Source organism: Leptospira johnsonii (assembly GCF_003112675.1).
Taxonomy (GTDB): domain Bacteria; phylum Spirochaetota; class Leptospiria; order Leptospirales; family Leptospiraceae; genus Leptospira_B; species Leptospira_B johnsonii.
The window spans coordinates 345,434-1,268,179 of sequence record NZ_BFAY01000011.1 but is presented as its reverse complement, the minus strand read 5'-3'; the positions used below and the strand labels follow the sequence as shown (position 1 = coordinate 1,268,179).

Annotated in this window: 867 protein-coding genes, 13 tRNA genes, 1 rRNA gene, 1 other RNA gene and 2 riboswitches (2 of these 884 only partly in view); of the genes, 463 read left to right on the top strand and 419 right to left on the bottom strand. The window is 40.9% G+C overall.

Annotation, left to right across the window (positions count from 1 at the left end; genetic code table 11):
• From LPTSP_RS14845 to LPTSP_RS14830, 4 genes are all read left to right on the top strand, one after another.
• Window positions 1–903: the 3' portion of a HAMP domain-containing sensor histidine kinase gene (locus tag LPTSP_RS14845; protein WP_108929459.1), read on the top strand. It extends 489 nt beyond the left edge of the window; 903 of the gene's 1,392 nt are visible here — the last part of the coding sequence; the start codon falls outside the window, past its left edge; its stop codon occupies window positions 901–903.
• A 127-nt stretch (window positions 904–1,030) separates the two neighbouring features.
• Window positions 1,031–2,182, top strand: a complete 1,152-nt coding sequence (gene argJ / locus LPTSP_RS14840; protein ID WP_108929458.1) for a bifunctional glutamate N-acetyltransferase/amino-acid acetyltransferase ArgJ — start codon at window positions 1,031–1,033, stop codon at window positions 2,180–2,182.
• 31 nt (window positions 2,183–2,213) lie between these two features.
• Window positions 2,214–3,464 carry a hypothetical protein gene (locus tag LPTSP_RS14835; protein WP_108929457.1) on the top strand — a complete coding sequence of 417 codons (1,251 nt, stop codon included), beginning with the start codon at window positions 2,214–2,216 and terminating at the stop codon, window positions 3,462–3,464.
• Window positions 3,461–5,821: a PP2C family protein-serine/threonine phosphatase gene (locus LPTSP_RS14830; protein WP_108929456.1), complete on the top strand. Its 2,361-nt coding sequence runs from the start codon at window positions 3,461–3,463 to the stop codon at window positions 5,819–5,821. Before LPTSP_RS14835 ends, LPTSP_RS14830 begins: the two co-directional genes overlap by 4 nt.
• 419 nt (window positions 5,822–6,240) lie before the next feature.
• On the opposite strand, the gene LPTSP_RS14825 is transcribed toward LPTSP_RS14830, so the two are convergent.
• The 16 genes from LPTSP_RS14825 to LPTSP_RS14750 all read right to left on the bottom strand — a co-directional run bounded on the left by LPTSP_RS14825 (window position 6,241) and on the right by LPTSP_RS14750 (window position 21,696).
• Window positions 6,241–6,891, bottom strand: coding sequence for a hypothetical protein (locus LPTSP_RS14825; protein ID WP_108929455.1), 651 nt, complete (start codon window positions 6,889–6,891; stop codon window positions 6,241–6,243).
• Window positions 6,892–6,906: 15 nt separating this feature from the next.
• Window positions 6,907–8,025 carry a suppressor of fused domain protein gene (locus LPTSP_RS14820; RefSeq protein ID WP_108929454.1) on the bottom strand — a complete coding sequence of 373 codons (1,119 nt, stop codon included), beginning with the start codon at window positions 8,023–8,025 and terminating at the stop codon, window positions 6,907–6,909.
• Window positions 8,022–8,276 (bottom strand): hypothetical protein, encoded by a 255-nt coding sequence (locus tag LPTSP_RS14815; RefSeq protein WP_108929453.1) that lies wholly within the window; start codon window positions 8,274–8,276, stop codon window positions 8,022–8,024. Before LPTSP_RS14815 ends, LPTSP_RS14820 begins: the two co-directional genes overlap by 4 nt.
• A gap of 351 nt (window positions 8,277–8,627) precedes the next feature.
• Window positions 8,628–8,759, bottom strand: coding sequence for a hypothetical protein (locus LPTSP_RS19340; RefSeq protein WP_282432939.1), 132 nt, complete (start codon window positions 8,757–8,759; stop codon window positions 8,628–8,630).
• Between the two features lie 174 nt (window positions 8,760–8,933).
• Entirely contained in the window at window positions 8,934–9,254 is a 321-nt protein-coding gene (locus LPTSP_RS14805) for a hypothetical protein (RefSeq protein WP_108929451.1), read from the bottom strand.
• A 333-nt stretch (window positions 9,255–9,587) separates the two neighbouring features.
• On the bottom strand, window positions 9,588–11,129 hold the full coding sequence (locus tag LPTSP_RS14800; protein WP_108929450.1) for a thiolase C-terminal domain-containing protein: 1,542 nt from the start codon (window positions 11,127–11,129) through the stop codon (window positions 9,588–9,590).
• 18 nt (window positions 11,130–11,147) lie between these two features.
• The gene (locus tag LPTSP_RS14795; RefSeq protein WP_108929449.1) at window positions 11,148–11,579 is read right to left on the bottom strand and encodes a MaoC family dehydratase; all 432 of its coding nucleotides are present in this window, start codon (window positions 11,577–11,579) and stop codon (window positions 11,148–11,150) included.
• A gap of 27 nt (window positions 11,580–11,606) precedes the next feature.
• The gene (locus tag LPTSP_RS14790) at window positions 11,607–13,223 is read right to left on the bottom strand and encodes an acyl-CoA dehydrogenase family protein (protein WP_108929448.1); all 1,617 of its coding nucleotides are present in this window, start codon (window positions 13,221–13,223) and stop codon (window positions 11,607–11,609) included.
• A gap of 21 nt (window positions 13,224–13,244) precedes the next feature.
• Window positions 13,245–15,137, bottom strand: coding sequence for an AMP-dependent synthetase/ligase (locus LPTSP_RS14785; protein ID WP_108929447.1), 1,893 nt, complete (start codon window positions 15,135–15,137; stop codon window positions 13,245–13,247).
• A 147-nt stretch (window positions 15,138–15,284) separates the two neighbouring features.
• The gene (locus LPTSP_RS19360) at window positions 15,285–15,473 is read right to left on the bottom strand and encodes a cysteine-rich CWC family protein (protein WP_108929446.1); all 189 of its coding nucleotides are present in this window, start codon (window positions 15,471–15,473) and stop codon (window positions 15,285–15,287) included.
• Window positions 15,474–15,581: 108 nt separating this feature from the next.
• The gene (ligA, locus tag LPTSP_RS14775; protein WP_282432938.1) at window positions 15,582–17,669 is read right to left on the bottom strand and encodes an NAD-dependent DNA ligase LigA; all 2,088 of its coding nucleotides are present in this window, start codon (window positions 17,667–17,669) and stop codon (window positions 15,582–15,584) included.
• A gap of 16 nt (window positions 17,670–17,685) precedes the next feature.
• On the bottom strand, window positions 17,686–18,663 hold the full coding sequence (locus tag LPTSP_RS14770) for a M23 family metallopeptidase (protein WP_108929445.1): 978 nt from the start codon (window positions 18,661–18,663) through the stop codon (window positions 17,686–17,688).
• Window positions 18,664–18,709: 46 nt separating this feature from the next.
• The gene (locus tag LPTSP_RS14765; RefSeq protein ID WP_108929444.1) at window positions 18,710–20,080 is read right to left on the bottom strand and encodes a cytochrome P450; all 1,371 of its coding nucleotides are present in this window, start codon (window positions 20,078–20,080) and stop codon (window positions 18,710–18,712) included.
• A 118-nt stretch (window positions 20,081–20,198) separates the two neighbouring features.
• The gene (locus tag LPTSP_RS14760) at window positions 20,199–20,582 is read right to left on the bottom strand and encodes a hypothetical protein (RefSeq protein WP_108929443.1); all 384 of its coding nucleotides are present in this window, start codon (window positions 20,580–20,582) and stop codon (window positions 20,199–20,201) included.
• A 12-nt stretch (window positions 20,583–20,594) separates the two neighbouring features.
• Window positions 20,595–21,107 (bottom strand): RNA polymerase sigma factor, encoded by a 513-nt coding sequence (locus tag LPTSP_RS14755; protein ID WP_108929442.1) that lies wholly within the window; start codon window positions 21,105–21,107, stop codon window positions 20,595–20,597.
• Window positions 21,108–21,117: 10 nt separating this feature from the next.
• A complete protein-coding gene (locus tag LPTSP_RS14750) occupies window positions 21,118–21,696 on the bottom strand; it encodes a Spy/CpxP family protein refolding chaperone (RefSeq protein ID WP_108929441.1) in 579 nt (192 codons plus the stop codon).
• A gap of 186 nt (window positions 21,697–21,882) precedes the next feature.
• On the opposite strand from LPTSP_RS14750, the gene LPTSP_RS14745 reads away from it, so the two are divergent.
• Window positions 21,883–22,608: a SanA/YdcF family protein gene (locus LPTSP_RS14745; RefSeq protein WP_108929440.1), complete on the top strand. Its 726-nt coding sequence runs from the start codon at window positions 21,883–21,885 to the stop codon at window positions 22,606–22,608.
• Here the strand turns inward: LPTSP_RS14745 and LPTSP_RS14740 are convergent.
• Entirely contained in the window at window positions 22,605–23,549 is a 945-nt protein-coding gene (locus tag LPTSP_RS14740) for a GDP-mannose 4,6-dehydratase (protein ID WP_108929439.1), read from the bottom strand. The genes LPTSP_RS14745 and LPTSP_RS14740 overlap by 4 nt on opposite strands.
• 81 nt (window positions 23,550–23,630) lie before the next feature.
• Here LPTSP_RS14740 and LPTSP_RS14735 point away from each other — a divergent pair, with 81 nt between their 5' ends.
• The 4 genes from LPTSP_RS14735 to LPTSP_RS14720 are packed head-to-tail and all read left to right on the top strand — an operon-like array spanning window position 23,631 to window position 28,081.
• On the top strand, window positions 23,631–24,635 hold the full coding sequence (locus LPTSP_RS14735) for an LIC_10202 family protein (protein ID WP_108929438.1): 1,005 nt from the start codon (window positions 23,631–23,633) through the stop codon (window positions 24,633–24,635).
• Window positions 24,632–25,732, top strand: a complete 1,101-nt coding sequence (locus LPTSP_RS14730; protein ID WP_108929437.1) for a glycosyltransferase — start codon at window positions 24,632–24,634, stop codon at window positions 25,730–25,732. The genes LPTSP_RS14735 and LPTSP_RS14730 overlap by 4 nt, the downstream gene beginning before the upstream one ends.
• The gene (locus tag LPTSP_RS14725) at window positions 25,729–26,802 is read left to right on the top strand and encodes a glycosyltransferase family 4 protein (protein ID WP_108929436.1); all 1,074 of its coding nucleotides are present in this window, start codon (window positions 25,729–25,731) and stop codon (window positions 26,800–26,802) included. Before LPTSP_RS14730 ends, LPTSP_RS14725 begins: the two co-directional genes overlap by 4 nt.
• Window positions 26,786–28,081, top strand: coding sequence for a glycosyltransferase family 4 protein (locus LPTSP_RS14720; RefSeq protein WP_108929435.1), 1,296 nt, complete (start codon window positions 26,786–26,788; stop codon window positions 28,079–28,081). The genes LPTSP_RS14725 and LPTSP_RS14720 overlap by 17 nt, the downstream gene beginning before the upstream one ends.
• 3 nt (window positions 28,082–28,084) lie before the next feature.
• Here the strand turns inward: LPTSP_RS14720 and LPTSP_RS14715 are convergent, their stop codons facing one another.
• Genes LPTSP_RS14715 through LPTSP_RS14705 form a run of 3 tightly spaced genes read right to left on the bottom strand, consistent with a single transcriptional unit; the run spans window position 28,085 to window position 29,571 of the window.
• Window positions 28,085–28,405, bottom strand: a complete 321-nt coding sequence (locus tag LPTSP_RS14715) for a DMT family transporter (RefSeq protein WP_108929434.1) — start codon at window positions 28,403–28,405, stop codon at window positions 28,085–28,087.
• A complete protein-coding gene (locus tag LPTSP_RS14710) occupies window positions 28,402–29,217 on the bottom strand; it encodes an inositol monophosphatase family protein (protein ID WP_108929433.1) in 816 nt (271 codons plus the stop codon). The genes LPTSP_RS14715 and LPTSP_RS14710 overlap by 4 nt, the downstream gene beginning before the upstream one ends.
• Window positions 29,218–29,229: 12 nt before the next feature.
• Window positions 29,230–29,571: a YkvA family protein gene (locus tag LPTSP_RS14705; protein ID WP_108929932.1), complete on the bottom strand. Its 342-nt coding sequence runs from the start codon at window positions 29,569–29,571 to the stop codon at window positions 29,230–29,232.
• Window positions 29,572–29,714: 143 nt separating this feature from the next.
• Here LPTSP_RS14705 and LPTSP_RS14700 point away from each other — a divergent pair, with 143 nt between their 5' ends.
• Complete coding sequence (locus tag LPTSP_RS14700; protein ID WP_108929432.1) at window positions 29,715–30,278, top strand: hypothetical protein; 564 nt, start codon at window positions 29,715–29,717, stop codon at window positions 30,276–30,278.
• 46 nt (window positions 30,279–30,324) lie between these two features.
• Here LPTSP_RS14700 and LPTSP_RS14695 read toward each other — a convergent pair whose 3' ends face one another.
• Window positions 30,325–31,263, bottom strand: coding sequence for an RluA family pseudouridine synthase (locus tag LPTSP_RS14695; protein WP_108929431.1), 939 nt, complete (start codon window positions 31,261–31,263; stop codon window positions 30,325–30,327).
• 148 nt (window positions 31,264–31,411) lie between these two features.
• On the opposite strand from LPTSP_RS14695, the gene loa22 reads away from it, so the two are divergent.
• Window positions 31,412–31,990, top strand: coding sequence for an OmpA family outer membrane lipoprotein Loa22 (loa22, locus tag LPTSP_RS14690; RefSeq protein ID WP_108929430.1), 579 nt, complete (start codon window positions 31,412–31,414; stop codon window positions 31,988–31,990).
• 90 nt (window positions 31,991–32,080) lie between these two features.
• Here loa22 and fumC read toward each other — a convergent pair whose 3' ends face one another.
• The 13 genes from fumC to LPTSP_RS14625 all read right to left on the bottom strand — a co-directional run bounded on the left by fumC (window position 32,081) and on the right by LPTSP_RS14625 (window position 46,712).
• The gene (gene fumC, locus LPTSP_RS14685; protein ID WP_108929931.1) at window positions 32,081–33,475 is read right to left on the bottom strand and encodes a class II fumarate hydratase; all 1,395 of its coding nucleotides are present in this window, start codon (window positions 33,473–33,475) and stop codon (window positions 32,081–32,083) included.
• 83 nt (window positions 33,476–33,558) lie between these two features.
• Window positions 33,559–35,667 (bottom strand): hypothetical protein, encoded by a 2,109-nt coding sequence (locus tag LPTSP_RS14680; protein ID WP_108929429.1) that lies wholly within the window; start codon window positions 35,665–35,667, stop codon window positions 33,559–33,561.
• Window positions 35,668–35,809: 142 nt separating this feature from the next.
• The gene (locus LPTSP_RS14675; RefSeq protein ID WP_108929428.1) at window positions 35,810–37,072 is read right to left on the bottom strand and encodes a malic enzyme-like NAD(P)-binding protein; all 1,263 of its coding nucleotides are present in this window, start codon (window positions 37,070–37,072) and stop codon (window positions 35,810–35,812) included.
• Window positions 37,073–37,131: 59 nt separating this feature from the next.
• On the bottom strand, window positions 37,132–38,508 hold the full coding sequence (mnmE, locus tag LPTSP_RS14670) for a tRNA uridine-5-carboxymethylaminomethyl(34) synthesis GTPase MnmE (RefSeq protein WP_108929427.1): 1,377 nt from the start codon (window positions 38,506–38,508) through the stop codon (window positions 37,132–37,134).
• Between the two features lie 6 nt (window positions 38,509–38,514).
• Window positions 38,515–39,225 (bottom strand): RNA-binding cell elongation regulator Jag/EloR, encoded by a 711-nt coding sequence (gene jag / locus LPTSP_RS14665; RefSeq protein WP_100704752.1) that lies wholly within the window; start codon window positions 39,223–39,225, stop codon window positions 38,515–38,517.
• Between the two features lie 22 nt (window positions 39,226–39,247).
• Window positions 39,248–41,107 carry a membrane protein insertase YidC gene (gene yidC / locus LPTSP_RS14660; RefSeq protein ID WP_108929426.1) on the bottom strand — a complete coding sequence of 620 codons (1,860 nt, stop codon included), beginning with the start codon at window positions 41,105–41,107 and terminating at the stop codon, window positions 39,248–39,250.
• Window positions 41,108–41,109: 2 nt separating this feature from the next.
• Window positions 41,110–41,337: a membrane protein insertion efficiency factor YidD gene (gene yidD / locus LPTSP_RS14655; protein ID WP_020769645.1), complete on the bottom strand. Its 228-nt coding sequence runs from the start codon at window positions 41,335–41,337 to the stop codon at window positions 41,110–41,112.
• Window positions 41,334–41,654: a ribonuclease P protein component gene (gene rnpA, locus LPTSP_RS14650; RefSeq protein WP_108929425.1), complete on the bottom strand. Its 321-nt coding sequence runs from the start codon at window positions 41,652–41,654 to the stop codon at window positions 41,334–41,336. The genes yidD and rnpA overlap by 4 nt, the downstream gene beginning before the upstream one ends.
• Before the next feature lie 9 nt (window positions 41,655–41,663).
• A complete protein-coding gene (gene rpmH, locus LPTSP_RS14645; protein WP_020769764.1) occupies window positions 41,664–41,825 on the bottom strand; it encodes a 50S ribosomal protein L34 in 162 nt (53 codons plus the stop codon).
• A 139-nt stretch (window positions 41,826–41,964) separates the two neighbouring features.
• Window positions 41,965–42,081 (bottom strand): 5S ribosomal RNA (rrf, locus tag LPTSP_RS14640).
• 57 nt (window positions 42,082–42,138) lie between these two features.
• On the bottom strand, window positions 42,139–42,972 hold the full coding sequence (locus LPTSP_RS14635; protein WP_108929424.1) for an Fpg/Nei family DNA glycosylase: 834 nt from the start codon (window positions 42,970–42,972) through the stop codon (window positions 42,139–42,141).
• A gap of 9 nt (window positions 42,973–42,981) precedes the next feature.
• On the bottom strand, window positions 42,982–45,324 hold the full coding sequence (locus LPTSP_RS14630; protein ID WP_108929423.1) for a hypothetical protein: 2,343 nt from the start codon (window positions 45,322–45,324) through the stop codon (window positions 42,982–42,984).
• A 131-nt stretch (window positions 45,325–45,455) separates the two neighbouring features.
• Entirely contained in the window at window positions 45,456–46,712 is a 1,257-nt protein-coding gene (locus LPTSP_RS14625; protein WP_108929422.1) for a pyridoxal phosphate-dependent aminotransferase, read from the bottom strand.
• A gap of 99 nt (window positions 46,713–46,811) precedes the next feature.
• Here LPTSP_RS14625 and LPTSP_RS14620 point away from each other — a divergent pair, with 99 nt between their 5' ends.
• The 4 genes from LPTSP_RS14620 to LPTSP_RS14605 all read left to right on the top strand — a co-directional run bounded on the left by LPTSP_RS14620 (window position 46,812) and on the right by LPTSP_RS14605 (window position 51,088).
• The gene (locus LPTSP_RS14620; protein ID WP_108929421.1) at window positions 46,812–48,755 is read left to right on the top strand and encodes an adenylate/guanylate cyclase domain-containing protein; all 1,944 of its coding nucleotides are present in this window, start codon (window positions 46,812–46,814) and stop codon (window positions 48,753–48,755) included.
• A 57-nt stretch (window positions 48,756–48,812) separates the two neighbouring features.
• Window positions 48,813–49,187 carry a transmembrane 220 family protein gene (locus LPTSP_RS14615; protein WP_108929420.1) on the top strand — a complete coding sequence of 125 codons (375 nt, stop codon included), beginning with the start codon at window positions 48,813–48,815 and terminating at the stop codon, window positions 49,185–49,187.
• 10 nt (window positions 49,188–49,197) lie between these two features.
• A complete protein-coding gene (locus LPTSP_RS14610) occupies window positions 49,198–50,082 on the top strand; it encodes a patatin-like phospholipase family protein (RefSeq protein WP_108929419.1) in 885 nt (294 codons plus the stop codon).
• A 64-nt stretch (window positions 50,083–50,146) separates the two neighbouring features.
• Window positions 50,147–51,088 (top strand): alpha/beta hydrolase, encoded by a 942-nt coding sequence (locus LPTSP_RS14605; protein WP_108929418.1) that lies wholly within the window; start codon window positions 50,147–50,149, stop codon window positions 51,086–51,088.
• 79 nt (window positions 51,089–51,167) lie between these two features.
• Here LPTSP_RS14605 and ssrA read toward each other — a convergent pair.
• Window positions 51,168–51,512, bottom strand: a transfer-messenger RNA (tmRNA) gene (ssrA, locus tag LPTSP_RS14600).
• Window positions 51,513–51,591: 79 nt separating this feature from the next.
• On the opposite strand from ssrA, the gene LPTSP_RS14595 reads away from it, so the two are divergent.
• A complete protein-coding gene (locus tag LPTSP_RS14595) occupies window positions 51,592–52,437 on the top strand; it encodes an MBL fold metallo-hydrolase (RefSeq protein WP_108929417.1) in 846 nt (281 codons plus the stop codon).
• A 62-nt stretch (window positions 52,438–52,499) separates the two neighbouring features.
• On the opposite strand, the gene LPTSP_RS14590 is transcribed toward LPTSP_RS14595, so the two are convergent.
• The 5 genes from LPTSP_RS14590 to pabB form a co-directional block, all read right to left on the bottom strand.
• Window positions 52,500–54,557 carry an AMP-dependent synthetase/ligase gene (locus LPTSP_RS14590; RefSeq protein ID WP_108929416.1) on the bottom strand — a complete coding sequence of 686 codons (2,058 nt, stop codon included), beginning with the start codon at window positions 54,555–54,557 and terminating at the stop codon, window positions 52,500–52,502.
• Window positions 54,558–54,755: 198 nt separating this feature from the next.
• Window positions 54,756–55,043, bottom strand: a complete 288-nt coding sequence (locus tag LPTSP_RS14585) for a hypothetical protein (RefSeq protein ID WP_108929415.1) — start codon at window positions 55,041–55,043, stop codon at window positions 54,756–54,758.
• Between the two features lie 82 nt (window positions 55,044–55,125).
• Complete coding sequence (gene aat / locus LPTSP_RS14580) at window positions 55,126–55,785, bottom strand: leucyl/phenylalanyl-tRNA--protein transferase (protein ID WP_167396464.1); 660 nt, start codon at window positions 55,783–55,785, stop codon at window positions 55,126–55,128.
• 33 nt (window positions 55,786–55,818) lie between these two features.
• Complete coding sequence (gene thpR / locus LPTSP_RS14575; protein WP_108929413.1) at window positions 55,819–56,355, bottom strand: RNA 2',3'-cyclic phosphodiesterase; 537 nt, start codon at window positions 56,353–56,355, stop codon at window positions 55,819–55,821.
• Entirely contained in the window at window positions 56,352–58,163 is a 1,812-nt protein-coding gene (gene pabB / locus LPTSP_RS14570; RefSeq protein ID WP_108929412.1) for an aminodeoxychorismate synthase component I, read from the bottom strand. The genes thpR and pabB overlap by 4 nt, the downstream gene beginning before the upstream one ends.
• 74 nt (window positions 58,164–58,237) lie before the next feature.
• On the opposite strand from pabB, the gene LPTSP_RS14565 reads away from it, so the two are divergent.
• The gene (locus LPTSP_RS14565; RefSeq protein ID WP_245915582.1) at window positions 58,238–60,364 is read left to right on the top strand and encodes a histidine kinase dimerization/phosphoacceptor domain -containing protein; all 2,127 of its coding nucleotides are present in this window, start codon (window positions 58,238–58,240) and stop codon (window positions 60,362–60,364) included.
• A gap of 46 nt (window positions 60,365–60,410) precedes the next feature.
• Window positions 60,411–61,037, top strand: coding sequence for a TetR/AcrR family transcriptional regulator (locus LPTSP_RS14560; protein WP_108929410.1), 627 nt, complete (start codon window positions 60,411–60,413; stop codon window positions 61,035–61,037).
• Window positions 61,038–61,045: 8 nt separating this feature from the next.
• On the opposite strand, the gene LPTSP_RS14555 is transcribed toward LPTSP_RS14560, so the two are convergent.
• The gene (locus LPTSP_RS14555; protein ID WP_245915581.1) at window positions 61,046–61,975 is read right to left on the bottom strand and encodes an alpha/beta fold hydrolase; all 930 of its coding nucleotides are present in this window, start codon (window positions 61,973–61,975) and stop codon (window positions 61,046–61,048) included.
• 167 nt (window positions 61,976–62,142) lie between these two features.
• Between LPTSP_RS14555 and LPTSP_RS14550 the strand changes: the two genes are divergently transcribed.
• On the top strand, window positions 62,143–63,039 hold the full coding sequence (locus tag LPTSP_RS14550; RefSeq protein WP_108929408.1) for a hypothetical protein: 897 nt from the start codon (window positions 62,143–62,145) through the stop codon (window positions 63,037–63,039).
• Window positions 63,040–63,093: 54 nt separating this feature from the next.
• Here LPTSP_RS14550 and LPTSP_RS14545 read toward each other — a convergent pair whose 3' ends face one another.
• On the bottom strand, window positions 63,094–64,596 hold the full coding sequence (locus tag LPTSP_RS14545; RefSeq protein ID WP_108929407.1) for an aminotransferase class I/II-fold pyridoxal phosphate-dependent enzyme: 1,503 nt from the start codon (window positions 64,594–64,596) through the stop codon (window positions 63,094–63,096).
• 77 nt (window positions 64,597–64,673) lie between these two features.
• Complete coding sequence (prfA, locus tag LPTSP_RS14540) at window positions 64,674–65,738, bottom strand: peptide chain release factor 1 (protein ID WP_100704773.1); 1,065 nt, start codon at window positions 65,736–65,738, stop codon at window positions 64,674–64,676.
• 40 nt (window positions 65,739–65,778) lie between these two features.
• Between prfA and LPTSP_RS14535 the strand changes: the two genes are divergently transcribed.
• Together LPTSP_RS14535 and LPTSP_RS14530 are read left to right on the top strand one after the other, a co-directional pair.
• On the top strand, window positions 65,779–66,402 hold the full coding sequence (locus tag LPTSP_RS14535) for a hypothetical protein (protein WP_108929406.1): 624 nt from the start codon (window positions 65,779–65,781) through the stop codon (window positions 66,400–66,402).
• A 23-nt stretch (window positions 66,403–66,425) separates the two neighbouring features.
• Complete coding sequence (locus LPTSP_RS14530; protein WP_108929405.1) at window positions 66,426–67,526, top strand: hypothetical protein; 1,101 nt, start codon at window positions 66,426–66,428, stop codon at window positions 67,524–67,526.
• A 2-nt stretch (window positions 67,527–67,528) separates the two neighbouring features.
• On the opposite strand, the gene LPTSP_RS14525 is transcribed toward LPTSP_RS14530, so the two are convergent.
• The 6 genes from LPTSP_RS14525 to LPTSP_RS14500 form a co-directional block, all read right to left on the bottom strand.
• Window positions 67,529–68,554: a carbon-nitrogen hydrolase family protein gene (locus tag LPTSP_RS14525; protein ID WP_108929404.1), complete on the bottom strand. Its 1,026-nt coding sequence runs from the start codon at window positions 68,552–68,554 to the stop codon at window positions 67,529–67,531.
• Window positions 68,551–69,018, bottom strand: a complete 468-nt coding sequence (locus tag LPTSP_RS14520) for an NUDIX hydrolase (RefSeq protein WP_108929930.1) — start codon at window positions 69,016–69,018, stop codon at window positions 68,551–68,553. Before LPTSP_RS14520 ends, LPTSP_RS14525 begins: the two co-directional genes overlap by 4 nt.
• A 30-nt stretch (window positions 69,019–69,048) precedes the next feature.
• Window positions 69,049–70,572, bottom strand: a complete 1,524-nt coding sequence (locus LPTSP_RS14515) for an alcohol dehydrogenase catalytic domain-containing protein (RefSeq protein WP_108929403.1) — start codon at window positions 70,570–70,572, stop codon at window positions 69,049–69,051.
• The gene (locus LPTSP_RS14510; RefSeq protein ID WP_108929402.1) at window positions 70,573–71,235 is read right to left on the bottom strand and encodes a rhomboid family intramembrane serine protease; all 663 of its coding nucleotides are present in this window, start codon (window positions 71,233–71,235) and stop codon (window positions 70,573–70,575) included.
• On the bottom strand, window positions 71,232–71,921 hold the full coding sequence (locus LPTSP_RS14505; RefSeq protein ID WP_108929401.1) for a TetR/AcrR family transcriptional regulator: 690 nt from the start codon (window positions 71,919–71,921) through the stop codon (window positions 71,232–71,234). Before LPTSP_RS14505 ends, LPTSP_RS14510 begins: the two co-directional genes overlap by 4 nt.
• 68 nt (window positions 71,922–71,989) lie before the next feature.
• A complete protein-coding gene (locus LPTSP_RS14500; protein WP_108929400.1) occupies window positions 71,990–72,886 on the bottom strand; it encodes a fructosamine kinase family protein in 897 nt (298 codons plus the stop codon).
• Between the two features lie 115 nt (window positions 72,887–73,001).
• On the opposite strand from LPTSP_RS14500, the gene LPTSP_RS14495 reads away from it, so the two are divergent.
• Window positions 73,002–73,934 (top strand): glycosyl hydrolase family 18 protein, encoded by a 933-nt coding sequence (locus LPTSP_RS14495; protein ID WP_108929399.1) that lies wholly within the window; start codon window positions 73,002–73,004, stop codon window positions 73,932–73,934.
• 4 nt (window positions 73,935–73,938) lie between these two features.
• Here the strand turns inward: LPTSP_RS14495 and LPTSP_RS14490 are convergent, their stop codons facing one another.
• Window positions 73,939–74,601 carry a hypothetical protein gene (locus LPTSP_RS14490; protein WP_245915580.1) on the bottom strand — a complete coding sequence of 221 codons (663 nt, stop codon included), beginning with the start codon at window positions 74,599–74,601 and terminating at the stop codon, window positions 73,939–73,941.
• 160 nt (window positions 74,602–74,761) lie between these two features.
• On the opposite strand from LPTSP_RS14490, the gene LPTSP_RS14485 reads away from it, so the two are divergent.
• Both LPTSP_RS14485 and purT read left to right on the top strand, forming a co-directional pair.
• Complete coding sequence (locus tag LPTSP_RS14485; protein ID WP_108929397.1) at window positions 74,762–75,871, top strand: FecR family protein; 1,110 nt, start codon at window positions 74,762–74,764, stop codon at window positions 75,869–75,871.
• A 108-nt stretch (window positions 75,872–75,979) separates the two neighbouring features.
• On the top strand, window positions 75,980–77,143 hold the full coding sequence (purT, locus tag LPTSP_RS14480) for a formate-dependent phosphoribosylglycinamide formyltransferase (RefSeq protein ID WP_108929929.1): 1,164 nt from the start codon (window positions 75,980–75,982) through the stop codon (window positions 77,141–77,143).
• Window positions 77,144–77,161: 18 nt separating this feature from the next.
• Here purT and LPTSP_RS14475 read toward each other — a convergent pair whose 3' ends face one another.
• Window positions 77,162–79,582, bottom strand: coding sequence for a 1-acyl-sn-glycerol-3-phosphate acyltransferase (locus tag LPTSP_RS14475; RefSeq protein ID WP_108929396.1), 2,421 nt, complete (start codon window positions 79,580–79,582; stop codon window positions 77,162–77,164).
• A gap of 162 nt (window positions 79,583–79,744) precedes the next feature.
• Between LPTSP_RS14475 and LPTSP_RS14470 the strand changes: the two genes are divergently transcribed.
• On the top strand, window positions 79,745–80,518 hold the full coding sequence (locus LPTSP_RS14470; RefSeq protein WP_439957024.1) for an LIC13411 family adhesin: 774 nt from the start codon (window positions 79,745–79,747) through the stop codon (window positions 80,516–80,518).
• A gap of 51 nt (window positions 80,519–80,569) precedes the next feature.
• Here LPTSP_RS14470 and LPTSP_RS14465 read toward each other — a convergent pair whose 3' ends face one another.
• From LPTSP_RS14465 to LPTSP_RS14450, 4 genes are all read right to left on the bottom strand, one after another.
• Window positions 80,570–80,932, bottom strand: coding sequence for an LIC13410 family lipoprotein (locus tag LPTSP_RS14465; RefSeq protein WP_108929394.1), 363 nt, complete (start codon window positions 80,930–80,932; stop codon window positions 80,570–80,572).
• Between the two features lie 68 nt (window positions 80,933–81,000).
• On the bottom strand, window positions 81,001–81,450 hold the full coding sequence (locus tag LPTSP_RS14460) for a MarR family winged helix-turn-helix transcriptional regulator (RefSeq protein ID WP_108929393.1): 450 nt from the start codon (window positions 81,448–81,450) through the stop codon (window positions 81,001–81,003).
• Complete coding sequence (locus LPTSP_RS14455; protein ID WP_108929392.1) at window positions 81,447–81,932, bottom strand: glutathione peroxidase; 486 nt, start codon at window positions 81,930–81,932, stop codon at window positions 81,447–81,449. Before LPTSP_RS14455 ends, LPTSP_RS14460 begins: the two co-directional genes overlap by 4 nt.
• Before the next feature lie 146 nt (window positions 81,933–82,078).
• Window positions 82,079–83,383 carry a porin gene (locus LPTSP_RS14450; RefSeq protein ID WP_108929391.1) on the bottom strand — a complete coding sequence of 435 codons (1,305 nt, stop codon included), beginning with the start codon at window positions 83,381–83,383 and terminating at the stop codon, window positions 82,079–82,081.
• A 224-nt stretch (window positions 83,384–83,607) separates the two neighbouring features.
• On the opposite strand from LPTSP_RS14450, the gene LPTSP_RS14445 reads away from it, so the two are divergent.
• Entirely contained in the window at window positions 83,608–85,401 is a 1,794-nt protein-coding gene (locus LPTSP_RS14445) for a monovalent cation:proton antiporter-2 (CPA2) family protein (RefSeq protein ID WP_108929390.1), read from the top strand.
• Here LPTSP_RS14445 and LPTSP_RS14440 read toward each other — a convergent pair.
• From LPTSP_RS14440 to LPTSP_RS14430, 3 genes are all read right to left on the bottom strand, one after another.
• Window positions 85,398–86,231 carry an endo alpha-1,4 polygalactosaminidase gene (locus tag LPTSP_RS14440; RefSeq protein ID WP_108929389.1) on the bottom strand — a complete coding sequence of 278 codons (834 nt, stop codon included), beginning with the start codon at window positions 86,229–86,231 and terminating at the stop codon, window positions 85,398–85,400. The genes LPTSP_RS14445 and LPTSP_RS14440 overlap by 4 nt on opposite strands.
• A 90-nt stretch (window positions 86,232–86,321) precedes the next feature.
• A complete protein-coding gene (locus LPTSP_RS14435) occupies window positions 86,322–86,942 on the bottom strand; it encodes a DUF6935 domain-containing protein (protein ID WP_108929388.1) in 621 nt (206 codons plus the stop codon).
• 101 nt (window positions 86,943–87,043) lie between these two features.
• Window positions 87,044–87,115: transfer RNA gene (locus LPTSP_RS14430), tRNA-Gly, on the bottom strand.
• 62 nt (window positions 87,116–87,177) lie between these two features.
• Between LPTSP_RS14430 and LPTSP_RS14425 the strand changes: the two genes are divergently transcribed.
• Window positions 87,178–88,710, top strand: a complete 1,533-nt coding sequence (locus LPTSP_RS14425; RefSeq protein WP_108929387.1) for a carboxypeptidase M32 — start codon at window positions 87,178–87,180, stop codon at window positions 88,708–88,710.
• The gene (locus LPTSP_RS14420; RefSeq protein WP_108929386.1) at window positions 88,707–89,045 is read left to right on the top strand and encodes a hypothetical protein; all 339 of its coding nucleotides are present in this window, start codon (window positions 88,707–88,709) and stop codon (window positions 89,043–89,045) included. The genes LPTSP_RS14425 and LPTSP_RS14420 overlap by 4 nt, the downstream gene beginning before the upstream one ends.
• Window positions 89,046–89,091: 46 nt before the next feature.
• Here LPTSP_RS14420 and LPTSP_RS14415 read toward each other — a convergent pair whose 3' ends face one another.
• The 3 genes from LPTSP_RS14415 to LPTSP_RS14405 are packed head-to-tail and all read right to left on the bottom strand — an operon-like array spanning window position 89,092 to window position 90,784.
• On the bottom strand, window positions 89,092–89,553 hold the full coding sequence (locus LPTSP_RS14415; protein WP_108929385.1) for a DUF1801 domain-containing protein: 462 nt from the start codon (window positions 89,551–89,553) through the stop codon (window positions 89,092–89,094).
• A gap of 9 nt (window positions 89,554–89,562) precedes the next feature.
• Entirely contained in the window at window positions 89,563–90,372 is an 810-nt protein-coding gene (locus LPTSP_RS14410) for a hypothetical protein (RefSeq protein WP_108929384.1), read from the bottom strand.
• Entirely contained in the window at window positions 90,359–90,784 is a 426-nt protein-coding gene (locus LPTSP_RS14405) for an ABA4-like family protein (protein WP_108929383.1), read from the bottom strand. The genes LPTSP_RS14410 and LPTSP_RS14405 overlap by 14 nt, the downstream gene beginning before the upstream one ends.
• A gap of 121 nt (window positions 90,785–90,905) precedes the next feature.
• Here LPTSP_RS14405 and LPTSP_RS14400 point away from each other — a divergent pair, with 121 nt between their 5' ends.
• Window positions 90,906–91,556: a TetR/AcrR family transcriptional regulator gene (locus LPTSP_RS14400; protein ID WP_108929382.1), complete on the top strand. Its 651-nt coding sequence runs from the start codon at window positions 90,906–90,908 to the stop codon at window positions 91,554–91,556.
• Between the two features lie 5 nt (window positions 91,557–91,561).
• Here the strand turns inward: LPTSP_RS14400 and LPTSP_RS14395 are convergent, their stop codons facing one another.
• The gene (locus tag LPTSP_RS14395; protein ID WP_108929381.1) at window positions 91,562–92,377 is read right to left on the bottom strand and encodes a PhzF family phenazine biosynthesis protein; all 816 of its coding nucleotides are present in this window, start codon (window positions 92,375–92,377) and stop codon (window positions 91,562–91,564) included.
• 163 nt (window positions 92,378–92,540) lie between these two features.
• Between LPTSP_RS14395 and LPTSP_RS14390 the strand changes: the two genes are divergently transcribed.
• Window positions 92,541–93,188, top strand: coding sequence for an NADPH-dependent F420 reductase (locus LPTSP_RS14390; RefSeq protein WP_108929380.1), 648 nt, complete (start codon window positions 92,541–92,543; stop codon window positions 93,186–93,188).
• A 5-nt stretch (window positions 93,189–93,193) separates the two neighbouring features.
• Here the strand turns inward: LPTSP_RS14390 and LPTSP_RS14385 are convergent, their stop codons facing one another.
• The 3 genes from LPTSP_RS14385 to LPTSP_RS14375 are packed head-to-tail and all read right to left on the bottom strand — an operon-like array spanning window position 93,194 to window position 94,477.
• Window positions 93,194–93,583 (bottom strand): DUF423 domain-containing protein, encoded by a 390-nt coding sequence (locus LPTSP_RS14385; RefSeq protein WP_108929379.1) that lies wholly within the window; start codon window positions 93,581–93,583, stop codon window positions 93,194–93,196.
• The gene (locus LPTSP_RS14380) at window positions 93,564–94,154 is read right to left on the bottom strand and encodes a hypothetical protein (RefSeq protein ID WP_108929378.1); all 591 of its coding nucleotides are present in this window, start codon (window positions 94,152–94,154) and stop codon (window positions 93,564–93,566) included. Before LPTSP_RS14380 ends, LPTSP_RS14385 begins: the two co-directional genes overlap by 20 nt.
• On the bottom strand, window positions 94,151–94,477 hold the full coding sequence (locus tag LPTSP_RS14375) for a TRL-like family protein (protein WP_175284896.1): 327 nt from the start codon (window positions 94,475–94,477) through the stop codon (window positions 94,151–94,153). Before LPTSP_RS14375 ends, LPTSP_RS14380 begins: the two co-directional genes overlap by 4 nt.
• 145 nt (window positions 94,478–94,622) lie before the next feature.
• Here LPTSP_RS14375 and rocD point away from each other — a divergent pair, with 145 nt between their 5' ends.
• The 4 genes from rocD to LPTSP_RS14355 all read left to right on the top strand — a co-directional run bounded on the left by rocD (window position 94,623) and on the right by LPTSP_RS14355 (window position 98,334).
• Window positions 94,623–95,858, top strand: a complete 1,236-nt coding sequence (gene rocD, locus LPTSP_RS14370) for an ornithine--oxo-acid transaminase (protein ID WP_108929377.1) — start codon at window positions 94,623–94,625, stop codon at window positions 95,856–95,858.
• A gap of 26 nt (window positions 95,859–95,884) precedes the next feature.
• A complete protein-coding gene (locus LPTSP_RS14365; RefSeq protein ID WP_008591045.1) occupies window positions 95,885–96,214 on the top strand; it encodes a hypothetical protein in 330 nt (109 codons plus the stop codon).
• Between the two features lie 141 nt (window positions 96,215–96,355).
• Window positions 96,356–98,134: a cation:proton antiporter gene (locus LPTSP_RS14360; protein ID WP_108929376.1), complete on the top strand. Its 1,779-nt coding sequence runs from the start codon at window positions 96,356–96,358 to the stop codon at window positions 98,132–98,134.
• Window positions 98,135–98,142: 8 nt separating this feature from the next.
• Window positions 98,143–98,334 (top strand): DUF1289 domain-containing protein, encoded by a 192-nt coding sequence (locus LPTSP_RS14355; RefSeq protein ID WP_108929375.1) that lies wholly within the window; start codon window positions 98,143–98,145, stop codon window positions 98,332–98,334.
• A gap of 1 nt (window position 98,335) precedes the next feature.
• Here LPTSP_RS14355 and LPTSP_RS14350 read toward each other — a convergent pair whose 3' ends face one another.
• Window positions 98,336–99,460 carry a glycosyltransferase family 4 protein gene (locus LPTSP_RS14350; protein ID WP_108929927.1) on the bottom strand — a complete coding sequence of 375 codons (1,125 nt, stop codon included), beginning with the start codon at window positions 99,458–99,460 and terminating at the stop codon, window positions 98,336–98,338.
• A gap of 142 nt (window positions 99,461–99,602) precedes the next feature.
• Here LPTSP_RS14350 and folE point away from each other — a divergent pair, with 142 nt between their 5' ends.
• Window positions 99,603–100,154 (top strand): GTP cyclohydrolase I FolE, encoded by a 552-nt coding sequence (gene folE / locus LPTSP_RS14345; RefSeq protein WP_207766621.1) that lies wholly within the window; start codon window positions 99,603–99,605, stop codon window positions 100,152–100,154.
• Here the strand turns inward: folE and LPTSP_RS14340 are convergent.
• Window positions 100,111–100,854, bottom strand: a complete 744-nt coding sequence (locus LPTSP_RS14340) for a lysophospholipid acyltransferase family protein (protein ID WP_108929373.1) — start codon at window positions 100,852–100,854, stop codon at window positions 100,111–100,113. The genes folE and LPTSP_RS14340 overlap by 44 nt on opposite strands.
• Window positions 100,855–101,102: 248 nt before the next feature.
• On the opposite strand from LPTSP_RS14340, the gene acs reads away from it, so the two are divergent.
• The 4 genes from acs (at window position 101,103) to mtnP (ending at window position 106,498) form a co-directional block, all read left to right on the top strand.
• Window positions 101,103–103,070 carry an acetate--CoA ligase gene (gene acs / locus LPTSP_RS14335; protein ID WP_108929372.1) on the top strand — a complete coding sequence of 656 codons (1,968 nt, stop codon included), beginning with the start codon at window positions 101,103–101,105 and terminating at the stop codon, window positions 103,068–103,070.
• The gene (locus LPTSP_RS14330) at window positions 103,067–103,864 is read left to right on the top strand and encodes a cobalamin-binding protein (RefSeq protein WP_108929371.1); all 798 of its coding nucleotides are present in this window, start codon (window positions 103,067–103,069) and stop codon (window positions 103,862–103,864) included. The genes acs and LPTSP_RS14330 overlap by 4 nt, the downstream gene beginning before the upstream one ends.
• A gap of 100 nt (window positions 103,865–103,964) precedes the next feature.
• On the top strand, window positions 103,965–105,554 hold the full coding sequence (locus LPTSP_RS14325) for a methyl-accepting chemotaxis protein (protein ID WP_108929370.1): 1,590 nt from the start codon (window positions 103,965–103,967) through the stop codon (window positions 105,552–105,554).
• An 80-nt stretch (window positions 105,555–105,634) separates the two neighbouring features.
• Window positions 105,635–106,498: an S-methyl-5'-thioadenosine phosphorylase gene (mtnP, locus tag LPTSP_RS14320; RefSeq protein ID WP_108929369.1), complete on the top strand. Its 864-nt coding sequence runs from the start codon at window positions 105,635–105,637 to the stop codon at window positions 106,496–106,498.
• On the opposite strand, the gene LPTSP_RS14315 is transcribed toward mtnP, so the two are convergent.
• Both LPTSP_RS14315 and LPTSP_RS14310 read right to left on the bottom strand, forming a co-directional pair.
• The gene (locus LPTSP_RS14315) at window positions 106,489–107,346 is read right to left on the bottom strand and encodes an alpha/beta hydrolase (protein WP_108929368.1); all 858 of its coding nucleotides are present in this window, start codon (window positions 107,344–107,346) and stop codon (window positions 106,489–106,491) included. The two genes, mtnP and LPTSP_RS14315, sit on opposite strands and share 10 nt — an antisense overlap.
• Window positions 107,343–108,710 carry an alkaline phosphatase D family protein gene (locus LPTSP_RS14310; protein ID WP_245915578.1) on the bottom strand — a complete coding sequence of 456 codons (1,368 nt, stop codon included), beginning with the start codon at window positions 108,708–108,710 and terminating at the stop codon, window positions 107,343–107,345. Before LPTSP_RS14310 ends, LPTSP_RS14315 begins: the two co-directional genes overlap by 4 nt.
• Window positions 108,711–108,765: 55 nt before the next feature.
• Here LPTSP_RS14310 and LPTSP_RS14305 point away from each other — a divergent pair, with 55 nt between their 5' ends.
• Complete coding sequence (locus tag LPTSP_RS14305; protein ID WP_167396442.1) at window positions 108,766–110,568, top strand: methyl-accepting chemotaxis protein; 1,803 nt, start codon at window positions 108,766–108,768, stop codon at window positions 110,566–110,568.
• Between the two features lies 1 nt (window position 110,569).
• Here the strand turns inward: LPTSP_RS14305 and LPTSP_RS14300 are convergent, their stop codons facing one another.
• Window positions 110,570–114,499 (bottom strand): PAS domain S-box protein, encoded by a 3,930-nt coding sequence (locus tag LPTSP_RS14300; protein ID WP_108929926.1) that lies wholly within the window; start codon window positions 114,497–114,499, stop codon window positions 110,570–110,572.
• 211 nt (window positions 114,500–114,710) lie between these two features.
• On the opposite strand from LPTSP_RS14300, the gene LPTSP_RS14295 reads away from it, so the two are divergent.
• The 4 genes from LPTSP_RS14295 to LPTSP_RS14280 all read left to right on the top strand — a co-directional run bounded on the left by LPTSP_RS14295 (window position 114,711) and on the right by LPTSP_RS14280 (window position 120,770).
• Window positions 114,711–117,704 carry a DUF2339 domain-containing protein gene (locus tag LPTSP_RS14295; RefSeq protein ID WP_108929365.1) on the top strand — a complete coding sequence of 998 codons (2,994 nt, stop codon included), beginning with the start codon at window positions 114,711–114,713 and terminating at the stop codon, window positions 117,702–117,704.
• Complete coding sequence (locus LPTSP_RS14290; protein WP_108929364.1) at window positions 117,694–118,578, top strand: M48 family metallopeptidase; 885 nt, start codon at window positions 117,694–117,696, stop codon at window positions 118,576–118,578. Before LPTSP_RS14295 ends, LPTSP_RS14290 begins: the two co-directional genes overlap by 11 nt.
• 109 nt (window positions 118,579–118,687) lie before the next feature.
• Window positions 118,688–119,371, top strand: coding sequence for an SIMPL domain-containing protein (locus tag LPTSP_RS14285; RefSeq protein ID WP_108929363.1), 684 nt, complete (start codon window positions 118,688–118,690; stop codon window positions 119,369–119,371).
• A gap of 238 nt (window positions 119,372–119,609) precedes the next feature.
• Complete coding sequence (locus LPTSP_RS14280) at window positions 119,610–120,770, top strand: hypothetical protein (protein WP_167396441.1); 1,161 nt, start codon at window positions 119,610–119,612, stop codon at window positions 120,768–120,770.
• A gap of 139 nt (window positions 120,771–120,909) precedes the next feature.
• On the opposite strand, the gene LPTSP_RS14275 is transcribed toward LPTSP_RS14280, so the two are convergent.
• The 6 genes from LPTSP_RS14275 to LPTSP_RS14250 form a co-directional block, all read right to left on the bottom strand.
• Window positions 120,910–121,827, bottom strand: a complete 918-nt coding sequence (locus LPTSP_RS14275) for an SHOCT domain-containing protein (RefSeq protein ID WP_439957015.1) — start codon at window positions 121,825–121,827, stop codon at window positions 120,910–120,912.
• Window positions 121,745–122,005: a carbon storage regulator CsrA gene (gene csrA / locus LPTSP_RS14270; RefSeq protein WP_020769544.1), complete on the bottom strand. Its 261-nt coding sequence runs from the start codon at window positions 122,003–122,005 to the stop codon at window positions 121,745–121,747. The genes LPTSP_RS14275 and csrA overlap by 83 nt, the downstream gene beginning before the upstream one ends.
• Window positions 122,006–122,455 (bottom strand): flagellar assembly protein FliW, encoded by a 450-nt coding sequence (fliW, locus tag LPTSP_RS14265; RefSeq protein WP_108929360.1) that lies wholly within the window; start codon window positions 122,453–122,455, stop codon window positions 122,006–122,008.
• 95 nt (window positions 122,456–122,550) lie between these two features.
• Entirely contained in the window at window positions 122,551–123,816 is a 1,266-nt protein-coding gene (locus tag LPTSP_RS14260; RefSeq protein WP_008591782.1) for a flagellar hook-associated protein 3, read from the bottom strand.
• Window positions 123,817–123,848: 32 nt separating this feature from the next.
• Window positions 123,849–125,759, bottom strand: a complete 1,911-nt coding sequence (flgK, locus tag LPTSP_RS14255) for a flagellar hook-associated protein FlgK (RefSeq protein ID WP_108929359.1) — start codon at window positions 125,757–125,759, stop codon at window positions 123,849–123,851.
• A 23-nt stretch (window positions 125,760–125,782) separates the two neighbouring features.
• A complete protein-coding gene (locus LPTSP_RS14250) occupies window positions 125,783–126,319 on the bottom strand; it encodes a flagellar protein FlgN (protein ID WP_167396440.1) in 537 nt (178 codons plus the stop codon).
• Window positions 126,320–126,573: 254 nt separating this feature from the next.
• On the opposite strand from LPTSP_RS14250, the gene LPTSP_RS14245 reads away from it, so the two are divergent.
• The 5 genes from LPTSP_RS14245 (at window position 126,574) to LPTSP_RS14225 (ending at window position 130,483) form a co-directional block, all read left to right on the top strand.
• Window positions 126,574–127,290: a glycoside hydrolase family 25 protein gene (locus LPTSP_RS14245; protein ID WP_108929358.1), complete on the top strand. Its 717-nt coding sequence runs from the start codon at window positions 126,574–126,576 to the stop codon at window positions 127,288–127,290.
• Between the two features lie 51 nt (window positions 127,291–127,341).
• Entirely contained in the window at window positions 127,342–127,797 is a 456-nt protein-coding gene (locus LPTSP_RS14240) for a hypothetical protein (RefSeq protein WP_108929357.1), read from the top strand.
• 10 nt (window positions 127,798–127,807) lie between these two features.
• Window positions 127,808–128,221 carry an acyl-CoA thioesterase gene (locus tag LPTSP_RS14235; protein WP_108929356.1) on the top strand — a complete coding sequence of 138 codons (414 nt, stop codon included), beginning with the start codon at window positions 127,808–127,810 and terminating at the stop codon, window positions 128,219–128,221.
• Between the two features lie 152 nt (window positions 128,222–128,373).
• A complete protein-coding gene (locus LPTSP_RS14230) occupies window positions 128,374–129,288 on the top strand; it encodes an alpha/beta fold hydrolase (RefSeq protein WP_108929355.1) in 915 nt (304 codons plus the stop codon).
• Window positions 129,289–129,376: 88 nt separating this feature from the next.
• Window positions 129,377–130,483 (top strand): M23 family metallopeptidase, encoded by a 1,107-nt coding sequence (locus LPTSP_RS14225; RefSeq protein ID WP_108929354.1) that lies wholly within the window; start codon window positions 129,377–129,379, stop codon window positions 130,481–130,483.
• A gap of 50 nt (window positions 130,484–130,533) precedes the next feature.
• Here the strand turns inward: LPTSP_RS14225 and LPTSP_RS14220 are convergent, their stop codons facing one another.
• On the bottom strand, window positions 130,534–131,667 hold the full coding sequence (locus LPTSP_RS14220) for a citrate synthase/methylcitrate synthase (protein WP_108929353.1): 1,134 nt from the start codon (window positions 131,665–131,667) through the stop codon (window positions 130,534–130,536).
• Between the two features lie 75 nt (window positions 131,668–131,742).
• On the opposite strand from LPTSP_RS14220, the gene LPTSP_RS14215 reads away from it, so the two are divergent.
• A complete protein-coding gene (locus tag LPTSP_RS14215) occupies window positions 131,743–132,990 on the top strand; it encodes a citrate synthase family protein (protein ID WP_108929352.1) in 1,248 nt (415 codons plus the stop codon).
• 73 nt (window positions 132,991–133,063) lie between these two features.
• Window positions 133,064–133,633, top strand: a complete 570-nt coding sequence (locus LPTSP_RS14210) for a DUF1569 domain-containing protein (protein WP_108929351.1) — start codon at window positions 133,064–133,066, stop codon at window positions 133,631–133,633.
• A 4-nt stretch (window positions 133,634–133,637) separates the two neighbouring features.
• Here the strand turns inward: LPTSP_RS14210 and LPTSP_RS14205 are convergent, their stop codons facing one another.
• Window positions 133,638–134,726 (bottom strand): hypothetical protein, encoded by a 1,089-nt coding sequence (locus LPTSP_RS14205; RefSeq protein ID WP_174704487.1) that lies wholly within the window; start codon window positions 134,724–134,726, stop codon window positions 133,638–133,640.
• Here LPTSP_RS14205 and LPTSP_RS14200 point away from each other — a divergent pair.
• Window positions 134,725–135,339, top strand: a complete 615-nt coding sequence (locus LPTSP_RS14200; protein WP_108929349.1) for a hypothetical protein — start codon at window positions 134,725–134,727, stop codon at window positions 135,337–135,339. The genes LPTSP_RS14205 and LPTSP_RS14200 overlap by 2 nt on opposite strands.
• Here the strand turns inward: LPTSP_RS14200 and hpt are convergent.
• The gene (hpt, locus tag LPTSP_RS14195; RefSeq protein WP_108929348.1) at window positions 135,324–135,869 is read right to left on the bottom strand and encodes a hypoxanthine phosphoribosyltransferase; all 546 of its coding nucleotides are present in this window, start codon (window positions 135,867–135,869) and stop codon (window positions 135,324–135,326) included. The two genes, LPTSP_RS14200 and hpt, sit on opposite strands and share 16 nt — an antisense overlap.
• A complete protein-coding gene (locus tag LPTSP_RS14190; protein ID WP_108929347.1) occupies window positions 135,866–136,360 on the bottom strand; it encodes a SixA phosphatase family protein in 495 nt (164 codons plus the stop codon). The genes hpt and LPTSP_RS14190 overlap by 4 nt, the downstream gene beginning before the upstream one ends.
• An 89-nt stretch (window positions 136,361–136,449) precedes the next feature.
• Here LPTSP_RS14190 and LPTSP_RS14185 point away from each other — a divergent pair, with 89 nt between their 5' ends.
• The gene (locus LPTSP_RS14185) at window positions 136,450–137,112 is read left to right on the top strand and encodes a hypothetical protein (protein ID WP_108929346.1); all 663 of its coding nucleotides are present in this window, start codon (window positions 136,450–136,452) and stop codon (window positions 137,110–137,112) included.
• Between the two features lie 3 nt (window positions 137,113–137,115).
• On the opposite strand, the gene LPTSP_RS14180 is transcribed toward LPTSP_RS14185, so the two are convergent.
• From LPTSP_RS14180 to LPTSP_RS14160, 5 genes are all read right to left on the bottom strand, one after another.
• Complete coding sequence (locus tag LPTSP_RS14180) at window positions 137,116–138,213, bottom strand: quinone-dependent dihydroorotate dehydrogenase (protein ID WP_108929345.1); 1,098 nt, start codon at window positions 138,211–138,213, stop codon at window positions 137,116–137,118.
• 24 nt (window positions 138,214–138,237) lie between these two features.
• Window positions 138,238–139,305 carry an ABC transporter permease gene (locus LPTSP_RS14175; protein ID WP_108929344.1) on the bottom strand — a complete coding sequence of 356 codons (1,068 nt, stop codon included), beginning with the start codon at window positions 139,303–139,305 and terminating at the stop codon, window positions 138,238–138,240.
• Entirely contained in the window at window positions 139,302–140,240 is a 939-nt protein-coding gene (locus LPTSP_RS14170) for an ABC transporter ATP-binding protein (protein WP_108929343.1), read from the bottom strand. Before LPTSP_RS14170 ends, LPTSP_RS14175 begins: the two co-directional genes overlap by 4 nt.
• 127 nt (window positions 140,241–140,367) lie before the next feature.
• Complete coding sequence (locus LPTSP_RS14165) at window positions 140,368–141,369, bottom strand: patatin-like phospholipase family protein (protein WP_108929342.1); 1,002 nt, start codon at window positions 141,367–141,369, stop codon at window positions 140,368–140,370.
• A 71-nt stretch (window positions 141,370–141,440) separates the two neighbouring features.
• Window positions 141,441–142,628 carry a class I SAM-dependent RNA methyltransferase gene (locus LPTSP_RS14160; RefSeq protein WP_108929341.1) on the bottom strand — a complete coding sequence of 396 codons (1,188 nt, stop codon included), beginning with the start codon at window positions 142,626–142,628 and terminating at the stop codon, window positions 141,441–141,443.
• A 54-nt stretch (window positions 142,629–142,682) separates the two neighbouring features.
• On the opposite strand from LPTSP_RS14160, the gene LPTSP_RS14155 reads away from it, so the two are divergent.
• The 6 genes from LPTSP_RS14155 to LPTSP_RS14125 all read left to right on the top strand — a co-directional run bounded on the left by LPTSP_RS14155 (window position 142,683) and on the right by LPTSP_RS14125 (window position 144,603).
• Window positions 142,683–142,768 (top strand) — tRNA-Ser (locus LPTSP_RS14155).
• A 15-nt stretch (window positions 142,769–142,783) separates the two neighbouring features.
• Window positions 142,784–142,872, top strand: a tRNA-Ser gene (locus tag LPTSP_RS14150).
• A 39-nt stretch (window positions 142,873–142,911) separates the two neighbouring features.
• Window positions 142,912–143,358: a hypothetical protein gene (locus tag LPTSP_RS14145; RefSeq protein ID WP_108929340.1), complete on the top strand. Its 447-nt coding sequence runs from the start codon at window positions 142,912–142,914 to the stop codon at window positions 143,356–143,358.
• Window positions 143,312–143,743, top strand: coding sequence for a hypothetical protein (locus tag LPTSP_RS14140; protein WP_108929339.1), 432 nt, complete (start codon window positions 143,312–143,314; stop codon window positions 143,741–143,743). The genes LPTSP_RS14145 and LPTSP_RS14140 overlap by 47 nt, the downstream gene beginning before the upstream one ends.
• A 6-nt stretch (window positions 143,744–143,749) precedes the next feature.
• Window positions 143,750–143,826: transfer RNA gene (locus LPTSP_RS14135), tRNA-Arg, on the top strand.
• A gap of 279 nt (window positions 143,827–144,105) precedes the next feature.
• Window positions 144,106–144,603 carry a WbuC family cupin fold metalloprotein gene (locus LPTSP_RS14125; RefSeq protein WP_305775301.1) on the top strand — a complete coding sequence of 166 codons (498 nt, stop codon included), beginning with the start codon at window positions 144,106–144,108 and terminating at the stop codon, window positions 144,601–144,603.
• Between the two features lie 14 nt (window positions 144,604–144,617).
• On the opposite strand, the gene LPTSP_RS19120 is transcribed toward LPTSP_RS14125, so the two are convergent.
• The gene (locus tag LPTSP_RS19120; RefSeq protein WP_008591083.1) at window positions 144,618–144,794 is read right to left on the bottom strand and encodes a hypothetical protein; all 177 of its coding nucleotides are present in this window, start codon (window positions 144,792–144,794) and stop codon (window positions 144,618–144,620) included.
• 209 nt (window positions 144,795–145,003) lie between these two features.
• Here LPTSP_RS19120 and LPTSP_RS14120 point away from each other — a divergent pair, with 209 nt between their 5' ends.
• Window positions 145,004–145,282, top strand: coding sequence for a hypothetical protein (locus LPTSP_RS14120; protein ID WP_108929337.1), 279 nt, complete (start codon window positions 145,004–145,006; stop codon window positions 145,280–145,282).
• A gap of 18 nt (window positions 145,283–145,300) precedes the next feature.
• Entirely contained in the window at window positions 145,301–146,011 is a 711-nt protein-coding gene (locus tag LPTSP_RS14115) for a lysophospholipid acyltransferase family protein (RefSeq protein WP_108929925.1), read from the top strand.
• On the opposite strand, the gene dapF is transcribed toward LPTSP_RS14115, so the two are convergent.
• Window positions 146,008–146,877 carry a diaminopimelate epimerase gene (dapF, locus tag LPTSP_RS14110; protein WP_108929336.1) on the bottom strand — a complete coding sequence of 290 codons (870 nt, stop codon included), beginning with the start codon at window positions 146,875–146,877 and terminating at the stop codon, window positions 146,008–146,010. The two genes, LPTSP_RS14115 and dapF, sit on opposite strands and share 4 nt — an antisense overlap.
• A gap of 153 nt (window positions 146,878–147,030) precedes the next feature.
• Between dapF and LPTSP_RS14105 the strand changes: the two genes are divergently transcribed.
• Window positions 147,031–147,891, top strand: coding sequence for a class I SAM-dependent methyltransferase (locus tag LPTSP_RS14105; RefSeq protein WP_108929335.1), 861 nt, complete (start codon window positions 147,031–147,033; stop codon window positions 147,889–147,891).
• A gap of 54 nt (window positions 147,892–147,945) precedes the next feature.
• Here LPTSP_RS14105 and LPTSP_RS14100 read toward each other — a convergent pair whose 3' ends face one another.
• Window positions 147,946–149,103, bottom strand: coding sequence for an FAD-dependent oxidoreductase (locus tag LPTSP_RS14100; RefSeq protein WP_108929334.1), 1,158 nt, complete (start codon window positions 149,101–149,103; stop codon window positions 147,946–147,948).
• Window positions 149,104–149,216: 113 nt separating this feature from the next.
• Here LPTSP_RS14100 and LPTSP_RS14095 point away from each other — a divergent pair, with 113 nt between their 5' ends.
• On the top strand, window positions 149,217–149,786 hold the full coding sequence (locus tag LPTSP_RS14095; protein ID WP_245915577.1) for a TetR/AcrR family transcriptional regulator: 570 nt from the start codon (window positions 149,217–149,219) through the stop codon (window positions 149,784–149,786).
• 10 nt (window positions 149,787–149,796) lie between these two features.
• On the opposite strand, the gene LPTSP_RS14090 is transcribed toward LPTSP_RS14095, so the two are convergent.
• Complete coding sequence (locus LPTSP_RS14090; RefSeq protein WP_108929333.1) at window positions 149,797–150,549, bottom strand: HAD family hydrolase; 753 nt, start codon at window positions 150,547–150,549, stop codon at window positions 149,797–149,799.
• 115 nt (window positions 150,550–150,664) lie between these two features.
• Here LPTSP_RS14090 and LPTSP_RS14085 point away from each other — a divergent pair, with 115 nt between their 5' ends.
• The 3 genes from LPTSP_RS14085 to LPTSP_RS14075 all read left to right on the top strand — a co-directional run bounded on the left by LPTSP_RS14085 (window position 150,665) and on the right by LPTSP_RS14075 (window position 153,884).
• Window positions 150,665–152,269: an NAD(P)-binding protein gene (locus LPTSP_RS14085; RefSeq protein ID WP_108929332.1), complete on the top strand. Its 1,605-nt coding sequence runs from the start codon at window positions 150,665–150,667 to the stop codon at window positions 152,267–152,269.
• A complete protein-coding gene (locus LPTSP_RS14080) occupies window positions 152,269–153,414 on the top strand; it encodes a hypothetical protein (protein ID WP_108929331.1) in 1,146 nt (381 codons plus the stop codon). The genes LPTSP_RS14085 and LPTSP_RS14080 overlap by 1 nt, the downstream gene beginning before the upstream one ends.
• Before the next feature lie 98 nt (window positions 153,415–153,512).
• A complete protein-coding gene (locus tag LPTSP_RS14075; protein ID WP_008589759.1) occupies window positions 153,513–153,884 on the top strand; it encodes a VOC family protein in 372 nt (123 codons plus the stop codon).
• 83 nt (window positions 153,885–153,967) lie between these two features.
• Here LPTSP_RS14075 and LPTSP_RS14070 read toward each other — a convergent pair whose 3' ends face one another.
• Together LPTSP_RS14070 and LPTSP_RS14065 are read right to left on the bottom strand one after the other, a co-directional pair.
• Entirely contained in the window at window positions 153,968–154,168 is a 201-nt protein-coding gene (locus tag LPTSP_RS14070; protein ID WP_108929330.1) for a hypothetical protein, read from the bottom strand.
• Between the two features lie 68 nt (window positions 154,169–154,236).
• On the bottom strand, window positions 154,237–154,965 hold the full coding sequence (locus LPTSP_RS14065; protein ID WP_108929329.1) for an LIC10067 family putative lipoprotein: 729 nt from the start codon (window positions 154,963–154,965) through the stop codon (window positions 154,237–154,239).
• A 124-nt stretch (window positions 154,966–155,089) separates the two neighbouring features.
• On the opposite strand from LPTSP_RS14065, the gene LPTSP_RS14060 reads away from it, so the two are divergent.
• Complete coding sequence (locus tag LPTSP_RS14060; protein WP_108929328.1) at window positions 155,090–155,863, top strand: enoyl-CoA hydratase/isomerase family protein; 774 nt, start codon at window positions 155,090–155,092, stop codon at window positions 155,861–155,863.
• 71 nt (window positions 155,864–155,934) lie between these two features.
• A complete protein-coding gene (dcd, locus tag LPTSP_RS14055; protein ID WP_108929327.1) occupies window positions 155,935–156,465 on the top strand; it encodes a dCTP deaminase in 531 nt (176 codons plus the stop codon).
• Between the two features lie 4 nt (window positions 156,466–156,469).
• On the opposite strand, the gene LPTSP_RS14050 is transcribed toward dcd, so the two are convergent.
• From LPTSP_RS14050 to LPTSP_RS14040, 3 genes are all read right to left on the bottom strand, one after another.
• Window positions 156,470–159,667, bottom strand: coding sequence for a SpoIIE family protein phosphatase (locus LPTSP_RS14050; protein ID WP_108929326.1), 3,198 nt, complete (start codon window positions 159,665–159,667; stop codon window positions 156,470–156,472).
• Between the two features lie 138 nt (window positions 159,668–159,805).
• The gene (locus LPTSP_RS14045; RefSeq protein WP_439957014.1) at window positions 159,806–160,684 is read right to left on the bottom strand and encodes a M1 aminopeptidase family protein; all 879 of its coding nucleotides are present in this window, start codon (window positions 160,682–160,684) and stop codon (window positions 159,806–159,808) included.
• A gap of 44 nt (window positions 160,685–160,728) precedes the next feature.
• Window positions 160,729–163,914 carry a SpoIIE family protein phosphatase gene (locus LPTSP_RS14040; protein WP_108929324.1) on the bottom strand — a complete coding sequence of 1,062 codons (3,186 nt, stop codon included), beginning with the start codon at window positions 163,912–163,914 and terminating at the stop codon, window positions 160,729–160,731.
• Window positions 163,915–164,100: 186 nt separating this feature from the next.
• On the opposite strand from LPTSP_RS14040, the gene LPTSP_RS14035 reads away from it, so the two are divergent.
• On the top strand, window positions 164,101–165,411 hold the full coding sequence (locus LPTSP_RS14035; RefSeq protein ID WP_108929323.1) for a dicarboxylate/amino acid:cation symporter: 1,311 nt from the start codon (window positions 164,101–164,103) through the stop codon (window positions 165,409–165,411).
• A complete protein-coding gene (locus tag LPTSP_RS14030) occupies window positions 165,408–166,733 on the top strand; it encodes an MATE family efflux transporter (RefSeq protein ID WP_108929322.1) in 1,326 nt (441 codons plus the stop codon). Before LPTSP_RS14035 ends, LPTSP_RS14030 begins: the two co-directional genes overlap by 4 nt.
• Here LPTSP_RS14030 and LPTSP_RS14025 read toward each other — a convergent pair.
• Together LPTSP_RS14025 and LPTSP_RS14020 are read right to left on the bottom strand one after the other, a co-directional pair.
• Window positions 166,726–168,171 (bottom strand): Vgb family protein, encoded by a 1,446-nt coding sequence (locus LPTSP_RS14025; RefSeq protein WP_108929321.1) that lies wholly within the window; start codon window positions 168,169–168,171, stop codon window positions 166,726–166,728. The genes LPTSP_RS14030 and LPTSP_RS14025 overlap by 8 nt on opposite strands.
• The gene (locus LPTSP_RS14020; protein WP_108929320.1) at window positions 168,168–169,112 is read right to left on the bottom strand and encodes a site-2 protease family protein; all 945 of its coding nucleotides are present in this window, start codon (window positions 169,110–169,112) and stop codon (window positions 168,168–168,170) included. The genes LPTSP_RS14025 and LPTSP_RS14020 overlap by 4 nt, the downstream gene beginning before the upstream one ends.
• Window positions 169,113–169,332: 220 nt before the next feature.
• On the opposite strand from LPTSP_RS14020, the gene cysE reads away from it, so the two are divergent.
• Both cysE and LPTSP_RS14010 read left to right on the top strand, forming a co-directional pair.
• A complete protein-coding gene (cysE, locus tag LPTSP_RS14015; RefSeq protein WP_108929319.1) occupies window positions 169,333–170,046 on the top strand; it encodes a serine O-acetyltransferase in 714 nt (237 codons plus the stop codon).
• 86 nt (window positions 170,047–170,132) lie between these two features.
• Window positions 170,133–170,399 carry a hypothetical protein gene (locus LPTSP_RS14010; protein ID WP_108929318.1) on the top strand — a complete coding sequence of 89 codons (267 nt, stop codon included), beginning with the start codon at window positions 170,133–170,135 and terminating at the stop codon, window positions 170,397–170,399.
• Between the two features lie 54 nt (window positions 170,400–170,453).
• On the opposite strand, the gene mpl36 is transcribed toward LPTSP_RS14010, so the two are convergent.
• On the bottom strand, window positions 170,454–171,356 hold the full coding sequence (gene mpl36, locus LPTSP_RS14005; RefSeq protein ID WP_108929317.1) for an RlpA family plasminogen-binding lipoprotein MPL36: 903 nt from the start codon (window positions 171,354–171,356) through the stop codon (window positions 170,454–170,456).
• Between the two features lie 103 nt (window positions 171,357–171,459).
• Between mpl36 and LPTSP_RS14000 the strand changes: the two genes are divergently transcribed.
• Window positions 171,460–172,368: a tetratricopeptide repeat protein gene (locus tag LPTSP_RS14000; protein ID WP_108929316.1), complete on the top strand. Its 909-nt coding sequence runs from the start codon at window positions 171,460–171,462 to the stop codon at window positions 172,366–172,368.
• 85 nt (window positions 172,369–172,453) lie between these two features.
• Complete coding sequence (locus tag LPTSP_RS13995; RefSeq protein WP_245915576.1) at window positions 172,454–173,344, top strand: tetratricopeptide repeat protein; 891 nt, start codon at window positions 172,454–172,456, stop codon at window positions 173,342–173,344.
• Here the strand turns inward: LPTSP_RS13995 and folP are convergent.
• Window positions 173,332–174,231: a dihydropteroate synthase gene (folP, locus tag LPTSP_RS13990; protein ID WP_439957013.1), complete on the bottom strand. Its 900-nt coding sequence runs from the start codon at window positions 174,229–174,231 to the stop codon at window positions 173,332–173,334. The two genes, LPTSP_RS13995 and folP, sit on opposite strands and share 13 nt — an antisense overlap.
• 51 nt (window positions 174,232–174,282) lie before the next feature.
• Between folP and LPTSP_RS13985 the strand changes: the two genes are divergently transcribed.
• The 4 genes from LPTSP_RS13985 to LPTSP_RS13970 are packed head-to-tail and all read left to right on the top strand — an operon-like array spanning window position 174,283 to window position 179,421.
• Window positions 174,283–176,361 carry an OmpA family protein gene (locus LPTSP_RS13985; protein WP_108929314.1) on the top strand — a complete coding sequence of 693 codons (2,079 nt, stop codon included), beginning with the start codon at window positions 174,283–174,285 and terminating at the stop codon, window positions 176,359–176,361.
• 12 nt (window positions 176,362–176,373) lie between these two features.
• Window positions 176,374–177,528, top strand: a complete 1,155-nt coding sequence (locus LPTSP_RS13980) for a DUF1577 domain-containing protein (protein ID WP_108929313.1) — start codon at window positions 176,374–176,376, stop codon at window positions 177,526–177,528.
• Window positions 177,529–177,533: 5 nt separating this feature from the next.
• Window positions 177,534–178,856, top strand: a complete 1,323-nt coding sequence (gene hisS, locus LPTSP_RS13975; RefSeq protein ID WP_108929312.1) for a histidine--tRNA ligase — start codon at window positions 177,534–177,536, stop codon at window positions 178,854–178,856.
• Complete coding sequence (locus tag LPTSP_RS13970) at window positions 178,849–179,421, top strand: phosphatase PAP2 family protein (RefSeq protein ID WP_108929311.1); 573 nt, start codon at window positions 178,849–178,851, stop codon at window positions 179,419–179,421. The genes hisS and LPTSP_RS13970 overlap by 8 nt, the downstream gene beginning before the upstream one ends.
• Here LPTSP_RS13970 and LPTSP_RS13965 read toward each other — a convergent pair.
• The 5 genes from LPTSP_RS13965 to LPTSP_RS13945 form a co-directional block, all read right to left on the bottom strand.
• Entirely contained in the window at window positions 179,368–180,537 is a 1,170-nt protein-coding gene (locus LPTSP_RS13965) for a Re/Si-specific NAD(P)(+) transhydrogenase subunit alpha (RefSeq protein WP_108929310.1), read from the bottom strand. The genes LPTSP_RS13970 and LPTSP_RS13965 overlap by 54 nt on opposite strands.
• Window positions 180,538–180,615: 78 nt before the next feature.
• Entirely contained in the window at window positions 180,616–181,551 is a 936-nt protein-coding gene (locus LPTSP_RS13960) for a UDP-glucuronic acid decarboxylase family protein (protein ID WP_439957012.1), read from the bottom strand.
• Entirely contained in the window at window positions 181,544–182,416 is an 873-nt protein-coding gene (locus tag LPTSP_RS13955) for a M50 family metallopeptidase (RefSeq protein WP_108929308.1), read from the bottom strand. The genes LPTSP_RS13960 and LPTSP_RS13955 overlap by 8 nt, the downstream gene beginning before the upstream one ends.
• An 84-nt stretch (window positions 182,417–182,500) precedes the next feature.
• Window positions 182,501–184,195 (bottom strand): methyl-accepting chemotaxis protein, encoded by a 1,695-nt coding sequence (locus LPTSP_RS13950; protein ID WP_108929307.1) that lies wholly within the window; start codon window positions 184,193–184,195, stop codon window positions 182,501–182,503.
• 170 nt (window positions 184,196–184,365) lie between these two features.
• A complete protein-coding gene (locus LPTSP_RS13945) occupies window positions 184,366–185,589 on the bottom strand; it encodes a DUF445 domain-containing protein (protein ID WP_108929306.1) in 1,224 nt (407 codons plus the stop codon).
• A 79-nt stretch (window positions 185,590–185,668) separates the two neighbouring features.
• Between LPTSP_RS13945 and LPTSP_RS13940 the strand changes: the two genes are divergently transcribed.
• Genes LPTSP_RS13940 through LPTSP_RS13925 form a run of 4 tightly spaced genes read left to right on the top strand, consistent with a single transcriptional unit; the run spans window position 185,669 to window position 188,359 of the window.
• Window positions 185,669–186,142, top strand: coding sequence for an LIC_10042 family TonB-like protein (locus tag LPTSP_RS13940; RefSeq protein WP_108929305.1), 474 nt, complete (start codon window positions 185,669–185,671; stop codon window positions 186,140–186,142).
• Window positions 186,135–186,656 carry a UpxY family transcription antiterminator gene (locus LPTSP_RS13935; protein ID WP_174704467.1) on the top strand — a complete coding sequence of 174 codons (522 nt, stop codon included), beginning with the start codon at window positions 186,135–186,137 and terminating at the stop codon, window positions 186,654–186,656. The genes LPTSP_RS13940 and LPTSP_RS13935 overlap by 8 nt, the downstream gene beginning before the upstream one ends.
• 2 nt (window positions 186,657–186,658) lie before the next feature.
• Window positions 186,659–187,627: a KpsF/GutQ family sugar-phosphate isomerase gene (locus LPTSP_RS13930; protein WP_108929303.1), complete on the top strand. Its 969-nt coding sequence runs from the start codon at window positions 186,659–186,661 to the stop codon at window positions 187,625–187,627.
• A 6-nt stretch (window positions 187,628–187,633) separates the two neighbouring features.
• Window positions 187,634–188,359: a type I 3-dehydroquinate dehydratase gene (locus tag LPTSP_RS13925; RefSeq protein WP_108929302.1), complete on the top strand. Its 726-nt coding sequence runs from the start codon at window positions 187,634–187,636 to the stop codon at window positions 188,357–188,359.
• A 4-nt stretch (window positions 188,360–188,363) separates the two neighbouring features.
• On the opposite strand, the gene LPTSP_RS13920 is transcribed toward LPTSP_RS13925, so the two are convergent.
• The 7 genes from LPTSP_RS13920 to LPTSP_RS13890 all read right to left on the bottom strand — a co-directional run bounded on the left by LPTSP_RS13920 (window position 188,364) and on the right by LPTSP_RS13890 (window position 196,916).
• The gene (locus LPTSP_RS13920) at window positions 188,364–189,878 is read right to left on the bottom strand and encodes a tetratricopeptide repeat protein (protein WP_108929301.1); all 1,515 of its coding nucleotides are present in this window, start codon (window positions 189,876–189,878) and stop codon (window positions 188,364–188,366) included.
• Between the two features lie 111 nt (window positions 189,879–189,989).
• Window positions 189,990–191,603 (bottom strand): GMC family oxidoreductase, encoded by a 1,614-nt coding sequence (locus LPTSP_RS13915; RefSeq protein ID WP_108929300.1) that lies wholly within the window; start codon window positions 191,601–191,603, stop codon window positions 189,990–189,992.
• A gap of 5 nt (window positions 191,604–191,608) precedes the next feature.
• A complete protein-coding gene (locus LPTSP_RS13910; protein ID WP_108929299.1) occupies window positions 191,609–192,112 on the bottom strand; it encodes a hypothetical protein in 504 nt (167 codons plus the stop codon).
• Between the two features lie 73 nt (window positions 192,113–192,185).
• On the bottom strand, window positions 192,186–194,807 hold the full coding sequence (locus LPTSP_RS13905; RefSeq protein WP_108929298.1) for a ribonuclease R family protein: 2,622 nt from the start codon (window positions 194,805–194,807) through the stop codon (window positions 192,186–192,188).
• On the bottom strand, window positions 194,804–195,493 hold the full coding sequence (gene tsaB / locus LPTSP_RS13900) for a tRNA (adenosine(37)-N6)-threonylcarbamoyltransferase complex dimerization subunit type 1 TsaB (RefSeq protein WP_108929297.1): 690 nt from the start codon (window positions 195,491–195,493) through the stop codon (window positions 194,804–194,806). Before tsaB ends, LPTSP_RS13905 begins: the two co-directional genes overlap by 4 nt.
• Window positions 195,494–195,501: 8 nt before the next feature.
• Window positions 195,502–196,050 carry a tRNA (adenosine(37)-N6)-threonylcarbamoyltransferase complex ATPase subunit type 1 TsaE gene (gene tsaE, locus LPTSP_RS13895; RefSeq protein WP_108929296.1) on the bottom strand — a complete coding sequence of 183 codons (549 nt, stop codon included), beginning with the start codon at window positions 196,048–196,050 and terminating at the stop codon, window positions 195,502–195,504.
• Between the two features lie 8 nt (window positions 196,051–196,058).
• Window positions 196,059–196,916 (bottom strand): Hsp33 family molecular chaperone HslO, encoded by an 858-nt coding sequence (locus LPTSP_RS13890; protein WP_108929295.1) that lies wholly within the window; start codon window positions 196,914–196,916, stop codon window positions 196,059–196,061.
• 172 nt (window positions 196,917–197,088) lie between these two features.
• Between LPTSP_RS13890 and LPTSP_RS13885 the strand changes: the two genes are divergently transcribed.
• Genes LPTSP_RS13885 through LPTSP_RS13875 form a run of 3 tightly spaced genes read left to right on the top strand, consistent with a single transcriptional unit; the run spans window position 197,089 to window position 200,870 of the window.
• Complete coding sequence (locus LPTSP_RS13885; protein WP_108929922.1) at window positions 197,089–199,068, top strand: beta-galactosidase; 1,980 nt, start codon at window positions 197,089–197,091, stop codon at window positions 199,066–199,068.
• Window positions 199,065–200,015 (top strand): LIC_10030 family protein, encoded by a 951-nt coding sequence (locus LPTSP_RS13880; protein ID WP_108929294.1) that lies wholly within the window; start codon window positions 199,065–199,067, stop codon window positions 200,013–200,015. Before LPTSP_RS13885 ends, LPTSP_RS13880 begins: the two co-directional genes overlap by 4 nt.
• Window positions 200,016–200,024: 9 nt before the next feature.
• Window positions 200,025–200,870 (top strand): inositol monophosphatase family protein, encoded by an 846-nt coding sequence (locus tag LPTSP_RS13875; RefSeq protein ID WP_020769772.1) that lies wholly within the window; start codon window positions 200,025–200,027, stop codon window positions 200,868–200,870.
• 43 nt (window positions 200,871–200,913) lie between these two features.
• Here the strand turns inward: LPTSP_RS13875 and LPTSP_RS13870 are convergent, their stop codons facing one another.
• The 6 genes from LPTSP_RS13870 to fliG form a co-directional block, all read right to left on the bottom strand.
• Window positions 200,914–201,288, bottom strand: a complete 375-nt coding sequence (locus tag LPTSP_RS13870; protein ID WP_108929293.1) for a c-type cytochrome — start codon at window positions 201,286–201,288, stop codon at window positions 200,914–200,916.
• A gap of 10 nt (window positions 201,289–201,298) precedes the next feature.
• Window positions 201,299–202,003, bottom strand: coding sequence for a urate hydroxylase PuuD (locus LPTSP_RS13865; protein WP_167396439.1), 705 nt, complete (start codon window positions 202,001–202,003; stop codon window positions 201,299–201,301).
• A gap of 146 nt (window positions 202,004–202,149) precedes the next feature.
• Window positions 202,150–203,355, bottom strand: a complete 1,206-nt coding sequence (locus tag LPTSP_RS13860) for an LIC10025 family lipoprotein (protein ID WP_108929291.1) — start codon at window positions 203,353–203,355, stop codon at window positions 202,150–202,152.
• A gap of 1 nt (window position 203,356) precedes the next feature.
• Window positions 203,357–203,860: a hypothetical protein gene (locus LPTSP_RS13855; RefSeq protein WP_108929290.1), complete on the bottom strand. Its 504-nt coding sequence runs from the start codon at window positions 203,858–203,860 to the stop codon at window positions 203,357–203,359.
• Between the two features lie 119 nt (window positions 203,861–203,979).
• On the bottom strand, window positions 203,980–205,914 hold the full coding sequence (locus tag LPTSP_RS13850; protein WP_108929289.1) for an adenylate/guanylate cyclase domain-containing protein: 1,935 nt from the start codon (window positions 205,912–205,914) through the stop codon (window positions 203,980–203,982).
• 267 nt (window positions 205,915–206,181) lie between these two features.
• Window positions 206,182–207,195, bottom strand: coding sequence for a flagellar motor switch protein FliG (fliG, locus tag LPTSP_RS13840; RefSeq protein ID WP_008589915.1), 1,014 nt, complete (start codon window positions 207,193–207,195; stop codon window positions 206,182–206,184).
• Between the two features lie 133 nt (window positions 207,196–207,328).
• On the opposite strand from fliG, the gene LPTSP_RS13835 reads away from it, so the two are divergent.
• Window positions 207,329–207,691 (top strand): arsenate reductase family protein, encoded by a 363-nt coding sequence (locus LPTSP_RS13835; protein WP_108929921.1) that lies wholly within the window; start codon window positions 207,329–207,331, stop codon window positions 207,689–207,691.
• Window positions 207,692–207,705: 14 nt separating this feature from the next.
• Here LPTSP_RS13835 and LPTSP_RS13830 read toward each other — a convergent pair whose 3' ends face one another.
• From LPTSP_RS13830 to LPTSP_RS13810, 5 genes are read right to left on the bottom strand one after another with little or no spacing between them, the layout of a single operon-like run.
• Window positions 207,706–208,695 carry an aldo/keto reductase gene (locus LPTSP_RS13830; RefSeq protein WP_108929287.1) on the bottom strand — a complete coding sequence of 330 codons (990 nt, stop codon included), beginning with the start codon at window positions 208,693–208,695 and terminating at the stop codon, window positions 207,706–207,708.
• A 19-nt stretch (window positions 208,696–208,714) separates the two neighbouring features.
• Complete coding sequence (locus LPTSP_RS13825; protein ID WP_108929286.1) at window positions 208,715–209,332, bottom strand: L-threonylcarbamoyladenylate synthase; 618 nt, start codon at window positions 209,330–209,332, stop codon at window positions 208,715–208,717.
• Complete coding sequence (locus tag LPTSP_RS13820) at window positions 209,329–210,072, bottom strand: SDR family NAD(P)-dependent oxidoreductase (RefSeq protein WP_108929285.1); 744 nt, start codon at window positions 210,070–210,072, stop codon at window positions 209,329–209,331. Before LPTSP_RS13820 ends, LPTSP_RS13825 begins: the two co-directional genes overlap by 4 nt.
• Window positions 210,069–210,572 carry a hypothetical protein gene (locus LPTSP_RS13815; protein ID WP_108929284.1) on the bottom strand — a complete coding sequence of 168 codons (504 nt, stop codon included), beginning with the start codon at window positions 210,570–210,572 and terminating at the stop codon, window positions 210,069–210,071. Before LPTSP_RS13815 ends, LPTSP_RS13820 begins: the two co-directional genes overlap by 4 nt.
• Window positions 210,573–210,611: 39 nt before the next feature.
• Window positions 210,612–211,490, bottom strand: a complete 879-nt coding sequence (locus LPTSP_RS13810) for a hypothetical protein (RefSeq protein WP_108929920.1) — start codon at window positions 211,488–211,490, stop codon at window positions 210,612–210,614.
• Window positions 211,491–211,562: 72 nt separating this feature from the next.
• Here LPTSP_RS13810 and LPTSP_RS13805 point away from each other — a divergent pair, with 72 nt between their 5' ends.
• Complete coding sequence (locus LPTSP_RS13805; RefSeq protein WP_108929283.1) at window positions 211,563–212,117, top strand: nucleoside triphosphate pyrophosphatase; 555 nt, start codon at window positions 211,563–211,565, stop codon at window positions 212,115–212,117.
• Window positions 212,118–212,140: 23 nt separating this feature from the next.
• Here the strand turns inward: LPTSP_RS13805 and LPTSP_RS13800 are convergent, their stop codons facing one another.
• A complete protein-coding gene (locus tag LPTSP_RS13800; protein ID WP_108929282.1) occupies window positions 212,141–212,362 on the bottom strand; it encodes a hypothetical protein in 222 nt (73 codons plus the stop codon).
• Between the two features lie 96 nt (window positions 212,363–212,458).
• Here LPTSP_RS13800 and LPTSP_RS13795 point away from each other — a divergent pair, with 96 nt between their 5' ends.
• Window positions 212,459–213,562 (top strand): DNA polymerase III subunit delta, encoded by a 1,104-nt coding sequence (locus LPTSP_RS13795; protein ID WP_108929281.1) that lies wholly within the window; start codon window positions 212,459–212,461, stop codon window positions 213,560–213,562.
• Here the strand turns inward: LPTSP_RS13795 and LPTSP_RS13790 are convergent.
• Both LPTSP_RS13790 and LPTSP_RS13785 read right to left on the bottom strand, forming a co-directional pair.
• Entirely contained in the window at window positions 213,507–214,403 is an 897-nt protein-coding gene (locus tag LPTSP_RS13790; RefSeq protein ID WP_108929280.1) for an AAA-type ATPase lid domain-containing protein, read from the bottom strand. The genes LPTSP_RS13795 and LPTSP_RS13790 overlap by 56 nt on opposite strands.
• Before the next feature lie 7 nt (window positions 214,404–214,410).
• The gene (locus LPTSP_RS13785) at window positions 214,411–215,985 is read right to left on the bottom strand and encodes an LIC10012 family protein (protein ID WP_108929919.1); all 1,575 of its coding nucleotides are present in this window, start codon (window positions 215,983–215,985) and stop codon (window positions 214,411–214,413) included.
• 134 nt (window positions 215,986–216,119) lie between these two features.
• Here LPTSP_RS13785 and LPTSP_RS13780 point away from each other — a divergent pair, with 134 nt between their 5' ends.
• Window positions 216,120–216,674, top strand: coding sequence for a lipoprotein LipL21 (locus LPTSP_RS13780; RefSeq protein ID WP_008589617.1), 555 nt, complete (start codon window positions 216,120–216,122; stop codon window positions 216,672–216,674).
• 80 nt (window positions 216,675–216,754) lie between these two features.
• Here LPTSP_RS13780 and lenA read toward each other — a convergent pair whose 3' ends face one another.
• The 10 genes from lenA to LPTSP_RS13730 form a co-directional block, all read right to left on the bottom strand.
• A complete protein-coding gene (gene lenA / locus LPTSP_RS13775) occupies window positions 216,755–217,513 on the bottom strand; it encodes a lipoprotein LenA (protein WP_108929279.1) in 759 nt (252 codons plus the stop codon).
• Window positions 217,514–217,581: 68 nt separating this feature from the next.
• Complete coding sequence (dusB, locus tag LPTSP_RS13770; RefSeq protein WP_108929278.1) at window positions 217,582–218,535, bottom strand: tRNA dihydrouridine synthase DusB; 954 nt, start codon at window positions 218,533–218,535, stop codon at window positions 217,582–217,584.
• Window positions 218,532–221,045, bottom strand: a complete 2,514-nt coding sequence (gene gyrA, locus LPTSP_RS13765) for a DNA gyrase subunit A (RefSeq protein WP_108929277.1) — start codon at window positions 221,043–221,045, stop codon at window positions 218,532–218,534. The genes dusB and gyrA overlap by 4 nt, the downstream gene beginning before the upstream one ends.
• Window positions 221,046–221,075: 30 nt before the next feature.
• Window positions 221,076–222,989, bottom strand: a complete 1,914-nt coding sequence (gene gyrB / locus LPTSP_RS13760; protein WP_108929276.1) for a DNA topoisomerase (ATP-hydrolyzing) subunit B — start codon at window positions 222,987–222,989, stop codon at window positions 221,076–221,078.
• 87 nt (window positions 222,990–223,076) lie between these two features.
• Window positions 223,077–223,538 carry a DciA family protein gene (locus LPTSP_RS13755; protein WP_108929275.1) on the bottom strand — a complete coding sequence of 154 codons (462 nt, stop codon included), beginning with the start codon at window positions 223,536–223,538 and terminating at the stop codon, window positions 223,077–223,079.
• A complete protein-coding gene (recF, locus tag LPTSP_RS13750; protein ID WP_108929274.1) occupies window positions 223,535–224,632 on the bottom strand; it encodes a DNA replication/repair protein RecF in 1,098 nt (365 codons plus the stop codon). The genes LPTSP_RS13755 and recF overlap by 4 nt, the downstream gene beginning before the upstream one ends.
• 11 nt (window positions 224,633–224,643) lie before the next feature.
• A complete protein-coding gene (dnaN, locus tag LPTSP_RS13745; RefSeq protein ID WP_108929273.1) occupies window positions 224,644–225,765 on the bottom strand; it encodes a DNA polymerase III subunit beta in 1,122 nt (373 codons plus the stop codon).
• Between the two features lie 324 nt (window positions 225,766–226,089).
• Window positions 226,090–227,397, bottom strand: coding sequence for a chromosomal replication initiator protein DnaA (gene dnaA / locus LPTSP_RS13740; RefSeq protein WP_108929272.1), 1,308 nt, complete (start codon window positions 227,395–227,397; stop codon window positions 226,090–226,092).
• 313 nt (window positions 227,398–227,710) lie between these two features.
• Window positions 227,711–228,658, bottom strand: coding sequence for a hypothetical protein (locus LPTSP_RS13735; RefSeq protein WP_108929271.1), 948 nt, complete (start codon window positions 228,656–228,658; stop codon window positions 227,711–227,713).
• A gap of 17 nt (window positions 228,659–228,675) precedes the next feature.
• Window positions 228,676–229,599 carry a branched-chain amino acid transaminase gene (locus tag LPTSP_RS13730; RefSeq protein WP_108929270.1) on the bottom strand — a complete coding sequence of 308 codons (924 nt, stop codon included), beginning with the start codon at window positions 229,597–229,599 and terminating at the stop codon, window positions 228,676–228,678.
• Window positions 229,600–229,709: 110 nt separating this feature from the next.
• Between LPTSP_RS13730 and mnmG the strand changes: the two genes are divergently transcribed.
• Window positions 229,710–231,596, top strand: coding sequence for a tRNA uridine-5-carboxymethylaminomethyl(34) synthesis enzyme MnmG (gene mnmG, locus LPTSP_RS13725; protein ID WP_108929269.1), 1,887 nt, complete (start codon window positions 229,710–229,712; stop codon window positions 231,594–231,596).
• A 421-nt stretch (window positions 231,597–232,017) separates the two neighbouring features.
• Here the strand turns inward: mnmG and LPTSP_RS13720 are convergent, their stop codons facing one another.
• Window positions 232,018–232,761 (bottom strand): hypothetical protein, encoded by a 744-nt coding sequence (locus tag LPTSP_RS13720; protein WP_108929268.1) that lies wholly within the window; start codon window positions 232,759–232,761, stop codon window positions 232,018–232,020.
• Window positions 232,762–233,071: 310 nt separating this feature from the next.
• On the opposite strand from LPTSP_RS13720, the gene LPTSP_RS13715 reads away from it, so the two are divergent.
• From LPTSP_RS13715 to LPTSP_RS13695, 5 genes are read left to right on the top strand one after another with little or no spacing between them, the layout of a single operon-like run.
• On the top strand, window positions 233,072–234,532 hold the full coding sequence (locus tag LPTSP_RS13715; protein ID WP_108929267.1) for a M20/M25/M40 family metallo-hydrolase: 1,461 nt from the start codon (window positions 233,072–233,074) through the stop codon (window positions 234,530–234,532).
• A gap of 1 nt (window position 234,533) precedes the next feature.
• Window positions 234,534–235,325, top strand: coding sequence for an RsmG family class I SAM-dependent methyltransferase (locus LPTSP_RS13710; RefSeq protein ID WP_108929266.1), 792 nt, complete (start codon window positions 234,534–234,536; stop codon window positions 235,323–235,325).
• Window positions 235,300–236,061 carry a ParA family protein gene (locus tag LPTSP_RS13705; protein WP_108929265.1) on the top strand — a complete coding sequence of 254 codons (762 nt, stop codon included), beginning with the start codon at window positions 235,300–235,302 and terminating at the stop codon, window positions 236,059–236,061. The genes LPTSP_RS13710 and LPTSP_RS13705 overlap by 26 nt, the downstream gene beginning before the upstream one ends.
• The gene (locus LPTSP_RS13700) at window positions 236,061–236,942 is read left to right on the top strand and encodes a ParB/RepB/Spo0J family partition protein (protein ID WP_108929264.1); all 882 of its coding nucleotides are present in this window, start codon (window positions 236,061–236,063) and stop codon (window positions 236,940–236,942) included. Before LPTSP_RS13705 ends, LPTSP_RS13700 begins: the two co-directional genes overlap by 1 nt.
• 35 nt (window positions 236,943–236,977) lie before the next feature.
• Window positions 236,978–237,397 carry an acyl-CoA thioesterase gene (locus LPTSP_RS13695; RefSeq protein WP_108929263.1) on the top strand — a complete coding sequence of 140 codons (420 nt, stop codon included), beginning with the start codon at window positions 236,978–236,980 and terminating at the stop codon, window positions 237,395–237,397.
• Between the two features lie 2 nt (window positions 237,398–237,399).
• Here LPTSP_RS13695 and LPTSP_RS13690 read toward each other — a convergent pair whose 3' ends face one another.
• The 3 genes from LPTSP_RS13690 to LPTSP_RS13680 are packed head-to-tail and all read right to left on the bottom strand — an operon-like array spanning window position 237,400 to window position 239,230.
• On the bottom strand, window positions 237,400–237,903 hold the full coding sequence (locus LPTSP_RS13690; RefSeq protein WP_108929262.1) for a YaaR family protein: 504 nt from the start codon (window positions 237,901–237,903) through the stop codon (window positions 237,400–237,402).
• On the bottom strand, window positions 237,900–238,247 hold the full coding sequence (locus LPTSP_RS13685; RefSeq protein ID WP_008589609.1) for a bactofilin family protein: 348 nt from the start codon (window positions 238,245–238,247) through the stop codon (window positions 237,900–237,902). Before LPTSP_RS13685 ends, LPTSP_RS13690 begins: the two co-directional genes overlap by 4 nt.
• Complete coding sequence (locus LPTSP_RS13680; protein ID WP_108929261.1) at window positions 238,247–239,230, bottom strand: M23 family metallopeptidase; 984 nt, start codon at window positions 239,228–239,230, stop codon at window positions 238,247–238,249. The genes LPTSP_RS13685 and LPTSP_RS13680 overlap by 1 nt, the downstream gene beginning before the upstream one ends.
• Window positions 239,231–239,349: 119 nt before the next feature.
• Here LPTSP_RS13680 and LPTSP_RS13675 point away from each other — a divergent pair, with 119 nt between their 5' ends.
• From LPTSP_RS13675 to LPTSP_RS13655, 5 genes are read left to right on the top strand one after another with little or no spacing between them, the layout of a single operon-like run.
• On the top strand, window positions 239,350–240,156 hold the full coding sequence (locus LPTSP_RS13675) for a TatD family hydrolase (RefSeq protein WP_108929260.1): 807 nt from the start codon (window positions 239,350–239,352) through the stop codon (window positions 240,154–240,156).
• A complete protein-coding gene (gene serS, locus LPTSP_RS13670) occupies window positions 240,149–241,402 on the top strand; it encodes a serine--tRNA ligase (RefSeq protein ID WP_108929259.1) in 1,254 nt (417 codons plus the stop codon). The genes LPTSP_RS13675 and serS overlap by 8 nt, the downstream gene beginning before the upstream one ends.
• 53 nt (window positions 241,403–241,455) lie before the next feature.
• Entirely contained in the window at window positions 241,456–242,736 is a 1,281-nt protein-coding gene (locus LPTSP_RS13665) for an OmpA family protein (protein ID WP_108929258.1), read from the top strand.
• 53 nt (window positions 242,737–242,789) lie between these two features.
• On the top strand, window positions 242,790–243,641 hold the full coding sequence (locus LPTSP_RS13660) for a substrate-binding periplasmic protein (RefSeq protein ID WP_174704466.1): 852 nt from the start codon (window positions 242,790–242,792) through the stop codon (window positions 243,639–243,641).
• A gap of 27 nt (window positions 243,642–243,668) precedes the next feature.
• Window positions 243,669–245,216, top strand: coding sequence for a hypothetical protein (locus LPTSP_RS13655; protein WP_439957023.1), 1,548 nt, complete (start codon window positions 243,669–243,671; stop codon window positions 245,214–245,216).
• Here LPTSP_RS13655 and recR read toward each other — a convergent pair.
• From recR to LPTSP_RS13635, 4 genes are read right to left on the bottom strand one after another with little or no spacing between them, the layout of a single operon-like run.
• Window positions 245,213–245,806, bottom strand: coding sequence for a recombination mediator RecR (gene recR, locus LPTSP_RS13650; RefSeq protein ID WP_108929256.1), 594 nt, complete (start codon window positions 245,804–245,806; stop codon window positions 245,213–245,215). The two genes, LPTSP_RS13655 and recR, sit on opposite strands and share 4 nt — an antisense overlap.
• A complete protein-coding gene (locus LPTSP_RS13645) occupies window positions 245,799–246,146 on the bottom strand; it encodes a YbaB/EbfC family nucleoid-associated protein (protein WP_108929255.1) in 348 nt (115 codons plus the stop codon). The genes recR and LPTSP_RS13645 overlap by 8 nt, the downstream gene beginning before the upstream one ends.
• Window positions 246,147–246,156: 10 nt before the next feature.
• The gene (dnaX, locus tag LPTSP_RS13640) at window positions 246,157–247,608 is read right to left on the bottom strand and encodes a DNA polymerase III subunit gamma/tau (RefSeq protein ID WP_108929254.1); all 1,452 of its coding nucleotides are present in this window, start codon (window positions 247,606–247,608) and stop codon (window positions 246,157–246,159) included.
• A 60-nt stretch (window positions 247,609–247,668) separates the two neighbouring features.
• Window positions 247,669–248,127, bottom strand: a complete 459-nt coding sequence (locus LPTSP_RS13635; RefSeq protein WP_108929253.1) for a nucleoside deaminase — start codon at window positions 248,125–248,127, stop codon at window positions 247,669–247,671.
• A gap of 73 nt (window positions 248,128–248,200) precedes the next feature.
• On the opposite strand from LPTSP_RS13635, the gene LPTSP_RS13630 reads away from it, so the two are divergent.
• On the top strand, window positions 248,201–249,805 hold the full coding sequence (locus tag LPTSP_RS13630; RefSeq protein ID WP_108929252.1) for an anti-sigma factor antagonist: 1,605 nt from the start codon (window positions 248,201–248,203) through the stop codon (window positions 249,803–249,805).
• On the opposite strand, the gene LPTSP_RS13625 is transcribed toward LPTSP_RS13630, so the two are convergent.
• Together LPTSP_RS13625 and LPTSP_RS13620 are read right to left on the bottom strand one after the other, a co-directional pair.
• On the bottom strand, window positions 249,802–250,014 hold the full coding sequence (locus LPTSP_RS13625; protein ID WP_135586465.1) for a transcriptional coactivator p15/PC4 family protein: 213 nt from the start codon (window positions 250,012–250,014) through the stop codon (window positions 249,802–249,804). The genes LPTSP_RS13630 and LPTSP_RS13625 overlap by 4 nt on opposite strands.
• 116 nt (window positions 250,015–250,130) lie before the next feature.
• Window positions 250,131–251,063, bottom strand: a complete 933-nt coding sequence (locus LPTSP_RS13620) for a ferredoxin reductase domain-containing protein (protein ID WP_108929250.1) — start codon at window positions 251,061–251,063, stop codon at window positions 250,131–250,133.
• Between the two features lie 257 nt (window positions 251,064–251,320).
• Between LPTSP_RS13620 and lpxD the strand changes: the two genes are divergently transcribed.
• On the top strand, window positions 251,321–252,373 hold the full coding sequence (gene lpxD, locus LPTSP_RS13615; protein WP_108929249.1) for a UDP-3-O-(3-hydroxymyristoyl)glucosamine N-acyltransferase: 1,053 nt from the start codon (window positions 251,321–251,323) through the stop codon (window positions 252,371–252,373).
• A 415-nt stretch (window positions 252,374–252,788) separates the two neighbouring features.
• Here lpxD and LPTSP_RS13610 read toward each other — a convergent pair whose 3' ends face one another.
• From LPTSP_RS13610 to LPTSP_RS13600, 3 genes are all read right to left on the bottom strand, one after another.
• Window positions 252,789–253,982 carry a multidrug effflux MFS transporter gene (locus tag LPTSP_RS13610; protein ID WP_282432937.1) on the bottom strand — a complete coding sequence of 398 codons (1,194 nt, stop codon included), beginning with the start codon at window positions 253,980–253,982 and terminating at the stop codon, window positions 252,789–252,791.
• A gap of 31 nt (window positions 253,983–254,013) precedes the next feature.
• Window positions 254,014–255,627, bottom strand: a complete 1,614-nt coding sequence (locus tag LPTSP_RS13605) for a long-chain fatty acid--CoA ligase (RefSeq protein WP_108929248.1) — start codon at window positions 255,625–255,627, stop codon at window positions 254,014–254,016.
• Between the two features lie 156 nt (window positions 255,628–255,783).
• Window positions 255,784–256,500 carry a hypothetical protein gene (locus tag LPTSP_RS13600; protein WP_245915574.1) on the bottom strand — a complete coding sequence of 239 codons (717 nt, stop codon included), beginning with the start codon at window positions 256,498–256,500 and terminating at the stop codon, window positions 255,784–255,786.
• A 123-nt stretch (window positions 256,501–256,623) separates the two neighbouring features.
• On the opposite strand from LPTSP_RS13600, the gene LPTSP_RS13595 reads away from it, so the two are divergent.
• The 4 genes from LPTSP_RS13595 to LPTSP_RS13580 all read left to right on the top strand — a co-directional run bounded on the left by LPTSP_RS13595 (window position 256,624) and on the right by LPTSP_RS13580 (window position 261,838).
• A complete protein-coding gene (locus LPTSP_RS13595) occupies window positions 256,624–256,890 on the top strand; it encodes a metal-sensitive transcriptional regulator (RefSeq protein WP_108929247.1) in 267 nt (88 codons plus the stop codon).
• 145 nt (window positions 256,891–257,035) lie between these two features.
• Window positions 257,036–257,266: a YgaP family membrane protein gene (locus LPTSP_RS13590; RefSeq protein ID WP_108929246.1), complete on the top strand. Its 231-nt coding sequence runs from the start codon at window positions 257,036–257,038 to the stop codon at window positions 257,264–257,266.
• Between the two features lie 5 nt (window positions 257,267–257,271).
• Window positions 257,272–258,699, top strand: a complete 1,428-nt coding sequence (locus tag LPTSP_RS13585) for a TolC family protein (RefSeq protein WP_108929245.1) — start codon at window positions 257,272–257,274, stop codon at window positions 258,697–258,699.
• Window positions 258,686–261,838: an efflux RND transporter permease subunit gene (locus LPTSP_RS13580; protein WP_108929244.1), complete on the top strand. Its 3,153-nt coding sequence runs from the start codon at window positions 258,686–258,688 to the stop codon at window positions 261,836–261,838. The genes LPTSP_RS13585 and LPTSP_RS13580 overlap by 14 nt, the downstream gene beginning before the upstream one ends.
• 186 nt (window positions 261,839–262,024) lie before the next feature.
• On the opposite strand, the gene LPTSP_RS13575 is transcribed toward LPTSP_RS13580, so the two are convergent.
• Window positions 262,025–262,106, bottom strand: a tRNA-Leu gene (locus LPTSP_RS13575).
• Window positions 262,107–262,222: 116 nt separating this feature from the next.
• Between LPTSP_RS13575 and hisB the strand changes: the two genes are divergently transcribed.
• From hisB to LPTSP_RS13545, 6 genes are all read left to right on the top strand, one after another.
• On the top strand, window positions 262,223–262,804 hold the full coding sequence (gene hisB, locus LPTSP_RS13570; protein ID WP_108929243.1) for an imidazoleglycerol-phosphate dehydratase HisB: 582 nt from the start codon (window positions 262,223–262,225) through the stop codon (window positions 262,802–262,804).
• Entirely contained in the window at window positions 262,801–263,433 is a 633-nt protein-coding gene (gene hisH, locus LPTSP_RS13565; protein WP_108929242.1) for an imidazole glycerol phosphate synthase subunit HisH, read from the top strand. Before hisB ends, hisH begins: the two co-directional genes overlap by 4 nt.
• The gene (gene hisA, locus LPTSP_RS13560) at window positions 263,430–264,164 is read left to right on the top strand and encodes a 1-(5-phosphoribosyl)-5-[(5-phosphoribosylamino)methylideneamino]imidazole-4-carboxamide isomerase (protein ID WP_108929241.1); all 735 of its coding nucleotides are present in this window, start codon (window positions 263,430–263,432) and stop codon (window positions 264,162–264,164) included. The genes hisH and hisA overlap by 4 nt, the downstream gene beginning before the upstream one ends.
• 95 nt (window positions 264,165–264,259) lie before the next feature.
• Window positions 264,260–265,477: a vitamin K epoxide reductase/DsbA family protein gene (locus LPTSP_RS13555; protein WP_108929240.1), complete on the top strand. Its 1,218-nt coding sequence runs from the start codon at window positions 264,260–264,262 to the stop codon at window positions 265,475–265,477.
• An 8-nt stretch (window positions 265,478–265,485) separates the two neighbouring features.
• Window positions 265,486–266,028 carry a hypothetical protein gene (locus tag LPTSP_RS13550; protein ID WP_108929239.1) on the top strand — a complete coding sequence of 181 codons (543 nt, stop codon included), beginning with the start codon at window positions 265,486–265,488 and terminating at the stop codon, window positions 266,026–266,028.
• A gap of 17 nt (window positions 266,029–266,045) precedes the next feature.
• Window positions 266,046–267,866, top strand: a complete 1,821-nt coding sequence (locus tag LPTSP_RS13545) for a DUF885 domain-containing protein (protein WP_108929238.1) — start codon at window positions 266,046–266,048, stop codon at window positions 267,864–267,866.
• Window position 267,867: 1 nt separating this feature from the next.
• Here the strand turns inward: LPTSP_RS13545 and thiD are convergent, their stop codons facing one another.
• Genes thiD through LPTSP_RS13530 form a run of 3 tightly spaced genes read right to left on the bottom strand, consistent with a single transcriptional unit; the run spans window position 267,868 to window position 270,852 of the window.
• Window positions 267,868–268,668, bottom strand: coding sequence for a bifunctional hydroxymethylpyrimidine kinase/phosphomethylpyrimidine kinase (gene thiD, locus LPTSP_RS13540; RefSeq protein WP_108929237.1), 801 nt, complete (start codon window positions 268,666–268,668; stop codon window positions 267,868–267,870).
• A 19-nt stretch (window positions 268,669–268,687) separates the two neighbouring features.
• On the bottom strand, window positions 268,688–269,041 hold the full coding sequence (locus LPTSP_RS13535; protein ID WP_108929236.1) for an MGMT family protein: 354 nt from the start codon (window positions 269,039–269,041) through the stop codon (window positions 268,688–268,690).
• The gene (locus LPTSP_RS13530) at window positions 269,038–270,852 is read right to left on the bottom strand and encodes a sensor histidine kinase (protein ID WP_108929235.1); all 1,815 of its coding nucleotides are present in this window, start codon (window positions 270,850–270,852) and stop codon (window positions 269,038–269,040) included. The genes LPTSP_RS13535 and LPTSP_RS13530 overlap by 4 nt, the downstream gene beginning before the upstream one ends.
• Window positions 270,853–270,879: 27 nt before the next feature.
• Here LPTSP_RS13530 and rsgA (LPTSP_RS13525) point away from each other — a divergent pair, with 27 nt between their 5' ends.
• The 5 genes from rsgA (LPTSP_RS13525) (at window position 270,880) to LPTSP_RS13505 (ending at window position 279,691) form a co-directional block, all read left to right on the top strand.
• On the top strand, window positions 270,880–271,848 hold the full coding sequence (rsgA, locus tag LPTSP_RS13525; RefSeq protein WP_108929915.1) for a ribosome small subunit-dependent GTPase A: 969 nt from the start codon (window positions 270,880–270,882) through the stop codon (window positions 271,846–271,848).
• Entirely contained in the window at window positions 271,832–273,145 is a 1,314-nt protein-coding gene (locus tag LPTSP_RS13520; protein WP_108929234.1) for a hypothetical protein, read from the top strand. The genes rsgA (LPTSP_RS13525) and LPTSP_RS13520 overlap by 17 nt, the downstream gene beginning before the upstream one ends.
• Window positions 273,146–273,349: 204 nt before the next feature.
• A complete protein-coding gene (locus tag LPTSP_RS13515; protein WP_108929233.1) occupies window positions 273,350–274,279 on the top strand; it encodes a FecR family protein in 930 nt (309 codons plus the stop codon).
• A 220-nt stretch (window positions 274,280–274,499) separates the two neighbouring features.
• Window positions 274,500–276,119: an LIC10124 family lipoprotein gene (locus tag LPTSP_RS13510; protein ID WP_245915573.1), complete on the top strand. Its 1,620-nt coding sequence runs from the start codon at window positions 274,500–274,502 to the stop codon at window positions 276,117–276,119.
• Window positions 276,119–279,691: a tetratricopeptide repeat protein gene (locus LPTSP_RS13505; protein WP_108929232.1), complete on the top strand. Its 3,573-nt coding sequence runs from the start codon at window positions 276,119–276,121 to the stop codon at window positions 279,689–279,691. Before LPTSP_RS13510 ends, LPTSP_RS13505 begins: the two co-directional genes overlap by 1 nt.
• Before the next feature lie 8 nt (window positions 279,692–279,699).
• On the opposite strand, the gene trmB is transcribed toward LPTSP_RS13505, so the two are convergent.
• Window positions 279,700–280,347: a tRNA (guanosine(46)-N7)-methyltransferase TrmB gene (gene trmB / locus LPTSP_RS13500; RefSeq protein WP_108929231.1), complete on the bottom strand. Its 648-nt coding sequence runs from the start codon at window positions 280,345–280,347 to the stop codon at window positions 279,700–279,702.
• A gap of 49 nt (window positions 280,348–280,396) precedes the next feature.
• Here trmB and LPTSP_RS13495 point away from each other — a divergent pair, with 49 nt between their 5' ends.
• The 3 genes from LPTSP_RS13495 to LPTSP_RS13485 all read left to right on the top strand — a co-directional run bounded on the left by LPTSP_RS13495 (window position 280,397) and on the right by LPTSP_RS13485 (window position 282,614).
• Window positions 280,397–281,335, top strand: a complete 939-nt coding sequence (locus LPTSP_RS13495; protein ID WP_108929230.1) for an MBL fold metallo-hydrolase — start codon at window positions 280,397–280,399, stop codon at window positions 281,333–281,335.
• A gap of 87 nt (window positions 281,336–281,422) precedes the next feature.
• On the top strand, window positions 281,423–281,836 hold the full coding sequence (locus tag LPTSP_RS13490; RefSeq protein ID WP_245915572.1) for a PilZ domain-containing protein: 414 nt from the start codon (window positions 281,423–281,425) through the stop codon (window positions 281,834–281,836).
• Window positions 281,837–281,912: 76 nt separating this feature from the next.
• Window positions 281,913–282,614 carry a hypothetical protein gene (locus tag LPTSP_RS13485; protein WP_108929229.1) on the top strand — a complete coding sequence of 234 codons (702 nt, stop codon included), beginning with the start codon at window positions 281,913–281,915 and terminating at the stop codon, window positions 282,612–282,614.
• A 2-nt stretch (window positions 282,615–282,616) separates the two neighbouring features.
• Here LPTSP_RS13485 and yihA read toward each other — a convergent pair whose 3' ends face one another.
• From yihA to LPTSP_RS13465, 4 genes are all read right to left on the bottom strand, one after another.
• Complete coding sequence (gene yihA / locus LPTSP_RS13480; RefSeq protein ID WP_008591632.1) at window positions 282,617–283,291, bottom strand: ribosome biogenesis GTP-binding protein YihA/YsxC; 675 nt, start codon at window positions 283,289–283,291, stop codon at window positions 282,617–282,619.
• 15 nt (window positions 283,292–283,306) lie between these two features.
• Window positions 283,307–284,278 (bottom strand): tRNA lysidine(34) synthetase TilS, encoded by a 972-nt coding sequence (tilS, locus tag LPTSP_RS19335; protein WP_108929228.1) that lies wholly within the window; start codon window positions 284,276–284,278, stop codon window positions 283,307–283,309.
• Window positions 284,248–284,493, bottom strand: a complete 246-nt coding sequence (locus LPTSP_RS19330; RefSeq protein WP_282432936.1) for a PP-loop family protein — start codon at window positions 284,491–284,493, stop codon at window positions 284,248–284,250. The genes tilS and LPTSP_RS19330 overlap by 31 nt, the downstream gene beginning before the upstream one ends.
• A 68-nt stretch (window positions 284,494–284,561) precedes the next feature.
• Window positions 284,562–286,490, bottom strand: coding sequence for a GAF domain-containing SpoIIE family protein phosphatase (locus tag LPTSP_RS13465; protein ID WP_108929226.1), 1,929 nt, complete (start codon window positions 286,488–286,490; stop codon window positions 284,562–284,564).
• 342 nt (window positions 286,491–286,832) lie between these two features.
• Here LPTSP_RS13465 and LPTSP_RS13460 point away from each other — a divergent pair, with 342 nt between their 5' ends.
• Complete coding sequence (locus LPTSP_RS13460; RefSeq protein ID WP_108929225.1) at window positions 286,833–288,878, top strand: sigma-54-dependent Fis family transcriptional regulator; 2,046 nt, start codon at window positions 286,833–286,835, stop codon at window positions 288,876–288,878.
• Here the strand turns inward: LPTSP_RS13460 and LPTSP_RS13455 are convergent.
• A complete protein-coding gene (locus LPTSP_RS13455; RefSeq protein ID WP_108929224.1) occupies window positions 288,875–289,273 on the bottom strand; it encodes an SET domain-containing protein in 399 nt (132 codons plus the stop codon). The genes LPTSP_RS13460 and LPTSP_RS13455 overlap by 4 nt on opposite strands.
• A gap of 4 nt (window positions 289,274–289,277) precedes the next feature.
• Entirely contained in the window at window positions 289,278–291,155 is a 1,878-nt protein-coding gene (locus LPTSP_RS13450) for an ABC transporter ATP-binding protein (protein WP_108929223.1), read from the bottom strand.
• Between the two features lie 279 nt (window positions 291,156–291,434).
• On the opposite strand from LPTSP_RS13450, the gene LPTSP_RS13445 reads away from it, so the two are divergent.
• The 6 genes from LPTSP_RS13445 to LPTSP_RS13420 all read left to right on the top strand — a co-directional run bounded on the left by LPTSP_RS13445 (window position 291,435) and on the right by LPTSP_RS13420 (window position 298,626).
• Window positions 291,435–292,046, top strand: coding sequence for an ACT domain-containing protein (locus LPTSP_RS13445; protein ID WP_108929222.1), 612 nt, complete (start codon window positions 291,435–291,437; stop codon window positions 292,044–292,046).
• A gap of 124 nt (window positions 292,047–292,170) precedes the next feature.
• Window positions 292,171–293,664, top strand: a complete 1,494-nt coding sequence (locus LPTSP_RS13440) for an HD-GYP domain-containing protein (protein WP_108929221.1) — start codon at window positions 292,171–292,173, stop codon at window positions 293,662–293,664.
• Between the two features lie 144 nt (window positions 293,665–293,808).
• Window positions 293,809–295,296 (top strand): HD-GYP domain-containing protein, encoded by a 1,488-nt coding sequence (locus tag LPTSP_RS13435; RefSeq protein ID WP_108929220.1) that lies wholly within the window; start codon window positions 293,809–293,811, stop codon window positions 295,294–295,296.
• Window positions 295,297–295,368: 72 nt separating this feature from the next.
• Window positions 295,369–296,514 (top strand): chorismate synthase, encoded by a 1,146-nt coding sequence (aroC, locus tag LPTSP_RS13430; RefSeq protein ID WP_108929219.1) that lies wholly within the window; start codon window positions 295,369–295,371, stop codon window positions 296,512–296,514.
• A gap of 143 nt (window positions 296,515–296,657) precedes the next feature.
• Window positions 296,658–298,112, top strand: coding sequence for an NADH-quinone oxidoreductase subunit G (locus LPTSP_RS13425; protein ID WP_108929218.1), 1,455 nt, complete (start codon window positions 296,658–296,660; stop codon window positions 298,110–298,112).
• Window positions 298,099–298,626 (top strand): NuoI/complex I 23 kDa subunit family protein, encoded by a 528-nt coding sequence (locus LPTSP_RS13420; RefSeq protein WP_108929217.1) that lies wholly within the window; start codon window positions 298,099–298,101, stop codon window positions 298,624–298,626. The genes LPTSP_RS13425 and LPTSP_RS13420 overlap by 14 nt, the downstream gene beginning before the upstream one ends.
• 17 nt (window positions 298,627–298,643) lie before the next feature.
• Here the strand turns inward: LPTSP_RS13420 and LPTSP_RS13415 are convergent, their stop codons facing one another.
• Complete coding sequence (locus LPTSP_RS13415) at window positions 298,644–298,943, bottom strand: DUF433 domain-containing protein (protein WP_108929216.1); 300 nt, start codon at window positions 298,941–298,943, stop codon at window positions 298,644–298,646.
• A 350-nt stretch (window positions 298,944–299,293) separates the two neighbouring features.
• Here LPTSP_RS13415 and LPTSP_RS13410 point away from each other — a divergent pair, with 350 nt between their 5' ends.
• From LPTSP_RS13410 to rsx, 4 genes are all read left to right on the top strand, one after another.
• The gene (locus LPTSP_RS13410) at window positions 299,294–299,695 is read left to right on the top strand and encodes a hypothetical protein (RefSeq protein WP_108929912.1); all 402 of its coding nucleotides are present in this window, start codon (window positions 299,294–299,296) and stop codon (window positions 299,693–299,695) included.
• A 318-nt stretch (window positions 299,696–300,013) separates the two neighbouring features.
• Window positions 300,014–301,705, top strand: coding sequence for an RICIN domain-containing protein (locus tag LPTSP_RS13405; protein WP_108929911.1), 1,692 nt, complete (start codon window positions 300,014–300,016; stop codon window positions 301,703–301,705).
• Window positions 301,706–301,847: 142 nt separating this feature from the next.
• Window positions 301,848–302,378: an RNA polymerase sigma factor gene (locus LPTSP_RS13400; RefSeq protein WP_008590710.1), complete on the top strand. Its 531-nt coding sequence runs from the start codon at window positions 301,848–301,850 to the stop codon at window positions 302,376–302,378.
• Window position 302,379: 1 nt separating this feature from the next.
• Window positions 302,380–303,738 (top strand): LIMLP_03685 family anti-sigma factor, encoded by a 1,359-nt coding sequence (gene rsx, locus LPTSP_RS13395; RefSeq protein WP_108929215.1) that lies wholly within the window; start codon window positions 302,380–302,382, stop codon window positions 303,736–303,738.
• 1 nt (window position 303,739) lies between these two features.
• Here rsx and LPTSP_RS13390 read toward each other — a convergent pair whose 3' ends face one another.
• Together LPTSP_RS13390 and LPTSP_RS13385 are read right to left on the bottom strand one after the other, a co-directional pair.
• Window positions 303,740–304,423 carry a YwaF family protein gene (locus LPTSP_RS13390; protein ID WP_108929214.1) on the bottom strand — a complete coding sequence of 228 codons (684 nt, stop codon included), beginning with the start codon at window positions 304,421–304,423 and terminating at the stop codon, window positions 303,740–303,742.
• A gap of 45 nt (window positions 304,424–304,468) precedes the next feature.
• Window positions 304,469–305,293, bottom strand: a complete 825-nt coding sequence (locus LPTSP_RS13385; protein WP_108929213.1) for an acyl-CoA thioesterase — start codon at window positions 305,291–305,293, stop codon at window positions 304,469–304,471.
• A gap of 100 nt (window positions 305,294–305,393) precedes the next feature.
• Here LPTSP_RS13385 and LPTSP_RS13380 point away from each other — a divergent pair, with 100 nt between their 5' ends.
• Window positions 305,394–305,990 (top strand): TetR/AcrR family transcriptional regulator, encoded by a 597-nt coding sequence (locus tag LPTSP_RS13380; RefSeq protein ID WP_108929212.1) that lies wholly within the window; start codon window positions 305,394–305,396, stop codon window positions 305,988–305,990.
• A 20-nt stretch (window positions 305,991–306,010) separates the two neighbouring features.
• On the opposite strand, the gene LPTSP_RS13375 is transcribed toward LPTSP_RS13380, so the two are convergent.
• From LPTSP_RS13375 to LPTSP_RS13355, 5 genes are all read right to left on the bottom strand, one after another.
• The gene (locus tag LPTSP_RS13375) at window positions 306,011–306,607 is read right to left on the bottom strand and encodes a hypothetical protein (protein ID WP_108929211.1); all 597 of its coding nucleotides are present in this window, start codon (window positions 306,605–306,607) and stop codon (window positions 306,011–306,013) included.
• Between the two features lie 76 nt (window positions 306,608–306,683).
• On the bottom strand, window positions 306,684–307,340 hold the full coding sequence (locus LPTSP_RS13370; RefSeq protein WP_108929210.1) for an SAP domain-containing protein: 657 nt from the start codon (window positions 307,338–307,340) through the stop codon (window positions 306,684–306,686).
• A gap of 15 nt (window positions 307,341–307,355) precedes the next feature.
• A complete protein-coding gene (locus LPTSP_RS13365; protein WP_108929209.1) occupies window positions 307,356–307,925 on the bottom strand; it encodes a DNA-3-methyladenine glycosylase I in 570 nt (189 codons plus the stop codon).
• 114 nt (window positions 307,926–308,039) lie between these two features.
• On the bottom strand, window positions 308,040–308,789 hold the full coding sequence (locus LPTSP_RS13360; RefSeq protein ID WP_108929208.1) for a glucose 1-dehydrogenase: 750 nt from the start codon (window positions 308,787–308,789) through the stop codon (window positions 308,040–308,042).
• A 53-nt stretch (window positions 308,790–308,842) separates the two neighbouring features.
• Window positions 308,843–309,271, bottom strand: coding sequence for a MarR family winged helix-turn-helix transcriptional regulator (locus tag LPTSP_RS13355; RefSeq protein ID WP_108929207.1), 429 nt, complete (start codon window positions 309,269–309,271; stop codon window positions 308,843–308,845).
• 204 nt (window positions 309,272–309,475) lie between these two features.
• Between LPTSP_RS13355 and LPTSP_RS13350 the strand changes: the two genes are divergently transcribed.
• Window positions 309,476–309,973 carry a hypothetical protein gene (locus LPTSP_RS13350; protein ID WP_108929206.1) on the top strand — a complete coding sequence of 166 codons (498 nt, stop codon included), beginning with the start codon at window positions 309,476–309,478 and terminating at the stop codon, window positions 309,971–309,973.
• Here the strand turns inward: LPTSP_RS13350 and lsa26 are convergent.
• On the bottom strand, window positions 309,963–310,754 hold the full coding sequence (gene lsa26 / locus LPTSP_RS13345; RefSeq protein WP_108929205.1) for a surface adhesion protein Lsa26: 792 nt from the start codon (window positions 310,752–310,754) through the stop codon (window positions 309,963–309,965). The two genes, LPTSP_RS13350 and lsa26, sit on opposite strands and share 11 nt — an antisense overlap.
• A 563-nt stretch (window positions 310,755–311,317) precedes the next feature.
• On the opposite strand from lsa26, the gene LPTSP_RS13340 reads away from it, so the two are divergent.
• The 5 genes from LPTSP_RS13340 (at window position 311,318) to LPTSP_RS13320 (ending at window position 318,746) form a co-directional block, all read left to right on the top strand.
• Window positions 311,318–314,104, top strand: coding sequence for a choice-of-anchor D domain-containing protein (locus LPTSP_RS13340; RefSeq protein ID WP_167396438.1), 2,787 nt, complete (start codon window positions 311,318–311,320; stop codon window positions 314,102–314,104).
• An 11-nt stretch (window positions 314,105–314,115) separates the two neighbouring features.
• Window positions 314,116–314,673, top strand: a complete 558-nt coding sequence (locus tag LPTSP_RS13335; RefSeq protein WP_135354757.1) for a hypothetical protein — start codon at window positions 314,116–314,118, stop codon at window positions 314,671–314,673.
• Between the two features lie 358 nt (window positions 314,674–315,031).
• Window positions 315,032–316,462 (top strand): choice-of-anchor D domain-containing protein, encoded by a 1,431-nt coding sequence (locus tag LPTSP_RS13330; RefSeq protein WP_245915570.1) that lies wholly within the window; start codon window positions 315,032–315,034, stop codon window positions 316,460–316,462.
• 9 nt (window positions 316,463–316,471) lie between these two features.
• Window positions 316,472–318,400 carry a S8 family serine peptidase gene (locus LPTSP_RS13325; protein ID WP_108929201.1) on the top strand — a complete coding sequence of 643 codons (1,929 nt, stop codon included), beginning with the start codon at window positions 316,472–316,474 and terminating at the stop codon, window positions 318,398–318,400.
• The gene (locus LPTSP_RS13320) at window positions 318,390–318,746 is read left to right on the top strand and encodes a hypothetical protein (RefSeq protein ID WP_108929200.1); all 357 of its coding nucleotides are present in this window, start codon (window positions 318,390–318,392) and stop codon (window positions 318,744–318,746) included. Before LPTSP_RS13325 ends, LPTSP_RS13320 begins: the two co-directional genes overlap by 11 nt.
• 37 nt (window positions 318,747–318,783) lie before the next feature.
• Here LPTSP_RS13320 and LPTSP_RS13315 read toward each other — a convergent pair whose 3' ends face one another.
• Both LPTSP_RS13315 and LPTSP_RS13310 read right to left on the bottom strand, forming a co-directional pair.
• Window positions 318,784–319,815, bottom strand: coding sequence for an alpha/beta hydrolase (locus LPTSP_RS13315; RefSeq protein ID WP_108929199.1), 1,032 nt, complete (start codon window positions 319,813–319,815; stop codon window positions 318,784–318,786).
• Complete coding sequence (locus LPTSP_RS13310) at window positions 319,796–321,232, bottom strand: flavin-containing monooxygenase (RefSeq protein WP_108929198.1); 1,437 nt, start codon at window positions 321,230–321,232, stop codon at window positions 319,796–319,798. The genes LPTSP_RS13315 and LPTSP_RS13310 overlap by 20 nt, the downstream gene beginning before the upstream one ends.
• 119 nt (window positions 321,233–321,351) lie before the next feature.
• On the opposite strand from LPTSP_RS13310, the gene LPTSP_RS13305 reads away from it, so the two are divergent.
• Together LPTSP_RS13305 and LPTSP_RS13300 are read left to right on the top strand one after the other, a co-directional pair.
• Window positions 321,352–323,055 carry a GMC family oxidoreductase gene (locus tag LPTSP_RS13305; protein WP_108929197.1) on the top strand — a complete coding sequence of 568 codons (1,704 nt, stop codon included), beginning with the start codon at window positions 321,352–321,354 and terminating at the stop codon, window positions 323,053–323,055.
• A gap of 75 nt (window positions 323,056–323,130) precedes the next feature.
• Complete coding sequence (locus tag LPTSP_RS13300) at window positions 323,131–324,069, top strand: CPBP family intramembrane glutamic endopeptidase (protein WP_108929196.1); 939 nt, start codon at window positions 323,131–323,133, stop codon at window positions 324,067–324,069.
• A gap of 38 nt (window positions 324,070–324,107) precedes the next feature.
• Here LPTSP_RS13300 and LPTSP_RS13295 read toward each other — a convergent pair whose 3' ends face one another.
• Window positions 324,108–325,412, bottom strand: a complete 1,305-nt coding sequence (locus LPTSP_RS13295; RefSeq protein ID WP_108929195.1) for a hypothetical protein — start codon at window positions 325,410–325,412, stop codon at window positions 324,108–324,110.
• A gap of 248 nt (window positions 325,413–325,660) precedes the next feature.
• Between LPTSP_RS13295 and LPTSP_RS13290 the strand changes: the two genes are divergently transcribed.
• The 6 genes from LPTSP_RS13290 to ilvC all read left to right on the top strand — a co-directional run bounded on the left by LPTSP_RS13290 (window position 325,661) and on the right by ilvC (window position 337,929).
• Window positions 325,661–327,112, top strand: coding sequence for an NAD-dependent succinate-semialdehyde dehydrogenase (locus LPTSP_RS13290; protein WP_174704465.1), 1,452 nt, complete (start codon window positions 325,661–325,663; stop codon window positions 327,110–327,112).
• A gap of 126 nt (window positions 327,113–327,238) precedes the next feature.
• Entirely contained in the window at window positions 327,239–330,394 is a 3,156-nt protein-coding gene (locus LPTSP_RS13285; RefSeq protein WP_108929193.1) for a SpoIIE family protein phosphatase, read from the top strand.
• Between the two features lie 174 nt (window positions 330,395–330,568).
• Window positions 330,569–332,137, top strand: coding sequence for a methyl-accepting chemotaxis protein (locus LPTSP_RS13280; protein ID WP_108929192.1), 1,569 nt, complete (start codon window positions 330,569–330,571; stop codon window positions 332,135–332,137).
• Window positions 332,138–332,309: 172 nt separating this feature from the next.
• A complete protein-coding gene (locus tag LPTSP_RS13275) occupies window positions 332,310–333,878 on the top strand; it encodes a methyl-accepting chemotaxis protein (RefSeq protein WP_108929191.1) in 1,569 nt (522 codons plus the stop codon).
• A gap of 82 nt (window positions 333,879–333,960) precedes the next feature.
• Window positions 333,961–336,732 (top strand): SpoIIE family protein phosphatase, encoded by a 2,772-nt coding sequence (locus LPTSP_RS13270; RefSeq protein ID WP_108929190.1) that lies wholly within the window; start codon window positions 333,961–333,963, stop codon window positions 336,730–336,732.
• Window positions 336,733–336,927: 195 nt separating this feature from the next.
• Window positions 336,928–337,929, top strand: a complete 1,002-nt coding sequence (gene ilvC, locus LPTSP_RS13265; protein ID WP_108929189.1) for a ketol-acid reductoisomerase — start codon at window positions 336,928–336,930, stop codon at window positions 337,927–337,929.
• A gap of 77 nt (window positions 337,930–338,006) precedes the next feature.
• Here ilvC and LPTSP_RS13260 read toward each other — a convergent pair whose 3' ends face one another.
• Complete coding sequence (locus LPTSP_RS13260; protein ID WP_245915569.1) at window positions 338,007–338,375, bottom strand: DoxX family protein; 369 nt, start codon at window positions 338,373–338,375, stop codon at window positions 338,007–338,009.
• Window positions 338,376–338,693: 318 nt separating this feature from the next.
• On the opposite strand from LPTSP_RS13260, the gene LPTSP_RS13255 reads away from it, so the two are divergent.
• The gene (locus LPTSP_RS13255) at window positions 338,694–340,316 is read left to right on the top strand and encodes a caspase family protein (protein WP_108929187.1); all 1,623 of its coding nucleotides are present in this window, start codon (window positions 338,694–338,696) and stop codon (window positions 340,314–340,316) included.
• A gap of 72 nt (window positions 340,317–340,388) precedes the next feature.
• Here LPTSP_RS13255 and LPTSP_RS13250 read toward each other — a convergent pair whose 3' ends face one another.
• Window positions 340,389–340,595 (bottom strand): hypothetical protein, encoded by a 207-nt coding sequence (locus LPTSP_RS13250; RefSeq protein ID WP_020769014.1) that lies wholly within the window; start codon window positions 340,593–340,595, stop codon window positions 340,389–340,391.
• Window positions 340,596–340,759: 164 nt separating this feature from the next.
• Here LPTSP_RS13250 and LPTSP_RS13245 point away from each other — a divergent pair, with 164 nt between their 5' ends.
• The 3 genes from LPTSP_RS13245 to LPTSP_RS13235 all read left to right on the top strand — a co-directional run bounded on the left by LPTSP_RS13245 (window position 340,760) and on the right by LPTSP_RS13235 (window position 344,953).
• Entirely contained in the window at window positions 340,760–340,993 is a 234-nt protein-coding gene (locus LPTSP_RS13245; RefSeq protein WP_020769226.1) for a hypothetical protein, read from the top strand.
• Window positions 340,990–342,900, top strand: a complete 1,911-nt coding sequence (locus LPTSP_RS13240) for a MutS family DNA mismatch repair protein (RefSeq protein WP_108929186.1) — start codon at window positions 340,990–340,992, stop codon at window positions 342,898–342,900. Before LPTSP_RS13245 ends, LPTSP_RS13240 begins: the two co-directional genes overlap by 4 nt.
• An 82-nt stretch (window positions 342,901–342,982) precedes the next feature.
• Entirely contained in the window at window positions 342,983–344,953 is a 1,971-nt protein-coding gene (locus tag LPTSP_RS13235; protein ID WP_108929185.1) for an LTA synthase family protein, read from the top strand.
• Here LPTSP_RS13235 and LPTSP_RS13230 read toward each other — a convergent pair whose 3' ends face one another.
• From LPTSP_RS13230 to LPTSP_RS13205, 6 genes are all read right to left on the bottom strand, one after another.
• Window positions 344,954–347,014: an AsmA family protein gene (locus LPTSP_RS13230; RefSeq protein ID WP_108929184.1), complete on the bottom strand. Its 2,061-nt coding sequence runs from the start codon at window positions 347,012–347,014 to the stop codon at window positions 344,954–344,956. It abuts the gene before it with no gap.
• Window position 347,015: 1 nt separating this feature from the next.
• Complete coding sequence (locus LPTSP_RS13225; protein ID WP_108929183.1) at window positions 347,016–347,978, bottom strand: ABC transporter ATP-binding protein; 963 nt, start codon at window positions 347,976–347,978, stop codon at window positions 347,016–347,018.
• On the bottom strand, window positions 347,975–348,967 hold the full coding sequence (locus tag LPTSP_RS13220) for an ABC transporter ATP-binding protein (protein ID WP_108929182.1): 993 nt from the start codon (window positions 348,965–348,967) through the stop codon (window positions 347,975–347,977). The genes LPTSP_RS13225 and LPTSP_RS13220 overlap by 4 nt, the downstream gene beginning before the upstream one ends.
• Window positions 348,964–350,004: an ABC transporter permease subunit gene (locus LPTSP_RS13215; RefSeq protein WP_108929181.1), complete on the bottom strand. Its 1,041-nt coding sequence runs from the start codon at window positions 350,002–350,004 to the stop codon at window positions 348,964–348,966. The genes LPTSP_RS13220 and LPTSP_RS13215 overlap by 4 nt, the downstream gene beginning before the upstream one ends.
• On the bottom strand, window positions 350,001–351,014 hold the full coding sequence (locus LPTSP_RS13210; protein WP_108929180.1) for an ABC transporter permease subunit: 1,014 nt from the start codon (window positions 351,012–351,014) through the stop codon (window positions 350,001–350,003). The genes LPTSP_RS13215 and LPTSP_RS13210 overlap by 4 nt, the downstream gene beginning before the upstream one ends.
• A 102-nt stretch (window positions 351,015–351,116) precedes the next feature.
• A complete protein-coding gene (locus LPTSP_RS13205; protein WP_108929179.1) occupies window positions 351,117–352,247 on the bottom strand; it encodes a lipocalin-like domain-containing protein in 1,131 nt (376 codons plus the stop codon).
• A 179-nt stretch (window positions 352,248–352,426) separates the two neighbouring features.
• Here LPTSP_RS13205 and LPTSP_RS13200 point away from each other — a divergent pair, with 179 nt between their 5' ends.
• Entirely contained in the window at window positions 352,427–353,410 is a 984-nt protein-coding gene (locus tag LPTSP_RS13200; RefSeq protein ID WP_108929178.1) for a lysophospholipid acyltransferase family protein, read from the top strand.
• Here the strand turns inward: LPTSP_RS13200 and LPTSP_RS13195 are convergent, their stop codons facing one another.
• A complete protein-coding gene (locus LPTSP_RS13195; protein ID WP_108929177.1) occupies window positions 353,411–355,378 on the bottom strand; it encodes a phosphoethanolamine transferase in 1,968 nt (655 codons plus the stop codon).
• A gap of 680 nt (window positions 355,379–356,058) precedes the next feature.
• On the opposite strand from LPTSP_RS13195, the gene LPTSP_RS13190 reads away from it, so the two are divergent.
• From LPTSP_RS13190 to LPTSP_RS13165, 6 genes are read left to right on the top strand one after another with little or no spacing between them, the layout of a single operon-like run.
• Window positions 356,059–356,790, top strand: coding sequence for a phosphoadenylyl-sulfate reductase (locus LPTSP_RS13190; protein ID WP_108929176.1), 732 nt, complete (start codon window positions 356,059–356,061; stop codon window positions 356,788–356,790).
• Window positions 356,787–357,695 (top strand): sulfate adenylyltransferase subunit CysD, encoded by a 909-nt coding sequence (gene cysD / locus LPTSP_RS13185; RefSeq protein WP_108929175.1) that lies wholly within the window; start codon window positions 356,787–356,789, stop codon window positions 357,693–357,695. The genes LPTSP_RS13190 and cysD overlap by 4 nt, the downstream gene beginning before the upstream one ends.
• Window positions 357,695–358,936 (top strand): sulfate adenylyltransferase subunit 1, encoded by a 1,242-nt coding sequence (locus LPTSP_RS13180; protein ID WP_108929174.1) that lies wholly within the window; start codon window positions 357,695–357,697, stop codon window positions 358,934–358,936. Before cysD ends, LPTSP_RS13180 begins: the two co-directional genes overlap by 1 nt.
• A gap of 9 nt (window positions 358,937–358,945) precedes the next feature.
• Complete coding sequence (gene cobA / locus LPTSP_RS13175; RefSeq protein WP_108929173.1) at window positions 358,946–359,722, top strand: uroporphyrinogen-III C-methyltransferase; 777 nt, start codon at window positions 358,946–358,948, stop codon at window positions 359,720–359,722.
• Entirely contained in the window at window positions 359,719–360,315 is a 597-nt protein-coding gene (locus LPTSP_RS13170; RefSeq protein WP_108929172.1) for a precorrin-2 dehydrogenase/sirohydrochlorin ferrochelatase family protein, read from the top strand. The genes cobA (LPTSP_RS13175) and LPTSP_RS13170 overlap by 4 nt, the downstream gene beginning before the upstream one ends.
• A gap of 33 nt (window positions 360,316–360,348) precedes the next feature.
• A complete protein-coding gene (locus tag LPTSP_RS13165; protein ID WP_108929171.1) occupies window positions 360,349–362,034 on the top strand; it encodes an NADPH-dependent assimilatory sulfite reductase hemoprotein subunit in 1,686 nt (561 codons plus the stop codon).
• A gap of 43 nt (window positions 362,035–362,077) precedes the next feature.
• Here LPTSP_RS13165 and LPTSP_RS13160 read toward each other — a convergent pair whose 3' ends face one another.
• Both LPTSP_RS13160 and LPTSP_RS13155 read right to left on the bottom strand, forming a co-directional pair.
• Window positions 362,078–363,178: an SMP-30/gluconolactonase/LRE family protein gene (locus tag LPTSP_RS13160; protein WP_108929170.1), complete on the bottom strand. Its 1,101-nt coding sequence runs from the start codon at window positions 363,176–363,178 to the stop codon at window positions 362,078–362,080.
• Window positions 363,178–364,089, bottom strand: coding sequence for a peptidoglycan DD-metalloendopeptidase family protein (locus tag LPTSP_RS13155; RefSeq protein ID WP_108929169.1), 912 nt, complete (start codon window positions 364,087–364,089; stop codon window positions 363,178–363,180). Before LPTSP_RS13155 ends, LPTSP_RS13160 begins: the two co-directional genes overlap by 1 nt.
• Before the next feature lie 79 nt (window positions 364,090–364,168).
• Here LPTSP_RS13155 and LPTSP_RS13150 point away from each other — a divergent pair, with 79 nt between their 5' ends.
• The 7 genes from LPTSP_RS13150 (at window position 364,169) to LPTSP_RS13120 (ending at window position 374,848) form a co-directional block, all read left to right on the top strand.
• Window positions 364,169–365,029 carry a CPBP family intramembrane glutamic endopeptidase gene (locus tag LPTSP_RS13150; protein ID WP_108929168.1) on the top strand — a complete coding sequence of 287 codons (861 nt, stop codon included), beginning with the start codon at window positions 364,169–364,171 and terminating at the stop codon, window positions 365,027–365,029.
• Entirely contained in the window at window positions 365,029–365,829 is an 801-nt protein-coding gene (locus tag LPTSP_RS13145) for a hypothetical protein (protein WP_108929167.1), read from the top strand. Before LPTSP_RS13150 ends, LPTSP_RS13145 begins: the two co-directional genes overlap by 1 nt.
• A gap of 9 nt (window positions 365,830–365,838) precedes the next feature.
• Window positions 365,839–367,689: a chloride channel protein gene (locus tag LPTSP_RS13140; protein WP_108929166.1), complete on the top strand. Its 1,851-nt coding sequence runs from the start codon at window positions 365,839–365,841 to the stop codon at window positions 367,687–367,689.
• A gap of 271 nt (window positions 367,690–367,960) precedes the next feature.
• Window positions 367,961–369,526: an OmpP1/FadL family transporter gene (locus tag LPTSP_RS13135; protein ID WP_108929165.1), complete on the top strand. Its 1,566-nt coding sequence runs from the start codon at window positions 367,961–367,963 to the stop codon at window positions 369,524–369,526.
• 138 nt (window positions 369,527–369,664) lie between these two features.
• Complete coding sequence (locus LPTSP_RS13130; RefSeq protein WP_108929164.1) at window positions 369,665–370,957, top strand: sterol desaturase family protein; 1,293 nt, start codon at window positions 369,665–369,667, stop codon at window positions 370,955–370,957.
• A 118-nt stretch (window positions 370,958–371,075) separates the two neighbouring features.
• Complete coding sequence (locus LPTSP_RS13125; protein WP_108929910.1) at window positions 371,076–373,181, top strand: mucoidy inhibitor MuiA family protein; 2,106 nt, start codon at window positions 371,076–371,078, stop codon at window positions 373,179–373,181.
• Window positions 373,182–373,240: 59 nt separating this feature from the next.
• Window positions 373,241–374,848, top strand: coding sequence for a mucoidy inhibitor MuiA family protein (locus tag LPTSP_RS13120; protein ID WP_245915568.1), 1,608 nt, complete (start codon window positions 373,241–373,243; stop codon window positions 374,846–374,848).
• Between the two features lie 4 nt (window positions 374,849–374,852).
• Here the strand turns inward: LPTSP_RS13120 and LPTSP_RS13115 are convergent, their stop codons facing one another.
• From LPTSP_RS13115 to LPTSP_RS13090, 6 genes are all read right to left on the bottom strand, one after another.
• Window positions 374,853–375,941, bottom strand: a complete 1,089-nt coding sequence (locus LPTSP_RS13115) for a vWA domain-containing protein (protein ID WP_108929162.1) — start codon at window positions 375,939–375,941, stop codon at window positions 374,853–374,855.
• A 95-nt stretch (window positions 375,942–376,036) separates the two neighbouring features.
• A complete protein-coding gene (locus tag LPTSP_RS13110) occupies window positions 376,037–376,678 on the bottom strand; it encodes a histidine phosphatase family protein (RefSeq protein ID WP_108929161.1) in 642 nt (213 codons plus the stop codon).
• Window positions 376,663–377,475 (bottom strand): adenosylcobinamide-GDP ribazoletransferase, encoded by an 813-nt coding sequence (locus tag LPTSP_RS13105; protein ID WP_108929160.1) that lies wholly within the window; start codon window positions 377,473–377,475, stop codon window positions 376,663–376,665. The genes LPTSP_RS13110 and LPTSP_RS13105 overlap by 16 nt, the downstream gene beginning before the upstream one ends.
• A 55-nt stretch (window positions 377,476–377,530) precedes the next feature.
• Window positions 377,531–378,574, bottom strand: coding sequence for a nicotinate-nucleotide--dimethylbenzimidazole phosphoribosyltransferase (cobT, locus tag LPTSP_RS13100; RefSeq protein WP_108929159.1), 1,044 nt, complete (start codon window positions 378,572–378,574; stop codon window positions 377,531–377,533).
• Window positions 378,575–378,646: 72 nt separating this feature from the next.
• Window positions 378,647–379,486, bottom strand: coding sequence for an LIC_13355 family lipoprotein (locus tag LPTSP_RS13095; protein ID WP_108929158.1), 840 nt, complete (start codon window positions 379,484–379,486; stop codon window positions 378,647–378,649).
• A gap of 34 nt (window positions 379,487–379,520) precedes the next feature.
• Window positions 379,521–380,042, bottom strand: coding sequence for a hypothetical protein (locus LPTSP_RS13090; protein ID WP_135354756.1), 522 nt, complete (start codon window positions 380,040–380,042; stop codon window positions 379,521–379,523).
• 191 nt (window positions 380,043–380,233) lie between these two features.
• A riboswitch (adenosylcobalamin (AdoCbl) riboswitch) is annotated at window positions 380,234–380,360 on the bottom strand.
• Between the two features lie 239 nt (window positions 380,361–380,599).
• Here LPTSP_RS13090 and LPTSP_RS13085 point away from each other — a divergent pair.
• Window positions 380,600–381,940 carry a flavin monoamine oxidase family protein gene (locus LPTSP_RS13085; protein WP_108929909.1) on the top strand — a complete coding sequence of 447 codons (1,341 nt, stop codon included), beginning with the start codon at window positions 380,600–380,602 and terminating at the stop codon, window positions 381,938–381,940.
• A 61-nt stretch (window positions 381,941–382,001) separates the two neighbouring features.
• Here LPTSP_RS13085 and LPTSP_RS13080 read toward each other — a convergent pair whose 3' ends face one another.
• Both LPTSP_RS13080 and LPTSP_RS13075 read right to left on the bottom strand, forming a co-directional pair.
• Window positions 382,002–384,146 carry a toprim domain-containing protein gene (locus LPTSP_RS13080; protein WP_108929908.1) on the bottom strand — a complete coding sequence of 715 codons (2,145 nt, stop codon included), beginning with the start codon at window positions 384,144–384,146 and terminating at the stop codon, window positions 382,002–382,004.
• Window positions 384,143–385,528: a DNA gyrase subunit A gene (locus LPTSP_RS13075; protein ID WP_108929156.1), complete on the bottom strand. Its 1,386-nt coding sequence runs from the start codon at window positions 385,526–385,528 to the stop codon at window positions 384,143–384,145. Before LPTSP_RS13075 ends, LPTSP_RS13080 begins: the two co-directional genes overlap by 4 nt.
• A gap of 227 nt (window positions 385,529–385,755) precedes the next feature.
• Here LPTSP_RS13075 and LPTSP_RS13070 point away from each other — a divergent pair, with 227 nt between their 5' ends.
• The 9 genes from LPTSP_RS13070 to LPTSP_RS13030 all read left to right on the top strand — a co-directional run bounded on the left by LPTSP_RS13070 (window position 385,756) and on the right by LPTSP_RS13030 (window position 393,901).
• Entirely contained in the window at window positions 385,756–386,706 is a 951-nt protein-coding gene (locus tag LPTSP_RS13070; protein ID WP_108929155.1) for an LIC_13346 family putative lipoprotein, read from the top strand.
• On the top strand, window positions 386,693–388,252 hold the full coding sequence (gltX, locus tag LPTSP_RS13065) for a glutamate--tRNA ligase (RefSeq protein WP_108929154.1): 1,560 nt from the start codon (window positions 386,693–386,695) through the stop codon (window positions 388,250–388,252). The genes LPTSP_RS13070 and gltX overlap by 14 nt, the downstream gene beginning before the upstream one ends.
• Before the next feature lie 78 nt (window positions 388,253–388,330).
• Window positions 388,331–388,912: an ATP-binding protein gene (locus tag LPTSP_RS13060; RefSeq protein WP_174704464.1), complete on the top strand. Its 582-nt coding sequence runs from the start codon at window positions 388,331–388,333 to the stop codon at window positions 388,910–388,912.
• Window positions 388,913–388,914: 2 nt separating this feature from the next.
• A complete protein-coding gene (locus LPTSP_RS13055; protein WP_108929152.1) occupies window positions 388,915–389,754 on the top strand; it encodes a DUF455 family protein in 840 nt (279 codons plus the stop codon).
• Between the two features lie 56 nt (window positions 389,755–389,810).
• Window positions 389,811–390,953, top strand: coding sequence for an LIC13341 family surface-exposed protein (locus LPTSP_RS13050; protein WP_108929151.1), 1,143 nt, complete (start codon window positions 389,811–389,813; stop codon window positions 390,951–390,953).
• A gap of 15 nt (window positions 390,954–390,968) precedes the next feature.
• Window positions 390,969–391,631, top strand: coding sequence for an FFLEELY motif protein (locus LPTSP_RS13045; RefSeq protein ID WP_108929150.1), 663 nt, complete (start codon window positions 390,969–390,971; stop codon window positions 391,629–391,631).
• Entirely contained in the window at window positions 391,628–392,356 is a 729-nt protein-coding gene (locus LPTSP_RS13040) for a flagellar motor protein MotB (RefSeq protein WP_108929149.1), read from the top strand. The genes LPTSP_RS13045 and LPTSP_RS13040 overlap by 4 nt, the downstream gene beginning before the upstream one ends.
• 3 nt (window positions 392,357–392,359) lie before the next feature.
• A complete protein-coding gene (locus LPTSP_RS13035) occupies window positions 392,360–392,821 on the top strand; it encodes an LA_2478/LA_2722/LA_4182 family protein (protein ID WP_108929148.1) in 462 nt (153 codons plus the stop codon).
• An 84-nt stretch (window positions 392,822–392,905) separates the two neighbouring features.
• Window positions 392,906–393,901, top strand: coding sequence for a M14 family zinc carboxypeptidase (locus tag LPTSP_RS13030; protein ID WP_108929147.1), 996 nt, complete (start codon window positions 392,906–392,908; stop codon window positions 393,899–393,901).
• A 21-nt stretch (window positions 393,902–393,922) separates the two neighbouring features.
• On the opposite strand, the gene LPTSP_RS13025 is transcribed toward LPTSP_RS13030, so the two are convergent.
• Entirely contained in the window at window positions 393,923–394,741 is an 819-nt protein-coding gene (locus LPTSP_RS13025) for an RNA polymerase sigma factor (protein ID WP_108929146.1), read from the bottom strand.
• Between the two features lies 1 nt (window position 394,742).
• Window positions 394,743–395,225, bottom strand: a complete 483-nt coding sequence (locus LPTSP_RS13020; RefSeq protein WP_108929145.1) for a nuclear transport factor 2 family protein — start codon at window positions 395,223–395,225, stop codon at window positions 394,743–394,745.
• A 360-nt stretch (window positions 395,226–395,585) separates the two neighbouring features.
• Here LPTSP_RS13020 and LPTSP_RS13015 point away from each other — a divergent pair, with 360 nt between their 5' ends.
• The gene (locus LPTSP_RS13015; protein ID WP_245915567.1) at window positions 395,586–397,166 is read left to right on the top strand and encodes a 7TM diverse intracellular signaling domain-containing protein; all 1,581 of its coding nucleotides are present in this window, start codon (window positions 395,586–395,588) and stop codon (window positions 397,164–397,166) included.
• On the opposite strand, the gene LPTSP_RS13010 is transcribed toward LPTSP_RS13015, so the two are convergent.
• The 5 genes from LPTSP_RS13010 to LPTSP_RS12990 form a co-directional block, all read right to left on the bottom strand.
• Complete coding sequence (locus LPTSP_RS13010; RefSeq protein ID WP_108929143.1) at window positions 397,161–398,342, bottom strand: pyridoxal phosphate-dependent aminotransferase; 1,182 nt, start codon at window positions 398,340–398,342, stop codon at window positions 397,161–397,163. The genes LPTSP_RS13015 and LPTSP_RS13010 overlap by 6 nt on opposite strands.
• Window positions 398,343–398,351: 9 nt before the next feature.
• Window positions 398,352–398,582, bottom strand: coding sequence for a DUF2905 domain-containing protein (locus LPTSP_RS13005; protein ID WP_108929142.1), 231 nt, complete (start codon window positions 398,580–398,582; stop codon window positions 398,352–398,354).
• 24 nt (window positions 398,583–398,606) lie between these two features.
• Window positions 398,607–398,696, bottom strand: a tRNA-Ser gene (locus LPTSP_RS13000).
• 80 nt (window positions 398,697–398,776) lie between these two features.
• Window positions 398,777–400,330 (bottom strand): FAD-dependent oxidoreductase, encoded by a 1,554-nt coding sequence (locus LPTSP_RS12995; RefSeq protein WP_108929141.1) that lies wholly within the window; start codon window positions 400,328–400,330, stop codon window positions 398,777–398,779.
• Complete coding sequence (locus LPTSP_RS12990) at window positions 400,320–400,901, bottom strand: twin-arginine translocation signal domain-containing protein (RefSeq protein WP_108929140.1); 582 nt, start codon at window positions 400,899–400,901, stop codon at window positions 400,320–400,322. The genes LPTSP_RS12995 and LPTSP_RS12990 overlap by 11 nt, the downstream gene beginning before the upstream one ends.
• Window positions 400,902–401,004: 103 nt before the next feature.
• On the opposite strand from LPTSP_RS12990, the gene LPTSP_RS12985 reads away from it, so the two are divergent.
• From LPTSP_RS12985 to LPTSP_RS12975, 3 genes are all read left to right on the top strand, one after another.
• Window positions 401,005–401,238, top strand: a complete 234-nt coding sequence (locus LPTSP_RS12985; RefSeq protein ID WP_108929139.1) for a ferredoxin — start codon at window positions 401,005–401,007, stop codon at window positions 401,236–401,238.
• Between the two features lie 335 nt (window positions 401,239–401,573).
• Window positions 401,574–403,487 carry a PAS domain S-box protein gene (locus LPTSP_RS12980; protein ID WP_108929138.1) on the top strand — a complete coding sequence of 638 codons (1,914 nt, stop codon included), beginning with the start codon at window positions 401,574–401,576 and terminating at the stop codon, window positions 403,485–403,487.
• Complete coding sequence (locus LPTSP_RS12975) at window positions 403,471–403,881, top strand: response regulator (RefSeq protein ID WP_108929137.1); 411 nt, start codon at window positions 403,471–403,473, stop codon at window positions 403,879–403,881. The genes LPTSP_RS12980 and LPTSP_RS12975 overlap by 17 nt, the downstream gene beginning before the upstream one ends.
• Here the strand turns inward: LPTSP_RS12975 and LPTSP_RS12970 are convergent, their stop codons facing one another.
• The 7 genes from LPTSP_RS12970 to LPTSP_RS12940 form a co-directional block, all read right to left on the bottom strand.
• On the bottom strand, window positions 403,882–405,348 hold the full coding sequence (locus LPTSP_RS12970; RefSeq protein ID WP_108929136.1) for an NADP-dependent isocitrate dehydrogenase: 1,467 nt from the start codon (window positions 405,346–405,348) through the stop codon (window positions 403,882–403,884). It lies immediately after the preceding gene.
• Between the two features lie 57 nt (window positions 405,349–405,405).
• Entirely contained in the window at window positions 405,406–406,602 is a 1,197-nt protein-coding gene (locus tag LPTSP_RS12965; protein ID WP_108929135.1) for a molybdopterin molybdotransferase MoeA, read from the bottom strand.
• Window positions 406,599–407,513, bottom strand: coding sequence for a bifunctional molybdenum cofactor biosynthesis protein MoaC/MoaB (gene moaCB / locus LPTSP_RS12960; RefSeq protein ID WP_108929134.1), 915 nt, complete (start codon window positions 407,511–407,513; stop codon window positions 406,599–406,601). Before moaCB ends, LPTSP_RS12965 begins: the two co-directional genes overlap by 4 nt.
• Window positions 407,514–407,576: 63 nt before the next feature.
• Window positions 407,577–408,368 carry a uroporphyrinogen-III C-methyltransferase gene (gene cobA / locus LPTSP_RS12955; protein ID WP_108929133.1) on the bottom strand — a complete coding sequence of 264 codons (792 nt, stop codon included), beginning with the start codon at window positions 408,366–408,368 and terminating at the stop codon, window positions 407,577–407,579.
• Between the two features lie 4 nt (window positions 408,369–408,372).
• A complete protein-coding gene (gene nirD, locus LPTSP_RS12950) occupies window positions 408,373–408,738 on the bottom strand; it encodes a nitrite reductase small subunit NirD (protein WP_108929132.1) in 366 nt (121 codons plus the stop codon).
• Window positions 408,739–408,747: 9 nt separating this feature from the next.
• The gene (gene nirB / locus LPTSP_RS12945) at window positions 408,748–411,261 is read right to left on the bottom strand and encodes a nitrite reductase large subunit NirB (RefSeq protein WP_108929131.1); all 2,514 of its coding nucleotides are present in this window, start codon (window positions 411,259–411,261) and stop codon (window positions 408,748–408,750) included.
• Window positions 411,262–411,294: 33 nt separating this feature from the next.
• Window positions 411,295–412,509: an MFS transporter gene (locus LPTSP_RS12940; RefSeq protein WP_108929130.1), complete on the bottom strand. Its 1,215-nt coding sequence runs from the start codon at window positions 412,507–412,509 to the stop codon at window positions 411,295–411,297.
• A 338-nt stretch (window positions 412,510–412,847) separates the two neighbouring features.
• Here LPTSP_RS12940 and LPTSP_RS12935 point away from each other — a divergent pair, with 338 nt between their 5' ends.
• Window positions 412,848–416,360 carry a nitrate reductase gene (locus LPTSP_RS12935; protein ID WP_108929129.1) on the top strand — a complete coding sequence of 1,171 codons (3,513 nt, stop codon included), beginning with the start codon at window positions 412,848–412,850 and terminating at the stop codon, window positions 416,358–416,360.
• 30 nt (window positions 416,361–416,390) lie between these two features.
• On the opposite strand, the gene LPTSP_RS19115 is transcribed toward LPTSP_RS12935, so the two are convergent.
• The 6 genes from LPTSP_RS19115 to LPTSP_RS12910 form a co-directional block, all read right to left on the bottom strand.
• On the bottom strand, window positions 416,391–416,567 hold the full coding sequence (locus tag LPTSP_RS19115; RefSeq protein WP_167396437.1) for a hypothetical protein: 177 nt from the start codon (window positions 416,565–416,567) through the stop codon (window positions 416,391–416,393).
• A gap of 244 nt (window positions 416,568–416,811) precedes the next feature.
• Window positions 416,812–417,225, bottom strand: a complete 414-nt coding sequence (locus LPTSP_RS12930; protein ID WP_108929128.1) for a nucleoside-diphosphate kinase — start codon at window positions 417,223–417,225, stop codon at window positions 416,812–416,814.
• 13 nt (window positions 417,226–417,238) lie between these two features.
• A complete protein-coding gene (gene coaD, locus LPTSP_RS12925) occupies window positions 417,239–417,724 on the bottom strand; it encodes a pantetheine-phosphate adenylyltransferase (RefSeq protein WP_008594744.1) in 486 nt (161 codons plus the stop codon).
• Window positions 417,721–418,932, bottom strand: a complete 1,212-nt coding sequence (locus tag LPTSP_RS12920; RefSeq protein WP_020769181.1) for an argininosuccinate synthase — start codon at window positions 418,930–418,932, stop codon at window positions 417,721–417,723. The genes coaD and LPTSP_RS12920 overlap by 4 nt, the downstream gene beginning before the upstream one ends.
• Before the next feature lie 87 nt (window positions 418,933–419,019).
• Complete coding sequence (locus LPTSP_RS12915) at window positions 419,020–420,600, bottom strand: DUF2779 domain-containing protein (RefSeq protein WP_108929127.1); 1,581 nt, start codon at window positions 420,598–420,600, stop codon at window positions 419,020–419,022.
• 48 nt (window positions 420,601–420,648) lie between these two features.
• Complete coding sequence (locus LPTSP_RS12910; protein ID WP_108929126.1) at window positions 420,649–421,806, bottom strand: ACP S-malonyltransferase; 1,158 nt, start codon at window positions 421,804–421,806, stop codon at window positions 420,649–420,651.
• A 277-nt stretch (window positions 421,807–422,083) separates the two neighbouring features.
• On the opposite strand from LPTSP_RS12910, the gene LPTSP_RS12905 reads away from it, so the two are divergent.
• Genes LPTSP_RS12905 through LPTSP_RS12870 form a run of 8 tightly spaced genes read left to right on the top strand, consistent with a single transcriptional unit; the run spans window position 422,084 to window position 430,259 of the window.
• A complete protein-coding gene (locus LPTSP_RS12905; RefSeq protein ID WP_108929125.1) occupies window positions 422,084–423,016 on the top strand; it encodes an ABC transporter ATP-binding protein in 933 nt (310 codons plus the stop codon).
• Window positions 423,017–423,019: 3 nt separating this feature from the next.
• Window positions 423,020–423,748 carry an ABC transporter permease gene (locus LPTSP_RS12900; RefSeq protein ID WP_020769135.1) on the top strand — a complete coding sequence of 243 codons (729 nt, stop codon included), beginning with the start codon at window positions 423,020–423,022 and terminating at the stop codon, window positions 423,746–423,748.
• Window positions 423,745–425,682, top strand: coding sequence for a motility-associated ABC transporter substrate-binding family protein (locus tag LPTSP_RS12895; protein ID WP_108929124.1), 1,938 nt, complete (start codon window positions 423,745–423,747; stop codon window positions 425,680–425,682). Before LPTSP_RS12900 ends, LPTSP_RS12895 begins: the two co-directional genes overlap by 4 nt.
• The gene (locus LPTSP_RS12890) at window positions 425,672–426,784 is read left to right on the top strand and encodes a DUF4340 domain-containing protein (RefSeq protein ID WP_108929123.1); all 1,113 of its coding nucleotides are present in this window, start codon (window positions 425,672–425,674) and stop codon (window positions 426,782–426,784) included. The genes LPTSP_RS12895 and LPTSP_RS12890 overlap by 11 nt, the downstream gene beginning before the upstream one ends.
• On the top strand, window positions 426,784–427,413 hold the full coding sequence (locus tag LPTSP_RS12885) for a hypothetical protein (protein WP_108929122.1): 630 nt from the start codon (window positions 426,784–426,786) through the stop codon (window positions 427,411–427,413). The genes LPTSP_RS12890 and LPTSP_RS12885 overlap by 1 nt, the downstream gene beginning before the upstream one ends.
• Complete coding sequence (locus tag LPTSP_RS12880) at window positions 427,410–428,810, top strand: UDP-N-acetylmuramate--L-alanine ligase (protein WP_108929121.1); 1,401 nt, start codon at window positions 427,410–427,412, stop codon at window positions 428,808–428,810. The genes LPTSP_RS12885 and LPTSP_RS12880 overlap by 4 nt, the downstream gene beginning before the upstream one ends.
• Window positions 428,807–429,832, top strand: coding sequence for a phenylalanine--tRNA ligase subunit alpha (pheS, locus tag LPTSP_RS12875; protein ID WP_108929120.1), 1,026 nt, complete (start codon window positions 428,807–428,809; stop codon window positions 429,830–429,832). Before LPTSP_RS12880 ends, pheS begins: the two co-directional genes overlap by 4 nt.
• A gap of 1 nt (window position 429,833) precedes the next feature.
• Window positions 429,834–430,259, top strand: coding sequence for an acyl-CoA thioesterase (locus LPTSP_RS12870; protein WP_108929119.1), 426 nt, complete (start codon window positions 429,834–429,836; stop codon window positions 430,257–430,259).
• 19 nt (window positions 430,260–430,278) lie between these two features.
• Here LPTSP_RS12870 and LPTSP_RS12865 read toward each other — a convergent pair whose 3' ends face one another.
• Complete coding sequence (locus tag LPTSP_RS12865) at window positions 430,279–430,740, bottom strand: SRPBCC domain-containing protein (protein WP_245915565.1); 462 nt, start codon at window positions 430,738–430,740, stop codon at window positions 430,279–430,281.
• Between the two features lie 136 nt (window positions 430,741–430,876).
• Here LPTSP_RS12865 and LPTSP_RS12860 point away from each other — a divergent pair, with 136 nt between their 5' ends.
• Window positions 430,877–431,674, top strand: coding sequence for a helix-turn-helix domain-containing protein (locus LPTSP_RS12860; protein ID WP_108929118.1), 798 nt, complete (start codon window positions 430,877–430,879; stop codon window positions 431,672–431,674).
• A 101-nt stretch (window positions 431,675–431,775) separates the two neighbouring features.
• Window positions 431,776–433,122, top strand: coding sequence for a hypothetical protein (locus LPTSP_RS12855; protein ID WP_108929117.1), 1,347 nt, complete (start codon window positions 431,776–431,778; stop codon window positions 433,120–433,122).
• Window positions 433,123–433,151: 29 nt separating this feature from the next.
• Here the strand turns inward: LPTSP_RS12855 and LPTSP_RS12850 are convergent, their stop codons facing one another.
• From LPTSP_RS12850 to LPTSP_RS12830, 5 genes are all read right to left on the bottom strand, one after another.
• On the bottom strand, window positions 433,152–435,488 hold the full coding sequence (locus tag LPTSP_RS12850) for an ankyrin repeat domain-containing protein (protein ID WP_245915564.1): 2,337 nt from the start codon (window positions 435,486–435,488) through the stop codon (window positions 433,152–433,154).
• Between the two features lie 4 nt (window positions 435,489–435,492).
• Window positions 435,493–436,005, bottom strand: coding sequence for a TlpA family protein disulfide reductase (locus tag LPTSP_RS12845; protein ID WP_108929116.1), 513 nt, complete (start codon window positions 436,003–436,005; stop codon window positions 435,493–435,495).
• A 118-nt stretch (window positions 436,006–436,123) separates the two neighbouring features.
• Window positions 436,124–436,558 (bottom strand): hypothetical protein, encoded by a 435-nt coding sequence (locus tag LPTSP_RS12840; protein WP_174704480.1) that lies wholly within the window; start codon window positions 436,556–436,558, stop codon window positions 436,124–436,126.
• 55 nt (window positions 436,559–436,613) lie between these two features.
• Window positions 436,614–437,879 carry an acetyl-CoA acetyltransferase gene (locus tag LPTSP_RS12835; RefSeq protein ID WP_100767130.1) on the bottom strand — a complete coding sequence of 422 codons (1,266 nt, stop codon included), beginning with the start codon at window positions 437,877–437,879 and terminating at the stop codon, window positions 436,614–436,616.
• A gap of 18 nt (window positions 437,880–437,897) precedes the next feature.
• Window positions 437,898–439,208: a 3-hydroxyacyl-CoA dehydrogenase family protein gene (locus tag LPTSP_RS12830; protein WP_108929114.1), complete on the bottom strand. Its 1,311-nt coding sequence runs from the start codon at window positions 439,206–439,208 to the stop codon at window positions 437,898–437,900.
• Between the two features lie 400 nt (window positions 439,209–439,608).
• Between LPTSP_RS12830 and amt the strand changes: the two genes are divergently transcribed.
• From amt to LPTSP_RS12810, 4 genes are all read left to right on the top strand, one after another.
• On the top strand, window positions 439,609–441,708 hold the full coding sequence (gene amt, locus LPTSP_RS12825) for an ammonium transporter (RefSeq protein ID WP_108929113.1): 2,100 nt from the start codon (window positions 439,609–439,611) through the stop codon (window positions 441,706–441,708).
• A gap of 148 nt (window positions 441,709–441,856) precedes the next feature.
• The gene (locus LPTSP_RS19210; RefSeq protein ID WP_174704463.1) at window positions 441,857–442,120 is read left to right on the top strand and encodes a hypothetical protein; all 264 of its coding nucleotides are present in this window, start codon (window positions 441,857–441,859) and stop codon (window positions 442,118–442,120) included.
• On the top strand, window positions 442,121–443,293 hold the full coding sequence (locus LPTSP_RS12815) for an RlpA-like double-psi beta-barrel domain-containing protein (protein ID WP_108929111.1): 1,173 nt from the start codon (window positions 442,121–442,123) through the stop codon (window positions 443,291–443,293).
• A gap of 13 nt (window positions 443,294–443,306) precedes the next feature.
• The gene (locus tag LPTSP_RS12810) at window positions 443,307–443,855 is read left to right on the top strand and encodes a metal-dependent hydrolase (RefSeq protein ID WP_108929110.1); all 549 of its coding nucleotides are present in this window, start codon (window positions 443,307–443,309) and stop codon (window positions 443,853–443,855) included.
• Here the strand turns inward: LPTSP_RS12810 and LPTSP_RS12805 are convergent.
• From LPTSP_RS12805 to LPTSP_RS12795, 3 genes are all read right to left on the bottom strand, one after another.
• On the bottom strand, window positions 443,841–445,847 hold the full coding sequence (locus LPTSP_RS12805) for a M48 family metallopeptidase (protein ID WP_108929109.1): 2,007 nt from the start codon (window positions 445,845–445,847) through the stop codon (window positions 443,841–443,843). The two genes, LPTSP_RS12810 and LPTSP_RS12805, sit on opposite strands and share 15 nt — an antisense overlap.
• A gap of 167 nt (window positions 445,848–446,014) precedes the next feature.
• The gene (gene cyoE / locus LPTSP_RS12800) at window positions 446,015–446,884 is read right to left on the bottom strand and encodes a heme o synthase (protein ID WP_108929108.1); all 870 of its coding nucleotides are present in this window, start codon (window positions 446,882–446,884) and stop codon (window positions 446,015–446,017) included.
• A 5-nt stretch (window positions 446,885–446,889) separates the two neighbouring features.
• Entirely contained in the window at window positions 446,890–447,828 is a 939-nt protein-coding gene (locus LPTSP_RS12795; RefSeq protein ID WP_108929107.1) for a COX15/CtaA family protein, read from the bottom strand.
• A gap of 322 nt (window positions 447,829–448,150) precedes the next feature.
• Here LPTSP_RS12795 and LPTSP_RS19110 point away from each other — a divergent pair, with 322 nt between their 5' ends.
• The 10 genes from LPTSP_RS19110 to LPTSP_RS12750 all read left to right on the top strand — a co-directional run bounded on the left by LPTSP_RS19110 (window position 448,151) and on the right by LPTSP_RS12750 (window position 457,522).
• A complete protein-coding gene (locus LPTSP_RS19110; RefSeq protein ID WP_167396436.1) occupies window positions 448,151–448,312 on the top strand; it encodes a hypothetical protein in 162 nt (53 codons plus the stop codon).
• A 24-nt stretch (window positions 448,313–448,336) separates the two neighbouring features.
• Complete coding sequence (locus tag LPTSP_RS12790) at window positions 448,337–449,182, top strand: SCO family protein (protein ID WP_108929106.1); 846 nt, start codon at window positions 448,337–448,339, stop codon at window positions 449,180–449,182.
• Window positions 449,183–449,208: 26 nt separating this feature from the next.
• Window positions 449,209–450,234, top strand: a complete 1,026-nt coding sequence (gene coxB / locus LPTSP_RS12785) for a cytochrome c oxidase subunit II (RefSeq protein WP_174704462.1) — start codon at window positions 449,209–449,211, stop codon at window positions 450,232–450,234.
• 11 nt (window positions 450,235–450,245) lie between these two features.
• Entirely contained in the window at window positions 450,246–451,829 is a 1,584-nt protein-coding gene (ctaD, locus tag LPTSP_RS12780) for a cytochrome c oxidase subunit I (RefSeq protein ID WP_108929105.1), read from the top strand.
• Window positions 451,816–452,595: a cytochrome c oxidase subunit 3 family protein gene (locus tag LPTSP_RS12775; RefSeq protein WP_108929104.1), complete on the top strand. Its 780-nt coding sequence runs from the start codon at window positions 451,816–451,818 to the stop codon at window positions 452,593–452,595. The genes ctaD and LPTSP_RS12775 overlap by 14 nt, the downstream gene beginning before the upstream one ends.
• A gap of 159 nt (window positions 452,596–452,754) precedes the next feature.
• Window positions 452,755–453,414 carry a hypothetical protein gene (locus tag LPTSP_RS12770; protein ID WP_108929103.1) on the top strand — a complete coding sequence of 220 codons (660 nt, stop codon included), beginning with the start codon at window positions 452,755–452,757 and terminating at the stop codon, window positions 453,412–453,414.
• 112 nt (window positions 453,415–453,526) lie between these two features.
• Window positions 453,527–454,090, top strand: a complete 564-nt coding sequence (locus LPTSP_RS12765) for a CarD family transcriptional regulator (protein ID WP_108929102.1) — start codon at window positions 453,527–453,529, stop codon at window positions 454,088–454,090.
• Between the two features lie 40 nt (window positions 454,091–454,130).
• Window positions 454,131–455,390, top strand: coding sequence for a PIN/TRAM domain-containing protein (locus tag LPTSP_RS12760; RefSeq protein WP_108929101.1), 1,260 nt, complete (start codon window positions 454,131–454,133; stop codon window positions 455,388–455,390).
• Window positions 455,391–455,515: 125 nt separating this feature from the next.
• Window positions 455,516–457,114, top strand: a complete 1,599-nt coding sequence (gene pckA, locus LPTSP_RS12755; RefSeq protein ID WP_108929905.1) for a phosphoenolpyruvate carboxykinase (ATP) — start codon at window positions 455,516–455,518, stop codon at window positions 457,112–457,114.
• Between the two features lie 141 nt (window positions 457,115–457,255).
• Complete coding sequence (locus LPTSP_RS12750) at window positions 457,256–457,522, top strand: phasin-related domain-containing protein (RefSeq protein ID WP_008595105.1); 267 nt, start codon at window positions 457,256–457,258, stop codon at window positions 457,520–457,522.
• Between the two features lie 52 nt (window positions 457,523–457,574).
• Here the strand turns inward: LPTSP_RS12750 and LPTSP_RS12745 are convergent, their stop codons facing one another.
• The 4 genes from LPTSP_RS12745 to LPTSP_RS12730 all read right to left on the bottom strand — a co-directional run bounded on the left by LPTSP_RS12745 (window position 457,575) and on the right by LPTSP_RS12730 (window position 461,897).
• Entirely contained in the window at window positions 457,575–458,297 is a 723-nt protein-coding gene (locus LPTSP_RS12745; protein WP_108929100.1) for a hypothetical protein, read from the bottom strand.
• Window positions 458,298–460,136: a CHAT domain-containing protein gene (locus LPTSP_RS12740; protein ID WP_108929099.1), complete on the bottom strand. Its 1,839-nt coding sequence runs from the start codon at window positions 460,134–460,136 to the stop codon at window positions 458,298–458,300.
• A gap of 75 nt (window positions 460,137–460,211) precedes the next feature.
• On the bottom strand, window positions 460,212–460,952 hold the full coding sequence (locus tag LPTSP_RS12735; protein WP_108929098.1) for a hypothetical protein: 741 nt from the start codon (window positions 460,950–460,952) through the stop codon (window positions 460,212–460,214).
• A gap of 39 nt (window positions 460,953–460,991) precedes the next feature.
• The gene (locus LPTSP_RS12730; protein WP_108929097.1) at window positions 460,992–461,897 is read right to left on the bottom strand and encodes an RNA polymerase sigma factor; all 906 of its coding nucleotides are present in this window, start codon (window positions 461,895–461,897) and stop codon (window positions 460,992–460,994) included.
• 34 nt (window positions 461,898–461,931) lie between these two features.
• Here LPTSP_RS12730 and LPTSP_RS12725 point away from each other — a divergent pair, with 34 nt between their 5' ends.
• Together LPTSP_RS12725 and LPTSP_RS12720 are read left to right on the top strand one after the other, a co-directional pair.
• A complete protein-coding gene (locus tag LPTSP_RS12725; RefSeq protein WP_167396435.1) occupies window positions 461,932–462,840 on the top strand; it encodes a M23 family metallopeptidase in 909 nt (302 codons plus the stop codon).
• A gap of 50 nt (window positions 462,841–462,890) precedes the next feature.
• Window positions 462,891–463,955: a histidine kinase dimerization/phosphoacceptor domain -containing protein gene (locus tag LPTSP_RS12720; protein WP_108929095.1), complete on the top strand. Its 1,065-nt coding sequence runs from the start codon at window positions 462,891–462,893 to the stop codon at window positions 463,953–463,955.
• 49 nt (window positions 463,956–464,004) lie between these two features.
• Here LPTSP_RS12720 and dnaE read toward each other — a convergent pair whose 3' ends face one another.
• Window positions 464,005–467,526, bottom strand: a complete 3,522-nt coding sequence (gene dnaE / locus LPTSP_RS12715) for a DNA polymerase III subunit alpha (protein WP_174704479.1) — start codon at window positions 467,524–467,526, stop codon at window positions 464,005–464,007.
• Window positions 467,527–467,899: 373 nt separating this feature from the next.
• Here dnaE and LPTSP_RS12710 point away from each other — a divergent pair, with 373 nt between their 5' ends.
• The 4 genes from LPTSP_RS12710 (at window position 467,900) to LPTSP_RS12695 (ending at window position 471,312) form a co-directional block, all read left to right on the top strand.
• Window positions 467,900–468,370 carry a GNAT family N-acetyltransferase gene (locus tag LPTSP_RS12710; RefSeq protein WP_108929093.1) on the top strand — a complete coding sequence of 157 codons (471 nt, stop codon included), beginning with the start codon at window positions 467,900–467,902 and terminating at the stop codon, window positions 468,368–468,370.
• 155 nt (window positions 468,371–468,525) lie between these two features.
• A complete protein-coding gene (locus LPTSP_RS12705; protein ID WP_108929092.1) occupies window positions 468,526–469,335 on the top strand; it encodes an efflux RND transporter periplasmic adaptor subunit in 810 nt (269 codons plus the stop codon).
• A 10-nt stretch (window positions 469,336–469,345) separates the two neighbouring features.
• Window positions 469,346–470,599, top strand: a complete 1,254-nt coding sequence (locus LPTSP_RS12700; protein ID WP_108929091.1) for an ABC transporter permease — start codon at window positions 469,346–469,348, stop codon at window positions 470,597–470,599.
• Window positions 470,596–471,312, top strand: coding sequence for an ABC transporter ATP-binding protein (locus tag LPTSP_RS12695; protein ID WP_108929090.1), 717 nt, complete (start codon window positions 470,596–470,598; stop codon window positions 471,310–471,312). Before LPTSP_RS12700 ends, LPTSP_RS12695 begins: the two co-directional genes overlap by 4 nt.
• A 39-nt stretch (window positions 471,313–471,351) precedes the next feature.
• Here the strand turns inward: LPTSP_RS12695 and gatB are convergent, their stop codons facing one another.
• A complete protein-coding gene (gatB, locus tag LPTSP_RS12690) occupies window positions 471,352–472,809 on the bottom strand; it encodes an Asp-tRNA(Asn)/Glu-tRNA(Gln) amidotransferase subunit GatB (protein WP_108929089.1) in 1,458 nt (485 codons plus the stop codon).
• 116 nt (window positions 472,810–472,925) lie between these two features.
• On the opposite strand from gatB, the gene LPTSP_RS12685 reads away from it, so the two are divergent.
• Genes LPTSP_RS12685 through LPTSP_RS12670 form a run of 4 tightly spaced genes read left to right on the top strand, consistent with a single transcriptional unit; the run spans window position 472,926 to window position 475,328 of the window.
• Window positions 472,926–473,684, top strand: a complete 759-nt coding sequence (locus tag LPTSP_RS12685; RefSeq protein WP_108929088.1) for a ParA family protein — start codon at window positions 472,926–472,928, stop codon at window positions 473,682–473,684.
• Window positions 473,674–474,354 carry a hypothetical protein gene (locus tag LPTSP_RS12680; RefSeq protein WP_108929087.1) on the top strand — a complete coding sequence of 227 codons (681 nt, stop codon included), beginning with the start codon at window positions 473,674–473,676 and terminating at the stop codon, window positions 474,352–474,354. The genes LPTSP_RS12685 and LPTSP_RS12680 overlap by 11 nt, the downstream gene beginning before the upstream one ends.
• Window positions 474,355–475,041, top strand: coding sequence for a toxin-antitoxin system YwqK family antitoxin (locus LPTSP_RS12675; protein ID WP_108929086.1), 687 nt, complete (start codon window positions 474,355–474,357; stop codon window positions 475,039–475,041).
• Between the two features lie 5 nt (window positions 475,042–475,046).
• Window positions 475,047–475,328 (top strand): hypothetical protein, encoded by a 282-nt coding sequence (locus LPTSP_RS12670; protein ID WP_108929085.1) that lies wholly within the window; start codon window positions 475,047–475,049, stop codon window positions 475,326–475,328.
• Here the strand turns inward: LPTSP_RS12670 and LPTSP_RS12665 are convergent.
• Window positions 475,284–476,330 carry an LIC_10230 family protein gene (locus LPTSP_RS12665; RefSeq protein ID WP_108929904.1) on the bottom strand — a complete coding sequence of 349 codons (1,047 nt, stop codon included), beginning with the start codon at window positions 476,328–476,330 and terminating at the stop codon, window positions 475,284–475,286. The genes LPTSP_RS12670 and LPTSP_RS12665 overlap by 45 nt on opposite strands.
• A gap of 79 nt (window positions 476,331–476,409) precedes the next feature.
• Window positions 476,410–477,420, bottom strand: coding sequence for a hypothetical protein (locus LPTSP_RS12660; protein ID WP_108929084.1), 1,011 nt, complete (start codon window positions 477,418–477,420; stop codon window positions 476,410–476,412).
• Window positions 477,421–477,555: 135 nt separating this feature from the next.
• Between LPTSP_RS12660 and LPTSP_RS12655 the strand changes: the two genes are divergently transcribed.
• From LPTSP_RS12655 to mtaB, 7 genes are all read left to right on the top strand, one after another.
• Window positions 477,556–478,929, top strand: coding sequence for an ABC transporter permease (locus LPTSP_RS12655; RefSeq protein WP_108929083.1), 1,374 nt, complete (start codon window positions 477,556–477,558; stop codon window positions 478,927–478,929).
• Between the two features lies 1 nt (window position 478,930).
• Window positions 478,931–479,623, top strand: a complete 693-nt coding sequence (locus tag LPTSP_RS12650) for an ABC transporter ATP-binding protein (RefSeq protein WP_108929082.1) — start codon at window positions 478,931–478,933, stop codon at window positions 479,621–479,623.
• Window positions 479,624–479,629: 6 nt separating this feature from the next.
• The gene (locus LPTSP_RS12645) at window positions 479,630–480,454 is read left to right on the top strand and encodes an ATP--guanido phosphotransferase (protein WP_174704461.1); all 825 of its coding nucleotides are present in this window, start codon (window positions 479,630–479,632) and stop codon (window positions 480,452–480,454) included.
• A gap of 114 nt (window positions 480,455–480,568) precedes the next feature.
• Window positions 480,569–483,109, top strand: coding sequence for an ATP-dependent Clp protease ATP-binding subunit (locus LPTSP_RS12640; RefSeq protein ID WP_108929081.1), 2,541 nt, complete (start codon window positions 480,569–480,571; stop codon window positions 483,107–483,109).
• A 74-nt stretch (window positions 483,110–483,183) separates the two neighbouring features.
• Window positions 483,184–483,609, top strand: coding sequence for a hypothetical protein (locus LPTSP_RS12635; protein ID WP_108929080.1), 426 nt, complete (start codon window positions 483,184–483,186; stop codon window positions 483,607–483,609).
• A 32-nt stretch (window positions 483,610–483,641) separates the two neighbouring features.
• Window positions 483,642–484,430, top strand: a complete 789-nt coding sequence (locus tag LPTSP_RS12630; RefSeq protein WP_108929079.1) for a tetratricopeptide repeat protein — start codon at window positions 483,642–483,644, stop codon at window positions 484,428–484,430.
• Window positions 484,411–485,730, top strand: a complete 1,320-nt coding sequence (gene mtaB, locus LPTSP_RS12625) for a tRNA (N(6)-L-threonylcarbamoyladenosine(37)-C(2))-methylthiotransferase MtaB (protein WP_108929078.1) — start codon at window positions 484,411–484,413, stop codon at window positions 485,728–485,730. Before LPTSP_RS12630 ends, mtaB begins: the two co-directional genes overlap by 20 nt.
• A gap of 50 nt (window positions 485,731–485,780) precedes the next feature.
• On the opposite strand, the gene LPTSP_RS12620 is transcribed toward mtaB, so the two are convergent.
• Window positions 485,781–486,443, bottom strand: a complete 663-nt coding sequence (locus LPTSP_RS12620; protein ID WP_108929077.1) for a class I SAM-dependent methyltransferase — start codon at window positions 486,441–486,443, stop codon at window positions 485,781–485,783.
• Between the two features lie 177 nt (window positions 486,444–486,620).
• On the opposite strand from LPTSP_RS12620, the gene LPTSP_RS12615 reads away from it, so the two are divergent.
• Together LPTSP_RS12615 and LPTSP_RS12610 are read left to right on the top strand one after the other, a co-directional pair.
• Window positions 486,621–488,267 carry a hypothetical protein gene (locus LPTSP_RS12615; RefSeq protein ID WP_108929076.1) on the top strand — a complete coding sequence of 549 codons (1,647 nt, stop codon included), beginning with the start codon at window positions 486,621–486,623 and terminating at the stop codon, window positions 488,265–488,267.
• Window positions 488,264–489,415 (top strand): tetratricopeptide repeat protein, encoded by a 1,152-nt coding sequence (locus tag LPTSP_RS12610; protein WP_108929075.1) that lies wholly within the window; start codon window positions 488,264–488,266, stop codon window positions 489,413–489,415. Before LPTSP_RS12615 ends, LPTSP_RS12610 begins: the two co-directional genes overlap by 4 nt.
• Before the next feature lie 6 nt (window positions 489,416–489,421).
• Here the strand turns inward: LPTSP_RS12610 and LPTSP_RS12605 are convergent, their stop codons facing one another.
• A complete protein-coding gene (locus LPTSP_RS12605; protein ID WP_108929074.1) occupies window positions 489,422–490,387 on the bottom strand; it encodes an alkaline phosphatase family protein in 966 nt (321 codons plus the stop codon).
• Window positions 490,388–490,464: 77 nt separating this feature from the next.
• Between LPTSP_RS12605 and LPTSP_RS12600 the strand changes: the two genes are divergently transcribed.
• The 5 genes from LPTSP_RS12600 to LPTSP_RS12580 are packed head-to-tail and all read left to right on the top strand — an operon-like array spanning window position 490,465 to window position 494,941.
• Complete coding sequence (locus LPTSP_RS12600) at window positions 490,465–491,466, top strand: hypothetical protein (RefSeq protein WP_245915563.1); 1,002 nt, start codon at window positions 490,465–490,467, stop codon at window positions 491,464–491,466.
• Window positions 491,463–493,700, top strand: coding sequence for a hypothetical protein (locus tag LPTSP_RS12595; protein WP_108929072.1), 2,238 nt, complete (start codon window positions 491,463–491,465; stop codon window positions 493,698–493,700). Before LPTSP_RS12600 ends, LPTSP_RS12595 begins: the two co-directional genes overlap by 4 nt.
• A gap of 31 nt (window positions 493,701–493,731) precedes the next feature.
• Window positions 493,732–494,325, top strand: coding sequence for a tetratricopeptide repeat protein (locus LPTSP_RS12590; RefSeq protein WP_108929071.1), 594 nt, complete (start codon window positions 493,732–493,734; stop codon window positions 494,323–494,325).
• On the top strand, window positions 494,325–494,528 hold the full coding sequence (locus LPTSP_RS12585) for a hypothetical protein (protein ID WP_036089237.1): 204 nt from the start codon (window positions 494,325–494,327) through the stop codon (window positions 494,526–494,528). Before LPTSP_RS12590 ends, LPTSP_RS12585 begins: the two co-directional genes overlap by 1 nt.
• The gene (locus tag LPTSP_RS12580; RefSeq protein ID WP_108929070.1) at window positions 494,525–494,941 is read left to right on the top strand and encodes a hypothetical protein; all 417 of its coding nucleotides are present in this window, start codon (window positions 494,525–494,527) and stop codon (window positions 494,939–494,941) included. Before LPTSP_RS12585 ends, LPTSP_RS12580 begins: the two co-directional genes overlap by 4 nt.
• On the opposite strand, the gene LPTSP_RS12575 is transcribed toward LPTSP_RS12580, so the two are convergent.
• The 4 genes from LPTSP_RS12575 to serC form a co-directional block, all read right to left on the bottom strand.
• Window positions 494,903–496,783: a hypothetical protein gene (locus tag LPTSP_RS12575; protein WP_108929069.1), complete on the bottom strand. Its 1,881-nt coding sequence runs from the start codon at window positions 496,781–496,783 to the stop codon at window positions 494,903–494,905. The two genes, LPTSP_RS12580 and LPTSP_RS12575, sit on opposite strands and share 39 nt — an antisense overlap.
• 24 nt (window positions 496,784–496,807) lie before the next feature.
• Window positions 496,808–497,242 carry a ribose 5-phosphate isomerase B gene (gene rpiB / locus LPTSP_RS12570; RefSeq protein ID WP_108929068.1) on the bottom strand — a complete coding sequence of 145 codons (435 nt, stop codon included), beginning with the start codon at window positions 497,240–497,242 and terminating at the stop codon, window positions 496,808–496,810.
• Between the two features lie 79 nt (window positions 497,243–497,321).
• A complete protein-coding gene (locus LPTSP_RS12565) occupies window positions 497,322–497,897 on the bottom strand; it encodes a hypothetical protein (protein ID WP_108929067.1) in 576 nt (191 codons plus the stop codon).
• Window positions 497,898–497,915: 18 nt separating this feature from the next.
• Complete coding sequence (gene serC, locus LPTSP_RS12560) at window positions 497,916–499,007, bottom strand: 3-phosphoserine/phosphohydroxythreonine transaminase (RefSeq protein WP_108929902.1); 1,092 nt, start codon at window positions 499,005–499,007, stop codon at window positions 497,916–497,918.
• Between the two features lie 157 nt (window positions 499,008–499,164).
• On the opposite strand from serC, the gene LPTSP_RS12555 reads away from it, so the two are divergent.
• Entirely contained in the window at window positions 499,165–500,838 is a 1,674-nt protein-coding gene (locus LPTSP_RS12555; protein ID WP_108929066.1) for a P83/100 family protein, read from the top strand.
• A gap of 73 nt (window positions 500,839–500,911) precedes the next feature.
• Here the strand turns inward: LPTSP_RS12555 and LPTSP_RS12550 are convergent, their stop codons facing one another.
• The 5 genes from LPTSP_RS12550 to flgB all read right to left on the bottom strand — a co-directional run bounded on the left by LPTSP_RS12550 (window position 500,912) and on the right by flgB (window position 503,843).
• Window positions 500,912–501,328, bottom strand: coding sequence for a DUF4345 family protein (locus LPTSP_RS12550; RefSeq protein ID WP_174704460.1), 417 nt, complete (start codon window positions 501,326–501,328; stop codon window positions 500,912–500,914).
• 62 nt (window positions 501,329–501,390) lie between these two features.
• Window positions 501,391–502,464 carry a helix-turn-helix domain-containing protein gene (locus tag LPTSP_RS12545; RefSeq protein ID WP_108929064.1) on the bottom strand — a complete coding sequence of 358 codons (1,074 nt, stop codon included), beginning with the start codon at window positions 502,462–502,464 and terminating at the stop codon, window positions 501,391–501,393.
• A 55-nt stretch (window positions 502,465–502,519) separates the two neighbouring features.
• Entirely contained in the window at window positions 502,520–502,900 is a 381-nt protein-coding gene (fliE, locus tag LPTSP_RS12540) for a flagellar hook-basal body complex protein FliE (protein ID WP_100767184.1), read from the bottom strand.
• A 12-nt stretch (window positions 502,901–502,912) separates the two neighbouring features.
• A complete protein-coding gene (flgC, locus tag LPTSP_RS12535) occupies window positions 502,913–503,374 on the bottom strand; it encodes a flagellar basal body rod protein FlgC (protein ID WP_020769017.1) in 462 nt (153 codons plus the stop codon).
• Between the two features lie 37 nt (window positions 503,375–503,411).
• Complete coding sequence (gene flgB, locus LPTSP_RS12530; RefSeq protein ID WP_100767186.1) at window positions 503,412–503,843, bottom strand: flagellar basal body rod protein FlgB; 432 nt, start codon at window positions 503,841–503,843, stop codon at window positions 503,412–503,414.
• A gap of 109 nt (window positions 503,844–503,952) precedes the next feature.
• On the opposite strand from flgB, the gene LPTSP_RS12525 reads away from it, so the two are divergent.
• From LPTSP_RS12525 to LPTSP_RS12515, 3 genes are all read left to right on the top strand, one after another.
• Complete coding sequence (locus LPTSP_RS12525; protein WP_167396434.1) at window positions 503,953–504,243, top strand: STAS domain-containing protein; 291 nt, start codon at window positions 503,953–503,955, stop codon at window positions 504,241–504,243.
• A gap of 99 nt (window positions 504,244–504,342) precedes the next feature.
• Window positions 504,343–504,747 carry an LIC10301 family lipoprotein gene (locus LPTSP_RS12520; RefSeq protein ID WP_245915562.1) on the top strand — a complete coding sequence of 135 codons (405 nt, stop codon included), beginning with the start codon at window positions 504,343–504,345 and terminating at the stop codon, window positions 504,745–504,747.
• A complete protein-coding gene (locus LPTSP_RS12515; RefSeq protein WP_108929061.1) occupies window positions 504,744–505,847 on the top strand; it encodes a tetratricopeptide repeat protein in 1,104 nt (367 codons plus the stop codon). The genes LPTSP_RS12520 and LPTSP_RS12515 overlap by 4 nt, the downstream gene beginning before the upstream one ends.
• Here LPTSP_RS12515 and LPTSP_RS12510 read toward each other — a convergent pair whose 3' ends face one another.
• The 6 genes from LPTSP_RS12510 to LPTSP_RS19105 all read right to left on the bottom strand — a co-directional run bounded on the left by LPTSP_RS12510 (window position 505,848) and on the right by LPTSP_RS19105 (window position 509,470).
• Window positions 505,848–506,273: a YbaN family protein gene (locus LPTSP_RS12510; RefSeq protein WP_108929901.1), complete on the bottom strand. Its 426-nt coding sequence runs from the start codon at window positions 506,271–506,273 to the stop codon at window positions 505,848–505,850.
• An 81-nt stretch (window positions 506,274–506,354) separates the two neighbouring features.
• On the bottom strand, window positions 506,355–507,764 hold the full coding sequence (locus LPTSP_RS12505) for an NAD(P)(+) transhydrogenase (Re/Si-specific) subunit beta (RefSeq protein WP_108929060.1): 1,410 nt from the start codon (window positions 507,762–507,764) through the stop codon (window positions 506,355–506,357).
• 7 nt (window positions 507,765–507,771) lie between these two features.
• Window positions 507,772–508,053 carry an NAD(P) transhydrogenase subunit alpha part 2 gene (locus tag LPTSP_RS12500; RefSeq protein ID WP_108929059.1) on the bottom strand — a complete coding sequence of 94 codons (282 nt, stop codon included), beginning with the start codon at window positions 508,051–508,053 and terminating at the stop codon, window positions 507,772–507,774.
• A 65-nt stretch (window positions 508,054–508,118) separates the two neighbouring features.
• Entirely contained in the window at window positions 508,119–508,826 is a 708-nt protein-coding gene (gene queC, locus LPTSP_RS12495; RefSeq protein WP_108929058.1) for a 7-cyano-7-deazaguanine synthase QueC, read from the bottom strand.
• A 3-nt stretch (window positions 508,827–508,829) separates the two neighbouring features.
• A complete protein-coding gene (gene queD / locus LPTSP_RS12490) occupies window positions 508,830–509,207 on the bottom strand; it encodes a 6-carboxytetrahydropterin synthase QueD (RefSeq protein WP_108929057.1) in 378 nt (125 codons plus the stop codon).
• Window positions 509,208–509,320: 113 nt separating this feature from the next.
• Complete coding sequence (locus tag LPTSP_RS19105) at window positions 509,321–509,470, bottom strand: hypothetical protein (protein ID WP_008594055.1); 150 nt, start codon at window positions 509,468–509,470, stop codon at window positions 509,321–509,323.
• A gap of 299 nt (window positions 509,471–509,769) precedes the next feature.
• Between LPTSP_RS19105 and LPTSP_RS12485 the strand changes: the two genes are divergently transcribed.
• Entirely contained in the window at window positions 509,770–511,731 is a 1,962-nt protein-coding gene (locus LPTSP_RS12485) for a methyl-accepting chemotaxis protein (RefSeq protein ID WP_108929056.1), read from the top strand.
• On the opposite strand, the gene LPTSP_RS12480 is transcribed toward LPTSP_RS12485, so the two are convergent.
• Complete coding sequence (locus LPTSP_RS12480; RefSeq protein WP_108929055.1) at window positions 511,732–512,667, bottom strand: cation diffusion facilitator family transporter; 936 nt, start codon at window positions 512,665–512,667, stop codon at window positions 511,732–511,734.
• 93 nt (window positions 512,668–512,760) lie between these two features.
• Between LPTSP_RS12480 and LPTSP_RS12475 the strand changes: the two genes are divergently transcribed.
• The 3 genes from LPTSP_RS12475 to LPTSP_RS12465 are packed head-to-tail and all read left to right on the top strand — an operon-like array spanning window position 512,761 to window position 515,545.
• Window positions 512,761–513,372, top strand: a complete 612-nt coding sequence (locus tag LPTSP_RS12475; RefSeq protein ID WP_108929900.1) for a uracil-DNA glycosylase — start codon at window positions 512,761–512,763, stop codon at window positions 513,370–513,372.
• A 31-nt stretch (window positions 513,373–513,403) separates the two neighbouring features.
• Complete coding sequence (locus tag LPTSP_RS12470) at window positions 513,404–514,360, top strand: YjgN family protein (protein WP_108929054.1); 957 nt, start codon at window positions 513,404–513,406, stop codon at window positions 514,358–514,360.
• A 21-nt stretch (window positions 514,361–514,381) separates the two neighbouring features.
• Window positions 514,382–515,545, top strand: a complete 1,164-nt coding sequence (locus tag LPTSP_RS12465; protein ID WP_108929053.1) for a M48 family metallopeptidase — start codon at window positions 514,382–514,384, stop codon at window positions 515,543–515,545.
• A 6-nt stretch (window positions 515,546–515,551) separates the two neighbouring features.
• Here LPTSP_RS12465 and LPTSP_RS12460 read toward each other — a convergent pair whose 3' ends face one another.
• From LPTSP_RS12460 to LPTSP_RS12450, 3 genes are all read right to left on the bottom strand, one after another.
• Window positions 515,552–516,478: an alpha/beta hydrolase gene (locus LPTSP_RS12460; RefSeq protein WP_108929899.1), complete on the bottom strand. Its 927-nt coding sequence runs from the start codon at window positions 516,476–516,478 to the stop codon at window positions 515,552–515,554.
• 14 nt (window positions 516,479–516,492) lie between these two features.
• The gene (locus LPTSP_RS12455; RefSeq protein ID WP_108929898.1) at window positions 516,493–517,557 is read right to left on the bottom strand and encodes an alpha/beta fold hydrolase; all 1,065 of its coding nucleotides are present in this window, start codon (window positions 517,555–517,557) and stop codon (window positions 516,493–516,495) included.
• 78 nt (window positions 517,558–517,635) lie between these two features.
• Window positions 517,636–518,340, bottom strand: coding sequence for a fatty acid desaturase CarF family protein (locus LPTSP_RS12450; RefSeq protein ID WP_108929052.1), 705 nt, complete (start codon window positions 518,338–518,340; stop codon window positions 517,636–517,638).
• A 232-nt stretch (window positions 518,341–518,572) separates the two neighbouring features.
• Here LPTSP_RS12450 and LPTSP_RS12445 point away from each other — a divergent pair, with 232 nt between their 5' ends.
• Window positions 518,573–520,954 (top strand): PAS domain-containing sensor histidine kinase, encoded by a 2,382-nt coding sequence (locus LPTSP_RS12445; RefSeq protein WP_108929051.1) that lies wholly within the window; start codon window positions 518,573–518,575, stop codon window positions 520,952–520,954.
• Here the strand turns inward: LPTSP_RS12445 and msrA (LPTSP_RS12440) are convergent.
• On the bottom strand, window positions 520,948–521,478 hold the full coding sequence (gene msrA, locus LPTSP_RS12440) for a peptide-methionine (S)-S-oxide reductase MsrA (protein WP_108929050.1): 531 nt from the start codon (window positions 521,476–521,478) through the stop codon (window positions 520,948–520,950). The two genes, LPTSP_RS12445 and msrA (LPTSP_RS12440), sit on opposite strands and share 7 nt — an antisense overlap.
• Before the next feature lie 118 nt (window positions 521,479–521,596).
• Between msrA (LPTSP_RS12440) and LPTSP_RS12435 the strand changes: the two genes are divergently transcribed.
• Window positions 521,597–522,034 (top strand): DUF1564 family protein, encoded by a 438-nt coding sequence (locus tag LPTSP_RS12435; protein WP_108929049.1) that lies wholly within the window; start codon window positions 521,597–521,599, stop codon window positions 522,032–522,034.
• 13 nt (window positions 522,035–522,047) lie between these two features.
• Here LPTSP_RS12435 and LPTSP_RS12430 read toward each other — a convergent pair whose 3' ends face one another.
• The 7 genes from LPTSP_RS12430 to LPTSP_RS12400 form a co-directional block, all read right to left on the bottom strand.
• Window positions 522,048–522,467, bottom strand: coding sequence for a cyclic nucleotide-binding domain-containing protein (locus LPTSP_RS12430; RefSeq protein WP_108929048.1), 420 nt, complete (start codon window positions 522,465–522,467; stop codon window positions 522,048–522,050).
• Between the two features lies 1 nt (window position 522,468).
• Complete coding sequence (locus LPTSP_RS12425; RefSeq protein ID WP_108929047.1) at window positions 522,469–523,008, bottom strand: Crp/Fnr family transcriptional regulator; 540 nt, start codon at window positions 523,006–523,008, stop codon at window positions 522,469–522,471.
• Window positions 523,009–523,108: 100 nt separating this feature from the next.
• The gene (locus tag LPTSP_RS12420; RefSeq protein ID WP_108929046.1) at window positions 523,109–523,633 is read right to left on the bottom strand and encodes a hypothetical protein; all 525 of its coding nucleotides are present in this window, start codon (window positions 523,631–523,633) and stop codon (window positions 523,109–523,111) included.
• A gap of 163 nt (window positions 523,634–523,796) precedes the next feature.
• Window positions 523,797–524,504: a universal stress protein gene (locus LPTSP_RS12415; protein WP_108929045.1), complete on the bottom strand. Its 708-nt coding sequence runs from the start codon at window positions 524,502–524,504 to the stop codon at window positions 523,797–523,799.
• Window positions 524,505–524,596: 92 nt separating this feature from the next.
• Window positions 524,597–524,724, bottom strand: a riboswitch (cyclic di-AMP (ydaO/yuaA leader).
• Between the two features lie 35 nt (window positions 524,725–524,759).
• Window positions 524,760–525,452 carry a TMEM175 family protein gene (locus LPTSP_RS12410; RefSeq protein WP_108929044.1) on the bottom strand — a complete coding sequence of 231 codons (693 nt, stop codon included), beginning with the start codon at window positions 525,450–525,452 and terminating at the stop codon, window positions 524,760–524,762.
• Window positions 525,453–525,490: 38 nt separating this feature from the next.
• Window positions 525,491–525,805, bottom strand: coding sequence for a pyrimidine/purine nucleoside phosphorylase (ppnP, locus tag LPTSP_RS12405; protein ID WP_108929043.1), 315 nt, complete (start codon window positions 525,803–525,805; stop codon window positions 525,491–525,493).
• A gap of 64 nt (window positions 525,806–525,869) precedes the next feature.
• Window positions 525,870–527,564 carry a methyl-accepting chemotaxis protein gene (locus LPTSP_RS12400; protein WP_108929042.1) on the bottom strand — a complete coding sequence of 565 codons (1,695 nt, stop codon included), beginning with the start codon at window positions 527,562–527,564 and terminating at the stop codon, window positions 525,870–525,872.
• 270 nt (window positions 527,565–527,834) lie between these two features.
• Here LPTSP_RS12400 and hrcA point away from each other — a divergent pair, with 270 nt between their 5' ends.
• The 8 genes from hrcA (at window position 527,835) to LPTSP_RS12355 (ending at window position 534,988) form a co-directional block, all read left to right on the top strand.
• A complete protein-coding gene (gene hrcA / locus LPTSP_RS12390) occupies window positions 527,835–528,863 on the top strand; it encodes a heat-inducible transcriptional repressor HrcA (RefSeq protein WP_108929040.1) in 1,029 nt (342 codons plus the stop codon).
• A gap of 30 nt (window positions 528,864–528,893) precedes the next feature.
• The gene (gene grpE, locus LPTSP_RS12385; protein WP_108929897.1) at window positions 528,894–529,448 is read left to right on the top strand and encodes a nucleotide exchange factor GrpE; all 555 of its coding nucleotides are present in this window, start codon (window positions 528,894–528,896) and stop codon (window positions 529,446–529,448) included.
• 99 nt (window positions 529,449–529,547) lie between these two features.
• Window positions 529,548–531,482 (top strand): molecular chaperone DnaK, encoded by a 1,935-nt coding sequence (gene dnaK / locus LPTSP_RS12380; protein ID WP_108929896.1) that lies wholly within the window; start codon window positions 529,548–529,550, stop codon window positions 531,480–531,482.
• Window positions 531,483–531,489: 7 nt separating this feature from the next.
• Complete coding sequence (dnaJ, locus tag LPTSP_RS12375; RefSeq protein ID WP_108929039.1) at window positions 531,490–532,617, top strand: molecular chaperone DnaJ; 1,128 nt, start codon at window positions 531,490–531,492, stop codon at window positions 532,615–532,617.
• Window positions 532,618–532,637: 20 nt separating this feature from the next.
• Entirely contained in the window at window positions 532,638–533,597 is a 960-nt protein-coding gene (locus LPTSP_RS12370) for a Gfo/Idh/MocA family protein (RefSeq protein ID WP_108929038.1), read from the top strand.
• Between the two features lie 9 nt (window positions 533,598–533,606).
• Entirely contained in the window at window positions 533,607–534,161 is a 555-nt protein-coding gene (locus tag LPTSP_RS12365) for a YqgE/AlgH family protein (protein WP_108929037.1), read from the top strand.
• Between the two features lie 5 nt (window positions 534,162–534,166).
• Complete coding sequence (locus LPTSP_RS12360) at window positions 534,167–534,682, top strand: DUF2721 domain-containing protein (protein WP_108929036.1); 516 nt, start codon at window positions 534,167–534,169, stop codon at window positions 534,680–534,682.
• 39 nt (window positions 534,683–534,721) lie between these two features.
• The gene (locus LPTSP_RS12355; protein WP_167396460.1) at window positions 534,722–534,988 is read left to right on the top strand and encodes a hypothetical protein; all 267 of its coding nucleotides are present in this window, start codon (window positions 534,722–534,724) and stop codon (window positions 534,986–534,988) included.
• A gap of 1 nt (window position 534,989) precedes the next feature.
• On the opposite strand, the gene LPTSP_RS12350 is transcribed toward LPTSP_RS12355, so the two are convergent.
• A complete protein-coding gene (locus LPTSP_RS12350) occupies window positions 534,990–537,530 on the bottom strand; it encodes an ABC transporter permease (protein ID WP_108929034.1) in 2,541 nt (846 codons plus the stop codon).
• Window positions 537,527–538,246 carry an ABC transporter ATP-binding protein gene (locus LPTSP_RS12345; protein ID WP_108929033.1) on the bottom strand — a complete coding sequence of 240 codons (720 nt, stop codon included), beginning with the start codon at window positions 538,244–538,246 and terminating at the stop codon, window positions 537,527–537,529. Before LPTSP_RS12345 ends, LPTSP_RS12350 begins: the two co-directional genes overlap by 4 nt.
• 302 nt (window positions 538,247–538,548) lie before the next feature.
• On the opposite strand from LPTSP_RS12345, the gene LPTSP_RS12340 reads away from it, so the two are divergent.
• The 5 genes from LPTSP_RS12340 to LPTSP_RS12320 all read left to right on the top strand — a co-directional run bounded on the left by LPTSP_RS12340 (window position 538,549) and on the right by LPTSP_RS12320 (window position 543,022).
• The gene (locus tag LPTSP_RS12340) at window positions 538,549–538,737 is read left to right on the top strand and encodes a PIN domain-containing protein (protein ID WP_033271995.1); all 189 of its coding nucleotides are present in this window, start codon (window positions 538,549–538,551) and stop codon (window positions 538,735–538,737) included.
• Between the two features lie 283 nt (window positions 538,738–539,020).
• The gene (leuS, locus tag LPTSP_RS12335; RefSeq protein WP_108929032.1) at window positions 539,021–541,609 is read left to right on the top strand and encodes a leucine--tRNA ligase; all 2,589 of its coding nucleotides are present in this window, start codon (window positions 539,021–539,023) and stop codon (window positions 541,607–541,609) included.
• Window positions 541,609–542,013 (top strand): helix-turn-helix domain-containing protein, encoded by a 405-nt coding sequence (locus tag LPTSP_RS12330; protein ID WP_108929031.1) that lies wholly within the window; start codon window positions 541,609–541,611, stop codon window positions 542,011–542,013. The genes leuS and LPTSP_RS12330 overlap by 1 nt, the downstream gene beginning before the upstream one ends.
• 53 nt (window positions 542,014–542,066) lie before the next feature.
• Window positions 542,067–542,600 (top strand): SRPBCC family protein, encoded by a 534-nt coding sequence (locus tag LPTSP_RS12325; RefSeq protein ID WP_108929030.1) that lies wholly within the window; start codon window positions 542,067–542,069, stop codon window positions 542,598–542,600.
• A gap of 35 nt (window positions 542,601–542,635) precedes the next feature.
• A complete protein-coding gene (locus LPTSP_RS12320) occupies window positions 542,636–543,022 on the top strand; it encodes a VOC family protein (protein ID WP_108929029.1) in 387 nt (128 codons plus the stop codon).
• On the opposite strand, the gene LPTSP_RS12315 is transcribed toward LPTSP_RS12320, so the two are convergent.
• The 5 genes from LPTSP_RS12315 to LPTSP_RS12295 form a co-directional block, all read right to left on the bottom strand.
• Complete coding sequence (locus LPTSP_RS12315; RefSeq protein ID WP_108929028.1) at window positions 543,015–544,100, bottom strand: LIC10486 family protein; 1,086 nt, start codon at window positions 544,098–544,100, stop codon at window positions 543,015–543,017. The two genes, LPTSP_RS12320 and LPTSP_RS12315, sit on opposite strands and share 8 nt — an antisense overlap.
• Window positions 544,101–544,138: 38 nt before the next feature.
• The gene (locus LPTSP_RS12310) at window positions 544,139–544,873 is read right to left on the bottom strand and encodes a hypothetical protein (protein WP_108929027.1); all 735 of its coding nucleotides are present in this window, start codon (window positions 544,871–544,873) and stop codon (window positions 544,139–544,141) included.
• A 99-nt stretch (window positions 544,874–544,972) separates the two neighbouring features.
• Window positions 544,973–546,325, bottom strand: a complete 1,353-nt coding sequence (thrC, locus tag LPTSP_RS12305; RefSeq protein WP_108929026.1) for a threonine synthase — start codon at window positions 546,323–546,325, stop codon at window positions 544,973–544,975.
• Window positions 546,326–546,328: 3 nt separating this feature from the next.
• Window positions 546,329–547,321, bottom strand: a complete 993-nt coding sequence (locus LPTSP_RS12300) for an SPFH domain-containing protein (protein ID WP_108929025.1) — start codon at window positions 547,319–547,321, stop codon at window positions 546,329–546,331.
• 57 nt (window positions 547,322–547,378) lie between these two features.
• The gene (locus LPTSP_RS12295; protein WP_108929024.1) at window positions 547,379–547,918 is read right to left on the bottom strand and encodes an LIMLP_15305 family protein; all 540 of its coding nucleotides are present in this window, start codon (window positions 547,916–547,918) and stop codon (window positions 547,379–547,381) included.
• A gap of 168 nt (window positions 547,919–548,086) precedes the next feature.
• On the opposite strand from LPTSP_RS12295, the gene LPTSP_RS12290 reads away from it, so the two are divergent.
• The 6 genes from LPTSP_RS12290 (at window position 548,087) to LPTSP_RS12265 (ending at window position 554,974) form a co-directional block, all read left to right on the top strand.
• Complete coding sequence (locus LPTSP_RS12290; protein WP_108929023.1) at window positions 548,087–549,277, top strand: acyltransferase family protein; 1,191 nt, start codon at window positions 548,087–548,089, stop codon at window positions 549,275–549,277.
• Between the two features lie 28 nt (window positions 549,278–549,305).
• Window positions 549,306–549,902 carry a signal peptidase I gene (lepB, locus tag LPTSP_RS12285; protein WP_108929022.1) on the top strand — a complete coding sequence of 199 codons (597 nt, stop codon included), beginning with the start codon at window positions 549,306–549,308 and terminating at the stop codon, window positions 549,900–549,902.
• A 92-nt stretch (window positions 549,903–549,994) separates the two neighbouring features.
• Window positions 549,995–551,809, top strand: coding sequence for a penicillin-binding protein (locus LPTSP_RS12280; RefSeq protein ID WP_108929021.1), 1,815 nt, complete (start codon window positions 549,995–549,997; stop codon window positions 551,807–551,809).
• Window positions 551,806–553,671, top strand: a complete 1,866-nt coding sequence (locus LPTSP_RS12275) for a motility associated factor glycosyltransferase family protein (RefSeq protein ID WP_108929020.1) — start codon at window positions 551,806–551,808, stop codon at window positions 553,669–553,671. The genes LPTSP_RS12280 and LPTSP_RS12275 overlap by 4 nt, the downstream gene beginning before the upstream one ends.
• Before the next feature lie 249 nt (window positions 553,672–553,920).
• Window positions 553,921–554,301, top strand: a complete 381-nt coding sequence (locus LPTSP_RS12270) for a phasin-related domain-containing protein (RefSeq protein ID WP_108929019.1) — start codon at window positions 553,921–553,923, stop codon at window positions 554,299–554,301.
• A 10-nt stretch (window positions 554,302–554,311) separates the two neighbouring features.
• On the top strand, window positions 554,312–554,974 hold the full coding sequence (locus LPTSP_RS12265) for a hypothetical protein (RefSeq protein ID WP_108929018.1): 663 nt from the start codon (window positions 554,312–554,314) through the stop codon (window positions 554,972–554,974).
• A gap of 1 nt (window position 554,975) precedes the next feature.
• Here the strand turns inward: LPTSP_RS12265 and LPTSP_RS12260 are convergent, their stop codons facing one another.
• Together LPTSP_RS12260 and LPTSP_RS12255 are read right to left on the bottom strand one after the other, a co-directional pair.
• A complete protein-coding gene (locus LPTSP_RS12260) occupies window positions 554,976–555,383 on the bottom strand; it encodes an MmcQ/YjbR family DNA-binding protein (protein ID WP_108929017.1) in 408 nt (135 codons plus the stop codon).
• Window positions 555,384–555,468: 85 nt separating this feature from the next.
• A complete protein-coding gene (locus LPTSP_RS12255; RefSeq protein ID WP_245915560.1) occupies window positions 555,469–556,677 on the bottom strand; it encodes an aminotransferase-like domain-containing protein in 1,209 nt (402 codons plus the stop codon).
• 59 nt (window positions 556,678–556,736) lie between these two features.
• On the opposite strand from LPTSP_RS12255, the gene LPTSP_RS12250 reads away from it, so the two are divergent.
• From LPTSP_RS12250 to LPTSP_RS12225, 6 genes are all read left to right on the top strand, one after another.
• On the top strand, window positions 556,737–558,161 hold the full coding sequence (locus tag LPTSP_RS12250; protein ID WP_108929015.1) for an aminotransferase-like domain-containing protein: 1,425 nt from the start codon (window positions 556,737–556,739) through the stop codon (window positions 558,159–558,161).
• Between the two features lie 42 nt (window positions 558,162–558,203).
• Entirely contained in the window at window positions 558,204–559,223 is a 1,020-nt protein-coding gene (locus LPTSP_RS12245; protein ID WP_108929014.1) for a DUF2804 domain-containing protein, read from the top strand.
• Between the two features lie 6 nt (window positions 559,224–559,229).
• Complete coding sequence (locus LPTSP_RS12240) at window positions 559,230–559,988, top strand: PPK2 family polyphosphate kinase (RefSeq protein ID WP_108929013.1); 759 nt, start codon at window positions 559,230–559,232, stop codon at window positions 559,986–559,988.
• 120 nt (window positions 559,989–560,108) lie between these two features.
• Window positions 560,109–560,480 (top strand): phasin-related domain-containing protein, encoded by a 372-nt coding sequence (locus tag LPTSP_RS12235; RefSeq protein ID WP_086447879.1) that lies wholly within the window; start codon window positions 560,109–560,111, stop codon window positions 560,478–560,480.
• A gap of 102 nt (window positions 560,481–560,582) precedes the next feature.
• A complete protein-coding gene (locus LPTSP_RS12230; RefSeq protein ID WP_108929012.1) occupies window positions 560,583–561,392 on the top strand; it encodes a hypothetical protein in 810 nt (269 codons plus the stop codon).
• Complete coding sequence (locus tag LPTSP_RS12225) at window positions 561,392–562,159, top strand: glycerophosphodiester phosphodiesterase (RefSeq protein ID WP_108929011.1); 768 nt, start codon at window positions 561,392–561,394, stop codon at window positions 562,157–562,159. Before LPTSP_RS12230 ends, LPTSP_RS12225 begins: the two co-directional genes overlap by 1 nt.
• Here LPTSP_RS12225 and LPTSP_RS12220 read toward each other — a convergent pair.
• On the bottom strand, window positions 562,152–562,751 hold the full coding sequence (locus LPTSP_RS12220; RefSeq protein WP_108929010.1) for a hypothetical protein: 600 nt from the start codon (window positions 562,749–562,751) through the stop codon (window positions 562,152–562,154). The genes LPTSP_RS12225 and LPTSP_RS12220 overlap by 8 nt on opposite strands.
• 477 nt (window positions 562,752–563,228) lie before the next feature.
• On the opposite strand from LPTSP_RS12220, the gene LPTSP_RS12215 reads away from it, so the two are divergent.
• The 4 genes from LPTSP_RS12215 to LPTSP_RS12200 all read left to right on the top strand — a co-directional run bounded on the left by LPTSP_RS12215 (window position 563,229) and on the right by LPTSP_RS12200 (window position 566,105).
• The gene (locus tag LPTSP_RS12215; protein ID WP_010513869.1) at window positions 563,229–563,513 is read left to right on the top strand and encodes an LIC10235 family protein; all 285 of its coding nucleotides are present in this window, start codon (window positions 563,229–563,231) and stop codon (window positions 563,511–563,513) included.
• A gap of 59 nt (window positions 563,514–563,572) precedes the next feature.
• Complete coding sequence (locus tag LPTSP_RS12210; protein ID WP_108929009.1) at window positions 563,573–564,163, top strand: tetratricopeptide repeat protein; 591 nt, start codon at window positions 563,573–563,575, stop codon at window positions 564,161–564,163.
• 96 nt (window positions 564,164–564,259) lie between these two features.
• A complete protein-coding gene (locus LPTSP_RS12205) occupies window positions 564,260–565,477 on the top strand; it encodes a Crp/Fnr family transcriptional regulator (protein ID WP_108929008.1) in 1,218 nt (405 codons plus the stop codon).
• A complete protein-coding gene (locus LPTSP_RS12200) occupies window positions 565,470–566,105 on the top strand; it encodes a DNA-3-methyladenine glycosylase family protein (RefSeq protein ID WP_108929007.1) in 636 nt (211 codons plus the stop codon). The genes LPTSP_RS12205 and LPTSP_RS12200 overlap by 8 nt, the downstream gene beginning before the upstream one ends.
• A 19-nt stretch (window positions 566,106–566,124) precedes the next feature.
• Here LPTSP_RS12200 and gmd read toward each other — a convergent pair whose 3' ends face one another.
• Window positions 566,125–567,147: a GDP-mannose 4,6-dehydratase gene (gene gmd / locus LPTSP_RS12195; protein WP_108929006.1), complete on the bottom strand. Its 1,023-nt coding sequence runs from the start codon at window positions 567,145–567,147 to the stop codon at window positions 566,125–566,127.
• A gap of 99 nt (window positions 567,148–567,246) precedes the next feature.
• Window positions 567,247–568,611, bottom strand: coding sequence for an MATE family efflux transporter (locus LPTSP_RS12190; protein WP_476737795.1), 1,365 nt, complete (start codon window positions 568,609–568,611; stop codon window positions 567,247–567,249).
• Window positions 568,612–568,719: 108 nt separating this feature from the next.
• Here LPTSP_RS12190 and LPTSP_RS12185 point away from each other — a divergent pair, with 108 nt between their 5' ends.
• From LPTSP_RS12185 to LPTSP_RS12165, 5 genes are all read left to right on the top strand, one after another.
• Window positions 568,720–570,045, top strand: a complete 1,326-nt coding sequence (locus tag LPTSP_RS12185) for an amidohydrolase family protein (RefSeq protein WP_108929004.1) — start codon at window positions 568,720–568,722, stop codon at window positions 570,043–570,045.
• A gap of 2 nt (window positions 570,046–570,047) precedes the next feature.
• Complete coding sequence (locus LPTSP_RS12180; RefSeq protein ID WP_108929003.1) at window positions 570,048–570,821, top strand: hypothetical protein; 774 nt, start codon at window positions 570,048–570,050, stop codon at window positions 570,819–570,821.
• A 6-nt stretch (window positions 570,822–570,827) separates the two neighbouring features.
• Window positions 570,828–572,630, top strand: coding sequence for a TrkH family potassium uptake protein (locus tag LPTSP_RS12175; protein ID WP_108929002.1), 1,803 nt, complete (start codon window positions 570,828–570,830; stop codon window positions 572,628–572,630).
• 12 nt (window positions 572,631–572,642) lie between these two features.
• Window positions 572,643–573,332 (top strand): potassium channel family protein, encoded by a 690-nt coding sequence (locus LPTSP_RS12170; protein WP_108929001.1) that lies wholly within the window; start codon window positions 572,643–572,645, stop codon window positions 573,330–573,332.
• Between the two features lie 101 nt (window positions 573,333–573,433).
• Complete coding sequence (locus tag LPTSP_RS12165; protein WP_108929000.1) at window positions 573,434–574,126, top strand: hypothetical protein; 693 nt, start codon at window positions 573,434–573,436, stop codon at window positions 574,124–574,126.
• Window positions 574,127–574,132: 6 nt separating this feature from the next.
• On the opposite strand, the gene LPTSP_RS12160 is transcribed toward LPTSP_RS12165, so the two are convergent.
• Complete coding sequence (locus LPTSP_RS12160) at window positions 574,133–575,152, bottom strand: aldo/keto reductase (protein WP_108928999.1); 1,020 nt, start codon at window positions 575,150–575,152, stop codon at window positions 574,133–574,135.
• Window positions 575,153–575,164: 12 nt separating this feature from the next.
• The gene (locus LPTSP_RS12155) at window positions 575,165–577,081 is read right to left on the bottom strand and encodes a gamma-glutamyltransferase family protein (protein WP_108928998.1); all 1,917 of its coding nucleotides are present in this window, start codon (window positions 577,079–577,081) and stop codon (window positions 575,165–575,167) included.
• Window positions 577,082–577,260: 179 nt separating this feature from the next.
• Here LPTSP_RS12155 and LPTSP_RS12150 point away from each other — a divergent pair, with 179 nt between their 5' ends.
• Complete coding sequence (locus tag LPTSP_RS12150) at window positions 577,261–578,541, top strand: MFS transporter (protein WP_108928997.1); 1,281 nt, start codon at window positions 577,261–577,263, stop codon at window positions 578,539–578,541.
• Window positions 578,542–578,579: 38 nt separating this feature from the next.
• On the opposite strand, the gene LPTSP_RS12145 is transcribed toward LPTSP_RS12150, so the two are convergent.
• From LPTSP_RS12145 to LPTSP_RS12130, 4 genes are all read right to left on the bottom strand, one after another.
• Window positions 578,580–579,704, bottom strand: coding sequence for a TolB-like translocation protein (locus LPTSP_RS12145; RefSeq protein WP_108928996.1), 1,125 nt, complete (start codon window positions 579,702–579,704; stop codon window positions 578,580–578,582).
• 82 nt (window positions 579,705–579,786) lie between these two features.
• Complete coding sequence (locus LPTSP_RS12140; RefSeq protein ID WP_108928995.1) at window positions 579,787–580,074, bottom strand: acylphosphatase; 288 nt, start codon at window positions 580,072–580,074, stop codon at window positions 579,787–579,789.
• Window positions 580,075–580,110: 36 nt separating this feature from the next.
• Window positions 580,111–580,539 carry a globin domain-containing protein gene (locus LPTSP_RS12135; protein WP_108928994.1) on the bottom strand — a complete coding sequence of 143 codons (429 nt, stop codon included), beginning with the start codon at window positions 580,537–580,539 and terminating at the stop codon, window positions 580,111–580,113.
• On the bottom strand, window positions 580,536–581,021 hold the full coding sequence (locus LPTSP_RS12130; RefSeq protein WP_108928993.1) for an RNA pyrophosphohydrolase: 486 nt from the start codon (window positions 581,019–581,021) through the stop codon (window positions 580,536–580,538). Before LPTSP_RS12130 ends, LPTSP_RS12135 begins: the two co-directional genes overlap by 4 nt.
• A 173-nt stretch (window positions 581,022–581,194) precedes the next feature.
• Here LPTSP_RS12130 and LPTSP_RS12125 point away from each other — a divergent pair, with 173 nt between their 5' ends.
• Complete coding sequence (locus tag LPTSP_RS12125; RefSeq protein WP_108928992.1) at window positions 581,195–581,626, top strand: SET domain-containing protein; 432 nt, start codon at window positions 581,195–581,197, stop codon at window positions 581,624–581,626.
• Between the two features lie 289 nt (window positions 581,627–581,915).
• A complete protein-coding gene (locus LPTSP_RS12120; RefSeq protein ID WP_245915559.1) occupies window positions 581,916–584,303 on the top strand; it encodes an ATP-binding protein in 2,388 nt (795 codons plus the stop codon).
• A 2-nt stretch (window positions 584,304–584,305) separates the two neighbouring features.
• On the opposite strand, the gene LPTSP_RS12115 is transcribed toward LPTSP_RS12120, so the two are convergent.
• Complete coding sequence (locus LPTSP_RS12115) at window positions 584,306–585,346, bottom strand: alpha/beta hydrolase (protein WP_108928991.1); 1,041 nt, start codon at window positions 585,344–585,346, stop codon at window positions 584,306–584,308.
• A gap of 314 nt (window positions 585,347–585,660) precedes the next feature.
• Here LPTSP_RS12115 and LPTSP_RS12110 point away from each other — a divergent pair, with 314 nt between their 5' ends.
• The 3 genes from LPTSP_RS12110 to LPTSP_RS12100 all read left to right on the top strand — a co-directional run bounded on the left by LPTSP_RS12110 (window position 585,661) and on the right by LPTSP_RS12100 (window position 588,281).
• On the top strand, window positions 585,661–586,245 hold the full coding sequence (locus LPTSP_RS12110; protein WP_108928990.1) for a tyrosine-type recombinase/integrase: 585 nt from the start codon (window positions 585,661–585,663) through the stop codon (window positions 586,243–586,245).
• Between the two features lie 181 nt (window positions 586,246–586,426).
• Window positions 586,427–586,762 (top strand): STAS domain-containing protein, encoded by a 336-nt coding sequence (locus LPTSP_RS12105; RefSeq protein ID WP_008596352.1) that lies wholly within the window; start codon window positions 586,427–586,429, stop codon window positions 586,760–586,762.
• A gap of 22 nt (window positions 586,763–586,784) precedes the next feature.
• Entirely contained in the window at window positions 586,785–588,281 is a 1,497-nt protein-coding gene (locus tag LPTSP_RS12100; protein WP_108928989.1) for an ArnT family glycosyltransferase, read from the top strand.
• Here the strand turns inward: LPTSP_RS12100 and LPTSP_RS12095 are convergent, their stop codons facing one another.
• Together LPTSP_RS12095 and LPTSP_RS12090 are read right to left on the bottom strand one after the other, a co-directional pair.
• Window positions 588,282–588,779: an acyl-CoA thioesterase gene (locus LPTSP_RS12095; RefSeq protein WP_108928988.1), complete on the bottom strand. Its 498-nt coding sequence runs from the start codon at window positions 588,777–588,779 to the stop codon at window positions 588,282–588,284.
• Window positions 588,780–588,814: 35 nt separating this feature from the next.
• Window positions 588,815–589,855, bottom strand: a complete 1,041-nt coding sequence (locus LPTSP_RS12090; protein WP_108928987.1) for an SMP-30/gluconolactonase/LRE family protein — start codon at window positions 589,853–589,855, stop codon at window positions 588,815–588,817.
• A gap of 121 nt (window positions 589,856–589,976) precedes the next feature.
• Between LPTSP_RS12090 and LPTSP_RS12085 the strand changes: the two genes are divergently transcribed.
• On the top strand, window positions 589,977–590,234 hold the full coding sequence (locus LPTSP_RS12085; protein ID WP_020769310.1) for an LIMLP_16025 family protein: 258 nt from the start codon (window positions 589,977–589,979) through the stop codon (window positions 590,232–590,234).
• A 34-nt stretch (window positions 590,235–590,268) separates the two neighbouring features.
• Window positions 590,269–591,099 (top strand): penicillin-binding transpeptidase domain-containing protein, encoded by an 831-nt coding sequence (locus LPTSP_RS12080; RefSeq protein ID WP_108928986.1) that lies wholly within the window; start codon window positions 590,269–590,271, stop codon window positions 591,097–591,099.
• Window positions 591,100–591,121: 22 nt separating this feature from the next.
• Here the strand turns inward: LPTSP_RS12080 and LPTSP_RS12075 are convergent.
• Both LPTSP_RS12075 and sixA read right to left on the bottom strand, forming a co-directional pair.
• Window positions 591,122–591,193: transfer RNA gene (locus tag LPTSP_RS12075), tRNA-Pro, on the bottom strand.
• 79 nt (window positions 591,194–591,272) lie between these two features.
• Window positions 591,273–591,755, bottom strand: coding sequence for a phosphohistidine phosphatase SixA (sixA, locus tag LPTSP_RS12070; protein WP_100767264.1), 483 nt, complete (start codon window positions 591,753–591,755; stop codon window positions 591,273–591,275).
• Between the two features lie 99 nt (window positions 591,756–591,854).
• Here sixA and LPTSP_RS12065 point away from each other — a divergent pair, with 99 nt between their 5' ends.
• The 4 genes from LPTSP_RS12065 to rsgA (LPTSP_RS12050) all read left to right on the top strand — a co-directional run bounded on the left by LPTSP_RS12065 (window position 591,855) and on the right by rsgA (LPTSP_RS12050) (window position 596,500).
• Entirely contained in the window at window positions 591,855–592,775 is a 921-nt protein-coding gene (locus LPTSP_RS12065) for an ABC transporter ATP-binding protein (protein WP_108928985.1), read from the top strand.
• The gene (locus LPTSP_RS12060) at window positions 592,772–593,587 is read left to right on the top strand and encodes an ABC transporter permease (RefSeq protein ID WP_108928984.1); all 816 of its coding nucleotides are present in this window, start codon (window positions 592,772–592,774) and stop codon (window positions 593,585–593,587) included. Before LPTSP_RS12065 ends, LPTSP_RS12060 begins: the two co-directional genes overlap by 4 nt.
• 85 nt (window positions 593,588–593,672) lie before the next feature.
• Window positions 593,673–595,196 (top strand): HDOD domain-containing protein, encoded by a 1,524-nt coding sequence (locus LPTSP_RS12055; RefSeq protein WP_108928983.1) that lies wholly within the window; start codon window positions 593,673–593,675, stop codon window positions 595,194–595,196.
• 176 nt (window positions 595,197–595,372) lie between these two features.
• Window positions 595,373–596,500: a ribosome small subunit-dependent GTPase A gene (gene rsgA / locus LPTSP_RS12050; RefSeq protein ID WP_108928982.1), complete on the top strand. Its 1,128-nt coding sequence runs from the start codon at window positions 595,373–595,375 to the stop codon at window positions 596,498–596,500.
• Between the two features lie 37 nt (window positions 596,501–596,537).
• On the opposite strand, the gene rsmA is transcribed toward rsgA (LPTSP_RS12050), so the two are convergent.
• From rsmA to LPTSP_RS12005, 9 genes are all read right to left on the bottom strand, one after another.
• On the bottom strand, window positions 596,538–597,416 hold the full coding sequence (gene rsmA / locus LPTSP_RS12045) for a 16S rRNA (adenine(1518)-N(6)/adenine(1519)-N(6))-dimethyltransferase RsmA (protein ID WP_167396433.1): 879 nt from the start codon (window positions 597,414–597,416) through the stop codon (window positions 596,538–596,540).
• The gene (locus LPTSP_RS12040; RefSeq protein ID WP_108928980.1) at window positions 597,388–599,280 is read right to left on the bottom strand and encodes a ComEC/Rec2 family competence protein; all 1,893 of its coding nucleotides are present in this window, start codon (window positions 599,278–599,280) and stop codon (window positions 597,388–597,390) included. Before LPTSP_RS12040 ends, rsmA begins: the two co-directional genes overlap by 29 nt.
• A gap of 65 nt (window positions 599,281–599,345) precedes the next feature.
• Window positions 599,346–600,326 (bottom strand): tryptophan--tRNA ligase, encoded by a 981-nt coding sequence (trpS, locus tag LPTSP_RS12035; protein WP_108928979.1) that lies wholly within the window; start codon window positions 600,324–600,326, stop codon window positions 599,346–599,348.
• Window positions 600,323–602,161, bottom strand: a complete 1,839-nt coding sequence (locus LPTSP_RS12030; RefSeq protein ID WP_439957022.1) for a hypothetical protein — start codon at window positions 602,159–602,161, stop codon at window positions 600,323–600,325. Before LPTSP_RS12030 ends, trpS begins: the two co-directional genes overlap by 4 nt.
• Window positions 602,158–602,748 carry a LolA family protein gene (locus LPTSP_RS12025; RefSeq protein ID WP_008594884.1) on the bottom strand — a complete coding sequence of 197 codons (591 nt, stop codon included), beginning with the start codon at window positions 602,746–602,748 and terminating at the stop codon, window positions 602,158–602,160. The genes LPTSP_RS12030 and LPTSP_RS12025 overlap by 4 nt, the downstream gene beginning before the upstream one ends.
• Before the next feature lie 32 nt (window positions 602,749–602,780).
• Window positions 602,781–603,740, bottom strand: coding sequence for an electron transfer flavoprotein subunit alpha/FixB family protein (locus LPTSP_RS12020; RefSeq protein ID WP_108928977.1), 960 nt, complete (start codon window positions 603,738–603,740; stop codon window positions 602,781–602,783).
• An 11-nt stretch (window positions 603,741–603,751) separates the two neighbouring features.
• Complete coding sequence (locus LPTSP_RS12015) at window positions 603,752–604,513, bottom strand: electron transfer flavoprotein subunit beta/FixA family protein (protein WP_100767277.1); 762 nt, start codon at window positions 604,511–604,513, stop codon at window positions 603,752–603,754.
• Window positions 604,514–604,611: 98 nt separating this feature from the next.
• The gene (locus tag LPTSP_RS12010) at window positions 604,612–604,908 is read right to left on the bottom strand and encodes an LIC10362 family protein (RefSeq protein WP_108928976.1); all 297 of its coding nucleotides are present in this window, start codon (window positions 604,906–604,908) and stop codon (window positions 604,612–604,614) included.
• A 13-nt stretch (window positions 604,909–604,921) separates the two neighbouring features.
• Window positions 604,922–607,363 carry a glycosyltransferase family 39 protein gene (locus tag LPTSP_RS12005; RefSeq protein ID WP_108928975.1) on the bottom strand — a complete coding sequence of 814 codons (2,442 nt, stop codon included), beginning with the start codon at window positions 607,361–607,363 and terminating at the stop codon, window positions 604,922–604,924.
• 238 nt (window positions 607,364–607,601) lie between these two features.
• Between LPTSP_RS12005 and LPTSP_RS12000 the strand changes: the two genes are divergently transcribed.
• The 5 genes from LPTSP_RS12000 (at window position 607,602) to LPTSP_RS11980 (ending at window position 613,204) form a co-directional block, all read left to right on the top strand.
• On the top strand, window positions 607,602–608,783 hold the full coding sequence (locus LPTSP_RS12000; RefSeq protein ID WP_108928974.1) for an acyl-CoA dehydrogenase family protein: 1,182 nt from the start codon (window positions 607,602–607,604) through the stop codon (window positions 608,781–608,783).
• Window positions 608,784–608,877: 94 nt separating this feature from the next.
• On the top strand, window positions 608,878–609,642 hold the full coding sequence (locus LPTSP_RS11995; protein ID WP_108928973.1) for a hypothetical protein: 765 nt from the start codon (window positions 608,878–608,880) through the stop codon (window positions 609,640–609,642).
• 135 nt (window positions 609,643–609,777) lie between these two features.
• Entirely contained in the window at window positions 609,778–610,863 is a 1,086-nt protein-coding gene (locus tag LPTSP_RS11990) for an LIC_10091 family lipoprotein (RefSeq protein WP_108928972.1), read from the top strand.
• Window positions 610,860–611,966: a CapA family protein gene (locus LPTSP_RS11985; protein ID WP_108928971.1), complete on the top strand. Its 1,107-nt coding sequence runs from the start codon at window positions 610,860–610,862 to the stop codon at window positions 611,964–611,966. The genes LPTSP_RS11990 and LPTSP_RS11985 overlap by 4 nt, the downstream gene beginning before the upstream one ends.
• Window positions 611,967–612,100: 134 nt before the next feature.
• Window positions 612,101–613,204, top strand: coding sequence for an alkene reductase (locus tag LPTSP_RS11980; RefSeq protein ID WP_108928970.1), 1,104 nt, complete (start codon window positions 612,101–612,103; stop codon window positions 613,202–613,204).
• A gap of 51 nt (window positions 613,205–613,255) precedes the next feature.
• Here LPTSP_RS11980 and LPTSP_RS11975 read toward each other — a convergent pair whose 3' ends face one another.
• The 5 genes from LPTSP_RS11975 to LPTSP_RS11955 form a co-directional block, all read right to left on the bottom strand.
• Window positions 613,256–614,341 carry an SH3 domain-containing protein gene (locus LPTSP_RS11975; protein WP_108928969.1) on the bottom strand — a complete coding sequence of 362 codons (1,086 nt, stop codon included), beginning with the start codon at window positions 614,339–614,341 and terminating at the stop codon, window positions 613,256–613,258.
• Between the two features lie 33 nt (window positions 614,342–614,374).
• Window positions 614,375–614,902, bottom strand: a complete 528-nt coding sequence (locus LPTSP_RS11970) for an LIC10415 family protein (RefSeq protein WP_108929894.1) — start codon at window positions 614,900–614,902, stop codon at window positions 614,375–614,377.
• 212 nt (window positions 614,903–615,114) lie between these two features.
• A complete protein-coding gene (locus LPTSP_RS11965) occupies window positions 615,115–615,987 on the bottom strand; it encodes an efflux RND transporter periplasmic adaptor subunit (protein WP_108928968.1) in 873 nt (290 codons plus the stop codon).
• A gap of 2 nt (window positions 615,988–615,989) precedes the next feature.
• Complete coding sequence (locus tag LPTSP_RS11960; protein WP_108928967.1) at window positions 615,990–618,332, bottom strand: ABC transporter permease; 2,343 nt, start codon at window positions 618,330–618,332, stop codon at window positions 615,990–615,992.
• Window positions 618,326–619,057 carry an ABC transporter ATP-binding protein gene (locus LPTSP_RS11955; RefSeq protein ID WP_108928966.1) on the bottom strand — a complete coding sequence of 244 codons (732 nt, stop codon included), beginning with the start codon at window positions 619,055–619,057 and terminating at the stop codon, window positions 618,326–618,328. The genes LPTSP_RS11960 and LPTSP_RS11955 overlap by 7 nt, the downstream gene beginning before the upstream one ends.
• Before the next feature lie 327 nt (window positions 619,058–619,384).
• Between LPTSP_RS11955 and LPTSP_RS11950 the strand changes: the two genes are divergently transcribed.
• Complete coding sequence (locus LPTSP_RS11950; protein ID WP_108928965.1) at window positions 619,385–619,906, top strand: hypothetical protein; 522 nt, start codon at window positions 619,385–619,387, stop codon at window positions 619,904–619,906.
• A 76-nt stretch (window positions 619,907–619,982) separates the two neighbouring features.
• On the opposite strand, the gene LPTSP_RS11945 is transcribed toward LPTSP_RS11950, so the two are convergent.
• The gene (locus tag LPTSP_RS11945; protein ID WP_108928964.1) at window positions 619,983–621,143 is read right to left on the bottom strand and encodes an LptF/LptG family permease; all 1,161 of its coding nucleotides are present in this window, start codon (window positions 621,141–621,143) and stop codon (window positions 619,983–619,985) included.
• Window positions 621,144–621,245: 102 nt separating this feature from the next.
• Here LPTSP_RS11945 and LPTSP_RS11940 point away from each other — a divergent pair, with 102 nt between their 5' ends.
• Both LPTSP_RS11940 and LPTSP_RS11935 read left to right on the top strand, forming a co-directional pair.
• Window positions 621,246–621,719: a HEAT repeat domain-containing protein gene (locus LPTSP_RS11940; protein ID WP_108929893.1), complete on the top strand. Its 474-nt coding sequence runs from the start codon at window positions 621,246–621,248 to the stop codon at window positions 621,717–621,719.
• Between the two features lie 12 nt (window positions 621,720–621,731).
• Window positions 621,732–622,493 carry a HesA/MoeB/ThiF family protein gene (locus tag LPTSP_RS11935; RefSeq protein ID WP_108928963.1) on the top strand — a complete coding sequence of 254 codons (762 nt, stop codon included), beginning with the start codon at window positions 621,732–621,734 and terminating at the stop codon, window positions 622,491–622,493.
• Here LPTSP_RS11935 and LPTSP_RS11930 read toward each other — a convergent pair.
• The 5 genes from LPTSP_RS11930 to LPTSP_RS11910 form a co-directional block, all read right to left on the bottom strand.
• Window positions 622,487–623,839: an LA_0442/LA_0875 N-terminal domain-containing protein gene (locus tag LPTSP_RS11930; RefSeq protein WP_439957011.1), complete on the bottom strand. Its 1,353-nt coding sequence runs from the start codon at window positions 623,837–623,839 to the stop codon at window positions 622,487–622,489. The two genes, LPTSP_RS11935 and LPTSP_RS11930, sit on opposite strands and share 7 nt — an antisense overlap.
• Window positions 623,840–623,860: 21 nt before the next feature.
• On the bottom strand, window positions 623,861–625,189 hold the full coding sequence (locus LPTSP_RS11925; protein ID WP_108929892.1) for an LA_0442/LA_0875 N-terminal domain-containing protein: 1,329 nt from the start codon (window positions 625,187–625,189) through the stop codon (window positions 623,861–623,863).
• Window positions 625,190–625,330: 141 nt separating this feature from the next.
• Entirely contained in the window at window positions 625,331–626,608 is a 1,278-nt protein-coding gene (locus tag LPTSP_RS11920) for an LA_0442/LA_0875 N-terminal domain-containing protein (RefSeq protein ID WP_108928961.1), read from the bottom strand.
• A 131-nt stretch (window positions 626,609–626,739) separates the two neighbouring features.
• A complete protein-coding gene (gene lpxK, locus LPTSP_RS11915; protein ID WP_108928960.1) occupies window positions 626,740–627,783 on the bottom strand; it encodes a tetraacyldisaccharide 4'-kinase in 1,044 nt (347 codons plus the stop codon).
• A gap of 11 nt (window positions 627,784–627,794) precedes the next feature.
• Window positions 627,795–629,678, bottom strand: coding sequence for an ABC transporter ATP-binding protein (locus LPTSP_RS11910; RefSeq protein WP_167396432.1), 1,884 nt, complete (start codon window positions 629,676–629,678; stop codon window positions 627,795–627,797).
• 9 nt (window positions 629,679–629,687) lie between these two features.
• On the opposite strand from LPTSP_RS11910, the gene LPTSP_RS11905 reads away from it, so the two are divergent.
• Window positions 629,688–631,184, top strand: a complete 1,497-nt coding sequence (locus LPTSP_RS11905; RefSeq protein WP_108928959.1) for an ABC transporter substrate-binding protein — start codon at window positions 629,688–629,690, stop codon at window positions 631,182–631,184.
• On the opposite strand, the gene LPTSP_RS11900 is transcribed toward LPTSP_RS11905, so the two are convergent.
• A complete protein-coding gene (locus LPTSP_RS11900) occupies window positions 631,159–633,552 on the bottom strand; it encodes a transglycosylase domain-containing protein (protein ID WP_108928958.1) in 2,394 nt (797 codons plus the stop codon). The genes LPTSP_RS11905 and LPTSP_RS11900 overlap by 26 nt on opposite strands.
• A 211-nt stretch (window positions 633,553–633,763) precedes the next feature.
• On the opposite strand from LPTSP_RS11900, the gene LPTSP_RS11895 reads away from it, so the two are divergent.
• The gene (locus LPTSP_RS11895) at window positions 633,764–634,666 is read left to right on the top strand and encodes a class I SAM-dependent methyltransferase (RefSeq protein ID WP_108928957.1); all 903 of its coding nucleotides are present in this window, start codon (window positions 633,764–633,766) and stop codon (window positions 634,664–634,666) included.
• Between the two features lie 3 nt (window positions 634,667–634,669).
• On the opposite strand, the gene LPTSP_RS11890 is transcribed toward LPTSP_RS11895, so the two are convergent.
• From LPTSP_RS11890 to LPTSP_RS11850, 8 genes are all read right to left on the bottom strand, one after another.
• Window positions 634,670–635,926 carry an FAD-dependent oxidoreductase gene (locus LPTSP_RS11890; protein WP_108928956.1) on the bottom strand — a complete coding sequence of 419 codons (1,257 nt, stop codon included), beginning with the start codon at window positions 635,924–635,926 and terminating at the stop codon, window positions 634,670–634,672.
• Window positions 635,927–636,014: 88 nt separating this feature from the next.
• Entirely contained in the window at window positions 636,015–637,856 is a 1,842-nt protein-coding gene (locus LPTSP_RS11885) for an OmpA family protein (RefSeq protein ID WP_439957021.1), read from the bottom strand.
• Between the two features lie 56 nt (window positions 637,857–637,912).
• The gene (locus tag LPTSP_RS11880) at window positions 637,913–638,614 is read right to left on the bottom strand and encodes a CPBP family intramembrane glutamic endopeptidase (RefSeq protein ID WP_108928954.1); all 702 of its coding nucleotides are present in this window, start codon (window positions 638,612–638,614) and stop codon (window positions 637,913–637,915) included.
• Between the two features lie 109 nt (window positions 638,615–638,723).
• The gene (locus LPTSP_RS11875) at window positions 638,724–638,984 is read right to left on the bottom strand and encodes a hypothetical protein (protein WP_108928953.1); all 261 of its coding nucleotides are present in this window, start codon (window positions 638,982–638,984) and stop codon (window positions 638,724–638,726) included.
• 151 nt (window positions 638,985–639,135) lie between these two features.
• Window positions 639,136–639,501 (bottom strand): DoxX family protein, encoded by a 366-nt coding sequence (locus LPTSP_RS11870; protein ID WP_108928952.1) that lies wholly within the window; start codon window positions 639,499–639,501, stop codon window positions 639,136–639,138.
• Window positions 639,502–639,919: 418 nt separating this feature from the next.
• Window positions 639,920–641,137, bottom strand: coding sequence for an adenylate/guanylate cyclase domain-containing protein (locus LPTSP_RS11860; protein ID WP_108928950.1), 1,218 nt, complete (start codon window positions 641,135–641,137; stop codon window positions 639,920–639,922).
• A gap of 75 nt (window positions 641,138–641,212) precedes the next feature.
• A complete protein-coding gene (locus tag LPTSP_RS11855) occupies window positions 641,213–642,214 on the bottom strand; it encodes an NADP-dependent oxidoreductase (RefSeq protein WP_108928949.1) in 1,002 nt (333 codons plus the stop codon).
• Window positions 642,215–642,241: 27 nt separating this feature from the next.
• Entirely contained in the window at window positions 642,242–643,039 is a 798-nt protein-coding gene (locus tag LPTSP_RS11850; protein WP_108928948.1) for an SDR family oxidoreductase, read from the bottom strand.
• A 112-nt stretch (window positions 643,040–643,151) separates the two neighbouring features.
• Between LPTSP_RS11850 and LPTSP_RS11845 the strand changes: the two genes are divergently transcribed.
• Window positions 643,152–643,559, top strand: coding sequence for a winged helix-turn-helix transcriptional regulator (locus LPTSP_RS11845; RefSeq protein ID WP_108929890.1), 408 nt, complete (start codon window positions 643,152–643,154; stop codon window positions 643,557–643,559).
• A gap of 60 nt (window positions 643,560–643,619) precedes the next feature.
• Here the strand turns inward: LPTSP_RS11845 and LPTSP_RS11840 are convergent, their stop codons facing one another.
• The 3 genes from LPTSP_RS11840 to LPTSP_RS11830 form a co-directional block, all read right to left on the bottom strand.
• The gene (locus tag LPTSP_RS11840; RefSeq protein WP_108928947.1) at window positions 643,620–644,855 is read right to left on the bottom strand and encodes a glycosyltransferase family 4 protein; all 1,236 of its coding nucleotides are present in this window, start codon (window positions 644,853–644,855) and stop codon (window positions 643,620–643,622) included.
• 86 nt (window positions 644,856–644,941) lie between these two features.
• Entirely contained in the window at window positions 644,942–646,003 is a 1,062-nt protein-coding gene (locus LPTSP_RS11835; RefSeq protein WP_108928946.1) for a hypothetical protein, read from the bottom strand.
• A gap of 75 nt (window positions 646,004–646,078) precedes the next feature.
• A complete protein-coding gene (locus LPTSP_RS11830) occupies window positions 646,079–646,465 on the bottom strand; it encodes a YfeK family protein (protein ID WP_108928945.1) in 387 nt (128 codons plus the stop codon).
• Window positions 646,466–646,602: 137 nt separating this feature from the next.
• On the opposite strand from LPTSP_RS11830, the gene LPTSP_RS11825 reads away from it, so the two are divergent.
• The gene (locus tag LPTSP_RS11825; protein WP_108928944.1) at window positions 646,603–647,181 is read left to right on the top strand and encodes a hypothetical protein; all 579 of its coding nucleotides are present in this window, start codon (window positions 646,603–646,605) and stop codon (window positions 647,179–647,181) included.
• Between the two features lie 14 nt (window positions 647,182–647,195).
• On the opposite strand, the gene LPTSP_RS11820 is transcribed toward LPTSP_RS11825, so the two are convergent.
• Window positions 647,196–647,984 carry a class II glutamine amidotransferase gene (locus LPTSP_RS11820; RefSeq protein ID WP_108928943.1) on the bottom strand — a complete coding sequence of 263 codons (789 nt, stop codon included), beginning with the start codon at window positions 647,982–647,984 and terminating at the stop codon, window positions 647,196–647,198.
• A 125-nt stretch (window positions 647,985–648,109) separates the two neighbouring features.
• Between LPTSP_RS11820 and LPTSP_RS11815 the strand changes: the two genes are divergently transcribed.
• From LPTSP_RS11815 to LPTSP_RS11780, 8 genes are all read left to right on the top strand, one after another.
• The gene (locus LPTSP_RS11815; protein ID WP_167396458.1) at window positions 648,110–649,237 is read left to right on the top strand and encodes a glycosyltransferase; all 1,128 of its coding nucleotides are present in this window, start codon (window positions 648,110–648,112) and stop codon (window positions 649,235–649,237) included.
• A complete protein-coding gene (polA, locus tag LPTSP_RS11810) occupies window positions 649,234–651,996 on the top strand; it encodes a DNA polymerase I (RefSeq protein WP_108928941.1) in 2,763 nt (920 codons plus the stop codon). Before LPTSP_RS11815 ends, polA begins: the two co-directional genes overlap by 4 nt.
• 60 nt (window positions 651,997–652,056) lie before the next feature.
• Window positions 652,057–653,013, top strand: a complete 957-nt coding sequence (locus LPTSP_RS11805; RefSeq protein WP_108928940.1) for an aldo/keto reductase — start codon at window positions 652,057–652,059, stop codon at window positions 653,011–653,013.
• 78 nt (window positions 653,014–653,091) lie between these two features.
• Entirely contained in the window at window positions 653,092–653,988 is an 897-nt protein-coding gene (locus LPTSP_RS11800; RefSeq protein ID WP_108928939.1) for an alpha/beta fold hydrolase, read from the top strand.
• A gap of 85 nt (window positions 653,989–654,073) precedes the next feature.
• Window positions 654,074–654,895 carry a histone deacetylase gene (locus tag LPTSP_RS11795; RefSeq protein ID WP_108928938.1) on the top strand — a complete coding sequence of 274 codons (822 nt, stop codon included), beginning with the start codon at window positions 654,074–654,076 and terminating at the stop codon, window positions 654,893–654,895.
• Window positions 654,896–655,013: 118 nt separating this feature from the next.
• The gene (locus LPTSP_RS11790; protein WP_108928937.1) at window positions 655,014–655,370 is read left to right on the top strand and encodes a PilZ domain-containing protein; all 357 of its coding nucleotides are present in this window, start codon (window positions 655,014–655,016) and stop codon (window positions 655,368–655,370) included.
• Between the two features lie 100 nt (window positions 655,371–655,470).
• Window positions 655,471–656,250: a GNAT family N-acetyltransferase gene (locus tag LPTSP_RS11785; RefSeq protein WP_108928936.1), complete on the top strand. Its 780-nt coding sequence runs from the start codon at window positions 655,471–655,473 to the stop codon at window positions 656,248–656,250.
• A 175-nt stretch (window positions 656,251–656,425) separates the two neighbouring features.
• Window positions 656,426–657,520: a hypothetical protein gene (locus LPTSP_RS11780; RefSeq protein ID WP_108928935.1), complete on the top strand. Its 1,095-nt coding sequence runs from the start codon at window positions 656,426–656,428 to the stop codon at window positions 657,518–657,520.
• A 67-nt stretch (window positions 657,521–657,587) separates the two neighbouring features.
• Here the strand turns inward: LPTSP_RS11780 and LPTSP_RS11775 are convergent, their stop codons facing one another.
• On the bottom strand, window positions 657,588–659,330 hold the full coding sequence (locus LPTSP_RS11775; protein ID WP_108928934.1) for an acyl-CoA dehydrogenase family protein: 1,743 nt from the start codon (window positions 659,328–659,330) through the stop codon (window positions 657,588–657,590).
• A 14-nt stretch (window positions 659,331–659,344) separates the two neighbouring features.
• Complete coding sequence (locus LPTSP_RS11770; RefSeq protein WP_108928933.1) at window positions 659,345–661,369, bottom strand: oxidoreductase; 2,025 nt, start codon at window positions 661,367–661,369, stop codon at window positions 659,345–659,347.
• Window positions 661,370–661,505: 136 nt separating this feature from the next.
• On the opposite strand from LPTSP_RS11770, the gene LPTSP_RS11765 reads away from it, so the two are divergent.
• Window positions 661,506–662,162 (top strand): TetR/AcrR family transcriptional regulator, encoded by a 657-nt coding sequence (locus LPTSP_RS11765; protein WP_108928932.1) that lies wholly within the window; start codon window positions 661,506–661,508, stop codon window positions 662,160–662,162.
• 38 nt (window positions 662,163–662,200) lie between these two features.
• Here LPTSP_RS11765 and LPTSP_RS11760 read toward each other — a convergent pair whose 3' ends face one another.
• The 3 genes from LPTSP_RS11760 to LPTSP_RS11750 form a co-directional block, all read right to left on the bottom strand.
• A complete protein-coding gene (locus LPTSP_RS11760; RefSeq protein ID WP_108928931.1) occupies window positions 662,201–663,676 on the bottom strand; it encodes a flavin-containing monooxygenase in 1,476 nt (491 codons plus the stop codon).
• Window positions 663,677–663,832: 156 nt separating this feature from the next.
• A complete protein-coding gene (locus LPTSP_RS11755; RefSeq protein ID WP_245915557.1) occupies window positions 663,833–665,749 on the bottom strand; it encodes a sensor histidine kinase in 1,917 nt (638 codons plus the stop codon).
• A 73-nt stretch (window positions 665,750–665,822) separates the two neighbouring features.
• Window positions 665,823–666,590: a response regulator transcription factor gene (locus tag LPTSP_RS11750; protein ID WP_108928929.1), complete on the bottom strand. Its 768-nt coding sequence runs from the start codon at window positions 666,588–666,590 to the stop codon at window positions 665,823–665,825.
• A gap of 111 nt (window positions 666,591–666,701) precedes the next feature.
• Here LPTSP_RS11750 and LPTSP_RS11745 point away from each other — a divergent pair, with 111 nt between their 5' ends.
• Complete coding sequence (locus LPTSP_RS11745) at window positions 666,702–667,967, top strand: sugar transferase (protein ID WP_108928928.1); 1,266 nt, start codon at window positions 666,702–666,704, stop codon at window positions 667,965–667,967.
• A gap of 543 nt (window positions 667,968–668,510) precedes the next feature.
• On the opposite strand, the gene LPTSP_RS11735 is transcribed toward LPTSP_RS11745, so the two are convergent.
• The 4 genes from LPTSP_RS11735 to LPTSP_RS11720 form a co-directional block, all read right to left on the bottom strand.
• The gene (locus LPTSP_RS11735; RefSeq protein ID WP_108928927.1) at window positions 668,511–669,536 is read right to left on the bottom strand and encodes an LEA type 2 family protein; all 1,026 of its coding nucleotides are present in this window, start codon (window positions 669,534–669,536) and stop codon (window positions 668,511–668,513) included.
• 166 nt (window positions 669,537–669,702) lie between these two features.
• Window positions 669,703–673,059, bottom strand: a complete 3,357-nt coding sequence (locus LPTSP_RS11730) for an efflux RND transporter permease subunit (RefSeq protein ID WP_108928926.1) — start codon at window positions 673,057–673,059, stop codon at window positions 669,703–669,705.
• Between the two features lie 291 nt (window positions 673,060–673,350).
• The gene (locus LPTSP_RS11725; RefSeq protein WP_108928925.1) at window positions 673,351–674,451 is read right to left on the bottom strand and encodes a DegT/DnrJ/EryC1/StrS family aminotransferase; all 1,101 of its coding nucleotides are present in this window, start codon (window positions 674,449–674,451) and stop codon (window positions 673,351–673,353) included.
• 175 nt (window positions 674,452–674,626) lie between these two features.
• On the bottom strand, window positions 674,627–674,842 hold the full coding sequence (locus tag LPTSP_RS11720) for a hypothetical protein (RefSeq protein WP_108928924.1): 216 nt from the start codon (window positions 674,840–674,842) through the stop codon (window positions 674,627–674,629).
• A gap of 157 nt (window positions 674,843–674,999) precedes the next feature.
• Between LPTSP_RS11720 and LPTSP_RS11715 the strand changes: the two genes are divergently transcribed.
• The gene (locus LPTSP_RS11715; protein ID WP_108928923.1) at window positions 675,000–676,019 is read left to right on the top strand and encodes a helix-turn-helix transcriptional regulator; all 1,020 of its coding nucleotides are present in this window, start codon (window positions 675,000–675,002) and stop codon (window positions 676,017–676,019) included.
• A gap of 11 nt (window positions 676,020–676,030) precedes the next feature.
• Complete coding sequence (locus LPTSP_RS11710; protein ID WP_108928922.1) at window positions 676,031–677,269, top strand: M48 family metallopeptidase; 1,239 nt, start codon at window positions 676,031–676,033, stop codon at window positions 677,267–677,269.
• A 15-nt stretch (window positions 677,270–677,284) separates the two neighbouring features.
• Here LPTSP_RS11710 and LPTSP_RS11705 read toward each other — a convergent pair whose 3' ends face one another.
• Window positions 677,285–678,427 carry a DJ-1/PfpI family protein gene (locus tag LPTSP_RS11705; protein ID WP_108928921.1) on the bottom strand — a complete coding sequence of 381 codons (1,143 nt, stop codon included), beginning with the start codon at window positions 678,425–678,427 and terminating at the stop codon, window positions 677,285–677,287.
• Between the two features lie 116 nt (window positions 678,428–678,543).
• On the opposite strand from LPTSP_RS11705, the gene LPTSP_RS11700 reads away from it, so the two are divergent.
• Complete coding sequence (locus tag LPTSP_RS11700) at window positions 678,544–679,656, top strand: helix-turn-helix domain-containing protein (RefSeq protein ID WP_174704459.1); 1,113 nt, start codon at window positions 678,544–678,546, stop codon at window positions 679,654–679,656.
• A 6-nt stretch (window positions 679,657–679,662) separates the two neighbouring features.
• Here LPTSP_RS11700 and LPTSP_RS11695 read toward each other — a convergent pair whose 3' ends face one another.
• Window positions 679,663–680,085: a VOC family protein gene (locus LPTSP_RS11695; RefSeq protein WP_108928919.1), complete on the bottom strand. Its 423-nt coding sequence runs from the start codon at window positions 680,083–680,085 to the stop codon at window positions 679,663–679,665.
• Between the two features lie 575 nt (window positions 680,086–680,660).
• On the opposite strand from LPTSP_RS11695, the gene LPTSP_RS11690 reads away from it, so the two are divergent.
• Window positions 680,661–680,996 (top strand): LIC10421/LIC12816 family protein, encoded by a 336-nt coding sequence (locus LPTSP_RS11690; RefSeq protein WP_008595389.1) that lies wholly within the window; start codon window positions 680,661–680,663, stop codon window positions 680,994–680,996.
• A 101-nt stretch (window positions 680,997–681,097) separates the two neighbouring features.
• Here LPTSP_RS11690 and LPTSP_RS11685 read toward each other — a convergent pair whose 3' ends face one another.
• On the bottom strand, window positions 681,098–681,334 hold the full coding sequence (locus tag LPTSP_RS11685; RefSeq protein ID WP_108928918.1) for a hypothetical protein: 237 nt from the start codon (window positions 681,332–681,334) through the stop codon (window positions 681,098–681,100).
• A 128-nt stretch (window positions 681,335–681,462) separates the two neighbouring features.
• On the opposite strand from LPTSP_RS11685, the gene LPTSP_RS11680 reads away from it, so the two are divergent.
• Window positions 681,463–683,028 (top strand): LA_3751/LA_3752 family putative glycosyltransferase, encoded by a 1,566-nt coding sequence (locus LPTSP_RS11680; protein ID WP_108928917.1) that lies wholly within the window; start codon window positions 681,463–681,465, stop codon window positions 683,026–683,028.
• 105 nt (window positions 683,029–683,133) lie between these two features.
• Here LPTSP_RS11680 and LPTSP_RS11675 read toward each other — a convergent pair whose 3' ends face one another.
• Entirely contained in the window at window positions 683,134–683,544 is a 411-nt protein-coding gene (locus tag LPTSP_RS11675) for a 5-fold beta-flower protein (protein ID WP_245915556.1), read from the bottom strand.
• 233 nt (window positions 683,545–683,777) lie between these two features.
• Entirely contained in the window at window positions 683,778–684,083 is a 306-nt protein-coding gene (locus LPTSP_RS11670) for a hypothetical protein (RefSeq protein ID WP_108929888.1), read from the bottom strand.
• A gap of 162 nt (window positions 684,084–684,245) precedes the next feature.
• Between LPTSP_RS11670 and LPTSP_RS11665 the strand changes: the two genes are divergently transcribed.
• The 10 genes from LPTSP_RS11665 (at window position 684,246) to LPTSP_RS11620 (ending at window position 693,942) form a co-directional block, all read left to right on the top strand.
• The gene (locus tag LPTSP_RS11665; protein WP_108928915.1) at window positions 684,246–685,199 is read left to right on the top strand and encodes a helix-turn-helix transcriptional regulator; all 954 of its coding nucleotides are present in this window, start codon (window positions 684,246–684,248) and stop codon (window positions 685,197–685,199) included.
• Window positions 685,200–685,244: 45 nt separating this feature from the next.
• Window positions 685,245–686,138 carry a 4-(cytidine 5'-diphospho)-2-C-methyl-D-erythritol kinase gene (locus LPTSP_RS11660; protein WP_108928914.1) on the top strand — a complete coding sequence of 298 codons (894 nt, stop codon included), beginning with the start codon at window positions 685,245–685,247 and terminating at the stop codon, window positions 686,136–686,138.
• A 10-nt stretch (window positions 686,139–686,148) separates the two neighbouring features.
• A tRNA-Gln gene (locus tag LPTSP_RS11655) sits at window positions 686,149–686,224 on the top strand.
• 25 nt (window positions 686,225–686,249) lie between these two features.
• Window positions 686,250–687,005: a sugar phosphate nucleotidyltransferase gene (locus LPTSP_RS11650; protein ID WP_108928913.1), complete on the top strand. Its 756-nt coding sequence runs from the start codon at window positions 686,250–686,252 to the stop codon at window positions 687,003–687,005.
• Window positions 687,002–687,943, top strand: coding sequence for a ribose-phosphate diphosphokinase (locus tag LPTSP_RS11645; RefSeq protein ID WP_108928912.1), 942 nt, complete (start codon window positions 687,002–687,004; stop codon window positions 687,941–687,943). Before LPTSP_RS11650 ends, LPTSP_RS11645 begins: the two co-directional genes overlap by 4 nt.
• A gap of 18 nt (window positions 687,944–687,961) precedes the next feature.
• Window positions 687,962–688,585 (top strand): 50S ribosomal protein L25/general stress protein Ctc, encoded by a 624-nt coding sequence (locus LPTSP_RS11640; protein ID WP_108928911.1) that lies wholly within the window; start codon window positions 687,962–687,964, stop codon window positions 688,583–688,585.
• Between the two features lie 42 nt (window positions 688,586–688,627).
• On the top strand, window positions 688,628–689,191 hold the full coding sequence (gene pth, locus LPTSP_RS11635; RefSeq protein ID WP_020769266.1) for an aminoacyl-tRNA hydrolase: 564 nt from the start codon (window positions 688,628–688,630) through the stop codon (window positions 689,189–689,191).
• Window positions 689,192–689,453: 262 nt separating this feature from the next.
• The gene (gene ftsH / locus LPTSP_RS11630; protein WP_108929887.1) at window positions 689,454–691,430 is read left to right on the top strand and encodes an ATP-dependent zinc metalloprotease FtsH; all 1,977 of its coding nucleotides are present in this window, start codon (window positions 689,454–689,456) and stop codon (window positions 691,428–691,430) included.
• Complete coding sequence (locus LPTSP_RS11625; protein ID WP_108928910.1) at window positions 691,427–691,906, top strand: EVE domain-containing protein; 480 nt, start codon at window positions 691,427–691,429, stop codon at window positions 691,904–691,906. Before ftsH ends, LPTSP_RS11625 begins: the two co-directional genes overlap by 4 nt.
• Before the next feature lie 11 nt (window positions 691,907–691,917).
• On the top strand, window positions 691,918–693,942 hold the full coding sequence (locus tag LPTSP_RS11620; RefSeq protein ID WP_108928909.1) for a PP2C family protein-serine/threonine phosphatase: 2,025 nt from the start codon (window positions 691,918–691,920) through the stop codon (window positions 693,940–693,942).
• Here the strand turns inward: LPTSP_RS11620 and LPTSP_RS11615 are convergent.
• The 7 genes from LPTSP_RS11615 to LPTSP_RS11585 form a co-directional block, all read right to left on the bottom strand.
• Window positions 693,917–694,294 carry a hypothetical protein gene (locus LPTSP_RS11615; protein ID WP_108928908.1) on the bottom strand — a complete coding sequence of 126 codons (378 nt, stop codon included), beginning with the start codon at window positions 694,292–694,294 and terminating at the stop codon, window positions 693,917–693,919. The genes LPTSP_RS11620 and LPTSP_RS11615 overlap by 26 nt on opposite strands.
• A 148-nt stretch (window positions 694,295–694,442) precedes the next feature.
• A complete protein-coding gene (locus tag LPTSP_RS11610; RefSeq protein WP_167396457.1) occupies window positions 694,443–695,942 on the bottom strand; it encodes a polyamine aminopropyltransferase in 1,500 nt (499 codons plus the stop codon).
• 1 nt (window position 695,943) lies between these two features.
• Window positions 695,944–696,144: a hypothetical protein gene (locus LPTSP_RS11605; protein WP_108928906.1), complete on the bottom strand. Its 201-nt coding sequence runs from the start codon at window positions 696,142–696,144 to the stop codon at window positions 695,944–695,946.
• Window positions 696,145–696,153: 9 nt separating this feature from the next.
• Window positions 696,154–698,115, bottom strand: coding sequence for a DUF4178 domain-containing protein (locus LPTSP_RS11600; protein WP_108928905.1), 1,962 nt, complete (start codon window positions 698,113–698,115; stop codon window positions 696,154–696,156).
• A 75-nt stretch (window positions 698,116–698,190) separates the two neighbouring features.
• Window positions 698,191–699,027, bottom strand: coding sequence for an adhesin OmpL37 family surface protein (locus LPTSP_RS11595; protein WP_108928904.1), 837 nt, complete (start codon window positions 699,025–699,027; stop codon window positions 698,191–698,193).
• A gap of 56 nt (window positions 699,028–699,083) precedes the next feature.
• Window positions 699,084–701,408, bottom strand: a complete 2,325-nt coding sequence (locus LPTSP_RS11590; protein WP_108928903.1) for a heavy metal translocating P-type ATPase — start codon at window positions 701,406–701,408, stop codon at window positions 699,084–699,086.
• Window positions 701,409–701,412: 4 nt separating this feature from the next.
• Window positions 701,413–701,619: a heavy-metal-associated domain-containing protein gene (locus LPTSP_RS11585; RefSeq protein WP_108928902.1), complete on the bottom strand. Its 207-nt coding sequence runs from the start codon at window positions 701,617–701,619 to the stop codon at window positions 701,413–701,415.
• 137 nt (window positions 701,620–701,756) lie between these two features.
• On the opposite strand from LPTSP_RS11585, the gene cueR reads away from it, so the two are divergent.
• Window positions 701,757–702,146, top strand: coding sequence for a Cu(I)-responsive transcriptional regulator (gene cueR / locus LPTSP_RS11580; RefSeq protein WP_108928901.1), 390 nt, complete (start codon window positions 701,757–701,759; stop codon window positions 702,144–702,146).
• On the opposite strand, the gene LPTSP_RS11575 is transcribed toward cueR, so the two are convergent.
• Window positions 702,132–703,319, bottom strand: a complete 1,188-nt coding sequence (locus tag LPTSP_RS11575; protein WP_108928900.1) for an MFS transporter — start codon at window positions 703,317–703,319, stop codon at window positions 702,132–702,134. The two genes, cueR and LPTSP_RS11575, sit on opposite strands and share 15 nt — an antisense overlap.
• Before the next feature lie 162 nt (window positions 703,320–703,481).
• Here LPTSP_RS11575 and LPTSP_RS11570 point away from each other — a divergent pair, with 162 nt between their 5' ends.
• The gene (locus LPTSP_RS11570) at window positions 703,482–705,656 is read left to right on the top strand and encodes a copper-transporting P-type ATPase (protein ID WP_108928899.1); all 2,175 of its coding nucleotides are present in this window, start codon (window positions 703,482–703,484) and stop codon (window positions 705,654–705,656) included.
• A 64-nt stretch (window positions 705,657–705,720) separates the two neighbouring features.
• Here LPTSP_RS11570 and LPTSP_RS11565 read toward each other — a convergent pair whose 3' ends face one another.
• The 5 genes from LPTSP_RS11565 to LPTSP_RS11545 are packed head-to-tail and all read right to left on the bottom strand — an operon-like array spanning window position 705,721 to window position 711,074.
• Window positions 705,721–706,104, bottom strand: a complete 384-nt coding sequence (locus LPTSP_RS11565; protein WP_108928898.1) for a PilZ domain-containing protein — start codon at window positions 706,102–706,104, stop codon at window positions 705,721–705,723.
• A 7-nt stretch (window positions 706,105–706,111) separates the two neighbouring features.
• On the bottom strand, window positions 706,112–706,858 hold the full coding sequence (locus tag LPTSP_RS11560; RefSeq protein WP_108928897.1) for an NRDE family protein: 747 nt from the start codon (window positions 706,856–706,858) through the stop codon (window positions 706,112–706,114).
• A gap of 1 nt (window position 706,859) precedes the next feature.
• Entirely contained in the window at window positions 706,860–708,632 is a 1,773-nt protein-coding gene (gene lsa66 / locus LPTSP_RS11555; RefSeq protein WP_108928896.1) for a fibronectin-binding adhesin Lsa66, read from the bottom strand.
• Between the two features lie 34 nt (window positions 708,633–708,666).
• Window positions 708,667–709,218, bottom strand: coding sequence for an NUDIX hydrolase (locus tag LPTSP_RS11550; RefSeq protein ID WP_108928895.1), 552 nt, complete (start codon window positions 709,216–709,218; stop codon window positions 708,667–708,669).
• The gene (locus LPTSP_RS11545) at window positions 709,215–711,074 is read right to left on the bottom strand and encodes a carbon starvation CstA family protein (protein ID WP_108928894.1); all 1,860 of its coding nucleotides are present in this window, start codon (window positions 711,072–711,074) and stop codon (window positions 709,215–709,217) included. The genes LPTSP_RS11550 and LPTSP_RS11545 overlap by 4 nt, the downstream gene beginning before the upstream one ends.
• Window positions 711,075–711,179: 105 nt before the next feature.
• On the opposite strand from LPTSP_RS11545, the gene LPTSP_RS11540 reads away from it, so the two are divergent.
• The gene (locus LPTSP_RS11540) at window positions 711,180–712,091 is read left to right on the top strand and encodes a DnaJ domain-containing protein (protein ID WP_108928893.1); all 912 of its coding nucleotides are present in this window, start codon (window positions 711,180–711,182) and stop codon (window positions 712,089–712,091) included.
• Here LPTSP_RS11540 and LPTSP_RS11535 read toward each other — a convergent pair whose 3' ends face one another.
• Window positions 712,092–712,550 (bottom strand): YHS domain-containing (seleno)protein, encoded by a 459-nt coding sequence (locus tag LPTSP_RS11535; protein ID WP_108928892.1) that lies wholly within the window; start codon window positions 712,548–712,550, stop codon window positions 712,092–712,094.
• A gap of 46 nt (window positions 712,551–712,596) precedes the next feature.
• Between LPTSP_RS11535 and bufB the strand changes: the two genes are divergently transcribed.
• Both bufB and LPTSP_RS11525 read left to right on the top strand, forming a co-directional pair.
• On the top strand, window positions 712,597–713,409 hold the full coding sequence (gene bufB / locus LPTSP_RS11530) for an MNIO family bufferin maturase (protein WP_108929886.1): 813 nt from the start codon (window positions 712,597–712,599) through the stop codon (window positions 713,407–713,409).
• Complete coding sequence (locus LPTSP_RS11525; protein ID WP_108928891.1) at window positions 713,406–714,161, top strand: HvfC/BufC N-terminal domain-containing protein; 756 nt, start codon at window positions 713,406–713,408, stop codon at window positions 714,159–714,161. The genes bufB and LPTSP_RS11525 overlap by 4 nt, the downstream gene beginning before the upstream one ends.
• On the opposite strand, the gene bufA2 is transcribed toward LPTSP_RS11525, so the two are convergent.
• Window positions 714,151–714,408, bottom strand: coding sequence for a BufA2 family periplasmic bufferin-type metallophore (bufA2, locus tag LPTSP_RS11520; protein ID WP_108928890.1), 258 nt, complete (start codon window positions 714,406–714,408; stop codon window positions 714,151–714,153). The two genes, LPTSP_RS11525 and bufA2, sit on opposite strands and share 11 nt — an antisense overlap.
• A gap of 166 nt (window positions 714,409–714,574) precedes the next feature.
• Window positions 714,575–715,162, bottom strand: coding sequence for a YceI family protein (locus tag LPTSP_RS11515; RefSeq protein WP_108928889.1), 588 nt, complete (start codon window positions 715,160–715,162; stop codon window positions 714,575–714,577).
• A 171-nt stretch (window positions 715,163–715,333) separates the two neighbouring features.
• Between LPTSP_RS11515 and LPTSP_RS11510 the strand changes: the two genes are divergently transcribed.
• Entirely contained in the window at window positions 715,334–716,902 is a 1,569-nt protein-coding gene (locus LPTSP_RS11510; RefSeq protein ID WP_108928888.1) for an LA_3751/LA_3752 family putative glycosyltransferase, read from the top strand.
• A 9-nt stretch (window positions 716,903–716,911) separates the two neighbouring features.
• On the opposite strand, the gene LPTSP_RS11505 is transcribed toward LPTSP_RS11510, so the two are convergent.
• The 3 genes from LPTSP_RS11505 to LPTSP_RS11495 are packed head-to-tail and all read right to left on the bottom strand — an operon-like array spanning window position 716,912 to window position 719,525.
• Window positions 716,912–717,607: a glycosyltransferase family 2 protein gene (locus LPTSP_RS11505; RefSeq protein WP_108928887.1), complete on the bottom strand. Its 696-nt coding sequence runs from the start codon at window positions 717,605–717,607 to the stop codon at window positions 716,912–716,914.
• Window positions 717,604–718,398, bottom strand: a complete 795-nt coding sequence (locus LPTSP_RS11500) for a hypothetical protein (RefSeq protein WP_108928886.1) — start codon at window positions 718,396–718,398, stop codon at window positions 717,604–717,606. Before LPTSP_RS11500 ends, LPTSP_RS11505 begins: the two co-directional genes overlap by 4 nt.
• Window positions 718,399–718,409: 11 nt before the next feature.
• A complete protein-coding gene (locus tag LPTSP_RS11495) occupies window positions 718,410–719,525 on the bottom strand; it encodes an LIC_10450 family protein (protein ID WP_108928885.1) in 1,116 nt (371 codons plus the stop codon).
• A gap of 382 nt (window positions 719,526–719,907) precedes the next feature.
• Here LPTSP_RS11495 and rpsT point away from each other — a divergent pair, with 382 nt between their 5' ends.
• From rpsT to LPTSP_RS11455, 9 genes are all read left to right on the top strand, one after another.
• Window positions 719,908–720,177 carry a 30S ribosomal protein S20 gene (gene rpsT / locus LPTSP_RS11490; protein ID WP_100767369.1) on the top strand — a complete coding sequence of 90 codons (270 nt, stop codon included), beginning with the start codon at window positions 719,908–719,910 and terminating at the stop codon, window positions 720,175–720,177.
• Between the two features lie 16 nt (window positions 720,178–720,193).
• A tRNA-Val gene (locus LPTSP_RS11485) sits at window positions 720,194–720,266 on the top strand.
• Window positions 720,267–720,303: 37 nt separating this feature from the next.
• The gene (gene glmM, locus LPTSP_RS11480) at window positions 720,304–721,695 is read left to right on the top strand and encodes a phosphoglucosamine mutase (RefSeq protein ID WP_108928884.1); all 1,392 of its coding nucleotides are present in this window, start codon (window positions 720,304–720,306) and stop codon (window positions 721,693–721,695) included.
• Between the two features lie 3 nt (window positions 721,696–721,698).
• Window positions 721,699–723,531 carry a glutamine--fructose-6-phosphate transaminase (isomerizing) gene (gene glmS / locus LPTSP_RS11475; RefSeq protein WP_108928883.1) on the top strand — a complete coding sequence of 611 codons (1,833 nt, stop codon included), beginning with the start codon at window positions 721,699–721,701 and terminating at the stop codon, window positions 723,529–723,531.
• 5 nt (window positions 723,532–723,536) lie between these two features.
• The gene (locus LPTSP_RS19270) at window positions 723,537–724,580 is read left to right on the top strand and encodes a GlmU family protein (protein ID WP_245915555.1); all 1,044 of its coding nucleotides are present in this window, start codon (window positions 723,537–723,539) and stop codon (window positions 724,578–724,580) included.
• An 18-nt stretch (window positions 724,581–724,598) separates the two neighbouring features.
• Window positions 724,599–726,206 carry a carboxyl transferase domain-containing protein gene (locus tag LPTSP_RS19265; RefSeq protein ID WP_245915554.1) on the top strand — a complete coding sequence of 536 codons (1,608 nt, stop codon included), beginning with the start codon at window positions 724,599–724,601 and terminating at the stop codon, window positions 726,204–726,206.
• A 307-nt stretch (window positions 726,207–726,513) separates the two neighbouring features.
• A complete protein-coding gene (locus tag LPTSP_RS11465) occupies window positions 726,514–727,815 on the top strand; it encodes an ammonium transporter (RefSeq protein ID WP_108928882.1) in 1,302 nt (433 codons plus the stop codon).
• 37 nt (window positions 727,816–727,852) lie between these two features.
• Complete coding sequence (locus tag LPTSP_RS11460) at window positions 727,853–728,197, top strand: P-II family nitrogen regulator (RefSeq protein WP_008595143.1); 345 nt, start codon at window positions 727,853–727,855, stop codon at window positions 728,195–728,197.
• A gap of 136 nt (window positions 728,198–728,333) precedes the next feature.
• Window positions 728,334–729,125 (top strand): SH3 domain-containing protein, encoded by a 792-nt coding sequence (locus LPTSP_RS11455; protein ID WP_108928881.1) that lies wholly within the window; start codon window positions 728,334–728,336, stop codon window positions 729,123–729,125.
• A 49-nt stretch (window positions 729,126–729,174) separates the two neighbouring features.
• Here the strand turns inward: LPTSP_RS11455 and prmC are convergent, their stop codons facing one another.
• From prmC to fusA, 7 genes are all read right to left on the bottom strand, one after another.
• The gene (prmC, locus tag LPTSP_RS11450; protein WP_108928880.1) at window positions 729,175–730,038 is read right to left on the bottom strand and encodes a peptide chain release factor N(5)-glutamine methyltransferase; all 864 of its coding nucleotides are present in this window, start codon (window positions 730,036–730,038) and stop codon (window positions 729,175–729,177) included.
• Between the two features lie 7 nt (window positions 730,039–730,045).
• Window positions 730,046–730,122: transfer RNA gene (locus LPTSP_RS11445), tRNA-Arg, on the bottom strand.
• 25 nt (window positions 730,123–730,147) lie between these two features.
• Entirely contained in the window at window positions 730,148–730,789 is a 642-nt protein-coding gene (locus LPTSP_RS11440) for a Crp/Fnr family transcriptional regulator (RefSeq protein WP_008594423.1), read from the bottom strand.
• On the bottom strand, window positions 730,790–731,851 hold the full coding sequence (locus LPTSP_RS11435) for a tetratricopeptide repeat protein (RefSeq protein WP_108928879.1): 1,062 nt from the start codon (window positions 731,849–731,851) through the stop codon (window positions 730,790–730,792).
• Window positions 731,852–731,875: 24 nt separating this feature from the next.
• The gene (locus tag LPTSP_RS11430) at window positions 731,876–733,105 is read right to left on the bottom strand and encodes an amidohydrolase family protein (protein ID WP_108928878.1); all 1,230 of its coding nucleotides are present in this window, start codon (window positions 733,103–733,105) and stop codon (window positions 731,876–731,878) included.
• Between the two features lie 35 nt (window positions 733,106–733,140).
• Window positions 733,141–733,794, bottom strand: a complete 654-nt coding sequence (locus tag LPTSP_RS11425; RefSeq protein WP_439957010.1) for an LIC_10271 family cell wall hydrolase — start codon at window positions 733,792–733,794, stop codon at window positions 733,141–733,143.
• A 93-nt stretch (window positions 733,795–733,887) separates the two neighbouring features.
• Window positions 733,888–736,008, bottom strand: coding sequence for an elongation factor G (fusA, locus tag LPTSP_RS11420; RefSeq protein WP_108928876.1), 2,121 nt, complete (start codon window positions 736,006–736,008; stop codon window positions 733,888–733,890).
• A gap of 332 nt (window positions 736,009–736,340) precedes the next feature.
• On the opposite strand from fusA, the gene LPTSP_RS11415 reads away from it, so the two are divergent.
• Window positions 736,341–737,909: a TrkH family potassium uptake protein gene (locus LPTSP_RS11415; RefSeq protein ID WP_108928875.1), complete on the top strand. Its 1,569-nt coding sequence runs from the start codon at window positions 736,341–736,343 to the stop codon at window positions 737,907–737,909.
• A 9-nt stretch (window positions 737,910–737,918) separates the two neighbouring features.
• Here the strand turns inward: LPTSP_RS11415 and LPTSP_RS19100 are convergent, their stop codons facing one another.
• Window positions 737,919–738,062 carry a hypothetical protein gene (locus tag LPTSP_RS19100; RefSeq protein WP_167396431.1) on the bottom strand — a complete coding sequence of 48 codons (144 nt, stop codon included), beginning with the start codon at window positions 738,060–738,062 and terminating at the stop codon, window positions 737,919–737,921.
• 386 nt (window positions 738,063–738,448) lie between these two features.
• On the opposite strand from LPTSP_RS19100, the gene LPTSP_RS11405 reads away from it, so the two are divergent.
• From LPTSP_RS11405 to LPTSP_RS11385, 5 genes are all read left to right on the top strand, one after another.
• Entirely contained in the window at window positions 738,449–739,291 is an 843-nt protein-coding gene (locus LPTSP_RS11405; protein ID WP_135354755.1) for a hypothetical protein, read from the top strand.
• A gap of 90 nt (window positions 739,292–739,381) precedes the next feature.
• Window positions 739,382–740,281, top strand: coding sequence for a decaprenyl-phosphate phosphoribosyltransferase (locus LPTSP_RS11400; protein ID WP_108928872.1), 900 nt, complete (start codon window positions 739,382–739,384; stop codon window positions 740,279–740,281).
• 18 nt (window positions 740,282–740,299) lie between these two features.
• Window positions 740,300–740,815 (top strand): TlpA family protein disulfide reductase, encoded by a 516-nt coding sequence (locus tag LPTSP_RS11395; protein WP_108928871.1) that lies wholly within the window; start codon window positions 740,300–740,302, stop codon window positions 740,813–740,815.
• A gap of 69 nt (window positions 740,816–740,884) precedes the next feature.
• On the top strand, window positions 740,885–741,655 hold the full coding sequence (locus tag LPTSP_RS11390; protein WP_108928870.1) for a hypothetical protein: 771 nt from the start codon (window positions 740,885–740,887) through the stop codon (window positions 741,653–741,655).
• Between the two features lie 75 nt (window positions 741,656–741,730).
• Entirely contained in the window at window positions 741,731–742,384 is a 654-nt protein-coding gene (locus LPTSP_RS11385; RefSeq protein WP_108928869.1) for a DsbA family oxidoreductase, read from the top strand.
• Here the strand turns inward: LPTSP_RS11385 and LPTSP_RS11380 are convergent.
• Complete coding sequence (locus LPTSP_RS11380; RefSeq protein ID WP_108928868.1) at window positions 742,381–743,268, bottom strand: hypothetical protein; 888 nt, start codon at window positions 743,266–743,268, stop codon at window positions 742,381–742,383. The genes LPTSP_RS11385 and LPTSP_RS11380 overlap by 4 nt on opposite strands.
• Window positions 743,269–743,448: 180 nt before the next feature.
• On the opposite strand from LPTSP_RS11380, the gene LPTSP_RS11370 reads away from it, so the two are divergent.
• Complete coding sequence (locus LPTSP_RS11370; RefSeq protein WP_020770450.1) at window positions 743,449–744,012, top strand: polyhydroxyalkanoate synthesis regulator DNA-binding domain-containing protein; 564 nt, start codon at window positions 743,449–743,451, stop codon at window positions 744,010–744,012.
• A gap of 67 nt (window positions 744,013–744,079) precedes the next feature.
• The gene (locus LPTSP_RS11365; protein ID WP_108928866.1) at window positions 744,080–744,955 is read left to right on the top strand and encodes a HEAT repeat domain-containing protein; all 876 of its coding nucleotides are present in this window, start codon (window positions 744,080–744,082) and stop codon (window positions 744,953–744,955) included.
• Between the two features lie 93 nt (window positions 744,956–745,048).
• On the opposite strand, the gene LPTSP_RS11360 is transcribed toward LPTSP_RS11365, so the two are convergent.
• Window positions 745,049–745,122: transfer RNA gene (locus tag LPTSP_RS11360), tRNA-Val, on the bottom strand.
• 326 nt (window positions 745,123–745,448) lie between these two features.
• On the opposite strand from LPTSP_RS11360, the gene LPTSP_RS11355 reads away from it, so the two are divergent.
• Together LPTSP_RS11355 and LPTSP_RS11350 are read left to right on the top strand one after the other, a co-directional pair.
• Window positions 745,449–746,300: a metal-dependent hydrolase gene (locus tag LPTSP_RS11355; protein WP_108928865.1), complete on the top strand. Its 852-nt coding sequence runs from the start codon at window positions 745,449–745,451 to the stop codon at window positions 746,298–746,300.
• Between the two features lie 12 nt (window positions 746,301–746,312).
• On the top strand, window positions 746,313–747,158 hold the full coding sequence (locus LPTSP_RS11350; protein ID WP_108928864.1) for a metal-dependent hydrolase: 846 nt from the start codon (window positions 746,313–746,315) through the stop codon (window positions 747,156–747,158).
• A 67-nt stretch (window positions 747,159–747,225) separates the two neighbouring features.
• Here LPTSP_RS11350 and LPTSP_RS11345 read toward each other — a convergent pair whose 3' ends face one another.
• The 4 genes from LPTSP_RS11345 to LPTSP_RS11330 all read right to left on the bottom strand — a co-directional run bounded on the left by LPTSP_RS11345 (window position 747,226) and on the right by LPTSP_RS11330 (window position 751,035).
• Window positions 747,226–747,522 carry a YciI family protein gene (locus tag LPTSP_RS11345; protein WP_108928863.1) on the bottom strand — a complete coding sequence of 99 codons (297 nt, stop codon included), beginning with the start codon at window positions 747,520–747,522 and terminating at the stop codon, window positions 747,226–747,228.
• A 64-nt stretch (window positions 747,523–747,586) separates the two neighbouring features.
• Window positions 747,587–748,672, bottom strand: a complete 1,086-nt coding sequence (locus LPTSP_RS11340; RefSeq protein WP_108928862.1) for a fatty acid desaturase — start codon at window positions 748,670–748,672, stop codon at window positions 747,587–747,589.
• A 113-nt stretch (window positions 748,673–748,785) separates the two neighbouring features.
• The gene (locus tag LPTSP_RS11335) at window positions 748,786–750,069 is read right to left on the bottom strand and encodes a UvrD-helicase domain-containing protein (RefSeq protein ID WP_108928861.1); all 1,284 of its coding nucleotides are present in this window, start codon (window positions 750,067–750,069) and stop codon (window positions 748,786–748,788) included.
• A 63-nt stretch (window positions 750,070–750,132) separates the two neighbouring features.
• Window positions 750,133–751,035: a prohibitin family protein gene (locus tag LPTSP_RS11330; RefSeq protein WP_108928860.1), complete on the bottom strand. Its 903-nt coding sequence runs from the start codon at window positions 751,033–751,035 to the stop codon at window positions 750,133–750,135.
• 136 nt (window positions 751,036–751,171) lie between these two features.
• Between LPTSP_RS11330 and LPTSP_RS11325 the strand changes: the two genes are divergently transcribed.
• Together LPTSP_RS11325 and LPTSP_RS11320 are read left to right on the top strand one after the other, a co-directional pair.
• Entirely contained in the window at window positions 751,172–751,525 is a 354-nt protein-coding gene (locus LPTSP_RS11325; RefSeq protein ID WP_174704458.1) for a hypothetical protein, read from the top strand.
• A gap of 41 nt (window positions 751,526–751,566) precedes the next feature.
• Window positions 751,567–752,220, top strand: coding sequence for a DedA family protein (locus tag LPTSP_RS11320; protein ID WP_108928859.1), 654 nt, complete (start codon window positions 751,567–751,569; stop codon window positions 752,218–752,220).
• 10 nt (window positions 752,221–752,230) lie between these two features.
• On the opposite strand, the gene LPTSP_RS11315 is transcribed toward LPTSP_RS11320, so the two are convergent.
• Window positions 752,231–753,124 carry a hypothetical protein gene (locus LPTSP_RS11315; protein WP_108928858.1) on the bottom strand — a complete coding sequence of 298 codons (894 nt, stop codon included), beginning with the start codon at window positions 753,122–753,124 and terminating at the stop codon, window positions 752,231–752,233.
• A 44-nt stretch (window positions 753,125–753,168) separates the two neighbouring features.
• Window positions 753,169–753,987: a hypothetical protein gene (locus LPTSP_RS11310; RefSeq protein ID WP_108928857.1), complete on the bottom strand. Its 819-nt coding sequence runs from the start codon at window positions 753,985–753,987 to the stop codon at window positions 753,169–753,171.
• Between the two features lie 420 nt (window positions 753,988–754,407).
• Here LPTSP_RS11310 and LPTSP_RS11305 point away from each other — a divergent pair, with 420 nt between their 5' ends.
• Window positions 754,408–755,613 (top strand): DUF4785 family immunoglobulin-like domain-containing protein, encoded by a 1,206-nt coding sequence (locus LPTSP_RS11305; RefSeq protein ID WP_108928856.1) that lies wholly within the window; start codon window positions 754,408–754,410, stop codon window positions 755,611–755,613.
• Window positions 755,614–755,638: 25 nt separating this feature from the next.
• Window positions 755,639–756,976: an adenylate/guanylate cyclase domain-containing protein gene (locus LPTSP_RS11300; protein ID WP_108928855.1), complete on the top strand. Its 1,338-nt coding sequence runs from the start codon at window positions 755,639–755,641 to the stop codon at window positions 756,974–756,976.
• 43 nt (window positions 756,977–757,019) lie between these two features.
• On the opposite strand, the gene LPTSP_RS11295 is transcribed toward LPTSP_RS11300, so the two are convergent.
• Both LPTSP_RS11295 and LPTSP_RS11290 read right to left on the bottom strand, forming a co-directional pair.
• A complete protein-coding gene (locus tag LPTSP_RS11295; RefSeq protein ID WP_108928854.1) occupies window positions 757,020–757,388 on the bottom strand; it encodes a DUF2200 domain-containing protein in 369 nt (122 codons plus the stop codon).
• The gene (locus LPTSP_RS11290; protein WP_108928853.1) at window positions 757,385–757,825 is read right to left on the bottom strand and encodes a VOC family protein; all 441 of its coding nucleotides are present in this window, start codon (window positions 757,823–757,825) and stop codon (window positions 757,385–757,387) included. Before LPTSP_RS11290 ends, LPTSP_RS11295 begins: the two co-directional genes overlap by 4 nt.
• 144 nt (window positions 757,826–757,969) lie before the next feature.
• Between LPTSP_RS11290 and LPTSP_RS11285 the strand changes: the two genes are divergently transcribed.
• From LPTSP_RS11285 to LPTSP_RS11275, 3 genes are read left to right on the top strand one after another with little or no spacing between them, the layout of a single operon-like run.
• Window positions 757,970–758,293: an ArsR/SmtB family transcription factor gene (locus LPTSP_RS11285; protein ID WP_108929884.1), complete on the top strand. Its 324-nt coding sequence runs from the start codon at window positions 757,970–757,972 to the stop codon at window positions 758,291–758,293.
• On the top strand, window positions 758,286–758,768 hold the full coding sequence (locus tag LPTSP_RS11280; protein ID WP_108928852.1) for an SRPBCC family protein: 483 nt from the start codon (window positions 758,286–758,288) through the stop codon (window positions 758,766–758,768). Before LPTSP_RS11285 ends, LPTSP_RS11280 begins: the two co-directional genes overlap by 8 nt.
• Window positions 758,765–759,181, top strand: a complete 417-nt coding sequence (locus LPTSP_RS11275; protein ID WP_108928851.1) for a GFA family protein — start codon at window positions 758,765–758,767, stop codon at window positions 759,179–759,181. Before LPTSP_RS11280 ends, LPTSP_RS11275 begins: the two co-directional genes overlap by 4 nt.
• A 22-nt stretch (window positions 759,182–759,203) precedes the next feature.
• On the opposite strand, the gene LPTSP_RS11270 is transcribed toward LPTSP_RS11275, so the two are convergent.
• From LPTSP_RS11270 to LPTSP_RS11260, 3 genes are all read right to left on the bottom strand, one after another.
• Entirely contained in the window at window positions 759,204–760,070 is an 867-nt protein-coding gene (locus LPTSP_RS11270) for an alpha/beta hydrolase (protein ID WP_108928850.1), read from the bottom strand.
• 110 nt (window positions 760,071–760,180) lie between these two features.
• On the bottom strand, window positions 760,181–761,263 hold the full coding sequence (locus tag LPTSP_RS11265; RefSeq protein WP_108928849.1) for a PA0069 family radical SAM protein: 1,083 nt from the start codon (window positions 761,261–761,263) through the stop codon (window positions 760,181–760,183).
• A gap of 79 nt (window positions 761,264–761,342) precedes the next feature.
• Window positions 761,343–761,972 carry a glutathione S-transferase family protein gene (locus LPTSP_RS11260; RefSeq protein ID WP_174704457.1) on the bottom strand — a complete coding sequence of 210 codons (630 nt, stop codon included), beginning with the start codon at window positions 761,970–761,972 and terminating at the stop codon, window positions 761,343–761,345.
• 365 nt (window positions 761,973–762,337) lie between these two features.
• On the opposite strand from LPTSP_RS11260, the gene LPTSP_RS11255 reads away from it, so the two are divergent.
• Window positions 762,338–763,339, top strand: a complete 1,002-nt coding sequence (locus LPTSP_RS11255) for a PAS domain-containing protein (RefSeq protein ID WP_245915553.1) — start codon at window positions 762,338–762,340, stop codon at window positions 763,337–763,339.
• A gap of 33 nt (window positions 763,340–763,372) precedes the next feature.
• Here the strand turns inward: LPTSP_RS11255 and msrA (LPTSP_RS11250) are convergent, their stop codons facing one another.
• Window positions 763,373–764,002: a peptide-methionine (S)-S-oxide reductase MsrA gene (msrA, locus tag LPTSP_RS11250; RefSeq protein WP_108929883.1), complete on the bottom strand. Its 630-nt coding sequence runs from the start codon at window positions 764,000–764,002 to the stop codon at window positions 763,373–763,375.
• Between the two features lie 230 nt (window positions 764,003–764,232).
• On the opposite strand from msrA (LPTSP_RS11250), the gene LPTSP_RS11245 reads away from it, so the two are divergent.
• Entirely contained in the window at window positions 764,233–766,464 is a 2,232-nt protein-coding gene (locus tag LPTSP_RS11245) for a SulP family inorganic anion transporter (RefSeq protein WP_108928846.1), read from the top strand.
• On the opposite strand, the gene LPTSP_RS11240 is transcribed toward LPTSP_RS11245, so the two are convergent.
• Entirely contained in the window at window positions 766,457–766,864 is a 408-nt protein-coding gene (locus LPTSP_RS11240; protein ID WP_108928845.1) for a GreA/GreB family elongation factor, read from the bottom strand. The two genes, LPTSP_RS11245 and LPTSP_RS11240, sit on opposite strands and share 8 nt — an antisense overlap.
• A gap of 181 nt (window positions 766,865–767,045) precedes the next feature.
• Here LPTSP_RS11240 and LPTSP_RS11235 point away from each other — a divergent pair, with 181 nt between their 5' ends.
• Window positions 767,046–767,627: a hypothetical protein gene (locus LPTSP_RS11235; protein WP_108928844.1), complete on the top strand. Its 582-nt coding sequence runs from the start codon at window positions 767,046–767,048 to the stop codon at window positions 767,625–767,627.
• Between the two features lie 159 nt (window positions 767,628–767,786).
• Window positions 767,787–768,317 carry an SET domain-containing protein gene (locus LPTSP_RS11230; RefSeq protein ID WP_108928843.1) on the top strand — a complete coding sequence of 177 codons (531 nt, stop codon included), beginning with the start codon at window positions 767,787–767,789 and terminating at the stop codon, window positions 768,315–768,317.
• A gap of 27 nt (window positions 768,318–768,344) precedes the next feature.
• On the opposite strand, the gene LPTSP_RS11225 is transcribed toward LPTSP_RS11230, so the two are convergent.
• The 9 genes from LPTSP_RS11225 to LPTSP_RS11185 all read right to left on the bottom strand — a co-directional run bounded on the left by LPTSP_RS11225 (window position 768,345) and on the right by LPTSP_RS11185 (window position 780,336).
• On the bottom strand, window positions 768,345–768,935 hold the full coding sequence (locus tag LPTSP_RS11225; RefSeq protein WP_108928842.1) for a DUF2179 domain-containing protein: 591 nt from the start codon (window positions 768,933–768,935) through the stop codon (window positions 768,345–768,347).
• A 39-nt stretch (window positions 768,936–768,974) separates the two neighbouring features.
• Window positions 768,975–769,289 carry an LIC_10461 domain-containing protein gene (locus LPTSP_RS11220; protein ID WP_108928841.1) on the bottom strand — a complete coding sequence of 105 codons (315 nt, stop codon included), beginning with the start codon at window positions 769,287–769,289 and terminating at the stop codon, window positions 768,975–768,977.
• Window positions 769,277–769,657, bottom strand: coding sequence for a Bor/Iss family lipoprotein (locus tag LPTSP_RS11215; protein WP_108928840.1), 381 nt, complete (start codon window positions 769,655–769,657; stop codon window positions 769,277–769,279). The genes LPTSP_RS11220 and LPTSP_RS11215 overlap by 13 nt, the downstream gene beginning before the upstream one ends.
• A complete protein-coding gene (locus LPTSP_RS11210; RefSeq protein ID WP_108928839.1) occupies window positions 769,644–770,129 on the bottom strand; it encodes an LIC_10463 family lipoprotein in 486 nt (161 codons plus the stop codon). Before LPTSP_RS11210 ends, LPTSP_RS11215 begins: the two co-directional genes overlap by 14 nt.
• On the bottom strand, window positions 770,126–775,915 hold the full coding sequence (locus LPTSP_RS11205; protein WP_108928838.1) for a beta strand repeat-containing protein: 5,790 nt from the start codon (window positions 775,913–775,915) through the stop codon (window positions 770,126–770,128). The genes LPTSP_RS11210 and LPTSP_RS11205 overlap by 4 nt, the downstream gene beginning before the upstream one ends.
• A gap of 575 nt (window positions 775,916–776,490) precedes the next feature.
• Window positions 776,491–777,981 carry an HTTM domain-containing protein gene (locus LPTSP_RS11200; protein ID WP_108928837.1) on the bottom strand — a complete coding sequence of 497 codons (1,491 nt, stop codon included), beginning with the start codon at window positions 777,979–777,981 and terminating at the stop codon, window positions 776,491–776,493.
• 17 nt (window positions 777,982–777,998) lie between these two features.
• A complete protein-coding gene (locus LPTSP_RS11195) occupies window positions 777,999–778,955 on the bottom strand; it encodes a DNA-processing protein DprA (protein WP_108929882.1) in 957 nt (318 codons plus the stop codon).
• A gap of 14 nt (window positions 778,956–778,969) precedes the next feature.
• On the bottom strand, window positions 778,970–779,830 hold the full coding sequence (locus LPTSP_RS11190) for a tetratricopeptide repeat protein (RefSeq protein WP_108928836.1): 861 nt from the start codon (window positions 779,828–779,830) through the stop codon (window positions 778,970–778,972).
• 158 nt (window positions 779,831–779,988) lie between these two features.
• Window positions 779,989–780,336 (bottom strand): DoxX family protein, encoded by a 348-nt coding sequence (locus LPTSP_RS11185; RefSeq protein WP_108928835.1) that lies wholly within the window; start codon window positions 780,334–780,336, stop codon window positions 779,989–779,991.
• Between the two features lie 94 nt (window positions 780,337–780,430).
• Here LPTSP_RS11185 and LPTSP_RS11180 point away from each other — a divergent pair, with 94 nt between their 5' ends.
• Window positions 780,431–780,862, top strand: a complete 432-nt coding sequence (locus LPTSP_RS11180; RefSeq protein WP_108928834.1) for a GNAT family N-acetyltransferase — start codon at window positions 780,431–780,433, stop codon at window positions 780,860–780,862.
• Here LPTSP_RS11180 and LPTSP_RS11175 read toward each other — a convergent pair.
• From LPTSP_RS11175 to nadA, 3 genes are read right to left on the bottom strand one after another with little or no spacing between them, the layout of a single operon-like run.
• Window positions 780,859–781,350: a hypothetical protein gene (locus LPTSP_RS11175; RefSeq protein ID WP_108928833.1), complete on the bottom strand. Its 492-nt coding sequence runs from the start codon at window positions 781,348–781,350 to the stop codon at window positions 780,859–780,861. The two genes, LPTSP_RS11180 and LPTSP_RS11175, sit on opposite strands and share 4 nt — an antisense overlap.
• The gene (gene ispF, locus LPTSP_RS11170; protein WP_108928832.1) at window positions 781,323–781,805 is read right to left on the bottom strand and encodes a 2-C-methyl-D-erythritol 2,4-cyclodiphosphate synthase; all 483 of its coding nucleotides are present in this window, start codon (window positions 781,803–781,805) and stop codon (window positions 781,323–781,325) included. Before ispF ends, LPTSP_RS11175 begins: the two co-directional genes overlap by 28 nt.
• A gap of 4 nt (window positions 781,806–781,809) precedes the next feature.
• Entirely contained in the window at window positions 781,810–782,781 is a 972-nt protein-coding gene (gene nadA, locus LPTSP_RS11165) for a quinolinate synthase NadA (protein WP_108928831.1), read from the bottom strand.
• 305 nt (window positions 782,782–783,086) lie between these two features.
• Here nadA and LPTSP_RS11160 point away from each other — a divergent pair, with 305 nt between their 5' ends.
• Together LPTSP_RS11160 and lep are read left to right on the top strand one after the other, a co-directional pair.
• Window positions 783,087–784,151 (top strand): lipoprotein LipL41, encoded by a 1,065-nt coding sequence (locus LPTSP_RS11160; protein WP_108928830.1) that lies wholly within the window; start codon window positions 783,087–783,089, stop codon window positions 784,149–784,151.
• The gene (gene lep / locus LPTSP_RS11155; RefSeq protein ID WP_108928829.1) at window positions 784,135–784,512 is read left to right on the top strand and encodes a LipL41-expression chaperone Lep; all 378 of its coding nucleotides are present in this window, start codon (window positions 784,135–784,137) and stop codon (window positions 784,510–784,512) included. Before LPTSP_RS11160 ends, lep begins: the two co-directional genes overlap by 17 nt.
• A gap of 72 nt (window positions 784,513–784,584) precedes the next feature.
• On the opposite strand, the gene LPTSP_RS19050 is transcribed toward lep, so the two are convergent.
• Complete coding sequence (locus LPTSP_RS19050) at window positions 784,585–786,204, bottom strand: hypothetical protein (RefSeq protein ID WP_135354754.1); 1,620 nt, start codon at window positions 786,202–786,204, stop codon at window positions 784,585–784,587.
• A gap of 196 nt (window positions 786,205–786,400) precedes the next feature.
• Here LPTSP_RS19050 and LPTSP_RS11145 point away from each other — a divergent pair, with 196 nt between their 5' ends.
• From LPTSP_RS11145 to LPTSP_RS11135, 3 genes are all read left to right on the top strand, one after another.
• Complete coding sequence (locus tag LPTSP_RS11145) at window positions 786,401–788,314, top strand: B12-binding domain-containing radical SAM protein (protein ID WP_108929881.1); 1,914 nt, start codon at window positions 786,401–786,403, stop codon at window positions 788,312–788,314.
• 4 nt (window positions 788,315–788,318) lie between these two features.
• Window positions 788,319–788,831 carry a methyltransferase family protein gene (locus LPTSP_RS11140; protein ID WP_108928827.1) on the top strand — a complete coding sequence of 171 codons (513 nt, stop codon included), beginning with the start codon at window positions 788,319–788,321 and terminating at the stop codon, window positions 788,829–788,831.
• 103 nt (window positions 788,832–788,934) lie between these two features.
• Window positions 788,935–789,216 carry a helix-hairpin-helix domain-containing protein gene (locus LPTSP_RS11135; protein WP_108929880.1) on the top strand — a complete coding sequence of 94 codons (282 nt, stop codon included), beginning with the start codon at window positions 788,935–788,937 and terminating at the stop codon, window positions 789,214–789,216.
• Window positions 789,217–789,223: 7 nt separating this feature from the next.
• On the opposite strand, the gene LPTSP_RS11130 is transcribed toward LPTSP_RS11135, so the two are convergent.
• From LPTSP_RS11130 to galK, 3 genes are all read right to left on the bottom strand, one after another.
• The gene (locus LPTSP_RS11130) at window positions 789,224–789,844 is read right to left on the bottom strand and encodes a uracil-DNA glycosylase family protein (protein WP_108928826.1); all 621 of its coding nucleotides are present in this window, start codon (window positions 789,842–789,844) and stop codon (window positions 789,224–789,226) included.
• 10 nt (window positions 789,845–789,854) lie between these two features.
• Complete coding sequence (locus LPTSP_RS11125) at window positions 789,855–790,274, bottom strand: STAS domain-containing protein (RefSeq protein ID WP_100767446.1); 420 nt, start codon at window positions 790,272–790,274, stop codon at window positions 789,855–789,857.
• 138 nt (window positions 790,275–790,412) lie between these two features.
• Window positions 790,413–791,576, bottom strand: coding sequence for a galactokinase (galK, locus tag LPTSP_RS11120; RefSeq protein ID WP_108928825.1), 1,164 nt, complete (start codon window positions 791,574–791,576; stop codon window positions 790,413–790,415).
• Between the two features lie 136 nt (window positions 791,577–791,712).
• Between galK and LPTSP_RS11115 the strand changes: the two genes are divergently transcribed.
• The 4 genes from LPTSP_RS11115 to LPTSP_RS11100 all read left to right on the top strand — a co-directional run bounded on the left by LPTSP_RS11115 (window position 791,713) and on the right by LPTSP_RS11100 (window position 795,262).
• The gene (locus tag LPTSP_RS11115) at window positions 791,713–793,053 is read left to right on the top strand and encodes a glucose-6-phosphate isomerase (RefSeq protein WP_108928824.1); all 1,341 of its coding nucleotides are present in this window, start codon (window positions 791,713–791,715) and stop codon (window positions 793,051–793,053) included.
• A 58-nt stretch (window positions 793,054–793,111) separates the two neighbouring features.
• On the top strand, window positions 793,112–793,453 hold the full coding sequence (locus LPTSP_RS11110; protein ID WP_108928823.1) for a hypothetical protein: 342 nt from the start codon (window positions 793,112–793,114) through the stop codon (window positions 793,451–793,453).
• A gap of 263 nt (window positions 793,454–793,716) precedes the next feature.
• The gene (locus LPTSP_RS11105) at window positions 793,717–794,616 is read left to right on the top strand and encodes a hypothetical protein (RefSeq protein ID WP_108928822.1); all 900 of its coding nucleotides are present in this window, start codon (window positions 793,717–793,719) and stop codon (window positions 794,614–794,616) included.
• A gap of 34 nt (window positions 794,617–794,650) precedes the next feature.
• Window positions 794,651–795,262, top strand: a complete 612-nt coding sequence (locus LPTSP_RS11100; RefSeq protein ID WP_108928821.1) for a GNAT family N-acetyltransferase — start codon at window positions 794,651–794,653, stop codon at window positions 795,260–795,262.
• Window positions 795,263–795,273: 11 nt separating this feature from the next.
• On the opposite strand, the gene LPTSP_RS11095 is transcribed toward LPTSP_RS11100, so the two are convergent.
• The 6 genes from LPTSP_RS11095 to LPTSP_RS11070 all read right to left on the bottom strand — a co-directional run bounded on the left by LPTSP_RS11095 (window position 795,274) and on the right by LPTSP_RS11070 (window position 802,171).
• Window positions 795,274–795,852: a ClpP family protease gene (locus LPTSP_RS11095; protein ID WP_108928820.1), complete on the bottom strand. Its 579-nt coding sequence runs from the start codon at window positions 795,850–795,852 to the stop codon at window positions 795,274–795,276.
• A 12-nt stretch (window positions 795,853–795,864) separates the two neighbouring features.
• Window positions 795,865–796,431: an RNA polymerase sigma factor gene (locus LPTSP_RS11090; RefSeq protein WP_108928819.1), complete on the bottom strand. Its 567-nt coding sequence runs from the start codon at window positions 796,429–796,431 to the stop codon at window positions 795,865–795,867.
• Window positions 796,432–796,544: 113 nt separating this feature from the next.
• The gene (locus tag LPTSP_RS11085) at window positions 796,545–797,285 is read right to left on the bottom strand and encodes an NTP transferase domain-containing protein (RefSeq protein WP_108928818.1); all 741 of its coding nucleotides are present in this window, start codon (window positions 797,283–797,285) and stop codon (window positions 796,545–796,547) included.
• 1 nt (window position 797,286) lies between these two features.
• Window positions 797,287–798,276: a phosphotransferase gene (locus LPTSP_RS11080; RefSeq protein ID WP_108928817.1), complete on the bottom strand. Its 990-nt coding sequence runs from the start codon at window positions 798,274–798,276 to the stop codon at window positions 797,287–797,289.
• A gap of 18 nt (window positions 798,277–798,294) precedes the next feature.
• On the bottom strand, window positions 798,295–799,806 hold the full coding sequence (locus LPTSP_RS11075) for a hybrid sensor histidine kinase/response regulator (RefSeq protein ID WP_108928816.1): 1,512 nt from the start codon (window positions 799,804–799,806) through the stop codon (window positions 798,295–798,297).
• A gap of 22 nt (window positions 799,807–799,828) precedes the next feature.
• On the bottom strand, window positions 799,829–802,171 hold the full coding sequence (locus LPTSP_RS11070) for an ATP-binding protein (protein WP_108928815.1): 2,343 nt from the start codon (window positions 802,169–802,171) through the stop codon (window positions 799,829–799,831).
• 90 nt (window positions 802,172–802,261) lie between these two features.
• Between LPTSP_RS11070 and LPTSP_RS11065 the strand changes: the two genes are divergently transcribed.
• The 3 genes from LPTSP_RS11065 (at window position 802,262) to LPTSP_RS11055 (ending at window position 804,891) form a co-directional block, all read left to right on the top strand.
• A complete protein-coding gene (locus tag LPTSP_RS11065; RefSeq protein ID WP_108928814.1) occupies window positions 802,262–803,134 on the top strand; it encodes an alpha/beta fold hydrolase in 873 nt (290 codons plus the stop codon).
• Between the two features lie 342 nt (window positions 803,135–803,476).
• The gene (locus LPTSP_RS11060) at window positions 803,477–804,094 is read left to right on the top strand and encodes a response regulator (protein WP_108928813.1); all 618 of its coding nucleotides are present in this window, start codon (window positions 803,477–803,479) and stop codon (window positions 804,092–804,094) included.
• A 164-nt stretch (window positions 804,095–804,258) separates the two neighbouring features.
• Window positions 804,259–804,891 carry a hypothetical protein gene (locus tag LPTSP_RS11055; protein ID WP_108929879.1) on the top strand — a complete coding sequence of 211 codons (633 nt, stop codon included), beginning with the start codon at window positions 804,259–804,261 and terminating at the stop codon, window positions 804,889–804,891.
• A 10-nt stretch (window positions 804,892–804,901) separates the two neighbouring features.
• Here LPTSP_RS11055 and LPTSP_RS11050 read toward each other — a convergent pair whose 3' ends face one another.
• From LPTSP_RS11050 to LPTSP_RS11025, 6 genes are all read right to left on the bottom strand, one after another.
• Window positions 804,902–805,618: a lysophospholipid acyltransferase family protein gene (locus LPTSP_RS11050; protein WP_108928812.1), complete on the bottom strand. Its 717-nt coding sequence runs from the start codon at window positions 805,616–805,618 to the stop codon at window positions 804,902–804,904.
• Complete coding sequence (locus tag LPTSP_RS11045) at window positions 805,615–805,971, bottom strand: hypothetical protein (protein WP_108928811.1); 357 nt, start codon at window positions 805,969–805,971, stop codon at window positions 805,615–805,617. Before LPTSP_RS11045 ends, LPTSP_RS11050 begins: the two co-directional genes overlap by 4 nt.
• 4 nt (window positions 805,972–805,975) lie before the next feature.
• The gene (locus LPTSP_RS11040) at window positions 805,976–807,394 is read right to left on the bottom strand and encodes an FAD-binding oxidoreductase (RefSeq protein WP_108928810.1); all 1,419 of its coding nucleotides are present in this window, start codon (window positions 807,392–807,394) and stop codon (window positions 805,976–805,978) included.
• Window positions 807,395–807,396: 2 nt separating this feature from the next.
• Entirely contained in the window at window positions 807,397–809,514 is a 2,118-nt protein-coding gene (ppk1, locus tag LPTSP_RS11035) for a polyphosphate kinase 1 (protein WP_245915614.1), read from the bottom strand.
• Window positions 809,515–809,706: 192 nt separating this feature from the next.
• A complete protein-coding gene (locus LPTSP_RS11030) occupies window positions 809,707–810,144 on the bottom strand; it encodes an LIC13259/LIC11441 family protein (protein WP_108928809.1) in 438 nt (145 codons plus the stop codon).
• Between the two features lie 45 nt (window positions 810,145–810,189).
• Window positions 810,190–810,510, bottom strand: coding sequence for a hypothetical protein (locus LPTSP_RS11025; RefSeq protein ID WP_108928808.1), 321 nt, complete (start codon window positions 810,508–810,510; stop codon window positions 810,190–810,192).
• Window positions 810,511–810,757: 247 nt separating this feature from the next.
• On the opposite strand from LPTSP_RS11025, the gene LPTSP_RS11020 reads away from it, so the two are divergent.
• From LPTSP_RS11020 to LPTSP_RS10990, 7 genes are all read left to right on the top strand, one after another.
• Window positions 810,758–811,078 carry an SH3 domain-containing protein gene (locus LPTSP_RS11020; protein WP_108928807.1) on the top strand — a complete coding sequence of 107 codons (321 nt, stop codon included), beginning with the start codon at window positions 810,758–810,760 and terminating at the stop codon, window positions 811,076–811,078.
• 39 nt (window positions 811,079–811,117) lie between these two features.
• Window positions 811,118–811,915 (top strand): hypothetical protein, encoded by a 798-nt coding sequence (locus LPTSP_RS11015; RefSeq protein WP_108928806.1) that lies wholly within the window; start codon window positions 811,118–811,120, stop codon window positions 811,913–811,915.
• A gap of 163 nt (window positions 811,916–812,078) precedes the next feature.
• Window positions 812,079–815,588, top strand: a complete 3,510-nt coding sequence (locus tag LPTSP_RS11010; RefSeq protein ID WP_108928805.1) for a PAS domain-containing protein — start codon at window positions 812,079–812,081, stop codon at window positions 815,586–815,588.
• Window positions 815,578–815,985: a response regulator gene (locus LPTSP_RS11005; RefSeq protein ID WP_108928804.1), complete on the top strand. Its 408-nt coding sequence runs from the start codon at window positions 815,578–815,580 to the stop codon at window positions 815,983–815,985. Before LPTSP_RS11010 ends, LPTSP_RS11005 begins: the two co-directional genes overlap by 11 nt.
• Before the next feature lie 160 nt (window positions 815,986–816,145).
• Window positions 816,146–817,906, top strand: a complete 1,761-nt coding sequence (locus LPTSP_RS11000; protein WP_108928803.1) for an acyl-CoA dehydrogenase family protein — start codon at window positions 816,146–816,148, stop codon at window positions 817,904–817,906.
• A 69-nt stretch (window positions 817,907–817,975) separates the two neighbouring features.
• Window positions 817,976–819,919: a flagellar filament capping protein FliD gene (fliD, locus tag LPTSP_RS10995; RefSeq protein ID WP_108928802.1), complete on the top strand. Its 1,944-nt coding sequence runs from the start codon at window positions 817,976–817,978 to the stop codon at window positions 819,917–819,919.
• A 30-nt stretch (window positions 819,920–819,949) separates the two neighbouring features.
• Complete coding sequence (locus tag LPTSP_RS10990) at window positions 819,950–820,918, top strand: hypothetical protein (RefSeq protein ID WP_108928801.1); 969 nt, start codon at window positions 819,950–819,952, stop codon at window positions 820,916–820,918.
• A gap of 1 nt (window position 820,919) precedes the next feature.
• Here the strand turns inward: LPTSP_RS10990 and LPTSP_RS10985 are convergent, their stop codons facing one another.
• Complete coding sequence (locus LPTSP_RS10985; RefSeq protein ID WP_108928800.1) at window positions 820,920–822,710, bottom strand: SpoIIE family protein phosphatase; 1,791 nt, start codon at window positions 822,708–822,710, stop codon at window positions 820,920–820,922.
• Window positions 822,707–824,452 carry a SpoIIE family protein phosphatase gene (locus tag LPTSP_RS10980; protein WP_108929877.1) on the bottom strand — a complete coding sequence of 582 codons (1,746 nt, stop codon included), beginning with the start codon at window positions 824,450–824,452 and terminating at the stop codon, window positions 822,707–822,709. The genes LPTSP_RS10985 and LPTSP_RS10980 overlap by 4 nt, the downstream gene beginning before the upstream one ends.
• 218 nt (window positions 824,453–824,670) lie before the next feature.
• Here LPTSP_RS10980 and LPTSP_RS10975 point away from each other — a divergent pair, with 218 nt between their 5' ends.
• Window positions 824,671–825,228: a hypothetical protein gene (locus LPTSP_RS10975; protein ID WP_108928799.1), complete on the top strand. Its 558-nt coding sequence runs from the start codon at window positions 824,671–824,673 to the stop codon at window positions 825,226–825,228.
• 94 nt (window positions 825,229–825,322) lie between these two features.
• Here the strand turns inward: LPTSP_RS10975 and LPTSP_RS10970 are convergent, their stop codons facing one another.
• Window positions 825,323–826,255, bottom strand: a complete 933-nt coding sequence (locus LPTSP_RS10970; protein WP_108928798.1) for a bifunctional riboflavin kinase/FAD synthetase — start codon at window positions 826,253–826,255, stop codon at window positions 825,323–825,325.
• A 35-nt stretch (window positions 826,256–826,290) separates the two neighbouring features.
• On the opposite strand from LPTSP_RS10970, the gene LPTSP_RS10965 reads away from it, so the two are divergent.
• Entirely contained in the window at window positions 826,291–826,914 is a 624-nt protein-coding gene (locus tag LPTSP_RS10965; protein ID WP_108928797.1) for an LIC10729 family protein, read from the top strand.
• A 4-nt stretch (window positions 826,915–826,918) separates the two neighbouring features.
• Here LPTSP_RS10965 and LPTSP_RS10960 read toward each other — a convergent pair whose 3' ends face one another.
• Window positions 826,919–827,251, bottom strand: coding sequence for an STAS domain-containing protein (locus tag LPTSP_RS10960; RefSeq protein ID WP_100769555.1), 333 nt, complete (start codon window positions 827,249–827,251; stop codon window positions 826,919–826,921).
• A 117-nt stretch (window positions 827,252–827,368) separates the two neighbouring features.
• Here LPTSP_RS10960 and LPTSP_RS10955 point away from each other — a divergent pair, with 117 nt between their 5' ends.
• The 4 genes from LPTSP_RS10955 to LPTSP_RS10940 are packed head-to-tail and all read left to right on the top strand — an operon-like array spanning window position 827,369 to window position 830,043.
• Window positions 827,369–828,061 carry an LIC_12936 family protein gene (locus LPTSP_RS10955; protein ID WP_108928796.1) on the top strand — a complete coding sequence of 231 codons (693 nt, stop codon included), beginning with the start codon at window positions 827,369–827,371 and terminating at the stop codon, window positions 828,059–828,061.
• Between the two features lie 27 nt (window positions 828,062–828,088).
• Entirely contained in the window at window positions 828,089–828,757 is a 669-nt protein-coding gene (locus LPTSP_RS10950; RefSeq protein ID WP_108928795.1) for a J domain-containing protein, read from the top strand.
• 6 nt (window positions 828,758–828,763) lie between these two features.
• On the top strand, window positions 828,764–829,750 hold the full coding sequence (locus LPTSP_RS10945) for a type I phosphomannose isomerase catalytic subunit (protein WP_108928794.1): 987 nt from the start codon (window positions 828,764–828,766) through the stop codon (window positions 829,748–829,750).
• Between the two features lie 2 nt (window positions 829,751–829,752).
• The gene (locus tag LPTSP_RS10940; RefSeq protein WP_100721849.1) at window positions 829,753–830,043 is read left to right on the top strand and encodes an HNH endonuclease; all 291 of its coding nucleotides are present in this window, start codon (window positions 829,753–829,755) and stop codon (window positions 830,041–830,043) included.
• A 229-nt stretch (window positions 830,044–830,272) separates the two neighbouring features.
• Here the strand turns inward: LPTSP_RS10940 and LPTSP_RS10935 are convergent, their stop codons facing one another.
• Window positions 830,273–832,759, bottom strand: coding sequence for an ATP-binding protein (locus LPTSP_RS10935; RefSeq protein ID WP_108928793.1), 2,487 nt, complete (start codon window positions 832,757–832,759; stop codon window positions 830,273–830,275).
• Window positions 832,760–832,945: 186 nt separating this feature from the next.
• On the opposite strand from LPTSP_RS10935, the gene LPTSP_RS10930 reads away from it, so the two are divergent.
• The 3 genes from LPTSP_RS10930 to LPTSP_RS10920 all read left to right on the top strand — a co-directional run bounded on the left by LPTSP_RS10930 (window position 832,946) and on the right by LPTSP_RS10920 (window position 836,503).
• Window positions 832,946–833,284, top strand: coding sequence for a DUF1292 domain-containing protein (locus LPTSP_RS10930; protein ID WP_108928792.1), 339 nt, complete (start codon window positions 832,946–832,948; stop codon window positions 833,282–833,284).
• Between the two features lie 99 nt (window positions 833,285–833,383).
• Complete coding sequence (locus LPTSP_RS10925; protein ID WP_439957020.1) at window positions 833,384–834,865, top strand: potassium/proton antiporter; 1,482 nt, start codon at window positions 833,384–833,386, stop codon at window positions 834,863–834,865.
• Window positions 834,866–834,877: 12 nt separating this feature from the next.
• On the top strand, window positions 834,878–836,503 hold the full coding sequence (locus LPTSP_RS10920) for a hypothetical protein (protein ID WP_245915551.1): 1,626 nt from the start codon (window positions 834,878–834,880) through the stop codon (window positions 836,501–836,503).
• Between the two features lie 177 nt (window positions 836,504–836,680).
• Here LPTSP_RS10920 and LPTSP_RS10915 read toward each other — a convergent pair whose 3' ends face one another.
• Complete coding sequence (locus LPTSP_RS10915; RefSeq protein ID WP_108928789.1) at window positions 836,681–837,412, bottom strand: motility protein A; 732 nt, start codon at window positions 837,410–837,412, stop codon at window positions 836,681–836,683.
• A gap of 291 nt (window positions 837,413–837,703) precedes the next feature.
• On the opposite strand from LPTSP_RS10915, the gene LPTSP_RS10910 reads away from it, so the two are divergent.
• From LPTSP_RS10910 to LPTSP_RS10875, 8 genes are all read left to right on the top strand, one after another.
• Window positions 837,704–839,248, top strand: coding sequence for a cellulose synthase family protein (locus tag LPTSP_RS10910; RefSeq protein ID WP_108929876.1), 1,545 nt, complete (start codon window positions 837,704–837,706; stop codon window positions 839,246–839,248).
• Between the two features lie 91 nt (window positions 839,249–839,339).
• Complete coding sequence (locus LPTSP_RS10905) at window positions 839,340–839,621, top strand: hypothetical protein (RefSeq protein ID WP_010414765.1); 282 nt, start codon at window positions 839,340–839,342, stop codon at window positions 839,619–839,621.
• Between the two features lie 7 nt (window positions 839,622–839,628).
• Window positions 839,629–840,780, top strand: coding sequence for a 4Fe-4S dicluster domain-containing protein (locus LPTSP_RS10900; RefSeq protein WP_108928788.1), 1,152 nt, complete (start codon window positions 839,629–839,631; stop codon window positions 840,778–840,780).
• Entirely contained in the window at window positions 840,770–841,678 is a 909-nt protein-coding gene (locus tag LPTSP_RS10895; RefSeq protein WP_108928787.1) for a hypothetical protein, read from the top strand. Before LPTSP_RS10900 ends, LPTSP_RS10895 begins: the two co-directional genes overlap by 11 nt.
• The gene (locus tag LPTSP_RS10890) at window positions 841,653–842,108 is read left to right on the top strand and encodes a PTS sugar transporter subunit IIA (RefSeq protein ID WP_100705620.1); all 456 of its coding nucleotides are present in this window, start codon (window positions 841,653–841,655) and stop codon (window positions 842,106–842,108) included. Before LPTSP_RS10895 ends, LPTSP_RS10890 begins: the two co-directional genes overlap by 26 nt.
• A 12-nt stretch (window positions 842,109–842,120) precedes the next feature.
• Window positions 842,121–843,023: an ABC transporter permease subunit gene (locus LPTSP_RS10885; RefSeq protein WP_108928786.1), complete on the top strand. Its 903-nt coding sequence runs from the start codon at window positions 842,121–842,123 to the stop codon at window positions 843,021–843,023.
• The gene (locus tag LPTSP_RS10880; RefSeq protein WP_108928785.1) at window positions 843,020–843,790 is read left to right on the top strand and encodes an ABC transporter permease; all 771 of its coding nucleotides are present in this window, start codon (window positions 843,020–843,022) and stop codon (window positions 843,788–843,790) included. The genes LPTSP_RS10885 and LPTSP_RS10880 overlap by 4 nt, the downstream gene beginning before the upstream one ends.
• The gene (locus LPTSP_RS10875) at window positions 843,787–845,415 is read left to right on the top strand and encodes a PEGA domain-containing protein (protein WP_108928784.1); all 1,629 of its coding nucleotides are present in this window, start codon (window positions 843,787–843,789) and stop codon (window positions 845,413–845,415) included. Before LPTSP_RS10880 ends, LPTSP_RS10875 begins: the two co-directional genes overlap by 4 nt.
• Window positions 845,416–845,434: 19 nt before the next feature.
• Here LPTSP_RS10875 and LPTSP_RS10870 read toward each other — a convergent pair whose 3' ends face one another.
• Complete coding sequence (locus LPTSP_RS10870; protein ID WP_108928783.1) at window positions 845,435–846,643, bottom strand: glutamate ligase domain-containing protein; 1,209 nt, start codon at window positions 846,641–846,643, stop codon at window positions 845,435–845,437.
• Window positions 846,644–846,663: 20 nt separating this feature from the next.
• The gene (gene aroE, locus LPTSP_RS10865) at window positions 846,664–847,569 is read right to left on the bottom strand and encodes a shikimate dehydrogenase (protein ID WP_439957019.1); all 906 of its coding nucleotides are present in this window, start codon (window positions 847,567–847,569) and stop codon (window positions 846,664–846,666) included.
• A gap of 28 nt (window positions 847,570–847,597) precedes the next feature.
• On the opposite strand from aroE, the gene LPTSP_RS10860 reads away from it, so the two are divergent.
• Entirely contained in the window at window positions 847,598–847,990 is a 393-nt protein-coding gene (locus tag LPTSP_RS10860) for a hypothetical protein (RefSeq protein WP_024863917.1), read from the top strand.
• 10 nt (window positions 847,991–848,000) lie between these two features.
• Here the strand turns inward: LPTSP_RS10860 and LPTSP_RS10855 are convergent, their stop codons facing one another.
• Both LPTSP_RS10855 and LPTSP_RS10850 read right to left on the bottom strand, forming a co-directional pair.
• Window positions 848,001–848,771, bottom strand: coding sequence for a glycosyltransferase family 2 protein (locus LPTSP_RS10855; RefSeq protein WP_108928781.1), 771 nt, complete (start codon window positions 848,769–848,771; stop codon window positions 848,001–848,003).
• Window positions 848,772–849,464, bottom strand: a complete 693-nt coding sequence (locus tag LPTSP_RS10850) for an ATP-binding protein (protein ID WP_108928780.1) — start codon at window positions 849,462–849,464, stop codon at window positions 848,772–848,774. It lies immediately after the preceding gene.
• A 26-nt stretch (window positions 849,465–849,490) separates the two neighbouring features.
• Here LPTSP_RS10850 and LPTSP_RS10845 point away from each other — a divergent pair, with 26 nt between their 5' ends.
• The 6 genes from LPTSP_RS10845 (at window position 849,491) to LPTSP_RS10820 (ending at window position 855,854) form a co-directional block, all read left to right on the top strand.
• Complete coding sequence (locus LPTSP_RS10845; protein WP_108928779.1) at window positions 849,491–850,846, top strand: amidohydrolase family protein; 1,356 nt, start codon at window positions 849,491–849,493, stop codon at window positions 850,844–850,846.
• A complete protein-coding gene (locus LPTSP_RS10840; protein WP_108928778.1) occupies window positions 850,843–851,991 on the top strand; it encodes a S1 RNA-binding domain-containing protein in 1,149 nt (382 codons plus the stop codon). The genes LPTSP_RS10845 and LPTSP_RS10840 overlap by 4 nt, the downstream gene beginning before the upstream one ends.
• Window positions 851,992–852,453 (top strand): tRNA (cytidine(34)-2'-O)-methyltransferase, encoded by a 462-nt coding sequence (locus LPTSP_RS10835; protein ID WP_108928777.1) that lies wholly within the window; start codon window positions 851,992–851,994, stop codon window positions 852,451–852,453. It abuts the gene before it with no gap.
• Between the two features lie 67 nt (window positions 852,454–852,520).
• Window positions 852,521–853,192 carry an ATP-binding protein gene (locus LPTSP_RS10830; RefSeq protein WP_439957009.1) on the top strand — a complete coding sequence of 224 codons (672 nt, stop codon included), beginning with the start codon at window positions 852,521–852,523 and terminating at the stop codon, window positions 853,190–853,192.
• A gap of 59 nt (window positions 853,193–853,251) precedes the next feature.
• Complete coding sequence (gene uvrB, locus LPTSP_RS10825; RefSeq protein ID WP_108928775.1) at window positions 853,252–855,249, top strand: excinuclease ABC subunit UvrB; 1,998 nt, start codon at window positions 853,252–853,254, stop codon at window positions 855,247–855,249.
• Window positions 855,246–855,854 carry a rhomboid family intramembrane serine protease gene (locus LPTSP_RS10820; protein WP_108928774.1) on the top strand — a complete coding sequence of 203 codons (609 nt, stop codon included), beginning with the start codon at window positions 855,246–855,248 and terminating at the stop codon, window positions 855,852–855,854. The genes uvrB and LPTSP_RS10820 overlap by 4 nt, the downstream gene beginning before the upstream one ends.
• A gap of 24 nt (window positions 855,855–855,878) precedes the next feature.
• Here the strand turns inward: LPTSP_RS10820 and cutA are convergent, their stop codons facing one another.
• Window positions 855,879–856,211 carry a divalent-cation tolerance protein CutA gene (cutA, locus tag LPTSP_RS10815; protein ID WP_108928773.1) on the bottom strand — a complete coding sequence of 111 codons (333 nt, stop codon included), beginning with the start codon at window positions 856,209–856,211 and terminating at the stop codon, window positions 855,879–855,881.
• Window positions 856,212–856,280: 69 nt separating this feature from the next.
• The gene (locus LPTSP_RS10810; RefSeq protein ID WP_108928772.1) at window positions 856,281–856,757 is read right to left on the bottom strand and encodes an LIC_10730 family protein; all 477 of its coding nucleotides are present in this window, start codon (window positions 856,755–856,757) and stop codon (window positions 856,281–856,283) included.
• 269 nt (window positions 856,758–857,026) lie between these two features.
• Here LPTSP_RS10810 and LPTSP_RS10805 point away from each other — a divergent pair, with 269 nt between their 5' ends.
• From LPTSP_RS10805 to LPTSP_RS10770, 8 genes are all read left to right on the top strand, one after another.
• Complete coding sequence (locus LPTSP_RS10805) at window positions 857,027–858,298, top strand: serine hydrolase domain-containing protein (protein WP_108928771.1); 1,272 nt, start codon at window positions 857,027–857,029, stop codon at window positions 858,296–858,298.
• The gene (locus tag LPTSP_RS10800) at window positions 858,299–859,048 is read left to right on the top strand and encodes a type 1 glutamine amidotransferase domain-containing protein (protein WP_108928770.1); all 750 of its coding nucleotides are present in this window, start codon (window positions 858,299–858,301) and stop codon (window positions 859,046–859,048) included. It abuts the gene before it with no gap.
• 85 nt (window positions 859,049–859,133) lie between these two features.
• Window positions 859,134–859,835 (top strand): HAD-IA family hydrolase, encoded by a 702-nt coding sequence (locus LPTSP_RS10795; RefSeq protein WP_108928769.1) that lies wholly within the window; start codon window positions 859,134–859,136, stop codon window positions 859,833–859,835.
• 75 nt (window positions 859,836–859,910) lie between these two features.
• Window positions 859,911–860,450: an NADPH-dependent FMN reductase gene (locus tag LPTSP_RS10790; protein WP_108928768.1), complete on the top strand. Its 540-nt coding sequence runs from the start codon at window positions 859,911–859,913 to the stop codon at window positions 860,448–860,450.
• Between the two features lie 63 nt (window positions 860,451–860,513).
• A complete protein-coding gene (locus tag LPTSP_RS10785) occupies window positions 860,514–861,917 on the top strand; it encodes a discoidin domain-containing protein (protein ID WP_108928767.1) in 1,404 nt (467 codons plus the stop codon).
• Window positions 861,918–862,746: 829 nt separating this feature from the next.
• Complete coding sequence (locus LPTSP_RS19045) at window positions 862,747–863,337, top strand: hypothetical protein (protein ID WP_135354753.1); 591 nt, start codon at window positions 862,747–862,749, stop codon at window positions 863,335–863,337.
• A complete protein-coding gene (locus LPTSP_RS10775) occupies window positions 863,334–864,152 on the top strand; it encodes a VanW family protein (RefSeq protein ID WP_108928765.1) in 819 nt (272 codons plus the stop codon). Before LPTSP_RS19045 ends, LPTSP_RS10775 begins: the two co-directional genes overlap by 4 nt.
• A 178-nt stretch (window positions 864,153–864,330) precedes the next feature.
• A complete protein-coding gene (locus tag LPTSP_RS10770; RefSeq protein ID WP_086448156.1) occupies window positions 864,331–864,966 on the top strand; it encodes a peroxiredoxin in 636 nt (211 codons plus the stop codon).
• A gap of 233 nt (window positions 864,967–865,199) precedes the next feature.
• Here the strand turns inward: LPTSP_RS10770 and LPTSP_RS10765 are convergent, their stop codons facing one another.
• On the bottom strand, window positions 865,200–865,889 hold the full coding sequence (locus LPTSP_RS10765) for a DJ-1/PfpI family protein (protein WP_108928764.1): 690 nt from the start codon (window positions 865,887–865,889) through the stop codon (window positions 865,200–865,202).
• Between the two features lie 202 nt (window positions 865,890–866,091).
• Between LPTSP_RS10765 and LPTSP_RS10760 the strand changes: the two genes are divergently transcribed.
• From LPTSP_RS10760 to LPTSP_RS19220, 4 genes are all read left to right on the top strand, one after another.
• Complete coding sequence (locus tag LPTSP_RS10760; protein WP_108928763.1) at window positions 866,092–866,388, top strand: helix-turn-helix domain-containing protein; 297 nt, start codon at window positions 866,092–866,094, stop codon at window positions 866,386–866,388.
• A 112-nt stretch (window positions 866,389–866,500) separates the two neighbouring features.
• Window positions 866,501–867,505 carry a hypothetical protein gene (locus LPTSP_RS10755; RefSeq protein ID WP_108928762.1) on the top strand — a complete coding sequence of 335 codons (1,005 nt, stop codon included), beginning with the start codon at window positions 866,501–866,503 and terminating at the stop codon, window positions 867,503–867,505.
• A 95-nt stretch (window positions 867,506–867,600) separates the two neighbouring features.
• On the top strand, window positions 867,601–868,107 hold the full coding sequence (locus LPTSP_RS10750) for an ankyrin repeat domain-containing protein (protein ID WP_108928761.1): 507 nt from the start codon (window positions 867,601–867,603) through the stop codon (window positions 868,105–868,107).
• A gap of 47 nt (window positions 868,108–868,154) precedes the next feature.
• Window positions 868,155–868,433: a hypothetical protein gene (locus LPTSP_RS19220; protein WP_245915550.1), complete on the top strand. Its 279-nt coding sequence runs from the start codon at window positions 868,155–868,157 to the stop codon at window positions 868,431–868,433.
• Window positions 868,434–868,505: 72 nt separating this feature from the next.
• Here LPTSP_RS19220 and LPTSP_RS10740 read toward each other — a convergent pair whose 3' ends face one another.
• The 3 genes from LPTSP_RS10740 to LPTSP_RS10730 all read right to left on the bottom strand — a co-directional run bounded on the left by LPTSP_RS10740 (window position 868,506) and on the right by LPTSP_RS10730 (window position 870,721).
• Window positions 868,506–869,345, bottom strand: coding sequence for a sterol desaturase family protein (locus LPTSP_RS10740; protein ID WP_108928760.1), 840 nt, complete (start codon window positions 869,343–869,345; stop codon window positions 868,506–868,508).
• A gap of 102 nt (window positions 869,346–869,447) precedes the next feature.
• Window positions 869,448–870,563 (bottom strand): helix-turn-helix domain-containing protein, encoded by a 1,116-nt coding sequence (locus LPTSP_RS10735; RefSeq protein ID WP_108928759.1) that lies wholly within the window; start codon window positions 870,561–870,563, stop codon window positions 869,448–869,450.
• Window positions 870,560–870,721, bottom strand: a complete 162-nt coding sequence (locus LPTSP_RS10730) for a hypothetical protein (RefSeq protein ID WP_245915549.1) — start codon at window positions 870,719–870,721, stop codon at window positions 870,560–870,562. The genes LPTSP_RS10735 and LPTSP_RS10730 overlap by 4 nt, the downstream gene beginning before the upstream one ends.
• Before the next feature lie 303 nt (window positions 870,722–871,024).
• Between LPTSP_RS10730 and LPTSP_RS10725 the strand changes: the two genes are divergently transcribed.
• The 14 genes from LPTSP_RS10725 (at window position 871,025) to LPTSP_RS10660 (ending at window position 885,244) form a co-directional block, all read left to right on the top strand.
• Window positions 871,025–871,096: transfer RNA gene (locus tag LPTSP_RS10725), tRNA-Thr, on the top strand.
• A gap of 11 nt (window positions 871,097–871,107) precedes the next feature.
• Window positions 871,108–871,178: transfer RNA gene (locus tag LPTSP_RS10720), tRNA-Trp, on the top strand.
• A 43-nt stretch (window positions 871,179–871,221) separates the two neighbouring features.
• Window positions 871,222–871,404, top strand: a complete 183-nt coding sequence (secE, locus tag LPTSP_RS10715) for a preprotein translocase subunit SecE (protein WP_108928758.1) — start codon at window positions 871,222–871,224, stop codon at window positions 871,402–871,404.
• A gap of 25 nt (window positions 871,405–871,429) precedes the next feature.
• Window positions 871,430–871,975 (top strand): transcription termination/antitermination protein NusG, encoded by a 546-nt coding sequence (gene nusG, locus LPTSP_RS10710; RefSeq protein WP_086448613.1) that lies wholly within the window; start codon window positions 871,430–871,432, stop codon window positions 871,973–871,975.
• Window positions 871,976–872,016: 41 nt separating this feature from the next.
• Complete coding sequence (gene rplK, locus LPTSP_RS10705) at window positions 872,017–872,445, top strand: 50S ribosomal protein L11 (RefSeq protein WP_108928757.1); 429 nt, start codon at window positions 872,017–872,019, stop codon at window positions 872,443–872,445.
• A gap of 3 nt (window positions 872,446–872,448) precedes the next feature.
• Window positions 872,449–873,141 carry a 50S ribosomal protein L1 gene (gene rplA, locus LPTSP_RS10700; RefSeq protein WP_100769603.1) on the top strand — a complete coding sequence of 231 codons (693 nt, stop codon included), beginning with the start codon at window positions 872,449–872,451 and terminating at the stop codon, window positions 873,139–873,141.
• Between the two features lie 25 nt (window positions 873,142–873,166).
• The gene (gene rplJ, locus LPTSP_RS10695; protein ID WP_020770520.1) at window positions 873,167–873,700 is read left to right on the top strand and encodes a 50S ribosomal protein L10; all 534 of its coding nucleotides are present in this window, start codon (window positions 873,167–873,169) and stop codon (window positions 873,698–873,700) included.
• 54 nt (window positions 873,701–873,754) lie between these two features.
• Window positions 873,755–874,138 carry a 50S ribosomal protein L7/L12 gene (rplL, locus tag LPTSP_RS10690; protein WP_108928756.1) on the top strand — a complete coding sequence of 128 codons (384 nt, stop codon included), beginning with the start codon at window positions 873,755–873,757 and terminating at the stop codon, window positions 874,136–874,138.
• A 135-nt stretch (window positions 874,139–874,273) separates the two neighbouring features.
• A complete protein-coding gene (rpoB, locus tag LPTSP_RS10685; protein ID WP_108928755.1) occupies window positions 874,274–877,954 on the top strand; it encodes a DNA-directed RNA polymerase subunit beta in 3,681 nt (1,226 codons plus the stop codon).
• A 15-nt stretch (window positions 877,955–877,969) separates the two neighbouring features.
• Window positions 877,970–882,175, top strand: coding sequence for a DNA-directed RNA polymerase subunit beta' (gene rpoC, locus LPTSP_RS10680; protein ID WP_108928754.1), 4,206 nt, complete (start codon window positions 877,970–877,972; stop codon window positions 882,173–882,175).
• Window positions 882,176–882,250: 75 nt separating this feature from the next.
• A complete protein-coding gene (gene rpsL, locus LPTSP_RS10675; protein ID WP_008596375.1) occupies window positions 882,251–882,625 on the top strand; it encodes a 30S ribosomal protein S12 in 375 nt (124 codons plus the stop codon).
• A gap of 14 nt (window positions 882,626–882,639) precedes the next feature.
• The gene (rpsG, locus tag LPTSP_RS10670) at window positions 882,640–883,113 is read left to right on the top strand and encodes a 30S ribosomal protein S7 (RefSeq protein WP_008594381.1); all 474 of its coding nucleotides are present in this window, start codon (window positions 882,640–882,642) and stop codon (window positions 883,111–883,113) included.
• A gap of 173 nt (window positions 883,114–883,286) precedes the next feature.
• Window positions 883,287–884,414, top strand: a complete 1,128-nt coding sequence (locus tag LPTSP_RS10665; RefSeq protein ID WP_108928753.1) for a catalase family protein — start codon at window positions 883,287–883,289, stop codon at window positions 884,412–884,414.
• 65 nt (window positions 884,415–884,479) lie between these two features.
• The gene (locus LPTSP_RS10660; protein WP_108928752.1) at window positions 884,480–885,244 is read left to right on the top strand and encodes a hypothetical protein; all 765 of its coding nucleotides are present in this window, start codon (window positions 884,480–884,482) and stop codon (window positions 885,242–885,244) included.
• A gap of 99 nt (window positions 885,245–885,343) precedes the next feature.
• Here the strand turns inward: LPTSP_RS10660 and LPTSP_RS10655 are convergent, their stop codons facing one another.
• The 3 genes from LPTSP_RS10655 to LPTSP_RS10645 all read right to left on the bottom strand — a co-directional run bounded on the left by LPTSP_RS10655 (window position 885,344) and on the right by LPTSP_RS10645 (window position 887,209).
• Window positions 885,344–885,967, bottom strand: a complete 624-nt coding sequence (locus LPTSP_RS10655) for a hypothetical protein (RefSeq protein WP_108928751.1) — start codon at window positions 885,965–885,967, stop codon at window positions 885,344–885,346.
• Window positions 885,968–886,008: 41 nt separating this feature from the next.
• Entirely contained in the window at window positions 886,009–886,482 is a 474-nt protein-coding gene (locus LPTSP_RS10650; RefSeq protein ID WP_108928750.1) for a hypothetical protein, read from the bottom strand.
• 106 nt (window positions 886,483–886,588) lie between these two features.
• Window positions 886,589–887,209 (bottom strand): adenylate/guanylate cyclase domain-containing protein, encoded by a 621-nt coding sequence (locus tag LPTSP_RS10645; RefSeq protein WP_108928749.1) that lies wholly within the window; start codon window positions 887,207–887,209, stop codon window positions 886,589–886,591.
• Window positions 887,210–887,308: 99 nt separating this feature from the next.
• Here LPTSP_RS10645 and LPTSP_RS10640 point away from each other — a divergent pair, with 99 nt between their 5' ends.
• Window positions 887,309–888,151 (top strand): sterol desaturase family protein, encoded by an 843-nt coding sequence (locus LPTSP_RS10640; RefSeq protein WP_108928748.1) that lies wholly within the window; start codon window positions 887,309–887,311, stop codon window positions 888,149–888,151.
• Between the two features lies 1 nt (window position 888,152).
• Here LPTSP_RS10640 and LPTSP_RS10635 read toward each other — a convergent pair whose 3' ends face one another.
• Entirely contained in the window at window positions 888,153–889,697 is a 1,545-nt protein-coding gene (locus LPTSP_RS10635; RefSeq protein WP_108928747.1) for a metallophosphoesterase, read from the bottom strand.
• 104 nt (window positions 889,698–889,801) lie between these two features.
• Between LPTSP_RS10635 and LPTSP_RS10630 the strand changes: the two genes are divergently transcribed.
• The 3 genes from LPTSP_RS10630 to LPTSP_RS10620 are packed head-to-tail and all read left to right on the top strand — an operon-like array spanning window position 889,802 to window position 894,198.
• Window positions 889,802–891,529: a GMC oxidoreductase gene (locus LPTSP_RS10630; protein WP_108928746.1), complete on the top strand. Its 1,728-nt coding sequence runs from the start codon at window positions 889,802–889,804 to the stop codon at window positions 891,527–891,529.
• 9 nt (window positions 891,530–891,538) lie between these two features.
• A complete protein-coding gene (locus tag LPTSP_RS10625) occupies window positions 891,539–893,371 on the top strand; it encodes an alpha/beta hydrolase (RefSeq protein ID WP_108928745.1) in 1,833 nt (610 codons plus the stop codon).
• A gap of 2 nt (window positions 893,372–893,373) precedes the next feature.
• On the top strand, window positions 893,374–894,198 hold the full coding sequence (locus LPTSP_RS10620; protein WP_108928744.1) for an SDR family NAD(P)-dependent oxidoreductase: 825 nt from the start codon (window positions 893,374–893,376) through the stop codon (window positions 894,196–894,198).
• A 7-nt stretch (window positions 894,199–894,205) separates the two neighbouring features.
• Here the strand turns inward: LPTSP_RS10620 and LPTSP_RS10615 are convergent, their stop codons facing one another.
• Entirely contained in the window at window positions 894,206–894,655 is a 450-nt protein-coding gene (locus LPTSP_RS10615; RefSeq protein WP_108928743.1) for an SRPBCC domain-containing protein, read from the bottom strand.
• A 66-nt stretch (window positions 894,656–894,721) separates the two neighbouring features.
• On the opposite strand from LPTSP_RS10615, the gene LPTSP_RS10610 reads away from it, so the two are divergent.
• From LPTSP_RS10610 to LPTSP_RS10590, 5 genes are all read left to right on the top strand, one after another.
• Window positions 894,722–896,806, top strand: a complete 2,085-nt coding sequence (locus LPTSP_RS10610; protein WP_108928742.1) for a 7TM diverse intracellular signaling domain-containing protein — start codon at window positions 894,722–894,724, stop codon at window positions 896,804–896,806.
• A gap of 52 nt (window positions 896,807–896,858) precedes the next feature.
• Window positions 896,859–898,997, top strand: a complete 2,139-nt coding sequence (locus tag LPTSP_RS10605; RefSeq protein ID WP_108928741.1) for a 7TM diverse intracellular signaling domain-containing protein — start codon at window positions 896,859–896,861, stop codon at window positions 898,995–898,997.
• A gap of 84 nt (window positions 898,998–899,081) precedes the next feature.
• Window positions 899,082–900,383, top strand: a complete 1,302-nt coding sequence (locus tag LPTSP_RS10600; RefSeq protein WP_108928740.1) for a cyclic nucleotide-gated ion channel — start codon at window positions 899,082–899,084, stop codon at window positions 900,381–900,383.
• A 91-nt stretch (window positions 900,384–900,474) separates the two neighbouring features.
• On the top strand, window positions 900,475–900,915 hold the full coding sequence (locus LPTSP_RS10595) for a DUF1761 domain-containing protein (RefSeq protein WP_108928739.1): 441 nt from the start codon (window positions 900,475–900,477) through the stop codon (window positions 900,913–900,915).
• Window positions 900,916–901,025: 110 nt separating this feature from the next.
• Window positions 901,026–903,080: a sensor histidine kinase gene (locus LPTSP_RS10590; protein ID WP_108928738.1), complete on the top strand. Its 2,055-nt coding sequence runs from the start codon at window positions 901,026–901,028 to the stop codon at window positions 903,078–903,080.
• Window positions 903,081–903,090: 10 nt separating this feature from the next.
• Here the strand turns inward: LPTSP_RS10590 and LPTSP_RS10585 are convergent, their stop codons facing one another.
• Window positions 903,091–903,675 carry a YdeI/OmpD-associated family protein gene (locus LPTSP_RS10585; RefSeq protein ID WP_108928737.1) on the bottom strand — a complete coding sequence of 195 codons (585 nt, stop codon included), beginning with the start codon at window positions 903,673–903,675 and terminating at the stop codon, window positions 903,091–903,093.
• A 68-nt stretch (window positions 903,676–903,743) separates the two neighbouring features.
• Between LPTSP_RS10585 and LPTSP_RS10580 the strand changes: the two genes are divergently transcribed.
• The gene (locus LPTSP_RS10580) at window positions 903,744–904,763 is read left to right on the top strand and encodes an MBL fold metallo-hydrolase (RefSeq protein WP_108928736.1); all 1,020 of its coding nucleotides are present in this window, start codon (window positions 903,744–903,746) and stop codon (window positions 904,761–904,763) included.
• Between the two features lie 36 nt (window positions 904,764–904,799).
• The gene (locus LPTSP_RS10575) at window positions 904,800–905,849 is read left to right on the top strand and encodes a questin oxidase family protein (RefSeq protein WP_108928735.1); all 1,050 of its coding nucleotides are present in this window, start codon (window positions 904,800–904,802) and stop codon (window positions 905,847–905,849) included.
• On the opposite strand, the gene LPTSP_RS10570 is transcribed toward LPTSP_RS10575, so the two are convergent.
• The gene (locus tag LPTSP_RS10570) at window positions 905,846–906,448 is read right to left on the bottom strand and encodes an alpha-ketoglutarate-dependent dioxygenase AlkB family protein (RefSeq protein ID WP_108928734.1); all 603 of its coding nucleotides are present in this window, start codon (window positions 906,446–906,448) and stop codon (window positions 905,846–905,848) included. The two genes, LPTSP_RS10575 and LPTSP_RS10570, sit on opposite strands and share 4 nt — an antisense overlap.
• The gene (locus LPTSP_RS10565) at window positions 906,445–907,305 is read right to left on the bottom strand and encodes a methylated-DNA--[protein]-cysteine S-methyltransferase (protein ID WP_108928733.1); all 861 of its coding nucleotides are present in this window, start codon (window positions 907,303–907,305) and stop codon (window positions 906,445–906,447) included. The genes LPTSP_RS10570 and LPTSP_RS10565 overlap by 4 nt, the downstream gene beginning before the upstream one ends.
• 154 nt (window positions 907,306–907,459) lie before the next feature.
• Here LPTSP_RS10565 and LPTSP_RS10560 point away from each other — a divergent pair, with 154 nt between their 5' ends.
• The 26 genes from LPTSP_RS10560 to secY all read left to right on the top strand — a co-directional run.
• Window positions 907,460–908,170: a TetR/AcrR family transcriptional regulator gene (locus LPTSP_RS10560; protein ID WP_245915548.1), complete on the top strand. Its 711-nt coding sequence runs from the start codon at window positions 907,460–907,462 to the stop codon at window positions 908,168–908,170.
• On the top strand, window positions 908,163–909,461 hold the full coding sequence (locus tag LPTSP_RS10555) for a glycoside hydrolase family 1 protein (protein ID WP_108928732.1): 1,299 nt from the start codon (window positions 908,163–908,165) through the stop codon (window positions 909,459–909,461). Before LPTSP_RS10560 ends, LPTSP_RS10555 begins: the two co-directional genes overlap by 8 nt.
• Window positions 909,462–909,518: 57 nt before the next feature.
• Entirely contained in the window at window positions 909,519–911,399 is a 1,881-nt protein-coding gene (locus tag LPTSP_RS10550) for an elongation factor G-like protein (protein WP_108928731.1), read from the top strand.
• Window positions 911,400–911,450: 51 nt separating this feature from the next.
• Window positions 911,451–912,656 carry an elongation factor Tu gene (gene tuf / locus LPTSP_RS10545; protein WP_108928730.1) on the top strand — a complete coding sequence of 402 codons (1,206 nt, stop codon included), beginning with the start codon at window positions 911,451–911,453 and terminating at the stop codon, window positions 912,654–912,656.
• Window positions 912,657–912,666: 10 nt separating this feature from the next.
• Entirely contained in the window at window positions 912,667–912,975 is a 309-nt protein-coding gene (gene rpsJ / locus LPTSP_RS10540) for a 30S ribosomal protein S10 (protein WP_008593919.1), read from the top strand.
• 11 nt (window positions 912,976–912,986) lie between these two features.
• A complete protein-coding gene (gene rplC, locus LPTSP_RS10535) occupies window positions 912,987–913,607 on the top strand; it encodes a 50S ribosomal protein L3 (protein WP_108928729.1) in 621 nt (206 codons plus the stop codon).
• Between the two features lie 15 nt (window positions 913,608–913,622).
• Entirely contained in the window at window positions 913,623–914,258 is a 636-nt protein-coding gene (gene rplD, locus LPTSP_RS10530) for a 50S ribosomal protein L4 (RefSeq protein ID WP_108928728.1), read from the top strand.
• Window positions 914,255–914,563 (top strand): 50S ribosomal protein L23, encoded by a 309-nt coding sequence (locus LPTSP_RS10525; RefSeq protein WP_020770424.1) that lies wholly within the window; start codon window positions 914,255–914,257, stop codon window positions 914,561–914,563. The genes rplD and LPTSP_RS10525 overlap by 4 nt, the downstream gene beginning before the upstream one ends.
• Window positions 914,564–914,566: 3 nt before the next feature.
• Window positions 914,567–915,406 carry a 50S ribosomal protein L2 gene (rplB, locus tag LPTSP_RS10520; protein ID WP_108928727.1) on the top strand — a complete coding sequence of 280 codons (840 nt, stop codon included), beginning with the start codon at window positions 914,567–914,569 and terminating at the stop codon, window positions 915,404–915,406.
• Window positions 915,407–915,408: 2 nt separating this feature from the next.
• Window positions 915,409–915,690 carry a 30S ribosomal protein S19 gene (rpsS, locus tag LPTSP_RS10515; RefSeq protein ID WP_024863921.1) on the top strand — a complete coding sequence of 94 codons (282 nt, stop codon included), beginning with the start codon at window positions 915,409–915,411 and terminating at the stop codon, window positions 915,688–915,690.
• Complete coding sequence (gene rplV / locus LPTSP_RS10510) at window positions 915,690–916,022, top strand: 50S ribosomal protein L22 (RefSeq protein WP_008593579.1); 333 nt, start codon at window positions 915,690–915,692, stop codon at window positions 916,020–916,022. The genes rpsS and rplV overlap by 1 nt, the downstream gene beginning before the upstream one ends.
• 11 nt (window positions 916,023–916,033) lie before the next feature.
• Window positions 916,034–916,711 (top strand): 30S ribosomal protein S3, encoded by a 678-nt coding sequence (gene rpsC, locus LPTSP_RS10505; protein WP_108928726.1) that lies wholly within the window; start codon window positions 916,034–916,036, stop codon window positions 916,709–916,711.
• Between the two features lie 30 nt (window positions 916,712–916,741).
• Window positions 916,742–917,155: a 50S ribosomal protein L16 gene (gene rplP / locus LPTSP_RS10500; protein ID WP_008593851.1), complete on the top strand. Its 414-nt coding sequence runs from the start codon at window positions 916,742–916,744 to the stop codon at window positions 917,153–917,155.
• Window positions 917,152–917,454, top strand: coding sequence for a 50S ribosomal protein L29 (gene rpmC, locus LPTSP_RS10495; RefSeq protein ID WP_108928725.1), 303 nt, complete (start codon window positions 917,152–917,154; stop codon window positions 917,452–917,454). The genes rplP and rpmC overlap by 4 nt, the downstream gene beginning before the upstream one ends.
• A 2-nt stretch (window positions 917,455–917,456) precedes the next feature.
• Window positions 917,457–917,726, top strand: a complete 270-nt coding sequence (gene rpsQ / locus LPTSP_RS10490; RefSeq protein WP_108928724.1) for a 30S ribosomal protein S17 — start codon at window positions 917,457–917,459, stop codon at window positions 917,724–917,726.
• Between the two features lies 1 nt (window position 917,727).
• Window positions 917,728–918,120 (top strand): 50S ribosomal protein L14, encoded by a 393-nt coding sequence (gene rplN, locus LPTSP_RS10485; protein WP_008596038.1) that lies wholly within the window; start codon window positions 917,728–917,730, stop codon window positions 918,118–918,120.
• On the top strand, window positions 918,120–918,473 hold the full coding sequence (rplX, locus tag LPTSP_RS10480; RefSeq protein ID WP_108928723.1) for a 50S ribosomal protein L24: 354 nt from the start codon (window positions 918,120–918,122) through the stop codon (window positions 918,471–918,473). Before rplN ends, rplX begins: the two co-directional genes overlap by 1 nt.
• A 3-nt stretch (window positions 918,474–918,476) precedes the next feature.
• Window positions 918,477–919,028 carry a 50S ribosomal protein L5 gene (rplE, locus tag LPTSP_RS10475; protein WP_008594895.1) on the top strand — a complete coding sequence of 184 codons (552 nt, stop codon included), beginning with the start codon at window positions 918,477–918,479 and terminating at the stop codon, window positions 919,026–919,028.
• Window positions 919,029–919,041: 13 nt separating this feature from the next.
• Window positions 919,042–919,227, top strand: coding sequence for a type Z 30S ribosomal protein S14 (locus LPTSP_RS10470; RefSeq protein WP_010513640.1), 186 nt, complete (start codon window positions 919,042–919,044; stop codon window positions 919,225–919,227).
• A gap of 19 nt (window positions 919,228–919,246) precedes the next feature.
• The gene (gene rpsH / locus LPTSP_RS10465) at window positions 919,247–919,645 is read left to right on the top strand and encodes a 30S ribosomal protein S8 (protein ID WP_100769638.1); all 399 of its coding nucleotides are present in this window, start codon (window positions 919,247–919,249) and stop codon (window positions 919,643–919,645) included.
• A gap of 30 nt (window positions 919,646–919,675) precedes the next feature.
• Window positions 919,676–920,215, top strand: a complete 540-nt coding sequence (gene rplF, locus LPTSP_RS10460) for a 50S ribosomal protein L6 (protein WP_108928722.1) — start codon at window positions 919,676–919,678, stop codon at window positions 920,213–920,215.
• Window positions 920,216–920,219: 4 nt separating this feature from the next.
• Entirely contained in the window at window positions 920,220–920,582 is a 363-nt protein-coding gene (gene rplR / locus LPTSP_RS10455; protein WP_100769640.1) for a 50S ribosomal protein L18, read from the top strand.
• A 2-nt stretch (window positions 920,583–920,584) separates the two neighbouring features.
• Entirely contained in the window at window positions 920,585–921,100 is a 516-nt protein-coding gene (rpsE, locus tag LPTSP_RS10450) for a 30S ribosomal protein S5 (protein ID WP_020770439.1), read from the top strand.
• Window positions 921,101–921,105: 5 nt separating this feature from the next.
• Window positions 921,106–921,285: a 50S ribosomal protein L30 gene (rpmD, locus tag LPTSP_RS10445; RefSeq protein ID WP_008594182.1), complete on the top strand. Its 180-nt coding sequence runs from the start codon at window positions 921,106–921,108 to the stop codon at window positions 921,283–921,285.
• A 13-nt stretch (window positions 921,286–921,298) separates the two neighbouring features.
• Window positions 921,299–921,823 carry a 50S ribosomal protein L15 gene (gene rplO / locus LPTSP_RS10440; protein WP_108928721.1) on the top strand — a complete coding sequence of 175 codons (525 nt, stop codon included), beginning with the start codon at window positions 921,299–921,301 and terminating at the stop codon, window positions 921,821–921,823.
• Between the two features lie 128 nt (window positions 921,824–921,951).
• Window positions 921,952–922,746 carry the 5' portion of a preprotein translocase subunit SecY gene (gene secY / locus LPTSP_RS10435; protein ID WP_108928720.1) on the top strand. 588 nt of this gene lie beyond the right edge of the window, so only the first 795 of its 1,383 coding nucleotides appear in the window; its start codon is at window positions 921,952–921,954; its stop codon lies off the right edge, out of view.

Genomic DNA, 922,746 nt, shown 5'->3' with positions numbered 1-922,746 from the left:
AAGGTAGAAGACGCAGTCAAAGATCCAAGATTATTAGACTTCATCAAAAAGAACCTTTCCGGAAAGGGAGAACCAAAAACCGAACTGGATCTAAGCCAAAATTTTTACGCCATCAAAATGTATCCTCTCAGAACTAACGGAAATCTCTTGATGTTCATAGGAGTGATCCGAAACATCACAGAGGAAAAACAATCTTATCTGATACGGGAACAATTCGTGCAGAACGCTTCTCATGAATTAAAAACGCCTATCACTTCTATCAAAGGTTATACTGAGACATTACTCGGCCGCTTGCAGCTTTTGGAAGAAAGTCACGAGAAAAGATTTTTGGACGCGATCTCTCGCAACACAGATAGAATGGTACGTATCGTAGAAGACATGCTTACGATCACCAGGATAGAAAATCAAAGTGCAATCGCGCAACCTGAGGAATTTACTTTAAAGTCCTTGGTAGAAAATCTTTCCTTCACTGTAGATGGTGTTATTTCTCCTAAGGGGCAAAAGCTTGTAGTAGATATGGCTGTCCCACTTACTATCTCTGCGGACTGGGTTCTACTGGAGCATATGCTCTTAAATTTGATCTCGAATGCTTCTTCTTATTCTCCGGACGATAAAACGATCACTTTGAAGATCGCAAAAGTGGAACCTGATTCGGTAAATTTTCAGGTTATAGACCAAGGGATCGGGATCAAGGATGAGGATAAGGAAAGGATTTTTGAAAGATTCTTTAGAGTAGATAAGAACAGATCTAGAAAAGAAGGCGGAACCGGCTTAGGACTTTCTATCGTGAAACATATTGTTAGATTACATCACGGTTCCGTCAAAGTTTTCGATAATCCGGAAGGAGGGACTATTTTCTCCGTAACCCTTCCATTAGTGTATTCTGAAATTTCAGAAGTTTGAAATCCGAGCATTTGCTCGTAATACGCTTTTCCTAAAACCACCCCATAGCGAATATAGAGATTCTATATAAAAATCGGTGATGTAATCGCGTTACCGAGATCCCGGACCTTCCGGTCGAGGTTAGAGCATGGATTATCCTAAGGGTTTTTTTTCATTCGGCACAAATATAGGTATTAAAGACAAAACCAAAGATTTCGGAGTGATCTACTCCGAAAAACCCTGTAAAGCAGCTGCGGTATTTACTAAAAATAATTTTCCGGGCGCTCCAGTTATCGTAGGCAAAGAACATATACGAGACGGAGTTTTGCAAGCTGTAGTCATCAATTCTAAAAACTCGAATGTTGCTACAGGAGAAAAAGGGATCTCAAACTCCAGACAGATCTGCTCCGAGATCGCAAAGTCTCTTGGCATTTTGGAAACTTCTGTTCTGCCTTCTTCTACTGGAGTGATCGGAGTTCCTCTTCCAATGCAGGTTATACTTCCCGCCTGTGCCCAAGCAAAATCAAATTTAAAACCGGGTAACTTGGAAGAAGTGGCAGAAGCGATCATGACCACAGATACTCGCAGAAAAATTTCCGTTAGAAAGATCAAATCTTCTAATGGAGAAGCGGTTATCTTCGGTATGGCAAAGGGTGCGGGGATGATAGAGCCGAATATGGCGACTATGCTTTCTTATATTCTCACAGACGCCCAGGTAGAAGGAGAAGTTTATCCAATCTTAAAAGATTGCGTGGACTTAAGTTTTAATTGTATCACAATCGATTCGGATACTTCTACCTCCGATACCGTTGCTTTACTTAGTAATGGTCTTGCTGGTTCCGTAGATGCAAACGAATTCAAATCGGCACTTTTAGAAATATGTACCGATCTTGCCAAAGAAGTGGCGAGAGATGGAGAAGGTGCAACCAAATTGATCGAAGTCCGGGTAAAAAAATCAAAAGATGAGTCCCAGGCCAGAAAGATCGGAAAATCCATTTTGAATTCTCCATTGATCAAAACCGCAATTTATGGAGGAGATCCGAATTGGGGAAGATTGGTAATGGCAGTCGGTAAAGTTTTCGATGAACCTATCCCTTTTGACTCTTTGGAAATTTATTTCGGAGGACTTCCGGTCAAAGGTGCAGACTCTGAAACACTCAAAAAATTATCGGAGTATCTAAAAAAGAATTCCGAGATCTTCGTCGATGTGGTATTGAATACGGGAAACAAAGAGATGGTGTTCTGGGGATGCGACCTGACCGAAGGTTACGTGAAGGAAAACGCATACTACACAACCTAAGTTTGCCGAGTCCGTATCGAATCCCTGAAACGTGAAAACCTATTTTTCTGATCTACGACTTATCTCCTCGGTTATTACTATAGCCGTACGATTACTTTCCGTATTCGTGATCCTAGGTTTATATGAACTCAGTATTTATCTTCTTCCTAAAGAAATAGAATTTGTAAGTGAGATTGCGGTCCTTACTTGTTTGGTCTTCGGGGTTTTCGGGATATTACCTATCCAGGAAAAAATTTCAGGCTTCTTAAAGTCTACATTCGTTTCAGAATACTTAAGCGATGACCCTGGTTCTTCTAGACTCGCTCACAGAAGATTCGATTCGGAAGGATTGATCAAGAACGTATTTCCCGAGTTGGTAAGATTGACCAATAGCAATTTCGGGAAATTGGCTATTTTAAAGAATGATCTGGTCCATTACGAATTATATACTTATGCTCACAAAAAACAAAGAAAGGTAAACACATTCGAAGGGATCAATCCTAGAGCGGCGCTTCTTACTTATATCTTGAATAAAAGATCCGGAGCAATGATCGGAGAACCGGACCAAAATAAAATTATCAACGAAGATTTCGTAAGTTTAAGAGCGAATTTCATTCTTCCTTTCGTGTTCCGAGAAAAACTTTTCGGCTTTTTAGCTGTTTCTAATATTCCAAAAGACAATGTAAGACATGAACTTGGCTTCTTGGCCGGAAAATGTGCGTTAGCAGTTCATAATCAGATTTTATCTTCTCAAATTGCAGAAAATAAAAAATACAGAAAAGAATTGGAGAACGCAGGCAAGATCCGTAAGTTTTTGGAATCTCCTGAGCCTCCTATGGTAGGAGATATCAAAATTGATCTGCTATCGAGGGAACCTGGTGAACTTCTGGAATTTTTCCAAAGTCCTTCCGGAGATTTCTATTTTGTATTCTTACGCTTGAGTGTAACCAACGCAGTTTCTGTTTTAGCACTTTGTTATATATTGGGGACCTTATATTCTTCCAGACTGAACGGAGAATTAAAGAACATTCTTCAGATCAAATCGTTGGTCGAAGACAACTTAAAAGAAATCTCATGGACAGAACGATATGACCTCGCCGTAGGAATGGTACAGAAAGAGACAGGTAAGATCTCTCTTAGATTCATAGGGAAAAAATTTAAATTATTCGATGCTTCCAAACCTGATCGAAATTTAGCATCTATCGGCTGGGAAAATATAGAAACTCCCGGAAAAGATGCACTCTTCTTAACTTGGAATGATCGTAATATCATTTCTTTCCAACACTTGGGGATACAGCCGTGAGAAATATACTCATCGTATTTCTTTCCGTAATCCTATTCAGTTTGATCCTCTTCTCGGGATTATTGAATTCTTATTCTAAAGAAGCAAGATTTCCTTTTTATTTTTATCCAAACGGAAAAGTCGCGGTTTCCAGCGGATCTCATACAGATCTAGTCGGAATGAGAATAGACCTTATCGAATATGAGATCGTTCGAAAGCTCGGAGCTGATTACGGATTATCAGGACACCAATTTCATTTTTTTGCAAAAGAAGGTAGCGTAGTCAAAAGTCTTTCCTTAGATATGAGATCTTCATTCGAAGTACTGAAAGACTTCTTACCGGATATATTTTTATCTTTATTATACTTTTTAGTGGCGATCTGGTTTTTCTTTTATACGAGAGACTTATACATTTTCTTATTATTCGGATCCTTATCTTCCTTATTCTTATTTAACTTCTTCTTATTAGCGTTCCACGATTTCCTTTTTCCTTTTTTCTTCTTCTTATACTTCACTGGATTTTTGGTCTTAGACGTTTCCTTCAGATTGAGAGGGAAAGAGATCCCATCTAGATGGTTTGCGCCCCAGGTAATTTTTTCCTTAGTCGCAGGATTTGTAGGGCTTTCCCAGAAAGGAAATCCGGATCTATTCCAGTTCCTATCCATCAATGGAATTTACTTCAACGTATTCTCTGCCGGAATTTGTATCTTGCAGTTGGTATCTCATACATTTAGGAACAAGGGGACTTTTCAGGAAGTTTCCAAGAAGCTTAGTATAGTTTTAGCCTTCTTCTTAATTACGATCGTTCCGTTCTTAATGGCGGAATTAGGAACGACTAAAAGTTTCTTCATGATCCGTCCTTATTTGATGACGGCCCTGATCTTATTTCCGGTCCTGATCATATTCGGGACTTATACTTATTCGTTGGTCCCAGTCCAGATCGCTTTCAGTTCTTCCTTAACTTCTATTTATTCTATCTTGATCTTAACATTCGGATATTTGTTCGGTCTGGAGTTTTTTGTAAGATGGAATCCAGGATTTTTAGGAAAACATCAGAGAGAGTGGAATTTATTCTATGTAGTAGTCGCAGCCTACTTTTTAGGTTCTCTGAACAATAAATTGTATAAGTGGATAGATTATTGGAGTTTTAGAAATAATCCCAAACTTCACACTGCATTAGAAGAATTATCCGTAATGATAGGAGCTCCAATCTCTATGAGGGCCACGATCAATAACTTGATTCGTCGACTTGTAGACGCCCTGGAGGTGAAAAAGCTCCAAATACTCATCCCAGCGGATAAATTCTCCGGAACGGACCTTAGGAATATAAACTTCATCCGAATCCCTTACGGATCCGAAATTTGGACTTATTTCGCAGATCATACAGAAGTAACCATTACTTCTCACCTTGCTTATGGATTAGGGATCAGAGAGTCAGTATTTAAATTTTTAAACCAGATGGAAGTCCAACTAGCATATCCTTTATTCAATTTTGAAAAAGGAAAAGAGGTTATCGCAGTATTTTTAGTCGGAGAGAAGATCAATCGTAAGAATTTTACTCTAGGTGAGCTTAGATTTTTAAAAGAATGTACTAGATTAGCTTCCTTACTCATCCGAAACTACTCCCTATTAGTAGATGAAGTGGAGAAGAAAAGGATCGTTCGCGATCTAAATATGGCTGCGGTCTTAGATAAAACTCTTCATTTACCTGAGTTAGAGACCATAAAATCAGTTCAATTAGGCTATTTTACACTTCCTGCTGTCGGAATCTCAGGAGATTATCTAGATATTCTAAAACTTTCTCCTAAAAGGCAGTTATTATTCTTAGGAGATGTTTCCGGGCATGGACTTGGGTCAGGTTATCTAGTTTCTGCAGTGAGAGGAATTATTCGCCGACAGTTGGGCAATTCTTCTTCTCTTCCTGATATTTTTAGAACGATTAACTTATTTTTGATCGAGAGATATAGAGGAAGCGAGTTCATGACTTCCATCGCAGGGATATATAACGCTAGCGATGGAGCGTTCTCATTCGTAAATGCAGGTCACACTCCACCGATTTGTATTCGAAAGAATGGAAAAATAGAACTCAGAAACGAAACTCAAAGAGTTTTAGGCGTTCTACCAACGGATTATAGAATCTTAACTATTCATTTGAATCCAGGAGATAAATTAGTTTTGTTCACCGACGGAGTGACTGAAACGTTCGATGATAACGAAGAAATCTTCGGAGAAGAGAATCTTTTAAGAATATTATCCTTAAATCACGATAAAGATGCCCAATCATTAGCTGATCTTATCAAAAAAACGCTAGAAGAGTTTAGAAATTACAAAGAACCTAGCGATGATATCTCTTTTGTTTGTCTAGAAGTCTCCGAGTAAGTATCACTTAGTGTTAAATCAACTTCTTTAAATTTTTTTCCTAAAATTAATTAAAATACTTTACAATGAAAAGTAAATTGCTTAATTATGTCACTATCCAAGAGCTTTACTGATCTATCATGTTATATGAAGAGCATTAAAGATCTAATACATGGAGGACGTCAATGGTTGCAAAAAAGAAAGCAGTCAAGAAAGCAGCTAAGAAAAAAGTAGCAAAGAAAAAAGCTGCTAAGAAGAAAGTTGCGAAAAAGAAATAAGTAACTTCAACAACATCTCTTCCGTATTTGTTTATGGAAGAAATGAAGCTTAAAACCCGCTTCTTAGAGGCGGGTTTTTTCTTTTATAGCCCTTCTTTATAAGTATTTTCCGATTTTTTAAGAGGTTATGTTGTAAAAATACAACACTTTAGCGTGATCAACTTAAAGATTTATGTATTTAAGCACGTCTTTCATCTCATCTCTGAAATCCGGCATTGCATTTCCGTAATTTTTAACTAGTTTAGCCTCTCCTTCTTCCGAAATTTCGAATAATCTATACTCTTTTTCGGTCTTAGGTGAGTTCTCTAGCTTAAAAAACTTAACTGCATGCTTGCTATAACGGTTATATGCAGTGAATTTATGATAATAGAAGCCTTCTTTCTTAGAATTTACCGGATAAGGAAGGTAATACTCTGCTCCTAAAACTAAAACATTCGGTGTTACCACTGCCATTCTAGTCCAAGTAGCAAGATTTAAGGGGTAATTCTCTTCTAGATAAGCCTTTTTATGGTTCTTTTCCCATACACTAAGGATCTTTTTGCGACTTTCATCCGCTTGTTTATATCTTTCCAAACCATTCAAACAGATTTCCATCAAGGAAAGAAGCTGCAACGACTCTGAATTGGATGATTGAAGTTCTTTTTGGACTAGTTTTTTAGCGGAGATGAAGTCCTGAGAGTAAATATTCTCCCAAATTTTTTCGATATTCGCCGCTGAACTCTTTTCCTGAGCCTTTAAGTTTAGATTTAAGAAACTAAACGTTAAGAATACAGTCAGAAGAATTAAATATCGCTTAGAGATAAAGGCCTTCATTCAAAAACGGTCCGATCAAATTGTAGATTGTCTTTCCGGATTATGGATCCACTTGGATTGAGTAGAATCCAATAAAGAAAAGAACTCTTCCGCTCCTCTTTCTTCGATAAAGACTCTTTCTTCTTCTGAAATCGGGATTAAGGCCAGAAATTTGATCGGATTTCCTCTTTCGGACTTTAGTTCAGTCAATTCAGGGAATCCTTCTTCTTTTCCTATCTCTCTGATTGCAAGAGAACTAAAACTTAAGTACAAAGCTTCCGGATCTCTTCTGTTCATCGCGATAGAATGCCCATGTCCAAACCATTTGCTCATGACCCAAGGATAACGAATGATCTCACCAATTTGATGAGGGACCCAACTTTCGGATCTATCTTCGTCTGAGACTTTTACCGCGCAGACTAACTCCACTCTAGCATAGTTTTCGTAATCTTTTCTGTACAACTCTACAGAAGGAAGGTTTTGTGCGCTCATTCCTACTGTAGAATATACATAAACACCCGGCATATTCTTAGGAGCGAATCTTACTATCCCTAGTTGAGGATATTTTCCACCGTCGGCAGACCAATACTTATCATGTTTGCCAAATACGTATTCTAGGTAAGCAAGTCTGGATTCTTGTATATTCTTCCAAATTCCTTTTGTAGATCTATATTCCCAAAAATTTCTGTCTTGGTTGATACGATCCGGGATCACTCCGTATTCTGTGTTTCCCAAAGGATAAGCGGTGATTGTGTCCGCTTTTGTAAATTTAGAATATCCATGAAATCCTTTGATTCCAGACCAAGGAGGAAGATATGCGATCAATTCTTCTTTATAAAATAAGGAGACTCCGTTTCCTTCTTCCGACCAAATAAAATGGATCTCTTTAGGATCGAATTCAGGTTGGCCTTTAGGATCGGTAACTTCTTCTTCCGTTAAGAATGGTGCAAGTCCTGACCTTAGATCTAGATCGGTTCTTGTTTTAGGTGCGTCTATACGATTGCATACCCATACGGATTTGATCGCAAAATCGGGGCTTTCTTCCGCTTGTAGATAGAGATAAACGGTTCTTCCGTCGTCTTCCAAATACGCGGTTAAGGATCCGTAAGGATTAGCTTCTTGGTATAAAATTTTAGGTTCAGCAGTTTGGTTCATTTAATCGGAATGTCCACGATCCTGGAATTGAATTCGTCCAGACGGTGCTGGATCTTCTTCTCCATATCCTTTTCGAAAAGAATATCAGGAAAATAGGCGCTGGCATTTAGAAGCCCTGTTAACTCCACCGTATTCCATTTTTGGTACGTTCTTAAGCTGTCCCAAACCAGAATGGGAATACGCTCCCCTTCTTTTTTACATTTTACGAAGGTATCTATCGCTTTGATAGGTGTGAGTAATTTGTTCTTCATAGAAGTTGAAATCCGCCCAAGGCCATTATCCCTGGTATCCAGAAGGATTCAAGTCGGTTCCAACATTAACGAGGTGAGAAAAACGAAGGCCAGGGCATCCTTTCGCCTGGCGCTTGACCGCAGGTTAACGGTGAAGGAAGTTACGTAAAGGTTCTACAAATACCTTTTCTCGGGTCTTTCTTTCCTTATATTGTTCGAAAAGAATCAAGAAAAGGGCCGTTGCTAAAAACATCGTTTCCATAGTTCATTTCGACGGAGATAAGCATAAATTCCTACTTCACCTAAGTCGGTTTTTTGGAAAAAAATTTCATTCCAAATCGAAAATTTATCCCTGGAAGGTAGGGGATACTTTCAGGATAAAGCTTGTTTTGCAGCGTCCTTAAGTTGTTTGATCAATCTGGATCTTAGCTTGTCCGGAATTTTAGTGGAGATCTCTAAGGTTTGAACGAATATCTCGGCGGCCAAATCTACCATTTCGCTCATTTTAACGTCGTTATCCCTAGGGATATGCACGTTTTTTGTCCTGGTTGAAGAGGACTTTGCCCGTTTAACTACCTTCTTTTTAGGGGAGGGTTTCTTTTTCTTTTTTTGGACCATTGTTAATGAGTGCTTCGGGTCCGTACCTTATCTTCTCCCGATTCGTATTCTACTCGGATTTTATTCCTTTTCTAAAAAAATTCCGAGTACCCTATAACTATCCACATGATCCATCGATAGGCTTTTACTTCCGGGTCTATCGGAAACGGGTCGTTCCGTGGAGATTAAAACTTCTTCTCCCCTTTGCCATTTACCTTCCGATTCGGAGACATAGAAAAATTTGGAATATTTTCGTAAGTCCAAACAATCTTCCACCGTTTCCCAATGCGCGCAAAGGGAACGGTTTTCCTCAGTATGTTTGGAATCAGGCACTAAGATCCTTTCTTGTCCAAGAAAGGTCCTAACTTCTCCAGTTCGAATGTTCTCCGCAGTGATAAACAAGAATATCGTCCCCTATAAAAAGATCAAATCACGGAAACGGTTCTCACATTTTCTTTTCAGATTCCCGTTTTTATCCGGGGCTAGACGACTTCAAGTATTAGACTGAAATTTTGACCGCCTTGTTTTAGGATCCATTTCAGACCTCGAAGTGTTTCCGCTTTCCGAGAAAAAATCTGACGGAATGGAATTTGAACGTACTTCAAGTTTGGAAATTTTTTTCCAAAAACAAAGTAAAAGTTTCTCTTCTTAAAACAATTCTAATCAATTTTTTTTCAGATTTCTGCGAAGAATATTAGAAAAAATCTATTTAGTTTTGCAAGACGAACGATCGATTTATAAAAGTATAGCCTTCCATCTTCGGCCTTCTTTTTCTATTTTCACCCTAGTTCTGTCGTATTGCAATTCGTCCCCGGACTTGCGAATGGTACCATCCTTCTCGTGGATGTTTGCAAGAACGAAACGATCTTCTCCTAACTTGATCAGAGCTAAAGAATAAGGAGGTTTCCAAGAGAAGCCTGGATTCATATTAACTGTTGTAGCAGACCAGACGACACCTTCTTCTCCAATATCCGCACCTGGTTTGTTCAAAGTAAGAGGAGAAAGTTCCGGAGCTTTGGATTTTCTATCGCTCGAAGGACGCTCCGAGGAGAATAACGCGATTGAATTGATACTATCTATTCCGCCATTCCCTCCCAAGAGTGATACATTCGGAGAATGCGCCGGAATTTTTCCCGAATCAGCAACCTGAGCATAAAGCCCGTATTGAACCGCGATATCCACAAGCCCCGTAGCAGCAGAGATGGACATAGCAGCCTGGTAGTTGAGAATGCCACCCATCTGGTTGATAGGGATCTGCTTTCCATTAGAAAGTTTTAATGAAGAAGTCTTGAGAGAATTAACCACGTCCTTTTTGCCCAATTTAAAATATTGAGCGGACTGTTGGATAACTTGTCCCGGGAAACAATCATAGATCCAAGCGTAATCCACTTCTTCTCTTTGGTAACCTGATTGAGCAAAAAGTTTTTCGGCGGAATTTCTAGAAGGAGAATCAAATCCACCTTTTAGAATGAAATATTCACTATGAGCGGTGTGAGAAGCTCCCACAAGATGCAAAGGTTTTAGATCTTTTCGAATCAAACCTTTTGATTTCCATTCTTCCGCTTTTTGTTCGGAAACTAAAATAGTAGCAAAGCCATGATCGGTTACAATAGCGATCATTGGAGTCGGATAAGGATCCGAAATAGGACGAGACATTTGTTTTTCAGTGATCTCTTGTCCATAATAGAATGCTCTTGGATTTCCGATCGCATTAGATCTGAATTTTTGAGTGATCTCTTTTAGATCGTCCAGACTGATCCCATCTTCAAACATCATCCTTTTCATCAGGAGTCCGTACATAGCAATTAGGGTGGCGCCAGTATCCAATTCGAATTCAGGATGACATACTGTTTCGTTTACCATCTTTAGATCGGAAACTTGACGAAATGCCGATTTAGGAATATCTGCAGCGGCTACGAGCACAACTGCATCAGGATTATCCACTAAGATGGTCCTTGCTTGTCCAATTGCTCCGGTAACACTCGCGCCTCCCAAATCGATCACATGGGCTTTCATTCCAGTGTATCCAAGCTCGTTCGCAATTCGTACTGTGTGTCCGTAACCTCCCTTTCCCAAAGAAGCTGCTTCTATACTTACAAAGTCAGTAATCTCAGAGGCCAATGTTTCATTTTTCATTCCTAAAAAATCCAAAAGTGTAGCTATGGATTTTTTATAATGTTGAAAAACTTTTTGAGACCCGCTCCACGATTTGTATTCTTCTTCCGAAAAATCTTTGATCGTGCTGTCAGCGACTCCTAATAGAACGGGGAAACTCATGTATAACTCCTGAAAATTCTAAGCTTGGGCAGAAGGAGGCAGAACTTTACATTCTCCCTTGCCGATTGTTTCTTTTTTTTGGTTGGTCCACTCTATGTTCATGGAGACTGCTTTTAGTCTTGGGATTTTTTCTTTCACGGTGACTGTGCAAGTAATCGTATCTCCAGGATACACAGGTTTGCGGAATTTGGTTAATGTTTCTAAAGCTACTGTTCCTAACCCGGGAAGTTTCATCCCGAGCACAGGAGCTAATAGAGAAGCGGCAAGTCCACCGTGAGCGATCCTAGTCCCGAACACTGTGGTCTTTGCATATTCTTCGTCCACATGTAGAGGATTAAAATCCCCGCTGATCCCTGCGAATATATAGATATCCGTTTCAGTAATCGTTTTTGTGAAACTCGCCTTATCCCCTATTTGTATTTCGTCGTAAGTCTTTCCTCTTTCGTACATTCCGATTTCCTTATTCTTTTTTGTGGATTAAGCGAGTTGTGCGCCTAAGACCCCGTTTTTCAGGAACTCCACACAATCAGCCACTTCTTTTTCCACGGAAGGAAGTTCAGAGAAAAGTCTCATCAGATTTTTGGTTTTTTCAGCATCTAGTTCTTTTAAGAAATGTACACTTTTGAAAAATCTGCATCCGGCATAGAAGGTAAGTATTTTTAGATCTCTAAGTCTATCTTCCGATTTGTACTCAGAAGTAGAATTTGCCGTGTCCCAGAATCCTAACTGAACTGTGGTGACGAATACTGCAAGATCCGCAAATCCGAATTCCAGAGCTTGTTTTTTCTTTCTGTCGGAATGTTCTCCGGCTGCTTTCAATAATTCTTTTGCAGCAGTGAGGACTCTCTCTTCGGGAGTGTTTGCTAGAATTTTTTCCGCCTTAGCTCTGATCTCTTCTGGTTGGGATTGTTGTAGGACGTCCATCAACTTCTCGAAACCTTTGTAAGTGGAAGATATAATACTTTTTTGGACTTCAGTAGTTCCTCCACCGATTGTGCCGAGTCTTACGTCTCTATATTGGCGGCTTACATGACATTCTCTCATATAACCCATTCCACCATGGATCTGAACAGCATCGCTTGCTAACTCTTCTGCAGTTTCCGTAACAAAAACTTTTAATGCAGAACTTTCGAACGGAAGGCTCGCAGTTGGATCTTGGTCCTTCTTATTCGCCACGAAATAGATCAATCTTCTGGAAGCACAAAGATACGCCCAATTACGTGCGATTTTTTCTTGTACTCCGAAGAAGGATAAGATCGGCTTTCCGAATTGGTGACGCTTCCAAGCGTAATCCAAACAAAGTTCCAATCCGAATTCCATTCCACCTGGAACTGCTGCGACTAGAACTGTTCTTTCCCATTCGAGTGTTCCTTTTCCGATACGAACGAAACCTGAGTTTAGAGGACCTAAAAGATTTTCGTCCGGTACGAACATATCTTGGAAAGAAAGTTCTGCAGTCATGGAAGTATTGTGCCCTAACTTCTTAAGGACTTTACTTACATGAAATCCTTTCATATTGGATTCTACTATGAATGCAGAAACTCCCATCGGCCCTCTGGACTTAGTAGTTCTCGCCATTACGATGAATACTTGTCCATTCGGTCCGTTGGTGATAAACAGTTTACTTCCGTTTAGAATAAAACCTCCATCCACTTTAGTCGCGAATGTATTCATTGCTGCCGCATCAGAACCGGAATCAGGCTCAGTCAACGCAAGACCGGCAATCCATTCTCCGGATGCAAGTTTAGGAAGGTATTTTTTCTTTTGAGCATCTGTTCCTTGAAAGAGAATCGGAAGAGTTCCGATAATCATATGGGCTCCCCAAGAAAGTCCGAATCCCCCGTCAAGGGAGCCAGCGTTAAACGCTTCTTGGGCAATACAACATTGTAGACAAGTGCCGCCTTGGCCTCCAAATTCTTCCGGAACAGGGATGCCTAAGAGACCCATATTCCCCATTTCCTTCCAGATATCGTCTCCCCAGACACCGTGTTCATCCCGATCTTCTACGGAAGGCAATACTCTTTCTTTTGCGAAGTCCTTTACGGTTTCGTAAAATTCCAGATCGGAGGACGTTAAGTACGGATTTAAAAACATAAATTTTCTCCCAATCCCGGTCTAATTTTTCGTTAGATCGGAAACTTCTTTTTTAAAACTTTCTAATATTTCGTTTCTTTTTATCTTTAAGGTCCTGGTCATTTCTTTGTCCGGATCGAAAGGTCTCGGAATGACATAGAACGCATTTTGAGGGATCAGCTCGAAAGATTTAAATCCTGTTTTACGAGATATTCTATCCGAAACTTCCTTCTTAAAGATCTCTCTGATCTTAGGATGAGAATTCCAAACATTCGCATCTTCCGGCAGATCAGGGAACTCGGCCTTCAATCTTTCGAAATCCGGAACGATCAGGACCACCAAATGTTTTGCCTCGTGACCTGTTACCATCACTTGGTTCACGTAAGGAGAGTTTAAAAGCTGGTCCTCAATCGGAACTGGCTCCACATTCTCTCCTCCAGCAAGCACTATAGTATCCTTTGCCCTTCCCGCAAACACCAATTCGTTTCTATAATTGAAACGCATGATGTCTCCCGTATCAAAGAATCCATTTTTATCAAAAACTACATCGTTCAACTCAGGACGTTTATAATATCCCATGAGAACCTGTTTGGATTTTACCCAAAGACTTCCTTTTCCACCCTGAGGGACTAGATTACCATGCTCGTCTTTCAGAATACATTCGTATCCTTGTATTGGAGTTCCTACAGTTCCAGGAGAAGGTTGTTTAGGCTTACGAATGGAAAGTACTGCAGAAGTTTCCGTCATTCCATAGCCTTCCAAAACGATTAACCCAATAGAGGATAAAAACTTATCCACTACCGAAGGAAGAGCGCTTCCAGCAGAAACGGATACTCTCAATCTTCCACCAAGAGCATTATGGATAGGCTTAAAGACCAAAAGAGCAAGTAACTTGAGAGGAGATAATAGGGTAAGAAGGACTAAAGCAGATAATTTGGAGAAGATCCAAACAATAAAATTAGGCTTCTCTATTCTGAAATCGTAACCGAATAGAACTCCCTTCTGGACAGCCCAAAGATTTCCGATCTTCAGGCAGAAATTAAATACTGCCCGTTTTAAGCCGGACTCCTTGGAGACCTTATTCATAATTCCATTATATAAAGATTCCCAGATCCTAGGAACGGAAGGGAATAATGTAGGTTGGAATTCCTTCAAATCCTCTTTCAAATTGCTGATATTGGAAACTAGAAAGCCTGCACCTAATTCTAAGATACAATACTCGATCGCTCTTTCGAAAGCATGCCAAGGAGGAAGAAGACTTACACCCGAATCTGCTGAAGTCAGTTGAACGAATCCAATCACTTTTTCCACAGCCGAAATCCAACCTGTTTGTGTAAGCATCACTCCTTTAGGAGCTCCGGTTGTTCCGGAAGTATAGATCAAAGTAGCGAGTTCGTTCGGAGATTTTTCTTGGAGTCTTTTGCGGATAAGTCCAGGATCTTTTGAAAGATTCGATTTTCCTTTTTCGATCAGACCTTGGATCGTATCGGCTCCAGATTTTAGATCCCCTATATCATCCTCGATCACAAAAACTTTCTTTAGACTAGGAAGTTTAGAACCTAGATTGACTAATCTTTGTTTGTCTTTTTCTTTCTGAACGATTGCGTATTTGCTTTCGGAATGATTAACAATATATAATATATCTTCGTCGACTACATCTGTTCCTCGCGGAACGGAAACTGCGCCTACAGAGACGATCGCAATATCTCCTATGATCCAGTTCTGGCTGGAATCACAAAGATACAAGATCTTATCGTCCTTTTGGACTCCTTCTTCGATCAGACCTGCAATTAAAGAATCCGTTAAGGACTTGATCTCGGAGAATGTCCTTCCTTTAATACCATCTTTCGTTCTACGGGAAAAACTTTCCTTATTCGGAAATTTAGATGCCGTCCTTTCCAGCATATCGTAAAAATACTTTTGATCAGTTTCCAAGAACTCCCCCTGAGAACACTATAAACTAGGATTTTTTCCTTACGGCGGAAACTCTACTTTGAAGGACCTATGCTTCAATCGATTTTTATTTAGATAAAAAAAACTGCATTAAGATGAACAAACGTTCACATATTATACGGCTGTTGTTCAATTATTTTGATTAACTACGTTCGTTTCAAAACGAGTTAAACAATCTTCGCATAAGCAGTCTTCGTACATTTCTCTTATATTCTTCAAAGCTTCCTGATCTAAACGAATATCGAAACACCAACAAGTTCCTTGGTCCACCCCACATTCTAAAATGCGAGAACACTGAGGGCATTTCTTTTGCGTCATAGTTCTATAGTAATGAAAGTGGAGAATTTTCAATCCTTTAGCGATATCGATATAAAAAGAGAGAAGGTAATAAAAACTATACGCGACGTATAATTTTATAAGAGACTTTTAGATCTGAATTCCGTTTTGATTTAGAATTTTTATAAACTCTTCTTCAGAAACCACTTGTACTCCTAATTCTTCTGCCTTGTCCAATTTGGAGCCGGCGCCAGGTCCTGCCAAAAGGTGAGTTGTTTTAGAAGAGATAGATCCTACTTTTTTTCCGCCGTAATAAACGACCAGATCCATTGCCTTATCTCTGGGTTGGAAATTTTCAAAAGAACCGGATACACACCAGGTCTGTCCTGCAAATGGTTGTTTGTCCGATTTTTCGATCGGATCAGCCTTCATTTTCAGTCCTGCTTTTTTCAAACGATCGATGAGAGAAAGGATCCTCTTATCGGTAAAACTCTCTTGGATAGCTTCTATCGTAGAAGGACCGATACCTGGAATTTCTAATACGCTTTCTAATTTCTTAGGACTTTTAGCAGCAGAGATAATGGAATCGATTGTATCATATCCATGTTCTGTTAGAAGTTCCGCAACTTTGGGACCTATCTCTCTCAAACCAAGAGAAGAAAGTACAAATCTAAAATCCTTCTTCTTGGATTCTTCTATCCCATTTAGAATGATGGATACGCTCTTCTCTCCATACCCTTCTTCTTCCATTAACTTTTCTTTATGAGATTTTAGAGAATAAAGATCTGCGATGTCTTTGATATACTTTTTATCATATAAAAATTCCACCTGCTTCTCTCCCAGTCCTTCTATATCCATTTGTTTACGAGAACAATAAAATATGATCCCGTTCTTTACTCGATCTGGACAGTCAGTATTCGGACAGAAATAATCCACAGAGTCTTGTTTCTTTTCGGTTTTAGTGCCGCAACAAGGACAACGAAGAGGGATCTTAAAAACTTCTTTTCCAGGAGTGACTACTTCTTCCACTGCAGGAATGATCTCACCCCGTTTGGAGATCCTTACTGTGGCTCCGATCCCTACTCCCAGTTCATCAATATAGTCTTGGTTGTGTAATGTTGCAAATGTGACCGTAGTGCCCGCTAAACTGATCGGTTCAATTTGGGCTCTTGGAGTTATCTTTCCCGTTCTTCCCACAGCATAATCGATTCCTACGATTTTACTTTCTTTCATCAAAGCATCGAACTTATAAGCACGAGCCCAACGAGGAGAATGAGAAGTATAACCCAAGGATTCTCTTTTAGAAAGATCATTTAGTTTGATCACTAATCCGTCTGTAGGAAATCCAACTTTTTCTTTTTTCTTCTTAAAGTCTTTGATCGCGGCCGGAATTTCAGATCCTTTCAGCAATTTAGTATCTGGTGGAAGAGGGAACTTTAGATCTTCTGCCTTCTTCATTACCTCTTGGTGGGTTTTGAATTTTGCCTTAGAACCTGGAAAAAAAGCATCGTAGGTAAATATTCTAAGAGGTCGCTTTGCTACATCTGAAGAATTTTTCTGTTTCAAAGAACCTGAGGATAAGTTTCGAGGATTTGCGTATCTTCCTTCAGAAGCTTCGTTAAATTCATCAAATTCGAGGAAAGTCATGTAAACTTCTCCTCTTAAGTAAATGGAAACAGTCTCTGATAATCTGAGAGGAATAGAGCGAATGGTTCTGATGTTTTCGGTAACGTCATCCCCAATCCCTCCTGTGCCTCGAGTTACCCCGTTAATTAGAATTCCATTTTCATAATATAACATAATAGAAGCACCGTCGATTTTCCATTCGACAGAATATAGCTCGTCCTGTCCCGTTTTCTGGACCCATTCCATAAGTTCTTCTTCGTTGTACGTATTTTCCAAAGAAAGAACAGGGAGTTTATGAGAAAATTTCTCGAAGTCTTTGTCCAGATCGGAGCCAACGCTTAAAGTCGGACTAGCTGGATCGGCCAATTTAGGGAATGCTTCTTCAAAAGCCTGGAGCCTCTTGAACATCTGATCGAAATCGTAATCGGATATCTCGGGAGAGTTCTTAACGTAATATAAATATTGATGATGGCGGACTTGCTCTTCTAAAGAGCGCATTTCCTTTTCCGCCTTCTTCGGATCCTTCGGAAGATCTACGGAAACTTTTTTAGACGTTTCGGTTGGCTCCTCTTTTTTAGAGGAGGTCTTTTTAGCCGGGACTTTTTTAGGCATAGTCGATTATATAAAATTAATATTGGCCGAAACCTACTTTCATATAATCCATAGGATCGGTGCGGTTCGACTCTCCAATCCATACTTCATAATGAAGGTGAGGACCGGTTACGTTCCCTGTTGCGCCCACAGTCGCGATCCTCTGTCCTTTATGGACATATTCACCTTCTCTTACTTTTAAAGAAGTGCAGTGACCGTACAAACTGTAATACCCGTTTGCATGAGCGATCACAATGTGATTTCCGTATCCTCTGTTGGAATAAATGGCTCGGTAAACTCTTCCGTCGCCGGTGGCTGCGATATCAGTACCAGGAACATTTGCTAAATCCACTCCGTCATGGAACTCCATGTATCCAAAAGTTGGAGACCTTCTCATTCCATAATAAGAAGTTAAATTATAAGATAATAATGGCTCTCCGAATGGGAGAGAATTCATGATTCCGTATCTGTTATCCAAAAAGTTAAATACGGAATCCACAAGGGCCTTGTTCTTTTCCATAGAAACTCTTACCGAGCGATATCCGTAAATTTCGGAAAGATAGGATCTTCCAAGCATTAGATCCTTATCCACCGCTTCTTCTAGCTTTAATTCGTTAGCAGCTAGGTCTTCCGAGTCTGACTCATCGGGAAGTTTAAGTAACTCGTCCGACTCACCATCGATCAAAGAATGAACTTCTTGTAAATTCTCGTTCAGACTTGCGAAATCGTCTCGGATATCTCCTAACTTTTCGCTGTATTCGATATATTCATCGAAATACTTTCCGTAAACGGAAGCAAGCGCGTTGATCTGTATCCTTGTATTATTATAACGAACAATTCCTAAAACTGCGATACCAACGATCGCGAATAATAATCCGACTAAAAAGAAGATAGTGAAGATTGAAATTTGGAAATGGAAGGACTTATCAAATCCATGGGGGATCAAAAGAACCGTCAGCCTTTGGTGACCTTTTTCTTTTACCTGGTCGATGCGTTTTTTTATCATCTTTTCCATGGTCGAAATCCCCCTGGTAGGAGGATTCCGGCCGGGAAAGATCGGGTCAAGTGGAAACTATGTTTAATAGAATTCCGTACTTCGGTCTTAATGTGACTAAAGGTTCCATAACCACAGGATGATTCGGTTCCGTTTGGAATTTATAGTTTTTGACCAACATCGATAGTATCAGGGTAGCTTCGGTTAGTGCAAAAATATTACCGATACAGATCCTTGGTCCGCCACCAAAAGGAAGATACGCGTATTTAGGTCTGTTTGCAGATCTTTCTTCGTCAAAACGATCCGGATCAAATTTGTCAGGATTTTCCCAAAAATCAGGATTTCGATGAATATTAAAAATACAGATGGAGATATTGGTCCCAGTCTCCACATCGTAACCGCCTATTTGGTCCGGACCCATCGCAGTCCTTTCGATCACCCAAGCAGGAGGATATAATCTCAAAACCTCATCCAATACTTTGCGAGTGTATGTCAATTTTTGAACATCTTCCAAACTAGGAGTCTTATCTCCTAAAACTGCATTGGCTTCTTCTCTTACTTTTTCGCAGATCTCAGGATGTTTGGATAAAAGATAAAATCCCCAAGACAATGCATTTGCAGTGGTTTCATGTCCGGCAAGAAGAAGTGTGATAGCCTCGTCTCGAACTTGGGCCTCACTCATAGTTTCTCCCGTTTCTTCGTCTTTGACTTCGAGAAGCATAGAGATCAAATCATTAGAAGGATTTTTTTTACGTTCCGCAATGAGTTCATCTACCACGGAATGCATATCTTTCAAAGCACGTTTGAGTTTTAAATTTTCAGGAGTAGGCCAGCTGAAAGGAAATGGAAAAATGCGAGTGATCCTTTTAGTCACCAATTCCAAAGCGATCTTTAAAGAATGTTCTATCCTTGTAGCATAACTTTCGACTTCCGTTCGGAACAAGGTTCTACCCACGATCGCAAACGTTAGTCGCATCATTTCCTTGGATATATCTAGGCTGGAAACTTTCTTCCAATTCTCGGAAGTCTTTTCGGTTTCCTGAGCCATGATCTCCACGAACTCGGAAATCCTTTGTTTATGGAAAGAAGGTTGAATCAGCTTTCTCTGCTTTTTCCAAAATTCTCCTTCGCTGTTTAACAACCCTTTGCCTAAAATTCTTCCGAGTTCCTTATAAAAAACTCCCTTATGATAGTTCTGGTTGTTTTCTTGAAGGACTCTTTTGATATCCTCTGGCTGAGTAATTAAATGAAAGGTAACCTGTCTCAAACCAAATCTGGCGGATTTTCCGAATTTGGACTGCATCAATTGGAAAAATCCTATTGGATCTTTTGCCAATTTAGAAACGTAAGGAAGGGCCCGGATGCCGAAAACTCCGGGAGGAAGATTCGGCTTATTCTTTTTGGTGCGACTCGAAGTCGGTTCATGCAAGGAAAACAAGAGTTTACTCCTAGTCCAAGAAGGACATTTGGATTAGTTTCACCCAACCAATCCTTGCCGCAATTCTATGTAACAACCGCTATATTAGCAAGCCGAGTTTCTATTTATTTTTGAAAACCTATCTACGCTCGAAAGAAGTTTCGATCAACGCGTCCATATCCATTAAGGAAGAAGAAGGTAAGGTAGAAGAGGAACTAGTATCCTCCTGATTGAAATCAGGGGTTTGCATACTAGTTTCGGCTTCCTCAAAGGTTCCTTCGATCTGTTCTTCTATTAAGACCTGCCAATCACCGGACTCGGATTCTCCTTCAGGCTGAAAATAAAAGGAGGATAAACCAAGACCTACGATGATAAGTCCGCTAAAGGAGAAGATGAAAAATCGCTTAAAGCTAGCGATCTTACGCCTTCTCATGATCTTTGCAGAAATATTATCGCTCCATTCGTAACTTTCTAAACGACGGAAAATTTCTTGGTCTAACTTTTCTCTGTTTCTATCTTCCATTGCAGATATTCTCTAGGTCTCTTGAAAAAAAAGTTTCTTTAGCATTTGTTTGCCTCGGAAGGATCGGGATTTCACAGTTCCTTCCGGAATTCCCAATTTCTCCGCAATCTGTTGCTCTTTGTATCCTTCGGAAACTAAAGCAAGCACAGACTTGTATTTCCAAGGAAGATTGGAAATCAGATCCTGTAACTCGATGTCCATTCCGGAATCCGAATATTCTTCCCTTGGATTTAAAATGGAATCTTGAGTAGCTTTTTCCTTCAACTTCATCGCCAGGTTTGCTTGGCGCATACGCTTCTGGTTCATTCTCAAGGATTCGTTTCTTGCGATGGTATACAACCAAGTGCTATGAGAAGATTCTCCCCTGAACTTATTGGCTGCTAAACTTTTATACGCACGGATATAAGTTTCTTGAACAACATCGTCGATGGTATCGTAAAACTCTTCGTATAAATTCTTTTTGATCGCGGAGAGTACGATATGTTTCGTACTGTCTATTAGTCCGGCAAATTCTTTTTGGTCCATTTTAGTTTCCTTATCTCAGGATGCCCGGCACAGGCAAAATTATTCTCTCGGGAACAAACAGATTCAGGGGGAACCCTGGAGCTTCCCTATGCTCCTCGGGTAGGGTAACGATTTCCTTTTCCTTCCCCCTCTTTTTTTGCTCAGAGGTTAAGACCCTTTCGATCGCGAGCCGATGCGCGATTTGGTTCATCCGGATTTCGGATGTATACCTTGCAATCGCGTTCACGAGAAGTCGAACTTTAACAAGGTCTGGATTTTCATCCATGAGCGTCAGTTCGAGTTCGACTTGTTTCGGAGAAAGTCTGCGAAGCCATCTTTCATGCTCGCTTTTATATCTCCGGTTCAGCTCAGCGATACGTTCTAGTTGGGTGTCTGTAAGAATATAACGATTTTTAAATGAATCAAGGTCACCGAATACTACTCCGGCCGCTCTTTCATTACGATAGAAGGAGACAGTGCGAATAGGTCTGGCAGTATGGAAACTAGTTTTGGTATCTTCTGAGAAAAGATACGCCGGCGTTAGGAAAACACCGGCCAGAGCAACTCTGACGAATGAATTCAGGAGATTCATGAGTCTTACTCGGTTCATAACCTAGTGTATCCTAAGACCCCAAGGTAACCGCCATGTTTCCAAATATCGATCGAAATTTTTGGTCCGAGAAAAAAAGAAAACCGGTCTCCTTTAAAGAGAACATAATTTGCGACAAAACCCGAATTTTGGGGAAAATTCCTTTTCCGAAAGCGGTTCCTTGGCGTATTCTCCCCTTAAAGTAATATGGACTTTGGACTAAAAAACCAGGAAATCCAGAAAACTCCCAGCGCCTTTTCTAAAGGAAGGCTGAGACTTGCACTTTTACTCGCCGCTGCAATTTGTATTGGGATCCCTGCTTCCATAGATCTTTCTATCGAATGGGATTACGAAAATAGAAGTACTCATGCTGGAAATTATCGTTCTCTCAAACCTGCAACTGTGGCTATCGTTCCGGGAGCTTCCGTTTACAAAGGAATTCCTTCTCCCGTTTTGCAAGACCGTCTTGATTGCGCGATAGAACTTTATAAACAAGGGAAGGTCAGGAAGATTCTTCTCTCAGGTGATAACGGAACCAGCTATTACAACGAAGTAAAGCCAATGCTCTTATATGTTTTAGAAAGAGGGATAAATGAGAAGGATGTATTTGTGGACCATGCCGGCTTTAGGACCTTGGACACATTAGTAAGAGCAAAGGAAATTTTCCAAGTCAAGGATGCGATCTTTGTCAGCCAAAGATTTCACCAGCCTAGAGCAGCATTCATTTCTAAAAAGATAGGATTGGACCTACAATCTTATGAATCCGATAGAAGGATCTATATCAGTGGACCTACGAGTAGGTTCAGGGAATTTTTCGCAAGAACCTTAGCTTGGATCGATATGAACCTGGCAAACACTGCACCCAAATACTTGGGTAAACCTTTCCCAATCGAAGGAAGCGGGGTCAAAACCTGGAAGGGTTCAGTAATCTAAGAAGAATATTCTGTTTTTCGAATATGTTCGAAAATTTCCCGGACAGCATCTTTTACTGAAATTCCGGGAGTCCATCCTAAAGATCGCAGTTTGGAATTATTTCCCAAGGATCTTTTCATTTCTGCAGGTCTCAATCTCGTCGGATCTTGTTTGGAAACTAAATTAGAATCTGCAAATTCTAAGATCCATTCCAAGACCTGAGAGATCGAAGTTTCAGTCCCGGAACATATATTATAAACTTCTCCGCTCAACCCTTTGTTTGCTAAAAGGATATAAGCTTTGACCACATCTCTTACATGTAAGAAGTCACGAGTAGGAGTTAGATCTCCGACTAAAATTTCGGAAGAAACGTTTTTGGAAATATTTTCCAATACTTGCTTGCAGAAATTTGGGACTACGAAGTTCGGATTTTGACCAATACCTATATGATTGAAAGGCCTTGCGATCACTGTTTCTATATTTTGATAAGAACGAGAATATTGAAGGCAATAAGTTTCCGCGGCAAGCTTAGAAGAAGCATAAGGATTCACAGGACTTGGAAGAAGGTTTTCTGAAACAGGAAGTTCTTCTTCCCTTAGATTTCCATACACTTCGGAAGAAGATACATATACCAGTTTTACTTTTTTACCGGAGCGTTTAAAACATTCTAAAATATTCAATGTGCCAGCCACATTGATAAGTAATGTTTCCTCAGGATTTTCGATGGATCTTGGAACGAATGTTTGTCCTGCTAAATGGAATAGTACATCCGGTGAATAGGACTCGAATACTTGTTGGAGTGATTGGATATCCCGGATATCGCAAACCTTATAGGGAAATGGAAACTCGGTATTTTTGGGATTCACGCCCAGGCCCAAAAGTTCGGACTCGGAACCTTGTGTAATTTCTCGGACCAGATAAGATCCTACAAAACCTTCCGCTCCTGTGACCAAGTATTTCATGTTTGTTATGATAAATAGAAGTAAAAATACGATTGTTTTGTCGAATAAGAAAAAAACAATCGAATAAAAGTCCGGGCTCCCATGGAAGAAAGATCTTCAGACATTATAGAAATCAAGGACAGCTCTGTCAATGTCCGCGAGCTCATGGAAGAAATAGAGTCCAGGCTTGCCAGAAGGCCAGTTTCCAAAGAAGAATTGGAAAGACTTTCTCGCTGGAAATTTTCTCCACAATCCCCTGAAGGATACAGGGAATTCGATGCTGCGGAAACGGCTCACTTATTCGAAAAAGGGATCTCCCCTCCTAAGTTCACAAATCCAAAGTTCAAGTACATCCGCGGCCCGATCCGTTGGCTGTTTATCAAACTGATCGAGCTATATGCTTTCTTAGATAAGAAACTTTCAGAGAACAGGACTCGCGCATTTTACAGCGTTTTGAATGAATTGATACTCTTGAGAGGAGATCATGAAAAACTAAAACGCAAATTCGAAAAGTTCTACAACGAGTTTGTAGAACTGAATTATAGTCTTAAAAAAGAGATCAGCCCTGAATTCGTATGGTCCAATGAATTTCTCTACGAGGAAGAAACCTTAGAAGAAAGTGAAACTCTTATTCTTTCCAGATTGAACCCTGGAGATTCAGTTCTTGCGATCAATCCTGAATGGGGAAAATTCCTAAAACAACTTTTAAAAGCGCAGATAGAATTCAAAGCAGTGACTTGGAATAAGTCACAATATTCTTATATAAAAGAACATATTACCAATTCAGTATCTCTTCTTTCTTTTGAGGAAGTTCTTCCTGAGTCTCCTCTTCCTTCTAAAATTATTTCCAACGCAAATCTATGCCTTTTGCCGAATTGGGTTTTGGAAAAACTTTTCAAAACCCTAGCTTCTAAAACTTCCAGCGGGACAGAGTTCATATTTAGATATTCCAATTATTCGAATAGAATGGTCTCTCCTTTTCAGCCGATCCTTCTGACTCAAATCAGCGAATCCGGATTCAGAGAGTTCTTACAAAAATTAGGTTTTAAGAATATAGTGGATACCAAGGCTGGAGACGGTTTCTCGGTATTTAGTTTTAGAAAATGAACGCTTATCTCCATATTTCCGAATTTAGAGATAAGGACGGGATCGGGAACGATATCAAAGGTTTAAGAGAAGTTTTAAATTCTTCCGGGATCAAAACCGAGATCGTATGCCAAACCGATCTAAGCGACGGCTCAATTAAAACCTTACAAACAGAAGAACTCCGTAACGAGAATGTTCTGTCATCCAATTCCATGCATATTTTGGAATACGGAGGTTCGGGCTATCCTATAGATTCTTTTCTTTCTTTTCCGGGCAGAAAATTCGTTCGTTATCAGAACATCACTCCTCCTAAGTTTTTTAAACCTTTCGTTTCTCAGGATATATTCAGAAGTTTCGAATTAGATTATAAGAAATCCATATTAGAATTACATAAACTTAAAAGATCAACGGAACGCTTTCTTCCCAGCTCCAAATATAGTGCCTCCAATTTGGAAGACCTGAATATAGTAAATTCCAGCGTTCTTCCAATTGTTAGAAAGTACGGATGGAAGGGAGAGAAACGAAACCGTAAGAACGGCTACACTCTTGGCTATGTGGGAAGATTGGTCCCGAGCAAAAAGATAGAAGATATTCTATTTCTTTCTTATTTTCTGAAAAGAATAGAACCTAAATATAGGATCTTACTGATCGGGAATGTTCCTAGTATTTTCGAAGATTACTTTACGAACTTAAAGCATATGGCCAGAGAACTTGGTATCGGAGGAAACATTCAATTCAGGATGGGGGTCCAAGACTCCGAGCTACCGAGATTTTGGGAGGAAATGGACGCCTATATCAGCATGAGTGAACACGAAGGTTTCGGGATCCCTCTTGTGGAAGCATTGAGTTATGATATTCCAGTTTTTGCATACGCTTGCACTGCCGTTCCGGAAACATTAAAAGATGCGGGATATCTTTTCCGAAAAAAGGATCTGAACAGTCTGGAAAAATTAGCAGAGTGGATCCATTTTATATTAGAATCCCAATCTTCCCCTCGTCCCGTAGATGGCCCACATGCTTCTTCTAAAAGGAGAGAAGTTTGTATGGATTACGATTCCATGCCTTACGGAAGAGTTTTAAAACAGATATTCACATTTAAAGAAGCGGCTACCTCATGATCTTCAGAAGAAGAGGAGTTCATCAATTCGCTGCCGGTTTTAATTTGGGGGATGCAATTTCAAACGAGATGAATTCCTTAAAGTCTGTTTTCAAAAAAATAGGATATTCTTCCGAAATTTATGCGGAGAATACCGGTCCCGGAACGGATACTTTGGTGAAAAAGTATAAGGCATATTCTTCTAACGGCAAAGATATACTGGTATATCATCATTCTATTCATTCGGATGTTTTAGAAACGGTATTAAAGCCCAAGAATTCTAAAATTCTAATATACCATAATGTAACACCTGGTCATTTTTTTGAAAAATACGATCTGAAACTTACTTACCTTCTCCGCAAAGGAAGAGAAGAATTAGAATCTTTAAGAAACAAATTCGATAAGGTATTTGCAGTTTCGGAATACAATAAATCAGAACTGTTAGGATTGGGTTTTGAAGATGTGGATGTTCTTCCGATCACCTACCAACTTCCTCAAGGTAGACAAACTCTTAAGGAAAATTTTCCAAAGAATAGACCCAATATTCCACGCTTCTTATTTGTAGGAAGAATTGCTCCCAACAAAAAACAGGATGATCTCATCAGATTCGCATTCCATTATCTAAAAGCTTATGGCCCCGAGTTCCAACTTTTTATGGTTGGATTCAGTTCGAAAGAGTTGTATCTATACAGGGAAGAATTGGAACGTATGCTCGATTTTTATAAGTTGAGAAAGAATGTGATCATCACCGATTTTTTATCCGACGAAGAATTAAAATCCATGTATCTAAACTGCGATCTTTTCCTATCTATGAGCGAACATGAAGGATTTTGTGTTCCGTTATTGGAAGCGATGGTGCATAATATCCCGATCCTTGCATTCGACGGCGGCGCGGTAGGAGAAACTCTTTCCGGTGCAGGGATCTTATTTAAAGAAAAGAGAATGGATGTGATCGTGGAGCTTGCTCATAAAATGGTGACGGATCGAAATTGGAAAGATCTGATCCTGGAAACCCAACAAAAACGACTTTCTTCCTTTTCCCAAATCAACGCAGAAACTGTATTGAGGCCTGTCCTTGCTAGACTCTCGTAGAAGATTAGCCGTTGTTACTCCTATTTTTTCGGATCATATTTCAGGTGGCTCCGAGAAACTCATCTATCAATATACTCTAATATTGTCCAAGTTTTACGAGGTAACAGTTCTTGCGAGCCGCTCGTTGGATTATATCACTTGGAAAAACCAGATCCCGATTAAAGACTTAGAGCCAGTACTTCTGGGAAAAGATCTGGAGAAGAAGGTAAGTAGAGAATGGATCGAACCAGAACCAGGGAATCGGATAAGAGTCCTCAGATTCTCCGTAGATAAAGAAAGGAATATCTCTAAGTTTAATAGATTTTCGGACAAACTGTTTCGAAATTCCGACTCGGGAAAAAGTGTCGGATCCCAAGAAGAAAAGGAAAGGATCTGGGTAGATATGCAAGGCCCTTATTGTCCTGATCTAATCCAATACATTGAGACCAACGAAAGAGATTACGACGTTTTCGTATTCGTTTCTTATCTGTATTATCCCATGGTTTACGGGCTTCCATTGGTAGCAAAAAAATCTGTTGTAATTCCAACATTACACGACGAACCGCCTGCAAAATTATCCGTATATTCTAAGCTTTTCAAAGACGACTCAGCTTATTGTTTTAATACCCTAGAGGAAAAAGCTCTTTTTCATAAATTGTACGGATACGAACCAAGTCTTGGAAATGTGATCGGAATGCATTTGGCAATTCCGGAAGAGACTGAGAAAAAAACTTCAGAGAGAAAAAATCCTCAGGACTCCTTTCAGTTCTTGTACGTAGGAAGGATAGACGAAGGAAAAGGAGTGCTGGAGATGGCACAATACTTTTCCGAATGGCAGAAAAGAAGCGGCAGAAACGACAAATTACTTTTGGCAGGAAGAGGAGATTCCAAACTTCTACAAAGAATATCAAAATTTCCTCATGTATCTCCCTTAGGTTTTGTAAGCGAAGAAGCTAAAGACGAGATCATCCGCTCTTCAGATATACTCATAAATCCTTCTCCTATGGAAAGTTTTTCCATAATTATCATGGAAGCTTGGATCCGTAAAAAAGCAGTTTTAGTCAACGGAAGATCGGACGTTCTAAGAGGACATTGTCTAAGAAGTAACGGTGGTTTATACTATTCCGACTTAGACAGCTTTTGCGCAGTCGCAGAATATTTAGTAAATCACGAAAGAGAAAGAGAAGAAATGGGGCTGAATGGTAAAAGATACGTTCAGGCAAACTTCAATCCTGATATAGTGGAAAAAAAGATCGCCCATATAGTAGAGAGATGTATCAGAAGAAGATACTCAGAATAAGCTTTAGTCTCCACCTAAAAATTTCAATCCGATCACGGACAATATCAAAGTAGAAAGAAAGAAGATCCTCCAAGCATTGATAGAATCTCCAAAGGAAAGAATTCCAATGATTGCAGTTCCTGCGGCTCCGATCCCAGTCCATACAGCATACGCAGTTCCTAGAGAAATATTCTGAGTGGCCTTGTTTAAAAAGTAAAAACTCATAACGGCAAACACGAAGAATCCGAGACCATATTTCCAATCCTTAAATCCGTCGGATAATTTCATACAAGTGGTGAAACCGACCTCGAATAACCCGGCCAACACCAATAAAACCCAACTCATATATCTAAAAACTCCTGTAAGATCTCTACCATTTTTTCATGTAATACTCCGTTAGACGCAATCAAGCTAGTCACATATGGATGGAATGTATTATTCGCATAAGTACTCAACTTACCGCCTGCTTCCTGAAGGATAGCGGCAGCTGCGGTCATGTCCCAAGGTTTTAGATCTTCTTCCCAGAATGCGTCGAACTTACCTTCGGCTACCCAACAGATATCTAAACCTGCAGATCCAGTTCTTCTCACACCTCTGGATCTTAAGATGAATTTTTTCAGATTGAAAATCAGTTGTTCTATCTTCTCTTCTCGATCGTAAGGAAAGCCTGTGCATAAGAGTGCTTTTTTGATCTCTTTGGTCTGAGTGACTTTGATAGGAGTTTTATCTTTGAATGCGCCTTCTCCTAACATAGCATGGTATACATGTCCGAGTGCTGGCATTGGAACGATCCCCATCACTGCCGATTTTTTCTCTAGATCTTCTAATCCTATACAACAGCAATAGAGAGGAATACGGTGAGAATAATTTACGGTTCCATCCAAAGGATCTATGATCCATTTGAATTGAGAATTACCTTCGTAGTTACTTCCTTCTTCTCCTAAGATATGATCGTTAGGAAATGCCTTTCTGATCTCTGAGACGATCAATTCTTCGGAACCTTTGTCTGCAATCGTGACTAGGTCCGATTCTATATTTCCCTTAAAGGAGATTTGCAGATCTTCCCTTTCGTGAGTTTTTTTCAGGAACTCCGAGATGGTTGGGACGAAGTTGAGGAAGTGCTGGTATCTGATCTTGATTTCGTTTTGGTAGCTCATTGGAGAAGTTTTTCAATTCTCCAGGGTACCCTCAGGATTGGAATCTAAAAAATCCGCGGCCTTCTTCTTATGTTCTTCTTTTACATACATGGACGCGGCTGCTAAAACGGCTGCAACCACTCCTGCATCGTCTATATAACCTGCGCCGAAAAGTATATCTGGCATCGCATCAAAAGGCGTGAGAAAATAAGCAAGTGCACCCGCAATCGTAAGTTTTGCTTTCAGGGGTGTAGAAGGATCCAACATCGCATAATACAAAGCAATTGCATCCGCAAGAAAAGGAACCTTTCCCGCGACCTTCTTCACCTTAGGCCAAAAACCTTGTTTGATCTTTTCAATTTTATCTTCTTCCATAAGCGTTACTATAGATAAGTATTTGATGTATAATTCAGGATCATCCAGCAAAAAATTTCCTTAATTTTATATTGAAAAAGAAAGCATTTAATCTAAAATTTCGTCCCACCGTTAGACTTAGTAAATTAAATCAGGAGCTTTGAATGAAACTCATTCGATTTGCGGCCGTTTTAGTGCTTCTATTTGCAGCATCTGGAACTTGGGCAAAGGATCTTTGTGAAGGAAAGAAAAAAGGTACCGTTTACTTTTTTGATAAGGAAATTTCAAGAGACTCCGCTCTCCCTGCAGAGGTTTCCAAATGGAATTTCTCTGGAGAAATGTGGGCACTACTCTGTTTGGCAGATCCGGTAGGTCCTCAAGAAGCGAACGGTAAAAAATTCAGAGTAGTTCTGTATGCGAAACAAATTTCAAATCCAGAAGGAAAGTATTCTTCCTGGTCTAACGCTAAACAAGCGGGAGTTTTTAGACCAGAGCTATCCGCAGCGCGTAAAGAGATCATCCTATACTTCAATGAGGATTTCGATTATAGTGGACTGAAAGCTAAACTAGATCCGGGAGAATACGAGTTTAGATTCCAAGCCGCTACTGAAAAAGGAACAGGAAAATTGGATATAACCATCGACCTGAAAAACGAAGTCGCATATCTGCAGGAACTGAGAAAGGCAGGTTATGTTGCCGACGGAAAAATTTCCGTTTCTTTCGAATAAACTATTTTATAGATCAGAAGACCTTTTATCAAAACAAGGTCTTCTGTTAAAAATTCTCCAAATTATTTTCGAAATTTTCGAATCTTTGAGGAGGATCCAGAACGATCTGCACTTCTTCGTCCGTAAAAGGGTCCTTGAATTCTAAACAATAAGAAAGAAGTAAGAGTCCGTAGTTCTCAAAGAGTGCGGCGTTTCTGGAGTAAAGAAGATCTCCAACCACGGGACATCTGAGACTCTGAAAATGGACCCTTATCTGGTGAGTCCTTCCTGTTTCCAAATCAGCTTCGATGAGGGAGAACTTTCTACCGTTCTTGGAAACCGCGGTCTTTAAGATCCTGTAATGAGTGACTGACGCTCTTCCTTTAGGAGTCACAGTCATCTTCAATCTTTCTATCGGATGTCTTCCTATCGGTCTGTCTATCGTGCCTTCTCCTTCCGGAAGTGTGCCCTGGACCCAAGCAAGATATTTCTTAGTAATGTTCCTTCTTCTAAACAGCTCGGAAAGTTTTGCATGTGCATGATCGTTCTTAGCTACGATCATGATCCCTTCCGTAGGTTTATCCAAACGATGCACGATACCCGGCCTAGATTCTCCTCCGACACTCGAAAGCTCTTTAAATTTGTAGAGTAATCCGTTAACCAAAGTAGCGGATCTATCCCCTGGCCCACTATGTGACGCAATGCCAGCCGGTTTGCGAATGATCAGATAATGAGGAGTTTCCTTTAAAACTTCTATTTCCATTTTTACTGGAGTTAAGTTCAACGGAGGTTTAGGAGGAACTGAGATATGAAAATTTTCTCCAGGACTTACCTTGTAAGAAGATTTTAAGAGTATTTTTCCGGTTCCATCTTTGACCCAACCAGAATCGATCCAATGTTGAATGGAAGCTCTGGAGATCTCGTCTCCCAGATAATCCTTTAAAAATCGATCAAGTCTGGATCCATCAGAGTCAGCGTTAACTTCGGCATGAAGTTCCAGATTCATAATAGTTCTCCTGAGAAATATATAAGCGGCGAAAACGTATCCCTTTCGCACAGAGGTCTAAAAAAGATTTCCCATTTTGCGAGAATAGGTATATTTTGGATAAATTCATCGAAATAAACCCCTACCCTAATTAAGGAAGGAATACAACATGGTAAAAAAAATTCTCAATATCCTGCTCATCGGTGCAACGGTTTTTTCTTTAGCTCTTTGCTCTTCCGCAGACAATAAAGAGCAATCCGCTCCTGAGCCTGGAGAACAAAATTCCGCGGCTTCTCGTAACGTCAACGTAGACTCTCCTGCAGACGCTTTCAATAATCAAATTAAAGACTTCCGCTATCCAGACGGGATCACTCGTCCAGGATTCAGCTACAAAAAAGCTGATGTTAGCGCGGGAGATTTCAGCGAGTGGGCAAAAGTTAATATTTCCGTTCTTAAAGATGGAATTTCTAAACTTCCTGATTCTTGGGCATTAGAGATTACTGGTCATACTGACCAAGTAGGACCTGAAGAAGCAGAAGGTGACAAAAAAGGAAACGTTTTCTACGGAGAAATTCGTGCAAAAGCGGTTAAACAATCCTTAGTTAAACAAGGAATTCCTGCAAATCGTATCGTTACTAAGAGTGCAGGTTCTTCTTCTCCAGTTTCCGGATTGGATGCAAAAGATCCTAAAAACCGTAGAGTGACCTTCAAATTTGTTGAAGTGCAAGCTCAAGCTCCACAACAATAATACCTAGGTATTCGATCCGAATTAAAAAGGCAGTGTGTAAACACTGCCTTTTTTATGCCCTCAGGGTTTTTGAAGTCTTTCGGATTTCTATCAATCAACGCTCGGAGAGATCATTTTTTCAGGAAGTACCCATTGGTCAAATTGCTCGGAAGTCAATAAGCCAAGTTCAATCCCCGATTCTTTCAAACTAGTTCCTTTTTTGTGTGCGTTCTTTGCAATCTTCGCCGCGTTATCATAACCGATATACGGATTCAATGCAGTCACAAGCATTAAACTATTCTTCAAATGTTCTTTGATATTTTCCTTATTTGGTTCTATCCCTCTCGCGCAATGTTCTTCGAAAGAAACCGCAGAATCAGCCAATAGACGGATAGAATTCAGAACGTTATGAATGATCAATGGTTTGAAAACGTTTAGTTCGAAGTTCCCGGAAGCCCCGCCGATATTCACAGCCACATCGTTTGCGATTACTTGAGAAGCTACCATGGTCATTTGTTCCGACTGAGTAGGGTTCACTTTTCCAGGCATGATAGAAGAACCTGGCTCATTCTCAGGGATAGATATCTCACCGATCCCACATCTAGGACCGGAAGACAACCATCTCACGTCGTTTGCGATCTTCATAAAAGAAGCTGCGATCGTTTTTAGAACTCCGTGAGTCTCTACCAAAGAATCGTGAGCAGCTAAAGCTTCGAATTTGTTCTCTGCAGAAGTAAATGGAAGTCCGGTTTCTTTAGCGATCTGAGCTGCAGCTTTTACCGCAAATTCAGGATGGGTGTTCAGTCCTGTTCCTACTGCTGTTCCACCTAAAGCCAATCTGTATACGGAAGGAAGAACAGACTTCACTCTTTCAATATTGTACTCTAACTGTTTAACATAACCTGAGAATTCCTGGCCCAGAGTCAAAGGAGTCGCATCCTGCAAGTGAGTTCTTCCGATCTTGATAATATCTTTGAACTCGTCCGACTTCTTCTTTAGTGTATTCTTCAATTGCTCTAACGCTGGCAGAAGTTTATTCACTAATTGTTCAGCAGCAGCGATATGCATTGCTGTCGGGAAAGTATCGTTAGAAGATTGGGCCTTATTCACATCGTCGTTAGGATGGATAGGCTTCTTAGAACCTTTTGTCCCGCCTGCAATCTCAATCGCACGATTAGAGATCACTTCGTTGGAGTTCATATTTGTTTGGGTTCCGGAACCTGTTTGCCAAACGCTTAGAGGAAAATGTTCGTCCAATTTTCCGGAGATCACTTCGTCAGCTGCCTGAACGATCAGATTTTTTTTATCATCGGTCAAAAGTCCGAGCTGTGCGTTTACGATTGCTGCTGATTTTTTAAGAACTCCAAGAGCTCGGATCATTTCCCTTGGGAAACGATCGTTCCCGATATGAAAGTGATGAAGAGACCTTTCGGTTTGAGCGCCCCAGTATTTGGAATCGTCTACCTGGATTTCTCCCATGGAGTCGGTTTCGATTCTAGTTTTCATGAATCCTCCGTTCAATAGTAATAAATTGCTCGGGTTGGATTTCCGGGATCGGAACGAATGTCCTAATCAGAACTCGGGGTAGATCACTCGTCTCGGAATTTGCGAAGAGTATCCGCTAGGGCTGCAAACTCCGGTTTTTTGGCGGTGACATTCTCCAAATATTCCAAGGTAGAATCCAACCAGGCGGAATCGGATTCCAACTCTTTCCGGATAAACACGTGCCGGATAGAATTCATGGAGCGAATCTCGATATATCTCCGCTTCTGGTCATAATACATAAGGTCGGCTACTTTGTCTTTTCCGAATTCCGGAGCAGAACTAGCATTCACCACTTCATCCAACCAGATAATTCCGTTATTTTTACGGTCCACGTAATCTATCGCTTTCTGTACCTTAGCTGGGATCAAAGTGGATTTTTCCTTAGGACCTAGGAGTACTCCCAAAGACTTTTTCTTTTTAGGAGCTTCCTTTTCGGGCTCCGCAAAATTACCTGCACTGCTGGAAGACTTCTTACTTTGTTTGGAAGATTGAAATTCGTCGGCAGGCTCGATGTCTTTTTTTGGGGATGGAGAAAAATTCACTCCGAACAGACCAAGTATCCATTCCAAAAGTTTGACCAAAATAGATTTGGAATCTTGGATCGCTTTTTGCCTTTGTTTTTCAGTTTCTTTTTCCCAATCTGCGATCGCCTTGGAAAGACGAATCTGCTCGTCTATCACGATCTCAGGATCCACACCTTCTACCACATCCTTTAGAAAAGCGTAAATTCCTTTAGGCTGTCCGTTCTTACGGATCAAAGTGTGAATAGAGGTCCTTCTTTCCTTATTATTCAAAAAAGAAGAAACCACATTTTCCAATGCGAGGGCCACGATCCCTGGACCAGCACCTGTGACTTTTTCTCTAGTAAGAATATCGTTCCTTGTTTTGAATCTTTCGAGCACCTGATCCAAAATTTCCGTTTTAGTAAGACCTGCTGCTTGAATAGACGAGTCCTTGATCTTCAAAGCACTCGAGTCCACAATAAGCGGCTCTTTGGATTCTCTTATACGGATAACTATTTCACTAAAAGCTACATTGATGAGGGACTCTTTTCTTAAACTGGCAAGAGAATCCATGGAACCCAATAACACTTCGAAGGCTTGTAAGAATATGTCGGAACCTTCCCAGGTTTTTCCTGAAGTGAACGCAGGGTGTTTGGATAATTCTCTCAGATAGTCCGGGCCCTGTTCTGTTCCGGAGGCCTTGATCCATCCTGCTTGTTCTCCGGGAAGAAGTGACATTAAGATCTTTCTAGATAAGCCTATAAATAATTCGAAAATGATCTCTAATTCAGTCTCTTCGTTTGCATTCGGTTTTTTACTATCTATGGAAATTTCACCCACAAGTTCTTCCAAAGAAGGTTGGATGACATGAAACTCCAAATGCAACCTTAACAAAGGAGGACGGCCTCCTCTTTTTTCTAATGCAAGTAATGCGTCAGGAATCGCTTTGATCTGAGATAAGAAAGCAACGATTTCGTTTGGTTTTTTGCTCAAAAGAGAAATTAAAGAAATCAGTATATCTTCTCTGATCTTAAAATTCCTTTGTAGAAAAGATTCCACAGAAAGAGTTTTAACATTCCTCATCGAGTAAGGAAGATTTCTCGAATCTTGAAAATCCAAAAGATTTCCCTTCTCATCGGTGTTCAGATACTGGCGTATGACCCAGTCCCTTAGTTCTCCGGCGGACCTTCTGTCCGCCAAATTGATATCTCTTCGGACAATAAATTGTAAAAACGCTGCGGCCGACTGAGCCAAACAAGCAGACTTGATCTTTTGGATCTGGTCCGCTCTTCTGGAAGCAGGACGGATAGCAACATTAGCTAATCCTAATTCCTTTGTTTCTTCCGAAACGAATAGATATTGGTAGAGAACGAATCCGTTCTTATCTTCAAAATATTTTAGATCGGCCGGTTTTAAGAATTGTAACTGTTCGAATTTTGCGAGAGCGAAAGGAGAATAATTAAATAAGAAGAAGTTCTCGACTCCTTTCTCGATCATATCCAAATCCCTCATCGCTTTGGGGGTTGTCTGGAGAAGAAGATTACGAAGTTCCTCTTCCGGGATCAGATCAACACGATCTACCGGAATGACGCCATCTTCCGAGAGCGGATTCGAAGCCGGGGGTGTGGAATTATTTTCCATTTCGGGCATTAATCTTCCCTTTTGCTCCGATCTTGATTTGGCTTTTTGTTCTAAGCCGAGCTAGTATAATATTTTCGGAAACAAATACATGCTTTCTTGAGCGAGTTCCAAGAGTATTAGACTAAATTCGGAACTTCTTTAGAAGTCCGTTTTAGGACCTCATCAAACCTTCTAAGAAAGAAATGTAATTTTCCCGTCCAGGATAAGGTCTTCTTGCAGTTCCGCTTTGGACGGCCGCTTCTGCAACTGCAGGAGCCACATGATATAATACCCTTTGATCGAAAGGTTTTGGGATCAGATAATCAGGACCGAATGTGAATTTTTCTCCACCGTAAGCAAGACTGACTGCGTCCGGAACATCCATCCTAGCGAGTTCCGCCAAGGAACGAGCTGCAGCTAATTTCATTTCTAAAGTGATATGTTTGGCTCTTACGTCCAAAGCACCTCTGAAAATGAATGGAAAACCTAATACGTTATTCACCTGGTTCGGCATATCGCTTCTTCCGGTTCCCATAATAATGTCAGGGCGGACCTTTTTAGCTACTGCGTAAGGGATCTCAGGATCAGGATTTGCCAATGCAAAGATAACAGGATTGGGAGCCATAGATTTTACCATGTCTTCGGTAACCATGTCCGCTACGGAAACTCCGACAAAAATATCCGCATCCTGCATAACGTCTGCAAGAGTACGAGCATTTGTCTTTTGAACGTATTTTTGTTTGGTAGAATTTAGATCGGTTCTTTCAGTGTGGATCACACCTTTTGTATCTACTAAGAAGATATGTTCTTTTCGGATGCCGATATGTTGTACTAATTCTGCGATCGCAATCCCTGCGGCTCCCGCCCCACAGACCACCATCTTCACATCACTAGGACGCTTTTTATTGATCTCGAATGCGTTCAACAATCCAGCAACTGTAATGATCGCTGTCCCGTGTTGGTCATCATGGAAGACCGGGATATTCATACTTTTGATGAGTTCTTCTTCTATATAAAAACTTTCAGGGGCTTTGATATCTTCTAGGTTGATCCCACCGAAAGTAGGCTCCAACATTTTCACCGCTTTTATGAAATCATCCGGATCTTTAGCGTCTACCTCGATATCAAAAACGTCTATCCCGGCAAATTTTTTGAAAAGTACCGCTTTACCTTCCATCACAGGTTTTCCTGCGGCAGGTCCGATATCTCCCAATCCTAGGATTGCGGTTCCATTAGTGATAATACCTACCAGATTCCCTTTATTGGTGTATTCATACACAAGGTCCGGATTCTCTTTAATTTCCAAACAAGGATAGGCAACTCCCGGAGAGTATGCTAAGGATAAGTCGAATGAATCTCTAGTCGGCTTTGTTGGAACAACTTGAATTTTACCCTTTGGATGAAGGGAATGATATTCGAGGGATTTTTCTCTCATAACGATAAAACCAATTTTTCGACGATCGGGCCTAGGTTCTATTCTATTTCTGAAAGAGCTTATTTCCCAACGCAGAATTTACTAAAAATTCTTCCTAAAATTTCTTCCGTGTCCACTCTTCCATTTACTTCCCCGATTTGTTCCAAAGCGAAATCAATTTCTTTGATGTAAATCTCGGCTGGAGCCCCTTCTTCCATTAAAGTCAGACAGTTTTCCAGGCTTCGAGTGATAGAAGAAAAATGAAATCTGTTCCTTTCTTCCAAAAGGACATAATCTTCCGAGCTTTCTATACCTTGTAGTTTGGTGGAAATTTCAGAGACTAAAGTATCCAGCCCTTGTCTAGACTTGCAGGAAACTTCGACCAAAATAGTTCCGGGATAATTTTTCTTCGTGATAATTTCAGGATCCCAGCTTGAGTCCCTTATATCCGATTTATTTGCTGCAACGATTGCGCCTTCCAGCTTGGATCTGTTCTCTTCTGCAAACTTGTTCCAGTCGTTCTTTTGAGAAACATCTATCACAAAAAGTCTTACATCCGCTTGGGAGAATTCTTTCTCACTTCTTTCAATCCCCATCTTTTCGATCTTATCGCCCGTCTCTCTAACACCTGCGGTATCGATAAGTCGGATAGGAACTCCCGAGAGCAATAAGTCCTCGCTGATATAATCTCGAGTTGTACCTGGAATTTCGGAGATAATAGAACGATCTCTTCCTAAGATCAGGTTCATCAAGCTGGACTTGCCAGTATTTGGTTCTCCGTACAAGACAACTCTGCTTCTTTCTAAAAGAGTTTCTGTCTCGCTGGATCTTTTCAGAAGGTTGGAACAAATATTCGAAATAGAACGAATTCTTTTTTTTCTTTCTTCGAAAGATTCGAAGGTAAGATCTTCTGTGGAAAAATCGATCTCAGCTTCGCATTCCGCTTTGAGTGATATCAACTGACTTCTTAGATTCGAGGCGAGTCTGGAAATTTCTCCGAATGCATTCTTTTGAGCCAGCTCCAATTCGAATCTGGAACGCGCGCCTATGATCCTTCCGATGGCTTCGGCTTCGTTCAGATCTATTTTACCGTTTAAGAAGGCTCTTTTAGTGAACTCACCTTGCTTCGCAGGTCTTGCTCCAGAACGAAACAAACATTCTAAAGCTTCTCTAAGAAGGATCGGATTCCCATGAGTATGTATCTCGCATAGATCTTCTCCCGTAAAAGAATTCGGCCCTGCGAAATAGATAAAAACTACCTGGTCTAATTTTTTCTCCCCATCTACAAATCGACAGGTATATGCGTTACGAGGTTTGATGGAAGAAAGAGGAAAGGCTCCCTCAAAAAAGGATAAATGCCTGTATGCAATAGGAAGTGCTTCCGGTCCGGATAACCGAAGGATGCCGATGGCACCGGCCCCGGAAGCTGTGGAGATAGCTGCTATCGTATCAGCCACGACTGATCAGTAGTCGTTTACTTCCTCGAGTAAGTCCCCGTTAGGGCTTTTTTCGACGACGTCTTTGTACTTGTGTTTGTCTTTCATCGGAATAATACGAACTTTTTTATAAGTCCCGTTTCCTTCCGATCTGGTGAAAACTTTTTCGTTCTCTTGCAGAGCCATATGAACGATCCTTCTCTCGAAAGGATTCATCGGCTCCAGTAATTTGGACTTACCGGATTTTGCGACAGAAGAAGCTACTGACTTGCTCAATCTGATCAAGGACAGTTCTCTTTTGTCTCTATAAGATTCGGTATCCAATACGATCTTACGACCGTGACGGATCTTAGAATCTACCATCAGGTTTACCAAAAATTGAAGAGCGTCCAAAGTAGCTCCTCTCTTTCCGATAATCAGTCCAGATTCGCGGCTGGTAAGTTCAATATAGATCTTTCCATCCACGTCTCCCATTCCGACTACTTCCGCTTCTACTCCCATCTTGCGGAGTAGTGTTAAAACCACTCCGTGGATGATCTTTTCAGCCGGAATATCGAAGTTCGAAACAAAGGCTCGAACAACCGCCGGTTTTTTTTGTGTTAAACCTAAAAATCCAGACTTACCGGATTCGACAGTTTCGAAACGAATGTCTCCGGGTTCTAGTCTTAAGGTTTCTAACGCGATCTCTTCAGCCTCGGCTTTTGTTTTTCCTTCGGCTTCGAAAATATAGTTTTCCATATCGTATCCTCGATATATGAATTCACACTTTTACAGGGGTTTCGTCTTTTTTACGAATATTGGTTACCCACTGTTGAGCAATGGAAAGGACGTTAGTCACTGTCCAATACAATGTCAGTCCGGACGGCATACTCCAGAGGAAGAACACCATCATAACAGGCATTAAATACATCATCATTTTTTGGTTCGGGTCAGTCTGCACTGAGGTCAGCTTCATAGAAAGGAACTGAGTTCCGACCATCAATAATACCAATAAGTTAATAGAAAGTCCGCCTGCTGCAAGATAAGGGATCGCAGGAGAAGTCCAGATAAAATCAGGCTCGCTCAAGTCCGAGATCCAAAGGAAAGGAGACTTCCAAAGATCGATCGTATCCGCAAATGCAACATACAATGCGAAGAAGATAGGAAGTTGGATCAGCATAGGAAGACATCCGCCCAACTGAGAGAGTGGATTCATATTATGCTTTTTGTATAATTCCAACATCTTCTCTTGTTTTTTTGCAGGATCGTTAGCATACTTCTCGTTTAACTTTTTAAGCTCAGGAGAAAGTGCGCTCATCTTCTTCATTGCCTCTGCCTGTTTTTGGTTAAGAGGATAGAAGACTAACTTGAATACCAATGCAAAGAGTAGAATACCGAAACCGTAACTTGGGATCGTATACTTATAAGATTGTTGTAAGAACCAAACGATACCGTTCCGGATCGGAGTGAAGATACCTTGGTTGAAAGATTTGTTCAGGTCAGCGCTTAAACCTGCAAAAGTGGACTTAGGATTTTTAAACGGATCCAGTTTAGGATCTCTGAATAACATCCCGTCCCATTCTCTAATCCCAACATAGTTTGCGAATTCTAGAGTTTCTTCTTTTCCGGGATCTATGATGATAGATGAATATGCTAAGATAGTTCCTGTTTCATTTTTCTTTCTGTTATCTAAAAGAATTCCTTCTGCAGGATGATTTAAAGTGTCTGCTGCTGCCAAGAAGTAACGGCTACCGGAACCGATATAATCCACACCTTCTCCGCTGCTCCAAACTTCCTTATAGAATTCGTTTCCATTCGGATGTCCTAAGAAGAAGTTACGGATCCCTTCCCAGAATCCCCAAGCGTCCCCGCCGTCAGCGAAGTCCTTCTCGCTTCCGTCCATTCTATACACACGGAAAAATTTGGATAATTCCTGAGTGTTCGCCTCTCTGTTTAAAGGAAGAGGCCCTAAACTTCCAAAAGTTCTTAAGTAAGCCGGCTTATCACGATCTCCGAAATAGAGTTTTTCTTTTCCGAGATTGGTGATCGAGATCTCTGTTTTAAAATAATTTTCGTGAGGGAAGAATCTAAAAACTTTTTTAAGAAGAACGCCTTTGTCGATAGCAGTGAAAGTAATGCTTTGATCTTCTTTATTTTCTTCCGCTTTAAAATTCAGATGGTTCCATTCTGAAGTGGCTACATCTTCTTTTCTATGAGAGAAGTTGAAGTCGAAACCTTTTCCTCTGGAAAGTTCGATCGCCTTGATCTTCTCACCTTCGACTTCAATCTCTTGGAAGTCCGCTCTGGTGATATTGATCTCGGTACCTTCTACATTCTTATAATTTCGGATATAGAATTTTTCGACCCTTCCCCCCAAGCTGGAAAGAACAACAATATGTGCTTCCGTTTTGAAGGTAAAAGTTTTTACATCTTTAGGACTCGTAGCCGTTACAGCAACAGGTTTAGGTTCGACCTTAGTTTCCTGTTTTACGTTTTCCTTATTTTCAGAAACAGGAGTTTGTTCAGTCTTCTGTTGCTGTTTCGGTTTTCCTGATTCTGGGTTGAAGTAATAGGTTACTAAGAACCATACTCCCATGGATAAAATTAACGCGAGAAAAAGTCTGTTTTGTCTATCTTCCATTCCTAATTCCTTCTAGGGTTGGGTGGTAAAGGGTCATCGCCTGCAGCGAATAGGGGATTACATTTTAAAATGCGTTTTGTACTTAGATAAGTCGCCGACAAGAAATCGTATTCTTGGAAGGCCTGCATTGCATACTCGGAACAGCTAGGGTGAAATCTGCAAGAAGGCGGAAGAATAGGTGAGATCCAACGTTTATAAAATCGGATCAGAAAGATGGCGAGTCGGTTCATTTTAATCTACGAGCGAGTAGACCCAAACAAGCCAGAAGTTCGGTATGATCTTTTTCGAATAGGCCCGGTTTCGCAAGTATCGCGATATCGAATCCCTTTGGAAAAAAGCCTGCCGTTTCGGCCACGGCGGCTCTTAATCTTCTCCGTATCCGGTTTCTGCGAACGGCCTTTCCGACCGAACGTTCAGGGCAGTATAAGTACCTGTTATTTTCCAGGCCGTTTCCCCGATAAATCACCGTGAGAGGAGGATTGGTTACCCGTTTTCCGGAAGCAAAAAGTTCCCGGATGTCCTTCTTGGATGTAAGTGTCTCTTCTATATGGGTTCGTTAGAATTTTTTACCAGTTCTTTCGTCAGAAACGGTCAACTTGTAACGGCCTTTAGCTCTTCTGCGGGAAAGTACTTTTCTTCCGCCGGCAGTCGCCATTCTGGCGCGGAATCCGTGGGTACGGGCACGTTTAATCCGGCTGGGTTGGTATGTTCTTCTCATATGGTTCCCTGTATCTCTAAGATTGCGTTTTAAGACCCTGGGTAAGTCTTACCGGTTTACATTTTTTCCGGAGAACCAAGGGTCAATCCGTTTCTTTGGCGGATTTTCACTATAAAATATAATGGAATAAATAATGGCAACCCGGCAACGTCCTACTCTCCCACACAGCGAACCATGCAGTACCATCAGCGATGAGAGGCTTAACTTCCGTGTTCGGGATGGGAACGGGTGTGACCCTCTCTCTATAATCACCGAGAATCTAAGGACAGTTTGAAAAATTTGCTTGTACTGTCAAGCGCGATTTATTTCAAGTTCAGAGGGTTTTATTCCAATCGATGAATTGTTCTCCAGGCACTCTCTGGCAATTGGGACAGAAGAAGGAATCGTGACCCAAAACGTTTGCCCTACGGATCGTGGTTCCGCAGCGGGGACAGGGTTCATTCTTTCGATTCCGGACCTTTACATGATCTCGGACCTTAAAATCCAAAGGCGCCTGTTTCTTACGGATATAATCTATAGAATCTTTTAAGACAGATTTGATACTCTGATATAGTTGGATCTTTTCTTCTTCCGAAAGTTTATTGCATGGAGTTTTAGGATGGATCTTAGAATCAAAAAGAATCTCGTCAGCATATGCATTTCCTAATGCGCTGAGTTTGGTCTGATCCATGAGAAAGACTCGGGTTTGCTGACGATTCTTCTCCATTCTTTTTAAAAATTCTTCCTGGGTAAAGTTTTCGGAAAGAAGGTCCACTCCTTGGTCGGTAAACTTTGGGATCTGGGAGAAGTATTCAGGCTCTGTAAAATATACCTTTCCCATATGCACATCGTCCGCATAATTCAGGATCTTATTTTGGAATTTGATCCGGACTGCTAGATCCTTCTTCTTATACTTTGGATCTAAAGAAAATTTCCCCGCGAGCATCGGATGGATAATGATGTTTCTTGGACCGAATTTAAAATTCAGAAACGGTCCGGTCCTCTCCAAACTTTCAAAGGTAGAACCTATAAACGAAGTTTCTGATTTTCCACCGCTAAGATTACGGACCACAAGAGGATCTAATATCTCTATCTCTTGGATTATCTCACCTGGAAGTTCTTTTAAAAGACGTTCTCGAATGACTACCAGATCCGGAAGTTCGGGCATGGTTATTCCCTATTTCTTTTTACGACTTGGAAGATATTTATAATATTCCACTTCTATCGTATTAATTAAGAAAGTATAATATTTCACGAGTTTTTTATCGTACTTTTTCTTTTGGGCTTCGTTCCTTAAGAATTCGGAGATTTGATCTCGGATCAAAGGAGCCTTTAAGTCTGAATGGCTTAGAATGATAGTGCTTGGCATTCCGACCGGAACGATCTCATCCGGTATCGCAATCGTAGCTGAATTTTGTAAAAGTGCATATTCGACAGTAGATGCTACTTTATCATCGTCTGATTCAGTCCTAAGATGAGCTACCGATTGGCGAATATTGTCTATATTATCCCAGATCTTTTTGCGAAGGGATTTAGAATCATGGATCTTATCCTGGATCTTAGTGAACCTATTCGGGAACACAAAACGTTCCGCACCTTTTGCGATCAGACTTACTTTCTTTTCTTTAGGGCTTTCCGCCTTTCCGAAATGTTCGTCTGCATCGTCGTCATCGGAGCTTGGATAATAATCGCTTACTGTAGAAATTCCGGAATAGCTCGCTGCAAATCCGCCTCCTCCTCCGGAAGATTTAGGAACTCCACCAGGACCAATATCTGATTTATCTTTATCTCTGAAGAATACTGCAAGTAGTCCGCCAATCACTAACGCAACAGGAAGTCCAACTAAGATCACACCCGCGGCATTAAAATGAACGCTCGCGATTAAGAAGAATAACATTGTTCCAACAAAACCCAGAAGTCCCATGGAAAGATTTACCTTCTTAGCAAGTGCTTCACTTTTCTGGCGATCCTCTACCTCTCTCTCCATGAGAGCTGCGTCTTGCTGTAGTTTTACTACGTAATCCGATTTGAGCATGGAATTTAAGGCAGGGTTCTTAGAACTGATCAAGGAGGCATTGATCTCTTTTGCTATATTAAGTTCTTTTTCTGCGACTGGACTTAGCTTGGCGTCAGCAGTTAACTTATGCAAAACTGCAGCCATATAACCAGGATCGACCACGTATACTTCAGTAGTTCCGTCTTCCCTCTTGACCTCTTTCAGGCCAAATTTGGTTTTTAGATCCGCAATGATCTCATTTGTATATTTGGAAACAAGTTCAGGATCACTTATACCTACAGCATCCAAACGTTTTTCAGGCACGAATCTATAAAGAGTCAGATTGTTTTGAGAATGTTCCTTGGCCTGGATATTCAGGCGGTTCTTCAAACTTTTGAAGGCACCTTCTATCTTTCTTTCACTCAATAGAGCTTTTTCTTGGATCAATTTTCGGATGACACGAATGGATTGTTGGCAGGTCTCCGCGACTTTTTTTCCAAGATCATCTTTCTCTTTATCGAAAGGAAAATCTTCTATAAGCTGAATAAGTGCTTCTACTTTTTCGCTATTTTGCTTTTTGCCAGGCTCTGCGTTTCCGTGCAGAGTTTCAAAATCTTGGATACGTGCTCGGAACAGATTGTAACCTGCTCTTTCTGCAAGTTGTTTTAGATAAGTAAGAGCAAAAACTTCTAAAGCATCACTTTGAGCTCTATAATGTGCGATTACTTCAGGTTGGTTTACATATGTTCCATCCGGATTGAGTTGTAAATCATCCAAGATCAAATGATAATCCGGAAGGATTTCGACTACTGCTCCCTTGTTCTTTGCGTAATTTGCAAAGTCCGCGAGGAAATCATTCATTGGAATATAGCTATAAGGTTGAAACCCTCTCCTAAGAAGACTTGCCATCTCTGATTGTATAGAAGCAAGTTTAGGATATAACCATATCTGTCCGCTCTTGTTTTTATGAAGAAGCATCGCACCTGGGCGATCTTCTTCCAAAGCTCTTGGCTTTTTTGCTCTATTGTTTAATATGAGATCGATTGTTTCTTCTGAAAAAGAAAAACATGCTTTTCTGAAAGGAGTGACATCAGTCTTAGCTTCTTTTTGAGGAGAAGCGATTGAGATCCTAGCCAAAACTTTGTTCCCATTTCGGACTAAGAATGGATAGATCAGAGCGGATTTGTTCCTTCCTCTTTTTTCAATATCCATCAATTGGCGAAGAGCCATATCTACAGAAGGAGGAGACTTTGCTTGTTCGCTTAAGTTCCTGTATTTGTTTAAAAGTTCCCCTAGTTTATCCAGGGTAAGAAGATAGGATGGATGAACACTTTTAGAGCCGTGTTTTTCTGTCTTCTTATGCCAATCCCTAAGTTCGTCTAGGATACAACGGGCGGTTGCAGAAAGCCCCACAGCTCCATCGTTTAAGAAGATATAATCCGGTGCCAGGGCCTCCAGATCGGGGGCCTTGTTTTGATTGGAAGCTAGCTCCTCGAAGGATATTTCCTGCTCCAACGTTTCCATGTTTTGCACCGTACCGGAACAACAATCCGAGTTAGGAAATTTTCTATCGTTTCCTTCAGACCAAGATCTCTAACAGAAAGAGAGAATGAAACAATTTTATTCCGCTCTGTATCAGCTGAAATTAGATCGGATCAATCCGTATATGTACTTAGAATTTCGCCTATTTTTCGTATTCCTTCTTGGATTTCCGAATCTTCTCTCGCAAAACTGATCCGAACAGAATCTTCACCGTAACTATCTACGCTTTGTGTAACCGGATAGAAATATTTCCCTGGTACGATAATGACCCCTTTTTCTTTCAATAGGGGATAAATTTCAGATATTTTTTTGCGAAGTCCGACAAATTGGACCCAAAGAAAAAAGGCTCCCTCACTTTCATGGATCTTATAATTCAATTTTCCTTTCCATTCTCTTCGGATAGAAGAAATAGCAAGGTCTCTTTTTTTGAGATAATAAGGTTTTACTATGTCTCGAGAAAGCTTAAGCCATTCTCCGGATCTTACAAATTCCAGAGCAATATATTGTCCCAGATTTCCTCCGGCCAAGTTCAGAACTGCATTCGCTTTATTTAATGCTTTTATAATTTCCGGATTTCCTAAAACAAAACCTGTCCTGACCCCAGGCAGGCCTATTTTAGAAAAACTGAAACTTTGGATCATTCCTTCCGAATGAAAAAGTTTCTCTTCCGAAAAAACGATCCCGGGAAAAGGAAATCCGTATGCGTTATCTAACAAGAAAGGGATCTTTCTGCCTCTTGCAAACTTAAGGACTTGTTCCAATTCTTCTTTTTTTGCAACTCTCCCGGTGGGATTTGTGGGACGGGACATGACCACACATCCAAGGTCTTCCTTTATACTATCAAAAGAAGAAGGGTCCAACTCGTAACGAAATCCATCCTCTCCGATAGGAATTTCTTTGCCTAAGGAATAAGAAAACGAATCAGGACCTATGGGTTGATCCAAGTATCCAATGTATTCAGGTAAAACAGGTAAGAATATTTTTTTGAAACTTCCGTCTTCGAATCTTCCCGAATAAAAATTTAGTAAAAGATAAAACGCATTTTGAGAACCGTTTGTGATCGCGATCTGATTTTTGGAAATTGAAGTTCCGGTTTCAGAGCTTAATAAGGAAGCAAGTATTTCTAATGTTTCTTCTTTGCCGGTTGGAGTTTCATACTTTCCCAGGATGGAGTCCCATGCACCTGACTCGGAGAATTGGCTTAGGATCTTTTTCCAAACTTCTTCCACCTCTGGGATTAAAGCCGGACTCCCCCCTCCCAACATAGAGACTCCGGGAGAAAGATTACCTAGGTCCTCCATCAATTGGCCAATCCCCGTCTGGTTACGGAATTTGGCACCAAATTCAGAAAAAATGAAATCTTGACCCATAAGGTTATTCCACTTTTCTTTTTGCAAAACTGCCGAAAAGATAATCTAAGAGAAGAAGGAATTTTTTTCTATTCCCTAGCAACCTCTCCGGAGAGACCAATGCAAACGATCGATTCCATCGATGATACCGATATGTTGGATCCGAATACCTTGGACCTTCAGACCTACTTGGAAAAATTTCCTTGGGAGGAAAAATGGACCTCTTTAGGAGAGCCCATTGAAAAGCTTTGGAAATTCGACTTGGATGTTTCTCCCCAAGAGATCTGGCCTTGGCTGATAGATACTTCTTCTTTTAATAAACGAATAGACATTCCTGAAATGAAATTTCAGGAGATTAACGGACGACTTTTCGGAAAGTCCAAAAACGCAGGCATCCCTTCGGAATGGGAAGAAGTTCCCTGGGAATGGGAATATTGCAAACAACTCAACAATGCACGGATCTATTCTAAAGGGTTCGCCCATTACGTAAGAGTTAGATACCTTGTTTATCCATTAGGGGAAAGTTCCACCAGACTATTCGTATACTTCGGATGGATCCCCAAAGGTTGGCTTGGAAAAACTCTTTTAAAGTTCGGAATGGTCCAACTCGAAAAATCCTACATAAAAGGATTAAAGGGTGTAGTAGAAGATGTAATCAAAACCAGAGCTTATAGCTGGTTAGGACCAAGCGCGTTAAGCATAATCAAAGAATCAAAATCGGAAAAGAATCCGGTTTTCCCTGCGAGGATGCAACAGATCCGAGTCGGATATATCAGAGAAGGACAATCCAGAGAACTAGTTGATAAAGTTTTAAATTATATCTTGGACGCGGACGAATCTGATCTGTACAGGATCAGAATAAAAGCATTATCCAAGGCTTGGAAAATCCCTGAAAAAGATTTGCTGCTCGTTTTTTTACACGGATGCAGACTAGGATTATTCACAATGAGTTGGGACGTAGTGTGCCCACATTGCAGAGGCGTCAGAACAGAAGCGCAACATTTAGGAGATCTTCCTACAAAAGATACCTGTGAAGTTTGCGAGATTCAATTCGAAGCAAATCAGTTGAATTCTATCGAGATCACATTCCATGTACATCCTTCTATCCGAGAAGTGCAAAAAAGAATGTTCTGTGCCGCGGAACCAGCCACCAAAAGCCATATCCGATTCCAAAAATACTTGGATTCGGGAGAAACATACAATTCCAAACTTCTACTTTCTCCCGGAGTTTATAGGCTCAGAGTAAACGGAGAAAAAAATTATTCTCTATTAGAGGTAAAAGAAGAAGTCCCAAATGAAACTCTAGTTTGGAAAACGGATGAGATCCCGGAACAGATAGAGATCGCAGATCATCCTAAGCTCGTTTTGGAAAACCTTTCTTCTTCCCGAAAAGGTTTTGTGATCGAAGAAAGAAAAGAAGACCAGGATTGTCTTAGACCTACAGACTTATTCAATTTCCAGGACTTTCGAGATCTATTCTCCCAAGAGGCGCTTTCCACTGACCTGCAATTAGATATCGGAATGCAGACAATCTTATTCACCGATATTGTAGGCTCTACAAAGTTCTATTATAATAAAGGAGACTCCGGTGCATTCTCCGAGGTTAGATACCATTTCGTAGAGGTTTATAAAGTAGTTAGAGAATTCCAAGGCGCGGTGGTCAAAACGATCGGAGACGCAGTCATGGCAGCCTTCCCTTCTCCTAGTGCAGCAGTGGAAGCTTCCGTGAGACTCCAAGAATTTTTCTCGGACGAAAATACTGAGACTCCTATTCGGATACGGATCAGTTTACACACAGGACCTTGTTTGGCAGTGAACCTGAACAGCAATATAGACTATTTCGGGAACACAGTGAACTTTGCAGCTAAGTTACAAGCAATCGCAGACGGAGGAGAAATTGTATTCTCTGAAACGGTATTCAGGGACAAACAAATCCGCCAGTTGATGACAGAAAAAGGCTGGAAAGTAAAAAGAGTGAAATTCCACCAGAGTTGGATCGATGAAGAAACTCTGGCTTATAAATTGGTATTTAACGGTTTACCTTCTGCAGAAGAAACCAAGTAAAAACCGATTTGCAAGAACGGGAAACAAACCGGATAATACCCGAATCATAGGGCAAACATGATCTTCAAAATAGTTTCTTTTCTTTTAGCTGCTTATTTCGTTTTTGCAGGTGTAGTTCAGTATAACGATCCTGATCCATTACATTGGATGCTATTGTATTTTACTTCTTCATTAGCATGCATACTTGCGGCCTTTGATAAGGACAAACTTCCTTTGCTTTATGTGGTTATCGGTATGGCTGCAATTGAGATCGCAGCTACGATTGATGGTTTTTTTGATTGGTTAAGAACGGGGAACGAAAATCTGATCACCGCAAAGATGACCGATGAAAAACCTTATATAGAACTCGGAAGAGAATTTTTAGGGGCATTTATCAGTCTTGTAGTCATCGTTTGGCTTTGGTATAGAAAGCGTCCTAATAATTCTAAATAGTTTACTACTCATGACATCCATTCCCAAATTTACTAAAAAGAAAAAAGGCAAGGCTCTGATCATAGAGGGCGGGGGAATGAGAGGTTCCTTTGCAGGTGGAGTACTTTCATCCATGGCTCCGAATTATCCTCCGAGTAAATTTGATCTAATCGTTGCAGTCTCTTCCGGTTCTTGTTCTTCCGCGTATTATGTTACTGAACCGAATCCTTCCTCGGAAGATATCGAAAGAGCTTTGGACATTTGGAGAAAGGAATTAACAGGAAATCATCTTATCTCTTTTTGGAATCTGTTTCGAGGCAAAAGAATATTAGATCAAGATTATCTAATAGATCATATTTTCCAGGAGAAGGTGCCGATCAAATCGGAAGTTCTGAAACAAAAAAAGACGGTGCCTTTTTATATCGTAGTCAGTAATTTTAGGACCTTAGAGCCCGAATATATAAGAGCGACTTCCCAAAATCTTTTTCCACTTTTAAGGGCTGCTACTTCTTTACCTATCGCAACCAAAGGATATGGCCTTTTGGAAAATTCAAAATATACAGACGGTGGAGTTTTAGATCCGATCCCAGTCGAGGCAGTGTTGTCCGCTGGTTATAAGGATATTACGGTCATTCTTACAAAACCTATGGATTTCAGATTAACTCCTACAAGTCCTTTGTTGGGAAGTCTGGCATTTCCTAAATTTCCGGATATGGGAAAGGCTTTTATAGAACAAAGATATCGTCGTTATAACCGAGCCATGGAAATCCTGAACGATCCGCCTAAAGGGATCCGTTTTGAAATTATAGCTCCGGAAAAAACCCTTCCTGCAGGAAGAATGACCACAAATGCAAACCTACTCAACGAAAACGTTCGGTTAGGTATAGAGATTGGAAAGAAGGTTTTTCCTAAGTAAAAATTCCTCCAAGCTGTCCAATTTCCAAGACCTCGTTTGATATAAAAATAGCAAAAGAGGTTTTATGAAACGTATCTTATTATGGTCCATCCCAGCCATTCTTCTATTGATCCCTATATTTATGAGCTTCGGGATTTGGTCCGCAAGCAATCAGTTATTATTTCCCGTCTGGAGAGATAACCAAAACTTCTCCGTATGCAACCCTGAAACCGAAAAACATTGGGGAAGATCCTGCGGAAATTTGAGAAAGTCCAATGAGTTCCAATTCGAAGAACTCAAGATACCTTCCGTTAATGGATTTGATCTTCCCACTTGGAAAATCGGGACTTTCGAAAATGGAAAAGGTAAATCGAGAGGCGCGGTCTTTTTAGTGCACGGAGGGGGAAGTGATAGAAGGGAGATGACAAAACATATTCACTTCTTCCTTAAAAGAGGATTGGATGTTTTCAGTTTTGATTTCGGTTGTCATGGAGAATCTGAATGTTTAATCCCGGGACTGAGTTACGGCTATAGAGAATCCAGGGATGTGGGATCTATGTATCATTATCTTTCAGAAAGATACGATACTATCTACGCGTTAGGAAGTTCCGTGGGTGCTTCTTCGATTCTGATATCTTTGCCGGAGATGCCTAAACTTTCCGCAGTGATTGCGGAAAATCCAATGTATAATTTTGAAAGATTGATCTTAGAATCTCCAGCTGCGCCAAAAGATATTCCGGCTTGGTTTTCTTATCTTTTGATCCGACTTACAGCGCTCAGAGGAAAATTTGAAACCACTCCGAGTCCTGCGAGTTCTTTAACAAATGCCAAGTCTGTACCTATCTTATTCATTCATAGTAAGGAAGATCAGGTAGTTCCTTTCCAACAAAGCCAAGACTTAGCGAATATTTACAAGGGTCCAAAAGAAGTTTGGCTTCTGGAAAAAGGAGAACATGGCTCTGCTCGAGATATAAATCCGAGCGAGTATGAAAGAAGGGTCGCTGGATTTTTGGATAGTTTGAAGTAATTTGAAAATTAAAGCAGAATGAAGGAAGGTTTGGCGCTAGAAAATCTCGCGCCATCTCAACCATTCTAAACATCGAACCTTGGAGACGCCGGGGTTCGAACCCGGGTCCTATTGTGCCTTGATGGGGCCTCTACATGTTTGTCTTATGTTTTAAATCTCGAAAGGCCTTAGCCCATAAGCAGGCGTGTCCTTTCTATCCGATCCAAATACTCTCTAAATCGTGAATCGAAAACCGATCTAAAAAGTCCCCCGTTTGAAACAGAAGAAAAGCCACCGGGAGAGTAAGCTATCCTTCCGAAGCAGAGATTAAGCTGCTAGTGCTAATTCGTTGTTAGCGTTTATTGTTTTGAAGGTTTTTAAGAGGTCCCTCACCCCTACATGCCACCACACCTTAACTACAACAGTCGAAACCTAATTCGTCCCCGTAGATTTAATGGTTAGACTAAAAATCCGTTGAGTTAGTTAGGAAATCAAGAAAAACTAGGTTCCTCGGTGCTCTTATTTTGAAAATTTTCGTTCTACTGGTCTCGGCTTTATTATTCTATTGCGGAACTTCTTCTTCTCCAAAAATCAAAAATCCAATTCCCGAAATTTCCGGTTCTGTGCCTCCTACTGAATTGCAGAACGGATTGTATGCGATCCTGCTTGGAAAATCATTCTACCCGAATCGACTCACAAATTCGGACAAACAAGAAGGCGAGTCTGAGATCGCATTCTTATTCTATCTAATAAAATCAGAAAAACGTTATATTTTGATCGATAGCGGAACTTCTTCCAGATCTATCCCGGAGATTACTGTCCATAATTGGATCTCTCCGGAAAAAATTTTAGGATCTGCAGGGATCAAACCTGGAATGATCGGAGAGATCATTCTTACACATTTTCATTCGGATCATTCAGGAGGGATGGGTCTTTTTCCAAATGCAAAAATTTATGTTACTCCAGAGGACTGGGATTCCCTTAAGAAAACGAATCGATCCGTAAACTCTAAACTTGTCGCCAAAGAGAGATCAGGAAAAATCCAATTTATAAATTCCAGTTTAGAAGTTTTTCAAAATTTCAGGATCTTATTAACAAGAGGACATACCCAAGGTTCAATTGCAGTGGAATGGCTGGTTTCTCCTGGAAAAAATTTCCTGATCACAGGAGACGAATGTTATTGGGTAGAATTTTGCAAGCAGGGTCAGGGACTTCCTTCGGAGGGGACCTTCTCCCTTTTCAATAATAAAGAATTTTTAGATTATGTGTCCGTTCTATCTTCGAGCGGGACAAAAATTTTGACCATGCATGACCCAGCCGTTCTATCTTTGGGAGAAGAAGTTTTTCCGAGGATCTATAAGTTATATTAAAAAAAATCCCCCGGAGTTGAACCCGAGGGATTTTTACACAGCACCAATTAGAATCTAAGTTCTTATTTATAAACTTTATCGATTCTCTTTTGGTATTTCTCAGTGATAACGTGTCTTTTCATTTTAAGTAGGTTAGTCAATTCGTCGCCTATCTCAAAAGGTTTTTGAGCGATCACTACGTGTTGGATCAATTCGAAAGATTTGAATCCATGCTTAGTGCTATTGTATTCTCTGATTTCTTTTTTGTAGAAATCGATAACCTTAGAATTGTCGATCAGATCCTTGATATCTTTAGCTTGGATACCGTTCTGAGCCAACCAAGGTTGTAGAACTTCTAGATCAGGAACGATAATCGCTCCCAGAACTTTTTGGTCCTGACCGAATACCATGGATTGTTTGATATAAGGAGATTCGTCCATACGGTTTTCTATCGGAACCGGCTCTACGTTTTCTCCACCTAACAATACAACGGTTTCTTTCGCTCTTCCTGTAAGGGTTAGAGTATGTTTGAAGTTGATGAACCCGATATCTCCGGTGTTCAACCACCCGTCCACAATGGTCTTCTTAGTGGTTTCAGGATTTTTGTAATATCCTTTCATCACTTGAGGCCCTTTGATATGAACGATACCTTTTACTCCCAACTTACCTGCAAGAATTTGTCTTTGGTCATTGATATGAGTTAGCACGTTTCCGTGATCGTCTCTCAATTGAAGTTCAGTTTTAGGAACGATATATCCTACGGAACCGATGATCGGATGATCATAGTGACGCACCGAGATCACAGGCGCACTTTCAGTCATTCCGTAACCTTCTAATACTAAAAGCCCGATATCGTTGAAGAAATTATCCACGTGACGTTGTAACGCGCCACCTCCGGATAAGGTTCCTCTCAGACGTCCACCTGTTGCTTGGCGGATCTTGGAAAGAACGATAGTATCCAAGGTCTTGAAGTTAAAGATAAGTCCCAAAATCGCGATAGTAAGTAGAACTGGCGCTAAAAATGCCAACTCAGGCTTGTACATCTTGATATAAGAATATCCCACTGCACTGATCAAAGAAACTGTGAATGGTCCAAACACGATCACCTGAGCAATCGCTTTGATCGCTAAAGCCAAAGATTTAAAGATATTACGGTTCTCGTAATCCACTTCTTTTCCAGTTAAGAAACGAACCCCTGCGTTAAAGTTCTTAGAGAACAGATACGCGGTGTTGAACAAAAACTTACGGACCGGAGGAGTCTGCTTAGGATCGTTGATCTTGTTGTAGATCCCTGTGTAGATACTTTCCCAAACCCTTGGAGCGGAAGCCATGAAAGAAGGTCTGGCTTTTGCCAGGTCGTTTCTTAGGTCTGCAACCTTAGTATAGAAAGTGGAAATTCCTAGAGAGATCGCTGAGTATTCTACCACTCGTTCGAAGATATGCCATACAGGTAGAATAGACAACATACTGTCGTCGTCTCGAAGCAGGGATTTTTTCAAGATCAAAGGAACAACATATTCCATCTGGTGAACCATGTTAGAATGCATGAGCATCACACCTTTTGGCATTCCTGTTGTTCCGGAAGTATAGATCAGAGTGAATAGATCATCTGGTTTAATACCTTCGATCCTTTTTTCGGTCTTGTGTCCGCCTTTCGCTCTTAGTTCTTTTCCAGTTTCAATCAGATCATAAAGATGCAAAACTCCCTTCGCTTTCGTTTTGCTATCCTTATCCATGATGATGACGGTTTCCACGCCTTTCAATTTGGATTTGTTCTTAACGAACTTCTCGTACATCTTATCATTCTCTAAGAATACTACGGAAGCTTCGGAGTGAGTTAAGATATATTCCATCTCGGAATCGGTTACATCAGTTCCTCTAGGAACGTTTGCACAACCGGAGAGTAGAACTCCCGCATCCACGATGATCCATTCCAAACGGTTATCCGCCAACACTCCGATATGCTCGCGGGCCTTCACACCTAGATCAATTAACGCTTCGGACAAAGAGAGACCAAGATCTACTAATTGTTTAAAGCTAGTCGATTGATATTCTTTATTTTCATCCTTCGACCAAAACGCCGGTCTGTCCCCAAAAGACTCGGAAGCCTTGAGGTACATGTCTGCTAAATTCTTGTACATTGGAGTTATTCCTTTTGAAGAAGGGATATATTACGCTTATGGCATAAAGCGCGTTTAGGTTAATGTAAGAAGACGACCCGTCAACTAAATTTTAGAATAACTCAAAGCGTAGGTGCAGTGCAAAATCGAAGAGGAGAAGAGTAAAAAGAGAAAACTCCGCTCGAGAGGACCTCGAACGGAGTGAGAAAGGAAAAAATATTACTGTTGCTCTTCGCCAGCGCCTTCTTCTGCAGGAGCAGGAGTAGAATCAGACTTAGTTCCTTCTTCTTTTCCTTTTTTGGAATCTTTCTTATGCTTCTTGTGGTGTTTTTTCTTACCTTTTTTCTTCTTAGCTTTCTTTTCTTTTTTCTCAGCTTTAGAAGCACCAGCGTCTTCAGTCTTTGCAGGAGCATCGCCAGTAGTCTCTTGTGCGCTCACTCCGGTGAAACCGAAAAGTGCGATTGCAGACACAAGAAGGGTAACAAGAATTTTTTTGGACAGGTTCATTATGGATCTTCCTATAGAAACTTTGGTTTGTGTCGTAATTTTATTATTCTGCGAGGCAAATCAAATCCATTTTACATAAAAATCAGATTTCATCCACAGGGGGGACCCATTTGTTCGGGATTGCTACAGCAAGTGACAAACGGTCCAAAAATTTATCTTTCGGGATCTCATATGCTCCCAGATTCAAAGTGACCGGGTTCATCTGCTGAGTATCGAATAATGTAAAGCCATCCTTCTTCAATGCTTCAAATAGAAAGTAGAGCCCGATCTTCCCAAAGTCAGGTAAAAAGGAGAACATGGACTCTCCGGCAAAAAATTTACCGATAGCCACACCGTATGCTCCCCCGCCTAACCGTCCGTTTTCGTCCCAAACCTCTACACTATGGGCATAACCTTCCTTATGAAAGTTGGTAAAACCTTGTAGAAAGTTCTCCGTTATCCATGTTTGCTCTTCCGTTCTAAATGCACAGCATCGCATAACTTGTTCGAATGCACGATTAAATGTTACAGTGAATTTTTTTTGACGGATCCTTCTGTGGACTCGGGAACTAATATGAAGAACGTTTAGGTCGAAGATTGCTCTCGGATCCAAAGAAAACCAAAGTAAAGGTTTATCCGCCCAAGGAAAGATCCCACGAGTATAAGCATACAAAAGGCGATCTGGTTTTAGATCTCCGCCGATTCCTACGACCTCTTCTACGGAATGTCTAGGGTCCGCAAAAAAATCGGAAAAATCCCGGATAGGAGAGTACTGATTTTGTCTGGGATTTTCCATTTATTCCAAGAGAAGAGGGTATGATTCTTCGACCGAGTATATCTGACCGTTCGCTCCGCTGCGACTATAAAATAGATGGAATTCCGACACAGGAACTATGTCGGTTTGGAATTGAGAGAACTCATTCAAATAAAGATCCAAACGTTTTTCAGGGGTCCTTTTGAATCTTCCTATCGTTATATGGGGCTTATAATCCCTTTTATCGATGGAAAAACCTTCCCTTCTGAGAGTGGACTCCAAAACTTTTTGTAACCTTTTCAATTCTTCCGAAAGTGTCACACCCACATATAGAATTTCCGGAAACTTATTCCCAAAAAAGCCGACACCCTTGATCTCCAAGGAAAAACTTTTTTCGGAAACTTGGCCGCAAATCTCCGAGACCTTCTCGATCTCTTCCTGATTTAGCTCACCTAAAAACACCAAGGTAGCATGAAAATTTTCCGCAGAAACCCAACGGATCTCTTCCAGTCCAAAGCAGATTTTTTCCAGATCCGATTTTATATGATCAGGAAGAGCCAGTCCTAAAAAACTTCTCATTCGAAATCCACCCCGGAAACTCTTCTAACTCCTCTGAGAGAATTTACCAAAACGATCTTGGATGCAAAACTCATGTCCTGTTTGGAAATCTTCTTTTCCTTCGCTTTCAATTTTTTGATCCATTGTTTTCTTGCGATTCCAGGAAGAATTCCTTCTTCCAAAGGAGGAGTGATCCATTCCCTATTTAGAAAAAGAAAGATAGAATGAATGGCTCCCTCTGTCAGATAACCTTCCGTGTTTGTATAGATCCTGTCCAGATAACCTTTGGAAACAGCAGTTTCATATCCTTCTGAAAAAATTTCTCTGATATTTGTTTTATGATAAAAGAACCGATTTTTTTTATTTGTAGAAGTTCCGCTGAAGAGAACCTTCCCCTCTTTGGGACCTGAATGAAATTCGGAAACTTCCGACTGAAATTCTCCGCCGGACAAAAGAATGATCTTCACTCTGTATTTTTTGTCGGAGGTAATATTATTTGTCACTTCTCGAACTACAGATTCCCAACCTTCTTCATTCCAAACGAATCCGAATTCGTTCGCGGATGTTTTCATTCTCTCTTTATGATCTTTCAAAAAATAGATCTTTTTTCTTTTGCAGACTGCAGTGGTGAACAGGTGAAAATTTTCTTTTGTGTCGTTCAAAAATTTTGCCTTGGACCAGCATTCTTCCCATTCTGAGGTCGGATCGGAACCAATGGTGATTCCGGAACCTACACCCATTCTTCCTTTTTTTTGGCCGGAAGGATCTTGTAAAAACTCAAGAGTGCGGATCGCGATGGAAGAAATTTCTTTTTGAGGAGACAGATAAAATATTCCCCCTGTATAAACTCCTCTCTTTTTTTCCAGGCTGCGGATGATCTCCGAAGATCTCTTTTTAGGAGCTCCAGTGATGGAACCTCCCGGAAACAATGCCTCCAAGATATCAGTCCATTTTATATCGAGGGAAAGTTCGGAACGTACCTCGCTGGTCATCTGGAAAACCGTCGGATATTCTTCGATAGAGAAAAGTTTAGAAACTCTTACTGAACCAGGCAGAGAAATCCTTCCTAAATCGTTGCGGAGAAGATCAGTGATCATCAAATTTTCCGCCCTGTCCTTTTCCGAATCGGAAAGTTCCAGCTTCAATTTTTGATCTTCCTCTGGATCGTTTCCTCTGGGTCTGGTTCCTTTCATTGGAACAGTTCTGATTTGATTGGACTTTCTTTCCCAAAATAGTTCAGGAGAAAAAGAAAGGATATCTCTTTGTGTAGGAATGGAATCTCCAGTATGGATCCAAGCTTCGTATGGAACAGGCTGCTTTTTTCTGAGTTCGAAAAACAATCTTCCGAGAGAACCTTCTAATTCTATTTCCAAAGGAAATGTAAAATTTACCTGATAAATATCACCTTCGTAGAGAAAGTTTCGGATCTTACTAAAGATCTCTTGGTATTCTTTAAGGTCCATTTCGGATCTGATTTCTGCAGAATAACCCTTGTGTATAAATATGGATTCCCATTCTGAAATTTCAGAAGGGCCCAAGGGTTTTGGTTTAGAAAAAATGGCGAACCAAAAAAGAGGATCTTCCGAAACTTCTTCCATATTGTCAGGATTTAAAAATAAGTCCCCGGCTTCGTAGGAAATCCAACCGGCCGCATGGAATCCTTGGGAGACCTTGTTTTGAATTTCTAGGAGGATTTTTTTTGCTTCACTTCGTCGATTAGTAGTAAGAATCTCATTCGGCTCTGTTAGAACTAGACGTCCCTCTGTAGAGAAACCTTCTCCTAAATAAATAAAGGGTTTCCTGGAGTTTTGAAATAGATCGGAAATCATCGGAAAAGGTCTTAAAACCTTATTCTCAGCTGCTTCCGAATCCTAAAAGCGAAATGAAGAAGATTCCAAGATTAATGTTATCTCGATCCTTAAAATTCATTCAAACTGCCGGCAAATTTTTTCTGGTTACATCCGTTTATTTTCTTTTGGGAAAATTTGGAGAATCCCTCGGGACTTTTTCGGATTACGCCTCCCCTATCTGGCCCGCATCCGGCTGGGGGCTGGTCACTCCTTTATTATTCGGAAGAATTTCCTATTTCGGAATCTTTGCAGGTTCCTTTTTATATAACTGCCAGATCCAACATGAGGATCTTCCAGGACAGGAGCTAAGCGTTTACTTTTTGGTGGCAGTGCTTATCGCAAGTGGAAGCACTCTGCAATCTTTCACTGGAGCTTATTTATATAAAAAATTTGTCCCTGGATTAGATCTTACCAAGAACACATCCTTCGTTCTTAGATTTCTTTGGATAGAAACATTAGTCTGCATTATCGCCGCAACAATCGCATGCTCCGGACTTTTAGTTTTAGGGATACTGGACTTAAACTCACTTTTTCCAACCTGGATCATTTGGTGGATGGGAGATTCTTTAGGGGTATTCGTATACTTTCCATTTTTCTTAAGTTGGCTAGGACCTGGAGTTGCAAGATTCCAAGTACATTCTTGGAAAGAAAGTGTAGGGTTAGTTTCCTTCTTAATTTTATTAGGGGCAGGTATTTTTTATTTCTTTAGTATCAACGAGATACCTGCTTACTTCCCTCTTTCTTATCTTCTGATAGCAGTCATTTCACTTGTTTCTCTCAGATTCGGAGGAAGAGAATCTTCTCTAGTGCTCATCATCGTTTCTATCGTAGCGATCTTAGGTACTGCGCAAGGACATGCATATAATTTCCCAGCTTCCAGGGAAGTTTCCCTTCTCCTTTTACAAAGTTTTCTGTCTGCAATCTCGATCGCTTCTCTTCTCGCTTTATCGGTAGTAAAAGAAAGAATAGATGCAGAAAATGAAATATCCCATTCTCACGCAAGATTGGAAAAGTTAATCGCAGAAAGGACCCAAGAGCTGGATCGTTCTTATCGTTTTTTAGGAGCAAGCGAAGCAATCTATAAAGGTTTATTCGAAAATGTTCCTATTGCGATCTTAGAATGCGATTATTCCGAAGTAAAAAAAATGTTGGGCGAATTGCCCAAGATGTCCAGAAAGGACTTCTCTAAATTCCTAAAAACAAATCCCGAATTCGTTTCAGAATGTTATGAAACTGTAAGGGTTGTGGACGCTAATAAAGAATCCGTTCGATTGTTCGAAGCAAGCTCAAAGGAAGAAGTTCTATTTCTTGCCAGAAACTTTTTCCGAAAAGGAAACGATTATTATTTCAAAAAACTTCTAACCCGAATTCATTTTGGAGCAAGAGTTCTTCATACTGAAGTCATATTATCCACCTGCAACGGAAAACAATTCGAAGCGTCCATTCGCTGGTCTTTGGCACCTGAATTCGAAGAAACATTTTCTTCTACCATAATCACAGTTGTAGAGATCACAGATAAAAAACAGGCAGAGAGACAGTTAAAATCTTCCTTAAAGGAAAAGGAAGTGATGCTGAAAGAGATCCATCACAGAGTAAAAAACAACCTGCAGGTGATTTCCAGTTTATTCAATCTTCAATCTGAATACGAAAACGATCCTAAGATCCACGAGGCATTTACGGAAAGCCAAAACAGGATCCAAACCATGGCATTGATCCATGATGAGTTGTATCAATCTAACGATCTAGGAAATGTAGAATTTTCAGGATACTCGAAAAGACTTGCTGAAAAGATCAGAACCGCCTATAAGATCGGAGCAGAAACGAGAGTGGATGTGATATCCAGTCCTATTCATTTGGAGATTAGCATCGCAATTCCTCTGGGACTAGCGCTCAATGAATTACTCACAAATTCCTTTAAATACGCATTCCCACATAATTATTCTCCTTCGGATGAAAGACCAAAGATCCAAGTCAAACTCCAAAAAAAAGAGAAGTTAGTAATTTTGGAAGTCTCTGACAACGGGGTCGGTTTACCAAACGAATTGAATCCAACTGTGACTCATTCTTTCGGATTAACCTTAGTACAGGTACTAACCAGACAATTGAAGGGAAAATTGGATTTTTCCAGCTCCAAAAATCAGGGAGCCAGTTTCCAAATCCGTTTTGAACTTCCGAATTAGGAAAATTCCTTGCGGACCAGTTCTCTAAATCGGAGTAAGGAAAACTATGAGAACAAAGCCTCCTAGTCCGATCGCCAACAGGGCAGAAGCAAGAAGAGAACAGATCCTGGAAGCTGCATTGGACGTATTCTCCGAAAAAGGATACCATGAGGCGGGAATCGCCGACATAGCCGGAAAATTAAATATAGGTCATGGGACCTGTTATCGTTATTTTAAGAATAAATTGGATATCCTACATGCGTTAGTGGACCGGATCCTTCTCGGATTATTAGAAGTGGTACGTAAAGAAAGTCCTGAAAAATCGAACTCGATCGAAGAATACAGAAACCAGATCAAAAACATCGGTTGGGAACTATTTCAACTTTTCAGCAAAGATCCAAGACAGGCAAAGATCGTATTTTTTGAAGCTATGGCCTTAGACGAAACAGTAAAAAGAAAAGTGCAGCTCGGGATAGATAAAAGCGCCAGGCTTACAGAACTGTATTTGAAGAATGGTGTGAAAAAAGGATTTTTAAGAAAAGAATTAGACACCCGTATCGCATCTCAGGCGGTAAATGCAATGATGTTCGAGGGAATAAGGATCAACTTATCTTTCAAAGTGGATTCCAAATTCGCGAAACGTTGGCTGGAAGAAATGCCCACCCTTATGTTAGAAGGAATGGGCAAACGTTAAATCCTTTTTTATAATGTAAGGAACTGCACCAGATCTTTTGCTGTTATATCCGGAATTTCTTCCATAGGAATATGACCGGCGCCTTCGTAAGTGATGAATTTAGAATTTGGAAGATCCTTAGTCCAATTCTGAGCGTATTCTAATTTCAACCAATGATCTTCTTTTCCCCACATAACTAGTGTGGGAGTTTTTACCGACTTTATCCCTTCGGAAATTTTAGGATCCGTAAACTTCTCCCTGGCAGTCCTGAAAAAATAATTATAAGCCTGTCGATTCCCTTCTCTTCTGGAAAGATCCACATATCTCGTTTTGATCTCGGGGGTGATCTTAGAAGGATCTCCGTAAACCTCATCCACACTTTTTTCCACCATAAAGCTTGGTAGCATATGGCGAGCAAATGGACTTACGATCGGGTTACTTCCCAATGCGATCATAGGGGGCATAGGTTGTGCATACCCGGCCGCATCGATCAAGACCAACTTTTGGACTTTATTAGGATATTTTAATGCGTAATTCCAGGAGATATAACCTCCCATAGAATTTCCCACAAGATAGAAGGAATCAATTTTTAAATATTCTAGGAAGTTGTTAAGGACTTCTACACCTTCTTCCAAATCCAACTTTTCTAAATCTTCCGGAGGACCGGTAAGTCCATGACCAGGAAGATCGATACGGATAACTCTATAACGAGATTTTAATAGTTCCGCCCATGCATCCCAGGTATGCAAAGAAGAGCACACCCCGTGCAATAGTATAATTACCGGACCCTGGCCCTCGTCCCTGTAATGGATGTTCAAATCCCCAATCGGAGCGAATTTGGACTCCGAGTTCGCATACTTCGTTTTCAAATCCTCTAAGGGCTCGGAACCGATCCCTAAAAATCTACAATCAAGTAGAAAGATGAGAAGTAACATTAAGCTTATTGTTGTTCTTTTCATAATTTCCCTGTTTAATGAAAATTCCCACCCAATCGAAATGACAGATCCGTCATTTCGACCCTAAAGTAAAACCCGTTTTTCTTTGAAATTTTTCGATTTCCCCTATTGACAAAAACTGAATGACATGTCATTCTTATGCTTAATTAAGGTGAGGAGATTTCAATCCAATGGTTCAAGTGGATGTTTTTTGGGCCTACGGCCTGGGAGCCGGTTACGCAATGGCCGCAGCTCGCCAAATTAAAAAATTGCAGGCAGGAGAAACCACACCCGGTTCTATTCCTTCCGTTACAAAAGAAGAGAAGAAGGTCCCATTTTGGAAAAATACCTACTTCATCTCTAATCTTCTTTATCTAGGTTTATTATTCGCCCCGTCCGGTTTGTATCTGGTCTGGCAGTTTACTAGCTGGGAGACAATGCATGCGGGAGATAAAACCATGCCGGGTTGGTTGGTAGCTTTATTCGGTTTAACGAATATTTCTCAAGGTATCTTAGGCTTCTGGGTGGTTTGGGAATTATTGAAGGCTGGAAAAAATTTCTTAGCTTATCTGCAAGTTCCTGTAGGGTATTTTGGGATGTTCTTCATCCTTGTGCATGGCTGGGACGGAACAGGATATAAAAGATTTTTTTCAGAGTCAGTAGAACAATTCCAAACGAATTGGACCTGGGGAACCGCAATCAACTGGCTTACCTCTGATGTTGCTATCACATTATATGCAATGGGTGTGATCTTAATTCCCGTTCTGATCGTTTCTCTTTTGAAGATCGAAAAAGAAGGTTGGGAATTAGGAGGCACAGGAGAATTTTCAGTCAGAAAATCTCCATCCGGTTTTGCTTCTACAATTGCGTTCTTAGCGACTGTATTTGTAGGTGCGTTGGGATTTGCGATCATTTCCAGTGTGATACTACACCAGCTGGGTTGGATCCTTGGGACAATCGTTTCCGTTTTAGTGATTTATACTTTAGGAATTTCTAAATTTGGATTATTCCCGGTCCTTTACAAAAACGTTTTGCAGTCCGAGTCTGAAACAAGCGGTAAGTTACAAGGCGTTCGTTCCGCGGCTTAAACTTTAAGTCTATTTGCCTTCTTTAGAACCGTTCAAATTTTTGGCTCTGGCTGGTTAATCCCCCAGAGCTTTTTTGTATTCTGCAATCAGAAGATCTGGATTTTCTCTTCCGATAGAAATTCTGATCAGACTAGGATCCAATCCTACTTCTCGTAAGAAACCTCTTCCTGCTTCTGTGGATACCAATTCATAATGAGCCAAATACATGTATAACATGTTCAGAGTAAATTCTGTTCCGAAACTTGGTCCCTTCAACAATCTTAAAGAATTGTAAAATGGTTCCAAAGGAACTCCGGGCTCGATCGTGATCACTCCACAATGTAGATCCTTATCTCTTGCAATTTTGGAAAAGTTTCCGTGATTTTCTTCAGAACCGCTCCAATGAACCGCTTTGATCTTCGGATGATTTGAGAAGAAGTTTGCAAGTATTGCAGCATTCTTTCCAATTTCTTTGACTCTTTCGATATAACCTTCTAACTCGAAGGACATACGTTCGCAATCTCGGATATAAGGAGTTTCTAAAAACTCAGGAGAACCTTTTTTCAACGTCTCAAAATATGGAGAAGAAGGATTTAAAAATAATGCACCCATCATAACATCCGCATGTCCGGATGCAAACTTAGTCAAACTCTCTACGATCACATCCGCATATGGGGAAAGATCCACGACTGCGGAACCTGCCACGGAAATATCCGCAACCAAAGGGATTCCGTATTTTTCCAAAAGTTTTTTGAGCTCAGGATAATCTGGAACTTGAATGAGTGGATTTGTAGGAGATTCGGTAAGAATTGCAGCTACTCTGTGACCTTCTTTAGAAAGGAATTCTTCCAGTTCTTTTAGATCGACCACGTCATGGAATATATGAGAACCTCTAGAATATTTTTCTAATATTCTAATATTATCTACGTATAGCCATCCGAGTCTAAGCCAGATATCTTTTCCTTCTTCTGCACGAACCTTGTCCAATGCTCTAAAAGCCGCATAGACTGCATTCATCCCGGAAGTGGCCAGATATACTTGCAAATCTTTTCCAGGATACAAAGCGGATAATGATCCTTCTACACTTTCGTAAGGTTTTTCTTTTCTGGATTCTTCTTTGTATACGGAATCTATGAGTCCCTTTTTGAATAAGTAATCCTCTGCCTTTCGAGAAGATAATAAACATCCAGTATGTTGGATGAAGGATAATATCTTGGATTCGTTTTCTTTATGAGAAGGAATGATTAATGTGATGATCCCTTCGTCCTCTAGGATCCTTGCTCCTTCTATCTGAAAAAAGGAAACGATATGGTCTGCGGCTTTGCGAGAGTTTACAATAAACTGAGGGCTGTCGACTCCCTTTGTCTCTCGGTTATAATCTAAAATTTTTTCTATATAAGCATGAGCTACAAATCGGGGATATCCCGCTTTTAATCTGGAAAGAGTTTCAGTTCTTTTCTCTTCATATCCGATCACATCAGCGACTTCCGGAAGGCTCATGGAAACCGCATGTATGTTTTCAAATGGTATTCTTTCCCCGCAAATCCTTCGATGCGGTTCTTGTATCGCTAGTATCATACTCTGATTACCATCGCAAAATTTTAGGCAGAAACATCAACTTTATTCGGTTGGACGAACAGAAGTCTAAACCGGTTCTAATTTGCCTGTGAATTTGCGAGGCGTTTGACTCTGTCTTCTTCCGTTAAGGCGTTGATCAAGTCGTCCAGATCACCTTCCATTATAGCAGAAAGATTATGACTAGTAAATCCAATCCTATGATCTGTGCATCTTCCTTGTGGAAAATTATAAGTTCGTATTCTTTCAGATCTATCTCCTGAACCCACCATCTGTTTTTTGAGAGCGTCAGCTGCGGCTTTCTTTTCTTCTGCCTGCTTTTCTAAGATCCTTGCGCTCAGGATCCTCATTGCTTTTGCTTTATTCTTGTGTTGTGATTTTTCGTCCTGGCAAGCAACTGCGATCCCGGTTGGAATATGAGTGATACGAACTGCGGAGTCGGTGGTGTTAACGTGCTGACCACCTGATCCGGAAGAACGATACACATCTACTCTCAGATCGTTTTCGTTGATATTGATCTCCGATTCTTCCGCTTCAGGTAATACCGCAACCGTGACTGCACTTGTATGGATCCTTCCACCCGACTCTGTCGCAGGAATTCTTTGCACTCTATGAGTTCCCGCTTCAAATTTAAAAAGATCGTAGGCTTTATCATTTTCCATCGCAAAGATGATCTCTTTCAATCCGCCTATTCCGGTAGGAGAAGAATCTATGATCTCATGACGGATGCCTTGCTTGTCGGCATACTTAGTGTACATTCTAAACAGGTCGGAGACGAATAGCCCTGCTTCTTCTCCGCCGGTCCCTGCTCTTATCTCGAGTAGTATATTTTTGCCGGAATTCGGATCGGGAGGAAGAAGTAGGATTTCCAACTCCTTCTCCAAACTTTCTATCCTTTCTTCAGCTTCTTTACGCTCCTCTTCGTACATGGAGCGCATATCCCCGTCTTTTTCCGTTTTTAAAAGTTCTTCGGCGTCTTTTTTGTTCTGAATTAATTTTTGGTATTCGGTAATTTTATCGAATAAGGGCGTGAGTCGGGACCGTTCCTTATAAAGTCGTTTCAAATCATCCGGATTGGACGCAGTTGTAAGTTCGTCCGATATTTTGAGGTATTTTTGTTGTATTTTTTCTAGTCTGTCTAACATAGAAACCGTATCCCATTGCCTTGGTACCTTACTCCTCTACATGGAAAACTACAATTCGATTCTCTCCGCAGTTTCCGATCAGATACTGAATCTTTTATCCGGTCTTCATTCCTATCGCAGTCCATATGCTAAAACCATAGGATCTCCAAACGAGCTCATCCAAGAGTTGACCCAAAAATCCTCTCTCCAAACCGGTGCGGCGAGTGCAGCTCTTGCCCTTCCTCAAGGACGTTTGGGACTTGTTACGCTGGCTCCCGAAATTATTTTAGTCTTAAGGCTCCAAGGTAAATTGGTAAAAGACATAGCCGCTTTATATGGAAAAGAGCATCAGGTGACTTCCGAACTTATGGCTTATTGTTTATTCAAGGACAAGACCTCATTTTTTAGGAATGTTCTCAAAGATGCTGGGGCAAGGGTTTTGATCCGGCCCATGGCTTGGAACCTTCTGCAAGAAGCTACCTATCAGATCGCAAAAGGTCTTATCAAAGGGAAGAAGTTCCCAAAACCTAAAAACGGATTCTGGCTTCCGATTTTCGGATCCTTACTTTCAGGAGGATATTCCTTTTTAGAAACTAGGAACGTAGCCTCCAGAGCCCAGAAATTATTTTCTAAAGATATTATTAGCGTCCAATCGGACGAGCCTTGGGCTGAGGAAACTGCCTGAACTCAAAATCTAAGTTCTATCGAATGATCAGAGCCTTATCTTTCTTATTACTAGTTTTTCTTTCCTGGAACTGTAAAAGTAAACAGGAAAGTTTAATAGAAGAGATCCAAGAGTTATTGGAAGAGCAGAGTTACGAAAAAGCTTCCGGTATGTTAAAGGATTATCTGGTAAAACCTAAATCCGACGACGAAGTTCTTTCTTCCGAAAAACCGGAAACCCCAAGAATAGTCGAACTCTCTTATGACAGAAAAAGATTAGTATATCTAGAAGACAGTAAACTAGTCTGGAGAGATACAAGTGATGGAACCAACGGTTCCAAAAGTTTAGACGAAGTTCCTGCTTCTCTTGCAGTTTCCTTAAACGCAAACTATGCTCTGGCAGAATATCCCATGACAACCGGTTGCCGCTTGTTTGCGATCTCATTAAAAAATAATGATCTTCTGTATGAGTCGGGCGCCCAGATCTCTTGTAGGAATAGAGGCGGGATCTCGGACGATGGATCTAAAATTTACTACTTCGTAGACAACCAACTGTATGAAGAAAAAACAGTAGAGCCCAGAACTCCTAAGTTGGTTGTTTCTAAAGAAAAGATCACCCCACCTTTTTCAGGACTCAAGGCTCGATTCTTTTTATATCCTATCGGAAAAGATTTCTTACTCTTTTCCGGAAACGCAGGCTCTTACTATCTATACTATTTCCAACCGGAAAAAAAATCTGTAGAGAAGATAGACCAGGAAGTCATCAGCCCATTGATCTATTACGGCACAGGAGACTCCGCATACTATTTGGGCGGCTCGATCGGTAGGCTCCATTTAAGAAGGTTACAATTCGGGAAAAGCAAACCTTCTAGTAGCAAACTATTTACGATCAGCAGGAAAGAGATCAATCCTTGGAAACTTCCTGGCAAAAACGAATTCGTTTCCAATTATTCAGGCAAGGTCCATCTTTGGGGACCTTCTCGCAAAAGCCAGGTATTACCTTTACTATGTGAAAGGATCTGGCTTGTGGATCAGAACAAGGTTCTTTGCGAAAACGAAAAAGGCGGATTGTATCTCACCAATTTGGATTTTCCGGAAGAAGATTGGAGAATTCTAAAATTGTACGAAGAAGCCAGAGACAAATAATATCAGAAAAAGATATTGATGATCAGGTTTCCCTTTTGGCCTTCGATTGGCTCAGGGGAACCATAACGTGTCTTTGCAAAACTTTTTGCAGGAAATTCCTGGTTCCAAACTTTACCGGAAAACTGTACCTGTCCGCCAGTTTCGAAAGAAGAATTTTTGATCCATTCTCTGAATTTGCCTTCGTCTTCTTGAGAGCCTAGTCCGACCAATTTACTTACATAAGTTTTCTTAACGATCTCTTCCATTTGAGGAGATTTTAGATCTTCCGTGAATAAGATCCCCAATCTACCGGAAGGCAAATTAGCCACCCATACTTCCGGCAATATTTCTTTTTCAGAACCTTCTGGTTTTTGGGTAGAAGTTCGGAGAAGAGATCCTTCTAAAAACTTTCCGGAAGGATCGAATATATAAGCTCTCTCTTGCCATTCGCCGGCTTTAATTGAAAGTTTTCCTTCCTTTATTTCAGGAGAAGGTAAACAAATGGATCCGGCCAAGATAGAAACTCCGTACATCCTTGCCAGGTCTCCGAAAATCCTTTCATATCTTTCTTTGGTATCTTGAGCAATCGTAAAAGATACTGCTTCTCCATCCAATACATGGGAGAAGTTTTTAAAGGAAATCCTCTGGAAGAATAGGGCCCAGTTCCATGCAGAGTCGATGTTTTCCGAATCCAAAAGTTCCTTTCTGGAATCCATTAGAAAAAAGTAATTCCCTATCTCCGGAGGAAAGGCAACGATCGTGGAATTTTGGAGCCAACCTTTTTCTTTTGCGGCTGCAAGAGGTTCTTCTAACCAGGCTCTGAATCTATCTTCTCTTGTAAAATATTCGGGTTTGAATTCCAACTGAACGATGAGTAGATTTCCGGACCTTCTGTCCCAACCTAATGAAACGGATTTGATCTCTTTCTTAGAGATCCTTTTTTGGAATTCTTCTTCGCTTAAGGAAACTCCTGATAGAAGCCATCCAAAAAATGCGAAGATCGGGACTAAAACCAAAGAAGCGAGTGCATTCCTAACGAACGGGCTCATGCCAACCAACCTTTAGGATCTAACTTGCCGTCAGGGATCAAAGGAACGTATTCTTTTTGGTACAAATGTAAAGCGTCTAACATATATTCGAAAAATAAAGGTTTAGGATCGTAAGTTGCCGCATCCACCCAGGCGATATAATCATGCTCGTCAGAGAGCGCGATCTCGCCGGATATAAATTCTCCATGATAAGCTACGATCACACATGGATGATTTCCATCGCTGACTCTATGTTTATGGATGAGGATGGGTCTAGGATGGATCTTGATCTCACAAGCTTCTCCCATTTCTTCCTTTAACTCTCTGGACAAACTTTCCAGCCAGTCTCCGTAGAATTCGTCCTCGTTCATCCTTCCACCGGGAAGGTCCCCAAATCCGGATTTGCGGTCCCTAAGAATGAGAAGTTCCTTTCCTTTTCTCAAAAAAACCTTTTGTGTGATTTGAAAAAAACCGTGTTTGCTCAAAGCCATCCTCGCGAGTCACTAAATACTCGCTCAGGAAGCTTTATGTCTGACAACCACTTTTATATTCTCCGGTTTTCTGGCGTCGGTATATGCTTCCGGTATGGATCTGGAATCGAATTCTTTACTGATCAAGTTTTCCGAAACAGATTTTAGAAATCCTGGTTCTGTTTCCAGAAGTTCCCTAGTCCGAACGAAGTCTCCGCATCTACTTGTGCTCAAAATTCCGCCACCTACAATCCAATCTAAAAACAAATTGGATCCGTGCTTTGCAGACTTAGGGATCAAAATAAAACCTCTCGGTCGAACCAAGGATTTTTCTTCCTTCTTATCCGGACGGATCACTGTGTCTAGTTCGGAAGAAGAATCTATAATTGCAAAATCGAATCGAGGCAGAGTGCCTGGGAATTCTTGTGACTCTAAAAACTCCGTTCCTTCTTTAATGGAACCGGTAAAGATCCGAATTCGATCTTTCTTCTCCAGATCCTCTAGTAGATCTTTTTCTTCTTTGTCCAAAGACGCAGAAGAAGAAACAAAAACCAAAGCAGGAGATGTAACTTCAATTCCCCAAACCAGATCTAAAAAATCAGATCTAAGATTCGTTACTGAAATCTCATCCACTACTAGTTCGGTGAGATGCTCAATTCCGAGAGAAGCCTGGCCATTTGTGGTCTTTCTATGAATTTCTTTTTGCGTAAGATAGGTGCTAGTTTCTAATCCGGAAACAGAACCAGTGGTATCAAATATCAGATCGAAAGCTTGTTTGTAATCGGACCAAGAGGCAGCTGTTGTAGTTCCTACGTTCTTCTCAAATAAAAGACCGTCTCTTACTTCCACCTCTCCTAGATCGGAAAAGTATAAGACCTGATCTGCGCCCATCCTCAGGGATAGATTCGCTAAGCTTTGGTGGCGGATGAGAGAAACAATCTCATAGTTCAAATTGCTTCTCTTCCTATACAAATCCAATGCTGCGATCACAAGAGAACCCAAACGTCTAGGACCTAAAACTGCAATTTTCCGGAGCTGAGTTCCGGCTCGATGAACGGAAACTTCTACACCATGCAAAGAAGCCGCAAATGGCTCTAATAGAACCGCTTCCATATCTTCTAATTGTTTGATCTCTACTAAATTTCCTTTAGGTGCCAGTATATAAGGCCCGAATCCTCCTGGAAGACGATCTATTCCCAATACCATTCTAGTCGGACTATGTGTTGGAATTCCAACCTTACAAAATGGATCCGGTTCTTCTCCTCTGGAGACTACTGTATCATTGATCTCTAATACATATTTTTCTCCAGTGAGATAATCGGATGCGACCACTTCGTGGCCTATGATCTGAGGAAGCGGAAAAGGCAAAAATCTGCGATCTAGGTCCGTGGAACAGATCCCACAAAGTTCCGTTTTGAGAAGTCTATACCCTTTACCTAGTTCTAAGTAAGGAGAAGAATTTCGTAATATATGCCAGCCAGATTCTTCCGAGCCTTTCATTTCATAGACTGAATCCGTAAAAGAATCATTGGAGTTGTATTCGAAAGCGGTGAAACGAACTTCGATCAATTATCTCGCTCCGACAAAAAATCCCAAGATCAAAAGTAAAACTACGAACACTAAGTTTAACGCAAATCCAGTATGCAATTCGCGTTTGATCTTATTATTTAAAAAATACGCGGTGAATACCACAGAAATAAATCCGCCTAAGTGTGCCCAATGAGCCACTTGGTCTTTGGAAAATAAATTGGTAATATCGGAATATACCATAAGCCAAGCCAAAGCGAAAACAGGAAAAGGGTAACTTCTCTTTCTAATGCGAATAGAAAAAGGAGAAAGTAAAGCGGCAACAGCGGATAAACCGGACACAGCGCCCGAAGCTCCGATGGCAGGTTGATTTTCTCCTAAGATCATTCCTCGAACAAGGGAATCCAAACCGCCTGAAACAAGTGCGCCCATAAAAAAGAAAAGTAGCCATTTTGCTTGGCCTACTTTATATTCTACGATCCTACCTAAGAAAAATAGAAAGATCATATTCCAAAACAAGTGAGTGAAGTCCGCATGCAAGAAGACCATTCCGACCCACTTCCAAGGATAGAACTCTCCAGGACGACTAATGAAGAATGCGTTTAGAATTTCTTCCGGAACGAATACGGTAAGAAAGATCTGAGAGATACTGATCAGTACTACAAAAAAAGCGGTCAAAGGGAATTCGAATAGAAAGGCTTTCATTTAGATCCTCTCTGGATATAATAATTCATATAAGCTTTAAGCATAGTTTTCAGTTCCTGTAAGATCCCATCCGCGAGTGCGTTATCTTGTCTTTCTCGAAGCCAACGGCTAAGAACGGAATCTGATACTTCTACCATGATCCTGGACATTACCATCATTTCCTCTTTTTTCTTCATCCAAGGAATGACACCGAAAAATAACTCCGCGATAAAATTGGCGATGGCCCTATTGTTCTCTCTATCGATACTCACAAGCTCAGGATCTAAATTTTTATTCGACCACATAGGAATAAACCCGGGTTCCGATTTATAAAGTTGAGCGAACGCATCTATGAGTTTATCCACCAGATTTTCCCAATCCGCTTTGCTTGGATGAGCTTCTAGGAAATTCAGGATCATAGAATTGACCCTTTCCAAATGCCTTTGCCCTACAGCTTTTAAGATAGCATGTTTGTTCGGAAAATATTGGTACAAGGACCCGATCGGTATTCCAGCTCTTTGAGCGATCAGATTTGTAGTAAGCCCTTCTGTTCCGACCTCATCCAAAAGATCCGCGACAATATCCAGGATATACTCTACCCTCTCTATCGCTCTTTTTTGAGAAGGTGATTTTCTCAGATTTAACTTAGAGTTTTTCTCTTTTTGTTTAGAGGAAGTTGGCGTTTTCTTTTTTGCAATTTTGGGCAAAGAATTATTCCCCGGTTCTAAGTCGGTTTCTTACTAAAGAACAGAAAACTTGGATTCTATCAAGAAAACTATTTCACGCCGTAATAGCGAAGTATATGTCGGAGACTCGTCAGGTAGGACGCTCCGAAAAGATTGATATGCACAAGCACCGGATATAGCTGCCAGAATTGGATCCTATCTTTCAAATTGCCTGGGTCATCCAGACCAGCAGTAGCCAGAATGTCCTGCATCTCTTCCAGATTTAAAGGACTTCCGAATAATTGCAACATTGCAAGGTCTTGTTCCGGATGAGAATAAGCCACGGACGGATCTATCAAATACGCAAAACCATTCTTACCTTGCAAAACGTTTCCGGACCAAAGATCTCCATGGATCAATCTTGGTTTTATATGATCCAATCCCCAATCTTCCGAAAACTTATCGAAGATACCTCGGATCGCTAAAGAGTCTTTTTCGGTCAGAAGTTTTCTAGTTTGTGCAAGTTCAATCTGAGGTTTTAATCTTCTTTCCCAATAGAATTCGCGGAAGGTCGAAAACCAACCATTGGCTTGGCTGAGAGAACCTATAAAATTATCTCTCTTCCAGCCCCAGGATCCGAATTCGTTTTTGTATAAATTTTTTAAACTGGCTATCAGATCTTCTCTGAATCCCGCAGAAGAGCCTGTTTGCACAAATTCCATAGCAAGAAGAGAAACTTTTCCTAGATGAACAGATCCCAGATATTCCGGAACTCTGACCCCAAGTTTGCAAAGTTGTTCCAGGCCTTCCGCTTCTGTTTCCGCCATTTCTTTTTTAGGGATGATCTTAATGGCGAGCTGAGAACCGTCGGGCAACCTTGCCTTATATAGCTCGAATAAGCTGGTAGAATGGTGGGTGATCTCCGCCCTTTTGGAGGAGGATAAAATACCAAGACGATCTAATCCGTCTCGGATCAATTCACCCATTCCTGTATTCGTGATTGCCATCATTCGCATCCTACCTAATTCTTCGACCCTGGCTGTGTATTTAAAATCGGAGATCAAACCTTCAGGATTGAAGAAAAATCAAGGATTGGTTTTTTTAATATTACAGGACGAATAAATGAAGATCTTTTCAAGGCTTAGATCCACTTTTACCTGCGTCATTTGTATTTCCCTATGTCCCTTATCCGCTCAGGAGAGTGTATGGGAGTATACTATAAGCCAGGATCTAAGCGCCAAACCCTTGGCTTATTGGAAGAAGATATCCAAGCCTGGGACCACCGTATGTTTTACCGGGACTTATATCGGAAGCAATGGAGAAGTTTCCGGGATTTCGGTACCTTCTACCCTCCAAACAATCGGAAAGAAGAACGGGACAAGATGGTTTCCGCTCATTACTTTTCGGTCAGAAGCTATAGGGAAGAAGTTACTCTCTTCTCCCCAACTTAGAAAGTCATTAGTCCGAAATTTAGAACTCTATTTGGAGGAGCATTCTTTCTATTCGGGGATCCATTTGGACTTTGAAGGATTAGGCCCGGAACATTCTACCCATTATAAGGAGCTGTTGTTGGAACTCCAACCAGCGCTAAAGAAAAAAGGAAAACTTCTTACATTAGCGGTCTTTCCATCTGAAGAAATCGATCCTAAACTTTCCGGTTTTCATTCCGCAATTTATAAAGAGAATCTCGCGGATGAGATCGTGCTTATGGCTTACGATCTGCATTCTCCCAAAACCTCTCCTGGGCCAGTGACCGAATTCGATTGGGCCAAACGAAATACGGAACTTCTACTCAAGACATATCAACCGGAACAGATCTGGTTAGGACTTCCCCTTTACGGTTATTATTGGAAGAAGGGCAATAAAAAACCGAAACTTCTCACAAGAATGATGGATAAAAAATTTGCCTTAGAATTCGGGAAGGAAGCAAAAGGCATCTATATAATAAAAACAGAAAACGGAGAAGGAAGCTTGATACTTGAATTCGATCATTGGATAAAATATGCGAATAGTTTAAAATTATCCGGCATAGCATTTTGGAGATTGGGCTTTTAAAATTTTATCTGAAACCGTAAACGATTTTCACCTTATAGCTTTTTCCATTTTCATCGTTGATATTACTTGTTCCTCTAAATTCCATAATCCTTTTGGACTCGATATCGTACACCAAATCGATCGGTTTTACGAATACTGAAAGAATGGCATTGGCTATTTTCAATCTTAGAAATAAAGCAGGCTTACCTTTGTATTCCCCTTCTTTGGTTTTTTCGGCGACGAACTCGAACTTATCTGTTTCTACCGGAACTAAAAAGTTGAATTTGATCTTTTTGCCGGCCCTAAGTTCGTCCCAATGATCTATCACGAAATAATCGAATCCTCCATCCATAGCGGATAGGTGGTTCCCACTATCGACACTTTTTTCTTGGATGGCATCTTCCAGTTTTCTGCGGAAGAATAATTTTACCAAGTTCCCCTTCTGTAATATTCCTCCTTCCAGATATCCGTCTCTATAATCCTCCAATTGGAATTCGGGAAGAGTTCTATTTTGTAAAAAACTGATCCTCTTCTTCGCGAACGTTTTACCGTTCGGGTCCTTGTATGTAATTATAGAACTAATATGCCTGCCAGACTCCCAAGTTTCCTCGTGAAAATCTCTATACAATAAATTGCCAGTCTCCAAATCGTAAGCTGTACCATTAAATCTAATCTTACCGGTCTCCACAGAATTAAGGGGGAACACCGGAAATAAAAAGAGAAAAACGAAATTGCGATATTTGTGAAAAAAACTGAGTTTCAACTTGTTATTAGGACTGGAAATATATTTCATACGTTCAAAAATTTATTCGAACTGTATATTTTTTATTTCCAGGCGGAATAAACAAATGAATCGAAAACTCTTCCTTTTGTTCCTAATTGTAACATTCATCGGATCCTCAAACTTTTGTTCTAAAGTTTCTAAATCCAAACCGGGTTTAGTAGTCATATTTCTGACCGGTAAAGTAGATGTGCAAAGAAACGGAAAGCTTATCCCTCTTTCTTTAGGAAGCGTCCTACAAAAGGATGATACCATTAAAACGAATAGCGGGACCTTGGATCTGCAAACTAGTCTTGGCCATGTGATACGTTTAAAATCTTATACAAATCTAAGTATTGATTCTCTTCACGGAGAAGGTTCGGAAGAAACTTCCCTTGCAGTTAAAACGGGACTTCTTCTTGTAAAAACAAACAAGTTAAGCCAAAAAGAGCAGTTCAAAATTTCCACACCTACTGCGATCGCAGGTGTTCGAGGAACTGCATTCTCTTTTGAAGTAGTACAAGGCACACTTCCTAAGATCAAAGTTTATGAGGGAATGGTTGCCATGACCTTAAAGGCTCCCGTAAGCCAAGAAATTCCCGCAGATAAAATAGCCGAAAATCCGAATTACCAAAAGTTCCAAAAACTATTGGAAGAAAACGAGATCGTGATCTCGGAAGAAGAAGAGGCAGAAGTCAAACCTGAATTCGACCAACTGGCCCAAACTATTTTGAATCGATTGGATGACGCATCCATCGCCCAAAGTATTGAAAAGTTTCGGAATGATCTAGTGCGAACTGTTCAAAAAGGAAAATTCGAAAGAGATCCTAGGGAAAGTGCGGACCTGGAAACCTTGGTAAAGGTAAACGAAGATCTGGTCTCCGGAAGCCTGGACAATAAATATCTAGCAAAAGAGATAGAGAAGGACCAATCCGAAAAACTAAATATCGCCTTTGATAAATTAGAATCCGAAGCAAGCGCGCAAAAACTAGCTTCCGAAGAAGAGATCCAAAAGTATTACAGTGTATTGGAATCCGTTCACAAGCTGGACAAGACAGTTTTACACGGAGCAGTGGTAGCTCAGGTCGGAAATACCATGTTGGTACATTCTACCAAAGGGATCTACCGTTTGGATGTTTCCGAAGTGGAGTATATTCAGTATAAAAACTTCGACGTGATTACCAAAAAGAAAAAGTAACTCAAAGTTAAGGTTCTATTGCCCGGTTTGTATCGAATGCAAATCGGGCTGACCTTCATTTTTTCCTTTCAATTCTTCTTCCTGTTCGGAAATTCTCTAAAAGAACCTATGAGAAAGAAAATACTTCTGCTCGGCTCAGGCGAGCTTGGAAAAGAATTCGTAATCGCCGCCCAAAGACTAGGCCAATATGTAATCGCGGTCGATAGCTATGAGGGTGCTCCAGCCATGCAGGTTGCCCATGAAAAAGAAGTCATCGATATGCTGGATGGGGACGCATTAGATCGGATCGTTGCCAAACACAAACCGGATCTGATCGTTCCTGAAATAGAAGCAATCCGAACAGAAAGATTTTACGAATACGAAAAACAAGGCTACCAAGTAGTTCCCAGCGCCAAAGCAGCTAACTTTACGATGAATCGTAAGGCGATCAGAGACCTTGCTTCCCAAACCCTAAGTCTAAAAACAGCTAAGTATAAATACGCTTCCACTTTAGAAGGACTGAAGGAAGCCATTTCGACCATAGGTATTCCTTGCGTTGTAAAACCATTGATGTCTTCTTCCGGAAAAGGACAATCGGTGATCAAAACTGAATCCGATATAGAACCCGCCTGGATCGCTTCTCAAACTAAAGGAAGAACCGGCGCCTCCGAGATCATAGTCGAAGAATTTATCTCTTTCGAATCTGAGATCACATTATTGACCGTAACTCAAAAGTCAGGAAGGACTTTGTTCTGTCCTCCTATCGGTCATAGGCAAGAAAGAGGAGACTACCAAGAAAGCTGGCAACCCGCAGAGCTCAGCGATTCTCAACTCAAATCCGCTCAGGAAATGGCGGAGAAGGTCACCAAAGAACTAGGCGGCGCAGGGATCTGGGGAGTAGAATTCTTCTTAACGAAAGATGACGTTTATTTTTCAGAACTTTCTCCCAGACCTCATGATACAGGAATGGTTACTTTGGCTGGCACCCAAAGTTTTAACGAATTTGAATTACACGCTAGAACCGTTTTAGGTCTTCCAATCCCTGAAATTCTTTTGGTAAGAAGAGGAGCAAGCGCTGTCATACTTGCTCAAACGGAAGGTCAGGTCCCGAATATCCAAGGATTGGATAAGGCTTGCGAAATGCCTGAGTCTGATTTGAGAATTTTTGGAAAACCGATCACTAAAAAATATAGAAGAATGGGAGTAGCTCTTACTTATTCAGATAAGGATGAATCTATCTCCATGCTCCGAAAAAGAGCTGTATTGATCGCATCTAAGATCAAAGTGGATTAAAACAAAACTGACCCGAATTTACGTCGGGTCCGGTACCATGTTTCCATAATATTGCAGAAGTTCAGGCTCCAATGCTTTGATCTGGCCGTTTTCTCTTTTGATAAACTTTCTAGAATTTAAAACTTTTAAACCTCGATCCAAAATTTCCGGAACATCCTTGGTTAGATAATTTCCCTTTCTTGTTAGGATCATTTCTTCTATCATTTTACTTAGATCGGAAGAGCTAATCTCTCCTCCTGCTTCCATTAAAAGTTTTGCAACTATATGGTTCGGAAGAATTTTATGATGCGCCTGCCAAGACCTGGAGATCTCCAAAGAAATAGAAAGAGTAGGATCATCCTCTTGGATATATCTAGAAACCGGAATCGGTTCACAAAGATCCATGTACACTTCTGTTCTTTTGAATAAGAAGTCCTTAAAAGAAAGATGAGTGTCTTTACCTGCAAACTCTACATCCTCCGGAACGTTCTCATAAGAAAGAACGATAGGAACTACGATCACTTCGCTTCCAGTATGTTTAAATGCATCCACTGAGGTAGAAAGAATTCCTGTTTTGATCGGAATGATACCGCCTGTTCTGGACCTGGTCCCTTCCGGATAAACCAATGTAGGAATTCCAGCCTCCAACATCATTGTAGAATATTGGGTCAAACATTCTAAGTAGAGAAGGTTCCGATTTCTTTTTCTGTCCACCATATAGGCACCCAAGGATTTCAAAACCCTGGCAAGCCCCGGAGTTCCCATTACTTTTTTATCCGCAGCATATCTTGGAACAGGAAGCCCCAGCCATCTCAGACCAAAAGCGACTTCGATTGAATCTAAATGAGATCTATGCGTTGGAGTGTATAAAATATCATATCTGGAAGCGAGTGCCTTGATCTCCTTTACATTACCGCCTATCTTAGGAAGCCCTCCCCCAGGTTTAAAACCTCCGATCGCAAAACGAGCTGGAGCAACCAAATGAATAAGAGATTCCCTAAATAGCGGACTGTATTCGTCTGCAATTTCAGAAACATAAAACTCTACCAAACGATCCAGGTTTCTACTCTTTCCGTTTTCATACGCGGTTTCAGTTTCTCTCCATAACTCAATCTCTCTAGGAAGAAGCATTAAATCCGTTCCGGCTCCTGTCTCCACGGCCTCAGAATATCTTTTTTCCAAAGACTTGATCTGTAATCCGGATTGTTTTAAGATCCGATCCGACAATCCAGGTTGAGAATAAACATGACGAAGCACCCTTCTTCTTAACGCTTGTTGGAATTCTTTCCCTGATGCAAGAGACAGCCCGAATCTTTTACGAGCGGTCCTGGAAATATTTCGTATATCGTCGCTAGTAGATTTGGAAACGAATCGGATCATTTCCGTAGGAGATACCTTTCTAGTAAGAACTTCGAAGAGTGTAGTAAAAAGCGGAAGTTCTACCTTCCTTTCCTCTGCCAGATCCAAAATGGTAGAAAGTGCATAGGCTCCTTCTACATGAGTTTCGCTCTGGCTCATTTCTTTTTGGATGAATTCTTTTGGATTTAAGAAGAGCTCTATTCTTTCGAGTAGATTCGGAGAATCTTCTCCTGAGATCAGCTTACGTATAAATCTCTGTCCATACGCTCTGTTCCGGCTAGATCTGGATGTTGCCGTAGTGATCAGATCTGCAAGCCCGAATTCCATCGCAGGTTTTACCGGAAGTTCTAAAGCGTTTAATAGAGTTAATATCTCTGCAAAACCTAAGCTGATCAACTCCCCCTCGAAATTGGATCCACATTCAGGGATCCCATTCACAAGACCGCAGGCAATCGCGATCGGGTTTTTCATTACTCCGAATAATTCCAGAGTTCTGATATCTTCAAAAGTTTTAATATGATTTCTTGGTCCGAAAAAAAGATCTTCCATTACCTCGGACGCTTTTTCGCCCGTGGATGCAATAGAGAAAAAGCTGTGTTTACCTTTGGCCATTTCGGAAAGAAGGTTAGGTCCAGCCACAGCAACATATTCCATATTCAGATTTTCTTTCATCTCTCTGACCTTGATCACATAGTCGGAGAAAGTGATGGCATTTGTCTTTTTACGAGTAGAAGTGGAAACCAGACCTTTGGTAAAAGAAATGATCGTATGCTCTTCCTGTTCGGAAAGATAAGAAGAGATCCTATCGATCACGTTTTCCTTTTGTCTAGAAGGAACAGCGATAACGATAACCCAGGAACCTTGTGATAAAAAATCGAAATCGTTTGTAACTATAATATTATCAGCAAGCGGAACAAATTCTTCTAATAATTCTGCGGATCTATCTTTTTGAAGGCGATCCGCTTTCTTCTTATCGGAGTACCAAAGAAAAAGGCGATCCGCTCTTTCTGCCAATGATACGGATAGATGAACTCCCATCGGCCCGCCTCCGAAGACGACGATGTTTTTGTGATGGATTCGAGTCTCTTCCAATTCATTCATCTATTCATTCCAATTTTAATTTTTATATCGGGATCATTTTTCAATAAGACTAGAGGAAGAAAACCAATAAAATTTCTACACTTTTACGATTGCGCTTCCTGATGAAAGCGAGAGCTTAGCGGAAAGCCGATCTTGTCGACTAAACTCAGACTATATCCCGAAATGAAAAAAAGACCTATCATACATTTTTTCTGTATTTTTCTTTTGGGCCTTATAGTGATCGATTGTTCAACATACTGGTCTCATAGAAAAAAAGATTTAGCAGACGTTTTCACCGCGGGAGTAGAAACTCCTGGCTATGGTATCGGAGTTCGAATAGGACCACTTGCTACCGGATTCGTTTTTCAAGGCGGAGAATCCGAACCTGGAAAAAGGGATCTAGGAACCGGGTACGGATTAAGAGGCGGAACTTACGGGCCTTACAGGTCCCAACAATTGATCTTTGGATTTTTAGGAGGGGAGAAGTTCCACTCCATGCCTCCAACTGAAACTCCTCCACAGAAAGCAGAAACCAAAACTCCTGGACCTAATTCTCAAACAAGTGATAACTTTTTACTACTTCCTGAAAATCCAGAATCGGAACAGGAGCAAAATCCTACCCCTGAACTCTCCGACGAAAGATTAAATTCTAAAAGTTACGAAATTCGATATTTACGTTTTTATAATAATCCGGTCTCCGAGAGAAGAAAGGCTAAAAAGGAAGCTTTCTTTCGAAAATACTTAGAGAGCTTAGATCCCCAAAAAAGAAATGAGGCAATCCAGACCTTCTTGGCTCAAAATCCAAAAAACAAGGATGATTATCCCTCCGCGTTTTTGTTCGAACTGGAGTTCTATATTTCCATCCGCTATGGTATAAGAGTAGGATTCAATATCGGGGAATTTTTGGACTTTCTCTTAGGATTTGCCGGGATCGATTTGATGGAAGACGATATCTGAAAATAAAAAAGGCCGCAAAACCTGCGGCCTTTTTATAGATGTAAATCCGAATTAGAGTTTGTATTCGTATTTTTTGATCACACCTTTTTTATCAACGATCACTTTGATGTATTTAGTGCTATCATCCACTCTAGAAGGCTTTTCCGCCAAAGTTTTGTAGGAATTTTTTTGGTAGGTAGTGGATTCAAAGTACCATTCCAAAACGGATCCATCTTGGGTGTTTTCTTCGAAAGTTGGAGTTCCTAAAACAGCTTCTGCTTTAATTCTTTTATCTCCTTCCTTGATCATATTCGCTTCTACAACACGAATATCCGAATTCGGAACGTAAGCATGTTCCGATTTTTTTTGTTCTGAAGAACAAGCTCCGAAAATAAGTACCGCAGCAAATGATATTGCGGATAATTGGCGTTTCATTCTTAACTCCTTAGCGCGAGCGCACTCTTTAAAAAAGCGGCTCTATAGTTTTCGATAAAACGGATTTGTCACGCCGAATTTCTTAATTTTTGTTCGAGGATAATAAGAAGGTCGTCCAGATCTCGTTTTAGGCCTTCCACCTTTTCGGGAGTGAGACCTGATTCTTCCAACAATCGTTCCGGGATACAAACCGCTTTTTTTTGCAATTTTTTTCCTTTTGTGGTTAGGCTAACCACAAGAGAACGCTCGTCCTGATCGGATCTATCTCTAGTCAAAAGACCTGAGGATTCCATTTTTTTAAGAAGAGGAGTTAGGGTACCAGAATCCAGAAATAATTTTTCACCTATTTCTTTTAGGGGAATCTTATCTGTTTCCCAAAGGACAAGAAGAACAAGGTATTGAGGATAAGTAATATCGAACTCGTCCAAAAGCGGCCTGTATAGTGCAGTCACCGCCCTGGAAGAAGCGTAAAGTGGGAAACAGATCTGTTTCTCTAACTTTAAGGATTCGTAATTCACTTGGAAAGAAGTTCCTCGATCTGTTTGTCCAGTTTTTCTGGAGGAGTCATCGGAGCGAATCTTTTGATCACGTTTCCTTGTTTATCGATCAAAAACTTGGTAAAATTCCATTTAATGGATTTTCCCAAAAGCCCTGGAGCTTGTTTTTTAAGATATTGGTAAACAGGATGAGTTCCATCTCCGTTCACTTCTATTTTTTTGAAAAGGGGGAAATTCACCCCAAAATTCACCTGGCAAAAACTTTGGATCTCAGCATCGTTTCCTGGCTCTTGGTGACCGAATTGGTCGCAAGGGAATCCTAATATTTCCAGACCTTTTCCCTTGTACTTTTCGTACATTTCCTGAAGTCCTTTGTATTGTGGGGTGAATCCGCATTGGCTTGCGGTATTGACAATCAATAGAACCTTTCCTTTATAATCTTGCAATTTCTTCTCGGTTCCGTTGTTTAAAGTAGCGGTTAGTTCGTATAAATTCTGGGCCACGGGTGGGCACCTCCTAGTTACGTAGTAAATAGATTGCATACAATTTAATTTTGTTCAATCTTTTTTAGAAAAATTCTAAACTTTTATTCTAAAAACATATTATTTTATAAGACCGAAGTATAGTTCTAAAATTTTTCCCAACAGGTTCAGATCTTAAGGGAAAGGGAAAAGATAAACATGCGGTCTAGTTTGGATGTATTATTCTCATGAGGATAAATGGAATCCATGGATCTTCTGTATTGGTAGGTAAATCTTACCAAAACGGCAGGATCCGGCTGATAATCTAAAGTTGCAGTCGCACCGCTGGTTTGGAAACCATCCTTGGTATTCGTGACCACGATCATCTGCTCTCGATCCAAATATCTTTCCAATCGAACACCTATTCTCCAATCAGGCAAGAATCGATAAGCAATCCAAAAGTTTCCCACGTAAGTTTGTCTGAATGCTGTTCCGTCTCGACGAATATAGATCGGACCTTCCGGAGTATAGACCAGATCTTCTCTACTTGCTCTTTCTTGATAAGCCACATCGAAAGAAGAAGCTAATGTAAGTCGTTGGAACGGTTTCCATTCTGCGATAAAATTATTATAATATCGGGTTTCTTTCGGAGTAGTAGTGGGCTGTTCATTCCCGATGAAAGTATTCCAACGGAACATCAAGTTGCTCAAAGGATTCCACTCCAATCGGAAACCTCCAGAGATGTCTTTATTATTATCCGTCACTACTTGGTATCCGTTATTCAAATGAAGTTGGTAAGAAACTTTATCGCTGATCTTTCCGCTCAGTCTCGCTCCGGAAACATAATAAGGTACGTAGTCCAGAGAGAATGCGCGAGTATAAACAAAATTATCATGAGAGATCCAGGACTCGTATCCTAGATGCCCGAAATAAATCCCTGCATCCAACCAGGTAGATTTTCCTAATCGAACACCTCCATACGCTTCTTGCATGTTCCGGATCGAAGATTCGTTAGAAGTTTTGCCTGTGGTCCCTTCTCCCGAATAATTCGCGATGACCGAAGTACCGAATTGGACAGCGAATCTTCCTCTATATTTATCGGTCTCTACTTTGGCGTCCAAATAAGCTAGATTGATATTGTATTCGTTTGTCCGAGTGGCTTGGGTTGTATATAATAGTTCTTTGGAAGCAGGTCTGTTCAAGCTCGCATTGTAATAACCGTCTATGAAAAATCCGAATTGGATCGGGATCAACAGATCATCTTTCTTTTTAGGATTCAGTTCTTCTTTTTTAGAACCTTCTTCCCCTTCCTCATGTATCTCCGAAGTTTTTTTAGGATCGACCTTAGGATTTTCTTCTTTGATTTGTAACGTTTTCTCTTTCAGTTTACTTGATGTTTCTGGGGACCCAAGCTCTTCAGAAAAAAGTGAGCCTGAAAGCGAGTATACGCAGAGTAAAAAAATGAATATGGAAAATCTTAATTTGCGGATCATAAATTTTTGATTTTTTTCGAATTGTTTATCATCTACTCATTTTCGTATGAAAGATGTTTCTTAACGCAAATCATACGAGGAAACCGCTTTTTCCTCAAAACAATAGTAAATAATTATGGCGTTTTCCACTTTGAGAAGAAGAATCATACATAGGAAAAGTGGTTTTATTACCTATCCGTAAAATGTCTAATGAAAATTAACCCAGACCGAAAGGAAGAGCATTGATGGAAGAGAAAAGTCTACTCGTTACCGCTATTATTCTACTCAGTACAGCCGTCCTATGTGTTCCCATTTTTAAAAAACTGGGGATCGGCTCCATTATAGGTTATGTCGTCGGAGGGATTTTGATAGGACCGCATGGGATCCGACTTGTTACCGGCGGAACCGAGATCATGCATTTTGCGGAATTCGGTGTGGTCCTTCTTCTTTTTTTGATCGGGTTGGAACTCCGACCTCAAACCCTTTGGGTGCTCAGAAAACCTGTTTTCGGAATGGGATTTTTCCAAGTAGCGGTATCGTCACTTTTATTAGGTGGATTGATCGGTTATCTATTTCAATTAGGATTCGTTTCTTCGATTATTTTAGGAGTGAGTTTATCGCTTTCTTCCACGGCTTTCGCTCTTCAGTCTTTGGCGGAAAAAAACCAACTCAACACTTCTTATGGAAGATCTGCATTTGCAATCCTTCTCTTTCAGGATTTGGCAGTGATCCCTGTGATGGCAATTCTTCCTTTAGCAGCTTTGGAACCGGGACAAACAGCTCATAGTGGATTCAATTTTTATAAATTAGGAACTGCGATCGCAGCTATTCTTTTGGTGATCTTAAGCGGACGTTTTTTGATGAGGCCTCTTTTCAGAATGATCGCAGCCACAGGAAACCACGAAATTTTCGTAGCACTTTCTTTGGTGCTTGTGCTTGGAGTTTCTTTTGCAATGGAGAAGGTAGGCTTGTCCATGGCCCTCGGCTCTTTTTTAGGAGGAGTGCTACTTGCAGATTCAGAATACAGGCATGAGTTAGAAGCAAACTTAGAACCTTTTAAAGGATTACTATTAGGTCTATTTTTCCTTGCAGTTGGGATGTCCATGAATTTGGAAATTCTGATCAATCATCCATTCTTGATTTTCGGTCTTGCATTTGGGCTAATGTCAGTTAAAGGGATCGTTCTTTTTGTTTTAGGAAAGATCGCAAAACTAACTTCTGATTCTTCTTCCAATCTTGCAGTTAGTATTTCCCAAGGTGGAGAATTCGCATTTGTGATCCTGAATGTGGCCGCACAACTCAGCGTTCTTTCTAAAGAAACTACCGATTATTCTATTGTGATCGTTACTGCTTCTATGATACTCACTCCTTTTATAGGGATCATTAAAGAAAAAATAATAGATCCTTACTTGCACGAAGAAGAAGAAAGGCCTGCAGATCCTATTTACGAAAAAAACCGAGTGATCATCGCAGGTTTCGGAAGGGTGGGACAGATCATCTCCAGGATGTTGTATCTGCATAAGATTAGATTCACCGCACTAGAACATAACGCAGACCAGGTAAATGCCGCCAGAAAATTCGGGCACAAGATATATTATGGTGATGCAAGTAGATTAGATCTATTGACTGCGGCCGGAGCAGCTCATGCAGATATACTAGTACTTGCGATCCAAGATGCAGAGTTATCCATAAAAATTGCGAAGCTTGCAAAAGAGAATTTTCCAAACTTAAGGATTATTGCAAGAGCAAGAAACAGGTCCCATTATTTCGATTTGATGGAGTTAGGAATTGAAACGATACGAAGAGATACGTTCGCTTCTTCTCTAGAGCTCGCGGAAGAAACTTTGAAAGATCTGGGATTTTTACCTTCGGAAGTAAAATACTTCATCCAAAAGTTTAGAGATTACGATGAGGCGATGGTCATGGATCAATTCAAACTCAGACATAATGAAAAAGAACTGATCGCTTATTCTAAAAATGCAGTCCGTCAATTGGAAGAAGCTTTCGCTGCGGATATGCTCCAAAAAGAAGCTTCTTAAGGACAAGGATCCCTATAAGCATCCAAACTTTGGTTTTTCAAAAAACCGGATAAACGAAGTGAGATCGACTGAGAACAGAAATCGTTCTTGGTCGTTCCATTCTCTACATATTCTATCTGAAAAACCGCGGAGCCCTTGTTCGGGAATGCTTCTTCTAAATTGCACCATCCGCCGTCATAACAACTTTCAGTAACTGCCCAATCAAAGTTTCCGATCAGATCCGGAATTTGGTCCGGATCGTTTTTTAATCCGGCAGACATTCCTCTAAAATGAGCCAGATCGCTGATCCAACGATTGAATTTGATCTGATCATCCGCGCTCAAAGGAAAACCAGTGTCGTTCTGGTAGCCGTCCAAATTATCAGGATCTATCCCGTCACAACCTTTTGCTTTTGCCTTTTCAAAGCGTGCAGAAAGTATCGGGCTTAAAAGGTCAATACGTCTGATATCCAACCATTGCTCATCGGGGTAACCACTATAAATATTCCCTAATACTTCGGGCGGGAATTCAGAAGCATCCGATCTATAATTTTCGTAAGAACCAACATCTATATAACAGATCACTTTTTTACCGGAAGCATGCAATCTTTGGATCACAGTCGGATCCGAATCTGTAAGATCTGAATCTATATCGAATACTTGTGCATTTACAGACTCGTCTAAGGTTCCTGTAAATTGGATCTGGAATGTTGTCCCCGGAATTGGGATCCAAACTCTTGTTAAAAGGAATACTAAAATAGAATCTCTTTCTCCATTAGAATGATGTTTGCAGGAGCTCAAACAAAAGGAGAAGGCAATCAATAAGGCAGAGAAGGTCCGAATGGAAAACATCGTTATAACCGAAAAATACGGCTATAACGATTAGAAGATAGGAACCTGGAAATTACTCCAAGAATTCAATGTCATAAATATTAAAAATGATCAAAGATCGTCCGCAGGACTAGAAGTTGCAGGCTTTTTAATACCTACCAATAAGCTGGAAAATTCGGACGCCTTCCATACACCTTTCGCATTTCTTTTTACGGTCACGGGCCTTGGAGTGTCAGCGCCGGAAGAAGGAAGAAATAATTTTTTCTGTCCTGACTCTTCCGTCCCACTGAAACGATTAGAAGTAAGAGTAAAATTATAAGGAGGGTTAGAGGCTTTATAACCGTTCTGGAAAGAAGAACCTGGAAGATAGGAGCCGATCAAATAAGGATGTTGCTCTAACTGTCTTTTTACTAAGTCGATCGTATTCCGATTGATATTAAAACCTTTATATCCATTCGGTGAAGTATCTGAAATGAGGGAGTTAGCGTCCAAAGAAATGATCAACGCTTTCTTACCTTCTTCTGCATTTTTGGAATAGATAGAAAGAGCGGCCAAAAGAACGATAACGGCTCCTTGGGACGTACTCGCATTCGCATCCCTAAACGATTCGAAAGAAGAAAAATCAGCAGGCCAAGAATTTGCAGTTACAGTATAGGTCTCGTTTTGAGCGGATATGGTCGCCGCAAACAACAGAATCAAAAGAATAGAAACGTATTTTGGAATTCGATCCATAATTCTACACCAGTCCAAAGAATGAGGCCAGATTTAGAACCGAAGTAAAAAGAAGTCCAGAAAAAACTTTCTGACAAATCGAGGATTAAAGAGGAAATTTTTGCGGGCAGAGGGACTCGAACCCTCACTAGAAGCTTGGAAGGCTACGGTGCTAGCCATTACACCATGCCCGCTAGATAAAAGTCAGTTTTTGGTTGGTGGGCGAGATGTCAATCGAAAAGAATGTTTTTTAAGTATGTGGGAATCCGAACTTCAAAATTGGGAAAATATCCTTCCGGCCTTCAAGGCCTATAGGGATGAATTCCGTAATATCTATCATCTCAGAAACATTGGAAGCGTCTTGCATTGGGACATGGAGATCGGTATCCCAAGCGACGGCTTAAGTGAAAGAGGAGACCAACTAAGTTTTCTTTCTGGGCTTGCTCATAAATCTTTTATCGGGGATCCTTTTCGTAGTTTGGCGGAAAAAGCCAGAGATGAAAATACCCGCACAGATCTTCCCGGAAAATCTCTCAGAGAAAGAGAACTGAATTTATTGTTCAAAGATCTGGATCGTTCTTCTTGTTTGCCTATCTCATGGGTGGAAGAGTTTTCCAAGGTCACGAGCCAGGCACATTCTATCTGGGTGGATGCCAGAAAGAAGAATGATGCTTCTTCTTTTCTTCCAATCTTACAAAAGATCGTAGATCTTGTTTTTCAAAAGGCAGACTATTTCGGTTTTTCCACAGAGGCGTATGACGCTCTTTTAGATGAGTACGAACCGGAAGCTAAAGCCGCAGATTTAGAAGTTCTATTTGCTGATCTCAGAAAATCCTTGGTTCCTCTGATCGCAAAGGCAAAGGATGCTACGTTTCCTTTTCAGGGAAATTTTCCTATCGATTCTCAAATTCCTTTTAATACAAGTCTTCCCGTTCTTTTGGGTTTGCCTAAGTCCGGGTTTCGCTTGGATTCCAGCGCACATCCGTTCTCCACTTCTTTAGGTTCTTTCGATAAAAGGATCACGACACGTTATGAAGAATCAGATCCTCTTTCTTCCGTGTATTCAGTTCTACATGAGACCGGGCATGCTTTGTATGAAGCTGGGATTTCTTTACTCGCAGGAGGTCCTTCTCCTTTAAAAGATTCGGTTTCTTTAGGTGTTCACGAATCTCAAAGCCGCCTTTGGGAAAATCAAGTGGGAAGGTCCAAGGAATTTTGGGAAGGAATCTATCCTTTATTTCTGAAAAACTTAGGCATCTCGGAGGCTTCTCTTCCTTTTTCTAAACTTTATTCTTTCGTGAACAAATCCAAACCTTCTTTGATAAGAGTAGAAGCAGATCAAATCACTTATAATCTGCATGTAATCCTAAGATTCCAAATTGAAAGAGCGATCTTCAAAAAGGAACTCGTATTAAAAGATCTTTCGGGAGCTTGGAAAGATGGAATGAAATCTTTACTAGGTGTGGATGTTCCGGATGATTCCAAAGGATTTTTGCAGGATGTTCATTGGAGCGGCGGGGCCTTCGGTTATTTTCCTACCTACTCTTTGGGAAATATTTATGCGGCCCAACTCTATTCTGCCTTCTTGAAGCAGAATCCAAAGTTTCCGGATGAATTGAAAAACAGAGAAACTTCTTCTCTCCTTGATTGGCTCAGAAAACATGTTCATAGTAAGGGTAGAAGTTTGGAAGCAAAGGAACTGATCCGTCAAGCAACCGGAGAAGAACCGAATTCCAAATACTTGGTGGAATATTTGGATTCTAAGATCAAAGAACAGGAAGTAATATGAGCGGAGAAGATCAGGAAGAATTAACTCTAAAGTCCTTCGAAGAATTGTCCTACTTTGATAACCTAGCGTTGTTTTATTTATGCAACGAAACTCCTCCTCAAACCTTGGCACTCGCATTCTTGGTCGGAGATAAGAAAGTTTGCGGCTCCATGTTGGGAGTTATGGATGCAAAACGTAGGGCTTTCGTTCACGAATTGATGTCCAAACAAAACGATGTTCCGGAAGATAAGAAACATGCTGCGGCTCAAGGTTTACTCATCATTGCAGATGGATTGATCCAAAGAAACCTGATCCGCAGACAGGGAAAATTTTATTTCGGAACAGAAAGAGCCTAGTCTTTATCAAAGACCATAAAGATCAGCATAGATTTAAAATATTCCATTATGATTTCCTTTTTTTAGAAGGAGACTTTTTAACAGAACTTATACTTTCTAGAATCATTTCTTTTTGTTTTTTACCTTTTGGCAATCCTAAGCTTTGCACCAAAAAGTTTCTGATAACATTTATATCTATTTCTTCGCTAGAAAAATATTCCAAATAACGGATCTGTTTTGTATCTCCTAATAATATCTTTTTAGGATCTTTGAGCAAAACCCCCCATTCGAAGATCAAACGAACGTTTTTTTCGAAAGGAAAGATGCCACATACATAGCCTGAATTTTTATCTCTAAAACCGATCGCCTTCCAAACTGGATAACCTCTTTCTTCAAACTCAGGAAAGTCCTTTTGAATCTTGTTTCTAAGAGAACTTACGATCTCTAAAATGTTTTTCGTATGAGGCTTTAAGATCTCTGAAATAATCTCAGCGCTGTCTTTAGTCTGTTTAGGTTTTTTAGAAACCATTGAATACCATCAAACCAATGGGCGTCCTAACATTGCATTTGCAAATACTGCCCCAACCAAGATCCAATAACATATAGAAACGATTTTTACGCTCAAAAGATCCCAACTTTGTTTGATCGCAAAGAAAGCAAACAAAGGAAGAATTTGCAAAGCGTGTATACCTGCAAAGTGTGCAATACGAATGTCTCCACCGTTCTTGCTCCAGTTGACGATCGGTAATCCAGGACCTCCGTCAGGAACTCCTACAGCATGTGCCAGTCTTTGAGATATGATAAACCCGATGATGGAAGCACTAGCTAATATCCAAAGGGAAAATCTAATCGCGATTAAGATCCTAGGATCCAATTTTGAACTTAGAAGTTTGAATTTTCGATCCATTATGATCGGTACTACCATCATTGGAAAAATAAAAAGCCCCATGATCCCATAGATTACCGAATCAAAAATAGTGGCGTTATTAAAGTGGGATTGAACACCTCTGGCCGCCTGTAGGGTAATCAATACCAACTCAACCGAAAGGGCGATCGTGAAATATTTCTCTAGTCTATCCCTAAAAACAGGAAAATCGTTTAACTGCTCTAAAAACCAAGCCATGGTCCAAAGGAAAATCCAGATCGATACCGCAAACTTTATCGGCTTGATCCAAGTATTAATTCCCATAACAATCCTTGGATCGAATTGCGAAAGAATGATGTAAACCGGTATCATCAAAAAAGAAACAAGACCTACGTAAAAACTAAGAGGACGATTCTTTCTCAGTGTAAAAAAGAAGTCTACTCCAGTTACATTAGTGAAATTTGAAACGTTAGATGCTTGCATGACTTCCTCCTTTTTTCCAACGAACGATTTGAAATAATAAATAACCGATAGGTCCGAACATCAGTGTGAAAAACAAACAAGGAATCAGGATCCATCTGGAAATTCCGAGTGCTTCTGCTTCTTTTGTTTCCCAAATCCCGACGAATAGATCGAAGGCGAGATAATGCACCCAACCCGCAAGCAAAACCCAAGGATTGGAAAATAGTTTAGTCACGCCTTCCAGAGATCCGAAATCGAAACCCCCTCTTGCATGAAGTGCAAGTATCAACAAATACAATCCGGAAAGGAGTAAGGGCCAAACTCCGTTCCTTACCAATAACTTGGTAACTCTAGCATTTGGTAAACCCGCAAGTAATAACCAGCCGATGAGCGCAAAGTTGCTAGCCAGTTTGAATGTTAGTTCTGGAGTCATAAAACCTCTTAATTTCCCGTTCTAATCCGGGATTTACTTGAAAAATCTGGACTTGGTCCGATAATGTTACTATCGGTAACACCAAATGTTACCAACGTCAACATTTTTTAGGAAATTTTTTATGCCCTCGAAGAAAAAAATGAAGAAGCCTGAAGGTTCCTATCATCATGGGAATCTGGCAGAAACTCTAAAAACACTAGCCTTAAAACGATTGGAGATCAGCAAAGATTCTGCGTTTACCATCAGAGAGATCGCAAGGGAAGCAGGAGTCAGTCATGCCGCTGCTTATAGGCATTTTCCTTCTCATAGAGACCTGCTGGCCCAAATTTCCAAAGATGGATTCATAAAAATTACGGAAGAATTTACGAAAGCGGAGAAGGCTTCTTCTCCTTCCGATCCATTTGATCGGTTGAAAAGACTTGGTCTTGCTTACATCTCTTTTTGTTTGGAGAATGTAGGATATTATAGAGCAATGTGGCATATAGATCTTGGGCCAGTAGGTGACTTGGAAGATCTGATGGAGGCGGGCAAAAATGCTTTTTTAAAACTTTGGGAAACGATCCTAGTCTGCAAATCGCACAAGATCAATAAGTTCGAAGCAAGAGAAATGGCAACTGCTGCCTGGTCCTTGGTTCATGGGTATTCCGTTCTTCTCAACGAATGCCAACTGAACAATCCAGTATTACAAATCGACAAGAACAACGCTTTACAAGAAGCGGAGAAGATATTACAAATTTTGGATTCAGGCTTGAAGAATAAATCTTACAAGTAAAACTTCTATTCTAAATAAAAGAAGCCCTTCAGATATAGTTTGCAGTTTCCTCCAATACGAACTCTTTCTCCTCTTTTTTCACAAATCAAATTTCCTCCTCTTGCTGAAGCTTGGTACGCATTCAATTCTTTCTTACCAAACTTTTCCGACCAATAAGGGATCAATGTACAATGAGAAGAACCGGTCACAGGATCTTCCGGAACTCCTTTGGCAGGAGCGAAAAATCTGGAAACAAAATCGTAGGACTTCCCAATATCCGAAGGGGCAGTTACGATCGCAGCAAAGAACGGAAGCTTCTTCAAAGCCTCATGATTTGGAACTAAATTTCGGACCTCGGATTCTTTTTCAAAAACGAATAAAATATCTCGAGCCTTCAATATTTCTTTTGCTTTAATATTAAAACAAGAAGCGACATCATCCGGAGAAAATTCCGTTTTTACCGGAGGCCTGGAAGGAAAATCCAAATAGTATTTTCCATTCTCCCGAAACACTTCTAAGATCCCACTCTTAGTATGAAATTTTAAAGAAGAAGCCTCCGACTTATTCTCCAATACTTCGTAAATTGCAAACGAACTCGCCAAAGTCGCATGGCCGCAAAGATCCACTTCTACACCTGGAGTAAACCATCTAAGATCATATTCTCCCTTTTCCTTTCTGGGACGAAAGAACGCGGTCTCCGATAGATTATTTTCCGCTGCTAGGTCGATGAGTTTGGAATCTGGTAACCATTCTCCTTCCCAGGGAACAACTGCTGCAGGATTTCCTTTAAATAAGGAATCTGTAAAGGCATCTATTTGGAAAATCGTATATTCTGACTTCATACTTTGAATATCATTACCTAGTTTTAAAAAGGAATACAGTCACAGTTTTATTTCTTTTTTCCAATACAGAAAAAGAATAGAAAGTACAATAAATTAGATTCATTGTCTAAGAACCATCAATCGAATCGTTTTGAATATTTTGAGATCACGCACGGAGAAATAAATGAAAATCGGAGTTTTAGGGACCGGAATGGTAGGCGAAACCATAGGAAGCAAACTAATCCAAAAAGGACATGAAGTAAAGATGGGATCTCGTTCCGCTACAAATGAAAAAGCTGCCCAATGGGTTTCCAGATCCGGAAACAAGGCTTCTCAAGGAACTTTCAAAGATGCTGCCTCTTTCGGTGAGATTTTATTCAATTGTACGAAAGGTGAGATCAGCGTAGAAGTTTTACATTCTGCCGGAGAAGAAACTTTAAAAGGAAAAATTTTAGTAGATCTTGCCAATGCTTTAGATTTCTCAAAAGGAAGACCGCCCGGTTTAATTTTCGGGACCAATGATTCTTTGGGAGAAACTATCCAAAGATCTTTTCCTGATCTAAAGGTAGTTAAAACTCTCAACACGATGAATTGTACCATCATGGTGAACGCAAGCGCAGTTCCGGGAGAACATGATGTATTTGTTTGTGGAAACGATTCGGAAGCTAAGAAAAAAGTTTCGGACCTTTTATCGAATGATTTCGGTTGGAAGAATATTATCGACCTAGGTGATATTACTGGGGCAAGAGCAAGTGAAATGCTATTGCCCATTTGGTTAAGACTATATGGAACATTCGGAAATACGGATTTTAATTTTCATATTTCCAGATAAGGAACTTATTCTTTGTCCGAAAAAGCAGAATAGGCGATAGATGCCCAACCGGTTAAAAATGCCAGTCCGCCGAATGGAGTGATCGCACCTAAAACTCTGATCCCTGTTAAAGAAAGCGCGTATAATGAACCGGAGAAGATCAAGATCCCGCTAAAGATCAGCCAAAATCCGATCCTTCTAAATTTGGAGTCTGAAAGTTTTCCACTCAATGCTAACACGAGTAAAACTACTGCATGAATGAGATGGTATCTTGCTCCGGTTTCGTAAATGGCAAGCAAGTCCGGAGTTAATACTGATTTTAATCCATGGGCTCCGAATGCTCCGAGCGCCACTGCAAAAAAACCTAAGATAGCGGATAAGAATAATGGAATAGAGTTAGAATTTTTGGATGCCATAACTTTGAAACCTCAGACATTTTCTTCTGAATAATCCGAAGATATAGGCGGTGTACTCCACGTCCAGCCTACTATCAAATAAGGCTTCAATCGAATTCAACTTCATTTGTTCACCCAATTCTTCGTAAAAACTTTTGTTCCCAAAAGTAAAATGGATCGGAATGAATGCGTCGTTAGACCCTCGTTTAATGGGAAGAAACAAACGTACACCGAATTGACATCCTTTACTTTCCCCCTCGAATCTTACAATCCTATGTTCGGACCAATCCCAACCATCTAAAGATGCATGGAACATGTCTTTATGAGGAAGAGAAGTAGTGGTACGAATATAACCGTCAAAACCGCCTGTCCTTAACTTTGTTGAAGATTCTCCATAATGAATGGAAGGGTCTCTAAAATTCGCACCATTCAAATTTACATCATTGTCAGGAGGAATACCGATCCCGGTAGGATAAGGTTCCGGGTTCCTGCGGACCAGGGCTTTGTTTGCCCCTCCCATTTGGATACAACCCACCAATTCCGCTAAGATCAGAATTAGAAAAAAGATCCGCTTGTTACGAAGGAGTTTCATTCTTTTTTCAAAAGTCTTTGAGGAAGTTTCACTCCGATCCCGGTCACTCTTGTACATTTTTCAAAATAAAGAGCGAATATAAAGGATTTGTAACTATAATCTGTTTGAACGTCGAACAGAAGATCGGCTTTGTCTTTGATCGCATTTTGGACCGCGGCCTCATAACTCTCGTCTCCTGTGTAAACCATCCAGAGCCAGCTTGTTCCGCAGGAAGTACCTTCTAATTTTCCTACCGGTTCCATTCCTCTTACGTCCGAATAACTTTGAGAATAATACCAGCCTGGAGATTTGATATTCGTATAAAGACAGTTCGTAAGGAACATAATCGCAAAAACGATCGATATAGAAGCGGATATTTTAGGAAAAGAGAATTGCATGTAATAAATTTCAACAAGTTGAAACATAAAAGTCAAGGTAAAATACCGAAATCTCCTTGTGTGACTCTTGAACCGGATAGAATCGAGTACGATGCACACGCAAACTTCCCAATTTTACTTCGATACCGAAAAAGAGTACGGAGCATTTAACTATGAACCTCTTCCCGTTGTGTTGGAAAGAGGGAAAGGTATCTTTCTTTGGGACACAGATGGAAAAAGATATTTCGATTTTTTATCCGCATACAGCGCAGTGAACCAAGGCCATTGCCATCCTAAAATTATAGAAACCTTAAAGGCCCAATCTGAAAAATTAACTCTTACTTCTAGAGCATTCTATAATGACCAACTAGGCCCTATGGAAAAATTTTTATGTGATACATTCGGATTCGATAGAATGGTCCCGATGAACACAGGAGTAGAAGCTGCCGAAACTTCAGTCAAACTCGCAAGAAGATGGGGATACCAAGTCAAAAAAATTCCCGCAGACAAAGCTAAGATCGTTTTCGCTTCCGGAAACTTTTGGGGAAGAAGTATCGGAGCCATTTCCGCTTCTACCGATCCCACCAGCAGAGGGGACTTTGGCCCTTTTGTTCCAGGATTTTCCATCATTCCATTTGATGATATCGAAGCGTTAAAAAGAGAATTAAAAGATCCTAATGTAGCTGCTTTCATGGTGGAACCCATCCAAGGAGAAGCAGGTGTAATCGTCCCGAGAGAAGGTTATCTAAAAGAAGTCCGCAAACTTTGTTCCGAGTATAATGTTCTATTGATCCTGGACGAGGTGCAGACCGGACTTGGCAGAACTGGCAAACTTTTAGCTGCGGATCATGAGAATGTGAAGCCGGATCTACTCGTATTGGGCAAGGCCCTGTCCGGAGGTACCCTTCCAGTCTCTGCGGTCTTAGCGTCTAACGAGATCATTCTCACATTAAAACCTGGAACTCACGGGTCCACATTCGGCGGAAATCCTTTAGCTGCTGCAGTTGCCAAAACCGCAATCCAAGTATTATTAGAAGAGAATTTATCAGAGAACTCTGAAATCAGAGGAGTAGAATTCCGCTCTTCTTTGCAGGTTCTAAAGTCGGAATATCCTGCGAAGGTAAAAGAGATCCGAGGAAAAGGTTTGTTAAACGCAGTGGAATTTTTTCCTGACGAGACAGGACCAAGAGCAAAAAAGATCTGCTACAAACTCTTAGAGTCCGGAATTCTAGCAAAACAAACTCACGATCATACGATCCGTTTTGCTCCTCCTCTTTGTATTTCCAAAAACGAATTGGAAGAGGCGACCTCTCTCATTCTCCAAACGATCCGTAAAACCCTTGACTAATCCTTTGAATTCGTTTTTTTAAAAGAATGTCGGCTGAAGACAAAAAGTACATCCGTGTTTGGAAAAAACTGAGCGTGAGCGAAGTTTCTTCTCAATTGATGATCATAGACGATCTATATGGAACTTGCGGAAAATGTAAACATCTGGGACTGAATTATACGAAGGACAAGTCCTGCCCTGAATGCGGAACCAAGTTCAAGTATCTGGCTACCAATTTAAAATCTCCCGCCGACATCGCCAAAGTTTTGGCTAGAATAGAAAAAGAGAATTTAGATTTCGTACTGATCGATAGAGAAGATTATACTTTGTCCAAAGCAAAAGACGCTGTGAAAGATTTGTTCAAGTCCAACGACTGAAATTTTTCAAAGAATTTTGTCTCCCTCATTCTCTGGATACAAAATCCATATTAAAAAGTGAATGGACTATATTCATTTAATAATTTCTTTTTGTAATATCCTTCCAACAAAACTAATCTAAGGGGAATTCACGCCGAAAAGATGGAACATCATTCACTTACTCTATTAGTTGATATCGCCCTTAGTATTATTTTCGCGACTCTCTTCGCAATCATAGCAAAAGCATTCAAACAACCTCTGGTCTTAGGCTATGTAATCGCAGGTTTGATCATCGGCCCATTATTCGGACCTTTTGTAGGCGGAAAGCTAACCATCGGTTATGTTAAAAGTGAAGAAAGTATAGAGCTGATCTCTGAGATCGGTTTGATCCTTTTATTGTTCATCATCGGTTTAGAGATCGATCTAAAAGAATTGGCCAGAATGGGAAAATCCATGTTTGCGCTCGGGGTTATACAATTCTTCTTAGGTGTTGCTGCGGCTTGGTTTGCATTCCGCACATTCTTCCCTCCTGCTCCCGGTAATTTTGATCTTCTCTACTTTTCGATCGCACTCTCTCTCAGTTCCACAATGATCGTGGTCAAACTTTTACATGATAAGTTCGAGATCAGTACGGTTGCCGGGCGACTTACCATAGGTGTTTTGGTCTTACAGGATATTTGGGCCATACTTTTTATGGGGATCCAACCTGATCTGCAAGATCCTCAGATCCTTAACGTGCTTGCATCTTTGGCCAAAGGTATCGCTCTAGTAGCATTCTCCTTCCTAGTCAGTCGTTTTATTCTATCCAGACTTTTCTTGTTCGCAGCTTCTAAACCTGAATTGGTTTTGATCACTTCGATCGCTTGGTGTTTCTTCTTATGCGGTGTTGCTGAAAAACTGCAACTCTCCAAAGAGATGGGAGCATTGATTGCCGGTGTGAGTATCGCCGCCTTCCCTTATGGCGCAGATGTTATCAGCAAACTCTCAGGGATCAGGGACTTCTTCATTACATTATTCTTCGTAGCTCTCGGGATGAAAATCCAAGCTCCAAGTGCAAGCGACTTAGGTCTCGCATTCTTAGCCGTCGGGTTCGTTTTAGTAAGCAGAGTTTTGATCATCGCTCCTACCGTATTCTTCTCCGGAAAAGGTTTAAGAGCAGGAATTGTTGCCGGTCTCAACCTGGCACAAATTTCGGAATTCTCTTTGGTAATCTTGGCGCTCGGAGTGCAAAAAGAACATATCGGAAAAGATCTACAAGCGATCGTTCTCACTTCTATGATCATCGCTTCCATTATCTCCACTTATGTGATCTTGTTTAACGATAAGATCGCAAGAGGAATTATCTCCTTCTTATCACTCTTCGGAGTGAGGGAAAATAAAGAGCCTTTAGAATCCCAAGTCACCGGAGAAACCAAAAGAGATATCGTAGTCTTAGGATATTTCAGAATAGCACAGGGTTTGATCGATGGGATAGAAGATGATAAACCTTCTTGGTTAAAAAGAATGTTGGTCGTGGACTTTAATCCGATCTACAGACAAACTCTGGAATCCAAAGGTATCCGTTGGGCTTATGGAGACCTTGCAAATCCGGAAAGTCTTCATCATTTAGGAATAGAAGAAGCAAGATATATCGTTTGTACAGTTTCCGATATGATCCTAAAAGGAACAACCAACCGTAGATTATTGGAGTCTTTAAAAAGTATCTGTAGACATCACCAACCAAAGATCATTCTGACCACGGACGATCCAAAAGAAGCAGAAGTTCTCAGAAATAACGGAGCGGCTCACGTAATCGTTCCTGGCAAAATTTCAGGGCTTTCTCTATTTACCGAATTGGCTGGAATGGTTGACCAGAATGGAAGCGGTCCGATTACAAAATCCGCGAAAGGCAAACCTAAAAAAACAACGTCGAATAAGAACAAGGTCAAAAAGACCAAGTAGCTCTTAGGATGATTGTTCGTTCACCGTGTATCAAAATATGCAATATGGATCATGAAACCGGTCTCTGCGAAGGTTGTTATCGCACCCTGGAAGAGATCGGAAGATGGACCATGTATTCCGAAGACGAAAGAAAGTCGATCCGGCTTAAAATAGAAGAAAGAAAAATTTCCCTAGGAAAACCTTCTTTTAAAAATTCTTAAATCAGTTCTTCACCAACCGCAAATATTCTCCTACAATATCTGTTGCTGATTTTTTCCAATCGAATCTTTTTGAATTTTTTAAACCCGCTTTGGTCTTAGAATTTCGAAGTTTGGAAGAATCTAATAATCGAACTAAGCCTGTTTCGAAAGAAAGAGAATCTTTTGGATCAAAGTAGAATGAAGTATCTTCCAAAATTTCAGGAAGAACGCTTGAGTTAGAAGAATATACAGGACAGCCACAAGATTGAGCCTCTACAGGAGGAAATCCGAATCCTTCGTATAGAGAAGGATAAACAAGTAATCCCGCTGCAGAATATAGAGTGGCCAATTCTTGTTCCGACAAATAAGGGACTAGTCTAATACGATCTTCCCAACCCTTTGCTTCTTCCACCAAATAATCAGGAAGTTTTCCACCGGAGCCAGCGATCACCCAATCTGCTTTGATCTTTTTTTCGGACCAAAGTTTTTTGAGAGATCGAAGTACAAATCCTAAATTTTTATGCTCCTTTCCGATCCCAACACTGAGCAGGTATCCGGGTTTCAGTCCATAGAGTTTCAGGAACTTCTTCTTTTCAGGATCGCTTTTAGGAGAAAAAGTTTTTGAGTCCAAGCCATTATAGATAGTTCGAATTTGAGACGGAGAAAATGAAAAAACTTCGGTAATATCTTTCGCAGTAAAATCGGAAACTGTGATGATCCTTTTGGCCTTATTCCTGATGAACAAAAACACAAGTTTCATATAGGCTTGTTTCAAAAAAGAAGAATGGAACTGCTTCATTCTAAACGGAATGATATCGTGAATGGTTACAACACAACGATCTAGGAATTTTAAGGGAGCATTAAAATGCGGGATATCCAATAGAGCGAATTCTTTCATCTCAGGAATACCGAACCATTCCTTGATAGAATAGATCCCTGCATTGTATTCTAAGATCTCGTAAGTGGATAAAACTTTAGGTGAAAGATTCTTTTTTATAAGATCTGGATTTCCCAAAAGAACGATCTGGATCCCTTTTTTAGAGGCGATATCTCCCAACCAATTTAAAAGCCCTTTGATCCTAGAACCGATCCCTGAATGGGCAATCATCCTTGCATCAAATCCGATTTTAATCCTTTTGGGCTTCATGGAAAATTTGAACCATCGTATAAGATGAAGTCGGAATGGCAAGACAATCGCTTTTCCCCTTGAAAAGAGAAGGAAAGCGCCAAGACTTGTCCAGACGAGTCTAACTACATACATTTTTCAAAGCGAAGAACGGAGAGACACCTTGGAAAACGAAGTAACGAGTATATTAAAAGCAATCGGAGAAGATCCGAATCGAGAAGGACTTTTAAACACTCCTAAAAGAGTCCGAAAAGCTTACGAATTCCTGACTTCCGGTTATAGGGCAGACATAGATACGATTGTAAACGGAGCAATCTTCGAAGAGGACAGCCAAGGTATGGTCCTTGTCCGAGACATCGAAATGTATTCTCTCTGCGAGCATCATCTTCTTCCTTTTTTTGGAAAGGCTCACGTAGGTTATATTCCGAATAAAAAGATCATCGGGATCTCCAAGATCCCACGTATCGTGGATGTGTTTGCCAGAAGACTACAGGTTCAGGAAAGAATGACCGAGCAAATCGCATACGCCCTCATGGAAGTTTTGGATCCTTTGGGCGTTGCTGTAGTCATCAAGGCAAAACATCTTTGTATGATGATGAGAGGAGTCGAAAAACAAAACTCCGAACTTTTCACTTCTTGTATGCTCGGAGAATTTAAGACGAATATGGTAACTAGGAGCGAGTTTCTAGACCTAATCCGGACTGGTTCGACCTAGAAGATTTTTTACCTCTAAGTTCCTCCGCTTTTTGCTCTGCTCGATTTTTATTTTCGAGCATTGCCTTCTCTACTCTCAACCTTTCTCTTTCGAAACCGACCTCATCCAGATCTCTAGGGATCAGGATGGGTTCTCCGTAAGAGATCACAAAGGTTGTGAAAGGTTTCGGGATCCTGTGTTTGTCCCAGGACCTCTCAGCAATCCATTGTTTTGTACATTCATAATGGAAAGGTAAGATAGGAACTTGAGAGACCTGAGCTGCGGCTATTACCCCAGGCTGAACGATCAAAGCAGGACCCCTAGGTCCATCTGGAGTAAACGCTGCAGGAAGATTTTTTCTCAGGTGAACGATCATCGCCTTAAGAGCTTTAGAACCACCTTTGGAGGAACTCCCACGAATACTTCCGTTGCCGAATCTATGCACTACTCCGGTAATAAAATCACCATCCTTAGATTCGGAGATCAAAACGGCTAATTTACGATTCTTATTCAAATAAGGAGAATAAAGAACGTTAGTATGCCAAACGGAAAGGATAAACGGCTTCTTCAAAGGATAAAGAGAATTAAAATGTTCCTTTCCCAATTCCACCTTTTTCGAGGTGAGTCCGACGATCCTTTGTAAAAATACTACTAGAGTAGGTACTAACCAAACTAGGAACCTACGCTTGAAACTTTCCCGAACATCCAATTTTTCTGACATTGGGGCGAGCCTGCTGAAATACGGTCGGGGAGCATTCTTTTTTTCATAACAAGCAAGATTTTATGTTAAAAGTTTAAGCATGAGAGTAAGATAAAATTGGAAAATCCAAAACGATTGTTCGATTTTTTTGCAACAATTGAGCGACCCATTGGAAAAATTCTTTTCGCAATGTTTCCGTCCTCGGTTGGAGAATGACTGGACAATACGGAAATTAAAAAGTTTCGTATTCGATTGCGAAGGAAGAAGCCATGTCGAAAGAAAGAATCGTCCAACCGTTCGCTCATTTTAAAAAAACGGCGAATATCAGTCTCAAAGATTATAAGGCATTATACAAAGAATCCATCGAGAACCCTAAAAAGTTCTGGGCTAGAGAAGCTTCTACCCGACTGACCTGGTTCAAAAAATGGAACAAAGTTTTAGACCACGATTTTAAGAACGCAAAGGTAAAATGGTTCGAGGGAGGCAAGATCAATGTCTCCTACAATTGTTTGGACCGACATTTAGATTCTCCCCTAAAAAATAAAGCTGCGATCATTTGGGAAGGCGACAATCCCCAAGAATCCAAAACATATACTTATTACGATCTGTATCGTGAAGTGAATAAGTTTGCAAATGTTCTAAAAAATTCAGGGATCAGAAAAGGCGATGTGGTCATGGTCTATTTGCCTATGATCCCTGAACTCGCTATTACAATTCTTGCATGTACTCGTATCGGTGCGATCCACTCGGTAGTGTTCGGAGGTTTTTCTCCTGAGGCTCTGCAAAGTAGGATAGAAGATTGTAAACCAAGACTGATCATAACTTCCGACGGAGGTTATAGAGGTGGTAAAAGTTTAGATCTGAAGAAGGCCGTGGACACCGCTTTGGATCAATCTTCCGAAAAAGTAAATAATGTGATCGTAGTCAGAAGAACCGGCCAAGAAACGGAACTGAATTGGAAAGAAGGCAGAGATCATTGGTGGCATTATTTGATGAACGATCCTGAGCTTCCTGCGTATTGTAAACCGGAACAAATGGATTCGGAAGATCCTTTGTTCATTCTATACACTTCCGGCTCTACCGGAAAACCGAAAGGAGTTCTTCATACTACAGGAGGATATCTTCTCGGGGTCAATATGACCTTTCATTATGTTTTCGATATCAAACCCACTGATACCTATTGGTGTACCGCTGACATCGGTTGGGTAACAGGTCATAGTTATCTAGTGTATGGTCCTCTCTCTAATGGAGCTACTTCCGTCATGTTTGAAGGAGTTCCTACTTATCCTGATGTTGGAAGATTCTGGGATGTGATCGACAAACACGGAGTCTCAGTATTCTATACGGCGCCTACGGCAATTCGTTCTTTAATGAGAGAAGGAACAGATCCTATCGAAAAAAGAAACTTAAGCACTCTTAGATTGATCGGATCCGTGGGAGAACCTATCAATCCGGAAGCTTGGGAATGGTATTTTAAACATGTTGGAAAATCCAAATGTCCAATCGTAGATACTTGGTGGCAGACAGAAACTGGAGCCATCATGATCTCTCCGTTGCCAGGTGCAATCGCCCAGAAACCTGGATCTGCTACTCTTCCATTCTTCGGAGTACAACCTGTCCTTTTAGATGATGAAGGAAAAGAGATCAACTCCAAGGGAGAAGTTTCCGGCAATCTTGCAATCAAATCTCCTTGGCCTTCTATGATGAGAGGAGTGTTCAAGGACCCGAAAAGATTTTTCGATACCTACTTCTCCATTTATAAAGGTTACTATTTTACCGGAGACGGAGCAAGAAGAGACAAAGACGGATATTATTGGATCACAGGTCGCGTAGACGATGTGATTAACGTATCAGGTCATAGGATCGGCTCCGCAGAAGTGGAAAGCGCACTCGTAGAAAATCTTTCCGTAGCAGAAGCTGCTGTTGTAGGATTTCCGCACGATATCAAGGGCCAAGGAATTTATGCCTACGTTACAGTGAAAGAGGGTGTGGCCACAAACGATTCTCTTAAAAAAGAACTGATCGCGACAGTGGAAAAAATGATCGGAAAGATCGCAAGACCTGACGTAATCCATTGGGCTCCTGGACTTCCTAAAACCAGATCCGGAAAAATCATGAGAAGGATACTTCGTAAGATTGCCTCCGGCGAGTTCGAAGGTTTGGGAGATATCTCCACCTTAGCAGATCCAAGCGTAGTAGAAAAATTAATAGAAGATAAGAAGAAGTATCACAGTTGAGTAGAGTCGGTCCGCAAAGAATCGTTTGTTTAACTGAAGAGACTACGGAACTTCTCTATTTATTAGGAGAAGAAGATAGGATTGTGGGAATCTCCGCGTATACGGAGAGACCTCCTCAGGCCAAGGAAGAAAAGCCTAGAGTCTCAGCTTTTATTAATGGAAACATAAAGCGGATCAAGGATCTAGATCCGGACCTGGTGATCGGTTTCTCGGATATTCAGGCCCAACTTTCTCACGATCTTGTAAAAGAAGGTTTGAATGTTCTTATCACCAACCAACGGAGTTTGGAGGAAATTTTCCGAACTATTTTGATGGTTGGATCATTGATCGGAAAGTCGGAACAAGTTTCTAAACTCGTTGAATCTTATAAGAAGAAATTAAACGAGCTCAAAGAACGTTCTTCTTCTAAGCCTAGGCTCAAAGTATTTTTCCAAGAATGGGATCATCCGATCATCACAGGGATCAGATGGGTCTCCGAATTATTGGAGATTGTCGGAGCAGTAGATTGTTTCGGACATTTAAAAGAAAAATCTATGGCTAAGGACAGGATCATAAGTCTTCATGAAGTGGCGGATGCAAAACCAGATCTGATCATCGGAAGTTGGTGTGGAAAACCTATGGACTTTGAATGGGTCCGCACCAGAGAAGAATGGAAAGACATTCCAGCAATCAAAAACGATAGAATTTTCGAAATGGATCCTGCGATCATTTTGCAACCAGGCCCCGCCTTATTCGAAGAAGGTATCCTGGAAATGGATCGGATCTTAGAAGAAGTAAGATCTTCTCTTTCTTAAGATCCGAAAACGAGTATTAAGCGGACATTCTTCCGAATAAAAAAACTCCAACGTTAGTCTGACTAGGGAAATTCCGTCTATTGCTCTTATCGAGGTAAGAATGGAAACTTCCCATATACAAACTGAATCCACGATCTTACAGATCTGGAAGAACGGGGCCATCGTAATCAACCGGATCCGGCTGGGCCTAGTTTTACTTTTTATCGTTTCCTTGGCAGGAGCTTACAAAAGTTTTCAACCCTTACAATTTATGGTCCATGCGGCAGGAACTGCTTTTATGGGTCTCTACTGCATTTTCAATTTTATAGCAAATCGTAAAAGGAATATGTCCATCGGATTTCATAAAGTTTTTGTGTTATTCGATGTGAATGTTCTAAGCGCAACTTTGATCTTGGATACTTTCGTTTCCCCGGACGTAGCGGCCGGGACCTTAAAGAACGTAGTATTATTCTTCATTTATTTTTATATAATGATCTACTCCTGTCTTTTGGGAGAAAGGATCTTTGTTCTGATCGTAGGCGCATTCTCCACTGCAGGAGCAATTGTAGCTCTTGTATGCGCCCTCAAGAACGGTGCAGGATTTGTAATGGATGTGGAAGAAGCAAAACTTCCCTACAATCTTAGTGCTTCTACTGAGATCATAAAACTTGCATTCATATTCGTTGCGAGTGTGATACTCGCCCAATTGATGAGATTATTTTTGAGACTAACGGTAGAAGGAAACCGCCTCTATTCCGATTCTAAAGGTCTACTGGAAAAACTAAGCGAGAACCAAACAATCATCAAAGATTCTGCAATCAGCTTAGAAGATTCCATTGTCAAATTCGCACAATTCATCAATCGCACCGGAGAAAAGATGGAATCTCAAGCAGCTGCCTTGGAAGAAGTGAATGCCGTACTAGAAGAACTTTCCGCTGCTTCTACTAACACTTCTAGATCTATAGAATCTCAGAACGCAAGTTTAAGCGAACTTGTGGATGATTCTAAAAAGTTGGGAGATATAGTCTCGAATATCACAGGTTACAGCCAGGCACTTTCTTCATTCGCAAATGATAATAAAGCGGATATGGAGAATGTGACCATTGCTGCCGAAAAAACAAAATCCTATCTGGCAGACATCGCTAGTTCCTTTGACAAAGTAGATCAGATCAACCAGATCATGGGAGAGATCGCAGATAAAACGAACCTTCTCGCATTAAACGCCTCCATAGAAGCCGCGAGAGCAGGAGAAGCAGGAAGAGGATTCGCAGTGGTAGCAAACGAGGTCAGCAAACTCGCAGACTTTACTTCTGAAAATGCAAAGTCCATCTCTGCGATCGTAAGACAGTCCCAAAATTTTATCCAAGAAGCAAAAAGCGCTTCTGCGGAAACGGGAGATCTGACCGAAAAACAAAAATTTAAGATCTTGGAAACTTCTGACAGGATCGTCCAGATGAACAAACTTTATCTGGAGCAGACAAACATTATCCGCAAGTTCTTAAGTGAGCTGGAAAGTATCAAATCGGTTTCTAGCGAGATCTATGAATCTGAAAGAGAACAATCCTTGGGCCAAAAGGAAATGATCCGGACCATGTCCCAGTTAGAAAAAGATATTAATGAGATTAACGAAGATTCAGCCAATCTAAACTCGGAGATCGATCGGATCAAAATGAAAGCTTCCGAACTAAAAGTATTGAGCAATAATTCCTAAGCCCTTTTCGTTTCCTTCTTCTTTACAATCGAACCCATATTTCGATATATGGAATTTATTCCGATTGAGGGGAGAAGGATATGGGGACCAAAGTAAAAGCTGCAGTTATCGGAGGCACAGGTCTCTATAGTCTGGATGGAATGGAACTGGTCGAGGAAATCCTTCCGGAAACTCCTTGGGGCAAACCTTCCGACACGATCAAGATCGGAAAGATCCACGACAAACTAATCGCATTCTTACCTCGTCATGGTGTGGGACATTTTATCATGCCTCACGAAGTCCCTATGAAGGCTAATATCTGCGCACTTAAAATTTTAGGTGTAGAAGAGATCGTAGCATTCAGTTCCGTCGGAAGTTTGAGAGAAGAAATCAAACCTTTGGATTTCGTTCTTCCTAGCCAGATCATAGATAGAACAAGAGGAAGAGAGTCCACATTCTTTGGAAAAGGTGTGGTAGCTCATGCTCCTTTCGCAGATCCTTTTTCAAAAAATCTAAGCGATAGAATTAACAAAGCCGCTGCAAAAATAAATCTTCAGATCCACCAAAACAAAACTTTAGTTTGTATGGAAGGTCCTCTATTCTCCACGAGAGCGGAATCTCATATGTATCGTTCTTGGGGTGGAGACATTATCAATATGAGCGTTCTTCCGGAAGCGAAACTTGCAAGAGAAGCTGAGATCGCTTACCAAATGATCTGTATGTCCACAGACTACGATTGTTGGAGAGAGAATGAAGAAGCAGTCACCGCGGAAATGGTAATGGCGAATCTAGGAAAGAATGCGGAGAATGCTAAAAAACTATTGAGTGCTTTGATCCCGGATCTCGGGAATGGGGATGATCTAAGCTTAAAGAATAGTACTAAATATTCTATCATCACCGCTCCGGAGCGCAGGAATCCGGACACTGTTGCAAAACTGAAAGTATTATTCCCAGACTATCTCTGAGAATTTGATTTTCTTCGGTTCACGTGGACCGATTCTAAAATTTTCGCTAACCCTTTTTGGTACTCGGGAAAGAAGGAGAGATTATTATGATTTCCTCCTTCTATTTCCAAAAGTTCTATCTTTACTCCCGATTCTAAAGCTGTTTTGAATAATTTCTTTCCTTGTCGAAAAGGAATGATCTCGTCTTCGTTCCCATGTATGATCGTCGCAGCAGAATGTAATTTTCCGATCTTATTCTCAGACTTGAGAGAATAAGCCAAGAACCATTCAGGCACGAAAGGATAATATTCTTTTGCAAGATCCGCCAAAGAAGTATAAGGAGTTTCTAATATAATATAACCCGGATTTGTTTTGGTTCCTAAATCCGCAACAACCCCTGCTCCGATAGATCGCCCATAAAGGATGATCTCATTTTCTTTTTTTAATTTATCCGTTTTCAGATATTCATACCAGCGTTCCGCATCCTGATACATTCCCTTCTCAGTTAGTTTGGCTCTACTTTTACCATACCCTCTATAGTCGGTCATGAGAAGGTCCCAACCTCTAGGAACAAAGTCCTCGGCGACCCCTCCCCAACTTCTTAAACTTCCTGCGTTCCCATGGAAATAAAGAACTGCACCCTTAGAAGGACCTTGAGCAGGGAAAAATAATGCGTATATCTTCTCCCCGTTTTCCAGCTCCAAAGAAACTTCTTGGAACGTATAGGGAAAAGAGAAGTGAAAGTCTTCGGGCAAAATTTCAGGAAAGAAGATCAACTTGTCCTGATTAGAATACAATAAGCCGAAAAGTCCCAGAAAAACGATGAATATGATCGAGAGAAGATATAACATAAACTTTTGGATTTTCATTTGGCCTTAATTTCCCTAGACCAAAGCTCTTTTCCGGAAGAATCAAAAATTCTAAATACTAAGTTCCTTTGTTTTAATGGACCGGTAATTTCTATAGTCCCAAAATTCCTTTTATCATCCACAAGAGTACCTTCGATCCTTAATGGATTTTTTTCGGTAATCGGCGCATGAGTGGAAGAAGTTAAAGGTGAAACGGTAAAATCGTATATAGGATATTCGAATCCTTCCTGGATATATGATAATTCCGTAAAGTGTCTGTCTCCGGTCAAAAATACCAGGTTTTTTATCTTCAATTTGGAGATTTTGGAAAGAAGTTTTTCCCTTTCTTCCGCATAAGTGGAATAATTCTCGAATACTGACAACGGATTTAAGACCTGGCCTCCCACCACTACGAACTTAAAAGTAGCCTTGGAAAATGCCAAACCGTTCACCAACCAATCCAATTGTTCCTCTCCGAAGAAGGATCTAGATCCTGTTTTATTATCGTTTGCAGTCCTGAAACTACGATCATCCATCAAAAAGAATTGTGTATCTCCCCAAGTGAAGGAGCCGTATATTCCTTTTTTTGAATAGTTTGGATTTGCCCAAAACAGTTTGAAAATTTCATCTGCAGTTGCTCCCATCCAAAAAGAAGCGTCCCCATCGTTCGGTCCCCAATCATGATCGTCCCAAACTGCATAGTGGTGAACATTCGCGAGTAACGGTTGTAATTCGGCCAAAGATCTTTGTTCGGTATAACGATAAATGAAGCCTGTTCTGGATTCCCAATCAGGCTCTCTTAGATAAATATTATCTCCCATCCAAAGCATGAAATCCGGCTTTTGAGCAGAGATGGATTGGTAGATAAAATATTCTCCTCCATAAGGTTTTGCTTGGGTATCGTATTTAGGATCATTCACGAATGCACAACTTCCCAAAGCGAATTTGATATCGGGAGGCCCACTTTGCTTTCCGATCCAAATAGGTTGTGTCTTAAATTTTTGTTCCGACGCAGGTTCTTGGTATTTTCCATTTACATAAATTATGTATTCATATGTTTTTCCGGGTTCCAATACGTCCGCGATCAGATGGGCAACGTTCCCTTTATTGTGTTCTGTGTTTACTTCTCGAGTTATGTTACTTTGCTCGGGATTTCCGGAAATAAAATATTTCGCATATACTTTAGAAGGATTCTTAGTCTGGACCCAAATTTTTACTTCTTTATGGGTCGAGTAACCTAACATCGGCCCCGATCGAATACTAGAAGGCGAAGATGTGTCGATTGACTGACTTTTTCCATAAATTGCAAAATCGATGTAAAAGAATTCAAACAGTAAAATCAACAAAGAGGTGGATGATAAAAGCAATCTGCGTCTCATTGTCATGAAATATCTTGAAGCCTTAGGTTTCTTTCAAATCAAAAAAAGGAAAAGAACGGAAATGACGAGGGGAGAATCTAGAAAACTCAGATGGAGACTGACCTTGGGCCTGGAGCTATTAACTTCCGTTCTTGCGGTCCCTTTGGCTGTTTTGTTCATTATCGCTGCAGGAGCGTATGACTTCAATAAGGCGATCGCACTGATCGGGTCGTCCACAGTCGCATTGACCACATCTTATTTTTTCCCTACGCTTCGATTTTTGTATTTGGGAAGGCTCTTATCCAACCTGGAACCCAATAATTGGGAAAAGTTGAACACAAAAGGAAAGGTAGAAGTAAAGAAAAAACTTCTGAACTTCCCGTTACTCAACACCGGATTTTATATAGTGCAGTGGAGTTATGGAATTCCTACGGCTTGGAAAATTATGCATTTTTTCTTTATTCCGGAATTCTTCGAGTCGGCTCCTTTCTTACTCTTGCCTTTGATCATTTATCCTACTTTAGGAATTTCTCATTTCTTTTTGACCGAGTCAGTACTTGCGGAAGCATTAGAGTCGGACAGATTGAACGGACTTTCTCTGGAAGATAAAGATATTCGTAAAGTATCTATCTTTACTAGGCTCATTTCTACGATCGCATCTATCGCATTATTACCTGTAGTAATTTTTGGTTATCTTTTACTAGAAGAGACTTCCGGTTGGTTGAAACTGGGAGATGTTACCTTAGCGCTTTCTCTCACTATACTTTTTATGGTGATCACCCTTACCATTTCCTCCTACCTACTGGCTTCTAGTATCCGTAGGAACTCCAAAAACATGATGAACGCATTTGTAGAAATGTCCCAAGGTGAGTTGGAGATTCTACTTCCTATGGTTTCTACGGACGAATTGGGAAGAAGTAGCAAGATGCTGAACGATTTTGTGAAACGACTTAGGATCGTTGTTAAAACGGTGATCAAAGAGTCCGAAAAACTTTCTCAAAGTTCTAAAGTATTAGAAGAGAAAACGAAAGGTCTTTCCATAAAGATGCAAGAGCAAGCTGCATCCACTGAACAAATGAGTTCAGGGGTAGAAGAAATCGCAGCATCCATTCATTCTACTTCCTCCAGAGCGGAAAGCCAATCCAGCACCGTAGAACAAGCAACAGAATCTCTTGCCGAACTTGAAGATAGAATCCGTAATGTTCATACTTCCCTCATGGATACAAAAAATGACGCGGAAAGAATGAGATTAGAAACTTCTAATGGAGAATCCGCTTTAAAATCCACTCGAGATGCGATGGCAGAAATAGAATCTAATACCGCCAAAATGGAAGCTAGTGTGAACGTGATCCATGAGATTACCGATAGAATTGGCCTTCTTTCCTTGAACGCTGCTATAGAAGCTGCCCGTGCCGGAGAAGCAGGAAAAGGTTTTGCAGTGGTAGCCCAGGAAATTTCCAAACTGGGAGAACAAACCCAGGAGAATGCAAAAAGGATCAGGGCAACATTGGCAGAAGCGGTAAAGGCAACCAACTCAGGAAGAGAAGTTTTAGGAAATACTGAAGTAGCTTTCAGAAGGATTGGAGATACTGCTCAAAATACTTCCGAAAGAATTTTGCAGGTCTCTTCCTTATCCGAATCACAATTGGTAGCGAGTGCTCAAGTAAAAAATGCATTTTCGGAATTGATCCGATCCGCAGAAGAGATCAGAAATCATACGAAAGAACAATCGCAAACTTCTTTAGAATTTTCTAAAACGATCGGTAGTATTTCGGAAGCTACCGAATTTTTGAACGGGATAGTGACTGATATAGATTCTCTTGCGGAGAAACTTGCCCAACAAGCAAGCTCTTTGAGAAAGGAAGTGGAATTCTTTAAAATCTAACTCAGTTCTTAGGAAGAAGCACCTTAAACACTGTCTTTCCTGGTTTAGAGTTAAATTCTATCCTCCCTCCGTGCTTTAAAACGATCCTTCTGGAAATATCTAGTCCCAGACCGCTTCCTTCACCCGGGGCCTTGGTGGTATAAAAAGGATCGAAAATCTTAGATTTAATATCCGGAGGAATACCAGGACCATTATCCGAAATCAAAACGGAAACGTCCGAATCAGAATCCAAAATGGAAATTTTGATCTTTCCTTTGAACTGCATGGCTTGTAAAGAATTGTAAATTAAGTTTGTCCAAACCTGGATCAAATCATCCGGATACGCGTAAATAATCGGTCTTGCTTGGAAGTCTAATTCTACTTCGACCCCGTTTTTGATCTGATTATGATAAATTGTAAGAACAGTTTCTATATTCTCCGCAAGATCCGTTTCGATCTTACCTTCTCCTGAATCGATATGGGCAAAACTTTTAAGAGCATAAACGATCTTAGAAGTTCTATCCACTGCCAAACGAATGGATGCTGCGTTCTTATATGTTTGGATCTCTTCGATCGCAAAATCTAGGAGTGCAAGATTTTCCTTGGCCTCGAAAACTTCTGGAAATTCCTCCATGGAATTATATAACCCTACATCCATCAGTCTGTCGGCTAGATCGTAAGGATTTTCGAAACCAAGTTCGCTCAGTTTATTCTTTAATTTTCTGAGAACGTCCCTTCTTTCTTCTCTTGAGACTTGAGTTTCTTTACTAGCGATCCCTGCACGGATGAAATCACACAATCTTTTGATATAGCTAGGTTCTGCCTCTGCAAAAAATGGACGTAACTTTTTCAAACGGTCCGGCGAAGAATCCATATAAGCTCTCAACTCGCCGCTTAGAGCAGAGATCGCTCCCAACGGGTTATTGATCTCATGAGCGATACCAGCCACCAATTGTCCAAGGGCGGCCATCTTTTCGGAAAGAATGAGTTGGTCCTGGGTCTTTTTCAAATTGTCCAAAGCCGAAGCTAACTCGGAAGTCCGTATGCGAACTGCGTGCTCCAATTCTTCCTTAGCTTCTCTTCTTTCGGAATTCAATAATAGCTGAGTGACTTGTTCTGCAACTGTAACTACGAATTGTTGCTCATATCCTTTCCATCTTCTGAGACCACCTCTGTGTTCTAAGCAGATTACCCCGTAAATTCCACCTCTTAAAAAGATTGGAGCGTCCAACAAAGATTGGATGCCTAGAGGAATACTGTAAGTCTCTGCAAACTCAGAAGTCCTTGGATCGTTGACCACGTCGTATGCATCCACGAATCTTTCCGTCTTCATCGATGCAAAATATTTAGGGTGTTGTTTTAGGTCCATCGTAGCTGGATCCATATAGGTTTCGAATTTTTGATCCCAACCTGATACCAGAGACCACACAGTTCTTTCCTTATCCGAAAAAAGCCAAATGGAAGCACGATCACATCCCAATGTCTCGGTGCACATTCTAACTATATTATTCAAACCTGCAGATATATTACCTGTAGCAAAATCCGGATCAGTCGCCATGTTCAATAGAACTCTTGCCTGTTCGGAAAGTTTTATGTTCTCTTTTTCTTTTTCTTTAGCTGCAGCCTTTGCAGCGGTATTGTCCTTAGTGATTGCGACTATCGCAGGCCTTCCCATTAAGTTCACAATACGGCCGGAAAAAATAGAATCTACAGGAGTTCCGTCTTTTCGGATAAAAGGAATATCAATATCTCTTAATATTCCTTTTTCTTTCATCTGATCTATAAGTTGACGTTTGACCTTAGGATCGGGCCAAATTCCCAAATCCACCGAATTCCTTCCGATCGCTTCTTCTTTTGTGAATCCGAATAGATCGTAGAACATTGAATTCACGCTGATATATTTACCGGTTTCGAGATCGGAAATACAGATTGTATCCGGATTTAATTCGAATACTTTCTCGAATAGGTTTTTACTTTCTTCTAATTGAGCTAGATATTTATCTCTCTCGGATTCCGCTCGCTTTCTATCCGTGATATCGATTACCATCGACAAGAGAACCATTCGATCGCCCAGTCTAAAAATTCTATTTCCGCAAAGTCCATAACGTTCAGATCCGTCTGCATGGCCTATAGCTAATTCTATATTCTTACTCCATCCTGAACTTTCAAGTTCCGCTTTGATCTTTGCCCGGTCTTCTTTACTTTTTAGTACTCCTAACTCTACAGAAGTTTTTCCGATGATCTGCTCTCTTGTATATCCGATCAGAGCACAATACGCTTCGTTGATCTCCGTATAAGTTCCGGTTTCCAGATCAGATAAAGACACCGCAGCAGGATTCATTTGGAATATTTTTTCGAAGAGTTCTTTATTATGCCGGACTTCTGCGTTCAATCTTCTGGTCTGTTCTTCTGCCTCCAGACGTTCTCTGATATCCGTTGCAAGTGAGATAACATGTGGTCTTCCGTTTAATTTTACGATCCTTCCTGAATACAGTACAGGCATCGCAATTCCATCGGAGGCTCTGAAAACAGTCTCTATATTGCTGACTTCTCCCTTCTCATCTAACTGTTTATAAATTTCGGCCCTTCTATCCGGATCGTAATCCCAAACCTTGATGTCGGTAGTGAGCTTTCCGATCACTTCGGATCTTTTTAGCTTTACGAATTCTAAAAATCTTTCGTTCACATCGATGATCTTTCTGGAGATCAAATCGGTAAGAACTACCGCAGAAGGGATTAATTGAAATAATCTTTGGAAAAGTTCCTTACTTTTTTCAAGTTCGGAAGCTAAGCCTTCCAGGTCAGTCTGGGCATCTTTTATATGAGTGATATCGTGGCCAACCGCTAAGATCTTTTTTTCACCGCCAGCCTCTATTACTCTAGCGGAAAATAGAATAGATCGGATCTTTCCGTCGGAGGTTCCCATTTTCACTTCTAAATTATCTACCGCACCTTTTTGGATCAGTAATCCTCGGATGATCTCCCTATCGCTCAGATCGTAATACACACCCAAGTCCGCGGGAGACTTGCCGATGATCTCTTCTTTGGTTTTTCCAATTAAACTTAAGAACAGATCGTTTGCATCCAAATAGGCTCCATCCAATTTGGATAATGTAATCGCAGTGGGATTTAATTTAATGATCTGCTTCAGGATCTCCTGGTTCTCTTTCAGCTCATCCAGAAGTTTTTGTTTTTCTACTTCTTCTTTTACCCGATCCGTGATCGGCACAGTAATTGTAAGAAGTTTTAATGAACCTGCATATTCTATAGGGTGAGCGGAGAAAAGGCCCCAAAATTCCTCTCCAAGTTTATTCGTAAAACGTAATTCTATATCTCGAACAAAGCCTTCTTTTTTAATAGCTTCTACTATATTGGCTCTTGTCTCTGCAGAACTCCAGAAGCCCAAGTCTAAAGCGCTTTTTCCTACAATTTCATCTTCAGAATATTTTACCTGAATGCAAAACTGCCTATTTACTTTAAGATATTTGCCAGTTTCAATCTCTGTGATAGCCATAGGCAAAGGATTCATATCGAAAAATTTTTCGAGAGCCCTCCATCCTATCTCAGGATGAGTTATATCTTCTTTGGAAAGTTCACTTTGTTGTTTGGGAGAACGAATATGGATCCAAGTTGTAGTTTCTGCATCTGTTTCTCCTTGGATCTTAAAACCTTGGCAATAGAATGTCCTGATCTCTTTGTTCTTAAGTAAAAAGTAACCCAAATACCAATTGGTCTTTTCTTCCTTTTTGAGACTTTCAAAGATGCCGTTTCGGATATCGGAGATCAGACTAAAATCTATCTCTTTCAACTCTTTAGAAGAATAGCCCAATATCTGTAATGCGGAAGGATTCGCTTCGATCAAATTGCCAGAACTAGAAAATACAAGAACTCCGTCCCCGATCCTTTCGAAAAACTGCCTGAGGATATTGAGCTGTGAAAGGGAAGATTCCAAACTTTTATCACCGAGGGAACAAGCTCTCAAATACTAATGGACTAAATAACGCTAGAAACTACTTTTCCAAAACTTTCATTTTTTTTCGAAAATTCAGGAAAGTTATGATCCTAAAGGACGCGTTATTCGAAAAGGCCTACCTAAACACGCCAAGAAAACGGCTTAAAAATAAATTTACAATGAAATCGCGTATGCTGAACTCATTCCGCTTATGTATTTTTTGATCGGTTTGTTCGCATTTTTTGCCGGTATCTTCTACCTTATTATTCCCTTCGTTTTATTATCAAAGATCAACGGACTTTTAGAAAGGATCCAAGATCTGGAGAACCAATTGAAAGAAAGGGGACCTTCTGCTGTTCCTGAAACACAGGCAGAAAAGAAAAAACCTCCAATCAAAGAAGAAAAGCCAATCCTGGTAAAAGAAACAATTCCAGAAACCAAGAAGGAAGTCCCTTCTTCTAAGCCTGTTACAAAAACGCAAAAACCTGCAGCGGTTGTACCTCCAACTATTATAAAGCAAGAACCTCAACCTATTGCTAAAAAATCAGAGGCTTGGGAAAAATTCGAGAAGCAGATCGCGAACAATTGGACCGGGATCTTAGGAACAATCATACTCGTGATGGGTGTAGGATTCTTAGGGATCTATGCGGCCCTGAACATGTCTCCATTTTTCAGATTCTTAATGGTATTAGGGATCGGTGTAGGTCTATTCATAGTTTCCATTCTTCTAGTCAAAAAAGAGTTCTGGGTGCAAATCGGATATTGGATCCGAAGCGGTTCCGGTGCAGTTATATTATTCTCTTGTATTGCTGCAGTTTCAGTTCCCGGAATGAAATGGATAGAATCGGAATTTTATGCGCTCATCTTAGTTATTGTAGGAATTTCAGTAAACCTGGGACTTGCTTGGCAAACTTCTCAACAAAAGTTTGCGAGCCTTCATATTGTTTTAAGTTTAATCTCTCTGGCGATCCTTCCTTTAAGTACCTTGATCTTCTTCTTAGCGGTTGGAGTCTCTGCTTTCAGTGTGCTCCTATCTTATAGAACTAAATGGGAATTTCATTTAATACAAACCGCGATCTCCTTTTTAATTTTAAATTATCTTTATAAAGGACATTTTTCGGAACAACTACATGTATTGAATTCTACTCATTCCAGAACTTGGGGGATCTTAGGAACTCTTGCTGTTGGAATTCCATCCATCTTGGCTCATTATCGAAAAGTTTATTCTTCCGCAAATATCCAACGTCTTCCTTTTATCACTCATTTAATTATTTGGGCGGGGATCGGTTTAGGTCTATCAGTGTATTCCACAGGATCTAAATGGAATCCTCCCGTTTTGATCACTGTTTCTGTCGGGTTGTTTTTCTGGGCAAGAACGGCTAGAGAAAAATTAAACATACGATGGCTGTATCTTACAGATACTTTAGTATCCTTAGCACTTGCTTCGATCGGGATCATATTACTCAGTCGATGGGAAGTGGATCTATTCCTGATCAATGTATACATTTCTCTCTTATTCTCCATCTTCTTCGTGGTAAGTTCGGAAGAAAAAGAGAATCTACTCAAGAATATAGGAGTGGTGCTTCTTCATCTTTCTTGGATTCAATATATTCTTATTCTAATCGTAAAATACTTTGGTGGTGTCCATCTTGGAGCTTGGCCCGTGGTCATCACTACGATTGCGATGATCCTTCTGACATTCTTGATCCAATTCTATGATGAGATACGGAATAAGGAAAGTGCCACCGCAAGCGACGATATTTACGGAATAGGAGGAGATGATAGAATTTCCCCTGCCGGAATTTTTTCCGGACTTTTAGCATCCGCTATTTGTTTCCAATTATTCGACTGGAAATACTCGGAGCTATATCTTCCGGCTCTTGGAATACTTCTGCTGGTGATCCGACAAAACAGAAATTGGAACGGTTTAGGAGTTGGGATTTTCTTTTTTGTCGCCGCATTACACTTCGAAGTGATCTATAGAATTTATTCTTTGGAAAGATGGGAAGTTCTGCTAAGAGATCTACCTACGATCCTATTCTGCTTCTTAATGATACCTCTTTCTAAAGTAAAGATCGGTCCGGATAAGATCAGATATTTTTCTTCTCCCGGAGCGATCCTTTTCTCTTTGCATATCGTATTCTTGGCATATTGGACTACTCAAAGTATTTCTCCGTTTTTACCTGGGATACTATGGCTACTTCTTTCCCTGGTTTATCTCGAGACTAAAAACTTTTTCTCTGAAAGAGAAAAGAAATGGGAGAATACTTGGAAGTCATCCATCAATTATGCGGGATCGGTCTGGCAAATTTTTGCATTAATATTTGTAGGATTGTTTTTAGGAGCTCATATTCTGGTCCATCTTCAATCGGAATTATACGTAGGCATATTCAAGATCAGATTCCTGATTCAAGCTTTGGCAATTGGAGTATTTTTATATTGGGCAAACAGTCCGAAGCCTAAAAAAGAAATTCCGAATTATTGGAATTCTATTTTACCTTTGTTCTGGGAACTGACAGGGACCTTTATCACAGCAATCATTGCATTAGAAATTCCGAATACATGGCTACCGGTCGCTTGGATCGTTTGGGCATTCTTCCTAAATCAGATCAGTTCAAAAACCTCTTGGGAAATTTCGAGATTCAGATTTTATTCCCTCTGCTTCTATTGGTATTCCTGTATTCATGTGGCTTTCATTTCCAGTTCGGCTTTAACTCCGTCCGAATATTGGGCCAACCAAGAATGGCTCGGAGGACTTATTGGGATTGTATTGCAGATCGCATACTTAGTAAGGATCCAACTTCTGCCTCCTTTCCAAGGAATAGAAATGGAAGGTTATCCTGGAAAGATCAGAACACTTTCGGAAAAGCTGGATCAAAGATCTGACAGTGTCATATTCTATCCTTTATTCGCAGCGGGAGCATTCTTCCTTTTCTGGAGTTTTGATTCTTCTCTATTAACTCTATTATGGATGGTAGAAGTGTTCATCGTCTTCCTAATGGGACTCATTCTGAAAAAGGAACATTTCCGTTATGTGTCTTTGGTAGCAATGATAGTATGCCTGCTTAGGTTGATCTTCTGGGATCTTTCTCAGTCTTCCACAATCACTCGTGCGTTGGTATTCCTAGGAGTTGGAGGAATACTCATCCTGATGAACACTCTTTACGGCAAATTCGGAAATAAGGAGAAAACAGATGCTCCGTAATCGATTATTATTCTTTGTTATACTTTTAGTAGCGGGAGCAGCTATTTCATTTTTGGCTGTAAAGAGTAAGGCAAATGTAGAAATGCCCGCCACTCTTTCTCCTGCATTTCAATTATTGGGAAAACCGATCAAAACATTCGATCGTTCTCTTACAAAGCTTATGCCGATCAGCGACCTGGATGAAAAGAAGCTGGGAGATTCCGTTGCATTACGTTATGAATCCTATGCGGATGAAAAAGATCCTGATCTGATCTATTTGAGAAGTTTGGTCTCAAACCTTACAATCGTAAAAAACAAAGGATTCGAATATAGGATCTTTATAATGGATTCTTCCGTTCCAAACGCATATGCGATGCCTGGAGGGATCTTGTTCGTGACTAAGGGACTTCTTTCTATGGTAGGATCAGAAGCAGAACTGGTTGCAGTGATCGGGCATGAGATCGGACACGTAGAGCTTTCCCACTGCATGGATATGGTCAGAGGGGAATTATTGGCAGGAAAGATCGGTGCCTCTACTTTAGGAGAGCTGGCAGATCTAACTGCAGCATTACTTTTAAGACCTTCTTTTGGTAAAAACCAAGAAGACGAGGCAGACTCCTACGGTTACGACCTATTGCTCAGGGAAAGTTACGACCCGTTCGCAATGGGAAGGACTTTCCTAAAGTTACAAGAAGAAAGCGGTGGAAAAGAAAATGCCGCTTCTCCTATCCAAGAGTATTTTATGACACATCCTTACCTTTCTCATCGTTCCGAAAAATTTACGGAGAAGGCGAAACGAGAAGGCGAAGGCAAATATTATGTAGGAAAGAAAAACTTAAAAAAACGGGTAAGCCGTTACCAAGACGAATTGGATAAAGAATTCGTAAAGTACTGAGAAATTCTCCTTACAAATTTCAATTTTTATAACTTAGAATTAAATCTAAAAATCCGGAACCGTTCGGGAATTTTCACGAACGGAAAAAGGTCTTATCTCTGGAGTTTTTATGAAAAAAATATTATTCGGGTGCATATTATTATTCTCTAGTTTCGCTTCCGTATTTGCAGAACAGGAAAAAGTCCTGATTGTTAGTGGTTTCTCCAAAGTGGCGGTCCCTGCAGAGCTTGTAGAGATACGTATCGGAGTAGAAACAGAATCTAAAACAGCAGAAGAAGCTCATGAGAAAACTTCAGCAAAGACCGATTCTCTTGTAAAATATCTTAAAAAGCAGTCCTTACTATCGTTACAAACGGAGGCAATCCGTCTGCAAACAATATACGAATATCCTAAATCTGGAGCAAGACAGATCAAAGGTTATGTAGCGTCCAATACAATCTTAATAAGAGCTAAAGTAGAATCTGCAGGCAAACTGATTGATGAGTCCATACAGAATGGAGCGAATCAAATTATAGGTATCCGATTGCAGGCAACGGATGCAAATTTAGAGAAGGCTTCTCAAGAAGCTTTGCAGCTAGCGGCAAAGGATGCTCGCAAAAAAGCGGATATTATTCTCTCCGCACTGGGCTTGAAATTTAAGGATTTTGTAGAGATAAGAGCGGACTTTCAAGAAATTTCCGAACCACTCCCTGTCATGGATGGTTTTCAAACTATGAGCGCAAAATCTGCGACTCCAATCGAGGCTGGAAATTTATTTCGTGAAGCAAAGATCTTATTGAAAGTTTCTTATTAAAAAAACTGCAAATAAGTGAAAAAAATCTGTCTTTTCAATCGGTTATATGGGTATGGTATTTATGGATTGTTACCTAAGTACCAATAACCCGGTAAATAGTTAACATATATCCAATTCTCTTCACTATTCTCACTACGTGAGCGGCCCTTTCGGGGGCCGCTCCGGTCTTTTGTTTTTTGTCTTGCTCTCATCCAGATTAATTGGTGTTTTGGGAAAAAAATTATTACTCTGGCACCTCATGACAAAAAAGATTCTAGCTATATTGGCAACCTATCTAGTTTGCTTTTCCTTGTTCGGACAAACACCAAATCCGAATAATCAAAAGCAGCCTAAAAATCAACCTACGAATAACAACCAACAGCCACCACCACAAGACCAAGCTCCGATCGGTGGTAGCAGTTCTTCTTCCCCCTCCTCAAGTAATGGAAACGCATATGGAAATGGTTTATTACATATTTTAGAATTAGATGGAGTCGCTGGAAGTCTGAACCAAGGCGGACCTCAATCTATTAACGGAATCTTAAATAGTGTAAGGATTGCAGGAAGCGCGTTGGGAGGAACACCTGAATTCTTCAAAGAAGATAGTAAGACTACTCCAAGCGGCGGATTCCCTAAGATCAGATATTCTCACCAGCTATCTGATAATACATTCATCGGTATCGTTGCTTCTTTGGGAGAAAAGTCTACGACGGAAACCACCACTACTAGTACTTCTAATAGATATACCACTGATAAAATTACCACAACCACCAACGAGTGGAAGGTAAAGTACGGTTGGGGGCCTTTAAATTTAAACACTTCGAATAATGTAAGTTACGAATTTTCCATCGGATATGGACAAGCAAAAACAAGTGGAGACTATTCCAACCTCGGGATCAAACTTCCCGGTTTTAGCTCAGGAAGTTCGGATGGAATTTCAGGATTTGCGATTGGATTCGGAGATCTCAGATATAATATCACATCACTTTCCTTGGACTATGGCGTTGCGGTTCCGATGTGGAGTTGGATGAACTGGTACTTCCGAGGTGATACAAGCTTTTTCTGGGGAACTATGTCTTTGAGTTCCGCTCAGATCGGTGTGGACACAGGAGCTACTGCAGGCGCGTATAACGGTCTAGACTTCAACGCATTCAAATCCAAGGACGGATTTTTTGCGGGAGCATCCGGATTTACGATGACTTTCGAATCGGGTTTCGTAATTAAACCTTTCGAAACATTCGGCATCCGATTCGGTGGATTCTACCAACTTACCTATTTCAGTGTAGGAGAAGTTAAAGGACCTTCCATTTCCGGAGGCCAAGTTGTAGAAGCAGGAGCTGTGCCTAACTTAAGTTCTACTACCGATAACGAACAATTCGGAAACTACGGAGGAACCGTAGGATTAGTTAAAAATCTATAGTCGGTAATGCCGGCTTCAGGAGCGAAGCGACTATAGTCCGCAACGCGGGCTTCAAGAGCCTGGACCTTTTGGGACAGGCTCTTATAATATTCTTCTTGATAAGACCCGGATGCTGAAAAAGTTTCCGGGTTTTATTTTATTATAAGTCTTTCAGAATTTCCGCCTTCTTCCTTTCGTATTCTTGTTTAGAGATTAATCCCTTATCTAATAGTTCCTGCAAAGTTCTTAGGCGGTCCTCAATCGTTTTAGGGACTTTTTTAGTCGTAGCTCCAACATTCTTCTTAGAAGCGTTCGCTGTCCAGAAACCGTTTCTCACAAGGATGCGATTTTTTACTTCTTCTCCTTCTGTTGCGAATATAAGATATTCTAAACCTTCCGGACGCATCTCAGGGAGATAAATAGAATTACGGGAAGAAGGTTCCGGCTTTTGAATAGGTACTAATGTCCAGTCCCTAAAAGAATAAGCGGTCTGAAAATCGAGGACCTGCCCTATTTCAGAAAATTCTAATACAATTCCGTCCAAACTATTTCTTATATAAAAAATTGTTCTTCTGATCCTAAGTCCAGGACGGATCGGATCTTCTCTTTTGATAATCACTTGGTATGCTTGCGGAAGTCCGTCCGGAATTTCAGTCTCTGCCCTGTATAATAATTCTCCCAGACGAGAGGATTCTTCTTCCGTAAATAATCGAACCGGCTCCGAGTTTAGAACTCCCGTATCCGCAACTCCGGTGAATTTAAAAAGTTTTTCCCATCTGGAAAGAAACTCCCCCTTATCTAATTGGTCCGGCCCTGCACCGGTCAATACTCCGGAAGCGATAGGCAACCAAGTCTCTGCTTGTAAGAAGATAGGTGACTCTGAGCTTTTTTTAAGATAATATAATACGATTGAATCCGAAGAGGAAGCCATTCCCTTTCTTTGGGAAGACAAACAAGAAATCGTAAATAGAAGGGTAAGAAAGAAACTTAGAAGATTAAGATTTTTCTTTTTTGCCCGAATCGGTTTTTTTAAGCATGCTGCCAATTTTTCCCAATTCCTCCGGCTTAATTTTCGCACCGGCGGCCTTCTTATTCTCAGCCTGGATCTCACGATACACTTCCGCTCTGTGAACGGAAACTTCTTTAGGAGCCTTGACCCCGATCTTTACTTGATCCCCTTTGATATCCACGATAACGATCTCAATATCGTCACCTATAATGATGGATTCATTTGTACGCCTAGCTAGTACGAGCACTTAGGACATCTCCACAGTGGCGCTTTCCAAAATTCTTTCACGAACGGAGTGAATCTCATTACGTGATACGAATTGGCGACCTGTCAAATCCGTCTTATTAATTAAAATAGGGCCCTGTAGGTTTGCAGTCATGGAAGCCGGATCGTCGCTCGGAATCGTCACAATGACTAAGGTCAAAGCTTCTGAAACATCCTGCAACCCGATTTGAGAAAGTTCTTCCTGGCTTAAAAGAGGTTTATATTCTTTTTTAAATAAAGAAGGGGGAATTACTACGAAAGCAAGGTCCACTTCGTCTATGGACTGCAACCATTTGAACACGGACTCTTCATCTTCTTCGATTAAGGCGAAACTTTTATATCCCCCGAAACCTAGAAGTCCTTCCGGAAATTTGATAAGTTGTCGCTCCGAAACTTTTATTTTTCCGAAAGGTTTACTTTGGATCTCAATCATCGACCGACCTGTTTTTTAGAGCATGGCTCTAAGTTTATACTTTTTTCAAATCTCTACAAGAAGAATTCCCCGATTTAAATATCGGGGACTCACTCTTATCTTAGAAAGTCCATCAAGGTAGGTTTGATTACCTTGGAACCTACGTTAAGTGCATATTGATGGATCGTTTCCAGCCACTTCAAATTCATGATAGTTTCCGGGAAATCAATTCCTTCGTTTTTAGCAAGTAACTCGGTCATATACGATTTATCGAAGGAAACTCTTTGAGAATGTTCCTCCATACGATTCATCCTTGCGCCTACTATGGATCTATAACGGAGAATATTTTCCAACGCAAGATCCAAGTCCTGAATATCACGACCTGAAATTCTCTCTTGGTCTTTTTGGATCAAATCGTTCCTGAATTGGATGAGCACATCGAATACGGAAAGTCCTGTTACAGTTGCAGACTTACTGTAATTATTAGGAGGTTCGGAATTGCCCGAGTCGATCAAACCGATATCTCTCAGAACAGTTCCTCCATCCACATCCTCCAACCAGATCTGGTGAGGAGCAGTAGAACTAAGACTGATATTGTCCTGAGCGAGTTTATTCGCCTTAGCTTCGATCGGAGAATTATTGATCTTGTCTATGATATCGTCTATCGTATCGCCTGCAGAGACTTGGATCTCTACTCCGTCGATCTTGAACTTTTGATCGGAGACAGCAACGTAACCTGAGTTATCCACACGACTGGTAACACTCATGTTCGTTCCCCAGAACACTTTGTTTCCAGGAATAGTAACAGGGATATATTCTCCCTTTTCGATCTCTCTGATCTGCTCTCCGATATCTCCTCTGTATTCTACTCCGATGTATTGGTTCTTTAATTCCAATCCTTGGAGTCCTTTGATCTTAGATTCAATCGGTTCAAAAGGAGGTCTTTCGATCACATGGCCACCAAAAAGTGGTCTTCCTGTGGCATCTCTTGTGTTCGCAATATCGACTAACGCTCTCAGTAATTCGTCTATCTCTTTACCTACGGCAACTTCCAATTCGAAACCTTTGTCTCCTTGGTAGATACCGTTGGAAGCTTGGACTGCAAGAACTCTCGCCCTTTGGAATAAGTTCCCTATCCTGTCCAATTCTCCGTCGATCTGTTGCAATCTTCCGAATCCGTCGTCGATATTCGCCTGGAAAGTATCCAACTCGTTCATCCTGGATCGGAAAAACATTTGGTTGGTAGCCCTTCCAGGATCATCGGAAGGAGTTCTGATCCTTTGTCCTGTACCCAATTGGTTTTGGGTTTCGTCCAAAGACAACTGATGACGGTTCAAAGTCCTCACCAGACTGTTATTCTGCATCATGTTAGTGATCCGCATCATGGCTTCGCCTCCTTGCTATTCCGGCGGAATTACGCGCCCAAACGATTGATGATCGTATCTAGAATTTCATTCATAGTGTTGATCATTTTCGCAGACGCATTGTACGAGTGCTGGAACTGGACCATATTGGCCATTTCCTCATCCAAACTTACCCCCATCACCGATTGTCTCATATTCTCGAGCTCGGTCATAAGATCTGATTGGATCCCAAATTCTTGTTTTGATTCTCTTGCTTCTGTCGCAAGTTTAGAGATCAGACTATTATAAAAATCATCCGTGGTTTTGGAATAATCCACCATCACAGGATTGTTTCTAAGTGAAGAAGCTACTAAAAGAGCGTTCCTTCCGTCCTTATGACCTCCAGGAGAGTTATAATCTCCTGTTCCACCAACGTCCTTTCCTCTTGCTGCGGCGATATTTGCTACGTTATTCGCAATATGCTCGTTCACTTTAAAATGAGAAGAAGGATGAAAATGAGGAGATAGAGTGATGTCTTCCGGCTTAGATTGAAGTTTGGTAATCTCACCTAAACGTTTGTAATCATATGCGCCAGAAGGTCCGGAAGCCATCAGCATTCCAGTCAGACCAACTAATAACTCTCCGGAATCCTCGATATGTCTGAGAATGAAGTTTTTCTTAGGAGTATCTTCTGCCACAGTCGCTTTGAAAGCCAATTGGTTATCGTGATTCATGTAAGCCACGACACCAACTTTAGAAGCGTTGATACGTTTGATAATTCCGTTCAAAGTATCGTTTGCAGAATAAGGAATTAGAACCTGAGTTTCTTTTTCATCCGGTTTTAAGAATGTCATTGTACCGTTGATCCCGATCGGACGATCCGGATCCAGAGTATTCTTACCGGTAACCCTAAAGATGGCAGTGATATCGTTTTGCCCGTCACCGTCGGAATCGTATTCACCGAAAGTGTTCAATGCCAAAGAACGAATATCGAAGAAGTTCTGATTGGTATTTCCGTTCAGACCGAAACCGTCTTTATGGATCTCGTTGATCACGTCCATAACATTGATCGCAAGAGCATCCACTTGGTCGATCTTCTCGCCCAAAATTTTGTCTCTAACTTCGATCAAACCTTGTAGTCTTCCTTTGCGAAGAAGGACCGGATCTCCTGTGACTTTCCAGTACAGATCCAACAGACCGTCTTTAGAAGGATTTCCTAATATATCAACGCGATTTAACTTTCCACCTTGGACAAGGATTTGTTGGCCGATAAACACCATCAGCTCGTCTTCGTCGTTTCTGCCGATAGTGATGTCGGTTAAGCCGGAAAGTTCCTGTAAAAGAGCATCTCTTTTGTCGTAAAGATCATTTGGCTTATCACCCAATGCTTCCGATTTAGCAATCCTTTCGTTTAAGGTGCGGATATTCTCTCCGATCGTGTTCAAATGAAGTCCATGGGCTTCAATCTCACGATTCGCCTGATCTCTCAGTTGAGAGAGTTTGCGATACACATCCTCCATTCTGCTTCCGAGGCCTTGTGCTTTTTCCAAAACTACAGAACGATGCGCATTATCTTCCGGATAGTTCGCTAGTTCTTCCCAAGAAGACCAGAATTTATCCATCAGAGTTCTAAGAGTAGTACCGTTCGGCTCGTTAAAAATATTCTCAGCTTGGTAGAGATATTCGTTCTTTGCGGCCCAATAATCCTTTACGCCCGAGGTTTCGATAATTCTATCATCGATAAAATTATCTCTAACACGTTCAATGGAAGCAATCTCAACACCTTGCCCAATCTGACCAGGAACATGAGCACGATTCAAGGAAGGTTCGTACAGAGGATCCGTAGCTTGCAAAACAACTCTTTGGCGGGAATAATGTTTATTATCCGCGTTTGAAATATTATGGCCGGTAGTTTGTAAAGCTTGCTGGTGAGCAGCAAGACCTCTTTTACCTATTTCTAATCCGGAGAATGTGGATCCCATACTTCTTCCCTCCTATCCAATCTTTACGCGGAAGCGTTTACTAACACGGAAGAACGTTTCTTCTTGTTCCTGACTGTGCTTGGATTTTCATCCTCGTAAACTTCGACTTCTCCGCTGTTTGCGTTCGTTCGCATCGCGTCGATGGTGGCCTTCAAAAATTCCTGTCTGGTTCGGATCAATTTGTCATTGGCTTTGATCTTGTCCTTTAGCCTATGCACCGTGTCTTTTAATCTTGTTCCGAGTTGTTTAAATTTGTGCTCGGATTCACGATCTATCTTATTTAAAAAATCAGTAAGAGTAAGTTCGCCTTCTTTAGGAATTCCTAAATTACCGGAAGTATAAACATCATGAATAGCAGACATACGAACTCTTTCCAATTCGCTCGCATGAACGATCAATTCGTAGGTCTTTTTAGAAATTGTTTCCAAAGATCTTCCGTCCGCCTTCGTGATCGATTCCGTCTTTTCTTTCTCTAACTCCAGGATTTCGGAGTACAGTCGGATTTCTTCCTCGAAAAGAGAAGACACCCGATCCAACCATTCCTCTTTATTTAATATCATTGTCCGGTCCCTGTTCTTTGTTTCGGCGGAATCCGGAATTTTATGAGGGGTTTTTTTGGAAATTCATCTGCCCAAAGGCAGAGAAGTAGACCTAGGAAGAATTTTCTAAAGAGAAGAAGGCAATTTGCCGAGACCAAGAGTCTTAAGGAAGAGACATAATTTTAAGAATGAAAGTCGCATGTTGGAATTCCTACATTTTAAAAAGGATTGTCTGAAACTTACGTTCTCAAAGATTTCTTAGCTAGAAAACTTAAATGAAGATCTTTCGAAAAATTATCCCCGTATTACTTCTGTTCTTGCTAAGTTCTTTTGGTCTGTATTTCGCATTTGACAAAGGAATTCTTTGGTTTGTCTACCCTTCCCAAACTGAGTATCCGATACGTGGTATTGACGTCTCGAATCACCAAGGAGAGATCGATTGGAAGAAGGTTCCTAAAAATAAAATTCGATTCGTTTACATTAAAGCCACGGAAGGTGGGGATTGGAAAGATAAAGCATTCTTCAATAATTGGGAAGCGGCAAATCGGATCGGATTCCGAGTAGGCGCTTATCATTTTTTCACTCTATGTCGTTCCGGAAAAGAACAAGCTTCTAATTTTATTTCGTTAGTTCCTAAAGATCCAGAGTCTTTGCCTCCTGTCGCGGATTTAGAGTTCGTAAGAAACTGCAAAGACAGACCTCCTATACAAGACGTAAAAAAGGAAATTTCCGACTTTTTGAGTATTTTAGAAAATCATTATGGAAAAAGACCTATATTGTATCTAACTTACGAATTTATAGATCTATATTTGAAAGACGACTTTTCAGAATACCCCGTTTGGATCCGCGATATATTCGGACACCCATCTTCTTCTTTCAAAAGGAATTGGATCATCTGGCAATATCATAGCAGAGCAAGGTTAGAAGGAATAGAAGGCCCGGTTGATCTAAATGTTTTAAAGGGAGATGAGCTTTTTCTAAAAAAGTTATAGATATTCTATCAAGTTAGGCATACTTATATATGCTATTTTGTTTGGTGTTATATGAAAGAACATCTATATAAGCTTACGATATTCTTTTCAATTATCTCCTCGTCATATTGTTTTATTCCACAAGGATATTACGAAGAAAAAGAAAAGGCCGATCCATCCAAAATATATTATAAAGACGCTCATATTCTATTATTCTCCGCAGTAACCGATTTGGCCCTTAGATGTGAGACCTTTACAAAATCCGGATTTAATTACCAAGTCAGTTATTTCTCTATGATGACTGATTTCTGCACAGAGCCTCATTGGGAAAAAGGCTGCCTCGACTATGAATATTTAAATGAGACTGATGTTTACCTTTGTGTAACAAAGGTATCTCTCGATCAATGTGACCAAACGAGCGATAATCCTCCTGCGGAAACAGAGGCAGCTCGAGATTATAGATTTGCAACGTTTGCAATTTGCGGAAATGCTCTTCGTTCCAAAACAACCATACCTTTGTTCTTTTAAAGAATCCAATATGACAAATAAAATTTACACAGTAAACAAGATCATCAGGATGCAACATTGCGATCCGGGAGGAGTCGTATTTACTCCTCAATATTTTAACTTGTTCGTAGAAGCGATAGAAGATTGGTTTAGAGAAGGGATCGGATTCGGGTTTTCCCAAATGGTAAGCGCAAATCACCAGGGCATCCCGGCTATGAAGATCGTAGCGAAATTTTATAAACCATCCAAGTTAGGAGATATATTAGAATTTCGAGTAAAGGTAAAACGCCTTAGACGCCAAAATATTTTAATTTATGTAGAAGCCTTGTGCGAGGAAGAAAGAAGGTGCTCAGGCGATTTTCTACATGGATTTGCGTCTCTTGAAAGTTTGGGCCTAACCGACTGGCCACATGATGTATATAGGAAACTATCAGAATATTTATAATTATAGATTTATTATTTTAGTTATTTAAACAACATTCCAAAAATATGAAGGACTGACATATCCCCTCAAGTAAAAAATAAACGATCGTTTACCTACTCGAATACTATTCTTTCTTGAACCCGAAACGAATCTGAGTAATATTCGCTTCTATCATGTCTTCCGATGTAAAAGAAAAACCGCAAACTTTTCCATTCCCTTCCGATTTTCCGGAAGTACGTTCCAAATATTTGGATGCAAATGGACAAAAATTTTTCCTATTAGAGTCAGGACCTAAAGATGGAAAACCATTATTGTTATTACATGGGTTTCCTGAATTCTCTTATGCTTGGAAAAACCAAATCGGTTACTTTGCAAAACTTGGATATTTAGTGATCGCTCCGGATCAAAGAGGATATGCAAGAAGTTCCAAACCTAAATCTATTTCAGATTATGGACTGGATATTTTATCTGAAGATATCGTTTCAATTTTAGATGCATATGGAATTTCAAAAACCGATATTATCGCTCATGATTGGGGAGGAGCGGTAGCGTATTGGACTCTTTCCAAGTTTCCGGATCGATTTAAAAAAGCTTGTATCTTAAATGTTCCTCATCCAACGATCATGAAAAGAAAAATCCTTTCTGATAAATCTCAAAGGAAGAAGAGTATGTACATTCTTTTCTTTCGAATTCCTTGGTTACCTGAGTTCTTACTTTCCAGATTAAATTTTAGAAAATTAGAAAGATCCTTAACAAAAACTTCAATGAAGGGAGCATTCTCTCCAGAAGAAATCTCTATTTATAAAGAAGCATGGGCAATTCCCGGATGTGTAAAATCAATGCTCCACTGGTATCGTGCAGCAGTCAAAAATCCGCCAAAATTAATCCGAAGCAGAAAGATCAAGGTCCCTACACGGATTTTCTGGGGAGAAAAAGACAGATTTTTAGCTAAAGAAATGGCAGAAGAAACTCTGGAACTATTTTCAGATGCTTCATTGCGTTTCTTTTCTAAAGGGACTCATTGGATCCACCATGAGATCCCTGAAATATTAAATCCGGAACTTGTTTCGTTTTTGTCTGAAGAATAGATTCTTTCCAAATTAGGAAAAATATTTCTGTACCAATAAACGTCTTATTCTAAGATGAGAAGGTCCTTAATTCAGGACCATTTCCCTTATGTTTATTTATCTTAAAAATATTTCAGTTTTTTGTTTTGTAATCTGTGTCTCTCTTACCGCAGCTTATCCGAAAGATGTAAGTTCTAAAAAGAAAAAAGAAGAACCTAAAAAGGCTTCCGTACTTCCTAAGCTGAACCAAGTCGCTTTGAATTCTAAACCGGAAAAGAAGAAGGAAGAAAAAAAGCCTAAAGCAGTTATCTCTGAAAATAAATCATCTAAAAGACTGAAAGGTGAGATTGTCGAAAAACAGGAAGAGCTATTCTCCTTTTCCCTTGCAGGAAGAAAGTTTGCCCAAGGGGAACTTCTATTTTTAAAAATAAAACCTTTGCCTAAAATTTTAGATAAACTTGGAAATTTTACAATCAGTTGGGAAGGGCAGGAAATCCCATTCACTCAAAGAGAAGGTTATATCCTAACCTTTCTTCCTATCTCTCCCGAATTTTCCAAACCGTACGGAGTCTTGGAGCTGACTGAAAAACATCTTTTTACTAAAAACGATTCCAAGAAGTACGAGATCCCGATACAAAAAACCAATTTCGCAACTACTAAAGTTTCTCATCTTACAATGGATAAGCAATATACGACTGACGAACTTTCGGAAGAAACAAAGGCATTTATCAAAGAATGCTCCGAAGCGAAAGCTAGAGCTTTTCAATCCAAGTCTGATCTTCAGGTAGAAACAGATTTTGAATATCCAGTTCACAATCCAACCTTAAACAGTCCTTTTTACAAACGTAGGATCTACAATAAAGAGAAAGGCCGTCCTCATGGTGGTTCCGATTTCAAAGGTGGTGTAGGAGATCCAATCTATGCTATCAACGACGGCACGGTGATACTAGCAAGATCCATGTACTACGAAGGAAATTTCACAGTATTAGATCATGGTTTGGAATTGTATTCTTTATACATGCACCAATCAGAAATTTTAGTAAAACCTGGAGATAAGGTGAAGAAGGGAGATTTGATCGGAAGGATCGGATCCACCGGTATGTCCACCGGGCCTCATTTACATTTGGGGTTAAGAGTTTTAGGAACGATGATCGATCCTCTTTCAGTCGTTCAAACCGATCTAATAGAAGCTAAAAGGAAAACTTCTAAAAAATAATCGATCGTATTGGGAGAGAAGAATAAGTTCTCTCCCAATAATAGCCATTTTCAATTCCAAAGTTTTCCGTCCTCTCCAGTGTAGATCGCATCCGGTCTTAAAATTCTTTCCTGCATTTGTTCAAAACAATGAGCAGTCCAACCCGCCGCTCTTCCCATTGCAAATATAGGAGTAAAGATCTCAGTCGGAAATCCCAATCCATGAAGAAGTAACGCAGTATAAAATTCTACATTCGTTTGGAGAATTCGATCCGGTTTATATTCTTTTAGCAATTCTAAAGCAGTTTTTTCCACAAACATTGCTAGATCATAGAATTCTCTTTTTTCATCAGTGTCGTATAGAATTTTTGCCGCTTTTGCTAGAACATCCGCACGAGGGTCTCTGACCTTATAGATCCTATGGCCAAAGCCCATTAATCTTTCGTTATGTTTTAATTTTTCTCTCAGTACCTTCTCCGCATTTTCCTTAGATCCTATCTCAAAGACAGTGTCTAATGCAGGTCCAGGCGCTCCTCCGTGTAGTGGTCCTTTTAACGCTCCCAATCCGCCAGTGACTGCAGAGATCATATCGGATTGAGTGGAGATAATCACTCTCGCTGCAAATGTAGAAGCATTCAACCCATGATCACAAACTGTATTCAAATACGTATTTAATGCTCGGACATTTCTAGGATCCGGATCGATACCATTCAACATATACAAAAAGTTTGCTGCAATATCCAAGTCCTGTCTGGGAAGAACTGGAGCTTGTCCTTTCAACAAGCGATATGCCCAAGCAACAATTAAAGGAAATGTAGAAAGAACCGCCATCGCATCCTTTTTAGGATCTTCTTTTTGAGAACCTAAAGAAAGAGCAGCAGATCCAATTCGTAAAATATCTATCAAAGGGAGATTTGCATAGACTGCTTCTTCAATGATAGTTCGTATTACTTTAGAAAATCTTCTGGAAGATCTGAGTTCCTCCGAGAACAAACTTGTTTCGGTTGGCTTTGGCCTTCTATCATTCCAAAGTGTGAAAATGGTTTCTTCGAAGACAGCTTTACCTGCGAATTCTTCCACAGGGTAACCTGCGATGATCAGTCTTCCTCCCTTTCCATCTACCTGGGAAAGTTTGGTCCTTGCCGCAGGGATCCCTTCTAAACCCGGGCTGTAAAGTTTCTCTTTTTCCTGTTCAGAGACTAACATACTTTTTCTCCTTTGTTTCTATTTGAGTTTAGCGTGTTGACAATATACAGTCAATGTTGATTATGTTGTCAATATATGGCTTTTTCTTCTAAAAAACCGTTCTTGAATGCAGATGAAGCCGCTTCAGCATTGGGGGTTGAAGTCCAAACCATATATGCATACGTTAGTCGCGGCTTATTACACTCCGAGTCCGGAGGAAATAAGGACAGAAGTAAACGATATAGAAGAGAAGATATAGAACAATTATTACTCAGAAGGGAGGAAAGAAGCCAACCAGGAAAGACCGCCAAAGCCGCATTATCCTTAGGACAACCTGTTTTAGAATCTTCTATCACCTTATTAGGAGAAAACTCACTCTTTTATAGAGGTAAAGACGTTTTAGAACTTTCAGAGAACGGAAGTTTCGAAGATATAGCCTGCTTACTTTGGGAAGCGGAAGAGACAAATCCCTTCGAATCGGATTGGCCGATATTATCCGAAGAATGTAATAAAATTCTAAACTTATTAGAAGGTCGTCCCATCTTAGATATTTCCCGGATCTTACTTCCTTTTTTGGAATATGAAGATGCAAAGGCTTTCCGCAAAGATCCTAAAACTTTCAGAAAAACTTCTTCTTCTATCTTAAGATATCTAACCTTATTTTCTTCAGGTAAAACTAGAACGGAAGGAAAAATTTCAGAAACACTTTTGAGTAGTTGGAATCCTTCTAGAGAAAAAGAAGACACAAGCTATTTATCCAAACTCAAACTTTTAGAAGCAGCCCTAATCCTTTCCGCTGATCATGAGTTGAATGTTTCTTCTTTTACTGCAAGATGCGTAGCTTCCAGTGAGGCTTCTCTTTATCAAGTAGTGCTTGCAGGACTTGCTGCATTGTCCGGGCCTAAGCACGGATTGCTCACGGAGAAAGCGATCCTTCTTCTTTCCCAAGCAACGGGAAACAAAAAGAAAGATAAACAACTCTTAGAAGAAAAATTAAGAAGCGGAGAAAATATCCCGGGCTTTGGTCATCCTCTTTACAAAAAAGGAGATCCCAGAGGAAGAAAACTAATCGAGATGACTAAAAGGTTTTTTCGAGACGATGCGGATGTACAACTCTATCTACAATTCTTAAAACAGATAGAAGAACTTTTAGAAGATTATCCTACTATCGATGCGGGACTTGCACTTGTCTCCAGAGCGCTCAAATTACCGAAAGGTGCAGGCATTGGAATTTTTGCGATCGGCAGAACGGCAGGTTGGTTAGCTCATGCAATGGAACAATATAATTCTGGAAACTTGATCCGTCCCAGAGCAAAGTATATTGGAAACCTTCCCCAAGAATGATCAAATTCTTGACTCTTCTGATCCTTTACGTTAGTTATTAGAAAACAGAAAGATAAGAACTGCGGAGTGCCCTATGCCGGATCCTAATTTTTCCCGAAAAGAATTTATTCAAAAAACGGTAGCTGTTGGACTTCTAACAAGCTCAGGAACGATATTAGGATCCTGTTCCAACGCTCCTTCAGGTGTAAAAGAAAGAGGACTTAAATTTTCTAATCTTTCAGAAGTGGAAACAGAGTTAGAAAAGATACTTCGATCGAAGACGATCATTCCGTATGGAAAATGGGATCCGAGCCAGATACTTCTCCATTGCGCTCAAAGTATTTATTATTCTATTAAAGGTTATCCGGAAAACAAATCCGAAGTATTCCAAAACACTTTAGGCAAGATCGCATTCTGGAATTTTTCCAGAAAAGGAAAAATGTCTCACGACTTAAATGCACCGATACCCGGCGCAGATGTTTTACGATCGGGTGTTTCTCTTTCAGATAGTGTTCTCGAGCTAAAAAAAGCGATCTCAACATTCTCCAATTATAATGGAGAATTCGCTCCTCACTTTGCCTATGGAAAACTTACTAAACAAGAATATGAACTCGCTCATGCAATGCATATAGCAAATCATTTAGATTACGTAACTATAAGTTAAGATCCTATTCTTCTATCTTTACGCTTGTCAGGATCTTTTCGACGGATTCTTCGTGCCTTCTTCCTTTGATCAAGCTTTCGTCTATGATAAAGACCAAACTATAAGGTTGTTTATGTTTCGCTAAGAAGAACATTCCTGTTTTCGCATATCTTGGTCTGAGGACATCGTAAAATGTCCAAAAAGTTCCGTAGTATCTGTCTTCGAAAACTTCTCTTTCTAATTCGTTCAATTCTTGGATATCTCCTCTTTGCAGTTGGAGATCCAAAAACTTTTTGAATTGGGAAAGCAGCTCCGATTCGTCATCGAATCTGAATGGAATAAAAAAGATCCTTACGGCTGGATAACGATTCGGATCCGAATCGCTAGTGGAGATAATACCAGCTATTTGTCCGATCCCGGTTTTATCTTCTAAATTCAAGTTTTGGGGATTATGAAAATAAAACTCTTCCGGTAGAAGGATACTCAATTTTAGATCTTCGTTATGTAAGGTTCGATTCTCTTCGTTGTAATTCCAACGAGTCAAATCCTTTTGTTCAAAATCAGGTTTGAACATGGAATAAGCCACGAATATCTCAGCCTTCTGCAGACTTTTAAAACTGACCAAACCGGCAGCTAATATCGCCAGCCCCAATAATCCAATTTTATAATATGTTTTATTGTCTATCAGTCTTGCTGATAAAACGCCGACCACATACACAATAAAGAAAAGGATCCCAGATCTATTTTCAAAAAATCCGGTGAGCACACATGCCAAGACGGAAAAAGAGAAGAATGAAACTTCTACCCAAGGAACCAACTTGATTGTGGGTCTTTCGATCCCTACTTCCGCAAAAATCGCGGGTAAAACGATCTTAGTTTCTAATTTTCGGAATGCGAATACGATCCCCCAAAAAAGAATACCGGATACGAGATAACCGATCAAAGCCAGACCAACCATCCAGAGCAATGGAAGATGTGCCTCGTGATAGAATAAAAAATATAACGCAAAAATGGAATATACCAGGAAGAGCTTTTTGGTTAAGGAAAGTTCTTGCAGCTTTTGAGACAGGGCTGTTCTCTTTTCCCATCCTGGAATTCTAGGGAGCAAATTAATGAACCAGATCACCCAGTTTTTCTCCAATCTAAAGGCGGACTTTGACAGGTTAAACCAATCCGTGGACGACCTGGTGAGAACCTATAAGGCCATCGTTCATTTTCTGGATTTGATTTCAAATCTCTTTCCTATCGATTTGGTTTTGGTTTTGATACTTTCTCTGCCTTTATTATACGTTATCAATACTTTATCTCCTTCTACGCCTAGAGTGAACTATACGATTTCTGTGGTTTTTATCTCAGGACTTAGATCCTTTTTAAGTCATACGATTTCCGAATCATGGGAAATTTTTTCAGTCACAAAGACTGCACTCACCCTTCTTCTTCCCGCTTACTTTTTTGTAGTAGTTAAGTCCGGATTTTCACTATTCAGTAAATATAGGATCAAGAAGAAGGCGCTCTCTCCCAGACATTTAGAATCTTCTTTTATCAGTTTACAAAAGGCCTATCATAATCTAAGCGCAGAGATCTATTCCGAACTTAGTAAGACTGAAGGTAAAAGTTTTGTAGATGGGGAGAAGTTTTTATCTAAGATACAGGATCTGGAAACCTCTATCACTGGATTAAAAACTTTGATCAAAAAACCAGAAGATACTACTCATTCTTCCGAGTAGAGGAACACTCCAGGTAGATTTCTGAATTTACCGTCATAGTCCAAGCCATATCCGATCACGAATTCTTTTCCTATATTCCAACCCACATATTTGATTGGGTACCCGACAGCCTCCCCACCTTCTTTAAATAATAAAGAAGCAATTTCGAGAGATTTGGGTTTTTTGGAAAGAATATGAGCGATCAAAAATTTCAGGGTACGGCCGGTATCTATGATATCTTCTACAATTAAAACATCTCTTCCTGCAATTTCTGAATCCAAATCCTTGATCAGTTCTACGTTTCCGGAAGATTCAGTTCCAATATATGATTTTGCCTGAATAAAATCCAATTCTATCGGGATAGGAACTGCTTTGGTAAGATCGGAGAAAAAGTAAACACCACCTCTTAGAATGCATACAAAAACAGGATTTTTGCCCTGGTAATCATTCGCTATCTGCAAACCTAATTCTTTGACCCGAGATAAGATCATCTCCTCGTTAAACAAGGTCGGGAAAGGTATATTATTAAAATTTGAAGTATTATTTTTCATGGGACCCAAAACCTTTTAAGTCTACAACTTTGCCTTCCAAGATCCGCCCAATCCTTTTGCTCTGTCACCAAGCTTATAAAGGAAGAAGTGGGAAATTTCTCGAAAAGAGAATCCGAATTATTTCTTAATAATAAATAATTTGCCAAGTCTTCCATTCCCGGATTGTGACCGACCAAAACTACACTATTAATTTTAGAAGATAGACTTCTTAAGATCCCAAGTAAGTCGGAATATTCCGCTTCATATATTTCACTTATAATTTTAGTGTCTTTTGTAATATTCTGAAAACTTTGTAATATCTTCCAAGTTTCTGAAGTTCGGATCGATGGCGAAACAAGGGCGACATCTGCAACAAAGGAAACCTTCTTCACATACTTTCCTAAAAAGCGCGCGTTTTTACGACCTCTCTTAGACAAAGGACGTTCCTTATCCTTTAAATGAGTGTCGCTCCAATCGGATTTAGAATGTCTTATGAGATGAATCTCTTTCAAAACCCTCTCCCTCCTCGATAAAACTTCGAATCTGGAATTTCATTGACAAGGATCTTTCCTGACGATAAAACTCATGAGCTATGTCAAGGATGTATATTATCGGGGTGGTCCTATTAATATCCTTCGCCACAAACCTTTCTTCACAAATTGCAGGAACTCCTGATGAGGAAAAGGCTAAAAAAGAATTACAAAATCAATGGACCAAAAAATTCCCAGGAGACAGAATACTTTCCGTCCAAGCCGCAGGAAAACCTAAGCTTATCGAGAAAGAATCTCCGGAAGAGAATGCACCAGCTGATCTAAGATATAAATTTTCCTTCTTCGTTACTAGCCGAAAGAAAGAAGGCCAGACAACCAAAACCCCGGTTGGAGTGATCTATCAATTCGTAAGAGAAAAAGGTTGGATCTTCTCTGATATCGGAATGGCAAGATCCGTAGTTGTCACCGAACCAGGAAAAGAACCTCCTACAAAGGACGAAGTCTATCAAATAGTAGAAGAGGCGATCTTAGAAGAGAAGGGAAAGTCCAAATCGGTAGATTCAATTCGTTTAACAGAACCTGAATTTGGACAGAATCTTACTCCTAACAAAGAACAATTTTGGTTCAGATACGAAGGAGATTTCGAAGTTTCAGAAAACGGTTCTAAAACAGTTTGTTCCGATATAGTAATTCGTTTGGTGAAGGAGCAAAACTCCGCCATCTGGAAAGCAGAATGGGACGAAAAAGGAAAATGTAAAGTGGCAGAAGAATAAGATTTAGATCTTATTCTTACCTACTAACTCACCAATCGATCTCGCTCCTGTTTTCTTTATAACTTCATCTAAATATTCTAATATTCTCACAGGCAAGAACGGTCCGTTGTATACGTAACCCGTGTATAATTGGACTAGGTCTGCACCTGCTAAAATTTTTTCTAAGGCAGCTTCTCCTGAGTTGATCCCGCCGACTCCTATGATAGGAAGACTTCCTTTCAAGATGGAGTAAGCATATCTAACAAACTCCGTGGATCTTTGACGAAGCGGTTTTCCGGAAACTCCGCCTTCTTTTTCTACGTTTGGATATCTGGATAAGACCGATTTGTCTATAGTAGTGTTAGTAAGAATAACACCTGATAATTTAGAATCCGGTAGGAGTTCCAACAAACCCTTCAATTCTTCTTTTTCCATGTCCGGAGCGAATTTTACAAAAGTAGGAATGGAAAATTTTCCACCTAAACCGCTTCGGATACCTTCCATCAATTTGGTAAAGTTTTCCTTCTTTTGGAAATTACGAAGCCCAGGAGTATTCGGAGAAGAAATATTGATCACTGCATAGTCTGCATATGGCGTAAGTTTTTTTAGAGAATATACATAATCATCTACTGCATTTTCTTCCGAGACAATTTTTGTTTTGCCTACATTGATCCCTCTTACACAGTTTTTTTTCTGCTTTCGGATCGTTTCTTCTGCGATATCTGCTCCAGGATTATTGAATCCCATTCGATTGATCAATGCTTCGTCTTCAGCGTATCTGAAAATCCGAGGCTTTGGATTTCCAGGTTGGGCTTGGCCAGTGATCGTTCCGATCTCAATCGAACCGAAACCTAATCTAGAAAGAAACGGATATAATTCTCCCGTCTTATCAAAACCGGCGCCTAGTCCGACTGGATTTGCGAATTCGATTCCGGCGACATTTGTTTTCAAACGATCGCTGGAATAGGTCATAAGCGATTCCAAAACAGGAAACACAAACGGAAGTTTTTTAGAAAGCCCGAGTAGGTTTTGGGCCAGGTAGTGAGCGGATTCCGGATGAATGCTTAAGAAGAAAGGCTTTGCGGTTTTTTCATAAACCCATTGTTTCCATTCAGAATTCATTCGGTCTCCTTAAGGATAGAAGTGTTAAGACCAGCGAAATATACGAAGCCCAACGCCCAAGAAAAAAAATCCGATCCCAACCATAAACACGCAAGGATAGACTATCTCCGCAAGCCCGGCTCCTTCTATAAATACAGCTCTCAAAGAATCTGCCACCAAGGTCAAAGGTAGATGTTTTATAAAAGGAAGCACGATGTCCGGAAAGTTTTTGTAACTAAAAAAGATCCCGGAAAGAACCATCATCGGAAATGTGAATGCGTTCACGAGTCCGTTCCCTACCTGAGCACTTTGTGCCCTGGATCCCACAAAAATCCCGATACATGCGAATACGAAATTTCCGGTTAGAAAGATCAAAAGTGCCGCCGGAATAGATCCAAAAAACGCATTTTCAAAAACGGTAAATGTAAATGTTAAGAAGATGATCGATTCTACAGTTGTGACAAAAATCCGAGTGAAGAAGAAAGACATTACGAACGCCAACTTATTCATAGGAGTCGCAGACATTCTTCTCAAAAGTTTTTTCATTCTCATCTCGATCAGATTCCAACCAACCCCCCAAAGACAGGAGTTCATTACTCCCATAGCGAGCATTCCAGGAACCAGATAATCTATATATCTTGTACCTTTTGAATCCAATTTTCGGATACTGGAACTACCTTGTTCTTTTCCGTCCATTGTCAAAAGAGCATTGGAAAGCAGAAGGTAATCTCTCTGAGCGTTTGCATTATTCGGATCGAAGGAAAATTCTAAATTTCCTTTTTCATCTTCTTTTACTAGAAGATTGATCTCTCCTCTTTTGAGTGCCTTGATCGCTTCTTCTTCTGCAAGTACCTGAGGAACGATCACTCCTAATTCGTTGGAATTCCCACTGGAAGGATTAGAAAATGCTTTTTCGATCTTTGCAGAAAGGCCGCTCGCATTATGCGAAGAAGAAATGACTGCAACCCTTGTCTGAGGTACTCCCTTAGAAGTGAATGCAAGTCCTAATACGCCTGCGATCGCAATCGGAAATATGAATGCCCAGAAAAGGATTCCAGGTTCTCTATAAAATTCTTTTAATTGAATCGTGACTAGATAATAGATTTGTTTCATTCTTCCAACCCTCTTCCAGTCATGGAAAGGAATAAGTCGTCCAAGGTCTTTTTATGACATTCCAGTTCTTTTAAAACGATCCCTGCTCTAGAAAAAGAATCCAACATGGAAGGAAGATAATCCGTAATTTTTTCCACATTGATCCTTCCTTCTTTCGTGTCGGAATTCCAACTGAATTTGAACTTTCCCTTTTCGGGAAGATATCCGCTTGGATCCGTTCCATTCTCCAAAGAGAAACGAACGATCTCTCCCCCGCCTAGTTTTCCCAAAAGATGAGTCAAAGACCCTTGGTCTAAAATTTTGCCCTTATCCATTACGATGATCCTTTCGCAGAGAACTTCTGCTTCTTCCATATAATGAGTTGTAAGGATCATTGTGGTTCCATAGTCTCTCAGATCTTCTAAGATCTTCCAGATATCCCTTCTGGCTCCTGGATCTAAACCTGTAGTTGGCTCATCCAAAAATAGGATTTCGGGTTTGTTCATGATAGAAACTCCCAAAGCCAATCTTTGCCTTTGGCCTCCCGACAAACTATTTACGAAGGATTTATTTTTTTCAGTAAGTCTTGTGAGTTTTAATATTTCATGAAGCCTAGATTCTGGAGCCTTGTAGAAACTACCGAATAATTTCAGAGTTTCCCAAACTGTGGCTCTATCCATAAATCTGGTCTCTTGTAAAGCGAGACCTATATTACTTCTTAAGAATGTTTCGCTCTCTTTCCAGCTTGTGCCTAAAATTTGGATCTTTCCTGAATCAGGAAATTGGATACCTTCCAACATTTCGATCAGAGTTGTTTTACCGGCTCCGTTCGGCCCAAGCAAACCTACGAACTCTCCCTTTTTAATTTCCAGAGAAAGATCGCTAACGGCGGTTACATCTTTGAATTTTTTAGTTACATTAGATACCGATATGATCGGGTTTTGAGTTTTATCCACAGTACAACCTGAAGATCATGATTTAAAAAGAATTCGGGAACTTCGACACTTTTTGGAAGTAGTCAAAAAAATAATGAGGAAATAAAAAACGGACCAGTGATCGATTTGTAAAAAATTCGGAACGAACTTAATTCTTACGCAGCTTTTCCGCTTTTTTCACCCAGTCTTTTTTTAGGTATTCCAGAATTCTTTCCTTATTTTTCAAAGCGTCCGACTTGCCTAACTCGTAAGTCTCTCTTACACCTTTTGCATTCGTATAATCGAAAGAAGTGATAGGCAAAGGTTTAGAAGGAGTCACTAAAAAACAACGGTCCAATAGACGAGGATCTTTACCTACGATAGTGGTCGGTTCGTAATGTATCCCTATTATTTTTGCATTGGGAGGGAACGCTTCTAACATCAGATTATTGGTCAATCCGCCGTCCAAATAGTATTCTTTTCCATGGTTCTGAAAAGAAACGATCGGAGGAATTGAGGAAGAATTCATAATAATTTGTTCGATCACAGCAGGATTTCTAAAATCCGCTTCCGTAAAAAGAACTTCTCTCATATTCCAATTTCTTAAAACACGAAATGTTCTTTCTGTATAAAGTCCCTTATTGCGGTCTCTCTCGTCCTCTAAGAAAGCTTTTCCTGTTTCTGCGATCAGCCTTGCAAGTCTGAATGTGTTCTTATTTGCATCGTCCTTAGGAAATGCTTTGATTGTGTGTATAAAAACTTTTACTCCGGAGCGGATAATTTTTTCAAAATCCATACCGAAGCGTATCGTCCGGCGATACATATCCTCGTGAGGAAACGCCTTCTCTCCTCGAAACAAATTAGTAAAATAAAAATTACGAGGATTCTTGCGGACAATCCTTTCGAAAAAGGAAACGGACTCTTCTTCTGTTTCACATACAAGAGAGAGAACCATTGCAGCTCCGGCAGAAACTCCCGAAACCTGTTTGAGTTTTAGTCCCCAGTTTTTGAGCTCATGTCCGAAACCTAAACCGTAGAATGCCTTACAACCGCCTCCAGCGATAGCAAAACAGATCTCATCTTCTAACCAAATCCCTTGCAGGACCTCGCCGAATTTAGATCCAGGATCGGACTTTCTGGAAGGAAGTTCGTATTCATCTATGATCGGCATTTGATTTTCTCCGGAGTCCTGGCCCCAAGGACCATTTTCCGATTTCGGATCAGAATTCTAAAAGTAAAAAATCAAAGATCCAACAGTACAAGAACCTCGAAATGTTTGGTTCTTGGAAAAAAATCTGTAAGAACGATCTCCTTTGGCTTATATCCTGAGTTTTTTAAGATCCCAAGATCTCTCGCCAAGGTGCTTGGATTACAGCTAGAATAGATAACGCGAGAAGGTTTGGCTCCATCTAAAAAATCTAATAAGGAAGAAGAAGCCCCGGCCCTAGGCGGATTTAAAATACAAACTTCTGCGCCGAATGAACCCAAATTTGTAGGCAAAGAAGAATTCAGATCTAATGTATGGAACTCTAGATGAGAGTACCCGACATTCTTCGCGTTTTTCTTTGCTGCCTTTACGGAAGAATTGGACAACTCGTAACCGGAAAGACGACTCACTAAATGACCGATCGCCAAGCTGATAAGCCCAGCCCCTGAATAAAATTCTAACACGGGCCCGCAATCTTTAGGGACCCAAGACCTGATCTTAAGCATCCATTCTTCCAAAAGGAAACGATTCACTTGGGTAAATCCGTCCGCAGGAATGGACCATTCTATTTTTTCAGGAAGATAAGGACCGAGTTTAACTTCTTTCTTAGCGTATTCTAAAATTTCGCCGGAAGAATATCTAAGTTTCCAATCCGAATTTTTAGAAAAAGATTTTCGGTTCTCCTTATGTTTCCGGATATATTCGTTCATCTCAAAAGGAAGATGTTTACAACCTTCTTTAGGGAATAAAACCAAGGAGTTGGAATTCTCCTTATAAAATCCTGCGTTTATTTTTCCTTTTTTGAATTCGATTTTGATCTGAGCGGTGTTCCTATAACCGTTTGAGGGTCCGCTTAAAATTTCGATTTCAGGAATTTGGGAAGGATCCAATCTGGAAACATATAAAAAAGAATCCCACAAAAGAGACTTTTTGATCTGAAGTTCTTCCTCATACGGAATATGCCGGTAAGAACAGCCCCCACATTCCGGAAACGCGGAGCAATCGGACACAATCCTAAGCGGAGAAACATTTTCCACAGATATAACAGTGCCCCAAATTAGTTTAGAATTTTCTTTATCAGTTCTGATCCGAACTGTTTCTCCTGGAATAGCTCCTTTCACAAAAACGGTTTTATTCTCCGCATGAGAAATACTAGTTCCGAGATTCGCCCATTTCTCCGCGACCAATCCGGAAATTTCTCTACGGTTCTTTTCCGTACTCATAGGTAAATCACCTTGACAGGGTCCCCCATCTTGTCAGTAAAGTAATCCTTAACCGGAGAAGTGGCCGAGTGGTTTAAGGCAGCGGTCTTGAAAACCGTCGTGGGTAACTCCCACCGTGGGTTCGAATCCTACCTTCTCCGATTAGGAACTACACTGGAGATGTGCCTGAGCGGTCGAAAGGAGCAGTTTGCTAAACTGTCGTATGGGGTAACCTGTACCCAGGGTTCGAATCCCTGCGTCTCCGAAAGTTCCAAACTCTCACCTGACCCCGGGAAATAAGAAGATGTCCGACCAGAGATTCAACACCCGGGAATTCCTGGAAGAGACCAAACGATTATTAGAGGGGGAAGAATATCCCAATCTATTCGCCGCCATTTCTTATATTCCTTTTTTAGGATGGGTCATCCCTTGGTTTTTTAGACAAAAACAGGAAATTTGTAAGTTTCACGCACTCCAAGCGATCAAGTTGAATCTAGGATTCGTATTTTTATACTTGGTGGTTTGGTTCTTAAGAGAGTTCCCAATCCTAAGCACCATTTTAAAATGGATACATGCGAATCCTGTAGTTACCGATTTTATCAGCTATGTCGCATGGCTTTCATTATTAGGTTACGGAATTTTAGGAGCCTTGCAAGCTTACCAAGGCAAACTGTTCGTATTACCATTATTCCCGGAAATAGAGAATGAAGTTCGAAAAATACTCAGCAAAATTAGAGGAACTAAAGGCTAAGGCCCTAGATTTTCTCTCTCCTTACTGGAACCAAGCCAAGAGTTTTATAAACACCGAAAGATTTCGTATCTATTTGGTTACTCTTCCTTTATTCGGAAATTGGCTAATCGGATTCTCTTTCTACTCCAACGAAGCAGAAGTTTACAGACATTCGAAACTTTCTTTTTTGAATGTTCTCTACTTTATCGCGTTCTTAGTGCTGTCTTGGTTCTTCTCCTTTATTCCTATTGCAGGACCTTGGTTAGCTAATCTTGCTCACTTAGCAGGAGTAATTATCTATCTTGGCTTATCCGGTTTACTGCTATACAATTACACCAAGGGAAAAAAACTGGTCCCGAAACTTCCCCAAGAGCACTTAGAGCTTTTGGAAAAGAAATTCTTTTAATCACCCGCGCCCATAGCTCAGCTGAATAGAGCGTCTGACTACGGATCAGAAGGTCGGAGGTTTGAATCCTTCTGGGCGCACCAACTTCTCCTTTCCCTCATAAACCCTGACATTATGTCCCATATAAATCTAAAAATATTCTCAACTTTTGCTCAGAAAACTTGACTTTAATAATGAGTCTCAAAAACGATAGTTATAGAGAAAGAGATCGGGAACCAGAATGGAAAAGTGCCATTGTGCTCAAATCACGTTTGAAAAAATCGTAGAGACTGCTAAACAACAAGGACAAGATTATCGTGAAGTGGTAAAAGCTTGCGGTGCTGCGGATACTTGCACAGCCTGCACTGATTACCTAATCGCGTATTGCGAGCAGCATCTACAACTTGTCTCGGCCGGATAAATTACTCATCGATCAGGAGTTGTTTGATAAACTCCTTCCACTTGCCTCCTCTTCCGCTAGAGGAAGAACCAATCACAACTTTCACGAACTAATAGAGCCATATCAGAGATTTCTGAACGTACTCACCAGGGACACTTACGTCCAGGCTCATCGTCACAAAAATCCTCCAAAGCCTGAGACCTTCTTAGTGCTAAAAGGTGAACTAGGCTTCATCTTATTCGAAGAAGACGGCACAGTCAGAGAAAAACATATCCTGAGTTCGGACGGCCCGATCTATGGGATAGATATTCTTCCGGGAGTGTACCATACATTGGTCTGCCTTTCGGAAACCTGTATCTGTTTCGAAGGAAAATCAGGACCGTACGATCCTACAACCGACAAAGAGTTCGCCGCTTTCGCTCCACCGGAGAACAGCGTAGGAAAAACTCAATATCTGGATTTTCTCAGATCTCTTTTCTAAGATCAGAAACGATATCAAGGTTTCTGATCGAAAATATCCTCGTACAATTCCCGGATCTTTTTCAGATTTCTTCCTGGTGGGGAAGGAAACGGAATGATCCTGCCTAGATTTTTCGCCGTACCGGTTTCTTTTATATCTTCCGATTCTTTATGATTATGTCTGTTTAAAGGGGGGAGATTTTCTCTCTCCATAACTTATTCCTTCGGAAAATCGAAGTCCTAAATTCAGTGACATTCGCTAGATTTTTTAAAAACGAAATCGGAAAATCCGGTTTGAAATTTACGAAAACTGTTGCCATAGTATTTTCCCAGGCAAACATGCGAATGGTTTGAAAGGATTTCGCTTTTAGGCGATTCTGATCAGATCCTATTCGAACTTCCCCTTAACGGAAAGGAAAAGTATGCCTGAATTCGATCAAATCGATCTGTTCAACTATGCCGCTTACGGCAATGAAGACGATCCTCAATGGGACGATATACGTAATTATATTCGCTCAAATGCCAACGCTTCGAAGGAATACGAGGAGATCAAAAAAAATCTCTCCAATGTCCAACCGAAACGTAAACAAAAAGATTTCGGAAGACTCCGACAAGAGGTAAAATCCTCCGATGGAGATCCGAACTCCGACAAGCCTGCTGGGCAGGATAAAAAATGGTGGAGCGTTTTCTTAGGAGAATAGTCGCTAGGAAGGTTGACCGTGGAGAAAGAAGCAAAAACATATCTTCGGATCAAAAATTTCGTGGCTCCCTTTATAGGTTTGGCCGTGAATATCAGCGCGTACGGAACCGAAAATATAGTAACCAACGGTAAAGTAATTCTTACCTGCAATCATAGATCCGATATGGATCCTTTTATTCTTTCTTACACTTTTCCTAGATTCATTTCTTGGATCGCTGCAGAATACACTTTCAGAATTCCTATCTTCAGAGACCTAGCAAAGATCGCCGGTGGGATCCCAATGTCCATCGACGGAAATATTTCCCTCGGTTCTATTAAAATGATCCAACAGGTTTTCAAAAAGGGAGAGACCTTAGGAATTTTTCCGGAAGGCCATGACTATATGGTCAAAAACGATTTTAAATCCGGAATGGTGGACTTTCATTCCGGATTCGCAGCATTCTCTATCCGCAACAAAGTGGATATTCTTCCTTCTGTAATCATTCCTATTGAGGAATCATATTCAGATATTCCGATACCGCCTATCGTTCGTAGCTTTATGGGAATGCCAAAAGAAGTCTGCGATATCAAAAAACGTGCGATCTATAAAAAAGTAAAAGTGATCTACGGAGAAAAAGTAGATCATAGAGAATTTCTTTCCGGCTCTTTAGAGGAGAATATGAAACAACTCTCCGATGTGGTTAGAAGTAGAATGATCTCGTTACAAGAAGGCCAGTACGCGGAAGCTTAAACTTCCACGACTCCACTGAATACTTCTGTAGCTGGACCTGTCATTAACACATGACCTGATTCCAGTAATTGCACTCTTAAGGTTCCGCCTCTTAGATCGATACGAACATCTTTACCTGTTTTACCGTTCAAATGAGAAGCTGTCATCACAGCGCACGCTCCTGTCCCACAAGCTAATGTTTCTCCGGCACCTCTTTCCCAAGTCCTTTGGTAGAGATGATCTTTTCCTCTTAAGGATACGAATTCCACATTTACTCTGCGAGGAAATAGGTCCGTATGATTTTCGATCAATGGGCCGATCTCTCTGACAGGAAATTTATCCGGATCTTCTACATAAATAATACAATGAGGGTTTCCCATACTCACAGCGCTGAATTTCAAGTTATAAGAAGTATAACCAGGCAGCCCACTCAAGAAAGAAAGAGGCTGTTCTAAGATTGGATTTTCATTCTCCCATTTAACAGGGATTAAAGAAGGAACTAAGATCGGTTTTCCCATATCTACGGAAACCTGTTCCACTTTTCCGCCACCGTTTACTTTCAGTTCGAGTTCTAAAACTCCTGCACCTGTTTCTATCTTAGGTTGTTTTTTATTCGTAAGACCGTGATCATACACGTATTTCCCTACGCAGCGGATCCCATTCCCGCACATCTCTGAAGAAGAACCGTCCGCATTGTACATATCCATTTGGAAATCACCTTTATTGGATGCACGAATGAAGATCACACCATCGCCTCCGATCCCGAAATTACGGTCGGAAAGTTTTTGGATCTGCTCCGGGCTCAGACGTAAATCGTCTTTGGTTGCATCCACATATACGTAGTCGTTTCCGATCCCTTCCATCTTGGTAAAATGTACTTTAGCCAAACGAATCTCCTAATCAAATCTGAGAGGTTGTTTCCATGCTTCCAATGGGACCTTCTCCGGAAAATCCAAAAAGCCCCGAACTAGCTTTGTTTTTTACTGGAATTTAGAGAATGAAACCGAAGGATAAACTATCTCTCCAACGGAAACTCCCTTTTGAACCAGACCTGTTATCTTTGCGGAAGCCAGAAAAACAAAACCTTATTCGTCGAAAACGGAATCCCGATCGTACGTTGTTTAAATTGCAGCCACGCATTCTCCACTTACGAACAAGAAGAACATTACGAAGGATACTGGGACGACGAAACCGGTTATGACTTAGACTGGTGGGATGTGGCTCATAGAGAGATCTATAAAGACTTCATAGGTAAATTTCTTTCGGCTCCTAAGGGAAAAATTTTGGATGTTGGCTGCGGACTCGGCTTCTTCGTAAAAACGATCGGAACCGCAAGACCTGGTTGGGAAGCTGTAGGTTACGAGATCTCCGAAAAAGCGGTCAAATTCGCGAGAGAAAAGAACGGGCTCAAACAAGTATTTCCAGGCATCGTTCAGGACAGCGGACTTCCAAAAGAAAGTTTTGATATCATCACTCTTTGGGATGTAATAGAGCATATCCCTAAACCTCATAGCCTTATCCAATATCTGTTCGGACTCTTAAAACCTGGCGGATTCTTATTCGTGCAAACTCCTAATTTCCCGGTCCAGTTATTCAAAGCAAAATTGAAAGTTGCGATCAAAGGTATGCAAGAAGGCGGGCATTACTTAGAAGCAAAAGATCATATCAACGATTATACCGAAAGGACCCTGGGACTTCTGGCAGAACAATGTGGATTCTCCTCTGTGGAATTTTCGATCTTAAAACCGATCGCTTCCGTGTCCGGGGTTTCCGGACCTAAGGCTAAATTAGGGATCTTTTTAAAGAAGGCTTTCTATTACGGAACCTTAATGCTTTGGTATCTAACTTTCAAACAAGTAAATCTGAATCTGACCCTGTTTGCTCTGCTTAGAAAGAAGTAACTACTAGCAACACGAAAGCAAATCCTCCGCAAACATATTCCATTAGATCAGAATTTAATGAAACATTTGCACTAGCTTAGCTATAGCACCTTCGGAATGCATCCATTCCGTCATTTCTAAGGATTCTTTTGCTTCTTTAGCGGCTCTAACCAGCATTTGTTTTTCATAGGCAGCAATTGCAGTTTGTATATCTTTAAAATTCTCATTTGTAAGGCATTCGCTTAACTCCAATGAATCCAGCATGGCTAAATTCACACCTTCACCGGAAGGGGGCATAGGATGTGCAGCATCGCCTAATATAGTAAGGTTAGGTAATGTACTCCAATTCTGATCTAAAGGCATACAATATTGAGGCCGTAGTAAAAGAGGAAAGCTCACATTTTCGGGTAACTCAAACCAGATTCTATCCCATTCAGAGAACTCTTTCTTGAACCATGTAGTGACTTGTGCTTTATCTGAAAAATCTATCCCGCTCTTATGCGCCCAGTTTTCATCCTTTTTACAACTTACGTAAAAATCTAAACTGCCATCACCTTTCGACGAGACATGCAAAAATTTCTCCCCATCATAAGCGTAAATTTTGCCGCCTTTTAGTAATTGGTGAATCTTGGATGCTCCCGTTTCAGAATTTGGCACATTACCTTGTACAATCAATATGCCTGAATAGAAAGGTTTGATAGGAGTAATAAATGGTCTGATTTTAGAATTTGCACCATCTGCTCCGATTACAATATCTGCAGTAGCCGTTGTGCCGTTTTTAAATTCCAGTCTCCATGTGTCGCCAACCTGCAACATAGATTTAAACTGACTGTCCCAAATAACAGTATCAGGTTGAAGGGAATGTAACAAAATATTCCTTAAAGGTCCCCTGTCAATTTCAGGTCTGAATCTTTCATCACCGAAATCTTCATAGGATTCTTTCTCATGATCATCGTGGATTATTTTTCCCCGGGTATCTACAATACGTCCTTTATCTGCTCCCGGCCGATAATTGGCTTTAAAAGCGTCCATCAAACCTGCTTTCTCAAGTACCTTTAAACCTGATTCAAAATGTAGGTCAAGGGTAGCACCTTGTACACGAACATCTTTATTAAAGTCCCTTTCATAAACTTTTACATCTACACCCTTAAGCTGTAAGAGCCTAGCAAGGGTTAAACCCCCTGGACCACCACCGACAATAGCCACCCGTTTGTTTTCTAAATTCCCTTTCATAAGGATAAGCGTCGAAAACAAAATATTTAAGTCAATTAAATATTTTATCTATTTAAATATTTATTCTACTAAAATGTTTAATCCGATTTACTAAGTAGATAGATCGAAAAACAATGCCAGAAATGGGTCTCCGAGAACTCAAAAAAGATAGAATGCGCAAATCAATCTCGAACCTTGCGACTCGACTTTTCATCGAAAAGGGTTATCACAACGTCACAATGGCGGAGATCGCTGAAAAGGCCCAAGTTTCGGTGCCGACTCTGTTCAATTACTTCTCATCCAAAGAAGCTCTAGTGTTCGATGAAGATAAAGAGCAAGAGAAAGAGCTGATTGATGCTGTGGTTTCAAGAAAACCTGGGATGTCGATTCTTGAGGCACTTCGAGAATTCGCTATTCAACACGCCACTCTTGAACCGGAAGAATTCAAGAATTTTAAAACGTTTAATAACCTCATCGACTCGACTCCGGAATTAAGCAACTATGCAAAGTCCATGTGGATGAGGCATGAGCAAGCCTTGGCTCTTACTATCCAAAAAGAAGCGAAAAAAAAGATCAGTAAGATCGAAGCAGAGGCGATAGCTCATTTCTGTCTGGATTCTCTCCATCGCTCCTTGAAATTCGCGAATCCAAAGGCGAGCATAGATTCTCTATTTTCTTTGTTGAAAAACGGCTGGAACGGCTAGAACTCGTAAGTTATAAAACAATCCCTTTCTCTAAGCTTAAGATATAATTTAAGGCAGAAGATAGATCAGGAGATTCCCAATATTCTTTTCCTTCTAATATTTTCTTTTCCAGAATCGATTTTGTTTTAGCAGAAGAGATCGGGCTTTTTAGATAAAATGCTTCTAATCCAAAAGCAAGTCCTCCACCGATATCGTCTTTTAAAGAATCTCCGATGATATACGACTTTTTAGGATCCGCACCTGCTAGAGCCTTGTTAAAGATCAAGGCAGAAGGTTTTTCTGCTCCACATTCTTCCGACGTTACTAATTTATACTGAATGTCCTTTGGAAATAGAACGGATAATTTTAATAGCTGAGTTCTGAGAGATTCGTTTGTGATAATGACCAGATCCTGAACTTCTTGCAAGGCTCTTAACAAAGACAAAATCTTTTTGAACTCCAAAACATTCTTCTTTTTCCAATCCTTGATCCCTTGTAGAAAAAATCCAAAGTAGACAGAATCCAATTTTAAAACGAAAGAAGGATCTAATTTTCCGAAAAGAAGTTCGGACATCTTCTTAAAATAAAGAATGCGTAGTCGATTGACCGGATTGTTCGGAAGTTCTTTTTTAACTTCTGCCCGAACCGTATCGTAAGCCTTTTTAAATTCTTTGGAAGAGGAGAAGCCCAGTACCTTTGCCTTTTTTTCCATTTCACGGATCGTAAACTCATAGGTCCCTAGAGAATCGAAGACCGTATTATCCAAATCCAAAAGAACTGCCATAACTCTAAAATTCTCGAACCGATGGGAAAGCCAAGGAGAGTTTTGGAAAATGCCTAGGAAATTTCTTTTTCCTTGCTTCTTCTTCCCTAAAAACTAATCTGCAATCCGTTCATTTATGTCCGAAGATCGTTTTTCCAGAAAAGTATTCCTTTCCGCTTTAGCATTCTGCGCGGCCCTTTTAGGGATTGGTTCTTATTTCCGATTCAGAAAGAGAAAGGTCCTAGGTAGTATTTTAGGCCCGGACAGAGAAACGGGTCATAGACTCAGACAAGTCAGGACAGACTTTTTTCCAGCAAGTACGATCCAAACAAAGGTGCTGATCGTTGGAGGAGGCATCTCAGGGCTTTCTTCCGGATACTATCTATCCCAATTCGGGATCTCAGATTATTTGATCTTGGATCTGGAGAATGAAGTGGGGGGCAATTCCAGATACTCAGAAACCAACTCCTTAAAATATCCTTGGGGTGCACATTATCTTCCTCAACCGGGACCTGAGTCTGTCTTAGTTCGTAAATTTTTAGAAGAGAACGGACTAGTCCAAGGCAAAGACTCGGATGGAAATCCAATCTATCCGGAAAAGTATTTATGTTTCGATCCGGAAGAAAGACTTTTTTACCAAGGAAGATGGCAAGCAGGTTTAGTTCCTAGACGAACAGGAGAACCTGATTCTCAAGAATTATTATTTCGTAAAATTATAAACTCTTGGCAGGACAAGAGAGGAAGAGACGGGCAGAAGGCATTCTGCATTCCGATAGATCGTTCTTCCAGAGATCCAGAAATTTTAAAATTAGATCGGATCACTTTTTCAGATTATCTAAAATCATCAGGTATTCAATCGCCTGAAATTCTATGGTATGCGGATTATTGCACTCGAGATGACTACGGTGGGAACTTCGACAATATCTCTGCTTGGGCAGGGCTTCACTATTTTTGTTCTAGATTAAGAGAAGATGAAGATTCTCCTCCAGTTCTAACTTGGCCGGAAGGAAACGGATTCCTGTTGGAACTCCTACAAAAACCTTCTAAAGATAAGATCAGGACTTCTACTCTTGTAGAAAGAATTCGTAAGAATTCTGGATCCTGGGAAATCAATGCCTATGATGTAAAAGTAAAAAAAGATCTGCTCATCAAAGCGGAGCAAGTGGTCTATGCTTTGCCTTCTTTTACCCGAAAATATATCTTGGGAGAGAAGGACTCATTTCTGCAAAAATTGGAATATTCTCCTTGGTTAGTTGCCAATCTATTCGTGGACGAACTTCCCCAAGGAAAAGGGCATCCTCCTGCTTGGGAAAATGTAATTTATAAGAGTAAATCTCTTGGTTATGTGGTGTCCACTCACCAAGATCTAAGAGCTCTCCGGCCGGGGTCCGTTCTTACTTATTATCTTGCATTCGGAGAGAAAGATACTCTCGCAGCGAGAAGGTCCATTCTTCCTAAAACTTGGGACCTATGGAAAGAAGAGATACTTTCCGATCTGAAAAGACCTCATCCAAATATCGAAAGTTTAGTTTCTCGAATCGATATCATGGCCCATGCACATGCGATGATACGCCCTGTTCCCGGATTTCTTTGGGGAGGAGAAAGAGAGAAATTAGCGAGATCAGAATCAGGAATTCATTTCGCTCATTGTGACCTAAGCGGGATTTCTATCTTTGAAGAGGCATTGTATAGAGGATTCGAAGCTTCAAAGAAAGTTCAAACCTCCCTTAAGAGAAGTTGATGGAAGAGAAGAAAGTCCTCAATTCTTGGATCATCTCTAAAAGATTCGATCTTACCTGGTTTATCTTACCTGGATTGATTTCTGTAATCATTGTGCTGCTTGCGAATTACTTCGGATTTCCGGAAAATTATCCTCTTGGTTCTTCTAGGACAAGCGGAAATGCACTTCCTCCTTGGCTTTGGTTACTTCTTATTCCTGGTGTGGATGTCTCTCACGTTTATTCTACATTATTCAGAGCGTATTTGGATAAGGAAGTTTGGAATCGAAAAAAAGTTCTTCTGAGCTTAGTTCCATTTCTATGTTTTATAACGGCGCTGCTCCTTTATTCTTTCGGAAAATTATTTTTCTGGGGAGCAATGGCTTACCTTGCAGTATTTCATTTTATCAGGCAACAATACGGCTTTTTAAGTTTGTATGCAAGAACGGAGCCCAAGACTGAAAGCAAACTTCCTCTCTTATTGGATAAGATCTGTCTGTATATGGTGACCGGTTTGCCAGTTCTATATTGGCATTTGGTCCCGGGTGGAAGGCATTTCGAATGGTTTATGGAAGGTGATTTTTATCAATATCCAAATCGCTCTATTTCAGATTTCGTTCATATACTATTTTGGGTTTCGTTGATAGTATACTCTTTGAGCCAAGGCTACCTTCTTCTTAAAGGACGAAAGGTTAGTGTCGGAAAACTTCTACTTTTATTTAATACGGCCTCCGTTTGGTATGTGGGGATCGTATTATTAAACGATGATCTCGCGTTTACTCTCACTAACGTGATCAACCACGGAATTCCTTATATGGCCTTAGCATTCGCATATTCTAATTTCCGAAAGGAACAGCTTCCCTCCTTCTTTTATAATAGCTTTCGTAACGGCGCTTTGGCGATTCTAAGCTTCTCATTGCTATTATTGGCATTTGCTTTTTCGGAAGAATGGCTTTGGGATAGTTTTGTATGGAGGGAGCATCCGTATCTTTTCGGAAACTCTTCCGTAATAAAAGCGGAACTAGGAGTGGGCCTTGAGGGAATCTTAGTGCCAATCTTCTTTCTTCCCCAATTTACTCATTATATCTTAGATGGGTTCCTTTGGAAGGGAGGAAAAAACAACTCAGAGCTGGAAGGGTTTCTGGCCCCCCGAAATTTAGGCTCATAAGGCCCATTGGCTTGAAAATCGAGTATCTTACGGTTTTCCGATAGACAAGCCCGGTTTTCATCTCATAATGACGAAAAAGGAAAACAGGATCTACCTCAATGATCATCGTAGAAGGAATCGATTATATTGTAATACCTACCGGGGATATAGAAGCCTCTGTAAAATTCTATTCCGAGCTATTTGATTTCGAGACGATCGAGGAAAAAGGAAACGAATTCGCAATCATCGGTTTGGATTCTGTGAACATTAAACTCCTCAATACCAACGGAGTTAAAAGTTCTTTAACCGAAGTTAAATCCCCTGTCCTTAGTTTCGTATTGGATGTAGATGATTTTACCGAAGCGATCGTAGAACTCGAGTCTAAGTCCGTTCAGATCGTAAGAGGACCAGAAGCAAGAGACGGAGGAGAGTTCCTTCATTTCTTGGATCCGTCCGGCAATATTTTAGAGATCAATTACAAAGAAGATTAAGACTTAAGCAGTAGCCTTAATAAAGAAAAGCCCTCAACTTTGAGGGCTTTTTTATTGTGTTTAGACAATCGGGCCAAAAAAAGTTAGGAGATCTTGTCTACAAATGCTCCCTTAGTTTTATAAATATCGCCCGCATAACTAGGATTCATTGCTTTTTGATCGAAGACCTCAGCTTGCTTGTTTTCGTAAGGCTTATTCGGAATTCCTTCCACCTTAGGCATTTTACGTGGATCGGAAGAGGCCTTTTCAGCGAGTCCGAGATAAATAGAGGTTATCGTTGCCATTCAGTATTCCCTCCCTTCCGATCCTAATCCAAATCGGATAATAAACCAAGTATTTTTTGCCCTAAAGATCAAGGAAAAGATACTGTACAATCTCCCTTTCCGGCAGTAACGAACATCTGGACAGTGTAATAACTGGAGAATGTCAAAGTAGGCTCAAACACCCACGTGTTAGTATCCGAAAAAGTTCCAACATCTGTCCGACCGCAGGTTTTGGAAAACTTAGAATAGATCAGATACGTATCGCAGGCAATCTTAACGTTTGTAGGTCCTTCAGGGTTCAGGTCAATTCTAAGCGCTTTAGTTCCTGTCTGGCCTGCAATTGAAAAAGTCTTGGAATCAGGATAAGATACTCCTAATTCTTCGCCATATAGACTGTCGAAGGATTTATAACAATCTATGTAGAATTTCCTACCATAGCAGTTGGTGGCTGTATCCCCGTTATTTTCATCACAAATAACAGGCCCGTCCTTGGTCACAAATAATGTTCCTGTAGAAGCTCCGGCCGGTACTACTGTAACGATCTCAGTGCTGGTTGCGCTCAGAACACTTGCAGACACTCCATTAAATTTAACCGTAGTTAAACTTGTATCAGCTGAAAATAAACGTCCTTTGATCGTGACCGTTGTTCCAGCATTGGATCCGATCGGGGGAGATCCGCTAGGAGGATCGATCTCCGTGATCACCGGATTTCCCAAACCTAATTGGGTCGCAAGGTCCGAGTCTTTACCCGAAGAACAACCAAGTCCAAAAATAGATAGAGATAAAATAAAAGCTAAGATCTGAGTCTGAAATCGCATTTTTTCTTTAACCTAGAACCGTTCACACGTAACGCTTTTGCTTGCCGTTTTTAAAAAACCGCAGAATCTACCCAATTATCGGAAAGATTCAGCCTATCCGGGAAAGATTTTTTAGAAGGCAAACATGAGCGAGACTGTTCTTTATTCAATCGAAGATTATACGTGCATAATCAGTTTAAATCGACCCGAAAAACGAAATGCAATTTCAAGAGAGCTACTTTATCAGCTTATGTCCCATATAGAAAGGGCGAGCAAGGATCCAAAAATCCGCGCTTTGGTACTTAGGGGAGAAGGTTCCGTATTCTGTGCTGGAGCCGACTTACAAGAAAGAGCAGATATGTCTGAGAAGGAAGTGCATAAATTTCTGGACCAAGTAGGAAAATGTTTTCTGGCTTTAGAAAATCTTCCCTTCCCAACCATAGCTGCATTGGACGGAGATGCATACGGCGGCGGATTAGAAATGGCTCTTTGTTGTGATTTTATTCTGATGAGCACTGAAGCAAAAGTAGGTCTTACCGAAACAGGACTTGGTATTATTCCAGGAGCAGGTGGGACACAAAGACTTCCAAGAAGAGTAGGAAAAACAAAAGCATTAGAACTTATTTTAACGGCTTCCGTGATAGATGCGCAAACCGCTTTAGATATCCAACTTGCGAATTCGGTCTGGCATGACTCCGCATTTATGGCCGGAAAAAAATTGGCTTCCTTACTTTCCGAAAAAGCCCCGATCTCTTTGAGACTCGCTAAAGAAGCGATCAGAGAAGGAGAAGGAAAAGATATCTCCACTGCCTTAAAGATAGAAAGGAAACATTATAATAAAACCTTAAAAACGGAAGATAGGATAGAAGCCCTAAAGGCTTTCCGAGAAAAAAGAAAACCGGAATTTAAAGGAAGATAGAACTCCGAAAAAGGGAGGCGAGACACAAGGCCGGCCCGAAAATAGGCAAAACAAGGAAGCTGGAATACGAAATGATTCTAACGGGTAAGGAAATTAAAAAAAGATTAGAGAAGGATATCATCATAGATCCTTACTCCGACAATAGATTAAATCCGAACTCTTATAATCTTAGGCTTCATAACGAATTGGTTCGTTATACAGAAAGCCCATTGGATATGAAAAAATCCAATCCTTCCGAAAACCTGATTATCCCTGAGACTGGACTACTCTTACAGCCAGGGGTTCTTTATCTGGGCAGGACTTTAGAATACACTGAAACTCATAACCTGGTCCCGATGCTAGAAGGACGTTCTTCTATAGGTAGGTTGGGAATGTATGTGCATGTGACTGCAGGGTTCGGAGATGTTGGATTCAAAGGATTCTGGACTCTCGAAATTTCCGTCATCCAACCATTAGTCATTTATCCGAATGTGGAAATTTGCCAGATCTTCTACCATACTGTAGAGGGAGAGATCACAGAATACAAATCAGGTAAATACCAAGGCAATAAAGGGATCCAAACCTCTATGCTTTATAAGGATTTCGAGAACGGAAAATATTAAACTTCTATAAAGAAGCTTTTCTATCTCGTTCTATCAATCTTACTAATTTCTGAGCGTTCTCGTCTTCCGGGTCCTTCTCCAGAGCCAGATGAGCGTATTCCAAGGCTAAATCGAATTGTTCAGTCTGACGGTATAAGTCGGAAAGATTGATCAGGTTCATGGAATTGTCCGGTTGGAGTTCCTCCATTCTCTTTGCAGCCAAGATGGCTTCGTCCATTCTTCCGATCCTTCGGTTTGCCAAAGAAAGATAATACCAATATTCTACCAAGTCAGGATCCGATCCCAGATACTTGTTCAGGACTTCGACTGCCTTACCGTAATTTTTACCTTTAAAACTCAGAAGTCCAAGTAGCTTGGTCACCTTTGTATTCTGAGGATCCGATTTATACAGACCTTCTAACGCGCCAAGAGCCTCGCTCAAACGGCCGCCCATATAATCTTCTTTTGCTTTTTTATAGATGAACTTCCAATCAAAAGGATCTGAGATCTCATCATCTTTTCCGTTTCTTTCAGGAGAAGCAACAGGAGAATATTCCAGTCTGAGAAGAGAAAGGTCGTCGGTTAATTCTCCCACTTTTAGGATCTCTTCCTCTATTCGTTCTAGATTGCCTTCACCTTTTTCCACCATTTGTAAGAAGAGCATCTCATCTTCGTTGATGGTGCGGACTTCTTTTTCTGGAGTAAGATCTAAATCGTCCTTACCGTCCGAGCCTATGATCAATACATCACCAGGTTCTAATCTTCCGGAATGGACCTTGAACTCATATTCAGAATCCAATCCTATCTTCCTAAGTGTAAGTCCTGTTTCTAAAAATCCGGCTCTTCCATCTCTATACATTACGGAGAATGGGTGCTCCGCATTGAAATACCAGAATTTACCTGTCTCGTCTTCTATGATGATGAATGTTCCAGAGATCACCATGGATCCATTGAAAGATTTGAAAACGGATTGCATCTCTTTATAAATGTCAGTTAAAAATTCGGAAGGAGTGGTATCCATCACTCTATCGTTCGCAGCGGATCTTGCGAGAATGGAGTTAACCACAACTCCCATCACAAGAGAACCTCCTGCTCCTTGCATAGACTTACCCATCGCATCCCCGTTCATTGCGAAAGTATAACGTTTATAATCGTTCTCCTTTCCAAGACGAAGATTTCCAGTTACACAAAGGTCTCCACCTAAGTCCGCATGTTTGCCTTTGAACTCGAATTTTTTCTTTTGGCGAAGAATAAAATCTGTGCTTACTTTTGGAGATTTGTTCGCGTTATAAAAAAGCGGTTTTGCTAATAGAGAAGTTAAGAAATAATCCCCGTCCTGCTGAACTTTCAGGCGTTGGAGTTCCTCCATCTTTTCGGAAAGTTCTCTCGTTCTTTCTCTAACCTTGGTTGCCAAATGTTCTGCGTAATCTTGGAGCTCTCCCCTCGCTTTTCGGATAGAAGTCACCATGTTATTGAATGAGTCGGACAAAAACCCGATCTCATCTTTTAAGTCCACTTTTACCTCAACGTCCAAGGCACCTAAGTTTACTTTTTCCACCCCTGACAAAAGCCTGTTTAATGGAGTGATCAAACTTTGTCGGAAGAATAGAGGGAAGATGAAAAATACCACCACCAAAACCAAGCCCAAGATCAGGGTTTGCTTAGCAGCAGTCGGGTGCATAAATTCTCTATATTTGCGGTAAGAATAACCTACTTCGCTGACTACATCCTTCTTAACATCATAATGGATATAAGTTACGAAATGTTGATGTTCATCCAAACTTTTTCTGTAATGGCGATACAATGCGGGTTGGAATGGACGGAAATATAAAAGTACTTCTGCCTTTAAATGTCCGATGAGCAGATCCTTTTCGTCAAAGGTACAAGCTCCGTCCTTCTCTTTCCATTTTTGAAGAAGATGTTCTTTAAACGGAATGACTCCCTTGTTCCCTACACCTTTCAGATAATTCCTTCCATCCACGCAAAAATCTTTAGGAAAGATATAGTCCAGTTTGTTAGAAGTTACAAAAACTGCTGTGTTTAAAGTATTCAGATGATCGAATAATTTTGTTTTTAATTCTTTTCCTTCCAGATTCGGATGATCATCCAAAAACTTCAGGATAGCGGCTCTGTATCCACTGAAATACTCATGAGTGTCTTTCAGTGTTTTTTTAGCAGAATTTCTAAAACCTTCTTCCGCCAAAAGTTTCATATGCTCGAAGATGATCGTATTCTTAAAGTCGATCTCTAATTGAGGAAGTCTCAAATCGTATTGATTATCGTAGCGAGAATAATCCACATTCTTGGATCCACCTTCCCACTGAACGATATATTGCATCTCAGGGATCTGTTTTCCACCTTCTAAAGCTCTTGCCATATTTACGATACTTTTGGTATCGTATTCGGATTCCTTATCTTGGTTGGAAATAAATACCAATGCCTGCATGATCAACATCAAGGTCACAAAAGTGATACCTACGATCTTTACCATGAAGGTGGTTTTTTCTTCGCTAAAGTTCAGGAAGATTACAAGGATCAAAAAAATCCCCAAGGTCATCAAAAGAACGATAGAAGTTAGATACGTGGAACGTTCAATCCATCCGTCTCGGCTGAGAATATTCGTTAGCGCAGGAACCACCCCACCCGCAAGGAGCGCTCCCATAAAACCGCCGATCGCAAATCGGATCCTTCCTTTTGTTTTGGTCATTCTATAAATTGGAATGATCAAAAAAGAGATCAAAACGAATAGACCGATCAAAACCGCGATAATAGAAGAAGCCTTCTCCGCATTAAAATCCCAATGGTGAGCGGTGAAGTGGTATTTTCTAGGAGAGCTAAGAGTTACATAATAAAAGTAAGAAATCCCGATGGCAGCTACGACATACATCCCGATCGTGAGGTTTTTGTTAACCTTGGGATTTGCATGCCCCGGATAACGTGCCAAAAACTGGCCCAGGTGAATGAGCGCAGGCAAAATAAATCCGACAGTCAACCATCTATGATAAGCAGCGATCGGGTTATACAAGAATGCAGCGAAAAAATATCCGGCACAGAAGAAGGAGAAAAACAGAGCTCCCAAAGCAAGATGCATTGTGCTTGAGGATTTTTCTTTCAAAAAGAGGAAAAATAAGGAAGTGCATAGGAAGGCTAAGATCGATAACAAACTTCCGAAAGAATAATAGTTCAGTAGAACGTCGTTTTGTAAGATTGAAAAAATTTCCATGCAAGCAAAAGAGAATTGGGTCGAGTTAGGCTCTTATAAATGGATTATATAAAAGCCGGAACCGATCAGATCAAATCAAAAAAGAAATTCGTTTAGAATTCACTATTTTGTATAACGACTGCAATATAAAAATCAAGTCTAAAGTTTTTCTATGTCTTGGATTTTCATAAAAGAACTAGGCGGATAAGCGCTGTAAGGTCCTGGCTCAACCCAACCTTGTAGGATCTTATTCCAATCTCTTCTCTGAACCTTATTCAAAATCTTAAAAACAAGTTCCGTGCTCAGCATTTCAGAAGAAGCCACCTGCCTGAGGAAGGATTTGTAACCTTCGTAACCCAGTTCTTTGTGGAGGATAAACTGAGTGCGCACCGACTTGGAATAGAACCAAGGCCCCAAAGCAGGATTGGAAAGATGAAAATCCTTTGAAAGAGGAGGATCGTTTTTAGGGATCGCTTCAGTCAGACTCCATTCTTCTATTACGGATTGAAACTCATCCGCATCCAGTTTCAGATAACCTCTTTTTGACAAAAGGTAGGGCAGATAAGAAACGATCCCTTCGCTTAACCACGAAGGTTCAGTAAAATAATAATGTCCCAATTCATGTAGGAGCAAGGCGGGATACCCGGGAGGGACCAAACCCAATTCCATAAATATCCCATGTTCTTTTCCCAATTCACCGGATACATTATTGTATCCTCCGACTCTAGTTCCGTTCAGAAACACTGTGTCTTTTAAGACCAATCGTATCTTATCTTTTTCAGAAGAAGGAAGAGTTTTGAATATAGGAGAAGCAGCCTGATGAAACGGGATCCCGAGATAAGACTCGTACGCATCTAAGATCTTTTTTGTTTTCTCGAAAGCGTATTTGTCCCATTCTTTCAGTTCGGTCTCGTTCCGAATCGTTAATCTAATATCTCCTCCTTTTAATTTAAAGGAGAAGTTTGATTCGTTTGTTTTAGAGTATTTCTTACCTTGGGAAAGAAGTGGAAGAACAGAAATGAAGAATGCGGAAATCATTCCGATCCGCAGCCATAAGGTAGGATTAGAGAGAAAACCGTTTATCAACGGTCTCTCTCTATCAAACGGATCAGTTTATGAGCGTTTTCGTTCCCCGGTTCTTTTTGTAAAACTTTTCGAGCGTATTCTTCCGCTTTATCGTACATTTCCATGAGTCGATAAATATCGGATAGGTTGATCGTATTGGAAATATTGTTAGGATCGATTTCCAAAAGTTTCAAGCTCGCAGTCAAAGCCTGGTCATACTTACCCATCTTTTTGTTAGCGATGGAAAGATAGAACCAATACTCGTGAAGATCCGGATCCGTTCCAAGATAGTTATTCAAAACTTCTACCGCTGTACTATAATCTTTACCTTTAAAGCTAAGAAGTCCCAAAAGTTTGTTCAATCTTTGGTTGGCACTATCGTGCATATATCCTGTTTTTAGAAGGTCTAATGCTTCGTCCAAGCGTCCGGTTTTGTACATCTTCTTGGCATCTTCGTAAACCGCATCGGTATTTAATGCTTTGTCGATATGATCAGAAGATTCGAAAATTTCTTCGATCTCGTCATTCTTAGGTTCTCCCTGGAACTCAATCTTGAGAAGAGAAAGATCGTCTGTGAGTTCTCCTGTTTTACGGATCTCAGTTTCTATATCTTCCAGATTTGCTCTTGCAGTCTCCACATGACGAAGGAACAACATCTCATCTTCGTTAATCGTACGGATCGTCTCTTCTGGAGTTAGGTCCACGTCGTCCCTACCGTCGGAGCCAAGGATGATAATATCACCTTTTTTAAGTTGGAAACTTCGTACTTTAAATTCGAATTCCGAATCCAGACCTAATTTTCTAAGAGTAAGTCCATCCTCGATAAAACTAGCCTTTCCATCTCTATACAATACCGAGTAAGGGTGCTCCGCATTGAAGTACCAACATTTCCCGGTTTCATCTTCTACGAGATAAAGAGAAGCAGAGATCACCATCGATCCGTTGAATGATTTGAATACGGAATGGATCTCGTTATAAATTTCAGTTAACCATTGCTCTGGTGTTACATCCAAAATCCTGTTGTTTGCGGCGGAGCGAGCAAGAATGGAGTTCATCACAACTCCCATCACCAACGCACCACCGGCTCCCTGCATGGATTTCCCCATGGCGTCCCCGTTCATGGAAAGAGTATAACGTCTGAATGAATCCGGGCGTCCTAGTCTAAGATTTCCGGTTACACAGATATCTCCGCCCAGATCGGAATGTTTTCCTCTGAACTCGAACTGTTTCTTTTGGCGAATGATAAAATTAGTAGTAACCAATTTTGATTTGTTCGCGTTATAGAAGAGAGGTTTTGCCAATAAAGAGGTTAAGAAATAGTCTCCGTCCTGTTGTACTTTGAGTCGTTGGACTTCTTCCATCTTCTCCTGAACTTCTCTAGTTCTTTCACGAACTTTTTCTTCCAGGTTTTCAGCGTAGTCTTGAAGTTCTCTTCTGGCTTGCTTAATAGAAGAAACCATCGCGTTGAATGAGTCCGCCAAGAATCCGATCTCGTCTCGAACCTTAACAGGAACCACTACGTCCAGATCTCCTTTGTTTACCTTCTCCACCCCGGAAAGAAGGCTATTCAATGGATCCACTAAGCTGTTCTTGAAGAAGAGAGGGAATAATGCTAGAACTATAAAGATCACAGCCAACAAGATCCCTGTCTGTTTCACCGCGGTTGGATGCATGAAGTCTCTATACAATCTATAAGAGAATCCAACCTCACTCATTTGCTGTTTTTCAGGTTGGAATTTCATGAAGGCAACGTAATGCCCTGTTCCATCTTGGCTTCTTCTGTAGTGACGGGTTTCACTTGGTTTAAAATATCTGAAATATCTTAGAACTTCGGAACGGATCTGCGCTTGGTCTAAGTCTTTTCCATCCCAAAGACAATCTTCGGACCAATGGGAGAAAATTTCTTCCTTAAAGCCGAACTCAGAATCTCCTAATGCTTTTACGAAATCTCTTCCTTTCTTGCAGAAAGATCCTCCTACGATCGCTTCGAGGCGGTTCGTAGAAACGAAAGCACGTTTATTCCATTGTTCTGCATTTTCTAAGATCAGTTTTTTGAGTTCTGCATCGGAGAGGTCTTGTTTTTCTTCCAATAATTTTTGGATAAAACGTTTATAACCGCCGAAATAAGTATGAGTTCGATCCAGAACGGAATTTAAAGATTTTCTAAATCCTTCTTCCTTTAGATTGCGGATCTCTTCGTAGGTCGTAACATTCTGTAAGTCTGCCTCTATCAGTCTGAGGTCCAACTGCTTGTTAGGATCATACTCTGAAGAATTCAAACTTTCCTTTGAATCATCCCAATGAAAAGCATACTCTATATCTCCGGACTTTACACCGTTCTCCAGAGCCCTTTCGATATTCACCATACGTAAGCTATCGTATTCTGCGTCTTTTTCTTGGCTGGAGATATAAACCAATGCCTGCATGATCAAACAAATTGTGAATAGCGTGATCCCAACGATCTTAACCATGAAGGTCGTACGTTCCGCACTATTATTGATAAATGCGATGACTAAGAATGAAAAAGCGGTTAAAAACAGAATGACATTCGAAGTCATGTATGTGGAACGTTCCATCACTCCGTCTCGACTTAGAATATTCGAGATGTTCGGATAGATTGCAGCGATCAAAAATCCAATATTGAACATGAGAAGAGCGATCCTTCTCTTGTCCTTGGTGATCACAACTCTCCATGAAGGAACGATTATAAAACCTACGATAGAGAATAGTCCGATCACTACTGCCAAATACCGGCTGGCATCGAATGCGTTAAAGTCCCAATGATGAGCAGTGAAGTGATAGATCTTCTCTGAAATATAGGTGAAGTATACGAATAAACTTACAGTGATCGCCGCAACTGAATGTTCTACGATCAAGACCCATCTTGCAATACGTTGGTTGCTGTTTCCGGGAAATCTAAGTAAGAACTGTGTGAAATGAGTGAGCGCGAATAGAATGAATCCGCCGGTCATCCAACGGTGATATGCTGCGATGGGATGGTATAAGAAGGCTGCTAAAAAGTATCCTGTCTCGAAGATACCTAATAGCATAAAGCCAATCCCAAGATGAGTGGTAGCTATGGTCCTATTCTTTAGGGTGAGAAAGAAAATCCCGAGGAATATGGTGGTCAAAGTGACCAATAAACTTCCAAACGAATAATAATTAAAAAGGACTAGGTCCCAAGAAATCGGATTTAACCCCATAAACTCCTGCAGGCACTCGGACGCCGGATGATCGAAACTGACTTCAAACCGAATATTTTATTTTTAGTTTACCAGTTCCGGATTATATCTTCAGAATCGGTAAAAAATCGGCTAAAGCCTTCACTATCATTTTGAAAAGGGAAAAATCAATAGAAAAATAAGAATGCGACTCCTATTCTGTCGAGTATGTCCGCCGACTCGAACCGAAACTTTCCGAATGCTATTCGTTTTCTTCCTTTAGAGAAACTCTGGTTTAGAGTTTTGTTAGGTTTGGTATCCGGACTTTTAGCAGGTCTTTACCTGAGTCCTGAAAATTCGTTGGTAGCCCAAGAATATTCCAAGCCTATCGTTTCTTGGTTAGGTCTTCCCGGCCATTTTTTCCTGGTCCTATTGCAAATCATCATGATCCCTTTGGTATTTTGTTCGATCGTTCTAGGGATACACGCAGGGGAAACTTTGGAGAATCTGAAAAGTTTCGGATTAAAAGCATTCTTATACTTTGTATTCACCACGATATTAGCAGTATCTATCGGAATGATCTTAGCAAGTACGATCAAACCAGGAAGTTTCGTAGATCCGGCCGGGATCCCAAGAGTGCAGGTCCCAAACAAAGTATCCGAGACTTCAGGTAATGTTTCTATAGAAAAAGTTCCCGAATTAATACTCTCTGTTCTCCCTAGAAACCCATTTCAAACATTTGCAAATGGAGATATGTTAGGAGTAGTGTTACTTGCTCTCTTAGTTGGGATCGCTATTCTTACTATAGAACAACAAAGTGCCGCATACGTTCTGCCTGTATTCCAAGCTATATTTAAAACCAGCATGGTATTTGTACAATGGGCAATGAAGATCGCACCTTTCGCAGTTTTTGGACTCATCGCACAGATCACTGCAAAGATAGGACTCAAAGTATTATTGAGCCTAGGAGTCTATTTTCTCACGGTACTCGGTGGATTAGTTTTAGTGCTGATCATGTATTCGATCATACTAGTTCTTGTCGCAAGAAAGAGTCCAATCTGGTTTTTTAAACAAGCGGGAGAAGTACAACTACTCGCATTCTCCACCTCTAGCTCTGCCGCGGTTCTTCCTTTTTCTCTAAAAACAGGAATAGAGAAGATGGGTGTCTCCCGAAAAATCGCAGAGTTCATTCTACCCTTGGGAGCCACTGTCAATATGGATGGGACTGCACTTTACCAAGCGGTAGCCACAGTATTCTTAGCCCAAGTCTATGGGATAGAATTAACGACGACTAATCTTGCATTTGTTCTCATAGCGACTGTAGTGGCTTCGATTGGAACTCCCAGCACTCCAGGACTTGGGATCGTGATCCTTGCATCTATTTTAGCAGGCGTAGGAGTTCCTACAGAAGGGATTGGTATTATCTTGGGAGTGGATCGTATTTTGGATATGTGCAGAACCACTGTAAATGTCACAGGAGACTTAGTTGCCTGCAATGTTTTCCAAAGTATTGAAGATAAGAAACGACCGAGTACTTGAGTCTTCTCTTGGAAAAAAAATTTCTCACCCTTACTTTCTATAATATAATCGCGAATCTGACTGTTCCGCTGACGAGCTTCGCCGATGTTGCGGTTCTCGGTCAGTTAGAATCCCATACATTTGTGGCAGGAGTTGCACTTTCCAACGTACTATTCGATTATTTGTTCTGGGGATTTTCTTTTTTAAGAATGAGCACCACAGGATTAACAGCCCAGGCAGAAGGAAACGAAGACAATAAAGAATCCTTTCAGATACTTTTAAGATCCTTACTTCTAGGCGCCGGGATCGGTGTTCTTATCCTACTTACTAATAGTTATTTAGAGGAATTCGGATTTTCTATTTTAGAAGGGGAGAAAGAAGTAAAATCCGCAGGTGGAGAATATTTCAAATCTAGGATCATTAGTGCACCCGCAACACTTTGCAACTTCGTTCTTACAGGTTGGTTTTTAGGAAGATCCAAGAGTGCTACTGTATTGGTCGCAACTGTCATCGCAAACGTTGTCAATATAGGACTGAATATTTGGTTCATTCTATTTTTGGATTGGAAAGCGTACGGTGCAGGGATCGCAACTTCTATCAGCCAGTATTTAATGTGTGCATTCTTTCTTGGCTTATTATTCAAGGAGAAGGCTCGCTTTTTCCAAGTTTATCATGAGATCCGGATCTTTTCTCTCAAAGGATATACTTCTTTGCTTTCTCTGAATTCGGATATAATGATCCGAACCTTACTTTTGATCACTACGTTCAGTTTATTCCGAAATTACAGTTCCGGTTTAGGCTCCGAGACCTTGGCTGCAAATGCAATCCTCCACCAATTGATCTTGGTAGGAGCCTTTTGGATAGATGGTGCAGCAATCGCAATGGAAACAGTTGCCGGAAACCTAAAAGGAAATAACAACTCGGAAGGTTTGAGAAAGATCTTAAAGATGGCTCTTTTGTACGGATTCGGGATCTCTTTTTTCTTTTGCGCTTTGATCCTTCTTCCTTCCGGATTCTTATTCGAATTGTTCAGCAAGTCTAAACCGGTTGTAGCACTTGCAAAAGAATACGGTTATTGGATCGCGCCGGTCCTTCTTCTTGGATCTTTTGCATTCATATTCGATGGTTTCTTCTTAGGGATCTCGGAAGGAAAAACTCTAAGAAATTCGATGATCGTTAGTTCGATCGTATTTTTCTTTCCGATCGCTTACTGGGGAAAGATCCAAAACAACAATCATATTCTTTGGCTATCACTCTCTTCCTATATGTTAGGAAGAACGATCACTCTTGGAATCGTAGCTTACAAAAGATTTTTTTTGGTCCGACAAGAGTCTTTCAGTTAGAAGAAAGATCCGTTCCTTTTGGAAGAAGTGTAATTTCTATCTCTGCAGGAAGAGGTTTCCAAATTTCAGAATCCTTTGCCTTAAATAAAATAGGAGAAGGTAAAACGGCCCAAGCCTCGCTGCGATACAGATCCACCATATCTTCCGATTTTTGATAAGCGCGAGAAGATTCAATCTTCTCAGGTTTTACACTGGCCAAAGGCACCCAACCAAAACTCGGAATGTAAATGTCCAAAGTATCCTTGAAAGACGGGTTCGAATTTCCGGAAAACACCAAACTTTTCACAGGACGAACAGGCAAACCTGAATCCAGAAGAGACTTTTTCAGACCATCCCAATCGGAACGGAATAATCTTGAGTCGAAAATTTTATCCAAGAAAAAATTCCCTGCCTTTTCCTTTACTGAGACCCGATTTTTGGTGAAAGCACCTAGATCGGTAGGGATCTCTTCCTTCTTCTTTAAAAAATCGTCCAAGACGTAATATCTGACGTTAGTCGTTCTTGCTTCGAAATGATATTCTAGCGTCTGGGAACCTTTTGGATCATCTATTCCTAATTTTTTAGAAAGAGCCCGAACTCCCATCACCATATCCCCTTTAAATTTAGGATCTTTGGTTTTTAGATTTCGTATCCTTTGGTGTTCCGTTGTAGGGGGAGGAAGAAGTCCCAAAACTCCACCTACTAACGTAGCTTCATCCAAAGAAAATTTGATCTTTACGTTGATCAGATAAGTCGCTTCTCCCGAAGCGAGAAACCGATCCGTTTCCACAAATGAGATCTTCTTGACTTCTCTGCTAGTTCTATCTACAACATAGATCCGACTTCCTAAAATTGTGATCCCTCTGATGTCTTTAGAAGGAGAACGAATAGAACCTGTGATCTTTCCGCTAGTAGGATCGTATCTGTATACGTTTCCATCGGAAGAGTCTGTGATCCAAAGACTATCTCTTGCAAAACAAATATCTTTTGGCTCCGATCTATCCGTTAAGAAACCGCCGAAAAAACTTTGGGTCCCCTTATCATAAACGGAAACCTTTCCCGTGTCCGAATCCAAGATATACAGATAATTTTGGAAATTCGCGATCCCACCTATCTTGTCTATTGGGACCTGTATTCTTTCGGTAACTCCGCCTGTATTCGGCTCTACCTTTAGGACGACCCTTTTGCTAGCTACAAAAAGTTTCCCTTCTCTCGGATCGAAATTTAATCCCGCAATGAATGGAATTCCCAAATTGAAAGCTTCTTGCCTGCCGCTTGGATCCACACGAACGATCGCTCTTCTTTTGCTATCTGCGAACCAGAAATTTGTTCCGTCGTAAGAAAGACCGTAGGGACTCTCGGTCAACTGTATATCTACGTCGCCTTCTTCTTGAGAATGGATAGAAAGTGAAATTATCAGAAATAGTAGGATGAAAATTTGAATGATCGGTTTTCTCATTTTGAAAATACTTCGAGTAGAATATTCCAGAGGTCTTCTCCTAAACTGTTCTTTGCTCCGGAAGAGGATACTACAGTGATCGGAGAGATCGGAAAAATAAACAGGAAGGATAATAACATACTCCAGCCAAATAGCTTTCTAAATTTGCCTATTGGATAAGAAGCATCCGGGATAAAAGGATGTTCTACTCTGATAAAGTAATAGATGAGTAATCCCCATAGGATCCACGAATAATTCCAAAGAGAGAGCAAAAGAAATGCGGAAAACAAGTAGTAGATCCACTTTCTGTAACCTTCTCCCGCTAAAGAATATACAACATGTCCTCCATCCAATTGTCCGAAAGGTAAAAGATTTAACGCAGTGATCAGAAGTCCTACCCAGCCCGCAAAAGCCAGAGGATTGTATTCGACCGTAAATAGTGAAGAGTCGAAAGGACCTAAAATTTTCTGAGACAAAACGTAAGTGAGAATGCTGTCTCCAAAATGAATATCCATTAGTCCAGGGTGAGCTTGCAATATCGCCGCTCTTTCTGCTAGGGAAACTAATTGAGAATTATATAATCCGATCACAATACAAGGGATAGAAAGTACCAAACTCATCGCAGGTCCCCAAATCCCGATATCAAATAATTGGATTTTATTGGCGATAGGGTCTTTAATACGAATAACAGCGCCCATCGTTCCTACAGGAGAAAATGGAACCGGTAAGAAGTAGGGAAGAGTTGTCTTGATCCCATAATATCTGGCAGCGAAGTAATGCCCCATCTCATGGCAAAAAAGAATTCCTAAAAGAGAAAAAGAATAAGGAGTTCTGATCCGAAAGATCTCAGAAATTGTCGCGTAGTTTAAATATGGAATCTTGAAAATATCGTCCTGAAAGGTTAAGGTAAAAAAAGTCAGAACGAAAAGAAGTATGTTCCATCCGTAAGTCGGTCTGTTCAATTTTTTAGACCGTTTTCCTTTAGATTCCGACTTAAGTAATCTCTCAAAATGATTCCTCCTTTACATACCGACACACGGTTTCAGGTTTATTCATAACTATATATAACATTATTCTTCTATCGACCGTCTATAAGAGCCTACGGCTCTTGAAGCCCGAAATAAGCTACTTATCGACAACTTTTGTCTTAAGACGGACTATAGGAAAAACCGGGATAAACATTTGTTCGAGAATATCAAAGCGATTAAAAAAAACGACCCTGCCGCCAAATCCTATTTGGAAGTCATTTTATGTTATCCGGGTTTACACGCGCTTTGGTTCCATTCCCTGGCTCATTCTTTATATCAGATCAAAGTTCCTTTATTTCCCAGAATGATCAATACTTTCGCTCGATTTTTGACTGGGGTAGACATCCATCCGGGAGCAAAAATTGAACCTGGGATTTTCATAGATCATGGCCAAGGGGTTGTCATAGGAGAGACCGCAGAAATAGCAAAAGGGTGTTTGATCCTTCAAGGTGTGACCTTGGGCGGAACAGGTAAAGAAAGTGGCAAAAGACATCCCACCTTAAAAGAGAATGTGGTGGTGGGAGCAGGGGCAAAAATTCTAGGAAATATAGTAATAGAACATAATGTTCGGATCGGTGCCGGTTCCGTAGTACTTAGAGATGTTCCTGCTGATTGTACTGTTGTCGGTGTTCCTGGCAAAGTAGTCCGTTCCAAAGTGGATTTCGGAAAAGAAGGAGAAAGAATGCTGGATCACGGAGAACTCCCGGACCCGGTTGCAAGAGTTTTCTCCATTCTGGTCGAAAAGATAGACACCTTGCAAAAAGAAGTAAACGAACTTTACGCAAAATCCAATCTTAAAGAGAAAAAATCTGCCACAAGAAATGAAGACGATGAACTGAACGAGTTCATCCACGGCGGCGGGATTTAAATTCCGGAAAGATTTTTTTTGACAAACTGACTTTCTTCCAAATCCTTAGGGCTATATTCGTTAGCCGCCTTTGCGGCCGAGGGTTTATGACATCGAAAATAAGGGCCTTTTTTCTAGTTTGTTTTTCTACAATCCTACTCTACTCATTTTCAGATTGTGGACTCTTAGTAAATCACGAAGATCTTTGCGCAGAAGATCTAAAAAATTACGATGATTGTTTTGCGATCTTATTGATTGCAGATCCCGCCTGCGGACAAGGAACAGGCACCTGTCTCCCTGCTTATGTTCAGTTGGCTAAAACATTTTGTGCGAGCAGAATGAAGGTCAAAGGTTGTAGAGCGCATAGAAACTAAATAAAAAAGCCTCCGGTATTGGAGGCTTTTTCTTTCAGAGACCGAATGAGAGTTTTATTTTTTAGGAATAAAACAATCCACTCCATCTTCTTTTAATTTGGATTTTAGAAGGTCCGCTTTTGCGCGATCCATAAAATCACCCATCTGAAGAACGAACATACCCTCTCTTTCGAAAAGATATACCTTCTCTCCATATTCTGCAGAAAGATTTTTTCTATAATCTTCTGCAAGTCTGCTGTTTCTGAAAACTCCCACCTGGACTGTTTGTCCTTTTGGAGCTCCCTTCACTAATGGAGCTGGGGTCACAGCTTTTTTAGGAGTAAGTCTTTCTGGTTTGTTTTCTTTGAGAAGGGCTTCTTCATCTTCTAGACCTTCCATGTCTTCGGACTCAGCTGCTCCACCTTTACTAACTACGGTAAGACCAACTCGAGCAATTCCAACATCTTTGAATTCCAAGTTCTCTGCCGCTTTTTCAGAAAGATCTATGATCCTATCTTTTACGAAAGGTCCGCGATCGTTTACTTTTACTAAAACTTCTTTATCATTTTCCAGGTTTTTAACTCGAACCACTGAACCTAAAGGAAGGCTTGGGTGAGCAGCAGTCAGTTTTGTTTTGTCGAAAATTTCTCCGCTTGCGGTCGGCTTGCCGTGAAATTTAGGACCGTACCAGGAAGAATATCCGACCTCGTCGAATTCTCCAGTAGAACCTGATTGTTGTCTGGAAGGTGTAGTGGCTTTTACCGGTTTGTTATCCGCAAGAAGATCATCCAATCCTCTGGAAGCGGAAGAGTTCTTAGCCAATACCAAATCTCTTTTGGACTCTTGGTCCATTGGGACGATTTCTTTTTCAAAAAATATTTCGGAAGGATCTCCGGACGCGCTGATACTCCTTCTGGTTTCGGAAGAAGCGCAAGCGGTAACAGTTATCAATGCGAAGATAGCGGCTATCTGTTTCATTTCGGACCTCTGTCTTTCTATATTTTATTTTCGGAGATTTTTGACTTTTACCTGAAGTTTTTTTCAGGTTGTTTTCTGGGGAATTTTAGTCGATATTCCGGATATGACCGAGGCCGATATCAAACGAAAGTTCAACGAGGCTTTAAAACTCGAAAAAGAAGGGAAAATCTCCCAAGCGGCCAAAGTATATTCTGAGATTTTGGGAATGAACCCCAAGTTCCAAAAGGCTTATCTAAACCTAGGCGCCCTTTACTCTCGGTCCGGTGATTCAGAGAATGCGATCAAGACCTACCAAAAGGCTCTAGAACTTGGAAAAACTACGGAGCTTTATTACAACCTTGGTGTGGAGCTTTACAGACTGGGAAGTTTGGACGCAGCGGTTAAGGCTCTCAAAAGTTCCTTAGAATTAAATAAAAAATATCTAAACTCTCATCTTCTTCTAGCTTACTGTTATAAACAATTAGATCGCCCGGATAAGTCCGAACTTTATTTGAAGAATGCGATCAAACTAGACCCTAAAAATAAAACTGCTTATGCAGCGCTTGCTACCATTTACTTTGATACTGAAAAATGGGAACAAGCATTAGCAGCTGCAAACGCTGCAATTCAGATCAATCCGAATGATCCGAGAATGGAAATCCTATTAACGGAAATTCATGTTAAGCTAGGGAATTATAAACAATCGTTCGAAACTCTTAAAAAAGTAACTACAACCGCACAAGGATTCGTTCAGTTCAATGATTCCATCAAGGCGGCTAAACAAAAACCGAAACCGGAAGAGAAAGTTTTCTTTGATAATCTGGAAGTTCTAACAAGAAAGAAATTGGACGAATTTAAGGACAAACTTACCCTCTCAAAAGAAAATCCTCAGGATTTCGAAGCTCCGGAGGCGCAGGACGCGCTTGATCTTTCTCTCATGTATCTATTTCATGGAGATACGGAACGGGCCTTAAAGTATTTATTGTATGCACAGAAAAACTTACAGGAAAATCCTACTACTGAGACCGGTTGATTCCTTTCTTCTCATTTTATTTTCTCTCTTATCCTTCTCTTGTTTATATCCAGTCAGAAACAATGAACTGATCGAAAACGATCCTATGTTTCTGTATCTCACTGCAACCGATTATACAAGGGAAAAGGTTGACTCCGTAAAAAGTCCTTGGGAAGCAAAATCTCATAGAGGAAAAGCGATCCTTGCTCCCGATAAAAACAATCTAGGAATTTTATTCGTAAGGTTCTCTCTCATAGACGATGCAGAGGAAGAATTTATAAACTCACAAAAACTTCTCTCTAACAATCCGATCCCTGCACTTAATCTATTACGTTTATATTATCTAGTAGATGATATTTCAGAAGCTAAAAAATTCCTAGAATCATTCCTGAAACAATCTCCTCAGATTGAACGCAAAAAATTCGAAAACCTTCTAATTGAAGCCCAAAGGGAAGAAGAATTAGTAATCTTCAGAGATGCACTTTCTACTATTCCAGGCCAAGAAGTCTATGCATGGGAAGGTTTAGCAGAATACTTTTTCTCCAAGCAAGAATGGTCCAAAAGTTATTATTATTTGGAGAAGATACTGCAACAAAGTCCCTTCCATAAGAATGCAAGAGGACTCATGCTGAAGATGGCACATATTTTGGAAAAATGGGACGATGTTTTAGTTTTCGGACTTAGCCTGAATGGAACCGGGGAGCGGATCCCGGAATTAGAATATTACATCGCTCATGCTTATTACGAAAAGAGAAGATACTCGGAAGCTTTAGATTGGCTTCAAAAAGCACCAGAACCTGAAAAAGAATCTTTGGTCTTTTTAGAATTATGGAAACTTTCTCTACTTTCTAAAAATCCTAAAGCAGATGTTTCTCCTCTACTTCCTTATTTCAGGAAATTGAAATCCAAAGGACTCCAATTCACAGAAGAAGATTTTTTTCCTACTTTGACGCCGGAAGGAAAAGAAACAATGGATCGGATCCGTTACGGACGATAGTCGCTTCGCTCCTGAAGCCCGCGTTGCGGACTATAAACTCCGTGAGACATCTCCCAGGTTTTCATAGCTAATAGAAAGGACTTGGGAGAATGAGTTCGGATCATAGGGACCCCTTTAGACCAAAGATAAGTCTCTGAGATCGCAGTCGGAACAATTCTATCTTCTACTGGCAAACCACCTAAAGCATTTCCCAAAAAAGATTTTTTAGTAACCGAAACCATTAGGTTCGGAAATTCAGAAAGAATTTCGGTGATCTTAGAAAGAACCGCAAAACTTACCTTATAATCCGGACTTAGAAAAAATCCCATCCCTGGATCTAAGATCAAACGATTTGCTATACCTAAAGTTTCGAAAGTTTTTGTTCTTTCTCTAAAGAATTTCAAAGCAAGAGGTACAACCGTTTCCGGTTTCAGATCCGAAAACTCGGATGCCTTGATAGAATGATCTTGAGAGAACATGGCTACATACTTTGTGGATAGTCTGCTTGCGCCTTTTAGCAAATCCAAACTTTCAGGATCAACGAAACCTCGGATATTATTGATGTAATCCACTCCAGCATCTAATGCCTTTTGGATAACGTAGGGACGGAATGTATCTACCGAGATTGCAACCTTCTCCTTTTTTAGCTCGGAGATGATCTCTTTCATTCTATCCCATTCTAGTTCTTCCGAAATGGGTTCCGCTTTTACATTGGAAGATTGAGCCCCTATATCTATAACATCTGCACCTTCTGCCATTAAGGATTTTGCCTTGGCCAAAGCCAGGTCCTCTTGCAGGTATTTTCCGCCGTCCGAAAAAGAGTCACTGGTTATGTTCAAAACCCCGAATAGAATCGGTTTTGGGGGGAAATTTTGGCCCTGGGTTCTGCTCGGAAGGTCGGATTCCATCTTAGTTTCCATCTTGATACTTGAGGACTTTGTTCCGATACTAAATACAAGATGTTTTTTTACAATCAAGGAAAAGGACTCGTTATAAAACGAAATCATTTTCTAAGCTCCGTCCTTGCCGGAGCTCTTCTGTTTTTTTTATTTTCCTGGGATGGATCCGCTCAACCTGTTCCGACTCTCTTGGAAAGAAATTTCGGATCTCCTCTAAACACACAAAACGTAGAATACAATCCTATCATTAGTCCTGACGGAAGATATCTGATCTTCCAATCCAATCGTCCTGGCGGGGAAGGAGAGATGGATGTCTGGCTCTCCGAGAATGCGAACTACAAGAAAAGAGACGGAGAAGCAGATTGGAAGAAGCCGGTGAACCTGAATCAGGACATCTGGGAGCAGAATAAAAAGGAACTTCCTTCCGGAGAAAAAAAATCCAAACTTTTCAATACGGATAAGTACGAAGGTGGGATCTCCATCCGATTTGACGAGTCCGGAAACCCTGAGGAAATTTTTCTGACTTCTATCAGGAACGTAAAAGCCGACAGAGAAGGTTTTGATGCATTAGATATTTATTATACTAAGCGAGATGAAAAAACAAGACGTTGGAGCGACCTGATCGGGATCTCCGAGATCAATTCCAACTTTAACGAAAAGATGCCGGCAATTTCTCCGGATGGAAAATATCTTATCTTTTCTTCTGATCGTCCTGGCGGTTATGGAGAATACGATCTTTGGGTAAGTTACAGAAATCTTTCCACAGGTGTTTGGTCCAGTCCGATCAATCTGGGAGCAGAGATCAATTCCAAAGCCAGCGAAATTTTACCTTATATTCATCCGGACGGGGAACAATTGTACTTCTCCTCTAACAGAGAGAATGACCGCAAAAAGTTTTCCTTATATCGCAGCTTCCTAAATCTTCCTGGAAACTCTGACTTTGAAGATGCAGAAGATAAACTTACAGTTTCTAAAACAAATCTTCCTCATCCCGTTCCTGAAACTGGAAGTTTGGAAAAATTACCTCATCCGTTCAATTTGGATGTTTCGGAAGGAATTGACTCAGAAGGGATTTCTTTCGATCACGAGGGTCTTTGGGCCTATATTTCTTCCAACAGAAATGGAGGACAGGGCCAATACGATATTTATAGATTCCAGGTCCCCGAAAATCTAAGGAACTCCTATGACGTATCCTTCCAAGGATTGGTCCTGGATGGCTCTGAAGCCACAATGATAGGACTTGATGCAACAATCAAAATTTCAGATAGTCTAAGTCCTTCCAGAACCATTACTTCCAGAAGAATAGGCGGAGATCTTTCTAAAGGAAACCCTACTAACTTTAAAACCGTTTTAAAAACAGGAAGATTGTATAAGGTAGAAATTTCTTCCCCAGGTTTCTATCCCACTGAGGACAAGCTCGACTTACGTGGAAACGTAGAGAGAAATAAAAAAGTTTATAAAACCTATGTGCTTCTTCCTATCAAAGATGAAGAAAAAGGTAAGATCGTTAACACAGGTGACGGTGATAAAGGAAAGGGACTTAATGTAGTCGTTGTAGATGCCGCTACTAAAGAGCCAATTGCTGGAGCGACCGCTACAGTTTTTACTCCTAAGAATAGACAGGGAGAAATCTTAAAATACAACAGTTTGTCAAAAAATTTCCATATCGAGTTGATTCCCGACACTGATTTCGAAATCTTTGCAAAGGCTGAGAAATATATTTCCGAAAGTGTTAATATCTTGAAGAAAGATATTAAGCCTGGCTCCACAATTTCTATAGCATTAAGGAAAGATTCGGAAGTCCCAGTTGTTTTAAGTACAAAACTCTATTTTGAATTCAATAAGACCGAAGTGACTGACGCACATCGTAAACAACTCGATCTGATTGTAGACTATCTCAAGAAGAATCCGTCCGATAAAATAGAGATTGGGGGCCATACTGATAATGTAGCTTCCAAAGAATATAATACTCGCTTAAGCGGGAACAGAGCGCGGAAAGTTTTTGACTACGTTCGTAGTAAAGGGATCCAAGCTTCTAGGTTAAAAACCAGAGCATATTGGTATTCCAGACCTGACGAAGATAACTCTACCGAAGACGGAAGAGCTAAAAACAGGAGGGTCGACTTCCGCAAGCTATAATAAGGAGAGCAGATGGAAGTCGAGTACCGATCTTACCTACAATCACCAAGAATATGGGATACGATCCGGGATCCTCAAAAAATCGGTTATATTTTGAAAGAGTACGTACATAACAACGGACTCTTTCTAAAAGAAAATCCATTAAAACAAGAATTACAGATCCTGCAAACTACCCCCGAAGGAAAAATTTTCCTTCGGATCGACCCTGAATACCTGAATGAAGAAGGGGAGATTACAGTTTACAAAACCCTAAGTAAACATATGGAAATCGGCTTTAGAGTGGATTCGGTTAATCACGAGGATGGAGTAGTGGTCTGTTCTCCAGAATACGTAAGGATCGCAAAAGACGGCCGTATTCTACCAAGAATAGAAGGATTACAAGGAAAAGTGATCGCGCATAGATTTCACACTCTCAAGAAAGAACAAGATTCTACAAAAGTCTTGGGAACTTCCGGGCAGATCCTTCTGACAGATTTACACAAGAATATCTTAGCCGAATACCCTTATTCCAGATTAGTATTTCCTTCCGGGAAAGAACTCAGCTTTGAGCAGGATTTAGCCAAGCGTACAGGTAAAACCATCTTTGTAAAAGATGCAATCAGCATGGATCCTCTTACTAAAGAGGAATCAAACGGTTTCAACCTTTTAGATCTAAAAGAAGAATTAGAAGATGAGATGATCCTGGAAGATAGGACCAAAGTTTATCGTTCGGGAAAGATACAATCTTTTGCAATCTATCCGATCTATTACAAGGATCCTTCAGGAGCTAAACTCGTTGCTTTAGGTTATGCGGAGACTAAGGACAGAATTTTGGATCCAGCGATTCTTAAAAAATACGCCGAGTTAGAAGACGTGTTTAACGATAGGATAGAAGACTCCAACACTCTGGACATCGATATTCGTCAAAACGTGATCAACGCTTCAGAAGGCGGAATTCTTTTAGAAGTAACCGAATCCCAGCTAGTCGAATCGTTTCTGCATAAACCTTTCTTTACTGCGGATATAACTTTTAAGATGCAAGCTCCGCTGAGATTCGCGTTTAAAATCCGACATATTTCTCAAATCGGGGAAATTTACCTCGTTGGTGCAGAAATAGTTGGCTCCAACGATGCCAAGACGAATATGACTCTATTAAAGAAGAATTTAAGCTTCATTAAGAGCGTCTAAGAGACTTGGAAAAACAGAAAGCTTTTTTACCCACAGCCCCATACAAGGGGACGAGAGATTTTTATCCGGAAGAAATGAGATTCCGAAATTGGATGTTTTCCGTAATGAGGAAGACAGTCCAATCTTTCGGTTACGAAGAATACGACGGCCCCATCCTAGAATCTTTCGAACTCTATTTAGCAAAAAGCGGAGAAGAGATCGTACAAAGACAATTGTACGATTTTACGGACAAAGGAGATCGTCATGTTGCGATCCGTCCTGAAATGACTCCCACTCTGGCAAGAATGGTAGCTGGAGAAGTTAGAAATCTTGCCAAACCTATACGCTGGTTTTCCGTCCCAAACTTATGGAGATACGAACAACCTGGCAAAGGACGCTTAAGAGAACATTGGCAACTTAATGTGGATCTGTTCGGGGTTAACTCCTATAGAGCGGAAGTTGAGATCATTCTGATCGCAAATGCAATTTTAGAAAATTTTAAAGCTCCTAAAGGGAGTTATCAGATCAAAGTTTCTCATAGAGGGATTTTGGATTCCTTCTTAAACCAAACCTTGGCTTTAGCTCCCGAAAAAGCTCATGCAGTTTCCAAACTTTTAGATAAAAAATCCAAGATCAGCAAAGAAGCTTTTGAAGAAGAGATCAAACCTCTACTTTCCAATCCGGAAAAACAGTTAACTCTGATCTATAAGTATTTAGAAACAAATCTCCAAACGATTGGAGAATTGGAAGGTATAGATCCTTCTTCTGTTGAATTTATTAGAAACCTATTTTCTGATTTAGCTTCTTTAGGGATCAAAGACCAGCTCGAATTCGATCCTTCTATCATTCGTGGTTTCGATTATTATACAGGCTGTATTTTCGAAGTGTTCGACACAAATCCTGAAAACAGAAGGTCTTTGTATGGAGGAGGAAGATACGACAACCTGATCGGATTATTCTCCAACGAACAACTTTCCGGAATAGGCTTTGGATTAGGGGACGTAACCTTCAAAAACTTTTTAGAAGGACACAACTTGGTCCCGAAAGACCTGAATTCAAAAAATGCTGTTTTAATTCCTTTGATGGACGATAAAATTTTTCCTGAAGTTTTGAAACTTGCAGAAGAACTTAGGAAAGAAGGAATCGGAGTGGAAACAATGCTTGAGTCTGCAAAACTCGGCAAACAAATCCAGACGGCGGAAAAAAAAGGATATCGTTTCTTGATCTTCTTAGGAGAATCCGAACTCTCCGAAAACAAGGTCCAGTTGAAAGATATCGTCTCAGGAGACCAATCTTCCGTTCCCAGATCAGATCTAATCTCCATCCTACGGAAATCCTTACTTGGATAAGAACACTTTGGAAAAATTATCCGCTTTCGAAAGAATCGATTATGCAATCGCGGTGTTCATTCGTGAGAAAATTCACTCTCCGATCCTAAACAGAACTCTCTCCAGGATTAATCGTGGAGAGATAATGTTAGTTCTTATTCTTCCTTATCTTGCGTTTGCTGCATACCAGGGAATTCTTCCTTATCCTTGGTGGATCGTAATCCCTTATGCAGGGCTTGTGGCCTATGCAAATGATCGTTTTGTTTTAGTATTAAAGAAGTTAATCGCTCGCAAGAGACCTCTGATCACCGTCGCCGGAAAAGTGGATCAAAATCCGGACATGAAACATTCGTTTCCTTCTGCTCACGCATCTAATTCGATGACTGCGGCATTGATCTTAGTGTTCTTGTTCGGTTTTCCGGAATGGTTTTTAGTGCTTAGTCTTTTGGCGGGGATCGGAAGATTATTATCTCTCCACCATTTTCCCTCCGATGTGCTCGGAGGGTGGTTGATAGGAACCTGTTTTGGGAGCTTAGGCTTTTTTCTTGGCCGCTGGCTTCTTCCCGTCTTGTTTGGAACCACCTAAGGCGTCCAAAGTCAATTTGTGACGGATTTCTCCATCATGAGTAATTGTGGTGGAAGAAAGGATCTCGTCGCTTAAGTCCAAGTTGATCTTCTTTTCTTTAACCAATAGTTTCAGATAATTTAATACGTTCTTAGCGAACATTTTGGAAGCATCTGAAGGAAGAGAACCTGCCAGGTTTTGGTGACCAATTACGGAAACTCCGTTTTTAGTTAAGACAACCTTACCGTGTTGAGTGTACTCGCAGTTTCCTCCGTTTGGAGAAGCAAGGTCCACTACAACGGATCCAGCTTTCATTCTATCCACGATCTTTTTAGTGATGATGATAGGAGCTTTTCTTCCTGGGATCAAAGCTGTAGTGATGATCACATCGGCTTTAGCAGCGAATTTTTCGATCGCCTCTTGTTGGCGTTTTTTGTACTCTTCAGTTTGTTCTACGGCGTAACCACCCGCAGCTGCGGAGTGGCTTGCACCTTCCACCTCTACGAATTTAGCACCGAGAGATTGAACCTGTTCTTTTACTTCAGGGCGAGTATCGAATACGTCTACTACTGCACCTAATCTTCTGGAACTTGCGATAGCTTGTAAGCCTGCAACACCCGCTCCAATGATAAGCACAGAAGCTGGAGTGATTGTACCTGCAGCAGTAGTCAACATTGGGAAGAATCTGGTCAAATGAGTGGAAGCTAGAAGAACAGCTTTGTATCCAGCAACAGTTGCTTGGGATGAAAGAACGTCCATAGATTGAGCACGAGTGATACGAGCAATCGCATCTAAACTCAGTACTGTAACTTTCCCGGAAGAAAGTTTTTTGATTACCTGAGGATTGACCGCAGGTTGGAACATTCCTAAATAGAATGCGCCTTTTTTGATCTTGGATAAGCTTGCTCCGTCCGCTAAGTGAATGCTCACAACTAGGTCGGATTTCTTTAGGATGTCCGCGCGAGATTGAATGGACGCTCCGGCTTTTTTATAATCTTCGTCAGAGAAATAAGAACCTTCTCCAGCGCCTTTTTCGATGATGACAGAAGCACCGATTTTCTTCAAGGCGTCGACTACGTCCGGGGTAACGGCTACCCTAGTTTCTTCCTTAGCTTCTTTTAAAACTCCGATATTCATACAGCCTACTCGAAACTCAATTTTTCGGTTAAATTCCCTTATATGGGAAAAGTAGGTCCAGATTTTCTCGGCGAACGATTAATCCAAGTGATTTTTGAAATAATCGACTGTTTTCCTGATTCCTTCTAATAAAGGAACCTTAGGTTCATAACCCAGTTTTTGTCTAGCTAAAGTCAGATCCGGCTTTCTGCGGGCAGGATCGTCTTGTGGAAGAGTTTTATAAATGATCTTGGAAGAAGAACCGGTCTCTTTTAAAACTAACTCCGCTAGTTCTTTAACCGTAAACTCTCCGTCGTTGCCCAAGTTCACAGGACCATTGAAATCCTGGGTGTTCATCATTCTAATGATCCCATCTACAAGATCATCCACATAACAGAAGGATCTAGTTTGGGAGCCGTCTCCATAAACTGTGATGTCTTTTCCTGCAAGTGCTTGGACCACAAAATTACTTACCACTCTTCCGTCGTCTGGAAGCATACGAGGTCCGTAAGTGTTGAAGATACGAATGACTCTTATGTCCACTTTATGATTTCTGTGATAATCGAAACAAAGAGTTTCAGCAACCCTCTTCCCTTCGTCGTAACAACTTCTGATCCCGATCGGATTTACATTTCCCCAATAAGTTTCTTTTTGAGGATGTTCGATCGGATTTCCGTAAACTTCGCTGGTAGAAGCTTGTAAGATCCTTGCTTTTACTCTTTTAGCAAGTCCCAACATATTCGTAGTACCAAGCACGTTGGTCTTTATAGTTTTGATCGCGTTGGCTTGATAATGAATCGGGCTCGCAGGACAAGCGAAGTTATAGATCTGATCTACTTCGAGTCGGATCGGCTCAGTGATATCATGACGTATTAGTTCGAAGCGAGGGTTGGAAAGGAGTTTTTCAACATTCTTCTTTCTTCCTGTATGAAAGTTATCAACGCAGATAACTTCGTTACCTTCTTGTATCAATCTTTCGCATAAATGAGATCCGATAAATCCGGCTCCGCCGGTAACTAGCACTCTATTAGCCATCAATTCTCTCTATATTCGTAAATTCCGGAGGAAGAGGTTTACCGTTCAAATCCAAACCTCTACTTAAGAACCATTCCAATACTTCCGGAGTTACTTCTCCAGGAAAAGGATTGTCTAAACCTACTACCGGCCCTTCATCAAATCCAGGAGTCTCATCCGGAACCGGACGAGGAACTACCGCTCGCTTCAATGAAAAGAATATGATGGATACGCTAAAAAAGGACCAGAGCAGAGCAATCAAATATCCCAAGAATAAAACCGATTTCGGAACCGACCCGCCTGGAGAAGTTCCAGTCGCCCAGTATGCTAAGATGCCTGCATCGGTATTCTGCACATTCTCGGTAAAATCCAAAAGATCATACAGACTATATAAACTCACACTAGTGCCTAAAAACACAGTAATCAATCGATCCCAACCGAACGGAAGAAAAGATGAGACCAAAAGAAAAATCCCCCAAAGCAAACCGGTTCTTTGAGCAAGTCCCCCGGAAGAAGTATAGTTCAAAGTAAGAAGTAAAACTGCTCCTCCCAAAAGTAACAAAGTGGGACGGACCAGACTTCCTTTGAATCCCCTGTTGATCAAAAATCCTCCGGCCAAACAAGACCCCAAATAACCGGCAGAGACTACGAATATAAAAGGACTTTTGCCGGATGTAGGAGATGCAACAGTCTGTCCTGCTTCATCACCGTTCAGCTCAATCATCTGGACTGAACCGCCTGAGATCAAAGTAGCAATCGCATGTCCTGCTTCATGGATAAAAACCACGAAGTCTTTTAGATAAGAAACCCATCCATGATTCCAATAGGAAAGAAGAGTCACTATGATCGCGAGTAAGAGCGCAAGACGTAGGAAACGATTCTCCATTCTAAAATAGATATCGGCTTTTTTGTGAGAATTCCTACTGGGAAATGGATAAGAACCGGATGAAAAATCAGCCGGTTTTATAATTCAATCCGTTTTAAAATGACTCAAAATTCCGCCGAATTTTTGGGAATGTTCCAGAGTATCTTTTACGGAATGTCTAATATTCTCGGAGGTAGAAGCAATATCTTCTGCCGATTTGGAAATTGCGCTCATAGAGTCCGAAATTTCTCCGGCGGAAAGTTTTTGTTGCTCCGAAGTTCCGGCCATCATTTTTCCTAAAACCAAAACCTGATCGGAACTGCTGCGTATTTCTCCCAATCTTTTGGATTGCTCCTGCAAAAGACTTTTTACCTTAGATGAAGAGTTATGAACTTCCTCAATATAGTTCTGAAGATTTTCGAATACGTCTACAGACTGTCCCACTTTAAGAGCGCCTTCTTCCACCGAGTTGGATGTACTTTTTACAAGAAGAGTGATATCTTTGATACTAGATTTGGTTTGTTCCGCTAGTTTTGAGATTTCATCAGCAACCACCGAAAACCCTTTCCCTGCTTCTCCAGCCCGCGCAGATTCAATGGAAGCATTTAAAGCGAGCATGTTTGTTCTTTCCGAGATGCTTGTGATAATACTTACGATCTTATTGATCTCGTTCGAATAAGAACGTATCTGTTCCATGGATTGGATCGCTTCATTAAAGATCTGTTTTGCTTGGTCGGCTTTATTCGCCACATTCCCAGCTTGAGACTCCAAGTTTTGCATCGATTTGGAAGTTTCTCCCAAGGACACGTCGATAGAACCGATACTATCGTTTACATTGGATAAACTTCTGGTCTGTTCGCTTATAGTTAATACGATCTCATCAATCGTTTTAGAAAGCTCGTGAGAAGCTGCTGCAGTTTCTTGCACAGCATGGGCCTGCTTTTGAGAAACTCTTTCGAAAGAACCTACCGATTGAAAAAGTTCTTCATACAATTTTAGATTTCTCTGGTAGTTCTCTTTCATTTGGACCAAGAGTCCCCAAAGACTAATGGTCATACATCTAAAACTAGAATAAATTCTGTCAGCGTCTTCAACCCCTTCTTTTCTCGGAAATTCAGAGGCAAGATTTCCATTCACAACCTTGCCCACAATTGCTAAGGTTTCAGACATTTTCTTTTTTAGATTATAAATAGCTCTTAAACAAAGAGAAAATCCTATAACCACTGCAAGAAAGGTTAAGGTAGAAGCGACTGGATCCGTTAAAAATAATTTCAAACCTAAGTAAGAAGAAGGAACGAATATACATGCGAATGTGAAAGCCACAAGACCTAGATATCCGAATTTCGCTCGGAGCGAATTTATAAAAGAAAAGAATGATCTAAGAAGTTGCGATTCTCCGTTCAATCTCGCAAAAAGTTTCTCCGCATTTTCAATTTGTTGCCTGGATGTCTTCTTACGAACAGACATATAGCCGGTGATCACTCCGTTTTCAAGAACGGGAGTAACAGTGGCATCTACCCAATAGTGGTCTCCATTCTTCGCGCGATTCTTAACGATCGCATTCCAAGGTTGGCCAGATTGGACAGTGTCCCAAAGATTCTCGTAAACGGAGGGTGGAATATCCGGATGACGGACAATATTATGAGGTTGGCCCAGCATCTCCTCTTCCGAAAAACCACTTACATCCGCAAAGTCCTTTGAAACGTAAGTGATCTTTCCTTTTGGATCGGTTCTCGAAATAATTACCGCCGATTCAGCGAACTGAATTTCTCGACCCGTAACCGGTAGATTCTTTCTCATATTTTCAGTAATTTTTTGAAGTCAAGTTTGGTATAGCGAATTTAGAAGATCAGCTATTTGATTTTAATAAATCGGAATATGAAAGAGAAATAATTCGGAAAAAATCCACCTAAAAGATAATACTTTCGGTTTATTTTATAGAAGAATCTATCTAAAAACCGACCACACTCTTATTTTATAAAAACGAGATATGCTTGGATACATCCTGCGATACCTCCAAGAAATGCACCTAAGCTGATCAAGGTGGCTTCATCTTCTTTGAAGACCGAATGCAGAAGATGCTCGAATTCTTCCGCAGGTAGTATACTCAAATTTTGGAAGACTAACTTTTCAATCTCTAATCTTTCTTCGATATAGTCTTTCATTTTGTCCGCAGTTTCCGGCACCAACTCCAGAATAGAATTCGCAATCTTCTCCTTTAACTCTTCCAGCTTTTTTGAGCCTAAGATCAAAGAAGCATAGGGGATCTTTTTCTTTAATTTCTCATCCATCAATTCTTTGGATTTGGAAAGAAGTTCCGTTATGATCAGATCCCCTCCTTTTCCTTTAAAGATCACTCCGATCAAACTTTCCGGATTTAAAATTTTAGAAGCGACCATAGACGCAAATTCTCTGGAAACATCTATCTGTCTTTTTAAGAAGAGTCCCTGGTATTTAAAAAATAAAAAGTTCTTTGGCTGCAAAGGTGAGAAGATCATAAGGATCGCCAGCCAGTTGGTGATATAACCTACAAAAATCCCCATAAGAGGCATGGTCCACCATTGGTTTAGGTAAGCTATAAATAAGACTTGGACACAGCCGATCAAGAACCCGAAATAGATCCCGGAACGAACAATAAATCTGAACTCGGGACCTCCACATCTTCTGAAAATTTCGGAGAGAACATTTGCATTTTCGCCCGAAATGGATTCTTTGATTAAATCACCAATCCCTAATATACTTTCCAGGTTTTTACCGAAAGAGGTGTAGATCTCTTCTATCTTTTTTGGAATATCTTCTCTAATCTCTTTTTCTAAAATTTGTTTTGCTTCTTCCGGAACCATAGACCAGATCACAGGATTGTCCGCAAAAAATATATCTTTGACTATGGAAGAAGATTTTTCTCCGATCCTGTCTCGGATCAGATCCGAAATTTGCACAGGATCTATCTTTTTGTACAGATCATAAGGGCGGATCAATCTTTCCGTCATCACATCCGAAATAAGCCCGGCCATTTTTTTAGAATGCCTCGGAATGATTCCCTGCCATCCTAAAATTCCCCATCCTCTAAACTTGACCGGATAGAAGATCATTTGCACAGCGATATAGTTTGTGATCCAACCTACAAAGGAGCAGGTGATCAAAATCGAAATAATCTCGACCGTAGAGCCGTGAACCGAATCGAAAGATTGCATCGGCAGAGTTTTATGAGTTTGAAAATTCGATTCAAGAAAAATTCAATATTAATTATACTTGTAAAATCGTATTAATCCAATGGGTTCCAGAGTTTCTTTTTTCATTTCTCTCTCCATCCATGCGGTTCTAATTCTAGCTTACTATTTGGTCCGAAATCTAAGTCCCGAAAATTTTTCAGAACAGATCAAACTCAGTCTCAGCAGGGGCCAGATCCCAAGTTTACATTTTTCACTTCCTAGAAATCAGGGAGAAGGACCGGAGACTTCTTCCAACTCGGGCCTAGCAGGTACTCCGGAAGCGGAGATCGAAAGGTTTAAAAACGAGATCCATTTTCCTCCGGAGGCATTGGAACAAAGATTGGAATCGGATTGTTCTTGGGAAGTTGTGATCGGACCTAATGGAACCGCTAAAAAAATTACTACTATCAAACCTTGCAAATATAAGGTTTTCGAAACTCATTTTAAAAGATCAGTTTCTAGCTGGAAATTTCAACTACCGGAAGGAAATATCATAATTATTCCTGTATCCTTTCGTATTGAATCAGATGAGTGAATCTTCTAAATCATGGTATGCAATTTATACCAATTCAAGGGCCGAAAAGAAGTTAGCGTTAGAACTTTCCAAAAAGGGAATAACCCAATACTTGCCGATTATTTCGACCAAAAAACAATGGTCTGATAGGATCAAAACGGTTTTAGTCCCTGTTTTTCCTTCTTATGTATTCGTAAAAATTGATATAAGAACGGAAAAACTAAAAGTCCTGGAAACCTCAGGAGCAGTGCGATTCATTTCTATCGGCGAAACTCCTCTCGTAATCGAAGAGGACGATATCGAAGCGGTCCGCCAGATTGTAACGGAGTATCCCGATAGGATCAAGATCGAAAGGGAAAAGCTGCTGGCTCCGGGTAAGAAGGTACTTATCAGGAACGGACCTTTTAAAGATATTAGGGCCAGAGTAATCCGAAAAGGAAGTAAATCGTCGATTCTTGTTTCCATCTCGGGAATGGATACTACAGTATCCTTAGAATTGGATTCGGAACTATTAGAAACGGACGAGGAGAATTAGAAGTGGGAAATACATTAGATAAAGTTAAAAAAGCTTTGGATACAGAGATCGAAGCTATTCTTCATTTTAGAGAGAACCTAGATCCGAATGTAGAAAAAGCTGTAGAGCTGATCTTCCAATCCAAAGGAAAGGTAGTCGTAACCGGAGTCGGAAAATCCGGAGACGTAGGTAAAAAGATCGCGTCCACTCTATCTTCTACAGGAACTCCTTCTTATTTTCTTCATCCATCTGATGCGGCACATGGTGACGCCGGAATTTTAGCACAAGGCGATGTAGTCATCGCGATCGGCAAGAGCGGAGAAAGTGAAGAATTACTTAACCTTCTTCCTACCATAAAAAGTATAGGGGCCAAATTGGTAGGTTTAACTGCAAATCCTCAATCCAGATTGGCCTTGGACTGTGATATTGTTATCTTAACACCGGTATTAAAAGAAGCATGTCCTTTAGAACTCGCACCTACTTCCAGCACAACAATCGCGTTGATGTTGGGAGACGCCATCGCAATGGCATTAATGGAACTTAGAAATTTCCAAAAAGAGGATTTTGCGCTCTATCATCCTGCAGGAAGACTCGGAAAAAGATTGTCTCTGAAAGTGGACGACGTGATGAGAAAAGGTGACAAACTTGCAAAAGTAAGTTCCGATGCAAGTTTAGAAGAAGTTCTTGCAGAGATCACAACCAAGCTGGTGGGTGCAACAGGAGTTGTAGAGACTAACGGCAAATTGATCGGATTCGTAACCGATTATGATATTAGAAAATTATTAAATGCCGGAAAACTCGACAAGTCCATCAAAGCGAAAGAATTGATGAACCCTAAACCGACAGTATTCGAAAGCGGGATCATGGCTTACGATGTTCTACAATCTATGGAAAGAAGAGAAAAACCTATCTCAGTAGCTCCAATCGTTTCCAAAGACGGAGTTTTACTCGGTATCGTCTCCATTCACGATCTCTTGCAAAAAGGACTCTAATTCTCGATGAGCCTAAACGAGTCTCAAAAAATACGGATCATTCTTACTTTGAATGAAGAGGAGTTTTTTGGATTAAAAACTCTTCCGAAAGCCGATTTTTTAGAGATACGTTTGGACCAATTCCATTCCGACAAGGATACCCCGGAAAGGATCCTAAATAAGATAAAAGAACTAAACGCAGCCTGTGTATTCACTTATAGACAACCAGAAGATTCTAGCCTAAAAAGTTTAGGAGTTTGGAATAGAGAGAATATCTCACCCTTACTCTCCGGGTTAGAATCAGGAAAACATTATATAGATTTGGAATTGGATAAGGACAATCCCGTTTTTAATGGAGTTGATGAGGATCGTTTTGGGATCATTCGATCCGTTCATAGCTTTTCAGGAATTCCAGATTTTGAAGAATTATTATTTTTCTTGAGACCAGTCACGGAAGAAGTTTTAGCGACTGTAAAATCACAACTTCCTTTCCAAAGGATCTTTAAGATAGCAGCGCTTCCTAGGAACGAACAGGAATCCGAAGAATTCAAAAATTCTGCTCTAAAACTTTCTAAACTTTGTGCGAAACAGAATATTCCAATCGGTTTCTGCGGAATACTGATGGGAGAATCCGGAAAAGAATTCAGGATCTTTCCTGAGAAAATAGGATCTCAGTTTACCTATTGTTGTTTGGGAGAACCAAAAGCTCCCGGGCAAGTGGATCTAGAAACGGTCCTTTCTAAAAGAAAATGAACGATTAATCCTTATCTTGGGAATCGTCGGCTTCTTTATCGTCATCCGATTTTTTATGATCTCTAGTTCCGGCTCTTGTCTCTAAGAATGTTTTGAAACCTTCGTCGGATCTGAATTTCTTGAATGCTTTGTCTTTTTCCGCAGATACCCAATAAGAAGATTTGATACTTCCGGATTTTTTAATATAGGACATTGTCCTTTCTTGATCGTTCTTCTCTGCGTAACATTTTGCTAATAAGTAATACGCGCCCGCAGAATCTTCTACCCTTTCTAAATGGTTGATCGCTTTTTCAACGGAAGCCGTGTATAAATATGTTTTACCTAAATAGAAATTGTATTCTCTGATTTCTTCTTCGTCTGGTTGGACAGCATGGAAATATTTGAGAGCCTTTTCGTAGTTGCCGTTATTTGTATAATATCTGGCGAGTTTTAAGATGCCGTCGTAATACACGTCCGAAAGATCTTTTAGTTCCGGATTTTCTTTTTCTATGGAAGCACCGATCTCTTTCAGAAGATCATAACCTTCTTCTTTTTTGCCGATCTGTATCTTGCAAAGTCCGATATACATTCGGATCTCTCTAGTTTTTTCTCCGTATTCGAGGGCTTTTTCTGCGGTTTTGATCGCGTTATCACAATCCTTTTGTTGCCACTTAATTTTGGTCAAACCGATCAAAGGAAGGACCGTATGCTTATTTGCGTGTGCCTTTCGATAATACTTGGAAGCTTCTTCGAAATTTTTCTTCTTATGATAAGCGGCCGCTTGGGTCAGATGCGTATAATAAAGTAATTTTTCCCTTTCGGACGGGATCTTAGGTTCTATACGATTCAGAACGATAAGCGCATCATCGTAATTTCCAATGCGCACGAGAAGTGCTCCGTACTTGTAGCCATACTCCACATTCTCCGGCTCATTCTTCACTAATCCGGAAAGAATAGATTCGGACTTAGCAAATTCTTTTTCATTATAATAAGCTAATGCGAGTCCCCAAAGGATCTCTTTATTGTTCGGATCCTGTTTTAACTTTTTCTCTAGACTAGAAACACTTTCCTGCTCAGGTTCTTCTTCATGATAGACAGGCTTGCGATAGCTTCCTCCGGAAGAATATCTTTCTTCTGCGGCAGCTCTGATCTTTTGGATATGAGAAAGGTCCGGGTCGATCTTTAATAATCGATTGGAATAAGAGATCACTTCTCCATAATCTCTTTGGTAATTATGATATAGAATGATCTTTGTAAGAGAATTGACCAGATCCTTTTTAGGAAGGTTTAAACTGACCGCTTTTTTGAATGCTTGGATGGATTTGGTATAATCTTTTCTGCTCTCGTAGATATAACCCATGTACATCCAGGCCTCACCGGAAGAGGGGTTTCCATCGTTATATTTTTGGAATTGTTTGAGAGCCTCTGTGTAGTCTTTTCTAGAATAAGCTTTTTTACCTTCTTTCATATCTGCGAAGACAGAATTGGAAAAGAAGAATATACTAAAGCAAATCAGTAAGGAAAAGAGCGGCCTAGTCATACTAGTAAGACCGACATTTTCCCTCTGAATACCACAAAAGAAGGAAGGCATTTATCCAATTTTGGAAGAGAACGCCACGAATAAAGTGGAATTCTCGCCTTCTCAAAGGAATTATTTATTTCCTAAAACCTCTGCCTTTCTTTGAGCCAAGGCTCTTGCGGCTCTCAGATTCACACTCATAGTCGTAATTTGAGGATTTACGGATAATCCTGTAGGATACACAGAAGCATCCATTACAAAAATATTCTTATGGCCGAAGAGTTGGAAATCCAGATCTACCGCACCTAGGTCGGCTGACTTAGCCGCTTGGATAGAACCATGAGGGTGAGCGGAACCGATCGCGATCTTTCCAGGTTCAATGCTCTTGTCCAGGATCCAATCAAACTTGGAATTTTTATCTACTGGGATTGGATCTTCCACATCAGGAAACGGAAATACGATTGCCTTTGCACCTGCAGCCACTTGGACTTCGGCTAATGCCTTCAGACCTTTGAGTAGATTTTTACCGTCTGTCGGAGTGATCTCGAAATATACTTTTCTTCTTCCTAAAGACCATTTCACAGAAGCATTCGCTTCACCGTCTGCACCGTCACGAACTAGCACGATCCCCGCACTCATGTTCGGATACTTTTTCATAGTATCGAATTGTTTCTGTCCATAAAAAGGGATCAGTGAACTTGCCAAGGTAGGACGGAATGGAGCCACTTCTAACCAATATCCATAACCGGTATTGTCTTGGTTATGACCGTCTTTGATCACTGCGGATTGAGGAGGTCCGGAGAACATATTGATCGTCTCGTCAAAGATCGCAAAGTTCGTGCTTGTAGGATGGACTTTCAAATTTCTTCCCACCCACTCGTTTCCTAGTCCGGATCTTTGTAATAATGCAGGTCCTTCGATCGCACCTGCACTTACGATTACTACAGGAGCTTCGATCACTACTTTTTCCAAAACATTGTTTGGAGCCTTTTCGTAAGGATCTGGTGTGAATTCTGCAACGACAGTTTTTATATCCCCGTCTTGGATGTATTGTGCCCTCATATTGGAGATAACGGTCGCGCCTGCCTCGATCGCATCCGGGATCCAAGTTAAGAATGCGGATTGTTTTGCGTTAATTGGACAACCCAAACCGCAACGCCCTAGGCCGATACATCCTCTATTATTATTTTTTAATACTTCCGGATGTAGACCTAAAGCTTTTCCACCTTTCATCAAGGTGTTATTGTTGGCATTGATCAGATTTTGAGGAACTTCGTGGACACCAATCCTTTCATGGACTTCGGAAATATAAGCGTCCATTTCCTGTCTTCCGTAACCTTTCCAACCAAAACGGGAATCCCATTCGTTGGTCACATAATCAGGAGGATAAAGTGAAGTTTGCCAATTTACAGTGGTAGAACCTCCGATCGTCCTTCCCTGTAGAATGGAAAGAGTCTGTTCTTCCGAAATAATAAATCCAGCATCTCTATACAATCTGGCTTGGGAAAGAAACTCATCTCCAGTGAATTTTGCAGGAGTAAAATATCCGCCCTCTTCGATCAGGACAACTTTCCATCCTGCTTTTGCAAGAGTGGCCGCGACCACCGCTCCTCCTGCACCGGAACCTATGATGACTGCTTCTGCTTGTAATTTCCAAACTCCGTCTTTGATTCCGTTCTCTTTGATCAAAGATTCGTGTTTTTCCGGAGTTATGATCTTATAATTTGCTTCAGGAATCGCTCCCATAATTCTTAACCCTTATATCCCACTAGTTCGTTATAATCTCTTTCCATAGAAACTAAGAAGAAGGACAATTGGCGCATGATATTATAAGCGCCTCTTTTCAAAGATAAGGAAGAGTTTTTCCAGGAAAGAAGTCGTTTCTCTCTATCTTCTTTAGAAAGCCCTACCATAGAGGTGAAAGAAAAATCCAAGGCTAGAGAAACAAGAGAAGATCCCGGCAAGAATGCCAATAATTTCAGGACGGATTCAGTATCGATCGGATAAGGATGACCGTAGATATACTTATCTGCGGCCACTCCCAAATCGAATCCTTGGATTGGATTTCCAACAAGGAAAACTTCTTCCAAGGATTTGAAAGCAAGATATTCAGAATCACTCAATCCATGCAACTTCGGAATAGATCCGGGTTTGCAAGAAGTTTGAGGAACTAGGATAGCCGAGATTGCGGCCGTTTTGAACAAAAACTTTAGAAAGCGATTACGAGAAACCTTCTCATCCAGAAACGATTCCAATTCTAACTCCTAAACTTTGTTCGAAAAAACAAAGTTTGCCGTAACGAATGTTCTGGAATATGTTCGACTTTGTCTATCCTTTCTTTTGGAATTTTTTCATCTTCACGTAAATTTTAATTTCTTCAAAATCAATTCTATCCAATTCAACAGGAAAGGTTTCACCTAATGAATATTGTTTGGTATATTTTTTAGAATAGAATGTGAAGTCTGTCTCTGCTTGTAGCTCACCTTCGTCGGTAAATTCTATTGCGGGAATCACAGCTTCCACAGGAGGATTATTCAATTCCACAAATGCAACTGCAGATTTAAATCCAACAAGGGTCGCAGTAAATTCTTTGATCCCTGTTTTTTCCAAGTATCTACAAGCCTTGAGCTTATAATAATCCCTTTCGGAGTCGGTTGCCTTTCTTTCTTCGTGAGAAGTATGAAGTCCCATTACTTTGATATCTTCTTCAGAATAAGGTTCTTCGTCGAAGAGAAGAATACTTTCTAAAACTCTATGACATACCAAGTCTGGATAACGACGAATGGGAGAAGTGAAATGACAATAGTCTTTGAAACCTAAGCCCCAATGTCCCAGATATTCTCCGGAATAGTAAGCCTGCATAAAACTTCTCAAGAGGGAAATATTGAACAAACGCTCTGAAGGACTTCCTTCAATCACTTGCAGGACTTGGCGAATAGATTCGTAACTTGTATCCTTAAGTTGAGCTTTAACCCCATTCAATCTTAGAAATGAATTTAACATCTCCAGTTTTTCCACGTCCATCGGTTCGTGGACACGATACAAAGTCGGTCTTTCTTTTTTACGAATGTACTCAGCCACCTTGATATTTGCAGAAAGCATGAATTCTTCGATCAGGATATGAGCCTGTAATCTTTCTACAGGTTTGATCTCTATAACATTGTGTTCCGAATCTGTGACCACCTTGGTTTCTTTCAGATTCAGATCCACTCTTCCGGAGTTCAGTCTTCTCTTTCTAAGAATGTCCGCAAATTTCATCATTTTGAAGATCCAATTATTCGGATCTCCTGCTTTGATCTCTTCTTCTGCGCGATTATAAGTGTATCTTTCCTCTACTCGGATTATGGACTTGTAAAACTTTGCATGGAAGATGGTTCCACTCCAATCAGCTTCCATTTCAACTGTGAATGCCAGTCGATTCTTCTTAGCCACAAGGCTGCAAAGATTTTCGGAAAGTTCAGGAGGTAACATAGGAACCACTCTACTTCCCAAATATACGGAAGTAGCTCTTGAATAAGCCTCCACATCCAAATCTGAACCAGGTTGCACATAATGTGAAACATCCGCGATATGAACGTAGAATCTGATCTTCTTACCTTCTTCTATGAAGGAGATTGCATCGTCAAAGTCCTTGGAATATTCTCCGTCTATCGTGATAGATTTGAGTTCTCTCAAGTCCACTCTTGAATTCCAATTGTCTACCGTAGACTCATCCACTTCGTCAGGAAGTTCTTCCAATTTTACTTCCTCCGGATAGAGGATGGTATAATTGTACTTCATTAACATTCTCATCAGATCCGTATCTTCTTTGGTATCCGACTCGAAACGAACAAAGTGAGCTTCGTATAGATTCTTTTCGTGATCAGAATCTTGTTTCAAGGTTACGATCAAAACATCTCCGACGTTTATCTCGTCTTGCAGATCTTGCAGTAATGTCTTGCGGGGAAGAAAACCTTCTTTCAAATCTCCTTCCATGTCCAAAAAGGTACCGACTATAAATTTATAATCCTTCTCCGTTACCTTCATTCTATAAAGCTCACGGCCTCTTCTAAGAACTGAGACAACTTCTCCTTCTAGTTTTCCTTTACGGCCGATCCCTGTAGGAAGAATTTCCACAAAATCGCCTTGGATTGCAGAAGAAGTATACTGGCCCGGGACGAATACTTCGGTGCCTGTAGTCAGTTTTACGAAACCGTCTCCTTTTTTACTTAAGGAGATCGTTCCCTGTAAGGTTTGATTGGGACGAACGATGATGTTCTTTTTTTGGATCTCTATCAGACCTTCTTTTTCAAAAAAGATCAAAACTTCTTCCGCAGAACGTTTTTGTTCTTGGGCTTCCCATTTTTCTCTTCTATATCCTTTTTTCTGACCTGCATGAGCAATGAACTTGGAGTTCACCTCTTGCATTGAGAGTACCTTTCCCGCTCTAGAACGGAAAAATTTCAGAAGTTTTCTGCCAGGTTCATTCTCTCTTTCCCAATCATGACTTCCGTGCCTTCTATCATAAAACTTGGGCTTGGATCCGGGCACGTGAGATTCGTTTTTGTTGTGGGAAGATTTAGGAGAATATCCTGGATTCTTATTTTGATTTTCGTAAGAAGACTTTTTGTAGTTTGTTTCTTCCTTTGGTGAAGGAATTTCTTCGTGGGATTTTTTTGCGATTTCTTGCTTAAACGATTTATTTTTATCTTTTCTTTCTTTTTTAAAAGAAGGAGCCGAAACTTTTTGCTCAGACGGAAATATTTCTAGTTTCTTTGAGCGAGAAGACTTATGATCTTTTTTCTTTCTAGAAACCTTCTCCTTTGCTTCTCTGATCTTCTTTCTTAGATCGTTCTCATCCGATTCTTTGGATCTGGACCTAATTGGTTCCTTGCTTTTCTCGCCATTCTCTTTTGGTTTTGTTTTTTTCTTTATTTGTATTTGTTTAACTATTTTCTTTTTTTGTGTCATGTATAATATACCTTAGGCTTATCATCAGCGTAAGTTCCTCTCAGATAATTCGGAACCAATTGCAAATAAGAATGATCTTCCGGCTTTGATAATGCCTTTTTGATCTCGCTGGACTTTTCCAATATACTCGCTTCCGGCGAAGGAAGATTCTCTTTCATATTTGTTCCCGCAAAAAATTCGGGAGAGTCGCTGAACTTAATTCCGGTAAGATAAGAGCCTATCCTATCTTCCGGGATGGTTTCCGGAATCAGATCCGGTGCAATGTCCACGGTGCCCCAATAACCTCTGGAGTCCTTTAGACCGAAATAAATTTTTCCTTGTTTCGCTTCTATTCCTACACAAACGGAAGATTCTGATTCCGCATAATATTGGCTTGTGTACAATTCTAAACTATCAATTCCCAAAACCGGAATATTCCAGATCTGTGAAAAATTCCGTGCTGTTGCAACCGAGATCCTAATACCTGTAAAAGATCCAGGGCCGGTTGCAGTTACTATTATATCAGGTTTTTCCCAATTAGATACCTTCAAACAGTTCGAAATTTCTTTAATAAGTAAGAGAGAAGATTCCCTATTATGCAATTCTCTGTACTCGGAAACTTTTTCTAGTTTGCCGTCTTCTGTTTTAAGATAACATCCCACTAAGATCCAGGAGTTGGTCGCATCGAAGAATAATATTTTTGTCATACGATTTTCTAAGACTTCAGAAAGGATTCGATCTGTAGATCGGACCTTTTCCATTCTTCTCCCAAAAATTGGATCTGCAGATTTCTAGTATGTTCATCTGCTTCTTCCAAATCGATCTTGATCCGGAAACTTCTGTCCTCAAATTCGGGTTCTGCCTTCTCCCACCATTCTATCAGAGAAATCCCTTTGCCATTCCAATATTCTTCGAAACCCAAGTCAGGTATCTCTTCCGAAGAACCGATCCGATAGAGATCAAAATGGAAGATCTCCAATATATCTCCTAATGTATTTTGGATCTCAGGAAAAGGATACTCATTCATCAAAGTATAAGTAGGGGAATTTACAAATAATTTGGATTTATCCAATCCAGGTTTTAAATCATCCAATAAAGCTTTTACAAGTTTAGAAACTAATGTAGTTTTGCCAGAACCCATTTTTCCGGAAAGGAGTAGTAAGGGGAATTTTCCCTCTTTCCAGACCGCTGCTACAATCCCCGCAAGTTTTGCGACAGGGATATCGATAGAATCTAAGGTAAGATTTTCAAATCGTCCTGACATCCGATTTTCTAAAATAACTCTAAGACCTGTGCCTTTGGAAATCTATAGATGGAATTACAAAATTCGCAAGTGACTTCGATCTGTCCTTGCTCCTCTGCGATGTCCATTGCTTCTTCTTTTCCTAAATTTTGAATGAGTTCCTTGATCTTCTCTTCGGAACAATCACATCTGTATTCCGGCCGTCCGGTTTCCAATATCTCGAATTTTGTATTCCACGAAGATTGCAAAATTTCTAATGCTTGGGAAACGGTTCCTTCGTAAACTTTAGACTTTTCTTCTTCTAGTTTTCCGGCCAATTCTCTAACTGCATCTATATGTTCCGATTTTGCTTCCGGCAATGCTTGTAAGAATAAACCTTTTATCCTCCAATGAAGACCGTCTAGTTTTACATACGCTACTAAAAAGGAAGGAACTTGTTCTGAATCTCTCAGATAGTTTTCGATATTTGTTTCGAAACTTTGATTTCTAAAAGGAACGATGGATTGATAAATACATTCTCCGTCTTTCCAACGGAATACTTTCAAAATCCCTAAATTTTCCTCCGAGATCTGTGCCGATTCTATATCTTCTTCGGGACGATGTCTTAAGGTTGCTTTAAGTCTTCCGTTACGAGTGCTGTAGGCTAAGACCGAATGGATCTCCGAATCGTCGTAAAAACGAATTTGAACGCTTACTTTTGTATCTTCTTTTACTAGATCTGCTAAGAAGAATGCGGCAAGCATTGTCCTTGCCAGAAGTTCCGTCCCCGCGTCGTCGAAACCATGTAAGTTAGACGCTGCGTTTACTGCGTAGGAAATTTCGGCTGAGGAAAAACGAAAGTGAACGTCGGGAAGAATCCCATAATGGTATATATCTTTGTTTTCCATGCAATGTTTGGGTTCCCGACCTTTAAGGACGAGGTTCTATTCTATTCTCCCTGAATCGTATCGAAAAGACAGTATTTTTTCCGAATTTCGAACGGATTTCCCGGTTTTCTTTCTGGAAAGATCTTCCCTAAACAGAATCATCGTCTCTACCTTTTTAACATGCGAGGACCGAATGATTTTCGGAGCAGATTATTATCCTGAACAATGGACTCCCAAAGATTGGGAAGAAGATATCCGGATCATGAAGGATATGGGCTTGACCAGAGTTCGTCTCGCAGAGTTCTCTTGGGCCTTAGTTGAACCTAGAGAAGGTAAGTTCGATTTTTCTTTTTGGAAGAAGATGTTGGATCTCTTTCATAAACATAAAATGGACGTGATCCTAGGAACACCGACTGCTACATTCCCTCCTTGGCTTGCTAAAAAATATCCTGACGTTCTCCAAGTAAGAGACGGAGTTTTAAGAAATATAGGCACAAGAAGACAGGCTTGCTTTTCTTCTCCGAATTATAGAAAAGCAGTAGTGAAGGTCGTAACTAAAATGGCCCAGGCATTAGGAAATCATCCTGCTGTGATCGGTTGGCAAATAGACAATGAGATCGGCCATGAAGGATCGGATATAGATCATTCTGAAACTTCTCTCAAAGCATTTCGTCTTTGGTTAAAATCAAAATATAAAACAATCCAAAACCTGAACGATAATTGGGGAAATATTTTTTGGGGAGTAATCTTCAACGATTGGAATGAGATCCCAATACCAGGTCTTCATGTGAGTGCGGGTTTTAATCCTTCTATGATCCAAGACTTTTATAGATTCCATTCTGATACGATCGTGGACTTTGTAAAATTGCAATCTGACATTGTAAGAAAGTTTTCTCCCAATCGGAAACTCACTACGAACTTGTATCCTAGTCCATTTCTTCCAGTGATAGATATGAGCGAATTATTCACTCATTTAGATTACGTGTCTTGGGACAATTATCCTACTTGGGGAGACCAAGAAGAACCTTTCCCTCATCCATTTATCTCTGCGATGCATCAGTATAATCGAGGATTAAAAGATCTTCCGTTTACCGTGATGGAACAAATTTCAGGATTCCAAGGACATGATACTCTAGGTTATCTTCCTGCACCGGGTCAGGTTCAACTTTGGATGAAACAAGCTATCGTCCAAGGTGCGGAACAAATCATATTTTTCAGATATAGAACTGCAAGATTTGGACAAGAACAACTTTGTTATGGGATTTTGGATCACGACAAATCTCTAACGGATAGATACTTAGAATTGCAAAAAGGGATCTCGGAGATCTTGCCGGAAGCGAAGGACTTCGCTGCTGAACATTTTCCGGCAGAAGTCGCGGTTCTTCATGATATTGAGAATGCAAGGAACTTCAAACACCAACCCATCTCTTCCGGTTTAAAACATAGTCCGGTTCCGTTTGCGCAAGTTGGATACGATATCGAGATGGCGACTTGGTTTGCAGGCCTGAACATTCTAAATGTAAACGCTCACTTCTTACCTATCTCCAAAGCCGACTTTTCCAAGTATAAAGTTTTGGTACTTCCCCTCTATGCAATGATAGATACTTCCATTGTTAAAAAATTGGAGCAATTCGTTAAAGAGGGAGGTGTTTTAGTCTTAGGGTATAGAGCAGGGCTTAAGGACAAAAATTCCTGGATGTTAGATTCCCAGGTTCCTGGTCCATTCTCCGAAATGGCAGGAGTAAAAGTGAGAAAGTTTGAAGCAGTGGGAAATCGAAACGTTAAGTTCCGATTCAGGGTTTTTCTAGGAACTTGCTCCAAAATTTGCGAGATCCTGGAACCTACAACGGCCAAGGTCTGGGCAAGATATTCTGATAATAAGAAATTTTATAAAGGAAAACCTGTCATAACTTGTAATCGATTCGGAAAAGGATCTGTCGTATACGTTGGAGCGAGTCTGAGTCCGATCTCATTTATGCTATTATACAGAAGAACCTTAAGAATGGCAGGAATTCCTTTTACTTTTTACGGCCCAACTGTGGAGCGCAGTTTTAGAACGGGAAAATCCAAAGACTACGAAATTTTTATCAATCATTCCGGAAAGAAGGCTTTTGCCGGTTTCAAGCTACTCAAACCGTACGAGGTGAGGATCCTGACTAAAACGAAAAAATGAAGCTAAATGAAGTTAAAGAATTAAACAGGCTCTTACAGAATCATTCGAATGGAAGAAATAAGGTAAATTCCGTATATGTTGATAACCTTCATACTTCCTTTGTTGAATTCGAAGAGAAGTTTATTCTACCTTCTACTTCTGTTTTCGAAATAGAATTTAGCGCTGCAGAAAGTTTTCTGAAATCTATTCTTCAACTAGCGCCTGAATTAATCGCAGATTCTCTCGTTCTTCCTGAACCGAGACCAAAAAGAGACATCGACCGTTTGTTTCTGATCAAACCGTTTTACACGGAAGGAGAAATGTTCAGAGAAAATTCTCCGGAAGTATGGAGAGAAAAACTTCCTCCTTTTGCGATCGTTACTAGCTTTCATATAATGCATCTTGGAGGAGCACCCAAGGAAGATATTTATACACAAGCTTCTCAGGGAAAAACTATGTCCGTTTACACTAACAGGGCCTACTTTTCTTCCAGAGTGATTCCTCTGGACTCTCTTACAGTGTTAGAAGATGCAGTCATAGACTTCACAGCTAAGAAGTATCAAGAATCGGACTTTATGGTCCAGATCTCCAGAGATTCATTCGAAGGAGTAAGACATACATATTCCGAAATTTTCGATGAGGTGGATTATTCTAAACAGGTCAGTTTCATCCATGAGTCCTTAGGGATCACTCCAGCAGATTGGTCCCTAGGAAAAATTTTCGCCCCTTTAGCAGTGGAATACATGACCTTAACCGCCAGGTTCCTGGATCCTTCCCTAGACAGGATCGCAAAGGATTTTAATTCCTTTCACCAAGTAGTTGATCTTTTGTTAAGACCAGACAGCATGACCTTAGAAGAATCTGCCCGAAATTCATTCTTCGCTTGGCTCCGATCTCATAAGTCGGAGAGGATCATTTCCCCTTCTGGAAATATGGCTTGGAAAATTTTGCGGGTAGAAAGGACATAAGACCCGAACATGGAATCCTTAGCACCTCCCATAGATTTCCCTCTTGAAGAAGTGAAGAAGAGAGTGAAATCAGTCCAATCCGTATCCGGGCTTATACTGGAATCCGCTCGCAAGCTCCAAAAAGAGATCCGAGTTTTCGGGATCGTAAGCGACTCCGAAGAAAAAGAACGCATTCATAAAGCGGACGAATTGATGGGAAAATTCCTGATCGATTTTATCCGACAGAACTTTCCAAACGACTCAATCATTTCAGAAGATTATTTCAAACATGAAGGAAGCAATTCCTTTCGTTGGGTTTTGGACCCGATAGATGGATCTATGAATTTCGTAAGAGGTATTCCTCTTTATTGTGTGTCTGTAGGACTCGAACATAGAGAGACTCCAGTTGCCGGAGTTGTATTCGCACCTGAACTGGACACACGTTACTCCGCAATTTTAAGCCAAGGCGCATTTAAGAACGGACTCCGAATAGATGTTTCTAACACAGATGCGCTTGCGAGATCTCTTTTGGTATCCAGCTTTCCAACCAACAGAAAGGAAATTCTGAACGAAGTGATCTCTGACATCACCGCGTTTATTAGTTGCGGTAGATCCATGAGAAGGACAGGATCTTTCGTTTTAGATACTTGTTGGGTGGCAGAAGGTGTACTCGACGGTATCTGGGAGAAGGGCGTAAAACTTTGGGATACTGTTGCTAGTTCCGTGATTTTAACGGAAGCAGGCGGAAAGCTCACTGACTTTCAAGGAAAACACTTCTTATCCGGACAAGCAGAAGTTGTAGCTTCCAATGGAAGGATCCATAAGCAGATCATCGACATTCTCCGAAATGTTCGGATCTCCATTGGAAGAAACTAAAACACTTTCTTTCATTATAACTTTGAAAGAATTACAGTAACACTTACTGTTTTAAAAACTCTTCCAAAGATTTTAGCTGAGCTTCCGTAAAATTGAAACGGGTCATAGCAGTACTTTGACGTTTCGGAACATATCCTGGAGGATATTCTCCTCTCATTCTAGCTTCCAACAATTCATAAGAAGAATTTGCCACAGAAGGCCCGACAGCACCGTCCAGTTTCGGATTAGCGTTATGACAGGCTAAACAGCTTGCCATATACAATCCTCTACCGGCCTCCGCTTCGGGAGAGAGCGGTTTGGATTCTTTACAGAAAGAGAATACCAGCGCTAAAAATATTAAGAGTAGAAAGCCAAAAAAAGAAAGGCGGTGATTACCGCCCTTCTCGCTTCCACTCCGATTGATTTGGAATGGATTCATTCAATATTCCTTAAGCAGTTAATAGAACTTCCATCAGAACATAAGTAACTAAAGCAAAGATCACTCCACTAGTAATTACAGCTTTTACCGTCTTGATCGGCTTTACGGTAGGTCCGTTTTGATCCGCTCTTAAAGCGTTCACTTCAAAGATCACAATCAAAAGTACGATAATTCCAAGGAAAATTCTCAACTTCTCAGGGCTGTAATTCAGTGGAAGATTACGAGCCGCTCCCATTGCGAATAACATCGGAATTGAGAAAAAAGTATTGGTCCTAGAAGCTACGAAAGCGCGGTTCGCGTTAGGAGCGGGATCCACAGTGGTCTCTCCTTTAGCTTTTGCGATCACAACTTTTTGATTCGGCCAGATTACGAACCAAACGTTCGCCCACATAACCGTTCCGAAAAGTGCACCCACTAGAATTACAACTACCCATTGGGAATTATGCGGAATGCCTTGAGCTCCGAGTGCGATAGCGATCATCGCAATACCGGAAAGGAAGGTAAGCATTGCGCCCCAACGGAACCACCATAATGCACGTGGAACTAATTTCTGAGTTGCGTTCTTCTTTGTATCCGCATCGGTTTCGTTGAAGAAAGGACCTTGTACAAAGTTAAAGTAGTACAACATTCCTATCCAGGTCACCCCAGATAAAAAGTGAATATACTTAACTAAGTAATAAAGCCCGTTCGTGGTGGTAAACAGGGTTAATTCCATGATTCCTCCGAACACAGTTCTAAAAATATTATTCGGTTGTTAGCCGAATCCGATTAGGATTATTTGCGAAAGAGGTCCAGTCAAGCAGTTTTGGAAGGTTTCTAAATTGGTTTTACGAACTTCAAGTTTACTTGAAGTTTTGAAGATCATTTACCTCGTAAATCTAATACAATATTTTTTCCTAGCTCTGGAAAAAAAGCGGGCTCATCATCTTCATCACTCGACTTGAAAGGAAGAAAGCGATCTCTGAAAATTTCAGACTCAGCAGTAAGAAGAACTTTGGTCTTGTTCCCATTACGTTTCGTTTTAGTTTCGACTCGAGTTCCACCTTTGCCATCCGAACCTTCTACCAAAAGTTTGAAACTTCCTTCGAAGTATTCTTCCATATTACCCGGAATAAAAAAGTTCACCGCTCCCGGAGGAAAGATGGAAAGAAATCTACCACCTATGGTAGTTTCCGGAATTTTACTAAAGTATCCTGAGACAGTGTCCGTATTCCCGGAGCGATTAAATTTAAGAGTATATCCTAATCCTCGGATATCGATCTTTAATCCAAAAATATTTATAAACAGATACGTCCTGAGATATAAGGTTTTGGGAGAAGACCAATACCCTTTGGGAGAATTCGGAATTCCTAAAATAAGTTTTTTGCCTTCATTATAAAATTCCCAACCTTTAGTAAATCCACCCGGTTGGAATAATTGGAATCGGAAAGAAACCTGGCCCAAACGTTTGTTCCATTTTTTATACGAGATAGGGAACTGTTCCTTCATTCTTTCAGAAAGTGTATACATCAGAAAGACTTCTCCATCTTCTTTTTTGATCTCACAATCAAATTGATGGCATAAGAATTTTTGAAGAGAAGAATGTTCCAAAACTTGATTCGCTTCAGACCCCCGCAGATGTTCCACGGTATCTTCGATCATCGGAAAAATATCGAATACGCTTACTTCAGGAGAAAGCATCTCTACCGTTCGAGTGACCTTATAGATTGGTTTAGTATAAAACTCTGCAGGTTCCGCTTTTACGAAAATAGAATACGGACTTTCCGGAAAAACGGAAAGGGGAGAATTTGATAATTCTTTTCGGAAACGGCCTCCATTCTCACTTAAGCGAAAGGATAGAGATAGATATCCATCTTTCTTGTAAAACTTCTCCTCTGAATCCGCTTCAGGGTTCCCATACAAAATCCCGCGAATAGGATCGTCTTTAAATTCTGTTTGGATGAAGTCTTGGTATTTAAAATATCTTTCGAAATAATCCGCAGCGTGTGGATTCTTTCTTACACAATTTCCAATAAAAGGAAGAAGTAACAAAAGTGGAATATAACAAGAAACAATCTTTTTGTTCATTTTATTTTTCACTTCGGACCAGTTTATAAAGTTCGGAGACCTTTGCATCGTCCACAGATTCGAAATATTCTTTGTGAATAAGCGCACCCTTGGGAGAATACACTCTTAAAAAAGATCTTCCTTCTACTATGCCAGTGGATAAAATCCCTTTCTTATCCAACAATAGACTTTCGTAATCTTTCTCTTTTTCTTGGAGAATATAATCAAAAACTGCAGGCGGGGCGTTTTTCAAATTTAGATAAGCGGAGAAGATCGCGCGATCTTCATCCTTCAATAATGTCTGCATCTTCCAATAGATCTTACGTCCATGTTTTCTACAAAGGACCACATCTTTAAAGCCACACCCGAGTAAAAAATACGTATTTCCTTTTACATTTGCTGAGTTGAAAATTTTACCTTTTTGGTCTGGCAATTTGAAATCCGGAAGTTTTTCTTTTTCATCCGCACTTATACCGAAAGCGGAGAGAAACAAAATAACTGAGATACTCCGGATCTTATACTTCATGTTCTAGAATTTCCTATTTGAATGAGGTTAAATTCGGATTACAAAACCGAGTAACTAATCAGAAAGGAGAAGGATTTATACGTTCCCTAAATTTTAGAAGAATCGATTGAAATTGGAAATTATTTTCTGTGAAGCCTGAAAATTCCATCCCAATCTCCGGGAGGAGCTTGGCCAAGGATCATTTTGGTTCTTTTAGCGTATAATTTTACGATATTATCTGTAGGCTTTTCTTTGTATAATTCCTTAAAAATCGAAAAAGCGTTCTTGAATTGCCCCGCTTTATAGAGAGCGATTCCTTCGTTCAGTTTTGTTTTGGAACCTTCTTTCCAATCCACTGATTCAGGTTCATCTGCTTGAAAAACTTCGTATAGAATTACAGGTTGTGTTTTTCCTTTTACGATTACTGTATCGATTTCTCTCGCCATTACATCGGATAGCAAATTCAAACGTAAGAAAGTATGATGTGTTACTAAAATTTTACTTTTATAAAAGCCGGAAAGACTTTGTACCCGTGAAGATAAATTTACAGTATCTCCTACAACGGTAGTATCGATTCTTCTCTCACTCCCTACAGTTCCAAGGATCAGAGGTCCGGTATTCACACCTATTCCTAGATCAGCACCTAGCCCAATTCCGTCATTCAATGATTCTACATACCGAACCATGTCTATCGCAGATTGCAGAGCGTTGTCGGCAGAGTTAAAGTTTTCTTTCTCCGCTCTATCGCTATGATCGGAGAAGAGCGCCATGATCGCGTCTCCTATATACTTATCTACGAAACCTGCATTTTTAAATATGATATCTTCAAATGCAGAGAAGTATCTGTTCAGATATTTAATATTTTCATCCGGACTTAGCTTTTCAGAAACGGATGTATACCCTCTTAGATCCGCGAAGAATACGGACATTGTCTTTTCTTTAGAGTCGCCTATTTTGATCTCAACAGGACTTTCTCTATCCAAGATTGAAATGAATTCAGAAGGTACGAACCTGTAAAATGCATCTCTTTGTTTGGAAATCTCTAAGTTGAGCGCCTGAGATTGTTTATACAAACTCACATATCTGGAAACTAAAAGACTGATGATTACAAGAATGAAAACTGAGAATGATATCTTAAAGAATGGATAATGGAATCCTGCGATTTTAGTCATCGCGTCAATCGTATCCCAAAGACCAAAAAGACCGCAGACCCCTATACCAACCGCAAGTTTGATAGAGTCCGGTTTTTTCAAACGGATCGCATTTGCGGAGAAGAAGATCACATACAAGAGCATCAAAAATAAAAGCCCTTGAAAAACAGTTAGATTCGGAAGAACATATTTGAAAGGCAGTACCCAGTTCGCTAAGAGCAAAATCCCGCTTAAAACACAAAAGATCCGAATGATCCAAAACTTTCCTTCTTTCTGGTAAAAGAAGTCTTTCGCAAAAAGCATAAATACAGGGACCATAGGAATGAGCGCGGAAATCTCACCCCTAAAGAACAATTCAGTGTCCGGACCACCCGGATAATTTATAAATTTATTATATATATGGAAAGTAGTAAAATAGAAGTATACGGAGGAGAATAAGGAGAACAGCCCAAAATATAGATAATAAATATCCTGTTTTCTAGTCACAAAGAATAGAACATGATAAAAACCGAATATAAAATAGATACCGAAAAGAAATATATCGAAGTATTCTGAAGTTGAATTATAGATTTCCTCAAGAGAAGAGATCCTGAAATTTTTAGGATGATAGAATCCGAAATGATCGTTTGCCTTTATCGGGTTACTATCCGCCAATCCCATAAAACGGATCTTTAGATCGTTTTTACCTTGCTTTAGAATTCCATGATGGAGCGGAATGATCAGACCTTTTAAGGAACGGTTCTTGGTAAGCTGTCCGGCCATAGGTTCGTACCATTCTTCCCTGATCAAAACTCCATTTAGAGAGATTTTCCAATTCTCTCCTATATCCGAAATATAAAGTCCTGCGGGGATCTTAAGTAAGTCGTCAGCCTTATCTAAATTAAATTCGGTTTTTATCTCAACTTGATGGAGACCTGAATCCATCGGGATCTGGAATAGACTATTGAATGTCCAAGGTAAATCCGGAAGTGGTGTCCAATCTTCTGACGCGGGATCTTGTTTTTTATTTTTGGAGTCCGATTTCTTTTCATTCGGAGTTTCCGTTATGAGCCTTCCGGTCCATTCCAGTTCTGAAAAATCTATTTTCCTAACCGGTTTGGTTTCAGCTATACAGCCAAACTGAGAAATTAGTAAGGCTACGCAAATACTGAATGAAAATCGTTTGTGAAATATATGGCCCAGGTTCGGACCTCACATAACGAGTTCGTCTTCGCCGGCACGTGCGACTACGATATCTCCGGATTCTTCCAGCTTACGTATGATGTTAACGATTTTTTGCTGAGCGTCTTCCACGTCTTTAATACGAATAGGTCCCATGAAGTCCATATCCTCTCGGAGTAGGTTCGCGGCACGTTTGGACATGTTCTTGAAGATCTTTTCCTGCACCTCTGTATCCACGGACTTGAGAGCTTTTGCAAGGTCTGAGTTGTCTACTTCTCTCAATACTTTTTGGATCGCACGGTCGTCGAGTAGTACGATATCCTCGAATACGAACATCCTCTTTTTAATCTCTTCCGCAAGTTCCGGATCTTCCTCTTCCAAGGCTTCAATAATCGTCTTCTCAGTTCCCCTATCCACAAGGTTCAAAATTTCAACCACTGAGTCGATACCACCCGCAGAGGTATAGTCCTCGCTCGCCAACGTGGAAAGTTTTCTTTCCAAAACCCTTTCCACTTCTCGAAGAACATCAGGAGAAACCCGGTCCATGGTAGCGATCCTTTTCGCAACTTCTGCCTGGATCGTATGCGGTAATCCTGAAAGAATGCTAGATGCTTTCTGAGGATCTAAATAAGATAAAATTAATGCGATTGTCTGAGGGTGCTCGTTCTGGATAAAGTTCAATAAGTGCTGAGGGTCTGTTCTACGAATAAAGTCGAAAGGACGTACCTGCAAACTTGAAGTAAGTCGGTTGATGATATCGATCGCTTTCTGGTTACCAAGAGCTTTTTCCAAAAGTCCCCTAGCAAAATCGATACCTCCGTTCGAGATGAATTCTTGAGCCATCATAAGCTCGTTGAATTCTACCAGAACCTTCTCTTTATCCTCCGGAGTTATCTTATCTAAACGTGCGATCTCAAACGTGATCTGTTCGATCTCGTCTTCACGTAGATGTTTGAAAATTTCCGAAGATACGTCGGACCCTACGGCAATGAGAAAAATGGCCGCTTTTTGTCTTCCGGTTAGAGAGGTCTTTTTATTCAGCACTTTGAGCGCGTCCTAAGGAATACTATCGGCAAAACCTTCCATTTTCAAGGTAAAGTTTTTTTGTCGGTTCCGACTTGCAAAGACGACATAAATTCCGAATTTGGGAAGGGAACGCTTTGTAGGAGATCCAACGGTGAAATTAAAAGTTTACGAGTACAAAAATTGCAGCACTTGCAGAAACGCCCTCAAATTCCTGGAGGGGAAGAAGATCGACTTCGACAAAAAGGCAATCCGGGAAACCCCTCCCACCAAGACAGAACTCAAAAAAATGCTCGGATATGTAGGCGGAGATTCCAAAAGATTATTCAATACTTCCGGCGGGGATTATAAGGAACTAGGACTCAAGGACAAACTTGCAAAGATGAGCTTGGATGAGCAGTTCGAACTACTTTCCGGGAACGGCAACTTAGTAAAAAGGCCTTTTGTATTAGGAGAAAACTTCGGGCTAGTAGGTTTTAAAGAAGAAGAATGGAAGGCCGCTTTAAAAAGTAAATAGGCCTCCCTGATCGATTATCTTCCTACAGAACCCATGCTGGTTGCCGGATAACGTAGACCAGCGGCCGCATCTTTTGGAGCGACTGAATTGATCCTGTCTAGATCTTCTTTAGACAATTTTACCGAACTCGCTCCGATATTCTCTTCCAAATATTTGCGTCTTTTAGTGCCTGCAATCGGAACTATATCTTGTCCCTGAGCGAGAACCCAAGCTAAAGCAAGTTGTCCTGCTGTGACAGATTTTTCGTTAGCGATCTCTTTGATCTTAGCGACTAGCTCTAAATTTTTTTGGAAATTCTCTCCTTGGAAACGAGGGGAGTTCCTTCTAAAATCTGTAGGATCCAGATCCTCAAATTTTTGGATCTGCCCTGTTAAAAATCCTCGGCCGAGAGGACTATAAGCCACGAATCCTATCCCAAGTTCACGACAAGTTTGTAAGATCCCATCTTCCGGATCTCTTGTCCAAAGAGAATATTCAGTTTGTAACGCAGAGATCGGATGAACCTTAGCAGCTCTCTTGATGGTGTCTATACCTGCTTCGGAAAGTCCTATGTATTTTACTTTTCCCTGTTTTACTAGATCAGCCATTGCTCCTACTGTTTCTTCGATTGGAGTGTCAGGATCTACTCTGTGTTGGTAATACAGATCGATCGTATCTACTCCTAATCGTTTCAAACTTCCTTCGCAGGCAGCTTTTACGTATTCAGGTTTTCCATTGTATCCTCTTTTATAAGGATCATTAGGATCTCTTACGATCCCGAATTTGGTGGCGATCACCACTTGATCTCTTTTGCCTTTGATCGCTTTCCCTAAAAGTTCTTCGTTTATATGAGGACCGTACATGTCCGCTGTGTCGAATAATGTAACTCCCAGCTCTATTGCACGATGTATGGTTGCAATGGATTCAGTGTCGTCTGTTTGTCCGTAAAAGTCCGACATTCCCATACAACCCAATCCTTGTTCGGATACGAGTGGGCCTATCTTTCCCAATTGTCTTTTCTGCATGATTACTTGCCTCCAGAGATTATAATGAGTTGATCCGATCCATTCCTTTGCCTTCTCTTAAGATGGAAATCCCGTCTCCGGTACAATCAAGAATGGTGGATAATTCCAGTTCAAGGATTCCTCCATCTATAATCCCATCCACTTTGTCACCGTATTCTTTTTCAATCATATGCACATCGGTCACAAACTCATCTTTGAAAAATACGGAAGTAGAAGTGAGAGGATTCGGATGGAGCTCCAACAAAGTCTGCAGATATTTAGAATCAGGGATCCTGATCCCAATATTCTTATCTTTTTGATTCGAGAAAGAAACTCTAGGAAGATGTTTGTTCGCCTTAACGACGAATGTATATGGTCCGGGAGTTATTCTTTTCATCAAACGGAACGCTTCGTTGGAAAGTTGTTCCATATAATTGGATGCGGTGGAAATATCCGCGCAAAGAAGAGAGAGTGGCTGGTTCTTAGAGATGTTCTTTAGTTTGTATAATTTTTCAACTCCCGCATGCGACTGGGAGTCTGCGACCAAACCGTAAACTGTATCTGTAGGAAATACATACACCCCTCCCTCGGATAATCTTTTGGAAATTTGTCCGAGGACCCTTTTCTCAGGATTCTGGGGATGTAATTCTAATATCATATACCGGAAGTAACACCTCCGTCCACGACGATAGCCTGACCGGTAACGTATGCCGCAGCATCGGAAGCTAAAAAGACAGCAGCGCCCGCAAGATCTTCAGGTTTTCCTAATCTAGACAAAGGGATCCTTGCTTTCATTTGCTCTAATACTTCGGGTCTTTCTTTGATCATATCCGTCATGTCCGTGTCTATAAATCCCGGACAGATCGCGTTCACTCTGTATCCGGCACCTGCCCATTCGACCGCGAGGGCCTTAGTCATATTAATTACTGCACCTTTTGTTCCGCAATACACGGCCGCAAATTTGGTGCCGACCATTCCTAGGACTGAGGCGATATTGATAATGTTCCCGCCTTTTTTCTTTTGTATTTTATAGTATGCCTGACTCGCACGAAACACTCCTACAAAGTTAGTTTGTGTAACGTTTTGTATGTCTTCTTCTTTAAAAAATCCTGCAGGTAGATTGGTCGCTACTCCTGCATTATTTACAAGCACGTCCAACTTTCCGTGTTTTTTACTCAACGTTTCGATGATAGAATCCATTGCTCCCGGCTGCCTAATATCCGCGGCAAACGCTTCGATGCCTGATCCTTCTAGACGTTTGATGGATTCCGCAGAAGATCCAGTTCCGTAAACTGTTGCCCCTGCGTCCAAAAATCCTTGAGCGATCTGTCTTCCGATCCCTCTCGTTGCTCCTGTTACTAATACTGATTTACCTGTTAAATCGAATACGTTTTTCAAAATTCTCCTCCCTTGTCGGTAGTTTTAGGTTCCGAATAATACACTTTAGGTTTGTTACCATTCTGCAAAACACCACAAGGGTGTTTAGATCTGTCCTTGTCCGATCTTCTTCCCGCAGAAATATCATATCTTTCGAATAACTTTTTAGAATCTATTCTCATGTTATTTCCGTAATCCGTATTGGTTGCCTTGATCTTTTCTTTTTTCTTCGGTAGAGGTTCCGTAGGATCGTTAGGTTCTTTTTCCTGTTTGGCTTCTTCTTCTATCTTATAATCGTTCTTTAAAACTCCGCGATCTATATAATGCGAATATCCTTCATATTCTTCATGAAATGGATCGCAGTCGGAAAGATCCGGATTCACTACGATCTTATCGCAGAATAGATCGAACAAATCGCAGGTATTTTCAAAAGTGTGATTCTTAAAATTTTGTAGATTGAAGCCTCTACAAGAAACGCAGAAAAGAAAGAATAGAAGCAAAATGATTTTGGATAATTTCATATTCTATTCTTACTTTCGGAAAGAAAACCTGAAAGGACCTTACTTTTTACCTTCGCCACTTGGAGCAGAGTTTGCGGGATTCGCGTTACTCTTAGACTCTCCCGGTTTTTTGCCGGTTCTAGACTGATATACACTAATAATCGCCTGCTTTTCTTTTTGGCGATTTTTCTCTTCCGATTCGTTCAATACTTCCAGACAATCGTCCCAGTATTTTACTTCCTCAGGTGTTAAATAGTCAGTTTCCAAAACTTTGTTCTTGCTGAGCTTTTCTTCCGATTCCAGTTTTCCTTCCTTGGATTTTTCCAGAAGGATCTTAGCTTTATAAAGTTGTAACAGGCCTTGTTTAGCAAAATATAAATTCTGCCCTTGGTTCCCGATCTCTCTTTCTAATTTAGCTGCCTGCCAAGTGTCTCTATAGATCTGAAGATGTTTTTCCATCACAGGAATATACTGTTTACCAGGTGCTTCTGTATTCAGTTTTAGATCCACAATCTTTGGTTGGATATCCTTCTCCAACGCGTCGGAACGATTGAATACTTCTTTTGCCTGAGCCTCGGCTAGTTGGTCCAATTTTGTCTTTAAAGTTTGGAATTGGTTCCCTGCGGATTCCCATTCTCCTCTTTGAAAAGAAGATTCTGCCTTCGCATAATCTGCGAGGGAAGTATCCCAATCCGTCTTCTTCCCGAAATTTAAAAGACTAGTCCTTAAATACCTCAAAGCAATCCAGGATTTTTTACGTAAAGAATATGCTTTGGACTTTGGATCCACATTCGTGTTAGTCGGTTTGGGCTCCGGACTATCTTTAGGCGCAGTCTTAGAAGCTTCCTGGGAATAAGAAGAAGTAAGAGCCACAAGCAAAACAAGAATTATCGAAACTAGGGTGCGTAAGAAGAAGAATGATCTAAGAAATAAACTCATTGGTTCGATCCGTGCGAACATTGATACTGGGAAAAGGAGTGTCTGGCAAGGCTTTTCTTTCAGAATGGATATATGCTTATTCTGAGATCTCAATCTCCAAGACGAAAGGAGATCTTACAATCCTTAGGACTACATTTCCAAATCCTTCCTTTGCCTACGGACGAAACTAGTCTTCATGAAGAAACACCCGTTCGTTATTTGGAAAGAGTGACTTTAGCAAAACTTGGACCCAAGCCGAACGATCCAGAAGAAGTAATCTTATCCTCGGATACGATCGTAGTTTTTCAAAATAAGATACTGCAAAAACCTGCAGATGATTCGGAAGCATTCTCCATGCTCTCTGAACTTTCCGGAAAAACACATCAAGTGTATTCAGGACTTGGAATAATGACTAAGGACGAAAAAATTTTCGATTACGATGTTTCAGAAGTAGAATTCCATTCTTGGAGCAAATCTGAAATTTTAGAATATATTAAAATTTGCAAACCCCATGATAAGGCAGGGTCCTACGGGATCCAAGATCCAAATTCACCTGCCAAAAGTTTTCAAGGATCTTATTCTAATATTTTAGGATTTCCGATCCGCAAATTTTTCTTATGCCATACTCTTTGGAGCAGGTTTCTCTGATTTATGATTTTAGAAGAAGGAGATTAAACGTAAAGATCCAGGAATCGTCCCTTTGAAACAGAAGGATCCTGAGGAGCGGAACTTCCATCCGGACCATAAAGTTTCAGAGACTTTGCCGTCTCAGAAAAATCCCTTTGGCGGATAGGCTCAATTGCGGGAACCCTGGACTGATTTAGGATCGGTTTGATATAAGTAAGATAATCTTCCTGGGAAGAAATTCTTTGTACGCCGTCGCTGATTCTCATAGGGTCTGAACCTATCTAAAAGATCGGAAAAATCCGGGATCTACTTTAGGAAAAGAATCGGATCATCCGCTTGACTCTCTCGGAATTCCTTCCAGGATGATTTCCGTGGCCGATACCAAAGTTTCGAATTCTTATGAGAATCTGATCGATTTCCTGCACAAAACAAAGCCCAGCCTGGAATCATTGCCTCAGATACTTTTTGTGATCTCTCAGGATTCATACGAATTCGGTGTCGTTAGCGATCTATACAAGGCAGCTTACAAAAAAAGCGCGGATCCATATGAGATCGTGGTGTTTGTAGCGGAGCCAGGTGATCTGGAGAATTTTCAAAACGAAGCCGGAAACTTAGATATGTTCGCGGCCCAAAAATTATTCATCATCAAGTCGGGCGTTACATTCTTCAAACCTTGGATGGGAAAAACAAAATCCAAAACATCTCCCAAATCTTTTTCAGTTCCGGAGACGGTCAGAATTCTGATCCATTACGATCATTGGGATCTTCCTAAAGAATTGATCTCTATATTCGGAGATAAGGTCTCTCATTTTAAATCTTCTAAAATATTTCCTGATAAAAGAAAGGAAGCCTTCTTAAGAGCATCCAAAGAAGTAGAAGTAAAATTAGACGATGAAGCAGAAGAAGAATTTTTACTCAAAGTAAGTCCGAGCGCAGGCGCATACTTAAGAAATTTAGAAAAACTGAAATTATATTTAGGAAAGAAAAGTTTCAATCTCGCAGATCTAAAAGAAGTATTATTCCAGAGTTCCGAATTCAGTTCTTCTGAAATTGTAGATTATTTTTTCGAAAAGGATTACGGGAGATTTTCCAGAGAATTTACTAAATTCAAAATAGGTAAGGACTCACTTCTTATCTTTCTTTCGTTATTGAAAGATCATTTGGATAAATTAAGGATTTATAAAATTATTCTGAGAATGTACGACAAGGTACTGAGCGAAAAAGAACAGTCCGATCTGCTTGGAATAGCGGCGTATTCTCCCGCTCGAAAGAACCACACGTTTAAAAGACTCAGAAGAGAAAGTTCTGTGTTTAACGATATGGAAATTAAGGAACTATACGAATTCTTATTGGAAATGAACCAAAAGATCAAAACTGGTTCCGAAAAAGAAGAAACCGTATATTACTTCTTCAGGAAGATGGAGGATTTTTTCCATCCTCGGAATCGAACAGTTCGAACTCGGTGATCTTTCTATAGATCGTTCTTTCAGAAATACCTAATATTCTCGCAGCCTTTTCTCTATTCCCGTTCACGAGGATCAAATTGCGTCTGATAATCTCTCTTTCATAATCTCTGAGAGGAATTCCAGTACGAACAGACAAATTATCATTTTGTTTATAACCTGTTTCGAATAATTCAGGAGGAAGATGTTTTGTATCCAATGTCTTTACATTATGCATGGATACCATTGCTTCCAAAAGATTCTTTAATTGATGAAGATTACCTGGATAATCGTACTCTAATAGGAACTTTCCTAACTTTTCAGAAATTTTAATATTCTTCCGATTATATCTTTTACCGATCAGGTCTAGAAAAAATCGGGTCAAGGGAGGAATATCTTCCTTTCTTTCTCTTAGTGTAGGAATTTTTACTTGAACAGTTTGGATCTCAGTCATCAAGGATTCTTGTACTTTACCTGATTTTACTTTTTCAGGAAGATCAGGCTGATCGGAGAGTAAGTATCTATTCTTTCCTTTTTCATTGCGTATCTTTTGTAAGAGCTGAACTTGAAAACTTGGATTTAAATTTGAGATCGCTTCTAAAAAGATCGTTACACCAACTTTGCCGTCTAACTTAGAAAAGATCTCGGAAGTTTCTTCCTCCGACTCGGAAACGGAAAAATCGAAAACTTGGTATTGGGGAAACCTGTCTTTACAATAGGAATGGAACAGATATCCTAAATAACTTTTTCCTGTCCCGGATTCTCCTAAAAACAAGATAGGTAGATCGGAGGAAACCGCTTGTTTCATTCGATCAAGGATTTTCCGGGTCGAAGGGGATAATGCAATAAAATTAGATTCTTCCATGGCTCTGCTACGGCTGAGAAACTTCCAGGATCTCTCCCTTTACTAAACAATCGAATTTGAATTTTTCCGTGTTTCTCAGATAATTTCGAGCAACTGATGGATCACATTCTAAAATTTTAGCTGTAGAGAAAGTATATCGTTCTAACGAATCCGGTATTACTTCGACCCCCTCTGAAGAAAAAGAGGATGAAAGAAACGTAACCGCCCACGCTCCTTTTTTTCCTTCTGAAAATCCAGATAGGTTTGGAACTCGGATCCAGAACGCCTTAGACCCTGATTTTACTAAAACTTTTGGAAAATTTCCGAAATATTCGGAATTGGAAGCCTCACTTACGGAACTGGAGAATAAAGATGCAAAATTACTGCGAACCGGTTCAGAAGTGAGGATTTTCTCCTTCTTCACTTCTTCGTAAATACTTCCCAAGCTCCAGGGATTTAAGAATTCTCCCAGGGAATACTTACCTGCAAACTCCACTTTTTCAAGGGAAGAATCCTCTAGTTTCATTTTGGAATCAGGAGAAGCACTAGTGCTGTATAATTTTCCTTCTTTGAATACCAAAGTTTTAGAATCTCTCGGAGTGACTATTCTCTGGAAATAGGAAACCTCTCTAAATTCTGCTCCTCTTTTAGCGGCTTCCTTATGTTCCCTACGTGCTTCCGGCCCGGCATAGGAAGAATATAGAATGGAAACTTTAGCTCCGATCTGGTTCAATCCCTCAATAGCAGCGCCGTATCCGCTAATTGAATTGGACGCTTTAGCATTAGTAAGAATGCTAATCATTCTTTCCTTCTTCTTTCCAGGAGAATCTTCCGAACTTAGAATTCTTCTTAAGCGAAGAAGTGCGTTCGTAAGATCTTGGGTATTAGATTTTCCTTCTGATTTAAAATCCTTCCACTGTTTGATAAACTCGGAGCGGCTCGATTCCGGAAAAACTTTGGAGCCATTCTCACTAAAAACAACCAGACGAAATTTTGTCTCAGGTTGCCAGGAGATCGCTTCTAATTGCGACATAAATTCTTTTCTTTCGGGCGCGTAGGAATAAGAAGAATCAAGCACAATGATCTGAGACTTCGCCGCTCGGACTGGCTCTCTGGAATATTCTTTTATCTTTTTCTTGGGAACTAAAGGAAAAGAATCCTTGGTCAACTTTTCTAAGGTCTCGAATAGATCTTTTCTACCTATGATAGAGTATTCTTCCATTTTAGAAAGATTACAATCGTACACGGAGCGATCGATCCGGATCTTTTCCTCAATTGATAACTGGTCTCGAACTACATAATCCGGCTTGAGTCTGGAACAAGTTTGTTTGAATTTTTCTCTCGAGACCTGAGGAATTAGAAAATCTTTTATTTCCGGATCTGAATTTGGAGAGAGTTGCTCTTTTATCTGAACTGAATAGATTCTAGTCGCGTAAAACTGGCCTAATTTTGCCAACTCATACGGCTTTTCTCCTGTTCCTTCTAAGGATTGAGGAGCTTGTCCTTCCCAATTTCCAGGAAGAAAAGCAACCGTCGTCGCTATTGCGTCGCTAGCCGCCAGAGTTAGCAGAACAAAAAGATAATTTTGGAAATTTTTTGACAATTGTGCGCTGCGAATAAATATTTTTTTACCAAATAGTTGGCTGCTTTTAATTTTAAACGTATTCATTAAAAAATGGCTTGCGGAATCCGTTTAATGGATATATTCCTCAATTCCATCTGATCAAGGAGAAAATGATGATCAAGAAAGTAATCGTTATTGCGCTGTCTGCTGCATTACTTACCTACTGCGGAGCAAATACCGCTCAAAAAGACGCAACTTCCGTTGGTGACGGAGGATGGTCTTTCGAAGGTTGGGGTGGACCGCCTGAGCAAAGAAACGACGGTAAAACTCCAAGAGATACCAACCCGAAAGACTATTATTACATGAAGTTCGCTTCTCGTGCATCCGCTAAGGCTGTTGCGAAAAAAAGTCTCGCTATGATGCAGTCTACTTGCCGCGAAGCTTCTCGCTTGCAAGGTGCTTCCGACGTTGTTAAAAAAATGGTCGGTGAGACTGTTGAATCTGCATCCGGAGTTTCCGACGGTGAAGCAACTGCTTCCGTTATCGTTGGTACTTCTGCAGGTATCGTTAAAGGAGTGGGAGTTTACGAGTGTAAAGCTACCGGTCCAGGTTCCGATCCTAATGATGTTTCTAAAGACAACTGGGAAGAATGCCAGTGTGTTATTTACGCTAAATTTCCAGGTGGACGCGACGCTCTCGTAGCAAAAGCTCAAGAAATCGGTAAATAATAATAATTCAGTTCGAGTTTTTACTCTAACTGGAATGGAAAACCCCGCCTGATATAGGTGGGGTTTTTTATTATTAAGTCTTATTGTTCGGTTGGTTGTTGTGGTTCGGACAGCGTTAAGCCGAATTCAGTCGCAATAGAATTTGCAGATTCTTGATAGATATCCCCTTTCTCTGAGACAGTCTTTAACGCGGTGGAAGCAGACTTTTTCAATTCCTCTTGTTTAGCTGGATCCGAAGTTTTATTGAGTTCAATCAGTTTTAAACTGGCTGCTTTTAGATTACGAACACTATCACTTAAAAGTGGATCTCTGGAAATATTAGAAGAAAAAGGCTGGATCCAAATATCATACAAGTTATTTAATTTCCCGCCTTTTACAATGGAACCATAACAACGTACTTTAGAGAATTCTCCGCTTGCTTCGGACTCGAAACAGGACATTCCTTTTTCTAGTTTTCCCTTAGAAGGAGAAGTGAGAGAATTTTTAGCAAATGCTGTGTCTCCATCACCTACAACAAATAGAACTGCATCATAAAAGTTTTTCAGAAGTCCGAATCCTTCTTTTCCATCTACTGTTCTGAGTTTCAGGTATTCTGTGACTGTTTTCTTTCCTTTAGGATCAGTTGATTCGTGAGAAACGATTTCAAGTCCGTTGACTTCTTCGAATTCGTAAACTAGAGTAACTTGTTCTGATTTTTCTCTGGTTCCCGGATTTTTATAAACGTACTGATCCCCGCCAGAATATTTAGTTCCTACGATCTGTTCTATCGGAGCTTCTTCTTTCTTTTTATCGCAAGCGAGTAATACAAGTATAGTGAATATGAGTGCAATGGCTCTCATCAAATTCCTCCTGAAAAGGAATTATCAGCCTATTTTAGAAAACCTTTGTCAATCTCATTCCTGACGGATCAAGAAACCAAACTCATACTGTTTTGAGCATCCTGAAGAATGGAGATCAATTTTTCGGGATCTTCCATCTTGAGAAGTTCTAATCTCATCGGCTCGACTTCCTTTCTGGATTGTATATAACGCACCAAATGTTTTCTGAGGAGGATGAGTCCGTATTTGTCTCCAAAGGTTTCTCGCATCAGCTGCAAATGACTTAGAGTAGTTGATACAATCTCTTCGAAACTTAGATCTTCTTTTTTGATATTTGAGAATATCCATGGATTTCCGATGGAATTCCTACCAACAAGCACTCCGTCCACTTTGGATTCTTCCTTTCTGCGGACAGCTTCTTCATAACTACTAATATCTCCGTTGCCGAAGATAGGCACCTTTCTTTCGGATTTTATATCTGCGATCGCGTCCCAATCAGCTTTTCCGGAATAGCCCATTTCTCTGGTTCGACCGTGAACTGAGATCGCCATCACTCCGGATTCTTCTAAGATCCTGGAAACTTCCATATAGTTTCTGGAAGAATCGTCCCATCCTAGGCGGATCTTTGCAGTCACCGGAATATCCAGTGCCTTTCTCATTTCTTCTATTATCTTTCCCGCATATACAGGTTTGCGTAGAAGTCCAACTCCGGACCCTCTCATAGAAACATTTCGAGCAGGGCAACCCATATTCAAATCGATGATATCGGGATTTAGTTCGCGGATTCTTTTCGCCGCATCTACTATGATTTCCAGTTTATTGCCGAAAATCTGAAAGGTGATTGGTCTTTCTTCTTCACGAAAACGTAATAGAGATAACGCTTTTTTAGAACCTACCGCGAGGCTGTCGGTGGAAACGAATTCAGTATAGGAAAATGCAGATCCGTATCTGCGAGCCATGGTTCTGGTCGGGCTATCACTGATCCCGGCCATCGGCGACATGGCCAACCAACCGGGAATTTCGACAGAACCGATACGGATCATTTTTCTTTGTTTTCTCGAATCACAGTACAATCTTGGACTTTATCATTGTCCTTGATGTCTACAACTCTGACTCCCACTGCGGTTCTTCCCATTTTAGAGATCTGGTTCGCTTCCGTACGGATGACCATTCCTTGCTGGGTGACTAAGATGATCTCATCTTCTTCTCCCACTGAACTGACTGCTACTGCATTCCCGTTTTTCTCACCCACTTTCAAGAAGGCCATTCCTTTGCCTCCTCTTCCTTTGGTGCCAAACTCTTCGAAGCCGAGGCGTTTTCCGTAACCGTTCTGTGAGATCGCGAATATGTCGTCGCCTTCTACCACTTTAGAAAGGCCTACGATCGCATCTTCTTTGGAAAGTCTCATCCCGGTTACACCTTGGGCAGTTCTTCCTTGGGCGCGGATCGTATCCATTTCGATCCTAAGTGCAAGTCCGTTTGCGGAGAAGATCATTACATTGTCTCCCTTTTCGACGGAAATTACTTCGATGAGTTGGTCTCCGTCCCTAAGGCCGATTGCGATGATACCCGATTTTTTAACATTGCCGAATTCGGATAATTCTACTCGTTTGATAAACCCGTTCTTGGTTACGAGTAATAGATCTTTTCCTTTGTCTTCTTCTTTGAATGTGAAGATTGCGGAAATGGATTCGTTCTCTCCAAGTCCTATGATTGCCTTTAAGGATTTTCCTCTGGCTTCTTTGGAAGCTTGAGGAAGTTCATACGCCTTCATCATATAGACTTTTCCGATATTGGAAAAGAACATCACATTGTCGTGGGTCATGGCGGTTTTCATGATCTTGACTACGTCTTCTCTTTTTTGAGAAAGTCCTTGGATCCCTTTTCCACCACGTCTCTGTCTTTTGAAAGTATCCAGAGGAAGTCTTTTTATGAATTGATCATAAGTAATTTGTAATACTACTTCTTCGTCGGCAATCAGATCTTCCGCATTGAAAGTAGAAGATTCCACACTTTCTAAGCTGATATCTGTCTTTCTTTTGTTACCGAATTTTTCAGAAACTTCGGACAATTCAGTACAAACTATGTCAGACACTCTTTCAGGTTTTGCGAGAATATCTTTCAGATCCATAATTAGAGCTCGAACTTCTGCCAACTCATCGATCACCTTCTGGACTTCTAAAGAAGTAAGTCTTTGGAGTCTCATCTCAAGGATTGCATCGGCTTGGACATCGGAAAGAACGAATCGAGCCATCAATTGTTCTTTCGCTTCCGGTGCATTTTTAGAAGCACGAATTACTTTGATCACTTCTTCTATGTTTTCGAGAGCGATCTTCAATCCTTCTAAGATGTGGGCGCGTTTTTCTGCCTTATCTAGGTCGAATTGAGTTCTACGAACAATTACTTCTTTCCTGTGGATTGAATAAGCAACCAGGATCTCTTTTATGTTAAAGATCTTTGGCTTATTATCCAAGATCGCAAGCATTGTGATCCCGTAACTTACTTGAAGTTGAGTAAGTTTCAGAAGTTGATTCAGGATTACTTGCGCATTTGCATCTTTTTTAATATGGATCTCTACTCTGATCCCTTTTCTATCCGATAGATCTAAAATTTCAGAAATTCCTTCGACTTGTTTTTCGTTAACAAGCTCGCCAATTCTCTCTAGAAGAGTCTTTTTGTTTACTTGGTAAGGAATTTCTGTAACTACGATTACTTCCCTGCCTTTTTTGTTCTCTTCTATTTCTACTTTGGAACGGATCCGAATTGAACCTTTACCAGAATGGTATGCAGATAATAAACCTTCTCCGCCGATGATCGTACCACCGGTTGGAAAATCCGGTCCTGGTATTATTTTAAGAAGTTCTGATATACTTACGTCAGGATTTTTAATTACTGTGATAACTGCTTCAATCGTTTCTCTCAAGTTATGGGGAGGAATGTTTGTAGCCATCCCAACCGCGATTCCGGAAGAACCGTTTACTAGTAAGTTCGGAAAATTTGCAGGAAGGACATCGGGTTGTTGTTTGGTATCATCAAAGTTAGCAGAGAAATTTACCGTTTCCTTTTCGATATCTCTTAAAAGTTCTTCTGCAACTTTCGCGAGTCTTGCTTCTGTGTATCGGTATGCTGCCGGGTTGTCGCCATCTATAGATCCGTAGTTCCCTTGCCCGTCAATAAGAGGAACTCTAAGGGAAAAATCTTGGACCATACGCACTAATGCGTCGTAAACTGAACTATCTCCGTGCGGGTGATAATTACCTAATACTTCTCCGACGATCTTAGCACATTTAACGTAGGGGCGATCACTTCTCCAGGCCCTTTCATTCATTGCATGTAGAATACGTCTGTGAACCGGTTTTAAACCGTCTCTTACGTCAGGCAAAGCCCTTCCTACAATTACGCTCATCGCGTAACCAAGGTAGGCCTCCTTCATTTGGTCTTCGATTTCGACAGGAATTACCCTGACGCCATTCTTCAATGCATCACCAATATCAGGACGGGAAGAAAGGCTGAATCCTAAAGTTTTTGTTTCGTTCTCTAGCTCTTCGCTCATTTGTATTTAGAATTTCCTATTACCAATATATTAAAGATCAAGGTTCGCAACTTTGGCTGCGTTGACCTCGATAAAGCGACGTCTCGGATTTACTTCGTCACCCATAAGGATATTAAATGTATCTTCAGCTTCCACATAATCATCGAGTTTTACTTTTAGAACGACCCGCTTTTCAGGATCCATAGTTGTCTCCCAAAGTTGCTCCGGATTCATTTCACCCAAACCTTTATATCGCTGGATGACTGCCTTTTCCGTTCCAAGAGATTTTAAATATTCGTCCTTCTCTTTATCAGAAAATAGATAAGCGGATGTCTTACCGTGTTTAATCAAATACAGTGGAGGTTGTGCAACATATAGAAACCCTTTTTCAATGATGGGTCTCATATAACGAAAGAAGAATGTAAGAAGTAATGTGCGAATATGAGAACCGTCTATATCCGCATCCGTCATAATAAAAATCTTATGATAACGGGCTTTATCTACATTAAACTCATCTTCGCCGATTCCAGTGCCTAATGCAGAAACCAAAGTACGAATTTCTTCGTTACCAAGAATTTTATCTAAACGTGCTTTTTCTACGTTCAGAATTTTTCCTTTTAGAGGAAGAATTGCCTGGTAATGTCTATCTCTTCCTTGCTTAGCGGAACCACCTGCTGAATCTCCCTCTACGATATAAAGTTCAGAAGCAGCGGGATCCTTTTCGGAACAGTCAGCCAATTTTCCAGGAAGACCGCCACCCTCTAAAACTGATTTACGACGAGTTAAATCACGAGCCTTACGAGCGGCCTCTCGAGCCTTAGCTGATAATATACATTTTTCTAATATCTTCTTAGTAATTGCTGGATTCTCTTCGAAGAAAAGAGAGAGACCTTCTCCACTTAGAGTTTGCATGATCCCTTTGATCTCTGCGTTTACTAATTTTTCTTTTGTCTGAGAGTTAAACTGAGGTTGAGGAATTTTTACTGAAATTACGGCCGTGATCCCTTCTTTCAAATCCTCTCCCGACAATGCAGTAGGTTGTTTTTTTACGAGCTGCTGATCTTTTTTTAAAAAATCGTTAAGTGTTCTAGTTAAAGCAGCACGAAAACCTTCCAAGTGGGTTCCACCCAAGTTATTGTTTATATTATTGGTGAAACAAAAAATATTTTCAGAATATGTATCTGAATATTGGATCGCGATTTCTGCGACCACATCATCTTTATTTCTTTCGAAATGAATTGTTTTATGAAGTGGATGTTTGTTTTCGTTTAAATATTCAACGAAAGAGACAATCCCTCCATCAAATATGAACTCATGCTTTTCGGAGTCGGGCTTTCTTTTGTCTTGAACAATTAGTTTTAATCCCTTATTTAAAAATGCTAATTCTCTAAAACGAGAAGTTAACACGTCAAAATGGAATTCAGTAGTTGTGAAGATACTCGCATCCGGCTTAAAGCGTACAACAGTTCCTCTTTCGGGAGACTCTCCAATGACGGAGACAGGACCTTGAGGAATACCTCTGGAATATTTCTGATGATGGATCTTTCCATTTTGGTAAACTTCTACTTCTAACCAATCGGAAAGAGCGTTTACTACGGAGACCCCTACACCGTGAAGACCACCGGAAACCTTATATGCATCGTTCTCGAACTTACCACCGGCATGCAAAATGGTCATAACCACTTCGATTGTGGAGATATTTTTTTCAGGGTGAATGGCTACTGGAATTCCACGCCCATTGTCCTTCACTTCTATGATATTATCGGGAAGAATGGAGATACTGATCTCGGTACAATGACCAGCCATTGCCTCATCTACGGAGTTATCAACAACCTCGTAGACCATCTTATGAAGACCTGTCTCGTCTTGGGTCCCGATATACATTCCGGGGCGTTTGCGTACGGCCTCTAATCCTTCTAGGATCTTGATCTGACCTGCACTATAACTGCTATCTGGTTGGCTCATCCAATCCTCCGGGATCTATGAATAGTTTTCCTAAATTAGCTAAGGAGGCAAGGAAATTCGGAGGTATTTCAATAAAGAATGTGTTTCTTAGAGATATTCGATCAGCTCTAAAAGTCTTTTTTTCGCGATAGGATCGGTTTCCTTTTCGGCTAAAGAAACTAGGTTTTGTTTGCCCTCCAATCCGGTTTTATCTGCAGTATATGAGGGGGACTTTTGTCTTTTAGAAACGAGATTGCCGATCCTAATTTCAATTTTCTTTACGACATCTCTTCCTAAGTAACGTGAACAATAACTTAAGATCCTCTTTCTCATAAAAAGAAGTTCCTGTTTGTATGCGGAGTGAACTGTTAAGATCACCAATGTGTCATTGTGGACAGCAAATGGTTCGGAATGATTTGCATATACCGGGCCGATTATGTCGACCCAACGTTTTGCTAACGTTTGGACTGCAATTTTCTCAGCTAAACTTTCTTCTGTTAAGCCTAAGTTTTGAAGAACGTTTTTGAACTCCTGAGGATCAATTTTTTGTATTTTAGATTCTTCTTTCATTGGTAAGGAGTGACTAGTCCGTTTTTTACTAGAAAGATCTGTTTTTCATCTTCTAGTCTTCCCACATAATCTGAGATACCCTCTAGGTCGGTAGTGGTAAAAAAAGCCTGTCCCGAATTCAAAACTAGATCTACAAAATATTCTCTTCTTTTTACATCCAATTCACGGATCACATCATCGATTAGAAGAATAGGGGTCCTTCCTAATTTTCGACGATAGTACTCAAATGCGGCCGCTTTTAGAGAAATTACAGTACTTCTCTTCTGGCCCTGAGAAGCAAAATCCATTATATCACGATTGTCTTCTCCAATATACAAATCGTCCCTATGGATCCCAACAGAAGTATAACCTAATTTCCTATCTCTATTAATATTCCTTTGTAGGGTTTCCTTAAAATCTTCCAGATTGGAAAAACTGGGTCTGTATTCCAGAGTTAGATTATCTTTTCCACCGCTTAGTTTTTTCAGATTCTCTCTGTAGATAGGATCAAATTCCAAAATGAATTCTTTTCTTTTATAAAAGATGCTTATCCCTTTTTCGATCAGCCTTTGGTTCCATACTTCATAAAGACCTGGATCGGAAGATCCGCTTTTTAAGAGTGCATTTCTTTGTTTTAAGATACGATTGTATTCTATCAGATCATTTAAGTAAGAAGGATCTAAAGAAGAAAGTAGACTGTCCAAAAACCTTCTTCTTTCAGAGGGCCCACCTTCCACTATGATTAGATCTAACGGTGTCATTAAGACACTTAGGAATTTTCCAACTAAGTCGGATCTTTTTTTGACTTCTTCTTGATTGAATTTAAGTTTGCGACGACTGATCGGTTTTTTAGAAAAACCTAATTCATAAATTTCTCTTTTATGATCTCTATCAACTTCACCTTTGATATAATATCCGTCGGAGTTCCAACGGATCAAATTTCCTTCTTCCGATTCTCTAAAACTTTTCAGCCAAGAGATCATGGAGATAGCTTCGAGTAAGTTTGTTTTTCCTTCTCCGTTTTCTCCCACAAAGAAAATAAGCCTGGAATGGAACTCCAGGCTTATCTGTTCGTGATTTCTAAAATTGAGAAGCCTTAGGCTTCGTAAAAACACGGATCTTCTCTTTAGATTTTCATCGGCATGATTACCGATATGAAATCAGGATCGGATGGATCTTTAAATACAACAGGAGAACTTGAATCGCTGAATTCTATTCTAAATTCATTATCGTCAATCGACTTGAATACATCGGATAGATATTCACCTTTGAATGCTACAGTTACTTCGTCTCCAGAATATTCGATCGGCATATTAATGCTAACCTCGTTCACTCCTTGTGTTTGAGCGTAGAAGTTAATATTATTTTTAGAGAATGTTAAACGTATCTGACGTGTCGGTTCTTCTGCAGCGATCAATGCTTGTCTAAGATAGATCTGGAATCCTTCTTTTGGAATTACTGCATTGAATTTAGACGACTTAGGAATTACTTGCTCATAATTCGGGAAGTTTCCTTCGATCAGTTTACATAGAAGTTCTATCTGATTTGCATTTACATAGATCTGATTATCAATGATCCCGATCTTTCCTGTTTCTGCAGTAGCAATCATTTTAGAAATCTCTCTGATTGCCTTAGAAGGAATGATAACTGAATCTTTGAATTTCAATGTTGTAGAAAGAGGTCTTTCAATCTTACATAACCTTCTACCGTCTGTGACAGCAAATACAAGCTTATCTCCCTTAGGGACCATAAACAACCCGTTGAAGATATATCTTTGGTCTTCATGAGCGATCGCGTAGGAAGTCTTACGGATCATCTCTGCAAACATAGCCGTAGGAAAATCCGAGATATTAGAAGCATCCACTTTAGGAATGGTCTTAATCTCTTCCGCATCCATTCCGTTCAGTTTGTTTTTATAGTCATTCTTTTTAGTAGCGTCAGTGATATAAGTGATACTGGAATCAGCATCGTTATCTTCAGTAGAGAGTAACGCTTCTTCAAAGTGGATGGTTTTAAAAATACTGGATAATTGTTTTGCAGGTAAAGAAATATCTCCGGACTTTTCTACTTGAGCATTTAATGATGTTTTAATAGATATTTCTAAGTCAGTCGCGGAAATAGATACGGAAGCAGTTTCAGCTTCTAATTTTAAGTTGGAGAGTACTGAACGTATCTCTCTAGCAGAGATTACTCCCTCTACAGCGTGAATCGCTTTTAGAAATTCAGATGTGTTCACTTTGATCTTCAATTTGCATTCTCCATTTATATAGGTGATCTATATATAGATTCTTATATATGTACTGTTGTAGTACTTGTACCTGTGCATATGTAGATAAGAGTCATAACTCTTTAGATAAGGGAAATATGTCGCATATATATTGAAAAGTACAATTTCCAGGAGCCGGAAAAAACTCCTTCATATCTGCTATAATAACCTTCAAAACTAAAGTCTTAAGGGACAATAATTTTGTGTTATGTCTTATTTACTTGTTATAGATAGGATATTAACTATTTATTTACAGTTTATCTATAGGTCTATGTCGCTTACAGATAAGAGTTGAAACTAAGTTTTTTATTGGAAACGGAATCGATTCAGAACTTCTTCTACTTTAATGGAAAATTCTTTATCTTCTTTTATCTTATTTTCGATGTTACGGACCGCGTGGATCACAGTCGTATGTTCGGCGGAAAACATTCTTCCAACCTGACTTTTGTTCAGTCGAAAACCTTTATGTAATACGTACATAGATAGATGTCGAGGGATTACATACTCAGGTTTCCTGCTCTTTCCCATCACCTCATTCGGATCTAAGTTATAAAGAGAAGAAATGTGTTCGATGACCTTATCTTGGCTGAGTTGAAAATTCTTTTTACGGAAGATACGATTTTTCAGTATATCTTCTATCATTGTTGTGGTGAAGAATAGATGTGAGAACGCTCTCTTATGAAGAGCTAGATCGTTCAAAGCACCTAAAAGTGCGCGAGTATCATCTTCAATCAGATCAGCAATAAATTGGATATGTTCTTGAGATAGACCCAAATTCAAAATTTGACAGTTTTTCTCTAAGATCCCAACTCGAATCTCTCTATCAGGAGGTTGGATATCCGCCTGAACGCCGGTTACAAATCTTGATTTTAATCTGTCATGTAAAGGAAGCTCGGAACTAGGACGATCTGATGCGATCACGATCTGTCTTTTTCTTTCAAAAAGAAAGTTAAAGATAGAGAAGAACTCTTCTTGGGTCTTTTCTGCTCCTGTATTTAGAAGTTGGATATCGTCGATCAATAGACAATTATATGATTGGTACTTAATCTTAAAAGATTCGATAGAATCTCTAGATTGCAGAGCGAATAAAAACTCGCTCATAAAAGATTTTATATCTATATAATGTACTGTTTTCCAAGGTTCCTTTTTAAGAATTTCAGATCCTATAGAATGAAGGAGATGGGTTTTACCCACTCCCACTTTTCCGAATAAGTAGAGAGGATTGATCTCCGCCGGATTTTTTACACATTCCATGGCGGCGCTGAAAGCGAGACGGTTGGTATTTCCTACGATAAAATTATCGAAAGAGTAATCAGCGTTAAAAGAGTAAGACTTATCTTTGAATTTTTCCTGGAGAACTTCGTTTAAATTAGAAGGTGCTTCAAGAATGATCTCGACTGGGACTCGATTTCCACTAGCTCTGAAGATCGCTTCTTCAATATGGTTTTGGTATTTTTTCTCCACATGTGTCTTTATATTCGAAGACGGAGCTATTAGGATGCAACGATCGTCTGTTAAACTCTCTAGTTGTAAGGTATATATAAACTTATCAAAGTACGTTGGGGGAATTTCCTTGGAAACTTCCTCTAATACACGCTTCCAACTAGGGTCCAAACAAAACTCCAAAGAAAAAAATCAAGAACACGCCGACGACTTTATAAATACGAAACTCGTATTTGTCTCGGAAAAGAAAAAACTGAATTAGGAAACGGTCCGAAGGACCATCCGACGAGATTACACTATTTTTCTTCTGTCGGTCGCATACAAATGAAAATTCGGAAATCGAAAAAGAAACCTTAGGAAAAACACAGTAGATTAGTGATAAATAAATCATTATGTCACTTAGTGTAATTACTAGTATTTGATCGTTTAATCATTGTTAAGCGAAGTGATTGATATGAAATTTAAAGAAAGTAAAAAGAAATTTTTATTTTTGTTCTAGTAGAGAGAGTTCGTGAATAAGTAAAGACAACGCAATATTCTCTTGCCCATGCACTCTTTCGTGTAATTTTTCTTTAAACCGAAAGATTGCTTCCATCTTAGGAAGATTGGAATCGAAATCCGATTTAGAAAATTCCTGTAATAATAATAATCCAATCAGATCTAAGAAGTCTTTAAAGGAGAAATCCTCTTTCCAATCGGGATGTTCTTCTTTGTATTCTAGTATCCATTCTTCTAATCTAAGATAATCCAACGGTTGTCTTAAGTTTCCGTTTATTCTTTGGGAAATTTGTTCCAACACGATAGGCGGACAATCGAAGGATACCATACTTCCTCCTTTTGCTGGGAAGTAAGGTATTGAATTTTTATTATGTAGTTCCTTGATCACTTGTTGAGGAAGATAACTGAAAGGAATACAAACCGCTCGACTTACGATTGTTTCCTTCAATTGTTCCAAATCGTTTACTATAAAAATAAAACGAGTGAAGAAGGGAGCTTCTTCTAAAGATTTTAAAAGAGCTGTCTCCGCTTCGTTCCCGATCAAGGAAGCATCAGGTATGATAATGAATCTTGTCTTAGAAAGGTGAGGTCTATAATAAAGCCTTGTGCGGATCAACCAGCGGATAGTGAACTCTTCAGGATTGTCTTCTTTTCCGATGGCGATTTGTTTATTCTTCTCTAATGGAAACCAAACTATATCCGGATGAGAATGGTGCATGAATGCCCTGCAAGAAACACAGTGCCCGCAAGAGGTTCCTTCTAAACAAAGAATATGTCTGATAAATCTTTCGACTGCGGATTCTTTTCCGGTTCCTTCCGGTCCGTGAAAGATAAGTAAGGGAGGAAGAAGGTCAGGTTGAGACGAGTATTTTTTTAAGAATACTAAAGCTCTTTCCTGGCCTTGGATTTCCTCGATACCGAATGCAGAAGACATGTTCCTTTTATTAAGGTTTAATAAACAGGAGTCAACCAGTGTTTGTAGTTTTGGTTTTTTCCAACTACTAGATCGAAGAATGTGGACTGTAACTTTTTAGTGATGGGTCCCATTTCTCCGTTACCGATCTTTCTCTTATCCACTTCGCTGACCCAAGCAATCTGTACTCCTGTTCCGGAGAAGAAGATCTCATCTGCGATATAAAGTTCACTTCTTGTGATCTCTCTTTCGACGACTTCGTAACCAGCATCTTTTGCAAGTTGTAGAACCGAACGTCTTGTAATTCCTTCGAGTAAAGAAGAAGATATAGAAGGAGTGATGATCTTTCCATCTCTAACTAAGAAGATGTTTTCCGCAGAACCTTCGCTTACGAATCCTCTTCCGTCTAAGAAGATTGCTTCGTCATATCCGTTCTGAACTGCTTCCGATTTTGCAAGAGCTGAGTTTACATATCCGCCGGAAACTTTGGAGAGAGTAGGGATGACAGTATCGTCGAACCTTCTCCAACTAGAAACCATAGTAGTCAGTCCACGTTTGGTATCTAAGTAATCGTCCAACTCTAAAACATAAATTGCAAGTTCAGTAGGAACATCATGAAACCTAGGAGAAAGTTGCAGAGCGGAAGTATAGATGAAAGGTCTAAGATATACGTTCCTTCTGTATCCGGATTGTTTGAGTAGATCTAGGGTTATGTCACGGAGTTCTTCTGGAGTTTTTGTGAATTGCAACTGCATGATCTTTGTAGAATTCACAAGACGTTTATAATGATCTAAGATCCTGAAAACGTATAAGTTATCTGAATTAGAATCATAATATCCTCGGATACCTCCGAAGACTGTAGTTCCGTATTGTAGCGCGTGAGTTTTGATGTTTATATTAGCTTCGGACTCCGGGACTATTTTTCCTTCGAAGTAAGAGAGTTTCTTGATGGATTCGGGCATGTACAGGGAACCTGAAAGTGATACTATTGATTACATGATTCTAAGCATAGGCTCTACTGTCGACTAATGATCGATGTTGTGAAGCGCTTATGCAGGAGTGCTAGGTCTGAATGAATTCTTCTTTTTTTCCCAATCGTTTTGATTGTGTGGTGGTCGGTGCCGGTCATGCAGGTTCCGAAGCTGCCTATGTCTCATCTATCGGAGGCGCTAGAACTTTACTCATCACAATGAACTTAGATACGATCGGACAAATGTCTTGTAACCCAGCTATTGGTGGGATTGCAAAAGGACATATGGTTCGAGAAGTAGATGCACTTGGTGGCTTGATGGGAAAGGTCATCGATGCAACTGGTATCCAATTCAAAATGTTGAATACATCTAAAGGTCCTAGTGTTTGGGCACCTAGAGCTCAAGCCGAGAAGAAGGAATACCAACTCAAAGTAAAACATACACTTGAATCCATCCAAAACTTATCCATCAGACAAGATACTGTAGAAGATCTTTTGATCGAAGGAGATCGTGTTGTAGGAGTTCGGACAGGAAGAGGTTTCGAAATTTTCACCAATCATTTAATCTTAACTACCGGAACATTCTTATCTTCAATTGTTCATATTGGAACTTACCAAAAAGAGAACGGTAGATTCGGAGAACCTACAGTTAAAGGTCTTTCTCATTCGCTTGCTAAGTATAATCTGAAATTAGGAAGATTGAAAACAGGAACTCCTCCTAGAATTCATAAAAATTCTGTGGATCTTTCTGTAATGAGTGTGCAAGAAGGTGATCCGGATCCTTCTCCTTTTTCTTTTTCTACAACCAAGATCACTCGCAGACAGATCCCTTGCTATATCACTTACACGAATGAAAAAACTCATCAGTTGATCAATGAGAACATTCATCTTTCTCCTATGTATTCGGGTCAGATCAAATCTACTGGGCCTAGATATTGTCCTTCTATAGAAGATAAGATTGTTCGTTTTGCAGATAGAGAAAGGCACCAAATCTTTTTGGAACCGGAAGGTTACGATACACAAGAGATCTATCTAAATGGAGTCTCCACTAGTCTTCCTGAAGAAGTGCAATGGAAACTTGTACGTTCTATTGCAGGTCTAGAAGAAGCAGAGATCTTAAGACCTGGATATGCGATCGAGTACGACTATGTAGATCCAACTGAATTAAAACCAACCTTAGAAACTAAAAAAATCAAAGGTCTTTATCATGCCGGACAGATCAACGGCACTACCGGTTACGAAGAAGCAGCGGCCCAAGGTTTGGTTGCTGCTTATAGTGTACTTTCTTCATTAAGAGGGGAGGAGCCGATGTTATTCTCCAGAGGAGAATCATATATCGGAGTTCTTGTGGATGATCTAGTTCATAAAGGTGTAGAAGATCCATATAGAATGTTTACATCCCGTGCGGAACATAGACTTCTTCTGAGACAAGACAATGCGGATCAAAGACTCATGAAGTATGGATACAAGATGGGTCTAGTCTCAGAAGAAACCTTCAATGAGATGACAGGCAGATACAAAAAGATCTCTGAAGTAAAGGAGAAGATACAATCTACTCCTCTCAAACCTATACCTGAATTCGAAGCTTTATTAGAAAGAAAAGGCATCCAGAGTTTGAAGTATGGAGCAAAGCTAGATTCATTTTTAAAAAGACCTGAGATTTCTCTCGAAGATATCAAATTCCTTTTGCCTGAGTCCGAAGAGCTGAGTGCTCAAGACAGAAAGGTCATCGAGATGGAGATCAAGTACGAAGGTTATATCAAAAGAGAACAAGATACTATCGATTGGAAGAATAGATATCTTACTACTCCTATTCCTGAGACGATCGATTACTCTTTAGTGCCTGGTATTAAAAAGGAAGCCATCCAGAAACTTACCAAACATCGTCCTTTAAATTTAGAAAAAGCAGCTCAGATCTCAGGTGTTGATCCAAGTGATATCGATATGCTCCTTTTCTATATCAAAGGAAGAAAGCCGAGTCCGGTTTAAGTTTTAAGATCAGCGGTTGGGTTACTTTCTGCTTGTTGGAGTTCCTACGTTTCACGTGAAACGTTTCGGGTGATTCCGCCGCTATCTCTTGGCTCATATTCTACTGTATTCACTCGCGTGTTGGAATTCCCACACGCGGTATCTAAAATCTTCCCTCTCTTCTCTATACAACTCTAATGAATTAAAACCAAGTAAAAGGCGCGCAAGGATACGAAAGTCATCTACAAGAGTATATTAAAGTTACAGTCGCTGTTGATTTTTATGATCTATATGAAGACATTCTACCTTATATTCTGAAAGAGAAGTGCTTTGCTTTAGATCTCGGTGCTGGAATTGGAATAGATGCTTTTGTCTTTCCGAAGATATAAAAAAGGGAGAGCAAATGCTCTCCCTTCTCTCTGTTTCACGTGAAACGCGGCGATTATTTTCCGTAAACAAGCTCGTGAGTTTTCTCCACGGCCCATTTATCTCCCTGCTTGATCAAAAAAGTGAACTGCTGTAACCGATTGTCTTTGTCCCAGAGCAGTCGGTTCATTCTTTCAATCGTTCCTTGAACATTCATACGACTCAGAAGTTTTCCGCTCGAGTCGAAAGTAAGAACAGTAGATGCGGCCTGTTGTTTATCTTCGTTGTAGATGTTTTGTTGGAATAGTCCCGGCTTGTTCGGGTCCTTAATGATCGCAAATCTTTCAGTAAGTTTTGCATCTGCCCATTCAGTCTGAGCTTCTTTCACTAAACCATTTTCGCCCCAAGAGATGATCGTGCAGGTAAGTATATTCTTTCCATTCTTATCTATTAATTCGATAGAAGAAAGAACTCCTGCTTTATTGTATCCGAAGTTTTTGGATTCAAGATTCACCCCATCTTTATTATAGAGTTCTTCTTTTAGGATTTTTCCATCTTTGTATACGAACTTGGTGTAACCATCAGGCTTTCCATCTTGTCCGGTATAGTTTTCTTTAACTAGTTTTCCGGAAGGGTCGTACTCATACTTAGCAGTATAGATCAAATTACCTTTTGAATCTTTTACTAGTTCTTGGGTAGGTCCGCCCTTTTCAAAACCTAAAATGATCCTATCAGTGTGAGACCATTTTCCAGGAGTGAAGGAGTGGATCGGACTGATGCAGAAGATAAGAACGAAGGAGAAGAATACTCTTTTTAACATGGAGATTACCTCCTTCTAGACATCGACTATTTGGGAAAAATGTTAAGAGTCTTTTTAGGAAATTTGAAAGGGTTCCTTCCATAATGATACCGGATCAAGATTAGATATTGGGGGTTTTTCTTTTTGTAATACCTGTACGACTCTTGGAATTTCATTTTGTTTCAGTCGGAAGACCTACATAAATTATAACATTCCATTCTCGGAATCAAAGGAAAACTCCTTGCAGAGGTTCAATGACGGAATAATTTTTTACGGGCTTCTACACCTAAAACATTAGAAGCCAACATAGAAAGACTAGTGGAGAGGAAATATGTCCCTCAAAAAATTCGGGATCACGGTCCTTGCTCTTATAGCGATCTTCGTTCTTTATACGATTGCATTCACTGAAAAGGGGATCAAACCCATCCAACCGGAAGCAACTGTTCCGAACTTAGATTACTCTGCTCTGAGTGAAGATGCCGCAAAAGATCTACAAGCTTATATCAGGATCGCAACGATCAGAGGTAGAGAGAAAGAAGGAGCACTCTTTTTAAAATCTATCTTAGACAAGAGAGGAATTCCTTCTCGCATTATTGAATATCCTGGCAAGCCGGACAGAGCATCTCTTCTTGCGGAGTTAAAAGGTAAAGATACAACTAAAGAAGGTTTAATACTCACAAGTCATATCGATGTTGTAGAAGCTGATGCCAAAGATTGGGATATTCCTCCATTCTCCGGAGTAAGAAAAGGAGATAGAATTCATGGAAGAGGTGCAGTTGATGTTAAGGGTCTTGGCATCATGCAGCTTTATGCATTTTTACTGATTCATGAGAAGAAGATCCCATTAGAAAGAAACTTAATGTTCCTTGCGATTGCGGATGAAGAAAGCCGTTCCGAACACGGAGCTAGATTCTTAGTAGATAAGCACAAAGAAATATTCAACGGATACGAATATGTTTGGAACGAAGGTGGGACCGGATCCAAAGACATAGCGATCAAAGGTTCTAAAGTATTCAATATACAACTCGCAGAAAAAGGCGCAGTGTGGTTGGACTTAAAAGCTAAATCTATTCCTGGACATGGAAGTACTCCTCCTGTAACTTACGCTGCAAAGTCCATGGTGGATTTTTTACAAGATGTGCAGAACATCGGAAACAAAACGATGATCAAGGATGAGACTGCAGCATTCTTTTATTCATTAGGAGCCATCAGTAATTTTCCGGATTCATTTGTATTAAAGAGATCTAGAAACCCAGTACTCTTTTTGATCTTAAAAGGTGTGATCAACTCTAACAGACATCTTAGGGCGATGACTAGAAACACTGTGAGCTTAACAGGTATAGATAGTCAGCCAATTGGAATGAATGTGATCACTTCTGAGACAACTGGATCTTTAGACATTCGTATTCTCCCCGGACAAGATGAGAAAAAGATCTTCGAAGAAGTAAAAGCACTCGGAGAAAAATACGGAGTAGAAGTTAGCGCACGTCACTTAGAGTCCGGAAGTATTTCTCCAATGGATGGATTATTATTTAGAGTTCTTGCGGGAACTGTGACTGCCGTTGAACCGGGATCCATAGCCGCTCCATTCTTATCACCTGGAACAACAGACAGTTCATATCTCAGACAGATCGGATTAAAATGTTACGGACTTATTCCTGCATTACTTTCCTCTGAAGAGATAGATGGAATTCATGGTAAGAATGAGAGCATGAGCGTTCCTCAGCTCAAGATGGGAATTGAAATTTTATTCAAAGCCATCATAGAATACAACCACCAAGTCACAAAGTAGAATGATAGAAACAGAGACAAGCCATCCGGACTTCAATCATGATCCGGATGGGATCCAAGCCGCGGTAAAATTTAGATTTCCAAAAGACGCAGAGCAGATCCTTCCCCTATTCGATTGGGAACTTGTCTCTTTATTCCTATCGTTTCTAAAAGATAAGAACCAAGCAGGCGGATTTTTCTCCAAAAGAGATACAAACGAGATCTTAGATCGCCACGTTCTAGAATCTATCTTTCACCTTTATAAGATCCATAGCATACTTGGGTCGTTTAACAAGATGAAGGTGGGGGATGCAGGCACTGGTCCCGGCGTCCCGGGCTTCTTCTTTCGTTGTTTAGTGGAAAAGGAAAGGCCTAAGTTAGTTCTATTAGATTCACAAAGAAGAAAGCTTTCTCACACGGAAAACTTTGTAAAAGAAAACAAGATCTCAGGTGTGGAGTTCCTTTTTGCAAGAGCTGAAGACTGGAAAACCGATTGGAATCTAGGTGTTTCTCGGGGCTTTGTGCCCTATCCTTGGAGCGCAGAAGTCTTAAGTAGATGTATTATAAAAAATGGATATTATGTCCCATTTATAGGGAAAGACGAGTTTGATGCAAAGCTTGAAAAGAAGATCTTAAATGATAGTGGTTTTGAAGTAGAAAAAACTGTCTTTTTGCCTGAACTCGACTTTTTAGGCATGCGACATATTAAATTCTTGAAAAAGGTCGGATCGGCAAGGCAAGGTATCCCTAGAGCTTGGAAGCTCCTCGAGAAGGAGAGCAAAGAATTCTATGGGAAAGATAGTATCCATAAGTAATCAGAAAGGTGGCGTAGGAAAGACTACTACCTCTATTAATCTTGCAGCAAATCTAGCTGCGATCGGTAAAAAAGTGCTGATCGTAGATTTTGATCCGCAAGGCAACTCAGGATCCGGTTTAGGATTTGAGATCAATACTCTCCAAAATACTTCTTATGAACTTTTGATCGGAGAATCTTCTGCTGCAGAATGTATCAAGAGGACTGATATCGAAAACCTTCATATTATTCCTTCTAATATCAATTTGTCCGGAGCAGAAGCGGATTTATTGGGAGAAGAGAATCGTGAGTTTCGTTTAAAAAATGCGATCGGTCATTTGAGGACAGAGTACGATTATATCTTGATCGACTGTCCTCCTTCTCTTGGTGTTCTTACTATCAATGCATTGTCAGCTGCCGACAGCGTAATGATCACTCTCCAAACGGAATATTTCGCTCTGGAAGGACTGACTCAACTCATGAAGATCATCTCTCTGGTTCAGGAAAAATTGAATCCGCCTCTTGAACTCGAAGGTGTGTTACTGACAATGTTCGATAAGAGAACCAATCTTGCTCAACAAGTGGCAGAAGACGTTAAGTCTTACTTTAAAGAAAAAGTATATACTACCGTTATTCCAAGAAACATTAAACTTTCGGAAGCTCCTTCTTTCGGTAAGTCCATTCTTTCTTACGATCCGGAAGGGATTGGCGCACAAAGTTACAGAAGTCTTGCTATAGAAGTCGCTGGTAAAAATTAATGAGTGCTAGCGCAAAACCGAAAGCATTAGGAAGGGGACTCGGGAATTTAATTCCTGTTTCGGAGGAAAGATCTTTCAAAGAAGCAGGTGGAGAAGGTTCACTCAAAGAAGTAAAACTTTCCGAGATCCGTCCAAATCCCGATCAACCAAGAAGAACTTTTAACGAAGAATCTTTGCGTGAACTTGCAGAGACTATCAAGGCTCATGGGGTCATCCAGCCGATCGTAGTAAAAGATACCGGTTCAGGATATGAGATCATCTCAGGAGAAAGAAGATACCGTGCATGTAAAATTGCAGGTTTCATTAAAATTCCGGTCGTAGTTAAAAAAGCCAATGTCCAACAGACTTTGGAAATGGCTCTTATCGAAAATATCCAGAGAGAAAATTTAAACCCGATCGAAGAGGCTTTAGCATATAAGACTCTTTCTGAAAAATCCGGATTAAAGATTACCGATATCGCATCTAGAGTTGGTAAAAACAGAGCCACCGTTTCCAACTTAATTCGTCTTTTACAATTGCCTGATTCTGTAATGGATCTGGTAAAGAACGGAAGAATATCCGAAGGTCATGCGAGACCTCTTCTTTCCATCGCAGATCGCAAAAAATCAGAACAGCTCGCTTACCAAATCGCAGAGAAAGGTCTGACGGTCCGCCAAGTGGAGGACATTGTCGCGAATCTAACGGAAGAAGCTCCGGTCCGAGAGAAGAAAAAATCCAAACGTAAAGAAGTGGATATTGTAGAATTAGAGAATAAGTTCCGTAAAAAGTATTCTATGAAAGTAGATATCACTCATAATTCTTCTTCCGGAAAGGGAAAACTCAGCATTGCATATCCAAGTTTGGATGCTTTACAAAAGGTTTTAGACGCCTTAGGCTTATAAGTTCGTTTAAGAATTTTGGTTATCAAAAAGTGCCGATGAGCTCAAACGATTCAGAATTCTATTACATTCTAAGAGTACGTTATTCCGAAATCGATGCGCAAGCAGTAGTATTCAATGCACATTATCTTACGTACTTTGATACTGCTCTGAACGAGTACATGAGATTTCTGAAGTACGACTATAAGGGCGAATTAGAGAAAAATGGCCTGGATTTTGTAGTTACCCGCTCATTGATCGAATACAAATCGCCTGCAAGATTCGACGAAGAACTAAAAATTTATGTAAAAGCCGGGGAGATCAAACCGGCAAGTATCCAATGGAATATACAGGTCCGAAAAGTATCAGACGATAGTTTGGTTTGTAACGGAGAATTGACCTGGGCGTTTTTATTATTGGAATCCAGAAAACCTGCAAAACTTCCGGAAGTGTTTAAGAACTTAGGCTCTAAAAGCTGATCTTAATTCATAAGGTCTACTAATAGACCGCGAATATCTTCCATTCTTTTCATCAGATCAAAAGTAGAATTTTCAGGATGAACTATAAAGTCCGCGAGAGTTTGGATCTTATCATCTACGATCTGGACCACTTGGTAAACTTTTTCAGAACCACCTCTTGCTCTGGTGCGTAAAGTTTCTAAACTTGTATTTCTATCTAGAACTTCTTTCAAGATGCCTTGAACAATCCTTTTATAAACTTCTAGATTTGCATAAGTTGGGGATTTTAAAAAATTTCTTTCTGCGTCCGGAAGATCTCTGAGTAAAGAATTTAGATCTCTTGTCCTTTCCTGATTATAAGGAAGAAGATGTTCCACTAAGTCGAAAAATTCACTTTTAGAATCAGGGATCTGGGAATCGGATACGGAACTTGGTACAGGTTGGTATAAGGAAGACTGAAGAGAGAGTCCGAAGTCTCTTTTTCTACGTGATTCTGTGCGAGGGTCTTTTTGGGATTGGATCTTCAATGAGTGGTCGGGTTAATCTTGCAATTTCCCTCGAATTGTACTCCCTCTTCCATAACTACCTTAGGAGTGATGATATCTCCTTTCATACGGCAGCTAGCGAGTAGAGTCACTCGTTCCGACGCGAATATATTCCCATTAATTTCACCGCCGGCAACGACAATACGAGCTTTAATATCCGTATCGACGATTCCGGTCTTTCCGATTAGGACTTTTCCGTCGGTTTTTATAGTTCCTCTAAAAATACCGTCAATACGTAGAAGTCCGGAAAGTTTGAAGTCTCCGCTGAATTCGGCGCCTTCGCCGATGATGCTATTTACTGCTAATTGCTCTTCTGTATGGGCCATCAGTCTTGGATCTGGTTCAAGAATGCAAAAGGATCGATCGCTCTGGTACCCACATGAATTTCATAATGAAGACTGTACTGAGGACTATTTTCCGATTTTCCAACGAAACCTAATACTTCGTTTTTGGAAATTTGCTGGTTCGCTTTCACTTTTACACGATCTAAATTTGAGTAAATCGTTTTCCAGCCGAACTTGTGCGCCACTTTCACAAAATATCCTGTGTTACGAGTGTATCCTATCTCGTAAACAGTACCCGGTGCGGTTGCCACCACTTCGGATCCAGGGAAAGCTCCGATGTCTAATCCGTTATTGAAGTCCCTGCGAGCGGTAATCGGATTCAGATATTCTCCGTAAGGATAAAGAACATATCCTTTTACCGGCCAAATCGACGGGGTTTGACGGATTAGATTTTTACGTTTTTTTAATATACTTATGATTTCTTGAGTAAGTTCGTTCGCTACTTTAAGATTGTGAACATCTTCCTTCAGTCGGAATACTTCGGCACCCGGTGCTAAGTTTTTATCGGAACCAATAGAGAGTTTTTCCGCTCCACCGATCCCTTTTGCAACTTTGGAATTGTCTCCGGTTAATCTTCCGTAAAGGGAGCCTACATGATTATGATAGTATTCAACGTGTTCATGAAGGCTGTTGATCTCCTCCTTCATTTTTGCCGACTGACGAATGAAGTCTTGGTTGGATAAATTTAACTCTGTAAGCTGATGAATAGATCCTGAGTGACTGAGAACGTTAATAGAGCTGATAAGAAGAAGGACCAAAATAGTCCCGATAAAGATGGTGATCGCTCTGTAAGAAATATGAAAGTTGATCGTCTTTTGTTCGGAGTGAGGGATCACCATGACGGTGAGACGTTCTTTACCCTTCTTATTCCAATTCGCTATTTTGATATCTAGCTTAAGCTTCAGATCTTGGTATTTGTATCTGAGCCTATAATAAAGTAGTGCAAGATAGGATTTTAGATTCAAGCTATTATGTCCCAAACCAACGAGTTTTCCCGTTCCGTCGTTATGCAGTAAGGATTCTAAAAAATTCTCTTTTCAGTCAATACAAATCGCGAAAACTGCCTTTTAAAAGCCGTTTTCAAATGTACTCCATCATCGACACTCACTGCCACTTAGATATAATACAAGAGCAAGGGCAGGATATTGCAGAATCACTAAAAAAAGCAAAAGAATCTGGTATAAAAAAGATCGTTCAGATAGGGATCGACCTTGAGAGTTCAATTAGAGCGAAAGGTTTATCTGAAAAATTTTCAGATGAAGAGATAGAAATATTTTATTCGATCGGTTGCCATCCAACAGAGACTCATGAATTTCCTAAAAAAGAGGAAATTTTGACACTAGTCAAAGAAAATGTGACGGACCAAAAGTTATCCGCGATTGGAGAGATCGGATTAGATTATTATCACGATGCATCGACTAAGACTTATCAGGCGGATGTGTTGCATTCTTTCTTAGAAGCTTCTTCCGAATATTCTCTTCCTGTAGTTATTCATTCCAGAGATGCAGCAGAAGATACAGTTTCTATTTTAAAAGAACATAGAGACAAGGCATTCGGAGTAATCCATTGTTTTACTTACGATTATCCGACAGCGAAGAAATTAGTGGATCTAGGATATTATATTTCTTTTTCGGGAATACTTGCTTTTAAGAACGCAAGAGATATCCAAGAAGCTGCGGAAAAACTTCCTTTGGAAAGTATGCTCATCGAAACGGATGCACCATTTCTGGCACCACCTCCGTTTAGAGGAAAAAGAAATGAACCTTCTTATACTAAATTTGTTTTAGAGAAGATGTTCTCTCTTAGAAAAGAACCCAATGCCCAGGTAGAAAAGACTTTGTATAATAATTCCTTAAAATTCACGCAAAGGAAGGCGTACCATCATGATTGATCTGAAATACATTACCGATAACACTGAAGAACTGAAATCAAATCTAGAATTGAGAGGGTTTAAAGACCTAGCAGTTTTGGACCAACTTGCCGACATCATCCAAAAGAGAAAAGTCCAGCAAAAAGAGGCGGATGTACTCCGTGAAGAAAGGAATAAAGCAAGTAAAGAGATCGGAAAAGTAAAACAAGCAGGCGGGGATATTGCTGCTGCTTCTGCTGCCGTGAAAGAGATTGGAGACAAGATCAAAAAGATAGAAGACGATCTTGAATCTCTGGAATCCAAGCTGTTAGATATCAATTTAGGTCTTCCTAATATTCTAGATAAAGACGTTCCTGTAGGTAAGAACGAGCACGATAATAAAGTTTTGTACGAAATAGGAGAAGTCAGGGATTTCAAATTTACTCCTAAACCTCATTTCGAATTGGGAGAAGCATTAGGCTGGTTCAATTTTGAGAAGGGAACAAAACTCGCAGGTGCCAGAGCTTATACTTATTTTGGTCTGGGTGCTAAATTAGAAAGAGCACTGGCCAACTTCATGTTAGAGACTCATACTACTGAGCACGGTTATACAGAAGTTTGGGTACCGGTTATGGTAAACGACGAATGTATGACCACTACAGGACAGTACCCAAAGTTTAAGGATGAATATTATAGATTAGAAAGAGATGAACTCAATCTGATCCCTACTGCAGAAGTTCCTTTAACCAATTTGTACAGAGACGAGATCATTCCGGAAAATTCTCTACCTATCTCTATCACTGCTCATACTTCTTGTTTCAGAAGAGAAGCTGGTTCTTATGGAAAAGATACTAGAGGTCTAGTTCGAGTTCACCAATTCCAAAAAGTAGAACTTGTAAAGTTTGCTCGTCCCGAAGATTCCGAGGAAGAACATAAAAAGATGCTCTCTCATGCGGAGAATATCCTGAAAAAATTGGGGATCAGATACAGAGTGATGTTATTATGCAGCGGGGATATTTCTGCTGCTTCTTCCAAAACGTATGATCTGGAAGTTTGGATGCCTGGTTTGAATCGTTGGATGGAAATTTCCTCCGTTTCTAACTTTAAAGATTTTCAGGCAAGACGTGGTAAGATCCGCTACAAATCCAAAGAAGGCAAAAACCAATTGGTTCATACTTTAAATGGTTCCGGTTTAGCGATTGGAAGGACCTTAGCAGCTGTCATTGAAACTTATCAAAAAGAAGATGGAACAATCGAGTTCCCAGAAGTTTTGAAAAAATATCTCTGATTTTTTCTTCGAAAAAGTATCAGGTTTTTCTCTAAAAGACAGATAGTTAGAGTATGGCTTCCGAAATCCATACTCAGTCTTCTACTTCTTTCAAAAGCATTTATGTCTTACTTTGTTATTTTGTGTTCGCAGGATTTTCAGTATCCGGTGCAGAAGATTCCTCTTTAAAAGGTAAGGTTGCCCCTATAAAAGGAGAGATTAACACTTCTTTAAATGAATTCGGGATCAGTCTTTCAGAAGACGGAAATACATTATATTATTATTCCAAACGTAAGAATTCCAACTATTCAGATCTTTTAAAATCAGTAAAAACCAAAGACGGTTGGAGCTCAGGTGTAGAAATTTCAGAATTGAATTCTCAGTATGACGATCAAAGTCCTTTCATTATAGAAAATGAAAAGGCGGTCATCTTCTCCTCTAATCGAGACGGTAGTATTGAATTTAAATTAGGCAATGGTAAGATCGGAGTTTCTAGGGATCTTTACTTTGCCACAATGAAAGACGGATCTTGGGACAAAGCGACAAGACTCCCTCAAGAGGTGAATACTCCTGCAATTGAAGAGAATCCTTTTTTAGCTGGAAGCTATCTATTCTTCACCCGTTATCCTTTTGGAAAAGTGGCAGAGTCGGATATTTATATTTCAGAATATAAGGATGGTTCTTGGAGAAAGGCGATCCGAATGGAAAGCCCGGTCAATACGGAACATGCGGAGATCGCTGCTACTTTGAGTAGAGATAGCAAGTATTTGTATTTTTCTTCCAATCGTCCTGGCGGCTATGGTGGATTAGATATTTATAAAGTAGAGATCAAGGAAGACGGAACCTTCTCCCCTGCAGTAAATCTTGGACCGGTCATTAATTCTCCCGGGGACGAAGCATTCTATACAGAAACTCCTGATGGAAAGAATGCCTACTTTTGTAGGCTTGTGAAAGAAGGGGGAAATTACGATATCTTCGAATTTTCTTTAAATGAATGGGAAGAATTGAAGAAAAATAAAAAGATCTCCTTGGAATCCATTCACTTCCGGACCGGGTCTTTTGAGATCGAAGAAGAATCCTTTGAAATTTTGGATCGACTGGTCTCTTTCTTAAATGAAAATCCTTCCATAAAATTGAAAATCACAGGACATACAGATTTACATGGGGATCTGAGCGACAATTTGGAATTAAGTCGTAATCGGGCCGCTGCTGTGAAGGATTACCTGGTCAAAAAAGGAATTTCTGTCGGTAGATTTACTACCGATGGAAAGGGAAGTAAAGAGCCGATTTATCCGGAAAAAAACCCGGAAACGGACCGCAAAAATCGAAGGACCGAATTTCAAATTTTAGAATAGACTAAAAACTCCTTTAACAACCGGAAGATGCCGATAACCTAGGTATCATGAAAATGCGGAAGCAGTTTCAGTCGGCAATTCTTTCGGCCCTTGTACTTTTTATCTCTCTAGACTTATATTCCCAAACCAAATCTATGTCTTCCAGATTGGACTCTGTCCTTTCTAAGAAGGAATTGGTGGTCGGGGTCAATCGTGTTTACGAACCTTTTTATATCCAAGATCCGAAAGAAGGCTTTCCAGGTTTCGATATGGAACTTGCTAAACTGTATGCGGATTATTTGGGAGTTGCTCTCAAAGTAAAACCTCTCAAAACTTTTCGTCAATTTTCGGATGAGATCTCTGCTGGCACGATCGACATGGCAATGGCGGGAATGTCCACAGATCTTAGTCGTGGAAAAACAGTTACCTTTTCCGATCCGTATCTTCTTACAACTCCTGCAGGCCTTATTCATAAACGTTCTCTCCCTCCCGAACCGGAAGGTAGTATAGTAACAACTAGGAATTTCAAATCTTTGGAGGACTTGGCGGTTCTAAACGCTCTTTCATTTTCCGTTAGATCCAATACCACTAATCATAATTATCTTTTGAGAAGGTTTGGTAAAAACCAAATTTACAGTTATCTTTCCGATTCTATCGCCATTGATGCATTAACGAAAGGGAATGTGATTTGTTACGTTGCAGATAGTTTGTACATTCTATCCTTGTTGCAAAAACAACCGAGTCTAAAAGCGAACTATGTGGCTCTTGTAAATCCTGTCATGGATGAGTATATTAGTGCTGCATTACCTTTGAACGATCTAGTACTTGCGGATAATTTTAACTTCTTTGTGAAAGAGTTAAAAAGAACAGGAGTGATAGAAAGTCTACGTGCCAAATATTTTCTAGGAAACGGTTGGGTAAAATAATTCGTGTTGGACTCTCCGATTCAAAAGATCAGAATTCTTGCCCTCGTTATCTTTGTTCTTGCAGGCATTTCTATCTCTGCCCAGGAAGTGGAGGAAAAAACAAAAATAGATTTCCAAGGAAACTATCGGGTGCGTGGTTTCAATTTGGGAAGAGATATTTACACTTCCAGACAAACTCCGGTAACTCCTTATAATCGTTCTGATTTCTTACAACAATACAATAAAGACACTCTCACCAAATATCAAAATGAGTTAGCCGCTAGGGAGAAAGGGAATCCAAGTACTCTCACTCCGCAAAAGGAAGACACGACTTATTACGATACTAGGATGACTTTGAATATGAACTTCTCCACTTCGAAATATTTCGAAGCATTAGTGGGCGTTCAGATAGGGGATATTATCTTCGGGGGAAGAGGAGTTAATCAGAGTTCTAGCATAGGGCCTGGACAAGGTGGAGAAGCTACCTTCAGCTCTGCAGTGAACATGCAAACTAACTTTTTATATCTTAACTTCAAGTTACCCGAGAAAAGTTTTACTGCAAGGGTTGGTCTTCAACTTTTCACGTCCGCACAAGGTAGAGTCGTGTTCGTTCCGGGAACTGGAGTGAATTTAACCAAGGACATCAGGGATTGGAATACTACGATAGAGGGCGGTTGGTTCGTAGCTAAACAGAACAATCTCACCGACTTAGATAAGAATACGTTCGCTGATAAAAATTATCAGGGTTCCAACGTTTATTTTTATAAGATCAAGACTAGCTTCTTCAATAATGCTAAGCATGAATTGTACAGCTTTTACTTGGACGATAATCTAAGAGATGTTCAAGACGTAAGCGGTGTATATGGGTTGGTTTCCAGGACCAGTGATGCAAATCAACTATTCTGGCATGGTCTATTCAACGAATTCAATTTTTCCGATTTTACATGGACTATCCATGGGATCTACAATCATGGAACCGTAAAGTCTTTGAATCCATATAGAGATGCCGATGGTAATGAGATCCAACAAAAGTACGATCGATACAATATCAAAGGTGGATTCTTCGATACGCAATTATCTTATCGCTATAATGAATCCGTAAGTATTACCTCGATGATTTCTGGTTCTACAGGACGGCCAGGTTATGAGAAAGATGGGACCAGATCCAACTTACACGGGAATGGATATAGAACTTTGTTCCCAGGATATTCACTTTCTAACATTGCTAACGACTTCACGGGAGGTTATGCGTTATTCTCCGGTAGAGACATGAGCGGTTTGTATGAGTATGGAATTTTTACCGATATAGTCGTATCTGGTCCTTTGGTTTTAACTTTAGGTTATTACAGATTGTACGGGACCAAGTCTCCTCTTATAGATAATAATAGGTTTTACAATGAGGAAAACTTCTATCATACCTCATCATACTTCGGCCAGGAATATAACCTGAACCTAAGATGGAGTGCATTTCGAGATATGCAGATACTTTTACGTTCCGGCTATTTTATAGCGGGCAATGGATTAAAGGCGTATTTGGATACAACCCAAGGAACAATCTTGAGAGAATTGTTCGTAACGGCAGAGCACAGATTCTAAAGTTTGAGTCGAGAGCGGATTGCTCTCCCTAAAGTGTATTGGTCTGCAAGTTCTATGGAACCGCCCACTGTGATCCCATAAGCGATCCTAGTAACAGATATATTAAAATTCTTTAATTGATGATTTAAATAATCCGCTGTCGCATCCCCTTCTAATGTAGGGTTGGTTGCAACTAAAACTTCTTTTAGGTTTTCCGGTTCTATTCTATTTAAAAGTTCTCTGATGCGTAGATCTTGTGGTCCAACTCCTTCCAAGGGAGAAATGACACCGTTGAGGACATGATATCTTCCTTTGAATTCACCTGTGTTCTCTATAAAGAATACATCTTCCGGTTGTTCTACAACGCAAACGGTATGACCGTCTCTTTTTTCGGAGAGACAAAGATCGCAGATCTCCTCTTCAGAATAAGAACCGCAACGAGAACAGAAACGGATTCTACCTTTTACTTCTGACAAACTTTGGATGAATCCGTTAAAAACCGCGGGGTCCTGTCTTAATAAATGAAAACTGATACGATAGGCACTTTTTCTTCCTATACCAGGAAGAGAAGAAAGTGCATTTACCATTCCTTCAATTAAATGCTCAGCCAAGGTTACCGCCGAATAATTTGGAAATTTCGGAAAGATCTAAGCCGCCTGTGATCGATTTTAATTCGTATTCTGCGGCTTGTTTTGCTTTTTGGATGGCGTCGTTGGTCGCTGCCATTACCAGATCTTCTAACATTTTGTTATCTTCAGAATCGAATAATGCGCGATTGATCTTTACATCCACAATCAATCCATCACCGGTAGAAGTTACTTGGACCATTCCGGCGCCCGCGTCACCCATGACTCTTAGGTTGGAGATCCTCTTTTTGATCTCTTCCATTTTGCCGCGCATTTCTCCCATCTTGGAAAAAATTTCGGATGCATTTTTTAGATTTTCAAACATGGCTTTTACCCTAGAGTCCCAGCTTGGGCACCTTGGAAGGATCTACATCCGTTCCTAAAAATTCGTTTTTGAAAGATTTTTCCCATTCTGCATCTTCGGAAGAAACATCTTTGGCCATATCTTCAAGGGAAGAAAGCGGACTTGATTTTTGTCCTTGAGGGATTTCTTTCTTCTCATTAGACACAACAGGAGCCGGAGTCGGGGCAGGAGTTTGTATTTCTTTTGCCTGCTGCGGCGGAGCTTGCTTTTTAGGAAGCTCGAATGTAGAGGCCGGGGAATTGGAATCCTGGTCTTGGATCATCAGTATGAGATGATTGATCCGATCTACGAGTCCTGCAAGGCTCGGTTTTGCAAGATCTTCTGCGAGTTTTTTGATCTGTATCTCTATGAAAATTTTGATCTCAAAAGAATTTCTCAAACGAAGAGTTTTAACTTTTTCGAATAACTCAAAAAGTCGGAAAGAAAGTTTATTCAATGCGATCGGATCTACAGATTCGAAGTCCTTTCTCATCTTGATCAGATCTTCTCTTGGATAGTTTACTGATTCGGAATCCGCAGCGGAGTCTTTTAATAAACATAGTGTATGAGTGAACTCTATTGAATCCCACAGGAATTTGAATATGTCCTGACCTTCTTGGTATAAGTTCTCTATGATCTGTAATGACTTGGAAGAATTTTCGGAATCGACCAAACTTTTGATAAAATCGGCTAAGAAATCGATCCCATGGTAACCGATCATTTTTCGGATCTCTAATCCTATGAGTCGATTGTCAGTGAATACAAGAGCCTGCTCCATAAAGGAAAGCATATCTCTAACAGAACCGTCACCCTTCTTTGCTACCCAAAACAATCCTTCCGAATCGTATTTTGTTTTTTCTTCCTTACATAAACTCTCCGCATAATCTTGGAGAACAGATAAAGGGACTTTTTTAAAGATGAAGTCTTGGCAACGGGATAGAATGGTCTCCGGGATTTTATGATACTCGGTGGTAGCCAGAACGAAAACCACATGAGCTGGAGGCTCTTCCAAAGTTTTTAAAAGTGCGTTGAAGGATTGATCGGTAAGCATGTGCACCTCATCTATGATGTACACCTTGTATTTACCACCCATCGGAGTGAACTTTACGTTATCTCTGAGTTCTCTGATATTCTCGATACCTCGGTTACTCGCGGCATCTATCTCTAGAACATCTCCAGAAATCCCTTTAGTGATCTCTTGGCAAGAATCACACTGATTACATGGTTCATTATCTACTGGATTTTGACAGTTAAGCCTTTTTGCAAAAATCCTAGCGATTGTAGTTTTTCCTACACCTCGAGGGCCGAAAAAAATATATGCGTGACCTATCTTGCCGGATTTAACCGCGTTTTGTAATGCGCCGATTGCAAGATTCTGATGAATTACATCTTGGAATCTTTGAGGGCGATATTTGCGGGAGAGAACTTCGTGATTTCCGGCCATAGGATTGTAATTTTACCAGATAGCCTGAGACAAGAAAGGAGGAAAAGCCTAAAAGTCCGCCTAATTTCTCTTATCTTTGAAGAAAGTTTTGAATAACTCTGTGGTCGTTTCTGACTTAATTAGTACGAGTTCTGGAAAGAAATTTCTGCTATAAATGGTTTCTAAAGGAAGGGAAGAAATTCCTTCTCCTAATTTTGCAGGGACCAGATATGCTACTTTAGGGATTCTAGAAAGAAGAATAGAACCTCCGCACATCAAGCAAGGCTCTAGTGTGGTAATGAGGATACAATCAGTGAGATATCTTTCCTTACAGATCCGTTTTGCTTCGGAAATAGCGAGAACTTCACTATGTAAGGAAGAATCTTCCGAAATTTCCACTGAGTTGAAAGCTTCGCAGATAAGATTTCCGTTTTTGTAAATTTGTGTGAAACTCGGGATCTCATCGGATTTTTGAGTCCGAATTTCCGCAAATCGGTCTAAAAAAACCGTAAGTAATAGCTCCGTAATTTCTTGGCTCATTTTCGGTTTCTATTTCCGTTTCTCTTTTAAATTCTTCTTGCTCTTAGCGTATGTAAATGGTTTTTTCAAGCGCATGATTCTTTCGGCCAAATTGATGAGACCGGCCGGTTCTTCCGCAAAGTCCAACACTCTACTTGTACGTTTAAATTCTCCTACGGGACCTGCATCCGCGCAAAGGCAACCTCTAGTTTTAGGCCTGGCCCTGGACAGAAGTTGGTCCATGAAAGGAAGTAAGATGGATTCTGTGATCCAGGCTTCTTCTTCCTTGGTCAATTGGTTGACCCGTCGTGATTTTTTAACAGCAGTTGCCTATGCAGAAGACGTACAGGTAATCCAGCCTCTAGTTCCTCTGGCCGAAAAAAATTCAGTCATTCATAGATTGAATTCTATTCAGGTGGGTACTTCTACCAATCTAAGTGGTGGATGGCTTCATGTGCTTAGGACATTGGAATTACATCCGATCGCAGACGGTTATAAAAGGGTTATACTCCTTACCGATGGAAATCCAACATTAGGTATTAAGGATCCAGTGCAGTTGATCCAAATTGCAGCTGATGCATATAAAAAAGGGATCAGCACAACTGTTATCGGTTTCGGTAACGACTTTAACGAAATACTTTTAAAAGAGATAGCAGAATCTGGAGGAGGAAATTTCTACTATGTGGAAACTCCAGAAGAGACCGGCGATATATTTTTCAAAGAGTTTGGAGATATAGGGACCTTATACGCTCAATCTATAGAACTGAAAATAGATTTTCCGAAAGGAATCGATTATTTGGATCTAGTTTCAGAAGTTTCTTCTTACCAAGAACCTGATCCTGAAGAGACAGGACGTACCAAGACATTAGTGTTGGAAGTCGGAGACATGAGAGCCGATGATGTAAAAAGCCTAGTAGTCCAACTTCGTCCAACCAAAAAAGATACTCCTCCGAATATTAATATTTCTGCAAGTTATTACGAGTTGACAGATGGTGCTAAACTCGAACAAAAAACGATAGATATTCCCTTGGATTGGAATGACGACTCTGCCAAGGAAGACGCGGACGTAGTGGTAGAAGCTACTATCGCCAAAACCGGAAAGGGTTTGAGAAAGGCCGGAACACTTCTGAAAGAAGGTTATACAGACGAGTCCATCGCACTCTTAAACGATCTGATCAAAGATATTAACGAAAAGGAAGAATTAGCTCCTGAAGTTCTGCAAACTCTCGGCTTTAGAGTAAGTTCTTTAAAAAATAGGATCTTGGAAAATTCTCCTACTGCTGCGAAACATTTGGTGGCATCCGCTTCCGAGCTTCAGTACGGAGCTATGGAAAACTTTCCGGACGATGGAGTGGAATACCACGATCAGATCTTTGCATATCGTACGAATGAAGATATAGATCTTTATAGATGTCCTGAGATCAAAACCGCCATTCAAGAAAAGATGAAAGAAGGTTACAGATACATCGTATTCAATCTGGCCAAATCTTCTTATATAGATTCTTCCGCGATCGGTATGTTGATACAGGTCGCAGGTTGGCTCAGAAAAAGAGGCGGAGAATTGATCGTAAGTAATCTAAGATCTTCCGTAAAAAAAGTATTCTCGATCACTCGATTGGAATCCCATATCCGCGCTTCCGAAACGGAAGAAGAGGCTCAAAGTTTATTGAAGGCCTGGATAGAAAGTAAGGCGGTTTAGCTTAATAAGCTTTCCGCCGCTAATATTGCGTCCTTTACTTCGGAGTATAATCCAACCGGGATCGCGATACCTTTTTGGGTAGGTTTGTATTCACCTTCGCTGTCTGTGTACCAAACTCTTAGGTTCAGATATTTATTTCCTTTAAATTCTGAAATTTCAACTCGGATGATCTCGCCTTTGCCTTTATCGATATCTCGGACTACACTCATAGTTTTCCCTTCCTGACGGCAAAAGACTAAATTCCCGGTTTTGGATTTCCAGTCGTTTTCCAAATAAAAAAGGCTCCCGTGGGAGCCTTTTACTTAGAAAAAATTTAGAAAATCGATCAGTAGGTTTCCACGAACAGTTGGTGGGCGCCTTCCAGATGATGTTTATATTCTTCGTAAGTTCCGGAGTTTCCGTCGATCTTTTGGATCTCTTCGATCACCCCTTTTTCCATTCCTTTCGGACCTCCGCAGATATAGAAACGTCCTCCTGAAGAGAGAACTTTTTTCACTTCCGCTTCTAACATTCTAACTCTGTGAGAGATATACATTCTTCCGCCGTCGAAAGGATTATTTTCCTCTCTGGAGATAGCGGTAACTAATTTGAAATTAGGGAACTTCTGCTCTAATCCTTTTAGATAATCCATCAAGACTAACTCATCGGAATAAGGCGCTCCGTATACCAGAGTGACATTACCTGTGAAGTTGATAAGTTTATGTTCGAGAAGTTCTTCGCTCATTCCGACGAAAGGAGCGATACCTGTTCCAGTTGCTAGGAACATGATGTCTCCGGAAAAGTCGGTATTCGGAAGAAGGAATTTTTTTCCGGAAGGTCCGGTCATTACTACTTCGTCGCCTTCCTTCAGATCGCAAACATAGTTGGAGCAAACTCCTTTGAACTGAACGTTTCCGTCCGCATCGTAAACATTATCCCTTTTGATAATGAATTCGATCGTATCTTCTTTCATTCCGAAAGAGTAACTAGGAGAAGCGATGGAATACAAACGTACTGTATAAGCCGCGTCTGCGAGTCCCTTTGCTTTTTTTTCAGGATCTTCTCCTGGAGGAATGATTCCACCGGATTGTCCGATCAAATAAGGATACTGACTATGATCGATGGCTAGAGTGATTCTATGAATTAAGGACTCGCCTTCTTTTTTAGGTCTTTTACCTTTTCCAGGCTCTGGTGTAAGACAAACATTGCTTATAACCTTTGCTTTCAGCGGGTTTGACTTTTTGAATATATTGATTTGCGGCTCTCTAACGGGCTTCATGGGCGGGCTGGATCCTGATGTCGATTTCTAATGTATTACAGAATTTTTTCGGAAGCTAATTCGTCAAACGGGATATTTATAAAGGAAGAAGGGTGATTCTTCCTTATTATGTCTTCTTTATCTCTAATCCTTAGATAAGTCCTAGTCTTAGATATTCATCGGCCTATGCGAGTAATTCATCCTGAAATTTGGGATAGATCCGAATTCGATCCACGGATACGTTGGCAGATACTAAAAGTCTAGAAAAGAGGGTCTTAATGGCTAGATATACCTTGGAAGAACTGGCTTCCAAAATTTCCGGAGCAAAAATAGAAAATTGCGCGGACCCCAAAAAAGTTCAGGTGGAATCTGTTTCTCCGGTAAACCCGGGAGTTACGAACAGCATTAGTTTTCTCGCAAATAAGAAAATGTTAAACGATGCAAAGAAGACCGCCTCTAGTATCGTACTGACTACTTCCGAGTTCGCAAAAGAATTAGAAGTACCTTGTTTGGTTGTAGATAAACCGGATCTGATCCTTGCTCAGGTTTTGGATCTGATCTATCCTCCTCATGTCTTTGAAAACAAAGTAGAACCGAATGCATTCGTTCATCCTAAAGCAAAGATCGGTAAAAATTGTTATATAGGAAATTTTGCATCCGTAGGAGAAGATGCCGAGATTGGAGATAACTCTGTCTTAGAAGATGGAGTCCGTATCGGAAGAGGAGCAAAAATCGGAGAAGGTTCTCATGTAGGACCGAATAACGTGATCCACCACGGAGTCATCATTGGAAAAAGATTCAGATCTTTCGGAAATTGTACCATAGGTGGAGACGGATTTAGATTCGTATTTGCAAACGGTAAACACAACAAGATCCCTCAGGTTGGAACAGTGATCGTGGGAGACGATGTGGAAATGGGTTCCAATAGCGCGATTGACAGAGGTGGTTTGGAAAATACTATCATAGGCGACGGGTGTAAATTCGATAACCTTGTGCATATTGGCCATAATTGTGTATTAGGAAAAAATGTAGTAATTGCTGGTTATACAGGTGTTGCAGGTTCCACTACGATAGGAGATAATTGTACCATCGGCGGTGGATGTGGTATTGCAGATCACCTTAGCATCGCAAGCGGAACTATCGTGGGTGGAGGGACTTCTGTCAGAAACACTCTTTCCAAACCGGATATTTATGTGGGTTGGGATTACGGACTGACTTTTCCTGAATTCCAAAAACTAAGAGTGAATATCAAAAACGTGGTTAATTTCCAAAAATGGGCCAGAAGAATAAAAGCTATCGAATCAAAATTGGGCATTAGCTCCGAGGAGTAGGCCTCAATCGTAAAGGGCCTGTCGTCCTTCTTCGCTTAGAATTGCCTAAACAGAGGGATTTACGCAGTTTCCAAAATCTTCCCGAATTATGTCCAATAGGCTTGACATAGTTCGGAGAAGGTTCAATTCTTCGCCTTATCTTAATTCGGAGGGCAGCCTTGAATACCCGACCCAATACTGAGGTCTTGGACCAAGTTCCAAACTCCCTGATTTCCGGGCGGGACTTTCCTCAAATAAATAGATTAGGAAAGTTGTTGGATTCTTATGCGGATAGTTTGCTAGAGCCACATTCCCCAAAAGTGGTGCTGCTTAGCGAGCTAAGATATACCCGCAATTAAATAAAAAACAGTACATTGGATAAGACCCGAATTTTCGGGTCCTTCCTTCATTCTCTTAAATCTATCAGGTAAGAATATTAAGATTCCTTAATTCTGTTGTGAGTTTTTCCTAAGAAGAATAGACAAGTCAAAGACATAACACCTGACATGGACATCACTGTGATCATTGGATAAGCACTTCCGTCGTGAAGGATGCTGACTGCCGCCGTAGAAACTGCACCGAATACCATCTGTAAAGCACCCATTAAAGCGGATGCACTTCCTGCATTCTTAGAGAAGGGTGCCATTGCAAGAGCAGAAGCGTTTGGAACGATAAGTCCGAATGCACTTACCAAGAAAAAGATCAAAATAAGCATAGGAACAAATCCTAAACCCAGGATCTCAAAAATCACGAGCAAAGAACAGAGTATCAGATAAGAGTAGCCAACGTATTTCACGATGATGGCTGCTTCGAATTTTTTGAGAAGGAGTCGATTGATCTGACTAGAAAGGATCAAACCGAAAGCGTTAAATCCAAAAAGATAACTGTACTCGGTTTGGGACAAGCCGTTCAAAACCATAAACACAAATGGAGAACCAGCTATATACGCAAACATCACGGCAGCGGAAAATCCGGAACTAAGTACGTAGGTTTTAAAGATCGGATCGGAAAATACTTCGATATATTCTCTGATCACTGGAGCTATCTTAAGAGAAATAGAAGAATCTCCTCCTTTGCTGTCTTGGAAGGTCAATACTGAACCAAAGAGCATTAAAGAAGAGATTCCAGTCAGAGTAAAAAAGATCCAGTTCCAACTAGCAAATTGAAGAAGAAGTCCCCCCACAGTGGGTGCCAATATCGGAGCAATCCCCATCACTAAAATGATCTGAGAAAAAACTTTGGCTCCTTCATGAGGAGAGAACACGTCCCTAACGACTGCCCTTGGGATCACCATTCCTGCACACGCACCTAAAGATTGAAGAAATCGGAAAAATATTAATGCATTCACAGAATTCGAAAATCCACAGGCCAATGAACTTATGATATATAAAGCCAGACCTACAAGCAAAGGAACTTTACGGCCAAAACGATCTACGATCGGCCCGTAAAATAATTGTCCGAAAGAAATTCCGAAAAAGAAACTAGTTAACGTTAGTTGCACATCTGAGATTGGAGCCCCAAGATCCTTTGCGATATCATTCATACCTGGAAGGTACATATCGATCGAAAAAGGTGCAATTGCAGTTAATGCCCCAAGTATTAGGATTAAAGTGCCGTTAGATTTGCTCACTCTCCTAAAATTGGATGCGAATACTAGAGGTCTATTCTTCTAATTGTTTTCTTAGAATTTTCTTATCGAACTTACCCACACTTGTTTTTGGGATCGCAGAAACCGACCGAATATCATCTAACTTCGGTAATTGCCAGTGTGCAAAATGTTCTTTAAGTCGATCATGGATTCCTTTTGGATCCACTTCTTTACCATCTACAGGGACCACAAAGACAACCGGAGCCTCGTCTCTGACAGGATCTTTTCTTCCGATAACTGCAGCTTCTAAAACATCCGGATCTGCCATGACTAGATTTTCCATATCAACGGAAGAGATCCATTCTCCTCTGGTCTTGATCAGATCCTTTTTGCGATCTGTGATCTGCATGTAACCGAATTCATCTAGAACGACTACGTCTCCAGTACGGAACCACCCATCGGAGGTAAAAGATTCGGGTGCTTCTCCACTTTTATAAGAAGCAGCAATCCAAGGCCCGCGTACTAAAAGTTCACCTGGAGTTTTTCCATCTTTAGGAACATCTTTACCGTTATCGTCGATTGCCCGAATCTCTACACCTGGAACAGGTACGCCTTGTTTGGCTCTATAAGAATATCTTTTATTATCATCGAAATTTTTCATAAAACCGCGAAGATGAGAAACGGTTCCAACGGGGGAAGTTTCGGTCATTCCCCAAGCATGAAGAATAGAGATCCCAAAATCTTTTTCGAAACCCTCGATCAGGCCTCGGGGGGCGGCAGAACCGCCTACCACCATAGTATGAAGTTTGAGGTTATATTTCGTTTTCTTTAAGTGCTGGTAGAGTACATTCCAAACCGTAGGTACTCCTGCAGTTAATGTGACTTCTTCCGATTCCAATAATTCCGCGAGTGCTGCTCCCAAAAGATGTTTGCCAGGAAAGACTAACTTGCATCCGGTCATTACAGAGGCGAAAGGTATTCCCCAAGAATTTACATGGAACATTGGAACTACAGGAAGAACAGTTTCAGATTCCTTTATACATAATGCATCTCCCATACATATAGACATGGAATGTAAATAAGTAGATCTGTGAGAATAAACTACTCCTTTAGGATTTCCAGTTGTTCCGGAAGTATAACAGATGCCAGCAGCCTCGAACTCGTCTATTGCTTCGAAATTTTCTACATCGTCTCCTGTTTTCAAAAAGTCTTCGTAGGAGATTGAATTAGGAAGATTCGGAAAGGGAATATTCTCTTTATCGTCTATGATAATAAACTTTTGTACATCATGAATCTGGCTCAGATTCTTTTCGATCGCGGAAGCTAAAGATTTATCTACGAAGATAAATTTGTCCTTAGCCTCGTTGATGATATATGTAAGCTGTTCTGGAAATAATCTAATATTGATCGTGTGATGAACTGCTCGAATACTAGGGATCGCAAAATATAATTCCAAGTGAACGGAATGATTTAAACAAAATGTGGCGATTGCTTCTCCAGGTTTCACGCCTGCTTTTCGTAATGCACTCATCAAACGGATCGTTCTTTTGTAAAATTCTCCGTAGGTCAGTCTCTGGATGGAATTATCATGCCACTTAGTTACGATTTCTTTATGAGGGTGAACCTCTTTCGCTCTTTTTAGAATGGAAGGTAAAACCAATGGATAGTCCATCATTGTGGAACGCATAAACTTCTCCGCATGAAATGTCGGGCAAAGATTATTGCACCGAATTCTGTGAGGTCAAGAAGAATCAGAGGCGTTCGAGATAAAACAATTCGTACTACCGATCTATGAACTTCTATATCGCATTTCTCAAACAGATAAACTAAGTTAGTCGGGCGATTACTTGCAGTACCCTGCCATAGTAAATCCCAATTCGTAAGCCGTAAAAATTTGGATATTGGCAGCCCAAGCTAGTTTAGAATCCGCATCTGTTAATCCGGAAGTTGCGATCGTAATTGGATTCAATATTTTTTGAGTAAATTCACATGGAGAGACAGGGATACCTTGGTCTCCTTTCATATATTTTCCAAGAGAGAAGAATAGAAAGTTTCTTACAATTTGAGACTTGCCATGTACTGAGTTTGCAAATTTCAGATAAGAGTCTAAATTTGTTTCGAGCTCTTGCCTTGCTTTCAGATCCAATGGGTTCGTTTTCAGCTTTGCAGAAGTTGCCTGAAATTTTTTTTCCAAGTCCAAACGGTATCTTTCTGCGCAAAAAAATTCCGTTCCTTCTTTCGCGCTCAGAGTCTCGTATTTGATCCTATAATATTCGAGTTTTCCATCTTTAGTTAGATGGAAATGCTTTCCTTCTCCAGCTTCCGGAACATATACGATTTGGCCGGTAAGATAGTTTTCCCGGATATCTTGTTCAGATATTTTATAGAGAGTATCTAGCATGATTCTTTCATTTCCGCCTGGATCGGATTTTTCAGAAGAAAGGAACTGCAGGCATGCCTTGTTTATGTCAGGATGATCCGTATAAACCTTTTGCATTCTTTGGGCCGAACCTACACAGGAAATTAAGAGTATAGAACAAAGACTAAAAACGGATTTCATCTCAAATAAAAGATCCAATCATAGAACGTATAATCCATTCTTTTTTATTGGAAGAAGTGTGAATTAGATATAGAGTTTTAGGAAAATCCTTGACACTCATGCATACCATACAGGGTATACGGTATGGAATTAGATGAAATAAGAAAACAACTAACTCATAGACTGCATAGGATCAAAGGCCAGTTGGATGCGCTCGAAAAGAGTCTACACAATAAGGACGAAGATTGCGAAAAGACTTTAATTCTACTCAAAGCTTCCAGCCAGGCTCTTAAAAAATTCGGAGAAGCTTATGTTCAGGAGTATATGGATAGATGTTTTTCAGAAAAAAAACCTTCCGCTTCTATCCAAAAAAACCTCAAAAAAGCGATTAAAGCCGCCTTCTCTCTATAAATACCTCCTTTAAATCCCTATATCTCTCAAAAACGTTCGGAAACTTTTCGAACGCTTAAATTTATTTTACCCTTATTATTTTGTTGACCCATAATATACCCCCATGGGTATGTGGAATTATTACATACCTAGGGGGGTATATTATATGGACACTACAAACACTCAAAGTTGGTATTTGGAAAGGGTGCTATTCCTGATTGCAGGGTCGGTTTCTTTGATCGGGTTATTGATAGCGAACTTTCTTAGTCCTTGGGGACTCGTTTTGAATCTATTGGTTGGGATCAATATGATGCTCTTTTCCTTGGTGGGTTTTTGTCCTATGGCGTTTATTCTTACTCGATTGGGCATTCCAAAAAAATGCGGATCAGATAGGTAAGTCCAATGCGATCTAAATCCGCTCTATCCTTGATACTCGTTGGGGTATTGATCACGATACCCCTTTCTGTCAAAGCTTCAGACGCTAATATGGATTTTTTCTCGGTCTGGGAAAAGGTGTCTGGGAATTCTCCTTCATTACATACAAAAAGTTTGGAGATAGAAGCAGCGAAATCCGCAAGCTCTAGAGCGGGTTTGCATTGGTTCCCAAAACTGTATACGGATGTTCGTACTTATCAAACGAACGATCCTATCTTAAATTTTACGGGAAAGCTGGGACAAAGATCCGCAACACAATCCGATTTTTCGACCGCGAGCAATCGATCCAATCTTTCTAATTTTTTGGATTCCAATAATCAACTTTACCAAAATATAAATCCGAACTCGGTAAATATTTTCGCGAAAGATACATTAAACCATCCAGGTTCCAATACATACTCACGAGGAACCTTGGGTCTGGAGTTTTCCGTATATGAAGGTGGATCCGGAAAGGCATTTAAGGAGATCAAGGATAAAGAACTTCAATCTTTTATTCTTGAATCTGAATATTTTAAGAAAACTTTATATATACAAACAGCCGTTGCCTTCCATTCCTCTTTGGTCTTTTCCGACGGGGTCAAGGAAAGAGAAAAAATACTTCGTCAATTGGACGTATTTGTAAACTCGTATAGATTGGATACTATTGGAAATCCAATCGGCCATTCAGGCTCTCTCGCATTAAGATCCGTTCAACTTAGGGTTTCTTCCGAGATAAAAGAGAAGGAATTATATCGAAAAGAATCTCTAGAATCGATCAGAATATTGTCGGGAGGAGTTTTGGAGGATCTTCGACCTTCTGAAGTTTCTTCTTCGCGTTTTTATCAAGAAGTTTTGCCTTTACCATCATCCGAATCTGAAAGGCATACAGCGATCTCGAAAATTTTGGAATCTTATTCAAACATCTCCAAACAAAAAGTTACGATGGAGAATTCTAAATTTCTACCTAAGGTGGGAGTTTATGCAGAAGCCTATGGATATAATGGAGATAGGAACTTTGCAAATTCATATAATGCAGGAGTTTTTCTTCAAATGAATCTTCTGAATCCGACGGATATTGGTTCCAAAAAAGAAGCAATGATCCAAGCAAATGCTGCGGAGACAAAAGCAAAAGAAGCAAGATTAAAGGAGAACTCGGAGTTTAAGATCCTTTTAGAAAAAGAAAAGGTACTTTCGGAAAATCGAAAAGATTCTGAGCAATCCTACCGGATCCAGTACGAACAACTTCTTCTTTCCCAAACATTATTCAAGAGAGGAAATATTCCAGCTTCTACTTTAGCTGAAAGTTTTTCCAGGACTTCAGATGCATTGTCCCGAAAGGAATTTCTGGACTTGGAATATTTAAAAACGAGAGCGCAGCTCATCCTTTATTCAGAGGAAAACAATGAAGGAAAATAATAACCAAGAACAAGTCGAAGGATTCGCCGGAATACTGGCGGGAAAATTTATCCGCTCCAAATTGACCCCGATATTTGCGGTGGTTAGTATCTTCACTGGGATCCTCTCCGTGTATCTGACTCCAAAAGAGGAAGAACCTCAGATCTCCGTACCCATGGTGGATATTTCCTTTTATTCTCCTCAATATTCCGCAAAGGAAATGGAGAGAAAAATTACGGAACCCGTGGAAAGATCCGTCTGGGGATTAGAAGGAGTTGAATATGTTTATTCGGCAACCAAAGATCATTACTCCTTAATTACTGTGCGATTTAAGGTGGGCGAACCTTTAGAACCTTCTTTAGTAAAGATCCATCATAAAATTCTAGAGATCAGAGATCAACTTCCTCCGAATACTTCAGATCCAACAGTAAATTCTTATACAATAGATGACGTTCCTTTCTTAGCGCTCACTTTCAGTTCCATCGATACTGACGATTATTCTCTTCGCAGTTTAGTTTCTCCATTGGCAAGAGAACTCTCTTCTACCCCTGATCTTTCCAAAGTGGAATTATTAGGAGGAAGAAAGAAATCGGTCCGTGTAATCGCTAACCCGCAAAGGATGAAAGAGTTCGGTGTCGATTTTATCCAACTGGCCGAAAGTCTTCAGGCGAATTCATCGGATTTCCCGGCCGGAAAAAATTGGAGCACTAAGAATGTCTACGATATAGAGATAGGTTCTTCCATCCGAAATACCGATGATCTGCGAAAGATCCCTATCAAACAAAGTTGGGGAAGAGTCGTTAAACTTGGGGATATAGCGCAAGTAATCGAGGGTCCGCAAGAAAGAACAAAACAGTCCTTCTTTTTTCAAAAAGAAAATCCGGAGATCGGAGAGAACGCTGTCACGATCGTATTTTCAAAAAGAAAAGGCACTAACGTTGAAGAGCTAGCACAGATCATCCGAGAACGCGCGGACGAATTTAGAAAGGATCTTCCGAGCGGAATAAAACTCAATGTGATCCGAGATTACGGTCTGACCGCAGGAATAAAATCTAAGGAACTGATCGAACACCTCTTGATTGCGACTATTTCAGTTTCTGTTTTGATCGCTCTCTGGATGGGAATTCGTGCATCTTTCGTGGTATTCGTAGCGATTCCGGTTACTTTAGCGCTTACATTAGCAATATATTATTTTCTCGATTACACTCTTAATCGTGTGACTTTGTTTGCGCTTATTTTCTCGATAGGGATACTCGTAGACGACGCAATAGTAGTTGTCGAGAACATAGAAAGACATCTGGCGTTTCCGGGAAATAAAGGAAAGATCAGGTCCATTTTAGATGCGGTTTCCGAAGTAGGAAATCCAACGATACTGGCTACATTCACAGTGATCGCTGCGATATTACCTATGGCATTCGTGCGTGGATTGATGGGACCTTATATGAAGCCGATCCCTGTTGGGGCCAGCCTTGCAATGCTTCTTTCTTTATTTGTCGCTTTTTCAGTTATTCCTTGGATTAGTTTAAAAATTTTGAAAGAGCATACCGGGACAAATACTGCACCAAAAATTTCCCGTTTAGATGCAATCTACCTCAAGATTGCAGGTTGGCTTTTAGAATCCAAAGCGAACCTGATAAAAATGATCCTTCTGATCCTTGCACTCTTTGCAATTTCGGTTTCTTTGGTCGCATTTAAAGCCGTAAAAGTGAAGATGTTGCCTTTCGATGATAAGGATGAATTCCAGATCATATTGGATTTTGATCCAAGAACACCTCTTTCTAAAACCGTAGAATTAAGTTCTGAACTTGCGAAAACTATTCTTAAAGAAGAGAATGTGGAGAAGGTCCAAATTTTTGCAGGCGAACCGGCGCCTTTCTCTTTTTCTGGAATGGTAAAACATACGTTTTTGAGAAGAGAAGAATGGAAATCGGATCTTCATATCGTTTTGAAGGATAAGGGCTCAAGAAACAAAAAAAGCCATGAGATCATCGAATCCATTCGGCCCATTTTAGGAAAATATAATAAGGAAAACTCTGTGCTTAGCAAGGTGCTGGAAATTCCACCAGGACCTCCGGTACTTTCTACTTTAGTGATCGAGATATATGGACCTACTGAAAAAGAAAGGATCCGAGTGGCTCAAGAGATCCATTCAATCGCTAAAAGCCAAGAGGGAATAGTCGACCTAGATTCCAGTCTTTCCGAAATAAGACCAAAAATCAGGTATCCTTTTAAATTTGATAAAGGAGGTCTTGTGGGAATTCCTTCTTCCATACTTGCAAGAAATGCCGGACTATTTTTCGGAGAAACTCCTGTATTCATCTTATCCGAGTCGGAACATCCGGAAGATATCTCGATAGATTTGTCCGTTCCGAACGAATTTAGATCTTCTTCTTCTCCATTTTCTAGCTGGGATCTATCTTCTCAATATTCAGGCTCTGTTTCTCCAAAAAATTTAGTAGGAGAAGGAGAAAGAAATTCCTCAAAAGTGCTTCATCGCAAAAATCTAAAACCTTTAGAATATGTGACTGCGGAATTTTCTGGAAAGGAAGAAGCACCGGTTTATGGAATTCTTTCTTTGAGTCCTAAGATCCAATACCCGATCTATACTTCCGAGGTGCCTTGGAACACAAGACAACCGGTAGCAAAATGGGATGGGGAATGGTTCATAACGTATGAGGTTTTCCGAGATCTAGGAGGTGCATTTGCGGTCGTAATGATCTTGATATACGTTTTAGTACTCGGATGGTTTCAGAATTATAAACTTCCGATCATTATTATGGCGCCTATACCGATCTCACTCATCGGTATCATTCCAGGGCATTTGATTTCCGGGGCCTATTTTACAGCGACATCGATGATTGGGTTTATTGCGGGAGCCGGGATCATAGTGAGAAACTCGATTATCTTGGTAGATTTTATTCAGGCTGAGATTGAGGCAGGTAAGGATCTGAAAAGAGCGGTATTGGATGCGGGAGTGGTTCGTTTTCGTCCGATGTTTTTGACCGCAGCAGCAGTGATCGTCGGATCTTCTGTTATGCTATTTGATCCGATTTTCCAAGGTTTGGCTGTGTCTTTAATTTTTGGAGAGATTGCCGCAACAGTACTAAGTAGGTTCGTGGTCCCTGCGTTTTACTTTTGGTTTTCGGAAAGAAGAGGATGATTTTGCCGAAGAAGGGACTCGCCCGCTTCACAGTTTCGCATCCTGCAAAACTTAGTTCTGCGGCGTGTCTCACTGGCCTCAGCACATCCTGTGCTTCGGTCGCGAAAATGTACGCTCCCTATGGGTCGCTATTTTCGCTTACCAGTTCGACCGTTCGAGTCTAAAATTTTTTGTATTACTTGATTTTGCCGAAGAAGGGACTCGAACCCCCACGGTGTTACCCGCTGGTACCTGAAACCAGTGCGTCTACCAATTCCGCCACTTCGGCTAGTGGTTGGAGGGATTTCTATCCCTAAGGATAATTTTGGTCCTGGGGACTTTCCGTCAGCTTATTTTTGGAATTCATTGACACGATAATTAAAGGGAAAGTAGGGTAAGGATAGAATGAAAGAAGAACGTAAAACTTCGGAGACGGACATCAAACTCTCCCTCAATATTCGGGGTACAGGAAATTATAAATTCGATACTCAAATTCCGTTCTTCGAGCATATGCTTTCCCACGTTTCCAAACACGGTCTTCTTGATATTGATCTTTGGTTGCGAGGCGACATAGAAATCGACTGTCATCATAGTGTTGAGGACACTGCCATTCTTCTTGGCGCGACTCTTCACAAGCAGTTGGGAGACAAGGCTGGGATCAGACGGTACGGTCATTATACTCTTCCCATGGACGAAGTTCTTACCACTGTTGCAGTGGATCTGGGCGGTAGATATTTTTATAAATACACCGGTCCGGAACTTGTGGGCAAATTTGGAATTTACGATGCTGAGCTTTCGTTGGAATTCCTACAGAAGTTTGCTCTGAATGCGAAGATGAATCTTCACGTTCACGTTCATTATGGAGAAAATCGTCATCATATCCATGAATCTATTTTTAAAGCTTTCGGTAAGGCGTTGAGAATGGCAATCGAGATCGACCCTGCTGCTGGCGGAACAATTCCTTCTACCAAAGGTGTTTTGGAATGATAGCCGTTCTTGATTATGGAATGGGGAATATTCACTCCTGCTTAAAAGCTATTTCACTCTTCACTAAAGATTTTTCTTATACTAAGGAACCGTCCGTCTTGAAAGAGGCAGATGCGATCATTCTTCCAGGCGACGGTCATTTTGATAAAGCCATGAGAAATCTGAACGAATCCGGTTTAAGGACTTTCGTGGACGAGCATGTGAAAGCTGAAAAACCTTTGTTTGGGATCTGTATCGGCTTTCAAATTTTATTCGAAGACTCTGACGAGGTTGTTTCCGGAAATATGAACCAAACCGTCCCAGGATTGGCTTATATAAAAGGTAAGATCCGCAAATTTAAGGGTAAGAACTACAAGGTCCCTCATATCGGCTGGAATAAATTATATAAAAGAAATCCTTCCAAAAGCAATTTATTGAAAAATTTAGAAGACGAATCCTTCGCCTATTTTATACACTCCTACCGTCCCGTTGGAGTGGAGAGTTCCGCGATCACTGGCTTCTGCGATTATTATGGGGAGAAGTTTCCCGCAGTGGTTGAAAAAGGAAACGTTTTCGGAACACAATTCCATCCCGAGAAATCCTATTCCTTCGGTCTAAAGATTCTGGAGAACTTTATTCTATCCTTATGATTTTAATTCCAGCCATTGATTTGTTGGATAATTGCGCTGTCAGATTATTCAAAGGTAACTACGAAGAAAAAACAATCTACTCCACAGAGCCTTGGAAACTTGCAGAAGGTTTCGAAAGAAACGGTGCTACCCTTTTGCATCTTGTGGACCTTAATGGTGCAAGAAACCAGATCGGGATCAATACGGAAGCTATTTCAAAAATTCGTAAATCTTCTAATTTAAAGATCCAACTAGGTGGTGGGATCAGAGATAAGGAGAAGCTAGAATATTACGATTCCATAGGCATTGATCGTTTTATCCTCGGAACTGCAGCCGTTAACAATCCGGAACTTCTGGATTTCGCTTTGAAAAAGTATGGAGAAGATCGGATCGTTGTGGCAGTGGATGCGAGAGACGGAATCGTCAAAATTGCCGGTTGGGAAGTAGACTCAGGTGTGAAGTATATGGACCTTCTCGAAAAAATGCAACAAGCAGGGATCTGTAATATTATTTTCACGGATATTGCCCAAGACGGAACCTTGGCGGGTCCAAATCTTAACGCATATAAGGAAATTTTAAGCCGATATAATTTTCAAGTAATCGCATCCGGTGGTATTTCTTCTCTGAAAGATATCATGGCATTATCCGCATTGGGGACTTCTGTTCCAATGTATGGTGTAATTACTGGAAAAGCTTTATACGAAGGTAAAATAGATCTGGCCGAAGCCATTACTAGCTTGGGCTCCGATTAATTTTTAATTCCTTTTAATAAGTACAGATCCGCATATTTTTTCTTTCCTTATGCCTTCCAGGTACGTATAAAGGTATTTTGTAATCGGAGTCCCGAATGAAAAAACTGTCCCCTAGCTATATTCTTGCCGTAATTTCCGGTATCGCGGCGTTTATCTCGTTCTTATTGATCCGAAAATATTTCGGTGGAGAAACTGCAGACGGACTCGCACAATCACTTTGTGATGCAGTCAGTGAATCGGGTTCTTGTTCCAAGGTTTCAGAGAGCAGCATCTCTGCGATTAGAAACGTTCCATGGCTGGGAGATCTTCCGATAGCACTTTTCGGATTCGCATTTTACGGATTTATTACATACCTTTTTGTCAGATCAGAAAAGAGTCCTGAAAATAAAGAAGGTTACCTTCTTCTTTCCTTTTACATTTTGCTTTTAGGATTGGTGATCGATCTTGGATTATTCTCCGCTTCAGTATTCTATATAGATGCAATCTGCGGACTATGTGCGGCAACTTGGATCTCTACTTTGATCTTGGTTGTTGGGACCTTCTTACAAATCAAAGGCTATCAGGACAAGTCCTTGAAAAAAGCTTTTAGTATTCTCCAAATCGAAGGTTTAAATTCTTATATAGTAGTTTTGTTATTCTTGGCTGCCGGCCAGATCGGAGGAAAATCCTTCCATGATTCTTTAGTAGATGGAGAACATACCGGCGTCGCTCAGATCCAAAAGCAATTGGCTGATTATGAAAAAGCTCCGATGGTTTCTATCGATCTGAAAGGTTCCTCCATACAAGGAGATCCTAATGCTCCGATCACAATCGTGAAATTTGCAGACTTCAATTGTGGTCATTGTATGGATACTTCTCATATCCTAAAAAGAGTTTTAAGAGATTATCCGGGATTGGTAAAGATCGTTTATAAAAATTTCCCGTTGGATGCAAATTGTAACCGATTGGTGCAATCTCCTCGTCCGGATGCAAGTTCCTGTGTGGCTGCTTCCGCGGCGATCTGTGCGGATAAACAAAATAAATTCCCTGCGATCTACGAAGGACTATATAAAAATACTGAAAATCGTATCGCTCATTCTCCTGCGTCCGTATTAAGTTTAGCTCAACAAGAAGGACTGGATATGAATCAGTTCCGTTCTTGTTTGTCTTCTCCTGCGGTTCGCGATCAGATCAATAAAGAAGTAGATGACGCAGCTAAGGTTGAGATCCACAGCACACCTAGTTTATTTATTAATAATAAACCGATCCAAAGCGGAACTCCAAAAGAAGCTTTCTTAAGAGCTCTGATCGAAAGTTTGATCAAGAAAGTCTGAGGTTTTAAGTGTCGGAAGCAGCCGAAGTATCCAAAAAGAATTTCTACTGTAGGAACTGCGGCTCTTCCATTCTTTCCGATTCGGAAAAATGTTTGTTTTGCGGTTCTTATCAATTACCTGGTAGGATACCTTTTTTTAAATTTTTATCCGAAAGTAGATTATTCCGCACTGCCTTTTTTTTCCCGTTCTCTGCTTTGATCGCGTTTGCACTTCCGATCGTATTTGCACTATATCCCATTCCTTTCTTAGATTGGTCTTGGATACTTATCATTTCCTTTTTCTTTTTTGCATTCTCCATCTTCGGATTCGTTTCAGAATGGATCTTTCTGAACAAGGTCAAAGGAGATGCAAAAGATTTTAGAGAAGGATTTTTCGAATGGCAAAAGACTCTCTATCTTCGAAGTCCCTATCTTTCCTACTGCGGAATGTTCTTATTTGTATGTGTTCCTTTGTTAAACTGGGAAAATCATTTTTCTTTTGCGGCTTCTTCTTCCGCGATCTGGACACTATTGCTCGTATTTTTATCTAAAATCCTCATACCACTTTTCTAAACATCGGAGCATTATTCATGCTGAAGAAGATCCTGATCATTTCTCTATCCGCCATTGGCGTAATTTTACTTTTTCTTGGAATTTTAGTTTGGCACACGATCAATTTCAGACCGATCACATTAAGTTTATATTATGAAAAAATCTTTTGGGAGAATGTTCTGGACGATCCGGAAACTTTAACGTCTCTCAGAATTCTGGATTCATGGGGAATCACTTCTCATAATTACAAATGGTCGGATTCTTCTCCTGAAAAGGAAATGGAAAGAGCGGACAAAGCAAAGAGAGATCTAGAAACTCTTAAGACTTACGATCCTTCAGGGTTAAGCGGAGAAGATAAGATCTATTATAAGGCTCTAGAATGGGATCTGGAACTTGCGGCCGATAATGAAAAATACATTTATAATTCTTATCCGGTAAACCAGCTCTTCGGAGTTCAGAATCATATACCTTCCTTTTTAGCAACTTCTCATATGATAGAAGATTACGAAGATGTAGAATCATATATTTCCAGACTGAAAGGTATTTCTGAAAAATTGGACCAAGTAATTCGGGGTTTGGAGATCAGACAATCCAATGGTGTGATTCCACCCGATTTTATTTTAAGAAGGGTATTAGATGAACTAAGAAATTTCAGGGTTAAAAATCCGGAAGAGAATATTCTTTATGTAAGCCTTCGTAAAAAATTAGAGAAGAATGATGAGATCCTCTCCGAACAAAAAACTTCTTCTTTGGCGGAAGTAAAAAAGATCCTGGAGAGTTCTGTTTATCCTGCTTATTCAAAGTTGCAAAATTTTCTAGAACACCAACTTAAATCTGCGGACAGTAAAGCTGGAGTGTGGAAACTTCCCAACGGTGAAAAGTTTTACGAGCATACTTTAAAGTTCCATACTACTACAAATCTTTCTTCCGAAGATGTCCATTCTATCGGGCTTTCCGAAGTAGCAAGAATACAAACCGAGATGAGATCGATTCTGGAAAATTCCGGGATCAAAGTTTCAAATCTACAGGCTACTATGAAGCAGTTAAGAGAAAAGCCTGAGTTCCAATTTCCGAATACTCCGGAAGGAAAGGAAAAAGTTCTAGAAGTTTATAAAGAGATCCTAAAAGAATCCATTGAAAGATCCAAACCTATTTTTCCTTCTTGGCCGAGAGCTAAAGTACAGGTAGAAAGAATTCCGGAATTTAAAGAAGCAGGGGCTCCTGGAGCATATTACGAAGAACCTAGTCTGGATGGAAAACGTCCCGGTGTATTCTACGCAAATCTTCGCGACTTAAAAGAAATCCCTAAATTCGGGATGAATACATTAACTTATCATGAAACAATCCCGGGACATCATTTGCAGATTGCTTGGTCCCAAGAATTGACTTCAGCCCCTAGAAAACTACGAACCACACATTTTACCGCATTTGTTGAGGGTTGGGCCTTGTATGCGGAACGACTTGCGAAAGATTATAATTTTTACGCAGACCCGTACGTGGACCTTGGAAGACTGCAAGCAGAATTGTTCAGAGCAGTTCGTTTGGTTGTGGATACAGGAATTCATTATAAACGTTGGAGTAGAGAGGACGCGATCCGCTATATGACTGATAATACAGGCATGGCTCCTAAAGAAGTTTCTGCAGAGATCGAAAGATATATAGTTTATCCGGGACAAGCCTGCTCCTACAAGATCGGGATGATCTCCTTCTTAAAAATGAGAGAAGATTGGAAGTCAGTAAAAGGAGAAGCTTTCGATATCAAAGAATATCACGGCTTCGTTTTAGGAAAAGGTTCTTTACCTCTGGAGATTTTAGAAAAAGCTTCTAAGGAAGAATTAGGACTGATCCCTAAAAACTAAATCAATCCGGATCATGATTTAAGGTCTTGGTCTTTCCTGCGGGGAAAGACTGTAAGATGGCTGCATGTAGGAACTCCCTGGCCTTTGCAATGGAATCGGAAAGAGAAAGTCCTTGGGCTAGATAAGAAGCGATCGCAGAAGAATAAGTGCATCCTGTTCCATGAGGATTAAAATCCTCTACAAAAGGTTTTGCGTATTTAAAGGTGTCTCCATTCGGAAGTCCTAATACGTCCAATGCCTCTTTAGAATTTTTGATATGGCCACCTTTTAATAAAACTGGCACTCCTAATTTTTTAGAAAGAGAAACCGCTTCCGATTCCATGGATTCGATTTTGGAAATTTCAGCTGAGCCTAAAATTTTTGCCTCATCCAGATTTGGAGTAACAAGACTCGCCATAGGAATTAATTCTGAGATTAAAGATTGGATCGCTTCGTCTTGTAAAAGTTTGGCACCGCTTGTGGCCACCATCACAGGATCTAAAACTAATTCGAAGGTTTGTCCTTTCGATCTGTACTCTTTTAAGATTTTGGCAATTCTTAGGATCAAACTTTCAGAGAATAACATTCCGGTCTTGATTGCCTTTACAGGAAAATAAGAAAGCACAGCTAAGAGTTGTTTTTCCAAAAAGTCGGGATCTACTTCTAAAATACCTGTGACACCGTCAGGATTTTGAGCGGTCAGACAAGTGATTACGGATGTTCCGAAAGAGCCGGTGGAGTTGAAAGTTTTTAGATCCGCTTGGATTCCCGCTCCACCCCCAGAGTCTGAACCTGCGATTGTTAATACTACCGGCTTTTGCATTCGGAAACCTTAGAGTAAATTAATCTGGCCAGCCGAATCGTTTCCAATCCACGACCTCTTCTCTAGAAAATTTGATACCTTCGGATTCTAAAAGTTTTTTTTGAAGGATCGCTCTAGGGGTATCTCCTTTATGAGAAATTTTTCCCATACTATTAATAACCCTTTGCCAAGGAACCTTCTGTTCTTGGCCTTTTTTTAAAGCGTTTAAAGCGTAGCCCACTGCTCTCGCGGCCCTTGGTTTTCCGATGAGAACGGCGATCCTGCCGTAGCTAGTAACTTTTCCTTTCGGCACCTTCTTTACGATTTTATAAACTAGTTCGTAAAAGTTCTCTGCTTTTAGTTCTACTTTTTTCTTTTTAGGTTTCGTGCTCATACGGCAGGTTTTTCTAGATTTGTTTCCGCATTTGGCTGAGGAGGTCTAAGCGGCAATTCTACTTTAAATACGGTTTTTCCCGGCACGGATTCCACTGAGATCTTTCCTTTATGTTTTTCCACGATTCCTTTTACGATCCCAAGGCCGAGTCCCGAACCTTCTCCCTGGTCTTTTGTTGTGAAGAATGGATCCCAGATCCTGTCCTTGATAGAAGAATCAATTCCCGGACCGTCGTCTTGCACTTCTATCGTAACTGTATCACCAGTAGAATATGCTGATAATTCTATCGTGCCTTGGCCTCGGATTGCCTGGTTTGCATTCTGAATGAGATTCGTCCAGACCTGATTTAATTCGTCAGGATTGCATATAACCTTTGGAATAGTAGAGAAATTCTTTTTCACTTCTACCCCATACTTGAGTTGGTTATTCATGATCACCAAAGTATTTTCGATACCTTCTATCAGATCTGCGCTGGTGAAAGATTTGCTTTGGTCCAGGTGAGAATAATATTTTAAAGCTTTTACGATCCGAACTATATTTTTGATAGAATATTTTATATTTTTAATATTCCGATTTGTGTTGGATGCATGTTTTAGCATTTCGTATCCAGGTTTTGCTCCTTGGACCAAAATTTCCATAATGTACTTTCTCACTTCCATGATATCGTTTTCGATAATGAAAGAGGCCACTTCTCCGGCTAGGGAAACTTCTATCCCCATTTCGACCATTTCCTCTTTCAGTTCCCTTTTGATCCGGAACTTGTCTTTAGATTCCATGACCTGGCTTTTTTTCCGGTCTCGTAAAATATGGAGAAGTGCAACTTCAAATGATTTTCTTAACTTCTTATTTCTTGCGAATCTGACTATTTCGAATACATTCTTTACGATATAATTCATATTCGATTCCAGATTATCCGCAGAACCGTTGATGACCCCAGCCGGAGTATTGATCTCGTGAGCGATTCCTGCAACCATGGTTCCTAAAGAAGCCATTTTTTCTGACATGATCAATTGGGATTGTGCACTCTCCAATTCTTGGGTCCTATGCCGCACCTTTTCTTCAAGTGTTTCCGTAAGCTCTATTAGTCTTTCGTAAAAAATAGAATTGGAAAGTGACATCACTGAAACGGATCGCATCTCGTTCAGTTTTTCCAGTTCCGAAGCATTGTACCTTCTTCCATCATTCTTAGGTCCTAAGACGAGCATCCCTAGGAGACTTTTGTTTAAAATAAAAGGAACAAGAAGATCCGCTTTTGTCTTTGCAGCGAAAGAAAGCGCATGTTCTTTGATCTGTTGTAATTTTACGTTATCTACAAATTCTTCGGAATAAAAAATTTTATCGTGTTCTGTGATCCATAAAAGGAAGGGATCAAAGATATAGAAATGGTCTTCTCCCGTGTCTCTCGGATATGGGGAGAATTTTCCAAGATCTTCTCTCCATAAGTAAATTTTGGCTCTGCTTGCATTGATGATACTTGGGAGAAATTTTAGGATTTTATCACATACACTTTCCGTGATGTTGGTTGCAATCAGATCACTTTTGAATTTATCTAACGAAGAAAGGTATTTTACATACTCTTGGTCCGTAAGTTTGGAAAGCGCGGATGATAAGTTCCATGCTGGTCCAAACTCATTGAACCAGATCCAAACAAAAACAGCGGCCAAGTTAGTAAAAGGCAAACTAATGAGAAGCACAACTGTACGATCCGGATCCAAGGATCTGAAATCCAAACCGAATATGAGCGCCGATTGCAGAAGGAATGCGGCTAAAACAAGACCGAATATTGGTCCGAATTTGCGTATGATTTTCATCGCGTGCCTATAAAATTAGGCTTAAGAATGTCTAGTTCCACGATTCCAGTAAAGGAGTTTTTTACGATAGCAAGGGTCTTCGGGGCCTTCTATGATTTGTATTCTCCAGAAAGAGGACGAGTAAGAGCCGTACTTAGAGGAAGGCTCAGAAATATCGCCGCAAAAGAAAGGCATCCCTTTGTTGTAGGCGACAGGGTTTGTGCAATGGAATCAGGCGGAGAATGGGCAATCGAAGAAAGATTGTCCCGTAAAAATGAACTTTTACGTAAAAGTAAAGAGGGGGATGCACAGGTACTTTGTGCGAATGTGGATCAAATTGCAGTCCTCGCCTCTTTAAAAGATCCCGAAACTAAAGACGGGTTTCTAGATCGTTGTTTGGCGGCCGCATATCTGTCCCAGGTCCCTCCCCTAATTGTATTCACAAAATTAGATTTAGTGGATCAAGAAACTGCGATTAAACGTTCTTCTGTTTATAAAAATCTAGGTTATGAGGTAATCTCGGTTTCTTGCCAGACCGGCCAGGGTCTAGAAGAACTGTACTCCAAGTTTTCTTCCAAAACCACCTACTTAGTTGGAAATTCCGGAGTCGGAAAATCTAGCTTAGTAAACGTCCTATCCGATAGGGAATTGCAAAAAACTTCTCAGGTCAGTCTTTCCACTAAGAAGGGTAAACATACGACTACAAATTCAAACTTTTTGGTCATGCAAGATAATATAGTGTTAATCGATTCTCCAGGTATCAAGGAATGGGGGATCTTGCATTTGTCGAAAGGTGAGATATTAGAAAGTTACCCGGAATTGAGAAAGTATAAAGAAGATTGCGATATTTCCGACTGTTGTGACGCGGGACCTGGATGCAAAATGTTGTTTTCTATGGGAGAAGCGACCGATATAAGTACGGAAAGAAGAAAGAGCCTGGAATCTATGCTTGCAAGCTTGGAAAACCCGTTTAGAATCACACGTAGAGATCACTTAAAGAATGAAAGTAAATCCTAAATCGATAGAATATAACTCGATCGAAGAGGTTTTAAACTTCGTACGCGATTATAATGCCGGAAATATGTTACGTTTCCTAAATGCGATCGAGGACAATAGCGGCAATATTCTAGTAAAGGAAGATGTCCAGGTAAAAGAATCCGCTCTTACCCGATTGAAAGAAATTAAGGGTCAGTACAATCCCGAATTTAAGATTAAATTAACCAAAGAATTAACCGGTCAAATCCAGGATAAGTTGGCCGAAAAGATTGTTCTCCAGCTTAAGCAGACGGATAAGAAATTCCTAAAGTTCATGTACGAAGAGAACAAATTCAACTTTAAGGGAATCATCCGAAACGGCCTCAATAATAGAAAACATCTCCTTTCGCTTTTTAAAGTGTTCGAAAAGAATCCTAATTTTTTCAGACATATCTGTGAATTGGGTCTACTGTCTTTGGGAATCGTTCTGATCCCTGATGCACTCAAATATAAAATGTTGCGTAGGTATTCTTTCCTCGGCGGGATCTTTATGGATATCGCTAGAGTTACCGGAGACCATTGGAATCGACCATTTCCAGACGATACCGAAAAAACAAGAATCGCAAAACAATGCGCTAACTTCATGCAGAAGTTGGATCTCCCTGAATTCGTTTGTTCTGCTGCTTCTAACCATGTCCCTTTAGGCCTCCAGGATAATGTAGAAGTCGTTGCAGCAGGGTCAAAAAAATCGGATCGGGAAAATCCTGATGAGACATTCTTTGCGGAGCTGATGGTCGATGATGGAGAAAGCGATTCCATTCCCGACGACGAAGATGACGCAGGACTTCCCGACAAATCGGAAGATGTGCTACGTGAACTTCTTACCGATTCTTTAAAGATCGCTAGATATATTCATACTGTTAGTTCCTTCTCCCATGATAAAGAATATGTAATGGAAGAATTGGTATACTTCTTAGCTTACAACACTTCCAGAGGATATTTCAACGAAGTCCTCGCAAATCCTTTGGTAAACTTATTCAAACAATTTGAAGAAAACGTAAAACGTATGCGTAAGTTGGCAGAGGTAGAGATGCAATGTCTTCATCCTCCAGCTGCTTGGGCATATCCGAAACCCAAGGCAAGCCAAGTATTATGTAAGAATAAGGTCTGGGATTGCCCGAATATAGTGCAAGGCTGGGACATTCACGTCATCTCATCCCAAGAAGCATTCGGTTGGGTAGGCTCCAGTCTAAGCGCGGATCATTATCCAAAGTGTAAACTGGAAGAAGAGTTAGATTCCCTTCCTGAAATAGAGCCTAAAAAGACGGAGAAAAAATAGAATTCGTTCGCAAATAACTAACCCTTAAGGGTTAGTTATCAGGCTTTCTAATATAATCTGCCAAAGGGACATTTTTAGGAAATTTTTTTCCAAGCCAAATCTTTTGCTTTTTGTAAAATGCTTTAAACAGAAGTATTGATAAAAAGTCCTTGTTAGTTTGTTATAACTAGAGGATTCTTAAGCTTAAAAAGCGGGGGAGAATATATGTTAAAAAGTAAAAACACCCTAATTCTAATGACTCTACTGGCAACCGGTTATCTGATCGCCTGTAGTCCTAAAACAAGCAGCGGCCAAGTGAAATCGGAAGCGGTATCTTCTACTGCTAAGATCGTTTGGTTGAACGGAGACGTAAAAGTCCAGTCCGCCGAAGGTGAGAAAAAAGCCGAATTCGGTCAGACAGTAACAGCTGCAGACACTATCCTTACCGGTAAGAACGGATCCGTTGAGATCATGGTTGCCGAAAGTGGCATCATCAAAGTTTCCAAAGAGACTGAAGTATCTATTGCTGCACTTGTAGGAGACGAAGGAACTAACGTTAAGGTCAATCTGAACTACGGAAGGATTGTAACCTTGGTGCGTAAGGAGAATAAAAACTCCGATTTCAGCGTAGTAACTCCTACTGCCCTTGCGGGGGTTCGTGGAACTACCTTCTTAACTTCTGTTGAAAATCCTACAGGCAAAAAAGTGAATTGTGCGGAATCTCATTGCGATGTTAAATTCGCAGTTCTGGAAGGTTCAGTTGCAGTATCCAAAGTCGGCGAAGAATCAGAAGTCATCCTGGAAAGAAACAGAGAGATCACTCTGAAGAAGAACCAAAAGTTGACCGAAAAACTGATCCTTTCCTTAAGACCTGAGTCCGTAAAAGAAATGAAAGGACTGATCGTTCTTAAGAAAAACGACGTTTTAGAATACAATAACCTGGTGGATGAACTGAAAGCATCCAGCGAAGAACTTCGCATTTTGAGCCAGGCTTCCACTGTGGAAGAAGTTCGTACCCAATTGCAGAAACGTGAAGCTACAAGAGCCAATGCGGACGAAGTAGCAAGAACTGCTCAGCAAGTGAACGAAACTAAATACGTCCAACAAGACGTTCAAAAAGAAAAGTTGAAACTGAACGCGAAAGAAACTTTCTAATTTAGTTCCTTCTTCTTTTCCGCTTTTCAAAAATTTAATAGGACCCCGCTATGCAGCGGGGTTTCTCTTCTTATAAACCGAACTTCGCGTAAATGTTGTAATTTTGTAATGCTCCAAGTCGACCAACCAAGGTCGGAAAATTCTTTCTAAAAAGGCTCTCATTTTTTCCGGAACTAGGAAAAGATTTGCTAAATCAGTCCCTCAGAAATTTTTTTACGGGATGGGGAACAATTCATTTCGTAATCTTATTATATTCTCTCTTATTACGAGTTTTGGGCTTACTTGCTCCTCGGTACAGAAGTTAAACGAACCTTCTAAGCTGATACAAGAACCGTATTACAAGCCAATAGGCGATTCCGAGAGTGTATTCATTTTTAGGGAATCCGATACCGACTATCGGGTCCGGAAAGCGGGGCATGAGGTCCCGATCTTAGCCTTTTCTCCTATCGAATATCCTAAATCGGTAGATAAGAAATTAGCATCTTATTTTGATCAAGAGATCGGTTTGGTTTGGAAAGATATCAAATTTTCGAACGCTAAAATTTCGCCAGATGTTTGGAAAAATAAAACCGGTTTAGCACAAGAACTAAAATCCAAGGATGTGGATGTTTTAGTTTTGGGGTCAGTAATCGAATCTGAAACAGGTTGGACTTTTAAATTCGAATTAAAAGACTCCGTGGATACAAATTCTTATGGAGACTTTGAACTTTCTTTTAAACGCCCGGTTTCAACGGAAGAAGTGGGTGCTTGGAATCAGGTAATCTTCTGGAAATCTTCTGACAGAGTTATTTCATTAGAATCGAAACAGACCACAGTTCCGGTTTGGGATAGAAAGCCGGACCTAACTAGAATCAAAGAAATCGTAAATTCTTCCATCAAAGGGACCTTAACAGTAAGAGCTTCCTCCGGAGACACTGAGATACTTTGGAAAGGCAAGTCGTTAGGGAACACTCCATTGACTGAGGTTCCAATCCAAGAAGGGATCCAAGAGATCCAGGTAGTCTTAAAGGGAAAAAAACCAATCACTAAGACTATTCAAGTACGAGCAGGTAAAAAAAGTTTCTTGTTCCAAGAATGGGAAGAAGATCGCACATTAGGATCTGCTAAAGTAATCACTGTGCCTAACGGACTTTCGGTTTCTTTGGACGGTTACAAGCAAGGTGAAACTCCTTTTTATCGTAGTAACTTAACTCCTGGAGCTTATCAGTTGGAGCTCCTAAAAGAAAGTGCGGACGGCGCTTATGTATATTACGAAGGGATCTTGGATGTCAAACCGGATCGTTTGGTAGAATTGGCGCTCCCTTATTTCGGATATGGATTATTGTCCGAGTTAGAATTCTGGAAGCCATCCGGAGAATTTGGATTTTCTCCTTTCGGGCCGAACGCTCTGGAATTCGCAAAAAAGAAAAACTTATCCAATGGTTGGAATGGAGTGTATTCTCTTCCATTCATTCCGGAAGAATTAGAGATAGAAGGTTACTTCTTACTTCCAGTTGATCATGGGGATGCTTCCGTAGCGGTGACATTCCACTTGAACGGTCTTTCTCTGGGAGTAGTGGCAGGAAAGGAGAAGGTTTCCATCTTCCAATTTCCTTCTGATGGAAAAACACTCAGCACTTATAAATATCTGGATGTGGACAAGGACATTGGCCGACCATTCCTATTCAAAACGGATTTAAAGAATAAAAAATTATACTTATACTTAGGTAGGGATGTGGTTTGGCAGGGAGATTTGCCTGCGGGAGGACTCTGGACTGTTTCCGTTTTGACCAGAGGAGAAGAGTTTAGGGAAAAAGCTCCCATCAAAGATCTGAAGATTCTCTATAAGGGATACAAGTGATGAATCGTATACTTTCTCGTTTTATAATATTCTCTATCGTTTCCATTTTTGCTGTCCATTGTGTTTCTAAGGATTTCAGAAAATCGAATTCTCAAGATGCAATCCTGGAAAAAGACATTCTTGCAGCTCAAAAATTGAAACAAGCATCCAGGCTGATCAACGAAGGAAACTCAGCTTTCCAAAAGGGAAAATTCGAAGTTTCTCTTTCTAAAGGAAGAGAGGCAGTAAAAGCATATCCTACTGCAGAAGGTTATTACTTGATCGGATCTTCTGAATATCGTTTGGGTAAAACTGAAGATTCTTTGAATTCTTTGAAAAAGGGAACCGAAATGGATCCGGAGAATGAGCAGATCCTTTTGACTCTCGGGATCTTATACACCTCTCAAGGAGCCAATAAGGACGCTCTGGAAGTCTATTCCAAATTAGAAAAACTTCCAAAGGTAGATGGAAGTGCTTATACATTCAAAAAAGCTGTATTACTAAAAACGATCGGAAAATATGACGAGGCATATTCTGCTCTCAAGTCAATTCCGGAAGAAAAGTTCAAATTTAAAGCTCAGTTGTACATGCAATTGGGAGATACTGCTGTCCAGGTAAAAGATTACGAGGCCGCAGAATCTTATTTTGAGAAGGCTAGAAATGCAGATCCGGATCTGGCATCTGCAAAACAGTCGGCTTCCGCCACTAAGGTGGCTTCTTTATTAGAAAAAGGGAATGCTGCTCTTAAGGCAAAAAGCTACAGAGAAGCGGTCCAATATTTCAATTCTGCCACTCAATTAGATCCTAAGAACCCTTCCCCATTTGTATTTTTAGGAAATGCGAAAATACTTTCTAATGACACAGACGGCGCTATTAAAGCATTCGAAACTTCTCTCAAATTAAAAGCAGACTATCTAGAGGCTTATTCCGGGCTCGCATCCGCTTATAGCAAATCAGGGAACAATCCTAAAGCGATTTCCGTTTTAGAAAAGGCCATTCCATTCTTCCCAAAAAATGCAACCATTTACAATCAGATCGGTTTGAACCAAAAGTCATTAGGCGAAAATGCAAAGGCAATGGTTTCTTTTAGCAAGGCCCGCGAGCTGGATCCGAATTATAAAGAACCAGTTCTAAATCTTGTATATCTTCTTGCCTCAGAGAATAGATACAAAACTGCTAAAAATGAATTAGATAGTTTAAAGTCGGATGAAGAAACAAAAAAGGTCGCCGCCTTCTTGGAATCTTCCGAGTTGATCCATGAAGGAGATTTACGTCTTCGTAAAGGAGATACTAAGGCAGCAAAAACGTATTTTGATCGCGCAAAGGCTAAAGACCAGGATGATCCTGGAGTCTATACAGCTTATGGTCGTTTGTATCAGATCAGTGGAGATGCAAAACTTTCAGAGCAGAATTATCTAAAAGCTTTGAGTCTCCAAAAGGGAAATCTTCCTGCTCTCCAAGGTTTGATCCGTCTTTATTCGGCACAGAAAAACCAATCTAAAGTCGCTCAGTACACTAAAGAATTGGAAGCAATCACCGGAAACGATCCTCTTTCCGGGATAGTATTAGCCAGAACTTACGAAGACAAAAAAGAATTTGATAAGGCAGAAAATACTTATAAAAATTTAATGAAGAAGTATCCGGACAATGAATCCATCCAATTCCGGTTGGCATTTCTTTATTATAAGATCGCTTTAGAAGAGAATGAAAAAGCAAATTATGATTCTGCAAGTTCTTGGTTAGCGAAGGCTGAAAAATTAACCAAAGATCTACCTGAGATCGCAGAAGCAAAACAAACCATAGACCAAAACAGAAAGTTCTCCGAAGTAATTCCTACTATCCAAAAAGCAAACCGTTTCTTTGACAATAAGTCGTATGAAAAGGCGGTTCCTCTTTATCAATCCGCTTACGATAAAACTAAAAAGCTTACTTTATATATTAAGATAGCTGAATGTTATCTCGCAATGGGGATGGAGGAGAAAGGGATTTCCCTTTTAGAAAATTCTCCAGAGGGGTCCAAAAATCTCGCTGCCCAAGAGGCAATCTACGCCTTCTTACTTAGAAAGGGAGAAGTGGATAATGCTGAGAAAGGCTTCCAAAAGATCCTAGAGAAAAAACAAGACTCCTACTATAGCCATTACCAGCTTGGGATCATCGCTCTCCAAAAGAAGAGCTTTGACACTGCGATCGAGTCATTCAATCGTTCTTGGTTATTAAATCCTGAATTCACTCCTTCCAGGATCGGTAAAGGGATCGCTTACTATAATCAGAATAAGAGTAAAGAAGCCAAAGAAGAATTTGAAAGCGCGATGAAAGCGGATTCTGAAAATGAATTGGCTCCTTACAATATAGGGATCGTCCTTTTTAACGATAATCTTCTGGAGCAGTCCGTAGAAATATTTAAGGAAATCATAAAGAAGAACCCTGATTTTCCGGATGCACATTTTCAACTTTCCTATATCTACTTTAAAAAGGGAGATCTGGAAGCTGCGGATGCAGAGATCGTAAAAGCTCTTGAACTCGAGAGAGATGAGAAGTTCTTACATGCACGTATTAGAATTCTTTCCGAATTAAAGACCAGAAATCCTGCAAATGCAGAATACAAAAAGTTGGTTATAGAGTTAGGTAGAGAACTTGCGGAAAAATTCCCGAATTCCCCTTATTCTAGCCAAGCGGAAAGATTGGTTCTTTCAGATTCGGATACTCCTGTGGTCCTACAACCGTTCCCAAATCGTGGATCTTTGATTGGGGTTCCAGTGATTATCAACGATCTATTATTAATGAATTACGGAACTTCTATCGAAGCGATGGATAAAAATAGAGCGATCCGTCTTTGGAGGATCACGAGTACTAAACCTTTCCGTAATGTTCTTGCGGACCGTCGAGTGTATGCGTTCACGGATAGAAGCTTAGAAGTTAGAGACCAAAACTCAGGTTCCGTTTTTCAAACTATCAATCTTCCGGGAATGTTCAAAAAGGCGATGGTTTCCGGAGATAGAATTTTAGTAGAAACAGAAACCTCGGGAAAAAGGACCTTAACCAGTTACTCAGATACTTTCGAAGAAAATAAATCCATTCCTCTGGATTCTAAATCTTGGTCAGCATCTAAAAAGGGACAAGTGTTCTTAGTCCAATCTTCTTCTAAGGAAGATAAGATTCTATATGTAGATGCAAAACTGAGTAAGGATGTAGACTCCGCTTGGACAGGAACTACGAATCCTAGATTGCTTGGTGCAACTGAAGACGGTACATTCTTCCGTACCGATAAAGAAATCGTTTATGTTTCCGGAAAAGGAAAAGCCACTAAGACTGAAATTTCAGATAAGTCAGCGAATCTTTTCAGTGTGAGGGGAAACTCTCTTTGGTTTGCTGGTAACGACAAAATATATCGTGTGGATGCGGATTCTTCTAGTCTGAAAGAGATCAAAATTTTGGACAAAGAAGTTGAGGGTCTTTTACCAGGTAAAAAGAAAGATGTAATCGTATTATATAAAGATAATACAGCAGTCAGATATGATGAGAAGGGCGAAGCGGTTTGGACTTATAAATTAGTCCAAGATTCCGACAACGTTTACTCTTTATTGTATCACTAAGAATTTTTTCAGACTTTGATCCGATCCAAATAATAAATCCGGGAGCCAGTCTCCCGTTTTTCCTGTTCGAAATGGGAGATCGGAAAGTTCTCCCTTTGCAGAGAAAACTCTGAGTGGATCGGTTTATATCTAAGATCTTCTCTAAAAAGGCGAATTCCTTTACGTGCATAAGGTCCGTAGTCGGTTGCGAAATGGAATTTGCCACCTTTCTTCAAAAGAATATGAACAGTATCTAGAAATCTGGGATTTAAGGTCCTATGTTTATGATGCCTACGCTTGGGCCAAGGATCAGGAAAGTTTAGAAGTATTTCATCGAAAATACCAGATTCAAAAATTTCTTCTAAAAACCAATTGAAGTTTACTGAAAGGAGTTTAACGTTCTTGATATCGTTTTCCTTCAGATCACGGATAGTTTTGCGTAAACGATCTGCCTTCTTCTCCATTAGGACAAAACCGGTGTTTGGATTATCTTTGGCTAAGGATACAGCTACTTCTCCCCAACCGGAGCCTAGCTCTAGATAATATGTCCCGAATTCTTCGAAAAACAAATCGTTTTTTTTTAATTTACTTCCGGGGTTGATTTTCAGGAAATAATCTGAGGAAAAGGGGATTCGAGTAGCGATCTTCCATTGTTTTTCACGAAAATTCGATGTCATCGCCGAATACCTGCAAATACCAAATCTTTTAGTTGTCTAATTTAATACAGTGAAAATAAAATTATACGGAGTAAGAGGATCTCTTCCAACTCCGCTTTCCGGTTCGGAATATAGAGAAAAGTTAGAAAAGATCCTAGAGTCCGCTCATAAGGAATTTAAACTTAAGAACGGAACCTTCTCCGTTCCTACATTCTTACAATCTTTAAGCCCAGAACTGTTACGCCCCGTGGGAGGAAATACCACTTGTGTGTACGTTGAATCAACAAACGGTCAGAAATTAATTATAGATTGCGGTTCCGGAATGAGAGAATTGGGCAATGATCTTTTAAAGGAAGGTATAGCTCAAGGCGGCTCTGTCAAAATTTTAGTGACGCATACTCACTGGGATCATATTCAAGGTTGGCCTTTTTTTAAACCTGGATACATTCCAAATGTTCAAGTCGATTTTTATTCTACTATTTCTAATCTAAAGGAAAGATTCGATCGCCAGCAAAATCCCGAGAACTTTCCGATCACACTGGATGAGATGATGTCCAAGAAAACATTCACTCTTCTCCAAAGACAAAAGACAGTGCAGATGGGCGATTTTAAAGTAACCCCTTTCCTCTTAAAACACCCTGGCAACTGCACAGGCTATCATATAGAAGAGAACGGAAAGAGTTTCCTATTCTGCACCGATGTGGAAGTAAGAGAAGAAGATCTTTCCGAATTCGAACAATTACGCGCTAAAATCGGAAGTCCTGACATGTTGATCATTGATGCACAATACAGTTCTGAAGAAGCTGAACGTAAGATCGGTTGGGGTCATACGTCCGGAAGATTAGCTGTGCGCTGCGGAGAAGTTCTGGGTGTAAATAAACTGGTTCTAACTCATCATGAACCTGATCATCCTGATGAAGAGATCATACGAATGTTCAATCAAGAAAAACAATCTACTGCTCTTTCTGAGATAGTATTAGCAAGAGAAGCGGATATATTTCAACTCTAGCATAAAGTTAGTATAAGAATAGATGTTTAGATCTATTCTTAATCGATTGTTTCACTTCTAAATTCATTTTTTTAAAAGAATCTTACATTGAAAAGAAATCTTCTTTTAAATTATTTCTTAGTACTGTATGCTCTCCCGGCTATGCAAAGACTAGAGATCGGGGTGGATCCTTCCCAAAAGGTAGCACCTGATTTGCCGGCGGATCAAAGATTTTATACAAGATTCCGTAAAGACAGTCAGATTAAACTTTTCGAGGGAGGAAATTGGAGCGAGGGTATATTGATAGATATATCGATGATTGGAGCATCCATTCTTTCTAATGAAAGTTGGAGTCCCGGCACAAGAATCACGATTATGTCACCAATGTTTACCTGCGAGATACCAGGAGAGGTCATTCGTAAAACTGTTAGCAACATGGGGCAAAGATACGCGATAGTATTTCACGATCTTTGCGACTCAAGTATACTTGAGATACTTAATAAGATAGCACATTGCAGATAACGTTTTTCTGTTAAGTATTGGAATTTTTTTCCAAAGCTCTAAACTCAAGGCTTACCGGGCCGACATTTATAATAGGATGAACCTGGGAGTTATACAATCTTCTTCCATGATGGAAAGACCGAAAGACACTTCGGTTAAGTACATTGGCCACGGGCAACTGGAAAGTGCGCCTCAGGCTAGTTCTGTACTCCACGTAATATCTCATGAACTAGGACATGTTGCAGAGTTCCGCAACGAAGCTATCAGAGATAATGCTGAGCTCCGAACCATAGACGTATCCATTGAATACGAACTTAGAGATGGGAAATTAGTCGCTGTAGCTGGAGAAACAAAGGCTACTACTGTTAAAAAGGCCGATAAGGAAAAACCAGATCTTTCAACTTTGAATGAAGGAGATGGGAATTCCAACAAATCGGCCGATCCTACAAAGAAGAAAGAAGCAACTTCCCATTCGCAACTGATCTCAGATAAAGAATGGGAACTTATGTCCGAATTGCGCGATATAGACCTGGAATTGAACCGGTTGGATAAGAATCAGGTTTCGTCTCATGAAGATCCTGAAAGAAAGTCTGAAGACGAAGCTCGTCGTCACATGGAACTGATCGAAAGAAAACGTAAGTTGGAAATGGCATTAAGCCAGGAAAAACTGAAAGCTCTTTTGGAAGAGACCTTAAAAACAATCCAAGAACTAAATCAGAAACAGATTCAATTTGCCGGAAAAGTATATTACGGAGATGCAATTAACTCCGCCGGCAATCTTTTAGAAACTCACGCTTAATATTAACCTTGTTCGTTGATCTCTTGCGGGATCGCATCTTCTTCCATTGGAGGAATGATCAAAGATTTCATCATATTCTCTATGATCTTTCTGAGTTCTGGCAGGCCCTTTCCGTATTTAGGAGAAACAAAAACGATTTCTAACATAGGATACAATCCTTGGATATTTTTCATTTTTTTTCTAAGTTTGGAAAGTTCCGACTGATTGAGTTTATCTATTTTAGTACGAATTAAAACCGGTTTGGTTCCTTTTTCGAAACAGGTACCGATCAATTCTAATTCTTCGTCAGGTAATTCTCTTTGTGCATCTGATAATAAGAAAAGACATTTTAGATCTTTAGCCGAGTTCAGATAATTCATCAAAAGATCCATCATCTGTTCGTGATCTTTATGGGAATTCGCGGAATAACCGAAACCAGGGGTGTCCACTAAGAATAAAGATTTAGAAACTAAGAAAAAATTCAGTAACTTAGTTTTACCAGGAGTTGCAGAAACCTTTGCTAAGGATTTTCTTTCTACGATTGCGTTTAATAATCTGGACTTTCCGGAGTTAGAACGACCCGCGAATGCGATATGAGGAATACCTTTGGAAGGAACTTTAGAAGCATCCGCATAAGAAGATAAGAATCTAACTTCTCTAAAGAATGGGTCCGGCTTTAATTCTTGGAGTTCTTCCATAAACCTCTGGACTCTCTAATCTTGCGGGAAATCATCCGATCGAATATCATCCAAACGGGCATCCCACATTCGAAGGCAAACCAATACAGTTTTCCCTTCCCGTTTTAGAATGGGTAGCATTTTTCTGACCGGAACCGGAATCTCTTTCTCTCGAAGGATTTCGGAAACGTCTCGATGGATTCCTCCAAGCAGGATTTTTTCTCCTTCTCCGTCGTTAGACGGTTCGCAATTTTTCGGTATCTTTTTTGTCTTACCATTCCATTTCAAAAAGAAAGAGTCAGAGTCATAACTGAACGGTTTCAAATAAGAAGCTTTTTTGGGTAAGATGTACAGATCTGACGAAACACTTTTCCAAAACCAAACTTCTTTGTTTTCGAGAGAAAAAGAAACTTTTCTGTCCAGGTTATGCAGAAGGTCCGTAAGGAACTGAGAATTCACAGGATGAAGGCCTAAACTTTTCAAATGTAAGTCCAGAACTTGCTTACAAATAGACGCCGGCTCTTCTTCTAAAATTCGTCTGGATACCGTTCTGATCTCGTCTTCGTTTACTTTGCGGTTTGCAGTTCCGCTCCTCGGTGTATCAGAATCGTGGAAATTATGAAAAATTTTATCAGGATCTGCGCCTTCTTTTAAAAGCACCGGAAGTAATTCGGATCGGATCCGATTCCTAAGATAACGGGAAGAATGATTGGATTCGTCTTCGAATACCGGCCAGTCAGCTTCCGCCAATGCGGTTTTACGATCCTTTTCACCGAATAATAATAATGGTCTGAATCTATTGTTCTCTAAAACTCCCAAGGTACGTAGGGAATTCCAACCGCCGCCTCTGATAAGCTGCAGAAGTACAGTCTCTAGATAATCTTCTGCATGATGCCCGGTTGCAATGTAACCGCCTATCTTTTCTGAAATTTTTTCTAGGTCTCTAAATCGGAGAACTCTTCCGGCTTCTTCTAAACTTAGTTTGGTCTTACTGGCAAACTTCGGCACGTTTTTTTTTTAAAGATTGAGTTTGGACCTAATGAGCGGATAAACTTTAAGATTTCGGATTCCTGTTCCGTATTATCCCGGATAGAATGATCCAAATGATAAATAACAGGAAAATGAGAGATTAAGTTTTTATTATGAAGCCAAAGATAGAATTGAAGAAGTAAGGAGGAATCTTTTCCACCGGAAAAAGCGATTACCACAGGTTTAGTTTTCATAAAGTCCTGGTAATTTTTTAATCGGGACCAAGCGGATTGAAAAATAGGTTCTAAGGTTTCGTTCATTCTTATTTTAAGCGCTTTATTCCTATTAGAGTGATATCATCCGTCTGTTCCCTTTCCCCGGTAAAGTTTTTTATCTTTTTTAAAACTGTTTCCAGTAGTTTAGGTAGGCTTTCCTTTCGAGCCTCGAAAACACAATTGTGCAGGCGATCCATTTCGAAAAAGTCTTCAGAAGGGTTCATTGCCTCCCATACACCGTCTGTTAGCATTAGGAAAAAATCTCCCGGCTCTAAGTAAAATTCCGCGCTGTTCTCGAAGCGGTCTATGTCAGGATCTATTCCTAAAACCACACCTCCTGTAGGAATTTCCTCCAAACGATTTTCTTTTTTACGATACACTAGGATATTTCCCTGGCCCCCACCGCTGAAAGCAAAACGGTTTTCGTTTTGGTCCCAATGAATGATGGTCAAGGACATGAAACGAGGAGAAACAATATCTTTAAAATAATTTTGATATAGATAGGTGTTTACCGTTACTAAAATTTCCCAAGGAGTAGGATTTTTTCGTACCAATGAATGTATCACTGTCCTGACGGTTGCCATTACGATCCCTGCAGGAACGCCTTTGCCACTCACGTCACCTATACAAATATAAGTTTCTTTATTAGATGGATGTATTATGAAATCATAATAATCACCTCCTACTCCGATTGCTGGCACCATTAACCCGGCGAATTCGTAGTTTGGATGCTCCGGCATTTTTCTGGGAAGCAGGGATCTTTGTAAATCTCTTGCGATCTCTATTTCTTTATCTAATCGTTCTTTCTCGGCTCTTTGGTGGAATAAGTGAAAGTTTTGAACGGATATCCCTGCTTGGACTGCGAATGCGTTTAATACATCTATTTCTTCCGGACTCCAGTGAAGTTCTTCTTCCTTAGCGAGAAGTATCCAAATTTCAGAATTATCGGAACGTAATACCGGTAAGATCGCTAGATGTTTTTTCTTTCCGTTGCTTCCTAAGGTTTTCCATTCTTTCAGATCTATCGAATCCAATAAGATGGCGGATTCGCTAGATTTTTTCAATACGTTCCATTCTCCTTTTAATTGGATATTCAGTTTGATTTCTGGCGCTCTTGGGCTGCCAGTAAGTATATGTCCTTCGGTAGAGATTGTTTTTCCTTCCGAATCTATTTTTCTTTCTAACAAAACGAAAAGATCACTTTCCGAAAATTCGGTTAAGGAAAGGAGAATGACCCGGAAAATTTCAGTTCTATATTTGAATCCTAAGCTGCTGAGTTTTAAAGCAGCAGAGTGAAGATTTCTAAAATTCCTGGATTGGGTTTGGGAAACTTCGAAAAGAATTCTGTTCTTTAATGTAGTGGCGAATTGACTTGCGATCAATTCCAGAAAATAGCGGTCCTTCTCCGCTTGTATAGGATCATCTTTTTCGTAATCTACATTAATTAACCCTAATACTTCTTTTTTCAGATGAATAGGCACCGAAAGTTCTGATTCTACCTTATTCACCCTTCCATATTGTCTGATCTGTTTATGAGGTTGCTCATCGAATCTATAATAAACGGATTTGCAGGTCTCGATTGCTTGTCCTAAAGGGCCGTTTTGCTCTCCTTTTTTGATCTCCATTCTGAAGGCGAGTTTTTCTAAAGCAGGACCTTTTTTGTTTTTGCAGGATTTTACTAAGATTCGATCCAACCTAGGCTCATACACCATGACTGAGATCCCTGGAAGATTCAATTTTCTGAATGCTAGATTGGTAAAATTTTCGAGAAGATCGTCCAGATTCGGACTAGTATTAAAAAGAGAAAGGAACTCTAATAAGATCTCGTTAGATAACGCATGTACTTCGGGAGGTTTGATCCTGTTTCGTTTTCTTTTTTCTAAGATCCATTCTCTTCCACAGGAATTACAAAGAAATTTTCCATCTTTGAGTTTTCCTTCTGGAAGATAAAATTCTCCGCAAAATACGCAGGACATCCGGAGAAAAATGATACGAGAAGGTTGGAGGGGTGGAAAGATGTTTTTATTCTTCTTCTTTAGAAAATCTTAGAATAATGAGAAGTTGTTCTAAATTTGTAAGAGTATCTTCTTCTGAAATTCTAAAGTATTTCGATCAGTCATGATATTATGTCATCTGAATCACCAAATCAAAACTGCTTCTGATGCAAATAATGTATTCTTTCCTGGAAACGAAGCGAGTTGCTTGGATTTTAAGTTTTTTCCTTGACCGCAAAATCATCAATCAGCACCTTTTTTGAGCAGATGTCCGGTTACGTAAAACCCAGCCCACTCCGCCATATACAAGAAGTGGCAACCGCTATGAATTCGACTTTGGATCCAGATCGCCTTCTGGATCTGATTTTGGAGAGATGTATCCAAATTTGTGAGGTCGGTTCAGGTTCCCTCATGTTGATCAGCAGATCGGATGAGGTCTTGGACATCGTAACTTTCCGAGGGATGAACCCTTCTGTTCGGACAAAAGTGAAGCTTCGAGTGGGCGAAGGGATCACAGGTATCGTTGCAGCTTCCGGCGAAGGAATGATCGTTAACGACGTTACCCAAAATCCGCATTACATTTCCATTAAGGACGATATTCTTTCCGAGCTTGCCGTTCCGATGATCGTAGAAGACGAGGTCATCGGTGTTATCTCTCTCGACTCTAGCAGAAAGCAGGCATTCAGCGAAGAGCATTTGGAACTTGTTTCCACTCTGGCCAATATGGCGGCTCAGATCTTTAAGAACCTTCAGACTTTCAGACAGTTGGAGCAAAAGAATAAGATCCAACAAGTACTCATAGATATTTCTAGAACGGTAACTTCTACCTTAGTTCTTCAGGAAATTTTTGACGATGTGATGGATAGATTGGATAAATCTCTGAACTTGGAAAGAGGGTCCATCGTACTATTCGAATCCGATAAGAATATCCTGAAACTTAGCGCAGCCTCCGGACTTACCGCTGAGGAAATGGAGAAGGGAGTATATCTTCCTGGAGAAGGAGTCACCGGAAAAGTTTACGAATCCGGTGAAGCAGTCATCGTAGAATCCATCGTCAGCGACGAAAATTTCCTGAATAGATTAGGGAATGCCAGCCATTTTAAGAACAATCCTGAGAACGTTAGTTTTCTTGCAGCTCCTATCAAATCGGATACGGACGTATTGGGAGTAGTCAGCGTATTCTTCGTTCATAAAAAATACGTAGATCTTAAAACGTATTTGGACTTCCTTCAGGTAGTCGCCTCCGTAATTTACCAAGCGATCCGCATCCAAAAACTGATCGATGAAGAAAAACGTGAGATCTCCAGAGAGAACATTCTATTAAAACGAGAACTTAAAAATAAATACAAGTTCGGTTCATTGATCGGAAAATCCAAGTCGATGGAAAAACTTTTCGAGATGATCCAACTTGTCTCGGACTCTCGCGCTTCCGTATTGATCACTGGAGAATCCGGAACAGGAAAAGAGATGATCGCATCTGCGATCCATTACAACTCAGCCAGGGGCGATAAACCTTTTATCAAGATCAACTGTGCTGCTATTCCTGAAAATCTTTTAGAGTCCGAATTATTCGGTCATAAAAAAGGATCTTTTACAGGTGCAGTAGCCGACAAAAAAGGAAAGTTTGAGATGGCCGATACTGGCACCATCTTTTTGGATGAGATCGGAGAAATGGATCTCAACCTTCAATCCAAACTTCTGAGAGTTCTTCAGGAAAAAGAGATCGAAGCTGTTGGTTCCGTTAAACCTAAGAAGATCGACGTAAGGATCATAGCTGCGACTAACGCAGATCTGGAAGATCTGATCTCTCAAAAACTATTCAGAGCAGATCTATATTATCGTTTGAACGTAGTCAATATGGTGACCCCTCCTCTTCGTGAAAGGCCGGAAGATATTCCTCTTCTGATCAATCATTTCATCACAAAGTATACTTCTGAGAATATTAAGAAGATCAAAGGGATCACTAGAGAAGCTCATAAACTTCTGATGAGTTATGCTTGGCCTGGAAACGTGCGGGAATTAGAGAACGTGATTGAAAGAGCTGTTGTACTTTCCCAATCCGAAATGTTGGATATCCAAGACTTCTCGGAAATCAGTGGTCGCATCCTTTACGGTGACGAAGGAGAAGAAGTAGAAGTTGGCATGGATCCGGAAGCTTCTTCAGAAGTGGCAAGTTCCAAGTTCTCCCCTGCTCATTTGGATGCACTAGACGGAAGAGCGATGGAAGTCGTTGTGGGTGAAGTGGAAGCTAGACTGATCAAGTATGCAATGAAGAAGTTCAAATACACCAAGACTAGAGTCGCCAAGTTCTTGGGTATCAACAGAAACACCTTGGATAAGAAGATCAAGGATCTTAAGATAGATTATTAAGAAGGAAGTTTATCCTTCCAGTTCTGATCGAATTCCTTATAGTTGCAGGTCAATTCTTCATCCTTTAGGATCTTGCGGACAGCTCTGTCCCTTCCTAAAGGATTACTTGCCCCTTGGACTCCACTTTTATCTTCTAAAGTGTTTGCTTGGTCGCTATGATTCATGAAGCGGGAATTATCCACGCAAAAGTACCATTGCCCTTCGAACAAATAAGAATACGTATAGATCAGATTTTGGAGTCTTTCCGGAAGAGCTTGTACTTCTTCCTGTGTTAGGGTCCAAACGGTTTTAGGATGGAACTCCCATACGAGTTCACCTTCTTCTATATCTCTACCTGCAAAAACCCCGAGGCCCCCTATTGGAGACTCAGAAACGTAAGTCGGTACTTTCAGCATTTTTCTACAATCCGATTGCCGCCGCGGAAAGTGAATCATTTTCCGGAGAAGGATACGGTTCCAAAGTTCCGTTTTTTAGCACCACTACTTGGTCAGCAGCATGTAAACCTGTCAATCTATGAGTCACAGAAACGATTGTTCTTCCCTCTCTCAATTTTTGGAGAGTTTTTAAGATCCTTGCTTCTGTGATCGGGTCCAATGCGGAGGTCGCTTCATCCAGCAGAAGAATTTGAGGATTTCTCACTAAGGCTCTTGCCAATGCGATCCTTTGTTTTTCTCCACCTGAAAGTTTTGAACCCTTGTCTCCTGCTATCGTTTCGTATCCGTCAGGAAGAGCAGAAATGAATTCGTGTATCTCGGCGAGTTTTGCCGCTTCGATTGCTTCTTCCGGAGTTGCGTCCGGGCGTCCCATACGAATATTTTCCAGAATGCTAGTATGGAATAAGAAAGTATCTTGGAATACGATACCGATCATGGAATGAAGCGCATCCAAACGGATCTTCTCCATTGCAATACCATCCAAGGTAACTTTCCCTTGGCTTGGCTCCATCATTCCTAGGATAAATTTGAGTATCGTACTTTTTCCAGAACCACTTTGTCCAAGGATAACAGTATAAGTTCCTTTTTTGATCTCCAGATTGACCCCGTTTAGGTTCTTAGTTCTACCTTTATAACGGAAATGTAAATCTTCTAGTTTGATAGAATTTTGCAATTCAGAAGGTGCAAATGGACGTTCTCCTCCTTCGGATTCGAAGGTAGGAGTTCTTAAGATCTCTAGTATCCTTCTGGCAGAACCACTCGCTTGGTTCATCGTAGGGAAATACTGTGATACATATAGTAGAGAATAAGATAAGTTCAAGAATGGAGGAAGAAAAGCTGCCAAAGCTCCCACACTCACCATTCCGTGGAATGCAAACCAAGCACCTGAGATCAAAAGTACAGCTTGTAAGAGAAGGATTCCACCCGATGCGGAACGTTCCAAATAAGAATTAGTCAGTCCTAATCTTAAGGAAACATGAAATAGTTTCTCACAGTTCCCTTTGAATTTTTCCCAAAACGATCCGTCCAGATCGTATACTCGGATCAGGTTTTGAGCGGAGATAGATTCTTCGACAGCGGTTAGGACTTTGGCTTCTTCTATCTTTCTTTCGTAACTTGCCGCGGTAGATCTAGTGGAGAAGAATACAGGTCCTAAAAAAGTAATAGGCCAGATCAAGGTGGCAATTGCGCCTAACTTCCAATCCAAAGCGAATAATAACGCAGTTCCAAAGATTGCTTCGAGCAATGGAGAAATTCCCCAAGGGATAAGCGCAAGTACTGCGTTTTCTAATGCAGTCAGGTCCGTGGAGAATCTTGAGAGCACATCACCCAAACGAGTATTTGCGTAGAAGTCCAGATTCACTCTCTGTAAATGAATGAATAACTCCTCTCTCATATCTCTTATGGCTCGAGCGGAGACCCAGTTGTATAGATAGTCTCTGACTGTCCCTGCAGCAGTGATCAAGATCGTGCCACCGATCAACAGAGCGCCTGTGATATAGAGGACTGTTTCATTCTTCCCGATCAAAGCTTCATCGATCAAAAACTTAAAAGAGAAAGGAATCGCAGAATAAACGATGATTTCGGTAAAAAGAAGGCCTAAAACGATCCCAAGTCGTACTTTATAATTCTTAAAATATCTGCCTAAACCTAGAAGAACTAGCAAAGGAGATTCGGAAGAAGGTTCGTTTCCTGCAAAAGTTGGCCCTAAAGAGGAAGAATAAGAACCTCTAGCCGCTTGGCTTCCTTGTGGAACCTTAGGTCCGGCCAATTTTGAGTTAGAATACGTCGCTTGTGTTTTCCCGAATTTAAATCCTTCGGTAAATTTCTGTTTATTTGTCATATATATATCCCCATGGATCCCCAGTGGGAGAAATGGGCGTATCGGTTAGTAAAAAAATTTCCCCGATTTCCCCAGTATATTCGAAAGGCCTTCCGGCGTATATCCGGTAGCAGCGGTTTTTCCTGGAACTTCTGTCACATTGATGAAAAATTTTAGGAGACAGAATATTGAAAAAGGAGCTACTACTCATTTAGACTTCGAAAAACATTACTCGAAAAGCCTTAGTTTTTGAGTGTTATTTTTCAGGGAATGTGCAGGCTTTGTAGGAAAGCGGAAACTATGATAGAATTTAACTACAAAGAAGAATACGGAGTCTACAGAGTTACTCTCAAAACTTCTGAAACTGCCCCAGGAACCCTTCATAAAATGGTGAAGGCAATGTTCTTTATGGGATTCGAGATCCTTTCCGGAGATATTCGCACGATCAAAGAGGGTGATTCCATGATCAGCTACGACGAATTTCTTCTTAGATCTCCTGAAACAGATTCTAAAATCAAAGCATCCAAACTAGGCATCTTAATGTCTTCTGTCTTTTCCGATGATAACGCATTAGAAGAGATGATCCAAACCTCAAGTGAAATAGATATTCGAAATACGTTTTATCTAGGACAAGATTCTCAATTGGAGTTTGAAGACTTACCTGGCAATTCTGCTACAAAGTTCTACTTAGAAGCTCCGGATAGAAAAGGATTACTATACTTTGTTACCGGAGTTTTGAAGGATCTCGGAATCAATATTCTTTCCGGAGAAGTTAGAACCGACGGTAAGTCCTTAAAAGCTCAGGACACGTTTGTATTAACCGACTCTCGTACAGATCTCGGTTTTGCTGGCAGCTCCACAGAAGAAAGGATCCGTAGATATATTCTGCAAAGCAGCTTAAATCAAGTTTGATCGTGCATATTTGAAACGTCCAAAGTAAGTAAACCCATAAAGATACATATTATGGTATCGGAATGATTCGATTCATCGGATTGACTTGCCGATATTTTAATGCAGGAGTTCCTTCCACCTGACGATGGACGCAGCCAGAGATTTACAAAAGTTCGATTTTACGGAAGAAGTGATCCAACACTTCCGAGAAAATAGAATTATACCGGTCGATTTTTATAATAAACACGGACAGATCCTAATCCACAAAAAGGATATGGCCTCAGGAGACGATATCAATCGTCTCCAAAAATTCGAAAAACAAGGAATCTATTTTTTATCCGCTGAGATCGCTAAGATCCAGCCTGGTTCTAACAAAAAAGGTTCCTTAGATCCTTCTTTTGATAAACTCATCAACCCTGAACTCACTTTGGACATGTCCAGAGGAGCGGCAGATCTATTATCCGATATCAAAAAGTTTCCGTTAAACGGAGACCATGTAAAAGAGATCAACAAATCCATAAACACAGTCTTAGATGATTTTAAAACTTCTCCGAATATGGAGACTGGACTAGTCAATATCATAGAAGTGATGAAGAACGCGGGTATGCCTGTGGATTCCGAAGTCCTCACTAAAAGGACAGTGATCGCGATGGCTTTGAAAGTAAGAGCTGCAAAGGTTTTTACTAAAGTAGACATGGATCAGAAGAAGATGGAACAGATGAATCTGATGATGGCTTCTTACCTCGCTGATATCGGCTATACACAGATGAAGATCCCGACTCACGCGAATCTAAAACCGGAAGAACTGGAATACATCAAGAATCATCCTATCATCAGCTACTTGATGATCGCAAATCTTCCGGAGATTGAAGATCCTGTCAAAGCGGTAGTTTTAAATCATCATAGACCTCATCGTGGGGAAGGGATGAATAATAATTATCCCCAAACCAAATCTTTGGTACAAAAACTCCAAGGTTATAGAGAAAAATACAAAGACGATTATCGCAAAAATCTTTTAGCTACCGATATCCAAAAACAAGTAAAGTCGATTCTTACTAACGCTATCTCTTACGAAGATATTGGGATACTTTCCATTGCGGGAGAATTTGCTTCTTTGACAACTCCTCAACCTTGGAGACAACCGATGGACGGTCTCAGGGCAATGAAGCTGATCCTGAATAATAGTTTCTTTGCTTATAACGAAAAGACCCTAAAAGACTTTTTCGATCATGTTGGACTTTCGTTATGTGATAACCAACCTTTCGTTAAGGTGGGAGATTACGTTATTGTCGCTTCTCAGGATTCGAATCGTAAGGTGTTCTTCGAGATCTGTGTTATCAAAGAATCTCATAAAAATTCCATTAGACCGATGTTGGAAAGGATCGGAACAATCCGACCGAAGTTTGCAAATAACGGAAAGATCAGGATCTCAGGCTTCGAGATGGACAGTTTGAACGTGGATAGAAGAAGAGCAATTTTCAATCTGGAACGTAATGCGGACCCAAGAAGGATCATCTATTTAGTGGATCCAGAAATCGATCCTGAGTTTTTTGACTCTTTAGATCGCAAAGTAAGGGAAACATATCCCTCTAGGACTTCTTCCGATTCGGATTCTGCCTCTAAAGCGCCTGTTTCTTGATCGATTGACACAATTTCGGAAATTTATTCTTGCCTACTACTGCCGCTGAATCATTTCTTTGTTACTAAACAGATATCTTACTTAAACGTTATGTACATTGGGCTTATATTTTTAGCCCTTTGGTAATGCGTATGGATTTTTACAATGACTCAATTTCAAAGCGGTCCAATCGATCCTCTCAGACTTGAAAGATTTGAGTTCAATGCGGAAGTAATCAGACAGTTTAAGGAAAATCAAACTATCCCCGTAGATTTTTACAATAAGAACGGGCAGATCTTAATTCATCGCAAAGACAACGCTAGCGAAGCGGATATTAATAAACTCCAAAAGTTCGAACTACAAGGAATTTATTACCTTCTTTCAGAAAGGCATAAAGTTGGGATCCATACCGAACAACCGGACGCAGTAAACGGCAAAAAAGTTTCTTATATCAAATTAGTGAATCCTGACCTGACCTTGCAAATGGCAAGGCAGGCTTCCGATCTTCTCAAAGACCTGAGAGATTATCCTTTAAACGGAAATCATGTGAAGAATGTCGCAAAGGCGATCGATGGAATCCTAGACGATTTTGCGAACAGCCAAGATGTCGAATTAGGTTTGGTCAACGTTATCGAAGTAATGAAATCCGCCGGCGTGGAAACCGACTCCGAAGTTCTGACCAAAAGAACAGTCATTTCTATGGCTATGAAGCTGAGGAGTTTAAAAGCGATCTCCGTTAAGGACAGCGAGAATTCTAAAGCGCAACAATTAAACCTGATGATGGCCGCTTATATGGTAGATATAGGCAAAGTCAGAATGAAACTTCCGGAACATGGAAACCTAAGCACGGAAGAATTCGAATACGTGAAAAATCATCCTATCGTCAGCTATTTGATGATCGGGAACTTGGCTTCTATCCAAAGTCCTGTAAAAACCGCAGTATTAAACAGCCATAGACCGTACAGAGGAGAAGGATTGAACAATAACTATCCTTCTACAACTTTCCTAGTGAAACGACTAGGAGAATATTACGAAAAATATAAGAACGATCCTTCCAGAAGTATACTTGTAGAAGATATGCAGAAACAATTATATCTTCTTCAAAGCAATTCTTATAGTGAAGATGATCCGGCAATTATATCTATTGCGGGAGAGTTTGCCTCTTTAAGCAGTACTCAGAATTGGAGACCGGCATATTCTCCTATAACCGCCATGAAGTTGATCTTGAATAACAGTTTTTTCTCATATAACGAAAGAGTGGTTAAGGAATTTTTCGATTTTATGGCTCTGAGTTTATGCGAGAATAAAAGTGTTCTGAATGTGGGTGACTATGTGATCGTCGTTTCTACGGATTCTCAGCATAAGATCCATTTCGAGACCTGCGTTATCAAAGAAATTAACAAAAATCAAACTCGTCCTCTTTTAGAAAGAGTTGGAACGATCAGACCTGTCTTCTCGAATAAAGGAAAGATCAAGATCGTAGGCTACGATCGTAAAACTTTCCGTCCGGATTCAAGAAAAGCTGTCTTCAATCTTGCCAACGCAGTCGACCCAAGAAGGGTGATTTATGCGATAGATCCTGAATTGGATCCTCCTTTGTTCGATCTGATCGATAAAAGTTATCGCAAAACAGCTCCGAAATCTGTCGCGTAAACGATCCGGTTTTCCTTTCCACTTTGGAATCCTACTTTCTTCCGTTGGTGGTCTCCTGTTTTCTGGTACTGTATGCCTTCCAGTTGGGGTAAAATATTCAAAGTCAGTACGTTCGGAGAATCTCATGGCGAAGCCGTGGGGGTTGTTGTAGAGGGTGTTCCTGCAGGAATTCCGATCCGATTGGAGGAGATCCAAAAGGATTTAAACAGAAGGAGACCCGGACAGAGTAAACTCACCACTCCTAGGGATGAATCGGATACAGTTCGAGTTCTCTCCGGGGTTTTTGAAGGAAAAACGATCGGAAGTCCGATTGCATTGATCGTAAACAATCAGAACACGATCTCTAAAGATTACGAAAATTTAAGAGAAACTTTCCGTCCTTCTCACGCAGATTATACTTATCAGACCAAATACGGATTCCGCGCTCACGTAGGAGGAGGAAGATCCTCCGTCCGAGAAACAATCGCAAGAGTTGCCGCGGGTGCGATTGCCAGGATGATCTTAGAAGACGATCTGGGAGTCAAAACAGTCGCTTGGGTGGACACAATTGGGACCATCTCTTCCGAAATTGCAGAGAACAATTATCCTAAAACAAGAGAAGAAGTGGACGTAAACGAAGTTCGTTGCCCGGACACTCAGGCTGCAGACAAAATGCGCTCTCTCATTTTAGAAATGAAAGAAGCAGGAGATAGCGTAGGCGGAATTATCCGCTCTGCTTCTTATAATCTTCCTCCGGGTCTTGGAGATCCAGTGTATGACAAACTGGATGGGGACATAGCAAAGGCAATTCTTTCCATTCCTGCCTGCAAAGGTTTCGAAGTAGGTTCCGGATTCTCTGGAACTCTTCTAACCGGAAGCACTCATAACGACGAGTTTTATGTGGAAGAAGGAAGCGGAAGAGTCCGGACCCGTACAAATAATTCCGGGGGACTCCAAGGTGGGATCTCCAACGGAGAAACTTTGGTAGTCCGAGCAGCGTTTAAGCCTACTTCTACCATTTTCAAAAAACAAAATACTGTAAATATCGAAGGCAAAGAAACCACACTGGAAGCGAAAGGTAGACACGATCCATGCGTTCTTCCAAGAGCGGTTCCGATCGTGGAAGCAGCGATAAACCTGGTTCTAGTAGACGCATATCTATACCAAAGAGCGATGAATCCGCAGTGGTTCCAGAAATGGGCTAAAATTCCGGATTATTACAGAGATCTAAAACTCTGAATTCGTCTCTTAGTCTGCAATGGGCTTTAAGAATCTGAGACAGGCTCTCACATCTTTGCGATCTAGAAACGGGTTGCCAACTTGGAATAGTACGTTTCAATTGAGATTTGGCGCCTGGCTTGTTTAGAAAAACGGAGGTTCGAGTGGTCAAGATAAAGATAGACGGGATCGAATACGAGGTCGACGAGAAAAAAAATCTAATATCCGCCGCTAAAGATGTCGGAGTAGATATTCCGTTTTTCTGTTATCATCCTAAATTATCCGTGGTAGGCATGTGCCGCATGTGTCTTATCGAGATAGAGGGCATCCCCCGCTTACAAGTTGCCTGCAATACTAAAGTCACCGAAGGACTTTCTATCGTCACAAAAAGCGATAGAGTCAAAGAAGCTCGAGAAGGAACGATGGAGTTCCTACTCGCAAACCATCCTTTAGACTGTCCTGTCTGTGATAAGGCAGGAGAATGCCAGCTCCAAGACAATTCCTTCAAAGAAGGAAAAGGGAATTCCAGATTTACATTAGAAAAACGGAATATTCCTCAGGAAGAGATCGGTTCCAACCTGATCATTAATCACAATCGTTGTATCGTATGTTATCGTTGTGTCCGTTTTGAGGAAGAAATGGTGGGAGAATCCAACCTGGGACTCTTCGAAAGAGGGTATCATTCTATTATAGGTCTCGCAAAAGAAGAGCCTATCAATCATAATTATCAAGGTGCGCTTGCGGATATCTGTCCGGTCGGAGCATTATTAAATCATAAAACATTATTCAAATCCAGGGTTTGGTGGTATAAATCGGAAGAGTCCGTTTGTACTGGATGTAGCACTGGTTGTAAAACTTATACAAATGTGCGGGATAATAAAATGTTCCGCTATATGCCTCGTATAGACGAGGAGAAGGACCAGTATTTCCTTTGTGATAAGGGAAGATTTAACGTGGATTGGCTAAACACCAACAGACTATTCTCCTTTTACAAAAATGGAGAGGCAAGTATTAGTAGTACTGTTTTGGATGAGATCTCTGAAAAAATTTCCAAATCCAAAAAGATCGCTGTCATAGGTGGAGCCCACGAATCGGATCAGAACTTAAAAGCTATTAAAGAATCTTTATCCAGACTTGGAGTTGCATTCGTAACCGAAGCTAGAGTAAGTTCCGAACAATACAAAGACCCTGAACAAGTGGATTTCTTGTACACAACGGACCAAAGACCTAACACTAAAGGTGCGGTAGATGCCGGTTTTGTTTCTGCGGAAGGAATAGATTCTATTCGCTCTTCTGCCTCTAAAGGTGAATTCGATCTGATCTTTGTAATTAAAGAAAAAGCTTCCGAAATCTTAGCTGGCGTTCCTTCTGAATCTATAGTAATCTTGGAAACGAATCTTACGGAAGATGTGACTAAGGCAAAATATTCCGTACCGATCAAAGCCTATTCAGAACAAAGCGGAAGTTTTACGAATAAGAAGGGATGGATCCAGAACTTCAATAAATCTATGGAAGCACCAAAAGGTTTATCAAGCTCTGCGGAAATCTTCTCCTTATTGGAAAAGAAAACGTTAGAATTACGTTCTAACCATAGAGAGGCAGCCGTTGGGAACCGTTAATGTAATTAATGTAGCGGCAAAACACAAACCCGCTTGGTACCAAAGATTATATTCCTATTCCATCGCGAACGGGTTATGGATCACTTTAAAACATTTTATCAAAGCTGCTTTTCTAAAAGGCGCGGTTACATTAGAATTCCCTGAAAAGAAAAGAAAGTTCTCTTCTCGTTTCCGTGGAATGCATACCATGAAGCGCGACGAGATAGGCAGAGAAAGATGCACAAGTTGTTTCTGTTGTATGTGGATTTGCCCTGCCGATGCAATCAAGATAGAAGCAGGACATGTAACTCCTGAGATCCAACACCTTCATCCGGAAGATAAGTTCGCTAAAAAGTTCGAGATTGATCTATTACGTTGTATATTCTGTGGACTGTGCGAAGAGGCATGTCCTAAAGGAGCGATCTATTTGGATGGTCCTGCAGAGATGGCCGCAGACAATAGAGAGGATCTGATCTTAACTAAAGAAAGAATGATGCAAAAAGTCGGAGGACCGATCTTAGGAGAAAGGCTCTAATCCTCCGACCTTTCTAATTACGAAACTCTACGATCGGAGTTTCGTAATTCCGAAGATGCAAATTCTCTCGGAAGTTCTCGATTTGCTTTATCTAATATCGGAGAATGTAATCTTTTAGAAGCGTATTCCAAACAGGCTTCGATATCCAAAACCTTAATATTCGGATATTCGTTCAGGATCTCGCGGTATCCAAATCCTAAAAAAATCATATCTAATATTTCTAAAACTCGGATCGAGGTTCCCCGGATAACCGGTTTACCTCCGCAGATGGAAGGATGGGAGATAATGCGGTCTAGTTCTTTTCTATCTTTTTCCATTCTAATTATACAACAAAGCCCCAAACCAAATTTTGAATCTTAAATTCTAGAGTCTGAAATTTTTCTCAGGAAAGAAATAATCCCTAAGATTTAGGGAATGAACAACACTTGGAAAAAGTGCAAAAGTAGTAAAAAGAATAAAAATTATATAAAAGTAACTAAAATACTCTATAACAAAAAATTCATCGCAAATCGAGCCAAGTCAATCCGAAGAAAAAGAATTCGATTCGAAGCAGAGCAGCTTTGCAGATCTTATTCTATTCTAGACATTTTTGAGTGTCCGAAATATGGAAAACGGCTCCATCGAATCAATTTATATTAAAATAGGCGACGTATTCCGATATTGCCGGATGGAAAAGGGCCTATCTTTAAAGGAACTTGCGGACGCGCTCAAAAAAGAATATGGAGTTCCATTCAATCCAAATCTTTTAGGAAAAATTGAAAGAGGTGAATCCAGACTTCTTACTCACGATTTTATCAATCTTTGTTTATTCTTTCGTTTAGAATTAAAAGCATTTCTGGATAAAGATAAGAAAAATATACACGAAACTGCACTAGGTGATCTAACGGAAGATCCTGCAATTCGTAGGATCTTGATCTTCATTAGCGAGAACAGAGCTTCTAAGGGATTTGTTAGCTTCTTAGAAGAATTCCTAAAATTTATGGGCCCACAATTGATCCGTATGAGCAAAGACACAGATCCTAAAAATTTAAAAGCTGCTTCTTCAAAGAAGAAGGGCAGCAAGTCTTAATACATCCCTTTAGTGCCGGCCCTTCTGTTTTATATAGTACAGAACGAACTTTACTCATTATAATCGAACAATCTTAATAAATAAAAATTTTATTTATTTCAGAAATTATATAATATCGTTTCGAAAATAAGTGAGAATTAAGATGCTTATATTACCTTGTCGTTTAAATACATAAAACCTCCACATTAAAACTAAAGAGGGATCATAATGAAGAGAATCATCATCCGGGGTGTAAATACTCTGGTAATCATCGGACTTCTCGGCGGGTCATTCATGGCTTGCGGCGATAAGTCCTCGTCGAACGGAGCGGAGTTAGGAATTCTTTCTAGCCTTCTTCCTTCTAAAAGCGGAAATGGATCTAAGTTACTTAGCACAGCCAGCACTTATTTTCATAACGAGATTTTTCCCCCACATTGGTTGAATTGGACCACTGATGGTGCGAACCCAATTGAAACAGGGCCTACTTTCTTAACTCGTGGTTTGAAATGCAGCGGTCGTTATTGCGATGATGTAAATCTTCTCGCAAGCGAGTCCGGATACACTCATACCAATAGCTGGTGGACAGATTGGTTTTCTGAAGAAGGAACCAACTATCGCGTTTGCGATAATAACGCATTTGTTACTGGGATCAAATGTTCCGGAAGCTATTGCGATAACGTTTCCTTAAAATGTTCTCAGCTGAACAATAATGGAGTAAGAAACAATTGTTATTGGACTGCAGGTATTTCGGAAGAAGACGGTGGAAAATTCGTAGCTCCTGAATCCATGTATATTGCAGGTGCAAGTTGTAATGGTCGCTATTGCGATAGTATGAGCTTATATCTTTGCCAAGCGGATAACGGTGGACCAAGTGTTGATTATGATGCACTTGCGCAACAATTCGCTCCTCGCTTGAGATTCGATCAAGAGACTACTACAGGTTCCGGAGATTCTGGAAAATGTTTTACTAGTGATCCTCAAACCTATTACACTCAAAGAGCTGCAGGAGTTTCCGCTCAAGATCTTTGTAATAAGGATTATTCTACAATCTCGAACAACCAAGTTCCTATTTTCTATGAAGCTTCTTCTGTTGGAACGAATGCAGTTCTGATTAGATACTGGTTCTTCTATGCTTGGCAAAGTACTTGTTTCCTAAGCTTCGGAAGCCACGCGGCTGACTGGGAAGGAATGAGCGTACTAGTAGTAAACGGACAAATGAAACGAGTTGCTTGGTCTCAACACTCTGGATGGTATTCCAAAGAGATCGGCAGTTTTGAAGTTGCGAACGGTACTCACCCAGTTGCCTACGTTGGTAAGAATGCGCATGGATCATTCCATGACGACGGCGGATCCGGTGGTTGTTTATACTTCGAGGATTTCAGAAATCCAGGCGGCAATGATTATCATCAAGATACTTGGAACAACTTAGTTAAGTTGAGAAGAGGCGGAGACGCTCCTAGCTGGATGAATTGCCAAGGAAGCGGATGTTTTGACGGGATCGGTCACCCAATGGAAAGAGGAGACTGGCGTTCCAATGCAGGTTGTGGCTCTGATGGTTGTGGTAAATCTTCCGTTGGAGGAAGTATTCCTTTCGTAAACGATCCTACCGGTTCGGATTATTCCGCAATTTCTGCAAAACATAGCGGCAAGGTAATTGATGTTCCTGGCATAAGTACTGCTGACGGAGTAAATCTGTACCAATGGACCAATGTAAATCAAGATAACCAAAGATGGTTACTTGAATCCACAGGTGACGGATACTTCAAATTTATCGCAAAACATAGCGGCAAATGTTTCGATGTGAAGGGAGGATCTACTGCAGCAGGAATGAATGTGATCCAATATTCTTGCGGTGGAGGAAACAACCAGAGATTCCAATTACTCTCTTATGGAGATGGATTCTTTGCTCTCCAAGCAAAACATAGCAGCCAGTGTTTGGATATTGCAGGCGGCGCAACTGGAGACGGAGGTCTCTTAGTCCAATGGCCTTGTGCTTGGACTGATAACGAAAAGTTCCAGTTCTTGCGCTAAAATTACGGGGCGGGCAAGCCGCCACGTAATTTAAAAAGGTAAGGCTCTCGATTTTCGGGGGCCTTATTTTTTCTGCTTCCGCTGAATGGGAATATCCCAAAAATAAGTAGAAATCCTTTTTTTCGGCCCGACTGAACTACAAATGCAAGGTCTTTCCCAACAGGAATTCATTACTTTATACGAGTCCTGCAAGAACACAGTATATCATTTCCTGCTAAAACTCTCAGGAAATCCTGAAATTGCCGAAGATTTGACCCAAGAGACATTCTTAAAGGCCTTTGAGGTCATGGATCGTTTCGATTCCGAAAGGGGAAGTTTCTCCTCTTGGTCTTGCACGATCGCTAAAAACCTATATTTTAAACATTTCAATCGTACAAAGAAGGAGACGGGGAACGTCTCAATTAATGTAGAGAACTTTCCGGAGCTCTCTGGGGGGAATCATGAGGATCCTCTGGAATTGGAGAAAAATTCTCTCAATTTAGCTTTAAAAGATGGGGTTTCACGTCTTCCTGAGCCGGAAAAGAGTATAATATTACTGAAGGAAATCCAAAAGAAAACTCTCAAGGAGACTGCGGACGCTCTCGGAATATCTGAGAGGACCGTTAGTCGTCGTTTGCTTAGTGCGTTCAGATTATTAAGGACGCATCTAGAAGCAGAAGGGATCGGACTATAAGATGGCATTACATACCCAACAGTCAAATAGTTTCGAAGACCTACTAGAGTCATATCTTTCCGGTGAGTTGGACGCTACCGGGAAAAAACAACTTTTAGAGATCGTATTAAAAGACCCTGAAAGAGCGGCCGAATACCGAAAAATTACCCAGATCCAATCCCAACTCAGGACTTCTGGTGCCTCCCAGGAGTTAAAAAACCTTTCGCCTCAAACTTCTTATAAAAAAGTCCTCCCTTTCCCTAAACCAGCGATCTATCTCGCAGTCGCGGCATTGGTATTTGCAGTATTTGGAATATACTTCTATCAGAATTCTCAGATCAAAAAGGGCGAAGCCACTTTGGATAAGTTCACTTATTCTTATGGCGATTGTTCAATCGAAGGTAAAGCTTCCCAAGCAGGAGAAGATGTCTCCGGTAAAAGGATCGTATCCGGTAAATCTTCCGTATGCGACGTTCAGTTAGAAGGAGAAAAGAGTGTTTCTCTAAGAGCCTTACCTGACACAGACTTTACTGCGGAACGTAAAGAAAATGCAATTCACGTATCTCTTGGATATGGCACAATTCTTCTGGATAGCCAAGGTCCTAAAGACTCGGAAAATATTTCCATCGGTTCTAATGATTTCAAATTGATCTTAGAAGGAACCAAGGTCTCTGTCAACAAAGGACGCGCCGATTCTTCTCTTTCAGTAAAAGTATTAGAAGGAAAAGTCAGATTTGAATCCGGAAGCGCGATCTTCTGGGAATCGGTTTCTAGTTGGTTGACCAAAGAAGAAATTGCTCTACTCGCAAAAGAATATCCGATCTTATTTGATAAACAACAATTAACTATAGAATCAGGACAACAGCTTGCATGGCAAGGATTCTCTCCCGCAAGAATGAAAGGTCTGAAAAAGATCGAAGATTCTATCAAGGCGAGTAAAAAGTCCCAGCCAAGTGCTCAGCTTGACGAGACTTTAATCAAGAGTCTCAAACCTCATGTGGATTCTCTTCCAAAGGATCCGTTCCTGATATCTCCAAAAGAGCTTAAGAACTCTCTCAAAAAAATACTTCCAGACGAAAAAGCGGACCTGGAGAGAAAGTTTGCGAGTATGGTCCGTTTCCCACCAAAAGACCTGAAAGAAAGAGAACAACTGATGGAGTTGGTTAAGAAGGTGGATAAGGCATCTATTACCGATATCTTAAACAGCAAGGGTCCAGGTGCTCCGCACGCAATCTCTCAAGAAGTTCGTATTCTTTATCTAAAAGACGGATCCATGGAAAGAGGAATTATCTACCAGCAAGATAGTTTCTACGTAGTATTAAGACCAGACGGGAACTTGATCATTCCGGTAGATGCTGTAGAGAGAATAGAGTCCGAATAATCTAACCTTCTGCATTTCTCTTCCAGAACGGAAGATATAAAATAGTAAATAGGATCATTCCCAAAGCCTGCATCCAAAGAATATAAATAGGCCAAGGACCTAAATAATCCATTAAAGAACCGGCTGCTGATTTTTCTCTCATGTATCCGTAGTTTGCATCCAATGCGAAATCTATGACCAAAGCGACGGCAACGTAAATCTGGCTATAAAGAACGGATCGAAGCACCGCTCCTTTCCTAGGGGTTAACTCTAAGCCGAATACAACATAAAAAGCGGAAATCACCAAGCCGGAATGAGCGATGAAGAATATAAAAAAGTAAATATGTGGAAATGTAACGGAAAGATCCGGGGTGATCACTCCTTGCATTGAACCAGCAATTACCCAAAAATAAGAAAGTTCCGCAAGAGTTCTATTCCGAGTAAAAAGAGCCAGAGAAGTTACGATTGCAGACCAATTACAAAATTCCATAGGCAAATCATAACGTATCTGCCAATAACCTGAATTAATTCTATATATTACATAAACGCAATAGTTTAAAAGAAGAATAGCTCCGAGAATATAGCCGATCGTGTTTTTGGTTTTGGAAGAAGCGAACTTCTTGCCGAAATAAGGCAGGCCGTAGCCGAAGAATGCAGTAAGAAAAAGAATAATAAAATGGAGAGGGCTCCAATGTTCGAATCTCATCGAAGATACCCTCTCCTTAAGTTAGTGAAATTTCAAATCATAAATTCAATCAAAGATAGGCTTATTCTTCACGCTGAAGATCATTTTCATTTCTTCTTCGGTGAATTGATGAGGTCTTTTTCTTTTTAGATCCATAAAGAGTCCGTTCACTAAAGAAGTGAGGATCAATTTTTTAGTCTTTTTAGAAAACACATCATGACGAAATGCTAATCTATTCTTCTCAGCTTTTTGATAAACAGTTACGATCACAAAATCGTCTGGAAAACCCATAGAGTCGAAGTAATTCAACTGGGCTTTGTAAACCACTGGGCCGATACCTTTTGCTTGCAGGGCATGTAAGTCCAGTCCGCACTGATAAGAAGAACGGATCCTTGCGTCATCTAGATAGTACTGGATCGTTTCTAGATTTACCTTACCTTCCGGATTCATTTCTGCCCAACCGACGCTAACCGGATGATAGAACGCATAAGGATAATCTTCTTCGGAATATAAAACTTCTTCCGAATCGTCAAAAAGGCTCAATACGAATCTTGCCTTACATACTAATGTTGAATCGGAGGCACGGAAAATTTCCTGCATAATCTCTGTGGATTCAGGATCGGAATGAAGAATGTCCGTAGTGACAACTGCATCTTCAGGATATTTTAACTCTGCCTTGTATTCTATCTCGCATAGGCGGACTACTAAGCGCTCTGAACTTAGGATCGTTTCCCCTTCTTCCTTTAAAAGTTCAAAGGTTTTGATCCTTGCTTCTTCGAAATAACTTTGGTAGGTCCCGTTGTTTACATGTCCGTTTACGTCTATATCCGATTTGCGGACAGGAACAGCGAAGGATGTGATGATTTTATCTGTTTTTTCCATGAGCCTCATAAAAAGCCTCCGGTAGACAAAGTGGTCTACTCCATAGGTGCCAGAATAAATTCTGGTAGACAGATCAGTCTACCAGAATTATAATCAGAATAGAAAAAAGATGAGAATCCAAAAGGACTTAATTCGATCGGAAGATCCGGCCAAGGACAGGATCTTAAAGGCTGCATTCAAATTATTTTATTCCAAGGGCTATCCCAACACAGGAATAAACGAAATTTTAGAAGAAGCGGGAGCCTTTAAGAAGAGCCTGTACATCCATTTCCCTTCAAAAAGGGATCTGGGCAAAGCTTACCTTTTGGAACAAGAAGAAGCTATATTAGGTTTTGTTAAAAGGATTGCAAAGAGAGAAAAAAATTATTCGGACTTTATCGGATCTTGGATGAAGATGTTGAGAAGAGGTCTGAAAAATACTTATATTTACGGCTGTCCTTATGCGAATTTATCCAACCAGACCCATGACGAGCCTGAGATCTCAGATTTTGTAAAGGTCGCATTGAATCGTTGGGTACAGGATTTCGAACTTTGTTTAAAAGAAATTACTTGGAGCTCTAAAAAGGTAAAAACAAGTTCCGAGTTAAAAGAAATTTCGGAAAGTATTCTTTTTTATTACCAAGGCGCTTTGCAGTTATATGGAATGTCCGGAGACTTCAAACATATAAATCGATTAGAGAAAGCACTTTTGTCATTGGATAGATAATATTATATTTTTAAAATATACTAATCCCAAATAGAATTAGCACATTCTACCAGATCGCCCGCAAAATAATGAGGGAAAGAATAAGCTAATTTTCCGGTAATAGGATTCAGATCTTTATAAGAAACGGAATCTATCCTTAAAGTGTCTGATTCATCCCGATAAATTTTGAATTTCAAATTCAGCTTAAATTTATCCTTTCCATATTTGAAACTTGTGTTGTCCCTGCATGATTTGACACAACTGTCGAATACCTCTTCAGGGTTTCGGTTGGAACGGAGTGTATGCGATTGTTCCTTACAATTAAAAGAACATTCATCCGGGTCGGCGGGCTCGTATGGAAATTCGATGAGTACTTGTTTGTTTCCTTCCGTTTTATAAGATCCATGTATAACCGGTACTAATTCTCCCGGTCTTCTGCTTCTCATAATCGCGCCGGATGGAGGACTGAGAATCAATTCTAATCCGCTAATCTCTAAATAGAGTTTAGAATCGATTCTGGGAAAATCTTTTTCCCAGTTTAAACATACTACCTTACTTTCCGACTGGGCTCCCAATAAAAAAGGAAAACTAATTGCGAAACAAAATAGAATAGAGAATAAGAACAACTTAACTTTCATTTGTCTGGAAAGTTATTTTATAACGAGTTAGAATAGTCTTCCAGCAGAAAACCTGATTTTCATTACAGATTTAGCATTACTTATTGCTCTTAGCTTCCAATATTTGGATTTCTTTTGCAAATTCTTCCAAAAGAGACGGATCAAATTTTTTACTACCTGCTCTGTCTCGAACCTTCCCCCATAAAAATGCAGCGATATTCAGTTTGTTTTTAAGCGGAGAAGTTTTCGGATTAGAATGAAAATCTTTTACAAAACGATTCCATCTTAATACGCGGTCGTCAGGTCTTTCTTCCTTGGGAGGATTTTCATACACCTTCAAAAGATCTTTGACGGAGAGTTTTAGGTTTCCGATCTTCTCCGCATCTCGAACTGCTTCTGCCATTGCTTTGGTAAAATTGAATTTTTTAAGATCGTAATATTCTCTGCAGAATTCTCTGAATTTGGAATCAAAACGAATTCCTTCCGGAATAATTTTGGATTTGAGAGTGATCTCTTTTTCACTTTTATTTTTTCTGCGAACGGAACTGGAGCTTTTAGAAGAATTCTCCTTTTTGAGGAATTTCTCTCTGCCTAATGTTAGAAACGATCTTAACCTTTCTTCCAGTTCAGCTTTGGCTCCTTTGGCAGAGATCTGTAAAGCCAAACAGATATCTTGTAATTCTTCTCTGTACCAATAATAAGATTCGAATTCAGCGATGGTTTTGATTTTTTCAAAAGAAGGACGTGATTTCATCTTAGGATAATAGATCTATTTTTTCTTTTTGGAATTCCAAGCAGGTTTTGACTTTAGAGCTTTCTTATAGATGGGACAGCCTGGTCCATGAGCTCCTTCCAAATATCCGGTGCTCATTAAAAATTCATTCACTATCTCTCCGCCCACGAAAACGAAAGTTTTTTTGAACAGTTTGGTCCATTCTTCCAATGATTTAGGATGATGAGAATGCAACCAGTCTTGGAAACTTCCGAATTCTTTTTGGAGGCCTATGACCACATTCGCATTATGAATGGCAGCGTTTATTTTAAGCCTGTTTCGAATGATCCCGGCATCGTTCATCAGGCGATTGAAATCCTTTTCGGAAAACTTTGAGATCTTTTTAATTGAGAAGTCTTTGTAAGCCTTGCGGAAATTTTCCTTTTTCCTTAAGATCGTGGTCCAAGAGAGGCCTGCCTGGTTGATCTCCAGAATAAGCCTGCCGAACAGCTCATCATCGGATTTTAAGGTAAAACCGTATTCAGTGTCGTGATAAATTTTATTTTCAGGATCTTGGTCCTTTTCGAGTGAAAGAACGTAATGACAATATTTCGTAAGAGAGTTCATATAATAAGAAGAAGATAATCTAAAGTGTTAAGTCGCTTCTTACAAAAGAACAGGCAAGAGATTTTTTGAATTCTTCTCTTACCTGTCCGTAAAACTATAAAATGAGTATTCGGTCTAAAAGCCGATCAACATTCCTCCGTCCACTCGGAGAGTTGCTCCGGTGATCCAATCCGCTTCTTCAGATGAAAGGAACGCAACTGCAGAAGCAACCGCTTCTTCCGGATTCCTTTTGATCTTTAGAGGAATAGAATCCAAAATAGAATTTCTAATTTCCTCAGGGACATGTTCGGCAAATCGATTATTGATAAAACCGGAAGCCACACAATTCACAGTGATATTTCGGGATGCGAGTTCTCTGGCAGCAGATTTCGTGAGAGCAAATAGTCCTGCCTTCGCGGAGGAATAATTTGCCTGTCCAGCATTTCCATAAAATCCGGAAACAGATCCTATGTTAACAATCCTACCCGAACGTTTCTTTAACATAAACTTTGCAGCAGTTTGGATCCCGAAGAAAGCTGCTTTCAAATTCACTGAGTGAACCTTCTCCCATTTTTCTTCCGACATTCTCAATAGAAGATCGTCTTGGACCACGCCAGCATTATTGATCCAAATATCCAAGGCTCCGGTTTTCTCGATTGCGAATTCCGCCAATTCCTTGTTCTGATTTTTAGAAGTCACATCACAGGTTTTCCAAAAGATTCCTTCCGAATTATACTTTGCCAATTCTTCTGCTGTTTCCTTACAATTGGAATCTTCTAGATCCGAAAGAATGATCTTGGAACCTCTTTCCAAAAACATTTTGGCGATCGTTTTGCCTATACCTCTGGCTGATCCGGTGATTACCGCGGTTTTACCTTCAAACATAGTTGTTCTCCTATTTATTTCGATGTCGAAATATTCATGTAAAAAAATTTACATCATAGATCGAAATTCGAATGGATTTTGGTTAAAATTCGCATGAATTCCTCTTTTTCTCTCTGCTCTAAATTCAGACTAAGTTTTGCGAGCGTCGCTTTGGATGCTTTTTGGACTTTTTCTAAGGTTTGTTTTCCTTTGTCCGTTAATTCTGCGGAAGTTACTCTTTCGTCTTCATAAGGTTTGGATCTTTTAACATAGCCGAATTCCTCCATTTTATCCAAAAGGGCCGTCACTGTTGAATTGGTCCTGTCCAACATCTTTGCCAATTCACTCATGGTTAGCGGACCTTCTTTGCCTAAAATGAAGAGTACTCCGCCATGAGCTGGAACCAGGTCGAGGATCCCTTGCTTCAGGAATTCCTCGGACAAATGTTTTTGGATCCGGTCCCTGGTTCTGGATAATAAATGAATTACATAATCGGGCTTCATTTATTTAGACATCGAAATAGTTGAGAAGTTTTGTCAATTCTAAAAATGGGAGGGATTTTTAAATACTTAGGTCCGATTTCCTATATAGTTTGGGTTAGGATTTAGTGTCCTAAAAAGTCAGAAATTTCTTTCCAAATCGGTTTTCCGTCGAAATTCTGAAAAAATCTCTGCCCACCTATGTTAAAATTATACGTATAATAGTATATGAGACTCTCGTTCCGGCATTTCGTTTATTCCCTATTGTTTGTGCTCTCTTTCATACTGAGTTCGAATTGTGAGGGAGATCTGTACGAGATCCAAGATCCCTCCTTAGGAATGGTAAAGGACGCTGCCTATTATGTTGAGGCTCACAAGCTGGCAGACACTCGGAATTTAAGAATTTTTGCCGAAGCTTCCGATCATAATGTGTATGCTCATTTTAATTTGAAAGTTTCTCCTGAACTTTTTCTGAAACAAGGCTGGAAGAAGGGTAACCAGGTAGACGAAAGTTTTTGGAAAGAAGAGTTGGCTTGGGACATCCTTCATTTCGGATTAGAAGCTCCTGTGGAACTTACGGATGCTAATGTTTACATCAGAGAAGATCTATCCGGAAATTTTTCAGGTAATATAGAGGTGCTTGTTCTGACCGGAAACGAAGGCTATCTGGTTTGCAGACAATTTACTTCGGATTCTAAATCTTACCTAAGCAATTTTAGTTTTTAGGTTTTTCCTGAGAACCTGCCGGTTCCCTGAAATTGATCTCAAATATATCGTAATGTGATTCTCTGACACCGGTTACAAAAGCCACTGAAACTCCCAGATAGTATTTACCGGTATATTTCATCGCCTTCCAGGCAAATTCAGCCATTTCGTCGGAAGTTATAGAGAATGGATGTATTCTTCCTTTAGACTCATCCATATAAAGACCTTCGTAAGTCCCAACAATAGTTCCTTTATATTCTAAACTCAGGATCCTTCCCATTACGGAGAAGTTCCTTTTTCCTCCGGTCTTACGAGTTACCATTTTATCGATCGGATGCGAAGTATCGTGGGCCTGTACCCAAACCGTAATTCTTCCACTAGGATCTTTTACAGGCGTGGTATGAGGTATTACATTTTCTTGATATTGTGCGCTGATTATTTCTATGCTGCTAGAAAGCGAAACAGGCTGGATCCTGTGGATATTGAACTGAACGACAATTGTTTGGTTCAAATTTTTCATCAGAAAATTTACGACATCTGCATTTTCTGGGCGAACACTAATATTTGCCTTTCTGCGCATAGGCATATAACATTCGTCTCTCGCCTCGTCGCATTCTTCAGCCGGATCATAGGTAAGAACTTCTATTACACCTTCGTAGGATTCGTAAACGATCCCTCGGCTCTCAAATTGGATTAATTTTGCGACCGTCCAGCCTTCCGAATAGGTTCCCAGGGCAAAAGCGGGGGACTGGAAGAATAAAACCGAAATATAGAGGAAGACGGAATATTTTCTTAGGGTCATAAATCTCTATTGGACGATGTTTTTGGGTTCTTACTACTTATCGGCATCTACAGATCCCTGGGTCCAAGTATTTTCCCTGCATAAGGCAATCTAAAGCAAAATATCGAAATTTTTTCTTTCCAAATTATCACAATCGGGTTTCAAAACACCCTCTACTTTAGGCTTTTTGGGAGAAGTTCCCTGGGTTGGGGATCGGATTCTCTTGTGCCTGGGATAGCCAGAGCTAACGATTCTTCTTTTAAGTGGTTCTTATTTTCTTATTAACGTTATCCGACACATTGTTTGCGCTTATCCTATTTAGGGTATGTATTCTTCAGAAGAATCACCGAAAGAGCGAATAATTTTTCGAGAACCTTGTCTGAGTTGTATATAGTTTTGGCTAACGTAGGAAGAAGGCATTGCTAGCCCATCTGGGCTTGGTGCTTACAAAATTGGAAATAGAGAGGCCGAAAAGTTCCGATATGAAACGGTTTACGACATTTTTTATAAAGAGTGTACTAACTCTTGTTATTCTTTTCTCCTTTGTGAATTGTCCGAAGGGTGGAGGAAAGGGGCCTTTGCTTTTGCCACCGGGCGAAACTGCAGAGCCGCCTAGTCCTGATCCAACCATTCGCGTTTATAAAGGAAGTGGTACGGTAACTTCTGTGCCGGATGGTTCCACCGAAAGTTTAGGAAGCGTAAAAATTACGGAAAGTAGTACTGCCCGAGTTTTCACAATCCAAAATAACGGTGAGCAAACCTTAAATCTGACTAGCACTCCTATCATTGCAAAAACGGGAGCGGACTCAGGACAATTTACTTTGGATCAATCTGGTACTGATAATGTTCTGGATCCTGGAGAGACTTCTGAGTTCAGCGTAACTTTTTCGCCTTCCGGATCAACCGGTACTAAATCGGCTCAGTTGCAAATAGCGTCTAATGATCCGAACACTCCTATATTTATTTTGAATTTGAGCGGAACTGCAAACCCGGCACCCGCTCCGGATATCCAAGTGAAAAGAGGATCTACTACTCTTACTAGCGGGTCTAGCGTTCATACTTTCACAAGTGTCCAAGAAAATACAAGTGGAACTGCAGTTTCTTTTACGATCAACAATATCGGAGACGCTACTTTAAATTTAAGTACAATTACTTTGACTGGTGCTAATGCAAACCAATATAGTTTGGATACGAGCGGTACTAGCAGCACTGTTGCATCTTCCGGTTCTACAACATTCTCAGTTACTTTTTCCCCAACTTCTACCGGAGCTAAAACTGCTACGATTACTATTCCTAGTGACGATGCAGGAACTCCGAATTATACTTTCGGTTTGTCTGGAACTGGAAATCCAACGCCTGTTCCTGAAATAAATGTACAGAGAGTCACAGGTTCCATAAACATTGCGGATGGAAGTGGTTCTTTCGATTTCGGAAGCCAAGTGGAGAATGTTGCGGGATCTGCGATACAATTTAGAATCCAGAATTTAGGAACAGCTTCTCTAAGCTTGTCAGGAACTCCTATTGTAGAAATTGCCGGAACCAATGCGGATCAATTCGAAGTTACTGTTCAGCCTAGCAGCACGAGTGTAGCAAGTTCTGGAAATACTACATTCTCAGTTCGATTTGTTCCAACTTCTACAGGTGCAAAGACGGCTTCCATCTCGATCGCAAACAACGATTCGGATGAGAATCCATATAACTTTACGATCACTGGAACCGGAACTCCAACACCTGTTCCTGAAATTAATTTGAAGCAAGCCTCTACAAGTATCGCAAGTTCTGGAACTTATTCAGGTATTGCTGATACAAGAATTGGTACTACCAGTGCGACTACAACATTTACAATAGAGAACACTGGAACTGCCACCTTGAACTTGAGTGGAAGCCCTCGTGTAGTTGTAGGTGGCACAGATGCGTCTCTGTTTAGCGTCGCCTCTCAGCCTTCTGCCACTGTTGCGGCGAGCGGGACGTCCACATTCACTGTCACTTTCTCCCCAACTTCTACCGGAACAAAGACCGCAACCTTGACGATTGTAAATAACGACTCGGATGAAAGTAGTTACGTGATCAATTTGTCTGCGAATGGTAACGAACCAACTGCTCCTTGTTTTGATATCAATACTCAATCGGTTGCTTCTAATCTTGGAAGTATTGCAAACTACGGTGGCAGCGGCCAAACTTTGTATTATTCAAGCACGATACCGATAACGATCGGACCATCTTTCCCTTCGGCGGTTTATTATATTAACCAACCTCATGGCTTGACTTCTACTTTGTTCGGTATGTTCAGTGGTATTTACAATTCAACCCAAAGTGCTCTTTATGAGACCAGAGACGGAGTCGGACTTACGAATTTCTCCGGGTTGCTACCATATGGAACAACGTCTTCTCAATTTTTAAATCTTTTGGGAGGCTCTGGAACAATTACTATCACTCCGAATGTTTCTCAAACCGTTTATTTCGACATTAACTCTCCTGTTAGCTTTAGTGCGACTAATGCAAGCTACTCAATTATCAGAGGATGTAATGCAAGATTAAATGAAGAGAGAACGTTTAGCAGCACAACCGGTACGACCAGTTCAAGCGGTTTGGCTAAGGTTTGGACATATAGGAAGAAACTAAATATTCGGTTTATATTTGTTCAAGGTTCTTATCCGACTTACACAGTTGCAGGTTTACAAGATGCAGTTGATAGAATTACAAGTATCTATTCTCAGAATTCTGTGAAGATAGATGTTCAATTCTCAGCCACAAGTGTATCCGCTTCTGAATTCTTGGATCTTACCGATTTTGAGGATGAAACAGGAACCCTAACAAGTTCCTTAACTAAGTTGTACACTACAACCGGTTCTTCTCAAGATGCAAATTCATTGAATATCTTCCTGACGTCGGATACTTCTAATTCGAATTATGCGGGATTACTTGGAATGGCTGCAGGTATTCCTGGAGTTCCTGGGATAGTAGCTACGAAGAAGGCGGGAATGATCGTTTTGCTCGAGCCTCACAGAACTTCCGGATCTGCAGCATCAGCTTTGAGCGCAGCTGATCAACAATTCTTGGGAGATACGATTGCTCATGAAGCAGGTCACTTTTTGGGACTATTCCATACGAATGAGAGAGGAGGAGCAAGTTCCACATTGAGCATATTCGGTCTGAATGCAAGAGATGCGTTGATCGAAACTCCTTACTGTTTGAGTTCTCAGGACGCTAACACTGACGGATTCGTATCTATCTCGGAATGTTCCGGTACCGGATTCACCAATTCGGGAGCCTCGAACCTGATGTTCTGGGCGGGAGACGGAGTAACTTCTCAAACCCAACTTACTGGAGAGCAAGGTTGGATACTCAGAAGCAACCCGTTGGCATATTAATGGAGTCGAAAATGAATATTAAGAAAACATTACTTACTCTTTTGCTGGCAGCGTTTACGCTGCCGGTGACTGCTCAGTCGATCGATCCTTCGATCTACTCTAAAATTAGATCGGAGCTTGCGACCAGCAGACATAAATCCAAGGCAGAGTTTAAAACTTCTTTGGAAAGGATCGTTTCAGATCCTATCCCTTATCTGAAAGCGGTTACGGAAGACTCTTCTGTAAGGATTTATGTGAAGGAAAAAGCGATCGCTCTAATGGAGTATTATCCTACAGAAGAATCCGAATCCGCTCTGAAGAGTAAGATCGAAGATGGAAGTTTGCATAAGTCTTTGCGGAATTTATCTGTAAGAAGTTATTCTTCTGCCTTTTATGGAAAAGATCCGCAGAAAGCTGAAATCTTTTTGGGGACTTTTAAGAATGATAAATCTATCGGCAAGACTGTAGATTCTTCTTTGCAAGAAGCAAGATATTCTACTTTTAAAAAGAAGAGTCTTCCATCCAAAGAGGATTTCGAAAAATATAGAAGGAACAAACTTTTGGAAAAAAATAAACTTAGCTATTTATAAAGTTTTGGAAAGCCGCTGAATTTGGATTCCGCGGCTTTTTTTATTTGGAGTCATAAAGAGTCTGATTTTTCTCCTATAAGTTCCCTTTTTCCGGTGATTTTTGGAATTATTCTGCCAATTCTTCCTAATTGTAAAATCGTATTTTTCTGGACGTACCTTTCTAAACATTTGGCAATAGAATGGGAGAAATATAGTCTCCATTTGTTAATAATATCATAACTTATATTGGATTCCTCTGTAGGAATTCCAACATAGTAGGGATTCGAGATTGGGCTCAGGTTATCATCGTTTTATTTTTATCTTATGTGTTTTGGCGGGACTCCTTCCACAATTGAACTGCGGAGGAGGAGGGGGTGGAATGAAATTATTTCCGATTTTTCCGTCTTCTTCCGGCATCAAGGGATTGCATATATCCGATTCGGAAGGTAAAAGATATTCTTCCGGTTCTACACTTTCTTTAGGTTCCGTTTTGGTCACTTCTTCATCCTCAAACACTTTGAACATAGAGAATGATGGGAGCTTTACTGTTACTCTAACGGGAAATCCGGATGCGGTTTCCAAAAGTGGGATACATTCTTCTCAATATGTGATTAATTCCCAACCAGCGAGTACGAGTTTAGCTGATGGGGATTCTAGTTCTTTTCAGATCAGTTTTCAACCTAGTTCGGCGGGTGTAAAGTCCGCATATCTGATCATCAATTCGGACGATCCGAATATCGGTACTTATATTCTTTATTTGAAAGGTACTGGGACAGATGCTCCTGCTCCTGCTATCCAAGTTTCGGAAGGCAGTTTTAATTTTATCCCGAATGCACAGACAAACTTTTATACTCCATCTGGCGGGACTTCTTCCAAAACGATTACTGTTAAAAATAGTGGAGTGCAAGATTTAGTTATTTCTAATATTTCTTTGAGTGGAACGGATGCAAGTTTGTTCAGTCAGAATGGTTCTCCTGTTACGATATCTCCTAAGAAAACTTATACATTTACGATTTCTTTCAGTCCACTTTCCGTTTCTACATTCTCCGCTTCTATCTCTATCGACAGTAATGATCCAAATATTTCGAGTTATACTCTTGGTCTTTCCGGAGTAGGAACTTCTGGAAATGTTGCTCAGATTTCAGTAACGTATTCTGATAATAATAGTATCTCCAGGGATATTACAAGCGGTACTGGATTCGCATATTCCTTCGGAAGTGTTTTTCCTGGCGTAATATCTTCCAGTAAAACAATTACTATCCGTAATTTAGGAAGTTCTAATTTAGATCTTTCTGGCACTCCTGTTTCCTTAAGCGGAACTAACCCCGGAGAGTTTACAGTGACTCAACCTTCTATCACGAGTCTTGCTCCCAATGCTTCTACCACATTCTTGATCAAGTTTAGTCCCACAAGTGTGGGTTCCAAGTCTGCTACAGTTACTTTGAATACGAGCAATGGAAAAGGTGGGAATGCTTCCAGTTCCGTTTTGGATGTTTCAGGTGCGGGAGGAAGAAGGGACATTATCGTGACCTGGGCACATTCCAAAGAACATGCGGTTCATATGGCATCAGGCGCTTATAGGGTTTGTTACAAAAAAGGTTCGGACTTTAGTGCTGAAGGAGATTCGGGGGTGACCTGCGATGCAGATGTTGTGTATGCGGGAGATCCATATACGGCGAATTATAAAACAGTTACTGTAAGTTCTGCTGGAACCTGGTACATTCGCGTAAAATCTTTCTCTCAATTTAATGGAACTGGGTCCACTTTTTCGAAGTCGATCCAAGCAAAAGTAAGTTCTCCAGGATATTAAATAAATCTTATGAAGAATAAATTCATCTTATTTGCTCTTATTTTTTCGATGCTATCTGTCGGCTATTTGTTTGCCGAAAAGGATACGAATGTGGTTCCGAACTGGACCAAACTTTTGGATCCGGTAGGAAATATAGATAATAAAAAATATTATAAAAGAGATTCTAAAATTAAATTCAAATCTTCTGAGATTTTGGTTAAGTTCAAAAACAATGCAGGCGATTCAGTAAAATCGTACGCAGTCAGTTCTTTCAACGGAAAAGTCTTGAACGATCTAGGCGAGACTGGAATTTCTCAAGTAGAATTGAGAGAAGGTCAAACTGTCGAAGAGGCAGTTGCAGAATATTCTTCCCATCCGGATGTGGAATATGTTCAGCCAAATTATATCTATCATGCAAGTACTTCTCCGAATGATCCCGTTTACAATCAGTTATGGGGAATGAATAATACTGGGCAGATTATTGCGACCGCGACTTATTCTGGTATTCCGGCGAATAATCCAGGTACGAGTGGCGACGATATGAGAATGGAAAGTGCTTGGGATGTGAATACGGATTGTTCAAACACGATCGTTGCTGTCGTTGATTCTGGGGTGAATTATAATCACACTGATCTAAGTGCAAATATGTGGAGCTCAGGTTCTTGTGTTTCAGACAAGGGTGTTTCTTTAGGAGCTTGTTCCAATGGTTGGGACTATGCGGATAACGATTCTAATCCGATGGATTTGAATGGTCATGGAACTCATGTGGCAGGCACGATCGGAGCTAGAGGAAATAATGCAACTGGAGTTGCCGGAGTTTGTTGGACTGCTAAAATTATGGCTGTCCGAGTTTTGGATCAATCAGGTTCGGGCGACACCGCTACTATTATAAAAGGGATCAACTTCGCAGTTCGAAACGGTGCAAAGGTTTTAAATTTAAGTTTAGGTGGACCGGACTACGATTCAGCTATGCGTTCGGCAATGGCAAACGCAGGTAGTAAATACGACGCATTATTTGTCGTTGCTGCGGGAAATGAAAGTAACGATCTGAAATCGGATAACTCTTATCCATGCGAATATGATGACGCCAATATTCTGTGCGTGGCTGCTTTGGATCAAAAGTTCCAATTGGCTAGTTTTTCCAATTATGATTCTTCCAAGAAGAGAGTGGATATAGGCGCTCCTGGTACTAATATTCGAAGCACTTGGGCCGGTGCAGAGGCGACTGCTTCTTTAGCCTTTGCTAGCTGGACTAAAACAACTGTTCAAGGAACGGCTTGGAACTGGGCAAATTGTCCTCCAACTGTTTTATATTTATCTACTAGCTGCGCTACTGCAATCATAGGAACTTCTACTTCTGGATACGCATCCAATACATATTCAGTGGCTTATGCTCCAATCTCGATCACTTCTGGCGCAGAAGCTGTTACTGCTCGAATGAATTTGTATCTGGATACAGAGTCCGGATATGACGGTATCAATATGTATGCTTCTACTTCTTCAACTCCATCCATTATATTCAGTTCTATTAATAAAGTAGGAAGTCTTTCTGGAGAAACAAATGGTGGCTTGATTGCGAATTTTGAAGTTGCTGCCACAAATTGTGTAGGTTCTTCAACTTGTTATTTCGGTTATGAATTCGTTTCCGATTCTTCTATAAATCGGGCCGGGGTCGCTATCACGGCATTTAATTTGATCACTTTAGATGTAAATGATACGACTCAATACAATACGATTAACGGAACTTCTATGGCTACTCCTCATGTGGCCGGCCTTGCTACTTTGCTGAGATCATTTAATCCTAAGTTTACATATTCGGATACGATCAAGGCAATTATTGCAGGCGGTACCACGACCAGTTCTTTGCAAAGCATTACTAAGTATGGCAAAGCTGCTAATGGTGATGGAGCGATTAGAAATTTGGAAGCTCCTACGGACTTAAGTGTAGATGTTCCTTAAATCTTTCTTAAAGACGATTTTTATTTTTGTTTTTATCTCTCTCGGTGCCCTTTCTGTTTTTTCTCAAAGATTTCCTAAGAATGTTTCCACAGAAAAAGGGAAATATGTGAAACCTGGAAGGATCGTTCCTAACGAGTATATTTTTAAACTGATTTCTGGAACTAGCTCGTACAAGATTAAGGAGTTAGCTCCTAGTTCTACCATTCTAGCGATAGAATCCATTATGGAGGATACGTACAAGGTTACATATAAATCCGATCCAGGTTTGGAAATTCTAAAAGCGGCCGCTTCCAAATCAGGTTTTGTGGAATCGGTTCAACATAATTTAGTTTACAAGGCTTTTTGATAATCAATTTGATAATCTACTTTATAAAAGTATAAAGTTATTTTCCAGAAAATCCTGCCTGGATCCATCTTGCAATTTGGTCCAAGGCGTTTTTCGCTTCCGGTACACTTCCTCCTAAGTTGAAAAATCCGTGGATCAAAGCTTCGTATGTTTTGACCTCCAGTTTTACTTTTGATTTTTGAAGAAGGTCCGCATATGCGAATGCCTCGTCCTGTAGAGGATCGAATCCTGCTATCAGCATATATGTTTTAGGAGTATGAGAAAAATTCGTTTGTTGGAAAGTTGTGACTCTTGAGTCTTTCCAATCTTTTGAGTTTGGTACACTGTGATATTTGAAATACCGTAGTAGATCCCGAGTGAGCGCGTATCCGCTCGCGAATTCTTCTACACTTTTTCTTTCTTGGATTAGATCAATCCAAGGATAGATAAGTATTTGGAATTGGGGAAGAGTGAGTTTTTCCTTTTTAGCCCGAGTAGAAATGGATATCGCTAAATTTCCTCCTGCAGAATCCCCTCCCACTGCGATCCTTTTCGGATCTATTCCGAATGATTTTCCATTCTCCTTGACCCATTTGTAAGCGGAATATGCATCTTCCCAAGAAGAAGGATAAGAATGTTCAGGACCCAATCTGTAATCGACTGCGAGTATTGCGCGACCGGAAGTTTTTGCCAAATATCTTAAAGGTAGATCGTGGGATTCCAGATCTCCGATCACAAAGCCTCCACCATGAAAATAAAGTAAGCAAGGTTCAAGGTCTTTCGTTACATTAGAAGAATATAATCTGACTTTGATCCTAGGCCCGGTTCCTGGTACGGAAAAATTTTCGACCCTGGGAAGTTCTTCTTTCTCCAGATCAAAAAAGCCCATTATGTTTTTGAAAAGTTCTCTTGCTTTAGGCGGAGGGAGATTTTCCGGTTTTGGCTTTATTTTAGCCAGAATTAATGCGGTTCGGACCTTGGGATCTAAGGTCCTTCCCCTTTTGATATCCTTTCCAAAGATACTAAGTACTGAGTTCGGAAGAGAAAGTAGGGCTCTGGCCGCTAAGGTCTCAAACTTTTGCCAGAGCACTTTTTTTCCTTGGTTCTGATTTTCCGTTAGAAGAACTTTGTCTCCCGGATTGTTTGTATTTTGCTTTGGAAGGAACAGGCAATGTTTTCAAACTTTTAGAGGCTCTCTTTTTACCAGCTTTCAATTCCTTTTGCATATAATACAAAAAGTCCTCGTAATCAACCTGCATTGTGTGTCTTGCTGAACTTACGTATCTCTTTTTCATTTTCTTTTCGTAATCTTGGATTTGCTTTTGCATTTCTGGGACTGTAGGCAGGCTATAATTTCCGGTCAGATATTCTGCCAGCCATTTTCCCTGGAACTCTGCAAGAGGCATGATTGCTCCTAAAGGTTGGTACAATCCTACGAAAAATAAATTGTTTAGATCCGGTTTGAAAGTCCTGTGAAACAGAGGAAGATGATTTTCTGGAGCAGAGATAAACTCTGGCTTGAAGAATGGGAACTTAACATTATATCCGGTGCAATAGATGATCGCATCTATTTCTTCTTCTGAGCCATCCGCAAACTTCACCTTGTTTCCATTATATTCTTGGATCACAGGTTTGTATTTGATATCTCCTCTTCCAAGGCGTACTAAAATGTCTTGGGAAATGGTTGGGTGAGCTTCTCCCGGTTTATGATCCGGTTTAGGAAGACCGAAATCTTCCATCTTCCCTACTCCTATCTTTAACATTGTCCCAAACAAAAATTGTTTTAACCAAAAAGGTGTACCGGGAGGAAGCAGTTCTGTTTGTTTGTCCAAAGGTTTCCCAAAAAGATAATTCGGGATCACCCAAGCTCCCCTTCTAGAGCTTAAGAAAACTTTTTTTGCGACGCCTGGACGACTTAACTCCACGGAAATATCCATGGCGCTGTTTCCCATACCTAGAACAATTACTCTTTTACCTGCCAATTGGATCGGATGTTCTGGATCGACATAGTCGTGAGAGTGTATTATCTTTCCGTTAAATTTCCCAGGAAAGTCCGGCTCAGGCCAACGCGGAGACCAGTGATGTCCATTCGCTACGATAACAGCGTCGTAAAATATTTTTTCGCCCTTTTCGCTAGTAACCAAATAAGTTCCGTCATCTTGGGGTTCTATTTTTGCGACACCATTCTTGAATTTGATATTTTTTCGAAGTCCGAAATGTTCTACGTAGTCTACAAAATATTTTTGGATAGGTTCGTGATTAGGATAATCCGCATACCAATCCGGCATAGGATAATCCCTGTATTCCATTCTGTCTCTATGAGTGTTGATATGTAACGATTTATAAATATTACTCAAACCGTTGTCATTCTTATATCTCCAGTTACCTCCTACATCGCTTCCTTTTTCGTAGCAGTCGTAAGGGATCCCTTTGTCCTGCAATGATTTACAAACAGTGATTCCACTAGAGCCGGCGCCAATAACGCAAACTTTCGGCAACTCTTGCATATAGTTCTCCGATCTTTTTATGAAGATGATAAAACGAATTAGTAGTAGAAGTTTTTCGAACGCATAGTCAAGTCCGAAAATAGATTGAGTTAATAAATCGATATGTTTAGGTCGGACTTATGAAGACAGAAGAGAAAACAAACGTTCATTTTGATTACGACTATATCATAGTCGGTTCGGGTTTCGGTGGAAGTGTTTCCGCGATGAGATTAAGCCAAAAAGGATATTCTGTCTTAGTGATCGAGTCCGGGAAAAGATGGACAGCAAAAGAATTTCCAAAAACGAATTGGTCCGTTCATAAATACTTATGGATGCCTAGATTAGGTTTTTACGGGATCCAAAGACTTAATCTTTTGAAAGATTTTTTTCTAGTCAGCGGTGCAGGAGTGGGCGGCGGTTCTTTGGTGTATGCAAACACACTGTACGTTCCTTCGGATAAAACATTAAATCACCCTACATATAAAAAGATCGGTGGTAAGGATGGAATGCTTCCCTTTTACAAAGTTGCTTCCAGAATGTTAGGGGTAGTTCAAAATCCTCATTTAGACGGATCGGATGCTGTCTTAAAAGAGATCGCGCAGGAAATGGGAAGAGGAGAAACTTTTTCTGCAACTCCCGTTGGAGTATTCTTCGGAGAAAAACCGGGACAAACGGTCAAAGATCCATACTTCTTGGGCGAAGGTCCTGAAAGAACTACCTGCAATCTTTGTGGTGGTTGTATGGTAGGATGTCGTTTTAATTCTAAAAACACATTAGATAAAAATTATTTATTCTTTGCGGAGAAGTTGGGAACAAAAGTCCTTCCTGAAACAAAGGTAACGGATCTAGTTCCTCTAAATGAAAGAGGAGAAGCCGATCCGGATGCAAGTGGTGAATTCGGTTACCAACTTTCCACTCGATCCACTACCGGTTGGTTCGGATCTCCTAAAAGAAAATTTAAGGCTAAGTCTGTCGTTCTTTCCGCGGCAGTAATGGGAACTGTAGGTTTACTTTTACGCTCTAGAGAAGCCGGAAATATGAAACGTCTATCTACTCGTTTAGGAGACGATGTTCGTACAAACAGTGAAACAGTTTTAGGAGTTACTAAGTTCGGAAAGGATGTGGATTTTTCTAGGGGAGTTGCGATTACTTCTTCCATTCATCCGGATGAACACACTCATATTGAACCTGTCCGTTATTCCAAGGGTTCCGACTTTTTTGGGACTCTCGCAAGCGTGCTGACTGACGGTGGAGGATTCTTTCCTAGGCCTCTTAAATATTTTTTTACAATGTTCACTCAGCCTATTTATTTTTTGAAAGCATCTTGGCCTTTCGGCTTCGCTAAAAATTCTCTCATCCTTCTAGTTATGCAAACCTTGGACAATAAGGTAAAGCTGGTTAGAAAAAGAAGAATGTCTTGGCCTTTTGAGAAGTCCATGACTTCAGCTATTAGTTCAGGGGAGAAGGTACCTTCTTATATTCCGATCGCAAACCAAACTGCTAGAAAGATCGCTAAGAAGATCGGAGGCTTTCCTAGAAGTTCCTTGAACGATGTTCTTCTGAATGCTCCTATCACCGGGCATATAATGGGCGGTTGTGTGATGGGTTCGGATCCAGAAGAAGGTGTGATCGATTTTGAAAATAAAGTCTTCGGTTATAAGAATCTAAGAGTCTGCGACAGTTCTATGATCCCTGTCAATTTAGGAGTGAACCCTTCTCTTTCGATCACCGCTATGACGGAAAGAGCGATGTCTATGATCCCTCCTAAAGAAAACAAGGCGATCTCTAGTTTTGAATTTGAAAAAGAATTTGGGATCGCATCAGTTGTCTTTCCTAAAATTTGATCTGAAAACGATAGACCTCGTCTCCGTTAATAGAAATTCTCTCCGAATCGGGTATCACCGATCCGGAGAAGGATTTTGGGCTTATTAAAAGAAAGTTTAAAGGATTTTTTTCAAACCAAAAGGGATTGGATCTCTTTTGCGGGAGTGTTTCTTCTATTTTTGATTTTTTGGTCTTATAATTATTCCTTTCGATTTGCTCCACTTTTTACCCAGGCTTTAAAAGATAATCAGATCGGGTTAAGTCTATTTTACTTTCTATTCTTCGCTGCAGGGGCCTTGGTTATCTATCCTGTCGCCCTCGCATTATACGGAAAGCTAAACGAATTCAAACCTTCGATTCCAGTAATCCTAGGCTTTGTAGCCGTTCTTGCGATTGTTTGTTCTGCAAGGATCAGGGACTCTGAACTTTTCAACTGGGTCCCTTCTTCTTCCGTAGAAATTGCAATGCTTACAGTGAACTATGTGGGAACTATTCTTGCGTATACTGCGTTACCTTTGGCTTGGATCATTCTGCGCAAAAATTCGCCCGATAGATTTTTAGGACTAAATAAATCGCCAAAGTACGGAGAAGTATTGTTCTTATTGGGATTGATGCTTCCGTTAATCGCGATTGCATCCTTCTCTCTTTCCTTTCTTTCAGTATATCCGCGATTTGCAGGAAGAATGTCCGACGGTTATTTGATCTACCCTCCCGCTTTATGGATCATTTTATTTGAAATTTCTTATGCGGCGGATTTTGCGGTTTTGGAAACTTTCTTTAGAGGGTTTATGGTTTTTCCTCTGGCATCCAGAGCAGGGAGTAAACCCGCAGTTTTAGCTATGGCATTCATGTACGGCCTATTACATTTTACCAAACCCCAGTTCGAAGCGCTAGGTTCTTTTTTCGGAGGTTTTATCTTAGGGATGATCTCTTACAGGACCAAATCTGTATATGCGGGAATTTTAATACATATTGGGGTCGCGCTTGCAATGGAACTTGCTGCCACTTTGCAGTTTTTATATTTTATGGAGTGAATATTTCCCGGTTCAATTGAACCGGAAAATTAGAAATTTCAAATACGGATCGTGTATCCTATATTATAGAAGAAGATCACATGAACTATATGTTGCTGCTGGTAATGGTCCACAAGGGCCCTTTTTACAGCAGGATCGTCCGATAAGGAAGAGATGTAATTGATGATCAACTCATTCTTATATCCATAGGCTTTAGCTGGATCGATCGTTAAGCCATCGTTGGCATTACTATCCGGATACACACCGATGCTTGGTGTATAAGTAGCATTATCGACTAGAGCAGGTGTAGCTCTGTACATCATATTTGCCGCGAAGAATAACTTTCCGTAATCGAATTGTAGTCTAGGACTGATATCGCTAATCCCTTTTTTTCGATCGGTGTTATCGTTTACTTCCGCGTAACCTACTACTAAGCTAGGAGTGATCCTAAAGGTTTCCCCTTTAAAAAATTCATGAGAAACCGTTAGACGATAGTTATGAGTTCCTTGGAAAGTTCCGCCGTAATCGTTTAACATTTTATTGTTAATCGAGAACTGTGGATTTAACCATTCCCAGAAAGGAGCTTTCCATCCGATCACCCAATATCCTCTCATCACATAAGTAGGATCGTTTTGGTTGATGAATAAAAATCCGGCGGAGAATGTTCCGAGTCTTGTCTCATGATCATACATCGCTCTAGTGAATAGATAGTCATAAAGGCCGTTCTTTTCTTTTCTGGTTTTTACTTCGTTCGGATCAAATTGTAATACACCAGTCGCGATAGACTTATCTAACAGATAAGTTTGGTCAGGACCGCCCGGAGTGGATTGTAATCTCAGATCAGCGTCTGTATTACTTCTATCCACCAAAGGATTCATCATGGTAAGCCCAAGTTTAAACGGTTTAGGTAAACCTAATATTTCCGCACTAGTAGTTAAGAAGTAAGCCTCATAGAAATCTTTATAAGATGTTCCATTCCTTCTCGCTTGTCTTTCTCCAAATAGATCAGAACCTTGGAAGGCTCCATCATTGGATAAAGATTGAGAAAGCAAAATTGAATGTTCCGGAAGTGTATCCTTGGGAGAAGGTGATTTGACCGCTCCAGTTGGAACACTTTCGTCGGAGGCAAATTCCGGAACAGTGTCCGGAGTATCTTCCGTAATCTGCTTTATTTTATCCTTTCGGATTCTGTATATGACTCCGTCCGGATCGACTACCTCTATCTCGGTTTCCGTTTCTTTTTGTACGGAAACTTTTTTGAAAATACGACCCGCATTCATTTGGATCGTTACAGCTAAAATTGATTCGAGAGGGAAAGTGAGGATCAGTAGGAGGATTGAAGAAATACCTAAAATTCTTCCCATACAACCATTATTGAAAATTGGGGGAGTTTCTTCAATTCACATACATTTGTAATCACTTATTTACTAATCTATTTACTGATGTATAACATCCTTTATTTTTTTATAGAATGCGAACTTTTCTTAACTTTGTAAGTCCCACAAAGATTTGATCTTTAAACTATTTTACATTTTTTGTCGGATCAAAATTCGGTTTTCAGTAACGGATCAAAGATGTAAGGTTGGAGAAAGAGCTTCTTTCAGGCAAAAATATGATCCAACTCAATCGACCTAGTCTATTCAAAAATTCTAATTTTTATTCAGGAGAATGGAGAACGTTCTCCCAAACCGTTCCTGTATTCGATCCTGCAACTGGGCGAAAGATCGGAGAAGTACCAGATCTACCAAGAGAAGAAGTGAGAAAGGCGCTGGAGTTTGCGGAGAAGTCCCAAAAAGAATGGGCCAAGACTGTGCCAAAACAAAGAGCTAGATTCCTTAGGAACTGGGCGGATCTAATGATCCAAAATAAAGAAGACTTGGCAAAAATTATGACCTGGGAACAGGGAAAACCTTTGGCTGAATCCAGAGGAGAGATAGATTATGCAGCTTCTTATTTGGAATGGTTTTCTGAAGAAGCGAAACGAGCGTACGGAGATCTGATCCCCACACATAGGAAAGAAGTTCGATTGATGGCTTGGAAAGAACCGGTAGGTGTTACTGGGATTTTAACTCCTTGGAATTTTCCTTCTTCTATGATCACTCGAAAGATCGGACCCGCACTTGCGGCGGGATGCGTGGTAATCTCTAAACCTTCTGAACTTACTCCATATTCGGCAATCGCGTTAGCAGTTCTTGCAGAAGAGGCAGGTATTCCTTCCGGAGTTTTCCAAATAGTTACCGGACAGCCTGAACCGATAGCAAATGAGTTTTTAGAGAATAAGATCGTTCGTAAGATCAGTTTTACAGGTTCTACAAGAGTAGGAAAGATCCTTTTAGCAAAATCAGCGAACCAGGTAAAAAGAATTTCTTTGGAACTAGGAGGAAATGCTCCATTTATAGTATTCGCGGACGCAAATATCAAAGAGGCTATACGCGGAGGAATTGTATCAAAATTTCGTAATGCAGGCCAAACCTGTGTTTGCACAAACAGATTTTTAGTAGAGGAAAAGATCGCAGAAGAATTTGCTCACGGTCTCGCTGAAGAAGTTTCCAAGTTTAAAGTAGGGAACGGTTTCGAAGAAGGAGTCAATATCGGTCCTTTGATCCATTCTGCCGCTGTCAAAAAAGTGGACTTACATCTAAAGGACGCGATCGAAAAAGGAGGAAAACTTCTGGTCGGAGGTAAAGCTCATTCTTTGGGAGGAAACTTCTACGAACCGAGCGTTCTCTCGGGAATCTCTGAAAAATCATTATGTTTCCAAGAAGAGACCTTCGGTCCGCTTGCACCGATCAAAAGTTTTAAGACGGAAGAAGAAGCATTACAAATTGCAAACGCAAGCGACGTTGGTTTAGCATCTTACGTGTATACGAGCGATCCCGCGAGGATTTGGAGAATTTCCGAAGCCTTGGAAGCTGGGATGGTTTCCGTAAACGAAGGCATTTTATCTACGGAGCAGGTGCCTTTTGGCGGAGTAAAAGAGTCCGGTATGGGTAGAGAAGGCTCCAAATACGGAATAGAAGAGTACCAGGAAATAAAATATATTTGCTGGGGTGGACAAAGTTAAGTGTAAAAGCTTCGAATTTTCGCTGTTAGTTTTGGAAAAAAATTTTCGTCTCTTGAGTTCGGACTTCATTTCGCATTTTCCTTGACGAATCGGTCCTCGGCATCAATTTCTTAGGCTGCTCTTCTTATGGACCCTTTTTATTTTAATTTTTACTTTTTTGGTTCCTTACTTGCTTCTTTATTCTCTTTGTATGTATCCTTTTTCTTTCTGACCATCAAGGACCGAAGTAAGGCAGCATTTCATCTAGGTCTTTCGAGTTTATCCACTACCATCTTTCACTTCGGATATTTGGTTGCATTTTGTTCCCCCGAAGAATGGACGATCTTTCACAGATGGATAGTGATCCCGTTCCCAATGGTGGGGTATACTCAGCTTTTTATATTCTTCTTCTATTTCCCTACACCTAAAAAAGAAAAGTTAGGATTAACTTTGTATGCGATCTTGTACGCAGGTGTTATCACTTTAGCGATCTTTTATATTATTCTTTCTTTAAAGTCCACTCGAAGTTTCGTGATGGGGAGCCATTATTGGGATTTCGAAACTCATTTATTTTATAAGATTTTCTCTCTAATCGTTTTTCTTTATAACTTTATCTTTTTGATCGCTGCCATTTGGAGAGCGATCGTAGAAAAAGGAGGAGAGAGAAGGTCCGTCATCTATATCACTCTTGCATACTTAACCATCACCCTTTTACCGGGTATTACAAATGCTTTAAGTAGAGAAGGGACAGTATCTAGAGCGGTCTATCAGCAAACAGCGGACATTCTTCTTGTAGCTGGTTTATTCTTAATACTTATCGTTTACGTAAACGCGACCAAAGAAAGGACCACGATCTTAAGTAGGATCGTAGGGGTGAGTATGGCCACCTTCCTTCTCGCATTCCAGTTGGTAGGATTTGCGATATTAAACGGGTACGATTCTTCTTTCGATCTCATCAGAAGAGAAGAAGCTAAACTGGTAGTTTTACAGGGAGAAACTCCGAACGGCTTTGCATATTTGACTTCTTTTGATCCGAATGAAAATAGTTTTCAAACGGAAAGAGGTTTTAAGGATCCAAGATTCGATTCGGAAGATAGGTTGGAGATCCGGTTCTTCTATACTGCTAAAAATCTTACTAGTTTAGGAGGTCTTCCGGCAAAAGCGAGATGGGAACGATCCAAAACAATTTTGGAAAATTCTCCTAAAGAGTTTTATGCATACCAAGAGGGACTGAAGCAATTTTTAGAATCGAAAGGAAATGATCCGGTTTCAGACGAAGATGTAAGGGAATTTTTCAGACATCTGAACAAGAGACTGAAAGTAGTACGAAGTAAATATTCTCATATGCCTTCCAAATCGGATGCTCCTGCAATTTATAAACTTTTAAGATCGGAAGAAGTTGGCCTTTCCGGAATTTTAGAAAAAGTGAAAATTAATGCAGAGGCCGATCTCAAGGCAGATATATCCGAGTCTGATTTGGATAAAACGGTCCTTCTTCCTTTATCTCCGATCCGAGAAGTAGGAGAAAGGATCTACAGAGGAACGAAATATTATAAAGTAGGAGATGAAAAACCTCATTACTATGTTTCGTACCTTGTTGTACATCCTACTAACGGAAACGTTTACGAGGTAGGTTTCACATACAAATCCTTCCGAACGTTTATACATGAACCTGCATTGATCTTAGTTGTCTGTTTGCTCGCGATCGTGTTGGTGATCAGTGTAGGATTTAGGTTCTTCTTCCAAAACGCTCTTATCAAACCTATGGACGAAGTAGTGGTAGGTCTAACTGAAGTGAATTCCGGAAACTTGGAATATAGGTTAGAACCAAGAGTAGAAGACGAGATTGGATTTATCGCCAGATCCTTTAACAGAATGGCAAGGTCGATCCAATCTGCTCGAAAAAGGTTAGAACAATACGCTAATGAATTAGAAGAAAAAGTGAAGGAAAGAACCAAGGAATTGGAACAAACCTTGGGCGAAGTTCAAGAACTCAAACAACAACAGGATGGAGATTATTTCTTAACATCTCTTTTGATCAAACCTTTAGGTGCAAACAAAGCAGTTCATGAAAACGTAAAGGTTGATTTCTTACTAGAACAAAAGAAAAAATTCACTTTCAGAAGATATCATGATGAGATTGGAGGGGATTTAAATATCTCCAATCATATTGATTTGAATGGTAGATCTTATACAGTGTTCTTGAACGCAGATGCAATGGGAAAATCCATGCAAGGTGCCGGAGGCGCTTTAGTTCTGGGATCGGTTTTTGAATCGATCATAGAAAGGACCAGACTGGTTGATATAATGAAAAATCAATCTCCGGAACGCTGGTTGAAGAATGCGTTTACTGAGTTACATAAGGTTTTCGAAAGTTTTGACGGTTCTATGCTGGTTTCTTCCGTAATGGGACTTGTGGACGACGAGGTTGGTATATTATATTTTATTAATGCAGAACATCCTTGGACCGTTCTATACAGGGACGGTATTGCGAGTTTTATAGAAGACGAGTTGATGTTCCGAAAACTCGGGACCACCGGTATGGAAGGTCGTATTTATATCAAAACGTTCCAATTAGAACCTGGGGATGTGATTATTGCAGGCTCTGACGGTAGGGACGATATTCTGATCGGTACAGACCAAGATGGAGGAAGGATCATTAATGATGATGAAAAACTTTTCCTCAGGCTCGTGGAAGATGGTAAAGGGCAACTAGATCGAATTTACGATTGTATTGTTGGAAAAGGGCCGCTTACGGACGACCTTTCTTTGATACGACTTTCTTTTAAAGAAGCAGATTCAGAAGAAAACCTTCACAATGAACAGAAACAAAAAATAAAAGAGCTACTTAATAAAGCCAAGGAAACTTCTCAAAATAAAGACGTGGCAGAGGCCATTACTTACTTGGAAGAAGCGGAGAATCTTGACAGTCGCATTCCTGAAGTGAAGAAAAATTTCGTTAAATTATTCTTAAAACTTAAGGATTATACTAAAGCAGCACATTACGCAGAAGATTATCTGAATATCAAACCCGTAGATAAGGAAATTTTATATGTCGCTTCATTCTCCGCAAGAAAGGCAGGGCAGTTAAAAAAGGCACTGGACTTTGGGGAAAGGCTGAGACTAAGAGAACCGGACCATTTTAAAAATCTAATGAATCTGGCTCAGGTTTACATCGCTTTAAAAAATTATGAAAGAGCGATGTATATGATCCAATCCGCTTTACATTTAGAACCGGAAAACGAAGCAGTACTCAGGATCAGGGACGTTCTTAGGAAAAATTGGAATCCAAAAGATCAGTAAATTTTTCCCGCTTCGAACGTGACCTTTGTCAATTTTTGGTAAAGTAATTCTTTGGACATTTAATATAAATGTGAGTTTTTACTCACTTTACGAAAAATGTATCGATTCTCTTAGGCTTCAATCTGAACTTAGGGTATTCTTTCTATAAACCAAAATATGCTTCGGAGGTCGTTAATGGACAACGAACGAACCACGGAAAAAATAGCGGCTCTCGGTCCTCTGACTATCGGGAGAATACGGATTGGACTGGTATTCTTATTTTTAGCCTCGTTGGCAGCTTCTTGGGAACAGAGTACCTTTGAACAGAATATGGCCTACTTGGGTGGAACGATCTCGATGGCGATCGTTTCGTTCGTAAATTTATTTTACTCTTTTCGAAAAGGAAGAATCCCTAAACAGATCGGAATGTTTTCCGTCCTCTCCGATATAATAATTCTTGCATGTGTGATGTTCTTTGCCGCGTCCACCGAGAAGAATATGTCTTCCGGAATAATAAGGCAGATCATTCTATATGCAATTAACGTAATATTTATTGTATATTCCGGATTACTTCTTAGTCCGAAATTTGTAGTTTTAACAGGATTCGTATCCGCGGTTTGTCAGGGTATCGTAATATTGAATTGTTATCTTCACGGCGTAGTCTTTTCAGAAGAACCTTTAGAAGTGCTTTCTCCCGGATTCGCTTCGGTTTCCGAGCAAATACTGAAATTGATCTTTCTTATTGTGATCTCGTTCATAGTAAAAAGTGTGATCAATATTTTCTCACTTTTGAGAAGCGCGGAAGAGGAAAAATTAACCACAATCATAATATCCGGAAATGAACTGAAAAAGAGTAAGGGGAAAATGGACTCTGCGGCTGTTTCTTTAAGGGAAAAGTCCAGGTCTTTGCGGAATTTTTCTAACGAGTTTTTCGATGTAATCAACAATCACGCGACGTCGTTCGATGAAATAGGGAGTACTCTCAGCGAGTTTTTATCCCAGATAGAGAGTGCGGCAGCAACTGTGAAAGATCAATTCGGAAGGATTGAACAGCTTGTGAGTAAAAGCCAAAGTCTCAGAACTATGATCGATAAGATCGCTGATTATTCTTCCGAACTAAATGAACGTATTCACTCTGTTCAGAATACAAGTAAAGAAGTTACTAAATTCGTTTCCGGCCTTTCCGAATCCTTGGAATCTTTGGGAGAATCGTTTCGTTCTGTCGGAGAAGTTACGGAAATTATGGCCGATGTTGCGGACCGTACTAATTTACTTTCTTTGAATGCTTCTATCGAAGCAGCAAGAGCTGGGATTGCAGGTAAAGGTTTTGCAGTTGTGGCTACGGAAGTTTCTAAGCTTGCCGAAAGTAGCGGTCAGAACGCCGCTAGAATCTCGAAAATTATCGGGGAATCGAATAAGTATGTTGCGAACGGAAGAAATACCGCTTCAGTCACCACCGAGAAAGTAAGGGACCAGGAAAATCAGTTTACCGCCTTTCTGGCAAGATTTAATGAGTTGAACGTACTTTTGGAAAATCAGATCAAGATAAACGATGAATTTCTTTCCAGTTTATCGGAATTGCGAAAACTTTCCGCGGGAATCGAGAATTCTTCCAACGAGCAGAATACGGGAGCTTCCATGATCATGGTAGCCATATCGGAATTGCAAAGTTCGATGGATTCTTTATTAAGAAAAAGCGAACTTTTATCGGACACGATTAGGGTCCTGGAAGAAGAAGCTGAGCTTCTCGCGAAAGAAAATTGATTTATATCAGATAAACAATCGAAATTCGTTTCCGGTTTTTTAAACCATTGCGTTAACTTTCTTTTGCAATAAATTTTCCACGAATAAATCCCGAAAAAGGATCGATTTATTGACCCATTTGCCGACTTGAATATTAATTAATAAAAAGATTCCTAAGGCGGGTTTTTCTAATATGGCAACACATTCCGAAACGGAAAAAATTCTCGCTCAAGGTCCGGTCACGATCAATCGAATCCGATTCGGACTGACATTACTTTACTTTGCCTCTATCGCAATGGGGTATCAAAGAAGTACCCTATTCCAAAACTCGCTCTATATTATTGGTACTTCTATCATGGTGATGTATGTCATCTACTCCTTCCTTAAAAATAGATTTGGGAGTGGAGTATCTCCTTTTTTAGGAAAAGTTTTTATAGTAGCGGATGTGATCGTTCTTTGTTTGGTCATGATCGGCGCGACCATGGAGGATCCTAAACTAGCTTCGAATATTATCAAACAAGTTGTGCTCTACACGATTAATGTTATTTATATCGTGTATGCAGGCCTTCTACTCTCGCCTCGATTTGTATACTTGATCGGATTTTTAACTATCCTTTGCCAAAGTTTAGTAACCGTGAATGCTGCTAATACTGGAGTTATTTTTACGGAAGATAGTATCGTTTCAATTACTCCCGGTTATGCAGCTATGTCGGAACAAATCACCAAGATGCTATTCTTAATGACTACTGCATTCATTGTAGTTGCGGTAATTAGGATCTTTCTACAGTTAAAGAGTATAGAAGAAGAAAAATCCCAAGCCATCGAAAAATCTAAAGAGGATCTCGAAAGTGGTCGGATCAGAATGACCGAATCCGCCGTTTCTTTGAGAGAGAATTCCAAAAAACTGAAAGATTTCTCGGACGATTTTTCGGAAGTAATAAGCAATCATGCTGCTTCTTTCGAAGAGATCAGTTCTACCATGGAAGAATTTTTGGCCCAGACAGAACAATCTGCAGAAACTGTAAAAGACCAATTTACAAAGATCGAAGGTCTATTGGGAGAAAGTAGAAATCTCAATACTTTGATCGATCGGATCTCGGGACATTCTAGCGATCTGAATCGTAATATGGATATAGTCTTGGATGCAGGAAAAGCGGTAAGCGAATTCGTTGATGGTCTCAGAACTTCTTTGGAATCATTAGGAAGTTCCTTCCGCTCTGTGGGAGAAGTGAACCAGATCATGTCAGATGTTGCGGATAGAACGAACCTTCTTTCCTTGAATGCATCTATCGAAGCAGCGAGAGCTGGGGCCGCAGGAAGAGGATTTGCAGTTGTCGCGACAGAGGTTTCTAAACTGGCGGAAAGTAGTTCCGAGAATGCGGATCGTATCTCTAAAATTATTAACGAAAGTACAAAGTATGTCCAAGACGGACAAAAATCTGCTCACACTGCGAATGAAAAAGTGAAAGAACAGGATACTTTGTTCACAAACTTTTTAGACAGTTTTAAACAACTAAACCAATTATTGAGCGAACAGAAAATAGTGAACGAACGTTTTTTGAACAGTCTTTCAGTTTTAAGAAATTTATCTTCTGATATTGAGACAGCCTCTAAAGAACAGTCGTTAGGAGCAAATGCGATCATGACTTCTGTATCTTCTTTACAGAGTTCTATGGATTCTTTGTTAAGAAAGAGTGAAATGTTGGCGGAAACCATCAAAATTTTGGAAACTGAAGCTCAAACATTGGCTTCGAAAGGTTAGTCGTCCTTTCGATAAAATTTCCGAACTAGTTTATATAGAAATATCTTGAATTCTAAACACTAGAGATTAGAAAAGTCGCTCCATGATTTATTTTAACTCATGGGCGATCTCTACGCTCATCTGTTCCATTTTTACTTTTATCATCTTCGCTTTTTTAGCCGCGTTAAAGAAGAAGGCGAACTATACAAGCGCGTTCTCTCTTCTTTTCTTCTTCGTTTTTCTGATCAATTTCGGATTCTTTATATCTGCGATATTTCCTTATCCGACAGCTTCGTATCATAGACTTGTTACGGGTCCGGCAGCGGTATTTGGTACTATCTTTCTTTGTATTTTCGCATATTTATATCCCAGAAACGATCGTTCGAAAGAAACAAAGTATGTGATCGGAATTTTGCTCGGAATTTCTTTGATCACGATCTCTTATTCCTACCTTCAAATTTTTACAAATAAACCCATATTTGATTTTAAGGGACAAATATATAATTATCAACAAAAGGTGGGGAATCTTCTCGCGGCATCGCTACTTGCATTCCTTTTAGTGATGATCTTTATCCAGGTCAGAAAAATTATCCGTGCAGATAAGGATGAGAGAAAGGCACTAGTACAAATGTCGATAGGAATGGACATAACTTATACGGTTCCTGTCGTTTCCAATTTACTGCTACGCGAAGGGGTTATCACCTTCAATACATTCCAGCAGCTTTATGTTGGTTTTATGATCTTGGGGTATTTTACTCTAACTATATTATTTATTAATAATACGGTTGATAAGACTTCATTTATGACCAAGATTATTGGGATTACAGTGGCGACTTGTTTAGTTTTTGCTCAGGCATTTTCTACAGTAGTGAACCTAAAAAATGAGTCCTTATTTGATGAGATCAGTATTAAGGAAGCCCAAACATTTTTAAACACTGGAAAATCTGAGGGTTCTTCGATTGCATATGCTGTTTCTTTGGGAGATTCTTCTAACAAACCCAAGATTTTGATAAAATCCACAGGAATAGAGCCGAATCTGATTCTGGCCCAAAAAGAAATTTTAGAAAATAGAAAGGCAGGAAATTTTCTCAAAAGAACTCCGACTACGAATATTCCTAAAATAAGTTCGGCGGATTACGTACCTTCTCCTAATGATCTGTTTTATTCTTATTATCTACGGGACGAGATAGGGGAAAGAACTCTCCTTATAGCTTTTCCTTATCTGCATTACCGAAAGTTTTTGGATGAAACGAATAGTTGGCTGGTGTTCTTAACTCTCTCTCTTGTATTCGTGATCTTAGTTTTGTTCCCATTCTTCTTCAACCGAAGCTTAGTGCGTCCTTTGAACACATTGATCCAAGGAGTGGGGGAGGTAAATTTAGGAAATCTTACGATACGCATTCCGGTACTTGTACAAGATGAGATAGGTTATCTTTCCGAATCTTTTAATAAGATGGTGGGAAGTATTTTAGAAGGAAGAACCAAGTTAGAAGAATATGCAGACACCTTGGAAGAAAAGGTGGATGCCCGCACAAAAGAAGTTACCGAGAAAATGGAAGAGATCCATTCACTTAAGGTGCAGCAAGATGGGGATTATTTTCTAACTTCTCTTTTAAGCAAACCTTTGATGACGAATTGGAATCGTTCTTCGTTGGTTACTACTAACTTCTATATCGAACAAAAGAAAAAATTCGTTTTTAAAAATAAAGAATCCGAAATCGGAGGGGATATTTGTATTAGCGGGAATCTTTTGTTTGGCTCTGAAAAAGAAAGGTGGTCCGTGTTCTTAAACGGAGACGCGATGGGAAAATCTATGCAAGGAGCAGGAGGCGCCATCGTGCTCGGAACAGCTATGAATAATATCATGGCAAGATCCGCGAGCCAGGGAAAAGTCCTGAATATTTCTCCGGAAGATTGGGTGAGAGAAGCGTACCGAGAGTTAGATGATATTTTCAGGACGTTCGACGGAGTAATGATGGCTTCTGCAGTACTCGGGCTAATCAACGAAAGAACCGGAAAGATGTACTATTTTAACGCGGAACATCCTTGGGCAGTACTTCTTCGGGACGGAAAAGCCTCTTTCCTAGAAAAAGAATTAACTTTACGTAAACTAGGTTCTCCTTCCGAAATGAGCTTTAGAATTTTGGAATTCGATCTAAAGCCGGGGGATATTCTTTACATAGGTTCGGATGGAAGAGACGATATTAATCTAACCGAAGACGGAACGAATTGGATCATGAACTCCGACGAGAATATGTTTCTCAAAACGGTCGAGGACTCCAAAGGAGATCTGGATCGTTTAGTGGATCGTATCCATAGTTTGGGTGCATTGTCCGACGATCTCTCGTTGATACGCATCGGATTTCATGAAAAACTTTCTCCGAATATTACAGAATCTAAAACTAGTATCCCGGAATCTGTATTAAGAAAATACACCGAGGCCAAGGCATTATTACAACAAAGAGAGATCGGCACCGCAGTAGTATTATTGGAAGAAGCGTTACATTCTGTCCCTTCTTTCAAAGCTGCCGCGAGATTATTGGGACAAGTGTATTATGATCGAAAGGAGTATGATCCTTCTTCTCGTTGGTTTGAAAAATATTTAGAGTTGGATTCCGATTCCCCGAATGTTTGGTTCTTACTTTCCGTATGTTATAAACATTTGAAAGAATATGCAAAGTCGAGCCAAGCTGCGGAGAAGGTTCGTAGTTCCCAACCTCATCGTCTTGCGAACCTGATCAATCTTGCGGACAATTATAGACTATTAGGTCGTTTCGAAGAGGCACGTTCTATTCTAGAAGCAGCAGAGTCCATAGACGGAGAGAACCCAGGAGTCAGAAAGTTGGACGAACTCTTGAAATCGAAGGGCTACTGAAACAAATTTAGATTGTGGAATGGGCCATTTCACAATGTTTTGTAAAAACGACCTTTAGAAATCGGTTCAACTTCCGTTTTCAATGCGCCTGCCATACTCAGGAACTCCTAAAATTCGAGACCAAGCCTTTGGCATTAAGTCTCATTCCAAATCGCAGGGTAAATAAAGGTAAAAGGTAGAATTCGAGGTACCACAATGGCTAATTTATACTACGATAAAGATACGGATCTTTCCGTATTAAAAGGAAAGACCATCGCCGTAATCGGATACGGAAGCCAAGGTCACGCACAAGCTCAGAACATGAAAGATTCCGGGCTGAAAGTTATCATCGGTCTGAAAGAAGGATCCAAATCCAAAAAAGAAGCGGAAGAAGCTGGTTTTGAAGTATTCTCCGTTGCTGAGGCCGCTAAAAAGGCGGACATTATCCAAATCCTAGCTCCGGACGAGATCCAAGCTGATATCTATAAAGCGGATATCGAGCCGAACCTGAAAGACGGAGACGCATTAGTTTTCTCTCATGGATTCAATATCCATTTCGAATTCATCCAACCTCCTAAAACCGTAGACGTTTACATGGTAGCTCCAAAAGGACCAGGACACTTGGTTCGTAGAGTATATGTAGAAGGCGGTGGGGTTCCTTGTTTGATCGCTGTAAACCAAGATGCAACTGGAACAGCAAAACAAAGGGCGCTTGCTCACGCAGCTGGAGTAGGTGGAGGAAGAGCAGGGATCCTAGAGACTTCTTTCAGAGAAGAGACAGAAACGGATCTTTTCGGAGAGCAAGTAGTTCTTTGTGGCGGTCTTTCCAACTTGATCATGGCAGGATTCGAAACTCTTACCGAAGCGGGTTACGATCCTGAGATCGCTTACTTTGAGTGTTTACACGAAGTTAAACTCATTACCGACCTGATCTACGAAGGTGGATTGGCTCGTATGCGTTATTCCATTTCAGGAACCGCAGAATACGGAGACTATGTTTCCGGACCTCGTATCATCGATGCCGGCGTTAAAGCTCGCATGAAAGATGTTCTGAATGATATCCAAAAAGCGAACGGTTCTAAATTCGCAAAAGCTTGGATTGCGGAAACCAAAGCTGGTTACCCTGAGTTCAATAAGATGAGAGAGAAAAATGCCGGTCACCCGATCGAGTCCGTAGGTAAAAAATTACGCGGCATGATGAAATGGCTGAGTAAATAATAAAATCCTAAAATACTTGGATGCAAAAGGCCGGAATATTCCGGCCTTTTTTATTTTTAACGATCTTTGTGATTTATTTAAACAGAATCCTTTTTCGTAAACATCCATGCCCAAGATAGGAATAATATTTGGAACGGAAGTCGAATCAATGTTAAGAGAAATTTAGGATCTTTCGATTCGTAAGCGTTCAAACTCATTTGTATATTTGCAGGGAAAACTGCGATTAAGAGTATGATAATTCCCCAGGCAGCAGACACTCTTGTGGATGAGGGAAGTAACGCAAGAGCGAGTAAGATTTCGGTGACTCCTGCAAGTATATTCACCTCATAATGATAGGGTATATAGGGAGGCATCATTCCGTAATAAAATTCTGGGATAATAAAATGTGCAGACCCGGCTAAGAGATAAAATACAACCATCAAATAAAAAAGAATCTTTCGTACCATACGTACTAAATACCTCGCGTATTTTAGACAAAAATATGATGCCGATTTTATCGATTTCAGTCGGAATCTAGTAGTGGAATCTCTAAGGATTAAGAAAATTTTAGATCGTTTCAAATTGAATCTAAGACCCACAGGAACATAATTTGGAAATTTCTTGCCGGAGAGCCTAAAATCTACCTAAGTTTGGAAAAAAAATCGGAAAATCCCAGGTCTTAAGTCCGGCGCTTGCTCTAAGAAGGTATCTATCCTTAGGGCAAAAAAATAATGACAAAGCCTAGCTTTTTGCTATTTTGAGACACCCAAGCCAGGAGGCTCTGATTGAAATCCTTAATTTCCATAATCGGAATTTCCCTCTTTTTGTTTTCCACAGATGTGTTCGCACAGAAAAGGTTAGGCCTTATCTTCGGATCCAACTATAAAGGAAACAAAGCCGGAATTCCTGAGTTAAATCTTTGTGAGGCGGATGCCAAATATCTACACGATGAGATCAAACGTGTAGGAAAATTCGACGAGATCAAAATTGTTTTGGGTAAAGATGTAACCAAAGACAATATCCAGAAAGAAATTAAGGCTCTTGCTTCCAAAGCAAAAGCGGATGATACTGTATTTCTTTATTTCTCCGGTCACGGCGCTTTTCAAAGAGATGAAAAAGCAAAGAACGGAATGAGAAACCTGATCATCTGTTATGATAGGCCTCACCTTTCCGACGATGAATTGAACGATTATCTAGAAGGTATCAAATCCCCTAAGACAGTTTTCGTTTTCGACTGCTGCTTCTCTGGAGGGATCGCTAAAAAAGGAAAAGCAACCAGAGGTTCTGCGAATGTTCCAATTCCAGAAGGAAGTGATGGAACAGTTAAACAAGACTCTCAGGACTTCTTCTTCCAAGATAAGGCTATCATTTCCAGTGCGGATGATAACCAAACTGCGATCGAAGTCGGCGGAACAATCAATCACGGGATCTTCACTTATAATTTCGGAAAAGCTCTTTCTAGCGGAGACTTAAATCAGGACAACGTGATCACTGCGCTCGAAGCATTCTTCGCTTCTAAAGACGAAACAGTTAATATGGCTAAAAAGTATGATCACGAACAAGTGCCTCAGATTTCGGGTAACGCGTCGGGTATCTTTTTGGCTGGAGAAAAAAAGCCAGAACCTCCAAAACCTGTGGAGCCTGTTAAACCTCCTGTAAATCCAACTCCAGTTCCGGATGTACAACCTCCTAAACCTGAGCCCGAAACTCCTGTCGTCACTAACGAAGAACCTCCAGTTGTTCCTACAAATCTGAAAGGTGATCTGGTGATCAAAACCACTATTATCCAAGACAGAGCTTATGCGGTGTCCGATCTTCCACCTGAGATCCGTTTGACTTCCGGTAAGAAGAGAGTGGGGAATCGTTCGATCAGAGTACTCATCGACGATAAGGAAGTGGATAAGACGATCACAACCGAATCTTCTAATTATTGGGGAGCGGTCAAAAGAATGGGGAAATTGACCCCAGGTGCGACTTATACTTTAACCGTTAAAGGTGTACCTGCCGGAGTTCATAAGGTAACCATCCAAGCGGATGATTACCCAGAAGTCCAAAAGACCCAGGCAGTTCTTCCTAACAAGAGAAACGATCTGGAAGTGGTAACTTCTATGACAGGTTACGGAGCGATCCGAGGAAAAGTATTCTACAGAACCTTGGATAATCCTGTGATCAACCAACCGATCTTCATGCCTACGATTACAAGCGTGACAGGTATCCAAAAATTGAATACTGATCAAAACGGTAACTTCTGGTTTACGAACCTGAAACCGGGAGAGTATGAGATCAAGGCTACCTTTGCGGAAGATCTGAACTTGAATAATGCGGATATTAAGGTGAGAGAGGGAGAAGTAACGGAAGTGGATATTATCCTGAATGTGAAACTTCCTTCTACCAAAACCAAATATTAAGAAACTAGAATATTTAGGTTTCAGGAAGCCTCTCGAGAGATCGAGGGGCTTTTTTTGTTCCTGGTTTGGGTTTTAATCTTTTTGGAAACTATTCCATTGTTTGGAATTGATCCTTCTTTTGCGAATTTCGACTAGGATTTTCATTTGTTTTCTATCCAACAAATTTCCCGCTTTAAGACCGAACTCTGGTAAAGCGGTATCGTTTGTAAGGTTTGCAAAGGTTTTTCCGATTTTTGCGAAGGAACTCCGTAGATCCGGATCCATTTCGGGATATATCATAAATCGCCTCCGTGCGACCCCATTCGGGAAAAAAGGGAGAAAGTTCCGGGTTTCCATCCTTGGAAAGGAAGCTTTCTCCCAAACTGTACTTCGGGACTTTGCGAAAATACTTGAGATATTTTTTTTCTTGTACGAAAAGAAAGTACGGAGTAAATTCGGTTAAAATGCAGATCCGTCTGGAAAATAGGACCGGCAAAAGATCGGGGAGATTCGTCGTATACGAGTACGGAACGGATCTATTCGGTTACGTCTACGTGGACAAATTTTTGGGCCGCGATAGGGGCAAAATGGTCTCCAGATGGTTGATGCAAGACGTCGGTTCCTTGGTTCGTCTTTTAGACCATGAAATATACAAAAGAGAGACCGAAAACTACGAGAACGTTACTATAGCGGTATGAACCCCCTTGATAGGGTCCGTCGACTTGGATCCGAAATTTCCCGCCTTGGCAGGATCATCCAAAAGGAAGAATCCACACTTTCCTTATTATCCACTTTCAGGATACTTTCCTTCTTATTCTTTATCGCTTGGATCGTCGGAGTATATCTTTTACGTACAGTTTCCGATCTATATTATTTGCCTTCGATTCTTATCTTAGCAGTATTCTATCGTTTATTGTCTGCCTACCAAAAAAGAAGGGAGAAGATCAGAAGGTTAAATATCTGGACCGATTTTCTAACGGCTCAGATCTCTAGGATCCAATTGGATGGAAAACATTATCCAAAGTCCAAGAGAGAATATTATAAAAATCTGGTATTAGAGACTGGACTTCCTTCTTGGACCAAGGATCTGGATTTTTTAGGTGAGAAGGGGATTTTTTCTAGGATAGACACCACTATTATCCAAAAGGGAACTTCCAGATTTTTAGAATACTTTTTAGAGACTCATGAAGAATCGAAAGTAATCCCAAGACAAACCGCAGTAATTGGCCTTTCAAAAAAAGCAAGAGTGCTCCAAAAGTTACTCAGGCAATTTAGATTGTATGAGGCTTCTTTTCCGGCAAGAAGAGAAGGAGAGGAAGAAAAACTTCCTTCTTATATTCCTAAGATCGGTAATTTACAACCGGAACGTTCCGAAAAGAATAAGACTAATTTTCCGTTTAATCTATTCGAAGAAGCGCCAAATGATTTTTGGAAATTTTCTTTTGGAAAAGTAGCAGGAGCGCTTAGAGTTTTATTTCCTATTTGGTTAGTTCTCGTTTGGCTTTTAGTATTAGGAAGTTTTCTATTCGGGCAAACCTGGGGATTTGGGATTTTCATTCTTCATTCTGCATTTTTCGGATCTTATAGAAATAGATCCTTAAAAATGTTACAACCCATTGCAGAAGATTCTGAAACGTTGGAGGAGTTAGGAAAACTTCTGCTCTATATCCGTTCTTCCAATCTTTCCGGAACGAAAGGAGAAGTCTTTCTTTCCAATTGGAAGAAGAAGGAACTAAAAAACTCTTGGAAACAATTCCTTAAAATTTCCAATTTGGCGGCTTATACTCAGTCTCCTCTCGCTCACGCCTTACTGAATATTTTATTTTTCTTCGATCTTTGGATCTGGAGAAGGTATACATCTTGGTGGGATCAGGACGGAGCCTCCTTGAAGATATCCATGTCTGACCTTGCTGAGTTGGATTCTTTGCTTCCGCTTGCGAATTTGAGTTGGATAGAGCCCGGATTTACATTTCCTAGATTAGAAAAATCGAATGCAACGATCTATGCAAAGGATCTTGTTCATCCTCTGATCCCTTCCGACAAAAGGGTAGCAAATGATCTGGAGCCTATGCAACAAGGGAAACTTCTTCTTTTAACCGGATCGAATATGTCTGGGAAAACCACTTACTTAAGAGCGTTGGGAATTTCCGGAATTTTTGCGATGGCAGGGGGACCAGTACCCGCTTCCGAATTTATCACTCCTATCTTAGAAGTACATTCTAGTATCCGAAACGAAGATTCGGTAGAGGAAGGGATCTCTTTCTTCTACGCGGAAGTAAGACGCTTGGGAAGGATATTACAAGATATTAAGAATTCTCAAAAGGGCAGATTAGTTCTATTAGATGAGATCTTAAAAGGCACAAATTCCAGAGAGAGAACAATTGCCTGCAAAGGGATCTTGAAAAAGTTAAGACAGTATGGAGTATTCGGGATCATTACCACTCATGATCTGGAATTAGCCGATTTACCAGAGCTTTCTTTGTTTCATTTTAGAGAAGAAATTGAGAACGGCAAAATGACTTTCGATTTTAAGATAAGATCAGGTATAGTCCAATCCAGCAACGCTTTGGAAGTTTTGAGATTAGAAGGTTTGGATCTGGATTAAAATTTGACTTCGATTGGTAACAGACATCTCTCTTTTTTGTCTTGCCCGACAGGCTCTCTAAAATTCTAATCTATTGGAAAAGATGAAACGTTTACCAAGCAATCTTAAATTGATCGGCGGATACGCCATCTACTTTGTTCTCATTCTAATTTTTTATAAAGCAGCTTTTCTTTGGGTGTATTCCTATAGATTGGAAGGTGCAGAAACCAAGGATATTTTGTGGGCGGTCTTGGTAGGGCTTAGGTTCGATATTTCTGTAATCGGAATGATCTTGGGACCGTTCGCTTTTCTTTCCTGTCTTCCTTATTTAAATCGTTTTAAGTTTTTCAATTTTTTCTGGGGATACTTTCCGATCTTGATCAGCGTCTGGATGCTTTCTCATTTGATCGCTGATATAGTTTATTTTGAGAATGCGAACAAACACATAGGATACGAGGGTTTTGTATTTATAGGAAAGGATATGGGTGTGATCTTAAAATCCGCCTTTGAACAGAACCCTTTACTGGCTGTAGTTGCTTCTCTTTTGATTTTGGTATTTTTGCCATTATCTACTTATCTTTTCTTAAGATTCAATCCATATAAACACGAACCGGAATCTTGGAAAAGGGACTCTATCCTTTCCTTCGTCGTTTTGGTTCTGGTCGTTTTTGCGATCCGAGGAGGAGTTCAAGAAACTCCTCTAAGAGCGAGTAATGCGATTGTTTCAGGACATTCTTTTGTGAATAATATTGCGTTGAATGGCGTATTCACTTCTATCATGGATTTGAAAAGTCAGTCCATTCCGAATTATCTGAAGTTGGAAACCAAGGAATCCGTCCGTATTGTTAGAGAAGAGATCTCCTATGAAGGTGCCGAATTTATAGGGAAAAAATATCCTCTATTAAGAAAACAGAAACAAACCAATAACGGAAAACCTCCGAATATAGTTTTGATACTTCTGGAAAACTGGACCGGAAAATTTATAGATCCGATCAGCGATGGAAAGGTTTTCGGAAAAGAGCTCACTCCTAATTTTAATAAGCTTTTAAGAAAAGGGAGATTTTATACTCGATTTTTTGCATCAGGGGGAAGGACTACTAATGGTATGATGTCCATCCTGACCGGTTTACCGGATCGACCTGGATTGACTGTGGTTCGGACCCACCAAGTATTGGGAAATTTTTCCGGGATAGGAAATATCTTCAAAGGATTGGGTTACGATACATTCTTTGTGACCGGCGGAGATTTAAGTTTTGATAATAAAGCAACTTTAATGCCTCATTGGGGATTCGATTCTGTGCTGGGCGAAAAAGAGATCGCTAAACTGAACAGATTTAAGATCGGAGCCTGGGGTTATGATGATGCAGATGTGCTTCAAGTGCTGCATGAAAAAATTTCAGAATCCAAAAAGCCTTTTTTGGGAGTTTCTCTTACTTTATCTACACATTATCCGTATCGTGCTCCCGATCCTAAGTTCAGGATCTTTAATGAGGACGAGAGAGACTTTGAATATCTAAACGTGTATCATTATGCGGATTGGGCAGTCCGAGACTTTATGGACCGTGCCGAAAAATCAAAATACTTCGATAATACGATCTTTGTTTTCGTGGCGGATCATACTCACCATCGTTATTTGGACTATTATGAAGATAGAAATATTCCGTTTTTAATATATTCTCCCGGGAGAATATTACCTGCGATCGACGATAGAGATGCTTCCCAATTGGACGTGATCCCTACGATCTTGGGCCTTGTCGGCAAGGAGGCGTACTTTTCCGCTATGGGAAGAAATTTGCTGGCTCCTAAAAAGACAGAGTCCGCGTACTTTGCTTACGGAAATTTGATCGGTTGGATCGAGTCGGATCTATTTTACATTCATTTCGTGGATGGAAATCGTAACTTAAAATATTCTGCAAAAGGTCCGAGGGAAGAAGTGAGTCTTTGTGATACTCAACCTAAGATCTGTGATTCACATTTCAATAAGGCGAGAGCGTTTTTGAATCTTAGCCACGAATTGATGAATCAGAATTTGGTGTTTCCAACTAAGGAAGAATTGGAAAGAAAAGAGTATTAATTATTTATCTTTTTGTTTTTTGTCCGAGTCGGAACTGCTTCCACCGAATAGACCGGTAACGCCATCCCAAAGGTCTCGGACATACTCTCCTATTACTGACCCAGCGACACCACCTGCGTAAGGTCCGCCCAAAGGGATAAGATAAGGTCCTAGTAACGTCATACCGGTATACACACTGCCGAGCCAAATTGGATCCACATAAGGAATACTTTTTCCAAATGTTCCCGCATAGATAATCGGGATATGTAAACCTTTACCGATATACTTTCCACCTAAGCGAAGATGGAGTCTCATATCGATTTTTTGATCAAAGCCGACAGTACCCTTTCCATCAACGTCCATTCCGCTGTTCTCGATTTCCAGTTTCATGTTGGGGAAGTACATCTCGTTGCCTCCGATTTTTACATCGGATTTAAGGGAGATAAATTTTAACTCTCTTCCATCCACACCCTTGAATGCGATAATTTTACCTAAGGTGTTCAAGACCGGGACCATGAAGTTTGCGTAACCGACTAGCTCTCCGTTCTTGATCGTGATATTCCCGATCCCTTTCATGTTGGCAAAAAGTTCCTTCACGGAATCCCTAGAATGATTTCTGATCTGCGTTTCAAAGGAGAACCAGCTGGAAAGTTCACCTTCCATAATTTTTTCGGATAAATAAGGAAGAAGTACCTTATCTACCTGAAGTCGATGGGCGTCTCCCTCCACTTCTATCTTAGGTATATCCGGATATATTTTAGCTTTTCCTAATATTTCTCCGTTATAGATATACGCATGGAAGTTAGGGATGGAAAGAAGCGGATCCACATACTTCGCTTCCATTTTTATATGGGCGAATCTATGTTTGAATGCAAAAATATTATTCAATTCTCCTGTAAAATAGAAGATACCCGGAGGAGAATTCGGATCGAAAAGATCCTCTCTGACTTGGAATAGTTTTCCGAGTTTTAAAAGATTATGATAGTCCCCATAATCCGCTTTGATATCGAACTGACCTAAACTTCTGTTCTTCCAGTTCACACTCCCTTTTGCAGTAGCTTTTGCTACTCCTTCCCAAACTGTTTCTATAAAAGGAAAAGCTACCTTTTTGTTGATCAAGTCCAGATCGAAGTCAACATTCAATCTGATATTTCCGAAAGGGAGCCCTCCTTTATATGCAAGATCCTTAATTTGGTTCCGGATCTTGAATTTAAAAATGGTACCTTCTTCCTTTACTACTTCTGTTCTTCCGGAAAGTTTTGTTTTGGAGAAGTCCCCAGCTGGGAATATGTGGAATAGATCTCTGAGTAGAGAAAGTGAAAGTTCTTCCGTTTTTAGGACTGCACTGAATTGTAATTTTTCCCAATTCACAGGAAAGTTTTGCAAGCCACCTGTCATTTCTAGATCGATAGGTTGGTCGTCTATTGTTCCCTGGAATAAAAGATCCACGTCCTTTCCGTAAAAAGAAACGGAGATCTGAGACTTTTTGAAATATACTATGTATTTTCTATCGTGGCTCTGTTCGTTATATTCTAATGTGAAATTATCTATTTCTATATTTTTCAGACTAATAGCCAAAAAATCTTCGGTAGAGAATCCAATCCTGGAATTTACGTCGTCCAGAAGTTCTTTTACGTTACTCTTCTGTTCCGCTTCTTTCTTCTTTCCATTCAAATACTCTACTATATCAAAAGACCCATCCTTTCTTCTTTCCAAATGAAGGGATCCTCCGTTGATGGAAATGTCCCGGATCTCAATCATTCTTTTGATCAAACCGAACCAGGAAATATCAATATCTACTTTGTCGCTGACTGCGATCAGTACATTGTCTTTTCTGATTTCGATTTGATTTAGTTCTATTCCCGGAAAAGGCAGAAGGTATAGATCCGAATCTGCTACTTTAATATCTAGGTCGGTGGAACTTCTCAGTCGGTCTAATATGAATTCTTTATATACGTCCTTTCTTTGAACGAAAGGGATGTAAACGATCAGTACGAATAATAATACGAAAAACCCGAGTGCGGAAATATAGCGGATCTTATTCTCTTCTAAATACCGATTGATCACGTCCCAGGAGCGCATTTTATTTTCCGTCCGGAAAATGGCAGTAGGACTTATGGCCTTCGCCTAGATCCTTCCATTCCGGAGTTGTTTCGGAACAGATGTCTTTTGCAATAGGACAACGAGTATGGAAATGACAACCGTTCGGTTTTTTTAATATACTAGGCACCTCTCCTTGCAGAGGGGTTTTTCGGGTCTTGCGATTTTCTACTTCGAATATTGCTCCGAATAAAGCCTTCGTATAAGGATGAGAAGGTTTTTCTGCGATCTGGGATTTGGTGCCTATCTCTACGATCTTTCCCAAATACATGACTGCGATCTTATCCGAAATGGATTTTACGATTCCCAGATCATGAGATATGAACAAATAAGAAAGCCCGAAATCTGCTTTCAATTTTTGTAATAGAAGAAGTACCTGAGCCTGGTTGGAAACGTCCAAAGCGGAGACGGCTTCATCAAAGAGTATAAATTCCGGTTTTAAGATCAAAGCTCTTGCGATCGCAATCCTTTGTCTCTGTCCTCCGGAAAATTCATGAGGATATCTGTTTAGGATATCCGGAGGGAGCCCCACTTTTTCCAAGATGTCCGAAGCTTCCTCTTCGGCTTGCTCCTCCGTGTAATTCCCGTGGATATAAAGTCCTTCGGTTAAGATATCTTTAATATTCCTTCTTGGATTTAAGGAAGAATAAGGATCTTGGAATACGATCTGGATCTGTTTTCTGAGAGGTAAAAATTCTTTTTCTTTTAACCCTAGGATCTCTTTTCCTTTGAAAAATATGGAGCCTGAATCTGATTTAAGAAGTCTGAGTATCGCCCTGCCCAATGTAGATTTTCCGCAACCGGATTCACCCACTAGGCTAAATGTTTCCCCGTCTTCCATTACTAGGTTTACATCTTCTACAGCTTTGATTACGGATTTTCTTTCGCCGAAAAAGGTTTCTTTTCCGTAGCTTACGTTCAGATCTTTGATCTCTAAAAGGTTCATCCCGCAAGCTCCTTTTTCTCATTTAAGAAGCATGCGGAGAAATGCCCTGACCCATTCATATTTTCTAATGTAGGTTTTGCTGTCCTACAGTGAGAAAATACAAAATCGCATCTGTCCGAATAATGGCAGCCCTTAGGATAACTTCCTGGAGAAGGTAATCTCCCTTCTATCGGTTTAAAAACCCCAGTTTGGAAAAAATGAGAAGGCAAAGAATCCAAAAGATCTTTTGTATAAGGGTGATTTGGTTGGTCCAAAATTTGGTCCACTGTTCCGAGTTCAGCGATCCTTCCAGCATATAATACGCAGATCCGGTCCGCAATATGGCTGACCAAACCGAAATCGTGAGAGATGAATAATACGGATAAGTTCATCTTTTCTTTCAATTTCAGTAGGAGTTCCACCAACTGGGCCTGGACTGTAACATCCAAAGCGGAAGTTGGTTCATCTGCGATTAAAAGCTCTGGATCGCACATCAATGCCATTCCGATCCCGACCCTTTGTAAGATCCCGCCGCTTAACTGATGAGGATAACAATTCATCCTTAACTTTATGTCGGTAATTCCTACCGCTCCAAGAAGATATTCGGCCTTATCTTCCGCTTCTTTACGGGTTCCGAGTCCGTGTTCTAAAAATCCTTCTGTCATTTGGTCTTTTATTTTACTCAAAGGATCTAAAGCTGAGAAGGGTTCTTGGAATACGTATGAGATTTTTTTTCCTCGGATCTTTCTTAAAGTTTCTGAGTCCGTTTGAAGAAGGTCCGTTCCTTGGAATAGAACCTTTCCATTCGCGTATCTAAAAGACTCACGAGGAAGTAATTTTGTGATCGCTGCAGAGCAGACCGATTTTCCGCAACCGGACTCTCCTACGAGTGCGAGAACTTCTCCTTTACGGATCTCAAAGTTGATCTCTTCTAATAATGGCACGAACTTTCCTTCTTTTGAAAGTTCTAAAATTAAGTTAGATACTTGGAGAATAGTTTCCGAATTCATTCGTACGTTACCTTCTCCTTAGAATCAAAAGAATCACGTATGCCTTCTCCTATAAAAGAAGAAAGGAGGATGGTGGCCGCTAATGACAAAGAAGGAAAAGCGATCAACCACCAAGCTCTGAGATTGTCCCTTCCTTGGCTGATCATTTCTCCCCAAGAAGGATTCGGTGCAGGAATTCCATAACCTAAAAAGTCCAAGGCGCTTAATATAGAGATAGAGCTGATGAGTGCAAATGGTAAGAAGGTCACAAGCGGAGTGATCGCATTCGGTAGAATATGATTTTTCATGATACTCCAAGAGCTAGCGCCTAACGCTTTTGCCGCATCCACGTAAGTAAGAGATTTAGATCTGTAAAATTCCCCTCGCATGTACATACTGATCCCGATCCAACTCAATGCGGAGTAAGTAATCCCTAATACTATAAATCCTCTTCCGAAAAAAGAACCCATGATTAGGATCAAATATAAGAAAGGGATTGCGGATAAAATTTCAATGATCCTTTGCAGGATGATATCCGTTCTTCTTCCGTAATATCCTTGGATCCCGCCTACAATCGTTCCGAAAATAAATTCTATAAATACTAGGATCAGTCCGAAACTCATGGAATTTCTGTACGCATAAAAGATCCGAGTGAAGACATCCCTTCCTCTATCGTCCGTTCCGAGCCAGTGTTTTAGGCTAGGAGAAGAAGGTGGATTTTCATCGTCTTCGATTGTCTCTAAATTGTCTTCGTTGTATCCGTAAGGAACCGGAGGGAATAAGATCCAGTTATCGTCGTCGTCTTCGAAGTCTTCTCTCAATTTTAGTTTTTTGTAATTCACGGGAGAATATTCCGATCCACCGAAGTCCTTTTGAGTATAACGGACGAAGATCGGAAATTTCCAAGAATCATCGTAGGAAACGATCCAAGGCTGGTTATTTGACAGTATAGGTGCGAATAAGGAAACGATATAGGAGATTCCCAATATCCAAAGAGAGATCCATGCCTTTGTATTGGATCTGAATTTTTCGAATCTTCTTTTGAATAGAGAGTTCATGCTTCGAAATTGATCCTAGGGTCGATGATAATATAACAAAGATCCGAGAGAATGTTCCCGATCAGGGAGAGAAAACTTTGGATCAGTAGAAGCCCCATCATCAGATTGGTATCTCTTTCTGTGACTGCTTGAAAACTGAGTAATCCGATCCCATCTATACTGAATACCAACTCGATAATCAAGGATCCCGCTAAAACCAAACTTAGATTGGAACCGAATCCTGTTGCGATCGGGATCAAACTGTTCCTAAATGCATGTTTGTAAATTGCATCTTTAAAAGATAAACCTTTGGAGATTGCAGTTCTAACGTACTCTTTAGAGATCTGGTCCAAGAGAGAGTTTTTCATCAAAAGAGTGAGCATTGCAAAAGACCCGGAAACATAACATAGCACTGGCAAGAACATATGCTCGGCTCTATCTATGATCTTCTCAAAAAAGTCTAGATCATCGTAATTGTCTGAATATTCGTGTCCTAGAGGAAATACGGAAAACACTTCTCCTGAAGAGAGAAGGTATAATAATAACATCGAAAGCGCAAATACCGGAATAGAATACGCGATTAGAATGATGATACTCGTCCCGCTATCGAATGCCTGACCACTTTGAATTGCTTTACGAATTCCTAATGGAATACAGATCAGATAAGAAAGTAAAAATCCGGAAAGACCGAATGTGAGGGATACGGGGATCTTTTCGAAGATCAATTCGTTAACAGGGCGAGAATGTAATCTGGATTCTCCCAGGTCCAAACTCGCCACATCCCATAACCAGTACAAATAAGCGACCGGAAGTGGTTTGTCCAAACGTAGTTTTTGTTTTAGGATCTCAATTTCTTCGTTATTGATCAAAGAAGATCTGGCGCCGTCTTCGTTGCCGTATCCTCTTAATTTTGCGATCTCTCTTTCTAAAGGTCCGCCCGGAGCTAGGTGGGATAAAATAAATACTAGGAAAGTGATCCCAAGGATGGTGGGAACGATCAGAAAGATCCTTTTTACAAAATAATTTCTCATTCGGATTAAAGTCCGTTATAACTCGCAGCTAGTTTCGGGCATCGAACAATTTTCCATACCGTTTGCCAGGGATAAAGGTTTTTTCTCCGGCCGGGATCGGCATTAACGGAAAGGTTTTAGTTCCAGGTAACCTTTTCCTTTTACGGATTTCCCTTCGATATCTCCGCCGACTTTGACTGCGCCTTCCCAATAAATTAGTCCGGTGCTAGATCTTGCGTCGAACTCCTGCTCCTCGAATCTAGGCGAGATATTCAAATTAAATCGTTCGGAAATTAATTTCCATCGTAATTTGTAGGAATTCCCCGTTAGGTCGCTTTTCCAGGTCTTATCTTCCGGAACAAATTTCAGATCATTCTCATTCTCTAAAGATATTACCTTTCCCTCTGGAGAACGGAAAGTCCCGAAGGTTTCAATATCTCCCGATCTATTTTTAAAATTGAAGGCCATAATATCGGAACCGTCTTCCATTTGGATACAGATCCAATCCCAGGAAATATCCTTGGAGGAAAGATCGAAAGCAGCCTCGGTACCTTCTGGACTGCTCCATTCATGGTCCATCCAACTTGTACCGGATTTGACATGATATTCTTTTCCCTCCAGATAAAGAGAGCCCTTGGTTTCCAAACGAGGAATGCTGTAATAATGGGAGAAAAATTTAGGGTTCTTTCTGCTCTTAAGTGATTTTCCGTTTTTGCCGTGAGTAAGAATATTTTTTGATTTGGTGCTAAGTTCTAATTCCAAACCGAAGCCGGAGTCGGTTCTAGGGAAAGCAGAGATCCTAAAGTCCGCAGGGCCTGTGACTTCCATACGATAATCCCCACTCCACAGGTTGCTTTTGTCTTGGCCGGCGACTCCGCCTAATTCTCTTTCGATGGTTTGAGAGATCTTATGTTTTTCATCTTCAAGATCGGAGATTGCAAAGTGGACTGGATATAATGCAACTTTAGGCCCAAGGTAAGCTCGGAAGAAGCTTAACTCATATCCTAATTCTTTACCTTCTTCGGTATCCAAGATGCCAATGAAATAGCACCATTCTACTCTGTATCCTTTATGGAAAAAATGGTCTTGGGGAAATTTAAAACTCTTGCCTTGGGTTTCTTTTGGGTCGGCTTTAGGAGCGGAAAATCCGTTTCCGCTCGAGATTAAGAGTATAGATGAGAACAGAACTAAAGATAAGATCCTTGAGAATCTTTGAGGTCTTGCGACTTTATTTGTTAAAAATTGGAAGGGCATACATCGTCCTTTTTATTCTGTCGGAAAAAGTCCTGAGAAATTAGACCCGACCATGGTTTCTTTTTCTTTTTAAGTATTCAATCGATTCGTTTTTTTTCTTTTTAGATTCAGAGAAGATCCTAAAATTTGGACTAGGTCGAGAGATCTTCGGAACTGTTTTTATACACTGGATTATAGTAATGGCGAATCCTAAACCTAGAAGCGAGAGACAAAAAGTCAAAAAATTCCTGCAGTACCTTTTCGCGAGAATATTGGTGGGCACTCTGTCTATTTTCCCTTATATTCTTAGGGGAAAGATCCTATTCTATATCATTCGATTCCTGGCCAAAACGACAGGCGCGACTAGAAAAAGGATCGAAAGACATATACGGACAACATTTCCTCAAAAGTCGGAATCTGAGATACAAGAGTACATCCTTCATAATCTTAGAAATCTTTCCCATATGGCAAATGAGTTCTGTGAAGAACCTAGAATGAACAGAAAATTCATAGATAAATGGGTGACCTTCTTACCGAATAAAGAAACTCATACTCGCCTTTTTGAGAAAGGTGGGATCTTGGTTTTAGGTCATTTAGGAAATTGGGAAACGATGGGTGTTGCCATTTGTTATACCGCTCCTAAAAACGATCTATATGTATTTGCAAAAAGGCAAAGTAATCCCTGGTCCAACGCTTGGATTGAAAAGAACAGAGCTTCTCAACGGATCAAGTTGGTCTATACGGACGAAAGTCCTAGAAAGGCCTTAACTCTGCTCAAGCAGGGAAAATTAGTCGCATTTATTTCGGACCAGGACGCAGGTAAGACGGGGTCCTTCTTTCCATTTTTAGGGAACTTGGCCTCTACATTCTTAGGACCCGCAACATTCTCCAGAATGACCGATGTGCCGATCTTATTCTGCAGTAGCTGGTACGATCAAACAGGAAAATTATATTTTTATGTAGAAGAATTCGAAAGACCGGATCTGGACCCTAGAAAGGACCCGGAACTATGGGAGAGAGAATTCACTCATAAATGGGTAAAACGTTTGGAAGAAGAAGTCTATAAACATCCAGGAGATTATTTCTGGTTACATAGACGTTGGCATACTAAACCGGAAAACAAAGAAGAACTAGATAAGTTCTGGAAAGAATTTAAACCCTCTTCTGAAAGATCTAGAGTTTGATCAGAACGTTGCAGGCTTAGAGGAATTTCTTTTTAGTTCCGCAGTTTCCAGATCTTCTTCCGAAGTCTGGTATTGTAAACCTTGGGACGAGAATAATTCCACACAAACTCCGCAGTCTTTTACTACTTCTCTAAAGTGGATCTTATTCTCTTCACTTGCTTCCGCCCAAAGATCTTTTAACTCTTTCGGATCTTTAGAAAGATCGAATAGACGTTCTTTGGAAGGATTAGAGTTCATATTCATTATATAATGGTAATTTCCCTTGATATAACTGATCCCAACTTTATACAAAGAGATCTCGTTATTATTGGTGATGATGATCCTACGGTCTCCATAAATATCTCTGAGCAAGGATTTGCCTTCCAGATTTGCAGAATACTTTTTGATCGTAGGACTATTTTCCACATTTAAAATATCTAGGAAGGTCGGGATCAGATCCGTATTTGCTACCGGTTTTTCAGTGTTTCTTCTGATCGCTTGTAGGTTAACGGATTCTTTTAGAGAATTCGGGATATAGACCAACATAGGGATGGCAACAGTCTCTACATAGTTGCTATCTATATGTCCTAGGTAATCATGCTCGAAAAGAGACTCTCCATGATCCGATGTGAAGATCACTACAGTATTTTCTAAGAAACCTTCTTTTTGCAGATAAGCGTATACATCTTCCAGAAGGCTGTCCATGTGTCGGACAGAGTTATCGTACTGGTCAGGCACCGAATCCACAGCGAAAAATTTTGATTCTTCCGGCACAATGTATGGAAAGTGATTCGTGTTGAAGTGCAAAACTCCAGCGAATCTTTTGCCTGAGGTTTTAAATCCGGAAAGATGTCTTTTGAATTCTTTTACTGTTTCTCTATCGTCGATCCCGATATCGTTGAATACTTTTAAACCGCTTCTTTCTTTATCCCAAAGGAAATCGATCCCTGAGTTTTTGAAAAATCCTTCGAAGTTGTTCCACTGCAGATTATGGCTAGTGATATAGAAAGTAGAGAGCCCCGCGGATTTTCCATACTCCCAGAACAATGGATACGTATGTGTCATCGGAACTGGTTGAGAAGGAGAAACCCCGGTCAATATACTTGGAAAAGATAGAAGAGTAGAACTGGAATTTGAATAAGCCTTTTTGAATAAGAAGTATTGGCTTCGGTCCGCTGTTTGTGCGAATTTAGACATGAAAGGAGTAGTGTTCCTTTCGTAACCATATACTCCCAAACTTCCCTTTCTCAAACTTTCTGTTACTACGAATAGAACATTGAACCCTGGATTGGAAGCGATCTGAGGAAGTCTAGGCTTGTTCCTGGATTGCAAGCCTGCGGATCCTAAACTATCTCCCGTTAGGTGATTGTATAAGTTCCTCCAAACGAACGCGAGCGTATTCGTATCTGAAACATATACTTGGTCGTTAAATCTGGTATTATTATGTAAGAAGCCGCTGATCGCTAAAAATACGATCACTACTCCGATCCGTACCGGAGTTTGGAATCTGTATTTTAAAGGTTCCTTGGTCGCAGTGAACCAAAGAGAAGCACCTAAAACAGTAAAGGCGAGAAGCCCGAAAACCAAAGCGGATTTGGTAAACCCTCCTTCTACGATTGTCCAACTGTTTAAAGGTTCGTGGAATATGAAAGAGAACACAAAGAAATTAGGCATAATGCCGGTATACGCATAGTATCCGTAAGAACCTAATAATGTTCCGGTATAAAAAGACAAGATCAGAAAGAATACGATGTAGTATGCTATCTTGGATTTTTGTTGGTATAAAATTCTGAGGAGAATGATCGCCGCAGAATATAAAATTACGGAATAGATAAATGAGAGAGAATAAAACGCCCACTGCAAGGGTTTGAATGTTGGTAATATCTCGTCTCTGATAATGATGTCTGAAATTAGTATTACTGAAGGAAGAACCCAGACTGAATAACGGGAGAACATCTCTAGTATATTTTTTTTATTTATAGTTCCCATCTTTATCCAAAATTCCTAAGGATATGTAATTCGTCAATTACACCAAATACATTATACCTTCTCACACTAAAAAGAAAGTTATAAAAAATGAATATTAGACCGATGTTCAGTTATGATAAAGATCGATTTCAATTCATTCTTCTGGATTTTAAATAGAACGAATCCAATAAAAAAATTAAGATTCGTTCTCAATCGAATACGAGGAGTTAGACGTGCTTGGTAGATGGATAGTTATGTTTTTTGAAAGAGTGTACAATGGATGATCAGAAGTTTTAAAAATCCTAAAATGAATTTTTGAACCGGGTCTTATATAGATCTTATGAGTTGAAGTGAAGAAGGTTTCGATCAACCTTTGCTTCTATCTGTTATAAATTATTTCATCCTACAGTCTGAGTATAATCCGATCTATTACACGTGCTCATTATTTCCGTGACATAACCGAATATCTCATTTTCTAGAATTCTAAATAGGCAGTAAATTCGGCAGAGATTTAATATTCTCGAAGCAAATCGGAGATTTTCTGATTTCTGCAAAAATTCTCTATTCTGTACCGACTCTGGTGGGAACCTTGTAATATAGCATCAACTATACTTTACAAATAGTCCAATATATAAAACTTTGGTACATTATATTGGTCACCCTAAATTTGGACACGTCCAATATAAAAAGGTTCAATTTCGATGAGTCCGTCCGATCTGGAAGCTAAATTAAAAGGTCTGAGCTTAGAAGATTCTTTGGCGAAAATTTCCCAGGATTTTCCGGGACAAGCGGTGTTTTCCACCAGCTTCGGTATGGAAGATCAAGTAATCACTCACGCAATCTATTCTCAAAATTTGGACATTCGTATCTTTACATTGGATACAGGCAGATTGTTCACCGAAACTTACGAACTTCATAAGCGCACGAATGGAATGTATGGTAAGCGTATCCAAACATTCTTCCCGGATGCGCAAGCAGTAGAAGATCTGATCAATGAGAAGGGCCCCGATTCCTTCTATGATTCTATAGAAAATAGAAAAGAATGTTGTCATATTCGCAAAGTTGTCCCTTTGAACAGAGCTTTGAAGGGAGCTAAAATTTGGGTCACCGGAATTCGTAACGATCAATCCGGTTCCAGAGAAAATTTAACCAAAGTGGAGTTGGATGCGGGAAGGGATATTTTGAAATTTCATCCTATTCTGGATTGGTCTTGGGAGAATGTGCAACAGTACGTCCAAGATAAAAATATTCCGTACAATCCTCTCCATGATAAGGGATATCCCAGCATCGGATGTGCTCCTTGTACAAGAGCGATTATGCCAGGCGAAGATTTCAGAGCCGGCCGTTGGTGGTGGGAGAATGAATCCACGAAAGAATGCGGACTGCATTGGGTGGAAGGAAAACTGGTAAGAAAAAAAGGATCAGAAGTATGACGACTAGAACTCGATTGTCGCATCTCCAACAACTAGAAGCGGAATCCATTTATATACTCAGGGAAGTTGCCGCTCAATTCGAGAGACCTGCGCTTTTATTTTCCGGAGGAAAGGATTCCATCACTTTGGTGCATCTTGCACTGAAAGCGTTCCGTCCAGGAAAGTTCCCATTTCCTTTGGTACATATCGATACAGGCCATAACTTTAAAGAAGCATTACAATTTCGTGATGATCTTGCGAACCGTATTGGAGAAAAACTGATCGTTCGATACGTTCAGGATTCCATAGACCAAGGAAAGGCTGTGGAAGAAAAAGGAAAATTCCCGAGCAGGAACGCGATCCAAACGGTAACATTATTGGATACTATCGAAGAATTTAAATTCGATGCTTGTATAGGCGGGGCGAGAAGGGACGAAGAAAAAGCCCGCGCGAAAGAAAGAGTATTCTCAGTTCGCGATGAGTTCGGGAGCTGGGATCCTAAACTGCAAAGACCTGAACTTTGGAATATTTATAACGGAAAGATCCATGTAGGAGAAAACGTAAGAGTTTTCCCTATTAGCAACTGGACTGAGTTGGATGTTTGGGAATATATCAAAGCAGAGAATATTCCACTTCCTTCATTATATTTTTCTCATAAAAGACAAATAGTTTGGAGAGAGAATGTAGTTTTTCCTGTTTCCGAATTCGTGACTCTGGATTCTTCCGACAAGGTGGAAGAAAAAACTGTCCGTTTTAGGACTGTAGGGGATATGACCTGCACCGCAGCGGTAGAATCCGAAGCAAATTCTTTAGATGATATTATTCGTGAGATCCAAACTTCTAGAACAACGGAAAGAGGATCCAGATTGGACGATAAACGTTCCGAAGCTGCGATGGAAGAACGTAAAAGAGGCGGTTACTTCTGATGGACTTATTACGTTTTATTACCGCAGGAAGCGTAGACGACGGAAAATCCACATTGATTGGTCGTCTTTTGTACGATAGCAAATCGGTATTCCAAGACCAGTTGGAAGCGATTGAAAAAACCGGCCAAGTAAACGGGCAGATCAATTTGGCTCTTCTTACTGACGGACTCAAAGCAGAGAGAGAACAAGGGATCACTATCGATGTGGCCTATAAATATTTCTCTACACCCAAAAGAAAGTTCATTATCGCGGATGCTCCGGGGCATATCCAATACACTCGAAATATGGTGACCGGTGCTTCCAACTCCGACCTTGCAATCATTCTGATAGACGCTCGTAAGGGAGTGATCGAACAGACTTACAGACATTCTTATATCGCTTCTTTATTAAAAATCCCTCATGTAGTTATCTGCGTGAACAAAATGGACTTAGTGGATTTTTCCAAAGAACGTTTCGATGAGATCGTAGAAGATTATAAAAATTTCGCCTCCGATCTGGATTTCAAAGGGTTGGAGTTCATACCGATTTCCGCTCTGAACGGGGATAATGTCGTGGACACTTCTCCTAATATGAGTTGGTGGAAAGGCAAAACTCTTCTGGGTTATTTGGAAGATTTGGAAATCGAAGTAGATGAGACCAAACACGAGCCTAGATTTCCTGTTCAGTATGTGATCCGTCCTCAAACGGAAGATCATCACGATTACAGAGGGTATGCAGGTCAGGTCAGAAGCGGCCTTTTCAAAAAGGGAGACGATATTGCAGTTCTTCCAAGCGGGTTACGCTCTAAGATCAAATCTATCTATACGTATGAAAGCGAAGTGGAAGAAGCTTTTGCTCCTATGTCTGTTACCATTCTATTAGAAGACGAAATTGATATTAGTCGTGGAGATATGATCGTAACCGACAAACACCAACCGATCGTTTCTCAAGATATAGAAGCGGAACTTTGTTGGATGGATGCCAAGTCTTTGGTGCCGGGAAATAAATATCTTCTAAGACAAACCACCGGTTCTGTAAAATCCGCTGTTAAAGAAATTTCCTTTAGGATAGATATCCAAACCCACGAAAAATTAGAATCTTCTCAACTTGCTTTGAATGAGATCGGAAGGATCAAGATCAGAACTGCGAAACCGATCGCATTCGATAGTTATTTCGAAAATCGTGGAACCGGAAGTTTCGTTTTGGTGGATGAAGGTACGAACAATACCGTCGGCGCCGGGATGATCGTAGGAGCCTACTGATCTAATTTAATGAATACCGAAGTGGGAAAAGTATATTTGGTGGGCGCGGGTCCCGGAAATCCGGAACTTATGACCTTGAAAGCCCTGAGAATATTAGAAAAAGCGGAAGTAATTCTGTACGACGCTTTATTGGACTCTTCCTTTTTGGAATATTTTCCTTCTTCTTCCATCGTTCATTATGTAGGTAAAAGGGCAGGGCAACATTCTGCTACTCAAGAAGAGATCCAAGAGCTGATCGTTCGATATTCTCTCCAAGGTAAAACCGTAGTACGTTTGAAAGGAGGAGATCCTTTCGTATTCGGCAGAGGCGGGGAAGAACTACTCACATTAAGAAAACATAAAATTCCGTACGAAATTATTCCTGGCGTAAGTGCATTAAGCGCCGGATCATCGGGAGCAGGTTTTCCTTTAACGCATAGAGGATTGTCCAGACAAGTTTTGATCATGGACGGTCATACTGTTCTGCAGGAAGATACTAATTGGAAATGGTTCGCAGAGTTCAGGGGAACGATCGCTCTATTTATGGGAACTTCTTCCATTGTACAGATCTCTAAAAATTTGATCGATAACGGGGCTTCTTCTCTCCTTCCAGTAGCTTTGGTGGAAAACGCGAGTTTAAAAAACCAGAAGACAACTGTGACCAATTTGGGTAAAATTATAGAAGAAGGTTTATCCAAACAAAGTTCCGGACCGGGAATTATTTATATAGGTCCTGTTGTACACCTGATCGGAGAAAATCCAGAACTTTCTTTTCCTGGATACACTTCCCAAGGAGAAGAAGTATGAACCAACTTCTTCCTGTTTTTATAAAATTAGAAAATAAAAAAGTGCTAGTAGTGGGCGGAGGAAATGTCGCTCTCGAAAAACTACAACACCTGAAAGATACAGGCTGTGCGCTTACAGTTATCTCGAAAGAATTCAAATCGGAAACTGTTGGTTTGCTTTCTTCCATAAAAGATGCGAAGATGGAAACAAGGGAAGTTCAGGTTTCCGATCTGGACGGATTCGATCTGGTATATTCCGCTACAAACGATAGACAGACAAATCGTGACTTAGTGGAGTACGCCAAACAAAAAAAGATCTGGATCAATTGTGCAGACGATCCTTCTCTTTGTGATTTTTATTCTTCCGCATATTTTGATAGGGGACCTGTCCGTGTGGCTGTTTCCACTCAAGGAGGGTTCGCGGGACTTGCCGGGACCATCCGCACCATTCTTGAAGAGATCCTGCCAAAGGACCACGACCAAGAATTGGAAAATTTATTAGAAATCCGTAATTTGAGCAAACGTAAACTAGGTGATCCGGAAGAAAGAAAAACAGCTCTCAAATTTTTGCTGAGCGAGTTTAAACAAAAATACTTATCAACGGATACGAAATAATAGGAAGCTAATCCAAAAGGACGAATACGATCGATGTCAGAACAAAAAGAACTTAGCGAAGTCGAACATATTAAAACAGCCTCTAGGGGACTAAGAGGAAAGATCGGTACTGCTATCGAAACTGGTGCAGACGGATTCGAGGAAGACGACAAACAATTGATCAAATTCCACGGAATGTACCAGCAAAAGGACAGAGACCGTAGAAAGGACGATGCTGGAGAATTTATAGAGAACCCAACTTCGTTTATGATCCGAGGAAGGATCCCAGGCGGAAGACTTACTTCGGACCAATACATGGTATGGGACGATCTGGCTGATAAATTCGGTGGCGGTGCGTTACGTTTAACTACTAGACAGTCTATCCAAATGCATACGATCCTTCTTAAGGATCTGAAGCCGATCATGCAAGCAGTCCATAAGGTGAATCTTTCCACTATGGGAGCATGCGGTGACGTTGTGCGTAACGTAACTCAGGCTTTAAATCCTTGGGGAAACAAAGAGCTTGGCCAATTGGATCCGATCGCTCAATTATTATCCGATCATTTTAAATATAAGAGTAATGCCTACGCCGAACTATGGTTAGGCGAGAGCCAGATCAATAAAGAAGATGAGCCTGATCCGATCTATGGAACCACTTATCTTCCTAGAAAGTTCAAGATAGCGGTTACTCTTGCAGGTAATAACTCTGTCGATATTTACACCAACGATATGGGATTTGCAGCCACATTAGATGCGAACGGTAAGATTGACGGTTATTTCGCTTTTGCAGGCGGCGGACTAGGAATGACTCACAATAAGGCGGAGACTTATCCTAGAGCTGCGGACTTACTCGGCTGGATCCCTGAAAAAGATCTGATCTCCGTTGCGGAAGGTATAGTAACTTCTCATAGAGATTTCGGAGATCGTACGAACCGTAAACATGCTCGTCTGAAATATGTTTTAGCGGAGAAGGGTGTGGAATGGTTCCGCTCCGAAGTGGAACGCAGATCCGGTGCAAAATTCGATATCGATCGTAAACTTCCTAAATGGGAAACTCCTAATTATCTGGGCTGGACAGAAAGAACGGATGGAACTCTTGCATTAGGATTCCATACTCTTTCCGGAAGGATCAAAGACTTTCCTGAAAAACCTTTAAAGACCGCTTTGAAAGATATCATTTCCACTTTCAAACTGAGCGTGCAGGTAACTGCTGATCAGGATTTGGTTTTGATGGGAATCAAAAAAGAAGATAAGGAAAAATTAGAATCTAAATTAAAAGAATATAATATTAATCCTGCTTCTCCTAAACCTCTGTATGATCGCGCACTTGCTTGTCCTGCGCTTCCTACTTGCGGTTTGGCATTGACCGAATCCGAAAGGACTTTTCCTCAATTATTGGAATCCATCCAAAAAGTGATCGATAAACTGGATCTGAACGATAGAGCTCCTATCGTGAGAATGACAGGTTGTCCTAACGGATGTGCACGACCTTACTCTGCGGAAATAGGGATCGTTGGTCAACAAGCCGGAGGAAAATATTCATTATTCTTCGGAGGAAATCCTGAAGGAACCAAAGTCGGCGATTATGTTGCTAAGAAGGTTCCATTCGCAGACATTCCTGTACAACTGGAGAAAGCATTCGAGGTTTGGAAAAAAGAAGGGAACCCGAACGAGAGATTCGGAGACTTTGCCGCTCGATATTCCTTGGATAAGTTCAGGGACTTACTGGGGGCGATGTAATTCTTGCCTTTCCTAAAGCGCTCCAATCGGGGCGCTTTTTTGTTTAAAAAAACATTTCCAGAGTTTCAAACTTCCATTTCCAAACTTTTTGAGAAGAAAATCCCGCAAGTAAAACCCCGGATCCGTACTGCAATGCAGAAGTAATGGACCCCAATTTATCCGAAGTATTATCCATCAAAGAGAGACTAATGTCTCCTTCTTCATCCATAGAAAGAATATAAGCGAGTTCTCCTTCTAACGGTTTAAAGAAGAATGGAAGAGAAGCGATGATCTTTTTTAAGATCGGAAAATTTTGTATCTTATCGATTGCGATATGTCTGGGAGAAGATAAGGCGATCCAAAAATTCTTCTGAGAATCGGAGCTGATGAGAGCTGGACTTCCAGGAAGATGTGTGATAAAAAACTGATCCTTTCCTGCCTTCTTCCCTTTTAACCAAAAGCGAGAAACACGATGTCTATACTTTTCTCCAAAGACTAAAAAATCCTCGGAAGAAGATAAACTGATCCCGGTAGGATGATATAGGTCTTCTAAAACAGTTTTTACTTCTTGGGTTCTGGGATTATAAGAAAGAATTCTGCCGTTAGGTCTTGATTCCAATTCTTCCAAATACGAATCTTCGTAAGAAAACTTTCTGCTAACTTCGGTAAAATAGACAGTTCCATCGGAGCCGATATCCAAACCGTAAAGATTGGTCAATGGATTTCCTTCCGAATCTTCTCTTAGGAGTACGTTCTCATTTCCTTTTGAATCGTAAAATGCGAGACCTAATCCGGAAACGCAGACAACTAGATTTTCTTTTCCATCGAATGTTATCCCTAATGCTCTTCCGGAAGTTTTTGCAAATAATTCAGTTTGTCCGTCGGTTTTGATCTTGTAGATATTTCCGTCGGAGGAGCCTGTATAAATTGCTCCTTTAGAATCTACCGCAAGACCGAAAGGTTTTTCGATGGGAGATTTTTCGTTTATTACATTAGATATGAATAATATATCTCTTTCTTCTTGGCGGATGATATCGTCCGGTTCGTAATCGATAGGATCGGTTTTGGACCAACCAATTAAAATAAAGATCCCAAAGATTAAGAATATAAAAGCAGAAGGAATAAGTACCCTAACTGCCGGATTAGAAAGAGATCGATGTAACATTAGACATGACCCTTAAATATGGGCCTTTGTCTCAAACTATTTCTCAACACTTCAAAATGTAAATGAAATCCAGTGGCTCTTCCAGTCATTCCGACTTCTCCGATCAATTGTCCTTTCTTGACCCTTGTGCCTGGAGAGACCAACAATTTACTTAAATGTCCATACTTGGTTTCGTAACCCAATCCATGTTTTAAAACGATCAGGCTTCCGTAACCTCCTCTTACTCCGGAAAAGGAAACTTCTCCGTCTGCAGACGCATAGACTGGTGTTCCTTCTTCTGCTGCGAGGTCGATCCCGCCATGAAAAGTATCCTTTTTTGTGAAAGGGTCCTTTCTTCTTCCGAATTTCGAACTGACTCTTCCTTCTTCCGCTAATGGATCGGAGAATACCAATCCGTAAAAAAAGTTTTTCTCTTCTTTAGGTAATCCTCTGCCTGGAACGAACCAGGATTTTCTGAGGTCATCATAGTATAAGAACTTAGGAGCGATACGAAAACGGGCTGCGACTTTTTTGCGTCCGGATTCGTCAGGAGAATGTTCTTCCGAGTCGTAAACACCTCTCATATTCGGGATCAAAAGTTCCATCCCAGGATAAATGTCTTGGGGAGAAGCTAATTCGTTTACGGAGGAAAGAGTGTCCAGGTCCATTCCTGTCCTAGCCATGATCTTGAAAAAAGTATCCTTGGGTCCTACTTTGTAGACTAGGAATCTGAGATGGACCAGAACTTTTTGGTCCAAGTTGGACACAGAAATTTGAAGGTTATATTTTATCTCTTCTCTGACTCGGATAATTTTTGAATCCGAATATTCCAAACTTTTTAAAGGAAGGCGATCGTAAACCGCTTGGACCTCGTTTAGTGAGATTAGTATGAGTGCGGATAACAGAATGAGATGTCTTTTGAAGGAAGGCATATCTTTTCTCTAGTCGGCAGATTATAAAAAAACAATGACGCAAAAAATCCCCCATAAATGATTGGAAGGGCCCTTTGGAATGGATTTAGAAAAGGAAGATCAAAAACTTACACCCGGCAGAGACGTTCTGCTCATGGGGCTGATCCAGGTTTTCGTACTGTTCATCGGTATGTATTCCTATATGAAGGTCACCCGATTCCAAGTGGAAAGCACCTTATCTCTAAAAGCTTCTAAACAAAACTTCGTTAAAGCAAAAGAAGTCGTAAACACAGTACCTTCCGAAGTGGCTTGGAACGAGCCTGCCTCTGCCGAAAAAGCAGTTAGAGAATACACCGAATTCGTAGTTACTAAGCGTCCATGGTTATTGTCCTTGGATAGGATCATCTGGGGATTATGCTTTTTGGTACCTTCTTACTTTTTTATCCGAAAGATCGCTCGGATCGAGACTGCGGAGTTTACCGACTCTGCGAACGGTAGAGATATACTGGCAGGAGTGGCGACAGGATTTGCTACATTCTGTTTTGTGAATGTAGCTAGTAGTCTGATCTTTTTTATCATAGGCAAACCCCAATCCAATTATCTGGAAATCATACTCACTAAGAATCTTTTCTTAAATTGGAAATTGTTAGGATGGACCTTACTTGCCATCGCATTCGGAGCCGGGATTTTCGAAGAATTTTTCTTCAGAGGATTTTTACTGAAGTACTTTGAGGAAAAAAATCTAGGATCTATCGGACTTTTTATCACCTCGGTTATTTTCGGAGTGGTTCATTTTAACGGGGGATCTTATGTGGCTCCGATCCTTCTTATCTTTGTGGGGCTTTCGTTCGGAATTTCTTATTTAAAAACCGGTAATATATGGGTGCCTGTGACTGCACATATCACTTATAATGCATCCATGCTTTTGGCCGGATTTCTGCTTGGGGATCGGATCTCTTAATGAACGTGCAAAAAAGTTTTCAACGTAAAATCCTAAAGACTATAGTCGTATTTTTCTTTTTATCCACCTTCTCCTCTATTTACGGAGGAGAAGTTTTTGAATTAGAAGGTGATCCCGGAGAGAACGATATCAGACTCCTTTCCGCATTGAATCGATTAACTTACGATAGGGTATTATCCGACCAAAACACGAAAGGTTTTGCGTTCAGATACGTCTCTAAATGGTATTCTCCCTTACGATTAGATGTGCTCGTTTTAGGTCTTGCAAAAAGAGATAAGATGAGTTTGATCCGTATCGAGTCCTCAAAAAAAGGATCCGAAAAAGTTTTTAGGAACTTTCTACAAGAAGAACTCACCAAGAAAGAATTAACCGGTGGACTCGGAATTTATAACTCTTCGGATGTTTCGGAAAGCGCAAAATTCGAACCTTATCGTAAGAATTATTTTTGGAGTGAGTCCTTGGCATTGGTCCAACCTGCCGCTTCGGTTTTTTATAACTCTTACAAATCTCCAGTCTATGGGGGCTCGGATAGACTCAAAGGAATGTTCGGTTATATCATGGCCGACCTTTTACTCGCAGGGATAGGTTACTATTACGCCACAACTACGATGGAAAAGAACAGCGCTCTCGAGGCTTATTTCTTAAAACCTACTCCTTCCGGAAATGTTTTGGATTCTCCTGGAGCGCCTGTATTTATCGGTTTGCTGATTCTTCCTAGATTGTATAGAATGATCGGCGGTTGGCAGGATACCTATACTCATAATCGGATCATGGAGATTTCGGTTTCCAAATCGTTTTAAGGATCCTTTATGTTCGGAAAAATCCTCCAAGAATTCCGACAAAGACCGTTTTCATCCTATTTCACGATTAAAGGAAGAAGGTCCTTATATCTATATTGTGTTCTGACTGGGATTGTCTCCGGTTTAGGAGCTCTTCTCTTTTCCCGAGCACTTGCCTGGGCAGAATACATTTCCTTAGAATCAATATCAGGTTTACATAATACACATTCCGGTGGAGAATATTACGTTTCTCTAGGGCCGATCACCTCTATATATTTAGGAAGATGGATGCTTCTGGTGCTTCCTATTCTTGGAGGATTGATTTCTGGTTGGATTATCTGGAAATTCTCTCCCGATTCTGCAGGCACAGGAACCGATTCATTAATAGATTCTTTTCATAATAAAGAAGGTAAGGTAGATCCGAAAGTTCCGCTGATCAAGTCGATTGCAACTATCTTCACATTGTCTTCCGGCGGAAGTGGAGGAAAGGAAGGTCCTATTTCTTTGATCGGTGCAGGGTTCGGTTCCTTGGTCGCAAATTTAACTAAGGCGGGCGCAAGAGCAAGACGCACTTTATTATTAGCTGGAACTGCAGGAGGCTTAGGTGCTATTTTTCATGCTCCTTTAGGAGGAGCATTAACCTCCGTAGAGATGATGTACAGAGAAGATATAGAAAGTGATACATTGGTGCCTTGTATCATTTCTTCAGTCACTGCATTCTTAACATATTCTTCCTTTAATGGATTCGGTTCAGTATATAAGGTTCCTGAAATCGGATTTATAGAGTATAAAGAACTCATCTTTTATCTGTTTTTAGGGATCTTATGTTATTTGAACGGAGCCTTTCTTATCAAGGTATTTCAATTCATACAAGAATGCTCCAAATCCTTGAAACTTCCACAATGGATCAAACCTGCATTAGGCGGAATTCCTGTAGGGATCATCGGTTATTTTTTACCCGAAGTACTCGGAACCGGAGCCGGTGCTTTACAAGATGTATTAGAAGGCAGCTTTCAATTTCCAAATTACAGTCCTTATCTAGATCAGGATCTGCAGATCATATTTTTCTTCTTACTTCTCGCGTTCTTAAAAATTATCACAACTTCATTTACGATCGGAAGTGGAGGGTCCGCGGGAATGTTCGGACCTTCCTTATTCATCGGAGGAATGTTGGGAGGAGCGCTTGGCACATTTGCAAAATTGGTCTTGGGTTACCATGTGTCCGTTGCATCTTTCGTGCTTGTTGGAATGGGAGCCTTTTACGCAGGGATCGCGAGCGCACCGATTGCAGGAATGGTGATGATCTGCGAGATCATAGGAAGTTATTCACTTCTTCCTCCTTTGATGATTGTTTCCATCATCACTTTCGTTCTTTCTCATAAATTGAATTTATACAAAAGCCAAAAGAACACTCGCTTCGAATCTCCCGCTCACGACTGGGACATGAACAGAGACTTGTTGGAAGGAATACGGATAGAAGATATCCGGAACAAACTCAGAAATATTGCCGAGGTCAAAACTTCTGTACTGCTTTCTCAGCTGGAAGAAGAAGCCTTGAAGATCAATGCCAGCGACTATATCGTCTTGGAGGAGAATGGAAACTATTTCGGAATGATTTCCCTACGTACAAGTCGCTTATTTTTAGAAGGAAGGGACCTCACCCAGAACCTGATTCTTGTGAAAGATGTAACTGATACGTCCATTCTTCCGATTTCCGCTCGGACAAACCTGGCAACCGCTTTCAAAACTCTCTTGGATATGGGGATGGACAAGATTCCTGTGGAAGAGAATGGAAAATATTTGGGATATTTACGTTATGCTGACATCATTTCCATATATTTTGAAAAGACTCGTTCTGCTAAGCCGGTTTCAAGCTCCTAAGCTCAGTTTTTAGCCCTTTTCCAAAACCTAAAAATATATGTAGCGTTCATTCTTTTACAATAATGAATACTTATCTTCTGATTTTGGATATTTTTGCTGCTTTATGGGCAAAAACGCCTAAAGGCTCTTTTTTTGATTTTAGTGGACAATTTTAAGCTTTCCGCTAAGATACGGAAAATTTTTAAAAAATAACTGATGTGTAATAAAGAGATCAGCCAATTCTAGATGGGTTAGAGTAAGTTATGGAATTGGTTCAAAGCAGGAAGGGACAATGCGAAACAGAGTTTCTAGTCAAAAAATTATCTCCGGGTCGAGGATTATCCTCGCAGTTTTGGGGATATTAGGGGTCGGCACATCCGAGCTGACCGCCGGTAGTTACGGGGATATTTATGGCGCCCATGCGGGTGCAGCCGGAATGGCGGGCGCAGTTACTGCTACGGTTAACAACTCATCTGCAGTTTTCTATAACGTTGCCGGATTGGGAAGATTGAACGAAGCTGATTTGTTCATCGCTCAATGGGAACAAAAGGAAAAAGAGAAAGAAGCGGCGGCTGGCGGAGAAGGGGCTAAGGATGCGAATGGGAATCCTATTCCTCAGGAAGGTCCTTTGCTAAATACCGAACCTCAAGTTGAGGACGGAGGAGCTCCCGCTAAGTGGTATAAGAAAGCTTGGTTTAATTTCAGAGATGGCTTTGCGAATATGGGAAAGGGGATGTTTACGTACCAACCTCTTCTCCGACCGAACCGTCCTTATCATGAAGTGTCCTTCTTAGGAACTTACGCGAACCCTACTTTAAAGAACAACGCTCCTAAGAACGAGAACACTAAGAACCCTGACGACAGTTATGTTGGTTTGGGTTTTACGATGAACCTGAACGAAATTTTCGATATTGGTAGAACCATCCGTTTCGGATTGAATGCTATTGTTCCTGCTTCCGGAAACCTGATGGTAGTAAACGATCAGAACCCTACCGTTCCTAGATACCTACAATCAGGAAAAAGTAATGAACGTCCTACTATCATGGCCGGGGTCGGTGTGGAACTTTGGAAGGACCGTTTGTTTGCAGGGGTTGGTATCACCGCTCTTGCCGGAGGTTCCGGTGCGATCTTATTAAAAGACGTTCCGATCTCTCCAGATCCAGTACAAGCAAACTCGCAAGTAGTTCTAACTTTAAAACCGATCATCAACCCAACTTACGGACTCCAGTTCACTTACGGAAAATGGAGCGCAGGGGTTTCGTATAAGAGAGAAACTTATCTGTCTGCGGACCCGATTCCTGCTCGTGCCCAGACTACTCTTTTAGGGATCCAATTGGACTTCGATCTGGCGTTGTTGGATCAGTACAACCCGAGAGTTTGGTCTTATGGTATAGGATTCAGACCTACCGAAAAACTTTTATTAAACTTGGATGTAAACAGAGAGATCTGGAGTTTGTATAAACTTTCTAGAATTAAGGAAAAATATTCCGAGCCACTGAATTTCAATGATACCACAAATGTTCGTATGGGAGCAGAGTATGCTTTCCGTCCTTTCTTGAAGTTTAGAGGAGGTATCGGAAAAAGACCTTCCCCTGTTCCTCATTATTCGGGAGAAAATAACTGGATGGATAACGATCGTATGATCTATTCTATCGGGGTATCCTATATCTTTAACGGAAGGAATTTTGCATTCTTGAAAGACAGACTGAAAAACCCTGTGATATTCGATTTGGCCATTACGAATCAACAGTTGAAGAGTGTGGAGATCAATAAAACTTTCCCTTCAGAAAGGAATCCAAGTTATAATTACGGCGGATATATCTGGTCTATGACCTTCTCCGTAAGCTTATTCTTCTGATCTTTTTTCCCTTTCCTGGGAAAATGAAATAACATTTGTTATCTAATAGCTCCATCTGAGGCGGAATTCGAAAACCGCCTCGGTTCTTTTTCTTGACCGAATGATCGCTACAGAGATAGTCGAAATTCGGTAATAGAGATGGAAAAGAATATCATTGAACTGATCACTCCCGTTTTTTTCGTATTGGTAGTCGTAGAACTACTTTATTCAGTGTTTGGCAACAAACCGTTCTATCGTTTTAAGGATTCTATCAACAATCTTTCGGCCGGGATCTTTATGCAGATCTTTACAGTGTTTATCACTCTCGGATTGATGGCAGTGTATTCCTGGGTATATGCAAAATTTGGAATATTGAATATTTCCAACGATTCCTGGATTGGCTGGGTGTTTTGTTTTATTCTGGCGGACTTCTTCTACTATTGGTATCATAGATTCGGGCACGAGATCAATATTTTCTGGGCTTCTCATGTGGCTCACCACCAGAGCGAAGATTATAATTTTACGGTGGCTTTAAGACAAGGCGTCACTCAGAATACATTCTCCCTTCCTTTTTATCTTCCGTTGGCGGTGATGGGTTTTCCTCCTATCATGTTCCTTCTTTGTATTCAGATTAATTTTGCATATCAGTTCTGGCTTCATACCAGAGCAATTCCTAAATTGGGATTTTTCGAGTGGGTATTCAATACTCCTTCTCAACACAGAGTGCATCACGGAAGAGATCCTAAATATATAGATAAAAATTATGCAGGAACATTAGCGATCTGGGACAGAATGTTCGGATCTTATAAAGAGGAAGAAGAAGAGCCTATTTTTGGGATCGTAAAACCGATGCAGACATGGAGTCCTGTTTGGACACAGTTTCATTATTTCGAAGAGTTGTTTCTTCTTTCCTGGAAAACCAAAAGTTGGAAGGATAAATTTTTAGTTTGGTTCAAGCCTCCCGGTTGGAAACCGAAAGATCTGGGAGAATCAGTAGTTCCTCCTGAGATCGATCGTTCCACTTACCAAAAATTTAATACACATATTCCTTATACATTGCTAGTGTATTCGATCACTCAGTTTTTCTTCGGACTGGGTGCTTCTATGGTCTATCTAGAATTCAAAAAAGAATTACCTCTTTTAGAGATGTGCGTTTTAGGCTTTTATGTGCTTTGGACTCTTTGGAATATAGGTGCGATCTTCGAATTGAAAACTTCTGGTATCGTTTCCGAGCTAATCCGTCTGGCTTCGATTGCTGGATTGACTTATGTGTATCCTTTCGATTTCACTCATGTGGATAAATTGACTGCTATTCTTCCGATCGAAACTTTGAAGTATCTTCCCGAGCTTATGAAGCAGGTCGCATTGATCTCATTCTTTGTGTTGGGAGGCTTTTTGGTTTCTCAAAAAAGATTTTTCAGCATCAAAGGATATACGCCTAAAACAGTTTAGTTCAGGTTTTTTGAGCTAGTTTTTAGAGTTAAAAGCGCCTTTTCAACGAAGGCGCTTTTTTTATGGTTTTGAAAATAAATTGACGAACTATGTTTCGGCAAGTATCCACTTAGAACCTATGATTTCCCGTTTTTCTTCCTCGGTTCTTGCGACATTCTTTTTGATCTTGCTAGGGACTAATTTTTACGCCCAAGAAACCGACCCTTCCGCGAGTGATACACCTACAGCTATTACGGAAGAAGAGAAGGCTTCAAAGTCCCCTGTCTCCGTTTCTTATGCTAGAATAGATTCTGTTCTCTTGTATTCCGACTTGGTGTACGTCACAAGACAATCCGAAGTCAAACTTCCTGCCGGAGTATCAGAAGTGTTATTGGGAGAAGTTCCAATCGCTTCCTTGGACAAGAGTGTGATCGTCACATTTACTGATCCGAATAAAAAATTTAAGATCAAAGGGATCCGAGTCTCTGAAAAAGCTTCCAGAAGGAAAAAATCCCAAGAAGCAGAAGAGTTAGAAAGAAGGAAAGAAGGTTTACTCTTGGCTTTAAGCACAAAGTCTAGAGAGGTCCAAGACCTTTTAGATTGGGAAGCTTCTATCAAATCTATCAAACCTGCTGTCCGGGAACAAGATGGAGTAGTGGAGAAGATCGACTCCGAAAATTTTTCCTCGTTTCGAAAAACATATGCAGAACTCGCAGAAGATAATACAAAACTTCGCTTAGCAAAACTCGAAGAATTGGATCGTATCCGAGAAGAATTTTATATAGTTACAACTAAGATCGCTCATCTGGCAGAAGGTGATACACTTCGCAGAAAAGAGATCCGATTGGATGTGGAATCCGATTCCGCTAATGTTTTTCCTTTCGAATATAAATATTTGATCCGAGGTGCTAATTGGTATCCTCGTTATACTTTGGAGTTGAATGCGAATGGACAAGAGGCCGAGTTAGGTTGGCATGCGTTAGTTCGGAATGAGACGGGAGAAGATTGGAAAAACGTTCGATTAGAATTTTCCACCGCAAATCCAAACCAAGACATTGACTTACCTGAGTATAGGGAATATAGGATCGCTTCCAAAGAGGTAGCGGTGTATTCCGGAGACGAGGATTATTCTCCTGCCGATAAAGAGTATAACGCTCCTTCTAAACCTTCTGCAAATGCCGGCAGTATGATCCAAACCAAAAAGGAATCCAAGAAAAAAGCTCCTGCACCTAAGGTCTCTCAAAGAAGTAAAGCAGAAGAGAGAGTCGATGATGTTTATTATCAAGAAAAGAACGATAGTCCTTTGATGCAGTCCCGGGCGTTGATAGAAGGAAATTATAAGGATAGATCCAATTCAATTCGTGTAGAAGAGAATATGAACAGGCTCCAAGGAGAACTAGCGAGCCAAAAATATTCTTTCGATCAGGGGTCGTATGAAGAATCCATTCGATATGGAAAAGAAGCTCTGCGTAGATTTTCTGGTCTTAGAGAAAGTTCTAGAAAAGAACTGAAAGAACTCGAAAATGAAGTGCAGAATCTTTTGAACAGATCCTCACAATTGAGTTCGGATAAAAAATATTCTAATCAATTGATCGCTCCAGGAATATCTTCCGAAGGATTTGATTTCAGATACATCGCTCAATCTCGAGAAAAAATTCCTTCTGATCGTACATTGAACCGGGTTTTCTTACGCAAAAGAAATATCTCAGTTCGTCCAGGTTACGAAACTTCTCCGCTTACTAACGATGGGGTTTTTCTGAATGTAGTTTCTTCGAATACGGAAAGAGAACCTTTGCTTGCAGGTCCTCTGGAAATTTATTCCGGAGAGAATCTTCTTGGAACTACGACTGTATCTACATTAAAGCCGGGCCAAGAGATCAAAATGGAACTTGGGCCTGATAGAGATATCAAGGTGGAAAGAAAGCAGGAAAAATTGGATGATAAATCCGGAATTATCTCTCGCAAAAAGAATATCCGTTATCGAGTTACTATCTCCATCAAAAATAACAAACGTAGAGCAGTTCCTGTTCGTTTAATCGATCGTATTCCTTACACGAACGACGATAGCGTAAGGGTAGAATGGTCTGCAGGCGCCGACACTCCTAAGTCTAAAACCGAGGATGGAATTTTGACATACGAGTTCGAAATAGGAGCGAACTCCCGCAAAACTGTACAGTTCGAATACACCGTCTCTTATCCAGCGGACAATATTTTAAGAGAGACTCCTGGTTCGGATTCTTATTGAGGCTTATCATGAAAAATTATAAAACTTTAATGTATTCATCTTTCTTTCGATTCACTTTTATGTTTGTTTTGATTTCTTTTCCCATATTCGGAAAAGAATTTAGCCTTCCGATCAAGGAAGTTACCGTTCATCAGGGAACCGCTCAGATCCTCAGGTCCGGAAGAGTCCAGTTGGAACCCGGAGCGAACAAAATAGAGATCTCTTATCTACCTGTTTCACTTTTGGAAGAGACCTTAACGGCCGCAGTAACTTCTTCCCAAGTTGAGGTTACCGGTTCCAGGACTTGGAAAGAAGAAGGTACTGCTGCTTCGAATCCGGAAGTTGCTCAGCTCCAAAAAAAAGTGCAACAACTGGAGAAGGAGTTGGAAAGTATATTAGCAAAAGAGAATGATCTAAAAGCCGAAAAGGACCTGTTGTCCGAAATGCGCAAAAAAGTTTCGGATGTAGTAGGTCGTAACCTCCTTTACGGTAGGGTAGAAGGAGATGGAAAAAACTGGGGAACTTATTTAAAGAAGACCAGAGATGAGGCTGTTTCTATTTTTGCTTCTTGGGAGAAGTTAGAAAAGTCAAAACGAAAAGTCCAAACGGAACTGGAAGAAGCAAGAGCCCAGCTTTCACTTTTACTATCCCAGGCTGAAAAAAGCACACGTACTACTTGGGTCCAGATCGTAAACACGAGCTCCGAGGCTAAGAGCGTAGAACTTCGCTTGAGCTATTTGGTTTCTAATGCGGATTGGAGGCCGACTTATATTCTGACTGCAGATGATTCCTTAAGCAAAGCAAAACTGGAATACATAGTGGAGATCCGACAAGAAACCGGGGAAGATTGGAGAGGGGTGCAACTTCTTCTTTCGACCACCAGGCCGGATCTATCTCTCAGAAGGGATAGGCTTCGTCCATTAAGATTATTTGATGTAGAAGTCGATTCCAAACAGGAAATTCTCACTAACCAAACCCAAGCAGTGGGTGCCGCTCAAATGCCCAATGAAGAGTCCAATATTCCTGCTACGGAAGAACCTTCTCCCTCCAGTGAAAGAGGAAGCGGATTTCTATTCAGACTTCCTAAAACGATTACATTAGCTTCTCAGAAAGAATCTAGAAAATTCGAGATGTTGTCTTTTAGTTCTCCGATCCAGGTAAAAACTGTGGCTTCTCCTAGATACAAACCTTTTCCTCTTTTGGAGGCTGAGTTTCAAAACATGGGAGAATTTCCGATTTTGCCAGGCGAAGTATCTCTGTTCAGAAGTTCAGGACTTGTAGGAAGGACTAAGGTTCCTTATGTTTCTCCTAAGGAAAATCTTTCGGTTTCTCTAGGCACGGAAGGTAGTTTAAGACTCTCTTATAGAAAGGATTGGAACCAAACCAAAGAAGGATTGATTTCCACTCAAAAAGTAATGGAGAAGAAGGTTTATCTGAGTCTGGAAAATTTCGGTAAAGAAAGCAAAACTGTCATCGTAAGAGAACAGATCCCTATCTCCGAATCCGCGAGTGTAAAGGTCGAGGTGAATCAGGAGACAAGCACTCCAGGTTCCAAAGAATATCGCGCGAATTCTGGAATTATAGAGTGGAGTTTAGAGATCCCTCCTTCCGGTAAAAAAGAGATCAAATTAGAATATCGGGTAACGTATCCGAATCACCAAAACTTGGATTTCTTAAGATCTTTTTAAGAACTTACTCCGTAAGATTTTTTTCTCCACTTTTGTCCACCGAACTTGGGATACCTTTTGTATCCCAAAGTTCCAATTCCAAATTTAAAGGAAGATGTGCGGGAGCGGAGATCTGAAATTCTCCTTCTCCTTTTTTCGTTTTGAAACAGATTTGTTCTGTTCGCAAAACTCTTTCAGGTTCGGTAGTTCTTTGAGGATTCCAGTTTTGTGTTTTGAAAGAAACGGAACTTCTTCTTTTTAGATTTAAGATCACACATTGATTATCAGAATCGGAATTTTCAAAAACGAATTTCACTCTATAAAAATTTTCTTCCGAGTCTGTTTGTTTCCTTTCGATATCAGAGATCCTGATCTTAGGTTTACGTTTTTCAGGTTCAATTTCAGTTCGTTTGGGCTGAGGTTCTTGTTTTAGAAGATCTTCCACTGCGAGAAAGAAGTCACTGTCTTCTCCCACATTATAATATTTTCCATTTCCTGTTTTCGCCAAAGACTGCATGATCCTTTTCTCTTCCGGTTTCAATCCGAGGCCCAGGATATGCATTTTGAAATTTACACCTTTTTGTTGTAGGACTTGAAGTTCTTTTTCAGGATTTCCGTAACAACTTTCAATTCCATCGGTTACTAAGATCAAGTCAGTGGGAGATTTTCTGCGAATAATATAATCTCCTGCGATCCGAATGGACTCTGCAAGTGGAGTAGCACCAGAAGGAGTGAGCCCAAAAAGTTTGTTTTGAAAGCCAGGGCGATTTCCTTTTTCTAAAGGTTGGTAAAGTCTGGAAGATTGGCAACCAGGGAGACGATTTCCGTAAGCGATAAAACCTACTTCAGTCTCTTCAGGAAGTTTATCTACAAAATGGCGAACATATTTTTTTGCCAGATGTACCTTTTGATAGATCCCAAGATACTCGTTCATGGAGCCGCTTGCATCTAAGATAAACAGTTTAGCGCTTTCTGATTGGCTAGGCATCACAAGTTCAGTAGATGTATCCGAATCTATAAAAGAAGAACTTAGAAGTATAGATATGAGAAGAATATACTTTAACTTTTCGTTATGAAGAAGAGGCCGGAATTTAAATATTCGGAAAAAGGGCATGGGAGATAGGAATACTATATTCCTTATCGGATAAAAGTAAAAACACCTTAGAGGCATAGGTCTTCGATTTATGTCTTATTTGTTCAAAGCCGGACTTACTTTTTGTTCCAATAAACGAACTGAGGATAAGATTGTATTTCTCCGAATCGGATCTTGAAACAAGAGACGGAGCCATATTCTAAAACCAATCGAAACGAATTCTCCAAAGGAAATCCTAAAACGATGGAAGACAAACATCGAATAGGTCCTCCATGACTGACCCAAATCGTTTTGTATTCGGAAGTTTCCCCTTCTTCGCTTTTTAGATTTTCCCAGGACTTTGCTTCTTGCAGACCTTCTTCCCAAGATTTTAAGAGCCTGTTCTTTAGCTCAGAATAGGTTTCACCTCCTGGAGGTCTTCGATTTACATAATCTTCCATCCAAGGATCCGTTTCCGACCTAGGTAGGTCCTCCCACAAACGTCCCTCCCAATCACCAAAGTCCAGCTCTTGGATATTCGAGTCTACTTTCCAAGCAGGAGTAATTGATTTTGATTCCAGATGTTTGCTGATATACTCCGCCAGACTATAACATCTGAATAGAGGACTAGTACGGATTGAATGTACTTTTTCAGGAAGAAGTTTCAGAACATTCTCAGCTTCTTTTTCAAAGCTAGAAGGAAGTCCTAGATCTGATTTGCCATAACAGGTCCCAGGTTCTACTTCGGGAGTTGTATGTCTGACTAAAAAGATTTCCAAGCTACGACGATCCCGATCAGATACAATAGTTCTGTTACTTGTTGGACTGCGCCCAAACAATCCCCTGTATATCCCCCCAACCACTTTTTATAAAAACTTCTGAGATATAAATATCCGAATGTTTGTAGTAGAAATGGATATAGTAAAAATCCGAACACTCGATCCGAAGGAAGATATGCGTTGTGAAAGAATGCGAGCCAAGGAGCCAATCCCCAGATCCCTGCGATAACTACATTAGAAGTTTTTAAAGTTTGAATGATCGGTTTTGCCTTGGAAAGCTGATCTTCTCTCACATAAGATAGTGTTTTAGCAGTGAATAAGGCCCAAAATCTACTAGAAGAATGAGAGGAAAGTATCGTGATGAATAATACCTCTATGGAAAATTCTTCCAAAGATTTATAACATACAAATTTAAGAAGAAGGACAAGTATGATCCCAATTGTTCCAAAAGCACCGATCCTACTGTCCTTCATGATCTCTAGGATCTTCTCTTTGGTCCAACCCCCGCCGAATCCGTCGCATACGTCGGTAAATCCGTCTTCGTGAAATGCTCCGGTTACCAAAACAGAAACCGCCATTGACAAAACAATGCTTATCTCCCAGGTCAAAGAGAGATCAGAAACCCAAAGAACGAACCATGTTGCAGTTCCAACAATCCATCCTACGAGAGGAAAATATCTGGAAGAAGAATTGAGATATTCGTCCGAATGTTCCACCCATGACGGAACAATGATACGAGTATTATAACGTACGGAGGAAAGAAAAATGATCAGTTCTTTGCGGATAAATCCAAACATGCAAAGACGAACTTATTCATTCCTCCGATTCGGGCAGCGAGAATTTACTTCCAACTTAGTCTTTTTTTTCGGAAACACCTGCGGATTCGAAGCTTGCCATTTCTCTTAAGAACGCCAATGCGGATTCTAAGATAGGATAGGCGAGTGCACATCCGGTCCCTTCTCCCAGACGAAGTCCGAGGTCTAGGATAGGGTCTGCGTCAAAAAATTCCAGGATCAGTCGATGGCCTTGCTCGGAAGACTTATGAGCAAAAACTGCATTGCGAACGATCTTAGGTTCCATTCTAGAAGCGGTTAAGAAGGCTGAACTTGCGATAAAGCCATCTACAAGGATCAAACGGTTTTCTTTATAAGAAGATAACATTGCCCCGCAGATCATCGCGATCTCGAAACCTCCGAACTTAGAAAGGACTTCTATCGGATCTTTCGGATTTACTTGGTGTTTTGCTCTGCATTCGGCTAAGATCTTTTTCTTACGCTCTAAAGATCCGTCGTCCAGGCCTGTTCCTCTTCCGGTAAGATCTTCTGCGGAACGATCCAGAAATACGGAAGCGAGTAAGGATGCACTCGAAGTATTTCCTATTCCCATTTCTCCGAAACCGATTACATTACAATCTTTCGGAACCTTGGTAGTCGCGATCTCCCCTCCGATACGAATTGCTTCTTCACATTCTTCTCTTGTCATTGCTGCTTCGTTCAGAATGTTTCTGGTTCCGGCTGCGATCTTGGCTGGGATAAAATCAGGATGGGTCTGTTCGAAATTACCGGAAACTCCAGCATCAACTACCAACAATTTGATCCCATGTTGTTTGCAGAATACGTTGATCGCAGCTCCTCCATTCAAAAAGTTTAATACCATTTGATAAGTAACTTCTTTCGGAAAAGCTGAAACCCCGGAGTCTGCAAGTCCATGATCCCCAGCGAATACTAGTAAATGAGGATTGGATAATACAGGATCGATTGTGTTTTGGATCGTGCCGATTCGGTAAGCAAGATCTTCTAATTTACCCAAGGCACCTAATGGCTTTGTCTTGGTATCTATTTTATTACGTAAAAATTTATCTAAGTTCAACTGGTGTACATCTTTTGGGCGGATCATATTCTTTTCATTTGTAAAAATTTTAAATTATTAAATCGAAAAAAGATCAGAAGATCTATGTTTCGTTTCAGGTTAAGGGGTTATCGATTTAGCGATGACTCCGTCTATATCAGGGCCTCCGTCAAAACTTCCTGCAGGAGTGGGAAAGGTGGATTGTCCTTTCGCATTCAATAGTTTAATAAACTTGAATCCGTTTGTTTGTAGATTGGAAAGCACTGTAGAATCGCATCCATTTGCAAATCGAGCATCTACCGCTAGATCGTCTAGATCGAATGGATCTCCACCTGCGTTTGCAACAAATGGATCCGGAAAAATTTCCGTAGGAGTGAGTGGATGAGTAACCATATTCCAAAGTACAGGATTTGCTCCTCCAAAACGGATCCAATCCGTAGGATCCAAACTGGCAGGGCTTGCAGCTCCGGTATATTGAGGATTAAACCCGCAATAATTTGTCCCGTCTAAGCTAACCTCTACGATTATAGGTTCTATAAAATAATTGATAGAAGCTTGTTGTTGGAAACCGTTCTCAAAAACGATAAAATCAATCCCTGTACCGTTAGTCACAGTTGCTCCATTCCAAGAAAGGATCAGAAAATTATTCGGGTCGGTAGAACCCATTGTATAAACGTCAAAACCACCCGTATTCTGTCCTCCTCCACAAACCCCGTTGATTGCTTTCTCAGGATCTTTGTATAGGACGCTAGGATTGCTGCCAGGTGCACTGACTACAGTATTTGCTAAAAGATATTCAGGGTCTATACTTGCCGGAGGGCAACTTCCAGAATTCGAAAGGGAATTTTGTCCGGTTAATAAAAGTCCAGTTAGATCAGTGCTGCTTCCGGAGCCATCACAACTTATGAGAAAGAGAAAAACAAACATTCCAAAAAACGCGAATTTACTTATTTGTTTCATACGTTGTGACTCTCCTTTCGCAATTTAGATCCGATTATGGGATCATGTAATTCCAGCCGAATCCATTACAGCCGTTCGTCTTTAAAGCAGAAGAATCACTAGTAGCAGTATCACTTTTTGCTTCTGCTAAAGTATTCTTTCCATATACGATTTGGCAATAATCGAAACAGCGGCTCGCACTAGAAGGGCAAGAATTACTACGAATTGCAGTCCAGTCTATTCTTCCGAATTTACTAGGATTAGAGGCATCATCTGCAGACGCTTGGTAATAAAGTTTTCTATTGGCGCTATCTATTTCAACGACGGTTAATTTTTGCATTCCTTGCTCGATCCAAGATTGAGCAGTTATAGCTGCGGTACCATAAACTGGTCCATCGGCTCCACCGGAATAGTAGCCTACTTGCCAAGAACCGCCAACTTCAATATAATTAGCTTGGACCAGCGCAGCGATAATCGCGCTATTATCAGACTCTGACTTTTCCGTTTCAAAACAAGCGGTGTTGATTAACGATAAAGCGAATAATATGATTATCGCTTTTGTCCTGAATTTTCTCATTTTCTCTCCTGGTTCTGCCGGATATCGCAGAAAAAGAAAATAAAAGCAAAATAACGTTAGTCGATCATTGATCTTACTAAGATCCGAACGATTTGGTATTTGCGGTGGTTTTCTTTTTCCGTTCGAGAGCCCCGACATTTTAGCTTTCGGGGCCCCATCGCAGAAGCGCGGATGCGCTAAAGAGCGAGATTTACGATACTCCCCAACCTCGAGGTTTCAGTATCGCGGGGAAGATCTGGCTTATTCCGTTTAAAACGGACATCACAGTTGCGGGTCAGCGCGGGATTTTCACCCGACTTCCTCCCTGAAAGCGTAATTCCAGGTTTTGGTTTAGCACTTCCCCTGGCAAGGGAAAAACTATAAGGATGCAAAAGCAGTCTATTCCTTGAAATATCCAAATAAATCGGCGATATTCTAAACATAAGAACGATTCGAAAGGCTTCGGTACATAATTTCAGATCGATGTGACATTCTACTCCGCAAAAAATTCGGGAAAGATCTTTCATAGACCGAAAATAAAAGAGAGAGTTCTAATAAAACTTCTAAAGAGGAATCCGATGAAAATTACCCGATCCACTTTTCTAAAAGCCGGAATTTTAAGCGCCGCAGCTTTGTTGGGAAGTCGTAAGGGAAATTTGTTCGCTCAGAATACTAACGCAGGAAAAAAGGTGATCGTACTTGGCGGAGGACTTTCTGGACTTTATTCGGCATACCTATTAGGAAAAACAGGAAGTAAGGTAACTCTGATAGAAGCTACAGACAGAGTCGGAGGAAGGGTTAGATCTATACAAGATCCTTCCGGTCATGTGGTGGATCTGGGGGCGGAATGGGTTTCTTCAGAAGACAAAACAGTTCGCAGTTTAGTTAGAGAACTTGGATTAAAAATTCAATCTTCTCCTTTAACTCCGGATCTGTTTTTAGGAACTTACAAAAAAGCGGGCACTTGGGAACTTTCTGCCAAGTCTCAAGAGATATTGAGCAAATTAGTATCACAAAATTCTAAATTAGATACAGCTCAACAGCAAGCTTTGGATCGGATCAGTTTTTATAATTATCTAATATACCAAGGAGTCAGTCCGGAAGATCTGACCTTACTCGGTCATAAACTTTCTCTTCATTATGGAGATAGTATCCGAGTTTTGTCCGCCGAAAAAGTTTTAGGTGATCTTGCACAATTCCCTCAAAGGAATAGCAGGATAGAAGGTGGAATGGAAAGTATCGCCAAAACTTTGGTGATGAATATAGAGAACACCGAGTTTGTCTTTTCGGATCCTGTTCTGTCTGTGGACCAAGATTCCGCCGGAGTTACTGTCACTACCGCTTCCGGAAGAAAGTTTAGCGGTTCTACTTGCATCTGCACATTACCGGCGAACCAAATCTCTAACGTAAAATGGAATCCAGGACTAGATAAGGAAAAACTTCTTGCTGCATTAAGAGTTCGTTATTCTCAGATCTATAAATTGTTTTTGATTTTGAAAGAGTCTCCATGGGAATCTTCTCCTTTTGCGGTTCATTCGGATGCTGCGGCTCAATTCTTATATGATGCCGGGACCAAGTCTGACACTGGAGATAAGGTTTTAGGAGTGATCGCGAACGGAGATAGATTCTCTGTATTCGATTCTGCCAGCCAGGATCAAAAGGTAGAATATATTCGTCTTACTCTGGATCGTTTGGGTCTAAAAAAGGATCTGCAGATCCAAAGATTCTATTTTACGGAGCCTAAAAAAGACTACGTTCCGAATGGAATTGCTGAATTTCCACCGGGAAGTTTTGGATCAGAGATCATTCTAAGAAAACCGTTCGATCGTATCTTCTTTGCAGGAGAACATACAGGGGAAATTACCGGAACAGTGGAGGCTGCTTTAAGCTCGGCGATCAAAGCAGTAAATCTGGTTTAAAACAAAAAACCCGGAATCTATTTCTTCCGGGTTTTTTATTTCAAGAATGTAAGTCGGAGGATTAGTCTTCTATTACGCTCATCGCGTATTCTGAGATCGCATCCCTTCTTTGCTCTGCAAAGTCTTTATGGAACCAAAGGTTCTGGATCTTAGAAGCTTCTTTCTTGTTTCCGATGGTGATCTTGGTCATACACTCATCTACTGCAAATTTCATGGCTTCTTTTCCTGTCTCTCCGAGTCCTTTATTCCGTTTTTTGCGGACGATTTGTCCTCCGGATTTTTCCACTCGTTTGACTAGAGCATCGTAATCTTTATCATCGATGCAGAATACAGTCTCAGCTTTCTTGGAATCTCCCATTTTCACGTCTACCTCATAGAGAGGAGCGCTGGAAATATGGATGAGTCCTAATTCGAAGAGTTCAGGCCAGTATTCGTAAAAGAAAGAAAGCATCAAGGAACGGATCGCATATCCGTCAAAGTCTGCGTCAGTAATGATGCTCACTTTTTCGTAATTCAATTCTTCTAGAGACTTTACTTTTTGGTCCAAAGGAAGTCCGAGGATCGCCACTATATTCTTTAACTCTTCGTTTGCGATCGCTTTCGCGAGGGAAACACCCTTACAGTTCATGGGTTTTCCTCTAAGAGGAAAAAGTCCGTGAAGTTTAGGATTTCTGGCGGGACGAAGACCTGCGATTGCGGAGTCTCCTTCCGCTACGAACAATACTCTGCCTGGATCGTTAGGCTTACCTGTAGGTGGCATGAGTTTCGGGATATTCATCTTACTTGCTTTTTTGAGTCCGCGTTGCGCGTCTTCGAAAGCTTTCAGCTGAGTACGTTTCTCCATTTGGAGTTTAACTTCTTCCAATAATGCGGTTTTCTTAATGAACTTATCTAAATGTTTGTCTACCGCATTACGAATATCTTCGTTCAGATCGTTAATCAGATAAGATTTATCCTGGGACTTGAATCTAGGATTCAAAAGTCTCATGTTCACATACATGTGAAAGCAGTTCCTAACGTCGTTACGAGTACAGCTTGTCTTAAGTTTTTTCTCTAAGGAAACGATCTGGCTTTTTTTACGAACTTCGTCGCAAAGTCTGTTTTCCAGATACTCGATTGCAGAACCGCCTTGAGGAGCGAAGATAGAGTTTACCCAAGTCAGGTTTTTGTTTTGGCCGATTACCAAATAAGCTTCCAGATGCAATTGAGATCCTGCAGCAGGGGCGTTGTAATCCATTTTGTAGTAAGTCAGATCGGAATGGGAGAATATCTCATCCAAACCTTTTTTGAACTTATACTTTTCCTTCTTACCTTTATGAACAAACTGCACTTCCAATCCTGGGTTGGTCATTGCGATGTCCTGCAAATACTGTTTCATCAGATCTACGTTGAAGGAAGTATCGATGTTATTAAAATATTTCGGATTCAGTTCGAATTCGACAGAAGTTCCGTGATCGTCTTTTGGAGCTTTTTCGATCGCCTCGATCATGTTCGTTTTCTTGCTGATCGGAATCAGCTTTTCGATCTGATCTTTTGTGAGAAGCGGGCAATCGTCAAATTTTCCGTGTTCGTCGAAGTATAAGAAAACTTTCTCAGTATCTTCTTTAGATAGTTTATAAGAACGGATCTGCTTTTTTGCGTCTTCGTGAAGAGTGAATAGTTTTTTGAAAGTGCTTCCGTCGTTGGTAGTTTTTACTTTAAAGTAAGAAGAAACCATCCTTACCAAAGAAATACCCACACCATTCTGACCGGCCACATGGTCTTGTTTTACGTGGTCGTCAAAGTTCTCTCCGTACATCAAATGCAGATATACACCTTCTGCATTCTTTGCTGGGATTCCTCTTCCATTATCTGCAACCGTTACGGTTTTTCTGTCGGAAGATAATTGGATGATCAATTTGGACATCTTATCCTTTTCAGGAATAGCCTTGTCCTTTTGGTTCTTGCGGTATTCGTCTACCGCATTCATACAAGCCTCGTCCAAACATTTTAATTTGGCGGGGACATCTTCCAATTCTTCATGGACGATCTCGTATAAATTACCGCTGTTCTTACGGAAAAAGTGCTGTTCAAATGTGGAAGCAGAGTTTTGCCCCAACCACATTCCGGTCCTCATCCTTACGTGTTCTACGTTGGAGAGTTTTTTGAAGTTCCGTTCCCCTCCGGTCGCGGCCTTCTTTTCGGTTTTGGTTTTAGCGGTGCTCATTCCTTGTCCCATTTATCCTTCAGCTCGGTTAATTCTCCGATCATGAATTCTGTTAATTTTTTATCTTCTTTCACAAGCCCTTGGTATCTGGAAAGGGCGGTTTTTGCCTCTACGATGGCTTCTTCACATTTGCGGACTTCATCCAAAGTCATTCTGTAGATCGGAATGGACGCCAACCATTCAAAGTATTTGAATTTTGCCTTTTGGAGTTTGTCCTCGAAATCCTTTTTGGATTTGATCCCGATAACTTTTTCGTTCCATTTTTCTTTGATAAAACGGATCAACTCAGAGTTTCTTTCGATCTTCTCTTCTTCCAAACCTGCCAAACGTTTGAATCTGCGGATCAAGTGTGTTTTTCTGAAATCACAGAAACGTTTAATGATCTCTTCCGGTCCGAAGTTTTTCAGACGACCGTCATAAGTGATCACGTTGTTTGCTAGAGTTTGGGTATCTTCTTTGGAGATTACAGCTGCGATCTCTTTCGCGCTAGGCTTTTCTCCCTTTTTATAATTCAGTTCGATACGGAAGGTCTGGCTAGAATGATCCACATAGTCCTTCAGCCAACTATCCTTTCTTTCCAGAATATCATCCAGAAGATTGATTACTTTCTCTCTGTTCCAATTCATGGGGGCGTCTGTAAGATACAGAGTATCTCCTTCCCATGTAAAACCGAAGGTAGTGGTCATCGTGATATTGCCCGCTTCGGTCTTGGACATCTTCACTTCGCCTTTATAATCTTTGTACCAAGGTTTTAAAGGCAGAGGCTTTTTGGTTTTAAGATAATTGACTTGTGAATTGATAATTGCGGAAAGTTTGTGTCCCGGTATAAAACAACGGAAACCGGTCGCAATTCCCATAATATTATTCAGAAGAACGATCGGAACTTTTCCTACAAAGTGAATTGGTTCGTCTTCGGTCTCGTCGTAGTTCTTAACATAATCTATATCAGGTAAACTTTCGAAGAATCCAAGATCCTTTACGAAGTCGGAAAGTTTTACCTCCGTGTATCGAGGAGAAGCGATCGCACTCGGATCCAAAACGTCTCCGAAAGTACCTTCTCCAGCAACTAAAGGATGATTATTTGCGAATGTAAAGTCCTGGGCCATCTGAGAAAGGGCATCTTGGATGGATCTATCTCCGTGAGGGTGGTATCCCATTGCAAGTCCCGCTACTTTCACAGTCTTAGTGTAACGGTTCCTTGCGTCTGAATTCCACATTGCCCAAAGAATTCTTCTCTGGACGGGCTTTAAGCCGTCGATTTCGTGAGGAATTGCCCTAGAATCGCAAACGTATCGAGAATATTTTCTCTGATCGTCGTTGACCTGGTCCTCAAACGGTATTTTAGGGAAGTTTTCTTTACCTGATTTATTGGAATCTTTCATAGGACTTTTATAGCCAAAGGATTTTAGGACGGTTTTACTGTCAACCTTTTAACGTACTACCCGAATTCGTACATACTTTTTAGGAAGAATTCGACTCAAGTTGCAGTAATTCTTACTTTCTCGTTGGGAAACACCGATAAGGAAAGAAAATTTCCCGGTTTTTCCTTGAAGATTCGGACTAAAACGAGAAGTTTTTCAAGAAATCCTCTTTTTCCGGCTGTATTTTTTTGGAACCGAAGTCTCGATCTTATCGCACAGCAATATTCTTTTCACTAGGTTTGACCTATTTAATTTTTCTAATGTCCTGTTCTCTTTTGACGGAATGGACGGAAGAAAAACCTTTAGTTTCCGATCTTCCCAGTATTCGGATTTATTCTAATATCAGTTCGATTCCTGCAAGCTCTGAATCTTTTCGGAACCAACCTGGCCATCTCAGATATTTAATACTGCTGACCCAAGCTTCTAAGGAAAAAATTTGGACGGGAGAAGTTGATTTTTGGGAAACAAGAGAAGATTTTCACACCTCTCTTCCTAAAGGGATCGTTTTTCCGAAACTAAGTTTTAAGGCTTCTTTATTCTCCGGTTCCGCAAGATTAGAAGAAGGAGAATCTTCTAATCCAAAACAAGTTTCCTTTCATCCCCAAGGAGTTCTTTCTTGGAATTGGGAAGGAGAAAGTTTCAAATCTGGGATGCACACTTCTTCTCCTAAACAACTCAATGTTTCCGATTGGGGAATCCTGTATAATTTTTCCCAATCAGGGATCGTATGGGTCGCCAAAGAATATAGAAGTTTAGGTAAGAATGTAGAATTGAATTGGGAAAATGTGCGTAATAGCCGGACCAGCTTGACTACGGATTATACGAGCCCAGGTGGCAGAAGTTTTCCATACGCGGACTACGATTATAAGAACCAAATATTCCAATATGTAAATTTGGTAGAAGGTAGACTTCCGGTTTGGACGTTCAGAGAAGAAGGTGAATATCGTTGGGCTTGGGGAATTCTTCCCGAAGACCTATTATCTTCTAAGAACGTATCCCAATGGAAACAAAAGAGAAGGGAAGAATTCGTAACTATGCATTTTTATGATACCACGAATAATATTCCGTTTACTGCCTCAGCCGATTTGAAGAACTATCCAATCATCCTCTTAAAAGATTACGACAATGCCAGAAAATAAGGAAGTTAGAACCAGGTTCGCACCGTCACCTACCGGTTTCCTTCATGTGGGCGGAGCTAGAACCGCTTTATTCAATTACTTATACGCCAAAGCACAAGGCGGAAAATTTCTATTAAGGATAGAAGATACGGATCAAACCAGATCCACTGAAGAATCTTTTAAAACCATCCTTGAATCCTTAAAATGGTTGGGGATTGAATGGGATGAGGGTCCTCATGCAGGAGGTCCATACGGTCCTTATATACAATCCGAAAGGATCTCCATCTATAAAGAATATACGGAGAAGTTGATCTCCGAAGGAAAAGCTTACCGCTGCTTCTGTACCCAAGAAGAATTAGAAGCAAAGAAAAAACAGGCGGAGGCAATGGGAGTCCCTTACGTTTACGACGGACTTCACGCCAACATGAGCGAAGCAGAAGTTCAGGAAAAACTAAAAGCTGGAATTCCTTATTCTGTCCGTTTCAAAACTCCTTCTAAGACATTGATTTTCGATGATATCATCCAAGGAAAAGTGAAGTTCGAAACAAAACTGATCGGGGACTTCATCATTGTAAAATCCGACGGTTTTCCTTCTTACAATTACGCTGTGGTTGTGGACGACGGGCTCATGAAAATTTCTCATGTGATCCGTGGAGTGGGACACCTTTCTAATACACCTCGCCAGATCTTGATTTATGAGGCACTGGGTTTCCCTGTGCCTGAGTTTGCTCACGCTTCCGAGATCGTTGGGATGGACGGTAAAAAATTGTCTAAACGTGCGGGAGCGACTTCTATATTAGCATTTCGTGATTTAGGTTATTTGCCTGAGACATTCTTGAATTATATGGCTCTGCTAGGTTGGACTTCTCCAGATGGTCAGGAATATCTGCCCGGGGATATTCTTCCAAAAACTTTCGATGTACATCGCTGTTCCAAGTCACCTTCTACTTTCGATGTGTTCAAAAAACCGAAAGGAGACGAAGAAATTGCAACTAACTTCTCGAGCCTAGATCAGATCGCAGAGGCGATGAACCCTAAGTCTAAATTGAATTGGCTTTCTAATAAATACATCAGAGAACTCCCGATCCAAAAAGTGGCGGAAAGCTTGGCTCCATTTTTAGAGAACAGAACGGATATTCCGGCGGAATACAGAGACCCTAAGAACAAGGAATTACATTCTTTAGTCGATAGTGTGAGAGTGTATCTAGACAATTTACGCCAAGCTCCCGACTATATTGCGGAATTTTTCGTATCCGACCTAAAGGTTGAGGATGGAGAAGCGAAAGAAATTCTTTCCCAAGAATTTTCTTCCAAAGTTGTCTACACATTTTACGAATTATTAAAAAAGTCGGATCCTAAAACCGATGAGGATTATAAGGCTTTGATGACCCAAGCGGGAGAACAGACCGGCCAAAAGGGAAAAACACTCTTTATGCCGATCCGGGTTTCCGCGACAGGAAAAGCTCACGGACTCGAGTTACCTATCCTATTTCCCCTCTTAGGGAAGGAAAAGCTACTCAAACGAATAGAGAAAATCTCGGTACAAGTAGGAATTTCTTTACCTTAAGATTTTTTCGGGGGTTTTTTGTTGCAAAACCCCCCTTTCGGTCTGTATTACTATACTAAGGGACTTCTCAGATAAGAAATGAGGGATACGGCCGATTCACTTTTGGTTAAACATCATTCGGGTTCGTACGTTATGTTCCTGCCTCCTGATTTATCAAGTATTCGGGAGTTCAGAAGAGCACTTCGTCAATCTTTAGAAGAAAATACATTCATCTCCAAAGATATCCAGCAGATCGAGTTAGCTGCAGACGAGGCTCTCACCAATTCTATTTCCGCAAATTGTAATTCTAGTTCCGAAGAAACTATCATCTGCAGATGGATCGTTAACAATTCTAAGTTTACTTTATGGATCGTGGACTATGGTTCCGGCCTGAAAAAAGAAAAGATAGAAGAGCAGATAACGGAAGCTAAACCTTCTTCTCTCCAAGAGTTCTTAAAAAAAGTAAAAACCTACCAAGAAGGTAAATGTGAGGTGCTTCCAAATAGAGGAAAGCTTACCCAACATAAAAACTTAGGTAAAGGTTTACTCATTATGCAATCCTTAATGGACTCGGTGAAGATCATGTATCATTGTAAAGAAGGAAGAATTTCCTCAGACCCTACTGATTCAAGTATCAGAGGATCTATTATCGAGTTGGCATTCGATTCTAAAAAACACTGACCTTGACTTTAAACGAATACGCCCAATTTCTTTTAAGTTCTCCCAATCTAGAGGATAAGTTATACTCTCCTGAAAAAATGCCGGAAGATATTCTCTGGCCCAATTTTGCTCCTAAGGACAGACCGGAAAGATCTCCTAAATTATCTTTCTCGGATAAAAAATCAAAAATGCCCCGAGTGGAACATTTGAATTCTGAAGAGAATAGAATACTTTCGCTTCATCATTTTGCAAATCATGAACTGATGGCTGTTGAGATATTTGCTTGGGCCATATTAAAATTTCAGAATGCTCCTTCTTCCGTTCGCAAAAGTTTGTTCAAGACGATTCTGGAAGAACAAAAACACCTTAGATTGTATTTGGATTCGATCAGAGAATGGGGAATGGATCTGGGGGATCGTCCTCTCAATTATATCTTCTGGAAACAAATTCCGAACATGCAGACGTTGCAGAAATTTTTTGCGATCATGTCTCTTTCCTTCGAGGGTGCCAATTTGGATTTTTCGATGATCTACCGAAAGGCATTCGAGAAATTCGGGGACCAGAAACGGGCCGATATAATGCAGATCGTTCATGATGACGAGATCCGGCATGTAAAAAGAGGGGCCAAGATAGTATTCTCGGATGGGGTTTTGCAAGACCAACAATGGGAGAAGTATCTGGATCTTTTGACACATCCATTTACTCCCCGAAGGGCAAAGGGATTTTTATATTTTCCGGAGCTTAGGACCAAAGCAGGATTATCTGTCGAGTTTGCGGAGGCCTTAGGAGCGTATACGGACGAATACGATGGTACTACAAATGCTAGGATCGTAAAAAATGTGTTCGGTATGGAGACTAATTAGGGCCTAGGAAATCGATAGACATCTGCTTTTCTTGGAAAGAAGCTGTAGTACAGAATATGTTTCGTTTTGTTTCTTTTGTCAGGATATTGATCCTTTTTTCAGTATTCATTCTTCTCATCGCTTGTAATTCAAAAACGCCATCCGATTCCAAGATCATTTCTCTTACGATCTCCGAGTCGGAAGAAAAAAGCCCGGATGTGGTCCTCAAAAAAGTAGGAAACTTGGACGAGGATCCGGACTTGGAAACATTCGCCTTGGTCCGTAACGGAACCGAAGAGATACTCGCAGTTTTCAAAAAACAAAACGGAGAATGGATTCTCAAATCCAAAATAGGTTTTAATCTTCTTAATATCGGGCCATTTGTTCACGATCCAAAATCTTCCTCTTGGAAAGCGGGAGAAGACGAGAATACAAAAGAGTCCGGCTATGTAGTTAAAAGAATTCTAATGGAAGAACTTCCTGGAGATTCTTTCAATTCTCTCTTTTTAGAAGTTTTAAGTGAAGAACCTCCTTTAGGGCTTTTTTCCGTTCCATACGTGATCAGAAAAGGTGAGAAAATTTTAGATGGTCTCGCTTCTTTAAAGGACCATCAGTTTTTGGCAAAATCAAAACGTATCGATTTCTCTTATAATAAGGAAGAAAAGAACCTTACCATTTTTCCGAACAATAGAACTTACGCGCAAAATTTTAACTTCAATGGATGGGAATTGGTGCCGGATGTTCCGAGTGTGGCCGCTCCAGGATTATTAAGTGTAGAAGTTCCTTCCGAATGGAAAAAGGACGTAGCGTCCGAAGTTGTGATCTGGTTTAAGAACAGAGGATCTTATTCCGGTACAACTTATATCACTCTTTCATTTCCCCAAGGAGGAAAAGTAGAGGTGGATTCAGGTAAAGAGGGATTGAGATATTATTCTCCTGGATCCTCCGTATATTCTTTCGAAAAAAAATATATCAACTCTAAAGTTCCACTATTAGAAATTACGAAAGAAGGTTGGGCAAGAAATCATAAATATGGAGTTCGATTTAAATATACTCCTGAAGCGGATGGAGTTCCGAATATATTAGTGCGCTCCAGTTCAAAATCTTATAGAGAGACGATCAATCTTCCTACGGATTACAGTTCCGTAAAAACGGAAATAGACCAACAAGGTTTCAAGAGTTATCCTCTACCTTTGGTTTCTAGAGGAAAGTCCAAATAATAATCGGATAATATAGTGAGTAGTTTCGAAGAACATAAACTTAAACATGCCAAAGTAGAGATCGTTCGAGCTCAGGTGGAAAGATTCCGTAAATTTTACGCGGACTATTTTCATCTGGAAGAAACCATCTCTATGGTGGAGTATTTTTTCGAAACTATTTACAACCTAGATGGCAAAGAAGCTTGGATGCATCTCGCCTTAGACACATACCAAAAAGTAAAAGGTATGATGAAGGAAACCACCAGAGCGAATCTAGAAACTCTAATAGAGTTAAATAATCTCACCGATCACTTGGATTCCGAAATGGCACAGTTGCTCATCCAAAGAGATTGGGACGGCAAAAAGCTTACCCGAGAAGAATACGACGATCTATATAAAGCTTACGGTCATAAAGAAGAAAGACAAAAGCAGTTAGAGATCGTTCTTCATAATCTCAGAACATTTTATGAATTAGCTCATAAACCCATCTCCGCTTATCTGATCCGTCCTGCTAGATTTATGGCATCTTTGTTAGGAGTTTCTCTTTTGTTCGATTCAGTGGAGAAGGCGTACAACGCAGTTTTACCCGTATCTCCCGAAATTTTTGTTTCTTTTATCGAGCAAGTGGAGAGAAGAGAGTCGGAATATCTCGAGTCTGCTTTTCTTAACGGGAAGCAGCCTAAGGAGTCATCTGCTTGAACGGAAGATCACGTTTTTCCAGATACAAAAAGCCTGTCGAAGCCGGAGATGAGAACCGGGACAGATGGCTTTTGACGTATGCGGATATGATCACCCTTCTTCTTGGACTTTTTATTATTTTATATTCTATTTCCCAAGTGGACCAAAACAAATTGAAACAAGTTGCCGACTTGGTCCGAGGCGGATTCGGTTTAGGAGAATCTTTTTTCGAAGGTTCCAATATCACATTAGAAGAGGATCCTTTATTACAACCAAGGACACAAATGTTTCGCTTCTGGGAAAGGATCTCGTACGCATTAAAAAAGCTGAAAGAGAAAACGAAATTATTCATTGGTATCAATGAAACAGAAGAGATCAGAATCCAAGTATTCGCGCCTTCCTTGGGCGAAGGTGAATTTCATCCGGATGAGGATACCGACTTCACTTTCAAAAAAGTAGCAGAAGTGGCGCAAGGTATGGATGTGGACATCACTTTAAGAGTCCAAGTTCCTTATGCTGAACAAGCTGGCCAAGGTTTTAGAAATACTTGGGAATACAATGCACATCGTGCAAGTTTGATCGCTGAAACCTTGTCTGAAAAATACGGCATTTCGAGAGATAGACTTTCCGTCCAAGCATATCATGGATTTAGAAAGTTAGGACCGGAAGAAGGTCCTAGCCCGGAAGTAAAAGCTTCCCAAGAAAGAATAGAAATTATCATTCGCAAACGGGGTAAGGAAGAATAAGGAATGATCTCTAAAATAAATAAAACTTTAATTCCTTTCGGATTGGTCCTCGTATTGATGGGAACCTTCTTCTCATTCGGTTGTTCCAAAAAGAAAAAAGTTCCGGCTGCTGTGGAATCTATTTGGAAAACGGATCAGGAAGGAGTAGAGAATTCCAGCGGGTTTGCATGGGTCTCCAAGTATTGTGAGAAGGTCAGGCAATGTGCGGATCCGGATATGAAAACCTTGGATCCTGACTCGGAAGCAATTCTGGAAAAAAGATTAAGAAAGGATTTTTGTTTAGAAAAATTTAAAGAATCCAAAGTGTATACATTGGCCGCACAAGAACCTAAATTGGTTTTAAATAGGACTATTTCCTGTTTGAAAGCTGCAACGGAAGCAGATTGTTCTTTGATCAAAAAAGGAGTTTCTGAACTTTCGGAAGATTGTAAATGGTTACAAGCTCTTCAAAACTCTAAAGAATAAAAATATAAAGGTCTGATAAGAGACCCGGGTTTTAAAACCCAACCGTGGACAAAAGATACGATCTGAAATTTTCGGAGGCGAACCTTGCTCAGAGGTATCAAAAGACTGAATCGATACGAGAAAAGATTGCTCAGGATTGCAAAACTGGGCGGCAAACTCGTAAAAATCAACCAAGCAGGTTTTTCCAGAAGAACCGACGAAGGTTTTCGTTTTCCGATCTATAGTTTGGAGATAGGGACCAAAGAAGGTCTGGAAAAACATCCTGTAGGGATTACTGCAGGCGTTCATGGATTAGAAACCATAGGCATCCAGATCCTGATCGATTTTTTGGAATATATCATTAGCCCTAAGTCCACTGGTTTCCTTCCTGAATTAAAAAAAGGTAAATTAGGATTAATTGTTATTCCAATCGTGAACCCCGGAGGAGTTGCCGCAAAGACTAGGGCGAATCCCGGTGGAGTGGACCTGATGAGAAACTCAGGGATAGACGCGGAGAAACCTCTTCCTTTTTTCGGAGGCCAAAAGTTCTCTAATAAACTTCCTTATTTCAGGGGTTATGGATTAGAGCCTGAGTCTAGGACACTTTCCAGAACTGTTTTCGAAAAATTCTTTCATGTACAAGATTCTATTCTGCCTGTCCTGGATCTTCATTCAGGCTTCGGAACCGTGGACAATGTTTGGTGGCCGTATGCCTATACTCATAGGCCTTGTTCCGATACTCCTTTGTATGAGAAGATCGCCTCTCACTTTAAAGATCATTGCGGCCATATCAATTTTGCTTATGGTCCTCAGAGTGCGAGTTATACTACTCATGGAGATCTTTGGGATAAGTTTTACGATCATTACCAAGAATTGTATTCTGAACAAGAGAGTTGGAGTTCCAAATTTCTTCCTTTAACATTGGAAGTGGGAACTTGGTCAGATATCAAAGAAGAACCTATGAAGTTATTTTCTAAAAAAGGGATCTTTAGACCGGCCGAACATAATAAGAGCGAAGTATTGACCAGATATAGAGGTTTCTTAAGAGATTTTGTGCGCTTAGGTCTGACAAAGCCCAAAGACTGGACGGAAGCTGAGTAGTTCTTCGAATATTTCGAGAATTTAAGAAGCTCCCAATTTTTCTAAAATTTCCTTGGGTGTTTCGTAAATCCCTTGGCTTTTATAGATCCAGGCGAGTCTATCCAGCTCTTTTAAATGTTCTAATACTTTAGAATCTTCTAAACTAGGACTTTTCTTTTTTAACCTTTTCAGTTCCGTAAAGAAAGAAACATTATCCCTGTTCCGATCTAAAAGATGCCCGGACAATCCTATACAAGGACAGGACCTTTTATTATCGATCCACATCCCACATTCTTTGGATAGAAACTCTGACAGTTTCTTTTTGGATCTCGACAATTTTTGGCGGAAGTTTTCGGAACTGATACTCAAAATTTCGGCTCCTTCTTCGCTACTCATTCCATAAACCGAGGATAGAACGAATACTATCCTGTCCGCGGAATTCAATTTTAATAAAACTGCATGTACACAACCGAATCGGATCTCTTCTTCCAAGATTTTATCTTCTATCTGATCTTCTAGGGAGATAGAATTCGGCTTAGATAGATATTCTTGGCGTATTCTACTTAAATGTACAATATTCTTAGGTCTTTTAATTGTAAGAAGATGATTGCTCGCGATGGAATATACCCAAGTAGTGAACTTGCTCTCGAATCGGAATCCGGAAAGTTTATTAGAAATTTTGAATAATATTTCTTGGGTCGCATCTTCCGCTTCTTGAGGATCCCATAACATTCTTAAAGAAAGATTAAAGATATAGTCTTGGATCTTTTCCAAAAGAACTTCCATCGCCCTAGGTCTTCCTTCTAGGGCGATCCGGATCGTATCCGTAAACTCGTCTTGTATGGTTACGGATTTTTCCATTCTAAGCTTTGATCCCTTTTTTCCTAAGATAATGTTCCAAATTTCTGGCGGCCTCTGATCTGACCTTTCCTTGGATTAAAGGTGTCCACCCCAAAAGAACTCCGGGAGCGCCTAAAGCCATTCTGGTCCATTTCCAGAGAGGAAATCTATCCTTTTGTTTGACTACTTTTCCGTTTTTAAATTGGAATTCGGATTTGATATGGTTTTGGACCTGCCTTCCTGTTTTTGAGAACAGATAAGTTGCCACCCAGTATGCGGTTCCGGTTTCAGCACTAGCATTTGCTTCAACCAATTCTATCGTGGCGTTCGGATCCATTCTTTCTAAGAGCATGGACCACATTCCAGGCACCGCGCCTCCTTTCAATTTAGGAAATACCGGATCTGAAAATTCAGCGTCTTGTGAATAGAAGTCTGCAATACTTGCGGAATTTCTAGAATGAAAACTTTTATAAAAGTCTCTAATTTTGGCTTCGTTTGGATGCATGTTAATATCCTTTTTTGATTTCTCATAGTAGGATCGAATTTGCGGATTTGGTGTGACTGGATTTTGGAAGAATTTTTGGAAAAAGATAAAAAAAGGCCCGCAGATGCGGGCCTGAAAATTATTCGGACAAGCGGATTAAACTCGTCCGAGGCAAGGCGAATAGAAAACGCCATATTGGCGTTGATGTAAACTCCAGTTAACGTATATGAGTTAAGTGATAACTCTTACTGGAGAGTAACATTTCGATAATATACTAAATAGAATCGAAAATCGTTCGGAATTATATACATGAACGTTTTTTGTTTGCACCGAATCGAATTAATAAAAAAGTTTTTTTAACATATGATCCGAATTTCGTTTTTGCTTCTCGTTCTTATTTCGAGCTTCGGTTCCATCTTTGCAAAAGAACTTCCGTTCATTCTAAAAACAAACGAACATAATAAAAACATTACACCCGAACTTTACCTTTGGGAAAAAACGGATACCGAAAATGTTCCTCCACCTTCGAATCAAATTAACGGTTGGAAAAAAATTGGAGCGAACGCCTTAAATTTCAATTTTTCTAAAAGATCGTATTGGTTAAAATTCAGAATTCGATTTCGAGAAGAAATTCGTGAAAATCTTTACTTCGTAATTCGGTGGAAGGCTCACGATCTAGCTGAATTATATACCCCAAATGGGGTAAGTCCATTACAAAGAGTAGGGGATACATTATCAAAAAGTGATTGGCCTGTGAAAAATGTTCTCTATCCGACCTTGCTTTTGCAAGGAGAGCCTGGAGAAGAAAAAGAATTTATCGTTAGAATCAAATCAGAATCCATTATGTCATTTCCGATCGATATTATGGATGAGGCGGGGGTCCGGGCAAATCTCGCGATCGAAACCGGAGTATTTTCTCTTTCCGCGTGCTTATATGGGATGCTAATCCTTGTCGCCTTGCTGTATTATAGAGCAACAGAATATAAGGAATTTCTACTATATACCTGCTATGCTTTCTGTATGGGAGCTTCTTACGACGTAAATTACGGAAATGCGATAGAGCTTTTTTGGGAAGACTCCCCTCTTTGGGCCGAGAAAGTGAATTACTTCTTCTTTAATTTGGGCGGTCTATTTGGATTCCAATTTATCCGAAAGTTTTTGGAAACAGAAACATTTTTGCCCTGGGTCGATCGGATCTTATTTTTTTTCGCACTAGTTCTGGGTCTTACCCTTCCACTCATCTTCATGATGGAAACCATTGCGTATCTCACCCTGACCAACGAGATCATTTATTCCATTTCTATCCCAATGATATTGATTTCAGGGATCTATCTGAGAGGGAGGGGGAATCGTAAATTAAACCTGTTTTTGGTTTCCTGGGGAATGTATCTAACCTTAGGATATATTAGTATCTTTTACTATATGGGATATTTGGAATACGGGTTTTTCACAGTGTATTCGGTACCACTATTCTTTCCTGCGGACCTTCTTATCCTGCTTTATAATATTATCCAAAAATATTCTCAGAATTTGGAAGAGAAGAATAGCCTTTTAGAAACATTACGAGGTTTTCTAAACAAGCCTAGATACGCTCGTTCTAAGATCTCAGGTCTGGACGTGGATGAATCCCTGAATGCTCTCGAAAATCTGATGAATACTGAGAAATTGTTCGCAGAGGAAGAAGTTACCATTCAGATGGTGGCCTCTAAGATCGGTTTGAGTACTCACCAATTGTCCGAACTTCTGAATTCCAGACTGGAAATGGGATTTGCAGCTTATTTGAATTCTAAAAGGATAGAAGAAGCCAAACTTCTTCTGAAAAACGATACCGAGGATAATATTCTGAATATTGCGTTTGCAGTAGGTTTCGGTTCTAAAACTTCTTTTAATGTAGAGTTTAAGAAGGCGACCGGGCTAACTCCAAAACAATACAAAAGTTTTGTTCAAAAAGCGATTTTATAAAAACGTTGAGACCTTTTCGAGTCCTGACTGAAATAGTTCCGTTTCAGATATCAAGCTGATCACGATACTTCCTGAATCTTCTTCGAATCCGAACATAGAACCAGGGTGGACCAGTACTTTCTCTTTTTCTAATAATCTAAGACAGAATTCTTCATCATTTAAAAAGGATTCCGATTGTAATACACTATACCATCCTCCTTTGGGAGAATAGTAATCGATCCCCGGATGAGAAAAATGAAAACTTTCCAGGATCTGAAGATTTCTGCGAATTCTTCGGAGTATCTGGCTTTGGATCATATTTCTCCATTGGAATAATTCAGGAAGAGCAAGTTGAATTGGTGTTCCTACAGAAAGATAAGTATCCGAAATGATCTCCAACCTTTCCTTACATTCCTTTTTCCAATTAGTAGGACCTCCTACATGGATCCAGGAAAGTTTCATTTGGGGAAGCGCAAGTATCTTAGAGACTCCGTTTACTACAAACATGGGAAAATCAGTATGAAAGAAATCGATCTGGTTTTGATTTTCTTCATGTAGATAATCGGAAAATACTTCATCTAGGACCAATGCTATCTTTTTTGTTCTAGAAATGACTTTCAGTTTTTCAAATTCTTCAGAGGTAATAAGACTCCCCGTTGGATTATTGGGAGAAACTAAAAATAGAATTTTAGTTTTGTTTGAGATCTTTGAATTTAAGTTTTCGAAATCTATTTTCCAATCTTCGTTTTGGTTCAGTTTATAGGTGTTAAATTCTACTCCGTCTAGTAGGGACAAAAATTCAAAGAGCGGATATCCTGGAGAAGGGATGAGAACTTCTTCTCCAGCGTTGCATAATAATTTTATTAAATAGGAATATGCTTCGGAAGAGGAAGAGGTTAAGAATAAGTCTTCTTCCGAGATAGTATTACCTTTTTCTTTATAATACCCTACGATGGATCTTCTGGCATTGATAATTCCTTTAGGATTAGGATCATATTCCAGACTTTCCGGTTTTTCCAGGGAATGTAATATAGCTTCCCTCGGATAAACTAGTCCTACTTTTGTAGGATTGGAAACAGTTAAGTCGATCCAATCCTGCCCTGAGCTTTTAAAAGATCCTAAAAGAGAATATAGATCGTTCTCTCCTGGAATGAATTCAAATCTATCGCTAAAGCGAGGAGTGTTTTCCGAATCCATACGTTTTTCTTAATGTACGAATCTGTTCCAGAGATACAGAAGGAGAGAAAGTCCGATGCTGATCAGAATGGAAGTTGCGAAAGGAAAATAGAATTTGAAATTTTCTCTTTCGATCTTGAAATCCCCGGGTAAATTTCCGAGAGAAGAGATAAATGGAAGTTTTGAGCCGAAAACGATTATGGCTCCGATGATCAGGAAGAATGCCCCGATCCAAAGAAATGTTTTACCTAGCGGTTCCAAATTAGGTCCACTGGAAACAAGAACTGGCGGAGAGGGGGGGATTCGAACCCCCGGTAGGTGTTACCCTACGCTTGCTTTCCAAGCAAGTACCATAAACCGCTCGGACACCTCTCCGGTTCTTGGTTGCGATTACGATGTTTTTCCAAGGAGCGGTCCGGTCAAGGAGATTCGATCCAAAAGTTCCATGATGGCATTCAGGCCTTCTTCTCTGAAATAAATTGGGCTGCTCTTTTCGAGAATGCCATAATCGTATAGCTTGGGTCCACGGAAACTGCCGTAGGGAACACGCTGGAATCGCTTACGTATAAATTAGAAATTCCATGTACCTTATGTTTCCAATCCACGACTGAAGTTTTGGGATCCAGTCCCATTCTACATCCTCCGGCCGGATGAGGAGCAGCCATTGCCATAGAAGCTGGAGTTAATGGAAGTGAATCCACAACACCGATCTCCTCTGGTTTTGTTAAGACGGTTCTCTTCAGATCCGGAAGTATCACCTTGTATGCGCCTGCTTTAAAGTTCAGGGTGACTTGTTTGCGAATACAGTCTTTTAATATCTCTTTAGTTAGCGGTCCAAAACTGTATTGAACTTCTCTTTTGCCACCGGACTTGACTTCTATTCTGCCTAACTCGGTATCCGGATCGTCTATCCAGCCGATTGTCCCTCCAAGTCTAGGAAGTTCTTTCATGATCTCGAAATGTTCGGCTCCAAATCCCGGGACAAGAGCGCCTATCGCTCCAGGTTGCAATTGGTTGGCCATAATAAGATAGCCGCCTTCTCTGTAAGTGCCTCCTGCATAACGTGCTAGCCTAAATTCTTCCACTCCATATGCGGAAGGAATGTTTCTCCATTGTATGATCGGTTCTTTATACAGTGCATGAACGAATGGAGAAGGATTGATCGCTAAAAATTCTCCCAAAGCGGGTAACTTTCTCTTTAGTCCGTTTTTGAGAAGAAAGGTAGAACTTCCAAAACCTCCTGCTGCGACAACGACTATGTCTGCTTTAAAACGCAACCTCACTTCGGATTCTTTTTGAGAAGGTCTGTCTATCACAACCGCTTCTAATCCGACTACCTTGTCACCTTCTAACTCCAATTCTAATGCTTTAGTGTCCGCATAAAGATCCGCGCCCAAAGCCATTGCCATCGGTATATGAGTGATTAGCTGACTTTGTTTTGCTCCGAACATACAACCTTGCATACAATGTCCGGACTTTTGGCAGTTCTTGCGTGCTTGGGGAACTGGATTTCCTTCCCATCCTAATTCTTTGGAGGCCTTACGAACCAATTGGTTCATTCTATTATAATTTTCTTCTTTGGCAGGATGTACATTTAGTGTGTCGTCTAACTCTTTCCAGAATGGTTCCAGATCTTCCGTACCGTGGCCTAAGATCCCGAATTTGTCCTTCCAAAGTTCTAATCTATCTTTAGGAGTTCTATAACTGTCTGCCCAATAGTGAACGGAAGCCCCGCCTACGTTCTTTCCGTACACGATGTTTACTGTTCCATCCGCAGTGGTGGCCATGTTCCTTTCTGCGGAAACTTTACCTGCCATATTCAATTCATGATTATCGAATGATCCAGTATGATAGTAGCCTCCCTCTTCGATCAATGCTACCTTTTTCCCAGCTTTTGCTAGTTCATATGCAACGGTTGCACCTCCACAACCTGTTCCGATCACTAAAACTTCAGTGCGAATCTCTTTGGATTCGCCCAAATTTTTCCATTCGTAAATTTTACCCGACATCGGAACCTCCTACTAGTTTGCTATAATAGATCCTGGATTCACTTAACTTTTCAGGAGGATTCAGAAAAGGTCCGTCATACGAAATTGCTTTGAAAGTGGACTCATGCCCGTAGTACATTAGAAAAATCGGCATTCTTAAATTTGCCCAAACCGCTCTGACTGTATCCGAGTCGGATTGATTCAATTCGGATAAGAATTTTCTTCTGCTTTCCAAAGAAAGTTTGGAGAATCTGGAAAACTTCCAGTGAAATAAAGGAAGATATTCTAAAACCAATATTAAAGTTTTGAAGTCGTCGGATAAGAAAGGGTCTACGAAATAAAATTCTTCATCTAATCTTTCCAATACCTTTGCTTCTTTATATGTTGGAACTCCTACAGCTTCGGGTAAGATCGCTTCTGATAATGCGGCCAGGGTTTCTAATTCGGACTCAGAGAAGAATAATACTTTAGGAAGCTGTCTGGAAGATCTGTTTAAGATACAAATGGATCCCCCAAGTACTAGAGCTCCAGAACCGGCGAGTCCCAGTCTCAAGAATGTTCTGCGGGATAAAAGTGGGGCTGAATTTGCCATTGCAGTGTTTTCCTTTGATTCTTGGACTTGTCAATCCTATCCTACCCGTTTCCTAATAGAAAACCAACTTGACGTTCCAAACGTTCGATAATCCTTAGTATTCATGGCAGATAAGAATGACAAAGTTCCGGAAAATGTTCCGGGAAAGTTCTATATTGATAATAGCTGCGTTCCTTGTAATGATTGCTTGGAAGAAGCTCCTCAGCTTTTGAAATATACCGACGATGAGTCTAAAGTATATTTCCATAGACAGCCTGCCAATCCGGAAGAAGCGATTGCCGCTCGTAAAGCTATGGAGATCTGTCCAGTAGAAGCGATCGGAGACGACGGAGAATAATCCAGTCTGAAGTTTTTCGGTCTTGTCTGGATCGAAAAACTTCTTCCAAAATCCCATTACGTTTTTTTAATTCTACTTTCCTCTTTTTGATTCTTTCAAAAAGAAATAAGGCCCACGCGAAAAAAGGTTTCTTCTTCGGAACCGAATCCCCAAAAGCAGCTCACTCGTTCTAGTGCAAAAGGTTTAGTTTCGGGTAAAATTTAAAATCTTTAGATCCGTTTACTTTGCGAAAATAAAATATCTTACATTAAAGGATTTTGGTCTTTTTTATTCGCAATGTACTCGTCTTATTTGTCTTTATATGTATTAGTTAGTAGAGCAAGTTCTTGCATTTTATGGAAGAAGGATCGGGGCAGGAAGAAATAGAATTGGATCAAAACCAAGATTTATACCGGATCTTAATCGAAACCAGTCGGGAACTGATTTGCCTACACGACCCGGAAGGGATCTATCTTTACGTAAATCCTATCATTGAAACTCTTACCGGTTTTAAACCGGAAGAATTATTAGGTCGTAATCCATATGATTTTATCCATCCCGATGACAGAGAACGTATTCTTAAAGATTCTCATAATCCTGCGAAAGAAGGAAGACCTACAGTCGCCACCCAATATCGTTTTTTAAAGAAGAATGGGGACTATGTTTGGTTCCAGACCTTAACCCAACCGATTAGTAATAAAGAAGGCAAGGTTACTCACTTAAATACAACTTCCAGAGATGTTACCGATCAAGTGCAACTAACGGAGAGTTTACAGCAGGAAAAAAAATTCTCTTCCATCATGGCTGAACTAGCAAAGGTGGGGGCTTGGGAATCCAATCTTGAAACTGGGACTTTGTATTGGTCTTCTGAAATTTATAAGATCTTGGAAAGAGATCCTTCTCTCGGAATAGATAGGGATACGGTTTATCAAAAATATTCTTATCCGGAAGATCTGGAAAAATTGAAAGAGAATAATTTACGGGTCTATCAAAAAGGTGAAATGTATTCTGTGGAACATAGAATGGTCACAGAAACTGGAAGAGTGATTTGGGTTCGCACCCAAGGTAAACCTGCCTATTCCGATGGAAGGATCGTCGGAGTATACGGTGCGATGCAGGATATCACTCTTTCTAAATTGGTGGAAGAAGAGATCCGAGTAAGTGAGAAAAAATTCTCCGAAGCGTTTCATAGTTCCGGCAACGGGATCATTCTGCTGGATAAGAACGGACTCTTTTTGGAACTCAATCAGTCCTTCGCTAAGATGTTAGGATATGAACCTGACGAACTTCTTTTCAAATCTTTCCAAGACGTCACTTATCCAGAAGATCTAAACGTTGGTGCAGAAGCATTTCGTAAAATAATCGTTGGGGAAAGGGATAGCGCTCAATTTGCAAAGAGATATATCCACAAAAAAGGACATATAGTCTGGGTATTTATCACAGGGGTTGCAGTTAGAAAAGATTCCGGCGAGCTGATGTTCATCGTTTCTCAGATCCAGGATATCTCCCGCAAAAGGATCTTAGAAAATATTCTAAGAGAAAAAAACGCGAGACTCAGATCTGTTGGAAATCACTTAAAGGAAAGGATCTCCCAGTTAGAGGAATTCAACCAGATTGTTTCGCATAATATGAGATCTCCGATCGGAAATATCTCCACACTCGTAAAGTTCTTGGAAGAGGCGGAAACGGAAGAAGAGAGGCTCGAATACATGGACTATCTCAAGACGACCTCTGACCAATTACTTACTACATTAAACGAAATTGTAGAAGTTATTAAAATAAGACAAAGTCCAAAGGTTGTCTCCGAAGAAATCTCGTTCGAGTCGATATTTTCAAGAGTGAAAGCCATGTTTTTAGGTCAAATATTGGAATATGAGGCTGAAATTATCGCGGACTTTTCGAAATCTCCTTCTATTGTTTACCCTCAAGTCTATTTGGAGAGTATATTCTTAAATCTACTTTCCAATTCTTTGAAATATAGAAGTGAATCCCCTCATCCGGTGATCCGATTTAAGACATATTGGTCTCACGGAAATCATATTTTGGAAGTGCAGGATAACGGTTTAGGAATTGACTTAAATAAACATGGGGATCAGATTTTTAAATTACACAAAAGATTTCACCGGAATACCGAGGGAAGAGGTTTAGGCCTGTTTATGACCAAAAACCAGATTGAGTCCTTGGGTGGAGAGATCCATGTGGAAAGTAGTCCCGGACAGGGCACGAAATTTACAATTCATCTTTCTAAAGCAAATGAATTTAATATTTAAAAAACAGAAACTTTTACTCGTAGATGACGATGCGATCTTCGTCGAAATCGCAAAAAGAACCATTGAAAAAACAGGTGCAGTCGAAAGTTTAAAAGTCTTTCAGGATGGAGAAGGTGCGATCAGCTTTCTGAAAGAACATCAAAGCGAGCCAGATATCATTCCAGATTTTATCTTTTTAGATATCAATATGCCTTTTATGGACGGCTGGCAGTTTTTGGACGAATATGCAAACTTCGTGAACTCTCTCAGCAAAAAACCCGAAATCTATATGGTTAGCTCCTCCGTAGACGATTCAGACCTCAAAAGAGCTAAAGAAATCCCATTAGTAAAAGATTATATAATCAAGCCTGTATCTTTGGATTCATTTAAAAAAATCCTAACAAACCAGCCTTAATTATTCCCCGCCACCTAAGGAGAATGCTCTTTTCCCTTCGAACTTATACAAGTTATCCGTTTGGATACTATCTAATCCAGCTTCTGAAATTCTAAGTAATAGTTTTGCGATTTGTTCAGGTTGGATCTTTATAAAACCGTCTCCTGAATCCGCATCCGGAGTTTCAGGATTTACGAATCTACATCTCCAATGGTCCGTTAAGAAAGTTTCGGGAGCGCCGTTCGGATAAACTTTTACTCCTCTATTCGTGATCATTCTAAGTTTCAGATCTCCGGAGACTGTACTTAGTTTTTTAGCCAGCTCTTCAGCAGTTCCTGGTATCCAGTCTAAAAATACATCCACACCGACTAGTTCTTTTTGCAGAGGTTTTCTTTTGTATTCAGGAATGTGGATCGCTTTTGCTTTTCCGAAAGAGATAGGTTTGAATTTTTCGGGAAGATGCCCTAGGTTTCCGATCACCGCCTCTCCGAATTCTTTTGTTCCTACTTTGATACGACTTACGCCTGCCTTGTAAATATCTCCGGTGTGAATACCTTCTTCGATCGTAAGTAGCCACGCGTTTTGGATTTTGGCTGCGATATCAGGTTGCCCTAAATGGACAAGCATCATGACTGCCGCGTTGATGAGTCCGCTTGGGTTTGCTATATTTTTACCTGCGATGTCCGGAGCTGAACCGTGGATCGCTTCGAACATAGAGACAACTTCTCCTATGTTTGCCGATCCTGCCATACCAACCGAGCCTGCGACCTGAGCCACTATATCTGAAATAATATCTCCGTATAAGTTCAATGTGACTACTACATCGTAGGCCTGAGGTCTTTCCGCCAAGTGAGCAGCACCTATATCAATGATCTCGCTTACAGCTTCTAGATCCGGATATTCTTTTGCAATTTCTTTGAATACCTCATGAAACAATCCGTCCGATTGTTTCATGATATTATCTTTTACCATCGCGGTTACTTTCTTTCTACCATAAGCTTTTGCGTATTCGAACGCATAACGGATGATCTTTTCGGAACCTGGTCTTGAAATTAATTTTAGACATTGGACAGTGTCCGAAGTCTGTTTGTGTTCTATTCCTGTGTAAAGATCCTCTTCATTCTCTCTTACGATAACCACATCTAACTTAGGATGTTTTGTGTCTACGTAAGGATAAAGAGAAATGCAAGGTCTAACGTTGGCGAATAGCCCCAGAGTAGTTCGAACTGTTACATTCAAACTTTTGTAACCGCCTCCTTGAGGAGTTGTGATCGGAGCTTTAAAAAATACTTTTGTATCGCGGAGAATGTCCCAGGACGCAGGTTCTATTCCCGCACTATGGCCTTTTTTATAAACTTGTTCTCCGATATCTATAAAGACCGGTTCAATGCTCGCACCTGCCGCTTCTAAGATCCTAAGAGTGGCGTCCATGATTTCCGGACCGATCCCATCTCCCTTAGCAACAGCGATTTTTTTCTTCGAGCTCATACCGACCTCCGGTTTCTAGTCTTATTTCAATCGACAAGGCGGATGGGTCAATCTGGATTAAGTCCAGGGATGGAATTCCAACAAATCTCCTTCTTTCAGATTTTCCGTTTCAGAAAATTGAACTCCGAGTCCATCCGAAAAAATTCCGGCTCGAATATCTCCGCTTCCGTTAAACTTCTTTTCCCTTAAAAAGGTTTGGCCTTCGGTCTCATAAGAAACTGGGAAATACTCAGTCAGTTTGCTTTTCTTTTTTCTTTCTCCAGCAAAGGGTAAGTAGATCGGCTTCTCTGGAGAAAGTCCTAAAAACTTTCGCAAGTAAGTCTCCACAAAGATCCGAAAACAAACTTGAACGCTGAACGGATTCCCCGGTAGACCGAAGACAGCCTGGTCCTTCTTTTTACCGAACCAAACAGGTTTTCCAGGTTTGATCCGTACCTTATGAAATACTTCTTCTACTCCGGAGGACTGCAGGATTCTAGGAACCAAGTCTAAGTTTCCCATAGAAACCCCGCCGGATAAAATGAGAAGATCCGAATCTAAACCTTCCTGCACTGCTTTTTCCAGAAGAATAGGATCGTCTCCGGCTCTAGTAACGGACAAAGGAACTATACCATATTTTTGTAATAAAGATCGGATAGAATAAGAATTAGAATCTCTGATCTGCCAAGGTTTCGGGATATCACCTGGACCCACGATCTCATTTCCAGTGGAGATCACTCTTATTCGAGGAAGTTTAGAAGTCTGGACGGAATATTTTCCCAAAGAAGATAGTAGAGAAAGGACGGAAGCGCTGATTAAAGTTCCTTCTTTTAATATTTCCTGATCTTGTTTCAGGTCTTCTCCTTGGATTGCTATATTGGAGAAGGAGCCGAATTTTTCCGTCTTAAAGCGAACCTGTTTCTTTCCATTAAAAATTCCTAAATCTTCGGAATCTTCTATCTTGATAACAAGATCGAAACCTTCCGGGACAGGGGCACCAGTCATGATGCGAATGGCTTCCTCTCCACTTTCTAATTGGAAAGATTCTCCTGCATGCAATTCTCTTGTATAAGAATAGATCCGATCTTCTGAAAAACCTTCGGACTTCAATGCAAACCCATCCATAGTCGCTCTATGAAAAGGCGGATAATCTCTATCTGCGTAGATTTTTTCTCTCAGTGCTCTACCAAGAGAATTTTCCAAGTTTGTATTTTCGAAAGAAGAAATACTCGCAGAAGATCCTATGAGTGTTAGCGCCTCTTGGACGGAGATCAATGTCCTTCTCCTCTCATCATTTTTTTCGCGTGGAATACTGCCGGAAGAATAGCTTGTAAACTTTCAGTGGCGCCATTTGTACTTCCTGGAACGGATACCACTAAGGTTTTGCCTATCCTACCTGCGATGGATCTGGATAACATTGCAAGTGGAGTTCTGTCTTGGCCGAAGGATCTCATTGCTTCTGCAATACCTGGAATTTCTTGCTCTAAGATCTCTTTGACTGCTTCCGGAGTATTGTCTCGCGGTCCGAGTCCCGTTCCGCCTGTGGTGACGATCAGGTCCAAACCTAGTTTAGACCATTCTAATATAGTATTTCGGATCTGCTCTGGTTCGTCCGGAAGAATTTCTGATTTAACAGTTTCTACATCATATTCTTTTAATAGATTTAAGATAGCCTTTCCGGAACCATCTTCTCTTTTTCCTTGGAAAGTGGAATCGGAACAAACTAAGATCCCGGCTTTGGAACCTGCTGCAAATTTTGTGATCTGAGAGTCCGTTTTTCCGCCCTTCTTCTCTAAAAGACGAATAGAGGAAATTTCCAACTCTTTATCTATCGGTTTTAGTAAATCATAAATCACTAATGAAGCGACACTTACACCTGTTAAAGCCTCCATCTCTATGCCGGTTTTTCCGATGGATTTGGCGGTGGCCAAGATCCGGACTGCATTTTTGTCGGAAAGAACTTCGAATTCTATTTGGAAAGAATCAATAGAGACAGGGTGGCAATGAGGGATCAGCTCTGAAGTTTTTTTGGCGCCAAGAAGTGCTGCTGCCTTTGCCACTCCAAAAAGATCTCCTTTTGGAAGAGTGTTTTCTTTGATCCTAATTATTGTTTCCGATTTGCAGAATACAAAACCTTCCGCTTGGGCAGTTCTAAGCGTTGTTTTCTTTCCGGTAATATCGTTCATGCTTCCTCTTAGCGGGAATCCGCAGGAATCAATATAATTCTGCTCAGGAAAACTGCGAGTAGTTTACCTGTGGTTTGGTGCAAAAACGTTTGAGGAGATCCTACCTTCTTCTTTCAACCTCTGCAACTCAGTATAAAAACTCACGATTTCACCGAAGATCAAAAGTGCCGGTGTTTTGATCTGGAGTTCTTCCGCTTTCTCCAAGCATGTATCCAGATTTGCTAAAACTAACCTTTGGTTAGGAAGAGTAGCGTTTTCTATAAATGCCATAGGAGTCGAACGTGAGTTTCCGGACTCCAACAAATTCTCCCGAATACTTTCTAAACTATTCAGCCCCATATAAACCAAGACTGTTTTGCCGTCTAAGTTCAAATTTTCGAAACTTTCCGGATTTTTGCCGGTTTTCTTATGGCCGGATAAGAAAAGTATCTCTCTCGCATATTCTCTATGGGTGAGTGGAATTCCCAAACTAGAAGCTGCTCCGGAAGCTGTGGTGACTCCAGCTAAAATTTCACATTCAATTCCTAAGGAAGCAAGATATTCAATTTCTTCTCCCGCTCTACCGTAAATGGAAGGGTCTCCTCCCTTCAAACGAACTATATTAGAATATTGTTTAGCATATTCTCCTAATTTTCTATTGATCTCGGTTTGGAGACAACTATGTTGACCGATCCTCTTGCCGACGTATTCCAAGACCGCAGATTTTTTACAGTATTTCAAAACTCCTGCAGAGACTAGATCATCGTATAGAATAACATCTGCCTTTCTTAACAGTTTTACGGCGCGAACTGTTAGAAGGTCCGGATTTCCCGGACCTGCACCTACCAGATATACTTTTCCGGCGGAAGAATTCATGGTCTTAACCTTGAGTTCCCGGGCTTTCGATCCCGATATAAACGGTTCCGTCCTCGATATGAACAGGGTATGTCTTTATGGAGTATTCTTCTCCGCTGATACAAGCTCCTGTTCTGAGAGAGAAAGATTTTTTGTGCATAGGACATGCAACTTTAGGTTCTCCTTGAGAATCGCCTATCATTCCTCTGGCTAAAACCATATCTCCCGTATGAGGGCATTTGTTCTCGCAGGCAAACCATTCGTTGCGAGAACTAAAATGAAAGATGGCGATCTGTTCTCCATAAACTTTGGCGCAGACTCCTCCATCTTCTGGAAATTCACTTACTGCACTGACGGGTATCCAAACAGGTTCTTTTGCGGTTGTGTTCATTTTTATCTCCTAGTTCGAAACCAATTCTTTTTTAGGCCAATCTACAGGACGTTTTTGCCCTCTTTCTTCTATGAAACAAACAGTAGGATCGGGATCTTCGCTGTTTACGAAATGTTTATATTTCTTTTGTTTTTCAGGATCTTCCACTACGTCCTTCCATTCGCAAATATAGGTCCCAACAAGATTGTCCATCTCTTCTTCCAAGGCTTTGTTGATGCCAAGTCTATCGTTGATGATTACATCTTTTAGATACTCTATCCCGCCTTCTAATTGCTCCAACCAAGCAGAAGTTCTTACAAGTTTATCCGCGGTTCTGATATAGAACATCATGAATCTGTCTATGTATTTAACGCAGGTCTCTTCGTCCAAGTCTGCTGCAAGAAGGATCGCATGTTTAGGATTCACTCCTCCGTTCCCGCCTACATAAAGGTTCCAACCTTTTTCAGTGGCGATGATCCCGAAGTCTTTGCCTCTAGCCTCCGCACATTCTCTGATACAACCTGAGACTGCGGATTTTAATTTATGAGGAGCTCTGATCCCTCTATATCTTTCTTCAATTCGGATCGCGAATGCAGTACTGTCTTGCACTCCGTATCTACACCAAGTAGAACCTACACAACTTTTTACGGTTCGCATAGCTTTTCCGTAAGCATGTCCGCTTTCGAAACCTTCTTCAACTAGATCTTTCCAGATATCAGGAAGTTGTTCCATTCTTGCACCTAGTAGATCTATCCTTTGGCCGCCAGTGATCTTGCAATAGAGATCGTACTTCTTGGCGATCTGACCGATCACGATCAATTTATCAGGAGTGATCTCTCCACCTGGAATACGAGGAATAACCGAGTAGGTTCCGCCTCTTTGGATATTGGCCAGATACTTATCGTTGGTATCTTGGATCTCTCTGTGCTTTTGGATCGGTTCGTTGTAAATACTTGCGATGATAGAAGCTACAGCAGGTTTACAAACTTCGCAACCGTTCCCCATTCCATGAGTGCGGATCATCTCTTCGAAGCTTCGTATCCCTTTTACTTTTGCGATCTGGAATAATTCTTGTCTGGAATATTTAAAATGTTCGCATACATGTTCAGTAACCACTTTACCTTGTGCACGAAGCTCTTCCTTCAAGATGGAATTCATCTGAGGGATACAACCACCGCAACCAGTTCCGGCCTTGGTGCATTCTTTTAAACCTTTCAGATCGGAACAAGAGCCAGAACGGATCGCGCCTAAAAGATCTCCTTTGGAAACGTTATTACAAGAACAGATCTTTGCTTCGTCAGGAAGTGAACCGAATGCAGAACCTTCTTTTGAAGGAGTTCCTACAATTAAGGATTCTGGCTCTGCGGGAAGTTCCACGTTATTTAAGTATAGGGTAAGAAGAGTAGAATATGCATCCGCATCTCCTACCAGGATCCCTCCTTTTAACTTTTTACCATCAGGAGAAATTACTAATTTCTTATAAACCCCTGTACGAGGATTCGTATAAGCGATGGGAAGATGTTCCGTTTGCCCCAACGCGTCTCCGAAAGAAGCAACATCTACTCCGATCAGTTTTAGTTTTGTAGAAAGATCGGAACCTGCGTATGATTTCGTTTTTTGTCCGGGGCTACAAAGATTATAAGCGAGCGTTTCCGCCATTTCATAACCTGGAGCGACAAGTCCGTAGATCATTCCTTTATGGAGCGCAACTTCTCCTATTGCGTATACTCCGTAAACGTTAGTCCTTAACTCATCGTCTACTAGGACCCCGCCTCTTTGTCCAACTTCTATTCCGGAATTTTTTGCCAGTTCATCTCTGGGCCGGATACCTGCGGAGATAATCAACATCTCTACTTCTAAAACGGAACCGTCTACAAATTCCAGTCCTTGGAAACTAGAATCGCCTAACGCTTGCTTGGTTTCTTTGTTTAAATGAATACGAACGCCTAAAGATTCTATCTTGGATTTTAAAACGGAAGAAGCCGCCTCATCTAATTGTCTAGGCATCAAACGAGAAGCGAATTCCACTACATGGCTTTCTTTTCCCATGTCTAAAACCGCTTTAGCTGCTTCTAAACCTAATAAACCTCCACCAAGTACTGCGACCTTGGAAACTTGCTTAGCATAGGTCATGATCTTTTCTAGATCTTCAATCGTGCGGTAGACAAAGACTCCTTGCTTATCAACACCTTCGAAATTCGGAACAAATGCAGAAGAACCGGTAGCAAGAACTAATTCGTCGAAAGGTAATTCAGTTCCGGCAGAAGTGATTACTTTTCTGGAAACTGTGTCGATAGAGATCGCAGGTTCTGAGAGTAATAAGCGGATCCCATTGGCTCTATACCAATCGGAAGGAGAAAGATAAAGTGAATCTGCGGATCTATTCGTAAAATAATCGGAAAGATGAACACGATCGTAAGCTCTTCTGGGTTCTTCTCCCAAAATAGTTACTTCAAATTTTTCTGCTCCACCATACTCTGCGATTTTTTCGGCGAATCTATGACCCACCATCCCATTTCCAAGAATTACTAACTTCCGTTTCATTTTATATATCTCCTTTCCCTTTTAGGAGCCGGCTTAAGCCGACTCCAACTCTAAGGATTCGTTTTTTCTATTTTTTTCCCAAACGAAAGTATTCATCATGAACAGAAGAACGGCGGATAACGCAACTACGACGGACAATACTATGAATCCAACGGAGAAGGTCCCGGAAATCGCTTTCAAACTTCCTAATAAGTTTGGTACGAAAAATCCTCCTAAACCTCCGAATGCTCCGATAAATCCTGTGATGATCCCGATCTCTTTGCTGAATCTAAGAGGGACAAGTTGGAATACTGAACCGTTTCCTAAACCTAAGAAGATCATCAAAGTGATGAAGATAGGAAGTATCATCCCTACGGAAGGTAACCAAGAGACCGCGACCAGACAAGAAGCGACTCCAGCGAATACAGCAAGTAAAACTGTAACTCCTCCGAATTTATCGGAAAGATATCCACCAATAGGACGGACCAAACTTGCACCTAAGATACAATAAGAAGTGTATAATCCAGTGGTGACTTTATCCACACCGTATTGATCATGGAAGAAGATAGGAAGAAAGCTTGCTATACCTACGAAGCCTCCAAACGTTACGCTATATAGCAAACAGAAGAATAAAGCGTCTCTGGATTTGATAGGTACTAAATATTGTTTTAAAGGTTTTTTAGAGATTGTTCCCGGACAATCTTTTGCGAAAAATAAAAAGAATACGAAAGCAAAAGCTAAAGGAATAAGAGCAAGACCGAAAACAGCATGCCATCCGAAGTTTCTCGCAAGATCAGGAGCAAAGAATGTAGCTATCACTGATCCACTGTTTCCAGCGCCTGCAATCCCCATCACCAAGCCTTGGTATTCTTTAGGATACCATCTGCTCGCTAAAGGAAGAGCTACTGCAAAGCTTGCTCCCGCAGTTCCTAATAATAATCCTACAAGGATCACTTCAGGAAGAGTGTGCGCGAATTTCCAACCAAGCAATAGGGTGAGCATTGTGACACCCATTCCGGAAAGACCGACGATCTTAGATCCATAACGATCAGAAAGTAGCCCTAACGGGATTCTTAATAACGTTCCTCCCAATAGAGGAACAGAAACAAGCATACCCTTTTGGGCAGGGCCAAGTTTGAATTCTTCTGAAATAAAAACGCCTAAAGCAGCAAGCAGCATCCATACCATGAAGCTGAAGTCAAAGTATAGAAAGGAGCTCACGAGCGATGGAAAGTGTCCAATAGACATGAATTCACGAAATTTTTTCATTTAAAGCTCTCCGTTAACGAGCAAAAATGCTCACAAACAGCTTATAGCAAAAGTCGTGCCAAGTATTTGAGATTGTTTTTGAAAAATCTTATATTAAGATAGAATCATATAAAAAATTAGATTCAGCCCTTCTTTTTCGAACACTTGCTAAAATTCTTTTACTAATGAAGTTAAGAAGAAAGAACAAAATCGCTAGAAATTACGCATATATTGTACATGATGCTTAGTTTGAGTGCGTACGATTTGAAATCGTTCATTTTCTATTCGGAGATACTGCAAGTTTAGGCTAATCATTCATAAAATTTTATAATTGGCATAAAAATTGCTATAATTGAGTTGTGAATACAGAAAATGGATTTCGAAGTACCTGTTCTTATTGTGGGGTCGGATGCGGCGTATTGATCCAAAAAGAGAGCGAGACCAGTTTTACGGTCAAAGGAGATCCGGATCATCCTGCAAATAAAGGAATGCTTTGTTCCAAAGGGCTAAATTTGCATCATACCGTTTTGGATAAGAGCGACAGGCTTTTACATCCAATGGCAAGAAATCCTAAAACGGGAGAATTGCAAAATACTGATTGGGATTCAGCTTTAGGAGAGATAGCTTCTCGTTTTAAGAATCTAATCAAAGAGCACGGTCCCGATTCAGTGGGCTTCTATGTTTCCGGGCAATTATTGACGGAAGAATATTACGTGGTGAACAAACTCACCAAAGGTTTTTTAAATACAAATAATATAGATACGAACTCCAGACTTTGTATGAGTTCTGCAGTTGTAGGTTATAAGATGTCGTTGGGAGAGGATAGTGTTCCTATCTCGTATGACGATATAGAAATTGCCGATTGTTTTTTGATTGCCGGCGCCAATCCAGCTTGGTGTCATCCGATTCTTTTCAGAAGGATAGAAGCTAGAAAAAATTCAGACCCGAACGTTAAGATCATAGTTGTTGATCCTAGAAAGACTGAAAGTTGTGAGAATGCGGACTTACACCTTCAGATCATACCCGGAACTGATATATTATTATTCAATGCAATTGCAAGAAGTCTGATAGAGACTGATTCCTTAGATCCTAATTTTATTAAATCTCATACAGAAGGTTTCGAAGAGCTGAAAGAAAAAGTATTTTCAATCAGTATGGAAGAATATGCGGGCTCTTGTGGAGTTTCTGAAGAGTCCATCCAAGAAGCGGCAAGTCTGATCTCGAATTCAAATGGGTTTTTAACTCTTTGGGCAATGGGATTGAACCAAAGTGTGGTAGGAGTAAATAAAAATTTAGCATTAATAAATTTGAATCTGATAACAGGCAAGATCGGTAAACCTGGATCAGGCCCATTCTCCTTAACAGGCCAGCCAAATGCAATGGGGGGAAGAGAAGTTGGAGGTCTATGTAATCTTTTACCTGCTCACAGAAATTTAGCGGATGAAAATCATAGAAAGGAAGTCGCGGACTTTTGGGGAGTGGAATCTATTCGGGACAAGCCAGGTTATTCCGCCACAGAGATGTTCGAAAATCTTAAAAATGGAAAGATGAAAGCGATCTGGATTGTTTGTACAAATCCAACCGTAAGTCTTCCTGACGCAAGAACTGTAGAAGCAGGACTAAGAAACGCTGAACTAGTTGTTGTCCAAGATATTTCAAATAACCATGAATCCATTCCTTTTGCTCATTATGTTCTTCCTGCTGCCGGTTGGACTGAAAAGCAAGGTACCATGACCAACTCTGATAGGCGAATAACGTATCTGCCTAAAATTTTCAATCCGCCTGGAGATGCAAAGGCGGATACTTGGATACTGACAGAGTTTGCGGAGAAGATGGGATTTGGTCCTTCTTTTGATTATAAAAATGAAGAAGAAGTTTTTCTGGAACATTGTCAACTTACTAAGGGTACAAATCTGGATATTGCAGGTTTGGATTATTCTATCTTACAAGAAAGAAGATCAGTGCAGTGGCCTTTTCCTTCCAAGGACCATACTGGAACTTCACGTTTATTTTCCGACGGAAAGTTTTATCGGCCAGGTGGAAGAGCAAAAATACATTCCGTCGAGCCGGAAGATAATTCCGAAAAAACAAGCGAGAACTTTCCTTTAATTCTTACTACCGGCAGGATCAGGGATCAATGGCATACGATGACTCGTACAGGAAAGGTGAGAAAGCTTAAAGAACATAAGAAAGAACCTTATCTAGAGATCCATCCGATTGATGCAAAAGAAAGAGAGATCATAGAATCTCAGATCGTAGAAGTCAAAAACGAAAGGGGAAGTGTTCGAGTCAGGGCCACGATCACTGAAAGTATCAGACAAGGTACCGTATTCTTACCTATGCATTGGGGAAGAAAGAACGGAAACGATGAGGCAAGAGCGAATAATCTCACAAGTTCTAAGTTCGATCCATTCTCCAAGCAGCCTGGTTTTAAAATTTCTGCTGTGGAAGTGATTCCGTATAAAAAACCTAAGGAAAAAATTCTGATCATAGGAGGAGGAAACGGAACTCTTGCATTCCTTAGAAAGTTCAGAGCGATCTCTCCTGAGGATGAGATCACGGTTTTATGCAAAGAAGAACATCCATTTTATAACCGTATTCTATTGCCTGATCTGATCAGCGGAGATAAACAATTCTCTCAATTGTCCGGAGTCAGCGAAGAAGAGATCAAATCATGGAATGTAGAAGTAAAATCCTCCATTTCTGTGTCGGAGATCCTTCCGGAAGGGAAGAAGGTCAGAGATTCCCAAGGTAATTTATATTCTTATAATAAACTGATTATTGCCACGGGAAGCAGGCCTTCTATCCCTAAATATATCCCGGAGAAGATGTTAGGTATTTTCAGCCTTCGTTCCAAAAACGATGCGGATCGGATCAAAGGGTTTTTTGTTCCGAACACTCATGCCTTGATAGTAGGCGGGGGATTATTAGGTTTGGAGCTTGCGGCTGCATTAAGATCCTTGCATGTAAATGTTACTGTTCTCGTACGAACGGATCGATTGATGTCTAAACAGTTGGACGAGATCTCTGGAGAAATTTTAAGAAGAGAAGTAGAAGCGCGAGGGATTCAAATCTTATTCGATACTGAGATTTCTAAAGTGTATGGAACGGAAAGATTAGAGAGTGTAAAGTTCAGAGACGGTTCCAGCATTCGCCCGGATGGGATTGTGTTCGCAGTAGGTACGGTTCCAAATTTAGAATTAGCAAAAGAAGCAGGACTGAATTGTAAGTCTGGAATTTTAGTGAACGACTTCTTACAATCCAGCGATCCGGATATTTACGCGATAGGAGAAGTCGCTGAACATTCCACTGGAATGTACGGAACCATAGCTGCCACAGAGGAGCAGGCTGACTTTGCAGCTTGGCATATGTATGGATATAAGATCGGTTCATATTCAGGATCAATGCATTCTAATCTTCTAAAGATACCTGGTTTGGAATTAGTATCATTGAGATTGCCTGAGGTTCCGATGGACGAGGCGGGTCCTGAATATGAGGAGATCGTATTCTTTGATAAAAGAAAGGGCCGTTATAAAAAATGTATTATCAAAGGAGATCGTTTGGTTGGAGCGATCTTGGTCGGAGACAAATCTGAGTTCTCGGAATTCAAGGCAATGATCTCTTCCGGTATTGAGTTGGGAGATAAGAGAGATAGACTCTTGACCGGATCTTCTCCGCTTAAACCTCCGATAGGTGCTTTGGTCTGTTCTTGTAATGGTGTAGGAAAAGGTAATATAGAAGAAGAGATCCGTAATGGGGTCTATGATCTTAAGACAATTTCTGAAAAGACGGGAGCGGGAACAGGTTGTGGAAGTTGTAGACCTGAGATAATGAAAATTCTAAGAGAGTCCGGAGCGGTTGCTCCGGTTTGAGAACTTTTAAAAGACAGACGAAGGATTAGATTACTCTATATCCAGATCTATATCGGGTTTTTCCGCGATAAAATCGTCCTGGGAGTAGATCACTTCCAAAACGTCGTCCATCCAATCCGGGGCGCCGTCGAACAGAGTGTCCTTTGTTCTGTATTTTTCTATGATACGGCTGTGTTTGATGATCTGCTCTTTGGTAGCTGCGTTCATATTATTAGCTTCGGTCGAAACGGTGGTTTTATTTCGCCTACGTAGAAAAAATAGAGAAAGATATTTCCAAAAAGTACAAGAAAAATTCGTTATAATCCGGATTTTTTTCTCCGACAAGAACGTCGGTCAAAAGAGCTTCTTTATATAAAACAATTGTTAGGTTGTTCTATATTAGAAGATAATAATAAAAAACCCGGTGGTCTTTTTAGGGACACCGGGTCTATAAAAGGAAAGATTTGTTCTATTAGAACAGTTCGTTTCCTTTGAAGAAGAAGCTGATCTCTAATGCAGCGTTATCATCGGAGTCGGAACCATGTACAGCATTCGCTTCTTTGCTTTCTGCAAACAGAGCTCTGATGGTACCTGCAGCAGCTTCTTTAGGATCGGTTGCTCCGATCACGTCTCTCCAATGTTGAACTGCATTGTCTCTTTCAAGAGCAGCCGCAACGATCGGACCAGAAGACATATAGCTGCAAAGGTCGTTATAGAAAGGACGAGCCGAATGCACTTTATAAAATTGTTTTGCGTCTTCCAGGGAAAGTTTAAGGTATCTTAGTCCTAAAATTTTGAATCCTTCTTTTTCGATCCTTTGTAGGATATCGCCGACATGTTTGTTTTTTACTCCGTCGGGTTTGATCATGATAAATGTTCTAGCCATTTTTATTCCTTAGTTACTTGTGGTATAATTTTTTAAGTAATGCTTTGCTAACGTGATCCGGGACTTGAGCGGACACATCCCTTCCGTGTCTTGCCACTTCTTTTACGATTGTAGAAGAAACGAAAGAATAGTCGTTGGAGGACATTAGGAAGATCGTCTCCACTTCGGGAGCTAGTTTCTTGTTCATTAGAGAAATTGCATATTCATAATCAAAGTCGGTGACTGCTCTCAGTCCTCTGATAATACTTTTAGCGCCTCTCTTCTTACAATAGTCCACTGTCAGTCCTTCGAAAGTGTCTATTTCCAGATTGTCCCAACCTTTGGTCGCTTCCCTGATGAATTCTATTCTTTCTTCGATGGAAAAAAGAAGGCTTTTATTGGAGTTTACCGCGACACCTACGATCACTTTATCAAATAGACCGACCGACCTATGGAGAATGTCCAAATGTCCTCTAGTTAACGGATCGAAGGAGCCAGGATAAACAGCAATTCTTGTCATTTTTTACGCAGCCTTGCAGCTTCTTTTGCAGGTAGTCCGTATAGGTTGATAAAACCTTCGGCGTCTTTTTGGTTGTATAATTCTTCTTTTTCGAAAGTTGCCATCTCTGGATTGTAAAGTGAAACCGAGGATTTTCTTCCTACAATGATGCAGTTTCCTTTATATAGTTTTACTTTTACAGTTCCGGTTACGAATCTTTGTGTCTCGGAGATGAATGCTCTGACTGCAGCCATTCTGGAAGAGAACCAATGTCCATTATAGATCAGTTCTGCAAATTCTGCGGATAATTTATCCTTATGATGTTGTGTGTCTCTGTCTATGGTGATGGATTCCAAGTCTCTATGTGCGTGGAATAGAATGGTCCCGCCTGGAGTTTCGTATACTCCTCTTGATTTAATTCCTACGAGTCTGTTCTCTACTATATCCACTCTTCCGATTCCGTGTTTTCCACCGATGGTATTTAGAGTGTCCACTACTTGGTAAGGATCCATTTTTTTACCGTTTACCGCGACACAATTTCCTTCTACGAAATCGAGTTCGACGTACTCTGGAGAATCCGGCGCCTTCTCCGGAGAAACGGTAAGAAGGAACATATCTTCATTCGGTTCTCTATAAGGATCTTCTAATATTCCACCTTCGTAAGAGATATGCATCAGGTTCCTGTCCATAGAATAAGGTTTGGAAGCAGTGACTGGCACCGGGATACCTTTTGATTTTGCATATTCGATTAGGTCGGCTCTTCCTCCGAAGGACCAAGTCCTCCAAGGAGCTATAATTTCTTTTTCGGGAGCTAAGGACTTGAATGCTAACTCGAAACGAACTTGGTCGTTCCCTTTTCCTGTGGCGCCGTGAGCGAATGCATCCGCTCCTTCTTTTTTACCGACTTCTACCATTGCTTTTGCGATCAGTGGACGTGCTAAGGAAGTTCCGAGCAAGTATCTCATCTCATAGATCGCGTTCCCTTGGATGGCTGGATAGATAAAGTCCCTTGCGAATTCTAATCGAAGATCTTCTATATAAACTTTGGAGGCTCCGGTCTTGATCCCTTTTTCTTCTAGGCCTGTGAGCTCTTCTTTTTGGCCTACGTCTGCAGTAAATGCTACCACTTCACAACCGTAGGTTTCCTTTAACCAGGTAAGAATTACGGACGTGTCCAATCCGCCGGAATATGCCAATACGATTTTCTTTATGTTCTTTTGAGCCGCCATTCTTAGGATAGGGAAATCGCTGGACCCCTCCCGACAAGTCCGATTTTGGTTGGAATTCCTACGGAAGGATTGATCCGGAAGGAATTGTTATAATTTTCCGGGCCAGTCTAACTTCTCCGCTAAAGCCCTAAGGATCAGAATTAAAGCGTAGGTATCCATCCTGCAATAAGCGATCAGGTCGGACTCCACTCTTTCCTTTTCCTGGTCCGAAACGTTCTCCGTTTTGATCCTTAAAAATTCGGAGTTAGCGATATGACCGGCGTTGATCGTAAGTTCTTTGTAATTTGCACCGGTAAGAACCGGAAGGACAACCTTTAAAGAAGTTGTTCCTTCTTGAGCTGGATGATAATAATCGTAATCCCAAAACGGTTTTGCTAGATCTGAAAAATCAGATTCTATGGATTGGAACCACTCCTTATATTTTGGATATGCTTGTATGGATTCTTTTAGACAGCGTTTTTCAAAACTATCGTTGAACGCGAGGATTGTTCCTCCCGGCTTGATATGAGAAGAAAGTGATTCCAAGATCCCAAGCCTTGGGTCCGTATCGTGATCATCTAAATATATATATTCTTCCGGTTTTTCGTTCAGGTCTTTTCGGATAATATGCAAAGAATATAAAAAAGGCACATGTTGGAAAGGATGTGTGTCTTTGTATACCGGAACCGGAGGATTGATCGTTTCGAAATCCAAACAATATAAAGGAAACTTTAAGTGATTTAGATAAGACAAAAGTGAATCTTTATCCAAATATTCTTTTCCTGTTTTTACGGCTTCTATTTGTATTTTTTGGCGATGGGTGAATTCGGAATCAGGCTCTACTTCCGATAAATTCCGAATGCCTTGGTTCCAAAGAGTAAGAGTGAGTTCTTTTCCTTCTCTTAGAGTAAATAGATCCCCTGGAGGAGAATCAGAATAACAAGATTCTGGATGGATACAATTTCTTGGATGATCGCAATGTTTTGAGAATGTGATGGAAGGAATTTTATCTTTTTCTAATACTTCTAAGAGTTTGTAGGCTTTTTCTTTGGTTTGTTCCAGATTCGCTAAAGTTTCCTTGCTACAATCCTTTTTTTGAAATAGTCGATTCGGATCTATTTCCGTTCCAGTATATGAGTATTCGGAACTTATAGTCCAGACTTGGGTAGAACTTATTTTATATCCTGCTTCTTCCAAAACCATTCTGATAAATGAAAGTTCTGAAATATGTGTTCTTTTGGCGGACGAAGATGCCTTGATAATAATGACCTGCCAAGATTCTTCTTGTGGGATGAGAAAGTCTGCCCTTGTGTCGAAAAATTTTGTTCTGACACAGGCGCCTTTGACAGGTTGTTTTGAATCTAAATAAGATCTGGTCTTAGCATCCCTGTATCCTGCATGTTTTGCATCAGGAAAAAGATTGCCTGCGATATCTTTTAATAAGGACTTTTGTTTGGGAGAAATGAACTGGTTCGAAATATCAAATTCAGAATGAGGTTCTTTTAGAAATTTCCAAAATTGTAATTCACAATATTGGCCAGTTTGGAAAGCGGATCTTCCCAACAGAGGAAGTTCTTTTTCTCGATAAGGAGCCAGAACATCGAATAAAAGTTTTCGTCTGAGCGATTCCGGAAAGAGAAAAGACAACCGCCTAATCGAGGTTCTTAGTAATTTAGGAACCGAATCCATGGCGGAGTCTTTTCTTTTCCGACGGGAGAATTCCCGACGTCGGTAAGTTTAAGCCAAAAGTACCTTAATGTCTTTCGGGCTGGATGCGCTATAAATTTTGTTCTCAGAAGTTCCCAAGTTTGCTTGGGTAAGTTTTTGAGAAACGACACTTGGTCCAAAATCGATACCGACTAACTTAGGGGTTTTGATGAAGGTTGAGATCGCTTTGTCCCAATGAAGAGCCTTGATCAGAACTTCTCTGAATAGAGGTAAGCTGATGTCCGCTTCGTTCTGGTAGTTTCTTCCGTCAAAGATAGAATAAACAGGGATCTTTAACTCGGAACCTTTGTAGCTGAATCCGATCCTTTCCATATCTTTTGGAACGGTCTTTTCAGTCTCGTCCATGATTGGGCAATGGAAAGGTGCAGTAGTTCTCAAGTAGACGAATTTTACTTTTTTCTCATCCATCTCCGCTTTGAATTTTTTGCGGAAAGCAAGAAGAGCTTCTGGAGTTCCGGAAACGATATTGGAATCAGGAGTATTGAATAGAGAAACATAAATTGCTTTCGTTCCGCTGAGTCCAAGTTCTGCATTTGTCTTTTGAACTCTTTCGGAAAGTTCAGCAGCGCTGTAACCGATGACTGCAACCATTGGAGCAGGTTGTTTGTCTCCGATCTCTTCGTTTCCTTTCAGAACTTCTTCCGAAGGATTATAGATCCCGAAAAGTTCCTGGGCACGGTATCCAAGATACAAAACGAATTTTAAGAATTTAGAGTATTCTTTATAGAAGTCAGCACCTTCTTTTCCTAAAGAAATTAGAACTGCAGGAATGATCCCTTGGCTATGTCCGGTTGCTCCACTTGCATTCGCGATCAATTCGGAAGTGGCAAAACCTTTGTTAACTAAAGAGACGTAATTTGCTGTTTGTGTGAGGAAGATACCGACGATAGAAACGGTAGCGCTGCAGAGATAGTTTTCGTCCGGAGCTGATTCTGGGTTTTTGATCCAGGATTCGAAATCATATCCATGAGAGATGATATCTTTGTTTAAACCTGGGACTTCTTCCGCGAGTGTTTTGAAAGCAGTATCAAACAATTCTTTTAAAGAAGGATCTGTTTCGTAAAGTTTAGAAAGTTCCTTCAACCAAGGAGAACCCTGGCCTCCGAATTGCAAAAATAGTTTATTGCCTTGAGACTTTGCTTCGTTCAAAAAGTTTGCTACTGCCATACAATGCCTTGTTATAAGTCGTTAGAAGATGCTTTTCTTTTCAGCCTTGGGTTCGCAATTCTTTTTTAACGAGCTTTTTCGCGCTAAATGGCGTTCGTAAAGAACGACCGTTCCATTAAACATCTGATTATTCTTTTGAAACCTCTCGAAATCTTATGGTTCCGTCCTTCTCCGGGAAAATGATTGACCTAGTCGGGTCCGCATGAGGTTATTCTTTCCGAAACCCTTCTAATTAGAAATATCTTCCAATCTCCGGTAGGACCGGACAGAAAACAATATGATAAAAGTAAGGAACCTTTCCAAATTTTACGGAGAGAAATTAGCCATTGATCGTCTGAATTTCGAACTCAAAGAGGGAGAAATTGTAGGCTTGCTTGGCCTTAACGGTGCTGGAAAAACAACCACGATCCGGATACTCACGGGTTACCTGATGGCAACCGACGGATTATGCGAGTTGAACGGACTCAATACATTCGAACATCCTTTGGATGTAAAGAGGAAGATCGGATATCTTCCGGAAACTCCTCCTCTTTATCCGGAATTGACTGTAATAGAGTATCTCACTTTTGCCGCTCGGATCAAACAGATCTCGGAAGAAGATCTTTCTTCCGAACTGAATAGAGTTTTAGGTCTTACGGATCTAAACCAAGTGAAGGAAAAAGTCATCGAAACTCTCTCTCTTGGATTCAGAAAAAGAGTAGGAATCGCTCAGGCTATTTTAGGGAATCCTGAAATTATTATTATGGATGAGCCTATCTCCGGCTTGGACCCAAAACAAATAGTAGAAATTCGTAATTTAATTCATGGTCTGAAGGAAAAACATACCATTCTTCTTTCCAGTCATATCCTTCCGGAAGTTTACAAAACTTGTAATCGATTCCTGTTCTTGCATAAAGGAAGATTGGTGTATCAGTGTGATCGCCAGGAATTGGAAAGAGAAATGGAAAATCTTTCCGGTCTCGAAGTGACCTTATCCGGAAAATCCAGATCGGAAACCGAATCCTATTTGAATGGGATCGCAAGTAAGTCAGGTGCGACCTTAAAATTCGTAGGAGAAGATTCGGTGGGTTCAACTTTTCTGATCAATACTTCCTCCGAAAGGAAGTTTAAAGAAGAATTATATTCTGGAATTTCTTCCTCTGGCATCCTGCCTGAATTCATTCGTAAGCAGGATGTGACCTTAGAACAAATCTTTATGAACAAGGTTTAATTCATGTTTCGAAATATTAAATGGATCTTCTTAAAAGAAGTCAGGGTATTTTTCGGTACCTATTTGGCTCCTTTGGTTCTAGGTGGCACGGCGTTCTTAAATTCATTATTCGTGCTGATCTTGAATTTTAACTCGGGAACAAATTATACCGAAACAACCATCATCACTTTTATCTCTTTCATGAGCACGATGCTGATCGCGATGTTGATCGTAGCAATGGGTTCTATCACGGAAGAAAAAAACAGAGGAACGTTGGAGTTCCTATTTACTGCCCCTATTTCCGATTTGGAGATTGTAGTAGGTAAATTCTTGTTCGGGACATTTGTTTGCGCGATCATCTCCGTAGCGGTGGATGGACTCTTTCCGCTCTTTCTATATTTCTTCTGGAAAGCTCCTTTATACATAGTCGCTTCCGGAACGATCGGAGTGTTCTTGCTTGGGCTATTTACTTTTGCAGTAGGATTGTTCGGATCCAGTTTGGGAAAAAACCAAATGATCTCTCTTTTGATCTCTATCGCAATCTTGTTAACTCTTTGGGTGATCGGATACTTCTCTCATTTATTCGATGCTGCTACCCGAAGCGTTTTGTTCCACTTGCATATATTCACCCATTTTATTAGTTTTTCGAAAGGAGTGCTCCCTTTGAGCAGTACTGTTTTCTTTATCAGCGGAACGATTTTCTTTCTTTATCTGACCGTGAAAGTTTTGGAATCTAGGAGATGGAGAGGATGAGATCAAATCTAATTTCCAGAATTCTTTCCTGGGCATCCATCGTATTTTTATTACTCTTCTTTCCGGTTTATGAATCCTTTTCAAGCGCGGGGTTAAGATGGGCGATTTCCATTCTAGTATTTTCCGTCATTGCCGGTTCCGGATTTTTATCTTATAAAGGTTCTAAAAAAGAAGATAAGGAAATCAACTTACTCATCTCGTCCGGATTGGGCTTTGTCTCTTTAGGGATTTACTTCCTCAGAGTTTATTTAGAAGATCTTTCTCTTCAAAAGGGAGGGACCGCTCCGGTTTGGATCGCAAACTTCAGAGAATTCCTTTTGGTCTTCCTGGTATTATTCGTATTAGGAAGCGTATTCTTAGGAATATTGAGAGAATGGGAAAGAAGTTCCTACGAGAACCAATCCAGTCTTAAGGGAAGAAAGCAAAGTCTTGTTAGAGACTTTTTTCTCGGAACAGGGATACTTCTTCTTATTTTAATATTAGCAAATTATATTTCTGTAATGAGAAATCATAATTTCGATCTAAGCTCTAAGGGAGTTCACTCTTTCTCCATAGAGGCCAAAAAGATCCTGAAAGAAATTCCGGAAGGAGCGGAAGTAGACGTAATTGCGTTTTATCCCCGCCCTCTAGACAGCACCGCTAGGAATGCTGATGGAAGTTCTTCTCTCGCTCTAAAAAGAATTCGTCCAGATCTAGAAATCTTACTCAGCCAATTGGTATCTATTCATCCTGGATTCAAAGTAAAGTTCATCAATGCAGATGTGGAATTGGACGAGATCGCTGAATTCGGACAAGTCTCTAATGGAAACATTTTGATTCGTTTTCGTAAAGCAGGCTCCACCGCCGGTCCGTATCCTGAACAAAAAGTAGGAGTGAAGGATAAGTCGGAATTGGAAGATCTGGAAAGAAGATTGGTCCAGGCTTTTATGAACGTCACTACCAAAGAGAGAAAGGTATATTTTACGGAAGCAAATGGAGAAAGATATTCTCAAACTTTCCAAAATCTTCCGAATGAAAAATTGGTCCGTTTTGCGGATTCATTATCTTTTTTGAATTTTAAATCCACGGGAATCGGTTTTCAGAACAATTGGCCTCCTAAGATCCCGGATGACGCTGAGTTCCTGGTCATTGCAGGACCGACTGTTCCATTCTCTCCGGAAGCAAGAGCTTCTATCTTGGATTTTGTTTTTAAGAAGAAGGGAAAACTTTTCATTACGATCGAACAAAGAGGCGGAGAGAGTTTCGATTGGCTCTTAGAAGCTGCGGGTTATTCTTTTGCAAAAGGAAATCTTTCTCAAAGCCCGAGTAGGGCTCCCGGTTTGATCCTGACCAAAGCTTTTAGAGATCATGCGATCGAAGAATCTCTTTCTAAAAAGGATACCGGGATCGTATTTCCTTACGGAGGATATTTCGAACAGAAACCTCCTACAAATCCGGCAGATATAAAGTTAGACACTTCTATTCTTTTGGAAACAGGGATAGATGTTTATCTGGATAAGAATGGGAACGGAAAACAAGAGAAGGAAGAAGAGAAAAAAAATGTTCCGATCGCTTTGGTATTAAAGACCAAGTCGACTTCTCCTGAAATTCCACCTGCGGATCCGAATGCACCTCCTACTAATTTGCCTGAAACAAAATCGGAGGACGAAGGAAGGATCGTGATCTATTCCGGTACTTCTTGGATCACGAACCAATATCTTCCTTACGAGGCGAATTACGAACTTGCCGGAGCTTCGGTGACTTGGATGTACCAAGACGTTAGTCTTCCTGCGATCCCTCCTAAAAAAGAAGAGATTGAAACTGTTTCACTAACCGACGGACAGAAGAGAGCGGTCTGGATCTTAGGAATGTTCTTATTCCCAGGACTGATTGCCGGTCTTGGCTCCATCTATGTGATCAAAAGAAGAAAGGCCGGACAGAAAGATGCGAAATAAACTCTATCTTCTCGGCTTAGTAGTCGTTTTATTATTTCTGGCCTTCTTCCTTTTGGAAAAAACAAAAGAAGATGCAACAGAGATTGAATATTGGAAATTTTCTTTAGATAGGATCGAATACTATCCTCCCAGCGAACAATGGGTAGAAAGAACCGGAGAAAAATTTTATCCGAAGCCCTTCACGATTTCCGTAAAAGAAGGCATCAAGAAGGGAGAAAAATTTTTTACAGTCTCAAACAAAGACACTGAAACCGGAAAGGATATAGAATACGAAGGCGGTTATAATTCTGAAAATACCGTTCGAGATTTCGGAACCTATAGAGTAAAAGGAACGGAAGAGGTCTTAGAAGGCATCCAGATCAAGGAATCCCTACAAGTTGGGGAGGATTCTCCTAAATTAGTTTTTTATTCCGGAAATGTTTCCAAAACTTTAAGGATCGGAAAAAAACATTCTTTAGGTTCTACGAGAGTTATCTTGCATGAAGGACCGATCCGAAATGTTCTAACTTCTTCTTCTTATCTGTTTGATAGATTCCAAAAAGGTCCTCAGGACTTCCGTCAAAAAAGTATTCTGACCTTGAATAAGGAATATGTAAAAGAAATTTCTTATATAGATGAGAATGGCGTATCCATCAAGATAGATAATACTCCTTTCGAATCGAATGGTGTTAAAAAGAATCTTTGGCGAAGACTTTCGGGAGAAATTATTTTGCTGGAACCTAAGCTGGGAGAGGATCTTTACAGATACATGACCGGTCTGAAAGTAGAAACTTTTCCGGACGATGAGAATGGTGCAGGTTTTGGTATTGGAAATATTCTGGCTCCCGGGGCTGAGAAGTCAGAATTCTCTTTAGCGAGCGTAAAGGTTTTGATTTCCGATGGGAACGAGATAGTATATCGTTTTCATAAAGAGACCAGCATAGGAGATAAAAAACTAAGTCCTATAATCCGAATTATAAATTCTAATTTTAAAGAACCTCCGGTTTATGTTATTGCAAATGCGTTTACCCAGATCCAAACCGCTGCGAATTCGATAAAGAATGCAAAAGCGATCGTAAAACCTGCTAAGGGCAAACCAGGAAATACTTCTCGGAAAAAATAATGTTTTTGATCACGCCGAATTCGGAACTCACGGAAGTAGAAAAGTCCAAACTTTCTCTCTTAGAAAAAATTTTTAAGGCTCCTACGGAAGCTTTTGATCTGTATCTCAGAAATGCTTCTCTGGGCAGAAAGGAACTATTAAGATTACATTATGCACTTTGGGTGCTTGCTCCTATTTCCAGGATCGTAGGAAATCTAATCAAAATTATTTTGGACCTTGTCTTTGGTGACGAGGTGGATCTGAATCCATTCTCCGGAGTGATCACTTCTCTCATTATATATCCTGTTTTACTTTTGGTAGTTTCTCAGTATGATGTGGTCCGTGTATTTTATCGAAAAATAGATCGTACAAAAGGGGAGAATTATCCGGCCGCGGATGTTCTGACCCTGGCATTTTTGGCATTCTCCGCTTCTTCCGTATTTTGGATCCTTCCAAGTCCGATCAATTTAGGACTGATAGGGATTTCCTTTTTGTATTCGGTATACCTTTCCTTTATAGGAATGAAAAGAGTAAGCGGTGTAGAATCTAAGGAAATTCTAATATTCTTCCTTTTCGGAACCGCTTATCTTTTAAGTATTTCTTTGGTTTTCGTATTCATTTACAATATTATTAGGACCTTATTAAATTGAAAATCCATCTGATAGGGATAGGCGGAATTGCAATGGGAAACCTGGCTTCCATGTTAAGAAGTCTAGGTCACGAAGTTTCCGGCTCTGACGCAGGAGTATATCCTCCAATGTCCGACAAATTGAAAGAGTGGGGAATTCCTTACTCCGAAGGTTTCGATGCGGAGAGAGTCAAAGGCAAAGATCTAATCGTAATTGGAAATGCGATCTCCAGAGGAAACCCTGAAGTCGAAGAAGTCCTAAATTCCGGATTGGAATATGTTTCCATGTCTGCCGCTTTAGAAAAATACATTCTCGCAGGAAAGAAAGTAGTGGTAGTCGCAGGAACTCACGGCAAAACCACAACCACATTCTTGATCCATCACTTGTTAAAAGAATCAGGACTGAATCCCGGATTATTCGTGGGTGGTATCCGTAAGGACGGATTTCCAGGTTTCGAATTCACAAACGGAAATTATTTTGTAATCGAAGGAGATGAATATGATACAGCATTCTTCGATAAAGCCTCTAAGTTTTTACATTATAGACCGACTTATGCAGTATTAAATGCATTAGATTTTGATCATGCGGATATTTTTAAAGATATCGGAGAGATCGAAACAATGTTCTCCAGATTATTGAGACTCGTACCCGGGAACGGAAAAGTATATTACTGGGCAGGAGCTGCAAATCTAAAAAGGATCTGCGGAGAAGCCTCCAAATTCGTAAAATCGGAAGCATTCGAATTTAATAAAAAGGATTCAATTCTTACTTGGAAGAAGGGAGAATTATACAGCGGACAAAGACTTCTCCGTCCCGGATTTTTCGGAAACCATAATTACAGAAACGCAGAAGTCGCCCTCCGAGTCTGCGAAGAAATATTAAAAAAAGAGAATGTTCCTAAAGCGAAGGAAAAATTACTGGATGCTTTGGAATCCTTCCCTGGTGTAAAACGTAGGCAAGAGATACTATTCGACTCTGCAAGAAGTATCCTGATCGAGGACTTTGCTCACCATCCTGTAGCGGTGGAAGAAACGATTCGTTCTGTTAAGCAAAGATTCCCAGGTTTTAAGATTATCAGCTTATTCGAACCCAGAAGTGCTACTTCCCATCGAAACGTTTTCCAAAAGGAATACTCTTTTGCGTTTAAGGGTTCTGCAGTGACCATGATTACCGAAATATATAATCTAAAAAAGGTCTCCAAGGATAGCCGTTTGGACGTGAAAAAGCTGATCCTGAAACTTCCAAAACATTCGGGCACCCTTCCATTTTACTGCAAGGATCCTAAGGATCTGGTCCAGAAAGTTCGGAAAATCCTTCCCCAATTCGAGAAGGATAAAATCCTGATCCTAGCGATGTCCAATGGGGCTTTCGGCGGAATTTATCCTTCTTTGAAGGAATTGGTCGGATCTAGAAAATGAATCTATCGGAAGAATTAGACAAAATTTTTGAAGAAGCGAATCGTCTGATCGGATCTTCCATCGACGAAGCGGATCTTGACAAAAACAAGAATGAGTATCTGGGCAAAAAAGGGAAGCTCACTTCTGTACTCAAAAACCTGGCTTCCTTATCTATCGAAGAAAAGAAAACGGTAGGACAAAAGGCTAACGATCTTTCTAAAAGTTTAGAAGAGATTGTTTCCAAAACCAGGGAAAATCTCAAGACTAAAGGTTTTAAAGAACAATCCGAAAAGGAATGGTTCGATGTTCTTCGTCCTTTAGGAGAAGCCGATCCTGGCACATTACATCCTATTACAAAAATACAATATGAGATCGAGGATATATTTACCTCGATGGGTTTCGAGATCTGGGATGGACCAGAAGTAGAAACAGACTTTAATAATTTCGGCGCCTTAAACTTTACGGACGATCACCCTGCTAGAGATATGCAGGATACTTTTTACTTGGAAAACGGAAACCTTCTTCGCACGCATACTTCTGCAATCCAAGTCCGTGCATTAAGAAAATTGAAACCTCCTTTTAAGATCATAGGACCAGGACGAGTATTCCGTTACGAAGAAGTAGACGCTTCTCACGAAACATCTTTCTATCAAATAGAAGGTATGGTGGTAGGAAAAGATATCTCCGCGGGCAATATGCTTTACACGATGGAAGTCCTACTTTCACGGGTATTCGAGAAGGAAGTAAAGACTAGACTAAGGCCTGGATTTTTTCCTTTCGTAGAACCTGCTTTCGAGTTGGATATCAACTGCCAGGTTTGTGGAGGAAGCGGTTGTTCCGTATGTAAACAATCCGGTTGGTTGGAATTGATGCCTTGCGGTTTGGTTCATCCGAACGTTTTCAAATTGAACGGGTTAGATCCGAAAGAATGGACAGGGTTTGCATTCGGGCTCGGATTAGACAGATTGGTGATGATGAAATACGGGATCCACGATATCCGTTATTTGCATTCAGGGAACCTGAGGTTCTTAAAACAATTCTAATATGATTATCACTCCGATCCAAACCAGATGGAATGATTTGGATCCTTTCGCTCATGTGAATAATGCCAGATATATGTCCTATTTTGAAATAGGAAGAGTGGATTATTGTTCCAAGAAGTTCAATACAAAAGATATCTACGATGTTCCATTCTTACTTGCTAGAATGGAAGTGGATATGCTCAAGGCAGTCGAACTATTTCATCCGATAGAAGTTTGGACCTGCGTTTCTAAAATAGGGAATAAGTCTTGGGACTTTACATCCTTGATACGACATACGGAAACAAAGGAAATTTTTACTAAGGCAAAAACGGTCCAAGTATCCTACGATCATAGGAATAAAACATCTATACCGATCCCAGATTGGATCCGCAAAATTTTGGAAGAAGATCTGGAGATATTCAAAACTACTTTCGAAAAAGCAGACTGAATTCTCCATTTTTATAATATTAACCTTCGCCCATTGGAAGTTCCAAAGGTTTTCCTGTTTCCGCTAAACTTTTGATCGAAGATAAAACTCTGGCCCAGCCTCCGTCAGCAGAACGTTCGTAAGAAGGATCTCCTTCTTTAATTTTGTCATTCACAAGCTTCAGTCTGGTCGAATTACCATAAGGCTCCAAAGTATACACTGTTCTGGACTCAAAGTTTTTATAATGTTCTCCGTATACGGAACCGACTAAAAGAGTCATAGATAGGATTTTATTCGGAACAATTTCCAAAATTTTCCCTTCTACATGGACTGTTTTATCTCCAGAAGGTCCGGGACCTATATACGCGTAATTACTTCCTACTTTGAAATCGGATTCGATCCCGCATCCGTGAAAAATTTTGCTACTTTCTTCTTTCGAAACTAGAATGTTCCAAACCTGTTCCGGTTTAGCTGCTATATAAATTTCATATTTGATTTCCATAGTATCTCCTTGGTCTTGATCCGGCGATCTTGCACTTCGTTCTTGTGTGAATAAGAATAACAAAACACTAAACAAAAAGATTGTAAAAACGCGACAAAAGCGGAGAATTTGGAAGAATTAAATCCAGGGTCCAATCTTGAAAACAGACTTAAACAAACCCAGAGGGATCATTAAATCTATAACAGGTGAGAATTGGAGTTTGACCAGAAGCGCTCCTTCTTCCGGTTTAAGGTTTTTTGTGGAACATTATTGGTCCGTTCGTTGGGACATGAGACAAGCAGGGCCTATGGTCCAAGAAAATCTTCCTCACCCTTCCGTTCATCTGGTCTTTGAAAAAGAGAACACTAAAATTTTCGGAGTGGTTAGCGGCAGATTTGCGCAAAGGTTAGAAGGAGAAGGTAGGGTATTCGGGATCAAATTCAGGCCCGGTGCATTCTACCCTTTCTATAAAAGATCACTTTCAGAGATCACAGATAAGACAATTCGAATAGAGGAAGTGTTTGGAACTCCAACAGAACCATTAGAAAGAGAAGTATTCGAATTGGATTCTGAATCCGACCTGGTGCAATTTGCAGAAAATTTTTTATATGAAAGACTTCCGGAAGAAGATGAAACAATCACTTGGATCAATGATCTGATTGAAAAAGTTTCTAACGATAGATCCATCTTGAAAGTAGAAGACATGGTTCGACTTTCCGGAATGAACAAACGCTCTTTGCAACGGATCTTCAATCAATATGTGGGAGTTGGTCCTAAATGGGTCATCAATCGATATAGAATGTTCGAGATCCTGGATCGAATTACTAAGGATACGGACTGGGTTGAGTTAGCATTGGAGCTGGGATATTTTGACCAGGCACATTTTATAAAGGATTTCAAAAGAATGGTAGGTAAAAGTCCGGAAGAATATTCTAAAAGTATTCCGGAATCTTAACGATCTATAACCTTGGGGATAACTAGGAATTCCTGCAAAGGTAATAAATTCTTTACAAAATCTAAAAATTCTTCATCGTTTGCTTCCTTTTGGAAGCTCAGATGAAACGAATCTTATTTACGATCTTACTTTTCTTCTTCTCTTTTCTCGCATGGTCTCAAACTGCAAACCTTTGGCAAACGATAGTAGGAGGAGAACAATACTCGGGTATGGTTGCTAAGGATTGTCCAGAAGATCTACCTGGAAACTTCGTGATCTTAAAAGATGGAGGTTCAGTTATCATCGGATCCGCAAACGACTGCGGAAGAATAGATACAAGTTCTCTAGCAGAGAAAAGAAAATATTCGAATGCCTGGGCAACTAAGATCGATGGGAACGGAAACCCTGTTTGGTGGAAATATTTATTCACAAGTAAACCAATTGATCTTGGCGGATATACATTAAGCGTTCTGAATTACGAGAGTGTATTATCCAAACTTTCCAGTGAAACTTCCGACGGTGGTTTCGTAACCATTGGAACCATTGGCTCTGTCGAAAGGAAACAACTCGTCTTTATGAAATACGATGCAGATGGCAAATTGATTTGGGATAAATATATTTTACCTAAAGACTTTTGCGATTCCTTCTGCGGAGAAACGGATGTAGGAGTTTATCATCTCCATGAACTTTCGAATGGAAAATGGACTGCAATCGTTTCTGTCCAATATAGAATAGAAAAAGAATCGAAAGAAGGAAATACCACGACTATCTCCAGCACTATTGAGACTGCGTATTTATTCGTTCGATTCTCCAAAGATGGAGATTTAAAGTTTGTAAAACATTTAAAAGATATCAAAAACTTTCCGGAAACTAGTTTAGGATTTTCTGATGGAGGAGTGATCTTAGCGGAGAATACAAGCATCCATTCCGGAAAGGAATCTCAAAAAGATGTGATCCTTCATAAGATCGATGAAGATGGGAAGCCAGTTTGGAAGAAACAATATGGTAAGCCAGGCGTAGAAGAATGGGCAACTAAGATCACTTCACTTTCCGACGGGAATTTACTTTTTGCAGGAGCTGCGACTCCAATTCTAAGAAACACCCAAACCTGGCTTATGAAGATAAGTCAAACTGGAGATTTAATTTGGGAAACAGTTCAGAAAACGGAAGGACTCGGTTTCTTAACTGATATAATTGAAACTCCAGACAAAGATTTTATGGCTCTTGCCTCTGACGGAGAAGGTCCTTTGCGTTTGGTAAAATTTTCCGCCGAAGGAAAAAAGATTTGGGAGAAGAAACAAACTAAAAGATTGTATTTGGCATATCGTATCCTGAACGTTCAGGACGGATTTCTCATTGTCGCTTATACAAAAGGAAAGCCTGCGATTTATGTAGATGCACTTCTGATCAGAACGGATAAGGAAGGAAATCTTTCCAAAGATGCGATCCGGAAGGTTTTTCCGAATTAGGAGTATAATATAGGACAAGCTGCGATGGGCTACTCCACGCAGTTGACCTGGCATTCTGCTCCTGCTTTTTTAAGGATCTTCACTATATTCGGATTTTCATACCGATTTTTTTGTACTGCCCAATCCATAGGTGTCCAACCAATATTATCTTTTTCGTTTACTCTTGCACCTGCTTGGATCAAAAGTTTCAAAGATTCAGGATGCCCACTTTCAGCGGCCTTATGAACAGGTGTCCAGCCTTCGTCGTTCTTTAGATTTAAGTCAGAACCTCTTTGCAAAAGTAGCCTTGTGATCTCCGGAAATTGAACGGCTAAATGTAAAGGAGTCATCCCGTCATTTCGAGTTGCATTGGGATCCGCTCCGGATCTTAAAAACAAGGTGCATAACTCATAGAAGCCGTGAAGCACCGCCCTATGCAGAGGCGTTTCTCCTTCTCCATTTTTGGAATTTAACTCGGCTCCGATCTGCAAAAGAAAGGAAGAAACTTCATAATATCCGAAACCTGCAGACTTATGCAAAGGAGTATTGTCCAAATAATCTTTTGTATTCGGATCGGAACCTCTCAATACGAATCGGTTGATATCATCTATTTTTCTTTGTCGAACGGATTCAAAAAAATCCGAATCTAAACTTGTATCGGTTTTGATGGAATTTCTCAAAATTTTTAAGGAGTCAGGACTGATCAGGATCGTATCACTTTCCGCTAATCTTTGAGCAGCGTTTTTTCCAGAGTCTGAATGGATAGAATTCGGATTGGCCCCTAACTTGACGCAGGTGTCCACTTGAGTTCTGGATTTTTTATCGATCCCTTCATGAAGAAGAAGATCTGCAGTTTCCTGATCGAATAAGTTTTTACCAACCTGAGGAGCAGCCTTAGTCCTAAAATGATTAAAATACTTGATCTGTTCTTCTGAAACAAATTCAGATCTGGCTAAAATTTCCAAGATCTGTTTGAAACCTTCTCCTATCTTCTCTATATAATTTTTCTTACGATCCGGATCCGACTCTAATGCTTCTGCAAGAAACGATTTTTCCAAGCTCTGGTACAATCCTGAAAGTTTACTTTGTAGATAAGATCTTCCTGTAGTTTCCGAAGTTAGGATCTTTCTTTCCACTCTCGATTTTAATGCGGAAGATTCAGGTCCGGATCTTAATTTGATAAGCTCGTTTCGAACAGATCTATAATTTAAGATGGCCCCGGTAAAATCAAAATCTGCATAGAGCCTGTCTCCTTCTTTTTCTTGGAGACCGAAGATCAAGAAATTCAGTTTTTCTATCCGATCATCCAATGCCTTTTCGAATTCGGACAGTCGGAAAGAAGAGGGTGTTTTGGTCGTGTATTCTTTTTTGAGATCCTTATATTCTTCGCTCAATCTTTTCAAAAAGGAGATCTCTCCGCCTTTTTGTGCGGATAAGTCCATTTCTGAAAACTTGTCCTTATATATTAGAAAATATGAATTTGATATTTTTCCTCTGATATTTTTCAGATAATTCGACATTTCTGTTTTGGATCTGTCCGAAAGTCTTTGTTCTAAAGCGTTTAAGGTTTCCACATATTCTGGAATCGATCTCTCATAGAGTTTTTCTTTAACCAGGTCGTCTGCTTTGGAAAGTTTAGGCCGGATCGTTTCTATGAAACTTTTTGCGCTCTGGTCCTCTATTTTGAAATTTAGGACATTGATCTCTCCAGTTTTATCGTCTTGCACCTTAAAACTAGGAAACTCTACCTTCTCAATGGCTCCCGGAAAGGCAGCTGCAAAATTGATCGCATATCTTGGATCGATCAGTTTACGCCCCGCTTCAGAAGAATAATAATCGATTTGGTATTCCGGAAATTCCAGATCGAAAGAAGTTTTAATTGTATAAGTAAGCGCGACCGAATCTCTTTTTTGAGATCTCAAATTGATCTTATAACCTTTATTGGAAAGAAAGATCGTGCCGGAGATCAATTCATCTGCGTCGATTGCATCTGCGATCTGTTTCATACAGATCTCATCGCTACAGTTCAGCTTTTGGTTTAGTTCCACTTGTTTTAGAAGTGCAGCTAAAGATTCATCGTCGGCTATATTGAATTTTCCTTCAAAGTTTTTTAATATAGAATTGATGATCCCGTTCCTAAATCTGCTTTCTAAGTATTTTGGGACCCCATTCTCTAATTTGAGTTTATGTATATAGATCTTCTGGACTGAGCTTTCTTTTGAAAAAAGTTCTGAGCCTGAGAGAAGGAAAATTAAAATGATAGAAGCAATTTTTATGAAAGCGACCCTTAAAATAACGCCCTTTGTTGGAATTCCTACAAAACGAAAAGAAGTCTTTCTAGGAGTTCCAACATCGCGAGACCAAGGCTTTACTACTTCATTTCCCAAAGGATTATCTCCTGTTTTCCAGAACGGAAATCATTTTGGACCAGTTTTCCTGGGTGTATCCGTATTCTTTGAATAGGACATTTTTATTTTGGACTACCATTGTGGTCGGTGTTCCAGGGAATTCTAAAATTCTCATACTTGTTTGTAAGCTGTCAAAATATAAGGAAGCTTGCTTTTTGATGCCGAGTTCGTTCGCTAATTTGGAAACCGAACCGGGATTATCTCCCACAAAAATGATCAAAAGATGTAGCTTTCTTTTAGGATGGGAGCTATTCCATTTTTTAGAATATTCTAATAGATTCGGGACTTCTTCCTTACAAGGAGGGCAGTCGGAACTGGTAAAATTTAAAATGATCAGATCATCTTCCGGGATTTGGCCCAGTTCTTGGTATAATGTTTTTCTTTCTAGATCCAAGGAATAGAGGGGAATGTTCCGGATCTCGTTTTGATCTTTCGGACCTGCGGTCAGACTTCCAATAGAAAGTAATGAGATTAGAATCCAAAGGATCGTTTTCATACTAAATCAAAAAGAGAATTTCCCTTTGGGAAATTGGACCCTGCTTGGTTCGGATTTACTCCCAGGGTTTTTGGATTTGGAATGAAGTTATAAAAAATTGAAACGAATTTCGGATCAGTTAATCTTCTTCGCTAGAGAAGGTAAAAACGAAACAAGATAATATACTTAGAACGGATTGATAGAATACCCAAAGCCAAACCAGTTTTACAGGAAAAGCCCCTGTAAATTGAGAGATTGCTAATGCGGGAGCTACGAAAGCAGCGACGGAAAAACAAATCCCAACGATTAATCCGCCCAAAAGTCCGTAAGGCAATGCAGGTCTAACAAGAGATGTTAATATTCCAATGAAGAATACTTCTAAGATATCCGCAACGATTGGTCCAATCCAAAAGACTTGGGACATTGGAACGAAGAAGTTCTTTAAGTTCGGATCAAAATAGAAAGTGGAGAATAAAAGAGTTCGAAGAGAGACAGAAGCTACTTCCCAAAAGCCTAGAGCTACGAAGAACCTGAGTAAAAATTGATTCCAATCTTTTGCTGTGCGTAAACCCATATAAACGAAAAGCCCGGGAATACCGGGCTTTTCCATTCTTTTTTGTAGAAAGAATTTATTTTCCGACTACGAACACGTAATTGGTGGTTGCTGATCCCCCGATATTGAGCATCAGTCCATTTTTAGCGCCTTCTACTTGGTAATCACCTGCAGTTCCGGTAACTTGTTTGTAGATGTCTAACATCATTCTCACACCGGAAGCTCCAACAGGGTGTCCCGCTCCGATAAGTCCACCGGATGGGTTGATCGGTTTTTTACCGTGGAAGTCGATCACTCCGTCTTCGATCGCTTCGTGTTCTTTACCTGGTTGAGTGATCCCAAATGCGGAGATCGCTGCATACTCGGAAGAAGTGAAACAGTCGTGAGTTTCGAAAACGTCTATGTCCTTAGTGTTCAGACCGGAACGATCGAATGCATCTTTAACGGTTTGGCGAGTCCAAGGAAGAACCCATTTGTCTCCTTTGGATTCGGCAACTTTCGCTTCGAAAGTGATCGGAGCAACTCTGTGTCCCCATCCTTTGATCTTAGGATAAGCGGAAAGTTTAGTTCCTTTTTTCTTAGCGAATTCTTCTGCGTAATTCTTATTAGCAAGAACCACTAACGCAGCACCGTCAGTTACTTGAGAACAGTCGGTGATCGCAAGACGTCCACCCACTGCCATATTGAATTCTCCGCCCCTTGCGTTTGCATGTTCATTGTTCATGAACCAAGAACGGGTTTGAGCTTTAGGGTTACGTTTTGCGTTTGCGTAATTGATTCTGGAAATTTCCGCAAGCGCTCCCATATAACGTTTTTCATCTAACTTGTAGCGCTCTAAAAGAACGTCTGCGAGTTTTCCGAAAAGTTTAGGGAATGGGAATTGAACTCCCTTAGCTTCTTTTTCGTAATAAGCTGCGGTTCCTAAGAAGTCTCCTCCTACGGAAGAAGAAACGGTCTTCATGATCTCCATTCCTACAACGATCGCTACGTCGTAGTCTTTAGAGCGGAGTTTGGTTTGAGCAGCGTCTATAGCAACAGAACCGGAAGCACAAGCAGCTTCATAACGAGCGCCTGGAACCCCGAAGAAACAAGGATCTACTTCAGTTAAGAAAGCACCCAAATGTCCTTGGACTGCATATTGTTCCCCATCAAAGTTCCCTACGAAAACTCCAATACGGTTTTGTTTGTTTAACTTTTTGATTTCATCAGGAGTAAGACCAACTTTTTCTAGTCCGTCTTGAACGGCTTCCCTGAACAAGGACATGAAGGTTTTTCCTTCTTTAGTCCAGTTACGTTGGAAGTCTGTTTGCTCTCCGCCGAGTACGTAAACTGCATCTTTCATGTAATCTTTCCTCCCTTATTATCCTTTAAAAAGAGAACGAGCATCTAAAACGTCTTTCAGTTGATAGAAAGGTTTTCCCGCTTTTGCTTTTGCCAATACTTCCGGAACAGGAAGTTTCGCCTTAGTGATTAGACTGATTGCTTCCTTAGGTCCGCCTAAGAAGTCTACGAATGCAGATGCAGGCGCCCAGTTAAATCCGGTTCCCATTGCAAGGTCGGTCATTTCTTTGCTTTCCACAACTTCTCCCACGAGAGAGAGAGAGTAGCTTACGTAACGAGCGATAAAGTAACGAGCGATATCTGCTTCCAGACCTTTCGCTTCTTTTACTATATTCATTGCGCCGATATAATCAGCCTCGCCGATCCTGCGGTTTGCTTCTTTGATAAAAGGAATATCGAATTTAGGGACCGGAATATACAGATCACCTTTGATATCGTAATACAATTTTTCCTTTTTACCGTCAGGAGTTTTGGTCATCTTATAAAGACCTTGTCCGGACTTTCTTCCTAAGTCACCTTTATCGATCAACTTTTGGAAATAACCAGGAAGTTTGAAGGTAGAATGTGCAGCGTCTTTAGTCATCTCATAGAGGTTGTCTACGATCGCCTTATGAACATCCAAACCAACGAAGTCAGCAGTATCCAGAGGAGCCATTGCTCTTCCGGTGTATCCGCTCATGATCGCGTCGATCAGTGCGATACCACCTTTGTCGGAATATTCTTCCGCTTTGATAGCGGCTTCGTTGATGAGCTGGAATCCGATCCTGTTACCTGCAAATGCCGGAGTGTCGTTTGTATAAACTACAGCGCGTCCCAGAGTTTTATCCAGGTACTCTCCCAGTTTTTTAGTAACTTTTTTATCGTTTCCTGCGTGAGTTACCAATTCGCAAAGGATCATTTTATACGGAGGGTTGAAGAAGTGAGTTCCGTAATAATGTTTTTTACCGTCTTCGTCGAAAGCATCCGCTAGACGAGCGATAGAAAGACCGGAAGAAACAGTGGATACGATCGTGCCCGGTTTACGAGCCTTAGCGATCCTTTTGTTGATCGGTTCTTTTACTTCATAACTTTCTGCAACAAGCTCGAAAACCCAATCGGATTCGGAGACAGCTTTTTCCAGGTCTTGGTCATAAGAGCCTGGAATTAATCTAGGACGGATAGTGTCCGTTTTGATGGAAGAAATAGCTTTTTCGATCCCTTCTTTGGCTTTGTTAACGTCACGGGCTAACATATGGACTTTTGCCTTACCAAATGCAGCCACGATAGCTGCGGATCCGGCGCCCATTGTCCCATTTGCGCCAAGAACGGTTACGGTTTTGATTTCCCTCATGGAATTATACCAACATCTCGGTTTTTGTAGAGTTAATCCTTGTTTAAAACAGGCTTTTTAGAGGGAAAGGCTTTTTTCTCCTTCGAAGCCCCTGCTTTAGCCGTTATCTATAAGACTTTGTAGAACGGTCGTTACGTTCGAAATAAACACTGTTCTTCAAAAAAATCGAATTTTCTCCCAAATCCTAAGAAGTTTTGGGATTTGGAGAAGGTGCCATGGTCCTTTTCAGGGTAGGAACTCACTCAAGTGGGGGATTGCTTTCGGGGCATTTATCGCCCTTCATTGTTACATTATTATGAGGTTTCCCGCTTGCGTCTTGTTAGATTAGATTAAAATGATTCCGATAATTTAGATTAATAAGCGAACATTTTGTGAGAATCCATTCGGGGGAACCTTTTCTATGAGTTCAGAAAAGAGCTTATTGGACATACTTTGGGTCTTAGTATGTTCCGGACTGGTGCTAATCATGCAAGGTGGTTTCCTTGTATTAGAATCCGGACTTACTAGAGCTAAGAACTCTATTAATGTCGCTATCAAGAATGTGGCGGACTTCGGAGTGGCCACTCTTCTCTTTTATACATTCGGATTCGGACTCATGTTTGGAGTCACATGGAACGGGCTTATAGGAACTTCATTATTTGCTCCTGCGTTTCCGGTCGGAAAGGCTTGGCCTCCGACCTTCTTCTTATTTCAGCTAGTGTTCTGCGGAACTTCTGCGACTATAGTCTCTGGAGCAGTTGCAGAAAGATTAAAATTCCATTCTTATTTATTCGCCACAGCTTTGATCTCAGGTGTGATCTATCCGATCGCTGGTCACTGGTGTTGGGGAGGAAGTCTGACGGATGAAAATCATGGTTGGTTGGCAGCGAGGGGATTTCATGACTTTGCCGGTTCCACTTTAGTTCATAGTGTGGGTGGTTGGGTATCGCTTTCACTTCTTCTTATTGTTGGAGCAAGGATCGGAAGATTCCCAGAGAACGAACCACCCAAGGCCGTGACAGGAAGTAATCTTCCTATGGCGATGTTAGGTGGAATTCTTCTTTGGTTCGGATGGATGGGATTCAATGGGGGAAGCACTTTAGGTTTTAATGAAAAAGTTCCAGGCATTATACTGAACACGATCATTTCTTCCGGATTTTCTCTCATGGTAGCGATGTTGGCTGCATGGTTGATCAAGGGATTCCCGGAACCGACAGCGCCACTGAACGGATCTTTGGCTGGACTAGTTGCCATTACTGCAGGAGCGGATTGTTTTACTCCAATTCAGTCTGCGATTATCGGTAGTATCGCGGGCTTATTCGTTCTTCCTGCGGAAAAACTTTTAGAAAAACTGAAGATAGATGATGCAGTAGGAGCCATCCCAGTTCACTTGATCGGAGGAATTTGGGGAACAATCGCAGTAGGAATTTTCGCTGATCTGAACTTGATCGGAAATAATGTTACTAGGTCCTCTCTTCTTCTTACCCAGTTATTGGGGATATTTTCGGTGGGTGGATTTGCGTTCGGACTTTCTCTACTGATCTTCTACCTGATTAATAAATTTTTCCCTCTCCGCGTAGACGGGGACGAAGAAAGAATGGGCCTGAATATCTCCGAGCATAAGGCAACTACGGAGCTGATAGATCTATTCTTAGCTATGGATTACCAGAGAAAGACTGGGGACCTAGCAGTGGATGTTCCGGTAGAGCCGTTTACCGAAGTCGGTCAGATTGCAGAACGTTACAATTTAGTTCTCGGAGCGGTACGTTCTACACTTGCAGACAATGAAAAAGCAAGGGTCGAGATCGCAGACGCTTATGAAAAGGTCCGTATAGAGCAGGATAAGGCTGAAAAATTACTTCTGAACGTTCTTCCACATTCTATTGCGCAGGAACTGAAGTCAAATGCCGGGCTCATCGCGGACAGTTATCCGAATGTTTCTATACTTTTTGCAGATATTGTGGGTTTCACTAAACTTTCCGCGGTGATGAGGCCTGAGTCCGTAGTACGTCTCTTAAACGAAGTCTTCTCTCACTTTGATATTCTGGCAGAAAAATACGGTTTGGAGAAGATTAAGACCATCGGAGACGCGTACATGGCGGTAGGTGGCCTTCCATTACCGAATGAGGCACATCCTTTGCTTGTGGCTCATATGGCTTGGGACATGAAGGAGCTCCTTTCCAAATTCAAACTCAAAAAAATGGGTACTAAACTGCGTATGAGGATAGGGATTAATACAGGTCCGGTAGTTGCAGGAGTCATCGGAACGAAAAAATTCATCTACGATATCTGGGGAGATGCTGTAAATCTTGCCAGTCGTATGGAATCTCATGGTGTTCCGGGAGAAATTCAGGTCACTGAGTCCACCGCAGAACTAATTCGATCCGATTTTGCGTTAACAGAAAGGGGAGAGATCAACGTGAAAGGAAAAGGTTTAGTCAAAGCCTTCTTGATCAGCCATCGACTACGTTCTCCTGAAGAGAGTTTTACCGATCTAGGATACTCAGTCAGCGCAACTTAGAGATAGAAACGAAACATTATGAATTGTTTTAGATTGCTTTAACGAAAGAAAATGAAAAAAGGTTTTACTCTTTTACCTCTAAGTCTTACGAGTGGAAATTTACTCTAGGAATAACGGAAAGATTCCCCAGATACAAGGAGTATCTACCATGGTAGCTAAGAAGAAAGCAAAGAAAAAAGCCGCACCTAAGAAGAAAGCGGCAAAGAAGAAAGTAGCGAAAAAAAAGGTCGTTAAAGCCACTAAGAAGAAAGCAGTTAAGAAGAAAGCTGCGCCTAAAAAGAAAGTAGTTAAGAAAAAAACTGCTCCGAAACCGGCGCCTCGTCCAGCTGCTCCAGTTGCGACCCCAGAACCTACGCCTACACCAAGCCTGTTCCCAACTGGCGGTTCCAGCGAAGGAGAGAGCAACATCTAATTGCTCTTTTTTCTGAAGAAACTGGTCCCGCTCCCTTCTGGGAGCGGGATATTACTCTGCATTTTACTCTTATCCCTATTCTCCAGTTCTCAATTCAGCCAAAACGCTCCTCCGGTTTATGCAAAAGTACTCTGCATTAACTCTCCGGAAGGTTGTGAATGTAAGTTTCCCGAAAAGGAACAAAGTATCCGTGTATTTCACGGAGAAGCAGTTATTTTAGAAGATCCATTTACCAAGTCCGAAACCTCAAAGATACGTCGCTCTAAAGATTCCTGCATCTATCCAAGGACCAATTTGAAACCTCTGGCCTACCAGCATACGTTTCGACCCATGCAGACCTCCCTGGATCATTCTCCAAAGCCTTTAGAAAGATTTCTCTCCCAAGAAGATCTAGAACGTTTGTCGGAATTCCAACCAACGAGTTTAGGAGCCTATTATCCTACGTATTATCATTTAGCATTGGAAGAAGCCTTTCCCGGAACGGAAGTGGCCGCATATTCTCCTTCTGGAAAAGAAATCGGCAGAGCGTCCGCTACATTCTTAGAGCAAGTACGTTGGGAAGGAAGCGGGATCGCAAAGGACGGGAAGAAATACCATTTTGCAGGAGAAGGAAAATACGAACTCTACGATCTAGAATGGGGTTGGGGTGCGGGATACAATTACCAGGTGTTTCCTTACAGGACCTTGGCTGTGAGTTTTAAGGATCTATGCGAGAAGATCGGGACTAAAATTTCTTCCTGCAATAAGTCAAAGGTGATCGGTACATTGGCTTATATCCCCAAAATCAAAGAGAAGAAAATCAAAATGCAGAATGGAAAGTATCATGACGGGTACTTCTGCTTAAATGATACAGGATCGCCTCTGTACATCAGAGATGATAGAGTGGATATGTTCGTAGGAGTCCATGGAGGTGGAAGTCCTTACCAACCTCAGGAGCTTTCCAGGAACCTATTTTTAGATGCGGGGATCCATCCTCTCTATCCTTCCGATTGGAAATTGTACAGTTCCGAAAAGGAAAGATTCTGGTGCCCTAAGGAAAAACTTCCACGAAATCCTTTCTCTCCTTCTGAGTCCGAATGCAAATTGGATTATCATGCCCAGGCTCCGGAGAAGGGAATGGAGATGAGGATATTTTTCCGCAAAGATGGAAGTTTGGTTCGTTGCAGGACTTGATCCGGATTAAATAATGGCCACTATATTCTCCCACCCAGCAGTTCCAATTTCGCTCTTCTTTTTCTTCGGAAAAAAGAAAATCCCAGCAATACTTGCCATTTTTGGAATATTCTTCTCTATTCTTCCTGATTTCGACGTGGTTGCTTTTAAATTCGGGATCCCGTATGAGAGTGACTGGGGTCATAGAGGATTTACGCATTCTATTTTATTTGCCTTGGTAATGTCCTGCATCGTGGCATTCTTCAGGACCAAACTGAAAGCAAGCTGGTTTACTATTTTTTTATTTCTTTTTGTATCTGCAGTTTCTCACGGAGTGTTGGATGCGATGACCACAGGTGGTTTAGGAGTTGGCTTCTTCGTTCCTTGGAGTTCCGAAAGGATCTTTTTTGAATATAGACCGATCCGAGTTTCTCCTATCGGTCCTAAAAACTTTTTTACGGCAAGAGGTTGGGTTGTGGTCCAGTCTGAACTTTTATATATTTGGGTCCCGGCGATTTTGGTTTCCGGGACCGGTATTTTGATTAGAAGGTTTTTTCTTAAGGATCGATCACTGAACCACTAAAAGATCTATCTTTCCGTGTTTATTATACTTCACGAAAGCTTTTCCTTTTTCGTAGTAGTCGTGATAATCACCTTGTTTTCTGTACTTAGAACCCAATAGTTTTTCTGCAGCCGGTTTAGAAGATCCAACTGTAATTCCTTGTCCTAAGCCTGGGCTTGCATCTCCGACTACATTCACCTGCACTACTGTTCCCATATCTAAGATAAACGCTGTCTCTTTGTTATCATATTCGAAATATTCCAGACCGCTTTTTTTATCCGTTTTGATACGTGTAGGTTTTCCCCAGTTTTTCAATAGGTCTTCTAACTTGTCGCCAGGACCAACCCCACCAACTTTAAAAGCATTCACTTCGTTAGCAGGAGTAGGAGCTGTAAGTTCTATTGAATGGATCTTTGCTAGAACCTTTGCCCAACCGGAAGTAGAATCATAATTGGTAAGATAATAATTAGCGAGTCCTTTGGATTTAGGATCTACTGCAGAATAAGATTCTACCAACGCGATATTCAAGATAGGAGTAAAGTTCTCATAGATATAGTCAGGATCTACTTGTTGCTTCTGAGCCGTGGATTGGCCTATCGTCCTTAGATATTGAGCGATCTGAGGATTGTTCCCACTTTGAGAAGCAAGAGTTCTGATCTTTTGGTCGATTGACAGTGCGAGGCGATTGAAAAGTTCTTTCGCTTCTTCTCTTTTGTCTGTCCAGAATAGGACTACTCCCAAGTTATTTGCTAGAGAAACAGTTCCTTCTGCTTGGAAAGCTTTGTTGGCTACGCTTACCGCAACATCCAGATCTTTTTCGTCCGCGGAATAAGAAAGTAAGACTGCATAGTTAGAAAGAAAATATGGATCATCCGTTTTTATGATTACTTCTCTATATGCTTTGAGTGCACGATTATAAGCCGCTTCGTTTCCGGGAACGATCCTCATAACTGCACGTTTACTTTTATCCGGAGGAAACACCATAGTGTCTCTAAAGGAAGGCATGTCCAATACAGGTTTTAATTTTAATTCTTCGTTAGAAGCGGTCGCCATCCAGATCTTGTGCATACAAACTGCGAGTGCTTTACTCAAGAAAGTGTTTTCAGGGAATTTTTTAAGCCCGTCTTCTAAGTTGGATCTTGCTTCATCTAAGTTTCTTCCCAGCTGGATATCATCGAAAGTTTTTTCCATCTTAGCTAAGAAGCTATACAATTCTTGTTTATCCGTCTTGAGTCTGGACAACCTTTCATTTGGAGAAGGGTGGCTGGAGAAATAATGAGAGCCGATCAGTTCCGGTCTGGTTTTATCTGCTTTAGAAGATGCTAATGCTTCTTTATAAGATTGCTCCACTTCATTTAAGGTTTGGAGAGTGACGAGCATGAAGTCGCCGCCGTAACCTGCCTTATCCAATAAGAATAATCCTGTCTGGTCCGCATCTAACTCTTGCTCTTGAGAGAATTTGCTATTTTCTAAAAATGCTTTTCCAGAGGGCTCGTCTTTGAGCGCGTAAAACTTTTTCACACTGTTGAAAACATGTCTGTTATAGAAGTGAGCTAACTCGTGAGACAATACTCCCGCGATATATCTTTCCCGATGGAAGTCCAACTTCTGAGCGGCATCCGCTTCTTTTTGTTTGATGATCTCATCGAGTGAATCTAAGGCACCAGAGTGAATGCAGAATTGTCCACCTGCCATTGCGAATGCGTTGAAGCTTGGCTCTTTCACAATTTTATAAACTAGAGGAAAAGGAGGATTTCCGGAGTTTTTAGAAAGTTTACCGAATGCTTTGTCAATCGGCTTCTTCCAACCTTTATGATCCGTAAGCACGGTCTTGGATTTGATTAGATTCGTGAACTGCACATTACTTTGTCTTACCAACTGTGCATACAATTCCGCGTCGAATTCTCCCGGTTTATTCTGAGAAAAAATTGAAGAGCCCGAAAATGATATTAAGCCTAAAACCACCAATAGTTTCAGGACATAAGGGCGAACCGAATTCGAAAGATTGATCATGGGAAAAACCTCTTGAGGAGAGAAATCTATACGCTCTTAAGCGACTGTCAACTCTGAAAGGTTTAAAAAGTGAAGTGAAATTTTTTGAGCAGAAAACCGGATTTAACGTAAAGGAAAATTTTCCCTAAATAAATTATATCCGAACTGGAGTTGGAAAACTTATGGGTTCAGGCAGGGATCGAATGGTCGATCAGAATTAAAATATTGATCAAAAACAAGTGTAAAATACTGAAGAAGAAAAATCCTCTCGCGAATTTAGGCTCAGGATTCTGAAATAATTTTACGGAAAGGTAAAGTATAGAAATGCTCAACGCCACCGAAGAGATCATATACAACCAACCCATGGAAGGCTCCGCCCAATAGAACGCGATCACAGATCCTACGTAAAGAACAGTATAAAACAAAATAGAACGTCCAGTTTCCTTCACACCTTTTACAACAGGCAGCATAGGAAAATTCGCATCGCTATAGTCTTCTTTTAAAAAGATGGCAAGTGCCCAGAAATGAGCCGGAGTCCAGAGAAAGATCATCAAAAACAAGATCCAAGCAGGTAACGGCAAAGAATTACTGACGGCAGCATAACCTATCAGAGGTCCTACGCAGCCTGCCACTCCGCCTATTACGATATTCTGATGTGTTCTTGGTTTTAAGAGTATTGTATAAAGAAAAACATAAGCGAGAAGTGCAGCAAACGCACATGTCGCAGTCAGCAGATTTGCAAAATAATACAAAACCCAAAAAGCCGCAAAAGTCATCGCAAATCCTACGATCCAAGCTTGCGCCTTACTGATCCTTCCTGCGGGGATCGGACGATTTGCAGTCCGTTTCATTTTAGCGTCTCTGTCCTTTTCTAAGATCTGGTTGAAAATGAAAGATGCGGAAGACATCAAAAAAGTCCCGAGCATTGTCATAAAGACCAGAAGTGTACTAGGTGCTGAAGGAGAACCGAGATATAAACCAGGCACAGCAGTAGCTAAAACCAGGGAGCTTACCCTTGGTTTGATCATTTGATTCCAGTCTGAGAAAAAATTATTCATTCTATTTAAGAAACCTTACTCTTAGAAAGCTCTGAGGCTCTCTGCACCCAAACTGCATAAACGGATAAGAAAAGAAGAATGGCGACTCCAGTATGAGCTGCGGTCACTAATTTCGGGAGTTTCATGTATACGTTCACAACTCCCAATCCGATCTGCATAACCAGAAGAACGATCGCCGTTCTCACGTATTTTTTTGTTTCTGCAGAGAATCCTTTAAATATTCCATAAAGGTTTATTAGAAGAACGTAAAATGTTACCAAATAAGCGCCCAATCTGTGTTGTACCTGGATCTGTGTCTTAGGTTCCGGAACGGAAGGGATCCATTCTCCATTACAAGTCGGGAATTCTAAACATGCAAGTCCTGCGTAGTTGGAACTTACCCTTCCCCCTAAGATGATTTGGAAGAATATTAATAATACTCCGATCAGAAGAGGGATCTGATCCTTCTGCAATAAACTTTGTTTAGTTAAAAACTCATTTGAATCTGTAAATTTTGCTAGATTGTGAGCTTTAAACGTAGCGGTAACTATGCAGAGCAAAAACAAGATCGCATTCAATAAATGCAGATTTACAGTCGCAGGATCTAAAGAAAGAAGAACAGTCAAACCTCCCAATGTAACTTGAGAAGCGATAAGTAAGATCCCTAGGATAAAATAACCTAAGAAAGGTTTTCTTAATTCGGGAACAATTGCAGTCCAGATTGCGCCTGCGATAAGGACAATTCCTAAAAATCCGGAATAATATCTATGTCCAACTTCCATAAAAATATTAAAGTCGAAGTCCGGAAAAATTTTACCGAAACAAAAAGGCCAATCAGGACAAGCAAGTCCGGAATCAGTAGCTCGGACAAGAGGCCCATACAATAAATTTAGAAAAATTAAAACTGAATAAAGAACCAGAAAGAGAGAAAACTTTCTGAAATGAGAATAAGTAGACGCAATCATTCTGTTTTTTCGGAGAATCCGAACTCTCCTTTACCATACTTGAGCGCGACTGATTTGGGGCAAGAGATTTGATGTCTGAAAATTGGAAGTGTTAATTTTGATCTGAGACTAATTCTCATGCGAAGAAAAATTGAAGATTCTAAAGAACGAGCGTTCTGGTGCCCGACCTAAGGATAGAAGCTTTTTATGTCGGTTCTAAACGTATGAAAAGACTGAAAAGCAAAAACGCTTTCAAAAAAAGGACAGGTCTCCAAAACTGGTTGGTATCTTTCGCTTTTTATAAAAGTGAAACGTTTTTTTTTGATACTTTAGGAGTCATTCCATGAGCCAAAACGGAGACCATTACAACAAGGCAGGTTTTTGGACATTCGTGGTCGTATTGGCCGCAAACATTCTTTATTTCGTTTATCTCACTGCATTTCACAAGGGTGTTAAAGATTATAACGAAGTAGTTCCTTCTAACACTTCGGCAGCGGCGAAGTAAGGAAAGAATCCGGGAATAAGAATCTTGTTCTCCTCCAATCATCCGCAGTGCTTTTCTAAAATAGCTGCGGCTCTTATTCTTTTCTTACCATTCTTATCCGTTTTATCCTTCGATACCGAAAGAGAATTACCTGCTCATACGGTTCCTGCCGAGCTCGAAGGTGTAGGTTTGGAAGAAAAATTAGGAAATCATATAGATACCAATTTATCTTTCGTGGATGAACAAGGTAAACAAGTCCGCATAGGCGATTATCTGAAAGAAGGAAAGCCACTTCTTCTTACCTTAGTGTATTATAGATGTCCCACACTCTGCAGTCTTTATCTAAATGAGATCTCAGCCTCACTCAAAGAATTAAACTTAGAAGTCGGAAAAGAGTTCAATTACGTAGCAGTGAGTTTTGATCCGAAAGAAAAACCTGATCTTGCGAAAGCGAAAAAAGAAGTTTATGTGAAAGATTATGGAAGAGGGGACGGTTCCGGCTGGAGTTTTTTAACCGGATATGATCCTGAAATAAAGGCTTTAGCTTCCAGCTTGGGTTTTACATACAAATGGAATCCTTATAACGATCAATGGGTACATGTTTCTGTAGCCTATGTGATCACCCCGGATGGACAAATTTCCAGATACTTAAAAGGGATTCCAATGGATGAAAGGACCCTGAGATTATCTCTCGTTGAGGCTGGAAACGGTAAAATCGGCGATTTGACTGACAGCGTTGCCCTTTTTTGCTTCCAATTTGATCCATCCAAAAATAGGTATACATTATACGCATTCAATATCATGCGAATCGGCGGTTTTCTCACTGTCGTTATCCTTACAGCGTTCTTATTCCGCTTTTGGAAGAAACAAAACTCGTCTAGTACAGTATAAAAAAAGGAAGGAGTGATTTCGATCCGATGAACTGGTTCTCTTTTATTACGGCGACAAGCTTCATGCCGGTTCCAGCGACAAAAGAATCGGGAGATGTAGATAACCTCTATATCTTTCTTCTTGTTTCGGGCCTTATCTCTTTTATCATTCTCATTGGGGGAATGGTAATATTCATTTTCAAGTATAGAAGAAAAACTGAAGACCAAAAAAGTGCGTACATCACGCACAATACTCTTGCTGAGTTCTTATGGTCTTTCATACCTTTCGTGATCATGATGATCATCTTTGCTTGGGGATGGAGTGTGTTTCATGATCTTCGCAGAGTCGGCGAAAAAGGCGATGTTGAAGTTCACGTAACTGCTCGCCAGTGGGCATGGACTTTCAAATACGCGAATGATATCGAGATCAATAGCCCAACAGATAAAAAGTTAGTGGAAAATGATCCGGATTCTACTCTTCTCAAGCCTGAGATCGTAGTAGTTCCAGTAGGTAAAACTATTCGTTTCATTCTTACCTCTGATGACGTTCTTCATAGTTTCTATGTTCCTGCATTCAGGAACAAAATGGATGCGGTTCCTGGCAGAAGGACTACTTTCACTTTCACTCCGATCGAGAAAGGTGACTTCACAGTTTTCTGTACTGAGTATTGTGGAACCAAACACTCCAATATGATGGCTACGATTCGTGTGGTGGACGGCGAGCAATTCGCTGCTTGGCAGGCCGAGAAAATCGCAGCAAATGCTGGCGCTAACAACAAAGGACCTGCGGAAAGAGGAGAAGCTCTTTTCAAGGGAAGCCTTGGATGTAGCGGATGTCACTCCATCGACGGATCCAGGATTGTTGGACCGAGCTTCAAAGGTCTTTATGGTAATAAGAGAGACTTCGCAGACGGATCTTCCGTTGTTGCGGACGACGCTTATATCAAACAATCCATCCTTGTTCCTACAGCTAAGATCGTAGCTGGATTCCCTCCTGCGATGTCTTCTTTCCAAGGAAGGATCAAAGAGGAAGAGATCAAGGACATCATCGAATTCATTAAGACGCTTAAATAGGATTACGGACAATGGCCCACGAGCAACATAATTACCTGAATCACCAAAAGGGGATTTGGTCCTGGCTTACGACCTTAGATCATAAGCGTATCGGGATCATGTACTTTATCGCGATCATGAGCTTCTTCTTTTTAGGAGGAGTTTTCGCTTTATTAGTTCGCGCAGAATTATTCACACCGGGAAAAACTCTTTTTTCCGCAGACGTTTATAACAGAATGATGACCTACCATGGAGCCATTATGGTGTTCATGGTGATCGTTCCAGGGATTCCTGCAATTTTCGGAAACTTCGTTCTTCCGATTATGATCGGAGCAAAAGACGTAGCTTTCCCAAGATTGAACTTGATGAGCTGGTACATGCTGATGATCGGTGCTGCGATCACTGGTTCCACTCTCTTCTTGGAAAACGTAGATACCGGTTGGACCTTCTACACCCCGTATTCTTCCATTAAGACCGGTCTGGGAGTGATCCCGATGGTTCTTGGAGTATTCATCATCGGGTTCTCCTCGATCTTGACTGGTTTGAACTTCATCGTTACCACTCATAAACTGAGAGCACCTGGAATGACCATGAACAGAATTCCTCTCATGGTTTGGGCGCTTTACTCAACTGCGATCCTGCAAGTATTGGCAACTCCGGTTCTTGCGATCACTCTGCTTTTACTCATTGCAGAGAAAACTCTTGGAGTGGGGATTTTTGATCCTCAGTTGGGAGGAGATCCGGTACTATTCCAGCACTTCTTCTGGTTCTATTCTCACCCAGCAGTTTATATCATGATCCTTCCTGCGATGGGAGTGATCTCCGAGTTAGTTGCAACTTACTCTCGTAAGATCATCTTCGGTTATACTGCAATTGCTTACTCTTCCTTAGCGATCGCTGGGGTTTCCTTCTTAGTTTGGGGACACCATATGTTCGTTTCCGGACAATCTGAGTTTGCAGGGATTTTATTTTCCTTCATCACAATGCTTGTAGGAGTTCCTACAGCGATCAAATTGTTCAATTGGATTGCGACCATGTATAAAGGAAGTATCCGTTTGGATGCTCCGATGTTATTCGCGATCGGATTCATGTTCTTATTCACAATCGGTGGTTTGACAGGCGTATATCTGGCTTCTACCGGTATGGACGTTCACTTCCATGATACTTACTTCGTTGTGGCTCACTTCCATTACGTGATGGTTGGTGGAACTCTGATGGCTCTTATGGGAGCATTGATCTACTGGTTCCCTAAAGTTACCGGAAAAATTTATAGCGACCTGACCGGAAGAATTTCCTGGGTCTTTATCTTCTCCGGATTTAACGTTACCTTCTTCCCTCAATTCATTTTGGGAAATATGGGTATGCCTCGTAGATACTACGATTATCTTCCTACATTCACCGAATTAAACCAAATGTCCACTTTCGGATCTTGGTTGATCGGAACAGGATTCTTGGTCGGACTTTTCGGAGTGATCTATGCACTTCTGAAAGGAAAAGAAGCAGGAAACAATCCTTTCGGAGGAAAAACCTTGGAGTGGACTATTCCTTCTCCTCCTCCACACGAAAACTTTGACAAGACCCCAGTACTAACCGGAGGGCCATATGAGTACCGCTAATCACACAGGTGGTTTTCATCACGCACATCATTTCGATAGCGCAGAACATCAATACGAATCTTCCAAACAAGGGATCTGGTTATTCCTTGTTACGGAAATCCTGATGTTCGGTGGATTATTCGTAGGATATTCCATCTACCATTCTTTGTATCCTCAAGTTTTCCATGCAGGAAGTAAGCAGCTTTCCGTGGTCTTGGGTGCGGTGAACACAGTAGTTCTTCTATTTAGCTCCTTCACTATGGCGCTTGGTATCAACTACGTGCAAAGAGGTCTTAAAAAGAAGGCGATCATCGCTCTTGCGGTAACGATTGCTTGTGCTGCGATCTTCATGGTCGTAAAATTTTTCGAATACACTCACAAGTTCCACGTAGGTACGGTTCCAGGTAAATATGCTTATACTGAAGAATTAAGCGCTTCCGGTGAGAAGGTAACCAAAGTGGGTGCTCTACTTGCAGAAGCTAACAAGCTTAGCGTAGCAGAAAGAGAACACAAACTTCATCTGGACGAAACTGAATACGAACACCTGACACTTTTGGAAAGAACCAAAAACTGGCCTTTGTTCTTCGGATTCTATTTCGTGATGTCCGGGATTCACGGTTTGCACGTTCTTGCTGGCGCGTTTCTTATCTTCTGGGTACTTTTGAAAGTGATCAAAAACCAAGTTGGTCCTGAATACTTCACCCCTGTAGAAGGAGTTGGATTATTCTGGCACGTGGTCGACTTGATCTGGATTTACCTCTTCCCTCTTCTTTATTTAGTGGGATAAGTTTCCGTCAAAAGACTCGATTGAAAGATCGCTGCAAAAAAGCCGGGGTTTCTACTCCGGCTTTTTTATTTTCCATCACAAAGCCAGTCTCAAAAAAACTGCGAAGAAACGGCGAATCCTGCCGATATTTGAAAAGAGACAAGTTTTCCCGGACGCATTATGCAAAATATAGATTATTCCAGAAGACTGAGACAATCCGGAACCAGAGGTCCGGCTCCACGTCAGGGAGAGTCTTTTCCAACCGTGCAAACCATTCAGCATGTGAGAGGAGGAAATTCTCCGATCCGTTCTTTTCCAAGCTCCAGATCCATCTTTCTGGTTTTGGTGGGAGCTATTTCTCTTTTTACGGGCGGGGTAGTGGTTGGTCTTAGATTGGATCAGAAAGAGCAAGCATTTGCTCAAAACGAAACCCAGTCTTTTTATAATGCGGGGAAAAACGTAAGAACAGAACAATCGGTAGAAGAGAGAGAAAATTCTTCTTCCGAAACTGTAACTTCCAACCAAACGGAACGTTCCGCCGAAACTTCTTCTTCCTCCAATTCCAATCGGAATTCCGGACTCAAATATCCGGCTAGATCGGATAAGGAAAATTATTTCCTATCTATCCCGACTGAAGATTCTGTAGAAGCGATGGAAATTGGAAAAAAATTGCTAAGAGCAAGACCTGAGTTCCAAGGAAGATTTTTCAGATCCAAAGACGGAGAATTATTCCTAGGATATTTTTACGGAAAAGAAGAAGCTACCAAAGCTCTCGAATCGATTCGTCCTCTAAACGATCCGATTTTTCACAAAACTTCCATTCACAAACTTCAATTTTGATCCGAATCATCGTACAAAGTTGAGTTCTGAGCGTTTACTCATTTTTTCCTTGACTTTGCCTCAAAATTTGCTATATTTTTGAGCAGAGTTTTAACGGAAGTCTTAATACTAATTGGCTGGCAAAAAGAAACAATCTGGCTACGATCATGGCGTAGGCGACTACGTCGTATATCCGATCCACGGGGTAGGTGAAATCACCGAAATCGCTAAAAAGGTTATCCTGGGAAAGAAAAAAGAGTGCTACGTAATGGAAATCCAGGGTAGCAAGATGAAGGTGATGATCCCGGTCGATAAAGCAAAACAGGTCGGAATTCGACCGATTATCGACAAGAAGGATATTAAAAAAGTCATCAATCTACTCAAGAAAGACGAGGTCGATACTGAAGAGGACTGGAAGATCAGGTACCAAAACAACCTGAACAAGATAAAGTCCGGATCGATCTTCGAAGTGGCGGATGTGTGCAGGAATTTATTCCGAAGGGCAAACGGTAAAGAACTGTCCATCATGGAGCGTAAATTGTACGAAAGTGCGTACAATCTAGTGAAGATGGAAGTCGCCCTAAGCAAAGGAGTTTCCCAAGAAGAAGCGGGAAATCTCGTGTCAGATGTTCTAGCTAGTACATTCGCTCCGGGGGATAAAGTTCCCGTAGCAGCAGTCGACATAGACGAAGAATAATTTCCGATAAAACTCGAATCTTATTTAAAGGATTTGAGTTATGGCGTATTTTTATAAAGGTCTAACGGCCGTCCTACTCTCCTTATTGTCGTTCTTTGTAACGCAAAAACAAACCCAAGAGTTTGTATTCTCAGGCTCCAGTGCGGGGCTTGTACTCGTAATTTCTCTCGTACTTTTGTTCGGTGAAACTAAACTATTTCCAAAACTTCGCGGAGACGTTATTTTTTGTGTAGGAGTCGGAGCTCTATTGGGATTCGCACTCGCTTGGTTTATCGGAACGATTATTCGTTTTGAGGAATTGAATCTTGCATTGTACCTGATCCTAGGTCTTTTCGGAGCTAGAGCAGGTAAGTCATTCGCAAAAGAACCTGGCCTTTCCGTATTCGGAGGCGGCGGTGGAGGATCTACTTCTCTAGTGGATCCATTCGGCGTAGCTTCTATCGGTAAAGACGAAGTCAGAGACAAAATTCTGGATACTTCTGTCGTGATCGATGGAAGAATATTAGATATTGCTGATACACATTTTATCGATGGGCCCCTAATTCTTCCTAACTTCGTATTAAGGGAGATCCAGCTTATCAGCGATTCTTCCGATCCGATCAAAAGAGCAAGGGGACGTCGTGGTTTGGAGATGTTGAACAAACTCCAAAGAAAAGGTTCTATCGAAGTTAAGATCACTTACAAAGATTATTCTGACACTCGAGAAGTGGATGCTAAGTTAATCAAACTAGCTAGAGACACCGGTGGAAAGATCGTAACCAACGACTTCAATCTGAACAAAGTAGCAGAACTCCAAGGAGTAAAAGTCCTTAATCTGAACACTCTGGCAAACGCATTAAAACCTGTCGTTCTTCCTGGAGAAGAATTGGCTATCCAAGTCATCAAAGAAGGAAAGGACGAAAACCAAGGTATCGGCTATCTAGAAGACGGAACCATGGTAGTGATAGAGAACGGCGGACATTTGGTTGGAAAAGAAGTGAAGGTTACGGTTACTTCTATCATCCAAACCGCTGCCGGAAAAATGATCTTCACCAAAGCTAACGGAAACGGAGGTTTTGATAAAGGTGAACGCGCCCCTGAAAAAGAAAACAGAGGTAAAGGCGGAGAACGCGGAGAAGATCGTGGAAACAGATACGATCGTGGGGACCGAGGAAACGAGGAAAGAGGTAACCGTAAAGATTACCAAAACAAAAACCAGAACCGCAGCAATTACCAAGACAGAGGCGAGAGAAACGAGAATAAAGGGGATGATTTCGGAAACCGCAAAGATTTCCAAGATCAGCAGCAACAACAGCAATAACCCGTCTCTAAAGAGACAGAATGCGGGTCGGATTTAGGAATTGCCTCCAAATTCGACCCGGTTCCGAATTGACGGTATCTTCTACCGAAAAAAAATTGAAATACGATCTCAATAAGGAGAGCCAAATGCAGGCCCAGACGCAAGTGAAGGGACTGAAGGAGCTCGGTATAGAGCCCTCCGAAGTCTTCCATAACCTTTCATACGACGAAATTTTCGAACACGAAAAAAATAACGGGGAAACCGTCCTTTCCTCTAACGGCACCATGATGGTGGACACCGGTATTTTCACCGGACGTTCTCCAAAAGATAAATACTTCGTAGACGAACCTTCTTCTAACAAGAATATCTGGTGGTCTCATATTAACTTTAAAGCTTCCGAAGCAGTTTTCGAAGAGCTTTATCAGAAATGTGTAAACTACCTTAGCGGAAAAAAACTCTACGTATTCGATGGATACGCTGGAGCAAACCCTGAGACCAGGATTGGTCTTCGTGTAGTTTCCGAAAAGGCTTGGCAGCACCATTTCTGCACCAATATGTTTATTCGCCCTAGCAAGGAAGAGTTAGCTAACCTTCTTCCTGAATTCACTATCATCAACGCTTGCGGAGTGAAGAACGAAAAATACAAAGAGCATGGCCTGAACTCAGAAGTATTCGTGATCTTCAACCTTGCAAAAAAACTCTGCATCATCGGCGGGACCGAATACGGCGGAGAAATGAAGAAGGGTATCTTCTCGGTAATGAACTATAAGTTACCATTACAGGGAATCGTTTCTATGCACTGTTCCGCGAATATCGGAAACAAAGACGGAGACACTGCTCTGTTCTTCGGACTTTCCGGAACCGGCAAGACTACTCTTTCCACTGACCCGAACCGCAAACTGATCGGAGACGATGAGCACGGTTGGGACGATAACGGAATTTTCAATATCGAAGGCGGTTGTTACGCGAAAGTGATCAACCTAGATCCTAAGACTGAGCCTGAAATTTTCGAAGCAATCAAAAGAGACGCTCTTTTGGAGAACGTAGTTTACGACGAGAAAACGAAAGTTGTCGATTATACTTCTGCTGCTAAAACCGAAAATACCAGAGTTTCCTACCCGATCTACCATATCAAAAACATCCAAGTTCCTTCCAAAGGTGGCCACCCTAAAGTGATCATCTTCTTGACTTACGATGCATTCGGAGTTCTTCCTCCTGTTTCTCGTCTGTCTATCGAACAAGCGATGTACCACTTCCTATCCGGTTACACTGCGAAAGTTGCAGGAACTGAAAGAGGTGTTAAAGAGCCTACCGCTACCTTCTCCGCTTGTTTCGGAGCTGCGTTCATGACGCTTCACCCAACTGTTTATGCTAAGTTGTTGGGAGAGAAGATGCGTAAACATAATGTTCGCGCATACATGATGAATACAGGACTTGTTGGTGGAGCTTACGGAACCGGTAAGAGGATGAACCTTCCTTCTACTCGTAAAATCATCGACGAGATCATGAACGGGAACATTGACAAAGCTCAGTTCATAAAACACCCGATCTTCCAAGTAGAATATCCTAAAACCGTAGAAGGTGTGGATAGCGCTATCCTGGATCCTCGCGAGGCTTGGGCTGATAAGGCCGCTTACGATGAGTCTTCTAAAAAGCTTGCAGGCATGTTTATTGAGAACTTCAAAAAATATGTAGAAGGTTCCAAAGACTTCGACTTCACAGCGTTTGGACCTCAGTTGAGCTAAACTTTAATAAGTCGGATCCATTCCGGAAGGAGTAAGCGGGATTTCCCCCTTACTCCTTTTTTATGCCTTCGTAGTTTCGGTAAGTTGTTGACAAGCCGTTGTGCGGCGCATAATCATCATAGAATACATAGGATCAAAAGCATGGAAAAGGAAATCAAAGAAGCACTGAATTTCGCGATCGGCGCGGCAAAAACCTTAAGGGAACAAGCGGACAGTATTCTTTTAAAAGTGGAAAAAGAATTTAAAGAACTCTCCGCAAAAGGTTCTCAAGACCAAAGCGAAGTTGCAAACAATCTTAGAAAGTATATCGAAGACGCATTACGTTCTGTGGAAGGACTTGCAGGCCAAGTAAATTCTAAAGTAGAAGAAGCGAAAAAAGAATTCGGTAAGAAAAACTCTAACGACTGAGCATCTTACTATATTTCGTTTTTTACCTTCCCCATATAATCCAAATCGATTTTCAAAATTTAAGCCTGGGATCATCCGATTCCAGGCCCAACCATTTCGCCAATCTTTCCTTATAAGAGATTGGAGGCGGGCTTTCCATATCCAGTTCGAAAGAAGTATTCCATAAAGAAATATTCTGCTCGAATTTGACCTTCAGAATTTTCAGAATGATCTCCCTTGAGCTAGTAAACCATTCCGAAGAAGGGATCCCTATTTCAGTAAGATAACCTTCGATCAGATCTATACTTCTATAATCCGAAGAAAGAGCTGAATATGAAAAAGAATCATCTGCAAATTCGGAGAATACATTCTCCCATTCGTTTGCGAAATCTCTTTCTTTATTCCTACAATCGTAAGCTTGGCAAATGGATGCCCCATAAAAGGAATAATTCTGGCTACGTGGATCTCCTGTATAAACAGGATGGATCATACATCCGATCCTACTTCTGACTTTGATCTCTTGAGAAGGTCCGTTTACTTCTTCCGTAAGCATTCCTAAAAAAGGACAGTTATACGTGAGCGGGTCTTTCTTTACGTAATTTTTTTCCGCTTCTTCTCTTACCTTTCTGAATTCCGCCATTGTATAAGGTTTGGAGAAGTCCACAGACTCTTTAAAACCTTCGGTCCTTTCCTTTAAGAGAGTCCGGAATTGGTCCGGTTTTAATTCTAGATTGAATAAGCCACAGCAGGCTCCGCAAGAAAACGGAACGTCTGCGGAAGGTTGGCAAAGCCCCACTTATAAACCGCCGTGAGGCAGATTCCCTGGTTTAGAAGGAAGAAATCCTAAGAAAGCAAGTTCAAGTTCTTTGGTATCAGAGTTTTCTACTACATTGCAGTTCAGAGGGAAGATTTGCAGTCTATCTTCGTGGAAAACGATTACCTTTCCTCTATACTTTTCGATCTGTTCTCCAATAAAATCCTGTTTGATCATTGGAGCAGCGACTAAAGAAGATTCGGGTTTTATACCGCGGAAGAATAGATGATTGTTCGAGTTAGTAGAAACTAAGAAGATACTGATCCTCTCCAACTCCTCCAGCTCTGTCAGAAGGTTTTCGAAATAATACTGGAATGTGATCAGATATCCATCTGCGGATTCAGGTTGGATCTGTCCCTTGGAATACAGATCGATCCATTGGATCATCTTGGAGATCGTATCTTTGTTCGCAAAAAGTATCTCAGGAAGATCCGTAACAACAGGAGTGATCTCTAATTTTCTGAAATCATGAAGGCACTGGAACATTAGTTCCCACCATCTTTCCGTATTGTATGCGTCGTCCGGATTATTCGGTATATATTTTCCCAGAGAATGATTCTGGTGGTCGCTGAATAAAACCCCTCCGATCACCTTTGAAAATTCTTCAAAAGCAAAAATCAAATATTCCATCAATTGATAGGAAGTGAGAGATTCTTCTTTTTGTTTTTCTGTGAACCTGTAATAAGACGCAGCGATCGGATTCGGATAAAATTTGAATATTAAAGAAGGATTAATTATTTTATGGACTGGTTTTCCTTTTGTAGGATCGGAAACCACTCTTATGATCGGCTGTCCATGAAGGCTATAATTTGTCCAGGTCAGATCGCTCGGATCGTAATTCCTTCTGGCATGTTCTTTTGCTAGATATAAAGATTCACCTATACTTTTATCTGCGAATAAGTTCGTATAAAATTGGATCGTGAAATCGATCGTATTCTGATTGTCTGCAATTTCCCAGTTAGTTCCGATAAAACTTTTGATCCCAGACATCAAAAAGGAACCTGCAAAATTGTTCATCAGATCTGCGTTTAAATTCCTAGTCGCGCTCTTGTTGGATTGGCAAGAGTTGGAAAATACCATATCGGTATTAAATCCGGAGTTTTTGATCTCTCTTGCTTTTAGGATCTTTCCTTCCGAGATCAGCCATCCGTTTTCCAAAGGATCATCGGAGAAATACAAATGTCCTGAATAATGGATGATATTCTTTCCTTTAATGAGAGAAAGAAGTTTTAATTTAGTAACCTGGCGTCCGCCTATGAATTCGATCTCCAATCTGGAGCTTGGTACCTTCTCACTTAGGACCCGGAAGATCTGCTCTCCTTCTTTCTGGGCCCATTCTAGATCCTCTGTCGGATCCGCGATGATGAGCATGCGGAGCTTCTCCTTTTCCTTAAAGGCGCCGCTGCTAGATTCTCCTCGAACCGTTTTTCCTATATAGAATTTATCCGAGAGAAAACAAGTACCGTCATGTAGGAGTTCCCACGGGATCACTCCTAATTTAGGATCTATATTGAAGTGAAGATATTTTTCTGTAGTGAGCCTGAGTTTTTCTTGGATGGCTGCGGGAAAGAACTGATCGTAAAAAGTTTCTCCCAAGATCTTTAGATCGTGAAGAATGTCGGTTTCTAGAGTCGGGGACTGCGCAGATTTTTGGTGGATCGCAACGGAAACCCGAACTAAGTTTTCGATTTCCTTAATATACTCTATGATTAGATCTTCGTCCATTGTGGACTGAAGATGCGATTCTGATCCGCTGCCAGAACTATCTAGAATATTGAATACGTTTACAGCACCGACTCTGTCTATAATTAGGTTCAGCATTGGATCTAATAACTGCGCCTAAGAAGTTTCCTCGCCGTGACATAAGAGTCAGGAAGGAAACTGGTTACAACGCTCTTAATCCAAAAGGATAAAGAGATCTATGGATTTAGACAAGTCTTTTCCCTGAAACTCTACTGTGTACTTTCCTTCTCTCAGTCCGGAGAAATTAGTGATCCCTTCGGAGTTGAATTGGTTGGAAAGAATGAATCTTCCGTCCTTAGAAAGATTTACTCTTTGGAAATCTTCCGGTCTTGGACATTCGATTTTGACACTTAAGTAAGCGGTTTCGTCGGTTTCTTGTACGACTTGATAAGTGAACTTGCAGTCCTTATCCATTTTTTCTTCAAATACGATAAACTCGGAAGAAGAAGGCGATTTTGCTACTGCGGAACGCATAGCAGGTGCGTAATCTACACGAGTGTTGATTTGAAGAGTTTCGATCAGGCTTCCGAAAAGTTGTGCTCCGGACTTTCCTAATTTAACGACGATGGATTCTTTTCCTTGTGCCTTACGGGCTAATTCCATTTCAACATATCTTTTCAGATATTCAGGAAAAGGTTTAGCCTGCCAGCCTTCGTTTAGTTCGGCCTTATTCAGATCCAGATCCTCCTGGAAGGAGTGGAAAGAATGTGTACGTGAAGCTGAATCGAAGTAGGACTCACCGGCAGCTTTTAGGGTAGCCTGGAGTGCTTCTTCCATTCTAATAAGTTCATTTTGTAATTCGGTGTCTTTTTCTAGTTTAGTCAGTATTTCAGGTTTCCCTTCGAATAGTGACTGGATGATTTCTGACACCGGGTTTTCGCGGTTGGATTCCATTTGAGTAAGATTCTCCAATAGGTTTTAAGACGATTCTTTCTACTCAGACAATTCCGAAAATTTGAGTTTTTTTTGTATTTTTTCGATCAATCTGAGTAATGTAACGCTAACATTTCCCTCGGTTATCCCTAAAAGGTCAGCAACCTCTCTGTACGGGGTCCTTGCCAGGAAATGGCCTTTTTTGCGCTTTTCTAAGAGTTTTTTCCGTTGTTCATATTTCTTCTTTAACGCTTGGGAAGTTTTATCTACTTCTTGAGGGAGTAAGGGAGCTTTCTTAACAGTTACAGTCTGCTTTTCTTTCAGCTCCAGAATATTTAAATATAGAGACGTAATCTTGTCTTCCATACGGATATTCTCTTCTTCCCGCTTGGAAAGTTCGGAGCGAAGCCCTAAAATTTTCTTTTTTATATCGTCTACGCTCAGATTCGTTTTTTCGAGCAGGAATTGGATCTCTTCCTCATCTAGGTTGAGGTAGTATATATAAGAAAGTTTGAAAATAACTCTCTTCTCTACGCCTATTTCACCCAAGACCTGGTGGAAATGTTTAGTTAGCTCTTGGGCCTCTTCTACTAAATCAGGGCGAAGATCCGGTTCGTCCTCGATGGTGGCGTATTCTTTTCCTTCCTTGTTGATCTTTCCAAGGTTGGTCATCTTCAGCTCTCTTTTGGTTCTTTGCCAATCGATGAGCATATTACGTAGAACTGAATAGAACCATGTTCTAAAACTTGATTTACCTTTGAAGCTGGAAAATCTAGCTCCGGTTTTCAGTCTTTCGAACGCGTATAAGAAGAAGTCTCCGGCATCATCTTCACTGAGGTGAAAGATCTTCATCGGAAAATTGTAAATATCTTCGGAATAGGACTCGAAGAATAACTTGAGAGCGGCCTCGTCTCCTTCCCCGCAACGGGTAACTAGGTCGAGGGTTTTATCCTTTGACAAATTCATTCTTTATGTAACCTTGCACCTGAGAGCCAACGATATGAGACGTAGTATATCCCTCGGAATTATCTTGGCCGCGTTCCATCTAAGCACCTTTGCGCAAAACGATAAAGTAATAAATTTTCTTTTCCCGGTGAAAACCGACGGAATCGAGAATAAGGTTACCTCTGTGTTCGGAGAATCCCGGGGGGACCATTTTCATAACGGAATGGACATCGCTTCTACGGGAGAACCGGTTTTGGCGATGGCAGAGGGCAAGATCCTTTATTCGCGGTTTGGCGAAGACGACCCATTCGGGGAAGAATTCGGGACCGGAAACTCTGTTTGGCTTGATCACGGAAATGGGACGTATTCTTCCTATTACCATTTGAAAGACGGCCGCCTCCCAGGACTTTTAGAAGAACGTCTAGTTGCCGGGGGAGAAAAGATCGCATATACCGGAAACACTGGTCACTCTAGCGGTGCCCACCTACATTTCGTTTTATTAAAAGACTTCGGAAAAACCATCCAAGATCCTATGAAGGTTTTGCCTATCGTAGAAGATGAGACCCCCCCTGTGATCGGAAATTTGCTCATACATCAGGACGAGTACAAATACAGTCAGGTAAATGACGGGGACAATATCAATATCTCTAGAGCTTTCCCGGTGACTGTCGGAATCCAAGATGCGGGGAAAAAATCGGGTCAAAGAAGAGGTGTTTCTCAGATCCAGGTTTCCTTGAACGGGCAATTATTGAAGAAAGCAAGCTTCTCCAATCTACATTACGAAAAAGGAGAATGGAAAAACGCAGAAGGTTTCCCATTTTCGGATCTTTATTTCAAGGACCAATATTTGGTAGGTAATTTGGATTTTCGTAATGGGGAGAATGTGATCAAGGTTATAGCCTGGGATTTTCGCCAAAACCTTACCGAAAAAACATTCACTTTCTACGTAAGTCGCATCCGTTAATCGTCCAATATGGTCATCTATTCCGGTCTTTCGGAAAATAGGGTGCCCTTATGTTTGAAATTGTAGATATCCCAGGTTTACCTCGTAAAAAATTCCTTTTAGGGATCGCGATAGTCGTAGGCTTGATGTCCGCAGGGATCTTGGGCTTCGAGAATTTAACCGGCAATCATACATTCAGGCCTGGATACACCGTTGCTGGGATCACTTCTATCCTTTGTTGTTTTTTACTATATAAGTCCAGATACAAAGAAACTGTTTATCTTTCTTCCTTTTTGTTCACTTTAGCTTTGGGTCTTGGGGTTGTTTATGGTCCCGGCGTTAAGAATGCCGCGGTTTGGTTTCCAGTTCTAGTTTTTTTCCAACTTTACTTTTTTAATCGTAAGATGGCTGTACTTGCCATGCTTTATTGTTTAGGTCTTTTGTTCTGGAAGACAGGAATTCCGATCGGATCTAACGGTAGTGAAATTTATACGGATTCAATCGCATCTCTTTGCGTTCTTACGTTATTCGCTATTTTGATAGGTGCGAATTTGGATAAATTGATCTTGGATAAGGATGTTCTTTTGAAAGAACTTTCTCATAGGGTCAGAAATAATATGCAAGTGATCTTGGAGATGGTTTCTTTTTTGAAAGATTCGGAACGTTCCATGGAAACTAGAAACGTTTTGCAGATCTTAGAAAGAAGAATATTGGCTCTTGCTTCAGTTCATACAATCGCTCAAGATGCGGAACATATACAAAGTGTTTCTATCGGAGAAGTTATCGAAAATTATCTAAATCGTATCGTTTCTAAATACAAGGCTCTTCCGAATTTGGATCCGCTCGCAAAACATTATCAGCTGGATGTGAAAGAAGCGAACCTTCTTCTTTTAGTTTTGGGAGAGATAGTATCCGCAACTTCGGAATCTGTTACGAATCATGTGGAAGATCTGAAGATTAGTTTTAGAAATCCTACTGTTAAAACTTTAGAATTACAAGTGGAAGGTGCAAGTTTGACCGAAGGGGATTGGAGTCGTTTTTCAAGAGATCTTTTAAGCCATTCTGGCGGAGATCTAAAAGTGGATCCGAGCGGTGTTGGAAAAGTTTCGGCTAGTTTGGTAACTTTAAAAAGATAAACTTTAAATTCTATTTTTCCTATCTTCAGAACTGATCCGGTGATAGAATTTACATCTTAACCGCTTGTTTGGTCCCGTTCGTTCCATAAACTCTGATACTGTCTCCGAAACTTTCGTATACAGTTTCTTCTCCCAGTAAGGTAACCAATCGATTCATCAACTCAGGATTTGGTTGTACGGAGTAATGATTATGAGCGCGGATTACCTTCTTCTCTTCGTCTCCGGAGATTAGATGGAAATATACTTGGGAATTTCCTTGGTAAGCAGCAAGCAAGGTATGCAGTTGGCCGATGATATCCGGCATTTTTCGATGACGGTCTCCCAACTTGATATGAAGCGCTTTTTCCATCTTATCTTCGATGGTGGCGTCGTTCAAGATCTCGAAGCTGTTTACTTTGATCTGACCTCTGAGTTCGGATTCTCCAGCTTCGATCCTGTCCAGATCTCCTTTTAGAAATACTGCCTGGTCTTCTTTTATGAGCTCTTTGAATCTTTGATACACTTTAGGAAAGGCCACACATTCTATTTCGCCTGTGCGGTCTTCTAATTTGAAGTTTACGAATTCTTCTTTTTTCTTAGTAAACTTGATCTTTAAAGAAGTAAGAATTCCTACTACTTCTACCTTGTTACCTGCTTTGATATTGTCCAAGGTTTCGATTGGGATCGAGTTCAGGCTTTTTAAATGGCCTTGGTATTTGTCCAAAGGATGCCCGGAAAGGTAGATACCTGTGATGGATTTTTCTCTTCTGAGCTTATCTTCCATTTCCCATTCATCTGCGTCTTTCGGAAGTTTTAATTCGTAGTTGAGTCCACTGTCTCCGAAAAGAGAGAACTGGCCTTCTCTCGATCTTTCCTGTTCTTTTTGCGCGAAGGAAACCAGACTGTCCATGGACTCGAAGAGGCATTTTCGAGTGTAGCCGAAAGAATCTAAGGCACCGCCTTGTACCAATGCTTCTAGTATCTTTTTATTCAATACTCGAGTATCTATATTGGTCATGAACTCGGTGACTTCTTTGAAACCTCCGAGGTTCTTTCTGGCTTGGATGATATTTTCTGCCGCGCCTTCTCCTACACCTTTCATTGCGGAGATCCCGAATCGAATCGTATGGTCATCGATTACGGAGAAGGATACGTCGGACTCGTTTACATCCGGGGTCAAAACGTTGATTCCCATTTCGCGGGCGTTGTTTATATATTTTACAATATCTGTAGTTTTGGAATGATCTCCGGCAAGCAATGCAGCCATATACTCGGTCGGATAGTTTGCCTTCATGTAAGCGGTTTGGTAGGTGACTAACGCGTATGCCACGGAGTGGGACTTGTTGAATCCGTATCCTCCGAATTTTTCCAACTGATCGAAAAGTTCTTCTGCAAATTTTTTTGCGTGGCCTTGCTTTTGAGCACCCTCGATAAACTTGATCCGCAACGGATCCATAAGTTCTTTTTTCTTTTTGGCCATAGCCTTTCGGAGCATGTCCGATTCGCCCATGGTGTATCCGCCCACAACTCTGGAGATACTCATCACCTGCTCTTGGTAAACGGTGAGTCCGAATGTTTCCTTTAAGATAACTTCGCAAGAAGAATGCGGATAGGTGACCGGCTTCTTGCCGCTCTTACGTTCCAAGTATTCCTCTAACATCCCTGATTCCATCGGACCAGGACGATAAAGTGCGATCAAGGCTACGATCTCGTCAAAGTTAGAGACCTGGCTTCGTGCAACAAGGTCAGTAATACCGGTGGATTCTAACTGGAAGATCCCGAGTGTATTCGCTTTTCTTAATAATGCATAGGTGTTCGCATTATCCAGAGGGATTTTATCTAAATCTAATTCGATCCCTCTTCTTTCTCTAACGAGCTTGATCGCGTAGTTTAGGGTCGTTAAGTTTTTGAGACCAAGGATATCCATCTTGATCAGACCGACGGATTCCAAATTGTTTTTTTCGTACTGAGTTACGATGGAACGAAAGCCTGGTCTGTCCTTCTCCGCAACTGTGGAAAGAGGGACCACATCTTCCAAAGGAAAAGGAGAGATCACTACTCCCGCTGCATGGCGTCCCGGTTGTCTATGGTTTCCCTCTAAACGTTTTGCGATCGCGAATATCTTTTTGTTTAAGTCGTCCTTTTCGCTGGCTTGTTTCAAGTCTCCCGACATAGCCAAAGCTTCGTCGATAGTGATACCAGGTTTGCTAGGACAATAACTTGTGAGTCGATTGGATTCTTCGTAAGGAAGATTCATCACTCTGGCAACGTCTTTGAGAGCTGCCTTTGCACCTAAAGATCCAAATGTGATGATCTGACCGACTCGATCTTCTCCGTATTTTTGGCGGATATAATTGATTACTTCTTCTCGGCGTTCTACGCAGAAGTCTGTATCAATATCCGGCATGTCCTTTCTGTCAGGATTTAAAAATCTTTCGAAGAGTAGATTAAATTGTAAAGGTTCTACGTTCGTAATTCCAAGTGCATAAGCCACGATGGAACCTGCTGCAGATCCCCTTCCCGGACCTACAGGGATCCCGGTTTTTTTGGCGAAGTTGATATAATCCTGAACGATCAAGAAATAACCTGCGAAGTGCATGTCCTTGATGGTGTTTAGTTCGAATTCTACCCTCTCTTTGATCTCGGTAGTAATCTGAGGATAACGTTGGCGAATTCCTTCCCAAACCAGTTTTTCCATAAAACCGTATTCGTCGAAACCGTCCGGAACCGTAAACTCAGGTAGAAGATAATTGCCGAATTTTAATTTAAGATCTACTTTATCACGAACTTCTAATGTAGAATAAAATGCCTGCGGGAGTTCCGGAAAGAGCCCTTTCATTTCTGCAGGGCTTTTTACGTAGAAGTGTTGGTTGAATCCGAACTCCATCTCGTCTTCGATCGTCTTTCTCATTCCGATACGAAGAAGAATATCCTGGGCTTCCTTATCGTCTTTTTTTAAGAAGTGAGAATCGTTCGTGACTACTAGTTTGATCCCGGTTTTTTGAGCGAGATCGTAAACACCTTTTGCAACAATATCTTGTTCCGGAATTCCGTGGTTTTGGATCTCAAGATAGAAGTCTTCTTTCTTAAAAATTTCGTTTAGTTTACCTGCGAGTTGAAAGGACTCCGGAGCCTTACCTTCTAAAATTTTGCGGTTCACTTCTCCCGCGAGACAAGCTGTAAGACAGATTAGACCTTCGCTGTTTCGGTCCAAAAGATCATAATCGATCCTTGCCTTCTTGTAAAAACCTTCGGTATAAGATTTACTCGCAAGCTTTATTAGATTTTTATAACCTACTTCGTTTTTAGCGAGAAGAATGAGATGGTATGCGTTTCCGTCAGCGATCTTAAATTCTTCTGTTTCTGCTTTTCTGTTGGGAGAAACGTAAAATTCGCAGCCTATAATGGGTTTAACCCCGGCTTTGACCGCTTCGTTGTAAAATTCTATGGCGCCGAACATGTTTCCATGGTCTGTCATTGCCACGGAGCTCATTCCTAGCTCCTTAACGTGCTGCATTAGCTCTTTGATACGGATCGCCCCATCCAGCATGGAGTAGGTTGTGTGGAGATGAAGGTGGGCGAAGTCTTCCATAACAAGGGACATAATAGAAAGCGGGACCTGTCTCCGTCAAGCGGAGTAGACAGAAATCTTAAAAACCGGCTTGGGATTTCCTTATCGAAATGCCAGAATTTCTCGAAGGCTTTCCTTGAGAATCATAATGGGGAAAAATAATAAAATCCACTCTTTCTGAAATGGTTCCCTTGGCCAATTTACCGAAGTCTAACCCGACTTATTCAAAAGCCCCGCTTGTAGTAATTCCCACTACTTATGGATCGGAAAATATTTCAAAAATAAGGGAAGGCGGATGAAAGTTTAAGAAAACTATGAAGGAGAAGATATAATTTAGAAAATCGAAATAGACTTTAAAGCGCAGATATTAATCATATTCTCTTCGAAAACAAAAATGCAAAAAGAAAATTCAATCAGCCTAAGAATTGCCAGCCGTTCCGATTTAGAAGAGCTTTCGGAATTATTCGACCTTTACCGTAAGTTTTATGGATTTACTTCAAATCTTGCAGGAGCCAAAAAGTTTTTAGAAGATAGACTTTTACATAAGGATTCCGTTTTGATCGTTGCAGAAGGAGGAGGAGGTTTATTAGGTTTCGCACAACTTTATCCCATCTTCTCTTCTTTATCTTTAAAAAGGGATTATATACTCAACGATCTGTATATTAGGGAAACGGAACGTAGAAAAGGAACAGCTAAGAAGATCCTGAAAGAAGTCGCGAATCATATCATAGAGCATGGAGGTAAAGGAATGGGATTGGAAACTCACCCGGATAATCGCCATGCGAGACATCTTTATGAACGTTTCGGTTTTAAATTAGAGGAAGAGTTCTTGCACTATTACTGGGCGGTTCCGAAGGAGAAGTAGGAAACTTCAAGATCCTGTTTCTAATCAACGAATAGATTTTTTCCCTCTAAGTGGACTGATTATCGGCTGTATTCACCTTTTATCCCATCTCCGGTTGACGAACTACGATAAATATCGTAGAAAATAGCGAAGATAAAACTTATTGGGAACTCCGAATGAGCAAGTTGCTGGCTTTTGTAAAATTAATATATTCGTCCAAAAAGCGAAGATTTGCTGCACTAGGAATCTTCCTAACTCTAGTCTTGTTCCTTCTGTATGCATTTATTAAAAGTAGGAAAGAAGAGATCACTCCGAAAGTAGGATCGATCGTCGAATTGGTATACTCTCTCGGAACAGTGAAATCTGAAAGAGTTTACCACTTAAAGTTAGGCGTCACGTCCTCTATCCGGAAGTTGTATGTAAAGGAAGGCCAAGAAGTAAAAGAAGGATCGGACCTGCTTTACACGGACACGGGTACATTATTCAAAGCCCCCTTTTCGGGAACTGTGACAACACTTCCTTATCAAGAAGGAGAAGTTGTGATGCCTGGGACTCCCATTCTGACGATCATGGATCTGAAAAGGACCTACATTTTGCTTTCCTTGGACCAGGATTCAGTTCTGAGAATGCGGCCAGGACAAAGAGCCGAACTAAGCTTTGAAACGATCCGTGGAAACAAACTGACCGGAAAGATTGATCGAGTATATCCTTCCGACGGACAATTTTATGTAACAGTAGATGTAGACTCTATGCCCGAAGGAGTCTTACCCGAAATGACTGCGGATGTAGCGGTTGAAGTGGCAAAAAAGGAAAAAGCACTTTTGGTCCCGGTGAAATCTATCATAAAGGGAAGGATCCATCTAATAAGATCGGGAAAAAAACTTTGGGTGGATGCGAAAGTCGGCGCGGTTGACGGAGAATGGTGTGAGGTATTGGAAAATTCCGTCTTAGAGTCCGATTCCATCCTAATGAACGGAAACCGATAAGGAGATCGGTATGTTTTTCTTAGCAATCCGGCAGTTGATCAGTCGGCCTCAACAAACCTTTCTAACTTTTTTCGGGATCCTTTTGGGAACTGCCGGTTATGTTGTTTTTTCCGGCATGATGCTGGGCTTTCAGGAATACATTACGGATCAGTTGGTGAATAACGATGCACAGATCAGGATATCTCCTAGAGACGAGGTCTTAAAGGAGGAAAGTTTTGATGGAGTTTTTTTTCCCGATTCTTTCGTTCATTGGATTAAACCTCCGTCCGGAAAAACGGATTCAACCCAGCTAACGAACGTTAAGGGTTGGTTCCTAAAATTGGATCTGGATGAGAGGGTAGAGGCATACGCACCTCAATTGAATCGGCAACTGATTTTCAAGTTCGGCAAACAAACTCTTCCCGCCAAACTATACGGCATAGATCCCGTTAGACAAATGAAAGTTACTACAATAGGGAATTACGTCGAAGAGGGGAATCTGAAGGATCTGGATAGAGGAGGAGATGTTATTTTTGCAGGTGCAGGTCTTATAGAACGTTTGGGCGCGGAAGCGGGAGATATCATCCAAGTAGTTTCGACAAACGGAAAAATTTCAAACGTAAAAGTAGAAGGAGTGATTCGGATAGGAAATCGTATGATAGACGAGAGTTCTGTTTATGCGTCTATCCGCACTGTACAAAGACTTACTCAGGCAAACGGTATTATTTCGGAGATTGTAGTCCGATTAAAGGACGTTTCTATGGCTGCGGATGTTGCAACGGAATGGTCTTTCTTGACTAGAGATAAGGTGCAAAGTTGGGACCAAGCATATGAGAGTATCCTTTCGGTATTTAAGACCCAAAACATAGTAAGGAACACTACTACATTTACGATTATCCTGGTAGTTGCATTCGGAATTTATAATGTATTAAATATGGTCGTGAACCATAAGAAAAAAGAGATAGCGATCCTAAGATCTCTCGGGTTCGACGAGAATGATACAATCCGACTTTTCATTATCCAAGGACTCTTATTGGGATTACTGGGTGCTCTTTTGGGACTTCTGGTCGGAGCAGTTGCTTGCTATTGGCTTGATGGTTATCCAATTGGAGGCAAAAGTACGAAAGGTCCGATGATGACGAACGTGATGAAGATCTCTTGGGACTACGGGATCTATATTCAAGCTTTTTGTCTATCAGTGATAACAAGCGGTATAGCTGCATATATTCCAGCTAGGTCGGCATCCAAATTATCTCCGGTAGAGATCATTCGAGGCAGCGCATGAAATATGATCCAAATATAATACTTCGCTGCGATTCTCTGGTAAAATCCTTCGGAGAACCCGCTACTTTAGCAATACGTGATGTAAGCCTTACCATGGGAAAAGGAGAATTCGTTTCTCTAACCGGTCGATCAGGTTCCGGAAAGTCCACCTTGCTTTACATGTTAAGCGGTTTAGATATTCCAAGCTCAGGTAAAGTGTATTTAGAAGGCAAAGATCTTTTCCAAATGGAAAGTAAAGAAACTCATCGTTTTCGGAACAGAAATATCGGTTTCGTTTTTCAGTTCCATTATTTGCTTCCCGAGTTGAGTGCGATCGAGAATATATTGATGCCTGCAAGAAAGATAGGAGAAGAAGGAAAGAAGCGCGATTACGCCAGAAGCCTACTGAAGGATTTTGGATTGGAACATTGCAAAGATAAATATCCTTCGCAAATGTCTGGAGGAGAACAGCAGAGGGCTGCAATCGCAAGGGCACTCATCATGGATCCTGGACTGATATTTGCCGACGAACCTACAGGAAATTTAGATACTGCAAACGGCGACAAAACGATGGAGATCTTTAAAAAAAGGAATAAAGAGAACGGCACAACCATCCTCTATGTGACTCATGATCCGGAATATGCGGCTTTAGCCGATCGAAGGATCAATATGGTCGACGGGCAAATTGAATCGGACCAAAGGCAAAATTCAGGTAAAAAGAAATCTCTAACCTAAGATCCGAATTTTAGCAAAGGTGATCTAAATATCTATAGATCAACCCTTAGGAGGCAAAGGACCTAATTTATCCAGTAACATCTGGTTCACTAGATTCGGATCCGCTTTTCCTTTGGAGACTTTCATTACGTAACCTACGATCGCTCCTAATGCTCTGTCCTTACCTGATTTGTATTTTTGGACAGCGTCTTCGTTTGCAGCGATTGCTTCGTCTACGATCCTTTCGATCTCTTTATCGTCTCGAACTACGATCAGATTTTTTTCTGTTACGATCGTTTCCGGATCTTTGTCCGTTCCGAGCATTTCTTCGAAGACGGTTTTGCCGATCTTACCGGAAATTTTTCCGTCGGCGATAAGTTTTACTAAACCGCCTATTCTTTCGGGACCAACTTTGAATTCGGAGATCGTAATGCTTTCTTTATTAACAATTCCTAATACTTCATCTTTGACCCAGTTAGAGGTTTTTTTTGGGTCTCCGGAAACTTTGAGTGCGCTTTCGTAATAGTCGGCGATCTCTCTTTCCGCAGTTAGGACGTCTGCATCGTATTTAGGAAGTCCTAACTTTTCTACGAATCTGTCTCTTCTTGCATCAGGCAGTTCCGGAAGAGATTTGCGGATATCTTCGACTGTTTCTTTGGTAAGAATGACTGGAGGAAGGTCCGGATCAGGAAAATATCTATAGTCATGGCTCATCTCTTTGGTTCTCATTGTGAGAGTCACGTTAGAAGCAGAGTCCCAAAGTTTGGTTTGTTGAGGAAAGGTTTTTCCCTGAGAATACATATCTCTTTGCCATTCTACTTCATAATCGATAGCTGCTTTGACTGCTTTGAATGAGTTCAGGTTTTTGATCTCTACTCTTGTTCCGAATTTGTCCGAACCTTTCGGGCGAATGGAAACGTTTGCGTCGCAGCGGAGAGAACCTTCTTCCATATTACAATCAGAAACTCTAATATATCTAAGAACTGATTTAAGAGCTAAAAGATAATAATATGCCTCGTCGGAAGAACGCATTTCCGGTTCTGAAACGATCTCAATCAAAGGAGTTCCTGCACGATTCAAGTCCACATAAGACTGAGGGATTTTAGGATCAGCGGAGTGTATTAATTTTCCGGCATCTTCTTCTATATGAATGCGTGTGAGATTTACGGATCTAGGTTGGTCTTCTCCCTTAACGGTAAAAGTGATCTTACCACCTTCGCAGATAGGTCTGTCGAATTGCGAAATTTGGTACCCTTTGGGAAGATCCGGATAAAAATAATTTTTTCTATCGAACTTAGTATGAAGAGTGATATTGGAACCGAATGCCAAGCCCGCCATGATTGCCTTGGTCAAAGCTTCTTCGTTTAAGACAGGTAAAGAGCCTGGAAGTCCCAAACAAACTGAGGAAACCTGAGAATTAGGAGCTGCTCCGAATTTAGAAGGACTATCGGAGAAAACTTTGGAATCCGTGTTTAATTGAGCGTGTACTTCCAAACCGATGATTACTTCGTATTCCATTAGAGCTCCCTTGCCTCAGTTTCCGAAAGATCCGGAAATTTTTCCTTATCCTTGAAATTTTAGAGGCCTATGGAGTTATTCTTCCAAGAGGACCAGTACCGGCAACGGATTTTTGAATGAAACAAACTCTTTGTATAGCCAATCAAAAAGGGGGAGTGGGAAAAACCACCACGTCCGTCCATCTTGCCGTGGGTCTTGCCAGAAAGGGAGAAAGGGTTTTACTCATCGACCTGGATGCCCAGAACAACGCGAGTTCCGTGTTCCCGGAATCTTCTTCCAAGAATGGTAAGGACTCTTTTTTGCTTTTTAGCGAGAAGGTCCCAATTCGCGAACTGATCACCCCGACCAGGATTCCAGGTTTGAGTTTGCTGCCGGCGTCTTCTAAACTTTCTCAGATAGATGTTCTGCTTTCCGGAAAAATGGACGGCTTTTTTGTTCTAAAGGAAGCTTTGGAAACGGTTCAGAATGAGTTTGATTGGGTAGTGATCGATTGTCCGCCTAGTCTTTCTTTAATTACTATGAATGCTTTTGTTGCAGCGACCGGACTAATTGTTCCATTGCAGATCTCAAAATTTTCTTTGGATGGGATAGAAGCGATCTTAGAAGCCAAAAATCATACAGTAAAAAGGTTTAACCCGGGACTGAAAATTTTAGGAGCATTATTGACCTTATTCCAACAGAGGACCACGATGTCTCAAACGGTCGTTCCTATGATTGAAGAACATCTTCGTTTATTCGAATCTAAAATTCCTCCTTCCGTAGCTGTCGAAGAAGCGCATTTATTGAACCAGTCTTTGTACGAGTACCAGCCAAAAAACAAAACGACCAAGGCCTACCAACAATTCACAGACGAGGTCTACTCTTTTGGCGGGTAAGAAGGATTTATTAAAAAAAGCGGCAGGAGCAGCCGTCAAAAAAACATTAGGGGGAGAAGTTTCCCCGGAAGAAAAACCGGATCCAAAAACCCCGGACAAGCCAGCTGTTCCTGAACAAAGTTCCAAGTCGGAGACCGATTCTGCTCCTTCTGAATCGCCCGAAAGCCGGGAAAAACAATTGCCCAAAAAAGAGCCCATTTTCAAGCTAAACAACGGTATGAGGATAGAAGAATACACACAAACGGGACTCCGCGATTCTAACGGAAATAAAAAATGGATCCGCATTCTCGGTGTCTTCTTGGTATTGATCTTTGTTTGGTGGCTTTGGCCTTCTAAACACGAGATCTATATGGACGTAGATAAAATGACTCCGGATAAGGTTTCCGGAATGGGTTCTGAAAAAGAATATCATTTCACTCACGGACAAGACTTTTTCATTTATTATAAAAGAGGTGGTTGGTTTTCTCCTGATAAGATCAGACTTACGATCTACAAGGTGGACGAAACCAAGGAAGAGATCAGCGTTCAAGAAAAAGAATTCAAACGCAGATTCGATAAATTCCAAACCTACTATGACGATTCTTTCTTCGACGACGAAGGCGCTTACGAAGCAGAGATCAAGGACGAGAATGGAGAAATTCTCGTGACCAAAAAATTCACCATCGACTAGATGAAATTTTCAAAATTTATAATATTCTTCGTTTGCTCCTTTGCGTTTTTTTGCGAATCCGCGGAAAAACCTCATGGCCTTCCTGCAGGTGCAAAGTACGACAAAAACATGAACGCTTATATCCTGAACGAGCCCGGACTCGCCAGAATATATTACGATAATGGAAAGTTGTATTTTGAATGCCCATTGGATGAGAATAAACTCTATCACGGACTATGTAAATCCTATCTCAGATCCGAAGAAGGTATCTCTTCCCAAGGAAAATACGAGCACGGTTCCAAGATTGGTGACTGGGTTTGGTATTTTGCGGACGGCAAACCTTATATCAAACAAAGCTTCGGAAGCCAGATCAAAGACGAATTCGCCCAAATTAATGGGGATGAAGGAAACGAAGAAGGTCCGTATGAGAGATATTATCCTCAAGGAACTCTGGAAGTAAAAGGCAATTATAAGAACGGACAAAAATCCGATTTTTGGCAGAAATACTTCAAAGACGGAGAATTGGAATATTCAGGTTATTATTCCAAAGGAAGAAAGATCCGCACCTGGTTCTATTATTTCCCGAACAGACAAACCGAGTCTGTAGAAGTTTTCGATGAGAGTGGTAATTTCTTATCCAGGACTATCTTTTCCCCTGCAGGGAAAGTTCTTTGCGAAGTTCAGAAAAAAGAATCTCACTGCGGATAATATAAATGGACCCCAGAAATCTCAAACTCGAGAAGTTTGCAGCCTGGGGATTCTTTATCATTACGATTTATTTAAGCGTTTATCTCACTCTGAACCATTATGCAGGAGAAGGTTTTATACTTTCCCTGATTGTAACCCATTTGGGGATATTTATCGCATTTAGAAGAGTGCTAGACAGATTGAGTTATTCTGTTTTAGCTTTTTCTCATATTGTTCTTTGTTATTGGTTGGGAAAGAACGCTTTAGAGATTTTGTCTACTATCGATGGATGGAAACAGGGATTCTAATATTCCGAAATTGATCGTAAGCAGAATGAATAAGAAAAGGATAAATACAACCACCAAAATCAGGACTAAAAGTATCATCAAAGAGATCCTGATAAATCTAACCTGTAAATAGCTGATGCCCAAAGCCAAATTTTGGTAAGTGCTTAACTCAGGACTTTTTCCGAATTTGAGATAATTCCGAATATAAAATGCGGAAACAGCGATAACCGCGCCTGCGATCAAAATCCCGAAAGGTTCAGAATAATTTTTCTGGATAACGAATAGAGGAATATAAACTATATTTCCGATCAAGGTCCCCAATGCCACAATCCCTAAAAAATGGAGAAGTGCAGTTGCAAAAGAATAGTTCCAGCTACTTTCGGATCTAAATTCAGATTCATCTTCTCTCAGATTTTTAAGAGAATGAAAACGATCCGAATCTTCTTTCGAGAAAAGTTTTCCGATGGTAAACATCAGATAAACCATACCTATAATCCAGGCGAATGCTAAGAATAGAGAAGGTATCACCCAAAAAAGATCTTCCGTTCTTCCAGAACTTGCCCCGGCTAAAGCGATATTCGGCATACTAAAAAGTCCGTGAATAAAACCGAAAAAGTACAGGACCCTATTTAAGAATGTGTAAAAGAATGCTCTGAAATAAAGAGAAAGAAAAGAAGTCAAAGAAAGGATAGCTAAGAACAGATAAAAGAAGATCTGCATTTTTTGTCCGAGCAGAACTCTACCTAATCTATTTTTGATCTCATCCGGTTGGGAATCAGCCGGAAGGTTTGGATCTTCTATCTCTTTTATGATCTTTTCAGTTAGAAGCATTTGAGAGATCGCTCCACCTTGGAAATAAAATCCGGAGATAGGCTCTCTCGCAGTCCCATCCAACAATGCTTCCATTGTAGCTGTGTCGTTTGTATTCAGAAATGTAGGTTGGAGGAAAAGTTGAAATCCGCTGACCAGCAGAAGTACGAAAGGAATAATATAAGTAATGGTCAATTTAATGCGAGATTTCATATCGTAATCCGTCGATAGGGCTATGATTTTACTAAGCTGGATTCTCTCCATCCAAAAAGTTGCATAGGAAAGACCTGACTTAAAGTAGGAATACAAAAATTGCGATCATTCCGATCCCCACGACTCCCAATGCGATCAATACAGTCAGAAGTAGACTGGATTCTCCCGCTTCTAAGGAAGCGTTGGACGCCGCAGAAGTGCTTGGACCGGATTTAGAAGAGATCGGTTTTTCTCCAGTATAAAGTCGGACCTTGATGGAATTCTCTTCTTCGTAAATTTTACCGAAGACATCGTTTCCAATTTTAACAATGGTTTCGTTCTCTACACCTTTGTTCTCTGTGGCAACAACCGTGGCAGGAATCGGTTTTATACTTCCGTCTTCGGTTTTGAGTTTCATAGAATCTATGATTCCCAAAGTAGTAGGATCGTTTCCTATAAGTTGGACTACGATCTGGTCTCCAGGTTTGAGTTGGTTTACCGGAATTCCGGAAACGGGAGAAAGAATAAATTTGAACTGAACTCTTGCAGCAGTAGGCGGAATGGAAGCATCTATCCCAGTCGGAACTCCAACAGGAATCGTAGGAAGCTCTTCCTGTGGGGATCCTTCTTGGGTTTCTTCGGAATCCAAAGTTTCAATGGAAGATTTTCCTGAACCTGCCTCATCAATCTTGTCGCGATCGATTAGAGAATACCAAAGACTGATATCCGGTTTGGAATTTCCCATAGCTTGGTTTTGGATCTGATTGATCAGATATCTTATCTTTTCGTCTTCACGTTTATTGATATAATGAATGAGCTGCTCCATAAAATCGTCGGAGCGTCCGCTAGTTTGGAATAATTCCTGAAGTTTATTAGTGAGGTTTTTAAGTTGTTTACCTTCGTATTTGATCTTTTGGCACAGATTGGTGATATCTTTGAAGGTAGTTCCGGATAACGGAATATTGATCAACTCGCCGTTTCCCACAGCAACTACATCGAATCTATCGACCCGGCTGGAAACCGGATCAACGATTCCCCCAAATAAGATGTAAAGAGAGGAAGCCGCGTCCCTAGACTGGAATAATAAGGAGTATACTTGTTCGGATGGCATATAATTTCGAATGAAAGACCGATCCTACTATGAGGCCAAATCGGTATCGACTTTTTTTTGACATCCTGCATCGGAATCTTATAATTGTCAAACTAAGGAAATTTGCGGATATGTTTAATTTCAACCGCCCAACTGATGCATTTCTTCTTTCATAGATCCCCCCTAATCCTACTTCTTACTTCCCGCTATATTCGAGGATCCAGAGTCACAGGATTGCTTTCGATCAAGTCCAGGATTTCGTTTATCGTGATGGCTGTCGGAGTCGCCCTGCTCATCGTAGTTCTTTCCATCTTCAACGGATTCCAAAGGCAACTTAAGGAATCTCTGTGGCAAGGCGGAGAACATATTACAATTGAAAGTAGTTCCAATGGCGGAGAGATCCGAGATTACCAAAAGATCATCAAATACATACAAAATGATCCTGACCTCAAAGACAGGATCATTTCTGTTGAAGGTGGGATCCAAAGTCATGGACTCATACAGAGATATAACGTATTTTATCCGGTTCTCATCAAGGCAGTCGCTGTCCCAAGCGTAGATGCGTTGATCGAGAACAAACTTCATAACTTTCCCAGAGTGGTTCACTACGATAGGGAAGAACTTGGCCATTTAAACCGAGAGAACTATATCATCCTTGGAAAAGAAATGGAGGATCTATACAATTTCAGTTTGGGCAAACAACTTACTTTAGCGGTTCCAGGGGGAAGGTTCTCTCTCGGAAAAGGTGTAGAAGTAAGCGTTCAGAATTTCAGAGTATCCGGATTTTTTAAAACAGGGAACTACAAGTTCGATTCCAGTTTCGTTTATATGGCATTGCCGGTGGCCCAGAAATTTTTCAAAATGAAAGATTCTGTAAATCAGATCACGATCAAAGCAAAGTCTCTGGACGATCTTGCGATCAGCAAACGGAAGTTGTACAAACTTTTTAATAGTTTAGAATTCGAGCAGGAAATAGATGCAGCTTCTTCTTTATCTGTGAGAACGATCGCAGAAGAGCAGGAAAATTTATTAGCAGCCCTGCAGTTGGAAAAGACGATCATCTCCATAATCGTTTTCTTATTTATTATCTTGGCAGCACTCGGGATGGTCGCATCCGTATATTCTTTAGTGCGTGCAAAACGTAAGTCCATTGGAGTGCTTAAAGCCCTTGGACTTCCTGCTTCGGATATTCTGCTGATCTTTACATTGAATGCGATGCTTGTGGGAATTTTAGCTTCTTTGACTGGGGGAGTTGGTGGAATATTCTTAGCGAATTCTCTCGATAGCATTATTGGTTATATCGAAGAGATCATCAATATGGTAGGGCTTTCTTTCACAGGTTCCGACTGGACTCCTGTGGAGCTAGTTCCTAAACGTATCTATTATTTCGATAAACTGCCTGTCGATATTAACATACCTTTTATTTTTATGGTTACCACTGCGGCCACGATACTTTCCGGAATTGCAGGATACTTCCCCGCGAGATGGGCGGCAAGCTTGAACCCTGTCGACACGATAAGGAACGACTAACGTGAGCATTATTAAGATCCGAAATCTGGTTAAAAAATATCATATCCTGGAAAAGGAATTTTCCGTATTGGATGGATTGGACATGGACGTGGAAGAAGGCGAGATCTTCTCCATCGAAGGAAAATCCGGGATCGGAAAATCCACTCTTCTGAATATACTTGGCGCCATGGATAGTTTCGATTCCGGAGAGGTCGAAGTCTGCGGCACCAATCTAAGCGATATGGACGAAAGAGGAAAGGAAAGTTTCCGCGCCGAAAAGATCGCATTCATCTTTCAACATCATCTTCTTCTTCCCGACTTCTCCGCATTGGAGAATGTGAGTATTCCACTTTTGATCAAAGGTTATTCTACTTCTAAAGCGGAGAAGGAAGCAATCTCCATGTTGGAAAAAGTGGGATTGAAAGAAAGGATCCATAGTCATCCTTCTCAATTATCAGGTGGAGAAAGTGCAAGAGTAGGAGTGGCAAGAGCGCTTGTCGCAGGAAAAAAACTCATACTTGCAGACGAACCTACTGGAAACTTGGACAGAGAGAATTCCAGAAATCTAATGGGCCTGATCCAAGAACTACAAAAGGATCTTAGATTCAGCTTAATACTGGTGACTCACGATATGGAACTGGCGGCACTCGCACATAAAAGAAACCAGATCTTCCAAGGGAAACTCAAACCAGCTTCGGTCCCACAGACGGTATAAACATTTATGGATGGCTGTATTTATTGCGGCTTATCCCTTCTCGACTGGAAAAATCGGGGAAAGATCGGATGCGCTCATTGTATCCAATTTTTGGGAGAAGAATATACCAAGTTTATTCCAATCCAGGCCCCTTCCGATTGGGAACCACCTTCTCATTTCCCAGCGATTACCATTTGGGAAAAATTCAGAAAAACAAATTGGGAAGAAGGCCTGTCCTATATAGATTCGAATCGTTTGCCTTTCACATATAGATTCCGTATTGCTAGAAATCCGAAACATTCTACATATACCAAACGTACCGAAAAAACGGACCAATTCCTAAATTCGTTCATAGGCGAGAATGATTCCCAAGTTAAAGATCCAAACTTCGGAAAAAAACAACCGATCTCGGAATTAAAACAAAGAATTCCCTGGAATTCAGGGACATTAGTAATGGGAGACGAGGATCATATTCGTTGGGAATATGTGACTGATTCCCTACTTGAGTTAAACTCTGTCCTAAAATCTGATTTTTTAACGAAATTCGAGGCGGAAGATAAGTTTGATTTTCAAAAAGGGATCGGATTCATCAATTCCTGTCCTACCAATTCCGGTTTTGGGGACAAACTTTCTGTTTCCATTCCGGCAAGACTTGCGGACTCGGGAGAGTTAAGGGATTTCAGGCTGCCTACTGACTGGGGCTTCTATCGGGAAGAATTGAAGGGCAGATTGGTATTTTTCCGAAAAAATTTCGGTCCAAATCGAAAAAATTCCTTTTTCAATTTGGTTTCGTATTTAGCCTTACTGGTAATAAGCGGAAAAGAAGGGACAAAAGCCTCATTTGACCCGTAATCCTTTTTGGTTAACTAGTCCGATATATTCTTTAAGGGAGATTCCGGCTCCCAGTTGGAAATTGGATGCGAATACAGTCTAACCTACAGAACCCATCAGGAAGGGCGTGCAATTATGTTGGAATTTACTAAAAGAGCAAAACGAGTAATCAACGAGATCGCGCAGGACGAAGCAAAACGTCTTGGTAGCGAATTTATAGGCCCTGAACATATCTTATTAGGATTGTTAAAGGAAGAAGATTCGGTCGCGATAAAAATACTGAATAACCTGAACATCAACCTGAACGAACTTCGTAAAGAAGTAGAGCGCAGGACCAGGGAGAACTCCGGCACATTGTTGATGGACATGGCCCAAGGACAGGATCGATACCAAAAAATTATCGAACTCTCTAAGGAAGAAGCCAAACGTCTCAAACACAACTATGTTGGAACAGAGCATATTCTTCTAGCATTATTGCGAGATAATAATAATATCGCTGGTGGAGCGTTATACTCCTTTAGCGTGAATTATAATGTGATCAAAGGAGAGATCTTACGTCTATTGGGCGCTCCTCCTACAAGCACAGTTGGAGTTTCCAGTCAGCCTACTGCTCAGCCAGGAACTCCACGTGCTGAAAAAACTAAAACTCCGATCTTGGACGAGTTTGCAAGAGATCTTACTCAACTAGCCAGAGATAAAAAACTGGATCCAGTTGTAGGAAGAGCGAACGAGATCCAGAGAGTGATCCAAATCCTTTCTCGTAAAACCAAGAACAACCCAGTATTGGTTGGAGAATCCGGAGTTGGTAAAACTGCAATCGTAGAAGGACTCGCACTTGCGATCGTAGAGAAGAATGTTCCGGATCTTCTTTTCGAAAAACGTGTACTTTCCCTGGATCTAGCAAGCTTGATCGCAGGAACCAAGTATCGCGGAGAATTCGAAGAAAGATTAAAGAAGATCATGAAAGAAATTTCTTCTTCTAATAATATCATCATATTTATCGACGAGTTGCATACTCTGATCGGAGCAGGAGCAGCAGAAGGAGCGGTAGACGCCGCAAATATCCTGAAACCTGCACTTGCAAGAGGGGAACTGCAATGTATCGGCGCTACTACAAGCACTGAATACCGCAAGTATATCGAGCGTGATTCCGCATTGGAAAGAAGGTTCCAAGTCGTAAAAGTTGCAGAACCTTCTGTAGACGATGCTATTCAAATCCTTACCGGATTGAAAAAAGCATACGAAGCTCACCATAAGGTGCGTTATTCAGAAAGAGCTTTGGATCAAGCAGTTAGATTATCTCATAGATATATCAATGATAGATATCTACCAGACAAAGCGATCGATATCATCGACGAAGCGGGTGCAAAAGCAAGACTTGCGAACTGTGCTCGTCCTCAAGCAGTGAAAGACTTGGAAGAAGAGATCAAAACACTCTCTCAAAAGAAAGAAGATCTAGTTCGTTCCCAAGAGTATGAAAAAGCTGCTGGAGTTCGCGACGAAGTAAATCGTAAGAAACAAGTTCTGGAAGAAAAGATCAGATCTTGGCAGGAGAAACTGGATGATTTCGCAGTTTCTATCGATGAAGACGATATTCTTTCCGTGGTTTCTCAATGGACCGGAATTCCGTTACAAAGAATGGAAGAGAACGAGTCCGCGAGACTTCTTCGTTTGGAAGAGGAACTTAAACTAAGAGTTGTCGGCCAGGACGAAGCGATCGAAAAAATCGCAAAATCCGTTCGCAGGGCAAGGACTGGATTTAAAGCAGAGCGTAGACCTACTGGATCCTTTATCTTCCTCGGACCTACAGGTGTGGGTAAAACCGAGCTTGCGAAAGCTTTGGCTGAGTTCTTATTCGGAGACCAAGATGCAATGTTACGTGTGGATATGTCCGAGTATATGGAACCACATGCGGTCAGTAGATTGATCGGAGCTCCTCCTGGTTATGTTGGTTACGATGATGGCGGACAATTAACTGAGTTTGTACGTAAAAAACCGTATTCTATCATTCTATTGGATGAGATCGAAAAAGCTCACCATGATATTTTCAACGTTCTTCTCCAAGTAATGGAAGAAGGGAACCTGACGGACACCAAAGGACGTAAGGTAAACTTCAGGGACGCGATCATCATCATGACTTCGAATATCGGCGCCAAAGAAATTTCGAGCAGTGTAAGACTCGGATTCGAGGACCGTTCCGGAGAAGAGGACAAATATAAGTCCGACCAAGCTAGAGAGCAGTTGAAAAAACATTTCAACCCAGAGTTCTTGAACCGTGTGGACGAAGTTGTTTACTTCAAACCTCTCAGAAAAGAAGAGCTTATGGCGATTATGGATATCATGATCAAAGACACCAATAAGAGATTATTGGATAAGAAGATCAGGATAGACCTAACTCAAGAAGCGAAGGATCACTTCATGGATATAGGCTACGACGAGAAGTTCGGTGCACGTCCATTACGCAGAGTGTTCCAACGTGAGTTAGAAGATTATATGGCAGTCCAAACCTTGAAAGGCGCTTATAAAGAGCCTACTAAGATCACGGTTTCCTTCAAAGAAGGTAAACTGGACTTCTTGGAAGAAGCTTGGACCGATTATAAACCTGCGGATCAAGGTTCCGACGGAGGAAATTCTCCGAACAATCCGGAGCGTTCCGAAGAACCTGCGCTAGTGTAAAAGATCTTTGCCCTCCTTCGGAGACGAAAGGGGGGCTTTTGATCTAAAAAGGGAGACTTCATTGGAGAGGGTGTATGCCGTACCTGATTCCCGTTATATTTGTGCTCCTTTACCTTTTGGTCCGCAAAGTATGGTTCCATTTACGTAAGATCAGAACCGTCGCTGGGATCGAAAAAATTTCCCTATGTGTTTTTCAGCCTGATTTATTTCTTCCCGAGGTACGTGTCCTCTACAAATACTACTTCCAAGGCGGGGTCTACTTCGGATCCGGTTATATGCTGTTGGCGGATTTCCTCGATCAAGAGGAATACGAGATATACAGAAACTTGGACGGTTTACCTGTTTTGGAAACCGGGGACTTTCAGATCGTATCTGAGGAAAGAATAGAACATTTCCTTTCCATACGGTATCCGAGTATAATCGTTTTCATCGACCCGGTGGAGCCATTTTATTCCTTAATTGATTGTCTAAATACAAAATCAATGGGGGTCCCCACCTAAAATCTTTCCCGCCCATAAAAAGTGACTAAAAGATGCACAAAGGAAAAATACTCCTACTTACACTGATACTATTTGTTTTTTCTGCGGGGAATAGCTTTGCTCAGAGCGAGCCGGATTACCAAACAGCATTGGCGGAATTCCAAAAAGGAAATTCTGAAAAAGCTTTAGAGATCATTCGTGTACTTCACGAACAAGGAAAAAGATCCTACGATACTCACTACCTGGCGGCCTTCTGTCATTATAATGCGGGAAGAAATAAATCCGCAGCCACTCATTGGTCCGAAGCATTAAAATTAAAACCTGGAGATCCTGCTGTTAGCGTGGATTTTGCCAGATATTTGATCCAAGCAGGTAAGAATTCCGACGCATTAGAGATCATTTATAATTCTTACCAATCTAACCCTAAAAATAGAGAAGTAAGACTATTATATGCGACTGCTTTGTTATATAATAATAAAGCCAGAGAAGCTTTATATATTATCGAGAAACTAAAGGCAGAAGACGGTGGCGATTATCGCCCGCTCGTTTTAGAAGCTCAGGTTTATTTTTACTTAGGAAGTGCGGAAAAAGCAGAAGTCAGTTTGAAATGGGCTCAGTCTTTAGTTCCGAATAATCCAAACGTGTTGAACAATCTTGGCTTAGTTTACGAAAAAGCGGGAAACCAAGAAGCAAAGAGAGGGAATATCAAAAAGGCCCTCGAACAATTAAGAAATGCTAAAGAACAATTGGAATCCGCCCTTAAGTTAAAACCTGACGACGAAAAAATAAAAGGCAATATTAGAAGAATAGAGGCAAGGATCAATGCCCTTTCCGCCGGCTGAAAAAAAGGTATTATTCCATACCTTAGGTTGCAGGCTCAATTTTTTTGAGTCTGACGGTTTATTCTCTTCTTTGAGTAAACACGGATATTCCGTAGCTACTGCAGAAGATGTTCCCGATGTGGTGGTCGTCAATACATGTACCGTCACTAATAAAGCAGATTCAAGAAATCGTAATATTATTCGTAACGCAATCAAAAGATATCCAGGCGCTCAGGTTTGGGTAACGGGCTGTTACGCACAAACAGACAAAGAATCGATAGAATCCATTCCCGGGATCGCAGGTGTGATCGGTAACGAAAACAAATCCGATCTACCTAGGATGATCTTAGAAAAAGAAGGAGCGGATTCTTCTCATATCCAGATTGTTTCGGATCGATTCGCCTATTCGGACGTTCTTCCGAACGGACATACCAGAGCTTATCTAAAGATCCAAGACGGATGTGATCGCCAATGTTCTTATTGCAAAATCCCCCAAGCAAGAGGTAAGGGTGTCTCCCGAAATTGGAAGGATGTACTGGATCAGGTTTCCTTCTTACAAGATAACGGAGTGGGAGAGATCATACTTACTGGTGTAAACCTTGGCTGGTATAGAGATGCAGAAGGCAGAAAGGCGTTTCCTAAAATGCTCGAGGCAATCTTAAATAAATTAGAATATTCCAGACTTAGACTTTCTTCCATCGAACCGCCGGATGTTGGTGTGGAGCTTGCGGAACTTCTTACCCATCCTAGATTCACTCCATTTTTACATGTTCCTTTACAAAGCGGAAGTAAAGAGATCTTGAAAAGGATGAAACGCAGTTATACTCCTGAAACTTTCCGTAAAAGGATAGAACTTGCTAAGTCCAAAGTCCCGGATCTATTCTTAGGAACCGATGTGATCGTAGGTTTTCCTGGAGAAACAGAAGAGGATTTTCAGGATTCTACTTCTATCCTGGAAGAATTAGGTTTTTCTAAAATACACGCGTTTCCATTCTCCGTTCGTAAAAATACTTCCGCAGAGCAATTCCCGGAAACTGTTTCCAAAGAAACTAAAAAGGAAAGAGTTCATTCTCTTATGGATCTTTCTCAGAGGCTGCATCGCAAATACGCAGAAAGCCAGTTCTCTAAAAAGAGAGAGGCTGTTTTGGAAAGAGGCGGAATTGCTGTTACCGATAATTATCTAAAAGCGGTGATCCCTGAAAGCGATCTGAAAAGTTTAAGCCCAGGACAATTTTTGACCTTAGAGATCGGAGAATATATCCTCGATGTCGCCGATAAAGAAGGTAAGGTTTCCGCTAGGATACTTGCCGCGATCGGTTGATCGGTTATTTTAGAATTTTCTAAATAATCTTGAGACCAGGTTGTAAACCTTTAAGAACGGATCAATTCTTCCGAATACATTTCTTCTTCTCTAAGATCGTAATAACCGTATTCGAATTCAGGACCGGATTGGATCTCCAAACCGTACACGTTTTCGCTGATCCGAACAGTTTTAATGATCTCTAATTTATATTGTTCTGCTAAAAATTTCATTTTATCTAAAGAGATCTTATCATTGATCTTCGGTCCGATTGGATATTCGTTTTTGACCCAGTCGAGAACGATCAATTTGCCGCCCTTCTTCATGGAACGAACTAATCCGTCCATTGCTTGGCCCGGGTCTGCGAAAGTAGAAAGTACTAAAGAAGCAAAGATGACTTCAGGGACAGGGATCCATTCCGGCAATAAGGGGCGATCCGCCTTCTCCATATAAAAAGGAGTAAATCTTTGGATATTTTCTCGGTTCTTCCAATGTAAAACTTCGTCTAGAAAGTCTTGGTTACATTCTGCTCCCCAGACCCAGCCTTCTTTGTGGATGGATTTAAGAAGAGTTTCCGTCCAGAAACCCAGGCCCATCCCGAAATCCACGATATTCTGCACATCCTTGAGCGAAAAATGTTTCAAAACGATTTCCGGAGGGGTAAGCTCACGTCTCTTACTAGAGAGGAGAAAATTCTGATATTCTGGGTCGTAATAATATTCTATATCGATCATTTAATTGCCGGAAGTCGTATTATGTCGTATGAATGCTTTCATTAGTCAAGACCAAACCGAAAGGCCAAGTTTTTGCATCTTTTGCATTTTATATTATTTTCCCCACATTCTCCTAAAAACCGAAGTAAAAATTTGCATTGTAGCAACCGATAATCTAATTCGGAAGCTTATTTCCAGATGAAAATTCGACTCAGGATCCTATCTATATTCTTCCTTTTGGCATTGGGACAATCTATCTATGCCCAGGACTTTCGTCTGGACAATGAGAATGCAAGTGTCGCCAATTCCATCAATGTGGAAGTCTTAAAAGACGGTAGGTCCGTTCGTATTACTTGGGAACCTCCTAGAGAAACGGGCGAGATCATCGTGGCCCGATCTTCTTCTATCATCGATAGTCCTGAGAAATGTTATATCTCCGACTCTTTGGGAAAATTTCCGAGTGGTGTAGCTAACGGTGTGAATCAGATCTACGATTATAATCTGAAACCAGGAACTTATTATTACGCAGTTGTGTTAGCTCATCATGTAAGGAAGAAGGATGCAAGGTTAGTTGCAAATCGTAACTACACAACCATCCCGATCGTGATAGAGAATAATCCACAACCTCAGACAAATTATCCTCCGAGCAATACTCAGAATAATTATCCGCCTTCTACGAATACAAATCAATCTCCTCCTGAAGAGCAAAAGTATCTTTCGGATAACGCTAGAGTAACTGATATCACTGTAAAAAGAGAAGGTCAGTTCCTCCGTGTTTCTTGGGAACCTTATCCGAAAGGAATTCCAGGGGAGACTATCTACACGATCTATAAATCCGCGGAGCCAATGTCTAGTATGACATTGATGAGAAAAGCGGAGAAGTTGGCGGAAGTTTCTCATCCCGAGAATACTTTCTTGGATCAAGATCTGACTAAGTCACAAACTCTTTATTACGGCGTTTCAGTAAAACAAGGTTTGAAAGAAGTTTTACCTTTGGTTCAGAACCAATCCTTCATTCGTCAGTTTTATGTTTACGATCAGGACAAGAGAAAACCTCCTAAAGAAGATGATTCAGTAGTTACTAATCCTCAATTCGCGTACGATGAAATGCACGTGAAGGACCTGAATGCTAGTGTGGTTGAGGGAGGAGTTCGTTTAGATTGGAAAGCTCCTGATCGCGCGGATGAAAACACGATCTACTCAATCTACCAAGCAGGTAAACCATTGTCTGGAGGAGTTTCTACTTTCCTAGGTGGTAATGTTAGAAAACTCGGAGAAGTTTCTCATCCGGACACTAACGTTATGGTCAAGATGAAACCATACTCTGGGACCATGTATTTTGGTGTTACAGTTAAACGAGGAGATCTGGAAGATTTCACTCTAACTCAGGATCAGTCTTATGTTGCGATCGGAGGAGCACCTGGTCCGGCCGAAAACAATACACAAACTGCAGAGAACGATAAGCCTAATAAAAACGAGCCAAAAGAAGAAGATAATACTCCTCAGAATAATCAGAACCAAAACGTTCAGAATGACGAAAAACAACCTTTGATCGTAGAACAGGAAGAACCAACTGAAGAAGAGGTCGATCGGGTGCTGAGAGCAACGTATTGGAAAAACGAATACGGAGAAGCAGTAAAACAATTGGCTCCTTATGCAGGTTCCAACGATATAGATATCAGAGGAAAAGCGAAGTTTTTCCTTGGGATGTCTTTTTATAAAAAGGGTGAATATAATAAAGCCCTAAAGTTCTTCGTACAAAAAGATACGAAGAACTATAATCCGGAACGAACCGAGTTCTGGACCAAACAATGTCTGGCCCGGATCGGCGGAGGAAGAAGATGAACCGTTCCATCATATTAGTTACAGGATTTTTATTCGTATGCGCAGGTCTTCTTACCGGGATTTATACTGCGGTGATCCAAGACACGGATTCCACAAATAAAGGGATCTTAGAAAAAGTAAGGGAGGGAGAGGAATTTCTAAAACATTCCAATCCTAAATCTTCCGAAAAAGCTCTGGATATTTTTGCTGAATTATCCTCCAAGGATGTGGGTTCCGATGTTTCTTTCCGAATCCAATACGATCTGGCAACCGCTTTGGACAAAACCGGGGATAAGATGAGAGCCCTAGGTATCTTTAGGGAGCTGAACCAAAAAGAAGGTCTTGCTCGCGAGGAGAAGGCAAGGGTTGCTTACGGACTTGGGAACCTTCTTCTTTTATTAAACAGGGACGAAGAAGGTAAGGGTCATTTGGAAGAAGTTCTCAGAACTTCCGGAGATAATAAACTCAGATCTAACGCGTTATCTGCAATTGCCGACTATTATATGAAAAAAGGCAATTACGATCAGTCCAGAAAGAACTATGTATTGGCATTACAAGAAGATCCTGAAAACGTAAAAGCCAGGGTCAGATGGGGAAAATCTTTGCGCAGAATGGGCAAGGATTGGTCCGCTTACGATGTGTATGAAGACTATGTTCAGTCTGACTCGTATTTCGATCCTGATAAGGTTGCTGTAGATAAGGAATTCCGTTCCGGACTCTTGGAGAAGGGAAGAGAATTATACGTACGTAAGGAATATTACTCTGCGATCGAAACCTTGAAAAAAGCTTTGGACATAGGTGTCAGCGAAAGAGCTAGAGAGCAAGCCTGGTATTATATCGCGGAAAGTTACGACGCTTTAGGAAAATCTGAACAAGCTATCCAGTATCTGAACAAAATCCTGGAAAATTCAGACGGAACCCTGGACCAAGCAGCTATGTTTAGAAAGGGAACGATCTATTTCAGAGGCGGAAAGTATGAGAAAGCTGCCGCGGTTTTCCAGGAATCTGCGGATAGAAATCCTGATAGTCCGGTTGGTAAGAAGTCGGCTACCTGGAAGAAAGAAGCCTTGGATCAGATCGAAGACGACCTGAGATACAAGGACGGAGAAGGCGGCGGAAAGACAAAACCAAGCGACGACGACCGTCAAGACGACGATTGGAAATATTAAGAAACCTTAATTAGAGGCTGTCTGAATAAATTCCTGTTCAGACATCTGGATATCTATCCCTAAACAATCGTAGATTGCATGCGGGATATCTTTCAAAGCGTGGATCTTATCCTTCATTTGTTCCGTATATTTGCCATATAGAATGGTTGGCACAGGGTTTACAGTATGGACATCTACAGTCAGATCTTCCAAGTTTCCATGATCGGATGTTAGAATAAGTTGGTCTTGTTCCGGATCCATTGCATCCAAAACTCCGAGTAAAAAGTTCTCCAAGTCGGAGATACATTTTTCGGCGCCTCCCCAATTCATCTTATGGCCTACTTTATCAGTGATGAAGTATTCATAGATACATAGTGTGTGATCCTTCATAGCGGGAATGATCTCCTTCCCGGTCTTGTACGGATCTTGGATCTCCAAAACTGGATCGTCCTTATCTATAAAATCCCTTCCAAACTTTCTAAGAAAATCCCGGCTGATGTCCATATACAGGCCTTTACCATCTCTCAAATCATCCATATCCTTTAAAGGTTTGTCCGCTGCCATTTGAATGAGAGTGGAAGCGGATACATGTCTAGGATGTTTTTTTATATGTTCAGCAAATCCGGGAGTATAACAGTTCAATAGATCCGCTTTAAATCCTTTCTCTTCTAAGATGCGGATAATGGAATATTTTGCGATGATACGTTTTAAGGTGAATGTGGGAAATCCACTCATATGACGGTTCAGAACCTGACAGGCGTTGATCCCAGTCCAAAGAGAGGTCTGTCCCGTAGCGCTTTGGGGAAGTCCTTTGATTCCCATACTCGCATCAGTTTTAAGGTAGATAAGATCTCGGATGCGGGAAGGGGAATCTTCCGGGATAGATTTGCCGCCCAAAGGTAGAAAAATCCCCTTTGCATATTTGGAAAACGGATTTTTATCCGGATCGTTTTCCCCAAAGCCAATCCCGTCTATAAACACATAAAATATCATTATATTGGTCCGAGAAGTATCGATTATCCCTTTGAATTAGACTGATTCTTTAAGATGGAATCGCCGATACTAGAAAGGTGAACCCGCGCAAACATAGCAAAAGATCTCGAATTCTATCTCTGATACTGCTATGTATCGTATTGATTTCCATCCCTTTTTTCCCAGGGGCTTGGAAGGACGCGGTTTTCTTCTCTCCAATCCAAATTCTTAGTTTGTACCCTAAACTGAAAAAGGAATCTTTCTTAGACTCTGTCCTAGAAAGATTTCAGAACAAGTACTACGACCTGGGTTATAGATTCGAATATTTGATGAGAGAATTTCCTAGACCTGAAACTGACAAGGATGCGGAAGCATTAGGAAAACTTTTCAGTTCATCCATCCAATTAAAGCAGATCCGGATTTACGATTATAATTTTAGGACCATGTATTCTTCCGATCCAAAGGGACCAGGATTTCATAAGGGACTCAGACTACTCGGAATGCAGGTGCCAAGAGCAGGTTGGATAGAAGATACGGATGGATTTTTATTATACAGAAATTCTTCCGGAGATCTATATCTTCAGATCTTGAAAGAAGACGGAGATAGGATCATTCAAGAAGTAAGTGGTTCTAAAAAATCCTTTCTACCCCGAGACTTCTCGGATGGGATCTTATATTGGGTATATAAGAAGAAGGGAGAAGATTCCGAACTTCTAGAAACCAATCTAAATCCTGACAGCACATTACTTCCGGATACTACTGAAGTTTCGAACTCTGAAGAATCCAAGGCAATGATACATGCGTTGTTGGATAAAAATTCCAAGTCCCGGAATATTCTACTCCGTCCTGTTTGGGAAAAAACAATCGCAGAAGATCTCGAAATTTTTTTATCACAACCCAGAAAGACAAGAGCAGAAGAGTTATTATTGATCCTAAGCACTTTTGGGATTTCTTTAATTTCTTTGATTTGTGGGATACTCGCTTCAAGAATACTATTCACGATCCGAATGGAGAACAGATTTTCGGAAAGAGACGAAGTGCTAAAAGTGAAAACCGAGCTGATCAGATTGCTCGGACAATTTAGGGAAAAGACAAAATGATCGGCTTTAAATTAAGACTTATACTCGCGCTATCTTTCATATTTTCCATTTCAGTACTTCTTTTAGAGCCGTACTTTCCTTCCGGGATTTTTTATAAGTCCAGATTGGAATCGGTATTTTCTTCCTTTAATAAAGAGATCCTAGAGCTGGAGAAAAAGATTAGAGAATCGGATCCGGAAGAATTGGATGCGAACAATGTATTCCTTCCTGTAAAAAACTTTTTATCATGGGATCCGAATCTAAAAAATACTCCTAATCTGGAATTTTCGGGAGATAAGGAAAGATATCTTTTGTCCCAAGCCTGGGAAGGAAAGACCAGTCGTTTTCTTTCTCTTGAGAATGAGCCGGTTCTATTTGTTCCGTTATACACAAAGTCAGTCGCAGTGCTTGCTGTTTTAGACAAGGAAAAATTCAAAATTTCTTTGGACGATAAAACGGAATACTTTGTCCCTGAGCCTAGACTAGGTACATTCCAGGATTGGAAAGAAAACGGTGACAAAACGGACCCTAGGAAAATTTCCGAAGAAGTTTTGAAGTCCATGAAGGACGGAGGAAATGACTTCAGGGAGATCCGTCTTGGAGATAAATTATACAGGGCTTATTACGCGTTTTATCCCGAAGAAAAGATAGGCTTTATCCAGGGGATCTTACTTTTAGTTCCTTTCGAACGTAATATTTTCTTAATATTGTTTCCAATCTTTTTCGGGCTATTATTTCTGTTGGATGCATCCATTCTTCTGGTCCGAAAAAGTAAGGCTCCTTCTTTGTATGCAAAATCGGATCTGTCCACATTGATCCAAACTCTTTCCAAAAAGATAGAAGAGACTAATTTCAAACAGGTCGAAGCCGCGAAATTACCTGAGTTGCCGGATGTTCCCGAGATTGTAACGATTCCTCCTGTTTTGGAAACTAAGCCTAGTGCAAGCGGCACATTCTATGTTTTGCCTTTTGACTTGCCTGGAGATTCCTTTTTAACTCCTAAGTTTTTAAGAGAGAAGAAGGAGCCGATCCATATTGAAAGAGAAGTGGCATCCGCTTCATCCGCTGTTTCCGTTGTGGAAATGCCAGAAGCTCTACAGAAAAAAAGAGATTCTATCTTCACGGATGAATTAGCAAGGTTGGTGGAGAAGGTAAAATCGACTTCTCCCGAAATCCCTAATATAGAAATTTCGGATCGTCCTAAGGATTCAGGACTATTAGCAAAGGCACTCAGAGTAACCGGACTTGCTGAAATCGGTCTGAAGGCGGCGAGAGGTCTTGCTCCTCAACATAAGTCCAGATTTTTTCTTTGGGCAAGGGCTTGGTGGGGAATCCGTAAAACGGATCCGAACGAAGAACTTCCTCTTTCCGAAAAATTCAGAGACTGGTTGGACAAACAACCTATTCGTGAAAAAAGAAAAATTTTAGAAGTTTTGGATGAGATCCACCAAGGTTTGGATACTCCTGTTTCTTCTTTGTTAAAATATTATCTTACGATCTTTTCTTCTCTTCATCTGAAATCTTTCAGTATTCATTTTTATGATAGAAGAAGGGGCGCTTACCTGCCTGTTGTGTCCTACGGTTTACAGCCTTATAGTCGTCAAAATATGATCTTTTTATACGGAGATCAATTCTTAGGAAAGGAAGTGGGAGATGTTTCCATCATAGACGTTACTGAAGAGAGACGTAACGATCACTTCTTCCGTAAAAAATTCGACTCTGCGGATTTGGATGGAGTGATGCGGATCGTTTCCTTCCCACTTTTCAGGTCCGGTCTGGATTTTAGATTTTTCCTGATGTTCCCAGATCCACCTAATAATGATTTAGCGGAACAGATCAGAGATAATGTGGAGAATTCCATAGAACCGGTGGAAGACGCATTTTTACAATTGGAGATTGAGCAGGCTTCTCATGCTATCCAGGACAAAAGGGATTTGGTCCAGATACAATTCCTACTTCTTCGCTGGGCGACCCACGGAGAAAGAAGCAGATGTAATCTGTACAAGATCAAATGTATTGGTGACTTGGATTATCCTTCTATAGACAAATGGAGAAAAGAAGTTCTGGAGGAAGTCCAACCTAGACTCGGAGCGGAAGATTACGGATTTGGGGTTTCTCCTTCCGAAATTTTTGTTTTGTCCAGAGAGGAACGAGAATCCGAATTGAAAATGATCTTGGATTCGATAGGTAAAGAGTATAAGATCACTCCTCTGCCTTATCCGGAAAATGGAAAAAATTTATACACTTACATTTAATATTTTCCTGTCGGATAAGATCTAATCTGAAATGCGTGCCTTCTGTTATATCATTCTGTTTTATGTAAGTTTATCTTCTTCATATTCTCAAGAAGAAAATAGAAGGGAATGGAATAAGGCTGCAAAACAAAAAGTTTTACTTCTTCACCAAAGTGGAAAAGAAGCGGAGAGTCTTCCCTTCCTCGAAGAATATGTCAAAAAGAATCCGAACGAGTTGGTATATAAACTCTATCTTGCCCGGGCACTTTTTTGGAGAGCCGACTTGGAGCTTCCTGGTCATTCAGAAGAAGTGTTTTCTAGAATGGAGAAGGTTAGAAGGATCAGGGATAATTATCTGAGAGCCGCAAGCCTTTTCGAAGAGAATGTGGGATATTTAGGAAAGGTAAGTCCAAGAGATCCTGATTTGGGAAAATGGACCTTTTTATGGGCCATGTCGGAATGGTATGCGGGCAGGGAAGATCGTGCGATCCAGCTATTTAAGAAGTCTTTTAAGCATGATTTTCGTTTGAATCAGGCAAATTATAATATCGGGGCGATTTACGAAAGCCTGGGTCAGATACTAGATTCTCAAATTTATTACGGAACCTACTTGAAAAACGAAAAGGAACTGAAAGAAGAGGAGTAATGGCCCGTGTTGAAAGAAGATTTCAGATGCTCCTCACAGAGGAAGAATTCGAATTATTAAGGACCGAAGCGGAAAAAAGAGACCTCTCCGCTTCCGAGTTGCTTCGCTCTTGTTTTAGGAACGAAGTTTTTAAATCCGATTCTTATCAAAGATTGGAAGCGTTGAGAGAATTGTCTAAAATTTATCCGGAAGCAAAAGTTTGAAATTATTAGTTTCTTCCGATTGTTTTAGGGAATTGGTGCTTGGAAATTCCGCCTCTCGTCGTTTCGTATCGAATGCGATCGAATCACTTACTAAAAAAAATCATATCTTCGTACTAGCTCTCCCTAGTTTAGATTCCATTCTTGCAAAAGAATCGGATCCTTTAACAAGAGAGATCATCTGGACCCAATCTAAAAATCTGTTCTTGGATTTTCTTCCTGTCAGAAAGGAAGAAATCTCACTTGCGATACGACTTTCTTCCTCTAAAAATCTGGAATGGAAAGAATGGCTCGAAATTGCGACCGCTTCTTTGGCGGATCTGGATGGGATCTTGTGTACGGACACTAAATGGAAAGAGCAGAATCTAGTAAAGATACTACTCGCTCAAGAAATAGACCTCGACGGGGTCGCTTAAAGGACTGAGTTGGTCCGGGCCGTTCTCCAGATCGTAAACAGAGTTATAAGCAGCAACTTTGAAATAATACGTTAATCCCTTTTGGAAGAATAAAAGTTTTTTGTCGTAAGGATCTTTACGAGGTTTCTTCTTTTTCTTTTTGGACTTGGGACTTTCGTCTTCGTCATCAGTCTCTTCCGGTTTTTCTGCGTTCAAAGAGATGAGTCGATTGTCTATACACTGACAAAGTTTAGGGCCACTCATGTCGTTTCTTTTAGGACAAGTGGAATCATCGCCCAAGATAGGATCCAAATACTCGCTCATTGGATGTTTGGTCTTTCCTTTAGTGAGCAATACCGGCATTTTCCCTTTTTCTAATTCTTTGCTGGTGCCTTTTAAGATCCCAACCATCCGATTCGGGCCGACCCCGTAATGAATCACATAGCCGCCTTTTTGTTGCACATTCCTTTCCGGGTTTTGGGTCCAACTCAGGCAAACTCTAGGCCCACCGGCTTCAGGGTCGTAATCGTCGAAATTCACTATTTTTAAACCGGCAGGTCTGACTGGAGGCACGGTCTCTCTATAAGAAAAAGTTAATGCTTCTAATTCAGGGCTAGACTTAGAACCTGAATCGGTCTTAAATTTTACTTTTACCTGGTAATATTTGAAATAAGAGAGTTTGTTTCCCCAAACCTTATCTAGTGGAATTCGATAACTGGAGGATTTTCCTTTTGGAGAACTTTCTTCTTCCGTTTCTCTGTATGGGTCATCTTCTTTGAATTCTTCTTCTATCTTTCTCAGATCGATGGATCTCCATGCGGGGTATTCTTCCGTTTTGGAAAAAATCTTAGGGGAGGATCTGAAATATAGTTCAAGCACGGAAGATTTAGGTACATTCGCTTTTAATAATACTGCTTCCGGTAAAGAGTTGGAAAATTTGGTTTTATAAACAGGGGAAATTGCGGTCCCGAATTTTGCATCCGCTGTAAAGGAAGAAGGATCGTATTTTTGCCCATCGTACTGAGTGGATAAGACCTCAGGATCCGGACTCCCTTTGGAGACTAAAAAGTCGTCCAGCCATCCGTAAAAACTTTCTCCGATCTTGAATGGTGTGCTGTCTTCCGGATGGAATCCGATCCGGATAATAGGTTCCTTGGAAGAGACGGATGCCCTGTCGGTTTCTTTTCCGTTGATATATAATACGATCTCTCTTTGAGCAGGTTTCAAATGGATGATAAAATGATTCCAATCCGATCTGGAAAGCCTGGAGTTTCCTGCGAGCTTCAGAGATAGATGGGTTTTATCCTCTTTTTGAAAGAAATTACGAAATTCTAATATTGGTATCTCGTCTTTGATCCTGAGGTCCCAACCGAATTTTTTCCCTCTTGTGTACAAGTCTTTGGAAAGTAGGACGGCTTCCTTGTCTAAGTTTCCAGGTAATAGGAAGAAGGAGATATAAAATTCTTCTTTTATATCCGGACTTGTAAGTATCCCTTTTGTTTTTCCAGAAACCTTGATCCCGGATCTTTTGCCCACGAAACCTGCGGACCTTTTTCCGGAATGTGCCTTGGCTGAATCAGGAAGATAAGAAGAAGATAATATTCTGTAACCGCCTGACTTATCGTTTAGGTCTGAGGCTTCCTTTTCTTCAAAATCTAAAAATAGATCGGAACCTTCTTTACGATCGCGGGGGCTTAATTCTAATTTAGGGGCTCCGTTTTCGGTACTTCCCAAACGAACATATTTGAGAACGAACGCACTTAAAGAGAATGAATTGGATTCGGCTGAGATGGAGCCGGAGAAAAAGGAAACAAGACCGACCAAACCTAAAAGATAGACCGGATAAAGGATCTTGTTTCGCATTCTTAAAAAGGTATTTTCCGTTATTTAAACGATGGTGTCTAACTGACCCACTCTTCTTTCATGACGTCCAGCTTCGAAAGAAGTGTTCAGCCATTTCTGAGTGATGCGAGCTGCCAGGTCTTTGCCTAAAACTCTTCCGCCTAATACCAATACGTTTGCATTGTTATGACGACGAGACATTTCTGCAGTGAACTCGTCATGGCAAAGAGCAGCTCTGATCCCCTTATGGCGATTTGCAGCGATTGAAGCTCCGATCCCTGTCCCACAAAGTGCGATTAGTCCATCCACTTCTTTAGAGAGTACTTTTTTGCAGGCTTCTGCAATTACTAAAGGATAATCCACGGAGGTCTCGTCTTTTGTGCCTAAGTCCAGGATCTCAATCGAGTCCGCCAATTCTTTACGAAGGTATTCTTTGAGTTCGAATCCGCCGTGATCGGAAGCGATGCCAATTTTTTTCATGTTCTAAAGGTACCGTACCTACGAGAATTCTCCGATTCAAGCAATTTACAGCAAGGATCGGAAAATAAGGAAAAGAATCTTAATCGAACAGTCCTTCTTTCAGAAAATCGGGCGCAGTCTGGTAGAATTCCCAATGTTGGAAGAAGAGGGCCATATAGGTGTTTTGGAAAGTGGATAATGGAAGAAGCTTTTCGGTTAAGGATTGGTACTCAGCCTGGTGCAGCCTTGCTAAAAGTTCTTTTTTGGCTTCTAGAAAGCTACGTAGGTTTTTCTCTTCAAAAGCGGATAGACGAATGGTCTTTTCGTCCGAGAGCAAAAAGTTTTCGTAATAAGAAAACATAAGCTCTTTTGTCTCTCTATGACGGGAGTGGTCGGAAAGTAAGATCTCTTTTTCTTCCTTGGTCAATCCGGACATACGAATACATTCCAAACTTTGGTATGCGGATTTGGCTTCTTGTAAGGCAAGATTTTCGGCGATCTTTGTTCTTTCTTCGGGAGAAAGTTTAGAAGTATAAAATTCCTTTAGCTCTTTGGAGCCCCCGCCTTGGGATAAGCAATGACCTATTTTCAGTTTTGTAGGAAAGAATAAAGGAGAAGCGGACATCTGTAAGATATCCACGCAAAGAAATATTAGGATCGGAAGAATGTATTTCATTCTATTCTTTTCGAAGATCTAAACCTTCTTCTCGAATTCCTTCATATATTCCACTAAGGCAATTACACCTTCTTTAGGCATGGAATTATAGATAGAAGCTCTTAAGCCACCGACTAGTCTATGCCCTTCCAGACCATGGAGTCCTTTTTCTTCTGCTCCTGCTAAAAACTTAGATTCTAAATTTTTGTCCTGCAGAGTAAAGACTACATTCATTACGGATCTTGAATTCGGTTTTACCGGAGCATTATAGAAGGAAGTTGTATCCAAATAATCGTATAAGATTTTGGCCTTCTCTTCATTGATTTTTTCGATCTTCTCCACTCCGCCTAGATCTTTCAGCCATTCAAATACAAGTTTAGCCATGTAGATGGAATATGTAGGAGGAGTATTGTACATGGATTTGTTTTTTGCAGTAAGCGCATAATCCATCAATATAGGGACCGTTCTACCGGAACGTCCAAGCAGATCCTTGCGGATAATAAGAACGCTTAAACCGGAAGGTCCGATATTCTTTTGTGCCCCCGCAAATATCGCACCGAACTTACTCACGTCTATTTTTCTAGAAAGAATTTCGGAAGTCATATCCGCGATAAGGGGAGCCTTAGTGATATTCGGAATAGTTGCATAACGAGTTCCTAATAAAGTATTATTAGAAGTAATATACACGTATCCTGCTCCAGGATTTACCATGGAGTCATTCAGTTCAGGAGACTCGGTATACTTATGATCTTCTCCGTCGTAGATCTTTTTGACGGGGTTGAATCTAAGAGCTTCTTCCATTGCCTTCTTTGCCCAGATACCTGTGACTGCAAAGTCGGCGGATTCTCCTTCTTTTAGAAGGTTCAAGGGTAGGGCGGAGAAGTGAAGGCTCGCTCCTCCGGAAAGAAACATAATTTCGTAATTTTCCGGAACAGATAATAATTCTCTGAGCAAGGAAAGAGAGGTGTCTAGGACTTCTTCAAAAAGTTTTCCCCTATGACTGTCTTCCATGATGGACATACCGGACCCGCGGTAGTTCAGAAACTCGGAAGCGGCCTTCTCCATTACTGGAGTAGGAAGCATCGCAGGACCCGCGCAAAAATTATAGATTCGGCGCTCAAATTTGCTCATGAGGTTAGGGTAAAAATCTGGTCTCGGGAGGCAACTTCTTACTGTTCCAACATTCGGGAAGAATTGAAAAATCCTTGGCAGAGTCCTATCTAAAATCGTAAGATAGCGAATCGTCTCTCCCCGTTTGGGGGTATTCGTTTTTCTAAGGAGTTCCATAATGTCACGGATTCGACTGGCCGTATTTCTAATCTTCCTCGGAAGTTTTAGCTTTCCGATCTTCGCCCAAGAAGGGCCTAAACTTGGAGAAAAGGAAGTTCGTTCTTCCGGAAAAGTGAACTTCGTCAATCGATCTGCTGCAAGAGCAGACGAAGAGACAAAAGGAAGTAATGCCAGAACTGGCGCCGGGATCTCTGAAGCATTAAAAAAGGATCCTAAGTCTCCTGCTTCCGCAGATGGTATCACTGCAATCCGTATTCTTCCCGATGAGAAAGAAAAAAAATTCGGAGCCGATCTGATCAGCATCGGTAAAGACGCAGACTACGGACATATTAACTCTATCCAAAGGATCCTTTCCGGATATGTGAAAGCGAACTTCGGATATTCAGAAGCTAACTCTGATACATTAGCGACTTATATACTTTATTACAACGCGATCCATCGTAAGGGCGCAGATTATCTCAAACGTAAGTATAATACCGAAGTTGTGAAAAACGCTCAAAACGACAAAATCGGTATCGGCAGACGTTATACGGAATGGCCTGGAAAAACCCAGATCGTGATCCCGATAGTATTTAACGTTCTTTCCGATGACGGAAAAGATCTGGATACGGACGAGCTGGAGAAAGAAGTCAACAAGGACCTGGACAAAAAGAAAGAAGGTCAAGACGATAAAAAAAGAATGAACGACCTTCAGAACGATAAGGCTGAAGAAGAGAAACGCAAACTCCAGGACAAAAAAGAAGAGAATAGACGAAAACAAGAAGAAGCTTCCAATAAAGAAAGGAACGCCGAAAGAGAGATCCAGGAACTGAATAAAGATCCTGTTAAGAACAAACAAAAGATCACTCAAAAACAAGAAGAACGTAAACAGGCCCAGCAAGAACAACAAAAGGCCAAAAAAGAAGAGCAACAATTAAAGGACAAAGAGAAGGATATCGCCAAGAAAGAAGAATCACGTAAATCGGATTCCAAGTCTTCCTCATCTTCTTCCGATTCCAAAAGTTCTTCTTCCGGAGACTCAAAGAAATCAGAAGCTAAGTCCGACGATAATAAGTCCAAAGAGGAACTCAAACAAGAGCTGAAAGAAACTAAAAAGGAACTGGAAACAGTTAAAGAAGAACAGAAGAAAAAAGAAGATTTCGACAAGAACGTTGTCGGAGGAAAAATTCTGTTCCTAAAAACCTTAAAATACACTTCAGATGGACATTATAGCAACGAACTTCACGCGTTAGATCCTACTAAAGACGATACGATCTTCAAAGGTGATTTCAATAAGATCTGTGGACGCACATTCGAAGTAGTGGATGGAAAAGCGCTTGTAGTAGGTTACGAGTCTGATCACTCTGCGGCCCATAAACTTATACTGATCGATCAAGAGACTTTAAAGCCTGCTGTTTGGTCAGCGGATTCGGTATTCTGGCGCTCTCCAATGATCGTTAAAGGAGACGAGATCTACGCCTTTGAGGAAAGAAACGGAAAATACTATTTAAGCCGTTACGATAAAGGTTTAAAGAAAACTGCTGGAAGCGAAGAAGAGATCAGCCCGAACTCTAACGTGACCTTCTTTGGTGAAAAAATTTACGTCACCGGCAAAGAAGAAGGTTCCGGAAAAACGGAAATCGCAGTATTCGGCAAAGCGGATCTGAAATTGATCAAGAAGATCAAACCTTAAGATCGATATTTGCTTAAAAAGAAAAGGCGGGCTTGGACCCGCCTTTTTTATTTCCGGAGAAGGTCCGTTCACCTTAATTTTTTCTTAGAAGCCAAGCCCCCAAGAATACGGAAACAATTTCAGTAGCCATACTTAAGTAGATGTATTCGTTTCCTGGGCCGTCTAAAAACAGTGTGTACAATCTCGCAAAAAACAATCCTGCCGCACTTGCAACGGAAATAAAAATGCCCTGGGTTTTGAACTCCGGCTTTATTAAACCATAATATACTAAAAGCCCGACCCCGAAACATAAACCGGAATACATTGCCCTGAAATCGGCAAGAGCCCCGCTGGAATGGATCGTATATCCGATCGCGTTCGCTAACGGAACCGGAAATAGAAGGAAGGCTACAGTAAATCCTGCATAAACCGCCAAGTTTAAGGCCAGAAAAATTTTAGTGATCCAACCTATAAGTGAACCTGTTTGATCTGAAATAGAGTGAGTTTGCATCTTTGTCCTCTCGTTTGGGATGACTATAAGATACACTTTTTCCGGAAGCCGGTCGTCCGGCGTTATAAAGGCTTACACATTTTTCTGTAAGAGATCGGAGTTTTTTGAGTAAGTTTTAGAAAAGCCTCATTAAAAGAAGAACGGTTATTAAATCCGACAGTCATTGCGATCTCCAAAACCGTCTTGTCCGTTTCAGAAAGTAACTTTTTTGCATCTTCTATCCGATGGTGGTTGATAAGCGAAAAATATCCTTTTCCGATCTTATTATTGATCAGTTCCGAAAATTGGTGGGTAGTTAGGGACAATTCTTTTGCGAGTTCTGCCAACGACAGATCTTCCCTACGATGGATCTTTTCGGACTCAAATAGAAGGTTCAGCTTTTCTAATATGGATTCGACTTCTAAACCTTCTAATCTGGTCCTGGAATACTTCACCTTTGCCAGATCGGAGCGAACAGTTTCAGGAAAATCGAAATATTTCCTGCGGATATAATATACAAGTGAGACTGCAAGGGTCACAGTTATCAGCGCAAGTTTCAGAAAGATAGGATGAAAGATCAAACCGACGATCCCCAAAAGTGAAACAATCAGACAATCTAATGCAAATATCCCGAATAAGATCTTAAACTTGAGTTCCGAAATTTGGGGAAGTATCTTAAAGATCGGAATAACAAAAGTTAGAGAAAAAATCCCTGCTCCTAAATAGAGGATTCCCATTCCAGAAATCGGATCATTCATACTCCAATAGATATCGGAAGAAGGTCCCGGATATTCCGTTATTCTGAAAAATGAAACCGCTCCCAAACAGAGTGAGAATGGAAGAAAGAAGAGAAGATGCATCGACTTATATCTGAAATCTTCTTCCGAAAAAGCTAGGAGAGTTAAAAAAGCAAAAGCAGGAGGAAGATATAATAAAGGTAGGTTCCAAAGTTTTAGGTTCAGATCCCGACCTGCATTTGGATTTAGGACCAGAGAGCCGGAAAGCTGCATGAATCCTAAAGAGACTAGAGTAAGAGAGAGTAAAACCTGGAATCTATGTTTTCTCTCGGAAGGGAATTCTCCGATTGCTAGCAAAAACGAAAGAAATCCTCCGAAGAGGATCATCCCGTCCGAAAACCATCCGAATAATTCAGACATGGTCTTATTGTATTTTAGGAATAGATTAGTCGAATCGAAATTCGAATTAGAAAAATTATCTCATGGAAGTAAGATCTCTATAAGCTCTTACCACACCATCCGCTAGAGTTTTAGTAAATGTAAGCGCCACTCTTGCTTTTTCAGAAGCGACCATTACTTCGTGAGCGTCCACACTGTTCGGATCATATACCATTTTTTGAGTGAGTTCGTCCGCTTCTACCTGGAGTTCGTTTACGGATTTGAACGCGTTTCTCATCGCTTCTGAAAAACTTTCTGCAACGTAATCAGGAGCCACAGGCTCTTTTACATCTCCGTAATGACGTTGGTCTTCTATCTTTACGGAAACCTTGTCTCCTTTAGGAGAAAGAGGATAACGAGAATCGGAATATCCTGAGTTATAGGTGTACCAAAGTTTGGAATTAAAATCTACGTTCATTCTTCTCTCCTATTAAGCTCTTCCGATCTCTAAGGCCTTATTGAACATTGCCTTAGATCCGTTGATCATCTGGACGTTTGCCTCGTACGATCTGGAAGCAGAGATCATGTCCGTCATTTCGGTGACTATATTTACGTTCGGCATTTCTACATAGCCTTTTTTAGGTCCGATCTGGATCGCGTCGGGATGGGTAGGATCATAAGTTAATCTTAAAGGACTCATATCCTTCTCGATTTTCATTACCTTCACGCCTTTACCTTCTCCGGGAGAAAGACCAAAAGGATAAACAGGACTTTTCCAGCGGGTTCTCAAATTTACAGGAGTTAGGATCACTCTGTCCCTGCGGAAAGGTCCGTCTCCATTCGTATTTCTGGTAGTGGTTGCGTTCGCGATATTGTTCCCGATCACATCCATCCGAAGTCTTTGTGCCGAAAGTCCGGTGGCGGAGATATTAACTGCGCTAAATAGTCCCATCTTCTTCCTCTAAATCTCAGCTATGTCTCTATTGAGATTAAGCCAACCTCATTACGTTCTTCAAATCTCGGAAGTTCGCGTTCAGTCTTTCGACCATCATCATGTATTGCATTTGAGAATTGGAAGCTTCCATTACTTCTTTCTCAGGATCCACGTTATTTCCATCGGCTCTGACTGTGGTCAGATAATCTATGTTTGCCTTAGGCTTTACGGATTTATAATCTAATGGAGTAAAAAAGGAAATATGACGTTCGTCTTCGATCCTGGTAGGGATCGCTTTAGAAGCTTCTATCTTTTCCGATTCCAAGGCTCTTTTGATCATTGATTCGAAAAGTACTTCACTTCTTTTAAAATGGGGAACATCCGCATTTGCGATATTGTCTGCTAGGACTTTTCTTTTCATAGAGGCGGCGTTCATTCCTTTCTCTAACAAGTCCTGAGTCTTCATGAAATGTGTTTTTTGGAACATAAAGCTCTCCCGAATAAAATTTCGGTTGAATTTCGAAATTCCCAAAGATAAAAAAAGAAATCTGGCCGAAAATTTCTCGGAAAAGGCCAAAAAAGGACTCAAATCGAAAATGGGTGAAAATTCGGAGATTATAGAGATCCAGCCCGAGCTGACTGCCCTATTTAACGATTATTATGCATTTCGAAACCAGTTGATGGACGCGATCGCCAAAAAACCGGCTAAAATCGTCTTGGATCTAGGTAAAATTCCCGTGATGAATTCCATTTCTATCAGTTCTCTGGTTTGGTTCTGCAAAAACGCTAAATTAGAAGGTATTGAGATCGATATAAGAGAGATTCATCCAGATTTGATGAAAACTTTCGAAGTGCTTAAAATCGACGAATACTTTCAGCGGATGTAAGTCGCAAGCTCGAAGCCGCTTACAATACCCGTCGCCTCTAAGTTCAGAAGCTTCGGGAATTCCCTGGACATCCATACTACGCGGTATAGCTTGGCTTCCATGAAAAAAATTCTTTTTTCCCTAGCGGTCTTATCCTTACTCATAGGCTGTCAACCTCCTCTAGAGGAGAGAATCTTAGGTTTATGGGAAAGAACTTCCGTTTGCTCTGCAGACGGACAGTGTAAAAATTCAGAGCCAGGCAAGGCTGCTAAACTTTCTATCTATAGACCGGGACTTGCGATCTACCAAAATCCAGAAGATCCTGAAAACCAACGAAGAATCGAATACGAGTTTTATGAAAAAGAAACCAAGTCCAGAGAGCCTGAGCTTATATTTAGGTTTTTGAATCTTGGATTCGATATTCGTTATATCGTGAAAAAAGCGAATAAGGAAACTCTGGAACTGTTTAATCCGGATCTGAACAATACGGAAATTTATAAAAAGTTAGGCCCTGCCCCCGAATGACCTTTTTTCGGAAGAATATTTCTGCGCTACTCCTAGGTTCTATACTCCTGTTCGGAGTCGGCTTAGGATCTAAGGAAACCGAAACTTCCGACGAAAACCAGTCAATACTTGCCCCTTCTCCGGAAGGGGAGTTGCCTCTTCCTCCTCAACCAACCGACCAAAGCGAAGTTTCCAGAAGAAAATACCTGATCTTGGCTTTGAATACGGAGACCATCAATCTATTAAGATCCAATGCTTTGGCTCGCGCTCAGGCTAATATAGAACGTTTGAAAAAATTGGATCCCGACTGTTTAGAATATCATTATCTGAACGGCGCGTATTTGTATGTAATCGGAAGATATCCCCAGTCCAAAAAATCACTTTTGAAAGCGGTCGAGATCAATCCAAGTCACGATCCATCCTATTATCTTCTTGGAATGATCTTTGTAAGAAGAGGTAAATGGGAATCTTCCGTCTCCTATTTCCAAAAAGCGGTAGAACTTGCAAATTATAATCCCTTTTACAGATTGAATATGGCCCTAGCTTATTTTGAAACAGGACAATATCTAAAAGCAAAAGCAGAAGCTGAGAAAGGAATAGAACTCAAACCAAATTACAGAAACTTAAAACTGATATTATTAAAAGTGAATTTTCTTTTGGGCAACAAAGCGGACGCACTTGCTCAATGTAAGGAATTTGCAAAAGAAGGTTTTGTTCACAGAGAATTCGCTTATATCTACGCAAGACTAGCGATGGATATAGATAAAAATTTTCGCAAGGCGATCAAACTTTATAACCAGTTCCCGGATCTTCCTTTTAACGAAAAAAGATTTTTGGCCCATGCTTACTTTCATACTTCGAATTATAGGGCTTCTGCAAATGTGTATTCTGTAATTTCGGGTTCCAAGATCCTTTCAGAAGAAGATAGGATTAACTATCTCAGGTCTCTGGTCTTTATTAAGGATTACAGAAGGTTGGAATCTTTCGTGGCTTCTTGGATGTTGGAAGAACCCGAAAAAAAATTAAAGATCCAAGAAGCTTTGGATACAGCGGAACTTCTGAGAGAAAACGATTCGAAAGTATATCATATGCTTCCTTCTCGTTCCCCGTACAATAACTGATTATTCGGCCACTTCTTCTTTTTTAGTAGGAAAGCGAAGAATATAATAGATTACGCATATACCGATCACAGCCATTCCGATCCTAACTTGCAGGATCGGTGCAAATATTGCGCTGACAGTCATAGTGATCACAATCGTAGAGACAGAGATGATCTTTGCTTTCAGGGGAATCGCTTTGTGGATCCTCCAATCACGTATAAAACTTCCGAAATATTTATTGTTCATCAGCCAGTTATAGAACTTTTGAGAGGCTCTTGCATAACAAGCTGCTGTTAGAAGTAAGAATGGAGTAGTGGGCAGAACTGGCGTAAAGATCCCAATAATTCCCAGAATTAGGGATATGGTCCCTATTATGATCAACAAATAACGAACGAATCCATATCTATGAAGTTTTACTTCGTGGCTATAATCCTTTTGTTCGGCCAATGGAATGCTCCTAATAAAAAAAGGGAGGCCATAGCCTCCCTTTTGCAAGAATCATTTCCGCTATTTTTCGGAAAATTCTTCTTAGATATCCTTAAGTGCAGTCACGATTTCTTGGGTGGCTTTTTTACCATCTTGGAAATACATTAGACAGTTTTCTTGGATGAAGAGTGGGTTAGGAACTCCTGCAAATCCCGGGCTTAAAGAACGTTTGATCACGATAATGGTTTTTGCTTTGTCCACATCTAGGATCGGCATTCCAGCGATAGGAGAACCCGGATCTGTTTTTGCCAGAGGGTTTACCACGTCGTTTGCACCGTTGATAATTACTACGTCTACAGTGTTAAAAGTAGGATTGATCTCGTCCATTTCCTTCATTTTGTCGTAAGGAATATCAGCTTCTGCTAATAGAACGTTCATGTGACCTGGCATCCTTCCTGCAACCGGATGGATCGCAAATTCAACTTCGATACCTCTATCGGTTAATTGGTTGTAAAGTTCTCGAACCGCGTGCTGTGCTTGAGCAACTGCCATTCCGTAACCTGGAACGATAACCACTCTTTGAGCCATATCCAGTAACATTGCCACTTCTTCTGCGGAAGTAGATTTTGTTTTTCCGGCATAGATGTCCCCGGAATCAGCGGAAGAAGTAGCTGCTCCAATTCCACCGAAAAGAACGTTCGGAAGAGAACGGTTCATTGCCTTACACATGATCTGAGTAAGAAGGATACCGGAAGCTCCTACAAGAGATCCTGAGATGATCAATACGTTGTTTCCTAAAACGAATCCGGTAGCGGAAGCTGCAAGTCCGGAATAAGAGTTAAGAAGAGCAATTACCACAGGCATATCCGCTCCACCGATAGGAATTACTAACAGAACTCCGAGGACAGAAGCTACTAATACGATGTACCAGTACCAATCAATCTTAGTAGGCTCGGTTACGTTCAAATAACCTAAGTAAAGCGCACCGATCAAAAATAGGATTTTTACGATCTGGTCTCCGAAGTAACGAACCGCTTTTTCAGAGATCAGACCTTGCAGTTTTCCGAAAGCGATCAAACTTCCTGTAAGAGTCACTGCTCCGATAATACCGGTTGCTGCAGTAGAGATGGTAAATTGAAGATCTGCAAGTTGTTTAGTATCATGACCTGGTTGTAGGATCTCCATCAAGGAGTTTCCACCGACTAAGAAGGAAGCAAGTCCTCCGAGTCCGTTCAGAAGCGCCACGAGCTGAGGCATTCCGGTCATTTCTACTTTAAGAGCGATAAAAGTTCCGATTGCAGTTCCTACTAGGAGTCCAGCACCGATAATGATGATATCGTTTTGGGTAATGGTTCCGTATTCGAAGAATACACCTACAATAGCTAGGAACATACCGAGTGCTCCGGTGAAGTTTCCTTTTACTGCAGTTTTAGGATGAGAAAGTAACTTTAATCCAATGATAAAAAGGATACTTGAAACAAGATAAATGAGGTTGATATACGCTTTTTCCATTTATGGTTTAATCCTTTTTCTTGAACATTCCCAACATGCGGTGAGTTACTACAAACCCTCCGATCACGTTGACGGTTGCCGCAACAATTGCAAGAAATCCTAATACTTGAATAATCCAATGATTTGTAGTATGAAGAGTCAGAATTGCTCCGATGACTGTGATCCCTGAAATGGCATTAGAGCCTGACATAAGAGGGGTATGTAAAAGAGGAGGAATACGGTTGATGACCTCGATTCCTACGAACACTGCGATTAAAAATATCGTCAGGTAGCTTACGAACTGTTCCATATTAGCTTCCTATGGACGGCGTCAGGAGAAAATTCCTCAAAACCGATGCCTTAAAATCTGTTCGTTCACTTTTCCGGGACGCCTGCTTCCTGAAAACCCTTTTTTCGAAGCAAGCAGGAGTCGCATTTTCCGCAGGGTTTGCCTCCGACGGGATCATAGCAAGAATGAGTCATGGAAAATGGAACACCTAATTTAGAGCCCAATAACACGATCTCTTTTTTGTCTAAGAACTGCAAAGGCGTGCAGATCTCAAGAGGATGACCTTCTGATCCTGTTTTGGTCCCTAGACGGATCGCGTCCGAATACGCTTTGATAAATTCAGGTCTGCAATCCGGATAACCGGAATAATCCAAAGCATTCACACCAATATAGAGTCTTTGGGCTCCGATACCTTCTGCCAAAGAAACTCCGAAAGATAAAAACAAAATATTCCTTCCGGGAACATAAGTGTTTGGGATCTCGGAATGCCCCAGAGAATTTTTCGGGACCTTGATCTTCCTTTCTGTAAGAGAAGAACCTTGGAAAAATTCAGGATTCAATTTTTGGATGAGATGAGGCATATCTAAAAGTTTTGCGATCTTTTTAGCTGATTTCAGTTCTTGTTTGTGTTTTTGATTATAATCGAAGGAAAGAGCGATAGGAGAGTAACCATCTTGGATGGCTTGGTACAAACAAGTAGTGGAGTCCAAGCCGCCTGAGAAAAGAACGACTGCTTTCGGATTTTTAGAATGAGATTTTGTTCGAACGCTGTTCGACTTAGAGGGCGAACTCATCTTTTATTTCTCGGATGGTCCGCTATAAACGCAGGCACTAGTGCAGGTTTCGTTTAATGTGATCTTGTATAAAAGGGGAAGTTGAGGTTTTAGTTTTTTCCACAACCAGATGCTGATATTCTCGCTGGTTGGATTTTCTAAATCCTCTATTTCATTCAGAAGATAATGATCCAGATAGTTTTCGAGCAAAGGTTTTACAACCTTACTAACTTCTGCGAAGTCCATCAACCAACCAGTTTTTTCGTCCACCTTACCTTTGAGATGTAATTTGAATCGAAAGCTATGCCCGTGCATCCTTCTGCACTTATGACCTTCCGGAACATTCGGAAGGAAATGAGCGGCATCGAAACGAAATTCTTTGGTAAGTTCTATTTCTTCCATTTAGATGTTGGACGAATGGTTGATTCTGAAAAATGAAAGCCCGGTTTCGGAGTACCGATCCGGGAATACATGGACCGACTATCGAAGTCGGTCTTAAGAAGGCTCAGTAGCGATTACTTTTTAACCAGTTCTTTCAGGATTTCCTGTTTTTTTTGGTCCTTCTGAAATTCGTTTAATACCAGCCATTCACGTTTAATCTGTTTCTCGTTAATACCTTTTGCTTCCGCGTATTTTTTGAGAAGTTTAGCTGTTTTTTGGTTCATACCAACCAAAATCCGGGTCGTTTCCGGGCTGTCAAGTAGAGAAGGTTTGTTCTAAAAGTGCCGAATTAAAATGAGTTCCAGCTTATCAGGTCAAAATGAAATACAATTATGTCCTAGATGCTTCCGATCGGGGAGGGGAAAGTTTACGTTCGTAAAGAGCCGATAAGGGATAGATTTCTTCAACCAAAAGCTGAATATCGTAAGTATTGATAATTTTCAACCCTAGGAATCGTTAATTTAGATCTTTTGCCTCGTCATAATCAATCCAAAGAGTTAAAAAATGTTCGCAGCGGGGAAAAATGAAAAATTGGAAAATCTGGCAAAGGCTTTTATTTTTATCCGCATTTCTTTCCCTCCCTTACCCATTCATAATTTATTTTTTAGTTTCAGAGCAAAACATCCGGATCGAGTTCGCGGAAAAGGAATTATCCGGCGTTCATTTATTAAGAAGCGTAATGCGCCTTTGGAAGGATCAAAAAACCGATTGGTCCGATAGGATTGCAACTTTTGATCACGATTACAAGAATTCGGAACTGAAAGAGGGGTTAGCGTCTTCTTGGGAATCATCCAGAAAGGAATTCCCCGATAATGGAACGTCCGAATTGTCGGAAAAACAAATCTCCAATCTTTTAAAATTGAATAATCATATCGGAGATATCTCGAATCTTATATTAGATCCGGATTTGGATACGTACTACTTAATGGACATCGTACTCATACGTATCCCTATGCTTTATAAATTGCTGGAAGAGATCGAGCGACTGAATCAGGAACGGGGAACTAAATTCGAAAGTTTCCAAGTCCGTCTTGTCGCTAAATCCGGAGTCTTAACTGAGACTATTTCTGGCATGGATAGAGGGCTTTCGGTGATACTTGAATCCAGTCCGGAATATAAAGAACACCTTCAAGTTCCTTATTCGAATTTTAAGATTGGATTGGAGAAATTAAACGAGCTGATATCTAATGTAAACGATTCAAATGATTATAGGCGACTTCTATCCGAAGAATTGTATAAAAATTCCTTAAACACGGAAGAACTATACAAGGCAGCTTCCAGCTCTCTACAGGCAGGTTTAGTAAAACGAATAAGCGGTTTGAAGGTCCGCAATTATTCCATACTCGCCTTCATTTTCGTTTTGCTTTCAATCCCTGCTATTGGACTAGCGATCACTTTATCCAAAGTATCTTCCCAGATCAGGAAAGTCGTAAAAAGGATGGAAGGTATCGCTGTAGGAAAAGGGGATCTAACTCAACGATTGGATGAGAATGCCGGCGCGGAATTCGGAGAAATAGCGGTAAGTTTTAATACCTTCGTCGAAAGAATTCGATTGGTCTTAACTGATGTAATCAAAGTTACGGAAGGATTAAGGGAGATAGCCGATTTGAATATGTCCGTTTCCGATTCTTTAGAAAAAACTTCTACCGATAATTTTTCCTCGATCCAAGAGTTGAGCGCTACCACAGAAGAAATTGCGTCCTCTTCGGAATTCGTAACTGGCACGGTTGAACAAGAGATCGAAAGTTTATCTCTTCTAACTGAGAAAGCCGGTGAGCTATCGATCCTCATCGAAAAAATCTCGAACGGGATTCAAATTGTTAAAACCGCAACGGAAAGTATGAAACAAGTCGCAAACGAAAGTGAATCGGATCTAAGTTTCCTTGTAAAGACGATCGAGGGTATTTCCAACAGTTCGGACAAAATCGGAAAAATTGTGGATATTATAAATGAAATTGCGGAAAAAGTGGAATTGCTTGCGCTTAACGCATCCATAGAATCCGCAAGGGCCGGAGAAGCTGGGAGAGGGTTCGCCGTGGTCGCTTCCGAAATAACGAAATTAGCCGATCAGACTTCTCAAAGTATATTAGAAATACGGAAAATAGTGGCAAATAATTCGGAAGAGGCTAAGGCAGGCAAGGTTGCAGTGGGTACTTCTGTAAATTCCTGGAGGGTAATCACTTCCGGGGTCGATTCTATTTTTTCAGGATTGAATGAAATGATTCTTCTTCTTCCAGAGGAATTGAAAATTAAGGATAAACTGGAAGAATCTATAATTGCGATAAAAGAAAGATCGATGTCGATCAACGCGAGTACGAACGAACAAAAGAGCGCATTGCAAGAAATAGCATCCAAAGTATATCGGATCAATGAGTCAGTCGAGGAGTCGAACGGGTCGGCAAAAACTTTGAAAGCTAGGGCTTCCGAAATGAATTCGCAAACAAATAGGCTTAGGGATTTAGTCGATTCATTTAGGATCCATTGATCAGCATTCCTGGTAAGGACATTCTGCGCCTGCAGGTTCTACTTCCACGGTTGCATGAGGGATATGGAATTCTTTGGTGATATTACGGATCTTCTCCTTTAACTTCTGAGCTTGTGCGATAGAAGTTTCCTGAACACCCACATGAAGTGTGAGAACATGATAATCTCCATCCATAGACCAAAGATGAAGGTCATGAACGGAGAGAACTCCTTTCAATTTTAAGATCCGATTTTCTAATTCTTTTGTATCGATCCCTTCGGGAGAAGATTGTAAGTGTAGTAATAAGATCTTTCTTAAATTGCGGAAGGATTGGATCCCAACCCAAAGAGAGATTACGATGGATAAGACCGGGTCCACCCAAGACCAACCGAATAAGATCAAAGCGATACTGCCGAAGAATACTGCAACCCATCCAAGTACATCTTCCAGAAGATGAAGGAACGCGGTCTTTGCATTTAAGCCGGAACTATTCTTTAATTTGAATAAAGCTGCTCCGTTTACGATCACACCTAATATAGAAAGTCCTAACATTCCCCAACCGTTTGGGGAACCCGGTTCTTTCAATTTGGAAACAGCAAAGAATAAGATCCCGAAAGATCCTAAGAATAGAACAAAAGAATTTACTAATGCAGCAGAAAGGCTGAGTCTTCTGTAGCCGAATGTGAAAGTTTGGGTCCTTGGTTTTGCCGCGATCTTTTGAAAGATCCATGCAAGAGCTAGGAAACCGCTGTCTCCCAGATCATGCAGTGAGTCCGAAAGAATAGCTAAACTATCAAAAAAATATCCACCTACAAATTCGATCCCAGCAAATCCGAAGTTTAAAAGAAATGCGAAGAAGAATGCACGAGAGTTTTCGGGCATAGAAGTCGAATGAGGATCGCCGGAATGCGAGTGTCCATGATGATCATCGTGGGAGTGATGATGATGCCCGTGCATGGTTCTAAAATAAAGAATGGTTCAAAATCTTCCAGCCACTTTTTTAGAAATTGGTTGCAGGATAACGGGTTCTCTTTATCGATAAGAGCAGGTATGAGTGAAATTTCAAAAGAACAAGAGCTGGAGATCATCGCCAAAGAAGTGGCTCCCTGTGTTCGATGTAAATTGAGTACGACTCGGACCCAAACCGTTTTCGGAGAAGGGAATCCGAATGCAGAAGTCATGTTCATAGGAGAAGGTCCGGGCAAACAAGAGGACCTTACTGGCAGGCCCTTTGTAGGAAAGGCAGGAGAATTATTAACTCGAATTATAGAAAGAGGGATGGGAGTTCCGAGAGACAGTGTTTACATCGCGAACATTACTAAATGCAGACCTACTGTGGACCTAAAATTCGAAAAAGACAGACCTCCCGAAGACGACGAAGTGATTGCATGTTCTCCTTTTTTGCTTAGACAAATCTCTATCATACAACCGAAGGTGATCATAACCTTAGGAAATCCTTCCACTAGATTTATCCTGAGAACCAAAGAAGGGATTACCAAACTCAGAGGACATTGGGGAGACTTTCATGGGATCCCTGTTATGCCGACGTATCATCCTAGCTACGTAATCCGCAACGGTGGAGAGAATAGTCCCTTAAAAAGAGATGTCTGGGAAGATATAAAAAAGGTCCTGGACCGACTGGATTGGAAACGACCGGGATAAGTAATCAGAGAGTATATTTCAGGAGAATCGAATGGAAAATTCAACGACTCGCGCCAAGTTTGACGGAGACGGATGGGACCTACTTAAATTATATCTTTTTAATGCTTTAGCTACGATCAGTACCTTAGGTATTTATTCTTTTTGGGCAAGAGTAAGGGTAGAAAGATACTTAAGACAACATACTATTTTCTTAGGACAAAGATTCGATTTTCATGCTACTGGTCTGGAAAGATTTTTAGGATTTTTGAAAGCAGCTCCGATCGCGATTATATTATTTTGCGCGATTAAATTCCCTTTGAAATGGTGGGTGTTTACTGCAGAGCTTGAACCTCTCTCCAACGTAATTCCGATCTTTCTTCTCTTATACATATTAGGACCTTTTATTTTTGTGGGAAGATTAAGATTCCATTTAAGTAGGACGTCCTACAACAATATCAGATTTCATTTTGCAGGAAGAGTCCTAGAACTTGTTAAAATTTTTCTGGTTGGACTTCCTCTTATAATCGTCACTTTCGGATTTTATTCTTCTTGGTTTACGATCCGTTTGAAAAGATTCCAGATAGAGAATACATATTACGGGAACGCTGGATTTAAGTTTCATGGTACAGGAGGATCTTTATTCTGGATCCATCTGAAAGGTTTCCTTCTTATTTTGCCTACATTAGGGTTTTATGCTTCTTGGTGGCAGGCAAATGTTTATAACTATTATTGGAATCAAACCACCGTAAACGGGATCAGGTTTAAATCCGATTTAAAGGGAGAAGATATATTAGTTTATACGATTATTTCTTATGTTTCGATCCTTTTTACAATAGGCTTAGTATTTCCATGGATTGCGGTAATTTGGTATAAATTATTCTACGAAGCGATTTCCTTGGAAGTGGAACCGGATCTTACACAGATCCAGCCTGAATATGATAAGGGAGCTTCCGCATTGGCCGAAGGATTTGAAAGTTCTTTGGAGGCCTTGGCGGACATCTTTGATTAATTCCGATCCGAGACATTACGAATGAAAGATAAACTATACGATGGAAAAACCGCGATTCCTTTTCAAGGAGATCTGGTTCCGGAGAAAGACAAACTAGTATTTCTATCGGAACAGAAATCCTTTAGTTTTCAATATTCTGATATTCTAAACCTAGATCCTGTTGGAAGGGAATTCAGATTAGAGATCCGAAATCCGGAAAATCCTAGGTTTAGTTTCGTTATCGTATTCTACTCAAAGGAAAGTTATAGTTCTATCCTTGTAGGAAGAAAGTCCCAGAAGAAATTCCCATTTTTGGATATTTGGCAGAATACGAACTTCGCTCTTAAGATTGGAGCTTTAATTCTGACCGCATTTTTGGCTTTTTCTGTTTATAATACAGTACTTTCTTACGCCTATATTTTTGTCCCCACCAGTTACGATAAAAAACAATCCGAGGTAATGTCCGGATGGGTCCGAGATTATTTTTCCGAATGTTCTTCTCCCAGTTTAAAATCTACCATGAAGAAGATCAGCAAGAAGCTGAAGGACGTGGACGATCCTTTTGATTACAATATTATAGTGATCGATGACGAGGTGTTTAACGCATTCGCTATGCCTGGCGGGACCATAGTAGTTTTTACGGAACTTTTAAAAAAGACGGAAACTCCGGAAGAACTTGCAGGAGTATTGGCTCACGAGATGGCTCATATTCATAAAAGACATGGGGTTCGAAGGCAGATCAGCTCTGCCGGAAATGTTTTATTATTATCCTTAGGTATCGGTTCCGGTTTCGAGGGAGTAGACATGTTGGAAAATATGGACTCTCTGTATGAGGTCTTAAGTGTTACCATATATGACCAAAAATTTTCCAGAGAATACGAGTCCGAAGCGGACGAGGTTGCTTTAGAAAAGTTAAAAAAATCAAATTTAACCGGAGAAGGTTTCCTAACCTTTTTTAAAAGGATCCAAGAAGAATACGATGCTCCTGTAGAGGGAGAAGAAGAGCAAGAGACAGTAAAGGTCCCTGATTTTTTAAGTTCTCATCCTGCCACAGAAGACAGGATTGAATATGTAAAGAATATCATCTCTCATCCTGAATATCCTAAAGGAAAATTAGGAATATCTAATAAAGAATGGAATCGCATTCGAGAACTTTGTTCTCCAGTTAAACCTAAAAAAGAATTTAAGAACCCTTTGGGTCTGTAGGAGCTTCTACTCTCCCTTCTTCTTAGCTAACCAATCTGCTATCTTTTGATAGATATCCGAAGGAGCGGATTCATGCGCAAATAAGGAAAGGTGATCGTAGTCTATCTTTCCTCCATTGTCGCGTCCTGCTTCTAAAAACTGAGTGAATCCTCTTTTTCTGCGATATACTGGATGAATGGATTCTGACGTCGCGATATTGTCTAACTTACCGGCTACAAAAAGAGTAGGAAAATCCATTAACTCGAAATCAGCCCAAACTTTTGGATTTTCTTCGAGTGAAGGAAGATAATTCCATAATGTTTGGTAAAGATATAATGTGGTAGGATTGTCCTCATCCAAGGAGATAAATCTAGAGCAGAAACTATCCTTATTCTTGCAAGAATTGGAAAGGTCGGTGCCGAATCGTTTCTCTTTTTTCATATCATCTATGAAACTATCATTGTATTTATAATCCATTCCGGTCCCTAAAAAGAAAACCTTAGAGATTGCAGGATCTTTTTTGGATCGGATATAATGAAGAATTGCCTGGCCTCCTACAGAGACCCCGCCTAAAATATAATCCTTACGATTACTTAGGCCCTGAACCTGAGAGACAGCTTGTGGGATCAGTTTTTCTCCCACTTCTTTCAGATCTAATCCAGGATATACTTCGAAATGTAAAAGGAATACGGAGAATCCGTTCCCACTCAACACTCCGATCAGCCCGTTATAATCTCCAAGATACAAAGACTTTTTATTCACAAGGATAGGATCCAAAAGTAGGACCGGAGGATAATCAGAGCTATGTTTTAAGAAGTTGGTGAGATATACGTTAGACGCAATATTTGCGGTCTGATTTTTAAAAGTTTCTTCCGTGATCACCGCATATCGAGTGCAGGAGAAAAGCAGAAAAATGGAAAATAAGAAGAATATGATTTTATTTTTGAATTTCATTTTATGATCCGGAATTAATTTCTTTTGTTCAACCAATGGATGATCGTGGGGAATACTTCGTCATCCGCCTTCTTCCCTACCACTAAGTCAGTGTGACCATAGTCTTCCGAAAAACCTTTCCCTTTAGAAAGTACGAATAAGGTTTTATCTGTAGAACCTAACTGGTCGTAAACGTATCTGAGAGAATATGCAAATCCTAATTTGTCCCTTCTACCTGCAACGAGTAATACTGGGATCTTGATATTTCCGAAACTTTGCGAATAGATCAGTTTTCCGTCTTCAGAACGGAATTGTCCTGTCTCTACGATCTTATCCATTTGTCTTGCTTCTCTTTTGGAAACTGTAGCGATGGAATCTGTAAAGATCCCGGATACAATTTTAGGTTCTATATTCGGTGCGTGCCAAAAAATTTCTTCGAAACTTCTTTTAGGAAAGATAGGGAGCCCTGTTCCTCCTCTTACCCCTGACCAGGTTTCAGTCGGAACCGCCGGCCAAAGATTCATGAGCCAAGTAAAACTGGACCATAATTTTAGAACATCGGACGGCGGATCCATGATCGCAGGAGAACCGATCGCTACAAAGTTCGCAACTCTGCTCTCTCCTAAACTTCCGAGTCTTGCGTATTGGAGCATTCCTCCCATACTATGCCCGATCCAGTTCACCTTTTCCTTGCCGGTCGTTTTGAGAACATATTGGATCGCAGCGTCCGCATCTTGTTTTATATAATCGTCGATAGAATAATCGAAAGTTTTGTCTCCCCAGAATAAAGAAGGGGATCCTGCTTCTTGTTTTCCTCTCAACTCCAAAAGCCAAACATCGTAACCTTCTTTTTGAAGATGAGCTACTATGGACGACTTTTCGTTTATCTTAAGATAGATACGATTCGCTATGAATCCGTGACAAAGTATCACAGGAAATTTTTTATGAGAAGTTCCTTGAAGAGGAGGAAAATGTTCCAGAGTGAGATCCCAACCATCAGAGGTTTTAGGATGAAGGATCTCTCCTTTTAACGCGATATTCGCGGAACAAGAAACGATTAGCGGTACGCATACGAAGAATGCGAAAAGAAAACGAAGCATACCCGCGATCATCTTCCTTGCCGAAAAGGAATCAAGGAAAATTCAAGACCAAAAATGAAGTAAAGAACGATGTTCGTATTATCCGAGGTGGAGAAGACTTAGAAAGGAGTTCACCGACTTCTTCACTGCCGGAAAAAATCGGATCTTGTGTAGCAGCGGATTCCACCAACCTGTCGTAATACAAAAATACGTATCGTACGGAGCCGTATGATGTATTTTATGATGTTCCGGAGAAAGTATCCAACGCTTTTTTTGCATATATCGAATGAGTTTGTTCGGCTTATCTTGGTGGGCCCATTTGTGGATTTGGTTGGTAAAAAAGATCCCGACTAATACAAGGATCCAAAATGTCCTAGCCCAAGGAAAAACGCCGCTTTCTAGAGGAGCAAAAAAACAATATAGAAGAATGGGTAGAGAAACTAGACAATTATTTCCGTTAGTCTCCACGAAATCATGCCGGGTGATACCTTTGGGATCCACATGATGGTCCCGAAAAGGAAAAATAAAAGCAGGACCGATATAAGGAGTGAATTCATTCCCAAAACTATCACCCAAAAAATGAACAAAGCCGGAAAGAAAGTCCGCAGTAATATAAGCTAAGAATAAGAGAGCTACAAGTTCGGATAAGAAAATCCAGGGAGAGTCCTGTAGAATCGATAAAGATAATGTTCCGAATTCATACAGGCATAGTCCTGAAAAAACTAAGAATAAAAGTATACTTAGAACTTCCACGAGTCTATGGATCTTAAAAGGAGAAGGGAATAAAGTTCTCAGCAAGTCCATGGTTCTTGTTTATACCATAGCTCTCAGTTTGCAAAATTTTTTTTACCGGATCCTTTGCCTTGGTAAAAAAAGGATCCTTTCGAAACCGATACATAAGAGATAGATCGATTCAGAATTTAGATATTTCGGATTAACGGAATGTTCTCATATACTTGAATTTTATTTGGATTTCTAAATCCCGCTTTTCAATCTTACGCAAGAAATTCTTAATTGCAAGTCCACGGCATAAAGAATGATTTTACGACGTCTTAAAAGATCAATTTATCCTCCACTGTCCGCCGACCCCGAAAAAGACGTTTCGATCAAACTTCTTTATGGTCTGATGTATGTCACGTTTGCAGTTGCGGTCTTATATCGGATCATTCATCCGCTCATTTCTGAAAAACCTAAAAACGTTTATTATTCCTTCTATCTCATTCCGACTGCTGTAATCATTTGCCACCTTCTTGCGAAATCGGGAAGGGTAAAACTGGGCGCAAATATCATGATCTTTTTACAATGGTTGGCCCTTTGTATTGTATCTATGAGAGAAGGCGGAGTGTATGCCACATCATTCTCTCAGTTTATGATCATCATAGTGCTCGCCTCTTTGATCTTGGGAAAAGTTGGAGCGTTATTCTATACTCTATTATCCTTCTTTACAGGACTCTTAAGCATATATCTAAAATCCAAGGGATTGATACCGGCTCCGAATTATCCTGTAGGAGAATGGTCAGCATTCATAGGAAATTCCGTAGGCTTATTTATGGCTTGGATCCTAATGAAATTTGGTCTATCAGGATTATCTAAAATAAGAGAAGAATTATCCAGAGCGCAGATAGACGCCAAGTTGGGCGGGATCACCCTTAATTTGGAGACTAAGGAAGTAACCTTATCCAAAGAATACCGCATCATGTTAGGAGATAAAACCGCAAAAGGATCTACAACAATCTTGATGGATCAATTTTTGGAGAGATACGTAGAAGGAGATAATAGGGATAAAATTCTATCTGAACTTGCAGAAGGAGCAAAACATTTTAATGACCCTTCTTATTTTACAGAATTTATTTTTAGAGCAAAGGGAGATGACGGAAAGACTAGATATATTTTGGCCAAAGGTAAATATAAAGATTCCATAATGGGATATGGAACAGGCCAAGATATCACCGAGAAACATATTGCGGGAGAAGAGATTAAAGCAAGTCAGGAATTGTTCTCTAAAGTATTCAAACTGAGTCCTTACGCTACTTCTATCTCTAATTTCGAAGATGGAAAATACGTAGATATCAACGATGGTTTTACGGAATTGCTAGGGTATACAAGAGAAGAGGCGATCGGTCGAACTAGCGTGGAGTTGGGCATATGGTTGAGTTCCGCCGAAAGAAACTATTTTAAGGAAAAGATCAGAAAAGACGGATTTTTATATAACGAAGAAATAACGTTCAAAGCAAAGGACGGGCGTTTGATACAGGTAGAATTTTCTACACGATTTGCGATCATCGACGGAGAAACCCGTATGATCAATATGGTAAAAGATATTTCTTCTAAAAAAGAAGCGGCAGAATTAAGGATTCTGAATAATGAAATTTCCTCCCAGAACGAATTGATCGCAAAACAAAAAGCGGAATTAGAGTCCACGCTTGAATATCTTCAAAAGACCCAAAACCAATTGATACTTTCCGAAAAAATGGCCTCACTAGGACAATTAGTTGCCGGGATCGCACATGAGATCAATAATCCGATCGGAGTGATCCGAGCGGCAAATGAGTCCGTCAAAAATCATTTTGACCGCGTCTTAGAAAGAATGCAGGAAGCGGCTTCTGTCTTAGAAAATCTTGGCAACGAGGCCCAATTAGAATTCCAGACCTTATTAAAAAAAGGAAGAGCTTACCAAGAAATTCTTCCACCAAAGATAGTAAGAGCTAAAACAAAAATCCTAGAATCTAGGCTTAAAGAACTTGGGATATTAGAATCCAGAAATATGGCGGAAGGTTTGATAGAAGCCGGATTAGAAGAAGCGCTCGAAGAATTTCCCAAATTATTCACCGGAGAAAAAATCCAACAAGTCATCCAATATGCGTTGGATGAGATCCAAGCAAGCAGAAGTTCCAAATTGGTGGATATGTCGGTAGACAGGACTTCTAAGATCGTATATGCGCTTAAAAACTTCTCTCATTTCAGTAACGGTGGACCAAAAGCTCCTGTGGATATAAGGGAAAGTATAGATACGGTACTTACAATCTACCAAAATCAATTGAAGTCAGGTATAGAGATCATTAAAGAATACGAAGCAGGAATTCCTATTGTTCAAGGATATTCAGATGATCTATTACATGTCTGGACTAACCTGATCTATAATGCTGCACAAGCAATGGGCTTCAAAGGAATCCTAAAAATAAACGTAGGCGACAGAGAAAAAGATCAGATTTGCATTAAGATTTCGGATAACGGTCCAGGTATCCCGGATACGATCCAAGAAAGGATTTTCGAACCGTTCTTTACAACCAAGGCTCCGGGAGAAGGTTCCGGATTAGGATTGGATATTGTAAAACGTATTGTGGAAAATCACGGCGGTTCTATCGGTTTCGAAACTTCTCCCAATGGTACTGCGTTCTTAGTGATACTGCCTCAATAAGTTTTCTTTTTTAGGAATTTTTCTATCTTAGGACGGATCACGTAATGACAGTAGGGCTGCCCTGGATTCAGTCTGAAATAATTTTGGTGATAATTCTCCGCAGGGAAAAACTTCTCTAACGCAACGATCTCAGTTACTATTGGAGAAGCAAACTTAGGACCTGCCTCCGTTCTAGAAGCTTCCGCAATTTCTTTCTGCGTTTGATTTTCGTATAGGATGATACTTCTGTATTGAGGCCCCTCGTCGTTGCCTTGTCTGTTCCTGGTCGTTGGATCATGCGCTTCCCAAAAAATTTCTAAAATGTTTTTGTAGGATATCTTACTAGGATCGAATCCGACTCGTATCACTTCTGCATGTCCTGTCAGCCCGGTACAAATGGATTTATAATTCGGTGCAGGATCATGTCCTCCCGCATAGCCGGAGACAATGGACTCTACTCCATCCACCAATTGGTAGATCGCTTCGACACACCAAAAACATCCTCCACCTAAAACTGCATATTCCAGATCTTTTTGTTCCGACATTCCACCCTCCTTTCTTATTAGATTTGATTCAGGTCAGAAAGTCGGTTCTCGGAAACATTTTTCCGAATTTCTCCCGAAAAAACGTAAGCGCTAAGCCGGAACTGAGACCGGGACGGGTATGAAGTTCAAATTAATATTAAACCCCAAACCCATCAAAAGTAAATCTTGGAAAGCAAAATCTCCCCGAGAATCCATGCCAGTTTGCACCTTGATCCTGCCGGATAAGTTGTATAAAAATTACCTGAAAAACTGGAGTGGATCCAGGCCAGGAGCCAGATGTTTAAAGGATTTATTAGAATTATATGGACCGGATCTTCAGTTCCAAGAAAAACTAAATCCGGACTCCGCTTTGATGATGTATCAAAAAAAGGAAAAAGGTAAACAGAAAGACTGGAGCCGTCTGAATTTCAGGCCGGATCTAGAAGATTGGAACCTTCTCGGAAACTATTCGAGAAAACACGGAGTTTCAAAGTGTTACTTATTTACGTTTTTGTTAAGTAAGTACTTTTCGAATTCTCCTTCTTCGGAGGTTTACAAAAAGAAGAAGGTAGCCTGATCGGAAATTAATCCTAGCTACGGATCGGATGGATAGGTTGTCCTGAACTTAATTTTGAGATCTCATCTTCTACAGAAACCAATCTTTGGATCGTAGTATTTAGAAGGATCGAAAAAAACTTAGGGTTCGTTTGTCCGATCCTATAGAACATTTCCTGATCCAAGATCCCTATTTTTGCTTTTTCTGTGATCACTCTTGCGGTCGCAGCCCTAGGCACATTATTGATCAATGCGATCTCTCCGAAAAACGCTCCGGGCTCCAAATTTCGGATCACTCTTTCTTCTCCATCGTAAGACTTTCTGATCTCTAGGGCTCCTGTGAATACGAAGTACATCATCCCATTGGAAGGATCTTTTTCTTTAAAAACATCTTCTCCGGCTAGATAGGTCTTAACGGATACATTATTAATGAATTCTAAAATATTAATTCCCATCTTATGATTCCTTATTTCCTGCTGCTTCTGCTGTAGTTTCTTCTTGAGCAGTTTCGGAGTCTGTAGCTTCAGAAGTTTCTGAAACTTCTATCGCCTTTGTTGCTGCCGGTTCTTCTATACCTTTGGATCCTTCTTCCTTTTTGTGGATCTCTGTATATAGATTTTCCAATTTCATCTCTGCTCGATTCAATTTTTCGAAAGTGTTTTTGAGAAGTAAGAGCAAGAATTGAGGACTTGTTTTTTCCAGTTTTTCGAAAACACCTTTGTTCAGTACTCCCACCTTTGCAGAAGGGGAAAGAACTTGTACAGACATGGCTCTGGCTCGTCCGGAAATCAAAGCGATCTCTCCGAAAAATTCGCCAGGAAAAACTTCCTTAATGGATTTGTCTCCGGCATCCGGGCGATTCTTGCTGACCATTAAATGCCCTTGGAAAAGGAAATACATGTTTCCGTCGGATTCTTCTCCTTCTTTGAATATGAAGGAATCTTTGGGATACACCCGGGTAAAAACGCTATGAACGAAGTCCAGAATGGTCGGCATTTTATGTGAGACGGGAAAAAATCAATAGATCCAAACCGGATCTAAAATTTTTCAAAGATCGTTTTTAACGATCTGTTTTAAAATGGAGTTCGAGCAGATTTTAGTCGAATCCGTCCAGGCTAGCCATTGTTAGAAAAGAGAGCATAAAACTTATATAAACTATAATTTGGAATACAGCTGTAAAGATCAGATAAACCGATCTGAATTTTAAGTGAATCGTTTTGGTCAGAAAATTTTCCCAAGTTGCTACGAATAGGATTGGAACTGCCATGAGAAGTTCAGGAGTGCTAATCTCTGTTTTTAACAAACTTCCAAGTTTGGAGCCTAGTAAAAATAATACAAGGCTCACAACGCTGAAAAACATCGCCTTTGGACTTCCTAAACCTTCTTGGGCTTCCGAAAATTTTTCCAAGAATAGGTTCCGAAATGAAGCCAGTCCTGAATTATATAAAATTAATACAGTAATTACCAGCCAAATCAATCCTGCAATCTCAGTGTTTGTGGCGGATGCTTGGCTTCTTGTTGTAGGAGAAGAATAAGTCATCACAAAAATGAATATTGATACGGTAGAGATTATGGATAAAATGAAAAGAATTAGAACAGGATTTAAAATTTTGGACTTCAAGTGCGCCTTCCGATTTCGGAAAGGATCTAACTCTTTCTATTTTCAGGCAAGGAAAAGATTATATTGAAAAGTAAGACCGCCTATTTTGAGTAATGCGGTCTTATGTAAATAACGCTGCGAAGAAATTGTTGTACTGCGAGTATAATTTTCTCGAAACTTAGATTCAATTTCCTTTTCTTAAGATCAAAAAAGAGAGTCCTTTTCTGTCTAATAGAACCGAATGAAATGATTTATACGTATCATAATCAAGGATCGCTAGGTTCTTAGTTTGATCTGCGGCTGCATTTAAAGAAAATGGGATCCAAGGTCTAAACTGATTGGATTGGGTAAGTCCGAACTCCGATTGGTTGACTCCTGAAAGTACAGGGATCGGTTTTTCTATAAATGTAGAAAGACCGGAAGAGAATGGAAAAAGCGGAGCGGAATCCAAACCTGGAGAATAGATAATCGGCTCGATCGGAGAGACTAGTCCGTTATCCGCGAGGACTGCAATATCCAGATCCGACAAATGTCTGAGCACATCTCCTACTTTTCCACCAAGCAAATTTTCGGAAAATAAAGAACGTGCGGCGCCTAATAGAAGTAAATCGATCTCTTTACTTTTTGCGATCTCTACGATCCCTGGAACGATCCAGTCAGAAGGAAATCCTACTGTTTCAAAACTGAATTCAGAACCGGCAGCTTCTTCTCTAACCGCTTGGAAGATTTCATCTTCTTCTAATATTGGGAACCCTTCCGATTTGGATTCTACTGAAACGACGTGTAACGCAACTATGGAAAGATTCTCTTTGGATTTGGAGAATAGTGCCCTTGTTAGCCCGAAAAGTTTTGCTCCCATTTTGGGGTTAGCAAACGAAATTAGAACTTTCATTTTCGCCTCCTAGGTAATAATTTTCCCGGAACTATTTCACTGGATGAAAAAATCCCGAGATCAGAATGAGCCGGGAAGATTGGGAGGGACTCCTGTCTTCTCTCCATGCTTACGAAGTTAGCTGACGGGCTAGGAAAGAGAGATTTCCCCCGTGAGAACGGTTAGCCCCAAAAATTGGTTCCTCCGCTCCGACTTCTGTCGGATTAAGCAGACTCGAGACGAAGTGTAGCTAGAAAAACAGATTTGTCAAGTAGTTCAAACCTGTTTCTTCTTTCGAAAGAGCCAGGTAGTCGGGATCAAATACATTAAGATCAGTATTATGAATCCAGAAATACTCAACCATACATTTATAAATGCGAGAAGAGTGACAAAAGAATAAATATAAGGACCTTTTATAAAATGTTTGGAGATCACCTCGATTTCCGCAAGGTTCGCTTCCGGATTTCTGAGATATTCTTTCTTAACTCCATATCTCCAAACTAGATTAAAAGGAATGCCACCTAAAGCTATCCAACCTCCATAGATCAAAGCAGCAATTTTAGAGTTATCATTGCCAAGAAGAATGTATTCTCCTAACATTTCGGAACAGAAAGGAATGATGATTATATTCAATAAAAGTAAATTATTTAGGATAGTTAAGTTATGATCCACATACTTGACATATCTAAAAATAGTATGGTGATTGGTCCAGACAACAGTGATGATCATAAAGCTGATCAAAAAACTTAAATATGCGGGCCATGCTTCTCCCAGGGCGACTAATAGATTTTTGGCGCCGATCTGTTCCGGACTGGGGATCTTTATTTCAAGCGCCATTAGAGTTAAGGCTATAGAAAAGATTGCGTCGCTATAGGCTACAGTACGTCCTGATTCGCTCAAAACGGGAGCAGGTAGAGGAGTTTCGCTAGTTGTGATTTGTTTTTCGGGCTTAGGTTTTTTAGCTGCCATCGTTTTCCTAAAAGCCGGGTTTCCCCGGCATTAGTCGATTACTTAAGATAAGAACAGCAATAGTCGCTTAACTTTTTAACGTTCAGTTTGAATTTGGAATTTGCAGGGACCTCAAAAGATTGTCCTCCTTTAATCTCCTTCCATTCAGGATTTCCAGGCAGTTGGACTAAAAGATCTCCGTCTAAAATTTCCATAATTTCTTTTTCGTCGGTCCCGAATTCGTATTCTCCGGGCATTAGGATACCTAGTGTCTTTTTTTCTCCATTGGAGAATATTACAGTTCTACTGGTGACCTTTCCGTCAAAGTATACGTTCGCTTTTTTAATTACTGTTACGTTCTCGAATTGTTGCATTTTATAATATCAAGCTCCGAAACTAAAATTTAAAACGGAGCTTATAGCGAAACCAAATAATTTCTTATTTAGAGACCAACCAACGCATTCCTTCTTCTCTCGAAGGAGTATTGATTAAGTCTATGTTACCAGCTTTTAAGGATTTAGTATCGATAGAAAGTTCCGACAGTACTGATTGAGGGATCACGATCGCTATTTTTTTTAAAGGAGAAGCCATCGCTTTCGGGAACCAGGTTTCGTTAACCCAAGTTTGCGCTTCTGCAGAAACGATTCCCATATTAGAAGTATCTGCCATCCATCTGGATACCTGGAATTCTTTTACAATTTCGAGGCCCTTTTCCAACATTTCCCGATAACCTTCGTAACTGAAATTTTCTGTCCAGACGATCTCTACTAAATCGTATTTTTTAACGTAATATAATTTTCCGATCGCGGATTTGAACTTGAGCTCGTGGGTTTTTGGATCCAGAGCCTTCTCCGCTGCTCTTGCTTTGGAGGCGATCTTGAACATTCCCACAGTATTTCCTAGTTTGTTTGCAGTATTAGAAATTCCTAAAATTCTTTCAGCTAAGGTATCGCTGTTCTCGGAATTATTCACCGCCAAATTACTGATAGAAGAAACCGAATCGACAACTTCTCTGGTAGCCATATTATGCTCGGTTACCGCATTTCGGATCTCGTCGGAACGTTTGAAAACGAAGTCCGCTTCCTTTAAGACCGAGTTTCTGAGTTCTTGTTGGGAATTGACAGCGGATCTGACTTCTTTGATCTGAGTGGACATCCTATCTATAGTTTCTATAATTTCTTGGATCTCTTTCGTGGTGAGCTGAATTCTTTCTAAACCTTGGGACATATCTTCTTGGTTCTTCTTCACCAATTCGTTGATACTTCTCACGCTGAGTGCAGTTCTTTCTGCGAGTTTAGAAACCTCGTCAGCAACTACCGCGAAACCTCTTCCTGCGTCTCCCGCTCTTGCTGCCTCGATAGATGCATTGAGCGCTAACATGTTTATTTTTTCGCTGATGTCCGCGATATTCCCGATTGTTTTGGAAATCTCTTTGGAACTTTTGGAAAGATTGTCTATAGCCTGTCCCATGTAGGTTAAGGATTGTGAGCCCTTCTCCGCACGTTTCGAAATATCCTCAAAGGAACCTAAGGTCTCGTCAACTTGCCCTTTTGTTTTTTCGATCGCAGAAGAGAGTTTTTCCACTTCCGAAACCAAATTGCTCATGCTATTTGCATTCTCTCCTGCGATGGAAGAGATGGAAGTTGCCACTCCTGAAATTTCTTCAATGGATGCGGAAACTTCTTCTGTAGCTGCCGACTGGGATTGTATATTGGAGCCGAAATCTAAAACCACAGTTCTCATTTCCCCCGAATCGGTTGAAAGAGTTTCTGCAGTGCTTCTGATCAACCCGATCAACTCAGATTGGCCTTGGAGCATTCTATGAAAACTTTCGTAAAAATCGAAAAGTAGATCTTTTGAATTTGTTTCGATTCTCGCAGTTAGGTCCCCTTTGCTGACCTTTTTAAATGAATCTTGTATGGTTTGGAATGTCTTAGCAAGCCAGGTGCCTGAAAAAATTCCCATACAAAAGGAAAAGAAAACTCCTACTCCAGCGGAGACAGAAGCAGCGAATCCGAGTTTTTCAGCAGGAATCACTCCAAATATGGTGAATGTTCCGAGTACGGAACCTAGGACCAAAGAAGTAAAAATAGAATAAGAAATAAAGTAATAGAGCCTAAGTTTGAATAGCATCGAGATTCCTTTCTGTATAGGACGAGAGCATATTTTGGAACCTATTCTAAGTCAGTCTTAAATTGTAATTAGATCTGGATCCTACGGACCCAGAAGTTCCAGTGATTGAAAGCTCATTTATATCCCTTATGGGATGATTTTTGTTCATTTTTTCTGTCAGCCAGGCTCTCGGTCTGCTTAAAATCCAAAATTCTTGACTTTTTTGGAATCTTACGGAAACTTGAAAGGTGTTTTGGCACTCTAACTTCCAGAGTGCCAATAAGAATCAATATGGAACTATCCCAAAGACATAGGATGATCCTAAAGGCCACGGTGGACGAGTTTATCCAAGAGAACCGTCCTGTTGGCTCTAAGACCTTATTCGACAAACATGATATAGGTTTGTCACCGGCTTCTATACGCAGCGTTTTAAAGGAGCTGGAGGAGATGGGTTATCTTGCTTCTCGACATACTTCTGGCGGCAGGATCCCTACAGAGATCGGTTATCGATTCTATGTGGATTCTTTAGTGGTTCTTTATGAGTTAACCATTAAAGAAAAACAAAGGATCCAGGAAGAATACCTGAAGATGCAGTTCAAACTGGAGCAAATCCTGAAGGCGACTGCAAGCGTTCTCGCTAGTCTTTCCAATTCTGCGGGAGTGGTTTTAGGGCCGGCAAAAAGTTTGGACACTCTTAAACACGTGGAATTGATCCATGTGCATGGGGACGAGGTCCTGATGATCATGGTAATGCGCTCCGGAGCGGTGCTGAACCGGAACGTATTCTTGGATCGGAATTATAGCCAGGAAGAATTGTATCAGATCTCTAAGTATCTGAACGATAACGCAAAAGGTTATGATATGTTCGAGATCCAAGGGAAGGTGATACCTTCTCTCTTACTGAGAAAAGATGGACCATTAGATTTTTATAAAGTGTCCGGAGTTCTCGCCGCCGCTATGACGCCGGATAACTCCGAAGTTTCTTTATATATCGACGGTCTCAAGAATTTATACGGAAGATTTAAGGACGAAGAGGAAAAGCTCAACCAGGTTCTCTCCTTACTGGATGATAAAAGATTCCTTACCGGAATGTTCGGAGAATATTCCGAACACGACGGAGTTTATACCGTCATAGGAAAGGATGGGGACGGAAGAATGGGCGGAGTGAGCATCATTACTTCCGGATATAGAATGGGAGAGAAAAGGATAGGCGCTATGGGGATCATCGGTCCGCAGAGGATGGATTATCATAGAGCGCTTCCACTTGTGGATTTTACTTCGAAACTAGTTTCGGAGATGATTACGCGTATTAGTAAGTAGTAATGAACTATGCAAGGAAACGATAGAGAGATGAGTCAAGAAGAAGCGGTCGCAACGCCTACCGGAGAGAATTCGGATGATTCCCAAAAACCGGAAAGCGTAGAGGAAACTTTACGTAAGGAATTGGAAGTTGCGAAAAAGGAGATCGAATCCCTAAAAGATTCTTGGACCAGGGAAAGAGCCGAGTTTCAGAATTATAAGAGAAGATCTGCACAAGAATTTTCTAATATTAAAAGAGAAGCCGTCAAATCTTTGGTAACGGAATTTTTGAATCCGATCGATAATTTGGATCGTGTAGGTTCCGGTGTAAACGTTACGGAGGAAGTAAAACCTTTCGTAGACGGAGTGGCAATGATCTTGAAGGAATTTTATTCCGTATTGGAGAGATCTAATGTATTTAGGCAGTATCCTCAGGGAGAAGCCTTCGATCCAACTTTAATGGAAGCATTATCTTCGGAAGAAGGGGATCAGTACAAAGAAGAAACGGTGATCGAAGTCTATCAGGCAGGATTCTATATTAAGGAAAACGAAGATAAGTTCTCCTTAAGGCCTGCAAGAGTGAGGATCGGAAGACCCAAAGCTTGATGCTTTGGTCGTTAGGCGCAAAGACGCCTTGAATAGAACGAAATAAATCATAAATAGCCGCCAAGAGGAAGGACTCAGATGGCGGAAGGAGAAACTAAAATGTCAAAAGAGAAGATTATCGGGATCGACTTAGGGACCACAAACTCCTGCGTTTCCGTAATGGAAGGTGGAGATCCGGTAGTAATTCAAAACTCCGAAGGTGCTAGAACTACTCCGTCTATCGTTGCTTTTACCGCTAAGGGAGAAACTTTGGTAGGCCAGTTCGCTAAGAACCAAGCAATTACTAATGCGGTGAACACGATCCGTTCTGCAAAGAGATTTATAGGACGTAGATTCAACGAGACCGAGCAAGAGATGAAGCACGTTTCCTATAAAGTGATCCGCAGCGGAAACGACGGATTAAAATTCGAAACTGCTAACGGAGAATTTACCGCTCAGGAGATTTCCGCTCGTGTTCTTCAGAAAATGAAACAAACTGCGGAAGATTATCTTGGTCAAAAAGTGACCAAGGCAGTTATCACAGTTCCGGCTTATTTCAATGACGAACAACGTCAGGCTACTAAAGACGCAGGTAGGATCGCAGGTTTGGAAGTGGAAAGGATTATTAATGAGCCTACCGCTGCCGCGCTTGCTTACGGTTTCGATAAGAAGAAGAGTAACGCAAAGATCGCTGTCTACGACTTAGGAGGAGGAACCTTCGACGTTTCTATCCTTGAGCTGGGAGACGGAGTATTCGAAGTAAAATCCACTAATGGTGATACTCACTTGGGTGGGGACGATTTCGATATGGTCATCATGGAATGGATGATCGAGGAATTCAAAAAACAATACGGGATAGATATCTCCCAAGATAAAAATACCGTTCAACGTTTGAAAGAAGCTGCAGAGAAAGCTAAGATAGAACTTTCTGGAACCATGTCCACTCAAGTGAACCTTCCGTTCATCACTGCTGATGCAACCGGACCAAAACATTTGGACATGACTCTTACAAGAGCTAAGTTCGATCAGCTGACAAACCGTTTGGTGGAAAGAACTCGTATTCCATGCGAGAACGCGTTACGTGATGCTGGCTTAAAAGCTTCCGACATCGACGAAGTGATATTAGTGGGAGGATCCACTCGTATCCCTGCTGTTCAAGAACTTGTAAAAGGAATTTTCGGAAAAGAACCGAATCGTTCCGTGAACCCTGACGAAGTAGTTGCAATCGGTGCCGCTATCCAGGGTGGAGTTTTGGCGGGAGAAGTTTCCGACGTTCTTCTTTTGGATGTAACTCCACTTTCACTCGGTATCGAGACTTTGGGTGGTGTAATGACCAAGTTGATCGAGAGAAACACTACGATCCCAACTAAAAAATCCCAGGTGTTCTCTACCGCTGCGGACAACCAAAATGCAGTTTCTATCCATGTTCTCCAAGGAGAAAGGGACATGGCTGCCGGCAACCGTACACTCGGAAGATTTGATCTGATCGGAATTGCACCTGCACCTAGAGGTGTTCCTCAAATCGAAGTTACATTCGATATTGATGCGAACGGTATCGTGCATGTTTCTGCAAAAGATCTAGGAACAGGTAAAGAGCAAAAGATACGTATCGAATCATCTTCCGGATTAAGCGAAGACGAGATCTCTAAAATGGTAAAAGATGCAGAGGCTCATGCCGCTGCGGACAAGGCCGCTAGAGAACTTGTGGAAGCTAAGAACGAGTTAGACACTATCACTTATTCTTTGGAAAAAGCGGTTACAGATGCTGCGGACAAACTTTCGGACAGCGAAAAACAATTGGCGAATGACGAGATCAAACGTGCAAGAGAAGCGATCGAATCTGGAGATATCGGTCGTATCAATGCTGCGAAAGAGTCTATCACCAAGAGAGCTTCGGAAATAGGTTCCAAAATTTATTCCCAAGGCGCTCCAGGCCAGGAAGAAGGTCCAGGACCTAACGGTGCGGGAGCTGGAGAAGGTTCCGACAATTCCCAAGCTAAGGGAGAAAAGGTCGTGGACGCAGACTATACCGTAGTGGACGATGAGAAAAAGTAACTAAGACATGAGTGACAAAAGTTACTACGATATCCTCGGAGTTTCCAAATCCGCGACTGACGAAGAGATCAAGTCCGCGTATCGGAAGTTAGCTATCAAATATCACCCTGATAAGAATCAGGGTGATAAAGCTGCTGAAGAGAAATTTAAGGAAGCTACCGAGGCCTACGAAGTTTTAAGAGACGCTAATAAACGTCGCATGTACGACCAGTACGGCAAGGCCGGAGTGGGTGCAGGCGCTCAAGGCGGATTCGGCGGAGGAGCATACACTGACTTCTCTGATATCTTCGGTGATTTCGGAGATATTTTCGGCGACTTCTTCGGAGGCGGAAGAGGAGCAGGAGCGGCTGGCGGAGCACGCAGGTCCGGTCCTCAACGTGGCTCAGATCTTCGTTATAATTTAGAAGTTTCTCTTGAAGACGCAGCTCTAGGCAGAGAATACAAGATCGAGATCCCAAGACTAGAAACCTGTGTGGATTGCGGAGGTTCCGGCGCGAACAAGGGAAGCACACCTGCTACTTGTCCAGATTGCGGAGGCTCAGGTCAGATCCGTAGATCTCAGGGATTCTTCTCCGTGGCAACTACATGTGGTACTTGTCGTGGAAAAGGTACAATCATCTCCAACCCATGCAAGACCTGTCATGGACAAGGTCTGGTAGAAAAAAGACGCACCATCAATATTAAAATCCCTCCTGGTATCGAATCCGGTAGCAGACTAAAAGTTTCCGGAGAAGGGGAAGCAGGACCTAACGGAGGTCCTCACGGCGATCTATATGTGGTAACACATATTAAGAAACATGAATTATTCGAACGCCAAGCAAACGACTTGATCTTAAACAAAAAGATCAGCCTAACCCAGGCTATCTTAGGCGGGGATATAGAAGTCCCAACCATAGACGGCAAAAAGGTGAAGATGAAAATTCCGGAAGGAACCGAGTCAGGCCAAGTGTTCCGTTTAAAAGGTCATGGAATTCCGTATCTAGGCGGGTATGGAAAAGGGGACCAACATGTGATCGTTCGCATAGAGATCCCTAAAAAACTGACCAGACGTCAAAGAGAATTGATCGAAGAATTTGCTCGAGAGTCCGGAGAATCAGTTTCCGGTTCCAAGGGTAAGATTTTTACCAATAAGTAATATCCACAAAAGGAAGTTTCATGACTAACAAAGTCAAGATCGGGGTAATCGGAACTGGCCATATGGGCCAATACCACGTAAACGTGGCGAAAACGTTAAGCGATGCGGAGCTGATAGGTATTTACGACTCCGATTCCGAAAGAGCGACACAGATGGCGGAAAAGCATAAGACTTCTGCCTTCTCCACTGTAGACGATTTGATCAAACATACTGATTCTGTGATCATCGCGGTGCCTACATTCTTACACCATGAGATCGGTAAGAAGGCGCTTCTCGCAGGCAAACATGTTTTGGTAGAGAAACCGATCGCAGAAACTTTAGAACAAGCGAAAGAGTTAGTGGAGCTTGCTTCTAAAAATAATCTGGTCTTGCAAGTTGGTCACGTTGAACGCTTTAACGGAGCGGTTCTGGAACTCGGAAAGATCGTGACTGAACCTCTGTTAATCGAATCCAGAAGATTAGCCCCTTTTAATCCTAGAATTAAGGATGTTGGGGTAGTTTTGGATATGATGATCCACGATATAGATATCGTTCTGAATCTGGTAAAATCTCCCGTCAAATATCTAAGTGCAGTGGGTACCAAAGTGGTTTCCGGTCACGAAGATATTGCATCCGTTATTCTTCATTTCGAGAACGGCGCGATTGCGAATATTTCCGCGAGCAGAAATACACAATCCAAAATTCGGACCCTGAATATCACTCAAAAAGACGTGTACATTACATTGGATTTTAGCGACCAAGAGATCGAGCTTCATAGACAAGCCACTTCGGATATTCTACTTAGGACCGGAGAGATCAAGTATCGCCAAGAATCCATTGTGGAAAAGATCTTTGTTCACAAGGATAACCCTTTAAAACAGGAACATGAACATTTTGTAAAATGTATCCTGAAAGAAACGGAACCTTTAGTAGATGGAAGATCCGATATCCAAACTCTGGAGATCGCGTACAGAATTTTGAATGAGATACATAAAAACTGATCGGGCAGCATGGAAAACGGATTCAGCGGAAAAGTATTAATCTCTAATTCATCAATCGTAACGGATTATTTCAATCGAACAGTGATCCTCATGGTGGAGCACGATCAATCAGGCGCATTCGGCCTTGTATTGAACAAAAAGATGGATGTAGCGTTGAGCGATGTGATCCAAGGAATTCCGGAAGGAATAGACGGTTCTTATCCGATCTACTCTGGAGGTCCAGTTGATCCTACGTTTGTCTCTATTCTTCATGATAATCCTAAATTAAAACAACCTGGGATCGAAGTTATTCCTGGAGTTTTTCTCGCCAGAAGTTTTGAAGCTTTGGTGGAATTATTAGAACATCCTGATAAAACCAAGTTTAATGTGTACCAAGGATATTCCGGTTGGGGAGCTTCTCAATTAGAAGGAGAGATGGAGCGCAAATCTTGGGTGGTTCACGATCCGAATGCTGAGTGGATCTTTACGGAAGATCCCGAAGCGACCTGGCAAGAAGCCTTAAAGAGTAAAGGTGGATTGTATAAGTATTTCGTGGAACATACAAAAGACCCAATGTTGAACTAGCAATTATGATCTCTTCTTTGGACGGAATGGAAATTTTAGCCGGCATGATCGCTCCGGCCGTTTTGATTTCGGCCAGCGCTAGTTTAATCTTTTCTACTGCGAATCGTTTGGGTAGAATATTCGATCGCGTTAATCTACTTAAAACCGAGATAGAAGGTGTCGTAGACGGAAGACTTTCCTTTCCTGAAGAGAGACTTGCGTATCTCAGAAGACAATTAAAGGTCCAAAAGAAAAGAGCAAATCTGATCCAAAGATCCATGGCTGCACTTTATACTGCTACTTTGTTTTTTGTTTCTTCCAGCCTAAGTCTGGGGATCATAGTGGCGATGTCGAGTTCTGCGTCTTGGGTGGCTACAGGACTCGCTTTGGTAGGTGGGATTTTCTTGTTTATCGCGAGCAGTCTTTTACTGTACGAAAGCCGTTATAATTTGGCCTTTATCCAAGGCCAGATAGAATTTGCGGAATTTCTGGAAGATAAAATGGAGAAGAAGGTGGACGATCCTTCCTCCAAAGCTAGATAGGAGTTTCATTTGAAAAAGGTACTATATTCACTTTCTATCATGTTCTTTTTTGCGTCTTTAGGATTTGCCCAAAGCGTATCTGCAGACGGTTGTTATCTTTGCTCTGTAAATAGTTCCGACGCTTGCAGAGATTATTGCAGATTTTCCGGATCCGATTCCTTTGACACAAGGAAACGTTGTGAAAATAAAGGATGTAAGATCACAGGAACTGCGGCCTGTCCGACCGCTTCCAATTATAAGGTCTGTTCCGTGAGATTGGATCCTAAGCCGGAAGATCTTCTTGCACGCATGACTCGCGCGAAATAATTTAAACTTCCTTTAGATACAGAGTAGGGCTTCTTCTCCATTCGTTCCTTAAGGCAGCGAAATACATTCCAACAACTGCAAAGTTCAGAGAAATATAAAAGATACCTATCTCTAACCAAGGAACGCTGGCTTGTATCTCGAATATGATCTCCGACATATAAGAAGAAACTCCCCAAACTAGAAAGAACGCAAGCATGAAAGATATATTGGCTAAGAGCAAAGACTCCGCCAAAAAATATTTTCGTAAGAAGGTCTTTGTCCCACCGATGATCCTGAGAAGAGAAGTCTCTTCTAATCTTTCCTTTCTACTCAATTCCAAAGAAGAAAGGATCAATAACAGAGAAGATAAAACGATCAGCCCCGTCATCCAACGGATCGCAAAGGACATCTTTTCTAAGATCCCGACAAAGGATTGAACTGCCTTCTCGGTATCTACGATAGTAAGATTCGGAAATTCATTCGATAATTCTTTTTGGAGAGAATATCTGGAGTCGGAAGATTCCAGTAAAAACGAGCTTAGGTAAAACTTAGGAGCCTTTTCCAAGATCCCTTTAGAAAATAGGACCACGAAGTTCGGTCTCATGTCCGACCAGTTGACCGTCCTGAAATTTCGGATGGTCCCGGTGACTTCTACCCCGCCTATGGAGAAAGAAAGTTTATCTCCTAAATCCACTTTTAAGTTTTTAGAAAATTCCTTTTCGACGGAGATTTGATCCTCTTCTCCCTTTCTCCAAAAGTCTCCGTCTGTGACTTTTTCGGTAGGATATAAATTCTCTCTATAAGATAGGAAGTATTCTCTGGTCCTTGCAGTGGATCTCCAATCTCTTCTGAGAGCGGAAAGTTCCATATCTTCTTTTTTAACAAGTTCACCGTTCACGTGGGTGAGTCTTGCTCCGATTACGGGCGCAGTTAAGAGTTTTTCTACCTTATACTTCTCTGCGGTTTGCTGGAAACTTTCCAGTTGTTCCGGTCGTATATCCAACACGAACATATTCGGTCTTCTTTCCTTGTCCTTCGCTCCACTGTATTCCAATAAGCTATCGCTTAAAAATATACTGAGCAATAGAACGAAAACGGAAGAGCCGAGTCCAACAGAAACCCAAGAAAGTCCCGTTCTAGGTCTATCTAGTTTTCGTAATGCCATTCTTACACTTGCGGAGAATTCGGATCTTTGTAATAGAAATCTGATCGCAAAACGAATTCCTAAAATTCCAAGATACACAACCACAGGTAAGAACAGTAATGTAGCGCAAAGGATCAACCCTTTGATCCAATCTCCAGTTTCCCACCAAGCTAGCAGGAAGAATAATCCGAATACTGCGATAAATGAGACCGATTGTTTTAATTTCAGCTTAGGAACAGAAGAAAGTTCATTTGCAAAGTCAGATTTAAGAGCGTAGATCGGACTTAAATTTCGAGTTGTGGAAAGACTTTCCCAAGTAGAAACTAATGGAACTACCCAAGCCAATACGAATGCCCAGAAAAATGCTTTTAAATCCGGGATGAGTTTAGGTTCGAAAAGGAATTCCTTATCCGCCATATTCGGGATCTGCGTTTGTAAAAAGCTTCCGAATAAAAATCCTAAAAACGCCCCAATCGTGGACAATATTAGAAGTTCAGAAAGTACAAGACCTAAAACAAGGTTCGGTCCTGCTCCTAAACATTTATAAACGGCAAATGTATTCGATTTTGCTCTAACAACTGCTCTGCTTGTGAGAAGAATGGAGATCCCTCCCAAAAAGAATGCACATAATGCCAATAAGGAAAAGAAATCCAATGTGTTTGTAAGGAATTTTTGGGACCCTGAATTCGCTTCTGTGCTCTCGTATAAGATCAGATCGTTCTTAGCAAATTCGGAAAATTTACTTTTTTTGAATACGTTTGCATCCGTTCCGTTAGGAAGAAGGATAGGCACCTGGTAACTGATCCTAGAACCTCTTTGTTCTAACCCTGTTTCTGCCAAAGATCCTTTTCGAATGATCGAGCTTGGAGCCATCGAGAGAAAATTTCCCGCCATTCCAGGTTCTTTTAAGATACTTCCCCTTAAAATGAAGTTACTTTCTCCCAATTGAACCTTGGAACCGATCTTAAGTTTTAGATTTTTGATCAGCCCGCTTTCTAAGAGTATTTCTCCCGGTTTTAATTTGCGAAAAAGACCTTTTGGTTCCGTTTCTAACTCTCCAAAATAAGGATAATCTCCTTCGATTGCCTTGATCAAAGATAAGCTGGAATCTTGAGAATTCGGGTTTCGAAGCATAGAAGGGAACTGCACTAATTGGGATAATTTGCTTCCTTTTGGCAATTCCTTGGAAAGAAACGCTGTTTGTTCAGAAGTTAAAGGAGAAGGACTGGTAACCACCAGATCCGAACCCATGATGTTTTTGGCCTCTTTGATGATAGAAGTCGTAAATTGATCCCTATAGGAATGAACAGCAAGAACAGCACCGGTTCCAATAGTGATTGCTAGAATGATCTGTAAGGAAGAAGTCTTTTTAGAGAAAATCTCCCGGAACATTACCCTTAGAAAGAATCTAATATTCATTTTTTCTTCCTGGATACGGTCTTCTTAACGCCAGTATTGGGCTTTGCTCCGTTTAAGATCACTCCATCTCTCATTTCTAAGATCCTATCCGCCATCGATGCTACCTTAGGATCATGTGTAACAACTAACAAAGTGGATTTACGATCCCTGTTGAGTTGTTTTAGAAGAGACATGATATTCTCACCATTCTTCTTATCTAAGTTTGCAGTAGGTTCGTCTGCAAAAAGAAGTTTAGGTTCATGTATAAAAGAACGAGCGATCGCCACTCTTTGTTCTTCTCCACCTGAAAGTTGGCTTGGGAAGTTATGTGCTCTGTGGGCGATGCCGACCTTCTCCAACCAATACATAGCTTTTTCATGTATCACTTTTTCCGAAAGGTTTGTTGTCAAAGCAAGAGGAAGAGAAACGTTTTCTAAAGCGTTTAACGTCTTGATGAGTTGAAAATTTTGAAATACAAAGCCAATTCGTTCTCCTCTGATCTTCGCTAATTCGTCTTCGGACTTTTCAAAGAGAGATATTCCGTCCAAAAGTACTGTTCCTGAATCAGCTTTATCTAATCCTGCTGAAACTGCGAGTAGTGTGGACTTACCTGAACCGGAAGGGCCGATCACAGCAACGAATTCTCCGGACTTTACCTGGAATGAAACATCTTTTAATACGTTAAATGTTTGGTCTGCAACCGTGTAAGACTTGTTTAAGCCTGATATAGATAACAAATGATCACCTTCCTTTTGTTTTGACTGACCTAAACTCGGCACTTGATAGGAAATTTATTTTTACCTGAAAAAAACCGCACTTGAAAATCTATTCCAAATAAAACCGCGCTCAGAATTTTTTTAAAAAAAATTGCAGTCATTTTCACAAACTTCCAACCTAATTTTTTTTGACTCTAGAGTGAGCCGATTTTATAAAGTAACTCTCGACGTACGGAGAGAAGTTCCGAAAGTACTTATCAATCTTCGGACTTATTTACACTCCGTAAATAAAAAGACATTCAGTGGAATTTTCTGGGAGCAAAATGCAATTATTAGCAGTGACGGATTTGAACGAAGAAGAAGCGGAACTTACACAAGCGCAAAGTAAGCAATATACATGCAAAGGATGCGGTAAAGAAACACCGAATCTCTTTCAGTATGACCTATGTCGAGATTGTTTGAACCAAACATTTCGTCGACTTATCAAGGTTATTGACTCAGTACGTAAATAAGTCAGATTCTCATCCAAAATTTCTGTCCGTTTTCTAAGCATGAGCTTAGAATTTCACTCCCAGAGAAAGCCGGTTTCCCTCCGGCTTTCTTCATTTCGGACCCGAATTCAACTCATAGGTTCCCTAGAATTTAAAAACACTTCTTCTAGTAACAATTTCTAATGACTTTTTTCTTCCTAAAAGGAAGGAAACCTTTCTAATTCTAGACTTTTCACCACTATAATCACCTTCCACTATCACAAAAAAGAATTGGATTCTAGGCCGGAGGAAAAAACTTCACGGTATGGACTATCCGTTTCGGAAAATTGAATCAAAATGGCAAGATTATTGGGAAAAGAATTCTTCCTTTCGAACGGATCTGCGCTCTTCTAAACCAAAGTTCTATTGTTTAGATATGTTCCCTTATCCCTCAGGTGCGGGATTGCACGTCGGTCACCCTGAAGGTTATACCGCTACAGACATTATTTCTCGTTACAAGAGAATGAAGGGTTTTGAAGTCTTGCATCCAATGGGTTGGGATGCGTTCGGTCTTCCTGCAGAAAGATACGCAATGCAGACTGGCATCCATCCTGCGATCACTACAAAGCAGAATGTGGACAATTTCAGAAGACAGATCAAATTGATCGGTCTTTCTTATGATTGGGATAGGGAGATTTCCACCACAGACCCGAAATACTACAAATTTACCCAATGGATCTTCTTGAAATTATACGATTCCTGGTATGATTTCAAGGCTTCTAAAGCAAAACCAATCTCAGAATTGGTCCAAAAGCTCGAATCCAAGGGCTCAGAAGGATTTGAGGACCTTGAAACCTTCTCCGCAAAAGAATGGAAAGAATTTTCTAATGAAAAGAAAGAAACCATTCTCTCAGGATTTCGCTTAGTATATCAGGCTGAGATCCCAGTAAACTGGTGCCCAGGCCTCGGAACAGTTCTCGCTAACGAAGAAGTAGAAGAATGGGTCGGAAAAGGTTACGAAGTAGTTCGCAAACCGATGAGACAGTACATGATGCGTATCACTGCATACGCTGAAAGATTGTTAGAGGATTTATCTTTAGTAACTTGGCCAGGTTCTACTCTTGAAATGCAGAAGAACTGGATCGGAAAGAGTGAAGGTTTGGAACTTATATTTCCTTTTGATCCTTCTTCTCCGCAAAACGGGATCAAAGTGTATACAACTCGTCCTGATACAGTATTTGGGGTAAGTTATATGGTGCTTGCTCCGGAACATCCTTTAGTGGATTCAATTACTTCCAAAGAACAATGGGAGAAGGTGCAGGAGTACAAAAAGATTTCCGCTTTAAAGAGTGATCTGGATAGAACGGAACTTTCCAAAGAGAAGTCCGGTGTGTTCACTGGTGCTTATGTTGTCCATCCAGCGGATCCTTCTAAAAAAATCCCAGTGTGGATTGGTGATTACGTTCTATATGGTTACGGAACAGGCGCAATCATGGCGGTGCCAGCTCATGACCAAAGAGACTATGAGTTTGCAAAAGCTTTCGGGTTGGATATCCTACCTGTGATTGAAGGAGATCTTTCTCAAGGAGCTTTCGATTCTAAAGAATCAGTTTGTATCAATTCTTCTTCTTCCGAAGTTTCTATTAATGGTCTGAAATATAAAGAAGCGTTCTCTAAAATTTCTGATTGGGCGGAGAAGAAAGGAATCGGCAGAAGAAAGACCCAATTCAAACTTAGAGACTGGTTGTTCGCTCGCCAAAGATACTGGGGAGAGCCTATTCCTTTGGTTCATTATCCTTCCGGGGTCACAAAGCCGATCCCTGAGTCGGAACTTCCATTAGAACTTCCTAATTTATCTGAGTTTAAACCCTCCGGGACCGGAGAATCCCCGCTTGCGTTAGCAGGAGACTGGTTGAAATACAAAGATCCTGAAACAGGCGAGATCGGGACCAGAGAAACAAATACGATGCCACAATGGGCAGGTTCTTGTTGGTATTATCTACGTTATATTGATCCCGAAAATCCGGACAAGTTTGTTGATCCAAATTTGGAAAAAGCTTGGATGCCGGTGGATCTATACGTTGGCGGGGCGGAACATGCGGTCCTTCACTTACTCTATTCTCGCTTTTGGCATAAGGTATTATTCGATCTAGGTTATGTAACCACTCCTGAACCTTTCAAAAAATTGGTTCACCAAGGTCTGATCTTGGGCGAAGACAAAAGAAAAATGTCCAAGTCATTAGGAAACGTGATCAATCCGGACGAGGTGGTTACGAATTTCGGAGCGGATAGTTTACGTCTTTTTGAAATGTTCATGGGACCATTCGAAATGGTAAAACCTTGGAGCACCAGGGGTGTAGAAGGTGTTTTCCGTTTCTTGAATCGTGTCTGGAGATTATATCATTCGGGTGCAGAAGAATCTTTCCGTTTGGAAGATATCGAACCGAACGAGGACGAATTAAAGGTACTTCATAGAACCATCAAGAAAGTGGACGATGATATCAATAATTTCTCATTCAACACTGCTATCTCTCAGTTGATGATCTTTGTGAACGAGTTAACTCCAAGCTCTCGTAGATCTCGTAAGATCCTGGAACCTTTCATAGTATTGATCGCTCCATTTGCTCCTCACTTGGCGGAAGAACTTTGGTCCTTAGCAGGAAAGTCTGATTCTTTAACCTACCAAAGTTTTCCAGGTTATGAGGAGAAATACCTCACTGACGACGAGATAATGATCGTAGTCCAGGTAAACGGAAAGTTAAGAGCGGAATTCAAGGCAGCAAAAGAGATCGCAGGAGAAGAAGCGATCCAAATCGCAAAATCTTTGGACAAGGTGCAGGTTTTCTTGGATGGAAAACAGATCCGAAAAGAGATCTATGTTCCTGGAAAATTGGTAAACCTAGTAGTCGGATAATGGGATCAGAACTTTTTTACAATCAGGAAGTTCAAAGATTAGATCGAAAATTATATCCTAGAAAAGAGATCATCAACAGGATAATCCGATCCAAACAATTTATGGATCAGAACTTTCATATTAAATTAGATCTGGATTCCGTTGTAGGAAAAACATTTCTCTCTAAGTTCCATTATATCCGATTGTTTAAATCCTGTTATGGAGTGACACCTCACCAATATTTAATCTCTGTACGATTGAGGAATGCAAAAGAATTACTTTTGCAAGATAACTCTGTTTCAGAAGTTTGTGTTGGAGTAGGTTTTGAAAGTCCTAGTTCTTTTGCCGGATTATTCAAAAAATTCACCGGTTTGAGTCCTTCTTCCTTTCAATCCAAATATAAAAAAGCAATTTTCGAGAAGTAAACCTTCTCCATAAAAATTGACCTTATTTCCGATATATCCTTAAGATATGCAGAATGAAGGCTTTTAAAATTACAATTTTCTCTCTCGTTGGACTTATTTCCGTATTACTTATTGTAGCGGCTTTTGCCTCAAAAGATTTTCAAATACAAGAAGAGATCGTGATCGAAAAACCGAAACAGGTAGTTTTCGATTATATTAAAATTCTAAATAACCAAACTAATTACGCTAAGTGGTTTCTGTTAGATCCTGAAACTGAGTTCTCTTCCAAAGGTTTGGATGGAGAAGTCGGTTTTATCCATTCTTGGAAAAGTAAGAACGAGAATGTGGGGATCGGAGAACAAGAGATCACGAAAAAAATAGAAGGCGAATATCTGGAAGTGCAGATCAGATTTGAATGGCCCTTTGCCTCCAAGGATTCTGCTTTTACTAAACTGGAAACTATTTCTGAAAATAAAACCAAACTCATTAATAGATTTAATGGTAAGATGGTTTATCCGATGAATCTAATGATCCCGATCATCTGCGGCGATCTGGGAAAGGATATGAAAGATAATATGGTTCGTTTGAAAGCTATATTAGAAAAGTAAAAATATCTAGAATAATTTCTGCTAAAGAGAGAAATATGAAATTAACTGTAATGAGCGTGATGGTAGACGACCAAGAAAAGGCTCTTAAATTTTACACACAAGTTTTGGGATTCGAAAAGAAAACAGATATTCCAATGGGAGAAGGAAGATGGTTAACTCTTGTTTCTCCGGAGCAAAGAGATGGAGTAGAATTATTATTGGAGCCAATGGGTTTTGCGCCGGCTAAACCGTTCCAAAAAGCTCTAAAGGATGCAGGAATTCCTTGGACTTCTTTCGGTGTAGACGATGTGGATAAGGAATACGAAAGGCTCAATAAACTAGGAGTAGAGTTCACAATGAAGCCAACACCGATGGGACCAGTAAAACTAGCGGTATTGAACGATACTTGTGGGAATTTGATCCAAATCGCGCAATTTATTTGAGAAGAATAAACGCAAGCAATCCAACTAACAGTACGACTCCCACCAAGATTACATAGTTAAGAGTATTGCTACCTTCGGATTGTTTTGCGCCCATTCCGGCAGGACGAGGAGCATTCGCCGCGGTTTTAGGTCTCGCTAAACGAACAGGTCGTTCTTCGAATGCTTGTAAGAGAACTCCCGCAGGACCTTTTGCAAATATATGATATTCGTTTTTGCCGGAAGCGATCGCTACGAAAGATCCTACCACAGGTTTTACGTTCCCATCCTTGTCCATAGCTCCCAGAGTTTTGGCTAATGCCTTCTCTTCAGGAGAAACAGAAGGAAGTTGTAATAAGATCTTGTCACCTTCGTTCAGATCGTCGAAATCAATTCCGTTTACTGGAGAAAGGATCGTCTTTGCTTGAACCACTCTTCCGAAACTTTTTCGAATGGTTTCGATCTGACGCATTACTGCAGCTTTTTCCGGATCTAAATTTTCCACAGGGGCAGCTCCGTCTGCAGATTCTTCGGGAGGTTTAGGAATGGATTGGATGATACCTGTAAAAAAACTTTTGCCTCTACATTTCAAACTGGATACATATTCTACATCCGCCTGAACACGGATCATATTGATCTTCATACTACTTTTGATCTGGTTCTCGAGCATGTTGACCAGAGCCGCAGTATCATTGCGATCCCACATTGGATAATATTGTTCTAATATTTGTTTTGTTAATTTAGTATGAAGAATTCTTCCTACCTGGTCGGACAAACCTGGATCTGGAGCTTCTTGTCTAGCAGCTTCTGCGATGTCGTGCGAGATTTGACCGAAATCTTCGAATGTCCTGATCTTTCGGATCATGGAAGAATTGGAGAATAAGGAATACAATTCCAGAAATTCGTTTTTATATCTGGATAATAATCCTAAAACTACGCCTGCCTTGTTCTCAACATCGATCCTTAATTTTAAAAGATAGGCGTCTTTGATTTTTCCTTGGATAAGTTCTATTGCTTGTTCTTCGGTATGAACGGATTCCAAGGCAAGGTTCATTTGGTTTGCCTGTTCTTGGAGTTTACTTGTCTGAGGATTCTGTTCCATATTTCTAAAGACCTAACCGTCGTAAGGAGAACTTTAGGTCATGTTAGGCCGCTAGCCTTTTCTTGTAACCATTTTTGGTATCTTTGTCTTCTGGGCACATAATTCTGATCCAAGGGGATTTCGACTCTTGCAACAGTTTTATTCTCAGATTGGCGACTATAGATCGTAAACAAATGTCGGTCATAGCCGCTTTGAGCTACCAAGATTTCAACCATTGTGATACCCATACCTGCACCTTCTGTGGTATCACCGTATTTCATATAGTACTCGAATAGATTGTCAAATTCTTTAGAGTGAACGAACTTCTCTCGGATCCGTTTCTCTTCTCGGACTGCTAGAGTGAAATTATTTTGTACGAATAGAATGATCCGGTCCGAACTGAAGCTCAGAGTAACTTTTACAAATAGACCATGCTCTTTCATTTTCCTACGATAATAGGGAAACTTTCTACTAACTAGATTTTCCTTAAAAGACTCCATCCCCAAATCGTACTGGGAAGGATCATCGATATTCAGTCCTAGTTCCTTGAATAAAACCCGCTTAATTGCTGCTTTGGTCGCGTTTACGATCAGTTCTTTTGCCGAGGTAAATATAAGTTCGGTCAGATCCTCTCTTTTGTATTTGGAAAGGACGGTTTGGATGATATGTTTGAGCTTATTTTCGCCCCGAGTACTCAGGACGTAGGTAATGATAGAAATCGGCTCTTCTTTTTTTACGGCCGTCTCGACCTCGAAGAGGAATTCTTGGGGAAGTTCCTCGATTCCCTCGTACATTTGGATTCTCGATTATATGGACCCCGGCACGCTTACGAGAAAAAAACGAAAAACGACCAGGAAAAAAGAACAGGAATTTCGAGTCGAAAATGAGAAATTTTAATCTTTCAAGTGTAGGAAACCGCTGATTTCGTCCATGACAGCCCCCACTTCCGGCTTGCAGGATCGAATAACGTTAACCAATTTCGGGTCGGTTCCTGGGATTTTCCCTTCATGGAACTTAAGTTTAAATTCGGTGAATTTTAGCCCGTGGGCTGTGGAGATTACGACCACCTGATCACCTTTGGAAATGGTACCTTTGCCCATAAGCTTGTATAAAGCGGCAAGTGCCACTCCGGTATGAGGGTCATTGTACAATCCGAATAGATCTGTCTTGGCAGAAGCTTCCGAAAGTTCCGCTTCGCTTGCTTGCTCTACGATCCCATTGAATTTTTTTAATGTACGAATCGCTTTTTGGACGGAGACCGGATTTCCTATTTGGATTGCAGAAGCAAGGGTAGGCTTCGCGTCTACAGGGTTGAATTCCTCAAAATTTTTCAGATACGAAAGGTAGAGTGGATTCGCATTTTCCGCTTGGGCCAGAACGATCCTAGGAAGTTTGTCAATCAGTCCCAATTCTTTTGCCATCTCGAAACCTGCTCCGAGTGCGGAAACGTTCCCTAAATTTCCTCCGGGGATGATTACCCAATCGGGGACTTTCCATTCCAATTGCTGGACGATCTCAGGTGCGATCGTTTTTTGACCTTCGATGCGAAGACTGTTCATCGAGTTTGCAAGATAAATCCCGGCTTCTTTTGTAACTTCTTTAACGATCTTCATACAACCGTCAAAGTCTGTTTCGAGTGCGATTACTTTTGCACCGTTAGAAACAGGTTGGATCAGTTGTGCTTGGGAAACTTTTCCTGCAGGAAGAAAAATGATCGCAGGGATGCCGGCTTTGGCAGCGTAAGAAGCTAGGGCCGCAGAAGTATCTCCTGAACTTGCGCAAGCTACCGCTCTGATCTTAACTCCCTTGTTCAACATATGTTTTACTTGGGAGAGAAGAACGGTCATACCCAGATCCTTAAATGAACCTGTGTGGGAGATCCCACATTGTTTGATCCAAAGACCGCCAAGGCCGAAATGTTTTGTAAGTCTCTCGGAATTGAATAGATGAGAAAGACCTTCTCCTGAACTTATGATCTCAGAGTCATCCACATGAGGAAGAACCCATTCTCTTTTATTCCAGATACCTGAGCTGTTCGGAAATTTTACCGAGCCTAATCTGGAATCGAATAGGTCCTTCCATTCCTTACCTGATTTTTCTTTGAGAGCTCCCATATCGTGGGAAACTTGGAGAAGGCTTCCGCATTTACGACATTCATATACGATATCATTTAGATCGTAAGTTGCTCCGCAAGAATCGTTGATACAGCGGAATTCCGCTTTCAACTTGGTGAAGGTAAGGCTCATACTTTAGATAGAATTTAAAATGTCCTTTTTTTTGGCATCAAATTCTTCCTGGGAAATCAGGCCTTGGTCCAGCATGCCTTTGAGTTTTGTGAGTCTCGAGGCAGCATCGTTCTGGTTGGAATTCCCACCGGCATTGTTCTGTCCCATCATCCCGGCCATCATATTACCCATATTCATTCCCATTCCGAGTCCCATACCTGCGGACATACCTTCACCGGCATTCCCGCCTTCGTTCTTGGCTGCGGCTTCTCCAATATCCAACATTCTTTTTTGTTGGTACATTCCGCCTAGAGCATCGATCTCGAATTTTTCTGTGAGAACTTTTTGGATCTTTTGGAAATTCGGATCGTTCTGATCGAAGTTGATGGATTGAACAAAAAAATCCAAAACTTCTATCCCATATTTGGAGAAGTCCGGTTGGATCTTTGTTTTTCCTGCGGAAGAAGCTTCTTCCAAATGTTGGTTCAATCGAGTGATCGGTTCACCGGATTTTAAAACTACTTCTGCCAGAAAATCGCTCAGCCTAGTCACGATCATCGGTCTTAGAAAATTATCCACTTCGTCTTGCGAATAAGCCCCTCTTGCACCGACTACTCCCACTGCAAATGCTTTGGAGTCCACGATCTTGATATTATACGCGCCGTTTGCCCTGACTCCCAAAGTGATCGTGTATTTAGGATCTTCTACTTGGATAGGTGCTGGAGTTCCCCATTTTAATTGGATGAGAGCCTTATTGATATAAACTACTTCCGCAGTAAAAGGAGTTTGTCCTCCGAAAGGAAGGTTCACTAATTTTTCTAAAATAGGAACGTTCCCTGTTTTTAAAGTATGAGTTCCAGGTCCGAAAATATCCAGAGCCTTACCTTCTTTAAAGAAGATGGCTTCTTGGCTTTCGTTCACTACCAATTGACCGAAGGTACTGATATCGTTACGGGGAAATTTCCATACAATCTCTCCCGGTTTCCCTTCGTATTTTATTACGTCTATTAATGCCATAAGAACTCCTTGGAAATATATTATTCACTACTCAACTTCAGGCAAATCAAAAAAAGACTATCGTTTTAAGAATACATCCTTTCTGCTCTTTAGGGCGGAATCGAACTCGTCCAATTCGGATCTAAAACTACTGACCCAATTCCTTACTATCTCTACCGAAACATCGGGAGGGAAGTTCGGGGCTTTAACCTTCGTTAATAATTCTTCAGAATGATGGATCAAAGAATAATCCCACTCTGCCAAAGCTTCCAACTCAGATTCGGTTGCCTTAAATCCAGTGCCCAGTCCGTTCAGACCGTAACTTGCTCCAATAATTTCGTTTTTGAGTCTTTCTATGATAGAGAGTAAGACCTCAGTGGAACTGATTAGGTCCATTCTTCTTTCTCGGACGAAATTTTCTTCGATCCTACGGATAGGTTCTTTGAGAGAATCCAATTTTTTGGATAATTCGTTTCGAGTGATTCTGTCCGCTTCGTAATATTGATGGTTCTTTAAGACTTCTCCATAGAAAGGAAATGCGGAAAGAAAGGATAAGATCTTTCCCTTCTCCGCTTTGAATCTGGAAACATATTGTGATATCGGGCTGTTCGAAGTCATATATAGAAGAATGAGCCGGAATTTCTTTCCAAGCAAGACAAATACTTCTCTTTTCGTATCATATCCATGAAATCGTAACTCAGGTCTTTTAGGTTCCCCGGATTTATTTCTTGATAGCAGATCCCTGAAAAGTTTTTAATTCAATTCAGGAAATAGAATCTTTTCATTATGAAATCCTATATACTGTCTATCTTTGCTTCCAAAAAGGGAGAAATAGAATCATTAAACGGGATCAGGGCGATCGGAATCTTGATGGTAATGACCAACCATCTTTGGGTTTCCAAACAGCCGATCATGGGTGAAATGCCTTATTGGTTATCCTGGTTTGTGGAGAATCAAACCACCATCGTGGATGTCTTCTTCGTATTAGGAGGCTTCCTGAATTACGGAGGTATACTCCAGTCTTATAAAAGGGAAAATAGTTTTCCTTACCGCAAATTTATCACCAATCGTTCTTTACGGATACTTCCCGCTTATTATGCTGCATTAGCTTTTTCTTATTATTATTTTTTCAAACAGGTACAAGGTCTGAAAAATATACCGAATCCGAGTGCGGATCTGCTTTGGTTGATAGACAAAGGTCAAAAGGCTTTGGACTATGTCTGGGCGGATGGGGTCTTCTTATCCAACTTCTATCCAAGAGTCTTAGACGTTGGTTGGTATATTTCCTTAGAGCAGCAGATCTACTTCTTGATGGTGGTTCTCGGTCCCTTCTTCCTATTTTCCAAAACTAAAAAAGTCAGAGTTATTATATTATCGATCATATATATTATCCCTTTCTTATCTAGATGTTATCTCTTTTCAAAAGGGCAGATGAATGCAGAGGCTCTTTTCTGGACAGAAAACAGATTCGATTCCATGATCGCCGGGATGCTTTTGGCGGAATATGTGGATTATAAACCGGTGGGAGAAAGTTTAGGGAAACTGAAATATTCTCTGATCGGGATCACAGCAATCGTATTCATATTGATCTCTTATTCATTCGATTGGAACCATTTCATCCGATTGACCCTCGCAAATAATTTTTATAATATCGCCTTGGCTCTGATTATCTATCTTGCAATTCAGAAAGAAGGTCTATTCAAAACTATCTTAGGATTACCTATCTTCCGTCCATTATCCAGGATCACATTTACGGTTTACTTATGGAATATTCCTTTGATGGGAATCGCAACTAGATGGGCCCTAAAAGGAGAAACGTTAGTTACTCTGAGCGTATTGCCTAAACTCTACTTGATCTGTTTCGGGTTTACGATCCTCGCGGCTTGGCCGATCTTTTTACTGATAGAACAACCTTTTATCTGGTGGAAAGAAAAACCGAAAGTTTTGGAAAATAAGAACGAGACTAAGACTGCATAGTCTCGTCCAATAAACTCGAAACCATACTATGAAATTTGATTCGGAAATAATTCGTTCGATCCGGCATTCTGCATTTCACTGGATCAAACTTTCTTTTCCGATCTTATTTGCAATATTCTTCATTTTATATTTTAGGATCTTCGTGATCCAATTCTATCTGATCAGCGGCACGAGTATGATGCCTAGCTATAAAGAAAACGATTGGGTTTTGGTTAAAAAATGGGGCTTTCCAGCGCAGATCGGTCCTTGGGTTTTATATATCTTAGAGCCGGATGTGGATCGATTCGATGTATTGGTCTTGGATGGGATCGGAGCAGAATTAAGTTTAAAAAGAGTAGTCGGACTTCCCGGCGACTTTTTTAGATTTTCGGAAGGAAGGATTTTGATAAACGATTCTTCCTTAGAGGAACCTTTCTTGAATTCGGGTTATAAGACCCAAGCGCCATCGGCATCTATTTTACCTGTGATCGGAGTCTCGGGAAATATAGGCATCGGAGATTCAGGCAGGATCCCCCCAGGTTATGTTTTGGTATTGGGAGATAACCGAGAATTTTCCACGGATTCCAGAAATTACGGTCTAATTCCTTTCAAAAAATTGAGAGGAAAGGTTATCACCAGCTTTTAAACCATTATCCGAACTCGGATTTCACTTGTACTAGAAAAGCTCTTTAATCATTCTGAAAAAGACCGAAATATATAAAAGCGGTTCACTCATCGATGGATTATAACCCTCTTAATCGAAAAAGATTCACCATCTTATTCGTTCTATTATGTGTATTCTTCTCCGGGCTTTTGGTCCGAGTGGGTTATCTAGTATTTTTTAACGATAGAGAGATCGCATTCAAGAATGGAGAAAGGATCGGACGAGGAGCGATCTACGATAGGAGAGGGATCGAATTGGCATTGTCCATAGATTCTTCCACGATCGGGATCTATCCGGGAAATGTTTACGATCCGAATTTTACCGCAGTACAAATTTCTCCTTATCTGGACATTCCTCCTGAAAAGATAGAATCGTTGATCCGTGAAAAAAGCAGATACTTCCTTTTGAAGAGGGAGATAGACGATACTACTGCAAGCCGTATCATGGAGATGGCCCTTCCAGGAGTCAGAAGAGAGAGAGAATTTAAAAGAGTTTATCCTCACGGAAGTTTGGCGGCAAGTCTTGTAGGCTTTACAGGAATGGACGACGATAAGGCTCTCTCCGGTTTAGAATATTATTATAACCAAGAATTGATGACACCTACGGAGGTAGATTCTGCTAGAGGTGCAAATGTCCATTTGACTTTGGATGGACTCATTCAATTCAAATTGGAAAAGGCTCTCGGAAAAAGATTCGAAGAAACCGGCGCCAAAAGAGCTGTAGGGCTTCTTATGGAGATCCATACTGGAAGGATATTGGCAATGGCCAGCTTTCCTTCTTTCGATCCGAATCGTTACTCTTCCTTCGAGGAAAATTCACATACAAATTGGGCGATCCGACATGTGTATGAGCCCGGATCCACCATGAAAATTTTTTTGGCGAGTATTCTTCTTAACGAAAACCTAATACATCCGAATGAAAAATTCGATTGTCCGGGATATGTGGACTACGGAAAGACCAGGATCAAATGTACACATGTTCACGGAAAAGTGAATTTAGAGGAGATCCTACAATATTCCTGCAACGCAGGGATTATTAAGGCGGCTGCAAAGATCCCGAACGATGTACTTTATGAATATATGAAACGATTTCGTTTCGGAGATAGATCCGGACTTCTACCCAATGAATCGGTGGGCTATATGCCTGTCTTAAATAAATGGACTCCGACCACTCCTATGTTCATGGCAATCGGCCAGGGAATTTCGGTAACTCCAATTCAGTTAGTTGCATCCGCAGCTTCTATCGTAAACGGAGGAAGATTTATCACACCTAGAGTGGTTTCTCATATCACCGATTCCTATGGAGAAGTCCTACAGGAATTCCAATCCGACGAAACTCCTGTGGGCATCAAAGAATATTCCACCGAAAGATTATTGAAGGCGATGACTCGAGTCGTGCAAGCCGGAACAGGAAAGAACGCATACATACAAGAATACTCCATTGCGGGAAAAACAGGCACAGGGCAAAAGGCGGTATCTGGCCGAGGTTACCAAGACGGATTATGGTCCGCTTCCTTTTTAGGATTTTTTCCCGCGGACAAACCAAAAGTGGTCGGTCTCATCCTTTTTGATGAGCCAAGAGGAGATAGCCATACCGGAGGCGGACTTGCTGCTCCGGTATTCAGAGAGGTTGTGGAGAATATCATTCCGATCATTGAACAGGGAGAAAGAACGGTTAACGTAATGCTCCCGAAATTGGAAAGAAAACCGCTTACAGGCAAATCTGAACGTATTCCTGATCTGATTGGAAGAAGTAAAAGAGAAGTAGTGGAATTATTAGCTCCTTTAGGAGTTCCTTATAAACTTCACGGCAGTGGATTTTGTTATGAGCAAGATCCTTCTCCAGGTGCTTCTCACGAAGGAAAAAGGATAAACGTGTTTTTCCAATGAAAGAATTCAGGTCGGATTTGCTCGAAAAAAATTTGGCCTCACTTCGCAGTTTCGCGCCGGAAGCCTCCGAAAGAATAGGATCTTCCCAGATTAATTTCGATATCGTTCCTACAAAAACAGAAGATCCTAATTTAAAGATCGATAATGTTCTTTTGCATAGCTCAATGGATCCACGCAAGGAAGCGGAAAGGCAGCTTGTGGATCTGAAAAAAGGGGACGAAGAACGAGCGTTTCTATTCTTCGGTGCAGGCCTCGGTTATTCTATACAATATACATTAGGATTTGATAAAGTAATATGCGTATGGATGGAGCCTTTTCCGGAAATCATCAAGGCGGCTTTCTCGCTTTTCGATTTTTCTTCCATGATCCTTTCCGGGAAGTTGAGAATATTCCTTTCTCCTTACGATGAATCTGCGTTTTACGAGGGCTTTAAAGGAATCTCAGGATATCCTGTAAGCTTTATTCCTCATAGAGGGAGTTTGCAGTGGAAAAAGGAAGAATACCAAGAACTAAGATTTTTAGCCGAGACTTTCTTTCATAAGAAGGATGTTAATACCGCTACATTGACCAGATTCGAGAAGGTTTGGACCGGTAATTTTATCCGAAATCTTCCTGAACTTGTGGATATGAGCCCGATAAACGAATTATTCGGTTTATGCAAATCCAAAGTAGATGTGGTCGTTTGCGGGGCCGGACCTTCTCTTTATCTTTCCTTACAAGAACTGAAAGAATATAGAGAGAACTTTATATTGATCGCGGTGGATACAGCTCTTCTCATCCTTCAAAAGTCGGGAATAGACCCGGACCTTGTGTTTAGTGTGGATCCCCAGCCTTTAAATTCTAAATACTTAGAAGGTTATTTCGGAAAGGCGAAATTCATATTCGATCCCACTACTTCCTATCATTCATTAAGAATGCCTTATATAGGTAAAAATCATTTTCTGACTTCTTCTCCTTTTCCCTGGATTAAACTTTTGGAAAATGCTTCAGAAAGTGGGCTGGGGTCGGTAGACTTTGGCGGCTCCGTTTCTACAAATGCTGCGAGCCTTGCGGAGAAGATGGATGCAAGGTCCATTTTGCTGTTAGGACAAGACCTTTCTTTTCCCGGTTCCCAGGCTCATTGTAAGGGAGCGATCTTAGAAGAAAGACTCAACTTTTTAGAAAGTCGGACACACAGAAGAGAGCATCATAACTATAAACAGATGACTGCTTTGCCACCCAAGTGGATCGAATCTATAGAAGGAAAAAAAATTAGAACCAACGAAAAACTTCTGATCTTCAAAAAATGGTTCGAAGAAAGACAAAAAGACCGTCCTTGGGCCAACTTAGGTAAAGACGGAGCTAAGTTAGATGGGATCCGAAATATTACATTTAAAGAATGGTTCAAAGAAAACTCATCGAATAGCGAAGAGGTTTCCGAGATCAAAAAAAAGATTCGGGCCCTTCTTCCTTTAAAGATCAACGGAAAAAAAGTATCGGAAGAATTAAACAAGATTCGCAACGAGTTAAAGGAATTCGGAGTTCAGGTGTCCACGGGAGAAGCGCTTTCAGAAAAAATTTATACTCTTATCCAAAACGGAGAGAAGGACAAGGAGTCTATTCGAAAAGCATTACATGATATTTCTATAATAGACGATCGCATCAGTTCTAAAAAAGGACTCACCGAATTTTTAGGGATCAGTTTGCAGAGAGTGATCTTGGCAATCACGGAAGGGTATGATACGGAACTAACATTAGAAGAGAAGAAGAACGAAAGATTAGCCGTTGCGAAAAAGAGCCTTCTTCTCTATTCCGGACTAAAAAAAAGTACCGAAATGAATCTCCAGCTCTTAAGTAAGACGGTGAGGCGTTTTTCTTCTTAAAAAAATCGAACTTTTTCCTCCTTTAGAAGAGTTCGATTGTGCATAACCTGTAAATAAGCCTAGCAGAATCCTCTCCAAACGCCGCTTCATGTCAGACTTCCAATGAAATCCTGCCATAATTGCGTCACATACCTTTAGTAGACTTAAAAATCACTTTTGAAACTTTTTTTCGTTTTTTTGTTGACTCTGTTTGTGCTATGCACTACAAATGGATTGTGCGCCGCACAACGGTTCACCGAGGAGCTAAAAATGGAAAAACAAATTCTAGATGTACTGAACGCAGGTCTTGGTTTGGTTAAAAGTGGACAAGAAGGTCTGGATAAAGCGAAAGCAGAATTTACTAAGAGTTTTCAAGAACTCGCAGCTAAAGGCGCTTCCGACAATTCAGAAGCATCTGTTCGTGTTCGCGAGTTTGTAGACAAATTCTTAAACGAAGCTAAAGAATTATCTACTGCTGCTACTAAAACCTACGAAGATTCTCGCGCTAAGGCCCTTGAAATCTATAGCCAAATTGCTGAAGAAGCTAAGAAATTAGTTCCTGCTGAGCAAATCGAAGCTATCAAGGCTAAATTTAGCGAAGTTACGGAGTCAGTTAAAAAACCTGCTGCTCCAACTAAAAAAACTGCTTAATAAAAGCCTTTTGAACCTCCCAATATCGGCGGGAGATTCCTCCCGCCGAAAATTTTTTCCTCTTCTCTGTCTCTTATTACTCTCTAAATGTTCTTCTATTTTAGGAGATTATGATTTAATCTCGAAGGGACTTGATACTCGCCAGCAACTACATTCTAACGGTGAAACAAAATACTTTGATTCTTTATTAGTAAATGGAGGAAATTATTCTTCGGAAGCTTTCTTTATCGAGAAGGACCAACTGCCATTTCTATTACAAGATCAGAATAATATGGAAATAATCTTTCATGATAATCTCACCGATCTAGAAAAAGATGCTGGTTATTTATTGTGGGAGATTTGCGGCAAAGACAAGGATCGTTCAAAACAATATTCCTTTTCTTTAAATGGTAATACTGCCAAGCTATTCATATCTTATGGTTTTAATTATCCATATACAATACTTGGAAAAGGAAAACGAAAGTTTTTTCCACGTAATCCTGCCGAACAATATGTTGATGAGGGTAAAGCTGCGGGAATTATTCCATGTACTCGGTATTTAATAGTTGTTGATGAGAAAATACAAATTGAAGGGAAAAATTCTTTTGAAATCAAATACCTACCGAATAAAATTTATCTTTTTAGTTATTTTTATAAAAAGGGTTTTGTTAAAAATTACAAAAAATTTCTTTGAATCAACTTCCCTCCACCATCTCCGCTAATTTCTTAGGCGCAAGTTGGCAATAGCTTTCCTTCAATAGAACTTCTAGTTCTTCCCAATCAATTGAATCATCGATTACTAATCCTATGATGTCTTCCCACCAAACCGGTTTAAAAAAAGGGTATTGTTTAAAACGGGATACATCCATCTTTTTGGGAGAAAAACGAAAAGTTAATAAACAAGCAATTCCTTCTAGGCCGGAGGCCTTCGCATAAGCGGGAGGATAACCATTCTGTAACATCAGAACATGTGCAAAGTTTTTCTTTTTGATACACCAACGAATTCCGATCCAAGCCTGTTCTTCATATGCTTCCGGAAGATCCAAACAGATAAGTCTGAGTTTCGAGAGTATTGTCTCTGGGACTGAAATATGATCAGACATTTTAGCACCTGGGGAGAAGGATTATATTTCCTTGGATGCAAGCTAGCAATCTAAATTCGAACGAGAATTTAGAAGAAAGAAAACTTTATACTTCGGTCATCTCCATATATACCGCAAATAATCTTTCTATTCCTAGTTTTGTTTCTTCTTCGGAAGCATTTGAAAAGTTCCAACGTAGATGATTTCTTTCCGGTTTGCCAACGAAGAAGGAAGATCCTGGAACTGCTGCGAGTCCTTTCTCCAAACATTTTTGGAAAAGAAGATCTGTGTTTATCTCTTCCGGAAATTCCAACCAATAGAATAATCCTCCTTTAGAAATTTGTAAAGGAAGAGATTCGCCGAAATTTTTACGTAAACAAGCAAACGTATGCTCGGACTTCTTCTGGTAGGTCCTTCGGAGCAAAGAAAGATGTTCTTCATATTTGGAAGATGATACGAATCCGTAGACTAATTCTTGGTTTAGAGTTGGGGAATGTAAGTCCATAGATTGTTTTTGAACGACTAGATCTTTTAGGATCTTTTTAGGAGCCTTGATCCATCCGACTCTCAATCCAGGGGAAAGCGTTTTGGAGAATGTTCCGATGGAGATCGTATGCTCCGGACCTAGTTCACATAAGGAAATCGGAAGTTGCTCTTTGAAATACAATTCTCTGTAAGCAGTATCTTCTAAGATAGGGACCCCGCTGTCTAAAAGTAATTTAGAAAGTGAATTTCTGACTTCTAATGAATAAGAATAGGCGGAAGGATTTTGGAAATCAGGAATGCAGTAAAAGAATTTAGGCTTTTCCGAAGAATTCTTTAGCGCGTACTTTAATTCTTCGATATCGGGACCTTCTTCTCCATAATTGATCCCTAAGAATGTCGGTGCATAAGAAGAGAATACCTGAATGGCTCCTAGATAGCTTGGCCTTTCTAAAAGAATGGGAGATCCTTCTTCTATAAAATATCGACCGAGTAAATCCAATGCTTGTTGGGAGCCAGAGGTCAAAAGGATTTCGTCGGCAGAAGAACCGGGATAATATCGATCTGCAAGCCAGGCACGTAAGTCGGAATGTCCCTGTGTATCAGAGTATTGGAATAATTTTGCACCCTTTTTAGAAACTGAGCTTTCGAAAATATTTTTTAGATCCTCAATAGGAAACAAGCTATCATCCGGAAGGCCTCCGGCAAATGAGATCATTCCAGGTGTATCTATCACTTTTAATATATCTCTGGTAACTGATGCAGGAGTTCTGCCAGGCCTTGCGGAAGGTCTGAAAATTTCGGATCTATTTTCTAGAATTAACTTGCTCATCTTCTTATTTGGTTTATACATTAAATTGGGAATACCATACAGATACAGAAATCGTTTTTATGACCAATACAGATAGACTTCTTACTAAATATTCTAAGATCGCAAATTCTTTGATAGGCAGAATAGAATCGGGAGAATTTCCTCCAGGTTCCAAATTACCTTCTCTTAGAAAGATCTGTTTATTCGAAGAATGTAATCTTTCGACTGCTGTGGAGGCTTTCGGCATTCTTCAAGAAAGAGGCTTTATCAGCGGTAGAGAAAGATCTGGTTATTTTGTTCTTCCTAGACCGGAACTGTATCCTAAATATAAATTGGAAAAACCTGTAAGAGTTCCGAATCCTTCCGTTCCGGAAGAGGTAAGTTCCCTTATGTCGGAACTTGCGGATCCAGGTTTTATTCCTTTCGGAGCAGCGGTACCCGACCCTCAGTTTTTGCCGTATTCTTCTTTACAGAAAGCATATAAGAAATCCCTAAAGGACTCACAGGTTTATAAATATTCGGACGCTGCTGGTATTTTGGAGCTCAGGAAAAAGATCGCGATCCGTTCTTCCGGTCCAGAAAGAAGAGTTCGCCCTGAGGAGGTTTTTATCACCTTAGGTTGTTCGGAAGCTGCGTTTTTGGCTTTGAGTCTTTCTACCAAACCGGGCGATAAAGTTGCTGTGGAGAGTCCTCTCCATTTTGTTTTGTACCAAATTCTTTCCGAATTAAAACTAAAAGCGATCGAGATACCGACGGATCCTTTTACCGGCTTGGATCTACAATCTTACATTTCCGTCATTAAGAAAGAATCGCCTAAGTTTCTGATCACAATTCCTACTTTTTCGAATCCTACCGGAAGTCTTATGCCATTAGGATCTAAAAAAGAACTTTTGAAAATATCCTCTAGGTATGGCGTGAAAATTCTTGAGGACGATATTTACGGAGACTTGCAGCATAACGGAGGCATTCGTCCTTCTTCTTTATTGTCTCTAGACGCCGAAGGGATTGTGACACATGTTTCTTCTCTTTCTAAATCTGTGAATCCAGGTCTTAGGATCGGTTGGATGATCAGCGATCAAATCAAAGTCGAAAATGCTAGGCGTCTTCGTTTAGCGGAAGCAATCTCTTTGCCCGCGATCCCTCAACTTGCAGCTTCCTATTTTATAGGCTCTCTCGCTCATGAAAGGCATTTGAGGGAATTTAGAAGAAGGTTAGGAGGTCTGGTACTTTCTTATGCGGATTCTTTTTTGGAATATTTTCCGAAGGGAACCAAGGTCGCCATTCCGAAAGGAGGATTTCTTCTTTGGATAGAACTCCCTAAAGGAAAAGATTCCAGAGTTCTCAGATTTCAAGCCGTTAAGAAGAAGATCAGCTTAGTCCCGGGGAATCTTTTCTCTCTTTCCGGAAAGTACGTAAACAATTTTAGAATTAATGCGGGAGTTCTCATGGGACCTAAGGTGATCTCTGCCATCCAAACTCTGGGAAGAATTGCAAAAGAAATTTAGATTGTGGGTCGGTACAGGCTCAAGGTATTGTCCTATGCGAGCATGAATTTAGAAACAGAAATCCAACAACCTACCATTTTATGCGACCCTTCCGGAAAAGTGAATCGGAATGCGATCGGCTGGTCCAAAACTCCCTTACATAGATGTAATGTAAAAGGCCATTGGCTTCGTAAGAAAAAATGGAATTATTGGTGTTTTTACGATCAAAACTTTTTGGCTTCCTTCACTGTTTCGGATATCGATTACGCAGGTGTGATCTTTTGTTATTGGTTGGATAGAAGGACCGGAGAATTCCAAGAAGCTACCGTCATTACTCCTTTTGGAAAAGGCACCTTGCTCGGACAGACTGTTTCCAGCAACGCCCGTTACGAAGGTAAAGAAGGATTCTTGGATTTCAAAATGGACGAAGATGGAAATTACCGAATCAAAGTAGACTTCCTGAAAGGAACCCGCAAATCCATCCAAGCAGATCTTATATTAGAAGTTCCTAATCAATGGGAAAGTCTGAACGTTGTGGTTCCTTGGAATCGAAATCGTTTTCAATTCACTCATAAATTATTCGGATTGGGAGCGAAAGGAAAAGTGACTACCGATTCTAAATCTTATGAGTTCAAGCCTAAAGATTCATTCGGGGTTTTGGATTATGGGAGAGGGGTCTGGCCTTATTTCAGCAAATGGAACTGGGCGTCCATGTCCTATCGTCCCGGCGGAAATGAAGTATACGGAATGAACTTAGGTGGTGGCTGGACTGACGGAACAGGAACCACTGAAAACGCTCTTCTTATCAATGGTAGGATTTATAAGATCCCTTCCGTGATTGCTTTTGAATTCGATAAAAAAGATCTCAAAAAACCTTGGATGATCTACTCCAAGGAAAGTAAAGCAGTCGAGCTTGTGTTCACGCCTGATTTTCGCAGAAAGGCATATTCCAATATGGGTATAATTGCTTCTAAGGTAAATCAGATGATCGGAAGTTTTGACGGTGTTTTCCGAATAGGTAAAAGTGAATTTAGGATTGAAAGCGGACAAGGCTGGGCAGAAGATCATATCGCCCGCTGGTAATATAGAATGATTGAACTTTCCGAATATCCCACTGAACCGGACGAAGATCTTTCCAAAGAAAAAGCAGAAGAACTTCGTCTCAAGGAATTGGAAAGGATAGAAGAATTACAGATCCGTCTTTTTGCAGGCAAAAAGAAATCATTGCTTATCATTCTTCAGGGAGTGGACGCATCCGGAAAAGACGGGTCGGTCAAAAAACTTTTCTCTGCATTAAATCCATTGGGTTGCACTTGCAAGGCCTGGAAGGCACCTACTTCCGAAGAATTGAGTCGAGACTTTCTCTGGAGAATACATAAGGAACTTCCACAAAAAGGTTGGATCCAGATCTTTAATCGTTCTCATTACGAAGATATTCTGGTCCCTTTCGTTTCTGAAAGTTTATCCAAGGACAAGCTCAAAGAGAGATTAGAATTTATAGATTCTTTCGAAGAGTTCGTATCTAAAGAAAATCACACTCATATCCTGAAATTCTTCCTACATATCTCACAAGAAGAGCAGATCAAAAGGATAGAAGAGAGATTATCCAATCCGGAAAAGAATTGGAAGTTCGATCCAAGCGATCTAGAGGCTCATAAAAATTTCAAAAAGTATCGGACAGCTTATGAGTGGATATTCTCTCATTCTAAGGATCGTTATCCTTGGGTGATCATTCCTTCTAACAAGAAATGGTATAGAGATTATCTGATCGCTAAGTCCGTTCGCAAGGAATTGGAGGATATGGATCTCAAATATCCTAAATTGGAAGTCCAACCTGGCGAGATCTGACCTAGTTTTCTTTTTATATTTTTTCCAAATTTTTATAAATTAGAGGTTGACCGCTTTGGTGCGGTGCAATATGAATGGATTGTGCGCTGCACCAAAAGTGCTGCGAAAAAGGAGAGAAAAATGGAAAAACAACTGTTGGACATTCTTAACGCCGGAATCGGACTTTTGAAATCTGGACAAGAAGGATTAGACAAAGCGAAAGTAGATTTGGAAAAAACCTACGGAGAGCTAGTAGCTAAAGGTGCTGCAGACAATTCTGAAGGTTCTGTAAAAATTCGCGAATCTGTGGATAAACTTTTGAATGAAATCAAAGAAGTTTCCACCGTTGCTGGTAAAAACTACGAAGAAACTCGTGGTAAGATCGTTGAGAAGTACAATCAAATCTCCGAAGAGATCAAAAAACGCGTTCCGGAAGGACAATTAGAAGCTGTTAAAGCTAAATTGACCGAAGTGGCTGAGACTATCAAAGCTACTGCAAAAGGAAAAGCTTAATTTCCTACCGAGCGGGCGAAGGGAAACCTCGCCTGCTAATTTCTTCCCCCTCCTCATTTTCCACTGCTTGACATTTTCTTTTTTCGGGTGTCTTTGCTAGGGATGTTCTCCTTTCAAAAACCGGCCTCACCGTTTTTTCCGATCTTATCCGTTCTTCTTCTATTTATTCTATCTTCCCAGGTTTGGACCCAAACTACGGAACCTTCTTCAGATAAAACTATAGAGCCGGCGCCAGGTCCTATGAATGGACTTCCTCCTGAAAAAACTCCTTCGGGACCAAGCCAGCCAGAACTTAGAGAAAAGTTCAAGAACCAGATCGGCGGTTTTGCACTCGAAAGATATTCTTCTTTTCAGATTGCAAGAATGTTGGATTCCCAATGGGCAATTGGGCTCAACGGTTACGTTAACTCTTATGTGAACCGTTTTGATAATGATACTGCTTATTCTTATTTTCTTCCCCCTCATGATTTTTACGGAAGGTTGAGAAATTACCAGGAGAGATATTGGGGAGGAGCATTCTTCGTCCAAAGGTTCGTGGCAGATTCTCCTTTTTTTGTTTCTCTTTGGTTAGGACGGGAACATTACCAAAAGAACCAAACCGCTTTTTACTGGGAATCCGCGGGTAATACTTATCGTTTAGAAAAAGATTCTTATAGTTCCGGGCCAAGGAACTATGCGGGTTTTGGAGTTGGGTTCCGATTCCAAACTACTTCCGGTTTGTTTTTCGGATGGGAAGGTGTATGGAGTTGGTATTCTCCTTATCACAATTCATTCTCCGTTTCGGATCTTTATTATTCGGATAGGACTGCAAGTATCGGAGATCTATTATATAGAAAGTATGCATACCAGAATGGAGAAAGATTGCCAGGCTCTAGCTTCGGACTGAATCTTTTTGTAGGCTGGGCTTTCTAATGAATTCGGATCCTTTCCTTCTTCCTAAACCTTGGGTAATCGCTCACAGAGGAGACAGCGGAGAATATCCAGAAAATACTATGAGCTCGTTCCGAAACGCCTGTGAACTAGGCGCGGATTGGATAGAGCTGGATATCATTCACTCTTCCGACGGAAAGATAGTAGTCATTCACGACGATACCTTGGATAGAACTACGGATCAAAAAGGAGAAGTGAAACATCTTCCTTTTCATTTTATCCGTAAGGCGGATGCGGGGTCTTGGAAAGACCCAAGATTTAAAGGGGAGAAGGTGCCGGATCTTTGGGAGGTCTGGGATTATTTAAAGTCCAAGAATATCGGTCTAAATGTGGAGATCAAATCCGGTGCTTACGAAGAAATCCCGATCGAAACTCCCATCGAACAAGAACTGATAGACTATACAAAACAAAATTCTCTCTTTCATAAAACGTTATTCTCTTCTTTTTGTTGGGACTCTTTGATACGTCTTAGGGAATTATCCGTAGAGGCGAGACTTGGGATCTTGATCGGAGATGAATCTTCTTCTTGGATAGAAGCCTTGGAGTTGGGTTTTAGATTGAACGCATTCAGTTTGAATCTTTCTTCGAAGGGTTTGGATAAGGAAACGGTTTCCAAAATCCAGAAAGAAGGTTTTAAGGTTCTAGTTTATACTTTGAATACGGAAGAAGAGTTGAAATTCGGAATAGAATTGGGAGTGGATGGGATCTTTACGAATTATCCTAAAAGAATGAGATCACTTCTTACTTGATCTCCACTCTTGCAAATTGGTCCAGTTCTACCTGCCAACGATCTATCATGTTTTTTAGGACTGCTACTACCTTTTCGGAAGGAACATCGTAATTGTCGGAGGAGAATGCGTCCGCTTCTTTGAAGCCGGTAACATTCTTCAAATCTTCTCCTTCGGCTCTGAATCTATAGATCTCGAATTCTTCTGCACCTCTTGCTTCTCCGTTCTTAATGAAAAAAGGTTTGATCAGGCTCATTCTATATTTTCCGAAACGAAATCCCTGTAAAGATTGCAGGAATTTATAGGTACCGAGAGCCAATTCTAATTTCATATGATCTGAATATTTTTCTGAACCTAAGAATGTAAGCGCAGAAGTTCCGCCGAATCCTAAATAGACTTCGAATTTAGGCCCTTTTTCATCTTGGGTTTTTACTAGATCTATTTCTTTTAATCTTTCGCCGAATAAGGCGAATGCTGCCATTTTGATCTTTTCTTCTTCGTTTAATTGAGCATCTGAAAGTATCGTTCTTACTTTTTCTTGAGGCGATTTGGAACAGTAAGTTAATTGGAAGAAGGCCAGAAAGAGCAATAATATGTGAACAGTTGTTTTCATAAAGATCCTAAAGTCGAAAACTAATCTGCCTTCTAATATGACTTATTTTCCGAAAAAAATCTATCGTTAAAAATGCAATTTTGGCGTTCAAGCCTTCAAGTAACGATTTTTTAGTAAGTAACAATATTCGTTTCCCTATCCCTTAAGGTTAGGCTTTTCATCGTTAGTTTAAATCATTTTGTTTTGCTATAATCGCCTAATGCATTCTCCGTTATATGTCAGAGCCATGGAAATAAATTTCCATATTTATTGAGAATTGGTGTAAAACGACTTAACGTTGCCTCGGGCGAAATAATCGATTATTTTAATTGTTAATCGTTAGCCGAAACAGGGAAGTCCTCTGACGAAGAAATTTATTAAAAAAACAGTAACCTAATACTAGTTTTGTCAAAAAATTTTATGTTGTGTTATGCGGAAAATTAAAAACACTTTACTACTTTTGTAAGAATATAACTGTTGTTACGTCAGTTAACATGTATGAAACCAAAGAAAGTCACTAACGATGATTTGGAAAAGATCATCGCCGGGGTAAAAACTCAAGCTGTTGAAGCTATTGGTAATTACCTCTACAAAGGATTTCGGATTCAGGTTAGTAAGTACAACCTGTCTGGGGCGGAGAGGGTTCAGCTCCTTTACCAAAGGAGAAGGAAAGAAGGTCTTTGTATCGTCTGCGGCACTAAAGTAGGTAAAAAAAATCCGTCTACTGGCAGGTTGTATCGCCTCTGCGAATTCCACCGGAAGAAAATAGATAAAAAAAAGTAATTCATAAAATCCGGGAAATGACTGATAATCTATATAGAGCGTAGCTCTGGTAGGTACACTTGTTTTCCGGATTTTATTTTAAGGGCATACGTTTTCCTTTCTTTTCTAACTCAGCTTTAAGAGTACTCGGCCTCTCCCGAATCCTAGTCTTCTTCCTTCTTATTTTTTCATTTTCCTTCTCCACATTTGGCCAAGGGGAAAATCCTTCCAAACAAGGACCTTCGGATCCTGACATTCTCTTTAGGATAGCTGAAGAAGCATATAAGGACCGTCGCTTTTACAAGGCTGCGGAAAGTCTTCGTAACTTCCTGGTTCTCTATCCGGGGAATTCTAAAAAAAACAGGGTGCTTAGCCTTCTCAAAGATTGTTTTCTGAAGTTGGATCGTCCCGAGAAAGCTTTAGAAGTCAGTCTGGACCTTTATAAAATGGAACCGACTGGAGAATTCGGGTTAGAATCCTACTTGGAAGCCGGGCGCCTACTGGCCAAGATGGGAGAAATCGACCAGGCGAAGCAGATTTTCTCTTCTATTTGCAGACAATCTTACTCCAGAGCCATGGCAGAGAAAGCCGCCCTGGAATTCTCCGGCATCGATCTACTTTCGGATGGGGAAGAATCTTCTCCGGAAGGGGAATCTTGTCGCGAAAAATAAGGAAATACTCGGATTTCGGTCCGAATTCCCTGATTGCGAGCCGATACTAGTTTATAGTTGAATTCCCACGGAAGAAATTTTTAATCTCTGGTAAGTATGTCCAACGGCTTCTTTCAAATCGTGAATTACCCGAAAGGGTCCTATGTCATCGTCGAAGGCAAGAAAGAAGCCCATAATTTCTTTATCATTCGACAGGGCAAGGTCAGGGTCACCCGCGAAAACCAAGTAGTAGGCGAGGATCCGAACCAACTTTTGGGCCCGGGAGATTTTTTCGGAGTGGTTGCTGCGATGAGCCAGCACGCTCAGATCGAATCTGCGATCGCTTTAACTGATGTTTCCTTAATTCAGGTTAGCTATGATCAGTTCGGAACTCTGATCCAAAAAAATACTCCGGTAGCGATGAAGATCATTCGCTACTTCTCCATGAAACTCAGACAGTTTGACTCTACGATCACTCGTCTGTCTTTCCGCACTGCTATAGAAGAAGATCCGAACCAATTATTCGCGATCGGAGAATATTACTTTAACCAGAAGAACACTCTTCACGCTGCCTACGCTTTCCAAAAATATCTGCAATATCTTCCGAATGGTCAATTTGCCACTCAGGCAAAACTGAAATTACAGACTGTCAACCAACCGGTTGCTCCTCCTCCGATCGATTATACAAAGTTTAACCGTTCTTACGGGGATAACGAGATGATCTTTTGCGAGCACGAGCCTGGTAGAGAACTGTATATCATCCAACACGGAAGAGTAAAGATCACAAAGATCGTGGACTCTAACGAAGTTCTACTCGCGGTATTACAGAGCGGGGACATTTTCGGAGAAATGGCGCTCTTAGATAATAAACCTAGATCCGCTTCTGCAATCGCTTGGGGCGAAGTGCAGTTGCTTGCGATCAATAAAGCAAACTTCGAAGGAATGGTCAAGGCTCAGCCGCAATTGGCTACTAGGCTGATCACTCTTCTTTCGGAAAGGATCTGGACCGCTTATAAACAGCTTGCTAACTTGCTGATTTCCGATCCTCAAGGAAGGGTCGCAGATACGTTACTCACTCTTGTGGAGAAAAACAGGGTCAAAGTTATTCCTAAGTCTACCTACAATTTCGAGATCGGTACCAAAGACTTGATCAAGATGGTGGGATTGACCTATCCTAAAGACGAGAACTTGGTCTTGGATCTGATCTCTAAAAATAAATTTATCAAATTGGATCAGGGAAAAATTTCCTGCACGGACCTTGTCGAATTAGAGAAATTAGTACAAGCATTCCGCAAAAAATCCCAGATAGACGCTAAGATCAAAAAACGTGCCTAGTACCGATCGAGAGGCTCGCTTGCGTAAGGCGGTCCTCTGGCTCAAGAAAAAAGACTTAATTACGCAAAAGATCATCCAAACCATAGGACCCTGTACTCATAAGATGATGGGGACTCCTTATTACGTTCTTCTTAGATCCGTGATCAGCCAGCAGTTATCCGTCAAAGCTGCAAGAACAATGGAGAATCGAGTCAAAGAATATTATGGAAATGGAAAGCAATTCCCTAAACCTGATGTTCTTGTTAAACTTTCCAAATCACAATTGAGAAAAGCAGGACTTTCATTCGCAAAGATAGAAGCGGTGAAGCTGATCTCAAAGGCTTATCTGGATGGAAGTATCTCGGATAGAAAACTTTCTAAGCTAGATGATCAGCAAGTTTTGGATCTTCTTTGTAGTATCAAAGGTGTGGGACCCTGGACTGCGGAAATGGTTTTGATGTTTTCCTTGGATCGTTGGGATCATTTTTCTTATAACGATCTGATCCTACGAAAATCTATTGAGAATAATTATGGGATCGCTATGAATTCTAAAAAAGAAATTTTAGAATTCACCTCTGGATATTCTCCTTATCGTACTATTTTTTCTTGGTACTTATGGAGAGCTGCAGCCGGGATAGAGAATTTATAAGATCGAAATCGGATCGCGATTAGATATTGATCCCGAAAGCTTTACAATCGGACTTGATCATGATCTCTACTAATTCTTTGAACTTGACCTTGGGTTCCCAGCCTAGTTTTGCTTTTGCCTTTTCCGGATTTCCGATCAAAAGATCCACTTCGGTCGGTCTGTAAAAAGAAGGATCTACTTCGATTAAAAGTTTTCCGTCCTTCTTATTATAACCTTTCTCTTGGTCTCCTTTGCCTTTCCATTCTAGTTGGATGTCCAGATGTCTGAAGGATTCTTCTATAAATTCTCTGACTGTATGTGTTTCGTTGGTGGCTACTACATAATCGTCTGGCTCTGATTGTTGTAGCATCATCCACATCATGTTTACGTAATCAGGTGCGTATCCCCAGTCTCTTTTTGCGTCCAGGTTCCCTAAATGGATCGGGCCTCCTTTTCCTGAGACCAGGCCCGCAACTCCCAAGGTGATCTTTCTGGTTACGAAACCTTCTCCCCTTCTTGGAGATTCATGATTAAATAAAATTCCGTTGGAAGCATGTAATCCGAATGCTTCTCTATAATTTACGACTGCCCAATATGCGTATAATTTTGCGACTGCGTATGGAGATCTAGGATAGAATGGGGTTTTTTCGTCCTGAGGAACGGCTTGCACTTTTCCGTACAATTCGGAAGTGGAGGCCTGGTAGAATCTGGACTTCACTCCTGTTTGTTTGATCGCATCTAAAATCCTTAAAGTTCCGACTGCGTCTACTTCTGCAGTGTATTCTGGAACTTCGAAAGAGACTCCTACGTGAGATTGAGCGGCTAGGTTATAAATTTCGTCCGGTTGTACTTTTTCCAAAACCCTGTTTAGGTTACTGGAATCGGTTAAGTCTCCGTAATGTAGAAAAAGGTGAGGGTTTCCTCTTAGATGTTCGATCCGATCCCGATTTAAGGAACTGGTTCTTCGAACGATCCCGTGTACTTCGTATTTTTTTTCCAAAAGAAGTTCGGTAAGATAGGACCCATCCTGTCCAGTGATCCCTGTAATAAGCGCCTTTTTCATTCTGGAACCAAAAACCCCGGGTTTGTTATTGGGGCAAGAAGGATTAGATTACCAAACTGGTCCGAAATTCCAATATTTGTAGGACTTCCAACAAGGGGTTTAAACCGTCCCTTTTACCCAATTTTTCTTTCTGAATTCATAGATGAAAATCAGGGAAAGTGATGCAATCCAAACGAATATAGCTGCCCAGATCCCAAGAGTTCCACCTTTCCATACGATCCCGAAAAGATAAGCTAATGGAAGCATGACAGCATATGTGAGAAGAATATAGATCCTAAAGACATAGTTCTGTAAACCTGCTCCTCTCAAGGCAGCGCCAATCACCATATGGTATGCATCTCCTATCTGGATAACTCCCAATAATAGAAGCACCGGATAACATTCTTCCACCAAGGTCTGGTCTCTGGTCATCGCATACACGATCGTTTTTCCTAAGAAGATAAAACATAAACCTATGAATCCCATCACATGTGCAGAAATGAAAGCGGAACGAAATGCGGAATGATAGGCAAGTTTGTATTTTTTTGCGCCCATCGCTTGTCCTAAGATCGTGGTCGCTGCTACTCCAAATGCATATCCGGGTAAGAATGCAAAACTTAAAGTAGAAAATAGAACGTTCGATGCCGCAACTGCAAGTACCGAGATCAATCCTTGGATCTTGGAGAAGATCACAAATGCAACGTTGACTAAACCTTCTTCGAAGCCGGGAGGGATCCCAACTTTAAAAATTTCTATTAAATGTTCTTTGCTGGGAAAAAGGGCTACTCCTTCGAAATATTTCCCAAGTCTATAATAAAAAAAGAATATAGGAAATACCAAGAGTCCAGCAAATCCTGCTAGGGAAGATGCAAGTCCTGCTCCTCCGATCCCCATAGGAGAAAATCCTAGGTTCCCGTAGATCAGTATCCAGTTTAAGATTATGTTAGCGATAGTAGTTACCGCCATGGAAACAAAACCTGCCTTGGTCAATCCAAGACCATCCATGAATCCTCTGAAACAAAATCCTAAAAAATAAAATCCGCTGCCTATAAATCTAAAATATAAATATTCGGTCCCGAGTGTGTTTACAGTTTTTTCAGGACCGATCCAAAACATGAGCCCTTCTGAAAACCAAGGTCCTGATATGGATAAAACACATCCTAAAAATATGGAGAGATAAAATGTAGAAACTCCTACTTTTCCGATCTCCGATCTCTTACCTTCTCCAAATCTTCTTGCGACTATGATCTGTACTCCCATTGAGAATCCGATCAGGAACGCAACGAGAGTGTAATAACAGGTTCCGCCTATACCTATGGCTGCGATCGCATTTTGTCCTAAGTATCCGACCATAACTGTATCCGTAATCCAAACCAAAGATTGGCTGAGCATTCCGAACACAACTGGCAAGGCTAAAGAAAGGATTTTAACGTTTAATCGGCTTGGGTGATAGAGTCTGAGTATTTTTTTGTATGAAGGAACCAAGTAGTTTCCAGCTTTGAAAGAAGGGTTGTGCAAACAACTTTTTTTCCATGAAAAACGGTTTATCCCGGTAACGAGAGAGTTAAGGTGACTTAAAAGCGTAGAAGAAACATGGATTCGAATCTAGGATTTGCAGATCTTCATAATCATCTTTACGGTAGTCTCAAACCCGAACTTCTTAGGCAGATGGGATTGAATAATCCTTCTCCTCGTTGGGAAATTTTTACAAAACCTTTCCAAGAACTTTACGGGAAGTCCATCAACACTGAGACCTTCTTCGAAGATCATAAATCTTTAGAAGATTTTAAAAAGATCTACTTATTCAATCACCAAGGTCCTTTTCCTGAATTCCAAGCAAAGTTTAACCTGATCATTGCACTTTCCAAGTTCGATCCTCAAGAGATCAAATTTGTATCTAAACATATCACAAAAGATCAATACGAAGAAGGTGTGATCTTTGGAGAATATCGTATCATGTATTCTCCACTCGACACTTACGAAGGTATTTATTCCAAAACTTTAGCCGCATGTGAGGGTTTTGAAGAAGCAGAGTCCGAACTTTCCGGGAAAGCTAGATCCCGTCTGATAGTTTCCTTACATAGGGACGGAGAAGTTTTTAAAGAATACGAAATGTTAAAAGAGATGATGGAAAAGGATCCACTCATCAAAAAATATCTAGTCGGATTAGATTTTTGTTATATTGAAGAAGGTTTCCCACCTAAAGGTAAAAGGGAATTTTTAAAAGAAGTACAAAAAGATAATATTGCGGAAACTTCTACTGCGCTTACCGTTCTTTATCATGTGGGAGAGTCTTTCTTGGACAAGACCCTTCTCTCTGCGTCTCGCTGGGTTTTAGAGGCGGCAGAATGGGGAGCGCATAGGTTAGGACATGCCATTGCAGTTGGTTTGGATCCGGATGCATATCTTGGAAAAAAAGTTTTAGAGCCCGTTTCCGAAAGAGAAGACACACTCAAATTCCAATTAGACCACTGGGAAGAAATTTCCAAATACGGAGAATTAACTCCTAAAAAAAGATTAGAATCGGAATTGGATTTGATCCGACATAAGGAGAAGGTAGAAATTTCCGTTACTGAAAACCTGGTCTCTGAAACAAAGGTATTTCAAGAGTATTGTATGGATCGGATCAAAAAAACGAATGCGGTCATAGAGTCTTGTCCTAGTTCCAATGAATATATCGGGATGGTAAAAGATAAAGCTCATCATCCTTTAGTCAGATTCGCTCGTAATGGTCTGAAATTTACGATTTCCACGGATGATCCTGGAATTTTCGGTACCAATATCAAAGAAGAATATGATAAGGCGGAAAGTTTGGGACTGGACAGAAAACTTTTGGAAGAGATCAGAAAGGATTCTTTTCAATATACATCCGAAATTCTTTCCGGAAGGATAGGATCAGAGCAAGGGGTAATTCTCTAAAGATGAGATCCTTTTTTAGATTCAACAAGTTAGTCGCTCTTTCTATTATCCTAGCTTTTGCTTTTCCGGCATTTTCCCAGAATCAAAGCGATTTCTCGGATCCGTACGATTATAATTTAAGAAATTATAAAGATGAAAAATCTCCCGACGGATTTAGAGAATATTCTCTTCCTCCGAAAATGGACAAACCTGTCTTGGTAAATCCTAGAAATGTGCAGGTTCCTTTTCAAACTGGTTTGCCTACTTCTACAGGAAGCCAAGGGACTAGAAGGACTACGAATCCAGTCCAAGGTAGAAGCGACGACGGTCTCTTCAATCCGGTCACTGGAGAAGTGAATACCGAAGCTTTGCAAAGACAACAAGAGCAGGCAAGAGATCGTAAAAGGAAATTAGAAGAATTCGGGAGCGATCATCAACCTTATACCGAATCCAGACTTCGCCGTTTTTCGATCATATTCTTTATGACATTTCCAATTGCCGCCGGCGTTGCATATGGGGCTTTATCTGCTGCAGATCCAGGTTACCAAAAAACGTTCGAAGGAGGATGGATCGTATTCGGTGTGGCTTCTACCCTAGCCTTAGCCAATGCCTGGCTGGATTTGAGAGATTATGATCGTATGAAGTTGGAAAATCAACCACAGAGTCCTACTCCGAATCCCACTGTGCCAGATAAACTTTCCGAAACGATACATCCTAAAACGATCCCAGGATACGGATTGTATTCCAGAAATTTCGAATATAGAATGGAATTCGAATTTTTCGGCACTCGTTTCTAATAGAACATGAGTCCTTTTTTAGATCCTAACTTACGGATAAAATTGGTTTCCAAATGGGGAAGGATCTCGCTCTTTTTTGAAGGGAATATCAAGCCTATATTACGATTTATATTCGGTGTTCTAGGTATTGTTTCTCTTTTTATACTGATCTTTCTATATGGATTTTATTTTCCCCCGGAATGGATCCATCCGCTTCGATTGATTACGGTTACTATAGTTTGGTATTTGGTAATTTACGAATTTTTAAGTTTTCTATTCACATTAACTCACTATCGTATTTATTTAAAATTACATAAGATAGAAGCGTTTGTAGTCTTACTAGTGATCTTACAATTCTTCTTTGAAGAAAAAATAGAATCTATTCTTTCCCAGCAAAGAACAGAAGAAGTTGTACTCTTATTCTTATCGTTAAGCCAATTGACTTTGGCATTCGGAGGATTTGCGCATTTTTTACGAAGGGCCAGGCTTTCTCTCGGAAAAATTTCTCCTTCTTTGGTGATGACCGGAAGTTTTGCGATCCTTATTTTTTTAGGAACTGCTGCCTTATGCCTCCCTAGGGCGGAGGCTAGGCCAATCCAATTGGTGGATCTTTTTTTCACTGCGGTGAGTGCGGTATGTGTGACTGGTCTCAGTACGATTGATGTTTCTCAGGATCTGACAGGGACGGGACAGGTGATCTTGATGGTGCTTGTCCAACTGGGCGGTCTGGGATTGATGACTCTGACGGTATTCTTCGCATTGGTTTTAGAAGGACAGGTTTCCGTTACTGAAAAACTGATCGTCAAGGATTTATTCAGCCAAGAGTCTATAGGAAGGGCGGGCTCTATTCTAAAACAGGTTGCTTACCAGACATTTGCGATAGAAGGCATCGGTTCCGTTTTTCTATACTTAACATTTCCGAAAGAGCTGGGATTTTCTCAAAAGGAACTCATCTTCCAATCCGTATTTCATTCTATAACAGGATTTTGTAATGCAGGTTTTGCTCTTTTTCCGAAAGGATTGGCAGAGCCCTATTTTAAAGGATCTTATTCATTTCTTTCTATATTGATGGTCTTAATCGTATTTGGAGGCCTAGGTTTTCCGACTGTGAATCAGCTTTTAAAGAAGATCAGATTTGATGGAGAATCATTTCGGCAGCGTTTTTCCTTGGGTTCTAAACTGATACTGATCACTACGGTAATCTTATTGCTCTTCGGTTGGATATCCTACTGGGTATTGGAAAGGAATTTTAGTTTGAAGGGCCTAAGTTGGTATGACCAGGCATTTCACTCTTTATTCTATTCGGTAACAACAAGGACCGCAGGATTTAATACCTTGGATACTTCTTCAATGGGAATTCCGATGGTGTTTGTGAGTTTATTTCTGATGTGGGTGGGAGCTTCTCCCAATTCTACCGGAGGTGGGATCAAAACTTCCACATTGGCACTTGCCGTTTTACAGTTTAATCAATTTTTTACTGGAAAGGAAAGAGTGGATGTTTTCGGGCGAACTGTCGCTGAAAATTCTCTTGCCAGGGCGTCAGTTGCGATCGTACTTTCCATGTTTATAATATTCTTGGGGATATTATTTTTGATCTGTTTCGAGAAACCTTTGCCCTTTCTGGATATTTGTTATGAGGTAGTTTCCGCTTATGGAACTACGGGTCTTTCTAGAGGGATCACTTCTAAGTTTGAGGCTCCCGGAAAATTACTTTTATGTTTTGTAATGTTTGTGGGCAGGGTAGGAGTGTTGACTGTATTATTAGCGTTTGTACCAAAACGAAAACCCAGAAGATATTGGTATCCTGAAGAATATGTTGTGGTCGGTTAAAGGAAGGTTTGAATGAGAAAGAAAAGGATCGCAGTCATCGGCCTCGGAGATTTCGGGATAGAACTTATAAAAAGACTTTATGAAGACGGACACGAAGTCACAGCAATCGACCAGGATAAAAACAAGATAGATCGTATCAGAGAATTTTCTACCTACTGTGTGGCGATCGATTCCACAGACGAATCCGAATTGAAAGAGCACGGTTTGGACGAAATGGATGCGGTTGTGCTGGCGATCGGAGATAATTTTGAAAATCTGATCGTGACAGCAGACGCATTAAAGAAGATCGGAGCGATCAATATATTCGCCCGTTACCAATCCGATCTGAACAAAAGGGTTTTGCAGATGTTGGGGATCGAGAGCCTATTCAATCCGGAAGAACAAGCGGCTCAGTCTATGGCGGAACAACTTGCAAACAGCAGCGTAAAAGGTGTTACCTTACTCGGGCAAGATTATAGAATTCTAGAAGCCGTGGTCCCGAAACATATGCAAGGTAAAACCGTCCAAGGAGCCAAACTGAGAGAAGATTGGAACTTAAATCTGATCACAGTTAAAAGGCCTAAGAAGACCAGGAGAAAATCGGACCGAAAAGACGAAGAGGTTTTAGGAATTCCTTCTCCTAATCTCGTATTGTCGGAAGGTGACATCTTAGTTCTGTTCGGAAAAACCGAAGATCTAGAACAGATGATCGGAAAACGTTAAGAGTCTCCTAAAACTTTTACATAAAACGATCGAATTTTAAATGAAAACGATCGGATTTGGGAGTAAAATCTAGTTCGATCCGGTCGAAAGAATATAAAGCCATGAGAGTTCTGATCCTTTTGCTATTATTAGGATACAATTTTTGTTCCCCTCTCCAGGTAAAATCCCAGGTAGAGGTGGAAAGATCAGATCATATTCGCTACTACGAAAAAACCTACGCATTCCTTCCGTTTTTCGGTCAAGCGCCGCCCATTATTATTCGTGAAAACGAGGATCTGATCCGTGAAAAATTTGCGGAGAAGGGCTACAAAGAGGTGGATATCTCCAGGGCGGATCAATTAGTACATTACGATATATTAATTTTTCCAAGAGGAAGTGTAATCGATCATAGAGCAGACCTAGGCGCCTTTGGCGGATGGACTAGCGCCAGAGGAATGAGATACCATTCTTACGGTGGGACTTCCAGCAGATTAGCAGCGGTCCCTATTTTAGGAGGTGTAGGAGGATATTCTCCTTTTGCATTTATGGGGAATTTCGGTAATTCCAGGATCTCTGGCGCCAGTCCTTATTACGAAAATTTTTACGATGTGATCTTTAAATTAGTGATCTATGATGGAAAGCGTTATAGAGGACTTCCTTCCAGCGTACTTTTAAAAGCAAACGTGGAAGGAGAAGGTAGATCCGGGCCGATGTTCGACGTGATCCCTTATCTAATCACCGGCTTTTTTAAATCATTTCCTAATTTCGCAGGAGAAAAACGCGAAGTTATCTCCGAAGAAGAAGTTTGGAGATAACATTGCTTATCCCATAGGATAAGGTATCTTTTTAGAAACCTCGTCTATCTTCTTCAAAATATCGTCCGACAAGATTAGATCCGCTGCCTTTAAACTTTCTTCTAATTGTTCTACTGTATTAGCTCCAATTATGGTAGAAGCCACATAGTCATGTTGTTTGGACCAAGCAACCGAAAGAGTGGTCACACTAATCCCCGCTTCCCTAGCGATTTCCATGAGTTCTTTTGTGGAGGCAAGAGTGCCTTCGTTCAAAAAACGATTTGCCATTCTTCTTTGTCTTTCTGTAGGAAGTTTTGCATAACGTGTGAATCTTGCGTTTTCCGGCGGGGTAGGTCCGTTGTATTTTCCAGTCAATACTCCTCCTGCCAAAGGAGAGTAAGGAAGTAGACTGATCTGTTCTCTTCTGCAAATATCGGAAAGAGCGTCTTCGAATCTTCGATTCAAAATGCTGAAATTGTTTTGGATGGATTCGTATCTGGCAAGTTTGTTGGTTCGGGAGACTTCCAAACTTTTCATGGTCCCCCAAGCGGTTTCGTTACTGCTTCCTATATATCTGACCTTACCCTCGTCTATCAATTCGGTCAAAGCTTCTAATGTTTCTTCGTATCCGAAATCATGATCCGGCCAATGTGTTTGGTATAAGTCTATATAATCAGTTCCAAGTCTTTTTAGACTACCTTCTATCGCTACTTTGATATTTCTGCGATCTAACGCAGTCTTACCTTCTCTCACTGGAGGAGTGAACCATCCATGACCAGGGCCACAAACCTTGGTAGCGATCAGGATAGATTCTCTCTTTTTAGTTTTTAACCAATTGCCGAAAAATTTTTCAGTAGCATGAACATACTCCGCTTCCGGAGGAACAGGATAGATTTCAGCAGTATCGTAAAAATCTATACCTGAATCGAAGGCTTTGTCCAAAATTCGATGTGCTTCCTTTTCATCACAACTGGAACCGAAAGTCATGGTTCCCATACAAATTTCGGAAACCACCATCCCTGTTTTTCCAAGCCTTCTTTTTTTCATTCTTACCTCTTTTTATTTTCCTTCCGCCCAGGATTCCTTTCTGGGGTCGGCTCCGCCATATAAAATCCCTGTTTTAGGATCTTTTAAAGAAATACAAGGAGCCCCAAAGTCGTATTCCCATTTTTCTCTTTCTTTGACTTCGTAACCAAGCGCTTCGAGCGCTTTTCCTTCTTTTTTATAGATCTCTTCTTCTAATTCTATTCTTCCCGGATAATATTTATGGGGTGAGAATGCATCGGGCCAGTTCAAAGAACGGAAGCGAGGGGCATTCACTGCATCTTGTGGATTCATCCCGAAGACTACTAAATTTAAGAACACTTGGACTACCGCCTGGGTCTGCATGTCCCCACCTGGAGTCCCGAAACTCATCCAGAATTTTCCATCCTTGAATACCATTGACGCGTTAGGCGTAATTGTAGGTCTTTTTCCTGGAACCAATGCGGACGGGTGGTTCGGGTCTAAACGAAATTGGGTCATTCTGATCCCTAATGTGATATCACCTTCTATGATTGGAGACTGAGGGAAATCGCTCGGAGTTAAGGACAAAGAATTTCCTTTGGAATCGATAATACTCAGGTAAGTAGTATCTCTTCCTATTTTTCCGGATTCAGTTCTTTCCCAAAAACTGGGGGTAAGATCAAAGAAAGATCCCTCATTTAAAACGATCCGATCTTCTTTTTGGTAGGCGAACTTTTTGGCGCTTGCAGGAGATTCGAATAAGAAAGGATTTCCCGACGGAGGAGTCTTTCCGAATGCTTTGGATTGTAATAACTTTCTTCTTTCTGCAGCGTATTCTTTACTAAGAAGTCCTTTCTCCGGAACGGAAACATAAGCAGGATCTCCAAAATATTTTTCACGATCCGCCATTGCTAGTTCGATCGCTTGTACTACAGTGTGAACATACTCTTTGGAGTTATGCCCCATGGATTTTAGATCTATCCCTTCTAAAATTTGCAAAACGATCGGAACAACCGCTCCTTGGTTCCAAGTACGATTGGAGAATATAGTATAAGGCCCGTAATTTCCGTGTAAGGGAACTTCCCAGTCTGCGCTGTATCTCACTAGATCAGATTTCACCATGGTGCCATCATGTTCTTCGTGAGCTTTTGCGATCTTGTCTGCGATCGGTCCTTTATAAAAATAATCCCGAATTGCTTCCAAAGATTCTGCGCGGTTTTTTCCGGAAGAAGAGGCCGTCTTCTCCGCTTCTGCTAGTTCTTTCAGGGTTGCGGATAATGCAGGTCTCTTGAATCTTTCTCCTTGGTGAAGCGGTTTCCACCATTTGTCTCCCACGTAAATTTTTGCGTTATAAGGAAGTAAAAACTTAAGACCTAATCTTTTGAAAACGCCTATGTTCAGATTCCTCATTAAAATTCTATGAACCGGAAAACCTTCTTCTGCGATTTGAATGGCTGGTTTACTTACTTCTTCAAAAGATTTTGTCCCGTATTTTTTGAGTAATGCAACGATCACATCTGGAGAGGCAGGAACCAACTGAGAAGAATATTTCAACATTGGAATGGACTCATGTCCTCGGGATTTAAAATATTCTATCGTAGCTTTTGCGGGTGCAGTCCCAACTCCGATATAACTATGAACTTCTTTATCTGCCTGGTCGTAGTAAAGTAGAGGAGCTACTCCAGGAAAAGAGGCCTCTTCTCCTTGGGTTACGTTCAGGACTAAAAGAGCAGCCACTCCTGCATCAGCGGCATTCCCACCTTTCTCTAAAATTTCCAGAGCGACCTTGGTGGCGAGAGGATGACCGCTTGCAACCATCAGCTTAGAACCTTGGGCTGTAGGTCTTTCCGTATGATACGGATCTTGGAAGCTCATAGTTTCCCCCGGTTGGGAAGTTGCGTAATATAATATTACAAGAACTAGAACGACGACTAGCATCCCTGCTAAAGAATACGTTAGGATTTTTTTCATGATTTCCTCTTCACTGCGAGAGGATCTTTCTAATTCTTCCGAAGGAACGAGCAAGATTTTTTTATACTTGAAAGCTCAGAAAGGAATGAACGGAATTTATAACTTTTAAATGGAAGTATAGTCCAATCATAAATAGGGAATTCGAAAGGATCTCCCGGTCCGGATTATAGAGGCTTAATTTGAGCAGACGTTTTTCTTTTCATTATGCTTGGATCGTTTTGATCATTACCTTCTTCACTTTGATCGTTGCCGCAGGAGTGCGGTCCATGCCTGGAATTCTGATCATTCCTCTCGAAAAAGAATTCGGTTGGGATAGATCCGCGATCTCTTTTGCAGTCTCTGTAAATCTTCTATTGTACGGACTTGTCGGACCATTCGCCGCAGGGCTAATGAATCGTTTTGGCATAAAACGAATTATGATATTCGCGCTCGGACTATTGATCACCGGAATTCTGCTAACAACGATTATGCGAACAAATTGGCAATTAGTAGTTCTATGGGGAGTGATGGTCGGATTCGGTTCGGGGATGGCTGCCTTAGTTTTAGGAGCCACAGTGGTCAATCGTTGGTTCGTTTCTCATAGAGGACTTCTCATGGGAATTTTAACGGCGAGCACAGCCACAGGTCAGATCATTTTTCTTCCGTTTTTGGCTTCTCTAACGGAACAAGCGGGATGGAGAAACGCAGTCTATGGGGTGGCTTCTATTATAGCGATACTTCTTCCTGCAGTATTCTTCTTAATGAAAGATTCTCCTAAACGATCCGGACTCTTACCTTATGGAGCAAAAAGTGAAGAAGAAGGGATCCTACCTGTTTCCGGAAATCCATTCATGGAGGCGATCACCGCACTTAAGGTCGGATTGAGATCTAGGAATTTTTGGATTCTTGCAGCAAGTTTTTTCGTATGCGGCGCAAGTACAAACGGACTTGTAGGGACTCACTTAGTACCTGCATGTTCGGATCACGGGATCCCGGAAGTAAGAGCCGCTGGTCTTTTGGCATTGATGGGAATTTTCGATCTGGTCGGCACAGTGGGTTCTGGTTGGCTATCGGACAGAGTGAATAACAAAATTCTGTTATTTATGTATTATGGATTGAGAGGGATCTCTTTATTATTACTGCCTCAAGCATTCGATCCAGAATCGAATAGGCTTTCTATCTTTGCAGTATTTTACGGATTAGATTGGATTGCTACCGTTCCTCCTACAGTCGCATTAACAGCTAAAATATTCGGAAGAGAAAAAGTCGGATTGATGTTCGGTTGGGTGGTCGCATTCCATCAGATCGGAGCTGCGGTTGCCGCATTTGGAGCAGGTTATATCCGCACGGTGCAGGGAGAATACGATCTTGCGTTCATATTTGCAGGAACATTATGTGTGATCACCGCGCTTGGGATCTTTGCAGTATCAACTGAGAAGGAAGAAGTAAAACTTTCCGAAACACCTGAATTCGCATCATAAAATTATAATGCAATACAGGTCATAGATCATCGTAGGATCTATTCCAGAAGTTCTACTTTTCCGGATATTGGAGTAATAGAGCGGATCTTATCTTTTTTATAATCTAATTCATATAGAGTATAATTATTATAAGGTCTATATTCCTGGTCCTTGGATTGTTTTACGAATTCAGGATCTCCTAAAAAGTAGACGGATCCGTTTTTGACCACAGGGAAACAACCTACAAACGAAGAATCGTATCTTTGTTTGGTTTTTAGATCTACGACTACTATGTTTCCCAATTTTCCGTCCGCTCTTTCTGTGAAGGACAGAACTTTTCCGTCGGGACTAAAACTGATGTTTACTTGTTCTTTGTTTTCCCTAGGCTCTTTGGACTGAGGGTTTATCGGAAAAGGGTAGAATGGATCGGAGAACTTGACCAATTCTCCAGTTAAAGAAGGAAGTTTATAAAGTCTGTTTTCCTTTTCCGTTGATATACGTACTAAAACCAGATCTTCTGCAACCGTATATACATCAGTGATCTGTAATTTCCCGCTTTCTATCCAAGCGAGTGTTTTTAATTCGGAAGTTTCTAGAGAATACTTATGGATGGGAACTCTGAGGGATTCTTCTCCATGTTCCGAATAACGTACTTCGTTGCCTATCAATACCAGATTTTTTTGATCCGGAGAAACGAAAGGTTGGTAACCCGGAAGGGATTTTATCTCCTTCTCCTTTTCGTAGTCGTATAATACTGTTTCCCATCTATCGCCATTTTTCCTGGAGAAGATCACAATGGATTTATCTTTCAAGAACCCGCTATTGCCGGGAAACGCGTCTCTAGTACCTTTGATTGTCTTAACTTTAGAGTTAGTTAAGTTTAATAGATTCAGATCTTTGGAAGTTTTAAAAAGAATATAATTCTGTTTTCTGAAAACCGGGATCCCTTTCTCTTGGGTTCCTGTATAAACCAGTCCCGTTTTTCCATTGATCGAAGAAATGGAGATCAGTCTTAAGATACCTTTGTCTTCCTGAACGGCATATACCGGACTCATAAAAGAAACAGGAGTAGGAGTGACTGAGAAGATCGGATTTTGTAAGATCGATATGATAAAGATAGATCCGAGAATTCGGAAAAGAGCAAGGTTCAGAAGTTTATTTTTTGATGTATCCTTCGCTTGCATACAGTCATTCTCCGAAAAAAACCAGGTTTCGTCAGTAAAATTTATTCGATCGAACCCGGTGAACTTCCCAAAGGGGATAAGATCAACGTTTGATCTCGAAAGTCCTAAACGTATTTTTAGCGTCTTCCCATTGGATTGTAGCTTCCGTTACTTTAGCTTTAGAAGGTCCTCTTTGAACTGCTTTGTACAAATCTTCGATAAAAACTTTGTCTCCTTCCACTACAACTTCTACTTCTCCAGTAGGAAGATTCATAGTGTAACCTTTGAGTCGATTCTCTTGCGCTCTTTGTAGCACAAAATATCTAAAACCAACTCCTTGTACGGCTCCTCGGATCCTGATTTTTGCTCTAGAATTGTTTTTTGCAGCCATTCACATTATAACTCCTAGGAGCTAAATTATACTTCCTCATTCTTCAGAAGAAGCCTTATTTACCATCCAAGAGGAGAAATCCTGCAAAAACTGCCAAAGTATTTCTTTAGATTCTTCGTCTGCTTCCCAGTCTTTTATCGCCTTACGATAACAGGAAAGCCAAACCCTTCTTGCTTTTTCATCGATCGGAAATGGAAGATGCCTAGCTCTCATTTTTGGAGGCCCGTATTTTTGAACATAATAGGGCGGACCTCCAAGAACTTGTACCATAAAGTCTGCTGACTTTACTTTGCTCTCTTCTAGATCTTCAGGAAACATCCAACGAATTTCGCTGACTGCTATTTGATCATAGAAAACGGAAACAAGTTCCCGAATGGAATCTTCTCCAACCTTTGCAAATAATTCTCTGAGGCGCGGACTGGGAGGAGGAGGTCCTCCGGGAGGAGTATAGAATGTCGCGCTCATGCTGAAGATCCCTTCTTCAGAAAATCCGAAATCTTAGGTTGGAACTCTTGGACTAGTTGTCGATACACATCTTGCTTAAACGAGACCACGGTCGAAAGGCATTCTTGGAAGGGAATGAATCTCACTCTTTCAAACTCTTGCTCATGAGCCGTTAGATTACAGTCTTCTGCTTTACCGTTCCAATATAGAAGATACCATTTTTGGGTTTGGCCTTTATACTTTTTAAGATTAGAGCTTAAATGTAGGGACTCAGGAAAATCATAATTGATCCAACTTGGATATTCATAGATGATCTTAGCGTCTTGGATGCCTACTTCTTCTAAAAGTTCTCTTTGAGCGGCAGTATTAGGATCTTCTCCATTATCTATTCCTCCTTGAGGAAACTGCCAAGAGCCTTTAAAATTGAGTCTTTCTCCTACTAAAACCTCTCCTTTAGAGTTGAAGACCACCATCCCTACGTTCTTTCTATACGGTTTGTCCATCTTAGTAGAGATTTACATCATATATTCGAGAGACAAGCCTATAAAAAAATTTGGACCTAAAGTAATATACGTTTAGTAGAAAAATATGATAAATCAATTGCGGATAGACAAAGAGAGGGCATAAGATTCTTTGGATTAATATTCCGATCTAATAGGAGGAGATGTTTCTCACGATGTCGGTCAGATATAAAATTCGCAGACCTCGAGTATTCTCAGAGAAGGATTTCGAAATTAGGGAATCCGAGATACCCGGAATCGGAATGGGATTATTCTCCAAACAAGACCTAGTCAAAGGTGATACTGTCGGATTTTATACCGGTAGGGTCCTTGACGATAAGTCGGCCAACTCCGCAAGATACTGTGAGTCCAAGTATTTACTTTGGATCTGCAAAGATCATTGGATCTATGGAGAAGGTAAAGAATCCAACTATACTCGTTATATCAATCATAGCTCTAAACCGAATGTAAGATTAGTGGTTTCTACTCGATGGAAGACTGCGAGATTCGAAGCAATGCGCAAGATCAGAGCAGGCGAGGAATTGTTCTTCGACTATGGAGACGAATACTGGATCCATCTAGATGTCTCACCTGTGGAGCAGAACTAAGTTCTGCTTAGATGCGATCAACTCCCATTTAACAACGAATAACTCGATTTTTTTCGTATAGGAAACAAAAAGTTTCAGGGATCAAAATCATTAATTTTAACCCTATTTCCTGCAAAGAGTGGATTCCCTTTAAACGATAAGGAATATTGGAACCTGGGGCGCGGTTCTGAATTTTTTATCCGACATAAAAAAAAACAGTGGAGGAACTGCCTTTATAGAAAATAAGGCGCTGCCTTATTGGACTTGGATCCTTCCGTTAATCCTGTTTCATTTCGCTTCCAAAGCCTCCTTGGCTTTCCAAGTGGATACCGGGGTCTCCATATCCTATCTTCCTATTCCTATCGGTATCGTATTATGTTTTTGGTGGGGACCGGCACGCACGTTACCCGCTATGTACGCCAACGCATTATTCACCGCCAACCTCTGGGGGCTTCACGATGTGGATAAATATCCCATTTATTGTCTTTGGGAAGTTTTGGCAGTGGGGATTTCCTGGTTCTTCTTTATTAAATGGAAAAAAGGAAAGTCTTCCTTGCCGGATTTAAGAGAGACTGTACGATTTTTACTCTGGGTTGCCTTCCCTGCTGCGATATGTAACGGATTTTTAGTCGCCGGTGGGCTTGTTCTATTTGGTGATCTTTCTCAGGATAAGTTGCTCGTATCCTCTATTCAAGGAATAGGAGCCACGTTATTCGACACATTGAGCGTTTCCGTCCCGATTCTGTTATGGGCTACTCCTTGGATGGAGCTAAAAGGTTGGGCAAGAACGGAAGGTGCCTGGGAAAAAAGAGAAACAAGTTGGGATCGAACTAGACTCAGAAATTTAAAGCCCAAAAGGATTATAGAGATCCTATCAGTATTCTTACTCTGCGGTGTTTTCGGTGCGATCATTCCTTCCTTAGAATACTGGTTCGTATTTGCGTTATTCGTTCTTTGGGCCTCCTTGAGATACGGGATCACTATGGCGTTGATCGCTAATATCTGGGTACAAATGGTGACCTTCGTATTTCCGGTCCTATTTGGACGTTCAGAACATTACCAATGGTTTAAGGACGATAAAGAACTTATCTTTTTATTGAACTTGGGGATCTTATGCGTAGTCGCTTTGATCACGGGAAGGGCTACAAGTGATTCCAGAAAAGAGCTACAAAAAAGAAGAAGGATAGAAGGTAAACTTCTACAGAGCCGAGAACAATACCGAAAATTTTTCGAAGAAAATCTTTCCGCGAATTTTATCACAGACCCTTCCGGAAATATTTTAGCTGCCAATTCTTCATTCCTAAAAATGTTCGGTTTCGAGTCCCAAGCAGAAGTTTCTCTGAAAAATTTTGCGGATCTTTTTCCTTCTTATGATGATTATTCCTTTTTCTTACAGAAGATACAGATCAATTCCAGATTAGAGACCCACGAAGAATTTTTTCAGGAAAAGAATGGATTACCCATCCATACCACGGGAAATTATTTCGCTACATTCAATAAGTCGGGAAGTATAGATTCTATCCGAGGATATCTAATGGACGATACTCTTCGTCGTAAGTTAGAAGACCAACTTATAGAATCGAAAAAATTAGAAACGATCGGAACTTTGGCGGGCGGGATCGCTCACGATTTTAATAATATTCTTCAGATCATTTCCGGGTATGCGACTAGAATGCAACTGGAATCTTCCAAATTCGCTTCTTTATTGGACATGTCACGTTCTATCAATGCGGCTGCAGGAAGAGGAGCGATCATAGTTCGGAGACTTCTTTCCTTAGCTAGAAAAGGAGGCGGCGGATTTAGAACGATCTTTGTCGACCAGCTGGTAAATGAAACGGTTGATCTTTTGGTCCCTACATTCTCCGAAAAAATAAAATTCAAAAAAGACTGCAAAGAAGGACTTCCTACAATCTTGGGAGATTATTCTCAATTGGAGCAGGTGCTTATTAATCTATGTCTAAATGCAAGAGATGCACTTTCAGATGGAGGAGAGATCTCAATCCGTGCGTTTGGTGTGCAAGGATCAAGTATTAGGGAATCGTTCCCTCTTTCAGAACCAGCAGAATATCTTTGTATCGAGATTTCGGATAACGGAGAAGGAATGAGCGAAGAAACCAAAAAAAGGATCTTCGAGCCGTTCTTCACTACGAAGACCAAGAACCAAGGAAGTGGTCTTGGAATGTCCATGGTCTATGGGATCATGCAAAACCATGAGGGAATGGTACAGGTCAGTTCCCAATTGGGAATAGGCACAAGCATACGATTATTCTTTCCTGTGGCAAAGACCAAGGCTTCTCAATTTATAGAAAGTTCCGCAAAAGATCCTCAAACCTCTACAGGTATTATTCTAGTAGTCGAAGAATCCACGTATTTATCGGAAATCCTACAGGACCAAATGTTGGCCTTGGGATTTAGAGTGATCGGAGCGGAAAGCGCGAAAAAGGCGCATGAAATATTAAACAAATTCAAATCTTCTGTGGCATTGATCGTCATCGATCTGGATCTTGAAAATCTTTCTTCCTTGGAATTTTTGGAAACCATCAAAAAAGAATGTCCTGAGTTGAAAATTTTTGTCTCAGGAACTGATTTCGGAAATGAAACCAAGGAAAAACTTTCCGTACTCGGAATTAACGACCTTCTGGAAAAACCCTATAAGATCAGGGACCTGATCGAATACTTTTACACGAAAAGTTTCTAAAATTAAGCTGCCCTTTCTTTTACTCTAGCATTCTTAAAGAAAAATGCAAAGCCCTGCACCAGATCATAGATCGCAGGTAACTGAGCCAAAGAAATCCCTACATCCCCATGAGAGATCAAAGGTGTTAGCACCAATTTGGATTTTTTACGAGGAAGATTATCTTTTAAGATCATGGCTTCTTTCGCAGGGACCACATTGTCTCCCAAACCATGAACAATAGAAACATGACAATCTAATAAATGTAATTTATCCTTAACTTGCAATTCTTGCAAAAAGGAACTTTGAGATCCTGCGTTTGACACGATCTCTTTCCAGATTTTTTCCCTAAAACTTTTATCTTCTCTGAGCTTGAAGAATACTTCTTTGTTTTCAGCGCTGATATTTTCCAAAACTGTGGGGAGCTCCAAGTTCTCTCTGGAAAAACTTCCATCCAAAACGCAAGCTTTTAATGCAAATTCCAACTCTTGGTTGTCGGACTTAAGAGCATACTTTACGAAATTATAAAGTAGGATCATTCTTCCATACTCGTCTCCCTCGTCTGAGGTCATCACGTAATCCAAAGTGGATTGAACATCGCAATACGCGCCGATGGTAAGAATGGAGGAAATGTTTTTTCCTACTTCGGGATCCGATGCTGCGATCAGTCCCATACTTCCAGAAAAAGAAGGAGCGATATAAGAAAGTTTTTGGTCCGGGCAATATTCTTTATTAGAAGAAATGTGAAGGATCAGTTCTTTTATTTTTTCGACAGTCTCTTTTCGAATGTGGAACTGTGTAACTTCTACCAATAAAGGAGAAATTACGGTATAGCCGACTGCCGCTGCGGATCTGCAAACTGCCGCGAATCTTGGGTCCTTATTTCCCAAGTAGGCCAATCCATTTACTGCTAAAATAGTCCCGCAGGATTTTCCTTTCGGAGTGTAAAGGATCGCGGGAATTTCAAATTGATCCGTTCTAACTATGATCTCTTGTTCTGAGACTTTTGGCGGAGTCGGTAATTGGCAATGAAGAGCGAATTTAGCCGCTTTCCAGAAATATTTCATCTTTGTATCCAAACCCGAACTCGTTAAGATCGGATAACAATTCAATGACGATTTGAAAAGTAGGGCGACTCACTCGCTAGCTCGTGATCGCGCTCTACGCTCCAATCCGCTTCGCGGGATTTCCGCTACGATCGCTGTCGCATAGTAAATCAATATATTACCTCGGAACCAAGAATCCACGTTCTGCGCCCATCCATCCTATCTGGCTAGTAACCAATATTCCGCAAACCAATCGATCAAACTGGCAAATTCTACTTTGCAGGCCCTTTCCTGAATTCTATTCTCCGAGAAAAAAATCACATTAGGGCATTCGAATGAAAAAAGAGAAAAGAATCAGAACCAAAATTTTGCCTGAGGACAATCCGGCCTTAAGCAAGGAGGAGATCCGGCTCCTTCTGAACGCATCGAGAACACACGAAAATCATTATCTATGGTTTCGTATGCTGTATTCTTTCGGGCTCCAACTTTCCGAATTGGTCTCCCTGAGAGTGGAAGACTTGGATTGGTCTCATCATAAAATATTGATCCATCATTCCCAAACCTTAAACCCCAGGAGTCCGTCCATTCCCCTTTCTTTAAGAAGGGATCTTTGGTTTATTTCCCAGGGAAAACAGGGGGAGGACTTTTTGTTTTCCGGTAGGATGGGCAAACTTCGTCCCAGGACCGTTCAAAAAATGTTTTCTAAGCTAGAAGAAATGACGGGTCTTCCGATTTCCGTTTTTAGGCTCAGGAGAAGTTTGGCTTCTCACCTGATCGAGGCGGGCTGGGACCTGGAAAGTATCCAGGAACAATTGGGGCTATCTTCCCAAAAATCCCTGAGAGACTTGCTCGGAAAGAAACCGAAAAACGCTCCGAGCAAGATATTTCCATTGGAGGAAATTAACGGGTCGGCGGCATAATATTCCAAATTTAGGATTTTCCAACTATGAGAGAATAGAGGGGATGGGAAAAAATTCTTGTAAAACCCCATTTCCTCACTAATTTAGTCAATGGCGAACTTTCCGTTCCTCTTTTTGTATCAAAAAAAGGAAATTTTCTTTGTCGGAATATGATCTTATGGATCGTCGCTCGGAGCCTAGCTTGGAAATTAAAACTAAAAAAGTAGGGAAACATACCCTAGTTCAATTGGATGGCAGGCTGGATATCACTCATTCGGACGAGGTAGAGGCAAAACTTCTAGACGATGTCCAAGCCGGAACTGGTGATATAATCATTAACTTGCAAAATATTTCTTATATATCTTCTTCCGGGATCAGGATCTTTGTAGGAATGGTCCGGGAACTCGAAAAGCAGAATAGAAAACTCAAACTCTGCAATATCACTCCTAATGTTAAAAAAGTTTTCGATGTTGTGGAATTGTTGGATCTTTTCGAAGTCTACGAAACCGAACAAGAAGCATTAGCTACATTAAAATAATAAACCGGGGGCGCTTTTTATAATGGGTTCCCCCACTAGTACAGAAGACCGATCTTCCGAAATTTACGGACTCATCGGTCTTTTCTTTTTATCCATATTATCCCTATTAGTATTTAGGATCTCCGGGTTGGAATTCCCACCGGTATGGCCTGACGAGGTCTTATTCTATTCTCCTTCCCTAGACTTTGCGAAGAATGGACTATTCCGCACGGAAGTATTAGAAGGTTTAGTAAAGGGAATGGAAACCAAAACACTTTGGATGCCTCCCGTCTTCTTTTTGTTAAACGGTTGGGTTCTAAAATACGGGGGAGAAGGTCTCGAAGTCCTAAGATTATTCGCTGCGATCTTGTCAGTTGCGAGCGTATGGATATTTTGGTTCATACTAAAAACATTCGATTACTCTCCGATTGCAAGACTTGGAGCTTCCTTACTTCTATTCACAGATTTATTGTTCTTAAGAGTAGGTTGGACCGCGAGAATGGAAGCGCTCTGTTTATTTTGGGCACTTCTATCTTTACTAGTACTTGCAAGAAAAGCCAGATGGAAAGGAGAAGTTCCTCTCCAACAATACGAAGCTTTCTTGTCAGGATCCTTTTTAGGGATCTCATTTTTATCACATCCATTCGGCGCAATCTTCGGAGTGCCTGCATTACTCTTGATCCACCAAGCAAAAGCTTGGAAGGTTTGGATGTTTTGGTTGGGTGGAGCATTGCCTATCTTGGCCTGGGGAATATGGATCCATCCTGATTGGGAAATTTTTTTCTACCAATTCGGAGCTCAGTTCGGACGTAAAAAAGATCTATTCCAGTCCTTCTCTCCGATCACAAAGATCAAAGTATTATTAGGCGGTTATGAATCTCCGGGGCTGAGATTATTCTTTTATTTGGCTCTGGCTTACGGGTTATGGGTGGTACGAGGAGAAATTAAGGATAAACCTAAGTCCGCATTCTTCTTCTCCGCTTGGACAGTTTCGATCTTATTCTTTTTGATCTTATCCACAGAATACTATTACGTAATGTATTTGTGTATTCCTTTGTCCGCTTTGGGAGGATTCTTTTTCGAAAGAATTCGAAGCAGAAGAGTGCAGTTTATCGCTGCTATATTAGTATTTTCCAATATAGCAATTTTGGTGAATGCTTATAAAAGAATAGGGTTCGGAAATCCTGAATTCGATCTAAAGGATAGGTTTTACGAGGTTTTAGGTCCTGAACTAAAAGGTTCTAAAAAGATGTATCTACAAACAATCCCGGATCCCTATTTTCATATCCGAAAAGAATATCCGAATCTGAAGGTATTGGAGTTTATCCCAGGTGAACTTCCTATCCCGAAAGAGGATTTTATCCAAACTCTGGACTCTATAGATACGTTCGTATTTTCAGACCGTCAAAAAAGGAATGAATTCGTGCAGGCGTATTTAGAAGAGAATTCTTCCAAGTTCCGAAAATTCAAAATTACTGCAGAACCTTCTACACTCAGAAAAGTAGCAAATGTAGAAGCAGAAGTATATCGCAGAAGATAATTAAACTTTTCCGTTGTCTTTGATCTTTTTCAAAAGGTTCCGATTCGCTTCCTGTCTTAGGATTGCATTTTCGTATCTTCTGATCTCAATATCCGATTCAGGTTTAATTTTGGGAATGGGGCAAGGCTTCTTATTCTCATCTAAGGCCACGAATGTGAGGTAAGCGGTTGTAGCGCGGGTCACAAGCCCAGTATAAGGATTTTCCTTAGAAACCTGGACACCGATCTCCAAAGAAGTCCTTCCTGCATAATTAGCGGAAGCCTTCAGGATCACATGATCCCCCAAAGAGATCGGTTCCATAAAATTCAGCTTATCCACACTTGCGGTGACAGCTTCTCTTCCACAATGTCTTTGCGCCACCATCACTGCGATCAAGTCTATCCAGGACATTAAGGTCCCTCCGAAGAGGGTACCATAATGGTTGGTATGGTCAGGCATAACTATATGCCTGGTTTCCGCAGCGGATTGTTTCGGTGATTTGATAATTTCTTCCGACATCTATGACTTAGACGAACAATCCTAGTATTACGTTCTTATAATTGGCATTGAAGGATAAAATCGTTGAATACCTGAGCGATATAAACTCTTTCCTTATAGGTAAGCGCTGTACTTCCCGCAGAGATCAATTCACCTGAGTTAGAAAAAATTTCTAGGATTGAATCGTCCGGAGAAATACTAAATATTTTAGTAGGAGAATGAGATTCCGCATTGCTCGCATGTTTCAGGAATTTCATCACAGAAGGATGGGTAACAGTGAAAATATTCCCTTTTTCGTCTATCTCCAGATTGTCCGGCCCACTTCCAAGCAGGATCGATTTAGGTTCTCCTAATTTGATTTTTCCGTTCTCTCTCTTGATATCGAATTTTAGAACAGTCCCTTCGTTAAAGGAAGATCTATATAATATTTCTTTTCCGTCCGGTCTTTTTACGTAAAGGATCCCATTTCCCAAGGAAACTGGATTTCCTAAGGAAGACCAGGATTTGCCGTCAAAGTACGCGATCTCGGAACGTTTCATTCTAAAAAGATCATGGAATAAATAGAGCATAAATCCACCTTCACCATGATCGTTCGAAACAAAAATTTCGTTTTCGGAAGCGACTGAAAGATCGTTAGGACTAGTGACCAAAGGATCTTGTAGAGTCTGGACATGTTTCCATTTTCCAGCTTTGGACTTCGCGGAAGGTTTTTCCGTTCTTTCGAAAACTTCGATAGAATGTTCTTTGTATAAAGCGATATGAGAGATCACATACAGTCTATATTTTCCATTTTGGTTCAGAAGACTGATCCCGTGGGGTCTAAAGTTTTTAGGATACTCTACTTCCAATAATTTGGGTTCGAGTGGAGAAGAATTCAGATCCAAAAAGTAGATCTTTCCTTCTTGGTCTTTGATCCTTCTTTCGTGGGAAGATACATAAAGAAGTCCGGCGTCCCTATCAATTGCCAAATCTTCCGGGCCTGGCATTCCGGAAATTTTAGAGCAGCCTTTTAAGGGGATATCTTTGATATCGCCGGAACAATTACTGAAAACTAAGCCTAAAACGGCAAATATTAAGGGTAGAATGGAAACTCGCATGGGGGCCAAGGATCTGCCCTAAAACCGGCACTGGCAACCAGATTCAAAGTTCGCGGATGAATTTTATTCTTGCATTTTTTGTGCAGTGCATAAAAATGGAGTTAAAAAGGAATAGCAGGGCATGGACAACCAAAAACTAAACGATATAATCAATGCCGGGATTGGGGCCGTCCAGACTTCGAAAGAGATTTTCGATAAACTTCTCCAGGATCTAAACGACGGAAAGGAGAAGGTGGAGCAGAGATTCGACGAACTCAAAGCCCAGGGAGAGAAAGACCTGAGCGAGAATGCGTTAAAATTCAAAGTTCCTCTGGCTTGGGGAATCGTTAAAATAGAAGAGATTCGCGAGAATATCTTAAAACAATTTTTAAAGAAATGATGGGCGAATTTTTCCCCTGGGATAGGAAACGATCATGTTTCGATTTTCAGAGGGAAAGAATTCCGCTCTAGGCTGCTTTTTACTCTTTCAACTATCTTCTCTTTTCTTTTTTACTCCTTTACATTCTCAAAATTTTTCTTCTAAAACCATAACACCTAACTCAGACGAGTTGATCCTCGTGACTGAGGTAAGTTCCGGTGGGCCAAGATCCGAAAAGGTATACGGTTCCTCCGAATTTCTGAAAAGGGAATATTCTCCTGCTTCTACCTTTAAAACCTACCTAGTTCTGTCTTTACTCGAGAATCATAGCATCGATCCGAAAGAAAAGATAGAATGCTCAGACAAACATATCAAGGATTCTCCGAGGCTTTTAGATCTGAGAGATGCGCTGTTTTATTCTTCCAATGATTATTTCGAAAAAGTGTTTTCTAAGTTAGGAAAGGAAAAACTGGATCTTACACTACGCAAGATCGGTTATTTAGAAAATTTTAAATCGAAAGTAAGTGGAGAGGATTGGTGGATCGATCTTGTCGGCTTAAAACATGGCGGTAAGATCAGATTAACTCCTAAGAAAATACATTCTTCTTGGACAAAAATTTTTGAGAATGCTTACAAGCTTCCTAAAGACATTGTGGAAGAATGGAGAAAGACTCTTTTCTGGTCTGAATGCCCTGAAAGAGAGGCTAACGTGTATGGTAAGACTGGATCTTGGGAAGGAAACTTTTGGTTCCAAGGAGCTTTGCTAAGATCTGAAAACGATTATGTCATATACACGATCTTGAATAGAAGTAAATCGGGCTCCAGAACTGGAACGATCCAAAGATTTTATGAATTAACTAGATGTAAGGTTCCGAGTTTGGAATGAAGAGATACTGAAAAGAGGACTTTCGGAGTGACTGGACTTGAACCAGCGACCCCTTCCCCCCCAGAGAAGTGCGCTACCACTGCGCTACACCCCGGTCCTCAGTTGTATAATTTTTTGAGACCGATTCCTCTGTAAACAGGTTTTTAAGAGCTAGGCTGTCGATACGAGTTCGATCAGCAAAGAAAGTCAGGAGATACAAACCAGATGATCTGTCCTCCTTGGAATTTCTCTCTAGGAATATTCACTGCAAGTGCAGAACCAGGAGTGAATAGAAAAGATTTTCCTACTCCTGAAATTCCCAAAAGAGTTTCGGCAAAAGAACTTACGTCTGGGCTATGGCCCACTAAAAGGATGGCATCCGAATTGGAATTGTCTTTGAGGAGAGGACAGATCCTGAAGTAATCTTCTCCAGGAAGAAGATATTCTGCGGATTCGGTTTCTAACTCTGGCTTTAGGATCTTGGTATAAATTTCCGCACTTGCTTTGGTGCGAACATATGGGCTATGATAGATCTTTTTGATCTTAAATCCGGTCTGAAAGAACCGTGCCATCTTTTCGATATCTGTGATCCCTTTAGGAGTGAGCACCCTGGAGGAATCTTTGCCGTCTTCTGAATGGGGATCGGCTTCCCCATGTCGAGCTATGATAATCTTCATAGAATAAATGTAGAATTGTGCGTACGTGTTCTAATAAAAAGGATTGCTTCGAGAAGCAATGGAACTATCGTCTCCGGCACTTGGTCTAAGGATTTTTGAATGCCTCAATTTGCAATTGAAATAGAGCACCTACGCAAATTTTATCCGAAAGTAAAAGCATTACAAGGAATTGATCTAAAAATTCCTCAAGGCGGGATTTTCGGTCTTCTCGGCCAGAATGGTGCCGGCAAAACTACATTGGTCCGTATTCTACTTGGGTTTTCCAAACAGACCGAAGGTTACTGTAAAGTTTTGGGTTTGGAACCTTCTCCGCATGCTAGAACTAAGATCGGTTATCTTCCGGAAAGAATGGCGGTCCCTACTTATTTGAGTGGGAGAGAATTTTTAGAAGCGAGTTTCAAACTTGCGTTGGTACCTTCTTCCATTGCAAAAAAGAAAAGTAACGAGTTCTTAGAAAAGTTGGGATTGGCAGAAGCTGCTGATCGAAAGATTTCCACTTACTCCAAGGGCATGCTCCAAAGATTAGGGCTTGCAAATGCGCTTGGCGCAGAACCTGAACTTTTACTTTTAGATGAGCCTGGCACCGGTTTGGATCCAGCAGGTTATAAAGAATTTAGAGAATTAATTTTAGAAGAGAATCAAAAAAGAGGGGTCACCATTCTGATCAACTCTCATCGCTTGTTGGAAGTGGAACAGATCTGCACTGAGATTGGTATCCTTCATAAAGGAAACCTAATGGCCCAGGGCAAGTTGGACGAATTAAAACAAGGCAAGGATAGGATACGTATTCGATTGGAATCCGCGCCTGAATCATATTTGGAAGAGATCTCTTTGGAACATAAGATAGATGGAAAAACATGGGAAATACGTCCTAAGCCTGAAGTAGATCTGAAAAAACTTCCTGCGATTTTAGTGGAGAAGGGAGCGGAAATTTTCCTCTACGAAAGAAAGACCGAATCTTTGGAAGATGTATTCTTTAGACTTACACAAGGTTCCGGCGAAAATGGAGGATCGAATTGAGTTCTCAGACCGATTTCAAATTTTTTATCTCCTCCGCGTTTCGCCAGATCGGCACCTTGCTTCGGCTAACGTTCATCCAAGTTCTGAGACGTAAGGCAATCTTCTTTTATTTTTCTCTGCTTGGCTTTTTTCTATTGGGAGAATGGACCTGTACTACTTCAGTAGGAGGAGAGACCAGTCACGGTGTTTCTTCCTATATGTATTTTATCCTAACTTCTTTTTGGAGTCTTGTCTTTTTAGTGATACTGACTTCGGACCTTCTCCGCCAAGACATGGATTCTCAGGTCCATACTCTTTGGTTGAGTCGTCCAGTGGATCCGTTTGCCTATGTGGGAAGTAAAGGACTCACTTTACTCATATGCGTAGTAATGTTCGTGCTTCTGGCTTTTGGGATCAGCTCTTGGTTCTCTTTGGAAATTCCTTGGGAGTTCCTTTGGTATCAAGGAACCATGATGTTGGTGTATTCGTTTTTTGTTCTATTGGTTCTTTTGATAACTCTATTCTCGAACCAATCCCTTGCGATTGTGAGTTCTCTTGGCCTCATTCTTTTAAGCTGTATTTTGGATTTTGTAGCCTATAACCAAAATATAGATATGTCTGAGGAAGCGAGCGATATCAAAAAATTCGTTCTAAAAACGGTCTACTGGGTTCTGCCCCAGGTCGGGACTGTTTTTTATCATTCTTTCGCACTTTTTCTGGGGAAGGCAGATCCTAAAAATTTCTACGGACCTTATTCTTTCGTCCAAGTAGGAGTATGGATCGTCATTTTAAAATCCACTCTTTGGTGGAGCACGCGGCACAAAGAGATTTAGGCCCTCGGGCGTTTGTGGAATTTAATCTAGGGTTGACAAAACCTGCTCAGCAGTAGGATATAGCAGGCCCTTCCGCCGAGCGAAAATGAATATAAATTGGTACCATTTCGAAAAGGAAGGATACTATCTGAGCGTTCGGAACGTAAACGAACGCATTGAAAAGCTAAATCCTCTCTATATCCGTTTTACCACCTTGAACAAAAGTGTGGATAAACTAATTAGCGTTCTTTTGGACAGGTACCTGGTCTATTTGGATGCGATCTCCCTCAAAGAATCCGTTTTTTCTATCTTAAGAGAAAGTGCCATGAATGCTGTTAAGGCAAATTCCAAGCGTATCTTTTTCGCCGAAAACAATCTGAATATTTCCAATCCGGACGATTATGTACGAGGGATGGCAAATTTCAAAAAGGAAATGATCAAGGACAAGGAACGATATGCAGCCTTGTTGGAAAAAGTGAAATTCCATTGTTTGATCACTCTTGCATTCAATCGAACCAGTTTCTTGATGAGAGTCTCGAATAACGCTCCCATCATTCCGGAGGAACTAAAACGAGTAGAGAACAGGATCGGTAAGAGTAAAGAATACAACGACTTGGGAGAGGTTTTCGCAGACCACGCGGATGACTCCGAAGGAGCAGGTCTTGGACTTGCAATGTCCCTTCTGATGTTAAAGAACGAAGGGATAGCTGCTGATTCTTATAAATTAAAGGCAGAAGGCGGGATCACTTCCGCTTATATCAAAATTCCGTTGGACTTCAAACATCGAAATGTTTCTTACCAACGTACTGTGGAAATTATCGCAGAGATAGATAAACTTCCCACATTCCCTGAAAACCTAAATCAGATCATGAGTCTGATAAATAAGCCTGATTCTTCTATACAACAGATCACCGAACAAGTCGGAAGGGACGTTTCTTTATCTACGAATATTTTAAAACTCGCCAATTCGGCTTCTTTTGCACAAGGAAGAAAGGTGGAAACATTAGAGGATGCGATCAAGCTGATCGGTCTATCAGAATTAAATAATATTCTCTTGAGCTTAGGAACTAAAAAGATCCTGGAAGAGAGATACAAAGAATTCGAACATATTTGGGAGATGTCCAGTCTTTCCGCTTATATATGCAGAAGATTAGGAGAAAGAATGGGATGGAAAAAGACATTCCTGACCAATCTGGTTTGTGCCGCACTTCTTCATAATATAGGACTTGTACTTTTACTTTCTTTAGAAGGGGATACGATTGAGAAGTTAACCGATATCTCCGGCAAAAAACTTTTACCTTCTACCTTAGGGCTCGAAGAAGCAGCCTTAGGTATCACTCATACTTCTTTAGGAGGTATGATCTGTGAAAAATGGAATTTTTCGGATACGATCAAGGTCGCTGCGGAATACCATCATAGACCATTGATGGCAAAAAAGGAATCCAGAGATGTTGTATTCGCGGTATATCTATCAGATTGGATCATAGATTGTCTGGATGGAAAAGCGGATCCGGCAGCCATTCACTGGGAAGTCTTACAACATTTCGGTTTCAAAAAAGACGAAGAATGGTTGGAGTTCGGTAAGAAGGTCATAGAAGAATACAAAGCCTTTCAGAAATATTCCAGCTGATCCTTTTCTTCTCAAAAAAAACTTTACAACTTATATTTCGCCCGAAAGTCTAAGTACAAGTTAGCATATGATTGCCTGATTGTTTACAACCTTTTCCTCAAAGGACCCTCGTATCACGGGGGAGTTACATGATATAGTCTTACGACGACCTATGCATATAGGTTTGGGCAAAATAAATGGATCAAAAACCATCTTTGAATTTATCCGTATGGGATGCGGATAGAGAAAAAGAATTTATCAAAATTTCAGAGGACCTAGGGATCTCCGATCCGATCTCTGCAAGGATTATCGGAGAACAAGGACAAGAGTTTCGACTCGAACTAGGAAATACAAAAGAAGAAGGTACCGGAACTTTAACCGGAGCACTTCGTTTTAATGCGGATTCTAGTTTGGATCTCCCGGTTGCAGGAGATTGGGTGCTAGTCACAAAACTAAGCGGAGAAGAATATCTTATCCACAAGGTTCTTCCTAGAAGAAGTTTACTCGTACGAAAAGTCAAAGGAGAAACTTTAAAACCGGATCCTATCTGTGCGAATATGGATCGGATCTTTCTTTTACAAGGTTTGGACGGGGACTTCCAACCAAGAAGATTGGAAAGGACTCTGGTGCAGATCTGGGAAAGTAAAGCGACACCTGTAGTTGTACTCACCAAGAAGGATCTGTATTCGGACAGAGAGGAAGAACTTAAGGAAAAGATCGACATCGTCCGAAAGTCTTGTCCTGGAGTGGAAGTATTTTCAGTTTCCAATCATAAACAAGAAGGTTTGGAAGAATTGGAAATGTTTTGGAAAGACGGATCCACTTCCGCCTTTATAGGATCTTCCGGAGTCGGTAAATCTTCTCTTCTCAATTTGTTGATCGGAGAAAGGATCAGATCCGTAAACGAAGTAAGAGAATCGGATTCCAAAGGAAGACATACAACTACGAATAGATGGATGTTTCGTTTGGAATCCGGCGCTTGGATATTGGATACTCCAGGTATGAGGGAGATCCAACTTTGGTCTGACGGTTCCGGATTAGAAGAAACCTTTCCTGAAATTTTCGAAGCGGCTTCTAATTGTAGATTCCAAGATTGTTCGCATATAAGCGAACCTGATTGTGGAGTGAAGAACGCGATAGAGTCGGGTAAAATTTCGGAAGAAAGATTTAAAAGTTATCTGAAACTTAAAAGAGAATTAGAAAGGACTGCGAATTTGAGCGCTCCTAACTCGGTTGAATTCAGGGAACAAAAAGCGAAGTGGAAATCCATCCACAAAGAACAAAAAAGAATGCAACAACAACGGGACCGAGAAAGGTATCGTTAGTTTTGAAAAGAGCAGGGGAGATTTTCCTCTGCTCTTTTTAATCGATCCGAAAAAGATCCACAACCTTATAAAAGTCTTCCGCTTTCAATTCTTCCGGTCTTTTATCTAAGGAGATTCCTGCGGACTCTAGACATTCTTTCAATTTAGATCTTAGATCTTCTTGGGAGATCTTGAGAGGAAGACCGTTCGGATAAAAAGAATCCAAGGGAGCTTCTTTGATAGAAGAACCTATCTTTTTTCTTTTTCCCCAAAATAAGACTCTGCATAAAATTTCCAAAACTTGGTAAGACTCTTTTTTGGGAAATCTTCTGTTCGAAACGAATGTAAGAACGCTTGAATCGATATTGGGAGAAGGATAAAAACATCCCGCCTTGATGGTCTTTTTACTTTGGAATTTTCCATATGCTCCCGCGTAGATAGAGAGAGAAGAGATTTCCTTAGTGATCCTTTGAGCGAATTCTTTTTGGACTAAAAAGACTGCTCCCAATAAATTCGGAAGTTTTTCCAAAGAAAGAAGGATAAGTTCGGAAGTGATATAATAGGGTAGATTACCGAATAAAAAACTGCTAATATTCTCCTGGTTAGATAATGTATCTCTTGCGTCTCCTAAAACGATCTCCGTTCCTGGAAGAAACTCATTTAACCATTTATAATATACTGGATCGATCTCGTATAATCTCAGTTTTTTTCCGAGTCCGTATAGAATATGGGAAAGCGCGCCTAAGCCCGGGCCGATCTCCAAGATCAGTTCCGATCTTTCTAAAAGTTCGGGTGCCGCGCTGGAGAATAAAGTTTTCACAGCGTTTGGATCTATTAGAAAGTTTTGTCCCCATTTTTTGAGCGGAGCAGAAGATCTTTCGGACAGGAATTCCCGGATTACATTTGGTTTATAAAACGGGTATTCCGGGGAGTTCATCACTTCCAATAAACTTCCAACCGGGAGCGATTCCAAGCTGTTTTCTAAATCGATTCCATTCTCTTGGATCTTCTTTGATCCCGAATCTTGGAAGGATCAGTATGATCCCTTCTCCTTTTTTTGTCCGGTTGGCCAAACTAAGAAGTGAATCTTTTCCTACTTCGAATCGGATCAGTTTTTGGCCAGGATCAGGTAGATGGAATTCCCCGAGTCTAGGAATTAAGGTCCATTTTTCAAAACCTGAAATCTTTGGTTTTTCTTTTCCTCCGTATTTAAGAGATAGATTTTGATTTCTTTTCAAACATTCAGAGATCCAGTCCAGGCAGGATTCATGTTCTATATAGATCTCGTTTAGGGATTTCGAATTTCCACAGAATCTTTCCGGATCTTTGCCTAAAGACTTATACAGAATTTTGGGACTATACTTACATTTTCCTGCGAGAACTAATCTATTTTTTTCTTGGATCAAAAAGGTGAAACGATCTCCAAAAAATACATCAGGAAGTCGGATCCATGTGGAAGAAGTTGCCAATAGAAATTGAAATCCGCAGCAAATGCAAAATCCCAGAATCCAGATCTTTTTGAGAAGCGCGGTTCTAAGGGTCTTATTCTTAATAGAATTAGAGAGATCTAATTTGGAATTTTCATTTTTGTTAGAAGGGATCAATTTCCAGAGAAATAAAAAGCTTAAGAATAAGAACCAAATCCCTAAACCGAAAAACTTTGTATTTCCTCTATAATGGTGTATCCAATTCCAATTCGATTCTCCCCAATAGAGAGTGGTTCTTTCCAAAATTTCCAAAAGGAATAAGACGATCTGCCAGATTGGTTGAGCGATTATGGATAGATACATTGCTTCCAATACTAAAGAAAAAAATAATAGAGGAAGTAAGATCCCACAGACCGGAACTAAGATCAGGTTTAAGCCAAGAGACCCGAAACTATAGGTTCCAAAATAATAAATTAATGATGGTAAAGTGCCTATCCCTGCGGATAAGGAAACTAAAAGGTTTTCTCTCCAAAATCCTAGAAATCGGCGTAAGATCGTTTTGTCTTCCGAGATTGAAGGTAAACATTTTTGAAAACAGGGAAGTAAAAGTAGGATCCCGGAAACTGCGCCGAAAGAAAGTAAAAAAGAAACTCCGAAAGAGCGGACAGGATCCCAGAGATAAACTAACCCCGCGGAAGAGATCAATAGATCAGCCGGTTTAGACTTTCTAAAAAACAAAGATTGTAACAGTATCCAGGTGGAAAATATCCAAGCTCTTGCAAGCGAGATAGGAAAAGCTAGACAGACTAAATACAATAATCCGAACAGAACTGGGAGTATTCTAGGAATATAATATCCTAAAAAAGGAATTCGTTTTAAGATTGCGAACATACATCCGATCAAAATTCCCAGGTGCAGGCCTGAGGCCGCGAATAAATGTAAAATTCCTCCTTCTTTAGCATTTTTCTTAAATTCTTTGTCTAGACCTTTTGCATCTCCTAAAACCAGACCTATGGAAATTTCCCTGGCTCTATCTTCTATCTTTGCCCTATCCAAAGTTTGGTTGATCTTTTGGGAGAATTCTTTTTTCCAAGAGCTGGATTCTTCTAAAAAAGGAGCGGATCTTTTTGTATAGTCAGAGATAGCCAAAACAAAGAATAGAATTACCCCCCAGGAAAAGCAGGTGATCTTTTTATTAGAGAAGAATAAAAGAGAATAGAATATTATACTAATTGAATGTACTGCTGTCCAGACCAGGACAATATTGGGAAAGAAAACATCTAAGAATAAAGTGGATAGAAGTCCAAGAACTAGATAGGAAAATAAGGAGGAAGGGATCCAGTCCTGGTAGTTTTGTTCCAAGTATTCGCCCATACGAATACCTGTTTTGGAAAATTAGGATTGTGCGCGGAATTCGTATTCCGCGGCAAATTTTAATATTAAGCCGAAACTTTAGAAATTCCGATCCCGAGTTTTTCCCTTACTTTATCCAAGATCTGAGAAGAAGCCGCTCTTGCTTTATCGGATCCTTTTTTCATGACGGATCTTACATAGGTAGGGTCCGCCGCGATCTTCTCTCTTTCTTTTCGGTAAGGTCCGAAATAATCTAAGATCGTTTCTAATAATGCTTTTTTGAGATCTCCATAACCAGTTCCTGGATTCGTAAATCTGGATTGTAGATCTTTTTTACCGGATTCATCTAAGAAAAGAGAATGGATCGAGTATATTATACTTTTCTCATAATCCTTAGATTCGTCTACTCCGGCAGAATCTGTGAGAATTCCCATTACGGATTTTTTCAACTTCTTCTCATCATCGAAAAAGTTGATCGTATTTCCGTAAGACTTGGACATTTTTGCACCGTCTACCCCTGGAACGATCGCAGTCTCTTCGTCGATTTCAGGTTCGGGAAGTTTGAAAGTTTCTCCGTATTGTGAGTTGAACTTCTCAGCAATATCTCGTGCATATTCCAAATGTTGTTTTTGGTCTTTTCCTACCGGCACCTTATCGCTATTAAAGGCGAGAATGTCCGCAGCCATTAACACGGGATAAAAGAAAAGACCTCCGCTTGGAACGATTCCCTTTGCGACCTTGTCCTTATAAGAATGTGCTAATTCCAATTTAGGAACTGTAATGGACATGCTCAGATACCAGGTGAGTTCTGTAACCTCTGGAACTTCTGATTGGATCCAGAAAGCACATTTGTTCGGATCAATTCCTAAGGCTAAAAAATCACAAACAGCATCATAAGTATTTTCTGTTTGGCTCTTTGCGGAGCTAAAAGTAGTCAAAGCATGTAGATCGGCCACAAAACAGAATAGATCTGACTTGTTTTGATAATCGACTAACTTGCGTATAACGGAGAAGTAATTTCCTAAATGTAATTTACCAGAAGGTTGTACTCCGGTCAGTATCCTCATTGTTCCTCCGAGGAAGCGAATCGGTTTTGTGGATCGTCGAAAGTTTTTCCGGAAAGACGTTCATACTCTGCTTTTAATGCACTGAGTTCTGAATCTATCTTTCTATGAGCGGTCAGTTTGTTTACGGTAAACTTGTCTTTATAAATGACCGCGTAGTTAAATAATAGCTGGGCCATATCCACAAAAACATATTCCAAGGTTTTGCCGTTCAAACGGTTCCCGGAAACCATCGTAGAATCGTAATATGGTATGAATCTGTGAAGAACTTTCACTTCTTCGAGTACTTTTTCTTTAGAAGCAAGTACTCTTTCGTTCAACTGTCCCTTGGCTTCGTAGTCTTTTGCCAATAGATGGTTTTCTACCAATACGTTGATCTTCTCTGCAAATTTTCCCATGAAGGCCGAAGCCTCTGCAAGTAATCTTAATAAGTTTACTGTGATCTGATCTTCTACAGATCCGCCGGAAGTGTTTTGGTTAAAATTGGAGAAGGTATACTGGAAGCTTGGATACTTCTTATTAAATGCATCCAATTGTCTCAGAAGATTATTGATCTCTTCTATCTCCGCTTTAAATAGCCCTGGTTGGGTTACCAACACGTCCCTATTATGGTTTTTAGTCCCGATCTTGACAGTTCCCTCCAGAAGCGGGGTATAGCAAGACTGAAAGTCGCGGAGAAGTATATGGATTAGCTTATGAGGCATTCCCTTATAAGAGGATTTGAACGCCGCAGAGTTCATATTCTCCGGCATATGATGAGCGAAATAATCGTCCACAACCCCGTTCAAAAAATCGAATGAGATCTTTCCATTATCGTCTATTTTGAAATAACGTTGTCTTAGACCGTGAAGTTCCTCTTTCTTGTTCATCCTGGTCAGAATATCATCTGACAATTTGATCAATGTTGTTTCGACTTCTTTGGTGATGTCCGGAGATCCTTGGAATTTGGTCTCATTAATCGGAGGAACATTCAAAGAATCTAATATTTCTTCCCAAGTGATCACCTTTTTATTGGAAACCACATAGAATGCGCGGATCGCATCGGTAAGTTTAGGTCTTCCGTTTTCCAGATTTAAACCGTAATTCAATCCGGAGATGATGGAAGGAAGTTTTACAGATAATTTTTCGTCCTTCTTCACGAGGTCGGGAACGTGACCAAGAATAATATCTCTTGCATCGTTTCTGGAAAGATGACGAGCATAATACATCTGCATCTTCAAAGATCTGTTCAAAAAGATCTCCGGAGAAATTTCGTCTATGAAGAGTGAATCTAAGGAGATGAAGTTATTGAAGAATTTATTAAAATTCAATACCACATTATAAACCAAAGGTCTCCAATGTCTCCAACCTTGGCTTTCTGCGAGTCGGAGAGCCTGCAAAGTAGAAATGATCTGGTCTTCTTTTAATGCTTTGAATAACCTTTCGACAGAAGGAGCGATCTTGGAATTTCTTCCTAAGAAACCGACCTCTACTGTTCCGGTATCTTTTGCAAATTTCGTAATATTCGCATTTCCGCCGAAAAGATTTGCGAGGAATCCTAAACCAGGCCCGGCATCGGGTTGTTTTTTTACTAGCTTAGGTGTAGTTTTGGAAGAAGCAGAAGAAGACTGACTTGATTTGGAAGATTTGTCTTCTTCTTCAGGTCTTTTACCTGATTCTTCTTTTTTCTTTTGTTCGAACTCTTCGTCGACTTTTTTCATCAAGTCGATACGAATGAATATGTCGTTCGATTTTTGAATTACGTCGTCTATCTTTTGTTGATGTTCCGGAGAACGTGTCTTTCGATAGAGGTCAGCGAAGACCTTATGGGCGTCTGTGCGAGAAGTAGACAAACTTATTCCCTCTCGTTAAGCGGGTTCTCCACAATTTGCGCGTTTGCAGGTGCTCCGAAATTGAAGAGAGACGCAGGTAAACCTATACCGGTTTGGACTCCGGAAAAACTTACGGAGGTATATTCTCCGGTGGATCTGCTCTTCATTCTGAGGGAACGAGGAGTATTATCCGGACCCAAGGTGACTACGATCTCTTCGTAAGTCCTGGTCGCGGATTTTAGTCGAAGTGAACCTCCCACTGGAGTTACTTCTTCATATCCGGAGAGTAGGCCGGCCATTCCCCCGGTCATACCTTTCACGTCTTGTTTTCCTACAATTCCTCTGGAAGGGGAATAAAACCAAAGATAACGTCCGTTGGAGGCGATAACCCTTCCGTCGGAAAATTTTACATGGATATGATTTGGTTTTTGATAAGAGAGAGTTCCGGTGAGTTCGTTATTGATCGTAATACTCGCCCGAAAACTAGAAATCTCGGCCATCTTTCCGATGACGCCGCTTAACCTTTCCTTGCCAGGATCGGATAAAATAGAAGTGCCGCAGACCAGTAGAGCTGCGGCACCCAAAAAGGATAAGATACCCTTGGATGAAGCCATAATCGTTCCTACTATGGCTTCATTAGACGAAATTATCCAAGTACTTTTTTAAACTCGTCGGTCAGAGCCGGCACGACTTCGAAAAGATCTCCTACGACCCCGTAGGTAGCCACTTTAAAGATAGGAGCGTCTCCGTCCTTATTGATAGCCACGATATACTTGGAAGAGCCCATTCCAGCTAAGTGCTGGATCGCACCGGAAATTCCGCATGCGATATAGCAGTTCGGGGAAACGGTTTTACCGGTTTGACCCACTTGATGGCTATGTGCAATCCAGCCAGCGTCGACCGCTGCACGGGAAGCTCCCAAAGCTGCGCCTAAAACGTCCGCTAAACCTTGGAGAATAGGCCAGTTTTCAGGTCCTTTAATTCCACGTCCGCCGGATACGATGATAGAAGCTTCTGCCAATTGAACTTTGTTCCCGCCGCTTAGATCGGAAGAAACGATTTTAACTTTCGCGTCTCCTGCGGATGGACTTGCAGCTTCAGCAGCTCCTGCTCCAGCTTTTTGTACTACTTCTTGAGAGTTTGGACGAACAGTGAAGATAGCGATATCGCTGGTAATTTTGAAATTACCGTATGCTTTTCCGGAGTAGATTGGCTTCTTAGCTACTACTTTTCCGCCGTCTACAGAAAGACCTACTGCATCTGCTACGATTCCTGCTCCAACTTTTACAGCCACTCTTGGAGAATAATCTTTTCCTTGAGAAGTGTGAGGAACTAAAACTACGGAAGGTTTTTTGTCCTGAATAACTCCGGCTACTAAATTCGCCCAAGTTTCCGCATTGAAGTCTCCTGCATTTACAGTAACTATGCTGTCCGCGCCGACTGCTCCCAGATCTCCTGCGAATTTTTCAACTCCGGATCCGATGAGAAGAGCGGTTACTTTTCCTCCGAGTGCGTCCGCAATTTTGCGGCCAGCGGAAGTGATTTCTTTGGAGATCTTTTTGAGTTCTCCGTTTTTGAGTTCGCCTACGATTAAAACGTTGCTCACGGGTGTTCTCCTTAGATAACCTTAGCTTCTTCGCGAAGAGCTTTTACTAATTGTTCAGCGTAACCTTTCGCATCCGCCGCTTCTAACTTGCGACCAGGAATACGAGGTGGAGGGGGCTCCAGGCTAACTACTTCAATCTTGCTTGTAGGATTTCCTAAATCTGCAGGAGTTTTAGTTTCGATAGGCTTCTTCTTAGCAGCCATCAAACCTTTCAGGTTAGGATAACGAGGTTCGTTTAATCCTTTTTGAGCAGTGATTGCTACCGGTAGGCTGGTTTCCACAACTTGGGTTCCACCTTCTACCTCTTTAGTAGCTTTTACGGAAGTTCCGCTGATCTCTAAACTAACTGCGAAAGAAATATGAGCGATTCCGAGTCCTTCTGCAACTTGGATCACTACTTGGGAACTATCGCTATCGATAGATTGGCGTCCGCCGATGATGATATCTGCATTTTCAGCTTTCGCGAAATTTGCGATCAGTTCTGCGGTTAGAACGGTATCGAATGGAACGTAATTGTCCACTTTGATCTGAACGGCACGATCCGCTCCCATTGCGTATGCTTGGCGTAAAGACTCTTGAACGCGATCCGGTCCTAGAGAGACTGCAATAACCTCTCCACCGTTTTTCTCACGTAATCTGAGTCCCTCTTCGATTGCGAATTCGTCGTACGGAGAGATAATCCATTTAATTCCGGCTTCATTGATGGACTTGTCCCCGACTTTGATATTCGTTTCGGTGTCAGGCACCTGTTTCACTAAAACGATGATCTTCATGAACTTTCGTTCTCCAAATAAATAGGGCTATAAAACACGAAATTTCTGAAAAGCTTGAATGCAAACTACTTTTTTGCGGGTATTTCGGGAAATCTCGCCTATCGGAACAGAATGAGTGTTCTGCTCCAAAAATAGATCCAAAATAATCCTAAAATGATAACCAACACATTTGCATCAGATTGAAGGAAGAAGGTTAATCCCCAGAAAAACGGTAAAAGGAAAAAGCTAATCAGAAATAAGAACCAGATCCAAGACTTTCCACTAATGGGAGTAGCGAATGAGGTCTCGATCTCTAGACGGATTTCTTCTAAACTTTTGGGAAATTTTCCTAGATTGCGGATCGCGAGAACCAAAGCGAGAAGGCAAATCAAAGTTAATACGACAGAATACAGCATTATTATTCTCCGTTCACGGGATTCTGGATAATTGCAGGGATTTTAAAACCGCTTGCCTGTCCTTTTTAGTATGGAACCTGATCTGTACATCATCTGTTTCCGGATTTTCCACAGAGAATTCTATACTCATCTTCTTATCGTCCCCAACTCCAGGGGATTCAGGAAAGATTACGGAAGAAGATTGGTTAGCGGTCACACTGAAAGTCGCCTGGCTCAATACTTCTCCTTCGAATTCAGCTCTAAACTTTCCTTTGGGATCTTTTGGAATATAATAATCGTAAGCTTTTACTTCTTCATAGACGTTTGGTTGGCTTTTACGTTCCGACCTTACTGTCTTTAGCATGTAAGCAAATTGGGAAGGATTTAGGGATACGGATTTTTTGACCTGGGCGGAAGCTTTAGGATCTAATCCTAATTTATAAACCTGCAAGAACGTTCCTCTGTAAAGGAGCATATCCGGATAACGATTTACCGTATCCAAAGGATAATTTCCTTCTAGATGGATCTTATCTACTTTTTCTAAAGTAATAGGTCCGTCTTCTAGATTAAAGTCCTCATCGATTAGATACACATTCCAGCCAGATTCAATGAGTCTGCTTGCGTTTTCTAAAAACGGACGCGTCTTGTGTATGAGATAAGTATCTCTTCCGCTTAGATAACGAAGAGGACTTGCGAGATCTTGTTTCTTAGTAAAATATATCGCCTTCTCACTTGGAAGAGATACAGACAATCTTTCAAATTCTTCCGAATAACCGGACAACATTCTTTCGAAGAAGATCAATCTGTTTCTATTATAAAGATGATATATATAACCCGCAAAGATTAAGGCGATCAGAGCAGACTTGATCGCTTGTCTTTTGATAGGCAGAGAGTATAATCCTAAAACCCCCATTATGCAGGCAAAAGGAATTGGAAATAAGACCCAGCGTCTAGAAGCCCAGTAATGATCCGGATAAATGCTAGGATCGTAGAAGTAAACAAAAGAGAGAAGGGATCCTAATAGTAAGAACACCAATGAGCCGGAAGATTGTTTTCGGAAGACTAATAGATCGTATCCTCCGATTCCGAACAATACTAAGAGAAGAGGAACATATAATACAAAGAATATAAAACTGTTCTTTTTGAAATAAAAGAAATCGGTTAGATTCTCCGAATTGCTAATTACAGGTTGAATGGCATAAGCGAATGTAATTAGCAGAAATAAGAAAGAAAGAATGGCGACCCTTAAGATCTTTTTATTCTTAAGGATTGTGTTTTTAAGTAATTCGATCGATTTTTTTCCGATCTTTAAATTGGAGAAAAATAAGAGGCCGGATAATAAGATAGAAGAAGAAACACAGAAGAAGGTTAACTTCAGTAGCTGTTTGCTTTTCCATAGATCAACCATGTACGGTTTGGAATTGATGTAGCCATATAAAACGCCTAAAATCGAAATCGCAGAGTATCCAAATAGAAAATTAAACCCTCTCCAGAGTGATTTCTTTCTTAAGAACAATAAATAACCCACGAAGATCACAATTGCAGGGAAATAGATTAAACTATCGATCCTGTTAAAACTGCTTAGCCCTAGGATCCCGCCTGCAAAGAACATCCATCCTTTGTTCTTTCTGAAAAAATAAAGAGCCAGGTAAGAAGAGAATAAGATCAGTAATTGGCCCAGAGGTTCCGAGAGGGTAGTTCTAACATTCCATAGCTGAGCCGGATTGAAAGCGCAGAAAAAAACTGCGATCAATGCCCCCCAAGGACCTATCCATTTCTTTACGATCAAAAATATAAATACTAAGGACAATACTCCGAATATTGAATTCACTCTGAACATTGCATCTAATCCGAACAGATCGGCAGATAAGGCGAGGAAAGTGGGAAAAAGCGGATAGAAGCGTGGGGAGAGAGAGCCAATCGGAACGGATGGATCTTGAGGAGAATGATCCGAATGGATTGCTGGATAACCGTAGATGATATTGTTCCCCAAAACTTGGGTAAGCTCCTGGTAACGGAAGTCATCAAAGTTCAGACCGCCTGTTTTTTGGATCTTACTTCCAAAAACCACATACACTCCGTGGTCTCTATCGCCTTTAATATACTCGATCGGAAAAAGAGAATACATTGCCCCTGCGCTTAAGAGCAATAAAGATAGAATGGCATTAGTAAATAAATTTCCGGAGCCGTTCCAGCCGGAGATCGGGCTCAATCTAAGATCAATCTTGCGAAAGAATATATAACCGATGAAAGACCCGGAAACTAAAAGTTGGATCAATACAACGGAGAGAATTTTGTAAGACTCGAAAGAAACTAAAAGAAGTGCAATGGACCCGATTATTAATATGGAGAGAGTGAAGGAGACTAAGTTTCTGGATAAGGGTTGTGGGAGTCCTTTTTTATGAAGAATGACCGATATAAAATAAGTGTTTAGGATGATGCCTAAAAAAAATAAGAAATTTACCAAGGAAACCACTGCCTAATACGAAATAATATCATATCCTCGATTTGTAAAGCTTGTATTTACAGATCAAGATTTAAGACTTCTTAAATCTTGTCTCGAAGTGACAGAGAGAAAATGATAGGTTTATTCTCAAAAAAAATCTAAAAAAGTAAGGGAATATACTCGGAACCAGTTAGAATAAGTTCCGTAACTCGGTTGCAATTTACAGTGGGTCCAAAATACTTAAGTTGAAACTGAATAGGGCATTAGAATGAAGGGAATCCAAGAAAAAAAAATAGATCTATATAATCCAACCGATGATCATCTTTCCTTGAGGGAGAATGTAAGGGCCTTTGCCAAAGAAAATCTGGATCTTCAGGCAAAGGATCATGATGACGAAGAATCCTTTAATAAGGATCTATTTCGTCGATTAGGAGCCGAATTAGGAATATTCGGGGTCACTGTTCCGCAAGAAGACGGAGGGATGGGACTTGATCCTGTGGCAAGTGTGATCATACATGAGGAATTCTCCGCTTATGATCCCGGATTTACTCTATCATATTTAGCTCATGAAGTACTTTTCGTAAACAATTTCTATCATAGCGGCAATCCTTCTCAAAGAGCAAAATACATGCCAAAGGTTCTCTCTGGGGAATGGATCGGTGGAATGGGAATGACCGAACCCGGAGCAGGGACGGACGTTCTTGGAATGGAAACGGTCGCTACACGCAGAGGCGACAAATTTGTGTTAAACGGCCGAAAGCAATTTATCACGAACGGGATCGTAGGTCAGGTTTTCTTAGTATATGCAAAAACCAGCAAGGACTCTCGCAGAACGACTTCGTTTATCGTAGAGAGCTCTTATCCTGGATTTAGTTTTGGCAAAAAGGAAGAGAAGATGGGAATGAGATCCTCTCCTACTACACAGCTGATCTTTGAGAACTTAGAAGTTCCTGCGGAAAATTTGATCGGCTCAGAAGACGGTGCCTTGACTCATATGATGAGGAACCTGGAGATTGAAAGAGTAACTCTTGCGGCTCAATCTTTGGGGATCGCAAAACGTTGCGTAGATGTGATGTGCGAATATTCCATTCTGCATAGAGAAGCCTTTGATAAAAAACTCATAGAGTTCGGACAGATCCAGAGATTGATCGCCGAATCTTATGCAGATTACCAAGCAGCAAGAGCATTGGTATATGATGTAGCTTCTAAGATCCATCCTGAAAATCGTAACTCTCTCGGAGCTGCTTCTGCAAAATTGGTCTCTACCCAAATGGCTGAAAGAGTTTCTAGAAATGCGATCCAGGTATTAGGCGGTTATGGTTATTGTCGAGAATACCCGGTGGAAAGATTACATAGAGATGCAATCTTGCTTTCTATCGGTGGCGGAACAAACGAAGCAATGCAAAAGAATATAGCTGCTGATTTAAAAAAGTTATACACAAGCTCCTAACGTTGTCCTTTTTTCTCCAATTTCGGATAAGCTTTATATCCGTAGTGTGATAATATACTGCGGATGCTATCTGGATGGGTTTCTAGGAGAAAGAATGAAAAATACAATCGGAAAAATAATCAGCACGTCATGCTTATTGGGTATACTGATTTCTGCGACAGGCTTGGGTGCGGTCGATAGGGAGCCTGGAAATCAGACTAATAGCAATTGGTCGATCCAATACGGATTTGGATATGGAAATGCAAATGTGCAAAATCTCGGATGGTTTGGAAATCCTAATGCGGATATACTGCCCGGATTACTGCTAAATGGAGGCGCTGATCCGGCGCTTTTATATTTAATGTCCAGGCCTACGCCTGCTCCGAAAGGAGATGTATATAGCACTAGATTTTATGCGGAATATGCTCCGAACATAATCGGGTTTGTATTCGGATTGTCTTCCGATATAGTTCAATTAACTTTTCCTGCAAATGATGCTGCTGCTTTATATCTGCTCCAAGGAATCTCGAATGGATCGATCCCATACGATTCTTATACAGTATCTTCCGTCTTATCCACTCAGGCAATGCAGAAGATAAGTGTAAATTCAAGCACTCTGGATTTCGGGATAAATTTCCATATGAACCCCAGAAAAACCGTTGATCCCTACTTTATGTTAGGACTAGGCCTCGGAGGTTGCGCTCATGATTGTTATGCAGGAAAAGTATTCGGACGTTTGGGCCTAAAAGTGAATATGGGTGCTCTCTATACTTTTTTCGAAGCGGAGTATACCAATTATTGGTTCAAATATACTGAGATCCAAGATGCGTTACAAATGCAAGGTCCTAAGGCCAGCATGGGATTCGGATTGTATCTATAGCCTATATCTTTTTTCGGCGAGGTGTTTCTCGCCGAGTTCTTTGAGAGACCGTTTCCGTAAAGTTCTTCCCGTATAAGAGCCCTTTAATAAGTTCTGTTTGCAAGGGGCTAGGAAGCCCGGGGATGCAGGAATTTCATGAGAAAAAAAGGGCCTAATATGGTCGTTTTACACAAAAATAAAAGGAATCTATTCTTAACGGTTTTATTTATATGTTCAGTCTTCTATCTTCTAGATTGTTCTGCCGGCCAAGGCCAGGGAGATCATTCGGTATTCGGAAGAAAAGCTTCTTTAACTAGAGAAGGCTTACAACTTTCAGCAATTGATGCTCCTCCGTCAGATCGTCATCTTCATGCGGAACATTACCCTTCTTCCAATGAAAGAAGATTGGACTTGTTTAAATCCAGAGTAGTGGGTTTAGGCGGCGGTTATATGGGAGTCGGGACAGATCAGAATTTAACTTTGATCGCTTGGGCAAGAAGTGAATTTGCTTATCTTTTCGATTTTGATCCAGTAACAGTTTCCATCAATCGACTTCATCTCCATTTTATAGAAATTTCTCCTACTTATCCAGAATACGAAAAACTTTGGGATCCTAAGAATAAGAGCGATGTTCTTCTTATCATTGAAAAAAGATTTTCTAATGATCCAGAATATCAAGTAATTCTAAAGTCTTATCAGATTGCCCTTAGAAAAGGAGCAGTTCCTCAACGTTTAGGGGATTTGCATAAGATCTCAAAAGTATATCCTGCGTTTACTTCTTTTCATAATGATACAAAAGACTATGAGTTCTTGAGAAATATGGTCTTAGATGGAAAAATAATCGCGATCGACGGAAACCTGTTGGGCGATAAGACCATAAATTCTATCTCCGAAAAGGCAAAAGAATTGGAGATCCCGATCCGTATTTTATATACTTCTAATGCGGAAGAATATTTCAGATATCCGGAAGGAATGAGAAAGAACTTCCTGAATTTGTATGGAGATTCCAAAAGTATCGTGATCCGCACCGTCACAAAAGGCGCTAAAGTGTACGGATTTCCGGATGGAGAAATGTTTCCGAGAGAGTTTCCTTTTCATTACAATATCCAATCGTTGGATAATTTGAAAGTTTGGCTGAACAAAGAAAACGTTCTATATACAACGATACTTCTTCGTAATCGTAAACCGATCGAAAAAGGATTTTCCTTGATCGAAGCATTACCTCCGGAACCTAAACAATGATCCGAAGTTGTATCTTCTGTTTGGGGATTGCATTTTTTGCAGTCCCTTGTTCTTCTCAGAACGTTAAGACTGGTTCTCCCGCTGATACAATTCGAATTGTAGCTGTAGGGGATATCATGTCTCATCAAACTCAGATCGATACAGCTTACGATAAAGAATGCGATTGCTGGAAATTCGACGAGGTATTCCAAGAAGTTTCTTCGATGATCTCGGAAGCGGATCTTGCAGTTGGGAATTTGGAAACCACTCTTCCGGGAGATCCAAAACAATATACAGGTTATCCTCAGTTCGGCGCGCCGGACTCTCTCGCAAAAGCGATCAAAGACATCGGCTTTGATGTACTTTCCACTGCAAACAATCATTCCTGCGATAAGGGAAAGTTAGGAGTCGTAAGAACTCTTTCCGTACTGGATCAATTGGGTCTGAAACATTTGGGAACTTACAAGGACAAAGAAGAATATGAAAAAAATAGAATATTATTCGTCCCTGTAGGAAATCTGAATCTTGCGTTTTTAGATTATACATACGGAACCAACGGCCTGGAAGTCCCTGCCGGGACGGTAGTCAATCTGATAGATAAGGAACAAATCGCTTCCGATATTGCTTTGGCGAAAAAATCCAAACCGGATGCAATTATCGTAATGTACCATTATGGAACCGAATATTTGCACCAACCGGATCCTTCCCAAGTGGAAATGGTGGACCATGCTTTTTCTTCTGGTGCGGACATTGTCTTGGGAGGACATCCTCATACTCTCCAAAAGTTCGGTAAAAAGACGATAAAGGATAAATTCGGGGTATCAAAAGAAAGATTTTATATTTATTCTTTGGGCAACTTTATTTCCGGACAGGATAGGCGTTATGTGGATGGAGGAATTATTCTTAAATTCTCTTTATCTAAAGAAAACGATAAATTAAATATTTTTGATATATCTTATGAACCTGTTTGGGTTTATATAGATAGAACGGGACCAAAGGTCCAGTTCAGATTATTGCCTGTAAAAAAATATCTGAACAACGACCAGGAAAAAAAACTCACCGATACCGCTTACCAAAGAATGAAACAATTCTATAAAGACACAGTAGATCTACTCGGCCCTTAATTGGTATCTGTAACCTGCCGCCTGAACTTAGGTCGGCGGGGAATCCGGCTTATTCTTCTTATTTTTTCTCCAACGCTTCATACAAAAAAGGTTCACTCATAAAGTATTTCCCCGTCTAAGATCCGAGGAAAGAAATGAATCTATTATTTACCGAATATACATTAGGAAAAAATAAGCTAAAAAACAGAGCCGTTATGGCTCCTATGACTCGATCCAGAGCAATCGGAAATATTCCGAACGATTTGATGGCTGAGTATTATTCCCAAAGAGCGGGGGCGGGGCTACTTATTACAGAAGGCGTTTCTCCTTCTCCCAATGGTTTAGGATATGCAAGGATCCCTGGAATTTTTTCCGAAGAGCAAGTTCAAGGATGGAAGAAGGTAACGGATGCGGTGCATACAAATCACGGTAGAATATTTGTGCAGCTCATGCATTCAGGAAGAGTGGGGAATAATCTGAATCTTCCTGAGGGTGCGGAATTAGTAGGGCCTTCTGCGATTGGACTGAAAGGAACTATTTGGACGGACGCTGAAGGAAACCAACCTCATTCCTCCCCTAGAGAAATGAATTCAAAAGATATACAAGTAGCGATCCGAGAGTATGTAAATGCTGCGGAGAACGCGATCAAAGCAGGATTCGATGGAGTGGAACTTCACGGTGCAAACGGATATTTAATAGAACAATTTTTACATCCGAGTTCAAATCATCGAAACGATGAATACGGCGGAGATTTGAAAAAAAGAAATAGATTCGCTATAGAAGTTGCTACCGCTGTCGTAGAAGCGATAGGTGCGGATAAAGTAGGGATCAGACTTTCTCCCTATGGTGTATTCAACGATTTAGAAATTCATAATGAAATAGATGAACAATACAAGGATCTTGCTGTTGCTTTAGGTAAACTGGGATTGGTTTATATTCATATCGTGAACCATTCTTCCATGGGAGCTCCTGCTCCTAAGGATTCCACAGTTGCTGCGATCAGAGAATCTTATAAATCCCAAAATCCAAATGGGACCTATATTCTTTCAGGCGGATATGATCCGGAGCGTGCAGGTTCGGATCTGAAAGATAAAAATGCCGATTTAATCGCATTCGGTCGTAACTTTATTTCGAATCCGGACTTAGTGGAAAGATTGGAGAAGGGGATCCCTCTTGCCGAGCCTGATGCTTCTCTATTCTATACTCCAGGAGAAAAGGGGTACACCGATTATCCTGTAGCCGCGCTTTCTAAGGTTTGATCTAACGATTCTCGCTGCTTGGTTTTTCCGAGCGGCGAGAACTGAAAAATGTCAGCAGGCGTCGCCTGCGCCTCTCAATAATAACTGCAAAGTCCCGTTCTTTAATTCGTATAAAGATTTAATAGAAGAGTCGTATCCTATATCAGTAAATAATAATATAGGGACCGGATCTTCTTCCCTATAGATCACTCCGATCAAATGGAAAGAGCCGCCGTAAAATCCTAAATCTTCCGTAAGTTTTTCGGATTTTTCGAAGGAGATCAGAACTCTGTCCGTTCCGAATTTGCGACCGAGTAGATAGAGGTATCTTCTTTCTGCGCCTTTTTTATGATAAGCGATCCTACCCGAAAGAAACGTTTCCTTTTTGTTATTCTTGAAAGAATATACTTCTTCCATTGTGGAATGAAGCCATTCTGTTTCGGGATATCCTCTTGCCTTCCAAGTGGTTTCTGCTAAGTTTTTGAAAAGAGTATAATCTGTGTCCGTTTTGGATAATTCTTGGAGAGGAATTGATTGGAGTCCAAGATCCGGAGAGTATACCAACCAATCTTTTTTGGCTTTAACATCTCCAGTTGGTTTTACTTTTAATGCGGGGAATTCCTGGCATCCATATGTAGTAGGCGAGGCTGCGGCAAAAGAGGGACCTTTATTTCCTTCTAATAATGAAAAGGAAGGAAGAGAAGTATTCACACCACTTCTGAATTTATAATCGAATTCGTATTCGTCTTTTGCTTCTTGCCAACCTTTTTGGCCGAAGAATGCTAGTGGAACAAAGATAGGAAGATCCTTTGGATCGTATCCGGACCAAACGAATCCAATTAATTTGTACTCGTCCAAAGTGTCTGGCGGTGTGAGTCCTAAGAATTTTCTGGAAACAAAACCTGTTCTACCATCTTCCGCTTTGATCTTTGTCCAATCGATTGGGCCTTTTGTTTCATCGGGAAGGATTTTAACCTTATTTCCCCGATTCAATGTAAAGATGATCTTTCCGTTTTCAGGAGCTTCTCTGACGTTTAACACTCCTGAGGTGATCAATACATAGTAGTATGTATCTGAGGTTTGCGCGACCAAAGAAAGATACAATGGTGGCAGAAGTAAAAGTAATAAGATCCGAAATTTAAACGCCATTGCAGCCACAGCATCGTTTTACGATCCGTGTCCGCAAGCTTTTTAATCTTGGATCAACCTTTCTATAGTTTTCTCGGACAGCTGCTTCATCTGAATGTCTTTACCGGAAAGGTTTTCGATCGATTTCCGGAAATTTTCAGGGTTCTTAAGCATTCCGACGGAGAGCACGTTCTCGGATTCTACTTCGTATTTGCGGATAGAATCCATCAGTTGGTCCTTTTTTACTTGGACCTGTTCTCTCAATTGGTTTAGATCCTGGTTCGGATTTTCTACCAATTCTCTGAACAAAGGAGTTTCTCCGAAAAGGATATTAATAAGATCCTCTTTAGGTGTGCTCTTAGCTTCGCTCAATACTCCGAGCTTCATTTGTTCCTTAGAAAGTTCTTCTTGGAGATTTCCCAAGGTTTCTTGAACTTTCAAGTATCTAGAGGTCAAGCTACTAGAAAACTCGGTTTTGTCGGCTGCGTTCTGGGCTTCCGAGGGCACTCCCGTTCTTCCTGGAACGGAAGATCTCTTGTCGCGGAGAAGTTTCTCTGCTGATGAGACTAGATTCGTAAGTTGAACGTCCATGTTCTTTACCCTCCTTTCGGTGTATCCGGCGACTCTTTGGAAAATCGGTAGATAAACCCGATTCTTCATGTTCCAAAGAGTTTATGTCGCATCTAAGCGGTTACTCCCTAGGCATATCTGTACTAAGTATCGGACAAACTTTAGAGAACCAATGAATTTTTTTTCAAAAAGTTCAGTTTTTTCAGAAAAAAATCCGAATAGGTTATATTGGGTTATTTCACCCTTTTTCCGTTCTGTATCTCTTCCGTAGGATACAAAACTACCTCGTCTCCTTCTGACAAACCTTCTGTCAAAAGGGAAGACTTTCCGCTTCTTGCTTCTATCTTAACGTTAGTTTTCTGTGCCTTACCCTTTACCACTTTAAATACGGTCCAGTTTTCTCCTTCTCTGAACAGAGCGGCGGTTGGCAGGATCAATACATTATCTTTGCTAAAGGATACTATTTTTGCTTGGACTCGGAAGGAATCCCCCATCTCAGGAGGGGGAGTTATATCTATTACGGTCCTTACTCTTTGCTCTTCCACACCCAAGGAGGAAATTTTAGTGAAGGCAGCAGGTTCTATTAGTCTGACTTTTCCTTGGAAAGGTTCTCCTCCCCATCCTTCTATCAAAACAGGATCTCCAGGGTGAATATGAGTACTGTCTTGGGTAAGCACGTCACACACTATCTCAAGAGAAGAAGTATTTCCAACTTCCAGGATAGGCGCTCCTATGGAGATAGGACCTTCGCTTTCTCTTTGGATCGATAGAATACTTCCCGATATCGGGGACTTTATCGTTCTATCATAATCCCAACGTACGACTGCTAAGATCTCTCCTTTCTTGACTTTTTCTCCCACGTGTTTTTCTAATCTTTGTAGTACTCCGTTTACAGGGGAGAAGAGTGTGAATTTTTCTTTTACTCTTGTGATACCTTCTTCTTCCACGATTTGTCGGTAAGTTCCTTTTTCTACCGTTCCTGTATCCACTTGCAACGGTTTGGGCCGGAAGATCCACCAGCCTAGAAGAATTAGCAAGAGGCCCGCGGCGGAAAATCGGGCGATCCTGTTGGAATACAAGTTTAATAGAATTTCCTTAAGTTGCATTATTATTCTCTTACCTTTAATACGGAGATCAGATCCATTGATTTTATTTTTACGTAAAGTATCCAGAAACTAAATAAAGAAGTCATCAGTACAGTAATGATAGAAATTACGTACGTTTTTGGAGAAACGAATAATGGGATCTTAAATCCTTCCGTTTCCACAGTGTTCAAAATTGCATATCCTGAAAAATAACCGAGCAAACATCCAAGAGGAAGGGATGCTAGAATTACAATGGTCAATTCTCCGGATAATATCGTGAAAACTTCTGTTTTAGTAAAACCTAAGATCCTAAGACTACCCAACTCAAAAGCCCTTTCGGAAAGTGAGATCAAGGCGGTATTATAGACCACTCCCACGGAAATAATACATGCAAAGATCATTATGATCAAGGAAGTCGCCAATATACTTTTGGACATCAATTCATAAAATACCTTCAAGGTCCTTTTGCGTGTGGACACTCCGGAGATCTTGGGATAGGATTTTAATTCGTTTAATAAAGATTCTTCTTTAGAGGAGTCTGTCCAAAGAGCGGCAATATTTACCTGATCTCCTTCCCTTAACAATCTGTTTAAGGATTGGATCTCCTTATAGGCTCCTTGTCCTAGTATTTCGTTGATGATACCGGTTACTTCTACTTCCGTTTTGATCCTTTGTCCTTCCAATACTTCCAGTTGTATTTTATCTCCTTTATGTATCCCGAATTTTTTCGCTAAACCGGAATTCAAGAGGATCCCATCTTCCGGAACCGGAACGTTTTGTCCTTGTTCATTGATCAATCTTCGGAGATGGGATTTTTCAGGCATCCCTGTTAGGACGGTTTCTTTGCTGGAATTTCCGTAACGGATGCGGATCGGCACGGCTCTGTATCCTTCCGCCAATAAGACTCCCTCCTTCTTCGCTAATTCCAAAAGGGAATCGGACGAGATCGCATTCTGAAAATTTAATGTTACCGTATCTCTTTGCAGATCTTCGAATTGTATTTTTAGAATGGAATTCATCGTATCTCTGGAGAACAAACCAAGGATCATGATCATTACGGAAGAAGAAACTCCCAATACGAATAATAAAGTCCGCCCGGGCCTTCTGATCAGGTTTCGTATAGCGATCCTATACACTACCGGTAGATCTTTCCAATATTCTTCCAAGAAACTTTTTGAGAAATTTTCCGGAGAAGGAGGTCTCATCGCTTGGGCAGGTTGAAGGGAAGTCGCCTTTCTGATCGATAATAAGGAGCCGGCCATGCCTGAAATTATACCGATCAATACTCCTTGGATCGCCAACCTAGGGTCGAATAGGAATTTGAGGTTCGGGAATCTATAATAATCTCCATATAGATCCACCATCTGCGTTCCTAAATAATATCCGAATATTATTCCTAAAAAGGAGCCTATGATACAGATGAATAATATTATCTTTAAATAATGGAATGCGATACTTCTGTCTCCATATCCAAGCGCTTTTAAAGTGGCGATCTGTTCCCTTTGTTTCGAGATCATTCTGGAAGAGACTATATGAAGAAGGAAGGCTGCTACTCCTAAAAATACCATTGGAATAGAATACGCTGTTGTTCTTAATTGTTTGAATTCGTCCCTCAAAAAGGAATGAGACGGAAGTTTGTCCCTATCGTAAGAGCCTAATCCTCCGAATGTAGTCAGCTTCAGATCCACTTCTTTTAGTGCTGAGTTTTTTTCGGCATCGGGAGCAAAATCAAATATTATATCGTTTATCGCTCCGTTCATGTCGAAGATCTCTTCAACACTTTCCTTTTTCATCCATAGGATCCCGTAATGTTTATCATCCGGTAGAAATCCTCCCGGACGAAAGACGTACACATATTCGGGTGAAAGTGCGATCCCTGAGACGGTCAGTATTTTTTTCTTTCCATCCAAGACTGCGGTAAGTTTGGAGCCCGGTCCTAATCGATTTGCTAGGGAGAAGGCTTCGCTGATCACAGTTTCGTCTTTTTCCCTCGGCAATCTTCCCTGCAATAAAGCCAAACGGTTTAAACCTTCCGTTAAGGTGACAATCCTTCCTCCGCTCGGAATAGATTCGGATTCGAAATCCAAAACTATGTCTTTGATAATCCTACCTTCCGCATAGGAAACTCCTGGTATTTTAGAAATATCTAAAATTATAGATTCGGGAGCTTTATGAAGGGAAACGAATCCCTGAGAGAGAGAATATTCTGAATAAAAATTGTTCCTGGAGACCAAAAGGGAATCGTAAGCGCTTAGAGAAGTCAGATAGACTGCTATCCCGGAAGCGATCACTAACGTGATCGTCAGTGCCTGGGATTTCCAAGCTAATAATTCCCTAAGGGCTTTTTTGTCTAGGACCTTTACCAATGAATATTCTCTGTGGAGGTTTTTTTTAAATTTGGTTTGTCGGAGACTATAGATCCGTCTCTCATTTCCACAACTCTATCCGCGATAGAAGTGATACTTACATTATGTGTGATTATGATTGTAGTTGTGCCTAACTCTTTGTTGATTTTAGAGATTGCGTCCAGGACGATCTTTCCTGTTTTAAAATCCAAGGCTCCTGTCGGTTCGTCGCAGAGAAGTATTTCAGGTCGTTTCACTATCGCTCTTGCGATCGCCACCCTTTGTTGTTCTCCTCCGGAAAGTTGGGAAGGAAAATGATCTTTTCTGTCTATAAGACCGACTAGTTCTAACGCTTCCGAAGAAGACATGGGATTGTCTGAGATATCCGTAACAAGTCTTACGTTCTCTTCTGCCGTTAAGCTCGGGATCAAATTATAAAATTGGAATACGAATCCCACATATTTCCTTCTGAATTCGGTGAGATCGTCGTTTTGATCGGCCTGCAAAGGCCTATTGTTGAAAAGGATCTTTCCGGAACTGGGAGAGTCCAAACCTCCTAATATATTTAGCAAGGTGGATTTTCCGCTGCCACTAGGGCCCAATAAAACTGAAAATTCGGATCTGAAAAATCGAACATTGATATCGATCAAAGCCGGAACCTTAACTTGGCCCATATCGTAAATTTTGCCAAGTTTTACGGTTTCAAAGACAGGCTCTTTCGGATCGTTTTTTCCGGATTTTTTCATACAAGGATCATTTATGTCTAAGGGCTTACGTAAAATAAAATTTTCGGGAACAGGATTGATCTATGTTAATCTTTTTTAAAGTTTATATATACGGTCGAATAGAGGATTGTCAGTCTTTTTTCAGAAAGTAATTTATCCTTTTTTTCTAGATTTAAGACTACCCGATCCAAAAAAAATTTAGATCAGTATCCGAAAACTTTGCGAAAACGGAGCAGGTCTTTTTCTTGGAAGCGTTGACTAAAACAACTATATCTTTAATATGCAATAAATTATTCACAGCCGGAACTAATAGTTTCGGCGAATGAATAGGTTTCACGGAGTTTAGGAATGAAAAACAGAAACATATTTAGAGTGATCGCGATCGTAGCGTTTTGTCTCAGCTTGTTACCGGTAGGTTTGTTCGCAGAAGAGGATGATCATTTCATCCAACCGGACGACTATTTTGTTTCCAGGGAAGAATATAACGATCAAACTTATATCAACGTATATATCGCTAAGGAAATGACCCCAGCTTCTCCTACGAAAACAAAAGGAGAAGGCGAATTTCTACAAGTGACTGACGGTAAGAAGTATTGGACCAAAAACTTTTATATGACCCGACTTGCTACTGACAAGGATCTAAAGCTGGGAGTAAAAGTGATCATGTTTGACATGGGAACGGAAGACGGATACAGAGCTCCTGAATCGAAAGAAGAAGCTATGACTGGAAACTGGTTCATGGCAAAAATTACCGATACTTCTGATCTGTTTAAGGGAATTATTACCGTTTCCGGAGGATATAAGATCCAAAAGAATAATATAAGAGTGATCGTGCCCAAAGCGACTGTTACGCCTAAAGGCGGAAAATAATATTAAAGAAACCGAATTCTATTTTTGAAAACAGAATTCTGAAAGCCCCCATCTTCGGGGGCTTTTTTATTTGAGTTCAGACTTTTAGTCTTTTGTAAACTACGTATAGTCCTGATAAAAAGAGTATGGGAGTGATCCAACTCGCAAGCCAGATTGGGATGACTTCGTTTTCTCCCAAAGATTTGAAAGAAGGATCCATGATCATATAAAGAAGAGCTACGCTGATACTTACTCCAAGAGAAGATACGATCGCCATTCTTTTGGTAAAAAATCCGCTGGCACATCCAACCAATGTTAAGACCACGATCAACAAAGGTTCTGCAAACAATGTATGTTTTGCTATATCCACGTCTCCGTAAGATAATCCTTTACGAATGCGATTTTCCTTTTCTTCGGAAAGTTCGAAGAAGTTCATCTCTTCGACAGAACCTTTTAATTTTTTGAAATAGTCGGGCTTTTCCGGGAGTGTGTATTCCTTCTCCGCGAACTTTTGCACGGAGACTACCTGTAGATCATCGTCGAATTTTGTTTCTTCTACACTTTTTAAGATCCAAACTTGCTTTTGGTAATCGAATTTTGCTCTTTGTGCCACCAAAAGATAATCAGGAGTTTGCTCCTGGGTTAGGCAGATATAATTAAATCCGCCTTTGATCTCTTCTTCCTTAGTATCGTAATAGTAAATATAATAAAAACCTTCTTGGCCTTTAAAATGTTTTTGGTAGACGACACCGACTAACGTGTTTTGGTCCCCTTCTTTCAACATTTTATGTTCTTCGTTTGCCCTTGCATTTAAAGGTGCTACTACGGTTTGTTTTAAGAAGAATGCCGCAAACCAAAGAACACAACTGAATGCCACGATCGGTGCCACTATTCTTCTGAAAGAGATACCGGCAGCCATCATAGCCACCAATTCTTTATTCGCCGAAAATTGTCCGACGGTAAAGGAAACGGAGAAGAGTATGGCGATGTTCATGATGTACTGGATGAGCATCTGGGGAAGTCGGAATAGGATAAAAAGCCAACCGTGGATCTTTCCCCCTTTGGAGGAGGCCATGTCTCCCTTGATATCGCTGTAAGATGACATGAGGGCCAAAAATCCCAAAGTAATAAGGGCCCCGATAAATATTTTTATGAACTCGGAGAATACATACTTATCTAAGATCCTAGGAGGGAAAAATTCCTCCTTTAGTCTATGGATCCATTCTTTGGGACGGATTTCGGGAAGACTGAATTGCATTCCGAATCCATCATCAAAAGGCCGAGCGATTCCTACGAACCATTTATTTGGGTTGACGATCTTGGCTCCCGAGGGAAGATTCCTCGGTTACAGGAGGAGATCATGAAAAAAAGCGCCATTACGCTAGCAATACTCGCCACCCTTATTTTTACAGTTTCGGTTTCTGCCGAAAAAAGTACGGAAGATCATATCAAGGCACTCTCCAGCGGATCCGATCAGGAAAAAATCGAAGCTTCCCTTTATTTGGGAGATAAAAAAGAAAAGTCCGCAGTTCCAGAATTGATCAATCTTCTGAACCGTTCCAACGATCCTAAAGTTGCAGTTCCTGCTGGGATCGCTTTGGGTCAGATCGGAGAGGCTGGTGATTCCACTATCGCTCTGAAAAACAAAGTGATCAGCTCTGATAACGGAGACATAGTTTACACTGCTCTTGTTTCTATCCTGAATATCGTGATCAAAAATGAGAAGGCGGAAGACGCTGCGAAAGAAGCTCTTGAATTTGCGGATAAAAACCGTAGATCCGATGAGTTCGTTTCCGATTTCTTAAACGTTCTCACTAAAAAACTGAAGGGTTAATCCTTTTCTCGGATGTTGAGTCCGGAAGAACTGAGCCGCTATTCTCGTAATATTCTTCTAAACGAAGTTAAGAGGGCGGGTCAGGAGAAACTCAAAAATTCCGTAGTTACGGTAATCGGAGCCGGGGGTCTTGGATCTCCGGCTTTGTTGTATTTAGGGGCTGCCGGAGTTGGAAATATCCGGATCATAGACTCCGATGTCCTAGACACTACTAATCTGCAAAGACAAATCATATTCAAACATTCTGATATAGGAAGATCCAAATCGGATGCTTCTTCAGAGAACCTTAGATCTTTAAATCCTTATATAAGGGTAGAAGGTATACAGGCTAGACTTACCGCCGAGAATGCAAAAGATCTACTCAGTGGATCCGATCTAGTTTTAGAAGGTTCAGATAATTTCGACACCAAGTTCTTGGCAAACGATATCTGTGTAGCAGAAAAGATCCCATTTATCACTGCAGGTGTACTTCGTTTTGAAGGAATGGTGATGGGAGTTCGTCCCGGAAAGGATGCCTGCTTTAGATGTGTGTATGAGAGTCCTCCTCCTCCGGAACATGTGCCTTCTTGTGCGGATGCAGGAGTGATCGGTAGTATGGCAGGAATGATCGGTAGCATCCAAGCGACGGAAAGTATTCAATTTTTATTAAGTGATTCGGAAAGAGATTCAGGTTTATTCGGCAGGATTTTACAAGTAGATTCCAAATCTATGGAGTTCAGGACTATCTCCACAGTCAGACGTAAGGATTGTTTTGTCTGCGGTTCGCTTCACTGAGTTTCTTTTTTAGAGAAGTCTAAAGAATATCCCGCTCCTATATAGATCGCCTTTGCAGTTGAATTTCCTGCAAGTCCTTGGGTCAAAGATTGGATCAATTCTGTGTTTACTAAGGCGTCTAGGGGACTTCCGTTTAGATCTAGGTCTCCGCCTAAATGTTCCATTTTATAAGTGAGTTTAGAATATTGGAACCCCGTCCAAAAGAAGATCGAATCTTTCCAATGATAGATTAACTTTCCTGAGATAGATTGTGAATCGACTTTCCATTGGTTATTCAATGCTGCTCTTTCTTCGAAAAAACTTCCCACAAGGTAGGCGATCTGGTCCCTTGTATAAATTGAATTTCCATGTAAGAATTGTTTTTGGAATTCCCACCTAGTTTCCCATTTTTCCTTCCATTTGTATTCTATGGCCGCTCCAACCGAAGGCCCGCTGAGATAATCGCTGAAACTCACTCCATATTTTATGGTCCAATCTACTGCGTTCGAATTTGCAGGATCTTTTGGAGAAATTTCGTAAGTAGAATCGTCTTTTCCCTTCTGCCATACTTTATGATACCCTAATATAGGTCGGACTTCTAATCCGGATTTAGAATATACTGTATAGGAAATTTGAGCGTTTATCTGTTTGTAACTGATAGTATGATAAGGAACTCCCGGCGTAAATGCTGCCTGCGATACTGTTGTCCCGGAAAGGTCCGGATATACAATATTTCCGAAATTATTTACCGATTCCAAGGAGTTTAGATGAGATCCGCCGAGTTCTGCGATAATACGTTTCCAAGTATATCTTAGGTTTATAGTTTTTGCGTCTGAAACTTTTCGATCCGGAGAATTATAGAAAAATCCGCCGCCACCTCCTAAAATCGTGCCATATTGTTCCACACTTCTGTGAAAGTTTGCAACCTGGCTTTCGTAACTGCTTCTCCCTATACCTGCTAAAACTTCGAAACGATGACGATCTGAAAGATTAGAGCGGACTTTTTCTTGGGAAACTTTTGACTCTTTCTCTTTTTTAAGATTTTCTTCTTCTAACTTCTTTTGCCTTTCCTCTTCTTCTGCCTTTAATTTTGCCTCGAGTGCCGGGTCCGGTTTTTCGACCTTTTCTTGTTTAGGAGCTTCTTTTATATCAGGATTTTTGAATGTAATTCTGCGTATCGAGGATTTTAGTATTTCTTCTTCTTTTCCTTCTGTACTTTTGAATCTGATTTTGAATGCGCTTTGGTGAAGTACTTCCCCTTTCAAGATCCTTCCATCTTTCATGTACACATATTGGGTTTCGGCGAAAATATTTATGGGGAAGAGGGCAAGTAAGCTTAAAACGAAAATTCGTTTCAGATAAAACATAGTCAGAGAGATTAGACGTGTTTATTTGTTAAAGTCGTACGAGTAGGTTGCGCCGATTTGGATTGTGGTTGCTTTTGTTTCTTTGAGTGCGCCAGGACCGACTAAAGACTCGAATAGTAGTTTTCCTAGTATATAATTTTGCGGATCCGCTCCTGAACCTTCATTGCCCACGCTCAAAGCGGATTCAGACATTGTATAAGTCCAACTCATACTATTTAACCCCATCCAAAAGCTGACTCCGTATTTCCATGGATATAAAATTTTCAAATCTATGATCGCTCCCTTAGCGACCCATTTATTGTATTCGTCGATATCCTCTGCTTGGGTCTGAGCGCTTGCAGGTGCATAAGCATTCAGTTGTCGATCGTAAGTTCCATAGCCTTTCATTTGGAGAATATGTAATCCTGTGCGGATCTCGAATTTTTCAAATTTAATATCGTATTGGATCCCGTAGGAGAAACCTTTTAAACCTTCTGCAACGGAAGTAGGATCAGTTCCGAAATATTGATCTGAAAATAATGGAGCCACTCCCGTCCCGAATGCTAACGCGTTTGAATTGTCCGTCTTTGTCCAGAACTGGTGGTACCCAATCACAGGACGGATATCGTATTTAGGATGCGGATATACTGAGTAGGAGAAATTTCCGTAAACATGTTTCATAGAAACATCATAGCTGCCGTGGATTAATTTTGGGAATGTTCCACTGCTCGGACCGTCTACTCCGATAATATTTTGGGTGGCAGAGGATGTTACGGAACTTGCACCCACCTCTCCTACAAAACGATTCCAAGAATATCTAACTTCGAAAGAGCTAGCCTTTCCGCTTTTAGGTTTTGGTTCTATCGGGTATTCGAATTTGCCGCTGTCTTGGCCAAGAGAACTTCCGACCGCAATCACATGGTCGTAAAAATTTGCACCTTGGAAGTTAACGGTTCCGGATCCGGTGCCCAAAAATAGTTCTAAACGATTTCGTTTTGCTTCTTCGATCTGTTTTTTTCTTTTTTCAGTCTTCTCGTCTAGGACTGCTTGCTTTTTGGAATCTTCTTCCTGTTGTTTCGCAATTTCTTCCGGAGTGGGCGTAGGAGGTCCGACAGGAGTTTTGTCTTTAGGTTCCGGGGTCTTTGCTTCTTTAAATGCTACTCTTTTGATATCTTGTTTTGAAATTTCTTTCGTGGAACCGTCAGGCAGTTTGATCACCATCTTGAATGCTGTTTGGGAAATGATCTCTGCAGTGATCACTCTTCCGTCTTTCATGTAGATGACCTGGTCGTTTGAATGGACGGAAGTTAGGGAGAAGACCATACATCCGAAGAAGATTGCCGCTCTTACCTTATTTTTTAGTCTTCGCATTCCAGATCCGGCTCCATTCAGTTTTGAATTCTGGGAAAGAATCCTTGGAATGAAAGCAAGATTCAAGCAATAAATTGACACGCCTGAGAACTAAGAGCGGTTATCGTATAACAAATACTACATTAGCAAAATACAGTTCGGTTAATAATTTTCCTCGGGTCCGAAGTTCAATGTTTTGGAAACTCCGAATTGTATCGAAGTCGCCCTACTTGTGGCATTTATTGTTTGAGCCACGAGCTTTTGACTGAAATTCCAACTTACAAGTTCGGATAAAGTAGGAGGATCAGAATCCAAAGAAAGCGTGATCGGAAAACTACCGTCTTGTAAGGAGTAATTCCATTGGTAAGAATCATATTTGATAAAAAATCCGATCCCCATTTTCCAAAAATAACTCAGCTTTAACGATGCGTGAGTTCCTTTTGCCTTCCAATCAAAACTGTAATCTGCAGGTAATACAAACAGAGTGTAAGGAGGAGCTAAAAATATTGCTGTATAATCTTGGTGGATGGATTGGGAACCTTTCATGGTTAAGGATTCGAATTCGGACCTTATTTCGAATTTAGATCCGAACAAATATGCAAAACCTAATCCGGCAGAAGTCCCACTCAAACTTTCGGAAGCTTGAAAGTTAGATTTCCCACCTACGCTATCTGACTGAAATACCTGCGAATTTGAATCCTTTGTTCTATTCCAAGTTCGGATATAACCTACGCTCGGATACAACTCGAAATTGGATTTGGAAAGTGCAGAATAAGATCCTTTAAAGAAAGCCGCCTTCATTTGTTCCGGATAGGATCCGTAAACCACTATCGGCTCTGCTTCCGATCCGATATTCTTAGAACTTGTAGAAGTATTAGTTTCCATTCCACCGGCTTCTACAGAGAATTTTTTGAACTTATAATTGATCCCTGCAGAGACAGATGTGCCTGCGGTGCGGTTCGGGCTCCCAGCTAGATAGAAAGGAGTCGCATCTATAAATAAACTTCTGATGTTCTGGTACTTATAATAAAAATCTATGGTCTGAGGGGAGAAGGTTCCATTTCCGGCGCCTAAGTAGAAATCTATATAATGTCTTTCTAATGGATTTCTGACCACTCTTTTGGCTTCTTTCAGGACAGGAGGAGGGGATACAATTTCCGGTTCTTGCTTTTTGGGCTCCTGTTTTTCTACAGGGATTACCGGTGTTTCTGTCTTTTTAGGCTCTTCTTTTTGAGGTTCTCTATACGCGATCCTGAGTATGTTTTCTTTTTGGATACGTCTTGTTTCTCCGCTCTGCAATTTCAGATCGATATGGGTCGCGGTTTGGTTTGTGACATCTCCATGTAATACTTGGCCGTTACGCAAATATACGGTTTGGGGTTCCGCAAACAGAACTATCGGTAGGAATATTAAGAATAGAAATAGGATCTTGGATTTCATTCAACCTTCTTCATTAACCGTTTAATATTTTAATCAAAAATTTATTTCTATTCACTACTTTCCTACCTATATAAAGGAAAGAGGAAAGAATCATACTATTTTTTGGAGAAAGAGAAAGTCTTTTTATTCAGTTAGATGAAACTGCGAACGGAGCTTATCAGCTCGGATTCATTTTCCAGAACGGTTTCTAATCTTAGATAGAACCATTTGGAAAAATTCTTATCGGTCCCGATAAGTGAAGAGATCTTTACCCCATCTTTTTCCGTGCAGATAATATAATCTTGATTGGAAGCTTTTTCGGAGATCTGGGTTAGATCTTCTTTCGTATATGAATAATGGTCCGGATAGGATTTCGTTTTTAGCTCGGAAGGATTTTGTTCTTTTAAGGAAGAATAAAACGAACCTGGATTTCCCAAACCTGCAAAACTAAATACCGATTTTCCAGTTAATTCTGCGACGGATGTTTCAGATGATCCGGAGGAAAGTGGAACCAATACTTTAGGAGAAAATCTAAATCTTAAGGTCCGAGAAGGCTTGTATTTATTGATCCATTTAGAAAGTAAACCTTCGTATTCTTCCGAAAATTTGGAAGCTACTAAAAAATTTGCTCTGGAAACGGAAGCATAAGATTCTCTTAATAAGCCCAAAGGAAGTAGAAATTCCTTTTTGGAAAGTTTCGTACAATCCAATAAAACTAAATCCAAGTCCCTGTTTAAAGTATGATGTTGGAATCCATCGTCGAGTAATGTAAATACCTTTTGATCGTTTTGTATTTTGTTCTCTGATCTGAATTGTAGATAGGAGTCGTATCTGTTCCTTCCTACATATATTTCTGCAAAAGGAAGATTCTTTTTTAAAAGAAGAGGTTCGTCCCCGACTTCGGAGGGAGAAGAATTTTCGGTCACTCTCCTAATTCCTGTTCCGGACGAGCCGTATCCTCTGCTTAAAATTACGATCGGGATATTTGGAAAATTAAAATGGAGTAACTTTGCTAGATGAAGAGTGAAAGGTGTTTTGCCTGTTCCACCTACACTAAAATTCCCGACACTGATCGTTATGGAAGAAGGAAGGTCCCTTTCTTTCTTAAAACTTCTATCTAAAAAAAATAAGATCCTATAAACCAGAGTAAGTAAAAATAAGATCGGAAAAAAGAGGATCTTTCCAACAGAAATCATATTCTTTTTTCTTAAACCGGAGTTTCTGCGAATTGCATCTCGTATAATTTCTTATACTTTCCATCGAGGCGTATCAACTCAGAATGAGATCCGGATTCTACTACCTTTCCGCCTTCCATAGTAAAAATAGTATCTGCGATCTGAACTGTGGAAAGTCTATGAGCGATGATGATAACTGTTCTATTTTTGTATAAGGACTCAAGAGCTTGTTGGACCACTCTTTCCGATTCGGTATCTAATGCAGAAGTGGCCTCATCCAAGATCAAGACTTCCGGGTTATTCAATAAGGCTCTTGCAATGGAGATCCTTTGTCTTTGACCTCCGGACAACATCACTCCTCTTTCTCCTACTACTGTATCGAAGCCATCTTCGAAAGAAAGAATGAAGTCGGTAGCAAATGCAAGTTCTGAAACTTCTCTCATTCTTTCTTCGGTAACGTTTTCCGTTCCGTAGCAGATATTCTCTCGGATGCTTCCGTTGAATAAGAATACCTGTTGGTTCACAATGGAGATCTTTTTTCGTAAAGATGCTATGTCTAAATTTCTGAGATCCGTTCCATCCCAAGTAATCGATCCTTCAGTTGGATCGATCAATCTTGGCACAAGATCTACCAATGTGGATTTTCCTGCACCGGAAGAACCGACTAACGCAATTGTGGATCCTTTTTGTATGGAAAGATTTAAGTCGGCCAATGCCGGGCTCTTCGCTCCTGGGTAAGTGTATCCTACCGAATCAAATTTTAATTCTTTAGAAAGTCTCTTAGGATAGATAGGGTTCGGAGAATTTCTAACGTCCGTTTCACTATCCAACATTTCGAAAACCCTGGTTCCTGCAGCCACAGCACTTTGGATGGAGTTGGATAACATTCCCATCTGTTTGAAAGGCCTAGTTAAAAATACCAAAGTTAAGAAGAAGATCATAAAATGACCTAAGGTTAATTTTTGGAGTTCGATCAAATAAGCTCCGAATGCCAAAAATATTACCGCGACGATAGAACTAGAAAGTTCCACTAACGAAGGACCGATCTGATGATAGAAATGTCCTTTGAATGTTTTTTCGGAAAGATCGTTATTAATCTCCCAAAACCTTCCCGCCTCCGTTTTTTCCATGGAAAATGCGCGGATGACCCGAATACCAGAGATCACTTCTTGCAAATGACCGTTTAACGCGGACAATCTTTCTTGTTGGTTGCGAGTCGCCTTTCGTATCCTATCCGCAAAAGAAGTCACAGGACCCATGATCAATGGAACCACAACCAAGACCGCGACAAACATCTCCCAACTTAAGATAAGAAGAATGAGTAAATGTGTGAGTATGTAGAAAAAATCTACGATTGCATCTTTGAGATCCGAGCTGATCAATTTTGCCAGAACTTCTACATCGTTTACGATGCGGCTCATAAAGATCCCTGTCTTCTCTTGTACGAAATGATTGAGTGGAAGTTCTTGCGCCTTAGAATAAAGCTCTAAACGTAGATCTCGGACCGCTAAATAACCGCCCGAGTTGATGCAGTACACAGCGCCTGTTAAAAATAAAAGTTTTGCCAGATAGATGGGAAAGATGAATAAACAAAAAAGTAAAACGAGCTGATCTTTAGGAAGAGTGGTCAGATAGTAGTTTGTCTTGATCTTAATATCTGCGACTAGAACTTCTATCTTTTGAATGGCTTCTAATTCTTTTCCTTCTTCCCTGTCTTTGAATGCGATACTTTCTTTTTTGGTGAGTAAAATTTGAAAGTCGGCCTTTCCGCCTTTTCCGATCGCGTTGAAAATCGGAATAACGCTAGTGAGAGAGGCTCCATTTAGTATGGATACAAAAAAGGATAGTACGATCCCGGTGATTAATCTGTATTTATACTTGAAGGAATACCCCAAGAGGCGTCTATAGACGTTCATAGGTCCGGAATGTTTTATCCTAGATTTCTAGACTCGGTCTCGTCCCGGTTTCAGGTCGGACCGAAACCGACTCTTACCTTTTCTCTGACTTTCCTTCTTTTGTCCCTTCTTTTTTATGATTGCGGAAAAGTGGAGAGAAGTCCCGAAAAACTCGTATTTTCCCTGCCTTCCGATCCGATCTCATTGGATCCGATCCGATCTACGGACCTATCTTCCAGAATTGTTCTAAAATATATCTACCCAAGACTTTTTGAAATAAACGGAGAAGGTCAGGTCCTTACTTCTTTAGCAAGATCGTACAAGCTAGCAGAAGGTCCTTCTTCCAAGATCAGAAGATTGATCTTGGAGATCCGCATTGATCCAAAATCGAATGTAAATGCACAAACGGTCTTAGGTTCTTTGGAAAGATTAAGAAGTATTCCCGGGCCAAGAAAGAGCACGTATTCATTTTTAAAAGGTGGAAAGGTTCTCTCCGATTCCAGTTTGGAAATTTATTTCGAAGGCGGGCTTAGAGAAACTTTAGAAAAACTTTCTTTGCCTCAGGCTTGGATCTATTGTGGTTCGCCTGAATTGCCTTGCGGAGATTTCAGATTAACGGAATGGAAGAGGAATAATTATCTTAGATTAGTTGCAAATCATCCCAACGAATTGGGCTCCGAGATATTATTTAGAGTTCTTCCACAAGCAAGTACAGGATTGTATTTATATTTCAAAGACGAATTGGATCTGATGAAATTGCCTGTATTCCTTCTCAAAAATTCCTTAGTAAAAGAAGATCATATCTCGGTTCGAAAAGGAGGTGGGGTCCAATATGTTGCGATCAACGCTAAAGATCCCTGCTTTGACAAGAACTTTAGAAAAGCATTAAATTACTCTGTAGATAAACGAACCATCATCCGGGTTTTATTAGAAGGAAAGGGGGAAGTTTCCGTAGGACCATTCCCAAAATCCATTTCGGAAAGCTGGACATCTTCGGAAGAAATTTATCCTTATGATCTTTCAAGGGCTAAGGAATTACTTTCTAAATCGGCATGTTATCCTAAAATTTTAGAAAGAGAATTGGAATTTAGGATGAGAGGGGACGAGGAGAACCAAGCAAACGGCGCCGCCATCGTCCAAAATCTAAAAGAGTTAGGATTAAAGATCAAAATCCTTCCGATGGAAAAGGCTGCCTTATACAAAGAAAATGGAGAAGGAAAAGGAGATCTAACGTTATTATTTTGGTATGCGGATCTTCCCGGGCCTTTTGCATTTTTAGATCCATTGTTTGCAGGAGATAGATTTGGGAACGGAGGAAATAGAGCCTTCTATTCTAATCCCAAAATGGAAAAAATTTTTCAAGAGATCCGATCTACCGACAAAACGGATATAAGTCCACAGATCCAAGAAGCATTTTCACTTTTAGGCGAAGATGCTCCTTGGATCTTTTTGTGGTCCCCTTACGAACTATATCTGATCGGGGACCGTTTGCTCAAAGATCCTAATCGTCGTTCGGATCTTCCTTAGTTTCAGGAAGCTCTAATTCTACTGCGTCTTCTCCGGAAAGTGCTTCTTCGGAACTGTTTGTAGAAGTAGCTCCTTCTGTTTGGGTAACCGTAGGAGCAGTCGCGCCACCGCCAGGTTGGTCTCCCACGTAATAGTACTGTCCGTAAAGAGGATGTTTACATTCTGCTTCGTTGGATAAAAGTCCACCGGTTTCCGCGCAGATATCCACTTTCACATAATCTCCATTAAACGGAGTGATGAGACTATCACTAAAACCTAATGTTCTGGCAACATGAGAAACATATCTAAACCAGATAGAACCGCTTGTGCCCGAACCGGAGCCGGGGAATGGAGCGCCTAGATCGTTGCCTACCCAAACCGCGGTGACTAAATTCGGATTCACACCTGCAAACCAAACGTCTCGTACTCCTTTTCTGGAGCCCCAACGTTTTTGTGCTTCTTTAGGAGATTGGACTGTTCCTGTCTTTCCTCCTAGTGGAAATTTTTCCCCATCTTTTAATGCGATCTTGAGTGTACCTTCTTCCGAAACGACTGCCTCCAATAAGTTTAATGTCATGGCGCAGGCTACAGGATCTAAAATTTGCTCCGCTTCTTTTGGATCAGGAAGAAGGTTTACATAAAGTTCTGATCCTTCGAAGTCAGTGATCCTCAGGATCTCCACCGGTTTTACTTTTTTGCCGTTATTTGCGATCGTTGCATATACTGTTGCCAATTCTTTGGGAGATAATTCTCCGGAACCGAGTGCTAATGTAAGATTGTGTTGGAACCTTCTGCTCAATTCGGAACTGTCCAGATCCAAAATTTTTCCTAAGGTATGGATAAAATCACCCACACCTATCTCGTCCATAAACTTGACTGCGATCGTGTTTACAGACTGAGCGAATGCAGTTCGGACCTGCATTGCACCTCTGTGACCTTTATACCAGTTTTTAGGAGCGTAACCTCTAATCTTGATCGGCTCATCCACAACGATGGAAGTCGGAGTCGCGATCCTTTTTTCGAATGCCATCAGATACACAAGCCCTTTGATCACAGAGCCGGGTTGTCTAACAGCGGAAACTGCACGGTTGAGCCTGAATATATTAGAAATTTTGTAACTTCCAACCATCGCTTCTACATATCCGTTTGTAGGATTGATGGAGATCAAACTTCCGTTCATATTTTCGATGATCTTGTTTTGTTTGGAAGCTTCTTCAGTTTTGCCTGCTTTTAAATAGTTTGCTTTATCTTCGGAAAGTTTTTTGCGAACTGCTTCAATTCCTTCCCTGAGAGAGCGTTCTGCCGCTTCTTGTTTATCATAATCTAATGTGGTATACACGTTCATACCACGGCTTTCCAGATCTATTTCTGAAAAATTTTCGATTACGAACTGGCGGACTCCGAAATTAAAATCGGATGCCAAATTAATAGTAAAATCCTTATCGAATCCGTATTTTCCTATTTCGGAAGTAATGACAACTTTATCCTCTTCTTCCTTGGTCTCTTCGACCACATAAAAGGATCTGAACTTGCGGATATTCGCATCTACCTTCTTCTCGAAATCTCTTTCAATCGATTTAGGATTTGGATGAAGGTTTTGGTTTTTACCCATAACGGTCATTACCATCTTCTGTCTTTTGAGAGCTATCTTAGGATTTCGAACGGCATTATAGTTAGAAGGAGCCGGAATTGTTCCAACAAGCAGGGCCGCTTCCGCTGGAGTCAATTCATATGCAGGTTTATTAAAGTAATAACGAGAAGCTTCTTCTACTCCTGTATTTCCTTCTCCTAAAAAGATACGATTTAGATACATTGCAAGGATTGTATTCTTATCAAACTTGCTCTCCAAATAGAATGTACAATAAAACTCAGTGAGCTTATTGAATACGTTGCGGGCTCCCAGATCCAAAGTAAGTTTTGCCAACTGTTGGGTAAGAGTGGAGCCTCCCTGCTTCTGGAAAGTAGTCAGGTTGACAATGATCGCTCTAAGTAAAGCGGTAAAATTCACACCATTGTGTTCGTAAAAATCCCTATCCTCGGAACTGAGTAGAGCCCATATTATATTTCCATGATTTGCTAAATTATCCGTACGGATGGGTCTGAATTTTCTGCGAGAAAATTCTCCGATCAATTTACCGTTTTTGTCCAGGATGCGGATCGGTTTGATCTCGTTTGGATCGTACGCATCTGAAACTTCTCTCTGGAAAGTTTCTAAATTGCGGGCGACTTCTTCCTGTTTGGTGAGCCATACAACGTAAGATCCTCCGACCAAAAAGGAAAGGATTACAATCCCGGAAATGACCGAGTATTTAAGGATGGATCTCCAGTTTGTTTTAGAATATTGGAGGATAGAAGCTAAAATTCCAAGGATACGATCTTTGATGTTCATAAGGTCCGTCGGTAGGTTTTCCGCCGTAAGTTAGGGAAAGAAAAGGACTTTTTTTACGGATTTTTGTCCACATTCTACTCTCCTTATGTCGGCATGAAACATATCCGAAAGGATTAGAGAACGGACAAATAAAGAACGATTCTGGTAGACAGTTTCCAAAATCTCTGTCCAATAAAGTTTTGCTTTGGGTAACCGAAGAACTTAGGGATCAATGGAAGACCTGCCTTACAAAAAAGAAATTTCTCTGCGCCATCCTTCTTCTTTGCCTGCAAAGACGGAGATCTGGCCCAAGGTCAGACTATTCTTCGGAAGAGAAGGAATTCCTACAGATCTATCTCATCTTTACTTAAATGAGCACGGAGAATCCTGGGCCAATCTGGGCTATTGGGAAAACACAAAAGATTACGGCATAGCCTGTGCAAATCTTGCAGAACATTTGGGAAAATTAGCTGGGTTGGGTCCGGATTCTAAACTATTGGATCTTGGATTCGGCTGCGGAGATCAATTTAGGATTTGGGAAAATACGTTTGGAGTAAATGTTTCAAATATTTACGGGATCAATATCTCTAAGATACAGATCGAATTCACAAAAAGACGTTACGAGGGACGAACTAACTCTCCCAATTTAATTTTAGGAAGTGTAGAAGGTTTAGCGGAATTCGAGGACAAAACCTTTGATGTCGTTCTTGCCTTAGACAGTTTGTATTTTATACCAAATCGGAACAGATTGATCCAAGAAGTTTATAGAATTCTAAAGCCCGGAGGAGTATTCGTATCCGCAGAGATATTATTCTCCGATAGAAAAATTTCATATTGGGAAACTTTCAAAAGGAATTTGATCTCTAGAATGGCAAAGATGTCTTCCGATCTCAAAAAAGTAGAAGGGATCGTCTCCGAATATTCCGCCTTAGGATTCAATTTCGAAGTTTTGGAAAGAATAGATCCTTTCGTATTTCCCGGATTTTCCCAATTTATATTAGAAAAAATTAAATCGGAGAAAAAGATCCCAAAACGACTCGCAGGAAGATACGAAATGTTAGGTGAATACTTCGGCTCCGAAGCGATCAAAAAACATTTCGAATATTGGATCTATAAAGTCAGAAAGCCTGAATAGAATTTAAGATCTCAACGAACCTTCTACCCATCTTTTTACATCCAAAGAAGTGGAAACGCCTGCTTCTAAAAGTGGCATTCCATATTTAGCGTAAGAGCCGCAGAGCCATACTTTTTTGTCGGGAAGTTCCTGTAGACCTTTCAATTCTTCTAAGATCTTTCTAGACGCTATGTCGATCACAGGTCTTTCGAATTTGGATCTGCTGATAAAATCTTTTTCATTCGGTTCCACGAGTGGATTCCAGGTCTGGAAAATTGCCTTACCTTTCATAGAAGGAAGAACCTTGTTCAGAAGAATAGTAGCTGTTGCAGTAGAGCTGTCTCTTGAAAGTGAAAAACACATAGGAGCCCAATGTTTCTTATGTTTTGGCATAAACTTTTCGTCTGAATGGACTACAACTTCCGAAGCCTCGTATCTGAGTTTAGAGAGTAACGCCTTCTCTTTGGAATATTCGTTGGGAAGCATGGAGATGGCCTGGTTAGCTGGAGCGGCAACAATTACTCTGTCAAAAAGTTCTTCTCCATTCTCAAAGATCAGTTTTACTTTATCTTTTTCTAAAACGATTTTTTTAGGATCTGTGCTCAAACGAACCGAAGAAGCTCTTTTGGAAAGTTTTTCGGTAACGTCTCTGGTCCCTTTTTCCGGGGTTAAAAATCTTAGGAACTTCAATCCGCTGGAATGATAACCTATTACAACTTCTGCAGGGTAATTTTTAGCACTTTCGGAAGTACAAGTATTTATCGTGGAAAACATAGGGATCAAGTATAGATCCTCGAATTCCACAGAATAACCGAACCTACTTAAAAACTGAGAGATGGTAAGTTGCTCCCCATCTAATGATTGGAGTTCTCTTTCTGATTCTTCGTAAAAGCGGATCGCATCCGAAAAAATACGTCTGGAGGTTTTATTGGAAAAACAAACCCAATATGGGATCGGAACAAAATTGCCTCCGATGCCTAAGGTGGAAAAACCGAAATAAGTAGTGCCATCTCCGTAGTTTAAGGAAAACGAATAATCTACCGGCCTTACTTCGATGCCTGCTTCTTGGTATAGATCTAAAAGGCAGGGATAATAATTACGTTTGAACGCTCTAAAGGGAACGTCTACTCGGATAGAATGTCCGTTGGAGAAAAGATCGGTACCGTGAGCATCCATACCGACCAGAGGTTGTTTTTCTAAAAGGGAGACTTCATGTTCTTTGCCCAAGTACCAAGATGCGCTTAAGCCCGCGATGCCACTACCGATGACCGCTATTTTCATTCCGGGTTAGAATCCTTTTTTAAAACAAAAATACAAGGTAAAACCTGAATTTAAGGAAGGAATGCTACAAAAAAGGAACCGAACGAATTCAGTCCACGATCTGTAACACAACTCTTCTATTCTTTTGACGGTCGCCAGCGTTGTCATTGGAAGAAATCGGTTGGCTATCCCCGAAACCTTGGGTCCGAACTCTCATGCTGTTTATTCCATGTTTGGAGATCAAATAATCTGCCACTGCTTTTGCTCTGTTTTCGGAAAGTTCCAGGTTATGTTCTTTTTTGCCGACGTTGTCAGTATGACCTTCGACAGAGATTTTGAGTTTAGGATTCGATTTTAAAAAATTCGCCAAACGGTCCAACTCCGGTTCAGAATCCTTGGAGATCTCGGACTTGTTTGTCTCAAAAAATAAATTGTTCAGAAGAATTTGTCTGCCCACAGCCAATGTAGGAAGACGGAATTCTACATCTAATTTTGCATCTTCTTGTTTGGATTCCGTAAGATCTATATTTCGAGAAACGGAAAGATAACCGGGTCTCTCCGCATAAAAACCGTATTTTTCGCCGTAAGGAAGAACTAAGCTAAAGGAGCCGGTTTTGGAATCGCTCTTAGCGCTTCCTCTTTTTTCCAAACGTGTTAAGGATTCATAATGTATTTCGGCGCCTAATGGATTTCCTTCTTCGTCCAAAACTTTACCGTTGATCACCACAACAGGATTTGGGCGGAAATCTCGCGGAAGATAGGCCATATAAAGTTGACCCTCTTTGCTTACATAAGCCCAGTCGCTATTTACGGGAATAGAGAAGAAGTTTACACCTTTTAAGTTAGCCGAAACTTCTATAGGTTTGGTCCAATTATCCCAACCGTCTCCAATTCTTTTAGTCACATACACGGAAAGACCCTTATGACCGTCGCTGCAGAAATAAAGAGTCCTATCGTCTCCCGCTAAAAAAGGAGCAGTTTCTTCGGAAGAAGTATTAACGATCTCACCTAAATTTTTACCTATCGCAAAAGAACCGTCTTCTTTTTGGATACTTACATACAGATCCAATTTGCCTTGAGAATCAGGTTGTTGGACTGAATAAATCAGGATCCTTCCGGAAGAAGAAAGAGTAGAACCTCCGAAAACTGAGGTGTTATTTTTCAAATATATATTCGAAAAATCAGGAAAGTTAATCGCTTTAGGATAGGACCAATTCCCTTTTTCTTTATAACTTTTATATAATGGAACAGTTGCCTTATTTTGAAGATTGGTTAGTTTTCGGAGATATTCATAGGCGAGCTGTTCTTCTTTCAGTCGGAATTCCATCTCGTCTCTGGTATTTCTTCTTAATTCTTCCTTTTTTTCTTGGAATTCGAATTGTATCTTACGCGTGGCCTCGTCGTCGCCGAAAGAACCGAAAACGAATAATTCATTATTGCTTGGAAGGACTGCAATTACTGCTGAGTTCAGGTCATTATTCAAAGGAGCAGGCATCTCTTTACCGTCTCGCCAAAAACCTTTATCGTCCTTCTCCGCAAACCAAATCCTTTGAGTGCCCGATTTACCTTTGCTGGAGTAAACAGTCCAAAAAATAGACTGTCCGTCAGGAGTCACAGTTGGATTAAAAGCGAAATAACCTCTGTTCACGTAATTCGGAATTCTTTTTAAGGTCCAATCCGCAAGTCCTTTGGATTCGGAAAAAGGATAAGTCTCATAACGTATTGGGTCACAATTTTCTCCCCGCATTTGGCAGAGAACACGGATGGTTTGGTTATGAAGTCTAGAAAGTTCAGGACTTAGATCGTTGGAAAGTACCTGGATGAACTCGTTTCCTGTGCCTAACATTCTACCGAATTGAAGAAGTTTACCTTCGATAATCCTTTCCTCTCCAAATAATCCAGTAGATGCCAGGAAAATGATCAAAAAAAGAGACGATGGAAAAGAACGGATCATAAATTTTATTTCGGTTTATTTTCAGTCGTACGGGAGACCATAAAAGGAAAAAATCACACGTTTAAATGTAGAACGTAGGCGAATTCGATTACATTGAGAGTTAAATGTGAAACGAATGCGCAGACGATACTTTGACTTTGGATCGTAAGGAATGCAAATGGTATTCCAACGAACATTGCTGTCATTAGCATGTACCAAAATCCACCAGTCCAGTGTAATAATCCGAAAAATAAAGAGGTAAGAAGAACACTTTTCAACCTACCATAATTGTGCAGAAGATTAGAAAGTGCGAAATTTCTGTATAGATTTTCTTCGATATAGGGAGCAAGAAGTACGTTCGCAATGAAAAAAATATAGATCTGCTTTCCAAAGACTTCCGCAGTTTCACCGGCCGGTATATAATCGCCTAATGTATTTTGCAAATATATTCGCGCGGGAGAAAGTAAATAGATATATAAACCGGCGATAATACATCCGGTCACGATGCCGATTAGAGATTGGATTTTCCAATCCGAATTGATCCAAGCGTCTTTGAATAGATGGAAAGATTCATGCCTGGTAGAACTTAATAATGTTGCAAATATCAAAAGTTGAACAATCAAAATTATAAGAGGAGTTTGGAACGAAACTTTTAATTCTATTTCGTTAGCTTGAATTCCTGTATAAGAATAATAAACAGCAAATACCGATATTACGATCAGGAACCATGTCGGGGCTAGGATCAGGTTCAACCATGTTTTATCAATGGATTTCATTACAACATAGTCATACTTACCTCTTCTACATCGACAATTTCTTTGGATTTAAGAAGGTAAGATAGGGATTTTTCCTAATCCCTATCTTATGGAGAAACGAAGATAAATATCAGTTGCAGCTACAGGCTGAGCCTTTTCCTCCTATAGATTGAGCATAATTATCCGCATCAGAAGAATAATCGAACTCTTTCAGAAGGCAAACATTGGAACCTCGAGCCGATTTCATCTGATCCAAAGTGCGGGAATCCGCTTCTATCTTACCGTCGGCGCAGAATACACTGTATTTCGTATTCGCTAGAACTTTTGAAGAAGAAAAAGCTAGGCCCAAAACCAAAATACTTCCACAGATCGCGATCCATAATTTGAACATAAATAAACTCCAAAACTAGAAAGGGAGAATACCTTCTTCTTAAACCCTTTCAATAAATTTTTAACTAAAAGAAAGGGTAAAGAAGTAACTTTTATGCGCAAAAGAAACCAGATCGATTGTTGGGCCTCCAACAACACGAATCATCTATAACTCAATATGTAAAAGTATAGGCCCAATAGATCAAAAGCAATTGCAGAGGAAGCCTTAAAAGTAGAGCCCAAGTAGGAGGATCTTTTCTGGTTCTGGATTGGAAATGATACACGTTAGCCGGAAATACTGCGATGAGAAGAAGGACTACTCCCCAGGCTGCCAAAACTTTGGTTTGAGGAAAGAAAAGCCCAAGTCCCAAAGCAATCTCAGCGATACCGCTCAGTTGAACCATAAGTTTATGATAAGGGATCCAAGGAGGCATGATCCTTAAATAAAATTTAGGGATCACAAAATGAAGAATGCCGGCGATCGTATAGATGGTCGCCATGATCCAGAGACTGATCGATTTAGCGTCTAGGTTTTCCATGGGAAACCATGATAAGATAACTAGGGCGACAAGGTCTGCCTTTTTTCTCTGTTTTTATTACGAAACCTTCTCTGTCTAGAGTGAGAAGACTTATTAGCGATTTTCAGGAAGGTGAGATATTTTTCTCTGGTGACGAAGGGACGACTTGTTTCTCGATGATCCGTACGAGGGCCGGGAAATTTCAGCATAGGCTATTCTCCTTGCCGGTAAATTTGCCAGCCATTATAGTAAAGGCAAAGAAAGTACAAGCGAAAAAAAGAATCTTAAAAAAATTCCGGAATAATTTTGAAGAAGGATTTGGGCGCGTCCCTTGCGTTGCAAGGGTCGGTCTTTTACGGACTCGCGGAGCCCCGCTCGGTCCTTCGGACCAAGTCCTGCAAAGACCTCGCGCATATTAGGTAAGGTTTATCTAAATAGATCATACGGGAAAAAGATAAGTTTTCATTTTGCCTTTACCTTTAATATCAAGTTCTCCTCGCAGTTCGAAAGTATAACGATTTTTTAATTTTTCGTAAACCGCTTCTGTAACCTGAATATGACCAGTGACACCATGCGATTCCATACGGCTTGCAGTATTGACGGTATCACCCCACAGATCGTATGCGAATTTGACTGTACCGATCACACCTGCAACTACAGGGCCTGTATGAATGCCGATGCGCAGAGCGAGTCCGTTATACTTTATGCTGAATTTTTCACGCATCAGATCCTGCATCTCGACTGCAAGTTTAAAGATCGCTTCGCAGTGATCACTACGTCTCTCGGGTAAGCCCGCCGCAACCATGTAGGCATCACCGATCGTCTTGATTTTTTCTAAACCAAGTCTCCGTGCTAAATCATCGAATTCGCGGAATACTTCGTCGAGCATTTGGACAACCTGATCCGGAGCCATTGTAGAAGACATTACTGTGAAACCGGCTATATCCGCAAAGAGAACGCTCGATTCTTCATAACGTTCAGCGATCACTCCATGGTCGAGTTTCAGCTGGGTAGCGATCGTTCTTGGGAGTATGTTTAGTAGCAGATTTTCGGACTTTTCCCGTTCATTTTCAATCTCATCGTCCGAATTGCGAATTTCTTTGGCGATGTCGAAAGAAATTCCAAGTGTAAATGCAATCAAACCGAAGTCGATTGTTCTGCGCAACCATTCAAGATAGAGAGACTCGAATGAAAGAATAGGAGGAAATAGCTGAAAATAAAATTCAAGGAACAAAAAGGAGAAAGTACAGTAAGCAATGATCGCATTACGTATTCTAGGATATTCATTTCCGCCGGAGAAGAATGCAGTTAAAATAACGGTCACTGTAAAAAGTCCTGTATGTGTGCCCGGTCCTCCTAAAAGTGAATAGACGATAATCAAAGTCTGAGACACAAGCATAAGTAGAACGTACGACAATCTGTAGAATCGATGAGAGTTCAATAAAATAGGCAAAAGAAGTAAAGGACTCTCAACCGATAATATGCTGAGTGTAATTTTGCTTTGTGGCCAGAAAAAGATCTGCAGTGGAATATTGCAAAAGATGAGAATGGCGGTTACGAGCGCTATGCGGTTGCGCAATTTGATTCCCTTTGCCTCCCGCCATCCTGTGCTGGAGTCTATACCTGCATTAGAAATTTTTTGTAATAAAAATTTCATGCTAAGCAACGCCAGGATCTTTTTTACTAAAATCGATTATAGCTATATTGTCAGAGAAGAAACTGTTCATATATTTCACTTAACTTTAACTACAACTTTTCCTTTTGCGCGACCGCTTTCCACATGAGCCATTGCCTCGTTGATCTTTTCAAAAGGAAATACCTTGTCTATAACTGGACGAATGATGCCGGCATTGATCAGGGATGTTATTTCGCCGAGTTGTTTTCCTTCTGCTCGCATGAAGAGAAAAGAGAAATTTACTTTGAGTTGTTTTGCTTTTTTCCTAACTCCAAAACTCAGTAAGGTTAAAAGAAATTTTATAAACCATGATGAACCGATTTCTACGGCAAAATCAGGATCAGGAGGACCTGAAATTGAAATGAGTTTTCCACCGGGCTTTAGGATTCGTAATGATTTTTCAAGTGTCTTCGCATCTTGACTATTCAATACCAAATCGTAATCTTTGAGCGTCGTTTCAAAATCATCTTTCTTATAATCAATTATGATATCCGCTCCAAGACTTTTCACTAAATCGAAATTAGTTGCACTAGTTGTTGTGGCGACAGTTGCCCCTAAATGTTTAGCTAACTGAATTGCAAATGTGCCAACCCCTCCTGAACCTGCTTGGATAAAAACTTTTTGCCCTTTTTGGAGATTTGCTTTTTCGACTAACGCTTGCCATGCAGTCAGGCCGACTAAAGGAATAGAAGCTGCTTCTTCCATAGTCAAGTTTGTAGGCTTAAGTGCTAAATCGTTTTCATCAATCGCGATAAGTTCGGCAAAAGCGCCGATCCTGTGATCAGCAGGTCTTGCATAAACCTCATCCCCAACTTTGAATTTTTGCACACTTGACCCGACTTTGACCACTACACCGGCTACATCATGCCCCAGGATCAGAGGTAATTTATAAGGCAATATGAGTTTGAATTCACCGTTCCTGATCTTTGAATCCAATAAGTTTACGCCCGCTGAATGGACTTGAACCAATACGTCTTTGTTCTTTAGTACTGGCTCCGGCATTTCCGCTGACAGCAAGTTGTTCTTCTTACTATAATTTTTAATAACATATGCTTTCATAATTTTTTCCAGAATAGCTAATGAAAGCTATATCGCTTTACGTACCCTTTTCAAAATTGAGTTCTCAAACGCTTTATATGCATAATGTTGCATCGTAAGAATAAACGGAGCTCCTTGACCTACCGGGAAATTGAATTTCGGATCTTTTTGATCTATAATTTTCAATACAGTATTTACAACCGGTTCAGGAGTAGGAGCTGTATCGAATGCTTCTTTCGAGAACGCAGTGGTTTGTTTTCGAAGTAGATCATAATCGTCAATTTTTACTTTGGATCTAACTGCGCTATCGCCTATATTGGTTTTGAAACCCATTGGCTCAACCATACTGACTTTAATATTGAAGTCCCTTAGCTCGAAACGTAGAACTTTAAAGTAACCTTCTAACGAATGTTTTGAAGCTGAATAGTAGGCAACTGTAGGAAGACCTATTAAGCCTAGAATAGATCCGACTGTGATAATCTTTCCGTGCCTTTGTTTCCTAAAATAAGGTAATAGCTGATTCGTAAGTTTAACCGTTCCCCAGAAATTGGTTTCGAATTGTTGCCTTCCAAGATCAATAGGAGTTTCTTCGGCAAGGCCCGATACCAAATAACCTGCGTTATTTATCAGAACATCCAGACTTTCTATCTGACTAAAGAGCCGTTTCGGAAAGGACTCGATCGACTTGTCGGAAGAAATATCTAATTCTAATAATTTAAAAGGTAAGTTGTATTTTTCAGGATTGCGGCTTGTTCCGATGACAGTGTGGCCGTTCTCGTGGAGTTTATTGGCAAGAAGGAGCCCGATACCTGAAGAAGCTCCTGTTACTAAAATTGTTTGTTTCATTTTTTTATCCCCTGAGTCCTATATAATCGACTCAATTTACTTGCAATTTGCAAGTAAATATAGGAGACGAAAAAATACTTGTCTTTTGCAAGCACTTTTTAAAATAAAATTTATGTCAGTGAGTAAAAAAAGATCGAATTGTCCGATTAGCTGTTCCCTGGATATCTGGGGCGACAAGTGGTCACTTCTCATTATCAGGGATCTTATGTTCAACAAAAAAGGAACTTACGGAGACTTCCTAAAGTCTGAGGAGGGTATCGCTACAAATATTTTGGCATCCAGACTTCAATCATTGGAAGAAAACGGTTTGATCGAAAAATCGGATCATCCGGATAGCAAAGCTAAAGTTCTATACATGCTCACGCAAAAGGGTATCGATTTGCTGCCGGTATTTTTTGAGATCTATATTTGGGCCGAAAAATATTTTGATATCCCAAAAGAAATAAAAGCCGCATTGAAAGAGGCAAAGAAGGACAAGGAATCCTTTATTAGATCGAAGACGAAAGAATTGAGAAAGTAGTCATTACGGATGATAAAAAGATTTATAGTTCCAATGCTTGCCTTCTGAAAGAAGCGTGTCCTAACTTCTTACCATCTGCACTTTCAACTTCATTGTCCTCTTGGACTTGGCAGTTTTTTTCTTAGAAAGAGAAAGTTTCGAGTAAGTCATCTCTAAAGAATCGGTGACATCTTCCCAGGTGCAGGACGCAGCGATCTTTCTTGCAGCAATACCCAATCGGGAAGCCAACTTTTTATTTTCTGCTAACAGGCAGGACTGTTCTATAAATTCTTCTTCTTTGTCGAAACCGCAGAGTAAGGCTGACTTACCGTGTTTGAGATGTTGGTTGGCGGCGGCGTAGTTATAGGCTACGATAGGAAGTCCGGATGCCATCGCTTCTACGATCACATTCCCGAAAGTTTCCGTAAGACTTGGAAAAAGAAATAGATCTCCTGTGGCATAATGTTCCGCCAGTTCTTTTCCTTTTCTCATTCCTCTGAATATGAAATCAGGATTTTCCTTTTGTAGTTTTTCTTTGGAAGGTCCGTCTCCCACTAGGATCAATTTTGCGTTTGGAACTCTGGATTGGATCCTGCGGAAAGTTTTTACTAATAGGTCCAAATTTTTTTCAGGAGCCAATCTTCCTACATATAGAATTCCAAGTTCGGAGGATTTGAGTCCCCATTCCGATTTTAATTTGGAATTCCTACGAGCAGGATGGAATAGATCGGAATCTATTCCTCTCGAAACCACTTGTACATTAGTATAACCTTGAGCGGTTAATTGTTCTCTGATCTGAGCAGTCGGAACCAAAGTCATTTGGGTCCTGTTATGAAGTCCTTTTAGGTAATTATGGACCAGTTTCCCTGCAAATCCGAATTTATAATACTTCGCGTATGCGTGGAAATTTGTCCTAAAATCACTGATGATAGGAATTCCCACATGTCTGGCTGCCCTGACTGCGGACCAGCCCAGCGGTCCTTCTGTAACCACATGCACTATATCAGGTTTTTCTAATTCGATTAATCTGCGCAGTAAGTATTTTTCTGGAAATCCGAATCTTAGATCTTCGTATAAGGGGATTTTTGCTCCTCTTACTAAAACTTCTCTATAATTTCCGCTTGCTGTGGCGTAATCGTTATGGCCTTGTTTAGGACGCACCAGAATGATCTCGTGACCTCTTTGTAAAAGATCGCCTAACATTCTATGAAGTGTCTTGGCGACTCCGTTGATCTCTGGAGGAAATGTTTCGGTCACAACTAAGATCCGAAAGGGACCTGCTGTTGGATAAGAACTGATATATGTCGATGGAAGCATCGACTTTTGATCATCTTAAATTCTTGTATCTACTCCATGAAGGGAGAATTACTTTTTCGTTACAGAGTGCGGACTGAGGTCTAAGGCTATTGTTCGATCCCGGTAGCAAATGCCTTTCTCAAAAGTCTTCCACAATACACGGATTCTGCATAAGCTAAGCCGGATGTGGAATATCTGGCGATGATCCCATAAGTAGTGACAGTAGGATCTATCCAAGGATAAAATCCGAATTTTCCAGGACTGCTATATGCGGAATCATTTCCGGAAGAATCTTCCACCCAATGTCCGTAAGAATAATGTACATCTTCTAAAACAAAAGGTGAATACTTTGCTTGGGTTGGATGTAAGGAAGGTAACGTAGGGACCAGATCCGCACCTAAGTAACTTCGGATCGTCAAATTAGAATTTAATATTCTTCTTAAGAATTGAGCATAAACGGAAGCAGAAGTCCTAACTCCTCCTGCAGGTTGGGGAACTGCATAGTCTATTCCAGGATTGGATCCTCCGAACAATGTGTTTCCTATCTCTGTTGCAAGTTGAACGCGAGTGTAGTTTGTAAGCGCAGGAGTCAAACCGCTAGGATTCAATGCGGCATATGCTTGGAAATGTGCTCCATTGTAATAAAAATAATTTAAGTCTGCGGAATTGTAGTAATCATTATTATTTGTTCCATCTCTTCCGGGACCGGCCGTAAAACATGCATTTACAGTGAGCGCTAAATTACATTTGCTATCGTTCAAATTGTCGTAACCAGATCTCATTCTAAGATAAGATTGTTCTATCGTTGTTGGAGTTCCAACCTTCTCCAAAACGTAAGCTCCCCAGATCCATTTAGATGCGGAAGCAATCAGAAGAACCGTAGATCCATTGATAGAGCCGTTAACAGAAGAATATCCATAAGCTCCATTCTGGTCCCCGATCTCCCAATAGAAAGCGCCTAGTTTGGTGCATGTGGAGTTCTTGGTCGCAGTAGCTTCTACCGCGTCTAACTGGGTTTGTTTAGTGGAATCTACGATGGTAAATTCTGCAGGAACTTGTATATTCGATAATGTTAATGCAGATATTAAAGAAGAAAGCGGATCTTCGCTAGGAGGAGGTGGGCAGGCGAATAGAAGGGAAATTGGGAGAAGAAATAAATACTTTCGCATAAAACTCTCTATCAAATTCGACGGCAGCAATCTAGAATAACTGCCGAGTTTGGCTAATTTTTCGTTAAGGTCGATCTATTTTGACTTTTTTTGTTTGGTTACTGCCGGAGGATTACGTAGTTCCTTCAATTTATCAGTAAGCCATTTTTCGGATTCTACTTCCTTTCCGTCAGGGAATTTTATCTTATAAGGAGTTCCCGTGATAGAGGATTTGCTTGCTAATCCTTTGATAAAATCTTCAGTGCTGCTTATTTTACTTTTGGCTGCATCGTATTTTTTTAGTAAATGTGCCTTTGCATCGTCCAGTTTATGTTCCGAACCATTTCGTATAAAGATGCACCCCTTACATGAATCCAAGGAAGAAACCAAAGCCTTGATCTCGTCTTCAGGTTCGGATCCAAAAACAAAAGCGGAACTCAAAATTAAAAAAGTGAATAGGATAAAGAATGAGATTTTTTTCATAGATGGTCCAGAGAATTAAATTTGGTCTTCCTACTTATGGCAACCAAGTATTCGAAATTCTATAATTTTCTTAGGTTCCTTTTTTTCGTGACTGTAAAACATCCACATTGCGTATTATTCATAAAAGGAAGACCTGGGTGAGAAAGTTCGTTTTATTTTGGATATTCTTGTTTGGATTTACATCCCTTCATTCTCAAGAACAGATGATTTCTTCTCCGGAATCAAAAGATAGATCCCGTTGGGACCTAGTTTGGAGAAGTGCTGTCCTCCCAGGATGGGGACTACTCCATGCAAAGGAGTATAGAAAAGGGAGATTCACTATGGTGATCACTTCTATTTTGCTTATTTCCGAATTGAAGGGGCACCAGGAAGAAGTGGAAAGAAAGGAAGAATTTGAAAATTCCAGGAATCTATTTATAGTGTATTCTAATTTTTATTCTCAACCGGACCCAGGACTGGTCTCACTCTTAGCGAATTATCAACATAGCAAGCAAGATGATTTGGATGGAGTTCGTAGTAGGAATGATCTAAGGTTAGCTCTTTTAGGGGCAAAATACGTTCTTCAATTGGCTTACACATATTGGAGAGGGATCAAATGGGAAGAAGAAAATTCTGCCGGATTCGATCTTAATATTCGAACCTATTCACAGTCGGATGCGAGAGATCAAGTGAAGGATACATTCGGGTTGGATTTGAAATATGGGTTCTATTTTTAGGGCTTTGGGAACTTCTATTTAATATCTGGAGAAAATCTTTGCCATTGTTTTCCTTCTTTCCAGACCTGAAATTCTCCAGGTAAAAAATGGGTCCAAATTTCGTTTTGGGTCAGGGGGCTCGTGGCTATAACTGTGACTATGTCTTTTGGATTTGTATGTTCTCTAAAATCTATGCTTAGGTCCGCATCTATCAGTTTGGCCTCTCCGAATGGAGCATGCCTAGTGATATAAACGAGTTTTGTGGAACAGTATGCATATAAATATTTTGAATCCGAAATTAGAATATTCGAGACTCCTTTTTTTCCGAGCTTGGACAATAGTTTGCGGATCTCTTGGGAAAGTAGTGTCTCGTTCTTAGGTCTTGTCTTAAACTTCTTTTTTAATTCAGAAAGTACCCAACAAAAAGCATACTCGCTATCCGTGGTCCCAACCGGTGTAAAATCCTTTATCGGTTCCTTCTTCACTCCTTTCAATTGTCCGTTATGAGCGAATGTCCAATAGTAACCCCATAGTTCTCGGACGAAAGGATGTGTATTCTTTAGATCCACCTTACCGCGATTTGCTTTTCGGATATGAGAAATGACTAAATTACTTTTGATAGGAAAGCCGCGGACGAGTTCAGCTAGCTGAGAGTCCGCACTTGCCTGAGGATCTTGGAAAACTCTGCAGCCCTTGCCTTCATAAAATGCGATCCCCCATCCATCTTTATGGGGTCCGGTTTTCCCACCTCTTTGGACAAGGCCAGTGAAACTAAAGCATATATCTGTTGGAACATTGGCGCTCATCCCCAAAAGTTCACACATTTTGGACCCCCTCCGTTATATTAGAATTAATGTCGCTAAGACGAATTCCGTTTGTCCAGGACTTTTTTCCTAAAAAGAAATGGGGAACTCTTGCAGAATTCAAGCTAGAACCTCAATTTGATCGGGTGATTCTTCATATCGACACAGAAACCGGCTGGAGAGGAGGGGAAAGGCAACTTTTTCTTCTCGCGGAAGGTTTAAAAAAACACAAAATTCCCCAGCTCATTTTATGTAAATCTGGCTCTGCATTAGAGACTCGTGCAAATGAGGTTGGACTTCCAACAGTTACTCTTCCTTTAAAAGGTGAATGGGACTTCGGTTCCGTAAAGGCTCTTGAAGAATTGATCGTTTCCAAAGGGATCAAATTGATCCATGCGCATACTGCAAAAGCACATTCTATCGCTTGGATGGCGAAAGCAAAACATCCTCAAGTGAAACTTGTAGTTTCTAGAAGAGTGGATTTCAGACTTCGAAAGAATTGGTTCAGCAAACGTAAGTATATTTCAGACCGAGTCGATCTTTTCTTAAGTGTTTCGAATCGGATCCGCGAAATTCTGATCATGGATGGAATAGATCCAGCGAAAGTAGTTACCGTATACAGCGGGATCGATCTAGGCGTTTTCAAAAAAGCAAGTGACACTTCTTACTTAAGAAAAGAATTCAATCTTTCTAAAGATGAACTGATCATAGGAAATATTGCTGCGTTAGTTGATCATAAGGACCAAAAAACACTGCTCCATGCTTTGTCTAAGATTGAAACGGAAAAAAAGTATAAAGTCCTTATCGTGGGCGAAGGGGAACTTAGAAAGGAACTGGAAAGTATCGCTTCCGAAAAAAAACTTTTGGATAAAGTGATCTTCACAGGATTCCGAACCGATATTTCCGAACTTCTTTCCGTATTCGATATTTTTACTTTAACTTCGAAAGAAGAAGGTCTCGGAACTTCTATTTTAGACGCGATGGCATCCGGCTTACCGATTGTGGCCACAAACGGTGGTGGTATCGTGGAAATGCTTACGGAAGGTAAGGGTGCATTCATTTCCGAGGTGGGAGATGCAAATTCTCTAGCTTCTTCTTATAAAACTCTATTAGAAGATCCTAAAATTCGGAAATCTATGGGAGCTTTTAATAAGGAATCCGTAAAAAGATTCTCCGTTAAAAATACAATTAAGAAGACTGAACTGGCGTATTATAGTTTGTTGGGTGAAGAGATTTATTCCGGCTCAAAAGGAAAATCTGGAGAAGCAGCATGAAAAAATTACTTATAGTAGACGGTCACGCCTTCGCGTTCAGAGCATATTATGCATTTGCAGCTTCTAACTTGAAAAATTCCAAAACTGGACAGCCGAGTGGTGCGGTCTTCGGGTTTTTCAGAATGTTATTCAAACTTTTTGAGGACTATGCTCCTACTCATGTAGCGATGACCTTCGACCCGGGCGGGCCATTGGAAAGAGGAGCCACATTCGCAGAATATAAAGCGAATCGTAAACCAATGCCGGAAGATCTGCGTCCTCAGCTGCACGAGATCATGGAAACGCTGAAGGTTCTAGGTTTTAGGATACTCAAGATAGAAAAACATGAAGCGGATGATATTATCGGGACTCTTGCCGAAAATTATAAATCTTCCGCAAAAGAAATACTGATCTTCTCCGGTGATAAGGACTTATACCAATTATTAGAAAAAAAGAATATTAAAATGCTCCGTGGAAAAAAGGGAGTCACCGAATTTGTGGAAATCGATGCCTCCTGGGTAAAAGAAGAGCTAGGTGTGGATGTAAAACAGATCCCTGATTATATGGGGATCGTAGGAGATACTTCGGATAATATTCCGGGTGTTAAGGGGATAGGGGAGAAGGGAGCTTCTAAACTTATCCAAGAATATAAAAACTTGGAAGGAATTTATAAAAATATAGAGAAGATCAAAAATCCAGGCTTAAAAAACAAACTGATAGAACATAAAGATAACGCGTTTATGTCCAGACAACTAGCCACGATCAAAAGGGATTTGGATCTTGGTATCAAGGATGACGATCTCAAACTTCCGGACTATGCTTCCGACGAAGGGATAAAATATCTCAAGAACCAAGGATACAATGTTCTATCTCGAGACCTTGCTAAGTCTGTAGGAAAAGAACCTCCTAAAGACGAGCCAGAAGAAGGACCTGCAGGATCTACAAAAGGTCCTTCTGCTAAGAAGGGAATTTATAAGAGAGTAGAAAGCGTGGAAGAATTGACTAAACTCGCAAGAGCTTGGAAAAAATCTCCGATCCTTTCTGTGGATACAGAAACTACTTCTCAGTACGCTTTTGATGCAGAACTCCTAGGGATATCTTTGTGTAACCAAGAAGGAACCGGTTTTTATATTCCTGTCTCTCATACCCAAGAGGGCTTATTTAGTAATAAAGACCAGCTTCTTCCTTTGGATCAGGTCAGAGAAATATTAGGACCTATATTAGCGGATCCGAATATTCCTAAAGTTGGTCAGAATATTAAGTATGATCTGATCGTTCTGCAGAACCACGGATTCGAAGTGGCAAATATCGTATTCGATACGATGATCGTGGCCTATATCCTCGCTCCGGAAAGCCGCAGGTTCAATATGGACGATCTTGCAGAAGATCTTCTGAATTATAAAACGATCACTTATGCCGAACTTGTAGGGACCGGTAAGAATAAAAAGAATCTTTGGGAAGTGGATCTGGATCAGGTCAGCGAATACGCTGCGGAAGACGCCGATATCACTTTAAGATTATATAATGTTCTTCGTAAATCTTTGAAGCAGTCCGGTTTGGAAAGTGTATTCAAGGATATAGATCTGCCGTTAATTCCCGTATTAACCCAAATGGAAAAGGCAGGGATTGCCGTAGATGCAAAATATTTTGCAGAACTCTCCAAAGATTTCCAAAGAGAAGTAAAAGATCTGGAAAGAGGGATCTATAAAGCCGCAGGAAAAGAATTCAATATCGCTTCTACCAAAGAACTGCAAAAAATCCTATTTGATGAGTTGCAGCTTCGAGTGGTCAAAAAGACCCAGACAGGTTATTCCACGGACCACGAGGTCTTGGAAGAATTATTGGGAGAACATCCAATCATCGAAAAACTTTTGGATTATAGAAAATATACGAAGTTGATCTCTACCTATGTGGATACACTTCCTAGTATGGCTTCTCCTAAAGATGGAAGAATTCACACCAGTTATAATATGACGATAGCCGCTACAGGAAGGCTTTCTTCCACGGATCCGAACTTGCAGAACATTCCGATCCGAGAAAAAGAAGGAAGATTGATCCGAAAAGGTTTCATCTCTGGTCACAAGGATTTTGAGATCTTAAGTTTGGACTATTCTCAGATAGAACTTCGGATCATGGCTCATATTTCCAAAGATCCTGCCATGGTGGATGCCTATAAAAAAGGGATCGATATTCATAAAAGGACCGCCTCCGCTATCTATGGGGTTTCCGAAGATCTGGTCAGTCCGGAGATGAGGGACAAGGCAAAAGTAGTTAACTTTTCCGTAATATATGGAGTTACCCCTTACGGTCTCAGCCGTAACCTTAGGATCTCACGAGATGAGGCAAAAAGTTTTATAGAAAGATATCTGACCCAGTATCCTGGTGTCCAAAAGTATATGGACGATACGATCGCCTTCTGTGAAGAGAAAGGTTATGTAGAGACCATGAAAGGAAGAAGGAGACCTGTTCCGGATATTACGTCCACTCATCGCCAGGCAAAAGAAGGTGCCAAAAGGGTAGCGATCAACACTCCTATCCAAGGAACCTGTGCCGACATGATCAAGATCGCAATGATCCAGATCCAAGAAGAGATCGAAAAAAGAAAATGGAAATCGAAACTTCTGCTCCAAGTACATGACGAATTGGTATTCGAAGTGTATAAATCCGAGAAAGACGAATTCCTGAAAGTTTGTAAACGATTGATGGAGAACGCTCTTCCTTTGGATGTTCCTATCAAGGTAGAAGGAAAATTCGGACAAAACTGGGACGAGGCTCATTAATTTTTAGTTGAGTCTTCCGGCAAACTGCCCTTAAAATTCGGCCGCTTGCGGACAGGTCTTATGGAAAGCTCTTATTCCAGAAAAAAGTTCCTAAAACTTTTGGCATTATCTGCCGCAGGCGTAAGTCTTTCGGAGAATATAATATCTCCGTTATTCTCCCAAACGTCCGGAGCTTCTAAAATGTTAAAACGTAAGATCCCAAAAACTGGAGAAGAAATTCCCGCAATCGGTTTAGGTACTTGGCAGACTTTAGATGTGGATCCGGATCCTTCTTCTTTGGCCCCATTAAAAGAAGTGCTGTCGGAGTTCCTACAAACTGGTGGAGGTGTGGTGGATTCTTCTCCAATGTATGGTCGTTCCGAGGAAATTTTCGGGATCTTATCCAAGGATTTCTCGGATGCAGAAAGGAGAAAATTTTTCTTAGCCACAAAGGTTTGGATCAAGGGAGAAGCCGCCGGTAAATCCCAGATCGAATCTTCTTTCAAAAAAATGAAAGCGGAGAAAATCGATCTATTCCAAATCCATAATTTACTAGATACCCAAACCCATCTTAAAACATTAAGAGGCATGAAAGAAAAAGGGAAGATCCGTTATATAGGTCTGACCCATTTTACTACTTCTGCATTCGCTGAAATGGAGCGTATCTCCGAAAAAGAAAAACCGGACTTCTTGCAAATACCTTATTCTATCCAGACTAGAGAAGCGGAGGATCGTATCTTGCCATTCGCTCAAGAACATGGGATCGCAGTTCTGATCAATCGTCCCTTCGAAGAAGGCGGACTTTTTAGAAATACAAAGGGTAAAACTTTGCCTGAGTATTTTAAGGAATGGGATTGCCATTCTTTCGCGCAAGTCTTCTTAAAATATATTCTTTCTCATCCTGCTGTGACCTGCGCGATCCCTGCCACTTCTAAGGTTTCCCATCTTAAAGATAATATGGGCGCCGGCATCGGAAGATTTCCGGAAGGTAAAGAAAGAAAAGTTTTTCTATCCAACCTTTTAGACGCAATGGACTGAAATTTCCTCTACGTTATCGATTTTACACTTCCCATTCGGAAAGCAGGGAGTACAATATTGCTCCTTCTGGAGGAGTCTATGTCAGAACCGCTTTGGAGAACCCACCCTTTGGCCTGGAAGGCACTGGGAGCTTTCTTTGAATGGAAAAAAAGGAAACTATTCTATCGGATAGGTGGAGAAGGAGAAGCTCTTCTTCTTTTACATGGATTTCCCACTTCTTCCTGGGACTGGAAGGAGGTATGGGAACCTCTTTCACATCAGTATAAGATTCTGACCTTAGATTATCTAGGCTTCGGTTTTTCTGAAAAACCTAAAGATGGACACTATTCTATTTTTGAATATGCGGACCAGGCTGAGTTTTTCCTACAAGAACAAGGCATCAAAAAAGTGCATCTTCTCGCTCACGACCTAGGAGATACTGTGGCGCAAGAATTGGTTGCAAGATTCAGAGAGAAACTATCCGGACAGAGGATTGGCGGACCAGATCTAGAGTCGGTGTTCTTTCTAAATGGTGGGATCTTTCCGGAGACACATAGACCTAGAGCTGTGCAGAAATTATTAAACGGTCCTTTGGGATTTTTATTTTCCCGTTTAGTGAACAAGACTTCCTTTCAAAAAAGTTTTTCAGAAGTATTCGGACCCAATACCAAACCTCACCAAGAGGAGTTGGATGGATTTTGGGAATGTGTGAGCGACGGAGGAGGAAAGGCGATTTATCACAAATTGATAAGATACATGAGAGAAAGAAAAATTTTCAGAGAGAGGTGGGTAGGCGCCCTTTTGGATTGTCCGATCCCATATGCATTGGCCGACGGATTAGAAGATCCAGTCAGCGGTAAACATGTGGTGGATCGATTGAAAGAACTTAGACCGGAAGCGCAAGTATACGAACTCTCCGGCATAGGACATTATCCTCAGACAGAAGCTGCCGATCAGGTTTTGAAAGCGTACTCACACTTCAGATCGAAACTTTGATATTTCTCAGATAGTTTGGTGACCGGATTTATTTCCTTGAAAAAAGGGAGAAACCTGCGAAACTGTAAAGAAAGCGAAAGATTCGATGGGTAAGGTTGCATACAATAATCCGCGTTTTTTCGATTTTGTATACGACGACTTTTTATGTGCGGCGGTGGACTCTCACATCGCTCAATCCGGAGTTCTATTTCATTCTCTAACAAAAGAAAGTGTTTGGGAACTTTTCGAGATCACAGGAGTTCTTGCAGAGCTTAAAAAGAGAGGATACGATTCTTTCCAACTGGATCTTTCCGGAAGCGATGATACCTACCAAAAACTCATTCTCACTTTCCAGAATGAAATTTTAGTACATCTACGTTTGAGCATCCAAGAATATAGGATACGGCTCAACGATTACTTCTTTAAAGAAAAATATCTGGTGGTGAATTGGCTTCAGACACGTCATCCGAAACAGGAAGGAAGAGATTCCACTCGTTTGTATCCTGGACAAGATGTTCCCGGTCTTGGGATTTTTCCCGAGATGTCGGACCTGATCGGATTTCTGATCATCTCTCTCCGATTGAACGGAGCAGTAATCCGTCCCGAATATTTTCACGACGCAGTACTCTTTTCCCGTAAATTCCATTTTTTAGAAGCTGACTCCAAGGCTCTTTACCAGGCTTTGAGAACGACATTTCCGAAACATTCTATCCGAGCCATCTCTACATTATTACAACATGGAAAGATCGTAGATGCAAAACGGGGAGTGATCGAATGGAAGCCGATAGAAATGATTTTCTTTTTGGAGAAATCTTTGAACTTCTTCGTATTCAATCGTAAGTTCGAAAAGAAGGTCTCCAAGGTACTTTCCACCTATAAGCTCTCTTTGGTAGAAGGTGCTGAGGCAGAGCTAGGACTAAATACTTAGCACTATTTTGAACGTGTGTTACGCGATTATTTTTTCGTAGGAAAACCGTTTTCTTCTCCCGTCTTATCCATTTATAGTATAGGTTTGGCCATTATTCTAATGTCCGGAGGGTCCTCAAATGGAGAAAAGAAAACAGGTAAGGGTCGTCCCTTTTCCTAAACAACCAGTTCAACTCCAATTGATGGGAAACGGTTTTTTAGATATTCTTATAGCCCAGGACGTTAGCGAGGGAGGGATTGCGGTTCGTGTTCCTCATAAATTCGATGGATGCGATATACATTCCAGTGTGGAAATTGTGGTTTCTCTGCCCGGATACAAACCATTTAAAGCGTTAGGAAAGATTAAACACTTAAGCGCTTCCAAGGAAGCACAGGGCCTTTTCGGTCTCCAATTCACCCAAATCGACCTAAAAGGGAAGGAATTCCTGATTGATTATGTCAAAAAACTAGCCTCACTCCGCAGAATGGCAGGTTAATAGGCCAAGTCAGTCATCGGAATTTCTTTCCAGCGTAATCCGACTGTAACCATTTAGGATGATAGATAGAAGCATCCTAACAAGGAAAAGAAGGACGACAATGGGATCAGGAACAGTCCAAAAAAAGCAGAAAGTAGAACGTAAGCTTGAAGTAAGGATCGCAGAGAACCAACTCGAGATCGAAAGAACTTTGGCTCTTCGTTATGATGTATTCAATCTGGAGTTGGGAGAAGGTTTGCCTCAATCCGCAGCTACTCGTAAGGACAGAGATGAATACGATTTATTTTGCGACCACCTTATCGTTGTAGATAAGAATCGGGATGATATGATCGTTGGAACCTACCGAATCCTTCGCCGAAGTGTTGCAAAGGCGAATCTAGGATTCTATTCCGACAACGAATTCGATATTACTAAAATTTACGAATTAGAAAGAGAACCCGCAGAGATCGGACGCAGTTGTGTTCATCCTGAATACAGAGACGGATCAGTGATCTCTCTTCTTTGGGGCGGACTCGCTCAATATATGAAGAAGAACAATATCGGATATCTATTCGGTTGCGGTTCTGTTCATAGCACCGATGCACAAGCTGCAAACGATGTGTATGCTTTTTTAAAAGATAAGAAAGCGTTAGCTGGAGAAGATTTCGACGTGAAACCTCTGCCAGGATTCGAGATGGAAGGTTTTGATACGAATTATTCTCCTGAAGATATTAAGGAAATTTCTAAAAGAATTCCTGCATTGATTAAAGGATATATCAGAGCCGGGTCTTTGATCTGCGGAACTCCTGCATTGGACTCCGTTTTCAAAACCACGGATTTCTTTATCATCTTCGATATCAAAGACATCGAATCAAGATACAGCAAACATTACCTAGAATAGAACTCAGAGAAACAGGGTTTTTTTAGTCGGGACGGGTCTCCAATACGAGGCCCGTTTTTGTTTTTGCCCCCTTTCCGGCGCCTAAATATGGGCCGATACACCTTGACCGTTTGAGCTTTCGATTTTTTTCTATACTAAATTAACCTCAAACAAGCGAAACCCGTTTGGGTGACTCATGAATCAAATCGATTTCCAACATCCCTCTTTTAAGGACCAGATCCGATTTTATTTACTGGTATTTCTTTCCTTTTTGGTCATGAGTTTGGGGTATTATTTAGGGATCTCTTCTTATATTCTAGGTTGGTTCGCTTTCTGTATTTCCGCATTTTCCGTGGCAGGTAACGATGCTGTCCAAACCGTTGGAACATTCATAGAAAGTAAAAAGTCGGTACATTGGTTCCCAAAACTTGCCGCCTTGGGTGGCCTTCTTGCTTTGGTATTCGGATACGCTTGGTGGTCAGGTAGCGGAGAAGTCCATTTTCATAGACTGGATAATTTTACTCCACCTGCAGAATATAATTTTCTACAATTGATCGCACCTATCGTTCTAGTTGTCATCACCCGGATGAAGTCCCCGATCTCAACTACGTTTTTGATCCTGGGTTTATTCGGCGGGCAGAATATAGAGAAGATGCTGACCAAATCCTTTTTAGGATACATGATCGCATTTATCACCGCATTGGTTGTTTGGGGGATCTTAGTAAAAGTAGATCCAAAAGAATATTATGACGATCATATGCCTGATCCAAGAACCGAAAGAAAATGGGCTATCTTACAATGGTTCTCCACTTTGTTCTTATGGGCGGCCTGGCTTGCTCAAGACGCCGCCAACATCGTAGTCTATCTTCCTAGGCAATTGAATTGGATGGAGCTTGCAGGAGCAGTTTCTATTCTGATCGGTGCTCTTGGTATTATATTGTACACGAATGGTGGAACTATCCAAGAGATAGTTACGGAGAAGTCCGACATCCAATGGTCTAAGGCAGCAACTATCGTAGATCTAGTATATGCGAGTATTCTAATATTCTTCCAAAAGATCAGCAATATGCCAATGTCCACCACTTGGGTGTTCTTGGGCATGCTTGCAGGAAGAGAGATTATGTTAAATTTCCTTACCTACAGGGATGCACCTTATTTGGAGACATTCCGCAAAGTAGGTAAGGACGTTCTTCTTGCATCTATCGGGATTGCAGTAAGTATTTTTATATTCTTACTCGCTTCTCAGTTCTATCCGGAAAAGACTTCTTTTATTCCTAAATTCCTGAAGTAATTCCAGTTTCATTCCAGCAAAAATTTTCGAATGGAACTGGGTATAGATCAGCTTATTTCCAACTGCTTTATACTGCGTTTTCGATTCTATAGATGCACGATTTTGCAATAGCAGTGCTATCGATCAAATATGCCCTACAATCCTTTGTCCAACGATCGAATTGATCGTTTTGTTTCAGTTTGATTAAAGCTTTCTCATACAGCATACTGCAGAGGTATCTCGAGGTGATGATCATTAGATTTTCAGCGACTCTTTCTTTGATTTGATCTTCTTCGATTGATCTAAATTTAGCGATTGCATCTTCGAATATTTTAGATTGTTCTATGAGGAACTTAGAAGGTGATTCTATTTCCGCTTTAATCGATTCCAGATATTTTTTGAAATTTCCGTCTCCAGTCATTCCCGCTACGATGGCACCGACTGCAATTCTAACGTGGATTTGACTTGTTCCTTCGTAGATCGTATTGATCCTAGAATCTCTAAATATTCTGGCCACATCGTAATCTTCCGTGTAACCGGCTCCACCATGGATTTGAACGGCAAGGTTTGCACATTTATGCCCTTCTTCAGAACAATAGTATTTTGCGATAGGTGTTAGAACGGAGGCGAGGTTACCCCATTTTTTTACCTTTTCGTCTTTTCGGATCTCTCTATCTTCTTTATTCCCTTTCTCCAGACGAATTTGGTGATGCTGATACATATCCACAACTCGAGCGGTTTCAAATGTGAGAAGTCTAGACGCGTTCACTTCTCTTTGGATTTTATGGAGCATTTCGGCAACTGCAGGGATTTCTGCGATCGGTTTTCCAAACTGTTGTCTTTCTTCGGCGTACTTGCGAGATTCATAATATGCTCCGGCTCCACTGCCGGGACCGCATGCCGCACTTCCGAGTCTCATAAAATTTGTCATACCAGTAGTGTATCGGGTGAGGCCGAGACCTTCTTGCCCTAAGAGTTCAGCATAACTGTTTTCATATACGACTTCGCAGGTAGGAGAGGCATGGATTCCCATTTTTGTTTCAATTCCTGCGATCGTTACATCTTCACTTTTTACCAAGAATACGGATAATCCTCGAGCCCCTCCATTTCCTGTCCGTGCAAGAGTCAATAGACTGGAAGGATAAGGACCGAGTCCGCAACCTTGGGATATAAAACGTTTTGTTCCGTTTAAACGATAATGTCCGTCTTCCATCTTTACTGCGGTCGTTCTTACGTTATTTAGATCGGATCCGAAATCAGGTTCGGTCAGTGACATTGCAAAAAGAGTCTCGCCCGTTGCTGCTTTTGCCGCAAAATTTTCTATTTGTTCCTCTGTTCCGTATCTCGAAACGATCTGCGCTAGATTTAATAGAGCGACGGTCATGCAAAAAGAAACGTCTGCTCTTGCCATGATCATCCCATAAAATGCACTCATAGTGCCGGGTAGTCCTAGTCCTCCTGCTTCTCTCGAAATAGAAAAAGGCATGAGTCCTGTGTCGCGGAATTTCTCATATATCGATGTAGTTTCGTCTGGGAATATTACCGTTCCATTTTCGTACCGTAGATGTTTCCTATCCATGACACTTGAAAGTTGAGATACATCCTTTCCGAAAAATTCGCCTAAGGATTCAAGGCTCGATCTATATAATTCTACAGCTTCTTCGACGCTGGAGGGAGCCATTTCGTATCTTGGGTTATTCGTTTTCTTATAAAGTTCGTGATCGAAAAACTCTTCGCCTTCCGTTGAATTTACGATCGAAGTCCAATCGATCAAATGTTCGAAAAATAGTTTTAAATCTTGGTCGTCTGTAAAATAATTATTAGCTATCATATTCCCTCATTTACCTATGCTGTCGCAGAGACTCTGTTTTCCTTTCCTATACTGTGTGCGGCATTCAATCCTTCTAGAAAGGCTCTCTCTGCATCAATTCCTTTGGAGTTCTTTGCTCCACCGATAACGAATATTTGCTTTTGCGGGTGCAAAGATTTATAGGTCTCATATAGAGAACTTTCTTTTTCCTGTCCCACACAAAGGATTAGAGAATCGCATGGATAAAGAATCTCCTCTCCGTTTTTCAAAGTCACCTTAAGACCTTCTTTCGTGATTTCTTTATAGTTAAGTCCCTGAAAGAATTCTACGCCGGATGCTTCTAATTCCTGTTTGAGAGCCCAAAATGTAGTAGGTCCCAAACCCGCACCATGTTTTCCGCTTCTCCTAAAAATCGCAACATCTCTTTCCGATTTGTGAGGTTGGATAGCGACCTTCGTAAACGAATCAATATTATATTTTTTTGAATAAGATTCGAGACTAGGATCGTTTTCTTCAGTTAGCTTATGAGCCACATCAACACCAATCCCGCCACCACCGATCACTGCCACTTTTTTTCCCGCTTTGAATTTCCCAGTCAGATACTCAGTATAATTTCCGACCGGAAGAATATCAATGCCAGGTAAAGTAAATTCTCTTGGGGTAACGCCTGTTGCAAATATAATCGCATCCGGATCTAATTCTTCAAGTAGCTTTAGGTCACAATTTGTATTTAAGCGAATATCCACTCCGAGTGCCGGAAGTTCGTTTCTAAAATAACGAAGGGTCTCTTTGAATTCAGATTTGCCTGGGATATTAGAAGCAAGTAGGAACTGTCCTCCTAACTGCTCCGCTTTTTCGAGGAGTATAACTTTGTGACCGAAAGAGGCGCTTGCCCTCGCAGCTTCTAACCCTCCCGGGCCCGATCCGATCACCACAACTTTTTGCGGTTTCACATTAGGATCGATTTCGTAGTCCAATTCATTGACAGCTTGCGGATTGACTAGACAGGAAACCGATTTATCTATGAAAGCATGGTCTAGACAGGATTGGTTACATGCAATACATGTGTTGATCCGATCTGACATACCTGTTCTGATTTTTTTTACGATAAACGGATCTGCGAGAAAAGGCCTCGCCATGGAAATTATATCTGCCTGATCATTATCAAAAATTCTTTGTGCAGTGATCGGATCGTTTACTCTGTTGGATGCAATGATAGGAATACCGGGAGTTTTTTCTTTGATCCGTCCTGCAATGTTTGCCCAGGCTCCTCTTGGAACTAACTGGCTAATAGTGGGTATCCTTGATTCATGCCATCCGATCCCAATATTCAAAGCGGATACTCCTTCTTCTTGAAGTGTTTTGGCTAGATCGCATACTTCTTCGAAAGTTGGATTTCCAGGAATGAGATCGATTCCAGACATTCTGAAAATGATCGGAAAACCTTCCGGAAGATTTCTTTTGACTGCCCGAAGAACTTCGACTGCCATATTCATTCTCTTTTTGTGATCCCCTCCGAAATGATCGTTTCTATGATTTGTAACCGGAGAGAAGAACTGGTTAATGAGATATCCTTCGCTTCCCATAATTTCTACAGCTCCGAATCCTGTTTCTCTTGCGAGCTTTGCGGCGATCCCGAAATCTTCTGCAGTCTTCCAGCATTCCTCTTCTGTGAGGGATCTAGGAATATATCTATTGATAGGAGCACGGATGGCAGAAGGGCCTACGCAGTTTCTATCAAATGCATAACGTCCTGCGTGGAAAAGTTGGGCGCACATAGTTCCGCTTCCGTTAAGAAGATCATTCATCTTTTTTAATTCGGCTGCGTGCTCTTCCTTTTGTATATTGAAGAAGTGTTTCGATCCTCGTCCTTCCTCGTTCACGCTTATTCCGCCGGTGACTATAAGGCCGACGCCACCTTCAAATCGTTTTCCGTAAAATGCCGCCATTCTTTCTGCGGTTTCCGTTTTACCTTCGAGTCCGAGGTGCATAGATCCCATTACGAATCGGTTCGGAAGAGTAAACCTTCCTATATTTATGGGTTGAAAAGCCCTTTCCATAATACAATTCTCCGCTGAATTCGGTATTAGAGTTATTATTTACCAGTGGTAATATAAATAATGCGAAAATCAAGATTTAAATTACCACTGGTAAATATATTCTTGCAAAGAATGGAAGATAGTCAGAATCGTTGGTATGCCCGTAAAGAATAAACGCCGCCAACAACAGGGACCGGGAAGGCCGTTTAAGAAAGACAAGATCACTGTCAGGGAGGATCTTATATTCGCGGGCACTGAATTATTAAAGACGACACCTCTCGAAGAGATCTCTTTACGAAAAGTTGCGGCGCTTGCAGGTGTGAGTCATGCAGCATCTTATCATCATTTCGAAAGCAAAAACGCTCTGCTTGCTGCGATCGCAGAAAGAGGATTTCAGAAATATTTTTCCGAATACCAGAAGGAGCTCGAAAAAACGGATAATAATTTTATAGGACGTTTCCGTGCTTTGGGTTGGACCTATATTCAGTTTATTTTGAACAATCAGCAATTTGCTAGGATCATGTTCGGTGGTGTAGATCTAAAATTACATCCAACATTGTCCGCAGTTTCTAGAAGAACGTATCGGCAATTGCATGAGATCATCCGTATGGGGCAGAGGTTGGGGGCGATCAAGCCGGGGCAAACACGCGAGAAAACTGTGGCTTCCTGGTCTATGATCCATGGGATCGCTATGCTATTTTTGGAAGGAAGGATAAAACCTCAAAAAAACAAAGAGGAGATGAAAAAATTTATCTTGTCCGTGATAGAGTGTGCATACACCGGAATGACTCTGCCACCTCCCGAAGTAGGGTAATTTATAAATTTATAATGCAATAGTCTTCTCTGCAATTTTCAAGCAGAGAGAATATCATATTCTGACAGATCGATTTTTCTCGTTCTATACGAATATTCGTAAGTATGACCGGGCCAGTTGTTCGTGTTCTTACCGGAAGAATTGATGTACCAGTTATTACATCCTGTGTCCCAAACGAATTTATCGAATTTTTTATTTAAAGATGCATTATATTTTTGCATACTACGAACCTTAGGGATCAACGCTTGGATCCCATTTTTATCCATTTCATTCAAAGCAGAAATGATGTAACGGACTTGGGCTTCTATCATATACACGATGGAATTATGAGCTAGGTTCGTATTCGGTCCGTATAAAATATAAAAATTCGGAAAACCTGCTACGGTAACACCTAGATAAGCTTCCGCACCATTCTTCCAAACCTCGTTCAGATCTTGGTTTTTCGTTCCTTTTACTTTCATGGGAGATAGAAACTCGGTGGCCTTAAATCCTGTTCCAAAAACGATTGCATCGAATTTTTGGAGACCTTTCTTGGTTATGATCCCGTCCTGATTTACTTCTTGGATGGATTCAGAAAGAACTTTTGTATTCGGTTTTGCTAATGCTTCGTAATAATCGTTGGAAAGAAGGATACGTTTGCATCCTGCTGGATAATCCGGAGTCAGAATTTTACGTAGTTCCGGATCCTTGACGAATTTTTTCATGTGAGAAAGACTCATCCATTTTACGATCTGGTTGGCATGATTATTCTTTTGGAATGCGATCATTCTGATCTCGTTCCAAATATAGATCTGAAATCTATGTAATAGTCTAAACCCGGGAAGATACTTAAACAGAAACTTTTCGAAACTCCAATATTTACGATCCGGTTTAGGAACCACCCAGGGTGCAGTTCTTTGGAAAACGGTTACCTCGGCTCCTTGGTTCACGATCTGTGGAATGAATTGTATAGCGCTCGCACCGGTTCCGATGGCGGCTATCTTCTTCCCTGAAAAATTATAAGCAGGATCCCAATTTGCAGAATGGAAGATTTTGCCTTTAAAACTTTCCAAACCTTTGATAGTAGGAAGGGCAGGACGATTTAATTGTCCTACTGCAGAAATAAAAACGTCATGCTCTAAGGTCTCATTATGAGAAGTTTTGATTTTCCAAACTCGGGAAGGATCATCCCAATCGGCAGATTTTATCTCGATACCAAAACGGATATGAGGAAGTATCCCGTATTTTTCGGCACAATGTTTTAAGTAAGAAAGTATTTCAGGCTGGGCGGAATATTTCCTTGGCCAGTTAGGATTCGGTTCGAAAGAAAAAGAATAAAGATGAGAAGGCACATCGCATGCTGCTCCTGGATAGGTGTTTTCTCTCCAAGTGCCTCCTACGGAATTTGATTTTTCATAAATTACGAAATTGTGAAATCCGTTTTTCTTAAGTTGTATTGCAGCACATAAACCTCCAAAGCCCGTACCTACGATTGCTATAGAGATCGACTTTTCTTTTTTGTTTCGTGACTGCATATTTTCCTAACTCCGGATAAATATTATGAACAAAAGTTCACAAGATTGTATTTTTAAGGTTTCGGCTTAAGCGCATCATTGAAATAGAAATCATTCTATCAAGTCGATTTTTTAGACTATAATTGTGTCGAACCTTGTTAAATATCAATCTTAGATTTAATTTTGGGGAGAAGGAAGAAAGATCCGGATTATAGCTTCCTTAGAATTAGAGAACTCCAATGTCAAAGATCCGTGAAAGATTCTCAAAAGTGCGCTATGTATTTTCAGTCCTTGGCCGGAGGAACTTACGGGCATAAGATCTTTTCCTATTTCATTTTTGATCTGGATAAATAAGCCGTTCTGATATTGAATACGAATAAAGATCTTCGATCGGACTTCTCCCGAATGTTTTATCGCGTTACGTAAGGATTCTCTGAATGCATAATACAAAACTTCCTTCACTTCGGGAGGATAGTTTTCTGTTTGAGAATTTATATTTGGATCTATTTCCCAAATTAAATTAGAATCTTTAGCTTCTGAATCCTGCAGTCTTTCTAGCATTGGAACTAAGCCGATCCTAGAAATTTCCAAACCGGTATCAGACATTTCTCTTAATAAGGAAGAGATCCTTTTATGAAGTTCAGCAAGTGAATTTGCATGTTGGGAATTGAGCCTTCCTGACTTTTCGTTGGAGATTTCTAAAATAAGAGAATGTATCTCTGGAAGTATATCATCGTGAAGGATCTGTCTGGTCTTTTGGTCGGAAAGTCTTTGCTCTTGTATTTTCTTTCTTTGAAGTTCTTCCAGAATATTGCCTGTTTCTTCCAAAAATAGAGAATGTACTAGCCAGGTTCCTGTGATCCTTGCAATCTCGATTTCCTCCTCTGCAAATAATCCTCCGTTTTCTTTTTGACCCAAGATTAAGTAGGCGTCTCCAGAAAGGACGCTCTCTACTTTTACTAGGATCACAAAGCCGGAAAAGCGATCTTTATCTAAGTATTGAATGTTTGGATTTTCCGGATGGGGAGCAACCTTAGAAAAATCGAATGTTTCCTGCGGAATATCTTGAGGATAATGGACATTTGTATCTGAGAAGTAAGGGATTTTTCCTCGAAAAACCAACGCAGCTTTAGTTGCTTCCAATACATCCTTGCATAAATATCCGAAAGATAATTTGACCGAGCCGGAAGATAAGATCTTTTTTAATACTTCGTTTTGGTTGGAACTTACCAGTTTGTTTTTTCTAACCGTAAAAAATCGGGAAAGGAAGAATGAATAGGAGAATACGATAAATATTTCAGCTTTAGGATATCCAAGTTTTGCTAATAGAAAATAGAATGAAGAAAGTGCTAAAGACGTGTAGACAGAATTTTTCCATTCTTGTTTTAAGCTGATCTTAGGTAAGATCCTTCCCGTAAGTATTTCATACGAAGTTAAGGCCCAGCCTAAAGCTAGAATGGAGATGCAGATCAACGCTTGGATACAAAGTATGAATCCGTAAAAGTATTTGGGCTCTTTTTCCGCTTTTAAGATCAGATTTTCTATAATCCCGAATTCCTCTCCAACGAATAGAACGGAAACCAACAAGACCACCCCTAAGAGAGAGAATCCAACTAACCTTAAAAAAGGGATCGCTTTTTGTCTTCCTAACTCGGAAAGACTGTTATCTGAAATTTTGAATAGAAAGAGGCAAAGTAGCGAAAGAGAAACACATACAAAAATATAAATTAAGTAAGCGGATTTGAATGAGAATGGTACAAATTTCCAATATTCAAATAAACTGATATTCCATGTTTTGCCCGGATTATGGATAAGTAAGATTGAGATCGCAATTAATTGGCAAAATGAAAGAATGTAGAATAGAAAAAGAAAAACCCACTTCTTTCTTAAAAACCCGAAAAACCAAACGATTACAACGAACCATCCGAATGGGATGAGTATCAATAAGACCAGTCCCGGAAAAAAATACAAGATAGGATAAGAGGAAACAACCAAGAATCCGTTCTGGCCGAGGATCGCTGAGAAAGAGAATAATAAGGAAGAGACGAACAGAGTAAAAATACTGAAATAAGCAGCCGCGTTTTTCTTTTCCAAATTTGTTCCAGTAGTCGAGCCTAACCAAAACAAATTTGTGGAAAGAAAAATAAAAACGGAACAGATTAGGATTTCAAGATCTATTGTCAAAGTTAGGTGTCCAAGGAATCCTTTCTCCGGTAGAATTCCTATAAAAAATTTTTTCGTCTTCTTCCCATTCTAAAAAACGATTCGATAATACGATGAGTGCCGCTCTTGTGCGGGCTACTTTTTCATCGGAGTTTGTTTCATTTAATCCCCAGGCGGAGTAGATCTGACCGTTGATCCTGCTGATCGTTCTTTTGTCCTTGAATCCGAAATGTTGTGCAATCTGTTCATTACTAAATCCTTTGGCCAACATTTCTGCCACGGACCTTTCGTTGGGTTCTAATACTGCTAAAGGAGAATTTTCGTCCTTTTCCCTGACTTCTGTAACCCTGGATTCGATTTCAGGATCTATAAAACTTTTTCCATCGTAAGCTAATCGAATGAGTGGGATCACCATTTGAGGAAGAAGATAATTTGATTTTCGAACGTAAGCGTAATGGCTTAAGATCCCGGAACTTCTGAAAGTCCTAAAGTATTCGTCGCTGTCTTGTATAGAATAGATGACTACCGGTTTACGCGGGAATTCCTTCCGGATGGAAATAATGGTTTCTATTCCGTTTAATTTTCCCGCGAGTCTTACATCTAAGAGAAGAACGTCTGTGTCTCCTTCTAAACAATAACGAATTGCCTCTTCTCCTGATTCGCAGTCGAATACGGATCTTATTTTTCCGGATTCTTCCAAGCCGGAGATCATCGCTTTTCTGAGTTTCAGATTGTCTTCCGCAACCAGTATCTTGATAGGTTCGGCTTTCATGTGTTCTCGGAATTTTAGGATAAGAAGAACTAGGAGGTCAAGCACTTGAGTGCTTATAGTTCTGCACTCAGAAGGTGGGTTTGTTTTTGAAAATTCGATATTCTCTGATCCATGAAACGAATTTTAGAATTTTCTTTGGCTTTGATAGCGCTCGTCGTATTTTCCTCGGCTTTGCTTGGGATCTTTTTACTGATCTCTGTCTTTGATCCTGGTCCGGTTTTTTTCCTACAAGAAAGGGTAGGTTCAGGAAAGAAGAGATTTCGGATCTGGAAATTCAGGACCTTAAAGGACGGGAATCCAACTTTTATAGGTTCTTTTTTGAGAAGTACTGGTTTGGACGAACTTCCTCAGATCTGGAATATTTTAAAAGGGGATATGAGTATTGTGGGGCCCAGGCCATTAACCGAACAAGATATTGTCCGATTGGGTTGGGGAGTAGAAAGTTTAGATCGGAGATGGTCGGTTCGTCCAGGGATCACCGGACTGTCTCAATTATATTCAGGAAGAGGGTCAAAATATTCTCTTTGTTTCGATCTTTCATATCTGAAAAGAAGAAGTTTCATCTTAGATGTTAAGATCGTAATATTAACCTTAGTGATGAATCTTTTCGGTAAGAAAAGAATTAGAAATTTATTATGGACTCGACTTCAGAAAAGGGATCGAGGCTTTTTTTGGGGAAATTGGGCAAAACATTTTAAGAAAAATGCGGATCGTCCCTATCCTGTTGTACAAGAACAGGTCATTGGGTTTATTCCTCAAAAACGACTCCCGGTCGCTAAATCTTTGGCAATCTTTCAGTTGGGAGAAGCGGGCGAAGGTAGGATCGCAAAAGATATAGATCATATAAATATTTATGGAGTGGATCCGAATTATAGAGAAGCGCTTAAACTTTTCGTAAAAGAAGAAGGTAGACATGCGCGTATCTTAGGGGACTGCGTTCGCGCCTTAAGAGGAGAACTGATCCAAAGTAATTGGACCGAGAAACTTTTTCATTTTGGCAGAAGGCTTTTAGGAACCAGACTCAAACTGATGGTACTATTGGTCGCAGAAGTGATCGGGATCTGCTTTTACAAAAAGATCGCAGAAAAAATCCCGTTCGGTTCCGTGAAGAATGCCTTACTTCATATCGCGGAAGATGAAGAAAAACATCTGATCTTTCATAGTACATTTTTTAAGATCCGACTCAAAAATCCGATCACTCGATTTCTTTTCAAGATACTATGGAGGTTTCTCTCTTTTGCGGCTTGTATTTCGGTTTTAATGGATCATCGAAAAACATTCAAAGCTTTAGAAATTTCGATCAAAGATTGTTATTTTCAATTTAAGAAGATTTCCCGAACCACGGAGAGAAAGATACTCCAAACATTTTTCGTTTGAGTGATTTCTTTTATGCATATTGTCTTAGTGTTTAGAAAGAAAATTTTCGGATACGGATTTGAATGTAAAGAAGAACAACTATTACAGGAATCGATCCGTATTCGAGATCGTTTAGATAGATATCTATTAGAGAATCGCATTTCGAAAAAATGTTTTGCTGCGAAGTATGAGAGCTATGAGAGAATTTTTAGAGGGTTTGTAGGTTTTTTTAATGAAGATCTTTCTGTTTTTACAAGAGATCTAGAGGAAGTGGAGATTGAAACTGGGAAATATTTAAAGTTTGGGAACTTGCATGGAACTAATGAGCTTGGTGCAGGGTTTGGCGTTAGCAAAAGAGTTCGAACTTACTTGGAAGAAAATAATATCAGAACGGACTGGATAGGATTTTCTTCCGGGAGGAATTCGTATCTCAGGATTATTAATTAGATAATTATAATATATTTTGGATCACTGCCGCGCAACGGATCGTAGCGGAAATCCCGCGAAGCGGATTGGAGCGCAGAGCCGGGTGCTCGCCTTAATGGCGAGCATGCGCCCTTATCGTTAATTCCAGCTGAAAGAGCCGGATTTGTCGAATTTGAATAAGACAGGACCTGTTCCGATCTCGGGGGCTTCGGTGGTTGCCTTACCGTTTAGTCGGAATGCCGCGGATCTTTTGGAAACTGCGTTAGCGATCCCTTGGGTGACTGTTCCAAGGGGAAAGGAGGTCCGAACGCTTAGGATGGATTCTTGTCCTTGGTTTTCGATCCTAACGGGTTGGCCGGTCAGGAATTTTTCTTTTTCCAATGTGAGCTCAAATTCAAATTCAGAAAATTGTAATCTAGATGTGGCTCTATTTTTTAATACGATCTGGAATTCGGTGTCTACTTTTAAGTCGAGCGACGACAATCCCGCGGCGACAGCGGAGCCTGGAGATTTTTTCTGAGGACCTAGTAATGTGTCTAAGAAGGTCGTGGCTTTTTTGGCCAGATCTTCCGTCCCTGCGGAGCTTAAGATGGTAGAAGGATCAGGTTTGATAATTTTGAAATTTCGGATCTCAATGTCCGGCAAAACTGCAGGGATCTTTCTTTCTTCTTCAAATGGAAAGTCAAGGGACGCGGCGCCTGCGATGGATCTGTATTTTTCCGGGATAGGAAGGGAAACGACTCCTTGCACTTTGACTACTAAGTCGATCTTTCCTGGAACTTTTTTGTAGAGTTCGGCTAGATCATTGTAAGCGAATGTTAGATCCACTGGAACCGGTTTGTTGGAATTCCCACCAACGGTTGGTATTTTAGTTTTTGCCTTTGTGAATTGTTGCCCTTCGATCAGGATATTTATCTCAAGGTTGGTCGCAGGCAAAGCGATCGGATATGGATTTTTTACTTTCGAATCCACTCTAAGTTTGATCTCGGATAAATTAATCTCCGCGATGGAAACTTTTTCTAAGACGAAGGAAGGTTTGTCCAGATCCTCAATCTTTTCTTTTACTTTTTTTAAATCAACTTTTTGTAATTGAGCACAACCGAATAGAAGATTTGCTGCAAGAGTAATTCCGATATAGGCATGTAAGGAAGTTTTTTGGATCATAAACTCCTCCGTGGAAGGTGAAGTCTTTATTTGAGATTTATAGATTATTGGGAACTAAGTTTTGAAGGTTTGGAAATAAAAAATGGAGTTTTGAGATCAGTAGAACGGTTTTTGTGTACCACCGCACCGGCCCCCACCCAGGAAGGGTGGGGAGCAGCTTTACAAACTACTTTTTCTTCTTAGCAGGAGTTCCCTTCTTAGATTTGGACTCCACATCTTGGGCCCATTCACTTAAGGAAGGCTGATTATGATTCGTGGATACCGACGTGCTTCCGGAATGCCCGCTTTCACTGTGAATAGTCGCGCTCATATCAGGACGGAATTTGCCTTCTATCCATTCTCTGAACTTGTCGATACCGCCAAAAATAGAAGGGACCACGATCAATGTAACTAACGTAGAGAGGATCAATCCTCCGATAATCGCGATACCCATTGCAGTTCTGGATTTTGCGGCTTCTCCGAGGCCCAATGCGATCGGAACAGTTCCCATGATCATCGCGATCGATGTCATTAAGATCGGACGTAATCTTACGAGGCCTGCTTCGAAGATTGCCTCGTCTCTTGTGATCCCTCTTTCTCTCACAGCTTGCATCGCATAGTCCACGAGAAGGATGGAGTTTTTGGCAACGAGTCCCATGAGAAGGATGAGTCCGATCATGGAGAATATATTCAACATTTCTCCTGTTAAGAACAGCGCGAAGAATGCTCCGGAAATTGCAGGTGGGATCGCGAATAATATCGTGATCGGAGTGATGAAAGATTCATAAAGAGAAGAAAGAACCAAGTAGATGAATACCAAAGCGAGACCGAATGCTATGATGATATTCAGGAATAGTTCTTTTAAATCTTCCGACTGACCTTGGAAATTAAAACGAACCCCCGGTGGAGGAGGGATTTCTTTGTTCAGGATCTTAGTCGCTTCTTCCATTGCGGTTCCGATTGCACCGCCCGGTGCAAGGTTCGCGTTGACAACTACCGCTCTTGCTCTATCGATACGGTTGATCCTAGAAGGTCCTAAGTTTTCTCTACCAGTACCGATCGCTCCCAATGGGATCAATCTGTTCGCGATATTCGGAACCTTTGTTTGGGAGTAAGCGGCTCTCAAGTTCCGTTGGTCGGGCTTAAGCCTCATTCTGACCTCATATTCGATACCCTTATCATAAAACTTACTGACCTGATCTCCAGCGATCTGGTACCTCAATTCGGAACCAGCAACCCCGGGAAGTACCCCTACCAATTGCATTTTAGAATTATCTAAAACGATTTGGTATTCAGGTTTACCACCTCTAAAGTCGGAGTCTATGTCGGCGAGATCTTTGATACCTTTCAGTCTTTCTATTACTTTTTTAGAATATGCTTCCACTTCTTCCAGATTGTTTCCTTTCAGCACCAATTGGAACGGATACTGCACCCCGCCGCCCACTGCGGAATAATCCGAAACTGCAGGCCTTGCGTAATCAAAGGCCTTTAACATCTTACGAATGTCTTCTTTGACAGAAGTAGTATCTCTAGATCTTTTTTTCGAAGAAACAAGTGCGATTGCCAATATAGCTGTGTTCGGTTCTCCACCATCCGGTTTACCGATAGTGATTGCGATCTTATCCATTTCAGGGAATTTTTGAAGTTCCACCAAAACCTTATCCGCAACATCTTTCGTTCCCTGTAAGCTAGTGCCCGGAGGAAGGTCCAAGGTTACCATAAATTCGCCCTGGTCGTTTGCAGGTAAGAATGTCTTTTTCACAAACGCACAACTTACAAAGGAAAGAATAAAAATTAGAAAAGTAAGCAGAATGATCTTTCCTGGATGTGCCAATGCGTAATGCATTGTGATCTTATAAATTTTTTCGAGCCAAGTTTGGAAACGATCGAATGCTTCGACTGCAGCGTTCTTTTTATCGTGGGTGAGTTTACCCGCAAAGTAAGCGGACAACATTGGAGCCACAAAAAGACCGTCGAAAAGGGAAATGATCATTGCAAAAACGACTGTCAAACCGAACTGTTTGAAGAACTGACCAACAATCCCTGATAAGAATCCTACAGGGAAGAATACTGCGATCACGGTTAAGGAGGTCCCGATAACTGCAAGAGCCACTTCCATGGTTCCTTTTTCTGCGGCTTCCATCACAGTCGCGCCTTCTTCCAGTTTTCGGAAGATGTTTTCCCGCACCACGATTGCGTCGTCGACCAAGAGACCTACCGCAAGAGATAAGGCCAATAAGGTCATAACGTTGATCGTGAATCCCATTATCCACATGATAATGAATGCTCCTAACAAAGAGTTAGGCAATGCAAGACCGGTGATAATCGTGGACCTTAAGTTCCCTAAGAAAAAATAAACAGTGATGACCGCGAGAAGTATCCCTAAAACGATCGCTTCCGTAACGTCTTCTACGTTATATCGGATCCATCTGGAACCGTCACGGATTAGTCTGATCTTAGGTTTTCCTTCCAAAGGTTGGATATCCGCATTTAACTTATCGATCCTTTTCAAGACCTCATCTGCAACGGATACTGTGTTCGCTCCGGATTGTTTATATACGTCGATGAATAACGCGGGTTTCAGTTCTTTTTCAATGACAGCGCCTTTATTGCCGCCGAAAAGTCTTTTGATCCGTTTTGGAACCTGAGTAATCCAAGTAATAGGATGGGTTATAAGACCTACATCCTCCTCTTCGACTTCGTCACTTTTGGAAGCCCAAAGATAACCTAAAGTCTCTTCGTCTTCCGTTCCATCTCTTACAATTCCTAATTCCTTGATGAGTACGGAATTTCCGACATCGCCTCCGAAAGAAACGATCGTATTTTCGATTTGGGAAAGAGATTCATATCTTCCTAATGTTCTATAAGAAGTTTCTTTTGCGCCAGAATCGAATTTACCGACTGGAACGTTCAGGCCCGCAGTCTTTAACCTGTTAGCGATGACCACCATAGGCATTTGATAAGAAACTAATTTATTTCTATCTAATTCGATTTGGATCTCTCTTCGGGTCCCTCCGACTAATTTAACGGAACCTACACCGGCGATCTGTTCCAACTTCGCCTTAACGGTTTCTTTGGCAAGATCGTACATTTTTGCCTGATTCAGATCGGCAAACACCGCCAGACGAATGATCGGTTGGTCTGCAGGGTCGAAACGAACTACTTTAGGTTCTTTGATACCGTCTGGAAGTTTGGGACGAACCGATGCAGTCTTATCTCTAAACTGTTGCTCTGCATATTTGATGTCTGTAGAAAGAGTGAATTCTCCCAAAACTACTGAAACACCTTCCTGGTTACGGGAAGTGATCTTTTTCAAACCTGCAATGGAAGAAAGTTCTTCTTCTAAGGGTTTAGAGATCAATTCCTCGATCTCTTCCGGACCCGCTCCCGGATAAATTGTAGTTACGGTCACTACTGGGATATTTACATCCGGAAAAAGATCCACTCCCATCTTGCTAAGGGAGAAGATACCAGTGATCAACATAAGGATTACAAGACTGGTAATAAAGATGGGACGTTTGATGGAGAGGAGCGCGATATTCAAGTTGCCTCCGGAGAATCCTAATATTTCGAAAATCGAATAAAGAATTAGCTCAGAGGTCCATTGCGGTCGATTCCTGAATTTTCGAAAACAAATTCGCGGACCGCGGTTCGGAAATTTAAGAAGAAAGGTTTTGTGATCGGACTAACTGTCAGAAATCGAAAAATAAGGAGACAAAATCAGAAACGAACGTCAGACAAAGTTACTCGAATGATTCTAAAGTTATATAGACGAGAGTCGGTTAAATGGCAGGTCCAGCTTTGCTGGCTAGGCGGCTCCGGGTTCGCTTAAGTCTTAGTAAATCCTACGAATAGCCTGAGAGATCCTTTGCACATTATCCTTAGTTAAGTTTGGATAGATCGGAATGCAATGACCTCTTTGGTACAGTCTTTCACCGTTCGGGAAATCTGAATTAGAAAGTTCTAAGATATGATGGATCGGTTCTGCCATAGTTCTGCGAGTACCAATTTGTAAAGAACGGAAGTACCTTTCTACCTGCTCGTAATTACCTGGAGCAAGGATCACGAAACGGTTGAAAGTATCCGAATTCGGATCGTTAAAATGAGAGCCAACTTGGGAACCTTGAATGGATTGCAGATATACCTGAGCGATCTTTCTCTTTCTTTCTAAGATCACGCCAAGATTGGATAATTGTTCGATCCCTAAAGCCGCTTGGTAATCGATCATATCATAATCTAATCTAGGCTGTCCCTCTTTTCTTGGATAAGGATCTTTGCCATCTTTTCTGGCTCTGATCTTTTTCGCTATGGAATCATCATCAGTGCAGATCAAGGCTCCGTTTCCGGTGGTGATCAGATACTCGATAGAAAGACCGCAGATGGAAATTTTTCCCTGTTTACCAGGAGTGAAAGTCTCTGTCCTTGCACCTACAGTTTCCGAAAAATCTTCGATCACAGGACGGTTTTTGAAATCATATTTGGAGAAGTCCGCTAAGGAACCGAAAGTATGATCTACTACCACAGCCTTTATAGATTCGTCTTCCAAAACGGAAGCCAATCGTTCCGGACAGATATGGAAGGAATGTTTTCCCATATCCACAACTACAGGCTGGGCCTGCATTAAGAAAATTGCATCTAGAGCGGCAAGAGGAGCGAATGTGGAGATAGCGACTTTATCTCCAGGTTGGATTTCCAACGCCAATAAGGACAGATGGTATGCGGCAGTTAAACTGTTTGCAGAAACTACCTGTTTGATCCTGAAAGTAGAGGAAAATGCCTTCTCAAATTTATGGGTCACAGAACCGGAAGCAAGATGGTCTTCTACCAACGCCTCTAAAACGGTCTTCAGATCCTCCCGAGAAAGAGTGGGTTTATGGAATTCGATATCGGTTTTTTTCCGGCTTGGTTTCTCTAAAACTTCGGTTTCCGCGCTCATCTTCCCCTTCTCAGGTTCCAGTAATTTTATTATGTCGCATTGTAACCCATGTACTTAGCTCGTAAAGATCTTTTTCAAAATCTCCAGAGCTGGTTATCCCAGGGATTGCAAATGCAAATAAATAGAATACCAGCGGAAATGTCTAGACGTTTTCGTACAAGAAAAAAAGGGCCCCTCAATCTCCGAAAATTTTATTACGGATCCCAATCCAGATTTCAGGCAAATAAGCGCCAATAATGATCAAAACGAGACCAGTATAGGTCCATTTATTAAAATAAGACTCACCAGAGAAACGGAGAGTGGCCACATTGATGATAGTTGTCCACCATCCGAGTACAATAAGAATAAGACCTACAAAATTCGGAAAAAGAAAACCTATGATTTTACCCATAAAAACCTCTGATAAAAAGGGACTGAGACGAGAGAATTATCGAAATCGGGATCGTACTCTTCAAGTTGTTTTTTGGGGCTTTCTTCGAATTCAAAAACAGGGCAGAGATTTTTCCTTGCCCCGGGACTTTACAAAAACCAGGATTTAGAAACGAGCCATGAAAGAAGAACTAGACAAAGATATAGATCAGGAAATCGAGCCGCGGGAGATGAATCCCACGGAATACAGGCTTCTCACATTATTATTCAATTTTTTCAGATTTCCGGAAGGGATCACGCTCAGTTCTTTGAGAAAGATCATGCAGGGATTTTACGATAACGAGAACAGGGACTCGGACAGAAGAAAATTATCCAGAGATATAGAAGAGTTAGGTGCCCTAGGATTTCATATCAAATATTATCCTCAAAAGAACGGAAAAGATTTCGTATACGTACTCGTAAAAGATCCACTTTCCAAAACTCTAGAGTTTACTGAAGACGAACTGAGGGAAATTTCCGCACTCTTATTAAAGGGATATTCCGAGGCGCCAAAATACGAACTCTATACTGCAGCTAGAAAAATATTCGCGGGAGATCTAGAATATTTTCCTGAAATGAACGAAAACCCGGAGGAAAATTCGGAAGAGTTAGGAGAAACCGCGTTTCAAATATTGGAAGCTCTCAAAAATCATACTCCGATCCGGATCAAATATTATAAAACTTTTCCGGAAGATTCTTATCTGAAAGAAGCGGATCCGATCCGATTGATCCGAAAAGGGGGCCAGGATCATTATTTGTTGGCTTACGATAGGGAAGAAAAGGCCAAAAAAAGATTCGTTCTACCAAAGATCTTATCTGTGGAACTCCTACAAGGAGATCCACTCTACCAGGCAAGAGGTGCCAAAAAAGAAACGGAAGAAGATCTAATCATACACGCAGGACTATTTCCAGTCCACGAACCCAAAAATGTGGAATGGATCTGCAAAGAAGAAGGTCTCGTAAAAGCGAAATTATTCCTGACAGGCATCAAATATACCGAAGCAAAGAATAAACTCAGTTTCCAATCCACCAACCTAGAAGGATTATTACCATTCTTATGGAGATGGCCGGATGCGATCGAAACAGTTTTTCCTGAAGAATTGAATTCAGTCTTCCGAAACTCAGTAAAACAGATCTCAGAACTCTACGAAAAAGTATAAAAAACCGTTACATGAAACTAAAAAACATCCTATTCTCTTTATTTTCCCTACAGATCCTACTCACACTCGTAATGAAATACTTCTCCTACCAAGGAGATCTTTCTCCCGAGTTACATGAAAGAATTCTAAAGTATTTTACCCAAGAGGATATAAATTCGGGGATAGATTACGAAAGAAGAGGATTTTTCGTCTCCATCATAGGCTCCTTGCTCGACTTTGCTTTAGCAGGAGCATTTGTGTTTACGCCTATTTCAGTAAAGTTAGAAGAATACTTCCGCAGAAAAACGGGCGATAGATTTTATTCCACAGTATCTCTGTTCTTCGTTTCCTTTTATCTTTTAGAGTTTATTATTTCCTTACCATTCAGCTATTATTTCGGTTATGTGATTGAACATGAATTCCAATTTTCTAATATGAATTTGGGAGATTGGATCTTATTTAAATCAAAATCGTTCGGGTTAGGATTGGTCTTAGGCGAATTTGTAGTTTTAGTAGTCGCATTCTTACTTAAAAACCTTCCGCGTGCTTGGAAATATATACTTCCTATATTATCTCTGAGTTTCGGACTTCTCATGTCCGTATTGTATCCGATTCTTATCACTCCAATCTTTTACGATTACGGTCCCATCCAAGAAGGAAGTCTAAAAACAAAAATAATAGCTCTGAGCCAAAAAGCGAATATTCAAGTAGAAAATATCTACGTGATCAACGAGAGCAAATATTCAGGACATACAAACGCATATTTCACAGGCTGGGGAGAAAGTAAAAAGATCTTCTTATATGATACACTTATCCAAAACCATACGGAAGAAGAAGTGGTAAGCGTGCTCGGACATGAAATAGGGCATTGGGTCCACAATCATCAAATGATAGAGATCGCGCTTAGCACTCTAGAAACTTTCTTATTATGTTTCTTATTAGGATATGTATTCCAAAAAGTAAAAGGAGAAGGGCAGATCCCTTTAAAAGAATTTTATTCTCCTTCTACCTTACCGTTCCTGTTTTTGATATTATCCCTTGTTGGAACAGTACTCGGACCTTTCTCGGCTACACTCTCCAGAGTTTTGGAAACCCAGGCAGACAGAGAAGCTCTTGTGCTGACCAACGACAAAAAATCATTTATCAGTACGGAGATCAAATTGGCAAAAGACAATAAATCCAGGCTGAATCCTCACAAACTAGAAGTCGTTTTTGAACATTCTCATCCCACAACATTGGAAAGGATCGAGTTCGCAGAGGGCTGGAAATAAACCCAGCTTTCGCGCTTACTTCTTCCAAGGATATTCCATCTGCAAGGCAACAAAAGCAGCAGTGTTAGTTCCATATTTAGATTCGATCTCCGCCAAATTCTTATCGTAAGCAGTCACTGCCGCCATTCCATTTAGATTTTCTAAAATAGAATCTAAGCTGGCGGCTTCTCCTTCCTTCTTATCTACATGTAATAACAAACCGCTTTTGGTTCGGATCTGATTTTGGTCCGAGACGGAAAATACCTCAGACTTATAAGTTCTGGAAAAAGAATCCGCTTGTAGAGCCAGAACAACTTCGTCCATCTCCGGAAAGACTCGAACACCTAATTTCTCATAATTCCAAAAGCCCAAATAGTTTTTCGCGGCAATGTACATGTCTTTTCCACTCAGATAAAAATCGGAACTTTTATGAGTAGGTTTCCAATCTTTGGCTCCTAAGCCTGCTCCAATCTCTAGAGCTTTTTCTTTTCCGGAAATTGCTTCTATTAGAGCTAAGGAAACGGGAATGGACGCAGTGATCCCAGTTGTAGTAACGATCTTTCGATCTGCAATGTACCTTCTATCCTTGGTCCATGTAGTCTCTGGAAATTCTTTCTCTAACTTAGAAAATGAAAACCAATGACCTGTTGCCATATGATCTTTAAGAACGCCTGCATTTGCTAATACCCAGACCCCGTCGCAAACACCAATGATCGTGGAACCTTTTGCAGATTGTTTTTGAACGAAAGAGAGAAGAGTAGGATCCTCCGAATAATGGACTGCAGGCACGATCACGTAATCTGCTCCTTCCGGATATTCCGAATCGAAAAGATCAAAAGACTTTTCCGCTTCTATCTTTAATGCAGGAAACATTTGGACAGGTCCGGTTTTGGGGAAAACAGCAATTACCTTTGCGATTTTAGCAGAGGTTAAAACCCCATACGGGATCATAAAGTCGGTCAACTCGGTCATTCGATTTTCGCCGATCACAGCAATGATTGGCTGCTTTCTACCGAACCTGGATTGATAGATTGGGATTTTGGAACCTTCTTCTTGGATCTGTGTTTTCAAGATTTCCGAAGAAGTTCCGTATTCCACAAATCCGAATAAGAGTATCAGAGCAAAACTTCCGCTGAAGAATTTCACAAAACGATTTGGTTGAGGGCTAAGATGTTTCATGCTTTCAGGATACGATCTTTTTCGAAAGTGGTCGTCCTTCCGTATCCGGACGGACTAAAAAAAGAAAAATCCGGAAAAAATCTGGACATCCAATTCTAATCGGACTCTTTCATTTTATGGATACGTTTCTGGCGTTTGGAGCAGGACTTTCATTCTTATTGGCCATTTCAGAATTTATCCGAAATAAGGGACGGAAAATCCAAGGCACCGATCTCGGATCCAAAACCAAGTCCGCTTTTAATCAACCCATCGGATTCTTCTTTCTATCGCTTTCTATCGTACAATTCCATTTGTATTTGGAATTATCCAACCAGTTAAAGGAATATCTGTGGTTTGCGGAAATCCATATCCCATTCCTATTTTTTACAGGGCCTTTAGCGTATTTATATTTTAGAAGATTAGGCGGACTAACTGTAAGAGCACTTAACCTGGTGCATTTTTTTCCAGGGATTGTATCGTTTCTGTTTCTCCTACCTTTCGTTCTATCGGATCCGAATTCCAAATTAGAATATGTAAGTGTTTATCCTCCCAGAAACATTTATTTCCAATTCTTGTTCGGCCTTTTGGTCTTAGGAACCGTTTCCAATTTAGTGTATCCGCTTCTACTGATCGGAAAGATCCGCAAATGGAAAACCTTCGTTCAAAAAGAAGAAGCTCGGGTATTCTCCCCGTTTCTCGCGCTCTTCTACGCGAGTATATTTGTGATCTTCTTGTTCGTGATCGCTCAGATCTTCTTTATGCCTTTGTTCATTGTTGCCGCCGCCGCTCTTACATTGATCGTATGTTTCGTATTTTTAAGCGCTTCCACTTCTCCTGATCTGATCGTCTCTTTCGAAAAGACCGCAAAGGAAGCAGGATACAACGAGACCCGACTTCAAGGTCTGGATGTGGATGCCGTCATCCAAAAGATGGAAGAACTGATGCGGGACAAAAAGCTCTATCTGGACGAAGAACTAACGCTTCCAATTTTTTCGGATGAATTGAAGATTAAGACCCACCAATTATCAGAGATACTAAATGATAAGATGAGGATCGGCTTCAGGGAATATATCGCAGGATTTCGTTTGGAAGAAGCTTCCAAAATGTTGAGAGAAGAACCCCAAAGGTCCGTGCTTTCAGTAATATACGCGGCAGGATTCAAATCCAAATCCGCGTTCCATAAATTATTCCAGGAGAAATACGGATGCTCTCCCGGAGAATATCGTTCTTCTTTGTCTAATAAGCCTTAATTCAGCTTACCACTCTCCAGTATTCGTCATACTCTTCCAAGGTTCGGAGATCTCTAATGCTTTTCCTTTTTGCAATAATTCAATAGAGATCAGATCAGGAGATCTAATGAAAGCCATTCTACCATCTCTAGGAGGACGATTGATAATTACTCCCTTTGCCTGAAGATTCGCGCAGGTTTCGTAAATATTATCCACTTCAAAAGCTAGATGACCGAAATTCCTTCCGCTTGTATAAGCGGAATCTTGGTCCCAATTGTAAGTTAGTTCTATTTCAGGAGAATTTTTATCTAACTCCGATAAGAACACAAGAGTGTACCTTCCTTCAGGATGATCATGTCTTCTTGTTTCTTTTAATCCTAGTTTATTGCAGAAAAAATCCAATGCTAGATCCAGATCTTTTACTCGGATCATAGCGTGTAAGTATTTCATTTTATAGTTCCTTTGGGGTAATCTTCTCTAAAAAGAAGATCTTTCCTATTTATTGTGAAGGGTAATCTACGAATTTTTCCCATGACAAGCTCAAAGCGAAGGTGAAAATTTGAACAAATTAGAAAAATCCGTCATATTGGATTTTTTCGATTTACCCCTAAAAACACCGATTTTACCCCCAATTTTGCCCATTAGAAAGGCGAAATGCTTAAGATATGTGCTCAAAAAATAAGCATTTTTCGAATTTCTAATAAAGATTCGGCTTGAAAAAAACACCCTTCGGGTCGATACTTGTACTAGATTCAAGCAGCGGTTTGAGAAATCATCCGATTTCGCTTCTTTTTTGTTCAATGTGAATGGATAGAAGCTAGTTAAAACAAGGTGCTTGGAAAATTAGACAATTCTAATAAACGTAAATGTGATAAATGGTTCTTTGAGTTCGTTTAACAAAAATTTTTAATTTTTTATTAGTTTAAAAATTTTTTTGTTCCATTCGCATATGCAGATAGGTCATATGGATATAAAGCGAAAACAAGAACAGAAAATATAAAAATAATCTTTGAGGTTTCAATTTTATGAAAATCAACAAACTCACTTCTCTTCTTTTGGTAGTAGGCTTCTTAGCAGGATCTTCCGTTTTCGCGGTTTCTCAAGATACTGAAGATCGTCTCTTAGAGCAAGCTTTGGTATCCGCAGCGGTTACTAAAGAGCAAAAAGTTGCAGTAGCTACTTACTTGAAAGCAATCGCTCAGCAAAAAAATGAAAGAGCAGAAGAGTTAAGAGCATTGGCTAAACGTTCTACTGGAGGAAAATTCCTCGCTAGCAACGCTCAGTCTGAAAAATTCTTAAGACAAGCAAAAGCTCTTGAAGCAGAAGCTGCAAGAACTCAAGAATTTCTAAACAATCTTTAATTAGTAGTCACAAATCCTAAAAATCCATCGACTGCAAGGCGCCGTAAGGCGCCTTTTTTTATGTGTTTATCTTTTTTGTATGCGCTAACGGACGAGGTAACTTATTTAGATATTTTCTTTTCTTTAGGAAAACAGCTCATACTGAAACCTTCGATCATATAACAAATCGCATCTTTGGTCTCACATCTCAAAGCGTCGTTATAAGTAGTGCTTTGGATCTCCAGGTCCATACGTTCACAGACCATTTTTTCTCTGGTAGAAGTTTGAGTGCTTGTGTCTTGGCCGAGCAGGCCTCCGGCAAATAAGAGACAAGTTATGAATAATACCGATTTTTTCATCATACTCTCCGGAGAATTCTCTGATTTTATGACCCTTTCAGGTTTCCTTCGGACAGTCAACCGATTTGGGAATGGGTAACGTTCCGAAAAAGGATTGTGAGACGGTTTGCACCTTCTAATTTGCCCTGATGAGTTTCCTGGGCGGAAAGTCCTATTCTAAATGGACAAAGCTTATATTTTGTTTTTTGTTCCTTCTTCCTCTCTTATATCCGTTCTTATTGAAGCCGGGTGAACAGTTATACTCCGACCATTTGGGCAAATTTATATTGGGAGAATCCGTTGGAAGGAACGGATTCCTTTCGGGTAACTTGGCGCTGCCTTCTAAAAGCCTGGACCCGGAAGGAAATTATTGCCCCACCGAATGTATCCGTATCGGTGAAGAACTGATCAGTCCATTTCCCGCTGCATTGGGTTATGTATACGCGGTATTTCTTCCTTGGAGTGGGATAGTAGGAGTATATGTCGCGACCGCGATCTTAATACTTCTTTCTTTTCTATTCCTTTCACTTTTATGGGATTGGGATCCGATCTATTTGGGAGTTTTGGTTTTAGCTTCTCCATTTTTGATCAATGGATATTTTTTCCCGGACGTAGGGATCGCTTCCTTTTTATTTTTAGGGGGAAGTTTTCTATTTTTAAGATCCGGCACGTCTTCTTCCTGGCTCGTGTTTGTAAGTTCAGGTTTTATCTGCGCTTCTTCTGCATGGTTTAGGATAGAAAGTATCGTATTTCCATTATCCTTTATCTTCTTTTTAAGTATATATAGGTTTTCTAATATAGAGGAAAGAAGGAAAATTTTAGGTTATTTAATAGGCTTCTTAATAGGAGTTGGGCTTTTGTTTGGGATCCAGTATATTCTATACGGGCATCCATTGGGCCCAAGGTTCTCCTTCAATCAGCCTACAATGTTTCTATATCCTTGGAAAAAATGGAAAATTTATACAGGGCTATTGATCGCAAACCCGAACCGGATCGGATTTTTCGGTTATACTCCAGGGTTTTTGATCGTTCTATTCTTTTTTGTATATTATATTTTCGTTAAAAAGAACCCGTTTAAAAGGAATTCTGTAATGGAGATCTCGAATCGGGATCTGTTTGTTTTTTCTGGCCTCGCCGCATTTATAGTATTAGTGATATCTGCACCAAACGATGGGATCATAGATTTTGGTTCCAGATATCTGCATTTGAGTTTGCCAGCTTTTGTTGGGATGTTTTTGATCTTGATAGATAGTATTGGGGAGAAGTTCCGCAAGACCGCAAAAATTGTACTGTTTACGGTCCTTTTCTATTCTGTATATATCAGTTTTTCTTATACACAGATCTTGGCAAAGTATGGAAGAAAGACTACTAAACTGAATGCGATCTATTTGGAACAGAAACCTGATTTGGTTGTGGTCCAGATTAGGACGTATTCTCAGATCTTAGGTAAATATTTCTTCCAAACACCTTCTGTTTGGCTGATGAAGGAAGGCCATATTAAAAACTTCTTCTCCAAAAATAAACCGGAACAATTCCAAAAGATATTATTCGTTCAGACAAAAGCTTCTATCCTGGAAAGTTTGAACGATTCAGATCCTTTTTTGAAAAATAAATATTATCATAGTATCTCCCAAGCGTTGGGTCCTGATTTCAAAAGAGTTTGGTCTGAAAATAAGGAAGATGTTCTGATCTTTTCTATGGAAAGAGAGAAATAGAATTAGGGAATGTTTTACGCTGCTTCCCCCGGCGAGAAAGGTTTTACCCTTTGTATTCTGCAGCCGGATGGAAGCAGGCAATTGAAGTGTGGCTTTGTTCCAATCTTACTCGTTCAAAAAGAAGAAGAAAAAGAATCCTGCCGCTTGGGCTCTTGGAATTCCTACTGCACTTCCGATCAAGGAACCATTTTTTCGTACATCGCCATTGCTATCAATTCGCCCAATTAGGCTTCCGTTCTTGCGTACATCTCCGCTGGAATCAATCGAACCTACTAGCGACCCGTTCATTCGAATATCTCCGTTAGAGTCAATTCTGCCGATCAGGCTTCCGTTTTTCCGAACATCTCCGCTGGATTCAAATCTTCCCACGAGAGACCCGTTCAGCCTTACATCTCCACTGGAGTCTATACTGCCAATAAGAGAGCCGTTCTTTCTCAGATCACCTGCCTGCAAGGAGCCCAAGCCCGCGCTCAAAAAGAGGACCACAGCTACGAGTTTCAAAATTGATTTCATCATGTATCTCCGTTTTATATTCGTCTGTCAAAGTTAACAAGTATGAAGATAATTTTTGCGGAATATTTACTTGGAGCAGATTATTCCTTAACTATTCTCTTTATCTCAGAAATCTAAATCACTTCTCTACATGAGATTCATTGAATAAAATGTATTGTTCATTTCCCTTTACCCAAACTGAGTTGACTTTTGCAAGCAGAAGGTGTCAGAGATCGATCGAATTATAACGTTATTCGCTATTCTATATCTTCGTCGGATTCTAATTCCAATTCGCAAACTTTAGAATAGTATCTGGATTGTAATTCTTTTCTTTCTTTAATAATTCCAGAGATTGGAATGTAAAAACTGGATCTAAGTCCGTACAATCTTCCGTAAACTCCGTCTCCTTTTTTATAAGAAACTCTGGAATCTATGCGGAATCGCAAGATCCTCTTTCCGATCATCTGTGCTGCCGCTAAGAACACTTGGTCCGAATCGAATAACTCCAGATAAAATTTAGGAAGAAGTCTAAATGTATTTTTTAAAAAAGACGTTTGGCCCATAGAAGCGCATTCTATTGGAAGGGCTGGACAAATAGGTATCATCCGTCTAAAAATCCCATGTTTTCGGTTACGATTCGGTAAAAAGAGGGCCTGAAAAATTCCTTCTCAAATGATACGTATTTCTGATTGCCTCTAAATTTCCCGAAAGAAAGAATGTCCGGCATGAATCCAAGTACGAAAAAACTCCAAACCAAACTGGCAGTGATTCATCTTTTGCAGGAAAACAAAAGAATGAGTTTGGAGGATCTTTCCAAGTATTCCGGTATCGATGATATAAAAGATCTCAAAAAAGAACTCGGAAAATTATACATGGTGGGTTCTTATCCTTATACTCCTGACCAATTTGTGGAATTGGATTACGATGGAGAGACAATAGGCATTCGTATGCCTTTAAGCTTGGATCAAGGTTTGGTCCTAAGTGTAAAAGAATGGGCCACAATCCGAAAACTATTTTTAGAAGAGGACGAAAAAGAAACAGGCCCTTCTCGAAAAAAGATCCTGAAATCTATATTAGATAAAATTCATACAATTCTTCCTTCTGCGGGTATTCCTAGTGAAAACGAAATTAGAAAGAATATCGAGAATGCAATCTCCGAAGGCAAATCTTTGCAGATCAAATACCGTGCGCAGGGAGAGGCCGAACCGGAATCCAGAAAAGTTGATCCTTGGGCATTATTAAGTTTTAGAGAAGAATATTTGATCGGTTATTGCCATTCCAGAAAGGCACCCAGAACATTCAGATTGGATTCTATTCTTCAATTGAATCCAACCCAGGAGAATGTTGCAGAAATCCCGGACGCAGAAAGAAAGAATGCAATCTCCAAATTAAAAGAATTTGTCCAAGGGGGAGAAGGGGACTCCAATTTCGCGGAGATCTATCATACTTCCGAAGTATATTTTAATCTGCATTCTCGATTACATTTGGAAAGAACTACTACCAAAAAGCAGATCGGGGACACTACTTACTATCTTTCTAAGGCAAGGATCAGAAACCAGGATTGGTTCTTATCGGTCCTGAAAGGTTTTGGTCCGAACGTAATTCTTCATAACCCACCTGGATTAAAGGAAAGGATGACTGCATATTGGGAGACGATTTCTTCCGGTTCGTCCAATTAGGAATCGATTGACTTCTCTCTATTTGCAGTTGATTCAGGATATACCTTGCTTTCTCCCGCAAAGATCAACCTAGGACTAGAGATCCCTTATAAAAGGCCTGACGGATTTCATGAGATCCGAAGTGTATTCTTACGTTTAAATTGGGGAGATGATATTCAGATAGAACCGATCTCTCCCGGTTCTTTCGAGTTGGTTTCCAATAATCAGATCATTTTAGAAAAAAGACGTTTGTACGACGAGGTCTCTGAGAAAGGAGACTTAAGTAAGAATATTCTTTTTAAAACTTTTTCTAAGATCCGCGCACATTACAGAGAACTTCCAGGTGTGAGGATCTACCTTACAAAAAGAATCCCTCCTGCCGCGGGACTCGGAGGCGGATCCGCAAACGCCGCTTCCCTTTTTTCTTTTTATTTCGGTTTGGGGCCTGAGTTTCATTCGGACCATATTTTCAAACTGGCGGCCGAGATTGGAGCTGACGTTCCCTTCTTCTTATCCGAAAATCATTGTTTGGTGTCCGGAAAAGGTGAGATCTTAAGGGATATACAAGTGCATCCCGGACAGGGAATTCTGGCTTTAACTCCTCAAATACTCTCGACAGCCGAAATGTACGCAGGGCTCAAAAAGCCTTTACAAGCCGACCCTCCCTCGAAAAGATGGATTTCTCTAGACAATGACGTCGAGTTTTCTTTAAAAGAAGGGAATTGGGCGGCTTTGAGAGAAAAGCTCGTAAACGACTTCGAGCCTCTTGCCTTCCAAAAGTTTCCCGAACTAGGGAAATTAAAGGAAAGTTTTTTGGCGAATGGAGCTAGTTACTCCTCCTTAACCGGATCCGGATCTTGTATCTACGGTTTGGTGCAAGGATTGGAGATACGGGAAGAGCTGTTCGCCAAAATGCAAACGGAATTTCCCGACCTTACGTTTGTAAGCTTTAATTATTAAAGAATGAAACTGGGCCGTCGCCAAGTGGTAAGGCAGCGGTTTTTGGTACCGCCATTTCATAGGTTCGAATCCTATCGGCCCAGCCACTGTTTGATTTCACCGGATTACTGAATGGACGCCAAAAAGGAAGCAGTCGCCGTAGTATTAGCTGCGGGAAAGGGAACCCGCATGAAGACGGAGCTCCCAAAGGTGGCTGTTCCTTTAAATGGAAAGCCCCTTTTAAACCATGTTATCGACCACCTCAAAGAGGCTGGGATCCATGACATAGTCATAGTTGTAGGCTATAAAAAAGAAGAAGTCCAAGCCCTTTGCACTGGGATTCCCGGCATTCGTTTCGCCGAGCAAAAAGAGCAGTTAGGCACAGCTCACGCAGTATTATGTGCCGAAGAATTAGTTAAATCCCATAAAGGTCCTATCCTTGTAGCTTGCGGGGATGTCCCGATGATCACCGGGGACACATTCGGTTCTCTCGTTTCCACACATGTCCAAAATGAATTCTCCGCTACACTTCTTTCCGCAAAGGTAGATATTCCTACCGGTTATGGAAGGATCGTTCGTAATTCTTCGGGAGAAGTGACCGCAATCGTTGAAGAAAAAGATGCGAATGAGGAACAGAAAAAAATAAACGAGATCAACACCGGAACTTATGTTTTCAGTTCTGAAATTCTTTTCGAATCTCTTAGAAAAATCGGAAACAGCAACGCTCAGGGAGAATATTATCTTCCTGATCTAGTAGAGTTGTATAAAAAAGAAGGAAAAAAGTTGGGCGCAGTAATTCTTAAAAACAGCGGAGAAAGCCAAGGTGTGAATTCTCCCGCAGACCTGGAAAACTTAGCGGCAGTTTTGAACGGAGTGGTTGCGAAATGAGCGGCACTAATATCGCAGTTTTTTCAGGATCTTCCAATCGTACGATCGCAAATGAAATTTGCCAAGAGCTTGGGATAGAGCCTGGCAAGATCAATCTTCGTAAATTTTCCGACGGAGAGATCGCGGTTAAGATAGAAGAGAATGTAAGGGGAAGGGACGTATTCCTAATCCAGTCAACTTCTGCCCCCGCAAATGATAACCTGATGGAATTACTTTTGATCATGGATGCGTTAAGACGCGCCTCTGCAAAAAGTATTTCAGTAGTTATTCCTTATTATGGTTACGGACGCCAAGATAGAAAAGCGGAGCCAAGAGTTCCGATCTCCGCAAGAGTGGTTGCAGATCTGATCGAGACCTTAGGGCCGACTAGAGTAATCGTAATGGACCTTCATGCGGATCAGATCCAAGGTTTCTTCAAAGTGCCTGTGGATAATTTACATTTCAGCCCGGTACTGGTAGAATATATACTGAGTAAAAAGTTCGAAGATCTGGTTATCGTTTCTCCCGATTCTGGTGGAGCGGAAAGAGCTAGATCCTTCGGTAAAAAAGTGAACGCAACTTTAGCGATCATAGACAAGAGAAGACCGAAGGCGAACGTTTCCGAAGTGATGAACGTAATCGGAGAGATAGAAGGTAAGAATTGTATCCTTTTGGATGATATGATCGATACTGCGGGCACGATCTGTAAAGCGGCCGACGCGCTTTTGAAAAATGGAGCTAAGTCGGTATATTGTGCGGCTACTCATGGAGTTCTTTCCGGAGAAGCTATAGATCGTTTGAATGCTACACCTTTTACAGAGGTTGTATTGTCCAATACGATCGAAATTCCAGAATCCAAGAGAATTGCTAAGTTAAAAACACTCTCTGTAGCTCCGCTATTTGCGGCTGCGATCCAGAGGATATCGACCAATCAATCGGTCAGCGATCTATTTATATAAGAGACAAGGGTAAAAACCATGAGCCACAAATTAGTTGTTACAAAAAGGACTGAAACCGGCAAGAACGTAAACAATCGTCTTCGTGCCGCAGGACAAGTTCCTATTAACATTATCGGAGGCGGAAATGCCGCGTCCGGTTCCGTAAACGAGAAAGAACTTGAAAAACTAGTTCATTCCGGGATTCGCCAATCCACTCTGATCGAGTTGGAAGTGGAGGGAGAAGGAGTCCAAAAGGTTTTCGTAAAAGAAGTACAACGTTTCCCTGAGATCGACAGGATCCGCCACGTAGACTTCTACAAAGTAGAGCCTGGTAAAAAGATCGTTACTAAGATCGGAATTCGCACCGAAGGAACAGCAAAAGGTTCTAAGATGGGTGGTCAATTCGACCATTTGATCCACGAGATCCGTGTGAAAACCGTTCCTGAGGATCTGGTCGAAACTCTAGTTCTAGATGTAACCGATCTAGATGTAGGCGATTTTATCAAAGTTAGCAGCTTAAAAGTTCCTGCAAGTTGGGAAATTTTAGTTAACGGAGATCCGATCGTAGCAGCAGTTCTGAAAACCAAAGCTTTACTTGCTCAAGAAAGAGCAGAAGCTAAGGAAGCTGCTGGGGCAAAACCTGCAGGTAAAAAAGGGAAATAATTTCCCCATCCCGAGATCTAAAAATTTGGAGTACATTATTGTATGAAGCTAATCGTCGGATTGGGTAATCCCGGAGACAAATACAATAATAACCGAGCGAATATCGGCTTCAAAATTTTGGACGTGATCGCCAATAATATCAACGTCGAGATCAAGACTAAAAAGAAAAAGTCTTTGATTGGGCGAGGCGATTTCGAAGGAGAAGAGGTTGTATTATTAAAACCTCAGACCTTCAGCGATCTATCGGGAGAGTCCGTTCTGTATATAGCTTCCTTCCTGAAAATTCAGGTGCAGGATATTCTTGTGATCCACGAAGATTGGACCTTACCCTTGGGTAAAATCGTAGTGGATAAGGGAGCTAACGGGAACGAGAATCCTGGGATCAAATCAGTGATCCAATCCTTACGTTCTCCAAATTTTATCCGAATCCGAATTGGGATAGGAAACGACGAATTCGACGGTTCTAATCTAGACGGATTTTTGAAGGAAGATTTCCAACCTTTAGAGAACTTAAGTTTGATCCAGATCATCAACGATGCAGAGGCAGCAATTCGTTCCATTAGTTTGGGCGATATAGAAGATGTGATCGAAAAATACAGATTGTAAGATCTGTTTTTTCTCAAAAAAATCCGGATCTGGTCTGGATAAATTTCTTTTATCTAATTTTCCTCTCGGTTCCGCCGAGATCTAAAAATCCTTTACTTTTCCGGAAAAAAAGGGACTCTGATTATGGGGAACCTTTTGTAAGAAATCGGTTTCCAATGAGTATACCGGTTTACGATTCCGGCAGGTTTAAGGCCTGTTTCCTTTAGTCTAATCTACGGGAAGAATGTGGCTCCGAGGAGATGGCGGAGCTTGGGAGTTACACATGAATAACAATAATAAAGGTCTTAGATTACTTATACTTTTCATTTTAGTAATCCTAGGATTAGCACTTCTAGTACCGCAGATCCAAACTGCTCTGGGCAAACCTAGGATATTACCGTTTTCCCAATTTATGAGCATGGTAGAGCCGGATGTTTCTTCCAAACCGAAAGGCAAACTGGTAAAGACTACCGATTCCAACTTTCCAGGCTGTGATAAGCTGATCCTAGAAGGGGACATGATCAAAGGTTGTTACGAACCATTCGAAGAAGGATCCGCAAAAACTCCTGTTCGTTTCGAGACCCGGATCGCTCCTATCGACAAAGAATTCCTTTCTTCTTTAAGAAAAACGAATATTGATCTCGAAGTAGTTCCTTCCGAGAACGGACACGGATTTGGAATGTTGAGTTCCTTCCTTCTGATCGCAGTGATCGGTATTTTCGTATTTTACTTTTTTATTATGCGCCAGGTCCAGTCTACCGGCAATAAGGCTTTCTCTTTCGGAAAATCCAAAGCTAAATTGACTGTGGATCCAAAGGTTAAGGTAAGTTTCGCAGACGTTGCAGGTTGCGAAGAAGCCAAAACCGAATTGGTCGAAATTATAGAATTCTTAAAAGATCCTAAAAAATTCCAAGCTATGGGCGCAAGAATCCCGACCGGAGTTCTTTTAGTGGGTCCTCCCGGAACAGGTAAAACACTTCTAGCTAGAGCGGTTGCAGGAGAAGCTGGCGTTCCATTCTTCAGTATTTCCGGTTCCGACTTCGTAGAAATGTTTGTGGGTGTAGGAGCTTCTCGTGTTCGAGATCTATTCGAACAAGGTAAGAAAAATTCTCCATGTATTATCTTTATAGATGAGATTGATGCAGTGGGAAGATTGAGAGGAGCCGGATGGGGCGGTGGTCATGACGAAAGAGAGCAGACCCTAAACCAGATGCTTGTCGAAATGGACGGATTTGAGAAAAACGAAGGTGTGATCGTAATGGCAGCTACAAACCGTGCTGACGTTTTAGATCCAGCCTTACTCAGACCGGGAAGATTCGACCGCCAGGTAATGGTGGATCTTCCGGACCTGAACGGAAGAGAGCAGATCTTAAAAGTTCACTCTAGAAAAGTTCCTTTAACCAGCGATATCTCTTTGAATTCAATCGCAAGAGGGACCCCTGGATTTACAGGTGCGGATCTTTCTAACCTGATCAATGAGGCCGCTTTACTTGCTGCACGTAAGAATAAAAAACGTGTAACCCAAGAAGAATTAGAAGAAGCCCGCGACAAAGTGATGATGGGTCCTGAGCGTAGGTCCTTCTTCATTTCCGAAAAGGAAAAAGAGGTGATTGCATATCACGAAGCGGGTCACGCGATCTTAGGAACACTTCTGGCTTATACCGAGCCGGTCCATAAGGTGACTATCATTCCGAGAGGAAGGGCATTAGGTCTTACACAATCTCTTCCTACAGAGGACAAACATATTCATACTAAAGGATACTGGTTGGATCAGATCGTAGTTTGTATGGGCGGGTTCATCGCAGAAGAATACAAATTCAAAATGACTTCTACCGGTTCCAGCAACGATATCCAACAAGCAACCAATATCGCAAGAAGAATGGTCTGCGATTGGGGAATGTCCGAAAAACTGGGCACGATCAATTACGGTAGCGGCCACGAAAGTCCTTTCTTAGGAAGAGATATGGGCCAAAGTAATAAGGCTTATAGCGAAGAATTTGCGGCCATGATCGACAAGGAGATCCGTAATATAGTGCAGACCTGTCTTGACAAAGGTCGGGAATTAGTTCGTAAGAACTCCACAAAATTCGAGAATCTTGCGAAAGCGCTGCTTGCAAAAGAAACGGTCAACCATGATGAATTGATGGCTATCGTTCATCCGGCTCACGAAGAAACTAAAAAGAAAACGGAACGTTCTAGCAAAAAGGAGAAGGCGGGAGAAATTCCGAGCAAACCCGCATATTCTACCGGCATTGAATGAAATTCTGGCTTTTTAAAACCGAGCCTGACGTTTTTTCCATAGATACTTTGGCTTCTTCTCCCGGCAAAATAGCGCCTTGGGAGGGAGTCAGGGGTTATGGAGCGAGAAATTACCTAAGGGATGAGATCAAAAAAAAGGATTTGATCCTATTCTATCATAGCAGTTGTAAACCTCCTCATGTAGCAGGACTTGCGGAAGTAGTCAAAGAAGGTTACCCAGATCATTTTGCTTTTGATAAGAAACATAAGTATTATGATCCAAAAAGTGATCCACAAAAACCGACCTGGTTCATGGTGGATGTGAAATTTAAGGAAAAATTTTCTCGCCCTATTTCGCTAGAAGAATTAAGATCCCACGGGCAACTAAAAGGAATGGTCCTTTTGCAGCCGGGGGGTAGACTTTCGATCCAACCGGTTAGCGAAGAACATTTTCATTATATTTGTAAATTGGCCGGGGCAAAAAGTCTTCCCGGTTAGGGAGATTTTTGGTGAATATTTTCCGAAAAATTCGGAACTTCAGCTTCATTCTGCTGATCCTTATCCTAAGCATAGGCTCTCTATATTCTCAGGAAGATGTTCCCGTTTTTCCGATCTCCGGCTCTATGTCCGGAACGCCTATAAATAAATTTACTTCCATCAGAAAGATCCGTCCGGGAGAAGTTCAAACTCCAACCGACTTAGAATCGGGTGACTGGACAAAAGTGGATAAGGACAGTCTCTCTTTCAGTTTCACCGACGATCAGTTTTTAATAAAGTTCAAGATACAAGCCCCACCTAAAGAAGGAACGATTTCCTGGTATCTGGTTTTGAATAACCCCGGTATGGAAAATCTCATAGTCTACAAAAGAGTATGGGGACCGGGGGGATGGGCCTGGTCCGAACTTTCCAGAGATCTGAGGATGTCCTATATCCAACCTGCATTTCTGATTGAGACTCCTCCGAACAAACAGGAAGAATTTTTAATCCACGCTTCTACAAGAAGATCCTTGGTTTTGAATTTCCAAGCATGGGCTCCGAAGGAATTCGCTGCTCATATCCAAATGGAGAATTTATTCTTAGGGATATTCTTTGGAGCCATTGGGATCATGTTGGTGTATAACGGATTTCTTGCCTTCGTAGTGAAGGACTCCAGTTATTTCTTCTATGTTCTATATTTGTTGTTTTATGGATTCTGGCAGATGGCGGTCACAGGAGTTGGACCTCAATATTTAATCCCTGCTCCAGCCACTTCTTGGAACGATTATCTGACTGGTTTCGCGTTCTTGTCTGTGGCGTTTTCTCTTTTGTTTACTCGTTCCTTCTTACATATGGAAAGAGAGACAGGCTGGAAGAATTATGCTTTCTTAATACTGTCCGGAGTTGCGATTTTAGGATTTGTTGCCTCTTTATTCTCCAGCATTTACGGACCTATGATCTGGGCAGTTTCCTGGTATCCTTTCCTGGCAGCGGTTTTGGTGATCTATTCTGCTGCGATCCGATTGAGAAGAGGATACCGCCCTGCACGTTATTTCCTATTAGCTTGGTCCGTTCTGATCCTTTTTGTTCTGATTACAGCTCTTAGGAATTTGTCCATTATCCAGGACACGGAACTTACACATTGGTCCGCTCAGTTCGGCTCCTTGGTGGAGATGACACTTCTTTCTTTTGCTTTGGCGGATAGGATCAAAACATTAGAGAAAGATTCTCTACAAGCAAGGTTAGAAAATTACGAAAACCAGTTAAAGTTAACTGAGATCGAACAAGAGCTGAAGATTGCAAGAGAACTGCAAGAGTCCATTCTTCCGGATCGTTTGCCTGAAGTGAAAAATCTCAAACTTTCCGTGCGAAGTGAATTTGCAAGTTCCGTAGGAGGGGACTTCTACGATTTCCAACATTTGGAATCAGGTAAGTTGGGAATCTTTTTATCTGATGTTTCCGGTCACGGCGTTCCTGCTGCGATCATTTCTTCCATGGTGAAGTTGGCTTTCTCCATTGAATCCAGAAAGAATGAAGATCCTGCAGAAGTTTTAAGAAGTATTAACAGGTCTTTGAGCGGCAAGTATGGAAAACATTTTATCACTGCAGCTTATCTTCTGATCGATCCTGCAAACGGAAAGGTGACTTATTCCAATGCGGGGCATCCTCCTATCGTTGCTATAGACAAGGAATCAGGAGATACTAAGGAGATATTTTTACCAGGTTGGATCATGGGAATGGATCCGAATCTAAAAAACTCCGTGATCGAATTCCAGATGAAACCCGGAGATCGTTTGATCATTTATACGGACGGGATCACCGAAGCCAGAAGCAAAAACGGTGAAATTTTCGGATTCCAAAGATATTATAAGTTGTTAAGCGAACATATGCAATCCTCGGGAGAAAAACTGGCCGAGGATCTATTTGCTACTGTGAGAAGTTTTACAGGGAACAGAAAACATTTCGAAGACGATTTGACCTTTCTCGTCTTGGATTATTTGCCGATCCCCGATGAAAGTTTTAAGAAGGAAATTACTTCGAGTTTTTCAAAAAGCTGATCAGATCGTTGGAAACCTGGATAGGACGTTTTCTGTAGCTCTTCTTATATTCTTTTTTGTATTCTTTATGACAGTTTTTGCAGGAAGATTCCAGATCTCCGGAAGCAAGAGCTGTATCGGTGATCTCTTTCCATTTTGCTTTTTGTTCGTCCAAGGCCCAGTTTGGAACTTCTTTCAAGATCCTTTCGAGTGCGGCCTTGTCTCCTTTTTTAGCTTTTTTGGAAGCAGGCTTAGTATAATCTTCCATAAAGTCGTGTAACGTGGTTTCCGTGGTTGCGGATTGTGCATGAGAAGCGGAAACGCCTAATAAGAATAATAATACGATGCAGATACTTTTAAGTTTACGGTTCATCTAAGAAAGTCCTCTTTTTCATCAATTTTTAAGTTTTAATAAGTTTAGGGAAGTTCTTTCCGCTTTTTAAGAAAGAATCCTAGTTTCTAAAAATCTATACTGCTTTGAAATTTTGGGAACCTAAGTAAAGGGAGAAGTTCGGATCCTTTTAATCTAAGATACGATTCCATTCTTGGTCGTAATAACGCACAAGACTTTGGTTATCCAATCTGTTCGGTTCAGTAGGCACCTTGGACATGTCTTGGGGAAATTCCGAAATGGATTTGAGCTCCGTTTCATTCAGGAATTTTAATCCTGCTGGAAGATCTTTTCTGTATCCTCCAAGCTTGCCCACACTTCCTAAAATAAAACCCCATTCTCCGAAAGAAGGAACGTATACATGCAATGCTCTGGTATTAAATCCTGATTCCTTGAGGGTAGCTTCCACACACCAGAAGGACATTCTGGCAAATAGTGGAGAAGTGGACTGTATCTCTACGACTGAAAATTCGTTGAGCCTTCGTTTTAAACTTCTGTAAAATGCGGTGCTGTATAATTTTCCGATAGAGAAATTACTTGGATCCGGAAAATCAATTAGGACAACGTCGAATACTGAACTAGATTCCTCTAACCATAAAAATGCGTCCGCATTTTGTACTGTTACTTTCGGGTTTTTTAAACTAGATCCGTTGATCTCAGTGAGAATGGGCTGTTCTGAAAAGATACGTGTCATCTCAGGATCCAGATCCACCAAGGTAATGGATTCTATACCTGGATATTTTAATATTTCTCTGACTGCGAGTCCGTCTCCACCTCCCAAAACCAATACTCTTTTTGGGTTTGGATGAGAGAGAAGGGCCGGATGCGCTAATGTTTCGTGATACCTATACTCGTCCCTGGAGCTGAATTGCAGGTGCCCATTCAAAAATAGTCTGAGTTCACTCTTGTATCTGGTGACTATGATCTTTTGGAAATTAGTTTGTTTGGAATAAATGATCTCGTCAGAAAAAAGATTTTCTTCACTATAATAAGTGATCATCTCCGAGAATGCGAATCCTAATCCTAAAAGGGTCAATACAAGAAAGGATTTTGCTCTTAGTAAGTTTTTATGTTTTTCGGATATGGGAAGGACGAATGTGCCCCATAATGCGGTCCCGGCGTTCAATAATCCGAAAAAGAAAGAGGTCCTCACCATTCCCAATTTAGGAGCAAAGAATATAGGGAATGCCAAAGATGCTAGAAGTGCTCCGGCGTAATCCAAGCTGAGCACCTTGGAAACCATATCACGAAATCCTAATTTATTTTTTAGGATCCGGAGAAGAAGAGGGATTTCCATTCCCACCAAAGTGCCTACTGCCACTACGATGCTGAATAGTGGGATTTGGAAAATCCTGGTTTGTCCAAAACTTAAGAACAAAATTGCCGCACTGAATCCGCCTAATAACCCTAAGGCGAGTTCCACATCCAGAAACTTAGGGATCAGATCTTCTATTAGATATCTGGAAAGCCAACTGCCGATACCCATGGAGAATAGATATACCCCTATGACTAAAGAGAATTGGGTGACTGTTTCTCCGAGTAGGTAACTCGCCACTGTACCAGCTAATAGTTCGTATACTAAACCGCAGGAAGAAAGGATTAAGACGGAGATTAATAGGGCTCTCTGCAGTTTATTTTCCCCCTGGGAAATTTCTGGTGAACCAAGCATAATGAGAACGGTAGATGCCAGGGTTCTGTCTGACTGTTTTAGGAACTTGATTCACTTCTTCGAAATCGGTGGAAGCTCCACCTTTTGTGTATTCCGAAAAAAAACCCAGTCCTAACGAGGCAGCGAACAGAGGATAAACAAGTCCTTTTATAAAATTCCACATAATAAATCCTTAAACTCTTTTGGATTCGAAAGAATAACTTCTGAAAAATGTGTAGATCAAAGGAAGCCATAAGAAAATGGAAAATAAGAAGAATGGAGCAGGGCTCATCACATCTCTTATCACCTTTACGTTGTAATCTGAACCCCAACCCACAGGGAAATCTGATTGGCTTTCTAATCTAAGATAATATCGTCCTGGAGGGATCTCCGCCAAAGATTTAGAATCCGATTTGGAACCCTCGGACCAGGACTCTCCATCGTCGACTCCATGATAATAACTGGTTTCGATAGAAGTATCATAAGCAGTATCTGTGTCTTCATTGATCAAAGCAGCAGAGAAGAATAAATACTTATTGTCTAATTCGGGAGCTTCGATTTGGATCTCCACATTCTCGCTTGCTTCTCCCTTCAGCTCGAATACATCCGTTACAAAGGAATTATCTCTAAAATTAGTACTACCAATTTCAGAATTCGGCATGGAGGTTTGGACGTATTTGAATTTTCCTTGATAGACGATTTGGTTTTTAGCCTTGATACACCCGTATACTTGGAACGCAAGAAATATGGCAGTGAGAGCGGATGCCACCCATAGGTTCCGTTTTAGTCTGATCTTGAAAGGATTCGGTTCACATACCCCGACTATTTCAGGTTTTCTTAATTTAGATGCTGTGTCCAGAGGAACGGCAGACTTCATTGTCTCAAAAGGAATAAAAGTCCCCTTGGACCAGAAGAGTTCCTTATCCGTTCTCTCTGAAGAGATCATATAAGGAGGGGAGATGAAATCCTCTATTTGCGCCTTCTCTCCTGCGGAAACTTTCCAGTAAAATTCTCCTAAAGCAAAATCGGTATTTGAATCTGCATTAGCGAACCATTTATAAGATCTTTTTTGGAAGATACGTTTTAGTCCGGGGGCCCATTTTGGAACTCCGGGCAGAGGCTCAAAATAAGTCCAGTTGTCTCCATTCTCATTCAACCAGGCATATCCGCCTTTGTATCGGAGAAGATAATCAGTCCAGGTGTAAGTCTCGTCGTCTACTTCCGTGGATTTTCGTAAAACCCCGATTACTTTCGATTCGGGGAAATCAGGCAGTTTGATTGGAGTTCCTAAAGGAAGAAGAACATTATCTTTCGAAACCTGATCAAATTTAGCGATGATCTTCAGATCTTCGCTTTCGGTATCCATTACGGATCCACAATATTCGCATGCCAATGATTTGGAGAAGTCAGGACTGAATTGATTGAGAGAAGCTCCACAACCTTTACATTCTATAGACTTGGCCGGGATCTGAGCTTGGTTGTATGCGACTTCTTCTTGTCTGAGCCCGGTTAAATTCAATTCTTCTAATGGGGCAAAACTTCCGGAGAATAATAATGCAGGAGATTCGGAGTAGTCCAACGTACCGAATAATCCGTCTTCGCTTGCTAGATCTAATAAGACTGCTTCGTATCCGGTTTGGAATCCAATCGGAAGTTCACCTTCTCCACCGACGCAGACAGCTTTCATGATCTCTTTTAGGGTCCAGTTCTCACCTAAGTAAAAACTGTCTCCAGGAGTGATCCTTTCTCTTCGGCCTGAGGCGATAACGACAGGGTCCTCGTCTCCTTCTAAGGTTGGGATTTTGTCTGTAGGAATTCCAACATTTAGTTTTGTATAATAATAGGAACCTTGGGCTTCTCCCAGCCATGCGGAACTTCCGTCTCCTTCCATGAGATGCCATTCGTTCCAGAAGCCTAATTCGAATTTGAGTTGGATCCTCCCGATCACCCGGAATGGAGTACCTTTATAATTCCCCTGGGTCCCGAGTTGTATGATGGAATGATCGTCGGCGAGTTCCCCTGCGGTGCCGATCTTTTCCAGATTCACATCTTTTTTGAGGGAGAGAGTTTTACAACTAGAGCAAACCGCATAAACGGAAGCTTTATTAATGATGGGGACAGGGGCTCCGCAATTAGGACAACTTAGTTCCGACACAAAGAAAGGTGATAACTTCGGGAGGATACTCTGTCAATCCTGGTTTTAAGGCTCCGAAAGAAATTTCCAGAATTTTTAGGGGATTACGGAGCGTTTCGCCATTCTTCTTGCCCGATCGCTGGCGGGATCTATATCTCCCAAAGCTTTTTCCAATTCTTGCAGGCCAGGATTTTCCCAAGTAGCCTCGTATAGATTCGGAGAATTGAAAATATGAAAATGATTATCGAAATGGATCCGATTATAATAATCCGCCTTGCTGAACATTGCACGGTTGATCTCGTTATAAATTTCTTCGAATTCAGTGGTTTGTAGATCTGGCTCAAAGTCGGAAAGAAATTTTAAGGAAAGAAGAATGACGTATTCTCTGGATTGTTTTAATAATTTCAGAGCCTCATACAAGTATTGGGTTTTAATCCCAGGTAGATAGGGTCTTGTATTGTCAGCTATAGTTTTCTTTTGGTTGGAGGCTCCGTATTCCCGATAGCCCATTTCCAAATGATGTCTTGCTTCTGCGTCTTTGGTCCTAAGTGCGTATTTGGATAAAAAATCCAATTCTCTTCTCACGTTGGATGCAGAGGCTTCCACAGCCTTGGAATATAATACCACTAATAATCTTTGGGTTTGGCGCATCTCATCGTAAGAGTGTCCTAAATCGAATTGTAAATACAGAGTGAATGTCTCTATATGATGTTGCAAACATCTGCGGAACAATGCTTTATCTTCTTCAGTTCCGTAATTCGAGATAGTGCTGTTGATCGCTTTAAGATGAAATTCGTTTTGTTTTAATCCTCTTTCTACTCGGACTAATGCGGTGGCTCTATTGCTGTCCAAGTCCGCCTTTGTTTGTTCAAAAGGAAGAATTAGAAATGCGAAAAGAAGAATGAAATATGTAAGATTTCTTTTCGATCCCATATTAGGATTTTCGGAAATAAGAGGGGTCCAAATTGAACCCCATTACAAGATAAATTTCACTGAACGATTTTTTGTCTTATGTCCTTTTTCTTAAGTCTTAGAGCGTTTAGTACCACAGAAACGGAACTGAACGCCATCATGGCGCCTGCGATCCAAGGAGCTAAAAGTCCGGCGGCTGCGATTGGGATCCCGAGAGTGTTATAAGCTAAGGCCCAGAAAAAATTTTGTCGGATATTTGCGGTGGTAGCTTTTGCGATCAAGATTGCCTCTGCAATTTTTTCTAGATCTCCTTTTACTAAAACCACTCCTGCTGTCTCTATCGCGACTCCAGTTCCTGTGCCCATTGCAAATCCTACATCTGCTTTTGCTAATGCGGGTGAGTCGTTGATACCGTCGCCAGTCATTCCTACGATTTTTCCTTTGGATTGTAGATCGGAAAGTATCTCCGCTTTTTCTTTAGGAAGAAGAGAAGCGTGCACATTTTTAATCCCAACTTTTGAGGAGATATTTTCTGCAACGGACAAATGATCTCCGGTTAGCAATAAGGTTTCGATCCCGAGAGAATTCAATTTTTCTAACGCGGATTTTGCATTTTGCCGGATGATGTCTTCTATTGCAAAAATGATCCATGTAGGAGTTCCAACGGCGGTATTCTCCGATTTGGCCCAAACTACTGTTTTTCCTGCTTTCTCCCAAGAATTAGAAATATCTAATAAATCCTTAGGAAAACTTTCTTGTTTATCGAAAAATTCCAGTTTCCCAATCTTAATTTCGCTTCGGTTCACTTTAGCAGTGATCCCAAGTCCAGGAACAGTCTGTAAATTTTTAGAAGAAGGGATAGAATGGCCTTTGGATCTCACAAAGGAAACGATCGCTTTTCCTAAAGGGTGAGAAGACGCAGACTCAGCAGACGCAGAAGAAGAAAGTAGATCCGATTCTTCTCCTAAAAACTTATAGTCCGTAACGGAAGGATTTCCTTCAGTGATAGTCCCCGTTTTATCGAATGCGATCACGTTTAAGGAAGCTGTAGTTTCTAAAACCTCCGAATTTCTGAATAGGATCCCAAGGCTCGCTGCCTTTCCTGTTCCTACCAAAATTGAGATTGGAGTAGCGAGCCCTAAAGCACAGGGACAGGCAATCACTAAGATTGCGATCGATTTTTCCAAAGCAGATCCCAAGTCTCCTGCTTCTAAAAAGAAGAACCATAATAAAAAGTTAAACAAAGAGATCAGGATCACTGCCGGAACGAACACAGCGGAAATTTTATCCGCAATCTTTTGGATAGGAGCTTTGGAGCTCTGTGCTTCTTCGACAGTTTTAATAATGGATGCGAGCACCGTTTCAGATCCGACAGAGGTGGCTTGGACAATCAGGCTCCCATTTCCGTTGACTGTTCCTCCGAATACTTGGCTGTCTTTCTTTTTGTCCAAGGGAAGACTTTCGCCTGTTAACATTGATTCGTCTACGGAGCTGAAACCTTCTAACACGACTGCATCTACCGGAAATTTTTCTCCGGGTCTGACTTGTAGGATATCCCCTTTCTTTACGTACTCTGTGGGGATCTCCGACCAAGCTTCTTCTTTTTTAATACGCGCGGTTTCGGGTTTTAATTCCAGCAAGGTTTGGATTGCGGAAGAACTTTTGCCTTTTGCTTCTGCTTCCATCCATTTTCCGGCGATTATAAAGCAAAGTAATACTGCAGACGTTTCGTAATACAGAGGAGGAAGTGAATGTATATGTGTGCCTTCTTCCCAAAAAGAAGAGAAGAATAGATCTCCCTGCTGGATCCCTTGCAAGAGAGAAAGTATAAAGCTGTATCCGAATGCCGCAGAGGTTCCTAAGGAAACCAAAACGTCCATGTTCGCGCTTCCGTTTTTGATGGCTCTGAATGAACTTTTGTAAAATGGAAATCCGATCCAGAACTGGACAGGAAATGCCAACAGGAATTGTATCCAAGGATGCATGAGGGCTTTTGGATTCGGCAAGAATTCCAAAAACGAAAAATGGGAAACCATGGAATAGAATAGGGGAGATACAAATAAGAGTGAGATAAAAAACCTATATCTTAATTTGGATCTTTCTTTCCGATGAAGCTCTTCCGTTTCTTTATAATTGTTCTCGGAATGTTCTTTTGCAGAATAACCTAAGGATTCTACTTTAGAAAATAATTGTGAAGGTTCAATCGGATCTTTAAATCGAACGAATGCGGTTTCTCTTCCGAAATTGACCCGAGCTTCCTCCACTCCGTCGACTTTGTTCAAACCTGTTTCAATCCTTCTTGCACAGTTGGCACAGGTCATTCCGAAAAGATCTAAAGTGATCTCGGATGTTTTTCCTTCGGGGGAGAAGGTCTTGATATCTTCTCTAATTTCTGCGCTCATCTGTTTACTCCTTATTGATGGAAACCACAGGATAACCTTCTTCCTCTAACATTTTCGAAAGAGAAGTAATATCCTTCTCGGTTTCGAAACGTGCAGTCTGCGAGTTTAGATCCACCACAGGTTTAGTTTCTGTATCGAAGGATTGGATTGTTTTAGATACTGTCCTTACGCAATGATCGCAGGTCATTCCTGATAATTTGATTTGGTACATTTTATTTCTCCTTGATCTATATTCCTATTCTCAACCTTCCAATAGTGGGAAGGTCAAGGCCCTAATCCAAAAAAAATCATTTTTTTCGTAAAAAATGAGTTTTTTAAACCTTCTAATGATTGGAAGGTTATGATTTTATGAATATCGGAGAAGTAGCCAAATTATCCGGGGTAAACCCGAAATTAGTCCGTCATTACGAATCTATAGGATTAGTGTCCAAACCCATTCGGGCTGAATCTGGGTACAGATTATATTCAGAAAAAGACATACATACACTGAGATTTATCAAAAGGGCCAGAGGTTTGGGGTTTCCTTTGCAGGAGATCAAACAGTTATTGGGACTCTGGAAAAATAAATCCAGGGCAAGTGCACAGGTCAAATCTCTCGCCATGAGTCATGTAAAAGAAATGCAGGCTAAAATTTTGGAATTACAATCCATGTGCGATACTCTCACTCATTTAGCGAAACATTGTCACGGAGATCATAGACCCGACTGTCCTATTCTAGAAGAGTTAGAAGGAGAGTGAACTTTCTCTGTTCTTGATGGAAAGACGGGCGAAATAGAAAGCGACGGTTATAGAAACTAGAGCAGAAACTGCGAACATACTTTTAGGACCGGAATAAAACCAGATCAATCCGCCCAGATTACTCGCAATCAAAGCTGCAATACTATTCAATCCAGCGAATGTCCCTATGGCAGAAGCTGAATCTGTTTTAGGAGTGATATTAGTGATTAATGCCTTGGAGATCCCTTCTGTGCTGGCAGCATAGATCCCGTATAAAAAGAATAAGGAATAAAAATGGATCTGATTTTCTGCGAATGCCATTCCTCCATATACAAAAGCGAATACGAATAAACCCAAGACCAAAGTTGGTTTGAGCCCGAACTTATCGGCAAAGATACCCGCAGGAAGTGAAAATAAGGCGTAAACTAGATTATAAAAAATGTATATTCCGATTACCTGTGAATCTTCTAATCCTTTTGCTTTTGCCATTAAAAGAAGAAAAAGATCGGAGCTATTGATTAATCCGAAGATCAAAAGGCCGATCACTAATTTTTTATAAGCGATCGGTGCATTCTTCCAATAGATAAAGTAAGAGAGAAAGTTTGGTTTCTCTTGTGTTATCTGAATGTCTTTGCTCTTTTCTTTGAGAAGACCCGAGATCAAAAATGCGGAGAGTCCTGGAATTGCCGCTATAAAGAACAGAACAGAATAATTTTCCGGATAAAAGAATAGAAACACTAAAGCGAACGTAGGTCCGATCACCGCTCCTAAAGTATCCATAGAACGATGGAATCCGAACACTGTACCTTTGGTTTCTTGTGTTGCCTCGTCTGAAAGTAATGCGTCTCTTGCACCTGTTCTGATCCCCTTCCCCAATCGATCCATGGTCCTGGATAAAAAGATCCAAAGAGGGAAAGTGAAAAATCCCATAATGGGTTTAGAAACTGCGCTTAATAAATATCCGAACTGAACGAAAGGAACTCTCTTTCCGTTTTGGTCGGAAAGTTTTCCGAAATAACCTTTGCTAAGTCCGGCGATCGCTTCTGCAAATCCTTCCAAGACTCCGATCAGAACTACAGAGAATCCTATGCTCTTTAAGTAAAGAGGCATGATCGGGTACAACATCTCGCTGGATATATCCGTAAAAAGACTTATGAATGAAAGTATCCAGACTGCCTTGGTGATTTTTTTCATTCTTCCCCTTTTTGATAAATGTTAGTTGTATTCCGAGTAAAAAAGGATTTTTTAAAACAAGAATCTCATATCTTTTTAAGAAATATCGATCCAACAGCAGGGGAGTCCACTTCTCCTCTTGGAAGTATGATCTGATAATCTGGAGCAAAAGGCAAAAGTATTATGGACGAACATTCTAATCACAAGCATAGTCATCATCCAGTAGCGCAAAAGGTCTCAGAACCTGTAAAACCCTTCAGAAAAACGGAATATGTTTGTCCGATGCACCCGGAAATACGTCGAGATAAACCTGGAGACTGTCCTATTTGCGGGATGACTTTGGTCCCTCAAGGTGGAGATCCGGATTCCGATGCCGAAGATAAGGAGACCCATTCCTTATTTATTAAATTTGTATTATCTACTATCTTGACCCTCCCTTTATTTCTTCTGGCGACATTGGAGATGTTTTTTCCTCATTCCATTTCCGAATTCACTCTTGGCTTTGGAGATCATATACAATTCGTCTTATCTTCTTTGGTATTTTGGGGACCCGGGTTCTTTTTGGTGAGAAAAGGGATAATCTCCTTCAAGACTATGAACCTGAACATGTACAGTCTGATCGTGATAGGAGTAGGGGCAGCTTACTTATTCTCCACCGCAGCTCTTTTCTTTTCCGATTTTTTTCCGGACGCTCTTCATTCTCACGGTAAGGCAGCTTTATATTTTGAAGCAGCTTCAGTTATTCTCACCTTAGTTATATTAGGCGAATACCTTCAGGTTAGAGCGCAGAGAAGGACTGGAGGAGCGATCCAGGCACTCTTAGGGTTATCTCCTAAAACCGCTCATTTATTGGAAGGAAATTCGGAAAGAGAGATCCAAATAGAAGAGATCCGAGTAGGGGATAGACTTAGAGTTAAACCGGGAGAAAAAATCCCGATCGACGGCAAGATAGAAGAAGGTTCTAGCTATGTGGAAGAGTCTATGCTGACCGGAGAACCAGTTCCTGTAAAAAAAGAAAAAGGGGATCGTGTCTTCGGGGCCACAGTCAACCAAACCGGAAGTTTCGTTTTGAGAGCGGACAAAGTAGGATCCGAAACGGCTCTATCACAAATCATTCATATGGTGGAGGAAGCTCAGAGAAGCAAGGCACCTATACAAGGTTTGGCGGATCGTGTTGCCGGATGGCTCGTTCCTTTTGTTCTTCTCATCTCAGTCATTACTTTTTGTGTTTGGTATTTTTTCGGCCCGGAGCCTTCTCTTTCTTACGCGGTTTTAAATTCATTATCCGTTCTGATCATCGCTTGTCCTTGTGCTTTAGGACTTGCGACCCCTATTTCCGTAATGGTGGGAGTGGGTATCGGGGCTCAGAACGGGATCTTGATACGTAATGCGGAAGCATTGGAAAAAACGGAGAAGGGAACAGTTCTATTTACAGATAAAACCGGAACATTGACGGAAGGACGCCCTAGAGTGACGGAAATTTATCCGGAGAATGAGCAGATCTTAAAATTGGCCTCTGCTTTAGAATCTAGGAGCGAACATCCGATCGCCAAAGCGATCGTTCGTAAAGCGGAAGAGTCCGGCATTCAGATTCCTGATGTGGTTGATTTCTCTTCGATTACGGGTAACGGAGTCACCGGCAAAATAGAAGGTAAATCCGCATACGTAGGTAAAAAGAAATTTTGGAACGTAAAAGAAATACCTCAAGATCTTTTAAAGAATGAAGAAGTTTTTTTAAATCAAGGAAAAACAGTGGTTTGGGTCGCCGAAGAGGAAAAATATCTAGGCATCATCTGTGTTACAGACCCGATCAAAGAGACTACTCCTAAGGCTGTTTCGGATATCAGATCTTTTGGTATAAGGATCGTGATGCTTACCGGGGATGCAAAAGCTTCCGCTAAAAAAGTGGGGGACCAGATAGGGATAAAGGAAATCTATTCCGAATTAAGTCCTGAAGGAAAGAAGGAGATTGTAAAATCGGCCAAAAAAGAAAATGAGATCCTGCTGGTTGCAGGTGACGGTATTAATGATGCTCCGGCGCTATCCGAATCAGACGTAGGGATCGCCATGGGATCCGGAACGGAAATCGCCATCCAAAGTGCGTCTATTACTTTGGTTAAGGGAGATCTATTAGGAATATCTAAAGTGATCCGTTTAAGTAAAGCGACTATGAAGAATATAAAAATGAACCTATTCTTTTCATTCGCTTATAACTTTTTGGGAATACCTATCGCTGCAGGACTACTGTATCCTTTTTTCGGGATCTTACTCTCTCCTATGCTAGCAGGAGCTGCTATGAGTCTCAGTTCAGTTTCAGTAGTGATGAACGCTCTTCGTCTCAGAAAAACGGAATTATGATCTTGTTCTTGAATTTTGCTAAGCTGATGCGGTTGACCCGCTAAGGATGCGAAAGCGCAAAATGTTAAGATAGAGGCTTTTTGTCTTTGTCGAAGAACTTTTTGTGGATCAGGTCTTGGATAAGATCTTTGTCTTCGTCGGAAAGGCTAATGAAGATTACGTTCGCTTTTTTTCCGGAGACTCGGATCACTTCAGACTCAAGTTCCATATTTTTGCCGTTGATATTTCCGTACAGGATGATCCGGTCTCCTTCGAAAACGGAAGTGCGGGTCTCTAAGCCTGCTCCTCCTGTTCCTATATCAACGATGAATACTGGAAATTTTTGGGTCTTACCTTTAACTATAAAATCGCCGTCGATGGTGATTTTGACACGAGCGTTCTTCCTCTTCTGTTGAGAAGGGTCCCGGTATTCGTATTTGTCATCGAAAAGGGAATTAGTGCCCGCCATACGACAATCATGCAGAAGTTCGAAATTCAGTCAAAGTGAAATTGTAATCTTCTTCCGGTCCTTCTTCACAAGGCTGAGAATTCTTGTAAGAGAAATAAACGGAAGCCCCGTCCAAAACGATTACAGTTCTGGAAACGGAATGTGCGTCTCTTCTATGCATACAAGGCGATAGAGCGCCTTGCTCCGGTAGGTGAGAAGATAAAAATGACTTAGCTATATTTGTAAACCCTGTGGCATCCGGAAGGGAAGAAGGGCGAAAATTTGAATCGAAGGTCTCCTTTCTTACGACTTGGGCCTTGGGTCCTTGAGTGAATGAACTTCCGAAAACCGCAAATGTTTCTGAGTCTGTCTCGGTTTGGTAGGACTTACCATCCCAAATAAAAATTTCGGTCTTCTCTCTGCTTACCTTGAATAGTTTGAACGGATAATATCTTTCCAGTTCGGAGTCCGTATAAGACTCGGGAGTTCTTTCTCCTAAAAGTACGGAACGGACCAGAAGTCCTCTGCTTACGGGATTGCGCAGTAATTTTAAGGTGGCTTCGTAGTAATTCACTAGACAGATAATTTCTCCTGTTTGGGTGACTCCGATCCAAGTGCCTCCTGCCTCTCCGTCGATTGGTGCAATTGCTTTTCCAGAATTGGATTCAAGTAGTTGGGGAAAAAGAGAAGGTTTCCTTTTCACGGATTCGTCTCTGTTAAATCCGACTCCGAGTATTCCTTTGCTCGGATCTCTATAGATCAAAGAAGTGCACATTTTATTTTCCTACGCTTAGAAAGAAATCTACTCTTTCGTTCCGATCCACTTCGTAAGCTCCGTTTCCTGGGATCAAAGGTAAGGTTTCCCCGTAACCTCTGAATCTATATCTTCCGAATTCATAATCTTTTCCGAATAAGGACTGGAATACCTTCTTCGCTTTTTCTTCCGAAGCTCTTAGATTATATTCGTCGTCCCCTCTGTGAGATGTGTGGATTTGCAGTTCAGCTTTATATCCTGGAAATTTGTTTAAGACCGATTTTAGTTTAGAAGGTAATGTCCACCATTTGTCTTCGTAGATACGATTTGGGACGGAGAATCTGAATCCTTCTTTTTCTTTTACGACAAGGATATCGGTTTTGATATCTCCGAGTTCTAATTCTTCTTCTCCGCCGAAAACGTCTTTATAAGAGAGAACAAATCTTAGTTCTGCGAGGGATCCTATTCTTCTGCCTTGATCGTCTAATCCGTACCAGATCAATTTGTCTGGACCGTTTCCTGTCCCGTTCCAGCTTCGGACGATCCTTTCTTCTTGTTTATCTCCATCGAAATAAGATTCCATAATATTGATCTTCCAGGATTCGATTGGAAGTCCTTTGGATCTTAGACGGATCTCGACGAGATCTTTTTGCCAATCTCCATCCGGCGTAAATCCGCTGGGAGAGACGTCGTAGGAGAATTTTGGTCTCTGGTCGGAAAGTTGGAATTTTTTAGGAACACTTATGTGTTTATCGTATTTGTTATGCACCGTTAGACGGTATAGATAAGTTCCCGGACCTAAAGGTTTATTTTCCTTATTTTTAGGTTCCCAGATCAGTTCTGCAGGAGGTTCTCCTAAGGATTTTTGGGAGTAGACTAAATTGTCCTCTTTTACTTCATTCTTAAAAATTTCCAATTCATAAGAATCCGATCTCAATTTGGAGGACACGTATGAGTAAAATTTAATACGATTTAAAGGATTGTTTGGATCGGAAGGAAATAGATATCCTTCTACATTTAGATCCACTCCGGAAGATTCGTTTTTTATAGTCAGATTTTCGATCTTATCGACGGATTCGTTTCCTGCGGGATCTCTGCCTGTTAGTTTATAAGTATAAAGACCTGGAGGCACAGGCTTACCATTGGAATCCGTTCCGTCCCACACGAGTTGAAAAGGAACCTCTCTAGTTCTCCAAGTATAAGCTTTTAAGGATCTTCCTTCGAAGTCTAAAAATTCTCCGATGAAAATATCTGCGGATTCTCCGGATGTTTTTTGTTGTATGATGATCTTAGACAAATTCCTATCATCGCTTAATAATAATTTGGTTTTACAATTTGCTTCTGCTTTGGGAGGTCTCGCATCCAAGTAGAATGTAGACTCTTCGGAGAGGATCCTTTCTTTGTTTGTAGTGAGTAAGAATAACTGATAAGTGTAATATCCATCTCCAACTGGAATTCCGTTTTCATTCTCTCCATCCCATTCTAGGATAGAAGGCAGATAAATATCTTCCGGCGCAAATTCGTTGTCGTCTGAAAAAAGTGTGAACCCTTTCTTTCTGATCTTACCTGCTTCGAATTTTCGTACGGTTTCCCCTGAGGCGCTTCTGATCGTTAACTCCCAGTCTTGGAGTTTTGGCAAAGAAGAAGTTTGTATCTTGAATCGGAGAATGTCAGAGACCCCGTCCCAGTTCGGAGAAAATGAGCCGGATTCCGTGCTGATGAGCGAATTTGCGGAAACCGAGGAGGAGTATAGAACTCCCAGAAGACCTAAAAAAGGAAAAAATTTTCCGAACATGCTACTAGGAAATTCCTTCCGAGAAAAAATGCACTTATGTTTTATCCTCTAGTTTTCTGCTGCGGATGGAACCCAAGTGAGTGCCGGTCTCGGATGTCTCAGGCCTTTCAGTATAACGTTTCAACGCAAATGTGACCGAAGCGAATGCAATCTCTTCCCAAGGGATCTCATCCGGAGTGAATAGTTTCACCTCTTCCGATTCTGAACTTTCCGAAAAAATTCCGTCTATCAGGTTTGCGAGGAAGAACATATACACTTGGCTGATATGAGGAATGCTATACACGGAATGAAGTCGGACTATATCTATCTTTGCGTTCGCTTCTTCGGAGGTTTCTCTTGCGGCTCCTTCTTCTACTGTTTCTCTATTTTCTAAAAATCCGGCCGGTAAGGTCCAATATCCTTTTCTAGGTTCTATCGCACGTTTGCAGAGTAGTATTTTCCCTTCCCAGATAGGAATGGTCCCCACAATTACCTTTGGATTTTGGTAATGTATGGTCCCACAGTTCTCACAAACATATCTTGTGAGACTGTCTCCTTCTGGGACTTTTTGGACTACTTCCGAGCCGCAAACGCTGCAAAATTTCATGCTTTAGAAAACCTTCTCCAAGCTAGGATCGCTTCTAATAATAACCAAAGGGTTAGAAAAATCAAAACTCCTCCTACTGCCGCAAGCAAATAGCTTGGGGATTTGGAGAATAAGAAATCGTAGAAGTTAATAACCATGGCCCAAAGTGTAGCGCCTAATACGAATACCATTGGTATAAAACTGATCCAGGTCTTTTTCTTAGAATACAATAGATATACGCTGATTACAAGTAAAGCAAGTCCTGCAAGTAGCTGGTTCGTGGTCCCGAATAGTTTCCAAAGTGCCAGTCCAGCTGTAGTTTTTTTGCCTCCCTGGTCTATCTGTAAGAATGCGAAAAATCCGATGGCAATACAGGCGATAATACTGGAAATATAACGATTTCCTAAAGTTTTTTTGACAATTTCCGATCCGAAACTTTCCGCGATCTCTTCAATATTATATCTTAGTAATCTAGTCGCTGAGTCTAGGGAAGTTAAGGCAAAACTTACTACCACAAGCGCGATAAAACCTTGTGCAAAACTTTCGTCGAATCCTAATTGAGAGATAAATCTTCCGGTTCCATAGATATAAGCTCCTACGGAAGGCGCGAGGCCCTGGATCCCCGACCAAGACTTATAGAAGGAAGACCATTCTCCTGCAGAAGCAAATCCGATCGTGCAAGCAACTACGGATGTGAGGCCTAAAAGAGACTCTCCGATCATTCCGCCATATCCGATCACTCTTGCGTCTATTTCTCTATCTAATTGTTTTGCGGTGGTTCCGGAGCTTACTAAAGCATGGAATCCGGAGACAGCGCCGCATGCGATCGTGATGAATACGAACGGAATAATATCCATATCCACTTTTTCAGTTCGGATCGCTTCCGCATTAAAGGAAGAAAATTCCCCGAAGATACTTCCTTTTACGAAGCCGAAATAGATTGCGATGATCCCCAAATACAATAAGAAAGAATTGATATAGTCCCTACTTTGGAGAAGGAGCCAGACCGGAGTAACTGACGCCAGAAAAGCGTATGTAAGAAGTATAATTTTCCAGATCGGGACTCCAGGAGATTTGTCTATATCGCTTAGGCCAGTCCAGGAAAGAATGGATTCGTTCATTCCAAGCACCATAACCACTAAGGTAAGTGCCACGGACGCGAATGTAAGAGGTCCTAGTTTCATTCCTTTTTTATAATGAAGCCACCCTACTAACACTGCAAACACCATGATCCCTGCAGTAGGAATTACCGCTTCCGGAAAATGACTTCTGAGTTTGATGGGAGAAGAAGGAGTTTCGACTCTAACTTCGGAGGGGTGAACATGATCCTTGATGCTCGGAGTAGTTTGTGTTTGTTCAACTTTAGGAGGAGAAGTTACAGGAGCCTGCTTTAATTTAGGATCTGCCGAGAACATTTCCGCAAGAACGATCACGAACACTCCCATTGCCAAAGCGACTAAGAAAAAAATAATCGCATGAAACAAACTTCTCGCCCTTGGTCCTAAAAGATCCTGAGCTACTTGGCCTATCGATTTTCCTTGGTTGCGGATCGAAACTACGATCGCTCCGAAATCATGGACACAACCTACGAATATTCCTCCCAATACCACCCAAAGCATTGCAGGCAACCATCCCCAGATCACTGCAACCGCAGGTCCTAGGATGGGAGCGAGTCCCGCGATGGAAGCATAATGGTGACCGAATAGGACTGCGGGCTTCGTAGGAAGGTAATCCACACCGTCGTTGAATTTATGAGCAGGGGTATCACCTACAGTGTCTTTGAGTTGGAAGATGGACTTGGATAAATATCCGGAGTAAAACTTATAACCTAAAAAATAAAGAGTGAAACAACCAAAAACCGCGAGAAGGGGTAACATGTGGGAAAAATCTCGTTTTATGCGGCCCGGATCAAATCTTTTTTATCGGGAAAATGAATAGACAAACTCGGTTCGAGGCAGAGGGTCTAAGTATAGGTTCTCGCTTTGAACGCCCGTAGTTTCGATCAGGTCAAATCATCCTTAGAGGACGTAATCTTCGAATTACAGTCCGGGAGCAATGATTGTGAGTGGTTTATTTCTTCCGACAAACTGATCGAAATTTTAGAGATCCGTAGAGAGGATTATTTTAAACTTCTCTATGCTCTCAGGGGAGAAAGGGAATATTCTTCCAAAGGTACCCAAGGATTCACCCAGGATAATGCGGATCTTCTCGTTTTATTATTGGAGAAGGTCTTAAAGATAGAAGGTCTCGCCTCCGAATTTGCAAAAGGCGGAGTGTTTTTCGACGATACCTATCTGGATGAGTTTCGCTCTTTTCTGAAAGAGATCGTTCTTTCTAAATTAGAAAGACATGACCTGGACAAGGAACTTCTACTTTTACTCATCTCTTCTACCAAAAAATTCGAGGATGCATTCGACTCCTATTTCGACGATAAATTCGATCTGCAAAGGTTAGTGGACAATGGGATCACTGAGTTCTTGGACAGAAAAGGTTTTTCGGGAGATTACGGAGCGGATGTATTCTTAAGAAATTATTTCTTTCAGATCTTAAATACAAAATTATTCCCCATCCGACAAATCACATCCGAATATAGGGACAGGGCTTATTACGAAATTTTTGGAAAATTCAGAGAAGAAGAAAGAGAAAAGACGAAAAAGAAAAAATCCAACTCTCGCAGGAAATTCTCCTCCAGATCTTTTTACGAGGACGAAGATGCAGAAACAAGAGACCATCGCGAATTTTTGGGTCTCTCCGAAGATTATACAAATACTGAATTAAAAAATAAATACAAAGAGATGATCAAAAAATACCATCCGGACGTAAACAAAGACGGTTTGGAAATGACCCAAAAGATCATCGCATCCTATAATTTTTTAGTAATGAAGGATCGTTGATCAAGGCTTTGTTTCTTTTCTAGGAAGGATTTTCCATTGTTGATCGGCCTTTATAATATTGCCTGGCACATCTCTTTCCCAAAAGCCGTGGACTTTTTCGTTATAGTTTAAATATAATTTTCCTGAGACAATTTTCCAGGCTTTGGGATTTGTTTCATAAGCTTCTCCGTCTCTCATTGCGTAAGCGCAATATCCTCCATACTGAGGAGCGAAGTTCTCAGGGGATTTTTTAAAAGTCTCTAGGTTTTTTTCAGAAGAGAATCTCCACTCTGCATTCTGCCAACGATAACTGAATTTGGAGTTTCCTTCTTTCGGTTTAGATTCAGTAAAATAAGCAACCGGGTCAAAACCGTGGATAGCGGTTTTTCCGTCCTCTTTAAAGATAGGATCCACGAGCTGTCTGCCGCTGCAGTCTAAGAGAAGCAAAAATAAGAACGGTAAAAAATACGACTTGTTCATGTATCCTTCTTCGGATGAAATCGAAATAGGTTACATCGGAGAAAATATGTCTTCCATCGGAGTGGGCTTAAGAAAAGAACATTATCCTTATTTGAGAAAGGGAGAGCCTGTCCGGATTTCCTGGTTCGAAGCAATCACAGAAAACTATATGGATACCCAGGGCCGTCCCTTGGAAATGTTGGAGTTTATCCGCAGAAACTTTCCAGTAGCGTTGCATGGAGTTTCTTTATCCATTCTGGGCGGCAGTTTTCCGGATAAACAATATTTGGAAAGATGGAAGGAACTCATACAAAGGATAGATCCGTTCTTGGTTTCAGATCATCTTTGCTGGACGGAACAATCCGGAAATTATCTGCACGATCTATTACCTTTCCCATTCACAAAAGAATTTTTGAAATTCGCAATAGAAAGAACCGAACAAGTCCAAGAAATTTTGGGAAGAAGGATCCTATTAGAGAATGTTTCGACCTATTTGAGTTTTCCTCAAAATGAAATGACCGAATGGGAATTTATCTCCGAGCTTTCTAAAAAAAGCGGATGTGGGATTCTGTTAGATATAAATAATATATATGTGAATTCCATAAATCATGGATTTTCCGCTATTGAATATTTGCGTTCTATACCTTGGGAGAATGTAGGCCAGATCCATCTTGCGGGCCACACGGATACCGGAGAATTTTTATTCGATACTCATTCCAAACCTGTATCTAAAGAAGTCTGGGAATTATTCTCTTCTTTTTCGGATAAGATCCAAGCTATCCCTGTGCTGTTAGAATGGGACGAAGATATCCCCAGCTTTCCGGAAATGGAAGAAGAAGCCTTAAAAGCAAAATCTATTATAGGATCTCTAATAACATGAAGCCGGAAGAATTCAGAAAAATTTTTTCGAGTGCTCTTTTGGGAAAAGAAGAAGGTCCGCTTTTGTCAAATGGAGTCCTCCCCGGCGGAAAATTGGACACAAATTCAGCGATCGCAGTCTACCAAAATGGGTATCTCGCTAGATTTACGGAGGCTTTAGGAGAAAAATACGAAACGGTCTGGAAAGTTTTAGGAGACGAAGACTTCTTCGAAACTGCAAAGGCTTTTATAGAAGATCATCCATCAAATTCTTATAATATATCTAATTATGGCGAGATGTTCCCTGTCTTTCTAGGGGAGAATTTTTCTGAGCATCCTATTTTGAGCGAAATAGCGGACCTGGAGCTTCATATTTTCAGAATATTTCATCTGCCTAAAAATTCTGAAGATAATCCGCAAACTTCTCTTCCCGAAAAAGAAACGGAAGATCTGAAAGTGACCTTTCATCCATCCGTTCTATTTTTAGAATATTCTTTTCCGGTCTATAATCTTTGGAAAACCGAAAACTCCGAAGATCTAGCTCAATTCCTAACTGAAAGAAAACAATATTTGGTCCTAGGAAAAAAGGGATCGGACTTATTTGTCTCTGAGATTGGAGAATGGGAATTTTCTTTTGGTAAAAGTTTGGCCGAAGGAAAAAGTATTTTGGAGTCTTTAGAAATTTTAGGAAGTCCGCCGAAAGGATTGGGATCTATTTCCGAATTCCTTTCGGGGATGAAAACGAATCGTTTGGTATCCGAGGTTAACTTTTAAAAGTTCCTTTCTTGCCTTCGCAGTCTTTTTTAGTGAGAGAGATCCAGCCTTGCCCTTTACAGGAATTTTTTCCCGCGCAACTATGCCCTTTTCCTCCGCAGTCACCCGTTCCTTTACAGGAATTGATCCCGTGACATTCTCCTTTCGACTCTTCGGATTTTGCCTCTTTCTTCTCAGCCATCGCTCCTGTTGCAAATAAGCCAGTAAGAGCTGCTCCAATGATCATACTTTTAGTCAGATCGTTCATCTTTTCGGTTCTCCGGATGATTTTATCGAAACCTGATTTTTAGGATTCGATCTTTTTTCAGTTCGATAGGAAAGGGAGAAGGTTACGAATAGAAAAGAAAATTGGAAAAGAAGAAGGGCAGAAATGTCGGGACCTTCTTCCGAAAGTCCCGATTGGTTCAGAGAAATTATTCTGGAATTGCTTCGCCTTCGATACGGATAGAAACTTCTTCTCCGATCAAAAGTCCGCCTTTTTCCAAAGGTTTGTTCCAAGCGATATCGAAATCAGCTCTTTTGATCTTAGTTTCTGCTTCGAAACCTAGGTGAGTGTTTCCCCACGGGTCTTTTGCAGAACCGGAAAATTTAACTTCTAAAGTAACCGGTTTAGTCACTCCTTTGATAGTCAATTCTCCTTGGATCTTGGAAACTCCGCCTTTTTTAACGGTAGCCTTTTTTGCTTTGAAGGTAAGAGAAGGATGATCTTCTACGTTGAAGAAATCTTTTCCTTTCAAGTGTCCGTCTCTTTTTTCATCGTTAGTGTGAATGGAAGCAGCTTTGATAGTTACATCCAAATCGCTAAGAGTGCTGGTAGCTTCGTCGTAAGCGAATTTTCCGCTAAAGTCTTTAAAGCTTCCGGATACGTTGGAAATGGCAAGGTGTTTGATCTTAAAGCCAACGCCTGTATGAGCGTTATCTAATTTGTAATTTCCGGCTTGTAGGGCGCCGAAAGTTAAAAGCACCAGAAGGCTAGGGATCAGATAAAGTTTCGTTTTCACGAGTGATTTTCTCCTTTGAGAATGTTTTGGTTTTAGACTGATCTCGCGGTGTAATTATTGGAATTACAAGTAAAAATGCAAAATTTATTTCGAAAAACTTAAAAGCCCGGTGTTTGTACCGACAAGAATTCGTTTCATAAATTAGGGGGTGGGGGATGCTTGCCTTCGATCATGAAAACAACTGGAATTTCAAAAGGATTCTTTCTATTTAGCGCAATTTATTTCGGGATCCTAATTTTACTAAAACCTTGGGAAGCTCTTTTCTCGGATCAATTTTTGAAATACCACCAAGCCTATTCCATGTTCCAATCAGGTTTCAGCACCGAAAATCTGATCTATCCTTCCTTGGATCTGGATCCGAGTTATAGTTATTTTCTTTGGAAAGCCCCTATGGTCTTCCAGATCGGAGATAGAATGATCGGTCAATATCCGATCTTTCTCACACTTCTTATAGCACCTTTTTTAGTGTTCAGTTGGGTCCCGATCGTTTCCATTTTGATGGGAATATTCAATCTTATCTCCGCTTTTATTTTGAGAAGGTTCTGGGATCTTTCTTGGTTCTGGCTCGCCTTTACTTTTTTCGGAACTTATATCTTTTTAATGGGACCGGAACTTTCGGAACATCCTCCTCTTCTCCTTTTAGAATTACTTGGACTCACTTTCTTTTACAAGACGGAAGATCGAATTTCTAATAAGCTTATCGGAGGGATCTTTTTAGGACTCGGAGTTTGGCTGAGGTTAGAAGTTCTGATCTTCTTTGTGGTGTTCTGGGCAGGCGGTTGGATCGCTTTCGGAAAAGATTGGTGGAAAAAATCTTTTTGGTTCTCGGTATCTTTTTCAGTAGTTGTACTTCTTTTATTTTTATTCCATACATTGGATTACCAACATCCGATCGGTCCTAGATATTTCCAAAATTTTAATACGGGAGAAGACCAAGGCACGGTTCTTTCCAGGGCATTCACGATACTGATCGGAACTTATTCAATGCCTGGGCTTCTGATCTATTTACCGATACTTCTTCCTCTTCTCTATTTCTTTGTAAAAAAATCAAAAGAAGGGAAGATCGAAGCTTCTTTTTATCACTTAGGGATCAGCGCCTATGTGTTTATCATCCTGATCGCGTTCTTAGCTCCGAACGACGGGGTTTCCAATTGGGGACCTAGATATGTTGGATTAGCATTGATCCCATTTGTTTTGGTTTTGAAAGAAGTTGCCGAGATTTCCGAATGGAAACTAGGAAGATCCGGCAAAAACTTAACGTTTAGTATTTTATTAATCTATTCTTTCGGAATGACCTTGGTCGGATTTGTGAATTACCAAAGGAGTTCGAAAGAGATCAGATCGATCCGGTCTATTTATGTGGATTCTCAAGCCTCCAGTTTATTATTTCTGGACGATGTTCTTTGCGGATCTATCGGGCCGTCTTATTTTCAAAAAAGAGTATTATGTATTCATAATGAAACTTCTTCCCAAGGAATGGATCATATCGTTTCCTTCCTTTCTAAAAAACATCCTGGAGAAAAAGTAGGATTTATTTCTTACTCGGATGCCGTGGTGGAATACGCAGCCAAACTTCCTGAATCTAATAATATTCTGATGCACAAATACCGAATGAAGGTATTAGCAGAGGCGGAGATCCGTCCTGTTTGGTTGGAGTTATTCGGTCATGCTTGGAAGGAGAAGGAAGTGAAAACGAAAGGTCTTTGGGAATATCGAGAATACGAAATTCCCAAAGATTAGAACGAAATATTAAGAAAATAGATTGTATCTCAAGATACAATAGATTGCTCTGAATCCGTCCTTCCAACCTATCTTTTTGCCTTCTGCGTAAGTGCGTCCGTAATAGGAAATCCCTACTTCGTAAATCCGAATGTCTGGGATCTTTGCGATCTTTGCAGTGATCTCAGGTTCGAACCCGAAACGATTCTCTTTAATATCGATACCCTGGATAACTTCTCTGCGGAATGCTTTGTAGCAAGTTTCCATATCGGTTAGATTAATGTTTGTGAACATATTGGAAAGAGTGGTTAGGAAAAGATTCCCCAATCTATGCCAGTAGTAAACGACTCTATGGGCTCTTCCCCCCATGAATCTGCTTCCGAAGACAACGTCTGCTTTTCCTTTGTAGATCGGATCGATCACATCCGGAATTTCGAACGGATCATATTCAAGATCCGCATCTTGTACGATGACTATATCGCCTTTTGCGGCCTTGAATCCAGTACGGAGTGCGGCGCCTTTCCCTTGGTTTTTTTCGTGGAATACGAGTTGGTCCACTAACTTCTTAAAAGGAGCGGTTTTTAGGAGTTCCCTCGTTCCGTCCGTGGAAAAATCGTCCACAAGGATGATTTCTTTATCCTTGTAGGGGACCTTCTTTACGGTTTCTAAAATATTTTTGATGGTCTGTTTTTCGTTATAACAGGGAATTACAATGGAAAGTTTCATTTAGCGTCCAGACCGACTAAGTCGCTCATCCGGAAATCCCGGATGATATTTTCGGCTTTAACGATTATTTTTTCTAATGCGATACCGAAAAGTAAATTCTTATACGCTTCCGAAGCTTTCGGATAGTCTCTATCGCTGACTTGTACGGTCATTCTGTCGCTGACCCTGTTTTTCTCCACACATTCCAATGCGGTCTTTCTGAGCCCAGCGAGAGCGATACATACTTCCTTAAGAATGTTCTGGGAATCTCTTTCCATTGTGGATTGGTTTCCATTCGCATCTAATAATGCCTTAATATGTTCAGAGATACGAAGAGAAGGCATTCCTCTTTTAGTGACTCCGACTCTTTCGATCACTGAGATACTGTCTTGGAATGCGGAGTATTCCGGGGTTCCTCTGAATATATGGACTAGAACGGGTAGATCCGTTTCTGCAAATGCAGTCATTGCCCCGTAAAAAAATCTCATTTCCGGTCTGGCCAAAGGATGGAAGTCCACCTTTTGGTATTTGGAAAGCTTCTCCTCTTGTTCGTCCAGGATACGATTGATCGTTTCTCCCTTGGAAGCGTTCCTTCTGTCCGTCAGTTCTTTATGTTTAGTTTTGATCTTTTCCAGAAAGTCCACTTCGTCTTTCAGGAAATTGTCCAGGTTTCCCCTATGTTTCAGGGTTTGGATATAACGATCCTCGAAACCTTTGGCGTCGAAAATTTTAGGACTTTGTTTGGCCCCTTCCCGGTATTCGGTTCGGAGTTTTTCTACGATGTTTTTTATCTCTTGATCGCTAAGTGCCATGCAAAAGGTTTCTATCCTTCGCTATCAGCCCATTTTTGCAAGGAGATAAGTAGTGCTCCTATATCTTCCGAACAATATAATAAGGCGCTTCTGGCATCCTTATACATCTGTTGTTGGTTATAAGCTACTTGTTTTAGATGGTTTTCATTTTTAGTATTTAGGACGTTTAAGGCATTTAGGACCATTTTTTTGACTTTTCTGCTCAAATCTAAAAGAAGTTCCTGCATTTCCCAACGGATCACTAGTTTTAATTTTTCTAGATCGGAGGTTTTGGACTGTAAAGCCTGTTTACGATGGGATTCGTACTTTGCTATATAATAGGTGATGGATCTAGGATAAGAAGTCAGCTCTTTATGGTAATTTAATATCTTTTCCAATTTTTGGAAGAACTCAATATCGAATTCTCTTGATAGGTTCCCCACTATATTTTTGTTCTCAGAAGGGTCTCCTGTAGCTTCGAAAATTTTAGAGTTACGTATATTGTTCAGAACGGATTCGATCCTTTCCTTGATCTTCTGGAATTGTTGCACACTATCTTCGATATATTTCGTTTCTCTATTGGAGCCTGCTTCTATATTTTCTATAAAAACGGGAATGTCCTCTTTATTGGAAGTGGAAGAGAGTCCTGCGTCCGAAATATTCAGATCCACTTTGGAAAGATCGAATATATCGTTTTGTACAGAGTTCATTCTTGCAGATAGATCCGGACCTTCCGACGGAGCGATCTCTAACTCTTTTTGAGGATTCGGGGTATAAGAAGGCTTTTCCAAGTTTGCAGAACTTGGCTTAGTATGTTTAGTTTTTTCAGCCAGGTTCTCTATCCAGTCAGCGCTTGGATGTTTTGTACTTTTAAGAAGATTGGATAATTTCTGTAGATCTAAAGGATTGGATGATGCTTTAGGATTGACTCTTCCAAGTTTAGGTCTATTCGCCTCGGCTTCGGAAGCTTTTTGAAGAGTGATACGAATGATCTCGGCCTTTCTACTTTCCTTATTAAAACGAACAGCATAACGATTCCCGTTCCTGTCCAAATACTTGGTTCCCAGTTGGGCCAAGGAAAGTTTATTAGGATCGATCTCGTCGATCGAGTTCACGATGATATAGTCTTGTGCTTGTCTAGATATCATTTTGAAGCGTCCTGGACTTTAAATAGGACGGAGAATTAATTTCCAATCTACCGAATTAGAAAAAATAAGATAAAAATAAGTACAAGCAAAGCAAAAATTTTTTTCTGGCCGGAGTTTGGGAAATTTATTTCCATTATCCCTCAGTTGAGGTAATGGTAAATAACGTAATCGTAAAATTCGAAGTCGGCATTACTAAAGGGCAGTGCGTCTTCTTCCTATCCGCCGGGACTTGGGCGGATCTTTACTCCCTTCTTCTTTAGGGATCGCTATTAGAGATTTTGGAAAGAAGAAGGAAATAGAATGCAGAATGGGTAAAAGCTCGTTGACAGGCTGCCTGGGTACGAAAATCTGGGCCTAATCCCTTTATAAGGAAGTTAGATCCTTGGCGAATATTAAATCTTCAGAAAAAGATATCCGTAGAACGAAACGCAGAAATGCGGCGAATTCTCAAAACAGAAATCGCCTTAGGACCCAAGCTAAAAAGATCCTAAAAGCGCTCCAAGACGGAGAGAAAGACTCCTTAAAACCTTTGTTCAGTCAATATGCTTCTCTTCTGGACAAAGCTGCGAAAACCAACCTGATCCACTCTAGAAATGCGGACCGCAAGAAGAGTCGGATGGCATTGCGTATCAATCAGGCTGCAACCGCATAATAACCGTAATAATTACGGGCGATTAGCTCAGCTGGGAGAGCGCCTCCCTTACAAGGAGGATGTCGGCAGTTCGATCCTGTCATCGCCCATGTTCTCATCCCAATTCAAAAAACATTCCCCGGAATCATGGCTCTAAATCATCAAAAACCGGTCTTCCAACACCCGGATTTGATGGTCTCCGTGTCCGGAATCCGGGGAATCATTCCCACCGGATTAAGTCCCGACGTAATTTTCCATTCTCTCATGGCCTTTGGGTCTAGACTCAAAGGAAACACAGTCGTCATCGGAAGGGATTCTCGTCCTAGCGGCGCTTATATAGAAAATATCGCGATCGGGATCATGCTCGCAATGGGCAAAAATGTGATCCGTTTGGGAATTGTTCCTACCCCTACTGTCAAGGCAGTGGTGGCCCAATCCGGAGCGGGGGGCGGGATTATGATCTCCGCTTCTCATAATCCAGTGATCTGGAATGCATTTAAGTTCATTGGACCTGGTGGATTTTTTACCAATGCCCAGGATTTAGAAGGTCTTTTAGATCTGGTCCGAAAAGAAGATTATAAACCTTTTCAATTCAAACCGAACGCGGAAGTGATAGATGGAACCGACAGGATCCAGGCTCATATTGATTCCGTTTTGGCTCGAGTGAACGTATCTGCGATCAAACGTAAGAAGTTCACCGTATTTTTGGACGCAGTCAACGGAGGGGGAAGCTTCGTTTTACCGGAATTGTTAAGTCGCTTGGGTTGTAAGGTAATCTTGCAGCACTGCACTCCCGACGGCACATTTCCTCGTCCTCCGGAACCTACTCCCGATGCACTCAAACAATCTTCTCGTTTGATCAAAAAATCCAAAGCGAATATAGGTTTTGCTTTGGATCCTGACGCGGACAGACTCGTGGTCTTATCTCCTAAAAAAGGAGCGATCTCCGAAGAATTAACTCTTCCTCTTAGCTTTATGTCCTACCTCATTTCTAATTCAGTTCCTAAGAAGGCATCCATCACTGTGAACCTCTCCACCAGTTTTGTGAACGATTGGGTAGCGGACACTGTTGGAATTCCAACTTATCGATCTAAGGTGGGAGAAGCCAACGTTGTGGCAGAAATGATACACCGTAAGTCTGTTTTCGGCGGAGAAGGCAACGGAGGAGTGATCGATCCGGCGATTCCTTCTTTTGGAAGGGATTCTCTTTCTGGGGTGGCTCATATACTGAATCTGCTTGCCCTAAAGGGGGAAGATGCTGAAACTGTGATCGGTAGTCTTCCTGCGGTCCATATGCGTAAAATCGCCTACAAGATCGCGGGGCAGAAGACGGAGCAGATTTATTCTAAGTTTCGCAGCGCCTTCTCCGAATATAAAGAAGATTCGAGAGACGGTTTACGTTTAGCGAACCAGGACTCTTGGATACATATTCGACCTTCGAATACCGAGCCGATCCTCCGGTTGATTGGAGAGGCCAGAACCAAAAAGGATCTGGAATCCCTTTTAAATAAAGCCGGAAAGATCATGGAGAATTCATAATATATGTGTGGAATCGTAGGATACGCTGGCGATAAAAACGTAGAATCCGTACTCATAGTAGGGCTCATCGGTCTGGAGTATCGTGGATACGATTCGGCCGGGATCGCGGTCCTGGACAAGGGAGAGATCCAAGTCCGTAAACAAAAAGGCAAAATTAAGGATCTGGAAAATTATCTAAAAGAACATCCGATCCGAGGCAATGTCGGTATTGGCCATACTCGTTGGGCCACTCACGGGGAACCTAACCAGATCAATGCTCATCCCCATACTGATTCCAAATCAACCGTTGCAGTTGTACATAACGGAATTATAGAAAATTACTCGGAGCTTCGCCAAGAGCTCAAACAAAAAGGTTTCGTATTCCATAGTATGACGGATACGGAAGTTCTTCCCAATCTTTTGGCAGAGAGCAGAAAAAGAGGCTTATCTAATAAGGAAGCTTTTTTAGAATTATTTAATAGAGTTCACGGAAAATGGGCGATCGCTGTCGTATTCGACAACGAACCGGACAGAGTGTATTTTGCACAAGACGGAGCTCCTTTACTTTTAGGAAGAGGTAAGGAAGAATATTACCTGGCTTCCGATATTTCTCCTCTCACAAGGAACTGCAGAGAAGTTTATTATATCAACTCCAAGGAATGGGGATACTTTTCAAAAACCGAATGTAAGATCTTCGGATTCGACGGTTCTGAGAAGGAATTCGAATTTAAGACCCAGGATATCAAATTCGAAGACGTGGATAAGGGTGGGTACCCTCATTTTATGATCAAGGAGATCCACGAACAACCTGGGATCTTCCGTAGGATCATCCAATCCCGTATCAGTGAAAGTGGAGAGATAGAATTCCCAGAAAGCACCATCTCCAGAGAGATGATGTCCAAGGTGAATCGAATTATTATCCAAGCAGCTGGAACTAGCTATTACGCCGGCATGCTCGGTAAACATTATCTGGAAAATTTTGCAAAGATCCAGACAGATACGGAAACTTCCTCCGAATTCCGTTACAGAAATCCTGTTGTAGAAGGAGATACTCTAATTGTAGGTATTTCCCAATCAGGAGAAACTGCGGATACTCTTGCTTCTTTATTGGAAGCGAAAGCAAAGTTTATCAAAGTCCTTTCATTAGTGAATAATGTGAACTCTACGATCGCAAGAGAATCGGATTCATTCATCAGAACGGACGCTGGTCCTGAGATTGGGGTCGCAAGTACAAAGGCATTTACTGCTCAGGTAATCAACCTTCTTCTTTTTTCCTTATATGTAGCACGTTTGAAATGGATCGTTTCCGACGAAGAACTAAGGACACTTATAGAAGAGATCCGACTTCTCCCTGGCAAAATGGAAAGGATCTTGGCCCAGGCTCATATTCTCGAAACTTGGGCGGCTGATTTTACTAAGACTAAAGACTTTGTATTCTTAGGTAGGACCTACAACCATCCGATCGCTTTGGAAGGAGCCCTGAAATTAAAAGAGGTTTCTTATATCCACGCTTCCGGTTACGCGGGTGGGGAATTCAAACATGGACCTATTGCACTCATCACAAACGAAGTGCCAGTAGTATGTATCGCTACCAAATCTGAAATTTACAGTAAAATGCTTTCCAATATCCAGGAAATCAAGGCTCGAAATGGTATCATGATTTCCATCGTAACTGAAGGAGATAGGGAAGCAAAAGAGCTTTCTGACTACTGTTTTGAAGTTCCAGACTGTCCGGAAATTTTAAGTCCGATCCTGAATGTTCTTCCTCTCCAACTTCTGGCCTATTATTCTGCCGTGGCTAGGGGTTGTCCTCCGGACCAACCTCGAAACCTAGCGAAGTCCGTCACAGTGGAGTAGTGAGCGTGGGCAGAATTCAGAGAATTTGGATCGATGAGAGGGAAACTCCTCCCGGTTTGGGAGCCTTAACCAGGATTCGGTCTTTCTCGGAGATTCGAGACGGGGTATTAACTCCACTCCAACGTTTAAAAGAGCAGTATCCTGATTCTAAGATACTGTATTCTCACTCCAATTCCGCCTTTCAAAAAACATTCTTCGAAAGAAATCCAAAGATCTCCGAATACGACGGTAAGGATGTAGATTTGATCATCCGTCCTGAGGAATTTCTACCTTGGAAATCCTTGGAGTCTGTAGGTAAAAACATAGACCAGGATTTGGAAAACCATAAGGACCTACGCAAATGGGCCCGTAAACTCAAGGTAAAGTCCGGAGACTTCCAAGTAGTAGGAAAATCCAAACACGTTCATATCCATCCTTCCGCTAAAATTTATCCAGGTGTGGTTATAGACGTAACCTCAGGACCTGTGATCATAGACAAAGATGCAAAAGTAACTTCTTTCAGCTTTTTAGAAGGTCCCTTATACATAGGCCAAGGCACTCATGTGGATAATGCTCGTATCACCGGAAACACTTCCATAGGGAATGTTTGCAGGATAGGAGGAGAAGTCGGGGACAGTATTATATTAGATTTTACGAATAAACACCACGAAGGGTTTTTAGGACATTCCGTGGTGGGAAGCTGGGTCAATCTAGGGGCATTATCCACTACCTCCGATCTAAAGAACAACTACGGTGTGGTCAAGATCAGAGAAGAACATACGGAAGTCACGACAGGTTCCATCAAGTTCGGTTCCATCATAGGAGATTTTTCCAAGATAGGGATCGGAGTGATGTTGAATACTGGAACTGTGATCGATTTCGGATGCAATGTGGTTTCTTCCAAGGCAAGCGGGTATCTTCCTCCGTTCATATGGGCGGATGGGCAAGCGTATATCTTGGATCTATTCCTGCGTGATTCCCGCAAGATTATGGCAAGAAGGAACAGAGAACTTTCTCATTCCGAATCTGAACTTATTAGAATTTTATACGAAACCAAGGTCCGGAAATAAAAAAGGACCGGAGGCTCCATGGAAGTTTTGGAATCGCGTATCAGTACGTCTTCCCCTGAATATAAAGAGAATTATAAGGACCTTTCCGAAAAGGTCGCGGATTTACGTAAACTTCTCCAAAAAGCCGGACAAGGCGGAGGAGAAAAATCCATCCAGAAGCATAAAAGCCGCGGAAAGCTTACCGCAAGAGAAAGGATACAAGGACTAATAGATCCGAACACTCCTTTCTTGGAATTCTCGGCGTTAGCAGGGGAGAAGGTTTATGCGGACGATGTACCTTCCGCAGGTATTGTAACCGGGATCGGAAAAATTTCAGGAATTCCTTGTGTGATCGTTGCAAACGACGCCACGGTAAAAGGCGGGACCTATTATCCTCTCACTGTCAAAAAACATATCCGTGCACAAGAGATCGCATTAGAGAATCGTCTTCCTTGTGTTTATCTGGTGGATTCAGGCGGAGCATTTCTTCCGATGCAGGATGAAGTGTTTCCTGATAAATGGCATTTCGGTAGGATCTTTTATAACCAGGCAAATCTTTCTAGAATGGGGATCCCTCAGATCTCTGTAGTGATGGGAAGTTGTACCGCAGGCGGCGCATACATTCCAGCTATGTCCGACGAATCGGTGATCGTAAAAGGAAATGGGACTATCTTTTTAGGAGGACCTCCTCTTGTAAAAGCTGCAACAGGAGAGATTGTCACTCCCGAAGAATTAGGCGGCGCTGACGTTCATTGTAGGATCTCAGGAGTGACTGACCATTATGCGGAGAATGATCCGCATGCGCTCGAGATCGCAAGACATATCGTTTCCAGTTTGGGAGCAAGAGCCAAGAAGTTAGAAGAACAGATCTATTACGAAGAACCTCTTTATCCTTCCGATGAAATTTACGGGATCATCCAAAAAGATATCCGCAAACCTTACGATGTTAGAGAAGTGATCGCAAGAGTGGTGGACGGCTCTAGATTCCAAGAATTCAAAAAATATTATGGAACCACTATCGTCACAGGATTTGCGAATATTTACGGAAAGACTGTAGGTATAATCGCGAACAACGGAGTTCTATTCTCCGAAAGTTCCCTAAAGACAGCTCATTTTATCCAACTTTGCAACCAAAGAGAGATTCCTTTACTCTTCCTCCAAAACATCACAGGTTTTATGGTAGGGAAGAAGTATGAAAACTCAGGGATCGCAAAAGACGGAGCGAAAATGGTAAATGCTGTCTCTACTTCTGTAGTTCCAAAATACACCGTGGTCATCGGTGGCTCTTATGGAGCCGGCAATTACGGAATGTGCGGTCGTGCATTCGGACCTAGATTCCTATGGATGTGGCCAAACGCTAGGATTTCTGTGATGGGAGGAGAACAAGCGGCAAATGTTCTACTCACTGTGAAGCAGGAACAATTGGAGAAGGACGGCAAATCACTCTCTGAAGCGGAACAGGTGGAGTTTAAGAGACCAATATTAGAAGATTATGATAATCGTTCTTCTTGTATCTATTCTACCGCAAGACTTTGGGACGATGGGGTCCTGGATCCGGCTCGTACAAGAGAAGCTTTAGGCTTGGCATTGTATTCGGACCTTTCTCCAAAAGGTTTAGAACCTTCTTATGCAATCTTCCGGATGTGATTTTTCCTCCGGAAGAATGATACCTAAGTATAGTTTTGAGCCCTAAAATTTTATTTTTCTGACAGATCCCGAAAATCTGCCTAATAAGTACGCAAACTGCTAGACTGAATCTGAGAATTTTCTCCCTGAACTAGGGGAAAACCTGCCTTAGGTAAGAATTTGGGTCTGTTTTCCTAGAGAAAACCTCGTTTCCTGGCTCCTAGATTCCCATTCTGTTTTTTTAATCTTTTTTTGGACTAATTTTTAACTCGGGTACTCTTCTTGCATTAATTGGATAAAACATATTTTCGAGATGAGATTTGAGAAAATGAAAATTGCCCAAAAACTTATCGCGCTCTTGATCTTAATCGCTCCAGTACTGATCTGGGGTCAAGACGCCACACCAGCACCAGAAGCCGCACCTGCAGCTCCTACTTTAGATAAAGGGGATACCGCATGGATGATCGTGGCTTCCACTTTCGTGTTCTTCATGATCCCAGGACTCGCGCTGTTCTACGGCGGTATCGTAAGATCTAAGAACGTTCTTTCGACAATGATGCACAGCTTTGTTGCGATCTTAGTTCTTACTATTCAGTGGACTGTTTTCGGGTATAGCTTCGCTTTCTCGGGGGACAGTCCATTTTACGGAGATTTCCAGTTAGTTCTATTAAATGGAATTACCGATGACTCTCTTGAGTTAACGATCCCGAAATACATTCACTTCCTTTTCCAAGGAATGTTCGCGCTGATCACTCCGGCTCTTATTTCCGGTGCGATCGCAGAAAGAGTGAAACTTTCCGGTTATATCGTATTCATTCTAGCATGGTCTACCTTGGTTTATGATCCTGTTGCACACTGGGTATGGTCAGGTAATGGTTGGCTTTTCAAAAAGACCGCACTGGATTTCGCAGGTGGAACAGTAGTTCACTTGATTTCCGGTATCGCAGGTTTGGCTGCAGCAATCGTATTAGGAAAACGTAAAGGAGAAGGTGCTGCTCTGATCGCTCCGAACAACTTGACCTACACTTTGATCGGTGCGGGTTTCCTTTGGTTCGGATGGTTTGGATTTAACGCAGGATCCGGTCTTGCTGCCAATGGTCAGGCTGCAAGAGCTTTCGTTGTAACTTTAGTGGCTCCTGCTACAGCTGGTGCAGTTTGGTTATTGATCGAATATCTTCACACTAAAAAAGCTACAGCTCTTGGAGCAGCTTCCGGGATCGTTGCAGGTCTGGTTGTGATCACTCCTGCTGCAGGTTTCGTGGACGCTTCCGGCGCATTAGTTATGGGAGCGCTTGTTTCCCCTATCTGCTACGGTGCTATCCTTCTGAAAGGTAAACTCGGATACGATGACTCTCTGGACGCTTTCGGAATTCACGGTGTAGGTGGAGCTCTTGGAGCGATCCTTACAGGTGTATTCGCTCTTGCGAATTATATTCCTGAAGGAGTTACTCGTGGAGACCAGATTATCGTTCAGATCATCAGTGTTGTAGCGACCGGTGCTTACTCTATCGTAGTATCCTTGATCTTAGTGTTTATCATCGACAAAACGATCGGATTCAGGATTTCCGAAGAGAAAGAGATTGCTGGACTCGATTCCGAGATTCACGGAGAAAAAGGTTATATTATATAACCTTTTATGAATTTATACATTAAGTAAAGGAGAGCATATGAAATTAATCGTAGCAATTATCCAGCCCCATAAACTGGAAGAAGTTAAAGCGGAGCTTACTAAGAATGAAATCTACAGACTTACCGTAAGCGACGTGCAAGGCTACGGGCAGCAAAAAGGTAAAACTGAAGTATTCCGTGGACATGAATACCAAGTAAACCTTCTGAGAAAAGTTAGATTGGAGATCGCGGTAAACGACGAGTTTGTAAAACCTACCGTTGATGCAATCTTGAAAGCTGCCAAAACCGGCGACGGAAAGATCGGAGACGGAAAAATTTTAATTCTTCCTCTCGAAGATGTGATCCGTATTCGCACCGGAGAAAGAGGAAGCTCAGCGATTTAATTCTTCCCCAATACGAGTCGAAACTAGCTTCGGGGTCGGTGATTTGCCGACCCCATTTTTATTGTAAGCCAATAATCATCTGTTTTTTGTTAGACGGTCCGGTTTGGACAGAGTATATCTAGCCTGTGGTGGTCATATGGTTAGATTTCTAAAATACGTCTCTGTCACATTTTGCCTGACGTTTCTGTTAGGATGTTTTTCCAATTATCAATCTGCATATGTAAATAATGGGGCAGGCCTTAGGATCCGTTCCGCTCCTAAACTTTCTTCCGAAAAGACTGGAACCGTTCCTTATAAAGGAGAAGTGAAGATCCTCGAGAAGGACCAAAGATTGACCCATATAGACGGGTTCGAAAATTATTGGTACAAGATCAAAAGTGAAGACGGAGAAGGTTGGGTTTTTGGAGGGTACTTAAGCTTTAAACACCCGGATTTTTTGCCCCCAGGTTCCAATTCCTATACAGGCCTAGTCTACCATCATCCCATCCAATCCCTAAAACTCATTCGTAGTCATATGATAAACGAAAGTTTGTTCTTAAATATTTACCAGGCCGATCCAAAACATATTTTTGCATTTTTAGAAAGAAAGAATCAGATCTCAGAAAATATGGTCGAATGGAGAATTCTGCATGCGATCACTTTGGAAATCCCCCAAAAAGACGAAGAGATATTAAATCGGGTCTCTGCCCAATGTTATACTCCAGGGCCGAACGGAAAGGAGATCATACTTGCGATCTTAAAGATCCAGATGCGCAAAACTGGAGTAACGATCGGAAATCATTACGAGCTGGCCTTGGACAAATTGAAAGTACGCAAGGCCTGGACTCTCAGCGAGGATGAGTCTTTTTTACAGCCAGTTCTAAAAACAAAAGGGATAGAATGTACGATCTTTGATCCGGGAAATCAACTGAAAGCGATTTCGGAGTGAGTAAGACAGCGACGAAATCTATGATGTTCTCCGTCTCTGTGAAATAATTCTACAATATCAGTCGAACAAAACTATCTCGGCCCGAAAGATCTTTTTTCAGATCTGCTTGGGAATATCCGAGAGAAAGAGCAGTTTCTTTTAGCCAGCTAGAATATCTAGGATGAGTTTCCAGATAAAGCCTGCCTTGCGGTTTTAGCTTGGTCTTTGCTTCTGTTAGGATTTTAGTATGGAATCCTTGGAAATCGGATACGAACAAAGCGAAATGTGGCTCGTATTCCGCCACATCAGGCATGATACTGGGTTTATCCGATTCAGGAATATAAGGCGGATTGGAAACGATCAGATCGAATTTGGTCTCGTTCGGAATAGGGGAGAGTAGATCTCCGTGATAGAGTTCGAAACTTCTTTCCGTATTTAATATTTCTTGAATGTTCTTTCGGTTGATCTCTAATGCGGATTCGGAAGCGTCCGTGAAAGAAACTTTCCATTCTTTTCTGGCCTTAGCTAGACTGATGCCGATACATCCGCTGCCGGAGCATAGGTCCAATACTTCTAAATTGTTTTCTTTGTTGGGATATTCTTCTAATACCCAGGCGACTAATTCTTCCGTTTCCGGTCTTGGGATCAGAACCGATTCGTTTACATGGAATTCAGAATCGAAGAATGCCTTCTTCCCTATGATATAAGCTGTAGGTTTGAATTTTGATCTTTGGACGATCCTTTCTCTGTATTCGTCTTTTTCGGATAAGGAAAGTGGTCTTTCGAAGTCTATATAGAGTTTGACTCTTTGGATCTTGAGTAGGTCTGCGAGTAATATCTCCGCGTCCAATCTTGCGGAAGGTATGTTTTTCTTTTTTAAGAATTCTTCCGATTTCTTGAGTAGGTTCAGAACGTTGTCTTGGGAATCTGCCATGGTTTGATGGTGGCCCCGAGAGGATTCGAACCTCCGACCAAAAGTTTAGGAAACTTCTGCTCTGTCCACCTGAGCTACGGGACCTTTATCTTTAGAACGCGGGTTTCGGTTAGGAAGGTTTGCGCTTCTGGGAGACTATTCTCTGGAAGTCGTTAATATTGTGAATAACGATTTTGTCGGAGTAGATCTCGATTTTACCGCTTTTAGCGAATTGGTTCACTACCTTTTGGACTTCTCCCACTGGTTGGGCGCACCAATCCGCCACGTCTTCTACAGTTACGTTGAGAACGACCTCTTTGAACTCAGTATGTGTATGCATTTTTTCATACAACATTAAGAATACGTCGGCAACTTTTCCGATGATATCGTCCAGCAATAGGATGAGTAATCTTCGTTTTGCATCGTAAATTCTCACGGAGAAGATTGTGAGGATCTTGAGTGCCAGGGTGGGGTTCTTGGTCATCAATAGTTCGAAGTTTGCTCTGTTGAAGTTAAGTACTTTCACTTCTGAGATAGCGATTGCGGTCGCACTTCTGGGTTGTTCTTCTAAGATCGCCATCTCTCCAAAGATATCTCCTTGTTCCAAGATATCTAAAGTTTTGATGGAATTCCCAACAGTTTTAGTGATCTTTACTTTTCCTGCTTGGATCAGAAAGAAATCGTTTCCTGGTTCGTTTTCACAGAATATGATCTGGTTCGGTTCGAAAGTTTTTCCGAACTTTGAGAACATCGACTCGAGCATTAAATCCATTTAGGTGCTGAGCTCCTTGGCTTTTTGGCGAGCCTTCTGTGAAAGACTGTCTCTTTCCGGAGGAAGTAATGCTACCTTACCGAATAACATTCCTGCTCTTTGACGGTCTCCTTGTTGTTCAGCGATCTCTGCCAAATGAAATAAAGACTCTTTTACCGATTCTCCGGATGGATGTTTTTTGATATAAGCGGAGAAGGTATTGCTTGCAGTATCCAAATTATTCAGCTTTAAGAAACAAACACCCATTTGGAAAAGTGCATTGTCCACGAGCTTCTTCTCACTATCGTATTTGAAATCAGTGCGAACCATTAGATCTTTGAATATATTGGCTGCTTCTTCGAATTTTCCTACGTTCAAGAAAGTATGAGCCCGGTTATAAAGAGAAGTGATCGTATTGTCCGTTCCTGCTCCCATATTCGTTTTTTCAGAAGCAGGCTTCATGATATTTTGCAAATTTTCCTGGGACATTGGCGCCCTGGTAGAAGCTGCATCGTAAACTAGTGGAGGCATATTGATCGGGTAGGGGGTTCCCTTTCTCGCTAGATCTTGTAGCTCGGTGGCTCTTCCCGCATAAGGTCCGCTAGGATAATGCTCTAAGTATTTTCCGAATCCGTATGCCGCGTGTTCGAAGTTATTGTTTTTATAAAATACTTCGGCAACGTTCATGAGCTCGAATGCAGGGTTTCTAGCTTCTGCCTGGCCCAAGATCTCTCTCAATTTTTTGTGAACCAATCGTAATTGGCTAGAGAAGACCTTCATCATCTTTAAGATCAGATGGGTTTTTTCGGCTACGAATGTTTCGAAGTCTGAAAGTTTAAAAACTAGGACTGTGGCTCCGCCTACAACCTGAGCGGTTTCTTCCCTAGGATACTTTCCGAGTGCGGATTTGACTCCGAAAAACTCTCCCAGTCTTACGTCTTCTTTGACTTCGTAACCGGAATCGATCGCGGTGTACGTGAGAACGACTCGACCTTGTCTGAGGACGTAAATATCCTCCGATCGATCTTTCTCGAAGTAAATAATGGAGCCGCCTTTATAAGTTCGGATTATTGGCCCAGCCAAGACCGTTACCTTCTTCTCTAAATCTCACCCGACAGGAAAAAATGCCAAATCCTTTTTGTAACCAAGGGCCCGGGTGACCGATTCTAGCAACCCTAGGGGGTCTCCTGCAAGGTATTTATCGGTTCCGGCGATCTTAATTTCGCGCCCAGTCACGCCAGTTTCATCAAAAAAATCTTTCAAAGAAAGGTCGCCGTAGGAAGGCTTCCCATCCTTCACGACCAAACGTACGGACTTAAGATCCGCAGTGCAAAGTGTTTGGTAGGCGTCTTCTTTTTCGGAAGAAAGAACTAAAAGATCTGCTTTTTTTCCGATTTCCAATTTGCCCAGATCGTTCTCCACTCTGAGAGCCTTTGCAGGATTTTCAGTGACCATCTTAAAAACAATTTTAGGATCCAATTCTTTTCCGTATTCTTTGGCAAAAAATTCCCGTGCGGATCTGATCTCTTGGAAAATATTTATAGACCCGGACATCGGAGAATCGGTGCCCAAACTCACATTGATCCCGGCTTCCAGGATTTCCCGGATCGGTGCGGTTTTGCCGAACATAAACAAATTGGATTCAGGGCACCAGACCAAGTTTGCCTTTGTTTTGGAAACAGTCTTGATGTCTTCCGGATCGAAAGCGATCCCATGAACGAGTACTGTGTTTTCCCCTAAACAACCCAAGGAATTCAATTCTTTGAGTGCGTTTTTGGATTCTTCGTCGAATCCCTCGGAGATATGGGTTACAAAGGGAAGGTTCCCTTCTTTTGCTCTTGCGTATTCTATCTGAGGTCCGTCTCCCCAACCGAGAGAATAAGAACAGATACTATGAGCTAACGTAAAACGTTCCAAAATACGGACCGGAGATCTATCCAAAAAAGGTTTTTGGACGAAATGGGGAATATGATCCAAAACGGAAGTCACACCGCTGATCAGATTTTTATAAGAACCTAATAGATAAAGCTGTTCCGGCTCGAGCTGTTGCCTTTCCGCATATACAACGGAAGACTTGAGATCGTTGTCCCAAGGAAGCCAATTCAAATAAGGACGATTGGTCCCAACTTTAGGAAGATAAGTACCAAGAAGATGATCGTGAGCATTGATCAATCCCGGATAAACGAAATTCCCTCTTAGATTGATCCTGATAGGCAAAATATCCTTAGGGATCCCGGAGGAAATAGAGGAGATCCTTCCATCCTTGATTCGGATGGTTGCGTTCTCCAAAACTCCTTGGGGAGTTACGGCTTTAGAATTTACGATTTCCCATTCCATTCAGTGTAAAAACCTAATATACTTATAGCCGAGGGTTAGTATTTCAAAAGTGGGATCGGATCCACTGCTTTGGTGCCTTGGTTGATTTGGAAGTAAAGCCCTTTACCTTCTTCCAATTCTCCTAAAGAATCTCCGGGTTTTACCGCTTCCCCTTCTTTGACCGAAACGGACCTGAGATTTGCATACACGCTAGAGTATCCGCCTTTATGCTCTAAAATAATATATTTCCTGTAACCATCCATTTGGTCCAGTACAACTACTTTGCCTGACCGGATCGGATGCACATCCTTATGTCTGCTAGCCTTGAACAGAACTCCCTTGTTCGGATAATAAGATAGATTAGAATAAGGAAGTGAAACAGGAGGAAGTACTTTTAAAGGAGAATGGAATTTAGGAGTTCCGGGAGAAGGTACATCCTCGGGCAAATTTTTTTCAATCTTAGAAGAATAGGATAGGTTTTGTGGGATTTTCAGTTTTTCTCCCGCTTTCAAACCTTCGTTTTCGTTTTTGCCGTTCCACTCTAAAAGTATTCTCCAATCCAATCTATACTTTTGAGAGATGGAAAATGCAGTTTCCTTAGGTTGGACAGTATGGATCTTTAAGGGAGTTCCTGCGGAATTAATTTGAGAAGTGAAAGAAATGAGAATCATTCCGAAACATATCAGACGTATGAAATGGAACTCCCGCATACTCTAAAATATCGGCAAATTTTGTTCCCTACCAAAAAGAAAAGGGAGCCGGATTGGCTCCCTTTTTTCCAAAAAGAAGAATGAATTGAAAGATCAATCTTCGTCTTTGGAGTTCGGTTTGTATTTTTTCATCAATTCTTCTGCTACGTTTCTTGGAACAGGAGCGTAACGAGAGAATTCCATAGAGAATTCCGCCTTTCCTTGTGTGGAAGAACGGATTACAGTAGAATACCCGAACATGTCAGAAAGAGGAACTTCTGCTTCCACTTTGCAATATCCGTCTTGCTCGGTGGTGTTGAGGATCATTCCCCGTCTTTGGTTCAAAGAAGCAAGGATTGGACCTTGGAATTCCGCAGGACCGTCCACTTCTACTCTCATGATAGGCTCTAAGATCTGAGGATTTGCTTTGCTGAATCCTTGGCGGAATGCATAGCGTCCTGCGATCTGGAATGCCATATCGGAAGAGTCCACGTCGTGGTAAGAACCGTCGTTGATGGTCAGTTTTACCCCAATGATAGGGAATCCGATCATACTTCCGCGATCCAAACAACTTTTGAATCCTTTATCTACAGAAGAGATAAATTCGCGAGGGATTGCTCCTCCCACGACACTGTTTACGAATTCGTAATTCTTATCTTCTTCCAATGGGATAGGCTCGATGAATCCGGCAACACGACCGAACTGACCTTGACCACCCGTTTGTTTTTTGTGGGTATAATCGAAGTCTGCACGGCTTGTGATCGTTTCACGATATGCAACCTGAGGAGCACCTGTGATCAGCTCCACTCCGTATTCCCTTTTCATCCTTTCTATATAAACTTCGAGGTGAAGTTCTCCCATCCCTTTGATGATGGTTTGTCCGGATTCTTGGTCTACGTGAGTTTGGAACGTAGGATCTTCCTTGGTAAAGCGGTTGAGAGCTTTTGCCAGGTTGTTCAAGTGTTTAGATTCTTTAGCCTCGATTGTAAGAGAGATTACCGGAGCAGGAACGAACATGGATTCCATGGAAACGTTCATTTTTCCGTCGGTAAAAGTATCCCCGGAAGCACAATCGATACCGAATAATGCGATGATATCTCCCGCTTCTGCGTAATCGATATCTTCCATCTCGTCGGAGTGCATACGGCATAGACGACCAACATTATGCTTTTTGTTGTTCGACATATTGTAAATGGTCATACCTTTTTGGATCTTTCCTTGGTAGACACGAACATAGGTCAACTGGCCGTAACGCCCGTCCTCGAGTTTGAACGCGAGGCAAACGAGTGGTTTGTCTTTATCGGAAGGTAGAACTACTTTCTCGGATTCGTTTTTAACATCCAATGCAGAGTTAACAACATCCACAGGAGAAGCTAGGTAATCCAAAACTCCATCCAGAAGTTTTTGAACTCCTTTGTTCTTGAAAGCGGAACCCATGAAAACTGGGGTCAGTTTCAGAGAGATTGCTCCATTGCGGATCGCAGTTTTGATCTGCTCTACTGTAGGCTCTCCTTCCAGTAAAGCTTCGGTCAATTCGTCGGAGAACATAGAAGCTGCGTCTAAGAGTTCTTCTCTCTTTTTCTGAGCAAGTTCTTGTAATTCAGCGGGAATTTCCTTCTCAATGATTTCCATTCCGTCTTTTCCTTCGAAATAGACGGCTTTCATAGTCACTAAGTCTACAATCCCTACTAAGTCCCCTTCAAGTCCGATAGGAATTTGAACTGGAACAGCATTATGTTTTAATTTCTCACGTAATTGATCGATCACGCGGAAAGGGTTCGCTCCTGTACGGTCCAGCTTGTTGATAAAAGCTACACGAGGAACGTTATAACGGCGCATCTGTCTGTCCACAGTAATGGACTGAGACTGAACTCCGGAAACTCCGCAAAGAACTAGGATAGCGGAATCCAGAACCCGTAGAGAACGCTCTACCTCAACGGTAAAGTCCACGTGGCCCGGAGTATCGATAATATTGATAGTATGGCCTTTCCACTGGCAGTAGGTAGCAGCGGATTGGATGGTGATCCCTCTCTCGCGCTCCAATTCCATACTGTCCATTTTCGCGCCGACCCCATCTTTACCACGAACTTCGTGGATCGCATGGATACGGTTAGTATAGAATAGAATCCTCTCGGTCAGAGTGGTTTTCCCTGAATCGATATGGGCGGAAATACCGATATTCCTAGTTTTTAGGAGTTTTTCGGTGGGTTTGAAGTCCGCAACTGCAGTGCTCATTAGAGTCCTCTTTAAAAGTTCGCACGGAAAATTTCCTTAACACCCTTTGGTAGAGTGGCATAAAAACTTTACGTGGATACTAATCTGACTGGGGTCCCTAGGTAAAGGAACCCTAATTCTTACCAATTTTCGGAAAGGGGCGCGTTTGTAAAGATCGTTTCCAAGAATAGATTGAAGATCTTGCCATGTATAACCTATTCTTAGAAAAAATACAGATTACAATTTCATTCTGATCTTGAAACCGATCCAGGTTCTGTTCTCGGAACAGTAAATTCATTGCCCGGGTTTGCCAGGGTCAAAATAGTTTCTGGAAGGGTAGTTTTCCCTTTTGCATGGGCTCATTCAAGTTCTTTAAACGAAACGTAAACCGAATCGCCAGGGCGTTTTTGCTATTATCAGTAGCAAGGATCCTTTGCCTAGCCTTTGCAGGAGCGATCTTGGTTGGGTCCTTTATGATCTATGCTTCGGAAGAAGGTAGGATTACCTACGCGGATTCATTCTATGTGGCCGCATCTGCTATTTGCGTTACCGGGTTGACCACTGTTAGCATAAGTGAGTTAGCATTCTCCACCCAAGTTATCATCATGTTCTTATTCCAGATCGGCGGATTGGGAATTATCACATTTACGGTCTTAGTAGGAATTTTAGTGGTTCGGGGACTTTCCAGAAGTACTAGGATCGCAGCATTCGTGTTCGAAGCAATTGACTCCCATGAATCGGCAGACGGAAAAAGTAAGAACGCTCCTTATGTTCGAAGGATCTTATTATCTATTTTGAATATATCCGTTTCGATAGAATTGCTGGGTGCATTCTTATTGTATTGGGCCATGCCGGAAGATCTAAGCGGATTGCCTGGAAATCCGAGCCGAGTTTTTTTAAGTTTGTTCACTTCCGTTTCCGCATTCAATAACGCTGGGTTCTCCATAGTAGACGATCTTACATTCTTATCCAAAGAGCCACTTTCTCTTTTGGTGGTAGAAAGTTTAGTGGTTATGGGAGGGATCGGTTTCCCTGTTATCTTATTCTTAGAAAAAACATTACTCGAAGCATTCAGGAATATAATGCATAGGGTAGAAGTGGTCATGGAAACTTATCTCATGTCCCGAGCATTAGAAGAAGGTAAAGAACCTTCATGGATCTATCTAATCCTGATACGCATGTCTTTCTGGGCTGAGGAAAGACTCGCTCTTTATAGAATGGCGCTCAAGGGAGAAGCTAATAGGATCCAAATGAAACTTCTACTTTATGGAACCATAATATTGGTCCATGTGGGCGGGATAGGGATACTATTGGCAGAATGGGACAATCCCGAAACCATAGGAAAATTCGATTTCGTAGACAAACTATTCAACTCGTTCTTCCTTTCCGTATCTTCCAGGACAGCCGGATTTAACACATTCGATCTTTCCGAGATGAGAAGTCCAACTTACGTTCTTCTTTGTTCTTTGATGTTCGTGGGAGGTGGCCCTCAGGGAGCCGCGGGCGGTATCAAAATCACCACCTTTGTTATTCTATTGATGTATCTACGAAATGTGATCAATCCTCAAGCAAGAGTGACTATCATGGGAGAAGAAGTTTCCAAGAACTCGATCGCAATCTCTACTCGGATCTATTTTCTAGCAACGATATCCATAGTATTCTTTATGTTGGTGATCACGATCGCAAACGGACATAGACACGGAATAGAAGAAATATTTTTCGAAGTCATGTCCGCATTCGGCACTGTAGGATTGTCAAAAGGATTGACCCCATATATCACTGGAGTCGAAAAGTTTTTATATCCTTGTATTATGTATGTGGGAAGAGTCGGTGTATTCACTCTTCTTATCGCATTTACCGGGCATTCCGGGTTAGGGACCTTGGGGGCCCAAGACGACGGAGTTAAGATCCAAGTAGGATAACTCTTCGTTTTAAGAAAGTTGGTGAGCTTCCGCCAATTTGAAATAATAGATATAACGATCCATTTTTAGATCATGAACTACTGAAATGAGTTCGAAACCTATTGATCCTAACGGGTCGAATGCATCTTGTGTCAAAGGGTCCTTGCTTTCCACGATCTTGTATGTGATTTTCCTGTGCATAGTGGAAAATTGATAAGCTAACAACAAGTAAACGTAAAGCTTAAAATTAAAAAGTGATATATTCGGCCTAATCCTTTCTGATTAGTTTTTATTGCTTGAGGCTGTCTCTATGCACTCTTTAGGGGATATTCATTTATATGTATAAATTCATTATCCTACTACTTTTGTTTGAATGTTCAGCCCTAAATCATTTTTCGAGACCGAATCCTTTTCCTAAACATTTTCAAGCAAGGGCAGACAGGGAAATTTTCTCAGGGATCTCTCCTGAGAAAGGTGGAAACTATATATTAGAAATCGAGAATGATCTTCCTACTAAAAAAGTATTAAAAGGCACTTTCAGAAGATTTACCGCGGCGTGGATGCAGGACGAACACGTGATATCTGCCGGCATTTCGATGGAGAAAGACTATTTGATGTTAAATAAAACCAATCCAAAGAAATATAATTTCTCTTCGGAATACAATGCCATTAAATCATCTATATATATAGGGATCATTGTGGATGATGGAGACTCGGATTACGAAGAAAGTTACATATATCAAGTTACAATGCCGAGGATCCCGACTCAAGGTTTAGAGCCGATTTTAGAAAGTAAAACCGGAATAAGCGAGCGAGTTGATAATAGGATAAGTGATTTAAAGAATTCCTCAATTGTTCGGAAAATTGATTTTTCATACCCATTCTATTTCTTGAAGAACCAAAAAGCACCTGTTGCTTTTGCTGATAAGTTCTCTGTTTTCATTCCGGAGAGATCTCACCAAATAAAACTTGGAGAAACATGGGAGAGAACCTTGTATCGGAACGTAATCGGAATATGTAGGTTTCCCAACTCCGATGAAAAAAATACGGAAATATTACTAGAAGCAAAATTCAGATTTAGATTCTCAGGTATTGTTCGGTTGAAATCTAAAATATACTATGTAATTGATTTTGTCCGAGAAGAATACCCGGAAGGACCCAAAGGCTTATTTTCGACTGACTGGAAAGCTCAGCTGGAAAAGTTAGATGAAAATATTCCATACGAAAATGCATTTCTCCAGAGAGAATGGAAGGACGTAGGCTTGAGAAGTATTGGAAGAATATATTATGATCTAGATCAGAGAAGCGTTTTTCTTTCTCGTTCTTTCGGGCAAAAATACGAGGATGTGTCTTCGGCTAAATTCTTTTTTTCGGAGGATTTCGATTTGGATTCAAATCCCTAATTCAGCACCAAATCAAAGCCAAAATTCCCTTGCAAGCCTTCGATTTCAGATCAATCTGGCCTCTAAAGCGAACTGATTTCGGGAGAGAGAATGTTATTTTCCTATATAAAACTTTTAAGGCCCCACCAGTGGATTAAAAATATCATCCTATTTGCTGGGATCATATTCGGGAAAAAATTAGGAGACCTGGAATCGGTAGAAAGGGCGATTTACGCATTTTTTCTATTTTCACTTACCGCAAGTTGCCAATACGTTCTGAACGATTTTCTGGATCGAAAAGAAGACGCACTTCATCCTGAAAAAAAGCACAGGCCCCTGGCTTCCGGAGCGATCTCTCCTACTATAGCACTTTTACTGACAGCAATTTTACTTTCTATCACCCTAGTCCTTTCCTTCAAACTGCAAGCTGAGTTCTTTTACTGGGTTGCAGGTTATCTAATCTTCAATATTGTTTATAGCCGTTTCTTAAAACATATGGTCATCTTAGATGTGATGAGCATTTCTTTCGGATTCGTAGTGAGAGCGATTGCGGGTTCTATCGTGGTTGGGGTGAGTTTCTCTTCTTGGCTTCTTCTTTGTACATTCATGTTGGCACTCTATTGGGGCTTCGGAAAAAGAAGGGGAGAGCTTATCATCTTGGAAGAAGGAGCTAAAGGCCACAGAAAGATCCTAGAAGAATACTCGGTTAACTTCCTGGATTTAATGATGGGGATAGTTGCTACAATGACTTTGGTTACTTACGTTATGTATGTTACCAGCCCTCATACGATCGAAAATCTTGGCACAGATAAAATGGTGTATACGATCCCGATCGTAGTTTATGCGATCTTTAGATCTTTATATATTATCTATATCAAGAATATGGGCCATAATCCTACTAAAGCGATCTTAACAGACTGGGGTGTCCTTATGGCGGGATTTCTTTGGCTTTTACTTGTCGTTTGGATAATGTATTCAGGTTCCGGACAAAGTCTTCCTTTTCAGTTATAGTCTAGGTCTAACTAAGGCATGAACAAAAGAGTGAAAGCAGGCTTTCAGTATGGAGGAGCGTTGGCCCTTCTACTTTCCGCAACTTTTTTTCTAGCTTGGTTTAGAGCCTTAGACACGGAACCCGTAGTGAGTCTGGATGGAAAAGAATTCAGAATTCCTATTGGAGAAAAAGCGAATATAAAAGGCAAGACCACAGTAGTATATTTTTGGGCGACCTGGTGTGGAGTTTGTAATACGAATCTTCCCTTGGTCAAGTGGTATGCTTCCACTCTCAAAGGCCAAAATCATTTTGCATTTATCAGTGTAGAAGAAGGAGAAAATTCCTCCGCACTTAAAGACTATCTCGAAAAACAAGCTGTGGATTTTCCTGTGATCGTTGGAAACCCGATGTTACTTAGAGATTGGGGGATCAGAGGTTATCCTAGTTTCTATATTTTGGATGGAGAAGGAAAGGTAAGATTCGCGGAGTCCGGAATTATGAGTCCTTTAGGCATGTTCCTAAGATTGATCTGGGCAAGAATTTTCTGGTCCTAGCGTCTTAAAAGTGTCCGTCTTTCTTCTTACCTTTGAATTTTAGACCTCCAATTTCCGATAATCAATCCGATGGACTCGTACAAACCGAAACCACTCTTAAACAAATCGGAACTCAAACAGATCAAACGTTCCAGGACTCGGGTTCACGGCCAAAAAGTAATCACAGACGACGTCAAAAAGTTAAAATCGCTTAGCGTCACTCCCGATTTACCTGAAGAAGAATTAGTAAATTATTATAAAGAACCGATCTGGATAGAATATTATATCCCAAGAGAGTCCAGATTTGCTTATGAGGTCAAATATCTTTACGTTTATCTTGTAAACTCGGAGCCAAGACCTACTCCAATGGATTCTATCTTAAGAGAAGCTTTGAAGAATGACCAGTTTGTGGATCTTGTAGAAGTCGCAAGGCTCCATCCTGAAAAGGAAAAACTGATCCGAACTTCTTATACAAATTCTTGGCCATTCTTCGAATCCATTTCCAACGGATACAAACAGTACCAACAAACCAAGGACCCGTACTACTTAAGAGTTCCTCTTTATCATACAGAAAATCTGATGAAAAGGGAACCTTCTCTTTCTACCCTGGAGTTCACTGGGAACTTTTTTATCCATAATCTGAATTGGTTGATCCGCAAAATGAACAGGGGTGGAAAAGAATTCTCCTTAGAAGACGAAACTATCTCCATTCTGATCAAAAGAAGGAACGAATACTGGGAGAAAAAAAATCTCCCCACAGACGAGGACTTCGATCTATTTGCAGCATTATTCTATGAACAGGCATTTCCGAACAGAGGTCTGGAAGAAATAGAAGCCGCAGAACTTCTGGACGAAGATTAATTCTGTCGTCTCCCTCCCAAAAAAAGGATGCAGTTTTTAGACCTCTTGTATGTCTAAGAGTTACAGGAGAAGGCATTGGAAACTAGTATCTCAATTTATTCGGACGTAGTCTGTCCTTGGTGTTATATAGGCAAAAAAAGACTGGAGAAAGCAATCGAGTCTTGGGAAGGCAATCACCCTGGAGACAAGATCGTCGTAGAGTGGAAACCATTCCAATTAAATCCTGATCTTCCTGAACAGGGAGAAGATAGAGAAGCTCATATGGTCAAAAAATTCGGCTCTTTGGACCGTGTAAAAATGATGACCCAAAGAGTTTCGGATATTGCCAAAGAAGATGGATTAGAGTTTTCTAATATTCTACAAGGCCACCAGCCGAATACTTTTCTTCTACATGCTCTCATTCGTAGGGCTAGGAATTACGGGAAAGAAGCGGAACTAGCCGAAGTATTCTTCCAAAAGTTTTTCTCTGAAGGAAAAAATCTTTCAGACGATTCTATCATCCAAGAAAGCCTAGCTCAAGTTGGAGTTCCAATATCTGAATTGGAAGAAGTTCGCCAGGATTCCCCTCTTCTTTCCCAGATCGAAACCGAAGAAAACGAAGGCAAAATGTTAGGAGTGACAGGAGTGCCGTTCTATATCTTTAACGAGAAGTATGCAGTTTCAGGCGCTCAACCGGTAGATCTATTCTTACAGGTTTTCGAAAAATTAGAATCCGAGGCTGGGGCTTAAGCGGAGATCTCAGTTCCTCTATTGGCGCCTTCTCCCATCCATAAAAATAAACGGCGGATCCTGTATAAATAGGCAGCTTCCGCTCTTTCTAACATTCCGTCCGGAACGTTCGGGAATTCGTATTCTCTGATATTTCTGGGACTTCCAGACCAGTCGATTGCTTGGAAAAAGGAATCTTTGGGAGGAGAGGCAAGCGCCAGTCTGTCTCTTAAAAAAAGAAGAAGGTCCTTAGGTTCAAAAAAAGCCTTTGAGATATCCTTCAAACCGGTCGCTAAATTTTGGTACACATTTTCTTTATTAAAATCTATCAGACAAAAGCTGAGAGGAAAATAAGGAGTTCCTAAAAGACTTTTCATTTTAGGAACAAGTTCTCTGACGGAGAAAGATTCGGAGTCCAAAACCAGAACCCCGGGTTTGGTTTCTTTTAGCATATTAGGAAGTCCTAATATGTCCTTGCACCAATGGGCATTGGACCCGCAGGCTCTAAGAAGAGATCTATATTTGGAAAAGAGATCCGAATTCTGTGTGAGCACTACCATCTCAGGATGAAGAGGTTTTGAAAATTTGAAGAATGGAAATTCTTCTAAGGCAAAGGAATTTAGATCATAGATCCGAGTCGCTCCCGCTCTTACGAAAGAATTCTTTTCTTCCGCATCAAATCTTCCTATCAGACAAACTTCTCTGGACCAATCATGTGCGGAGCGGACATCCTCGGGACTCGCATCCTTCTTCCAAACTAAAACTTCTTTAGTGGAAGAGGGGAAGCCGGAACTTCTTACCCATTCTAGATGATCAATTCCTTTCCACTTTAACAAAGCGACTAGGAACTCTTGTTCATCCGAGCTGAGTCGGTGCAGAAGTAAGGCATCGGATAGTAAGTTCATCTCTTTGCAAAGGACGGGTTTTTTCCTTGACCTTGGGGATTTTCGTCCGATCCTAGAATTGGTGCATTGCGGAAAACCCGCAACTAGAAAGGGGAATCGGAAAGAAAAACAAGTTTGCCCCTCGGGCGAACTGCTTTTGTGGGCTTGTCCTGAAAGTGTTGATTACGAGCAAAACCAAGAATGAAAGTTCTGAAAAGATACGCAAACAGAAGGTTGTACGATCCCGAAACCAGCAAAACGATTACTCTAGAAGATGTCGCCGAGATGATTATCGCGGGCGAAGAGATCAAAGTGATCGATAATATGAGCGGTCAGGACATCACTCCTAAGATCCTCGGCCAGACCTTTCTTAAGGTGAGTTTGGGCCAGAGAAACGAAGAATTTTCCAATTATATGCTTTCTGCCCTGATCCGAGAAACGGGCAAGAATATCAGCGCATTATTCGGCCGTTTGGTCCTGGGAGGAATAGGTCTCGCCTATTTAACCAAGGAAAAAATGGACAGGATCCTGCAGAGTATGGTGGCTTTGGGAGAACTTCGTCTGGAAGAAGTGAAAAGTTATCGTGAAGACCTACTCACCCATTTGGCCCAGAGAGCCAGTGAAAACAGCGAACAGATCCAAGAAGACCTGAAAAAAGTGGGTCGAGAATTAGAAGAAGGCGGCGAAAAGGAATTGGCTGTCGAGGATCTATCGGAGAAAATTCGCAAGATTGCGGAAAGAGTCAAGGAAACCGAGTCCCTATAAAGGATTTGCGGTCTCCAAAAGTTAAGATCGACCTTAGTAAATCCGATAAACAACATAGGGGGAACCCATGTCGACCGTAAGAATTCTTGTCCTTGGAATTATATTATCACTCACTACCCAACTCTCTGCAAAAGAGCAGATCTATGAGAAGTTGGACCAAATGTTTTACGACCAAGTCAAAAAATTGGAGAGCGGCAACCTAGAGGAGAGGATCCAGGCTGCAGATTATCTAAGATTCGTAAGCAGCAAGTTGGCCGTCCGTCCTCTTCTGAAGGCGCTAAAAGGAAATCCAAACGTTCCTAAATCTGAGGAAAATTCTCCTACATTAAAATTCACCATTGCACAAGCACTGGGAGCGATGGAGTCCGATATCTCCGGACCTGGAATGTTGGAAGAATTTAAAAAGATTTCCGCTACCGTTCAAGAAGGAGATTATCCTTCGTTCAGTTCACCTGAAGGTTATAATATGGTGATCGCGGCGGGAGAACTGATCCGAAATGTAGGACTTCTTCCTTTTAGCAAAGAAAACCAAGAAGCGATCATAAACGCTTTGAACCATCCGAATTTTTATGTAAGAGCTTCTGCAGCGGACGGCTTGAAAAATTTAAACCGCAAAGATGTACTTTCCCAATTGAATTCCGCAATCGATAAGGAAAAAAATCCTTTTGCTAAAGTTGCGATCTTAAACGCGATCGTATACATCAATCGTATTGCGAACCAAAAGTTCTATGACCTTTGTGCATTCTTAAAAGACGAATCTCCTATGGTTCGTTATAGAGCTTCTATTGCAGTGGGCGAAGTGGACCTGAAAGCGGGAGAATATTCTCTGAGAGAAGCATTACTCATCGAGCATGACCAAATGGTAAGAGAACAGATCAAAAAGGACCTGGCAAGTGTGACAGGTTTCAAGATGCCTGCGAACACTCTATTGTTTAGCGACTGATCTTTTCTTAATCTGTTAAGATAGAAAAAGCCTCCGAGTTCGGGGGCTTTTTTGTTTTATGGGTGTCCAAGAAGAAGGGTGTGAATGAAACCCTGGGAGATACTGGGATCGAACCAGTGACCTCTACCATGTCAAGGTAGCGCTCTAACCAGCTGAGCTAATCCCCCGGTAATCGCCAGTATTTAGGCTCAAAGCTCAGCGTAAAGCCTTTGTTGTTTCCAAAGCTTCCGAGAAGAAGTTTCCATCTTCTCCATCAAAAAGCTCTTCTGCGGATTTTTTGAAAAAGAAGAAGGTCCGCTCATCCTAAAAACGCTCCTTTCTATCGCTGATTTTTCACAAAACGAATGTTACAAAAACAGCTTTCTGGAAGAAATTTCCTTCTTTTTCTGGCCGATTTCGAAATCGGCAAGGGTTTTCCGGGATCGGCGGGCGGATCGATTTGGAAAGGTTTATAGTAAGCCTCACAAAACCCGAAAAAAACAGGGGGATATAAATGTCAGTGAAGGCAGAAAAAAAAGAACGGACTATTAAACCGATCAACGGCGATTCTCCGAGCGTTCGTAAGATGGACTTCGAAGGGTTGGACCAATTATCCGATTATTACGTGGCGGGAAATTCATTCCTGACCCATACTGTAAACGCGTACCATGTGATCTTTCCAGAAGGAGAAAGATTCTTTATTAAAAGTGTAAAAGCTTTCGCAGATCAAGTGAAGGATCCTGCATTACAAAATAGTATTAAAGGTTTTATCGGGCAAGAAGTCCAACACGGAAAAGAGCATGAAAAAGCTCTGGAGATGTTAGTAAAACAAGGACGTCCCGTTTCTAAGATCCTGAATTTTTATGTAAAGACCGCTTATGGATTCTTCTGGCCTGTTTTGGAATTTATCTTCGGTAAAAAGTTAAAACTCGCCGTGACTGCGGGTTTAGAACATTACACTGCTTCCTTGGGAGAAGTTACTTTAAGATTCGGTCTTCATGAACAAGCGGAAGGAGAAATGAGAAATCTTCTACTTTGGCATGCTTGTGAAGAGATAGAGCATAAGTCTGTCGCTTACGACGTTCTTCAAACTGTTTCTAAAAGTTATTTTTTAAGAACTTTAGGTTTTATCGTAGCCTCTCTTATGTTCTGGGGATACGCACTTACCCTACAGCATATGTTTATTTTTGCTGATCCTAAGATCGGATTTAAAAGATATTTCTCCGATCTTATCTCCGCAGGTTCTTATGCTCGCTTGATCGTTATAGAAGTCGGAAAATTAGCTTTCTTATATTTCAAACCTGGTTTTCATCCGAACCAAACCGGCGGCTATGATCTCGCAAACGCTGCCTTAGCAACTATTTAAGAGGAGAATACAATGAGTACCCAAACTAAGAATAGAAATTTAAAATCAATAGATGCAAATTCTCCTACTGTTCGTAAGATGAATTTCGAAGGTCTGGAAAATTTGCCGGATCATTATATCGCAAATAACGCGTTCATGACTCATACGGTGAATGCCTATCATATCCTATTTCCGGAAGGAGAAAGATTTTTTATCAAGAGTGTAAAAGCTTTTGCTGACCAAGTGAAGGATCCGGGTCTTTCCTCTAGAGTGAAATCCTTTATAGGACAGGAAGTCCAACATGGAAAAGAACACGAAAAGATCCTAGAGATCTTAAAAGGCCAAGGAAGACCTATCACTCTTATGGAGAAGGTCTATAAATGGACTGCTTTCAGTTTCTTTTTGCCTGTATTCGAATTTTTCTTCGGTAAAAAACTGAAACTTGCGGTAACAGCAGGGTTAGAACATTATACAGCTAGTATGGCTGAAATTTCTATCCGTCATAATTTTCATGACGACGCTTACGGTGAAATGAGAAGTCTACTTCTTTGGCATGCTTGCGAAGAGATCGAGCATAAGTCTGTAGCGTATGACGTTCTCCAAACTGTTTCTAAGAGTCATTTCCTAAGGATCATGGGATTCATAGTAGCATCCTTCATGTTCTGGGGATACGCTTTAAGCCTGCAACATTGGTTCTTACTCACGGATAAGAAAGTAGGATTCCGTAAATATTTCCAAGACATGAAGTCTGCACGCAAGATCGGAAGGATCTTGTATCCTCAACTTTTTAGCGCTGCACTTCTATATTTCAAAAAAGATTTTCATCCTGACCAAACTGGCGGATACGAGCTTGCGAACGCGGCTCTGATAACTATCTAGCACCCATCCAATCACTTTGCTCCCCGCTTCCCGTGCTCCGAAAGGAGTCGGGAGGCGGTTTTTTTCTTCAGCCTTCTAACCAACTTTTTAGGAATGTCTGGTGTTTTACCGGATGGAACTCCGTGTATTTATAATTTGCGTAACCTAGTTTTGCGAAAGGATCTTCTTTCATTGTCTCGCTGATCTTTTCTAAAGAGATCGATTTTGCGATGATCATTCCGCCGTTTCTTGGCTCTTTCGGTCCGGAAAGAAGAAGGGTCCCAACATCATATAAGGTTTGTAAAAACTCTCTATGGGCCGGAACCGTTTGATCTAATTTTTCGAGGGGTACTAAATATTCTAATTCGATCAGGAAAAATTTCATTCTGGAAATCAGACTTGCTGGCTCCCTTTAAAAATCAATTCCCAATCGTTTTAGAGAGAAATTTTTAAGTGGCAGCCGTTTCCAGTTCAGGTTCTGACTCATCCTCATCGTTAAATGCTTCCGAGTAAGTCATCCATTTTCCGGTTTCTGTATCCATAAGCTTACATTTGGATGTGGACTCTATATAATCTTTTAAAACGGATTTCCTTTCTACCACGTACGCTCCGTAATGCGCTTTGATTTCTTTCAGCGCCTGACCTAATTTATAGAAAGGGATCTTCATATGAACATGATGAGGAGAATGAATGAAAATATTATGCATGAAGAAGTTTGCAAATTTCGGAACATGATAATTTACGGTTCCTCTCATTTGTCCGTAAAAAGGAGTCCATTCTTCCGCATCTTTCCAAGGAACTTCCGGACGAATATGATGCACATATACGGTGATTCCGATGAAATAGTTCCAAGAGATAAAAGGAAGAAGCCATACTTTTAGGAAAAACCAAGTTCCTAATCCTAGATCGAATCCGTTAGGGGTATTACCGCCGAAATAAAAAACTGCACCTGCAGAACCTAATGCAAAAGTAAGCATCAGCAATTTATCTCTGAGAGCTTCTTTCATAGGGGCCGTAAAAAGGACCATTCCTTTCAGCCAGATTTCTACCAAGTAATAGATTCCTCCTCCGAAAGCGGACCAGGCAAGTCTATGGAATGCTTTTCTGAATATTCCGAAATTTTTATATTGTTCCGGAGTTACAGGATGCCACACGAAATCACCTTTTAGTTTGATCGTATGTCCGTGATGGACTCTATTATGTCCATATCCCCATTGGTTATAAGCGTGCAAAGAAGGCAGCATTGCGATCTGTCCGATCCAATAGGAAACTCTTTCACTTTTGAATAACGCTCCGTGACAAGCATCGTGTCCGATAATAAAAAGAGAAGCGATACTCAAACCTGCGAATACCCAGAGAAAAGGAAGATAATACCAAGTATCGACGTTCCAAAGCAGGAACATAGTGACCGAGAAGAAAAATAGATCTCGGATAAAATAAGCGATCCCCAGGTAAGTAGGATTGTCGAAGCTGCTATCGGAGATAATCTCCCTAACACTTCCAAGAGTTTCTTTCATTTCTGTATTCTTTTTCATCTTTTATCCTATGTTTCCTTCAGCAGGAAGTTTTATTTCCGGATTGTTAGATGAGAGCGGATCGTTTTCGCTTTGTTGCAGAAAAAGATCGGGATTTAAAATAATTCTCCGATTCAAGGTTTTAAGATGGGAATATCTCTCTTAAAATAAGAGAAAAATAAGTCTTCGGCTGTTTCTCTACCTGAACCCGTTCTTTTACCTAGGATAATGAGACAATCCTTGGCTCTAGAAAGCGCAACATACAGGACTCTATGTTCTTCTTCTTTGATTTGTTCGGGAGAATCTTTCCTAAGATTCCAACCGTCCGCTAAATCCACGATCACAGTATGGAATTCCAGACCTTTGGCTGAATGGATCGTAAGTAATAGTTCAGGTGGAACTCCTACTCGCAAGTATTCTCGTATTCTATGATTAGAACGGCATAATATTCTCAATTCTCCTCCACTTCGCTTATACAATTCTCCCAAATAGGCAAATAATTCAGGGATCTTATCGATTTTGATCCTGGAAACGATAGCTTTTCCTTTTCTATGAGCGATTACCTTCTTTTCGATTTTGTTCTTATTTTTGGAGATAGGAATGGAAGAAGTATCCACGATCTTTGGCAAAGATCTATAATTTGTGTTCAGGAATTTTCGAGTGCATGGCTGGAACATCTCCGGAAAATTCAGAAAATTGAATATATCCGCTTTTCTAAATGAGTATATTCCTTGGCTATCGTCTCCTACTACTAGTATCCTGGATCGTTCCGAAAGTAATTTTAAAAATCTAAGTTGTTCCGGATCCGTGTCTTGGAATTCGTCCACCAAGATCCTTTTTAAACTTTGTTTAGGGATTTCGGTCCAAACTTCGCCGTTTTCTAAAGAATCCAAAAAGATCGTTACCAGATCGTCCAGATCCAGTTTCCCTTGTTTTCGTTTGAAAATTTTATAATCTTCCAGCAATGGGTTTTTCCAAGTTTGCGGGAAGTGAGAAGGTAACGTGGAGCCTCCGATCAAAAGTTCGTAGGGGACTCCACCGATGATATCCGATTCTTTACGGAACCATTCTCTAAAAAAGTGGTTCTTTTCGGAAGAGGTTAGAATAGAAGGTCTTTTGTTCCGAAAATCGGGATGCCAGGTGATCAATGCTCTCAGGCAGAATGCATGAAATGTATGTACTCTTACCGATCCATCATTCGTTTTCTTTTTGATTCTTTCTCTGATCTCTCCTGCCGCTTTGCGGGTAAAACTTAAGACCAGTATTTCTTCTCCGCTTGTACCTTGAGAGAGTTCGTTTTGTACTACTCCTACTAAGGTACTAGTCTTTCCTGAGCCTGCGGCGGCTATGACTTGTAAAAATCTGGAACGATCATCAATGATCTCTTTTTGGGCTTCGCTGAATTGGGAAAGGTTCATATAGAACCGTTTCCCGGATCTTATTCAGCGCGCGTAAATTTTGGAATTAGAGGACCTTCTTCTTTATTTATCTCCGGAAGGAGGAAGATCTATAGGCTTGGGACCGTCCGTTGGAGTATTGATGATCATAGGAAGAGCGTCCTTTCCGGTCGGAACAAACAGAAGTTTCGTATTAGGATTTTCGAAAGCTTTTAGTTGCAGATATTGTTTAGTCAACTGGGCTGCGATCATCTTCTGGGCCTTGGCTCTTGCTTGAGCTTCGATCACAGTTGCTTGGGCGGTTCCCTCTGCTTCGATCACAGTGGATTTTGCTTTCGCTTCCGCGTGGATCACTGTGATTTCTGCGTCCTTCTTCGCAATATTGATCTCGAACTTCATCTGTTCTTGTTCTTGCTCTTTGGTAAGTTTACCCTCTATCGCAGTCAGGATTGGACGGCTGTATTCAATATCGTCTATGATCACATCATCTATTTCTACATGTTTTCCTCTTAACTTTTCTCCTAAAGCTTGGCGAATATCCTGAGAGACCTTAGGAGTTTCCTTAGAAATTTTGATCATACTATAGGCGGATAAAGCATTACGAACTGATGTCCTGAATTGAGGACGTACCACTTTTTCGTAATAATCCGGACCTATTTCTATTTGAAGATTAAAGATTTCTCCTGGAACAGGTCTCAGAATGACTGCGGCCACAACGTTAATGGTCAAATCGTCCCTGGTAAGAACGTCCACTTTTTCTTTGTAGGAGGTCCATTGGGTTTGGTACAATACTACATCATTCCAAGGAGCGTAGAAATAAATTGCATTTGTCAGTAGGTCCTTTTGCAGCCCGCTCGATAAAGGGTGGTATCTGAGTCCTGCCTCTCCGGGGCGAATATTCGTGTAACAACCCGTCCCCGCGAGCAAGCTCAAGGAAAGAAGGGCAAACAAACTCAAACTTTTGGTCAAAAATTGAAACCTGGTCATATAAATCTCCGTAGGACCTGTCTATAGTTGGACCAAGTCTGGATTAGGAACGTTTCCCGATCTTCCAAAATCGGAATGGGCGACAATGAAAAACGAATGTACGAAACTATTCTTTCGATTTGAACTGGTCTAACGGATGAAAGGCGTGGAAGACGATCTCCAAAACTTGCCTAAAATCAGGACCAGATTCAGAGGGATTGTGGAATCTATCTCGACCGATCCCAATCCGGAAAAAGCAAGGATCTTGATCAAAGACATAAAACTGCTGGTTTCCGGTAGAAAGGTTATATACGCTCAAGATTTTTATTATTCATATCGTTTCAGAAAGCAGAATCTGAAACAGGGTGATCCAGTGGAATTCGACGCCAGGATACGACCCGACAAAAGAGGAGTTTCCTCCGAAAAAATCCGTTTAAACTATCCTACAAAAATTTATAAACAAGGCCCAGACCAAGCAGGTCTATTTCCGGAAGTACGTTCTAACATTTGACTTCCTCGCCTAGCCCTTGAATCTGACTTTCGGAGCTGAAATTGGAAACTATCAAATATCTTTTGGACTTCTTTTTGCATCTGGAAAATCATTTGGATGCTTTGATCGTTGCTTATGGCACTTGGATCTATCTGATCCTATTCTTGATCATTTTTTGTGAAACCGGTCTTGTTGTAACTCCTATACTTCCGGGAGATAGCTTGCTCTTTGCTTTGGGCGCATTTGCAGCTAGAGGAAGTTTGGATCTTGGGACATTGCTGATCCTTCTGATCATTGCTGCAATCCTAGGAGATACAGTCAATTACGCGATCGGTCATTTGGCTGGAGAACAGATCCTTGCAAAGGAGAAGGTTCCCTTCTTAAATAAAAAGCACTTGGAAAAGGCTCACCGTTTTTACGAGATATACGGTGGAAAGACAATTATCATTGCAAGGTTCATTCCTATAGTTAGGACGTTCGCTCCCTTTGTAGCAGGGATCGGAAGTATGACTTATACTAAATTCATTTTATATAATATAATAGGCGGAGTGGTTTGGATTGCTATCTTCTTGTTCGGCGGGTATAAATTCGGAAACCTTGAATTCGTTCAAAGGAACTTTAAGATTGTCATTCTCGCGATCATAATCATCTCGGTAATGCCTGCAGTGATCGAGTTTATAAGAGAAAGAAGAAAGGCGACGGCGCGCGGAAAATAATCTTCCGAAGTTATTGGCTGCAATCCTTGGTCTGGTTTAAACTTTTGACCAAGGGTTTGTCCTTATAACGTTTGAATGGAGGAGGCTCCATATCCCTGGCGATATCCGAATCTCCTCCTTTTCCTCCCGGACTGATCCCCACTGGTCCGAAACTCGAAGCCGGATAAAAACAAACCGGGAATTCTTTCGCATCTTCCAACTTCTTGGCTTTTTCGTTCGTTCTAAAAACTTTGTCTTGTACTCGAATGTACAGAAGATCCGAATTTTCCGACCAACGGATCTTGAATTCCGGAGTTTCTTCCCATTTTGCTAATTGGAACTCGAAATAAGATCTATCATAAGAAGAAGATTGTCCGTTCACGTCGGCTATGATCAAAGTAGGGGACTCAATTTCCAGATCCGATTTCAATTTTCCTAATATAATTGCTGCCTTTCCTCCGTCTGGAGAAGGTACGAATTGAAAGATAGTCTGGTCTTCTCTTTGGAAATTTTTAGGTTCGAAAGAATGAAATCCTTTCGGAGACCAAACCGCAGGGAAACGTATAGCTCCACCATACTCGTCGTTTGAGCCTTGGATCCAAAATAAACGGTTGGTTGCAGAATGAAAATACACCGATCCAGGTAATGTCCAAGATCCTATTTCATAAGAATAAATTGGCGGATCTCCGGAATCGTTCCCGGGACCTGATATTTCATAAATCCTGAATTTAGTTCTGTAATTCTTTTTGTGAGTGGTCCCACTCAAAGGATTCCATGCATCCTTTTCTTCGTAGATCACTTCTGTTTGAACTATGTTTTTGCCGGTTTCGGACCAGCCTCTTTCTACCGCAAGGCTTGCGGGTCTCCATTGTATTTGGGAGCACTGGAATATAAATAAGGAGAGTAAAATACTTAAGATTTTCATAAACGATAGCGCGCCGGTTTTTCGACGCGCTACTTTGGATTGGATTATCTCCAGCCTTCGTTTTTCAATTCACTGTGGTTCAAGTATAACCCTGAGGATCCTACGGAAGGAGCTCTCGTGTGACCTTGGAACTGAGTATAGGTTACGTTCGAGTTGAACGGCCAAATACCTTCGCTCTGAGTCAACGAAGATTGACAAACGCTAACTCCGCCCGACTTGTTATAAGCACAGGAAGAATGGAAAGCGACTGCGTAATCGTCCTCGCCTGGAAGAATCAGGGAAGCACCAGCCATACCTTTATAACCTGGTACTTGGTATACAGTGATACCAGCAGTGTTGTTGTGGTTGTAAGCGCCGCGAGCGGTACCAACGATCAGGGATTTATCCATTGCGTTGCCGCCGAATCCGAATGTAACACCATTCAGAGCGGAAGCAAGCTCGGATCCACCGGAAGCAGAAGCTAAAGCAGTAACTTTAGTTAAGTTATAACCTTTGCTCGCTGCAGTGGCTCCCAGATTAGATAACCAATACTCTATCGCATAACAACCCGCGCTATGACATACGATCTTGCAGGAGTTGGAGCCCTTGCAATATGTATTCAAGCCCGTAGTGACATTGGTCTGAGCTCTGGCCGATCCATAAGTTCTTGGGTCAGTAGTTCCGTCGTAACCGACGAAAATTTTAGCTCCGGACACAGAGTTCGGTGCGCTTCCCCAATAGTTATTCACGTCAGTAGTTCCCACTCCGTTGTGGTTGCTGTCAGACTTTCCGTGAATGAAAACCGTGTAGGTTTGCGCAGAAAGCGAACCAGCAAACAACGATGCGAAAACACATCCCAATACCATACTTTTCCAATTTTTCATCTTCTCTATTCTCCGATCTTTAGGGAAAACCAAAACCTTAGCTTTTGATTTTCCCGGTCTACAAGTATGAGCTAAGTGGCTTTCTGAGTCAAGTGATTGGACTTTTTTTAACATAACGGGTAGAATGTAAAAAATGATAGAATCGAATAACTATATTATTGAATCATAATGTATAGCGTACGCTACAATAGCGTGCAGTGTTAGTTACAATTTATTTCCAAATAATTGTTATAAGGATTTGTAAGTGAGAAATAAGAAGATTGGCAAATCAAACAATCGAACTGAAAAGAATCCGTTCTAATAAAACTAGTCCAAAAGGATTAGTGAATTTCTCCTTTCCAGATTCTTAAAATAAAGGTTGAGAAAGGGTTCCCTATTTCATATACAGGTGAGCCTGTACTGGGCACTGAAAAACTAGAGATGAGTCAAAAAAAAATTTTTATCTACCTTGGAGTCGCAATTGCTGCTGCCTTGGTTTTCTATCTATTAAGGGATGAGGCTGAAGAGAACGGTTGGTTCTTGTCGGAAGAAGAAAAAAAAGCGAAAGCTGAATGGATGGCGAAAGGAAGTCCACCTGGTGGTGGTTCCGCAGCGGATAATTCTAACTTTTTGGAAAGTTTGGATGAATCCATCCCCCCCGAAAAAATTTTAAAAGATTATTTAGAATGGTCCGAATATCCGCCTAACTCCAGGCCTTTGACCAAATATAATGAAGATCTAACGAATCCTTATTTTATACAAATCTCTCCGATCCCAATGGTGGATAAACCTGAGGACAAAAAGCCAAACGGTTATTCCTGTAAATTACAACCTTTACAATGGGCGGCGATCGGCGTGAAGGATCCTCTCCATATCACCTTAGAATGTTTTAATACGAGTAATTTCGAAAAAGCTCCATTAAGTATTCGTAATGTGAAGCTTTGGAAGGAATTCGATGGTAACAAATTCGTGGCCTTGCCTCCTGATGGAAACGATAAGGGAATAGATGGGGACGCCCATGCAAAGGATAATGTTTTTACATTCGAATGGAGACCCACTTACAAGGATTGGGGAGATATGTTCCTAGAAGTGGAGATCGAATATGGAAAGGAAAAAAAACAGGGTAAAGTTCTGTCTTCCTTCTTCTCTTCTCCTTATTTACCTGCGGAATGGAGTGGTTACTTTTTGGATGTTCCTAAAGACGGTTCTTTGAGCATAAAAACAGGAGTGAACGTATTTAAGGCCGGAAATTATCATTTAGAAGCAAACCTTGTAAATGCGGGCAATGGAGATCCTATTGCTTGGGCAAGCTTTGACGGAAAATTGAGCGCCGGACGACAAGAAGTGGAGTTTTTGTTTTTTGGAAAGTTGATCCGAGAAAGCGGATACGAGGGCCCTTATGCTTTGACCCAATTGAGAGGCCATAGGGTAAACCTTGCAGTAGATCCGGATTGGTTCGGGCAAGGAGAAGAAGGAATGAGAAGGATCCTTGCCGCAAAAACCACAGAGCCTGATAAAGAGTTAGTCGCTCCTTATAAGGAAAACTATACTACTAAGGAATATAATCTGAATACATTCTCCTTAAAAGCGTACGAGTCTCCGGAAAAGGACCAGAAGGTTAAACAATTACAAGACTTAGCACGTTAGAAGATGGAAAGGAGGTGAATTCGTGATGAAAAAAGTAAATAATATATATTATGCGATACGAGAATGGTTTCAATGTAAAAAAATCATTAGTGGTCTGACTCAATCCGAAGCAAGGCCGGTCCGAACTACATTTTATACTCAATTGAGTATGCTTGTGATCCCGACACTACTGCTTGTCTCAATATATTTTAATGAACCTCCTGAAACCCATACCTTCTCTTTTATCCATTATTTCCTTCTTATCATTCCGTTACTATTTGCATTTTATTTATTAAGATTACATTATTATAATTTATCTGCGGTAATTACATTAGTCGCTGTTAATTATCACCTTTTAGCGCTGACAATGTCTCAAGCGGATGATCCTGCACCGTTAGGGTTTCTAGTTACTTCTATTTTGTCGTTTCTAATGATCTCTAAGAAGTTTAATACTGTAAGGGTCGTAATCTCTATTTTGCCTTTAGGGCTTTTTCTTTTTAGCCAGTATTATTATAAAGTTTTAGGCGGGGATGCGATATTCGGTCCACCGAGATGGGTAGTACCGGCCGAGTATCTTATGCCCCCTCTGGTACTACTATGCGTTCTTTTCGTTCTGATTATTTACCAATTTGTGAAGGCGGTAGATTCCGCAGAAGCAAAGTTAACGGAAGAGCATAAAAAGTCGGAGCAATTACTTCTTAATATATTGCCGGAAGAAATCGCCCAAGAGTTGAAAGAGAAGGGAGTTTCTGAACCTCGATTGCATCGCAGTGCAACGGTTTGTTTTACCGACTTCAAGGGTTTCACTCAGATTGCGGAGACTCTATCGCCCACGGAACTCGTCGCGGAGCTCGACCGCTGCTTCTCCTATTTTGATAGCGTAATGGAAAGACACAATCTAGAGAAGCTCAAGACAATCGGAGATAGCTATATGTTTGCGGGTGGGATCCCGGAGTCGAGCAGGACGCACGCGATCGACTGTGTAATGGCCGCTCTTGAAATCCAGGCCTTCATGAATCAAATGAAAGAAATCAAGGCGAACCAAGGTCTACCATACTGGGAACTTCGTCTTGGCATTCATTCAGGAGATCTGGTAGCTGGCGTTATAGGCGAGAAAAAGTTTGCATACGACGTATGGAGCGATACAGTCAATATTGCTAGCCGCTGCGAATCATCCGGTATTCCGGGGCGTATCAATGTTTCCGGTGCCACATATGAACTAATAAAAGATTTCTTTGATTGTGAATATAGGGGGGCTGTGCCTGCCAAACACAAGGGAGAGATCGAAATGCACTTTGTCAATGGACTCTTGACCGATCTTCGACGAGCTGGGGAAGAAAGGATCCCAAATGAAGAATTTCGGAGACGATACAAGCTTCTTTGAAGTATCACTCCAAGATTGCTTTGCGACTTAGTGTAGGTTTTAATTATTGATTCGAGCCTCTGAGGATTTTTTCCATAGCCTTTCCTTTAGCTAATTCATCGACCAACTTATCAAGATAACGGATCTTCTGCATAAGTTTGTCTTCAATCTCTTCGACACGATAGCCGCAGATAACTCCTTTGATCAAAGAAACGTTCTCATTGAGATGAGGTGCCTGATCAAAAAAATCTCTGAAATTGACTTCATTCTTAAGTTGTTTCTGAAAACTTTTAGGATCGTATCCAGTGAGCCAAAAAATAATCTTATCAACTTCTGCTTTTGTTCTCCCTTTTCTTTCCGCCTTTTTAACATACAAGGGATAAACGCTAGCGAAAGAAGTTGTATAGATCTTATGGTTTTCCGTTGTTTTCATTTAAGTTCCTCTGCAAGTGCGATGATAAAACCCTCAGGGGTACGTAAATAACAAAGAAGGTAACTATCTTCAAATTGTTCGAGCTTACCGACAAGTTTGACTCCATGACGTTCGAGACGAGTCATAACGTCCTTAATATCTTCGACAGCGAACATAACACGAAGATATCCTAAAGTATTTGCAGGAGGATTCTTAGGTTCCGGCTGTATGGCTTTCGGTCTGATGAACTTCGACAGTTCCAGGCGACTGTGTCCGTCCGGAGTTCTCATCATTGCGATGTCGACTTGCATGCCCTCAAGTCCAACTACATGATCGGCCCAAGATCCCTCGACTCTCATTTGTCCTTCGAATTCTAAGCCAAGTTCGGTGAATAAAGCAATCGTAGCCTCAAGGTCTTCGACAACGAGACTGACATTGTCCATTCGTTTTACTGTCATTTTCTTATATTCTCCGTTTTGCTAGTGTGCCTTCAATATTGTCCACATGGTCGATCGATTTATCAATCGATTGGTCGGTAATTTTCGAGTATTTTGCTTGACATGCAGGTATTTACCTGCATGTTATTTTTACAAACGCAACGAATGGACGCTGATAATGTTTTTAAGGCGCTGGGAGATCCGACACGCAGAAAGCTGCTCGACCTTCTATACGAAAAGAACGGCCAAACTTTGAGCCAATTATGCGAGCACTTGGACATAGCACGGCAATCGACCACTCAGCATCTTGGGATTCTCGAGGCTGCCAATCTGGTGAGCACAGTTTGGCGTGGCCGGGAGAAGTTACATTTCATCAACCCGGTTCCTCTGCACGAGGTTTACGAGAGGTGGGTGCGGAAATTCGAACAACAGCGGCTTAGTCTGCTGCACGACCTGAAGAAGGAACTTGAAGGAGAGAATAATGAGTAAAGAGAAAACGAGCTTCGTTTATGTAACGTATATCCGCTCGACGCCGGAAAAAGTATTCGAGGCAATCACAAAGCCTGAGATCGCGAAGCTGTACTGGGGCCATGAGAATATCTCCGACTGGAAGCCCGGATCCTCATGGGAACATGTGCGTAATAATGAGGAGCGCACTGTTAATATAGTCGGTAAGGTCGTCGAGGTTGTTCCTCCTACACGTTTGGTTATCAGCTGGGCGAGTCCTTCGCAAGCTTCCGATCCGGAAAGCTATAGCCGTGTAACGTTCAATGTCGAGGAATACGAAGATATGGTTCGGTTGACCGTCATCCATGACGAACTCGAAGCAGGAAGTGGAATGGCAAAGGGTATCCAACAAGGTTGGCCGATCGTTCTTTCCAGTCTGAAGTCGCTGTTAGAAACGGGAAAGGGCATCGATGTTTTTGCTAAGCCTAAGTCTGCTGCCAGCGGTAGTCTTTCATGACCAAGTCTTATACTGGCGGATGCGCTTGCGGCGCAATCCGCTATACAACCAATCACGAACCCATCTTCCAGAATCATTGCCAGTGTCTTGATTGCCAGAAGAGAAGTGGCACTGGTCATGGCTCCTATCTGACCTTTCCGGCACGAGCTGAGATGATAATTTCAGGTGAGGCGACTCACTGGGAAGTTGCGGGCGACAGTGGCAATAAGAAGATACACTCTTTCTGCCCAGTATGCGGAACGCCGGTATATCTGCGCTTTGCCGCAATGCCGGACTTGATCGCAGTCCATGCGGGAAGTTTAGATGAGCCGAGTCGGTTTGCACCGCATACACTTACTTATAAAGTTCGCGGACTGGCTTGGGATTCAATCGATCCTTCGTTGCAGTCATTTGAGAAAATGCCGACTGGTTAAGGGGAGAATTCTCCCCTTATTCTCAATGAGTCTGTAGCCAGTTCACCAGATCTCCCAAAACTTTTGCTTTGTCCCCGGGAAGTTCGTTCATGGTTTCGTGATAAAGGCCTTCGTAAATTTTCATGGATTTGTCTGAAGAAGGTATGACTTTGAAAGCTTCTTCTGTTCCGACAGAAAGTGCGATTGAATCTTCTTTTCCGTGGAATAGATAGACTGGGAAGTTGATCCGAGCCGCTTTCTCCAAGGCTTTTTCTTTAGAATTCAAAAGGAAATCTCCTAAGTAAGCTCCAACAGAACCGTGAACTAAAGGATCTTTTTTATACGCTTCTACAACAGACTTATCTCTGGACAAAGCGTTTACATCCAATCCGGTTGGAACGGTAAGAGTCGGGAATGCGCCTGCGAGTAGGCTTCCTGCACCTTTTTTGATATTCATGACTAAGTCCGTTTTTACTGCGATAGGCAGTCCGCTCAGAACAAGTCTATCTAAGCTTGCTTGGTGAGAAGGTTCTCCTGCGTAAAACAAAGCGATCAATGCTCCCATGGAGTGCCCCATCAGAGTGACTTGTTTCGTTCCTTCTTTTTGTTTTGCGATACTGATCAATCTGTCCAAGTCCGCTAAAAATTGGTTAAAATGAGTAACTACTCCTCTGCTTCCACCGGACTTTCCGTGGCCGCGAGCATCTATTAGATAAACATTATATCCTTTTCCGGAAAGCGCTTCGAGCAAATTGTCGTATCTTTTTCCGTGTTCCCCGATCCCGTGATGGACTACTAAAGTCCTGGGATTGTTTGCTTCTTTTGCACGGTAGGCTCTATAGTAGATGGATACGTCGCCTGCTCCTACGAAGGTTCCGTCTTCCAGATGGTAGTTTTGTTCCCAATTCATTCGGTAAATATCGGATCTGTCTGAAAAATGGGGAAGGAAATTTCTATCCTATCCGATTCTTTCTTTCTATTATTTCGAACGAACGTAATGGCTGTACTGGCTTATTGCCCTTATTCCGGAAAGAGCCCCGGTAGGAATTCCTCATGTTTTTTCTTTTTTAAAAGATAACGAGAAGGGACTGCAAACAAATCGGTCCTTAATTCCCTTCTTTTTGCGAGCCCGAATCTTTTGATACAGATGGAAAATCTTTTTTGGAGAAGTTTCGCATAATTTCCTTCTCCTTTCATTCTTTCTCCCCAAGTGGCTTTGTATAATTTTCCTCCTCTGGCTTCAGAGATGACTTTGAGAACTCTTTCTTTTTTGAGCGGGAAATGCCTTGTAAGCCAATCTTCGAATAGAGGCGCCACTTCGAACGGTAATCTGACGAATACCATTCCGGCCGATTCTGCACCTGATAAAGATGCTTGTTCCAGTAAATGTTCCATTTCGAAGTCGTTGATAAAAGGAATTACTGGTGCGAATAATACGCCTGTTGGAATTCCAACATCGGTAAGTTTGCGTAGAGTTTCCATTCTTCTTGCCGGAGCTGGAGCCCTAGGTTCCAACTTGGACCAAAGCTCCTTATCCAAAGTAGTGATAGAAAGAAACACTTTCAAAATTCCTAATTTTCCCATTTCGGAAAGAATGTCCGTATCTCTTTGGATCAGAGATGACTTAGTGATTATTGCGGCAGGTTGTTTGAATTCCAACAAAACCTCTAAGAGAGATCTTGTGTTTTTATAGATCCTTTCTCCCGGCTGGTATGGATCTGTGGCGGTTCCAATTGTGATCGGCTCGAGGGCCTGCTTTTTCTTTCTTAATTCTTCCGCTAGAAGTTTGGCCGGATCCTTTTTAACGAATATTTTTGTTTCGAAGTCCAGTCCCGGAGAAAGATCCACATAAGAATGATTTGGTCTTGCGAAACAATAAATGCATCCGTGCTCACAACCCCTATATGGATTGATACTTGCATCGAATGGAATGTCCGGCGATTTATTACGAGTGAGAACAGATTTGGAATCTTCCCAAAAGAATTGAGTGGAAGGGGAGGACTCCTCCCCTAAATCCAACCTATCTTCTAGCCAGACTTCCCTTTGGATCTTATCGAATCTACTAGGAGGCAATTCTTCCGTGCCTCTTTTCTTGGAATTCATAGGATAGAATCCTAAGGAATACTAATCAAAAAACAAGCAAAATTATGTTTGTATCTTGTTGGAAGTCCTACAAAAGATCTTAGGTGATCTCTAATTTAGCTCCTTCTCCCCAGGATTTGTAAGAAGATAAATTAGAGATGGTTTGCACATACTCGCTTGCCTTAGGCCCCAGTTTTACTCCGTACGTTATAAATCTGGAAACTACCGGAGCGTAGAATGCATCTGCAATGCAGAAGTTTTTGCCGAATAAGAATGGGCCGCCGTAGGAGCTCAAACATTCTTCCCAAAGGGTTTGGATCCTATCTATGTCCTTCTTTGCATCTTCCGGAGGGGAGAAGTCCGACTTTCTGCCATGAAAGTTCATGCTTAGATTGGATCTTAAGCCGGTGAATCCGGAATGCATTTCCGCTGTTACTGATCTTGCCATGGCTCTTGCAATTTGATCTTGGGGCCAGAGTCCCTTCTCCGCATATTTTTCTGCCAAATATTCCGCAATGCTAAGGCTGTCCCAAACTCTTAGGTCTCCGTCGTTGAGCACGGGCACTTTTTTAGAAGGAGAATACTTATCGATTACGGCAGCATATTCAGGTGTGAATAGTTTTAAAGAGATCTCTTCGAAAGGAATTCCGAATTGAGTGAGTAGGATCCATGGGCGGAAAGACCAGGAGGAGATGTTTTTATTTCCAATTACAAGTTTCAGATCGCTCATAACTTTAAAATCTCCCAGGGCAGGATGATTCTGCAAGAAAGTAATCCTTTCGATTTAGGAACTTTGTAGAGATTGATACAGTGACTTCGAGTTGGTTTGCCTTTCTTTTGCAACAATTAGCTTAAGGAATTTCCATGATCAAGTGCACATAATCCAGTGAAGGTTAGGGATCTTCATTTAACAGTGAAGCTTCTTCCTGGTATTCTAGGAATGCTTTGTAGGATTTTTTTAAAAATACATGTCTTAAGTTATTAATAAGAGAGAAATCTTTTCGAAAAGAATCGAGCGGTTTCTTTAGAAACAAAACGAATCGGATGGATCTAAGCTTGGAAAACGTTAAAGAAATTATTCAAACACAAGAAAGTATGCCCGATATTTTGTTAATTTGCGATTCAAACGGAAGGATTCTTCATATTAACGAAAATGGAAAGAAGATCCTTAGTATCGCTACTTTAGAATCCGCTAAGAGTATGAGTCTTACTGACTTTCTTTCAGAAACGGATCAAAAATATTTCGAAACAGTTATACTACCTAATGTAAGCAAGTCGGGAGAGTTTGAAGGAAGAGGACTTCATTTAATGAAGAAGGACGGAAGTTTCCTTCAGACAAAACAACACGCTTATTTAATGCCGGAGATGTCTTATCTATTCGTATTTACGGAAGATAAAGAATCGGAAGCGGGGAAGAAGGAAGCTTTATACAAAGCGTTCCAACAATCCCAGAACGGAATGTTTTTAACCGATAAAGAAGGTGTGATCCTTGCGGTGAACAAACAGTTCGAAAAAATTTCCGGCTTAAAAGAGAATGAACTTATAGGAAAAACTCCTAAAGCATTTCAATCCGGGATGGGAGCATCTAAAACTTTTTACGATGAGTTTTGGGAATCTGTCCTACAAGGTTCGGTTTCCATCGCTAACTCGAATCTTAAAAACGGTTTTGTAAAAGATTGGAAACAAAACGTTTTGCCGATCAAAGACCGTAACGGAGAAGTTTCCAGCTTCTTAAGCACTATCCTTGCTAATTCTGAATTTTCCGAATCGGGAGAAGCAAAGAATAATCTGGATCTTTCCAAATCTCCATCCGACACTTTCAGAAAATATGAAGGTATGGATCGAGAAACCCTTATCGGAATTTTAAGAGATAAAACGAAACTCACCAAAAAAGAAACAGAGATCTGTGCGGGAATTGCTTCCGGTAAAGATAAGAGTCGGATCAGCGAAGACTTAGGTATCCATCCTGGGACGATGAAAAACCATCTTAAATCGATCTATAGAAAAACTATCGATCTAGAAAAAGAGATCCCAGGTCCTGAAAGAGATAAACTGCAAAGACTAACAATTTACCTCTTCCGTTTACTCGGGGAATAAAAGAGACGCATAGCTGTTGAGGCTTTGCGTTTTTCAATCAGACTTTGCTCCCCAAACCTTGATCACATAATCCTCTCTTCCGGAACCCTTCCTATATTGTTTATAATGAGAAGGGTTCTTCTTATAATAATCCTGGTGGTATTCTTCCGCAGGATAAAATTCTAATGCGGGCAAAATTTCTACTGCAATCGGAGAAGAGAATTTTCCCGAAGCTTCTATCTTATCTTTAAATTCTTGGGCCAATTTTCTTTGCGCCTCGTTCTTATAATAGATTGCCGTTCTGTATTGGTTGCCTCTATCTGCGAATTGTCCCCCGGGATCTGTTGGATCTATTTGTCTCCAGTACGTATCTAAAAGTTTTACGTAATCGATCTTTTTGGGATCGTAGGTGATCAGTACGGATTCTCTATGTCCTGTTCTTCCGTAACCTACGTCTTCATAAGTGGGATTTTTCTCTTTTCCGCCGGTGTATCCTGAGATTACGGATATGACACCGGGTAGTTTTTCGAACGGTCCTTCCATACACCAGAAACATCCTCCTGCGAAAATAGCCGTTTCTGTTTTTGGATTTTCTTTAGAGAAAAGAATATTCGAAAAACCAAATATTATGAATATTATAAGTATGGATTCTAATCTTATAAGTTTGAACAAATTTATTCCCATAAGGTTCCTCATCGTTCCGTTTTTTTTATAAATTTTTGATCTATACATTCTTACCTATCACTTGTTCGACTTTTGATTTTTTTCAAAAAATCCTGGTAAGGACAAGCTAGATCAATTTCAGTAGCTTATAGATACTTTCGACTGACGTCGGAAAAAGTTACGGACTTATCAACCGTTTCCAATTCTCGGTTTTTATTCTTTTTAGAATGGATCCCGCCATGCGAGTATCAATGAATTTAAAAACAAAACAATTTCTTTCCAATCTTCCTTACGATCTTTCTTCAAGTATCGCAGTCTTTCTGGTGGCTATTCCTCTTTGTTTGGGGATCGCTCATGCGTCCGGTGCACCTTTATTTTCAGGGATTATTTCCGGTTTTATAGGTGGGATCGTAGTAGGAACCTTCAGCAAATCCGCCTTAAGTGTCTCCGGGCCCACGGCAAGTTTGACCGCTATCGTTCTTTCGGGTATCAGAGACCTGGGAAACTTCGAAGCATTCCTTCTCGCATTATTAATTGCAGGAATGATCCAAACTTTGCTAGGGATCTTAAAAACCGGAGCATTATCCGCTTATCTTCCTTCTGCTACGGTAGCGGGGATGTCCGTCGCGATCGGTTTACTTCTAGTCGTGAAACAATTGCCTCACTTGATCGGTTACGATGTGGAGGAATTCGGGGTAGAAGAATTCGATATCACCAAAGAAGACGTAAACGAATCCTATCACGATCCTCATGAAGTAAAAGAGACAAACTCTCTCATGTTGCTCATACATGCCTTCCGGAATTTACAGAGTAACGTACTCGTGATCGGAGTGATCTCTCTTTTATCCTTTTGGATTTGGGATAGATACTTTGCTAAAAAATTCAAATATATCCCCGCTTCTTTAGTGGCGATCATTCTGGGAACTTCTACAAATTTACTTTTAGGTCATCTCCTGCCTGGAGGATCTTTGAGTCAGGACCACTTGGTCACTCTTCCTATTTTTAAAAATCCTTCCGAACTTTTCGCTCATCTGGATTTTCCGAACTTCTCCTATTGGGACCAGGGCCCTGTATGGACCTTGGCATTGACGATCGCGTTTGCTTCTTCTTTAGAATCCTTACTCTCTGTTGAAGTAGTAGATAAACTGGACGAGGAAAATCGTAAAACTCCTATGTCTCAGGAATTGATCGCACAGGGTTTAGGAAATATGGCCTGCGGACTCGCAGGGGGGATCCCGATCACAAGTGTGGTGGTTAGAGGCTCAGTAAACGTTTCTTCAGGCGCAAAGACAAAATTTTCCGCCATTTTTCATGGAGCTTGGATAGGGATCAGTGTATTACTTTTTCCTAAATTTATGAATACCATTCCATTGGCGTCTCTTGCTGCGATCTTGACTTTTACAGGACTCAAACTCGCAAAACCGGAGATGTTCCGCCTGATGTTCCAAAAAGGGTATTCTCAGTTATTACCATTTTTGGCAACTGTGGTCGTTACATTCTTCACTAATGTTCTGATCGGGACATTCTGCGGGATCTTGGTGGCCTTGGTTTTCGTTCTATATGAGGATCATAGGACTGCTATATATAGAGAAGAACGTCACGGCAAGTTTAGAAGGATCGTTTTAGGAGAAAATTTAGGCTTCTTTCATAAGGCAAAGATCAAAGCGGTCCTAGAAAGCCAACCCTCTGGGATCACCTTGGAGATAGACGGGACTAGAACACTTCATATGGATCAGGATATCAAAGAATTGATCCACGAATTTAGAAAAAATGCCCACCGTAAGGGAACTACGGTGATCCTAGGAGGGATACCGAATATGGAAAATGATATCGAATCCTTGAAAAAAGAAATGAGCGAGTCTTATCAAAAATTATTGAGAAATAACCAAGAATGGGTGGAGGAGAAGACTGCGGAAGATCCTGAGTTTTTCTCTAGACATGCAGAAGGCCAGACACCTCAGACATTGTTCATAGGTTGTAGCGACTCTAGGGTTCCTGTAAATGTGATCACTAAGACAAATCCTGGGGAAATTTTCGTGACCAGAAATATCGCTAACGTGGTTTCTGTAGACGATATGTCCCTATTCAGCGTGGTCCAGTATGCGATCGATGCATTGAACGTAAAACATATCATTGTTTGCGGTCATATCGGTTGTGGTGGTGTCAGAGCTGCTCTTCAGGGGAAGGCCGCCGGCCTTATAGACAATTGGATCACGCATATTAAGGATGTGTATCTAAAACATAGGGAAGAATTGGACGCTTTGCCGGAAGATGAAAGAGAAGAGAGACTGATCCACCTGAATGTTGCAGAACAGGTAGTGAACTTATATAAGACCGGGATGATACAGAATGCTTTAGCTAAGTATGGATTTCCGGAGATTCACGGTTGGGTATATGATATCCGAAACGGACAGATAAGCGAAGTAGATTATAAAGACATTCTCTCCAAGGAGCTTGGAGGGTTGTACGGTTATTCTAAATAGCAGTAGGTTGGTAGAGTAGTTCTTGGACTCTTAGGTATTTGTCCATTCCGTTAATCTCCCAACGAACTACTTCGCCCACTCTGGCGCCTAATACTGCAGAACCATGAGCGGAGAATAAGGAAAGTTTACCGTTAGAAGGGGCATTTTCAGCACATTCGTCAGGATATACTAAGGTAAATTGGAATGCTTCTGCGTTACCTAAGTCTCTGAGCACGAATTTAGAGTTCATAGTGATCAAGTCTTGGGGGACTTGGTTTTGATCTATCTTTTTAGCCTTAGATAGCGTCTTACGTATTATTTCTAAGATACTTGGTTGGACTACTTTGGATTGGGCGGAAACCTCAAGAGTGGAGAGAATCTTTTGATGATCAATCTTAGAAAGAAATCTTTTACCACTCATAACGGACAGTGCCTCCCTTAGAAAACAAATCCGAAACTTACATATCCACAAAATGTACTCAAGCGTTTTTCCTTTTCTTGAATTTTACAAAAATTGCATTCGTTTATGCGACATAGAATTTCTTCTTTCGGATAAATTATACTAAACGAAAGATAAGTTTCGTTCGACATAAAAAGAAGACATGTTCCTGACTTTGTTCCAGCCGACTAGAAATAAATCCTTCGCATTAGTTAAGTACCTGTTTCGTTTGGTCCGCAAAGACGTTCGACCTATATTGATCCTTCCCAAAGGAAGTCTGGGACTGGAAGACGGACTCAGTTTCGGAAGAATGATCTCCAGAATTTCCAATGATCGCTCTTCAGCAGTGTTGGGCTTCGCAGAAAATTTTTCACAAGCGGTTCACTTCTGTAAAGAGATCCGATCCGGTGCTCTTGGTCACGCCGGCAGAGAACTTCCTATCTTTGTGGACGTTACTAGACTTGCTCTCGGTCCGGAGTCGGAAGATCTAGAAGAGGCCATCCTAGGTTTGGGGGAAAATTGGAGCAGGATTTTTCCGCTGACTTGTTTTCTAGAAATAGGTAGGGACAGTTCCAGACTGGAAGAGGCGAGCGGCCGTACTTCTCTATTCAGAATTTCTTCTTTAGTCATGGAAAGAAAGGGGAAGGACTGGAGGTCTCTCAAGAGTGAGAAGAAGGATGAGGATCCGTACGGGGACTGGACCTACGAACTGATCTCCGATCTTCTACCAGACAGAGGTGATTGAAATTTTTTTCCAATTATGAATAAGACTGAGCCCGGACCGGTCTTTCTTTTTTAGGGGCCAAGCTAGGGGGTATTTCATATTTTTAATTGAAGTTTTTTCGATCTCGGTCTTGACTGATAAAAATTTTGCCCCTAATGGGGAAGAGCAGGTTGATCTTGCATGATCGAAAGACGCACGAACAAGTTCGGGGAAAACGGAATCTTCGCCTCTCAACCAATTGCTAAGGGAACATTACTGTTCAGCTATAGCGAATGGATCGAAGATGAGGAATTCGGATGGAAAGTACTCTCCGTTTCGGAAGCTGATGAACTTCCGGAAGAGGAAAAGGAAATCTTCATGAAATATGGCTATGACGTAGACTTCGGCCTAGTCACCGGCCCTTCCGGACCTGAATATGTTATCAATCATTCCAACTTTATGAACCATTCCTGCGATCCGAACATGTGGTACGATCAAACGGACAATATTATAGCCAAAAGGGATATAGAAGTTGGGGAAGAGCTTACCATCGACTACGGTAACTTCGTAGTGAACTTTGATCAGACCTTCGAATGTGCTTGTGGGGCAACTGGCTGCCGCAAATTCATCCGTAAGGACGATTGGAAACTCTTACTACCTCAGTATAGTCTCAACTTTCCTACCTTCATGCATAAGGAAATTAAGAAGATCCTGGTAAAAGTCCCTGCCTAAGGGACTTTTTTGTTTCTAGATCCGGGATCATTTCCTGATCCTGGATTGCCTTCTCCATAGGATGCGGGCAAAACTTTCTCCTTCTTCTCCGGAAGTCTTCCACAGTTCCGGATCGCTTGTCTTACGAGCATTCTCTATCGTATAAAAGGCCCCAGGCGCCGTATTCTTCAGTATTCCAAGCACAATGGGGATGTCCTTTCTTCTTAATAAGGATAGAATGACTTTGACCGGACCTCTGGCCCCTTGAGCTTCCAATGTAGTGGTACGGTAGCCTGCTTGGGTCAGATTTTGGACGATCTCTTCTCCTTTTTCCGGAACGATGATACGGATGAGTGAATGTCCTAAGGCCAGTTTTTCTTCTACCACCATTCCGAGAAAAGTGCCCGTGGCAAATCCGCCTGCGTATGCTATATAGCAGAATACGTTACTTAGGTTTCGCATAATCTGAGTGATTACGATGAGCCAGAGAAGTACTTCTACAAAGCCAAGAAGGGCTGCTAGGACCTTTCTTTCTCTGGAGATTAGAATGATCCGGACTGTGCCTATGCTCACGTCCGTCATTCTGGCTAAATAAATTCCGAGGGGTAAAACTAGATAATCGAAGGCCCAGTTAGGCATTCGATTATTCTGGCGGATCCTGAGGCCTTGGCCAGCAATTTACGGTTTGCAGTATATTTCTACAGTTTTGGTGGTATAGAAGGGGCCGATCAGTGTATGAATGACTAGGTCCACGAAGCCGGTCTTGATAATCACTTCAGGGTGGTTCCTATCGCAGCTTGCTTCCATTGGCGCGGTGGTAGGATAGATCCCGAAAACTGTACTTCCTTGTTTCGCTTTTTTATCCGGGCCTGGAGTCTCTTTTGCCAATGCGTAAGGAGTATCTCCCCCTTTATGGACGAGAGTGGTGGTATGACAACCTGCAGAAAATCCGAGGACCAGAACCAAGATTAGAATTTTGATTATTTGTAACATTCTATCTCCACTGTCTGAGGCGAATAGATCGCAAGAGTTAACTGTTCCCAAAGTCCGTTCCAAAAACTGGTGTACTGATGAACTGATCTAGGTCCATCCGCGCAATACTTAGAAGTGTCTAAGACCAGGTTTCCTGGATAAAGCCCGAAGAAGTAGTAACTATGTTGGATCTTATGAACTTCTCCACCTTCTTCCCCCTGTGCCGATCTTAGATCCAAAGCACGTTTACATTCTCTGGAGCTAGGGTAGATCCTGCACGCTTCCGGTGGACTTTGGGGATATCGGACCATTGCATGTCTGCAAGATTCTCCGAACCCTAAGCTTAGGAGTACGATCCCGAGTATTGGTAGAATTTTATCTGCGCGCAACTTCTTCCTCCCAAATTACCGAGGCATAGCCAGGGCCATGCACAGCGGCGAATATTCTGTAAGAAAGCACTTCCGATGGATCGGAAGAAAGATGGTTTAATACCAAGGAATAATCTCCTTTTTCAGGATTGTTGATTTCGAGTTTGCAAGGAGAAAGTTGGCTGATCTTTTTTCCACATTTGATCTTAGAATCGAATAAGATCCCTTTTCTGGACAAGGAAACTCCCAGGTCCGGTTTATCCGTTAAGACTTCGATGAGTAAGGTAACTCTGTCGGCTTGTTTGATCCTAAATCTATATTCCCAAGAACCTGTGAGAATGGTCCCGTCCACCTGTGCTTGGAAAGCGGAGGCTTCGGCTTTGGTGACTTTTTCGAAACGTAATGGTTCGTATCTCTGATCTTCCCTACAATTATAGAGAAGGACCAGAGAAAATAAGATGGATACGGAACAGAAGCTTAAGATCTTTTTCATAAGTTCTGCTGTCTGTATACTCTCACAGGAGTATTGTTCTTTCCAACACTCACGTAGAGATAATAGACCCCTCCAGTATTTACGGAAACTGCAGAGAAGATCTGTTGCACGTTGGTGGAATCTGTGAGTCCTCCATTTGCAACCTGGGTCCATACGTTCGAAGCGGATCCAGGGTTGGTTGTATTCGTGCGATAGATACGGATACCGCTCGGATTATCGAATCCTACATAGAGATAAGATCCGTTCTTAGCCACCATCGTGATCGTCTTATTAGTAGAATCTCCGAAGTTGGTAATACCGTTTCCGTCGTCTCCTACTACGCTCCAATCTCCAGAATCACATTCAGTGCTACCTCCAGTGGTGGTAGGATCACATTTCCAAAGTTGAGCTCTGCGGTTTGTGTCTGTTCCGTCGGTACATCCTGCCACTGTTCCCGGACTTGTGCGGATCCCGGTAGCCTGAGTTCCTTGGATACAGATGGTCCGAGTCACATACAACTTATCGTTGAACTCAGCAAACTGAGCGAATGCTCTGTCCGCAGGGATCAAATCGTAAAATTTTGCAAGTTCAAGGGAGAACCAGTTGTTCGTGGTGCTATTATGCCATTTCGTATTGGTTCTTGGTCCTACTTCTGTCCAGTCCGCACAATTATTCTTAGAGGAACAAGCAGTAGTCGGGCTTGCGGAATTGGAGCGGATGATCGAACCGTTATGCCCTACAGCGTGTAGGCCTCCGTTCGCAGCGTAAATCCTGTCCTTGAATACGATGGATGAATCCACTCCGATATAATATCCCCAGTTCGGGCTATTGTTTATGCTTCCATTTCCTCCGGCAGAAGGTCCTCCGAAGAAAGGCATATAATCGATACGTATCCTTCTACCGTTGCTACCGTCGTAAGCGTCACAATTGGAACCTGCAGTACAGTTTCCTGTCCCTGTGTCAGCGGTATTAAATGTGATATATCCGAAGTCAGGAGCGTTCAATCCTCCACCGGTTCCGGATCCATCATTACTTGGTTTTGCAAAACCAGGGAATACTCTATCGTTCAAGACGCTGATAGAAGAAGTACCTGCAGTTACAGTTCCTGTAATTGTAGACATATCAATGTATTTGTAATTCAGGTTGGTAGAAGTATCGTTCGAGTAGTAGATATAATCGAAGTTATAGTTCGCTCCACTCGGAACAGTTCTTGCGGCTGCTATGAAGATATAAGGGTTACTTGCCAAGGATCCTGTGGTGAAAATTCCCCTGCCACTTTCATTGTCCGGACCACAACCGTTTGCAAGAGTAGCATCGTTTTGGGTACAACCGGAGTGTCCTAAGGTCACGTAAGGTGGAACTGCGATACTGTTCTCTCTGGTCGTTGCAGAGTTAGAACTAACGTTAGAAGTGTCGGAATTTTGACCCGTAGTATCTTTTGCAAAGGAGAACTGGACCGATTCAGGATTAGAACCATCGTAAGCGAAACGTAATGCTCCGTTACCTACGTTGTTTGGTCCGGTATAGATCTTATTATTAAAGTCTGCCAAATAACCGAATGTAGAACCGTTCGGATCAACGGAGATCGGACCGTCTCCAAAGTTTACAGGAGAAGTTCCACAACCTAAGAAGGAAGCCCTGTCTCTTGGAGAGGATTGGATATTTTCGGAATCTCCCGAATCACGGATGGATCCCCAGGAAGTATTATCGAATCCGTCTCCATTCACATTATTCGCGGCGATGATCGTGTACTGAGCTCCGGTTTGTAATAAGCTATGAGTCACACAAACTTTTGCAGAATCGGCAGTCGCTCCACCGCAGATCACACCATCCAGTATCTTAGCGGAATTGATAGTGCCTAAGTCTGTTGTTCCGACAAATGTATACCTGTTCGCACATTCTGAAGTGCTGCTACATTCTGCGGAACCGCTTACGTTGTTTCCCGACTTGATCGGTTTGGAGAAGTTGATGATCACAGTTCCGGTGCTTGCGCAAGAAGCCGAACTGACTTTTAACTGTTCTTGTCCAACAAAGTCTCCGTAGTTCGCGCAACCCAAATTGTTCGGACTTACTGAAAGATCTTGGACACCACTCTTATTTACGATCACTGTATAGTTGGTTCCGGAAGTTTGAGAAGAAGCCAAGGTAAGAGTATAGATTGCCCCGCTTCCACTTACAGAAGAAACTGAGATGTTGGAAGTAGAGGAGAAGTTACTATTATCCGAACAAGAGCCGCTTACCGCAGAGGTTAGAGCCAATTTATAATTGGAAGCGGTGGTTGCTTGTGTGGTGTTTACAGATTCGGAGAAGGTCACCCTTATAGTAGTTGGGCTCAAGGAAACCACGTTAGATACGGTTGGAGCTGTAATATCCAAGAACACTACTGTCAATTGAGTATTTCCGCTCACGGAACCGCTGGTCGCAGAGATTGTGATTGTGCCTGCTGCGACACCTGTTGCTCTACCTTCTGTTCCGGAAGCATTGCTGATTGTCGCCTTGCTCGTATCGGAAGAAGCCCAGGTAACGCTAGTTGTCAGGTTCTGAGTAGTTGAGTCAGAGTAAGTTCCAGTTGCAGTGAAATCTTTAGTTTGAGTCGTATACACGTTACTATTCGTAGGAGATACGGAGATAGAGACCAATGCTGCGGCCGTCACAGTAAAGTTGGTGGAAGAGGATACAGAACCCAAGGTTGCAGAGATCGTGCTTGTTCCGACTGCTACTGCAGTGGCCACACCTTCGTTTCCGCTCGAATTGCTTATCGTAGAGGAGGAAGTATTGGAAGAAGCCCAGGTCACCTGAGTCGTGATATCCAATGTAGTAGCGTCCGAATACACACCGTTTGCGGTGAATGGAGTTGTATATCCTTTCGCCAAACTCGAATTAGTCGGAGTGATGGAGATGCTGTCCAGAGCTGCTGCTGTTACTGTAACCGCAGTATCCGTGCTGGTTACGGAACTATAGCTTGCAGAAATCTGAGTGCTTCCTTCTTGGAGAGCGGTCAGTTTACCGTTGGTTCCGGAAGTATTGCTAACAGTTGCCTTAGTCTGGTCGAAAGAACTCCAAGTAACCTGAGTAGTCAGATCCGAAGTGGTACTGTCCGTATAATGTCCTGTTGCAGTGAAGTTTTGAGTGCGTCCCTTCGCGATACTTAAAGTAGGAGAAGGAGCAATCGTGATGCTTGTAAGAGCCGCAGCGGTCACAGTCAATACGCTTGCAGGAGAAGTTACCGATCCCAAAGTCGCAGTGATATTTGTGGTTCCTGTTGCAAGAGTGGTCGCAAGGCCGTTACTTCCTCCGGCATTACTGATCGTAGCCTTGCTAGTACTTGAGCTTGTCCAAGTTACTGAAGTTGTGAGATCCTGGGTGCTTGCATCGGTATAAGTTCCTGTCGCAGTAAAGTTCTGAGTAAGTCCTTTTGCAACACTTGGATTCGTAGGATCCACTTGGATAGAAACCAAAGTGGCCGCGGTCACAGTAAGGTTCGCATTTCCACTGACACTTCCTAAGGTGGCGGAAATATTAGATATTCCTAAAGAACCATTATTAGGAGAAGTCAGGGTCTTTTTAGGTACCGCAGTTAAAACTCCCAATTGAATGATAGAAGTTTGAGAACTACCCCAAACTACTTGGTCTGTGATATCCGAAGTGGTTCCGTCGGAATAGGTTCCCGTTGCTTCTGCAAGCGTAGAAGTTCCCTTGGCGATAGAAGAATCCGTTATATGAACTTCGATCGAATCCAGCACAGCAGAAGTTACCGTAAATGTGATGGAGTTGGATACGGAGCCTAGGGTTGCAGTGATTGTTGCAGTTCCAACAGAAACGCCTATAGCCTTTCCTTTGGTTCCGTTTACGTTACTTACACCCACAGTCGAATTACTGGAGCTTGCCCAAGTAACTGAAGTAGTAAGATCCTGAGTGGAATTATCCGAATAAGTTCCGGTCGCGCTTAGGTTTTCGGATCTTCCTTTGGCAACACTCGGATTGGAAGGAGTAATCGTGATCGATTGTAAAACCGCTGCAGTCACAGTCAGAGTGCTAGAAGGAGAGGTAATCGATCCTAAAGTAGCGGTGATATTCGAAGTTCCGACCGCGGCTCCCGTAGCCTTACCTTCTGTTCCGGAAGCGTTGCTGATCGTAGCCTTGCTTGTATCGGAAGAAGCCCAAGTAACTGAAGTAGTAAGATCCTGAGTGGAACTATCCGTATAAGTTCCGGTCGCAGTGAAGTCTTTGGTTAATCCTTTCGCTACACTTGGATTTGTTGGAGTTACTGCAATGGAGACTAATTTCGCAGCGGTGACAGTGATGTTCACAGTGCCGCTAATGCTTCCGGAAGTTGCGGTGATGGTAGAAGTTCCTAAAGATCCGCTATTTGGAGAGTGCACTTGTTTTTTAGGTGTAGCAGTTAAACTTCCCAATTGTAGGACCGAAGTCTGAGAGCTGCTCCAAGAAACGGAACCGGTGATATTTTGAGAAGTTCCGTCTGAGTAAACCCCGGTTGCTAAGATCGCAGTGCTTGTTCCTTTTGCGATGGAAGAATCATCTGCAGTTAATTGGATGGAATCTAAAACGGCAGCAGTTACGGAGAAGGATACGGTTTCACCTATCCCGCCTATCTCAGCAGTGATATCCACTGTTCCTACATTGATACCGGAAGCTCTACCTTCAAATCCGGAACCGTTATCCACAGTCGCGATAGAAGCATCTTCACTGGACCAGGTAACTTGATCGGTAATCGTTTCATTATGCCCGTCTGAGAAAATTCCAGTAGCTACTAGATTTAAGGTTCTTCCCTTAGGAGTGCTTGGGCTAGACGGAGTGATAGAAATACTTTCTAATACGGCAGCGGTAACTGTTACATCAGTGTTTCCGCTTATGGAATTTAAGGAAGCAGTTATGGTAGAAGTTCCCATATCTTCTGTAGATAAAAACCCTCTGGACCCTGCAGTATTGCTTATAGTCGCTACCACGGTATCGGAAGAATTCCAAGTTACTGAGTTCGTAATATCTTGGTTAGAATTGTCCGTATAAGTTCCAGTTGCAGTGTACTGTTGATTTTTACCCAATGCCAGTGACTTGCTGGTAGGTGTTACTGCGATGGAAACTAATGCAGCCGAACTAACAGTTAAAGATAAATTATTTGCATTTAATGAATTATACGAAGCTCGGATCGAAGTAGTTCCCGCATCTACTCCAGTCACAAGTCCTGCGGAATCGATAGTAGCGACTGCAGAACTCCCTGTGCTCCATGTAGTATTTGGATCGTTAGTTAAGTCTTGGTTAGATCCGTCCGCAAAGTTACCGGTTAAAGCACATTGCCTAGTAATCCCTTTAGGCAAACTGTCCGTTTGGTTTACACAAGAAATTGAAATAGTGCTTAAAGGAGCCGAAGTAACCGAAAGAGAAATTTGTGCAGTCTTGCTTTCGTAAGTGATGCCGATATCTGCAGTTCCCACTCCCGTACCTGTGGCCTGTCCACCTGCTGCAATAGAAATAATGCTGGAATCGCTGGTGCTCCATACAGCGTCCGCAGTAATGTCTTTGTGAGTTCCGTTAGAGTATGCAGCAGTCGCCACCAACGACATACTAGTAGTCTTTGCAAAACTAGAATTTGGAGAAGAGATCTCTACTCTACTTAATGTAGGAGTTCCTCCACCCGGAAGGAATAATAACCCTCCACCACCTTTCTTTCCTGCCGCGAGCCCAACAGCTCCCGTTAGTAAAGGCCAGGCAACGCATCCTTGGAAAAGAAGAAACGAGCACGCAAGTGCAGCGTAGAATTTTTTGGTGGGGTTGATTCCGGTGCTCATATATATCTCTTTCGGTTCGACAGTCGCTATTCATTTCACTATCGACCTAATTCTATCGGACGATACATATCTAACGACTATTTCAAGAAAAAATAATTAGTTGGGATTAGTTTTGTAAGTAAATGCTTACTTTGTCCCAAAGATCGGGAATCTGAGTTCGGCCAATTGCAGAACCTGTTTTAATTCATAAAAACATCACTTGAGTGGCAAAGTTTTTATCAGGAGCCAGATAACTGCTATTTGCTTCTAAGATTGTTTACTCTTAAAAATCAAAAAAACAACGTACCTAAAAAAGTATAATTCAAAAATAAGTGTGTAAGTGGATGATTACAATACGGATTTCGTAATTCAAACGAATTACATCTTCGTAAAGTAGTGTTTTGACCCCGAATTAACATATATGGATCTGAAATGTTTTTCCAGGCTTGGGGTAGTAAGGAAGATCTTGTTCTATGAATAAGAGACTAACGTGTATTTTTTATGAAACTACTCAGTTATGTCTCTATTGATCGAAATTATTTCCATCTTAGGATGTCGCAAGTGCTTAAAAAAAATGAACCGGAGCATCTCCGGTATTATTTAGAGTCGGGAAGGATCCAATCCTTGTGGAAAAAATCTTCTTTCACCTTCATTAAATCACGATTCGGATCGATGAATGGTAGGCTTTTTTTGCCGTTTAAGGAGACTCTTACTTCCGCAAAGACCGCAATATCATCACCAGTCCTTTTCTTTTCCTTTTCTCCCAAGAAATGAGCGAATTGAAGGATCAGATCCGGTTGGGTGCTCATCATTGTTTTTTGGACTTCATTCAGATAAGATTCCGGTAAAACATATTGGATCTCTCCGGTTCGCGAATTGACCAGCTGGAAACTTGCGATCCCATTCTTCTGGATCAGCATGATATGCCATGCGAATCGAAAACCCTGCTCCGTCCATAAATGGTTTCCAGGATATAAAAAATGCCTGAGAGGAAAGAATATCTGGATCAAAACATATAAGGAAACTACCCAAACCCCGTATCTGGAGACGGAACTAGAGGAAAATTCCCGAAGTTTTGTTTCGAGACTTCTTCCCCATGCATTCGGTTTTTCTAAAGTATCTAAGAGTATTAACAAAATTTTTGCGGAAAGAAAACGGAAAGTGACCGGTAACTTATTCCAAACGGTTTTGAATAAGTTTCTCAGTTCTCCATACGGAAAAATCCCTCTTTTTTTTAAAAATCCCCTGGCTTTAATCGGCCAATCCGGAGGAAAGAATAGTAAAGCGGAGAAGATCATGATCCAAGGAAACATACCGATCGGAAAAAGTTTCCAGGTGAGAATATGAAAGATCAGAACAGAACTGTAAGCCCATGGCCTCAGATTTCTTTTCAGAAGACAGAATGGAACAAATAGATCGAAAAATAATCCTGCATAACTGAAAACATAACCTGCGATCGGATAGGAAAAAAATCCTCCGATTACCGGGAAGTCCGTGTTTCGCACCAACCAAATCCTAAGAGGTTGTGCAGAAAACAGCCAGTCCGGAACTAATTTTGCCAATCCCCCGAAAAAATAAACACAACCTAATTGGAATCTCAGGATCCATAAAGACCAATTCGGGATCTTGGGACTGCTCCATCTACCGTTCCGATATGCTTCTAAAAAATGAGATAAGGAAAAACAACGATCCGCTGGGATCCAAAATAAAAGAAAGAGTAACAGAAAAACCAGATAATAATGATTAAGATAAGTAGAAACGTCTAGAAGATTAAAATATGAAAATCCCAACCAATAAACCAGAACCGAAGTCCTATACAATACTCCCAGAGAAATGAATAATGCAGCGATACATAATATAATGAAAACAGAATATAATAAAGGCCCAGGGAGTACGCCTATCCATGAAAATCCGAAATGTTTGAAATGAAAACCAGGCTCTATAAAATATTTTTGGACCCAACCATACTGAAGATAACGCGCCGAGATGAAAAATAAAAGAATACCGAACCCGAATCTAAAAAATCCTAAGGACCAAGCGGGAGATTGTTCGGATAGTTCGGACTTATACCGATTCCAAAGAGACAAGTTTGATTCCTTTTTATTTATTGAACGGATCGAATGAAACCGTTTCCTAGATCGATCCAATTACCATTCAATTTGTTTTTTCCCAATCGAGCAAGCATTCCAGGGACTTCTTCGAAGTTGGACGGAAGAATTTCTTCTAAATGAAAAATCTTCTCTCCTTCTTTGTGACAATTATCAAACGAAACGGGAGTAGCGCCTTCGAAGAGTAATTTTTTCCCACCTTGGTTCTGGGTTTGTAAAGGATGATCAAAAACAAAAACATCTCGATCCTGAGAGATCGCATTTGATGCAGAAGACAATGCTCCACTTTTTGCAGGAGCCTCCATCACTAAGAGAGAAGGTGAGATCCCGGTAATGATCCTATTTCTTTTCGGGAATGCATATTTTCTCACTTCAAAACCGGGAGGGCATTCCGTGATCACTAAACCATTTCCGGAAGATTTCATTCTTTTATATAAAATCCTATTTTCGTGAGGATATTCTTTTTCCGGGCCTGTTCCCATAACTCCTATTACAGGAATTTCTCTATCCAGTGCCTGGGACATGGCTGATGCATCCACTCCTAAGGCTAAACCGGAAATAACGCCGTCTAATCCGAGAGATTGCACGAAATCCGGAATTAGTTTAGAGTAATTTAATGTGATTGGAGAAACCTTTCTTGTTCCTACAACCGCCAAATAGGAAAGTTTTAAAAGCGAGATATTGCCGAAGCAGAATAAATTGGGCGGAGGATCATAAATTTCTTTTAGGAGATCCGGATATTCCGGATCAAAATAAGAAACGATTTCCGCTCCCAACTTTTTCAAGGAAGATGAATAATGTTTAGAATCTAGCTTCGCTTTTTCTTTTAAATCTTTCGGAAGTATTTCTTTCAGTTTTTCCAGAACCTCCCATTTGGAGAGGCTCTGGGATAGGAATCTGGACCTGGTTAGGATCCGGTACAGGCTTGGAGAAGAGAGTGAAAGAAAATCCATACTGGATCCTCGCATTAATTCTCAGAGGATTCCATTTTTTTAAGATTATTTATTACGTTTTTATAAGATTCGTTTTCTTGCAGATCTTCTTTAATGAAGCCGTCCTTTTTAAGGCCTTCTATCGTATTCTTCAAATGTAAATAGATCTCTTTCGCTTCTTGCGCCTTGCCGAATCTGTATAAAAAATTTCCTTTTGCGAATAGCACAGGAACATTGCGAGGTTCTTTTTTTAAGATAGAATCCAAAAGTGTGAACGCCTTCTCCTGGTCTTGGAAGCCTGCATTGATCCCTTCCCAAGAAGAATCCGCCATGGAAGAGTCAAAATAGATCAAAGCCAATTGGTAAGGAAATCTGGAATCTCTCGTATCTTGTCTGGAAAGAGATAGGAAAATTTCAATAGCGATCTGTCTTCTTTTAGGTTCCCAGCCTCTGTCTTTGGAAGCGTTTGCATAGGATAAAGCGGTTTCAAAAAGAAGCTGTTGGTCCACAGGCATGAGAAGTTGCGCTTTATCGAAATATGGAAGAGAAGACTCAAAAAAATGAACATCGGCGCCGATCACTTCTGTTTTTCCGGAACCTTCTTCTTGGATTGCTTTATTATAATATTTGGATGCTAGATCGTAATCGCCGATCTTCATATATCCTTGGGCGATCTTCCAACTAAGAGCGCCTGCGGATCTGGTTTTGGAAGCCATTTCCCGGATCTTCTTTTCTAATTCGATGATCTCGGATTCATCCATATTCAAACGGCGTTTCCAGGCTTCTAGATCCTCGACTGTAGGAGGTTTTGTATTTTTCCCGGAAAATTTACTTAGGTTCTTACAATCGGAAATCAGAAATACAAAAAGAAGAATGAGAAGGAAAGTAATCCTCATTTGATTCCACCTCGGGAAGAAATCGTATTTGAAATACCATGTCCGAGATGTGGACAGATGGTCCACGGAAAATCCTGAAAAGGGAATTTTTTTGGAAGGAAAAATGAAAGATCTAAGAGGAAAAGGGAGAAGGATTCTATACCTTCTCCCTTTTTAAATTAAGCGTTGTCTCTGGAAATGCTAGAGATCACCAATGCTCCACCCAAAAGGCCTAGGTCTTTTAAGGTATTGATAATAGAAGACATATCTCCTTTGATTGCTCCCGGCAAGTGTAGAAGAGCAATATAAATTCCTAAAAGTACAGCCAATAGGATCATCGCGAGTTTGGTTTTTTTATTTATAAAAATACTGACAGAGGCTGCGATCATGGCGGCTCCAGTTACATAGATCCAAATCACTCCTCCTGGAACAGGAACCATTCCGGCCATTTGGCTTCCGGCTACAAAATGATTGATCCCAAAAAGTAGGAACGGGACAGCGTATACATATTTCCCGATTGTTTGCATAAAAATTTTCTCCTCGAGTTTGATCGAAAATTGCTTTCGCAAAGCGACCGTTAATTAGTATGTATGATTCCCCCTCACGCAAGGAGAAAATGGATTGGATCCCGGAAAAAAAAACGATCTTCCGCAAGGTTGGAGATTAGTCGGTCTTGAGGATTTACAAATCCTGATCCAAATGGAAAAAACAGTTTTTGGAAATTCGTCTTGGTCCAATTATTCCATCCAAAGTCACATCGAAAATCATCCCGCTTGGATCAAAGAAGATGTAGGCTATGTGTTTTATATGGACCTAAACGATTTCTCGGAATTATTACGGATAGGCATTCTGCCTGAAAGACGAAAAAAAGGAGAAGCAGAATCCATTCTAAGAACTCTTTGTAATCTGTTCCCGAAGGTTATTTTAGAAGTTTCTAATTTGAATTCTTCTGCTATTTCCTTATATTCTAAATTAGGTTTTTTGGAATCCGGAAGGAGGAAATCTTATTACGGCCCGGGAGAGGATGCGATCCTAATGGAGAAGTTCCGCTAAAAGGGAAACGACTTTTTGATCACTCTGATCTGTACTAATTCTTGATTGGAAAATAAAAAATACAATCTCACTCTCAATGGAAAAGGTTTTTTCCAAAATCTGAATTCTTTCAGATTCACATACATTCCTAGATCAACCTCGGTATAATTGTTCTCCGTCTGGATCCAATGAAATGCGTTGGATTGGACTGTTCCTTTTTTGTTGAATACCATGATATCTGAAACATATTCAGGATCGTCCGGAAATTTTCCCTGATGAAAACCTACCAGGTCCAGTTTTTTCTTTTTGATATAATCCATTACTCTTCTTTTAGAACTGCCAAGCGGTAGTTCATCCAATGCTTCTCTTCTTAATAAATAAGAAGAAGTTTCCAAATAAGGTCTTTTTAGAATATATAAGAATATCGTAATAAATACGGATAAAATTGCGGCCGATTTGATCGCGATTTTATGAGAAGGTTTTAGTTTTTCTGCAAAAGTACCACGCAACTTGCGCCCAATCCTTCGGTTCTGCCCAAGGCTCCCATTTTTTCGGTAGTAGTCGCTTTCACTGAAACACAATCCTCGGCAAGTCCTAACAAATTAGAAAGAGAGGATTGTATTTTAATTCTATGTGGAGAAATTTTAGGCCTTTCTCCGATCAAAGTGCAGTCAATATTCACCAGACTGAAATTTTTCTCTTTAGCAAGATCCAAAGTTTTTTGCAAGATCAATTTAGAGTCCATATTTTTGAGAGAAGGGTCAGTGTCCGGAAAATATTGTCCTATATCTCCCAGTCCCATGGCTCCCAAGATCGCGTCGGCTAACGCATGTATTACGATATCAGCATCCGAATGACCGATCAATGCATATTCCGAATCGATGATCGCTCCGCCCAGAATTAAAGGGCGGGCCTCGTTTGTCTCTAATCTATGAAAGTCTAGTCCTTGCCCTATTCTATACATTAAGTTACTTATAACTCACATCCAACATTCTTTGGACAGCCATTCTTCCTTTTTCCACTATCTCAGGATCTAACTTGATCTCGAATTGTTCGTATAAAAGCGCATCTTTAATTTTTTCTAATGTAATTCGTTTCATGTGAGGGCAGGTCCTGCAAGAAGAAACAAATTGTCTATCGGGGAACTCGGATCTGAGATTGTCTCCCATAGAACATTCTGTAGCTAAGAACACATCTTTCGCTCCGGAATCACGGATGAATTTGGACATCTGAGAAGTGGATCCGGCGAAATCGGAAACTTCTACCACGTCTGTGTTACATTCAGGGTGAGAGATGACGGTGACCCCGGGCCATTGTCTACGAACGGAAAGTATATCCTCCGCAGTGTACATCTCATGTACCATACAACGTCCGGGAAAGGAGATGATCTTTTTGTTGGTTTGTTTCTGCACGTTTCCGGCGAGGTATTCGTCAGGAAGAAAGATAACCGTATCTGAATCCAAAGAATTTACGATCTGAACTGCGTTTGCAGAAGTGCAGCAAATATCGGTTTCTGCCTTAACTTCTGCGGTACAGTTTACGTAAGTGACTACCGGGACTCCAGGATATTGGTTTTTTAGTTTTTTAACATCTTCTCTAGTGATACTTTCCGCTAGAGAACAGCCTGCTTTCAGATCGGCAATGAGTACCTTCTTATCTGGAGACATAAGTTTTGCAGTCTCCGCCATAAAATGGACCCCGTTAAAAAGAATAATGTCAGCATCCGTTTCAGCGGCCGCTTTACTCAGATAGAGTGAATCCCCGAGTATGTCCGAAACTCCGTGAAAAACGTCCGGAGTCATATAATTATGTCCTAAAAGTACTGCGTTTTTTTCTTTTTTGAGACGATTGATCTCCTGGATGAGAGGAAGTTTTTCCTCTATCTCATGTTCCATATAAGTGGATTCCAGGGATTTTCGAATATCCTCTATGGTTTTCATGGGCTCTCCCGGCTAGTTTAGGCGGTTCTATCTCTTTTTTAATTTCGACTCCTAGATTTAGGAGTCCGGCAACCTAAATGTAAAATTGTCGAAAGAACTAGGTTTTGCAAGTGTTTATAATCGAAATCGATTCTTTTCGACTAGTCCGGTAACAAAACAAAGGTTATGAGATAAATCACGGTTTCGGGCCTCAGGGGCCTGGACCTTTTGGGCAGGTTTTTAAAATAAATTGACAGAAAAAGAAATGCCGGGATCAATACGAAGTTATTCCTAAAAATCATCCATAAAGGATTGGTATTAACCCAATGAAAAAAATTTCTGCTCTGCTCCTCGCGGGAGCATTGGCACTTTCGGTTTCCAACTGCGGCGAAAAAGTTGAAGTCGAATACCCTGTTTTTCCTAAATCAAAAGAGGGACGCCAGCTTCAAAAATTCCTAGGCTCTATCCGCAACGTAGGTTTAGCAGTCGAAAAACCCCAAAAAAGTCTTTGGGAAACCGTTTTCGGAGCAGGTTCCAGCTTTATCGATCAAATGCCTTCTAAAGTCTTCGAAGCTTTCGACAAGGAAACTTATTACAAACTGATCGACCTGAGCAAAAGAGCTGACTCTATCAACGAGGCTTCTTTGACTCTTACGGGAATCACCAAAAGTCGTGTTAAACTCGGAAACCAATTAGGCGCCGAGGCAATTCTTCACATCGGCTATCAAAAACCATACACCGAGTGCGGAAGCGAGATGATGGTAGATTACGGCGCGGCTGCGTTGAAAGTAGGTGGAGCAATCGCTTCTATGGCTACCGGAAAGCAAGTTGATACCGGAAGCGGACCTGTTAGCAAACAAACTGGAATCCGTTATATGCTTATTCCTCTAGACGCTACTTTAATTAAAGTAGAAACTGGAGAAGTTAAAAAAGCTGTAGTTTCTAACCCTGCAAAAGTAGACGCAGGAGTAGGTAACCTGGATTGCCCTTCCGTTCTTGACTCTTTCGGAAAAGCTTTAGACGAAGCTGCTCTTTACATCAAAGACAGACTTTCTCCAAAAGTTAAAACCGAGTATATCAAAGTATTCAAAGACGACGAAGATCCTGAAGTTGCAGGATACCTTGACGACGGATACCAAGAGATCACCGGAGAAACTCCTAGCTTCAAAAAAGCGAAAGAGAACTGGGAAAAAGCAGATAAAAAAGCTGGTGGAAAGTCTTGGGGAGCAAAAACAAACCTAGGAACTTACTACTTCCAAGCTGGTGACTTTGAAAAAGCAATCAAGCTTTATGAAGAAGCGATGAAACTCAGTGGAGCTGACAAGAACTACGTGAGAGAACTTCGTAAACGTGTAGAAGCGGCTGCTGCCGTTGATGACACTGAAAAGTAAGAAAGTAAAACTTTCTTTCGGTTTCAAGAAAAGCGGGCGGCTAACGTCCGCTTTTCTTTTATGTGCTGCATTCTTCTTGTCAGATTGTAGCAGAACGAAACCGAATTTGGAAGAATGTTCAGATGCTCAGATCCATATTTCCAAATTGATCGCAAACGATGAAACTATGGAAAAAGGTGTACAAGCATTGATGTTAAGATCGATCTTAAAACCCGAGACCAGCGAAGCGATCATCAGAAGTTGTGTGGAAAATAAAAGTTTACTACAAGTACAATGCGAACTCTCAAAGGAGAAGTTTGGCGATCTACAGGATTGTAAAAAATTAGCTCCTAAGAGAGCAGAAGAAAGCGAAGAAGGCTAAAAGTTTTTACTTATAGATATCATGTTATATGAGATGAAATAGGCCCCGATACTATCGGGGCCAAATCGAATCTTAAAATACAGGAATTAAATTCACCGAAGGTTTCTGTAAAACTCCACCTGAAGGGGCAGTATACGCGGTAGATTGTAATTCCGTCCCGTTTTGCAGATTATACCGTTTCAGATATGCTGTGTTTGTGGAACCGGAACCAATGAAGGTTAGAAACACATCTGCGTTGGTTCCCGTACTTACAATATCAATTTCTCTGCTCGTATTTGAGATAGGACCGAAAGGAAATGTGTTGGCAGTATTATTCGGAAAAACTCCGTTTGCAGATGTCACATATTGTAACGCAACATTACCTACACCGCCTCGCGAAAAGGCTAGGATCGTTTCTCCATTTGATAATGCAGCAAGTTGAGCGGTAGATAAGTAACCGTTATCGTAATAGTAATAACTATTAGTCCAATTAGAGCCGTTTGTACTTGTTCGGATCGTAACACCGTAATTCGGTAAAGGAGTCGCATAAGAAACCCAGATTTTCTCCGCAGCTGATCCTGCGCCAGTTACGACTGCCGACAAAGAATAATTATAACTTCCTGCCCCGCCGTATCCGAATACATAAGTCCAAGTGATACAATCGCTGCTTCGATAAAGGCTCTGGCCGCCTTGGGGACTCGAGTAGTTCAGATAAAAATTCCCCTTAAAATAAACGAATCCGAAAGAAGAAAACGTGGAGAAGGTAATATTACTCGAGGCTAAATCCGTCATGGCAAGATTTCCTGTGGTAATTTGGTTCCTTGGAGCGGAAGCAAAACGAATTATATTCCCTCTCGAATACGCCATAAAGCTAAGCCCTTGATCCGGTGCATTTGCGATTTTTACAGCTTGGACACCAGTATTTTGAGAATAATATGCTAACGGACTCTGTGGTGCTGGATACGTGGATTGTCCTAAAATTTGTCCACCGGCGGAAATTCCTCCTGCGCTAGCGTTTTCGACAGAAAGAGCTAATTCCATTTGATTCATCGGGATCACTTGATTGGGTTGGAAATCGACGTAGTAATTCCCACTTCCTGCAGTACTATGATTTCCGTGAGTCGCAGGGCACATGCTCTGAGAAACTAAAGGTCCGTAATGAAGAACTCCACATTGGCTGCACCATCTCCATCCATCTTGCTGTGTGCTTGGAGAAGTAGAAGTAATACGAAGAACATACGAACCGCTTCCTGTAGAATCGTGAGCTCCTCCTCTCGGGCATACATTCGGAGCACCTGGAACATCGAACCACATTGCCTGGCAATTCTTACACCAATGCCAATGGTCTTGGAATCCGGATGGAGTGGGTTGCCCGTTACTAAGATAGGGAAGCTGATAGTTTGCGCTTCCTATCGCTTCATGGAGTCCGCCATCCCTGGGACAGATACTATTGGGCGGTTGTCCAGGGCCAAAATAAAAAAGTCCGTTGCATTTATGGCACCAAGCCCAATTCGATTGTGTAGACAGACCTGCAATCACATACTGCGCGCTTACAGAATTACTAGAAGTTGAACTCGAATTTTGAATCGAGGACAAAAGCCCAGAAAGAAAAGAGACTTCTTTTTCTCCATGATGTTCGTGAGGATTACAATTCCCAATAATAGGCGAAAGAATTAGTACCAATAAAACTGTGCTGATGATGCGTGAACGCATAGACACTCCTTGAGTTTAAGCGAAGCCGACACGTCGATGAGGAAATAAATTATTTATTTTCTGAGAAATAACAGATCGGAGACATATATAACCATAGATTGGAGGCTTTGTATATCGCTCGAATGGGTAGTTTTATTCATTTTTCCGGATTGTAGAAACCGGAGAAGTCTAAAGTTTTGTAGTGAAGGCTTCTTCCATGGCAAAATTAAAGCTAGTCCAACTACCTGTTCCTCCTCCTACTGCCTTTGCCGCTACGGGAAACGTTCCCTTGGCTGCGGGATGTTTGGCTGTTTCTGCTCGAGAGAATGGCTTGGAGAAAAAAGGTCTGGAGCTAGAAGTTCTGGATCCTGATATCACTGATAAAGAAGGGGATAGCCAACTTGCAGATAGGATCGCAAAAGATGAACCTGAGTTTTTGGGCTTTTCCCTTTATCTTTGGAATACTGAAAGAAGTCTACATCTCGCAAAAGAAGTAAAACGCAGATCGCCATCCACTAAAATTTTGATCGGAGGACCAGAAGTAAATCCGGACAATCCGTTTGTTCTCTCCGAAACAGGTTACGATATTGCAGTCTCCGGCGAAGCAGAGCATACATTCTCTGCCCTTATGGAGACTCTTCTTAAAAAGGAAGATCCTAGGAGATTACCAAATATTGCAGTTAGAGAATTGGATGGAAAGATGGGAATGTTTTCCAGAGAGGAGAGTGCTTCCTTTCCACTTACGAGTTATCCTTCTCCTTATCTGCAAGGGTTTGTGCCTGTGGATCCCGCAAGATCTACTTATTTGGAAACCGTAAGAGGATGTAGATCCCAATGCACTTATTGTTTTTATCCTAAGAGTAGCAATGTATTAAGAACTTTAGATATACCCGAGACGATCAAACTTCTTTCCAGTTTGAAAGACAAGGGCGCCAAAGAGTTGGTATTCTTAGATCCGACATTCAATCATAGACCTGGCTTCGAAGAATTTTTAGACGCGATCATAGATGTAAATTCGGACAGAGCTATGACAATGTTTGGAGAATTGAGATCCGAAGGAATTACGGAAAAGATCGCAGATAAACTCGCGTTAGCCGGTTTTAATCGAATTGAGTTAGGGATGCAATCCATCAATAAGGAAACCTTAAAGCGTGTAAAACGTTTTGGAAGTCCAGAAAAAGTAGCTGAAGCTGCTAGAATGCTGGCTGATCGAGGGATCGAGCTATTATTGGATCTGATCATCGGACTTCCTGGAGATACTCCGGACGACGTTATGGAAGGAATAGAATTCTTTTACGGACATGGGTTAGGGGAATGGGTCCAGGTATTTCCATTGTCCATTCTACCCGGAACTGCGATGAGAAAAGATGCTGAGTCCGAAGGATTGGTATATCTTCCCAAACCTCCTTATAGAGTGATCCGAACTCCTAATTTTAGTCCGGAAGCGCTTAGCTCCACATTATTCCGTTCAGAAGATAGATTGGATAGAAGGTTAGACGAAACTCCTCGCAGTTTATTATCCGATCCTGACCCTAGAGTTTCCGATATATTCTCTTTTTCTCCAGGGCTAACCGAAAAGTTCGGGTTAGAAGATTTTTCCATTTCGGGTGCCAGACATGTTTCCATCTGGTGGAGAGGGGATAATTTAGAAAAATCTAAAAAAGAATTCTTTGATAGATTGAATTATAGATTCACTAAGGATCCTTTTACGGTCACGGATCTCGTTTTATATCCTAAGTCCAGTTTTGATCCTGAATTGATCACCGAGATTATGGAAGAATTTTCCAAGGTCCCGGCATCTTATCTTTCTCGAACACTCGCTCATAGAGGGGAGAATATGCTACATAGGATCGTTCTTGTTCTTCCTCATGGCGTTTCTTTTCCATTAGAATGGGTTTCCGAGATCAAAGAATACATCCCTGTTTTCCAAGAAATGGAATGGGAAGAAGCAGTGCAAAAATCCGAAGAACTCGGCGGAGAATTTCCGGGAGCCAGGATCATTTCCAAAAATGAAAATCGTTCAGCTTGGAAAATCCTAAAAGAAAATGCAGATCCTGAATCTGTTACGTTCGCCGACAGAGTTTTAGAAAAACGTTGGTGTTGGGAAGTTTTAGGCTATTCCGAGAAATGAAATTATGACAAAGCAGAACCAAACTCCGTCCAATTGGGCCCACCTTCGAGATATTTTTTTACTTCCGTTTACTGTTACGATCATTCTACCGGCTTTGTTCTTTCATTCTCCTCAGATATTTATTTTTAATAATTGGATCTTACCGATCCTATGTTTCGGATTTATAGGTCTTGGGCTCTCTTTATTATTTATTACGATTTCTTTATTCAAAAGATTGGGAGAAGGTACCCTCGCTCCTTGGCAACCTACCCAAAAATTGATCATAGCAGGACCTTATAAATATTGTAGAAATCCTATGATCACCGGAGTGTTATTCATTCTGATCGGGGAATTCTTCTTATTTCTTTCTTATAATCATTTGATACTCATCGTGTGCTTTTTTACTGCCAATACTCTCTACTTTATATATAGCGAAGAACCCAGGTTGGTTTTACGATTCGGACAGGAATATACGATTTACAAACAGAACGTTCCTAGATGGATTCCTCGTTTAAAACCTTATACTCCCAAAAGTTGACTTTCTTTTTTTAAAAAATCTATCTTTGAACTGCAGTATTGGTTTATTATAAATCGAGTAAGTCACTTGATTTTTGGACGGACGTCCTATAAGATCCTTCTTTATGAAATCGGATAAATCCGAAGTATTAAAAGAATTTCGCACTCTTCCCGGAGTGGGCAAAGTAATTGCAGAGGATCTTTGGAATCTCGGAGTTCGCAGCAAAGCGGAACTCGCAAAATTAGATCCTGAAAAATTATACGAAGAAATTTGCGATTACCAAGGCACTCGAGTAGATCCTTGTATGCTGTACGTATTTCGTTGTGCAGTCTACGTTTCCGCAACCCCCGATCCTGAACCTGAAAAAATGAAATGGTGGTTCTGGAAGGACAAACAGCTTGTCTGATTTGATCTTATTTTTTAGAAAAGAATTCTCTTTTGATTGAAGGATGTTTTCGGATCAGATCCAAGGATTTTGCTATCAGTATCTTACCTTCTTGAGTATGATTCCAAACATTTAGTCCGGATGGATGAGGCAAAGGGATCCAATCTATTTCCACTCCGTAAAAATTCTTTTTGAACTTCTTGCCGATGACCTCGTCCAGTTTGTACTTTTTATTCTCTACCAATTGATCGATCGCCAATTTGCCTATGGGGATGATAAGTTCAGGTCGATTGAATTCAACTTCGAAGCGCATGAATTTGGAACAATTTTCCACTTCGAAAGGATTCGGTTTTCTATCTCCGCTTTTTGCTTTGCCTGGGAAACATCTACAAACCGCGGCCATATTCACTTTAGATCTGTAGATCTCTTCTTCTATTCCAATGGAAGAAAACCATTTGAATAAAGTTTTGCCCGCAGTGTAAGCGAATGGTCTCCCGAATTTTTCTTCGTGGATACCCGGAGCCTGGCCTATGCTCATAATTTTTGCGCCGGGGATGCCGCCATGTACAGGTTTGCCCACCATGTCCGGACAAAGTCTGCAATGAATTAAGGTATCTAGATGTTTTTTGAATTTTTGGGAATCGTTCATCGCCAACTGGTCAAGGCGCTAAAAGTTTCCAAGCCTCTTTGGAAGTACTTCCTACTCGGATCAGGCTTTTTAATTTGGTAAGTTCCAAAATTTTATTCACTTGAGAAGAAGGAGAGAATACTGCGATTCCACCCTTGCCGCTCTTGACTAGTCTGGAATGTGTCGCCATAAAAACTCCCAGTCCGGATGAATCTATATACTTCACATTTTCCATATTCACTAGAAGATAAATGAATCCTCGATCGAGTAGATGAAAGAATCTTTCTTTCATGATCTGGGCGGAATATAAATTAATCTCTCCGGAAATTTTAACAACCACTGCTTCCTTAGGAAGACCATCTGGAATATTATCCTGATCCAGAAATACACCTAACTCGGGTGCGTCATGATCGAAATCTTTACTGTCCAGGTTCCAAGGAGTGTCTGCCATAGTTGTGGTCGCTTATTTTTACCGAATGCGAAGACTATCGAAGTACTAGCGGTTTCTGCAAGGATTTTATCCAGTTTTTTCCATACTCTCGCGAGAAGCATGTATTGTTCCAACTTGTAATTCAAAAAGATATATCTCTTAAGGGTCTTCTCTTACACCTTCAGAGATAGAGAATTTATAGATCTTTGCGTTTAGTCCGAATTTTCGGAAATATTCCTTTTCGAATTCGGAGAATAAAGAAGAAGATCTGCCTTCTTTGTCCAGAACTAGGACACAACCTCCGAAACCTCCTCCTATCATTCTCGCTCCTAATACATTTTCAGAACGGAACCATTCTACGATAAAATCCGTTTCTTCGCAGGAGACTTGAAAGTTTTTGGAGAGAGACTCATGGCAAGAAAACAATTCCTTTCCGACCTTCTCCGCATCTTTATCCTTTAAGGAGCGGATAACGTTTTGAGCCCTGGATCTTTCTCCCAAAATATGAGTGGCTCTTTTGAATTCGTTAGTAGTCAACCCTGCTTTTTCTATTAGTGAGAAGTTTGCCTGGCTTAAGGTCCGGACTTCAGGAGAAATTTTATTACATTTTGAAGTTGCAGACTCCACTTCTTTTCGTCTGTCGTTGTATGCGCTTTCTTTCAGACTATGTGGGACTTGAGAATCGATCAGATAGAATTCGTAACCAGGAAGATCCAAACTATGATACGAATATTCCAAACTTTCGGTATTTAGAGAGATACAAGTAGAAGGTTTAGCAACAGCGATCACGAACTGATCCATGATCCCACAGTTAACTCCTACAAAATGATTCTCTGCTGCTTGTGAAAGTAATGCGATCTTTTCCAGAGTGATGTCCCAGGAAAAAATTTTAGAAAGTGCAAATGCGATCCCGACTTCTACAGCTGCGGAAGAAGAGAGCCCGGCACCTTGGGGGATATTGCCTGTAAAGGCGAGGTCGAAACCTTCTACCCTTAAACCTAATTTAAGTGCTTCTGAGACAACTCCTAAGATATAATTTGCCCACGGTTTTTCTTCGGAGTAGATCGGATCTTTTGTTACAAGTTCGGATTGGAAATCCAAAGAATATAATCTGAAAAGTCCGAGTCCGTTAGTCCGAACCGCAAAATTGGTTCTGAAATCGATTGCAGCAGGAAATACCAAGCCTCCTGCGTAGTCCACATGTTCCCCTATAATATTCACTCTGCCAGGAGCGGAGAAAAAACGAACGGGGCCAAGGCCTGGTTCATCCGGAAAAATACTGGAAAGAGAAGAGGATAGATTCTCTCGGATGGAAAGAGTCATTCTGGAAAATAAAATCTAAGACTTAAATACTTACAAGGGATTTTGGAAAATTAGAACATTGAATTCTTTCGTTTTTCCTTGCTATTCCAATTAACATAAGTAATTTGTCTCGGATGTCCTGTTTTGAGGAATATTGGTGGCCTTTTCTTTAGAAATAAACGATAGATTTGCCTCGGAGTTTGCAGATCCCAAAACCTTCGAACTCTTATTAAAAGAGTCAGGTACTGCATTACAAAATCTTCTGTCCGGAAAATCTCCAGGCTCAGAATTTTTAGGTTGGGTCCAACTTCCCCGAGAGATCCAAAAATCAGAATTAGAAAGAATTCATTCCGAGGCGCAAAGATTTAGAAAACAATCCGAGACGATCGTTGTGATCGGGATCGGCGGTTCATATCTAGGAGCTAAGGCCGTTATCGAGGCTTCCAAACCTTATTTCAAAACTCCAAGTTTGGGATCTCCTGAGATCGTTTATGCGGGACATCATTTAGACGCGCGTTATCATTCTGAACTTTTAGAATATTTAGAGAATAAAGAATTTTCCATCAATGTGGTTTCCAAGTCTGGAACTACTACCGAACCTGCTTTGGCATTTCGTTTGCTTTGGGATCTGACCAAAAAAAAGTATGGGGCCAAAGCAAAAGATAGAATAGTCGCAACAACTGATAGCTCCAAGGGTGCATTACGCAAGATGTCGGATGAGCTGGGATTTACGACCTTCTCTATTCCGGATAACGTAGGCGGGAGATATTCTGTCTTAACGCCTGTCGGACTTTTTCCGATCGCGGCTTCAGGAGTGGATATATTCTCTTTTTGCAAAGGATTCTCGGAAGCTTCAGACTTTCTGATCTCAGAAACTTCTCCGCATAAAAATACTGCCTGTATTTATTCCGCTTATCGAAATTTATTTTATAGATCCGGAAAGAAGATAGAAGTCATCGCTAATTATAATCCTTCTATCCGCACTTTAACCGAATGGTGGAAACAATTGTTTGGAGAAAGTGAGGGCAAACAAGGTAAGGGTATTTTTCCTGCTTCTGTGGAACTCACTACCGATCTACATTCTCTCGGGCAGTACCTACAAGAAGGGGAACGTAATATTTTTGAGACAGTACTTTATTCTAAGAATACCGGAGCAAAGGTTTTGGTTCCCAAGGATGGAGACGATTTAGATGGGCTGAATTTTTTAGCTTCTAAAAACTTGGAAGAAGTGAACTTACAGGCTTTTCTTGGCACTTTAGTAGCGCATTCTGAAGGCGGGATACCTTGTTTGGAGATTTTGTTTCCGGATACAGGTCCTAATAGCCTAGGCCAAATAATGTATTTTTTTGAGCTCGCCTGCGGTATTTCGGGGAATGTACTGGGTGTAAACCCATTCGATCAACCTGGGGTAGAAGCCTATAAAAAAAATATGTTCGCATTACTGGGAAAACCAGGTTTTGAAAATTTAAGAGAGTCCCTTCGCAAAAAAGGAGTCTAAACAAAAAGAATCTCTAAAAGCTTGACAGAGATTCGTTCAGGTTTCGGATTAGATCAGTATGGTCCTAAGAGGAAAAAAACTAAGGTTCGTTTCGGCTTCCTTAGCCTTATTTACTCTACTATTCTTTCTACATTCTGGACCATCCAATAGCCCTTATCCCGGGAAGAAGTCCGACCAATCACAAACAATCATCGGACAAGAGACCGATATAGAAGAATTAAGCGATCTCGCCGAAACCTCCGATCCTTCGGAAACGGTTTTGGTAGATTTTTTAGCTTCTGAAATAAATACTCCAGGTCTCTCTAATTCAAATACTTCCCGCCAGGATAGGTTTCAATTCCAACACAATAAATTATTATCTCAGCATCTGCTGAATATCCCTCCACCTTCCATCTCTTAATCTAAGGTTTGAAAGCCGGTATGGCCTAGTCGTACTCCGCTTTCAGCTAAGCGTTGCCTAGTTTTGCGCTCAAAATAGAATTTTCGGAGATCACTTAGTAATATTTTCCCATCCAATATAGCACCAATTTAGCCGGTCCCGGGTTCTGGGCTTAGGTCCTTGCCGGGGACCGGTTTCTTTTTCAATCTCAGATCGATAAAAAAAGGCAGACAGAGGCCCCAATCTCCCGATACTTTTGCGGGGAGCCAAAACTCCATAAGCGGATGGAAATAGAATTAGCCAAAAAGGAACGTTTGATCCGTGCGATGGAACTCGGAAAAAAGATCGTTCTTCATGGAGTGGTGCTTTCGCAATATTATAAATCTAATGTGGAGAATTATCTCCGATTCTGTTTAGAATATTACCAAAAGACGGATATTCTTCCTCCTTCCCTTTCTCTCATTTATTCCCTATTAGAAATGGCTTTTAAAGAAAATTGTAGGAATTCCTACTATACTGAGAAGGGCTGGGATCCTCTTAGTTCGGAATCGTTAACCGAAAGAGAAGCTGAATTCGAAACTAATTGGGACTTCTCCGATCCATTAAAATTAAGGAACAGATTAAAAGAAGAAGGTTCTATCCTTAGGACCACGATCCACCACTCCGGTTCGGGAGTTTCTTTAGAGATTGCGAATTTAGCCCCCATTACTTCGGAAGCGGAAGAAGCTCTGACGGAATATCTTTCCAGAGCAAAGTCCTACCATGATCTTTCGGAATACTACGAAGATTATCCTTTCGATGAAGAAGGACGAGAAATAGGGATCGCATTAGCTATATTACAATTTAAGGAAATAGGATTGGATCCGAACCTTCTTAGATTCGATACTGCAGAAGGTGAGCATGTTTTTCGGTTAGAGATCGGTTTTAATGGGGAATATCTTTCTCTTAGGACCAGGTTGGAAAACGACGAAGATGTGAGACCTTTCAGATCTCATTCCCAAGCGGAGAAGGATGGAGAAACCATTTCTCCTTGGAAAATCTCAGTCTGCAAGATCTGTGGAAGAACTGTGGACGATCGGATCTTCTTCCATACTGTTCCTCCTGATGTGGTGGCAAAAGCAAAAGATCTTCCATTTACGGAAGAAGTTTGTGCTTGGTGTTTATCAGGCTATTTGAAGTTATAGATCTAACTTTCGGTCCTTCTTATATTATAAAAGTATGATTTCTTCCACTTATTATCCTCCTAAACCCATACGTCTTTCCGGGGATCGTGTTGAGTTGATCCCTCTTGGCTTGGAACATGCAGATGCATTGACGGAAGCACTTCAGGATGGAGAACTCTGGAAACTTTGGTACACGAATATTCCGGAACCGGAAGGAATGAAGGCCTGGATCCAAAAAGCGTTAGAAGAACAAGAAGTCGGGCTTTCTCTTCCATTTGCAGTGATCGGAAAGGAAGATTCAAAACTTTTAGGAACTACAAGATATTTGAATATAGAAAAGGATGCTCGCAGGTTGGAGATCGGAGCCACATGGTATCCTAAATCGGCCCAAAAAACTTTCGTGAATACGGAATGTAAACTTCTGCTATTGGAACATGCCTTCGAAACCTTAGGATGTATAGCGGTGGAATTCAGGACACATATTATGAATTTTACATCTAGGAAAGCGATCGAAAGATTAGGAGCAAAGCTAGACGGGGTCCTGAGAAACCATCGGATCAGTAAAAACGGCACTCTAAGAGATACCGCAGTTTACAGTATTACGAAAGAAGAATGGCCTACTGTAAGAGGGAATCTTTTATTTAAACTAGGAAAACCTCAGGTTTAAATAAACTTAATCTATCTCCAGTTCTCCAGTACCCCGTCTATCACACCGTATATTTGTGCCTCAGTTGGGGTGAGCCATAGATCTCTATCCGTATCTCTTTCCACAATTTCCAAGGGTTGTCCTGTTCTTTCAGAAACGATACGATTGATTTCCTTTTTGTCTCTTTCTATCATAGAAGCAAAGATCCCAATGTCCGTCGCCTTTGCTTGGTAAGTTCCAGGAACATGAGGTTGGTGCAGCATAATCCTGCTATGCGGGAATGCGAATCTTTTACCTTTTGTCCCGGAAAGAAGAAGTAATGCACCGAAGCTCGCGGCGAGTCCCATACAAACAGTGCTTACATCATTCGGTATCAGATCCATGGTATCTAAAATAGACATGCCGGAAGTATTTGCACCTCCCGGACTATTAATCACAAGAGTGATATCCTTTTCCTGATCTTGATTAGAAAGATATAATAAACGTTCTATCACATGTTTTGCAGAAGAATCATCTACCTGACCCCAGAGAAAAATTTTTCTTTCTTTGAGTTGATTATCCTCTAAACGAAGTCCCTGAAATTGGATCGGCTCAACTAAAGTATCAGTCATTCTATTCTCCAATCAGGAAGCGATTGCCATAGTTCCGTGTAGGACTTCCAACCAATCTTTTCTATCCGATTTATTCAAAAGTTGTCTGCGTAATAATTCCCTACTTCTTCTCAAACGGTTTTTTAAATTACCGATCGGGATCCCTGTCCTTTCGGTGATCTCTTCGTAACTCATCTCGCCGAAATATCTCAGGTTCAAAAGTTGTTTCTCTTCGTTAGGAAGTTCTTCTAAAGCATCTAAAACTTCCGTTCTCCAACTGTCTCCTGAACGAGGAGCAGCTCTGGTGATCTCAGGATTTAACTCTGTTCCGAGCAGATCTTTTTTTCTTAAGATACGATCAGAATGTTTCAGTACCAACCTTCTGAGTAAGAACGGAAACGCTTCCGGCTGCCTTAAAGATGGAAGAACTTTCCAAGCTTCTAAAAATACTTCTTGGCTCAGATCCTCCGCCTTGGATTGGTCCCGGATCCTTTTAACGGCCTGACTACTTACGTATTTTTCGAAACGGGTCATTAACTCCGTCCAAGCCGGTTCTTCTCCTTTGGAAGCTTCTGTGACTAGTACTTTAAAATCGCGCATATCTGTTAGAGGGTCCCAGTTTGCATTTTGGGGTGTACGGATCTAAACTATTTTTGCATTTTTGGGTCTCCTGACCCTGTTCTAGATGGGCCTGAATCGCGATGTTGGAGCTCCTACATGCCCTCGGACCGGATTGAATTTCTCTTTCTAAACTCTATCCAGTCGTTCGAAAGCCTGTCTGAGAAATCTGTATCCTTATATTTCTCGTAAAACTGCTTTTCTCCCACATCCAAAAGTGTTCCTGGGAAAATTTTTCCGCCTAGTTTGTTTTGGGCGGAAAGTTTACGAAATGTATCTGCGAGATCAAAAGGTCGGTTCGGTTCCAGGTAGGAAAGGCATTCCGCTTTCATCCAGGAAAGCCCGAGATAAAAGTAAGCTCCTGCGTCGAATCTAACTAAATCGTCTTTTAGGCTTAGTCCTGTATAGTTTGCATTTTCAGGAATTTTAGCTAAATATAATATACAATCGAACTTTTTTCGTTCTTCCGGACTCGGCCAAGGATTAAATCCAGGTTCCGGAAAAAGGATAAAATCAGGATTTAAAACCAGAAAGTCGTCCTGCAAATCCCAAAATCTTTCGATCCCAGTTCGGATCCCTCCTCCGGTTCCTAAAATTTCGGGAGTTTCCGAAGAAAAGTGCAATTGAAAGTCTTTAAAACCGTTTAACTCTCTCTGTATTTTTTCTCCAAAATAGTGCAGGTTTAAGATCCCGTCGTTTACTCCCCAAGATTTGGCATGAAACAGGGAATAATAAATGAGAGGGATATTATTTATTTTTAAAATAGGCTTTGGGAGAGACTTAGTCCATTCTCCCATTCTGGTGCCGAAACCCGCACATGGAAAAAATGCCTTCATTCTAGATTTTTTCCAAGAACATTGGATTCTCGGACAACTCTTTTTTTAACAGATGAAAGAATAGGAACAGTTGGTCCGGAAAAAGCCCCACTTGTACGATCTCTAGTAGATTATCTAAACAGTTAAGCATACTCTTCCTATACTTGTCCTGTTTTTTTTCCGCCACTAACATAAAATAAGATCCAAGTGCTTTGTAGGATCTTTGTAAGCATTGTAAATAATAACATTCTTTAGGTTTGGAAAACCTATTGCCACTCAGATTCAGAAAGAGTAGAAAAAGTCCTTGTCTCATTGCAAATGGGATCGGTCTATACGCATCGTATAACAGACTGGAAAGATCGTAAAACGGAGTTCCCATTCTTGCATCCTGAAAATCGATCAATGTCAATTCGCCGGAAGGGGACAGCATGATATTCCTAGCGTGAAAGTCCCGATGGCAAAATACCTTTTCTTTATATTCCGCTAAAAATCCAGAAGATTCTTCCAGAAAAAAAACTACCTCTGGTCTGAGTTTAGTCTTGAGTTTGAACATTTCGGAGAAATTTATATATGAAGAAAACGTAAACTTATTCTCGAAATTCAATTTTTCGTAATCAAATTCACGAGTGGAAACGGGTGGTTCTGGCCTGGTCTTTTGGAGAGAGACCAGTAATTCCAAAGATTTTACTAAAAAATTTCTGTATTCCGCATCTTCTTGGATGGAACTTAGGTCGGAGTTCCCTTCGTCCGACAGAAGCATGAGCTTATTGAACACGTCTGTCTTATATATTTTAGGGACCTTGAAGCCATGGTGTTCTAAAAAATGCCCCACTTCTTGAAAGTCATGTTGAAAGACTTTGTCTTTGCATAAGATCTTTGTGGCTCCGTCGGGATACGTTGCGCGATAATATCTGCGTGCGGAAGCTTCTGGGTTGAGTGAATCTATTCTTTCCGGGAATTTTCCGTCTATCGAAAGGAAGCGAAAATCTATCTCACTTAAAACTTCGTTCATAGCCAAGTATGGCTAGTTCTACAATTTGTCCGGAAAGACCAAGCGGAATTCGGTACCTTTTTCCGGCTCTGAATCGATTTCTATTCGGATCCCGAATACGTCTGCGATCTCTTTTGCGACGAACATCCCAAGGCCTGTACCTTGGCCGGTCTTTTTAGTAGTGAAGTAAGGTTGAAAGATCTTGTTCAAAATATCCTTACTCATCCCGACTCCGTTATCTCTGATCTTGACCATAGGATGATGGCTTTTTTCTTCTACCGAGATCTCTATTCTTCCTTTATTATCCGTAGCGTCTGCGGAATTTAAAAAGATATTAGAGAATAAAAGGCTCAATTGATCAGCGTTGGAATGTACCGGTGTTTTGTCGGGACTTCGATTAAATACGATCTCACAATATTTTAAACGAGTGGTTTTTCTAAAAACTTCTATGACCGATTCCACCACTTCGTTTAGATCCAAGGTTTCTTTATTTCTGCCTGAATCGCCGGGTTTTCCTAGCTGAAGCAAGTTAAAAGTTAGGTTCTTTAATTTTGTAATCTGGTTCCAAGTAACTAGAATTGCTTTGTCTTTGATGGGTTCATCCGCATCAGGAAGTCTTGCTACTTCTATAAAACCTTGGATAGCGGTGAGTGCATTATTGATCTCGTGACCAATGCTAGATGCGATTGTGGTTAGGAATGCTCTTCTTTCCGCATCGATCAGTTTTTCAGAGATAATATTCTTTTGAGTGATATCTCTCGCGATCCCGGTATAATAAGTTTTTCCATTCAGTTCGTATCTACATACGGAAATATCAAAATTGAATGTTTCTCCGTTTCTACTGACCAATTCCGCGTTATGTAATCTGGCGATATTGTGGTCGGACTTGCGGCTCATTAAATGAGCGATCCGTTCCAGATAGGCGTCCGTATTTTCCTCAGAGATCAAAAGTGTGATCTTTTGCCCTACAATTTCGTTCTCGTCATATCCGAAATTCCGGATCGTCGCTTCGTTTGCTCCTCGGATGATCAGATCTTCATCCAGAGTAATCACGCAGTCTCCTGTAGTTTCTAAAATGAGACTATTACGATAATTTAAATCTTTGGATTGTTGCGCTAGATGGGTTTTTTCCCTGACAGCCTTTATGATCTTTTTGGATTTTCTGTCTCTGTCTTCTTTTTCTTTGCGAGCATTCTCCAATGCAGCTAGAATATTTTGCCTGCTGACAGGTTTGGAAATATAATCGAATACTTTGTTTCTAAGGGCTTCTTCTGCAGTATGAAGCTGAGGGTTGCCTGTGATGAGTATGACCGGAATATTAGAATTATATTTTTTGATCTCTCTCGCGACTTCTATTCCGTCTTTGCCGCCCATTAGGATATCCGAAATTACGATATCAATCGCATAATCTCTCACGATCTTCATCGCGGATTCAAAATCTTCCGCGAGAAGAACATGATATCCTTCTCTCGAAATTACACGTTCCAAAGCGGTTCTGATTTCTGCTTCGTCGTCAATGATCAAGACGTTGGGACTTTTTTCCCTTATCATATATTTTTAAAGAATAAGTTCATCATATCTTTCCTACAGGCACTCGGACAGTGACTTTGGTACCTTGTCCCGGATTGGATTCCAAGTGAATGGTCCCGCCATGGTCGGTGATGATCCGCTGAGAGATGGTCAATCCGAGTCCAGTTCCCTGTTTGGTTCTCCTCGTCGTATACAAAGGTAGAAATGCCTTCTCTGCGACTTCGGCGTTCATTCCGGGACCGTTATCTTGAATGGTAAAACTCACCATCTCTCCGTTCAAATATAATTCTTTTCGTGCGGAAACTTGTATCAATGGATTAGCCGGTTTATGTTCCATTTCGGAAATTGCGTTAACTGCGTTAACTAGACAATTGATCAATACTTGTTCGATTTCCTGCCAAGCAACATGGATCTGAGGAAGTTCCGGATTAGTAACCCGTTTCAATTCGATTCCATTTTTTTTACAACTCACTTCGATGAGTTCGCAAGCTCTCAAAAGAATAAAATATGGAGAAACCAATTCTTTCTTTCTTGGAGCTCTTCTCCCCAGATCCAAAAGACCTTTGATCAGATCTCTGATCCGTAAGGCAGCACCTTCTATTCTCTTATAAACTTTTTTTCTTTCAATAGGATCGGGATCTTCATGTTCCAAAAGATCTTCCAGATACAACAAACTGGATTGGAGAGGGTTATTCACTTCGTGAGCGATACCTGCAGCGATCTCTCCGATAGATGCGAATTTTGCAGTCTCGTATAATTGCCTGTCCAGGATCTTGGTTTGGGTAACATCTGAGAATATCAACATCGCGGCAACCGGAAGGTCTTGGTATTTTTTGAGCGGAAGGAACTTTATAGAAAAGTAATTTTCTTCTTCTCCCAATAATACCATGGAGAAGTCGAAGTAGGTCGCTCTTTGAATGCGGATACATTCTTCTAATTTAACCAAGATACCTTTTTGCGCCTCTTCTGGGAAAAGGGAGGGGAACTCGTCGTCCACATCCACATTCAAAAATTGAAATAGGAAAAATTTCAGAATAGGAGCTACTTCCAGGACTTTTCCCTGAGGATCTAATATTACGATCCCGTTATTCATTGAGGCGAATAAGTTCCTAAGTTTCATCTCCGAAGCACGGATCAGTTCTTCATTCTTCTTCTGTTCCGAAATATCCAAAAGTAGTAAGATAGTACCGATCCTATTCCCATAATCATCTTTTAGGGAAGAAGAAGCTAATAAGAACGGAACCTCATGCCTGCCCCGGATCGTGATCCTGGTTTCCGCTCTGGAACCCAAAAGGATCATATCCATTGCTTCCGGTTCTAATTTTAGAAGTTCTCTGACCTGGACTCCAACTATCTCTTCTTTAGAAATTCCTAATAGAGCACTGATATTATTATTAACGTAAGTGATAAATCCTTCGTCGTCAGTGGATAAAAGAGGGACTTCCAGAGAGTTTAAAAGAGCGCCCTGGAATTGAAGTATTTTTGCGGTTTCTCTTCTTTGTTTTTCGATCCTAAGATATTGAAGAGAAGAAAGTAGATCCTCGACTATCTCGAAATATAGATAGTTCTCTCCGGAATCGAACGCCATATTCTCTCTAGAAATGATCTGGATCCCGCCTATAATTTTACCTTCTTCTCGAATGATCAGACTTAAGGACCTTCTGAAATCTTTTGCAACTAATGCTTCTTCCCATTCCGGATACACATTAGAGCCGAATTCATAAATATGGAATTGTTCCTTTCCTTCTAAAAGGGTTTCGAAAGGAGATTTGGATTTTTTTTCTTCCCAAGCAGTTTCTAAATTTTTTCTCCATTTAGAATCCAAGTCCGATTGGATCAGAATTTGATCTGTTCCATCTTCTCTTCTATAAAAACCCCAGACCAAACTATAATGAGGATTTTCTTTTAAGGTATCGCAGATCTTTTGAAAGAGTGTACTCTCCGAGCTCAACCGAAGTGATCTTAAATTTAGTTTTAAAAGCCTTAGAGTTCTTAATATACTCTGGAGATAATATAATCTGAGTTCAATCTCTCTGATCTCTGATCTTTGGTAGATATGAAAGATTAAAGGTGAATTCGGACTTTGGGAGAATGCATTGATCGTGAAGTCCGCGAGTAGAAGTGAGCCGTTCTTCTTTCTCAAATTCCAAAGAAGAGAGATGCCTAATTCTTCCGCTCCGTTCCCGTAACTTCCGATACTGTCCGGACGAGCGAGCAGGTTGCTAAGGCCAAGGTTTTTTAGTTCATCTGGATCATAACCTAGGATGGAACATGCCTTTGGATTCGAACCGAGTATACTATAACTCACGGGTTCTAAGATTAGAATTCCTTCCTGGGCGGGAAAGAAGGCCTTTTCTAATAGTAGAACTAATTCCCGATTCTTCATGAATTGTATATAATATCGGAATTCCGCATCGTAAAATTGATTTGGATTCCTTGCTAGATTCGACTAGAGAGGGAATCATTGACCCAATCTATGGATTTTGTATACGAACTTTTTCTTCGAAATTATACCTGGCAAAAAATTCGATTTATGGAGAAGGAGCTGGGCTTTCAGCGCCTTCGTCTCGACCTAGGCGGACATGAAATTTTCTTTTTGAAGAGACCTTCTGCCCAAGGATCCGGCAAAACTTTTTTTTTCGTCCACGGACTTCTGGATTCTGCCACAGGTTTTAGGAGACTGGCTCCTTTTTTACGAAAAGACTTCAATCTTTTGGTCCCGGATATTCCCGGTTTCGGGTTAAGTCCACTTCCTAAAGTGAAATATTTGTACCAAGTCGACGTATTTGCGGACCTTCTTTACAATTCGATCCGCAAACTCGCGTTAAACGATGTGGTTTTGGCCGGGCACTCTATGGGATCTTTGATCGCGATGATGATCGCCATCCGCGATTCTGAAAAAGAAAAAAGGGTCCAGAGACTTGTTTTGCTTGCGCCCGGTGGAATTCCGCATCCGCAAAGAGACGAAATGAGAAAATTACTTTTTCCTTCTAAAACAGAGGAGATCGAAAGGCTTCTTACTGCATTGTATCAGGAGAATGTTCCGGAATTGGGCGGTATCGCCAAAAAGGCCCTGCTTAGTCAGTGGAATAATTTAGCTCATCGGTTTTTAACGGAGAATACTCTGGACAGAGAGAAAGAAATTTTTCTAGGTAAAAAACTCTCCGCTGTTTCCCAAAAGTCTTTGATCATCTCCGGCACAGAAGATCCGATCACGGATCCTCCTATGGTGAAAAAATTACATTCTTATTTAAAGAAAAGTAAACTGGTCTGGATCCCTAACGCGAAACACGCTCTTCATATGGAAAGACCGAGAGAAGTCGCTGAAAAGATCAATTCTTGGCTTTGAAGATTAAAGTTAACAGATCTCTCCTCCTTGAATGGGGGAGAAGAAGGGCTGATGTCGAACTATATTTTAGGAAATAAATTATTTATTAATAAAATATAAAGCTCTTTTTAGTTATTTTCCCTTCGGAAATTCTATCTCTGAGTTTTAAAAGACAGACACTCGAACTGGAAAAAATCATGAAAAATTTCAGATAATATTGTTCTATAAAATAAAGACCAATTCTCAATCACACTTTATAAAATTAAAAAAAATCTTCCCGCCTTCGTCCGAGTTTTTTGAAAAACGAATATAGAAATTAGAATCAAAAAACCGTAATACAAGGAGCCGGCTGGCGGATAAAAAATGGAAAAAGTTAAAATCGCTATAGTTGAAGACAATTCCGAGTTTGCTCAGAACTGTGCAAACACTCTCTCTGTGATGGAAGAAGTGGATCAGGTGGAAGTATTTTCTTCTACCGAAGACTTGTCGCAAAATCATCAGAATAAATTTGATCTTGTATTTATGGATATAGTCCTTCCAGGTAAATCCGGGATCGATTATATAAAAGAAAGATCCGATCTGGATAACGACCCAAAGTATATTATGCTTTCTACGTTAGATACTGACGAAGCTCTGATGCAAGCTATGAAAGCGGGTGCAGTCGGATTCGTTCTCAAAAAAGATCTGAAAGACATAAAAGAAGTAGCGAGAATGGTAATGAAAGAAGGGGGAATACTTTCTCCTGGTGCTGCCGCTAAGGTGATCTCTTTTTTCCGAAAACCTCCAACTAAGGAAACACATTCTTTAACTCCGAGAGAAAAAGAAATTTTGAATCATATCATCAATGGTTATAGGACCAAGGACATAGCGCGTAACTTTGGAACGAAAGAGGGCACCGTTCGGATACAGATTAAAAGTATTTTTAAAAAATTACAAGTGAACTCGAGAGTGGATCTGGTTCGCAAATATTCTCGTTTCTGAAAACTTCACTAATCCAAAATGACTAATTTTACTGTGACAGTACACATTAGTTTTTGCGACGCGGAAAGATTAGTTTTATAGGAGTATAAAATAAAAACCAAGCTAATTTGAAATAATAGGGAAACTTGCTTTCACAGGATTGTTACTAGTGTATGGTATACGACATGATGGAGATCCGAGAAACGGAATGGTCCGAAGCTCTGGCTCGTCTCGCTGTAGTAGTATCCACTTATAAGCATGTAGGAAGTACTACGGATCAAGTCTTTCTGGCTTGCGAGTCTTTATGGGCAGACTGGGACGACTTCGAGCCTACTGGACCTGATTGGTTACAGGGTTTCGAGGAATCCATGGACGAGGGAGAAATGCAGTACGCTGCAAACTCCTTCTCTCAAGTAAGATCTTTATTGAGAGATAAATTAGACCAAGTCAATCATACATTTGAGAATGGAGAAGATTCCGCAATCGGTGGTATAATCTTGGAACTGTCCGATGGAATATATTCATTATTAAATGGACCGGAAGAACCTGATAAAACCGTCGAGTCCATACTTATAGAAGCGGAGAAACTTTTAGAGATACTTCTAGAATCCAACGATCTCAAGTTCCCTGAGGATGAAAATTTGTCTTCTATTGATCTGGATCTGATATCTGATCTGGGAGAAAGAGAAATTTTGAGAGAATTGATCTCCGCTTTCGAATCAGCTGTGGAATCCAAACAAAACGGAAAGGCGTTATATCTCTTAATGTCCAGGATCTTTATAGTTCACTGGAGTTTTTACAGATTAAGAGTAGCTTAATTACAAATCTCTAATTTTTCTTCGGTTTTCTTTTAGCTTCGAGTGACAGTCTTACTTCTTCCCTTAGATTTTCCGCCTCTAGCTGGGAAATTCCTACTTGATCCAGCATGAATGTTTCGAATTTTTTTCTCCAGAGTTCCAGTTCTTTTTCTCCCTTTAATTTTGGAACGTAGAATGGTTCGGAAATAAAGAACTCTGCTTTGGAGAATAATTTGGGGACAGGTGTTCTGTCCCAACTTTGTACGATCTTATAATGATCGTATTTGGCGTAATATGATAATATAGGGAATCCTGTCATGGATGCTAATTGTATAATCCCCGGTTTGAGAGTATAAACCGGGCCGGTAGGGCCGTCAGGAGTGATGAGACTGATGCTACCTTTTTTAGCGTCTTGGACCAAGGCTTTTAATGCAGCGGCTCCTCCTCTTTTACTGGAACCTCTTTTAGGCCTCATTCCGAAATGAGCGATCACTCTGGTGACCAATTCTCCATCCTTGGATTGGGACGCCATAGGGATCACTTCCAAGCCGAAACGTTTTACATAAAACTTATATGTGAAATCGATAATGAACGGGATTTGATTATGCCAAAGTGCTAGAACGAATCCTCTTTTTTGGAGTAGCAATTCTTCTGATTTTGGGGGGACATGGATCTTAGTCCACCTTACAGTCATATAAATAATTTTTAATATTATAGTGGCTATAAAGGAAGAAATTGCGATCTTCATCCTCGATTTCTCCCTTGGAAAAAGGGTAATAAAAATAGCCAGATGGAGGATAGTGCAAGCCCTATGCTGTCTTTGAAAACTTCGGAATCAAGGTCCGGTTTAGGATTGTCTAAGAAATTATAAAATCCCCAAACAAAATATCCTATGCCGATCGATTTTCCTAAACCGGCGATTAAGATCCTTCTGCCCGGATCATGAAAGAAAGAATACCATTCCGTGGAATACAAAAGACTCACGGTTAGATAGGTAGGGATCCAAACTTCAGGTTCGGATTTTATATAACTGTAACCTGCAAATACGATCCAGGTAATTACGGTCAGAAACCTAAAAAAACCGGACAGCTTCTTGTTCATGGTTTTACGGGAGAATTTTCCCCGGATTCAAAAGATTTTTAGGGTCCAGAGCCTTTTTGATCAACCTCATTACTTCTATCTCGGCAGAAGAACGAGAGAAATGTAGAAAATCTTTTTTCAAAAGGCCGATCCCATGTTCCGCGCTAATAGATCCATGATGTTTTTGTAATAGTTCGAACATGGAAGGGTCTACCTTCTTACATTGGGAGAAAAACTCCGCATCGGAAAGATCCTTAGGTTTTACTATGTTCAAGTGAAGGTTCCCGTCGCCTATATGACCGAAAAGTGCAACCTCGAAGCCGGGATATTTAGAAGAAAGCAATGCTTGCATATCTTCCAAGAACGGATTCATATTCCGAAGAGGAAGAGAGATATCGTTTTTGTGAACCGTATAATCGATGGAGATAGATTCACTGATGCCTTCTCTATATTTCCAGAAGGTTTCAGCCTGTCTAGAGTTCTGAGCTAAGCTTCCATCGGAAACATAACCTTTTTCTAAGATGGTTTCTAAAAAGGAGAATAATTTCTCGTCGTCCGATTCTTCCGCAATCTCGAATTCCATTAAAACATAATATGGGCTAACTTCGGAAAAAGGATCCGGAACATGTAAGTGATCTATCACCTTGTCCAAACAATATTTTGTCAAAAACTCGAATGCCAAAATTGGTAAGGACATATTATGAGTTTCTTTAAATAATTCTAATATAGATGGGAAGTCCGGAACTGCGGTGAAAAGGATACGATTATCAACAGGCTTTTTGGTCAGTTTTAAGGTACATTCTGTTATGATCCCTAATGTTCCTTCTGATCCAATGAATAGATGTTTTAGGTCGTAACCAGTGTTGTTTTTCAGGATCTCGCCGTTGAATTCCAGGATCTCTCCAGTTCCTGTGACTACCTTCAGTCCCAATACCCATTGGCGAATCAGTCCGTAATGAACTACTCGTACTCCGCCTGCGTTAGTCGCAATATTGCCGCCTATATGAGAAGAACCTGTGGCTGCAAAGTCTACAGGGAAATAAAACCCTCTTTCTTCGGCTTCTTTGTGTAGGTTTTTAGTGATCATTCCTGCCTGCACGGTTAAGGAACCGAAGAACGGATCAAAATCCAAAACCTGATCCATCTTGGAGAGAGATATCACTATCTCTCCTGATTTAGCTACCGCTCCCCCGGCGTAACCTGTTCTTCCCCCGGAAGGAACGATCTTGATATCGTTCTCGAATGCGAATTTTACAATCTCAGAGACTTCTTGGGTATTTTTAGGAAATGTTAGAATTTCATAATCCGGAACATATACTTTTGTTCTGTCAGTTCCGAAAGAAAGGAATGTGGCCTGATCCATCTGGGGTTCATCTTTGAAAAAAACCCTATCTTCTCCCAATAGGGACTTGAGTTTGTTTTTATTTTCCTGGCTGATACTCATATTTATTCCGCGAAGTTCATTCTTTCGATCTGGCTATCCACAGGCTTCTCGCCTTCTACCCTTTCTCTTTTACGATAGACCCCGTCCGAAGAAAGTAGTCTTGCTTTTACGTTATCCCTGATCTGAACGTCTAAGATCTTTTTGATCCGGTCCTTATTCTTTGCATCCAGTATAGGAAATAGGACCTCGATCCTTCTTTCAAAGTTTCTAGGCATACAATCTGCGGAAGCGAGGAAGATACTCTCTTCTCCGCCGGAAAGGAAATAATAGATACGTGTATGTTCTAAAAATCTACCTACGATGGAAATAACTGTGATATTTTCCGAAATTCCAGGAAGCCCAGGTTTTAAACAGCAGATCCCTCGGATGATCAGTTCGATGATCACTCCTGCACGACTAGCATTATACATTGCTAATATGATGTGAGGATCCACTAAACTGTTCATTTTGAAAATGATACGAGCCGGTTTGCCTGCCTTAGCATTTTCGGTCTCTTTTTCGATCAGGGCCAAAAATACCGTTTTCAGGTTATGGGGAGAAGCGGCCAGTTTGTTTAAGAAAGGCATCTTTGCGTAGCTGGTGATCGTATTGAAGATGGTCGAAACATCTTCAGTGATATCCTTATTAACCGTAAAGAAGCTTAGATCTGTATAATATTTACTGGTTGTGGAGTTATAATTTCCGGTTCCAAGATGCACATAACGCACTAGATGTTCTTCTTCTCTTCTTACGATCAGAAGCATCTTGCTGTGGATCTTGAGTCCTACTACTCCATATACTACGTGCACCCCTCTTTCTTCCAGCTTTTGGGCCCATTTGATGTTCCGTTCTTCGTCGAATCTTGCCTTTAACTCCACAAGTACTGTGACCTGTTTTCCGTTTTCCGCGGCCTGTCCTAAGTATTGGATAATAGGAGAGTCCCCGCTTGTGCGGTATAAGGTCATCTTGATCCCTAAAACTTTCGGGTCCTCGCTGGAAATCCGGAGCAGATCCTCGATCGCTCCAAAGGATTGATATGGGTGATGTAATAATCGATCTTTCTTTTTGATCGCTTCGAAAATTTTCTCTGGAGACTCGAACTTTAAAGTGGTCTTCTGTTGGAAGAATGGATACTTGAACTTGGAAGTATGTTCCAGTCCGTAAAAATACATCGTATCACTAATATTTAATATAGAAGATACCTCGAAAATCTCATGGTCTTGTAGTTCCATGAGTTCTTTTAGAGTGTTCCTTACGAAAGGAGAGGTTCCTTCGTAAATATCCATTCTGACCGCGTCTCCCCAGATACGGTTTCGGATCTCTTTTTTCATAGTGATGAGTAGGTCTTTTACGGAAGCTTCTTCGTCTATGGAGATGTCTGCGTCCCGTAGGATCCGGAAAGGATAAACTTCTTTTACCGACATTCCGTAGAATAAGTCATCCACATGTAGTTTGATGATCTCTTCCAGAGGAAAAAATCTTCTGGTCTTACCTTCTCCCTTGAGTTGTAAGAACCTGGGCAATACGGAAGGCACTTGTACCACCGCAAACAGATCTTTTTTAAGTCCCGTTTTTTCGTCGTCTGTGGCCAGCACGATCGCTAAGTTTAAGGATTTATTAAGTATATGAGGAAATGGATGGGAAGGATCTATAGAAAGAGGAGTTAAGATCGGAGAAACATCTTCTTTATAATAATGTTTGATGTCTTCTATTTCGTTTTTGTTTAATTCATCCGGATTTAAGATGAGATGGATCCCATTCTCTTTCATCTGATCCAGAGTTTGATTCATGGTTTCGTATTGATCGTTTACGAAACTTCTTACCTTATTGGATAAATCCGTTAAGATCTCGGAAGCTCTTTGGCCATTCAGACTTTTTTCGTCGTTACCTTCTGCCAGTAGGTTTCTCAAACCTGCGACGCGGACCATATAGAATTCGTCCAAGTTCGATTCAGTGATACATAAAAATTTCAGACGTTCCAGAAGCGGATTTTCAGGATCGTTTGCTTCTTCTAAGACCCGTTTATTAAAATCCACCCAGGAAAGTTCCCGATCGAAAAAGATATCGGAGTTACCGATATGGATCGGTCCCTTGTTTCCATTACCTCCGCTTCCTAAGGTCTGGGTTTCGGGCGATTTTATCTTTTGGGCCACAGATTTTGTCCTACTTTCTTCTGGTTTAAAATCGACGGGCTTAGAGTCAAGCCTGCTTTTCAAACGTCAATTCTGACGATCTATTTACCGAGGAATGAGTTTCTGTGCCTAGGATAAAAATTTGGATAAGCAGAGAAAGAAGCGGAAGGTCCCTAGATAACCCGCTTCTTTCCGATTTCGTTAAACTATCAGTTTTCCTGTTTCTCTTTCATCGATCAGATAAGGATTTCGGACTTCTTTTGTTTTAGAGATCCAAACCTTTCCTGTCTTAGGGCAGAGGAAAGAATAGAGTTGGAACTTAGGCGCTATTTCTTTTAAAGAAGAACATAACTCCGAATACAAAAATTCCTGTTCTTCTCTTGAGCCCGCCTTTTCCAATAATTCTGCGAAGGTCAGTGCCTTGGCATATTTTATCCTTCTTTCTCCCGAACTTTCTTTGGCCCTAAGGATCATTCCTGAGAGTCCTTTCGGATTCGTTCTTTTGTCATCGCTGGAAAGTAATTGATCATGAAATACCGAAAGTCTTTGGAATAATCTCAATTCGGAAGATTCCGCAGTTACCGGAGCGGAAACTGAGACCACGGAGGCCGCCGCTATATATGTGAATACGTTGCGCATAAAATTCTCCTATATTATAAAAATTAAATATATGTGGAGAACTTTCTAAATGATGAGTCGGATCGTATATAAATTGGAATCGAAGGCGGAGATATGTAAAGGAGCCTCGGAATCCCAAAAAGAAAGAACGGATTCGGAATAGGAAAATAGTCCTAAACTTTTCCAGTATGTAGAAACTGCCTCCGTTTCAATTCTTTCGGATTCTTTTTCAAAAGCGACTAAGACGGAAAGAACAGAATGAGAAAGTTCTAAATGAAAACTTTGTTTAGAATGTTTTGTCCCGGCAAAAGATAGTATTGTTCCGTTAGCAGAAACTGTGAACGAAAAACAGAATACGACTAATCCTATGAAGGCCCGGGCAAACATTTAAGATTGGACCGGAGATCTTTAAGAAGGGTTTCTTTTTTCTTTCGAGGTACGGCTGAAGTCTTCAAATTTTAATATGGATTGACCTATTTGGATCATTGCTCAAAACTTCAGCATGATAGATCCAGAATACTGTGTCGCTTTGGCAGAATACAATCGGTAGCAAAACTCGAAAAACTCAGGACTGAATTAGATTCGACGATTTCGGAATGGGTAAAAACCATTACCTAATTATTCAGGAAAACGAATGAAACAGATCCTCGCATTCTTTTTGACTTTCATTTCTATTTTGGTTTGGAACTGCGCCTCAGCAGAAAAGGTGGAACCTCGTAAGATCGAAAAGATCATGAAGGTCCATGCAGGTGGAGGACTTCGTTTAAGGATCGCTCCTAATATTGAAGCTAAAAAAATAGATATAGTCCCAGACGGAGACGTAGTAGAGACTTTCGGCGAGATCGGAGAAGTGGAGATCCAGGACGGTAAACAAGGTCGCTGGGTCAAAGTGAAGTGGAAGAAAAAAGACGGCTATGTATTCGGCGGATTTTTAGAATTTATCAACGTCAAATAATTTTATGCTTTTTGAATATTCTCCTGTTAAGGAATTCCATTGAGAAGATTAAGAAACCAATTTATAGATATTATTTCATTTCAGAACGCGGCCGGATATTTCGCCGCAATTACGTTTTTTGTGAGTTTGTTCTCCTTATTGATCGATCCTAAGATCGGGGTTTTGACCGCGGACATGCTTGACGGAGGAAGATGGTGGAACGCAGGGTTATTCGTTTTTCATCTACTTTCTCCTGCTGAGATCCAGGCCGGAACTTATATGCCTTGGATCTTTTTGATCTTCTACACGTATCTTGTTTTTTCCGTAGGCAAAATTTTAGAAGAGGATATGGGTTCTCTACGATTTAACCTATTTTTCTTTTCTTTAATGTTCCTTATTACGATAGGCGGAGTTCTTTCTTTATATTATCCGTTGTTTGTTGAAACTAAGATGATCTACGATTGTCTTTTGTTGGCTCTCGCGATCCGTATGCCCAACCTGGAATTTTTCATCATTCCAATTAGAATGAAATGGATTGGGATCGTATTGTTTGTGTATCTGTTCTGGGAAAGAGGGGATGAGGTGAGAATGTTCAACTCAAGCCTTCCTTGGGCCGGATTATTTTTTGGGCTCTCTAGTTTAGTTCTGTTTTTCGGAAGGGATATCTTGGGAACCAAGATCCGGGAGCGCAAAACTTCTGCTTGGAAAGCTAGACAAACCCAAGTGTTCACAGTTCATAAATGCCATGTTTGTGGAGCCACTGAGGCAACAGACCCTTTACTGGAATTCCGGTATTGTGTGGATTGTGAAGATAAGGAATATTGCGAGAATCATCTTCATAATCATGTACATTCTTGAGAGAGCGTAATTTTATCCCTTAAGAATTATTTTTGATTCTTCTAAGCCTGCAAATTGTTTAATTTTTTTTAAACCGGATTGACTTTCTTTAGGGAAGATGTGAAATTTTCCGGCACTCCAAAATTTCCTCAGGTAGGAAGGGGATTTTGCAGGAAAACCTTCCGTGAATTCGATCATCTATTGGTTTGAAGAAATATTTGCCTCTCTCCCTTTGCCTTTTTTAGACATTTGGGGCAGATTCGGCTATATAGTCGGGATCATTCTTACGATCTGCGCCTATGGAGGTTTTACTTTTAATCCCGGAGGTAAATTCGGTTTCGGTCGCCAAAAACAAAGCTGGGACACCCAGGCTTTTTTAAGCATTCCATTCACCTTTGTTTTTATTTTTATCACCGGTTATATAGGTTCCTTTATCGTTTTGGTTCCGGGAGCCCAGACATTCGAATCCTTAAAGGATTTAACTGTTTTTCTTTGTATTCTCTTGTTCGGTTATCCCGCGCTCCTTGCGGTTCCTTTTGCTTATGGGCTCTCAGATCTGATCGAAGGTGTTCCTCCGGATTTTTTATTCGATTGGCTTTTAGGTTATTTTATTAATCCAGCCTGCTTTTGGGTCGCATATCAGCTGATAGGAAGAGATCCCGATTTCAAAAAAATAAAAACCTGGGGATTATATTCGATTTTTGTAATTATATTCATGAGTATAGAGCCTCAGCTTTGGGGATATATCTGCTCGGAACAATTCACTCGTGAGATCTCTTATCGAAATATTACACCCGCGCTGTTCTTTACAACTGGAGTCACCTGGGTATTTGCTCCTTTTGCGATGTTGATCGCATTACCTCTAGCTAAAAAATACGGATTATTCTGGGCTGAAATTCCAGGTCATACAAGAGAACTGATCTTAAGCTATAAAGAATGGCACTGGCAGGAAGAGAAATTAGGAAAGGATGGAGTTTCTTTGGGACAAGGACTTCCAATCCGGATGTTCTTAGTCACTCCGTTCATTCTTTTGGTTTTGATCATGGTGGCTGCTACCGCTTATCTGACTTTGAAAAGTTCCGAAACTGCCTCGGGAAAACTTGCTTCCAGATTACACCAAGAGATCTCAGAAAATATTAATCTCAGACTGGACGATTATCTAGGTCATTCTGCCCCAAAAAAACCGGAAGATATTTCTCTTTTATTAAAAAATACGAATATAGCCCGACATGGAAGAGCTTTTATAGTAGATAGAGAAACTAGGGTTATTGCTTCTTCCGATTTTCGTTTTAATAATTTAGGATCCGCTTCTGAGAGTGGAGATCCTGTAATACGAAATTCCATTCTTTCCGTGCTGAAAGATTACGGAGATCTTTATTCTGTCAAAGTCGCGTTCCAATTTCGATTTGATGTAGTAAGCGCAAAGCCTGTTTCGAGAGAGACCTGGTTTACTCAGGTGACTCCATATAGGGACAATGCGGGAGAATACGATTGGATAGTAATCACAGCAATGCCTGCTTCTTACTATCTGGAAGGTGTGCAGATCGGAAATAGCGAATCTGCAAAAGTGTTCGCAGTTGCTTTGACTCTTTCTCTTTTGATCGCGGCATTTTTGGCCGGAATTGTTACATCACCGATCCGTAATATTTCTAGAGCCAGTACGGCTTTAGCGGCAGGGGATTTTTCCCAAAGAGTTCCTTTTAGTAAATTAGAAGAGATTGGAACTCTTGCATTCTCTTTTAATCATATGGCGGAGCAACTACAAGAAGCATTCCGCAGAACAAAATCCAGCGAGGAACAATACAAAGATCTCGTAGACACGACCCCCGGTGTTGTTTGGGAAGCGGATGCAGTCACATTTAATTTTACCTTTGTGAGTAAGCAAGCTGTGGATTTACTTGGATATCCGGTAGAAGAGTGGAAAACTCCTGGATTTTGGGCGGACCATATCTATCCGGAAGATAAGGACTATGCGGTAAATTATTGCGTTGCTTGTACGGGAAGATTGGAGTCTCACGAATTCGAATATAGGTTCTTGAAAAAAGACGGAACGATCGTTTGGCTCCGAGACATGGTGAAGGTAATCACCGAAGGAAACAAAGAAAAATGGCTTCGCGGAGTGATGGTCGATATTACCGAACGAAAAAACTTCGAAGAGAAGTTCTTAGAAAGGAATAGATTTATCGAATCCATTTTGGACATCAGTCCGGATATATTATATATTTATGATATATCGGAGAAGAAGAACGTGTATACCAATGTCGGAGTAGAGCGGTTATTAGGGTATTCCGTGGAAGAGATCCACGGAATGGGAGATTCTCTTTTAAAATCACTAATGCATCCCGATGATTTTCAAGTATATCTAACCAATATCATTCCAAGATATTTAAATGCCTTAGATAGAGATGTAATAGAACACCAATATAGGATGCGGCATAAGGACCAGAAATGGCGTTGGTTCGTTTCCAGGGAATTGATCTACAGGAGGGACTTCGAAGGGATCCCAACTCAGATCTTCGGGATCTCCAATGATATCACTAAGAGTAAAGAAGCGGAAGAAACTATCCTAGATCTGAATGCAAATCTAGAACGTAAGATCGATCAGAGAACCGAAGAACTAAAAAGAACGAATGAAAATCTGAAAGAATCTTTGGATTACCAAAAAAAGATATCCGAGGAGTTGAAGGAAACACAAGGACAACTTCTTCTCTCCGAAAAATTGGCCGCCTTGGGCCAACTTGCCGCAGGTATGACTCATGAGTTAAATACTCCTTTGGGTGCGATCGTTTCTTCGAATCGTGCAATTTTGGATATCCTGTACGAAGAGATTAAAGATATACCTGACCTTCTTCTTGCTTTAAACAAAACGGAAGTGGAAAATTTCAAATTTTTGTTAGATGAAAGTTTGAAAGAAATTTCTCAAGCAGAGATTTTGCCGAACCGTTCCTTAAGAAGGGAACTTGTCCGAGTATTCAAAGAAGCTTCCGTTCCGGAGCCTGAGAATGTAGTAAACATTATCCAGGACTTAGGGATCCATAGATTGGGAGAAAAACTTCCGGAACTTCTGAAGACCCCAAATTCGCTGAAAATCCTGGAGGCGGTTTCTTCCATTGCGTCCGTTGTAAGATTTAGTAATGTGATCTCGATCGCTACCGGAAAGGCGTCTTACGTGGTGGATGCTCTCAAAAATTATCTAAACCCTGGCGTGCATAACGGAGACGAAGAGCTTGTCCCTGTAGATGTGGAAGTGGAGTTAGAAACCATCATTGCCCTATATCATAATAAGATCAAATACGGGGTCGAAGTAATTAAACATTATCGGACAAACGAGCTTTGTTTGGGAGATCCGGATAAGTTGAATCAAGTATGGATCAATCTATTAAATAATGGATTGCAGGCCATGAACTATAAAGGTAAAATCGAAATTTCGATAGAGAAAGTAGAATCCTGGATTATAGTCTCCTTCATTGATTCCGGCTCCGGGATTCCGAAAGAGATCCAGGACAAAATTTTTGATCCATTCTTTACTACTAAAAATCCGGGAGAAGGTATCGGTCTTGGTTTGGATATCTGCAAAAAGATCATAGAGAAGATGGGTGGAAAAATAGAGTTTGAGAGCGAACCTGGGCGCACTAAGTTCGAAGTTTGGCTCAAACCTGCAAACCGTAAAAAAGAGGAATCTATTGGAAACTGAAACATCACAGAATGCGATCCTTTGTGTGGATGACGAGGCGATCATCTTAATTACCTTACAGAAGGAATTAAAGAAGCAGCTCGGAAATTTATTCCAATACGAAACTGCCTTAAATGCGGAAGAAGCTATGGAAGTCATAGACGATCTAGTAGGTGCAGGTGTGAACGTGATCCTGATCCTTTCCGATTGGTTGATGCCGGGGATAAAGGGGGACGAGTTTTTAATTTTGGTTCACCAAAAATACCCTCAGATCCGATCCATTCTGATTACAGGACATGTAGATGCTGCCGCGGTGGATAGGGTCAAACGAGAGGCGGGGACTTATACTGTGATCCCTAAACCTTGGGATGTGAACAAACTAATGGAAGCCGTTCGTGTTTGTTGTAATCTGAATTAGAGCGAACGTTACGAAAATCATTTCAAGAAACAAATTCATCCATCGATATTTTGCCCTTCAAACTAACACTGGTTCACTCGGATCTATCCATCTTGAAAACGAATTGACCTTTCTCTTTCTAAGAAGATACTTTATTATCTCTTAAAGGAATCTTCTCATCATGCTGCAAAATAACTACTTTAACGATGTATCCGACCTGAGGTTACATTTCGATCATATTATCAATTGGAAGGAAATCGTAGATTCCTACGAGGGCGGATTTGTAGATGCCGCAAAATATAAGGCCGGAGACGAAAGATTTGCAGCTGCACCTTCTACTCACGAGGAAGCATTAGAATATTATAAAACATTACTTGACTCAGTGGGAGAATTTGCAGGAAAAGAGATCGCTCCTTATGTGGCCGAATTGGACAAAGTCGGGGTAAAATTCGAGAATGGAAAAGTAGTATTCCCCGAAAAACTATTGGAGATTGTCCGAAAGGCAAGGGATGCAGGATTACAACCCACAGGTTTTTCAAGAAAATACGGCGGTCTAGGAGTTCCTTGGACTGTTAGGGCATTCTTTAGCGAAATATTATATAGAGTGGATGCATCCGTTTGTATCTCCATCGGTTGTGTAAACTTAGCCGAAATCGTAGAAAAGAACGGAAGCGAAGAATTAAAAGAGGAATGGTTGCCTCGTTTGGCAGCAGGAGAATTTGCCTGCGCCATGGGACTCACAGAACCAGATCATGGTTCCGATCTGCCTGGACTTCGCACTAAAGCTACTCATAAAGAAGGAAATATTTACCTATTAAATGGAACCAAAAGATTTATCACCCAAGGCTGTGGCACTGGAGAAATTCCTGCGATCCTTTTGTTACTCGCTCGGACAGGGAATCCTGGAAGTGGGGCTAGAGGGCTTTCTTTCTTCTTGGTCCAATCCAAAGATGTACAAGTTGCCGGAATAGAAAAGAAGATGGGTTTACATTGTTCTCCAACTTGTGAGATCGTTTTAGAAAATACTCCAGGGATCTTGATCGGAGAAGAAGGTCACGGACTCATCAAACATACGATGGGAATGTTGAACGGTGCCCGTATGGGAATTTCCCAACAAGGGGTTGGGATCGCGCAAGCAGCGTTAGCCGAAACTAAAAAATACACTTCAGAAAGAATACAATTCGGAAAGCCGATCGGAACAATTCCAGCAGTCCGTAAAATCCTTCACAGAATGGAAAGAGAAACCATGGCAATGCGTTGTCTGATGTTAGAAGGAGCGAGAGCCATGGATCTGTATTATTTCAGAGGAGATCATCTGAAAGAAAAAGGCGCCACAGAAAGAGATCTAAAATCCGACGTGGTCCTGAAATATTGGGAAAAGTTAGCCGGAATACTTACACCTATTTCCAAGTTTTACTGTTCCGAGTCTTGTGTGAAAATCGCAGGTGATGCGGTCCAACTTCATGGAGGAGCAGGCTTCACAGAAGATTACGATGTCTCCAGAATTTATAGGGACTCAAGGATCACTACTATCTATGACGGGACTTCTCAGATCCAAGTCAATGCGAGTATTGGTGGGATCGTTACTGGAATGAGCGGTCATGGTTTCTTAAGAGAATATATTGATAACGAATGGTCCCATTTCCCAACGGAAGATACCAAGGTTCTTTCGGATGTTTGGGACGGTTTCCAAGAAGCAGTTGTGATGTATAAAGAACTTTCAACTTCCGAAGAAAGGGAAGAAACTGCGGATGAGATCGTTTGGGCAAGCGCCAGACTTCTTTCCGGATTGTTATTCTATCGTTCCACTCTTCGTATTCCTGAAGAGCTTCGACCAGAAAGACTTTCACATGTAGAAGAGTATAATCTAGATAGCTTGGGTTATATGGAAGGACTTAAGGCTAAGCTTAGGGTTAAAATTTCGGCCAGGCAGGCAGTTTAGCAGCCAAAAAAGCCATTTTTGGCCTTATACTTTTAGGAAATCGGTCGATGGGATTAGAAGGAGGGGACTATGCCCGCATTCTCTATTCCGGGACTGAGTTCCGGCCAGGATACGAACCAAATCGTAAAAAAACTGGTAGAGCTGGAAGCAAAGCCGATTCGCCGTTTGGAAAAACAAAACGGTTTCAATCAGGCTCAGGTCAAAGCATGGTCCGATCTTAAAACTCTTACTACAGACCTCCAAAACAAAACTAGAGAAATTATTTCTTTTACGGCTCCTTTCGCTACTAAGTCGATCGTTTCCGATCCGGAAGGTGTGATCACCGGAGATGCTGCGCGTTCTGCAAACAGCGGTAAACGTAAGATAGAAGTGAAAGAGCTTGCTACATTCCATCAGATCTCAGGCGATCCTATCGATTCGGAAAGAAAGATACTTGCTGGAACTTTTAAAATTATTTCGGGAGAGATAGAGAAGGAGATCGAGTTCCAAGGTGGGACCATTCGAGATCTATATCTTACAATTCGCACTGCCGCTGCAGGGATCGTTCAGCCTACGCTTGTAAAAGTGGATCAGGATAAGACGGTTCTTACGTTAGCTGCTGCTCAGTCCGGCAAAGACAATCAATTGAAGTTCGACGATCCGAACGGTGTGCTCAAGGGGGCTTCTCTTGTGGGAGGAATGCTTCCTCAGGATCCTCCTCAGTATTTTTATCTTCCTTGGGAATCGAGCCAAACGAATCCTTTTCAGCCGAATAAATACGGTATGAGCGCTACCGCAAAACCAATATTTATCGCAGCAGATCCTGAGAAAAAAGAACCTTCTAAGATCAAATTAAGTTCTAAACAAGCATTTCAGTTCCACATGGACGCAAGAGAAGGGAAGAAGGGCGCAAGAATTGAAGCCACTCTTTCCGAACCTTTGGAAGAAGGAGAAACGATCTCGCTAGGTGTACTCTATGATCAGGACGAGCAGGATAAAGTATTCTTAGAGCAGGCTTATCATAAGGAAGGAAAGATCCGTATTACCTTCAAGTCTAATATGGATGGCAAAAAGATCCATAAGGTAATCGTAATCAACCAAACTGGAAAGGAGAAGGAATTCTCCAATTTTAGATTCGTTCTTCCTTCGGAGTTTAACGGAGCGAAGCCCGCAAAGACCATTGTAGAAGCTAAGGATGCGGTCTTTACAGTAGACGGAATAGAGATCACTCGGCCTAAAAACGAGGGACTTACCGATGTTTTGGACGGAGTTCTTCTGAACCTGAACAAGAAGAGCGAAGGTGGTCCAGCCACAGTAGATATCAAAGTGGATTCTGCAAAAGGGATCCGTATGATCAAGGAATTTATAGAAGCATATAATAATGTTCTAAAATACTCCAAAGACGCAACCGCAGTCAATAGAGAAGGTGGGATCAGCGATTCTAAACTGGAAGATCCGGATATCGCCAGATCCTTCTGGGAAGGAAAAACTAAAACGGGTATTTTGGCTGGAGAAAATTCCGTCATCCGTTTGGTTGCAGGTATGAAAACAGTGACCACTTCTTCTTTTCCTGCTTTTCCGAATTCGGAGATCAGGACTCTTTCCGATGTTGGAATTTCAACAGGAGAAGTCGGAAGTAAATGGGCCGATATTCAAGAAGGCCTTTTGTCACTGGACGAAGCGAAATTGGCCGCGAAACTTGCGGAAAATCCGGATGCGGTCCGCCATTTGTTCGCTCAGGATACGAATTCCGACGCCAGAATGGACACCGGAGTAGGTGTAAACCTGGTTGAACATTTAAAACCTTATACTCAGTTCGCTGGTGGACTGGTAACAAGCAAGATCAAGTTATTGGAAGAACAAGTTTCCGATAATAATAAGAAGATCAAAAATTTCGAATCCCACCTGATGAGTTATGAAAAAAAGCTCAAAGAGAAGTTCCTATATATGGAGCAGGGTGTGGGTAGAAATAAAGCCGTTGGTTCCTATCTGAACAATAATCTCAGTAGGGGACAAGGCGGAGACGATAAATAAAGGAATTATAATATAAACGGAGGAATCACCGTGGAAATATTCGTAAACGAGCAAAAATTGGAAAGCGTCATCGAAAATGAACAGAGCCTCGGAGAGGTTTTCGACGCTGTACGTCGATGGGTGGAGACTAACGGTAAGTTTTTATTATCCTGCGTTGTGGATGGGGAGGAATTTACCCAGAACACGATGCGTGATTCTTCCATTTCAAACGCTTCCAAGATGGAATTTTTCGTAGGAGAAGAATTGGATATTCTGATCAGTTCTCTCCATGAATTGGATTCCTATGTGGATAAGGTGGGAACTACTTTGCTTGGAAGGGATTCTTTGACCGAAAAAGAATCCAAGGAACTAGGGGACGGGATAGAATGGATCCGCAGTCTTTTGGAATCCGCAGGCAAACTTTTAAAACTGAAATACGACCAGATCAAACCGATGGGTACAGGTTCCACTGTGAGCGAGATCCTGGATGCATTGAGTCGTAATTCTTACAAACTGGACGGGACAACCGCCATCGAAGAATTTTTGGAATACCTGAGAGACCTAAAATTATTCGTAATGGATCTGGTAGCAAGAGCGTCCGTTCTAGATCTTGAACTTCCTACTTTAAGAGAAATTTTAGATACTTTCATCAAGGCTGTTCCTGCTTTGAAAGAAAGTTTTGTGAAAGTAAACGAAAGTTATCAAGCTGGAAAAGACGAAGTGGCAACACATCTTCTTACTCAGTCGGTTTCTCAGATCAACGTTCTTCTGACTTCGTTTATTACTTTGAGACAAAAACTTCCCGGCATGGACTTCTCCAAGATCCAAATTGCGGAAAGAAGTTTTGAAGAAAAAACGAACGACTTAAACGATACTCTTGCGTCTGTAGCTTTGGCGCTAGAAGAAAAAGACATCATTCGTGCAGGAGATATTATCGAGTATGAGATCCCTGCCGTTCTGGATGAATTTCTTCCTTTCTTGGAAAAAGTAAAAGAGCAGGCCGACTCTCTCGCAGTTTAATTTAGCCTGTAATTTCTAAACAGAATAAGGTTAGATCGTCCGTCATGATCCCGTCTCCGAAGGATTCCGAATAGGATACTAAGGAGCGGATCAGACTGTCGGAATCCTGGTAAGATAGTTTTTTTACCGCTTCCACAAGTGTTGTGTTACCCATTGGGATTCCTTTAGATCCTCTGACCTCGAATAAACCGTCAGAATACAATAATACCCTATCTCCGGGCTGGAGTTGTATACGGAAGTCCTCCAAGATAGGAGTTCCTACGGCGAGTAAGACCCCTCCTTTTCCTTGCAGATCAGTTGTCTTTCCGTCTCTGAGAAGAAGCCCTGCATGGTGACCTGCATAACTATATTCTAATATTCTTGTATATGGATCGTATCTAAGGAAAACCGCAGAGATAAAATGTTGGGTCACCACGGAAGAAAGTAGGTCGTTTGTGAACAATAGACCCTCTTTAGGTTTGTTTCCTTTTCTGGAAAATACGTTGAAGGAGATGGATGCCATTGCGGCGACCATCGCGGAGGAGATCCCATGTCCTGAAACATCCGCGAATAAGATCTCCAGACTTCCATCCGCACTTTCGGAACAATTCAGAACATCTCCTCCTACTCGATCGTAAGGACGGAAATAGGAGAATATTTTAAATTTATCGGAAGAAGGAAAGTCGCGAGTAGTGATCGTGTTCTGTACTTCTCTTGCTATATCCAGATCTTGGATCACCCTTGAGTAGAGCATATTGATCCTTTCAGAGGCTTCTTTCTTTTCAGTAATGTCTCTGAGAACATACACTCTACCTAGATCTCTTCCCGAGATCGGGATTTCCGATTTGGAAACTTCTAAATATACTGAATCGGAGGAGGGGAGAATATCTTCTTCCGAAACGACCGGTTTGATTTCTGAAAATTTTCTTTTGAAGTCCATTCTGGAGAAGGGTCTTCTAGTAAATCCTTCCAGGAATTTTCCTAGATCCAGTTTCTCCGGAGTGGCCGCTATTTTAGGAAAACCTAACATTTCCTTTGCGCTTTCGTTCCAATATAACAAGTCGTCGGAAGCGGATAATAGGATCACTCCTTCTCTGAGCTTTGCATACAATTGGAGTGCTATCTTTTCCAATCGGATCTCTAAAAAGCCGTATTTTGCGATCGCAATGAATACACAGGCGGATTGGATCACACTTACACTTCCACTTAAAGGAGGATAATTTAGATCTCCTTGTGATAAGATTCTAGGAAGTACTGTGGTCAAAAATCCAAGCACAGAGGAAAGAAATGTTCCGAATGCCAATAGATAACATTGTTTTCTGAATCCGATCTCTTCTTTTCTAGATTCGAAAAGCAAAAGATAGATCGCATACACAGGTGGAGAAACCGTAAGTAAATTGATCCCATATACGTAAAGTGGACCTTGGACGAGCATGTCGCCCCAGTATTTTCTTTCAACTCCGGCTATGATCCAATCTGTCGTCAATGTGACCGGGAAGATCGCGAGAGCCAATCCACGTAAAAGATACAAAACTATATTCGGATTTTTTGATAAGAATGCGAATACGAACTCTAAAAATAAGGGACCAACTATTAACCAGGATATGGAGCTGATCTTAAATACCCAGGTCATCCAATGGAAAGGTAAAAAGGACCAATATAGAATTATGGAAATGATCCAGAGACTTAATGCTCCGGAGTATAAAAGATATAAATGAACTACTCTATGTTTTCCTTTTAAGGCTAAAACATAGGTGAATAACCAGAGGTTGATGAATAACGCAAATAATGGAAGAATGAGATATGGGTTCACGGTCCGATCTCCAAGGCCAACATTGCCAGATCGTCGTTATGTTTTCCGTTCCCGAATTCTAATGCCTTTCGATGAGCTGCTTCTAATAGAGAGCGAGTGTCTCTGTCCGCCATTCCTTGGATCCAGTCTAAGAATTCGTCGTAACCGAAAATTTCTCCTAGATCATTCTTAACCTCGTACAAACCGTCAGAATAGAATAATAATCTGTCGGAAGATAGCAGATCAAAATGATAATCGTTTAGATGTAATTCCTTAACTGCTAGTAAGATCCTACCTTCTCCTTCCAAAGGATAAATTTTTCCTCCTCTGAAAACAAGCATTGGATGATGTCCTGCGTAAGAGAATCGGACTCTATTCTCCTGCGGATAAAAACTGGCATATACCGCTGAGATATGATGATGCAGCACCACCTTGGAGAGCATTTCGTGGATCTCGAACAAACTTTCCTTGGGAGAAAGTTTTTTCTCCGAAATGATCTGGAAGGCGATCGAGAGCATTCCTCCTACCATCGCAGAGGCGATCCCGTGACCGGAAACATCTGCGAATAGGATATCTACTCTTTCTCCAGGATGTTCTATCACTCTCAACATGTCCCCGCCCACCTTGTCTATGGGCTGGAAAAAAGAATGGATCCGATAAGAACCTTTGTCCGGAAACTTTTGGGTGATGATAGAGGCTTGTGTTACTCTCGCAATCTCCAAGTCGTTTACGATTTGTGAATATAATTGGTGGATCTTTTCTTGAGCTGCCTTTTTTTCAGTGATGTCTCGCAATAAATACAAGGTTCCGGATTCATTCTCTGTGATCTTGATCTCGGAGACTGTGAGTTCTATGAACTGCAAAGCTGAGTGGCCTATTAATTGGTAGTCTCTGGGGATATGATCCTGCTCTTCTCTATAATTTGCAAAATGCCATTCCGGTTTGAATAGGCCTTCTCTAGAAGGAGAGCCGTCCAAGATAGCGATTGCTGCCTGGTTTGCAAAAAAGAATTCGTGATTTTCCTTTGTAAGAATGATCCCGTCGTGAATGTCTCGGAATAATTCTACTGCGATCCTTTCCAAACTGATATTTAAAAATCCATAACGTGTGATCGCCACAAAAATGAAGAACGCCTGTATGCTGATCGCAGCCGGACTCAATGGAACGAATAAAAATCTGCCTTGTCCGTCTAAGTTGAATAATTCAGTATAAGCGCTGATTCCTAGAGCGATCGTTGTCCCCAAGATCCAGTAATTCAGTTGTTGTTTGATCTTTCTTTGTTTTGTTCTCAATCTTTCTTTTATAAGAAGATAGAGCCCCCAGATCGCAGGACCGCTGACTGCGACCGAACTGAACGGAACGAACAAAATCCCAGGTTCCAATTCATAACCCCAATCGTACAAGATAGAGCCCTTGATGATCCAATTGGTAGAAGCGGTCAGAAAAATAGTTAGCACTACAGAAAAACGAAAGAATGGGAGAAGGATTGTCGAACGAATGTTTAAAAATCTATATACCGTTTCTAAGAATAGAAGGCCGACAGGGATCCAGGTAAAACAGGAAAGTTTAAAAATTGGAGTCATCCATTCCGGTGGAAGCATGCTCCAATATAAAATATAAGAAACCAGCCAGAGATTTAAGAATAGAACGAATCGTAAAAAATCCCGAATGACTGCGCTTCGGAACCTTCTCGCGAAAACATATGAAATAAGAAGAGTATTTATGATAAGAGCGCTTATTGGCAGAAAAAGGTAATAATTCATAGGCCCGACGCTTCGAGGCATCCTAACCGGGTCCTAATTCGGAATCAATCCCGAATGACTTGTCGACGGACCTTTTTGTGCCGAAAAACTGCAGTTTTTAGAAAGATCAAAATCCCGGAAAATTAGGATTTGTTTATTAAGAAAATAGATTGCGTTAGACGACATTGTATATAGGATTGACGCGACTAACGCTCCGTCGCGCCTAAGAGGAAAATCGAATGAGTGGACTGGATTCAGTAGGTACTATGGAACCTAGCTCCGATTATTTGATCCAAGAATCATTATCTTATCCTCCCAAAGAGGGGCCGATACTCTCTCTTAAAGGAGTAACTCTTACTCCTGTATGTATTTGTCCTGAATGCGGCGTAATCAGCAAAACTCCTTGGTCCAAATCCAGAGGAAGGCTCAGAGATTGGGCCGGTTTCTTGGAAGAAGTTAGGGATATCATCTGTTCCAACGAGTCCTGCCAGACAAAATATCACCCTAAATACCTTCTGGATTTCCCAAAAGGGATCAGTATTTTAAATAAATCGAATTTACTTAATTCTTTAAAGTCTTGGTTTGAGGAATTTTCAGGAAAAGAGATTGTTTGGACAGAAGAGGAGGAATCGGACTCCTTACATTGGGACCCATTCTTCCAATCCGTACCGAACTGGGCGGATCATATTCCTACGCATCTATTCGCGAACATTCTACGTTATACTCCTCCCAAGGATTTGGAAGGGATACTTTTGGGAAGAAAGGGAATTCCTTTGTTCGGCGGATTTAAACTTTAAGAAAATCTCATACTCGGACGTTGAAGCTTGGCGGAATGTTTCGAATGCATCTTTATTTGTCCTCGTGCGGCTAATTTGGAAGTGCCGTAGTCCTTTATCTTTCATGGAGGATCTTTCTGGAAAGAGTCTCATCCTTCTTCAATTGGGAGATCAGAGCATCCACCCCTGGGAATTTGATCTCTTCTCTGATCTTTTTAGCAAAGATTACGTTCACCTTCTTTCCATAAATATCATCCGAAAAATCGAATATATGACTTTCTAATGTGACAGATTGGTCCCCAAATGTAGGATTATTTCCTATATTGATCATGGAAGGATAGGTTTTTCCTTCTACCTCAGTTCTTCCTGCGTAGACACCGACTCCCGGAAGGATTAGCTCAGGCAATGGTTGTACATTAGCAGTAGGAAATCCTATGGTTCTTCCTCGTTGGTGTCCTTGGACAACTGTCCCAGTGACCGAAAATTCTCGGCCTAGACATTCTTCTGCTTCTTCTACCTTACCTTCTCTCAATAAGGAACGAATATAGGAGCTGGAAAGTTTTGTAGCGCCTAGAAATACAGGATCTAATTTTTCCAGATCGTATCCGTACTCTGAGGAGTATTTTTTGAGAAGTTCGTAATCTCCTCTTCTTCCTTTTCCAAAACAATGATTGAATCCGATCAGAATGGATTTTGCTCCAAGCTGGTCGATTAGGATCTCTTTCAGAAAAGTTTCCGCCTCTATTTGGGCGAATTCCAGAGTAAATGGGACAACTACTAACCAGTCGATCCCGTAAGATTCTATTAAATTTTCCTTATCTGCTTGGGTGGTAATGCCTCCCAGATCCTTGTCCTTTCCTAGGACCAAAGCAGGATTCGGATGATAGGTGACCACGCAGGAAGGGAGACCTTTTTCTAAGGAAATTTCCTTGGTTCTTTCTAAAAGAGCCTGGTGGCCCAGATGGATCCCGTCAAAATTCCCCAAAGTTACGACTGTGGAAGTCTTTAGGTTGCTCTTTAAGTTCTCCAGACTTCTAAGAATTTTCAAGTTTCTCTCCAAAGGACGGTCGATATTCTAAAAAGATGGACTGGCACCGAATTGCAATACTCTTATTCTTCATTCTTGCCGCTGCCGGACAGGGTCCGATCGGTCAGGAAAATCGGAAAACGAAAAATTTTGAGAATTTCTCCAAACCGATGGGGGGAGAAAACTATATTTCCGAGGACTATAAAACCTTCCCCGAACTTTCCATTTGGGCTTATCATAATGGTCTGAAATTAGCTCCGGATAGAAAAGATCCTGCTCCGGGCGCCGGGACCGGTAGACTATTTGACAACCAATGCAGAATGGTTCCTGAAACCGGGTTGGATATCCTACTCATCGCCGACTCGAATAGAAAAGACATTATCTACGTTTATTTCGATCTGACCTTATTTTCCAAGACCGAAAACGCTGCGATTTTACCCGATCGCGAGCTTAGAATTTCCGTAAACGGGATCGTGAAAAGAACGATTCGCTTTCCGGATGCAAACTTATATTCCAAATCGTTATACGCAGGAACTCCCCCTGCATACATCACAGTGGATCCATCCGAGTTGAGAGAAGGTAGACTGAATTTGAATCTTACGCCGCTTGCGGGAGAAAAGGGCAGGTTTTGGGGAGTTTGGGACGTGTTTTTGTCCTACACTGCCCCGGAATATCCTTGAAAGATCAAGGGAACTGGCTGGTGAATTCGGACTCTGAGAGAGTTTGAAAATAAGAAGTCAGTCCTGCCACTTTGAAAACTTTTTCGATCGCAGGTTTCATGTTTGCTATGAAAAATTTTCCACTTAATTCTTGGACATAATTCAATTGTTTGATCAGCATTCCGATCCCAGAGGAATCGATGTAGTTTAACTTTTCCAGGTTGATCACAACGTTATTGTTCGTTCGATCAATGTTCTGTTCGAAAAAGTTTTTGAGATCTATGGACGTATAGATGTCCAGGCTCCCGGAGAGGCTGATTATATTTGTTTCGCTGGATTTTCTAATGCTGATTTCCATATCCGTCCCTTCCCTTTTCGTAGAATCCGGCCGGAATTCAACGAATTTTTAGGAAAATTCCGGGCTTTTTGACGGAATGGACGACACTAAATATAGGAAATCGTCCGGACTTTACGAATGAAGAAACCGTTCATCTTACTTCTTTTGATCTCCTTATTCAGTTGGGAAATATTTTCTCAGGACTTCGAGAAGGACGGTCAGATTAAAGTCCTTCCTTACGAACCTATGCAGGTCCGTGACATAGAAGGACTCACAAAAGACATCAAGGACTTTCACAAAAGAATAGAAGAGATGCTCCCTTTCCTGAATAAAAGGAAAAAAATTATTGATAGTGAGTATTTCCAGTTTGTTCCCGCGATGGAAAATTTCAATTTCCCGGTCCGCGATAGATATTTAGTAGATAAAAAGTTTTATCTAAAAGTTTCAGGGGGAGAAGGTTCCCTAAAACTGGACGGAGTCCGCTTTATTACCCGAAAATCTCTGGTTACTAAACTCAGACCTGTCAACGACGAGATCGGAGAATTAAAAAACGATAAGGTTGTGGCCTCCGATATTTCTAACATTGTTTTAGTTGTTAAAAGAAAAACGGATGCCGGGACGAAAGAAGAAGTGTATAGTCTTGGAAATATCAGGAGCCCGAACCAAAGGGTCAAGTTTGTCCGTTCTTATCGCGACAATCTTGCAGAAGTGGTCCGAGCCATCGACAAGTATGTGGAAGGAACGATCCGAGCAGACGGGAAGGATGTGGATACCATGCTGGATGGTTTGGAAAGCGGTGGTTCCTTCCAAGAATATAATTCGAATCGTTAAATCAATTTTAGAGTCTAAAATCTTACCATGAGTTCAGCCTGGACAGATCATTATAGGGTCCTGGGCTTGAACTACGGTGCCAGCCCAGAATCTATCAAACATAGATACAGAGAACTTGCCAAAATTTTCCATCCGGACAATAGGCTTACCGGTTCTGAGCCTGTGTTTTTAAAAGTTTTGGAATCTTATCAGATACTTTCCAAGCCGGAAGAACGTTCTCGGTTCGACCAAGAATTCAAGGTCAGAAAGAAACGAGAACATGCAGAAAATGGAATATATCTGATCCCGCCTTCCAGGATCTTATTCGCTACTCAAGCGGTTGAATTTGCTAGAAGGGGCCTTCTCCGCGCCGGAATGAGAAGCAGAGATCGCAAGAAATATACCGGCATCTATCACGATATTCGGATCTGTCTCAAACCCGAAGAGTTATTGGGTAGAATATTTGCAGCCATTCCCTTGGTGGTCAGATCTATTTGCCCTGAATGTAGAGGTTCCGATCTGAACTGCGCTTCCTGCGGAGGAAAGGGGAGTTATAAAAGTTACAGATATCTAAAATGGAGCCCCGAGCCGGGCAGTTTGGTCCCGGGAAGGATCTATACCTTGGATCTATCCGGGTTTCGTCCCGACGTATTTACTCATTTCAAAAAGCGGATCTTAAAAGTTAAAATTGAACTCTTCCAGGGTCAAAAAAAATAGGCATATATGCAGAAGGTTTTCAAATTCGAGCCCATCTATAAGGAAAAAGTCTGGGGCGGTAGGAAATTAGAAACCGTTTTGGGGCGCTCCATCCCTTCGGGAGATATCGGAGAGTCCTGGGAGATTTCGGATTACGGCTCCGATCTTTCTAAAATTACGAACGGAGAATGTTCCGGAAAAACTTTCAGAGAAGTATATAAATCGGATTACGAGTCAGTGCTCGGAAAACCTTTTAAAGGACAGAGTTTTCCTTTATTGATCAAACTGATAGATGCTAAGGAAAAATTATCCGTCCAAGTTCATCCTGACGACTCGTACGCGGAGAAGTTTGATCCGGAAAGCGCAGGTAAAAAAGAAGCTTGGACTGTTTTACAGGCGGACAAGGGTTCCAAACTGGTTTGCGGATTTTCAAAACAAACCAATAAAGAAGAATTTTCAGAATACGTAAAAACAAACCGAGTAGAAGAAATTCTAAATGAAGTAGAAGTAAAAGAACTGGATTCTTTTCTTCTGAATCCAGGTAGGATACATGCCATCGGTGGCGGTATCCTTCTGATGGAAGTCCAACAGTCATCCGATTCCACTTACAGAGTATACGATTACGGAAGACCTAGAGAGTTACATCTCAAAAAGGCATTGGACGTTTTGGATTTTTCTTCCGCAGATCCTAATGACAAACTGAGTCCTAAACAAATTGGATCCTTTGAATTCAGTCGTTCCGTTCTAACTGCAAACGATAAGTTCCGGATGGAAATTCTGGAAATCGATTCTAATAAGAAGTTTACACTTCCTTCTTTTTCTTCAGAGCCTGTGTTCCATGTTTTGATGGTCCTAAGTGGAGAATGTAGATTAGAGGATTTGGATCTAAAAACGGGAGATACAGTTTTAGTCACTGCTTATGGGATCAAAGAAGGAGTCCATTGCGAGTCTAAATCTTCTTTTTTACGTTTGGCCTGGTCCGGTCCAGGTTCGGATTGGATCCAGTACTCTTAGTCATGAACGGTCCAGGAGAATATTCGGAAGAGCCGCTTCTTTGGGTAAGCGAATCCGAGATCAAAAAACAAAGACAGATCGCAAAAGAGTTACGCAAAACTCCTTGGTGGAGAAAAAAGAAAGCGGATGGGATCTGTCATTACTGCGGTAAAAAATTTCCGCCGGACGAACTTACCATGGATCATTTGATCCCTCTGGCAAAAGGTGGAAAGTCTATCAAAGCAAATTTGGTCCCAGCATGTAAGGACTGCAATAATTCTAAGAAGAATAAACTTCCTTTCGAAGAGTTTTGATCCTTCTTACCAGCAATGTGAGTGGTATACGGCTTCCAAAAAATATAGATTGCATACATTTTGATCGTTCGGATTCGTCAAACATGCGGCCTGTAACATCTCCGCAGTTTTTTTGTCGCTGGGAGTAGATCTGCTGCAATCCTGTTTTCCTCCGGAATTGCAATCGTAAGATCCGAAAAGAATAAATAACACAAAAGTAAAGAAAAGTATATTACGCATTTTGAATGGACTAATCCAAAGGTTTAGGTCTACTCTGCATATATCTTTCTAAGAATAAGATCCAATCCCTTTTGAGAGAAGGTTTTTTGAGATAAGAATCGAATCCTGAACTTTCGAAAAATTCTTGAGAGCCTGGCAGTGCATGAGCCGTCCAGGCAACAAGATATGGCGGATGAGCAAAGGTTTCTTTGATCTTTTTGGAAACTTCTAAACCGCTTATATCCGGAAGATCTATGTCTAAAAGTATGATCTCGTAAGTCTCTCTGTCTAATTGAACGATCGCGTCTTTTCCCATTCCTAAAGAGTGCACCTTCATTCCTAATTTAGTGAGAATATCGAACGCAACTCTTCTGGAAAATTCCTGGTCTTCCACGAGTAAAATTTTGAGTGGGGGCAGAACGATAGGCGGAGCAGCCTCTTCTTCCAAATCTTGTTTTTCAGGTTCTTCTTGGGGGAAGGGAAGCAAGAACGAAAATTTGGATCCTTTGCCTGGAGCACTTGTGATCCGGATACTTCCCCCCATAAGCTCTACCAATTTTTTGGAGATAGTCAGACCTAATCCGCTTCCGCCGAATTTTCTAGCAACGGAAGAGTCCGCTTGCACGAAAGGTTCGAATAATATTGCTGCTTGATCTTCTGCGATCCCGACCCCGTCGTCTTGCACCCAAAATTCTAATACACGGGAGAAAAGATCTTCTCCATAGAAACGAACTCCAAGACCTACCTTTCCACCGGAACCGGTGAACTTGATCGCGTTACTTAAAAGATTTAAGAGTACTTGTTGGATCCTTCCTTCGTCGCCTAAGAAAATGCCTGGGTGATGTTCCGGATAAGAGATATCTACTAAGATCCTTTTTTCTTCCGCCCTAGCTTTTACTACTCTGGCCGCTCTTTGTAAAACTGCAAACGGGTCGAATGGTAAGATCTCCAACACGAAACGATGGTTTTCTATCTTAGAAAGATCTAATAATTGGTTCACTAAATGGAGAAGGTTCTCTCCGGATGCCTGTATAATTTCTGCGTATTCTTTCTGTTCTTGCGTTAAAGTAGTTTCGGAAAGAAGATTAGAAGTCCCCAAAAGTCCGTTTAAGGGAGTGCGGATCTCATGGCTCATGATTGCCAGGAAATCGTATCTGTATTTAGCTTCCCATTCCGCTTTTTCTTTTGCGGCGGTGAGTTGGATGGTTCTGGATTCAACCTTGTTTTCCAATTCCGTTTTTAATTCGTTCAGGTTTTCGTTTGCGATCTGTAGTCCCTTCTCCGCTTCCATAGAAGTTCTTAAAACACGAGAAAAGGAAAAAGAAAATCCCAAACTATGGAAGAATATGAACAAAAAGATCGCAGGAGCAAGAATATAATGATTATTTAATATATAATTGGATGCCAGGATATCGTTTGCGCCCGCGATGATTATAAAAGATATCCCCGCTAAGAAAAACCTAGATCCAGGTCTCGCATGGATCACTGCTCTTGCGCATCCTAATAAAGTGTAAGCTCCGCCTATAATGACGGTAAATTGGAAAAGGAAGAGTAATCTTGCATAATATTCCGCAGGTAATACCAGAGTAGGAATCGCAAAGAATAACATTATGATCAGAGAGAACTTTTCCGTTTTGGGATGAAAATCCTGCTTAAATGCGGTGGCAGAATAGGACAAAAACCCGGAGCATAGAACATAGGTGCTCAGGTATTCCAGCCTATAACTGATCTCCCAAGGAACCTCAGGAAATATATAATTAAAAAGCCTATTTCCTGTTAAGAAAAACCGGAATACGGAAGCTATGGAGAATAAAGCAAAGTACAATTGGCTTTTTTCTTCTCTTGTTCTGAGAAAAGCCATGATCTGATAGATTGCAAGAACCAGGACCGCCGCGGAACTTGCCACATCTATTGCCTGGCTATAATGCAATTTTTTTAATATAAGAGAAGGTATCCCGATCTCCGGAGTGAACCAAAGGCCTCCGTTGATATGAGCGAAGTTGGAGATCTCAAAATCCAATCTTTTCAGATCCTTGGGAAGAAGGACGATAGAAGTCTGAAGGAACGGGACTGAGGTTTCTGGAGTTTTTCCCACCTTGCCCACTGTTTCTAAAAGTTTTCCGTCCGCATAAATTGAGTAAGATGTTCCTAAGTCAGGAACTTTTAACATCAACTCAGGACAATTTTCAGGAAGTTGCAGATGCAGAGAGTAGGTACCGAAACCTTTTCCGTTCGGAAATAAATGTTTTCCGTCTTTGGTAAGTTCGTTCCAGATCTGAGGGATCGGCGCGTAAACCCTTTCTTGAGTTAGCTGAGGCTCCGGTTCGGAAACCAAAAATTTTCCAGGAACCAATTCCCATTCACCGCCGAGAGAAAGAATGGTTTTATTCGGATCCCAAGTTTTTGCATTTAGTTTACCTTCGCGAATTTCTCCCAAATCATAATCTGTCCTTCCGCAATTCCAGGAGAGTAGAAGGCAGAGAATAAAAATCGGGAAAATTACGCGACTCGAATGCATATCAGTTCGTTGCCGGAGTATCACCAAATGCGGCATCTTTAAGATTTTTGCAAGTGGAGATTTGGAAATTCCGCCAAGAATGACGGAATTTCATCCTATAAACGATGGATTTTCAGGTTTGTCCACCTTTTACGGCAAAGCCGGATCCTTTTTTCGACCGATCTTTACAGTAAGGAAACAAACTCTATGTTGGAATCTTACGATCAGGAAACTGAATCCACAGAGCATGAGGAGCTAGGCGACGAACTTCTGCATTTATTGGATGAGGATGGAAATCCATATTCTTTTATCGTAGGAGAAGTGGTAGAGCTGGACGAGCACCAATATTTTTTACTCATCCCTTCCTCTGAAGAAGAAACAGATCTCATCAATCTGGATGTAGGATTTTTAAAGGGAGAAGAAAGTTTCGGATACTTTGCTGTGAAGATTGAGGCGGATGAATTCGGAGAAGATAGATTGGTAGAAGTTACCGACCGCAGAGAGTTGCAAGATTTACTGTACGAACTGAACTCAGACGTAGTCTAATGGGTCCAACGGTTTTGATTTTTGCTTTGAAAATAGTTTTTTTCATATAAAAAAAGAAATCGCATAATTTTCAACGGATTAGAATCTATCGTAGTGGAATTGAACGCTCTTAACTTCGAGTTTCAAATTTTAGCTCTATCGAGCCTCATCATCTTGAGTATAGGCTTATTGCGTGTTTCCACAAAATTTGGAATTCCTTCTCTACTTATATTCTTAACGATCGGAATGTTGGCAGGTTCCGACGGCATTCTAAAGATCTGGTTTAACGATGCTGATCTTACCCGCAAAGTTGGTTCTATCGCATTAGCATTCATCTTGTTCTCAGGAGGTTTGGAAACCGATTGGACCAAGGTTAAACCGGTTCTGGGTAAAGGTATTTCTCTCGGAACCTTGGGAGTGCTTCTCACTTGTTTATTCGTTGCCTTATTTGCAATTTTTGTAATGGGCTTCGATCCAATTATCGGATTTCTTTTAGGTGCGATCGTATCTTCTACCGACGCTGCGGCAGTATTCAACGTTCTTCGGACCAGCAATATCGGTATGAGAAAGGGGCTCACCTCTCTCTTGGAACTCGAGTCAGGAAGTAACGACCCTCTTGCAGTTTTATTGACCACATCCGTTTTAGGTTTTGTCGGTACTTCTTCTCCATCTTGGGATAGTTTGGCCTGGACCATCTTCCAACAGTTTAGTTTGGGGATTATCTTAGGCCTACTATTAGGTTACTGGATTTATCGGGGTATGAACCGTATCAAATTGGATTACGAAGGTTTATATCCGGTATTACTTTCTGCTTCGGTCCTGTTCGTGTATGCTGCCACGGATCTAATCGGAGGAAACCCATTCTTGGCGGTGTATATCGCAGGGATTATCATCGGGAACAGATCCTTCGTACATAAACGAAGTAATGTTCGTTTTATGGACGGGATTGCATGGTTGATGCAGATCGTGATGTTCCTTACCTTAGGACTTCTAGTATTCCCTTCTAAAATCCCTTCGGTAGCAGTACTCGGGATCGCATTTTCAGTTTTTCTAATAGTGATTGCGAGACCTGCCGCGGTGTTTTTGGCTTTAACCGGATTTAACGTTGATTGGAGAGAAAAACTTTTAGTCTCTTGGGTAGGCTTAAGAGGTGCTGCTCCGATTATTCTAGCGACATTCCCGTTCGCGAAACAACTCCCGGAATCGGAGATGATCTTTCATATAGTCTTCTTTACCGTATTAACTTCTTTATTATTACAAGGGTCTACGATTCCTTTTGCGGTTCGAATTTTAGGACTCGAGGCGGCTTTGGAACAAAGAGCTTCTTATCCATTCGAATTCGAGAACAAGGACAAGAGCGATACCCAACTTTTGGAATATATAGTTCCATATGGTTCCGCTTCCGTAGGCAAGTTCGTATACGAATTGGATTTCCCTGAAAACTCTTTGATCACCTTGATCTATAGAGGAGATTCTCATTTGGTTCCAACCGGTAAGACTAAGATGGAAGATGGGGACGTTCTTTTGGTATTAACTCCGCAAGGTGCAGAAGATAAGATCCGAGAAATTCTTTCCAGAATGGGAGAGAGAAAGGAAGCCTAGCTTCTCATCGCAATGGATCGTATTGATTGGAAAAAGGGCATTCGATCTAATTATTTCGAACTGTCCTTAACCATTTTTATCTTCACCTATATCTCCTATCAAAACGCTTGGCTTAGTGATGATTCATTTATCAGCTTTAGGGTTTTAGATCATTTTGCAAACGGTTTCGGATTGCGATGGAATATCGCAGAACGAGTGCAAGCATTTACGAATCCACTTTTGATCCTGGTGCTTTCTCCTTTTTATTATCTATACCAGAATATAGCATTCTGGTCTTTTTTCAGTTCATTCGTTTGGGGGCTCTCTGCATTTTATTTTTTAAGAAAGATCTCTGTTTCTAAAGTTTCCTTTTGGTTGGGCTTTGGTTTTCTTTTATCTTCCAGATCTTTTGTGGATTATTCTTATTCGGGTCTCGAAAATTCTCTAAATTATCTGATAGAGGCCATCTTTTTTTATTTATATTTTAGGAAAGAAGAAGGGACCGTCTCCAAATTACCGGGCCTGATCCTTCTTGCCAGTCTTGCTTTAGTTTCCAGGATCGATTTTATTCTGATCTTTTTAATCCCTCTTCTGATCGTTTTTATACAAGATTGGAAGAATGGAAAGATTAACATTTCATTAAGTACTAAAATTACTCTTTGTAGTTTACCTGCGGTTTTTTGGTTTTTATTTTCCGCCTTGTATTACGGTTCTCTTTTGCCTAATACATATTATTCCAAAACGAATGTAGAGGATTCTTTCTTACAAATACTTTCTCAGGGTTTACGATATTATGTTTTCGAGTTGAAATGGGATTCTATCGTCTTTGTGTTTCTTCCGGTCGTTGCGATCGTAAGAGCAGTTTTGAAGAAGAGTTCCGGTTCCATTTTAATATCTCTAATCTTCTCTTTGCCTTACTTGGTTTATATCCTCTTTGTTGGTGGGGATTTTATGGCAGGAAGGTTCTTTACCTATGTGATTTTTCTTTTGGGGATTGCATTAGTCCGTCTGGAAAATTTGGAGAAAAAAGAGATCTATATTTTAGGTTCAGTTTTGCTACTTTATAATATTCTTCTATCTTCTAGTCCGGTCCATTCTGTTAAGCAGCAGGTAAAACAAAATCCTTGGATATTGGGAAAGGGGGAGATCGCAGACGAGAAACTTTGGTATTATCCTGGAACCGGTCTCGCTTGGTATAATAAAAAAGATTCACTTCTTTCTAATATAGCAAATAAACAGCCGTTTTTCCCTCCGACCGATCGGAAAGTATTCATTAAATATAATACAGGTGTGATCGGATTTTTTCTGCCGGACCAATATATCATCGATATAGTTGCCTTAGGGGATCCTCTTCTTTCCAGGATCCAGGGAACGGGAAGGGTAGGCCATAAGATTAGGCGTCTGCCTTCCGGGTATTTTGAATCCGTGGAATCGGGAGAAAACAAGATCCAGGATCCTAAACTCAAGGAATATTACGATTCTTTGAACCTATTGACAAGGGGAGAAGTATTCGATCCCAGAAGATTGAATATGTTCTGGAAGTTCCAATTCGGTCCTCTTCGAAAATATAAAGAACCTTATTTAATAGATGAGGTCCGTGAAAATAAAATGTGGGAAGAAGAGAATCGAAAGAAGAACGAAGGGATAAATACGATCTGAGATGTAGGAATTCCTACAAGTTTACTGCGTAAAAATGTAATTGAAGGAATTAGGATTTTATGATATAGGGAACGAGGGTTCTCCCACGGGCCCTCCACCACCACCCAACTCGGGCGGGGGCCGCACTTTTCCAGTCAGTAGGAATTCCTACAAAATCTAAAATTTTAAAAGAAATCCTTACAGAAAGGGAGCCATTCTCTCGACAAGGATTCTTCTGTTGTCTCCTGTTTGTAGAGAAATGATTCCTCGGATAATCGCCTGCCTTCTTCTGTCTCTGGAAAACGCCCAGGTCCTAAGTCGATTTGCCAATGGGAAGTAAGCTAAGTTTGCAAATGCGATCCCGTAAAAGGTTGCAATAAATGCAGTGGCGATCCCTTCTCCGAGAGCTCTGGTCCCCGCACCTAAGTTTTCCAATACGCTCACAAGTCCCATTACTGTTCCGATGATCCCGATCGTTGGAGAGAATCCTCCCGCGGTTTCTAGAATTTTTGCGGAGCGGGTTTCTTTATTCTCCAGACCTTCTGCTGCTTCGAATAAAATTTCTTCTACTGCTCTTGGATCTGTCCCATCTACGATGAGTTGGATCCCTTTTCTTAAGAAAGCGTCGGGTACTCCCGCGAGTTGGTCTTCTAAGGATAATAGTCCGTTTTTTCTGGCTTTTTCTGCGAAATCCAAAAATACGTCGGAGAGGGAAAATTCTCTTTTAGGAAAAAGTGATTCTCTCAGGTGAATGATCAGGTTTGCGAATTCTTCCGGACTATAACTTGCAAATGTCGCGCCCGCAGTTCCGCCTAAGATCAATACGAGTGCGGATAGTTTGAGAAAGGAAAGAAAATGCGCTTCTTCCAATAAGATTGCTAATAGTACCGAAGCAAATGCGGCAATTAAACCTAAGATGGCCGAACGCATGGGAGCAAAGTAGGCGTATTATGTCCTAGAGACAAGCCTTTTCAAAAAAATAGAGGACGGTTCGTCCCATCCCCTCTACAAGAAAGTGAAAATTCGCAGTGGATTGACTCTAGCCAGGGAGGCTAAAGGTCCATCCGATTTAGAATATCGGATTTCAAAGTTCCGACCTTAGGGTTTTGGCCCATTTTTTCCGAAAGGGATCAATTTAATTTCGGACTGAAAAAATTGGCTTTGAATGTTGCGCTGCAAAATCCATTGACTTTTTGGGTATTTCTAAAATTTTTGTCCCAAATGCTCACTGTAGTCACTGTTCTGTTTTTGGGAATTTACGCCCTGGATATTCTAGGATTATTCTTCTTTGGAATTCACACATATATCATGGTGTATCTGTACAAAAAGTACAACACCAATTGTGATACAGACCCGAGCAGAAACCTTTCTTTGGACGATCCAAGCCTTCCTATCGTCACAGTCCAACTTCCTATTTTTAACGAATTTTACGTAGTAGATCGTCTGATCGACTCCACAATTGCTTTAAAATATCCTAAAGATAAATTAGAAATCCAAGTTCTGGATGATTCTACCGACGAAACCATCCAAAAAGCGGCCTCCTTAGTGGCAAAATACAAGGCTCAAGGTTTCGATATCCATCACCTTCACAGAACCAATCGTGTAGGTCATAAGGCAGGAGCCTTGGACGAAGGGATGAGAGTTTCTAAAGGAGACTACATCGCTATTTTCGATGCGGACTTCATGCCGGATCCTGATTTCCTTCTCAAAACCATGGCATACTTCGACGATCCTCAGATCGGAATGGTGCAAGCTCGTTGGGGACATATCAACGCAGATTATAATATTCTAACCAAAGCTCAAAGTTTCGGTATCGACGGTCACTTTATGATCGAGCAGGTAGCAAGAAACGGCTCCAAACTTTGGATGAACTTCAACGGTACTGCAGGTACTTGGAGAAAGAAGACAATTGAGGACGCAGGCGGTTGGGAGCATGATACTCTTACCGAAGACTTCGATCTTTCTTACCGTGCAGAATTAAGAGGTTGGAAGTTCCGTTATTTTAAAGATGTGGTTTGCCCTGCAGAGATCCCTGCGATGATGTCTGCATACAAGTCTCAGCAATTCCGCTGGTGTAAGGGTTCTATCCAAACTGCAGTAAAACTTCTTCCTCGTATCTGGAAAGCGGATCTACCTTGGAAAACCAAGGCTGAGGCTGTGACTCACTTGATCAATTATTCTGTTCACCCACTCATGATAGTGAACATTCTATTTAGCGCTCCATTACTATTAATGGAATACTGGTCTGGTTTCAGCTTCTACGATCTTCCGTTGGAAGTGTTATCTGGAACCGCAGCGGTCCTTTCTATCGGATCCGTGGGACCTCTATTCTTCTACGCATATTCACAGAAAACATTATACAAAGATTGGAAAAAGAGATTAGTATATCTTCCAATTCTGATCATGATCGGAACCGGGATCGCGATCGTAAACACAAGAGCTTGGCTCGAAGCTGTTTTAGGGATCCAATCTTCCTTCAAACGAACTCCTAAATTGAGAATCGAAAAGAACACGGACGCTCTGAAAGATAGGCTGAAATATACCGTTCCTTTGGACTTCCATGTAGTTCTTGAGTTCCTATTGGGTTGTTATTGTGTGTTTTCAGTTGTGCTATCTTTCTTAGTGGGACGTCCTTATATCGTGGGCTTCCTATTGATCTATGGGATCGGTTTCTTCTTCGTTGCCTTTAAATCTTTCCAAGAATTTACCTGGAAATATAAAGAAACAAGAAACGCGGCTCAGGAAGAGATCCCTCAGGAAGCCTGACAGCCTTCCAACAAACAAAAGGCGAGGAAACGGGTTGACTCCCTGTGCCCTCGCCTAAATCTGTCAAATACCCCAGGAAACAGGATAACCGATGAGTGAGAAAGTCTATTGCGCCAACTGCCTGCATTGTGTAACCGTCAGACAGTATGAATCCGAGGCGGACAAATACATCCTCCGGGTCAAATGTACCAAGAAAAAATGGTCCAAACGTTCCGGCGAAGAGAAGTTATACAAATACTTCACTGTGGCTCGCCGTATGCAGACTGATTGCGAATTCTACGAGCCGATGGGAGAAATCCTTCCTTATATCAAAAATTTAAAGAAAGAACTTCCCATTAAAGACGAAATCTATATGGTGAAGTCGCCTAACTAAAAGGGCATTGTTCTCAAAACCGTTCCTCCTCCAACCCAGGACCGTAAAAGAAACGGGAAATCGCAAAACGGTCCTGGACGAAGCCTACACCCTCTTCCCGGATAGAGACGCCTTATTACTTAAGGATTTTCCAGTCCGGGTAAGTGTAGGAGATCCCCTCTACAAACAATCTTCAGGTTTAGTTTTATCTCCGGTTAACGGGATCGCTTCTTTAGAACATACTGAAGAAGGTTCCAAGATCCGCATCGTACAAGACGGAAACTTTATAGGTTCCAAACCTTGGATACCAAAAGTTCTCAAAAAAGAAGAAGCACTCGAACCGATGGACAGACTAGGTCTGGTTAGTTTGGACTTTCCGGAACATTCTCTTTTATCTTACTTCAAATCCAGACAAAAAACTTCACTTATCATCTTAGCTCCATTCACTAGAAACCAAGATGTGGACTATCTTCCTGAGTTAAGAAAAAATTTGGAATGCCACGCTCGTTTTCTGGAAGTTTTAAAATCTCTTTTTCCGGAAGCTCAGATCAGAGACTATATTTCCGGCCTGAAATCTCCTGTTAAAAATTACGCTTACCCTTGGGGGATTCCGGAGTATTTCCTTTCTCAGACTGAAAAATTGCCTTTTTCTAAAATTAAGGAAATCTTATATTTAGGCCCGGAAACATTATATAATCTTTATCGAGCTTTGTTCGCTGATTTTCCTTTTATAGAAAGGGAGATCGCTCTCTATTTCTTAGGGAAGAATGGTGGGCTTAGAAAAGCGGATTCTACTGTTCGTATCCGTAACGGACAGAGCTTGAAATTTCTATTTGAAGAATACGGTCCTAAGTATTCTAACTTCACTCTAAATTCTTTTTACGAAAAAAATCCGGTCAGAGATATCAAAAAAGGTTTCTATTGGGATATCAGACAGAATTATTCCCTGGTATTTTTGACCAAACACGATTCGGGGAGAAGGGAATTCCCTTGTGTGGAATGCGGAGAATGTTCCTATAATTGCCCTACGCAAGCAAATCCTATGGCCTTGGTTTCCAGTTTCGGCAATTTTAATTCTTCGCTTTGTATGGAATGCGGGATCTGCACATTTCTTTGTCCTTCTACCATTTCTTTAAGGACCCGAATTCGAACTTGGAAGGAGGCGAATCATGGCTTTTAGTTATGTTCTCTCCACCCAAAACGGTTTTTTCAGAAGAAAGGATCTTCTTCTACCTGACATACTTTTTGCCTTTTTGGCGATCGGTCTTTTGGTTTTAGGTTCAGGCGGATCTTATTATCCGATTGTTCCAGCGGGTTTCGGTCTTCTATTCGGAGCGGGGGCTTACTTTCTTCTCACCGGTGGGAAGTCCTACCCATTGTATTGGGTAAATCATGCTTTGAGTTTTGCTCTTCTTCTTCCCAGAGACCCAAGATACGCTTTGCATGCAGTTCTTGCTCTAGGTTTCGGACTGGGTCTTTGGTGGGTTTTGGAACAAAGATTTAAGATCCGGTTCCCTCTGGCCCTATTACAATTTTTACTTTTTCTAATATTCTACTTTTTGCCGGGAATAGATAGCTGGGCTTCAGAACCTTCTTCCGTATTTCGAGGATCTTCTTATCCGGATATATATACTCCAGGTTTTTTTACAGAAGGTACCTTGCCTGGGTCTAGATATTCCGCTTTGGAAGCATGTGGCGGATTCGGAATACTTTTAGCAGTTCCTTTGCTATTAAGAAGTAATTTAGCTCTTTTATTACCTTTCGGATTTTCTATCCTTCTCTCCGTTTGGATCTATCTGGCAAAGATTCCTGGTTGGGAAATCGTTTCCGGTCCAGTTTGGTTAGGAACTTTCTCCTTCATTTTACTTCTAAATTTACCTGGAAGAAATACTGGCTCACTTTTGCCTCTATCTTTTTTGAGTTTGGCGCCTCTTGGGTTGGCAATTTTTTTCCTTCCACCGGTCTTCGTTCCCACATTCCTGTGGGTCTCATCGTTTTTTTTCATTGAATCCCTCCTGATTCGTATTTTCCTAGGAGATAGGACAGAGAAGCATGAACCAGCTCCTCGCTTTACTTAAGCCAGAGACTGTAATTTTTGAAATAGAAGGTTCCTCTAAGGAAGAAGTGATTAATCAACTTCTCCAGAAGGCCGTCGACTCGACGCTAATTGCAAGAGACGACAGAGACCTCGTGTACGAATCTCTTATGGCGAGAGAAAAATCCATGTCCACAGGCATCGGCAGCGGGGTAGCGATCCCGCATTGTTCGGTCAATCTGGTGGACGAGCTCAAATGTGTGATGGGCCTGTCCCGAAAGGGGATCGATTTTGATGCAATCGACCATCTTCCTGTTCATATTTTTATTCTTCTAATCGTTCCCAAATCCAAATTCCAAGAACATATCAAAACCCTGGCTCAGATCGCAAAAACCCTCAATGTGAAAGAGGATCGCGAAAAACTGATCCTTTCCAAAAATTTCGAAGAGATCCGGAAAGCTTTCTCCGCTTGAGAGGGTGAGAGTTTGGTAGAAGAAGCGAAACGCTTTTTGATCTTTGCGGTTTTTCTTTCCGCGATTTCGGTATTTTTCTCCCAGCTCAGATCCTTGAATAAGGAATTTTTAGAGGCGGATTCTGGGATCCAGGTTCAGGATTCCGCAGATAGATCTGCTAATACGGTTTTTGCGAAAGAATATCTGAAATTCTGGAAAGGCCTGGTCAGTTTCGATCTAGGAGAAACCGAATCCGGAGATCCTGTTCTTTCTCATATTCTTTCCAGATTTTGGCCTACTTTACATTTAGCCGGGTTCGCGGTCTTAACAGGCACATTCTTTTCCGTTTTTTTAGCCTTGGTATCTCTTCTTCCTCGCTTCCGATTTCTGGGAGAAGTTTTCGGATTTATCAGCCAATTGATCTTATCCACTCCTGTGTTCGTAGTTTCCGTTTTTCTGTTAGTGTTTTTTTTTCTGATACTAGGCTGGCTTCCTCCCGGAGGTTATGAGCCCGGAAATACCGCTTACGTGATCCTGCCGGGAGTCGCGCTTGGTTCCAGAGTATTTGCCAGACTTTTTATTTTTGCCCACCAACTGGCCGGAACGGAAAAAAAATCCGCATACACAAACGTTCTAAAGGCCAGAGGATATTCAGAAAATAGAATATTGTTCCGGCATATTCTTTTGAAAGTTTCTCCTGTGCTTCTAATTTTGATCTTATTGGACTTAAGCTCTTTACTCTCGGGCGCAATTGTTGTGGAGGAGATCTTCTTCTTTCCCGGGATCGGGAAGTCCATGTATCATGCGATAAGAACCATGGATTCTGCATTACTTTCCGCACTTTTGTTTTATAGCGGAACAGTGTTTTATATTCTGACCAGGGTCTCTGAAAGAGTAAGAGACCGGCTTTTAGGTTGGGAGGCGGGTGCCGCTTGAAAAATCTAAACCTGCTTCGTTATGGCACGATCTCTCTATATTTGATTTTAGTGATATTTGGGATATTATTCAAGTCTGCTCCTACTGAATTGAACTTAAAGGAATCTTTTCTTCCTCCTTCTTTGGATTTTCCTTTCGGTAAGGATAGATTAGGAAGGGATGTGTTCTCAATGTTTGCGTATGGGAGTTTGGCTACTTTCTTATTCGCTTTTCCTGCAAGAGTGCTCACATTGGTTGTAGCTTCCTTGGTCGGATTGGCTTCTTATACTAGTCCATTTTTTAAGAAGAATGTATTTTCTCCCTTGTCATCCGTATTTGTCTCTCTCCCTTCTCTTCTCTTAGCGTTATTAGTGGTCCAGGTTTTCGGAGCGGGGCCGGTTCCTTTGTTTTTGGCAATCATTCTGGGCGATTGGGCCCAGGCATATGAAACTGTCAGAGCAAAAATAGACGAGGTAAGCACAAGCGGGTATGCATTGGCCGCTTCTTGTTTCGGATCGAGTAGATCTTATATTTTTAGGGCACATCTTCTTCCTCAAGCGTTTCAAATATTAAGAGTGCTTTTGTTTACTGGACTCCCTGCTGTGGTGATGACACTTGCTATCTTCGGATTTTTAGGAATTTCTGCTGCGGGAGAGGTTTTCGGTCCAGGTCTTGGAGAACAAATTGCGTTTTCCAAAGATTACGCGCAGAATGCTCCTTGGTCTTTGGTATTCCCTACATTGGGCATTCTAGGTTTAGTAATGACAGTAGGAGGAAAACGTTCTTGAAATTATTATTCCTCCGAAAGTTATCCGCTTTTGTTTTGCTGATTTGTTCGGCTCCTTTCTTTGTAGGAACTCCAACATACGCGATAGACGAGTATTATCGTTTTCCTGAATATTCTTCCCCTGAAAAGATCCAATTCGAGAAAGAAAGAAAACTTTGTATTTTCCCTCTTAGGAATTTATCCGGAGATTCCTCTTTGGATTTTTATTCTTCCGGTTATGCGTCCGTTCTGTATTCGGGGTTAAAATCTTTAGTTCAGATCTACGACGAATCACTAATCCCTAAGTCTATCCAACATTCTTTCGGTCCAAATCCTTCGGGGGTTAAACCGAATTTAAGAGAAGGGGAATGGGATTATACAGGACTTGAAAAATTAAAAAAGGGAGAACTTTCCTTAAACGTTTCCAGAGATCCAAGATATTTGATTTTGAAGGTCCAACCTTATGAAACGGAAACCGCTCCCGACGAAGGATTTATTATTCCAATCTCTAGAAAATACGACTGTTTCTATTCTACGTACGGAGAATTTGAGAAGAAGGGAGAGGAGATCCGGATCAGCATTCGAATTAGATCGTCTAAGGACGGTTCTAAGAAAGAATTCTCTCATAAAACAAGTGTTAGACGATCTTATCAGGAATTAAGCCCGGTCACAGAAGAGATCCGCAAGACACTTTTAGGAAAACATACTAAATCGCTTTCAGTTAAAACAGGAAATCAATATGATTCCTTGGTATTTTTGGATGGGAATTATATAGGTAAAACTCCTTTAAAAAGAAATGATATTCTTTCGGGGATCCACGACGTCCGTATTACTAAAAACGGATATTCCGACTGGATAGGCCAAGTGGACCTGAGAGAATCTCCTAAAGATCTAGATATCGTATTAGAAAAAGATAAAAAAGAAGGTTTTCTCTCCGTAGATTCCGATCCTCAAGGAGCTAAAGTATATTTAGGCTCCGAATATTTAGGAGTTACTCCACTCGTAAAGGTTCCGGTCAAAATAGGTTGGAATAGATTGAGATTCGTTTTAGGAGATCATGTAGACCAATTCAAAGGAGTAGAGATCAAAAAAGGAGAAGTATCCGAAGTCAAGGCCAGACTGAAGGAAGGGGAATCCGTTTCATATTATAGAAATAAAAAGTATTTATTCTTAGATCATACCTATGACGATTTTGCGATCTACTCCCTTTACGGAAGTTTGTTCTTTTATGCAGGATATTATTATTTTAATTTAAGAGCGGACCAGGCTTTGGAAAATGCAAGGCCCATGGTCCAGATCACAAATTTTGCGGCTCTTCAGGAATTACAGCAGTCTTCTCCAAATTTTCAGACATTTGCTCTTTCTTATTTCTATCAGGAAAGTATCTACAACGATGCTAAGAGTAAGTCCGATTATTTCAGATCCATTTCCGGAAGATTTGGAAAACACCAAGGGATCCACGGTGGGCTCATGTTGTACGGGATTGGGACGATGCTGATCCTGTCGGCGACATTTTATGCGTTAGGTTTGGATTCTGAAACTTTGGAAGTAGGAGTGGCCCCTGTTAAGACCATGCCAACTTTTGTAAGAGGCTTGGAAGGACAGTATGAAACAGAGTCTTATGCAAAATTTAATATGAAATTTTGAAAAGTAAAAAGATTTGAGCTTACGTTTTGATATAAGAATACAATCTAAAACTTCCTAAGACCAGGGTCCCTTCTTCCTCGGATCCGAGGGACTGTAGTGTCTCCTGGACCTGTTCCCTGGAAATCGCGTGAGACTCGAATCCTTGGGGAAGTTTGAATTCTTTAGAATCTAAAAAATACAAATTCGACTTTTGGATTTTCGTATAATCCAAAAGTTTCTCCGCCATGGATTCTCCTTCTTTGTCCGGTAAAAATCCCGCTAAGATGGAGAATCTTTTGCCTGGAAATGCGGAAGATAAAGATGCAAGCGTTACTCTGATTGCATCCGGATTATGAGCCGGATCGAATACGATCATCGGAGAATTAGATACGATCTCTAATCTACCAGGTGGAAGTACAAGAGGTTTGGAATTTGCTTGTCCGGCTTTTTCCAAAGAAGACAGTCCCCTATAAATATTTCTCTGTAAGTTCTGTACGATAAACTTTACGTATTCTTGATTATGGTCCAGATAGGATCTTCCTTCCGGTAGGGAAGGGAAAAGAAATAATTCTAAATTCTTTTCGGAACAAAACTCTTTAAGTATTTTCAAGAGAGAAGGTTCTGGTTCTAATGCGAATACAATTTTAGTTCTTTCGGATACGATCCCCAGTTTTTCTTTCAGGATGGCTTCTTTCGTATTCCCTAATACGGCCTTGTGATCTTCTCCTATAGCGCAGACTACAAGTATGTCCGGTTCCGACAGTTTTGTAGCGTCTAACCTTCCTCCTAACCCTGCTTCATATACTTGGACAGTAATATCCTTCTTTTCGAATAAAACAAAAGAACCCAAGGTAAACCATTCGAACCAAGAAAGAAAAGAAAGTTCTTCTGCATTACTTTCAGTGAATAGTATATTAGAAATCTCTTTTAGATCTTCTTCGTTTACCGGATCGAAATTCGGACTTAGTCTGATCCTTTCTTTCGGGTCGAATAGATGGGGAGAAGTATAAAGACCTGTTTTGTTTCCTAGATTGGAGAAACTTCCCGCTAAAAAATGGGAAACGGAACCTTTTCCATTTGTCCCGACAACTGAGATCCTAAGTCTTTCTTTTTTTCGATCTCTCCATCCATGGGAATCGATCAGTTTACGGAATGGATCCAGGGAGTAGTCCCCAAATACGTTAAAATTCCTGGTCTTTTCTAAATTGGTTAATTTGGATCCGAATTCTAAAAAATCTGGGATGGACATTTAAAATTTTCTAATATTTCTCAGGCGTATCCGAGCGCTTTTAAGAGCCTAGATCTTCCTTTTTCTATTAGGTCGGGATTTAAGCTTACGCCTGTAAATAATCTAAATTGTTCTACTGCCTGGTAGAGTAACATCTCCGTTCCTGGCAGGACCTGTGCGCCCTTCTTCTTGGCCCCTAAAACTAAAGGGGTTTCCAAAGGATTGTAAACTATATCGAATAATACTTGTGCTTCTGTAAAACAAGACTCCGGGATCGCAGGTCCTGGATCTTTTCCTTTCATTCCGAGTGGGGTTGTATGAATGATAAGTGAATATTCCGAAAAATTCTTTTGCACTTCATTTAGATCCGCGGATTGGATCTTAGCGGAAGAAACTTTGGAAAGTAGGCCGATCAATTCTTCAGAAGTTTTGGGATTTCTTGCGGCGATAGTAAGATCTTTTATTCCAGCTCCTTTCAATAGAGTGAACGAAATTCCGCGAGCACTTCCTCCACTTCCGATCAATAGAACTTTTCCTTTTAAACTTTCCGGAAAAGATTCTTGGATAGAGCGGACTGCACCTATTCCGTCCGTATTATGCGCGCTAATCGATCCGTTCTCAAAAACTAAAGTGTTACTTGCTTTGACCGCTTGGGAAGTCTCGTCTGTTTTGTCTGCGAGAAGAAAAGCAGTTTCTTTATGAGGAATAGTGACTGACAAACCTCTGATCCCGAACTTGGACAAAGAAAGAAGTTCCTTTTTTTCCAAAGTTTCCACTGGAAAAACCAAATATCCGCAGTCCAGACTCAGGTCTTCGTACCATGAGCTATGTAATAAGGGTGACAAGGTATGAGATAAGGGTCGGCCTACGATCCCGAAGTATTTTGAGCTGTCTCGAAAGATTTTCAATTGGTTCCGCTTCTTTTTTACTAAAATTCTCGACTTTATCCGAAAACCCGGAAAACCTGTAATGCAGATGGGAATCCTGGCCTCGCTCAACGATTTTCTCCCTTTACTCGGCACTCAACCTTTTTTAGTTTTAGCTTCTTCTTCGGGTTGGTGGACGACATTCACGGATATACTGTTTGTTCTGTCTATTAGTGGCGGTTTAGCCTGGTATTTTTATTATTATAAAAGAAAGGACCTCTTAGGAGGTTACTGGGTAGCGTTTTTAGTCGCTATTCTGGGATCTCTGATCATTCTTTCTATCTTCCAGGACCTGATCCGAGAAGTGGTGTATTGGCTGATCTCGCCAAAGATCGGAATTTACCAGGTTGCAAATGTGAATTTGATCGCGGTAATTTTGGGCGGATACTCCATGCTCTATATCATGAACCGTATCAATCACAATAAAGAACGCAGAGATTAAATTCCCGGTTTCAGTTATCAGTCTTTTCTTTTTCCGCTAAAGTCATTTCGAATACTTTAGTGTATTTTAGAAAATTATAATAGAATCCCATGATCGCGAGGATTAGTCCTCTTCTTCCGTCCAAAAATCCAAGTCTTACAAAATACATCCAAAAGGATTTATATCCTGCTTCTAAAAGAGCTAAGAACAGGCCTGATCTTTTTCCTTTTCCGAATTTTTCGGTGGCTGCAAGTTCGGAGTATCGATTGATAAAGGTTACATGATCGAATAGGTTTTCGTAAGAATAATGGAATACTGGATGTTTTAACTTTTTCCTTTTTCCAGACAATTCCACCGCTTCGTGGACTTTTCCGCCTACGAATTTTCCTTTGGACTTTAAGAATAACCTGGCTCTATAATTTGGATACCAGCCTCCGTGGCGGATCCATTTTCCCATGTACATCGTGAGTCTAGGGATTATAAATCCGTCTTCTTCCGGTTCTCCGTTCTTAAATAAGTTTTTGATCTCTTCTTTTAGGCCTGGAGAAAGTTCTTCGTCCGCATCCAGAGTGAGTATCCAAGGGCTCACAGCTAAAGAGATCACATGGTTCTTTTGGGAAACGTAATCGTCGAATTTTCGGAGAACTACTTTGGCTCCCTTTTGTTTTGCGATAGTTTCCGTTCTATCCTTGGAACCGGAATCTAATACTATGATCTCGTTTACGAAATCAAGAGAAGACAGACATCTTTCGATATTATCTTCTTCGTTTAATGTGATGATACAGGCTGAGATTGGTAACATCTAAGCGCGGGAAAAATCCTGGTCTCTGACGGATTTAAAATTAGACGAAAGAGGAACTTCTAATCTAGCAATGGTTACGTCTTTGCGAATGATGATCCTGAAATAAGACGGATCGATCCCTTCTCCTTTCAGCATGATTAATATGAGTGCAAGTCCCAATCCGGCTCCTTCCGTATTGTCGGCGTTATCTAAATAGAATTGAGCGATGTCTCCGTACTGCATTCCTTTTTCTAATTTTTCGCGGAGTGATTTTTCTTCCTCTATAGTGACTGGCGTATTGTTTGTGACCTCGACCCGAATTCCGTCCATGGAATAGTCGAATGTGATCAGACAGAAATATCCCTTCTTTTTGGATTTGTTTCCGTATTCTTCCGCCATACTTTCGGAGAATAACTCCCTATATTCGGAGACTCCTTTTTTGTACTGGATCGGATTTTCTATATCGTATCCTTTTTCCTCGAAGAAGATCCTTTTTTGATTTGCCTTGCAGGCGTTGATCGATAATTCTTTTACGATAGTGTAAATCGTTGGAACAAGGGTGGGATAAGTGACCTTATCCAAGATGAGCTCGATCGCCTGCTGGATATGTTCCTCGACCGATCTGGTGATTCGATGGGTCTTTAGAGAGAGGATTCTTCCGTCCTCCACTGTAAGCCGGATATTGTCTGATATATCCCGGATTTCCTGACCCATTAACCTTGAACTTTTCGGAACTCGATTTGTTTGTCAAGAGACTCATTCTAATAGCTTTAAAAAAGGTCCGCTCTAATTCGGTCCGAATTTTGCCGAAATTCTTCCCTCTCATTTTGGGGAGCCTTCTTTTTTCAGGGAACATCTACGCGGATTCCTGGTCTTGGAGTGGAGCCTATCTGATCCAACCCGAAACTTTGGAATATTCCGGCCCTGTTCAGATCCAGGTCAAAGACGGTTTGGTGGAAAAAATATCTTCTTCACCTTCTTCCAAAGAACCTCTGTTCATTTTGCCTGGATTCTGTGATTCTCATGTAACCTTAGGGGCAAATTCTCTAGGAGGTTGGAAAGATCGTACCGAATTGGAATCCGATCTGAAACAATTTCTGCTACATGGATTCACTCATATACAAAGTATCGCAGATCCTCCCTGGGCAGCCGAACTTTCCGAGATCCGAAAGAAAAATTCTCAGTATCCTTACATCTCTGTTCTTCCACCGGTCCTGCTTGCCGAGTCCAAAGAAATTGCTGCATCCAAAGTTTCAGGATATAAAATCCTAAAATCACCTGAAGAAGCGATGTCTTCTCTCTCCGGAAAAAAAGGAAAGATCCATTTATTCCTGAGGCATAACGAGGGAGAAACTTTTGAAGTAGATGGAAAACTTCTTTATCGAATGAGAAGTGAATCCGAGAAGAATGGATTAGAATTATCGGTCTCCACTTTCGGCGAAGAATTTGCAAACTGGGAAGCTTTGTCTTCCGAAACAAAGGTGCTCTATCATCCTATTCCGGAAACTTCTTCCATTCGTCCCGTAGCTCATAATTTGGTGAAACAAATTTGGGCTCCACTTTTCGGGATCTATTTTACGAGAAAAGGAATAGGAACTTCTTCCTTTGCGGAAGAATGGGAAAAATGGACCCAATGGAGTCCGACTTTTAAGGAAAGAGCGCTGTCTAAAGAAGTACTTTCTACTCTACCGAGATTATCCGATTCCGACAGAGGAGAAGCGGAGAAGGAATACGAATCCTATCTTGCATTCTTGAGGGCTCGCAAGAATCTGTCCTTAAGGATCTTACTCGGTTCGGGTGCGGGTCACCAACTACAGTTCCCTGGAATTTCCGGCTGGAAGGAACTTAGAATTTTATCCGAACTTCTGGGACCGAAAGAAGCGCTGAGAGCGGCAACGGAGACCACCTGCCAATATTTGGGGGCGGCTCATGAGGGGAAGATCCGAGTAGGAAAACCGGCTCATCTTTTGATTTTTAGAGAAGATCCGCTTCAAAATTGGGATAAACTAAAAACATTAAGAACGGTAGTGACGGAGAGAGTGAAAACCGAGATCTCTTCTCCTGAAAAAAAGAAAACCAAGGGGCAGAGACGATGAACGAAAATCAAAAAGAACTGTTTCATAAATTACTGGACGAAAGTTTCAGAAAAAAAGCGGCCTTAGAGCCCGGAGCAAAAGTTTCTGCGTTAGTCACTAGCTCTAAATCGGATTATGTTTTTATAAAGATCCAGGGAGCAGGTCTCTCGGGGATTATCGCTGCAGATGAATTCACCGAGGCTCCAAAACAAGGCGAGACAATCGAAGCTTATTTCTTACAGGAGTCTTCCGGGGACCAATACTTCACCACCTGTTTGAACGGAGACACTATTTCTAAAGATATGGTTTCCGTGGCTCATAACGCTGAAATTCCGGTCTTAGGTCATATCATAGGGGAGAATGAATCGGGCGTAGAAGTCAAGTTAGGCGAACAAACAGGTTTCTGCCCATTCTCTCAATTGGATCCTGAGCTGAAAAAACAGAATAATGGAGTAGGCAAAAGGGTCCGTTTCTTGATCTCGGAAGTCGGGAATAAAGGAAAGATCATCGTTTCCCAAAAGAAGATCGCAGATAAGGAAAGAGAGGCCAAAATTTCCGTTCTGAAAGGGGAGTTGAAGCCTGGAATGTTCGTCACCTGCAAGGTTAAATCCGTTCATAATTTTGGACTGATTGTAGAAGCAGACGGACTTACCGCGCTTGTTCCTGCTTCCGAAGCAACTTTCAAAAAGGGAGCGGATCTTTCTAAAGAATTCCATCCGGGACAAGTGCTTAGAGCTAAGGTCTTAAAATTAGATTGGGAAGAAGAAAAACACAGCTTTACTGTTAAGGATTTTCTAAAAGATCCTTGGGCCCAAAATGTTCCGTTCAAAGAAGGAGACTTGGTCACCGGAACTGTAGAAAGTGTAAAACCTTTCGGAGTATTCGTAAAATTGAATGAACATTTCTCAGGACTGGTTCCTAATCGAGAAACCGGATTACAAAATCGAACACCTGCCGCACAACATTTCAAGATTGGTGATTCGGTCTCCGCATTCGTAACGGAAGTGAATCCTACAAAAAGACAGATCTCACTTTCTCTTGTGAAAGCAAAAGAAGTTCAGGAAAGATTGGATTATAGCGGATATCTTTCTGAGGAAACTTCTTCTACCGGATCTTTCGGCGCTATTCTTGCAAAATCCTTAAACAAGGGACAGAAAAAGGGATAAATGGCTCTCCGGATCGCATTGTATCGACCGGAGATACCTCCCAATACGGGAAATATCGCCCGACTATGCGTCGCCTTAGGAGCAGAGCTGCATATCGTAGGAGAACCTGCCTTCGAGTTGTCTGAAAAAGCGGCAAGAAGAGCAGGGTTAGATTATTGGGATAAACTAAAATTGACCCTTCATCCTAGTTGGGAAACTTTCTCAAAATCCAATCCTTCCGATTCCAAATTATATTTAATATCCACTAAGGGTAAAATTTCTTATACAGCTCCTCAATATGGGGAGAATGACGTATTTTTGTTCGGGAACGAAACTTCAGGATTACCTCAGGAAATTTTTCAATCTGAGATACCGAGCGGTATTCTTAGGATCCCGATGGAAGAAGATTGTAGATGTTTGAATTTGAGTAACGCAGTCGCGGTAATCGCATACGAGGCGTTGCGCCAAATTCGACGTTGGTGAATCGGAAACTGCCTTCCGGAAAAAATCGGATTTACACCCCTCGAAAAAAACGGTCCTATGGAAAAATATGGGAATGTCCTTTTCCCTAGGAGAGATACAAGCCCGCATTAGGGAACTCCTAGCAAACGGTTTAACAGGTAATTCCCAGGATTTCCATGCGTGGATCCGTATGGACACTCTCCGAAAATTCAGAGAAGAGCCTTCTTTCTCTCCTGATTGGGTTCCTAAAGTTCTAGACGAGTTGGTTGTTTCGGGAGAAGCAGCAAAAAGTAAATTAGATCCGAGAGAATACACTCTCTCTCCAGAATCTTCTCTCCGCAAAAAAACTTCCAAAAACGAAGAATACCTTCTACTCGGGCGCACCGAATTCCAACCAATGCAATATGTAAGAAGCAGAATGGAATCTTTCCTGAGAGGGAACGGAATAGACGAGGACATGATCGTGGACCTGACAATCGGCTCCATCGAGGCCGTGGAGAATGCTGTCAAATATGGTGACGGGGGAAATGTAGAAGTCGCCTATTCAATCGAAAAAAGTGGAATTTTTAAGATCCGACTGGTGAACAACCTAAGAGAATTGAATATCGAAGAAGATATAGAAAGAGGGAAATTTTCTTCCACAGCCACTCTCATGAGAGGGATGATGGTTATGCAAAAATTATTCGATAAAATGGATCTGGAAATCTTAGAGGACAAGAGACAGGCTTTATTTATGGCCGAAAAAATCCTTCCAAAGTGAATTCCGTATTTTTTTAAGTTTTACACTTCTTCGATTTTCGGGTCTTTCTTTCCTAGAGTATGTCTTCAATTTTTAAAATTCATTCCAACTACAAAGCTGCCGGGGACCAGGTCCAAGCCATAGAAAAAATAGGCCAAGCATTTCAAAAGGGCGAGGATAAGGTTACCTTAGTGGGTGTGACCGGTTCCGGAAAAACATTCACCATGGCCCAGGTGATCGCGAATATGGGACTTCCTACCTTGGTTCTGTCGCATAACAAAACTTTGGCGGCACAGTTATTCCGTGAGTTTAAGGAGTTTTTCCCGGAGAATGCCGTGGAGTATTTCGTCTCTTATTACGATTACTACCAACCGGAGGCTTACGTACCTTCTTCCGATACGTTTATCGAAAAAGATATGTCCATGAATGAGGAGATAGACAAGCTCAGACTAAGGGCGACTTCTTCTCTATTGGAAAGAGACGATGTAGTGATTGTCAGTTCTGTCTCCTGTATTTATGGTTTAGGATCTCCTGAAGAATATGTGAACTCTGTTGTTGCTTTGACAAAAGGGGATATCATAGATAGAGACCAGGTCATTCGCAAATTACTTCATATACAATACAACCGGAATGATACAGATTTCTCTAGGGGAAATTTTAGGGTACGAGGCGACTCTATCGAAGTTTATCCTGCTTATCATACGGACGCATTCCGGATCGAATTTTTCGGCGACGAAGTGGATTCAATTTCCAGGATCCATCCAGTTACCGCTCAAGTGATTGCAAAACAGGAAAAATGTTTTATCTATCCTGCAAAACACTTCATCATGTCTCCTCCTTTGATAAAGGACGCCGTCAAAAGAATTAAAGATGAGATGGCGGAACAAGAGATCAAGTTCACCAAAGAGAATAAATTTTTAGAAGCGCAGCGTATCGTATCTAGAACGAATTACGATATGGAAATGCTTCAAGAGATGGGTTACTGTAACGGGATCGAAAATTATTCCCGTCATCTCACAGGAAGAAAAGAAGGAGAAAGGCCTGCTTGCCTCATCGACTATTTTCGTGGAGATTTTTTACTCATAGTGGATGAGTCACATGTTACCATTCCTCAGGTGGGGGGAATGTACGCAGGCGATAGAGCTCGTAAACAAACTCTGGTGGATTTCGGATTCAGATTACCTTCTGCCCTTGATAATCGACCTTTGAACTTTAAAGAATTTGAAACTTTAACTCCTAAAACTCTTTATGTGTCCGCAACACCTGCCGAGTACGAATTGGAAAAGAGTAAAACAAGAGTAGAGCAGATCATTCGTCCTACAGGACTTTTGGATCCGAACGTAGAAGTCCGGCCGACTAAAAATCAGGTAGAGGATCTTTTAGTGGAGATCCGAAAAAGGATAGAACTGGGAGAAAGGGTACTCGTTACCACATTGACCAAAAAGATGTCGGAAGACCTGACGGATTATTATAAGGAACTAGGGCTCAAAATTTCTTATCTGCATTCCGAAGTGGACACCTTGGAAAGGGTAGAGATCATCCGAGATCTCAGAAAAGGAATATATGATGTTCTTGTAGGGATCAACCTCTTAAGAGAAGGGTTGGACATTCCTGAAGTTTCACTTGTAGCTATTTTGGACGCGGATAAGGAAGGGTTTTTAAGGAATTATAAGTCTCTGATACAGACCATTGGTAGGGCCGCAAGAAATATCAATGGAACAGCTATATTGTACGCGGATAAGATGACTGATTCTATGATCAAGGCCATAGAGGAGACTAAAAGAAGAAGAGCCATCCAAGAAGAACATAACATGAAATACAGGATCTCTCCTCAAACGATCAAAAAGGAAATTGCCGATATGATCGAGAGAACTGAAAAGGAACTGGCTCCGGAAGAACAGGCTGCAGAAGAGATCAACAAAAAGTTCCGAGAGAAAAACTTCTCTTCTAAAGAAGAAATGAAAGAAAAGATCAGGGAAGAAATGTTAAAAGCAGCCAAGGAACTAGATTTCGAAAGAGCAGCCTTGCTTAGAGACAAAATGCTTACCATCAAAGTGAATCCTACAGAGGAAAAATGAGATTAGACATCACACTTATCACTATAATAGTCACAGGGATTATCAGCCTTTATACATTGTATGCGGATCAGAATCTTTTAGACAAATTGATCCTCAGGCCTTTCAGAGATTCTAAAGAAGGGAACTATTATACTTTAGCCACGAGCGGTTTTGTTCACGCGGATTTTTCTCATCTATTCTTTAATATGCTGACCTTGTATTTTTTCGGAAGGCATGTGGATATGGTACTCGGGCCTCTCGGATTTATGGGGTTGTACTTAGCGAGTATTCTGATCGCAAATCTAGTATCTTTCCAGAAAAATAAAGCGGATGCGAATTATGCAAGCTTAGGAGCTTCCGGTGGAACGTCCGGAATCGTATTTGCTTCTATCTTGTTCTATCCGTATTCTAAAATATTCTTTTTCTTTATACCGATCCCGATACCTGGACCATTATATGCGATCTTGTATTTGGCCTATTCTTATTATGCTTCTAAGAATAGGCAAGATGGGATCAATCACGATGCACATTTTTACGGAGCTCTAACTGGACTTGCGGTTGCAATCTTAGTACAACCCCTTTCTTTGATTGCATTTATCCAATACGTGTTTGGTGCGTTTATATAAGACTTTTCTAAAATGCAAAAGGTATTAACCCCCTTTTGCGATCTTGTCCTTTATAAAAGCCTTAAACTTATCCGAACCGAAACTTACATCTAGTTTGATAATCTCGGGCGCAAGATAAGGATGTTTTTTCATGATATATTCTTCGATAGCAGCGTATTTGTCTGCCTTTGCCTTTAGAAGAATTTTGTTTTCCGAATCGATAGTGAGTTTTCCTTCCCATTGATACAAAAGAGCCACTTCTGGAAAAATGGTACCACTTACTATGATGCCTAACTGGAGCATTTCAGCGATATACTCTTCTGCTAGATCGCGATCCGCCAGAGTAGTGAAGATTAAAATTTCTTGAGATGAAGACATTGTTCCTCCGAGAAAAAGGAGGATAAGAAGTATTCATTCTTTGTCCAGTCTTTCTTTAGAAAGATTAGATCAGTATCTGGGAGCGTTAGGATCCGAATAATTTCCTTTGCCTGAATTCGGCATAGAACCTCTGGAAGTCGAAGGAATATAATCATCGCAAAGATTACTGCATTTTGCGATACAATCTTCCCTCTTACGATCCACGGTGATTGCAGTAAAAACAGTCTCTACCTTAGGGATAGGATATTGGGTCCAACATTGGCTCTTACAGTTCCCGTATTTGGAGGCACAATTCCGAGCAGTGTTCTGATCGGAGCCAGCGGAGATCATCATATCGAAAAGTTCCTGCTCTTCTCTTGTCTTGAAGCCTCCCTTTTGGGGCCTTTTGGAAAGTTCCTGTTTGCTTAGGTTAGCATTTTCAGGCTCCGGAAAATCTTCGACGGAACCTTTTCCCCTTATCTTGCCAGATTCGTTGGAACTCCAATCCACTGCGAAGAAGCAGTTTAGAATAAAGAAGAATAGTAATATTCCGAGTTTAATTTTCATAAGAAGAAAGTCGATATTTCGGCAGACGGCTTTTACAGATTCCGTCGGTAAAACTGGAAGACAAGGAAAGAAAAAGGAATTTTTTAAAAACTAAACCTTTGGGATTAGGTGAATATTTTCGTCTCTTAACAAATAAATACATAATTTTTGCACTCTTTTACATAGAAATCGACTGGAAAAAAATTTCCAGACAAGGTCTCAATAGTATTGAATGTGGGATAACCTACAGTAGAGTCTGTCTAAGCAGTACTTAAGACCTAAGAATTTGAATGGAGGGTCTTTTAGTGAGTAGTTTTTTTTCTAATACATCAGTAAAACGTTTCTTTCTTCTCTCCTTAGTTATCCTTTTCATTTCCAACTGTAGCGCCCTGGACTGGGGCTGGGTTAAACTTCCTTCAGGACTTGCCTGGGACCAAAACGAGACCTTAGATAGAAATCCTGTAGAAGGTTTCCGAGTGGAATTTCCGGAAGAATTGGGACTGGATTCCAGGCCCCTGGTGGAACTTTCTAAAAAGCTCAGAAAGGAAAAAACTGAGGTTCGTTCCCTTCTCATATTGAAAGAAGGAAATCTGGTATTTGAAAGATATGCCGGAGGGATCTCCCGAAATCATAACCATAATATGTATTCCGTGACCAAATCGGTGGTCTCCATGCTATTAGGGATTTGTTATACGAACGATTGCGGAGTAGACTTGGAAGATAGTATTTCCACTGCTGAGTCTAGTTTACCTGGACTTCTTCCTTCCGAATTAAAAGGAAAAGAATCCATCCGACTAAAGGACGTACTACGTATGAGTTCCGGAATGGGTTGGGATTCCTTTCCTAAAAAAGAAGATATCAGAACGGATGCTGACCCGCTTGCGATCGCTTGGACCCCAGCAGTATCTGCCGCTCCGGGAACTAAATTCGAATATTCTAATGGAGATACGCAATTGGCTGCAGGTTATCTGGAAGCCAAAACCGGAAAAACCTTATATGAATATTCCAAGAGCACAGCATTCTCTTGGTTAGGTTTTAAGGGAGAAGAATGGTATACTTCCAAATCCGGAAGACAGACCGCAGGTTTTGGACTTCGTTTGAGACCTATCGATATGGCTAAGTTAGGGCAACTCTATCTAGATGGAGGAAAGTGGCAAGGCCGCCAGATCTTAAAACCCGAATGGATCGCTCTAACCTTGGAACCAGGTGTAGAAAAGAGATATGGACTCCAATTTTGGATCCATGAATTCGAAGGAAAGCCTAGTTTCATGGCAAATGGAAAAGGCGGACAGTTCATCTATGTGATCCCTCATCGTAAGATCGTTTTAGTGATGACAAGCGCTATTTGGGACAAAGCTCCCGATTTAGTTTTAACCTCCGTTTTGGATGCGCTTAAGGCTTCTTTAATCTCAACGGATAAGATCCCTTCTCCTGATAGGGAAGAAGCACTTCTTAAAGAATTAAAAATATCTGCTAGAACTTCTTTGGACCCTAAGCTTAAAGAAGGAGCGGATGAAACAAGGATTGCAGCAGAACCAGGGATGAAACAAAATCATCCTTAAATGAAGACTGTTCTAATCCCGATCCCACAAATCGATTTCGATCCCACAGAAGTATCCGTACCTTGGAAGGTTCTAAAAGATAATGAATATAAGATCATATTTGCTACTCCGAGTGGTACCGCTGGAGAAGCCGATTTCAGAATGGTCACCGGAAAAGGTTTGGGAATTCTTGCTCCGGTCTTAAGAGCAAAGAATGACGATGTTCTGCTTTATAGAGAATTAGAAAAATCGAATGAATTTTTGAATCCCAAAAAGTACGAGTCTATCAAATTAGATTCGTTCGATGTGTTACTTCTTCCTGGAGGACATGCAAAAGGAATGAGAGTGTATTTGGAATCCGAGCCCTTGCAGAAGTTGGTGGGTAATACATTTGCAGAAGGAAAGCCTGTTGCCGCGATCTGTCACGGGGTGCTTCTCGCAGCAAGATCCAAAAACCCTAAAACAAAAAAGTCCAGTTTATACGGACTGAAAACCACAGGACTTTTGAGGTCTCAGGAACTTTTGGCTTGGAATTTGACTCGGGCTTGGCTTGGAGATTATTATAGAACTTATCCTACACCTTTACAGGACGAAGTGATCTCCTTCTTGGAATCCAAAATAGATTTTCAAGAAGGGCCTATGCCGATCGCAAGAGATAGTTTCTCCAATATTAAACCAGGGTTCAGTGTTTTAGATAAGTCTTACCTTTCCGCAAGATGGCCAGGCGACGCTCATAAGTTTGCATACGAGCTTCCCGAATTCTTCGGATAGTTGTGGTTTTTGATTTTCCTCTAATAAAGTCTAGACATATTGACTATATTAGAGTTCGACTTACGAACTCTCCGTTAATAACGAAATGAGCTCCAAAGAACATTACATTTTTCTGGATGTAGGAGACACTCTCCTTACTATGAAAAAGCCCGCAGGGGAAGTGTATTTTGAAGTTCTCAATGAATTCGGCTTGGACGGTTCCAAACATCCAAACGGATATATGGAAAGGGCGTTTCGAAAGGCCTATGCTCACATGACGCGCCATCCACTCCCTGATCATAGGGATAAGTTCCATGCACATGAGGACGGAAGCGAAGGCTGGTGGAGAGAACTCCTAGGCTTCTTCTTAAAAGAAATAGGATCCGATCTGGAACCAGATCCCATTTTCCAATCCATATTCAAACGTTTTGATGAACCTTCCGTTTGGGAGATAGATCCTGGCTTTTACGAATTAGTAGAATTTGCAAAAGAAAGGGGGGCTGGTCTCGGGATCATTTCCAACTGGGATCACAGACTCAAACAGTTGTTGGCTAGCGTAGGCGTCTTGGATTATTTTTATCCAGTGATCGTCTCTGCAGAATTCGGATACGAAAAACCTTCTCCTTTGATCTTCCAGGAGGCGGAGAAACTTGTAGGACTTTCTCCGGACAAGCTCATCTACTGCGGTGATAAAGTAGAGTTGGATATCCTACCCACGAGATCCAGAGGATGGACTGCTTTTCATAAACATTCAGAGGGTGATATCCGGGATCTGAGAGAGCTGACTGCAATATTAAAAAAAGGCTAGTTCTCCTTCTTTCGAATTCTTTTCTTTCTCCAGACAAGTCTAACCGAATACAAAAAGAATCGAGTTAGAACAAGAATGAAAGTACTCGCAGTTTCCGGAAGTTTAAGGAAAGGTTCTTCCAATACAGCCTTATTACTCGCAGCAAAAAGGATCGCAAATGATCCTTTGCAAATTACTCTCGCAGATCCATTGGATCGGATCCCACATTTTAATCCTGATTTAGATACTGATTCTCCTCCTAAAGAAGTTACGCAATGGAGAAAGGAATTGAAAGAAGCTGATGCCATTCTTTTTTCCAGTCCTGAATATGCGTTTGCGATCCCGGGAGTTTTGAAGAATGCACTGGATTGGATCGTATCCAGCGCGGAACTTTATGGAAAGCCGGTTGGACTCATCAATGCATCTCCTGGTTACGGGGGAGCTTCCAAGGCCCAGGAAGCTTTTTTACATTTATTGAATGTTCTTACAGTAAAGATAAACGATGATTGTGTTCTAAGTATTCCTGCTGTGAATAAGAAAGTGGATCCAGAAGGGTACATAACGGATGCTCAAACCGAAAGGAATCTGCGAAATTTTTTGGAGAATCTAGAAAATTTAATACGAGAATCCGGTTAAAATACTTTTCTTAAATGACTCGATCTACTATTTTTGTCGGAATCTTCTTCTGGGAGCATTTCGGTGAAATATAAAGGCATCATAGTCGTATTCTTTTTATCGCAAATTTTTTGCGTAAACTGTGGCAAAAAATTCGATCGCGAAAACGGTGTATTAATAGAAACTATACAAGCTACTTCATATAAAGAAGGATATCGTCCGGAAAACGTTTTTATTTCCGGAAAGTCTTGGAAGCCTTACGTTTCACGGACACCTAAGGAAGGAATTACATTTTTCTTTGCCAATGAGTCAAAGATGGATTTGCCAGGAGTTACAGCAGGTTACACTAAAATAGATTCCATCGTATTTGTATGTCCCGCCTCCAGCGTTCAAGAGTATGCAACGTATATAAATGCTAGCTTCTACGGAAGGGCAAAATGTGGTGAAAAATTCCAAATTGGTTCGCTAGTACATTCCTTATACGTAGAACCTGTCTTTTCTAAGGGAGTGCAATCAATAGAGTTAGACGAGATTGAATTTTACAAAAATGATAAAAAAGCACCCGTTTTATTTCCTATCGGAATTGATGGAAAAGTCATAGCGAGTTCGGTAACGGAACCGAAAGAAGGATATCCTGCCTATAATCTCTTTGATGGAGCGAAAGAGTTCGGATGGGTGGAAGGAAAATCTGATGATGGGATTGGAGAATATATACAGATTGATCTAGAAAAAGAAATAACTCTATCCGGATTAGAAGTGTATAACGGATACCAAAGATCAGATGAGCATTTTAAAAAGAACGGTAGAGTGGAAAAACTTTCCATTTCTAATGGGGCTGAATCTACATCAGTAATCCTTTTAGATAGAGCTGGATCTCAAAGAATCCTTTTATCCAAACCTTTAACGGGAAAACAGTTTAAATTTACGATTGAAGCAGCATGGTCCGGAGAAAAATGGAAGGACACTGCCCTAAGTGAAATGATACTTTTAGGTCCAAATCTAGAACGTTACACTGTGAACGATTCACAGTATTTGGCGAGAGAAAGATCTATTATAGAAAAAGCCAAAGGTACTCCGATCGGAGATATTTTGGGAGATAAACTGGAAAATACTGAATGTATGATAAATGATAGCATCACATTGCGCCCTAACGGCAGCTTCGTATATTGGAGATCTTCGTCCGGGAATGAAGGTGTGGATGTGGTCATGGATGGAAATTGGATTTTAGAAAAAAATTCGAAAGAAGAAAGCCAAATCTATATTTTTGGAAGATTATATAGTGTATATAAAACTATCAAGAATTCTGGGACAGGCCCATATGATTCTACTGATATTTCAGAAGAATCTAAAACTGAAATTTTTTCGGACAGACTAAAATTAATAAAAGTAGGCTCTCATCCTGAGATTAGTTGTGATGGTGATGCGATTTCTTCTGATGCTAGTATACTCGATATAAAGGGGACAAAAATCTACGGTAGTTACTACTAAATCTTTTATAAAAAGTATCTTACAGATGCTGGGACTGTTTTTACTGCCTGGCATCTTTTTGCTTTTATTTTCTTCGGAAAATCTCCCCGGAAAGGATATCTACTGGTATGGGGTTCAGGCAAAATCTTTAATAAACACAGGTCAATTACATTCTCCTGATACATCCTTTGTATTTCGTATTGTCGAATTGATTTTTCGAATTTTCGGAGAATCCGAAAAATCCCTTTTCATTTTCGGATTTGTTACTTATTTCTTTCTTATCACTAGCGGATTTTTAACCATCCGATTTTCCGAAACAATATTGTCGGATGAAGATGTAAAAAGAGGCAATTTTCCTTTTTTCATTTTTTTGTCCGGAATTTGGATCTCTTTTTTATATCCGAAACAAGCTTGGGGTTTAGGTTTTTTTAGTATTGGGATTTCTTTATATTTGAGATTCCTAATGGATTATAAGAATATTAAATACCTTATCCTTTCTCTGCTTTTTGTAGGGATTTCCATTTTGACACATTCAGTTTTTCTGATTTTGGGAATCTTATTTGCGCTTGGATTCTTTCTGGATAAAGTCTTCCAAAGAAATTCCTGGAAAATCTTAAATATAACCCTAATTGCTTTCGCTTTGCTTATTTTACTATATATTATTCGTATATATATTTTTAATTTTACTTTCGGGGGAAGGATAGCAGCCGGAAACAATTCCGACATTCCATTATTAGATGCCTATAGGATTTATGGAATTGCATTCGTTTTAGAATGGGCACTGATTTTTCTTTTCTTAATTTTAGAAAGAAAATCCATTTTTCTTTTATGTATTTTAGGAGGATTGTTTTTGCCATGGGCCTCCTTTGCGGATCTGCAATTTAGAATTCTTTTATCTATACTTTGGATTTCGGAAGTGCTCTTAAGAGGTTCCAGGAAGGCCTATTTTGCTGGGATACTGATTTGTTTTATTTGGTTTTTGGGTATAAAATCGGATCCTAACAAATTCGGCCATGATTACCGGGCCTTTAGAAGGGCTGTTGCTTCTTTTCCTGAGAAATTTGAACCCGGACTTTTAATTGCACATCACGGGTTCTGTGAATTTATTAAATTTTATAAAGAGTATGATTGTCTTTCATGGAAGCCGGATGATAAGGCGAAGAAAGAACTTCCTAAAGATTCAGAAATATTTAGGATAGTAAAAGGTTTTTCGTATAGGGAATTGGATTTGGCTTTTGATCTAAAAGGGAAAAAGATTTTCAAAGCTCCTATAATTTCTCTGGATAATTATCTTTTGGTAAAAGAATCCGACTGGGATTATTTTCATTCTACAAAAGAAGAAGAAAGAGATGAAGAGAGCCTATCAAGAATTGAAAGTTGGATTAATCCTTTCAGAGAGAGGCCAAATTTTATATTAAAGAAATACGAAGGTTCTAAATGAATTCAGATCCATTTGATTTTAAAAAACGAGTTGTTCGCTCTTCTTTAAGAATGCTTTTGGGGAGCCTATATTTCAGGATAAAAAGAAGAATATTATGGATATTGCAAAGATTCGATTTTGCAAAAAATAAATCCTCAGAAGATTTTCCTTTCTTGATCTTCGAACATAAATCTCCTCTTCTCCGGAAGTTAAAGGATGTAGAGATGGTTTTACAATATAATAAGATTAAAAATTTAGAAATCGCATCCCGGTGCTTGAATGGTTTGATCATAGAACCTGGAAAGGTTTTTTCATTTTGGCGTTTGGTGGGTAAACCAACTTCAAGCAGAGGATTTTTACCAGGCATGCAACTTCGCAATGGAGGGTTCTTCGCAAAAACAGGTGGGGGTTTATGCCAAATGACTAATTTGATCTATTGGATGACTCTCCATTCTCCCTTAACTGTAATCGAAAGATGGAGGCACAGTTTTGATGTATTTCCTGATTCAAATCGCACTTTACCATTTGGGTCGGGAGCAACATGTGCTTATAATTATATAGATCTTCAGATCCGGAACGACACAAGCGCGGAATACCAACTTAAGGTATGGTTAGAAGGTGATTTTTTAAAAGGAGAATGGAGATCCAATTTACCGAGAATCTTCTCCTATGAGGTCTATGAATCTAGACATCAATTTAGAGGGGAGCCTTGGGGAGGTTATACTCGCCGAAACGAAATCCGAAGAAAGATATTCGAAGATGATACCTTGGTTGAGGATCAATTTATAACTGAGAATACCGCATGGGTAATGTATAATCCCCTTTTATCTGAATAAAAATCAGAGATATGGATGCCTTAAAACTGCTGAAAATTCTTATAAATATACAAAAAACACTAAAATCTCTGTTTTATTGTTATAAATCCTATATTTTAAATAAATAATCTGCTATAGCGAATAAAATTCTTGCATTATTCTGCGAAGTTGACCATAATTGAAAGTAGGAGTATCGATTATGGCACTTAGATTAGGTGATGTGGCCCCGGATTTCCAGGCAGAAACTTCCGAAGGACCGATAGAATTTCATAAATATTTGGGAGAAGGTTGGGGGATCTTGTTCTCGCATCCGAAAGATTATACTCCCGTTTGCACCACAGAACTTGGTTACGTTGCAAAAATTAAACCGGAATTTGAAAAAAGGAATGTGAAGGTCCTCGCATTATCCGTGGATCCAGTAGACTCTCATAAGGGTTGGATCGGAGATATCAACGAAACCCAAAACACTACTGTAAACTATCCTATCATAGCGGATGCGGACAAAAAAGTTTCCGGTCTTTACGATATGATCCATCCGAACGCAAGTGAGACTACAACTGTTCGTTCCGTGTTCGTGATAGGCCCGGATAAAAAAGTAAAACTGACTTTGACTTATCCTGCATCTACTGGAAGGAATTTCGACGAACTCTTAAGAGTGATCGATTCTCTCCAATTGACTGCAAATTACAGCGTTGCAACTCCCGCTAACTGGAAACATGGAGAGGACGTCATCATAGTTCCTTCCGTTTCCGATGAAGATGCCGAGAAAAAATTTCCGAAAGGTTTTAAAAAGATTAAACCTTATCTGAGATACACTCCTCAGCCGAATAAGTAAGCAAGAAACGATTGCCTGTTTTAAAAAGGAGTCTTCGGACTCCTTTTTTATATATTCTATTTTTATAAAGTTATCTCGGAATACTTATTCCGAAAGAAATGTTTCTTAACAAAAAATATACGCGGAAATCAATATTCCGAACCCGAGCCTTAATAACGGGGAAATTTAAATTGCAAGCTTCTCCGTAAGGAGCGTAATAATGCCAATGGTCCGTGCCGAAATAAGTTTCAAGATTAGGAAAGTCTCTCAATGGACCTGATAGCGATCTCTTTTCTAAGATCTTGGGCTTTTTTCCGAGAAGTCTTGGTTTCTGAAACCAGATCTGGGTTTGCGGATTTAGGATGTCCGCTTAAAAAAGGAGGCTCAGGATTGTATTCGATCATCAGTTGGATTTCTTCGGCGGCTTTTTCCCCTTGGATCTCTGCCACGACCTGGAGTGCAAAATCGATCCCTGCTGTCACTCCACCTCCAGTAATTCGATCTCGATCGATCACTACTCTATCTTCTCTCACATCGATATTTGGAAAAAGTTTTAGCACGTCCAAAGAAAGCCAATGTGTAGTTGCTTTGTATCCATTCAATAAACCGGCTGCTGCTAAGACCAAAGAGCCGGTGCATACAGAACAAATGTATTTGGAGGTTTTTGATTTTTCTCTCAGCCAGTTCAGGATCCTTTCATTTTCCATGAGCCGATTGACACCGAGTCCTCCCGGAACTAAGACCAAATCTAAATCTATGTTTTCGTCCAGGTTTCTGTCGGGAAGGATGAATAGTCCTCTTTCGGAGGGAATTGGTTCTTTAGTTTCGGCAATTACGTAGACTTTGGAATTTTTCATTCTGGAAAATACTTCGTAAGGACCTACAAAATCCAGTGGAGTTAGATCCGGAAAGATAAGTAACCCGATATTGAAAGGTTTTTGCATAGATAAGATGAGATATGACTCGTATAAGTCATCAAGTCGAATTCGAAAGAAAATTTCTTAGAAGTGCAATGGTTTTTTTCTGAAAATTCAATAGAAGAGAAGAAGGTACACAAATTACTAAATACCTGGGATATTTAGGTGGGACTACTTCCTAATATCCTAATTTGGTATATTCTGAATTGGGAAGTAGAATTAGTTTTGCTTGGCTAAAACAATCTACACCGAAGAATATAAGATTTTCCAAAAGTTGCTGAAGAAAGCTCGGGAAGAAGCGGGTCTGACCCAAGTGGATGTTGCCGAGGCACTTAAAGCACCTCAATCTTTCATTTCTAAAGTCGAGGCGGGAGACAGAAGGATCGATGTTATCGAATTCTGGAACCTGGCAACACTTTATAAAAAGCCTGTGGACTTCTTCTTCAAATTTGATGATAAATCAGAACACAAATCTAAGAAGAAGTCCTTAAAAGCGGCAAGTTCCAGAAAAAGAAAGACCAGATAAGTTCTCTTCTTGATCTTGTTGGACTTCCAACCATCTATCTCCTATAGAAAAGAATAGCCAAGAAGAACGGTTCTTCTAAAAAATTCCCATTGCCTTTAGGCAAAAAAGCTAAATGAAACCAAACCGAATTTCTAATTCTTGGATCTATGCGGTCTACTTGACCTTAACTGCCTTTCTTTCCTTTTGGGCCGGAAGACTTGGTTTAGAAAATATGGATATACCCTTTTCGGATATTGGTTCCGAAAAGGAAAACGTATCAGATTCTCATTATTTCGCCAGACCTCGATTAGTTCTCAAAAACGTTCGGTTTTATTGGCAGAAGGATGTTTTCGTGGAAGCGAATCGCCTTTCTTTGGAGGCTATCCCTAAAAACGGAGAAATTCTACCTTTCGATCGGCCGGACCTTTTTACCCTCAAGATCCTAAACGGAAATATCAGGATCTCTTTTGAAAGTCTGGAAAAACTGATGAATGGAAGATTATTCTCGATTCCGGAATCTACACTTCGTAAAATTAAACTTAGGCCGATTTTTCATAATGGCACTTGGAAACTTAAAATTTCGGGAGAGGTCAAACTTGTAGTTTGGGTTTCCTTTGAGGGAATAGCCACCGTTAAGCTCGATCTTGAATCCGGCAGGATCTTGGTGGAGAATGAGTCCGTTCGAGCATTATTAAATCCTTATACAAAAGAACTTTTAAATACTGTCGGTGTGTCCATCGAGGACTTGGTCCGTTTTCCTAAGGGAAAAGGTTTGGTCATTTCCGGAAATAAGGTGTTTTTTGAGCCCTTTTCAGTTTTTCCCGACCCGGGAGTGGAAGGCAAGATCAAAGATCTGAAATTGGATGAAAATGCATTAGATATCGAGTTCGTTACAGAACAGGAGGTTCCATCTCCTAAAATAAATTCCAAAAATTATATTTATGTTACCGGCGGAAAATTGTTATTCGGAGGGATTCAAGTTCACCAAGGCAGGGTCTTACTACAAGACAGAGAAGAATCCTCTCTGTTTGAGTTCTGTTTTTCGGAATATAGAAAAGCTTTGTCTCTCTCCAATGTAAAAATGGAGGAAGACGGACGAATCCTCATCGTCATGCCAGATTCTCCACCTCTCGATTAATTCTTTTAGAAATAAAATATTTCCGACTTAACAAAAATTTTCATAATCGGGAACGTTCTTGTTCTGACTTGGTCCTCTTGTTGAAGGGGATCATTATGAATCTTTTCACTTCCAAATTCACCTTTCTTTCTTTTTACGTTAAGGGGTGCTTTTTCCTTTTAACGATTTTTTTAACGAGTTGTATCTCCACTCAATATGCCGGCGGAGGAGGAAGTCCTTATCCTTCGGATTTTGTTTATAAAGGAGATCTATTCGGTTTACAGAATTGTTTGAGATCCGGTTATTCCATAGATACAAGAGATCCTTTTACCAGGAATTTTACTCCTTTGATGATCGCTGCAAGAGAAGGGGAAGTTGAGATAGCAGAATTTTTAGTTCGCAGCGGCGCTGATATCAATGCCAAAACCAGAGACGGTCATACAGCGCTTATGATGGCAGTTTATAATCGAAATCTGGATATAGTGAAACTTCTTTTGAAGAATGGAGCGAATGTCCATATAAAAAGTAAACAAGGGCATACAGCATTTTCAGAAGCTAGTTTGGAGGAATCTATCCTGATCAAAGAATTGCTTCTTCCTTATGATATCGGTCCAAAAAAATGAAATCGGCATTTCAGATAGTTCTTGTTCTTCTCTTTTTGGAATCCTGCATGAACGACGATCGCTGTGTTAGGGACTGCGATAAAAACTTTTCCATTTGTCTATTGGTCGCAAGCAATGAGAATTCTTTTGGGATCGGATTCATTTGCAAAGTCATCTGCGATGATTGTAAATCCGATTGCCATTCTGTAACCTCTTCTTCAGGAAGAAGCACTAGTACTTCCAGAGGTGGTTCCGGAGGAGGAGGGGGCGGTGGTAGTTCAGGCGGAGATGGTGGTGGAGGAGGCCACGGTGGAGGTGGTCATGGAGGAAGTGGAATTATATTCTAAAGCCAGGATACAAAAAAGGAAACCGAGTCTTCTCGGTTTCCTGCTGGAGCTATTATGAAAACTTATATAGATCTACTTCGCAAATCCTATCTCGGAGCCGACAGGAGTTTTTTCGTAAACTTCTTTCCTCTCCGTTACCTCATCAAAATAGGTTTCGTAATTCGGGAAATTTGTTCCCATGATCCTATCCCAAAAATTAAAATAGAGGCTATAATTCCCATGGAATTTTTGGTGATGAAGATTATGATGAGTAGAAGTGTTGATCCATTTTGTGATCGGATGACTCGCCCAACCCTTAGGGAGAAATTCATAGCCAAGATGCCACCATATATTCATTATCATCGCATAGAATGTATGGAATATAAACACTCCGAAATGGATCGGAACTAGACTGATGAACGGCACAACGTAGATTGCTTCTAGAAAAGCTTCTGCCCAATGGAAATTGTAAGCAGCTAAAGGAGAAGGGTTTACGGATTTATGATGAATTGCATGCACGAATGTATAGACTTTTTTGTGATGCATAAGTCTATGAGCCCAATAGAACCAGGTCTCATGCCAGACAGTGATCAGGATATAACTTAAGATCGCATAAGCCCAACCTCTTTCGGAAATATCGAAGTAGAGCGCTCTCGGAAGATATCCTAATTTTTGAAGGCTGAAAGAAACGACTGCGACCAAACTGAACATCACCATCGTAACCGCTGATTGTTTGATTTCGTATACTACCTTCTCCCATTTCGGGAAATTTTTCTGGATCCTGTACTTCTCAAAGTATCCTTTTTTCCAAACCCAGAATATAAAGAATGCAAGTCCTGCTAAAGGATAGTATCTGATAAAGTTCATAGAAAGTTGGAAGAGTCCGAAATTCCGAACACATTCCCAACCGAAATCACAAGCGTTGATTGCCATTTTTCCTCCGATCTCTGCATTCAGTTTACTACGGATGGAAAAACAAATCGTCCTCCCCGATCGGAACGGAATAAAATAAACGTCCAGACCGATCGAAATGGACTATTTGGACTTATTTTTGCGGATCTTGTTTCTGTATTCGGAAGGGGTAAATCCGGTCTCCTTTCGGAAAACCTCGTTAAAAGCGGATTTGGAGCCGAATCCTGAAGAGTAGGCGATAGACAATAAAACTTCGGCAGGATCGGATTCTATTTTCTTTTTGGCCTCTTCTACTCTGTATTCATTCAATAATTGGAAAAAATTCTTTCCAATTTCGTTGTTCAGATATTCTGAAAGTTGGTGAGTGCTGATCTCTAATTTGCCTGCCAAAAACCCAAGGGTCAGATCTTCCTTTAAGAATACCTTCTCCTTTTGGAATAGGTCTTCTAGATTTTGTTTAATATCCTCTAAATCCAATCCGCCCAATTGGGAGGCTCTGTATTTTTTCTCTTCTTCTACCACTCGTTGGACTTCTAAGAAAAATTCAGGAAATCCTTGTCGTAGAATGTACAAAGCACATAAAAAGATCCCGATCAGAGAACCTACTCCTTCTAACCCTCTGATGGATCCGAAAAATACGGATATGAAACCATATAATAAAATAATTAAAATAGCTATGCTTACTACTAAGATTGTAAGCATTCTCGGGTCTTTGTATATGACCGATAATCTAAAGCCCCAGAATAAACGAAAGAATGTGGAAAATAAAAATGCAAACATAACTCCCATTGTGCTTAGCACTGGAATTTTTAAAAATAGGGGAAGGCCCGTAGTTTGCAGACTTTTGAGTAATTCGATCTTTTCTGGTCCGCCTGAAAAATAAAAAGGAGACATCCATAAAAATATTGCAAGAGCGGGGATCATCTTCAGATAAAAAATTTTTTTAGATTCGGGAGTATTCCCCATAGCAAGAAGAAGATAACGTTCTATAAAAGGTCCCATGAGTCCCGAAACAGGAAGATGTGTTAGATATAGACCCGGGAAGTAAATGATCATCTTGCAAGTGAGCAAGAATGCATGAGTGAGAAAGATCCCCACTAAGAAAAAAATAAAAGCTAGTAAGTTTTGTTTTTCTCCTCTAGGAGAAGAAAATATTTCTCCCAAAGAAAATAAAAATGCGAGTCCGATTGAAAAGACTAAAAATAAAGAAGTATAAGATTGGATCCCGAACTCGTTCATGTTGTAATTTCTGCGATTCCTAGCTTCTCCGCTGCCTTTGCCAAAGATAGATCTGCAGAATATAATTTTGCTCTTCCTAATACGCAACTTGCAAGCAAATGTGCGTCTATCCAACCGATTCCTAGTCCTGCCAGAGGATTTCTTTCCGAAAAGATCATGGCTTCATCCTGTGTGCAGAAAATTGATTCCGCTGCGGAAAATCGGTTCCACTTTGCTATTTAGCAGGGAAAATCTAGAAAATACGTATCCTTCTTCCCGAATGAATCGCATTCTTATGTCACATAAGATCCGATGCACCTACCAAAGTCGAGTGGCACTTAGGGGAGAAGGACTAAAAATCCCTCTCCCTTGCATAAATAATGCCAGCAACCAGGGAATAGCTGCTAAAACCTTGACCAGGGACCCTGGGTAAAAATACTGTGTATTTCTAGCTCCTCTTCCGGGAGCGGGTAGATAGACATGCCCTCTTAGCTCAGCGGTAGAGCACTTCCATGGTAAGGAAGGGGTCACCAGTTCAAGCCTGGTAGAGGGCTAAGGTTCGAATAGGTCTGTAGTTTAATGGTAGAACAAGGATCTCCAAAGTCCTTGGTGGGAGTTCGATTCTCTCCAGACCTGGAGTTTTTTCCTCGAGTTCTAAGAGGATTAGGAAGGATTTATAGTGAAGTTTGGTGCATTTGTACAAGAATGTAGAGAAGAACTGAAAAAAGTTCAATGGCCGAATAGGCAAGAAGTTATGCAGTCTACTATCGTCGTTCTAGTTACGGTGTTATTTTTCTCTGCCTTCCTATTCTTTTCGGATACTGCGTTTGTGAAGCTTCTTACCGGATTCTGGAATCTGTAAGAACGTAGGATTAAGTGTGATTATGATGGCTGATTTGAAATGGTATGCGTTACAGACTTATTCCGGTCACGAGAATAAGGTCCAGAAGAATCTGGAAAAGCTGATCCAACAGCGCAAGCTGGAGGAGAAGATTTCTCAAGTGCGCATTCCTACCATGGAAGTCGCCGAGATGAAGAACGGCAAAAAGAAGGTCACTAAGAAAAAACTTATGCCGGGCTACGTTCTTGTTGAGATGGATATGGACGAGGACCTTCGTTTTATGATCCAAAGTCTTCCTTCTGTTTCCACTTTTGTGGGATCAAAAGATGGAGGACCGGAACCTCTTTCCGTAGACGAAGTGAAAAATCTTTTCGTGGAAACCGGAGAGTTCCAATCAGAGGAGCCGGTGACTCCTCGATTACTGTTTAAAGTGGGAGATAGCCTGAAGATTATCGACGGGCCTTTCGCTAATTTTACCGGAGTCGTAGATGAGATCTTCCCTGACAAAGGAAGACTCAGAGTGAAGGTAGAGATTTTCGGTCGCTCTACCCCTGTGGAATTAGATTATCTGCAGGTCAAAACCGAACCCTGACCGGTGGGAAAACCGGGAGAAACAAATAAGGTGTTTCGCCAATGGCAGCAAAAAAAGTAGTAAAGCAGATTAAGCTCCAGGTTGAAGCCGGTAAGGCCAACCCTGCTCCTCCAGTCGGACCGGCTCTCGGTCAGGCAGGATTGAACATCATGGAGTTCTGCAAGCAGTTCAACGAGAGATCTAAGTCCCAGATCGGGTACAAACTTCCCGTTGTAATCACAGTATTCTCCGACAGGAGTTTTACATTCATTACCAAGTCCCCTCCGGCAGCTCTTCTTGTTAAGAAAGCGATCGGATTAGAGACTGGTTCCGCAACTCCTCATACTGTTAAGGTAGGGAAGATCACTCGTAAGCAATTAGAAGAAATTGCTAAAACCAAAATGGAAGACTTAAACGCGAATGATGTGGACGCAGCTGTTCAAATTATCGCCGGAACTTGTCGTTCTATGGGCGTTACGGTAGAGGGTTAATTCATGAAACGCGGAAAAAAATATCGCGCGGCTAAAGAGAAAGTCGACGCAACTAAAGTTTATCCGATCGAGAAAGCTGTAGAATTAGCTCAAGCTACTTCTTACTCTAAGTTCGACGGAACGATAGAAATCTCTACGAAAGTAAATTATAAATCTCTCCAAAACGTGAGGGGGACTATTTCTCTTCCTCATGGGACCGGTAAACTGGTTCGGGTCCTTGTTTTCTGCAAAGGAGACAAACAGAACGACGCGAAAAACGCAGGTGCGGAATTCGTGGGCGATATGGATCTGATCGAGAAAGTAGCCGGCGGTTGGACCGACTTCGACGCTTGCGTTGCTACTCCCGACATGATGAAGGAAGTAGGTAAGCTTGGACCGATCTTAGGACGTAAAGGTTTAATGCCTAAGCCTAAGGCTGGAACAGTGACTAACGATGTTGCGAAAGCGGTTGGCGAGCTGAAATCAGGACGTATCGAATATCGTCCGGACAAAGGTGGAGTCGTTCACTTAGGAGTAGGTAAGGTCAGTTTCGATCAAACCAAACTCGTTGAGAACATTCGTACGGTAGTTCAAACTCTTCTCCGGGACAAACCTTCCGATGCAAAGGGTGATTATCTGAAAACTTTCTCCGTTTCCCCAACTATGGGTGCCGGTGTGAAAGTAGACATTAAGGAACTGGTCAACACATCCATTTAGGATGTAGTAGACGGGAGTAGGAACAATGCCCAGCCAGGAAAAAATTGAAGCAGTTGCCGAATTAAAAGGCAGATTAGAAAAACGTAGCGACTTTATCCTAGCCAGCTACAGCGGACTCACAGTAGAAGAGATCACTAATCTTCGCGCGAAACTTCGTAAAGAAGGTTCCGAGATGAAAGTGATCAAGAACAATCTCTTTCTACTGGCACTGAAAGAATCCGAGAAGCATAAGGATAAGAACATCGCCTTTGGATCCGAATACCAAGGACCTCTAGCGGCGATTTTTGCGGATGCAAATCTTCCAAGCGCAGCCAAAATCCTAAAAGAATACGCTAAGACGAATAAGAATCTTATTCTGAAAGCGGGTTATTTAGACGGATCTGTTCTGAACGCAGAAGATGTGGAAGCAATCGCAGGTCTTCCGTCAAGAGAGCAACTCTTGGCTCAAATCGCAGGCGGTATCAACGGTCCGGCAAGAAGCATCGCTTCTGGTCTGAACCAAATTATCGCAGGACTTGCAAGAGCTATCCAAGCAGTCGCAGAGAAGAACAATCAGTAAGAACCAATTTTAGTAAGTAGTTTAAAGGACCAAACGGAATCAAAGGAGCACAAAATGTCTACCACTGAAGCGTTATTAGAGCAACTCGGCAAACTTACCCTTGTGGAAGCAGCCGACCTAGTTAAGAAAATGGAGGAGAAGTTCGGAATTTCCGCAGCGGCTCCAGTAGCAGTAGCTGCAGCGGCACCAGCAGGTGGCGGAGCAGCGGCAGCAGAAGAGCCTGCTTCCTTCAACGTTGTATTGAAAGGTTTCGGCGATAAAAAAATCGAAGTTATCAAGGTTGTTCGCGAGATCACCGGTCTTGGCTTGAAAGAAGCAAAAGACTTGGTAGAAGCTGGCGGAAAGTCTGTTAAAGAAGGCGTTGCGAAAGCAGAAGCTGACGACATCAAAAAGAAATTAGAAGCTGTCGGAGCTCAAATCGAACTTAAGGCTGTCTAATCAGGAGCCGAGGCTTTGTCTCCTCGATATCTGATTACAATCCTTTCACTCAGGCAAGGAGGCCAGCGGGACTTCCTTGCCTTATTGCATTTTTTCGCGCAGTTATAATTTTCCATCACCCCAGGGAGCACACGAATGTACGGTCAAGTAGAGAGAAAACGGGTAAACTTCGGTAAGATCACCAATTTGGATTACCTACCTAACTTGATTCAGATTCAGAAGAAGTCATTCGATTGGTTTCTTCAATCCGAAGTTAAGGATCCCACCAAAAGAAAAAATCAGGGACTAGAAGCGGTTTTTAGAGAAACCTTCCCTATTGAAAGCCCGAACAACGATATGGTGATGGAATACAGTCACTATGTCTTAGGAGAGGCTAAAAAATCTCCTCAAGAATGTAAAGATACCGATGCTACTTTCGCTCTTCCTTTAAAAGCGGTCATTCGACTTATTATCAAAGAAACCGGAGAGATCCGCGAACAGGTCGTTTACATGGGCGATCTTCCTGTAATGACCGAGCAGGGAACTTTTATCATTAATGGAGCTGAGCGTGTTGTAGTTTCTCAGCTTCACCGTTCTCCAGGTATCTTCTTCTCCTATGATGAAGAAAGAGATACTTACTCCGCCAGAGTGATCCCTTATCGTGGATCCTGGTTGGAATTCGAAATGGACAATAAGGGAATCTTGGTCGCAAAGATCGACCGTAAGAAAAAATTCCCTGCAACTCTTCTTGTTAAGTCTCTTGGACACGGAACAAACGAAGAGATTTTGCGTCTTTTTTATAAATCCTCCAAAGCAAAGATCGGAGGAGCTTCCACGAAAGAACTCAAACGTCTGATCGGACGCAGAGTGATCGCGGATGTGATCAACATGGAAACCGGAGAGGTTATGCTCGATGCCGGTTCCAAGATCAACGAGGATAATATCTCCATCTTGAAAGAGATGAAGGTCAAGGAAGTCGAACTTGTAGAATATCCTAAAGACAAGGATAATCCTGTTCTAGTCAATTGTTTGGAAAAAGACGGGGTCAACGATTACGAAGACGCAGTCCTAAAATTCCACGGCATCATGAGACAGGGCGAGCCTTCTACGATCGAGAACGCAGAAGCAGAACTGAATCGTTTATTCTTCTCTCCTAAATCTTTTGATCTGGGCGATGTAGGTCGTTATAAGATCAATAGCAAATTCGAATTCAATAACCCGAAAGAATTCACAAGCGCTCGTGAAAGAGTTCTGAGACCTGCAGATATCATAGAGACTGTACGTTATCTTCTCAACTTGATCTCCGAAACTGAGAACTACTATCCGGACGATATCGACCACTTAGGGAACCGTCGTATCCGTTCCGTTGGTGAGTTGATCGCAAACCAACTTAAAGTAGGTTTCACTCGTGTAGAAAGAGTGATCAAAGAAAGAATGACCGTTCAAGAAGTTGGAACTCAAACACCACAACTCCTGATCTCCATTAAGCCGATCACTGCAGTTATCAATGAGTTCTTCGGATCCAGCCAATTGTCTCAGTTTATGGACCAGACAAACCCTCTGGCAGAACTCACTCACAAACGTCGTTTGAACGCTTTAGGACCTGGAGGTCTTTCCAGAGATAGAGCAGGATTCGAAGTACGTGACGTTCACTACAGCCACTATGGCCGTATGTGTCCGATCGAAACTCCTGAAGGTCCGAATATCGGTTTGATCCTCTCCATGTCTTCTTATGCGAGAGTGAACGATTACGGATTCTTGGAAACTCCTTACAGAGTAGTAAAAAACAGCAAGGTATCCAATAACATAGAATACTTAACCGCGGATAAGGAAGAATATCATTCTATCGCGGTATCTTCTTCTCCTGTGGATGAGAAGGGAGAGTTTAAGAATAAACTGATCTCTACTCGTCACAGATCGGATTACCCTTTCCGCAACCCGAACGAGATCCAATACATGGACTTAGCTCCAATGCAGGTTGTATCCGTTTCTACTGCGTTGATCCCATTCTTAGAGCATGATGACGCAAACCGTGCGCTCATGGGTTCTAACATGCAACGTCAGGCGGTTCCTCTTCTTCGCCAAGAAGCTCCTTTCGTGGGAACAGGAATGGAAACTCGCGCGGCTTACGATTCTCGTATTTGTATCATCTCTAAACAAGACGGTGTGGTTACATACGTTGATGCGGAGAAGGTAGTAATCGAGCGCAAGGGCGGAAAAGAATCCGACACTTACGATCTTACTAAATTTAAGAAAACCAACCAAGGTACTTGTTTCAACCAAACTCCGGTAGTTGGAGTGGTTCACTCAGAGATCGACGGTAAAGTTACTAAAGTCGGAAAAGAAAAGATAGAAGTAACTGCGGACAACGGAAGTGTTCGTGAATACAATCTGATCTCAGGAAACAAACAATACCAACCGATCGTTTCTAACGGCGAAGAAGTTCGTAGAGGAACTACTATCGCAGGTCAGATCGTTTCCGGTGAAAGAATGGATGAGAACGGGAACATTCTACAAAAGGGAACTGTTCTTGCAGACGGCCCTGCGGTAGATAATGGAACTCTCGCGCTCGGACGTAACGTTCTTGTGGCTTTCATGCCTTGGGAAGGTTACAATTTCGAGGATGCGATCCTAATCTCCGAAAAAGTTGTAAAAGACGATATTTTCTCTTCTATCCATATAGAAGAATTCGAGATCCAAGCAAGAGAGACCAAGCTTGGACAAGAACAGATCACAAGAGATATTCCGAATCTTTCGGACAAAGCTTTCCGTGATCTGGATGAGACAGGTGTAATCCGTATCGGTGCAGAAGTAAAACCGGGAGATATCCTGGTTGGTATGGTGACTCCGAAAGGCGAAACAGACCTGACTCCGGAATACAAACTTCTTCACTCCATCTTCGGTGAAAAAGCGAAGGAAGTAAGAGATTCTTCTCTTCGTATGCCGAACGGTTTCGAAGGAACTGTAATCGATATCAAACGTTTCTCACGCGAGAAGGGGGATGAACTTCCTGCTGGCGTAGAAGAAATGGTGAAAGTTTTCGTAGCTCGTAAACGTAAACTTCTGGTCGGAGATAAAATGGCAGGACGCCACGGTAACAAGGGTGTCGTTGCACGTATCATGGCAGAAGAAGACATGCCTTACATGGAAGACGGTACTCCAATGGATATCGTTCTGAACCCGTTAGGTGTTCCTTCTCGTATGAACTTGGGACAGATCTTCGAAACTCAGCTCGGACTTGCTGCAAGCAAACTGGGTATCAATTTCGAAACTCCTGTGTTCGACGGAGCTACAGAAGCGGACGTAGAGAAGTATTGCAAAGAAGCAAATCTTCCTCTCAGCTCTAAATTCAAATTATACGACGGACGTACCGGTTTACCTTTCATGAATGAGGTATTCTGCGGTTACATCTACATGTTGAAACTCGCTCACTTGGTGGACGATAAGATACACGCTCGTTCTACCGGACCTTACTCCTTGGTTACTCAACAACCTCTGGGAGGAAAGGCTCAATTCGGTGGTCAGCGTTTGGGAGAGATGGAGGTCTGGGCTCTCGAAGCTTACGGCGCTTCTCATACTCTTCAGGAACTTCTTACCATCAAGTCGGACGATATGCTCGGAAGAGCAAGAATCTATGAAGCTATCGTTAAAGGGATCCATTCCATTAAACCTGGAATTCCGGAATCCTTCAACGTATTGGTGCAGGAACTCAGGGGTCTTGCATTGGATATCGTCATCACCGACTCGGAAGGTAACAGCGTTGATATCTCCGACTACGAAGACGAATATTCCAAGAGCAAGAAGAAGATTAAGTTCGAAACGATCGAGAACGCCTAAGGGAAGAAAGGTAGCATGAGATCCAATAACGATTTTGAATCAATAACAATCAGATTAGCGTCTCCGGAAAGGATCAAAGAATGGTCTTACGGAGAAGTAAAAAAACCTGAGACAATCAACTACCGTACTCTGAAGCCCGAGAGAGACGGTCTTTTCTGTGAGAAAATTTTCGGAACTACTAAGGACTGGGAATGTTACTGCGGAAAATTCAAGTCCATCCGTTACAAGGGTGTGGTTTGCGACAAATGTGGCGTTGAGGTAACTCACTCCAAAGTTCGTCGTGAGCGTATGGGTCATATCGAACTCGCAGCACCGGTTTCTCATATCTGGTACTATCGTTCCGTTCCTTCCAGAATGGGACTTCTCTTGGACATGACCATCAATCAGCTCAAGAGCGTTCTTTATTTCGAAAAATACGTGATCATCGATCCGGCTGATACCGGAAGAAATCGTGGTGAACTTATCGACGAAGAAGAATATCACGCTTACCTAGACGAATACGGCGACAAGTTTGTTGCAGGTATCGGTGCTGATGCGATCAAAGAACTCCTTTCTCGTATCGACGTTGACGCAGAAGCTCGTATCATTCGCCAAAAGATCCAAGAAAAAGAAAAGATTTCCGATAAAAGAATTCTGAAACGTTTGGAAGTATTAGAAGCTTTCCGCGATTCAGGAAACCGTCCTGAATGGATGGTTCTAGACGTGGTTCCGGTCATTCCACCTGAACTTCGTCCAATGGTTCAGTTGGAAGGTGGACGTTTTGCTACCTCCGACTTGAACGACTTATATCGTCGTGTTATCAACAGAAACAACCGTCTAAAACGCCTTCTCGCGTTAAAAGCTCCTGAGATCATCGTTCGTAACGAAAAACGTATGCTCCAAGAAGCGGTTGACGCGTTATTCGATAATAGCCGCCGCAAACGTACCGTAAAAGGTAAGGGGAACAGACCTCTAAAATCCATTTCAGACATGTTGAAAGGAAAGCAGGGACGTTTCCGCCAAAACCTACTCGGTAAGCGTGTGGACTACTCCGGTCGTTCCGTGATCGTAGTCGGCCCAGAGCTGAAATACCATGAGATGGGTCTTCCTAAGAAGATGGCTCTCGAACTATTTAAGCCTTTTATAATGAAACGTTTGGTGGATCTGGACCTGGCTCCAAACATCAAATCCGCTAAGAAAAAAGTAGAAGCGGAAGAGAAAGAAGTTTTCGACGTTCTGGAAACAGTAGTGAAAGAGCACCCGGTCATGTTGAACCGTGCTCCTACTCTTCACCGTTTAGGGATCCAAGCATTCCTTCCGGTCCTTGTAGAAGGAAAAGCGATCAAACTTCACCCTCTTGTATGTCATGCATTCAACGCTGACTTTGACGGGGACCAGATGGCGATCCACGTTCCACTGACTCCAAAAGCTCAGTTGGAAGTATGGATGCTCATGCTTTCTCCTCACAATATCCTGAACCCTGCGAACGGTCACCCGATCTGCGGACCTACTCAGGATATCGTACTCGGAATTTATTATCTAACTTCTGAACTTCCAACCGAAGCAGGAGTTCCTCTTAAATCATTCGCGAACCTGGACGAGGTTACTTACGCGATCGATAGAGGGGTAATCGAGTATAGAACTAAAATTTCCGTTCTTCACCAAGGAAAGATTCTGGAGACAACTGCAGGTCGTTTGATCTTCAATACGGTTCTTCCGGAAGGATATCCTTATGTGAACCGTGCGCTCTCTGATAAAGAGACCAACAGGATCATTGCGGAAGTTTATGAGAAATACGGACCGGCTCAAACCGTTCTAATGTTGGACGATATTAAGAAATTAGGATATCGTTATGCAACAATCTTCAGCCCGACTATCTCCATCGAAGACATTAGAGTGTCTCCGGGTAAAGTTACTTTAGTTGGCGATGCTAACAAAGAAGTAGAAAGAGCCGACGGAGAATATCGTAAAGGTATTATCACCAACGAAGAACGTAAGAAAAAAGTGATCGAGATCTGGACTAAGACCAACGACCTCATCACTGATTCCATGTTCAAAGAATTGGAAAAAGACAAGGGCGGATATAACCCTGTCTTCATTATGGCTGCTTCCGGAGCTCGTGGATCTAAACAACAGATCCGTCAGTTGGCTGGTATGCGCGGTTTGATGGCGAAACCTTCCGGTGAGATCATCGAATTAGCGATCCGTTCTAACTTCCGCGAGGGGTTAAGCGTTCTTGAATTCTTTATCTCCACTCACGGTGCACGTAAAGGTCTTGCGGATACCGCGTTAAAAACTGCGGACGCGGGTTACCTGACTCGTCGTTTGGTGGATATTTCCCAAGACGTTATCGTTGCAGAGGAAGATTGCGGAACGGAAGAGTGTATTACTCTTGGAACCGTAAAAGAAGGAGAGAACGTTATCGTTTCTCTAAGCGACCGTGTATTCGGACGTTACACTTCTGAGGACATCGTTGACCCGGTTACTGAAAGTGTGGTTTACCCTAAAGGATCTTTGATCACAAGAGAAGTAGGACAAAAACTGGAGAACCTTGGTTACGAAAAAATCAAAGTTCGTTCTCCTTTAACCTGCGAAGCTCGTTGGGGAATCTGTATTAAATGTTACGGAATGGATATGGCTCGTCTGACTCCTGCGGAGATCGGAGAAGCAGTAGGAACCATCGCAGCTCAGTCAATCGGTCAGCCTGGAACTCAGCTTACAATGAGAACATTCCACATCGGTGGTGCAGCTTCCGCAAAAGTACAAGAGAAGGAACACAAGGTAGGATATCGCGCGATCGTAAATTCTATCAACGGTAGAACTTTACAAACTACTGATAGAGGTTTGATCTTCTCTCGTCGTGGATCCATCGTAGTACAAAGATTGATCCAACAGTTCAATTCTTCCGACCTAACCAACCTTAGAGTTGAAAACGGACAGAAAGTGGATAAAGGAGAGTTGGTTGCAACTCTTGCTTCCGGAGAGAACGTAACTTCCGAAGCTCCAGGAACAGTAAAGATCGCAGACGGACTCTTCAGAATTCTGGGAGAAGAAGCGGTTGTTCCTGTAAAAACTTCTACCACTCTGAACGTAAAAGTCGGACAGATCACTGAAGCAAACCAAGCATTAGGAGAATTCGACCCGTTCAACGAGATCGGTGTTACTGAAATTGAAGGAATCGCCTCTTGGGTGGATCTGGAAGTCGGTAAGAACGTTCGTAGGGACGAGGACGTTAAAACCTCTAACGTTAATTATAAAGTGATAGAGCAACGTCGTGAGAAGCTAGTTCCGAGAGTCGTTGTGACTTCCGGAGGAAGCAAAGAAGAATATCTGGTACCTGTTGATGCGATCATCTCCATTCAAAATGGGGATAAAGTAAAAGCAGGAGATATTCTCTTCAAAATCCCAACCGTTGCCGAAAAGACCCGGGATATTACCGGTGGTCTTCCAAGGGTAGACGAACTTTTCGAAGCTCGTCGTCCAAAAGACGCGACTACTCTTGCGGAAACCGACGGTAAGATTGAAGATAACGGAGAGATCGTAAAAGAAAAACGAGTTCTCTATATCGTTCCGGACAACGAAGAACTGGATAAAGTAAAAGTAACTATTCCGATCGGAAAACAATTACGCGTTCGTCACGGGGACTTCGTTAAACGAGGAGACCAGTTAGACGACGGAAACCTGGATCCACACGATATCTTGAGAGTAAAGGGTGTTACTGCACTCCAAGTATATTTAGTGCAAGAGGTCCAAGAGGTTTACAGACTACAAGGGGTGCATATCAACGATAAGCATATCGAAGTAGTCGTTCGTCAGATGATGCGTAAAGTTTTAATCACCGATTCCGGAGATACTTCTTTCGTAAACCAACAGCAAGTTGACCGTTTTGTTTTCATGGAAGAAAACAGAAGGGTAATTGCAGAAGGTGGATCTCCTGCGCAATGCGTTCCGATCCTATTAGGTTTAACGAAAGCATCTTTGAATACAGAGTCGTTCTTCTCGGCTGCTTCCTTCCAGGAAACAACCAAGGTGCTAACTGACGCTGCAATCAAAGGAAAGACCGATAACTTAGCGGGACTTAAAGAGAACGTAATCATCGGTCACATGATCCCTGCTGGAACCGGAATGAGAAAATATCGCGACGTCGCGGTGTTTAAAGAAACTTACGGGGATCTAGATCGTCCTCTGGAAGTGGAAGAGGAAGAAATTCCGATGGCCATACCGGAAGACAACGAGAATTAAAGGAAAGCTTTACAATAGAGCAGGGTCGGTAGAACTGGTAAAATAGGTCACCGGCCTGCTAAAAAGAAGAAACTCATGCCTACAATTAGCCAACTTATACGTCATGGCAGGAAGAAACAGGTTAACAAATCTAAATCTCCTGCATTAAAAAGTTCCCCCCAACGTCGGGGAGTTTGCACGAAGGTGACTACCTTCACACCGAAAAAACCGAACTCGGCTTTAAGAAAAGTCGCAAGGGTTCGTTTAACAACCGGTATCGAAGTGACCGCTTATATTCCCGGTGAGGGACATAACCTGCAAGAGCACAACGTTGTTCTGATCCGCGGGGGAAGGGTAAAAGACCTTCCAGGGGTTCGTTATCATATTATCCGTGGTACCTTGGATACTCTCGGTATCGACAAACGTCGTAAGAGTCGTTCTAAATACGGAACGAAAAAACCTAAGGCGTAAGGGAGTTATTAGGAATGTCTAGAAGAAGAGGAAAAGTAGAACCACGCAAGATCCAACCGGATTCGGTTTATGGAGATGCAAACATCGCGAAGTTTATCAACTGCTTGATGTTGGACGGAAAAAAATCCGTAGCAGAATCTTTATTTTATGATGCTCTGGATCTGATCCAAAAAAAGACCGGAAACGATCCTTATGTTACTTTTAAAGAAGCATTAGAAAACGTTAAACCTCAGGTGGAAGTTAAATCCCGCCGCGTGGGTGGTGTGACTTACCAAGTTCCGATCGAAGTTCGTCCTGAAAGACGTTTAGCTCTTGGAATCAGATGGTTGATCCGTTATTCTAGAGATAGAAACGAGAAAGGAATGGCTAACAAGCTTGCTGCAGAATTTATCGAGGCTCAAAAAGGCACCGGAGCAGCAATCAAGAAGAAAGAAGATATCCGCAAAATGGCAGATGCAAACAAAGCATTCAGCCACTATCGCTGGTAAGAATCTTTTAATCAGAATGGTTCGCGGTTGCATGAGACCGCGAACAGGTTTAACGAGGGGACTCCGAAAAGAGTCCCTTTTTTATTTTAAAACCGATCGAAATAAGAGCACAGGCAATAGATTGTCTGCCTCTTTTATATGGACAAAAGAATTTCCCGGGACAGAATCAGGCCATGGGACAAAAGCTTTCTATCTTACTTCTCTTCTCTTTAATATTCTCACTTTCCTGTGGGGGACCTTACGTAAAGATTCCGGATTCTGTGGAATTGGGAAAAGAATACTCCTTTCCTGAGGAAGAATCTATCGCAAAGCGGACTTTGGAACTGACTCTAACCTCGCTTAAAGAATCCTATAAAGATGGGGCCGTTGTAAGAAGAGACGCACATCCGAAACATCATGGCTGTGTGACTGCAACCTTTACTGTAAAAAAAGATCTAGACCCGCAGTATAAGTTGGGAGTTCTCCAGCCAGGAAAATCATATCAAAGTTTGGTTCGTTTCTCCAATGGATCTCAAAAACCGAAAGCGGACTTGGAAGGAGACATTCGGGGAGTTGGGATAAAACTTTTCGACGTTCCTGGAAAAAAGATCTTAGCTGAAGAAGCGAAAGAGACAACTCAGGATTTTTTACTGATCAATCACCCAATTCTTCCTGTAGGTGCACCGGATGAATACTTGGCTTTATTCGAAGCTGCGTTTGCAGGTAAACCCGGTTCTTATTTTTTCGGTTGGAATCCTTTTGCTTGGAAACTGGGCGGTCTTTCTAAAGTAAGAGCCATCCGAGGCAAAAAAATCACAAGTCCATTAGAAATTCGTTATTGGTCCACAACCCCTTACGCTTTTGGAGAAGGGAAGGCGGTGAAATATTCCGTGAAACCTTGTTCGGAAACTAAATCGGAAATACCGGATAGTCCGGCTGAAAACTATTTAAGAGAGATAATGAGTAAACAACTGAAGGAGTCCTCCGCTTGTTTTACTTTTATGGTTCAGCTCCAAAAAGATCCTAAGTCTATGCCGGTGGAAGATCCAGCCGTTGTATGGGATGAAGAGGTTTCTCCATTCTATCCAGTAGCAGAAATACTGATCCCTAAGCAGGAATTTACAAATGAAAAGATGGATTCTCTTTGTGAAAATGTATCCTATACTCCTTGGCATTCTCTCCAAGAGCACAAGCCTCTAGGTGGGATCAATCGAGTGAGAAAATCTGTTTATCAAGCTATTTCGGATTATAGACATGGACAGAATAAGACTCAGAGAAAGGAAATTGATAAAAAGGAAATTCCGACCAAGTTAATTCCTTAATATCGAACGTTAAACGAGTATTAGGCCTGTTCATTCGGATCGGGTCTAATACCAATACATTCATAATGAAAAAGCTTCTATTTGCACTTCTCATCCTTGCCGGCATTTATATAAATCTCGCATCCGAAAACAGACCGGATTTCGAAACAAAACAATCTAATTTACTCGGAATTTATTGGGGACCTGAGAATAGGACCTTCGGTTGGTACTTGGAATTCAGAGAAGACTTTACATTTTTTGAAAATTACGATGGAGACGGATGCGGAGGCTATTCAGGAACTTATAAGATAGAATCAAACAAGGTTATCATGCAAGCATCTGCGGAAGAAACTTGTAAACCTTATAATTTCCAAGCCAACCGAACCTGTAGTATAGTTCCCACTAAATATTCCATCCGCTATTCTGCAAAATTATACTGCTCCAATGATGCGAATTATTTTGGAGGGTTTCTGCTGCCTGAATCTACGGATAGAAAGATAGATGGTGTGGCAGTTAAAACCATTCCTGGAAAATTAAAATACTTATCTAAATCCAGCTCTGCTCGTACCGGCCCGGGTTACGATTTTCCTTCTATCATTTGTAATACTAGAGAAGACGAAAAAACGATCCAGACGGATAAATTCCCAGAAAAATCGAAGTTAGTGCTTCTTGCTAAAACCCAAGGTCCCAAAGATCCTAAAGGAAAATCCGAAACTTGGTATTATGCGGATATTCCTTTAGATTGGGGAGGGGGTTGTTATTATAAAGGCAAAGGTTATACTAGCGCGTGGTTTCCGGCATCGGTTCTTTTTGATATGAATGATTCGAAGATAGAGTCATATGATGAATGAAGTCGAGATAAGCAAGAACGTTTATCTCGATCAATTTACATTTGGTTTCAGTGGTTCAAATTTCCCCATTCCTGAAACTAGTAATTCGATAATCAGCATTTACATAAATCGTAAATTATAGAATAGATACGTTTTCTTTGCAAATTGAATTAATTTTTCCGAATCGTTGGATAAATACAGAATATAAACGTCTGCCATATTATCTTTATGTAAAGCGGTCAAATAACAATATTTGTATTTTTTATCCGTACCGGGAACCATTTCGAACGCAGTACTACTACCCCAATCGGCTCCAAATTCGTCTCTAACAGCTTTGGGAGGAAATGCCTTATACGAGGCAGCGGCTAATTCTCCTCCCAGATTCATTAAGAAAACGCTGAAATGGATTATATAATCGTTCTTTTTTGGGGTAACTATAACAGTCTGAGGGTTCTTCTTTTTAATTTCTTCTATTTCCTTGAGAAGCCCTGGAATGGAATTTACGATGTATCGTATCTCGATCTGTTTATCATCAGAAATAAGAGCGTAATCGTAGTGATACGGTATCTCTTTATCTTTCGGAACAGGATTGAATTTAGGCGGAACGATTTGGCGGATTAAAAGATTCGTTTCCGTTAAAAGGTTTTTAAAATGAGATATCTCTTGCGATTCTTCTCTTTTTGTAGCCGACTTGCAAGAAGCTAAAATAAGTACGAAGCATAAAGATAAAATGATTTTTTTCATGAGTTTCCTTGGAAAAAGTATTCGTTCTGAATTACTGGGATCTATTTAAGAAAGTATGCGGACTCGATTCCGTCGAATGAAAGTCGCTCAAACGGTCCTTTTTTGGAATCGTTCACAAATAGTCCGCTTTTATCATATCCGACGATTACGACCCATATCGCTTGATCTTCGGTTGCGGTTTTTCTTTTCCCTATAAGGACCGTTCCGGTTTTTAGCAGGTCAGAAGTTGGCTCCTTATGTTGTTTAATGAATTTGTGATTTAGTTTTTGTTTAAAATCGGCGTTTGCCAACGCAATCACATTATTCAAATCCGTTTCATATTGAGATGAGTTTATGAAAACCCATTGTAATTTTGCTTTCGGGTATTGTGTGGCTAACACGGATTGTAGGCTATAGATGAAATCGACGTACTCTTGTTCAGTTTCAAAGCTTAGAACGGTATCATCGGTTTCTCCAAAGATTGGCGGGGAGATAAAGATCGTTAATAAGATAATCGATATGATTCGATATTTCATTCTCTGTTGTTCCTATCGGATTTTGCAAAATGTTGAAATAGAAGAGATCATTTGCAACAAGATAATGCATTCTAGCTACGTTATTCGCGATGGGATATTTTACGCATTAGTAAACTACCCTAAACGCTCCATGCGTTCCCGCAGGAACATCTTGGATCGGTTCGAATTTTAAACCGGTATCTTGTGCATTATCAAAAACAGTTTGAGTAATTAAGATTTCTCCCGCTTCTGCAGTATCTTCTCCTAACTTACTCGCAGTGTTTACTTCAGAACCGAAAACGTCTGAGTCTCCTATTTTTAAAACTTTTCCGTAGCCGAGTCCGACACAGAGAAGTATCTTTTCTTCTGGGATTTTGTCCTTATTGTATTCTAATAATTCTTTTTGCATTCGGATCGCGGCTTGCAGTCCTTTGCCTACATTCCTGAAGATCACTAAAAAGCTGTCTCCTTCCGATTTGAGAAGTATCCCGTCATGATCTTCTATGATAGGCACTAAAACTCTTTCGGATTCGTGTATGGTTTGTAAAAAATGAATGATCCCGAATTTTTCCACACCTCGTGAAAATCCAGAAAGGTCTGTGAACATAATACACCAAACTTCACCGAAAAGGTCCCAGATGCGGGCGTCTATTTTTTCCTTGTCTGCTCCCGGTTTTAATCTTTCTAAAACTAGGTTTTCCAATCTATCTTCGGATGCGCTTGCGAATATACTTCTTTTGAATGCCATAAGAATCGATTAGTTGAGCGCCTTGGATCAGATCCGTCGACCTATTTTTTGAAAGACTTAATCTTTAAAATCGGCTATTCTAAAGTAAGGAAGGTCGGAATGAGATTCGTTTGTGAGCTAAGTTGGGAATATTGCGTATCCGGTTTTACTCTTTATCAGTTAAAAATGAATTTCCTGCGATATTATCCGATCGCAGGTCTTGCATTTCTCATCTTCTGGGTTTGGAAAAAGGACTTTTTCCAAAAGTTCAGGATCCAAAAGGATTTTCCTAAAAAAGAAAGGATCATCTTTGAATTAAAACAATCCGCAATTACTTTAATTATGTTCAGTACAATCGCTGTTTCCGTATACATTCTTGGAAAATTGAAGATCCTCCATCTCAAAACATATAAGGATTTTGCGGAATACGGGTTAACTTACGCGATATTCAGTTTCGGTTTACTTACTATTTGGCACGAAACCTGGTTCTATTGGGCTCATAGGATCATGCATCACCGAAAAATTTATTCTTATATACATTCTGTGCATCATAGATCCGTAAATCCTTCTCCCATGGCCGCTTATAATTTCCATTGGGTAGAGGCATTTCTGGAAGGTGTTTACGTAGTTCCCGCTCTTTGTATCCTTCCACTTCATTTTTACGTTTTTCTAATCCATACTTTCTATGCGATGATCATGAATATCTGGTGGCATCTGGGATATGAATTCTTTCCTAAAGGCTGGACCACTCATCCGATCTTGAAATGGATCAATACTTCTACCCATCATAATCTTCATCACCAGAAGTTTCATGGGAATTACAGTCTATATTTCAATTTTTGGGATAGAATAATGGGGACTAATTTTAAGGATTATTCCGAAATTTTCGAGAATAGTTCAAGTGTGGGCAAGAAGGGGGAAGAGATTCCCGTCCTCCCTTCTACTTACTTGCAGAAATCTTAATTTATTCTTTGATCCTGACTTTTAGTAATCTTCTTCTTAGACGTATCTCTTCTTCTAAGGATTTAGATAAGGCCCCAAACTTTCGATTCTGAAGATCTACAGTTTCTACCAATGTTTCGTACATCGGATTTGTTTTTCCGTCTGGAACCAAGAAGCTCGGTTTTACTTCTCCCTCCGTATAGACTTTGAAAGAAGCTACATTTGCCTCTTCGTCTATGAACAATACCGCTCCACCATGAGAGGACATTGGCTGGATTGTATCTACTACCCAACCGCCGGTATTGAATACTTCTTTTCCTGAAATTTTTAACCCTAAGTCTTGGGTTTCCACTGCAAACGGTTTATGTGTATGACCGAAAATGAATGTATAGTCGTTTGGAAATTCTCTTTTGCTTTTTTGAGTTTCCGCCTTCCATTGTGCTGGAAGAGTTTCTCCTAGATAAGAATCCATATTATGAACTACTTCTTCGCTCAGGACGCTATCAGACATTCCTCTTTCAGCTTGTCCGACTTTTACTACGATCTTTGTCAGAATGTATGAAAAACCTTGATAGAGAAGCCATTTGATACCCAAAATTCGTAGGAAGAAGGGAAGATTCAAATTTCTTAATAAATAAGCGGACACGTTTTGAGCTAATTTTCCGACGGCTTTCGTATCCTGAAGCATGTCGTAAATGAGCCCAATTCCTGTTCCTACTTTTCCGGATCTTCCCAGTGTGGACCAGAAAAAATCTATCCATGCGAAGTTCTCTCGTTCAAGAACGTAAATGGATTTTGGCGATGTGATTTCCTTTGCCCTCTTGAAAGGATTATAATCATTCATCTTACTCCAAACAGAGCGATTGCGCTTGGGTGCATCCGGATCATCATCAATTTCCGGAAGTAAAATCCTTTGTACAGTACTCATCAAAGAGTAGATGTTTTCCAAAAAATGTCCGTGAGTTAAGAACACAGATCGTTTTCCGTTTTTAGAAGGAATTTCTAAATTCGGATAAGCTATCACTGCCTCGGCTCTCTTTAGCTTTTTGTTTCTTCTCAAAATTCCAGTGAGTAGATCGGATTGTATGAAGTCTGGGCTCACCATCTTTGTGGTATGCCACGTTTGGTTGATATATTGATTCGGCTTTAGGTTCGCAATATATTCCATGTATTGTTTTTCTCTCGCGGTTTCCCATAGATGGTGATCGTGGTTTCCGGGAATGTAGAGAATACTTTCGGAAAAATGATGTTTCGTTTCTTTGTATGCGATATCTAAAAATCTTTCGAATGTCATGGATGCTTCGTTAATATCGCCTAATGCTAATTCAAGTACGTCGCCTAAAAATATGAACTGAGGAGGTTTAGAGGAACCGTTTACTGAGTGAACGATATGTTTTAAACAGTTTAGAAGTTCCGCAAGTGCCGGGGAAGTTTTCTGAGGATTTACTTTGAATCTATCCGAATCTTTTACGGGGTCCGGGAACTCTTCAATGTATGTAAGCAAACTGTTATATGCTCCGAGGTGAATGTCGGAGATAACGATATATTTAATTTTACTCTTAGGCATTTAGGATGTGAATCATTCAAAAAACGTTAATAAAATCAATTAATTATTGCTATTTTTAGGTAAATGCGGCAAATAAGTAGATTTTTCGACGTTAGGAGGCCTACTTGAAATTTTACGAGGCTATAATAATCGGAACCGGATTCGGCGGTTCGATCAATGCCTGTCGTTTGTCTAAAAAATGGCCAGGCAAAGTTTTAGTACTCGAACGAGGGAAAGAATATCCTAAAGGTTCTTTTCCGAGATCTCCGGAGGGAATGTCCAAAAACTTCTGGAACATTCCGGAAGAAGGTCCTATTCCTAGATCTTCCAAGTTTAAACGAGCAGGCAGACAAACTGGACTATTCGATATTCGTAATTATCCAAAATTAGATGTAGTTCTTTCCGCCGGTTTAGGTGGGGGTTCTTTGATCTATGCAAACGTGTTTTTGGAACCTCCCGATCATGTTTTCGATCATCGCTGGCCGGAAACTATTAAAAAGAAACATTTAAAACCATATTATAAAATAGTAAAAGATATCTTAGGCTCTCGACCCATTCCGGATACCGGAGAAGATCGACGCAAAGTGGTTCGGACAGAATTGTACGAACATTTCGCTAAGCATGAATCTAGGGTTTCCAAAAGAGCGGACATTAACGTATTCTTCGGGAATGATTTTAAGAAGCCGACACCTATAGGAGTCCAGGAAAAAAACCGTTTCGGGGCAGTCCAAACTTCTTGTACTTACTGCGCAGAATGTGATGTAGGATGTAATACCCATTCTAAAAACACTCTAGATCTGAATTATCTTTTTGTGGCTAGGCATTCAAACAAGGCTGAGATAAAAACGGAGCATCTTGCTACTAAAATTGTTCCTTTGAATAGCAGAGGGGAAGAAGATCCTTCTCAGTCGGGTGAACACGGTTTTAGGGTTCATTATTTGAATTTGCAGAACGGAAAAACTTCCGAATCCTATGCGGATACAAAAAGAATCGTAGTTTCTGCGGGAACCTTGGGGTCTACGGAACTTCTACTTAAATGTAAAACTAAGTTTAAAACTCTGCCTAAGATCTCCGACAAATTAGGCACACAATTCTCTGGGAATGGTGATTTTCTTTCTTTTGCTGCCAAAGGGAAGAAGCCGGCTGATCCAAATTACGGTCCGGTAATTACTCAATATACGGATTATAATTTATTCTCCGGTTTCGATTCTAAAAAGGCATTCCTACTGCAAGATGCAAGTTATCCTGTATTTGCTTCTTATTTCGTTTCAGGTGCGATTCCTCTTATCTTCAAATTAAAGTATATCTTCCATTTTATCGGAGAACTGTTCAAGAGTATTATGAGCGGAAAAATTTTCGGTAGAGTTGGATTTCTCTTAAGCGAAGCTTTGAAAGGAGATCTTTCTTATACTTCCGCGGTACTCCTATGCATGGGAATAGATACTTCAGATGGAAAGATGTATCTGGATAAAAATGGAAATCTTCAAATACAGTGGCCTCAGAAAGAAAACTTAACACTTTATAATACTATAATGGACGTGAACAAAAGGTTCGCGAAATTCACAGACGCAAAGACTAGATTCCCGATGCCGACTTATTCTTGGCCGGTCCGTAATAACGTTACTGTTCACCCTCTGGGTGGTTGTGTTTTAGGCCCTTCCACAAATGCTGGGGTTTGTTCTTCTGATCCTAAAACTTTCGGTAAGGTTTTCGGTTACGAAGGTTTGTATGTTGCGGATGGCAGTTTATTGCCTACCGCAGTGGGTGCTAACCCTTCTATGACTATTTCTGCACTTTCGGAAATGGTCGCGGAAGGAATTACAGGCAAGAAGCCGAATGCAAGTTTAAGGTAGGATATTCGATTGGCGACAGCGACGAAAAATAAATCAAAGAAGAATGCCGGCAAATCTAAGCTCGGTAAAACAGGAGTCAATTCTCATCCGGTAAGTCTAGAGTTTACAGAGGAAATGAAAGGTTTCGTTTCCATGCCCGGATCTTTTAATTTTCAGGAAGATTATGCTGCGGGGAAGAAGGCAGGAAACTACCTGATGTTTCACCTAACGATCCGTGTGAATGACACTCAGTTCTTTGTCTATGATCCGAATGAAACAGGAGAAGCTATCGGTTGGGTAGAATGCCAACCTCTAGGCGGAAGATTCGAAGTAGAAAAAGGGGTCTTCAATTGTTTCGTGGATTATGGCAAACCTTCTGCTAACGAAAAACATATGAAGTACCGTTTGTTCTTAAAGAACAAAGCTGGAAAGAAGATTACCTTAAACGGATTTAAGAAGGTAGTAGACGACGGTATTTTGAATATCTGGAGAGACACTTCTACACTTTATACAACTGTGTACGAAGGATATGTAGAAGAAAAGGCAGAACCTAAAGCGAAGGTACTCGCAAAAGGGATTCTGCATATATTAGAAAAAGATTTTATTAAGCAGATGACCACCTTCAAATCGAACGGCCGTACTTTTTCGGAAAGAAAAGACGCTCTGTTCAGATTCGGTGAGTTATTCATGGGGAATCTTTGGGAAATTTACGGGGCCCAATTCAGAAAGGCAGAGCCAGAGCTATGGCGAGAAAGGGACATTCCAGTATTTACCCTAGACGGGGTCAAAAATTCTAAGATCACTTTTCATCCATTCACTACGGAAGATAAAATTTCCCTCAATTTAGTTCGTTTTCAGAAGAAGGAGAGTAAGGATGTAGTAATCCTAATGCATGGGCTCACCACTTCTACGGATATGTTCGTTATGCCGGAACATAAGAATCTTGTAACATATTTACATGAAAACGGATTTACCGACGTTTGGAGTTTTGACTGGAGAGGAAGTTTACGTTTTAATTATAATCTTTTTCCTCACAGATATACTTTGGACGATATCGCTCTTTATGACGTGCCAGCCGCTTTGAAAGTAGTAAAAGACGCAGTTGGCGCAGGGAAAAGGATCCATTTTGTCGTACATTGTGTGGGCTCCATCTCATTTTTCATGAGCTTATTCGGAGGGAAAATAGACGGAGTCACGAGCGTCGTCTCGAACAGTGTGTCTTTGACTCCGAATGTACCTACTTGGTCTAAGATCAAACTTGCGTTTTCTCCTTTTTTGATGGAGTCGATTTTCAGATTCCCGAATGTAAATCCACGCTGGTACTATCTGCCCGGTATAGCCTCTGGAAAGATATTATCTAGATTCGTAAGTCTTTTTCATCACGAATGCGACGAGCCTGCTTGTCATATGCTCAGCCTTATGTGGGGAACAGGATGGCCTGCTTGTTATGAACATGCAAATCTTCCGGATATCACTCATAGAAGGGTAGGGGATCTGTTCGGTGCAACTTCGATGAACTATTATAGACATATCAGAAAAGCAGTAGGTCGAAAGGCCATGATCAAGTATACGCCTACGGATGCTCGCTATAACTCTTTGCCGAACAATTATCTAGACAAGGCCTCCGAAGTTAAAACTCCGGTTCTGTTCGTGACAGGTGATCAAAATAAAGTATTCAAAGATTCTAATATTATAGCTTACGAAACATTGAATCGTTTGAATCCGGGAAATAAAAATGAACTGTTCATCGCCGAGGGTTATGGCCATCAGGACACTTTGATGGGGAAAAAGAGCGATAAGGACGTGTTCCCTAGGATAGTGGAGTTTCTACGTAAGAATTCCAACGGAGTGAAAAAAGGATAAATATGTCTAAGGAAAACCGACCAGTCGTTTTTCTAACAGGAGCGGCAGGAGGGATCGGCAGAGAAACCGCAGCCCTTCTTTCCGAAAAAGGGTATCTTCTCTTTTTGACCGATCTGCAAAAACAGTCTTCGGATCTGAAGAAGTTCGCAGATACATTAGGAAAAGACCATATTGTTTTTGCGTGCGATATTTCTAAGGCTTCCGATTCAGAAAAGGCCATCAAAGAATGTGTAAAACAATTCGGAAAGATCGATGTTCTTGTGAATAATGCAGGGATCATGAGACCTTCAAAATTCGAGAACCTTACCCAAGAGGAGATAGATGAGCAGATAGGTATTAATATAATCGGCACCATCCGGCTGACTAAATTAGGATTACCTCATCTTAAAAAATCAAAAGGTAAACTGGTCATATTGTCTTCTTTAGCAGGGATTGTCCCCGCTCCTCATCATTCTATCTATAGTGCGACCAAATTTGCGCTTAGGGGTTTTGCTTTAAGTCTGTATCTGGAATGGAAAGAAATAGGTATACGAGTCAGTTCCATTCTTCCGGGGACCATTCAATCACCTATGACAAAGTATATGGCGTCTAAGGACAGTTCTCCAATGGCTTATATCAATCCGCCTTTACCACCTTCTGCGGTTGCAAAAGCAATTTGGAAAGCGATCCAAACCGATAAGGCTGAGATCTATGTTCCGTATTCTCAAGGGTTATTAGCTAGAGTTGCGTTATTATTCCCTTCCTTATTATCTTTGATCTACCCGATCATGGCCAAAAAGGGAGTTCGAAATTTCGAATCATGGAAAAGAAAAGGAGTTTTTGACTGACAGCGAATTAGAAATTATCTTCGCTTAACTCTTTTAATTTTTGATTCATTTTTATATGTGAATTACGCACTGCGGTTTGGATATGCGAACTAAATAAATTAGGCATAATCCCGTTTAAGATCGCTGTGTGGCTGAATTTGGTGCGACCGGGAGTGATCTTTTCAAAAGTGAAACGATGATCTCCTGAAAACATGTATTTGAAAAAGAGTGGAAAGGCGCCTTTCCAAGATATGGATTTAGAATTGGTGAGTTCGTATATCAACGCTTTGGTGGGCAGATATACTCCTGTGAAATAATAGTCGAAAACAATAATCGTTCCGTCTTGCACCGGTTTGCCGAGGATCCTTTTTAAGAATGGATTCCAAGAAGGAAACTTGGAGAAGTCGGTAAAAATACTCCAAATTTTTTCAGGGGATGCCTGGATTTCTATCGAGGTGACGATTGTTTGAGGATTCATTCGTCACATATCTGATGTTCTATCTGAAAAATGTCCATCTAATAAATGTTTAAAATTTGGTAATTTATGAATTGTAAAAGTTTTATTCTCTATATCATTTTCGCCGCGTTATTTGCGGGTTCTTCTTTGTCTGCAGAAGATAAGATCCACGTTAGTAAAGATATCGAACGACTACCTTTAGGTAAGTCTATATATTATCTGGAGGATCCAGAAAGAAAATTAACATTCGAGGACATTTCCAAACCAGATGCAGATTCTAAATTTATAAAATCAGATAAGGATTCTTTGGATTTCGGACAATTGAATTATAATTACTGGTTCCGACTAACTTTTGAAAATGATACTCCTGAACCCGTTTCGAAACTTGTCGAGATAAATTATAGCAATATAGATATAGCACAATTTTATAAACCGAATAATGACGGCACATATTCAAAGGAAGAAAGCGGGATGCTTTTTCCTTTTTCTGCCAGAAGTTTTAAGAATCGTAACTTCGTTTATCAGATCCAATTGGAGCCAGGGCAACAAAAGACTTATTATCTAATGACTTGGACCAGTGGTGGTTTGAATATTCCTCTCACACTTTGGGACAAGGATGCATTCTCTCAATATAACGCCGATATGCAACATGGTTTAGGTTTATATTATGGAGTGATGATTGTGATGATCCTCTATAATATTTTTATCTTCTTCTCCGTAAGAGACGTGAGTTATTTTTACTATGTATGCTATATCCTAGGTTTTTTAGGAATACAGTTGGTTCTAACGGGACATGGATTTCAATATCTATGGCCGGCATTTCCATTTTTACAAAGGAACTTTTACGTTGTCTTTACTGGCATCTGTATGGCGTCTGTGCTCCTGTTCACGAAACGCTTTTTGAATACAAAGGAGAATGTTCCGAAATGGTTAGATAAATCCATGAAGGTGCTGATCGTCGCACATGGATTTATCATTTTCACTCCATTAGTTCTGCCTCCGGAAATTACCGTAAAATTAGCTTTGCTTCTCACTCTTCCTGTTCTGATCTTTATTCCTACTGCCACAGTTATCAGTTTCTTGAAGAAGTTTCGTCCTGCACGTTATTTCCTTTTGGCATTCACTGTTCTTACTGTTTCTGGAACGGTAGTAGTTCTTCGTTTTATAAATGTTTTGGGTTCTACATTCTTAACTGAATATGGATTGTATCTGGGTTCTACGATGGAGGTTATCCTTCTCTCCATCGCTTTGGCGGACCGTATCAATATTATGAAAAAGGAAAAGGAAGAAGCTCAGGCTAAAACCTTGGAGATGCAAAAAATACTTACAGAGTCTTATGCCAGATTCGTTCCGAAAGATTTCTTAGCAAACTTAGGAAAGGATTCAATTCTAGATGTGAGGCTTGGGGACCAGATTCAAAAGGAGATGGCTGTTCTATTCAGCGATATTCGTTCCTTTACCACATTGTCGGAGCAGATGACGCCCGCGGAAAATTTTAATTTCATCAATTCTTATTTAAGTAGGATGAGCCCAATAATCCAAAGACATAACGGATTTATCGATAAGTTTATCGGTGATGCGATCATGGCTCTATTTCAAAGAAATGTAATAGACGCGGTATCCGCCGGTGTGGAGATGCAGCGATATCTGAAGGAATATAACGAACATAGGAATCGCCAAGGTTATATTCCTATCCAGATCGGAGTGGGAATCCATTCGGGTTCCTTAATGTTAGGCACGATAGGAGCGGAGGAAAGGTTAGAAGGTACCGTAATTTCCGATACAGTCAACCTGGCTTCTAGAATAGAAAGCCTAACTAAAGTATACGGCTCAAGAATTGCGGTCAGCGAAAGTACGATTGAAGAAGTTAAAAAAGACGGCAAATTCCATTTCCGCTTTTTAGATAGAGTAAAAGTAAAAGGTAAACAAAGACCTGTTTCCGTTTACGAAGTGTTCGACGGGGACGAGCCTGAGCACCAGGATCTGAAATTGAAAACCAAAGAATCCTACGAAAAAGGTGTGAAGGCATTTTATTCTAACTCATTCGAGGAGGCAAAACATCAGTTTGAGAATGTAATCTCACTCTTTCCAGATGATAAGGCCACTCAACTTTACTTAAAACGTTTGTACCCTGTTACTCACGATCGGAAATTGGAAGAAGTGGAAGAATAGACCCGGCCCAGGCCGGCTACCTGCCACTGATAAATCATACGCTATTGGGAACTTGAAAGGGCTATTTTATTCTTTCCTAAAGAAGGGAGGAGTAAAATATTCCTACAAACGTATTCCAATGTACCTATCCAAGGTTCTCGTTCTAATTTTATGTTTATCGGCCTCGTCTTTATTTTCGCAGGAGGCCATTCCTTTTTCTTCCCAAATAGAACGTAAAAGAATTAGTACTGAGGTCTATTTTTTAGAAGATCCTAGTAAGGGCCTTGGAATAGAGAAGGTCTCTTCGGGAGAATATTCCGGAAAATTCAAAAAATCGGATATGGATCCGCTGAACTTCGGGCAGACTAACTTTGATTATTGGATCAGGATTACCCTTAAAAACTCGGAAAAGACACAGATCCGAAAAATTTTAGAAGTAGATTATACGAATATAGATCGGGTAGACTTTTTTGCGGAGGGTATCTCCGGCAAACCGGAGTTAGTCAATTCTAGCGGGATGGCTTTTCCTTATCCGGTTCGAAAAGTAAATCATAGAAACTTTATCTATTCCTTAGATTTCGAACCGGAACAAATCCGTACTTTCTATCTTAAGTTGAACACAAGCGGTGGTTTGGTGTTCCCGCTCATACTATGGAATCCGGAGACATTCTATCATCATAATGCCGATATTCATTTAGGTCTTGGATTGTATTATGGGATCATGTGTGTGATGATACTTTATCATTTATTGATATTCTTATCTACTCGTGATATCAGTTATTTGTTTTTTGTGACTAATATTTTCGGATTTTTCGGGATCCAACTGGTTCTTACGGGTCACGGATTCCAATACCTTTGGTCGGAACATCCTGATCTACAGAGGAATTTATACGTAGTCTTTACCGGGGTATGTATGTCTTCCTTGGTATTATTTGCACAAAAGTTTTTGAATACGGAAGAGAATATAAATCGTTATCTGAATTATTCTCTACATTTCACTTGGGGAATTCATGCTCTTCTGACTTTTTCTCCTTTGTTTTTACCTCCGGAGTTTACCGTCAAAGTGAGTTTGGCGCTGAGTATCCTTGCTCCTTCTTTGGTCTTGATCGCAGCGTCTATTTGCTTTTTCAAAAATTATAGACCAGCTAGATATTTTCTATTGGCGTTCAGCTTTTTATGTATTTCCGGGATGTTCGTCGTTTTGAAATTTGCAAATATTGTCGGGGTTTCTAATTGGGCGGATGACGGATTGTATATCGGTTCATCTATGTCGGCATTATTATTCTCTTTTGCATTAGCTGATAAGATCAATATTCTGAAAAAAGAAAAAGAAGATGCACAGCGTAGGATTTTCGAAGCACAAAAAGAAAATCTGGAAATGCAGAAAACACTGAACGATTCTTTGGAAACCTTGGTGATAGAAAGAACTAAGACGATAGAAGAACAAAAATTGGATATAGAAGCTAAGGCAAAATTGATCGAGAAAGATCTTGCCATTGCAGGAAAGATACAATTTTCACTTCTTCCTTCCGTTCTTCCGAAAGCGCATAATGTGAGGATCGCATATAGATGTATCCCTATGCTTCATGTGGGAGGAGATTTTGTAGATCTGATCTCCGATCGGACTGGACGAGCTCTTGGAATTTTTATTTGCGATGTGACAGGACATGGAACGGGTGCTGCGATGGTGGCCGCTATGGTAAAGATGGCTTTAGCGGATTGGTCCGATTATTTAAGCGATCCTGGATACATGCTCGCAAAGATGAGAGCTCAGTTGATGGGAAAATTGAACGGAAATTTTGTGACTGCTACTATGATCACGTTTTATCCTGAATCGGGACGGATCCTAATTGCAAATGCAGGACATCCGGAAGCAATATTGATCCGCAAAGGGAATGGAAAACATGAAACCTATCGCCCTACCGGGATTGCGATCAATGAGTTCTTATCTACTCCGAATTACCAAACCCTAAAAACTGAATTAACTAAAGGTGATAAACTCATCCTTTACACCGATGGTCTTCCTGAAGCCAGATCCAGAGAAGGGGATTTTTATGGAGACGATAGATTTTTAGATCTGCTCAAAAACTTTTCGGAATTAGAGCCCGAACTCTTTTGTAATTCAGTGATCGGGAAGATCCAACATTTCACCCAAGAAGAACAAAGTTCTCACGATGATATGGCATTGGTCGTTCTGGAATACCTAGGTTGACCCTCCTTTAGCTTTTTCATACTGGACCCTGTAGAAATACCACTTTCCGGTCCGATACTTAAGTCAGCCTTCGTAGGTTAAGTTATGATAAGCTCGAATAACCGCGTTAGAGTATATTGGGACGTACTCGTATTCATTTGTATATTTTGGGCTTCCCTGGAGTCACCTCTTCGGATCGTTATCTCATACGATCAGAATCTGCTTTTAACCGGGATCTATTTTTTTATAGATTCAGTCTTTGCTTTGGATATCATTTGGAATTGTGTCACTCCCGAATATAAAGATGGTAAATGGGTAGTCATACGATCAGAAGTGATCCGAGACTATTTAAGATCCTGGTTTATTATAGATCTGATCGCAGCTGTACCTTTTGAATATGCGACTCTCAAAATTTTCGGGCTACAACAATCCCAATATCCTTATCTATATCTTATCTTAGGCATTACCCGGATCCTAAAAGTATTTAGGATATCGGACATTTTACATAGGATCAATCTAGCCTTCCAACCCACGCCCGGGATCTTAAGATTGGTCCTTTTTGCTTTTTGGGTTACATTAGTCGCTCATTGGTGCGCGGTTGGCTGGTTGTATATGGATGATCTTCAGGATTATCAGACCGGTCAGTCTGAATATATTAGAGCCTTGTATTGGACCGTGACCACGATTGCCACTGTAGGCTATGGCGATATTACTCCTTCTACAGACGTGCAGAGAATATATACTATATTTGTAATGATGTTAGGAGCGGGAGTGTACGCAACGGTTATCGGTAATATTGCAAGTATATTAGGAAATCTTGATTTGGCCAAGGCTGCTCAAATGAAAAAGATGGCCCAGGTGGATTCATTCCTGAAAGCGAGGAATATTCCAAATGATATGCGAAGAAGAGTTCGAGATTATTATATGTACATTATAGATAGAGGATGGGGAGAAGATGAAAGTTTGCTTTTGAATGATCTCCCTCTCTCTTTACGGAAAGAAGTTAAAATACAATTACATCGGAGCTTATTGGAGAAGGTTCCGTTCCTAAAAGGTGCGGATCCTGCCTTAGTCGCGAGTTTGGTATTTTCATTAAAGCCTACAATCTTTCTGAAAGGCGATATTGTTTTTAAAAGAGGAGAGAAGGGAGATGGCCTTTATATTTTGAGCGAAGGCTCCGTAGATATATTAGGCTCCGATGATAAAACAGTTTTGTTGAATTTGCAGGAAGGTCAGTTCTTCGGTGAGTTGGCTTTGGTAACGGAAGAACCTAGGTCTGCAACGGTTCGAACTACGAGCACCTGTGAAATTTATACTTTAAGTAAGTCGGATTTCGATCAATCTTTGGAAAGATTTTCAGAATTCAGATCGGCAATAGAAGAATCTGTTTCCAATTTAAAAAAATAACGGCTCTAACTCACTTTCATAGATCGGTTTCGAAATTACTTGACCGGGTTGTAAATTCTGCTAAAAAGCACGAGCTGAAATAGGAGATTATATGCTACCGGTAATACCGTTAAATTATTTGGCAATTTTGGTCGGAGTTCTTGCAAACGTAGTGATCGGATTTCTTTGGTTCGGCCCGATCTTCGGGAAGGTTTGGATGAAAGAAATGGGTTACGAGAACATGGAACCCGATACTAAGTCGATGATGAAATCTATGGGAATTATGATCGTCGGTTCCTTTCTAACAGCGTATGTTTTAGCTCATAGTCTATTTGTTTGGAAACCTTCTTCTTGGAATCTTCCTGGAGATGGACCCGCTTGGATGTACGGAGCGTATGCTGCTTTTTATATTTGGCTAGGTTTTTATATACCAATGCTTTTAGGTTCCGTTGCTTGGGAATCTAGATCTTGGAAATTGTTTTTTATCAATGCAGGGTATAATTTAGTTTCCTTAGCGGCTATTGGGCAGATCCTCGCTGTTTGGCCTGCTTAATAACCGATCTGCATTCTTAATATTTAAAAAAGGGATTCCAAATCGGAATCCCTTTTTCTATCTTAAGCTAAAGTCAGAAAATTTTTTCCGAAGGATGTCCGGAAGTTCTCTTGAAAAGCAAGCATAACGTATTAATTTTTATTCCCTCTTTGATCGGAGTTTCGGTCTTACTCGGCTGGGTATTGGATATAGAGATCCTGAAACGACCTAGGATTTCTATGGTTGCAATGAACCCGATGTCCGCGCTTTCTTTTATTCTTTTGGGATTTGCATTTTATCTCAATCTAAATCAACCTGATTCTAAGACTTCCCGCAATATCATTCGTTCGATTGCGTTATTCGTCATCTCTCTAGGTCTTTCCAGATTATACTCCGTCTTAAGCGGATTCGATCTGGGAATGGATGAGATCCTTTTTCCGGACAAGATCTCGGCTGTTGTTGTAAACGGTTTTCCAAACAGAATGGCTCCTAATACTGCTTTCGATTTTGCGGTGCTTGGATCCGCTGTTTTCTTAAGTTCCTTTAGGAAGGAAGTTTTAAGTTCTATCTCCAATTATTTATGTATTTTGGTCCTTTTGATCGGACTTTTTTCTGTGATCGGCTATGTGTATCAGGTCCAGGAATTTTACGGAATTCTTTCCTTCATTCCTATGGCAATCCATACTGCTATTAGTTTTATTCTCTGCTCCTTCTCCCTTCTATTGATCAACGGACATTCCGGATTTATGAAGGTGTTTACGAGTAAAAGTTCGGGAGGGATTTTAGCTAGGCTCTTAATTCCATTCTTGATCATTATTCCTGTTATATTCGGTTATATCCGTATTTATCTGAACAAGTTGAATCCTGTCAGTTTAGAACTTGGAGTAGGGTTCTTGATGACAGGGATCATCCTTACTTTTTTTATCTTGGTCTGGTTCGTAGCTAGTCAATTAGAAAAATCAGATACAGCAAGAACAGAAGCGGAGAGGAAACTATCAGAGTTGAACCATGAATTGGAGCAGTTGGTCAATTCTAAGACCATGGATCTTTTTAAGAGTGAGAATCGGTTTAGGACAATTATAGAACAATTTCCTTATCCAGTATTGACTTACAATCCGGAAGGAGTTTGCACGGGGACGAACTTTGCCTGGGAAGAAATGTGGAATACCAGAAGGGATGTATTAGTAGATTATAATATATTAAAAGATCCCCAGATAAAGGAGGCAGGATTTCTTCCGTTCGTGGAAAAGGCCTTCGGTGGAGAACCTGCAATCTCAGAACCTTTTTCCTACGATCCCAAGTTAATCGGAAGCTCCGGAAGAAATCGCTGGCTACAAATGGTACTCTATCCTGTCAAAAACACTGCGGGGAACATCTTAGAGGTGATTGTGGTCCACCAAGATATTACAGCAAGTAAGGAAGCAGAAAATGAGATCCGCTTATTGAATAATGAGTTAGAAGAAAGAGTAAAGGTCCGCACGGAACAATTAGTTTTGGCTAATAAGGAATTGGAATCTTTCTCTTATTCCATCTCTCACGATTTAAGGGCACCAATCCGAGGAATCAGCGGTTTCACTCAGATCTTAATGGAAGATTATGGAGTGAATTTTGATGATGAAGGAAAAAGGATCATCGGCAAAATTATAGAGAATGCCAAGCAGATGGGACAGTTGGTGGATGATCTTCTGGAATTTTCCAGGCTGGGAAGAACGGAACTCGGCGAAAAAGAAATTTCCATGAAAGAATTGGCTATGACTGTATATAAAGAATTGATAAACTTAGAGTCGGGGAGAGAAATCCACTTTGAAATACAAGATATTCCTAATGTAAGAGCGGACCAACCTGCGGTGCGTCAACTTTGGGTGAATCTGATCTCGAATGCCATCAAATATACTAAAAAAATCGGATCACCTACCATCCAGATCGGTTCAATGGAATCTCAGGAAGGAACCGTTTTTTATATTAAAGATAATGGTGCAGGTTTTAATATGCAATACTACCATAAACTTTTCGGAGTCTTTCAAAGATTACATTCCAATTCGGATTTCGAAGGGACTGGAGTGGGACTTGCCATAGTAAAAAGGATCGTTTCTCGCCATGGAGGGAATGTATGGGCGGAATCTAAAGAAGGAGAAGGTGCCACCTTTTATTTTACTCTGCCCGGACAGGATCCTAAATTAAAGTGATTTTAGAAATTTAGCTATTTGGTTTCTTCTTCCAATTGAGTGCATCTATCCTCTTTTGGGATTGTGAGTCTGAGATGAGGATGTCCAATCGTTTGAGTCTGGTTTCTTCCCTTTTGGGACTGATCACCCACCAAATGGCAGTTCGCTGGTAAGAAGGAGCCTGGCCAGTAAAGAACTCCCAGGACTTTGTATTTTTCTGGAATTTCTTTTTATAAACGGAAGGCAACTCTATCTTCTCTTGCTCGAAAGAATATTGAGCGGTTTTTTTCTTTTCGGAATGGAAGGCCTGAAGGCCGGATTCTTGGACCAAACCTTCTACGATCAACTCTTGGATGCGTTTTATATTAACCCTACTCCAAATACTTCCAATCTTTCGGGGAGTAAAACGGGCAGAATAACTTTCCTCGTCTATATTCTTTCGGACCCCATCGATCCAACCGAAACATAACGCTTGGTCAATCGCTTCTCCATAAGGGATTCCTTTTTTAGAGGATTTTGTTTTATAAAAGCCTAAAAGAAGTTCGGATTCTTTTTTATGATTTTTGGAAAGCCAGGTGCGGAACTCCTTTCCGGTCTTAAAGAACTTTGGTATCATTAGGAATTTCTACTTGGCAGAAGTTTAAAGTGTATATAACTTTATGAAAGTTATTTTCGGTAGGTAGTATGAATCAAAGAGGTTCCAGGTCCATTTTTTTTAATCTTTTGACTGCGGTCGTATTATTGCAGAACTGTCTGACTTCTTCCGCAAATATCCAGGACTATAAGGATCATTTTATAGGCAATGATCCTAAGGATCTTACTTCCGAGATCCCAAAGGGAAAGGTAAGGGCAGTATTCTTGGGAACTAGCTCCATTCTATTGGATGACGGAGAAACTCAAATATTGACGGATGGTTTCTTTTCGAGGCCTTCTCTTTTTAATACGATGTTCTCCAAAATTTCCTCGGACGAACAGGAAATTAAATACGTTATGCTACTTGCTGGTATTAAACGTTTAAAAGGGATCTTCGTATGTCATTCTCATTATGATCATTCTATGGATTCTCCTTTTATCGCTAAGGAGACAGGCGCAAAGCTGTACGGTTCACTTTCAACAATGCAGATTGGAAAAGGAGGAGGATTGCCTGAAGAGCAGTTGGCTTTATTCCAACCGGGTAAAAAGATCCAGATAGGTAAGTTTAAGATCACCGTGCTAAATTCAAAGCATACTCCTCCTTTTAAAATTTTAGGAAAAACGAATGCCGCAGATCCGAATAGACCTGATTTAACTGAAGCATTGTCTCAGCCCGCAAAGGCAGAGGATTATATAGAAGGTGGGACTTACGACTTTTTGGTAGAACATGGGAAACATTCCATCTTGATCAAAGGAAGTACGAATTATATAGAGAATGCTTGGGACGGTTTGAAGGCGGATGTTCTCTTCTTAGGGATCGCGATGCTCGGCAAACAAGAAGAAGGATTTAAGGCCAAATATTACGAAGAAACCGTGACCAAAACTTCTCCCAAGATGGTGATCCCTGTGCATTGGGATAATTTTTTCAAACCGTTGAGTGAGCCCTTAGAACCGAATTTAAGTCTGGGAGACGATGTGAAAACAGCGATGGAATTTATAATACAAAAAACTTCCCAAGATGGGATACAATTCAAGATACTAAGAGGTTTCGAGAGCATTCTGTTATTTTAATATAATGGTTCTTAAAAATGGAGGCTGCTAGGTTATATGGAAGATGAGGACACCATGGAAAAAGTTTTAGAATACTTAGAACCTTTTGGTCCGGATCTAAAAAACGGACTAAGCAATCATGCTCCAATGGCCTGTGAAGCGTTGGTCACTATGGGAAAAGAAGAGAATATCTTCCCTTGGCTGAAAAGATATGGGAACCAATTCTTAGAAAAAAAGAAGCCTAGGAGTAAAATTTATAGCGGCGATTGGAAAGACTTCTTAGGAGTTCCGGGTACGTATCCTGAGTGGGAAATTTTTTTTAATGCAGAGTTGGAAGAAGGCCCCTGGCAAAAAAAGATCACTGAATGGGCGGTCAAACTTGCTCCGGGAATTTGTGCAGATGCTACTCATGGAGTGATCCGCACCGGGCATGCGGTCAGAAGTTTAGCTAGAAAGGAATCAAAACTTAGGAAAAGGGAGCTTGCTTCCGGATTAGCGGTTTGGGCGTCTTCTTATTTGGAATTGCCTACTTCTTTCGATTCTTTACTAGGTTTACAGCCGGAAGACGCTATACAAAAGGTGGACTTTGTTCCGGAAGAATCCAAAAACTTTTCGGGCACAATTGTTTCTTCCCTGCAAGGGCTCGGAGACTATGAAAATTTTTCTCCTGTGATCGGATATCTGAATGTTTCCGACGAGCCGGAAGAGATCATCTCAGGCTTATCGGAAGTATTTTCCAGAGTAGTCCTGAATAATGTGAAAGATAATCTCTCCGCGATCGTTTTTATCCATTCTGTCACGAGTGTTTCTGCTCTCCGAAGTATATTACCTTTTCTGAATGAGCACGAAAAAAAGTCCGTCTTAAGATATTCCTGGCAGTCCGGAGCGGCATTATTTTCTGCATTCGGTAAAAAGGTAAATCTGGCGCTGCCAGAAAGATTAGAAAATGAATCCAGAGAAGAAATGATTCATAAGGCGATAGAACATGGAGACGAGCATGCTATCAAATTTACGGAAGTATGTTTGAAAGAATATGAATTCAATCCTTCTCCGGCATACTATGCCGCGGCTTGTTTGGCTCGAAAGTTTCTGGAACCTTTGTCTTAATAGAGCATTGTTCTAAAAGTCAGATTGATTCTTGGGTGTTTGACAGATTTGGTTTTAGGCAGACTGTGCAACCAACGTTCTTGGGTTTCTCCCTTCATAACTAATAAACTTCCATGTTCTAATATTAAGGAAATCTGTTCTTTCGTGGACTTATGTTTGAAGTAGAATTTTCTTTCTGCTCCCAAGGATAGAGAAGCGATTGTGGAATTTTTGCCTAAGGCCTTTTCGTCGTCGCTATGCCAAGCCATTCCTTCTTCTCCATTATTGTATAAATTGAGTAAGCAGGAGTTAAATTTTGTCCCAGTGATTTTTTCCGCTAAATCCCTAAGCTCGGAAAGTTCTTTTGTCCAAGAGAGCGCCTTTTTAGTGGTATTAGAATATGTATATTGGTAATCCGCATCTCCATACCAAGCCACCATTCTTTTTGTGATAATATGTTTCCCGAAAATAATCGCCTCGTCGTTTTTCCAGGGAATATTTTTCAGAAGTGTTTCCAAATAATCATTTGCAGAAGATCTGGAAAGAACGGGACCGAAATATTGTACGATCCCTTCGTAAGGTAAAAGATTTCGATCCGTTTCCTCTCTGAACAAATTCATAGATCGTTCCTATTGACCAAATCCGTCTTAGCAGCCTCCCAGCCGATCATTGCCACTTTGCGTGAATCTCCCCAATGATATTCTCCGAATTCTCCAGAAGAACGGATTATTCTATGACAGGGAATTAGAAATGCCACTGGATTATTTCCGATCGCAGTGCCTATGGCTCTGGTCGCCTTAGGGTTTCCCATTTGTTCTCCTATCTGTCCATAGGTAGAAAGTTTTCCCATTGGAATTTTCAAAAGAGTTTCCCAGACCTTGAGTTGGAAGTCTGTACCTTTCAGATGTAATTTGATCTTACCTAATTGACTCCAATCATGAGTGAATATGAATAAGGCGTTTTGTTGGATCATATCTACCGTTTGATTATAAGTCGCGTTCGGAAAGATGGCTTTTAATTCCTGGAATACCTTCTTCTCGTTTTCAAAAAACGAAATATAACAAATTCCTTTTGGAGTAGATGCCACTAGCAAATTTCCGAAAGGACATTCCGCATAACTATAGTTAATCGAAAGGTCCTTTCCTCCATTCTTGTATTCTCCAGGAGTCATTCCTTCTATATTGATAAATAGATCGTGTAGTCTTCCTGTTCCGGAAAGTCCCGAGTCCAAGGCTGTGTCCAATAAAGAAGATCCAGTCTCCTTCAATAAACCTTTTGCATATTCCAGAGTGGTATATTGCAAAAACTTCTTCGGACTTACTCCTGCCCAGTCGGTAAACATTCTCTGGAAATGATGAGGACTAAGTTTGAGTTTGCCTGCTACATCTTCCAGGCTCGGTTGAGTTTTGAAATTTTTACGAAGATAGAAGATCGCATCTGCAATCCTATCGAAGTCGGTGTTTTGTTGCCCTTTCATGTTTCCAAAGTATAGGTAAGAAAGATAAAACTCGAAACCCGATACTTGCTATTTGTAATATAAATTCCAGCTATTAAAAATGGCCCTTCTTCTTTCCTGATTTTAGAGAAAACAAGACTTGACGATTCTTTGTTTCCGGTCCATTTTTTGAAAAATGTCACAATATGTGACATTTTTCAAAGAGGGGAATGTGGGCACAAGGGAGCAGACACGAGAACTTGTCTTAGAAGCCGCAGAATCCCTATTTCTGACCAAAGGGCTCATAGAAGTTTCCATGGAAGACATTGCCACCAAGGCATCTTGCACCAGGCGAAATCTATATCGTTATTTCGATACGAAAGAAGCGCTCAGTATTGCAGTTCTTAGAAAACTTCTCTCTCCTTGGAATGATTTCCAGCTCCAAACATTTCAGCAGCTTAGAAGTTTAAGCCTTTCCGGAAGAGAGGAACTTATCTCCTTTCTCAAAACTTTAGCTAAGTATTTGGAAACCAATAAACCTTTGCTTCGTTTTACCGCAGAGTTCGACTTTGTATTCAGAGAACGTAGCACTTTTCAATTGGATGCTTCTTCCGAAGAGTCCTTATTCGCAGAGTTCCAAATCACAGAAAAACTCATCACACAAATTTTAGAAAGGGGAGAAGTGGACAGAAGTCTCAGTATCCCTTCTTCCAAAGCAATTATAGTTCCTACAATTACGACAGTTCTTTGGGGCCTCGGTCAGAGAGTCGCTCTAAGAGAAACTTTGATCCCTAGAGAATTCGGAGTGAACGGTATGGAACTTGTACAAACACAAATAGATCTATTGGTCCTTGCTTTAGAAACGAAAGAAGGTCCTGGAGAAAAAAAGGAGAATTTACATGTCTAAAAGTTTCGAACTTCCTAAAGAATTTTTATTGGGTTCCGCAACCGCTGCAACTCAGATAGAAGGAGGAGACATTTACAATAATTGGTATGCTTGGTCTCTGATCGGAAAAGTGGGTAATGGAGAATCTTCCATTACCGGAGCGGATCATTATCGAAGATATGTAGAAGATATAGAACTCCTTTCTCAACTTCACCAAGAATGTTATAGAATGAGTATTGAGTGGAGTAGAATAGAGCCAAAACAAGGAGAATGGTCTAAGGAAGCTGTAGAACATTATAGAGATGAATTTCAAAGACTGATAAAAGCTGGAATCAAACCTCTTGTCACTCTTCATCATTTTTCTTGCCCTCAATGGTTCCAAGAAAAAGGAGGATGGCTCTCCGACAATGCGGTCGAGGACTTTATTCGATTTGTGGACTTCTCTACAAAAAGTTTTGGGGACCTCGTTTCAGAATGGTGCACCATCAATGAGCCAAATGTATTCGCAAACGATAGCTATATGGATGGAAAATATCCTCCGGGAAGTCACGGTGATATAGCAGCTTATATGAAAGTCACTAAACGTCTAGTGATCTCTCATTTGAAATCTTATAAACTCATTCATAAGATCCGCAAGGATCTCGGTTTCGCAGGAGAAACAAAAGTAGGTTTCGCACATCATCTTGCTATATTCGAACCTTTTAATTCTCATCCGCTTGCTAAACTCGGTCGTTTTCTAAGCGATTATCTATTTCACGAGATCCATATGAAAGGTTTTGTAGAGGGTAAACTTTGTTTCCCTTTGGGCTTCGGATATCCGGAAGGAAGGGGGATCTTCTGCGATTTTATTGGGATCAATTATTATTCACGCCATCTATTCAAGGCGAGTTATAATCCAGGAAATCTATTCGCTACACCATTGGTGGATCCTAATATTTCGGATTCAGAGAAAAATGACCTGGGCTGGGAAATTTATCCTGAGGGACTCCACAAGGTTTGTCATCGCGCCTGGGACAAATACAAACTTCCGATCTATATCACAGAGAATGGAATTCCGGACGAGAAAGACGAGAAGAGAGAAAAATATATCGTGGATCATCTCTACCAGATCAAACTTCTTTTGGACGAAGGTGTGAAAGTAGAACGTTATTATCATTGGTCCTTTCTGGATAACTTAGAATGGAATGACGGTTATGGACCTCGCTTCGGCTTGGTAGAAGTAGATTACACTACAATGAAAAGAAAACCTAGGTTGAGCGCGCTTCGTTACGCAGAGATCTGTAGGACCAAGAAGATCCAACTCCGCGGATAATATTGACTTAGTCTTACACAAACGGGCGAATGGTGTTTCGACCAGCGGCCGGAGACCATGTCAGTACCATTCTTAAATCCAGGAATATTCGCGCATATTGATGCGGGCAAAACCACACTCTTAGAGAGGATCTTATTCGAGACCGGCAAAATTTCCGCGCCGGGTAGAATAGAAGAAGGTACCACAGAGTCGGACTATCTTCCTGAAGAGATAGAAAGAGGAATTTCTATCCAGTCGACTGTGGCCAGGATCCCTTACCCTGATCCTGAAAAGCCTAGGGTCATTTTGCAGTTCGTGGACAATCCTGGGCATTTGGATTTTCAATCCCAAGCAAATGCCTCCCTTCTCGTTTCCGATTTTGGCCTGGTTCTCATAGATTCGTTCGAAGGACTAAAATCCCAGACCTTCCAAAATGTGGAGGCCCTTCGAAAATCAGGAAAACCAATATTATTTTTTCTAAATAAACTGGATCGTCCCGGAGCGGATATACTTTCCCCTTTGGTGGATCTGGAAGTCGCCTTAGGAAAGGAGCCCATCCTCCTTTTTAAAGAAGACGGAAGTATTCCTGTGTTAAAGGGAGAAGGTCAGGAGTCGGAGCTCCTACCGCTCATTGAATGGGATCACGGCCTTTCCGAAGAATATCTTAAGGATCATAAACTTCTCCCCAAGCTTGCCCTCCAAGGTTTAGTAAAAGGATTCTGGGGAGGGAAAATTTTTCCGGTGCTCGGAGGTTCCGCTCTCCAAGGCCTTGGAGTAAAGGAGCTGCTTGCATTCTTGGAAGTCCTTGCTCATGGAAAGCCTGCTCCACCTTCTTCTAAAGATCTTGCTGGGATTGCTTTCAAAAGAGAGATTCATCCCGAACTTGGGAAACTTCTTCATTTCCAAACACTCGCATCCATCAGGGTTGGGGACTTCTTCCTACATGGAGAAACAAAACACAAGATAGAGAACTTATATCAGATTTCCGCAAGAGACTATGAAGAAGTTTCCAAAGGAGAAATCGGAGAACTTCTCGCAACAACCTCTCTTCTTAACTGGACTCCCGGAGAAATTCTTGCGAGACATAATGCAGATGGCGCGACCAAAACACTACTCGCTCCCATCAGAAAACAATTTCAGATCTTGATAGAGCCGGAAAAAGAAGAAGATCGACAGGAACTTTGGGATCGTCTCCAAGATCTGGCCTGGCTGGATGAAGCGGTGAGTGTAGATATCCTCTCCGAGACCGGGCAATTTCGCTTATCAGGCACTGGAGAGTTGCATTTAGAGATCTCTCTCTCTCGTTTGAGAGAGTCTTTTTCGAAAAGCTTTCAAACGAGCGGAATCAAGGTTGCAAGATTTGCTCTATGGAAAAATTTGGTTCAAAAGGTCGCATTTCAGCATACCGCGTTCGATCAAAAAATCTCGAGCGGACAGGTGCTCGCGTCCTTGGAAAGTTCTCACAACTTTTCTAAGGGAGTGCGGTTTAATGTTCAGCTAGCTGATCCGATCAAAGAGGCGATTTCATCCGCGTTTACGGAAGTCACCGCCCGGGGAATAGATGGAGAAGAAGTTCTCGGTCTACAAATGATCGTCGAGGGTTACGAGTCTCCAAGTGAGACAAAGTCTTTCGATCTTTCTTCCCTGATTAAAGTAGCTGTCATCAAAGGTTTAAAGGACATAATTCCGGATCATTCGGATTTCATTGGTCCCCTTTCCGAGATAGAGATTCTTACACCGAATCAATATCTCGGAGACATATTGGCCAGTTTGGCCAAGAGGGACGCGAAGATTCGTAAGGTCACTGAGTTGACCGAAGGGCGTCATTTGATCCAGGCAAGCGCTTCTACGCAAAACTTGCTTGGCTTTAGCGGTGTCCTTAGAAATATGGCACAGGGAAGGGGCGTCCTATCTTTGGACACCCTTTTCGACTTTGATAACCATTCTGTATTGTTTTAACAAACAAGTCTGAATTCAGATTTGTTAATAAAGTAAGGAGTTAAAAACGCTATGGCTAAGGAGAAATTCGACAGGTCCAAACCACACTTAAACGTTGGTACTATTGGACACGTTGACCATGGAAAAACCACGCTAACGGCAGCAATCACCACTACGCTTGCAAAAGTATTGGGTGGAAAAAACAAAGCCGTAGCTTACGACCAAATTGATAACGCGCCTGAAGAAAAGGCTCGTGGGATCACCATCGCAACTTCTCACCAAGAGTATGAGACTGCGAACCGTCACTATGCACACGTAGACTGCCCAGGTCACGCTGACTATGTTAAAAACATGATCACCGGTGCTGCTCAGATGGACGCTGCGATCCTAGTTGTTTCTGCAACTGATGGACCAATGCCTCAAACGAAAGAGCATATCCTGCTCGCTCGTCAGGTTGGTGTTCCTTACATCATCGTATTCATCAACAAAGCGGACATGCTTGCTGCGGACGAACGCGAAGAGATGATCCAAATGGTTGAGATGGACGTTCGCGACCTTCTTAACAAATACAGCTTCCCAGGCGACGATACCCCTATCGTTCACGGTTCTGCACTTAAAGCTCTTGAGGGCGATGAGTCTGAATTAGGAACTCAAGCTATCGTTAAGCTAATGGAAGCTCTGGACACTTACGTTCCAAATCCTAAGCGTATCGTTGACAAACCTTTCCTAATGCCAGTAGAGGACGTATTCTCTATCACTGGTCGTGGAACTGTTGCAACCGGAAGAGTAGAACAAGGAACTTTGAAAATCAACGACGAAGTTGAAATCGTTGGTATTCGTCCTACTACTAAAACCGTTGTTACCGGTATCGAAATGTTCCGTAAACTTTTAGATTCCGCAGAAGCTGGAGACAATATCGGCGCTCTTCTTCGTGGAACCAAAAAAGAAGACATCGAGAGAGGACAGGTTCTTGCTAAGCCAGGATCAATCACTCCTCACAAAAAATTCAACGCGGAAGTTTACGTTCTTACTAAGGACGAAGGTGGACGTCACACTCCATTCTTCAATAACTACCGTCCACAGTTCTATTTCAGAACTACCGACATCACTGGCGTTTGTAACCTGCCTAACGGTATGGAAATGGTAATGCCTGGTGACAACGTTACGATGAGCATCGAGTTGATTCACCCGATCGCTATGGACAAAGGTCTTAAATTCGCGATTCGCGAAGGTGGAAAGACTATCGGTTCTGGCGTAGTGGCTGAGATCACCGAGTAAGAGAAAGGGAATGGCTGGCCAAAAGATCAGAGTAAAGCTTAAAGCTTTCGATCATAAGTTGATCGACCAATCAACTTACGAGATCGTTGCGACTGCCAAAAGGACCGGAGCTACTGTCTCCGGTCCGATTCCTCTTCCAACGAAGAAGGAAATATACACAGTCCTCCGTTCTCCACACGTAAATAAAAAATCAAGAGAGCAGTTTGAGATGAAAACTCACAAAAGGCTCATCGACATTCTGGACACCAACGAAGACACAGTTGAAGCTTTAATGAAGCTACAACTCCCTGCAGGTGTTTCAGTGGATATTAAATCCTAAGGGAAGAAGAAATGGCAAAGGGATTAATCGGTAAAAAGATAGGGATGTCCCAAATCTTCGACGAGCAAGGAAACATTATTCCTGTAACCGTCTTAGAGGTAGGTCCCTGCGCAGTTTCCCAAGTCAAGTCCGCAGCTACGGACGGTTACGACGCGATTCAATTAGCTTATCAGGATGATAAAGAAAAACACCTGACCAAAAGCGAGATAAAGCATTTGGCAAAAGCTGGACTAACTCCTAAGAGAGTGTTGAAGGAATTCCGGAATTTTGGCGAAGAGCCAGCTGCCGGAGCTGAGATAAAAGCACAAGACGTGTTTGCGGTTTCAGATACTGTAAAAGTTACAGGAACAAGCAAAGGTAAAGGTTTCCAAGGTGTTATCAAAAGATACGGACACCATGGTGGACCAGGCGCTCACGGTTCTCGTTTTCATAGACACCCAGGATCCATGGGATCCAACACCACTCCAGGAAGAGTATTCAAAGGTCGTAAATTACCGGGCCGTATGGGTTTTGATACAAAAACTGTATTGAACCTGAAAGTGGTTCGTATTCACGAAGCAGAAAATTTGGTTTTTGTAAGCGGATCCGTTCCGGGACCTGCAAACTCCATCATCACTATTGAGAAGATATAAAGACCGCGGTTAGTCATGAAAGCACAGAAGTACTCAAAAGAAGGAAAACTGCTCTCGGAAATCGAACTTCCTGCAGCGTTGTTCGAATCCAAATATAGCAGTGGCGCGATTTACGACGCCATCAAAGCGGAGAATGCTAACCTCCGTTCCGGGAATCATCATACCAAAACCCGCTCGGAAGTTTCCGGGGGTGGTAAAAAGCCTTGGTCCCAAAAGGGAACTGGTAGAGCTCGTCAAGGTTCTATCCGTGCTCCTCAGTGGGTGGGCGGTGGTACTGTTCACGGACCTCGCAAAAGAGATTATTCTTATAACGTTTCTCCAAAAGTGAAACGCAGAGCGGTTCTTTCCGTTTTGAATAAGAAGGCTCAAGACGCGGTCATTAAAGTAGTAGAAGATCTGGATCCTAAAGAATTCAGCACTAAAGCATTCGCTACCTTATTCAGCAATATCGGATTAAAGAATACCGGAGTGATTGGATTCGTAGTAGGTGGAGAGAACGACTTCCTTAAAAAGTCAGTTCGCAATATCCCTACTGTGAAATACATAAACTCCAAACGTATCGCGGTTCGAGACATTCTATATAATAGAAATCTTGTGATCACCGAAGCTGCTTTGGGAGAAATTCTCAAACATTACGGAGAAGGAAAATGAATCTTAACGAAGTGATCTTATCTCCGATCATCACCGAAAAGTCCCAGGATCTGGAGACTATCGGTGAAAAAGCCGGTAAAAGAACCGTAAAATACACCGTGGAAATCCATCCTAGAGCGAACAAAACTCTGGTGAAGGAAGCATTCCGCAAAATTTACAACGTAGTACCTTCTGCAGTAAACATTCAAGTGTATCGCGGAAAAGTAAAAAGATTCCGTCATCTACCCGCTCCAAAAGCTCATTGGAAAAAAGCAATCGTGACTTTCCAAGACGGAGCGAGCATCGACTTCGGAAAGGAAGCATAAGAAATGGGAATTAAAAAGTTTAAACCCGTTACTTCCGCCAGCCGTTTTAAATCGGTATTAACCTTTGAGGAAATCACCGAGTCTGAACCGTATCGCCCTTTAACGATCAGCTTAAATTATAAAGCAGGTCGCGGAGAAGGCGGTAAAATTGCGGTTCGCAGAAAAGGCGGAAGAGTAAAACGCAAATATCGTATCATCGACTTCAAACGTCGTAAAACCGGGATTCCAGCTACTGTAAAAACAGTAGAATACGATCCATATCGTTCTGCTTTCATCTCTCTTGTCAGCTATTCTGACGGAGAATACGCGTACATCCTGAACGCAGAAGGATTGAAAGTTGGAGATAAAGTTTCTTCCGGAGAAGGCGTAGAGATTAAGATCGGAAACGCACTTCCACTCGGAAAAATCCCTCCAGGCACTAACGTGCATAACGTGGAATTGAAGATCGGAAGAGGCGGGCAGATCGCAAGAACTGCAGGTTCCTTCGCTACTATTGCAGGTAGAGATGGAGAATACATCCTTCTGAAACTTCCAAGTTCCGAGGTTCGTAAGGTTCACGAGAACTGCTACGCAACTGTAGGAGTTTGCAGCAATAGAGATCATAACCTTGTTTCCATCGGTAAAGCCGGTAGAAACAGATGGTTGGGAAAACGTCCTAAGGTCAGAGGGGTCGTAATGAACCCGGTTGATCACCCACATGGTGGTGGAGAAGGACGTACTTCCGGAGGACGTCACCCAGTGACTCCTTGGGGTATTCCAACCAAAGGATACAAAACTCGTCGTAGGGCTAAACCATCTGACAAGTTCATTATCCAGAAGAGAAAGGGAAATAGGAGCAGGTAATCATCATGAGATCTTCTAAAAAAGGTCCGTTCATCGACAGTCACCTCATGAGCAAGGTGATCAAGCTGAACTCTGAAAACCAAAAGAAACCGTTTAAAACCTGGTCTCGTAGAAGTACGATTTTCCCGGACATGATCGGTCACACAATCATGGTTCATAACGGAAACAAATTTATCCCTGTTTTCATCAATGATAACATGGTAGGACACAAGTTAGGAGAATTCGCTCCTACTCGTACTTATCGTGGTCATGGAAACACCGATAAAAAGGCGGCTAAGAAATAATGGAAGCCGTAGCAATCGCAAGATTTGTCAGAATGTCCCCTCGTAAACTTCGTCTTGTTGCGGATGAGATCCGAGGCTACGAAGTTGCGGAAGCTCTGGATATTCTGAAATATACAAACAAGAGAGCTATCGAGCCTATCTTCAAACTTATCAAATCCGCTTCTGCAAACGCAGTCGTGAAAAGTGATAACGCTGATCCAGGTAAGATGTTCATTAAAAAGATCCTAGTGGACGAAGGCCCAATCCTAAAACGCTTCCGTCCTCGCGCTCGCGGTAGAGCAGCAAGGATCCGTAAGAGAACCAGCCACGTTACAGTGGTAATCTCGGATTAATAGGGGAAATCATGGGACAGAAAGTTAACCCAATCGGACTTCGTATCGGAATTACCCGCGGATGGGATTCCATCTGGTTCTCTCAGCAGGACTACAGAAAGAACCTGCACGAAGATATTAGAATTCGTAGATTTATCCAAGGCCGTTTCAAAGAAGCAGGCGTTGTAAAAGTTGTAGTGGAGCGTTTTCCTGAGAAGATCAACGTAAACCTTCATACTGCTAAGCCAGGTGTGGTAATCGGAAAAAACGGAGCGAATATCGAAGCCGTTAAAAAAGTCCTTAAGACTATGACCGAAAAACCTTTGAACCTCAACATCATCGAGGTCAAAAAACCGGAAACGATCGCACAATGTATCGCTGAGTCTATTGCGATCCAAATCCAAGAGCGTCAGCCGTTCCGTCGCGTGATGAAACAAGAACTTCGTCGTGCGATGAGAGGTGGAGTAGAAGGAATTAAGATCCTTATTTCCGGACGTTTGAATGGAGCGGACATGGCTCGTCGCGAAGGTTATCGTGAAGGAAGAATTCCTCTTCATACACTTAGAGCGAAAATCGATCTAGGATTCCGTGAAGCCAGCACTACTTTCGGACAAATCGGAGTGAAGGTTTGGACTTATACCGGGGACTTCATCAACAGTAAAGAAGAGTCCGAAGAAGATAAATACGCCGTTAAGAGAAGGACCAACTGATCGTCTTTGATGATCCAAAGGTAAAAAACGATGTTATCACCTAAAAGAGTTAAGTTCAGAAAAAGACAAAGGGGCCGCTTGAAAGGAAACGACGAGCGTGGTTCCAAAGTGTCCTTCGGAGAGTTCGGTCTGAAAGCCGTTACTTCCGGACGTTTGACTGCAAGACAGATCGAAGCTGCAAGGATCACTATTAACCGTCAGGTAAAAAGAGGCGGGAAACTTTGGATTAGGATTTTCCCTCATCTACCTATTACTAAAAAACCAGCGGAAACTCGTATGGGTAAAGGTAAAGGTAACCCTGAATTCTGGATCGCAGAGATCAGACCAGGTAGAGTTTTATTTGAAATGAGCGGTATCGATGAAGCTACCGCTAAAAAAGCTTTGGATTTAGCTGCTTATAAACTGCCTGTCCAAACTGAATTTGTGAAGAGGTCTACGCTGTGAAAAAGATCAAACTCGCAGAATTGAAAGACGCAGAAATTTTAGCACAATTGGAAGACGCTCGTAAGATCATTCGTACGGCTCGTTTCCAATATGGAGTGGCTCGTTCTCTGGAGAACCCGAAGGTGATCACTAACGCGAAGAAAAAGATCGCGCGCCTTCTGACCATCCAAAGGAACAGAGAGTTAGCTGCAAAGCCTGGTTCTACTAAAGCCAGACGTTATACAAGAGCGACTCGTAAGACACAAGCTTTAGCAAAATCGAATGCTTCTGCAAAGAAGACAGCTAAAGGAACGAACTGATTATGGAAACTGCAAAGAAGCAAATAAAAAAATCACTTCTGAGCGAAGGTAAAGTCGTGAGCACCGCTATGGATAAAACCCTGGTGATGCTTGTAGAAGCTCGTAAGACTCACCCTAAGTTTAAGAAGATCGTTCGTAGAACCATTAAAATGAAGGTTCATGACGAAAAAAATGAATGCCAAGTAGGAGATAGAATTCTGGCGATTGAAACCAGACCTCTATCCCGTGAAAAGCGTCACCGTTTATTTAAGATCGTAGAAAAGGCAAAGTAAGATGATCCAACAGGAAACCATCCTCCAAGTCGCCGATAACTCCGGAATCAAAAGAGTTATGTGTATTAAAGTCTTAGGAGGCTCTAAGAAACGTTACGCCTCCGTAGGAGACGAGATCATCGTCGCCGTTAAAGACGCACAGCCAGCTTATGGTTTGAAGGATTCCACGGGGAAGAAGGTCCATAACAAGGCCGTCCAACGCGCAGTAGTCGTTAGAACTAAAAAAGAGATCCGTCGTCCGGATGGTTCTTATATTCGTTTCGACGATAACGCAGTCGCAATTATCGACGACAAAGGAAACCCGAAAGGGACCCGTATTTTCGGGCCAGTAGCTCGCGAACTTCGCGATAAAAAATACGCTAAGATCATCTCCCTAGCGCCGGAGGTTTTATAATGTCTAAGCTGACGTATCGGGGATCCGAATATACAAAATTCAAGTCCATTCGCCTGCACAAAGATGACGAAGTAGTAGTCATCGCAGGAAAAGAGAAAGGTAAAAGAGGCAAGATCCTAGTTATCGATAAGAAAAGGGATCGTGTAGTAGTAGAAGGACTGAACAAACGTAAACGTTTCTTAAGACCTACCCAAGAAAACCCTCAAGGTGGCATCGTAGAAGTGGAAGCTCCAATGCATATTTCCAACGTAATGTTCTACGATTCCAAGAAGAAGAAGGGAGTTCGTCTGGGCTACCAAGAGAATAAAGGTAAAAAAGTCCGTGTTTCTAAGCCGGACGGGAAAGAGATCTAAGTCATGGCAGCAGCTAGATTGAGAGATAAATACGGGAAAGAAATCGTTCCCGCTCTACAGAAACAATATAACTTCAAGTCCATCATGCAAGTTCCTCGTTTGGAAAAAATCGTTCTGAACGTGGGAATGGGCGAGGCTCATACCAACCCTAAAGCATTGGAAGCAGCTGTAGAAGAGCTCGCATTGATTACCGGACAACGCCCGGTTAAGACCAAGGCAAAAAAATCCATCGCGGGATTCAAACTCCGTGAGGGTATGAGTCTCGGTACCACAGTTACCTTACGTGGGAACTATATGTATGAGTTTCTGGATCGTTTGGTGAACGTGGCTCTACCAAGGGTACGTGACTTTAAGGGAGTTTCTGAAAAAGGTTTCGACGGACGTGGAAACTATAACTTCAGCATCAAAGAACAAATCATTTTCCCGGAGATCAAAGTAGATAAGATCAACACTCTCTACGGGATGAACCTGACCTTCGTAACGAACACCAAGGTGGACGCAGAAGCTTATAGCCTTCTCGCTGCTTTCGGTATGCCGTTCCGGAACCTGAGATAAGGAGCCCGTAATCATGGCTAAGACCTCTTTAATCGAAAGACATAAGAAAAAAAAGAAATTCAAAGTACGGGTTCACAACCGTTGCCCACTTTGCGGACGCCCTCGCGGTTACCTAAGAAGATTCGACATGTGCAGAATTTGCTTCCGGAAGCTTGCTAGCCAAGCTCAAATCCCGGGAGTAGTTAAGGCATCTTGGTAAGGGAGGAGGATTAATTATAATGAGTTTATCTGATCCAATCGGTGATATGCTGACCCGCATTCGTAACGCTGGTCGTGCGAAACATGAAAGTTGTGTAATTCCAGGAAGCAAGATCAAACGTTCTATCCTGGAACTACTGAAAGAAGAAGGATTTATCAACGGCTATGAGCCGGTGACTAACGGAAGTTTCGAAGATTTCAAAGTTGCTTTGAAATACGATCTTACGAAAAAGCCTGTGATCCGCGAGTTAGTTCGCGTATCTAAGCCTGGTCGTAGGGTTTATATGAAAAGCGAAGAGATTCGCCCGTATAAAAACAATATGGGAACTATGATTCTTTCTACTTCCAAAGGAATTATGACTGGGAAGAAAGCCCGGAAATTACGCGTAGGAGGAGAGGTGATCTGTAAACTATCTTAAGAATAGTTTAGGGAAAACTTATAAAGACCTATGTCCAGGATTGGAAAAGCAGAAATCAAACTTCCTGATAAAGTGGAAGTAAAACAGGACAGCACCGTAATTAAAGTGAAAGGTCCTTTAGGCGAGTTACAAACTCCTATTTTTGCGGGAATCTCTCTGAAAAGCGAGGGTGGAACCGTGAAATTAGAAAGATCCAGCGAAGAGCAAAATGTAGTAGCACTTCATGGATTGACCCGCGCTCTTCTTATGAATAGCGTGAAGGGTGTGACCGCTGGTTGGGAAAAAAACCTGGAGATCACAGGGGTTGGTTATCGTGCTGCTAAGCGCGGTGAAGATCTGGTGATGAACCTTGGATATTCCCACGAGGTTGTTTACAAGGCTCCAAAAGGAATTAAGATCGAAGTCATTGAACAAGTGAAGATCAAAATTACTGGGATCGACAAACAACTAGTCGGACAAGTTGCGGCAGATATCCGTTCTAAGAGACCTCCTGAGCCTTACAAAGGTAAAGGGATCAAGTACAACGACGAATTTATTAAGAGAAAGGCCGGAAAAACCGGTAAGAAGTAAGGCCATGATTAATAAACTGAAAAAAATCGCAGCCAAACGCAGAAGAGCAGAGCGTTCCAGATTTAAACTGAGACAATCCAGCTCTCGCCCTAGATTGGTATTCAATAAATCCAATCGTTATCTTTCCTGCCAGATCGTGGATGACGCTCAAGGTACTACCTTGGTTGCAGCTTCCACACTGGAGGCTACATTTGCTGGAAAAAGCCGCAAAGATGTAGAGGCAGCAAAGGCTTTGGGAAAAGCAATCGGAGAGAGAGCTGCTTCTAAAGGTCTGAAGATAGTCATGCTGGATCGTTCCGGAATGATCTATCACGGAAGAATCGCGGCTTTCGCGGATGCGGCTAGAACCGCAGGTTTGGAGTTCTAATAATGGCATACGAACAAGATCAAGAACAGAAAGAGTTTAACGAGAAGGTCGTAAAGATCGATCGCGTTGCAAAGGTTGTTAAAGGGGGACGTCGTTTCTCCTTCAACGCTCTGACGGTAGTTGGAGATGCAAAAGGTAAAGTTGGGATCGGATTCGGTAAAGCGAACGAGGTTCCGGATGCGATCCGTAAATCTATCGAGTCCGCTAAGAAGAATTTGGTTAAAATCCAATTCAGAGGACATACCATTCCTCACGAAGTGATCGGAAAATTCAAATCGGCAAGAGTGATCCTGAAACCGTCTACTGCGGGAACTGGAATCATCGCCGGAGGATCCGTTCGTTCCGTAGTGGAGAAAGTTGGGATCCAAGATATTCTCAGCAAATCCTGGGGTTCTTCGAATCCAGTAAACATCGTAAAGGCGACTCTGGACGCTCTTCAACAATTGGAGACTCCGGTATTGGCAGCTCGTAAAAGAGGGATCACCCTGGCTCGTCTTTTCGGAAACGACGTAGGATAATAAACATGGAAACCGTAATCGTTACTCAGATCAAAAGTAATATCGGGATTAAGAAAGGTCAGAAGCTAACTCTGGCCGCTTTGGGACTCCGTAAAACCGGACAACAAAGGAAACATACTCTAACTCCGCAGGTGAAAGGAATGATCAATGACGTTCAACACCTGGTCCGAGTCGAAAAGGCGTAATTAGGTAAGAGAAATGAGTAAAGAAAGAATTAAGGCTGCCTTGGCGTTCGGAAAAGAACGTACTGAAAAGGGAGACAAGCCGGCTGGAAACACTATTCCAGTTCCAGCAGGTTCTACTAAGAATAAAAAACGTTTAGGTCGTGGTATCGGTTCCAAAACCGGTAAAACGGGAGGACGTGGTTCTAAAGGACAGTACGCTCGTAATACTGTTCGTAGAGGATTCGAAGGTGGGCAGATGCCTATCCACAGAAGACTCCCTAAGCGCGGGTTTACTTCCATATTTCATAAGGATTTCTTCCCAATCAACCTCAGAGATATAGAGAAAAGCGGGTTGACCGGCAGCATAGATGCCAAAATTATGGTTGAATCGAAGATTCTTGATAATGAGAGCACTCTTTTCAAGATTTTGGGAACCGGTGAGATTACGAAAGCCGTTCATATAGTAGCGGATGGTTTTTCTGCTTCTGCTAAGGCAAAGATAGAGAAAGCAGGCGGTTCCGTAAAACTTCGTTCCGAATTGGCTTCTAAAGAAGCTTAATTTCAGCGTCTGTTTGACGGTTTGGCTGAAACGAATCTTTAATGTTTAAGAAGGGACTCGGGGAAACCTTGGGTCCCTTTTGCCCGAAAGGGTAATGACCAGGAAATAAGGAAAGAGAACAAAGCAATATGCTGACTTCGATCGCAAATATCTTCAAAATTCCAGAGTTGAGAAACAAGGTTTTCTTTACTCTTGGCATGCTCTTACTCTTCCGTCTCGGAACTCATATTACTATTCCTGGTATCGATCCTAAAGTAGTTTCTGCAATCGCTTTGGATGCAAACGCAGCCGAAGGACTTGTAGGAATGTTCGATATGTTCGCGGGAGGAGCTCTTCTGAACTTCTCCATTTTTGCGTTAGGGATCATGCCTTATATTTCTTCTTCCATCATTATGCAGTTAGTGATGGTTCTTGTTCCTTCTTTACAAAAACTCCAAAAAGAAGGAGATGAAGGTCGCAAGAAGATTAGCCAATACACTAAATACGGGACTATTCTGCTTTGCGGAGTTCAGTCTTTGGCAGTGATCCGTTTGGCTCAACGTTGGTCTTATGGAGCGGACAATGCGCCTGCTCTTCACCCAGGTCTGATCCATTCTTCCGTTGAATCTTGGTTCTTCTTTATAGCGTTATTATCCATCACCACCGGAACAGTTCTTTTGATCTGGCTCGGAGAGCAAATCACAGAGAGAGGGATCGGTAACGGGATTTCTCTTTTGATCTTCGCAGGTATTGTAGGACGTCTTCCTGTTTCCGTAGCTCAGTTGTTCCGCGAGAACTTCGTAGACGGACTGAACATTATCATCCTTCTTCTTTTATTCATTCTACTCATCGCATTAACTGTTCTGCTCACCCAAGGTGTCCGTAAGGTTCCTTTGCAGTACGGAAAACAAATGGTGGGAAGAAAAATGGTCCAGGCTAAATCT

What these genes read in the sequence shown, in the direction of transcription:
- argJ (WP_108929458.1), top strand. Translation starts at nt 1,031, where the DNA reads ATGGATTATCCTAAGGGTTTTTTTTCATTCGGCACAAATATAGGTATT.
- LPTSP_RS14825 (WP_108929455.1), bottom strand. Translation starts at nt 6,891, where the DNA reads ATGAAGGCCTTTATCTCTAAGCGATATTTAATTCTTCTGACTGTATTC.
- LPTSP_RS14820 (WP_108929454.1), bottom strand. Translation starts at nt 8,025, where the DNA reads ATGAACCAAACTGCTGAACCTAAAATTTTATACCAAGAAGCTAATCCT.
- LPTSP_RS14815 (WP_108929453.1), bottom strand. Translation starts at nt 8,276, where the DNA reads ATGAAGAACAAATTACTCACACCTATCAAAGCGATAGATACCTTCGTA.
- LPTSP_RS19340 (WP_282432939.1), bottom strand. Translation starts at nt 8,759, where the DNA reads ATGAGCGAAATGGTAGATTTGGCCGCCGAGATATTCGTTCAAACCTTA.
- LPTSP_RS14800 (WP_108929450.1), bottom strand. Translation starts at nt 11,129, where the DNA reads ATGAGTTTCCCCGTTCTATTAGGAGTCGCTGACAGCACGATCAAAGAT.
- LPTSP_RS14795 (WP_108929449.1), bottom strand. Translation starts at nt 11,579, where the DNA reads ATGTACGAAAGAGGAAAGACTTACGACGAAATACAAATAGGGGATAAG.
- LPTSP_RS14790 (WP_108929448.1), bottom strand. Translation starts at nt 13,223, where the DNA reads ATGTTTTTAAATCCGTACTTAACGTCCTCCGATCTGGAATTTTACGAA.
- LPTSP_RS19360 (WP_108929446.1), bottom strand. Translation starts at nt 15,473, where the DNA reads ATGACGCAAAAGAAATGCCCTCAGTGTTCTCGCATTTTAGAATGTGGG.
- ligA (WP_282432938.1), bottom strand. Translation starts at nt 17,669, where the DNA reads ATGCCTAAAAAAGTCCCGGCTAAAAAGACCTCCTCTAAAAAAGAGGAG.
- LPTSP_RS14770 (WP_108929445.1), bottom strand. Translation starts at nt 18,663, where the DNA reads ATGGAAAAGATGATAAAAAAACGCATCGACCAGGTAAAAGAAAAAGGT.
- LPTSP_RS14760 (WP_108929443.1), bottom strand. Translation starts at nt 20,582, where the DNA reads ATGGAAGATAGAAACAGAGAAAAGTTAGACCAAGAAATTTTCCGTCGT.
- LPTSP_RS14755 (WP_108929442.1), bottom strand. Translation starts at nt 21,107, where the DNA reads ATGGACCAAAAAGAATTTGCCGGACTAATAGACAGTACGAAACATATC.
- LPTSP_RS14750 (WP_108929441.1), bottom strand. Translation starts at nt 21,696, where the DNA reads ATGAACCGAGTAAGACTCATGAATCTCCTGAATTCATTCGTCAGAGTT.
- LPTSP_RS14745 (WP_108929440.1), top strand. Translation starts at nt 21,883, where the DNA reads ATGGACTTTGGACTAAAAAACCAGGAAATCCAGAAAACTCCCAGCGCC.
- LPTSP_RS14740 (WP_108929439.1), bottom strand. Translation starts at nt 23,549, where the DNA reads ATGAAATACTTGGTCACAGGAGCGGAAGGTTTTGTAGGATCTTATCTG.
- LPTSP_RS14735 (WP_108929438.1), top strand. Translation starts at nt 23,631, where the DNA reads ATGGAAGAAAGATCTTCAGACATTATAGAAATCAAGGACAGCTCTGTC.
- LPTSP_RS14730 (WP_108929437.1), top strand. Translation starts at nt 24,632, where the DNA reads ATGAACGCTTATCTCCATATTTCCGAATTTAGAGATAAGGACGGGATC.
- LPTSP_RS14725 (WP_108929436.1), top strand. Translation starts at nt 25,729, where the DNA reads ATGATCTTCAGAAGAAGAGGAGTTCATCAATTCGCTGCCGGTTTTAAT.
- LPTSP_RS14715 (WP_108929434.1), bottom strand. Translation starts at nt 28,405, where the DNA reads ATGAGTTGGGTTTTATTGGTGTTGGCCGGGTTATTCGAGGTCGGTTTC.
- LPTSP_RS14710 (WP_108929433.1), bottom strand. Translation starts at nt 29,217, where the DNA reads ATGAGCTACCAAAACGAAATCAAGATCAGATACCAGCACTTCCTCAAC.
- LPTSP_RS14705 (WP_108929932.1), bottom strand. Translation starts at nt 29,571, where the DNA reads ATGGAAGAAGATAAAATTGAAAAGATCAAACAAGGTTTTTGGCCTAAG.
- LPTSP_RS14700 (WP_108929432.1), top strand. Translation starts at nt 29,715, where the DNA reads ATGAAACTCATTCGATTTGCGGCCGTTTTAGTGCTTCTATTTGCAGCA.
- LPTSP_RS14695 (WP_108929431.1), bottom strand. Translation starts at nt 31,263, where the DNA reads ATGAATCTGGAACTTCATGCCGAAGTTAACGCTGACTCTGATGGATCC.
- loa22 (WP_108929430.1), top strand. Translation starts at nt 31,412, where the DNA reads ATGGTAAAAAAAATTCTCAATATCCTGCTCATCGGTGCAACGGTTTTT.
- fumC (WP_108929931.1), bottom strand. Translation starts at nt 33,475, where the DNA reads ATGAAAACTAGAATCGAAACCGACTCCATGGGAGAAATCCAGGTAGAC.
- LPTSP_RS14680 (WP_108929429.1), bottom strand. Translation starts at nt 35,667, where the DNA reads ATGCCCGAAATGGAAAATAATTCCACACCCCCGGCTTCGAATCCGCTC.
- LPTSP_RS14675 (WP_108929428.1), bottom strand. Translation starts at nt 37,072, where the DNA reads ATGAGAGAAAAATCCCTCGAATATCATTCCCTTCATCCAAAGGGTAAA.
- jag (WP_100704752.1), bottom strand. Translation starts at nt 39,225, where the DNA reads ATGGAAAACTATATTTTCGAAGCCGAAGGAAAAACAAAAGCCGAGGCT.
- yidC (WP_108929426.1), bottom strand. Translation starts at nt 41,107, where the DNA reads ATGGAAGATAGACAAAACAGACTTTTTCTCGCGTTAATTTTATCCATG.
- yidD (WP_020769645.1), bottom strand. Translation starts at nt 41,337, where the DNA reads ATGAACCGACTCGCCATCTTTCTGATCCGATTTTATAAACGTTGGATC.
- rpmH (WP_020769764.1), bottom strand. Translation starts at nt 41,825, where the DNA reads ATGAGAAGAACATACCAACCCAGCCGGATTAAACGTGCCCGTACCCAC.
- LPTSP_RS14635 (WP_108929424.1), bottom strand. Translation starts at nt 42,972, where the DNA reads ATGCCCGAACTTCCGGATCTGGTAGTCATTCGAGAACGTCTTTTAAAA.
- LPTSP_RS14630 (WP_108929423.1), bottom strand. Translation starts at nt 45,324, where the DNA reads ATGGAAACGTTGGAGCAGGAAATATCCTTCGAGGAGCTAGCTTCCAAT.
- LPTSP_RS14625 (WP_108929422.1), bottom strand. Translation starts at nt 46,712, where the DNA reads ATGGGTCAAGATTTCATTTTTTCTGAATTTGGTGCCAAATTCCGTAAC.
- LPTSP_RS14620 (WP_108929421.1), top strand. Translation starts at nt 46,812, where the DNA reads ATGCAAACGATCGATTCCATCGATGATACCGATATGTTGGATCCGAAT.
- LPTSP_RS14615 (WP_108929420.1), top strand. Translation starts at nt 48,813, where the DNA reads ATGATCTTCAAAATAGTTTCTTTTCTTTTAGCTGCTTATTTCGTTTTT.
- LPTSP_RS14610 (WP_108929419.1), top strand. Translation starts at nt 49,198, where the DNA reads ATGACATCCATTCCCAAATTTACTAAAAAGAAAAAAGGCAAGGCTCTG.
- LPTSP_RS14605 (WP_108929418.1), top strand. Translation starts at nt 50,147, where the DNA reads ATGAAACGTATCTTATTATGGTCCATCCCAGCCATTCTTCTATTGATC.
- LPTSP_RS14590 (WP_108929416.1), bottom strand. Translation starts at nt 54,557, where the DNA reads ATGTACAAGAATTTAGCAGACATGTACCTCAAGGCTTCCGAGTCTTTT.
- LPTSP_RS14585 (WP_108929415.1), bottom strand. Translation starts at nt 55,043, where the DNA reads ATGAACCTGTCCAAAAAAATTCTTGTTACCCTTCTTGTGTCTGCAATC.
- thpR (WP_108929413.1), bottom strand. Translation starts at nt 56,355, where the DNA reads ATGAGAAGTTTTTTAGGACTGGCTCTTCCTGATCATATAAAATCGGAT.
- pabB (WP_108929412.1), bottom strand. Translation starts at nt 58,163, where the DNA reads ATGATTTCCGATCTATTTCAAAACTCCAGGAAACCCTTTATTTATTTA.
- LPTSP_RS14565 (WP_245915582.1), top strand. Translation starts at nt 58,238, where the DNA reads ATGTTATCTCGATCCTTAAAATTCATTCAAACTGCCGGCAAATTTTTT.
- LPTSP_RS14560 (WP_108929410.1), top strand. Translation starts at nt 60,411, where the DNA reads ATGAGAACAAAGCCTCCTAGTCCGATCGCCAACAGGGCAGAAGCAAGA.
- LPTSP_RS14555 (WP_245915581.1), bottom strand. Translation starts at nt 61,975, where the DNA reads ATGAAAAGAACAACAATAAGCTTAATGTTACTTCTCATCTTTCTACTT.
- LPTSP_RS14550 (WP_108929408.1), top strand. Translation starts at nt 62,143, where the DNA reads ATGGTTCAAGTGGATGTTTTTTGGGCCTACGGCCTGGGAGCCGGTTAC.
- LPTSP_RS14545 (WP_108929407.1), bottom strand. Translation starts at nt 64,596, where the DNA reads ATGATACTAGCGATACAAGAACCGCATCGAAGGATTTGCGGGGAAAGA.
- prfA (WP_100704773.1), bottom strand. Translation starts at nt 65,738, where the DNA reads ATGTTAGACAGACTAGAAAAAATACAACAAAAATACCTCAAAATATCG.
- LPTSP_RS14535 (WP_108929406.1), top strand. Translation starts at nt 65,779, where the DNA reads ATGGAAAACTACAATTCGATTCTCTCCGCAGTTTCCGATCAGATACTG.
- LPTSP_RS14530 (WP_108929405.1), top strand. Translation starts at nt 66,426, where the DNA reads ATGATCAGAGCCTTATCTTTCTTATTACTAGTTTTTCTTTCCTGGAAC.
- LPTSP_RS14525 (WP_108929404.1), bottom strand. Translation starts at nt 68,554, where the DNA reads ATGAGCCCGTTCGTTAGGAATGCACTCGCTTCTTTGGTTTTAGTCCCG.
- LPTSP_RS14510 (WP_108929402.1), bottom strand. Translation starts at nt 71,235, where the DNA reads ATGAAAGCCTTTCTATTCGAATTCCCTTTGACCGCTTTTTTTGTAGTA.
- LPTSP_RS14500 (WP_108929400.1), bottom strand. Translation starts at nt 72,886, where the DNA reads ATGGCAATCACGAATACAGGAATGGGTGAATTGATCCGAGACGGATTA.
- LPTSP_RS14495 (WP_108929399.1), top strand. Translation starts at nt 73,002, where the DNA reads ATGAAGATCTTTTCAAGGCTTAGATCCACTTTTACCTGCGTCATTTGT.
- LPTSP_RS14485 (WP_108929397.1), top strand. Translation starts at nt 74,762, where the DNA reads ATGAATCGAAAACTCTTCCTTTTGTTCCTAATTGTAACATTCATCGGA.
- purT (WP_108929929.1), top strand. Translation starts at nt 75,980, where the DNA reads ATGAGAAAGAAAATACTTCTGCTCGGCTCAGGCGAGCTTGGAAAAGAA.
- LPTSP_RS14475 (WP_108929396.1), bottom strand. Translation starts at nt 79,582, where the DNA reads ATGAATGAATTGGAAGAGACTCGAATCCATCACAAAAACATCGTCGTC.
- LPTSP_RS14470 (WP_439957024.1), top strand. Translation starts at nt 79,745, where the DNA reads ATGAAAAAAAGACCTATCATACATTTTTTCTGTATTTTTCTTTTGGGC.
- LPTSP_RS14465 (WP_108929394.1), bottom strand. Translation starts at nt 80,932, where the DNA reads ATGAAACGCCAATTATCCGCAATATCATTTGCTGCGGTACTTATTTTC.
- LPTSP_RS14450 (WP_108929391.1), bottom strand. Translation starts at nt 83,383, where the DNA reads ATGATCCGCAAATTAAGATTTTCCATATTCATTTTTTTACTCTGCGTA.
- LPTSP_RS14445 (WP_108929390.1), top strand. Translation starts at nt 83,608, where the DNA reads ATGGAAGAGAAAAGTCTACTCGTTACCGCTATTATTCTACTCAGTACA.
- LPTSP_RS14440 (WP_108929389.1), bottom strand. Translation starts at nt 86,231, where the DNA reads ATGTTTTCCATTCGGACCTTCTCTGCCTTATTGATTGCCTTCTCCTTT.
- LPTSP_RS14435 (WP_108929388.1), bottom strand. Translation starts at nt 86,942, where the DNA reads ATGGATCGAATTCCAAAATACGTTTCTATTCTTTTGATTCTGTTGTTT.
- LPTSP_RS14425 (WP_108929387.1), top strand. Translation starts at nt 87,178, where the DNA reads ATGTGGGAATCCGAACTTCAAAATTGGGAAAATATCCTTCCGGCCTTC.
- LPTSP_RS14420 (WP_108929386.1), top strand. Translation starts at nt 88,707, where the DNA reads ATGAGCGGAGAAGATCAGGAAGAATTAACTCTAAAGTCCTTCGAAGAA.
- LPTSP_RS14415 (WP_108929385.1), bottom strand. Translation starts at nt 89,553, where the DNA reads ATGGTTTCTAAAAAACCTAAACAGACTAAAGACAGCGCTGAGATTATT.
- LPTSP_RS14410 (WP_108929384.1), bottom strand. Translation starts at nt 90,372, where the DNA reads ATGCAAGCATCTAACGTTTCAAATTTCACTAATGTAACTGGAGTAGAC.
- LPTSP_RS14405 (WP_108929383.1), bottom strand. Translation starts at nt 90,784, where the DNA reads ATGACTCCAGAACTAACATTCAAACTGGCTAGCAACTTTGCGCTCATC.
- LPTSP_RS14400 (WP_108929382.1), top strand. Translation starts at nt 90,906, where the DNA reads ATGCCCTCGAAGAAAAAAATGAAGAAGCCTGAAGGTTCCTATCATCAT.
- LPTSP_RS14395 (WP_108929381.1), bottom strand. Translation starts at nt 92,377, where the DNA reads ATGAAGTCAGAATATACGATTTTCCAAATAGATGCCTTTACAGATTCC.
- LPTSP_RS14390 (WP_108929380.1), top strand. Translation starts at nt 92,541, where the DNA reads ATGAAAATCGGAGTTTTAGGGACCGGAATGGTAGGCGAAACCATAGGA.
- LPTSP_RS14385 (WP_108929379.1), bottom strand. Translation starts at nt 93,583, where the DNA reads ATGGCATCCAAAAATTCTAACTCTATTCCATTATTCTTATCCGCTATC.
- LPTSP_RS14380 (WP_108929378.1), bottom strand. Translation starts at nt 94,154, where the DNA reads ATGAAACTCCTTCGTAACAAGCGGATCTTTTTTCTAATTCTGATCTTA.
- LPTSP_RS14375 (WP_175284896.1), bottom strand. Translation starts at nt 94,477, where the DNA reads ATGTTCCTTACGAACTGTCTTTATACGAATATCAAATCTCCAGGCTGG.
- rocD (WP_108929377.1), top strand. Translation starts at nt 94,623, where the DNA reads ATGCACACGCAAACTTCCCAATTTTACTTCGATACCGAAAAAGAGTAC.
- LPTSP_RS14365 (WP_008591045.1), top strand. Translation starts at nt 95,885, where the DNA reads ATGTCGGCTGAAGACAAAAAGTACATCCGTGTTTGGAAAAAACTGAGC.
- LPTSP_RS14360 (WP_108929376.1), top strand. Translation starts at nt 96,356, where the DNA reads ATGGAACATCATTCACTTACTCTATTAGTTGATATCGCCCTTAGTATT.
- LPTSP_RS14355 (WP_108929375.1), top strand. Translation starts at nt 98,143, where the DNA reads ATGATTGTTCGTTCACCGTGTATCAAAATATGCAATATGGATCATGAA.
- LPTSP_RS14350 (WP_108929927.1), bottom strand. Translation starts at nt 99,460, where the DNA reads ATGAAGCCCAAAAGGATTAAAATCGGATTTGATGCAAGGATGATTGCC.
- LPTSP_RS14340 (WP_108929373.1), bottom strand. Translation starts at nt 100,854, where the DNA reads ATGTCAGAAAAATTGGATGTTCGGGAAAGTTTCAAGCGTAGGTTCCTA.
- acs (WP_108929372.1), top strand. Translation starts at nt 101,103, where the DNA reads ATGTCGAAAGAAAGAATCGTCCAACCGTTCGCTCATTTTAAAAAAACG.
- LPTSP_RS14325 (WP_108929370.1), top strand. Translation starts at nt 103,965, where the DNA reads ATGGAAACTTCCCATATACAAACTGAATCCACGATCTTACAGATCTGG.
- mtnP (WP_108929369.1), top strand. Translation starts at nt 105,635, where the DNA reads ATGGGGACCAAAGTAAAAGCTGCAGTTATCGGAGGCACAGGTCTCTAT.
- LPTSP_RS14315 (WP_108929368.1), bottom strand. Translation starts at nt 107,346, where the DNA reads ATGAAAATCCAAAAGTTTATGTTATATCTTCTCTCGATCATATTCATC.
- LPTSP_RS14310 (WP_245915578.1), bottom strand. Translation starts at nt 108,710, where the DNA reads ATGACAATGAGACGCAGATTGCTTTTATCATCCACCTCTTTGTTGATT.
- LPTSP_RS14305 (WP_167396442.1), top strand. Translation starts at nt 108,766, where the DNA reads ATGACGAGGGGAGAATCTAGAAAACTCAGATGGAGACTGACCTTGGGC.
- LPTSP_RS14295 (WP_108929365.1), top strand. Translation starts at nt 114,711, where the DNA reads ATGTATTTTTTGATCGGTTTGTTCGCATTTTTTGCCGGTATCTTCTAC.
- LPTSP_RS14290 (WP_108929364.1), top strand. Translation starts at nt 117,694, where the DNA reads ATGCTCCGTAATCGATTATTATTCTTTGTTATACTTTTAGTAGCGGGA.
- LPTSP_RS14285 (WP_108929363.1), top strand. Translation starts at nt 118,688, where the DNA reads ATGAAAAAAATATTATTCGGGTGCATATTATTATTCTCTAGTTTCGCT.
- LPTSP_RS14280 (WP_167396441.1), top strand. Translation starts at nt 119,610, where the DNA reads ATGACAAAAAAGATTCTAGCTATATTGGCAACCTATCTAGTTTGCTTT.
- fliW (WP_108929360.1), bottom strand. Translation starts at nt 122,455, where the DNA reads ATGATTGAGATCCAAAGTAAACCTTTCGGAAAAATAAAAGTTTCGGAG.
- LPTSP_RS14260 (WP_008591782.1), bottom strand. Translation starts at nt 123,816, where the DNA reads ATGCGGATCACTAACATGATGCAGAATAACAGTCTGGTGAGGACTTTG.
- flgK (WP_108929359.1), bottom strand. Translation starts at nt 125,759, where the DNA reads ATGGGATCCACATTCTCCGGATTAGAAATAGGTAAAAGAGGTCTTGCT.
- LPTSP_RS14250 (WP_167396440.1), bottom strand. Translation starts at nt 126,319, where the DNA reads ATGATATTAAATAAAGAGGAATGGTTGGATCGGGTGTCTTCTCTTTTC.
- LPTSP_RS14245 (WP_108929358.1), top strand. Translation starts at nt 126,574, where the DNA reads ATGAAGATCTTTCGAAAAATTATCCCCGTATTACTTCTGTTCTTGCTA.
- LPTSP_RS14240 (WP_108929357.1), top strand. Translation starts at nt 127,342, where the DNA reads ATGAAAGAACATCTATATAAGCTTACGATATTCTTTTCAATTATCTCC.
- LPTSP_RS14235 (WP_108929356.1), top strand. Translation starts at nt 127,808, where the DNA reads ATGACAAATAAAATTTACACAGTAAACAAGATCATCAGGATGCAACAT.
- LPTSP_RS14230 (WP_108929355.1), top strand. Translation starts at nt 128,374, where the DNA reads ATGTCTTCCGATGTAAAAGAAAAACCGCAAACTTTTCCATTCCCTTCC.
- LPTSP_RS14225 (WP_108929354.1), top strand. Translation starts at nt 129,377, where the DNA reads ATGTTTATTTATCTTAAAAATATTTCAGTTTTTTGTTTTGTAATCTGT.
- LPTSP_RS14220 (WP_108929353.1), bottom strand. Translation starts at nt 131,667, where the DNA reads ATGTTAGTCTCTGAACAGGAAAAAGAGAAACTTTACAGCCCGGGTTTA.
- LPTSP_RS14215 (WP_108929352.1), top strand. Translation starts at nt 131,743, where the DNA reads ATGGCTTTTTCTTCTAAAAAACCGTTCTTGAATGCAGATGAAGCCGCT.
- LPTSP_RS14210 (WP_108929351.1), top strand. Translation starts at nt 133,064, where the DNA reads ATGCCGGATCCTAATTTTTCCCGAAAAGAATTTATTCAAAAAACGGTA.
- LPTSP_RS14200 (WP_108929349.1), top strand. Translation starts at nt 134,725, where the DNA reads ATGAACCAGATCACCCAGTTTTTCTCCAATCTAAAGGCGGACTTTGAC.
- hpt (WP_108929348.1), bottom strand. Translation starts at nt 135,869, where the DNA reads ATGAAAAATAATACTTCAAATTTTAATAATATACCTTTCCCGACCTTG.
- LPTSP_RS14185 (WP_108929346.1), top strand. Translation starts at nt 136,450, where the DNA reads ATGTATATTATCGGGGTGGTCCTATTAATATCCTTCGCCACAAACCTT.
- LPTSP_RS14180 (WP_108929345.1), bottom strand. Translation starts at nt 138,213, where the DNA reads ATGAATTCTGAATGGAAACAATGGGTTTATGAAAAAACCGCAAAGCCT.
- LPTSP_RS14175 (WP_108929344.1), bottom strand. Translation starts at nt 139,305, where the DNA reads ATGAAACAAATCTATTATCTAGTCACGATTCAATTAAAAGAATTTTAT.
- LPTSP_RS14165 (WP_108929342.1), bottom strand. Translation starts at nt 141,369, where the DNA reads ATGCCGATCATAGATGAATACGAACTTCCTTCCAGAAAGTCCGATCCT.
- LPTSP_RS14160 (WP_108929341.1), bottom strand. Translation starts at nt 142,628, where the DNA reads ATGAGTACGGAAAAGAACCGTAGAGAAATTTCCGGATTGGTCGCGGAG.
- LPTSP_RS14145 (WP_108929340.1), top strand. Translation starts at nt 142,912, where the DNA reads ATGTCCGACCAGAGATTCAACACCCGGGAATTCCTGGAAGAGACCAAA.
- LPTSP_RS14140 (WP_108929339.1), top strand. Translation starts at nt 143,312, where the DNA reads ATGAAGTTCGAAAAATACTCAGCAAAATTAGAGGAACTAAAGGCTAAG.
- LPTSP_RS19120 (WP_008591083.1), bottom strand. Translation starts at nt 144,794, where the DNA reads ATGGAGAGAGAAAATCTCCCCCCTTTAAACAGACATAATCATAAAGAA.
- LPTSP_RS14120 (WP_108929337.1), top strand. Translation starts at nt 145,004, where the DNA reads ATGCCTGAATTCGATCAAATCGATCTGTTCAACTATGCCGCTTACGGC.
- LPTSP_RS14100 (WP_108929334.1), bottom strand. Translation starts at nt 149,103, where the DNA reads ATGAAAGGGAATTTAGAAAACAAACGGGTGGCTATTGTCGGTGGTGGT.
- LPTSP_RS14095 (WP_245915577.1), top strand. Translation starts at nt 149,217, where the DNA reads ATGCCAGAAATGGGTCTCCGAGAACTCAAAAAAGATAGAATGCGCAAA.
- LPTSP_RS14090 (WP_108929333.1), bottom strand. Translation starts at nt 150,549, where the DNA reads ATGGCAGTTCTTTTGGATTTGGATAATACGGTCTTCGATTCTCTAGGG.
- LPTSP_RS14085 (WP_108929332.1), top strand. Translation starts at nt 150,665, where the DNA reads ATGTCCGAAGATCGTTTTTCCAGAAAAGTATTCCTTTCCGCTTTAGCA.
- LPTSP_RS14080 (WP_108929331.1), top strand. Translation starts at nt 152,269, where the DNA reads ATGGAAGAGAAGAAAGTCCTCAATTCTTGGATCATCTCTAAAAGATTC.
- LPTSP_RS14075 (WP_008589759.1), top strand. Translation starts at nt 153,513, where the DNA reads ATGATCATCGTAGAAGGAATCGATTATATTGTAATACCTACCGGGGAT.
- LPTSP_RS14070 (WP_108929330.1), bottom strand. Translation starts at nt 154,168, where the DNA reads ATGGCAACGATAACCTCTATTTATCTCGGACTCGCTGAAAAGGCCTCT.
- LPTSP_RS14065 (WP_108929329.1), bottom strand. Translation starts at nt 154,965, where the DNA reads ATGCGATTTCAGACTCAGATCTTAGCTTTTATTTTATCTCTATCTATT.
- LPTSP_RS14060 (WP_108929328.1), top strand. Translation starts at nt 155,090, where the DNA reads ATGAGCGAGACTGTTCTTTATTCAATCGAAGATTATACGTGCATAATC.
- dcd (WP_108929327.1), top strand. Translation starts at nt 155,935, where the DNA reads ATGATTCTAACGGGTAAGGAAATTAAAAAAAGATTAGAGAAGGATATC.
- LPTSP_RS14050 (WP_108929326.1), bottom strand. Translation starts at nt 159,667, where the DNA reads ATGGAAATTTTTTCAATCTTACAAAACGACGTTCTACTGAACTATTAT.
- LPTSP_RS14045 (WP_439957014.1), bottom strand. Translation starts at nt 160,684, where the DNA reads ATGATTTCCGCATTCTTCATTTCTGTTCTTCCACTTCTTTCCCAAGGT.
- LPTSP_RS14040 (WP_108929324.1), bottom strand. Translation starts at nt 163,914, where the DNA reads ATGGGGTTAAATCCGATTTCTTGGGACCTAGTCCTTTTTAATTATTAT.
- LPTSP_RS14035 (WP_108929323.1), top strand. Translation starts at nt 164,101, where the DNA reads ATGTCCGCCGACTCGAACCGAAACTTTCCGAATGCTATTCGTTTTCTT.
- LPTSP_RS14025 (WP_108929321.1), bottom strand. Translation starts at nt 168,171, where the DNA reads ATGAGAAAACCGATCATTCAAATTTTCATCCTACTATTTCTGATAATT.
- LPTSP_RS14010 (WP_108929318.1), top strand. Translation starts at nt 170,133, where the DNA reads ATGACATCGAAAATAAGGGCCTTTTTTCTAGTTTGTTTTTCTACAATC.
- mpl36 (WP_108929317.1), bottom strand. Translation starts at nt 171,356, where the DNA reads ATGAAACAGATAGCCGCTATCTTCGCATTGATAACTGTTACCGCTTGC.
- LPTSP_RS14000 (WP_108929316.1), top strand. Translation starts at nt 171,460, where the DNA reads ATGACCGAGGCCGATATCAAACGAAAGTTCAACGAGGCTTTAAAACTC.
- LPTSP_RS13995 (WP_245915576.1), top strand. Translation starts at nt 172,454, where the DNA reads ATGTTTCTGTATCTCACTGCAACCGATTATACAAGGGAAAAGGTTGAC.
- folP (WP_439957013.1), bottom strand. Translation starts at nt 174,231, where the DNA reads ATGGAATCCGACCTTCCGAGCAGAACCCAGGGCCAAAATTTCCCCCCA.
- LPTSP_RS13985 (WP_108929314.1), top strand. Translation starts at nt 174,283, where the DNA reads ATGTTTTTTTACAATCAAGGAAAAGGACTCGTTATAAAACGAAATCAT.
- LPTSP_RS13980 (WP_108929313.1), top strand. Translation starts at nt 176,374, where the DNA reads ATGGAAGTCGAGTACCGATCTTACCTACAATCACCAAGAATATGGGAT.
- LPTSP_RS13965 (WP_108929310.1), bottom strand. Translation starts at nt 180,537, where the DNA reads ATGAATATCGGAGTTTTAAAAGAAGCTAAGGAAGAAACTAGGGTAGCC.
- LPTSP_RS13960 (WP_439957012.1), bottom strand. Translation starts at nt 181,551, where the DNA reads ATGGCTAATAGAGTGCTAGTTACCGGCGGAGCCGGATTTATCGGATCT.
- LPTSP_RS13955 (WP_108929308.1), bottom strand. Translation starts at nt 182,416, where the DNA reads ATGGAGAATCGTTTCCTACGTCTTGCGCTCTTACTCGCGATCATAGTG.
- LPTSP_RS13950 (WP_108929307.1), bottom strand. Translation starts at nt 184,195, where the DNA reads ATGAGAAAGAATCTACCGGTTACGGGTCGAGAAATTCAGTTCGCTGAA.
- LPTSP_RS13945 (WP_108929306.1), bottom strand. Translation starts at nt 185,589, where the DNA reads ATGCAATCTTTCGATTCGGTTCACGGCTCTACGGTCGAGATTATTTCG.
- LPTSP_RS13940 (WP_108929305.1), top strand. Translation starts at nt 185,669, where the DNA reads ATGGGTTCCAGAGTTTCTTTTTTCATTTCTCTCTCCATCCATGCGGTT.
- LPTSP_RS13935 (WP_174704467.1), top strand. Translation starts at nt 186,135, where the DNA reads ATGAGTGAATCTTCTAAATCATGGTATGCAATTTATACCAATTCAAGG.
- LPTSP_RS13925 (WP_108929302.1), top strand. Translation starts at nt 187,634, where the DNA reads ATGAGCCTAAACGAGTCTCAAAAAATACGGATCATTCTTACTTTGAAT.
- LPTSP_RS13920 (WP_108929301.1), bottom strand. Translation starts at nt 189,878, where the DNA reads ATGACTAGGCCGCTCTTTTCCTTACTGATTTGCTTTAGTATATTCTTC.
- LPTSP_RS13915 (WP_108929300.1), bottom strand. Translation starts at nt 191,603, where the DNA reads ATGGGAGCGATTCCTGAAGCAAATTATAAGATCATAACTCCGGAAAAA.
- LPTSP_RS13905 (WP_108929298.1), bottom strand. Translation starts at nt 194,807, where the DNA reads ATGACACAAAAAAAGAAAATAGTTAAACAAATACAAATAAAGAAAAAA.
- tsaB (WP_108929297.1), bottom strand. Translation starts at nt 195,493, where the DNA reads ATGACAAAAATATTATTCTTCGATGCGACCAACTCCTGGATCTTAGTG.
- tsaE (WP_108929296.1), bottom strand. Translation starts at nt 196,050, where the DNA reads ATGTCAGGACGATTTGAAAATCTTACCTTAGATTCTATCGATATCCCT.
- LPTSP_RS13890 (WP_108929295.1), bottom strand. Translation starts at nt 196,916, where the DNA reads ATGGAAAACAAAGATATATACCATTATGGGATTCTTCCCGACGTTCAC.
- LPTSP_RS13885 (WP_108929922.1), top strand. Translation starts at nt 197,089, where the DNA reads ATGATTTTCGGAGCAGATTATTATCCTGAACAATGGACTCCCAAAGAT.
- LPTSP_RS13880 (WP_108929294.1), top strand. Translation starts at nt 199,065, where the DNA reads ATGAAGCTAAATGAAGTTAAAGAATTAAACAGGCTCTTACAGAATCAT.
- LPTSP_RS13875 (WP_020769772.1), top strand. Translation starts at nt 200,025, where the DNA reads ATGGAATCCTTAGCACCTCCCATAGATTTCCCTCTTGAAGAAGTGAAG.
- LPTSP_RS13870 (WP_108929293.1), bottom strand. Translation starts at nt 201,288, where the DNA reads ATGAATCCATTCCAAATCAATCGGAGTGGAAGCGAGAAGGGCGGTAAT.
- LPTSP_RS13865 (WP_167396439.1), bottom strand. Translation starts at nt 202,003, where the DNA reads ATGGAATTAACCCTGTTTACCACCACGAACGGGCTTTATTACTTAGTT.
- LPTSP_RS13860 (WP_108929291.1), bottom strand. Translation starts at nt 203,355, where the DNA reads ATGAACAAAAAGATTGTTTCTTGTTATATTCCACTTTTGTTACTTCTT.
- LPTSP_RS13855 (WP_108929290.1), bottom strand. Translation starts at nt 203,860, where the DNA reads ATGAAGTATAAGATCCGGAGTATCTCAGTTATTTTGTTTCTCTCCGCT.
- LPTSP_RS13850 (WP_108929289.1), bottom strand. Translation starts at nt 205,914, where the DNA reads ATGGATTCAGGTCTCCATCAAGTTGAGATAAAAACCGAATTTAATTTA.
- LPTSP_RS13830 (WP_108929287.1), bottom strand. Translation starts at nt 208,695, where the DNA reads ATGCAGAAAAGACAATTGGGAAAGATAGGCCCACTCGTATCCGAACAA.
- LPTSP_RS13825 (WP_108929286.1), bottom strand. Translation starts at nt 209,332, where the DNA reads ATGATATTAGAATTACATCCCCAGAATCCTGAGAAAAGGGTCCTCGGA.
- LPTSP_RS13815 (WP_108929284.1), bottom strand. Translation starts at nt 210,572, where the DNA reads ATGAAATTATCCAAAATCATTTTGCTTCTATTCTTTCTTTTCTGCGTT.
- LPTSP_RS13810 (WP_108929920.1), bottom strand. Translation starts at nt 211,490, where the DNA reads ATGAGTTTATTTCTTAGATCATTCTTCTTCTTACGCACCCTAGTTTCG.
- LPTSP_RS13805 (WP_108929283.1), top strand. Translation starts at nt 211,563, where the DNA reads ATGCTTATTCTGAGATCTCAATCTCCAAGACGAAAGGAGATCTTACAA.
- LPTSP_RS13800 (WP_108929282.1), bottom strand. Translation starts at nt 212,362, where the DNA reads ATGAGAATCAGCGACGGCGTACAAAGAATTTCTTCCCAGGAAGATTAT.
- LPTSP_RS13795 (WP_108929281.1), top strand. Translation starts at nt 212,459, where the DNA reads ATGATTTCCGTGGCCGATACCAAAGTTTCGAATTCTTATGAGAATCTG.
- LPTSP_RS13790 (WP_108929280.1), bottom strand. Translation starts at nt 214,403, where the DNA reads ATGGAAGAATCTAATTTTATTGCATTATCCCCTTCGACCCGGAAAATC.
- LPTSP_RS13780 (WP_008589617.1), top strand. Translation starts at nt 216,120, where the DNA reads ATGATCAAGAAAGTAATCGTTATTGCGCTGTCTGCTGCATTACTTACC.
- lenA (WP_108929279.1), bottom strand. Translation starts at nt 217,513, where the DNA reads ATGAGAGCCATTGCACTCATATTCACTATACTTGTATTACTCGCTTGC.
- dusB (WP_108929278.1), bottom strand. Translation starts at nt 218,535, where the DNA reads ATGATCCGTATCGGTTCTGTCGAAATTCCCGGTTGGTTGGCCATGTCG.
- gyrA (WP_108929277.1), bottom strand. Translation starts at nt 221,045, where the DNA reads ATGAGCGAAGAGCTAGAGAACGAAACAAAAACTTTAGGATTCAGCCTT.
- gyrB (WP_108929276.1), bottom strand. Translation starts at nt 222,989, where the DNA reads ATGAGCCAACCAGATAGCAGTTATAGTGCAGGTCAGATCAAGATCCTA.
- LPTSP_RS13755 (WP_108929275.1), bottom strand. Translation starts at nt 223,538, where the DNA reads ATGAAAGAAGAATCTAAAATACAAAAAATTGATCCTCAGGAGTTCAAA.
- LPTSP_RS13735 (WP_108929271.1), bottom strand. Translation starts at nt 228,658, where the DNA reads ATGTCTTCTGCATTCGGTATCGAGGAAATCCAAGGCCAGGAAAGAGCT.
- LPTSP_RS13730 (WP_108929270.1), bottom strand. Translation starts at nt 229,599, where the DNA reads ATGCCCGAATCCATCAAGAAACTCTCTTACTTCGAAGGAAAAATAGTC.
- mnmG (WP_108929269.1), top strand. Translation starts at nt 229,710, where the DNA reads ATGAATTCTTCTTTTTTTCCCAATCGTTTTGATTGTGTGGTGGTCGGT.
- LPTSP_RS13720 (WP_108929268.1), bottom strand. Translation starts at nt 232,761, where the DNA reads ATGTTAAAAAGAGTATTCTTCTCCTTCGTTCTTATCTTCTGCATCAGT.
- LPTSP_RS13715 (WP_108929267.1), top strand. Translation starts at nt 233,072, where the DNA reads ATGTCCCTCAAAAAATTCGGGATCACGGTCCTTGCTCTTATAGCGATC.
- LPTSP_RS13710 (WP_108929266.1), top strand. Translation starts at nt 234,534, where the DNA reads ATGATAGAAACAGAGACAAGCCATCCGGACTTCAATCATGATCCGGAT.
- LPTSP_RS13705 (WP_108929265.1), top strand. Translation starts at nt 235,300, where the DNA reads ATGGGAAAGATAGTATCCATAAGTAATCAGAAAGGTGGCGTAGGAAAG.
- LPTSP_RS13700 (WP_108929264.1), top strand. Translation starts at nt 236,061, where the DNA reads ATGAGTGCTAGCGCAAAACCGAAAGCATTAGGAAGGGGACTCGGGAAT.
- LPTSP_RS13695 (WP_108929263.1), top strand. Translation starts at nt 236,978, where the DNA reads ATGAGCTCAAACGATTCAGAATTCTATTACATTCTAAGAGTACGTTAT.
- LPTSP_RS13685 (WP_008589609.1), bottom strand. Translation starts at nt 238,247, where the DNA reads ATGGCCCATACAGAAGAGCAATTAGCAGTAAATAGCATCATCGGCGAA.
- LPTSP_RS13675 (WP_108929260.1), top strand. Translation starts at nt 239,350, where the DNA reads ATGTACTCCATCATCGACACTCACTGCCACTTAGATATAATACAAGAG.
- serS (WP_108929259.1), top strand. Translation starts at nt 240,149, where the DNA reads ATGATTGATCTGAAATACATTACCGATAACACTGAAGAACTGAAATCA.
- LPTSP_RS13665 (WP_108929258.1), top strand. Translation starts at nt 241,456, where the DNA reads ATGGCTTCCGAAATCCATACTCAGTCTTCTACTTCTTTCAAAAGCATT.
- LPTSP_RS13660 (WP_174704466.1), top strand. Translation starts at nt 242,790, where the DNA reads ATGCGGAAGCAGTTTCAGTCGGCAATTCTTTCGGCCCTTGTACTTTTT.
- LPTSP_RS13645 (WP_108929255.1), bottom strand. Translation starts at nt 246,146, where the DNA reads ATGTTTGAAAATCTAAAAAATGCATCCGAAATTTTTTCCAAGATGGGA.
- dnaX (WP_108929254.1), bottom strand. Translation starts at nt 247,608, where the DNA reads ATGGCCGGAAATCACGAAGTTCTCTCCCGCAAATATCGCCCTCAAAGA.
- LPTSP_RS13635 (WP_108929253.1), bottom strand. Translation starts at nt 248,127, where the DNA reads ATGAGCCAAGAAATTACGGAGCTATTACTTACGGTTTTTTTAGACCGA.
- LPTSP_RS13630 (WP_108929252.1), top strand. Translation starts at nt 248,201, where the DNA reads ATGATTCTTTCGGCCAAATTGATGAGACCGGCCGGTTCTTCCGCAAAG.
- LPTSP_RS13625 (WP_135586465.1), bottom strand. Translation starts at nt 250,014, where the DNA reads ATGAGTGTAGTCCGAGATATCGATAAAGGCAAAGGCGAGATCATCCGA.
- LPTSP_RS13620 (WP_108929250.1), bottom strand. Translation starts at nt 251,063, where the DNA reads ATGAAGCCCGTTAGAGAGCCGCAAATCAATATATTCAAAAAGTCAAAC.
- lpxD (WP_108929249.1), top strand. Translation starts at nt 251,321, where the DNA reads ATGGCTAGATATACCTTGGAAGAACTGGCTTCCAAAATTTCCGGAGCA.
- LPTSP_RS13605 (WP_108929248.1), bottom strand. Translation starts at nt 255,627, where the DNA reads ATGCGTTCCACAATGATGGACTATCCATTGGTTTTACCTTCCATTCTA.
- LPTSP_RS13600 (WP_245915574.1), bottom strand. Translation starts at nt 256,500, where the DNA reads ATGAAATCCGTTTTTAGTCTTTGTTCTATACTCTTAATTTCCTGTGTA.
- LPTSP_RS13595 (WP_108929247.1), top strand. Translation starts at nt 256,624, where the DNA reads ATGGAATTAGATGAAATAAGAAAACAACTAACTCATAGACTGCATAGG.
- LPTSP_RS13590 (WP_108929246.1), top strand. Translation starts at nt 257,036, where the DNA reads ATGGACACTACAAACACTCAAAGTTGGTATTTGGAAAGGGTGCTATTC.
- LPTSP_RS13585 (WP_108929245.1), top strand. Translation starts at nt 257,272, where the DNA reads ATGCGATCTAAATCCGCTCTATCCTTGATACTCGTTGGGGTATTGATC.
- LPTSP_RS13580 (WP_108929244.1), top strand. Translation starts at nt 258,686, where the DNA reads ATGAAGGAAAATAATAACCAAGAACAAGTCGAAGGATTCGCCGGAATA.
- hisB (WP_108929243.1), top strand. Translation starts at nt 262,223, where the DNA reads ATGAAAGAAGAACGTAAAACTTCGGAGACGGACATCAAACTCTCCCTC.
- hisH (WP_108929242.1), top strand. Translation starts at nt 262,801, where the DNA reads ATGATAGCCGTTCTTGATTATGGAATGGGGAATATTCACTCCTGCTTA.
- hisA (WP_108929241.1), top strand. Translation starts at nt 263,430, where the DNA reads ATGATTTTAATTCCAGCCATTGATTTGTTGGATAATTGCGCTGTCAGA.
- LPTSP_RS13555 (WP_108929240.1), top strand. Translation starts at nt 264,260, where the DNA reads ATGAAAAAACTGTCCCCTAGCTATATTCTTGCCGTAATTTCCGGTATC.
- LPTSP_RS13545 (WP_108929238.1), top strand. Translation starts at nt 266,046, where the DNA reads ATGCTGAAGAAGATCCTGATCATTTCTCTATCCGCCATTGGCGTAATT.
- thiD (WP_108929237.1), bottom strand. Translation starts at nt 268,668, where the DNA reads ATGCAAAAGCCGGTAGTATTAACAATCGCAGGTTCAGACTCTGGGGGT.
- LPTSP_RS13535 (WP_108929236.1), bottom strand. Translation starts at nt 269,041, where the DNA reads ATGAGCACGAAACCTAAAAAGAAAAAAGTAGAACTAAAAGCAGAGAAC.
- LPTSP_RS13530 (WP_108929235.1), bottom strand. Translation starts at nt 270,852, where the DNA reads ATGAAAATCATACGCAAATTCGGACCAATATTCGGTCTTGTTTTAGCC.
- rsgA (WP_108929915.1), top strand. Translation starts at nt 270,880, where the DNA reads ATGTCTAGTTCCACGATTCCAGTAAAGGAGTTTTTTACGATAGCAAGG.
- LPTSP_RS13520 (WP_108929234.1), top strand. Translation starts at nt 271,832, where the DNA reads ATGAAAGTAAATCCTAAATCGATAGAATATAACTCGATCGAAGAGGTT.
- LPTSP_RS13515 (WP_108929233.1), top strand. Translation starts at nt 273,350, where the DNA reads ATGTTAAAAAGTAAAAACACCCTAATTCTAATGACTCTACTGGCAACC.
- LPTSP_RS13510 (WP_245915573.1), top strand. Translation starts at nt 274,500, where the DNA reads ATGGGGAACAATTCATTTCGTAATCTTATTATATTCTCTCTTATTACG.
- LPTSP_RS13505 (WP_108929232.1), top strand. Translation starts at nt 276,119, where the DNA reads ATGAATCGTATACTTTCTCGTTTTATAATATTCTCTATCGTTTCCATT.
- trmB (WP_108929231.1), bottom strand. Translation starts at nt 280,347, where the DNA reads ATGACATCGAATTTTCGTGAAAAACAATGGAAGATCGCTACTCGAATC.
- LPTSP_RS13485 (WP_108929229.1), top strand. Translation starts at nt 281,913, where the DNA reads ATGAACCTGGGAGTTATACAATCTTCTTCCATGATGGAAAGACCGAAA.
- yihA (WP_008591632.1), bottom strand. Translation starts at nt 283,291, where the DNA reads ATGGAAGAACTCCAAGAATTAAAGCCGGACCCATTCTTTAGAGAAGTT.
- LPTSP_RS19330 (WP_282432936.1), bottom strand. Translation starts at nt 284,493, where the DNA reads ATGAAAACTAAACCTGTGGTAATCGCTTTTTCCGGTGGAAAAGATTCC.
- LPTSP_RS13465 (WP_108929226.1), bottom strand. Translation starts at nt 286,490, where the DNA reads ATGTCCTGCGTATTTTGCGGAGAATTTTATCTTCCAGAAGGAAAACTC.
- LPTSP_RS13460 (WP_108929225.1), top strand. Translation starts at nt 286,833, where the DNA reads ATGAATTCGACTTTGGATCCAGATCGCCTTCTGGATCTGATTTTGGAG.
- LPTSP_RS13455 (WP_108929224.1), bottom strand. Translation starts at nt 289,273, where the DNA reads ATGCTGAAAGTACCGACTTACGTTTCTGAGTCTCCAATAGGGGGCCTC.
- LPTSP_RS13450 (WP_108929223.1), bottom strand. Translation starts at nt 291,155, where the DNA reads ATGACAAATAAACAGAAATTTACCGAAGGATTTAAATTCGGGAAAACA.
- LPTSP_RS13445 (WP_108929222.1), top strand. Translation starts at nt 291,435, where the DNA reads ATGATAGAATTTAACTACAAAGAAGAATACGGAGTCTACAGAGTTACT.
- LPTSP_RS13440 (WP_108929221.1), top strand. Translation starts at nt 292,171, where the DNA reads ATGGACGCAGCCAGAGATTTACAAAAGTTCGATTTTACGGAAGAAGTG.
- LPTSP_RS13435 (WP_108929220.1), top strand. Translation starts at nt 293,809, where the DNA reads ATGACTCAATTTCAAAGCGGTCCAATCGATCCTCTCAGACTTGAAAGA.
- aroC (WP_108929219.1), top strand. Translation starts at nt 295,369, where the DNA reads ATGCCTTCCAGTTGGGGTAAAATATTCAAAGTCAGTACGTTCGGAGAA.
- LPTSP_RS13415 (WP_108929216.1), bottom strand. Translation starts at nt 298,943, where the DNA reads ATGGAAAAAGATAGAAAAGAACTAGACCGCATTATCTCCCATCCTTCC.
- LPTSP_RS13410 (WP_108929912.1), top strand. Translation starts at nt 299,294, where the DNA reads ATGGAAAAGGGCCTATCTTTAAAGGAACTTGCGGACGCGCTCAAAAAA.
- LPTSP_RS13400 (WP_008590710.1), top strand. Translation starts at nt 301,848, where the DNA reads ATGCAAGGTCTTTCCCAACAGGAATTCATTACTTTATACGAGTCCTGC.
- rsx (WP_108929215.1), top strand. Translation starts at nt 302,380, where the DNA reads ATGGCATTACATACCCAACAGTCAAATAGTTTCGAAGACCTACTAGAG.
- LPTSP_RS13390 (WP_108929214.1), bottom strand. Translation starts at nt 304,423, where the DNA reads ATGAGATTCGAACATTGGAGCCCTCTCCATTTTATTATTCTTTTTCTT.
- LPTSP_RS13385 (WP_108929213.1), bottom strand. Translation starts at nt 305,293, where the DNA reads ATGAGGCTCATGGAAAAAACAGATAAAATCATCACATCCTTCGCTGTT.
- LPTSP_RS13380 (WP_108929212.1), top strand. Translation starts at nt 305,394, where the DNA reads ATGAGAATCCAAAAGGACTTAATTCGATCGGAAGATCCGGCCAAGGAC.
- LPTSP_RS13375 (WP_108929211.1), bottom strand. Translation starts at nt 306,607, where the DNA reads ATGAAAGTTAAGTTGTTCTTATTCTCTATTCTATTTTGTTTCGCAATT.
- LPTSP_RS13370 (WP_108929210.1), bottom strand. Translation starts at nt 307,340, where the DNA reads ATGAAATCACGTCCTTCTTTTGAAAAAATCAAAACCATCGCTGAATTC.
- LPTSP_RS13365 (WP_108929209.1), bottom strand. Translation starts at nt 307,925, where the DNA reads ATGAACTCTCTTACGAAATATTGTCATTACGTTCTTTCACTCGAAAAG.
- LPTSP_RS13360 (WP_108929208.1), bottom strand. Translation starts at nt 308,789, where the DNA reads ATGTTTGAAGGTAAAACCGCGGTAATCACCGGATCAGCCAGAGGTATA.
- LPTSP_RS13355 (WP_108929207.1), bottom strand. Translation starts at nt 309,271, where the DNA reads ATGAAGCCCGATTATGTAATTCATTTATTATCCAGAACCAGGGACCGG.
- LPTSP_RS13350 (WP_108929206.1), top strand. Translation starts at nt 309,476, where the DNA reads ATGAGACTCTCGTTCCGGCATTTCGTTTATTCCCTATTGTTTGTGCTC.
- lsa26 (WP_108929205.1), bottom strand. Translation starts at nt 310,754, where the DNA reads ATGACCCTAAGAAAATATTCCGTCTTCCTCTATATTTCGGTTTTATTC.
- LPTSP_RS13335 (WP_135354757.1), top strand. Translation starts at nt 314,116, where the DNA reads ATGAATATTAAGAAAACATTACTTACTCTTTTGCTGGCAGCGTTTACG.
- LPTSP_RS13330 (WP_245915570.1), top strand. Translation starts at nt 315,032, where the DNA reads ATGAAATTATTTCCGATTTTTCCGTCTTCTTCCGGCATCAAGGGATTG.
- LPTSP_RS13325 (WP_108929201.1), top strand. Translation starts at nt 316,472, where the DNA reads ATGAAGAATAAATTCATCTTATTTGCTCTTATTTTTTCGATGCTATCT.
- LPTSP_RS13320 (WP_108929200.1), top strand. Translation starts at nt 318,390, where the DNA reads ATGTTCCTTAAATCTTTCTTAAAGACGATTTTTATTTTTGTTTTTATC.
- LPTSP_RS13310 (WP_108929198.1), bottom strand. Translation starts at nt 321,232, where the DNA reads ATGCAAGAGTTGCCGAAAGTTTGCGTTATTGGCGCCGGCTCTAGTGGA.
- LPTSP_RS13305 (WP_108929197.1), top strand. Translation starts at nt 321,352, where the DNA reads ATGAAGACAGAAGAGAAAACAAACGTTCATTTTGATTACGACTATATC.
- LPTSP_RS13295 (WP_108929195.1), bottom strand. Translation starts at nt 325,412, where the DNA reads ATGGGAAGAATTTTAGGTATTTCTTCAATCCTCCTACTGATCCTCACT.
- LPTSP_RS13290 (WP_174704465.1), top strand. Translation starts at nt 325,661, where the DNA reads ATGATCCAACTCAATCGACCTAGTCTATTCAAAAATTCTAATTTTTAT.
- LPTSP_RS13285 (WP_108929193.1), top strand. Translation starts at nt 327,239, where the DNA reads ATGGACCCTTTTTATTTTAATTTTTACTTTTTTGGTTCCTTACTTGCT.
- LPTSP_RS13280 (WP_108929192.1), top strand. Translation starts at nt 330,569, where the DNA reads ATGGACAACGAACGAACCACGGAAAAAATAGCGGCTCTCGGTCCTCTG.
- LPTSP_RS13275 (WP_108929191.1), top strand. Translation starts at nt 332,310, where the DNA reads ATGGCAACACATTCCGAAACGGAAAAAATTCTCGCTCAAGGTCCGGTC.
- LPTSP_RS13270 (WP_108929190.1), top strand. Translation starts at nt 333,961, where the DNA reads ATGATTTATTTTAACTCATGGGCGATCTCTACGCTCATCTGTTCCATT.
- ilvC (WP_108929189.1), top strand. Translation starts at nt 336,928, where the DNA reads ATGGCTAATTTATACTACGATAAAGATACGGATCTTTCCGTATTAAAA.
- LPTSP_RS13260 (WP_245915569.1), bottom strand. Translation starts at nt 338,375, where the DNA reads ATGGTACGAAAGATTCTTTTTTATTTGATGGTTGTATTTTATCTCTTA.
- LPTSP_RS13250 (WP_020769014.1), bottom strand. Translation starts at nt 340,595, where the DNA reads ATGATATATCCCGAAATGGATCCGGATCTACGGAGTTCCTTCGCAAAA.
- LPTSP_RS13245 (WP_020769226.1), top strand. Translation starts at nt 340,760, where the DNA reads ATGCAGATCCGTCTGGAAAATAGGACCGGCAAAAGATCGGGGAGATTC.
- LPTSP_RS13240 (WP_108929186.1), top strand. Translation starts at nt 340,990, where the DNA reads ATGAACCCCCTTGATAGGGTCCGTCGACTTGGATCCGAAATTTCCCGC.
- LPTSP_RS13235 (WP_108929185.1), top strand. Translation starts at nt 342,983, where the DNA reads ATGAAACGTTTACCAAGCAATCTTAAATTGATCGGCGGATACGCCATC.
- LPTSP_RS13230 (WP_108929184.1), bottom strand. Translation starts at nt 347,014, where the DNA reads ATGCGCTCCTGGGACGTGATCAATCGGTATTTAGAAGAGAATAAGATC.
- LPTSP_RS13225 (WP_108929183.1), bottom strand. Translation starts at nt 347,978, where the DNA reads ATGAACCTTTTAGAGATCAAAGATCTGAACGTAAGCTACGGAAAAGAA.
- LPTSP_RS13220 (WP_108929182.1), bottom strand. Translation starts at nt 348,967, where the DNA reads ATGAATTCGGAAACTATTCTCCAAGTATCTAACTTAATTTTAGAACTT.
- LPTSP_RS13215 (WP_108929181.1), bottom strand. Translation starts at nt 350,004, where the DNA reads ATGAACTCTCTATTCAAAAGAAGATTCGAAAAATTCAGATCCAATACA.
- LPTSP_RS13210 (WP_108929180.1), bottom strand. Translation starts at nt 351,014, where the DNA reads ATGAGAAATTATTTTGTAAAAAGGATCTTTCTGATCGTTCCCACCATC.
- LPTSP_RS13205 (WP_108929179.1), bottom strand. Translation starts at nt 352,247, where the DNA reads ATGCCCTTCCAATTTTTAACAAATAAAGTCGCAAGACCTCAAAGATTC.
- LPTSP_RS13200 (WP_108929178.1), top strand. Translation starts at nt 352,427, where the DNA reads ATGGCGAATCCTAAACCTAGAAGCGAGAGACAAAAAGTCAAAAAATTC.
- LPTSP_RS13195 (WP_108929177.1), bottom strand. Translation starts at nt 355,378, where the DNA reads ATGGGAACTATAAATAAAAAAAATATACTAGAGATGTTCTCCCGTTAT.
- LPTSP_RS13190 (WP_108929176.1), top strand. Translation starts at nt 356,059, where the DNA reads ATGAGTCCGTCCGATCTGGAAGCTAAATTAAAAGGTCTGAGCTTAGAA.
- cysD (WP_108929175.1), top strand. Translation starts at nt 356,787, where the DNA reads ATGACGACTAGAACTCGATTGTCGCATCTCCAACAACTAGAAGCGGAA.
- LPTSP_RS13180 (WP_108929174.1), top strand. Translation starts at nt 357,695, where the DNA reads ATGGACTTATTACGTTTTATTACCGCAGGAAGCGTAGACGACGGAAAA.
- cobA (WP_108929173.1), top strand. Translation starts at nt 358,946, where the DNA reads ATGAATACCGAAGTGGGAAAAGTATATTTGGTGGGCGCGGGTCCCGGA.
- LPTSP_RS13170 (WP_108929172.1), top strand. Translation starts at nt 359,719, where the DNA reads ATGAACCAACTTCTTCCTGTTTTTATAAAATTAGAAAATAAAAAAGTG.
- LPTSP_RS13165 (WP_108929171.1), top strand. Translation starts at nt 360,349, where the DNA reads ATGTCAGAACAAAAAGAACTTAGCGAAGTCGAACATATTAAAACAGCC.
- LPTSP_RS13160 (WP_108929170.1), bottom strand. Translation starts at nt 363,178, where the DNA reads ATGTTACATCGATCTCTTTCTAATCCGGCAGTTAGGGTACTTATTCCT.
- LPTSP_RS13155 (WP_108929169.1), bottom strand. Translation starts at nt 364,089, where the DNA reads ATGCCTTCCTTCAAAAGACATCTCATTCTGTTATCCGCACTCATACTA.
- LPTSP_RS13150 (WP_108929168.1), top strand. Translation starts at nt 364,169, where the DNA reads ATGGATTTAGAAAAGGAAGATCAAAAACTTACACCCGGCAGAGACGTT.
- LPTSP_RS13145 (WP_108929167.1), top strand. Translation starts at nt 365,029, where the DNA reads ATGAACGTGCAAAAAAGTTTTCAACGTAAAATCCTAAAGACTATAGTC.
- LPTSP_RS13140 (WP_108929166.1), top strand. Translation starts at nt 365,839, where the DNA reads ATGTTCGGAAAAATCCTCCAAGAATTCCGACAAAGACCGTTTTCATCC.
- LPTSP_RS13135 (WP_108929165.1), top strand. Translation starts at nt 367,961, where the DNA reads ATGCGAAACAGAGTTTCTAGTCAAAAAATTATCTCCGGGTCGAGGATT.
- LPTSP_RS13130 (WP_108929164.1), top strand. Translation starts at nt 369,665, where the DNA reads ATGGAAAAGAATATCATTGAACTGATCACTCCCGTTTTTTTCGTATTG.
- LPTSP_RS13125 (WP_108929910.1), top strand. Translation starts at nt 371,076, where the DNA reads ATGATTTCCCGTTTTTCTTCCTCGGTTCTTGCGACATTCTTTTTGATC.
- LPTSP_RS13120 (WP_245915568.1), top strand. Translation starts at nt 373,241, where the DNA reads ATGTTTGTTTTGATTTCTTTTCCCATATTCGGAAAAGAATTTAGCCTT.
- LPTSP_RS13115 (WP_108929162.1), bottom strand. Translation starts at nt 375,941, where the DNA reads ATGCCCTTTTTCCGAATATTTAAATTCCGGCCTCTTCTTCATAACGAA.
- LPTSP_RS13105 (WP_108929160.1), bottom strand. Translation starts at nt 377,475, where the DNA reads ATGTTTGGATTTATCCGCAAAGAACTGATCATTTTTCTTTCCTCCGTA.
- cobT (WP_108929159.1), bottom strand. Translation starts at nt 378,574, where the DNA reads ATGATCCGCCCAAAAGATGTACACCAGTTGAACTTAGATAAATTTTTA.
- LPTSP_RS13095 (WP_108929158.1), bottom strand. Translation starts at nt 379,486, where the DNA reads ATGAAACAAATAAGTAAATTCGCGTTTTTTGGAATGTTTGTTTTTCTC.
- LPTSP_RS13090 (WP_135354756.1), bottom strand. Translation starts at nt 380,042, where the DNA reads ATGAGAAAATTCAGGACAAAAGCGATAATCATATTATTCGCTTTATCG.
- LPTSP_RS13085 (WP_108929909.1), top strand. Translation starts at nt 380,600, where the DNA reads ATGAAAATTACCCGATCCACTTTTCTAAAAGCCGGAATTTTAAGCGCC.
- LPTSP_RS13080 (WP_108929908.1), bottom strand. Translation starts at nt 384,146, where the DNA reads ATGAGCACCGCTAAAACCAAAACCGAAAAGAAGGCCGCGACCGGAGGG.
- LPTSP_RS13075 (WP_108929156.1), bottom strand. Translation starts at nt 385,528, where the DNA reads ATGAAAGATTCCAATAAATCAGGTAAAGAAAACTTCCCTAAAATACCG.
- gltX (WP_108929154.1), top strand. Translation starts at nt 386,693, where the DNA reads ATGCCAGAAAATAAGGAAGTTAGAACCAGGTTCGCACCGTCACCTACC.
- LPTSP_RS13060 (WP_174704464.1), top strand. Translation starts at nt 388,331, where the DNA reads ATGAGGGATACGGCCGATTCACTTTTGGTTAAACATCATTCGGGTTCG.
- LPTSP_RS13050 (WP_108929151.1), top strand. Translation starts at nt 389,811, where the DNA reads ATGTTTCGTTTTGTTTCTTTTGTCAGGATATTGATCCTTTTTTCAGTA.
- LPTSP_RS13035 (WP_108929148.1), top strand. Translation starts at nt 392,360, where the DNA reads ATGATCTCTAAAATAAATAAAACTTTAATTCCTTTCGGATTGGTCCTC.
- LPTSP_RS13025 (WP_108929146.1), bottom strand. Translation starts at nt 394,741, where the DNA reads ATGGAAAAATCCGTAACCATACAAGACGAGTTTACGGATACGATCCGG.
- LPTSP_RS13020 (WP_108929145.1), bottom strand. Translation starts at nt 395,225, where the DNA reads ATGCATCCAAACGAAGCCAAAATTAGAGACTTTTATAAAAGTTTTCAT.
- LPTSP_RS13010 (WP_108929143.1), bottom strand. Translation starts at nt 398,342, where the DNA reads ATGGATTCGGAAAACACTCCTCGCTTTAGCGATAGATTTGAATTCATT.
- LPTSP_RS12995 (WP_108929141.1), bottom strand. Translation starts at nt 400,330, where the DNA reads ATGTCGGGTAAAATTTACGAATGGAAAAATTTGGGCGAATCCAAAGAG.
- LPTSP_RS12990 (WP_108929140.1), bottom strand. Translation starts at nt 400,901, where the DNA reads ATGGCAAATTCAGCCCCACTTTTATCCCGCAGAACATTCTTGAGACTG.
- LPTSP_RS12985 (WP_108929139.1), top strand. Translation starts at nt 401,005, where the DNA reads ATGGCAGATAAGAATGACAAAGTTCCGGAAAATGTTCCGGGAAAGTTC.
- LPTSP_RS12980 (WP_108929138.1), top strand. Translation starts at nt 401,574, where the DNA reads ATGGAAGAAGGATCGGGGCAGGAAGAAATAGAATTGGATCAAAACCAA.
- LPTSP_RS12975 (WP_108929137.1), top strand. Translation starts at nt 403,471, where the DNA reads ATGAATTTAATATTTAAAAAACAGAAACTTTTACTCGTAGATGACGAT.
- LPTSP_RS12970 (WP_108929136.1), bottom strand. Translation starts at nt 405,348, where the DNA reads ATGAGCTCGAAGAAAAAAATCGCTGTTGCTAAGGGAGATGGGATCGGT.
- moaCB (WP_108929134.1), bottom strand. Translation starts at nt 407,513, where the DNA reads ATGAACGATATTACCGGAAAGAAAACAACGCTTAGAACTGCCCAAGCG.
- cobA (WP_108929133.1), bottom strand. Translation starts at nt 408,368, where the DNA reads ATGAATTCTTCCGCCGGAAAAGTATATCTGGTAGGTGCAGGTCCGGGA.
- nirD (WP_108929132.1), bottom strand. Translation starts at nt 408,738, where the DNA reads ATGAACACAACCGCAAAAGAACCTGTTTGGATACCCGTCAGTGCAGTA.
- nirB (WP_108929131.1), bottom strand. Translation starts at nt 411,261, where the DNA reads ATGAAACGGAAGTTAGTAATTCTTGGAAATGGGATGGTGGGTCATAGA.
- LPTSP_RS12940 (WP_108929130.1), bottom strand. Translation starts at nt 412,509, where the DNA reads ATGAAAAAATTTCGTGAATTCATGTCTATTGGACACTTTCCATCGCTC.
- LPTSP_RS19115 (WP_167396437.1), bottom strand. Translation starts at nt 416,567, where the DNA reads ATGAACGCAGCTACCAAAGAGCAGATCATCAAACACAGCCGTATCATA.
- LPTSP_RS12930 (WP_108929128.1), bottom strand. Translation starts at nt 417,225, where the DNA reads ATGGCTAGAACATTTATCATGATCAAACCCGACGGAGTAAAAAACAAA.
- coaD (WP_008594744.1), bottom strand. Translation starts at nt 417,724, where the DNA reads ATGACAAGAATTGCTGTTTATCCTGGCTCCTTCGATCCGTTAACTAGA.
- LPTSP_RS12920 (WP_020769181.1), bottom strand. Translation starts at nt 418,932, where the DNA reads ATGGCGGCTCAAAAGAACATAAAGAAAATCGTATTGGCATATTCCGGC.
- LPTSP_RS12915 (WP_108929127.1), bottom strand. Translation starts at nt 420,600, where the DNA reads ATGGATTCGGTTCCTAAATTACTAAGAACCTCGATTAGGCGGTTGTCT.
- LPTSP_RS12910 (WP_108929126.1), bottom strand. Translation starts at nt 421,806, where the DNA reads ATGGCAGTAGCAAACTTTTTGAACGAAGCAAAGTCTCAAGGCAATAAA.
- LPTSP_RS12905 (WP_108929125.1), top strand. Translation starts at nt 422,084, where the DNA reads ATGATAAAAGTAAGGAACCTTTCCAAATTTTACGGAGAGAAATTAGCC.
- LPTSP_RS12900 (WP_020769135.1), top strand. Translation starts at nt 423,020, where the DNA reads ATGTTTCGAAATATTAAATGGATCTTCTTAAAAGAAGTCAGGGTATTT.
- LPTSP_RS12895 (WP_108929124.1), top strand. Translation starts at nt 423,745, where the DNA reads ATGAGATCAAATCTAATTTCCAGAATTCTTTCCTGGGCATCCATCGTA.
- LPTSP_RS12890 (WP_108929123.1), top strand. Translation starts at nt 425,672, where the DNA reads ATGCGAAATAAACTCTATCTTCTCGGCTTAGTAGTCGTTTTATTATTT.
- LPTSP_RS12885 (WP_108929122.1), top strand. Translation starts at nt 426,784, where the DNA reads ATGTTTTTGATCACGCCGAATTCGGAACTCACGGAAGTAGAAAAGTCC.
- pheS (WP_108929120.1), top strand. Translation starts at nt 428,807, where the DNA reads ATGAATCTATCGGAAGAATTAGACAAAATTTTTGAAGAAGCGAATCGT.
- LPTSP_RS12870 (WP_108929119.1), top strand. Translation starts at nt 429,834, where the DNA reads ATGATTATCACTCCGATCCAAACCAGATGGAATGATTTGGATCCTTTC.
- LPTSP_RS12865 (WP_245915565.1), bottom strand. Translation starts at nt 430,740, where the DNA reads ATGGAAATCAAATATGAAATTTATATAGCAGCTAAACCGGAACAGGTT.
- LPTSP_RS12855 (WP_108929117.1), top strand. Translation starts at nt 431,776, where the DNA reads ATGAAACGAATCTTATTTACGATCTTACTTTTCTTCTTCTCTTTTCTC.
- LPTSP_RS12845 (WP_108929116.1), bottom strand. Translation starts at nt 436,005, where the DNA reads ATGAAAACGATCCTTTGGATTCTAATCTCATTACTTTCTATTGGAAGT.
- LPTSP_RS12840 (WP_174704480.1), bottom strand. Translation starts at nt 436,558, where the DNA reads ATGGGTTTACGCACAGCAAAAGATTGGAATCAATTTTTACTCAGGTTC.
- LPTSP_RS12835 (WP_100767130.1), bottom strand. Translation starts at nt 437,879, where the DNA reads ATGAAAGATGCAGTTTACGTACTCGGCGGAGAGCAAACAGACTTCCAA.
- LPTSP_RS12830 (WP_108929114.1), bottom strand. Translation starts at nt 439,208, where the DNA reads ATGAGGGAAATCAAAACCGTAACCGTTCTTGGCGCAAATGGGACAATG.
- amt (WP_108929113.1), top strand. Translation starts at nt 439,609, where the DNA reads ATGAGTTCAGAAAAGAGCTTATTGGACATACTTTGGGTCTTAGTATGT.
- LPTSP_RS19210 (WP_174704463.1), top strand. Translation starts at nt 441,857, where the DNA reads ATGGTAGCTAAGAAGAAAGCAAAGAAAAAAGCCGCACCTAAGAAGAAA.
- LPTSP_RS12810 (WP_108929110.1), top strand. Translation starts at nt 443,307, where the DNA reads ATGGCCACTATATTCTCCCACCCAGCAGTTCCAATTTCGCTCTTCTTT.
- LPTSP_RS12805 (WP_108929109.1), bottom strand. Translation starts at nt 445,847, where the DNA reads ATGATCAATCTTTCGAATTCGGTTCGCCCTTATGTCCTGAAACTATTG.
- cyoE (WP_108929108.1), bottom strand. Translation starts at nt 446,884, where the DNA reads ATGAATAATTTTTTCTCAGACTGGAATCAAATGATCAAACCAAGGGTA.
- LPTSP_RS12795 (WP_108929107.1), bottom strand. Translation starts at nt 447,828, where the DNA reads ATGATTGCGTCTACTTATTCTCATTTCAGAAAGTTTTCTCTCTTTCTG.
- LPTSP_RS19110 (WP_167396436.1), top strand. Translation starts at nt 448,151, where the DNA reads ATGAGCCAAAACGGAGACCATTACAACAAGGCAGGTTTTTGGACATTC.
- coxB (WP_174704462.1), top strand. Translation starts at nt 449,209, where the DNA reads ATGAACTGGTTCTCTTTTATTACGGCGACAAGCTTCATGCCGGTTCCA.
- ctaD (WP_108929105.1), top strand. Translation starts at nt 450,246, where the DNA reads ATGGCCCACGAGCAACATAATTACCTGAATCACCAAAAGGGGATTTGG.
- LPTSP_RS12775 (WP_108929104.1), top strand. Translation starts at nt 451,816, where the DNA reads ATGAGTACCGCTAATCACACAGGTGGTTTTCATCACGCACATCATTTC.
- LPTSP_RS12770 (WP_108929103.1), top strand. Translation starts at nt 452,755, where the DNA reads ATGCAAAATATAGATTATTCCAGAAGACTGAGACAATCCGGAACCAGA.
- LPTSP_RS12760 (WP_108929101.1), top strand. Translation starts at nt 454,131, where the DNA reads ATGGCGTATTTTTATAAAGGTCTAACGGCCGTCCTACTCTCCTTATTG.
- pckA (WP_108929905.1), top strand. Translation starts at nt 455,516, where the DNA reads ATGCAGGCCCAGACGCAAGTGAAGGGACTGAAGGAGCTCGGTATAGAG.
- LPTSP_RS12750 (WP_008595105.1), top strand. Translation starts at nt 457,256, where the DNA reads ATGGAAAAGGAAATCAAAGAAGCACTGAATTTCGCGATCGGCGCGGCA.
- LPTSP_RS12740 (WP_108929099.1), bottom strand. Translation starts at nt 460,136, where the DNA reads ATGCTGAACCTAATTATAGACAGAGTCGGTGCTGTAAACGTATTCAAT.
- LPTSP_RS12735 (WP_108929098.1), bottom strand. Translation starts at nt 460,952, where the DNA reads ATGGAATCCAACCGCGAAAACCCGGTGTCAGAAATCATCCAGTCACTA.
- LPTSP_RS12730 (WP_108929097.1), bottom strand. Translation starts at nt 461,897, where the DNA reads ATGAATTTGTCAAAGGATAAAACCCTCGACCTAGTTACCCGTTGCGGG.
- LPTSP_RS12725 (WP_167396435.1), top strand. Translation starts at nt 461,932, where the DNA reads ATGAGACGTAGTATATCCCTCGGAATTATCTTGGCCGCGTTCCATCTA.
- LPTSP_RS12720 (WP_108929095.1), top strand. Translation starts at nt 462,891, where the DNA reads ATGTTTGAAATTGTAGATATCCCAGGTTTACCTCGTAAAAAATTCCTT.
- dnaE (WP_174704479.1), bottom strand. Translation starts at nt 467,526, where the DNA reads ATGGAAGACTTCGCCCACCTTCATCTCCACACAACCTACTCCATGCTG.
- LPTSP_RS12710 (WP_108929093.1), top strand. Translation starts at nt 467,900, where the DNA reads ATGCAAAAAGAAAATTCAATCAGCCTAAGAATTGCCAGCCGTTCCGAT.
- LPTSP_RS12705 (WP_108929092.1), top strand. Translation starts at nt 468,526, where the DNA reads ATGAGCAAGTTGCTGGCTTTTGTAAAATTAATATATTCGTCCAAAAAG.
- LPTSP_RS12700 (WP_108929091.1), top strand. Translation starts at nt 469,346, where the DNA reads ATGTTTTTCTTAGCAATCCGGCAGTTGATCAGTCGGCCTCAACAAACC.
- LPTSP_RS12695 (WP_108929090.1), top strand. Translation starts at nt 470,596, where the DNA reads ATGAAATATGATCCAAATATAATACTTCGCTGCGATTCTCTGGTAAAA.
- gatB (WP_108929089.1), bottom strand. Translation starts at nt 472,809, where the DNA reads ATGGAATACGAAGTAATCATCGGTTTGGAAGTACACGCTCAATTAAAC.
- LPTSP_RS12685 (WP_108929088.1), top strand. Translation starts at nt 472,926, where the DNA reads ATGAAACAAACTCTTTGTATAGCCAATCAAAAAGGGGGAGTGGGAAAA.
- LPTSP_RS12675 (WP_108929086.1), top strand. Translation starts at nt 474,355, where the DNA reads ATGAAATTTTCAAAATTTATAATATTCTTCGTTTGCTCCTTTGCGTTT.
- LPTSP_RS12670 (WP_108929085.1), top strand. Translation starts at nt 475,047, where the DNA reads ATGGACCCCAGAAATCTCAAACTCGAGAAGTTTGCAGCCTGGGGATTC.
- LPTSP_RS12665 (WP_108929904.1), bottom strand. Translation starts at nt 476,330, where the DNA reads ATGAAATCTCGCATTAAATTGACCATTACTTATATTATTCCTTTCGTA.
- LPTSP_RS12660 (WP_108929084.1), bottom strand. Translation starts at nt 477,420, where the DNA reads ATGCCATCCGAACAAGTATACTCCTTATTATTCCAGTCTAGGGACGCG.
- LPTSP_RS12655 (WP_108929083.1), top strand. Translation starts at nt 477,556, where the DNA reads ATGCATTTCTTCTTTCATAGATCCCCCCTAATCCTACTTCTTACTTCC.
- LPTSP_RS12645 (WP_174704461.1), top strand. Translation starts at nt 479,630, where the DNA reads ATGGATGGCTGTATTTATTGCGGCTTATCCCTTCTCGACTGGAAAAAT.
- LPTSP_RS12640 (WP_108929081.1), top strand. Translation starts at nt 480,569, where the DNA reads ATGTTGGAATTTACTAAAAGAGCAAAACGAGTAATCAACGAGATCGCG.
- LPTSP_RS12635 (WP_108929080.1), top strand. Translation starts at nt 483,184, where the DNA reads ATGCCGTACCTGATTCCCGTTATATTTGTGCTCCTTTACCTTTTGGTC.
- LPTSP_RS12630 (WP_108929079.1), top strand. Translation starts at nt 483,642, where the DNA reads ATGCACAAAGGAAAAATACTCCTACTTACACTGATACTATTTGTTTTT.
- mtaB (WP_108929078.1), top strand. Translation starts at nt 484,411, where the DNA reads ATGCCCTTTCCGCCGGCTGAAAAAAAGGTATTATTCCATACCTTAGGT.
- LPTSP_RS12620 (WP_108929077.1), bottom strand. Translation starts at nt 486,443, where the DNA reads ATGATCGATATAGAATATTATTACGACCCAGAATATCAGAATTTTCTC.
- LPTSP_RS12615 (WP_108929076.1), top strand. Translation starts at nt 486,621, where the DNA reads ATGAAAATTCGACTCAGGATCCTATCTATATTCTTCCTTTTGGCATTG.
- LPTSP_RS12610 (WP_108929075.1), top strand. Translation starts at nt 488,264, where the DNA reads ATGAACCGTTCCATCATATTAGTTACAGGATTTTTATTCGTATGCGCA.
- LPTSP_RS12605 (WP_108929074.1), bottom strand. Translation starts at nt 490,387, where the DNA reads ATGATATTTTATGTGTTTATAGACGGGATTGGCTTTGGGGAAAACGAT.
- LPTSP_RS12595 (WP_108929072.1), top strand. Translation starts at nt 491,463, where the DNA reads ATGATCGGCTTTAAATTAAGACTTATACTCGCGCTATCTTTCATATTT.
- LPTSP_RS12590 (WP_108929071.1), top strand. Translation starts at nt 493,732, where the DNA reads ATGCGTGCCTTCTGTTATATCATTCTGTTTTATGTAAGTTTATCTTCT.
- LPTSP_RS12585 (WP_036089237.1), top strand. Translation starts at nt 494,325, where the DNA reads ATGGCCCGTGTTGAAAGAAGATTTCAGATGCTCCTCACAGAGGAAGAA.
- LPTSP_RS12575 (WP_108929069.1), bottom strand. Translation starts at nt 496,783, where the DNA reads ATGCGAAACAAGATCCTTTATCCGGTCTATCTTTTAGGTTTGGTCGGT.
- rpiB (WP_108929068.1), bottom strand. Translation starts at nt 497,242, where the DNA reads ATGAAAAAAATTGGCATCGCTTCCGATCACGGCGGATTCGAACTCAAA.
- LPTSP_RS12565 (WP_108929067.1), bottom strand. Translation starts at nt 497,897, where the DNA reads ATGAAATACATTCTTCCGATCCTAATATTTCTTTGCGTGGATATCTTA.
- serC (WP_108929902.1), bottom strand. Translation starts at nt 499,007, where the DNA reads ATGAGCAAATTTGAGCGCCGAATCTATAATTTTTGCGCGGGTCCTGCG.
- LPTSP_RS12555 (WP_108929066.1), top strand. Translation starts at nt 499,165, where the DNA reads ATGTCACGGATTCGACTGGCCGTATTTCTAATCTTCCTCGGAAGTTTT.
- LPTSP_RS12550 (WP_174704460.1), bottom strand. Translation starts at nt 501,328, where the DNA reads ATGCAAACTCACTCTATTTCAGATCAAACAGGTTCACTTATAGGTTGG.
- LPTSP_RS12545 (WP_108929064.1), bottom strand. Translation starts at nt 502,464, where the DNA reads ATGTCTGAATTATTCGGATGGTTTTCGGACGGGATGATCCTCTTCGGA.
- fliE (WP_100767184.1), bottom strand. Translation starts at nt 502,900, where the DNA reads ATGAACGTAGATTTTAATTCCAAACTTTGGTACACCTATAACTCAGGA.
- flgC (WP_020769017.1), bottom strand. Translation starts at nt 503,374, where the DNA reads ATGGGACTATTTAGCGCAGTTAATATCTCCGCCACCGGACTTTCGGCA.
- flgB (WP_100767186.1), bottom strand. Translation starts at nt 503,843, where the DNA reads ATGTTCCAAAAAACACATTTCATGAAGACTCAGGACTTGTTAGAGAAA.
- LPTSP_RS12525 (WP_167396434.1), top strand. Translation starts at nt 503,953, where the DNA reads ATGGGTGAAAATTCGGAGATTATAGAGATCCAGCCCGAGCTGACTGCC.
- LPTSP_RS12520 (WP_245915562.1), top strand. Translation starts at nt 504,343, where the DNA reads ATGAAAAAAATTCTTTTTTCCCTAGCGGTCTTATCCTTACTCATAGGC.
- LPTSP_RS12515 (WP_108929061.1), top strand. Translation starts at nt 504,744, where the DNA reads ATGACCTTTTTTCGGAAGAATATTTCTGCGCTACTCCTAGGTTCTATA.
- LPTSP_RS12505 (WP_108929060.1), bottom strand. Translation starts at nt 507,764, where the DNA reads ATGGAAAAAGCGTATATCAACCTCATTTATCTTGTTTCAAGTATCCTT.
- LPTSP_RS12500 (WP_108929059.1), bottom strand. Translation starts at nt 508,053, where the DNA reads ATGGAACAGTTCGTAAGCTACCTGACGATATTTTTAATCGCAGTGTTC.
- queC (WP_108929058.1), bottom strand. Translation starts at nt 508,826, where the DNA reads ATGAGTTCGCCCTCTAAGTCGAACAGCGTTCGAACAAAATCTCATTCT.
- queD (WP_108929057.1), bottom strand. Translation starts at nt 509,207, where the DNA reads ATGGAAGAAATAGAACTTACCAAAGAATTTCGTTTCGATGCCGCTCAT.
- LPTSP_RS19105 (WP_008594055.1), bottom strand. Translation starts at nt 509,470, where the DNA reads ATGAACCAAAAAACAGCTAAACTTCTCAAAAAATACGCGGAAGCAAAA.
- LPTSP_RS12485 (WP_108929056.1), top strand. Translation starts at nt 509,770, where the DNA reads ATGAAAAATTGGAAAATCTGGCAAAGGCTTTTATTTTTATCCGCATTT.
- LPTSP_RS12480 (WP_108929055.1), bottom strand. Translation starts at nt 512,667, where the DNA reads ATGCACGGGCATCATCATCACTCCCACGATGATCATCATGGACACTCG.
- LPTSP_RS12475 (WP_108929900.1), top strand. Translation starts at nt 512,761, where the DNA reads ATGAGTGAAATTTCAAAAGAACAAGAGCTGGAGATCATCGCCAAAGAA.
- LPTSP_RS12470 (WP_108929054.1), top strand. Translation starts at nt 513,404, where the DNA reads ATGGAAAATTCAACGACTCGCGCCAAGTTTGACGGAGACGGATGGGAC.
- LPTSP_RS12465 (WP_108929053.1), top strand. Translation starts at nt 514,382, where the DNA reads ATGAAAGATAAACTATACGATGGAAAAACCGCGATTCCTTTTCAAGGA.
- LPTSP_RS12460 (WP_108929899.1), bottom strand. Translation starts at nt 516,478, where the DNA reads ATGAAATTCAAAAATAAAATCATATTCTTCTTATTTTCCATTTTTCTG.
- LPTSP_RS12455 (WP_108929898.1), bottom strand. Translation starts at nt 517,557, where the DNA reads ATGCTTCGTTTTCTTTTCGCATTCTTCGTATGCGTACCGCTAATCGTT.
- LPTSP_RS12450 (WP_108929052.1), bottom strand. Translation starts at nt 518,340, where the DNA reads ATGGACTTGCTGAGAACTTTATTCCCTTCTCCTTTTAAGATCCATAGA.
- LPTSP_RS12445 (WP_108929051.1), top strand. Translation starts at nt 518,573, where the DNA reads ATGATTTTACGACGTCTTAAAAGATCAATTTATCCTCCACTGTCCGCC.
- msrA (WP_108929050.1), bottom strand. Translation starts at nt 521,478, where the DNA reads ATGTCGGAACAAAAAGATCTGGAATATGCAGTTTTAGGTGGAGGATGT.
- LPTSP_RS12435 (WP_108929049.1), top strand. Translation starts at nt 521,597, where the DNA reads ATGAAGTTCAAATTAATATTAAACCCCAAACCCATCAAAAGTAAATCT.
- LPTSP_RS12430 (WP_108929048.1), bottom strand. Translation starts at nt 522,467, where the DNA reads ATGGGAATTAATATTTTAGAATTCATTAATAATGTATCCGTTAAGACC.
- LPTSP_RS12425 (WP_108929047.1), bottom strand. Translation starts at nt 523,008, where the DNA reads ATGCCGACCATTCTGGACTTCGTTCATAGCGTTTTTACCCGGGTGTAT.
- LPTSP_RS12415 (WP_108929045.1), bottom strand. Translation starts at nt 524,504, where the DNA reads ATGAAAGTTCTAATTTCGTTTGCTAACCCCAAAATGGGAGCAAAACTT.
- LPTSP_RS12410 (WP_108929044.1), bottom strand. Translation starts at nt 525,452, where the DNA reads ATGGCAGCTAAAAAACCTAAGCCCGAAAAACAAATCACAACTAGCGAA.
- ppnP (WP_108929043.1), bottom strand. Translation starts at nt 525,805, where the DNA reads ATGCAACAATTCGAGAACGTAACAGTAATTAAAAAAGCGAACGTATAC.
- LPTSP_RS12400 (WP_108929042.1), bottom strand. Translation starts at nt 527,564, where the DNA reads ATGCTATTCAAACTTAGGCTCTATTACTTTATTTCTTATTCTATTTTT.
- hrcA (WP_108929040.1), top strand. Translation starts at nt 527,835, where the DNA reads ATGGAACTATCCCAAAGACATAGGATGATCCTAAAGGCCACGGTGGAC.
- grpE (WP_108929897.1), top strand. Translation starts at nt 528,894, where the DNA reads ATGAGTCAAGAAGAAGCGGTCGCAACGCCTACCGGAGAGAATTCGGAT.
- dnaK (WP_108929896.1), top strand. Translation starts at nt 529,548, where the DNA reads ATGTCAAAAGAGAAGATTATCGGGATCGACTTAGGGACCACAAACTCC.
- dnaJ (WP_108929039.1), top strand. Translation starts at nt 531,490, where the DNA reads ATGAGTGACAAAAGTTACTACGATATCCTCGGAGTTTCCAAATCCGCG.
- LPTSP_RS12370 (WP_108929038.1), top strand. Translation starts at nt 532,638, where the DNA reads ATGACTAACAAAGTCAAGATCGGGGTAATCGGAACTGGCCATATGGGC.
- LPTSP_RS12365 (WP_108929037.1), top strand. Translation starts at nt 533,607, where the DNA reads ATGGAAAACGGATTCAGCGGAAAAGTATTAATCTCTAATTCATCAATC.
- LPTSP_RS12360 (WP_108929036.1), top strand. Translation starts at nt 534,167, where the DNA reads ATGATCTCTTCTTTGGACGGAATGGAAATTTTAGCCGGCATGATCGCT.
- LPTSP_RS12355 (WP_167396460.1), top strand. Translation starts at nt 534,722, where the DNA reads ATGTTCTTTTTTGCGTCTTTAGGATTTGCCCAAAGCGTATCTGCAGAC.
- LPTSP_RS12350 (WP_108929034.1), bottom strand. Translation starts at nt 537,530, where the DNA reads ATGAATATTAGATTCTTTCTAAGGGTAATGTTCCGGGAGATTTTCTCT.
- LPTSP_RS12340 (WP_033271995.1), top strand. Translation starts at nt 538,549, where the DNA reads ATGCAATTATTAGCAGTGACGGATTTGAACGAAGAAGAAGCGGAACTT.
- leuS (WP_108929032.1), top strand. Translation starts at nt 539,021, where the DNA reads ATGGACTATCCGTTTCGGAAAATTGAATCAAAATGGCAAGATTATTGG.
- LPTSP_RS12330 (WP_108929031.1), top strand. Translation starts at nt 541,609, where the DNA reads ATGGGATCAGAACTTTTTTACAATCAGGAAGTTCAAAGATTAGATCGA.
- LPTSP_RS12325 (WP_108929030.1), top strand. Translation starts at nt 542,067, where the DNA reads ATGAAGGCTTTTAAAATTACAATTTTCTCTCTCGTTGGACTTATTTCC.
- LPTSP_RS12320 (WP_108929029.1), top strand. Translation starts at nt 542,636, where the DNA reads ATGAAATTAACTGTAATGAGCGTGATGGTAGACGACCAAGAAAAGGCT.
- LPTSP_RS12315 (WP_108929028.1), bottom strand. Translation starts at nt 544,100, where the DNA reads ATGGAACAGAATCCTCAGACAAGTAAACTCCAAGAACAGGCAAACCAA.
- LPTSP_RS12310 (WP_108929027.1), bottom strand. Translation starts at nt 544,873, where the DNA reads ATGTACGAGGGAATCGAGGAACTTCCCCAAGAATTCCTCTTCGAGGTC.
- thrC (WP_108929026.1), bottom strand. Translation starts at nt 546,325, where the DNA reads ATGAGCCTTACCTTCACCAAGTTGAAAGCGGAATTCCGCTGTATCAAC.
- LPTSP_RS12300 (WP_108929025.1), bottom strand. Translation starts at nt 547,321, where the DNA reads ATGGCATTAATAGACGTAATAAAATACGAAGGGAAACCGGGAGAGATT.
- LPTSP_RS12295 (WP_108929024.1), bottom strand. Translation starts at nt 547,918, where the DNA reads ATGACTTCGAACAGCCCGATATCACAATATGTTTCCAGATTCAAAGCG.
- LPTSP_RS12290 (WP_108929023.1), top strand. Translation starts at nt 548,087, where the DNA reads ATGAAATCCTATATACTGTCTATCTTTGCTTCCAAAAAGGGAGAAATA.
- lepB (WP_108929022.1), top strand. Translation starts at nt 549,306, where the DNA reads ATGAAATTTGATTCGGAAATAATTCGTTCGATCCGGCATTCTGCATTT.
- LPTSP_RS12280 (WP_108929021.1), top strand. Translation starts at nt 549,995, where the DNA reads ATGGATTATAACCCTCTTAATCGAAAAAGATTCACCATCTTATTCGTT.
- LPTSP_RS12275 (WP_108929020.1), top strand. Translation starts at nt 551,806, where the DNA reads ATGAAAGAATTCAGGTCGGATTTGCTCGAAAAAAATTTGGCCTCACTT.
- LPTSP_RS12270 (WP_108929019.1), top strand. Translation starts at nt 553,921, where the DNA reads ATGGAAAAACAAATTCTAGATGTACTGAACGCAGGTCTTGGTTTGGTT.
- LPTSP_RS12260 (WP_108929017.1), bottom strand. Translation starts at nt 555,383, where the DNA reads ATGTCTGATCATATTTCAGTCCCAGAGACAATACTCTCGAAACTCAGA.
- LPTSP_RS12255 (WP_245915560.1), bottom strand. Translation starts at nt 556,677, where the DNA reads ATGAGCAAGTTAATTCTAGAAAATAGATCCGAAATTTTCAGACCTTCC.
- LPTSP_RS12250 (WP_108929015.1), top strand. Translation starts at nt 556,737, where the DNA reads ATGACCAATACAGATAGACTTCTTACTAAATATTCTAAGATCGCAAAT.
- LPTSP_RS12245 (WP_108929014.1), top strand. Translation starts at nt 558,204, where the DNA reads ATGAATTTAGAAACAGAAATCCAACAACCTACCATTTTATGCGACCCT.
- LPTSP_RS12240 (WP_108929013.1), top strand. Translation starts at nt 559,230, where the DNA reads ATGATTGAACTTTCCGAATATCCCACTGAACCGGACGAAGATCTTTCC.
- LPTSP_RS12235 (WP_086447879.1), top strand. Translation starts at nt 560,109, where the DNA reads ATGGAAAAACAACTGTTGGACATTCTTAACGCCGGAATCGGACTTTTG.
- LPTSP_RS12230 (WP_108929012.1), top strand. Translation starts at nt 560,583, where the DNA reads ATGTTCTCCTTTCAAAAACCGGCCTCACCGTTTTTTCCGATCTTATCC.
- LPTSP_RS12225 (WP_108929011.1), top strand. Translation starts at nt 561,392, where the DNA reads ATGAATTCGGATCCTTTCCTTCTTCCTAAACCTTGGGTAATCGCTCAC.
- LPTSP_RS12220 (WP_108929010.1), bottom strand. Translation starts at nt 562,751, where the DNA reads ATGAAAACAACTGTTCACATATTATTGCTCTTTCTGGCCTTCTTCCAA.
- LPTSP_RS12215 (WP_010513869.1), top strand. Translation starts at nt 563,229, where the DNA reads ATGAAACCAAAGAAAGTCACTAACGATGATTTGGAAAAGATCATCGCC.
- LPTSP_RS12205 (WP_108929008.1), top strand. Translation starts at nt 564,260, where the DNA reads ATGTCCAACGGCTTCTTTCAAATCGTGAATTACCCGAAAGGGTCCTAT.
- gmd (WP_108929006.1), bottom strand. Translation starts at nt 567,147, where the DNA reads ATGAAAAAGGCGCTTATTACAGGGATCACTGGACAGGATGGGTCCTAT.
- LPTSP_RS12185 (WP_108929004.1), top strand. Translation starts at nt 568,720, where the DNA reads ATGGATTCGAATCTAGGATTTGCAGATCTTCATAATCATCTTTACGGT.
- LPTSP_RS12180 (WP_108929003.1), top strand. Translation starts at nt 570,048, where the DNA reads ATGAGATCCTTTTTTAGATTCAACAAGTTAGTCGCTCTTTCTATTATC.
- LPTSP_RS12175 (WP_108929002.1), top strand. Translation starts at nt 570,828, where the DNA reads ATGAGTCCTTTTTTAGATCCTAACTTACGGATAAAATTGGTTTCCAAA.
- LPTSP_RS12170 (WP_108929001.1), top strand. Translation starts at nt 572,643, where the DNA reads ATGAGAAAGAAAAGGATCGCAGTCATCGGCCTCGGAGATTTCGGGATA.
- LPTSP_RS12165 (WP_108929000.1), top strand. Translation starts at nt 573,434, where the DNA reads ATGAGAGTTCTGATCCTTTTGCTATTATTAGGATACAATTTTTGTTCC.
- LPTSP_RS12160 (WP_108928999.1), bottom strand. Translation starts at nt 575,152, where the DNA reads ATGAAAAAAAGAAGGCTTGGAAAAACAGGGATGGTGGTTTCCGAAATT.
- LPTSP_RS12155 (WP_108928998.1), bottom strand. Translation starts at nt 577,081, where the DNA reads ATGAAAAAAATCCTAACGTATTCTTTAGCAGGGATGCTAGTCGTCGTT.
- LPTSP_RS12145 (WP_108928996.1), bottom strand. Translation starts at nt 579,704, where the DNA reads ATGCAAGCGAAGGATACATCAAAAAATAAACTTCTGAACCTTGCTCTT.
- LPTSP_RS12140 (WP_108928995.1), bottom strand. Translation starts at nt 580,074, where the DNA reads ATGGCTGCAAAAAACAATTCTAGAGCAAAAATCAGGATCCGAGGAGCC.
- LPTSP_RS12135 (WP_108928994.1), bottom strand. Translation starts at nt 580,539, where the DNA reads ATGAGCGCGACATTCTATACTCCTCCCGGAGGACCTCCTCCTCCCAGT.
- LPTSP_RS12130 (WP_108928993.1), bottom strand. Translation starts at nt 581,021, where the DNA reads ATGGACAAACCGTATAGAAAGAACGTAGGGATGGTGGTCTTCAACTCT.
- LPTSP_RS12125 (WP_108928992.1), top strand. Translation starts at nt 581,195, where the DNA reads ATGTCGGTCAGATATAAAATTCGCAGACCTCGAGTATTCTCAGAGAAG.
- LPTSP_RS12115 (WP_108928991.1), bottom strand. Translation starts at nt 585,346, where the DNA reads ATGAAATATTTCTGGAAAGCGGCTAAATTCGCTCTTCATTGCCAATTA.
- LPTSP_RS12110 (WP_108928990.1), top strand. Translation starts at nt 585,661, where the DNA reads ATGAAAAAAGAGAAAAGAATCAGAACCAAAATTTTGCCTGAGGACAAT.
- LPTSP_RS12100 (WP_108928989.1), top strand. Translation starts at nt 586,785, where the DNA reads ATGGGTTCCCCCACTAGTACAGAAGACCGATCTTCCGAAATTTACGGA.
- LPTSP_RS12095 (WP_108928988.1), bottom strand. Translation starts at nt 588,779, where the DNA reads ATGTCGGAAGAAATTATCAAATCACCGAAACAATCCGCTGCGGAAACC.
- LPTSP_RS12090 (WP_108928987.1), bottom strand. Translation starts at nt 589,855, where the DNA reads ATGCGAGTTTCCATTCTACCCTTAATATTTGCCGTTTTAGGCTTAGTT.
- LPTSP_RS12085 (WP_020769310.1), top strand. Translation starts at nt 589,977, where the DNA reads ATGGACAACCAAAAACTAAACGATATAATCAATGCCGGGATTGGGGCC.
- LPTSP_RS12080 (WP_108928986.1), top strand. Translation starts at nt 590,269, where the DNA reads ATGTTTCGATTTTCAGAGGGAAAGAATTCCGCTCTAGGCTGCTTTTTA.
- sixA (WP_100767264.1), bottom strand. Translation starts at nt 591,755, where the DNA reads ATGAAGATTATCATAGCTCGACATGGGGAAGCCGATCCCCATTCAGAA.
- LPTSP_RS12065 (WP_108928985.1), top strand. Translation starts at nt 591,855, where the DNA reads ATGCCTCAATTTGCAATTGAAATAGAGCACCTACGCAAATTTTATCCG.
- LPTSP_RS12055 (WP_108928983.1), top strand. Translation starts at nt 593,673, where the DNA reads ATGAATATAAATTGGTACCATTTCGAAAAGGAAGGATACTATCTGAGC.
- rsgA (WP_108928982.1), top strand. Translation starts at nt 595,373, where the DNA reads ATGGATCAAAAACCATCTTTGAATTTATCCGTATGGGATGCGGATAGA.
- rsmA (WP_167396433.1), bottom strand. Translation starts at nt 597,416, where the DNA reads ATGAACTCCCCGGAATACCCGTTTTATAAACCAAATGTAATCCGGGAA.
- LPTSP_RS12040 (WP_108928980.1), bottom strand. Translation starts at nt 599,280, where the DNA reads ATGGGCGAATACTTGGAACAAAACTACCAGGACTGGATCCCTTCCTCC.
- trpS (WP_108928979.1), bottom strand. Translation starts at nt 600,326, where the DNA reads ATGAGGATACTGACCGGAGTACAACCTTCTGGTAAATTACATTTAGGA.
- LPTSP_RS12025 (WP_008594884.1), bottom strand. Translation starts at nt 602,748, where the DNA reads ATGGCTTCATCCAAGGGTATCTTATCCTTTTTGGGTGCCGCAGCTCTA.
- LPTSP_RS12015 (WP_100767277.1), bottom strand. Translation starts at nt 604,513, where the DNA reads ATGAAGATCATCGTTTTAGTGAAACAGGTGCCTGACACCGAAACGAAT.
- LPTSP_RS12010 (WP_108928976.1), bottom strand. Translation starts at nt 604,908, where the DNA reads ATGCTGTATTCTGTCGTATTAACTTTGATTTGCCTTCTCGCTTTGGTT.
- LPTSP_RS12000 (WP_108928974.1), top strand. Translation starts at nt 607,602, where the DNA reads ATGAAGGGAATCCAAGAAAAAAAAATAGATCTATATAATCCAACCGAT.
- LPTSP_RS11995 (WP_108928973.1), top strand. Translation starts at nt 608,878, where the DNA reads ATGAAAAATACAATCGGAAAAATAATCAGCACGTCATGCTTATTGGGT.
- LPTSP_RS11990 (WP_108928972.1), top strand. Translation starts at nt 609,778, where the DNA reads ATGAGAAAAAAAGGGCCTAATATGGTCGTTTTACACAAAAATAAAAGG.
- LPTSP_RS11985 (WP_108928971.1), top strand. Translation starts at nt 610,860, where the DNA reads ATGATCCGAAGTTGTATCTTCTGTTTGGGGATTGCATTTTTTGCAGTC.
- LPTSP_RS11980 (WP_108928970.1), top strand. Translation starts at nt 612,101, where the DNA reads ATGAATCTATTATTTACCGAATATACATTAGGAAAAAATAAGCTAAAA.
- LPTSP_RS11970 (WP_108929894.1), bottom strand. Translation starts at nt 614,902, where the DNA reads ATGGACGTTCAACTTACGAATCTAGTCTCATCAGCAGAGAAACTTCTC.
- LPTSP_RS11965 (WP_108928968.1), bottom strand. Translation starts at nt 615,987, where the DNA reads ATGCAACTTAAGGAAATTCTATTAAACTTGTATTCCAACAGGATCGCC.
- LPTSP_RS11955 (WP_108928966.1), bottom strand. Translation starts at nt 619,057, where the DNA reads ATGAAAAAATCCGGAAAAAACGATCCGAAAGAGCCTGTCTTTGAAACC.
- LPTSP_RS11950 (WP_108928965.1), top strand. Translation starts at nt 619,385, where the DNA reads ATGAAAAACAGAAACATATTTAGAGTGATCGCGATCGTAGCGTTTTGT.
- LPTSP_RS11945 (WP_108928964.1), bottom strand. Translation starts at nt 621,143, where the DNA reads ATGCAATTCAGTCTTCCCGAAATCCGTCCCAAAGAATGGATCCATAGA.
- LPTSP_RS11940 (WP_108929893.1), top strand. Translation starts at nt 621,246, where the DNA reads ATGAAAAAAAGCGCCATTACGCTAGCAATACTCGCCACCCTTATTTTT.
- LPTSP_RS11935 (WP_108928963.1), top strand. Translation starts at nt 621,732, where the DNA reads ATGTTGAGTCCGGAAGAACTGAGCCGCTATTCTCGTAATATTCTTCTA.
- LPTSP_RS11930 (WP_439957011.1), bottom strand. Translation starts at nt 623,839, where the DNA reads ATGTTTTATCTGAAACGAATTTTCGTTTTAAGCTTACTTGCCCTCTTC.
- LPTSP_RS11925 (WP_108929892.1), bottom strand. Translation starts at nt 625,189, where the DNA reads ATGCGAAGACTAAAAAATAAGGTAAGAGCGGCAATCTTCTTCGGATGT.
- LPTSP_RS11920 (WP_108928961.1), bottom strand. Translation starts at nt 626,608, where the DNA reads ATGAAATCCAAGATCCTATTTCTATTCTTAATATTCCTACCGATAGTT.
- lpxK (WP_108928960.1), bottom strand. Translation starts at nt 627,783, where the DNA reads ATGATTTCTGTTGGAAAGATCCTCTTTTTTCCGATCTTATTTTTACTT.
- LPTSP_RS11910 (WP_167396432.1), bottom strand. Translation starts at nt 629,678, where the DNA reads ATGAACGTCTATAGACGCCTCTTGGGGTATTCCTTCAAGTATAAATAC.
- LPTSP_RS11905 (WP_108928959.1), top strand. Translation starts at nt 629,688, where the DNA reads ATGTTTTATCCTAGATTTCTAGACTCGGTCTCGTCCCGGTTTCAGGTC.
- LPTSP_RS11900 (WP_108928958.1), bottom strand. Translation starts at nt 633,552, where the DNA reads ATGAACATCAAAGATCGTATCCTTGGAATTTTAGCTTCTATCCTCCAA.
- LPTSP_RS11895 (WP_108928957.1), top strand. Translation starts at nt 633,764, where the DNA reads ATGGAAGACCTGCCTTACAAAAAAGAAATTTCTCTGCGCCATCCTTCT.
- LPTSP_RS11890 (WP_108928956.1), bottom strand. Translation starts at nt 635,926, where the DNA reads ATGAAAATAGCGGTCATCGGTAGTGGCATCGCGGGCTTAAGCGCATCT.
- LPTSP_RS11880 (WP_108928954.1), bottom strand. Translation starts at nt 638,614, where the DNA reads ATGAAATCCATTGATAAAACATGGTTGAACCTGATCCTAGCCCCGACA.
- LPTSP_RS11875 (WP_108928953.1), bottom strand. Translation starts at nt 638,984, where the DNA reads ATGTTCAAATTATGGATCGCGATCTGTGGAAGTATTTTGGTTTTGGGC.
- LPTSP_RS11870 (WP_108928952.1), bottom strand. Translation starts at nt 639,501, where the DNA reads ATGGAAAACCTAGACGCTAAATCGATCAGTCTCTGGATCATGGCGACC.
- LPTSP_RS11860 (WP_108928950.1), bottom strand. Translation starts at nt 641,137, where the DNA reads ATGAAATTTTTATTACAAAAAATTTCTAATGCAGGTATAGACTCCAGC.
- LPTSP_RS11855 (WP_108928949.1), bottom strand. Translation starts at nt 642,214, where the DNA reads ATGAAAGCATATGTTATTAAAAATTATAGTAAGAAGAACAACTTGCTG.
- LPTSP_RS11850 (WP_108928948.1), bottom strand. Translation starts at nt 643,039, where the DNA reads ATGAAACAAACAATTTTAGTAACAGGAGCTTCTTCAGGTATCGGGCTC.
- LPTSP_RS11845 (WP_108929890.1), top strand. Translation starts at nt 643,152, where the DNA reads ATGTCAGTGAGTAAAAAAAGATCGAATTGTCCGATTAGCTGTTCCCTG.
- LPTSP_RS11840 (WP_108928947.1), bottom strand. Translation starts at nt 644,855, where the DNA reads ATGCTTCCATCGACATATATCAGTTCTTATCCAACAGCAGGTCCCTTT.
- LPTSP_RS11835 (WP_108928946.1), bottom strand. Translation starts at nt 646,003, where the DNA reads ATGCGAAAGTATTTATTTCTTCTCCCAATTTCCCTTCTATTCGCCTGC.
- LPTSP_RS11830 (WP_108928945.1), bottom strand. Translation starts at nt 646,465, where the DNA reads ATGAAAAAAATCTCATTCTTTATCCTATTCACTTTTTTAATTTTGAGT.
- LPTSP_RS11820 (WP_108928943.1), bottom strand. Translation starts at nt 647,984, where the DNA reads ATGTGTGAACTTTTGGGGATGAGCGCCAATGTTCCAACAGATATATGC.
- polA (WP_108928941.1), top strand. Translation starts at nt 649,234, where the DNA reads ATGAAAAAATTACTTATAGTAGACGGTCACGCCTTCGCGTTCAGAGCA.
- LPTSP_RS11805 (WP_108928940.1), top strand. Translation starts at nt 652,057, where the DNA reads ATGGAAAGCTCTTATTCCAGAAAAAAGTTCCTAAAACTTTTGGCATTA.
- LPTSP_RS11800 (WP_108928939.1), top strand. Translation starts at nt 653,092, where the DNA reads ATGTCAGAACCGCTTTGGAGAACCCACCCTTTGGCCTGGAAGGCACTG.
- LPTSP_RS11795 (WP_108928938.1), top strand. Translation starts at nt 654,074, where the DNA reads ATGGGTAAGGTTGCATACAATAATCCGCGTTTTTTCGATTTTGTATAC.
- LPTSP_RS11790 (WP_108928937.1), top strand. Translation starts at nt 655,014, where the DNA reads ATGGAGAAAAGAAAACAGGTAAGGGTCGTCCCTTTTCCTAAACAACCA.
- LPTSP_RS11785 (WP_108928936.1), top strand. Translation starts at nt 655,471, where the DNA reads ATGGGATCAGGAACAGTCCAAAAAAAGCAGAAAGTAGAACGTAAGCTT.
- LPTSP_RS11780 (WP_108928935.1), top strand. Translation starts at nt 656,426, where the DNA reads ATGAATCAAATCGATTTCCAACATCCCTCTTTTAAGGACCAGATCCGA.
- LPTSP_RS11775 (WP_108928934.1), bottom strand. Translation starts at nt 659,330, where the DNA reads ATGATAGCTAATAATTATTTTACAGACGACCAAGATTTAAAACTATTT.
- LPTSP_RS11770 (WP_108928933.1), bottom strand. Translation starts at nt 661,369, where the DNA reads ATGGAAAGGGCTTTTCAACCCATAAATATAGGAAGGTTTACTCTTCCG.
- LPTSP_RS11765 (WP_108928932.1), top strand. Translation starts at nt 661,506, where the DNA reads ATGCCCGTAAAGAATAAACGCCGCCAACAACAGGGACCGGGAAGGCCG.
- LPTSP_RS11760 (WP_108928931.1), bottom strand. Translation starts at nt 663,676, where the DNA reads ATGCAGTCACGAAACAAAAAAGAAAAGTCGATCTCTATAGCAATCGTA.
- LPTSP_RS11750 (WP_108928929.1), bottom strand. Translation starts at nt 666,590, where the DNA reads ATGAAAGCCGAACCTATCAAGATACTGGTTGCGGAAGACAATCTGAAA.
- LPTSP_RS11745 (WP_108928928.1), top strand. Translation starts at nt 666,702, where the DNA reads ATGAAACGAATTTTAGAATTTTCTTTGGCTTTGATAGCGCTCGTCGTA.
- LPTSP_RS11735 (WP_108928927.1), bottom strand. Translation starts at nt 669,536, where the DNA reads ATGATCCAAAAAACTTCCTTACATGCCTATATCGGAATTACTCTTGCA.
- LPTSP_RS11725 (WP_108928925.1), bottom strand. Translation starts at nt 674,451, where the DNA reads ATGAGCGCGGAAACCGAAGTTTTAGAGAAACCAAGCCGGAAAAAAACC.
- LPTSP_RS11720 (WP_108928924.1), bottom strand. Translation starts at nt 674,842, where the DNA reads ATGGGTAAAATCATAGGTTTTCTTTTTCCGAATTTTGTAGGTCTTATT.
- LPTSP_RS11715 (WP_108928923.1), top strand. Translation starts at nt 675,000, where the DNA reads ATGAAAGAAGAACTAGACAAAGATATAGATCAGGAAATCGAGCCGCGG.
- LPTSP_RS11710 (WP_108928922.1), top strand. Translation starts at nt 676,031, where the DNA reads ATGAAACTAAAAAACATCCTATTCTCTTTATTTTCCCTACAGATCCTA.
- LPTSP_RS11705 (WP_108928921.1), bottom strand. Translation starts at nt 678,427, where the DNA reads ATGAAACATCTTAGCCCTCAACCAAATCGTTTTGTGAAATTCTTCAGC.
- LPTSP_RS11700 (WP_174704459.1), top strand. Translation starts at nt 678,544, where the DNA reads ATGGATACGTTTCTGGCGTTTGGAGCAGGACTTTCATTCTTATTGGCC.
- LPTSP_RS11695 (WP_108928919.1), bottom strand. Translation starts at nt 680,085, where the DNA reads ATGAAATACTTACACGCTATGATCCGAGTAAAAGATCTGGATCTAGCA.
- LPTSP_RS11690 (WP_008595389.1), top strand. Translation starts at nt 680,661, where the DNA reads ATGAAAATCAACAAACTCACTTCTCTTCTTTTGGTAGTAGGCTTCTTA.
- LPTSP_RS11685 (WP_108928918.1), bottom strand. Translation starts at nt 681,334, where the DNA reads ATGAAAAAATCGGTATTATTCATAACTTGTCTCTTATTTGCCGGAGGC.
- LPTSP_RS11680 (WP_108928917.1), top strand. Translation starts at nt 681,463, where the DNA reads ATGAGTTTCCTGGGCGGAAAGTCCTATTCTAAATGGACAAAGCTTATA.
- LPTSP_RS11675 (WP_245915556.1), bottom strand. Translation starts at nt 683,544, where the DNA reads ATGATGAAATCAATTTTGAAACTCGTAGCTGTGGTCCTCTTTTTGAGC.
- LPTSP_RS11670 (WP_108929888.1), bottom strand. Translation starts at nt 684,083, where the DNA reads ATGGGCCAAACGTCTTTTTTAAAAAATACATTTAGACTTCTTCCTAAA.
- LPTSP_RS11665 (WP_108928915.1), top strand. Translation starts at nt 684,246, where the DNA reads ATGAATCCAAGTACGAAAAAACTCCAAACCAAACTGGCAGTGATTCAT.
- LPTSP_RS11650 (WP_108928913.1), top strand. Translation starts at nt 686,250, where the DNA reads ATGGACGCCAAAAAGGAAGCAGTCGCCGTAGTATTAGCTGCGGGAAAG.
- LPTSP_RS11645 (WP_108928912.1), top strand. Translation starts at nt 687,002, where the DNA reads ATGAGCGGCACTAATATCGCAGTTTTTTCAGGATCTTCCAATCGTACG.
- LPTSP_RS11640 (WP_108928911.1), top strand. Translation starts at nt 687,962, where the DNA reads ATGAGCCACAAATTAGTTGTTACAAAAAGGACTGAAACCGGCAAGAAC.
- pth (WP_020769266.1), top strand. Translation starts at nt 688,628, where the DNA reads ATGAAGCTAATCGTCGGATTGGGTAATCCCGGAGACAAATACAATAAT.
- ftsH (WP_108929887.1), top strand. Translation starts at nt 689,454, where the DNA reads ATGAATAACAATAATAAAGGTCTTAGATTACTTATACTTTTCATTTTA.
- LPTSP_RS11625 (WP_108928910.1), top strand. Translation starts at nt 691,427, where the DNA reads ATGAAATTCTGGCTTTTTAAAACCGAGCCTGACGTTTTTTCCATAGAT.
- LPTSP_RS11615 (WP_108928908.1), bottom strand. Translation starts at nt 694,294, where the DNA reads ATGAACCGTAAACTTAAAAGTATCTGCATCGTATTATTATTCTTATTA.
- LPTSP_RS11605 (WP_108928906.1), bottom strand. Translation starts at nt 696,144, where the DNA reads ATGTGGAATTTTATAAAAGGACTTGTTTATCCTCTGTTCGCTGCCTCG.
- LPTSP_RS11595 (WP_108928904.1), bottom strand. Translation starts at nt 699,027, where the DNA reads ATGGGATCGAAAAGAAATCTTACATATTTCATTCTTCTTTTCGCATTT.
- LPTSP_RS11590 (WP_108928903.1), bottom strand. Translation starts at nt 701,408, where the DNA reads ATGAGCGCAGAAATTAGAGAAGATATCAAGACCTTCTCCCCCGAAGGA.
- LPTSP_RS11585 (WP_108928902.1), bottom strand. Translation starts at nt 701,619, where the DNA reads ATGTACCAAATCAAATTATCAGGAATGACCTGCGATCATTGCGTAAGG.
- cueR (WP_108928901.1), top strand. Translation starts at nt 701,757, where the DNA reads ATGAATATCGGAGAAGTAGCCAAATTATCCGGGGTAAACCCGAAATTA.
- LPTSP_RS11575 (WP_108928900.1), bottom strand. Translation starts at nt 703,319, where the DNA reads ATGAAAAAAATCACCAAGGCAGTCTGGATACTTTCATTCATAAGTCTT.
- LPTSP_RS11570 (WP_108928899.1), top strand. Translation starts at nt 703,482, where the DNA reads ATGGACGAACATTCTAATCACAAGCATAGTCATCATCCAGTAGCGCAA.
- LPTSP_RS11565 (WP_108928898.1), bottom strand. Translation starts at nt 706,104, where the DNA reads ATGGCGGGCACTAATTCCCTTTTCGATGACAAATACGAATACCGGGAC.
- LPTSP_RS11560 (WP_108928897.1), bottom strand. Translation starts at nt 706,858, where the DNA reads ATGTGCACTTCTTTGATCTATAGAGATCCGAGCAAAGGAATACTCGGA.
- lsa66 (WP_108928896.1), bottom strand. Translation starts at nt 708,632, where the DNA reads ATGTTCGGAAAATTTTTTCCTTTTTTAGGTCTTCTGGGAGTTCTATAC.
- LPTSP_RS11550 (WP_108928895.1), bottom strand. Translation starts at nt 709,218, where the DNA reads ATGAAATTTTGCAGCGTTTGCGGCTCGGAAGTAGTCCAAAAAGTCCCA.
- LPTSP_RS11545 (WP_108928894.1), bottom strand. Translation starts at nt 711,074, where the DNA reads ATGTTACCCCTTCTCGCGGTTTTTGGTTGTTTCACTCTTTATTTTTTA.
- LPTSP_RS11535 (WP_108928892.1), bottom strand. Translation starts at nt 712,550, where the DNA reads ATGAACAAGTCGTATTTTTTACCGTTCTTATTTTTGCTTCTCTTAGAC.
- bufB (WP_108929886.1), top strand. Translation starts at nt 712,597, where the DNA reads ATGTCTTCCATCGGAGTGGGCTTAAGAAAAGAACATTATCCTTATTTG.
- LPTSP_RS11525 (WP_108928891.1), top strand. Translation starts at nt 713,406, where the DNA reads ATGAAGCCGGAAGAATTCAGAAAAATTTTTTCGAGTGCTCTTTTGGGA.
- bufA2 (WP_108928890.1), bottom strand. Translation starts at nt 714,408, where the DNA reads ATGAACGATCTGACTAAAAGTATGATCATTGGAGCAGCTCTTACTGGC.
- LPTSP_RS11510 (WP_108928888.1), top strand. Translation starts at nt 715,334, where the DNA reads ATGAAAACAACTGGAATTTCAAAAGGATTCTTTCTATTTAGCGCAATT.
- LPTSP_RS11505 (WP_108928887.1), bottom strand. Translation starts at nt 717,607, where the DNA reads ATGAAACTTTCCATTGTAATTCCCTGTTATAACGAAAAACAGACCATC.
- LPTSP_RS11500 (WP_108928886.1), bottom strand. Translation starts at nt 718,398, where the DNA reads ATGGCACTTAGCGATCAAGAGATAAAAAACATCGTAGAAAAACTCCGA.
- LPTSP_RS11495 (WP_108928885.1), bottom strand. Translation starts at nt 719,525, where the DNA reads ATGATATCTAGACAAGCACAAGACTATATCATCGTGAACTCGATCGAC.
- glmM (WP_108928884.1), top strand. Translation starts at nt 720,304, where the DNA reads ATGGCTCTAAATCATCAAAAACCGGTCTTCCAACACCCGGATTTGATG.
- glmS (WP_108928883.1), top strand. Translation starts at nt 721,699, where the DNA reads ATGTGTGGAATCGTAGGATACGCTGGCGATAAAAACGTAGAATCCGTA.
- LPTSP_RS19265 (WP_245915554.1), top strand. Translation starts at nt 724,599, where the DNA reads ATGGAAGTTTTGGAATCGCGTATCAGTACGTCTTCCCCTGAATATAAA.
- LPTSP_RS11465 (WP_108928882.1), top strand. Translation starts at nt 726,514, where the DNA reads ATGAAAATTGCCCAAAAACTTATCGCGCTCTTGATCTTAATCGCTCCA.
- LPTSP_RS11460 (WP_008595143.1), top strand. Translation starts at nt 727,853, where the DNA reads ATGAAATTAATCGTAGCAATTATCCAGCCCCATAAACTGGAAGAAGTT.
- LPTSP_RS11455 (WP_108928881.1), top strand. Translation starts at nt 728,334, where the DNA reads ATGGTTAGATTTCTAAAATACGTCTCTGTCACATTTTGCCTGACGTTT.
- prmC (WP_108928880.1), bottom strand. Translation starts at nt 730,038, where the DNA reads ATGGCAGATTCCCAAGACAACGTTCTGAACCTACTCAAGAAATCGGAA.
- LPTSP_RS11440 (WP_008594423.1), bottom strand. Translation starts at nt 730,789, where the DNA reads ATGGATTTAATGCTCGAGTCGATGTTCTCAAAGTTCGGAAAAACTTTC.
- LPTSP_RS11430 (WP_108928878.1), bottom strand. Translation starts at nt 733,105, where the DNA reads ATGGAATGGGAAATCGTAAATTCTAAAGCCGTAACTCCCCAAGGAGTT.
- LPTSP_RS11425 (WP_439957010.1), bottom strand. Translation starts at nt 733,794, where the DNA reads ATGCGGGAGTTCCATTTCATACGTCTGATATGTTTCGGAATGATTCTC.
- fusA (WP_108928876.1), bottom strand. Translation starts at nt 736,008, where the DNA reads ATGAGCACTGCAGTTGCGGACTTCAAACCCACCGAAAAACTCCTAAAA.
- LPTSP_RS11415 (WP_108928875.1), top strand. Translation starts at nt 736,341, where the DNA reads ATGGGCTCATTCAAGTTCTTTAAACGAAACGTAAACCGAATCGCCAGG.
- LPTSP_RS11405 (WP_135354755.1), top strand. Translation starts at nt 738,449, where the DNA reads ATGCAGGACGAACACGTGATATCTGCCGGCATTTCGATGGAGAAAGAC.
- LPTSP_RS11400 (WP_108928872.1), top strand. Translation starts at nt 739,382, where the DNA reads ATGTTATTTTCCTATATAAAACTTTTAAGGCCCCACCAGTGGATTAAA.
- LPTSP_RS11395 (WP_108928871.1), top strand. Translation starts at nt 740,300, where the DNA reads ATGAACAAAAGAGTGAAAGCAGGCTTTCAGTATGGAGGAGCGTTGGCC.
- LPTSP_RS11390 (WP_108928870.1), top strand. Translation starts at nt 740,885, where the DNA reads ATGGACTCGTACAAACCGAAACCACTCTTAAACAAATCGGAACTCAAA.
- LPTSP_RS11380 (WP_108928868.1), bottom strand. Translation starts at nt 743,268, where the DNA reads ATGAACTTACTATCCGATGCCTTACTTCTGCACCGACTCAGCTCGGAT.
- LPTSP_RS11370 (WP_020770450.1), top strand. Translation starts at nt 743,449, where the DNA reads ATGAAAGTTCTGAAAAGATACGCAAACAGAAGGTTGTACGATCCCGAA.
- LPTSP_RS11365 (WP_108928866.1), top strand. Translation starts at nt 744,080, where the DNA reads ATGTCGACCGTAAGAATTCTTGTCCTTGGAATTATATTATCACTCACT.
- LPTSP_RS11355 (WP_108928865.1), top strand. Translation starts at nt 745,449, where the DNA reads ATGTCAGTGAAGGCAGAAAAAAAAGAACGGACTATTAAACCGATCAAC.
- LPTSP_RS11350 (WP_108928864.1), top strand. Translation starts at nt 746,313, where the DNA reads ATGAGTACCCAAACTAAGAATAGAAATTTAAAATCAATAGATGCAAAT.
- LPTSP_RS11345 (WP_108928863.1), bottom strand. Translation starts at nt 747,522, where the DNA reads ATGAAATTTTTCCTGATCGAATTAGAATATTTAGTACCCCTCGAAAAA.
- LPTSP_RS11340 (WP_108928862.1), bottom strand. Translation starts at nt 748,672, where the DNA reads ATGAAAAAGAATACAGAAATGAAAGAAACTCTTGGAAGTGTTAGGGAG.
- LPTSP_RS11335 (WP_108928861.1), bottom strand. Translation starts at nt 750,069, where the DNA reads ATGAACCTTTCCCAATTCAGCGAAGCCCAAAAAGAGATCATTGATGAT.
- LPTSP_RS11330 (WP_108928860.1), bottom strand. Translation starts at nt 751,035, where the DNA reads ATGACCAGGTTTCAATTTTTGACCAAAAGTTTGAGTTTGTTTGCCCTT.
- LPTSP_RS11325 (WP_174704458.1), top strand. Translation starts at nt 751,172, where the DNA reads ATGAAAGGCGTGGAAGACGATCTCCAAAACTTGCCTAAAATCAGGACC.
- LPTSP_RS11315 (WP_108928858.1), bottom strand. Translation starts at nt 753,124, where the DNA reads ATGAAAATCTTAAGTATTTTACTCTCCTTATTTATATTCCAGTGCTCC.
- LPTSP_RS11310 (WP_108928857.1), bottom strand. Translation starts at nt 753,987, where the DNA reads ATGAAAAATTGGAAAAGTATGGTATTGGGATGTGTTTTCGCATCGTTG.
- LPTSP_RS11305 (WP_108928856.1), top strand. Translation starts at nt 754,408, where the DNA reads ATGAGTCAAAAAAAAATTTTTATCTACCTTGGAGTCGCAATTGCTGCT.
- LPTSP_RS11300 (WP_108928855.1), top strand. Translation starts at nt 755,639, where the DNA reads ATGAAAAAAGTAAATAATATATATTATGCGATACGAGAATGGTTTCAA.
- LPTSP_RS11295 (WP_108928854.1), bottom strand. Translation starts at nt 757,388, where the DNA reads ATGAAAACAACGGAAAACCATAAGATCTATACAACTTCTTTCGCTAGC.
- LPTSP_RS11290 (WP_108928853.1), bottom strand. Translation starts at nt 757,825, where the DNA reads ATGACAGTAAAACGAATGGACAATGTCAGTCTCGTTGTCGAAGACCTT.
- LPTSP_RS11285 (WP_108929884.1), top strand. Translation starts at nt 757,970, where the DNA reads ATGGACGCTGATAATGTTTTTAAGGCGCTGGGAGATCCGACACGCAGA.
- LPTSP_RS11280 (WP_108928852.1), top strand. Translation starts at nt 758,286, where the DNA reads ATGAGTAAAGAGAAAACGAGCTTCGTTTATGTAACGTATATCCGCTCG.
- LPTSP_RS11275 (WP_108928851.1), top strand. Translation starts at nt 758,765, where the DNA reads ATGACCAAGTCTTATACTGGCGGATGCGCTTGCGGCGCAATCCGCTAT.
- LPTSP_RS11270 (WP_108928850.1), bottom strand. Translation starts at nt 760,070, where the DNA reads ATGAATTGGGAACAAAACTACCATCTGGAAGACGGAACCTTCGTAGGA.
- LPTSP_RS11265 (WP_108928849.1), bottom strand. Translation starts at nt 761,263, where the DNA reads ATGAATTCCAAGAAAAGAGGCACGGAAGAATTGCCTCCTAGTAGATTC.
- LPTSP_RS11260 (WP_174704457.1), bottom strand. Translation starts at nt 761,972, where the DNA reads ATGAGCGATCTGAAACTTGTAATTGGAAATAAAAACATCTCCTCCTGG.
- LPTSP_RS11255 (WP_245915553.1), top strand. Translation starts at nt 762,338, where the DNA reads ATGCCCGATATTTTGTTAATTTGCGATTCAAACGGAAGGATTCTTCAT.
- msrA (WP_108929883.1), bottom strand. Translation starts at nt 764,002, where the DNA reads ATGGGAATAAATTTGTTCAAACTTATAAGATTAGAATCCATACTTATA.
- LPTSP_RS11245 (WP_108928846.1), top strand. Translation starts at nt 764,233, where the DNA reads ATGAATTTAAAAACAAAACAATTTCTTTCCAATCTTCCTTACGATCTT.
- LPTSP_RS11240 (WP_108928845.1), bottom strand. Translation starts at nt 766,864, where the DNA reads ATGAGTGGTAAAAGATTTCTTTCTAAGATTGATCATCAAAAGATTCTC.
- LPTSP_RS11235 (WP_108928844.1), top strand. Translation starts at nt 767,046, where the DNA reads ATGTTCCTGACTTTGTTCCAGCCGACTAGAAATAAATCCTTCGCATTA.
- LPTSP_RS11230 (WP_108928843.1), top strand. Translation starts at nt 767,787, where the DNA reads ATGATCGAAAGACGCACGAACAAGTTCGGGGAAAACGGAATCTTCGCC.
- LPTSP_RS11225 (WP_108928842.1), bottom strand. Translation starts at nt 768,935, where the DNA reads ATGCCTAACTGGGCCTTCGATTATCTAGTTTTACCCCTCGGAATTTAT.
- LPTSP_RS11220 (WP_108928841.1), bottom strand. Translation starts at nt 769,289, where the DNA reads ATGTTACAAATAATCAAAATTCTAATCTTGGTTCTGGTCCTCGGATTT.
- LPTSP_RS11210 (WP_108928839.1), bottom strand. Translation starts at nt 770,129, where the DNA reads ATGAAAAAGATCTTAAGCTTCTGTTCCGTATCCATCTTATTTTCTCTG.
- LPTSP_RS11205 (WP_108928838.1), bottom strand. Translation starts at nt 775,915, where the DNA reads ATGAGCACCGGAATCAACCCCACCAAAAAATTCTACGCTGCACTTGCG.
- LPTSP_RS11195 (WP_108929882.1), bottom strand. Translation starts at nt 778,955, where the DNA reads ATGGATTTTCTTTCACTCTCTTCTCCAAGCCTGTACCGGATCCTAACC.
- LPTSP_RS11190 (WP_108928836.1), bottom strand. Translation starts at nt 779,830, where the DNA reads ATGAGGATTACTTTCCTTCTCATTCTTCTTTTTGTATTTCTGATTTCC.
- LPTSP_RS11185 (WP_108928835.1), bottom strand. Translation starts at nt 780,336, where the DNA reads ATGCAAACAATCGGGAAATATGTATACGCTGTCCCGTTCCTACTTTTT.
- ispF (WP_108928832.1), bottom strand. Translation starts at nt 781,805, where the DNA reads ATGTATAGAATAGGGCAAGGACTAGACTTTCATAGATTAGAGACAAAC.
- nadA (WP_108928831.1), bottom strand. Translation starts at nt 782,781, where the DNA reads ATGAAAACCATAGAGGATATTCGAAAATCCCTGGAATCCACTTATATG.
- LPTSP_RS11160 (WP_108928830.1), top strand. Translation starts at nt 783,087, where the DNA reads ATGAAAAAAATTTCTGCTCTGCTCCTCGCGGGAGCATTGGCACTTTCG.
- lep (WP_108928829.1), top strand. Translation starts at nt 784,135, where the DNA reads ATGACACTGAAAAGTAAGAAAGTAAAACTTTCTTTCGGTTTCAAGAAA.
- LPTSP_RS19050 (WP_135354754.1), bottom strand. Translation starts at nt 786,204, where the DNA reads ATGCGTTCACGCATCATCAGCACAGTTTTATTGGTACTAATTCTTTCG.
- LPTSP_RS11145 (WP_108929881.1), top strand. Translation starts at nt 786,401, where the DNA reads ATGGCAAAATTAAAGCTAGTCCAACTACCTGTTCCTCCTCCTACTGCC.
- LPTSP_RS11140 (WP_108928827.1), top strand. Translation starts at nt 788,319, where the DNA reads ATGACAAAGCAGAACCAAACTCCGTCCAATTGGGCCCACCTTCGAGAT.
- LPTSP_RS11135 (WP_108929880.1), top strand. Translation starts at nt 788,935, where the DNA reads ATGAAATCGGATAAATCCGAAGTATTAAAAGAATTTCGCACTCTTCCC.
- LPTSP_RS11130 (WP_108928826.1), bottom strand. Translation starts at nt 789,844, where the DNA reads ATGAACGATTCCCAAAAATTCAAAAAACATCTAGATACCTTAATTCAT.
- LPTSP_RS11125 (WP_100767446.1), bottom strand. Translation starts at nt 790,274, where the DNA reads ATGGCAGACACTCCTTGGAACCTGGACAGTAAAGATTTCGATCATGAC.
- galK (WP_108928825.1), bottom strand. Translation starts at nt 791,576, where the DNA reads ATGACTCTTTCCATCCGAGAGAATCTATCCTCTTCTCTTTCCAGTATT.
- LPTSP_RS11110 (WP_108928823.1), top strand. Translation starts at nt 793,112, where the DNA reads ATGGTCCTAAGAGGAAAAAAACTAAGGTTCGTTTCGGCTTCCTTAGCC.
- LPTSP_RS11105 (WP_108928822.1), top strand. Translation starts at nt 793,717, where the DNA reads ATGGAAATAGAATTAGCCAAAAAGGAACGTTTGATCCGTGCGATGGAA.
- LPTSP_RS11100 (WP_108928821.1), top strand. Translation starts at nt 794,651, where the DNA reads ATGATTTCTTCCACTTATTATCCTCCTAAACCCATACGTCTTTCCGGG.
- LPTSP_RS11095 (WP_108928820.1), bottom strand. Translation starts at nt 795,852, where the DNA reads ATGACTGATACTTTAGTTGAGCCGATCCAATTTCAGGGACTTCGTTTA.
- LPTSP_RS11090 (WP_108928819.1), bottom strand. Translation starts at nt 796,431, where the DNA reads ATGCGCGATTTTAAAGTACTAGTCACAGAAGCTTCCAAAGGAGAAGAA.
- LPTSP_RS11085 (WP_108928818.1), bottom strand. Translation starts at nt 797,285, where the DNA reads ATGAAGGCATTTTTTCCATGTGCGGGTTTCGGCACCAGAATGGGAGAA.
- LPTSP_RS11080 (WP_108928817.1), bottom strand. Translation starts at nt 798,276, where the DNA reads ATGAACGAAGTTTTAAGTGAGATAGATTTTCGCTTCCTTTCGATAGAC.
- LPTSP_RS11075 (WP_108928816.1), bottom strand. Translation starts at nt 799,806, where the DNA reads ATGATAAGGGAAAAAAGTCCCAACGTCTTGATCATTGACGACGAAGCA.
- LPTSP_RS11070 (WP_108928815.1), bottom strand. Translation starts at nt 802,171, where the DNA reads ATGAAGAATCGGGAATTAGTTCTACTATTAGAAAAGGCCTTCTTTCCC.
- LPTSP_RS11065 (WP_108928814.1), top strand. Translation starts at nt 802,262, where the DNA reads ATGGATTTTGTATACGAACTTTTTCTTCGAAATTATACCTGGCAAAAA.
- LPTSP_RS11060 (WP_108928813.1), top strand. Translation starts at nt 803,477, where the DNA reads ATGGAAAAAGTTAAAATCGCTATAGTTGAAGACAATTCCGAGTTTGCT.
- LPTSP_RS11055 (WP_108929879.1), top strand. Translation starts at nt 804,259, where the DNA reads ATGATGGAGATCCGAGAAACGGAATGGTCCGAAGCTCTGGCTCGTCTC.
- LPTSP_RS11050 (WP_108928812.1), bottom strand. Translation starts at nt 805,618, where the DNA reads ATGAAGATCGCAATTTCTTCCTTTATAGCCACTATAATATTAAAAATT.
- LPTSP_RS11045 (WP_108928811.1), bottom strand. Translation starts at nt 805,971, where the DNA reads ATGAACAAGAAGCTGTCCGGTTTTTTTAGGTTTCTGACCGTAATTACC.
- LPTSP_RS11040 (WP_108928810.1), bottom strand. Translation starts at nt 807,394, where the DNA reads ATGAGTATCAGCCAGGAAAATAAAAACAAACTCAAGTCCCTATTGGGA.
- LPTSP_RS11030 (WP_108928809.1), bottom strand. Translation starts at nt 810,144, where the DNA reads ATGCGCAACGTATTCACATATATAGCGGCGGCCTCCGTGGTCTCAGTT.
- LPTSP_RS11025 (WP_108928808.1), bottom strand. Translation starts at nt 810,510, where the DNA reads ATGTTTGCCCGGGCCTTCATAGGATTAGTCGTATTCTGTTTTTCGTTC.
- LPTSP_RS11020 (WP_108928807.1), top strand. Translation starts at nt 810,758, where the DNA reads ATGAAACAGATCCTCGCATTCTTTTTGACTTTCATTTCTATTTTGGTT.
- LPTSP_RS11000 (WP_108928803.1), top strand. Translation starts at nt 816,146, where the DNA reads ATGCTGCAAAATAACTACTTTAACGATGTATCCGACCTGAGGTTACAT.
- fliD (WP_108928802.1), top strand. Translation starts at nt 817,976, where the DNA reads ATGCCCGCATTCTCTATTCCGGGACTGAGTTCCGGCCAGGATACGAAC.
- LPTSP_RS10980 (WP_108929877.1), bottom strand. Translation starts at nt 824,452, where the DNA reads ATGAATTATTACCTTTTTCTGCCAATAAGCGCTCTTATCATAAATACT.
- LPTSP_RS10975 (WP_108928799.1), top strand. Translation starts at nt 824,671, where the DNA reads ATGAGTGGACTGGATTCAGTAGGTACTATGGAACCTAGCTCCGATTAT.
- LPTSP_RS10965 (WP_108928797.1), top strand. Translation starts at nt 826,291, where the DNA reads ATGGACTGGCACCGAATTGCAATACTCTTATTCTTCATTCTTGCCGCT.
- LPTSP_RS10960 (WP_100769555.1), bottom strand. Translation starts at nt 827,251, where the DNA reads ATGGAAATCAGCATTAGAAAATCCAGCGAAACAAATATAATCAGCCTC.
- LPTSP_RS10955 (WP_108928796.1), top strand. Translation starts at nt 827,369, where the DNA reads ATGAAGAAACCGTTCATCTTACTTCTTTTGATCTCCTTATTCAGTTGG.
- LPTSP_RS10950 (WP_108928795.1), top strand. Translation starts at nt 828,089, where the DNA reads ATGAGTTCAGCCTGGACAGATCATTATAGGGTCCTGGGCTTGAACTAC.
- LPTSP_RS10945 (WP_108928794.1), top strand. Translation starts at nt 828,764, where the DNA reads ATGCAGAAGGTTTTCAAATTCGAGCCCATCTATAAGGAAAAAGTCTGG.
- LPTSP_RS10940 (WP_100721849.1), top strand. Translation starts at nt 829,753, where the DNA reads ATGAACGGTCCAGGAGAATATTCGGAAGAGCCGCTTCTTTGGGTAAGC.
- LPTSP_RS10935 (WP_108928793.1), bottom strand. Translation starts at nt 832,759, where the DNA reads ATGCATTCGAGTCGCGTAATTTTCCCGATTTTTATTCTCTGCCTTCTA.
- LPTSP_RS10930 (WP_108928792.1), top strand. Translation starts at nt 832,946, where the DNA reads ATGTTGGAATCTTACGATCAGGAAACTGAATCCACAGAGCATGAGGAG.
- LPTSP_RS10920 (WP_245915551.1), top strand. Translation starts at nt 834,878, where the DNA reads ATGGATCGTATTGATTGGAAAAAGGGCATTCGATCTAATTATTTCGAA.
- LPTSP_RS10915 (WP_108928789.1), bottom strand. Translation starts at nt 837,412, where the DNA reads ATGCGTTCGGCCATCTTAGGTTTAATTGCCGCATTTGCTTCGGTACTA.
- LPTSP_RS10910 (WP_108929876.1), top strand. Translation starts at nt 837,704, where the DNA reads ATGCTCACTGTAGTCACTGTTCTGTTTTTGGGAATTTACGCCCTGGAT.
- LPTSP_RS10905 (WP_010414765.1), top strand. Translation starts at nt 839,340, where the DNA reads ATGAGTGAGAAAGTCTATTGCGCCAACTGCCTGCATTGTGTAACCGTC.
- LPTSP_RS10895 (WP_108928787.1), top strand. Translation starts at nt 840,770, where the DNA reads ATGGCTTTTAGTTATGTTCTCTCCACCCAAAACGGTTTTTTCAGAAGA.
- LPTSP_RS10890 (WP_100705620.1), top strand. Translation starts at nt 841,653, where the DNA reads ATGAACCAGCTCCTCGCTTTACTTAAGCCAGAGACTGTAATTTTTGAA.
- LPTSP_RS10870 (WP_108928783.1), bottom strand. Translation starts at nt 846,643, where the DNA reads ATGTCCATCCCAGATTTTTTAGAATTCGGATCCAAATTAACCAATTTA.
- LPTSP_RS10860 (WP_024863917.1), top strand. Translation starts at nt 847,598, where the DNA reads ATGGGAATCCTGGCCTCGCTCAACGATTTTCTCCCTTTACTCGGCACT.
- LPTSP_RS10855 (WP_108928781.1), bottom strand. Translation starts at nt 848,771, where the DNA reads ATGTTACCAATCTCAGCCTGTATCATCACATTAAACGAAGAAGATAAT.
- LPTSP_RS10850 (WP_108928780.1), bottom strand. Translation starts at nt 849,464, where the DNA reads ATGGGTCAGGAAATCCGGGATATATCAGACAATATCCGGCTTACAGTG.
- LPTSP_RS10840 (WP_108928778.1), top strand. Translation starts at nt 850,843, where the DNA reads ATGAACGAAAATCAAAAAGAACTGTTTCATAAATTACTGGACGAAAGT.
- LPTSP_RS10835 (WP_108928777.1), top strand. Translation starts at nt 851,992, where the DNA reads ATGGCTCTCCGGATCGCATTGTATCGACCGGAGATACCTCCCAATACG.
- LPTSP_RS10830 (WP_439957009.1), top strand. Translation starts at nt 852,521, where the DNA reads ATGGGAATGTCCTTTTCCCTAGGAGAGATACAAGCCCGCATTAGGGAA.
- uvrB (WP_108928775.1), top strand. Translation starts at nt 853,252, where the DNA reads ATGTCTTCAATTTTTAAAATTCATTCCAACTACAAAGCTGCCGGGGAC.
- LPTSP_RS10820 (WP_108928774.1), top strand. Translation starts at nt 855,246, where the DNA reads ATGAGATTAGACATCACACTTATCACTATAATAGTCACAGGGATTATC.
- cutA (WP_108928773.1), bottom strand. Translation starts at nt 856,211, where the DNA reads ATGTCTTCATCTCAAGAAATTTTAATCTTCACTACTCTGGCGGATCGC.
- LPTSP_RS10810 (WP_108928772.1), bottom strand. Translation starts at nt 856,757, where the DNA reads ATGAAAATTAAACTCGGAATATTACTATTCTTCTTTATTCTAAACTGC.
- LPTSP_RS10805 (WP_108928771.1), top strand. Translation starts at nt 857,027, where the DNA reads ATGGAGGGTCTTTTAGTGAGTAGTTTTTTTTCTAATACATCAGTAAAA.
- LPTSP_RS10800 (WP_108928770.1), top strand. Translation starts at nt 858,299, where the DNA reads ATGAAGACTGTTCTAATCCCGATCCCACAAATCGATTTCGATCCCACA.
- LPTSP_RS10795 (WP_108928769.1), top strand. Translation starts at nt 859,134, where the DNA reads ATGAGCTCCAAAGAACATTACATTTTTCTGGATGTAGGAGACACTCTC.
- LPTSP_RS10790 (WP_108928768.1), top strand. Translation starts at nt 859,911, where the DNA reads ATGAAAGTACTCGCAGTTTCCGGAAGTTTAAGGAAAGGTTCTTCCAAT.
- LPTSP_RS10775 (WP_108928765.1), top strand. Translation starts at nt 863,334, where the DNA reads ATGAATTCAGATCCATTTGATTTTAAAAAACGAGTTGTTCGCTCTTCT.
- LPTSP_RS10770 (WP_086448156.1), top strand. Translation starts at nt 864,331, where the DNA reads ATGGCACTTAGATTAGGTGATGTGGCCCCGGATTTCCAGGCAGAAACT.
- LPTSP_RS10765 (WP_108928764.1), bottom strand. Translation starts at nt 865,889, where the DNA reads ATGCAAAAACCTTTCAATATCGGGTTACTTATCTTTCCGGATCTAACT.
- LPTSP_RS10755 (WP_108928762.1), top strand. Translation starts at nt 866,501, where the DNA reads ATGAAACCAAACCGAATTTCTAATTCTTGGATCTATGCGGTCTACTTG.
- LPTSP_RS10750 (WP_108928761.1), top strand. Translation starts at nt 867,601, where the DNA reads ATGAATCTTTTCACTTCCAAATTCACCTTTCTTTCTTTTTACGTTAAG.
- LPTSP_RS19220 (WP_245915550.1), top strand. Translation starts at nt 868,155, where the DNA reads ATGAACGACGATCGCTGTGTTAGGGACTGCGATAAAAACTTTTCCATT.
- LPTSP_RS10740 (WP_108928760.1), bottom strand. Translation starts at nt 869,345, where the DNA reads ATGGCAATCAACGCTTGTGATTTCGGTTGGGAATGTGTTCGGAATTTC.
- LPTSP_RS10735 (WP_108928759.1), bottom strand. Translation starts at nt 870,563, where the DNA reads ATGAACGAGTTCGGGATCCAATCTTATACTTCTTTATTTTTAGTCTTT.
- LPTSP_RS10730 (WP_245915549.1), bottom strand. Translation starts at nt 870,721, where the DNA reads ATGATCTTTTCGGAAAGAAATCCTCTGGCAGGACTAGGAATCGGTTGG.
- nusG (WP_086448613.1), top strand. Translation starts at nt 871,430, where the DNA reads ATGGCTGATTTGAAATGGTATGCGTTACAGACTTATTCCGGTCACGAG.
- rplK (WP_108928757.1), top strand. Translation starts at nt 872,017, where the DNA reads ATGGCAGCAAAAAAAGTAGTAAAGCAGATTAAGCTCCAGGTTGAAGCC.
- rplA (WP_100769603.1), top strand. Translation starts at nt 872,449, where the DNA reads ATGAAACGCGGAAAAAAATATCGCGCGGCTAAAGAGAAAGTCGACGCA.
- rplJ (WP_020770520.1), top strand. Translation starts at nt 873,167, where the DNA reads ATGCCCAGCCAGGAAAAAATTGAAGCAGTTGCCGAATTAAAAGGCAGA.
- rplL (WP_108928756.1), top strand. Translation starts at nt 873,755, where the DNA reads ATGTCTACCACTGAAGCGTTATTAGAGCAACTCGGCAAACTTACCCTT.
- rpoB (WP_108928755.1), top strand. Translation starts at nt 874,274, where the DNA reads ATGTACGGTCAAGTAGAGAGAAAACGGGTAAACTTCGGTAAGATCACC.
- rpoC (WP_108928754.1), top strand. Translation starts at nt 877,970, where the DNA reads ATGAGATCCAATAACGATTTTGAATCAATAACAATCAGATTAGCGTCT.
- rpsL (WP_008596375.1), top strand. Translation starts at nt 882,251, where the DNA reads ATGCCTACAATTAGCCAACTTATACGTCATGGCAGGAAGAAACAGGTT.
- rpsG (WP_008594381.1), top strand. Translation starts at nt 882,640, where the DNA reads ATGTCTAGAAGAAGAGGAAAAGTAGAACCACGCAAGATCCAACCGGAT.
- LPTSP_RS10665 (WP_108928753.1), top strand. Translation starts at nt 883,287, where the DNA reads ATGGGACAAAAGCTTTCTATCTTACTTCTCTTCTCTTTAATATTCTCA.
- LPTSP_RS10660 (WP_108928752.1), top strand. Translation starts at nt 884,480, where the DNA reads ATGAAAAAGCTTCTATTTGCACTTCTCATCCTTGCCGGCATTTATATA.
- LPTSP_RS10655 (WP_108928751.1), bottom strand. Translation starts at nt 885,967, where the DNA reads ATGAAAAAAATCATTTTATCTTTATGCTTCGTACTTATTTTAGCTTCT.
- LPTSP_RS10650 (WP_108928750.1), bottom strand. Translation starts at nt 886,482, where the DNA reads ATGAAATATCGAATCATATCGATTATCTTATTAACGATCTTTATCTCC.
- LPTSP_RS10645 (WP_108928749.1), bottom strand. Translation starts at nt 887,209, where the DNA reads ATGGCATTCAAAAGAAGTATATTCGCAAGCGCATCCGAAGATAGATTG.
- LPTSP_RS10640 (WP_108928748.1), top strand. Translation starts at nt 887,309, where the DNA reads ATGAGATTCGTTTGTGAGCTAAGTTGGGAATATTGCGTATCCGGTTTT.
- LPTSP_RS10635 (WP_108928747.1), bottom strand. Translation starts at nt 889,697, where the DNA reads ATGCCTAAGAGTAAAATTAAATATATCGTTATCTCCGACATTCACCTC.
- LPTSP_RS10620 (WP_108928744.1), top strand. Translation starts at nt 893,374, where the DNA reads ATGTCTAAGGAAAACCGACCAGTCGTTTTTCTAACAGGAGCGGCAGGA.
- LPTSP_RS10615 (WP_108928743.1), bottom strand. Translation starts at nt 894,655, where the DNA reads ATGAATCCTCAAACAATCGTCACCTCGATAGAAATCCAGGCATCCCCT.
- LPTSP_RS10610 (WP_108928742.1), top strand. Translation starts at nt 894,722, where the DNA reads ATGAATTGTAAAAGTTTTATTCTCTATATCATTTTCGCCGCGTTATTT.
- LPTSP_RS10600 (WP_108928740.1), top strand. Translation starts at nt 899,082, where the DNA reads ATGATAAGCTCGAATAACCGCGTTAGAGTATATTGGGACGTACTCGTA.
- LPTSP_RS10595 (WP_108928739.1), top strand. Translation starts at nt 900,475, where the DNA reads ATGCTACCGGTAATACCGTTAAATTATTTGGCAATTTTGGTCGGAGTT.
- LPTSP_RS10585 (WP_108928737.1), bottom strand. Translation starts at nt 903,675, where the DNA reads ATGATACCAAAGTTCTTTAAGACCGGAAAGGAGTTCCGCACCTGGCTT.
- LPTSP_RS10580 (WP_108928736.1), top strand. Translation starts at nt 903,744, where the DNA reads ATGAATCAAAGAGGTTCCAGGTCCATTTTTTTTAATCTTTTGACTGCG.
- LPTSP_RS10575 (WP_108928735.1), top strand. Translation starts at nt 904,800, where the DNA reads ATGGAAGATGAGGACACCATGGAAAAAGTTTTAGAATACTTAGAACCT.
- LPTSP_RS10570 (WP_108928734.1), bottom strand. Translation starts at nt 906,448, where the DNA reads ATGAATTTGTTCAGAGAGGAAACGGATCGAAATCTTTTACCTTACGAA.
- LPTSP_RS10565 (WP_108928733.1), bottom strand. Translation starts at nt 907,305, where the DNA reads ATGAAAGGGCAACAAAACACCGACTTCGATAGGATTGCAGATGCGATC.
- LPTSP_RS10560 (WP_245915548.1), top strand. Translation starts at nt 907,460, where the DNA reads ATGTCACAATATGTGACATTTTTCAAAGAGGGGAATGTGGGCACAAGG.
- LPTSP_RS10555 (WP_108928732.1), top strand. Translation starts at nt 908,163, where the DNA reads ATGTCTAAAAGTTTCGAACTTCCTAAAGAATTTTTATTGGGTTCCGCA.
- LPTSP_RS10550 (WP_108928731.1), top strand. Translation starts at nt 909,519, where the DNA reads ATGTCAGTACCATTCTTAAATCCAGGAATATTCGCGCATATTGATGCG.
- tuf (WP_108928730.1), top strand. Translation starts at nt 911,451, where the DNA reads ATGGCTAAGGAGAAATTCGACAGGTCCAAACCACACTTAAACGTTGGT.
- rpsJ (WP_008593919.1), top strand. Translation starts at nt 912,667, where the DNA reads ATGGCTGGCCAAAAGATCAGAGTAAAGCTTAAAGCTTTCGATCATAAG.
- rplC (WP_108928729.1), top strand. Translation starts at nt 912,987, where the DNA reads ATGGCAAAGGGATTAATCGGTAAAAAGATAGGGATGTCCCAAATCTTC.
- rplD (WP_108928728.1), top strand. Translation starts at nt 913,623, where the DNA reads ATGAAAGCACAGAAGTACTCAAAAGAAGGAAAACTGCTCTCGGAAATC.
- LPTSP_RS10525 (WP_020770424.1), top strand. Translation starts at nt 914,255, where the DNA reads ATGAATCTTAACGAAGTGATCTTATCTCCGATCATCACCGAAAAGTCC.
- rplB (WP_108928727.1), top strand. Translation starts at nt 914,567, where the DNA reads ATGGGAATTAAAAAGTTTAAACCCGTTACTTCCGCCAGCCGTTTTAAA.
- rplV (WP_008593579.1), top strand. Translation starts at nt 915,690, where the DNA reads ATGGAAGCCGTAGCAATCGCAAGATTTGTCAGAATGTCCCCTCGTAAA.
- rpsC (WP_108928726.1), top strand. Translation starts at nt 916,034, where the DNA reads ATGGGACAGAAAGTTAACCCAATCGGACTTCGTATCGGAATTACCCGC.
- rplP (WP_008593851.1), top strand. Translation starts at nt 916,742, where the DNA reads ATGTTATCACCTAAAAGAGTTAAGTTCAGAAAAAGACAAAGGGGCCGC.
- rpsQ (WP_108928724.1), top strand. Translation starts at nt 917,457, where the DNA reads ATGGAAACTGCAAAGAAGCAAATAAAAAAATCACTTCTGAGCGAAGGT.
- rplN (WP_008596038.1), top strand. Translation starts at nt 917,728, where the DNA reads ATGATCCAACAGGAAACCATCCTCCAAGTCGCCGATAACTCCGGAATC.
- rplX (WP_108928723.1), top strand. Translation starts at nt 918,120, where the DNA reads ATGTCTAAGCTGACGTATCGGGGATCCGAATATACAAAATTCAAGTCC.
- rplE (WP_008594895.1), top strand. Translation starts at nt 918,477, where the DNA reads ATGGCAGCAGCTAGATTGAGAGATAAATACGGGAAAGAAATCGTTCCC.
- LPTSP_RS10470 (WP_010513640.1), top strand. Translation starts at nt 919,042, where the DNA reads ATGGCTAAGACCTCTTTAATCGAAAGACATAAGAAAAAAAAGAAATTC.
- rpsH (WP_100769638.1), top strand. Translation starts at nt 919,247, where the DNA reads ATGAGTTTATCTGATCCAATCGGTGATATGCTGACCCGCATTCGTAAC.
- rplF (WP_108928722.1), top strand. Translation starts at nt 919,676, where the DNA reads ATGTCCAGGATTGGAAAAGCAGAAATCAAACTTCCTGATAAAGTGGAA.
- rplR (WP_100769640.1), top strand. Translation starts at nt 920,220, where the DNA reads ATGATTAATAAACTGAAAAAAATCGCAGCCAAACGCAGAAGAGCAGAG.
- rpsE (WP_020770439.1), top strand. Translation starts at nt 920,585, where the DNA reads ATGGCATACGAACAAGATCAAGAACAGAAAGAGTTTAACGAGAAGGTC.
- rpmD (WP_008594182.1), top strand. Translation starts at nt 921,106, where the DNA reads ATGGAAACCGTAATCGTTACTCAGATCAAAAGTAATATCGGGATTAAG.
- rplO (WP_108928721.1), top strand. Translation starts at nt 921,299, where the DNA reads ATGAGTAAAGAAAGAATTAAGGCTGCCTTGGCGTTCGGAAAAGAACGT.